At 67.5% G+C, this 896,370-nt stretch carries 886 protein-coding genes, 16 tRNA genes, 2 other RNA genes, 4 pseudogenes and 1 riboswitch (2 of these 909 cut by a window edge); of the genes and pseudogenes, 436 read left to right on the plus strand and 472 right to left on the minus strand.

The window, feature by feature from the left end; all coding sequences use genetic code 11:
- Both FKQ52_RS10315 and parE read left to right on the plus strand, forming a co-directional pair.
- On the plus strand, positions 1-699 hold the 3' portion of the coding sequence (locus tag FKQ52_RS10315; RefSeq protein ID WP_240811624.1) for an O-antigen ligase. It extends 657 nt beyond the left edge of the window; 699 of the gene's 1,356 nt are visible here — the last part of the coding sequence; the start codon falls outside the window, past its left edge; its stop codon occupies positions 697-699.
- Positions 662-2,785 carry a DNA topoisomerase IV subunit B gene (gene parE / locus FKQ52_RS10320; protein ID WP_141627101.1) on the plus strand — a complete coding sequence of 708 codons (2,124 nt, stop codon included), beginning with the start codon at positions 662-664 and terminating at the stop codon, positions 2,783-2,785. Before FKQ52_RS10315 ends, parE begins: the two co-directional genes overlap by 38 nt.
- Positions 2,786-2,812: 27 nt before the next feature.
- Here the strand turns inward: parE and FKQ52_RS10325 are convergent, their stop codons facing one another.
- The 4 genes from FKQ52_RS10325 to FKQ52_RS10340 are packed head-to-tail and all read right to left on the minus strand — an operon-like array spanning position 2,813 to position 5,877.
- Positions 2,813-3,352, minus strand: a complete 540-nt coding sequence (locus tag FKQ52_RS10325) for a histidine phosphatase family protein (RefSeq protein WP_168196831.1) — start codon at positions 3,350-3,352, stop codon at positions 2,813-2,815.
- 58 nt (positions 3,353-3,410) lie between these two features.
- Entirely contained in the window at positions 3,411-4,748 is a 1,338-nt protein-coding gene (locus FKQ52_RS10330) for a glycosyltransferase (protein ID WP_370450943.1), read from the minus strand.
- A gap of 47 nt (positions 4,749-4,795) precedes the next feature.
- Positions 4,796-4,981, minus strand: a complete 186-nt coding sequence (locus FKQ52_RS10335; protein WP_141627103.1) for a hypothetical protein — start codon at positions 4,979-4,981, stop codon at positions 4,796-4,798.
- A gap of 2 nt (positions 4,982-4,983) precedes the next feature.
- Entirely contained in the window at positions 4,984-5,877 is an 894-nt protein-coding gene (locus FKQ52_RS10340; RefSeq protein WP_141627104.1) for an SPFH domain-containing protein, read from the minus strand.
- 200 nt (positions 5,878-6,077) lie between these two features.
- On the opposite strand from FKQ52_RS10340, the gene FKQ52_RS10345 reads away from it, so the two are divergent.
- The 4 genes from FKQ52_RS10345 (at position 6,078) to FKQ52_RS10360 (ending at position 10,487) form a co-directional block, all read left to right on the plus strand.
- A complete protein-coding gene (locus tag FKQ52_RS10345; protein ID WP_141627105.1) occupies positions 6,078-9,257 on the plus strand; it encodes an autotransporter outer membrane beta-barrel domain-containing protein in 3,180 nt (1,059 codons plus the stop codon).
- A gap of 100 nt (positions 9,258-9,357) precedes the next feature.
- A tRNA-Val gene (locus FKQ52_RS10350) sits at positions 9,358-9,434 on the plus strand.
- Positions 9,435-9,504: 70 nt separating this feature from the next.
- A complete protein-coding gene (locus FKQ52_RS10355) occupies positions 9,505-9,762 on the plus strand; it encodes a hypothetical protein (RefSeq protein WP_168196832.1) in 258 nt (85 codons plus the stop codon).
- A 32-nt stretch (positions 9,763-9,794) separates the two neighbouring features.
- Positions 9,795-10,487: an alpha/beta fold hydrolase gene (locus tag FKQ52_RS10360; protein WP_141627106.1), complete on the plus strand. Its 693-nt coding sequence runs from the start codon at positions 9,795-9,797 to the stop codon at positions 10,485-10,487.
- On the opposite strand, the gene FKQ52_RS10365 is transcribed toward FKQ52_RS10360, so the two are convergent.
- The 3 genes from FKQ52_RS10365 to queC are packed head-to-tail and all read right to left on the minus strand — an operon-like array spanning position 10,484 to position 12,194.
- Positions 10,484-10,852: a 6-carboxytetrahydropterin synthase gene (locus FKQ52_RS10365; RefSeq protein WP_141627107.1), complete on the minus strand. Its 369-nt coding sequence runs from the start codon at positions 10,850-10,852 to the stop codon at positions 10,484-10,486. The genes FKQ52_RS10360 and FKQ52_RS10365 overlap by 4 nt on opposite strands.
- The gene (gene queE, locus FKQ52_RS10370; protein WP_141627108.1) at positions 10,852-11,487 is read right to left on the minus strand and encodes a 7-carboxy-7-deazaguanine synthase; all 636 of its coding nucleotides are present in this window, start codon (positions 11,485-11,487) and stop codon (positions 10,852-10,854) included. The genes FKQ52_RS10365 and queE overlap by 1 nt, the downstream gene beginning before the upstream one ends.
- Positions 11,484-12,194 carry a 7-cyano-7-deazaguanine synthase QueC gene (gene queC, locus FKQ52_RS10375; RefSeq protein WP_240811808.1) on the minus strand — a complete coding sequence of 237 codons (711 nt, stop codon included), beginning with the start codon at positions 12,192-12,194 and terminating at the stop codon, positions 11,484-11,486. Before queC ends, queE begins: the two co-directional genes overlap by 4 nt.
- Positions 12,195-12,396: 202 nt before the next feature.
- On the opposite strand from queC, the gene FKQ52_RS10380 reads away from it, so the two are divergent.
- The 8 genes from FKQ52_RS10380 (at position 12,397) to FKQ52_RS10415 (ending at position 17,896) form a co-directional block, all read left to right on the plus strand.
- Complete coding sequence (locus FKQ52_RS10380; RefSeq protein ID WP_141627110.1) at positions 12,397-13,998, plus strand: response regulator; 1,602 nt, start codon at positions 12,397-12,399, stop codon at positions 13,996-13,998.
- 70 nt (positions 13,999-14,068) lie between these two features.
- Positions 14,069-14,545 carry a PaaI family thioesterase gene (locus FKQ52_RS10385; RefSeq protein ID WP_141627111.1) on the plus strand — a complete coding sequence of 159 codons (477 nt, stop codon included), beginning with the start codon at positions 14,069-14,071 and terminating at the stop codon, positions 14,543-14,545.
- A complete protein-coding gene (locus FKQ52_RS10390; protein ID WP_141627112.1) occupies positions 14,542-14,940 on the plus strand; it encodes a PaaI family thioesterase in 399 nt (132 codons plus the stop codon). Before FKQ52_RS10385 ends, FKQ52_RS10390 begins: the two co-directional genes overlap by 4 nt.
- A gap of 64 nt (positions 14,941-15,004) precedes the next feature.
- A complete protein-coding gene (locus FKQ52_RS10395) occupies positions 15,005-15,424 on the plus strand; it encodes a hypothetical protein (protein WP_141627113.1) in 420 nt (139 codons plus the stop codon).
- A 39-nt stretch (positions 15,425-15,463) separates the two neighbouring features.
- Entirely contained in the window at positions 15,464-15,805 is a 342-nt protein-coding gene (locus FKQ52_RS10400) for a hypothetical protein (RefSeq protein ID WP_141627114.1), read from the plus strand.
- Between the two features lie 88 nt (positions 15,806-15,893).
- Positions 15,894-16,322, plus strand: coding sequence for a hypothetical protein (locus FKQ52_RS10405; protein ID WP_141627115.1), 429 nt, complete (start codon positions 15,894-15,896; stop codon positions 16,320-16,322).
- Between the two features lie 159 nt (positions 16,323-16,481).
- A complete protein-coding gene (locus FKQ52_RS10410) occupies positions 16,482-17,225 on the plus strand; it encodes a phosphodiester glycosidase family protein (protein WP_141627116.1) in 744 nt (247 codons plus the stop codon).
- Positions 17,226-17,260: 35 nt separating this feature from the next.
- Entirely contained in the window at positions 17,261-17,896 is a 636-nt protein-coding gene (locus FKQ52_RS10415) for a helix-turn-helix transcriptional regulator (protein WP_141627117.1), read from the plus strand.
- A gap of 147 nt (positions 17,897-18,043) precedes the next feature.
- Here the strand turns inward: FKQ52_RS10415 and FKQ52_RS10420 are convergent, their stop codons facing one another.
- The 5 genes from FKQ52_RS10420 to FKQ52_RS10440 all read right to left on the minus strand — a co-directional run bounded on the left by FKQ52_RS10420 (position 18,044) and on the right by FKQ52_RS10440 (position 21,691).
- Positions 18,044-18,523 carry an SH3 domain-containing protein gene (locus FKQ52_RS10420; RefSeq protein WP_141627118.1) on the minus strand — a complete coding sequence of 160 codons (480 nt, stop codon included), beginning with the start codon at positions 18,521-18,523 and terminating at the stop codon, positions 18,044-18,046.
- 77 nt (positions 18,524-18,600) lie between these two features.
- Positions 18,601-18,978, minus strand: a complete 378-nt coding sequence (locus FKQ52_RS10425; protein ID WP_141627119.1) for a hypothetical protein — start codon at positions 18,976-18,978, stop codon at positions 18,601-18,603.
- 67 nt (positions 18,979-19,045) lie between these two features.
- Entirely contained in the window at positions 19,046-20,728 is a 1,683-nt protein-coding gene (locus FKQ52_RS10430; RefSeq protein WP_141627120.1) for a lysine--tRNA ligase, read from the minus strand.
- Positions 20,676-21,227: a hypothetical protein gene (locus FKQ52_RS10435; RefSeq protein ID WP_240811625.1), complete on the minus strand. Its 552-nt coding sequence runs from the start codon at positions 21,225-21,227 to the stop codon at positions 20,676-20,678. The genes FKQ52_RS10430 and FKQ52_RS10435 overlap by 53 nt, the downstream gene beginning before the upstream one ends.
- 47 nt (positions 21,228-21,274) lie before the next feature.
- Positions 21,275-21,691: a hypothetical protein gene (locus tag FKQ52_RS10440; protein ID WP_141627121.1), complete on the minus strand. Its 417-nt coding sequence runs from the start codon at positions 21,689-21,691 to the stop codon at positions 21,275-21,277.
- A gap of 111 nt (positions 21,692-21,802) precedes the next feature.
- Between FKQ52_RS10440 and queA the strand changes: the two genes are divergently transcribed.
- From queA to tgt, 3 genes are read left to right on the plus strand one after another with little or no spacing between them, the layout of a single operon-like run.
- Complete coding sequence (gene queA, locus FKQ52_RS10445) at positions 21,803-23,035, plus strand: tRNA preQ1(34) S-adenosylmethionine ribosyltransferase-isomerase QueA (RefSeq protein ID WP_141627122.1); 1,233 nt, start codon at positions 21,803-21,805, stop codon at positions 23,033-23,035.
- Positions 23,032-23,505, plus strand: coding sequence for a hypothetical protein (locus FKQ52_RS10450; RefSeq protein ID WP_141627123.1), 474 nt, complete (start codon positions 23,032-23,034; stop codon positions 23,503-23,505). The genes queA and FKQ52_RS10450 overlap by 4 nt, the downstream gene beginning before the upstream one ends.
- On the plus strand, positions 23,502-24,617 hold the full coding sequence (gene tgt / locus FKQ52_RS10455) for a tRNA guanosine(34) transglycosylase Tgt (protein WP_141627124.1): 1,116 nt from the start codon (positions 23,502-23,504) through the stop codon (positions 24,615-24,617). The genes FKQ52_RS10450 and tgt overlap by 4 nt, the downstream gene beginning before the upstream one ends.
- Positions 24,618-24,677: 60 nt before the next feature.
- Here tgt and FKQ52_RS10460 read toward each other — a convergent pair whose 3' ends face one another.
- Both FKQ52_RS10460 and FKQ52_RS10465 read right to left on the minus strand, forming a co-directional pair.
- Positions 24,678-25,229, minus strand: a complete 552-nt coding sequence (locus FKQ52_RS10460) for a hypothetical protein (RefSeq protein ID WP_141627125.1) — start codon at positions 25,227-25,229, stop codon at positions 24,678-24,680.
- A gap of 59 nt (positions 25,230-25,288) precedes the next feature.
- Positions 25,289-25,365 (minus strand) — tRNA-Lys (locus tag FKQ52_RS10465).
- A 114-nt stretch (positions 25,366-25,479) separates the two neighbouring features.
- On the opposite strand from FKQ52_RS10465, the gene FKQ52_RS10470 reads away from it, so the two are divergent.
- Positions 25,480-26,571: a CaiB/BaiF CoA-transferase family protein gene (locus FKQ52_RS10470; protein ID WP_141627126.1), complete on the plus strand. Its 1,092-nt coding sequence runs from the start codon at positions 25,480-25,482 to the stop codon at positions 26,569-26,571.
- A gap of 2 nt (positions 26,572-26,573) precedes the next feature.
- Here FKQ52_RS10470 and FKQ52_RS10475 read toward each other — a convergent pair whose 3' ends face one another.
- On the minus strand, positions 26,574-28,313 hold the full coding sequence (locus FKQ52_RS10475) for an ATP-binding protein (protein ID WP_141627127.1): 1,740 nt from the start codon (positions 28,311-28,313) through the stop codon (positions 26,574-26,576).
- A gap of 197 nt (positions 28,314-28,510) precedes the next feature.
- Here FKQ52_RS10475 and FKQ52_RS10480 point away from each other — a divergent pair, with 197 nt between their 5' ends.
- The 3 genes from FKQ52_RS10480 to FKQ52_RS10490 all read left to right on the plus strand — a co-directional run bounded on the left by FKQ52_RS10480 (position 28,511) and on the right by FKQ52_RS10490 (position 34,893).
- Positions 28,511-28,765 carry a hypothetical protein gene (locus FKQ52_RS10480; protein ID WP_141627128.1) on the plus strand — a complete coding sequence of 85 codons (255 nt, stop codon included), beginning with the start codon at positions 28,511-28,513 and terminating at the stop codon, positions 28,763-28,765.
- A 105-nt stretch (positions 28,766-28,870) separates the two neighbouring features.
- On the plus strand, positions 28,871-30,658 hold the full coding sequence (locus FKQ52_RS10485; protein WP_141627129.1) for an autotransporter assembly complex family protein: 1,788 nt from the start codon (positions 28,871-28,873) through the stop codon (positions 30,656-30,658).
- Positions 30,655-34,893 carry a translocation/assembly module TamB domain-containing protein gene (locus FKQ52_RS10490; RefSeq protein ID WP_141627130.1) on the plus strand — a complete coding sequence of 1,413 codons (4,239 nt, stop codon included), beginning with the start codon at positions 30,655-30,657 and terminating at the stop codon, positions 34,891-34,893. Before FKQ52_RS10485 ends, FKQ52_RS10490 begins: the two co-directional genes overlap by 4 nt.
- A gap of 2 nt (positions 34,894-34,895) precedes the next feature.
- Here FKQ52_RS10490 and FKQ52_RS10495 read toward each other — a convergent pair whose 3' ends face one another.
- Positions 34,896-35,411: a hypothetical protein gene (locus FKQ52_RS10495; RefSeq protein WP_141627131.1), complete on the minus strand. Its 516-nt coding sequence runs from the start codon at positions 35,409-35,411 to the stop codon at positions 34,896-34,898.
- A gap of 103 nt (positions 35,412-35,514) precedes the next feature.
- Between FKQ52_RS10495 and FKQ52_RS10500 the strand changes: the two genes are divergently transcribed.
- Genes FKQ52_RS10500 through FKQ52_RS10530 form a run of 7 tightly spaced genes read left to right on the plus strand, consistent with a single transcriptional unit; the run spans position 35,515 to position 43,019 of the window.
- On the plus strand, positions 35,515-36,765 hold the full coding sequence (locus FKQ52_RS10500; RefSeq protein ID WP_141627132.1) for a hydrolase: 1,251 nt from the start codon (positions 35,515-35,517) through the stop codon (positions 36,763-36,765).
- Positions 36,766-36,769: 4 nt separating this feature from the next.
- Complete coding sequence (locus FKQ52_RS10505) at positions 36,770-37,777, plus strand: arginine N-succinyltransferase (RefSeq protein ID WP_141627133.1); 1,008 nt, start codon at positions 36,770-36,772, stop codon at positions 37,775-37,777.
- Between the two features lie 15 nt (positions 37,778-37,792).
- Positions 37,793-39,247, plus strand: coding sequence for a succinylglutamate-semialdehyde dehydrogenase (astD, locus tag FKQ52_RS10510; protein WP_141627134.1), 1,455 nt, complete (start codon positions 37,793-37,795; stop codon positions 39,245-39,247).
- Positions 39,247-39,774 (plus strand): endonuclease domain-containing protein, encoded by a 528-nt coding sequence (locus FKQ52_RS10515; RefSeq protein ID WP_141627135.1) that lies wholly within the window; start codon positions 39,247-39,249, stop codon positions 39,772-39,774. Before astD ends, FKQ52_RS10515 begins: the two co-directional genes overlap by 1 nt.
- Positions 39,774-41,105, plus strand: coding sequence for an N-succinylarginine dihydrolase (gene astB / locus FKQ52_RS10520; protein WP_141627136.1), 1,332 nt, complete (start codon positions 39,774-39,776; stop codon positions 41,103-41,105). The genes FKQ52_RS10515 and astB overlap by 1 nt, the downstream gene beginning before the upstream one ends.
- A gap of 1 nt (position 41,106) precedes the next feature.
- Complete coding sequence (locus FKQ52_RS10525; protein ID WP_141627137.1) at positions 41,107-41,718, plus strand: DUF998 domain-containing protein; 612 nt, start codon at positions 41,107-41,109, stop codon at positions 41,716-41,718.
- The gene (locus FKQ52_RS10530; protein WP_141627138.1) at positions 41,715-43,019 is read left to right on the plus strand and encodes an MFS transporter; all 1,305 of its coding nucleotides are present in this window, start codon (positions 41,715-41,717) and stop codon (positions 43,017-43,019) included. Before FKQ52_RS10525 ends, FKQ52_RS10530 begins: the two co-directional genes overlap by 4 nt.
- Positions 43,020-43,055: 36 nt before the next feature.
- Here the strand turns inward: FKQ52_RS10530 and phhA are convergent, their stop codons facing one another.
- Together phhA and hspQ are read right to left on the minus strand one after the other, a co-directional pair.
- Positions 43,056-43,931: a phenylalanine 4-monooxygenase gene (gene phhA / locus FKQ52_RS10535; protein ID WP_141627139.1), complete on the minus strand. Its 876-nt coding sequence runs from the start codon at positions 43,929-43,931 to the stop codon at positions 43,056-43,058.
- Positions 43,932-44,012: 81 nt separating this feature from the next.
- On the minus strand, positions 44,013-44,327 hold the full coding sequence (gene hspQ, locus FKQ52_RS10540) for a heat shock protein HspQ (RefSeq protein WP_141627140.1): 315 nt from the start codon (positions 44,325-44,327) through the stop codon (positions 44,013-44,015).
- Positions 44,328-44,475: 148 nt separating this feature from the next.
- On the opposite strand from hspQ, the gene FKQ52_RS10545 reads away from it, so the two are divergent.
- Positions 44,476-45,618 (plus strand): Ppx/GppA phosphatase family protein, encoded by a 1,143-nt coding sequence (locus FKQ52_RS10545; RefSeq protein ID WP_141627141.1) that lies wholly within the window; start codon positions 44,476-44,478, stop codon positions 45,616-45,618.
- Here the strand turns inward: FKQ52_RS10545 and FKQ52_RS10550 are convergent.
- From FKQ52_RS10550 to FKQ52_RS10565, 4 genes are read right to left on the minus strand one after another with little or no spacing between them, the layout of a single operon-like run.
- Positions 45,603-46,496 carry a peptidylprolyl isomerase gene (locus FKQ52_RS10550; RefSeq protein WP_141627142.1) on the minus strand — a complete coding sequence of 298 codons (894 nt, stop codon included), beginning with the start codon at positions 46,494-46,496 and terminating at the stop codon, positions 45,603-45,605. The genes FKQ52_RS10545 and FKQ52_RS10550 overlap by 16 nt on opposite strands.
- 22 nt (positions 46,497-46,518) lie before the next feature.
- Positions 46,519-47,391 (minus strand): peptidylprolyl isomerase, encoded by an 873-nt coding sequence (locus FKQ52_RS10555; RefSeq protein ID WP_141627143.1) that lies wholly within the window; start codon positions 47,389-47,391, stop codon positions 46,519-46,521.
- Position 47,392: 1 nt separating this feature from the next.
- Positions 47,393-47,875, minus strand: coding sequence for a pantetheine-phosphate adenylyltransferase (gene coaD / locus FKQ52_RS10560; protein WP_141627144.1), 483 nt, complete (start codon positions 47,873-47,875; stop codon positions 47,393-47,395).
- Between the two features lie 50 nt (positions 47,876-47,925).
- Entirely contained in the window at positions 47,926-48,729 is an 804-nt protein-coding gene (locus FKQ52_RS10565) for an aminotransferase class IV (protein ID WP_141627145.1), read from the minus strand.
- A 50-nt stretch (positions 48,730-48,779) separates the two neighbouring features.
- Between FKQ52_RS10565 and FKQ52_RS10570 the strand changes: the two genes are divergently transcribed.
- Both FKQ52_RS10570 and FKQ52_RS10575 read left to right on the plus strand, forming a co-directional pair.
- Positions 48,780-49,268 carry a hypothetical protein gene (locus FKQ52_RS10570; RefSeq protein ID WP_141627146.1) on the plus strand — a complete coding sequence of 163 codons (489 nt, stop codon included), beginning with the start codon at positions 48,780-48,782 and terminating at the stop codon, positions 49,266-49,268.
- Entirely contained in the window at positions 49,258-49,698 is a 441-nt protein-coding gene (locus FKQ52_RS10575) for a type II toxin-antitoxin system VapC family toxin (RefSeq protein ID WP_141627147.1), read from the plus strand. The genes FKQ52_RS10570 and FKQ52_RS10575 overlap by 11 nt, the downstream gene beginning before the upstream one ends.
- Here FKQ52_RS10575 and gyrA read toward each other — a convergent pair whose 3' ends face one another.
- Entirely contained in the window at positions 49,699-52,470 is a 2,772-nt protein-coding gene (gene gyrA, locus FKQ52_RS10580) for a DNA gyrase subunit A (RefSeq protein ID WP_141627148.1), read from the minus strand. It lies immediately after the preceding gene.
- Between the two features lie 124 nt (positions 52,471-52,594).
- On the opposite strand from gyrA, the gene FKQ52_RS10585 reads away from it, so the two are divergent.
- Both FKQ52_RS10585 and FKQ52_RS10590 read left to right on the plus strand, forming a co-directional pair.
- The gene (locus tag FKQ52_RS10585; protein ID WP_141627149.1) at positions 52,595-53,140 is read left to right on the plus strand and encodes a superoxide dismutase family protein; all 546 of its coding nucleotides are present in this window, start codon (positions 52,595-52,597) and stop codon (positions 53,138-53,140) included.
- Between the two features lie 45 nt (positions 53,141-53,185).
- Entirely contained in the window at positions 53,186-54,229 is a 1,044-nt protein-coding gene (locus FKQ52_RS10590) for a 2OG-Fe(II) oxygenase (RefSeq protein ID WP_141627150.1), read from the plus strand.
- Between the two features lie 338 nt (positions 54,230-54,567).
- Here FKQ52_RS10590 and FKQ52_RS10595 read toward each other — a convergent pair whose 3' ends face one another.
- Positions 54,568-56,418 carry an ABC transporter transmembrane domain-containing protein gene (locus tag FKQ52_RS10595; protein WP_141627151.1) on the minus strand — a complete coding sequence of 617 codons (1,851 nt, stop codon included), beginning with the start codon at positions 56,416-56,418 and terminating at the stop codon, positions 54,568-54,570.
- 133 nt (positions 56,419-56,551) lie between these two features.
- Here FKQ52_RS10595 and rpmE point away from each other — a divergent pair, with 133 nt between their 5' ends.
- Positions 56,552-56,776 carry a 50S ribosomal protein L31 gene (gene rpmE / locus FKQ52_RS10600; RefSeq protein ID WP_141627152.1) on the plus strand — a complete coding sequence of 75 codons (225 nt, stop codon included), beginning with the start codon at positions 56,552-56,554 and terminating at the stop codon, positions 56,774-56,776.
- Positions 56,777-56,937: 161 nt separating this feature from the next.
- Positions 56,938-58,500: a murein L,D-transpeptidase gene (locus tag FKQ52_RS10605; protein WP_141628325.1), complete on the plus strand. Its 1,563-nt coding sequence runs from the start codon at positions 56,938-56,940 to the stop codon at positions 58,498-58,500.
- A 9-nt stretch (positions 58,501-58,509) separates the two neighbouring features.
- Here FKQ52_RS10605 and FKQ52_RS10610 read toward each other — a convergent pair whose 3' ends face one another.
- The 3 genes from FKQ52_RS10610 to FKQ52_RS10620 all read right to left on the minus strand — a co-directional run bounded on the left by FKQ52_RS10610 (position 58,510) and on the right by FKQ52_RS10620 (position 59,725).
- Positions 58,510-58,893, minus strand: coding sequence for a hypothetical protein (locus FKQ52_RS10610; protein WP_141627153.1), 384 nt, complete (start codon positions 58,891-58,893; stop codon positions 58,510-58,512).
- The gene (locus tag FKQ52_RS10615) at positions 58,890-59,408 is read right to left on the minus strand and encodes a DUF1465 family protein (protein ID WP_240811810.1); all 519 of its coding nucleotides are present in this window, start codon (positions 59,406-59,408) and stop codon (positions 58,890-58,892) included. The genes FKQ52_RS10610 and FKQ52_RS10615 overlap by 4 nt, the downstream gene beginning before the upstream one ends.
- 113 nt (positions 59,409-59,521) lie before the next feature.
- Positions 59,522-59,725, minus strand: coding sequence for a DUF1192 domain-containing protein (locus FKQ52_RS10620; RefSeq protein WP_141627155.1), 204 nt, complete (start codon positions 59,723-59,725; stop codon positions 59,522-59,524).
- Positions 59,726-59,802: 77 nt separating this feature from the next.
- On the opposite strand from FKQ52_RS10620, the gene FKQ52_RS10625 reads away from it, so the two are divergent.
- Complete coding sequence (locus FKQ52_RS10625) at positions 59,803-60,774, plus strand: NAD(P)H-quinone oxidoreductase (RefSeq protein WP_141627156.1); 972 nt, start codon at positions 59,803-59,805, stop codon at positions 60,772-60,774.
- Positions 60,775-60,839: 65 nt separating this feature from the next.
- On the opposite strand, the gene FKQ52_RS10630 is transcribed toward FKQ52_RS10625, so the two are convergent.
- Positions 60,840-61,442 (minus strand): beta/gamma crystallin-related protein, encoded by a 603-nt coding sequence (locus FKQ52_RS10630; RefSeq protein WP_240811626.1) that lies wholly within the window; start codon positions 61,440-61,442, stop codon positions 60,840-60,842.
- 215 nt (positions 61,443-61,657) lie between these two features.
- On the opposite strand from FKQ52_RS10630, the gene FKQ52_RS10635 reads away from it, so the two are divergent.
- Entirely contained in the window at positions 61,658-62,329 is a 672-nt protein-coding gene (locus tag FKQ52_RS10635) for a DUF1013 domain-containing protein (protein WP_141627157.1), read from the plus strand.
- A 77-nt stretch (positions 62,330-62,406) separates the two neighbouring features.
- Here FKQ52_RS10635 and FKQ52_RS10640 read toward each other — a convergent pair whose 3' ends face one another.
- The gene (locus FKQ52_RS10640; RefSeq protein WP_141627158.1) at positions 62,407-62,580 is read right to left on the minus strand and encodes a YdcH family protein; all 174 of its coding nucleotides are present in this window, start codon (positions 62,578-62,580) and stop codon (positions 62,407-62,409) included.
- Between the two features lie 128 nt (positions 62,581-62,708).
- On the opposite strand from FKQ52_RS10640, the gene FKQ52_RS10645 reads away from it, so the two are divergent.
- Genes FKQ52_RS10645 through FKQ52_RS10655 form a run of 3 tightly spaced genes read left to right on the plus strand, consistent with a single transcriptional unit; the run spans position 62,709 to position 64,039 of the window.
- Complete coding sequence (locus tag FKQ52_RS10645; RefSeq protein ID WP_141628327.1) at positions 62,709-63,296, plus strand: UbiX family flavin prenyltransferase; 588 nt, start codon at positions 62,709-62,711, stop codon at positions 63,294-63,296.
- Entirely contained in the window at positions 63,293-63,775 is a 483-nt protein-coding gene (locus FKQ52_RS10650; RefSeq protein ID WP_141627159.1) for a TIGR02444 family protein, read from the plus strand. Before FKQ52_RS10645 ends, FKQ52_RS10650 begins: the two co-directional genes overlap by 4 nt.
- 39 nt (positions 63,776-63,814) lie before the next feature.
- A complete protein-coding gene (locus FKQ52_RS10655) occupies positions 63,815-64,039 on the plus strand; it encodes a YdcH family protein (protein WP_141627160.1) in 225 nt (74 codons plus the stop codon).
- A gap of 10 nt (positions 64,040-64,049) precedes the next feature.
- Here FKQ52_RS10655 and FKQ52_RS10660 read toward each other — a convergent pair whose 3' ends face one another.
- The 4 genes from FKQ52_RS10660 to FKQ52_RS10675 all read right to left on the minus strand — a co-directional run bounded on the left by FKQ52_RS10660 (position 64,050) and on the right by FKQ52_RS10675 (position 66,045).
- Positions 64,050-64,760, minus strand: coding sequence for a hypothetical protein (locus tag FKQ52_RS10660; protein WP_141627161.1), 711 nt, complete (start codon positions 64,758-64,760; stop codon positions 64,050-64,052).
- A 72-nt stretch (positions 64,761-64,832) separates the two neighbouring features.
- Entirely contained in the window at positions 64,833-65,201 is a 369-nt protein-coding gene (locus FKQ52_RS10665) for a DNA-binding transcriptional regulator (RefSeq protein WP_205750741.1), read from the minus strand.
- Positions 65,173-65,442 carry a BrnT family toxin gene (locus FKQ52_RS10670; protein WP_141627163.1) on the minus strand — a complete coding sequence of 90 codons (270 nt, stop codon included), beginning with the start codon at positions 65,440-65,442 and terminating at the stop codon, positions 65,173-65,175. The genes FKQ52_RS10665 and FKQ52_RS10670 overlap by 29 nt, the downstream gene beginning before the upstream one ends.
- A gap of 39 nt (positions 65,443-65,481) precedes the next feature.
- The gene (locus tag FKQ52_RS10675; protein WP_141627164.1) at positions 65,482-66,045 is read right to left on the minus strand and encodes a GGDEF domain-containing protein; all 564 of its coding nucleotides are present in this window, start codon (positions 66,043-66,045) and stop codon (positions 65,482-65,484) included.
- 179 nt (positions 66,046-66,224) lie between these two features.
- Between FKQ52_RS10675 and purE the strand changes: the two genes are divergently transcribed.
- Both purE and FKQ52_RS10685 read left to right on the plus strand, forming a co-directional pair.
- The gene (purE, locus tag FKQ52_RS10680; RefSeq protein ID WP_141627165.1) at positions 66,225-66,716 is read left to right on the plus strand and encodes a 5-(carboxyamino)imidazole ribonucleotide mutase; all 492 of its coding nucleotides are present in this window, start codon (positions 66,225-66,227) and stop codon (positions 66,714-66,716) included.
- A complete protein-coding gene (locus tag FKQ52_RS10685; RefSeq protein ID WP_141627166.1) occupies positions 66,717-67,796 on the plus strand; it encodes a 5-(carboxyamino)imidazole ribonucleotide synthase in 1,080 nt (359 codons plus the stop codon).
- A gap of 35 nt (positions 67,797-67,831) precedes the next feature.
- Here the strand turns inward: FKQ52_RS10685 and FKQ52_RS10690 are convergent, their stop codons facing one another.
- The gene (locus FKQ52_RS10690) at positions 67,832-68,485 is read right to left on the minus strand and encodes a COQ9 family protein (RefSeq protein WP_141627167.1); all 654 of its coding nucleotides are present in this window, start codon (positions 68,483-68,485) and stop codon (positions 67,832-67,834) included.
- A 189-nt stretch (positions 68,486-68,674) separates the two neighbouring features.
- Here FKQ52_RS10690 and rpsU point away from each other — a divergent pair, with 189 nt between their 5' ends.
- Positions 68,675-68,911 carry a 30S ribosomal protein S21 gene (gene rpsU / locus FKQ52_RS10695; protein ID WP_141628328.1) on the plus strand — a complete coding sequence of 79 codons (237 nt, stop codon included), beginning with the start codon at positions 68,675-68,677 and terminating at the stop codon, positions 68,909-68,911.
- A gap of 135 nt (positions 68,912-69,046) precedes the next feature.
- Positions 69,047-69,172, plus strand: a complete 126-nt coding sequence (locus FKQ52_RS16775; RefSeq protein WP_255431398.1) for a hypothetical protein — start codon at positions 69,047-69,049, stop codon at positions 69,170-69,172.
- 111 nt (positions 69,173-69,283) lie between these two features.
- Here the strand turns inward: FKQ52_RS16775 and FKQ52_RS10700 are convergent, their stop codons facing one another.
- Together FKQ52_RS10700 and FKQ52_RS10705 are read right to left on the minus strand one after the other, a co-directional pair.
- The gene (locus FKQ52_RS10700; protein ID WP_141627168.1) at positions 69,284-70,678 is read right to left on the minus strand and encodes an ABC transporter permease; all 1,395 of its coding nucleotides are present in this window, start codon (positions 70,676-70,678) and stop codon (positions 69,284-69,286) included.
- Positions 70,675-71,637 carry an ABC transporter ATP-binding protein gene (locus FKQ52_RS10705; protein ID WP_141627169.1) on the minus strand — a complete coding sequence of 321 codons (963 nt, stop codon included), beginning with the start codon at positions 71,635-71,637 and terminating at the stop codon, positions 70,675-70,677. Before FKQ52_RS10705 ends, FKQ52_RS10700 begins: the two co-directional genes overlap by 4 nt.
- A 162-nt stretch (positions 71,638-71,799) precedes the next feature.
- Between FKQ52_RS10705 and FKQ52_RS10710 the strand changes: the two genes are divergently transcribed.
- The 6 genes from FKQ52_RS10710 to phoB all read left to right on the plus strand — a co-directional run bounded on the left by FKQ52_RS10710 (position 71,800) and on the right by phoB (position 78,390).
- A complete protein-coding gene (locus FKQ52_RS10710; RefSeq protein WP_141627170.1) occupies positions 71,800-73,224 on the plus strand; it encodes a cell wall metabolism sensor histidine kinase WalK in 1,425 nt (474 codons plus the stop codon).
- A 137-nt stretch (positions 73,225-73,361) separates the two neighbouring features.
- The gene (gene pstC, locus FKQ52_RS10715; RefSeq protein WP_141627171.1) at positions 73,362-74,792 is read left to right on the plus strand and encodes a phosphate ABC transporter permease subunit PstC; all 1,431 of its coding nucleotides are present in this window, start codon (positions 73,362-73,364) and stop codon (positions 74,790-74,792) included.
- Complete coding sequence (pstA, locus tag FKQ52_RS10720; protein ID WP_141627172.1) at positions 74,785-76,098, plus strand: phosphate ABC transporter permease PstA; 1,314 nt, start codon at positions 74,785-74,787, stop codon at positions 76,096-76,098. The genes pstC and pstA overlap by 8 nt, the downstream gene beginning before the upstream one ends.
- 5 nt (positions 76,099-76,103) lie before the next feature.
- On the plus strand, positions 76,104-76,967 hold the full coding sequence (gene pstB, locus FKQ52_RS10725; RefSeq protein WP_141627173.1) for a phosphate ABC transporter ATP-binding protein PstB: 864 nt from the start codon (positions 76,104-76,106) through the stop codon (positions 76,965-76,967).
- The gene (phoU, locus tag FKQ52_RS10730; RefSeq protein ID WP_141627174.1) at positions 76,967-77,680 is read left to right on the plus strand and encodes a phosphate signaling complex protein PhoU; all 714 of its coding nucleotides are present in this window, start codon (positions 76,967-76,969) and stop codon (positions 77,678-77,680) included. Before pstB ends, phoU begins: the two co-directional genes overlap by 1 nt.
- Before the next feature lie 20 nt (positions 77,681-77,700).
- On the plus strand, positions 77,701-78,390 hold the full coding sequence (gene phoB, locus FKQ52_RS10735) for a phosphate regulon transcriptional regulator PhoB (RefSeq protein ID WP_141627175.1): 690 nt from the start codon (positions 77,701-77,703) through the stop codon (positions 78,388-78,390).
- Here the strand turns inward: phoB and FKQ52_RS10740 are convergent.
- From FKQ52_RS10740 to FKQ52_RS10750, 4 genes are all read right to left on the minus strand, one after another.
- Positions 78,387-78,764 (minus strand): hypothetical protein, encoded by a 378-nt coding sequence (locus tag FKQ52_RS10740; protein WP_141627176.1) that lies wholly within the window; start codon positions 78,762-78,764, stop codon positions 78,387-78,389. The two genes, phoB and FKQ52_RS10740, sit on opposite strands and share 4 nt — an antisense overlap.
- A gap of 1 nt (position 78,765) precedes the next feature.
- The gene (locus FKQ52_RS10745; RefSeq protein WP_141627177.1) at positions 78,766-79,014 is read right to left on the minus strand and encodes a hypothetical protein; all 249 of its coding nucleotides are present in this window, start codon (positions 79,012-79,014) and stop codon (positions 78,766-78,768) included.
- A complete protein-coding gene (locus tag FKQ52_RS16455; RefSeq protein ID WP_168196833.1) occupies positions 79,011-79,166 on the minus strand; it encodes a hypothetical protein in 156 nt (51 codons plus the stop codon). Before FKQ52_RS16455 ends, FKQ52_RS10745 begins: the two co-directional genes overlap by 4 nt.
- A 303-nt stretch (positions 79,167-79,469) precedes the next feature.
- Positions 79,470-80,339, minus strand: coding sequence for a bile acid:sodium symporter family protein (locus tag FKQ52_RS10750; protein ID WP_141627178.1), 870 nt, complete (start codon positions 80,337-80,339; stop codon positions 79,470-79,472).
- A gap of 220 nt (positions 80,340-80,559) precedes the next feature.
- Here FKQ52_RS10750 and FKQ52_RS10755 point away from each other — a divergent pair, with 220 nt between their 5' ends.
- The 5 genes from FKQ52_RS10755 to FKQ52_RS10775 all read left to right on the plus strand — a co-directional run bounded on the left by FKQ52_RS10755 (position 80,560) and on the right by FKQ52_RS10775 (position 85,322).
- The gene (locus tag FKQ52_RS10755; RefSeq protein WP_141627179.1) at positions 80,560-82,404 is read left to right on the plus strand and encodes a gamma-glutamyltransferase family protein; all 1,845 of its coding nucleotides are present in this window, start codon (positions 80,560-80,562) and stop codon (positions 82,402-82,404) included.
- A 72-nt stretch (positions 82,405-82,476) separates the two neighbouring features.
- Positions 82,477-82,701, plus strand: coding sequence for a hypothetical protein (locus FKQ52_RS16885; protein ID WP_370451061.1), 225 nt, complete (start codon positions 82,477-82,479; stop codon positions 82,699-82,701).
- A gap of 183 nt (positions 82,702-82,884) precedes the next feature.
- Complete coding sequence (locus FKQ52_RS10765; protein WP_240811627.1) at positions 82,885-83,583, plus strand: CPBP family intramembrane glutamic endopeptidase; 699 nt, start codon at positions 82,885-82,887, stop codon at positions 83,581-83,583.
- Positions 83,584-83,658: 75 nt separating this feature from the next.
- Complete coding sequence (locus FKQ52_RS10770) at positions 83,659-84,450, plus strand: hypothetical protein (protein WP_141627182.1); 792 nt, start codon at positions 83,659-83,661, stop codon at positions 84,448-84,450.
- A gap of 14 nt (positions 84,451-84,464) precedes the next feature.
- Positions 84,465-85,322: a ChaN family lipoprotein gene (locus FKQ52_RS10775; protein WP_141627183.1), complete on the plus strand. Its 858-nt coding sequence runs from the start codon at positions 84,465-84,467 to the stop codon at positions 85,320-85,322.
- Here FKQ52_RS10775 and FKQ52_RS10780 read toward each other — a convergent pair.
- Positions 85,286-86,206, minus strand: coding sequence for an Hsp33 family molecular chaperone (locus tag FKQ52_RS10780; protein WP_141627184.1), 921 nt, complete (start codon positions 86,204-86,206; stop codon positions 85,286-85,288). The two genes, FKQ52_RS10775 and FKQ52_RS10780, sit on opposite strands and share 37 nt — an antisense overlap.
- A 122-nt stretch (positions 86,207-86,328) precedes the next feature.
- Between FKQ52_RS10780 and FKQ52_RS10785 the strand changes: the two genes are divergently transcribed.
- The 6 genes and pseudogenes from FKQ52_RS10785 to FKQ52_RS10805 all read left to right on the plus strand — a co-directional run bounded on the left by FKQ52_RS10785 (position 86,329) and on the right by FKQ52_RS10805 (position 95,595).
- Positions 86,329-87,735 carry an SDR family oxidoreductase gene (locus FKQ52_RS10785; RefSeq protein WP_240811628.1) on the plus strand — a complete coding sequence of 469 codons (1,407 nt, stop codon included), beginning with the start codon at positions 86,329-86,331 and terminating at the stop codon, positions 87,733-87,735.
- An 857-nt stretch (positions 87,736-88,592) separates the two neighbouring features.
- Positions 88,593-89,069 (plus strand): annotated as a pseudogene (locus tag FKQ52_RS16890) (HAD family hydrolase); the annotation flags it as partial.
- Positions 89,070-89,285: 216 nt separating this feature from the next.
- Positions 89,286-90,482: a phosphoglycerate dehydrogenase gene (gene serA, locus FKQ52_RS16895; protein ID WP_240811811.1), complete on the plus strand. Its 1,197-nt coding sequence runs from the start codon at positions 89,286-89,288 to the stop codon at positions 90,480-90,482.
- 100 nt (positions 90,483-90,582) lie between these two features.
- Complete coding sequence (locus FKQ52_RS10795) at positions 90,583-92,397, plus strand: autotransporter domain-containing protein (RefSeq protein WP_141627187.1); 1,815 nt, start codon at positions 90,583-90,585, stop codon at positions 92,395-92,397.
- Positions 92,398-92,622: 225 nt separating this feature from the next.
- Complete coding sequence (locus FKQ52_RS10800) at positions 92,623-93,234, plus strand: M23 family metallopeptidase (protein ID WP_141627188.1); 612 nt, start codon at positions 92,623-92,625, stop codon at positions 93,232-93,234.
- A gap of 75 nt (positions 93,235-93,309) precedes the next feature.
- On the plus strand, positions 93,310-95,595 hold the full coding sequence (locus tag FKQ52_RS10805) for a response regulator (RefSeq protein ID WP_141627189.1): 2,286 nt from the start codon (positions 93,310-93,312) through the stop codon (positions 95,593-95,595).
- A 31-nt stretch (positions 95,596-95,626) separates the two neighbouring features.
- Here the strand turns inward: FKQ52_RS10805 and FKQ52_RS10810 are convergent, their stop codons facing one another.
- A complete protein-coding gene (locus FKQ52_RS10810; RefSeq protein ID WP_141628329.1) occupies positions 95,627-95,836 on the minus strand; it encodes a hypothetical protein in 210 nt (69 codons plus the stop codon).
- 30 nt (positions 95,837-95,866) lie between these two features.
- A complete protein-coding gene (gene aceA, locus FKQ52_RS10815) occupies positions 95,867-97,147 on the minus strand; it encodes an isocitrate lyase (RefSeq protein WP_141627190.1) in 1,281 nt (426 codons plus the stop codon).
- Positions 97,148-97,302: 155 nt separating this feature from the next.
- Here aceA and FKQ52_RS10820 point away from each other — a divergent pair, with 155 nt between their 5' ends.
- Complete coding sequence (locus FKQ52_RS10820; protein WP_141627191.1) at positions 97,303-98,730, plus strand: short-chain fatty acyl-CoA regulator family protein; 1,428 nt, start codon at positions 97,303-97,305, stop codon at positions 98,728-98,730.
- Positions 98,731-98,733: 3 nt separating this feature from the next.
- Here FKQ52_RS10820 and FKQ52_RS10825 read toward each other — a convergent pair whose 3' ends face one another.
- Both FKQ52_RS10825 and FKQ52_RS10830 read right to left on the minus strand, forming a co-directional pair.
- The gene (locus FKQ52_RS10825; protein ID WP_141627192.1) at positions 98,734-100,152 is read right to left on the minus strand and encodes a hypothetical protein; all 1,419 of its coding nucleotides are present in this window, start codon (positions 100,150-100,152) and stop codon (positions 98,734-98,736) included.
- Positions 100,153-100,217: 65 nt separating this feature from the next.
- Positions 100,218-101,207, minus strand: coding sequence for a YafY family protein (locus tag FKQ52_RS10830; RefSeq protein ID WP_141627193.1), 990 nt, complete (start codon positions 101,205-101,207; stop codon positions 100,218-100,220).
- A gap of 89 nt (positions 101,208-101,296) precedes the next feature.
- On the opposite strand from FKQ52_RS10830, the gene FKQ52_RS10835 reads away from it, so the two are divergent.
- Positions 101,297-101,518, plus strand: a complete 222-nt coding sequence (locus tag FKQ52_RS10835) for a hypothetical protein (RefSeq protein ID WP_141627194.1) — start codon at positions 101,297-101,299, stop codon at positions 101,516-101,518.
- Between the two features lie 2 nt (positions 101,519-101,520).
- On the opposite strand, the gene FKQ52_RS10840 is transcribed toward FKQ52_RS10835, so the two are convergent.
- Genes FKQ52_RS10840 through FKQ52_RS16460 form a run of 3 tightly spaced genes read right to left on the minus strand, consistent with a single transcriptional unit; the run spans position 101,521 to position 103,393 of the window.
- Positions 101,521-102,627 (minus strand): acyltransferase, encoded by a 1,107-nt coding sequence (locus FKQ52_RS10840; RefSeq protein WP_141627195.1) that lies wholly within the window; start codon positions 102,625-102,627, stop codon positions 101,521-101,523.
- 44 nt (positions 102,628-102,671) lie between these two features.
- Complete coding sequence (locus FKQ52_RS10845) at positions 102,672-103,091, minus strand: DUF1801 domain-containing protein (protein ID WP_141627196.1); 420 nt, start codon at positions 103,089-103,091, stop codon at positions 102,672-102,674.
- 35 nt (positions 103,092-103,126) lie between these two features.
- On the minus strand, positions 103,127-103,393 hold the full coding sequence (locus tag FKQ52_RS16460) for a hypothetical protein (protein ID WP_168196834.1): 267 nt from the start codon (positions 103,391-103,393) through the stop codon (positions 103,127-103,129).
- On the opposite strand from FKQ52_RS16460, the gene FKQ52_RS16465 reads away from it, so the two are divergent.
- On the plus strand, positions 103,394-103,594 hold the full coding sequence (locus FKQ52_RS16465) for a hypothetical protein (RefSeq protein WP_168196835.1): 201 nt from the start codon (positions 103,394-103,396) through the stop codon (positions 103,592-103,594).
- On the opposite strand, the gene FKQ52_RS10855 is transcribed toward FKQ52_RS16465, so the two are convergent.
- The 5 genes from FKQ52_RS10855 to FKQ52_RS10875 form a co-directional block, all read right to left on the minus strand.
- A complete protein-coding gene (locus FKQ52_RS10855) occupies positions 103,560-104,279 on the minus strand; it encodes a hypothetical protein (RefSeq protein WP_141627198.1) in 720 nt (239 codons plus the stop codon). The two genes, FKQ52_RS16465 and FKQ52_RS10855, sit on opposite strands and share 35 nt — an antisense overlap.
- A gap of 137 nt (positions 104,280-104,416) precedes the next feature.
- Positions 104,417-105,835, minus strand: a complete 1,419-nt coding sequence (locus FKQ52_RS10860; protein ID WP_141627199.1) for an NAD(P)(+) transhydrogenase (Re/Si-specific) subunit beta — start codon at positions 105,833-105,835, stop codon at positions 104,417-104,419.
- Positions 105,832-106,143: a hypothetical protein gene (locus FKQ52_RS10865; protein ID WP_141627200.1), complete on the minus strand. Its 312-nt coding sequence runs from the start codon at positions 106,141-106,143 to the stop codon at positions 105,832-105,834. Before FKQ52_RS10865 ends, FKQ52_RS10860 begins: the two co-directional genes overlap by 4 nt.
- Entirely contained in the window at positions 106,140-106,469 is a 330-nt protein-coding gene (locus FKQ52_RS10870; protein ID WP_141627201.1) for an NAD(P) transhydrogenase subunit alpha, read from the minus strand. The genes FKQ52_RS10865 and FKQ52_RS10870 overlap by 4 nt, the downstream gene beginning before the upstream one ends.
- Complete coding sequence (locus FKQ52_RS10875) at positions 106,469-107,602, minus strand: Re/Si-specific NAD(P)(+) transhydrogenase subunit alpha (RefSeq protein WP_141627202.1); 1,134 nt, start codon at positions 107,600-107,602, stop codon at positions 106,469-106,471. The genes FKQ52_RS10870 and FKQ52_RS10875 overlap by 1 nt, the downstream gene beginning before the upstream one ends.
- A gap of 110 nt (positions 107,603-107,712) precedes the next feature.
- Between FKQ52_RS10875 and FKQ52_RS10880 the strand changes: the two genes are divergently transcribed.
- The gene (locus FKQ52_RS10880; RefSeq protein ID WP_240811629.1) at positions 107,713-109,491 is read left to right on the plus strand and encodes an acyltransferase family protein; all 1,779 of its coding nucleotides are present in this window, start codon (positions 107,713-107,715) and stop codon (positions 109,489-109,491) included.
- A gap of 189 nt (positions 109,492-109,680) precedes the next feature.
- A complete protein-coding gene (gene mdoH, locus FKQ52_RS10885; protein WP_141627204.1) occupies positions 109,681-111,585 on the plus strand; it encodes a glucans biosynthesis glucosyltransferase MdoH in 1,905 nt (634 codons plus the stop codon).
- 190 nt (positions 111,586-111,775) lie between these two features.
- Here the strand turns inward: mdoH and FKQ52_RS10890 are convergent, their stop codons facing one another.
- The 7 genes from FKQ52_RS10890 to FKQ52_RS10920 form a co-directional block, all read right to left on the minus strand.
- Positions 111,776-112,015, minus strand: coding sequence for an aa3-type cytochrome c oxidase subunit IV (locus tag FKQ52_RS10890; RefSeq protein WP_141627205.1), 240 nt, complete (start codon positions 112,013-112,015; stop codon positions 111,776-111,778).
- A 62-nt stretch (positions 112,016-112,077) separates the two neighbouring features.
- A complete protein-coding gene (locus tag FKQ52_RS10895; RefSeq protein WP_141627206.1) occupies positions 112,078-113,472 on the minus strand; it encodes a serine hydrolase in 1,395 nt (464 codons plus the stop codon).
- Positions 113,473-113,509: 37 nt separating this feature from the next.
- Positions 113,510-115,312, minus strand: a complete 1,803-nt coding sequence (locus tag FKQ52_RS10900; protein ID WP_141627207.1) for a M3 family oligoendopeptidase — start codon at positions 115,310-115,312, stop codon at positions 113,510-113,512.
- A gap of 74 nt (positions 115,313-115,386) precedes the next feature.
- On the minus strand, positions 115,387-116,007 hold the full coding sequence (locus FKQ52_RS10905; RefSeq protein ID WP_141627208.1) for a DUF2059 domain-containing protein: 621 nt from the start codon (positions 116,005-116,007) through the stop codon (positions 115,387-115,389).
- Between the two features lie 57 nt (positions 116,008-116,064).
- Entirely contained in the window at positions 116,065-116,526 is a 462-nt protein-coding gene (locus tag FKQ52_RS10910; protein ID WP_240811630.1) for an NUDIX hydrolase, read from the minus strand.
- 88 nt (positions 116,527-116,614) lie between these two features.
- Positions 116,615-117,118 (minus strand): DUF2059 domain-containing protein, encoded by a 504-nt coding sequence (locus tag FKQ52_RS10915; RefSeq protein ID WP_141627210.1) that lies wholly within the window; start codon positions 117,116-117,118, stop codon positions 116,615-116,617.
- A gap of 99 nt (positions 117,119-117,217) precedes the next feature.
- A complete protein-coding gene (locus FKQ52_RS10920; protein ID WP_141627211.1) occupies positions 117,218-117,634 on the minus strand; it encodes a helix-turn-helix domain-containing protein in 417 nt (138 codons plus the stop codon).
- A gap of 56 nt (positions 117,635-117,690) precedes the next feature.
- Between FKQ52_RS10920 and FKQ52_RS10925 the strand changes: the two genes are divergently transcribed.
- Positions 117,691-118,299 (plus strand): NAD(P)-dependent oxidoreductase, encoded by a 609-nt coding sequence (locus FKQ52_RS10925; protein WP_141627212.1) that lies wholly within the window; start codon positions 117,691-117,693, stop codon positions 118,297-118,299.
- Positions 118,300-118,410: 111 nt separating this feature from the next.
- Here the strand turns inward: FKQ52_RS10925 and FKQ52_RS10930 are convergent, their stop codons facing one another.
- The 7 genes from FKQ52_RS10930 to FKQ52_RS10960 form a co-directional block, all read right to left on the minus strand.
- Entirely contained in the window at positions 118,411-118,974 is a 564-nt protein-coding gene (locus tag FKQ52_RS10930; protein WP_168196836.1) for a DUF2059 domain-containing protein, read from the minus strand.
- Between the two features lie 109 nt (positions 118,975-119,083).
- Positions 119,084-119,773, minus strand: a complete 690-nt coding sequence (gene rplA, locus FKQ52_RS10935; RefSeq protein ID WP_141627214.1) for a 50S ribosomal protein L1 — start codon at positions 119,771-119,773, stop codon at positions 119,084-119,086.
- Between the two features lie 4 nt (positions 119,774-119,777).
- Positions 119,778-120,209 carry a 50S ribosomal protein L11 gene (gene rplK / locus FKQ52_RS10940; RefSeq protein ID WP_141627215.1) on the minus strand — a complete coding sequence of 144 codons (432 nt, stop codon included), beginning with the start codon at positions 120,207-120,209 and terminating at the stop codon, positions 119,778-119,780.
- Between the two features lie 208 nt (positions 120,210-120,417).
- Complete coding sequence (gene nusG / locus FKQ52_RS10945; protein WP_141627216.1) at positions 120,418-120,987, minus strand: transcription termination/antitermination protein NusG; 570 nt, start codon at positions 120,985-120,987, stop codon at positions 120,418-120,420.
- Positions 120,988-121,001: 14 nt separating this feature from the next.
- Entirely contained in the window at positions 121,002-121,292 is a 291-nt protein-coding gene (gene secE / locus FKQ52_RS10950) for a preprotein translocase subunit SecE (protein WP_141627217.1), read from the minus strand.
- Positions 121,293-121,365: 73 nt separating this feature from the next.
- Positions 121,366-121,441: transfer RNA gene (locus tag FKQ52_RS10955), tRNA-Trp, on the minus strand.
- 135 nt (positions 121,442-121,576) lie between these two features.
- Complete coding sequence (locus tag FKQ52_RS10960) at positions 121,577-122,911, minus strand: hemolysin family protein (protein ID WP_205750742.1); 1,335 nt, start codon at positions 122,909-122,911, stop codon at positions 121,577-121,579.
- Between the two features lie 370 nt (positions 122,912-123,281).
- Between FKQ52_RS10960 and FKQ52_RS10965 the strand changes: the two genes are divergently transcribed.
- A complete protein-coding gene (locus FKQ52_RS10965; protein WP_168196837.1) occupies positions 123,282-123,839 on the plus strand; it encodes a YdcF family protein in 558 nt (185 codons plus the stop codon).
- 6 nt (positions 123,840-123,845) lie between these two features.
- Here the strand turns inward: FKQ52_RS10965 and FKQ52_RS10970 are convergent, their stop codons facing one another.
- The 4 genes from FKQ52_RS10970 to FKQ52_RS10985 form a co-directional block, all read right to left on the minus strand.
- On the minus strand, positions 123,846-125,882 hold the full coding sequence (locus FKQ52_RS10970) for a DUF3857 domain-containing transglutaminase family protein (RefSeq protein ID WP_168196838.1): 2,037 nt from the start codon (positions 125,880-125,882) through the stop codon (positions 123,846-123,848).
- Between the two features lie 195 nt (positions 125,883-126,077).
- Positions 126,078-127,268, minus strand: a complete 1,191-nt coding sequence (gene tuf, locus FKQ52_RS10975; protein ID WP_141626245.1) for an elongation factor Tu — start codon at positions 127,266-127,268, stop codon at positions 126,078-126,080.
- A gap of 51 nt (positions 127,269-127,319) precedes the next feature.
- Positions 127,320-127,393: transfer RNA gene (locus tag FKQ52_RS10980), tRNA-Gly, on the minus strand.
- A gap of 91 nt (positions 127,394-127,484) precedes the next feature.
- Positions 127,485-127,568, minus strand: a tRNA-Tyr gene (locus FKQ52_RS10985).
- 223 nt (positions 127,569-127,791) lie between these two features.
- Between FKQ52_RS10985 and rlmB the strand changes: the two genes are divergently transcribed.
- The 4 genes from rlmB to FKQ52_RS11005 are packed head-to-tail and all read left to right on the plus strand — an operon-like array spanning position 127,792 to position 130,987.
- Positions 127,792-128,643: a 23S rRNA (guanosine(2251)-2'-O)-methyltransferase RlmB gene (rlmB, locus tag FKQ52_RS10990; protein WP_240811631.1), complete on the plus strand. Its 852-nt coding sequence runs from the start codon at positions 127,792-127,794 to the stop codon at positions 128,641-128,643.
- A gap of 38 nt (positions 128,644-128,681) precedes the next feature.
- Positions 128,682-129,524: a TerC family protein gene (locus FKQ52_RS10995; RefSeq protein WP_141627219.1), complete on the plus strand. Its 843-nt coding sequence runs from the start codon at positions 128,682-128,684 to the stop codon at positions 129,522-129,524.
- A gap of 3 nt (positions 129,525-129,527) precedes the next feature.
- Positions 129,528-129,863, plus strand: a complete 336-nt coding sequence (locus tag FKQ52_RS11000) for a hypothetical protein (RefSeq protein ID WP_141627220.1) — start codon at positions 129,528-129,530, stop codon at positions 129,861-129,863.
- Complete coding sequence (locus FKQ52_RS11005) at positions 129,863-130,987, plus strand: glutathionylspermidine synthase family protein (RefSeq protein ID WP_141627221.1); 1,125 nt, start codon at positions 129,863-129,865, stop codon at positions 130,985-130,987. Before FKQ52_RS11000 ends, FKQ52_RS11005 begins: the two co-directional genes overlap by 1 nt.
- A gap of 232 nt (positions 130,988-131,219) precedes the next feature.
- Here FKQ52_RS11005 and FKQ52_RS11010 read toward each other — a convergent pair whose 3' ends face one another.
- From FKQ52_RS11010 to FKQ52_RS11025, 4 genes are all read right to left on the minus strand, one after another.
- A complete protein-coding gene (locus FKQ52_RS11010; RefSeq protein ID WP_141627222.1) occupies positions 131,220-131,876 on the minus strand; it encodes a lysozyme inhibitor LprI family protein in 657 nt (218 codons plus the stop codon).
- 78 nt (positions 131,877-131,954) lie between these two features.
- On the minus strand, positions 131,955-133,661 hold the full coding sequence (gene metG, locus FKQ52_RS11015; RefSeq protein WP_141627223.1) for a methionine--tRNA ligase: 1,707 nt from the start codon (positions 133,659-133,661) through the stop codon (positions 131,955-131,957).
- Between the two features lie 102 nt (positions 133,662-133,763).
- The gene (locus tag FKQ52_RS11020; protein WP_240811632.1) at positions 133,764-135,128 is read right to left on the minus strand and encodes an MATE family efflux transporter; all 1,365 of its coding nucleotides are present in this window, start codon (positions 135,126-135,128) and stop codon (positions 133,764-133,766) included.
- Between the two features lie 69 nt (positions 135,129-135,197).
- The gene (locus FKQ52_RS11025) at positions 135,198-135,743 is read right to left on the minus strand and encodes an NADPH-dependent FMN reductase (protein WP_141627224.1); all 546 of its coding nucleotides are present in this window, start codon (positions 135,741-135,743) and stop codon (positions 135,198-135,200) included.
- A 95-nt stretch (positions 135,744-135,838) separates the two neighbouring features.
- On the opposite strand from FKQ52_RS11025, the gene FKQ52_RS11030 reads away from it, so the two are divergent.
- The 6 genes from FKQ52_RS11030 to FKQ52_RS11055 all read left to right on the plus strand — a co-directional run bounded on the left by FKQ52_RS11030 (position 135,839) and on the right by FKQ52_RS11055 (position 141,696).
- On the plus strand, positions 135,839-137,431 hold the full coding sequence (locus FKQ52_RS11030) for a carboxyl transferase domain-containing protein (protein WP_141627225.1): 1,593 nt from the start codon (positions 135,839-135,841) through the stop codon (positions 137,429-137,431).
- Between the two features lie 75 nt (positions 137,432-137,506).
- Entirely contained in the window at positions 137,507-137,872 is a 366-nt protein-coding gene (locus FKQ52_RS11035; protein WP_141627226.1) for a hypothetical protein, read from the plus strand.
- Positions 137,869-138,270, plus strand: a complete 402-nt coding sequence (locus tag FKQ52_RS11040; RefSeq protein ID WP_141627227.1) for a hypothetical protein — start codon at positions 137,869-137,871, stop codon at positions 138,268-138,270. The genes FKQ52_RS11035 and FKQ52_RS11040 overlap by 4 nt, the downstream gene beginning before the upstream one ends.
- A complete protein-coding gene (locus tag FKQ52_RS11045; protein WP_141627228.1) occupies positions 138,263-139,168 on the plus strand; it encodes an enoyl-CoA hydratase-related protein in 906 nt (301 codons plus the stop codon). The genes FKQ52_RS11040 and FKQ52_RS11045 overlap by 8 nt, the downstream gene beginning before the upstream one ends.
- A gap of 234 nt (positions 139,169-139,402) precedes the next feature.
- A complete protein-coding gene (locus tag FKQ52_RS11050; protein WP_141627229.1) occupies positions 139,403-141,340 on the plus strand; it encodes a biotin carboxylase N-terminal domain-containing protein in 1,938 nt (645 codons plus the stop codon).
- A complete protein-coding gene (locus FKQ52_RS11055; RefSeq protein WP_141627230.1) occupies positions 141,340-141,696 on the plus strand; it encodes a hypothetical protein in 357 nt (118 codons plus the stop codon). Before FKQ52_RS11050 ends, FKQ52_RS11055 begins: the two co-directional genes overlap by 1 nt.
- A gap of 13 nt (positions 141,697-141,709) precedes the next feature.
- Here FKQ52_RS11055 and FKQ52_RS11060 read toward each other — a convergent pair whose 3' ends face one another.
- On the minus strand, positions 141,710-142,006 hold the full coding sequence (locus FKQ52_RS11060; RefSeq protein WP_141627231.1) for a putative quinol monooxygenase: 297 nt from the start codon (positions 142,004-142,006) through the stop codon (positions 141,710-141,712).
- 328 nt (positions 142,007-142,334) lie between these two features.
- Between FKQ52_RS11060 and FKQ52_RS11065 the strand changes: the two genes are divergently transcribed.
- Positions 142,335-142,733: a DUF1489 family protein gene (locus tag FKQ52_RS11065; RefSeq protein WP_205750743.1), complete on the plus strand. Its 399-nt coding sequence runs from the start codon at positions 142,335-142,337 to the stop codon at positions 142,731-142,733.
- 130 nt (positions 142,734-142,863) lie between these two features.
- On the plus strand, positions 142,864-144,705 hold the full coding sequence (locus tag FKQ52_RS11070; RefSeq protein WP_240811633.1) for a patatin-like phospholipase family protein: 1,842 nt from the start codon (positions 142,864-142,866) through the stop codon (positions 144,703-144,705).
- A gap of 286 nt (positions 144,706-144,991) precedes the next feature.
- Here the strand turns inward: FKQ52_RS11070 and FKQ52_RS16670 are convergent.
- The 15 genes and pseudogenes from FKQ52_RS16670 to FKQ52_RS11145 all read right to left on the minus strand — a co-directional run.
- Positions 144,992-145,393 (minus strand): annotated as a pseudogene (locus tag FKQ52_RS16670) (methyltransferase domain-containing protein); the annotation flags it as partial.
- A 189-nt stretch (positions 145,394-145,582) separates the two neighbouring features.
- Positions 145,583-145,659 (minus strand) — tRNA-His (locus FKQ52_RS11080).
- 248 nt (positions 145,660-145,907) lie between these two features.
- Complete coding sequence (locus FKQ52_RS11085) at positions 145,908-146,651, minus strand: M48 family metallopeptidase (RefSeq protein ID WP_141627234.1); 744 nt, start codon at positions 146,649-146,651, stop codon at positions 145,908-145,910.
- Positions 146,652-146,844: 193 nt separating this feature from the next.
- Positions 146,845-147,567, minus strand: coding sequence for a TonB family protein (locus tag FKQ52_RS11090; RefSeq protein WP_141627235.1), 723 nt, complete (start codon positions 147,565-147,567; stop codon positions 146,845-146,847).
- 17 nt (positions 147,568-147,584) lie between these two features.
- Complete coding sequence (locus FKQ52_RS11095; protein ID WP_141627236.1) at positions 147,585-148,022, minus strand: biopolymer transporter ExbD; 438 nt, start codon at positions 148,020-148,022, stop codon at positions 147,585-147,587.
- 5 nt (positions 148,023-148,027) lie between these two features.
- The gene (locus FKQ52_RS11100) at positions 148,028-148,915 is read right to left on the minus strand and encodes a MotA/TolQ/ExbB proton channel family protein (protein WP_141627237.1); all 888 of its coding nucleotides are present in this window, start codon (positions 148,913-148,915) and stop codon (positions 148,028-148,030) included.
- A gap of 681 nt (positions 148,916-149,596) precedes the next feature.
- Positions 149,597-149,672, minus strand: a tRNA-Phe gene (locus tag FKQ52_RS11105).
- A 63-nt stretch (positions 149,673-149,735) separates the two neighbouring features.
- Positions 149,736-149,912: a DNA gyrase inhibitor YacG gene (locus FKQ52_RS11110; RefSeq protein WP_141628334.1), complete on the minus strand. Its 177-nt coding sequence runs from the start codon at positions 149,910-149,912 to the stop codon at positions 149,736-149,738.
- Positions 149,913-149,914: 2 nt separating this feature from the next.
- Entirely contained in the window at positions 149,915-150,937 is a 1,023-nt protein-coding gene (locus tag FKQ52_RS16835) for a ribonuclease E/G (protein WP_141627238.1), read from the minus strand.
- Positions 150,934-151,509: a nucleoside triphosphate pyrophosphatase gene (locus FKQ52_RS11120; protein WP_141627239.1), complete on the minus strand. Its 576-nt coding sequence runs from the start codon at positions 151,507-151,509 to the stop codon at positions 150,934-150,936. The genes FKQ52_RS16835 and FKQ52_RS11120 overlap by 4 nt, the downstream gene beginning before the upstream one ends.
- 12 nt (positions 151,510-151,521) lie before the next feature.
- Complete coding sequence (gene infA / locus FKQ52_RS11125) at positions 151,522-151,740, minus strand: translation initiation factor IF-1 (protein ID WP_003164348.1); 219 nt, start codon at positions 151,738-151,740, stop codon at positions 151,522-151,524.
- Positions 151,741-151,997: 257 nt separating this feature from the next.
- Positions 151,998-152,459: a UPF0262 family protein gene (locus tag FKQ52_RS11130; protein ID WP_168196750.1), complete on the minus strand. Its 462-nt coding sequence runs from the start codon at positions 152,457-152,459 to the stop codon at positions 151,998-152,000.
- Positions 152,456-152,968, minus strand: coding sequence for a DUF2948 family protein (locus FKQ52_RS11135; protein WP_141627241.1), 513 nt, complete (start codon positions 152,966-152,968; stop codon positions 152,456-152,458). The genes FKQ52_RS11130 and FKQ52_RS11135 overlap by 4 nt, the downstream gene beginning before the upstream one ends.
- Positions 152,958-154,247, minus strand: a complete 1,290-nt coding sequence (murA, locus tag FKQ52_RS11140) for a UDP-N-acetylglucosamine 1-carboxyvinyltransferase (protein WP_141627242.1) — start codon at positions 154,245-154,247, stop codon at positions 152,958-152,960. The genes FKQ52_RS11135 and murA overlap by 11 nt, the downstream gene beginning before the upstream one ends.
- Before the next feature lie 215 nt (positions 154,248-154,462).
- Positions 154,463-154,693 carry a hypothetical protein gene (locus FKQ52_RS11145; protein WP_141627243.1) on the minus strand — a complete coding sequence of 77 codons (231 nt, stop codon included), beginning with the start codon at positions 154,691-154,693 and terminating at the stop codon, positions 154,463-154,465.
- Positions 154,694-154,873: 180 nt separating this feature from the next.
- On the opposite strand from FKQ52_RS11145, the gene FKQ52_RS11150 reads away from it, so the two are divergent.
- The 4 genes from FKQ52_RS11150 (at position 154,874) to FKQ52_RS11165 (ending at position 159,984) form a co-directional block, all read left to right on the plus strand.
- Positions 154,874-154,948, plus strand: a tRNA-Thr gene (locus FKQ52_RS11150).
- Positions 154,949-155,217: 269 nt separating this feature from the next.
- Positions 155,218-155,559, plus strand: a complete 342-nt coding sequence (locus FKQ52_RS11155) for a hypothetical protein (protein WP_141627244.1) — start codon at positions 155,218-155,220, stop codon at positions 155,557-155,559.
- A gap of 103 nt (positions 155,560-155,662) precedes the next feature.
- On the plus strand, positions 155,663-156,817 hold the full coding sequence (locus tag FKQ52_RS11160) for an efflux RND transporter periplasmic adaptor subunit (protein WP_141627245.1): 1,155 nt from the start codon (positions 155,663-155,665) through the stop codon (positions 156,815-156,817).
- Positions 156,818-156,819: 2 nt separating this feature from the next.
- Entirely contained in the window at positions 156,820-159,984 is a 3,165-nt protein-coding gene (locus FKQ52_RS11165; protein WP_141627246.1) for an efflux RND transporter permease subunit, read from the plus strand.
- Between the two features lie 41 nt (positions 159,985-160,025).
- Here the strand turns inward: FKQ52_RS11165 and FKQ52_RS11170 are convergent, their stop codons facing one another.
- Genes FKQ52_RS11170 through FKQ52_RS16680 form a run of 3 tightly spaced genes read right to left on the minus strand, consistent with a single transcriptional unit; the run spans position 160,026 to position 162,970 of the window.
- Positions 160,026-160,610 carry a hypothetical protein gene (locus FKQ52_RS11170; RefSeq protein ID WP_141627247.1) on the minus strand — a complete coding sequence of 195 codons (585 nt, stop codon included), beginning with the start codon at positions 160,608-160,610 and terminating at the stop codon, positions 160,026-160,028.
- Positions 160,611-160,658: 48 nt separating this feature from the next.
- Positions 160,659-161,135: a peptide-methionine (R)-S-oxide reductase MsrB gene (msrB, locus tag FKQ52_RS11175; protein WP_141627248.1), complete on the minus strand. Its 477-nt coding sequence runs from the start codon at positions 161,133-161,135 to the stop codon at positions 160,659-160,661.
- A 44-nt stretch (positions 161,136-161,179) separates the two neighbouring features.
- A complete protein-coding gene (locus FKQ52_RS16680) occupies positions 161,180-162,970 on the minus strand; it encodes a terminase large subunit domain-containing protein (protein ID WP_240811634.1) in 1,791 nt (596 codons plus the stop codon).
- A gap of 245 nt (positions 162,971-163,215) precedes the next feature.
- On the opposite strand from FKQ52_RS16680, the gene FKQ52_RS11185 reads away from it, so the two are divergent.
- Positions 163,216-163,665: a MarR family winged helix-turn-helix transcriptional regulator gene (locus FKQ52_RS11185; protein WP_168196840.1), complete on the plus strand. Its 450-nt coding sequence runs from the start codon at positions 163,216-163,218 to the stop codon at positions 163,663-163,665.
- A gap of 7 nt (positions 163,666-163,672) precedes the next feature.
- On the opposite strand, the gene FKQ52_RS11190 is transcribed toward FKQ52_RS11185, so the two are convergent.
- Positions 163,673-163,861 (minus strand): hypothetical protein, encoded by a 189-nt coding sequence (locus FKQ52_RS11190; RefSeq protein ID WP_141627250.1) that lies wholly within the window; start codon positions 163,859-163,861, stop codon positions 163,673-163,675.
- A 64-nt stretch (positions 163,862-163,925) separates the two neighbouring features.
- Positions 163,926-164,327, minus strand: a complete 402-nt coding sequence (locus FKQ52_RS11195) for a response regulator (RefSeq protein ID WP_141627251.1) — start codon at positions 164,325-164,327, stop codon at positions 163,926-163,928.
- Between the two features lie 196 nt (positions 164,328-164,523).
- Between FKQ52_RS11195 and FKQ52_RS11200 the strand changes: the two genes are divergently transcribed.
- Positions 164,524-165,153 carry a hypothetical protein gene (locus FKQ52_RS11200; protein WP_141627252.1) on the plus strand — a complete coding sequence of 210 codons (630 nt, stop codon included), beginning with the start codon at positions 164,524-164,526 and terminating at the stop codon, positions 165,151-165,153.
- A 3-nt stretch (positions 165,154-165,156) separates the two neighbouring features.
- On the opposite strand, the gene FKQ52_RS11205 is transcribed toward FKQ52_RS11200, so the two are convergent.
- Positions 165,157-165,522 (minus strand): hypothetical protein, encoded by a 366-nt coding sequence (locus tag FKQ52_RS11205; protein WP_141627253.1) that lies wholly within the window; start codon positions 165,520-165,522, stop codon positions 165,157-165,159.
- 39 nt (positions 165,523-165,561) lie between these two features.
- Positions 165,562-166,677 carry an ankyrin repeat domain-containing protein gene (locus tag FKQ52_RS11210; RefSeq protein WP_141627254.1) on the minus strand — a complete coding sequence of 372 codons (1,116 nt, stop codon included), beginning with the start codon at positions 166,675-166,677 and terminating at the stop codon, positions 165,562-165,564.
- A 154-nt stretch (positions 166,678-166,831) separates the two neighbouring features.
- Here FKQ52_RS11210 and FKQ52_RS11215 point away from each other — a divergent pair, with 154 nt between their 5' ends.
- Positions 166,832-167,581 carry a hypothetical protein gene (locus FKQ52_RS11215; protein WP_141627255.1) on the plus strand — a complete coding sequence of 250 codons (750 nt, stop codon included), beginning with the start codon at positions 166,832-166,834 and terminating at the stop codon, positions 167,579-167,581.
- 7 nt (positions 167,582-167,588) lie between these two features.
- Here the strand turns inward: FKQ52_RS11215 and FKQ52_RS16470 are convergent, their stop codons facing one another.
- The 4 genes from FKQ52_RS16470 to FKQ52_RS11225 form a co-directional block, all read right to left on the minus strand.
- A complete protein-coding gene (locus tag FKQ52_RS16470) occupies positions 167,589-167,765 on the minus strand; it encodes a hypothetical protein (RefSeq protein WP_168196841.1) in 177 nt (58 codons plus the stop codon).
- 27 nt (positions 167,766-167,792) lie between these two features.
- Entirely contained in the window at positions 167,793-167,915 is a 123-nt protein-coding gene (locus FKQ52_RS16785; RefSeq protein ID WP_255431399.1) for a hypothetical protein, read from the minus strand.
- Between the two features lie 94 nt (positions 167,916-168,009).
- Positions 168,010-169,017 carry an NADP-dependent oxidoreductase gene (locus FKQ52_RS11220; protein WP_141627256.1) on the minus strand — a complete coding sequence of 336 codons (1,008 nt, stop codon included), beginning with the start codon at positions 169,015-169,017 and terminating at the stop codon, positions 168,010-168,012.
- A 7-nt stretch (positions 169,018-169,024) separates the two neighbouring features.
- The gene (locus FKQ52_RS11225) at positions 169,025-169,813 is read right to left on the minus strand and encodes an SDR family oxidoreductase (RefSeq protein ID WP_141627257.1); all 789 of its coding nucleotides are present in this window, start codon (positions 169,811-169,813) and stop codon (positions 169,025-169,027) included.
- A gap of 99 nt (positions 169,814-169,912) precedes the next feature.
- Here FKQ52_RS11225 and FKQ52_RS11230 point away from each other — a divergent pair, with 99 nt between their 5' ends.
- Positions 169,913-170,467: a TetR/AcrR family transcriptional regulator gene (locus FKQ52_RS11230; RefSeq protein WP_141627258.1), complete on the plus strand. Its 555-nt coding sequence runs from the start codon at positions 169,913-169,915 to the stop codon at positions 170,465-170,467.
- Between the two features lie 6 nt (positions 170,468-170,473).
- On the opposite strand, the gene FKQ52_RS11235 is transcribed toward FKQ52_RS11230, so the two are convergent.
- The 3 genes from FKQ52_RS11235 to lipB form a co-directional block, all read right to left on the minus strand.
- Entirely contained in the window at positions 170,474-171,511 is a 1,038-nt protein-coding gene (locus tag FKQ52_RS11235; protein ID WP_141627259.1) for an aldehyde reductase, read from the minus strand.
- Positions 171,508-172,506 carry an AraC family transcriptional regulator gene (locus FKQ52_RS11240; protein WP_141627260.1) on the minus strand — a complete coding sequence of 333 codons (999 nt, stop codon included), beginning with the start codon at positions 172,504-172,506 and terminating at the stop codon, positions 171,508-171,510. The genes FKQ52_RS11235 and FKQ52_RS11240 overlap by 4 nt, the downstream gene beginning before the upstream one ends.
- A gap of 61 nt (positions 172,507-172,567) precedes the next feature.
- Positions 172,568-173,284: a lipoyl(octanoyl) transferase LipB gene (lipB, locus tag FKQ52_RS11245; RefSeq protein WP_141627261.1), complete on the minus strand. Its 717-nt coding sequence runs from the start codon at positions 173,282-173,284 to the stop codon at positions 172,568-172,570.
- Positions 173,285-173,314: 30 nt separating this feature from the next.
- On the opposite strand from lipB, the gene FKQ52_RS11250 reads away from it, so the two are divergent.
- From FKQ52_RS11250 to FKQ52_RS16900, 3 genes are all read left to right on the plus strand, one after another.
- Positions 173,315-173,611 carry a FliM/FliN family flagellar motor switch protein gene (locus FKQ52_RS11250; RefSeq protein ID WP_141627262.1) on the plus strand — a complete coding sequence of 99 codons (297 nt, stop codon included), beginning with the start codon at positions 173,315-173,317 and terminating at the stop codon, positions 173,609-173,611.
- Positions 173,612-173,744: 133 nt separating this feature from the next.
- On the plus strand, positions 173,745-173,852 hold the full coding sequence (locus FKQ52_RS16535; protein ID WP_205750744.1) for a four helix bundle protein: 108 nt from the start codon (positions 173,745-173,747) through the stop codon (positions 173,850-173,852).
- 31 nt (positions 173,853-173,883) lie between these two features.
- Entirely contained in the window at positions 173,884-174,060 is a 177-nt protein-coding gene (locus tag FKQ52_RS16900) for a four helix bundle protein (protein ID WP_370450948.1), read from the plus strand.
- A 20-nt stretch (positions 174,061-174,080) separates the two neighbouring features.
- Here FKQ52_RS16900 and FKQ52_RS11260 read toward each other — a convergent pair whose 3' ends face one another.
- Together FKQ52_RS11260 and FKQ52_RS11265 are read right to left on the minus strand one after the other, a co-directional pair.
- Positions 174,081-174,635, minus strand: coding sequence for a fasciclin domain-containing protein (locus tag FKQ52_RS11260; RefSeq protein ID WP_141627263.1), 555 nt, complete (start codon positions 174,633-174,635; stop codon positions 174,081-174,083).
- 13 nt (positions 174,636-174,648) lie between these two features.
- A complete protein-coding gene (locus FKQ52_RS11265) occupies positions 174,649-175,611 on the minus strand; it encodes a hypothetical protein (RefSeq protein ID WP_141627264.1) in 963 nt (320 codons plus the stop codon).
- A 113-nt stretch (positions 175,612-175,724) separates the two neighbouring features.
- On the opposite strand from FKQ52_RS11265, the gene FKQ52_RS11270 reads away from it, so the two are divergent.
- The 8 genes from FKQ52_RS11270 to FKQ52_RS11300 all read left to right on the plus strand — a co-directional run bounded on the left by FKQ52_RS11270 (position 175,725) and on the right by FKQ52_RS11300 (position 181,713).
- Positions 175,725-175,809, plus strand: a tRNA-Leu gene (locus FKQ52_RS11270).
- A 108-nt stretch (positions 175,810-175,917) separates the two neighbouring features.
- Entirely contained in the window at positions 175,918-176,166 is a 249-nt protein-coding gene (locus tag FKQ52_RS11275) for a GIY-YIG nuclease family protein (protein WP_141627265.1), read from the plus strand.
- Between the two features lie 304 nt (positions 176,167-176,470).
- The gene (gene mgtE / locus FKQ52_RS11280) at positions 176,471-177,700 is read left to right on the plus strand and encodes a magnesium transporter (RefSeq protein ID WP_370451062.1); all 1,230 of its coding nucleotides are present in this window, start codon (positions 176,471-176,473) and stop codon (positions 177,698-177,700) included.
- Between the two features lie 125 nt (positions 177,701-177,825).
- The gene (locus tag FKQ52_RS11285; RefSeq protein ID WP_168196842.1) at positions 177,826-179,313 is read left to right on the plus strand and encodes a lysozyme; all 1,488 of its coding nucleotides are present in this window, start codon (positions 177,826-177,828) and stop codon (positions 179,311-179,313) included.
- A gap of 130 nt (positions 179,314-179,443) precedes the next feature.
- Positions 179,444-179,617, plus strand: a complete 174-nt coding sequence (locus FKQ52_RS16475) for a hypothetical protein (protein ID WP_168196843.1) — start codon at positions 179,444-179,446, stop codon at positions 179,615-179,617.
- Positions 179,618-179,700: 83 nt separating this feature from the next.
- Positions 179,701-180,861 (plus strand): isovaleryl-CoA dehydrogenase, encoded by a 1,161-nt coding sequence (locus FKQ52_RS11290; protein ID WP_141627268.1) that lies wholly within the window; start codon positions 179,701-179,703, stop codon positions 180,859-180,861.
- Between the two features lie 38 nt (positions 180,862-180,899).
- Positions 180,900-181,106 (plus strand): hypothetical protein, encoded by a 207-nt coding sequence (locus FKQ52_RS11295; RefSeq protein ID WP_141627269.1) that lies wholly within the window; start codon positions 180,900-180,902, stop codon positions 181,104-181,106.
- A 22-nt stretch (positions 181,107-181,128) separates the two neighbouring features.
- Positions 181,129-181,713 (plus strand): hypothetical protein, encoded by a 585-nt coding sequence (locus FKQ52_RS11300; protein ID WP_141627270.1) that lies wholly within the window; start codon positions 181,129-181,131, stop codon positions 181,711-181,713.
- Positions 181,714-181,775: 62 nt separating this feature from the next.
- Here the strand turns inward: FKQ52_RS11300 and FKQ52_RS11305 are convergent, their stop codons facing one another.
- Positions 181,776-182,261, minus strand: coding sequence for a DUF3617 family protein (locus tag FKQ52_RS11305; protein ID WP_141627271.1), 486 nt, complete (start codon positions 182,259-182,261; stop codon positions 181,776-181,778).
- Positions 182,262-182,388: 127 nt separating this feature from the next.
- Here FKQ52_RS11305 and FKQ52_RS11310 point away from each other — a divergent pair, with 127 nt between their 5' ends.
- Together FKQ52_RS11310 and FKQ52_RS11315 are read left to right on the plus strand one after the other, a co-directional pair.
- Positions 182,389-182,583, plus strand: coding sequence for a DUF3008 family protein (locus tag FKQ52_RS11310; protein WP_141627272.1), 195 nt, complete (start codon positions 182,389-182,391; stop codon positions 182,581-182,583).
- 102 nt (positions 182,584-182,685) lie between these two features.
- On the plus strand, positions 182,686-183,366 hold the full coding sequence (locus tag FKQ52_RS11315) for an exopolysaccharide biosynthesis protein (protein WP_141627273.1): 681 nt from the start codon (positions 182,686-182,688) through the stop codon (positions 183,364-183,366).
- A gap of 73 nt (positions 183,367-183,439) precedes the next feature.
- Here the strand turns inward: FKQ52_RS11315 and FKQ52_RS11320 are convergent, their stop codons facing one another.
- The 3 genes from FKQ52_RS11320 to flbT all read right to left on the minus strand — a co-directional run bounded on the left by FKQ52_RS11320 (position 183,440) and on the right by flbT (position 185,357).
- Positions 183,440-184,267 carry a flagellin gene (locus FKQ52_RS11320; protein ID WP_141627274.1) on the minus strand — a complete coding sequence of 276 codons (828 nt, stop codon included), beginning with the start codon at positions 184,265-184,267 and terminating at the stop codon, positions 183,440-183,442.
- 342 nt (positions 184,268-184,609) lie between these two features.
- Entirely contained in the window at positions 184,610-184,975 is a 366-nt protein-coding gene (gene flaF, locus FKQ52_RS11325) for a flagellar biosynthesis regulator FlaF (protein WP_141627275.1), read from the minus strand.
- On the minus strand, positions 184,935-185,357 hold the full coding sequence (gene flbT, locus FKQ52_RS11330; RefSeq protein WP_141628336.1) for a flagellar biosynthesis repressor FlbT: 423 nt from the start codon (positions 185,355-185,357) through the stop codon (positions 184,935-184,937). The genes flaF and flbT overlap by 41 nt, the downstream gene beginning before the upstream one ends.
- A gap of 161 nt (positions 185,358-185,518) precedes the next feature.
- On the opposite strand from flbT, the gene FKQ52_RS11335 reads away from it, so the two are divergent.
- Genes FKQ52_RS11335 through FKQ52_RS11345 form a run of 3 tightly spaced genes read left to right on the plus strand, consistent with a single transcriptional unit; the run spans position 185,519 to position 188,030 of the window.
- A complete protein-coding gene (locus FKQ52_RS11335) occupies positions 185,519-187,321 on the plus strand; it encodes a tetratricopeptide repeat protein (protein WP_141627276.1) in 1,803 nt (600 codons plus the stop codon).
- 38 nt (positions 187,322-187,359) lie between these two features.
- Positions 187,360-187,806 carry a hypothetical protein gene (locus FKQ52_RS11340; RefSeq protein ID WP_141627277.1) on the plus strand — a complete coding sequence of 149 codons (447 nt, stop codon included), beginning with the start codon at positions 187,360-187,362 and terminating at the stop codon, positions 187,804-187,806.
- 11 nt (positions 187,807-187,817) lie between these two features.
- Positions 187,818-188,030, plus strand: coding sequence for a hypothetical protein (locus FKQ52_RS11345; RefSeq protein WP_141627278.1), 213 nt, complete (start codon positions 187,818-187,820; stop codon positions 188,028-188,030).
- A gap of 215 nt (positions 188,031-188,245) precedes the next feature.
- On the opposite strand, the gene cysS is transcribed toward FKQ52_RS11345, so the two are convergent.
- The gene (gene cysS / locus FKQ52_RS11350; RefSeq protein ID WP_141627279.1) at positions 188,246-189,655 is read right to left on the minus strand and encodes a cysteine--tRNA ligase; all 1,410 of its coding nucleotides are present in this window, start codon (positions 189,653-189,655) and stop codon (positions 188,246-188,248) included.
- Positions 189,656-189,817: 162 nt separating this feature from the next.
- On the opposite strand from cysS, the gene folE (FKQ52_RS11355) reads away from it, so the two are divergent.
- The 3 genes from folE (FKQ52_RS11355) to FKQ52_RS11365 all read left to right on the plus strand — a co-directional run bounded on the left by folE (FKQ52_RS11355) (position 189,818) and on the right by FKQ52_RS11365 (position 191,614).
- Positions 189,818-190,426 (plus strand): GTP cyclohydrolase I FolE, encoded by a 609-nt coding sequence (gene folE / locus FKQ52_RS11355; protein WP_141627280.1) that lies wholly within the window; start codon positions 189,818-189,820, stop codon positions 190,424-190,426.
- A 163-nt stretch (positions 190,427-190,589) separates the two neighbouring features.
- Positions 190,590-191,024: a biopolymer transporter ExbD gene (locus tag FKQ52_RS11360; RefSeq protein WP_141627281.1), complete on the plus strand. Its 435-nt coding sequence runs from the start codon at positions 190,590-190,592 to the stop codon at positions 191,022-191,024.
- A 149-nt stretch (positions 191,025-191,173) separates the two neighbouring features.
- Complete coding sequence (locus FKQ52_RS11365; protein WP_141627282.1) at positions 191,174-191,614, plus strand: biopolymer transporter ExbD; 441 nt, start codon at positions 191,174-191,176, stop codon at positions 191,612-191,614.
- 63 nt (positions 191,615-191,677) lie between these two features.
- On the opposite strand, the gene FKQ52_RS11370 is transcribed toward FKQ52_RS11365, so the two are convergent.
- The 4 genes from FKQ52_RS11370 to FKQ52_RS11385 are packed head-to-tail and all read right to left on the minus strand — an operon-like array spanning position 191,678 to position 194,855.
- A complete protein-coding gene (locus FKQ52_RS11370; RefSeq protein WP_141627283.1) occupies positions 191,678-192,550 on the minus strand; it encodes a MotE family protein in 873 nt (290 codons plus the stop codon).
- Positions 192,551-192,579: 29 nt separating this feature from the next.
- Positions 192,580-193,140, minus strand: a complete 561-nt coding sequence (locus FKQ52_RS11375) for a DUF6468 domain-containing protein (RefSeq protein WP_141627284.1) — start codon at positions 193,138-193,140, stop codon at positions 192,580-192,582.
- Positions 193,140-194,198, minus strand: coding sequence for a flagellar motor switch protein FliM (gene fliM / locus FKQ52_RS11380; protein ID WP_141627285.1), 1,059 nt, complete (start codon positions 194,196-194,198; stop codon positions 193,140-193,142). Before fliM ends, FKQ52_RS11375 begins: the two co-directional genes overlap by 1 nt.
- A 3-nt stretch (positions 194,199-194,201) precedes the next feature.
- Complete coding sequence (locus tag FKQ52_RS11385; RefSeq protein ID WP_141627286.1) at positions 194,202-194,855, minus strand: flagellar basal body-associated FliL family protein; 654 nt, start codon at positions 194,853-194,855, stop codon at positions 194,202-194,204.
- Between the two features lie 179 nt (positions 194,856-195,034).
- Between FKQ52_RS11385 and flgF the strand changes: the two genes are divergently transcribed.
- The 8 genes from flgF (at position 195,035) to FKQ52_RS11425 (ending at position 201,569) form a co-directional block, all read left to right on the plus strand.
- Positions 195,035-195,772 (plus strand): flagellar basal-body rod protein FlgF, encoded by a 738-nt coding sequence (flgF, locus tag FKQ52_RS11390; RefSeq protein WP_141627287.1) that lies wholly within the window; start codon positions 195,035-195,037, stop codon positions 195,770-195,772.
- 14 nt (positions 195,773-195,786) lie between these two features.
- Positions 195,787-196,575 carry a flagellar basal-body rod protein FlgG gene (gene flgG / locus FKQ52_RS11395; RefSeq protein WP_141627288.1) on the plus strand — a complete coding sequence of 263 codons (789 nt, stop codon included), beginning with the start codon at positions 195,787-195,789 and terminating at the stop codon, positions 196,573-196,575.
- The gene (locus FKQ52_RS11400; protein ID WP_240811635.1) at positions 196,572-197,189 is read left to right on the plus strand and encodes a flagella basal body P-ring formation protein FlgA; all 618 of its coding nucleotides are present in this window, start codon (positions 196,572-196,574) and stop codon (positions 197,187-197,189) included. The genes flgG and FKQ52_RS11400 overlap by 4 nt, the downstream gene beginning before the upstream one ends.
- An 11-nt stretch (positions 197,190-197,200) precedes the next feature.
- Positions 197,201-197,950 (plus strand): flagellar basal body L-ring protein FlgH, encoded by a 750-nt coding sequence (gene flgH, locus FKQ52_RS11405; protein WP_141627289.1) that lies wholly within the window; start codon positions 197,201-197,203, stop codon positions 197,948-197,950.
- Between the two features lie 298 nt (positions 197,951-198,248).
- Positions 198,249-198,713 (plus strand): hypothetical protein, encoded by a 465-nt coding sequence (locus FKQ52_RS11410; RefSeq protein ID WP_141627290.1) that lies wholly within the window; start codon positions 198,249-198,251, stop codon positions 198,711-198,713.
- Between the two features lie 40 nt (positions 198,714-198,753).
- Positions 198,754-199,197, plus strand: a complete 444-nt coding sequence (locus FKQ52_RS11415) for a hypothetical protein (RefSeq protein ID WP_141627291.1) — start codon at positions 198,754-198,756, stop codon at positions 199,195-199,197.
- 13 nt (positions 199,198-199,210) lie between these two features.
- On the plus strand, positions 199,211-199,714 hold the full coding sequence (locus tag FKQ52_RS11420) for a hypothetical protein (RefSeq protein ID WP_141627292.1): 504 nt from the start codon (positions 199,211-199,213) through the stop codon (positions 199,712-199,714).
- Positions 199,715-199,766: 52 nt separating this feature from the next.
- Entirely contained in the window at positions 199,767-201,569 is a 1,803-nt protein-coding gene (locus FKQ52_RS11425) for a DUF885 family protein (protein ID WP_141627293.1), read from the plus strand.
- A 30-nt stretch (positions 201,570-201,599) separates the two neighbouring features.
- Here the strand turns inward: FKQ52_RS11425 and FKQ52_RS11430 are convergent, their stop codons facing one another.
- The 3 genes from FKQ52_RS11430 to msrA all read right to left on the minus strand — a co-directional run bounded on the left by FKQ52_RS11430 (position 201,600) and on the right by msrA (position 203,192).
- Positions 201,600-202,118, minus strand: a complete 519-nt coding sequence (locus FKQ52_RS11430; protein WP_141627294.1) for a cytochrome C — start codon at positions 202,116-202,118, stop codon at positions 201,600-201,602.
- A 79-nt stretch (positions 202,119-202,197) separates the two neighbouring features.
- A complete protein-coding gene (locus FKQ52_RS11435) occupies positions 202,198-202,542 on the minus strand; it encodes an MmcQ/YjbR family DNA-binding protein (RefSeq protein WP_141627295.1) in 345 nt (114 codons plus the stop codon).
- Between the two features lie 2 nt (positions 202,543-202,544).
- Positions 202,545-203,192 carry a peptide-methionine (S)-S-oxide reductase MsrA gene (gene msrA, locus FKQ52_RS11440; RefSeq protein WP_141627296.1) on the minus strand — a complete coding sequence of 216 codons (648 nt, stop codon included), beginning with the start codon at positions 203,190-203,192 and terminating at the stop codon, positions 202,545-202,547.
- Between the two features lie 144 nt (positions 203,193-203,336).
- On the opposite strand from msrA, the gene FKQ52_RS11445 reads away from it, so the two are divergent.
- From FKQ52_RS11445 to FKQ52_RS11460, 4 genes are all read left to right on the plus strand, one after another.
- Positions 203,337-203,426: transfer RNA gene (locus FKQ52_RS11445), tRNA-Ser, on the plus strand.
- Between the two features lie 560 nt (positions 203,427-203,986).
- Positions 203,987-206,479: a CHASE3 domain-containing protein gene (locus FKQ52_RS11450; protein WP_141627297.1), complete on the plus strand. Its 2,493-nt coding sequence runs from the start codon at positions 203,987-203,989 to the stop codon at positions 206,477-206,479.
- Positions 206,479-206,865, plus strand: a complete 387-nt coding sequence (locus FKQ52_RS11455) for a response regulator (RefSeq protein ID WP_141627298.1) — start codon at positions 206,479-206,481, stop codon at positions 206,863-206,865. The genes FKQ52_RS11450 and FKQ52_RS11455 overlap by 1 nt, the downstream gene beginning before the upstream one ends.
- Complete coding sequence (locus tag FKQ52_RS11460; protein ID WP_141627299.1) at positions 206,862-207,140, plus strand: Hpt domain-containing protein; 279 nt, start codon at positions 206,862-206,864, stop codon at positions 207,138-207,140. Before FKQ52_RS11455 ends, FKQ52_RS11460 begins: the two co-directional genes overlap by 4 nt.
- On the opposite strand, the gene FKQ52_RS11465 is transcribed toward FKQ52_RS11460, so the two are convergent.
- The 5 genes from FKQ52_RS11465 to FKQ52_RS11485 all read right to left on the minus strand — a co-directional run bounded on the left by FKQ52_RS11465 (position 207,131) and on the right by FKQ52_RS11485 (position 212,280).
- Complete coding sequence (locus tag FKQ52_RS11465) at positions 207,131-207,589, minus strand: hypothetical protein (protein ID WP_141627300.1); 459 nt, start codon at positions 207,587-207,589, stop codon at positions 207,131-207,133. The two genes, FKQ52_RS11460 and FKQ52_RS11465, sit on opposite strands and share 10 nt — an antisense overlap.
- Positions 207,586-208,119, minus strand: a complete 534-nt coding sequence (locus tag FKQ52_RS11470; RefSeq protein ID WP_141627301.1) for a hypothetical protein — start codon at positions 208,117-208,119, stop codon at positions 207,586-207,588. The genes FKQ52_RS11465 and FKQ52_RS11470 overlap by 4 nt, the downstream gene beginning before the upstream one ends.
- Positions 208,116-210,809: a hypothetical protein gene (locus FKQ52_RS11475; RefSeq protein ID WP_141627302.1), complete on the minus strand. Its 2,694-nt coding sequence runs from the start codon at positions 210,807-210,809 to the stop codon at positions 208,116-208,118. Before FKQ52_RS11475 ends, FKQ52_RS11470 begins: the two co-directional genes overlap by 4 nt.
- Before the next feature lie 8 nt (positions 210,810-210,817).
- Complete coding sequence (locus FKQ52_RS11480) at positions 210,818-211,639, minus strand: hypothetical protein (RefSeq protein ID WP_240811636.1); 822 nt, start codon at positions 211,637-211,639, stop codon at positions 210,818-210,820.
- A gap of 116 nt (positions 211,640-211,755) precedes the next feature.
- Positions 211,756-212,280: a DUF4402 domain-containing protein gene (locus FKQ52_RS11485; RefSeq protein WP_141627304.1), complete on the minus strand. Its 525-nt coding sequence runs from the start codon at positions 212,278-212,280 to the stop codon at positions 211,756-211,758.
- A 245-nt stretch (positions 212,281-212,525) separates the two neighbouring features.
- On the opposite strand from FKQ52_RS11485, the gene FKQ52_RS11490 reads away from it, so the two are divergent.
- Positions 212,526-213,170: a response regulator transcription factor gene (locus tag FKQ52_RS11490; protein WP_141627305.1), complete on the plus strand. Its 645-nt coding sequence runs from the start codon at positions 212,526-212,528 to the stop codon at positions 213,168-213,170.
- On the opposite strand, the gene plsX is transcribed toward FKQ52_RS11490, so the two are convergent.
- Together plsX and FKQ52_RS11500 are read right to left on the minus strand one after the other, a co-directional pair.
- A complete protein-coding gene (plsX, locus tag FKQ52_RS11495; RefSeq protein ID WP_141627306.1) occupies positions 213,152-214,207 on the minus strand; it encodes a phosphate acyltransferase PlsX in 1,056 nt (351 codons plus the stop codon). The two genes, FKQ52_RS11490 and plsX, sit on opposite strands and share 19 nt — an antisense overlap.
- Positions 214,208-214,338: 131 nt before the next feature.
- Positions 214,339-214,800, minus strand: a complete 462-nt coding sequence (locus FKQ52_RS11500; RefSeq protein WP_141627307.1) for a hydroxymyristoyl-ACP dehydratase — start codon at positions 214,798-214,800, stop codon at positions 214,339-214,341.
- Positions 214,801-214,877: 77 nt separating this feature from the next.
- Between FKQ52_RS11500 and FKQ52_RS11505 the strand changes: the two genes are divergently transcribed.
- The 5 genes from FKQ52_RS11505 (at position 214,878) to FKQ52_RS11525 (ending at position 218,765) form a co-directional block, all read left to right on the plus strand.
- Complete coding sequence (locus FKQ52_RS11505; RefSeq protein ID WP_141627308.1) at positions 214,878-215,165, plus strand: 3-hydroxyacyl-ACP dehydratase FabZ family protein; 288 nt, start codon at positions 214,878-214,880, stop codon at positions 215,163-215,165.
- Between the two features lie 93 nt (positions 215,166-215,258).
- A complete protein-coding gene (locus FKQ52_RS11510; RefSeq protein ID WP_205750745.1) occupies positions 215,259-216,218 on the plus strand; it encodes a dialkylrecorsinol condensing enzyme in 960 nt (319 codons plus the stop codon).
- Positions 216,215-217,360 carry a beta-ketoacyl-ACP synthase III gene (locus tag FKQ52_RS11515; protein ID WP_141627309.1) on the plus strand — a complete coding sequence of 382 codons (1,146 nt, stop codon included), beginning with the start codon at positions 216,215-216,217 and terminating at the stop codon, positions 217,358-217,360. Before FKQ52_RS11510 ends, FKQ52_RS11515 begins: the two co-directional genes overlap by 4 nt.
- Before the next feature lie 3 nt (positions 217,361-217,363).
- Positions 217,364-217,774, plus strand: coding sequence for a hypothetical protein (locus FKQ52_RS11520; RefSeq protein WP_141627310.1), 411 nt, complete (start codon positions 217,364-217,366; stop codon positions 217,772-217,774).
- Positions 217,775-217,778: 4 nt separating this feature from the next.
- Positions 217,779-218,765, plus strand: coding sequence for a BtrH N-terminal domain-containing protein (locus tag FKQ52_RS11525; protein WP_141627311.1), 987 nt, complete (start codon positions 217,779-217,781; stop codon positions 218,763-218,765).
- On the opposite strand, the gene FKQ52_RS11530 is transcribed toward FKQ52_RS11525, so the two are convergent.
- The 5 genes from FKQ52_RS11530 to FKQ52_RS11550 are packed head-to-tail and all read right to left on the minus strand — an operon-like array spanning position 218,762 to position 223,214.
- The gene (locus FKQ52_RS11530) at positions 218,762-219,646 is read right to left on the minus strand and encodes a beta-ketoacyl synthase N-terminal-like domain-containing protein (protein WP_141627312.1); all 885 of its coding nucleotides are present in this window, start codon (positions 219,644-219,646) and stop codon (positions 218,762-218,764) included. The genes FKQ52_RS11525 and FKQ52_RS11530 overlap by 4 nt on opposite strands.
- Positions 219,639-220,820 (minus strand): beta-ketoacyl synthase N-terminal-like domain-containing protein, encoded by a 1,182-nt coding sequence (locus FKQ52_RS11535; protein WP_141627313.1) that lies wholly within the window; start codon positions 220,818-220,820, stop codon positions 219,639-219,641. The genes FKQ52_RS11530 and FKQ52_RS11535 overlap by 8 nt, the downstream gene beginning before the upstream one ends.
- A complete protein-coding gene (locus FKQ52_RS11540; protein WP_205750746.1) occupies positions 220,817-221,098 on the minus strand; it encodes a phosphopantetheine-binding protein in 282 nt (93 codons plus the stop codon). The genes FKQ52_RS11535 and FKQ52_RS11540 overlap by 4 nt, the downstream gene beginning before the upstream one ends.
- 5 nt (positions 221,099-221,103) lie before the next feature.
- On the minus strand, positions 221,104-222,303 hold the full coding sequence (locus FKQ52_RS11545; RefSeq protein WP_141627314.1) for an ABC transporter permease: 1,200 nt from the start codon (positions 222,301-222,303) through the stop codon (positions 221,104-221,106).
- On the minus strand, positions 222,300-223,214 hold the full coding sequence (locus FKQ52_RS11550) for an ABC transporter ATP-binding protein (RefSeq protein WP_168196844.1): 915 nt from the start codon (positions 223,212-223,214) through the stop codon (positions 222,300-222,302). The genes FKQ52_RS11545 and FKQ52_RS11550 overlap by 4 nt, the downstream gene beginning before the upstream one ends.
- Before the next feature lie 286 nt (positions 223,215-223,500).
- Between FKQ52_RS11550 and FKQ52_RS11555 the strand changes: the two genes are divergently transcribed.
- The 11 genes from FKQ52_RS11555 to FKQ52_RS11605 all read left to right on the plus strand — a co-directional run bounded on the left by FKQ52_RS11555 (position 223,501) and on the right by FKQ52_RS11605 (position 234,499).
- Positions 223,501-224,427: a hypothetical protein gene (locus tag FKQ52_RS11555; protein WP_141627316.1), complete on the plus strand. Its 927-nt coding sequence runs from the start codon at positions 223,501-223,503 to the stop codon at positions 224,425-224,427.
- A gap of 25 nt (positions 224,428-224,452) precedes the next feature.
- Positions 224,453-225,964, plus strand: a complete 1,512-nt coding sequence (gene hutH, locus FKQ52_RS11560; RefSeq protein WP_205750747.1) for a histidine ammonia-lyase — start codon at positions 224,453-224,455, stop codon at positions 225,962-225,964.
- Positions 225,961-226,389 carry a thioesterase family protein gene (locus FKQ52_RS11565; RefSeq protein ID WP_205750748.1) on the plus strand — a complete coding sequence of 143 codons (429 nt, stop codon included), beginning with the start codon at positions 225,961-225,963 and terminating at the stop codon, positions 226,387-226,389. Before hutH ends, FKQ52_RS11565 begins: the two co-directional genes overlap by 4 nt.
- 95 nt (positions 226,390-226,484) lie before the next feature.
- A complete protein-coding gene (locus tag FKQ52_RS11570; RefSeq protein ID WP_141627318.1) occupies positions 226,485-226,901 on the plus strand; it encodes a LolA-related protein in 417 nt (138 codons plus the stop codon).
- Between the two features lie 3 nt (positions 226,902-226,904).
- Entirely contained in the window at positions 226,905-229,118 is a 2,214-nt protein-coding gene (locus FKQ52_RS11575; RefSeq protein ID WP_141627319.1) for an MMPL family transporter, read from the plus strand.
- 4 nt (positions 229,119-229,122) lie between these two features.
- Complete coding sequence (locus FKQ52_RS11580; RefSeq protein WP_205750749.1) at positions 229,123-230,331, plus strand: NAD(P)/FAD-dependent oxidoreductase; 1,209 nt, start codon at positions 229,123-229,125, stop codon at positions 230,329-230,331.
- The gene (locus tag FKQ52_RS11585) at positions 230,319-230,924 is read left to right on the plus strand and encodes a DUF3261 domain-containing protein (protein ID WP_168196845.1); all 606 of its coding nucleotides are present in this window, start codon (positions 230,319-230,321) and stop codon (positions 230,922-230,924) included. The genes FKQ52_RS11580 and FKQ52_RS11585 overlap by 13 nt, the downstream gene beginning before the upstream one ends.
- Positions 230,924-232,090 (plus strand): beta-ketoacyl-ACP synthase, encoded by a 1,167-nt coding sequence (locus tag FKQ52_RS11590; protein WP_141627322.1) that lies wholly within the window; start codon positions 230,924-230,926, stop codon positions 232,088-232,090. The genes FKQ52_RS11585 and FKQ52_RS11590 overlap by 1 nt, the downstream gene beginning before the upstream one ends.
- Positions 232,087-232,542, plus strand: coding sequence for a 3-hydroxyacyl-ACP dehydratase (locus FKQ52_RS11595; protein WP_141627323.1), 456 nt, complete (start codon positions 232,087-232,089; stop codon positions 232,540-232,542). The genes FKQ52_RS11590 and FKQ52_RS11595 overlap by 4 nt, the downstream gene beginning before the upstream one ends.
- On the plus strand, positions 232,539-233,273 hold the full coding sequence (locus tag FKQ52_RS11600; RefSeq protein WP_370450951.1) for a 3-ketoacyl-ACP reductase FabG2: 735 nt from the start codon (positions 232,539-232,541) through the stop codon (positions 233,271-233,273). The genes FKQ52_RS11595 and FKQ52_RS11600 overlap by 4 nt, the downstream gene beginning before the upstream one ends.
- On the plus strand, positions 233,270-234,499 hold the full coding sequence (locus FKQ52_RS11605) for a beta-ketoacyl-ACP synthase (protein ID WP_205750750.1): 1,230 nt from the start codon (positions 233,270-233,272) through the stop codon (positions 234,497-234,499). The genes FKQ52_RS11600 and FKQ52_RS11605 overlap by 4 nt, the downstream gene beginning before the upstream one ends.
- A gap of 18 nt (positions 234,500-234,517) precedes the next feature.
- Here FKQ52_RS11605 and FKQ52_RS11610 read toward each other — a convergent pair whose 3' ends face one another.
- From FKQ52_RS11610 to FKQ52_RS11640, 7 genes are read right to left on the minus strand one after another with little or no spacing between them, the layout of a single operon-like run.
- Positions 234,518-234,883, minus strand: a complete 366-nt coding sequence (locus FKQ52_RS11610) for an acyl-CoA synthetase (RefSeq protein WP_141627324.1) — start codon at positions 234,881-234,883, stop codon at positions 234,518-234,520.
- The gene (locus FKQ52_RS11615; RefSeq protein ID WP_141627325.1) at positions 234,880-236,199 is read right to left on the minus strand and encodes a hypothetical protein; all 1,320 of its coding nucleotides are present in this window, start codon (positions 236,197-236,199) and stop codon (positions 234,880-234,882) included. The genes FKQ52_RS11610 and FKQ52_RS11615 overlap by 4 nt, the downstream gene beginning before the upstream one ends.
- Entirely contained in the window at positions 236,196-236,765 is a 570-nt protein-coding gene (locus FKQ52_RS11620) for a hypothetical protein (protein ID WP_141627326.1), read from the minus strand. Before FKQ52_RS11620 ends, FKQ52_RS11615 begins: the two co-directional genes overlap by 4 nt.
- The gene (locus tag FKQ52_RS11625) at positions 236,752-237,012 is read right to left on the minus strand and encodes an acyl carrier protein (protein ID WP_205750751.1); all 261 of its coding nucleotides are present in this window, start codon (positions 237,010-237,012) and stop codon (positions 236,752-236,754) included. Before FKQ52_RS11625 ends, FKQ52_RS11620 begins: the two co-directional genes overlap by 14 nt.
- A complete protein-coding gene (locus FKQ52_RS11630) occupies positions 237,009-237,281 on the minus strand; it encodes a phosphopantetheine-binding protein (protein ID WP_141627327.1) in 273 nt (90 codons plus the stop codon). Before FKQ52_RS11630 ends, FKQ52_RS11625 begins: the two co-directional genes overlap by 4 nt.
- Positions 237,278-238,039, minus strand: a complete 762-nt coding sequence (locus FKQ52_RS11635; protein WP_141627328.1) for a 1-acyl-sn-glycerol-3-phosphate acyltransferase — start codon at positions 238,037-238,039, stop codon at positions 237,278-237,280. Before FKQ52_RS11635 ends, FKQ52_RS11630 begins: the two co-directional genes overlap by 4 nt.
- The gene (locus FKQ52_RS11640) at positions 238,036-238,620 is read right to left on the minus strand and encodes a beta-ketoacyl synthase chain length factor (RefSeq protein WP_168196846.1); all 585 of its coding nucleotides are present in this window, start codon (positions 238,618-238,620) and stop codon (positions 238,036-238,038) included. The genes FKQ52_RS11635 and FKQ52_RS11640 overlap by 4 nt, the downstream gene beginning before the upstream one ends.
- Before the next feature lie 138 nt (positions 238,621-238,758).
- On the opposite strand from FKQ52_RS11640, the gene FKQ52_RS11645 reads away from it, so the two are divergent.
- Positions 238,759-239,280 (plus strand): hypothetical protein, encoded by a 522-nt coding sequence (locus FKQ52_RS11645; RefSeq protein ID WP_141627330.1) that lies wholly within the window; start codon positions 238,759-238,761, stop codon positions 239,278-239,280.
- Here the strand turns inward: FKQ52_RS11645 and FKQ52_RS11650 are convergent.
- Together FKQ52_RS11650 and FKQ52_RS11655 are read right to left on the minus strand one after the other, a co-directional pair.
- Entirely contained in the window at positions 239,263-240,000 is a 738-nt protein-coding gene (locus FKQ52_RS11650) for a glycosyltransferase family 2 protein (RefSeq protein ID WP_141627331.1), read from the minus strand. The genes FKQ52_RS11645 and FKQ52_RS11650 overlap by 18 nt on opposite strands.
- Positions 240,001-240,018: 18 nt before the next feature.
- Entirely contained in the window at positions 240,019-240,477 is a 459-nt protein-coding gene (locus FKQ52_RS11655) for an excinuclease ATPase subunit (RefSeq protein WP_141627332.1), read from the minus strand.
- Positions 240,478-240,728: 251 nt separating this feature from the next.
- On the opposite strand from FKQ52_RS11655, the gene FKQ52_RS11660 reads away from it, so the two are divergent.
- On the plus strand, positions 240,729-241,313 hold the full coding sequence (locus FKQ52_RS11660) for an acyloxyacyl hydrolase (protein WP_141627333.1): 585 nt from the start codon (positions 240,729-240,731) through the stop codon (positions 241,311-241,313).
- A 49-nt stretch (positions 241,314-241,362) separates the two neighbouring features.
- Here FKQ52_RS11660 and FKQ52_RS11665 read toward each other — a convergent pair whose 3' ends face one another.
- From FKQ52_RS11665 to FKQ52_RS11685, 5 genes are all read right to left on the minus strand, one after another.
- Positions 241,363-242,025 (minus strand): OmpW family protein, encoded by a 663-nt coding sequence (locus tag FKQ52_RS11665; protein ID WP_370450952.1) that lies wholly within the window; start codon positions 242,023-242,025, stop codon positions 241,363-241,365.
- A 131-nt stretch (positions 242,026-242,156) separates the two neighbouring features.
- The gene (gene hemN / locus FKQ52_RS11670) at positions 242,157-243,533 is read right to left on the minus strand and encodes an oxygen-independent coproporphyrinogen III oxidase (protein ID WP_141627335.1); all 1,377 of its coding nucleotides are present in this window, start codon (positions 243,531-243,533) and stop codon (positions 242,157-242,159) included.
- Positions 243,520-243,669: a cytochrome bd-I oxidase subunit CydX gene (cydX, locus tag FKQ52_RS11675; protein WP_141627336.1), complete on the minus strand. Its 150-nt coding sequence runs from the start codon at positions 243,667-243,669 to the stop codon at positions 243,520-243,522. Before cydX ends, hemN begins: the two co-directional genes overlap by 14 nt.
- Before the next feature lie 20 nt (positions 243,670-243,689).
- Complete coding sequence (cydB, locus tag FKQ52_RS11680; protein ID WP_141627337.1) at positions 243,690-244,838, minus strand: cytochrome d ubiquinol oxidase subunit II; 1,149 nt, start codon at positions 244,836-244,838, stop codon at positions 243,690-243,692.
- A gap of 24 nt (positions 244,839-244,862) precedes the next feature.
- Positions 244,863-246,443, minus strand: coding sequence for a cytochrome ubiquinol oxidase subunit I (locus tag FKQ52_RS11685; protein ID WP_141628344.1), 1,581 nt, complete (start codon positions 246,441-246,443; stop codon positions 244,863-244,865).
- 198 nt (positions 246,444-246,641) lie between these two features.
- On the opposite strand from FKQ52_RS11685, the gene cydD reads away from it, so the two are divergent.
- On the plus strand, positions 246,642-248,249 hold the full coding sequence (gene cydD / locus FKQ52_RS11690; RefSeq protein ID WP_141627338.1) for a thiol reductant ABC exporter subunit CydD: 1,608 nt from the start codon (positions 246,642-246,644) through the stop codon (positions 248,247-248,249).
- Complete coding sequence (locus FKQ52_RS11695; protein ID WP_141627339.1) at positions 248,246-249,892, plus strand: amino acid ABC transporter ATP-binding/permease protein; 1,647 nt, start codon at positions 248,246-248,248, stop codon at positions 249,890-249,892. Before cydD ends, FKQ52_RS11695 begins: the two co-directional genes overlap by 4 nt.
- On the opposite strand, the gene FKQ52_RS11700 is transcribed toward FKQ52_RS11695, so the two are convergent.
- On the minus strand, positions 249,889-250,626 hold the full coding sequence (locus FKQ52_RS11700; RefSeq protein ID WP_168196847.1) for a Crp/Fnr family transcriptional regulator: 738 nt from the start codon (positions 250,624-250,626) through the stop codon (positions 249,889-249,891). The two genes, FKQ52_RS11695 and FKQ52_RS11700, sit on opposite strands and share 4 nt — an antisense overlap.
- A 108-nt stretch (positions 250,627-250,734) precedes the next feature.
- Here FKQ52_RS11700 and FKQ52_RS11705 point away from each other — a divergent pair, with 108 nt between their 5' ends.
- From FKQ52_RS11705 to FKQ52_RS11730, 6 genes are all read left to right on the plus strand, one after another.
- A complete protein-coding gene (locus FKQ52_RS11705; RefSeq protein ID WP_141627340.1) occupies positions 250,735-251,124 on the plus strand; it encodes a hypothetical protein in 390 nt (129 codons plus the stop codon).
- Positions 251,125-251,177: 53 nt separating this feature from the next.
- Positions 251,178-251,711 carry an RNA polymerase sigma factor gene (locus FKQ52_RS11710; protein ID WP_141627341.1) on the plus strand — a complete coding sequence of 178 codons (534 nt, stop codon included), beginning with the start codon at positions 251,178-251,180 and terminating at the stop codon, positions 251,709-251,711.
- A gap of 37 nt (positions 251,712-251,748) precedes the next feature.
- Positions 251,749-252,678 carry a FecR domain-containing protein gene (locus tag FKQ52_RS11715; RefSeq protein ID WP_141627342.1) on the plus strand — a complete coding sequence of 310 codons (930 nt, stop codon included), beginning with the start codon at positions 251,749-251,751 and terminating at the stop codon, positions 252,676-252,678.
- Positions 252,675-255,005: a TonB-dependent receptor gene (locus FKQ52_RS11720; protein WP_141627343.1), complete on the plus strand. Its 2,331-nt coding sequence runs from the start codon at positions 252,675-252,677 to the stop codon at positions 255,003-255,005. Before FKQ52_RS11715 ends, FKQ52_RS11720 begins: the two co-directional genes overlap by 4 nt.
- Positions 255,006-255,118: 113 nt before the next feature.
- Entirely contained in the window at positions 255,119-255,652 is a 534-nt protein-coding gene (locus FKQ52_RS11725) for a porin family protein (RefSeq protein WP_141627344.1), read from the plus strand.
- A gap of 58 nt (positions 255,653-255,710) precedes the next feature.
- Positions 255,711-256,157, plus strand: a complete 447-nt coding sequence (locus FKQ52_RS11730) for a methylphosphotriester-DNA--protein-cysteine methyltransferase family protein (RefSeq protein WP_168196848.1) — start codon at positions 255,711-255,713, stop codon at positions 256,155-256,157.
- A 13-nt stretch (positions 256,158-256,170) separates the two neighbouring features.
- On the opposite strand, the gene FKQ52_RS11735 is transcribed toward FKQ52_RS11730, so the two are convergent.
- Positions 256,171-257,904, minus strand: coding sequence for a calcium-binding protein (locus tag FKQ52_RS11735; protein ID WP_141627346.1), 1,734 nt, complete (start codon positions 257,902-257,904; stop codon positions 256,171-256,173).
- 105 nt (positions 257,905-258,009) lie between these two features.
- On the minus strand, positions 258,010-258,909 hold the full coding sequence (locus tag FKQ52_RS11740; RefSeq protein ID WP_141627347.1) for an SDR family NAD(P)-dependent oxidoreductase: 900 nt from the start codon (positions 258,907-258,909) through the stop codon (positions 258,010-258,012).
- 189 nt (positions 258,910-259,098) lie between these two features.
- Between FKQ52_RS11740 and FKQ52_RS11745 the strand changes: the two genes are divergently transcribed.
- The 6 genes from FKQ52_RS11745 to FKQ52_RS11770 all read left to right on the plus strand — a co-directional run bounded on the left by FKQ52_RS11745 (position 259,099) and on the right by FKQ52_RS11770 (position 267,960).
- Entirely contained in the window at positions 259,099-261,270 is a 2,172-nt protein-coding gene (locus FKQ52_RS11745; protein ID WP_168196849.1) for a TonB-dependent receptor, read from the plus strand.
- A gap of 81 nt (positions 261,271-261,351) precedes the next feature.
- Entirely contained in the window at positions 261,352-262,941 is a 1,590-nt protein-coding gene (locus FKQ52_RS11750) for an AMP-binding protein (protein WP_240811637.1), read from the plus strand.
- A 73-nt stretch (positions 262,942-263,014) separates the two neighbouring features.
- Positions 263,015-263,713: a TetR/AcrR family transcriptional regulator gene (locus FKQ52_RS11755; RefSeq protein ID WP_141628347.1), complete on the plus strand. Its 699-nt coding sequence runs from the start codon at positions 263,015-263,017 to the stop codon at positions 263,711-263,713.
- The gene (locus FKQ52_RS11760; protein ID WP_168196850.1) at positions 263,710-264,957 is read left to right on the plus strand and encodes a serine hydrolase; all 1,248 of its coding nucleotides are present in this window, start codon (positions 263,710-263,712) and stop codon (positions 264,955-264,957) included. Before FKQ52_RS11755 ends, FKQ52_RS11760 begins: the two co-directional genes overlap by 4 nt.
- Positions 264,958-264,991: 34 nt before the next feature.
- Positions 264,992-266,335 (plus strand): MFS transporter, encoded by a 1,344-nt coding sequence (locus FKQ52_RS11765; protein WP_141627350.1) that lies wholly within the window; start codon positions 264,992-264,994, stop codon positions 266,333-266,335.
- Positions 266,335-267,960, plus strand: coding sequence for a carboxylesterase/lipase family protein (locus FKQ52_RS11770; RefSeq protein WP_141627351.1), 1,626 nt, complete (start codon positions 266,335-266,337; stop codon positions 267,958-267,960). The genes FKQ52_RS11765 and FKQ52_RS11770 overlap by 1 nt, the downstream gene beginning before the upstream one ends.
- Here FKQ52_RS11770 and FKQ52_RS11775 read toward each other — a convergent pair.
- Together FKQ52_RS11775 and FKQ52_RS11780 are read right to left on the minus strand one after the other, a co-directional pair.
- Positions 267,957-269,318 carry a DUF6880 family protein gene (locus FKQ52_RS11775; protein WP_141627352.1) on the minus strand — a complete coding sequence of 454 codons (1,362 nt, stop codon included), beginning with the start codon at positions 269,316-269,318 and terminating at the stop codon, positions 267,957-267,959. The two genes, FKQ52_RS11770 and FKQ52_RS11775, sit on opposite strands and share 4 nt — an antisense overlap.
- A gap of 81 nt (positions 269,319-269,399) precedes the next feature.
- Positions 269,400-271,892 (minus strand): exo 1,3/1,4-beta-D-glucan glucohydrolase, encoded by a 2,493-nt coding sequence (locus FKQ52_RS11780; protein WP_141627353.1) that lies wholly within the window; start codon positions 271,890-271,892, stop codon positions 269,400-269,402.
- Positions 271,893-272,079: 187 nt separating this feature from the next.
- Between FKQ52_RS11780 and FKQ52_RS11785 the strand changes: the two genes are divergently transcribed.
- The 14 genes from FKQ52_RS11785 to FKQ52_RS11850 are packed head-to-tail and all read left to right on the plus strand — an operon-like array spanning position 272,080 to position 285,007.
- Positions 272,080-272,364, plus strand: coding sequence for a YerC/YecD family TrpR-related protein (locus FKQ52_RS11785; RefSeq protein ID WP_141627354.1), 285 nt, complete (start codon positions 272,080-272,082; stop codon positions 272,362-272,364).
- Between the two features lie 9 nt (positions 272,365-272,373).
- Entirely contained in the window at positions 272,374-273,255 is an 882-nt protein-coding gene (hisG, locus tag FKQ52_RS11790) for an ATP phosphoribosyltransferase (RefSeq protein ID WP_141627355.1), read from the plus strand.
- Positions 273,255-274,577, plus strand: a complete 1,323-nt coding sequence (hisD, locus tag FKQ52_RS11795) for a histidinol dehydrogenase (RefSeq protein WP_141627356.1) — start codon at positions 273,255-273,257, stop codon at positions 274,575-274,577. The genes hisG and hisD overlap by 1 nt, the downstream gene beginning before the upstream one ends.
- Positions 274,574-276,010, plus strand: coding sequence for an aminotransferase class I/II-fold pyridoxal phosphate-dependent enzyme (locus FKQ52_RS11800; RefSeq protein WP_205750752.1), 1,437 nt, complete (start codon positions 274,574-274,576; stop codon positions 276,008-276,010). Before hisD ends, FKQ52_RS11800 begins: the two co-directional genes overlap by 4 nt.
- Positions 276,007-276,609, plus strand: a complete 603-nt coding sequence (hisH, locus tag FKQ52_RS11805; RefSeq protein ID WP_141627357.1) for an imidazole glycerol phosphate synthase subunit HisH — start codon at positions 276,007-276,009, stop codon at positions 276,607-276,609. Before FKQ52_RS11800 ends, hisH begins: the two co-directional genes overlap by 4 nt.
- Positions 276,606-277,340, plus strand: a complete 735-nt coding sequence (hisA, locus tag FKQ52_RS11810) for a 1-(5-phosphoribosyl)-5-[(5-phosphoribosylamino)methylideneamino]imidazole-4-carboxamide isomerase (RefSeq protein ID WP_141627358.1) — start codon at positions 276,606-276,608, stop codon at positions 277,338-277,340. The genes hisH and hisA overlap by 4 nt, the downstream gene beginning before the upstream one ends.
- Positions 277,337-278,104, plus strand: coding sequence for an imidazole glycerol phosphate synthase subunit HisF (hisF, locus tag FKQ52_RS11815; protein WP_141627359.1), 768 nt, complete (start codon positions 277,337-277,339; stop codon positions 278,102-278,104). The genes hisA and hisF overlap by 4 nt, the downstream gene beginning before the upstream one ends.
- Positions 278,101-278,718: a bifunctional phosphoribosyl-AMP cyclohydrolase/phosphoribosyl-ATP diphosphatase HisIE gene (gene hisIE / locus FKQ52_RS11820; protein WP_141627360.1), complete on the plus strand. Its 618-nt coding sequence runs from the start codon at positions 278,101-278,103 to the stop codon at positions 278,716-278,718. The genes hisF and hisIE overlap by 4 nt, the downstream gene beginning before the upstream one ends.
- 53 nt (positions 278,719-278,771) lie before the next feature.
- The gene (locus FKQ52_RS11825) at positions 278,772-279,758 is read left to right on the plus strand and encodes a 3-oxoacyl-[acyl-carrier-protein] synthase III C-terminal domain-containing protein (protein WP_240811638.1); all 987 of its coding nucleotides are present in this window, start codon (positions 278,772-278,774) and stop codon (positions 279,756-279,758) included.
- Positions 279,755-280,744 carry an NAD(P)-dependent oxidoreductase gene (locus tag FKQ52_RS11830; RefSeq protein WP_141627362.1) on the plus strand — a complete coding sequence of 330 codons (990 nt, stop codon included), beginning with the start codon at positions 279,755-279,757 and terminating at the stop codon, positions 280,742-280,744. Before FKQ52_RS11825 ends, FKQ52_RS11830 begins: the two co-directional genes overlap by 4 nt.
- A gap of 53 nt (positions 280,745-280,797) precedes the next feature.
- Positions 280,798-281,586 (plus strand): MBL fold metallo-hydrolase, encoded by a 789-nt coding sequence (locus FKQ52_RS11835; protein WP_141627363.1) that lies wholly within the window; start codon positions 280,798-280,800, stop codon positions 281,584-281,586.
- Positions 281,573-282,832, plus strand: a complete 1,260-nt coding sequence (locus FKQ52_RS11840) for a cell division protein FtsA (RefSeq protein WP_141627364.1) — start codon at positions 281,573-281,575, stop codon at positions 282,830-282,832. Before FKQ52_RS11835 ends, FKQ52_RS11840 begins: the two co-directional genes overlap by 14 nt.
- The gene (locus tag FKQ52_RS11845) at positions 282,825-283,997 is read left to right on the plus strand and encodes an ATP-dependent carboxylate-amine ligase (protein WP_141627365.1); all 1,173 of its coding nucleotides are present in this window, start codon (positions 282,825-282,827) and stop codon (positions 283,995-283,997) included. The genes FKQ52_RS11840 and FKQ52_RS11845 overlap by 8 nt, the downstream gene beginning before the upstream one ends.
- Positions 283,994-285,007 (plus strand): aromatic ring-hydroxylating dioxygenase subunit alpha, encoded by a 1,014-nt coding sequence (locus FKQ52_RS11850; protein ID WP_141627366.1) that lies wholly within the window; start codon positions 283,994-283,996, stop codon positions 285,005-285,007. Before FKQ52_RS11845 ends, FKQ52_RS11850 begins: the two co-directional genes overlap by 4 nt.
- Before the next feature lie 3 nt (positions 285,008-285,010).
- Here FKQ52_RS11850 and FKQ52_RS11855 read toward each other — a convergent pair whose 3' ends face one another.
- From FKQ52_RS11855 to FKQ52_RS11865, 3 genes are all read right to left on the minus strand, one after another.
- Complete coding sequence (locus FKQ52_RS11855) at positions 285,011-285,631, minus strand: glutathione S-transferase family protein (RefSeq protein WP_141627367.1); 621 nt, start codon at positions 285,629-285,631, stop codon at positions 285,011-285,013.
- Between the two features lie 17 nt (positions 285,632-285,648).
- Positions 285,649-286,914, minus strand: coding sequence for a NupC/NupG family nucleoside CNT transporter (locus FKQ52_RS11860; protein WP_141627368.1), 1,266 nt, complete (start codon positions 286,912-286,914; stop codon positions 285,649-285,651).
- A gap of 97 nt (positions 286,915-287,011) precedes the next feature.
- Entirely contained in the window at positions 287,012-287,890 is an 879-nt protein-coding gene (locus FKQ52_RS11865) for a branched-chain amino acid aminotransferase (RefSeq protein ID WP_141627369.1), read from the minus strand.
- A gap of 88 nt (positions 287,891-287,978) precedes the next feature.
- Between FKQ52_RS11865 and FKQ52_RS11870 the strand changes: the two genes are divergently transcribed.
- The 3 genes from FKQ52_RS11870 to FKQ52_RS11880 all read left to right on the plus strand — a co-directional run bounded on the left by FKQ52_RS11870 (position 287,979) and on the right by FKQ52_RS11880 (position 290,754).
- Positions 287,979-288,710, plus strand: a complete 732-nt coding sequence (locus FKQ52_RS11870; RefSeq protein ID WP_205750753.1) for a response regulator — start codon at positions 287,979-287,981, stop codon at positions 288,708-288,710.
- A gap of 130 nt (positions 288,711-288,840) precedes the next feature.
- Positions 288,841-290,184 (plus strand): HAMP domain-containing sensor histidine kinase, encoded by a 1,344-nt coding sequence (locus tag FKQ52_RS11875; protein WP_141627371.1) that lies wholly within the window; start codon positions 288,841-288,843, stop codon positions 290,182-290,184.
- 78 nt (positions 290,185-290,262) lie between these two features.
- On the plus strand, positions 290,263-290,754 hold the full coding sequence (locus FKQ52_RS11880) for a hypothetical protein (protein WP_141627372.1): 492 nt from the start codon (positions 290,263-290,265) through the stop codon (positions 290,752-290,754).
- Here the strand turns inward: FKQ52_RS11880 and FKQ52_RS11885 are convergent.
- The 3 genes from FKQ52_RS11885 to FKQ52_RS11895 all read right to left on the minus strand — a co-directional run bounded on the left by FKQ52_RS11885 (position 290,751) and on the right by FKQ52_RS11895 (position 292,399).
- Entirely contained in the window at positions 290,751-291,551 is an 801-nt protein-coding gene (locus tag FKQ52_RS11885; protein ID WP_141627373.1) for a pyrroline-5-carboxylate reductase, read from the minus strand. The two genes, FKQ52_RS11880 and FKQ52_RS11885, sit on opposite strands and share 4 nt — an antisense overlap.
- Before the next feature lie 4 nt (positions 291,552-291,555).
- Positions 291,556-292,059: a YbjN domain-containing protein gene (locus tag FKQ52_RS11890; protein WP_141627374.1), complete on the minus strand. Its 504-nt coding sequence runs from the start codon at positions 292,057-292,059 to the stop codon at positions 291,556-291,558.
- 64 nt (positions 292,060-292,123) lie between these two features.
- Positions 292,124-292,399, minus strand: a complete 276-nt coding sequence (locus tag FKQ52_RS11895; protein ID WP_141627375.1) for an accessory factor UbiK family protein — start codon at positions 292,397-292,399, stop codon at positions 292,124-292,126.
- Positions 292,400-292,579: 180 nt separating this feature from the next.
- Between FKQ52_RS11895 and lgt the strand changes: the two genes are divergently transcribed.
- Genes lgt through pgeF form a run of 3 tightly spaced genes read left to right on the plus strand, consistent with a single transcriptional unit; the run spans position 292,580 to position 295,346 of the window.
- Positions 292,580-293,491 carry a prolipoprotein diacylglyceryl transferase gene (lgt, locus tag FKQ52_RS11900; RefSeq protein ID WP_141627376.1) on the plus strand — a complete coding sequence of 304 codons (912 nt, stop codon included), beginning with the start codon at positions 292,580-292,582 and terminating at the stop codon, positions 293,489-293,491.
- On the plus strand, positions 293,488-294,573 hold the full coding sequence (locus FKQ52_RS11905) for a class I SAM-dependent methyltransferase (protein WP_141627377.1): 1,086 nt from the start codon (positions 293,488-293,490) through the stop codon (positions 294,571-294,573). The genes lgt and FKQ52_RS11905 overlap by 4 nt, the downstream gene beginning before the upstream one ends.
- Positions 294,574-294,575: 2 nt before the next feature.
- Positions 294,576-295,346, plus strand: a complete 771-nt coding sequence (gene pgeF / locus FKQ52_RS11910; RefSeq protein WP_141627378.1) for a peptidoglycan editing factor PgeF — start codon at positions 294,576-294,578, stop codon at positions 295,344-295,346.
- Between the two features lie 211 nt (positions 295,347-295,557).
- Here pgeF and lpxC read toward each other — a convergent pair whose 3' ends face one another.
- The 14 genes from lpxC to FKQ52_RS11980 form a co-directional block, all read right to left on the minus strand.
- Positions 295,558-296,457 carry a UDP-3-O-acyl-N-acetylglucosamine deacetylase gene (lpxC, locus tag FKQ52_RS11915; protein WP_141627379.1) on the minus strand — a complete coding sequence of 300 codons (900 nt, stop codon included), beginning with the start codon at positions 296,455-296,457 and terminating at the stop codon, positions 295,558-295,560.
- 220 nt (positions 296,458-296,677) lie between these two features.
- Positions 296,678-298,246, minus strand: a complete 1,569-nt coding sequence (gene ftsZ / locus FKQ52_RS11920) for a cell division protein FtsZ (protein ID WP_141627380.1) — start codon at positions 298,244-298,246, stop codon at positions 296,678-296,680.
- A gap of 251 nt (positions 298,247-298,497) precedes the next feature.
- Entirely contained in the window at positions 298,498-301,725 is a 3,228-nt protein-coding gene (locus tag FKQ52_RS11925; RefSeq protein ID WP_240811639.1) for a TonB-dependent receptor domain-containing protein, read from the minus strand.
- 355 nt (positions 301,726-302,080) lie between these two features.
- Positions 302,081-303,406, minus strand: coding sequence for a cell division protein FtsA (ftsA, locus tag FKQ52_RS11930; RefSeq protein WP_141627382.1), 1,326 nt, complete (start codon positions 303,404-303,406; stop codon positions 302,081-302,083).
- Positions 303,407-303,417: 11 nt separating this feature from the next.
- Positions 303,418-304,311, minus strand: coding sequence for a cell division protein FtsQ/DivIB (locus FKQ52_RS11935; protein WP_141627383.1), 894 nt, complete (start codon positions 304,309-304,311; stop codon positions 303,418-303,420).
- Positions 304,299-305,237, minus strand: coding sequence for a D-alanine--D-alanine ligase (locus FKQ52_RS11940; RefSeq protein WP_141627384.1), 939 nt, complete (start codon positions 305,235-305,237; stop codon positions 304,299-304,301). The genes FKQ52_RS11935 and FKQ52_RS11940 overlap by 13 nt, the downstream gene beginning before the upstream one ends.
- Positions 305,238-305,328: 91 nt before the next feature.
- On the minus strand, positions 305,329-306,447 hold the full coding sequence (locus tag FKQ52_RS11945; protein WP_141627385.1) for a hypothetical protein: 1,119 nt from the start codon (positions 306,445-306,447) through the stop codon (positions 305,329-305,331).
- A 58-nt stretch (positions 306,448-306,505) separates the two neighbouring features.
- Positions 306,506-307,411: a UDP-N-acetylmuramate dehydrogenase gene (gene murB / locus FKQ52_RS11950; protein WP_141627386.1), complete on the minus strand. Its 906-nt coding sequence runs from the start codon at positions 307,409-307,411 to the stop codon at positions 306,506-306,508.
- Positions 307,408-308,838 (minus strand): UDP-N-acetylmuramate--L-alanine ligase, encoded by a 1,431-nt coding sequence (murC, locus tag FKQ52_RS11955; protein WP_141627387.1) that lies wholly within the window; start codon positions 308,836-308,838, stop codon positions 307,408-307,410. The genes murB and murC overlap by 4 nt, the downstream gene beginning before the upstream one ends.
- A gap of 217 nt (positions 308,839-309,055) precedes the next feature.
- Positions 309,056-309,721 (minus strand): SMC-Scp complex subunit ScpB, encoded by a 666-nt coding sequence (gene scpB / locus FKQ52_RS11960; protein ID WP_141627388.1) that lies wholly within the window; start codon positions 309,719-309,721, stop codon positions 309,056-309,058.
- Between the two features lie 4 nt (positions 309,722-309,725).
- Entirely contained in the window at positions 309,726-310,553 is an 828-nt protein-coding gene (locus tag FKQ52_RS11965; protein WP_141627389.1) for a ScpA family protein, read from the minus strand.
- 40 nt (positions 310,554-310,593) lie between these two features.
- The gene (nagZ, locus tag FKQ52_RS11970; protein WP_141627390.1) at positions 310,594-311,640 is read right to left on the minus strand and encodes a beta-N-acetylhexosaminidase; all 1,047 of its coding nucleotides are present in this window, start codon (positions 311,638-311,640) and stop codon (positions 310,594-310,596) included.
- Positions 311,641-311,647: 7 nt separating this feature from the next.
- Positions 311,648-312,388, minus strand: coding sequence for an SPOR domain-containing protein (locus FKQ52_RS11975; RefSeq protein ID WP_141627391.1), 741 nt, complete (start codon positions 312,386-312,388; stop codon positions 311,648-311,650).
- Positions 312,389-312,469: 81 nt separating this feature from the next.
- Positions 312,470-313,645 carry a deoxyguanosinetriphosphate triphosphohydrolase gene (locus tag FKQ52_RS11980; protein WP_141627392.1) on the minus strand — a complete coding sequence of 392 codons (1,176 nt, stop codon included), beginning with the start codon at positions 313,643-313,645 and terminating at the stop codon, positions 312,470-312,472.
- Between the two features lie 65 nt (positions 313,646-313,710).
- On the opposite strand from FKQ52_RS11980, the gene FKQ52_RS11985 reads away from it, so the two are divergent.
- A complete protein-coding gene (locus tag FKQ52_RS11985; protein ID WP_141627393.1) occupies positions 313,711-314,088 on the plus strand; it encodes an iron-sulfur cluster assembly accessory protein in 378 nt (125 codons plus the stop codon).
- Between the two features lie 126 nt (positions 314,089-314,214).
- Positions 314,215-316,023, plus strand: coding sequence for a methyl-accepting chemotaxis protein (locus FKQ52_RS11990; protein WP_168196851.1), 1,809 nt, complete (start codon positions 314,215-314,217; stop codon positions 316,021-316,023).
- Here FKQ52_RS11990 and FKQ52_RS11995 read toward each other — a convergent pair.
- From FKQ52_RS11995 to FKQ52_RS12005, 3 genes are all read right to left on the minus strand, one after another.
- Entirely contained in the window at positions 316,020-316,778 is a 759-nt protein-coding gene (locus tag FKQ52_RS11995; RefSeq protein ID WP_141627394.1) for a 3-oxoacyl-ACP reductase, read from the minus strand. The genes FKQ52_RS11990 and FKQ52_RS11995 overlap by 4 nt on opposite strands.
- Complete coding sequence (locus FKQ52_RS12000; RefSeq protein ID WP_141627395.1) at positions 316,778-318,103, minus strand: dihydroorotase; 1,326 nt, start codon at positions 318,101-318,103, stop codon at positions 316,778-316,780. The genes FKQ52_RS11995 and FKQ52_RS12000 overlap by 1 nt, the downstream gene beginning before the upstream one ends.
- Positions 318,104-318,422: 319 nt before the next feature.
- Complete coding sequence (locus FKQ52_RS12005) at positions 318,423-319,373, minus strand: glycosyltransferase family 9 protein (protein ID WP_141627396.1); 951 nt, start codon at positions 319,371-319,373, stop codon at positions 318,423-318,425.
- Positions 319,374-319,469: 96 nt separating this feature from the next.
- Here FKQ52_RS12005 and FKQ52_RS12010 point away from each other — a divergent pair, with 96 nt between their 5' ends.
- From FKQ52_RS12010 to FKQ52_RS12030, 5 genes are all read left to right on the plus strand, one after another.
- A complete protein-coding gene (locus tag FKQ52_RS12010; RefSeq protein WP_141627397.1) occupies positions 319,470-319,913 on the plus strand; it encodes a hypothetical protein in 444 nt (147 codons plus the stop codon).
- Between the two features lies 1 nt (position 319,914).
- A complete protein-coding gene (locus FKQ52_RS12015) occupies positions 319,915-320,466 on the plus strand; it encodes a hypothetical protein (RefSeq protein ID WP_141627398.1) in 552 nt (183 codons plus the stop codon).
- Positions 320,467-320,507: 41 nt separating this feature from the next.
- The gene (locus FKQ52_RS12020; RefSeq protein WP_141627399.1) at positions 320,508-321,326 is read left to right on the plus strand and encodes a folate-binding protein YgfZ; all 819 of its coding nucleotides are present in this window, start codon (positions 320,508-320,510) and stop codon (positions 321,324-321,326) included.
- A gap of 61 nt (positions 321,327-321,387) precedes the next feature.
- The gene (locus FKQ52_RS12025; protein ID WP_141627400.1) at positions 321,388-322,578 is read left to right on the plus strand and encodes an acetyl-CoA C-acyltransferase; all 1,191 of its coding nucleotides are present in this window, start codon (positions 321,388-321,390) and stop codon (positions 322,576-322,578) included.
- 210 nt (positions 322,579-322,788) lie between these two features.
- Positions 322,789-323,766, plus strand: coding sequence for an alpha/beta hydrolase (locus FKQ52_RS12030; protein ID WP_141627401.1), 978 nt, complete (start codon positions 322,789-322,791; stop codon positions 323,764-323,766).
- A 4-nt stretch (positions 323,767-323,770) separates the two neighbouring features.
- On the opposite strand, the gene FKQ52_RS12035 is transcribed toward FKQ52_RS12030, so the two are convergent.
- Together FKQ52_RS12035 and FKQ52_RS12040 are read right to left on the minus strand one after the other, a co-directional pair.
- Positions 323,771-324,007, minus strand: coding sequence for a helix-turn-helix transcriptional regulator (locus FKQ52_RS12035; protein WP_141627402.1), 237 nt, complete (start codon positions 324,005-324,007; stop codon positions 323,771-323,773).
- On the minus strand, positions 324,007-324,513 hold the full coding sequence (locus tag FKQ52_RS12040; RefSeq protein WP_168196852.1) for a DUF2975 domain-containing protein: 507 nt from the start codon (positions 324,511-324,513) through the stop codon (positions 324,007-324,009). The genes FKQ52_RS12035 and FKQ52_RS12040 overlap by 1 nt, the downstream gene beginning before the upstream one ends.
- A gap of 105 nt (positions 324,514-324,618) precedes the next feature.
- On the opposite strand from FKQ52_RS12040, the gene FKQ52_RS12045 reads away from it, so the two are divergent.
- The 4 genes from FKQ52_RS12045 (at position 324,619) to FKQ52_RS12060 (ending at position 327,265) form a co-directional block, all read left to right on the plus strand.
- Positions 324,619-325,551, plus strand: a complete 933-nt coding sequence (locus FKQ52_RS12045) for an ABC transporter ATP-binding protein (protein ID WP_141627403.1) — start codon at positions 324,619-324,621, stop codon at positions 325,549-325,551.
- On the plus strand, positions 325,551-326,276 hold the full coding sequence (locus FKQ52_RS12050; protein ID WP_141627404.1) for an ABC transporter permease: 726 nt from the start codon (positions 325,551-325,553) through the stop codon (positions 326,274-326,276). The genes FKQ52_RS12045 and FKQ52_RS12050 overlap by 1 nt, the downstream gene beginning before the upstream one ends.
- Positions 326,277-326,510: 234 nt before the next feature.
- Positions 326,511-326,852, plus strand: coding sequence for a VOC family protein (locus FKQ52_RS12055; RefSeq protein WP_141627405.1), 342 nt, complete (start codon positions 326,511-326,513; stop codon positions 326,850-326,852).
- A 5-nt stretch (positions 326,853-326,857) separates the two neighbouring features.
- The gene (locus FKQ52_RS12060) at positions 326,858-327,265 is read left to right on the plus strand and encodes a YkgJ family cysteine cluster protein (protein WP_240811640.1); all 408 of its coding nucleotides are present in this window, start codon (positions 326,858-326,860) and stop codon (positions 327,263-327,265) included.
- A gap of 3 nt (positions 327,266-327,268) precedes the next feature.
- Here FKQ52_RS12060 and FKQ52_RS12065 read toward each other — a convergent pair whose 3' ends face one another.
- From FKQ52_RS12065 to thiE, 3 genes are all read right to left on the minus strand, one after another.
- On the minus strand, positions 327,269-328,081 hold the full coding sequence (locus FKQ52_RS12065) for a hypothetical protein (protein ID WP_141627406.1): 813 nt from the start codon (positions 328,079-328,081) through the stop codon (positions 327,269-327,271).
- Between the two features lie 79 nt (positions 328,082-328,160).
- Positions 328,161-329,846 carry an ATP-binding protein gene (locus tag FKQ52_RS12070; RefSeq protein ID WP_141627407.1) on the minus strand — a complete coding sequence of 562 codons (1,686 nt, stop codon included), beginning with the start codon at positions 329,844-329,846 and terminating at the stop codon, positions 328,161-328,163.
- Between the two features lie 66 nt (positions 329,847-329,912).
- Positions 329,913-330,572 (minus strand): thiamine phosphate synthase, encoded by a 660-nt coding sequence (thiE, locus tag FKQ52_RS12075; protein ID WP_141627408.1) that lies wholly within the window; start codon positions 330,570-330,572, stop codon positions 329,913-329,915.
- A gap of 119 nt (positions 330,573-330,691) precedes the next feature.
- Here thiE and FKQ52_RS12080 point away from each other — a divergent pair, with 119 nt between their 5' ends.
- The 5 genes from FKQ52_RS12080 to FKQ52_RS12100 all read left to right on the plus strand — a co-directional run bounded on the left by FKQ52_RS12080 (position 330,692) and on the right by FKQ52_RS12100 (position 333,830).
- On the plus strand, positions 330,692-330,877 hold the full coding sequence (locus FKQ52_RS12080) for a bacterioferritin-associated ferredoxin (RefSeq protein ID WP_141628352.1): 186 nt from the start codon (positions 330,692-330,694) through the stop codon (positions 330,875-330,877).
- A gap of 158 nt (positions 330,878-331,035) precedes the next feature.
- The gene (bfr, locus tag FKQ52_RS12085; protein WP_141627409.1) at positions 331,036-331,536 is read left to right on the plus strand and encodes a bacterioferritin; all 501 of its coding nucleotides are present in this window, start codon (positions 331,036-331,038) and stop codon (positions 331,534-331,536) included.
- Between the two features lie 65 nt (positions 331,537-331,601).
- On the plus strand, positions 331,602-332,150 hold the full coding sequence (locus FKQ52_RS12090; protein WP_141627410.1) for a TspO protein: 549 nt from the start codon (positions 331,602-331,604) through the stop codon (positions 332,148-332,150).
- A gap of 93 nt (positions 332,151-332,243) precedes the next feature.
- Positions 332,244-332,813 carry an elongation factor P gene (gene efp / locus FKQ52_RS12095; RefSeq protein ID WP_141627411.1) on the plus strand — a complete coding sequence of 190 codons (570 nt, stop codon included), beginning with the start codon at positions 332,244-332,246 and terminating at the stop codon, positions 332,811-332,813.
- Positions 332,814-333,023: 210 nt separating this feature from the next.
- Positions 333,024-333,830, plus strand: a complete 807-nt coding sequence (locus FKQ52_RS12100) for an inositol monophosphatase family protein (protein WP_141627412.1) — start codon at positions 333,024-333,026, stop codon at positions 333,828-333,830.
- 12 nt (positions 333,831-333,842) lie between these two features.
- Here FKQ52_RS12100 and recN read toward each other — a convergent pair whose 3' ends face one another.
- Positions 333,843-335,543 (minus strand): DNA repair protein RecN, encoded by a 1,701-nt coding sequence (recN, locus tag FKQ52_RS12105; RefSeq protein ID WP_141627413.1) that lies wholly within the window; start codon positions 335,541-335,543, stop codon positions 333,843-333,845.
- Positions 335,544-335,687: 144 nt separating this feature from the next.
- Complete coding sequence (locus tag FKQ52_RS12110) at positions 335,688-336,533, minus strand: outer membrane protein assembly factor BamD (RefSeq protein WP_240811641.1); 846 nt, start codon at positions 336,531-336,533, stop codon at positions 335,688-335,690.
- Positions 336,534-336,750: 217 nt separating this feature from the next.
- On the opposite strand from FKQ52_RS12110, the gene FKQ52_RS12115 reads away from it, so the two are divergent.
- The 5 genes from FKQ52_RS12115 to pth all read left to right on the plus strand — a co-directional run bounded on the left by FKQ52_RS12115 (position 336,751) and on the right by pth (position 341,670).
- Complete coding sequence (locus FKQ52_RS12115; protein WP_141627415.1) at positions 336,751-337,683, plus strand: ribose-phosphate pyrophosphokinase; 933 nt, start codon at positions 336,751-336,753, stop codon at positions 337,681-337,683.
- Positions 337,684-337,769: 86 nt separating this feature from the next.
- On the plus strand, positions 337,770-338,927 hold the full coding sequence (locus FKQ52_RS12120) for a hypothetical protein (RefSeq protein WP_141627416.1): 1,158 nt from the start codon (positions 337,770-337,772) through the stop codon (positions 338,925-338,927).
- A 150-nt stretch (positions 338,928-339,077) separates the two neighbouring features.
- Positions 339,078-340,148, plus strand: coding sequence for a hypothetical protein (locus FKQ52_RS12125; RefSeq protein WP_205750754.1), 1,071 nt, complete (start codon positions 339,078-339,080; stop codon positions 340,146-340,148).
- A 137-nt stretch (positions 340,149-340,285) separates the two neighbouring features.
- Positions 340,286-340,969, plus strand: a complete 684-nt coding sequence (locus FKQ52_RS12130; RefSeq protein WP_141627417.1) for a 50S ribosomal protein L25/general stress protein Ctc — start codon at positions 340,286-340,288, stop codon at positions 340,967-340,969.
- A 77-nt stretch (positions 340,970-341,046) separates the two neighbouring features.
- Positions 341,047-341,670: an aminoacyl-tRNA hydrolase gene (pth, locus tag FKQ52_RS12135; RefSeq protein WP_141627418.1), complete on the plus strand. Its 624-nt coding sequence runs from the start codon at positions 341,047-341,049 to the stop codon at positions 341,668-341,670.
- On the opposite strand, the gene FKQ52_RS12140 is transcribed toward pth, so the two are convergent.
- A complete protein-coding gene (locus tag FKQ52_RS12140) occupies positions 341,667-343,277 on the minus strand; it encodes a DUF4139 domain-containing protein (protein WP_141627419.1) in 1,611 nt (536 codons plus the stop codon). The genes pth and FKQ52_RS12140 overlap by 4 nt on opposite strands.
- A 5-nt stretch (positions 343,278-343,282) precedes the next feature.
- Positions 343,283-344,734: a DUF4139 domain-containing protein gene (locus FKQ52_RS12145; RefSeq protein WP_240811642.1), complete on the minus strand. Its 1,452-nt coding sequence runs from the start codon at positions 344,732-344,734 to the stop codon at positions 343,283-343,285.
- 114 nt (positions 344,735-344,848) lie between these two features.
- Here FKQ52_RS12145 and FKQ52_RS12150 point away from each other — a divergent pair, with 114 nt between their 5' ends.
- The 6 genes from FKQ52_RS12150 to FKQ52_RS12175 all read left to right on the plus strand — a co-directional run bounded on the left by FKQ52_RS12150 (position 344,849) and on the right by FKQ52_RS12175 (position 350,864).
- The gene (locus FKQ52_RS12150) at positions 344,849-345,235 is read left to right on the plus strand and encodes a hypothetical protein (RefSeq protein WP_141627420.1); all 387 of its coding nucleotides are present in this window, start codon (positions 344,849-344,851) and stop codon (positions 345,233-345,235) included.
- A gap of 84 nt (positions 345,236-345,319) precedes the next feature.
- Positions 345,320-347,377, plus strand: a complete 2,058-nt coding sequence (locus tag FKQ52_RS12155) for a TonB-dependent receptor domain-containing protein (protein WP_141627421.1) — start codon at positions 345,320-345,322, stop codon at positions 347,375-347,377.
- A 54-nt stretch (positions 347,378-347,431) separates the two neighbouring features.
- Complete coding sequence (locus FKQ52_RS12160; RefSeq protein ID WP_141627422.1) at positions 347,432-348,799, plus strand: PepSY domain-containing protein; 1,368 nt, start codon at positions 347,432-347,434, stop codon at positions 348,797-348,799.
- 14 nt (positions 348,800-348,813) lie between these two features.
- Positions 348,814-349,296 (plus strand): copper chaperone PCu(A)C, encoded by a 483-nt coding sequence (locus tag FKQ52_RS12165; protein WP_141627423.1) that lies wholly within the window; start codon positions 348,814-348,816, stop codon positions 349,294-349,296.
- An 80-nt stretch (positions 349,297-349,376) separates the two neighbouring features.
- Complete coding sequence (ychF, locus tag FKQ52_RS12170) at positions 349,377-350,471, plus strand: redox-regulated ATPase YchF (protein WP_141627424.1); 1,095 nt, start codon at positions 349,377-349,379, stop codon at positions 350,469-350,471.
- A gap of 129 nt (positions 350,472-350,600) precedes the next feature.
- On the plus strand, positions 350,601-350,864 hold the full coding sequence (locus tag FKQ52_RS12175; RefSeq protein WP_141627425.1) for a hypothetical protein: 264 nt from the start codon (positions 350,601-350,603) through the stop codon (positions 350,862-350,864).
- Between the two features lie 72 nt (positions 350,865-350,936).
- Here the strand turns inward: FKQ52_RS12175 and FKQ52_RS12180 are convergent, their stop codons facing one another.
- Positions 350,937-351,461 (minus strand): porin family protein, encoded by a 525-nt coding sequence (locus FKQ52_RS12180; protein ID WP_141627426.1) that lies wholly within the window; start codon positions 351,459-351,461, stop codon positions 350,937-350,939.
- 188 nt (positions 351,462-351,649) lie between these two features.
- Positions 351,650-354,340, minus strand: a complete 2,691-nt coding sequence (ppdK, locus tag FKQ52_RS12185) for a pyruvate, phosphate dikinase (RefSeq protein ID WP_141627427.1) — start codon at positions 354,338-354,340, stop codon at positions 351,650-351,652.
- Positions 354,341-354,601: 261 nt separating this feature from the next.
- Between ppdK and FKQ52_RS12190 the strand changes: the two genes are divergently transcribed.
- Genes FKQ52_RS12190 through FKQ52_RS12200 form a run of 3 tightly spaced genes read left to right on the plus strand, consistent with a single transcriptional unit; the run spans position 354,602 to position 356,358 of the window.
- A complete protein-coding gene (locus FKQ52_RS12190) occupies positions 354,602-355,681 on the plus strand; it encodes a site-specific DNA-methyltransferase (protein ID WP_141627428.1) in 1,080 nt (359 codons plus the stop codon).
- Positions 355,682-355,723: 42 nt separating this feature from the next.
- The gene (locus FKQ52_RS12195) at positions 355,724-355,918 is read left to right on the plus strand and encodes a hypothetical protein (protein WP_141627429.1); all 195 of its coding nucleotides are present in this window, start codon (positions 355,724-355,726) and stop codon (positions 355,916-355,918) included.
- The gene (locus FKQ52_RS12200) at positions 355,918-356,358 is read left to right on the plus strand and encodes a type II toxin-antitoxin system VapC family toxin (RefSeq protein ID WP_141627430.1); all 441 of its coding nucleotides are present in this window, start codon (positions 355,918-355,920) and stop codon (positions 356,356-356,358) included. Before FKQ52_RS12195 ends, FKQ52_RS12200 begins: the two co-directional genes overlap by 1 nt.
- Positions 356,359-356,360: 2 nt before the next feature.
- On the opposite strand, the gene mutY is transcribed toward FKQ52_RS12200, so the two are convergent.
- Positions 356,361-357,401, minus strand: a complete 1,041-nt coding sequence (gene mutY / locus FKQ52_RS12205) for an A/G-specific adenine glycosylase (protein ID WP_141627431.1) — start codon at positions 357,399-357,401, stop codon at positions 356,361-356,363.
- Positions 357,402-357,422: 21 nt separating this feature from the next.
- Between mutY and FKQ52_RS12210 the strand changes: the two genes are divergently transcribed.
- The 6 genes from FKQ52_RS12210 (at position 357,423) to FKQ52_RS12235 (ending at position 364,412) form a co-directional block, all read left to right on the plus strand.
- Positions 357,423-357,974, plus strand: a complete 552-nt coding sequence (locus tag FKQ52_RS12210) for a DUF721 domain-containing protein (protein ID WP_141627432.1) — start codon at positions 357,423-357,425, stop codon at positions 357,972-357,974.
- A gap of 58 nt (positions 357,975-358,032) precedes the next feature.
- A complete protein-coding gene (locus FKQ52_RS12215; RefSeq protein WP_141627433.1) occupies positions 358,033-358,668 on the plus strand; it encodes a thioredoxin domain-containing protein in 636 nt (211 codons plus the stop codon).
- 134 nt (positions 358,669-358,802) lie between these two features.
- Positions 358,803-359,444 carry a thioredoxin domain-containing protein gene (locus tag FKQ52_RS12220; RefSeq protein WP_141627434.1) on the plus strand — a complete coding sequence of 214 codons (642 nt, stop codon included), beginning with the start codon at positions 358,803-358,805 and terminating at the stop codon, positions 359,442-359,444.
- A 4-nt stretch (positions 359,445-359,448) separates the two neighbouring features.
- A complete protein-coding gene (locus FKQ52_RS12225; protein WP_141627435.1) occupies positions 359,449-360,087 on the plus strand; it encodes a thioredoxin domain-containing protein in 639 nt (212 codons plus the stop codon).
- 12 nt (positions 360,088-360,099) lie between these two features.
- Positions 360,100-363,537 carry a chromosome segregation protein SMC gene (gene smc / locus FKQ52_RS12230; RefSeq protein WP_141627436.1) on the plus strand — a complete coding sequence of 1,146 codons (3,438 nt, stop codon included), beginning with the start codon at positions 360,100-360,102 and terminating at the stop codon, positions 363,535-363,537.
- Between the two features lie 44 nt (positions 363,538-363,581).
- On the plus strand, positions 363,582-364,412 hold the full coding sequence (locus FKQ52_RS12235; RefSeq protein WP_141627437.1) for a DUF6438 domain-containing protein: 831 nt from the start codon (positions 363,582-363,584) through the stop codon (positions 364,410-364,412).
- On the opposite strand, the gene FKQ52_RS12240 is transcribed toward FKQ52_RS12235, so the two are convergent.
- Positions 364,402-365,118: a WecB/TagA/CpsF family glycosyltransferase gene (locus FKQ52_RS12240; protein ID WP_141627438.1), complete on the minus strand. Its 717-nt coding sequence runs from the start codon at positions 365,116-365,118 to the stop codon at positions 364,402-364,404. The two genes, FKQ52_RS12235 and FKQ52_RS12240, sit on opposite strands and share 11 nt — an antisense overlap.
- Positions 365,119-365,167: 49 nt before the next feature.
- On the opposite strand from FKQ52_RS12240, the gene FKQ52_RS12245 reads away from it, so the two are divergent.
- Complete coding sequence (locus FKQ52_RS12245; RefSeq protein WP_240811643.1) at positions 365,168-365,644, plus strand: hypothetical protein; 477 nt, start codon at positions 365,168-365,170, stop codon at positions 365,642-365,644.
- Between the two features lie 36 nt (positions 365,645-365,680).
- Here FKQ52_RS12245 and FKQ52_RS12250 read toward each other — a convergent pair whose 3' ends face one another.
- The 13 genes from FKQ52_RS12250 to rnpB all read right to left on the minus strand — a co-directional run bounded on the left by FKQ52_RS12250 (position 365,681) and on the right by rnpB (position 379,392).
- Positions 365,681-366,814 (minus strand): mechanosensitive ion channel family protein, encoded by a 1,134-nt coding sequence (locus tag FKQ52_RS12250; protein ID WP_141627439.1) that lies wholly within the window; start codon positions 366,812-366,814, stop codon positions 365,681-365,683.
- Positions 366,815-366,883: 69 nt separating this feature from the next.
- Positions 366,884-367,972: an undecaprenyldiphospho-muramoylpentapeptide beta-N-acetylglucosaminyltransferase gene (gene murG / locus FKQ52_RS12255; RefSeq protein ID WP_141627440.1), complete on the minus strand. Its 1,089-nt coding sequence runs from the start codon at positions 367,970-367,972 to the stop codon at positions 366,884-366,886.
- Positions 367,973-368,036: 64 nt separating this feature from the next.
- Entirely contained in the window at positions 368,037-368,342 is a 306-nt protein-coding gene (locus FKQ52_RS12260; RefSeq protein WP_141627441.1) for a DUF6289 family protein, read from the minus strand.
- Between the two features lie 63 nt (positions 368,343-368,405).
- Positions 368,406-369,587, minus strand: coding sequence for a putative lipid II flippase FtsW (gene ftsW, locus FKQ52_RS12265; protein ID WP_141627442.1), 1,182 nt, complete (start codon positions 369,585-369,587; stop codon positions 368,406-368,408).
- Positions 369,584-371,008 carry a UDP-N-acetylmuramoyl-L-alanine--D-glutamate ligase gene (gene murD / locus FKQ52_RS12270; RefSeq protein ID WP_141627443.1) on the minus strand — a complete coding sequence of 475 codons (1,425 nt, stop codon included), beginning with the start codon at positions 371,006-371,008 and terminating at the stop codon, positions 369,584-369,586. The genes ftsW and murD overlap by 4 nt, the downstream gene beginning before the upstream one ends.
- Before the next feature lie 4 nt (positions 371,009-371,012).
- Entirely contained in the window at positions 371,013-372,122 is a 1,110-nt protein-coding gene (gene mraY, locus FKQ52_RS12275) for a phospho-N-acetylmuramoyl-pentapeptide-transferase (protein ID WP_141627444.1), read from the minus strand.
- A gap of 8 nt (positions 372,123-372,130) precedes the next feature.
- Complete coding sequence (gene murF, locus FKQ52_RS12280) at positions 372,131-373,555, minus strand: UDP-N-acetylmuramoyl-tripeptide--D-alanyl-D-alanine ligase (protein ID WP_141627445.1); 1,425 nt, start codon at positions 373,553-373,555, stop codon at positions 372,131-372,133.
- A complete protein-coding gene (locus FKQ52_RS12285) occupies positions 373,548-375,005 on the minus strand; it encodes a UDP-N-acetylmuramoyl-L-alanyl-D-glutamate--2,6-diaminopimelate ligase (RefSeq protein WP_141627446.1) in 1,458 nt (485 codons plus the stop codon). Before FKQ52_RS12285 ends, murF begins: the two co-directional genes overlap by 8 nt.
- Positions 375,002-376,714, minus strand: coding sequence for a penicillin-binding protein 2 (locus tag FKQ52_RS12290; RefSeq protein ID WP_141627447.1), 1,713 nt, complete (start codon positions 376,712-376,714; stop codon positions 375,002-375,004). Before FKQ52_RS12290 ends, FKQ52_RS12285 begins: the two co-directional genes overlap by 4 nt.
- Positions 376,711-377,151, minus strand: a complete 441-nt coding sequence (locus FKQ52_RS12295; RefSeq protein ID WP_141627448.1) for a cell division protein — start codon at positions 377,149-377,151, stop codon at positions 376,711-376,713. Before FKQ52_RS12295 ends, FKQ52_RS12290 begins: the two co-directional genes overlap by 4 nt.
- Positions 377,148-378,101, minus strand: coding sequence for a 16S rRNA (cytosine(1402)-N(4))-methyltransferase RsmH (gene rsmH / locus FKQ52_RS12300; protein ID WP_141627449.1), 954 nt, complete (start codon positions 378,099-378,101; stop codon positions 377,148-377,150). The genes FKQ52_RS12295 and rsmH overlap by 4 nt, the downstream gene beginning before the upstream one ends.
- The gene (locus FKQ52_RS12305; RefSeq protein ID WP_141627450.1) at positions 378,098-378,580 is read right to left on the minus strand and encodes a division/cell wall cluster transcriptional repressor MraZ; all 483 of its coding nucleotides are present in this window, start codon (positions 378,578-378,580) and stop codon (positions 378,098-378,100) included. The genes rsmH and FKQ52_RS12305 overlap by 4 nt, the downstream gene beginning before the upstream one ends.
- Positions 378,581-379,016: 436 nt before the next feature.
- Positions 379,017-379,392, minus strand: an RNA gene (gene rnpB, locus FKQ52_RS12310) — RNase P RNA component class A.
- Between the two features lie 79 nt (positions 379,393-379,471).
- Between rnpB and FKQ52_RS12315 the strand changes: the two genes are divergently transcribed.
- On the plus strand, positions 379,472-379,678 hold the full coding sequence (locus FKQ52_RS12315) for a hypothetical protein (protein WP_141627451.1): 207 nt from the start codon (positions 379,472-379,474) through the stop codon (positions 379,676-379,678).
- Positions 379,679-379,972 carry a type II toxin-antitoxin system RelE/ParE family toxin gene (locus FKQ52_RS12320; RefSeq protein WP_141627452.1) on the plus strand — a complete coding sequence of 98 codons (294 nt, stop codon included), beginning with the start codon at positions 379,679-379,681 and terminating at the stop codon, positions 379,970-379,972.
- Here the strand turns inward: FKQ52_RS12320 and FKQ52_RS12325 are convergent.
- The 3 genes from FKQ52_RS12325 to sppA all read right to left on the minus strand — a co-directional run bounded on the left by FKQ52_RS12325 (position 379,969) and on the right by sppA (position 382,964).
- Complete coding sequence (locus FKQ52_RS12325) at positions 379,969-380,730, minus strand: N-acetylmuramoyl-L-alanine amidase (protein WP_141627453.1); 762 nt, start codon at positions 380,728-380,730, stop codon at positions 379,969-379,971. The genes FKQ52_RS12320 and FKQ52_RS12325 overlap by 4 nt on opposite strands.
- A 15-nt stretch (positions 380,731-380,745) precedes the next feature.
- The gene (locus FKQ52_RS12330; RefSeq protein ID WP_141627454.1) at positions 380,746-381,066 is read right to left on the minus strand and encodes a hypothetical protein; all 321 of its coding nucleotides are present in this window, start codon (positions 381,064-381,066) and stop codon (positions 380,746-380,748) included.
- 116 nt (positions 381,067-381,182) lie between these two features.
- On the minus strand, positions 381,183-382,964 hold the full coding sequence (gene sppA, locus FKQ52_RS12335; RefSeq protein ID WP_141627455.1) for a signal peptide peptidase SppA: 1,782 nt from the start codon (positions 382,962-382,964) through the stop codon (positions 381,183-381,185).
- A gap of 224 nt (positions 382,965-383,188) precedes the next feature.
- Between sppA and panD the strand changes: the two genes are divergently transcribed.
- The gene (gene panD / locus FKQ52_RS12340) at positions 383,189-383,542 is read left to right on the plus strand and encodes an aspartate 1-decarboxylase (RefSeq protein WP_141627456.1); all 354 of its coding nucleotides are present in this window, start codon (positions 383,189-383,191) and stop codon (positions 383,540-383,542) included.
- A 105-nt stretch (positions 383,543-383,647) separates the two neighbouring features.
- Positions 383,648-383,923 carry a hypothetical protein gene (locus tag FKQ52_RS12345; RefSeq protein WP_141627457.1) on the plus strand — a complete coding sequence of 92 codons (276 nt, stop codon included), beginning with the start codon at positions 383,648-383,650 and terminating at the stop codon, positions 383,921-383,923.
- Between the two features lie 157 nt (positions 383,924-384,080).
- Here the strand turns inward: FKQ52_RS12345 and FKQ52_RS12350 are convergent, their stop codons facing one another.
- The gene (locus FKQ52_RS12350) at positions 384,081-384,881 is read right to left on the minus strand and encodes an SIMPL domain-containing protein (protein ID WP_141627458.1); all 801 of its coding nucleotides are present in this window, start codon (positions 384,879-384,881) and stop codon (positions 384,081-384,083) included.
- Positions 384,882-385,149: 268 nt separating this feature from the next.
- Between FKQ52_RS12350 and FKQ52_RS12355 the strand changes: the two genes are divergently transcribed.
- Positions 385,150-385,222 (plus strand) — tRNA-Ile (locus FKQ52_RS12355).
- Between the two features lie 134 nt (positions 385,223-385,356).
- Here the strand turns inward: FKQ52_RS12355 and FKQ52_RS12360 are convergent.
- Positions 385,357-386,853 carry a hypothetical protein gene (locus tag FKQ52_RS12360; RefSeq protein WP_240811644.1) on the minus strand — a complete coding sequence of 499 codons (1,497 nt, stop codon included), beginning with the start codon at positions 386,851-386,853 and terminating at the stop codon, positions 385,357-385,359.
- Positions 386,854-386,868: 15 nt separating this feature from the next.
- Positions 386,869-388,290, minus strand: coding sequence for a tetratricopeptide repeat protein (locus FKQ52_RS12365; protein ID WP_370450956.1), 1,422 nt, complete (start codon positions 388,288-388,290; stop codon positions 386,869-386,871).
- Positions 388,291-388,644: 354 nt separating this feature from the next.
- Between FKQ52_RS12365 and FKQ52_RS12370 the strand changes: the two genes are divergently transcribed.
- The 6 genes from FKQ52_RS12370 (at position 388,645) to FKQ52_RS12395 (ending at position 395,497) form a co-directional block, all read left to right on the plus strand.
- The gene (locus tag FKQ52_RS12370) at positions 388,645-389,145 is read left to right on the plus strand and encodes a GAF domain-containing protein (RefSeq protein ID WP_141627460.1); all 501 of its coding nucleotides are present in this window, start codon (positions 388,645-388,647) and stop codon (positions 389,143-389,145) included.
- Between the two features lie 194 nt (positions 389,146-389,339).
- Entirely contained in the window at positions 389,340-390,017 is a 678-nt protein-coding gene (locus tag FKQ52_RS12375) for an SDR family NAD(P)-dependent oxidoreductase (protein ID WP_141627461.1), read from the plus strand.
- Positions 390,018-390,028: 11 nt separating this feature from the next.
- Complete coding sequence (locus tag FKQ52_RS12380) at positions 390,029-390,850, plus strand: CoA ester lyase (protein WP_141627462.1); 822 nt, start codon at positions 390,029-390,031, stop codon at positions 390,848-390,850.
- 96 nt (positions 390,851-390,946) lie between these two features.
- Positions 390,947-392,068 carry a beta-ketoacyl-ACP synthase III gene (locus tag FKQ52_RS12385; protein ID WP_141627463.1) on the plus strand — a complete coding sequence of 374 codons (1,122 nt, stop codon included), beginning with the start codon at positions 390,947-390,949 and terminating at the stop codon, positions 392,066-392,068.
- A gap of 111 nt (positions 392,069-392,179) precedes the next feature.
- On the plus strand, positions 392,180-394,435 hold the full coding sequence (locus tag FKQ52_RS12390; protein ID WP_141627464.1) for a TonB-dependent hemoglobin/transferrin/lactoferrin family receptor: 2,256 nt from the start codon (positions 392,180-392,182) through the stop codon (positions 394,433-394,435).
- 21 nt (positions 394,436-394,456) lie between these two features.
- On the plus strand, positions 394,457-395,497 hold the full coding sequence (locus FKQ52_RS12395; protein WP_240811645.1) for a DUF6607 family protein: 1,041 nt from the start codon (positions 394,457-394,459) through the stop codon (positions 395,495-395,497).
- Between the two features lie 62 nt (positions 395,498-395,559).
- Here FKQ52_RS12395 and FKQ52_RS12400 read toward each other — a convergent pair whose 3' ends face one another.
- The 9 genes from FKQ52_RS12400 to petA form a co-directional block, all read right to left on the minus strand.
- Entirely contained in the window at positions 395,560-397,194 is a 1,635-nt protein-coding gene (locus FKQ52_RS12400; protein ID WP_141627465.1) for an SDR family oxidoreductase, read from the minus strand.
- Positions 397,194-397,619, minus strand: coding sequence for a thiol-disulfide oxidoreductase DCC family protein (locus FKQ52_RS12405; RefSeq protein ID WP_141627466.1), 426 nt, complete (start codon positions 397,617-397,619; stop codon positions 397,194-397,196). Before FKQ52_RS12405 ends, FKQ52_RS12400 begins: the two co-directional genes overlap by 1 nt.
- Before the next feature lie 42 nt (positions 397,620-397,661).
- Positions 397,662-398,048: a RidA family protein gene (locus FKQ52_RS12410; RefSeq protein ID WP_141627467.1), complete on the minus strand. Its 387-nt coding sequence runs from the start codon at positions 398,046-398,048 to the stop codon at positions 397,662-397,664.
- A complete protein-coding gene (locus FKQ52_RS12415; protein ID WP_141627468.1) occupies positions 398,048-399,712 on the minus strand; it encodes a M28 family peptidase in 1,665 nt (554 codons plus the stop codon). Before FKQ52_RS12415 ends, FKQ52_RS12410 begins: the two co-directional genes overlap by 1 nt.
- Before the next feature lie 94 nt (positions 399,713-399,806).
- Entirely contained in the window at positions 399,807-401,453 is a 1,647-nt protein-coding gene (locus FKQ52_RS12420) for a M28 family metallopeptidase (RefSeq protein WP_141627469.1), read from the minus strand.
- Between the two features lie 76 nt (positions 401,454-401,529).
- On the minus strand, positions 401,530-402,105 hold the full coding sequence (locus FKQ52_RS12425) for a DUF1579 domain-containing protein (RefSeq protein WP_141627470.1): 576 nt from the start codon (positions 402,103-402,105) through the stop codon (positions 401,530-401,532).
- A 145-nt stretch (positions 402,106-402,250) separates the two neighbouring features.
- On the minus strand, positions 402,251-403,126 hold the full coding sequence (locus FKQ52_RS12430) for a cytochrome c1 (RefSeq protein ID WP_370450957.1): 876 nt from the start codon (positions 403,124-403,126) through the stop codon (positions 402,251-402,253).
- A gap of 8 nt (positions 403,127-403,134) precedes the next feature.
- Positions 403,135-404,433: a cytochrome b N-terminal domain-containing protein gene (locus FKQ52_RS12435; protein ID WP_141627471.1), complete on the minus strand. Its 1,299-nt coding sequence runs from the start codon at positions 404,431-404,433 to the stop codon at positions 403,135-403,137.
- A 17-nt stretch (positions 404,434-404,450) separates the two neighbouring features.
- Positions 404,451-404,984, minus strand: a complete 534-nt coding sequence (gene petA / locus FKQ52_RS12440; protein WP_141627472.1) for a ubiquinol-cytochrome c reductase iron-sulfur subunit — start codon at positions 404,982-404,984, stop codon at positions 404,451-404,453.
- 196 nt (positions 404,985-405,180) lie between these two features.
- Here petA and FKQ52_RS12445 point away from each other — a divergent pair, with 196 nt between their 5' ends.
- From FKQ52_RS12445 to FKQ52_RS12455, 3 genes are read left to right on the plus strand one after another with little or no spacing between them, the layout of a single operon-like run.
- The gene (locus tag FKQ52_RS12445; protein ID WP_141627473.1) at positions 405,181-405,630 is read left to right on the plus strand and encodes a tRNA (cytidine(34)-2'-O)-methyltransferase; all 450 of its coding nucleotides are present in this window, start codon (positions 405,181-405,183) and stop codon (positions 405,628-405,630) included.
- 59 nt (positions 405,631-405,689) lie between these two features.
- Positions 405,690-406,490, plus strand: a complete 801-nt coding sequence (locus FKQ52_RS12450) for an aspartyl/asparaginyl beta-hydroxylase domain-containing protein (protein WP_141627474.1) — start codon at positions 405,690-405,692, stop codon at positions 406,488-406,490.
- The gene (locus FKQ52_RS12455; protein ID WP_141627475.1) at positions 406,478-407,443 is read left to right on the plus strand and encodes a sulfotransferase family protein; all 966 of its coding nucleotides are present in this window, start codon (positions 406,478-406,480) and stop codon (positions 407,441-407,443) included. Before FKQ52_RS12450 ends, FKQ52_RS12455 begins: the two co-directional genes overlap by 13 nt.
- Before the next feature lies 1 nt (position 407,444).
- Here the strand turns inward: FKQ52_RS12455 and FKQ52_RS12460 are convergent, their stop codons facing one another.
- Entirely contained in the window at positions 407,445-408,704 is a 1,260-nt protein-coding gene (locus FKQ52_RS12460; RefSeq protein ID WP_141627476.1) for a dipeptidase, read from the minus strand.
- Positions 408,705-408,805: 101 nt separating this feature from the next.
- On the opposite strand from FKQ52_RS12460, the gene hemF reads away from it, so the two are divergent.
- Positions 408,806-409,681 carry an oxygen-dependent coproporphyrinogen oxidase gene (gene hemF / locus FKQ52_RS12465; RefSeq protein WP_141627477.1) on the plus strand — a complete coding sequence of 292 codons (876 nt, stop codon included), beginning with the start codon at positions 408,806-408,808 and terminating at the stop codon, positions 409,679-409,681.
- A gap of 4 nt (positions 409,682-409,685) precedes the next feature.
- Here hemF and FKQ52_RS12470 read toward each other — a convergent pair whose 3' ends face one another.
- From FKQ52_RS12470 to FKQ52_RS12480, 3 genes are read right to left on the minus strand one after another with little or no spacing between them, the layout of a single operon-like run.
- Positions 409,686-410,276 carry a YdcF family protein gene (locus tag FKQ52_RS12470; RefSeq protein WP_141627478.1) on the minus strand — a complete coding sequence of 197 codons (591 nt, stop codon included), beginning with the start codon at positions 410,274-410,276 and terminating at the stop codon, positions 409,686-409,688.
- Between the two features lie 8 nt (positions 410,277-410,284).
- Positions 410,285-412,780 carry an ATP-binding protein gene (locus FKQ52_RS12475; RefSeq protein WP_141627479.1) on the minus strand — a complete coding sequence of 832 codons (2,496 nt, stop codon included), beginning with the start codon at positions 412,778-412,780 and terminating at the stop codon, positions 410,285-410,287.
- Between the two features lie 36 nt (positions 412,781-412,816).
- A complete protein-coding gene (locus tag FKQ52_RS12480) occupies positions 412,817-413,506 on the minus strand; it encodes a type 1 glutamine amidotransferase (RefSeq protein ID WP_141627480.1) in 690 nt (229 codons plus the stop codon).
- 130 nt (positions 413,507-413,636) lie between these two features.
- On the opposite strand from FKQ52_RS12480, the gene FKQ52_RS12485 reads away from it, so the two are divergent.
- Positions 413,637-413,939, plus strand: a complete 303-nt coding sequence (locus FKQ52_RS12485) for an antibiotic biosynthesis monooxygenase (RefSeq protein ID WP_141627481.1) — start codon at positions 413,637-413,639, stop codon at positions 413,937-413,939.
- A gap of 4 nt (positions 413,940-413,943) precedes the next feature.
- Here FKQ52_RS12485 and rlmJ read toward each other — a convergent pair whose 3' ends face one another.
- Positions 413,944-414,762 carry a 23S rRNA (adenine(2030)-N(6))-methyltransferase RlmJ gene (gene rlmJ, locus FKQ52_RS12490; RefSeq protein WP_141627482.1) on the minus strand — a complete coding sequence of 273 codons (819 nt, stop codon included), beginning with the start codon at positions 414,760-414,762 and terminating at the stop codon, positions 413,944-413,946.
- A 143-nt stretch (positions 414,763-414,905) separates the two neighbouring features.
- On the opposite strand from rlmJ, the gene FKQ52_RS12495 reads away from it, so the two are divergent.
- Positions 414,906-415,895, plus strand: coding sequence for a DNA topoisomerase IB (locus FKQ52_RS12495; protein ID WP_240811647.1), 990 nt, complete (start codon positions 414,906-414,908; stop codon positions 415,893-415,895).
- Between the two features lie 3 nt (positions 415,896-415,898).
- Here FKQ52_RS12495 and FKQ52_RS16545 read toward each other — a convergent pair whose 3' ends face one another.
- The 5 genes from FKQ52_RS16545 to ispH all read right to left on the minus strand — a co-directional run bounded on the left by FKQ52_RS16545 (position 415,899) and on the right by ispH (position 420,763).
- Positions 415,899-416,195: a hypothetical protein gene (locus FKQ52_RS16545; protein ID WP_205750755.1), complete on the minus strand. Its 297-nt coding sequence runs from the start codon at positions 416,193-416,195 to the stop codon at positions 415,899-415,901.
- 185 nt (positions 416,196-416,380) lie between these two features.
- The gene (gene tdh, locus FKQ52_RS12505) at positions 416,381-417,421 is read right to left on the minus strand and encodes an L-threonine 3-dehydrogenase (RefSeq protein ID WP_205750969.1); all 1,041 of its coding nucleotides are present in this window, start codon (positions 417,419-417,421) and stop codon (positions 416,381-416,383) included.
- 11 nt (positions 417,422-417,432) lie between these two features.
- The gene (locus FKQ52_RS12510) at positions 417,433-418,623 is read right to left on the minus strand and encodes a glycine C-acetyltransferase (RefSeq protein WP_141627485.1); all 1,191 of its coding nucleotides are present in this window, start codon (positions 418,621-418,623) and stop codon (positions 417,433-417,435) included.
- 40 nt (positions 418,624-418,663) lie between these two features.
- The gene (locus FKQ52_RS12515) at positions 418,664-419,578 is read right to left on the minus strand and encodes a DUF4232 domain-containing protein (RefSeq protein WP_141627486.1); all 915 of its coding nucleotides are present in this window, start codon (positions 419,576-419,578) and stop codon (positions 418,664-418,666) included.
- A gap of 213 nt (positions 419,579-419,791) precedes the next feature.
- Positions 419,792-420,763, minus strand: a complete 972-nt coding sequence (gene ispH / locus FKQ52_RS12520; RefSeq protein ID WP_141627487.1) for a 4-hydroxy-3-methylbut-2-enyl diphosphate reductase — start codon at positions 420,761-420,763, stop codon at positions 419,792-419,794.
- Between the two features lie 150 nt (positions 420,764-420,913).
- Between ispH and FKQ52_RS12525 the strand changes: the two genes are divergently transcribed.
- The 10 genes from FKQ52_RS12525 to FKQ52_RS12570 all read left to right on the plus strand — a co-directional run bounded on the left by FKQ52_RS12525 (position 420,914) and on the right by FKQ52_RS12570 (position 431,461).
- Positions 420,914-421,600 carry a Tat pathway signal sequence domain protein gene (locus FKQ52_RS12525; protein ID WP_141627488.1) on the plus strand — a complete coding sequence of 229 codons (687 nt, stop codon included), beginning with the start codon at positions 420,914-420,916 and terminating at the stop codon, positions 421,598-421,600.
- Between the two features lies 1 nt (position 421,601).
- A complete protein-coding gene (gene argS, locus FKQ52_RS12530; RefSeq protein ID WP_141627489.1) occupies positions 421,602-423,404 on the plus strand; it encodes an arginine--tRNA ligase in 1,803 nt (600 codons plus the stop codon).
- 29 nt (positions 423,405-423,433) lie between these two features.
- Positions 423,434-424,441 (plus strand): adenosine deaminase, encoded by a 1,008-nt coding sequence (locus tag FKQ52_RS12535; RefSeq protein ID WP_141627490.1) that lies wholly within the window; start codon positions 423,434-423,436, stop codon positions 424,439-424,441.
- A gap of 114 nt (positions 424,442-424,555) precedes the next feature.
- Positions 424,556-425,017, plus strand: coding sequence for a peptidase S1 (locus tag FKQ52_RS12540; RefSeq protein ID WP_141627491.1), 462 nt, complete (start codon positions 424,556-424,558; stop codon positions 425,015-425,017).
- A 115-nt stretch (positions 425,018-425,132) separates the two neighbouring features.
- A riboswitch (glycine riboswitch) is annotated at positions 425,133-425,230 on the plus strand.
- A 141-nt stretch (positions 425,231-425,371) separates the two neighbouring features.
- On the plus strand, positions 425,372-426,484 hold the full coding sequence (gene gcvT / locus FKQ52_RS12545) for a glycine cleavage system aminomethyltransferase GcvT (RefSeq protein ID WP_141627492.1): 1,113 nt from the start codon (positions 425,372-425,374) through the stop codon (positions 426,482-426,484).
- A gap of 24 nt (positions 426,485-426,508) precedes the next feature.
- The gene (gene gcvH, locus FKQ52_RS12550; protein WP_141627493.1) at positions 426,509-426,874 is read left to right on the plus strand and encodes a glycine cleavage system protein GcvH; all 366 of its coding nucleotides are present in this window, start codon (positions 426,509-426,511) and stop codon (positions 426,872-426,874) included.
- Between the two features lie 65 nt (positions 426,875-426,939).
- Positions 426,940-428,286, plus strand: coding sequence for an aminomethyl-transferring glycine dehydrogenase subunit GcvPA (gene gcvPA / locus FKQ52_RS12555; protein WP_141627494.1), 1,347 nt, complete (start codon positions 426,940-426,942; stop codon positions 428,284-428,286).
- A 14-nt stretch (positions 428,287-428,300) separates the two neighbouring features.
- Positions 428,301-429,884, plus strand: a complete 1,584-nt coding sequence (gene gcvPB, locus FKQ52_RS12560) for an aminomethyl-transferring glycine dehydrogenase subunit GcvPB (RefSeq protein WP_168196853.1) — start codon at positions 428,301-428,303, stop codon at positions 429,882-429,884.
- A gap of 70 nt (positions 429,885-429,954) precedes the next feature.
- Positions 429,955-430,881, plus strand: coding sequence for an SDR family oxidoreductase (locus FKQ52_RS12565; protein ID WP_141627495.1), 927 nt, complete (start codon positions 429,955-429,957; stop codon positions 430,879-430,881).
- Positions 430,882-430,996: 115 nt separating this feature from the next.
- Positions 430,997-431,461 (plus strand): DUF6789 family protein, encoded by a 465-nt coding sequence (locus FKQ52_RS12570; RefSeq protein WP_370450958.1) that lies wholly within the window; start codon positions 430,997-430,999, stop codon positions 431,459-431,461.
- Between the two features lie 147 nt (positions 431,462-431,608).
- Here FKQ52_RS12570 and FKQ52_RS12575 read toward each other — a convergent pair whose 3' ends face one another.
- From FKQ52_RS12575 to FKQ52_RS12620, 10 genes are all read right to left on the minus strand, one after another.
- The gene (locus FKQ52_RS12575) at positions 431,609-432,124 is read right to left on the minus strand and encodes a F0F1 ATP synthase subunit B (RefSeq protein ID WP_141627497.1); all 516 of its coding nucleotides are present in this window, start codon (positions 432,122-432,124) and stop codon (positions 431,609-431,611) included.
- Complete coding sequence (locus FKQ52_RS12580; protein WP_141627498.1) at positions 432,124-432,681, minus strand: hypothetical protein; 558 nt, start codon at positions 432,679-432,681, stop codon at positions 432,124-432,126. The genes FKQ52_RS12575 and FKQ52_RS12580 overlap by 1 nt, the downstream gene beginning before the upstream one ends.
- An 87-nt stretch (positions 432,682-432,768) precedes the next feature.
- Complete coding sequence (locus FKQ52_RS12585; protein WP_029416762.1) at positions 432,769-432,993, minus strand: F0F1 ATP synthase subunit C; 225 nt, start codon at positions 432,991-432,993, stop codon at positions 432,769-432,771.
- 53 nt (positions 432,994-433,046) lie between these two features.
- Positions 433,047-433,838 carry a F0F1 ATP synthase subunit A gene (locus tag FKQ52_RS12590; RefSeq protein ID WP_141627499.1) on the minus strand — a complete coding sequence of 264 codons (792 nt, stop codon included), beginning with the start codon at positions 433,836-433,838 and terminating at the stop codon, positions 433,047-433,049.
- A gap of 4 nt (positions 433,839-433,842) precedes the next feature.
- Positions 433,843-434,205 (minus strand): AtpZ/AtpI family protein, encoded by a 363-nt coding sequence (locus FKQ52_RS12595; protein ID WP_141627500.1) that lies wholly within the window; start codon positions 434,203-434,205, stop codon positions 433,843-433,845.
- A gap of 1,065 nt (positions 434,206-435,270) precedes the next feature.
- Positions 435,271-436,122, minus strand: coding sequence for a class I SAM-dependent methyltransferase (locus FKQ52_RS12600; RefSeq protein WP_141627501.1), 852 nt, complete (start codon positions 436,120-436,122; stop codon positions 435,271-435,273).
- Between the two features lie 72 nt (positions 436,123-436,194).
- On the minus strand, positions 436,195-438,105 hold the full coding sequence (gene dxs, locus FKQ52_RS12605) for a 1-deoxy-D-xylulose-5-phosphate synthase (RefSeq protein ID WP_141627502.1): 1,911 nt from the start codon (positions 438,103-438,105) through the stop codon (positions 436,195-436,197).
- Between the two features lie 116 nt (positions 438,106-438,221).
- Positions 438,222-439,091, minus strand: a complete 870-nt coding sequence (locus FKQ52_RS12610) for a polyprenyl synthetase family protein (RefSeq protein WP_141628360.1) — start codon at positions 439,089-439,091, stop codon at positions 438,222-438,224.
- 56 nt (positions 439,092-439,147) lie between these two features.
- Positions 439,148-439,507: a tRNA-binding protein gene (locus FKQ52_RS12615; protein WP_141627503.1), complete on the minus strand. Its 360-nt coding sequence runs from the start codon at positions 439,505-439,507 to the stop codon at positions 439,148-439,150.
- Positions 439,507-439,752 (minus strand): exodeoxyribonuclease VII small subunit, encoded by a 246-nt coding sequence (locus FKQ52_RS12620; RefSeq protein WP_141627504.1) that lies wholly within the window; start codon positions 439,750-439,752, stop codon positions 439,507-439,509. The genes FKQ52_RS12615 and FKQ52_RS12620 overlap by 1 nt, the downstream gene beginning before the upstream one ends.
- Before the next feature lie 127 nt (positions 439,753-439,879).
- Between FKQ52_RS12620 and FKQ52_RS12625 the strand changes: the two genes are divergently transcribed.
- The gene (locus tag FKQ52_RS12625) at positions 439,880-440,854 is read left to right on the plus strand and encodes a hypothetical protein (protein WP_141627505.1); all 975 of its coding nucleotides are present in this window, start codon (positions 439,880-439,882) and stop codon (positions 440,852-440,854) included.
- Positions 440,851-441,204, plus strand: a complete 354-nt coding sequence (locus FKQ52_RS12630) for a hypothetical protein (RefSeq protein WP_141627506.1) — start codon at positions 440,851-440,853, stop codon at positions 441,202-441,204. Before FKQ52_RS12625 ends, FKQ52_RS12630 begins: the two co-directional genes overlap by 4 nt.
- Before the next feature lie 4 nt (positions 441,205-441,208).
- Here FKQ52_RS12630 and FKQ52_RS12635 read toward each other — a convergent pair whose 3' ends face one another.
- Together FKQ52_RS12635 and FKQ52_RS12640 are read right to left on the minus strand one after the other, a co-directional pair.
- Positions 441,209-441,826, minus strand: a complete 618-nt coding sequence (locus tag FKQ52_RS12635; protein ID WP_141627507.1) for a peptidylprolyl isomerase — start codon at positions 441,824-441,826, stop codon at positions 441,209-441,211.
- Between the two features lie 18 nt (positions 441,827-441,844).
- Entirely contained in the window at positions 441,845-442,495 is a 651-nt protein-coding gene (locus FKQ52_RS12640; RefSeq protein ID WP_370450959.1) for a histidine phosphatase family protein, read from the minus strand.
- 321 nt (positions 442,496-442,816) lie between these two features.
- Here FKQ52_RS12640 and FKQ52_RS12645 point away from each other — a divergent pair, with 321 nt between their 5' ends.
- Together FKQ52_RS12645 and FKQ52_RS12650 are read left to right on the plus strand one after the other, a co-directional pair.
- The gene (locus FKQ52_RS12645; RefSeq protein ID WP_141627509.1) at positions 442,817-443,344 is read left to right on the plus strand and encodes a GNAT family N-acetyltransferase; all 528 of its coding nucleotides are present in this window, start codon (positions 442,817-442,819) and stop codon (positions 443,342-443,344) included.
- Between the two features lie 51 nt (positions 443,345-443,395).
- Complete coding sequence (locus FKQ52_RS12650; protein ID WP_141627510.1) at positions 443,396-444,046, plus strand: hypothetical protein; 651 nt, start codon at positions 443,396-443,398, stop codon at positions 444,044-444,046.
- A 3-nt stretch (positions 444,047-444,049) separates the two neighbouring features.
- Here the strand turns inward: FKQ52_RS12650 and FKQ52_RS12655 are convergent, their stop codons facing one another.
- Entirely contained in the window at positions 444,050-445,234 is a 1,185-nt protein-coding gene (locus FKQ52_RS12655; protein WP_141627511.1) for an aspartyl/asparaginyl beta-hydroxylase domain-containing protein, read from the minus strand.
- Positions 445,235-445,352: 118 nt separating this feature from the next.
- Between FKQ52_RS12655 and FKQ52_RS12660 the strand changes: the two genes are divergently transcribed.
- Both FKQ52_RS12660 and FKQ52_RS12665 read left to right on the plus strand, forming a co-directional pair.
- The gene (locus FKQ52_RS12660; protein WP_141627512.1) at positions 445,353-446,531 is read left to right on the plus strand and encodes a VWA domain-containing protein; all 1,179 of its coding nucleotides are present in this window, start codon (positions 445,353-445,355) and stop codon (positions 446,529-446,531) included.
- A 37-nt stretch (positions 446,532-446,568) separates the two neighbouring features.
- A complete protein-coding gene (locus tag FKQ52_RS12665) occupies positions 446,569-447,078 on the plus strand; it encodes a hypothetical protein (protein WP_141627513.1) in 510 nt (169 codons plus the stop codon).
- A 62-nt stretch (positions 447,079-447,140) separates the two neighbouring features.
- Here FKQ52_RS12665 and FKQ52_RS12670 read toward each other — a convergent pair whose 3' ends face one another.
- From FKQ52_RS12670 to FKQ52_RS12690, 5 genes are all read right to left on the minus strand, one after another.
- Entirely contained in the window at positions 447,141-447,326 is a 186-nt protein-coding gene (locus FKQ52_RS12670; protein WP_141627514.1) for a CsbD family protein, read from the minus strand.
- Positions 447,327-447,407: 81 nt separating this feature from the next.
- Entirely contained in the window at positions 447,408-447,860 is a 453-nt protein-coding gene (locus FKQ52_RS12675) for an NUDIX domain-containing protein (protein WP_141627515.1), read from the minus strand.
- 1 nt (position 447,861) lies between these two features.
- Positions 447,862-448,908, minus strand: a complete 1,047-nt coding sequence (locus FKQ52_RS12680; protein WP_141627516.1) for a sensor histidine kinase — start codon at positions 448,906-448,908, stop codon at positions 447,862-447,864.
- On the minus strand, positions 448,905-449,330 hold the full coding sequence (locus tag FKQ52_RS12685) for a response regulator (protein ID WP_141627517.1): 426 nt from the start codon (positions 449,328-449,330) through the stop codon (positions 448,905-448,907). Before FKQ52_RS12685 ends, FKQ52_RS12680 begins: the two co-directional genes overlap by 4 nt.
- Positions 449,330-450,850 carry a CHASE3 domain-containing protein gene (locus tag FKQ52_RS12690; protein ID WP_141627518.1) on the minus strand — a complete coding sequence of 507 codons (1,521 nt, stop codon included), beginning with the start codon at positions 450,848-450,850 and terminating at the stop codon, positions 449,330-449,332. Before FKQ52_RS12690 ends, FKQ52_RS12685 begins: the two co-directional genes overlap by 1 nt.
- A 119-nt stretch (positions 450,851-450,969) precedes the next feature.
- Between FKQ52_RS12690 and FKQ52_RS12695 the strand changes: the two genes are divergently transcribed.
- Positions 450,970-451,677 carry a hypothetical protein gene (locus FKQ52_RS12695; RefSeq protein WP_141627519.1) on the plus strand — a complete coding sequence of 236 codons (708 nt, stop codon included), beginning with the start codon at positions 450,970-450,972 and terminating at the stop codon, positions 451,675-451,677.
- A 69-nt stretch (positions 451,678-451,746) separates the two neighbouring features.
- Here the strand turns inward: FKQ52_RS12695 and flhA are convergent, their stop codons facing one another.
- From flhA to FKQ52_RS12745, 10 genes are all read right to left on the minus strand, one after another.
- Complete coding sequence (flhA, locus tag FKQ52_RS12700) at positions 451,747-453,837, minus strand: flagellar biosynthesis protein FlhA (RefSeq protein ID WP_141628361.1); 2,091 nt, start codon at positions 453,835-453,837, stop codon at positions 451,747-451,749.
- Positions 453,838-453,924: 87 nt separating this feature from the next.
- The gene (locus FKQ52_RS12705; protein ID WP_141627520.1) at positions 453,925-455,319 is read right to left on the minus strand and encodes a sigma-54 dependent transcriptional regulator; all 1,395 of its coding nucleotides are present in this window, start codon (positions 455,317-455,319) and stop codon (positions 453,925-453,927) included.
- Positions 455,320-455,387: 68 nt separating this feature from the next.
- Entirely contained in the window at positions 455,388-455,705 is a 318-nt protein-coding gene (fliN, locus tag FKQ52_RS12710) for a flagellar motor switch protein FliN (protein WP_370451063.1), read from the minus strand.
- 14 nt (positions 455,706-455,719) lie between these two features.
- A complete protein-coding gene (locus FKQ52_RS12715) occupies positions 455,720-456,373 on the minus strand; it encodes a flagellar assembly protein FlbE (protein ID WP_141627522.1) in 654 nt (217 codons plus the stop codon).
- Between the two features lies 1 nt (position 456,374).
- Positions 456,375-457,400: a flagellar motor switch protein FliG gene (gene fliG / locus FKQ52_RS12720; RefSeq protein ID WP_205750971.1), complete on the minus strand. Its 1,026-nt coding sequence runs from the start codon at positions 457,398-457,400 to the stop codon at positions 456,375-456,377.
- Between the two features lie 14 nt (positions 457,401-457,414).
- The gene (gene fliF / locus FKQ52_RS12725) at positions 457,415-459,046 is read right to left on the minus strand and encodes a flagellar basal-body MS-ring/collar protein FliF (RefSeq protein WP_141627524.1); all 1,632 of its coding nucleotides are present in this window, start codon (positions 459,044-459,046) and stop codon (positions 457,415-457,417) included.
- A gap of 107 nt (positions 459,047-459,153) precedes the next feature.
- A complete protein-coding gene (flhB, locus tag FKQ52_RS12730; RefSeq protein ID WP_141627525.1) occupies positions 459,154-460,230 on the minus strand; it encodes a flagellar biosynthesis protein FlhB in 1,077 nt (358 codons plus the stop codon).
- Positions 460,223-460,993 (minus strand): flagellar biosynthetic protein FliR, encoded by a 771-nt coding sequence (fliR, locus tag FKQ52_RS12735; RefSeq protein ID WP_141627526.1) that lies wholly within the window; start codon positions 460,991-460,993, stop codon positions 460,223-460,225. Before fliR ends, flhB begins: the two co-directional genes overlap by 8 nt.
- Before the next feature lie 7 nt (positions 460,994-461,000).
- Positions 461,001-461,264 (minus strand): flagellar biosynthesis protein FliQ, encoded by a 264-nt coding sequence (gene fliQ, locus FKQ52_RS12740; RefSeq protein WP_141627527.1) that lies wholly within the window; start codon positions 461,262-461,264, stop codon positions 461,001-461,003.
- A gap of 106 nt (positions 461,265-461,370) precedes the next feature.
- Entirely contained in the window at positions 461,371-461,775 is a 405-nt protein-coding gene (locus FKQ52_RS12745; protein WP_141628362.1) for a MarR family winged helix-turn-helix transcriptional regulator, read from the minus strand.
- 210 nt (positions 461,776-461,985) lie between these two features.
- On the opposite strand from FKQ52_RS12745, the gene FKQ52_RS12750 reads away from it, so the two are divergent.
- The 3 genes from FKQ52_RS12750 to FKQ52_RS12760 all read left to right on the plus strand — a co-directional run bounded on the left by FKQ52_RS12750 (position 461,986) and on the right by FKQ52_RS12760 (position 464,407).
- Positions 461,986-462,552: a DUF308 domain-containing protein gene (locus tag FKQ52_RS12750; protein WP_141627528.1), complete on the plus strand. Its 567-nt coding sequence runs from the start codon at positions 461,986-461,988 to the stop codon at positions 462,550-462,552.
- 76 nt (positions 462,553-462,628) lie between these two features.
- Complete coding sequence (gene folE, locus FKQ52_RS12755) at positions 462,629-463,204, plus strand: GTP cyclohydrolase I FolE (protein ID WP_141627529.1); 576 nt, start codon at positions 462,629-462,631, stop codon at positions 463,202-463,204.
- Positions 463,205-463,258: 54 nt separating this feature from the next.
- Positions 463,259-464,407, plus strand: coding sequence for an acyltransferase (locus FKQ52_RS12760; protein ID WP_141627530.1), 1,149 nt, complete (start codon positions 463,259-463,261; stop codon positions 464,405-464,407).
- A gap of 15 nt (positions 464,408-464,422) precedes the next feature.
- Here the strand turns inward: FKQ52_RS12760 and FKQ52_RS12765 are convergent, their stop codons facing one another.
- Genes FKQ52_RS12765 through flgB form a run of 3 tightly spaced genes read right to left on the minus strand, consistent with a single transcriptional unit; the run spans position 464,423 to position 465,575 of the window.
- Positions 464,423-464,722, minus strand: coding sequence for a flagellar hook-basal body complex protein FliE (locus tag FKQ52_RS12765; RefSeq protein ID WP_141627531.1), 300 nt, complete (start codon positions 464,720-464,722; stop codon positions 464,423-464,425).
- A gap of 9 nt (positions 464,723-464,731) precedes the next feature.
- Entirely contained in the window at positions 464,732-465,151 is a 420-nt protein-coding gene (gene flgC / locus FKQ52_RS12770; RefSeq protein ID WP_370450961.1) for a flagellar basal body rod protein FlgC, read from the minus strand.
- 16 nt (positions 465,152-465,167) lie between these two features.
- Positions 465,168-465,575, minus strand: coding sequence for a flagellar basal body rod protein FlgB (gene flgB, locus FKQ52_RS12775; RefSeq protein WP_141627532.1), 408 nt, complete (start codon positions 465,573-465,575; stop codon positions 465,168-465,170).
- A gap of 149 nt (positions 465,576-465,724) precedes the next feature.
- Between flgB and FKQ52_RS12780 the strand changes: the two genes are divergently transcribed.
- From FKQ52_RS12780 to FKQ52_RS12790, 3 genes are all read left to right on the plus strand, one after another.
- Positions 465,725-466,000: a flagellar biosynthetic protein FliO gene (locus FKQ52_RS12780; RefSeq protein WP_141627533.1), complete on the plus strand. Its 276-nt coding sequence runs from the start codon at positions 465,725-465,727 to the stop codon at positions 465,998-466,000.
- Positions 466,001-466,023: 23 nt separating this feature from the next.
- Positions 466,024-466,815, plus strand: a complete 792-nt coding sequence (gene fliP, locus FKQ52_RS12785) for a flagellar type III secretion system pore protein FliP (protein ID WP_141628364.1) — start codon at positions 466,024-466,026, stop codon at positions 466,813-466,815.
- 120 nt (positions 466,816-466,935) lie between these two features.
- Positions 466,936-467,214 (plus strand): HU family DNA-binding protein, encoded by a 279-nt coding sequence (locus FKQ52_RS12790; protein WP_141627534.1) that lies wholly within the window; start codon positions 466,936-466,938, stop codon positions 467,212-467,214.
- 45 nt (positions 467,215-467,259) lie between these two features.
- Here FKQ52_RS12790 and FKQ52_RS12795 read toward each other — a convergent pair whose 3' ends face one another.
- Positions 467,260-470,118 (minus strand): lipopolysaccharide assembly protein LapB, encoded by a 2,859-nt coding sequence (locus tag FKQ52_RS12795; protein ID WP_141627535.1) that lies wholly within the window; start codon positions 470,116-470,118, stop codon positions 467,260-467,262.
- 154 nt (positions 470,119-470,272) lie between these two features.
- Here FKQ52_RS12795 and FKQ52_RS12800 point away from each other — a divergent pair, with 154 nt between their 5' ends.
- Entirely contained in the window at positions 470,273-470,680 is a 408-nt protein-coding gene (locus tag FKQ52_RS12800; RefSeq protein ID WP_141627536.1) for a DUF983 domain-containing protein, read from the plus strand.
- 5 nt (positions 470,681-470,685) lie between these two features.
- On the opposite strand, the gene FKQ52_RS12805 is transcribed toward FKQ52_RS12800, so the two are convergent.
- Positions 470,686-472,272: a HAMP domain-containing sensor histidine kinase gene (locus FKQ52_RS12805; RefSeq protein ID WP_141627537.1), complete on the minus strand. Its 1,587-nt coding sequence runs from the start codon at positions 472,270-472,272 to the stop codon at positions 470,686-470,688.
- Positions 472,269-472,979, minus strand: a complete 711-nt coding sequence (locus tag FKQ52_RS12810; RefSeq protein WP_141627538.1) for a response regulator — start codon at positions 472,977-472,979, stop codon at positions 472,269-472,271. The genes FKQ52_RS12805 and FKQ52_RS12810 overlap by 4 nt, the downstream gene beginning before the upstream one ends.
- Positions 472,980-473,273: 294 nt before the next feature.
- Here FKQ52_RS12810 and FKQ52_RS12815 point away from each other — a divergent pair, with 294 nt between their 5' ends.
- Entirely contained in the window at positions 473,274-473,828 is a 555-nt protein-coding gene (locus FKQ52_RS12815) for a hypothetical protein (RefSeq protein WP_168196854.1), read from the plus strand.
- Between the two features lie 65 nt (positions 473,829-473,893).
- Positions 473,894-478,114 (plus strand): RHS repeat-associated core domain-containing protein, encoded by a 4,221-nt coding sequence (locus tag FKQ52_RS12820; protein WP_141627540.1) that lies wholly within the window; start codon positions 473,894-473,896, stop codon positions 478,112-478,114.
- A 618-nt stretch (positions 478,115-478,732) separates the two neighbouring features.
- Here the strand turns inward: FKQ52_RS12820 and FKQ52_RS16480 are convergent.
- The gene (locus FKQ52_RS16480) at positions 478,733-478,897 is read right to left on the minus strand and encodes a hypothetical protein (RefSeq protein WP_168196855.1); all 165 of its coding nucleotides are present in this window, start codon (positions 478,895-478,897) and stop codon (positions 478,733-478,735) included.
- 185 nt (positions 478,898-479,082) lie between these two features.
- Between FKQ52_RS16480 and FKQ52_RS12825 the strand changes: the two genes are divergently transcribed.
- The 3 genes from FKQ52_RS12825 to FKQ52_RS12835 are packed head-to-tail and all read left to right on the plus strand — an operon-like array spanning position 479,083 to position 482,364.
- The gene (locus tag FKQ52_RS12825) at positions 479,083-480,597 is read left to right on the plus strand and encodes a recombinase family protein (RefSeq protein ID WP_141627541.1); all 1,515 of its coding nucleotides are present in this window, start codon (positions 479,083-479,085) and stop codon (positions 480,595-480,597) included.
- On the plus strand, positions 480,594-481,472 hold the full coding sequence (locus tag FKQ52_RS12830; RefSeq protein ID WP_141627542.1) for a plasmid partitioning protein RepB C-terminal domain-containing protein: 879 nt from the start codon (positions 480,594-480,596) through the stop codon (positions 481,470-481,472). The genes FKQ52_RS12825 and FKQ52_RS12830 overlap by 4 nt, the downstream gene beginning before the upstream one ends.
- A 1-nt stretch (position 481,473) precedes the next feature.
- Positions 481,474-482,364 (plus strand): plasmid partitioning protein RepB C-terminal domain-containing protein, encoded by an 891-nt coding sequence (locus tag FKQ52_RS12835; RefSeq protein WP_141627543.1) that lies wholly within the window; start codon positions 481,474-481,476, stop codon positions 482,362-482,364.
- 500 nt (positions 482,365-482,864) lie between these two features.
- Here FKQ52_RS12835 and FKQ52_RS12840 read toward each other — a convergent pair whose 3' ends face one another.
- The gene (locus tag FKQ52_RS12840; protein ID WP_141627544.1) at positions 482,865-484,196 is read right to left on the minus strand and encodes a DUF5677 domain-containing protein; all 1,332 of its coding nucleotides are present in this window, start codon (positions 484,194-484,196) and stop codon (positions 482,865-482,867) included.
- Positions 484,197-484,394: 198 nt separating this feature from the next.
- On the opposite strand from FKQ52_RS12840, the gene FKQ52_RS12845 reads away from it, so the two are divergent.
- Positions 484,395-486,527, plus strand: coding sequence for a P-loop NTPase fold protein (locus tag FKQ52_RS12845; RefSeq protein WP_168196856.1), 2,133 nt, complete (start codon positions 484,395-484,397; stop codon positions 486,525-486,527).
- A gap of 499 nt (positions 486,528-487,026) precedes the next feature.
- On the opposite strand, the gene FKQ52_RS12850 is transcribed toward FKQ52_RS12845, so the two are convergent.
- The 4 genes from FKQ52_RS12850 to FKQ52_RS12865 are packed head-to-tail and all read right to left on the minus strand — an operon-like array spanning position 487,027 to position 492,815.
- Entirely contained in the window at positions 487,027-488,910 is a 1,884-nt protein-coding gene (locus FKQ52_RS12850; protein WP_141627546.1) for a helix-turn-helix domain-containing protein, read from the minus strand.
- Entirely contained in the window at positions 488,903-489,829 is a 927-nt protein-coding gene (locus tag FKQ52_RS12855; RefSeq protein ID WP_141627547.1) for an ATP-binding protein, read from the minus strand. Before FKQ52_RS12855 ends, FKQ52_RS12850 begins: the two co-directional genes overlap by 8 nt.
- On the minus strand, positions 489,826-491,994 hold the full coding sequence (locus FKQ52_RS12860) for a DDE-type integrase/transposase/recombinase (RefSeq protein WP_141627548.1): 2,169 nt from the start codon (positions 491,992-491,994) through the stop codon (positions 489,826-489,828). Before FKQ52_RS12860 ends, FKQ52_RS12855 begins: the two co-directional genes overlap by 4 nt.
- A complete protein-coding gene (locus FKQ52_RS12865) occupies positions 491,991-492,815 on the minus strand; it encodes a TnsA endonuclease N-terminal domain-containing protein (RefSeq protein ID WP_141627549.1) in 825 nt (274 codons plus the stop codon). The genes FKQ52_RS12860 and FKQ52_RS12865 overlap by 4 nt, the downstream gene beginning before the upstream one ends.
- Before the next feature lie 868 nt (positions 492,816-493,683).
- Here FKQ52_RS12865 and FKQ52_RS12870 point away from each other — a divergent pair.
- The 7 genes from FKQ52_RS12870 (at position 493,684) to FKQ52_RS12900 (ending at position 503,561) form a co-directional block, all read left to right on the plus strand.
- Positions 493,684-493,863, plus strand: a complete 180-nt coding sequence (locus FKQ52_RS12870; RefSeq protein ID WP_141627550.1) for a hypothetical protein — start codon at positions 493,684-493,686, stop codon at positions 493,861-493,863.
- Complete coding sequence (locus FKQ52_RS12875) at positions 493,863-494,336, plus strand: hypothetical protein (RefSeq protein WP_141627551.1); 474 nt, start codon at positions 493,863-493,865, stop codon at positions 494,334-494,336. Before FKQ52_RS12870 ends, FKQ52_RS12875 begins: the two co-directional genes overlap by 1 nt.
- Before the next feature lie 53 nt (positions 494,337-494,389).
- Positions 494,390-494,971: a hypothetical protein gene (locus tag FKQ52_RS12880; RefSeq protein ID WP_141627552.1), complete on the plus strand. Its 582-nt coding sequence runs from the start codon at positions 494,390-494,392 to the stop codon at positions 494,969-494,971.
- Between the two features lie 4 nt (positions 494,972-494,975).
- On the plus strand, positions 494,976-495,647 hold the full coding sequence (locus FKQ52_RS12885) for a hypothetical protein (RefSeq protein ID WP_141627553.1): 672 nt from the start codon (positions 494,976-494,978) through the stop codon (positions 495,645-495,647).
- Positions 495,648-495,992: 345 nt separating this feature from the next.
- Positions 495,993-498,182, plus strand: a complete 2,190-nt coding sequence (locus tag FKQ52_RS12890; RefSeq protein WP_141627554.1) for a hypothetical protein — start codon at positions 495,993-495,995, stop codon at positions 498,180-498,182.
- A gap of 241 nt (positions 498,183-498,423) precedes the next feature.
- A complete protein-coding gene (locus tag FKQ52_RS12895) occupies positions 498,424-502,365 on the plus strand; it encodes a hypothetical protein (RefSeq protein ID WP_141627555.1) in 3,942 nt (1,313 codons plus the stop codon).
- Positions 502,365-503,561, plus strand: a complete 1,197-nt coding sequence (locus FKQ52_RS12900; RefSeq protein ID WP_141627556.1) for an ATP-binding protein — start codon at positions 502,365-502,367, stop codon at positions 503,559-503,561. Before FKQ52_RS12895 ends, FKQ52_RS12900 begins: the two co-directional genes overlap by 1 nt.
- A gap of 262 nt (positions 503,562-503,823) precedes the next feature.
- Here FKQ52_RS12900 and FKQ52_RS12905 read toward each other — a convergent pair whose 3' ends face one another.
- The 3 genes from FKQ52_RS12905 to FKQ52_RS12915 form a co-directional block, all read right to left on the minus strand.
- A complete protein-coding gene (locus FKQ52_RS12905) occupies positions 503,824-506,001 on the minus strand; it encodes a hypothetical protein (protein ID WP_141627557.1) in 2,178 nt (725 codons plus the stop codon).
- Positions 506,002-506,050: 49 nt separating this feature from the next.
- Positions 506,051-506,809, minus strand: coding sequence for a hypothetical protein (locus FKQ52_RS12910; protein ID WP_141627558.1), 759 nt, complete (start codon positions 506,807-506,809; stop codon positions 506,051-506,053).
- A 424-nt stretch (positions 506,810-507,233) separates the two neighbouring features.
- Positions 507,234-507,310: transfer RNA gene (locus tag FKQ52_RS12915), tRNA-Arg, on the minus strand.
- A 330-nt stretch (positions 507,311-507,640) separates the two neighbouring features.
- Between FKQ52_RS12915 and FKQ52_RS12920 the strand changes: the two genes are divergently transcribed.
- From FKQ52_RS12920 to FKQ52_RS12935, 4 genes are read left to right on the plus strand one after another with little or no spacing between them, the layout of a single operon-like run.
- Positions 507,641-509,122 (plus strand): DUF3375 domain-containing protein, encoded by a 1,482-nt coding sequence (locus FKQ52_RS12920; RefSeq protein WP_205750757.1) that lies wholly within the window; start codon positions 507,641-507,643, stop codon positions 509,120-509,122.
- 1 nt (position 509,123) lies between these two features.
- Positions 509,124-509,726 carry a DUF4194 domain-containing protein gene (locus FKQ52_RS12925; protein ID WP_141627559.1) on the plus strand — a complete coding sequence of 201 codons (603 nt, stop codon included), beginning with the start codon at positions 509,124-509,126 and terminating at the stop codon, positions 509,724-509,726.
- Positions 509,723-513,091, plus strand: a complete 3,369-nt coding sequence (locus FKQ52_RS12930; RefSeq protein WP_141627560.1) for an ATP-binding protein — start codon at positions 509,723-509,725, stop codon at positions 513,089-513,091. Before FKQ52_RS12925 ends, FKQ52_RS12930 begins: the two co-directional genes overlap by 4 nt.
- Complete coding sequence (locus FKQ52_RS12935; protein ID WP_141627561.1) at positions 513,088-514,287, plus strand: DUF3322 domain-containing protein; 1,200 nt, start codon at positions 513,088-513,090, stop codon at positions 514,285-514,287. The genes FKQ52_RS12930 and FKQ52_RS12935 overlap by 4 nt, the downstream gene beginning before the upstream one ends.
- A gap of 367 nt (positions 514,288-514,654) precedes the next feature.
- On the opposite strand, the gene FKQ52_RS12940 is transcribed toward FKQ52_RS12935, so the two are convergent.
- The 7 genes from FKQ52_RS12940 to FKQ52_RS12970 form a co-directional block, all read right to left on the minus strand.
- Positions 514,655-516,475, minus strand: a complete 1,821-nt coding sequence (locus FKQ52_RS12940; RefSeq protein ID WP_141627562.1) for a RodZ family helix-turn-helix domain-containing protein — start codon at positions 516,473-516,475, stop codon at positions 514,655-514,657.
- The gene (locus tag FKQ52_RS12945; RefSeq protein ID WP_141627563.1) at positions 516,472-517,437 is read right to left on the minus strand and encodes a TniB family NTP-binding protein; all 966 of its coding nucleotides are present in this window, start codon (positions 517,435-517,437) and stop codon (positions 516,472-516,474) included. Before FKQ52_RS12945 ends, FKQ52_RS12940 begins: the two co-directional genes overlap by 4 nt.
- Positions 517,434-519,599, minus strand: coding sequence for a Mu transposase C-terminal domain-containing protein (locus FKQ52_RS12950; protein ID WP_141627564.1), 2,166 nt, complete (start codon positions 519,597-519,599; stop codon positions 517,434-517,436). The genes FKQ52_RS12945 and FKQ52_RS12950 overlap by 4 nt, the downstream gene beginning before the upstream one ends.
- A complete protein-coding gene (locus FKQ52_RS12955) occupies positions 519,596-520,327 on the minus strand; it encodes a TnsA endonuclease N-terminal domain-containing protein (protein ID WP_168196857.1) in 732 nt (243 codons plus the stop codon). The genes FKQ52_RS12950 and FKQ52_RS12955 overlap by 4 nt, the downstream gene beginning before the upstream one ends.
- 300 nt (positions 520,328-520,627) lie before the next feature.
- Positions 520,628-520,831 (minus strand): helix-turn-helix domain-containing protein, encoded by a 204-nt coding sequence (locus tag FKQ52_RS12960; protein WP_205750758.1) that lies wholly within the window; start codon positions 520,829-520,831, stop codon positions 520,628-520,630.
- A gap of 518 nt (positions 520,832-521,349) precedes the next feature.
- Positions 521,350-522,240, minus strand: coding sequence for an HNH endonuclease (locus FKQ52_RS12965; protein WP_141627567.1), 891 nt, complete (start codon positions 522,238-522,240; stop codon positions 521,350-521,352).
- 92 nt (positions 522,241-522,332) lie between these two features.
- Positions 522,333-524,141, minus strand: a complete 1,809-nt coding sequence (locus tag FKQ52_RS12970) for an AAA family ATPase (protein WP_168196858.1) — start codon at positions 524,139-524,141, stop codon at positions 522,333-522,335.
- A 581-nt stretch (positions 524,142-524,722) separates the two neighbouring features.
- Between FKQ52_RS12970 and FKQ52_RS12975 the strand changes: the two genes are divergently transcribed.
- Positions 524,723-526,297, plus strand: a complete 1,575-nt coding sequence (locus tag FKQ52_RS12975) for an ATP-binding protein (protein WP_141627569.1) — start codon at positions 524,723-524,725, stop codon at positions 526,295-526,297.
- A gap of 194 nt (positions 526,298-526,491) precedes the next feature.
- Here the strand turns inward: FKQ52_RS12975 and FKQ52_RS12980 are convergent, their stop codons facing one another.
- Entirely contained in the window at positions 526,492-526,689 is a 198-nt protein-coding gene (locus FKQ52_RS12980) for a hypothetical protein (RefSeq protein ID WP_141627570.1), read from the minus strand.
- An 83-nt stretch (positions 526,690-526,772) separates the two neighbouring features.
- The gene (locus FKQ52_RS12985; protein ID WP_141627571.1) at positions 526,773-530,093 is read right to left on the minus strand and encodes a TM0106 family RecB-like putative nuclease; all 3,321 of its coding nucleotides are present in this window, start codon (positions 530,091-530,093) and stop codon (positions 526,773-526,775) included.
- A 29-nt stretch (positions 530,094-530,122) separates the two neighbouring features.
- Between FKQ52_RS12985 and FKQ52_RS12990 the strand changes: the two genes are divergently transcribed.
- Positions 530,123-531,154, plus strand: a complete 1,032-nt coding sequence (locus FKQ52_RS12990) for a YafY family protein (RefSeq protein WP_205750760.1) — start codon at positions 530,123-530,125, stop codon at positions 531,152-531,154.
- Between the two features lie 44 nt (positions 531,155-531,198).
- On the opposite strand, the gene FKQ52_RS12995 is transcribed toward FKQ52_RS12990, so the two are convergent.
- The 3 genes from FKQ52_RS12995 to FKQ52_RS13005 all read right to left on the minus strand — a co-directional run bounded on the left by FKQ52_RS12995 (position 531,199) and on the right by FKQ52_RS13005 (position 534,816).
- Entirely contained in the window at positions 531,199-531,462 is a 264-nt protein-coding gene (locus FKQ52_RS12995) for a DUF3892 domain-containing protein (RefSeq protein ID WP_141627572.1), read from the minus strand.
- 149 nt (positions 531,463-531,611) lie between these two features.
- Positions 531,612-532,721 carry a restriction endonuclease subunit S gene (locus tag FKQ52_RS13000; RefSeq protein ID WP_168196859.1) on the minus strand — a complete coding sequence of 370 codons (1,110 nt, stop codon included), beginning with the start codon at positions 532,719-532,721 and terminating at the stop codon, positions 531,612-531,614.
- A complete protein-coding gene (locus FKQ52_RS13005) occupies positions 532,714-534,816 on the minus strand; it encodes a class I SAM-dependent DNA methyltransferase (RefSeq protein WP_168196860.1) in 2,103 nt (700 codons plus the stop codon). Before FKQ52_RS13005 ends, FKQ52_RS13000 begins: the two co-directional genes overlap by 8 nt.
- Positions 534,817-535,519: 703 nt before the next feature.
- Between FKQ52_RS13005 and FKQ52_RS13010 the strand changes: the two genes are divergently transcribed.
- Together FKQ52_RS13010 and FKQ52_RS13015 are read left to right on the plus strand one after the other, a co-directional pair.
- Entirely contained in the window at positions 535,520-538,018 is a 2,499-nt protein-coding gene (locus FKQ52_RS13010) for a helicase-related protein (protein WP_141627575.1), read from the plus strand.
- Entirely contained in the window at positions 538,015-538,296 is a 282-nt protein-coding gene (locus FKQ52_RS13015; protein WP_141627576.1) for an RNA-binding S4 domain-containing protein, read from the plus strand. The genes FKQ52_RS13010 and FKQ52_RS13015 overlap by 4 nt, the downstream gene beginning before the upstream one ends.
- On the opposite strand, the gene FKQ52_RS13020 is transcribed toward FKQ52_RS13015, so the two are convergent.
- A complete protein-coding gene (locus FKQ52_RS13020; protein WP_141627577.1) occupies positions 538,280-538,909 on the minus strand; it encodes a YceI family protein in 630 nt (209 codons plus the stop codon). The two genes, FKQ52_RS13015 and FKQ52_RS13020, sit on opposite strands and share 17 nt — an antisense overlap.
- A 154-nt stretch (positions 538,910-539,063) precedes the next feature.
- On the opposite strand from FKQ52_RS13020, the gene fdxA reads away from it, so the two are divergent.
- Both fdxA and FKQ52_RS13030 read left to right on the plus strand, forming a co-directional pair.
- Positions 539,064-539,405, plus strand: coding sequence for a ferredoxin FdxA (gene fdxA / locus FKQ52_RS13025; RefSeq protein ID WP_141627578.1), 342 nt, complete (start codon positions 539,064-539,066; stop codon positions 539,403-539,405).
- A gap of 340 nt (positions 539,406-539,745) precedes the next feature.
- Positions 539,746-540,285 (plus strand): CarD family transcriptional regulator, encoded by a 540-nt coding sequence (locus FKQ52_RS13030; RefSeq protein ID WP_141627579.1) that lies wholly within the window; start codon positions 539,746-539,748, stop codon positions 540,283-540,285.
- A 77-nt stretch (positions 540,286-540,362) separates the two neighbouring features.
- Here FKQ52_RS13030 and FKQ52_RS13035 read toward each other — a convergent pair whose 3' ends face one another.
- Positions 540,363-541,481 carry a hypothetical protein gene (locus tag FKQ52_RS13035; RefSeq protein WP_141627580.1) on the minus strand — a complete coding sequence of 373 codons (1,119 nt, stop codon included), beginning with the start codon at positions 541,479-541,481 and terminating at the stop codon, positions 540,363-540,365.
- On the minus strand, positions 541,478-541,786 hold the full coding sequence (locus FKQ52_RS13040) for a PadR family transcriptional regulator (RefSeq protein WP_141627581.1): 309 nt from the start codon (positions 541,784-541,786) through the stop codon (positions 541,478-541,480). The genes FKQ52_RS13035 and FKQ52_RS13040 overlap by 4 nt, the downstream gene beginning before the upstream one ends.
- Before the next feature lie 134 nt (positions 541,787-541,920).
- Here FKQ52_RS13040 and FKQ52_RS13045 point away from each other — a divergent pair, with 134 nt between their 5' ends.
- Both FKQ52_RS13045 and FKQ52_RS13050 read left to right on the plus strand, forming a co-directional pair.
- Entirely contained in the window at positions 541,921-542,865 is a 945-nt protein-coding gene (locus tag FKQ52_RS13045; protein WP_141627582.1) for a DUF808 domain-containing protein, read from the plus strand.
- Positions 542,866-542,963: 98 nt separating this feature from the next.
- Positions 542,964-543,215 carry a hypothetical protein gene (locus tag FKQ52_RS13050; protein ID WP_141627583.1) on the plus strand — a complete coding sequence of 84 codons (252 nt, stop codon included), beginning with the start codon at positions 542,964-542,966 and terminating at the stop codon, positions 543,213-543,215.
- Between the two features lie 49 nt (positions 543,216-543,264).
- Here FKQ52_RS13050 and FKQ52_RS13055 read toward each other — a convergent pair whose 3' ends face one another.
- A complete protein-coding gene (locus FKQ52_RS13055; RefSeq protein WP_240811649.1) occupies positions 543,265-543,735 on the minus strand; it encodes a DUF3617 family protein in 471 nt (156 codons plus the stop codon).
- 198 nt (positions 543,736-543,933) lie between these two features.
- On the opposite strand from FKQ52_RS13055, the gene rpmB reads away from it, so the two are divergent.
- The 3 genes from rpmB (at position 543,934) to FKQ52_RS13070 (ending at position 546,454) form a co-directional block, all read left to right on the plus strand.
- Complete coding sequence (rpmB, locus tag FKQ52_RS13060) at positions 543,934-544,230, plus strand: 50S ribosomal protein L28 (RefSeq protein ID WP_141627585.1); 297 nt, start codon at positions 543,934-543,936, stop codon at positions 544,228-544,230.
- A gap of 85 nt (positions 544,231-544,315) precedes the next feature.
- A complete protein-coding gene (locus FKQ52_RS13065) occupies positions 544,316-544,654 on the plus strand; it encodes an MmcQ/YjbR family DNA-binding protein (RefSeq protein WP_141627586.1) in 339 nt (112 codons plus the stop codon).
- A gap of 60 nt (positions 544,655-544,714) precedes the next feature.
- The gene (locus FKQ52_RS13070) at positions 544,715-546,454 is read left to right on the plus strand and encodes a M1 family metallopeptidase (protein ID WP_141627587.1); all 1,740 of its coding nucleotides are present in this window, start codon (positions 544,715-544,717) and stop codon (positions 546,452-546,454) included.
- On the opposite strand, the gene FKQ52_RS13075 is transcribed toward FKQ52_RS13070, so the two are convergent.
- Positions 546,423-547,259, minus strand: a complete 837-nt coding sequence (locus FKQ52_RS13075) for a transglutaminase family protein (protein WP_141627588.1) — start codon at positions 547,257-547,259, stop codon at positions 546,423-546,425. The two genes, FKQ52_RS13070 and FKQ52_RS13075, sit on opposite strands and share 32 nt — an antisense overlap.
- A 10-nt stretch (positions 547,260-547,269) precedes the next feature.
- On the opposite strand from FKQ52_RS13075, the gene FKQ52_RS13080 reads away from it, so the two are divergent.
- On the plus strand, positions 547,270-547,656 hold the full coding sequence (locus tag FKQ52_RS13080) for a hypothetical protein (RefSeq protein ID WP_141627589.1): 387 nt from the start codon (positions 547,270-547,272) through the stop codon (positions 547,654-547,656).
- 6 nt (positions 547,657-547,662) lie between these two features.
- A complete protein-coding gene (locus FKQ52_RS13085) occupies positions 547,663-548,211 on the plus strand; it encodes a lipocalin family protein (protein ID WP_141627590.1) in 549 nt (182 codons plus the stop codon).
- Between the two features lie 16 nt (positions 548,212-548,227).
- Here FKQ52_RS13085 and FKQ52_RS13090 read toward each other — a convergent pair whose 3' ends face one another.
- The 3 genes from FKQ52_RS13090 to FKQ52_RS13100 form a co-directional block, all read right to left on the minus strand.
- Complete coding sequence (locus tag FKQ52_RS13090; RefSeq protein ID WP_141627591.1) at positions 548,228-548,788, minus strand: HNH endonuclease; 561 nt, start codon at positions 548,786-548,788, stop codon at positions 548,228-548,230.
- A 149-nt stretch (positions 548,789-548,937) separates the two neighbouring features.
- Positions 548,938-549,585: a trimeric intracellular cation channel family protein gene (locus FKQ52_RS13095; protein ID WP_141627592.1), complete on the minus strand. Its 648-nt coding sequence runs from the start codon at positions 549,583-549,585 to the stop codon at positions 548,938-548,940.
- Positions 549,586-549,602: 17 nt separating this feature from the next.
- The gene (locus tag FKQ52_RS13100; RefSeq protein ID WP_141627593.1) at positions 549,603-550,259 is read right to left on the minus strand and encodes a DNA-3-methyladenine glycosylase; all 657 of its coding nucleotides are present in this window, start codon (positions 550,257-550,259) and stop codon (positions 549,603-549,605) included.
- A gap of 44 nt (positions 550,260-550,303) precedes the next feature.
- On the opposite strand from FKQ52_RS13100, the gene FKQ52_RS13105 reads away from it, so the two are divergent.
- Together FKQ52_RS13105 and gluQRS are read left to right on the plus strand one after the other, a co-directional pair.
- Positions 550,304-551,446, plus strand: a complete 1,143-nt coding sequence (locus tag FKQ52_RS13105) for a cupin domain-containing protein (RefSeq protein ID WP_141627594.1) — start codon at positions 550,304-550,306, stop codon at positions 551,444-551,446.
- The gene (gluQRS, locus tag FKQ52_RS13110) at positions 551,443-552,294 is read left to right on the plus strand and encodes a tRNA glutamyl-Q(34) synthetase GluQRS (RefSeq protein WP_141627595.1); all 852 of its coding nucleotides are present in this window, start codon (positions 551,443-551,445) and stop codon (positions 552,292-552,294) included. The genes FKQ52_RS13105 and gluQRS overlap by 4 nt, the downstream gene beginning before the upstream one ends.
- Here the strand turns inward: gluQRS and ppk2 are convergent.
- Positions 552,291-553,040, minus strand: a complete 750-nt coding sequence (gene ppk2 / locus FKQ52_RS13115) for a polyphosphate kinase 2 (RefSeq protein WP_141628367.1) — start codon at positions 553,038-553,040, stop codon at positions 552,291-552,293. The genes gluQRS and ppk2 overlap by 4 nt on opposite strands.
- 138 nt (positions 553,041-553,178) lie before the next feature.
- On the opposite strand from ppk2, the gene FKQ52_RS13120 reads away from it, so the two are divergent.
- From FKQ52_RS13120 to FKQ52_RS13130, 3 genes are all read left to right on the plus strand, one after another.
- Positions 553,179-554,309, plus strand: coding sequence for a beta-lactamase family protein (locus FKQ52_RS13120; RefSeq protein ID WP_240811650.1), 1,131 nt, complete (start codon positions 553,179-553,181; stop codon positions 554,307-554,309).
- 45 nt (positions 554,310-554,354) lie between these two features.
- The gene (locus FKQ52_RS13125) at positions 554,355-555,116 is read left to right on the plus strand and encodes an extensin family protein (protein WP_141627596.1); all 762 of its coding nucleotides are present in this window, start codon (positions 554,355-554,357) and stop codon (positions 555,114-555,116) included.
- Between the two features lie 217 nt (positions 555,117-555,333).
- The gene (locus tag FKQ52_RS13130) at positions 555,334-555,537 is read left to right on the plus strand and encodes a cold-shock protein (protein ID WP_141627597.1); all 204 of its coding nucleotides are present in this window, start codon (positions 555,334-555,336) and stop codon (positions 555,535-555,537) included.
- 306 nt (positions 555,538-555,843) lie between these two features.
- On the opposite strand, the gene FKQ52_RS13135 is transcribed toward FKQ52_RS13130, so the two are convergent.
- The gene (locus FKQ52_RS13135) at positions 555,844-556,392 is read right to left on the minus strand and encodes a hypothetical protein (protein ID WP_141627598.1); all 549 of its coding nucleotides are present in this window, start codon (positions 556,390-556,392) and stop codon (positions 555,844-555,846) included.
- A 304-nt stretch (positions 556,393-556,696) separates the two neighbouring features.
- Between FKQ52_RS13135 and FKQ52_RS13140 the strand changes: the two genes are divergently transcribed.
- Both FKQ52_RS13140 and FKQ52_RS13145 read left to right on the plus strand, forming a co-directional pair.
- Positions 556,697-556,921: a hypothetical protein gene (locus tag FKQ52_RS13140; RefSeq protein WP_141627599.1), complete on the plus strand. Its 225-nt coding sequence runs from the start codon at positions 556,697-556,699 to the stop codon at positions 556,919-556,921.
- Positions 556,914-559,388 carry an AAA family ATPase gene (locus tag FKQ52_RS13145; protein ID WP_141627600.1) on the plus strand — a complete coding sequence of 825 codons (2,475 nt, stop codon included), beginning with the start codon at positions 556,914-556,916 and terminating at the stop codon, positions 559,386-559,388. Before FKQ52_RS13140 ends, FKQ52_RS13145 begins: the two co-directional genes overlap by 8 nt.
- A 21-nt stretch (positions 559,389-559,409) precedes the next feature.
- Here the strand turns inward: FKQ52_RS13145 and uvrB are convergent, their stop codons facing one another.
- The gene (gene uvrB / locus FKQ52_RS13150; RefSeq protein WP_240811651.1) at positions 559,410-561,773 is read right to left on the minus strand and encodes an excinuclease ABC subunit UvrB; all 2,364 of its coding nucleotides are present in this window, start codon (positions 561,771-561,773) and stop codon (positions 559,410-559,412) included.
- A gap of 94 nt (positions 561,774-561,867) precedes the next feature.
- Entirely contained in the window at positions 561,868-562,776 is a 909-nt protein-coding gene (locus FKQ52_RS13155; protein ID WP_141627601.1) for a hypothetical protein, read from the minus strand.
- 94 nt (positions 562,777-562,870) lie between these two features.
- Between FKQ52_RS13155 and FKQ52_RS13160 the strand changes: the two genes are divergently transcribed.
- The 4 genes from FKQ52_RS13160 (at position 562,871) to FKQ52_RS13175 (ending at position 565,334) form a co-directional block, all read left to right on the plus strand.
- Positions 562,871-563,410, plus strand: coding sequence for a methylated-DNA--[protein]-cysteine S-methyltransferase (locus tag FKQ52_RS13160; protein ID WP_240811652.1), 540 nt, complete (start codon positions 562,871-562,873; stop codon positions 563,408-563,410).
- Between the two features lie 62 nt (positions 563,411-563,472).
- Entirely contained in the window at positions 563,473-564,171 is a 699-nt protein-coding gene (locus FKQ52_RS13165; protein ID WP_141627602.1) for a hypothetical protein, read from the plus strand.
- Positions 564,164-564,373 carry a helix-turn-helix transcriptional regulator gene (locus FKQ52_RS13170; protein ID WP_141627603.1) on the plus strand — a complete coding sequence of 70 codons (210 nt, stop codon included), beginning with the start codon at positions 564,164-564,166 and terminating at the stop codon, positions 564,371-564,373. Before FKQ52_RS13165 ends, FKQ52_RS13170 begins: the two co-directional genes overlap by 8 nt.
- A gap of 136 nt (positions 564,374-564,509) precedes the next feature.
- Positions 564,510-565,334, plus strand: a complete 825-nt coding sequence (locus FKQ52_RS13175) for a sulfite exporter TauE/SafE family protein (RefSeq protein ID WP_141627604.1) — start codon at positions 564,510-564,512, stop codon at positions 565,332-565,334.
- 6 nt (positions 565,335-565,340) lie between these two features.
- Here FKQ52_RS13175 and FKQ52_RS13180 read toward each other — a convergent pair whose 3' ends face one another.
- Positions 565,341-565,862 (minus strand): TIGR02281 family clan AA aspartic protease, encoded by a 522-nt coding sequence (locus FKQ52_RS13180; RefSeq protein WP_240811653.1) that lies wholly within the window; start codon positions 565,860-565,862, stop codon positions 565,341-565,343.
- A 92-nt stretch (positions 565,863-565,954) separates the two neighbouring features.
- Complete coding sequence (locus FKQ52_RS13185; RefSeq protein ID WP_141627605.1) at positions 565,955-566,185, minus strand: DUF1289 domain-containing protein; 231 nt, start codon at positions 566,183-566,185, stop codon at positions 565,955-565,957.
- Positions 566,186-566,339: 154 nt separating this feature from the next.
- Here FKQ52_RS13185 and FKQ52_RS16485 point away from each other — a divergent pair, with 154 nt between their 5' ends.
- Together FKQ52_RS16485 and FKQ52_RS13190 are read left to right on the plus strand one after the other, a co-directional pair.
- The gene (locus tag FKQ52_RS16485; protein ID WP_168196861.1) at positions 566,340-566,498 is read left to right on the plus strand and encodes a hypothetical protein; all 159 of its coding nucleotides are present in this window, start codon (positions 566,340-566,342) and stop codon (positions 566,496-566,498) included.
- Between the two features lie 150 nt (positions 566,499-566,648).
- Entirely contained in the window at positions 566,649-567,446 is a 798-nt protein-coding gene (locus tag FKQ52_RS13190) for a crotonase/enoyl-CoA hydratase family protein (protein ID WP_141627606.1), read from the plus strand.
- On the opposite strand, the gene FKQ52_RS13195 is transcribed toward FKQ52_RS13190, so the two are convergent.
- The 4 genes from FKQ52_RS13195 to FKQ52_RS13210 form a co-directional block, all read right to left on the minus strand.
- Positions 567,433-567,768, minus strand: a complete 336-nt coding sequence (locus FKQ52_RS13195; RefSeq protein WP_141627607.1) for a hypothetical protein — start codon at positions 567,766-567,768, stop codon at positions 567,433-567,435. The genes FKQ52_RS13190 and FKQ52_RS13195 overlap by 14 nt on opposite strands.
- Positions 567,761-568,171, minus strand: coding sequence for a RebB family R body protein (locus tag FKQ52_RS13200; protein ID WP_240811654.1), 411 nt, complete (start codon positions 568,169-568,171; stop codon positions 567,761-567,763). Before FKQ52_RS13200 ends, FKQ52_RS13195 begins: the two co-directional genes overlap by 8 nt.
- 12 nt (positions 568,172-568,183) lie before the next feature.
- The gene (locus tag FKQ52_RS13205; protein ID WP_141627608.1) at positions 568,184-568,453 is read right to left on the minus strand and encodes a RebB family R body protein; all 270 of its coding nucleotides are present in this window, start codon (positions 568,451-568,453) and stop codon (positions 568,184-568,186) included.
- A gap of 92 nt (positions 568,454-568,545) precedes the next feature.
- Positions 568,546-569,703 carry an MFS transporter gene (locus tag FKQ52_RS13210; RefSeq protein WP_141627609.1) on the minus strand — a complete coding sequence of 386 codons (1,158 nt, stop codon included), beginning with the start codon at positions 569,701-569,703 and terminating at the stop codon, positions 568,546-568,548.
- A gap of 53 nt (positions 569,704-569,756) precedes the next feature.
- On the opposite strand from FKQ52_RS13210, the gene FKQ52_RS13215 reads away from it, so the two are divergent.
- Positions 569,757-570,626: a LysR substrate-binding domain-containing protein gene (locus tag FKQ52_RS13215; RefSeq protein ID WP_240811655.1), complete on the plus strand. Its 870-nt coding sequence runs from the start codon at positions 569,757-569,759 to the stop codon at positions 570,624-570,626.
- 12 nt (positions 570,627-570,638) lie between these two features.
- Here FKQ52_RS13215 and FKQ52_RS13220 read toward each other — a convergent pair whose 3' ends face one another.
- The 3 genes from FKQ52_RS13220 to FKQ52_RS13230 are packed head-to-tail and all read right to left on the minus strand — an operon-like array spanning position 570,639 to position 573,603.
- Positions 570,639-571,655 carry an HlyD family secretion protein gene (locus FKQ52_RS13220; RefSeq protein ID WP_141627610.1) on the minus strand — a complete coding sequence of 339 codons (1,017 nt, stop codon included), beginning with the start codon at positions 571,653-571,655 and terminating at the stop codon, positions 570,639-570,641.
- Between the two features lie 23 nt (positions 571,656-571,678).
- Complete coding sequence (locus FKQ52_RS13225) at positions 571,679-572,434, minus strand: ABC transporter ATP-binding protein (RefSeq protein ID WP_141627611.1); 756 nt, start codon at positions 572,432-572,434, stop codon at positions 571,679-571,681.
- Entirely contained in the window at positions 572,431-573,603 is a 1,173-nt protein-coding gene (locus tag FKQ52_RS13230; protein WP_141627612.1) for an ABC transporter permease, read from the minus strand. The genes FKQ52_RS13225 and FKQ52_RS13230 overlap by 4 nt, the downstream gene beginning before the upstream one ends.
- 191 nt (positions 573,604-573,794) lie before the next feature.
- On the opposite strand from FKQ52_RS13230, the gene FKQ52_RS13235 reads away from it, so the two are divergent.
- Positions 573,795-575,888, plus strand: coding sequence for a S46 family peptidase (locus tag FKQ52_RS13235; RefSeq protein ID WP_141627613.1), 2,094 nt, complete (start codon positions 573,795-573,797; stop codon positions 575,886-575,888).
- Positions 575,889-576,005: 117 nt separating this feature from the next.
- The gene (locus tag FKQ52_RS13240) at positions 576,006-578,090 is read left to right on the plus strand and encodes a S46 family peptidase (protein WP_141627614.1); all 2,085 of its coding nucleotides are present in this window, start codon (positions 576,006-576,008) and stop codon (positions 578,088-578,090) included.
- A gap of 137 nt (positions 578,091-578,227) precedes the next feature.
- On the opposite strand, the gene pgsA is transcribed toward FKQ52_RS13240, so the two are convergent.
- The 7 genes from pgsA to FKQ52_RS13275 form a co-directional block, all read right to left on the minus strand.
- Entirely contained in the window at positions 578,228-578,872 is a 645-nt protein-coding gene (gene pgsA / locus FKQ52_RS13245; RefSeq protein ID WP_141627615.1) for a CDP-diacylglycerol--glycerol-3-phosphate 3-phosphatidyltransferase, read from the minus strand.
- A 69-nt stretch (positions 578,873-578,941) separates the two neighbouring features.
- Positions 578,942-579,553 carry a carbonic anhydrase gene (locus tag FKQ52_RS13250; protein WP_141627616.1) on the minus strand — a complete coding sequence of 204 codons (612 nt, stop codon included), beginning with the start codon at positions 579,551-579,553 and terminating at the stop codon, positions 578,942-578,944.
- Between the two features lie 55 nt (positions 579,554-579,608).
- Positions 579,609-579,920: a YdeI/OmpD-associated family protein gene (locus FKQ52_RS13255; RefSeq protein ID WP_141627617.1), complete on the minus strand. Its 312-nt coding sequence runs from the start codon at positions 579,918-579,920 to the stop codon at positions 579,609-579,611.
- A 30-nt stretch (positions 579,921-579,950) separates the two neighbouring features.
- Complete coding sequence (gene uvrC / locus FKQ52_RS13260) at positions 579,951-581,846, minus strand: excinuclease ABC subunit UvrC (RefSeq protein WP_141627618.1); 1,896 nt, start codon at positions 581,844-581,846, stop codon at positions 579,951-579,953.
- A 49-nt stretch (positions 581,847-581,895) separates the two neighbouring features.
- Positions 581,896-582,378 carry a DMT family transporter gene (locus tag FKQ52_RS13265; protein WP_240811656.1) on the minus strand — a complete coding sequence of 161 codons (483 nt, stop codon included), beginning with the start codon at positions 582,376-582,378 and terminating at the stop codon, positions 581,896-581,898.
- A gap of 6 nt (positions 582,379-582,384) precedes the next feature.
- Positions 582,385-583,272, minus strand: a complete 888-nt coding sequence (locus FKQ52_RS13270; protein WP_240811657.1) for an alpha/beta hydrolase — start codon at positions 583,270-583,272, stop codon at positions 582,385-582,387.
- 56 nt (positions 583,273-583,328) lie between these two features.
- Positions 583,329-583,802 (minus strand): NUDIX domain-containing protein, encoded by a 474-nt coding sequence (locus FKQ52_RS13275; protein ID WP_141627619.1) that lies wholly within the window; start codon positions 583,800-583,802, stop codon positions 583,329-583,331.
- Between the two features lie 27 nt (positions 583,803-583,829).
- Between FKQ52_RS13275 and FKQ52_RS16790 the strand changes: the two genes are divergently transcribed.
- The 5 genes from FKQ52_RS16790 (at position 583,830) to FKQ52_RS13295 (ending at position 586,253) form a co-directional block, all read left to right on the plus strand.
- Positions 583,830-583,961 (plus strand): hypothetical protein, encoded by a 132-nt coding sequence (locus FKQ52_RS16790; protein ID WP_255431408.1) that lies wholly within the window; start codon positions 583,830-583,832, stop codon positions 583,959-583,961.
- Positions 583,954-584,712: an SDR family oxidoreductase gene (locus FKQ52_RS13280; protein ID WP_141627620.1), complete on the plus strand. Its 759-nt coding sequence runs from the start codon at positions 583,954-583,956 to the stop codon at positions 584,710-584,712. The genes FKQ52_RS16790 and FKQ52_RS13280 overlap by 8 nt, the downstream gene beginning before the upstream one ends.
- A gap of 3 nt (positions 584,713-584,715) precedes the next feature.
- Positions 584,716-585,111, plus strand: coding sequence for a dihydroneopterin aldolase (gene folB / locus FKQ52_RS13285; RefSeq protein ID WP_370450963.1), 396 nt, complete (start codon positions 584,716-584,718; stop codon positions 585,109-585,111).
- A gap of 81 nt (positions 585,112-585,192) precedes the next feature.
- On the plus strand, positions 585,193-585,888 hold the full coding sequence (locus FKQ52_RS13290) for a hypothetical protein (RefSeq protein WP_141627621.1): 696 nt from the start codon (positions 585,193-585,195) through the stop codon (positions 585,886-585,888).
- A 77-nt stretch (positions 585,889-585,965) separates the two neighbouring features.
- Positions 585,966-586,253 (plus strand): GNAT family N-acetyltransferase, encoded by a 288-nt coding sequence (locus tag FKQ52_RS13295; protein ID WP_141627622.1) that lies wholly within the window; start codon positions 585,966-585,968, stop codon positions 586,251-586,253.
- Positions 586,254-586,282: 29 nt separating this feature from the next.
- Here the strand turns inward: FKQ52_RS13295 and FKQ52_RS13300 are convergent, their stop codons facing one another.
- From FKQ52_RS13300 to FKQ52_RS13310, 3 genes are all read right to left on the minus strand, one after another.
- The gene (locus FKQ52_RS13300; RefSeq protein ID WP_141627623.1) at positions 586,283-586,597 is read right to left on the minus strand and encodes a hypothetical protein; all 315 of its coding nucleotides are present in this window, start codon (positions 586,595-586,597) and stop codon (positions 586,283-586,285) included.
- Between the two features lie 112 nt (positions 586,598-586,709).
- Positions 586,710-587,735: a tRNA dihydrouridine(20/20a) synthase DusA gene (dusA, locus tag FKQ52_RS13305; RefSeq protein WP_141627624.1), complete on the minus strand. Its 1,026-nt coding sequence runs from the start codon at positions 587,733-587,735 to the stop codon at positions 586,710-586,712.
- A 146-nt stretch (positions 587,736-587,881) separates the two neighbouring features.
- Positions 587,882-590,719, minus strand: coding sequence for a pitrilysin family protein (locus FKQ52_RS13310; RefSeq protein ID WP_141627625.1), 2,838 nt, complete (start codon positions 590,717-590,719; stop codon positions 587,882-587,884).
- Positions 590,720-590,843: 124 nt separating this feature from the next.
- Between FKQ52_RS13310 and FKQ52_RS13315 the strand changes: the two genes are divergently transcribed.
- Positions 590,844-591,146 (plus strand): UBP-type zinc finger domain-containing protein, encoded by a 303-nt coding sequence (locus tag FKQ52_RS13315; protein WP_141627626.1) that lies wholly within the window; start codon positions 590,844-590,846, stop codon positions 591,144-591,146.
- Positions 591,147-591,165: 19 nt separating this feature from the next.
- Here the strand turns inward: FKQ52_RS13315 and FKQ52_RS13320 are convergent, their stop codons facing one another.
- On the minus strand, positions 591,166-593,025 hold the full coding sequence (locus FKQ52_RS13320) for a monovalent cation:proton antiporter-2 (CPA2) family protein (protein ID WP_141627627.1): 1,860 nt from the start codon (positions 593,023-593,025) through the stop codon (positions 591,166-591,168).
- A 149-nt stretch (positions 593,026-593,174) separates the two neighbouring features.
- Between FKQ52_RS13320 and FKQ52_RS13325 the strand changes: the two genes are divergently transcribed.
- Genes FKQ52_RS13325 through FKQ52_RS13345 form a run of 5 tightly spaced genes read left to right on the plus strand, consistent with a single transcriptional unit; the run spans position 593,175 to position 599,758 of the window.
- Entirely contained in the window at positions 593,175-595,046 is a 1,872-nt protein-coding gene (locus FKQ52_RS13325) for a von Willebrand factor type A domain-containing protein (RefSeq protein WP_205750763.1), read from the plus strand.
- Positions 595,047-595,102: 56 nt separating this feature from the next.
- Positions 595,103-596,293, plus strand: coding sequence for a winged helix-turn-helix domain-containing protein (locus FKQ52_RS13330; protein WP_141627628.1), 1,191 nt, complete (start codon positions 595,103-595,105; stop codon positions 596,291-596,293).
- 57 nt (positions 596,294-596,350) lie between these two features.
- Entirely contained in the window at positions 596,351-596,914 is a 564-nt protein-coding gene (locus tag FKQ52_RS13335) for a TetR/AcrR family transcriptional regulator (protein WP_141627629.1), read from the plus strand.
- Positions 596,911-598,602 (plus strand): MFS transporter, encoded by a 1,692-nt coding sequence (locus FKQ52_RS13340; protein WP_141627630.1) that lies wholly within the window; start codon positions 596,911-596,913, stop codon positions 598,600-598,602. Before FKQ52_RS13335 ends, FKQ52_RS13340 begins: the two co-directional genes overlap by 4 nt.
- A gap of 31 nt (positions 598,603-598,633) precedes the next feature.
- Positions 598,634-599,758 (plus strand): HlyD family secretion protein, encoded by a 1,125-nt coding sequence (locus FKQ52_RS13345; RefSeq protein ID WP_141627631.1) that lies wholly within the window; start codon positions 598,634-598,636, stop codon positions 599,756-599,758.
- Positions 599,759-599,847: 89 nt separating this feature from the next.
- Here the strand turns inward: FKQ52_RS13345 and FKQ52_RS13350 are convergent, their stop codons facing one another.
- Entirely contained in the window at positions 599,848-601,341 is a 1,494-nt protein-coding gene (locus tag FKQ52_RS13350; RefSeq protein ID WP_141627632.1) for an aldehyde dehydrogenase family protein, read from the minus strand.
- 112 nt (positions 601,342-601,453) lie between these two features.
- On the opposite strand from FKQ52_RS13350, the gene FKQ52_RS13355 reads away from it, so the two are divergent.
- The 3 genes from FKQ52_RS13355 to FKQ52_RS13365 all read left to right on the plus strand — a co-directional run bounded on the left by FKQ52_RS13355 (position 601,454) and on the right by FKQ52_RS13365 (position 604,545).
- A complete protein-coding gene (locus tag FKQ52_RS13355; RefSeq protein ID WP_141627633.1) occupies positions 601,454-601,864 on the plus strand; it encodes a CBS domain-containing protein in 411 nt (136 codons plus the stop codon).
- Positions 601,865-601,960: 96 nt separating this feature from the next.
- A complete protein-coding gene (locus tag FKQ52_RS13360; protein WP_141627634.1) occupies positions 601,961-602,533 on the plus strand; it encodes a hypothetical protein in 573 nt (190 codons plus the stop codon).
- Between the two features lie 137 nt (positions 602,534-602,670).
- A complete protein-coding gene (locus tag FKQ52_RS13365) occupies positions 602,671-604,545 on the plus strand; it encodes an ATP-binding protein (protein WP_240811658.1) in 1,875 nt (624 codons plus the stop codon).
- 2 nt (positions 604,546-604,547) lie between these two features.
- On the opposite strand, the gene FKQ52_RS13370 is transcribed toward FKQ52_RS13365, so the two are convergent.
- The 17 genes from FKQ52_RS13370 to FKQ52_RS13450 all read right to left on the minus strand — a co-directional run bounded on the left by FKQ52_RS13370 (position 604,548) and on the right by FKQ52_RS13450 (position 621,575).
- Positions 604,548-605,045, minus strand: a complete 498-nt coding sequence (locus tag FKQ52_RS13370; protein ID WP_141627635.1) for a periplasmic heavy metal sensor — start codon at positions 605,043-605,045, stop codon at positions 604,548-604,550.
- On the minus strand, positions 605,042-605,470 hold the full coding sequence (locus FKQ52_RS13375; RefSeq protein ID WP_141628379.1) for a hypothetical protein: 429 nt from the start codon (positions 605,468-605,470) through the stop codon (positions 605,042-605,044). The genes FKQ52_RS13370 and FKQ52_RS13375 overlap by 4 nt, the downstream gene beginning before the upstream one ends.
- A 5-nt stretch (positions 605,471-605,475) precedes the next feature.
- A complete protein-coding gene (locus FKQ52_RS13380) occupies positions 605,476-606,039 on the minus strand; it encodes an RNA polymerase sigma factor (RefSeq protein WP_141627636.1) in 564 nt (187 codons plus the stop codon).
- 65 nt (positions 606,040-606,104) lie between these two features.
- Positions 606,105-606,668 carry an EF-hand domain-containing protein gene (locus FKQ52_RS13385; RefSeq protein ID WP_168196862.1) on the minus strand — a complete coding sequence of 188 codons (564 nt, stop codon included), beginning with the start codon at positions 606,666-606,668 and terminating at the stop codon, positions 606,105-606,107.
- Between the two features lie 62 nt (positions 606,669-606,730).
- Positions 606,731-609,625, minus strand: a complete 2,895-nt coding sequence (locus tag FKQ52_RS13390; RefSeq protein WP_141627638.1) for a bifunctional [glutamine synthetase] adenylyltransferase/[glutamine synthetase]-adenylyl-L-tyrosine phosphorylase — start codon at positions 609,623-609,625, stop codon at positions 606,731-606,733.
- Positions 609,622-611,037: a HAMP domain-containing sensor histidine kinase gene (locus FKQ52_RS13395; protein ID WP_141627639.1), complete on the minus strand. Its 1,416-nt coding sequence runs from the start codon at positions 611,035-611,037 to the stop codon at positions 609,622-609,624. Before FKQ52_RS13395 ends, FKQ52_RS13390 begins: the two co-directional genes overlap by 4 nt.
- On the minus strand, positions 611,037-611,435 hold the full coding sequence (locus FKQ52_RS13400; protein WP_141627640.1) for an endonuclease domain-containing protein: 399 nt from the start codon (positions 611,433-611,435) through the stop codon (positions 611,037-611,039). Before FKQ52_RS13400 ends, FKQ52_RS13395 begins: the two co-directional genes overlap by 1 nt.
- 65 nt (positions 611,436-611,500) lie before the next feature.
- Positions 611,501-612,172: a response regulator transcription factor gene (locus FKQ52_RS13405; RefSeq protein WP_141627641.1), complete on the minus strand. Its 672-nt coding sequence runs from the start codon at positions 612,170-612,172 to the stop codon at positions 611,501-611,503.
- 88 nt (positions 612,173-612,260) lie between these two features.
- Positions 612,261-613,829 carry a trypsin-like peptidase domain-containing protein gene (locus FKQ52_RS13410; protein WP_141627642.1) on the minus strand — a complete coding sequence of 523 codons (1,569 nt, stop codon included), beginning with the start codon at positions 613,827-613,829 and terminating at the stop codon, positions 612,261-612,263.
- Between the two features lie 113 nt (positions 613,830-613,942).
- The gene (locus FKQ52_RS13415) at positions 613,943-614,434 is read right to left on the minus strand and encodes a cytochrome c-type biogenesis protein (protein ID WP_141627643.1); all 492 of its coding nucleotides are present in this window, start codon (positions 614,432-614,434) and stop codon (positions 613,943-613,945) included.
- Positions 614,431-616,413, minus strand: a complete 1,983-nt coding sequence (locus tag FKQ52_RS13420; protein WP_141627644.1) for a heme lyase CcmF/NrfE family subunit — start codon at positions 616,411-616,413, stop codon at positions 614,431-614,433. The genes FKQ52_RS13415 and FKQ52_RS13420 overlap by 4 nt, the downstream gene beginning before the upstream one ends.
- Positions 616,410-616,880, minus strand: coding sequence for a cytochrome c maturation protein CcmE (gene ccmE / locus FKQ52_RS13425; RefSeq protein WP_141627645.1), 471 nt, complete (start codon positions 616,878-616,880; stop codon positions 616,410-616,412). Before ccmE ends, FKQ52_RS13420 begins: the two co-directional genes overlap by 4 nt.
- Positions 616,877-617,698 carry a c-type cytochrome biogenesis protein CcmI gene (gene ccmI / locus FKQ52_RS13430; protein ID WP_141627646.1) on the minus strand — a complete coding sequence of 274 codons (822 nt, stop codon included), beginning with the start codon at positions 617,696-617,698 and terminating at the stop codon, positions 616,877-616,879. The genes ccmE and ccmI overlap by 4 nt, the downstream gene beginning before the upstream one ends.
- A gap of 19 nt (positions 617,699-617,717) precedes the next feature.
- Positions 617,718-619,082, minus strand: coding sequence for a hypothetical protein (locus FKQ52_RS13435; RefSeq protein WP_141627647.1), 1,365 nt, complete (start codon positions 619,080-619,082; stop codon positions 617,718-617,720).
- 73 nt (positions 619,083-619,155) lie between these two features.
- A complete protein-coding gene (locus FKQ52_RS13440) occupies positions 619,156-620,592 on the minus strand; it encodes a sensor histidine kinase (protein WP_141627648.1) in 1,437 nt (478 codons plus the stop codon).
- Entirely contained in the window at positions 620,589-621,269 is a 681-nt protein-coding gene (locus FKQ52_RS13445; protein WP_141627649.1) for a response regulator transcription factor, read from the minus strand. The genes FKQ52_RS13440 and FKQ52_RS13445 overlap by 4 nt, the downstream gene beginning before the upstream one ends.
- Positions 621,270-621,278: 9 nt before the next feature.
- Positions 621,279-621,575, minus strand: coding sequence for a hypothetical protein (locus tag FKQ52_RS13450; protein ID WP_141627650.1), 297 nt, complete (start codon positions 621,573-621,575; stop codon positions 621,279-621,281).
- Positions 621,576-621,895: 320 nt separating this feature from the next.
- Here FKQ52_RS13450 and FKQ52_RS13455 point away from each other — a divergent pair, with 320 nt between their 5' ends.
- Positions 621,896-622,270, plus strand: a complete 375-nt coding sequence (locus FKQ52_RS13455; RefSeq protein ID WP_141627651.1) for a hypothetical protein — start codon at positions 621,896-621,898, stop codon at positions 622,268-622,270.
- Positions 622,271-622,340: 70 nt separating this feature from the next.
- Here FKQ52_RS13455 and FKQ52_RS13460 read toward each other — a convergent pair whose 3' ends face one another.
- Genes FKQ52_RS13460 through thiD form a run of 3 tightly spaced genes read right to left on the minus strand, consistent with a single transcriptional unit; the run spans position 622,341 to position 624,516 of the window.
- Positions 622,341-623,150 carry a PhzF family phenazine biosynthesis protein gene (locus tag FKQ52_RS13460; RefSeq protein ID WP_141627652.1) on the minus strand — a complete coding sequence of 270 codons (810 nt, stop codon included), beginning with the start codon at positions 623,148-623,150 and terminating at the stop codon, positions 622,341-622,343.
- The gene (locus tag FKQ52_RS13465; protein WP_141627653.1) at positions 623,150-623,722 is read right to left on the minus strand and encodes a nucleotidyltransferase family protein; all 573 of its coding nucleotides are present in this window, start codon (positions 623,720-623,722) and stop codon (positions 623,150-623,152) included. The genes FKQ52_RS13460 and FKQ52_RS13465 overlap by 1 nt, the downstream gene beginning before the upstream one ends.
- Positions 623,719-624,516, minus strand: coding sequence for a bifunctional hydroxymethylpyrimidine kinase/phosphomethylpyrimidine kinase (gene thiD, locus FKQ52_RS13470; RefSeq protein ID WP_141627654.1), 798 nt, complete (start codon positions 624,514-624,516; stop codon positions 623,719-623,721). The genes FKQ52_RS13465 and thiD overlap by 4 nt, the downstream gene beginning before the upstream one ends.
- 129 nt (positions 624,517-624,645) lie before the next feature.
- Here thiD and FKQ52_RS13475 point away from each other — a divergent pair, with 129 nt between their 5' ends.
- Positions 624,646-625,890 carry an NAD(P)/FAD-dependent oxidoreductase gene (locus FKQ52_RS13475; RefSeq protein ID WP_141627655.1) on the plus strand — a complete coding sequence of 415 codons (1,245 nt, stop codon included), beginning with the start codon at positions 624,646-624,648 and terminating at the stop codon, positions 625,888-625,890.
- On the opposite strand, the gene folP is transcribed toward FKQ52_RS13475, so the two are convergent.
- From folP to FKQ52_RS13495, 4 genes are read right to left on the minus strand one after another with little or no spacing between them, the layout of a single operon-like run.
- On the minus strand, positions 625,874-626,686 hold the full coding sequence (gene folP, locus FKQ52_RS13480) for a dihydropteroate synthase (protein WP_141627656.1): 813 nt from the start codon (positions 626,684-626,686) through the stop codon (positions 625,874-625,876). The two genes, FKQ52_RS13475 and folP, sit on opposite strands and share 17 nt — an antisense overlap.
- Positions 626,686-626,988 (minus strand): transcriptional regulator, encoded by a 303-nt coding sequence (locus tag FKQ52_RS13485; RefSeq protein ID WP_141627657.1) that lies wholly within the window; start codon positions 626,986-626,988, stop codon positions 626,686-626,688. The genes folP and FKQ52_RS13485 overlap by 1 nt, the downstream gene beginning before the upstream one ends.
- A gap of 2 nt (positions 626,989-626,990) precedes the next feature.
- On the minus strand, positions 626,991-627,647 hold the full coding sequence (locus tag FKQ52_RS13490) for a hypothetical protein (protein WP_141627658.1): 657 nt from the start codon (positions 627,645-627,647) through the stop codon (positions 626,991-626,993).
- A 59-nt stretch (positions 627,648-627,706) separates the two neighbouring features.
- Positions 627,707-628,918, minus strand: a complete 1,212-nt coding sequence (locus FKQ52_RS13495; protein ID WP_141627659.1) for an acyltransferase family protein — start codon at positions 628,916-628,918, stop codon at positions 627,707-627,709.
- 716 nt (positions 628,919-629,634) lie between these two features.
- Here FKQ52_RS13495 and FKQ52_RS13500 point away from each other — a divergent pair.
- Positions 629,635-630,051, plus strand: coding sequence for a GreA/GreB family elongation factor (locus FKQ52_RS13500; RefSeq protein ID WP_141627660.1), 417 nt, complete (start codon positions 629,635-629,637; stop codon positions 630,049-630,051).
- A 62-nt stretch (positions 630,052-630,113) separates the two neighbouring features.
- Here the strand turns inward: FKQ52_RS13500 and ftsH are convergent, their stop codons facing one another.
- From ftsH to FKQ52_RS13585, 17 genes are all read right to left on the minus strand, one after another.
- Positions 630,114-632,048 carry an ATP-dependent zinc metalloprotease FtsH gene (ftsH, locus tag FKQ52_RS13505; protein ID WP_141627661.1) on the minus strand — a complete coding sequence of 645 codons (1,935 nt, stop codon included), beginning with the start codon at positions 632,046-632,048 and terminating at the stop codon, positions 630,114-630,116.
- Positions 632,049-632,099: 51 nt separating this feature from the next.
- On the minus strand, positions 632,100-633,431 hold the full coding sequence (tilS, locus tag FKQ52_RS13510) for a tRNA lysidine(34) synthetase TilS (protein ID WP_370451064.1): 1,332 nt from the start codon (positions 633,429-633,431) through the stop codon (positions 632,100-632,102).
- On the minus strand, positions 633,368-634,279 hold the full coding sequence (locus FKQ52_RS13515) for a tol-pal system YbgF family protein (RefSeq protein WP_141627663.1): 912 nt from the start codon (positions 634,277-634,279) through the stop codon (positions 633,368-633,370). The genes tilS and FKQ52_RS13515 overlap by 64 nt, the downstream gene beginning before the upstream one ends.
- A 39-nt stretch (positions 634,280-634,318) precedes the next feature.
- A complete protein-coding gene (locus FKQ52_RS13520; protein ID WP_141627664.1) occupies positions 634,319-635,398 on the minus strand; it encodes a DUF3667 domain-containing protein in 1,080 nt (359 codons plus the stop codon).
- Between the two features lie 120 nt (positions 635,399-635,518).
- Positions 635,519-636,073, minus strand: coding sequence for a peptidoglycan-associated lipoprotein Pal (pal, locus tag FKQ52_RS13525; RefSeq protein WP_141628380.1), 555 nt, complete (start codon positions 636,071-636,073; stop codon positions 635,519-635,521).
- Between the two features lie 158 nt (positions 636,074-636,231).
- Entirely contained in the window at positions 636,232-637,590 is a 1,359-nt protein-coding gene (tolB, locus tag FKQ52_RS13530) for a Tol-Pal system beta propeller repeat protein TolB (protein WP_141627665.1), read from the minus strand.
- 115 nt (positions 637,591-637,705) lie between these two features.
- Positions 637,706-638,524, minus strand: coding sequence for a TonB C-terminal domain-containing protein (locus FKQ52_RS13535; RefSeq protein ID WP_141627666.1), 819 nt, complete (start codon positions 638,522-638,524; stop codon positions 637,706-637,708).
- Positions 638,525-638,528: 4 nt separating this feature from the next.
- Positions 638,529-638,987 (minus strand): ExbD/TolR family protein, encoded by a 459-nt coding sequence (locus FKQ52_RS13540; RefSeq protein ID WP_141627667.1) that lies wholly within the window; start codon positions 638,985-638,987, stop codon positions 638,529-638,531.
- Positions 638,988-638,990: 3 nt separating this feature from the next.
- Complete coding sequence (tolQ, locus tag FKQ52_RS13545; protein ID WP_141627668.1) at positions 638,991-639,713, minus strand: protein TolQ; 723 nt, start codon at positions 639,711-639,713, stop codon at positions 638,991-638,993.
- A 155-nt stretch (positions 639,714-639,868) separates the two neighbouring features.
- Positions 639,869-640,312: a hypothetical protein gene (locus FKQ52_RS13550; protein WP_141627669.1), complete on the minus strand. Its 444-nt coding sequence runs from the start codon at positions 640,310-640,312 to the stop codon at positions 639,869-639,871.
- Positions 640,313-640,316: 4 nt separating this feature from the next.
- Positions 640,317-640,769, minus strand: coding sequence for a tol-pal system-associated acyl-CoA thioesterase (gene ybgC, locus FKQ52_RS13555; protein ID WP_304580220.1), 453 nt, complete (start codon positions 640,767-640,769; stop codon positions 640,317-640,319).
- Positions 640,766-641,134 (minus strand): hypothetical protein, encoded by a 369-nt coding sequence (locus tag FKQ52_RS13560; RefSeq protein ID WP_141627670.1) that lies wholly within the window; start codon positions 641,132-641,134, stop codon positions 640,766-640,768. Before FKQ52_RS13560 ends, ybgC begins: the two co-directional genes overlap by 4 nt.
- An 84-nt stretch (positions 641,135-641,218) precedes the next feature.
- Entirely contained in the window at positions 641,219-642,253 is a 1,035-nt protein-coding gene (gene ruvB, locus FKQ52_RS13565) for a Holliday junction branch migration DNA helicase RuvB (RefSeq protein ID WP_141627671.1), read from the minus strand.
- 136 nt (positions 642,254-642,389) lie between these two features.
- Positions 642,390-643,013, minus strand: coding sequence for a Holliday junction branch migration protein RuvA (gene ruvA / locus FKQ52_RS13570; protein WP_141627672.1), 624 nt, complete (start codon positions 643,011-643,013; stop codon positions 642,390-642,392).
- Complete coding sequence (gene ruvC / locus FKQ52_RS13575) at positions 643,010-643,525, minus strand: crossover junction endodeoxyribonuclease RuvC (RefSeq protein ID WP_141627673.1); 516 nt, start codon at positions 643,523-643,525, stop codon at positions 643,010-643,012. Before ruvC ends, ruvA begins: the two co-directional genes overlap by 4 nt.
- A 72-nt stretch (positions 643,526-643,597) precedes the next feature.
- Positions 643,598-644,284, minus strand: a complete 687-nt coding sequence (locus tag FKQ52_RS13580; RefSeq protein ID WP_141627674.1) for an MgtC/SapB family protein — start codon at positions 644,282-644,284, stop codon at positions 643,598-643,600.
- A gap of 71 nt (positions 644,285-644,355) precedes the next feature.
- Complete coding sequence (locus FKQ52_RS13585) at positions 644,356-645,054, minus strand: MgtC/SapB family protein (protein WP_141627675.1); 699 nt, start codon at positions 645,052-645,054, stop codon at positions 644,356-644,358.
- Positions 645,055-645,171: 117 nt separating this feature from the next.
- Here FKQ52_RS13585 and FKQ52_RS13590 point away from each other — a divergent pair, with 117 nt between their 5' ends.
- On the plus strand, positions 645,172-646,605 hold the full coding sequence (locus tag FKQ52_RS13590; protein WP_141627676.1) for a M20/M25/M40 family metallo-hydrolase: 1,434 nt from the start codon (positions 645,172-645,174) through the stop codon (positions 646,603-646,605).
- A gap of 89 nt (positions 646,606-646,694) precedes the next feature.
- Entirely contained in the window at positions 646,695-646,904 is a 210-nt protein-coding gene (locus FKQ52_RS13595) for a hypothetical protein (protein WP_141627677.1), read from the plus strand.
- Positions 646,905-646,910: 6 nt separating this feature from the next.
- Here the strand turns inward: FKQ52_RS13595 and FKQ52_RS13600 are convergent, their stop codons facing one another.
- Both FKQ52_RS13600 and FKQ52_RS13605 read right to left on the minus strand, forming a co-directional pair.
- A complete protein-coding gene (locus FKQ52_RS13600; protein ID WP_141627678.1) occupies positions 646,911-647,393 on the minus strand; it encodes a hypothetical protein in 483 nt (160 codons plus the stop codon).
- Positions 647,394-647,455: 62 nt separating this feature from the next.
- Positions 647,456-648,229: a YebC/PmpR family DNA-binding transcriptional regulator gene (locus FKQ52_RS13605; protein ID WP_141627679.1), complete on the minus strand. Its 774-nt coding sequence runs from the start codon at positions 648,227-648,229 to the stop codon at positions 647,456-647,458.
- 177 nt (positions 648,230-648,406) lie between these two features.
- Here FKQ52_RS13605 and FKQ52_RS13610 point away from each other — a divergent pair, with 177 nt between their 5' ends.
- Positions 648,407-648,607 carry a hypothetical protein gene (locus tag FKQ52_RS13610; RefSeq protein ID WP_141627680.1) on the plus strand — a complete coding sequence of 67 codons (201 nt, stop codon included), beginning with the start codon at positions 648,407-648,409 and terminating at the stop codon, positions 648,605-648,607.
- Between the two features lie 13 nt (positions 648,608-648,620).
- On the opposite strand, the gene FKQ52_RS13615 is transcribed toward FKQ52_RS13610, so the two are convergent.
- A complete protein-coding gene (locus FKQ52_RS13615; RefSeq protein ID WP_141627681.1) occupies positions 648,621-649,058 on the minus strand; it encodes a thioesterase family protein in 438 nt (145 codons plus the stop codon).
- 201 nt (positions 649,059-649,259) lie between these two features.
- On the opposite strand from FKQ52_RS13615, the gene FKQ52_RS13620 reads away from it, so the two are divergent.
- The gene (locus tag FKQ52_RS13620) at positions 649,260-650,396 is read left to right on the plus strand and encodes a zinc-dependent alcohol dehydrogenase family protein (protein WP_141627682.1); all 1,137 of its coding nucleotides are present in this window, start codon (positions 649,260-649,262) and stop codon (positions 650,394-650,396) included.
- Positions 650,397-650,407: 11 nt separating this feature from the next.
- On the opposite strand, the gene FKQ52_RS13625 is transcribed toward FKQ52_RS13620, so the two are convergent.
- On the minus strand, positions 650,408-651,148 hold the full coding sequence (locus tag FKQ52_RS13625; RefSeq protein WP_141627683.1) for an NYN domain-containing protein: 741 nt from the start codon (positions 651,146-651,148) through the stop codon (positions 650,408-650,410).
- 114 nt (positions 651,149-651,262) lie between these two features.
- Here FKQ52_RS13625 and FKQ52_RS13630 point away from each other — a divergent pair, with 114 nt between their 5' ends.
- A complete protein-coding gene (locus FKQ52_RS13630) occupies positions 651,263-651,697 on the plus strand; it encodes a hypothetical protein (RefSeq protein WP_141627684.1) in 435 nt (144 codons plus the stop codon).
- On the opposite strand, the gene FKQ52_RS13635 is transcribed toward FKQ52_RS13630, so the two are convergent.
- The gene (locus tag FKQ52_RS13635) at positions 651,684-651,917 is read right to left on the minus strand and encodes a hypothetical protein (protein ID WP_141627685.1); all 234 of its coding nucleotides are present in this window, start codon (positions 651,915-651,917) and stop codon (positions 651,684-651,686) included. The genes FKQ52_RS13630 and FKQ52_RS13635 overlap by 14 nt on opposite strands.
- 788 nt (positions 651,918-652,705) lie before the next feature.
- On the opposite strand from FKQ52_RS13635, the gene FKQ52_RS13640 reads away from it, so the two are divergent.
- Complete coding sequence (locus FKQ52_RS13640; protein ID WP_168196863.1) at positions 652,706-653,791, plus strand: MrcB family domain-containing protein; 1,086 nt, start codon at positions 652,706-652,708, stop codon at positions 653,789-653,791.
- Positions 653,792-653,797: 6 nt separating this feature from the next.
- On the opposite strand, the gene FKQ52_RS13645 is transcribed toward FKQ52_RS13640, so the two are convergent.
- Together FKQ52_RS13645 and FKQ52_RS13650 are read right to left on the minus strand one after the other, a co-directional pair.
- Positions 653,798-654,004: a hypothetical protein gene (locus FKQ52_RS13645; RefSeq protein WP_141627686.1), complete on the minus strand. Its 207-nt coding sequence runs from the start codon at positions 654,002-654,004 to the stop codon at positions 653,798-653,800.
- A gap of 190 nt (positions 654,005-654,194) precedes the next feature.
- Positions 654,195-654,746 carry an OmpA family protein gene (locus FKQ52_RS13650; protein WP_141627687.1) on the minus strand — a complete coding sequence of 184 codons (552 nt, stop codon included), beginning with the start codon at positions 654,744-654,746 and terminating at the stop codon, positions 654,195-654,197.
- Between the two features lie 255 nt (positions 654,747-655,001).
- On the opposite strand from FKQ52_RS13650, the gene FKQ52_RS16550 reads away from it, so the two are divergent.
- The 7 genes from FKQ52_RS16550 to FKQ52_RS13685 all read left to right on the plus strand — a co-directional run bounded on the left by FKQ52_RS16550 (position 655,002) and on the right by FKQ52_RS13685 (position 663,456).
- Positions 655,002-655,868 carry a hypothetical protein gene (locus FKQ52_RS16550; protein WP_205750767.1) on the plus strand — a complete coding sequence of 289 codons (867 nt, stop codon included), beginning with the start codon at positions 655,002-655,004 and terminating at the stop codon, positions 655,866-655,868.
- Positions 655,869-656,047: 179 nt separating this feature from the next.
- Positions 656,048-657,175: a non-hydrolyzing UDP-N-acetylglucosamine 2-epimerase gene (wecB, locus tag FKQ52_RS13660; protein WP_141627688.1), complete on the plus strand. Its 1,128-nt coding sequence runs from the start codon at positions 656,048-656,050 to the stop codon at positions 657,173-657,175.
- A 3-nt stretch (positions 657,176-657,178) separates the two neighbouring features.
- Positions 657,179-659,479, plus strand: coding sequence for a glycosyl transferase family protein (locus tag FKQ52_RS13665; RefSeq protein WP_141627689.1), 2,301 nt, complete (start codon positions 657,179-657,181; stop codon positions 659,477-659,479).
- Between the two features lie 16 nt (positions 659,480-659,495).
- Complete coding sequence (locus FKQ52_RS13670) at positions 659,496-660,980, plus strand: hypothetical protein (protein WP_168196864.1); 1,485 nt, start codon at positions 659,496-659,498, stop codon at positions 660,978-660,980.
- A 9-nt stretch (positions 660,981-660,989) separates the two neighbouring features.
- A complete protein-coding gene (locus FKQ52_RS13675; RefSeq protein WP_141627691.1) occupies positions 660,990-661,388 on the plus strand; it encodes a very short patch repair endonuclease in 399 nt (132 codons plus the stop codon).
- A gap of 99 nt (positions 661,389-661,487) precedes the next feature.
- Complete coding sequence (locus tag FKQ52_RS13680) at positions 661,488-662,555, plus strand: DNA cytosine methyltransferase (RefSeq protein ID WP_141627692.1); 1,068 nt, start codon at positions 661,488-661,490, stop codon at positions 662,553-662,555.
- 22 nt (positions 662,556-662,577) lie between these two features.
- The gene (locus tag FKQ52_RS13685) at positions 662,578-663,456 is read left to right on the plus strand and encodes a NaeI family type II restriction endonuclease (protein ID WP_141627693.1); all 879 of its coding nucleotides are present in this window, start codon (positions 662,578-662,580) and stop codon (positions 663,454-663,456) included.
- Between the two features lie 15 nt (positions 663,457-663,471).
- On the opposite strand, the gene lepA is transcribed toward FKQ52_RS13685, so the two are convergent.
- Positions 663,472-665,280, minus strand: a complete 1,809-nt coding sequence (gene lepA / locus FKQ52_RS13690) for a translation elongation factor 4 (protein WP_141627694.1) — start codon at positions 665,278-665,280, stop codon at positions 663,472-663,474.
- A 226-nt stretch (positions 665,281-665,506) separates the two neighbouring features.
- Between lepA and FKQ52_RS13695 the strand changes: the two genes are divergently transcribed.
- On the plus strand, positions 665,507-666,622 hold the full coding sequence (locus tag FKQ52_RS13695) for an efflux RND transporter periplasmic adaptor subunit (RefSeq protein WP_240811659.1): 1,116 nt from the start codon (positions 665,507-665,509) through the stop codon (positions 666,620-666,622).
- Positions 666,623-666,624: 2 nt separating this feature from the next.
- The gene (locus tag FKQ52_RS13700) at positions 666,625-669,882 is read left to right on the plus strand and encodes an efflux RND transporter permease subunit (protein WP_141627695.1); all 3,258 of its coding nucleotides are present in this window, start codon (positions 666,625-666,627) and stop codon (positions 669,880-669,882) included.
- 350 nt (positions 669,883-670,232) lie between these two features.
- Here the strand turns inward: FKQ52_RS13700 and FKQ52_RS13705 are convergent, their stop codons facing one another.
- Together FKQ52_RS13705 and nhaA are read right to left on the minus strand one after the other, a co-directional pair.
- The gene (locus FKQ52_RS13705) at positions 670,233-672,863 is read right to left on the minus strand and encodes a TonB-dependent receptor (protein ID WP_141627696.1); all 2,631 of its coding nucleotides are present in this window, start codon (positions 672,861-672,863) and stop codon (positions 670,233-670,235) included.
- A gap of 231 nt (positions 672,864-673,094) precedes the next feature.
- Positions 673,095-674,309 (minus strand): Na+/H+ antiporter NhaA, encoded by a 1,215-nt coding sequence (gene nhaA, locus FKQ52_RS13710; RefSeq protein ID WP_141627697.1) that lies wholly within the window; start codon positions 674,307-674,309, stop codon positions 673,095-673,097.
- 208 nt (positions 674,310-674,517) lie between these two features.
- On the opposite strand from nhaA, the gene FKQ52_RS13715 reads away from it, so the two are divergent.
- From FKQ52_RS13715 to FKQ52_RS13805, 20 genes are all read left to right on the plus strand, one after another.
- Positions 674,518-675,969: a protein adenylyltransferase SelO family protein gene (locus FKQ52_RS13715; protein WP_141627698.1), complete on the plus strand. Its 1,452-nt coding sequence runs from the start codon at positions 674,518-674,520 to the stop codon at positions 675,967-675,969.
- A gap of 113 nt (positions 675,970-676,082) precedes the next feature.
- Complete coding sequence (locus FKQ52_RS13720) at positions 676,083-676,604, plus strand: DUF2975 domain-containing protein (protein WP_141627699.1); 522 nt, start codon at positions 676,083-676,085, stop codon at positions 676,602-676,604.
- 9 nt (positions 676,605-676,613) lie between these two features.
- Entirely contained in the window at positions 676,614-676,850 is a 237-nt protein-coding gene (locus tag FKQ52_RS13725) for a helix-turn-helix transcriptional regulator (RefSeq protein ID WP_141627700.1), read from the plus strand.
- Between the two features lie 109 nt (positions 676,851-676,959).
- On the plus strand, positions 676,960-677,187 hold the full coding sequence (locus FKQ52_RS13730) for a hypothetical protein (RefSeq protein WP_141627701.1): 228 nt from the start codon (positions 676,960-676,962) through the stop codon (positions 677,185-677,187).
- Positions 677,184-677,378, plus strand: a complete 195-nt coding sequence (locus FKQ52_RS13735; protein ID WP_168196865.1) for a helix-turn-helix transcriptional regulator — start codon at positions 677,184-677,186, stop codon at positions 677,376-677,378. The genes FKQ52_RS13730 and FKQ52_RS13735 overlap by 4 nt, the downstream gene beginning before the upstream one ends.
- 58 nt (positions 677,379-677,436) lie before the next feature.
- Entirely contained in the window at positions 677,437-677,598 is a 162-nt protein-coding gene (locus FKQ52_RS16490; RefSeq protein WP_168196866.1) for a hypothetical protein, read from the plus strand.
- Between the two features lie 298 nt (positions 677,599-677,896).
- Positions 677,897-678,319: a DoxX family protein gene (locus FKQ52_RS13740; RefSeq protein ID WP_141627703.1), complete on the plus strand. Its 423-nt coding sequence runs from the start codon at positions 677,897-677,899 to the stop codon at positions 678,317-678,319.
- Between the two features lie 192 nt (positions 678,320-678,511).
- Positions 678,512-678,997 carry a MerR family DNA-binding transcriptional regulator gene (locus tag FKQ52_RS13745; RefSeq protein ID WP_141627704.1) on the plus strand — a complete coding sequence of 162 codons (486 nt, stop codon included), beginning with the start codon at positions 678,512-678,514 and terminating at the stop codon, positions 678,995-678,997.
- A gap of 2 nt (positions 678,998-678,999) precedes the next feature.
- Positions 679,000-680,784 carry an acyl-CoA dehydrogenase C-terminal domain-containing protein gene (locus FKQ52_RS13750; protein ID WP_141627705.1) on the plus strand — a complete coding sequence of 595 codons (1,785 nt, stop codon included), beginning with the start codon at positions 679,000-679,002 and terminating at the stop codon, positions 680,782-680,784.
- A 122-nt stretch (positions 680,785-680,906) separates the two neighbouring features.
- Positions 680,907-682,070, plus strand: coding sequence for an acyl-CoA dehydrogenase family protein (locus FKQ52_RS13755; RefSeq protein ID WP_141627706.1), 1,164 nt, complete (start codon positions 680,907-680,909; stop codon positions 682,068-682,070).
- Positions 682,071-682,108: 38 nt separating this feature from the next.
- Positions 682,109-682,366 (plus strand): type II toxin-antitoxin system Phd/YefM family antitoxin, encoded by a 258-nt coding sequence (locus FKQ52_RS13760; protein WP_141627707.1) that lies wholly within the window; start codon positions 682,109-682,111, stop codon positions 682,364-682,366.
- On the plus strand, positions 682,363-682,623 hold the full coding sequence (locus FKQ52_RS13765; protein ID WP_141627708.1) for a Txe/YoeB family addiction module toxin: 261 nt from the start codon (positions 682,363-682,365) through the stop codon (positions 682,621-682,623). The genes FKQ52_RS13760 and FKQ52_RS13765 overlap by 4 nt, the downstream gene beginning before the upstream one ends.
- Positions 682,620-683,339: a 16S rRNA (uracil(1498)-N(3))-methyltransferase gene (locus FKQ52_RS13770; protein WP_141627709.1), complete on the plus strand. Its 720-nt coding sequence runs from the start codon at positions 682,620-682,622 to the stop codon at positions 683,337-683,339. The genes FKQ52_RS13765 and FKQ52_RS13770 overlap by 4 nt, the downstream gene beginning before the upstream one ends.
- A 193-nt stretch (positions 683,340-683,532) precedes the next feature.
- A complete protein-coding gene (locus FKQ52_RS13775; protein ID WP_141627710.1) occupies positions 683,533-684,894 on the plus strand; it encodes a glutamate--cysteine ligase in 1,362 nt (453 codons plus the stop codon).
- 2 nt (positions 684,895-684,896) lie between these two features.
- On the plus strand, positions 684,897-685,403 hold the full coding sequence (locus FKQ52_RS13780; RefSeq protein ID WP_141627711.1) for a hypothetical protein: 507 nt from the start codon (positions 684,897-684,899) through the stop codon (positions 685,401-685,403).
- 102 nt (positions 685,404-685,505) lie between these two features.
- Positions 685,506-687,065, plus strand: a complete 1,560-nt coding sequence (locus tag FKQ52_RS13785) for an ATP-binding protein (protein WP_141627712.1) — start codon at positions 685,506-685,508, stop codon at positions 687,063-687,065.
- 62 nt (positions 687,066-687,127) lie between these two features.
- Entirely contained in the window at positions 687,128-687,766 is a 639-nt protein-coding gene (locus tag FKQ52_RS13790; protein WP_141627713.1) for a hypothetical protein, read from the plus strand.
- Between the two features lie 66 nt (positions 687,767-687,832).
- Positions 687,833-688,585 carry a DUF72 domain-containing protein gene (locus FKQ52_RS13795; protein ID WP_141627714.1) on the plus strand — a complete coding sequence of 251 codons (753 nt, stop codon included), beginning with the start codon at positions 687,833-687,835 and terminating at the stop codon, positions 688,583-688,585.
- A gap of 105 nt (positions 688,586-688,690) precedes the next feature.
- Positions 688,691-689,416: an acetoacetyl-CoA reductase gene (phbB, locus tag FKQ52_RS13800; protein WP_141627715.1), complete on the plus strand. Its 726-nt coding sequence runs from the start codon at positions 688,691-688,693 to the stop codon at positions 689,414-689,416.
- 81 nt (positions 689,417-689,497) lie between these two features.
- Positions 689,498-690,271 (plus strand): DUF4908 domain-containing protein, encoded by a 774-nt coding sequence (locus tag FKQ52_RS13805; protein WP_240811660.1) that lies wholly within the window; start codon positions 689,498-689,500, stop codon positions 690,269-690,271.
- Between the two features lie 16 nt (positions 690,272-690,287).
- Here the strand turns inward: FKQ52_RS13805 and gloB are convergent, their stop codons facing one another.
- Positions 690,288-691,016: a hydroxyacylglutathione hydrolase gene (gloB, locus tag FKQ52_RS13810; RefSeq protein WP_141627717.1), complete on the minus strand. Its 729-nt coding sequence runs from the start codon at positions 691,014-691,016 to the stop codon at positions 690,288-690,290.
- A 45-nt stretch (positions 691,017-691,061) separates the two neighbouring features.
- Between gloB and FKQ52_RS13815 the strand changes: the two genes are divergently transcribed.
- From FKQ52_RS13815 to FKQ52_RS13835, 5 genes are all read left to right on the plus strand, one after another.
- The gene (locus FKQ52_RS13815) at positions 691,062-691,820 is read left to right on the plus strand and encodes a class I SAM-dependent methyltransferase (RefSeq protein ID WP_141627718.1); all 759 of its coding nucleotides are present in this window, start codon (positions 691,062-691,064) and stop codon (positions 691,818-691,820) included.
- Positions 691,821-691,829: 9 nt separating this feature from the next.
- On the plus strand, positions 691,830-692,330 hold the full coding sequence (locus FKQ52_RS13820; RefSeq protein ID WP_141627719.1) for a histidine phosphatase family protein: 501 nt from the start codon (positions 691,830-691,832) through the stop codon (positions 692,328-692,330).
- Positions 692,327-692,683 (plus strand): DUF952 domain-containing protein, encoded by a 357-nt coding sequence (locus tag FKQ52_RS13825; RefSeq protein WP_141627720.1) that lies wholly within the window; start codon positions 692,327-692,329, stop codon positions 692,681-692,683. Before FKQ52_RS13820 ends, FKQ52_RS13825 begins: the two co-directional genes overlap by 4 nt.
- A complete protein-coding gene (locus FKQ52_RS13830; protein ID WP_141627721.1) occupies positions 692,674-693,711 on the plus strand; it encodes a quinone-dependent dihydroorotate dehydrogenase in 1,038 nt (345 codons plus the stop codon). The genes FKQ52_RS13825 and FKQ52_RS13830 overlap by 10 nt, the downstream gene beginning before the upstream one ends.
- Positions 693,712-693,775: 64 nt before the next feature.
- Positions 693,776-695,725, plus strand: a complete 1,950-nt coding sequence (locus FKQ52_RS13835; RefSeq protein ID WP_240811661.1) for an ATP-binding protein — start codon at positions 693,776-693,778, stop codon at positions 695,723-695,725.
- On the opposite strand, the gene FKQ52_RS13840 is transcribed toward FKQ52_RS13835, so the two are convergent.
- Positions 695,686-696,129, minus strand: coding sequence for a very short patch repair endonuclease (locus FKQ52_RS13840; protein WP_141627722.1), 444 nt, complete (start codon positions 696,127-696,129; stop codon positions 695,686-695,688). The genes FKQ52_RS13835 and FKQ52_RS13840 overlap by 40 nt on opposite strands.
- Before the next feature lie 53 nt (positions 696,130-696,182).
- Positions 696,183-696,668 carry a peroxiredoxin gene (locus FKQ52_RS13845; protein ID WP_141627723.1) on the minus strand — a complete coding sequence of 162 codons (486 nt, stop codon included), beginning with the start codon at positions 696,666-696,668 and terminating at the stop codon, positions 696,183-696,185.
- A 127-nt stretch (positions 696,669-696,795) separates the two neighbouring features.
- Between FKQ52_RS13845 and FKQ52_RS13850 the strand changes: the two genes are divergently transcribed.
- Positions 696,796-697,365 (plus strand): YqgE/AlgH family protein, encoded by a 570-nt coding sequence (locus tag FKQ52_RS13850; RefSeq protein WP_141627724.1) that lies wholly within the window; start codon positions 696,796-696,798, stop codon positions 697,363-697,365.
- Here FKQ52_RS13850 and FKQ52_RS13855 read toward each other — a convergent pair.
- From FKQ52_RS13855 to coxB, 12 genes are all read right to left on the minus strand, one after another.
- Entirely contained in the window at positions 697,362-697,706 is a 345-nt protein-coding gene (locus tag FKQ52_RS13855; protein ID WP_141627725.1) for a hypothetical protein, read from the minus strand. The two genes, FKQ52_RS13850 and FKQ52_RS13855, sit on opposite strands and share 4 nt — an antisense overlap.
- A gap of 44 nt (positions 697,707-697,750) precedes the next feature.
- Positions 697,751-699,418, minus strand: a complete 1,668-nt coding sequence (locus FKQ52_RS13860; protein ID WP_141627726.1) for a bifunctional diguanylate cyclase/phosphodiesterase — start codon at positions 699,416-699,418, stop codon at positions 697,751-697,753.
- Positions 699,419-699,444: 26 nt separating this feature from the next.
- Entirely contained in the window at positions 699,445-700,035 is a 591-nt protein-coding gene (locus tag FKQ52_RS13865; protein ID WP_141627727.1) for a GNAT family N-acetyltransferase, read from the minus strand.
- A gap of 24 nt (positions 700,036-700,059) precedes the next feature.
- Positions 700,060-701,271 carry a pitrilysin family protein gene (locus FKQ52_RS13870; RefSeq protein ID WP_141627728.1) on the minus strand — a complete coding sequence of 404 codons (1,212 nt, stop codon included), beginning with the start codon at positions 701,269-701,271 and terminating at the stop codon, positions 700,060-700,062.
- A gap of 47 nt (positions 701,272-701,318) precedes the next feature.
- Complete coding sequence (locus tag FKQ52_RS13875; protein ID WP_141627729.1) at positions 701,319-702,047, minus strand: SURF1 family protein; 729 nt, start codon at positions 702,045-702,047, stop codon at positions 701,319-701,321.
- Positions 702,040-702,429: a DUF983 domain-containing protein gene (locus FKQ52_RS13880; protein WP_141627730.1), complete on the minus strand. Its 390-nt coding sequence runs from the start codon at positions 702,427-702,429 to the stop codon at positions 702,040-702,042. The genes FKQ52_RS13875 and FKQ52_RS13880 overlap by 8 nt, the downstream gene beginning before the upstream one ends.
- Entirely contained in the window at positions 702,426-703,337 is a 912-nt protein-coding gene (locus FKQ52_RS13885) for a cytochrome c oxidase subunit 3 (protein WP_141627731.1), read from the minus strand. The genes FKQ52_RS13880 and FKQ52_RS13885 overlap by 4 nt, the downstream gene beginning before the upstream one ends.
- Before the next feature lie 52 nt (positions 703,338-703,389).
- Positions 703,390-703,968 carry a cytochrome c oxidase assembly protein gene (locus FKQ52_RS13890; protein WP_141627732.1) on the minus strand — a complete coding sequence of 193 codons (579 nt, stop codon included), beginning with the start codon at positions 703,966-703,968 and terminating at the stop codon, positions 703,390-703,392.
- On the minus strand, positions 703,965-704,144 hold the full coding sequence (locus FKQ52_RS13895; RefSeq protein ID WP_141627733.1) for a hypothetical protein: 180 nt from the start codon (positions 704,142-704,144) through the stop codon (positions 703,965-703,967). Before FKQ52_RS13895 ends, FKQ52_RS13890 begins: the two co-directional genes overlap by 4 nt.
- A gap of 5 nt (positions 704,145-704,149) precedes the next feature.
- Positions 704,150-705,112: a heme o synthase gene (cyoE, locus tag FKQ52_RS13900; protein ID WP_141627734.1), complete on the minus strand. Its 963-nt coding sequence runs from the start codon at positions 705,110-705,112 to the stop codon at positions 704,150-704,152.
- A 72-nt stretch (positions 705,113-705,184) separates the two neighbouring features.
- The gene (gene ctaD, locus FKQ52_RS13905; RefSeq protein ID WP_141627735.1) at positions 705,185-706,849 is read right to left on the minus strand and encodes a cytochrome c oxidase subunit I; all 1,665 of its coding nucleotides are present in this window, start codon (positions 706,847-706,849) and stop codon (positions 705,185-705,187) included.
- Between the two features lie 23 nt (positions 706,850-706,872).
- Positions 706,873-707,868 carry a cytochrome c oxidase subunit II gene (gene coxB, locus FKQ52_RS13910; RefSeq protein WP_370450969.1) on the minus strand — a complete coding sequence of 332 codons (996 nt, stop codon included), beginning with the start codon at positions 707,866-707,868 and terminating at the stop codon, positions 706,873-706,875.
- Positions 707,869-708,098: 230 nt separating this feature from the next.
- Between coxB and FKQ52_RS13915 the strand changes: the two genes are divergently transcribed.
- The 4 genes from FKQ52_RS13915 to tldD are packed head-to-tail and all read left to right on the plus strand — an operon-like array spanning position 708,099 to position 711,300.
- Positions 708,099-708,464, plus strand: coding sequence for a PadR family transcriptional regulator (locus FKQ52_RS13915; protein WP_141627736.1), 366 nt, complete (start codon positions 708,099-708,101; stop codon positions 708,462-708,464).
- Positions 708,461-709,039 (plus strand): DUF1700 domain-containing protein, encoded by a 579-nt coding sequence (locus tag FKQ52_RS13920; protein WP_141627737.1) that lies wholly within the window; start codon positions 708,461-708,463, stop codon positions 709,037-709,039. The genes FKQ52_RS13915 and FKQ52_RS13920 overlap by 4 nt, the downstream gene beginning before the upstream one ends.
- Positions 709,040-709,052: 13 nt before the next feature.
- Entirely contained in the window at positions 709,053-709,829 is a 777-nt protein-coding gene (locus FKQ52_RS13925; protein WP_141627738.1) for a GIN domain-containing protein, read from the plus strand.
- Positions 709,830-709,869: 40 nt separating this feature from the next.
- Positions 709,870-711,300, plus strand: a complete 1,431-nt coding sequence (tldD, locus tag FKQ52_RS13930; protein WP_141627739.1) for a metalloprotease TldD — start codon at positions 709,870-709,872, stop codon at positions 711,298-711,300.
- Positions 711,301-711,393: 93 nt separating this feature from the next.
- On the opposite strand, the gene FKQ52_RS13935 is transcribed toward tldD, so the two are convergent.
- Entirely contained in the window at positions 711,394-712,356 is a 963-nt protein-coding gene (locus tag FKQ52_RS13935; protein ID WP_141627740.1) for a TraB/GumN family protein, read from the minus strand.
- Between the two features lie 171 nt (positions 712,357-712,527).
- On the opposite strand from FKQ52_RS13935, the gene FKQ52_RS13940 reads away from it, so the two are divergent.
- Positions 712,528-714,567, plus strand: coding sequence for a TonB-dependent siderophore receptor (locus FKQ52_RS13940; RefSeq protein WP_141627741.1), 2,040 nt, complete (start codon positions 712,528-712,530; stop codon positions 714,565-714,567).
- Positions 714,568-714,728: 161 nt separating this feature from the next.
- The gene (locus tag FKQ52_RS13945) at positions 714,729-716,810 is read left to right on the plus strand and encodes a TonB-dependent siderophore receptor (protein ID WP_141627742.1); all 2,082 of its coding nucleotides are present in this window, start codon (positions 714,729-714,731) and stop codon (positions 716,808-716,810) included.
- A 214-nt stretch (positions 716,811-717,024) separates the two neighbouring features.
- On the opposite strand, the gene FKQ52_RS13950 is transcribed toward FKQ52_RS13945, so the two are convergent.
- A complete protein-coding gene (locus tag FKQ52_RS13950; RefSeq protein ID WP_168196867.1) occupies positions 717,025-718,749 on the minus strand; it encodes a peptide MFS transporter in 1,725 nt (574 codons plus the stop codon).
- A gap of 164 nt (positions 718,750-718,913) precedes the next feature.
- Here FKQ52_RS13950 and FKQ52_RS13955 point away from each other — a divergent pair, with 164 nt between their 5' ends.
- The 9 genes from FKQ52_RS13955 to FKQ52_RS13995 all read left to right on the plus strand — a co-directional run bounded on the left by FKQ52_RS13955 (position 718,914) and on the right by FKQ52_RS13995 (position 724,975).
- Positions 718,914-719,858: an iron ABC transporter substrate-binding protein gene (locus FKQ52_RS13955; RefSeq protein ID WP_168196868.1), complete on the plus strand. Its 945-nt coding sequence runs from the start codon at positions 718,914-718,916 to the stop codon at positions 719,856-719,858.
- A gap of 54 nt (positions 719,859-719,912) precedes the next feature.
- A complete protein-coding gene (locus FKQ52_RS13960; protein WP_141627745.1) occupies positions 719,913-721,067 on the plus strand; it encodes an isoaspartyl peptidase/L-asparaginase family protein in 1,155 nt (384 codons plus the stop codon).
- Positions 721,064-721,429, plus strand: coding sequence for a cupin domain-containing protein (locus FKQ52_RS13965; RefSeq protein WP_205750770.1), 366 nt, complete (start codon positions 721,064-721,066; stop codon positions 721,427-721,429). The genes FKQ52_RS13960 and FKQ52_RS13965 overlap by 4 nt, the downstream gene beginning before the upstream one ends.
- The gene (locus FKQ52_RS13970) at positions 721,426-721,896 is read left to right on the plus strand and encodes an isoprenylcysteine carboxylmethyltransferase family protein (protein WP_141627746.1); all 471 of its coding nucleotides are present in this window, start codon (positions 721,426-721,428) and stop codon (positions 721,894-721,896) included. Before FKQ52_RS13965 ends, FKQ52_RS13970 begins: the two co-directional genes overlap by 4 nt.
- Positions 721,887-722,153, plus strand: coding sequence for a hypothetical protein (locus tag FKQ52_RS13975; protein ID WP_370450970.1), 267 nt, complete (start codon positions 721,887-721,889; stop codon positions 722,151-722,153). Before FKQ52_RS13970 ends, FKQ52_RS13975 begins: the two co-directional genes overlap by 10 nt.
- Before the next feature lie 94 nt (positions 722,154-722,247).
- Positions 722,248-723,012 (plus strand): hypothetical protein, encoded by a 765-nt coding sequence (locus FKQ52_RS13980; RefSeq protein WP_141627747.1) that lies wholly within the window; start codon positions 722,248-722,250, stop codon positions 723,010-723,012.
- A gap of 58 nt (positions 723,013-723,070) precedes the next feature.
- The gene (locus FKQ52_RS13985; protein ID WP_141627748.1) at positions 723,071-724,084 is read left to right on the plus strand and encodes a fumarylacetoacetate hydrolase family protein; all 1,014 of its coding nucleotides are present in this window, start codon (positions 723,071-723,073) and stop codon (positions 724,082-724,084) included.
- A gap of 77 nt (positions 724,085-724,161) precedes the next feature.
- The gene (locus tag FKQ52_RS13990) at positions 724,162-724,695 is read left to right on the plus strand and encodes a CcdC protein domain-containing protein (RefSeq protein ID WP_141627749.1); all 534 of its coding nucleotides are present in this window, start codon (positions 724,162-724,164) and stop codon (positions 724,693-724,695) included.
- A 195-nt stretch (positions 724,696-724,890) separates the two neighbouring features.
- Positions 724,891-724,975, plus strand: a tRNA-Leu gene (locus FKQ52_RS13995).
- A 36-nt stretch (positions 724,976-725,011) separates the two neighbouring features.
- Here the strand turns inward: FKQ52_RS13995 and prpF are convergent.
- Together prpF and acnD are read right to left on the minus strand one after the other, a co-directional pair.
- On the minus strand, positions 725,012-726,217 hold the full coding sequence (gene prpF / locus FKQ52_RS14000; RefSeq protein ID WP_141627750.1) for a 2-methylaconitate cis-trans isomerase PrpF: 1,206 nt from the start codon (positions 726,215-726,217) through the stop codon (positions 725,012-725,014).
- Positions 726,217-728,841 carry a Fe/S-dependent 2-methylisocitrate dehydratase AcnD gene (acnD, locus tag FKQ52_RS14005; protein ID WP_141627751.1) on the minus strand — a complete coding sequence of 875 codons (2,625 nt, stop codon included), beginning with the start codon at positions 728,839-728,841 and terminating at the stop codon, positions 726,217-726,219. Before acnD ends, prpF begins: the two co-directional genes overlap by 1 nt.
- Positions 728,842-729,150: 309 nt before the next feature.
- Here acnD and prpC point away from each other — a divergent pair, with 309 nt between their 5' ends.
- From prpC to prpB, 3 genes are read left to right on the plus strand one after another with little or no spacing between them, the layout of a single operon-like run.
- Positions 729,151-730,305, plus strand: coding sequence for a 2-methylcitrate synthase (gene prpC / locus FKQ52_RS14010; protein WP_141627752.1), 1,155 nt, complete (start codon positions 729,151-729,153; stop codon positions 730,303-730,305).
- Positions 730,278-730,808, plus strand: a complete 531-nt coding sequence (locus FKQ52_RS14015) for a hypothetical protein (protein ID WP_141627753.1) — start codon at positions 730,278-730,280, stop codon at positions 730,806-730,808. The genes prpC and FKQ52_RS14015 overlap by 28 nt, the downstream gene beginning before the upstream one ends.
- Positions 730,809-730,825: 17 nt before the next feature.
- Positions 730,826-731,749: a methylisocitrate lyase gene (prpB, locus tag FKQ52_RS14020; RefSeq protein WP_141627754.1), complete on the plus strand. Its 924-nt coding sequence runs from the start codon at positions 730,826-730,828 to the stop codon at positions 731,747-731,749.
- A 59-nt stretch (positions 731,750-731,808) separates the two neighbouring features.
- Here prpB and FKQ52_RS14025 read toward each other — a convergent pair whose 3' ends face one another.
- From FKQ52_RS14025 to FKQ52_RS16795, 3 genes are read right to left on the minus strand one after another with little or no spacing between them, the layout of a single operon-like run.
- On the minus strand, positions 731,809-731,994 hold the full coding sequence (locus tag FKQ52_RS14025) for a hypothetical protein (RefSeq protein ID WP_141627755.1): 186 nt from the start codon (positions 731,992-731,994) through the stop codon (positions 731,809-731,811).
- Positions 731,991-732,197 carry a hypothetical protein gene (locus FKQ52_RS14030; RefSeq protein ID WP_141627756.1) on the minus strand — a complete coding sequence of 69 codons (207 nt, stop codon included), beginning with the start codon at positions 732,195-732,197 and terminating at the stop codon, positions 731,991-731,993. The genes FKQ52_RS14025 and FKQ52_RS14030 overlap by 4 nt, the downstream gene beginning before the upstream one ends.
- Positions 732,194-732,325: a hypothetical protein gene (locus FKQ52_RS16795; RefSeq protein ID WP_255431410.1), complete on the minus strand. Its 132-nt coding sequence runs from the start codon at positions 732,323-732,325 to the stop codon at positions 732,194-732,196. Before FKQ52_RS16795 ends, FKQ52_RS14030 begins: the two co-directional genes overlap by 4 nt.
- A gap of 287 nt (positions 732,326-732,612) precedes the next feature.
- On the opposite strand from FKQ52_RS16795, the gene FKQ52_RS14035 reads away from it, so the two are divergent.
- The 7 genes from FKQ52_RS14035 (at position 732,613) to FKQ52_RS14065 (ending at position 741,243) form a co-directional block, all read left to right on the plus strand.
- Complete coding sequence (locus FKQ52_RS14035) at positions 732,613-732,699, plus strand: potassium-transporting ATPase subunit F (RefSeq protein WP_240811816.1); 87 nt, start codon at positions 732,613-732,615, stop codon at positions 732,697-732,699.
- Between the two features lie 13 nt (positions 732,700-732,712).
- The gene (kdpA, locus tag FKQ52_RS14040; RefSeq protein WP_141627758.1) at positions 732,713-734,416 is read left to right on the plus strand and encodes a potassium-transporting ATPase subunit KdpA; all 1,704 of its coding nucleotides are present in this window, start codon (positions 732,713-732,715) and stop codon (positions 734,414-734,416) included.
- A gap of 12 nt (positions 734,417-734,428) precedes the next feature.
- On the plus strand, positions 734,429-736,498 hold the full coding sequence (kdpB, locus tag FKQ52_RS14045) for a potassium-transporting ATPase subunit KdpB (protein WP_141627759.1): 2,070 nt from the start codon (positions 734,429-734,431) through the stop codon (positions 736,496-736,498).
- A gap of 19 nt (positions 736,499-736,517) precedes the next feature.
- Positions 736,518-737,267 carry a TorF family putative porin gene (locus FKQ52_RS14050; RefSeq protein ID WP_141627760.1) on the plus strand — a complete coding sequence of 250 codons (750 nt, stop codon included), beginning with the start codon at positions 736,518-736,520 and terminating at the stop codon, positions 737,265-737,267.
- Between the two features lie 11 nt (positions 737,268-737,278).
- Entirely contained in the window at positions 737,279-737,854 is a 576-nt protein-coding gene (gene kdpC, locus FKQ52_RS14055) for a K(+)-transporting ATPase subunit C (RefSeq protein ID WP_141627761.1), read from the plus strand.
- A gap of 74 nt (positions 737,855-737,928) precedes the next feature.
- Positions 737,929-740,535, plus strand: coding sequence for a DUF4118 domain-containing protein (locus FKQ52_RS14060; protein WP_240811817.1), 2,607 nt, complete (start codon positions 737,929-737,931; stop codon positions 740,533-740,535).
- Between the two features lie 18 nt (positions 740,536-740,553).
- The gene (locus FKQ52_RS14065) at positions 740,554-741,243 is read left to right on the plus strand and encodes a response regulator (protein ID WP_141627763.1); all 690 of its coding nucleotides are present in this window, start codon (positions 740,554-740,556) and stop codon (positions 741,241-741,243) included.
- Positions 741,244-741,299: 56 nt separating this feature from the next.
- Here FKQ52_RS14065 and arsC read toward each other — a convergent pair whose 3' ends face one another.
- Positions 741,300-741,647 carry an arsenate reductase (glutaredoxin) gene (gene arsC, locus FKQ52_RS14070; protein ID WP_141627764.1) on the minus strand — a complete coding sequence of 116 codons (348 nt, stop codon included), beginning with the start codon at positions 741,645-741,647 and terminating at the stop codon, positions 741,300-741,302.
- A 128-nt stretch (positions 741,648-741,775) separates the two neighbouring features.
- On the opposite strand from arsC, the gene FKQ52_RS14075 reads away from it, so the two are divergent.
- From FKQ52_RS14075 to FKQ52_RS14095, 5 genes are all read left to right on the plus strand, one after another.
- The gene (locus FKQ52_RS14075) at positions 741,776-743,035 is read left to right on the plus strand and encodes a multidrug effflux MFS transporter (protein WP_141627765.1); all 1,260 of its coding nucleotides are present in this window, start codon (positions 741,776-741,778) and stop codon (positions 743,033-743,035) included.
- A 53-nt stretch (positions 743,036-743,088) separates the two neighbouring features.
- Positions 743,089-745,035, plus strand: a complete 1,947-nt coding sequence (locus FKQ52_RS14080; RefSeq protein WP_141627766.1) for a M1 family metallopeptidase — start codon at positions 743,089-743,091, stop codon at positions 745,033-745,035.
- A gap of 123 nt (positions 745,036-745,158) precedes the next feature.
- On the plus strand, positions 745,159-746,244 hold the full coding sequence (hppD, locus tag FKQ52_RS14085) for a 4-hydroxyphenylpyruvate dioxygenase (RefSeq protein WP_141627767.1): 1,086 nt from the start codon (positions 745,159-745,161) through the stop codon (positions 746,242-746,244).
- The gene (locus FKQ52_RS14090; protein WP_141627768.1) at positions 746,245-746,433 is read left to right on the plus strand and encodes a hypothetical protein; all 189 of its coding nucleotides are present in this window, start codon (positions 746,245-746,247) and stop codon (positions 746,431-746,433) included.
- A gap of 96 nt (positions 746,434-746,529) precedes the next feature.
- Entirely contained in the window at positions 746,530-747,000 is a 471-nt protein-coding gene (locus FKQ52_RS14095) for a hypothetical protein (RefSeq protein WP_141627769.1), read from the plus strand.
- Positions 747,001-747,034: 34 nt separating this feature from the next.
- Here FKQ52_RS14095 and FKQ52_RS14100 read toward each other — a convergent pair whose 3' ends face one another.
- Genes FKQ52_RS14100 through FKQ52_RS14110 form a run of 3 tightly spaced genes read right to left on the minus strand, consistent with a single transcriptional unit; the run spans position 747,035 to position 752,476 of the window.
- Positions 747,035-750,310, minus strand: coding sequence for an error-prone DNA polymerase (locus FKQ52_RS14100; protein WP_141627770.1), 3,276 nt, complete (start codon positions 750,308-750,310; stop codon positions 747,035-747,037).
- Positions 750,307-751,917, minus strand: a complete 1,611-nt coding sequence (locus FKQ52_RS14105) for a DNA polymerase Y family protein (protein WP_168196869.1) — start codon at positions 751,915-751,917, stop codon at positions 750,307-750,309. Before FKQ52_RS14105 ends, FKQ52_RS14100 begins: the two co-directional genes overlap by 4 nt.
- Entirely contained in the window at positions 751,823-752,476 is a 654-nt protein-coding gene (locus FKQ52_RS14110) for a hypothetical protein (RefSeq protein ID WP_141627772.1), read from the minus strand. The genes FKQ52_RS14105 and FKQ52_RS14110 overlap by 95 nt, the downstream gene beginning before the upstream one ends.
- A 178-nt stretch (positions 752,477-752,654) precedes the next feature.
- Here FKQ52_RS14110 and FKQ52_RS14115 point away from each other — a divergent pair, with 178 nt between their 5' ends.
- Complete coding sequence (locus FKQ52_RS14115) at positions 752,655-753,803, plus strand: N-acetyltransferase (protein ID WP_240811662.1); 1,149 nt, start codon at positions 752,655-752,657, stop codon at positions 753,801-753,803.
- Positions 753,804-753,811: 8 nt separating this feature from the next.
- On the opposite strand, the gene mscL is transcribed toward FKQ52_RS14115, so the two are convergent.
- The 5 genes from mscL to aroA form a co-directional block, all read right to left on the minus strand.
- Positions 753,812-754,231 (minus strand): large-conductance mechanosensitive channel protein MscL, encoded by a 420-nt coding sequence (gene mscL, locus FKQ52_RS14120; protein WP_141627773.1) that lies wholly within the window; start codon positions 754,229-754,231, stop codon positions 753,812-753,814.
- Positions 754,232-754,245: 14 nt separating this feature from the next.
- The gene (locus tag FKQ52_RS14125) at positions 754,246-754,527 is read right to left on the minus strand and encodes an integration host factor subunit beta (protein ID WP_141627774.1); all 282 of its coding nucleotides are present in this window, start codon (positions 754,525-754,527) and stop codon (positions 754,246-754,248) included.
- Between the two features lie 242 nt (positions 754,528-754,769).
- Positions 754,770-756,473 (minus strand): 30S ribosomal protein S1, encoded by a 1,704-nt coding sequence (gene rpsA / locus FKQ52_RS14130; protein ID WP_141627775.1) that lies wholly within the window; start codon positions 756,471-756,473, stop codon positions 754,770-754,772.
- A gap of 159 nt (positions 756,474-756,632) precedes the next feature.
- On the minus strand, positions 756,633-757,283 hold the full coding sequence (gene cmk, locus FKQ52_RS14135; protein ID WP_141627776.1) for a (d)CMP kinase: 651 nt from the start codon (positions 757,281-757,283) through the stop codon (positions 756,633-756,635).
- Positions 757,280-758,524, minus strand: a complete 1,245-nt coding sequence (gene aroA / locus FKQ52_RS14140) for a 3-phosphoshikimate 1-carboxyvinyltransferase (RefSeq protein ID WP_240811818.1) — start codon at positions 758,522-758,524, stop codon at positions 757,280-757,282. Before aroA ends, cmk begins: the two co-directional genes overlap by 4 nt.
- 305 nt (positions 758,525-758,829) lie before the next feature.
- Here aroA and FKQ52_RS14145 point away from each other — a divergent pair, with 305 nt between their 5' ends.
- Both FKQ52_RS14145 and FKQ52_RS14150 read left to right on the plus strand, forming a co-directional pair.
- On the plus strand, positions 758,830-759,297 hold the full coding sequence (locus FKQ52_RS14145) for a TIGR02300 family protein (protein ID WP_141627778.1): 468 nt from the start codon (positions 758,830-758,832) through the stop codon (positions 759,295-759,297).
- A 181-nt stretch (positions 759,298-759,478) separates the two neighbouring features.
- A tRNA-Ala gene (locus FKQ52_RS14150) sits at positions 759,479-759,554 on the plus strand.
- A gap of 54 nt (positions 759,555-759,608) precedes the next feature.
- Here the strand turns inward: FKQ52_RS14150 and FKQ52_RS14155 are convergent.
- From FKQ52_RS14155 to FKQ52_RS14165, 3 genes are read right to left on the minus strand one after another with little or no spacing between them, the layout of a single operon-like run.
- The gene (locus FKQ52_RS14155; protein ID WP_141627779.1) at positions 759,609-760,319 is read right to left on the minus strand and encodes a hypothetical protein; all 711 of its coding nucleotides are present in this window, start codon (positions 760,317-760,319) and stop codon (positions 759,609-759,611) included.
- Between the two features lie 32 nt (positions 760,320-760,351).
- The gene (locus FKQ52_RS14160) at positions 760,352-762,412 is read right to left on the minus strand and encodes a hypothetical protein (protein ID WP_141627780.1); all 2,061 of its coding nucleotides are present in this window, start codon (positions 762,410-762,412) and stop codon (positions 760,352-760,354) included.
- Between the two features lie 4 nt (positions 762,413-762,416).
- A complete protein-coding gene (locus FKQ52_RS14165; protein ID WP_141627781.1) occupies positions 762,417-763,889 on the minus strand; it encodes a hypothetical protein in 1,473 nt (490 codons plus the stop codon).
- Between the two features lie 192 nt (positions 763,890-764,081).
- Here FKQ52_RS14165 and FKQ52_RS14170 point away from each other — a divergent pair, with 192 nt between their 5' ends.
- Positions 764,082-764,501, plus strand: a complete 420-nt coding sequence (locus FKQ52_RS14170) for an Hsp20 family protein (protein ID WP_141627782.1) — start codon at positions 764,082-764,084, stop codon at positions 764,499-764,501.
- Positions 764,502-764,584: 83 nt separating this feature from the next.
- Positions 764,585-764,845, plus strand: a complete 261-nt coding sequence (locus FKQ52_RS14175) for a DUF1150 domain-containing protein (protein ID WP_141627783.1) — start codon at positions 764,585-764,587, stop codon at positions 764,843-764,845.
- A gap of 145 nt (positions 764,846-764,990) precedes the next feature.
- Here the strand turns inward: FKQ52_RS14175 and FKQ52_RS14180 are convergent, their stop codons facing one another.
- The 17 genes from FKQ52_RS14180 to FKQ52_RS14260 all read right to left on the minus strand — a co-directional run bounded on the left by FKQ52_RS14180 (position 764,991) and on the right by FKQ52_RS14260 (position 778,010).
- Complete coding sequence (locus FKQ52_RS14180) at positions 764,991-765,458, minus strand: PTS sugar transporter subunit IIA (RefSeq protein WP_141627784.1); 468 nt, start codon at positions 765,456-765,458, stop codon at positions 764,991-764,993.
- 74 nt (positions 765,459-765,532) lie between these two features.
- Positions 765,533-766,198 carry a ribosome hibernation-promoting factor, HPF/YfiA family gene (gene hpf, locus FKQ52_RS14185; protein ID WP_141627785.1) on the minus strand — a complete coding sequence of 222 codons (666 nt, stop codon included), beginning with the start codon at positions 766,196-766,198 and terminating at the stop codon, positions 765,533-765,535.
- A gap of 232 nt (positions 766,199-766,430) precedes the next feature.
- On the minus strand, positions 766,431-767,936 hold the full coding sequence (gene rpoN / locus FKQ52_RS14190; protein WP_141627786.1) for an RNA polymerase factor sigma-54: 1,506 nt from the start codon (positions 767,934-767,936) through the stop codon (positions 766,431-766,433).
- Between the two features lie 145 nt (positions 767,937-768,081).
- Entirely contained in the window at positions 768,082-768,786 is a 705-nt protein-coding gene (locus FKQ52_RS14195) for a hypothetical protein (RefSeq protein ID WP_141627787.1), read from the minus strand.
- A gap of 126 nt (positions 768,787-768,912) precedes the next feature.
- Positions 768,913-769,149: a hypothetical protein gene (locus tag FKQ52_RS14200; protein WP_141627788.1), complete on the minus strand. Its 237-nt coding sequence runs from the start codon at positions 769,147-769,149 to the stop codon at positions 768,913-768,915.
- Between the two features lie 12 nt (positions 769,150-769,161).
- Positions 769,162-769,554: a hypothetical protein gene (locus FKQ52_RS14205; RefSeq protein WP_141627789.1), complete on the minus strand. Its 393-nt coding sequence runs from the start codon at positions 769,552-769,554 to the stop codon at positions 769,162-769,164.
- A 158-nt stretch (positions 769,555-769,712) separates the two neighbouring features.
- Positions 769,713-771,842: a hypothetical protein gene (locus tag FKQ52_RS14210; RefSeq protein WP_168196870.1), complete on the minus strand. Its 2,130-nt coding sequence runs from the start codon at positions 771,840-771,842 to the stop codon at positions 769,713-769,715.
- A 159-nt stretch (positions 771,843-772,001) separates the two neighbouring features.
- Positions 772,002-773,339, minus strand: a complete 1,338-nt coding sequence (locus tag FKQ52_RS14215) for an Hsp70 family protein (protein ID WP_141627791.1) — start codon at positions 773,337-773,339, stop codon at positions 772,002-772,004.
- 60 nt (positions 773,340-773,399) lie between these two features.
- Positions 773,400-773,996 (minus strand): peptidase S14, encoded by a 597-nt coding sequence (locus FKQ52_RS14220; protein WP_240811663.1) that lies wholly within the window; start codon positions 773,994-773,996, stop codon positions 773,400-773,402.
- Positions 773,993-774,178, minus strand: a complete 186-nt coding sequence (locus FKQ52_RS14225; RefSeq protein WP_141627792.1) for a hypothetical protein — start codon at positions 774,176-774,178, stop codon at positions 773,993-773,995. Before FKQ52_RS14225 ends, FKQ52_RS14220 begins: the two co-directional genes overlap by 4 nt.
- Before the next feature lie 99 nt (positions 774,179-774,277).
- Positions 774,278-774,625, minus strand: coding sequence for a DUF2200 domain-containing protein (locus FKQ52_RS14230; RefSeq protein WP_141627793.1), 348 nt, complete (start codon positions 774,623-774,625; stop codon positions 774,278-774,280).
- On the minus strand, positions 774,622-775,050 hold the full coding sequence (locus tag FKQ52_RS14235; protein WP_141627794.1) for a GNAT family N-acetyltransferase: 429 nt from the start codon (positions 775,048-775,050) through the stop codon (positions 774,622-774,624). Before FKQ52_RS14235 ends, FKQ52_RS14230 begins: the two co-directional genes overlap by 4 nt.
- A complete protein-coding gene (gene lptB, locus FKQ52_RS14240) occupies positions 775,050-775,841 on the minus strand; it encodes an LPS export ABC transporter ATP-binding protein (protein ID WP_141627795.1) in 792 nt (263 codons plus the stop codon). Before lptB ends, FKQ52_RS14235 begins: the two co-directional genes overlap by 1 nt.
- Positions 775,842-775,860: 19 nt before the next feature.
- Positions 775,861-776,337, minus strand: a complete 477-nt coding sequence (locus FKQ52_RS14245; RefSeq protein ID WP_141627796.1) for an LptA/OstA family protein — start codon at positions 776,335-776,337, stop codon at positions 775,861-775,863.
- On the minus strand, positions 776,337-776,993 hold the full coding sequence (gene lptC / locus FKQ52_RS14250; RefSeq protein WP_141627797.1) for an LPS export ABC transporter periplasmic protein LptC: 657 nt from the start codon (positions 776,991-776,993) through the stop codon (positions 776,337-776,339). The genes FKQ52_RS14245 and lptC overlap by 1 nt, the downstream gene beginning before the upstream one ends.
- 12 nt (positions 776,994-777,005) lie before the next feature.
- Positions 777,006-777,620 (minus strand): ribonuclease D, encoded by a 615-nt coding sequence (locus tag FKQ52_RS14255; protein WP_141627798.1) that lies wholly within the window; start codon positions 777,618-777,620, stop codon positions 777,006-777,008.
- Positions 777,621-777,923: 303 nt separating this feature from the next.
- Positions 777,924-778,010 (minus strand) — tRNA-Leu (locus FKQ52_RS14260).
- A 181-nt stretch (positions 778,011-778,191) separates the two neighbouring features.
- Between FKQ52_RS14260 and FKQ52_RS14265 the strand changes: the two genes are divergently transcribed.
- Positions 778,192-779,163, plus strand: a complete 972-nt coding sequence (locus FKQ52_RS14265) for a complex I NDUFA9 subunit family protein (protein ID WP_141627799.1) — start codon at positions 778,192-778,194, stop codon at positions 779,161-779,163.
- Positions 779,164-779,227: 64 nt separating this feature from the next.
- Here the strand turns inward: FKQ52_RS14265 and FKQ52_RS14270 are convergent, their stop codons facing one another.
- Together FKQ52_RS14270 and FKQ52_RS14275 are read right to left on the minus strand one after the other, a co-directional pair.
- A complete protein-coding gene (locus tag FKQ52_RS14270) occupies positions 779,228-780,028 on the minus strand; it encodes an undecaprenyl-diphosphate phosphatase (RefSeq protein ID WP_141627800.1) in 801 nt (266 codons plus the stop codon).
- A 29-nt stretch (positions 780,029-780,057) separates the two neighbouring features.
- Positions 780,058-781,212 carry a citrate/2-methylcitrate synthase gene (locus FKQ52_RS14275; protein ID WP_141627801.1) on the minus strand — a complete coding sequence of 385 codons (1,155 nt, stop codon included), beginning with the start codon at positions 781,210-781,212 and terminating at the stop codon, positions 780,058-780,060.
- 135 nt (positions 781,213-781,347) lie between these two features.
- Here FKQ52_RS14275 and FKQ52_RS14280 point away from each other — a divergent pair, with 135 nt between their 5' ends.
- The 3 genes from FKQ52_RS14280 to queG all read left to right on the plus strand — a co-directional run bounded on the left by FKQ52_RS14280 (position 781,348) and on the right by queG (position 784,149).
- Positions 781,348-782,292: a cation diffusion facilitator family transporter gene (locus FKQ52_RS14280; protein ID WP_141627802.1), complete on the plus strand. Its 945-nt coding sequence runs from the start codon at positions 781,348-781,350 to the stop codon at positions 782,290-782,292.
- Between the two features lie 36 nt (positions 782,293-782,328).
- Positions 782,329-783,012, plus strand: a complete 684-nt coding sequence (locus FKQ52_RS14285) for a glutathione S-transferase family protein (RefSeq protein WP_141627803.1) — start codon at positions 782,329-782,331, stop codon at positions 783,010-783,012.
- 99 nt (positions 783,013-783,111) lie between these two features.
- Positions 783,112-784,149: a tRNA epoxyqueuosine(34) reductase QueG gene (gene queG, locus FKQ52_RS14290; protein WP_141627804.1), complete on the plus strand. Its 1,038-nt coding sequence runs from the start codon at positions 783,112-783,114 to the stop codon at positions 784,147-784,149.
- A gap of 3 nt (positions 784,150-784,152) precedes the next feature.
- Here queG and FKQ52_RS14295 read toward each other — a convergent pair whose 3' ends face one another.
- Both FKQ52_RS14295 and FKQ52_RS14300 read right to left on the minus strand, forming a co-directional pair.
- Complete coding sequence (locus FKQ52_RS14295; RefSeq protein ID WP_141627805.1) at positions 784,153-784,683, minus strand: FKBP-type peptidyl-prolyl cis-trans isomerase; 531 nt, start codon at positions 784,681-784,683, stop codon at positions 784,153-784,155.
- Entirely contained in the window at positions 784,664-785,866 is a 1,203-nt protein-coding gene (locus tag FKQ52_RS14300; RefSeq protein ID WP_141627806.1) for a threonine ammonia-lyase, read from the minus strand. Before FKQ52_RS14300 ends, FKQ52_RS14295 begins: the two co-directional genes overlap by 20 nt.
- A gap of 138 nt (positions 785,867-786,004) precedes the next feature.
- Here FKQ52_RS14300 and FKQ52_RS14305 point away from each other — a divergent pair, with 138 nt between their 5' ends.
- The 3 genes from FKQ52_RS14305 (at position 786,005) to FKQ52_RS14315 (ending at position 787,590) form a co-directional block, all read left to right on the plus strand.
- Entirely contained in the window at positions 786,005-786,520 is a 516-nt protein-coding gene (locus FKQ52_RS14305) for a hypothetical protein (RefSeq protein ID WP_141627807.1), read from the plus strand.
- A gap of 56 nt (positions 786,521-786,576) precedes the next feature.
- Positions 786,577-787,263 (plus strand): hypothetical protein, encoded by a 687-nt coding sequence (locus tag FKQ52_RS14310; protein WP_205750772.1) that lies wholly within the window; start codon positions 786,577-786,579, stop codon positions 787,261-787,263.
- 129 nt (positions 787,264-787,392) lie between these two features.
- A complete protein-coding gene (locus tag FKQ52_RS14315; RefSeq protein ID WP_141627808.1) occupies positions 787,393-787,590 on the plus strand; it encodes a hypothetical protein in 198 nt (65 codons plus the stop codon).
- A 73-nt stretch (positions 787,591-787,663) separates the two neighbouring features.
- Here FKQ52_RS14315 and FKQ52_RS14320 read toward each other — a convergent pair whose 3' ends face one another.
- From FKQ52_RS14320 to rplU, 3 genes are all read right to left on the minus strand, one after another.
- Positions 787,664-788,197 carry a GNAT family N-acetyltransferase gene (locus FKQ52_RS14320; RefSeq protein WP_141628390.1) on the minus strand — a complete coding sequence of 178 codons (534 nt, stop codon included), beginning with the start codon at positions 788,195-788,197 and terminating at the stop codon, positions 787,664-787,666.
- A gap of 165 nt (positions 788,198-788,362) precedes the next feature.
- On the minus strand, positions 788,363-788,650 hold the full coding sequence (gene rpmA / locus FKQ52_RS14325; RefSeq protein WP_141627809.1) for a 50S ribosomal protein L27: 288 nt from the start codon (positions 788,648-788,650) through the stop codon (positions 788,363-788,365).
- A gap of 91 nt (positions 788,651-788,741) precedes the next feature.
- A complete protein-coding gene (rplU, locus tag FKQ52_RS14330) occupies positions 788,742-789,245 on the minus strand; it encodes a 50S ribosomal protein L21 (RefSeq protein WP_141627810.1) in 504 nt (167 codons plus the stop codon).
- Between the two features lie 436 nt (positions 789,246-789,681).
- Between rplU and FKQ52_RS14335 the strand changes: the two genes are divergently transcribed.
- Both FKQ52_RS14335 and FKQ52_RS14340 read left to right on the plus strand, forming a co-directional pair.
- The gene (locus FKQ52_RS14335) at positions 789,682-794,373 is read left to right on the plus strand and encodes an S-layer family protein (RefSeq protein WP_141627811.1); all 4,692 of its coding nucleotides are present in this window, start codon (positions 789,682-789,684) and stop codon (positions 794,371-794,373) included.
- Between the two features lie 53 nt (positions 794,374-794,426).
- Positions 794,427-795,086: a hypothetical protein gene (locus FKQ52_RS14340; protein WP_141627812.1), complete on the plus strand. Its 660-nt coding sequence runs from the start codon at positions 794,427-794,429 to the stop codon at positions 795,084-795,086.
- Between the two features lie 107 nt (positions 795,087-795,193).
- Here the strand turns inward: FKQ52_RS14340 and FKQ52_RS16685 are convergent, their stop codons facing one another.
- Positions 795,194-795,370, minus strand: coding sequence for a hypothetical protein (locus tag FKQ52_RS16685; RefSeq protein ID WP_240811664.1), 177 nt, complete (start codon positions 795,368-795,370; stop codon positions 795,194-795,196).
- Positions 795,371-795,376: 6 nt separating this feature from the next.
- Between FKQ52_RS16685 and FKQ52_RS14345 the strand changes: the two genes are divergently transcribed.
- Positions 795,377-796,234 (plus strand): cation diffusion facilitator family transporter, encoded by an 858-nt coding sequence (locus tag FKQ52_RS14345; RefSeq protein WP_240811665.1) that lies wholly within the window; start codon positions 795,377-795,379, stop codon positions 796,232-796,234.
- A 2-nt stretch (positions 796,235-796,236) separates the two neighbouring features.
- Here the strand turns inward: FKQ52_RS14345 and FKQ52_RS14350 are convergent, their stop codons facing one another.
- Positions 796,237-797,172 carry a hypothetical protein gene (locus tag FKQ52_RS14350; protein ID WP_141627814.1) on the minus strand — a complete coding sequence of 312 codons (936 nt, stop codon included), beginning with the start codon at positions 797,170-797,172 and terminating at the stop codon, positions 796,237-796,239.
- A gap of 154 nt (positions 797,173-797,326) precedes the next feature.
- Here FKQ52_RS14350 and FKQ52_RS14355 point away from each other — a divergent pair, with 154 nt between their 5' ends.
- The 7 genes and pseudogenes from FKQ52_RS14355 to FKQ52_RS14385 all read left to right on the plus strand — a co-directional run bounded on the left by FKQ52_RS14355 (position 797,327) and on the right by FKQ52_RS14385 (position 806,842).
- Complete coding sequence (locus FKQ52_RS14355; RefSeq protein ID WP_141627815.1) at positions 797,327-798,436, plus strand: GTP-binding protein; 1,110 nt, start codon at positions 797,327-797,329, stop codon at positions 798,434-798,436.
- A 64-nt stretch (positions 798,437-798,500) separates the two neighbouring features.
- On the plus strand, positions 798,501-799,466 hold the full coding sequence (locus FKQ52_RS14360; protein WP_141628391.1) for a WD40 repeat domain-containing protein: 966 nt from the start codon (positions 798,501-798,503) through the stop codon (positions 799,464-799,466).
- A 413-nt stretch (positions 799,467-799,879) separates the two neighbouring features.
- A pseudogene (locus tag FKQ52_RS16905) lies at positions 799,880-800,020 on the plus strand (TadE/TadG family type IV pilus assembly protein); the annotation flags it as partial.
- A gap of 230 nt (positions 800,021-800,250) precedes the next feature.
- Positions 800,251-801,867 (plus strand): TadG family pilus assembly protein, encoded by a 1,617-nt coding sequence (locus tag FKQ52_RS14370; protein WP_141627817.1) that lies wholly within the window; start codon positions 800,251-800,253, stop codon positions 801,865-801,867.
- A gap of 42 nt (positions 801,868-801,909) precedes the next feature.
- Positions 801,910-802,632 (plus strand): monofunctional biosynthetic peptidoglycan transglycosylase, encoded by a 723-nt coding sequence (gene mtgA, locus FKQ52_RS14375; RefSeq protein WP_141627818.1) that lies wholly within the window; start codon positions 801,910-801,912, stop codon positions 802,630-802,632.
- Positions 802,633-802,819: 187 nt separating this feature from the next.
- Positions 802,820-804,706 (plus strand): M2 family metallopeptidase, encoded by a 1,887-nt coding sequence (locus tag FKQ52_RS14380; RefSeq protein WP_141627819.1) that lies wholly within the window; start codon positions 802,820-802,822, stop codon positions 804,704-804,706.
- 138 nt (positions 804,707-804,844) lie between these two features.
- Complete coding sequence (locus FKQ52_RS14385) at positions 804,845-806,842, plus strand: ubiquitin-activating E1 FCCH domain-containing protein (protein ID WP_168196872.1); 1,998 nt, start codon at positions 804,845-804,847, stop codon at positions 806,840-806,842.
- Between the two features lie 226 nt (positions 806,843-807,068).
- Here the strand turns inward: FKQ52_RS14385 and FKQ52_RS14390 are convergent, their stop codons facing one another.
- Complete coding sequence (locus FKQ52_RS14390; RefSeq protein ID WP_141628392.1) at positions 807,069-807,980, minus strand: isopenicillin N synthase family oxygenase; 912 nt, start codon at positions 807,978-807,980, stop codon at positions 807,069-807,071.
- A gap of 228 nt (positions 807,981-808,208) precedes the next feature.
- Between FKQ52_RS14390 and FKQ52_RS14395 the strand changes: the two genes are divergently transcribed.
- Entirely contained in the window at positions 808,209-808,883 is a 675-nt protein-coding gene (locus tag FKQ52_RS14395) for an OmpA family protein (RefSeq protein WP_141627821.1), read from the plus strand.
- 371 nt (positions 808,884-809,254) lie between these two features.
- Positions 809,255-809,425 (plus strand): hypothetical protein, encoded by a 171-nt coding sequence (locus FKQ52_RS16495; RefSeq protein WP_168196873.1) that lies wholly within the window; start codon positions 809,255-809,257, stop codon positions 809,423-809,425.
- Between the two features lie 19 nt (positions 809,426-809,444).
- On the opposite strand, the gene FKQ52_RS14400 is transcribed toward FKQ52_RS16495, so the two are convergent.
- Together FKQ52_RS14400 and FKQ52_RS14405 are read right to left on the minus strand one after the other, a co-directional pair.
- Positions 809,445-810,749, minus strand: coding sequence for a UDP-glucose/GDP-mannose dehydrogenase family protein (locus tag FKQ52_RS14400; RefSeq protein ID WP_141627822.1), 1,305 nt, complete (start codon positions 810,747-810,749; stop codon positions 809,445-809,447).
- 149 nt (positions 810,750-810,898) lie between these two features.
- Complete coding sequence (locus FKQ52_RS14405) at positions 810,899-812,068, minus strand: OmpA family protein (protein ID WP_141628393.1); 1,170 nt, start codon at positions 812,066-812,068, stop codon at positions 810,899-810,901.
- Between the two features lie 194 nt (positions 812,069-812,262).
- Between FKQ52_RS14405 and FKQ52_RS14410 the strand changes: the two genes are divergently transcribed.
- Both FKQ52_RS14410 and FKQ52_RS14415 read left to right on the plus strand, forming a co-directional pair.
- Positions 812,263-813,168, plus strand: a complete 906-nt coding sequence (locus tag FKQ52_RS14410) for an SDR family NAD(P)-dependent oxidoreductase (RefSeq protein ID WP_141627823.1) — start codon at positions 812,263-812,265, stop codon at positions 813,166-813,168.
- Positions 813,169-813,454: 286 nt separating this feature from the next.
- Complete coding sequence (locus FKQ52_RS14415) at positions 813,455-814,660, plus strand: acetyl-CoA C-acyltransferase (RefSeq protein WP_141627824.1); 1,206 nt, start codon at positions 813,455-813,457, stop codon at positions 814,658-814,660.
- A 172-nt stretch (positions 814,661-814,832) separates the two neighbouring features.
- On the opposite strand, the gene FKQ52_RS14420 is transcribed toward FKQ52_RS14415, so the two are convergent.
- On the minus strand, positions 814,833-815,564 hold the full coding sequence (locus tag FKQ52_RS14420; RefSeq protein ID WP_141627825.1) for a YafY family protein: 732 nt from the start codon (positions 815,562-815,564) through the stop codon (positions 814,833-814,835).
- Between the two features lie 241 nt (positions 815,565-815,805).
- On the opposite strand from FKQ52_RS14420, the gene FKQ52_RS14425 reads away from it, so the two are divergent.
- Positions 815,806-816,408, plus strand: coding sequence for a glutathione S-transferase family protein (locus FKQ52_RS14425; RefSeq protein ID WP_141627826.1), 603 nt, complete (start codon positions 815,806-815,808; stop codon positions 816,406-816,408).
- A gap of 12 nt (positions 816,409-816,420) precedes the next feature.
- Here FKQ52_RS14425 and otsA read toward each other — a convergent pair whose 3' ends face one another.
- The 3 genes from otsA to otsB are packed head-to-tail and all read right to left on the minus strand — an operon-like array spanning position 816,421 to position 820,467.
- Entirely contained in the window at positions 816,421-817,839 is a 1,419-nt protein-coding gene (otsA, locus tag FKQ52_RS14430; RefSeq protein WP_141627827.1) for an alpha,alpha-trehalose-phosphate synthase (UDP-forming), read from the minus strand.
- A gap of 55 nt (positions 817,840-817,894) precedes the next feature.
- Positions 817,895-819,682, minus strand: a complete 1,788-nt coding sequence (locus FKQ52_RS14435; protein WP_141627828.1) for a glycoside hydrolase family 15 protein — start codon at positions 819,680-819,682, stop codon at positions 817,895-817,897.
- On the minus strand, positions 819,679-820,467 hold the full coding sequence (gene otsB, locus FKQ52_RS14440; protein WP_141627829.1) for a trehalose-phosphatase: 789 nt from the start codon (positions 820,465-820,467) through the stop codon (positions 819,679-819,681). The genes FKQ52_RS14435 and otsB overlap by 4 nt, the downstream gene beginning before the upstream one ends.
- 136 nt (positions 820,468-820,603) lie before the next feature.
- Here otsB and FKQ52_RS14445 point away from each other — a divergent pair, with 136 nt between their 5' ends.
- Positions 820,604-821,611, plus strand: a complete 1,008-nt coding sequence (locus FKQ52_RS14445; RefSeq protein ID WP_205750774.1) for an SIS domain-containing protein — start codon at positions 820,604-820,606, stop codon at positions 821,609-821,611.
- A 111-nt stretch (positions 821,612-821,722) separates the two neighbouring features.
- Here FKQ52_RS14445 and FKQ52_RS14450 read toward each other — a convergent pair whose 3' ends face one another.
- Both FKQ52_RS14450 and FKQ52_RS14455 read right to left on the minus strand, forming a co-directional pair.
- Complete coding sequence (locus FKQ52_RS14450; RefSeq protein WP_141627830.1) at positions 821,723-822,304, minus strand: CAP domain-containing protein; 582 nt, start codon at positions 822,302-822,304, stop codon at positions 821,723-821,725.
- Positions 822,305-822,361: 57 nt separating this feature from the next.
- A complete protein-coding gene (locus FKQ52_RS14455; RefSeq protein WP_141627831.1) occupies positions 822,362-822,925 on the minus strand; it encodes a hemerythrin domain-containing protein in 564 nt (187 codons plus the stop codon).
- Between the two features lie 172 nt (positions 822,926-823,097).
- Between FKQ52_RS14455 and FKQ52_RS14460 the strand changes: the two genes are divergently transcribed.
- The 3 genes from FKQ52_RS14460 (at position 823,098) to FKQ52_RS14470 (ending at position 827,297) form a co-directional block, all read left to right on the plus strand.
- Positions 823,098-823,475, plus strand: a complete 378-nt coding sequence (locus FKQ52_RS14460; RefSeq protein WP_141627832.1) for a VOC family protein — start codon at positions 823,098-823,100, stop codon at positions 823,473-823,475.
- Positions 823,476-823,896: 421 nt separating this feature from the next.
- Positions 823,897-825,102 carry an acetyl-CoA C-acetyltransferase gene (locus FKQ52_RS14465; RefSeq protein WP_141627833.1) on the plus strand — a complete coding sequence of 402 codons (1,206 nt, stop codon included), beginning with the start codon at positions 823,897-823,899 and terminating at the stop codon, positions 825,100-825,102.
- 17 nt (positions 825,103-825,119) lie between these two features.
- Positions 825,120-827,297, plus strand: coding sequence for a 3-hydroxyacyl-CoA dehydrogenase NAD-binding domain-containing protein (locus FKQ52_RS14470; RefSeq protein ID WP_141627834.1), 2,178 nt, complete (start codon positions 825,120-825,122; stop codon positions 827,295-827,297).
- Positions 827,298-827,363: 66 nt separating this feature from the next.
- On the opposite strand, the gene FKQ52_RS14475 is transcribed toward FKQ52_RS14470, so the two are convergent.
- Positions 827,364-827,702, minus strand: coding sequence for a hypothetical protein (locus tag FKQ52_RS14475; protein WP_141627835.1), 339 nt, complete (start codon positions 827,700-827,702; stop codon positions 827,364-827,366).
- A gap of 136 nt (positions 827,703-827,838) precedes the next feature.
- Here FKQ52_RS14475 and FKQ52_RS14480 point away from each other — a divergent pair.
- Positions 827,839-827,912 (plus strand) — tRNA-Gly (locus tag FKQ52_RS14480).
- A gap of 342 nt (positions 827,913-828,254) precedes the next feature.
- Here FKQ52_RS14480 and FKQ52_RS14485 read toward each other — a convergent pair.
- Genes FKQ52_RS14485 through FKQ52_RS14495 form a run of 3 tightly spaced genes read right to left on the minus strand, consistent with a single transcriptional unit; the run spans position 828,255 to position 830,527 of the window.
- Positions 828,255-829,271 (minus strand): hypothetical protein, encoded by a 1,017-nt coding sequence (locus tag FKQ52_RS14485; RefSeq protein WP_141627836.1) that lies wholly within the window; start codon positions 829,269-829,271, stop codon positions 828,255-828,257.
- Positions 829,271-830,191 carry a hypothetical protein gene (locus tag FKQ52_RS14490; protein ID WP_141627837.1) on the minus strand — a complete coding sequence of 307 codons (921 nt, stop codon included), beginning with the start codon at positions 830,189-830,191 and terminating at the stop codon, positions 829,271-829,273. The genes FKQ52_RS14485 and FKQ52_RS14490 overlap by 1 nt, the downstream gene beginning before the upstream one ends.
- A gap of 24 nt (positions 830,192-830,215) precedes the next feature.
- Positions 830,216-830,527, minus strand: a complete 312-nt coding sequence (locus FKQ52_RS14495) for a YccF domain-containing protein (protein ID WP_141627838.1) — start codon at positions 830,525-830,527, stop codon at positions 830,216-830,218.
- Positions 830,528-830,780: 253 nt separating this feature from the next.
- On the opposite strand from FKQ52_RS14495, the gene FKQ52_RS14500 reads away from it, so the two are divergent.
- Positions 830,781-833,441, plus strand: coding sequence for a tetratricopeptide repeat protein (locus FKQ52_RS14500; RefSeq protein ID WP_168196874.1), 2,661 nt, complete (start codon positions 830,781-830,783; stop codon positions 833,439-833,441).
- Between the two features lie 246 nt (positions 833,442-833,687).
- Positions 833,688-834,002, plus strand: coding sequence for a hypothetical protein (locus FKQ52_RS14505; protein WP_141627840.1), 315 nt, complete (start codon positions 833,688-833,690; stop codon positions 834,000-834,002).
- 262 nt (positions 834,003-834,264) lie between these two features.
- Here the strand turns inward: FKQ52_RS14505 and FKQ52_RS14510 are convergent, their stop codons facing one another.
- Positions 834,265-834,567 carry a helix-turn-helix domain-containing protein gene (locus FKQ52_RS14510; protein ID WP_141627841.1) on the minus strand — a complete coding sequence of 101 codons (303 nt, stop codon included), beginning with the start codon at positions 834,565-834,567 and terminating at the stop codon, positions 834,265-834,267.
- A 200-nt stretch (positions 834,568-834,767) separates the two neighbouring features.
- On the opposite strand from FKQ52_RS14510, the gene FKQ52_RS14515 reads away from it, so the two are divergent.
- Positions 834,768-835,292, plus strand: a complete 525-nt coding sequence (locus FKQ52_RS14515; protein ID WP_205750776.1) for a carboxymuconolactone decarboxylase family protein — start codon at positions 834,768-834,770, stop codon at positions 835,290-835,292.
- A 344-nt stretch (positions 835,293-835,636) separates the two neighbouring features.
- Here the strand turns inward: FKQ52_RS14515 and FKQ52_RS14520 are convergent, their stop codons facing one another.
- Complete coding sequence (locus FKQ52_RS14520) at positions 835,637-837,073, minus strand: LytTR family DNA-binding domain-containing protein (protein WP_141627843.1); 1,437 nt, start codon at positions 837,071-837,073, stop codon at positions 835,637-835,639.
- 130 nt (positions 837,074-837,203) lie between these two features.
- On the opposite strand from FKQ52_RS14520, the gene FKQ52_RS14525 reads away from it, so the two are divergent.
- The 3 genes from FKQ52_RS14525 (at position 837,204) to FKQ52_RS14535 (ending at position 840,617) form a co-directional block, all read left to right on the plus strand.
- Positions 837,204-838,307, plus strand: a complete 1,104-nt coding sequence (locus FKQ52_RS14525) for a serine hydrolase (RefSeq protein ID WP_141627844.1) — start codon at positions 837,204-837,206, stop codon at positions 838,305-838,307.
- A 67-nt stretch (positions 838,308-838,374) separates the two neighbouring features.
- Positions 838,375-839,532, plus strand: coding sequence for a beta-lactamase family protein (locus tag FKQ52_RS14530; RefSeq protein WP_240811666.1), 1,158 nt, complete (start codon positions 838,375-838,377; stop codon positions 839,530-839,532).
- A 296-nt stretch (positions 839,533-839,828) separates the two neighbouring features.
- Positions 839,829-840,617 carry a phytanoyl-CoA dioxygenase family protein gene (locus FKQ52_RS14535; RefSeq protein WP_141627846.1) on the plus strand — a complete coding sequence of 263 codons (789 nt, stop codon included), beginning with the start codon at positions 839,829-839,831 and terminating at the stop codon, positions 840,615-840,617.
- A gap of 465 nt (positions 840,618-841,082) precedes the next feature.
- Here FKQ52_RS14535 and FKQ52_RS14540 read toward each other — a convergent pair whose 3' ends face one another.
- The 20 genes from FKQ52_RS14540 to FKQ52_RS14635 all read right to left on the minus strand — a co-directional run bounded on the left by FKQ52_RS14540 (position 841,083) and on the right by FKQ52_RS14635 (position 866,103).
- Positions 841,083-842,195 (minus strand): sugar kinase, encoded by a 1,113-nt coding sequence (locus FKQ52_RS14540; protein WP_141627847.1) that lies wholly within the window; start codon positions 842,193-842,195, stop codon positions 841,083-841,085.
- Positions 842,192-843,364: an SGNH/GDSL hydrolase family protein gene (locus FKQ52_RS14545; protein ID WP_141628395.1), complete on the minus strand. Its 1,173-nt coding sequence runs from the start codon at positions 843,362-843,364 to the stop codon at positions 842,192-842,194. Before FKQ52_RS14545 ends, FKQ52_RS14540 begins: the two co-directional genes overlap by 4 nt.
- A gap of 46 nt (positions 843,365-843,410) precedes the next feature.
- Positions 843,411-844,163, minus strand: a complete 753-nt coding sequence (locus FKQ52_RS14550; RefSeq protein WP_141627848.1) for an SDR family NAD(P)-dependent oxidoreductase — start codon at positions 844,161-844,163, stop codon at positions 843,411-843,413.
- A gap of 41 nt (positions 844,164-844,204) precedes the next feature.
- Positions 844,205-845,515 carry an MFS transporter gene (locus tag FKQ52_RS14555; protein ID WP_141627849.1) on the minus strand — a complete coding sequence of 437 codons (1,311 nt, stop codon included), beginning with the start codon at positions 845,513-845,515 and terminating at the stop codon, positions 844,205-844,207.
- Positions 845,516-845,562: 47 nt separating this feature from the next.
- Positions 845,563-847,779: an alginate lyase family protein gene (locus FKQ52_RS14560; RefSeq protein ID WP_141627850.1), complete on the minus strand. Its 2,217-nt coding sequence runs from the start codon at positions 847,777-847,779 to the stop codon at positions 845,563-845,565.
- Positions 847,779-849,986, minus strand: a complete 2,208-nt coding sequence (locus FKQ52_RS14565) for a polysaccharide lyase 6 family protein (RefSeq protein ID WP_141627851.1) — start codon at positions 849,984-849,986, stop codon at positions 847,779-847,781. The genes FKQ52_RS14560 and FKQ52_RS14565 overlap by 1 nt, the downstream gene beginning before the upstream one ends.
- Before the next feature lie 149 nt (positions 849,987-850,135).
- Positions 850,136-850,873: a FadR/GntR family transcriptional regulator gene (locus FKQ52_RS14570; RefSeq protein WP_141627852.1), complete on the minus strand. Its 738-nt coding sequence runs from the start codon at positions 850,871-850,873 to the stop codon at positions 850,136-850,138.
- A gap of 58 nt (positions 850,874-850,931) precedes the next feature.
- Positions 850,932-853,808 carry a TonB-dependent receptor gene (locus tag FKQ52_RS14575; RefSeq protein WP_141627853.1) on the minus strand — a complete coding sequence of 959 codons (2,877 nt, stop codon included), beginning with the start codon at positions 853,806-853,808 and terminating at the stop codon, positions 850,932-850,934.
- A gap of 1,487 nt (positions 853,809-855,295) precedes the next feature.
- Complete coding sequence (locus FKQ52_RS14580; protein ID WP_205750778.1) at positions 855,296-856,366, minus strand: tryptophan 7-halogenase; 1,071 nt, start codon at positions 856,364-856,366, stop codon at positions 855,296-855,298.
- A gap of 19 nt (positions 856,367-856,385) precedes the next feature.
- The gene (locus FKQ52_RS14585) at positions 856,386-859,322 is read right to left on the minus strand and encodes a LodA/GoxA family CTQ-dependent oxidase (protein WP_205750786.1); all 2,937 of its coding nucleotides are present in this window, start codon (positions 859,320-859,322) and stop codon (positions 856,386-856,388) included.
- A 136-nt stretch (positions 859,323-859,458) separates the two neighbouring features.
- Entirely contained in the window at positions 859,459-860,436 is a 978-nt protein-coding gene (locus FKQ52_RS14590; RefSeq protein WP_141627856.1) for a TraB/GumN family protein, read from the minus strand.
- Between the two features lie 55 nt (positions 860,437-860,491).
- On the minus strand, positions 860,492-861,145 hold the full coding sequence (locus tag FKQ52_RS14595; protein WP_141627857.1) for a hypothetical protein: 654 nt from the start codon (positions 861,143-861,145) through the stop codon (positions 860,492-860,494).
- A gap of 9 nt (positions 861,146-861,154) precedes the next feature.
- The gene (locus tag FKQ52_RS14600; RefSeq protein WP_141627858.1) at positions 861,155-861,343 is read right to left on the minus strand and encodes a helix-turn-helix transcriptional regulator; all 189 of its coding nucleotides are present in this window, start codon (positions 861,341-861,343) and stop codon (positions 861,155-861,157) included.
- A 10-nt stretch (positions 861,344-861,353) separates the two neighbouring features.
- Positions 861,354-861,809, minus strand: coding sequence for a hypothetical protein (locus tag FKQ52_RS14605; RefSeq protein WP_141627859.1), 456 nt, complete (start codon positions 861,807-861,809; stop codon positions 861,354-861,356).
- A gap of 89 nt (positions 861,810-861,898) precedes the next feature.
- Positions 861,899-863,167 carry a DNA recombination protein RmuC gene (locus FKQ52_RS14610; RefSeq protein ID WP_141627860.1) on the minus strand — a complete coding sequence of 423 codons (1,269 nt, stop codon included), beginning with the start codon at positions 863,165-863,167 and terminating at the stop codon, positions 861,899-861,901.
- Positions 863,168-863,435: 268 nt separating this feature from the next.
- Positions 863,436-864,479 (minus strand): SPFH domain-containing protein, encoded by a 1,044-nt coding sequence (locus FKQ52_RS14615; RefSeq protein WP_168196876.1) that lies wholly within the window; start codon positions 864,477-864,479, stop codon positions 863,436-863,438.
- Positions 864,476-864,700 carry a hypothetical protein gene (locus FKQ52_RS14620; RefSeq protein ID WP_141627862.1) on the minus strand — a complete coding sequence of 75 codons (225 nt, stop codon included), beginning with the start codon at positions 864,698-864,700 and terminating at the stop codon, positions 864,476-864,478. The genes FKQ52_RS14615 and FKQ52_RS14620 overlap by 4 nt, the downstream gene beginning before the upstream one ends.
- A gap of 97 nt (positions 864,701-864,797) precedes the next feature.
- Positions 864,798-865,400: a recombination mediator RecR gene (recR, locus tag FKQ52_RS14625; protein ID WP_141627863.1), complete on the minus strand. Its 603-nt coding sequence runs from the start codon at positions 865,398-865,400 to the stop codon at positions 864,798-864,800.
- Positions 865,400-865,774 (minus strand): CPCC family cysteine-rich protein, encoded by a 375-nt coding sequence (locus FKQ52_RS14630; RefSeq protein ID WP_141627864.1) that lies wholly within the window; start codon positions 865,772-865,774, stop codon positions 865,400-865,402. The genes recR and FKQ52_RS14630 overlap by 1 nt, the downstream gene beginning before the upstream one ends.
- Positions 865,774-866,103: a YbaB/EbfC family nucleoid-associated protein gene (locus FKQ52_RS14635; RefSeq protein ID WP_141627865.1), complete on the minus strand. Its 330-nt coding sequence runs from the start codon at positions 866,101-866,103 to the stop codon at positions 865,774-865,776. Before FKQ52_RS14635 ends, FKQ52_RS14630 begins: the two co-directional genes overlap by 1 nt.
- A gap of 163 nt (positions 866,104-866,266) precedes the next feature.
- Here FKQ52_RS14635 and FKQ52_RS14640 point away from each other — a divergent pair, with 163 nt between their 5' ends.
- Positions 866,267-866,881 carry a malonic semialdehyde reductase gene (locus tag FKQ52_RS14640; RefSeq protein ID WP_141627866.1) on the plus strand — a complete coding sequence of 205 codons (615 nt, stop codon included), beginning with the start codon at positions 866,267-866,269 and terminating at the stop codon, positions 866,879-866,881.
- Between the two features lie 76 nt (positions 866,882-866,957).
- On the opposite strand, the gene FKQ52_RS14645 is transcribed toward FKQ52_RS14640, so the two are convergent.
- A complete protein-coding gene (locus FKQ52_RS14645; protein ID WP_141627867.1) occupies positions 866,958-868,826 on the minus strand; it encodes a DNA polymerase III subunit gamma/tau in 1,869 nt (622 codons plus the stop codon).
- Between the two features lie 179 nt (positions 868,827-869,005).
- Positions 869,006-869,099, minus strand: an RNA gene (ffs, locus tag FKQ52_RS14650) — signal recognition particle sRNA small type.
- Positions 869,100-869,157: 58 nt separating this feature from the next.
- On the opposite strand from ffs, the gene nudC reads away from it, so the two are divergent.
- Together nudC and FKQ52_RS14660 are read left to right on the plus strand one after the other, a co-directional pair.
- Positions 869,158-870,090 carry an NAD(+) diphosphatase gene (gene nudC / locus FKQ52_RS14655; RefSeq protein ID WP_141627868.1) on the plus strand — a complete coding sequence of 311 codons (933 nt, stop codon included), beginning with the start codon at positions 869,158-869,160 and terminating at the stop codon, positions 870,088-870,090.
- A gap of 101 nt (positions 870,091-870,191) precedes the next feature.
- The gene (locus FKQ52_RS14660) at positions 870,192-870,554 is read left to right on the plus strand and encodes a four helix bundle protein (RefSeq protein ID WP_141627869.1); all 363 of its coding nucleotides are present in this window, start codon (positions 870,192-870,194) and stop codon (positions 870,552-870,554) included.
- 3 nt (positions 870,555-870,557) lie between these two features.
- On the opposite strand, the gene FKQ52_RS14665 is transcribed toward FKQ52_RS14660, so the two are convergent.
- Positions 870,558-871,289, minus strand: a complete 732-nt coding sequence (locus FKQ52_RS14665) for a 3-deoxy-manno-octulosonate cytidylyltransferase (protein ID WP_141627870.1) — start codon at positions 871,287-871,289, stop codon at positions 870,558-870,560.
- Between the two features lie 150 nt (positions 871,290-871,439).
- On the opposite strand from FKQ52_RS14665, the gene FKQ52_RS14670 reads away from it, so the two are divergent.
- Entirely contained in the window at positions 871,440-872,156 is a 717-nt protein-coding gene (locus tag FKQ52_RS14670) for a cytochrome c family protein (protein ID WP_141627871.1), read from the plus strand.
- Between the two features lie 82 nt (positions 872,157-872,238).
- On the opposite strand, the gene FKQ52_RS14675 is transcribed toward FKQ52_RS14670, so the two are convergent.
- Both FKQ52_RS14675 and FKQ52_RS14680 read right to left on the minus strand, forming a co-directional pair.
- Positions 872,239-873,012 carry an NlpC/P60 family protein gene (locus FKQ52_RS14675; RefSeq protein WP_240811667.1) on the minus strand — a complete coding sequence of 258 codons (774 nt, stop codon included), beginning with the start codon at positions 873,010-873,012 and terminating at the stop codon, positions 872,239-872,241.
- 174 nt (positions 873,013-873,186) lie between these two features.
- Complete coding sequence (locus tag FKQ52_RS14680; RefSeq protein ID WP_141627872.1) at positions 873,187-874,563, minus strand: M17 family metallopeptidase; 1,377 nt, start codon at positions 874,561-874,563, stop codon at positions 873,187-873,189.
- Between the two features lie 75 nt (positions 874,564-874,638).
- Here FKQ52_RS14680 and FKQ52_RS14685 point away from each other — a divergent pair, with 75 nt between their 5' ends.
- The 5 genes from FKQ52_RS14685 to thrS all read left to right on the plus strand — a co-directional run bounded on the left by FKQ52_RS14685 (position 874,639) and on the right by thrS (position 878,997).
- Entirely contained in the window at positions 874,639-875,508 is an 870-nt protein-coding gene (locus tag FKQ52_RS14685; protein WP_240811668.1) for a tetratricopeptide repeat protein, read from the plus strand.
- A 51-nt stretch (positions 875,509-875,559) separates the two neighbouring features.
- Positions 875,560-876,222, plus strand: a complete 663-nt coding sequence (locus FKQ52_RS14690; RefSeq protein WP_141627873.1) for an HAD-IA family hydrolase — start codon at positions 875,560-875,562, stop codon at positions 876,220-876,222.
- A 72-nt stretch (positions 876,223-876,294) separates the two neighbouring features.
- Positions 876,295-876,765, plus strand: a complete 471-nt coding sequence (locus FKQ52_RS14695) for an iron-sulfur cluster assembly scaffold protein (protein ID WP_141627874.1) — start codon at positions 876,295-876,297, stop codon at positions 876,763-876,765.
- Positions 876,766-876,811: 46 nt separating this feature from the next.
- Positions 876,812-877,069: a membrane protein insertion efficiency factor YidD gene (gene yidD / locus FKQ52_RS14700; protein ID WP_141627875.1), complete on the plus strand. Its 258-nt coding sequence runs from the start codon at positions 876,812-876,814 to the stop codon at positions 877,067-877,069.
- Positions 877,069-878,997, plus strand: coding sequence for a threonine--tRNA ligase (thrS, locus tag FKQ52_RS14705; protein ID WP_141627876.1), 1,929 nt, complete (start codon positions 877,069-877,071; stop codon positions 878,995-878,997). The genes yidD and thrS overlap by 1 nt, the downstream gene beginning before the upstream one ends.
- 143 nt (positions 878,998-879,140) lie before the next feature.
- On the opposite strand, the gene phnE is transcribed toward thrS, so the two are convergent.
- The 4 genes from phnE to FKQ52_RS14730 form a co-directional block, all read right to left on the minus strand.
- The gene (gene phnE / locus FKQ52_RS16910) at positions 879,141-880,979 is read right to left on the minus strand and encodes a phosphonate ABC transporter, permease protein PhnE (RefSeq protein ID WP_370450975.1); all 1,839 of its coding nucleotides are present in this window, start codon (positions 880,977-880,979) and stop codon (positions 879,141-879,143) included.
- Positions 880,980-881,035: 56 nt separating this feature from the next.
- Positions 881,036-882,055: a phosphate/phosphite/phosphonate ABC transporter substrate-binding protein gene (gene phnD, locus FKQ52_RS14720; RefSeq protein WP_141627877.1), complete on the minus strand. Its 1,020-nt coding sequence runs from the start codon at positions 882,053-882,055 to the stop codon at positions 881,036-881,038.
- Positions 882,052-882,846: a phosphonate ABC transporter ATP-binding protein gene (gene phnC, locus FKQ52_RS14725; protein ID WP_141627878.1), complete on the minus strand. Its 795-nt coding sequence runs from the start codon at positions 882,844-882,846 to the stop codon at positions 882,052-882,054. The genes phnD and phnC overlap by 4 nt, the downstream gene beginning before the upstream one ends.
- A gap of 138 nt (positions 882,847-882,984) precedes the next feature.
- Positions 882,985-885,768 carry a pitrilysin family protein gene (locus tag FKQ52_RS14730; protein WP_141627879.1) on the minus strand — a complete coding sequence of 928 codons (2,784 nt, stop codon included), beginning with the start codon at positions 885,766-885,768 and terminating at the stop codon, positions 882,985-882,987.
- Positions 885,769-886,038: 270 nt separating this feature from the next.
- On the opposite strand from FKQ52_RS14730, the gene FKQ52_RS14735 reads away from it, so the two are divergent.
- From FKQ52_RS14735 to FKQ52_RS14755, 5 genes and pseudogenes are all read left to right on the plus strand, one after another.
- A complete protein-coding gene (locus FKQ52_RS14735; RefSeq protein ID WP_141627880.1) occupies positions 886,039-887,304 on the plus strand; it encodes a type III PLP-dependent enzyme in 1,266 nt (421 codons plus the stop codon).
- 40 nt (positions 887,305-887,344) lie between these two features.
- A pseudogene (locus FKQ52_RS14740) lies at positions 887,345-888,480 on the plus strand (deoxyhypusine synthase).
- 219 nt (positions 888,481-888,699) lie between these two features.
- Positions 888,700-888,942 carry a ribonuclease gene (locus FKQ52_RS14745; protein ID WP_141627882.1) on the plus strand — a complete coding sequence of 81 codons (243 nt, stop codon included), beginning with the start codon at positions 888,700-888,702 and terminating at the stop codon, positions 888,940-888,942.
- Between the two features lie 107 nt (positions 888,943-889,049).
- Entirely contained in the window at positions 889,050-889,541 is a 492-nt protein-coding gene (locus tag FKQ52_RS14750; protein ID WP_141627883.1) for a hypothetical protein, read from the plus strand.
- Positions 889,526-890,326 (plus strand): PA-phosphatase, encoded by an 801-nt coding sequence (locus FKQ52_RS14755; RefSeq protein WP_141627884.1) that lies wholly within the window; start codon positions 889,526-889,528, stop codon positions 890,324-890,326. Before FKQ52_RS14750 ends, FKQ52_RS14755 begins: the two co-directional genes overlap by 16 nt.
- Here the strand turns inward: FKQ52_RS14755 and aguB are convergent.
- From aguB to FKQ52_RS14780, 5 genes are all read right to left on the minus strand, one after another.
- Positions 890,323-891,195: an N-carbamoylputrescine amidase gene (aguB, locus tag FKQ52_RS14760; RefSeq protein ID WP_141627885.1), complete on the minus strand. Its 873-nt coding sequence runs from the start codon at positions 891,193-891,195 to the stop codon at positions 890,323-890,325. The two genes, FKQ52_RS14755 and aguB, sit on opposite strands and share 4 nt — an antisense overlap.
- Before the next feature lie 46 nt (positions 891,196-891,241).
- Positions 891,242-891,616 (minus strand): four helix bundle protein, encoded by a 375-nt coding sequence (locus tag FKQ52_RS14765; protein ID WP_205750788.1) that lies wholly within the window; start codon positions 891,614-891,616, stop codon positions 891,242-891,244.
- 29 nt (positions 891,617-891,645) lie between these two features.
- Entirely contained in the window at positions 891,646-892,647 is a 1,002-nt protein-coding gene (locus tag FKQ52_RS14770) for an agmatine deiminase family protein (protein ID WP_141627887.1), read from the minus strand.
- A gap of 308 nt (positions 892,648-892,955) precedes the next feature.
- Positions 892,956-895,499 (minus strand): TonB-dependent receptor, encoded by a 2,544-nt coding sequence (locus FKQ52_RS14775; protein ID WP_141627888.1) that lies wholly within the window; start codon positions 895,497-895,499, stop codon positions 892,956-892,958.
- Positions 895,500-895,836: 337 nt separating this feature from the next.
- Positions 895,837-896,370: the 3' end of an OmpA family protein gene (locus FKQ52_RS14780; RefSeq protein WP_141627889.1), read on the minus strand. 645 nt of this gene lie beyond the right edge of the window; the window shows 534 of its 1,179 coding nt (coding positions 646-1,179); its start codon lies off the right edge, out of view; it ends in the stop codon at positions 895,837-895,839.

Here is an 896,370-nt window from a genome sequence, read left to right on the forward strand (position 1 = left end):
TGCCTGATGCTGGGCGTCGGCTGCGTCGGCGGCTTCTGGGCCCTGCGCAAGGGCGGGGCCGCCTTCACCGTGGTCGCGGTCTGGAGCGCCGTGGTTCTGGCGTGTCTGGGTCTGTGGATCTGGGAGACCCATTCGGTCGCGGTGCTGGAGGCGCTGGGCAAGGACCCGTCGCTGACGGGCCGGACCGACATCTGGGCCAGTCTGATGCGCCGCGTGGCCGAGCGTCCGTGGACCGGATACGGCTACGGCGCCTTCTGGGGCCGGATCGGCGAAAGCCCGCCCGCCGACTGGGTGCGCAAGGAAACCGGCTGGATCGTGCCGTCGGCGCACAACGGCTGGATCGACCTGCTGGTCCAACTCGGCTGGCCCGGCGCGATCCTGGTCGGCGGCCAGCTGGCCCTGACCTTCATGGTCACCCTGTTCCGCAGCGCCGGGTCGGGCGCGCGCGAGGGCTGGTGGGCGCTCGGCTTCCTGCTGGCCTTCTTCATGCTCAGCCTGTCGGAATCGATCCTGCTGACCCATCAGAGCCTGCCGTTCGTCCTGTTCATGGCCGTCATGACCCGCGCCTTCCTGCCATCGTCCACAACAGAGGCGGTCGCGCTTGCTCCAAAGGCGCGTCGGGCCTACCAGACCGGCTCCCGAATCGCCGCACACTCGATGAATGGCCAACTCCGCCGACCTCCTTTCGCTGTTCGATGACGAGCCGACGCAACCGCGTCCGGCCTTGCCCGCTCCTGCGCCCCCGTCCGCGCCCGTCGCCGCCTCGCCCGTGACGCCGCCGACGCCCGCGCCGCCCCCCGCGTCTGCACCGGCCGCAAAGCCCGCCGATCCCGTTGTCGCCGCCGCAGCGGCCGCGACCGGCTATTCCGCCTCCTCGATCGAGGTCCTGGAAGGGCTTGAGCCCGTCCGCAAACGCCCCGGCATGTACATCGGCGGCACCGACGAACGCGCCCTGCACCACCTGTTCGCCGAAGTCCTCGACAATGCGATGGACGAGGCCGTGGCCCGCCACGCCAAGCTGATCACGGTCGAGCTGGACGCCGACGGCTTCCTGTCGGTCCGCGACGACGGCCGGGGCATCCCTGTCGATCCGCACCCCAAACACCCCGGCAAGTCGGCGCTGGAAGTCGTCATGACCGTCCTGCACTCGGGTGGCAAGTTCTCGGGCAAGGCCTACGAGACCTCGGGCGGCCTGCACGGCGTCGGCGTCTCGGTCGTCAACGCCCTGTCGGATCATCTGGACGTCACCGTCTGGCGCGACGGCTTTGAATGGAAGCAGTCCTTCTCGCGCGGGCTCGTGCTGGGTCCGATCCAGCAGGTTCAGGCCTCGAAGAAGCGCGGCACCCTGATCCGCTTCCACCCCGACCCGGAAATCTTCGGCGTGGGCGCGGCGTTCAAGCCCGCCCGCCTGTTCCGCATGGCCCGGTCGAAGGCCTATCTGTTCCGCGGCGTCGAGATCAAATGGACCTGCGCGCCCGAGCGGATCACCGACGCGACCCCGGCGAGCGCCCTGCTGCACTTCCCCGGCGGTCTGGCGGATGCCTTGGCCGAGCGTATCGGCGAACTTGAGACGGTCACCCCGACCTTCGCGGGCCGGGTCGAACGCAAGGGCGAGACCGGTGCGGTCGAGTGGGCGGTCACCTGGTCGCCCATCGGTTTCGGCGAGGCCGACAGCTTCGTCAGCTCCTACTGCAACACCGTCTCCACGCCCGACGGCGGCACGCACGAGGCGGGCTTCCGCGCCGCGCTGGTCAAGGGCCTGAAGGCCTATGGCGAACTGACGAACGAGAAGCGCGCGGGCCTGATCACGGCGGAAGACGTCATCGCCAACGCCGGCGCCATGATCTCGGTCTTCATCCGCAATCCCGAGTTCCAGGGCCAGACCAAGGACCGCCTGTCCTCGCCGGAAGGCCAGAAGCTGGTCGAACAGCTGCTGCGCGATCCGCTGGACCACTGGCTGACCGAAAGCCCGAAGCAGGCCAACACCCTGCTGGCCTACATCATCGAGCGCGCCGAGGACCGGCTGAAGCGCCGTAAGGACAAGGAAGTCCAGCGCGCCTCCGCGACCCGGAAGCTGCGCCTGCCGGGCAAGCTGTCCGACTGCTCGCGTCAGGGCGCCAACGGCACCGAACTGTTCATCGTCGAGGGCGACTCGGCCGGCGGCTCGGCCAAACAGGCGCGGGACCGCACGACCCAGGCCATCCTGCCCCTGCGCGGCAAAATTCTTAACGTTGCGTCGGCGACGGCTGACAAGCTTAGGGCCAACGTCGAACTGTCCGATCTGGCGCTGGCGCTGGGCGTTCAGCCCGGCAACCGGTTCAACATCGATGACCTGCGCTACGAGCGCATCGTCATCATGACGGACGCCGACGTGGACGGCGCCCACATCGCGGCCCTGCTGATCACCTTCTTCTATCGCTCCATGCCCGAAGCGATCCGTCAGGGCCGCCTGTTCATGGCCCTGCCGCCGCTCTACCGGATTCAGGCCGGAGCCCTGTCTGAATACGCCCGCGACGACGCCCACCGCGACGAACTTCTGGCCACCGTGTTCAAGGGCAAGAAGGTGGAAATCGGCCGGTTCAAGGGTCTGGGCGAGATGATGGCCTCCCAGCTGAAGGAAACCACCATGGACCCGAAGAAGCGCACGTTGGCGCGGGTCGAACTGCCCGAGGACGAGTCCGAGATCGAGGATCTGGTCGAGCGCCTGATGGGCAAGAAGGCCGAGGCCCGCTACCAGTTCATCCAGGACAACGCCCGCTTCGCGGTGGCTGACCTTGACGTCTAGCCGCATCAAGCGCCCAAAGGCGGCTTCCTAGCCCTCAGGCGACGCAGGACAGGCGGAGCGCTCGCCATAGCGATCGACCATGCCGTGCACGCCGCTACGGGTGATGCGGAGCGCGGTCAGCCGGTCGAACTCGCACTCCGGCATGTCCGCGGCCTCCGGATAGCCCAGCCCTCTGGCAATCAGGGGTATGGTGTTGCTGTGGCCCACCACCAGAACGACGGCGTTGCGGGGCAATGCCCGGACACGCGCGATCACCGCATCCACATGCGCGGCCACGCCGTCTTCAAAGCCGATCACGTCCGGCGTCAGCGAGGCGTAGTGGGCCAGCGGCGCCGCGGTCTCGGCGGTCCGTCTCAGGGGGGTGGTGATGATGTAGCGCGGCTGCGCATTGGCGACATTCAGCATCAGCATGGTCGCCCGCCGCCGCCCGGCCTCGGACAGTGACGGATCGGCCCCGCCCTCCTCAGCCTTCTCGGCATGGCGCACCAGAATGACCGTCTGCGCGGCCGCTTCGGTGGCGGCGAATACAGACATCAGCACGGCGGCCAGAAGCAGCAGACGTTTCATGAGACACTCCCCCATTCCCGTCGAAACTGCGCCGCCCCCATGCGCCTGTCGAGATGTCTCAGTGCTCGGCCCAGTCCCCCGGCGGTTCCAGGAAGGCGCGCTTTCCGCTGACGTCGGCGTAGGTCATGCACAGGTCCTCGAACACCCGGTTCCAGGCGAAGCGCTCGACGGCCTTCTGGCGCGCGGCGGCGCCGATGGCCTCGATGTCGCGCTCGAACAGCGCCTTGATCGCCTCGGCATAGACGCCCGGCTCGGCCGCTGAAGCCAGTTGGCCAACCGAGTTGTCGACCGTCTCCTTCACGCCGCCCGCATCGACGCCGACCACCGGACGACCGCAGGCCATGGCCTCCAGCACGATCAGGCCGAACGGCTCCTTGTCGTTGGCGTGCACGAAGGCGTCGCAGGAGGCGATGATCCTGGCCACGGCCTTCGGATTGGCCTCATACGGCAGGGAGATGACCCGTTCCTCTGCGGGCAGTCCCTGCCCTGCCCCGACCAGCACCAGATGATAGGGATCGCCCAGCTTCTGCACGGCCTCGATCAGGACGCCGATGTTCTTCTCGCGCGCCGGACGTCCGGCGAAGCACAGCAGGCGCGCGGACGCCGGAAGGCCCAACTTCTTCAGCAGCCACTCGCGATCCCGGCGGTCGGGACGGAAGGTGTCGATCTCCACGCCCAGCGGCTGGATGACGATGTCCCGGATGCCCGCCTCTTCCAGACGACGGGCGATATAGCGGCTGGGCGACACGACGCGGTCGAACTGGCCGAACAGACGGGCCCAGCGCTTCTCGACGGGCTTCTTGGCCCATTCGCCGAAATGCAGCGCGGCGAGGCCCGCGGGGTCGGAGTGGCAGAAGCCGACGACCGGGCAGCCGGCGCGTTGCCCGGCCTCCAGCGCGCCCTGCCCCGGCGTATAGGGGTCGCCCGCCTCGATCAGCGAGGGGTTCAGCGACGCCACCCAGGCGGCCCAGCGCCGCACCGAGGTCGGCCAGCGATAGCCGTCGCCGAACGGCAGCTTGGTGGCGTGAAGCTGAATGATGCCGTCGTCACCGGCCTTGTGGTGCTGGCCCGGAACCACCAGCGAATGGGCGACGCCCGGCCGGTTCTCCTCCAGCCAGGCCTTCTTCGAGAGAAGGTATCGTTTCACCCCGCCGGACTTGGGGGCGTACAGCATGGTGGTGTCGACGAAGCGAGGGCGTTCATCCTCCCCGGCCAGCTTCGTCGCCTTCAGGGTCCGGGAGACTTCCTCATCCCAGCCCGGAATAAGGCGCAGCTCGCCCTCCTGGACTTCCAGACCCGCCAGACTCATCAGTTCCCGCTCCGTTGCGCTGATACCGGAAGCGCCAACGCGCTGGACCCGCTTCTGGATGCGACGGGCCTTGCGGACGCGGGACATATGAGACTTCACCATACCAGCGCCCGTAGCTCCGCTGGCGATCAAGCTCAAGCGTCGTCTTCAGTCCCCGGATCATCCGCGGTCGGAACACCCCTGCGGGTCAGCGCCTCGCGCAGCAGAATCTCGACCTGGGCGTTGACGGAGCGCAACTCTGCAGATGCAAGCTTCTCGACCGCCGCCATCACGCCCGGGGACGCGCGCATCAGGAAGGGCTTCCTGGGCTTGCCCGCCATGATCAGCCGTACAGGGTGCCGGTGTTGACGACCGGCTGCGCTTCCCGGTCCGCGCACAGCACGACCAGAAGGTTCGAGACCATCGCCGCCTTGCGGTCCTCGTCCAGATCGACCACCCCGCGCTCGCCCAGATCGTTCAGGGCGGCCTCGACCATGCCGACGGCGCCCTTCACGATCAGGCGGCGGGCGGCCAGAACAGCCTCGGCCTGCTGGCGCTTCAGCATCGCGCCGGCGATTTCAGGGGCATAGGCCAGGTGGGCCAGCCGCGCCTCGTCGATGGCGACGCCGGCGACCTTCACCCGCCCAACCAGTTCATCGCGCAGACGGGCGGCGACATCCTCTGCGTCCGACCGCAGGGTCAGCTCCGGCTCGGACTCCTCCTCGCCGTGGTCGTAGGCGTACAGCGAGGTGATGTCGCGCAGGGCCGTGTCCACCTGGATATTCACGAACGCCTGATAGTCATCCACGTCGAACAGGGCCTGCGCCGAGTCCTCGACGCGCCAGACGACGTTCGCCGCGATTTCGATCGGGCTGCCGCGCTTGTCGTTCACCTTCAGCTTGTCGCTGGTCAGGTTGCGAACACGCAGGCTGATTTTCTTGCGCGTGTACCAGGGCAGAACCCAGCGCAGGCCCGTCTTGCGATCGGTGCCGCGATATTCGCCGAACAGCAGGATCGCCGAACCCTCATTGGGCTGAAGCGAATAGAGGCCGCACATCAACAGCAAACCAACCGTGGCCAGAGTGACTCCGGCGATCACGAAGACAAGATTGTCGGGATCCTGCGCGATCAGCGCCGGACCGCCGACGGTCAGGGCCAGCCCGATCAGCAGCACCAGAACGCCATTGGCGGTGGCCGCCGGGCGTTCCGTGGATTTCGAATGGGTGGTGTTAGTCATGAGCCCCTCTCCAAAGTCGATATGAAAGTGATATCACTTTGATTTCGAATTTGGCAACTGGCCACCGTCCTGAAGCGGGACAGGAAATGCCTTCGGCCTTGCATTCGCCTCAAATTCGAGAAACTTGAGGCACGCTGGTACGGTCCCTGTTAGAGGATCACCTGCGTCTCTGGCGTGTCGTCCACAGGGGTTTCTTTCGAATGCGTATTCTACTCGCGACCGCGGTGGCGATCGCTCCCCTGCTGGCAGCGTCCCAGGCGGCGGCCGACGTCGTGATCAGCACGTCGCGGACCACGCCCATCCGGACCTCGACCGCGACGGGCACGGGTCCCGACAATATCGAGATTTCGAACGCCGGCTCGATCGTGCTGACCACAGGCACGGCCGTCACGATCGATTCCAGCAATAATCTGGTGATTTCGGCCGGCGGCTCGATCAGCATGACCAACGCCGCCAGCGGCGCGACGGGCGTTCTGGTGGATCCGGGTCTGACGACGAACATCCGCGTCGACGGTTCGATCACCCTGACCGATTCCATCACCGACTACCCCGACACCGACAGCGACGGGGACTTCGACGGTCCCTGGGCGACCGGCTCCGACCGGTACGGCATCCGCCTCCAGGCGGGCGGCGACACGACGGGCAACCTGATCATCGGACAGGCGGGCGCGGTCGCGGTCGAAGGCAACAATTCCTACGGTGTCTCGGTCGAAAGCAACCTGGTCGGTCGTCTCGATAATTTCGGCCTGATCCGGATCATGGGCGATAACTCGATCGGCCTGCGCACGCTGGGAACCGTCACCGGCCCGGTCAATCTGCTGGGCACCATCACGGCGCGCGGCGCCGACAGCTCGGCCGTCCTGATCGGCAACGATGTTGATGGTCGCCTGACCTTGCAGGGCAGCATCGACGCGTCCGGCTATCGCTACACCACCCGCGGCAGCGATGAGTTCATCGCGAAGCTCGATGCTGAAGACATGCTCCAGGGCGGCCCGGCCGTGCTGGTCACAGGCAATGTCTCGGGCGGCGTGGTGGTGGATCGCCCGCCGACTGAAGCGGACGCGAACAACGCCGACGAGGACGGCGACGGCATTCCCGACGCCAACGAAACCACGGGCAACATCAACAGCTTCGGCTCGGCTGCGGCGATCCAGGTCGGCTCGACGACCGACTCCATCACCCTGGGCGTCGCGGGCACGGGCACGAACGCCTACGGCTTCATCAACCGCGGCACGGTCACCGGCCAGGGCGTCTATGACGGCATCGCCGCGAACGCCATCGTGTTCGGCGGCAATCCGGGCCAGGCCGTGGTCATTGACGGCGGCGTCCGCAACGAAGGCACCATCGCCAGCCTGGCGTATGAGGCCAACGCCACCGCCGTGCGGTTCGGCGAAGGCTCCTCCACCCCGACCTTCTTCAACAACGGCGCGATCACCGCAGGCATGTCCAGCGATGTAGCCGCGACCGGGACGACCATCCAGATCGACGCCGGCGCAAACCTGCCCTCGATCAACAACGACGGCACGCTTCTCGCCTCCACGGGCGGCGGCGTGGCCGATGTCTACGGCATCCGCGACCTCAGCGGCACCTTGACCTCGATCACCAACACCGGCTCGATCCAGGCCGTCTCGAGCGCCAACGAAGATGGTGACCCGATCACCAGCCAGCGCGTCGCGATCGACGTTTCCGCGAACACCACCGGCGTCACCTTTATCCAGGACGGCATCGCCAGCACCCCCACCGACGCTGATCCGGATACGGACGGCGACGGCGTCACCGACACCAATGAGCCGATCACGATCGGCGATGTGCGGTTCGGCTCGGGCGCGGATGTTCTGGATGTCCGCAACGGCTATATCGACGGCGACATCTCGTTTGGCGCGGGCGCCGACGTGCTCAACATTTCCGGCGGCGGTCTGGTCCGCGGCGCCATTTCGAACGCCGACGGCGATCTCGCTGTCAACATCAGCGACGGGGTGCTGGAAACCCGCCAGACGGGCGTTCTGGATGTCTCGAGCCTGAACATCGGCGCCGACGGCAATCTGATCGTCACGATCGACCCGGCGGCGAATAACGCCTCGGGCGGCATGAACGTGTCGGGAACCGCCACCCTGGCCGACGGCGCGGGTCTGGGCGTGCGTTTCAACTCGCTGCTGGACGGCCCCGCCCGCTTTGACCTGATCAACGCGGGCACCCTGAACGCCGGCGCGATCAATATGGACTCGTTCCAGGAAAACTCGCCCTATCTCTACGTCGTTGAAGGCGGCATCGATAACGCGAACAACACCGTCTACGCGGACGTGCGCCAGCGCACGACGCAGGAAGCCGGCCTGATCTCGGTGGAAGCGTCGATGTACGACGCCTTCTACAGCTCGCTGAGCCGCGACGCGGACATGCGCGCCGCCTTCCTGGCCCAACTGGGTCGCGATGAGTTCATCAACCTGTACGAACAGCTCCTGCCCGATCATTCGGGCGGTCCGCTGGTGTCGCTGGCGTCGGGCGTTGACGCCGTGACCCGCGCCCTGACCGGCCGCAACGCCTCGGCCGCGCCGGGCGAGACCAGCGCCTGGGTGCAGGAAATCAACTTCTACGCCGACAAGGAAAAAACGGACTCCTACGGCTTCCGCTCGGAAGGCTTCGGCATCGCGGGCGGCGTTGAGCGCGGCACCGGCCTGGGCGCCCTAGGTCTGTCGGTCGCCTTCACCTCCTCCGACCTTGAGGATCCGGAATCGGAAGCCGAAGAGGTCTTGACCGCCAACTTGCTGGAGCTGGGCCTCTACTGGCGCGCCCAGGGACAGTACTGGACGACCTGGGCCCGTGCGGCCGCCGGTTACGCCACCTTCGAGTCCGAGCGTCGGTTCGTCGGCGCGGGCCTGAACCTGACCAGCACCTCGGACTGGAACGGCTTCACCCTGTCGGCCGCCGCGGGCGCATCCTACGAGCGCAACTTCGGTCGCTTCAGCATCCGCCCCGAAGGCTACATCGAGTACTTCTCGCTCAGCGAGGACGGCCACCTTGAAGAAGGCGGCGGCGACGGCTTCGATCTGGACATCGACGACCGCGACGGTCACCTGTTCTCCGCCACCGCCGCGATCAATATCGGCATGTCGATGGGCCAGAACAGCTGGCTCAAGCCGGAGCTGCGCCTCGGCTGGCGCCAGAACATCTCGGTCGATCCGGGTGAGACCATCGCCCGCTTCCGCTCGGGCGGTCCCGACTTCACCCTGTCGCCCGACACCATCGAAGGTGGCGGTCCGATCGTCGGCTTCCGCCTGAACGTCGGCAACGAACTGGGCATGCTGTCGGTCAGCGCCGACGCCGAAATGCTCGACAACTACGTCCGCTACATGCTGTTCCTGCGAGCCAGCTTCCGGTTCTAGGGCCGGTCAGGCGTCAAACGACAAAAGGGCCGTCGGGATCACCGGCGGCCCTTTTTCTTTTTGCAGAGCCAGCCTACAAGGCCCCTCGCTTCACGCGACCGGGCGGCTAGCTCAGCTGGTCAGAGCACCTCGTTTACACCGAGGGGGTCGGGGGTTCGAACCCCTCGCCGCCCACCATATTCCGGTCATCGCCGTCAGACTGTGTTCACCAATCGCGGGTTAACCCTGCGCGGTCGGGAGAATCGCCATGCAGTTCATCAAACGCGCCACCGCCCTGTCCGCCGTTCTGGCCGGGGGACTGATGCTTCAGGGCTGTCTTGTGGGAGCCGTGGTGGACGCCGGGGTGGCCGTCGTCGGGACCAGCGCCAAGGTCGTCGGCGCGGGCGTGGACGCCGTCACCACCTCTGACGAAGAGACCCGCGCCAAGCGCGAACGCGACCAGCGGCGATGGGAACGCGAGCAACGCCGCTGCGAACAGCGCCAGCGCCGCGGTCAGGACTGCTAGCCGGACCGGCCCCGGGGTCGTAGGCTCCCGCCATGATCCCCATCCTGCTCATTCCCGGCCTGATCTGTACGGCCGAACTGTTCACGCCCCAGCTGCCGGCCCTTTGGTCGCATGGCCCGGTGACCGTGGCTTCCACGCTGGAAGGCGACACCATCGGCGCCATGGCCTCGGCCATCCTGCGCGACGCCCCGCCGACCTTCGCGCTCGGCGGGCTGTCCATGGGGGGCTACATCGCGCTGGAAATCCTGCGACAAGCCCCTGAGCGGGTGGTGAAGCTGGCGCTGCTGGACACCTCGGCGCGACCGGATACCGCCGAACAGACACGGCTGCGAAAGGGGATGGTCGAAACGGCCCTGAACGGCGGCTACGGCACGGTTCTGGCCATGACGCTGCCGAACCTCGTGCATCCCGATCATCGCGGCCATCAGGCCCTGATCGACACCCTGACCCGAATGGGTCGCGCGGTCGGTCCCGAGGGCTTCGCCCGGCAGCAAGGGGCCATCATGGGCCGGGTCGATTCCCGCCCGTTCCTGTCCGCGATAGCAGTCCGCACACTGGTGCTTGTCGGTGAGCAGGACGCCCTTACCCCGCCGGAAATGGCGCATGAGATGGGCGCGGCGATCCCCGGCGCGAAGACCGTGACCATCCCGAACGCCGGCCACATCTCGACCCTGGAACAGCCGGAGGCCGTCACCACGGCGCTGGTCGAGTGGCTGAAGGCCTAAAGGCTGAGCACGCAACGCTCGTTGATCGTCGGGCGCGCGACCTGGATACGGCACAGCCCGGGCCACTCCGGCTTCAGCTGCGCGGCGAACCAGAGGCACAGGTTCTCCAGCGACGGCAGCTCCAATCCCGGATGCTCATTCAGCATTCCGTGGTCCAGCTTCTCGGCGGCGGCCTTCAGCGCGTGGTCCAGCGCGCCCAGATCGGCGACCCAGCCGTGCTCGACGTCCAGCACCTCGGACCGCACCGTCGCCTCGACCGTGAACGAGTGGCCGTGGACGCGGCGATAGATGCTCCCCTCGGGTTCATTGGGGAAGTGGTGGGCCGCGTCGAAGGTGGCCTGTTTGGTGATCTCGAAGATGGGCATTAGCGGACGCCGATGTACTTGTGGGTCTGGACGCTCAGGCGCCATTGGGGGTGGGTCAGGCAGTATTCGATGGCGGCGGCGGTGTTGGCCGCCTGATCCGGACCATCCATCGGCTGCAGCCAGAAGCGCTCGAAATCGAGCCCCTCGAACCGTTCCGGCATGGCCTTGGCCTGCGGGTAGACCAGCTTCAGTTCCTGTCCCTTGACCTGAATCACCTCGGCGTCCGCCTTGGGGCTGATGCAGACCCAGTCGATGCCGTCCGGCGCGGCGAGGGTCCCGTTGCTCTCGATGGCGATCTCGAAGCCGCGCGCGTGAAGCGCGTCAATCAGCGGGGCGTCCAGTTGCAGCAGAGGCTCACCGCCGGTGCAGACGACCAGCTTCGGATCCCCCGCCCGCCCGCGCCACATCCCATCGACGTGGGCGGCCAGCAGGTCAGCCGTGGCGAACTTTCCGCCGCCGTCGCCGTCCGTGCCCACGAAGTCCGTGTCGCAGAAGGTGCAGACGGCGGTGGCGCGATCCCGCTCCAGCCCGTTCCACAGATTGCAGCCGGCGAAGCGCAGGAAGACCGCCGGGCGGCCGGCCTGACCGCCCTCCCCCTGCACCGTCAGAAAGATTTCCTTGGCCGCGTAGCTCATTGACCGGCGACCCACTCCGCATGACCCGCCGCGCGCAGTTCGCAGGCCGGGCAGTCGCCACAGCCATAGCCCCAGTCGTGATGGTGCTCGCGGTCGCCCCGGTAGCAGGTGTGCGACGCCTCGACGATCAGCTCCACCAGCGCCGCCCCGCCGATGCGGTCGGCCAGCGCCCAGGTCTGCGCCTTGGTCAGATGCATCAGGGGCGTGTCGATCACCACCGGCTTGTCCAGCCCCAGGCTGAGCGCCCGCGCCATCGCCTCGATGGTGTCTCGGCGGCAGTCGGGATAGCCCGAGAAGTCAGTCTCGCACATGCCGCCGACCAGCACCTCCAGCCCGCGCCGGTCCGCCAGCGCGGCGGCGCAGGTCAGGAAGACCAGATTGCGCCCCGGCACGAAGGTCGTCGGCAGCCCGCGCGCATCCATCTCGATCGCGCGCTCAGCGGTAAGGGCGCTCTCGGCGATCCTGCCGTAGCCGGTCAGGTCCACCACGTGGTCCGGCCCCAGCCGGTCCGCCCACCCCGGCAGGACCTTCGCCATCCCCTCGCGCACGTTCAGACGCGCTTCCATCTCGACCACATGCCTCTGGCCGTAGTCGAAGCCCACGGTCTCGACCCGGTCGAACCGCTCCAGCGCCCAGGCGAGACAGGTCGCGCTGTCCTGCCCTCCGGAGAACAGGACAAGGGCCGATTTTGCAGGATTTGGGGACAATTCGCTCATGACAAACCTGCGGTCGGCCGGTCGGCCGCGCGCATGGACAAGGGGATGGGGCCTGATTTCGGCGGACCGGCCTTCTACACCCGCGCCGGTCCAAGCGCAAAAGTGGCGACAAGAGGGCGAACGATCCGCTCTTAACCCTTCTGCAAACCGTTCTGACGCAATGTCCACCGGTCCCAGTGGAGTGCCGGCCAGTATGCCGACAATCGAAACCCTTACCGAACGCGCCGAGGCGATAGCGCCCGAGACGCCGGGCAGCGATGTCTTCGCGCGCTTCGAGCGTGAGCCCGACACCCTGGTGATCCCGGTTGTCGATGGGGACCGCCCGGTCGGACTGATCGAACGGAACGCCTTTCTGCTGAAGATCGCGGGCGCCTTCGGACACGCGCTTTACGCCGGTCGCCCCGTCATTCACGTGATGGACGCCGATCCCGCCGTGGTCGAGGCCGGAGTCGAGATAGACGCCTTCTGCGACATCCTGCTCAAGGGCGGCCCCAGCGCCCTGATGCGCGGTTTCATCGTCACCCGGAACGGCAAGTATCACGGCGTCGGAACCGCCATATCGCTGCTGCAGGCGGTGAACGAGCGCCAGCGCCTCCAGAACATCGAACTGTCCGACACCCGCACGCAGGCGCTCGCCGCCGCCCGGGCCAAGAGCCAGTTCCTCGCCATCATGAGCCATGAGCTGCGCACGCCGATGAACGGCGTGCTGGCCGTGGCCGAACTCCTGCGCCGTCAGCCGCTCAACGCCCAGGCGCACGCCCATGTCGCCACCATCGTGGAGTCGTCCGAAACCCTGCTGCGCATCCTGCAGGACGCGCTGGACCTGTCGCGCGCCGAGGCCGGCGAGCTGGAGCTGAACGCCGAACCGACCCCCCTGCGGGCCATGATGGACGACGTCGAGGCCATGTGGGCGCCGCGCGCCTCGCAGGACAATGTCACCCTGATGGTCAGCTATGAGGGCGACACCGAGCTGGCCGCCGTGCTCGATTCGATCCGGATCAAGCAGGTGTTCAACAACCTGATCGGCAATGCCCTGAAATTCGCCCGTAACGGCGTGGTCGAGGCCGGTCTGAAGGCCACGGCGAGCGGCGAGCGTATCCGGCTTGAAGCGCGCGTGCGCGACGACGGCCCGGGGATCGACGCCAGCCGTGTCGACGCCATCTTCGAACCCTTCGTGCACGGATCAGGGCCGGACGGCGCCGGTCTGGGCCTGTCGATCTGCCGTCAGATCGTGGACCGCATGGACGGTCGCATCTGGGCCGAGAACAATCCCGGCCGCGGCGCCACCTTCGCCTTCGATCTGAACGTCGAGCGCGCCGAGATGGAGGCCGCTCCGGCGTCCAACGTCGAGAGCCTGTCCGAACTGGACCTGCAGGACACCCCTCACATCCTGATCGTGGACGACAATGCGACCAACCGCGTGGTGGCCCAGGCCCTGTGCGAGATGTTCGGCTGCACCTCCGAGACCGCGGAAGACGGCGTCGAAGCGGTTGAGGCCGTTCAGGAACGCCGCTTCGATCTGGTCCTGATGGACATCAAGATGCCCCGCATGGACGGGGTTCAGGCCACCCAGGCCATCCGCGCCCTCGACGGTCCGGTCAGCCGCATCCCCATCGTGGCCCTGACGGCCAACGCCGATCCCGAGGACGCGCGCAAATATCTGACCATCGGCATGGCCGCCGTGGTCGAGAAGCCGATCAAGCCGGAACGCCTGCGCATGGCCATGAACGCCGCGCTGGAACAGGCCGCCATGACCGAAATGGGCGAAGCCCCGGACGCCCGCTCGGTCGCCTGACCGCTTCGGGGCCGCGCGAAACACGCCCTCCCGCTTGCACGGAATCGCTTGCGGGAGAGACATAGGGCCCATGTCCGTCTCCCCGCTCGTCGCCCTGCTGCCGCAACTCGCCTCGGCGTCCGCCCATACGCACGCCCTGGGCTTCACCTTTGACGGCGTCACGGGCGACCGCGTCCGGCTCAAGGTCCCCTGGCGCGAGGATCTGGTCGGCGATCCGGACACGGACGTTCTGGCCGGAGGACTGGTCACCAGCCTGCTGGACCACGCCGGCGGCATGGCTGTCTGGGTCGGTCTGGACCGGTTCGAGCCCATCGCCACCCTCGACCTGCGCGTGGACTACATGCGCGCCGCACGCCCCCGCAGCGGCCTGATCGCGGAGGCGCGCTGCTATCGCCTGACCCGGTCCATCGCCTTCGTCCGGGCCTGGGCGTTCGAGGATGACATCGAGGATCCGGTCGCGGCGGCCCAGTCGGCCTACATCCTGAACTCGAGCGACGGGCGCGGCGCCGGGGCCAATCTCAAGCCCCGTCGGGAGACCGACGCATGAGCGACCTTCTCGAGACCCTGCCCTATGCGCGGTTCCTGGGCCTTCTGACCCGGCGCGACGGGGACCTTCTGACCGTCACCATGCCGTTCGCGGACCGACTGATCGGCAACCCCGTCCTGCCCGCGCTTCACGGCGGTTCGACCGCCGCCATGCTGGAACTCACGGCCGTGGCGCAGGTCGCGGTGCTGTATCCGCGCCTTGAACTGCCCCGGCCGATCAATGTGACCGTGACCTATCTCCGCTCTGGACGCCCGCAGGACGTGTACGCCCGCGCCCGGATCAGCAAGGCCGGGCGGCGCGTCGCCCATGTGCAGGCTGAGGCCTGGCAGGACGACGAAGCCAACCCCATCGCCAGCCTGAGCGCACACTTCCTGGTAGCACAACACGACCTTTAGTTGCATTAACCGACATCTTATGGTTGTAGCTCTTCGTGGCATTCCGCCACGGAGAGAAACAGCCATGTCCAGACAATCCATCGGTGAAACCCTGGCCGGCCGCCTGTTCGCGGCGGAAGCCGCGATTGATCAGGCGCTGGCGGAAACCGCCTTCCTGGCGGCCGCCCTGCCCGCGGCCCGGGCCGACGCCTTCCTGTCCGCCGTCGCCGGTCAGAAGGTCTTTGACGGCGCCGCCGCCAGCATCAGCTCGCTCGCCGAAGCCCGCTCCCACCTGGTGCAGACCCATACGGCGCTGGCCGCCCTCGCCCGGAAATTGGGCCTCGACGTCCTCGCGGTCGGCCCTCTCGACAAGCCCGGAGAGCAACCCCCGATCGGCGGGGGCGGCGGCGGCGGCGGCGTGCGCCCCGCCGACGCGGACATGGTGAACAAATCCCTGACAAACAAGGCAAACAAAATCCTACCGAACACCACCGTTCCGTGTTAAGACACCGCTTACCGTGTTTTTTATTGTTTGGAGGGTGTGATGGATAAGGCTCAAGTTATCGCCAGCGTCGCGGGCGACCTGAATGCGACCGAACAGGCTGTCGACGCCGCGATCGTCCAGGCGACCACGCTCGTTCAGTCGATGATCGGCGCCCGCACCGCCCTCGGCGTGTCGCCGGTGGCCGGCGCCGAGGCGCAAGCCAAGGCCATGGAAGTCATCGCCGCTCTCAGCGCCGCCCGCTCGGCCATCGTGGCCAGCCACGAAGAGCTCGCCAAGGACCACCGCCGCATGGGTTGGGGCACCTACGCCATCGGCGTTCTGGACAAGCCGGCTGAAACCGGTCCGGAGCAGAAGCCGGTCGGACGCCTCCGCGCGGTTTAATTCGGCGTAATGTCCGCTGCCGGTCATTCCGGTTTGCGCAGACTCGATGCAAAGTCGCCCTCATGCCGAACGGCATGGGGGCGATTTCATGTTTGACACCCTCGCATCGCAAATCGGCTTCGCAATCGCGGTGCTGGTCGCTGCGTTTGCGTTTCTGAAGGGCGACGAGCCGGAGCGTGTGGGCGCGGGCGCCTACATGCTTGGGCTGTTCGCCTCGCAGCTTGTGCAAGACAAGGGCGCCACCGGTGGCGTCCAGTGGCCGCTTATGGCCATTGACGCGGTCTTCCTGGCCGTTTGTGTCGGCCTCGCCTGGAAGAGCCGTCGCGCGTGGCCGATCTGGGTCTGCGCCCTGCAGTCCCTGACCGTCATGAGCCACCTTTTGACCCTCATAGATATTCGCCCGGCGCCCGGCGCCTTCTTCGCGGTCATCAATCTGGCCAGCTACGGTGTCCTCGTTGCGATCGCCGTGGGCACCTTCTGGGCCTGGCAGGAACGCCGCGCCGCCGGTCTGGAGTAGCCACGGGTCGTCCATCATGGCTGAAATTCGGAACCAGACCCTCACCGGCATGCGGCACATCGTGGCCGGTCTCCCGCCTGAGCCGAGCGTCCGCGACTGAGCCGGCCCGGCCGCACCCGGACCCTGCTGGCCGGCCTGCTGATCCTCGGCGGGGGCGGCTTGATCTGGCTGCGAAGCCCCGCTCCCGAGCGGGTTCCGTCCGTACCGACCGCCACCGCCCTGCCCGCCCCCTGTCAGGAGAGCCTGTTCGACGGCCAGACCTATGTGGTTTGCATCCTGCCGCCGACCCGGTACGCGATCTCCATCGTTCATAACGACGGTCAGGCCGACCCGACCGCGACCGTCATGGATGCGGTGCGCGCCCGGACCGCCGCCGGCCGGCCGCCCGTTCTGGCCATGAACGCCGGGATGTATGACCCCGAACTGAACGCCATCGGCCTGCTGATCGAAGGAGGCGTGACCCTGTCGCGGCTCAACCGCAACGACGGGCCGGGGAATTTCCAACTCAAGCCCAACGGCGTCTTCGCCGTCGACCGCGCCGGTCGCGCCCGCGTCGTGGACGCCGCCCGATGGAAGACCGCCCCCGACACCGCCTTCGCCACCCAGTCCGGCCCCCTGCTGGTGATCGACGGAGCCCTGCACCCGGCCTTCTCCGCGGACGGGGCCTCCCGCTATCGCCGCAACGGCGTCGGCGTACAGGCCGACGGGACCGTGGTGGTCGCCATATCGCGCGACCGGGTCAGCTTTGGCGCCTTCGCCCGCCTGTTCCAGGAGGCTCTGGACTGCCCGAACGCCCTGTTCCTGGACGGCGCGGTCTCCACCCTCGCCGGACCCTCGGCCCCCATCGTCGGCGGCGCAGCCCCCGCGGGCCCCGTACTCATGGTTGACGCGAAAGACTCATAGGTGGATATTCCTAGCGATCCACAGGATTCGTTGGCTTGCCGCTTTCCCACACCCAGATCTGGACCGCCATCGACCGTCTGGCGCGTCGCGAGGGCATCAGCGCCTCCGCGCTTGCGAAGCGAGCGGGTCTGGACGCCACCAGCTTCAATCCCTCCAAGCGGTTCGGCCCCGGCCAGCCGCCCCGTCCGCGCTGGCCCTCGACCGAAAGCCTGACCCGCATTCTTGAGGTCACCGGCCTCTCGCTCGGCGACTTCGCCACCCTGGCCCAGGACGCGCCCGAGCGGCTGGAGACCATCCCCCTGCTCGGCATGGCCCAGGCGGGTCAGGACGGCTTCTTCGACGACGCGGGCCTGCCCGTCGGCGAGGGCTGGGAGCAGACCGCGCTGCCCCGCCGGTCGGACAGCCTGCTCAGCCTGCGGATCGTCGGCGACTCGATGGCGCCGCTCTATCGGGCAGGCGACAAGGTGATCGTGGACCGCGAGGCGTCCGATGTCCGACGCGGCGACCGGGTCGTCGTGCGAACCACCGGCGGCGAGACCTTGGCCAAGGAGGTCGCGGCGCTGACCGCGAAATCGGTCACCTTGGCCTCCATCAATCCCGCTTACCCGCCGCGCGCCGTCAACCGCGCCGACATCGTCTGGATGGGCCGTATCCTCTGGGTCAGCCAGTAACGCTCAGGCAGCGAGCCGCCGCCCGGCGAGCGCTAGCACCGAAGACGCGCTCAAGCAGCGAGCGCCTGCGGCGCGAGCGGTAGCGCCCCAAAAGAAAAGAGCCGCCCCTTGCGGAGCGGCCCTCATCTTCATCGGGGGAGGATGGGTTTAATAGGTCGAGACATAGTGGGCGTTCACCCAGCCGCCACCGGCGATCTGGACCCACTCACCCTGCGAGCCGACGGCCGAGAACGGCTGACCGGCCGACAGTCGACCCACGGTGCGATATCGCGTGCCCGGGCCCGAACGGATGTTCAGGTTCGACGTGGCGCGATACTGGGCGCCGCTCTGGGCGGCCTCGGCGCGGGCGCGCTGCTGGTTACAGCCGATGTACGACCCCGCGGCCGCACCGGCGGCGGCGCCGCCGACGGCGCCGAGGGCGCGTTCATTGCTGGAGATCTGGCTACCGGCCAGACCACCCACTACCGCGCCGATCAGGGCGCCGGCGCGCTGGCGACCGCCGGGGGCGTCACAGTTCGTGATGCCGTTGGCCTGCTGGGCCGAGGCGACGGTCGGAAGAGCCATCGGAGCCAGACCACCCAGCATGGCGGCGGCGGCGATAGCGACGGTGAATTTCTTGTTCGACATGGCTCTGCTCCTGTCATCGAGTTGGTCGATGGAGGGAGAATGCCCAACTCAAGCTGAAGGCTCCCGGAGCCCTGTCGTTATATTCGGTTCATCTTCGTTGCCGACCGGCGCTGACCGATGACCCGCGCGGCGGACGCGGCGTCCGGCACGACCAGATGCGTGCGTCCCGGGAACTGGAAATCCATCACCCGCGCCCACAGGTGCAGATAACGGTCCTCGCTGATGAAGATCGAGACCGCCTCGCGCGTCTGCTTCGGAAAACGAGCGGCGAAGGTGGCCACGTCGTCCACGGTGATGTCCGTCGCCCCTTCCGGCAGCAAAAGGGTCCAGTCCCAGCCGCGGATTTCCGGGCGGGTGTCCAGAATCGCAAGCGCGTCTTCCATCGCCTGCCGGGCCGACCGGCCTGTCAGGTCCAGATGGAACACCTGTTCGGCGTCATCGATACGATACGTCACCGCGCCCTCCTGATCCGACCATCCCTGAAGGCTCCGCCTTAAGGACTCGCGGATGAAGGGATACGGACTATCCCTCAGCCAGAACGCCGTTCGCGCCCGCTTCAATCAGGGCGATGGTCTGCGGCAGGCCGTAGATGGCGGCGAATGAGCCGAAGCGCGGCCCCTGCGACGCGCCCAGCAGCACCTCATACAGCGTCCCAAACCACGCCCGCAGCGGCTCGAAGGCGTGCGCCTTGCCCACAGCATAAACCTCGTTCTGGATCGTCTCGCCGTCCGTCGTGTCCGCCGGAAGCGCCTTCAGCCGTTCCGCCAGATCCAGCAGCGCGGCCTTCTCCTGTTCGGTCGGCAGGCGGTACGACTTCGTCGGCTTCACGAAGTCCTCATAGTAGTTCAGGGCATGGCCCATCAGCCGATCGAGCGTCGGCTCATTTTCCGGCGTCGCCTCGGGCAGGTATTTGGCGAAATACGCCCACAGCTGTTCCTTGGACGAGGCGTTGGCCACGCCGACGAGGTTCAGCAGCAGGCTGAACGACACCGGGCTGGCGACCTTCGGCGGGTTGCCCGCGTGGATCGACCAGACGGCGTTGTCGATCTGCTTGGCCGGCTCCTGCGTCTGGAACTGGTCGATGAACGACAGATAGTCGTCGATCGCGCGCGGAATGACGTTGAAGTGCAACGACTTGGCCGACTTCGGCGACTGGAACATGTACCAGCTCAGCGACTCGGGCGTGCCGTAGCGCAGCCACTCGTCCATCGTCAGGCCGTTGCCCTTGGACTTGGAGATCTTCTTGCCTTCGATGTCGAGGAAGAGTTCGTAGTTGAAGCCTTCCGGCGGCGTGCCGCCCAGGGCGCGGCACAGCTTCGACGACTCGCGCACGCTCTCGATCAGGTCCTTGCCCGACATCTCGTAATCGACGTCCAGCGCCACCCAGCGCATGGCCCAGTCGGGCTTCCACTGCAGTTTCACATGACCACCGGTGACCGGCACTTCCGTCCGGTTGCCGGGCTCGCCCGCCGGGTCCTCGAAGGTGATGGTCCCGGTCTCGACGTTGCGCTCCAGCGTCGGCACCTGCAGCACATGGCCGGTGATCGGGCTGACCGGCAGGAAGGGCGAATAGGTCGCGCGCCGCTCCTCGCCCAGCGTCGGCAGCATGATCGCCATGACCGCGTCGAACCGCTCCAGCAGGCGCAGCAGCACTTCGTCAAACCGGCCGGACCGATAGGTCTCGGTCGAGCTCATGAAATCGTAGTCGAAGCCGAAGCTGTCGAGGAAGGCCTGCAGGCGGGCGTTGTTGTGCGCGCCGAAGCTGTCGTGGGTGCCGAACGGATCGCGCACGCGGGTCAGCGACAGGTGAAGGTCCTCGCGCAGCATCTCCGGGTTCGGAATGCCCTCCGGCACCTTGCGCAGGCCGTCCATGTCGTCACTGAACGCGATCAGGCGCGTGGGCCAGTGGTCACCGGTCAGGGCGCGGAAGGCGTTGCGCACCATGGTCGTGCGCGCCACCTCGCCGAAGGTGCCCATGTGCGGCAGGCCCGACGGACCGTAGCCCGTCTCCAGGATCACCGGCCGCTGCAGCGCCGGGAAGGTCGCCAGCGCCTCATCCGCCTTGCCCGCGTCGATCAGCAGTTTCGCCGCATCCCGCTCGGCGTCGCTCAGCCGCTTCTTCAGAACGTGGTTCAGAAGATTGCGGGCCTGTTCAAACGGCCACGACCTGGCGTCGCGCGCGAGATGTTCGATGTTCTGCAGCATGGAAGGGGCTTTGCCGCCTCAGGGCGCTGCGGTCAACGTTCCGTACCGCCCCCGCCACCACGGCCGCGCCGGAGGCCACGATCAGCAGGTCCTCGATCAGCCCGCTTTTCGTCTGGCCGATCCGGCGCATGGCCTTTTTGCGGCCCGCCAGTGTCAGATAGGCCAGCGGCACGGCGGTCAAAACCGCGACCAGCCCGCCAGCCCGCTCCCGCCCCTTCGGCGCCAATGCGCTACCGGCGATCCCGGCGCTCATCACCCGCGCCAGCAGGCCCAGAAACACCGTCCGGTCCGGCGCCGACTTCATCTTGTCGCCGTACAGTTCGCCCGCCCCCATCGCCAGCGCCCCCGCCGTGAACAGCGGATGGGTCAGCAGGCGCAGCTTTCCGGGCGTCTTTCGCTTCGCCAGATGGGCGGCGGCGAGAGCGGCCATGGGCGTCATCGACCGGGCGCTGGCGACGGCGCCGATCAGGGCGGAGGGGAGCAGGTCAGGGGTTTTCATACCGCCCCAACCGACGGGAGGCGCGCCGGTTCAATCCGGCAGGACGATCAGCCTTCGGCCTCAGCCTGCGCGTCGCCCGATCCCGCTCCCGGAAGCGCGATGCAGCGCTGGCGCGTGCCGCCGTCTGCGGTCTGTTCGACGCGCGGGGCGACGCTGGCGACGGTCGTGCCGTCCGCCTGATAGGTGGCGAGGAACTGACAGCCGGTCTGCACGTCGGTCAGCACATAGATGCCCGGCTGGTCGGTCGGCATCTTCGTCAGATTGGTCGTCACCACGCCGCGCAGCGCGCCGACGGGATCATTGGCCGCCTGCTGGATCTGGTCGGCGCGGGTGTTGATCTCGTTCGCCGTGGCCGAGGCCTTGGCGGCGGTGTCCTCGATCTCCTGCAGGGTGGAGACCGCTTCATCACAGGCGGCGACGAGACCCAGTAGGGCGGAGACGGCGAGAACGGGGATCAGCTTCATGGGTCCATCCTGCCCGATCCCCGCCTTGTGGTCAGGCTGACACAAGGTCTCAGCCCCCATCCTGTTCCCTGCCTTGACCGCGCCTCAGACGCATGGCCTTTGCGCCGCCTGATGAAGACCGCTGATTTCGACTTCCACCTGCCCGACGACCACATCGCGCTGCGCCCCGCCGAGCCGCGCGATTCCGCCCGCCTGCTGGTGGTGCGTCAGGATGGGCTGGACGACCGGATCATCCGCGATCTGCCCGACTTCCTTCGTCCGGGCGACGCCCTGGTGTTCAACGATACCCGCGTGATCCCTGCCCGCCTGTCCGGCGTGCGCGAGCGGCCCAACCCCGGGGTTGGGGGCGCGGACGGCGGCACCCTGACCGTCGAGGTCGAGGCCACCCTGCACCACCGCGACGCCCCCGACGTCTGGTCCGCCTTCATGAAGCCGGGCAAGCGGATCAAGGCGGGCGACCGCATCGTCTTCTCACCTCCCCTTCCCCTCGAGGGGGAAGGGGTCGGGGGATGGGGTGGAGGCAGTCCGCTTCAAGATGAGGCGCATGAGGCCGCATCGAACCCGACGTCGCAAATCTCCCCCCATCCTGCCACCACCCCCACCCAACCCTCCCCCCTCGAGGGGGAGGGCTTGAACGCGGTCGTGGTTTCAAAAGGCGACGACGGCCTCGTCACCCTGAAATTCGATCTGACCGGCCCGGCGCTGGACGACGCCATCCGCGACGTCGGGGTCATGCCCCTGCCGCCTTACATTGCAGCAAAGCGCCCCGAGGACGACCGCGACCGGTCTGACTACCAGACCGTCTTCGCCGAACACGACGGCTCGGTCGCCGCCCCCACGGCGGGGCTGCACTTCACCCCGGCCCTGCTGGAGGCCCTGAAGGCGCGCGGCGTCTCGAACCACGCCGTGACCCTGCACGTCGGCGCCGGCACCTTCCTGCCGGTCAAGGCGGACGACACCGCCGACCACAAGATGCATTCCGAGTGGGGCGAGGTCTCGCAGGAGATCGCCGACGCCCTGAACGCCGTCCACGCGAGCGGCGGCCGCATCGTCTGCGTCGGCACCACCTCGCTTCGCCTGCTGGAAAGCGCGACCGGCGAGGACGGCGTGGTCCGCTCCTTCCACGGCGACACCGCCATCTTCATCACCCCCGGCTACCGCTTCCGCGCCGTGGATGTGCTGATGACCAATTTCCACCTGCCGAAGTCGACCCTGTTCATGCTGGTCAGCGCCTTCGCGGGGCTGGACACCATGAAGGCCGCCTACGCCCACGCCATCCGCGACGGCTATCGCTTCTATTCCTACGGCGACGGCAGCCTGCTGTTCCGGAGCCCCGAGGCATGACCGCCCTTCCCCGCCCCCTGATCCAGAGCCTGGAGATGCTGGCCGCCACGGCCGAGGCGCTGGATCTCCGCAATGACTGGATCGTCTTCGGCGGCGCCGCCATGGCTCTGTCCGGCGTGACCGATCAGCCGGTCCCCGACATCGATATCCTGACCTCGCAGGAGACCGCCGAGGAGCTGATCGATGCCTTCGGCGGCCAGATCATCACCCCGCCCGCCCCCGACCGCTTCCGCTCGCGCCTGCTGGCCCGGATCGACGGCACGCCAGTCCCCATCGAGATCATGGTCGGGCTGGAGGTGAAGACCGACGACGGCTGGGCCCCGGTCAACTTCCGCACCCGCGTTGACCGCCCGGTTCAGGATCGCCACATCCCGACCCCACGCACCGCCGAACAGGCCGCCATGGCCCGCCGCTTCGGACGCCCCAAGGACCTGCAGCGCGCCGAGGCGCTGGACAAGCTGACCGACTGATGACCTTTCCGTTCGAGATTTCCAAGACTGACGGCCGCGCCCGCACCGGCGTCCTGAAAACCGCGCGCGGCGACATCCGCACCCCCGCCTTCATGCCCGTCGGCACCGCCGCGACGGTGAAGGCCCTGACCGTGGATCAGGTGAAACAGACCGGCGCCGACATCCTGCTGGGCAACACCTATCACCTGATGCTGCGCCCCGGCCCGGAGCGGATGGAGCGCCTCGGTGGCCTCCACAACTTCATGCGCTGGGACAAGCCGATCCTGACCGACTCGGGCGGCTTTCAGGTCATGTCCCTGTCGGGCATTTCGAAGCTGACCGAGGAGGCCGTGACCTTCTCCAGCCACATCGACGGCTCCAAACACGTCCTGACGCCGGAACGCTCCATCGAGATCCAGGCCGACCGTCTGGGCTCCGACATCGTCATGCAGCTGGACGAATGCGTCGCATGGCCCGCCGAGGAGAAGCGCGCCCGCGAGGGAATGGAGCTGTCCGCCCGCTGGGCCCTGCGCTCCAAAAACGCTTTCGCCACGCGCGACACACAGGCCCTGTTCGGCATCCAGCAAGGCTCGACTTACGAGAACCTGCGCAAGGAATCTTCCGAGCGGCTGCAGGAGATCGGCTTCGACGGCTACGCCATCGGCGGTCTGGCCGTCGGCGAAGGCCATCAGGCCATGTGCGAGGTGCTGGACTACGCGCCGGAGTTCCTGCCCAAGGACCGCCCCCGCTATCTGATGGGCGTCGGCAAGCCGATTGATCTCGTGGAGGCCGTGTGGCGCGGCGTCGACATGTTCGATTGCGTCCTGCCCACCCGCGCCGGTCGCCACGGTCAGGCGTGGACCTGGAACGGTCCGATCAACCTGAAGAACGCCCGCTTCGCCGAGGATCAGGATCCGCTCGATCCGGAAGTCCCCTGCCCGGCGTCGCAGGACTATTCAAAGGCTTACCTGCACCACCTGATCCGCGCCGACGAAATTCTCGGCAAGATCCTGCTCAGCTGGCACAACATCGCCTTCTTCCAGGCCCTGACCGCCGCCATGCGCGAGGCCATCTCGGAAGGTCGCTTCGACCAGTTCCGCAAGGACTTCCACGCGCGGCACACCTCGAACTGAGGGTGTGAGGCATCGGGTGTCGGGGGCGACCGCGGTGCCGCAATACGCACACCCAACACCCTACCTGCGCGGCCTGAACCAGGCCGGGGCCGCCGGCGGGGCGCAGTTGTGCTGCATCCCCACGCCCTTCAGGAAAGCCCGGCGCATCCGCCCGGCCTGCACCGCCGACTTCACCCGCAATTCGGCGCGCTTGGCCCCGGTCAGCCGCCGGACCCATGACCGCTGGGGAATGAAGTCCGTGGTCGCGTCCCGGATCGCGTCCAGAGCCTCTTCCACGACCTCCTCGGTCACGATCTCGGTCAGATTGGGCTGGTCCGGCCGACGCGGCTCATCACTGTCCGGCCCCAGCGCCTCGTTCAGCCGCGCGATCTCGGCCCCGATGGTGGAGCACTGGTTCAGATTGCGCAGGTCATAGGGATTGGCCTCCGCCTGCAGCAGCACGGTCGGGATGTACTCCCGGCGCAGGTTGAAATCGGCCAGCGGCGCTGTCGCCGCATTCCCGAACCCATCCCCGAACTGCCGCGCCCCCTGCATGGCCGCATCGCCCGCATTGCAGGCGGTCAAAGCCAGAACAGGAGCGAGGACAGGGAGAAGAAGGTACAGACGGCGCATACCGCCTATCAATCACGCCGCACGGCGCGATGAAAGCCTGCACTGTGGGGGAGAACCGATGGTACGTCCTCTCGGGCTCGAACCGAGGACCCTCTGATTAAAAGTCAGATGCTCTAACCAACTGAGCTAAGGACGCACATCGTGTCACCGGGCCGCGTCTGCGAATCCGGAGGCGCGGCTTTTCCAACATGTCGCCGCGCGGGTCAAGGTCCACTCGACAGGTTCCTGACGGACCGGCTACGCAAGGGGCATGACAGCGCCCGCAAAGCCCCTCTCCGGCATCCGTATTCTCGAGTTCGACGGCCTGGGTCCCGTCACCTTCGCGGGCATGGTGCTGGCCGACATGGGGGCCGAGGTCCTGCGCCTGACCCGCAGCGCCTCGGCGGGCGCGGCGGTGTTCAGCGACGTCGGCGGCGAGGTGCTGCACCGGGGCCGCGCCGCCGTCGGGGTGAATCTGAAGGACCCGGCGGACCACGCCCGCGTCCTCGATCTGGTCGCCGGCGCCGACGCGATCATCGAGGGTTTCCGGCCCGGCGTGATGGAGCGGCTGGGGCTGGGGCCTGACGTGCTGGCCGCGCGCAATCCCCGACTGGTGTTCGGCCGCGTCACCGGCTGGGGCCAGACCGGGCCCATGGCCGATCAGGTCGGCCACGACATCAACTACATCGCCCTGTCCGGCGCCCTGCATCCGATGGGTGAGCCGGACCGCCCGCCCCGCGCGCCGCTGAATCTCGTCGGCGACTACGGCGGCGGCGCCATGTTCCTTGTCTCCGGCCTGCTGGCGGCCCTGTTGCAGGCGAAGACCACCGGGAAGGGCTCGGTCGTGGACGCCGCCATGACGGACGGCTCGGCCCTGCTGACCAGCCTGTTCCACGCCTTCCGCCCACGCGGCCTGTGGAGCGATGCGCGCGGCGCCAATCTGCTGGACGGCGGCGCGCCCTTCTATCGTTGCTTCGCCTGCAAGGACGGCCGGTTCGTCGCGGTCGGCGCGCTGGAGCCCCGGTTCTACGCCGCCCTGATCGCCGGTCTCGGCCTGACGCCGGAAGAAGCGCCGCAGTTCGACATGGCCGACTGGCCCGCCCTGCATGCCCGGTTCGAGGCCCTGTTCGCCGCGCGCGACCGTGACGACTGGGCCGATCATTTCGCCGGAACCGACGCCTGCGTCACGCCCGTGCTGACACTGGGCGAGGCCCCGGTTCATCCGCACAACGCCGCCCGCGCCACCTTCGTCGATCAGGGCGTGATCCAGCCCGCGCCCGCCCCGCGCTTCGACGGTCAGGCCAGCCCGGAGCCCCAGCCCGCAGGCCTGTCGCTCGACGAAGCCCTGACCCGCTGGGCCTAGAGTCAGGCCACGTCGGCCTTCACCTCCGGGCGGCGAGCCCCCGCGCAGGCCTCCGCCAGCGTTCGGGTCAGCGCCGTCGGGTCGATCGGTTTGGTCAGGAAGGCCGCGACGCCCGCCGCCTCCCACGCCTGCCGGTGCACATCCAGCGCATTGGCGGTCAGGGCGATGATCGGGGCGTCGGCGTTCACCCCGCCGGTCAGACGGATGCGCCGCGTCGCCTCCAGCCCGTCCATCACCGGCATCTGCATATCCATCAGCACGGCGTCGAAGCGCTCGACCAGCGCGGCCTCCACGGCCTCCGCGCCGTTCTCCACCAGCGTCAGCCGACAGCCGTGCGGCTCCAGCAGCAGGGTCAGGATGCGGCGGTTCACTTCGTGGTCGTCCGCCGCCAGGATCGAACGGCCGGTCAGCGCACCGACCTCGGCCTCATCACGACGGGCCTCCGTCGGACGGGTCTGCGACACCTCCATCGGCAGGGTCAGGATGAAGGTCGCTCCCTGCCCTTCCACGCTGCTGACCGTCAGGGCGCCGCCCATGATCTCGGCCAGCTTGCGGCTGATGGACAGGCCCAGACCGGTCCCGCCATAGCGACGGGTGGTGCCCGCCTCGGCCTGCTCGAAACTGTCGAACACATGCGCCAGCCGGTCCGCCGGAATGCCGCAACCGGTATCCGACACCGTCACCGTCAGGGCCGCCCCGTCCCAGTCCACGACGACCGCGATCTCGCCCTGCTCGGTGAACTTCACCGCATTGGACATCAGGTTGAACAGGATCTGCTGGAACCGCAGCGGGTCGGTGCGAACACACTCGGGCACCCGGTCGGCCGCCTCGACGATCAGACGCACCCCGTTCGCGGCGGCGCGCGGCTCCCATAGCCGGGCCAGTGAGATCAGGCGGGCGCGAACATCCACATCGTCCGTCTCCAGCACCATCTTGCCGGCCTCGATCTTGGACACGTCCAGCACGTCGTTCAGCAGGCCCATCAACACCTCGCCCGCGTCGGTCAGCATCGACACATGCTCGGCCTGCCGCTCGGTCAGCTCGGTCCGGCGCAGCAGGTTGGCGGCCGAGATCACCGCGTTCATGGGCGTGCGGATCTCGTGGCTGATGACGGCCAGAAAGTCCGACTTGGCCGCGCTGGCCTCCTCGGCCTTCTGGCGGGCGTTCTGCTCCATCACCTTGGCCGAGCGCAGCAGTTCGGTGGTGGTGCTGCTCTGCCGCACCGCCACGACCAGATGGCTCATGTACAGCACACAGCCCAGCGCGATCAGCAGCTCCTGCCATCGCCCGGTCAGGGTCGCGCTGATCACCGGCAATCCCAGGAAATAGGCGCCGTGCATCGCCACGGCGGAGAACAGGATCGGCCGGGCGTGATGCATGTGCAAACTGACATGCAGCAAGCCGCCCGCCACCTGCACAAGGGCGAAGGCCCGCCCGACCTCGCCCCCGTTGAACCAAAGCCAGGCCGCGATGCTGGAATAGATGATGACGCCGACGGCGGTGGTGGCACAGGACAGCACGACATAGGCCCTGTCCGGAACCCACTCGGGGTTCAGGCGGAACCGGCGAAACACCGCCCAATCGGCCACCTGGCTCAACAGGACCGCGAAGAACCAGACGACGGGCCAGAGGCTGGGCAGGAAGAACCAGGCCGTGATCCCGATGAAGGCGGCCAGTCCAATCCTTGTTTTCAGCTCCTTGAACCGAACCTGCGACACGAGAGCGTAGGCGGTGGCGGACATTATTTGTTTTCTCCCCGCCCTGAGGTTGCGGGAAATTGGAAAAGGATTGGTTGCCGTCGAAAATCACCGGTCTCCGTCGGCCCGGCGCGGCCGCGAAGGTTGCGCACAGAGGATGCGCGCCGGTGCGAAACACTCTATGGAACAGGACCAGCGGCCGAGCGTTAGACGGCCTGATCCCGGGGGAGACTTCTTCGACCATGAAACGCCTTGCCGCCCTGCTGGCCCTGACGACCGTTTTCGCCGTCGCCGCCTGCGATGACCCGCGTCCGTCCGAAGACGCCGGTCTGGCCGACAAGGCCGCCGAGCAGGCTCCGCCGCCGGTCGTCGAGGAACCCGTCGTACAGCCAGAACCTCCGGTGACGCCGCCTCCGACCGATTCGGCGGCCCTGCCGCCCGAACAGCGCACCTCGGAAGAATCCGTTCAGCCCGAAAGCGAAACCCTGTTCTATTGAACAGGGTCAAACGCGCCGAATGCGCGTGAGAACGACCGTGACGCCGACGGCGGGGGAGCGCCGTCCCGATGAGCGGGCCGCACGGCCCCTGATGAAGGTTTGAGTTTGACGCCGAGGCCCGCCTTCTTCCTTCTCAGCCTCGCGGGCGTGACAATCGCGTCCACCGCCGCGGCGGACCCGCGCGCCCAGATTCGGGGCGAACTGGACGGAACCCTGCGCGAGCAGCTCGTCCGGGCCGTCGGCGAGGTGGACGACGCCCCCTCCAACCGCTTCGAGGCCCGTCGCCGCGCCCGCAGCGCCATGGAGTCCGCCGAGGCCCTGCTGCGGTCCGAGGGCTACTACCAGCCCATCCTCGAGGACATCGTCGAGGGCGAGGACACCCCGGTCGCCATCGTCAATGTGACGCCCGGCCCCCGCTTCACCCTGACCGATCCCGCCGTGAACTGGGTCGCGCCGGAACCGCGGGCGGAAACGGCGGCCACGGTCATCGGCGACATCCGCCTGACCGCCGGTCAGCCGGGCCGCGCGGTCGATGTCATCGCCGCCGAAGGGCGACTGGTCGCCGGTCTGGTCCGCAACGGTTACGCCGACGCCCGCGCCGAGCCGCGCCGGGTGGTGGTCGACCACGCCGCCCTGACCGTCTTCCCGACCTACAACATCGCCGCTGGCGATCTGGTGCGGCTGGACGGTGTTCGGCTGGAGACGCGCGGTCCGACCAACCCCGATTGGGTCGCCGGTCTGGCGCCGTGGAGCGACGGCGCCGTCTATGACCCCGAGGACGTGGCCGAGCTGGAGCGTCGCCTGCTGGAGACCGGGGTCTATGACGGTGTCGGCGTCGCGCTGGCTCCGGCGGATCAGACCCTCGCCGACGGTCGCCGCCCGGTGATCGTCAGCCTGACCGACCGCCCCCGCCGCATTCTTGAGGCAGGCGCCACCTTCTCCACCGCCGACGGCTCCGGCGTGGATCTGCGCTGGACCTGGCACAACCGTTTCAAACGCGCCGACACCCTTGTCTGGGAAGCCCGGATCGCCGACGTCGACAGTCGACTGGGTGTCGATCTCAGCCTGCCGCACTGGCGCGAACCCGGCCAGACGCTGAAGCTGTCCGCCGCCCTCGTGAACGAGGACACCGACGCCTACGAACGGACCGCCTTCACCACCGCCGCCGATCTGCAGCAGCGCATCGGCAAGACCTCGTGGTTCAGCTACGGCGTCGGTCTGGACGTCGGACACTACAACGAGACCCGCTTCGACCCGCTGACCCAGCTGCCGATCAATTTCGACCGCGACCTCTACATTCTGACCGGGCGGGGCAGCTTCTATCTGGACCGGTCCAATGATCCGCTGGACCCGACCACCGGCTGGCGGTTCACCGGCTCGGCCCAGCCCACCGCGGTGGGCGGCGAGGACACCGTCCTGTTCCTGCGGGTCGAGGGTCAGGGCACGGCCTATCTGCCCCTGCAAAAGAACGGCAAGACCGTGCTGGCGGGACGGGTCCGTCTGGGCTCCATCCTCGGCGGCGAGGAACTGACCGTACCGTCCGATCGCCTGTTCTATTCCGGCGGCGGCGGATCGGTTCGCGGATACGAGTATCAGGGCGTCGGCCCTCGCCTGCCGGACAACACCCCCCGCGGCGGGCTGAGCCTGTTCGAGACCTCGCTAGAGATTCGCCGCGATGTCTGGCGCAGCTTCCAGGCCGTGGCCTTCGTCGACGCGGGCGCTATCGGCTTCCAGGAGACGCCGAACTTCAACAACCTGCGCTACGGGGCCGGGGTTGGCGTGCGGTACAAGCTGCCCTTCGGTCCGATCCGGGCTGACATCGCCTTCCCGCTGGATCGTCGTGACGGCGACGCGGGCTTCCAGATCTATGTCAGCATCGGGCAGGCGTTTTGACCGACCCGACCCCGCCCGAAGAGACACCTCCGGCCGACGCGCCTGACTCGCCCGTCGAAAGGGCGAAGCGCAAGCGCACGCGCCTTCAGGCCCTCGCCTTCTTCGGCGGCATGGGGCTGGCTGTTCTGGCGGGCCTGCTGATCCTCCTGCTGGTCGGCGGGCGGATGTATCTGGTCAGCGATGCGGGCCGCGAGCTGGTCACCAGCTTCGTCGCCGGCAAGAAAATCGGCCGCTACGGCCGGATCAATGTCGAAGGGGTCAAGGGCGACCTGTTCGACGACTTCACCATCGACCGTGTCACCGTCACCGACGCCAGGGGCGTATGGCTCGAAGCGCGCGCGGTGCATGTGGACTGGACCTGGTGGCCGCTGATCACCCGGCGCTTCCACGCCACGGAGATCGAGGCTGACGTCATCCGCCTGATCCGCCGTCCGGAAGTCGAGCCGCCGACCGGACCGGGCGGTCCCCAGCCGATCAGCATCGACATCGACCGCTTCGCCGCCAATGTCGAACTGCTGGAGGGCTTCAGCAAGGAGTACGGGCGCTGGACCCTGTCGGGCGAGGCCAACATCCCCCGCACCGGCGCCAAGCAGGCCGTCGTCAACGCCGACAGCCTCAGCCGCCCGGGCGATCATCTGCGCCTGAACGCCACATTCGGCGGCCCGCTGACCGAAACCCGCCTGAACCTGCGCGCGTCCGAGGCCCAGGGCGGCCCCATAGCGGGCGCACTCGGCTATTCCCCGGATCAACCCTTCCAGGCGAGCGCACTTATCAACGGCGAGATCATCGACGCTGTCGTGCGCACCGGCGACTTCATCCCGCTGACGGTCAAGGGCCGCTACGGCAAGGACACCGCCCGCGTCAGCGGCTTCTTCGACTTCTCCGGCTCCGACCTGCTGGAGCCCTTCGTCCAGCGCGTCGGCCGCACCGCGCGCTTTGGTTTCGCCATCACGCCGGACACCGACAACGACGGCCAGCAGGGCTTCGGCTGGACGCTCATGTCCGAGAACCTGAACTCGCGCGCCAGCGGCCAGATCAACATGAAGGACCGCCGCAGCCGCGACGGCATCCGCATCGAGGTCGCCACCCCGTCGCTGAACCGTCTGGTCGGCTCCCCGTCCGCGGGCCCCGCCTCCTACGTCGCGACCTTCAAGGGCGACTCGGCGAACTGGTCGCTGGACGGTCAGGTCGATCTGGTCGGCGTCGAGGCCTCCAGCTATCGCGCCGGGCGAGTGCGCGGCCCCCTGAACGCCGCCATGCAGAATGGTCGCATCGTGCTGGACGGCGACATCCAGGCCGATGGCGGCTCGACCGCCGGTATCATCGGCAGCCTGCTGGGCCCGCGCCCCCGTGTTGCTTTCGAGGCCGCGCGCCAGACCGACGGCGCCATCCTGCTGCGCAAGATCGAGGCGCGAGGGCAGGCCCTGACCCTGACCGGCTCGGGCGGGCGCAATCTGCTGGGCGGCCTCGGCTTCCGGGGCGAGGCGCGCATCACAGACGCCTCGAAGATTCACCGCGGCGCCCGCGGCGCCTTTGGCGGTCCCCTCTCCGCCTCCATGGCCCGGACCGGCGCCCCCTGGCGGCTCACCTTCGACGGACGCGGACGCGGCCTGGCCACCGGTCAGGGCGAACTCGATCGCCTGCTGGGCGCCACGCCCCGCCTGCAGCTGACTGGCGCGATCAATCAGGGACGGATCGACGTGGAGCGCGCAGCCCTGACCGGCGCACAGGGCTCCGCCTCCGCGCGCGGCCGGATCGAGGGCAACGGCGGGCTGCGGCTCGCGCTGGACTGGAACGCCCGCGGCCCCTTCGGCGTCGGCCCGGTCGAGATCGATGGCGCCATGACCGGGGATGGGGCCCTCACCGGCACGCTCGCCGCCCCCCGCGCCGACCTGCGCGCCGCCTTCGCCCGCGTGAACGCCGGTCCGCTGAAACTGACCGACGCCAACCTGACACTCAGCTTCCGCAAGGGCGCCGACGCCTCGGACGGCAGTATCGCCGTCACCGCCGGATCGAACTACGGCCCGGCCCGCGCCGCCGGGAACTTCTATCTGGGCGGGCCGCGCATCCGCCTGACCGAGGTTGATCTGGACGCAGGCGGGGTCACTGCGCGTGGCGACATCGCCCTGTCCAACAGCATTCCGTCCAGCGCCGACCTGACCTTCACCGCCCGCCCCGGCGCCTTCCTCGCCTCCGGGGAAGCCAACGGCCGCGTGCGCCTGACGGAGGGTGGCGGCGCCGAGACCGCGATCCTGGACGTGTCGGGCCGCAACGTCCGCTTCGCCGGCTCGCCCTATGTCATCCGCACCCTCGACCTCGACGGACGCGGCACGCTGGAGCGTCTGCCCTTCACCCTCAAGGCGGACGTGGGCGGCCCCACGCCCCTGTCGTTCGACGGTTCCGGCGTCTACGCCCGCGACGGCCAGTCCCAATCGGTCGCCCTGCAAGGCGGCGGCTCGGTGCGCGAGATCGACTTCGCCACCCGCAGTCCGGCCGTGGTCGCCCTGTCCGGCGACGGCAGGGTGGTGCGGGTGGACCTGTCGGTCGGCGGCGGCGTCCTGACCGGCGACCTGCGTCAGGACTCCCGCGCCGCCATCATCGAGGCCAATCTGACCAGCGTCGATCTCGGCGCGGTCGCCCCCGACATGCGCGGTCGCGTCACCGGCCGCCTGTCTCTGCGCGGCTCCGGCGACGACCTGTCGGGCTCGGCCAACGTCACCCTCAATGACCTGCGCAGCATCGACGCTCCGCGCGGGATGGAAGTCGACGGCACGCTGAACGCCGTGCTGGTCAACAACACCCTGCGCCTTCAGGCCCGCGCCGTGGACGAGGACGCCGTGCAGGCCAGCGCCGACCTGACCTTGCCGGTCGAGGCCTCGGCCGCGCCCCTGCGCCTGGCCATCGCCCGCACCCGCCCGATGGAGGGAACGGTGAACATTCAGGGTCAGATCCAGCCGATCTGGGACCTCTTCCTGGGCGGCGACCGTTCGCTCTCGGGTCAGATGACCGCCAACGCCACCCTCGGCGGCACCCTGGCTGAGCCGCGCATCAACGGCCGTCTGGACCTGCAACAGGGCGCCTTCCGCGACAACGGCACCGGCCTGCGTCTGGCGGGCGTGACCCTGAACAGCCGCTTCGACGACACCACCGCCCTGATCGAGACCTTCTCGGCCAATGACGGAGCCGGCGGTCAGGTCAGCGGGGACGGCCGTATCGGCCTGCGCGAAGGCTCGGGCTCCAGCTTCCAGCTCCAGCTGCGCCGCTTCCGCATCATCGACAACGACATCGCCGAGGCCCGCGCCTCCGGCCCGCTGACCGTGGTGCGTGGTCAGGACGGCAACATCCGGCTGGCCGGCGAAATCTCCGTCGACGAGGCCCGGATCGAGGCCAACCCGCCAGGCTCCAACGGCATCGTCCGGATGGATGTGGTCGAGATCAACCGCCCCGGCGGCGACATGCCTGAAGAAGAACAGACCCGCTCGCGCGGCCCGCAGATCGGCATGGACATCGCCATCCGCTCGCCCGGCGGCGACGTGCGGGTGGTCGGTCGCGGCCTGAACGTCGAGATGGGCGTCAACGCTCGCGTCACCGGAACCATCTCCCAGCCGGTCCTGACCGGCACGGCGCGCGTGGTGCGGGGCGACTATGACTTCGCGGGCAAGCGGTTCGTGTTCGACCAGACCGGCACGGTCACCCTGTCGACCCGGCCCGAACAGATTCGCCTGAACCTGTCAGCCACCCGGGAAGACCCGGCCCTGACCGCGACCATTCGCGTGACCGGCACGGCGGCGCGGCCCGAGATCGCCCTGACCTCCACCCCCGCCCTGCCGCAGGACGAAATCCTGTCCCAGGTGCTGTTCGGTCGTTCGGCCTCTCAGCTGTCGGCCTTCGAGGCGGCCCAGCTGGCGGCGGGCGTGGCCGCGCTGGCGGGCGGCGGCGGCTTCGATGTGATCGGGAACCTGCGCGAGCTGGCGGGTCTCGATCGCCTGTCCTTCGGCGGCGAGGCCTCCAGCCTGACTGTGGCCGGCGGGCGCTACATCACCGACGACGTCTATCTGGAGATCATCGGCGGCGGCGAGGACGGGGCGGAAGTGAACGTCGAATGGCAAGTCCGTCGCAATCTGACGGTCAGCTCGAAATTCGGCGGACAGGGCGACGCCAGCCTGTCCATCCGTTGGCGCCGGCAAAGCCGGCAGCCGGGCGGCGCATCAAACGACCGCCGCCCGAACCGTTAGTCTCAGTAGTCTTCGCGGTTGGCTTCGGCGAAGCGGATCTTGTCCAGCTTCGACGCGCCGCGAATGCCCGCCGTATGCAGCAGCAGCTGGATCGCGGCGATACCGTAGGTCAGCACGACCTTCAGGACGTCGAGCGGGGGCTTTTCGACCGGGCTGGGCAGCAGTTGCAGGAGCAGGCCGCCGACGATCAGCACGGCGAACAGGATCGGAATGATGATGTTGGGCTTGGCCCATTGCACGAAGGCCAGAATGGCCTGGATCACCACCAGACCGATAGCGAAGTAGAGCATCACCTGCGTCATCGTGCCCACCATGCCGGCGGCCATGGGGTCATTGGCGGCGGCCGCGGCGGCGGCGGCGGCGATCTCGTCCTTGCGCACGATCATCTGGACGACGGCGACGGCGCCGACGACGGCGCCGATGGCGACGCCGATGGCGCTGGCGCGCGCCGCCCGCAGGGCTTCGGCCTCGGTGGTGATGGGGGCCGTCGGATTGATGGCCTTGAGCCAGTTCTGCATGGAGTTCCTCCCGGAGTTGAACACGGACCCTAGCCTGATCCGACGACGAGTCGTAGCCCGACCTCGCTTCACCTTTCCCTCGCGCCCGGCTAGGTTCCGGCCGATGCGGATTCTGCCTCCTGAACAGTCCGTGCTCGACCACGTCGCGGCACGCGAAGCCGTGATCATCGGACGGGCGGTGGAGTGGGCGAACGTCAACTCCGGCAGCCGTCATGCCGCCGGGTTGAGCGCGGTCCTGGCCCTGCTCGAGACCACGGCCCGCGCCCTGCCCGCGACCGTCGAGCGCATCCCCACGCAAGGCTCGACCACCGTCGCCGACGACGGCTCGGTGCGCGAGGAGGCTCACGCCGACGCCCTGAAGATCACCTGTCGCCCCGACGCGCCGCTCCAGGTGGTGCTGACCGGCCACTACGACACCGTCTTCCCCGAGACCTCGGACTTCCAGACGGTCGTGACCCGCGCCGACGGCGCCCTGAACGGTCCCGGCATCGCCGACATGAAGGGCGGCATCTCCGTTCTCCTGGCCGCTCTCGAGGCCTTCGAGACCCATCCGGATCGGGAGCGTGTCGGCTGGACCGTCCTTCTGTCGCCCGACGAGGAGATCGGCTCGCCCGCATCCGCCCCCCTGCTGGCGGAACTGGGCGCGCGCGGCCACGTCGGCATGACCTATGAACCCGCCCTGTCGGACGGCACGCTGGCGGGCGAGCGCAAAGGCAGCGGCAACTACCATCTGATCGTCACCGGCAAAGCCGCCCACGCGGGCCGGGCCTTCCATGAGGGCGCCAACGCCGTCGCCGGGGCCGCCATCATCGCCGCCCGCCTGCACGCCCTGAACGGCCAGCGCGACGGCGTCACCGTCAATGTCGCGAAGATCAGCGGCGGCGGCCCGCTCAATGTCGTCGCCGACAACGCCGTGGTCCGCTTCAACGTCCGCGTCCCGGACGCACAGTCCTCGGCCTGGATTTCGGAGACGGTCCGACAGATCGCCGCCGAGCCGCCCTTCCCCGGCCTGACGCTGGACCTGCACGGCGGCATGACCCGCGCGCCCAAGCCGATGGACGCCTCCCAGACCGCCCTGTTCGAGGCGGTGAAGGAAGCCGGCGCCCTGCTGGGCCAGACCATCGCGTGGAAGCCTTCGGGCGGCGTCTGCGAAGGTAACAACCTGCACGCCGCGGGCCTGCCCAACATCGACACCCTCGGCGTCCTTGGTGGCGACATCCATTCGGATCAGGAGTTCGCCTGGCCCGCCAGCTTCGTCGAGCGCGCCCAACTGAGTGCGCTCATCCTGTGCAAGATCGCCTCGGGCGAGATTGACGCCCTGAAACTGAAGTCCCTGCGTCTGGAGACGATGTAACCCCATGCTCGTCGTCAGACCCGCCGGCCCCGCCGACCTCGACCATCTGCTCGAACTCGCCATCCTGTCGGGGCCGGGCTTCACCAGCCTGCCCGAAGACCCGGACCAGTTGGCCGAACGCCTCGACCTCAGCCGCGACAGCTTCGCGGGCGGCATGGAGCCGCATGAGCGCTGGTACACCCTGATGCTGGAGGAATCCGAAACCGGCGACGTCGACGGCATCGGCTCGGTGAAGGCCTCGGTGGGCCTCAAACGCCCCTTCTTCAGCTTCCGGGTCGTCAGCAACGCCCAGTCCTCGCCGTCGCTTGGCATCAAGCTGGAACAGAAGACGCTGGTGCTGGTCAACGAATGCACCGGCTGGACCGAGGTCGGCTCCCTCTTCCTCAAGGCCGACCGGCGCAAGGGCGGCGCGGGCCGCCTGCTCAGCCAGTCGCGCTACATGCTGATCGGCGCCGAGCCGGAGCTGTTCAACGAGAACGTCCTGGCCGAGCTGCGCGGTGTCTTCACCCCCGACGGCGCCTGCCCCTTCTGGGACCATGTCGCCCACAAATTCTTCCCGATGGACTTCGATGAGGCGGACCGGATGACAGGCTCCACCGACAAGCAGTTCATCCTCGATCTGGCCCCGCGCCATCCCATCTATGTCGAACTCCTGCCCGAGCCCGCTCGTGCGGTGATCGGCAAGGTGCACCCGCAGGGCGTGCCCGCCATGGCCCTGCTGGAGAGCGAGGGCTTCCGCCCCAACGGCCTGATCGACATCTTCGACGCCGGGCCGACCGTCTCCTGCCAACGGGACAATATCCGCACCGTCCGCGACGCCCGCGCCCTGACCGTCGCCCTCGCCGACGAGGTCGAGGCCGAACTGCCCGCCCTGATCTCGACCGACAGCGTCGGCGCCTTCCGCGCCGTGCGCCAGCGCGCCCACCTTGAAGGCGACACCGCCACCCTCACCCGCGAAACCGCCGACGCGCTGAAGGTGCGTGCTGGCGATACTGTTCGCGTAAAGACCTGACGAAAGCAGACCCGAATGACGCATTTCATCAACGGCGAATGGTTTGACGAAGGCCACGCGCGGTTCAACTCTACCGATCCGGCGACGGGCGAGGTCGTCTGGGAAGGCTGGGACGCCTCGCAACTTGTCTGCGGCGACGCTACCGATGCCGCCCGTGACGCCTTCCCCGACTGGGCCGACCGCCCGCGTCAGGACCGCATCGACGCGGTGAAGCGCTATCAGGCCGTGCTCAAGGACCGCGCGCCGCAGATCGCCGAGGCCATCAGCCGCGAAACCGGCAAGGCCCTGTGGGAGACCACCACCGAACTTCAGGCCATGCAGGGCAAGGTCGACATCTCGATCCGCGCCTATGACGAGCGCACCGGCGAGCGCACCGCCGCCACCGCCTTCGGCTCCGCCACCCTGCGCCACCGCCCGCACGGCGTCGCGGCGGTTCTCGGGCCGTTCAACTTCCCCGGCCACCTGCCCAACGGCCATATCGTCCCGGCCCTGCTGGCGGGCGACACCGTGGTCTTCAAGCCATCGGAAGAGACGCCCCTGACCGGCCGGCTGATGGCTGAGTGCTTCGAAGCGGCCGACCTGCCGCGCGGGGTCTTTAACATGATCCAGGGCGGTCGCGACAGCGGCGCGGACCTGCTGAACAACGGCATCGACGCCCTGATGTTCACCGGCTCGGGCGCGGCGGGCGCCCACTTCCGGCGCAAGTTCGCGGACGATCCACACGTCATTCTCGCGCTGGAGCTGGGCGGCAACAATCCGCTGGTCGTCTGGGACGCCGCCGACGCCGAAGCCGTCGCGGGCATCGCCGTCCAGTCCGCCTTCATCACCACCGGCCAGCGCTGCTCCTGCGCCCGTCGTCTGATCGTGCCGGAAGGCCCGCAGGGCGATGCCATCGTGGACGCCATCGCCGCCCTCAGCGACCGCCTGATCTTCGCCCCCTGGAACAGCCCGACCGAGCCCTACGCCGGGCCGCTGATCTCCGAGAAGGCCGCCGCCGCCGCCCTTGCCGCCCTTCAGGAGCGCATCGACGCGGGCGCTCGGGTGATCCGCGCCTCCGGTCCGGTCGGCAACCTTCCCGGCGCCTTCGTCAAGCCCGCCATCATCGACGTCACCGGCGTCAGCGTCCCCGACGAGGAGATGTTCGCCCCCTTCCTGTCGGTGACCCGCGTGTCGTCCTTCGACGCCGCCATCGCCGAGGCCAACGCCACCCGCTACGGCCTCAGCGCCGGTCTGGTGTCGGATGATCCGGCCCACTGGCAGACCTTCATCCGCCGCATCCGCGCGGGCGTGGTCAACTTCAACCGTCCGACCACAGGCGCCGCGGGCGACATGCCCTTCGGCGGCCTCGGCGCCAGCGGCAACCACCGACCCAGCGCCTGGTACGCCGCCGACTACTGCGCCTATCCGGTCGCCAGTTTCGAAGCCGAGGCGGTGAAGAACATCGAGAGCGAGATCAAGGGGTTGAGCTGATGGAGTTTGATCGCTTCTCAAAGACGGAACGGATCAAGGCCGGGGGACGTGAACGCGCCCGTCGCCTGCGAAACGACCCAACCTGGACGGAAGCCAAACTCTGGGAACGCTTGCGGCTCCTGCCGATCCGCGTCCGACGACAGGCGCCCATCGGTCCCTACGTCGTGGACTTCGCTTGCCTTCGAGCAAAGCTGATCATTGAGGTCGATGGCGGCATCCATGGTCAGACAGATGTCGCCCTGCGTGATCTCAAACGGGATGAATGGCTAAGCGGCCAAGACTACCGCGTCCTGAGGATCGACAGCCGCCGCATCCCGGATGACCTCGACGCCGTCGTTGCTGAAATCGTTATGGCGATCCGCCAGACTTCTCCCCTTCCCCTCGAGGGGGAAGGGGCCGGGGGATGGGGTGCGCGCTCAATGCATGACGGATTGGCGCAAAAGGCGGGATCGAGCCCTTCGCGCCGCACCGGCCAACAGCCTGCCTCCACCCCTCCCAACCCTCCCCCTCGAGGGGAGGGCTTTTAATGAGCGCCATCGAAGCCAATGCCGATGGCCTGATCGGGCCGACGCACTCCTACGCCGGGCTCAGCCCCGGCAACCTCGCCTCCAGCCGCAACGAGGGGCAGGCGTCCAATCCGCGCGCCGCCGTCCTGCAGGGCCTCGACAAGATGAAGCGGCTGGCCGACCTCGGCCTGCCCCAGTTCGTCCTGCCGCCGCACGAGCGGCCCAACCTGCCCTTCCTGCGCAGCCTGGGCTTCTCCGGCACGGACGCCCAAGTGCTCGAGCGCGCCTGGAAGGACGCCCCCACCTTCGCCGCCGCTGCCTGCTCGGCCTCGCCCATGTGGGCCGCCAACGCCGCGACGGTGACCCCGTCCGCCGACAGCGCCGACGGCCGGGTCCACTTCACCCCCGCCAACCTCGTCACCAACCTGCACCGCTCGCTGGAGCATCAGCAGACCAAGCGCGCGCTCGACGCCCTCTTCCCCGATCCCGCGCGCTTCGCCGTCCACGACGCCCTGCCCTCCGTCGCCCATCTGGCCGACGAGGGCGCCGCCAACCATGTCCGCCTGTGCGCCGAGCATGGCTCGGAGGGCGTCAACCTGCTGGTCTGGGGGCGTGAGGCGTGGGAGCCGTGGACCGGCCCCTTCCCCGCCCGCCAGACGCGCGAGGCCTCCGAAGCTCTCGCCCGCCGCCACGGGGCCTCCGGCGCGGTTCTGGCCCGCCAGTCGAAGGCCGCCATCGCCGGCGGGACCTTCCACAATGACGTCGTCTGCGTCGGCGCGCTCGACACCCTGTTCCACCATCAACTCGCCTTCGAGGACACCGCCGGAACCCACGCCGCCATCCGCGCGGCCGCGAAAGGCTTCGAGCCCATCTTCGTTGAGGTGTCCGAGGCCGACCTCCCCCTCGCTGACGCCATCTCCAGCTATTTGTTCAACTCCATGCTGGTGCAGATCCCGGGCGAGGATCGCCTGACCCTGATCTGCCCGACCGAGACCCGGGACAACGCCCGCGCCCATGCGGTCGCCGAGGCTGTCGCCTCGTCCAACGGTCCCATCGGTCGGGTCGAGTACGTCGACGTGCGCCAGTCGATGCGCAACGGCGGCGGCCCCGCCTGCTTGCGTCTGCGCGTGGTGCTGAACGAGGCCGAGCTGGCCGCCACCAATCCGGACATGCGCCTGACCGACGACCTCCACGGCGCCCTCAGCGTCTGGGGCGCGACCTGGTATCGGGACGAGCTGAAGGTCGCTGACCTCGCCGACCCGGCCCTGCTGGACGAAAGCCGGGGCGCCCTGGACGAACTCACTTCCATCCTCGGCCTGGGATCGGACTTCTATCCGTTCCAGCGGGACTGAGATGCGCGCGCTCGCTCTCGCCTGCGCGATCCTCAGCCTGCTGATCCTCGCCGGCATCACCCTGGGCGCCGGGGCCGCCTATCCCGGCTACGACCACCTGCGCCAGTTCATCAGCGAGCTGGGCGCCGACGGCGCCCTGACCGGCCCGCATGTCAGCCTGGCCTTCATCGTCTCCGGGGCCCTGCTGACCGTCTTCTGGCTGCTGTGCGCGGTCCTGTTTCCCCGCACGCCCCTGTTCCTGATCGGCTTCGGGCTCAGCGCCCTGAACGGGCTGGGCCTGATGTTCGGCGGCGTCTTCCCCTGCGACTTCGGCTGCGAACCCGGCGGCGTGACCCTGTCCGGAAGGCTGCACGAAATCCTCGGCGGCGTCGGCTATATGGCGGGCGTGGCCGGCATCTTCCTGATCGGTCTGGCGGCTCGCAATCAGCCCGCCCTGCGCGGTCTGTTCACCCTCGGCCTGATCTGTGGCGTTCCGGCCCTCGCCGTGGTCTGGTTCGTCCAGCCGTGGTTCCACTGGCTGGGCGTGGCCCAGCGCATTCTCGAGACCGCCTTCGCCGTCTGGGCCGTGGGCGTCGCCCTCAGCCTTCGCCGCCTCCCGGAGACCGCCCGATGACCGTCACCCCGACCACCGAAAGCATGTCCCCCGCCCGCCGCCTGCGGAACATCATCGGCGGCTCGGCGGGCAATCTGGTCGAGTGGTTCGACTGGTACGCCTATGCGGCCTTTACCCTGTATTTCGCCCCGGTCTTCTTCCCCAAGGGCGACACCACCGCCCAGCTGCTGTCCAGCGCCGCCATCTTCGCCGTCGGCTTCCTCATGCGCCCGGTCGGGGCGTGGATCATGGGCGTCTATGCCGACCGCAAGGGTCGCAAGGCGGGCCTGACGCTGTCCGTCAGCCTGATGTGCGGCGGCAGCCTGATCATCGCCTGCACGCCCGGCTACGCCACCATCGGCCTCGCCGCCCCGGCGCTTCTGCTGCTCGCCCGCCTGATGCAGGGCCTCAGCGTCGGCGGCGAATACGGCTCCTCCGCCACCTACCTGTCCGAGATGGCGGCCAAGGCCCATCGGGGCTTCTGGTCCAGCTTCCAGTACGTGACCCTGATCTCGGGCCAGCTTCTGGCCCTGCTGCTGCTCATCGTGCTGCAGAACACCCTCAGCGAGGGCGACCTCGCCTCCTGGGGCTGGCGCATCCCCTTCTTCGTCGGCGCGGCGCTGGCGGTCATCGTCTTCTGGCTGCGCCGCCGTCTGGATGAGACCCGCGCCTTCATCGCCTCGGACACGCAGGAAGCCCCGAAATCCAGCGCCCTGCTACTGTTCGTGAAGCATCCGAAGGAAGCGTTTCTGGTCATGGGCCTGACCGCCGGGGGCACGCTGGCCTTCTACACCTACACGACCTACCTCCAGAAATTCCTGGTCAACACCAGCGGCTTCTCCAAGGACGCCGCCACCGAGATCAGCGCCGCGGCCCTGTTCCTGTTCATGTGCCTCCAGCCCGCCGTCGGAGCCCTGTCGGACCGCATCGGCCGCAAGCCGGTGATGGTCGCGTTCGGCGTTCTGGGCCTGCTGTTCACCGTGCCGATCATGACCCTGCTGGCCTCGGTCGATAATCCGTTCGTCGCCTTCGCCCTGGCCCTCGCGGCTCTGGTGATCGTCAGCGGCTATACGGCCATCAACGCCGTGGTGAAGGCCGAGCTGTTTCCCGCCCACATCCGCGCACTGGGCGTCGCCCTGCCCTACGCCATCGCCAACGCGGCCTTCGGCGGCACGGCCGAATACGTCGCCCTGTGGCTCAAGGGCGCCGGGATCGAAAGCGTCTATTTCTGGTACGTCACCGCCATGATCGGCGTGTCCCTGCTGGTCTACCTCTTCATGCGCGACACCAGGCATCACAGCCTGATCTCGCACGATGATTGAGCCATCTTCCTTCTCTCCTCCGGGGGAGAAGGATCATCACGCCGCGAACCGCCCGCCCTTGGCCGCATAGGCCTGCGTGCCCTCGGTGAAGACCTCGTCCGTCGGCAGGATGGTCTCGATCGGAATGGCCTCCGCGCCCTTCAGCCGCTCATAGATCGGGCCGAAGTCCTTCAGGGTCTCGCCCTTCAGCGCCTCGATGCTTTCAATCACGAAATAGACCTGCTGGAAGTCGTCGATCCGGTAGAGGGTCTTCATCACCCGCTCCAGATCAAAGCCGATCCGGTTCGGCGACGGGTCTTCCAGCGCGAACACGCTCTCGGTCGCCGAGGACACGATCCCCGCGCCGTAGATGCGCAGCTGGTCGGCCTCCTTCATCAGGCCGAACTCGACCGTGTACCAGTACAGCCGCGCCAGATTGGGCAGCATGCCCAGCGCCGCCGCCCGCTGCCCACCCTTGCCGTAGGCCTCCATATAGGCGGCGAAGTCCGGGTCGGTCAGCATCGGCACATGGCCGAACACATCGTGGAAGATGTCCGGCTCCTGCAGGTAGTCCAGCTGGTCCGGCTTGCGGATGAACTGGCCCGAGGGGAAGCGTCGGTTGGCCAGATGATCGAAGAACACCTCGTCCGGCACCAGCCCGGGAACACACACCACGGTCCAGCCGGTCAGGGCCTGCAGCTTGGGGTTCATCAGCGAGAAGTCCGGGATGCCGCCCGTGTTCAGGTCCAGCGCCTCCAGACCCTTGAAGAAGACGTCGGCGGCGCGGCCGGGCAGGATCTTCATCTGCCGGGCGTACAGGGTGTCCCAGGTCTTGTGCTCGGTCTCGGTATAGGCGCGCCAGTCCTGCGGAATCGTCCAGTCCTCGGCGGCCCCTTCGGGCGGCTTGTCAAAGACGTGCTCGAAATCAGACATGGCGGCGCTCCTGGCACTTCGGGCTCTGACGGCCCCTTGTCTGTCAATCTAGAACCGCCCGCCCGGCCACGCCAGCACCGTTCAGTGGATCGCCTGCGCGCGCGGGGCGTGGTGGCCCTCGCCGTCCATGGTGAAGTACCGGCGCTCGGCGTCGCGGGTCAGGGTCGACAGCTCCGGGTCATGCTCCAGCATGTCCTCGGGCGCATAGGCCATGAAGCCGCCGTCGGTCCCCATCGCCAGCACCTGATAGAAGGGCTGGTCGGGCGAAATGTCTCCGGTCGCGCCGACGGGACCGGCGAACACGGGGTCGACGTCGATCACCACGCCGCGGAAGCCGGCATGTCTGTGTCGAACGATCTGGCCGAGGCCGAAGCGGGCGAAGGTGGATCGGGTCATGCTCCACAGCTACGCCTGCCAACCTGAGCCGCATCACCGCCTTCCCGTTCATTTTCGCGACAGACACGCTTGGCGCGGATCAGTTTCGCGGTCTACGCTATCGGGGACGGGCGCCGTTCCGGACCGCCCACCTTGAAAGATTCGGCCCATGCCGGAGACCGCAGGCGCGTCCTCGCGCCAACGGTCCCAGCCCCGGCGGCCTGACGGCAAGCGCGCCCGCGGCGGCGCGCCCGTCGCGGCGGGGGCGCCAGGTCGCGAGGGTGTCCTTTACGGGGCCCTTGATCTGGGGACCAACAATTGCCGCCTGCTCATCGCCCGACCGGCGAAGGACGGCTTTCGCGTCGTCGACTCCTTCAGTCGGATCGTGCGTCTGGGCGAGGGCCTGTCCCGCACCGGCCGCCTCGATGACGCCGCCATGGAGCGCGCCTACGAGGCCCTGATGCTGTGCAGCGAGCGTCTGGTCCGTCGCGGCGTCGATCCGTCCCGCCTGATGGCCGTCGCGACCCAGGCCTGCCGTCAGGCCGAAAACGGCGCCGCCTTCATCGAGCGCGTCCGTCAGGGTACGGGCCTGAAGCTGCGGATCATCGACCCCGCTGAGGAAGCCCGTCTGGCGGTGGAAGGCTGCCTCAACCTGTTCGATCCGACCGCCGAGGCCATTCTGGTGGTCGATGTCGGCGGCGGCTCGACCGAGCTGAACTGGCTGCGCCGCAAGGACGGGGCCTTTGTTCTGGAGGGCTGGATGTCCGCCCCCATCGGGGTGGTCACCCTGGCCGAGCGTCATCCCGAGCCCCTCAGTGGAGACCTCCATCCCTGGTACGAGGCCATGGTCGCCGACATGGGCGCCGCCATCGCCGACTCTCCGGTCGATCCGGCCCTGCGCGAGCTGTTTGTCGCCGGTCGCGCCCACATGGTCGGCACCTCCGGCGCCATCACCAGTCTGGCGGGCATCCACCTGGGCCTGCGCCGCTATCAGCGCAATCTGGTCGACGGGCTCTGGATGACCCGCGCCGATTGCGAGGCGGCGGCGGAAAGGCTTCGGGCCCTCGGCCCCGACGGTCGCGCCGCGGAAAGCTGCATCGGCCCCGACCGCGCCGATCTGGTCCTCGCCGGCGCCGCCATCATGGAGGCGGTCCAGCGCGCCTGGCCGTCAGACCGCGTCCGCGTCGCCGACCGCGGCCTGCGCGAGGGCCTGCTGCTGGAACGCATGCGCGAAGACCGCAAACCCGCCCGCCGGAAACGGCGGAGGCGGCGGACCGGCTCCACGAAAGGCGCTGGTCAGCCCGTCACCTGAACCGGCAGGGTCACGTCGCACACAGAGAAGTCCGCGCCCCGCGCGGTCCGCGCCGCGCCGACGATGCTCATGAAGCGCTCGGAGTTCGGCGACAGCACCTGCACCGTCGGGCGTTCGGCCTCCGGAATGTCCGAACCCACCCGCACCCGGGTCATGCGATCCGGCTGGACCGAGGCCATCATGCCGTTCTCACCGTCCCCGACCTGCAACGCCCGCACCACATCGAGACCCGACACCGTCATGCCCCAGATGGTGTAGCGCTTGTCCAGCGCCGGATAGGCCTGTCGCATGATGAAGAACTGGCTGTTGGCGGTGTCATTGCCCTCGTCGCGAGCCATGCCGACCACGCCGGGGCAGTAGACGCCCCAGCCGTGCACCTTGCCGTCGCCGGTCTGGGCGAAGGCGGCGTCGGGCTGGGTCTGGACCGGCAATGATCCCAGGAAGCCCACACGCGCGCCGGTCGGCTCGGCCACCGGGGCGAACGGCATCGTGGGATCACGTCGGAAGGTGAACTCGGCCTTCAGGTCGGGCCAGGCGCTCTGGCCCTCGCCGTTGCCCAGCGGATCGCCGGTCTGGGCCATGAACCAGTCGATCACCCGGTGCCAGGTCAGGTTGTCGAAGAAGCCGTTGCGGGCCAGTTGGCGCATCCGCGCCACATGCAGCGGCGCGATCTCGGGCGTCAGTTCGACGATGATCCGGCCCTTGGTGGTGTCGATGACCAGCAGGTTCTCCGGCGCGACCGTGCGCCAGTCGGTGGACCCGATCGTGGTCTGGGGCGTCGGCGCGGGCGGCGGCGGCGGCGGACCGCCGACCTCCTGCGCCATCACCGGGCCGGTGACCAGGGTCGCCGCGGCGACCAGGGCGAACGTCAGCTTCATCATCCCCTCCCCTTGTCCCGGCTCAGCCGCCGGTGACTTCGGCCGTCGGCTGGATCTCACAGACATTGAACCGTCGGCCCAGCCGGGTGCGGGTCGACGCGAGCAATTCGGTGAAGGCCGGGCTGTTGGTTGTCATCACCCGCGCCGTCGGCCGTTCGCCTTCCGGCAGGGCCGAGGCCGTGCGGACACGCGTCATCAGGTCCGGGTCGGTCACCCGACCACCCTGGCTTTGATCACCGGCCTTCAGCGCCCGCGCCGCGTCCAGCCCCGACAGCACGCGGCCGAAGGGGGTGTAGAGGCTGTTCAGCGCATCATTGGGGGCGGTCATCACGAAGAACTGGCTATTGGCGCTGTTCGGATCGCCCGCCCGCGCCATACCCAGAACCCCGGTGCAGAACAGGGCCAGGGCGTCGGTCTTGAAGTCCGCGGTGATCATCATCTGGGCGTCCGGCTGGGTCTCGACAGCCATCGACCCGATCACGCCCAGTTGGCTCGCCCCCGTGGCGCCCGGACCGGTGCTGACGAAACCGTCAGCGCGTCCACGACGGAAGCTGAACTCACCCTGCAGATCAGGCAGTTCGCTGCCGCCCTCGCCCGTGCCCAGTGGATCGCCGCCCTGGGCCATGAAGCCCTCGATCACCCGGTGCCACTTCAGGCCGTCATAGAAGCCCCGGTTCGCCAGAGTGCGAACACGCTCGACCGACCGCGGGGCCAGGCGCGGGTCCATCTCGGCGATGATCCGGCCCTTCGACGTGTCGATGACCAGCAGGTTCTCCGGCGCGATCGTCCGCCATCCGGCGGCGGGCGCGGGCGCCGTCTGCGACCGGGCCTCCGGTGCGGCGGCGGTCATGAGAACGGCGGCGGCCGCCGCGGCGATGATCGTGTTGAAGCGCATTCTATCCCTTGACCCTGTCCAGCACCGCGGCCGCGACCGCCGGGCTGACAAAACTGCCTATATTCCCGCCCAGCCGGGCGATTTCCTTGACCAGCCGCGAGGCGATCGCCTGATGCCGCGGGTCCGCCATCAGGAAGACGGTCTCGATGTCCGCATTGAGGCGCTGGTTCATCGCCGTCATCTGGAATTCGTACTCAAAATCGGCCACGGCGCGCAGGCCGCGCACGATCACCGTCGCGTCCAGCTCTTCCGCGAAATGCATCAGCAGGCTGGAGAAGGGGCGAACCTCGACCTGATCGCCGAAGACGGCCACCTCGGCGCGCACCATCTCGACCCGTTCGGCGGTCGTGAACAGCGGACCCTTGTCATCATTCTGTGCCACGCCGATGACCAGCCGGTCCACCAGCTTCACCGCGCGCTTGATGATGTCCAGATGCCCGTTGGTGATCGGGTCGAAGGTGCCCGGATACAGGCCAATACGCATCGAAGTCCTCCCCGACTTTTCATCGGTTTAGCAGGTGCGAAACGAGCGGCCTAGATCGTCTGCGGCGCGTTCGACGCCCAGGCGGCCTGAAGGCGGTCGATCAGGGCCGGATCGACGTCCAGCGCCTGCCCGTCGATATGCGCCACCGGACAGGCCGGGGTCGCGCTGTTGCAGATGAAGGCCGACCGGAACCCGGCCAGCGCCGCCCGGTCGATCAGCCGGCTCTCGCTGTCCAGTCCGACCAGATCCAGCCCGTTCTCCAGCAACCTCTGGCCCACGCCGCGCAACATCGGCGCCCGGGGCCATATGATCCGGCCGTCCTCGACGAAGCCGATGTTCCAGATCGAGCCCTCGGACACCACGCCGTCCGGGCCGACGAACAGGGCGTCATCAAACCCCGCCGCCTTCGCGTTTCGGCGTGCGAGGGTCAGGCCGAAGGTGGCGTTGTGCTTCAGCTCGGGCATTTCCCGCGCATAGTCCTGCGTCTGCAGACGCAGGGGGTCGCACAGCGGATTCGCCGGAGCCGACACCACCGTCAGCACGCCCGGCTCGCCCTTCGCCCAGGCCGTCCGCATCGTAACGGTTTCAAGAAACAGCTGGACCCGCAGGCTGTGCCGCCCGTTCAGCCCCTCCAGCGCCGCCCGCATCCGCTCGCGCAGCCGCGCCTCGGGCACGGCCACGCCGAACAGCGCCAGCGCCTCGTCCCGCAAACGATCCAGATGCAGGTCCAGCCCACGCACCGCCCCATCCTCGACCTGCATCGAGGTAAAGGCGCCGTAGTTGGACACGATGACGGGCGCCAGCGCCTCGATGGTCGCCGGCTCCCCGTCAATGTGGATCGCGTAACTTGACATTCGGCTATATAACTTTATATAACTTAACAGTGATCAAGTGGAGCACACCTATGACCGTCTACCAACCCCTTCAGAACTATCTCAAGGATCGCTCCGAGCCCGAGGTCGTCATGTCGTATGAACAGATCGAGAAAATCCTGGGCCGCCCGCTTCCTCCGACGGCCTACGGAGACAAGAAGCGGCAATGGTGGGCGAACACGGAAACGCACAGCCAGGCCCTCGCATGGCTTCGCGCCAACCGCAAAGCCAAGCTGGACGTTCGCACTCAGCACGTCACATTTATTCAGTCAGAAGATGCGCCTGCAGCGACCACAGCAGTTCCGACCCCGCCTATGGACGGCCTGTCTCCCAGTGCAGTGCGGATGCTTGAAGACCTCTCCGAGGAGAAAAACATCAGCATCGCGCAAGCCGCGGCGGAACTCCTTAACGAGGTCGCCCGCCGCCGCCGCGCCGCGATCCTCGACTGGTTCGCGGGGAAATCGACCTTCTCTGAGACATCAAGCGTCGATCTGATCCGCGAAGACCGCGATGCCCGCTGACCGCTGGGTTATCGACGCCTCGGTGCTGGCAGCCGCCTTCTTCGAGGAAGCCGGCACCGAGGCCGCGCGCCAGTTCCTCAGCAAGGATGCGGAACTGACAGCGCCTTCCCTGCTGGCATTGGAAATCGCGAGCATCGCAGCCAAAAAAAGCTGGAAAGGCTTGGCCTCGGCAGAGACATGCGAACGCGCCGTGCTCGACACGCGCCGGATCGTCGCCCTTGTCGAGCCCGGTGCGGATCTGACGTTCACAGCATTCCGACTGGCTCGGGACCATCGGTTCTCGGCATACGACGCAAGCTATCTGGCGCTGGCTGACGCCCTCTCCTGCACGATGGTGACGCTCGATGAGCGTCTCATTGACCGTGCAAAAGGCGCCGGCCTGTCCAGACTCGTTGCGCTGTTGCCCGGCTTCCAGCCCGGACAGCCTTGATCAGCTTTCGCCGGTCCGGCCCGCGTCCTCGCCTTCATCGGCGCCGCCGTCTTCATCGCCGCCGCTGTCCGGCAGGCGCTCGACCGAGACGACCTTCTCGTCCTTGCCGGTCTTGAAGATGGTTACGCCCTGGCTGGAGCGGCTGACGATGCGGACCTGATCCATGGGGGTGCGGATCATCTGTCCGCCCGAGGTGACCATCAGCAGATCGTCGCTGTCCTCGACCGGGAAGGCCGCCGCCAGACGCGTGCCCGCGCGACCGCCCAGACCGTGCGCCGTCAGACCCTGCCCGCCGCGACCCGTGCGACGATATTCATAGGCCGATGACCGCTTGCCGAAGCCCGTCTCGGTGACGGTCAGGATGAACTGCTCGGCGGCGCCCAGTTCGGCGATCCGCTCGACCGACAGGACAGCGTCGGCGACATCGTCTTCAGCTTCAGCCGGAGCCGCGTCCTCTTCCCCGTCCGCGCCCGCCAGCGCCTTGCGCATGGCGTTGGCGTGCTTGACGTAGGCGGCGCGCTCTTCCGGCGTCGCGTCCACCCGGCCCAGAATGGCCATCGAGATGACCTCGTCGCCATCCTGAAGGCGCACGCCGCGCACGCCGGTCGAATCCCGGCCCTTGAACACGCGCACGTCGTCGGCCTTGAAGCGGATCGCCCGGCCCAGGGCGGTGGTCAGCAGGACGTCGTCCTCGGCGGTGCACAGGGCCACGCCGACCATCCGGTCGCCGTCTTCCAGCTTCATCGCGATCTTGCCGGCGCGGTTCACCGTGGCGAAGTCCGACAGCTTGTTGCGACGCACATCGCCCGAGCTGGTGGCGAACATGATGTCGTAGTCGCCCCACTCCGCCTCGTTCTCCGGCAGCGGCAGCACGTTCATGATGCTGTCGCCCGGCTCGATCGGCAGCAGGTTCACGAACGCCTTGCCGCGCGACTGGGGATTGCCCAGCGGCAGACGCCAGGTCTTCAGCTTGTAGGCCTTGCCGTTGGTGGCGAAGAACAGCACCGGCGTGTGGGTCGACGCCGAGAACACGCCCGTGACGGCGTCGTCCTCCTTCATCGCCACGCCGCTGCGGCCCTTGCCGCCGCGATGCTGGGTCCGATAGGCGTTCAGCGCCACGCGCTTCACATAGCCGCCGTGGGTGACGGTCACGACCATGTCCTCGCGCGGGATCAGGTCCTCGTCCTCCATCTCGCCGTCGCCTTCCCCGATCAGGGTGCGACGCGGAACGGCGAACTCTTCCTTTACCGCCAGCAGGTCCTCGCGGATCACCGCCAGGATGTTGGCGCGGTCCGACAGCAGGGTCAGGTGCCCCTGGATGGTCCCGGCCAGCTCACGCGCCTCGCCGAAGATGTCGTCACGGCCCAGGCCGGTCAGGCGGCTCAGGGTCAGGGCCAGGATGGCGCGCGCCTGCTCGTCGGTCAGACGCAGCTTGTCGCCGTCCACCAGCGCCGAGCGCGGGTCGGCGATCAGCTCGATCAGGGCCATCATGTCGCCCACCGGCCAGGCCTTGGCCTGCAGACGCTCGCGCGCCTCGGTCGGATCGGCCGACGATCGGATGATGTGGATCACCTCGTCGATGTTGGCGACGGCGACGGCCAGACCGACCAGCACGTGGCCGCGGTCACGGGCCTTGCCCAGCTCATACTTGATGCGGCGGACGACCACCTCTTCCCGGAACTCCAGGAAGGCTTCCAGCAGCTGGCGCAGGCCCATCTGCTCGGGGCGGCCGTGGTTCAGCGCCAGCATGTTGACGCCGAACGACGACTGCATGGCGGTGTAGCGCCACAGCTGGTTCAGGATCACATCGCCCGAGGCGTCGCGCTTCAGCTCGACCACCATCCGCATGCCGTCGCGGTCCGATTCGTCGCGGACGTCGGCGATGCCCTCGATGCGCTTCTCGCGAACCAGTTCGACGATGCGCTCGATCAGGGTCTGCTTGTTCACCTGGAACGGCAGTTCGGTGACGACGATCGCCTCGCGGTCCTTGCGGATCGTCTCGATCGTCGCCTTGCCGCGCACGATCACCGATCCACGGCCGTCGCGCAGGGCGTTGCGGGGCGCGGTGCGGCCCATGATCTCGCCGCCGGTCGGGAAGTCCGGGCCGGGCACGATGTCCAGCAGGGCCTCGTCGCCGATGTTCGGATCATCCAGCAGGGCCACCGCCGCGTCGATCACCTCACCGAGGTTGTGCGGCGGGATGTTGGTCGCCATGCCGACGGCGATGCCGCCCGCGCCGTTGACCAGCAGGTTCGGAATCCGGCTCGGCAGAACGACCGGCTCCAGCTCCTTCTCGTCGTAGTTCGGCTGGAAATCGACAGTGTCCTTGTCGATGTCGGCCAGCAGCGCCACGGCGGCCGGGGCCATCCGGGCCTCGGTGTAACGCATCGAGGCGGGCATATCGCCGTCGACCGAGCCGAAATTGCCCTGGCCGTCGACCAGCATCAGCCCCATCGAGAACGGCTGGGCCATGCGGACCAGCGCCATGTAGACGGAGGCGTCGCCGTGCGGGTGGAAACGACCCAGCACGTCACCGACCACGCGGGCGCACTTCGAATACGACTTCTCGGGCGACATCTTCAGGTCGTGCATCGAGTACAGGATGCGGCGGTGCACCGGCTTCAGGCCGTCGCGCGCGTCCGGCAGCGCCCGGCTCACGATCACGCTCATGGCGTAGTCGAGGTACGAGCGGCGCAGCTCGTTTTCGATGGTGATGGTGGAGATGTCGCCGCCAACCGGGGCTGCGGCGTTGTCGTAGGTGTCGTCGGTCAAGGAAATCGGGCTTTAAATGGCCGGAATCGGAACGTGATCCGCTATCCGGTTTTCTAGCATCCAGGGCGCCCTTAGGCAAAACCGACGCGCCCGTTCCAGGCTCGATACACAGGGATTTTCAACCATGCGCCAGCTCCTCCTCGCCGCCGCCCTCGCCGCTCCGCTGACGATGGGAGCCGCCGCCGCGTTCGCCCAGTCGGCCGCGCCCGCTCCCACCCCGCCCCCGGCCCCCGCGCCCGAGCCCATCGGCCGCGCCGTGTTGAAGACCGCCGACGGCTCCGACGCCGGGACCGTGACCGCCTTCCGCGGCCCGCGCGGCCTGCTGTTCCGGGTCGAGGGCCAGGGCTGGCCGGCGGGCTGGCACGGCGTCCACCTGCATCAGGTCGGCAAGTGCGAGGGGCCGGGCTTCACCTCCGCCGGCGCCCACGTGAACCATCCGGGCCACGCCATGCCGCACGGCCTGCTGAACAGCGCCGGACCGGATCTGGGCGACCTGCAGAACGTCCACGCCGCCGCCGACGGCTCGGCCCACGCCGAGGTCTATCTGGGCTCGACCGAGGTCACTTCGACCGACGGCCTGTCCTTCCTGGTCCACGCCAACGCCGACGACCACGTCAGCCAGCCCATCGGGGGCGCGGGCGCCCGCATCGCCTGCGGCGTGTTCGAATAAGCCTTCACGCTTGAAATTCCGGGGCCATGCCGTCCATCGTGCGGCATGGCTCTGCTTTTCGGCGATCCCGCGCCCACCTTCTCTGTCCAGGGGGCGACCAATCCCCGCTACGTCTTCGACACGGCGGCGGGGCGCTATCTGGTGCTGGCCATCGTGCCCGCAGGCCCTGCGGTCGAGCGCGCCGTCGCGACCATCGAGGCCGCCCGCGCCCCCTTCAACGACCTGCACGCCAGCGCCTTCGTCATGGTCGTCGGCAAGGACGAGGCCCGAGCGACGCGTCAGGACCGCCTGCCGGGCCTGCGCTTCCTGTTCGATGAGGATGCTTCCGCCGCCGCCCTCTACGGCGCGGTAGAAGCCGAGCGCTGGTTCCTGATCGACCCGGCCCTGCACATCATGGGCGCCGTCGGGGCCGAGGGCGCCCCCGCCCTCATCGACCGTATCGGCAAACTGCCCCCGCCGTCCCGGCACGGAGGTTTCACGGCCATGGCCCCGGTTCTGGTCACGCCCCGCATCTTCGAACCGGGCTTCTGCGAGCGGCTGATCGACCTCTATCGCAACACCGGCGGCGAGCCCTCTGGCTTCATGCGCGAGATCGACGGCGTCACCAAGCTGATGATGAACGACCAGCACAAGCGCCGCTCGGACGTCATCATCGAGGACGACCAGCTTCAGAAACAGGTCGTCGCCCGCCTGACCCGCCGACTGGTCCCCCAGATCGAAAAGGCGTTCAACTTCAAGCCGACGCGCATCGAGCGCTATCTGGTCGCCCGCTACGATTCAGAGACCGGCGGCTTCTTCCGCCCGCACCGCGACAACACCACCAGGGGCACCGCCCACCGCCGCTTCGCCGTCTCGATCAATCTGAACAGCGACTACGACGGCGGCGACCTGCGCTTCCCCGAGTTCGGCGACCGGACCTACCGCCCGCCCCCCGGCGGCGCCTGCGTCTTCTCCTGCTCGGTCCTGCACGAGGCCACCCCCGTCACCCGCGGCGAACGCTTCGCCTTCCTGCCCTTCCTCTACGACGAGGCGGCGGCGGCGATCCGCGCGGAGAACCTCCAATACCTGGACCCGGCGCTGACGGGGTGAGCGTCCACAACTTCACCTCTCCGTTCGCTCTCAAGCGAATGGAGAGGACAGATCGGCGCGTCAGCGTCGATCAGGAGAGGGCAGCTCGGTGTTAGCGGAAACTGGCTTGAACACCGGTATCGGCGGGCCAACAGCCGCCTTGAAGCGGGCGATGGGGAGGTGAGTCAGCCCCCTACGTCCAAATTTGACGCATCGCCCTGCTAGACTTCAGACTGTCGGGTCTTTGACAATCAAACGCCGCCGCACGGGTTGAGCCACCGCGCCCCATCCCCCGCCTCACGGGAAAAAGTGCGCCTTTGTGCACTTCTTTTTTTATTTGGTGCGCTTTGCGGACGCCCTCACCCGCCCTTGAACTGCAGCTCCGCCAGATGCGCGTACAGGCCGCCCTTGGCGATCAGGGCGGCGTGGGCGCCCTCCTCGACCACCTTGCCGTCCTCCATCACCACGATGCGGTCGGCGCGCAGGACCGTCGCCAGACGGTGGGCGATGACCAGCGTCGTCCGCGTCTCCATCGCCTGATCCAGCGCCGCCTGCACAAGCCGCTCGCTCTCGGCGTCCAGCGCCGAGGTGGCCTCGTCCAGCAGCAGGATCGGCGCCTCGCGGACCAGCGCCCGCGCGATGGCCAGACGTTGCCGCTGGCCGCCCGACAGGCTCTTGCCGCGCTCGCCCAGAGGGGTGTCGAACTGCTCCGGCAGGGCCTCGATGAAGCCCAGCGCCTGCGCTTCTCCGGCGGCGGTGCGGACCTCTTCGTCCGTGGCGGCTTCGCGGCCGAAGCGGATGTTTTCGTTCGCGGAACCCGAGAACAGCGGAGCCTCCTGCGAGACCCAGGCGAAGCGGTTGCGCACCTCGGTCGGGTCCGCGTCGCGCACGTCCACACCGTCCACCGACACCACGCCCGACTGCGGGTCATAGAAGCGCAGCAACAGGCGGAAGACCGTCGACTTGCCCGCGCCCGACGGCCCGACCAGAGCCACCGTCTCCCCCGGACGCACCGTCAGGCTGAAGCCCTTGAGGGCCGGCAGGTCCGGACGCCCCGGATAGGCGAACTCGACCGCCGACATCGACACCTCGCCGACCGGCGGCTGCGGCAGAACCTTGGGGGTCTCCGGCGCGGCGATGGCCGCCTGCGCCCGCATCAGCTCGTCGATCCGCTCCATGGCGCCCGCGGCCTTCTGCACATCGCCCCAGCTCTCGCCCAGCGCGCCCACGGCCCCCGCCGCGAAGACCGACAGCAGAACGAACTGCAGCAGGGCCCCGGGGCTCATCCGCCCTGTGATCACGTCCTGCGCGCCCAGCCACAGCACAAGGGTCACGCCGCCGAACATCACCACGATGATCATGGCCGTCATCAGCGCCCGCGCCTTCATGCGGATCAGCGAGGCGTTGAACGCATCCTCGACCGCCGCGCCGAAGCGGGCGACCGCGCCGCCGACCCGGCCGAAGGCCTGCACCGTCTCTATGGCGTCCACGCTCTCGCCGGCGAAGCCGACGGCGTTGGCGAACCGGTCCTGCGTCGCCACGGTCAGCTTCCTCACCCGGCGTCCGAACAGGAAGATCGGCCCCAGCAGCAGCGGCACCACCAGCAGCACCAGACCGGTCAGCTTGGGGCTGACCACGAACAGCAGGATGATCCCGCCGATCAGGGTCAGGAAGTTGCGCAGGGCGAACGACACCGAGGTCGTCATCAGCGTCTCGACCAGGGCGATGTCCGTGGTCAGGCGGCTCAGCACCTCCCCCGTGCGGATGCGGGCATAGAAGGCCGGGTCCAGCGTCAGGATGCGGTCGAACAGCCCCTTGCGCAGGTCGGCCACGACCCGCTCGCCCGTCTTGGTCACATAGAAATAGCGCACCGCCGTCGCGACGCCGAGGAACAGGGCGTTGCCGCCGAGCAGCAGGAACCACAGGTTCAGCTGCGCCCCGCCATTCTCGAACCCGTGGTCGATGGCGCCGCGCGCCGCCGCCGTCAGGCTGAGCGAGGCCACGGTCGACAGGATCAGCCAGAAGGCCGCCATCGCCATATGGCCCTTGTGCTTGAGGGCGTAGGGCAGCAGCCGGGCCAGCGGCCGGACGTCGCGTCGCTTCTCGCGCCGGTCGCCCGCCTCGCTCATCTGTTCGGCCAGCAGGGCGCCCGCGCCGGGGCGTCCGCGCAGGTCGGCGGTGGTGCTGGTCGAGGCGTTCAGATCGGTCATGGCCGCGCCTCTTGCCCCGGAACGCCCCCCGGTGTAAACGCCGCCGCTCACTCCCGCCGCTTCCGTGGCGGGTTTCTCATTTTACGCGCACGGACGGTCGGCATCGTCACCGCGCAGAGACCGGACGACGACCATGAAAGCGGACACGCACCCCGACTACCACTTCATCACTGTCGTGATGACCGATGGCACCTCGTATCAGACCCGTTCGACCTACGGGAAAGAGGGCGCGACCCTGAACCTGGATATCGATCCGACCACGCACCCGGCCTGGACCGGCGGCAACCAGCACATGCTGGACCGCGGCGGCCGCGTTTCGCGCTTCAACAACAAGTTCGCCGGCTTCATCAAGAAGTAAGTCTGGCTTTCCAGCCACACCGCTTCGGCAAGACGAAAAGAAGGCGTCGGTCCCACGGACCGGCGCCTTTCTGTTTCTCCGGAACGCCGATAAGGTCACCGCGTTGGCTTTCGGGGCGTGGACGTTGTGTCCGTGCGGCGAAACGGACGAAGAGCGACGTGATGAATCGACGGCAATTGGGTTTGGGCGCGGCGGTTTCGGCGCTGGCGTCCTCGTTCGGCGCGAGTGCGCTGGCGCAGACCCGTGACCCGGGCGCGGTCGCCTTCTACGACAGCTTCAACGACCAGCTGGCCCGTCTCCCCGCGACCATCCAGCCGGACGTCCGCACCTTCTACGAGATGAACGGCTGGCGCCCGGTGTGGACCGCCGACCGCGTCCGCACCCTTCAGTCGTCGGCCGCCCGCGCTGAACGCCACGGTCTGTCGCCGGCCGACTTCTTCGATTTCAACGCCCTGGCCGCTGATCGCGCCGGCGGTGAGATGAAGACCACCGCCGCGGCCCTGACCTACGCCCGCGTCCTCGCCGAGGGCCGCGTCCGTCCCGAGACGGTCGAGGACCTGTGGGAGATGCAGAAGAACCGCGTCGATCTGCCCGCCGGGCTGAACGACGCGCTGGCGACCAATCGCCTGCTCGACTGGTTCGAGGGGCTGGCCCCGACCGACATCGGCTATTCCAACCTGTCGGCGGGCTATGTCCGCTATCGCCGCCTGATCAGCAGCGGCGGAGGCTGGCCCGCCTTCCGCGTCGGCGCCAACATCGAACCGGGCGGCAGCGACAGCCGCATCCCCGCCATCGTCCAGCGTCTCGTCGCCGAGGGCGATCTGTCCGCCGCCGACGGCGCGCGTATCTCGGCCATGGGCAATGTCTATGGCCCGGATCTCCAGACCGGCATTCGCAGCTTCCAGACCCGTCATGGCCTGGTCGCCGACGGCCGCATCGGAACCGGCACCCAACGCTCGCTCTCGGCCTCGGCCGAGGACCGCGCCCGCCAGATCGCCCTGAACCTGGAACGCCGCCGCTGGCTCAAGCGCGACCTGCAACCCGAGCGGATCGAGGTCAACACGGCCGCGGCCATCATGGTGTACTGGAAGGACAATCGTCCGGTGCACTCGAACCGGGTCGTCGTCGGCTCGGCCGAAAACCAGACCCCCAGCCTCGAAAAGCCGTTCGCTTCGGTCGTGGCCAACCCGCCCTGGTACGTCCCCGCCGGCATCGCCCGTCGCGAGATCCTGCCGCGCGGCCCGGCCTATCTGGCCAGCCAGAACATGTACATTCAGAACGGCACGGTCATCCAGCGCGCCGGTCCGACCGCCGCGCTCGGCTATGTGAAGTTCGAGCTGCGCGACAGCTACGCCATCTTCCTGCACGACACCCCGTCAAAGGCCGCCTTCAACCTGGCCATGCGCCAGCGCAGCCACGGCTGCGTGCGGGTTCAGAACGCGGTCGAGTTCGCCCGCCTGTTGCTGTCGCCGGACCCGACCCTGCTGGGCCAGTTCGATACGGCGCAGGACACCCGTGAGACCAAGCGTATCCAGGTCGGCCGCGAGATTGGCGTGCGCCTGCTCTACTGGACCGCCTTCGTCGACGGTCAGGGCCGCGTCGCCTTCCGCGAGGATGTCTATGAGCGTGACGCCAAGCTGGCCGAGGCCCTGGGCATCGGCGTCAGCCTGCCCCGCCCGGTCGATGACGGCCGCGGCCGCGACGCCAACGACGTCGGCCCGTAAGCCGCTCAGCTAGGGAAGCTGCTCGGCGCTGATCCGCACCGCGTCACATCCGGCGGCGACCACATCCACGCGATGTGGCCAGCCGGGCGTCACATAGCCGCCCGTGGTGCGGTGAATGCCGCCGTCATCCTCGCAAACGGCGCGCACCGCGCCGCTGGCGTTGAACTTGGCCAGCCGGAAGACCCGCTGCCCCGCAGACAGGTCGCCCTGCCAGCTGAAGTCGCCCGGAACGGTCGACACGACCTCCAGCGTCAGGGCCGTCTCGCCCCGATTGTCGATGATCACCAGCGACCGGCCGCTCAGAACCACGCCCGCCGACAGCAGGCCCAGAAGCACCACCGCCCCGGTGATGGCGATCAGCAGACGCCAGCCACCGCTCAGCTTCGCCTTCACTGGCGGAACGCCGCCGCCAGTCGATCCAGCTGGCTCTGCACCGGATTGACCGCCTCTTCCTCGGGCGCATCGAGATACATCTTGCGATCCAGATGCAGGACGCGGTCATACAGCCGCTCGGACCGGACCAGATACTCGACCAGAGCGATCGGCAGGTCGCCATGGCCCGGCTCGGTCTCCAGCTTGCGCTCGGCCAGACGGTAACGGGTTTCGCAGGCGGCCAGCGCGGTCATGTCCCCCTCCCGCACGGCCCGCTGCACCAGCAGCCACGACGCGATCTGCATCAGACGCGTCGTCAGCTTCATGCTCTCGCCCGCATAGGCCAGGGCGGCGGCGCGCGACAGCAGCTTGGATTCCCGACGTCCATCCCCGTCCAGATAGGCGGCGGTCTCCTCGACCAGCTCCATCCCTTCACGGAAGGTGCGGTCGAACAGTTCCGAACGCGCGAAGTCGTCCACCACCGCTTCGCGGCTGCGGCCCGGGGGCGCCAGAATGACGGTGTCGTCGGTGGGCATGAACTCAACCAAACTCATGGAATGCGCGTATCCGTATCACGACCCGCGCGAATGCGCGCGGCTGGACAGCGAACTGCAACGCCCGTGCCATGCACGTCGTGGGGGAAAACCGGTCAGCTCCGGAAATTGAACAGCGCATCCGCGGCGTTACGCTGCGAGGACTTGCCGTCGATCGCGGCCCGCGACCGGGCTATCTCGGCCTCGAGTGTCTCGATCCGCTCCCTCAGGTCCTCGACAGAATAGCCGTCCAGATCCTCGCGCGTCAGGGCGATCAGGGGCGCGCCGCGCGCGGGCCGAGGCTCAAGATCTTCAAACATCACCGCCTCCTTCGTGGTCATCGGGGACGCAAGCCCCTATCTCACGCCCGGACACGGACGATTGCAAGGATGACGGAATGCGGGTGATCGAGATCACGGGCGGCGCGGGCCCTGCGGAAGCCCTCGTTCTCGCCGAACGTCCCGATCCGGTCCCCGAAGCGGGACAGATCCGCATCCGCGTGCACGCCTCGGGCGTAAACCGTCCCGATTTGCTCCAGCGCAACGGCTTCTACGCTCCCCCTCCCGGCGCCTCCGACGTTCTGGGGCTGGAAGTGGCGGGCGAAGTCGAACAGGTCGGCGAAGGCGTCACCCGCTGGGCTGTCGGTGATCGCGTCTGCGCCCTGCTGGGCGGTGGCGGCTATGCGGATCAGGTCGTGGTCGACGCCCGCCACGCCCTGCCCCTGCCCACCGATGTGGATTTCATCCAGGCGGCCGCCCTGCCCGAGACGGTCTGCACCGTCTTCGCCAATGTCTTCGAGGCCGGAGCCCTGAAGGCCGGCGAAACCCTGCTGATCCATGGGGCCACCAGCGGCATCGGCGTGACCGCCATCCAGATGGCGAAGGCGGCGGGCGCGAAGGTCATCGCCACCTCCAGAGGCGCGGCCAAGAGCGAGGCGGCGCGCGCGCTCGGCGCCGATCTCAGTCTGGACAGCACCGCGGGCGACATGACCACCGCCATCCGCGACTTCGGCGGCGTCGATGTGGTGCTGGACATGCTGGGCGCCGACTACGCCGAACTCAATCAGGCGGTGCTCAAGCCGTTCGGCCGCTGGGTCATCATCGCCACCCTGACCGGCGCGTTGGCGCAGATCGATCTGCTCAAGCTGATGATGAAGCGGATCGTGCTGACCGGCTCGACCCTGCGCGCCCGTCCGGCGGACGAGAAGGCTCGCCTGATCGCGGCCGTGCAAGCCGCTGCCTGGCCCTGGCTGGTCTCGGGCGCGCTCAAGCCGCCCATCGACGCCGTTTTCCCGCTGGAACAGGCCGCGCGGGCCCATCAGCGCCTGGAACGCGGTGATCACATCGGCAAGATCGTCCTGACCGCCTGAGGCTCCGGCAGGGCGGGAGGCCTCTCTCCTTTCGGAAAGGAAGCCTCCCGACCGTCAGGAGTTCCTCAGCGACCGCCGCGCCGCACGGGGCGCAGCGACGAGATGCGATCGTTGATGCCCCACTGTTGCAGGTTGCGAACGTCGTCACGGAACGTCCGGCAGTTGCCGCGATAGTAGGCGTCCGTGCAGACCTCCCACTCGCCGCGCAACTGCATTGAGCTGATGGCGTCGTTCAGGCCGGAGTTGGCCAGGTTCGGGATCGCGTCCGAGAAATTGTAGGAGGCTCCGCGGAAGTTGGCGTCCCGATACACGGTGATCGAGGCGCGACCGCCCCAGCCACCACCGCCGCCACCCCAACCGCCGCCGTTGCCGCCGCCCGGACGATCTTCATACTCGCCACGCACCGGACCACAGACCAGCAGGCCGTCGTTGTTGCGAATTTCATAGTTTCCGCAGCGATTGAGCTCGATCGAGGTGCCGCGAATGTCGCCACGACGGGTGCGGCAGTCGGCGTACAGGCGACCGCGGTTCACATACTCCCCGCTGCAGGAGTCGCGGTAGTCACCACGGGGGGCGACGCGCTCCTGACCGCCGCCCAAGGCGGGCGCCCGCTCCTGGCCGTTTGCGGCCGACATCAACGCCACTGCGGCAAGTGTCTCGATAAACATGGGGTCCCTCCCAGTGCCAAGGTGACGCAGTAACGCGTCGATGAAGCCAGTGTTCAACAGCCAAGGTGAACCGTTGCTGTACGGCTTTGTTCGAGATCGTTTCTTTTTCCCGCGAATAGGCCTATATCCGTACCATCAGCGCCCGGCCGAAAGGTCGGGCGCCGTCGTATCCGGAACCCGCCGTGACGGGTCCAAAGCAGGAAGCGAATACGCTTATGACCGACATTCTGATGCCCAAGGCCACCGCGGTCTGGATGGTCGACAACACCTCGCTGACGTTCGAGCAGATCGCCGACTTCTGCGGCCTGCATCCGCTGGAAGTGCGCGGCATCGCCGACGGTGACGTGGCGCGCGACATCCGCGGCGTCGATCCGATCACCGGCGGACAGCTGACCCGCGAAGAGCTGGACAAGGCCCAGGACGATTCGAACTACCGCATGAAGGCCGTGGTCAGCCGCCACGCCGAACTGCTCAAGTCGGCCAAGCCGGCGCCGAAATACACTCCGGTCTCGCGTCGTCAGGACCGCCCGGACGCCATCGCATGGTTCGTCCGCAACCACCCGGAAGTGACCGACGCCCAGATCTCGAAGCTGCTCGGCACCACCAAGGCCACCATCGAGACCGTGCGGAACCGCACGCACTGGAACTCGGCCAACATCAAGCCGGTCGACCCGGTGACCCTGGGCCTCGTCGGCCAGCTGGCGCTGGACGAGCTGGTCAAAAAGGCCGCCGAGAAGAAGGCCAAGGACGACGCCAAGCGTGGCGGCGCCACCCTGCAGGCCGTCGATGCCCCGGTCGAGGATGCCGAACCGGAGTTCGTCCCCGAGGAGCGCGAGCGCCGCGGCGCCGAACCGACCGCCGAGTCGGTCTTCGGCGCCCGCGACTAACTTCCCCGCCCGGGGGAGAATTAAAACGGCCCCGGAGATCTCTCTCCGGGGCCGTCGTCATTTCGGGAGGCGTGAACCTAGTGGCTACGCGCCTCCAGACTGGTGATCTCTTCCTTGAGCCGAAGCTTCTGCTGCTTGAGCTCCCTTACGCGAAGCGAGTCCGTTGCCGGGTTCCGGATCTCGCGCTGGATGGTCTCATCCAGGTTGCGATGACGGTTTCCCAGTTCGCGGATACGAGCTTCGATGGTCATGGCTTGCGCCTCCATGTCTAAGGGACCACTAGAGTGAGCGCCCGGCTTGACCGCCTGTAGAATCACATTCCGGTGAGGCTGGCGGCCTGCCGGACATCCCGACCCTGGAGCCCGATTTGGCCGAAGATGTGAACGGAGCTGTACGGAACCCGCCCCGACGGCTCATCGTCGGAATTTCCGGCGCATCCGGAATAACTTACGGGATCCGCGCCCTCGAGGCCCTGCGGGAACTTGAGGTCGAAAGCCACCTGGTGGTCAGCCGCGCCGCCCTGCTCACTTTGTCGCAGGAGACCGATCTGTCTCCCGACGATCTGACCGGCCGCGCGGACGTGGTTCACAAGCTCAATGACGTCGGCGCCACCATCGCGTCGGGCTCCTTCCGGACCATGGGCATGCTGATCGCCCCCTGCTCCGTGCGGACGATGGGCGAGATCGCCACCGGGGTGACCTCCACCCTGTTGACCCGCGCCGCCGACGTAGCGCTGAAGGAGCGCCGTCCGCTGGTGCTGATGGTGCGCGAGACGCCCTTCCACCTCGGCCACCTGCGCACCATGACCGCCCTGGCCGAGATGGGCGCCACCATCGCCCCGCCCCTGCCCGCCTTCTATGCGAAGCCGACCACCATCGCCGAGATGGTCGATCAGTCCGTCGGACGGGCGCTGGACGTCTTCGGCCTCGACTGGACGGCGGTGAAGCGCTGGGACGGCCTGAAATGAGCGATACCGAAACCTTCGGCCTCTGGGACTGGTCGCTGCGGGCCTGGGCGGTCGCCGCTGTCCATACCGCCGCCCTCGATCTTCAGGACGCCCAGGGCCAGAACCTGCCCCTCATCCTGTGGGCCGCGTGGTGCGCCCGCACCGGCCGCGTCCCCGACGCTGATGACATCGAGGCGGCCTGCGATACCGCCCGTGTCTGGCAGGAAACCGCCGTCGCCCCCCTTCGCGCCGTCCGTCGCGCTCTCAAGAGCCGCATGCCTGACTTCGAGGATGCCGACCGCGAAGCCATCCGCGCCCAGGTGAAGGCCATAGAGCTGGACGCCGAAAAACGCCTGCTGGCCACGCTGGAAGCCCTTGCGCCCGCGCCCGCCGGAGCCGCGAAACCGGTTCTGCCCGCCCTGATCGCCGTGGCCCGCGAGTGGTCGCCGATCACCCCGCGCCGATCGCTTGAACTCTTCGCAGAACGCCTTCCGGCCTGACCGGCGGCACGTTATGATCGCCGGGTCCGGGGACTGAGTATGAACGACGACGAACCTTTCCTGTCCGAGGAAGAACTGGCGCTGCACGCCCGCCTCAAGGACCTCCAGCTCGAGCACGCCGATCTCGACGCCTCCATCGAGGCGCTCGGCCATATGCCGATTCCGGACCAGCTCATGATCGCCCGCCTGAAGCGCAAGAAGCTGACTCTCAAGGACGAGATCGTGAAGATCGAGGCCCGCATCCTGCCGGACATCATCGCCTAGACGAAACGGCTCAGCGAGCCGCCAAGTTGAAATTCCTCAACACCCGGTACTCAATGTACTCGTTGGTGGCATTGATGATTTCGATTTGAGCCCCCCGGTACCCGATGATCCGGGATTCGCTCAGATCATACTCAACATCGTTATTGAACGCGGGCCGCGCCATGTTCGCTGAAAATTCGCGGTATCCGATGTTGATTTTTGTGCCCACACGACCGCTATAAAGCAACGTTTGCTGAAACGAATTATCACTCTGGATCGGAATGCGCTCCAAAGTCGCGCTCGGAACGGGGCGGCACACTTTGAGATTCAGGACCGTCACACCGCAGATCTGTTTGGTCTCGGAATTGAATTCGATGACCTGGAACGGGTCAGCTAGCGGCGCCACCCGAACGATGCCGCTCCCGGGGACCGCGCTCTGCGTATAAAAGCCCACGGAGCCTTCACCGCCGACCTTCACATAGTGTCCGGGAGTGAAAGTATACGCCCCCAAAGAGCCAACGCGGACCTCTTCCGGCAGGCGGAGTGCGTCTCTTTCTTCGAATCGCCCTTGTACGAGCATCTGCTCACCGACGCCCGCCCGGGATACGATATCAAGGGGAGGCCGACTAATCTCCTGAACGCTCGGCACGTAGCCATATCTCGGCGTTGCACACGCACCGACCAAGCTAAGCAGCAGGATGCCGCCGATAGAAGGCAACGTTCGATTTTTGATTGCAGACATGGACCCCTCCCGATTGCATGGGAGCAGTACAGTAAAAGAGAGCTGTCGCCAAAATGAGCGAGCCGAAACGGCTCAGGCCGCCTTGGCCAGCATTTCGATGACCGCCTTCGCGTCTTCACGGATCAGGCGCAGATAGGATTCCGTTGCCTTGTCGGGCTGTGTCCGCCCCTGCTCGAGATCGCGCAGTCGCCCGAGCGTGAACCCGAAGGCGTCCGCAAAGGCCTGCTGCGTCATCCCCGAACGCCAGCGCGCCGACCGCGCGATGGTGATCCGCTTCATCCGCGCCAGTTGCTCTTCGGTCAGCGGCGGGCAATCCGGATCGGACAGGGCGGCGGCGTACCGCTCTTCCTCGGTCATCGCCTCAAAGCGACGTCGATCTTCTTCGGTGATCCTGTAGCCCCCCGGGGGAGGCCTATAGCGCACCATATTGTCTTCGCTCATGACGCGAGGCTTCCCGGGCTGAGATGATGCGGATGACGTCGAGATGGCGTTCCGTAAAAACGACCAGCAAAATTCCCAGATCCGAGTAGCCAGTCACGGTCTGCCGGTACTCGCCTTGGGCGTAGGGATCGTCTTCGAAGACCGCATTCTCGTCGAAGAACACCTGCGTGGCGATTTCGAACGACACCCCATGCTTTCTGAGGTTCGCCGCAGCCTTGTCCGGGTCCCATTCGAACTCCACGCATACCTCCCGTATATACGGAATCTCCGCAGTTGAGAACTACCGGCCCTTCTTCCTGACCCACATGGCGGCGTCGGCTTCGGCCAGCCAGATTTCCGGATCGGCCTGCCCGGCCCAGGCGCGCACGCCGAACGAGCCGCCCAGTCCGGTGGCCTGCCCTTCGAATTCGAACGGCTCTGACCGCAGCGTCTCCGCCAGACGCCGCGCCTTCTCGCGCCCCTCGTCCAGCCCGGCGTTCAGCATCAGCAGGCCGAACTCATCCCCGCCCAGACGGCCCAGGGCGTCCGACTCGCGCAGATTGGCCTTCATCATCGTGGCGACATGCACCAGCGCCGCGTCCCCCGCCGCGTGCCCCAGCCGGTCGTTGACGCCCTTGAAGCCGTCCAGATCGAGATACAGCAGCACCGCCGGGGTCTCGTGACGCTGGCAATAGGCCATGGCGCTCTTCATCGCCGCGACGAACCCGCGACGGTTCAGGGCGGGCGTCAGGACGTCGTGATCCGCCGCCGCCTCGGCCGCCTCGGCGCGCGCGCGCAGGCTTTCGAGCTCGGCGCGCAGCCGCTCGATCTCGGCATAGGGGTCGATGACGGCCGCGTCGGTCACTGGGAAAGGCGCTCTACGACCGGCGACTCAACACGTCCGGCCCGACCTGAGCCTAACGCGGTCGGTTGCGGGCGCAACGCGAGTCCTGTATCGCGCCGCTTTCCGTCGGCGCAGCCCGAAAAGTGGGCACCGGTTTTCGGACAAGCTGCGCCGAACTCGAGATGTGAAGGGTGGCTTTCATGGCGACCGAGACCCCGCCGGTGGCGATCATCATGGGCAGTCGTTCGGACTGGCCGACCATGAAACACGCCGCCGACGCCCTCGACGCACTCGGCGTGGCCTGGGAAGCGAAGGTCGTCAGCGCCCACCGCACGCCCCAACGCCTCGTCGAGTTCTCGACCGGCGCCCGCGCCGCGGGCTTCAAGGTCATCATCGCCGGCGCCGGCGGCGCGGCCCACCTGCCCGGCATGGCGGCCTCCATGACCGAGTTGCCGGTTCTCGGCGTGCCGGTTCAGTCCAGGGCGCTCAAGGGCCTCGATAGCCTGCTCTCCATCGTCCAGATGCCCGGCGGCGTGCCCGTCGCCACGCTCGCCATCGGGGAGGCGGGGGCGAAGAACGCGGGCCTGCTGGCCGGTCAGATTCTGGCGCTGAACGATCCGGCGCTGATGGAGCGGCTGACCGCCTACCGCGACGCCCAGACCGCCTCCGTGCTTGAAACGGTCGAGGACTGAGTGACCGGACTGCCCCTCCCCCCCGGTTCGACCCTCGGCATCCTCGGCGGCGGACAGCTGGGCCGCATGCTCAGCCAGGCCGCCTCGCGCCTTGGCTTCAATGTCGTCATCCTCGATCCCGAAGAGAACAGCCCCGCGGGCCGGGTCTCACAGAGGCAGGTCATCGCCGCCTATGACGATCCTACCGCCCTTCAGGTGCTGGGCCGCGTGGCGCAGGCCGTGACCTTCGAGTTCGAGAACGTCCCCGCCGCCTCGGTCCAGACCCTGATGGACAGCGGCGCCCGGGTCGCGCCGGGCGCCCGCGCCCTCGCCGTCGCCCAGGACCGGGTGGACGAAAAGACCTTCCTCAACAGCGTCGGCGCCACCACCGTCGATTTCGCCGCCGTGGACAGCGTCGATGATCTGGTCGCCGGTCTGGAGCGCCTCGGCGTCCCCGCCCTGCTGAAGACCCGCCGCGAGGGCTATGACGGAAAGGGCCAGGTCTGGGTCCGCGCCCTCTCCGAGGCCGCCGACGCCTGGAACGCCATCGACGGCAAGCCCGCCATCCTCGAGGCGAAAGCCGCCTTCACCCGCGAACTGTCGGTCATCGCCGCGCGCGGCCGTGAGGGTCAGCTCGCCGTCTATCCGCTGGGCGAGAACATTCACGAGGGCGGTGTCCTGCGCACCACCCTCGCACCGGCCGAGGTCGATACGAAGACCGACGCCCGCGCCCGCGAGATCGCCGCCGCCATCCTGAACGGCCTCGACTATGTCGGCGTGCTGGGGGTCGAGCTGTTCGACCTCGGCAAGGGCGTCCTGCTGGTCAACGAGATCGCGCCGCGCGTCCACAACACCGGCCACTGGACCCAGGACGGCTGCGTCTGCGACCAGTTCGAACAGCACATCCGCGCCGTCGCCGGCTGGCCTCTGGGCCCCACCGAGCCGCACGCCCGCGTCGAGATGACCAATCTGCTGGGCGACGAAGTCGATCAGTGGCAGGCGCTCGCCGCCGAACCCGACGCCCGCCTGCATCTCTACGGCAAGGCGGAAGCCCGCCCGGGCCGGAAAATGGCGCATGTGAACCGGGTGTCGGGGCTGTAGCCCGCCCCCTCTCCCGATGGGAGAGGGTAAGGCGCCTACCCCTTCGCCCCGTACCTGACCCGGCTCAGCGCCTCGGTCAGCTTGCGCAGCGGCGCGTCGAAATCCTTGCCGGCCTTCCATTTCTCGAAGGTCATGACGTTCTCGATGCGGGCGGCCACGAAGGCGTCGGCGCGCGCCTTGCCGTCGAACAGACGCATGGTCAGCGCCGGGATCAGGATGCCCGACACGATGGTGCGCTTGGAATAGTGGTTCCAGTCCGTGGCCGTGTCCCCGGACCACTGCCAGATCTGATCGGCGCCTTCCCATGCCAGCTTCAGCCCCAGATCGGCGTTGACCGGCAGGGCCAGGAAGGCCGCGCACTTCTTCGCCGCCTCCAGATCGGCTGCCGCAGCTTCCAGCCGTTCCGACACCGCGCGGGCGATTCGCTCGCGAATCTTCAGCGACGCAGGCTCCACCGCCGACAGGGCCTCCAGCGCCCGGTCGTCATGGCGGCGCGAGAACAGGGCGGCCAGATCGCGCGCGCCGTTGGGCAGCAGCAGTTCCTCATCCCCGAGCGACAGGCCATTGTCCTCGCAGGCCGCCCGCACCAGCCGCGCGTTCCAGCCCAAGACGGGCGCTCGGGCGATGGCCGCGTCCAGCACGGCCTGCTCCATGCGGTCGGCCCAATCCGGTTCTGGCGTCTGTGTCATGAACGCAGCATAGGCCTGTCGCGCGGGCGTTTCGAGCCTTCACAATGTGCCGCGACGATCTGGACAGACCGGGTGGGCTCGTGTATCTGCCCGCCTTCCCTCGCGAGCCCCTCGGTTCGGGAGCAAGAATTTTATTTGTCTGCCCGTCTCCCTCACAGGACGCGGCGGGCGGCCAAAGGAGAGTTTCACCTGGTTCAGATTTTCGTCCGCGACAACAACGTCGATCAGGCCCTCAAGGCCCTGAAGAAGAAGATGCAGCGCGAAGGCAGCTTCCGCGAAATGAAGCGTCACGTGCATTACGAAAAGCCGTCGGAAAAGCGCGCTCGCCAGAAGGCTGAAGCCGTCCGTCGCGCCCGCAAGCTGGCCCGCAAGCGCGCCCAGCGCGAAGGCCTGCTGCCGGCTCCGAAGCCCCGCGCTCCCCGGTAACACCGGGCCGCAAGGCTGAAAGATCAAAGGGCCGCTCCGGATCACCGGGGCGGCCCTTTTTCATGCGCTGTTTCGTCTTGTTGCGTCCCCGCCCCTGACCGCCTCAACCTTGGGACGCAAACAAGGAATTGGACGATGCAGGATCGCATGCTGAAGGCGCTGTTCGTGATCGGCGGGCTTGTCGTGGTCGTATCGGCCGTCGGCATCCTGACCGCGCCCCTGCTGGTGAAGCTGCTGACCGGTTCCTTCCAGGGGGTCTGAGCCGCCGGCGCACCCAAGCAGGGACACCAGCCACAGACCGAAAAATCAAAGGGCCGCCCCGATGGAGCGGCCCTTTTCAATTGCGCTTCTCTACGGAGAGGGAAGCGGCCCTCAGTTGCCTCCCCCTCGGACCGCGCCGACGAAGCTCTTCCAGCTCAGCTTCACATCCGACAGGGCGCCGGCGCGGAAGGCCCGGCCCGAGACCCACACCATCAGCAGGGCGAAGGCGAACATCCCGGCCAGTGCGCCGATCAGTTCGACCAGCGGCACGTCCGAATGCAGCCGCGCCATCATCAGGAAGGGCGTGAAGAAGGGCACCCATGACAGGTACTGGATCAGCGGCGCATCCGGAGAACGCAGGGTCATGGTCATGATCATGATCGGCACGACCAGCACCATCATGATCGGGCCCATCAGGGTCTGGGCGTCACGCGGCGTCTCGCAGAAGGCGCCGATGGCCGCGAACAGCACCGCGTACATCAGATAGCCGCCGACCATGAAGGCGATGAACCAGGCCAGCATTCCACCCTGCCACAGGACGTCGCCCGCCATGACCGCATACTGGGGCTGGAAGGCGATCAGAACCCCCGCGCCCAGCCCGCCCCAGGCCAGCATCATGGTCAGGGTCAGCATCGCCACGCCCAGCACCTTGCCCGCCAGGATCTCCGTCGCGGACGCCGAGGACAGCAGGACCTCAAGGATCTTGTTCGACTTCTCCTCCATCACGCTGTTCAGCAGGATCGAGGCCCCGGTGATGATCAGCGACCACAGCAGGAAGCCCCCGGCCAGACCCATCAGCATCGGCAGACGGTCGCGGAACGACACCTCGCCGTCTCCGGCGGAGCGGGGCGAGAAGGCCTTCACGTCCGGGCGGAACTGCTCGGCGGCTTCAACGACGCCGGCGTCGATGCCCGCGCCCTCGAACACCGTCTTGCGGTTGGCCGAGCGCAGGGCGTCGCGGACGAAGTCCTCGACCGTGTCGTCGGTGGCGCGGGCGCTCCATACCCGGGCGGCGGGCTTGCCCTGCGCGTCCCGGGTCAGGAAGACCACGGCGTCCAGCCGTTCGTCCTTCGGCGTCTCGTCCGACAGGTGACGACGCACAGCCGCATCCTGCGTCTGACCCGGCGCGGCCGAGGCGATATCGGCCGGGGTGTCGACGATCTTCAGCGGCGGACGCGACAGGGCGGCCATCGCGCCCTGGGTCGCCGCCGGATTGCTGACCCCGCCGCTGGCGGCGGTCGCCTTCTTCACCGCTTCGTCGGCGCGTTCGCGCTGACGGTCCGCGTCCCGACGCAGGGCGTCCTGGATCGAGGCCGCCAGACCGGCGGCCTGCGGGCCTTCCTCGACGATGACGACCTCGCGCACCGGCTCGGACGATCGGATCAGGGCGGGCACCGCGCCGCCCAGCACGGCGAACGCCGGGAAGGCCAGCAGCGACACCCAGAAGCCCACCGTCATGGCGTAGGCGGCGTATTCGCGCCGCGCGATCAGGAACATGCGGTTCATCGGGCGGCCTCCGCGCCGGTCGACTTCACGGACTGATCGACATCGGGCCGAACGCCCGTCAGATCGATAAAGGCGTCATGCAGGGTCGGTTCGCGCAGTTCGAAGCGGCGCACGTCCAGCCCGCCGATGAAGGCGGCCTTCAGCGCATCCTGCCCGTGCGCACCCTGCGCCATCGCGGCTTTCAGCACCCGCACGCCATCCGCGTCGGACAGCACCTCGATACCGGTCACCCCCGGCAGGCGGGCGGCCTGATCCGGGTCAATCGCGCCCTCCAGCTCGAGGAAGCGCCGCGAGGTCGCCCGCGCCTCCGCGACCGTGCCTTCGAAGGCCTTTCGGCCCCGCGCCAGCAGCACGACCTTGTCGCACAGCCGCTCGGCGTGCTGCATCACATGGGTCGAGAACAGGACAGTCGCCCCATCGGCGGCCAGCCCCCGGATCATCTGCTCCAGTCCCTGCTGGTTCACCGGGTCCAGCCCCGAGAAGGGCTCGTCCAGGATCACGAACTCGGGCCGGTGCACCACCGACGAGATCAGCTGAACCTTCTGGGCCATCCCTTTGGACAGCTCCTTCATCTTCTTGCGCTTGGAGGCGCCCAGCCCCTGCGCGTCCAGCATCTCCTTGGCCCGCTTGCGCCCCTCGCCCAGCGGCAGGCCCTTCAGCGAGCCGAAGAAGGCGATGGCGTCCACCGGCGTCATCTTCTTGTAGAGTCCGCGTTCTTCCGGGAGGAAGCCGATCCGGTCGCGCACCCGGCGGCCGTCGTCGGCGCCCAGAATGCTGATCCGGCCCGACGTCGCGGGCTGAAGTCCAAGGATCATCCGCAGGGTCGAGGTCTTGCCAGCCCCGTTCGGTCCCAGGAACCCGCAGATGGAGCCCTTGGGCACCTCAAAGCTGAGGTCGCGCACGGCCTGAAACTCGCCGTACCGCTTGCTCACATTCTCCAGCGTCAATGCCGCCGTCATTCGGGCCCCTCCATTACAACTTGAGCGAAGCCTATGGGTGTAAAGGAAGTTTGACAACCCGCCTCAGGATGGTTCGCGGGTCGATTGTCATGAATTCCGTGTCATGTTCGGTGCATACGACTCACCGTCGCCCTGCCCCGCCTCGCTCCATCCCGGATGGCAATGCCCTACGAAGCCGCACAGTCCCCCGTCGCCCCGTCCTCGGCCTCGCGCCTATGGACCGTGGGGGCCAGCGCCGGGGTGTCGGTCGTCGTGCTGCTTTTGCTCGCGATCTTCCAGCCCACGCTCGCGCCATGGCTGATCGGCGCGGCGCTTCTGGTGTCCGTGTCGACCTGGGCGATCAACCGTCGACCGCGCTCCGCCGCCGTCGCGGACGCCGAGGCGGAAGCCGCGCCGGATCTCACCGACGTGGCCGACCCTCGCCTTCTGGACAGCGCCTTCGAGGCCTTGGGCGACCCGGTTCTGGTCATCTCGGGCGGCGAGGCGGACGATATCGCGGGCCGGCGGGTGATGCTGGCCAACGCCGCCGCGCGCGAGCTTTTCCGCATCCAGCGCGAAGGCGCCCTGCTGGTCTCGGCGGTGCGCGAACCCTCGGTGCTCGAAGCGGTGGACGAAGCCCTGTTCGGCGGACTCGATCGCACCACTGACTACTCCGGCGTCGGCGCCCAGACGCGCCACTGGCGCGCTCTCACCCGTCCCCTGACCACCGCGACCGGCGATGGACGGCTGGCCCTGCTGGTCCTGCGCGACGAGACCGACGTGCGGCGTATGGAGCTGATGCGGGTCGACTTCCTGGCCAACGCCTCGCACGAGCTGAAGACCCCGCTGGCCTCGCTGGCGGGCTTTATCGAAACGCTCAAGGGCCACGCCAAGGACGACCCCAAGGCCCGCGACCGCTTCCTCGACATCATGGCGGTTCAGGCCGACCGCATGAGCCGCCTCGTGGCCGATCTGCTGTCGCTCAGCCGGATCGAGCTGAACGAGCACGTCCCGCCCGCGGGCCGCGTCGATCTGGCCCGCGCCACCGTCGACGTCATGGACGCCGTCAGCATCCTTTCGGCTGAACGCGACGTCACCGTGCGGCTGGACGACCGAGAGGTCTCGGCCCCCGTCCACGGCGACCGCGACGAGATCGTTCAGGTCGTCCAGAACCTCGTCGACAACGCAATCAAATATTCGCCCTCCGGTGACACGGTGGAGATCATCATTCGGCCTGACGTCACGCTGGATGAAGCCTCCGCCCCCTGGTCGGGCGGCAACCGCGAAGGCGGGATCACCCGTCTGCCGCTGGTCACCCCGGACCGTGAGGCGGGCAAGCGCTACGCCGCCATCACCGTGCGCGACCACGGCCCCGGCATGGCCCGCGAGCACCTGCCCCGCCTGACCGAGCGCTTCTACCGGGTCGAGGGCCAGAAAAGCGGCGAACGCTCCGGCACGGGCCTCGGCCTCGCCATCGTCAAACACATCGTCAATCGCCATCGCGGCGGCCTGACGGTCGAAAGCGCGCCGGGTCAGGGCGCGGTCTTCACCGCCTACTTCCCCGTGGCCCACAAGGCCGCCGGGCGGATCGACGCGACCGCCGCGTGACGGCGCTGCGACAAGGGGTCCGACAGCGTAACAGAACTGTCATGCAGCCGTCTTAATCCGCTGACCATTCCCGGGCAGTTTCCGCCGCGGGGCGAACCGGGCGACCGGACCCTTCCGATTCTCCCTCCCGGATCACCATGACCTGGCTCTTTCTGCCGATCCTGATCGCCGCAGCCGTCGCCGCCTATTTCGGCGCGCAGGCGCTCGCGGCGCGCCGCGCGAAGACCGGTCGCGCCCATTCGCGCCCGGCCCAGCACGGCGCCTATGCGCTGATCTGGACGGCCGTCCCGGCCCTGATCGTGCTGCTCGCCGCCTCGGTCTTCTCCGGCCCGGTTGAGCATCAGCTGATGGCCTCCGGCGCGCCCGAGGCCGTGCAGCAGCTCGAACCCTTCCGTCGTCAGGCCTTCTACGCCGACGCCCAGGCCGTCGGCGCCGGGCGCGAGGCGATGCAGATCTGGCCCGCCCCCTATTCCGAACTTCTGCCGTCCGAGGGCCAGCGCGCCGCCCGCATCCACCTGATGCTGGGCCTGTCGGGCGTCGTGGCCGCCGCCCTCGCCGCCCTGCTGGGCGCCCTGTTCGTCTTCAGCCAGATCCGCCCCGAGATGCGCGCCCGCAACCGGGTCGAGGGGTGGATCGTCGGCGCCCTGTTCGCCTGTTCGGCCGTCGCGGTCCTGACCACGGTCGGCATCGTCGCCTCGCTGGTCTACGACTCCTTCCGCTTCTTCAGCTCGGTGCCGATCACCGAGTTCCTGTTCGGCGCCCAGTGGAGCCCGCAGACCGCGATCCGCGCCGATCAGGTCGGCTCGTCGGGCGCCTTCGGCGCCCTGCCGCTGTTCGCCGGCACCTTCCTGATCATGATCATCGCCATGATCGTCGCCGGGCCGGTCGGCCTGTTCTCGGCCATCTACCTGTCGGAGTACGCGGGCCCGACCTTCCGGGCGACGGTGAAACCGGTCCTTGAAATCCTCGCGGGCGTTCCGACCGTCGTTTACGGCTTCTTCGCCGCCCTGACCGTCGGCCCGGCCATGCGGGTCTTCTTCAACACCATCGGCAGCTGGATGGTCGGCGGTCCGCTGGACGGCCTGGGCCAGTATCTGATGCTGGTCCAGAACCAGATGGCCCTCGTCGCCGGGGGCGTCATGGGCATCATGCTGATCCCCTTCGTCAGCTCGCTGTCCGACGACATCATCAACGCCGTGCCCCAGTCGCTGCGCGACGGCTCCTACGCCATGGGCGCGACCAAATCCGAGACGGTGAAGCGCGTGCTTCTGCCCGCCGCCCTGCCCGGCGTCGCCGGCGCCATGCTGCTGGCCATGTCGCGCGCCATCGGCGAGACCATGATCGTGACCATGGCCGCTGGTCTGGCCGCCAAGCTGACGCTCAACCCGCTGGAGACCGTGACCACCGTCACCGTCCAGATCGTCACCCTTCTGACCGGCGACCAGGAGTTCAACAGCCCCAAGACGCTGTCGGCCTTCGGTCTCGGCCTGACCCTGTTCCTCGTGACCCTGCTGCTGAACATCGTCGCTCAGCGCATCGTCCAGACCTACCGGCAGCAATATGACTGACGCAGCCGACCACGCCCCCGTGACCCCGACCGCCCAGCCCGCCGACGCCCGCGTCGACCGCCTGCGCGCCGGGTTGAAGAAGCGCTATGCGCGCGAGACCCGGTTCCGGCTGTACGGCCTGCTGGCCATCGGTGTCGCCGTGGGCTTCCTGCTGCTCCTGCTCGGCCGGATCATTGATCAGGGCCACACGGCCTTCTACGCCCACACCGTGACCGTGCCGGTCTACATGGACCCGGCCCGCGTTGATCGCGGCTATCCGCAGGGCACGAACTTCGAACTGCTGGTGGCCGAACAACAGCTGGCGCGTTTCGGCGAGACCGACGATCCGGCGGGGACCAAGGCCCGGGCCATGCGCGGCCTGTTCTCGTCGGAGCTGAAGTTCGTCGCCGCCGAACGCGTCCAGAAGCAGCCGAACCTCATCGGTCAGACGGTGATGATCGCCGCCCCGGCCTCTGACGACGCCGACCTCTATTTCAAGGGCGAGATTTCAAAGGACATCCCGTCAGACCAGCGCCGCCTGACGGATCAGCAGCTCGTCTGGCTGGACCGGATGAAGGCCGAGGGCCACGTCTCGGCGCACTTCAACACGGCCATCTTCAGCAAGGGCGACTCGACCGAGCCCGAACTGGCGGGCGTGCTGGGCGCCGTCATCGGCTCGGCCCTGATGCTGCTGGTCACCGCCGTCATCGCCATCCCGCTGGGCGTCGGCGCGGCCCTGTACCTTGAAGAGTTCGCGCCGAAGAACCGGATCACGGACATCATCGAGGTCAACATCAACAACCTCGCCGCCGTGCCGTCGATCATCTACGGCCTCTTGGGTCTGGCTCTGTTCATCAACTGGATGCACCTGCCCCGCGCCAGCCCGCTGGTCGGCGGTCTGGTGCTGGCCCTGATGGCCCTGCCGACCATCATCATCGCCACCCGGTCGTCGCTGAAGGCCGTCCCGCCCTCGATCCGCGAGGCGGCCTTGGCCATGGGGGCGTCGAAGACCCAGACAGTCTTCCAGCACACCCTGCCGCTGGCCATGCCCGGCGTGATGACCGGCGCCATCATCTCGATGGCCCACGCGCTCGGCGAGACCGCCCCCCTGCTGCTGATCGGCATGGTCAGCTTCGTGCCGGGCCTGCCGCACAGCATCGTCGAGCCGTCGGGCGCCCTGCCCTCCCTCGTCTATATCTGGGAGAACGCGTCCGAACGCGCCTTCCACGAGCGGACCGCCGCCGCGATCCTGGTCCTGCTCGTCTTCATGATCGTCATGAACGCCGCCGCCATCCTGCTGCGCCGGCGCTTCGAACGCCGGTGGTAGTCCCCATGTTCTCGAAGATTTTCCGCGCCGCCGACGGCGCCGAAGGCCCCGCGGCCTCCCAAGACACCGTCATCGCCGCCCCGACCGTGACCCACGGCGACGCCCCCGTCGGCCCGACCAAGATCGCCGCGCGCGACGTGTCGGTCTTCTACGGCGGCAAACAGGCCCTGTACGACGTCTCGCTGGATATCCCCGACAAGACCGTCACCGCCCTGATCGGCCCGTCGGGTTGCGGCAAGTCGACCTTCCTGCGGACCATGAACCGCATGAACGACACCATCTCGCACGCCAAGGTCACCGGCCGGATCGAGATGGACGGCGAGGACATCAACGCGAAGGCCGTCGATCCCGTCCTGCTGCGCGCCCGCGTCGGCATGGTGTTCCAGAAGCCCAACCCCTTCCCCAAGTCGATCTACGAGAACGTGGCCTACGGCCCGCGTATCCACGGCCTGGCGTCGTCGAAGGCCGATCTGGACGTCATCGTCGAGGCCTCGCTGAAGCGCGCCGGCCTGTGGACCGAGGTGGCCGACCGCCTGCACTCGCCCGGCACCGGCCTGTCGGGCGGCCAGCAGCAGCGTCTGGTCATCGCCCGCGCCATCGCGGTCGAGCCTGAAGTCATCCTGATGGACGAGCCCTGCTCGGCCCTGGACCCGATCGCCACCGCCAAGATCGAGGAACTGATCGACGAACTGCGCGAGCGCTACTGCATCGTCATCGTCACCCACTCGATGGCCCAGGCCGCCCGCGTCTCGCAACGCACCGCCTTCTTCCACATGGGCCGTCTGGTCGAGACCGGCCCGACCGAGGAAATCTTCACGAATCCGCGTGAGCGGCGCACCCTCGACTACATCACGGGGCGCTTCGGCTGATGAACCAGCACACCGTCAAGGCCTATGGCGACGAACTGAACCAGCTGACTGCCGAAGTCGCCCGCATGGGCGGCCTCGCGGAGGCCCAGGTCGCCGACGCCGTCGAGTCCGTCGCCCGCCGCGACGTGGCCCTCGCCAAGGCCGTGGTCGAACGCGACGCGCGCCTCGACGCGATGCACCGCGACATCGAAAAGAAGGCCATCCGCCTGATGGCCCTGCGCCAGCCGGTCGCCTCCGACCTGCGCAAGACCCTGTCGGCGATGAAGCTGGCGGTCGATCTGGAGCGCACCGGCGACCTGGCCAAGAACATCGCCAAGCGGGCCCTGATCCTCGCCGAGGGCGAGCCGATGCAGCCCCTCACCCGCTCCATCGAGCGGATGGGCAAGCTGGTCTCCATGCGCCTGCGCGACGTGCTCGACGCCTATGCGGTCGGTGAAGTGGATCGCGCCATCGCCGTCTGGAACACCGACGACGAGGTCGATGAGCACTACAACGCCCTGTTCCGCGAACTGCTGACCTATATGATGGGCGACCCGCGCACGATCAGCGCCTGCACCCATCTGCTGTTCATGGCCAAGAACCTTGAGCGGATCGGTGACCACGCGACCAACATCGCCGAAACCATCCACTACGAAATCACCGGTCTGGAGTTCACGGGCGAACGCCCGCGCTGGAACCCCGAGACCGACGGCGACCAGCCGACCCCCGCCTGAGACTGACCGGAGAGTCTGACGTGCAGCCCTATGTTCTGGTGATGGAAGACGAGGACGCGCTGGCGACGCTGCTGTCCTACAACCTCGAAAAAGAGGGCTACAAGGTCGTCGTCGCCTCGGACGGGGAGGAAGGCATGCTCCAGATCGACGAGCGCCTCCCTGACCTGGTCCTGCTCGACTGGATGCTGCCCAAGCTGTCGGGCATCGAGGTTTGCCGTCGTATCCGCGGCCGCTCGGAGACCCGCAACCTGCCGATCATCATGCTCACCGCTCGCGGGGAAGAGTCCGACCGTATCCGCGGCCTCGACACCGGCGCCGACGACTATCTGACCAAGCCCTTCTCGATGACCGAGCTGACGGCCCGCATCCGCGCCGTCCTGCGCCGCATCCGCCCGGGTCTGGCTGACGACCGCATCAACCACGGCGACATCGTCATCGACCGCGTCGCCCACCGTGTCCGCCGCGCCGGTCTGGAGATCCACCTGGGGCCGACCGAGTTCCGCCTGCTCGACCACTTCATGCAGCACCCGGGCCGGGTGTTCAGCCGCGAACAGCTGCTGGACGCCGTCTGGGGCTCGGACGTCTACGTCGAGGCCCGCACCGTCGACGTCCACGTCGGCCGCCTGCGCAAGGCCCTCAACGTCGAAGGCACCGTCAACCCGATCCGCACCGTCCGCTCGGCCGGCTACTCGCTGGATCTGGGGGGCTAAGCCCCCTGGTGTCCGCGCCGGGTCACCGGCAGGGACATAGGGCTCGCCTCAGCCGTCGGCGGCGCCGAAAGCTGTTCGGCCACATCCAGCAGGAATGTCCGGTGGCGCTTCTGGGCGCCCGCCGGATCGGCGTACTTCTGAAGCATACGGGGATTGAACCGCTCGGCCTCATCGCGAAGTCGGGTGATGACGGCGGCCAGATGGTCGGCGCCCTTGCGCACCTGCATCAGGTCGGCGTGTCGGCGCAGATCGTCCATCCGCCGTCGCAGCGGCTCCTGAACCAGTTGGCCGATCTCGCTGCGCCAGGCCATCTGGACGAAATCGTGCGCGTACAGTCTTACGAAGCTTTCCTCGATCACCATGACCTCACCCACCCTATTCCATCGACGCGGAGCGCCGCGCCTGTTCCTGGTCAACGGATCTCTGCCGGGCCTGGTCGATGGCCTCCGCTTGAGCCGCGTAGCTATTGGACTGTTCAGCGAGCGCCGCCCGACCCGTCTGGTCCCGGATCACAGTCGCGGCGACGAGGCCGAGGACCAGCACCAAGAGCGACATCAGTATGATCCAGGAGATCAGCGGCCTTCGCACAAAAGGCTCCTGGGTCGGCTGTTCAAAGCGGCTCACACGCCGCGCTCCAAACTGACACGAGGAGCCAGACGCCAGCCGACCCGCTCGTGAGGGGTCAGCTCGATGCGCACCAGATCACCGGGCTCCGATCTCGCCGCACAGCCTTCTGCGGGCAACACCATCATCCGATGGCCGTTGGCCAGGATCACCGAACGACCTCCGTTCGGAAACGCCTTTGTTACATGCGCGGCGAAGACAATGGCCTGCGCGTCCTCAGGCCGCACCTCGTTGTCGGCCGGGGGCTCTGCTCAAGATGTGGCGTTCAACTGTTCCGATCGACATGACGAGACCTTCCATAGACGGATACCCGCGGCGGTATCGCGCGCGGCTGGTCAGTCTGCTCCTGATCGGCTGGGGGTCTCGGGCGCTACGCGGGAAACCAGCGTTACGCGGTGAGATTGACCGGCGCATCCTGCACGCTGGAAGGGGCGAAAGAAAGGCGCGAACGGCCGTCAGCCCGGCGCTGCCGCCTTCTTACCGCGTGTAATCAGCACCCCGAACGCCGCCGCCAGCGGGAACATCAGCACGCCATAAACCGCGGCCGGCAGCGACATCTCCGGGTTCTGCAACACCGAGCGGGCGATCACGATGGCCAGCGTCGCATTGTGAAGCCCGACCTCGAAGGCGCTGGCGACCGCCTGCGGCCGCTCGATCTTCAGCAGGCTCGGGACCACGAACCCGATCCCCAGGCTCAGCACGCAGAAGGTCACCACGATCCCGGCCACCGCGCCGATATTGGCCATCAGCACATCGAACTGGGCGACCGCCGCGCCGATGATCACCAGCGTCAGGATCACCACCGAGGCCAGCCGCACCGGCTTGTCCATGGCGGCGGCGAAGCCGGGCTTCAGCCCCCGCACCAGCATTCCCAGCCCGACCGGCGCCAGCACGATCATGAAGACCTCGACCGTCTTGGCCAGTTGCAGACCCACCTGCCCCCCGTCCGGGTGCAGAACCGCCAGCGACAGGTTCACCACGATCGGCAGGGTCACCACAGCGATCACCGAATTGATCGCCGTCAGGCTGATGTTCAGAGCCACGTCGCCCCGGAACAGATGGCTGTAGAGATTGGCCGTGGTGCCGCCCGGCGAGGCCGCCAGCAACATCATCCCGACCGCCAGCACCGGCGGCAGCCGGAACAGCAGCACCAGCCCGAAACACACCAGCGGCAACAGGATCAGCTGACAGACCAACGCCACGGCCACGGCCTTCGGCCGCCGCCCGATCCGCACGAAATCCCCGGGCGTCAGGCTGAGCCCCAGCCCGAACATGATGATCCCCAGCGCGATCGGCAGACCGATGACGGTGATGGCTGAACCCATGATCCTGATCCCCCACGACGCTGTCCCGCGCCTCTTCGGGGATCAGCGTGTCACGTCCCGCGAAGCCCGCCAAGCGACGGCGCGTCGCACGCAAGCTTCCTTCTCCCCCTCAGGAAGGAGGAAGGCGTGATCCAGTCCGCGAGCACATCTACCCGACGAACGCCCTTCACAGCCGCGCTAGACCCGCTACGGTCCCCCGCAGATTTCGTGGAGTTCGCCCATGCGTCGTCGCACCTTCCTGTCGTCCCTGCCCGCCGGGGCGCTGTTGGCCGGGAGCGGAATCGCCAACGCCCGGACCCCGCAGGCGACGCCGCAGGCTCCAGCCGGCTCCCCGCCCCGCCCCGCCCCGCGCCCTGATCCTTACGCCGGCATTGGCCCCGGCGACCGGATCACCGGACCGAAATTCGTGGGCCGCTCGACCGTCTGGGGCGCCAACGGCGCCGCCGCCACAGCCCATCCCCGCGCGACCCTGATCGGTATCGACACCCTGCGGCGCGGCGGTTCGGCCATCGACGCCGCCATCGCCATCAACGCCGCGCTGGGCTTCCTCGAGCCCGTGGCCAACGGCATCGGCGGCGACGCCTTCTGCATGCTGTGGGACCCGGCCCAGCGGAAGGTCGTCGGTTTCAACGGCTCGGGCAACAGCCCGCGCGGTCTGTCACTGGAGACCGCGCGGTCGAAGGCTCGCCAAAATGGCCACCTGCCCTCCTACGGCGCGGTCACCGTCAACGTCCCCGGCACGGTCGACGCCTGGTGGAGCGCCCACCAACGCTACGGCAAGCTGCCCTGGAAAGACGTCCTGCTGCCGGTGGCCGAGCTGTGCGAGGAGGGCGTGCCGGTCCCGCAGGTCATCGCCTATTACCTTGAGCGCAACATGGCCTCGTTCGACAGGTCGGCGGCGTTGATCGAGGAGAACGACAACCGCAAGAAGGTCTATGCCCCCGGCGGCGAGACCCCCAAGGTCGGCCAGATGTTCGCCAACCCGGACCTTGGCCGGACCTATCGCCTGATCGCCGAGCACGGCCGCGACGCCTTCTATGACGGCCCCATCGCCGATGCGATCCAGGGCTATTTCCGCCGCATCGGCGGCTGGATGACCCGCGTCGATCTCGCCGCGCACCGCACGGAATGGGTCGAGCCGATCCAGACCAACTATCGCGGCGTCGACGTCTATGGCCTGGGGCCCAACACACAGGGCCTGTCGACCAACCAGATCCTCAACATCTGCGAACAGTTCGACCTCAAGGGCATGGGTTTCCAGTCCGCCGCCTCGATCCACCATCAGGCCGAGGCCAAGCGTCTGGCGTTCGAGGACAGGGCGAAATGGTTCGCCGACGACCGCTTCAGCCGCACCCCGGTCGAGTGGCTGAACTCCAAGGAATACGCCCGCCGGCGCGCCGCCCTGATCCGGCCGGACCGGGTCATGGACCGCGTCTTCCCCGGCGATGCGCCGACCCAGGGCGACACCACCTATTTCAGCGTCGCCGACAAGGACGGCATGATGGTCAGCTGGATCCAGTCGAACTACCGCGGCATGGGCTCCGGCCTCGTGGCCGACGACGGCGCGGGCAATACGCTGGGCTTCATGTTCCAGGACCGGGGCGAGCTGTTCGCCCTGACCGACGGCCACCCGAACGTCTATGCCCCGGGCAAGCGGCCCTTCCACACCATCATCCCCGGCTTCGCCTGCAAGGACGGAAAGCCGTGGATGGCCATGGGCGTCATGGGCGGCGGAATGCAGCCTCAGGGACAGGCCCAGATCATCATCAACATGGTCGACTACGGCCTCGACCCGCAGGAGGCCGGCGACGCCCCCCGCTGGCAGCACTACGGCTCATCCGAGCCCACCGGCGAACTGGCCGAGGGCGTCGGGCGCCTGCATCTGGAAAGCGGCGTCCCCGCCGCCACCAAGGCGCAACTGGAGGCCATGGGCTGGACCCTCGGCCCGCCCGACGGCGGCTTCGGCGGCTACCAGAACGTGGTCATGCAGCAGAACCCGGGCGGCCGCTGGACCTACGGCGCGGCCACGGAGATGCGCAAGGACGGCATCGCGCTGGCGTATTAAAGGACGAGGCGAATGAAATATCTACAAGTCAGATGGATTCACTCGTGGCCAGACGAGCCGGTTCTTTATTACATGGAGATCGACGCCGATAGATGGGAGCGTAGAGGAGTAAGCATATTCGCTGACGGTACCGCAGCGTTCGCAGATGGTCATGAGAGCCATGGCCGCGAAGGGCTATGCCCCCTTCCCCTTCCATCAATAGATGTCATTGCGAGCGACCCCGAGTTCGAACCGGCAGAAGTCACCCGCGTCGAGTTCGAACAGGTTTGGGATCAGGCGAAGACAAGGCTTCGATAGATCCAACCACACTGTCTGCTTTTGGCGACGTAGTTTGTCAGCCATCTTGAGATTCTGGCCGCATAGGCAGCACTTTGGCTGATCGCCTTACCGCGATTTCATCTTCCGCCGCGCATCCACGGCGACGCTTCGCCGCCTCTCCCCCGAACAACTCTCGGAGGGCGGATGATGCCGGATGCGATCATGGCTTTGGTCGGGTGGCTCGGCGCGACGGCGGTCCTGGGCCTGATCGCGGCTGTGGCTCTGCGCGGCAAGGTGAAGTGGGGGTGGTTCCTCAGCGCCCTCGCGCTGATGTCCGCCTACGACGCCCTGCTGACCCGCGGCTACGGCCACATCCCCATCCACTTCTGGCCCTCGGACTGGAATTGGGAGGGCAAGGTCATGGCCCTGATCCTGTCACTGGTCGTCGCCGTGGCCTTGGGCGCCCGCCGCTGCGGCCTGACGCTGAAACAGGACCGCAAGGGGCTGAAGGGCGCCCTGATCCTGTCTGGCGCCCTGATCGCCCTCTTCCTCGGCCTGGCCCTCTACTTCCCCGGTCAGGGGACCGACGCCGACACCCTCGCCTTCCAGCTGACCATGCCGGGGCTGGACGAGGAGGTCTTCTATCGCGGCGTCCTGCTGCTGATGCTGAACGAGGCTTTCGCCCGCCCCATGCGCATCCTCGGCGCGCCCATGGGCTGGGGCGCCCTGATCAGCTCCGTCGCCTTCGGTCTGGCCCACGCCCTCGGCTACAGCGACGGCGCCTTCACCTTCGACGCCATGACCATGGCCCTGACGGGCGGTCCGGCCCTGCTGCTGGTCTGGCTGCGCGAGAAGACCGGCAGCCTGCTGCTCCCTGTGGTTATGCACAATTTCGCCAACGCTATCTCCCTGCTGGTCTGACCGGCCACAGCGTCGCCATATTGGCCCCCGAGCGTACACACGCGCCGGTAGGGCGGCGCGATGACCGGAGGTTCCATGATCGCGCTTCTCGCCGCCGCCGGCTTGCTGGCGACACCCCCGGCCTGCGCCCCGGTCGACGGCGTCGAGGCCCTGTGGCGCGAGGACCTGCGCTTCATCGCCGTCGGTGAGATGCACGGCACGGTCGAGGCCCCCGCCGCCTTCGCCGATCTGGTCTGTCTGGCGCTGGAGAAGGGCCCGGTCACGGTGGCGCTGGAGTATCCGGCGGCGATGCAGCCCACCTTCGACGCCTTCATGGCCGAGCCGGACGCCGACGCCGCCCGCGCCATCCTGCTGGCCTACCCGTACGGCCCCTTCCGCTATCACGACGGGCGCGGCAGCGAGGCGATGATGGCCATGTTCCAGCGCTTCCGGGCCCTGCATCAGGCAGGCGCCGACCTGAAGCTGTTGGCCTCCGTCCCCGACAGCCCCCGCGTCGAGGGCTTCACCCAGTCCCACGCCGAACTGGACCGCGCCCAGCTCTGGTCCGCCGCCGCCCGCGCGACGCCCGAGCGCCGGATGATGATCTTCGTCGGCTCGATCCATGCCGGAAAGGCCCGCCGCGTCGGATCGGCCATCGGCCTGCCCGCCGCCGCCCATTTTCGCCCGGAGGAGGTTCTGTCCCTCTACGTCGCCTCAGACGGCGGCGAGGCGTGGAACTGCCGGGACGAGTGCGGTCCACACGCCATCACCTCGCTCGGTCTCGGCGACCGCCGCGGCGTCGTCATCGCGCCCGAGGCGGACGGGGCCTTCGACGGCTATCTCGCCGTCGGCCCGGCCACCGCCTCCCCGCCTGTCTCCCGTCCCTGATGCAAGGCTGAACCATGCTCGAACTGCTCGCCGCCGCCGCCCTGTTCACAGCCCAGCCCACCGACCAGCCGAACACCCGACCCGACTGCGCCGCCCCAACCGGGACCGACGCCCTGCTGGCCCGGCCCGAGCGCATCCTCGTCATCCCCGACTGGCACGGCGCGGTCGAAATCCCCGCCGCCTTCCTCGGCATCGTCTGCGAGGCGGCGAAACAGGGGCCCGTGACCATCGCGCTGGAAATGCCGGAGACCGAGCGTGTCCTGTTCCGCAACGCCCTGTCGGCCCCGACCGAGGAGGCCGCGCGGAACACCTTCCTCTACGGCGATTTCGGCAATCCGCGCAGCACCGACGGCCGCAACAGCCTGGCCATGCTGGACATGATGGTCGGCTTCTGGCGGCTGAAGGCGGCCGGGCATGACGTGGCCATCCATCCCTTCATGCCCGTCGAGTCGGTCATCCGGGGCCGGGATCAGGCCTGGTGGGAGCTGGAGATGGCCTACGGCATCAGCCGCGCCCTCGCGAACCGCCCGGAGGCCCGGGTTCTGGTCTTCGTCGGCGACCTGCACGCGCGCAAGACGGGCTATGAGCGCTTCCCGGACATCGGTACGCCCGCCGCGGGCCACCTGCACGCCTCGGACACCTTCACCCTGACCATCGCTAATCAGGGCGGCGCGACCTGGGACTGCGACCCGAACGGCTGCGGTCCTCAAACCCGCCGGGGCCGCTACGACCCCGACGCGCGGGGCATCATCCTCGGCCCCGTCGAGGACGGCGCCTATGACGGCGTGCTGGCGGTGGGGCCGACCACGGCCTCACCGCCCGCCGCGCTGCAGGATCAGCCCGCCGTCACCTCGTCCGGCTCCAGCTCATAGACCGTCGCGCAGTATTCGCAGGTCACGCGTATCTTGCCGTCAGGCTCGATCATGTCCGCCCGTTCGTCCGGTCCGAACGAGGCCAGCACCGAGCTGATCCGGTCCTTTGAGCACCGGCACTGGGCCTGAAGCGCCTTGGCGCCCTCCAGCCGCACCCCATCCTCGTGGAACAGGCGGAACAGAAGGATGTCCGGCGTGATGGTCGGGTCGATCAGTTCGTCGTCCGCCAGCGTCTGGAACAGCGCCCGCGTGCGGTCCCAGACCTCCTCGGTCGAGCCGCGCGTCTCGTCACCCGCGATCAGCTGGATCAGCGCCCCGCCCGCGCGCCATTGCGACCCGGCCTCGGTCTCCACCGAGCCGACGGCCAGACGCACCTTGGTCGGGATCTGCTCCGACTGCTGGAAATAGTGTTCGGCGGCCAGCGACAGGCTTTCACCCTCGATCGGGGTGATGCCCTGGGTGCGCTCGAAGTCCGGACCGCGATCCAGCGTCATCACGAACACGCCTTCGCCCAGCAGGGTTTTGGCGCCCGGACGCGCGAAGCCCTGCGACGCCGCCGCGACCTCCTCCGGATCGAACCGGCAATAGCCGCGCAGATGCCCGTCGGTGCCGTAATCGGCCACGACGTAGCGCACCGGGCCGTTGCCCTGCGCCTGCACCAGCAGTCGCCCCTCGAACTTCAGGCTCGACCCGATCAGGGCCGCCAGCGCGCAGGCCTCGCCCAGCAGGGCCGCCACGGGCTCCGGATAGGCGTGGGCCGACAGGATGGTGTCGATGGTCTCGCCCAGACGCACCAGACGACCGCGCACGGGCCAGCCCTCGATCTGGAAGGCGGCCGCCAGATCGTCAGAAGGCACGGAATGGGTATGCGCGTGATCGGTCACGGCGGTCCTCGGTCATGAATACGAAGGCGGCTAGATAGGGGGCCGAAGGGGCGATGATAAGGCCCCCTCCCGCGCCCGGCGTCTGCGGGTATAGTCGATGACAAACTCCAGGCGGTGATTTGATGTCCAGAGCCCACCTCAAACCGTTGAACAAGCAGACGATTGTGATCACGGGGGCGACCTCGGGAATCGGTCTGGCGGTGTCCCGTCGGGCGGCCCGGGCCGGGGCCTGCGTCTTCCTGATCGCGCGCGGCGAAAAGGATCTGGCCGCCCTGTGCGAGGAGCTTCAGGCCACCGGCGCCCGCGCCGCCTTCGCCGTCGCCGATGTCGCCGACCCCGACGCCCTGGCCGAGGCCGCCGACAAATGCCGCCGCCTGTTCGGCGGTTTCGACACCTGGATCAACAATGCGGGCGTCTCCATCTTCGGCCCGATCCGCGAGACGACCCTGGCCGACCAGCGCCGCCTGTTCGAGACCAACTACTGGGGCGTGGTGAACGGCTCCATCCTCGCCGCCGAGCGCCTGCGCGACCGGCCGTGGGGCGGGGCGATCATCAACGTTGGTTCCATCCTGTCCGACGCCCCCCTGCCCGTCCAGGGCGTCTATTCGGCGTCCAAACATGCCGTGAAGGGCTTCACCAACGCCCTGCGGATGGAGCTGATCCGTGATAACGCCCCGGTCAGCCTGACGCTGGTCAAGCCCGCCGCGCTGGACACGCCCTACAGCAAGCACGCCCGCAACCTGACCGGCTATGCGGTCCATAACCCCCAGCCGGTCTATGCGACCCGGGTGGCGGCCGACACCATCCTGTACTGCGCTACCCATCCGATCCGCGAGATCACGGTCGGCGGCGGAGGCCGTCTCATCGCTGGCCTGTACAGCCTCCTGCCCGGCGTGGCGGAACCTCTTCTCGCGCGGTTCGCTCCCTCCCTGATGCGGGACAGGGGTTCCGCCTATGCGCCGGACGACGACGGGCTCTACGACCCGACCGAAGACGGCCTCGATGAAGAGGTTCATTATCCGATGGTTCGCCAGTTTTCCGCCCTCGCCGAAGTTCGCAAACATCCCGGCATCGCCGCCGGTGTCGTGGCGGTTCTGGCCGGCGTCGGTCTCGCCACCCTGCTGCTGAACCAGCGCACCGGCCCCACACGCCTCGAGGCGTTCCGCGGGCGCTTCAAGTCGCGCGGCGGCGCGGACTTCGACGGCCTGCGCGGTCGCTTCGACGACATCGCCGAAACCGTCCGTCACAGCCTCAGCGACGCCGGCGCCCGCGCCCAGCACTTCACCGATGACGCCCGCGACAAGGGCGGCCGCTGGTGGGACAAGACTCAAAAATCCTCGCGCAAGGCCCTGAAAAAGCAAGGCAAGGCCGCGCGCCGCTATGCCGAGGACGTGGGGGACTACGCCAGGACCCATGCGAAGGAAGGCGGCGCCCTGCTGGCGCTGGCCACGATCGCCGCCGCCGTCGGCGCCGCCGCCCTCGACGCCCGCCGTCCCGACAGCCGCTTGCGCAACATCGGGCGGTTCTAGGGGCGCTACGCACGAGCCTACGACCGAACTCTCACCTCCCCATCGCCCTCTTCAAGGCGATGGGGAGGACAGATCGGCGTCTTCGCCGATCTGGAGGGGGCGACGCAGGCGTTCGAAAATGGCCCGCCTATACCGATTTTGAGGCGTCTTCTTCCGATACCGAGCCGCCCTCTCCTGATCGACGCTGGCGCGCCGATCTGTCCTCTCCATTCGCTTGAGGGCGAATGGAGAGGTGAACGGTCACTGCCTCCATACGTCCAATACTGACGCATCGGCATGCGATCCTGTCCGACATGGACCTCGCCGCCCGCCTTTGTGACGAACGCGCCGACCTGCGGGCGATACACCGCCATGCCCTGACGCAGCAGGCCATGGCCGCCGTGAACGCAACGCCCGTCGCCTGCGCCGGTGGCGCCGCCTCATCATCAAATGCCTGCGCGCCCTGCGCTATATCGCCCGGATCGAGGCCGGTCGGGCGCAGGACGATCCGTCCTGTTCGCACCCGCTTTTTTCTGACTCACCGGCAAAAAGTCACCCGCCGCCCGCGCCTGTCATCAACCCGGATTTAAACCGCCGCCGCACCTTGCGCGAACACCGCCGACGACGATGAAGCGGCTCCGAAACCCCGAATTCCCCCACCAGTTCACCTCCCCATCGTCCCTTCGAGGCGATGCACGCTCCCCCTTTGCTTTCGTTATCCTCCGGCAAGCCGCGCAGCGGCGCAGACCGGGGGATGACGAATGCGGGGGTCGGCTCCACACCCTACGTCACACCAATTACACTCTTCGCACCCGGTTTTTCGCGCCCACGCCGCCGCGTCCGTTGCTGCAACTGCGAAGGTGGGCCAAGGTCTTCGAATGGCTGACGCGACCTATGTTTTCGACTTCGATTCGACCCTCGTGCGGGTCGAGACGCTTGAGGCGCTGGCCGACATTGCGCTCGAAGGTTCGCCAGAGGCGGCGTCCGTGCGCGCCGAGATCGCGCGTCTGACGGATCAGGCCATGGCCGGGGAGCTCGGCTTCGGCGAGGCGCTGCGTCGCCGTCTGGCCCTGCTGCCCCTGACCCGCGCCCATGTCCAGGTCCTCGCCGACCGCATCCTCGACGAGGGCACGCCCTCGGTCCGCAAGAACCTCGCCTTCTTCAAGGCCAACGCCCACCGCATCGTCATCCTGTCCGGCGGTTTCCGCGAGGTCATCGCCCCCGTCGCCGAGCGTCTCGGCGTCGCGCCTGACCGGGTGCTGTGCAACGACCTGACCTATGACGCCGATGGCCGCGTCACCGGCGTGGACAGCGCCAATCCCCTGTCCGAGGCGGGCGGCAAGCCCACGGTCATCAAGGCCCTGAACCTGCCCTCGCCCGTCGTCATGGTCGGTGACGGCTGGAATGACGCCGAGGTCAAGCTGGCGGGCGCGGCGGACCGCTTCTACGCCTTCACCGAGATCGTCCGCCGCCCCCCCGTGGTTCAGGCCGCCGACGCCGAGGCCGCCTCCATCGACGAACTGCTCCATGCCGAGCACGAGACCGGCCGCTGGTCCTATCCGCGCAGCCGCATGCGCATCCTGCTGCTGGAGAACATCCACCCCGCCGCCGTCGAGCGGCTGGAGGACGCCGGCTATGCCGTCGAGACCGCCAGCGGCGCGCTGGGCGAGGACGAGCTGATCGAGCGGATCAGGGGCGTCCACGTTCTGGGCATCCGCTCCAAGACCATGGTCACCGAGCGGGTGCTACAGGCCGCCGACCGCCTCATGGCTGTCGCCGCCTTCTGCATCGGCACCAACCAGATCGACCTGCCCGCCGCCTCGGACCACGGAGTCGCCGTCTTCAACGCTCCCTACTCCAACACCCGCTCGGTGGTGGAGCTGGCTATAGGCGTGATGATCAACCTCATGCGTGATGTGCCGGACAAGTCCGCCGCCATGCACCGGGGCGAATGGAACAAGTCGGCCACCGGCTCGCGCGAGCTGCGCGGCAAGACCCTCGGCATCGTCGGCTACGGCGCCATCGGCAGCCAGCTGTCCGTGCTGGCCGAAAACCTCGGCATGCGGGTCATCTTCCATGACCTGACCGAGCGCTTGGCGTTGGGCAACGCCCGCCGCATGCCCTCGCTCGACGCCCTGCTGGCGGAAAGCGACGTCGTCACCCTTCACGTCGACGGCCGCTCCGACAACGCCAATGTCATGGGCGCCGCCCAGTTCGCGAAGATGAAGCCGGGCGCCCTGCTGCTGAACCTGTCGCGCGGCCACATTGTCGATGTCGGCGCCCTCGCCCAGGCGCTGGACTCCGGCCGCATCGGCGGCGCGGCGGTGGACGTCTTCCCGGATGAACCCGCCACCAACGCCGACCCGTTCGACAGCCCCCTCCGCGGCCTGAAGAACGTCATCCTGACCCCTCACATCGGCGGCTCCACCGAGGAGGCCCAGGAGGCCATCGGCGCGTTCGCCGCCGACCGTCTGCTGGCCTATCTGAACCGGGGCGACACCACCTTCTGCGTCAACCTGCCGAACGTGCAGCTGGCCGAGGTCTCGGGCGCCCACCGCATCCTGCACATCCACCGCAACCAGCCCGGGGTTCTGGCCGACCTCAACCGCGCGATCGCCGGGGCGGGACTGAACATCCTCGGACAGCATCTGAAGACGGACGAACGCACCGGCTACGTCATCACCGACGTCGACCGGAACTATGATCCGGAGGCGGTGCAAACCCTGCGGGGTGTGTCCGGAACGCTGCGCTTCCGCATGTTGTACTGAGTACGGACGAAAAGCTTACCTCGCGGCATCTTGCATACCCGGAGAACGGGCGCAGAGTGCGGTTAACGGTCGCATCATGACGACCGAGGGAGGAACATCGATGTCTCGTTTTCTGCGTAACGCGGCCGCCGCCGCGTTGGCGGTCGCCGCTGTGGGTGCTGTCGCCTCGACGGCCAGCGCCCAGACCTACAACCGCCTCGTCGTCTTCGGCGACAGCCTCAGCGACAACGGCAACCTGTACGCCGTCTCCGGCCAGCCCACCTCGCCGCCCTACTATCAGGGCCGCTTCTCCAACGGACCGGTCTTCACCGAACTGCTGGGCTTCAACGCCGGCCGATATACCGCCGGGGCTCCGGTGACCGGCAGCGTCAACTACGCCTTCGGCGGCGCCCGCACCGACCTGTCCGTCAGCCCTCCGGGCATGCGCGCCCAGCTCGCCGCCTACACCGGGGCCGGCGGCACCTTCGGCCGCAACGACCTCGTCAGCATCCTTGGCGGGGCCAACAACATCTTCCAGGCCTTCCCGGCCGCCGCCGTGTCCAGCAACCCGACCGGCGCCATGCAGTCCACGGCCAACGCCGCCGCCACCGACATCAACCTGATCGTCAACAGCGTGGCCACCGCCGGCGCCGGGACCATTCTGGTCACCAACCTGCCCCGCCTCGGCATCACGCCCCAGTTCGCGGCCACCGGCGTCAACGGCGCGGCTCTGGCCGACTACGCGGGCCAGACCTTCAACAGCGCCCTGCTGTCCCGGCTGATGACCACCGCCGCGGCCCAGCCGAACACCAACATCATCCTGATGGACCTGTACAAGATCAGCGACCCCCTGGCGGCCAACCCGGGGCGCTTCGGCCTGACGAACGCCACCCAGTCCTGCTTCAACGGCGTGACGGTCTGCGCCACGCCGGACACCTACCTGTACTGGGACGGCGTCCACCCGACGGCGGCGGGCCACCGCCTGATCTCGCAGTTGGCGGTCGACTACCTCTACTACGGCGACATCGGCGCCCAATCGACGGTTCAGGCCGAGACCGCCTTCCGCCAGCGTGAGGACCTGCTGGACCTGTCCACCGAGACCTTCGCCGGTCGCGGTCCGTGGGAGCCCGGCACCCACATGACCTTCGGCGTTCTGGCCGACAGCGTCGACGGCGATGCGCGCGGCGTGGTGGCCGAGACCAAGGCCACCGGCTGGGGCGGTCGCGTCGGCCTCGATCACGTCATGTCCGACAGCCTGCGCTTCGGTCTGGCGGCGGCCTTCCGCACGGCCGACGTCGAGGCCGGGCCGATGGCCTTCGATCTGGAGACCTACGCCATCGACGCCTGGGCCGGCTGGCGCTCGGGCAACATGTTCATGGGCGCCGCCGTCGGCGGGTCGATCGACAACTACGACGACATCACCCGCCAGACCTCTCTGGCCCCCATCGTCCACACCGGCGAGACCAACGGCGGCAGCGTCGGCGTCCGGGTGCAGGGCGGGATGTGGTTCGACATGGGCGGCATCGCCCTGTCGCCACGCGCTGCGGTCACCTGGGGTTCGACCGATGTGAACGGCTACTCCGAGTACGGCTTCGCGGCCCAGTACGACTACCACGACCGCACCGTTCAGGCCGCCGCCGCCGAAATCTCCCTGCGCGCCGAAGGCGGTGGCGACGGCATGAGCTTCTTCGTCGAGGGCGGCTACCGCGACTCGTTCGGCGACAGCTCGGACCCCGTCGCCGTCGGCATCCTGGGCAACCCCGCCCAGGTGCTGGAGCGTGAGGTCGAGGATCCCTTCGGCGGCTCCCTGCTGGCCTCGGCCGGCGTCGAGGCTGATGTCGGTCCCGGCAAGCTGAGCCTCGGCTATCGCGGCCGGTTCGGCGATCACGCCGACAGCCACGTCGGCGCCCTGACCTGGAGCATGTCGCTCCAGTAAGACCCGCCGCAACCGACGATCAGGGGCGCGGGGCAAGGTTCCGCGCCCCTTTTCGTTGCCTGCCTGCGACCTCCTGCCGCCCCCGGCGCCCCAAAGTCGCCCCCTCGCCCGCCTATATCCCCGGCTCACCGAGGCGCGGAGCCCCGGCCGCGCCGCGGATGTGGCGCGCCGCCGCGCCGCCTGTTCCCCGCTCACCCCGAGCCGAAGACGGAGCTGACGCCGCCCATGCGACGCCTGTTGCCGACCGCCCGGTCGTTCCTTCTGCACTCCGGTCAGGTCGCCGTTCTGGGCGCCGTGGCCGTTCTGGCCATGGCCGCCGCGCCGTTGACGCCGCGCCCGGCCGACGCCGAGACCTTCGCCGTGCCGGAAGCCCCGCCGGTGACCGCCATCGCGGCGCCCGCCGGGCCGGTCACCCGCCTGATCACCTTCGCCGAGCCGGTGCGCGGCTATGCCGTCAACTCCGCCTTCGGCCTGCGCCGCCTGCCGGGTCAGGCCGCCCGCCACCACGACGGCGTCGACATCGCCGCGCCGACTGGCACCGGCGTTCTGGTCGCCGCGGAAGGCCGCATCCTGCGCACCGGCTACGACGCCGGCGGATATGGCCGCTTCATCGAGGTCCGCCACCCCAACGGGATGAGCACCCTCTACGGCCATCTCAGCCGTATCGACGTCGCCAGCGGGGACACTGTTGCCTCCGGCCAACGTATCGGCCTGGTCGGCTCCACCGGTCGTTCCACCGGCCCCCACCTGCATTTCGAGGTTCGCCGCGGCGACCGCCAGATCAATCCGGTGCGGGTGATGGGAGAAGCCTTCCCGGTCGTTGTCGCCGACACCTGACAACGTCGCTTTCCGTACATACGCCCACGCTTTCTTCACCCCTTTCCGGGATAGTTCCCGCCGAAGGGGGCCCTCTTGGACCGTATTCTCTACTGCATCACGTTCCAGCACGACTGGCGGTGGACTCTTGCCGCCGGTCTCGTGTGCGTGTTCGGCGTGGGGACCGCATACCAGTTACTGGGCCGCGCCCGCGCGTCCATCGGGATTCGTAGGCGCAATCTGGCGATGCTGGCGGCTCTGACGGGCGGTCTGGCGGTCTTCACGACCCACTACATGGCCATGCAGGGCTATGACGCGGGCGGCGACGTTCGCTACGATGTCTGGCCCACCATCAGCTCCTTCTTCATGGCCTTCGCCAGCATCGGTCTGGCCTGTCTGGCGAACCTCGCCCGTAGCGGTCCGGTCACGCGCGCCCTCGGCGCCGCCCTGGCGATGTCCGGCGTGGCGGCCATGCATTTCCTCGGCGTCGCGGCGCTGGAGCTGCCGGGCCTGATCGTCTGGCGCGCTGATCTGGCCGCCCTGTCGGTGCTGGCGGGCATCGTTCTGGCCTCGACCAGCGCCGCCTTCCTGTATGGCAGTGCGCCGTGGCGTCGCTTCGCCGCGGGCGGCTGCGGGGCTGTCGCCGTGGTGGTCCTGCACTTCGGCGCCATGAGCGCCATGAGCTTCGAGCCCCGAACGGGGACCGAGATCGCTCCCTGGACCCTGACGCCCGGCCTGATGACCCTCGTACTGGCAGGCATGATGCTGGGCATCGCGGCCGTCGCCGGCGTCGCGATCTGGATGTGGTGGATGTCCCGCGCCAGCGCCCTGGGCCAACTGAGGCAGGCCATCGAAGCCATGCCTGACGGTCTGGCCTTCTATGACGGCGAAGACCGGCTGGTCCTGTGGAACACCCGCTACGCCGAGGTGAACCCCGAGCTATCGACCACGCTCAAGCGCGGCATGACCTTCCGCGAGATTCTCCAGATCGGCATTGATGAGGGCCTCTACGCGGAGGCTGTCGGTCGTGAGGCCGAGTGGATCGAGGAGCGGATGAGCACCCGCGCCGCGCGCCTGACCAGCCTGGAGCAACAGATCGCGGGCGACCGCTGGCTGCGCGTCTCGGACCGCCGCACCGTCGCGGGCGGCACCGTCACCATCTGCACCGACATCACCGAGCTGAAACGCGACGCCCGCGCCCTAGCTGACGCCCGCGACGCCGCACAGGCCGCCAACGGCGCCAAGAGCCAGTTCCTGGCCAATATGAGTCATGAGATCCGCACCCCCCTGAACGGGGTGATCGGCATTGCGCAGGCGCTGGCCAACACCGACCTGTCGGCCCGTCAGAAGGAAATGCTGGACCTGATCCAGTCGTCCAGCCGCACCCTGCAGGTCCTGCTGAGCGACATTCTGGATCTGGCCCGCGTCGAGTCCGGCCGCCTTGAGCTGAACGACGAAGCCTTCGACCTGGGTCGAGCTGTCCGCGAGGCCGCCCAGCTTTACGAGGCCTCGGCGCGCGACAAGGGGCTGCAGTTCTTCGTCGAGATCGCCCCGGAGGTTGATCGCTGGATCGAAGGCGACGTTGTGCGCCTGAAGCAGATCCTGACCAATCTGGTTTCCAACTCGGTCAAATTCACCGAACAGGGCTTCGTCTCCCTGACCGCCCTGCCCGGTCCGATGCGCGAGGGCAAGCCGACGCTGCAGTTCGCCATCGACGACACCGGCATCGGCTTCGACAGCGAGACCCGCGCCCGCCTGTTCAGCCGCTTCGAGCAGGCCGATGGCGGCATCACCCGCAAGTTCGGCGGCTCGGGCCTCGGGCTGTCCATCTCGCGCCAACTGGCCGACATGATGGGCGGGGAACTCGACTGTGAGAGCGAGCCCGGCGGCGGCTCATGCTTCATCCTGACGGTGCCCCTGCGCCTCGCCGAAGCGCCGGTCGCGGCGACCGTGGAAGACTCGGCCCTGGCCGCCGGCGACGACCGCCGTCTTCGCGTCCTCATCGCTGACGATCACCCCGTCAACCGCAAGGTCGTCGAAATGATCCTGTCGCAAGCCGAGATCGATCTGACGACCGTTGAAGACGGCTCTCAGGCGCTGAACGCCATGCGCGACGGAGACTACGACCTGGTTCTGATGGACATGCAGATGCCGGTCATGGACGGGCTGACCGCGACCCGTGAAATCCGCCTGCATGAGGCGGCTATGGGGCTGCCGCGCACGCCAGTCGTCATGCTGACCGCGAACGCCCTGCCCGAGCATATCGCCTCGGCGGAAGCCGCGGGAGCGGATCGCCACCTGGCCAAGCCCTTCGATGCTGCGGAACTGCTGGAGCTGGTGATCTCCCTGCCGCGCGCCGCACAGGCCGCGCTCGCCGCCTGATCACAGGCGACGCGCGCAACTCCGTTACGTCTTACTCGTACCCGTGAGCCGCCTCGTTGATGACCTGCGAAGGCATCGACGAGAAGTCCACGCTGACCGGCTGGGCGATCTTGGCCCGGTAGGTCTTGAGCACATGCTCAAGGCGACGCCGCACCTCGCGCTCCGCATCGGTCTGGCTGGCCAGGTTCAGAGGAGCCAGGCAGAAGTCGATGATGGCCGTCGGGTTGTTCAGCGGTTCCATGGTCATTCTCCCTTCGGGGGTTGGGTCCTGTTACTCGGCCGCGACGAACTGGGCGGTTTCGGTCGAGTCCTTCAGCGCGGTGGTCGACGACTGGCCGTTCGAAATGACCGTCGCGACCTGGTCGAAGTAGCCGGTGCCCACCTCGCGCTGGTGCCGGGTCGCGGTGTAGCCGCGGGCCTCGTTGGCGAACTCGCGCTGCTGCAGCTCGGAATAGGCCGCCATGCCGCGATCGCGGTAGCCGTCGGCCAGCTCGAACATGCCGTTGTTCAGGCTGTGGAAGCCCGCCAGCGTCACGAACTGGAATTTGTAGCCCATGGCGCCCAGCTCGCGCTGGAACTTGGCGATGGTGGCGTCGTCCAGCTTGGCCTTCCAGTTGAAGGACGGCGAGCAGTTGTAGGCCATCAGCTTGCCGGGGTGCTCCTTCTGGACCGCCTCGGCGAACTTGCGGGCGTCATCCAGATCAGGGTGCGAGGTCTCCCACCACAGCACATCGGCGATCTTCGCATAGCTAAGGCCCCGCGCGATGCAGTGCTCCAGGCCCGTGCCCTCCTTCAGACGGAAAAAGCCTTCGGGCGTGCGGTTGTCACGGTCGATGAAAGGCTGGTCCCGCTCATCGATGTCCGAGGTGATCAGTTGCGCGCTCTCGGCGTCGGTGCGGGCGACCGTGATGGTCGGCGTGCCCATGACGTCGGCGGCCAGACGGGCCGCGATCAGGTTGCGCTCATGCGCCTGCGTCGGGATCAGCACCTTGCCGCCCAGATGGCCGCACTTCTTCTCGGACGCCAACTGGTCCTCGAAGTGGACGCCCGAGGCGCCCGCCTCGATGAAGGCCTTCATGATCTCGAAGCTGTTCAGCGGCCCACCGAAACCGGCCTCGGCGTCGGCGACGATCGGCACGAACCAATCGCGCTTCGCCCCACCCTCGGCGTGTTCGATCTGGTCGGCGCGTTGCAGGGTGCGGTTGATGCGGCGGCACAGCTCGGGCGCGGCGTTGGCCGGGTACAGCGACTGGTCCGGATACATGGCGCCGGCGGTGTTGGCGTCGGCGGCGACCTGCCAGCCGGACAGATAGATGGCCTTCAGGCCCGCGCGGACCATCTGCATGGCCTGATTGCCGGTCACGGCGCCCAGGGCGTTGATGAAGGGCTCGCTGTGCAGCAGTTCCCACAAGCGATTGGCGCCGCGCTCGGCCAGGGTGTGAGTGATCGGCACCGATCCGCGCAGGCGCAGAACGTCCTCCGGGGTGTACGGACGCTCGATGCCGTCGAAACGGCCGGCGGGCGAAGGAACCAGATCGGCGAAGGTGGTCATGGCGGGTCTCTGTCCTGTGGAGCCGTCGATGCGCGGCGGGTCGCAGGAGGGAAACACGCGAAGGTCACAAACAACACAGACATGAAGGGACATATCGCGTCATTGAGTCATAACATGACACTTGCTGTTAAGTCACTTTGTGACATCATGCAGACATGGACACCGCTGACCGCAAGCTGTTCCTCGGCGGCCGCCTGAAGCGGCTGCGACGGGATCTGGGCCTGACCCAGACGGCGATGGCCGGCGATCTGGGCGTGTCCCCCAGCTATCTGAACCATATCGAGCGCAATCAGCGCCCCGTCTCAGCCCAACTCCTGCTTCGTCTGGCCGAAACCTATGACGTGGACCTGCGTGCTCTGGGGCAGTCGGGCGGCCCGGCATCGGAAGCGACTTTGTCCGAGGCCTTCGCCGATCCGGTCTTTCAGGGCCTCGCCGTCCCCCGGCATGAGATCGTGCAGTTGGCCGAGGACCAGCCCGCCGTCGCCGACGCCGTCCTGCGCCTCTATCGTGCGTTCAGTGACAGACGCGCCCGCGAACGCGCCGTGGCTGGCATCGACGTCGGCGGTGACGAAACCCCCGCCGACCGCGTCCGCGACTTCGTTCAGGCCCGCCAGAACCACTTTCCGGAACTGGACGCCATGGGCGAACGACTCGCCGCCGAACTGGAGACCGAAACGCCGGGCGAAAGCTTCGAAACCCGCGCGCGCGCGCGGCTGCAGGCCCATCACGGCCTGACCGTCCGCACCCTGCCCGACGACGTGATGGTCGAGTGGACGCGCCGCTATGATCCGCACCGCAAGCGTCTGCATCTGTCGGAGACGCTCGGCCCCTCCTCCCGCGCCTTCGCCGTCGCCTTCCAGCTGGCGCTGGCGGAGCATGACAACGAACTGACCGCCCTGACCGCATCGGCCGACATGCCGGATGACGCAACGCGCCGCGTGTTGAAGGTGGCCCTGACCAACACCCTCGCCGCCGCGATCCTGATGCCCTACAGCGCCTTTCACGCGGCGGCGGAGGCCAACGGCTACGACTTGGGCCGTCTTGAAGCGCGTTTCGGGGTCAGTTTCGAGCAGGCCGCGCACCGGCTGACCACCCTGTCACGACCGAGCGCGCGCGGCGTGCCCTTCTTCCTGATGCGGGTCGATCAGGCGGGGAACATCTCCAAGCGTTTCGCCTCGGGCGCCTTCCCCTTCTCGCGCTTCGGCGGGGCCTGCCCGCGCTGGCGGCTGCACAGCGCCTTCCGCACGCCGGGCCGGATCGTCACCCAGATCATCGAGACGCCGGACGGACAGCGCTGGTTCACCCTGGCCCGCACCGTCGAGCGTCAGGGCCGCGACGCCTTCACCGAGGGGCACGACCTCGCCATCGGGCTGGGCTGCGAGCTGAAGCACGCCCGCAAGCTGATCCATGCCCGCGGCCTCGATCTCGCCGCGCCGGAGGTGACGCCCATCGGCCCCGCCTGCCGCCTGTGCCACCGCCACCCCTGCGCCGAACGCGCCGCCCCGCCAGTCGACCGCGCCCCGGCAGTCGATGACTGGTCCAAGTCGGTCAGCCCGTGGCCGTTCGTCCAGGAGGCGGGCTGAGCCTCAGACCAGCTTCACCTTGCCGCCTTCCATCCGGTAAGCGACGCCCGTGCGGTCGAACAGGCGGGCGATCAGGACGGCGGGATCAGGCGCACCCTCATCCAGAAGGGTGTCGATCTCGCGCCGCACATCCGGATCGCCGGTCAGCTGGAGCAAGGCCGCCAGCCATTCCTCGCGGTTGACCTTGCCGTCCTCCCGATTGCGCTCGATCAGGCCCTTCAAGAAGTCGAACCAGTCGCCGCCGGTCGCGCGTCGTTGCGCCGCCTCCGCCGCCAGACCGAAGACGGCGCCACAGGCGTAGTAGGCGCGGTGTTCGCTGCGCTGGTTGGCCGAGGCCACCGGCTTGACCGCCAGCGTGGTGCAGTCATCGACCTCTTCCTGCAAGGCGGTCATGACATCATAGGTCGGGCTCAGCACCGCCTGTGCGCGCATTGCCATCAGGTCGGCGCCGCCCTCGGTGATCCAGGCCTCACGGCTGAACTCGTACCGGATGGTCTGGCCCAGCCAGAAGTGCGCGCTTTCGTGACCGATGAACCAGCGGGCGTGGTCGCGCATCTCCGTCGATTCCGTGACGACGTTGTCGCCCTCGAAGGCCATGATGATCAGGCCCGGCAGGACGCTGCCGCCCATGCTGCGCAGCTGCGGCGTCGGGCCGTTCCAACTGACCATAATGGTGGGCTTGTCGGTCTGCCCCGGTCCCAGCCGTTCGGCATAGTAGGCGGCGATGCGCGGCGAAAAGGTCTTGATCTCGTCCCCCAGCCAGACCGGCAAACCGGGGTCGATAACTGTCGCCAGACGTGGGCTGTCGACCAGATCGGCCCGCCCGAACAAGACATAGACGTTGCTGCGCTCGGAGACCGGAGCGGCCTGACGTTCGCCTTCGAACAGAACAGGCCCGGCGGCGTCGCGCCATGTGATCCGGGAGTTATCGCTCTCGATCTCGACGTCATTCAGATCCATCGGCAGCGCTTCAGCCGCCTCGGGCGAGGCGATGGGGAACAGGGTGAAATGCCCGGCGTACAGGGCCGCAGAACCGTCCGTGAAGATCAGGGCCGGGTCATAGTCGGCGTTGAGATCCTCCGCCTTGGGCGTCATCCGGATGCGAATGTTGCGAGGGACCGGACCTCCATCCGTGGTGCGAAGGATATCGAAATGCCCCCGGCGCTCCAGAACGACACCCGGTGTTTCGACCGCCCACTGACCTTCGCGCCAGGGCTTGCCGCTTTCCCGCGCCAGCGCCGAGCGCAGGAAGACCCAGGTCGGAGAATCCGACGGCAGGGTGAAGTCCGCCGTCCATCGCTCGCCGTCACGGCTGACGGTCACCAGCGGGACCGGCCTTTCAGCCTCAACCTTGGCGGACGTGGTGCCGCATCCGGTCAGAAGCGCGGCGGCCGCGCAGGCGGCGAGAACGGCTGAACGCATCTGAAAACTCCCTGTATGTTCGAAGCGTAGCCATGGGGCGCAAGAACCGTCAGCTTACGCTTTCGTCACGCTTGGGACCGTGCCAGGGCGCGGGTCGCGGCGGCCAGTTCTTCCGCCATCACCATCTTCAGGCGCTCGGGCGCGACGATCTCCACCTGCTCGCCCCAGCTGAACAGGTGCCAGGCCAGTTCACGCATGCCCGAGGCGCGAAACTTCACTTCCACACTCCCATCAGCCTGATCCTCGACCGACTGGGTCGGGTGCCAACGCCAGCCCTTCGCCTCTGCAGCCCCTTCGGGCGTGATGCGCAGAACCACATCCTCGATGGCGTCCTGATAGATGCCGAACGACTGGCCGGCGAAGACCTGAAGATCGAAGTCGGCGGGCGGAACGGCCACGCCCGGCTCGGCCTTCACCGCGCTCATCCGATCCAGGCGGAAAGTCTTGATGGCTCCGGTCTCGCGCTCGGCGGCGACCAGATAGTTGGCGCGGCCGAACATCAGGCCGCAGGGCGTCATCACCCGCCGCCGCGCCTCGGTGCCCGGACGGCTGTAGATAAAGCCCAGCGGCTGTCCGGCCAGCACCGCCTGCCGGATCTCGGCCAGCACCACTTCGTCGGCCGTGGCGCGGGGACCGGCCTGCACCGCCAGGGTCTCGGCGCGCACCAGCGCTTCGAGGTCCGGCGCCAACCGGTTCAGGGTGGTCGAGCGGACCGCGGACTTCAGCTTGCGCTCCAGGCTTTCCAGCGCCTCGGCCCGAGCCGGTTCGCCGGTCGCGCGCAACCCCTGCGCCGCCCGGGTCAGCTCGATCAGCTCCTCGGCCGTCGGGGCCTGCTCAAAGGCCGACAACCCGCCCCGGATGCGCCAGCGTTTGTACGGCGGGTCGGACACCTCCTCCGCCTGCGGGAACAACGCCACCACCGCATCGCGGATACGCTCGGCGGTCCTGCGGGCGGTCCCCGTCTCGCGCATCATGTCTTCCATGGTCAGGCCTTCCGCGCTGGCCGCCATGCGCCGCGCCAGCTCCAGAACCAGGGCTGCTCTGTCAAATCTCATGCCCGGACCAGAGCATACGACCAAAAATGACGCAACGCTGTTTTAGAACTCCATTCATCGACAGCGACATCGCTTCACGGAGTTCACACATGGCCCGCTTCATTCCCGCCGCCCGCATCGCCGCCAGCCGCTATCTGATCGTTCCCTGCGAGGCCGAAGCCGGCCTGGCCGTCATCTGGGATCGTCTGGAAGAACAGGTGATCGACGTCATCGACGCCCGCCAGTCGGCCCGCTACGCCGAGGAGGACGCGTTGTGGGACGAAGCCCGTCCGCTGTTCGATCCGGCCGGCGACTTCCGGATCGCGGCCTGAGCTCAGGCTGCCTTCGGCTTGGTCCAGCGATCAATCAGGCGTTGGGCCGGCTGTTCCACGAATTTTTGGGCCACTACGGCCAGCGCCACGATCAGGCCGAACAGGCCGATGCCGAACAGATCATTCAGCCAGACCGAGCCGAAGTCGATCCGACGCGCGGGCATCCAGTCCAGCTTGCGTGCGACGATGATGGTCACCACCAGCACGAACATGTGCACCATGTAGATGGCGAACGACCACCGACCGAGGGTGACGATGGGCTTCCTGTCCAGCAGACGGGACAGCGCTCCGTCCTCGCCGGCGAACACCCAGACCGAGGCGACGAACAGCAGGGTCACCAGCACGGTCGCGGGGCCGGTCGCATAGCCGATGAAGGCGCAGACGCAGACCACGGTCGCGACCTCCAGCGCCGTCGCCGCATGCCCCTTGAGCCGCGGGATCGACATCCAGAAGCCTTGCAACAGGCTGCCCAGGAAGAAGCCGTAGACAGCGCGCGGGAAGGCGAAGTCATAGGTGGTGTTCATGTACCGCTTCGCCTGCGTCAGGACGATCACCGCCCCGATCACGGCCAGAACCGCGCCGATCCAGCGCCAGGCCCTGGGGGTCGCCAGCACCAGCAGAGCGAAGACGACATAGCAGCCGACCTCGACGCTCAGGGTCCACGACGGCCCGTTCCAGGTCAGGGACGGATGGATATTGAAGGCCTGAATGAGGAACAGGTTGGAGAAGATCGCCTCCACCGAGCGGTCCCGCGTGAACGGCGTCACACTGTCGAAGTGGAACCACAGACGGCAGAGCTCCAGCCCGATGTAGGCCCCCAGCATCAGCACGTGCAGCGGCCAGACCCGGCCCAGACGACGCACCATGAACCGCCCCCCGTCCGTCGGCGTCTTCAGCCGCTGCGCATAGGCGTGGGCGATGACGAAGCCGGACAGGACGAAGAAGTAGTCGACAAACAGATAGCTGTGCTGGATCAGGCCCCAGTCCCGCCAGTGGCTGGCCACCGGCATGTGGAACATGACCACCAGAATGGCGCACACCCCGCGCAGGGAATCCAGCGCCTCGAAGCGACGGTGAGCGGGATTCGCGGGGGTCGATGTCGGGTTCACGACGGCGTGATAGCGCCGCCCGATGACGCGCGATAGAGCCTTGGTTACAGCGGACCCTCGGGCCGGTGTTTCCGCCGGATCGACGCCACCGAGCGCACCACCAGTTCGCGCAGGACCGCCGGGTCCAGATCGTCCAGCCGGTTCACATACAAACAGCCCACGCTGGCCTTGTGCTTGCCCAGCCGGGTCAGAAGATCGTCAGCACCGTCGAAGTCGCGGAAGACATAGAGGACCAGATTGGCCTTGCGCGGCGAGAAGCCGATTATCGGCCAGTCGCCGGTCGGCCCGCGATAGCAGCCGTAGCCGATGATGGACGGGCCCCACAGCACGGCGGGTTCGCCTGATGCCTCGGTCATCAGGGCGTTGACCGCCTCGGCGTCCACCCGCCGTCGCAGATTCTCCACCGCTGCGATGAAATCAGAAACGGAAGCATCGGTCGGTTTGGTCCTGGGTTCAGCGGGCATCGTCTTCCCTACTCCGCATCCGGTCGTTCCGAAGACTACCGCTCCGGGACCAGCCGCCAAGCGCCGTTTTCAAACAGGATGACCGCCGACCCGCGAAGGCCACCCGCCCCCTCGCCCCAGATCTCGTAGCGCACGCCGGTGGAAAGCGGCCGTGGCGGCGCCGCCGTGACCAGCCCCCGGAACGACTGGCCATAGGTCAGCCGCCGCAGGTTTTCACACCCGCCGTCAGGGTTGGTCAGCCGCCAGTTCGCCTGTTTATCCGGCACGGCGCGCGCCCAGCTCCCGGGCGCTTCCACCGCCATATGAAACTGCTGCAGACAGAGGCCGCCGCCGCGGACCAGCCCGTCATTCCGCCGGATCTCAAGGACCGGTCGCTCAAGCGGCCCCGATATCTCGAGATCGAAGGGCGCCGGACTGCAGCCGGACAACAGAAGGAGCGCCGCGAGCGCAAAAAGCCGTTTCATCCGCTCAGCCTGCGGGCCCGTCGGGATTGTCCCAAGTGACGTTTCCTGACGCCGGTCGTCGCCAGGTCTCATGCGGCTCGGCGTATTTGCGCATGAACGCCTCATCGCTGATGCCCAGCATCGAAAGGGCCGCACGGAATTTCGGCTCATCCAACTGGCGACGCAGGGTGCGGATGCAGTCCACCGACGGACCCTCGTAAGACGAGACACGGGACGCATTTCGCAACGCGCCCCGGTCGATCCGGCTGACCGCCTTGATCCAGTTGGTCAGGGTCCGGGGTTCTTCCGCGGTCGTCGCGCGGCGAAATTCGAACGAGTCGCCATAGGGGAAATGCACCCGGTAGGTGAGGCTCGCCTGCGTCCCCTTCCCGCGTCCGCTGGCCAACCGGCATCCGACCTCGACCCGCTCGGCCGTCCGGAACGGATACAGCTCCTCCCAGTACCCCTGCCGGTCGAGCCCGGAGGCGACCAGTCGGTCGGGAAAGATCAACACCTCGGAACGCAGCGACAGCCCCGTAACGCCCAGGCTGATGAGGCCCAGCACCAGCCACGGCCACCGCACCAGCCGCCACCACCGCGCCGGTTCCCGAAACAACATCAGCGCCCCGAGGATCACGGCGGTCAGACAGCCGGCGAGAAACGCCAGCCCCATCCCGGCCTGTTCTGTCTCCGGCCACCAGAGGATCACCGCGGGCTCACGCGGCCCCATCGCGGAACGCGCCATCTCCCACAATAGCGGAAGGATCACAGGCAGTATCGCGGTGGGGACGATAACCAGCATCACAGCCCGCAGCCGCTTCCCGAGCCGCTCCATGGCGTCCAGCATCGGGGTCGGCCCTCGCGGGGGCTCAGGCGACCAACTCACAGCGCCTTCACGATCCCCTCGACCATCTTCTTGGCGTCGGCGAACAGCATCATGGTATTGTCGCGGAAGAACAGCTCGTTCTCGACGCCCGCATAGCCCGCCGCCATGCCGCGCTTGATGAACAGGACGGTGCCCGCCTTCTCCACGTCGAGGATCGGCATGCCGTAGATGGCGCTGGTCGGATCGGTCTTGGCCGCCGGGTTGGTGACGTCATTGGCGCCGATGACGAAGGCGACGTCACAGCTGCCGAACTCGCTGTTGATGTCCTCCAGCTCAAACACCTCGTCATAGGGGACATTGGCCTCGGCCAGCAGGACGTTCATGTGACCCGGCATCCGGCCCGCGACGGGGTGGATGGCGTATTTCACATCGACCCCCTCCTCCTTCAGCTTGTCGGCCATCTCGCGCAGGGCGTGCTGGGCCTGTGCCACCGCCATGCCGTAGCCGGGCACGATGATGACCTTCGAGGCGTTCTTCATGATGAAGGCCGCGTCGTCGGCCGAGCCCTGTTTGACCGGGCGGGTCTCGACGTGGCCGCCCGCGCCCGCAGCCGCCGCATCACCACCGAAACCGCCAAGAATTACAGAGAAGAAGCTGCGGTTCATGCCCTTGCACATGATGTAGCTCAGGATTGCACCCGAGCTGCCGACCAATGCGCCGGTGATGATCAGGGCGATGTTCTCCAGCGTGAAGCCCAGCGCCGCCGCAGCCCAGCCCGAGTAGGAATTGAGCATCGAGACGACCACCGGCATGTCCGCCCCGCCGATGGGGATGATCAGGGTCGCGCCCAGGATCAGGGCCAGGACGAACACGCCCCAGAAGGCCCAGGTCGCCGTCCCGCCCGAGCCGATCATGACGCCGATCAGCAGGACCAGAGCAAGAGCCAGAGCAATGTTGATCAGGTGCCGCGCGGGCAGGAGGATCGGCGCGCCCGACATATTGCCGTTCAGCTTGGCGAAGGCGATGACCGAGCCGGTGAAGGTGATGGCGCCGATGGCGACGCCGAGGCTCAGTTCGATGATCGACAGGGTCTTGATCCCGCCCTCAGCGGTGGCGATGCCGAAGCTGTCAGGGGCATAGACCGCACCCACCGCCACCAGACAGGCGGCCATGCCGACGAGGCTGTGGAAGGCCGCGACCAGCTGGGGCATCTGGGTCATCTGCACCCGCCCCGCGATCACCGCGCCCGCGCCGCCGCCGACCACCACGCCGCCGACGATCAGACCGGCCGTCAACAGGTCCAGCGCGCCCGAGCTCCAGAGCGTCAGCACCGTCACGCCCACGGCCAGCGCCATGCCGATCATGCCGAAGGTGTTGCCCCGACGGCTGGTCTCCGGGCTGGACAGCCCGCGCAGCGACAGGATGAACAGGACGCCCGCGACCAGATAGGCCAGCGCCGCGATGGATGCGTTCACGCCATTCCCCCCTTGTTATGTTTCATCGGCCCCTTGGCCGGGCAGGCGGTGCGCGTCAGCCGCCACAGGGCCGCGCACACGAACAGGGGCGCCAGCAGGGCCAGCGCCCAGTCGACCACGCTCATCGGCTTTCCCTGTCCCAGAAAGCGCAACAGGATCGACGAGAAGACCAGCACGGTCCCGCAATCCATCTGCCGCAGGCGACGGATCGGATGCTTTTCGATGAACGACCACGCCCACAGGGCCACGCCGATCACCAGACCGACGATCGAGATCCAGAAGACGATGCCGGCGCCGAGGGAATTCACGACGCGGCGGGCCCGGGCTTCGGCTTTTCCTTCTTGCGGTACATGGCCAGCATACGTCGCGTGACCATGAAGCCGCCGAAGATGTTGACGCTGGCGAGCGTAACAGCCGCCACGCCCGCCCCCTTGGCGATCCAGCCGTCTCCGCCCGAGGCTGTCGCGGCGGCGGCGATCAGGCCGCCGACGACGATGACGCTGGAAATGGCGTTGGTCACGGCCATCAGCGGCGTGTGCAGGGCCGGTGTCACACTCCAGACGACGTAATAGCCGACGAAGATCGCCAGCACGAAAATGGCCAGCCGGAAGATGGTGGGATCGACGTGTTCCATCAGCCCTTCACTCCTTCATGCACCACGGCGCCGCCGTTGGTGACCACGGACGCCTTGAGGATTTCATCCTCCAGATCGACCGCCAGCGCGCCGTCCTTCACGAACAGCCCGACGAAAGCGACGAGGTTACGGGCGTAGAGGGCGCTGGCGTCCGCGGCGATCCGGCCCGGCAGGTTGGACCAGCCGACGATCTGGACGCCGTTCGGGGTGGTGACCACCTCGCCCGGCTTCGCGCCCTCGACGTTGCCGCCGTTATCGATGGCCAGATCGACCAGCACCGAGCCGGGCTTCATCGAGGCCACATGCGCCGCCGTGACCAGACGCGGGGCCGGACGGCCGGGGATCAGTGCTGTGGTGATGACGATGTCCTGCTTGACGATGTGCGAGGCCGTCAGCTCGGCCTGCTTGGCCTGATACTCGGCCGACATCGGCTTGGCGTAGCCGGCGGCGGTTTCGGCGGCCTTGAACTCCTCGTCCTCGACGGCGACGAATTTTGCCCCGAGCGACTCGACCTGCTCCTTGGAGGCCGGACGCACATCGGTGGCGGTCACCACCGCGCCCAGACGCCTGGCGGTGGCGATGGCCTGCAGCCCCGCGACGCCCGCGCCCATGACGAAGACCTTGGCCGCGGCGACCGTGCCCGCCGCCGTCATCATCATCGGGAAACCCTTGCCATAGGCGTAGGCGGCCTCGATCACGGCGCGATAGCCGGCGAGGTTGGCCTGCGACGACAGCACGTCCATCACCTGCGCCCGGGTGATGCGCGGCACGAACTCCATGGCGAAGGCGGTCGTCCCGGCCCCGGCCAGCGCCTGCACAGTATCCTTCTCGCGATAGGCGTCGAGCATGGCCGCGACGATCGCGCCGGGCTTCAGGGCGCTGATTTCCTGCGCGGTGGGACCACGCACCTTCAGCAGGATGTCCGCCCCGGTCAGAACCGCCTTGGTGTCCTTGGCCACCGTCGCCCCGGCGGCCTCATAGTCAGCGTCGGGAATGGATGAGCCCGCGCCCGTCCCCGCCTCGACCGTCACGGTCGCGCCCAGCGCGATGAGTTTCTTCACGGTCTCGGGAGTGACGGCGCAGCGCGTCTCGCCTTCACGGCGCTCGCGGGTCACGGCGATGGCGACGGCCAAGCGAATCCCTCCCTCTGTTCTCTCGTTGAGCGACGTTAGGCCGTTCTTCGGCGGCGCGTCAAAACCGCGCCCTCATGGACAGGCGGCCCGCGCTCGACCATAGACGCCGCGTGTCCACCGCCCCCGCCCAAAGTATGCGTCGCAATGATCTGGACTGGATCCGGGTCGCGGCCTTCGGCCTGCTGATCCTGTATCATGTGGCCCTGGTCTATGCGCCGTACGACTGGCACATCCACAGCGCCCACACATTCGGCTGGCTGCATGAAGCGCTGCTGCTGACCAATCCCTGGCGGCTGACCCTGCTGTTCCTCGTCTCGGGCGCGGCCCTGCGCTTCATGACCGGACGGCGCTCTCCGGCACAGACCCTGCGCGCCCGAGCGGAGCGACTGATTCCCCCGCTGATCTTCGGCGCACTGGTGCTGGTGCCGATCCAGTCCTTTGTGGAGGCCATCGACAAGGGCGGCTTCACCGGCAATTTCGCCGACTGGCTGTGGCATGAGTTCAGCCCGTCAGGCCTCGCCAACGGGGTGCCGGTCAATCACCTGTGGTTCATCGTCTACATCGCGGTCTACAGCCTGATCACCATCGGCCTGATGACCCGCCCGACCCTGATGGCGAGGACCGAGTCCTGGCTGGCGCGGAACATGACCGGGTGGCGGCTGGTCGTGATACCTCTGGCCTATCTGGTTGTGATCCGGATCGTGCTGTTCCCGACCTTCGGCATCACCAACAAGCTGACGTGGGATTTCTACAACCACTTCCTGTCGCTGGGGGCCTTCCTGTTCGGCTTCCTGATCGTGCGGCAGGATGCGTTCTGGGCCGAGCTTGAACGCAAACGGCGCCTGTTCGCCGTGATCGCCCTGATCGCCCTGCCGATCATGATGCTGCAGGCGTGGCACCCGGGCGGCGCGACGTGGTTCGGCATTCCGCGCGCGCTCGTCTTCGCCATCGACCAGTGGGCGATGATCGCCGCCCTCCTGGGCTACGCCAGCCGCTATCTGCGTAACACCAAAGGGCCGGCGCTGCCCTACCTCGTGGATGCGACCTTCCCCCTCTATCTGGCGCACCAGACCGTGCTGGTCGTGGCGATGTGGTTCATCCGCCCCGCCGACCTGCCGGCCCCGATCGAGGCGGCCTGTCTGGTCGGCGTCACCTTCGGCGTCAGCCTGCTGATCTACGAGATCGTGCGCCGTATCCCGTTGATCCGCCCGATCTGGGGGCTGAAGCCCTTTCCGGTCCCGGAGGGTCGCGCGAAATACCACCGCCGCCGTCGCCTGCTGTGGATCGGCATGGCGGCGCCGGTGCTGGCGCTGGCCGCCGTGCTGATCGGGGTCGCGACCTGGCCGGGCTTCAATCACGCGACCCAGTACCTCAGCGAACTGGGCGGCGCCTCGGCCCCGCTGCCGCTGATCTTCAACGGCGGGGTCTTCATCGCCGGCGGTATGTGCATCGCGGCCGGCGTGGGCTTCGGCCTGGCGATCCACGCCCTGACCGGCGGCCGCGTCGTGGCGGCCCTGACCGCCGCGGTCTTCATTCTGGCGGGGATCGGCCTGTCGGCTTCCAGCCTCTATCCGTGGCCCGACCCACGGCACATGGCGATCAACCTCGGCCTGGGCATCCAGCTTGCGCCCCTGCTGCTGCTGTGGGGTCTGTGGAAGCACATGGACCTGCGCCGCCTGAAGATTTTCCTGCTGGTCGTCTTCGTCGCCATGGCGGTTCTGACGGTGCTCACCAAGCATCTGGTCTTGCCCGGCACGGTCAATGACGCCAATGTCGGCTGGTGGGAGCGCGCCTACGCGATCATCCTCGTCGGATGGGTGGGAGTCGCCGCCTGGGTGCTGGATCGCCGACTCAAGGCGCATGCCGGGGCTGCGACAGAGGCCGAGTGAGCCTTCAGGCCCTGACGGTCACGCTCCGCAAACCCCCGTACCGTCTGCCTGCTCACATTTTTCTTCGACTCTTCACCATTGCGTGATTGAAAATCGCGCGGAAGTGATCGACATTGTGAGCCGTGTTGCAATGCAACAAGTCCCCTCCGGCGTCCGGCCGGCAGTTGGAACAGAGGCCTGGAACAACGCATGACCCATCAAGCGATCCGGATCGACGCCGCCAACGCCCCTGAAGGCCTTGACGAGCGTCCGGCCTGGACCTGGCTGCCCGAGGAAGCCCCTCTGGCCATGCCGCGTCAGTCCCTGAACAGCTGGGACGCCACCCCTGACGTCCCCACGCCCGTGACCTCGCCCGTCAACGTCGGCGGCCGTCGCCTGCTGCTCACCGCCCTGACCGCTTTTGTTACAGCCCTGGCCCTGATCGCGCCGGTGGCCCTGTTCGCGCGCCATGGCTTCGACGCGCTGGAACTGGTGTCGCTGAGCGTCTTCGCGATTCTCATCACCGCCATCGGTTGCTGGTTCTCCAGCGCCGCCATCGGTTTCTGGGTGCTGCTGACCGGCCGCGAACAGGACGACCTGAGCTTCGCCCCGCATCCGCCCGAGCCGACCCAGCGCACCGCCCTGCTGATGCCGCTGTATAACGAGGACGCCCGCGCGGCCTTCGCGCGTCTGGCCGTGATCGACAACTCACTCGCCCGCCTCGGCGTCTCGGACGCCTTCGACATCTTCGTGCTGAGCGACTCGACCAAGGCCGAGGCCGCCGATCAGGAACGTCAGGCCTATCTGGGCTTCCGCGCCCACGCCCACAGCCGCGTCTTCTATCGCCGCCGTGAGAAGAATATCGAGCGCAAGTGCGGCAACCTGGCCGAATGGACCCACCGCTTCGGCGCCGCCTATCCGTTCATGCTGGTGCTGGACGCCGACTCGACCATGGCCGGTGAGACCATCATGCGCATGGTCGACGCCATGGAGCGCAATCCGGGCATCGGCCTGCTGCAGACCACGCCGACCATCATCAAGGGTCAGACCCTGTTCGCTCGCGTGTCGCAGTTCAGCGTGCGCCTGTACGGTCGCGTCGCCGCCGCTGGTCTGGCCTGGTGGGCCGGTTCGGAAGGCAGCTACTGGGGCCACAACGCCATCCTGCGCACCGAGGCTTTCGCCTCGACCGCCCACCTGCCGATCCTGCCGGGTCGCGAGCCGTTCGGCGGCGCCATCCTGAGCCACGACACCGTCGAGGCCGCCCTGCTGCGCCGCGCCGGCTGGGCCGTGCACGTCACCGCCGCCCTGGACGGCAGCTGTGAAGAAACCCCGGCCACCATGCTGGACTTCATCCAGCGCGACCACCGCTGGTGCCAGGGCAACATGCAGCACCTGGGTCTGCTGAAGACCCGCAGCATGACCGTCATGAACCGCGTTCAGATGGCCATGGGCTTCATGGCCTACTTCTCCTCTCCCCTGTGGCTGGCGTCGCTGGTCGCCGGCATGGTGATCCAGCTGCAGTACCCGACCGACTGGTCGTCGTTCGCCTACCTGCTGAATCCCGAGTTCTCGCCCTTCATGCTGGCCACCCTGCTGTCGGGCGTGCTGCTGATCGGACCCAAGGTCATGGGCGGCCTGCTGGTTCTCAGCCGTCCGCGCGAGCGCCGCGCCTTCGGCGGCGGCAAACGCATCGCCAAGGGCATGGCCATGGAAATCTTCCTGTCGGCCCTGATCGCTCCGATCATGATGGTCGCCAACACCAAGGCCATCATCCAGATCGCCTCCGGCCACGACGCCGGCTGGAAGGCCCAGGACCGCGACGCCGACGGCGTCAGCTGGCGCGACGCCTTCCGCGCCATGCGCTGGCAGATGGCCACGGGCCTGCTGTTCTGCGTCGGTCTGTGCTTCCGCCCGGATCTCGTCACCTGGTTCGCCCCGGTGGTCCTGCCTCTGCTGTTCTCGGCTCCGCTGGTGGTCCTGACCTCGCGTCGCCGTCTGGGCGACGCCGCCGCCAAGGCCGGCTATCTGGCTGTCCCGGACGAGGCGGGCGTCAGCGTCAGCACCATCCCCAGCGCCCCGCAGGCTTCCGCCCTGCGCGCCGTCGCCGGGGTCTGACCGGAGGCCTGCACGCCGCGGCCACGCCTTCCCAACGCCCCTCGTCTCTCCGGCGCAGGGGCGTTGTCGTATCCGGCCTCCACAACGCCCCCGGCCCGGAATCGCGGGCATGAAAAAGCCGGGCTGCGCGAACAGCCCGGCTCTTCAATCACCCGGATCAGACCGCCGCGGCCGAAGCGCGGCCCGGTCGTCAGTGCTTCTTCGGCGAACGCAGGAAGAATATGCCCACGGCCAGCAGGACGATCGCCGCGCCGGCGCCGACCAGCAGGCTGCCGTCGTACATGAAGCCGATCGTCAGGAAGGTCAGCAGGACGGCAATGCCCAGCGAGCCATACTTCGACAGGACCATGAACAGGTCGTAGGTCGACTTCTGCTCCTGGATTTCCATGCTGCCGCGAACGTAGTCGTCGTGTGCGTGAGGATCAGCCATAGGTCGGGTCCGGATTCGGAAAGGAAGAGTTCGCCGCCCTTATAGCGTTGCGGCGCTCAGGCTCAAGCGGGCGGCGCGATTTCGCCTTGGTCGAGCGCCGCCAGAACGTCGCGGGTGAAGGCGATGGGATCGAACCGCTTTCCGGTCGGGTCCTCGCCCCGGCGAACGATGACGATGTTCCGGCTGGGCACGATGATGACGTACTGGCCCCGGTTGCCGTTGGCCGAGATGGTGTCCGGCGGAATGCCCTCCGACCGGTTCATCAGCCAGAAGGTCGCGCCATAGCCCTGCAGGCCGTCCGGCTGCGGCCCGGAGGGCGTAGAGACATACTCCAGCCAGTTCTCCGGCAGGATGCGCTCGCCCTCCCAGACGCCGTTATTGGCGTACAGCTGACCGAAACGGGCGAGGTCGCGGGCTGTGCTCCAGACTTGGCTGGAGAGAACATAGTTCCCGCGCCAATCGGTCTCGGCGACCGTGTCAGTCATCCCCAGACGTTCGAACAGTTCCAGCGGCGGATGAGCCCGGAACGTTGGCTTGATCGCCATCACCGCCAGCAAAATATCGTTGTTGGCATAGCGGAACCGCGTCCCCGGCGGGGCGATCAGTGGCCAGCCCGTCACCTGCTCGTCTACCCCGACCCCGCCAAAATAGATGGCGTCCGTGCGGTTCCCCGCCGTGTCGCTGGTCAGGCCCGAGGCCATTCGCAGCAATTGGTCGAGCGTAATCGTGGCGCGCGGATCACCATCCCCGTAATCCCGGGGGTCCATATCCGCTGGAGAGAGCCAGTCGGCGATGTCGGCGCGGGCGTATACGTTGACCTCGCCGCGTTGCACCGCCGCTCCAACGATCGTTCCGGCCAGACTCTTCGCCACTGACCAAGTCCGTTGGGGCGTGTCCACGCCGAAGCCTTCGGCATACCGTTCCGCAACGATCCGGCCGTTCTGAAGAACAATCACCGCCGTGGTGTTGGCGCCTTCTCCGAACTCACCGTCGAAGGCGCCACTGACAGCGTCATCCAAACCCACCGCATTTCCGCTGGGATCGGCCAGTTCCAACGGGAGGCCCGACGTCCGAAAACCCTCGTGATCGATATGCCAGCGCGGCCCCTTCGACCCCACAGGCAGAATGCGACACCCGGAAAGACGCATGTAGGCCGCAAACCGTGGAGGCATCGCGTCATCCCACACGACGGAGACCCCGTCCTCGGTGATCTCGACCGGCATCTCGCGCGCCAGCGCGTCCAGCTCCGGATAGATCCCGACGAGCTCGTTGGCCTCGACGCTCTCCAACGTCCGCGTCGTACCCGCCGCCTCGGCATTCTTCAGGGCGCTGCACACCGTCAACGCCTTGTACCCCGCCGCCATGGCGCGGGTGGCCGGGGACGTCGCGGGCGCCGGGGTCTGGGCGGCGGCGGGCAGGGCGAGGGCGGCGGCCGCCGCGAAGATCAGGAAGCGCATGGCCGGGACGGTCGCCCGCCCCCGTCCGACCGTCAACTCAGACCAGCGCCTCGAACTGGTCGATCAGCCGCTCCAGCCGCTTGGTCCCGATGGCCCAGAAGGCCGGATCGCGCGGGTTGAGGCCGAACGGGGCCAGCGCCTCGACATAGCCCTTGGACCCGCCGCCCGCGAGAAGCTCACGGTACAGGGGCGTGAAGGCCTGCGGGTCCTTCGCCCGCGTCTCCATCAACGCCGCCACCAGCAGGTCGCCGAAGGCGTAGGCATAGACGTAGAACGGCGAGTGGACGAAGTGGCTGACATAGCTCCACCAGTGCTCGTACCCCGGGTTCAGCGTCACCGCCGGGCCCAGACTGGCACCCATCTCCTCCAGCCAGATCTCGCCGATCCGCTCGACCGGGACTTCGCCCTTCGCCCGCTCGTCGTGGAAGCGGGTCTCGAAGCGGTGGAAGGCGATCTGGCGCACCACGGTGTTCAACCCGTCCTCGATCCGCCCGGCCAACAGGCCGCGCTTCTCCGCCTCAGGAGCCGTCTTCAGCAAGCGGTCGAAGGTCAGGCCCTCGGCGAAGATCGAGGCGGTCTCGGCCAGTGTCAGGGGCGTATCGGCCAGCAGGCTGCCCTGCCCCGCCGCCAGCGTCTGGTGCACGCCATGACCCAGCTCATGCGCCAGCGTCAGCACGTCCCGCCGCTCGCCCATCCAGTTCAGAAACACATAGGGGTGCCGGTCCGAGGTCACCGGATGGGCGTAGGCGCCCGACTGCTTGCCCGGACGCGCCTTGCCGTCGATCCACGGCCTGTCGAAGAAGCCCTGCGCCCGACCGGCGAAATCGCCGCCCAGATCACCAAAGCTGTCCAGCACCAGCGCCTTGCCCGCCGACCAGTCGTATCCACGCGGCGCCGTGGTCTCCAGCGGGGCGTTGCGATCCCACTGGTCCAGCTTCGCCTTGCCCAGCACCTTCGCCTTCAGGGCGTAGTAGCGATGCGACAGCACCGGATAGGCGGCGGTCACGGCCTCGGCCATCGCGTCGACGGATTCGCCATGCACCTCATTGGAAAGATGGCGGCCGTCAGCGGGGCGTTTGAAGCCGCGCCATTTATCTTCCAGCGCCTTGTCGGCGGCCACGGTGTTCAGCACCAGCGCCATGGTCGAGGCGCGAGCGGCCAGCGCCTCATCCAGCCCCTGCGCGGCGGCCTTGCGCCTCGCTTCCTTCGGGTCCGACAGCCGGTTCAGCGCCTCGGCGAGAGTCAGTTCATCCTTGCCCGCCTTCACCTTCATGGCCGCCAGCGTCTCATCGAACAGGCGCGGCCACTGGGCGCTGATCGGCCCACGCTCGGCCAGAAAGGTCTCCAGCTCCTGAGACAGCTCGTGCGGCTTCATCGCCCGCGTCCGGCGCAGCCAGGGACTCCAGCGGGCGGCGGCCGGATACGCCTTCAGCGCGGCCTCGACCGCATCGTCGTCCAGTTGGTTGATCTCCAGCGTGACCCAGACGGTCGGGGTGGCGATGGCCGTCAGCTTCTCGCGCACCGTGGCTTCAAAGCCCTGCGCGCCCGCGTCATTGCGGTTGGTCGAGGCGGCCAGGAAGGCGTAGGCCCCCAGCGCACCCAGAACATCCGACGCCTGCTCATACAGGGTGATGACCCGGTCCAGCCGCTGTCCCAGCAGCGCCGGATCGGTCTGCGCCGCCGCCAACTGCCCTTGCAGTCTGTTCAACTCGGCGACCAGCGCCCGCGCGCGCTCCAGATCGGTTTCGATGCGGGCGTCCTCGCGAGAGGCGTACAGGTCGGACAAATCCCAGACGGGGGCGTCCAGCGAATCGACGGGGGTCTTGAAGGGGGCGTTCATGCCTTCCGTTGTGGGGACGCGAACGCTCCGGCGCAACAGTCGGGCCGTCGCGCGACGAACGACCGCGAGGCGCCCTACTTGCTGCGCGACGGAGCCGGCGACGGGACCGCATCGTCCGTCAAGCCTGCGCCCGCCCGCATGTCGCGACGCAGCGCCTGCAATTCAGCGGGGGTGCACCCGTAGTGCTGGCACATTCGGGTCGCCATTTTCTCGAGCATCTGGGGCAGGACAGCCATCACCGCGCGGTTCGCTTCCGGCATTACCGCCATGCTCTTGCGCGCGATCTCCCGGCCCATGGGCGTGTCGAAGAAACCGACCATGGCTTCCAGCTCCGGCTCGGTGAAAACCGTCGCGAAAACCGGAACCATCTCATTGATCATCGCCGGGACCATGTCGGCCGTAAGCTCGGCCGTCAGACTGACGATGAAGCGACGATCAGCGTCGGGCAGGCCCTGCATACTCTGGTCGTTGGCCATCTCCTCGCCCAGCATCTCGTGGATCACGCCTTCGAACTGGTCGGTCAGCATCAGTTCGAGGTAGCGACGGCTCAACTCCAGCTGATGCGGAGATGGCGCCCGCTCCGCCGTAGGCGGGCGAACCTGAATCAGGCGCTCGCCCTGCTGGGCCAACGCCGGCGTGGCGATCAGGCAGGTCGCGGCCAGCAGGCCTGCGGCGCCAGCGGAAATGAAACGCATGATGGTGTCCCCCGGTTCGCGCCATTGTTTCGCGAAGCCCCCGCTGGACACAATCGTCTATTTGCGAAATTTTCGAATGATATCCGCCAGATCGACTTCGGAGACACAGGCCGCGGCCTGCTCCGTCGACATCCACACGCGTTCCCGCTGTCCCTGTTCCTGCCAGGTGTCGTGAACCGTCGTGACCTCCAGCGCATAGACCGAGACCACGCACCAGCGTGGCGCCCGGCGCTTCAGCATTTTCAGGTAGCGGAAGGTGCCCAGCGGCTCATGGCCCAGCGTGCCCTCAACCCCGGCCTCCTCCAGAGCCTCGACGGCGGCGGCTTCGGCGTCGGTCAGGCCCGGCATGCGGCCGCCCTTGGGCGTGACCCAGCGCCGGGTCTCGCGCGATGTGACCAGCAGAATCTCGATCCCGTCAGCCCCTCGCCGCCACGGCAGGGCCGCCACCTGACGACGCTCGGCGCGTTCAGTGCGGATCACATCGCTGGCCATCAGGTTGGAAACCCGCCGAACAAACACCTATCCCGGCTCGTCGGCCAAGAAGCCCCCTAGTCCCCCGGAGGGCTCATCACGTCAATCCGTCAGCCTGCGGATAATTTGTCATACGTCAGCGGCGGGATTTGGCCGCCGCATCGCCCATGGCCTCGCAGTCGAACCGAAGACAGAATTTCTCGCCCATCGCGGTCGCGCTGGTCAGGAGATGAGGCATCATCGCCTGCTGCAGGGCCATCCCCGCTTCCAGGTTCTTGCGAGCGATCGAGCGTCCCATGGGCGTCTCGTAGAAGGCCACCACCGCCTCCAGTTCAGCCGCTGTGAAGGTGTCCGCCACCTCGGCCCGGACCTCGGTGATGGCCATGGTCAGGGCCTCATCGAAGATTACGGTGAACTGGTCCGCCAGCCAGGTCCGCTGATCATCCGGCAGATCCATTTCGCCGTAGCCTGCCTCGATATACTCGCGCAGCAACTTGGTGGAGTCCGCGCCCTGCGTCAGATGCAGGTAACGCCCCGCCAGATCCAGCTGATGTTGGCGCGCGGCGTCAGGCGCATCCTGCGCCAGCACCGGTCCCGCGCACAGCGACAGAACCGTGATCAGAAGAGCCAGAAACCGCATGACGTATCCCCCGGAAAATCGACCAATGTTCACCCGGAGGTTCGGTGACCGCAAATGGAATCGTTCTTCACAGGGCGTTTTCGGCCATTTGTGGCCATTTCACAGGGTCCGCGCGTCGTAGGCCCTGCGCGCTGCGTCCACATCCGACATGCGGGTCTCCGCCCAATCGATCATCGGCGAAAGAGCCGTGACCAGTGTACGCCCCAATGGCGTGATCTCATAAGTCACGCTGACCGGAACGGTCGGCTCGACATGGCGGGTCGCCAGCCCGTCCCGCTCCATCTGGCGCAAGGTCTGGCTGAGCATCTTCTGCGACACCCCGCCGATCCTTCGCTTCAGCGCATTGAACCGCATCGGCTCCTCGTCGAGCGTCGTCAGCAACAGGGTCGTCCACTTGTCCGCGATCCGGTCCAGCAACTGCCGGGTCGGACATTCAGCGGCATGGACATCGCCCCGCTCAAACGCCGGGGCGGTTTCGCCTGGGTGACCAGATGAGATTTCGGTGCCTTCTTGCATAGCTGATCTCCATATCGCACCTGGTCTCCATTGGAAACCACCAAGGAACCTCCGCAATGAAGATCGTCGTCCTGGGCGCCAGCGGCCGCGCCGGCTCGGAAATCACTAGGGAAGCCGCCGCGCGCGGCCACACCGTCACCGCCATCGCCCGCAAGCCCGAGGCCATCCCGACTGCCGACGGCGTCACCGCTGTCGCCGGGGATGCGTCGGACGCCGCTGCCCTCGCGCCCCTGCTCAAGGGCGCGGACGCCGTCATCAGCGCCCTGCATTTCGACGTCCCGGCCGAGACCCTGCTCGCTGCGCTGCGTGAGGCAGGCGTGCCCCGCCTGCTGGTCACCGGCGGCGCCGCCAGCCTTGAAGTCGCCCCCGGCGTCCGCGTCATCGATACGCCGGAGTTCCCCGAAGAATGGAAGGTCTTCGCCCAGGGCGGCATCACCTTCCTGGATCATCTGCGGGGCGTCAGCGACGTGGACTGGACCTTCTTCTCCCCGGCCGCCCTCATCGAGGAGACCCCGCGCCTGGGCCACTACCGCACCGACACCGACACCCTCGTGGTCGATGAGAAGGGCGAAAGCCGCATCAGCTTCGCCGACTACGCCATCGCCATGATCGACGAGCTGGAGCAGCCGAAGCACAGCCGCGCCCGTTTCACCGCCGCCTACTGAGATTCCGGCAGGGCGAGTTTATCGCCCCCTTCCGACGGAAGGCTCAAACAACGCAAAGCCCCGGAAGAGCGATCTTCCGGGGCTTTCACGCGTTTGCGCGACAGAAGGGTCTCAGCCGCCCGCCGGGTAACCCTGCATCATCGCGGCCTTCACCGCGCGTCTCTGATCCGCGCTGCACTCCAGCCGGTCGCACAATCGGTCGGCCATCTCGCCCATGACGCCGGGGATGACCGCTTGCGCCACCTCAGCCATGCGCGGCGCCGCGGCGGCGCTCTTGCGGACCAGCGACTGACCGACGTCGCTTTCGTAGAAGGCCACCAGCGCCCGCAGCTCCTCAACCGTGAAGATGTCGGCATAGATCGGCGCCATGGCGTCGAACATGCGAGGCATCATGACCTCGATCATTTCGCCGGTGACCTCCCGGATGATCTGATTTTGCTCGGCCGGAATGTTCGGATTCTCCGGCATCATGGTGGTCATCATCTGGCGCATCGAGGCCGCCAGCTGGTCTCCCTGGATCAGCACGATGAACCTGTTCGCCAGCGCCAGACGCTCGGCCGCCTCTCCCTGCGTCGCCGTCTGGGGCGCAGGTTGGGCCGCGATCTGCGCGTGAACAGCCGCAGGCGCGGCCATGAGCGTCAGGGCCAGCATCAGGCCCGCGAACAATCTGAACATATCGTCCCCCGAAAAGAGCCGGACCATCACCGCAAGCGTCGGTCCGGACAAGCAAAAACGGCGGGGATCGCTCCCCGCCGTTCCTGTGTCTTTCGACTGTAGCGACCTATCAGGCGCCCAGCGAAGCCGGATCCACCTTGAAGCCCGGGCCCATCGTCGACGACAGGCTGATCTTCTTGATGTAGGCGCCCTTGGCGCCCGACGGCTTGGCGCGGTTCAGCGCGTCCACGTAAGCCTTCACGTTGGCTTCCAGGGCGTCCTGGGTGAACGAGGCCTTGCCGATGCCGCCGTGAGCGATACCGGCCTTCTCGACGCGGAACTCAACCGCACCGCCCTTGGCGTCCTTGACGGCCTGGGCGACGTTCGGGGTCACGGTGCCGACCTTCGGGTTCGGCATCAGGCCGCGCGGGCCCAGCACCTTACCCAGACGGCCGACGAGGGCCATCATGTCCGGCGACGCGATCACGCGGTCGAAGTCCATCAGGCCGCCGTTGATCTGCTCGTACAGATCCTCGGCGCCGACGTATTCAGCGCCGGCGGCGCGGGCTTCATCCGCCTTGGCGTCCTTGGCGAAAACGGCGACGCGAACGTCACGGCCGGTGCCCGACGGCAGGTTGACGACGCCACGGACCTGTTGGTCGGCGTGACGCGGGTCGACGCCCAGGTTGACGGCGATCTCGATCGACTCGTCGAACTTGGCCTTGGCGTTGTCCTTGACCAGCTTGATCGCCTCCGAGAACGAGATCAGTTCTTCGGTGACGCCGACGCGGGCTTTTTGAGCCTTGGTTTGCTTGGCCATGTGCTTAGCCCTCCACGACTTCGAGGCCCATCGCGCGGGCCGAGCCTTCGATGATCTTCGCCGCGGCGTCGAGATCGTTGGCGTTAAGATCCTTCATCTTCTTCTCGGCGATCTCGCGCAGTTGCGACTGCTTGATCTTGCCGGCGACTTCACGACCGACCAGCTTGGAACCCGACTTCAGGCCGGTGGCCTGCTTCAGGTACCAGGTCGCCGGCGGCGTCTTGGTGATGAAGGTGAACGACTTGTCCTGGTAGACGGTGATGACGGTCGGAAGCGGGGTGCCCTTGGCTTCCTTCTCGGTCCGCGCGTTGAACTCCTTGCAGAAGCCCATGATGTTCACGCCGCGTTGACCCAGAGCCGGGCCGATCGGGGGCGAAGGCGTGGCCGAACCGGCCGGCACTTGCAGCTTGATATAGCCGAGAATCTTCTTGGCCATTGGTCTCTCCTATTCGGTAGCCCGGAACTGAATCCGGACCGGTGAGCCGTGGTGCGGCATGGCTGCCTCCCACGGATTTACGCGATTGCTCGCGCCGCCCTGTTCAGAGCGAGGCGCGCGTATAGCGGACGGGGGGCTGAATTGCAAACGGCGACCCCCGACCTTTCGGTGGGGGCCGCCGCCGCGAAATCCATGGTGAGACCGTGGCTTACGCCGCGACCTTCTCCACCTGATTGTACTCCAGATCCACCGGGGTCGGGCGGCCGAAGATCGACACGGCCACGCGCAGACGGGCGTGTTCCTCGTCGACGCTCTCGACCTGGCCGTCGAAGCTGGCGAACGGGCCGTCGATGACCTTGACGGTCTCGCCGATGTCGAAGCGGATGGTGGGCTTCGGACGCTCGACGCCCTCTTCCACCTGACCGACGATCTGCTGGACCTCACGCTCCGAGACCGGCAGCGGCTTGGTGCCGCCCGCGGCGCCCAGGAAGCCGGTGACCTTCGGGGTGTTCTTGACCAGGTGGTAGGCGTTGTCGGTCATCTCCATCTTCACCAGGACATAGCCCGGGAAGAATTTGCGCTCCGAGTTCACCTTGCGGCCGCGGCGCACTTCCACGACCTCTTCGGTCGGGACCAGGATTTCCGAGAAATTATCCTCGAGGCCCTGCTGCTTGGCCTGCTCGCGCAGTTGCTCGGCCACCTTCTTCTCGAAATTCGAGTAGGCGTTGACGATGTACCACTTGTGGCGCGGATTGGCGGGCTTGGCGACGTCGGTCATTGGGTCAGTCTCTCTTACTGGCCGATCGCGAGGACGACCTGCGACAGGCGCGTCAGGCCGAAGTCCACAACGGCGAAGAAGACGGTGGCGATCGCCACCATGATGAAGACCATCACCGAGGTGATCCACGTCTCCTTGCGGCTCGGCCAGACGATCTTGCGGCCTTCGGCGCGGACCTGGCTGATGAACTGCGGGATCGACGTGCGCTTCTTCGGGGCCGGGGCGTCAGCCGAGACGGCGCTGCCGGCGATGGCCGGTTGAGCGGTCTGGGGGCGGCGTCCCGAAGGAGTCTTGGCCTTGGCCATGCGGCGTCTCTTCAAACAATCAAGCCTGTCGGAACCAGATGGGAACTCCCATCCGGTTCCGACAGGGGGAAAATGGCAGGAGTTGGGGGACTCGAACCCACGACCCCCGGTTTTGGAGACCGGTGCTCTACCAGCTGAGCTAAACTCCTGGAGCAGAAAGTCAAAGACGTCGGGGTGTCCCGACCGCGTTCGCTTTCGCCAGAGGCGGGGCTATGCCCCACCCCGCCGCCGTTTTCAAGCGCAGTTACCGCTGAATAGGCATATCGACGCAAGAAGACTGCGGATCAGTCCTCCTGATGGGCCGCGACGGCTTCCGCCTCATCAGACTTGCCGACCACTTCACGGAACAGAAGCTTGTCGATCCGGCGGTCGTCCATGTCGATGACCTCGACCTCGAAACGCCCCAGTTGCAGCACTTCGCCCTCGTCGGGGACGCGCGACAGCTGATGCAGCACCAGACCGGCGACAGTGTGGAAACCTTCGGCCTCGCCGAAATCCTCGCCCAGTTCGTCGGAAAGCTCCTCAAGGTCGGTCTGGCCGTCCACCATCCAGGTGCCGTCCTCGCGCTGACGGATATAGGCCTCGGCCTCGTCGTGACCCTCGTCGAAATCGCCCGCGATCATTTCCAGCAGGTCGGTGGCGGTCACCACGCCCTCGAACGCACCGAATTCGTCCACAAGGAAGGCCATGTGAACCTTGGAAGACTTCAGAATCTCCAGCGCCTTCAGCACGGACGTCGACTGCGGGATGAAGGCCGGGGTCTGGACCAGCGATTCGACATCGAACTTGCCGTGGGTCAGCAGGCTGTCCAGCAGGTCCTTCTTGTGCACCACGCCCAGCGGGTTATCGACGTCGTTCTCACGCGCGACCACGATCCGCGAATAGGGACAGGTGCGGATTTCCTCGCGCAGCTGCTTTTCGGTGTCATCCAGCGCGATCCAGAAAACCTCGTGACGCGGGGTCATGGCCACCCGGATGGGGCGGTCGCCGAGCGTCAGGATCTCCTCGATCATCTCCTGCTCTTCCGGCTCGATCAGACCAGCCGAGGTGCCCTCGGCGATCATGGTCTCCACCTCTTCCTGGGTAACGTCCGAACCGTCGCGATCCTTGACGCCCAGCACTTTCAGGATGCCCGAGGTCGAGGCCGTCAGCAGCAGGACGAACGGCTTGAGCACCAGGGCCAGGGTCGAAATCGGCCCGGCCATCTTGGCGGCCACGGCCTCCGGGAAGATCAACGCGATCCGCTTGGGCACCAGTTCGCCGACGATCAGCGACACATAGGTGATGAACACAACGACGATGGCCGTCGCGATGGCCTCCGACCACGGCGCGACGGCCGGGATCGTCGTTTCGAGAATGTGGTTCAGCTCGCCCGCGATGGCGGCCTGACCGTAGGCGCCCGCCAGAATGCCGATGGCCGTGATGCCGACCTGCACAGCCGACAGAAAGTGGGTCGGGTTTTCGGCCAGCTTCAGTGCGGCGCGCGCGCCCCGGTCTCCCCGCTCCGCGCGGCTCTGGAGTTTTGACTTCCGCGACGAGACGACCGCGAGTTCGGTCATGGCGAAAACGCCGTTGAGCACCACAAGGAGCAGAACGACGGCGATTGCGATGGCTAACATCTAGGGGGAGGAGGACCAGCGCGGCGCAACAAACGGCGTCCGCAGGGGTGATGATAAGGGCGTTTCGCCCTGACCGCCACGGTTTTGCTGAAATTCAGTCCGCCTGCGCGCTTATGGCCACGCCCGATGGGGCCTGATCCGGGCGTGCGGCGGCGCAGGCCGCCATCCCGATCAGGACGCCGATGAACAGACCGATGTGCAGTGCGCGACGCATGAGGGTTACCGAAACCTTAACAATCTCTCGCGCACAAGAGGCCAGGATTCGACCACGGACAAGGCGGCGCCTGCCGCCGGTTGCGGCGTTCACAGCGCCACATCCCCCCACAGGCGAACGGCGACCGGATAGAAAGAGAAGGCCATGCGAAGCCTGATGCGCTGGATCATTGGAACGGCCGTCGCCGGCGCGGCCGCCCTGACGCTCTGCGCCGGTCTGATCGTTGCGGACGGCCTGACCGACGAGGTTCGTCCGAGCGACGTCGCCGTGGTTCTGGGGTCGAAGGTCAATCCGGACGGAACGCCCTCCCCTCGCCTCGCCGCCCGTCTGGGTCGGGCGCTGGAGCTTTACCGGGCGGGCGTCACGCCCCGGATTCTGGTCAGTGGCGGCACGGGGATCGAGGGCGTGCCGGAGGGCACGGCGATGAAGCGCTGGCTGGTCTCACAGGGCGTGCCGGACGCCGCGGTCATCGTCGATGACCAGGGCGTCGACACCCGCGCCACCGCCCGCAACGCGACCGCCCTGATGCGCGCCCATGACCTGCGCAGCGCCATCGTGGTCAGCCAGTATTTCCACATCCCGCGCACCAGGCTGGCGTTCGCGCAGGAAGGCCTGCCCGGCGTCGGGTCGGCCCACCCTGACTATTTCGAGCCGCGCGACCTCTACGCCATCGCTCGCGAGGTCCCGGGCTATGCGAGCTATCTGTTGCGGTAGTCGCCGTCAGCCAGCGGCGGCCATCAACTGCCGGATCAGGGCGCTGATCAGGACGAAGGCGATCACCGCCACCCAGGCCCAGGGAATTCCGCTCGGCTCATCCCCCGCCCTGCCGGAGCGTCGGTTCGAGACCGGTACATCCGGTCCCTGCACCGGGAAGGTGATGCCGTTCATTCCGCGCGCCTTCTCGACGAAGGCCTTGTACGCCTCCATCGCCTCGACCGGCACGTCGTCGCCCGGAACGACCAGCATGATCTGATGCAGCCCCTCGCGCGGACTGGTCCACTCGAAGCTGCTCTCCAGATACAGGCCCACCGGTCCGCGCGCGGAAATCCGCCAAGGTGTGATGTCCACCGGACGGGCGAAGCGGAACACCCGGCGCGTCTCGATGCGGCGCGGCAGTCCCATGTCCAGCGGCGTCGAGCGGCTACCCGAGATTTCCATCAGATGCGGGCCGACCACATCATCGCGGGAGATGAAGACCCGGGCGCCGTTGTCCCGGTTGGCGAACGGCTCACTTACGCGATAGCGCTCGATCACGGTCAGGACGTTCTCGACCGCATCATCCCGCACCTCGTGGTCCGCCAGGGCGGTCAGGGGCGAGTGGATTTCCCGCTCAAGCCCCTCACGCATGGACCGCGCGGCGCCGTCCCGACTCTGGTTCCCCAGCCAGTGCCGGACCCCGTCCGCGCGCCAGCTCCGGTAGGTGGTGGTCAGGGTCAGCTCGGCCGGTTCGGCGGCGTTGGCGGGAATGTCCCAGACTTCCTCGAACGTATTGGTGGTGCGCAGCCTGGCGCGGGGCATCGCCTCCAGCTTCGCATCCGCCTCCAGCGGCAGGGCGAAATCGAACATGGCGCGCGTCACATGCTCCAGATCGCCGGCCTGCGGCGACATGGTCGGATCCAGCCACAGCGTTCCGCCGTTCAGCCGCACCCGAACGATGCAGTGGTTGAACGCCAGCACATGCGGCAGTCCCTGCGGCAGTTCCTCGCCCCGCATCGTGTTCACAAGCGCGCAGACGGCGTCGATCCCCATTGTCCGCAGCACGGCGGTCAGCAGCAGTGACGCATCCTTGCAGTCGCCGTAGCGGGTCTCCCAGATCGTCTCCAGCGGGCGCGGGCGATAGCCGCCCTCCCCGATGCTGACCGAATGATAGCGCAGCATCGACTGCACCATCCGCAAGGCGGCGGGAATGCGGGCGGCGGGCTTGGGATGCGCGGCCTCAAGGGCGCGGACGTCAGCCGCCAGCCCCTCCGGCAGGGTGACGGCCTCATAGAAGGGCCGGAACACATCCGCGATGGCCGACCAGTCCACATCGTCGGCGATGTGACCGCTCGAATACCCGTTCCACGAATGCGGCGTTCCTTGCGGAATGGTCATCGGGACCGCGTCCACCGCCTCCCACTCCAGCACCCGCACTCCGCCCTCGACGGTGTCGCGAGTGGTGACGGGCGCGCCGGTGGAGTGCAGCGCCAGCTTCCGATCCGTCGGCGCCCGCAGGGTGCATCGCGTCTCCACGACCGGGATGCTCCACTGCAGGATGAAGGACCAGCTGAACAGGCCGCCCAGCGCGGGCGGTGCGCCGATCACGGACAGGATGGTCTCGACCACATCGCCTTCGCGAATGTCGGGGATGACCATGTGGGCGGTCATCCGTCCGTCGTAGACGGCCCGCTCCATGTTCAGTTCGCGCTGGATGACCTCGAAGGCCTCGGGGCGGCCCGCCTCCCGGACCGCGCCGTCACGGTGGACGCGCACCGCGTGGATCACGACGCGTTCGTACTCGGGATTGAAGTGAACGCTGACGGAGGCGGCGGGCTGAAGGCCCTCGCTGCCGGTCACCTGCACGATGTTGCGGCTGGTGTAGACCGGCTCCGGTCCCGTCAGGTCGAACTGGCTCTGCGACAGCCAGTGGCAAAGCCCGCCCGAGGTCAGATCCCGCGGATCACGCCCCTCCATCCTGGCCGGGACCAACTCGAAGCTGGCCGGCGCCGGCGCGAACTCAAGCCGCGACCGGGGCGAGACAGGACTATCGTAACTCATGGAACACATCCCCCAACCCACGATAGGCGAAAGCATGGTCTGTTGAGAAGGCCAAAGAAAACGGCCCCCGGATCGCTCCGGGGGCCGTCTCTTTTTGTCAGCCTGTGTTCGGCTCGCGGACGCTCACGGCTTGAGGCTCATGCGCTCAAGAAGCGAGCGACCGCGTCGCGAGCGTTGGCGCTGCGGGACCGTCGATTACTCGATGATCTTTGCGACGACGCCGGCGCCGACGGTGCGGCCGCCTTCACGGATGGCGAAGCGCAGGCCCTGATCCATGGCGATCGGGGTGATCAGCTCGACGCTCAGCTCGGCGTTGTCGCCGGGCATGATCATCTCGACACCTTCCTTCAGGTGCACGATGCCGGTCACGTCCGTCGTGCGGAAGTAGAACTGCGGACGGTAGTTGGTGAAGAACGGCGTGTGACGGCCGCCCTCTTCCTTCGTCAGGATGTAGGCTTCGGCCTGGAACTTGGTGTGCGGGGTGATCGAACCCGGCTTGCACAGAACCTGACCGCGCTCGACGTCTTCACGCTTGGTGCCGCGCAGCAGAACGCCGACGTTGTCACCGGCCTGACCCTGATCCAGCAGCTTGCGGAACATTTCCACGCCCGTGCAGGTCGTCTTCTGGACCGGACGGATGCCGACGATCTCGACTTCCTCACCGACCTTGACGATGCCCTTCTCGACGCGACCGGTCACCACGGTGCCGCGGCCCGAGATCGAGAAGACGTCTTCCACCGGCATCAGGAACGGCAGGTCCACCGGACGTTCCGGCTGCGGGATGTAGGCGTCGACGGTTTCCATCAGCGCCAGAACGCGTTGTTCGCCGATTTCCGGGTTCACGCCGTCGGTCGCGGCCTTGGCCGAGCCCTTGGTGATCGGAATCTCGTCACCCGGGAACTGGTACGACGACAGCAGCTCGCGCACTTCCATCTCGACCAGCTCGAGCAGCTCTTCGTCGTCGACCAGGTCGACCTTGTTCATGAACACGACCAGAGCCGGAACGCCGACCTGACGGGCCAGCAGGATGTGCTCGCGCGTCTGCGGCATCGGGCCGTCGGCGGCCGAAACCACCAGGATCGCGCCGTCCATCTGGGCGGCGCCGGTGATCATGTTCTTCACATAGTCGGCGTGACCCGGGCAGTCGACGTGCGCGTAGTGACGGTTGGCCGTCTCGTACTCGACGTGCGCCGTGTTGATCGTGATGCCGCGGGCCTTTTCTTCCGGCGCGGCGTCGATGTCGGCGTAGTTCATCGCCTTGGCGCCGCCGGCCTTCGCCAGCGTCATCGTGATCGCCGCCGTCAGCGTCGTCTTGCCGTGGTCAACGTGACCGATCGTGCCGATGTTGCAGTGCGGCTTCGTGCGTTCGAACTTTTCCTTGGCCATGGCCAAAACTCCTGTGGCCCGGAAGGGGGCGATGGATCAGCGATAGAATTCTGGAGCGGGTAGACGGAATCGAACCGACATATTCAGCTTGGAAGGCTGCTGTACTACCATTGTACTATACCCGCGCGGAGACTGCGTCGGGCCCATCTTCCGAAGAAGAGAAGGACCTCCGCAGCCGACCCGATATGGGGTCCGGTCCCTCGTTTCGAAAGCGCGTGGTGGGGGAAGCAGGACTCGAACCTGCGAAGCTTACGCAGGGGATTTACAGTCCCCCCCCTTTGCCGCTCGGGACATTCCCCCAGCGCGCTTTTCAAAACCGACGGACCATCTCGTCAGGGACCTTTCGGTTCCCGCCGCGATAAAGCCTCTCGTGATCCGCGACCGCCTGGGATAGGAGGTGCGCCAGACCCGAAAGCCCTCAGGGCTCCAAATCGGAGGGCGTCTTATAGTGTCGAGAATTTCAGAACGCAATGACCGGAAATCGGGCAAGAAAGCGGCCCCTTCCGGCAGGCCCGGCGGGCGTTTGAGCGGGTCCGCCCCTCAGGGCGGCAAAGGAAATAATCGCGGCGACTGGAGCCCCGAGCGCGGTTCGTCGCCCCGAGGTGATTCCACGCCCGCTTCGTCGAACCGCGCTCCGCGGGGAAACAGGGTCGACGCCGACAACTGGCTGTGGGGTCGTCACCCGGTTCTGGCCGCGCTCGCCAACCCGTCGCGCAAGGGCATGGGCCGTCTGCTGGTCACCGCCGACCGCGCCGAGGAGATCGAACGCGACCGTCTGGCCCCCAACGGCCACCGCGCCGAAATCATCGACGGTCCGGCCCTCGCCCGCATGCTGCCCGCCGGAGCGGTCCATCAGGGCATGGCCTTCAAGGTCGCCCCGCTGGAAGGCGTCGCGCTGGAGGACATCGCCGAAGACGCCTCAGGCGTCATCGTCATGCTGGACCAGCTGACCGACCCCCAGAACGTCGGCGCCATCTTCCGCTCGGCCCTCGCCTTCGGGGCCAGGGGCATCGTCGTGCAGGACCGCCACTCCCCCGCGCTCGCCGGCGCGCTGGCCAAGGCCTCGGCCGGAGCGACCGAACGCCTGCCCTGCGCCCGCGTGACGAATCTCAGCCGCGCGCTGGAGAAGCTGTCCGACATGGGCTGGCGCGCCATCGGCCTGGACGGCGCGGCCGACCTGACGCTTGAACAGGCCCTCGACGCCCAGCCCACCGTTATCGTCATGGGCTCGGAAGGCGACGGCGTCCGCCGTCTGGTGGCCGAGCACTGCGAGGCCATGGCCAGGATCCCCATGCCCGGCGGCTTCGAAAGCCTGAACGTCTCCAACGCGGCGGCCATCGCGCTTTATGAGGCGGCGCGAAAACAGGCGGGATGACGGCTGACAGAATGCCGCACCGACGCTAGAGAGCGCTCATGGAATTCCTCAGCTCTCCCGAACTCGGCTCCCAACTGACCGCGCTGGGTCAGGTGGTCATGATGGACCTCGTGCTGGCCGGCGATAACGCCGTCGCCGTGGGTCTGGCCGCCGCCGCCCTGCCGCAGGAGCAGCGCAAGAAGGCCATCCTGATCGGTCTCGTCGCCGCCGTCGTCATGCGCATCGGCTTCGCGCTGGTGACGGGCTGGCTGATGGGCCTGATCGGCCTGCTGCTGGCGGGCGGCTGCCTGCTGCTGTGGGTGTGCTGGAAGATGTGGCGCGAACTGCGCGAGCAGGCGACCCACGATCAGGCCGAGGCCGAGAAGGAACTCGAACTGGCCCTAAGCATCGAGCACGGCACCGGTCCGTCGCCCGAGGAACTGGGCCTGAAGCGCAAGACCTTCGGCGCGGCGCTGGTCCAGATCATGATCGCCGACATCACCATGTCGCTCGACAATGTGCTGGCCGTCGCGGGCGCCGCGCACGAGCATCCGTGGATCATGGTCTTCGGTCTGGTCCTGTCGATCGGCCTGATGGGCGTGGCGGCGACCTATATCGCCAAGCTGCTGCACCGCTTCCGCTGGATCGGCTACGTCGGTCTGGTCATCGTCCTTTACGTCGCCCTGCACATGATCTGGGACGGCTACCGCGCCACCGTGGTCCGCACCGGGAATCTGGCCCAGCACAACGCCGCCATCCCGGCCTTCCTGCAGATCAAGCCCGACGAGGTGGCCAAATTCTGCAAGGCTGAGCCTGAGGGGCCCAGGCGCACGACCTGCCTGACCCAGCCCGGCGCCACCCCCGCGGACCAGCCTCCGCCCCTGACCGTTCCGGCGACCTGAGCCATGAGCACCGCGCCCCGCACCCCATTGCAGTCCGTCGTGCGCCAGATGTCGTTCGCCACCGGCGTGGCGGCGGCCCTGTCGATCACGGCCTGTCAGCAACAACCGCCGAAGCAGCAGGCCTCCACCCGCATCTGCACCGACCCGTCGGGCGCGCGTATCCCCGACGAGAACTGCCACCGCAGCGGCGGCGGCGCGGGTTCGGCCGCCCTCTGGTATTTCGGCGCTGCGGCTCTGGCCCGCACCGCCTATGGCCAGCGCGCCACCGGCGGCAGCTACACCGCCCCCGAAAGCAGCCGGGGCTTCGGCGCCACCGCGCGCGGCACCGCGGGCGGCTGATGCGGCGTCAGGCGCTCACGCCCCGCCCCGACTGGCGCGAGCGGGTCGAGGCCCTCGGCCTCGTCTGGCACACCGCCGCCGATCAGCCCTACTGGAACGAGGCCGCCTGCTACCGCTTCGACCGCCGTCAGATCCGCCAGATCGAGCAGGCGACCGAAGAGCTGTACCAGCTGTGCCTGACCGCCGGTCAGCACATCGTCGACCAGAACCTGTTCCACCGGTTCGGCATCCCCGACTTCGCCGTCCCCCTGATCCGGAAGGCGTGGAACGAGGAGCCGCCGGCCCTCAATTACGGTCGGTTCGACCTCGGCTATGACGGCGTCTCCCCGCCGAAGATGTTCGAGTTCAACTGCGACACCCCCACCTCCCTGCTGGAGGCGGCGGTCATCCAGTGGGACTGGCTTGAGGCCGTCTTCCCCGGTCAGGACCAGTTCAACGGCATCCACGACGCCCTGATCGCCCGCTGGCGCGAGATCGCCCCCGCCCTGCCCCAGCCCGTTCACTTCACCTGGGCCGAAGAGGGCGCGGCGGAGGACGCCGTCACCGTCGCCTATATGGCCGATCTGGCCCGCGAGGGCGGCGTCCAGAGCCTGCCCGTGCCGATCCACCGCATCGAATGGACCGGCCTGCGCTTCGCTGATCCGACCGGCAATCCGATCAAGGCCCTGTACCATCTCTATCCGTGGGAATGGCTGGTCCGCGAGGGCTACGGCTCACGCATCGCCCACGCGCCCAATCTCTGGATCGAGCCGATCTGGAAGATGATCTGGTCGAACAAGGCCCTGCTGCCGATCCTGTGGGACCTGTTCCCCAACCACCCCAATCTGCTGGAAGCCGCCTTCGAGCCCCTGCCCGGCGACCATGCGCGCAAGCCGATCCTCGCTCGCGAAGGCGCCAATATCTCCATTGTGAAGGACGGTCAGGTGGCCGAGGCCACCGGCGGCGACTACGGCGACGAAGGCCATGTCTGGCAGCGCCTCTACGACCTGCCCGACTTCGACGGCCATCGCCCGGTGATCGGCAGCTGGATCGTCGACGGGGCCGCCGTCGGCATGGGCATCCGCGAAGCCGGACTGATCACCGGCAACACGGCGCGGTTCGTGCCGCATGTGATCGAAGGTTAGGACAGCCCCTGCAACGAGCCCTCGTCAGTAGCGGTAGTCATCTCTCACTCGTCGCATGAAATCACCGGCTGACTCCGGTTGCAGACGTTGACCTTCGGTGGCCTTGCGCAGGTCTTCGAGTGCGATCCGCGTTCTGGCGGGCTGAGAAGCCTTCGGCTGTATGGCCGGCTTTTCCTGCTTCATCTTCCCAGCCCAGCTCCGCCGCCAGAGAGGCATCCTTGGCACGACAGGCTCACCGCGTCAGGAAGTAAGCCTCGCCCAGATGGCCGTTGGCGCCGCAGTAGGGACGCGAACCGCCCTGCCCGCTCGGCGCGATTTCCTCGACCTTCAGATAGCCCTGATACAGCGACAGGCGGATGCGCCAGCCGTCGCCGCCATCGAGGGTGATGACGCGATCTCCGACCTGCCCCCTGCCCGAGACCTCGCACAGCCAACGGGCGTTGACCGGGTAGGCGGCGCTGATATCGACCGAGACCTGCCCCTTCTCCAGCGTGCGAATTTCGACCGAGCCCGCCGCATTGCGCCAGAGGCCCTGCATATGGGTCGCCGGACGCGTCTGCAGCCGGTCCAGGAAGGCGATCCGGTCGTCCATCCGCGCCGCCAGATCCGGGAAGTCGCGGAAACCGCCGCGCGTGCTGTTCTCCTGCCACTCGTCGCGGGCGCCGAGGAACCACCGCTGGTCTCGCGTCAGGGCCTCGCGCATCGGCGGCGTCATCGCTCCGCGCACGGCGACGTAGCGATCCGCCAGCCCCCGATCCAGCCGCCCCAGCCGGGCATCGGCGCAGATGGCGTGCTCCGCCGGGGTCGAGGCGCGCGCGCAGTTGAACGAGGGCTGACTGACCTGCGGCGCGGTGGTCAGCGACAGGGCGAGAGCGAGGGTGGCGAACATACAATGCCTTCTTCAGGTTTCACCCGAAGCAACGCCGCAAGCGTCACCGCGCTCCACGTCTACGAACAGATGAAGCGCTTAAGCTTCCGCCCCGCCGAACCGCGCGGACCACTCCGCCACCTGTTCGTCCTCGATCTTGGCGAACAGGACGCTGGCGGCGGCGACCGGCTGACCGACGGGCAGCAGGTTGAACAGATCCGCGTCCGCCGACGGCCACGACAGGTCGGTCGAGCCGACCGTGGCGGCGATCTTCTCCGCCGAGGCCGGGATGATCGGGGCGGCCAGACGGGCGAACAGGGCGACCAGATTCAACGCCAGACGCGTCGCGGTCTCGGCCCGCTCCACATCCGTCTTGAACGCCGTCCACGGCGCCGCGACCTGGAGATACTCATTGCCCAGCACCCAGACGGCGCGGATCGACTGCGCGGCCTTGCGGAACTCCATGTCTTCCAGATTGGCGGTCGCCTCGGCGATCCCGGCCTTGATCTGGTTCAGGAAGTCCTGATCCACGTCGGTCAGCGCCCCGCCCTGCGGAACGACGCCGCCGAACTTCGACTCGGTGAACTTGACGATCCGGTTGACGAAATTGCCAAGCACGTCGGCCAGGTCCTTGTTCGTCGTCGACTGGAACTGCTCCCAGGTGAAGGCCGCATCGGAATGCTCCGGGCCATAGGCCGTCAGGTGCCAGCGCCAGTAGTCGGCGGGCAGCAGCTCCAGCGCCTGATCCATGAAGACGCCGCGCTTCTGGCTGGTCGAGAACTTCCCGCCGTACCAGTTCAGCCAGTTAAAGGCCTTCAACTGGTCGACCATCTTCCACGGCTCGCCCGAGCCGATGATCGTCGCCGGGAAGCTGACGGTGTGGAAGGCGACGTTGTCCTTGCCCATGAACTGGACGTAGCGGACATCGTCGGCGCCCTCGTCGGTGCGCCACCAGCTGCGCCAGTCGCCGCCCGTCGCATTGGCCCATTCCTCGGTCGCGCCGATGTATTCGATGGGGGCGTCGAACCAGACGTAGAAGACCTTGCCCTCCATGCCCGGACGCGGCCCGCCGTCAGGCCCGACCACCGGCACGCCCCACTTCAGGTCGCGGGTGATGCCACGGTCGATCAGGCCTTCGTCAAGGTGCTTGTAGGCGATGGATTTGGCCAGCGTCTGCCAGTCGGTCTTGGTGCCCACCCAGTCACGGATCGGCTGCTCGACCCTGGTTTGCAGCAGGTACAGGTGGCGGGTGTCGCGCACCTCGAGGTTCTTCGACCCCGAGACCGACGAATACGGATCGATCAGATCGGTCGGGTCCAGCAGGCGGCCGCAGTTGTCGCACTGGTCGCCGCGCGCGCCGACGAAGCCACAGTGCGGGCAGGTGCCCTCCACATAGCGGTCCGGCAGGAAGCGGGCGTCGTCGATCGAATAGATCATCCGGTCGACCCGCTCCTCGATCAGCCCCTTCTCCTCCAGCACCTTGGCGAAATGCTGGGTCAGGCGGCGGTTCGGCTCGTTCGAGGACCGGCCGAACCAGTCGTAGCTGAGGCCGAAGGCTTCACCGGCGGCCTTCTGGATCTCATGCTGCTCGTCGCAATAGGTGCGCACGTCCTGCCCGGCCTTGGCGGCGGCCAGCTCGGCCGGGGTGCCGTGCTCGTCGGTGGCGCAGATGTACAGGACATCATGCCCCTGCCCGCGCTTGAACCGCGCCCACACGTCCGCCGGCAGCATCGAGCCCGCCAGATTCCCCAGATGCTTGATGCCGTTGATGTAGGGCAGCGCCGAGGTGATGAGGATGCGGGACATGGATTCCGGGGAGGGACTAGGGATCAGGGACCAGGGATTAGTCTGGTTAGTGGCGAGTGCGAACCGATACCGCAACCCCGCCGCCCACCTAATCCCTAATCCCTACTCCCCAATCCCTTGCGGCAGCCGCCGCGCCACCCTCACGAACCGCCCGGTCAGCAGGCTGCCGGACACCAGACTGGCGATGATCACCGCCCAGACCAGACCATCGACGCCGATCTGGTGGGCCAGCACCCAGCCCAGCGGCATCATGATCGCGCCATAGGCGAAGAAATGCATGATCGTCGGCCACCAGACATCGCCCGCGGCGCGGTTGGCCTGCGCGGCGACGACCTGGATGCCGTCGGCCACGAAGAACAGGGTGGCCAGCACCAGCGCCGGTCCGGCGATGGCGATCAGGGCCGGATCGACCGTGTAGGCGCGCACCAGCAGCCCCGCCGTCGGCCAGATGATCAGGGCCACCAGCAGCGCCAGCGCCGTCACCACCCCGATCCCCGCGAAGCCCGCGCGCAGCACGCCCTCGCGGTCCCGCGCGCCATAGGCGCGGCCGACCAGCACCGCCGTCGCCGACGACAGCCCCATCGGCAGCATGAAGACGATGGCCGACATATTGATCACGATGGCCCAGCTGGCGGTCTCGTTGGTGCCCAGCAGGCCCGCGATCACCGTCATGGCGGCGAAGGCGCCGACCTCGATGAAGTTGGATGCGCCCGCGCCCAGCCCGACCTTGACCTGCTCCCGCTCGGTCTCGCGATCCCGCGCGGGCCGCTTCCACAGGTTCCAGCTCTTCGCCTCGGGCAGACGCAGGATGTAGATGACGAGGAAGGCCGCCAGCGCCAGTCGCGCCCCGAACGTCGCCCAGGCCGAGGCCACCGCACCGTTGACGCCCAGCCCCAGCAGGTCCGGCACCAGCAGCAGGTTCAGGCCGATGTTCACGCCGTTCGCCACCCACATGGCCCACATGCCGGGCTTGGGCTTGGACAGGCCCTCCAGGAAGAACTGGGCCGCCACCGAGATCAGGTAGAAGGGCATGGACACGGCGAAGACCACCAGCGGGCCGGACGCCCCGGCGCCGAGCCCCTCTTCAAAGCTCACGGTGTTCATCACCCACGGACCGAGGAAGGCCAGCGCCAGCATGGCGGCGATCCCGATCTGCAGCGCATAGACCATGCCCCGGCGCAGCACCGCGCCGATCTCGCCGTGCCGCCCCTCGCCGCGCAGGCGGGCGGTGACGATCTGCACCCCCATCATCAGGCCCACGGCGGTCGTCAGCACCACCGACGACGGCGCCCAGGCCAGCGAGTGATAGGCCAGCTCGCGCGACGCGTAGTGGCCGACCACGATCGCGTCGGTCAGCCCCATGGTCATGATGCCGATCCGCGCCAGCACCACCGGCCAGGCGAGATTCAGCAGTTCCTTCAGGGTGGCGCGGGTCTTGTCGTTCAGGGCGATCATGGGACGCGGCACAGGCCACGCCCCCGCCGCCGGGTCAACCGGGTTTGGGAGCGCCCGACATAAGCGCTCCTTCTGACCGGCTCAGCCGTGCTTCGCCACCAGCTTGCCGAACGCCGCCATGATGCTCGTCAGGAAGGTCTTGGTCCCCTCGACCTTCACCTCGCCCTTGTCATCGAAAAGCTCGCCCGCATTGCCGATATAGGCCTCGGGCTGTTGCAGGGTCGGCATGTCGAGGAAGACCAGCGACTGGCGCAGGTGGTGGTTGGCCCCGAACCCGCCGATGGCGCCGGGCGAAACCGTGACGACGGCCGCGGGCTTGCCCGACCAGATGCTGTGGCCATAGGGGCGCGAGCCCACGTCGAGGGCGTTCTTCAGCGCGCCCGGGACCGAACGATTGTACTCCGGCGTCACGAAGACCATCCCGTCCACGCCCCGCATCTCGTCGCGGAACCGGGTCCAGGCGGCGGGCGCGGCCTCTTCCAGATCGGGATTGTACAGCGGCAGGTCGCCGATCTCGACGATCACGCCCTCCAGCCCCTCGGGCGCCTGACGGATCAGCGCCTCGGCCGTTAGCCGATTCAGGGAGCCCTTGCGCAGGCTGCCGACGATAAAGGCGATTTTGCTCATGGGAGGCTCCTTCGGGACGACCGCCGTCCTGCCCCTGATCTGGCGCCGCGCGGTCCGGTGGACAAGGGCGCGATGCAACGCCTAAACCTCACCCCATGCCGAAGCTGACCTCCGCCATCGACACCGCCTCCGCCGCCTTCAAGGCGCTGGACGCCCACAACCGCGCCCTGCGCGATGAACTTTACGAGAAGGTGGCGAAAGCCGGGCGCGGCGGCTCGGACGCCAGCCGCGAGCGCCACGTCTCGCGCGGCAAGCTGCTCCCACGGGATCGGGTCGAGCGCCTGCTGGACCCCGGCTCCCCCTTCCTCGAGATCGGCCAGTTGGCCGCCGGGGGCATGTATAATGACGAGGCGCCGGGCGCGGGCATGATCTGCGGCGTCGGCCGGGTCTCTGGCCGCGAGGTCATGATCGTCGCCAACGACCCGACCGTGAAGGGCGGCGCCTACTTCCCGATGACGGTGAAGAAGCACCTGCGCGCCCAGGAGATCGCCGAGCAGAACAACCTGCCCTGCGTCTATCTGGTCGATTCCGGCGGGGCCAACCTGCCGCATCAGGCCGAGGTCTTTCCCGACCGCGACCACTTCGGCCGCATCTTCTTCAACCAGGCCCGCATGTCGGCCAGGTCGATCCCCCAGATCGCCTGCGTCATGGGCTCCTGCACGGCGGGCGGCGCCTATGTCCCGGCCATGTCGGACGAAACCGTCATCGTCCGGGATCAGGGCACCATCTTCCTGGCCGGTCCGCCGCTGGTGAAGGCCGCGACCGGCGAGGTGATCTCGGCCGAGGAGCTGGGCGGCGCCGAGACCCACGGCCGCAAGTCCGGCGTGGTCGATCATGTCGCCGAGAATGACGAACACGCGCTGGAGATCGTCCGCTCCATCGTCGCCAACCTGAACACGGTGAAGCGCGTCGATCTGGACGTGCGCGAGCCGCGCCCGCCCGCCCTGCCCGCCGAAGACCTGTACGGCATCATCCCCGACGACGTCCGCGCCCCCTATGACGTGCGCGAGGTCATCGCCCGCATCGTCGACGGCTCGGAACTGGACGAGTTCAAGGCCCTGTACGGCACGTCGCTGGTCTGCGGCTTCGCCCGCATCTGGGGCTATCCGGTCGCCATCCTCGCCAACAACGGCGTCCTGTTCTCGGAAAGCGCCCAGAAGGGCGCCCACTTCATCGAACTGGCCTGCAAGCGGAAGATCCCCCTGCTGTTCCTGCAGAACATCTCGGGCTTCATGGTCGGCGGCAAATACGAGGCCGAGGGCATCGCCAAGCACGGCGCCAAGCTGGTCACCGCCGTCGCCTCGGCCGAAGTCCCGAAATTCACCGTCCTGATCGGCGGCAGCTTCGGGGCCGGCAACTACGGCATGTGCGGCCGCGCCTACAGCCCGCGCTTCCTCTTCACCTGGCCCAACAGCCGTATCTCGGTGATGGGCGGCGAACAGGCCGCCAGCGTCCTCGCCACCGTCCACCGCGACGCCGACAACTGGACGCCCGAACAGGCCGAAGCCTTCAAGGCCCCGGTCCGCCAGAAATACGAGGACGAGGGCAACCCCTACTACGCTTCCGCCCGCCTCTGGGACGACGGCGTCATCGACCCCGCCCAGACCCGCGACGTCCTCGGCCTCGCCATCAGCGCCAGCCTGAATGCCCCGATCCCGGAGACGACCTTCGGCGTGTTCCGGATGTGATGTAGCTCGGGCGCATCCCAAGGCGGCTTCGCGCGTACTGTAAAGTTCCTTCCCGCCAGTCCGGAGTAACCGTCCATGATATCCGCCCCGTTCGCCGCCCTCCTGATCACCGCCTTCGCGCCGTCGGTCGACACCCCGACCTTCCCCGCCGACTTCCATGGCCGCTGGGACCTCAGCGCCGAAGCCTGCAATCGCGATGAAAGCGGCACGGCCCTGACCATCAACGCGCGCCAGATCATCGGCTACGAGGACACCTCGACCCTGAAGTCAGCCCACGTCCTCGACGGCGGTTCGCTACACGTCTTCGTGGACAACGAATCCGCCGACGGCGACCGCGAGATCCAGATGGTCATCTGGCGCAGTTCCGACGGCGGCGAGTGGCTGAACATCGAAGGCGACTCCCGTCCACGCGCCGTCCGCTACGCCCGCTGCGGCGCGTGAAACTGGCCGCCCGTCATCTGCTGTGCGCCGGTCTGGCCCTCCTGGCCGGACCGGCCCTCGCCGCCTCCGGGCAGAATGGCCCACCGGTCATCCCCGAGCGCTTCCACGGCGACTGGAGCAGCGACCTGTCGAAATGCGGTGACCGCGAGAGCGGCCTGAACCTCAGCATCGACGCGGGCTTCATCACTTATTTTGAAGCCGCCGACACCGTCCTCGCCGTCCGCCCCGCCGAACTGGACGGCATCAACATCCACGTCCGGCACGAGGACTACGACGGTATGGAGGAAACATACCGCACCCTGATACTGTCGGATGATCGACAGACGCTCAGCTTCACCTACGGTGACGGTCCCGAGTTCGTCGCCTACCGCTGCCCCCAAGGAAAACAAGATGGCTGACAAGCCCACCGAAACCCAACCCGAAGACGCCCTCGACATCACCGACGCCGAGGCCGCCGAGATCAACGCCATCGCCCATCCGCTGGTCGCCGATCCGGCGCCGGACGCCAACGATGATCTGGTCCAGATCGACGCGACCGCCGACGGCGTGGTCTTCGTCACCATCAATCGCCCGCACAAGCGCAACGCCTTCGACGCCGCCGTCATCGGCGCCCTGCGCGAGGCCTTCGAGACCCTGCACGGCGCCGACAAGGTGCGTCTGGTCTTCATCCGCGGCGCGGGCGGCACGTTCAGCGCCGGCGCCGACATGGGCTGGATGAAGGACGCGGCGGGCTGGTCGGAAAGCGACAACCGCGACGACGCCATGAGCCTGGCGCGGATGCTCAAGGCCCTGCATGACGTTCCGGCCCTGACCTGCGCCATCGTCGAGGGCTCGGCCATGGGCGGCGGCGCCGGCATCGTGGCCGCCTGCGACATGGCCGTGGCCGTCGAGGGCGCCCGCTTCGCCTTCTCCGAGGTCAAGCTGGGCCTGATCCCGGCGACCATCGCCCCCTATGTGGTCGAGGCCATCGGCGCCCGCCGCGCGCGCCAGCTGTTCCTGACCGCCAACATCTTCGACGCCGACTACGCTGCCCACGCGGGCCTGATCGACATGGTCCTGCCGGAAGGCTCTGTGGACGAGTTCATCTCCATGCTGACCGACAGCCTGTCGGGCAACGCGCCGGGCGCCATGGGCGACGCCAAGCGTCTGGTCCACTACGTCGCCGCTCACGACAAGATCGACGGCGGCCTGATGGACGAAACCGCCAAGCGGATCGCCCGCGCCCGCGTCTCCGAAGAAGGCCAGGAAGGCGTCGCCGCCTTCCTCGAAAAACGCGCCCCCAAGTGGGCGGAGTAGGAAACCCGCCGTGGAGCGCGGACCTCCACGTCCGCGCTCCCGCTGCTGCACGGTCCGAGGTGTCGGAAGTGATTGGTGATTGGTGATTGGTGGGTGGCGGGTTCAAGGCCGCTGTCTGCCTTGCTTGCATCGGCGCCCACGGCATCGAACCACAAATCACTAACCACCAATCACTTGCCATTCGCGTTCCATCCGGATGTGGCGCCTTCGCTCGCGCCACTCTAAACAACCCCCATGTTCAAATCCGTCCTTGTCGCCAACCGTGGCGAGATCGCCTGCCGCGTCTTCCGCACCGCCCGCGCGATGGGGATTCGCACCATCGCCGTCTATTCCGAGGCCGACGCCGACGCCCTGCATGTGCGCGAGGCCGATGAGGCCGTGCTGATCGGCCCGGCCGCCGCCCGCGAATCCTATCTGGTCGCCGAAAAGGTGCTGCAGGCCGCGAAGGACACGGGCGCCGAGGCCATCCACCCCGGCTACGGCTTCCTGTCCGAGAACGCCGACTTCGCAGAAGCCGTCATGGCGGCGGGCATCATCTGGATCGGCCCGAAGCCGGACTCGATCCGCGCCATGGGCCTGAAGGACGCGGCCAAGAAGCTGATGATCGAGGCGGGCGTGCCCGTCACCCCCGGCTATCAGGGCGAGGATCAGTCGGACGAAACCCTGACCGCCGAGGCGAACAGGATCGGCTTCCCGGTCCTCATCAAGGCCGTCGCCGGCGGCGGCGGGAAGGGCATGAAGAAGGTCGACCGCGCGGAAGACTTCGCCGACGGCCTCGCCTCGGCCCGCCGCGAGGGTCAGTCCTCCTTCGGTGACCCGCGCGTGCTGATCGAAAGCTACATCACCCGCCCGCGCCACATCGAGGTTCAGGTCTTCGGCGACAGCCACGGCACGGTCGTCCACCTGAACGAGCGCGACTGCTCCCTGCAACGCCGCCACCAGAAGGTCATCGAGGAGGCCCCGGCCCCCGGCATGGACCAGGCGACCCGTGACGCCGTCACCGCCGCCGCCGTCCGCGCGGCGAAGGCCGTGAACTATCAGGGCGCCGGCACCATCGAGTTCATCGCCGACGCCTCCGACGGCCTGAAGGCCGACCGCATCTGGTTCATGGAGATGAACACCCGGCTGCAGGTCGAACACCCGGTCACCGAGGCCATCACCGGCGTCGATCTGGTCGAATGGCAGTTCCGCGTCGCCGCGGGCGAGCCCATCCCGCTGAAGCAGGACGAGATCGGCATCAACGGCTGGGCCATGGAGGCCCGCCTCTACGCCGAAGACCCGGCCAACGGCTTCCTGCCGTCGATCGGCAGGCTGGAGCATTTTGTACTGCCCGGCGATCCCCGTCGTCCCTACGCGGCCTACGATGTCCGTATCGACACCGGCGTCATGCAGGGCGGTGAAGTCAGCCAGTTCTACGACCCGATGATCGCCAAGCTGATCGTTCACGGGAATACGCGTGAAGCTGCGGCTGAAGCCCTCGCCGACGCCGCCGGCGACGTCGAGGTCTGGCCGGTAAAGACCAACGCCGCCTTCCTCGTGAACTGCCTTGAGCACCCCCGGTTCGTCTCCGGCGATGTCGACACCGGCTTCATCGCGGCGGAGGAAGCCGTGCTGACCACCTTCACCCTCAGTGACCACGGCCTGCAGGGCGCCGCGCGGGAGGTTCGCTTTGAGGACGGCATAAACGGTGTGGGCCGCGATCCTTTCGCCCCTTGGGAATCCTGGACCGAGGCGGCTGGCCTTCGCCTGAACGCCTCACCGTCCTTGAAGCAAACCCTCTTCGTGGACGGTGTCCGCACCGTCATCGAGATCGACGACGCCATCGCGGCGCAGCATTCGCATTTCGAACCCGAACGCGGGACCACGATCTACTTCGAGAGCGGTGCCCCGTTCAGGGTGTCATCCCTCTCACCGAGGGGCGCCGCCGCTGGCCCCGCATCCGACGGCTCCCTCCGCGCCCCCATGCCCGGCAAGATCGTCGCCGCCCCGGCCGTCGCGGGCGACACGGTCGCCAAGGGCGCGCCCATCGTGGTGCTGGAAGCCATGAAGATGGAGCACGCTCTCGTCGCACCCTTCGACGGCGTGGTTCAGAGCGTTTCTGTTGTCGTCGGCGATCAGGTGGGCGACGGTGTCGTCCTCGCCGTCGTCACCCCTGTTGAAAGCCTGCCCTGATGTCCCTGATCGCCGCCTTCGCCGCCGGACTGGCCCTGTCCGCCTCGCCGTCGCCCCAGACCGACGCCCTGTCCGATCTGAAACCGGCGGATCGCGCGGACCTTCAGTGCATGACCCTGCTCACGGCCATGGTCGGCGCCGAGCAGAATGAGACCACGCGGCTGACCCTGACCTCCGGGATCACCTACTATCTCGGTCGGCTTCAGGGCCGGACCCCGGACGTCAAATGGGTGGACCGTCTGATGGCCTACGCCCGCACCGAACCCACCGCCGCCCTCGAGGCCAACCGCACCCGCTGCGCGGGAGAAATGCAGGAGATGGGTCGGGTCATGACCGCGGCGGCTTCAGGCGGTTGATCGCGAACAGCCCTCAGCCCAGCCCCAGTCCGCCCACCGGCGTCGTCACGGTCGCATCCTCGAACGTGGCGATCAGCGGCAGGCCCCGACGCAGCAAGGTCTTCACCGCCTCGTCGGCCAGGGCGTCGCGGTGGGCGGCTTCATTGATCCAGACCTCGCTCACCCGGATGGCCTCCGGGTCGGCCGGATCATGCGACACGACATAACTCAGGCACCCCGGCATCCCCAGCGCCACCCGGTCCAGCAGAATCGCCGTCAGCGCCTCCCGCTGACCCGCCCGGGCCGTCATCCGACCGATCAAACCGTACATGCCGTCGCCTTCCGTTGCGGCAGCCTCTACGCCCGTGCATCCCCCCTGTCTTCACGGGGAAACTACTGAGCCCCACGTTAACGCCGGTCACCAGAACAGCCTCTGACCTTCGCGCGAAAGTGGCGGAGCCGGAGCCCGGAAAGTGGCTAGTGGCTAGTGGCTAGTGGGTGGCTTGGACCCTGGCCGGCGCGCGCTGACCGCCGTCCCTGTCATCCACTAGCCACTAGCCACTTGGCGTCCCCGCCCTGTCCCTACCGATCACAGCTTTCGGTCCGACACCCGCCCCTCCCCGCTGGCGCCCGGCCCCGCATCGCGCCATATCCCCACCATGCCCCTGCACATGATCAAGCTCTGCGTCGGCGTCTCCGAGGTCGAATGGCTGGAGCGGCGCGCCGAGGGCGGCCGGCCGCTCATCGTCCACACCCGCATGACACCCAAACGCGCGACGGAGCTGGAGGACGGCGGCTCCCTCTACTGGGTCATCAAGGGCTCGGTCCTGTGCCGCCAGCCGATCCTCGACATCTCGACGCTCGGCGAAGGCAGCCAGAGCCGCTGCGAGATCACGCTGGAGCCCCGCGTCATCCGCACCGCCCCCCTCGCCCGCCGCCCCTTCCAAGGGTGGCGCTATTTCGAGCCCAAGGACGCCCCCGCCGACCTGACGGCCGCCGACGCCTCGGACCTGCCGGATGATCTGGCGCGGGAACTCCGGGAGTTGGGGGCGTGGTGAAGTCGAAGGATTAGGGACTAGGGATTGGGGATTAGGCGCAGCCGCTGAACCGAGGTCGCCCTTCCCCGTTCACGGCGAAGCTGATCTAACCCCTTCCCTAATCCCCAATCCCTAGTCCCTAATCCCTCCCATGCCCCCCGCTCGCTCCGACCGGCTCTCCGACGCCCTGCACCGCATCTTCGAGCGGGGCGGAAACACGCCCGCCAGCTGGTTCGCGCTGACGGGCGGCGAGACCCTGTTCGCCGAGGGCGATCCGGCGGACACTCTCTACCTGCTGCGCGCGGGCCGTCTGGGCGTCTTCCGTAGCGAGAGCAACGATCAGCCGCCCCAGTTCGTCGGCGTCATCCGCCCCGGCGAACCGGCGGGTGAAATGGCCATGCTGGCGGGCAGCCCGCACACCGCCGACGTCGTCGCCCTGCGCGATTCCGAGGTTCTGGCCCTCCCCCGCGACGCCTTCTTCGAGGCCGCCCGCACCGAGCCCGACCTGATGGTCGAGCTGTCGCGCCTGATGATCCAGCGCGCCCGCGACCGGCGCTCCGGCGGCGGCGAGCCCAGCGTCTTCGGCTTCATCTCCGCCCGCCCCCGGCCCATCCGCGCCTTCGTCGAGCGGATCGCCGCCGCCATCGAAGCCGCCGGCTTCACCTGTCAGGTCATCGACCACTCAGCCCTGTCCTCCGCCGCCGACTGGTTCAGCCGGGTCGAGGATTCGCACGACTTCGTCCTGTACGTCGCCGAGGCTGACGAGCCCGCATGGGCCGCCCTGTGCGCCCGTCAGGTGGATCGCCTGTTCGTCGTCGGCCAGTGCCTGCTGGCCCCGCCCAACCGGCCGCTGCCCCATGCCGGAGTTCTGGACGCCCAGCGCCGCACCGACCTGATCCTGCTGCGCGACCCGCGCATGGCCCGGCCGCACAACACCGCCGTGTGGATCGACGCGGTCCAGCCGGGCCGCTGGTTCCAGGCCATGGAAGGCGATCCCGCCGACGCCGCCCGCATCGCCCGCGTCATCACCGGCACGGCGGTGGGCGTGGTCATGTCCGGCGGCGGCGCCCGCGCCTATGCCCACATCGGCGCCCTGAAGGCCCTGTGCGAGGCCGGCGTGCCCATCGACTTCGTCGGCGGCGCCTCCATGGGCGCGGTGGTCGCCGCCGGTCCGGCCATGGGCTGGACGCTGGACGAGTTGGAGGACCGCATCAGACGCTCCTTCGTCGACAGCGACCCGCTCAGCGACATAACCTTCCCCATGCTGGCCATGAGCCGCGCGAAGAAGGTCGATAACCTGCTTCAGGCCGCCTACGGCGACACCGACCTGGCCGACCTGCACCTGCCCTTCTTCGCGGTCTCGACCAACCTCACCTCGGGCCGGATCGAGATCCATCGCCGGGGCCTGATGCGCCGGGCCATGCGCGCCACCATCGCCATCCCGGGCCTGCTGCCGCCTGTGGTTCTGGACCGTCAGGTGCTGGTGGACGGGGCGGTGCTGAACAATTTGCCCGCCGAGGTGATGCGCCAGATGAACGCCGGGCCGGTCATCGGCATCGACATGTCGCAGGCGCGCGGCGTCGATCCTCACATGATCGAGCATCCGCCGTCGATCTGGCGGCTGATCGCCACCGGCGCCTGGCGTCGCGGTCCGCCCATCGTCTCCATCATGATGCGCTCGGCCACCCTGACTTCGGACGCCGAGATCGAGCGGTCGCGGGGCATCGTGGACATTCTGGTCCAGCCCACGCCCGACGGCGTCGATATTCGCGACTGGAAGGCCTACGGCCCCGCCGTCGACGCCGGCTACCGCGCCATGGCCGCCGAACTGGAGGCGCTGGACGGCCCGGTCACCGGCCTGCGCCGTCGTCGTACCGTCGCCGCGCAATCAGGAACAGGCGTGGAAACGGCAGAAGGGTCACCCCGTCCGGACGAGGCGGAAAAGCCCGCGAAAGGGCGTCGGAAAGCGCCGAAAGCCAGGCGGCCTTCATAGCGGGATCATCCGCCAGCGCCGTCAGGTGCGGCCGCAACGCCGTGCCCTTCATCCATTCCAGCACCGGCGCCTCGCCGGTCAGGGCGTGCAGATAGGTGGTCGACCAGATATCGATATCCCCGCACCGCTCGGCCAGCGCGTCGTAATAGTCCGCCGGGTCCAGCAGGGCCTGAATGGTCCGCCGCTCCTCCAGCCGGTCGGCCCACGGCCCTTCTCCGCGCACCTGCCGCATCACCCGGTAATGCAGGGTGTCCCACGACAACGGCATCTGCACCGCGATGACCCCGCCCGGCGCCAGCAGACCCGTCAGCCGCCGCAGCAATGCCCGGTGGTCCGGCAGCCATTGCAGGGACGCGTTGGCGAAGATCAGGTCCAGCGGCCCCTCCGGCTCCCATGTGGCCAGATCGCCCTCGACCCAGTCCACATCGGCTCCCAGCCCCCGCGCCTGCTCCAGCATGGCCGCGCTGGCGTCCAGCCCGGTCACATGGGCCCGCGGATGCCGCCGCTTCAGCAGGGCCGCGTGCTGCCCAGCGCCACAGCCCAGATCGACGATCGACCGCGGCTCCAGATCGCCCGGCAGCCGCAACAACAGATCCAGCGCCGGCCGATCCCGCTCGGCCTCGAACCGGCTGTACTGTTTGGGGTCCCAGAGGGTGGCGGCTGCGGCGTTGCTCATAGGGTGGAGCATAGGCCGTTGAGAGCGGCGCCGGGCAAGTGATTGGTGATCAGGTGATTGGTGATTAGCGGTTTCGGACAGCCTGCCTCACCAACTTGGCCCCGGTGACGCCGGCAGCAATCACCAATCACCAATCACTTGCCACGCGCAAACCGCGCGTCAGACAGGAACACTGTTTCCGGGAGAAAGCGTGGAAGGCGATGGTACAGCCTCTCAGGTTTGAACTGAGGACCTCCGGCTCCACAAACCGGCGCTCTAACCAACTGAGCTAAGGCTGCACATATCCGCGCGAGCGGCGTCTTTAGCTGCGTCGGTTGTGGGGATCAAGAACCAATTGCGCCGATGCGGATGCGATCTGCGACGCCCTTGAACGCACAGCCCGGAAAGTGGCGAGTGGCGAGTGATTGGTGGGTGGCCTGGACGTCGGTCAGCGCCCACCGGCCACGGTCCAGGCCACCCACTAACCACTAATCACCAATCACTTCGCCGCTCAGGCGCCCGAACACACGGGCGCCGACCTCCCGCCTCAGCTCCAGCCCCGGCTGGCGATGTATTGCTCAAGCGCGGTGATCCGCGTGGTGTCGGACGGGTGAGTCGAGGCGAACTCGGGCGTGGAGCCCTGACGCTGTTGCTGCATCAGCCGCCACAGGGTGACAGACTCGGCCGGGCGGTATCCCGCGCGCTGCATGTAGTCGACGCCCAGACGGTCGGCCTCCAGCTCATCCCGGCGCGAGAAGGGCAGCAGCACGCCCAATTGAGCGCCCAGACCGCCGATGGCGCCCGCCGCCTGGCCATAGTCCCCCGCCGCGCCCTGCACCCCGCTGAGAACCAGTCCGGTCGCGGCGCTGGTGGAATAGCGCTCGGCGGCGTGGCGGGCGACGACGTGACCGACTTCGTGCCCCAGCACGGCGGCCAGCTGATCGTCATTGCGGACCAGCGCCAGCAGGCTGGTGGTCACCCCGATCTTGCCCGACGGCAGGACGAAGGCGTTCGGCGCGTCACTGACGAACAGGGCGTACTCCCAGCGTCGGTCGCCCAGCCCCGCCGCATTGACGATCTTGCCGCCGACCGTGCGGATACGGTTCAGCGCGGCCGGGTCGTTGGACTGCCGCTGGGTTCGCAGGGTCTCGGCCCAGACCGCGTCCGCCTGCTGGGTCAGGGCGCTGTCGTCCACGATCAGGAACTGGTTGCGGCCCAAGGTGTCGTTGTAGGCGCAGGCCGACAGCGCGGCTCCGGACAGCAAAAGGGTGGCGAGGATGGCGCGTTTCATGGGGTCTCTCCGCAATCAGCTTGGCCGTACAAAACGTCATCCCCGCCGAAAGGCTCCGGGGCAAGAGGGCGATGGACGCAAGCGCAATGTGACGCCTTCGGGCTCTCACCGCCCATCCAGCTCCCCGGCCCAAACAAAAACGCCCCGGGGCCGAAGCTCCGGGGCGTCCCTGTCTTGTCGCTTTCGCTCAGCCTTAGTCCGGCATCTGGAAGCGCGAGGTCCAGCGGACCACCGCGCCTTCAGCGGCGCCGTCCACCGTCCGGGGCGAAACCCGCGAACGACGGGCCGCGGCCAGAGCGGCCTGGCCGAAGCCGGCGCCGGCGGGATCTTCCGAAACCACCGAACAGTTCGTCAGGCTACCGTTCGGTTGAACGTTGCACTGGATCGTAACCCGGCCGGATTCGATGCCACGCGAGATCGCGCGTTCCGGGTAGTCCGGCAGGACCTGACGGGCCCAGCTCGGCTGCGTGATCACCGACTGACGCGCCGGCGGAGCCGGAACGGGCGCCGGTTGGGGCGGCGTGGTGGTCACCACCGGCGGACCGGGGTTCTCAATACGCTGATCCTTCGGCGTCGGCGCGAGGACGACGGGCGGCGGCGAGACCGGGCTCTGAATCGGAGCCGGGACGCGCACCTGCAGCTTCGGCGGCGGGGGCTGGTTGCTCGGCGGCGGCGGCGGCGGCGGAGGCGGCGGAGGTTCGGGCAGAGGCTCGATGATCTCCACGTTCACCGCGTCGTCGACGTACCGGATTTCCCGCAGCTTGAACTGCATGTTGACGAAATAGATCGCCAGCAGAACGAACAGGGAGGTGACGACGAGCAGGCTGACGATGAGCACGCCGGGGGGAACCCCGAGGAAGCCCTTCTTGCGCGGCGCGTCGTACCGGCTGCGATGATATTCAACAGTCTCGGTCATGGTTGAACCGTCTCCCGTTACTGAGTCGACTGGTCTTCGCCGACCAGAGCCACGGAATAGAAACCGTGATCCTGGAGCGAATTCATGACCTGCATGAAATCACCGTATCGGGTCGTCTGGTCCGCGCGGATGAAGATACGCTCATCCGACGGCAGCTTGTTCCCGATCAGCTTGCCCAGCTCGGCGCCGACCGAAGTGATGTCCACCTCGTCGTCACCGATATAAGCCGAGCCGTTGTTCTGGATAGACACATAGAACGGCTTCGGGGGGTTTTGCTGAGGTTTAGCGACCGCAGCAGGAAGTTTCACCTCCACCGACACGGTGGCGAGCGGAGCCGCCACCATGAAGATGATGAGCAGAACCAGCATGATATCAACGAAAGGCGTGACGTTGATTTCCGAGTTCTGCTCAATGGCCCACTTGCCACCGCCGCCGCCTCCAAGTTTGGCGGCCATCCGGGTTACGCCCCCTTGTCGAGGTTACGCGAGATCGCGTTGATCAGTTCAGCGTTGAAGCCGTCCGAACGGGTGCCGTAGGCCGCGATGCGCGTGTTGAAGTAGTTGTAGAACACGACCGCCGGAATAGCGGCGAACAGGCCGATGCCGGTGGCGAGCAGGGCTTCAGCGATACCCGGAGCAACGACGGCCAGGTTGGTCGTGTTGGTGTTCGCTATACCGATGAACGAGTTCATGATGCCGTACACGGTGCCGAACAGACCGACGAACGGACCGATCGAGCCGGTCGAGGCCAGGAACTGCTGGCCGCCCGACAGGCGCTTGGCCAGACCCGATTGAACCGCCGACGTCGCTTGTTGAGCGCGCAGCAGGGCCGAGTCGGAGTGTTCGCCGGTGACCGAGAGGCCGGCCTGACGCGACAGTTCGATTTCGTCGGTGGCCGCGGCGGCCATGTCGGCCAGCGGGTTGCCGTCGAACTCGTCCGAGGTGGCGACCTTACGCATGTCAGCGATGGTGCGGGCCTGACGGAACGATTCCAGGAAGCGGTCGGTGGCGCGGTTCAGCGAACCGAACTCGAACAGCTTGATGAGCAGCAGGGTCCACGAGAAGATCGAGGCCAGAACCAAGCCGATCATGACGACCTTCACGACGATGTCGGCGTGTTGGAACATCGACGCGACGGTCATCTTGTCGCCTTCGGCAGCCGGCTCTTCAGCGGCGGCCGGTTCAGCGGCCGGAGCCGGGGTCGGGGCGGGGGTGGTGGCGGCCGGAGCGGCAGTCGAGGCCGCCGCGGTCGGGGCGGCCGTTTCCTGCGCGAGGACCGGCGAACCGACCATCAGGACGGCGGCGCCGGCCATGGCCAGAAGAATGTTGGTCTTTTTGAAGTCGAGCATAGTTCGCCAGGTCCTGCTTTGGTGTCTGACTCGTGGAACCCAGGGAGCAGACCAATCTGGCGGCCGGCCCCCGATGAAAATCTCGCCCGTAAACTCAGGGATTCACAGAACCCCGATCTACGGAACGCCTCCTGAACGCTTCCGGTTGCCTGAAGGCTCCCGGGGCGGTGTCGGCAGGTGTGGGGAAACCGTTTTCCCAACTCCTCCCGGCCGCTCGCAAAGGAAAGCGGTCAAGCTCCTTTGGCGAACGCATACCAGAGCGTCAAGTGCGCAACGCCGCTTTTCCCCTCGGGGGAGAGCACGCGCGTTCGTTGCGGAAGTTTCAGGTTGAAAGCGTCAATTTCATGATGGTTCGGCGGAACGTTCGACCCTTTATGAGGGCGCACGGATGATCTTTTTGGAATATTGCACCGCACAATGGAATTTCATTCCACGGTTGTCGCGCGACCAGGACGACCCTGCCCGTTAATCACTATGAACAGGGTCATTCACACCAAACAGCGATCGGTTTTGACGTGACGTGAACCATCGCCCGCCTCCCGGCGCCGACGCGCCTGCGGGAGCGATCCGCCGCGCGAATACGCGATAATACGCAGTCGCGGAAACGGGCCTGCGCGAGGGTGCGGCGGATTGACGTGAATCGGGGGATCTCGGGGGCTGGCGGCCATCTTTTGAAGGAGATGGTGCCCGGGGGCGGATTCGAACCACCGACACGCGGATTTTCAATCCGCTGCTCTACCAACTGAGCTACCCGGGCGCCGCGCCGAAGCGAGGGAGCGGGGTCTATAGACAAGCCCATTCCCGGTGGCAAGCACCTCTGTCAGTCTTCTTTGAACGGACCGCGTTCGCCGTCATCCGTCGGCTCGTCGTTGCGCACCGGAATGGTGTAGCCGCCGGTGAACCAGCGCTGCAGGTCCACATCCGCGCAACGCTTGGAGCAGAAGGGTTTGTAATCAGGACTCGCGGGCGCGCGCGTGCAGATCGGACAGGTCGCCATGGTCACTCGGCCTCAATGGAAAAGACGCCCGGCCCCGCCGCGGCGTCGATCTTCAGATGGGCCCGGGGCCCCAGTTCCGCCACCAGCGGCCCGGTGAGAGTCGCCAGCTCCGGACCGCAATGCAGGCTGATCCGCGCCCGCCCCGTATCCTCCAGCATCGCCGACCTCAAACGACGCACCGCCTCCTGCGCCAGCTGGACCGGACGCAGACGTCGCGCCGCCGGATCGGCGTACAGCACCTCCTCCAGCGGGGTCTCGCGCCAGGGCAGGGACAGCATCAGCACCCCGAACCGGTTCACCGGCCCGATCACCACCGCCGGATCGCCGCCGAAGGCCGCCTTCGCCGCCTTCAGAATCATCTGGCCGTCATGCTGGCTTCCGATCAGGTCGATCGCGACCAGCCCGCCCCAGCGATTCAGCCGGATCAGCCGCGCCGCCTCTTTCAGGGCCAGACGATTCGTCTCGTCCCTCGGCCGGGCGCGTCCCATGTCGTGGGCGTTCAGGTCCACATCGACGGTGATCATCGCCCGCGTGCGCTGGACGTGGACCAGCCCGCCCGGCACGGCGGCGGGCGCCTGCGCCTCGTCCATCGCGCGCCGGCCGGCCTCGATGGCCTCGCGTCCGGTGATGATCCCGGCGCCGGGGGCCAGCCGCTCCAGCGTCTGTGTCAGCGTCGGCCCGGCGGCCAAAAGACGGACATCCCCCTGCCCTGCCGCGATCCAGCGCGCGACCGGCGCCTTCTGTTCGCGCCGTTCGGCGGTGATCTCGACCTCGACCTTGGCCCCGACCGGCGCGGAAATCCCGCCCTTCAGCGGCATGAAGGCCTCATGCCCCCCGCCCACATCGATAAAGGCGCCCTTCAGGCCCGGCGCGGACTGCCGCACCCGCCCGACCGAACGCGCGCCCAGCCGCGTCTGCGGGACGTCGTCGGCTCTCTCTATGTATATGTGTTCGGCGCGGCCGTTCCGTTCGACCACCGCCCGCAGCTCGCCGGGCGTGTCATCGAGGAAGACCTCGACCGTCACGGCTTCCAGCCCACGCCGGTCAGCAGGTTGACGCTCTCATACAGCGGCAGGCCCATCACGGCCGGATAGCTGCCGACGAGACGGGTCACGAAGGCCCCGGCCCGGCCCTGGATGCCATAGCCCCCGGCCTTGCCCTTCCATTCGCCCGACGCGATGTAGTCGGCGATCTCGGCGTCGGACAGGACCTTGAAGGTCACGCGGGTCTCCACGACCCGATGGCGCACCTGCCCGCCCTTGGCCACGGCCACGCCGGTATAGACCCGGTGCCCCCGTCCCGAGAGCAGCTTCAGAAAGCGCACGCATTCCGCCTCATCGGCGGCCTTTTCGAGGAAGCGGCGGCCCACGGACACCACGGTGTCGGCGGCCAGAACCACGGCCTCTGGCGCGCGCTCGGCGACCACCTGCGCCTTGCCGATGGCCAGACGCGCGGCGAGGCGCGGCGGCGTCTCCCCGGCCAGCGGGGTCTCATCGATGTCGGCGGGCTCGATTCGGTCGGGCTTGATCCCGACCAGCGCCAGCAATTCCACGCGGCGCGGACTGGCCGAAGCCAGCACCAGTTCAGGACGCGACAACGCGCGCGTCCCTTACTTGAAGCGGTAGGTGATACGGCCCTTGGTCAGGTCGTAGGGGGTCATTTCGACCAGCACCTTGTCGCCTGCCAGCACGCGGATGCGGTTCTTGCGCATCTTGCCCGCGGTGTGGGCGATGATTTCGTGGTCGTTCTCAAGCGTCACGCGGAACGTCGCGTTCGGCAGCAGTTCGCTGACGACGCCGGGAAACTCGAGCAGTTCTTCCTTAGCCATGCGGCCTCTCACGCCCGTTGGATACGATTAAACGACGCGCGCCGGGCGGCAGCGCACGCCGAAGGAGCGGCCATATGCCTGAAAAAGGCGGGATAGTCGAGGCGTCGGCCGCTTCGCGACCAACGAGTGGCGAGTGGCGAGTGATTAGTGGTGAGTGGGACTGGTCGAACGAGTTGCGCACACCGGAGCAAGTCCAGGGCTCTGACACTCACCACTCGCCACTAATCACTCGCCGCTCCGGCGCGCAGCGCCGGGCGTCACCGCCGATACAGCGCCGTCACCAGGGTGAACAACCGACGCGCCGTCTCGTGATCGACGGTGATCTTGCCGTCCAGCCGCGATTTCAGCAGCTCGGCGCCTTCGTTGTGCAGACCCCGGCGGCCCATATCGACGGCCTCGATCTTGGACACGTCGGTCCCGCGCAGCACTTCGTAATAGCTGTCGCAGATGTCGATGTAGTCCTTGATGGTCTTGCTCAGCGGCGACATCGACAGGCCGTGGGCCTTCGCGAAGTGCGGCCCGGCGATGTCGAACACCAGCCGCCCGTCCTGTGACGACAGCTTCAGCGCATAAGGGCCGGTCTCGGCGCCCGCGGGCTCAAAGCTGTTCTTCTCCACCAGATCGAAGATGGCGACGCGCCGCTCGTGCTCGATCTCGGCCGAGGCCGCCGGCAGGGACGCGGCGTCCAGCGTGATCGAGGCCAGCCGATGGTCGCTCACCGGGGGGCCGCCCCGTTCGAGGTCCCGTTCAGCACCGCTTCCAGCGAGCCTTCCAGATGGGTCGGCGCCATCTTCGCGGGCCAGCGCTCCGACAGGTCGGTCAGCACCGCGTCCAGGCATTCCACGTCGATCCGCAGATCACCGCCGCCCGCGAACATCATGATGACCCGCCCGCCCGGCGCCTCGCCCGGCTCGAAATGCATGGCCAGCAGCTCCAGCGCCGTCTCCGGCCCGCGCGGCAGGCGACGGCTCTTGACCGAGACCACATCGCCGAACTGCATCGCCGCCATCACCCGGGTGCCGCCGCATTCCCAGCAGAACCGGCTCAGCGTCACCGTCAGCAGGCGCGCGCCGCGCTCCCAGACAATGTCCACCGGACGCATGATCGCATCCTGCAACGCCACCGAGATGATGCTCAGGTCATGGTCGTCCTCGGCCAGCAGGCGCAGGGGCTCCATCGGCGACTTGATCGCCTTTTCCTCCGCCGCGCCGTCGGCCTCAGTGCTCATGCGCCTCGCCCTTGATCCGCCGGATGTTCGCGCCACAGGCGCCCAGCTTCTCTTCCAAACGCTCGAAACCGCGATCCAGATGATAGACCCGGCCGACCGTGGTCTCACCCTGCGCGACAAGTCCGGCGATGACCAGACTCACCGAGGCCCGCAGATCGGTCGCCATCACCGGCGCGCCGTGCAGCACCTCGACGCCCTTCACCACCGCCTCGCCCGCGTGAACGTGAATGTCCGCGCCCAGTCGCGCCAGCTCCGGCGCATGCATGAAGCGGTTCTCGAAAATGGTCTCGCGGATGGTGCTTTCGCCCTCCGCGGTCGTCATCAGCGTCATGAACTGCGCCTGCAGGTCGGTGGCGAAGCCCGGATAGACCTCGGTTTCCAGATTCACCGCCTTCAGACGCTGCTTCGGATCACGCTTCACGATCACCCCGTCCTCGGTCGGGCTGATCTCGACGCCCGCGGCGACCATCTTCTCGGTCAGGGCGGTCATCAGCTCCGGGCGCGCCTTGGTCAGGCGCACCTCGCCCCCGGCCATGGCGGCCGCGACGGCGTATGAGCCCATCTCGATCCGGTCCGGAATCACCGACCACTCGGCGCCGCCCAGCGAGGTCACCCCGGTGATGGTCAGCACATCCGTGTCGATACCCTCGATCTTCGCGCCCATGGCGGTCAGGCAGCGGGCCAGGTCGCCGATCTCCGGCTCCCGCGCCGCCTTGCGCAGCACCGTCGTCCCGTTGGCCATCACGGCGGCCAGCAAGGCGTGCTCGGTCGCGCCGACCGAGACGAACGGGAACTCGATCTCGGCGCCCTGCAGACCGCGCGGCGCCCGGGCGGTGACATAGCCCTCGTCCAGTTCGATCTCGGCGCCCAGCGCGGTCAGGGCCTGCAGGTGCAGGTCCACCGGACGCGCCCCGATGGTGCAGCCGCCCGGCAGCGAGACCTTGGCCTCGCCCGTGCGCGCCAGCAGCGGCCCCAGCACGTTGAAGCTGGCCCGCATCTGGCGGACCAGATCATAGGGGGCGAAGGTCGAGCTGATGGTGCGGCCGTCGAACAGGGTCTCCTGCCCGTTCGCGCCGTCGCGCTCGGTCACTTCCACGCCCAGCGCCTGCAGCAGCTTGCCCAGGAATTTCGTGTCCGCCAGACGCGGCATATTGGTCAGCAGCAGCGGCTGATCCGTCAGGATCGAGGCGGCCATCAGCTTGAGGGCGGAATTCTTGGCGCCGCTGACGGGAATCACCCCGTTCAGCTGGGCGCCGCCGGTGATGGCGATGCTGTCCATGACGTCTCTTGAAGGCCGAAGCGGGGAGCTCCGGCGGATCGACTATCCTAGACCATTTTTGCTTCAGGTCGGCACGACCTGAATCCAAAAAATGGTCCGGAATTATGCTGAAGCGAAATCTGAGTTCAGTTGGGCGAGCCCAACTGAACCGATTTCGCTTTAGCGCGGTCGGATGGTCCTGTGAAAGGCCGCTCGAACGGTACGCGCGATGACATTCAATTGCTCGGTCTTGCGACCTTCGTCGCAACCTTGCGACGGCGCAGATTGTCCCGCAGCGCCTTGGCCAGACGCAGGGCCTTCTCGGCCTTTGCCCGCTCGGCCTCGACGGCCGGGCCAGACGGCGTCGTCACCTCGGCGGCGGCCTTCACCGGCGACTCAACCGGGGCCGAAGGAATGACCTCCGGGGCGGCTGCGGCTTCGGGAGCGATCGTGACGGGCTTGTCCATGACTCGGATCAGAGCCCGCGCCGCGCCCCGGCGCAAGACCCGGACACCGTTAACGCGGCGCCTTGTCCACCGCCCGGGCGCCCTCCGCCTGCCTCTGATCTCAAACTTTTCGCATCGGATTGGAAATAGAGCTTGGCCCCCGCCGCGACGTTGGCTATAGGGCCGCTTCCTCGGAAAGAGGCCGCCGTAGCTCAGTGGTAGAGCGCATCCTTGGTAAGGCTGAGGTCGTGGGTTCGATTCCCCCCGGCGGCACCATTCTGAAGTCAAAGGCCCGATCCTCCCGGATCGGGCCTTTTGCTTATTCGGGCCTTCCTCTTCGCTATCGTCATCCCGGCGAAGGCCGGGACCCAGCGGCGCCGCGACGGCGGCGAAACCCGCTCTCAAAGACACAGGCAGCGTTGCTCCCGACAGATTCGCGCGCCCGGGATGACGATAGCCACAGGGCGCACTGCGACACCTCGACCGCGACTCCTTCGCAAGTCCGTGCTACGCCACTGACCATGCTTCGGCGCGCGCAACTCCTGATGAACAAGCTGGGCCTTCTGGCCGTGCTGCTGTTCGCCATAGGCGCCGTCTGGCCGGCCGCTGCGGCTGTGGCCTGCGTCGAGCCGGTCGAGGCGTCCATACAGGCTGTTCAGGCTGAAGCCGCCTCCCCCTTCGCCCCACCGTGCGAGGACCCGGCCTGTGAGCATTGCGTCGGCGCCTGCGGCCATGGCTGCTGCCACGCCCCGCACGTCGCCTCGCCCCATACCCCCGCGACCGCCCTCAACCTGATGGCCCAGTCGCATGACGCCCTGCGCTGGGCGTCCTCGCCCGGCGCTCCGGTGCAGGCCGCCTACGGCCTCGAACGCCCTCCACGGGTCTGATCCGGCGCGTCCTTTAGCGGCGCGTCCTCCCTCATCCTGATCAGACATCCGGCCCGCGCCGGTCGCGCCTTCCTGAGCGCCCGCGGGTCAACCGAGGACACCCATGGCTACCCGCAAACACTGGCTGATGACCGGCGCCGCCGTCATCGCCGCGCTCGGCATCGGATTCGGCGCCGCCCGCCTGTTCGATTCGCCCTCCCCTGCCGCCGACTCCCACACCGAGGGCGAAGAAGGCCATTCCGACGAAGAGGCCCCCGAAGGCTTCGTCGCCCTGACCGAACAGGAGGCCGTCGCCGCCGGCGTCACCCTGACCGGGCTTCAGCGCGGCGGCGGCACGGAGCTTCGCCTGCCCGGCCACGTCTCTCTGGCGCCCGGCGCGGAAGCCCGCGTTGACGCCCCGCTCGCCGGGACGGTCACCGCCGTTCACGTCGGCCCCGGCGCCCGCGTGCGGCGCGGGACGGTGCTGGTCACCCTGCGCAGTCCCGAGGGCGCCGCCGCCCGGGCGGACGCCGACACCGCCGCCGCAGAGGCCGAGGCCGCCCGCGCCGCCCTGACCCGCGACGAGACCCTGTTCGAGCGCGGCTACATGCCCCGCGCCCGGCTGGACGTGACCCGCGCCGAGGCCCGGTCCGCCGAGGCCCGTCTGCGGTCGGCCCGCGCCCGTGTCGCCGCCTTCGGCAATCCGGGCAGCGACGGCGTCGTGGTCGTCCGCAGTCCCGCCGACGGGGTCGTCACCCGCCTGATCGCCGCCCCCGGCGTGACCCTGCATGAGGAGGCCCTGCAGGTGGCCGAGATCGCCGACACCGGCCGCGCCGAACTGGTCTTCGACGCCCCGCCGTCCGCCGCTCGTCTGCTGACCATCGGCTCGACCCTGCGCGCCGAGACCGCCGACGGCGCCGTGCTGCAGGCCGTCGTCGTCGCCGTCGCTCCGGCGACTCAAGGCGGCACCGCCACCATCCGCGCCACGGCCCAGGGCGCCGCGCCCGCGCCCGGCACGGTCCTGTCGGCCCGCCTGCCGGTCGGCGGCGGCAACGGCCTGACCGTCCCCGCCGACGCGGTCCAGACGGTCGAGGGCGTGACCTCGATCTTCGTGCGCGAAGGCGACGGCTTCCGCGCCCGCCCCGTCACCGTCGGCGCCACCGCCGGGGGCCGCACCGAGATCCTGTCGGGCCTGACCGGGTCCGAACGCATCGCCGGCGCCGGCGCCTTCGTGCTCAAGGCCGAACTGGCCAAGGGCGAAGCGGAGCATGGGCACTGATCATGCTGAACCGCATCATCGACGCCGCGGTCCGTCACCGCTGGCTGATCATCGTTCTGGCCGTCCTGTGGGCCGCCGTGGGCGCGCGCGAGCTCATGCGCCTGCCCATCGACGCCGTGCCGGACATCACCAACCGGCAGGTCCAGATCACCACCGTCGCCCCCGCTCTGGGGCCGGAGGAGGTCGAACGGCAGGTCACCTTCCCGCTGGAGACCGCGCTCAGCGGCATGCCGGGTCTGGTCGAGACCCGCTCCCTGTCGCGCCACGGCTTCTCCCAGATCACCGCCGTCTTCACCGACCGCACCGACATCTGGTTCGCCCGCAATCTCGTCAACGAGCGGCTTCAGGACGCCCGCGAGGACCTGCCCGGCGGCCTGACGCCGACCATGGGGCCGGTCGTCACCGGTCTGGGCGAGGTCTACATCTGGACGCTCGAACTCAAGGGGACCGCAGGCGACGAAGGGGTCCTCTACGTCACCCCCGAGGGTGAGCGGCTGACCACCGACGCCGAGAAGGCCACCTACCTCCGCACGGTTCAGGACTGGATCGTCGCGCCCCAGCTGCGCGGCGTCGACGGTGTCGCCGGGGTCGATGTTCAGGGCGGCTATGTGAAGGAGTACGCGGTCCATCCGGACCCGGCTCGCCTCGCCGCCTACGGCGTCGGTCTGGTCCAGCTGGTCGAGGCTCTGGAGCACGCCAACCGCATCGCCGGAGCCGGTTACGTCAACCGCGCCGGTGAAGCGTGGATCGTCCGCGCCGACGCCCGGATCCGCACGCTGGACGAGCTGGCGGCCACCCCGATCCTGAACCGCAACGGGCAGGTGGTCCGGGTCTCGGACGTGGCCGTGGTCGAGATCGGCCGCGCCCCTCGCCTCGGCTCCGCCAGCACCAACGGCCGTGAGACCGTCCTCGGCGCCGCCTTGATGTTGCAAGGCGAGAACTCCCGGGAAGTCGCGAAACACGTTGGAGAAAAGCTGGAAACCATCCAGCCCAGCCTGCCGCCCGGCGTGGTCATCGTCCCGGCGCTGGACCGCACGGCTCTGGTCGAGGCGACCATCGGCACGGTGGAGCACAACCTGGTCCTCGGCGCCGCTCTGGTCATCGCCGTGCTGTTCCTGGCGCTGGGCAATGTCCGGGCCGCCGTGATCACGGCGCTGGTCATTCCGCTGAGCTTCCTGTTCGCCGCGACGGCCATGAATCGCTTCGGCATCAGCGCCAATCTGCTGAGCCTCGGCGCGCTGGATTTCGGCCTGATCGTCGACGGCGCCGTGGTGGTGGTCGAGAACACCCTGCGGCGTCTTTCGCTGGAGCGGCAGCGGCTGAATCAACCATTGACCCTGAACCAGCGCCTCGGCGTCGCCGCGGCGGCGGCACGGGAGATGGCTCGCCCCGCCGCCTTCGGTCAGGCCATCATCCTGCTGGTCTACGCCCCCCTGCTGATGTTCGAGGGTGTGGAGGGCAAGATGTTCGGCCCGATGGCCGCTACCGTCATGCTGGCCCTTCTGGGGGCCTTCATCCTCAGCTTCACCTTCGTCCCGGCCCTGACCGCCATCTGGGTGCGCGAGCCGAAGGCCGGGCATGAGGACGGGGAGACGAAGATCAGCCGCGCCGTTCGCGACCGCTACGCACCCCTGCTGGGCATGGCCCTGCGGCGGCCCCGGCTGGTCATCGGCGGGGCTGTCGGCGCTCTGGCGGCGGGCGCCCTCGCCTTCGCCACTCTGGGCTCCGAATTCGTGCCCCAACTGGACGAGGGCGACATCCTCGTGCAGGCGCTGCGGGTCCCCTCGACCTCGCTGGAGCAGTCGCAGGCCATGCAATTTCGCGTCGAGACGACGCTGAAGGCCATGCCCGAGGTCCAGCGGGTCTTCACCCGCACCGGCACCGCCGAGGTGGCCTCGGACCCCATGCCGCCGTCCATCTCGGACACCTTCGTCATGCTGAAGGACCGCAAGGACTGGCCCGACCCGTCCCTGCCCAAGGCCGAACTGGTCGAACGGATGGAGGAGGCGCTCAGCCACCTGCCGGGCCAGACCTATGAGTTCACCCAACCCATCCAGATGCGGTTCAACGAGCTGATCGCCGGGGTCCGTTCGGACGTGGCGGTCAAGGTCTATGGCGACGACTTCGAGGCCATGACCCGCACCGCCGAGCAGGTCGCCGCCGTCCTCCGCCGGATCGACGGGGCCGCTGACGTCCGGGTGGAGCAGGTGTCGGGCCAGCCGACCCTGACCGCCCGCGTGGACCGCACCATCGCGGCGGCGCAGGGCATCCACGCCTCCGACGCCGCTGACGCCCTGGCCATCGGTCTGGCCGGTCAGGCGGCGGGTCAGGTGATGGAGGGCGACCGCCGGTTCGACGTGGTCGTCCGCCTCGACGACGCCCTGCGCAACGACCCCGTCGCCATGGCCCAGCTGCCGGTCATGCCCGAGGAGTCCGAGCCGGGCGCCCCGACCGTGCCCCTGTCGTCCGTCGCCCGTTTCGAGGCGGGGGAAGGCCCCAACCAGATCAGCCGCGAGAACGGCAAGCGCCGGATCATCGTGCAGGCCAACGTCCGGGGGCGGGATCTGGGCGGCTTCGTCGCCGAAGCCCGGAGGGAGGTGGCCGCCAATGTCCAGCCCGTCGCCGGCGGCTGGTTCGACTGGGGCGGTCAGTTCGAGAACCTCGAACGGGCCTCGACCCGCCTGGCCCTGATCGTGCCTCTGGTCTTCCTGACCATCGGCGCCCTGCTGTTCCTGGCCCTGCGCTCGCTCAGGGACGCGGCGCTGGTCTTCGCCGGGGTGCCTCTGGCCCTCGTCGGCGGAGCGCTGGCGCTGGCGGCCAGGGGGATGCCGCTGTCGATCTCGGCGGCGGTGGGCTTCATCGCGGTCTCCGGCGTCGCCACCCTGAACGGGCTGGTCCTGATGCAGGCCATCCAGCAGCGGCTGGCCGAGGGGGATACGCCACTGGAGGCCGCCCTGACCGGGGCGGTCAGCCGCCTGCGGGCGGTGTTGACCACGGCGCTGGTGGCCGTGCTGGGCTTCATCCCCATGGCGTTCGCCTGGGGACCGGGCGCGGAGGTCCAGAAGCCGCTGGCCACCGTGGTCATCGGCGGCCTGACCACGGCCACCGTCCTGACCCTGATCGTCCTGCCGCTGCTGGCGTCGCTGGGGCGCAGGACGGCAGGCTGAGAAGGCGGGAGGCCCGGTCCTCGGACCGGGCCTTCAGCACCTCAGTCGACCGTGCGTTCGTTCTGGTAGACCGGGCGATGGTTGCTCGGCGGGCCGCCGGGGCGGGCGACGCGGGACTCGAACTCGGCGGCCGCGTTCGGGTCGTAGCGGCCCGGGAAGACGTAGCCGCTGTCGCTGAAGTAGGGATAGCCGCCCAGCTGGCCCGAGCCATAGGGGTAGCCGTAGCCGCCGTAGAGACCGTTCTCGGTCTGGCGGTAGCTGAGGCTGAGGCGGGCGTTGTCGCCGACGGGCAGGGTCACCGCCATGCCGTAGTCGCGGTAGCCGCCGGTGCCGATTCCGGCGACGAACTCGCCGTGCATCTTGCGGTCATCGACCGGGCGGTCGGCCCGCTCGCGGGAATAGGGGGTCGCGTCCGGATCGCGGCTTTCCAGCCAGCGGTCGATCTGCTGGTCCGTGGTGAGGTTGTGCGGCCGGGCGGCCTGCCGGGCTGCGCCCTCGGCGGTCGGCGCGGCAGGCGCGGCGGCCACCGCCGTCAGGTCCACCGTGGTCGCCGGAGCGGTCGTCACGATCTCGTAGGGATCGCCGCCGGCCAGAGCCGCCGCGAATATGAGGGCCGAAATCATCATGCGCCTACTCCCTGTACAGGCCTACCCTAACCCTGATTGCGGCAAAGGTCAGGCGGTTCCGTCGCCCCGGTTCAAGGGGTCGCGCAGCGGCTGGCCTTCCGGCACGAATTCAAGCGCCACGGAGTTGATGCAGTAGCGCAGGCCGGTGGGCGGCGGGCCGTCGGGGAAGACGTGGCCCTGATGGCCGCCGCAGCGGGCGCAGACGGTCTCGGTCCGCACCATGCCGTAGCTGGTGTCGGTGATGGCCCTCACATGGCTTTCATCGACCGGCTGGGTGAAGCTGGGCCAGCCGGTGCCGCTTTCGAACTTGGTCCCCGCGCGGAACAGCGGCAGGCCGCATTCCCGGCAGCAGAAGACCCCGGCCCGCTTCTCGCCCAGCAGGACGCCGCAGAAGGGCGCCTCGGTGCCGTGGGACAGAAGGACCCGGGCCTCCTCGGCCGTCAGGTCCGCCTCGAGCCGCTCGCGCTCGGCCTCGGTCGGCGGGGTGAGGTCATATCCGGAGGGGGAGCGATGGGTGTCGGTCATGGGAGTCCAGATAGGAGGTGAAGGGTCGCGGCGCCAGCGCGGGATCACAGCATGCGAAGCCTGGGGCCGCGCTGGCCCGGGCGGTCGATCAGCAGGTCGGTGACGGCCCAGACCAGGGCGTCGGCGCGGTCCAGCGAGCCCTCGCCCAGTTCGGCGCCGAGCAGCATCAGTTCCTCCTCCAGCGCATCGAACAGACCGGCGTGCTTCACCCGGCCCTGTTCGTAGAGGGCGGCGACGGGTTCGGCGCGCAGCATCTTGCCTTTCGTGGCGCGGACGGTGCGGACCGGCAGGGGGCGATCAACGGCCTTGAGCACGGACGCGACCATGTCCCCGCCCTGATTGACCTCGGCCACGATGCAGGTCGCCCCGACCTCATGCGCGAGGGCCACGGCGCGGCGGGCCCATTCCTCGGGCGAGAGCCCGTGGGCGGACCGGTCAGCCAGAACCACCGCCTCGCGAACCCCGTCCGGGCGCAGGCGTGACGCGGCCGCGATGATGCCGCACGCGTCCCCCGTGGCGGTGGCCGGAGGGTCGATGGCGACGACGATCCGCTCGTAAGTGGCCGTACCGTCCTTCGGACTACTTGAGGGCGGTCGTCCTTCTGCCCCAAGGGGAGAAGGATGCTGTGTGTCGGGAGACCTCGCCAGCGCCATCATCGTCGCCGTGAACAGGGCGCCGTCGAGGTCGACGATCCTGCCGTCCAATTCCTGGGCTTCGCGGCGGGTGCCGCCGTAGAGGTCGCGCAGGCCCTCGATGAAGCCGGGCGCGAGGTGGGCGGCGTTGTCGGCGCTGCCCGCATGGGTCAGGGCGCAGGAAGCCTCGTCCTTGAGACGGATGAGGGCGCGCATGGGTCTGGGTGTGGTGGTGACGAGGAGGCGTGGGGGGTGTCGGAGGCGCGGACCAACCCCTCCACCATCCGTCGCCGGAGGCTCCGGATGGTCCCCCTCCCCACCTTCGGTGGAGAGGTGAGCGCAGGCGTAGCGTCCGGCGAACGGTGTGGGCTTCGACATACCGGCCGCGTCGGGTCGGGAGGTCCCCGAACGGGCCGACGGTCCGCGGCCCAAGGACAATGGCCCCGGCAACCGCAGCCCCATCCGGAGCAGGGCGAGCGTTTCGGCGGCGCCGCGGGCGCCGGTGGGGCGCCAGGCGCAGAATTCGTCGGCCCAGGCGGCGCTGAACTGGGGACCGCGCAGGCTGTCAGGGTCTTCGGCGGAGAAGGCGTAGGCGATGCAGCCGTTGGCGAATTTCAGGCGGCGGCGCGAGCTTTCGAAGACCGGACGGGTCTTCGCCGTCCAGCGCGGCAGGCTGCGGATACCCGAGACGCCCTCGATCATCACCTCGCGCACGTCGTGCAAGGTTGGACCGATCAGGGCCAGACGGCCGCCGGCGCCGAGGGCCTCGGCCTGATCGGCCAGCCACTCGGCGCCCGCCTGGGTCTTGCCCGCGCCGCGTCCGCCCAGAAACAGCCAGGTGCGCCAGGGCTCGCCGTTCGGCAGGGCCTCGGGCGGGGTCTGGGCCGGACGCAGATCGAGCGGCGGCGGGACCGGTTCGGGGTCAGGTTCTGACGGCGGGGGTTCGGCGGCGTCGCTGACGACGGGCTGGCCGCGATGACGGCGGCGCGCCTGCCAGAAGCGCAGGGCGATCATGCCGATGCGACCCAGACGGCCGAAATCCTCGACCCGCCCCTCACCGGCCGCGTCGGCCATGGTGGCCTCGATCGAGTCGAGGGTGGCGTCGGGATCGTCGGGATGGAAATGGAAGACCATCTCCTCACGCCGCTCCTCGCGCCGGAGGCGGCGTTCGGTCCTGGGGGGTGTGTCCGGGGTCGCGTTCATCCCGTGATTATCCCACGGTCCGGAAGGGGGTGATGACGTTTGACGCTGGCCCCGAGCCGAGGGGTTTCAGAACAAGAGGTTAGAGAGGGGGATTGCGCAGGCTGGGGCGACATCCGAACAGTGGTCATCCGCGTAAAAAACGCCCCACCTGAAAAAGAGGGGTCGGCTTTGAACCTTTGCCGTTCTGGCGACCTCTATCGAGCCGAGCAGATGACCGCCTGATGCCGTATGATTTGAGAGAAGCCTTGCGCCCGGAGACCGAACGCGCCGCCCACGAGCTGAACGCGGCGTACAAATTGGTCATCGCCGCCCGCCGGTGGCGGGCCCGACTGACGGATATCCTGAAACGTGACGGGGCGTCCGACAGCGACTTCTCGGTCCTGTATCATCTGGCGGCCGCGCCCACGGGCCTGAAGCAGGGCGAACTGGCGGAACGGATGGGCGTGAGGGGACCGACCCTGACGCGGCTGCTGGACGGACTGGAGGCCCGGGGCTGGGTCCGACGGGGCGAGATCATCGGCGACCGCCGGTTCAAGCTGATCAAATTGACCACGCTCGGCTGCGACACGGTGCGGGACCTGGACCCCCTGGCGCGGTCGCTCCGCGATCACATTTTCGACGGCTGCACGGACGAACAGATCATCGCGTTCCAGGCGATGCTGGACCGGATTCTGGAGCGCAGCGCCGCGGATTGAACGGGGCTCACTGCGCCGTGGGACCGCGAAATCCGACGGCGTCACCCGCCGCGCGACGGCGGCGAAGGATGTCAGACCAGTGATCGGCCAGCACCAGCAGTCCATGACGGCGATTGTCGTCAGGTTCGCTGACGGCCTCGGCGATCAACCGGGACATCTCGGCGCGGACTTCAGAAGGCGGTTTCAGCGGGGTCATGCGAGGGGAAGCCCCCGCCCCTGAGTCGGGTTTCAGCGGGACCGCAAAGAAAAGCCGTGCCTTGTCAGTGTGCAACATCCGGGGACCCCGCGCCGGGGCCGGATTTCAGCAGCTGATCGACATGGGCCGTCAGGGTTTCGGGCGAGAAGGGTTTGAGCAGTGTGGCCTCGGCCCCGAAGGCGCTGGCGGTCTGCAACAGATAGCTGCCGTCCAGCACCCCGCCCGCCGAGATCGCGAGGATGGGGAAGGCCCGCCCGCGCTCGCGCAGCTTCAGGATGGTCTCCAGCCCGTCGCGGTTGGGCATGAGGATGTCGAGGATCATCAGATCGACCGGCTGTTCCTCCACCAGCGCCGCCGCCGCCAGACCGTCACGCGCGGTCAGGGTCCGGTGCCCCGCCCCGCCCAGCACCGCCGAGATGAAGTCCAGCACATCGGGATCGTCATCCACCACCGCGATCCGCGCCATCCGCCGTCTCCCTCCGAAGCCCTTCCCGGGGCCACGGTTCAGCCTTGGGAACGGAATGTCAACTTTGACGTGTGCGACGCGGGGTCGCTGAAAGGGATGGTGCGGGGCGCAAGGCTCCCGCTAGAACAGCGGCATGAGTATCGAAGACGACGCCCTGCCGACGGTGACGACGCCGGAAGCGGCGGAGTAGGATTGGATGGCCGGCCCGCACGACGCCCTGATCACCGCCGCCGCCAAGGCCGCGCTGGGGCCGTTGGAGTTCCGGCGGAAGGGGCGGTCGCGGGTCTGGATCGCCGATCACGGCTGGTGGCTGAATGTCGTGGAGTTCCAGCCCAGCGGCTGGCAGCGCGGCAGCTATCTGAATGTCGCCGCCCACTGGCTGTGGTCCGACAGCGGCTATCTGAGCTTTGACCACGGCGGGCGGATCGACGGCTTCATTGCCTATGAGGGGGACGCGCAGTTCGCCGAGGCCGCCGCCGCTCTGGCCGACAAGGCGGCTGTGGGCGCGCGTGCGCTGGCGGCGGCGATCACCTCGCCTGAGGCGCTGGCCGGGATTCTGAGAGCCTCCGACGCCGTCGCGCGACCGGCGCTGAAAGCCAGTTGGCCCGGCTATCATCTGGCCGTAGTGGAAGCGCTGTCGGACCGGGCCGCCGAGGCGCGCCTACTGCTGGAGGCGATCACGGATGACCGGGTGAAGCCCGCCGCATCGCACATGGCGGGGCTGGTGACCGACCCGGCCCGGGTGAGGCAGGGCGTGTCCGATCTGATCGACCGCCAAAGGGAAGCCTTGAAGCTTCCCGGGCTGTCGGGGTCGACGTTCGCCTGACGCCTACTCCCGCCAGTAGGACGAACTGCGCCAGACACGGGTCCAATAGCCTACGAAGCCCAGGATCGTCCCGCCGACGACATAGCCGATCAGGCTGAGCAGCACCGGCTCCTTGGCGAAGAAAAATCCCGCGCAGAGGCCCATCAGGGCGCCGAGGGCGGCATGGAGTCCGCCGAGCGTCTCGCGCGGCAGGTCGTGCACCCACATCAGCAAAGCCCCCAGAATCGACAGGCACAAGGCCACGCCGGCGCCGAACAGAAGCCGCAACCCGTCGTCCTGCATCAGTCCTCCGGCCGCCGCCGAGGCGACGGCTGCGATCACGAAGATCGTGCTGGCCGGGATCAGAAAGGCGGGCGGTTCCTTCGACATGAGAGGATCATCGACGGGCGGACCTGACGGCGCAAGGCGTCAGCGCCGATAGTCCGGCGTCGCCAGCGGCATCGGCGTCGGGTTCAGGGCGACCCAGCGGACGGCGAGGTCGCAGAGTTCAGCGCCCGCCCCGTCGCGGGTGCGGGCCTCCCGGATCAGGACGGCGGCGCGGGCGCGGTCGGCGTCACCGAGGGGCGCGCCCGTGGCGGTGTGGTCGAGGAAGGCCTGGCCCATCTTGCGGTAGTCGGCGTCCCAGTTGACGCCGCCGTTGCGCTCGACCTCGTCGGTGATCCGGCCGGCGATGCGGATGACCTCGCCCTGCACCGTCTTCGCCGCGCCGCTGGAGGGGACCAGCGCCTGCCACAGGGCGTCGTGCTGGTCGGCCGGTTTGCCGGGCGGGACGAGGATCGGCGCCTTGCCGTCGTGCATCCTCCGGCGGGCGACCGGCGTGACGTCGAAGGGGGCGTAGAGCCGGTCGAGCGCGTCGCTGAACTCGTCAACCGAGTCCGGGTTGAAGCTCGCGCGGTGGAACTCGAAATTCTCGCCGATCCGGGTGACGGCGGCCTGCATGTCCGGGGTGACCGGGCTGCCGGACGCGCCGCCTGAGAATGCGCCTTTCAGCCGGTCGAGCAGGCCCGGTTTGGCGGCGGGCGTCGCGGCCAGCAGCAGGGGCGCGATGTCGGCCATCGAAACGATCTGGATATTGCTGCACTGGCGCAGACCCAGCTCCAGCGGAGTCAGGCCCGCGCCGTTGCGGGCGTCGGCGCGGGCGCCCCGGGCCAGCAGAAGCCGCACAGCCTCCGCCTTCCCCGACGCCGTGGCGCGATGCAGGGGGGTATCGCCGGAGCGGTCCGTCGCATGGATGTCGGCGCCCAGTTCAAGCAGCAGGGCGACCTTGCCGTTCCAGGCGCCAGCGTGGTGATACAGGGGCGTGCGCCCGTAGCTGTCCAACGCCTCCAGGTCCGCGCCCTGCTCGACCAGCCAGCGGATAAGGGGTTCCGGCGCGTCATTGAAGGCCAGCGCCGTCTGTTTGCCGTAGCCGCCCCGCGCCTCCAGCTCGCAGGTGTCGAAGACCGCCTTCAGCGCCTCGAGATCGCCCGCCGTCAGCAGATCGCCGAAGGCCTTGGGCAGGGTCTTCTTCTTCGCCTTGGACATGGGAGGCCTTCCGGAGGTCAACGCAACAGCGGGGATCAAACACGGTCGCCGGAAGCCGGTCCATCGTCGGGTCGTGAATACGGCGGCGCGGGAAACCGGTTGTCAGGCTTTACCCGTCAGGGTGGCGGTCTCCCTCGCAGCAGATGGACACCTGATGCGCCCCTCCCCGGCGGTTCTGGCCCTCGGCCTCGCGCTCGTCGTCGCTCCGGCGGCGGCGGAGGCGTGCGCCGTGCCGCGTCCGTTCGATCCGCATTGGGTGAAGGACGCCGACGCCGTGGTGGCCGGTCGGGTGACAGAGCACAGCCGCGAGCGGGTGAAGGTTCGCGCCCAGGAGATGAGGTGGGTCCCCACTCCGGATGGCCAGGTTCAGGTTCCCGAGGAGCTGTCGCTCGAACGCGAAACCGTCACCGTCGACGTCGCGGTGGATCAGGTCCTGATGGGCGAGGCGCCGAAGCAGCTGCGGCTGGACTGGCCGCAACAGTTCGTGCCGGGAGAGACCGGTTTCGCGCCCGGACACTATGTGATCGCGCTGAAGCGTGGGCCGTCGGGGCGGCCGGACGATGAGCGCCTCGTGATCTATTCCAGCCTGTGCCGGGGCGGGCATCTGTACGCCCCCAGCGGCTCCGCGCGCGGCATGGCCTTTATCCGGGTGCTGATGGGGCGAGACCCCGAAGCGCCGCCCCCGCCGAAGCGGCCCGACCCCATCGCGGAGCCGCGCGGGGTCCACGCGGCGGCCCCCGCCCCCGCGCCAAACCCCGCCCTGGAGCCGTCCTGGGGCAGTTTGCAGTTCGAGGAGCCCGAAGGGTGGAGACGCGTTCCGGTCCTGCCCGTGGTGCTGGCGAGCGGCGCGCTGGGCGGGGTGCTGGTGGCGGCGATCCTGCTGCGACGGCGGAAGCGAAAATAGCCGCCGATCAGCGCGGAAGGGCGTTGATCCAGGCCTCGACGGCGGCGGTGTCGGACATGTCGCCGTCGAAGCGGTGGGTCGGGGTGACCGGCTGATTATGGCCGCGCGGGCGGCCGATGTAATACTTCATCGGCAGGGACATTGAGCCCAGACCGCTGGGCATGCGGACGCCACGAACCTCCATCTAGATGGTGTCGGCGCCGGTCTCGCGTCAGACGGGAACCGCGCCGAAGCGGGTCCACAGGTCGACGGCGTCGAGGCAGGCTGACATGCAGGTCTCGTCGGTCAGGACGAAGACCCGGCCCTGACAGACACCCAGAACCCCATGACTCACCCCCCGGGATGCTTGGATGAGGGACGTTATGGCGCCGGGCCGTCCGCACCAACCGTCGGATGCGAGCCGCCCCGGTTGATGCGGCAGGCGCCCGTCAGACCTCCGGGGCGGCCACCACGATCTTTCCCCGGGCGCGACCGGAATCCAGCCGGGCGAAGGCGGCGTTGAGATCCTCGAACGGCAGGACCTGATCGATCACCGGACGCAGGGTTCCCGCCTCGAACAGGGCGGTCAGCTTTTCGAGCTGCGCTCCGTTCGCGCGCATGAAGAGGAAGGCGTAGTCGACGCCCCGCGCGGCGGCAGCATGGCGGACCCGGCGGCTCATGAGCCCCAGCAGTCCGCGCATGAGCCAGTTCATTCCCGCCGCCTTGCCGAAGGCCGGATCGGGCGGGCCGGACAGGGAGATCAGCTTGCCGCCCGGTTTGAGCACCTGAAGCGACCGTTCGAGGGTGGCCGGATCGAGGCTGTGCAGGACCAGATCGTAGCCGGACAGCTCGGTCGCGAAATCCTGGCTGTGGTAGTCGATGACGACATCGGCGCCGAGGCCGCGCACCAGATCGGCGTTGGCGGCGCTGGTGGTGGTCGCCACGGTTGCGCCGAGATGCTTGGCCAACTGGATCGCCAAGGTCCCGACACCGCCGGACCCGGCCTGGATGAACACTTTCTGGCCCGGCTTCAACTGCCCCACCTCGACCAGAGCCTGCCAGACGGTCAGGCCGACCAGCGGGATCGAGGCGGCCTCGGCGACGGACAGGTTGGCGGGGGCGCGGGCGACATCCGCCTGATCCACGGCGATCCGCTGGGCAAAGCCGCCGATGCGGCCGTCGCGCGGGCGAGCGTAGACGACGTCGCCGACCTTGAAGCGCTGAACAGCCGGGCCGACCGCCGTGACCCTGCCCGCCACATCGTGCCCGAGCACCACCGGCGGACGGTAGGGCAGGAGCGGCTTGAAGGCGCCGTCCCGGATTTTGGAATCGAGCTGATTGAGCCCAGCGGCGCCGATCTCGATCACGACATCCGCATCGCCCGGCACGGGCTCGGGCCAGTCGCCGAAACGGAAGGCGCCGCCCTTTTCGTAGCGGTCCAGACTCCAGGCTTTCATGGCGGCCTCAGCTCGTCTTGCGATAGCGGTCGGCCGGGACTGTGTTGCCGAAGCTGGGCAACATCGCCTGACGGGCGCCCTGGAAGGCGTCCCACAGGGCGCCGTCGTGCAGGGGCGGAATGGTGATCGCCTCCCGACTGTCGAAACCGGCGAGAGCGGCGTCCACCAGATCACCGACCTCCATCAGGGGCGGCAGCTTGTCCGGATCGGCGCCGGAGCGGTCCCAGATTTCGGTGCGGGTCGCGGCCGGAAGCACGGCCTGCACATAGACGCCCCGGGGCCCCAGTTCCTGGGCCAGCCCCTGTGACAGGTACAGGACGAAGGCCTTGGTCGCGCCATAGACCGACAGGCCCATCTCCGGCGCGAGACCGACGACCGAGCCGATGTTGATGATGGCCCCCGCCCCGGCGCGGGCGAAGCGGGGCGCGACCGCGCCGGCCAGAGCGGCGACGGCGGAGACATTCAGGCTGACCAGTTTGAGGACGTCATCCGTAGCCTGACGGGTGAAGCCGCCGCCCAGACTGGCCCCGGCATTGTTCACCAGCACGCCGATCCGCTCATCATCTCGCAGGCGGGCCGCGACGGCCTGAAGATCGTCCGGCCGGGTCAGGTCCGCCTGAAGCACGTCGATGGCCGCCCCGGTTTCGGCGCGCAGGCGATCGGCGAGCGCTTCCATCCGCGCCTTGTCGCGAGCGACCAGCACCAGATCATGGCCCCGGCGGGCGAACCGGTCGGCGTAGGTCGCGCCGATGCCGCTGGAGGCGCCGGTGATCAGGACGGCGGGACGGTCAGACATGGGGTCAGCTCCTGTTTTCCAATCATGACAATCATCATGATTGTTGCCAAATATGATCATCATCATGTATCCGTCAATCCCAACGATGGAGATGAGGCGATGAAGGTCAGCCGGGAGCAGATGCAGGCCAACCGGAGGCGTATTCTGGACGCGGCCGGTGAGAAGTTCCGGGAGAAGGGCTTTGACGCCGTCAGCGTGGCGGAAGTGATGAAGGCCGCCGGGCTGACCCACGGCGGCTTCTACGGCCATTTCGCCTCGAAGGACGACCTGATCGCGCAGACGGTCTCGCATCTGACGACGGAGACCCTGACCCGTCGCGGGGACGGTCTGGAGGCGTATATCGACGCCTATCTGTCGCCGGGACATCGGGATGATCGGGCCGGAGGCTGTCCGACGGCCGCCCTCGCCGCCGATGCGCCCCGTCAGTCGCCGGACGGGCGGGCGGCGATGTCACAGGGCGTGCGGGCCCAGATAAACCGCTTCAGCCGGGCGCTCTCCGCGACGCCCGACGAGGCGGACCGGCAGGCGGCGATCGGCGCCTGGGCCGCGATGGTCGGCGCGGTGATCCTGTCGCGCGCGGTCGATGACGAAGCCCTGTCGGATGAAATCCTGACCGCGACCCGGGCCAGTCTCAGGGCGAAGACAGCCGGCTGAACGATCTCACCCGTCGGGGATCAGCCCCTTGCGGACCATGCTGTCCCCGGCGGCGATGATCGCCTCGCGCGGGGGACGCGGGGTCCAGCCGAGGAGACGCCGGGCCTTGTCGTTGGTGGTTTTTTTCACATAGCCGAGGTCGGCCACATAGGGCCGCACCTGCCGGTTGAAGACCGCGCTCAGACGCAGGACCAGATCGGGGATGGTGCGGGTCGGCACGCGTTCGGCGGACGCGCCCAGAGCCTCACGAAGGGTGTCGGCGATCTGCTTCATCGACAACGGAACCCCGTTGGAGATCAGGAAGCGCTGACCGGCGGCCTGCGGCGCCGTCATCGCGGAGACATGTGCCGCCGCAACGTCGCGAACGTCCACGATGGGGATGTACAGGTTCGGCAGGCCCGGCACGGCGCCCGTCAAAAGGCGCTGGATGATGTGGTTCGAGCCGGAGATGTCCCGGCCCATCACCGGTCCCATGACGGCGACGGGCAGCAGGCTGGTCAGTTCCAGCGTCCCGCCTTCGGAGGCGATGAAATCCCACGCGGCGCGTTCGGCCAGTGTCTTGCTCTTGCCGTAGGCGTCGACACCGGGGCCGTCGAGGATGGTCCAGTCATCGTCGTTGAAGACCCGGCCGTCGCGCCGGTAGCCCCAGCTGACGGCGTGGAAGGCCGATGTCAGCACTACACGGCCGACGCCCGCGTCCCGCGCGGTCCGCAAGACCCGGAGCGTGCCGTCCACGGCGGGCGCGATCAGCTGGTTCTCATCCTCGACATGGCCCGGCTGAACCGGCGAGGCGACGTGCAGGACGACGTCGATGCCGCTCATGGCCCCCGCCCAGCCGTCGTCCCGCATCAGATCGGCGGCGACGAACCCCAGAGCCGTGTCATCCTGAAGTCCGGCGTCATGCAGGACAGCGCGCACGTCGCCTTCGCGATCAAGCGAGCGGAGCGTCGCCCGGACCCGATGGCCCTGTTCGATCAATTGCAGGATGCAGTGTCCGGCGATGAAGCCGGAGCCGCCAGTGACGAGGACGTGTTTGCGGGTCATGGCTGAAGCTCTCCGGTGACGGCGGGGGCGGTGCGTTGTTCGCGCCACCGCGAGGGGCTGGTCTGTTCCCAGCCGCGAAAGGCGCGGGCGAAGGAGTTCGGCTCCTCGAAGCCGAGCAACATGGAGATGGCGGTCGTATCGAGATCGGTATCCGCCAGCAGACGGCCGGCCGTCGTGCGCCGGACCCCGCCGAGCTGGATCTGGAAAGAGGTTCGGTCCCGGGTCAGCCGACGCTGAAGCGTCCGAATGCTGGTCCCGAGACGACCGGATACCGCCTGCACGGTCGCCGGGCGCCCCTCGCTGAGCTGGCGGGCGATCGCCACGCGCACCAGACCGATGAAGGTGGAAAAGCCCTCCCCTCGCCCCAGCCGGGCCTCGAGCTGTTCAAGGACGTGGCCGAAGGCGCCGCTGTCAGCGGTGACGAAGGGAACTGTGAGGGCGTCACGGTCAAAGACCATCGCATCCCATGTCGCGCCGAACACGACCGGGCAGCCGAAGTGGCGCTCGAGCAGGGCGCGGTCCGCCGGACGGCGTGACAGCTCCACCCGGACCGGCGCGACACGCCCGCCGCTTCCACGCCCGGCGAGCGCCGCCAGCGAAGCGAGGACGGTGTCCACGAGCAGACGCGGCGGGGCGCCGGTCGCCTGAAGCCAGCGGTAGCGGACCACCACCTCTGTTCCGAAGCTTTCTATCTCGACCAGTTCTGGGCAGGTCAGGCTCTTGTACCGGGACAGGCTGGACAGGGCGGTGCCGAAGTCCGGCGCATGCAGCGCGACGATGGCGGCCACGCCATAACCCCCGTCGATCCCGCCGGCGCCGAACCGCAGCCCCGCCGCACGATCCTCGATCTCCTGCCCGGCGGCGGTCCAGAGGGCGAAGAAGTCGCTGGTGTCCCAGGCGTTCGACGCCGGTACGCCCGCGCGCTCGCACAGGCGGTTCAGATCAAACGCCTCAAGGGCGCGTGGCGACAGGGTGAAGGTCCCGGGGGTCCGCATGGATCGAAAATACCGGCGGCCAAGGGTCGTCGACAAATCCGATCACGCCAAATCGCGGGCCTCAGACCGGCGCCGCCCCTTCCGTCACATCCCCGAACACCCGGCGGAAGCTGGTTTTCAGGGCGTCGTCGGCCTCGTCCATGGTGGCGGGGACGCCGAGGTCGACGAGGCTGGTGACGCCGTGGTCCTGGATGCCGCAGGGGACGATGCCGCCGAAGTGGGTCAGGTCGGGTTCGACGTTCAGGCTGATGCCGTGGAAGCTGACCCATTTGCGGACCTTGACGCCGATGGCGGCGATCTTGTCCTCGCGGCTCCAGCCCGGTCCCTTGCGCTCGACCCAGACGCCGACGCGGCCCTCGCGCACGTCGGCGGGGACGTTGAACTCATTGAGGGCGCCGATGATCCATTGTTCGAGGCCGCGGACGAAGGCGCGGATGTCCTTGCCGCGCTGGTTCAGGTCCAGCATCACATAGGCCACGCGCTGGCCGGGGCCGTGATAGGTGAACTGGCCGCCCCGTCCGCTGCGGTGGACCGGGAAGCGCCCGACGTCGAGCAGGTCCTCGTCCTTTGACGAGACGCCCGCCGTGTAGAGAGGCGGATGCTCCAGCAGCCAGACCAGTTCGGGCGCCTCACCGGCGGCGATGGCGGCGGCGCGGGCCTCCATGGCCTCGACGGCGGCGGGATAGTCGACATAGCCCCTTGAGACCGCCCATTCGACGGGGCGGCCGTCGACGCGCGCCAGCTTTGATATGGTTTCGCTTAAGGACTGGGAAAGCATGATGCCCCCAATGTGGGGATCAGGAGCCCCATGCAAGACCACTCCGCCGTATCACCTTCAGTATCAGAGTCCCCCGTGAGCCAGATCGAATCCGTCGATGTCGAGATTTCGGTCGTCCTGGGGCGCTCCGTGCTGCCCATGAGCCAGCTGCTGAAAATGGGCCGGGGAGCGGTGATCCCGCTGGATGCGTCGGAGCACGACGAGGTCTGGATTCTGGCCAACAACCATCCGGTGGCGCGTGGCGAGATCGAGATCCGGGATGACCGGATCGCGATCACCGTGACGCGGGCGGCGGACGTGTATGACTTCATGGCCGGGGCGGCTTGAGGGCAGCACTCAGAAATTAGGGCGTAGGAATTAGGGCGTAGGGAGTTTTTGGCGGAGTTTCGGGTGTCCGGAGTTCGTAGCTACAAAGACCTGCTGGTTTGGCAAAAAGCGATGGATGTCGCAGCGGCCACCTATGAAAACCCGCGCCTATCCACGCGAAGAACTGTTCGGCCTGACCTCCCAGAGCCGCCGAGCCGCCGTATCGATCGCCGCCAATATCGCCGAGGGGCTACGGTCGTGACAGCCGCCCGAGCTTCATCCAGTTCCTCCGTGTGTCACAAGGCTCGCTGAAGGAACTTGAAACCCATCTGCTGCTTGCTGCTCGCGTGACCGTGACAGAGTCCCGGACGATCGAACCGATTCTGCGTGATCTGGATGAACTTGGTAAAATGCTGCGAGGCCTGATCAAAGCGCTGAACAGTCGACGCAGCGCTGACCCTACGCCCTAATTCCTACGCGCTAATTTTCTCTACCCAGCCGCCTTCACCAGCACCGCGTCCACCGGCTGGATGACGCCGTTGGAGGCGGCGCTTTCGGTGCCGGTGAGGGTGGCGGCGGCGCCGTCGGGGGCGGTGACGCGCAGGGTCTGGCCCTCGCGGGTGAAGGTCAGGACGCCGTCATCCATGGTGCGCATCTCGACCCGGCCGTTGGTGGCGCGATCAAGGGCGGCGTTGATATCGGTGCGGGTGACGGCGCCGGGCACGATGTGGGCCTGAAGCAGCTTGGCGCCCTGGGCCGGCTGATCCTCGCCCGGCGCGCCGCCGGCGGCGGTGAAGGCCGAGTCGGTGGGGGCGAAGATGGTGTAGGGGCCGACGCCTTCCAGAGCGGTTCGCAGGCCAGAAGCCTGCACCACGCCGTCCAGCATGCCGAGATCACCGCTGTCCTTCAGGCTGGCCGCGAGGGTGCTGGTCGAGGGCCGCGGCGCGCCGGCGGCCTCGGGCGTCTCCGGCGTCTCCCCGCAGGCGGCCAGACCGAGGTTGAGCGTGAGGGCGACCGCGGCCGCCCCGATCAGAATCTTGCGCATCGGTCGGGCTCCGTCAGGCCAGCAACTGGATCACGGCCTGGACCAGCCGGGTGGTCGGATCGACCTGGTACACATAGCCGTCGTTGTAGCGATACCAGCGGTCCGGCGTGTCGGCGTACCGGGCGCGGTAGTCATAGGGGACGTTGTAGATGTCGTAGCCCGAGGGCATGGGCTGGCCGACGGTCCATTGCTGGCCGGTCAGCAGGGCCGCGATCTGGCTGATGCCGTTGTTCTGGCGGTCCACACCGTAGATGACGCCGTCGGCGTAGCGGTAATCGTACCGGTCCGGCAGGCGGTAATAGTCGGTGAAATAGGTCGGGGCGGGCTGGTAGCTGTATTGCGTCGGCCAGATCGAGCCGGTCGACAGGGCCCCGCCGAGAACCGGCAGCCAGCCCAGCAGTCCGCCCGAGGTGTTCACCCGGTACAGATAGCCGTCGTCATAGCGGTAGCGCTCGCCATTCCGCGCCCAGCGATCCCAGACATGGTCATAGCGGGCGCGGCGCTCGGCTTCGATGCGCCGCGCCTGCCCGGGCGGCAGGCAGCCGTTGTCCTTGCGCGCCAGTCCGGGCGGGCAGCCGTTGATGACGACACGCTCGCGCCGGGGCTCGAAGCGAACGAGGTCACGGACGATTCGGTCGCGGTCGCGATCCCGGTCGCGTTCCAGAACCGGGATGGGCGCGGGGACAGGCGCGACGCGGACAGGCCGGTCGGGACGCCCCGGATTCGGGCGGTCCTCGCGACCCTCACGGTCGGGGCCGCGATCCGCGCGCTGTTCGGGCCGCGCCTGGGGAGCACGCTCGCCGCCCCGGGCCTGTTCAGGTCCACGCGGCTGCGCCCGGTCCGGTCCCCTGTCCTGTGCGGGGCCGCCACGCGGAGCGCCCTTTTCAGGGCCGTGGCCGCGACCGTGATCCTGCGCCATCGCCGCCGGCGCTGCGGTCATGGCCAGCGCGAGCGCCAGCGGAATAAGTCTGGACATGTTCGATCCTCAACAGCGCCCCGCGGGTGTCAAAAACGTCTTCTTTGAACACCAGTTCCGGCGCCCCCTTCCCTTTCCCCGCGACCTCCGCTATCAGCCGCCCTCCGATGCGAGCGGTCGTGGCGGAATTGGTAGACGCGCAGCGTTGAGGTCGCTGTGGGGCAACCCGTGGAAGTTCGAGTCTTCTCGACCGCACCATCCTGCTTCGCCCCTTGCGGGGCTTCGCAGGACTGGACATTGGAGTGAGGCGAAGCAGGATGCCCTGCGAAGCCTTGGCGTAGCAGGGCTGCCCTTACCGAGGTCGCCGTGCACTACGTCTATCTGCTCGAAAGTCACGCCGATCCGGCCAGACGCTATGTCGGCGTGACTTCCGATCTGAAAGCTCGCCTGCTGGAGCATAACAGCGGGAAATCCATACATACCGCGAAGTACGCTCCTTGGCGGATCGTCACCTACATTGCCTTCTCGAGTCGCCGTCAGGCAGAGGCGTTCGAACTGTATCTGAAGTCGGGCTCGGGGCACGCTTTCGCGCGTAAACGGCTTTGGTCATCTTGACCGTGGCGGGCCCATGGTGGACAGAAACCAGACACCCCGGGCGCGCATGGCCGCGCCTGACTTATTCAAGGCGAATCATCGGCTAAGGCTGGTTTGAAACACTGAGGGAGGCCGCAGCGTGAGCAATACCGCACCGGCCCCCCATTCGCCCCAAGACGAAGACATCGAACACATCGCGCTGGACGAGGACTACGTCCTGACGCCCGGCTTCGTGGAGAAGGTGGTCGACGCCGCCGATGACGGCGACGGGCTGAAGCTGCGCGCGCTGCTGGAAGACCTGCACCCCGCCGACGTGGCCGACCTGATGGGCTTCCTGACGGAGCAGCATCGCGGCGTGGTGGTGCTGTGGCTGCCGCCGGAGCTGCTGGCCGAAACCCTGCCCGAGCTGGACGACAGCATCCGCGAGGAGGTGCTGGAGCGCGTGCCGCACGGGACGCTGGCCGAGGCGCTGCAGGAACTGGATTCGGACGACGCCGCGGCGGTCGTGGAGGATCTGGAGGATGATCAGCGCGAGAAGGTGCTGGCCGCCATGCCCGAGGTCGATCGCGCGGCGATCGAAAGCTCGCTGGGCTATGCGGAGGACTCCGCCGGACGTCTGATGCAGCGCGAGGTGATGGCCGCGCCGCAGTTCTGGAACGTCGGCGACACCATCGACCACATCCGCAAGCAGGGCGAGGAACTGCCCGAGCTTTTCTTCGACATCTATGTGGTCGACCCGGTGAACCGCCCCATCGGCGGGGTGGCGGTCAGCCAGCTCCTGCGCAGCCCCCGCGCGACGACCCTGCTGGACATCATGGAGCCGGTGAACGAGATCGCCGTCGACCAGGACCAGGAAGAGGTCGCCTACATCTTCGAGAAATATCACCTGATCTCGGCCCCGGTCATCGACGCGGCGGGGCGTCTGGTCGGGCAGATCACCGTCGATGACATCGTCAACATCATTCAGGAAGAGAACCGCGAGGACATCCTGCGTCTGGCCGGCGTGTCCGACGAGGACCGGGGCTCGTCCGTGTCGGAGATCGTGCGCGGTCGCGTGCCCTGGCTGGCGATCAATCTGGCGACGGCTGCCCTGGGGGCCAGCGTCATCGGTCTGTTCGAGGGCACCATCCAACAGATCGTCGCGCTGGCCGTTCTCATGCCCATCGTGTCGGCCATCGGCGGCAATGCGGGGACGCAGGCCCTGACCGTGACCGTGCGCGCGCTGGCGACACGCGAACTGAACTCGGCCAACGCCATGCGGACCTTCCTGCGCGAACTGGCGGTCGGCGTCGCCAACGGTCTGGTGCTGGCCCCGCTGATCGGGGTCGCGGCGGGATTCTGGTTCCGGGACGAGGACTGGCGCATCGGTCTGGTGATCGCGGCGGCCATGGTGCTCAACCTGCTGGTGGCGGCGACCATCGGGGTGCTGACGCCGCTGACGCTGTCGAAGTTCAAGTTCGACCCGGCGGTGTCCTCGGCGGTGTTCGTCACGGCCACGACGGATTTCTTTGGTTTCCTGATCTTCCTCGGCCTCGCGACCCTCGTCCTGCTCTGACGAAACCGTGAGCGGCGTGGGTCTTGCGGGGTCTCTCCGTAAGCGAAAGCGTCCGTCCCGATCTGGAACACATCCCTGTGGTTGATACGAACAGGCCCCGTCTGAAGGTCTCCCGTGCGGGGATCGTGCTCATCAAGAGCTTCGAGAGCTTCCGGCCGCGCGCCGTGCGGCGCGAGGACGGACGCTGGGTGATCGGTTATGGCCACACCGCCTCGGCCCGCGAGGGGCTGACGGTAGGCGAGGCGGATGCGGAACTGCTGCTGCAATACGACCTGATCCCGGTGGCCAAGGCCCTGAACGAACAGGTCCAAGCCCCGCTGAACCAGCACCAGTTCGACGCCCTGGCCAGTTTCGCCGTGTCGGTGGGCGTGGACCGCTTCCTGGGCTCGGACGTGCTGAAGCGCGTCAATGCGGGACAGACGGGCGAGGCCGCCGACGCCCTGATCGGCTGGCCGGAGACGGTGACGGCGGATGCGGCCCTGCGTCGCCGGGCGGCGGAGCGGGCGCTGTTCGTGGCCGATCCGGCCGCGCCGGTGCTGCTGTCCGACCTGCTGGCCGCGCCCCTGCCCCCGCCGCCGGTGATGGTTACGCCGGAGGCCGTCGAGACTGTCGAACCGGAGCCGGTCGGTGGACCTGTCGCCGAAACGGCGAACGACCCCGCGCCGCTGAGCCGCGCCGCCGCCGTGGCCTCGCTGCTGGGCGAGCCGCATGCGCCGGAGGCGGAGCCTGAAGCGCCCGTCGAAAGTCCCGCGCCGGAACCGGAAGTCGAAGTTACGCCCGAGCCTGTGGAGCCCGAGCCGGGCCCCGAAGCCGTCGCCACGCCCAGGCCGCTGCCGCTGCCGTCCGTCTGGGCGCCGCAAAAGCGGGCCGATGTGAGCGAGGCGCCGAACGCCGCCTTCTTCCAGCGGTATTCGCCTTATTCGACCCTGGCGGTCGGGCCTCTGCCGGGGTTCCCGACGCTGGGGCCGGTCGCCGAACCGGAGGTCGAGCCCGAGCCGGTCGCGGAACCTGAGCCGGTCGCCGAAGCGGAAGCGCCCGTCATCGCCGAGGCGCCGGGCGAGGCCGCCCAGCCTGAGCCGGCGCCGGAGCCGGTGGCCGAAGCCGTCGAGGCCCCGGCGGCCGCGCCGGTCGAGCCGCTGATCGTCGCCGCTGCACGAGCAGAAGCGCCCGTCGAACTGCCGGTCTTCGGACAGGCCCCGACGGCCTCGCCCTTTCCCCCGCTGGAGCTGACCCCGGCGGTCGAGGCGGACTTCGTCGAGGTCGACCGTCCCGTCTGGGGCGCCGAACAGCGCGAACCGGCGACCGGGACCGAAGAAACGGTGCTGTTCGAGGACGAACCGCCGCTGGCGGTGCTGCGTCACGAGGTGGAGCCCGCCGCACCGCGCCGCTTCGACTGGATCGAGACCGGCCCCTACATGATCATGGGCGGGCTGGGTCTGTTCTCGTGCGCCGCCTCGGCGGCGGCCTTCCGCAAGGCCATGTCCGACCGCTCGCCGCTGGACGACTTCTCGGTGATCGCCTGGGTTCTGGCCCTGATCGGCGTGATCTGCGTGGGCGTCTCGGCCTGGAACCTGTACCGCAAGGCCGGGAAGCGGGCCGACGACGAGGGCTGAGACGGAGTTCAACTCACCTCGTAAGGTGAGCTTGACCGATGGCGTTCATCGTTATCGGGGCAAGCTCACCCCAAGCTATTTTTTGGCGACTGCCGCTGGAACAAGGAACGGCGTTAGACCTTAGAGGGTCATGACCCGTGACGAACAAATCATCGAACTCGCCGCCCGTGCCAAAGCCGCTTTCAAGGAGCTTGGCGACGCCATTGCAGCCGCTGCCCCTGATGCCGACAAAGAAGTGATCGCTGATAAGTGCAACGCGATCTCTGACCAGATCGCAGAGTTGGGCGCCTGGGACCTCCCTTAGAACCAAGGCGCCTACGCCTGCATCGTCATAGCGTCCCTTCCCGTCGCTTTCGCTCCGGAAAGGAATGGGCTACCTCGCCGTGCATGAGCATTCCCTTCGCGCCCCAATCCATGGAATTCGGCCTCGGCGAGAACGCTGACGCCATCCGCGACACCACCGCCCGCTGGGCCGCCGACCGGCTGGCGCCGCGCGCCGCCGAGATCGACGAGAAGAACGAATTCGCCCGCGACCTGTGGCCCGAGATGGGCGAGCTGGGCCTGCACGGGATCACCGTCGAGGAAGAGTACGGCGGCCTGGGCATGGGCTACCTCGAACACGTCGTGGCGATGGAGGAGGTGTCGCGCGCCTCGGCCTCGATCGGCCTGAGCTACGGCGCCCACTCCAACCTGTGCGTCAATCAGATCCGTCGCTGGGGCACCGCCGAGCAGAAGGCGAAGTATCTGCCCAAGCTGATCTCGGGCGAGCATCTGGGGTCGCTGGCCATGTCGGAGGCCGGATCGGGCTCGGACGTGATGTCGATGCGCACCCGCGCCGAAAAGAAGGGCGACCGCTACGTCCTGAACGGCACGAAATTCTGGATCACCAACTCGCCCACCGCCGACACCCTGGTGGTCTATGCCCGCACGGGCGAGGGGAACGGCGGCGTCACCGCCTTCCTGATCGAGAAGGGAATGAAGGGTTTCAGCGTCTCCAAGAAGCTGGACAAGATGGGCATGCGCGGGTCGGACACCGCCGAGCTGGTGTTCGAGGACTGCGAAGTTCCGGAAGAGAACGTCATGGGCGGCGAAGGGCGCGGCGCGGCGGTGCTGATGAGCGGCCTGGACTATGAGCGCGCCGTGCTGTCGGGCGGTCCGCTGGGCATCATGCAGGCCGCGCTGGACGTGGTCCTGCCCTACGTCCGCGACCGCAAGCAGTTCGGCAAGGCCATCGGCAGCTTCCAGCTGATGCAGGCCAAGGTCGCCGATATGTATGTGGCCCTGAACAGCGCCCGCGCCTACGTCTATGCCGTCGCCCGCGCCTGCGATCAGGGCAAGACCACCCGTTACGACGCGGCGGGCGCGATCCTGCTGGCGTCTGAAAACGCGGTGAAGGTGTCGCTGGAGGCCGTGCAGGCCCTGGGCGGCGCCGGCTACACCAAGGAGTGGCCGGTCGAAAGGCTGGTCCGCGACGCCAAGCTGTACGACATCGGCGCCGGGACGAACGAGATCCGGCGGTTCCTGATCGGGCGTGAGCTGCTGGGGTAAGGCCTTTCAAAACTGCCGTTCAGTGCTACCTTAAGACCATGAGCAAGTCCGCCGGACATTATTCGGGGTGGGTGAAGCGTAGCGCCGCGACGGGCCGCTTTACCGCGCCGATCGGGCAGACGACGACCGGCAGGGGCTTCAAGGTCGTCAAGTTCGCTACGCCTCGCAGAATTGACGATGAGAAGCTGAGCGCCGCCTTGGCCTCTGGCCGGTTTGCAAAGGGCGCTCGTGAGCCGGGCGCCTAACGGCTACCGAAAATCCGTCTTTGTGAACGCGCCGTTCTCCGACGATCGTCGCGACGTCTTCGATGCAATCATCTTCGCGACACTGGCCTGCGGCTTCACACCCCGGTGTGCGCGCGAGTTCGACAATGCGGGGCAGGCTCGCCTAGACAAGATCATCGCGCTGATCCGCGACTGCCATCTGGGCATCCACGACATCTCCTTCATGGAGCTGGATGAGGGCTTGCCGAGGTTCAACATGCCGTTTGAACTGGGCATCTTCCTCGGGGCGGATCGCTTCGGGCTGAAATGGATAGGTCAGAAGGCCTGCACGATTTTCGACCGGGAGCCTTTCCGGTACCAGCGCGCGCTGTCGGACATCGCGGGACAGGATATCCGTGCTCACAATTGCGAGCCGGAACGGGCAAGCCGCGAAACCCGAAGCTGGCTCGCCCACCACTCCCGTCAGGGCGACCAACTCCCCGGTGCGCAGACGATATGGACCATGCACACCCAGTTCGAAGCAGAACTGCCTGACCTCGCCGCAGCCTCCCTGCGGGAAGCCGGTGAACTGACGTTTGTGGAGCGTCGGCACATCGCCACGGAGTGGTTGCGGGTTCGTCTGGCCTGATTCTGGAAAGGCCCGCCCCGGCGCTGGCCGGAGCGGGCCTTTCCTTTTGCATAAGGCGCCGATCAGGTGGCCGGACAGTCGCCGAGGCGTTCGCCGGTCATGGTGACGGTGGTTTCGGCCATGTTGGGGGCCGGGGCCGGGTCCATCTTCGTGTTCACCGTCATGACGTAGCGGCTGTTGAAGTCGCCGGTCACGCGGATGGTGCTGTCAGCCTTCATGCCCTGCATGGTGCAGGTGGAGCTGGAGACCATGGCGTCACCGTCACGGGTGAAGGGCTGGGTGGTGCAATTTGCGCCGGGGGTCCGGTTTCCACCGGGCGCCTCGAAGGTGGCGCTCTGGATGCAGGTCTCGACCGGCGCCATGGCCGGGGCGCCGCCGGGCATGCCGGACATTTCAGTGGTCACTCTCCAGAGCCCGGGCCTGGGACCGTTCATCATCTCCGCCGCCGAAGGAGCCGCGCTGTCCGCAGTCGCTTCCGTCTTGGCCTCGCCGCCTTGGCCGCAGGCCGCCAGGCCGAGCGCGAGCGCGCCCGAGATCATGGTCCGCATGTCGTCGTTCCCTCCACCGGTCCTGTCGCCGGCACAGGTCCAATGACGAAAGTCACGGTGCGTTCCCGCAACAGGCGAGGAACCAGCCGCCTTCCCACAGCTTTGGCCTTTTTGACGGAGGTGTCCGATGCCCGCCAAGTCCTCCGCACAGCAGAAGGCCGCCGGCGCCGCCCTGAGCGCCAAACGCGGCGACATCCCGAAATCGAAGCTGAAAGGCGCGTCGAAATCCATGGTCGAATCGATGACCGAAAAGGAGCTGGAGGACCTGGCTCACACCCCGCGCAAGGGGAAGAAGGAGCATGCGCCGCAGGGCCGTTCCTGAACCTGCGGTGTCGCATGGACGTTTCTTAAGTGGCGTAACGGCATAGCCGCGCCTAGATCAGTTCTTCCAGCCGCTTTCGCCCCCGGAAACGCCCGTCAGCCGATGCCCGACTACGATTATCAGGCCGACACACGCCCGTTCTCACAGGTGATCGAGGACATCGGGGCGAAGAACGATCCCAAGCTCTACATCGGCGAACTGATCAATGCGTTCGGGGAGCGCGGATTCGGCGCGACCCTGCTGTTCTTCGGCCTGCTGAACATGGTGTTCGGCGCGGTGCCGGGGACGACGACGGTGCTGGGCGCGCCGATGCTGCTGATCGGCGTTCAGCTGGTGACCCGCCGGGACCAGCTGTGGATGCCGAGATGGCTGTTGGCCCGGTCCATTGAGCGGGCCACCTACCGCGAGGCCGTCGCCAAGGTGCTGAGCCCGCTGCGCAAGGTCGAGCGGCTGGCCCGGCCGCGGCTGGAGGTGATGACCAACGAGCTGTCGGAAATCCTGATCGGCGTGGCCATCGTGCTGATCGCCGCGGTGCTGATGCTGCCGATTCCGGGCGGAAATTTCGTGCCGTCCTTCATCATGTCGATGTTCGGTTTCGGCCTGTTGCAGCGCGACGGGCTGGCGGTGCTGGTCGGCTGGGCGGCGGTGGCGCTGGTCGCGATGGGCGGCGTGGTGGTCTGGCTGGCCTGGGAATGGGTGGCCCCCTACCTGCTGCCGGTCTGGCACTGGCTGCTGAGCTGGCCGGCGGAGCTCTGGCACGCGGTCACCGGCCTGTTCTCCTGACATCGGATCCCGGGCTGAAACGCGAGACGCCGGAGAGGTGAACCTCTCCGGCGCCTGCGAGAACCTGGTGTGATTACTGGAACAGCGACAGGACCAGCTGCGGCGTCTGGTTGGCGATGGACAGGGCCTGCACCCCCAGCTGCTGCTTCGTCTGCAGGGCCTGGAGCTTGGCGCTTTCCTTCGCCAGATCGGCGTCGACCAGATTACCGACCCCCGATTCCAGCGCGTCCGACAGCTTGCCGACGAACGTCAGGTGGGTGGTCAGCGCCTTCGACTTGGTGCCCAGACGCGCCAGGGCGCCCGAGACGTTGTCGATGGAGGCGTTCACGGCCGTGAGGGCCGCTTGCGACTTGGTCAGCGTTTCGATCGATTGCGTCGCCGCGACCGTAACCGTGGTGCTACCCAGAGCCATGACTTCAGCCGGGACCGTCAGGGTCGCGGTGCCCTCGGCGTTGGCCAGAGCCGTGAAACCGTCCGCAGCGGTCTTCAGCAGGTTGACCCCGTTGAAGGTGGCGTTGTTGGTCACAGAGGCGATCTGGTCACGAAGGGCCTTGAAGTCCTCGTTCAGGGCGGCGCGGGCCGCGGTCTTGAGCGACTTGTCAGTCGCCGCGAGAGCTTTCTCCTTCATCTGCAGCAAGAGGTCGGAGACCGTCTCGCCCGCCGCCATGGCCACATCGGTCGCGGCGACGCCGCGGTCGAGTGACTGTTTCACCGCGTTCAGCGCCCCGATATCGGCACGTTGGCCCTGGGCGATAGCCCAGATGGCCCCGTTGTCCTTCGCCGACGAAATCTTCAGGCCGGTGTTGATGCGGCTCTGCGTCGTCGCCAGCTGGGCGTTGGTCGCGTTCAGGTTCTGGAGCGCCACTTGAGCGCCCACGTTGGTGTTGACCGACATAACCATCGGGTAGTTCCTTCCATTCTGGTCGGTTGTGAAGGGCCTTCTGGCCCTAGAACCGGTTCTGGTTCGCGCACGCCCTCGCAAGGATCGCGCCGCGCTAAACCGTTGATTTGAATGGAAGGACGGGGGCGCAGGGGCTGCCGGTGGGCAGAATTGGCCGGGCGTCAGAAGGACTTTATGCGGACCTTCTCCCTCCCCGTCCCGGGGAAGGGATGTCGGCGCGAAGCGACGACAGGGTGGGGGCGGCCCGGCGAAGAGAGCGCGGCTGCCTTGCCTTAGCCCTCCCCACCCGGCTTCGCCTGCGGCTTAGCCACCCTCCCCGGGACGGGGAGGGAGAATTGCGGGTTACGCCGCCTGCTGGCCGGGGCCGGCGAGGCCTTGCATGATGGATTTGTTGATCTCGATCAGGGTCTCGAAATCGTTGTCCCCGCGCATGATCTCGGACGAGTGACGGCCGACGAACAGGCTGATCGAGATGATCTGCGCCCGCAGCGGCATGGCCATGGCGTTGTTGGGGTCCGAGCAGTCGGTGGCGAGCGCCGACCACAGGCGGCGGTTCCAGTCGAGCGCCTCGATCCGGGTCTTGATATCCGACGGGTCAGCGGTCGAGGCCTGCATCAGCGCCCGGGTCACCTGCCCGAACAGCCGATACTCCGCCTCGCGCGGGGTCTCAGCCCGCGTCGCCGCGGTTTTGTACGCCTGAAGCGACATTCGCCAGACCTTCCTCGTAATCCACCAGTTTGCGGGCCGACATCAGGGCTTTGTAGTATTCGCGGGCCATCACGTGACGCGAGGCCGCGACGCACTCGGACAGGACGTCCGGGTTGCGCGAGGCGCCCATGAACTCGGTCAGGCGCAGCGCGAATTCGTCATAGACCTTGGGGGCCGAAGCCTCGTCCAGGTACATCATCATGACGGGGAAATAGATGCGCTTGGCGGGGGTGTCGGCCTCCGCCTGCTGCATGATGTCCTTCTCGCGCAGGACGCTGGCCTTGTTCTGAAGGATCAGCACGCCGCGACGGTCGCCGTTCTGGACGACAGCCCCGTTCAGAACAAATTTCTCGCCCGGTTTGAGCGACAGCTTCAACGGCATATTGGGCGTCTTTCCCCTCGGGCCCGGCATACGGTTCTAGAAAGCCGGGAACCAACGCAGGCTAAACAGACGTGGTTAACCATCTCTTGTGAGGCGAGGGCGTCATATCCCCTAAATCGCACCGCGTTCCCTGAATCGCAGTCCATCGCCCGAGTCCGCCCATGTCCGCCGCCCAGATGATCGACGACACCGCCGCCCACGCCCCGGCTCCGGGCGCGCAGGGACTGGCCGGGGACGCCGCCTCCCCCGACGCGATCCGCAAGCTGTCGCGGTCGCTGGCCGGAGCCAAATCGATCAAGGCCCAGCGCAAGGCGGTCGAACTGCTGAAGCTGTCAGTGGCGGCGATTCGCATGGGCGACTTCGACAAGGCCACCCAGAAGGCGCTGGCGGCGCTGGAGCAGGACGAGACCCTGGGCGTCGGCTGGCATGTGCTGGCCATCTGTCAGGAGAAGCTGAACCAGTTCGGCCCGGCGATCCACGCCTATGAGGCGGCGCTGAAGCTGCTGCCCGACGAGATCGACATCGCCCACGATCTGGGCCGACTGGCGCAGCGTCTGGGCTATCTGGACATCTCCGAAAAGCTGCTGGTGAAATTCCTGACGGCCAATCCGGGGCATGTCGAGGCGATCAACAACCTGGCCTGCGTGCTGCGCGACCAGAACCGGTATTCCGATGCGGTCGAACTGCTGCGGCCCATGCTGCAGATCGAAAGCGACAACGCGGTGCTGTGGAACACGCTGGGCACGGTGCTGAACGACGAGGGGCGGCTGGACGAGGCCCTGACCTTCTTCGAGGAGGCCCTGCGGCTGGACCCGGCCTTCGCCAAGGCGCGCTACAACCGGGCCAACGTCCGCCGCCCGCTGGGCGATGTGAAGGGCGCCATCGAGGATATGGAAGCCGCCATGCCGGGCGCCGAGACCGGCTATGAGGTCGCCATGATGAACATGGCCCGCGCCCTGATGATGATGGGCGAGGCCCGCATCCCCGAGGCGTTCGAGGCCTATGAGGTGCGTCTGGACCCGAACCTGCCCGATGCGATGCAGGTGGCCGTGGACGCCCCGCGCTGGGAACCGAAGACGCAGGACCCGAAGGGCAAGCGCATCCTGATCGTCGGCGAGCAGGGCATCGCGGACGAACTGGTCTTCTCCAACTGCGTGCAGGACCTGATCGACGCGGTCGGGCCGGACGGTCAGGTCTATCTGGCGGTCGAGCAGCGGATGGTCGGCCTGTTCCAGCGCGCCTTCCCGCAAGCGGTGGTGGGCGGACACAAGGCGGTGCGGCTGGAAGGCCGCCTGACCCGCTATGTCCCCTTCGCCGAAGAGATCGCCGAGGCCGAGGGCAAGCTGGATTACTGGGTTCCGATCGCCAGCCTGATGGCCGTGTATCGCCGGACGCTGGACAGCTTCCCCGGACCGCGCCCCTACATCGTCCCCTCCCCCGGGAAGGTCGAATACTGGAAGGGCGAACTGGCCAAGCTGCCCGAGGGGCTGAAGGTCGGGCTGCACTGGAAGAGTCTGGTGATGACCGGGGCGCGGGCCGCCTTCTTCGCCGCCGGTTTCCAGCTGTGGGAGCCGATCCTGCGGGCGCCGGGCTGTGTGATGGTCAATCTGCAGTGCGGCGACGTGTCCGCCGACCTCGAAGCCGCCGAGGCGGCGGGGGTCTATATCTGGACGCCGCCGATCAATCTGAAGGACGATCTGGAGGATGTGGCGGCCCTGTCGCTGGCCTGCGACGTGGTGCTGGGGCCGGGCATCGCGGGAACCAATATCGCCGCCGCCACGGGCGCGCGGACATGGATGGTGGCCGCGCCGGACGACTGGCACCTGATGACCACCGACCACTACGTCTTCTATCCCGAGACGAAAATCTTCGTGCGCAAGGCCGTCAACGGCTGGCCGGAGGTGATCGACCGGATGCGGGCGGCGCTGGATCGGGTCGTCGCGGACGGGTGGAACGCCGCCTGAACGGGGCCGTTGTCTCCCTGAGAAACAGGGAGGCGAACATGCCCGAACTCGACGACTACAGGGACGACCAGGAACAGTCAGAAATCTTTGACGAGACCCATCTGGATGACGACGGCGACGGCGATTTCCTGCTGGACGAGGCGGACCCGGTGCTGGACGTCACGCAGGCGGACGGCGACTCCGACGACGCGCCGTTCGACGAGGACGATCTGGATGAGGTCGAGGACAGCCTCGGCGCCTCCGGCATCGAGGCCGAGGCTGACGCCCTGCTGGGCGTGGACGGCGAGCGGCTGACCGAGATCGACGGAGAGAGTGGCGGCCAGAGCGGCGCCGACGAGGTGGAGCTGGTCTATTCCGGCCTGATGCGGAACGCGCGAGGCGCGCAGGCCAGCGCCGCCCACTGGGAGGCCAAGCGCCTGTCAGACGATGACATCACCGAGCTGGGCTATGGCCCGGACGGCGAAGACGATCACCCCAAAGACTGAGGAGAGAGACGATGACGGCTCAATCCGGACATCCGACCCCGACGCAGGAAGACTGCGATACCAACACCCCGCACGCCAAGCGCGCCAAACCTCTGCACGGCAAACCGGATCAACTTGCGGACAAGCAGCACGACGCCGAGGGCCGGCAGGAGGCGCTGGTGGATGAGGGGATCGAGGAGACCTTCCCCGCCAGCGACCCGGTGAGCGTGAAGCGGATTACTTGAACCAGATCACCTCTCCATCGCCCGCTTCAAGGCGATGGAGAGGACAGATCGCGCAGCGATCAGGAGGGGGCGACGCAGGAGGTCAGGTATTGGCCGCCGAAACCGGTGCTTGAGATTCCTCCGGCGCTGACGGAGCCGCCCTCTCCTGATCGACGCTGACGCGCCGATCTGTCCTCTCCATTCGCTTGAAGAGGCGAATGGAGAGGTGATTTACGTCAGCCCTTCACCCGCCAAGTCGCGCCGGTGGGCCCGTCCATGACCACCACGTTCAGCGCGTTGAGGCGGTCGCGGATGCGGTCGGCCTCGGGCCAGTCCTTGGCGGTGCGGGCGGCGGCGCGTTGTTCCAGCAGGGCCTCGACCTCGGTGCGCAGGTCGTCGGAGACGTCGCCTTCCAGCCAACCCGCCGGATCGTTCTGAAGGACCCCCAGAACGGCGGCGCAGGCCAGAAGTTGGCCCTTGGCGACCGCGACGGCGGCGTGGTCCCCGGCGGTCATGCCGCGCTCGATCTCGCTGGACAGGGCGAACAGGGCGGCGAAGGCGCCCGGCGTGTTCAGGTCGTCCTCGATGGCCTTGAGGAAGTCCGCGGGCAGGTCATCAGGCCCGGCCTCGACGGCCGCGGCGCGGTGCAGGGCGCCGTAGAGGCGGTCCAGCGACTTGCGGCTCTGTTCCAGCAAGCCCTCGTTCCAGTCCAGCGGCTGGCGGTAGTGGGCCGAGAGCAGGGCCCAACGGATGACCTCGCCCGGCAGGCGCTCCAGCAGGGCATGGGGCAGCAGGATGTTGCCCAGCGACTTGGACATCTTCTCGCCGTCCAGCGTCAGGAAGCCGTTGTGCATCCAGTAGCGGCTGTATTCGGCGTGCGAGTCCGCGCCGTGGGCGTGGCCGTGGGCGCAGACGCCTTGGGCGATCTCGTTCTCATGGTGCGGGAAGACCAGATCGATGCCGCCGCCGTGGATATCGATAGGCAGGCCCAGGTTGGCCTCGATCATGGCAGAGCACTCGATGTGCCAGCCGGGACGGCCGTCGCCCCACGGGGAGGGCCAGGACGGCTCGTTCTCTTTTGAGGGCTTCCACAGGACGAAGTCGTGCGGGTTCTTCTTGTAGGGGGCCACCTCGACGCGGGCGCCGGCGATCATGTCGTCCAGATTGCGACCCGACAGCTTGCCGTAGGTCTCATACGAAGAGACGTCGAACAGGACGTGACCTTCGGCGGCATAGGCGCAGCCGTGGTCGATGATCGCCTGAATCTGGGCGACGATGGCGTCCATGTGGTCGGTGACGTGCGGGGCGATATCCGGCGGCGAGACGTTCAGACGCCCCATGTCCTCCAGATAGGCCGCCTCGTAGCGGGCGGTGATCTCGCTGATCGGCACGCCTTCCGCGAAGGCCTTGGCGTTGATCTTGTCGTCCACATCCGTGACGTTGCGGGCGTAGATCACCTTGTCCGCGCCATAGGTGCGGCGCAGCAGGCGGACCAGCACGTCGAACACCACGGGCGGGCGCGCATTGCCGATGTGGGCGAAGTCATAGACCGTCGGGCCACAGACGTAGAGCGTCACCCGGTTCTCGTCTCGCGGCGTGAACACGCGCTTTTCGCGGTGCAGGGTGTCGTGGATTGTCAGCGGCATAGTGAGGCGATGGCCTTGAGTTTTCTTGCGGGACGGACCGTCCGCCCCATATAGCCGTGCTGCCGCGCGTGCGAACAGCATGTCCGGTCTATAAAGGGAGAGCGGCGCGCGTCCATCCGGGACCTTCGTTCCGGCGCTACTTCGTCGCCTGAGTTGAGAAGAATGACCGTCACCCCCGTCCTGAGCAGCGACAACGATGAAGTTCAGCGCCCGTCGCGCGAAGAGGCCCTGAAGGCCGTCCGGACCCTGCTGGCGTGGGCCGGCGACAACCCGGATCGTCCCGGGCTGATCGATACGCCCAAGCGCGTGGTGGACGCCTATGGCGAGTGGTTCGACGGCTATGACGCCGATCCGGCCAAGGAGCTGGGCCGCGTCTTCGAGGACGTGCAGGGCTATGAGGACATGGTCCTGCTGCGCGACATCGAGGTGGAAAGCCACTGTGAGCACCACATGGCCCCGTTCCTGGGCAAGGCCTATGTCGCCTACATCCCGAACGAGAAGGTGGTCGGCATCTCGAAGCTGGCCCGTGTCGTCGAAATCTATTCGCGCCGCCTGCAGACGCAGGAAGTGCTGACCAACCAGATCGCCGACGCCATCGAATCAAGCCTGGCCCCGCAGGGCGTGGCGATTCTGATCGACGCCGAACACCAGTGCATGACGACCCGCGGCGTCCACCATCGCCACGTTTCGACCATCACGACGCGTTTCACTGGGGCCTTCAAGACCGATGCGGCGCTGAAGGACCGGTTCCTCAAGCTCGCAAAGGGCTGAATCGGTTCGCCTGACAGGCGTATTCGGGGCGTGATGCGACGCTTCGGAACCTCCGTGACGTCGAAGCCGCTTTACAAGCCGGTTCCGGGACGCCAAGAGACGAACCGAAGCTTTCAGTGACGCTCGCCGCACGACGCGCCGGGCCTGATGGAGACACCCACTCATGGGCGCCAAACTTTCCGGTCCGGGCAGCAAGGCCGGCACGATCGATCAGAACTCCGAGATCAACGTCACGCCGTTCGTCGACATCATGCTGGTGCTGCTGATCATCTTCATGGTCGCGGCCCCGATGGCCACCGTTTCGATCCGCCTCGACCTGCCGCCGGCGGTTCCGCCGCCCCCGGGCACCCCGCCGAAGGACCCGGTCTATATCTCGATCCAGGAAGGCGGCGACCTGTACATCGCGGAACGCCCGACCACGATCGAGACCCTGACCAACGACGTCTGCGCCGCCCTGGCCGCCCCGAACTGCCGCGAAGAGCGCGTGTTCGTCCGCGCCCAGGCCGAAGTGACCTACAACCAGTTCATGGAAGTCATGAACACCCTGCAGGCCAACGGTTTCTTCAAGGTCGGCCTGCTGAACGAAGACATCGAATAGGCTTTTCGCCCATTCAGACGGATCAGGGCCGTCTCCTTCGGGAGGCGGCCCTTTTTCATGCCCCCTTCCCGCCCTGAAACCGCCGCCTGACCCTCGCCAGCTTCGCCTTACCGGCGCAATGCCGCGCCGGCTGACAGGGAGGATTGGCCATGGGTGCGAGAGTTTCAGGTCCCGGCGAACCGGGGGGAGCCGCGGTCGAGCAGAACGCGGACATCAACGTCACGCCGTTCGTCGACATCATGCTGGTGCTGCTGATCATCTTCATGGTCGCCGCGCCCGTAGCGACGGTGTCGCTGAAGCTGGACCTGCCGCCGGCGGAAGCGCCGCCGGCGGGCGTGAAGCCGAAGGAGCCCGTCTACGTCAGTGTGCAGGAGGACGGGCGACTGTTCCTGGCCGACCGCGAGACCAGCATGGACCGGCTGTCCGCCGACGTCTGCGCCGCTACCGGACAGGGCGAGGCCTGCCATGCGGAACGCGTCTTCATCCGCGCCCAGCCGGAGGTCCGCTACGACCGCTTCATGGCGGTGATGAACGGGCTGAAGGCCAGCGGCTTCGACAAGGTCGGCCTGCTGAATGAGGACATCGAATAGGAGTCAGAAGGGCCGCTCCCCGCGAAGGGAGCGGCCCTCTTGTCGTCTCTTCGACGGGTCGGCCTACTGCACCGACTGGCGGGGCTGGTTCGGGGCCGCGGCGGCGGGCTGATAGGGGCGTTCGCCGGTCGGTTCGGGGGGCGAGGCCGCCGGACGGGCAGCCGGGCGCGGCGCGGGACGACGGGCGGGCGTCCGCTGGGCGGCCGGGCGCGGCGCAGGCGGCTGGGCGGAGGGCGCGGCAGCGGCAGGCTGGGGCGTCGGCGCGGCGGCGGCGGCCGGTTCGGGCTCAGCCTGGGCGGCGCGCGAGGCGCGGGCGGCCAGTTCCTGCTGGGCGGCGAAGCGGCGGGCCAGCTTCTCGGTCAGCGAGCGGGCGGCGTCCGGCTCCATCTGGGCCATGACGGCGGCCAGGGTGCGCGGGCGCATGGCGGCGGCGACGGGCAGGCGGACATCATCATCCAGCGTGGCGAAGACGCGGGCGGCCTCGCGCGGACGCATGGCCGAATAGACGGCGACCAGACGGTCGATCTCTTCCTTTTCCTTGCCTTCCACCTGCCCCAGCATGGCGGCGACCTCTCGCTTGACCTGCTCGAGGGCCTGGACGCGGGCGTCCAGCTTCTGCTCGGCGGCGGTCAGCAGGGGCAGCATGGAGGCCATGTCGGTGTCGCGGGCGTCCAGCTCGGCGCGACGGGCCGACAGCGACTGGATGATCCGCAGCTCGGCCGGGGAGATGCCCGCCTGCTGGGCCAGTTGCTCGGGCGTCAGGGCGCAGACGGCGGCGGGCGCGTTGGGCGGAGCGCCGGCGGCGGCGGGCACGGCTTCCTCGGCCCAGGCCTTGGCGCCTTCGAACAGGCCCGGCGCGACGCCGACGGCGCGCACCAGCACGACGCCGCCGATGGCGACGGCGATCAGGGGCAGAAGGCGGGGAATCCTGGCCATGGGCGGTACTCAGATCCTCAAGGGGAAGGTCAGGCGGCGAACAGATCGTCGTCCAGATTGCGACGCGCCTGGTTGAGGCTTTGCTTCGCAGACTGGTTAGCGGCGCCGTGTTTGGTCAGGGCGCCGAGGATGGCGTGGACGTTGCCGGCGGCGGCCGAGGGACGGGCTGGAGCGGCCATGCCCTGAATACGCTCGGCCAGCGCCTGCATGCGGGCGGCGCGGGCGTCGTCCTCGTCCACCGGAGCGGCGGCGACCGGGGCAGGAGCCACGGGACGCGGAGCAGCAGTCGCGGCGGCGGCGCGGGCCGGCGCGTATTCGCCACCTCGGGCGATCAGGGTCTCCAGCTGGGCCTTGACCTCACGCGCCTTGATAATGCGGTCGTGGAGGAGATCGGTCTCCTGTCCCGAGGCGCGCAGGGAGGCCAGCGCGGCCTCGGCGCGACCCGCGGCGGTGTTCAGGTCGCTGACGGCCGAGGCAAAGGCCAGCTGGCCCGCGCGCAGGGCGGTCAGCTTGCGCTCCAGCCGCACGCCGTAGCCGAGCGCCGCGACCAGCAGCAGCATCAGGACGCCATCCAGAATCATGCCGGTCATCAGCGCTTTCCCTTCACCAGACTGGAGGCGGCCTCGACGTTCACCGGGGCCTCGATACGCACGGCGATATGCTGGCCCTTGCGACCCATGCGGCCGACGGTCAGCGGAATGGACCCGGCGCGCACCGAGATGGGCGATTCAGGGTTCACGTTCAGCATCAGGGTGTCGCCGACCTTGAAGTCGAGCACCTTGGACAGGGGCAGCTGCTGCTCGTCCAGCACGGCGCGGACCTCGGTTTCCGTGGTCCAGAGCTCGGTGGCCAGGTGGCCTTCCCAGATATTGTCGCGGCCGAACTTCTCACCCATGAACTGCTGCAGCAGCATCTTCCGGATGGGTTCGAGCGTGGCGTAGGGGAGCAGCAGCTCGATGCGGCCGCCGCGGTCTTCCATGTCGATGCGCAGCTTCACCAGAATGGCGGCGTTGGCCGGGCGGGCGATGGCGGCGAAGCGCGGGTTGGTCTCCAGCCGGTCCAGATTGAAGTGGACAGGGGTCAGGGGCTCGAAGGCGGCGCGGGCGTCGGCCAGCACGACCTCGACCATCCGCTGGACCAGAACGCGCTCGATGGTGGTGTAGGGACGGCCCTCGATACGCAGGGCGGCGGTGCCCCGGCGACCGCCCAGCAGGACGTCGACGATCGAGTAGATCAGGTTCGAATCGACCGTCAGCATCCCGTAGTTGTCCAGCTCCTCGGCGCGGAAGACCGCGAGGATGGCCGGCAGGGGGATGGAGTTCAGATAGTCGCCGAAACGGATCGAGGAGATGTTGTCGAGGCTGACCTCGACGTTGTCGGAGGTGAAGTTCCGCAGGGAGGTCGTCATCAACCGCACGAGACGGTCGAAGACGATCTCGAGCATCGGCAGACGCTCGTAGGAGACCAGCGCCGAGTTGATGATGGCCCGGATGCCCGAGCGCTCGGAGCCGTCGTCGTCGCCGAGGTCGAAGCCCAGCAGGCTATCGATCTCATCCTGATTGAGGACGCGTTCGGTCGCGATGGGCCGGTCGTCGGCCAGCGGCTCGGCGAACGGATCGATGTCGTCGGCGAAGGCGGCGTCAGTCATCGGCTACTGAACCAGCATTTCTTCGATCAGCACGGCGTCGACCTTGCCGGGCGCGGCGATCAGGTTGACGCGGCGCAGGATCTCGGCGCGCAGCTGGAAGGTGCCGGAGGAGCCGGCGAGATCTTCCGGGCGCAGCTCGCGCAGGAAGCCCTGGAACATGTCCTGCATCCGCGGCATCTCGCCCTGCAGATGGGTGGCCAGCTCGGGGTCCTGCATCTCGAGCGTCAGCTTGAGCTTCAGATAGGACGGGCGGCCGTTGGCCGACTGGATGTTCACCAGCAGGTCCGGCAGGGTGTAGAAGGTGACGCCGTCGGGGCCTTCGGCGATCGTGCCCAGCGAGGGATCAGCCTCGCCCTCGGCGCCGCCGCCGTGACCGCCGCCTTCCTTTTTCCCGGCCTTCTTGCCGTGGCCGCCCTCTTCCTTCTTTTCAGCGCCGTGGTCGCCGCCGCCGTGATCTTCGGCGGGCGCGGATTTGGGCTGCATCATCACAAAGGCCGCGGCCCCGCCGCCACCCAGAACCAGCACGGCGGCCGGAATGATGATGAACAACAGGGGCAGCTTCTTCTTGGCGGGCGCGCCTTCGCCATCCCCGGCCTCACCGTCGGTGACGGCCGGCAGATTGGCATCCGCGTCCTTCTTCTTGCCCAGTTTCAGCATGCGCCCCGCGCCCCGAGAATCTCAGGCTCCCAATTCAGCCGGGTTTGGTTAACGAGCCGTTTACAATCGGCAAATCCTGCCGGGCGCCAAAACCGGCTTTGCGGCTGAAATGCCCGCCACCACTGGATTAACCCTGTTGGCACGACCGTTGCGAGGCGTTTGGGCGAAAGGAGCCGCCCGTGGAAAACGCCGCCTACGTTGGATTGTCACGCCAGATGACGCTTCGCCGCGAGCTGGACATCGTCGCGAACAACATCGCCAACGCTGACACCAACGGCTTCAAGGTCGAACAGCTGCTGGTCGGCGAGGAGGTGGGCGAGCGCGCCCGCAACGCCTTCGTCCGCCCCGGCGTCAGCTTCGTGCTGGACAATGGCGTGGGCCGGGACTTCAGCCAGGGCTCGCTGGCCCAGACCGGCCGCCCGCTGGATTTCGGCATCGAGGGCGAAGGCGCCTTCTTCACCGTGCAGGACGGCGCCGGGCTGGCCTACACCCGCGACGGGGCCTTCACCCTGGACCCGACCGGACGCCTGACCACCAAGCAGGGCGCGGCGGTCATGGGCGACGGCGGCGAGATCGTTCTGGACCCGACACGCGGCGAAATCTCGGTCGGCGCCGACGGCACCATCACCCAGGACGAGGAAGTCGTCGGCCGCCTGTCGGTCGTGCGCTTCGACACCCTGGGGGCGCTCGAGAAGAGCGGCGACGGCCTGTACCGCAACGCCTCCAACGCCGTGAGCACCGAGGCGACCGACGCCAGCGTTCGTCAGGGGATGCTGGAAGGCTCGAACGTCAATCCGATCCTCGAGATCACCAATCTGATCGAGATCCAGCGCGCCTACGAGAGCGTCAGCCGGATGATCGAGAACACCACCGACCTGTCCAAGCGCGCCGTCGAGCGCCTTGGTCGGGCGTCCTAAGGGAGGACCGGGACATGCGTGCGCTCAGAACCGCGGCTTCGGGCATGGCCGCCCAGCAGCTGAACGTCGAGGTCATCTCGAACAACATCGCGAACATGAACACCGTCGGCTACAAGCGCCAACGGGCCGAGTTCCAGGACCTGCTGTACCAGAACCTCGAGCGGATGGGCGCGCAGTCGTCCACGCAGGGGACCGTGGTGCCGACGGGCATCCAGATCGGCGCGGGCGTGAAGGCCGGGGCCGTGTATCGCGTGACCGATCAGGGCACCCCCACCCAGACCGGCGGCATGTACGACATGGCCATCGACGGTCGCGGCTATTTCCAGGTGCTGATGCCCTCGGGCGAGACCGCCTACACCCGCGCGGGCAATTTCGCGATCAACGGCGAAGGTCAGCTGGTCACCGACGACGGCTATGCGGTGCAGCCGAACATCAACATCCCGCAGGATGCGGTTGATGTGCAGATTTCGAAGTCCGGTCAGGTGCAGGTCTTCACCGACGGCAACACCACCCCGCAGGTGGTCGGCCAGATCGAACTGGCCTCCTTCTTCAACGAGGCGGGTCTGGAAGCCATCGGTGACAATCTGCTGCTGGAGACGGCGGCGTCCGGCCCGGCCAATGTCGGCGCGCCCGGCGAGATCGGCTACGGCGACATCCTGCACAAGTTCACCGAAGCCTCGAACGTCGATGCGGTGTCGGAAATCTCGGCCCTGATCATCGCCCAGCGGGCCTATGAGATGAACTCCAAGGTCATCACCACCGCCGATCAGATGCTGTCGGTCAGCGCGCAGGTGAAGTCGTGAAGGCCCTGATCCTGGCCGCCGTCGGCGCCCTGACGTTCAGCCTGCCGCTGGCGTTCGCGGGCCCCGCCCTCGCCGGACCGGTGACGCTGAAGGCCAATCCGGTGGACGGCGACGGACAGGTGACGCTGGGCGACATCTTCGACGGCGCCGACGGCGCGGCGGGCGTCGTCGTGGGCCGCCGGGTCGGCCCCTCCATCGTGTTTGAAGCCGCCCAGTTGCAGAGCATGGCCCGTCAGGCCGGGCTGGAGTGGGCAAATCCGACCGGGCTGCGCCGGGTCGTGGTGCGTGACGCCGGCGCCGCGCCGGGCGGAGCCGCCACTCCCGCCCCCGTCGCCACCGCCGCCTTCGCCGGCGCGGCCCCCGCCCCCGCGCGCACGGCCCCCGGCCAGCGCGTGATCAGCCGCAACGACATGGTCGAGGTGCTGTACGAGACCGGCGGGGTGCGCCTGACCATCACGGGCCGGGCCGAAGGCAACGCCGCCGCCGGACAGCCGCTGGCCGTCCGCAACCTGCAATCCAACCGCGTCATCGACACCGTGGCCGTCGGCCCGGGACAGGCCATCGCCGGTCCCGCCGCCCAGGCCACTCGCGCCCAACAGTTCGCCGCCCGATAAAGGGAAGTTCCATGCGTTACGCCAAGACCCTGACCGTCGCCGCCGCCGCCCTGTCTCTGGGGGCCTGTTCGACCGCCGTGGAGGCCGTCATGGGCCCCGAACTGGCGCCGATCGGCTATCCCGCCGCCCTGGTCCCGACTTCACAGGCCTATCTGCCCAGCCCGGAACAGCAGGCCGCGATCCGCGCCGACCGCGCCGCCAGCGCCAACAGCCTGTGGCGGACCGGCGCCCGCACCTTCTTCGGCGACCAGCGCGCGCGGCACGTGGGCGACATCCTGACGATCAACATCGACATCGACGACCGCGCGCAGACCAACAACTCGACCCAGCGCGCCCGCAGCAACGACGCCTCGGCGGGGCTGAGCAACTTCTTCGGCATGGAAAGCAGTCTGGGCCGCCTGTTCCCGGGCGGTTTCGACGCGGCGAACATGATCGGGCTGGAAGGGGAATCGAACTCCAACGGCTCCGGCTCGGTGAACCGGGCCGAAAAGGTCAGCCTGACCATCGCCGCCGTCGTCACCGACGTGCTGTCCAACGGCAACCTGATCATCCAGGGTCGGCAAGAAGTGCGCACCAACCGCGAGGTCCGCGAACTGACCGTCGCCGGGATCGTGCGTCCGGAGGACATTTCCTCGGCCAACACCATCAACCACACCCAGATCGCTGAAGCCCGCATCAGCTATGGCGGCCGTGGCGACATCTCGCGCGTGCAAAGCGCCCCGGCGGTGCAGTCGGTGGTGGAGCGGTTCTCGCCGTTCTGATCGCGCAATAACAAGGGGCGGCCAACCGGCCCTGACGGCGGTCGGGAAGTGATTGGTGAGTGGTGAGTAGCGGTTGAACGGCTGGTTCCAAGTCATCTGCGCGCCGGGACTGATTGAACCACCAATCACCAATCACCAATCGCCGCCCGGGCTCACATCCTACCCGCCTGAGGCTGCCACCCGGGCAACCACCGCGCCCTTTGCGCCACAGCCCGGTTTTCGTCAGCCGCCGTTCAGCTGAGCCGTGAACTCTTAACGGACATCAACGTTTGCCCCCTTGAGAGGTGAGTGTCCGTCCATGCTGAAGTTCGCAATTCCCGCCGTCGCCGCCCTTGGGCTGATCGCGTTCGCCGCGCAGTCCAGCGCGACCGACGTGGAGCGGGGAGAGCCGGGGATGGGCTGGCATCTGAGCCAGGAGGGCGCGATGGCCAAGCTGGCCTACGGCGTCGCCAACTCCGATCAGGTCGCCCTGATGATGACCTGCGAGCCGGGTCAGCAACAGCTGGCGGTCTATGGCGACGCCGTGCCCGCCACGCCGCGCCTGATGCGCGCCTCCATGACCGAGGCGGCGATTGATCCGCTGAGCGGCGATCTGGAAGAGGACATAGGCGTCTCACTGCGCGACCCGACGATGCAGGCCATGGCCCGCACCGGTCGCCTGACGGTCGAGGGAGACGCCGGGCGGTTCCAGCTGACGGCCACGCGGTCGGAGCGTGCGCTGATTGATCGCTTCTTCGCCTATTGCGGAACCGACCACGTCTGACCACGTCTTGTGGCCAGAAGCATCAGCGGGGGCTGAACCCATGATCCCGATCCTGGCCGCCGTCGCGGCTCTGGCCTTGTGGCCGCAAAACGCCGCCGCTCCTGCCGAAGCCGCCTGGACCTGGACCCTGTACAGCGACGATCAGCCCGTGGTTCTGGCCAATGAGGTGCCTGACACCGCCAATCTGCGCACCACGCTGGAATGCGAGCCGGGCAGCAGCGTGGCCCGGTTGACGCTGTACGGCGGCGAAACCGGCGCCGGCATGGCGCGGGTGACGGCGGGCGACGCCGCCGCCGTGGCCGAGGCGCAAGGCGCGCGCGGCGGCGGGCTGAAGCTGGCCCTGCGCACGGACCACCCTGTGTTCACGGCCTTCGGCGCCGGAGGACGGCTGGCCGTTGCCGTCGGCGAACAGCGCCGAACGGTCGAGGTTCCCGCCGCCCATCTTGCCAAGCTGCGTCGCTTCGCGGAACTTTGCTCCGGCTGATCCGGAGACTCCCATGCGCGCCCCTGCCCTGCTTGCCCTGTCCGGCCTGACGCTGGCTGTGGCGGCGTGCAACACCACCAACCAGCCGATGGGGCTGTCGGCGGCGTCGAGCGCCGCCCCCGCCCCGGTCGCCCATTATGACTGGTTCCTGCATCAGGACGGTCAGGAGGCGCGTCTGGCCTATGGGCTGGAGGAGAGCGACGACCTGAGGATCGGGCTGGACTGCCGCAAGAACTCGGGCCGGCTGGCGCTGAGCGCGGTCGCCCCGGAAGGCGCGGCGCACGAAATCCACCTGGAATCCGGCGGCGACACCGAACGCTATCCTGCCGAGGCCGAGCCGTCCGAGCTGAATGACGGCCTGTTCCTGACCGCCGAGGCCAAGGCGGGCGATCCGGTGTTCCAGCGCTTCCGCCGGGTCGGCTGGCTGGCGGTCTGGCAGGGCGAGGACCGCCACGCCTATGCGCCGCATCCGGGATCGAGCGACCGGGTCGAACGGTTCTTCGCCTTCTGCGGTTGACGGCGACGCCCGGCTCCGGTGCAGTCCCGCCCGCATCCGGGAGGGAGCCCCAATGAAGACCATCATCCTCGCCGCCTCTGCGGCGGCCCTGCTGGCCGTCTGCGCCGCGCCCGCCGTCGCGCAGACCCCGCCGCCCGCCGCCGTCCGGCAGGCGGAGAACGCAAGGCTGGCGGCTATCCTGTCGGATTACGAAGCCTACCTGCGGTCCATCGATCCGATCACCGCGGGGATGGAGGGCGACCGTGCGGCGCAGGGGCGACTGCCCGACGCCTCACGCGCCTTCGAGGTGGCGCAGGAGCCGGTGCTGAAGGGATTCGCCGACCGGCTGGCGGCGCTGGACCCGGCGACGCTGACGCCGGACGATCGGCTGAACCACGCCTTCCTGACCTATGTGCTGCAGCGCGCGCGAGACCGGATTCCGCTGGATACGGGACGTATCGAGGCCTTCAACTCCGAAGGCGGGCCGGGACAGACGGCGGGCTATCTGGCGGCGGTGACGCGGATCACGAACGCGCAGGACGCCGAACTGTACATCGCCCGGCTGGAGGCCCTGCCCCGCTTCTACAGCGACCAGCGGGCGGCGGCGCAGCGAGGGCTTGAGACCGGTCTGGTGCAGCCCCGCTCCATCGTCGAGAACGCCCTGAGCCTGATGGAGCCGGAGGCGGCGCTGACGCCGGAAACCGATCCGCTGCTCAAGCCCTTCGCCGCCCTGCCCGGCTCGATCCCGGCGGCGCAGCAGGCGGCCCTGACCGCGCGCGCCCGCGCCGTGGTGGCCGACCGCATCATGCCCGAGCGGCGCGAGTGGGTGCGGTTCCTGCGGCAGGACTATCTGCCCCGCGCGCCCGAGACGCTGGGGCTGGCGCACCGCCCCGGCGGGCGCGACCTCTACGCCTTCCTGGTGCGGGGCTACACGACCACCGACATGACCCCGGACGAGGTGCACCAGCTGGGTCTGCAGGAGGTGGCGCGCATCCGGGCGCGGATGGACACGGAGATGCGGGCGGCGGGCTGGACCGGCGATTTCGCGAGCTTCCTGACCTTCCTGCGCACCGATCCACAGTTCTACGCCACCAGCCGCGAGCAACTTCTGGAGAAGGCGTCGGAGATGGCCAAGCGGTCGGACGACGGCCTGCCCGCCCTGTTCGGAACCCTGCCGCGCACCCCGTACGGGGTGCGCCCGGTGCCGGCGGAGATCGAGGCCAACTACACCACCGGCCGCTACTTCCCCGGTTCGATGGAGAACGGGATCGCCGGCGGCTACATGGTCAACACCAGCCGGCTGGATCAGCGCCCGCTGTACGAACTGCCCGCCCTGACCCTGCATGAGGCCGTGCCCGGCCACCATCTGCAGATCGCCCTGCAACAGGAAGCCGAGGCCGGGCCATACTTCCGGCGCGGGGTGGATGTGACTGCCTTCGTCGAGGGCTGGGGCCTGTACGCCGAGTTTCTGGGCGAGGAGATGGGCTTCTATCGCACGCCCTACGAACGGTTCGGGCGACTGAGCTACGAGATGTGGCGCGCCTGCCGTCTGGTGGCGGACACCGGCATTCACTGGCTGGGCTGGGACATTGAACAGGCCCGCGCCTGCTTCCGCGACAACTCGGCGCTGGCCCCGCACAACATCGAGACCGAGCTGCAGCGCTACATCGGCTGGCCGGGTCAGGCGACGGCCTACAAGGTCGGTGAAATTCGCCTGCGCGCCATCCGCACGCGGGCCGAGACCGATCTGGGCGACCGCTTCAACGTGCGCCGCTTCCACGACGCCCTGCTGGTCGACGGCCCCCTGCCGATGGCCCTGCTGGACGAGCGGATGGACCGCTGGATCGCGGAGGAGAAGGCGCGGCCCGCCCAATAGAACCGCGCATCCGAACGGAATGTGTAGGCCCTACGCCCCCGGCCCGTGGGGCATCATGTTCTCATAGGGCGTGGTCGGGACCTGACCAGGCGGCAATGCCGTCGGCGCAGGGTCGCCTTCGAGCGGCAGGGATTTGATGTAGCGATAGACCGCCCGCTTGTCGGCCTCGGCCATGGCGCGGACGCTGGGCCAGGGCATGGGCGGCAGGGCCTCGCGGGTGTTCAGCATCTCGACCCAGTCGTCCTCGCTCATCGCGGCCACGGTGCGGCGCAGGTTATGCGGATAGGTGGTGCCCCAAGGGCCGTAGAAGCCGCTCCCGGAGCCCTTGAGCCATTCGCTTTCAGGAATACGGCCGCCCCGCTGTGGATAGCCGGGGGTGTGGCAGTCGTTGCAGCCGCCGGTCAGCACCAGATAGCGCCCCGCCTCGATATCGCCGGCGGCTGCGACGTGCGGCTGATCGGTCGCCGCGCTGATCCTGGCCTCAGGCTGCCGGCAGGAACCGAGCGCGACCGCACAGGCGCCGAGCAGGATCAGGTGTCTGGCGATCATGATGTGTCTCCCCCGAGGGCGTCAGGAGACCATCGCTTGCCGATTCAGACAAATTCCAAAAACCGGTGTTTTTGGAGCCTCAGCCCAGCCCCAGCTCGGCCCTCAGCTTGCGGGTCAGTTTGGCCGCGATGATCGAGTGGGCGATGGCGAAATGCTCGGCCAGTTCATCGTCGGGCCAGGCGGAGGGGTCGGGCAGGTTCACCCATTTGGCTCGGGCCATGTAGGGGGCCGGACGCGCCCGGCCCTCCCCGGTCAGCACCTCATAAGCGATGTCGGAGACCTTGAAGGAGACACCGCCCTGTTCCCCCACCATGACGAACATCTTGCCGCCGACCTTGTAGGCGTCGTGGTCGTCGCCGAACGGATGGTCCAGCGTGGCTCCGGGCAGGGCCAGACAGACCCTGCCTATCCCTGCCCGGTCCATGATCAGGCCGAAACGCCGATGCCGATCGGGCAGACCACGCCGGTTCCGCCGATACCGCAGTAGCCGGCCGGGTTCTTGGCCAGATAGCCCTGATGGTAGTCCTCGGCGAAGTAGTAGGGCCCGGCCTCGGTGATCTCTGTGGTGATCTGACCCCGGCCCGCCTTGTCGAGTGCGGACTGATAGGCGTCGCGCGAGGCCTCGGCCTCGGCCTTCTGCGCATCGTTCAGATAATAGATGGCCGAGCGGTAGGTGGTGCCGATGTCATTGCCCTGACGCATGCCCTGGGTCGGGTCATGGTTTTCCCAGAAGGCCTTCAGCAGCTCGCCGTAGCTGATCTCCTTCGGGTTGAAGACAACCTTGACCACCTCGGCGTGGCCGGTCCGACCGGTGCAGGTCTCTTCATAAGTCGGATTGGGCGTCAGGCCGCCGGTATAGCCGACCGAGGTCACCCAGACGCCCGGCAGCTGCCAGAAGATCCGCTCGACGCCCCAGAAACAGCCCATGCCGAAAATGGCGGTCTCGAACCCTTCCGGGTAGGGGCCTTTCAGCGGGCGGCCGGTGACGAAATGGACTTCATCGGTGTGCAAGGGCTCGGCGCGGCCCGGCAGGGCGGTGTCGGCGGTCGGCAGGGTGGTTTTCTGCGAGAGCATGGGAGAACTCCGGACAAATCGTTCGCTGACCATATGGGGCCTAAACAGGCGCTTGCCGAGGGGGGCTGACTGTTCTAATCAGCGCCCCTCGCCGGATGGACCGTCCGGCGCTGCGCGCAGGCCTTCGGGCGACGTCGTGGAAACGGACAGGTGGCGGAGTGGTCGATCGCGCACGCTTGGAAAGCGTGTGTACGTGAAAGCGTACCGAGGGTTCGAATCCCTCTCTGTCCGCCACGCGCCGGATCAAGTATCTCAATTTCTGCGACTTTCGGGGCACAGTGAGCTGATACCCCGCCTCATGCCCAACACCCTTCGACGCATCCGGACGTCAGCCTCGATGCTGAGATCGATCAGGGTCTATTCCCCCATGTCCCGATCAACACGGATGTTGGCGCGGCAGGGCTTACGCAAAAAAGCTCCGAAGGCGTTTTGCGCGTCAACGTAGAGCCGCGGATCGAGGAAGCGTGATCCGAGGCCAGGGAAGCGATGGCCTCCGGCCATCTCGGACGGCTCCGCCCCGCGACCGATCAAGGCGCCACGGAGGTCCGCGCGAACGCGCCGTCCTTCGCCAAGGCATCGGCGCTGGTGGCCACGCCGAACCGCTGGACTGGTTGGCCGCGCACCGCGATCTGGTCTGGACCACGACCCCGCAGGAGGCGCTGTATCACGCTGTCCGTCCCTGACGCCCGACCAAGCGCGCAGGATGCAAATCTCTCACGCGGGGGTTGAAGTAATCCGTAAGGTGCGCACTCTCCCGCCCCGGAGAGTCTTCGCCGAACGTTGGGACGGAGTTCATGCGACAACCGGTTCCGGTTTCCCGTCTGAGCCCCACGCTGCTGATCGCGGCGGTGGGGGTCATCGTCGTGGCGGCCCTGGCGGGCATCGGACTGGAGTTGACGCGCGAGTTCCGGCGCGAGGACGCCGTCCGGGCCGAGGTCGAGCGGTCACATGAGACGCGCACGCAGATCCTGAGCGTCTTCTCCCTGCTTCAGGACGCGGAGACGGGGCAGCGCGGCTATATCATCACCGGCGATGAACGGTTCCTGCAGCCCTATGATGAGGCCGAGAAGCGGCTGACCGCCCAGATGCGGCGGCTGGAGCGATTGTATGCGACCCAGCCGGCCCAGCAGGCGGATATCCGCACGCTGCAAACCCTCGTCGGTCGCAAGCAGAACACCCTGAGCACCGGCATACGGACCCGCCAGCAGCAGGGCCGGGACGCCGCCCTGGCCTATGTGGCCGAGGGCGCGGGCAAGGCGGCGATGGATGACATCCGCGTCGTGGTCGACCGGATGGTGCAGACAGAGGCCAGGTCCCTGGACGGGCTGATCGGGCAGGCGACGGCGCAGGGCGCGGCGACGGAGCGGCTGGTCGCGGGTCTGTTCGCCCTGTTGCTGGGGACGGTGATCGGCACGGCCTTTCTGGTCTGGCGCTACATCAGCACCCGCCGCCGCCTGCTGGACGAGGTGCGCACCACGGCGGCGCGGCAGACGGCCATTTTCGACAGCGCCATCGATTCCATCCTGACCCTGAACCCCAGCGGCAGCATCGAGACGATGAATGACGCCGCCACGCGGATGTTCGGCTGGTCCGGGCCGGAGCTGGTGCGGCGCGACATCTCGGTGCTGCTGGACCTGAAGGAGAGCGGTGACGGGTCCAAGAGCTTCCTTAGCCGGCTGGGCTTCACCGACGGCGAACTGGCGAACGGGGTCGTGCGCGAACTGACCGCGCGACAGCGGGACGGCGGGACCTTCCCGGTGGACGTCGCCCTGAGCCTGATGCCCCTGCAGACAGGCGTGCACATGGTAGCCGTGGTGCGCGACATCTCGGAGCGGCGCCGGGTCGAGGAGATGAAGCAGCAGTTCGTCTCGACCGTCAGCCACGAACTGCGGACGCCCCTGACCTCCATCGCCGGATCGCTGGGCCTGCTGGCGGGCGGGGCGGCGGGAGAGATTCCGGACAAGGCCGCGCGGCTGATCAGCATCGCCCACTCCAACAGCCAGCGGCTGGTGCGGTTGATCAACGACATTCTGGATGTCGAGAAGCTGGAGTCCGGCCAGATGACGCTGGAGATGGCGCCGCTGGACCTGCGCGACATCGCCGTGCGTTCGATCGAGAATGTGCATGGACTGGCCGACGACCTGAGCGTGGTGGTGCGGCTGGAGCATGGAGAGACCGCGCCGGTTCGGGGCGACGCCGACCGGCTGATACAGGTGGTGGTGAACCTGCTGTCCAACGCAGTGAAGTTCTCGCCGGCGGGAAGCGAGGTCGAGGTCTCCGTCCAGCCGGAAACCCGGATCGCCCGGCTGAGCGTGCGGGACAACGGCCCGGGCATCCCCGACGAGTTCCGGGCCCGCATCTTCTCGAAATTCGCACAGGCGGATTCTTCCGACACCCGCGCCAAGGGCGGGACGGGACTGGGGCTGGCCATCGCGCGCGAGATCGCGGAACGGCACGGCGGGCGGCTGTGGTTCGAGTCCGCCCCGGGCGAAGGCGCGACCTTCCATCTGGATCTGCCGCTGGAACTGGACGACGCCGAGACGGGCGGCGGCGCGGGACCGCATCTGCTGATCGTCGAGGACGACGCCGACGCCGCCCGGGTGCTGAAGACCATGCTGGCGCAGGACGGGTTCAGCGCCGACATCGCCGCGACGGCGCGCGAGGCCCTGAACGCCGTCCGCACCGACGCCTATGCCGCCGTTCTGGTCGATCTGCACCTGCCGGACGCCGACGGGGTGGGCCTGATTCGCACGCTGCGATCCGACGCAAGGACACGGGACATTCCGGTGGTCGTGGTGTCGGCCGACGTGGCGCGCGGGCGGGCGCGGGGACGGTCGCTGGAGGTCATCGACTGGCTGGAGAAGCCGTTTGACCAGACCCGGCTGCGCGGCGCGGTCGCCGGTATTCTGGAGCGGCTGAAGAAGCAGCGGCCGGTGGTGCTGCACGTCGACGACGACCCCGACATTCTGGCGGTGACGGCATCGGCCCTGTCCGGCGCGGCGGAGGTGACGGGGGCCCCGTCGCTGTCGGCCGCCCGCGAGGCGCTGAAGGCGCGCACGCCAGATCTGGTCATTCTGGATCTGGGCCTGCCGGACGGGTCCGGGCTGGAGTTGCTGGCCGATCTGGACGACGGCGAGGGCCAGTCCGTCCCGGTGATCGTCTATTCGGCGCAGGAAATGGACGCCGCCCTCGGCCACCGGGTCGAGGCGGTTCTGGTGAAGTCCCGCACGTCGCTGGCGGGACTGGTGCGGACGGTCCGCCGTCTGACGGGCAAGGGAGGCCGCTGATGAGCGCACTGGCGATCCTGCATGTGGACGACGAGCCCGACATCCGGGAAGTCGCGGCCTTCTCGCTGGAACTGGACCCGCAGATCGAGCTGACGACGGCGGAGTCCGGAGAGGTGGCGCTGGAGCTGCTGGAAGGCGGCCTGCGGCCCGACGTGATCCTGCTGGACGTGATGATGCCGCGTCTGGACGGGCCGGGAACCCTGGCCCGGCTGCGGGTGTTGCCCGGACTGGAACAAACTCCGGTGATCTTCATGACCGCGCGCGTGCAGAGCGGTGAACGCGACCGTTATCTGGAGCTGGGCGCCGTGGGCGTGATCACCAAGCCGTTCGACCCCATGACGCTGGCCGGGCAGGTCCGCGACATCCTGATGGGACGCCCTGCATGAGCGGTGACACGCTGGATGCGATCAGGCAACGGTTCCGCGAGCGGGCGCTGGCGGACGCGGACGCCCTGTCCGCCGCATTGAAGGCCGGTGACCGCGCCCGGATCGAAGCGCTGGCCCACGGGCTGGCGGGAGCGGCGGGCATTTTCGGCTTCAACGAGATCGGCGGGCAGGCCAAGGCGGTGGATCAGAAGTTCGCGGACGGCGGCACCCCCTCCTCCGCCCAGATCGAGGCGCTGATCGCGTCCATCCGACGCGATATGAACGCCTATTCGTAGTCGATGCTCAACGGCAGGGCGGCCATGGGCTCGGTCGCGCCGTCCAGCCGGACGCGCAAACGCCCGGACACCCGCAACAGGTCATGCCCCTGAAGGTCGAGGCGAGCCACGCGGGTTTCGGAGATGTCGCCGGAGGTCGCGCTCCAGATTTTCAGATCCTCGATGACCGCCACGTCCTGATCCCCGTCGTCCTGCGGCAGGCGGATGCGGTAGATGCGACCCGGATCGCCGCTGATCTGGATCATGGCCGGGGCGTCGACGAGGTTGGTCCCGCTGACGGACAGGGCGACGTTGGTCTCGTTCGGTTGCAAGCGCATGGGGCTGACGGTTGCGATGCTGAGGCCGCGCTGGACCGTCAGAGTCCCCGACCCGTTCTGCGACTGGGCGACGGCGGCGACAGGCAGGCCCGCGATCAGCACGGTCAGGAGCGGGAGGGCGAGGCGTTTCATGTCGTGAACTGCACGGTGATCATATAGTCGAAGGTCTGGACGCCGCCGGCGGCGCCGGCCGCGAGCTGGACATCCATGCCCAGTTTGAAGGTCGCGGTGGTGAACAGACCCAGCGGATTGAGGTCGAACACCAGCGTCGAGGCCTCCGCGGGCGCCGAACCGGCGCGATAGACGCCGCCCGTCATCGAACCGACCCGAAAGCGGGTGATCCGGGCCGGACTGGTCGCCACCGGGGTGATCGTCACCCGGATATGGCGCAGGGCGCACAGACCGCTCAGGTTCAGGAGGCCGCAGTTGATGGTGATGGTGGGCGTCGTCACCGAACTGCTGGACAGACGGATGGCATCGCCCGAGGTGCGGCTGACCGCGCCTGCCGTGGTGATCGAGAAGGTGGTGGCGCTGGCCCCTCGGATGGTCGTGCCGAGCACCGGCGCGGTTGCGGGCGAGCGGGTGACGGTCGGGTCGGCGTGGGCGGAGCCGGCGACGAGGACCATAAGGGCGGCGCTGACCGCCGCGATCAGACGCTTCATGGATTGGCCTCCCCCGCAGTTTCGATGATGACGGCGCCGCCACGGACGAAACCGCCGATGGCGGGGATCGTGACCTGAACGGGTTCGACCTGCTTCAGGTTCAACTGGCGGGACTGGGCCTCTTCCAGCCGCACGGTCCAGTCGCCGGGCGCGACGGCCTCGAAGAACAGAATACCGGCGTGGTCGCTGCGACCCGCGATGACGGTGCGGCCGTCGGCGGAGACCAGCTCGACGTTCAGGGCCGCCAGCGGGCGCAGCGAGCCATCGGCGCGGCGCAGGCGGGCGGACAGCTCCAGCTCGCCGCTGCGACGCATCGGATAGTCGATCACCGCCGTCCGGCCCGGACGCGGGGTGAAAGCCATCACGGGCGGCCCGGCCATCAGGAAGGGATCATCCACCCCCTCGGCATTCAGGCGGATCCGGGCCGAAGCGCCGTCGCCCAGCCCGACCGCGACCGCATGCCCGTTCGCGTCCGTATCGACCGGGCCCACGGGGGTATCGACGATCAGCCCGGGAACCCCCGGCTCGTCCGGCTGGCGGCGGCCATCCGCATTCTCATCGATCCAGGCGTTGACGGCCACGGCGCCGCCGGTCGCCGCGCCGGGACCGGTCACGCGATAGCCGCGCGCGAACGGGTCGTAGCCGAAGCCGAAGCCCATCTGGACCCCGACCCGCCATTCCTTGGATTCCGTTTCGTAGGAGGCGTTGAAGGCCAGGTCGAAGCGGTCAGCCCGCCACAGGTTCGACGCCTGCAAACTGGTTTCCGGGGACGGACCCAGCGTGCGGACGACGCCCAGACGCAGGGCGTTCCGCTCGGTGACCTGCCAGTCGAGGGTTGCGTAGGCGGTTTCGACGCGCGGATCAGGAGACAGTTCATAGGACAGACCGCCACGCAGTTGCAGCCGGGACGACAGAAGCGTCGCCACATCGGTCGAGCCCAGCCAACGCGGTCCGGCGCCATTGCTGGTGTCGTCCTGCCAGGCGACGCTGCTGGAGGCGTAGAGGCGGCCCAGCGGGGCCGAGGCGCGTAGCTCCGCGTCGGTCAGCACGATGCCGTCCATGCGGCGCAGCCGGCGCAGGTTGAACGACACCGGCGCCGCGAGACCACGCGGGCCCTTCACCTGACCATCGAGTCGCAGGTCGGTGGCGCTGCTCAGGGGGGCCAGATCGACCACGCCGAGCTGGCGGGTCTCGTCGATGAAGCCGCCCTGATACCCGGAATGGCGGGCGATGACCGAGACGCCGAACGGGCGGGCGGCGAAGCCGACCGTGCCGCCGCTGCCGCCAGCGCTATCGAAGGCGATGTCGATCTGGGCCGCGACCGGCCCCAGTGAACCCCGCAGGCCGACGGCGGCCAGCGACCGGGCCTCTGCGCCGTCAGGCGTGAACCGCGCCAGACCCGCGCTGATCGTCAGGCCGGGGGTCAGGCCGTAGTCGGCCATGACCGCCAGACGCGCTTCGCCGGTGGACGGACTGACCGTCCGCTGGCCGACGTTGAACACGGTCAGCCCCTGCTCGACCGCGCCGAAGCGAAAGACCAGACGCCCGTGTTCTACCTGACCGGCGCCGAAATTGATCCGGCGGACGACCTCCCGCCGCTGTCCCTGCGAGCCGTAGAAGACCAGACGGATGGTGTTCAGCCCGAAGGCCAGCGGCACGTCGAGGAACTCGTAGCGTCCCTGAACCGGCGAGGTCTGCGCGGCCTGGAGCACCTCGTTGATGTAAAGCTCGACCTCCTCGCCCAGCGCCAGTTCGCCGCGCAGGTTCAGGGGGGTGGCGAGGTCGAGGTTCTCCAGCGGAGCCGAGGTGTAGAACAGGCCCCGCCCGGCGAAGCCCGCCGCGCCGATGGGCATGGACGGGGTGAAGACGTCGCCCAGCCCCGCCCGCGTGCCGCCCAATGGCCCCAGCGCGCGGCCGTCCGGATCCTTGCGGGTCAGGACGACGCGGACATCGTTCACCTCCCCGTCTTCATTCGAGCCGAGGTAGCCCTCGAACCCGGCCCACAGCAGGTCGGAGGCGGCGCGCACGTCATAGCGCCCGGCCTGATCGACGCCGTCCCGGCCGAGAAGTCCGCCCAGATTCACGTCGAACGATGGCGGCGTGAAGACCGTATAGGGGGTGTCGATACGGACGGGTTCCGGCTCGTCCGGTGCTCCGCCCAGGGCGGCCTGTCGCCGCTCGCGATCCGCCCGTTGCTGGAACGGCAAGGCCTCGGTCGGAGTCAGGTCCATGACCTGCGCGGCCGTGTCGGGGCTGAGCCGCAGCGGCAGAAGCTGTTGTAGCAGGTCGATGCGGACGTAGAGGTCGTCGTTGTAGATGGCCGCCTGTTCGGCGGCGAAGCGGACGGTGCGGCCGTCGATGCGCGCTTCACCCGAGGCGAGGTCCACGACCAGCCGACGATCCGGGGAGATCACCCAGCCTTCGGCGCGACGCTGGGCCGGGAAGACGCCGACGGCGAGGTCCAGCACCCGCGACAGTTCGCCCAGTGGCACATAGACGCCGGAGCGGGAGGCGTAGACGTTCAGGCTGTCGGTCAGTTTCACATCGCCCGAGCGGACCTCCATCCACAGCAGGTCGTCCGGGCTGAAAGGCTGGGGATCGGCGGCGATCAACAGGTTGCGCGCCAGCTCCTGCCCCACCGCTTCGGCGGGCACGGCCGCCAGCGATAGGGCCGCGAGACCGGCGCGCACGGCCAGCCTCACGGCGCGACGAGGGTCGCCGTCGCCAGGATTTCACCGGGACGGGCGTCGTCGTCGCGATAGACCACGGTTACGGTCTGACCGGGGGCCAGCGCTGTCTGCAACGGCGTCACCACCGTGCGGCGGCCGATCTCGGGATAGACGGCCACGCCCCGCACTGCGGTCGCCAGAGGCGCGTCGGGGCCGGCGCCCAGATGGATTTCCACATCCCCGTAGACCGAGCTGTCGCCCAGTCGGACGAGGTCGAGGGACAGGACCTGCGCCCCGTTCTCGGCCCGCAGGACCGACAGGTTCTCGACAGCGGCGCGGGCGTCGGCGGGGCCGTCACGGACGATGACCGGGATGCTGACGCTGAACAGGGCGATGACCTGCACCGCAACCTCGTCCGCGCCGGGCTGGACCGCCTGTTCGACGGTGAAGCCGGCGGTCTCGGACGGCAGGGCCGTGACGGTCAGGTGCGTGCGATGCTCGCCCCCGGCGCCCGGACGGGCGCGGACACGGATCGCCTGACTTTCGCGCGGCTGGAGCGTGATCCGGCGCGGCGTGTACTGAACAAGGTCGGCGGCGGAATCGAGCGTGGCCCCGGGCTGGTCCGCGGCGGCCACGATCTGGCCGTCAGCGAGCATGACCCGGTCGACCAGCTCGACCGAATAGGTCGCGGCCTGATCACCCTGATTGAAGATATAGACGGTGGCGCTGCGCTCGCCCGGTTCGAACACCACCCGCTTGGGCGAGATGTTCAGATCCGCGCCGACCTGGGCCCCGGCGGGGCCCGCGATCAGCAGCAGAAACGCGGCCGAAAGAACAAGACGCATCGACATCACGACGACCTTCTTCAGTCCATCCTGAGCGCGAAGGTAGTTCTCGCGAACAACCGATGCGTTAACGACGGGACAGGCCGACCGGACTTCCCGCAGCGGAAACACCGGATCGCCGATCAGTTATAGGCCGCCGAAACGGTGAAGGCGCCGGTGTAGACTCCGGTCGGCGAGGTGGAGGCGACCGGGACGCTGCCGCCGACGCGGAAGCTCAGCGAACCGGCCGAACCCAGGGCGTTGCTGAGGGTCTGGGCGGCGGCCGAACCGGTCAGGTTGTTCGAGGTGGTGACGGTGAGGGTGTCCGTGCCGTTGGCGATCGAGAAGGTCGCGGGGATGGTGACCGAAATCGACTGGCCGCCTTCGCCGTCGACGGTGAACTGGGCGGCCTGCGGTGTGTCGCCCGAGTTCAGGCCGACGACGCCGCCGGCCACCGAACGCGCGCCGGCGGCGCTGACGGTCACGGTGCCCGATCCGGTCGAGGGACGCACCACCGTGCCGAACTTCAGGTCGGCGTTCTTGGTGATGGTCAGCGGGCGGATGACGGTGATGGAGCCCGTCCCCGTGGTGGACGCCGACTGGGCCATGGCCGGGGCGGCGATAGCGACAGTCAGAAGGGCGGCGGCGGCGGCAAGCGACTTGATCATTTTCGATCTCCAACGACGAGGGGCCTCGTCTGCGTTGGCGTCCAAATCATCCTGATCGGCGTGCAGGTCCACAACCCGCCCCGCTGAAATGGTGCAAATCGAACCAAAGTTATAGGTTGAGACGAGAATCCCGCTCCCGCAAAAATGGTCAGTTTTCGGGTAGGCAAACCTGCTGTTAGGACTCACACTCGCAATCTGACCGTGCGAATTGGCGTATAGCCAAGGTTGATATCGGAGGATCAGCTGTGCGCTGGATCGTTCTGATCGTCGATGACCACCCCTTGGTGGGACAGGCCTTTGAGCTGTCGATCAAGGCCGCCTATCCCCATCTGGACGTGGGCCGCGTGACCTCGGCGACCGAGGCGGACGCCTATGTCCGCCTGCATGGGCCCAGGGTGAAGCTGGTGATGCTGGACCTGATGCTGCCCGATGCCGAGGGCTTCAGCGCCCTGCTACGGCTTCAGCAGATCCTGCCGGACGGAAAGATCGCCATTGTCTCGGCGCGGACGGACCATCATTCGCTGTCAATGGCGCGGGCGTTCGGGGTCGACTCCTATTTGTCCAAGTCGGAACCGGTGGAGACGCTGGTGAACGCGGTGGGCGCGATCCTGCGGGGCGAGACCCTGTTCCCCGAAAATGTCGAGCCGGACCCGAGGGCGGTCGATTTCCACCGTCGCATCTCGACCCTGTCAGCGGCCCAGCTGCGGATCATGCGGGCACTGGTGGACGGCAAGCTGAACAAGCAGATCGCGGGTGACATGAATCTGACGGAGGGCACGGTGAAACAGCACGTCTCGGCCATCCTGAAGAAGCTGCAGGTCAACAATCGCAGTCAGGCGATCCTGGCGGCGGCGCCGGTGTTGAGAAACGATCAGGCGCCGACGGGCTGACTGACCGGCGCCTCTTCCGGCGTGGCTTCCGGCGTGGCTTCCATGATGTCGCCCAGTCGCTCCAGACCGGCGGCGACCTTGGCCAGATAGTCGCTGCGCGCGAGATCGACCGCCACCCGGATAGCCGAGGCGAAACCGGCGGCGTTGGTGCTGCCGTGGCTTTTCACCACCAGACCGTTCAGGCCCAGCAAAGGCGCGCCGTTGTAGCGGCCCGGGTCGATGCGGTGGACCATGGTCCGCAGGGCGGGCTTCACCATGAGGGCGCCGACCTTGCCCAGGGTGGTGGAGGTCAGCGATTCCTTGAGCAGGGTCAGCAGGAAGCGGATCGTGCCCTCGGTGGTCTTGAGCGCGATATTGCCGGTGAAGCCGTCGGTGACGATGATGTCGACCGTTCCCTTGGCGATGTCGTCGCCCTCGACGAAGCCGCGATAGTCGAGACCCTGCCCCCATTCGCGCAGGATGCGGTGGGCCTCGCGCACCTCGTCATGGCCCTTGTTGTCCTCTGACCCGACGTTCAGCAGGCCGATGGTGGGGCGGGTGGAGCCATGGACGGCGGCGTGGAAGGACTCGCCCATGATGGCGAACTCAACCAGCTGACGCGCGCCGCAGTCGATGTTCGCGCCGACATCCAGCACCACGCTGATGCCGCGCGCGGTCGGCCAATTGGCGACGATGGCCGGGCGCTCCAGCGCGGGCACGGCCATGCGCAGGATCAGTTTGGAGATGGCCATCATGGCGCCGGTGTTTCCGGCGGAGACGGCGGCGTGGGCCTCGCCCGCGCGGATCGACTCAACGGCGTTCCAAAGGCTGGTTCCCTTGCCCCGGCGCAAGGCCTGGGCGGGCTTCTCGCCCATCGGGATGACCTTGTCGGTATGTCGGATGTCCATGTTCCCGCCCGACAATTTCAGCCGGGCCATCTCGGCGCGGATGGCGGTCTCGTCCCCGTGCAGCAGGAAGCGCAGGTTCCGGCCATCGTGGGCCTTCAGATACTCGTGGACCCCGCCGATGATCGCCGGCGGCCCCTGATCGCCACCCATGACGTCAAGCGAGATTGTCGTAGCGGATGGCAAGGGCGGGAAACTCCGGGCGCCGAGGGGTCTTAAGCCCCTTCTGTCGGCAAGGGTATCGTCGTGTCGCGGGGATGGGAACCGGGAGGTCAGGCCGAAAGTCAGGCGAGGGCGATCATCAGGACGCCGTCGATCAGCACGGCGCCGCCGACCGTCTCCAGCGCGAACTCGTACTGCAAGGCGGCGCCGGTGCGCGCGATCTGGGTGGCGCCGACCCGCAACGGGCCGTTGATGTCGTCCAGACGGTCCACATGCCAGTTGATGTTCGACAGGACCGCCAGGCTGCCGCCACGCCCCGGTTCGGCCTTGTCGCCGGTGAGAGAGGAGTGGATGGCGGCGGCCTGCGCCGCATACTCGATGCCGGCGGTGATCGGCAGGCGGTCGTGCGAGCGCAGGGGATTGTCGTCGGACAGATGCGAATTCGCCTCGCACAGGATGGCCGCGCCCTCGACCTTCAACACCCGCGCCAGCAGGCGCATGGCCCCGTCGTGGGGAACCAGCCGATGCAGTTCGGCGCCTTGCAGAATCGGTGCGTCAGACGCCCCCGTGGTCGCCATGGTCAAGGCAGCCCCCCTTGCTTGCCAAGTCTTTGACCGTTCCATAAACCTGACCACGGTGGTTGGCGAGCAGTGAGCGATTGATGAAACCGGCGCTGTCCGTCCCCCTCGACCACCCTGCCCTGCCGGGACACTTTCCGGGCAATCCGCTGGTGCCGGGCGTGATGATCCTCGATCTTCTGGCTGACGACTGGCGTGAACTGTCGCCGGACAGGCCCTTGCGCGGGATCCGGAAGGCCAAATTCCAGCGGATGCTGGCTCCCGGAGAAAAGCTGAGCGTGGAGTGGGCCGAAATTCGTGACGACAAGGTCAGTTTTCGTGCCTTTGTCGGGGACGAAATTCTCGCTACAGGTCAGTTTGCACTGGCATAACGTGGAAAACGCTCGCCCCGCGCGAGCGTAACCGCACCCGTCCGCGGGCGCCGGTGGAGTGGTTGTAGGGTTTTATGTGACTCTCGGGGGAGAATGCTCACGATGCGCAAGGTGCTGGTCGTCTATTATTCGCAGACGGGACAGTTGGCCGACATCGTCGATGCGACGATCGCGCCGCTGAGGGCGAACGCGGACATCGAGGTCACCGTCTCCGAGCTCAAGCCGAACAAGCCCTGGCCCTTCCCCTGGCCCTTCTTCCGCTTCTTCAACACCTTCCCAGAGACTGTCTATGAAGACGTCGAACCGGCGGAGGCGCCCGGCGTCGATCCGGACGCCGACTATGATCTGGTGATCCTGGCCTATCAGGTCTGGTTCCTGTCCCCGTCCCTGCCGACCATCGCTTTCCTGAAGTCCGAGGGCGCGCGCAAGCTGCTGGCCGGGAAGCCCGTCGTGACGCTGATCGGTTGCCGCAACATGTGGCTGATGGCGCAGGAGCGGATGAAGACACTGATCAGCGAACTGGGCGGGCGACTGGTCGACAACATCGTACTGACCGACAGCGCGCACAGCGCCTTCACCTTCGTCTCGACCCCGATGTGGATGCTGACCGGCAAGAAGGGCCCGTTCCTGAACGGGCTGATCCCCGAGGCCGGGGTATCGAAGGAAGATGTCGCCGGCTGCGCCCGCTTCGGCCGCGCCATCGCCGCCGCCCTGCCGAAGCGCAAGCGCGAGGACAGCAGCCCGATGCTGGGCGGTCTGGGCGCCGTCACGGTGCGTGAGGGCCTGATCGAATCCGAGAAGACCGCCAAGCGCAGCTTCATGATCTGGGGCAAGCTTCTGCGCGCCACCGGCACGCCGTCGTCGGCCCTGCGTCAGCTGGTCATCGTGATCTATGTGCTGTTCCTGATCACCCTGATCCTGACGGTCGTGCCGCTGCTGGCCATCATCAAGGCGCTGCTCAAGCCGTTCCTGAAAGCCCATGTCGCCCGGCAACGGGCCTATTTCGCCGCTCCCTCCGGGGAATCCATGCAACTGATGGAAAGCCCCTCTTGACCCGCCCTGTCTACATTACGCGTACCGCCGCCTTCCTGCCGAACGCCCCGGTGGGCAATGACGACATGGAGCGGATTCTGGGGCAGGTCGGGCCGCGTCCGTCGCGCGCCCGCCGCACCATCCTGCGTTCGAACGGCATCAAGAGCCGCCACTATGCGATCGACCCCGAGACGCTGAAGCCGACCCACACCAACGCCCAGCTGGCGGCCGAGGCCGTGCGCCTGCTGGATACCGATCTGGACGCTGTCGAATGCCTGGCGTGCGGCACCTCCAACCCCGACCAGATCATGCCGGGTCACGCCTCCATGGTGCAGGGTGAACTGGGTTTGCAGGACGTTCAGTCGGTTTCGACCGCAGGCGTGTGCATGAGCGGCATGGCTTCGCTGAAGTACGCCTGGCTGTCGGTCGCCGCGGGCGACACCGACGCGGCGGTGGCGACGGGATCGGAAACCGCCTCGGCCGTGATGTCGGCGGCCAACTTCACGCCCGAGATCGACGCCCGGGTGGATGCGCTGGAAGATAACCCGGAGATCGCCTTCGAGAAGGATTTCCTGCGCTGGATGCTGTCGGACGCCGCGGGCGCCTTGCTGCTGGAGCCGGAGGCGCGAGCGGGCGCGCTGAACCTGCGCGTGGACTGGATCGACCTGCACTCCTTCTCGGGCGAGATGGACACCTGCATGTACATGGGCGGGGTCAAGAACGAGGACGGCAGCATCACCGGCTGGGCCCAGTTCACGGCCGAGGAACGGGCCGCCCAATCCGTTCTGACCGTCAAGCAGGACGTGCGCCTGCTGAACGACAACGTCCTGCGCTACACGCTGGAGAAGCCCCTGCCCGGCATGGCCGCAAAGCGCGGCCTGAAGCCCTCGGATGTGGATTTCTTCCTGCCCCACTATTCGTCGGAGTTCTTCCGGGACCGGCTGTACCAGTCGATGCTGAACGTCGATTTCGACATCCCGCAGGAGCGCTGGTTCACCAATCTGACGACGCGCGGCAACACCGGCTCGGCCTCGATCTATGTAATGATCGACGAACTGCTGGCCAGCGGCCGGCTGAAGCCGGGTCATCGCCTGCTGTGCTGGGTGCCGGAAAGCGGCCGGTTCTCCGGCAGCTTCATGCACCTGACCGTGGTGCAGGGCTGACCGATGAAGACCGATGAGGTCCCGCAAGACCCATCCCTGACCCACGCGGGACAGCGCAAGCTGTTCTACGCCGTCGATGAACAGGGCGATTACACCGAGGTTCAGTCGCTGGGCTGGGATGTGGAATCCTACGCCACCCTGGCCGCCGTCGAGGTGCTGAACCAGCAGCGGGACGATGCATGGGAACGGGCGAAGGCGGGCCTGACCGCGCCGCTGGAGTACCATATGTACCGACGCCGCATGGACCGGGCCAGCTTCGCTTCGGCCACCGGCTTCTGGCGCTGGCGGACCTCGCGCCACTTCAAGCCCGCCGTGTTCGCCCGCCTGCCGGACACGATCCTGAACCGTTACGCAGAGGTGCTCGGCATGAGCGTCGAGGGCCTGCGGAGCCTCCCTGCCGCGCCGGACGCCTGAGCCCATGAGCGACTTCCACCACCGTCAGTCCGCGCATTGCGAAAGCGGCGTGGTCGCGAACATGCTGACCCACCACGGCCTGCCGATGAGCGAGCCGATGGCCTTTGGTCTGTCGGCCTCGCTGACCTTCGCCTACATGCCGATCATCAAGCTGGCCGGGATGCCGCTGATCGCCTACCGCATGTTGCCGGGGAACATCATCAAGGGCGTCGAGAAGCGTGTCGGCATGCGCTGGGAGCGCACACGGTTCAGCGACCCGGCCGAGGCCGAACGGGCGCTGGACGCCGCGCTGGACGCCGGGCGGGCGGTCGGGCTGCAAACCTGCGTCTACTGGCTGCCCTATTTCCCGGAGCAGATGCGGTTTCACTTCAACGCCCACAATCTGGTGGTCTACGGGCGCGAGGGGGACGACTATCTGGTCAGCGATCCGCTGTTCGAAACCACCGTCCGCTGTGATCGCGCCTCGATGCAGCGCGCCCGCTTCGCCAAGGGCGACATGGAGCCGAAGGGGCTGATGTACTACCCGACCGGCACACCGGGCGAGGTCGACTACGCGACCGAAATCCCCAAGGCCATCCGCTGGAACGCCAAAACGATGCAGGCCCCGGTGCCGATCGCCGGGGTGAAGGGCATCCGCTTCCTGGGGCGGAACATCGTGAAGCTGTCGCGCGATGCGAACCGCGACACCTACCTGCCGCTCTATCTGGGCCACATCGTGCGGATGCAGGAGGAGATCGGGACCGGCGGGGCCGGGTTCCGCTTCATCTATGCATCCTTCCTGCAGGAGGCGAGCCGCCTGCTGGGCCAGCCCGCGCTGGCCGACGCAGCGAAGGACCTGACGGCGGCGGGCGACGAGTGGCGGCGGTTCGCCCTGCGCGCCAGCAAGATGTGCCGGGGGCGGGCGCAGATGGATGTGCACGAGCTGGACGCCATCCTGAACGGCATCGCCGACAGGGAACTGGCCGTCTGGAAGAGCCTCCGGCACGTTTAACCGCGCCGGACCTCCAGCAGGATGGCCGCATAGCCGCCGCTGTCGTTGGCGTTGACCTGAAGCAGCACCTCGGCGTCGCCGTCGCGGATGAAGTCGCCCAGGGCGCCGACGCTCTGGCTGTCGTAGCAGGCGCGGCCGTCGGCGGCGTCGGTCAGGCGGCTCAGCCCCGCCTCACGCATCACGCCCGCGACCTCATCCGACGGCAGATACTGGCCGCGGTTGAAGACGGTGCGCGCCGGGTCCAGCGTCTGTTTCGCCAGCCAGTCGGACAGGGCCGCGCGGTCCGCGAAGAAGTCGACCGAACGCAGGGCTGACGGCCCCTGTCCGTCCGCGCGGAGCCAGAGCCAGTGACTGGCCTCGGCGACCGGCGTGCCGTCCTCCAGTCGCAGGCGGCGGCGGTGCACCTCCATCGGCCCCGTGGCGATATCGACCGAACCGACCAGCGCCGAGCTGACCAGCCCCGTCTCGATATCCAGCAGGGCCAGCTGAAGCGCCGTCTCGAAGCTGAAGTGGGTGTTGCTGAGGAAGCAGCTGCGTCCATGCAGGCCGAAATGGCGCGCGACGTAGAAGCAGGCGGCGTTCGACACCGTGTTGATGAAGCTGAGCGGCTTGGGCGGTTCGCCGTGTTTGAACAGCGGCTCCATCACTTCCAGCGTCACCTCCAGATCGCCCCGGCGCGAAGCCATGTAGACGGCGGTTTCGGCAGGCGGGGTCTCCGCGCCGACGCAGCGGGCGGCGCCGATCAGGGCCGACTGGATGAAGCGGCCGATCCGACGCACCGGCTTGCCGGTTTCGGCGGTCAGCAGGGCGCGCAGGTCCGGCGGGATGTCTTCGACGGGGGCGTAATAGTCGCCCAGGGCGTGGATCAGGACTTCAGTCATCGACGTTCGCGATCACGAGCGAGGTGTTGTTTCCGCCGAAGCCGAAATAGTTGAGCATGAAGACGCCCGGCGCCATGGGCTGCGGGGTCTGGAACAGGCTGATCCCCAGTTCGCCCGGCTCGGCGCAGACGCCCGGGACGGCCGGGAAATACCCCTGCTCCAGCAGGGCGCAGAACAGGATCAGTTCATTCAGGCCGCAGGCGCCGAAGGTGTGGCCGATGAAGGGCTTGAGCGCGCAGAGCGGCGGCACGGTCCCGAAGGCGCGGGCCATGCCGGCGGCCTCGGCCTCGTCATTCAGCAGGCTTGCGGTGCCGTGGGTCTTGATGCCCGCGATGCGTCCGGCCTCGACGCCCGCCGAGTCGAGGGCGCGCTGGATGACCTCAAGCACGGTGCTGCCGTCCGGGTTGGCGGCGGACATGCCGAAGATGTCGCAAAGGTTGGCGGCGCCGCGCAGGTGGAAGCCCGAGCTCGCCAAGGCCCCCGCCCCGTTCCCCCGCCGCTTGCCGCCGCTGACCACCACCGCGCCGCAGCCCTCGCCGGGAACCAGTCCGCCGCGCGCGCTGTCAAACGGCTTCATCGTGCCGGTCTTCGACAGCAGGTTCAGTCCCTGGAAGCCCATGGCCGTGATGATGTTCAGGCTCTCGGAACTGACCACCAACGCATGTCCGGCCCGGCCGCTGCGGATCAGGGCGTCGCCGTAGATCAGGGCGTTGGCGCTGGCCGTGCAGGCGGTCGAAACGGTGTAGTCCGGGCCGCCCAGACCGAAACGGCGACGCAGCCGCTCGGCCAGACGGCCGAGGTTGTTGTTGTGGGTCAACGGATGGGCGTCCAGCCCTTCAGCCAGTTCGCGTTGATAGATCGCCTCGGACCGCGAGATATCGACCGACGACGAACCGAGCAGAAGGATCGTGTCGGCGCGCTCCGCGGCGGTGAGGCCGGCGGCCTCGATCGCCTCGGCGCAAACGGCCTCCAACACCGATTCTAGCCGGTTTTCGATATCGACGAGCGGTCGATCCTTGAGCAGCAGGGCGGGCACGACCGCGCGCAGTCCGCCCGCCTCAAGCGGGACGGACGCGGCGTCCGGGGGTGGCGCGAACAGGGCCGCGACATTGGCGGCGACGTCCTGTCCAAGGCAGGTGTGGAGCCCCGCCCCGACGAAATAGCTCCGGCTCATGCGGGCGGCGCGGCCTTGGCGGCGATAATGAAGTCAGCCAGCGCATTGATACTGGCGAAGGCCTTGCGTCCGTCCGGCCCGCCCTCGATCCGCACGCCGTACTGCTTTTGAATCGCCAGACTGACCTGGAGTGCGTCGAGCGAATCGAGATCCAGTGATCCGCCCATCAGCGGTTCATCGACCGGCATGTCGGCGGGGTCGATATCCTTGTCGCACTCTTCGATGATGAGGCGTTTCAGCGCCTCGACCAGTTCGTTGTGGTCCATCGGGCTTGTCATCGGGCTCACTCTCGAAGGCGGAAACGGACCAGGGCCAGGACCATGGCGACCGCCCCGAAGGCGGTCAGTTTGAAGAGTTCAGGCAGAATGTCCACGACGTCGCCGCCGTTCAGCAGCAGAGCCAGGAAACCGTCGACGCCCCACGACATGGGCGACAGCTCGGCGATGCGCTGCATCACCTCGGGCATGACGAATTTGGGCACCATCACCCCACCGATGGCGGCCAGAACGATGCTGCCCAGACCGGCCAGAAGGGTCGCCTGCTCGGTCGTCCGGGCGCTGACCGCGATCAGCAAGGCCAGGCCCAGCGCGGCGATACTGAGCGCCGCCGACAGGGCGATCAGGGCCGGGAGGGAGCCGTTGATCCTGAGCGCATCACCGCCCAGCAGCGGCACCAGCCAGACCCCCGCGGCGAGCATCAGGACGACCTGAAGCTGGTTGATGCCGAAATAGGGGATCAGCTTGCCGAAGAACTGGGCCAGCGGGCCGATGTTGGTCGTCCGGAGCCGGCGTTGGGCGCCGACCTGACGCTCACGGATGAAGCTGTTGGAGAAGGGCACGGCGACGAAGAACAGGGCGAACACCAGCCATGCCGGGACGCTCTGCTGGACCGAACTGGGCGCGGCGTCATGGCCCGCATCGGCGTAGGCGTAGTTGACCGCGACCCGCCCGCCGGTCCCGCGCTTCTCGTTCTCCGGCATGGGGTAGCCGACGCGTTCGAGGATGCGTTCGGAGCGCTGGCGGCCGACGGCCTCGTTCACGGCGGCGACGAAGATTTTCTCGATCTGGCGATTGGTGTCGGCGGCGGTGGTGACAGTGACCAGCGGGGACGGATCGTCCGACGACAGCTCGGCGATGCGGGTCTCGTAGCCCGCCCCGACGTCCAGCAGGAAGGCCGCGTCCTCGGTCCGGAGCAGGGCCTTGGCGGCCTCCGGTCCCGGCTGGACCGACACGGCGCGCAGGTCGAAGGCGTCGTTGGCCTTCAGCCGGTCGATGAAGTCCCGTGACTGTTCCTGGCCGTCCCGATTGACGAACAACACGGCGACGCCCGCGCCGCCGCGCGTCTCGAACATGTCCTGAAGCGCCAGAGACATGATCAGGATGAAGGTCAGGGGCAGGATGAACAGCAGCGCGAGGCCGTGGATATCCCGCGACAGCAACCGCAATTCCTTGACGAAGGACGCCATCAGGGCGGAGCGCTTCATGACGCCGCTCCCTGATCGAGGATCGCCAGATAGGCCTTCTCGAGCCGGGCCACGCCATAGGCGGCCTGTGCGACCTGCGCCTCAGCGCGGGCCAGCAGGGCGAAGGCCCCGGCGGGACCGGCCGCGTCGGACACCGGCAGGGTCAGCGTCAGATCATCAGCCCAGACGACGCCGCCCTCCGACAGGATCGCCCTGCCCTGCGCCGACACCGGCGACAGGAGCCGGACTTCGAGCGCGCCGTGGGCGTAGCGGGTCAGCACCTCCGCCTTCGAGCCGATGGCCAGCACCCGCCCGCGGTCGATGATCGCGAGGTGGTCACACAGCGCCTCGACCTCCTCCATGTAGTGAGAGGTGTAGATGACGGTCACGCCCTCCGCCTTCAGCGCGGCGATGGCCTCAATGATGGTCTGGCGCGAACGCGCGTCGATGCCGACGGTGGGTTCATCGAGATAGAGCACGCGCGGCGCGTTCAGCAGGGCGATGGCCAGATTGAGCCGCCGCTTCTCCCCGCCCGAGAAGGTTTCAGCGCGGCGATCCAGCAGGTCCTGCAATTGACAGGTCTCGACGGCCGCGGCGAAGCGCTCGCGCCAGACGGCGCTGGACAGGCGACAGGCGCCGGCGAAGAAGGACAGGTTCTCGCGCGCCGTGAGGTCCGGATAGAAGGCCAGATTCTGTGGCGCCAAGGCGCCGATCTGGCGCACCGCCTTGAGATCGCGGCGGATCGACAGGCCGTCGATCCTGATCTCGCCCTTCTGTGGAGCCAACAGGCCGGTCAGCAGGCCGAACATCGTGCTCTTGCCCGCGCCGTTCGGCCCCAGCAGGCCGAAGCAGCCGCCCCGCCGCACCGTGAACGAGACGTCGGACAGGGCGTCGCGATCCGCACCGCGATGCCGGTAGAAAAGGTCGGACACCGTGATGAAGCCATCGTCCCCGACCGGGACGGACGCCGGGGTCAGAGGGGGCGACGGGGTCGCGGGGAAGACGTCGTCCTGAATGCCGGCACCCTGTATTCGCGCGGCCAGTCCCCCCAGCCCGGAGCCCGAGCTTTGAAGTCGAACACCGTGACCGTCAAGGCGGGAACCAGCGGCGGATTGTCCGGTCACATTGCCTGTCGAGGGCGGCCGTCGATATAAGACCCCCCTGTCATCAGGAGGGGTTGTGGCGACTGCGGGGGAAGACCGGCGGCATTGGGCCGACATGAGAGAGCGTGGCGCCGCCTGGGGCCCGGCCCTGATGGGCTTCATCTATCGCGTCCTGGGCCGCACAGGCTGCCGGATCGTCGCGACGCCGGTGATTCTGTACTTCTATCTGGCGGGACGGCGGCAGCGGCTGGCGTCGCTGGATTACCTGCGTCGGGTCTGGAAGGCGCAGGGGCGAACGGATCGTCCGGGGCACCCGCAGGCCATCAGGCATTTCCTGGCCTTCGGCGAATCCCTCATCGACAAGATGGAGGCCTGGATCGGTCGCATCGACCGACTGCAGGTGGACGAGATCGAGGGTGACGGTTTCGAGCAGCTGCGCAACGACAAACGCGGGACACTGGTGCTGTCGGCCCACGTCGGCGCCACCGAGATCGTCAGGGCCATCGCCTCGCGACACCAGAAGCGCCGCATCACCATCCTGATCCATTCCCCGCACGCGAAGCGGTACAACGCCCTGATCCAGCGCTACGCGCCACAAAGTCAGATTTCGTTGGTGCAGGTTTCGGCGTTCAATGTGGCCACAGCGGCCGCGCTTTCGGGCTGCATCGAGCGCGGCGAGTGGGTGGTGGTCATGGCCGACCGCATGCCCGTGACCGACACCGGGCGGGCGATCATGGCCGATTTTCTGGGCGCGCCGGCGGCCTTCCCCGAAGGCCCGTTCGTGCTGGCGACAGCCCTCAAATGCCCTGTCTATACGATGTTCTGCTATAAGTTGAACGGTCGTTACCGGGCGCAGGTTTCCCTGTTGAACGACGGGGTCGCCATCCCCCGGGGACAGAGGCAAGCCGCCTTGCAGGAACTGGTGCGTGGCTATGTTGATGCACTGCAAAAACTGGTGCTGGCGGCGCCCTACCAATGGTTCAATTTCTATGCTTATTGGCCTGACGTTGGGGATGCGTCGGGGAACCGCATAAGTGACTAAAATCGTTGAATTTGGCGCCCGGGATTTGACCGTACACGAGGTCTGGTCCCTCTCCCGGCGCGAGGCGGACGCGCGCCTGAGCGAGGCTGCGCTGGAGCGGGTCGCCCGCTCGTCGAACCACATCGACACCCTGCTGGCGCGGGATGGTGAAATCTATGGCGTGACCACCGGCTACGGCGACAGCTGCACGACGCAAATCCCCGCCGAACTGGTCGCCGCACTGCCCCTGCACCTGACGCGTTTCCACGGCGTCGGCATGGGCCGCTTCCTGAATCCGGAAGAGACCCGCGCTGTTATGGCGGTGCGTCTGGCCGCCCTGCTGCGCGGCTGGTCGGGCATCTCGACCGATCTGGCGACTCTGCTGACCGACATGCTGCGCCACGACATCCTGCCGCTGATCCCGGCGGAAGGTTCGGTCGGCGCCAGTGGCGACCTGACGCCGCTCAGCTATATCGCCGGTTCGCTGATCGGCGAGCGGGACGTGCTGTACAAGGGTCAGGTGATGACCGCGTCGGAGGCCTTCGCCCAGACCGGCCTGAAGCCCATCGTCCTGCGGCCCAAGGAAGGGCTGGCGGTGATGAACGGGACGTCGGTGATGACCGGTCTGGCCGCGCTGGCCCTGCATCGCGCCGAAGGACTGGCGCGCCTGTCGGCCCGCCTGACCGCCATGGCGACCATCGGCCTGCTGGGCAATCCGAAGCATTTCGATCCGCGCCTGTCGCTGGCCAAGCCGCACAGCGGTCAGGGCCGGTTCGCCGCGCGCGTGGCCGAGGACCTGGCGCCGTTCGCGGAACTTCACGCGCCGACCCGTTTGCAGGACCGCTATTCGATCCGCTGCGCGCCGCACGTCGTCGGCGTGCTGGAGGACATGATCGAGCCGTTCCGCCAGATGATCGAGATCGAGATCAACAGCGCCAACGACAACCCGCTGTTCGACCCCGAGACTGGCGACGTTCTGCACGGCGGCCACTTCTACGGCGGCCATATCGCCTTCGCGATGGACAGCCTGAAGAACCTCGTGGCCAACGTGGCGGACCTGCTGGACCGTCAGTTCGCCCTGCTGGCCGATGTACGCAGCAACAACGGCCTGCCGCCCAACCTGTCGGGCGCGACCGGCGCCCGCGCCGCGATCAACCACGGCCTGAAGGCGCTGCAGATCGGCGTGTCCGCCTGGACCGCCGAGGCGCTGAAGGGCACCATGCCCGCCAGCGTCTTCTCGCGCTCCACCGAGTGTCACAACCAGGACAAGGTCTCGATGGGCACCATCGCCGCGCGCGACGCCCTGCGGGTGCTGGAGCTGACCGAACAGGTCGCCGCCGCCCACATGGTCGCCTGCGGGCAGGCCCTGCGCCTGCGTCTGAAGTCCGGCGAGATCACCGAGGACATGATCGGCCCCGGCATGGCCGCTCTTGTCGAGGCGGTTCCCTTTATCGAGGAAGACACGCCGCTGGACCGCCGACTGGTCGCCCTGACCGCCCGGATCGCCGAGCGCGACATCCCGCTCGACTGGGCGGAGGACGCGGGAACGAAGGCGTGAAAACCATCGTCAGCGCATCGGCGTCCGCGGTCCCGCAGTTCTTCGACCTCGACCCGATGAACATCGTCTGGCACGGCAACTACCCCCGGTTCCTCGAACTCGGTCGTGTTGCCGTGATGGAGCGGATTGGGTACAGCTATGAGGAGATGGTCGAGAGCGGGTTCGCTTGGCCGATCATTGACTTACGGATGCGATATATTCGGCCGATGCGGCTGAATCAGCCGGTGAAGATCACCGCAGGGATTGTCGAATGGGAGAGCATACTTCGGATCACCTATCTGGTTCAGAACGAGGCAACCGGAGAGAGGGTGATGCGAGCCAGTTCGTCCCAGGTCGCGTTGCGCATCAACACGCAGGAAATGCTCTGGGTTACGCCGCCCGTGTTGCGGGCGCGCTTGGAGCCGTTCTTGTCGCCGGCTGGCTGACGGTCACGCCGGCGCAGGCCGCCTGCGCCAACCCCGAACGCCTGCCCGCCGAGCGCGGCGCCCTGAACTTCGTCCAGACCCGGAACCTGTCGGGCGTGCGCGCGCCGCTGGTGTCGCGCGGTCAGGCCCGGATCACCGACAACCGCGTCGACTGGCACGTCACCGACCCGCTGGACGTCCGCACCGTCATCACGCCGTCCGGCGTGACCCAGTCGGTCGAGAACGGGCCGGCCCAGCGCATGGGAGCCCAGGGCGGTGAAGCCTTCCTGTCGACCGGCCTGCTGGACCTGCTGTCGGGCGACATCGCGGCCATGCGCCGTCACTACAACATCACCCGCCGTCCGGCGGGACCGGGCGGCAGCTGGCGTCTGCGCCTGACGCCGCGCGCCCCGGCGCTGGCCCGTCAGCTTTCGTCCATCGACATCTCGGGCTGCGAACGGGTCAACTCCGTCGAGGTGCTGCAGGCCAACGGCGACCGTATGCAAATCGCGCTTACCCCGGCCCGGAGATAAGACTTGTTCCGGATCGGGGCGGCGGTTCTTTGTGCGCTGTGGTGCCTCGTCGCCTGCGTTTCGATCGGCCTGCGCGTGCAGCAGCCCAACGCCTTCGACGTCGACATCCAGAACCTGCTGCCGCGCACCGCGCTTGAACCCGTCATCCGGGCGGCCGTCGCCGACGCCGGAACCACGGCCTCGCAGCGGGTCGCCGTGCTGGTATCGGCCGAAGACCCGGCCCGCGCGCAGGAAGCCGCCGCCGATCTGGAGCGCAGCTTCGTCGCCGCCGGTTTCGCGCCGGACCACGCCCAGGGCGAGGCGCTGGGCCGCTGGATGTTCGCCAACCGCAACCAGCTGTCGTGCAGCGCCGACCCGGCGAGCTTCGACGCGGCGGCGGTCGAGCGGCGGTCGCAGGTTCTGCTCTATTCCCCCCTGGCCCCGGTCTCGGGCGGCATGCTGGAGAAGGACCCGTTCCTTCTGACCCTGCAACTGGCCGAATGCCTTGCGCCGCCTTCGGGCGGACAGATCGGGGACTCGGTTCTGGTGTCCGGCGTGCTGACCGCGTCGGCCTACCGCATCGACGTACAGGACCGGATCGCCGAGACCTTCACCGGCTGGCAGGGCCGCTGGCCGGGCGTCGAGGCGTCGCGCGCCGGGGTCGTCTTCTTCGCCGAGGACGCGGCCAAGCAGACCCGCAACGAGATGGCCCTGATCACCGGGATCTCCGGCGTGGTCATCCTCGCCCTGCTGCTGGCCTGTTTCCGGCGGCCGCACGCGATTCTGGGCACCTTCGCCGTGACGACCGCGGGCGCCGCGGGGTCGCTGGGCGCCGCCTTCCTGTTCTTCCCCAGCGTTCATGTGCTGGTCTTCGTCTTCGGCTCGGCCCTGATCGGGGTCACGTCCGACTATGCGCTGCACTACCTCGCCACCGGTCCGCAGACAGGCTGGGCCAGCCGTAAGGAACGGCTGAAGGTCATCCGTCGTCCGCTGGCCGTCTGTGCGCTGAGCACCTCGCTGGGCTTCGCCGGGCTGGGCCTGTTCGGCGTCGAGGTCTTCAATCAGGTGGCGGTCTTCTCGGTGGCGGGCATCCTGACGGCCTGGTGGTTCACCATGACCCTCCTGCCGTACCTCGATCCGAAGCCGAGGAAGAACGCCGAAAAGCTGACGGCCTGGTGGAACTGGCTGGAGCGCCCGTTCCTCGCCTTCCGCTGGAAGCGCGCCTATTCGGTCGTCGGCCTGCTGATCGTGCTGGGCGCCGTCGGCGCGGGCGTGGTGCGCTTCAACGTGCTGGACGACGTGCGCCAGTTCCAGCCGCGATCGGCCCAGCTGTCCGCCGAGGAGGCGAAGGTGCGCGAAGCCGTGGGCTTCAGCTCCTCGCCTCAGTTCCTGTTGTCCTTCGGCGCCGACGCACAGGAGGCTCGACGTCGCGAGGAAGCCCGGCTGGCCGGCTGGCCGGCGGATGCGGCCCGCGATGTGCTCGCGGTCAGCCGCTTCGACCCGTCGAACGCACGGCGCGCCGAAAACGAAGCGCGCCTGCGCACGGAACTGTTCGAGCCCCGCCTCGCCGCCCGGGCGCAGGATCTGGGCCTGACAACGGTTGATGCGTTCGCCACGACCGTTCCCGCCCCTGCCCTGCCGCCGCTGATCGCCAATCTGGAAGGCTCGGCCGGCGGACTGCACTATCTCGTGGCGCCGCTGGGGCCGACGGCCGTGAACCAGCCGAAGGAAGACCGTGAAGGCTCACGCGTGGTCGACCCGACGGCGCGCTACACCCAGGCCTTCGCCACCTTCCGCGGACTGGCGGCGGGCGCGGTGCTGGCGACGTTCGCCGCCTGCGCGGTTCTGGTTCTGGTGCTGTACCGGACCTGGCGCGCGCTCGCTATTCTGGCCGCGCCGACCGTCGGCGTGCTGATGGCGGTTGCCCTGCCCTCGGCGCTGGGCATGCCGGTGTCCTTCTTCTCGGTCGCGGCGCTGTTCGTCGTCATCGGCGTGGGCATCGACCATTCGGTCTTCCTGTTCGAGGCGAAAGAGACCGACGGGGAGTCAAAGGAGCTCGTGGTCTTCCTTGCCGGCTTGACCACCATCCTTTCGATGGGGCTTCTGGGGCTGAGCGGGACCTTCCCGGTCGCCAGTTTCGGGATCGCGGTCGCCGTCGGGGTGACTGCCGCGTACCTGTGTTCATTCGTGCCGATCAAAGTGAGGGGGAAGTTGGCTCATGCAAACAAGCAGGACTGATGTCTTGATCATCGGGGCCGGGCCTGCGGGCTCGCTCGCCGCAGCGCTTCTGGCCCGCAAGGGCCATAAGGTCGAGATGATCGAGCGCACCCATTTCCCGCGCTTCTCGATCGGCGAAAGCCTGCTGGCCCAGTCGCTGGAGTTCCTGGGCGACGCCGGTCTGCTGGAGGACATCGAGGCCCACGGCTTCCAGTTCAAGGACGGCGTCGTCTTTGAACGCGCGGGCGTGACCACCCCGATCTATTTCCCCGACAAGAGCGCACCAGGCCGGTCCACGACCTTCCAGGTCATGCGTTCGGAGTTCGACGACCTGCTGGCCAAGGGCGCGGTCAAACAGGGCGCGACGGCCAGCTTCGGTCAGGAAGTCATCGCCTTCGAGAGCGATGACGACGGCGCGGTGGTGACCGTGCGTGACGAAGCCGGCGAGACCCGCCGCATCGAGGCCCGCTTCGTGCTGGACGCCAGCGGCTTCGGGCGGACGCTGAGCAAGCTGTGCGATCTGGAAACCCCGTCGGACTTCCCCACCCGTCGCGCGGTCTTCGGTCAGGTGAAGGACAACATCACCGCCCCGCACTTCGACCGGAACAAGATCCTGGTCACCATCCACCCCGAGAACCCGGTCATCTGGTACTGGCTGATCCCGCTGGCCAACGGCATCTCGTCGGTCGGCGTGGTCGGACCACAGGACGACATCGAGGCCGCCGGCGCGACCGATCACGAACGCCTGTGGAACCTGATCGCCAAGGTTCCGCACAAGCAGGACATCCTGAAGGACGCCGAGGTCTATCGCCCCGCCGCGACCATCGTGGGCTATGCCTGCAATGTGAAGAGCCTGCACGGCCCGAGCTTCGCCCTGCTGGGCAATGCGGCCGAGTTCCTGGACCCGGTCTTCTCGTCGGGCGTGACCATCGCCTTCAAGTCCGCGACCCTCGCCGCCGGTCTGGTGGACCGCCAACTCAAGGGCGAGACCATCGACTGGCAGGAGGAGTTCTCCAGGGAGCTCTACGTCGGCATCGACACCTTCCGGGAGTGCGTGGACGCCTGGTACACGGGCGCCCTGCAGACGATCATCTTCAATCGGCCGAAGGAGATGAACGACATCACCCGCCAGCTGACCTCGGTGCTGGCCGGCTATGCCTGGGATCGCAGCAACATCTTCGTCAAGTCGCCCAAGCGGACGATGCGGACCGTGGAGCAGTGGTGCCTCGCCTGAGGCTGGCGTCAGCGCTGGGCCTGACGGTCCTGCTGCTGACGGTCACGGGGTGCGCGACCGCGCCCCGTGAGCCCTCACACGCGACGGCGGGCGCCGAGTTGCAGGCGCGGATCGCGCCGGACATCGTCCTGACGCTGCCCAGCCCGCCGGCCTATCCGCAGACCCGCACGCTGATGCAGGCCGGACAGATTCGGCATGGCGACCGTCAGGCGGCCTTTGAGTCGATCCTGGCGCTGTCCCCCGACGAGGTGGAGATCGTCATCACCATGGCGGGCGGCGGCTTGCGGCTGTCGACCATCACCTGGACCGCCGCAGGTGTGCGCGAGACCCGTTCGCCCATCGCTCCGGACAGTATTCCGGTGGCGAACATTCTGGCGGACATCTTCATTGCCCTGTGGCCCGCGGAGGCGATCAACGCCGCCCTTCCCGAGGGTGTGACCCTGACCGAAACCGCCGACGGCGGGCGTCAGGTCCGTCGCGGTGATGAACTGATCTCCGAGATCGTGCCGGACGCCGCCAATCCGGCCCGTCGCGTGTCCCGCAATCTGGCCTTCGGTTACGAAGTCACCATCACCAGCCGGTCGCTGGACTGATGGCGACGCCGATCCATATCGCCGACTATTCGGTCGCCTGTGCGCTCGGTGCGGACCGGGAGGCGGTCGCCGCCGCCCTGTTCGCCGCCGAGCCCGTCCGACTGTCGGGTGAAGCCACCCTGACCACGGGCCGGGTCGTGCCGGTCGGACGGCTGCCCTTCGATCTGGACGGCCCGGCGCACGAGACCCGCACCAACCAGATTCTGGCCCACTGCTTTGCGCCCCTGAAGGACGCCGTCGAGGCGGCCAAGGCGCGCTACGGCGCCGACCGGATCGGCGTGGTGATCGGCACCTCGACCTCCGGCATCGGCGAAGCCGGCGAGGCCCTGAAAGCCAGGCTGGCGACCGACCAATGGCCCGAAGGCTTCTCGATCAGGCCACAACAACTGGGCGACAGCGCCGCCTTCACCGCCAGACTGGCCGGTGTTCAGGGCCCGTATTTCTCGGTCTCGACCGCCTGCACCTCGGGCGGACGGGCGTTGGCCTCGGCCGCGCGGCTGATCCAGTCGGGTCTGTGCGACGTGGTGATCTGTGGCGGCGCGGACTCGCTGTGCGACCTGACCCTGAACGGCTTTTCGGCTCTGGGCTCGCTGTCGGGCGTGGTCTGCGCCCCGATGAGCGCGAACCGGGACGGGCTGAACCTCGGCGAGGGCGGCGCCCTGTTCCTGCTGACCCGCGAGCCCGGCCCCTACCGACTGGCGGGATGGGCCGGCAGCGTCGACGGGCACCATATGTCGGCGCCGGACCCCACGGGCCGTGGGGCGGAGGCGGCCATGCGCGCCGCCCTGACCATGGCGGGCCTTAAGGGCGACGCCGGACGCAACGCGGTGGACTTCATCCACCTGCACGGCACGGCGACGCCGCTGAACGACCAGATGGAGGCCCATGTGGTCGAGCGGGTGTTCGGACTGGACACCCCCGCCGCCTCGACCAAGGCCCTGACCGGACACACCCTCGGCGCCGCCGGGGCGATCCAGGCGGCCCTGTGCCTGCTGGCGATGGAGCAGGGACAATTGCCGCCGCATGTCTGGGACGGCGAACGCGATCCCGAACTGCCGGTGATCCGGCTGGCGCAAGCGGGCGAAACCGCCTCGCTGAAGGCGATCCTGAGCGCCAGCTATGCGTTCGGCGGCAACAACGTCGCGCTGGTTCTGACCGCCGCATGACCGAGTTCCCCCCCATTGAGGCGCTGATCGTCCACCGTGCCGGCATGCTGCTGATCGACCGGATCATCGGCCGGGAGGACGAGGTCGTGACCAGCGAGGTGGTGATCCGTTCTGACCAGCTCTTCTTTCAGCCCGGACGCGGCGTACCCGCCTATGTCGGCTTCGAGCTGATGGCGCAGACGATCAGCGCCTCGGACGGACTGGACCGACGCGACGAAGGTTTGCCGCCCGTCGTCGGCCTGCTGCTGGGTTGTCGGAAATATGCTGTCTCCCGCACCTTCTTCACCCAGGGCGAGCGGCTGGTGACCGAGGTGACGCCCCTGATCAGCGACGAGGGCATGACCGCCTTCCGCTGCCGGATTCTGGACGACGCCGGGGAAGAACTGGCCAGCGCCACCATCAACGCCTACCGCCCCGACGACCTGTCGGCCTTCCTGCGATCACAGCAATGACACAAGACAACCTGAAGCGACCCGTTCTGGTCACCGGCGCCAGCAAGGGCATCGGCCGCGAGGTCGCCCTGCATCTGGCGCGCGCCGGTCATCCCGTCACAGTCCACTACGGCGGCGACCGCGCCGGCGCCGAGGCCGTGGTTCAGGCCATCGTTGAGGCGGGCGGCGTGGCGGATGTGCTGGGCTTCGACGTCCGGGACCGTGACGCCACGCGTGACGCCCTGGTCGCCCGCATCGGGGAGGACGGCTTCTGGGGCGTGGTGCTGAGCGCCGGGGTGACCCGCGACAACGCCTTCCCCGCCATCGACGGAGCCGACTGGGATGTGGTCCTGCGGACCAATCTGGACGGCTTCTACAATGTGCTGCAGCCGCTGATCATGCCGATGATCCGGCGTCGGGACGGCGGGCGGATCGTGGCCATCGCCTCGGTCTCCGGCGTGATCGGCAACCGCGGACAGGTGAACTACAGCGCCTCCAAGGCCGGGCTGATCGGCGCCGCCAAGGCGCTGGCGGTCGAGCTGGCCAAACGCAAGATCACCGTCAACTGCGTCGCCCCCGGCCTGGTCGAAACGGCCATGAGCGACGAGATCCCCAAGGAGATCGTGGACGCCGTTCCGATGCAGCGCATGGGCACGGTGCGCGAAGTCGCGGCGGCCGTCGGGTTTCTGTTTTCACCGGACGCGGGCTATATCACCCGTCAGGTTCTGGGCGTGAACGGGGGGTTGATTTGACGCGTCGTGTCGTGGTGACCGGCATGGCCGGCGTCACCGCCCTGGGGGGCGAATGGGCTGAAATCGAGCGCCGCATGCGCGCAGGCGAGACCGGCACGCGCCGCATCGCCGACTGGGAGCGCCTGACGGACCTGACCTGCAAGGTCGGCGCCCCGGCGTCCTGGTTCGTCCACGAAGGCCGCTATCACCGCCAGAAGTCCCGCTCGATGGGCCGGGTCGGCATCATGGCGGTCGACTCGGTCGAGCGCGCGTTAGCCCAGGCCGGCCTCACCGATGATCCGGTGCTGAAGACCGGCCGGACGGGCGTGGCCTGCGGTTCATCGTTCGGCTCGACCGACCCGATCCGGGACTTCGTGCACTTCCTCGAAACGGGCAAGGCGGGCGGGCTCAACGCCACCAGCTATATCCGCATGATGGCGCACACGGCCGCGGTGAACATCAGCGTCTTCTTCGGCCTGACCGGCCGGGTGATCACCACCTCCTCGGCCTGCACCTCGGGCTCGCAGGGCGTGGGCTACGGTTATGAGACCATCCTGCACAATCAGGCGGACATCATGATCGTGGGCGGGACCGAAGAGTTCTGTCCCAGCATGGCGATGGTCTTCGACCGCCTGTACGCCACCAGCTCGAACGGCAACGATACGCCGGAATCCGCCTGCCGCCCGTTCGAAGCCAGCCGCGACGGCATGGTGACAGGCGAAGGCGCGGGCTTCCTGATCCTTGAGGAGCGGGAGCACGCGCTGGCGCGCGGCGCGACCATTCTGGCCGAGGTGACGGGCTTCGCCACCAACGCCGACGGCGCCCACATCTCGCACCCGGCGCGGGAGACCCAGGAACGGGTCATGCGTCAGGCCATGGAAATGGCCGGGATCGGCGTCAGCGACATCGCCTTCATCAGCGGGCACGGCACCGCGACCGTCGCGGGCGACGTGGTCGAGAGCCAGGCCACCCAGGCGGTCTATGGCAAGGACGTGCCTTTCCACACCCTGAAGGGCCATTTCGGTCACTCGCTGGGGGCCTGTGGCGGCATCGAGGCCTGGCTGGGCGTGGAGATGCTGCGGACGGGGTGGATCTCGCCCATCGCCAACTTCCACGAGCACGACCCGCGTTGCGCCGAACTGGACTACGTCGGCGTGGGCGGACGCGTGATCGACGGGGACTACTTCGTGTCCAACAACTTCGCCTTCGGCGGCATCAACACCTCGCTGGTGTTCAAGCGGGCCTGACCTCAGCCCGGACCGGCATCAGGCCAGATCGCCGACGTCGCCCTGTGAGGCCGGCGACCCGTTCAGCTTGAACACAAACGACAGCCCGCCCGTCGACGGGTAGTGGCGCAGCTCCAGCACCACGACGTCGCCGGGCGCCAGCACGCGGCGGAATTTCAGCCGCGAGATGGTCGCGCTGGACGGCCAGCCGCCCCATACCCGCTCGGCCAGCAGCACGGCCAGATGAGCCTGTGACACGCCCGGCAGGATGGGCTGGCCGGGGAAATGGCCGTCGAAATAGATCAGCTCGGGGACGAGGGTGAAGGCGATCTCCGCCGTCGTCTCGCCGGTGCGCCGGATATCCAGATCAAGCACGTCCAGCGGACTGGAAGCAGTCGGGGTCATGGGCGGCTCCCCTGCGGCGCGCCGAACAGGGCGCTGAGCGTGGACAGGATACGCTTGCCCTGGCTGTTGGTCTCGATGCGGTCAACGAAGCGCCAGTATTTCGGGCGTTCGGCGCTCTCCAGCAGGGGAGAGACAGCGGCGCGCAGGCGGCGGGACAGGCGGAATGTCCCCTCCTCCGCCAGCACGGCCTGACCGGCGAGGGTCAGCTCGACCACCGCGCCCAGCGCGCCCTTGTGATCCGACAGCGAAAGGGCGGCGACGGCCGCGATCTCTGGCAGTCGGCCCAGCATGTCCTCGACCCGGGCCAGCGAGACCCGCTTGCCGTCGATCTTCACGATCCGGTCACCGCGCGGCTTCAAACGAAAGCGGCCGTCGGGCTGCTGGTCGATGACGTCGCCCGTCCGCTCGGGCCCGTCGTCCTGCAGATAGGGCGAGCGGACGATCAGGGCCTGCGTCTCATCCGCGGTGATCGAGACGTCCGGGAATGGGGTCCAGAGGGCATCAGGCGCGGTCTGACGGCGCCAGGCGAGGCCGCCCGTCTCGGTCGAGCCGAGCACCTCGGTGGCCGGGCGACCGAAGACCGTCACGCACTCAGCCGCCGCATCGGTCGGCAGGAGCTGGCCGGAGGAAAAGATCAGACCGGGCGTCGGCTGGTACATCTCCACGCGCGGCGACAGACGGGTCAAATGGGCCGGGCTTGAGACCAGCGTGCCCCCCCCGAAACGGCCTTCGAGGTTCTCCCAATAGACGGCGGGAGCGTCGTCGCTGACCCGACCGGACATGATCGGCCAGACCACGCGGAAGAGGAAGCCGTAGAAATGTTGATGGGAGACGGTCGAAATGACCGGCCCCGCCTCCGCGCCCCAAAGGTTGTCCAGAGCTCGCGCCTCGACCTCAAGCCGGGACAGGTTCTTGCGGACACGCTTGGGCGCGCCCGAGGAGCCCGAGGTGAAGAAATCGATGACCGGGTCCGTGACGGCGTCAGCCAGCGCGGCGACATCGCCATCCAGCAGACCCCCGAAAAGGTCGTCGGTGATCAGGGCCTCGGGCGGACAGCCGATCTCGGCCAGATACTCCGGCTGGGCGTGGGCGGGCATGGCGATCATCCGCCCGGCCGCGGCGGCGGCGAGAAGACTGGCGGTCAGGTGCGCGGCGGACGCCACGCTGAGGAAGACCGTGTCGCGCGTGGCCTGTACACGCGGCAGAAGGGCGGCGGCCAGACGTCGGACGTCGCCCGCCGTCACGACCTCGCCGTCGCGCTGGAACAGCGGACGGGCGGCGTCGGTCTGGATCAGGGTCTGGATAAGGCCGTTCATCGTGCTTCCATGGCGCGCCGGGCTAAGGGACGCACCACCAGCTCGCCGACGATCAGGACACCGATCAGCCCATAGGAGACGCCGGCGTTGTAGAGGGTCCAGACATGCCAGTCGGCCCAGATGGCGGTCCAGACCGCGACGGCGCCGTTCAGAACGAAGAAGCCGGTCCAGATCATGGTGACCACGCGGGTGTAGGCGACTCCGCTGGGCGGCAGGTCCGGATCGGTCATCCGCGCGAACCGCTCGATCATGCTGGGACCGCGCAGAAGCGTCTGACCGAAGGCGAGGAACATCGCCGCGTTCATGAAGGCCGGATAGAGCCGGACCGACAGCTCGCGATCAAACAGGGCCACCGTCACCAGCCCCCCCGCCGCCAGCAACAGCCCCAAGGTCAGGGCTCCGGGCGTGCGACGGGCGCGGTCAGACAGGGTGCGCAGAAGCAGGAAGGCCAGCAGCCCGCCGACCACCCATCCGGGTCCGACGGTGCGCACCGCGATCGCGGCGACGACAGGGTAGAGTACCGAGGTTGCGACTAGCAGAACCGCCGGTACATCAACCTTGGGCATGCTTCTTCTGGGCGAGGTTCAGCACGTCGTCGATCGTGCGGATGCCGCGGAACTCGTCCGGTTCGATCTTGCGGCCGGTGATTTCCTTCAGCTGGACCATCAGATCGATCGCGTCGATCGAGTCGAGGTTGAGCTGCTCCACCAGATCGGCTTCGGGCGTGATCAGGTCACGGGGCACGTCGAAGGCGGAGACGAGATACTCCTTGATCTCGGAATAGATGGTCTCACGTTCCATGACGGCGCTCATTGCTTCAGGGCCTTCTGCTGGGCCACGAAGGCGATCAGGGCGTTGATCGTCTGGAAGTGGCTGTGCAGTTGCTTGTCATCAACATCGATCTTGATGTCGAACTTCTTCTGCAGCGCGACCCCGATCTCCAGCGCGTCGATGGAATCGAGCGCCAGACCGGTATTGCCGAACAGATCCTCGTCGGCGCCGATGTCATCCGGGGTGATGTCCTCGAGGTTCAGGACCTCGATGATCGCGGATTTCATCTCGAATTCGGTGGGTGTCGTCATGCGGCAAGCAGTTCTTCTATTCGGCGCTCCACCTGCATGCACAGGCTCCTGGCGGCGATGGCGGATTGAATGGATTGGTCCGGAACGTCAATATGTTCATGGACCTGGATGACCCAGTGAGCGCGCCGACTGGGGACTTTGTACCACGGCTCGCCCTTCAGCAGGGTCGGCGGACTGCAGGTGATGGTGACCAGTCGGACCGGCGCCTGTGAGCGGTGGGCGATATAGGCGAAGCCCCGCTGGTACTTCGGCTTGACGCCCGGCGGCGTGCGCGAACCCTCGGGGAAGATGACCAGATTGTTCCCGGCCTCCAGCGCCGCGACACAGTCCTCGATCAGCCGCTCGGGATCGTTCTCGTTGGGAATATAGTTGGCCGCCGTCACCACGCCGCGCATGAACGGATTGCGCCAGACCCCCGCCTTCACCACGCATTGGGTCCGCTCCATCAGCGACATGATGAAGACGATGTCGAGCAGGGAGGGGTGGTTGGCGATGACCAGTGTGCCCCGGTCATTCCGCAGCAGCTCGGCGCCGTGAACCTCGTAGGAAACGGCCCCGAGGAAGACCATGATCCGCACATAGGTGCGCCAGACGCGGTGTACGGTCTGCTGGGCGATGCGGGTCCGCTGCTCCCGATCGCGGACAAGCAGGTTGATCAGCGGGAAGACCACGATGGCGAGGAACAGCCCCCCCAGCCCGAACAGGGCGAAGGACGTGCCCGTCGCGATCAGCAGCCAGAATCTTGCGAGCGCCTTCATGCCGCCAGCGCGTCCAGTCGCGGCGGCGAGAAGGTCAGACGCGTCTGTCCGGCCCTCAGGGCGTTGACCACCGCCAGTGCGCCGGTGCGCCCGGGGGTGACCACGACGCCCTCCCCGCCGTCACCCACCAGGGCGAGGGTCATGGCGATGAACACGCCGGGGGTGGCCTCATCCAGATCGGCGTAGAGGCCCGAAAGGCGCTCGTCGGCGTGCACCAGAACGATGGAGGAGGCCTCCCCGGTCGTCAGCTGGGCCCAGGCCTCGACCAGACCGGCCGACAGGGTCGCCGTATCGCCGCCGATGGAAATCTGATCGCCCGGACCTTCAATGGACAGGCTCAGCGCGCCCAGCGGGGCGTTATGGACCGACAGGCCGAACAGGGACGGCGACAGCAACTCGTTCCGCGCGATGTCGCTGAGCAGGGTCACGGTGCTGTCGAGATCGCCGTTGGGGCTGGACAGCACTACCGGCGTTCCGGGCCGATCGCGCAGCAGCGGCAGGGCGCATTGAAGGACATTGCGGGTGAAGGCAGGCAGGCGGCGGCGTTGCTGCACAGGGATGGCGGAGGCGTCCTCAGCCACGCCAAAACGCTCATCGCTCTCTGAAGAGAGGATGGCGCCCCATGCGGTCACACCCAACGCTAGCACTGTCCCACATCCCCCGACGTTCACCTTGCAACCTATATGGCTGCACGGGGCAGTTCAATATAATCCGGGGTAATGCAGCGCACCCATCGATCCCTGACGGCGAGCTATGCTGTTCGATTTATAGCAAAGTTTCCCCGCGACGCCCGCGTGCCGCGCCCGATCCAGAGCGAAGCGGCGGCGAGCCTGCTGGCCGAATTGAGGGCTGGAACCGGACTGTTCGAAGGTCCGTCGTCCAGGGCGCACAGCCGGAACGGGATCGCCGTGGCCGCGACGCCGGAAGGCCGGATCGGCATCGACATCGAGCATCGTCTTCCAACGCGGCCGATCCGGGACATCGCCCGGCTGCTGATGGACGCCACGCCGACGGACGACGACGCCGCCTGGCGGGTGTTCACCTTCCACGAAGCCTACTTCAAGGCGTTCGGCGAGATGGCGGGCCCAGCGCGACTGCGCGCTGTGGCGGGCACGACAACCCCGACCTACCGCACGACGGAGGGGCTGAACGTCCTGCATGAGACTGTCGACGGAGATTTCGCCCTGACGCTGGTCTGGGACGGCCCCGTTGAAGCGGTCCGACTACCGGGCGAAGACTGAAACCCACAGCTTGCGGATCAGGCGGAACGGGGCCTGCAACGCCAGCCGGGTGTGCATCTTCGATATCCGCACATTGTCGGCCAGCATCTCGAAATTGGAGACGTTGTCCGGCGGATAGATGACCTTGGTCGGCAGGTTCACCACGGGCGTCCCGCGCCAATGCATGTGCACGGCCATTTCGGTGTCGAAATCCATGCGCGAGCCGATTCTGGTCCCCGCGATGACCTCGGCCACCTTGGGCAGCGGGTAGAGGCGGAAGCCGCACATCGAGTCGGCGATGGCCAGCGAAGCGGTCTCGATCCACACCCAGACGTGGGTGATCCATCGACCGATCTTGCGCGCCCTGGGCACGCTTTCGTCATAGACCGCCTGACCGCAAATCAGGGCCTCGGGCCGCTGCCGCGAGGCCTCGATGAAGCGGTGGACGTCCTCGATGTCATGCTGACCGTCGGCGTCGATCTGGAGGGCGTGGGTGAAGCCCTGGGCGATGGCTTCGCGGAAGCCCGTCAGGACCGCCACGCCCTTGCCCGCATTGACGTCCAGCCGCAGGACCTGAACGCCGTTGGAGGGATCATGCAGGGCGGCGATTTCAGAGCGCACGGGCTCCGTATTGCCGTCGTCAACAATCAGGACGTGGTCGCAAAGCTCAACCAGCCGTCGCGACAGACGCGGCAGCTGGCTGACATGGCGATAACTCGGAACAACGGCGCACAAGCGCATACTGTGCGCCGCCTGAAATCAGCGAAGGCTGACCATGTCGCCCTTCAGGGCGACGCCGGCCATCAGGAAGCCCGCCGAGCACTTGTACTGGGTGCGGCTGGACCATTCGACATTGTCCCAGTTGGACCGGACGTTGATGACGGCGTTGCCGCCGTTGGCCAGGGTCTGGTTCTTCAGGCGGATCAGGGCCGACAGCATGACCCACTGGCAGGATTCCTCGGCCGAGCGGCCGAAGCGGCGGCTGCGTTGCGAGGTGGTGGCGTCAGCCTCGATGCGGCGCGCGACACGGGGGTGCGGCGCGTCGCCGAAATAGAAGGTCACGCCTTCCAGTTGCGAAGCGTATTCGGGACGCTCCAGCACATTGGCGATTTCGTGGATGGTGACCTCGTCAGCCGGGGCGGCCGCCATCGGCGTCGTCGGGGCCGCCAGAAGAGCAGCGGAAAGGACCACACCAGTCACAAGGATGCCGGGCTTCATCGATTCTCTCCTGTCAGAGCGCCGTTCGTTCGCGACTTTCTGGCACGGGCAGACGGGCGCGGCAACCTTGCCGGGCAAAGCTTCCGGGGGGCGGAATTCAATCGGCGGGCCTCCCCTTGCAACCCCCGGATTCTTGAATAACCTCACGGAATCCCGGCCTTCGACGGCGCTTGCGTCGCGACCTTCAGGCGTCCGTCCATATCCTCGGCAGGGCGCGCCCGGTCCGGGACCGCTACAATAAGGTGAGAACCATGTTCGTCCGCACTTGCGCCCTGCTGACCTGCACCGCCGCCCTCGCCCTCGCGGGACAGGCCCGGGCCCAGACCGCGCCGGAATTCCGGCTGGTCGACGAGGTTCGCTTCGCCGTGCTTCAGCACGACACCGGCGTGATCGGCGAGAACCGGGAGGACGGTGTCGATCTGGGTGTTGAAGTCCTGTCCACGCCCATCGAAGCCTTGCGTCTGATCGGTTCACCGAAGGTCGTGGCCGGCGCGCTGGTGAACACCGACGGCTACACCAACCAGATCTATCTCGGCCTGCAGGCCGAACGGACCCTGGCATCCCAGGTCTTCAGCCCGAACGACGCCATCTATCTGGAAGGCATGGTCGGCGCCGCCTGGCACGACGGCAAGCTGGACGTCAGCGGCACGCCGCTGGAGGACGAATGGAAATCGCACGGCAGCCGTGTGGTGTTCCGCACCGGTTTCGGCGTCGGCTATCGCTTCAATGAAAAATGGTCGCTGACGGCCACCTTCCACCACATCTCGAACGCCGACACCTCGCTGCCGAACGAAGGCTCGAACGACATCGGCCTGCGTCTGGGCATGAAGCTCTGATCAGCGAAAGGCCGCACCGGCGCCCGGGCGTCGGTGCGGCCTGATCAGCCTAGAATTTGCGGCTGACACCGACCGAGACGACCCACGGATCAAGGTCGACGTCGCTGTGCAGGGCGCCGTTGTTCACGTCGGCGTCCGTGTTGAACCAGATCTTCTTCACATCGACGTTGACGCTCCACGGCCCCTGAATGCCGATGTCCGCGCCCGCCTGCAGCGCGTAGCCGAAGCCGTCATCCAGATCGACGGTGAAGCCGTTCTTGTCGTCGCCGCTGTAGAACAGCATGTAGTTCACGCCCGCGCCGACGTAGGGGCTGACACGCCCGCCGCTCAGGGGGCGGTATTGCAGGGTGACCACCGGCGGCAGCACCCAGGTCTCATGCACGGCGACATCGGTCCCGCCGCCCTGGGCGCGGATCTCATGCTGCGTCGTGCCGAGGATGCCCTCGATCGCGAAATGGTCGGTCAGGAAGTAGGTGAAGCCGAGGGTCGGCATGACACTGTCGCCCACATCGACATGCAGGCCGCTGTCGGCGCCGGCGCTGGTCAGGATGGCGTTGTCCGCGCCCGAGAAGACGTCGGTGACACGGCCGGTGACCAGCCAGTCGCCCTTGCGCGGGGCCTCCCAGGTGTTGGCGGTCTGGGCCATCGCCGGAGCGGCGAAGGCGGTCGCCGCGGCGGCGGCGGCGGCGAGGATCAGGGTCCTGAAGTTCATCTCTTTCATCCCCGACGCCCGGGGTCGCCTCATGCGGCCGGTTGCGAGCGTCTTGGAAGAGTGATGCGCGCCTATGCCGAACACGGCATTGATCCAGCGCAAACCCCTGTCTGGCCGGGCAATTTATCCGGTCAGACGACGCGGGCGTGCCGCTGCTGGATGCGGGCCGCATCCGGGTCGAAGGCAGCGCAGACAGCCCTTACGAAGGGTCGTCCAGGAGGGGTCACGTCCACCCTGCCCTCATCGACCCGAACCAGGCCGTCGCGCTGGAACCGGCGGAGGGCCGGCCACGCGCCGGCGACCTCGGACAGAGGCTGTCCGCGCCGGTCAGCTATCGCCGGGACATCGACGGTGAAGTCGCACATCAGCCGTTCGATAATCTCGCCGATCAAGGCGTCCCGTTCGGTCAGGACCACGCCACGCGCGATGGGCAGTTCGCCCCGTTCGACGGCGGCGCGCCAGTCGCGTTCGACGGTATGGTTCTGGGCGAAGCCGCCGGGCGCATGGCTGATCGCCGACGCGCCCAGCCCGATCAGCACCTCGGCCTCATCCGTCGTATAACCCTGGAAGTTCCGGCGCAGCCGCCCGGCGCGCTCCGCCGCCGCGAGCGAGTCGTGCGGCAGGGCGAAGTGGTCCAGTCCGATCGCTGCCCAGCCCTTGCCGGTCAGATAGCGCGCGGCGGACTGGCTCTGGGCGAAGCGCACCTCGGCGCCCGGCAGGTCGGCGTCGTGGATCAGCTTCTGGTGCGGCTTCATCCACGGCACATGGGCGTAGCCGAACAGGGCGATCCGCTCGGGCCGCAGCGTCGTCACCAGACCCAAAGTCGTGACCACATGCTCGATGGTCTGAAGCGGCAGCCCGTACATCAGGTCCAGATTGATGGAGGTGACGCCCTGCTCCCGCAGCGCCGCCACCGCCCACTGGATGGTCTCGAACCGTTCGGGCCGGTTCACCGCGGCCTGAACGTCCGGCGACAGGTCCTGCACGCCCAGACTGGCGCGGCTCAGGCCGATGCGCCCCGCCGCCTCGATCCAGTCCTGCGTCAGGACCTCGGGGTCCAGTTCAGCGGCGACCTCGAAACAGTCGGTCAGGTCAAAGCGTTCGGCCAGACCGGCGTACAGCCGCTCCAGCTCGACCGGCGGCAGCATGTTCGGCGTGCCGCCGCCGAAATGGATCGAGCCGACGCGCGGGCGCCGCCCCATCCGCGCCACCACCAGATCGGCCTCACGCAGCAGCAGATCGACGTAGCTGGTGATCACGCTTTCGCGGTTCACCGCGCGGGTGTTGCAGCCGCAGTACCAGCACAGCCGCTTGCAGAACGGGATGTGCAGATACAGCGACACCGCGCGATCCGGACGGGCGGCCACTAGCCAGCCGCTCCAGTCGTCCGCTCCGACGGCGGGCGTGAACTGCGCCGCCGTCGGGTAGGAGGTGTAACGCGGGGCGTGGGCGTCGTAGCGCGCGATCAGCTCCCGCGTTTTCAGGCCTGCGGGACTAGAGGGGAACATCGCCCTCTTTCGACGCATCGGGGGTGGACAGGCCCTCATCGCCTTCATCGAACAGGGCGAACTCATGCCACAGGCCATTCAGGACGCCGAACGCCACCGCCAGACCAAGGCCAAGGATCCAGGCAAAATACCACATGGGTCAGATCTCCTCGGGGTTCAGTACAAGTCGGGGTTGGTCTTGAGCGCCGCCGTCGAGGTCCGGCCCCACAGCACCTTGTAGACCCAAGCGGTGTAGAGCAGGACCAGTGGCAGGAAGACGATGGTCACCAACAGCATGATGAACAGCGTCAGGTGGCTGGAGGACGCGTTCCAGACCGTCAGGCTGGACTGCGGATTGATCGAACTGGGCAGGATGAAGGGGAACATCGACAGGCCGACTGTCGAGATGATGCCCACCGCCGAGGCCGAGGAGCCGCCGAAGGCCAGCGGGGCGGAGCGGCGCCACATGCCGATCAGGCCCGCCAGAGCGCCGAGGAAGCCCAGCGCCGGAGCGATCAGCATCCAGGGATAGCGGCTGTAGTTGTCCAGCCAGGCGCCGGGAGCGGCCTCCACCGTTGTGCGGAGCGGGTTGGAGAAGCCGTTCGGGTCCAGCGCGCCGGTGATGCGGTAACCCATGTCTCCGAAGGCGATGAACAGACCGCCGACCGCGAACAGGACCAGAGCCAGCACGCCGGCGATGGTGCCGTAAAGGCGGGCCCGTTCCAGCACCGGCCCATGTTCGGCCTTCACCGACAGCCAGGCGGCGCCGTGCAGGACCAGCATGCAGACCGACAGCAGGCCCGCGATCAGGCTGAACGGGGTGAACAGGCCCAGCAGATTGCCGTCGTAGAAGGAGCGCAGGTCGGCATCGAGCCGGAAGGGGGCGCCCAGCAGGACGTTGCCGACGGCGACGCCGAAGACCAGCGAGGGCACGAAGCCGCCGATGAACAGGCCCCAGTCCCACATCGTGCGCCAGGTCTTCGAGGCCCGCTTGGAGCGGTATTTGAACGAGACCGGCCGCAGGATCAGGGCGGACAAGACCAGGAACATGGCCAGGTAGAAGCCCGAGAAACTGACCGCGTAGACGAAGGGCCAGGCCGCGAAGATCGCGCCGCCGCCGAGGATGAACCACACCTGGTTGCCCTCCCAGGTCGCGCCGACGGTGTTGATCACCATGCGCCGCTCTTCATCCGTTTTTGCGACGAAGGGCAAAAGGGCGCCGACGCCGAGATCAAACCCGTCCGTCAGGGCGAAGGCGATCAGCAGCACGCCCAGCAGTCCCCACCAGATCAGGCGGAGCGTGGCGAAGTCGATAGGAAGTTCCATGATCGGATGTCCTGAAGGTCTGGGTCAGGCCACGGCCGGCGCGGGGGCGCGCTCGCCGGGCTGCTCGGGGTCGGTCTCGCCGAACGTCTCCTGTTCGTGGAACGGACCCTTCTTGATGGCTTGAAGCATCAGCTTCACTTCGACGACGGCCAGTGTGCCGTACAGTAGGGTGAAGCCCGCGATGGTCGCCCACAGCTGCGGCACGGTCAGGCTGGACGCGCCGAGGAAGGTCGGCAGCACGCCCTCGACCGCCCAGGGCTGGCGCCCGAACTCGGCCAGAATCCAGCCGAACTCGATGGCGATCCACGGCAGGGGGATGGCCAGCACCGCGATCCGCAGGAACCATTTCGTCTGGTGCTTGCGCAGCGTGCACAGCACGAACGCCGTGCCGAACAGCGCGATCATGAACATCCCGATGCCCGCCATGACGCGGAAGCTCCAGAACAGGACCGGCACGTTCGGCACCGTCTCCCACGCCGTCTGACGGATCAGCTCCGGCGTGGCCTGACGCGGATCGGCGACGTGACGCCTCAGCAGCAGGCCGTAGCCCAGGTCGCGACGGTGGGTTTCGAACAGACCGCGGGCGGCCATGTCCTGCGGGTTGGCCTTCACCTTCTGCAGCGCGTCATAGGCGATCACCCCGGATTCGATCCGCGTCTCGGCGGTGGCGACCAGTTCGAAGATGCCCTCGACCGGCTTGTCGATGGTGCGGGTGGCGATCAGGCCCATAACCCACGGCACATGCACGCCGTAGTGAGTGGTGCGATCCTCCATACTGGGGATGCCCACCAGCGTCAGACCGGCCGGGGCCGGCTCCGTGCGCCACATGGCCTCCAGCGCCGCCAGCTTCATTTTCTGGTTGTCGGTCAGCGCGTAGCCGGACTGGTCGCCCAGCACGACGACCGAGAGAGAGGCGGCCAGACCGAAGGCGGCGGCGACGGTCATCGACCGCTTGGCGAAGCCGACGTGCTTGTTCCGCAGCAGGTAGAAGGCCGAGACGCCGAGCACGAAGACGGCGGCGCAAACATAGCCGGCGCTGACGGTGTGCACGAACTTGGCCTGGGCGACCGGGTTGAACAGCACGGCCATGAAGTCGGTCACTTCCATGCGCATGGTGTCGGGATTGAAGGCCGCGCCGACCGGGTTCTGCATCCAGCCGTTGGCGATCAGGATCCACAGGGCCGACAGGTTGGTGCCCAGCGCCACCATGAAGGTGACGAACAGGTGGGCGTGCGGCTTCAGCTTGTCCCAGCCGAAGAACATCAGTCCAACGAAGGTGGCCTCGAGGAAGAAGGCCATCAGCCCCTCGATGGCCAGCGGGGCCCCGAAGATGTCGCCGACGTAGTGGCTATAGTAGCTCCAGTTCATCCCGAACTGGAATTCCATGGTGATGCCGGTGGCGACGCCGAGAACGAAGTTGATGCCGAAGAGGACGCCCCAGAACCGGGTGATGGTCCGCCAGATCGGCCGGCGGGTCATCACATAGATCGACTCCATGATCACCAGCATGAACGACAACCCCAAGGTCAGGGGCACGAACAGGAAATGGTACAGGGCTGTCAGCGCGAACTGCAGCCGGGAGAGGTCGACGACCGCGAGGTCGATCATGGCAATGCTCCAGCGCGCCGGGCACGACGACCGGCGTTTCAGTGTGCCTTAAAATCGCGGCGAGGCACGCGCCTTGATTTCGATCAAAGCTCTCGTCCGCGCGGGAATTTAATGGGACGCATTGTCCCGGGACATTTCGTCCAGCGGCGCTTTGTCCAGTAGCGTCGGGCGGCCCCGGGGCGTTGGAGTGAGACGATGACCGCCGCGCCTATCAGCAACGACACGCCGGCCGGCTGGCTGAAGCGCGCCGGACGGCCCTGGAAGCGACTGGCGGGCCTCGCCGGACTTCTGGCCGTGGCGGATGTGATCCCGGCCATCGGGTTCGCGGCCGGGCTGGCGATGATGATCGCCCGGTTCGAGAACGGTCTGAACGCCGCCCTGCCTTGGCTGGGGCTAGCGGTGGCCAGCCTGCTGCTGCGCGGCCTGATCGGACAGGCCGCCGTGGTGGTGGGCGCCCGGATGGGCCGGGCGGTGAAGTCCGATACGCGCGAGCGCCTGTTGACCGATCTGTTCGGTCGGGGGCGCCGCTCGACCGACCGGTTGACCGCCGTGGTTGAGGGGGTTGAGGCGCTGGACGGTTACTATTCCCGCTTCGCCCCCCTGCGTATGGCGGCCGCCGTGTCGCCCCTGCTGGTCATCGCCGCCGCCGCCTTCGCCAGCCCGGTCGCGGCGGGCGTGCTGGTCTTCACCCTGTTCCCCTTCATCTGCGGGATGGCGCTGGCCGGCACCGCCGCAGCATGGGAGAGCCGCAAGCAGTTCGAGGCGCTTGAACGGCTGTCGGGCCTGTTCATCGACCGGGTCCGCGCCCTGCCCGCCGTCCTGTCCTTCGGCGCGGTCGAGCGGACGACAACGGAGATCGCGCGGGGCGCCGACGAACTGGAGAAGCGCACCAACCGCGTCATGCGGATCGCCTTCGTCTCGTCCGGCGTGCTGGAGTTCTTCTCGGCGCTCGCTGTGGCGCTGATCGCCGTCTACTGCGGCTTCAACCTGCTGGGCCTGCTGCCCTTCCCCGTGCCGGAGCAGCTGACGCTGGCGCAGGCCTTCTTCGTGCTGGCGCTTGCCCCGGAAGTCTATCAGCCCCTGCGCCGTCTGGCCGCCGCCTATCATGACCGTCAGGCCGCCGAGGCGGCCGCCCCGGCCCTGACGGTGGACGAGCCTGAAGCCCGCACGGCCGCCGCCCTCGGAGAGCTTGCGCCGGCGATCCGGTTCCGGGATGTGACCATCGCCCATGATCCCGCCGTCCCGCCGGTGCTGACGGGCTTCAATCTGGATATCGCGCCCGGCCAAAGCGTGGCCCTGCTGGGCGCCAGCGGCGCGGGCAAGTCCAGCCTGCTGCATCTGCTGCTGGGCATGGCTCCATTAAGCCGGGGCGAGGTCGAGATCGGCGGCGCGCGGCTGAGCGAAACCGGCGGCGTCGCCGGACAGGTCGCCTTCGCGGGACAGGCGCCGGTCGTCGTGCCCGGATCGCTGGGTGAAAACATCGCCGTGGCCGATCCGTCCGCCTGCCCCGGCCGGTTATCCATGGCCGCGCGCACCGCCGGTCTGACCGCCGATCTGGATCGCCCCATCGACGAGCGCGGCGGCGGCCTGTCGGGCGGCGAACGGCGGCGGCTCGGCTTGGCTCGCGCCATTCTGAAGCGCGCCCCGATCCTGCTGCTTGATGAGCCGACGGCCAATCTGGATCCCGCGTCCGAACAGGCGATGCTGACAGTGATCCGTGCCGCCGCGCAAGGCCGCACCACCCTGATCGCCACCCATTCCGAAGCCGTCGCGGCGCTCGCCGACAAGGTGGTTCGCCTGTGAAGCCACACACCCATATCCGCGACCTGATCCTCGACCAGCGCCGCGTCCAGCGGGATCAGCTCAGGCTGGCCGCCGCCTCGGGCGCGCTGGTGTCGGTGGCGGCCGTCTGCCTGCTGGGGCTGTCAGGCTGGTTCATCACGGGCGCGGCGCTGGCAGGCGTCGCGGGATCGGCCGCCGTGCACGCCTTCAACTATATGATGCCCAGTGCGATCATCCGCCTGCTGGCGATCCTGCGGACCGGCGCGCGCTACATTGAACGCGTCGCAGGGCATCGGGCGGCGCTGAAGGCCCTCGCTCGCTTGCGGCCCCAACTTTTCGACGCCCTCGCCCGGGGACCGCTCCACAATGCGCTGGGCCTGTCGTCCGGGGAGCTGTCGGCGCGACTGGTTCAGGACATAGACGCCGTTCAGACCGTGTTCGTGCGCCGATCCGCGCCGTGGAGCTTCGGCGCCGGGCTGACGGCCTCGGTCGCGCTGGCCATGATCGCCAGCCCATGGGCGGGTCTGGCGCTGGCGGCGGGCATGGCGACCGCCTGCGGGGTCAGCGTGTTGATCGCCCGCGCCCTGTCGGCTCCGGCGGGACGGCAGGCGCAGACCGCCATGGGCGCGCTGAAGGAACGGCTGGCCTCGCTGGAAGCCGCCGCGCCGGAACTGAAGGCCTATGGTCTGGACCGTTGGGCGGCGCGCGAGGTGGCTGCCGGCGCCGCCGAGTCAGACCGCGCGCAGATCGCGATGGCCCGCGCCGGCGGCTGGATCGCCGCCTGGCAGGCCGCCGCGACCGCCCTGACCATCATCGGGGTCGCCGTCGCCGCCCGAAATGCGGACCTGCCGATGATCGCGCTGGCGGTGCTGGCGGCGGTGATGGGCATCGAGGCCGCCGGCGGCCTGACCGGCGCCCTGCACCTGAACGGCCGTGCGGAGGAGGCGCTGGACAGGCTGGACGCCGCCCTGCCGGCGGCCCCGGTGTCCCGTGGCCATGTTCCGCACGACGCCGGGGTGGCGCTGATCGCGCTGGATCAGCCCCTGTCGCCACCGATACGTCTGGGCCTGCACGGGCCGTCAGGCGCGGGCAAGACCAGCCTGATCGAACGGCTGTGCGGTCTGCGCGACGCCCGGCCGGGCGAAGCGATGCTGGGCGGTTTTGACGTCGCGGAGATCACGCCGGACATCCGACGGGACCTGTTCGCCTATGCGGCGCAGGACGTGCGGCTGCTGGACGACACGATCCGGCGCAACCTGCTGCTGGCTGGGCCGGCGGATGATGCTGCCCTGTGGGCTGCGCTCGAAGACGCCCAACTGGCCGACCGGGTACGCGCCGATCCACTGGGGCTGAACGCGCCGATCGGCCCGAACGGCGAGCGACTGTCAGGCGGGGAGCGCCGCCGTCTCGGCCTTGCCCGCGCCTATCTGAGAGATGCGCCCTGGCTGGTTCTGGATGAGCCGACCGAGGGACTGGACGCCGAAACCGAAGACCGGGTGCTGGCCGCTCTGGACAAGCGGATGACGGCGAGCGGACAAGGGCTGATCCTCGTCAGCCACCGCGCGGCGCCGATGGGGCTGTGCACCGTGCAGGCGCGGATCGAGGGCGCGGAGGCCGATGGCCGAATCAGGCTGACGCCCGGTTGCCGCCCGGCCGCGGCTTAATCCAGCCCCTCGGCGATATCGCGCAGACGGTCAGGCTGAAGCACCAGAAGCTCGTGCAGGGACAGAAGGCGGATCACACCGGCGGCCTTCAGCTTGCTCAGTTCCCGGCTGACCGTCTCGATGGTCAGGCCCAGATAGTCGGCGATCTCTGAACGGGTCATCGGCAGGCGGATGTGACCTTCGGTCTGGGGCCGGATCGGATCCCGCTCAGGCAGGTCCAGCAGGAAGGAGGCGATCCGCTCCTGCGCCCGCTTGCGCCCCAGCAACAGCATCTGGTTCTGCGCCGCCGCCAGTTCATGCGTGGCGCGGTCCAGCAGGGCCTCTTCCAGCGCCGGAAGCTCGCGGATTAGGGCGCGATACTCGGTCTTGCGGAACCGGCAGAGGGTCACGTCCTCGATGGCCTCGGCGGCGAAGGCGTAGTCCGACCCGCTGGCCAGCCCGACGAAGTCTCCGGCGAACAGGAAGCCGGTGATCTGGCGGCGCCCGTCCGGCAGCAGCTTGTAGACCCGCACCGAGCCGGAGGTGATGTTGAAGACGTGGGTCGCCGGATCGCCCTCGCGGGTCAGGCTGTCGCCCGCCTTCAGCGCCGTGCGCTCCACGATGGCGTCCAGCCGGGCCAGATCGGTGGGCGCGAGGCTTCCGCACACGCTGAACGCCCGCGCGCCGCAGCCGACACAGGCCGTTTCGCTACGCCGTTTCGCGCAATCATTGGGGAGGGTGCGGAGTTCGAGCATGGGAGGGCGGCAGTTTACGTCCATGGCCGCCGTCGACGCAAACCGGGATTGACCGAAATCAAGGCGCGGGACGTCCGGACCGGGCATAGGATCGATATGCTCCTCGACGTGCGCCTGTTGACCCCGGAAGACGCCCTGCCGACCTATGCGTTGGCGCGGCTGTATGATCCGGCGCTGACCCTGCCGGACTGGACCGCGCAACTGGCCCGCTCCGTGACGGAAGAAGGCACGTTCGGCGCCTTTCGAGGGACCACCGCCCGCGCCCTTCTACGATACATCGTCACCCGGGCGGCGGATGGAGCGGAGGTCGCGGTGATCCGATGGGTGACCGCCTTCGACCTGATTGACCCGGAACAGGTGGCCGAAGATCTGGTCACCGCCGTGCGGAAGCTTGAGGACGCCGAAAGCCGTCTGACCGCCTGGGCCCCGAACGCGCGCCGGACTCCGGGCTTCGACAAGGCCGTCGCCGGGGAGGCGGTGCTGCACTCGGTGCTATAGCCGCCACCGACGGGCTAGATTTCGCCTTTATTGCAGGGCTATGGCCCGCGCTGATGGACGCGTCATCCGACATTCCGCCCACGGGACCGGCCGCAGGGCTCGAAGCGGTCTTCGCGGACATGCGCCCGGCCCTGATGCGGCGGGCGCGGGCCATGGGCGTGGGCGAAGACGCCGAGGACGTGGTTCAGGATGTGTGGCTGAAAATCCGTCACGCCGAGGGACCGATCGCCAACCCGCAGGCCTATCTGCTGCGCATGGTCTACACCGCCGTGCTGGATCGGCGGCGGGGCATGCGGCGCACGGCGGCGCGGGATGCGGCCTGGCAGAGCCCGGCCAACCTGCCCGAGGACAGCGTTGAAAGCGCCGACGCGGAACGCCGGCTGATCGCGGCGCAGACCCTGGCGGAAGTGCAGGCCCGACTGGACGCCATCGGGGATCCCGCCGCCGCCCTGTTCCGCCGTCACCGCATCGACGGCGTCACCCAGCGGGAACTGGCGGTCGAGTTCGGCATGGGGTTGAGTACGGTCGAGAAGCACCTGCGACGGGTTTATGCGGCCATTCTCGATCTTTCGGGGGATCGGGCATGAGGCAAGATCGTTTCGGCGGCGTCCTTGGGGGATGGGGATGAGCGCCACGGACATGAAGATTGAACAGGCGGCGCTGGACTGGCTGGTCCGCGTCAACGATCCCGCGTTCGACCAATGGGACGCGTGGGAGGCCTGGCTGGCCGCCGATGCGCGCCACGCCGAGACCTACTGGCGGTTGGCGGAGGCCGAGGGCGAGGCCGTCGAGGCCCTGAAGTCCGCGCCGCCGCGCCGGGCCGCGCCCGTCATCCGACGGGGCGTTCAGTTCCCCCTGCCCCGCCGCGCGGTGATGGCCGCCGCCGTCGGCGCGCTGGCCGTGGGTCTGGGCTGGATCGGCTGGACGCAGACGCCCCGTCCATGGTCGGTCGAGACCGCGCCGGGCGAGCAGCGCACGGTGTCTCTGGCTGACGGCTCGAAGATCACGCTGGACGGGGGCACCCGCCTGAGCATGGACCGGCGCAAGCCGCGTGAGGTGACGCTGGAAGGCGGCCGCGCCCTGTTCGACGTGGTGCATGACGACGCCCGCCCCTTCATCGTCGGCGTGGGGGAAGCGATCCTGACCGATCTGGGCACGGTGTTCGACGTCACCCATCTGCAGAACGGCGCGCGGGTCGCGGTCTCCGAAGGCTCGGTCCGGGTCGATGCGCGCGGCGACACCGCGACCCTGAATCCCGGCGACAGTGTCGTGGCTTCCCCCCGCGGTCTGGAGCGTCGTCCGGTGGATATCGAGGCCGTCGATGACTGGCGCGAAGGCCGACTGTCGTGGAACGGCGAGCGGCTGGACGTGGTGGCGCAGGATCTGGCCCGCGCCCTGAACCGCCCGATCCGGATCGCCCCCGCCCTGGCCGGGCGTTCGTTCAGCGGCAGCCTGAACATCGGACCGGACGCCCGCGATCAGCGCGAGCGGATCGCCCTTCTGCTGGGCGTGACCGTCATCGAGGACGGTGAAGGCTGGCGGCTGGAGCCGTGAGCGTCGCCGCGTGGCTGGCCGCCGGGCTGCTGACGCTGCAGGCCGGGACTCCGCAGAGTTTTGACCTGAGCCCTGGTCCCGCCGTGCCGGCGATCAACCGACTGGCGGCGCAGGCGGGGATCGACGTGGTGATCACCGCCGACCTTTCCGGGCGGCGCACACGCGCATTGAGGGGGCGAATGTCGCCGGAGGCGGCCCTGGACCAACTGCTGGAGCCGTTGGGCGCGCGGGCCGTGCGGATCGGCGACGGTGTCTACCGCATCGAGACCGCGCCGCGACGCCCGGCCTCGCCCCGCCCTGCTTCAACGCCGTCCCCGCCCCCCTTCGTCATCCCTGAACCCACCACGCTGAGTGAGGTGGTCGTGACCGCCGTGCCGCCGGTCGGCCTGCGCGACTCCACCGGCCGCAGCCTGATCACCCCGGGCGCTCTGGAAAGAATAGAGGGAACCGGCGCCAGCGACGCGGTCGCCGATCTGTCGTCCACGGTCGACTCCACCCGTCAGGGCACGGGGCGCAACAAGCTGTTCGTGCGGGGACTGGCGGACTCTGCCATGAACGGCCCGCTACAGGCGACCGTCGGCCAGTATTTCGGCGACCTGCGGCTGGGCTACGGCTCGCCCGATCCCGACCTGACCCTGATCGACATCCGCCGAATCGAAGTGTTCGAGGGCCCGCAGGGGACGCGGTTCGGCGCGGGCTCCATCGGCGGGGTGCTGCGTATCCAGCCGGAGCCGCCCGCCCTGTCCGAACGCTCGGGCCGGATCATCGTCGGCGGCGGCGCCACGTCAGGCGGAGATCCCAGTCACGAGGCGGCGCTGGTGCTCAATCAAGGCTTCGGGGATCAGGCCGCCGCGCGTCTGGTCGCCTATGCGCGGAGGGACGGCGGCTTTCTGAACGACCCGGACGCCGATCTGGACGCCACGGACGGCATCGATACGGTCGGCGGGCGACTGGCCCTGCGCTGGACCGACGGCGACTGGAGCCTTGATCTGGCCGGCGCGGTGCAGACCGTGTCCGCCGACGACTCCCAGACCATTCCGGCCGGCCAGATCGGTTTCAGCCGGTCAGGGCAGGTGCTGGAGCCCTATGAGAGCAGTATCCGGATTCTGGGACTGACCGCCCGGCGCGAGATGGGGCGTTCGACCCTGATCTCCGCCACCAGCATGTCGCGACAAAGCCTGACCGAGCGGTTCGACGCCAGCCAGCCCGGCGATCCCTTCCCCAGCGCGGTGGACCGGCGTCAGAGACTTTTCGCCCTCTCGTCCGAGACCCGGGTGGACTATCGCGCGGACGGCGGCTGGACCCTGTCGGGCGGCGGTAGCGTGGCTTTGGGCGAAACGCGGGTGGAGCGCCGCCGTCTTGACCTGTCCCCGGCGCCGGGTCCGGAGCAGGGCATGGACCTGACCCGCAGCTTCGCCGAACTCGCGGCCTTTGGGGAGGCCGCCCTGTCCCCCAGCCCGGACTGGCGCGTCGCCATCGGCGCACGTTTGTCGGCGGTGCGCATCGACAGTGATATTGAGGACGTGGCGTACGGCGTGCGTATCGCGGATGACCGCCGGGGCATGACCTGGCGACTGACGCCCAGCCTGTCGGCCCGCTGGAACGCCCTGCCCGCCTTCGCCCTGTATGGCCGGTTCGAACAATCGGTCCGTCCCGCCGGGGTCAACGAAGCGAACGGCGCCTTCGCCCGCTATCAGGGCGACCGGGTCACCCTGCTGGAAGTCGGCGCCCGCAGCCGCGACAGCTGGCACGGCCTGTCCGGCGAGGTCTCCGTCGGCTGGGTCGACTGGCGCGATGTGCAGGCGGACATCGTCACCGAAGGCGGCGATCTGGTCACAGACAACGTCGGCGACGGCGTGATCCAGTTCATCGCCCTGAAGGCGGCCTGGCGGCCGCTGGAGACCCTCGATCTGTCCGGCGGAGTTTTCCTGAACGAAAGCCGCCTGACACGAACGCGCTTCAGCACCATCGGCGGCGGCACGACCGACATCCCCAACGTCGCCCCGTTCGGCGCGCAGCTGAGTCTGGATTGGGAGCCGGGCGAGGTGCTGGACCTGCCGCTGAGACTGGGCGCGGACTTCCGTTACATCGGCCAATCGAGGCTGGGCGTCGGCCCGATGCTGGACGTGCCGCAGGGCGGCTATCTGCAATCGGCCCTGACGGCGCGGTGGGGCGACGAGCGACGGGCGGCCGTGCTGCGCGTCTCCAACCCGTTCGACACCCGCGGCATCCGCTACGGCATCGGCTCGCCCTATCAGCTGTCCGAGCCCGAGGCGGCTCCGGTTCGCCCGCTGACCGTGCGACTGACGCTGGAAGCCGCGTTCTGAAGAAAAACGGGTTGAAACCGTAAGGCGTCTGATCGCCGACGGCGTCCTGAAGACAAGGCCGCACTCGTGGCCCCGCCTCCCCCCGGCATTGTCTTTCCGACGACGAGTTTCCCATGTTCAAGACCGCCATCGCGGCCTCCGCCCTTGTTCTGACCGCCCTGCCGGTCGCCGCCCACGCTCAGGATGAAAGCCGCTTCTACGGCAGCGTCGGCTACAGCGCCGTCAGCACCGACCAGGCCGATCTGGGCGCCGTCACCGGCCGCTTCGGCTACAAGATCCTGCCTTGGGTCGGCGCAGAGGCCGAAGCCAGCTTCGGCGTGAAGGATGAGGGCTATGACGTCTCCATCGGCGGCGGCTCGGGCGCTATCGAGCTGAAGCACGACGCCGCCGCCTACGCCGTCGCCTTCCTGCCGCTGGGCGAGAATTTTGAACTGTTCGCCCGCGCCGGCTACGGCACGTCGGCGATCGAGGCCACCTCTTCCGGCGTGACCGTCCAGAGCGACGGCGAAAGCTTCAACTACGGCGTCGGCGCCACCGCCTTCTTCAGAAACGACGGTCTGCGGGTTGACTGGACCCGACGTGACTTCACCGACGAGGGCGCCGGCGAAGCCGATGTCTGGTCGGTCAGCTACGTCCGCCGCTTCTGATGGAAGGGATGGGCGCGCTTTCCGCCCCCGATCAGCGCGCCCATTCTCCCCTTTTCTGATGCACCCCTCATCAGACGATCCGCATCGGCGCGACAGGCGGCTGGCCCAGCTGTATCGCCGCGACCCGCGCGCGGAGGGCCGCTTCTGGTGTTCCGTCGTGACCACCGGCGTCTACTGCCGCCCGACCTGCCCGTCGCGCCATGCCCGCCCCGAGAACATCCGGCTGCACGACACCTTGTCCGAGGCGCGCGCCACCGGCTTTCGCCCCTGCGGCCGGTGCCTCCCGGAGGAGCCCTCATTGCTGGACCGGCAAAGGGCGCTGATCGAGACGGCCTGCCGCCTGATCGACCGGAATGGCCCGATGTCCCATGCCGCACTGGCCGAGGCCACCGGCCTGAGCGCGTCGCAGTTCTACAAGCTGTTTCGCCGGTTCACGGACACGACGCCGACCGGCTGGGCCAAGCGGCGTGAAGGCGAACCCGGCTGGCCGCCGACGCCCCAGTGAAACCTCGCAATCGTCAGGCCCAGGGATCGACGGCGTTGAACGGACCGTGGTGACCGGCGTCGTCGCCGTGGAAGATGTCAAGGATATGCTGGATTTCCGGCGCCGCGTTATGAGCCGCCGCGATCCAGACCGGATCGGACAGACCGTCGTCCAGCACCAGGAAGTCGTCGAACACCGGCGGCAGGGTCTGCGGTCCGAAATCCACCCCGCCCAGATCAAGGAAGGCGTCGTCGATGACGCCCGGCAACACCTGGGCGTCGCCGTAATCCGCCTTGTCGATCAGCTCGGAGGGCGCGGGTGGCGGCGTGTAGCTGAGGGTGCGGGTCGTACCGTCCGCCTCGAACAGCACGGTCTCGATACCGGTCACATAGGTAGAGCCGTCGCGGCCCGGAACGGCGTCAACAATCCGATAGCCGACGCCATCGCCGGTGATGGTGTAGTCGCCGGCGGCGCCGCGCAGCACGACGGTATCATCACCCCGGCCGCCATAGAGGTGATCATCGCCGCCCCCGCCGCGCAGGACGTCGTTCAGGTCACCGCCGTAGATATTGTTGTTTCCGGCGTTGCCCGTGCCGTTGAAGGTCGTCTGGCCGACGTACTCCATGTTCTCAAGATTGGCCGCCATCACATAGGCGCCGATATGAACCTCGACGGTGTCGAACCCTTCGCCCGCCAGCTCCACGATCGTGTCGTTGGCGTCGAGAATGTAGCGGTCGTCGCCCACCCCGCCCTGAAGCGTATTGGCCACGCCCTGACCGCCACTCAGGACATCGTTCCCGGTGCCGCCCAGCAGGGTGTCCCGACCGAGGCCGCCGGACAGATGGTCGTTCAGCGCGCCGCCGACCAGCAGATCGTCGAAGGCGGAGCCGACAATGGCCTCGATATCCACATAGGTGTCGACCCCGCCGTCGCCGTCGTTGAAGGCGGTCATGTAGTCCAGTCGGGCGTGTATCCCCGCCGCGGCGGTGGAATAGTCGGCGGTGTCCATGCCGCCCCGACCGTTCAGGGTGTCGTTGCCGACCCCGCCGCGCAGGACGTCGTTGCCCGATCCGCCGGTGATGACATTGTCTCCAGCATTGCCGTTGCCGGTGAAATCCTGCGGACCGTCGTACCAGAGGTTCTCGACATTGGCGGCCAGGTTCACCAGTGTGAGGGAGGTCCGGACGGTGTCGATACCGCCGCCCGCCAGTTCCACGACCGTGTCGTTGGCGTCGAGATAGAAGGTGTCGTCGCCCGCGCCACCGTACAGCTCGTTGGCCGCGCCGACGCCGCCGTAGATGCGGTCATTACCGGCCCCGCCGATCAGGACATCGTATCCCGCGCCGCCGACCAACAGGTTGTCCTGCCCGTCGCCGATCAACACGTCGTTGAAGGCCGAGCCGTACAACCGCTCGATAGAGTTCAGGATATCGACGCCGCCGTCGCCGTCATTGGTCGCCCGGCCGATATCCAGACGCGCTGTCACGCCGGACGCCGCGGCCGAATAGTCCCCGGTGTCTATGCCGTCGCCGCCGTTGAACACATCGTTCCCGGCGCCGCCGATCAGCCAGTCGTAACCGTCTTCGCCATTCAGGACGTCGTTCCCCGCCATACCGTTCAGGGTGTCGTCGTTGTGCGTGCCGTAGAGGAAGTTGTCGCCCGCATCGCCGGTTTCGGTGATGCCCGGCGCGAACCGGTCATCGGCCATCAGCGGCAAGGTCGGCGGCAAGGCTGTCCCGGCCGGAAGCGCGGCAGTGCGATCAGACAATCCCGGCCCTCCTTGCCTTCGGGTTGGCGTGCGAACGTGGATCAGGAACCGACTTTAAGCACTTCGCGCTTCAGATTTGAACCCGGATCACCGGGAGCCGCCGCGTCAGGCCGCGCTGAGGGCGTCCTGACGCAAGCGATCGGGGTGATTGACCTCGTGGGTGTACTGGGCGGCGCCGGATTCCGGGACCTGCTCGCCCGCACGGTCGGAGATACGGCCCCATTGCGCGTCGATCCGGTCCGCCGCATCAGGCGCGGCGCCGATGTGAACGCCCTGCGTCATGGTGATATGCGCCTGCTCGAACGCCCCCGCCCCGGCCAGCAGTATGGTCCGCGTCGGCGCGCTTTCCGCCGCCAGGGCGACGACGCCGGGGCTGACCAGATCGGTGGACAGGCCGTTCAGATCCTCCTCGGCATAGAGCCCTTCAGTCATCTGCGTCGCCGCGCTGGGCGCCAGACAGTTGACGTGGATGCCGGACTTGCGCCCTTCCAGTGCGAGGGTCTGCATCAGACCGACCAGCGCCATCTTGGCCGCGCCGTAGTTCGACTGGCCAAAGTTGCCGTACAGGCCCGACGAGGAGGTGGTGAAGATCACCCGGCCGTAGCCGCGCTCGCGCATATGGTCCCAAGCGGCCTTGGTCAGATTGACCGAGCCCATCAGGTGCACGTCCAGCACCAGTTCGAAATCGTCCAGGTCCATCTTGGCGAAGGTCCTGTCGCGCAGGATGCCCGCGTTGTTCACCAGAATATCGACCTGACCCCAGTGCGCGATGACGTCCTGGACCATGGCGAAGACGCCGTCCCGGTCGGTCACGCTGCACGGCCACGACAGGGCCTCGCCGCCCGCGGCGGTGATTTCCGCCGCGACCGCGTCGCAGGCGGCGGACTGCAGATCGTTGACAACCACCCTGGCGCCGTAGCGGGCCAGAGCCAGCGCATGACTGCGTCCCAGACCGCCGCCGGCGCCCGTGATGACGGCCACGCGGCCCTTCAGATCGATGCTCATTCTGCGTCCTCATCCCTGTCGCGGACATCGCCGCCCTGCCCCGTTCCGGGCGGCGGCACTCTGCTGATGTTCGCCGAAAGGTCAATATTCACTAGGCGGCGAGTGAGTATTGACGATCTTCTGAATCGGTGAGACGGTGACCTCATGGCGCCGTCAGAGCGCACGAGGAAACATCGAGGGAGGAAGACCATGGGGCGCAAGCTCTGGCTCACCACATCCGCCGCCGTCCTGCTGTGGACCGGAGCCGCGCAGGCTCAGGACGCCGCGACCGCGCAGACCGATCAACAGGACGAGGCCACCACCCTGGGCGAGGTGGTCGTCACCGCCGAGCGCCGCACCAGCAACCTCCAGGAAACCGCCGTCGCGGCCACCGTCCTGTCCGGTGAAAGCCTGGACGACCGGGGTGTCTTCTCACTGGAGCAGTTGCAGTTCGTGGCCCCTTCCACGACCGTCCAGAACTACGGCCAAGGAAATTTCTTCAACGTGCGCGGCATCGGCAAGTCCGAAGCCACCACCGCCATCGGCGTGGGCGTGACCACCTATCGTGACGGCGTGCCGGTATTCCCCGGCTATTTCCAGACCGAGCCCTATTACGACATCGGCGGCGTCGAACTGCTGCGGGGCCCGCAGGGCACCTTCGCCGGCACCAATGCGACCGGCGGCGCCGTCTTCATCACATCGCGCAACCCCGACTTCACGGGCGTGAACGGCTATGTGATGGGGCAGGCCGGCAACTACGATAACCTGAAGTTCCAGGGCGCGATCAACCTGCCGATCAGCGACACCTTCGCCGCCCGTTTCGCCTTCAACAGCGAGCAGCGCTCCAGCTTCCACGACATCACCGGCCCGTACAGCGGCGCCCCGGGCGACATCGACATGAACAGCGTGCGCGCCAGCTTCCTGTGGATGCCGACCGACGCCCTGCGCGTCCTGTTGAAGGTCGACTACAACAGCCTGGACTTCGGCGGTTACCCGGCGGACCCGGCGCTGGCCACCAACGATCCGTTCGAGATCACGGCCAACGGCCCGCACTCGGGCAAGGACGAGACCGCGCGCGTGTCGCTGAACGTCAGCTATGTGCTGGACAACGGCATCACCCTGCGGTCGATCACCGGCTATCAGGACGGCATCAGCGTCTTCTCGACCGATCTGGACGGGACCAGCGCCCTGAACAACACCTTCTACGACCGCGTCGAGGAAGAGGTCTGGTCGCAGGAGTTCAACATCGTCTCGCCGGACAACCAGCGCCTGACCTGGCTGGTCGGCGCCTTCTGGCAACAGGACAAGGTGACGTTCCCGGTCACCACCTTCCCCGAGGGAGCCTACCACGTCGGCTTCCCGGAGGGCGTGCTGGACTACTACATCTTCGGTGAGACGCCGAAGGAGACCAAGGCTGTCTTCGGCCAGATCAGCTACGACATCTCGGACCGGCTGCAGATTCAGCTGGGCGCCCGCTGGTCGGAAAGCACCTCGCGTAATGAGAACGTCTACACGACCTACCCGGCGTTCGGCCTGACCCTGCTCCAGAACGACGAGGTCACCGCCGAGAAGACCACCGGCAAGCTGAGCCTCAACTACAAGGTCGATGACAACAACTTCCTGTATGGCTTCGTAGCGACCGGCTTCAAGATGGGCGGCCTGAACGCGCCGAACTTCTATGTGCCGGCCAGTTCCTTCGGTCCGGAAGACGTGGTCGATTACGAAATCGGTTGGAAGTCGACCATGTTCGGCGGTCGCGTCCGCACCCAGGTGGGCGCCTATTACATGACCTACGAGGGCTTCCAGGTCATCGTCGGCGACCCGGCGGTTCCCCTGTTCAGCTCGATCGTGAACGTGGCGGACGAGACGGTGCTGATGGGTCTCGAAGCCTCGGCGCAGGCCCGGATCAACGACTGGACCGTCGATGTCGGCGCCGCCTTGTCGAAGTCGGAGCTGGGCGAGTTCTACGCCGCCGATCCGCGTATCGCCCGCAGCGGAACCTGTAACGCCGAGACCGGTCCGGCCAGCCCGAATTGCCTCAATCTGGACGGCAACACCCAGGGCTATGCGCCGGAGTTCACGTTCAATATCGGCGTCCAGTACGACGTCCACCTGCCGAATGGCGCGACGCTGTCGCCCCGCATGGACTACGCCCACATCGCGGAATCCTGGACCAGCATCTTCAACAACGAGGCGCTGGGTGATCGGCTGGAGGCCCGCAACCTGGTCAACCTGCTGCTCAGCTACAAGACCGACAACTGGACGCTGGCCGGCTATGTGCACAACGCCACCGACCAGACCTACATCGCCGCGATCAACGCGGGCCTGCGTTACGCCGGACCGCCGCGCCAGTTCGGCGTCAACCTGACGCGGACCTTCTGACCGCGTGGGGGCGACGGCTCCGGCCGTCGCCCCTCCCTGCCCTTCCTCCCCCCTGCCTATCGACTGGACCGCCGCTTCAGGATGACCGCCTTTCTCCCCGCTCCGATGCAGGACTACGCCCTGACCGTTGATCGCTTTCTGGATCATGGGGCGAAGTGGCACGGGACCGCGCAGGTGGTTACCGCGAGCGGGCCGGACGGCGACGACGCCTTGGGCTACGCGGGTCTGCGCGACCGTGCCAACCGCCTGTCCGGCGCCCTGCTCGATATGGGCCTGAAGCCGGGCCAGAAGATCGCCACCCTGGCCTGGAACACCCGGCATCACGTTGAGGTCTGGTATGCCGCCATGGGCGTCGGCCTTGTCTGCCACACCCTGAATCCCCGCCTGACCGTCGCCCATCTGGCCGCCATGGTGGCCAAGGCGGACGACCGCGTACTGGCCGTCGGCGCCGGGCTGCGCGACATGGCCGAGGCCCTGATGGACGCCTGCCCCTCGCTGGAACGGCTGATCCTGCTGGACGGCGAAACGGCCGAGCCGGGCCGCAAGGACATCTGCGATCTCGAGAGCCTGCTGGCCTCGCGTGGCCGTCCCGCGATCTGGGGCCAGTTCGACGAGACCGCTCTGGCGGGCCTGTGCTTCACCTCGGGCACTACGGGCGCGCCCAAGGGCGTGGCCTACACCCACCGCTCCAACTACCTGCACACCCTGCGCGCGCTGCAGGCGGACTCCATCGCCCTGACCGCCCACGATACGGTGCTGGTCGCCGTGCCCATGTTCCACGCCAACGCCTGGGGCTTGCCGTTCGCGGCGCCGGCGGTGGGCGCGACCCTGGTGCTGCCCGGACGGGTCACGGACGGCGCCAGCCTGGCCCGCCTGATTGATCGGCATCAGGTCACGGTCGCGGTCGGGGTGCCGACGGTCTGGCTGGGCCTGCTGGACCATCTGGACGCCACCGGCGGCCAGACCCACAGTCTGGAGCGCATCATCATCGGCGGCTCCAGCTGCCCGGACAGCCTGCTGCGCCGGATGGAAAGCCGCTTCGGAGCCACGGTGCAGACCAGTTGGGGCATGACCGAGCTTTCGCCGCTGGGCGCTATTTCCCCCCGCACCGATCAGCCGGGCGCGACGCGCGGTTCGGGACGGCCGCCCCTGGGTCTGGACCTGCTGCTGACAGACGCCGACGGCATCCCCCTGCCCGACCAACGCAACGGCGTCGGGCGCCTGAAGGTGAAGGGCCAGAGCGTCGTGAACGCCTACTTCGGCGCGGCCGAGCCGGCCGTGGATGCCGACGGCTGGTTTGATACCGGCGACCTTGCCTCGCTGGACGACGACGGCAACCTGACCCTCGCGGGCCGCTCCAAGGACCTGATCAAGTCCGGCGGTGAATGGATCAATCCGGTCGAGATCGAGGACATCATCGGCGCCCTGCCGGGCATCGGTCTGGTGGCCGTGATCGGACGGGCTGACCCGAAGTGGGGCGAGCGTCCGCTGATGGTCATTGAACCCGCGCGTGGACAGGAGATCGCCGACACAGACCTGAAGGCCGCGCTGAAGGGACAGGTCGCGGACTGGTGGATTCCCGAGCAGGTGGTCCGCGTCGACGCCATGCCGCTGGCGGCGACGGGCAAGATCAACAAGACCCAGCTTCGCGCCACCTATGGAGGCGCATAGGATGACCGCCGTCTCACGCATCGAGTCGGCGTATCCCCAACCGGAGACGCCGGACCGCCCGGAGTTTCAGGTCATGCCCACCCCGTCCCCGAAGCCCCGCCGCAAGGCCGAGCAGCGCGCCGAAAGTCTGGAGCAACTGCTCGATGCCGCCGAGGAGCTGTTCTCGCAGCACGGCTTCTATGGCGTCACGATCAAGGACATCGCCGACAAGGTCGGGGTCCACAAGTCGCTGGTCCATTACTACTTCGCCGACAAGCAGGACGTGTTCGACAAGGTCATGGCCCGTCGCGCGCCGGTGACCAGCGGACGACGGATGGATGCGCTGGACGCCTATGAGAAGGCCGCGAACGGCAAGCCGACGGTCGAGGGCGCCCTGCGCGCGTTTCTGGACACCGATCTGGACACCTATTCCAACGGCGGCGACGGCTGGCGGCATTTCGGGGCCCTGAGCGCCCAGATCAACAACACCCCGGCCTGGGGCGCGGAGGTGATGGACCGGCTGTACGATCCCGTCGTGCTGCGTCTGATCGGCCTGCTGAAACAGGCCCTGCCCGAGGCGGCGGAAGAAGACATCTTCTGGGGCTACCACTTCGTGACCGGCGCCCTGACGCTGAGCCTCGCCCGGACAGGCCGGATCGATCACCTGTCCGGCGGCAAATGCCGATCCGACGACTTCGACGCGATCAAGGAGCGGATGGCCGCCTTCATGGCCCACGGCTTCATCGGCGTCTGCCGGGATCGCGCGGCGGCGCGACAGGGGACGCAGGGATGACGGCGCGCGACCTGCCCTTCGCCTCCAGCCCCGAAGCGCTCGGCTTCGACCCGCAAGGCCTCGCGTCGCTTGACGGGTACATGTCGGGAATGGTGGAGAGCGGCAAGGTCGCCGGGACATCCACCCTGCTGATCCGCCACGGACGTGTCGCCGCCTTCAGCACCTTCGGCAAGGCCGATCTGGCGGACGACAAGCCGATCGAACGGGACACCCTGTTCCGCATCTATTCGATGACCAAGCCGGTCACGGGCGTGGCCATGATGATCCTGTACGAACAGGGGCTTTGGCGGCTGGACGACCCGATCACCGACTACCTGCCCGAGTTCATCGGCCAGAAGGTGTTCGCGGGCATCGCCGACGACGGCTCCATGCTGACCAAAGACGCCATTCGCGCGCCAACCATGCGCGAGCTGATGAGCCACACCACCGGCCTCGGCTACGGCCTGTTCGACGTGCATCCGGTTGAACGCGCCTATCGCGAGAGCGGCGTGATGATGGCCGACAGCCATGAGCAACTGGCCGAACGCGCCGCCCGCATCCCGCTGATGTTCCAACCGGGAACCGAGTGGTTCTACTCCATCGCCACGGATCTGCAGGCGCTGGTGGTCAAACGGCTGTCGGGGATGAGCTTCGCGGACTTCCTGCGCACCCGCATCTTCGAGCCGCTCGGTATGGCCGACACCGGCTTTCATGTGCCCGCTGATCAGGTCCACCGGCTGGCCGAGATGTACTGCGACGACGGCGCGGGCGGCCTCAGAGTCGCGACCGACGCCTTCGACATGCCGATCAACGACTATACCCGCCCGCCCCGGTTCGAGGGTGGCGGCGGGGGGCTGGTCTCGACGGCCATGGACTACGCCCGCTTCTGCCAGATGATCCTGAACCGGGGCGAACTGGACGGCGTCCGCATCCTTAAGCCGGCGACGGTGGACCTGATGGCCACCAACGCTGTCCCAGAGGCCGTGCTGGACACCACCCACCCGCTGCGCCTGCTGCCCTTCAGCCGCGCCCTGACCTTCGGTCTGGACTTCGCCATCACCGAGGATCCGAAGCGGCTCGGACTGGTCGAGGGCAAGGGCACACTCAGCTGGGGCGGCGGCGGCGGAACCTGGTTCTGGATCGACCCGGAAAACGACCTGATTTTCGTCGGCCTGATCCAGCGCATGGCCGACCCGGTGAGCGGCGAGTTCCGCATCCGGGCCCGAAGTCTGACCTACGCCGCCCTGACCCATCCCGAGAAATAGACGGGCCACAAGGCCCGCAGCCGAGGAAACGACCATGAGCGCCACACCGATTGAATCCGGAGGACCGCCCTCCGCCCACCCCTCGGTCGGCAGAAACGCCTGGGTCGCCCTGGGCATGCTGTGGTTCATCTATGTGCTGAACTTTCTGGACCGGCAGTTGCTGTCGATCCTCGCCAAGCCGATCCAGGACGCCCTTCACATCACCGATGGTCAGCTGGGCCTGCTGGGCGGGCTGTATTTCGCATTCTTCTACTGCTTCATCGCCATTCCGGTGGGCTGGTTGGCGGACCGCACCAACCGGGTCTGGGTCGTCTCCGTCGCCTGCGGCATCTGGAGCGCGGCGACCATCGCCTTCGGCCTGTCGAGGAATTTCGGCCAGCTGGCCGCGTCGCGGATGTCCGTCGCCTTCGGCGAGGCCGGGGGCGTGCCACCGTCCTATGCGATCATCACCGACTATTTCCCGCCCGGCCGTCGCGGCATGGCGCTGGGCATCTACAATCTCGGACCGCCCGTGGGCGCGGCGCTGGGCATAGCCTTCGGCGCCTCGATCGCCGCCGCCTTCAGCTGGCGTGACGCCTTCATCGCCATCGGCGCGGTCGGCGTTCTGGTCGCGCTGATTACGCCCCTGCTGGTCAAGGAGCCCCGCCGTGGCGGACTGGATCAGTCCGCGGTCGCCGCCACCGACGCCCCGCTGGCGCCCGCCCCTGCCGCGACGCCCGCCAAAGCCGGCTTCTGGGCGACGGTGAAGATGTTCTTCTCCAACCCGGTGCTGGTGCTGGCCTCGCTGGGCAGCGGCGTGACCCAGATCGTCACCTACGGTCTGGGCAATTTCGCCGTGCTGTTCCTGATGCGCGAGAAGGGCATGCAGCTGGGCGACGTGGCCCTGTGGTACGCCCTGGTGGTCGCCATCGGCATGGGCGGCGGCATCTTCGCCTCGGGCTATCTGATCGACAAATATACGAAGCGGACGAAGAAGGCCTACGCCCTGCTCCCGGCGCTCTCGCTCACACTGGCCCTGCCGCTCTACATCGCCTTTGTGTGGGCGCCGTCCTGGCCGCTGGCGCTGGTCCTGATGCTGGGGCCGAACTTCCTGAACTATTTCTATCTGTCGTCGTCGGTGGCGCTGGTGCAGGAGGAGGTGAAACCGAACCAGCGGGTCATGTCCGGCGCCCTGCTGCTGCTGGTGATGAACTTCATCGGCATGGGTTTCGGTCCGACCTATGTCGGCGCCGCCAGCGACTTCTTCCGCGCCACGCATCCCGAGAACTCGCTGCAGATCGCGCTCTACACCCTGATCCCGGTCTATCTGGCCGCCATCGGCCTGTTCCTGTGGCTGTCGAAGGTCATCGGTCGCCGGCTCAAGGCGGAGGCCGTCTGATGAAGCGTTTCCTCTCCATCGCGGTCAGCGCCCTGGCCCTGACCGCCTGCGCCACGGCGAACGCCCAGACGGTCACCGCCCCCGCGGGCGCCGTGCGCGGAACGACCGAGAACGGCATCGCCGGGTTCAAGGGCATCCCGTTCGCGGCCCCGCCCGTCGGCGAGATGCGCTGGCGACCGCCCGCCCCCGCCGCCCGCTGGACCGGCACGCGGGACGCCACCCGCTACGGCGCGGCCTGCATCCAGCCCACGCCGGTCTTCCAGACCATCTATTCGTCCGACATCGGCGCGACGAGCGAGGACTGCCTGACCCTGAACGTCTGGACCCCGTCCACCACCGGCCGCGCGCCGGTCATGGTCTGGATCCACGGCGGGGCTCTGGTCACCGGCTCCAGCAAGGAGACGCTGTACGACGGCGGACGGCTGGCCCGCGAAGGCGTGGTCGTGGTCTCGATCAACTACCGCCTCGGCGTTCTGGGCTGGCTGTCGCATCCGGACCTCAGCGCCGAAAGCCCGCTGGGCATCTCCGGCAACTACGGCCTGATGGATCAGGTCGCGGCGCTGGAATGGGTGAAGCGAAACATCGCCTCGTTCGGCGGCGATCCGGAGAATGTCACCATCGCGGGCGAGTCCGCGGGCGGCCTGAGCGTCCTGTATCTGATGGGTACGCCGCTGGCGCGCGGCCTGTTCGACCGGGCTATCGCCCAGAGCGCCTATATGATCTCGACGCCCGAGCTGAAGACCGCCCGTTTCGGCGCGCCGTCAGGCGAGGAGGCCGGATCGGCCCTCTCGCGCACCTTGCAGGCGCCCAGCCTGCGCGCCCTGCGCAGCATGGACGCCCAGACCCTGACTGATCGCGCGGCGCTGGGCGGCTTCGCCACCTTCGGCGTCGTGGACGGCAAGGTGCTGCCGCGCCAGTTGGTCGACACCTTCGATCGGGGCGAGCAGGCGCCTATCCCGGTGCTGGCGGGGTTCAACAGCGGTGAAATCCGGTCCCTGCGCGTTCTGGCGCCTGCCGCCCCAGGCAGCGCTGCGGACTATGAGCGGATGATCCGCGAACGTTACGGCGACATGGCCGACGCCTTCCTGGCTCTCTACCCGTCCTCCGATGTCGGCGAGAGCATCCTGGCCGCCAGCCGGGACGCCCTGTACGGCTGGACCTCCGAGCGTATGGTGCGGTCCCAGACGGCGGCGGGACATCCGTCCTTCCTCTATCTGTTCGACCACGGCTATCCGGCGGCGGACAGCGCGGGCCTGCACGGCTTCCATGCCAGCGAACTGCCCTACGTGTTCGGCACGCTGGAGCGGACCCCGCCCCGCTGGCCGAAGGTTCCCGACACCGCGGCGGAACGGCGCCTGTCGGACGCCATGGTCGGCTACTGGACCAGCTTTATCCGCACTGGTCAGCCGGTGGCGACGAACGCCCCGGACTGGGCGCCTTATGGAGACAGTCGCAGCTGGATGACCTTCCGCGACGGGCCGGAGCCGCAAACGGCCCTGTTCCCCGGCATGTTCGACCTGCACGAACAGACCATGTGCCGCCGCCGCGCGGCCGGGACGATCGGCTGGAACTGGAACACGGGTCTGGCCTCGCCGCCGATGCCGCCCGCCGACTCGGGCTGCTAGCGCCGCAGCAGCCGACCGGTCCCGATATCGGTGCTTAGACCGGCGACGAAGGCGGCATGTCCGTCATCGCCGGTCTGGGTCGCCAGACTTTCAGCCTCATGGATCAGGCCCTCGACCTCCTCGGTCATGCCCGAGCCCAGCCGCACCAGCGTCTTCGCCCGCGCCCGCAGCAGCACCAGCGCCGCCTTCGGATAGCGGGCCGCCAATCGAGCCGCCCAGAGGGGCGTATCCTCATGCCCGCCGCGCAGTTCGCCCGAGCGGGCCTCGACCATCTCCGCCGCCTCGCGCAGGGCGGGCCAGTTCATCAGGAAGGCCAGCCCCTTCACCGGGTCGAAATAGCCGGCGGCATGGGCGAAGGCCCGATCCAGCGCCGCCACGTCCTCGAAGTCCGGCAGACGGGCGATGATGGCGCGCAGGGCGTCGGGTGACAGGTTCCGCTCGAACAGCGCCCATCGCGCCTCGTCCGCTTCCGCGACGCGCCCTTCCGCGTCCAGCACAGCGATCTCGGCCTCAAACCATTGCTCGGGCGGTGCGGGCGCGGGCTCCGGCTTGCGCCCCCAGCGCGAGGACGGCGGCGCCGCCGGGCGGGAGGCGTCCAGCGCGGCCCTCGCCTCCTCAGCCCGTCCGGCGGCCGCCAGCCTCGCGGCCATGACGGAGCCGACCTCGGGCCGCTTCTGGTCATCGTCGGGAATGGCGCTGATCCAGGCGTCCAGATCGCCACTGCGCTCGGCCAGCTTGCGAACCACCAGCGCCAGTCGCCCGGTTGGACGCGGCTTACCCTTCGTCAGATCAGTCAACAGCGCTGACGCAACCGCAGGGCTGAGATCATCCACCCCGCGTCCGACCCACGACGCCCACTCCGACAGCCGGGTGGCCAGCGCGTCCGACAGGATCGGCGCCGCCCCCTCCGGCCCCAGCGCCGAGGCCAGCCTCGCCAACTCTCCGGTCGCGCCGTCGAACAGCAAACCCAGTTCGCCCTTGGGATCCTTCACCCGCACCGTCAGCCCCGGATAGAGGTCGAACCACGCCACCATCCGGTTGAACGCCAGCCGCGCATCCAGTTGCGACAGCCGGTCAACGATCATCCGGCGCAGGCTTTGCAGATCGCGGATCAGCTCAGGCCGCTTGCGCCAGGACACCCGCACGCGGCTGTCGCCCAACGTGGTCAGACGCTTGTCCAGCTCCAGCGCCAGATCAGGCGCACCGACCTCGCCTGCCAGCTCCATGCGCAGCCGCCGCTTCCACAGCGCATCGCCGCCCGCCACCTCCATCAGGAGCGCGGCCAGCCGATCCGCGCCGAGAACGGCGAGGTTGGGAGCGGTCAGGGTCTTTTTCGGGGTCGCCGGGCGTTTCGCCATGCCGCCTTCTAGAGCCTGAGCGATTGAACAGCAAAAAGGGGCGGCCGCATCACGACCGCCCCCGTTCGCTTGCCTCAGCGTTTAGTGAGCCGGGCAGACCGTGTCGTTTTCGTTCGACGCCAGCCGGACTTCCGAAACCGAGACCGTGAAGGTTCCGGACGTGCCCAGCTGGAACGGCGTCTCCACGCCCGCCAGATTGGCGCCTGCCTCGCCAAAGCAGGACAGACGGATCTTCACCGACTTCCACTCCCCCACGGGCGCGCTGTTGAAGATCGAGGTCATGTCGACCGAACCGCCCTGCACCTTCAGCGACACCGCCGAGGCCGGACGGGCGTCGACGCGGTAGCGGAAGCTCAGCGCCATCTCGCCGTTGGACTGACGGGTCAGGTCCACCGCGCTGCCCCAGATCTGGGCGTCGCCGTGGCCCGAGCCGTTCCAGCGGAACTGACGGGCGCTTTCCTGCGCACGGTCATCGACCACAAAGGCCTCGATAGCGCCGCGCGGGCTGACGCCGCCCAGCCCCAGGGTCGGCTTGGCCTGACCGCCGGTGTCGTTGAGCAACAGCGACCAGGGCGAGACGAATTTGCCGTCCACGAAATAGCGATCGACCACCGAGGTCTCGCCACTCACGCCCGACACTTCCGACAGCGTCGGCACAGAACCGCCGCGCGCATAGGTCAGGCCGTAGCCATAGGCGAACAGCGGATCATAGCCCGGCTGTCCCCGGTTCAGGGTCGCCCCGGTCGCATCCTTGGGCCACGAGAAGGACAGGGCGCCGCGGAAGTCGTGACGCGCCTTGCCGGTGCGGTCGCCGATCAGGACGTCGGCGATGCCCGCGCCCTCGGTGCCCGGCAGCCAGGCGGCGACGAAGGCGTCGGACTGGTTCAGTTCCGGGTTCACCCACATCGGGCGGCCCGACAGGAAGACGGACACGGTCGGAATACCCGCCGCCTTCAGGCGACGCAGGGTCTCCAGCGGCTCGGTCGGAACGAAGTCCAGCGTGTCCACGTCGCCCTGGAACTCGGCGTATGGCGTCTCGCCGAAGACGACGATGGCGACGTCCGGCTTCCGGGTAAACGAACCATCGGCGCTCAGCACCGCCGTGCCGCCGCCTTCGCTGACGGCCTCGTTGATGCCGCTCCAGATCGACTGGCCATTGGGGAAGTCGGCATTGGTGTTGCCGGTGCCCTGCCAGGTCAGGGTCCAGCCGCCCGAAGCCTGACCGATGTCGTCCGCCGCCGTTCCGGCCACGAGCACACGCGCCCCGGCGCGGATCGGCAGGACTGAACCTTCGTTCTTCAGCAGAACCAGAGACTCGCGCACGGCCTCACGGGCGATGGCGCGGTGAGCGGGCGAACCCAGATGCTCGAAACGGCCCTCGACCTCATAGGGTGAGCCGAACAGGCCGGCCTTGACCTTGGCGCGCAGGATGCGGGTCACGGCCTCGTCCAGACGCGCCATGCTGATCTCGCCCGAACGCACCTGAGCCAGGGTGTTCTCGTACAGCGGCTTCCAGCTGTCCGGCGCCATGAACATGTCGATACCGGCATTGAAGGCCGAGGCGCAGCTTTCGTTGGAGCAGCCCGGCAGCTGGCCGTGGGCGTTCCAGTCCGACACCACGAAGCCGTCGAAGCCCAGTGGACCGTGCAGCACGTCCCGCAGGATGGTCGGATTGCCCGAGTGCTTGAAGCCGTTCCAGCTGGAGAAGCTGGCCATCACCGACAGCACGCCCGCGTCGATCGCCTGCACATAGCCGCCCAGATGGATGTCGATCAGCTCCTGTTCCGTCCCGGCGAAGTCGCCCTGATCCTTCCCGTCCGTGGTGCCGCCGTCGGCGAGGAAGTGCTTGGCCGAACCGGCGATGCGGCCCGGAAGCAGGGGATGATCCGGCGACAGCTCGCCCTGAAGGCCCAGCGTCATCGGCCCGGCGTAGCTGCGCTGAACCTCCGGATCCTCGGCATAGCCTTCGTAGGCGCGACCCCAGCGGTCATCGCGCGGCACGGCCAGCGTCGGGCCGAAGGTCCAGTCGGCGCCGGTGACAGCGACTTCCAGAGCCGTGGCCTCACCGATGCGACGGATCAGGTCCGGATCACGCGCGGCGCCCAGGCCGATGTTGTGCGGGAAGATGGTCGCACCGATCACATTGTTGTGCCCGTGCACGGCGTCGATGCCGTAGATCAGCGGGATGCGCGCGCCCGGTCGGGCGGCGGCGGCGGCGCGGAACTGGCGCGCCAGATCGACCCACGCCTGCGGTGAAGCCCGCTCATCCCCGCCAGGCGAGGAGTTGCCGCCCGCCAGGATCGAGCCGAGCGGATAGGTCAGCAGGTCCTCGGGTTTGATCGAGGCGATGTCAGCCTGAATCGTCTGGCCGACCTTCTCTTCCAGCGTCATGCGCGACAGCAGATCGGCGACGAAGGCTTCTGTCCGGGCGTCGCTCATCGCGTCCGGCGACGAGGCGTGCGGCCAGTGGGCCGGGTTCGCCCGCGCGACATTCGGCACGGGCGGCGGGGTTTGGGCGAAGGCCGGCTGAGTGATGGCGAGCGTCAGCGCGAGAACGGAAACAGTGCGCAGCATTGGGTTCCCCCCGGGAGAGTTTCTTGTTCGGCGCGACCGGTTTGAACACGCCCTCCGTCCCGGAACCGGGCGGATGTTAGCGCTAACTATCAGCGACAGGACGCGCTCTTGGCAAGTCACGGAGTCTTTCGTGTTCGCGACAGAATGCACTTGCGCGTTCCATCGTTACAGCATAATGGAACGCGCCATGACGATCCCCGCCGCCCGCGACGCCCTGCACGACGCCCTTCTGACGCTGAAAACGCGTGAGGAGGTGGACGCCTTTCTGGCCGACCTTTGCACGCCCGCGGAGCTGCGCGCCTTCACCGAGCGCTGGGCCGTGGCCCGGCTTCTGGACGCCGGCGGCAAGTCGTACCGCGAGATCGCCGCCGAGGCGCAGGCCAGCCCGACCACCGTCGTGCGGGTCGCCCGTTTTCTGAAAGAGATGCCGCATCAGGGCTACCGCCTGGTGCTGGACAGACTGAAAGCCTGAGTTGAGATCATGAGCACCGTTGAGGGTCGGCTGCGTATCGCCGTCCAGAAATCCGGCCGTTTGTCCGAACGCAGTCTCGATCTGGTCCGCGATGCGGGCCTGCGCGTGGTGAAGGGCAACAACGACCTGCTGTATCGGGTCGAGAACTATCCCATCGACCTGCTCCGCGTGCGCGATGACGACATTCCCACCTTTGTCGCCGACGGCGTCTGCGATCTGGGAATCGTCGGCGAGAATGTGCTGGAGGAGGGCCGCAACGGCGGGCCGGTCGCGCAGGTGGTAATGCCGCTGGGCTTCGGCAAATGCACGCTGAAGATCGCCGTGCCGCCGACACTGGACTACGCCGGGCCCGCCTCGCTGGACGGCAAGCGGATCGCCACCTCCTATCCGCGCGTCCTGCGCCGCTATCTGGAGGCGCAGGGCGTCAGCGCCGACATCGTCACCATGCGCGGCGCGGTCGAGGTCGCGCCGCGGCTGAAGCTTGCCCACGCAATCTGTGACCTGGTCTCCACCGGCGCGACCATCGAGGCGAACGGCCTGTCGGCGCGGGACACCGTGCTGGACTCGCAGGCGGTGCTGATCCGCTCGCCCGTCGCGCCCGAGCCCCAACTGGCCGAACTGCTGGACAGCATCATCGAACGAATGAGCGGCGTCGTCGCCTCCCAGGGCGCCAAATACGTGATGCTGAACGCCCCGCGCGCGGCGCTGGACCAGATCACCGCCATCCTGCCGGGCGCCGGCGCCCCGACGGTCATGCCCCTGTCCGGCCGGGACGACGCCGTGGCCGTGCACGCCGTTTGTCAGGAAGCCGTGTTCTGGGAGACGCTCGAGAAGCTGAAGGGCGCGGGGGCCTCGGCCATTCTGGTGCTCCCCATCGAGAAGATGATGTGATGACCCGGCTGATTGGAAACATCATCGACTGGTCGTCGCTGGACGCCGCCGGTCGCCGCGCCGCCCTCGCGCGCCCTGCCCGCCGCAGCGAGGCGCAGGTCACCGACGGCGTGCGCGCCATCTTCGACGACGTGCAGGCGGGCGGCGGCGCGGCAGTCACCGACTGGAGCCTGAAGCTGGACGGCGCCGCGCCACGCCGCATCGCCATCACGGACCAAGTGGTGGCCGACGCCCGCGCATCACTCCCGCCCGCCGCCACCCGCGCCCTGAAGATCGCCGCCGAGAACGTCCGGATCTTCCATCAGGCCACCCGGCCCGACGGCAGCCAATGGATCGAGACCCGGCCCGGCGTCCGTTCGAGAATCGTATGGCGACCCATCGGGTCGGCGGGTCTTTATGTTCCGGGCGGCACTGCCCCCCTGTTCTCGTCCCTGCTGATGCTGGCCATTCCGGCCCAGGTGGCGGGGGTGGCGCGACGCGTGGCCGTAACGCCGCCGTCGAAGGACGGCCGGCCCCACCCGGCCATGATCGTCGCGGCCGCCGAGGCCGGACTGGACGCCCTGTGGCTGATCGGCGGCGCGCAGGCCATCGCGGCGCTGACCTTCGGCGCGACGTTCGAAGACGGCGAGATCGAGCCCGTGGCCAAGCTGTTCGGTCCCGGCAACGCCTGGGTCGCGGAGGCCAAGAAGCAGGCCAGCGCCCTCCCCGGCGGCCCCGCCGTCGACATGCCCGCCGGGCCGTCTGAGCTGCTGGTCATCGCCGACCGGGACGCCGACGCCGTGGTCGCCGCCGCCGATCTGCTCAGTCAGGCCGAGCACGACCCGGACGCCCAGGTCGTGCTGGTGTCCGAGAGCAAGGGCCTGATCGACGCCGTGCTGGACGAGCTGGAGCTTCAGCTCGAAACCCTGCCCCGCGCCGACATCGCCCGCGCGGCCCTGTCCGAAGGGCGGGTCATCCGGGTGAAGAGCGTCGCCGAAGCCTGCGAGGTCTCGAACCTCTATGCCCCGGAACACCTCGCGCTTCAGGTGCTGGATGCGGAAAAGCATGTCGAGCGGATCACCGCCGCAGGCGCTGTGTTCGTCGGCCCCTACGCCGCCGAGACCTTGGGCGACTACGCCGCCGGGCCCAGCCATGTCCTGCCGACCGACGGCGGAGCACGGACCCTCGGCGGGATCACCACCGCCAGCTTCATGACCTCCATGTCAGTCCAGAGCGTGAGCGCCGCAGGCGCCGCCGGTCTGGCGCCGGTGGCCGCCCAGCTGGCCCGGATGGAAGGGCTGGAAGCCCACGCCCGCGCCGCCGACCTGAGGTCGGGCCAATGAAGAACCTGCCCGCCCCCTTCGCCCCGCTGGTCGCGGGTGGTGAAGGTCTGGATCGCTATCCGGCCGCGCCCGCCGCGCTCACGGCCCGGATGGGCGAGGTCTACGGCCTGCCCGCCGGTCAGGTGCTGCCGGTGCGGGGGCTCACGCACGGGCTGGAGCTGGTCTTTCGCCTCGCCGCCCGCGACGGCCTGAAGGTCGAGGCGCCGGACGCCGAGCCCTACCGCTCGCTTGCCGCCCTCTATCGCACGGCAGCCCCACAGGCCGAGACCGGAGCCGTCATCGTGCGCGCCCTCGGTTCTCCCGAAGCCGTGGCCGAAATGGCCGCTCGGGTGGCGCCTGCCCTGCTGGTCGTGGACGAGGGGATGGCCGAGTACGCCGACGCCGCCTCGGCCGCTGAAGCCGTTGGAGAACAGCAGAACCTGATCGTTCTGCGCAGCCTGTCGATGGCCTACGGCCTCGCGGGCGCCCGTGTGGGGGCGGCGCTGGGTCAGCCGGAGGCGCTGGCGCAACTGGCTTCGGTGCTGGAGCCCTATGCCCTGCCGGAAGTCTCGGTGCGGCTGGCCCTGCAGGCGCTCGATCCGTCCCGCCTGATCGAGACGAAGGAACGTCTGGGGGCCGTCCGGCGTGAGCGGGAGCGACTGGCCAAGGCCCTGTCGCGCGAGATGACCATTGAACCCGGCTTCGGCCCGGTCCTGATGGCGCGCCCATCCGATCCCGGGGCCGTGCTGGCCGTCCTGACCCGCTACGGCGTCGTCGCCGAGCGCGCGGGCGACCGCCTGCGTCTGCCGGTCTCCGCCAAGATGGAGATCAACGACCGCCTGCTGGTCGCGCTGGACCTCGCCCCCGCCAAGGCGCGCGCCAATCGCACCGGTCAGGCTGTGCGCGACACCAAGGAGACCCGCATCGTCTGCGCCGTCGATCTGGACACGACCGGCCCGGTCGTGATCTCGACTGGCGTCGGCTTCTTCGACCACATGCTGGAGCAGATCGCGGCGCACGGGGGCTTCTCCCTGACCCTGTCGTGCGAGGGCGACCTGCACACCGATCCGCACCACACCATCGAGGACAGCGCCATCGCGCTGGGTCTGGCGCTGAAGCAGGCGCTGGGCGCGCGCCGCGGCATCGCCCGCTATGGCTTCATCCTCGCGATGGACGAAGCCGAGGCCCATGTCGCCATCGACCTGTCGGGGCGGCCCTATCCGCTGTTCGAGGGAACGTTCGCCACGCCCTTCATCGGCGAGTACCGCACGGATCTGACGGCCCACGTCTTCCGCTCTCTGGCCGAGGCCATGGGCGCCGCGGTCCACATCAAGGTCACCGGCGACGACGACCACCACAAGACCGAGGCCGCCTACAAGGGTTTCGGCCGCGCCCTGCGTCAAGCGATCCGCGTCGAGGGCGAAGCGGTGCCGTCGACCAAGGGTGTTCTGTGAAATCCGTCACCATCCTCACCTATGGCGCGGGCAACGTCGCCTCGGTCCAGTTCGCGCTGGAGCGGCTGGGGGCCGCCGTGCGCCTGACCAGCGACCCGGCCGATGTGGCCGAAGCCGAGCGGCTGATCCTGCCGGGCGTAGGTCAGGCGGGCTACGCGATGTCGCGACTGGACCAACTCGGCCTGACCGACGCGATCCGCGCCTTCCCCCGCCCCCTGCTGGGCGTCTGTCTGGGCCAGCAACTTCTGTTCGCCGACAGCGATGAAGGCGGCGGCACGCCACTGCTCGGCCTCATCCCCGGGCGCGTCTCCAGACTGGAGCCCGGCCCCTCCCTGCCCGTGCCCCACATGGGCTGGTCACGGCTGGAGGTGACGCAGGCCGATCCCCTGCTCGAAGGCTTGGGCGATGACGACTGGGCCTATTTCGTCCACGGCTTCGTCTGCCCCGACGGCCCCGCCACCCTTGCGCGGGCCGACTACGGCGGCGTGGTTCCGGCGGTGGTCCGTCAGGCCAATCGCTGGGGTTGCCAGTTTCACCCGGAGCGTTCGGCCAAGGCCGGGGCCCGCATCCTCAAGAATTTTCTGGAGCTGGACGCATGATCGTCTATCCGGCCATCGACCTGCGCGACGGCGTCTGCGTTCGCCTGATGCACGGCAAGTTCGATCAGGTGACCCACTATGACGATGCGCCGCCCAAACGACTGGCGGCCTTCCGCGCGTCAGGCGCGACCTGGGCCCACATCGTCGATCTGGACGGCGCCGAGGCCGGGCGCGCCATGCAGCATGAGCTGATCGGCGAACTGGCCTCGGCCATCGACATCCGTATCCAGTCCGGCGGCGGCGTGCGCAGCGCCGATGATGTCGCACGCCTGCTGGACGCCGGGGTCAGCCGCGTCGTGGTCGGCTCGCTGGCCGTGACGAAGCCGGACGAGGTGCTGGGCTGGCTCGAGCGCTTCGGCGCCGACCACATCACCCTGGCCATCGACGTGAAGGCCGACGGCGATCGCTATGTCCCGGCGCTGAAGGGGTGGACCGAAGCCGCCGACGTGGACCTGTGGACCGCGCTCGAGCGCTATCCGGTCGGCAGCGCCAGACACCTGCTGGTCACCGATGTGGGGCGCGACGGCGCCCTGACCGGGCCGAACCTCGACCTGCTGGCCGAGATCCACCAGCAGCGCCCCGACCTGTGGCTTCAGGCCTCGGGCGGGGTTGCGGACCTGACCGATCTGACCGGCGCCCGTTCTGTCGGATCGTCCGGCGCCATCATCGGCCGCGCCCTCTACGAGGGCCGCTTCACGCTGGAACAGGCGCTGGAGACCGCCCGCGCATGACGGCCAGAAGGATAATTCCCTGCCTCGACGTGAAGGACGGCCGGGTCGTGAAGGGCGTTCGTTTCGAGGGGCACCGCGACATGGGCGACGCCGCCGAACTGGCCGCCCGTTATCGCGATCAGGGCGCCGACGAACTGGTCTTCTACGACATCACCGCCAGCCCGCAGGGCCGCACGCTGGACTATGGCTGGGTGCGCGACATCGCCCGACTGCTGGACATCCCGTTCTGCGTCGCGGGCGGCATTCGCTCGGTCGAGCAGGCCGCGCTCTGCCTCGACCACGGCGCGGACAAGGTGTCGATCAACTCCCCCGCCCTCGAACGGCCCGACCTGATCGCCGAGATGGCCGACCGGCTGGGCTCCCAGTGCGTGGTCGTCGGCGTGGATTCCAAGCGCGCGGGGGATGACTGGGTCGTGCACCAATACACCGGCGACGCCGCCGCCAGCCGGGGCTCCGGCCGCCGCACCATGGACTGGATCATGGAGGCGCAAACGCTCGGCGCCGGCGAGATCGTCCTGAACTGCATGGACGAGGACGGGGTCCGCAAGGGCTACGATATCGCCCAGCTGGCCGAAGCCCGCTCGCGCCTGACCATCCCGCTGGTCGCCTCGGGCGGCGCGGGCTCGGCGGAGCATTTCCGTGACGTGTTCGAACAGGCCGACGTCTCGGGCGCGCTCGCGGCCAGCGTCTTCCACACCGGCGCCCTGCCGATCCCCGAGCTCAAGAGCTTCCTGATCCGATCCGGCATCGAGGTAAGACCATGATCGATCCGAACACCCTCGACTTCGCCAAGGGCGACGGCCTGATCCCGGTTGTGGTGCAGGACGCCGCGACCCTTCAGGTGCTCACCCTCGCCTATATGGACCGCGCCGCCTTCGACGAGACGGTGGACAGCGGCGAGGCGACCTTCTTCTCGCGCTCGCGCGGCGGGCGCTGGCGCAAGGGCGAGACCTCGGGCGACCGGCTGCACGTCGTCTCGATCACGCCTGACTGCGACAGCGATGCGCTGGTGCTGAAGGTCCGCCCGGTCGGCAACGCCTGCCACCTGAACCGGGTCAGCTGCTTCGGCGAAGAGGACGCGCCGGGCGTCGGACGTCTGGCCCGGCTGGAGCAGACCATCGCCGTCCGCGCCGCCGCCGATCCGGCTGAAAGCTGGACCGCCCGTCTGCTGGCCGAGGGGCCCAAGCGGGTGGCCCAGAAGGTGGGCGAGGAAGGCGTCGAGACAGCGCTGGCCGGAGCCGCCGGACCGGATGAGGAACTGGCCTCCGAAGCCGCTGACCTGATCTATCACCTGCTGGTCCTGCTGCACGCCCGTGGGCTCGGGCTGCAGGACGTTCTGGACGTGCTGGCGACGCGGGCGGTGAAGACCAGTCACTGAACAGTGATGGACGCAAGGCCACAGGCGAGGCTAAGCCTGCGGGCATGACGCCGATGACGTTGACCGGTTTCGGGGCCTATGCGCCGCGCGACCAACGCCCCTCGACGGTGCTGGACACCCTCTTCGGCCAGCCGGAGGGCTGGACGGAAAGCCAGTTCGGCATCGCCACGCGCGGCGTCGCCTCCGCCGAGGAAACCACTTCCGCCATGGGCGTCGAGGCCGCGCGCAAGGCGCTGGCCATGGCCGGCTGGGCGGCGGACAATCTCGACGTCATCATCGGCGCCTGCGGGGTGATGGAGCAGCCGATCCCCGGCACATCGGTGCTGATCCAGCAAGCGCTGGGCCTCGGCAAGTCCGGAGTCTGGGCCTTCGACGTGAACCAGACCTGCCTGTCCTTCGTCACCGCCCTGGACATCGTGGCCATGGGCTTGGAGACCGGCCGCTTCCGCCGGGCGTTGATCGTGTCCAGCGACATAGCCTCGGCCGGTCTGGACTGGGGCACGCCCGCCTCCGCCGCCATCTTCGGCGACGGCGCCGCCGCCGTCTGCATCGAGGCCGGGACAGGCGGAGGCGGCCCGGCCCTGCTGGCGCGCGGGTTCGAGACCTATGGCGACGGCAAGGACCTGGCCACCCTACGCAGCGGCGGCACCCGCATCCGTATCGAGCATGGACTCGAGGCGCTGACGGAAGGCGCCCGCTTCCACATGGACGCCTTCGGCATCTTCAAGGCCGCCGCCCGCTGCCTGCCGGACCTGATCGACAGGGTGCTGGGCGAGGCCGGGCTGACCCGAGACTCCGTGGACGTCATTGTGCCCCATCAGGCCAGCAAGCCCGGCGTGGAGCATGTGCGTCGCCTGATGGGCGGAGACCCGGCCCGCGTAATCGACATCTTCAACACCCACGGCAACCAGATAGCCGCCTCCCTGCCCACCGCCCTGACCCTCGCGCAGGCTGAGGGTCGGCTGACCCCGGGCAAGACCGTCCTGCTGCTCGGCACAGCCGCCGGGATCAGCGCAGCCGCCATGGTGATCCGCACATGACCCGTCGCGCACTCGTCACCGGCGCCACCGGCGGGCTGGGACTGGCCGTGGTCGAGGCTCTGCTGGCCGCCGGCTATTCGGTCCGCGCCTCGGGCCGCAAGCCGGAAGCGTTGGAGCGGCTCAAGGCCATGGGCGCCGAGCCCTTCGGCGGCGATCTGCTGGACCAGACCGAAGCCGCGTGCCGTGACATCGACGTCGTCTTCCACGCCGCCGCCCTGTCCAGCCCATGGGGACCGGACGCCGATTTCGAGCGCGCCAATGTCGAACTGACCCGCCGCCTGCTGGACGCCGCCAGAAACGCCGGGGCCGACGGCTTCATCTTCGTTTCGTCGCCGTCCGTCTTCGCCCGCTGGGGAGACCAGACCGATCTGACCGAGGACAGCCTGCCCAATCCGCGCCCGCTCAATGCCTACTCCCGCACCAAGGGCGAGGCCGAACGGATGGTCCGCGCCGCGGATACGACGGGCTTCCGCACCGTATCCCTTCGCCCCCGCGCCATCGTCGGGCCGGATGATCAGGTGCTGCTGCCGCGCATCCTGAGGCTGGTGAAGAAGGGACGCTTCCCCCTGTTCCGGGGCGGCAAGGCCATGGTCGAGCTGACCGACAGCCGCGACGCCGCCCGTGCCCTGCTGCTGGCCGATCTGCATCGCGAACGAGCAGGCGGGCAGGTGGTCAACATCACCTCGGGCCGCCCGACGGCTCTGGCCGATCTGGTCGGCAAGCTGGGGCAAGCGCTGGGCGTGGAGGTGAAGATCATCCCCGTGCCGCTGGTCATCGGGCAGGTGATGTCCGTGCTGTCCCAGACCGTCAGCCGCCTGCTGCCCGGCCAGCCAGAGCCGGTGCTGACGCCCTACACCCTGTCCACTCTGGCCTGGTCCCAGACCTTCGACCTGTCCGGCGCCAAGCGCCTGATCGATTACGAGCCCCGGCACGACGCCATCGAAACCGCCATGCAGATGGCGCCCGAACTGGCGAAGCGGGCGTGACCCGTTGCCGGGTGCATATCCTGCGCGCCGGGGCGTGTTCGCATCCGGAGGTGATGACCCGGCGTGACGGCGGCCTGAATCCCGCGGTCTTCCCGGCTCTGGCCGCCCTGATCCTGCACCCGGTCGAGGGCGCGATCCTGTTCGACACCGGCTACGACCCCGCCTTCTTTGAAGCGACCAGGACCTTTCCGGAAATTCTCTATCGCTGGATGACCCCGGTTGATCTGGGACCGGGCGAGGCGGTGGCGGACCAACTGCCCGACTTCGGCATTCGCCCGGAGGAGGTCCGCGCGGTGATCGTGTCCCATTTCCACGGCGACCACATCGCCGGTCTGAAGCGCTTTCCGAACGCCCGCATCTTCTGCGCCCGGGCGGGGCTGGCGCAGGTGCGCAAACCGGGCCGGTTCGCGCGGGTGCGGCAGGGCGTGCTGGCCGATCTGGCGCCGGCCGATATCGACGCCCGCGCCGCCTTCTTCGAGGACCACCCCCGCCTGCCGCTCGGTCCCGACCTGTCGCCGTTCGAGGACGGCGCCGACCTGCTGGGCGACGGCTCGCTGATGGCGGTCCAGCTCCCCGGCCATTGCCCCGGTCACTGGGGGCTGGTCGTGCGGCAGGAGGACGGACGCACCCGCTTCCTGATCGCCGACGCCGCATGGTCCAGCGGCGCCGTGCGCGACAACGCCCCGCCCCCGCGCCTGACCACCGCCCTGCTGGGCGAGACCGGGCCATGGCGCGACACCCTGACGGCCTTGCACCGGCTGTGGAACCGCAATCCCGAACTGCTGCTCACGCCCTCCCACTGCGGCGAGGTCGAGGTGGAGGCGCCGCGTGGGCGCGGTTGATCGCCCCGCCGTCCTGCGCGCCTGGCTGGACGCCCGCTGGACCGGCTCGCGCCTGACCACCCGCGCCGCCATCGAGGCCCGACAGGCCCGACTGTGGGCGGACCTGACACCCACACTCGCCCGGACGCCCGCTGTCGCGGAACTGGCCGGACAGCCGCTGGACGCCTTCCCCATCACCACTCCGAACGATGTCCGCGCGGACTTCGACCGCTGGAACACCCTCGGCCTGACCCGCGCCGAGACCGAGGCCGCCGCCCATGCCGCCGAGCAGGGCGGGACCGGCGAGGTCCGTCCAGGCGTGGTCGCCGGCTTCTCGTCCGGCTCGTCTGGACCTCCCGGCCTGTTCGTCAGCGGCAAGGCCGAGCGCGCCGCCTATCTGGGCCACATGATCGCGCGGCTGATGCCCAAGTCCGCCCTGTTCCGGAAGAAGCGGATCGCGCTGAGCCTGCGCGCGACGTCGAAGCTCTACAGCGACGTCTCCGGCGCCGGGCCGTTCCGCTTCCTGTTCCTGGGGCTGGACATGCCGACGGCGGAGAAGCTGGACCGTCTGGACGCCTTCGCGCCCCACGTCCTGATCGCCCCCGCCCATGTCCTGTCCGAGCTGACGCATGGGGTGGAAACCGGCGCTCCATGGCGGCCAGCCCGTCTGTTCTGGGGCGCCGAGCCCATGGGGGAGACCGAGCGTGACTGGATCGAAGCCACGCTGGAGAGCCGCCCCGCCCCCATCTATCAGGCCACGGAGGGCTTCATCGGCGCCCCCTGCGTACACGGCGCCCTGCACCTGAACGAGGATGTGCTGATCATTGAGCGCGAACCCGTGCCGGGAACCAACCGCTTCCTGCCGGTCATCACCGACCTGCGGCGCGTGACACAGCCGATGATCCGGATGCGCCTGCCCGATCTGCTGGAGCCTCTGTCCACGCCCTGCCCCTGCGGCACCGCGCGGCTGGCGGTCCGGCCGGTCGAGGGCCGGCTTGAGGACCTGTGGCGATGGGGCGAGACGGTGATCCCGCCCCGCGCCGTGGACGAGGCCGTCAGCGCCGTCCTGCCGCCCGGCGAGGACTGGCGGGCCGTCGCCGGACCGGCCGGCGTCCGGGTCGAGGCCGCCGCCGACAGCATGGAGGCCGTGGCCGGGGCGATCCGCGCCCTGCTGGCCGACAAGGGGATCGACCTCCCCGTCACCGCACGGAGCGCGCCTGAACCGTTCGCCGTCAAACGTCGCCGCGTGCGCTGGTCTGATGGCTGAGCACATCCTGATCACCGGCGCCCGGTCCGTCGCGGCGCTGGACATCGCCCGCAGCCTCCGCGTCGCCGGGTTCGAGCCCCATCTGGCCGACTGCGTCCCGGCCCGGCTGGCGCGATGGTCGAACAGCGCCGGGCCGGTGCATCGCCATGCCTCGCCGGTACAGCAGCCCGCCGCCTTCGCCGCCGGCATTCGCGCCCTGATCAATCGGCTGGAGCCGGTGTGGATCATCCCGACCTGCGAGGAGGTCTTCCATCTGTCGGCGCTGGCGACCGCTGACGGCTGGTCTGACCGGCTACTGGCTCCCCGCCCGCAGCCGTTGGCCGAGCTTCACGCCAAGGACCGCTTCGTCGCCTTGTGCGCCCGGCTGGGCCTGCCGACGCCGGAAACCCGGACAGTGACCGATCCCGCCGACCTGTCACAGGCCGTCACCGACATGGGCGATGTGGTGATCAAGCCGGTGTGGTCCCGTTTCGGTGAGGCCCTGATCTCGCCGTCCCCCGCCGCCGTCGCGCGCATCCGACCCACCGGAGACCGGCCATGGATCGTCCAGCGACGCATCCGGGGCGAAGAGGTCTCCTTCCATGCCGTCGCCCACGCGGGACAGATAGCGGCCTTCAGCGCCTACGGCTCGGACTGGAGGCTGCCCGGCGGCGCGGCCTATGCCCTCCACCCTCTGCCCGACCCCCTGACCACCGAGTTGCGCCGGATGGGCGATGCGCTCGCGCCCGAGGTCGGGACCGGTCAGTTCGCCTGTGACGCGTTGGTCGACGACGTCGGGCGCCCCTGGCTGATCGAGTGCAATCCGCGCGCGACCAGCGGGGTGCATCGGTTCGGCGCCGATCCCGCATTCGCCTTGGCCCTGATCGGTCGGGGAGAGGCGACGCCCGACCCGACGCCCCGCCATATCGCCCCCGCCCTGTGGCGCTACGGCCTGCCCGCCGCCCTGCGCGAGCGTCGCCTGACCGGGTGGCGGCGGCAGAGGCGCGACGGTCTCGACGCCCTGACCCGCCCCGGCGACCGCGCGCCCCTTGCCGGCGCCCTGATCGACACCCTCGGCTTCGCCCTGCGCGCGCTGCGACAGCGTCAGTCGCTGACCGCCGCCATGACCGCTGATATCGAGTGGAACGGAGCGCCGCTTTCCCCCGACCGCTGGAGCCGCCCTTGACGCCCCTGCCCGAAAGCCTGTCCCGCAGCTGGCAGATGGCCGCCCTGTCGCGCGATGTGGGACGCAAGCCGCTGGCCCGCACCGTCGCCGATACCCCGCTGGTCCTTTTCCGGGGCGCCGACGGCGCGATCGCCGCCCTGATCGACCGCTGCCCGCACCGGAACTATCCGCTTTCCGAAGGCAAGCTGGTCGGGGGCGCGATCCAGTGCCCTTATCACGGTTGGCGCTTCGCCCCCGACGGCGCCTGCGTCGAGGTTCCCGGCTGCGCCCTTTCCGAAAGCGAGGGCGCGCGTCTGGCCGCCGCTCCGGTCGAGGTGCGCGAACTGAACGGCGCGGTTCTGATCCGCCTGTCGCCCGGCGGCCCCGACCTGCCAGACCTCGGCCCGTGGGGCGCAGAGGATCACGATCACTTCTGGTGGTCGCAGGGCGTCTGGGGCGGCCGGGCTCTCGATGCGTTGGAGAATGTGCTGGACCCGTTCCACACCAACTTCATCCACGACGGCATCATCCGCCGCAGCAGCCGTCGCATGCCCGTGCGCCTGTCGGTCCGGGCGGGGACGGACTGGATCGAGTCGATCATCGAACAGCCCCAGCCCGACCTCGGCTGGATGTCGCGCCTGCTGGAGCCGCCGCGGGATCGCAGCATCACACGCCTGCATGCGCCCACTCTGGTTCAGGCGCGGTGGGAGGGACCGCGCGGCCTGACCCTGTGCGTGACGGTCTTCTTCACCCCCGTGACCCCGACCAGCCTGATGCCCTTCGCCTGCTTCACCACGCCGAAGGGGCGTGGCCCCGGCTGGCTGAAGGAGCGCGCCATCCGCCTGTTTCTCGATCCCGTGGTCAGACAGGACCGCGAGGCGCTGGCACGGCAACTGGACAATATCGAACGCTTCGGCGCCCCGCGTTTCCTGCAAGGCCCCGGCGATCTGCTCGGCGCCCGGGTGGCGCAGCTCTATCAGGGGCAGTCACTGGAACCGGCCGAAGAAGGCCCGTTCGACCATCAACTCTAGAAGCTAGACGCCCGCCTTCGCCGCCGGACGGGCGCGGCCGGCCTCCAGCCAACGGGCCAGATGAGTGAACTCCTCCGGCGGCCGGTATTTGATCAAGCGGGCGAAATCGAGCCCGACCACCGCCACCACATCGGCGATGGTGAAGCGGTCGGCGGCGATGAACTCGTGATCGGCCAGACGGCGGTCCAGCGTCTTCATGAATTTCTCGGCCGAGAGTTTGTTGTACTCGGCCACCTGCGGCAGCTGGGTCGCCTCCAGCGCGGCCAGCGCGGGGTGCGAGTGGCGCACGTTCAGCATGATCGGATTGGCAAGATAGAACTCGCACCGACGGGTCCACATCTCGATCACCGCCTGCTCGGCGGCGTCGCGCCCGAACAGGTTAGGCTCGGGATAGACCGCCTCCAGATAGCGGCAGATGGCGACGGATTCGGAGATGGTCGTGCCGTCGTCCAGTTCCAGCGCCGGCACGTGCGGCACACCGACCTTGGACCGGTACTCCGGCGTCCGGTGCTCGCCGACCATGATGTCCAGTTCGACCAGTTCGACGTCCTCGACGCCCTTCTCGGCCAGAACCCAGCGGACCCGGCGCGGGTTGGGCGCGCGGTGGGAGGTGAACAGCTTCATGTGATCGGCCTTTCCGTTCAGCCGAATATGGCGCCGGGCATGACCCCGACAATGGCCGCCGTCATCAGCGTCGACAGGAAGCCCGCGAACAGCGCCTTCCACACCAGCCCCAGCACCTCTTCCCGACGCTCGGGCATCAGCACCGACAGACCGGTCACGGTGATCCCGACCGAACCGATGTTGGCGAAACCGCAGAGGGCGTAGGTCATCAGCATGCGCGACCGTTGCGTCAGTTCGCTCGCCGGCACCGCGCCCAGATCCATGAAGGCCTTGAACTCCGTCTGGGTGAGCTTCGTGCCCAGCAGCAGACCCGCCTGCCGCGCATCAGCCCACTCCACCCCCGTCAGCCAGGCGACCGGGGCGAAGACCCAGCTCAGCAGCCATTCGACGCTGATGCCCGGAAAGATCGCGCCGACCATGATGTTCACCAGCGCCACCAGCGCCACGAAGACGATCAGCACCGCCGAGATGTTCAGCACGACCATCAGGCCGTCCGAGGTTCCCTTCACGATGGCGTCGATGGCGCTGTCGTACTTCAGGGCCGAGTCGTATTCGGCGTAGGCTCCGCCCTCGCCGGGCTTTTCCGGAATGACGATGCGCGCCAGCAGGATGCCCGCCGGGGCCGAAATGATCGAGGCCACCAGCACGTGCCCGGCGGCGTTCGGCAGGGTCGTTTCGAGCATCAGGGCGTAGGCCACCATGGTCGAACCGGCCACCGTCGCCAGACCGACCACCATCATCAGGAACAGTTCCGACCGGGTCAGCTTGTCCAGATAGGCGCGGATGACGATGGGGCTCTCGATCATGCCCAGGAAGATGTTGGCCGCCACGGCAAGCGCCGAGGCGCCGCCCAGCCCCATCGTCTTCTGGAAGAGGATACCGAAGCCGTAGGTGATCCACTTCAACACCTTCCAGTGCCACAGCAGGGCCGACAGGGCCGAGATCACGAGGATCAGCGGCAGGACGTTGAAGGCGAAGGTGAACAGCGAGCCCTGATCCTGCACCGCATAGGGTTGCTGGAACTCACCACCCGCCAGGTAGCCGAAGACGAAATTGGTGCCGACGCTGGTCGCCTTCGCCAGCCCGTCCACCGCGCCGTTGATCGCTTCCAGCGCACCGCGCGACGCGGGGTTGAACAGCACCAGCACCAGCGCCGCCTGCACAAGGATGGCGCCGATCGCCAGCTTCCACGGGAAGGCGCGCTTGTTCTCGGACAGACCCCAGCAGGCGCCCAGAATGACGACGAGCCCCAGCAGGCTCTGCAGGTTCAAAAGGCTGAACATCAACACTTCCCCGACCGACGCACTCCGCCGATCCCGTTCAGCCCTTGAACGACAGGTTGTCGCATCTGGCAAGCGCCGCCAGACGCCACCGCCCTGATCAGAGCTGGCCGCGGACCAGCTTGCCGTAGTCTTCCATCAGCCCGAGGCTCAGCGCGCCCGGAGTGAAGCGGTACTCGCCGATCTCGCTGACCGGGGTGACTTCCGCGGCGGTGCCGGTCAGGAAGCATTCGCTGAACGTGGCCAGCTCCTCCGGGCGGATGTGGCGCACGACCACCTCGATGCCCTTGGCCTTGGCCATTTCGATCACGGTCTGGCGGGTGATGCCGTCCAGAATGGCGTCGACGGGCGGTGTGTGCAGCACGCCGTCCTGCACGAAGAAGACGTTGGCGCCGGTCGCCTCGGCCACATAGCCGCGCCAGTCCAGCATCATCGCGTCCGAATAGCCGCGCTTCTCGGCGGCGGTCTTGGACATGGTGCAGATCATGTAGAGACCCGCGGCCTTGGCCGCCGACGGGGCGGTCATCGGGTCCGGGCGGCGCCACTTGGCCCACTCCAGCCGAATCCCCTTCGCCTTGGTCTCCGGATCGAAGTAGCTGGGCCACTCCCAAACGGCGATGGCGACGTGGGTTTTGTTGTTGACGGTCGAGACGCTGACCTGTTCAGGCCCGCGATAGGCCACCGGACGCACATAACAGTCCGAAAGCCCCATCTTTTCGCAGGTTTCCTTGCAGGCGGCGTCGATCTCGGCCACGCTGTACGGAAGATCAAAATCAAGAAGGTTCGCGGAACGCTGGAGGCGCTCCGAATGCGGCGTCAGCTTGAAGATTTCGCCGCCATACATACGCTCACCCTCGAATACCGACGAGCCGTAGTGAAGGGCATGGGTCAAAACGTGCGTTTTCGCGTCCCGCCAGGGCACGAAATGCCCGTCCATCCAGATCCAACCATCACGATCGTCGAAAGGAACGAAGGCCATTGAAGAACGTCTCCCGCGAAACTTACCGGTTTAGACCCGCCGGAATCGCTCAGGTCAACGCCTGTTGCGCGTGTGAGGGCGTATCCGCATGACCGATGTTCGCTCCAGCGGCCGTTCGGGCCCGATCGCGGGGCCGGGCGCGGGTCGGCATCTGCTGGTCGTCGATGACGACGACCGCATCCGCGAACTGCTCAAGGAATTCCTGACCCGCGAGGGCTATCGCGTCACCGGCGCCGCCCACGCGGCCGCCGCCAAGCGTCTTGTCGAACTGATCGAGTTCGACCTGATCGTGCTGGACGTGATGATGCCGGGCGAAAGCGGTTTCGACCTGACGACCTGGATTCGCTCCAAGGCCGAAACGTCCAAGACCCCGGTCCTGCTGCTGACGGCCAAGGGCGATCCGGACGACCGGATCGAGGGCCTGTCCCGCGGCGCTGACGACTATATGTCCAAGCCGTTCGACCCGCGCGAACTGGCCCTGCGCATTGACGCCATCCTGCGCCGCACCGGCGGCAAGCCCCTGACCCCGCGCGAGATCAAGCTGGGGCCGGCGGTGTTCGACATGGAGCGGCTGGAACTGTTGAAGGACGGCAAGCCCCAGCGCCTGACCGAGGCCGAGGCCCAGTTGCTGAAAACACTGGCCATCCATGCCCACGCTCCGGTCGAGCGCATGAGCCTGTCGCCCGACACCGCCGACATCACCGGCCGCGCCGTGGATGTTCAGGTCACCCGCCTGCGCCGCAAGCTGGAAGCTGATCCGAAGAACCCGCGCTACCTCCAGACCGTGCGCGGCATCGGCTACATGCTGGCCCCGGACTGATGCACCGCATTCCTCCCCCCTCGGGGGAGGGGGACCGCGAAGCGGTGGAGGGGCGCCGGCCCCGCGCACGCTTCAACACCCCTCCACCATCCTGCGGATGGTCCCCCGCCTCCAGGGAGGAGGAACGGGCATGAGGCTTCTTCCCACCGCTCTGTGGCCGCGCTTTCTGAAGCGGCGTCTGCCGACCTCGCTCTGGGGCCGGTCACTGCTGATCATCGTCCTGCCCGTGCTGGTCATGCAGGTGGCCGTCACCTGGGCCTTCTTCGACATGCACTGGCAGACGGTGACCGCGCGCCTGTCCGACGGTCTGGCGGGCGACATCGCCTGGGCGGTCGAAAGCTATGCTGACGATCCGACGCCCCAGAATCTGGACGTCATCGCCGAGCGGGCCGAGCGTTCCATGTCCCTGTCCATCGTCCTTCAGGAGGGCGAGACCCTGCCGCGCGAGACCCGGCGCGGCACGCTCGGCGTCGTGGACCGGACGCTGGAGGCGGCGCTGCGCAACCGCATCGACCAGCCGGTCTGGTTCGACACCACCCGCTACCCCGCCTACGTAGACATCCGGGTGCAACAGCCGCAAGGGGTGCTGCGCATCATCGCTCCGCGAGAGCGCGCGGTGGCGACCCAGGCCCACATCTTCGTCCTTTGGCTGCTGATCGCCACGGTCCTGCTCATGGGGGTGGCGATCCTGTTCATCCGCAATCAGGTCCGAGCCATCGAACGCCTCGCCGAGGCGGCGGAAGCCTTCGGCCGGGGCGAGCCGCAGGAGCGGTTCAAGCCGTCCGGCGCGCGCGAGGTCCGGGCCGCCGCCCGCGCCTTCATGGACATGCGCGACCGCATCCAGCGCCACATCGACCAGCGCACCGCCCTGCTGGCCTCCGTCAGCCACGATCTGCGCACGCCCCTGACGCGCCTGCGTCTGGAGCTCGCCCTCGCTCCGCCGTTCAAGCGCGCGGACGCCATGCGCGGCGACATGGACGAAATGGAGCATATGATCGACGAGTACCTCGCCTTCGCCCGCGGCGAGGCCGGAGAGGCGGCGCAGGATGTGTCCATCCCCGAGCTTCTCGCCTCCGCCGCCGAAGACGCCCGCCGCGCGGGGGCCGAGGTCGAGGTCATCGCCCCGGACGCCCTGACCGCGCTGGTGCGCCCCCTCGCCTTCAAGCGCGCGATCATCAATCTGGCGGGCAACGCCGCCTCGCACGGCGAGCACGTCCGTCTCAGCGCCCGCCCCCTGCCGTCCGGCGGGCTGGAGATCACGGTCGAGGATGACGGCCCGGGTATCCCGGACGAGATGCACGAGGAAGCCTTCCGCCCGTTCTCGCGCCTCGACGAAAGCCGCAACCAGAACCGCAAGGGCGTGGGGCTGGGACTGGCTATCGCCCGCGACGTGGCGCGCGGTCACGGCGGCGACATCACCCTGGAGCGCAGCGATCTGGGCGGCCTTCGCGCCCTGATCCGCCTGCCGGGCTAGGAACGCCGGTCGTCCATTGCCAAGCCGCGCCATCACGCCCATGTTTCAGGTCAGATCGGGGGCGATCTGGAGACTGCCATGCGTAACCTCGCCTTTATCGTGCCCTTCGCCGTCGCCGCCACGGCCGCCGGCGTCGCGGTCGCCCAGCCGTCGGTGACCGTGACCCTCGGCGAAGATCTGCAAAAGGAAAGCCGCGAGCTCGGCGCCCGGGAGGTGCAACAGCAGGTCGATCAGCTGACCCGCATCGTGTCCCGCGCCATTGCGGAAGATGCTGATCTGGCGGGAGCCCGGGTTGAACTGGTGCTGACCGAGCTGAAACCCAACCGCCCGACCTTTCAGCAGGTCGCTGATCGCCCGGGCATCGACCCTATGCGTAGCATCTCCATCGGCGGCGCGGCGATCGAGGGCCAGATCATAATGGCCGACGGAAGGGTTCAGCCCGTGCGTTACCGCTGGTTCTCGAACAACCTGTCTGACGTTCGCGGCTTCGCGGTCTGGCAGGACGCCGATCGCGCCTATCGCCGCCTCGGGTCGAACATCGCCGCGGGTCGCTACGTCGTCGGCCGTTAAAGGCTCTTCGCCCGCGCCACGGCGGCGCTGACGGCGGCTTCGGCTGCACGCGTCAGGTCGCCGCCGTCGGTCATGGCGTCCAGCCCCGCGCGGGTCGTGCCGCCGGGCGAAGCGATGCGGGCGATCAGGGCGTCCAGTCCCTCGCCCGTCTCCAGCCCCGCCCCTGCCGAGCGCAGGGCCCCGCGCGCCAGTCGCGCCGCCGCCTCGGGCGACAATCCTTGCGCCACACCGGCATCCGCCAGTCCCTGCACGAAAGCATAGATGAAGGCAGGCGCGGATCCGGCCACGGCGGTCGCTGCATCCATCAACGACTCATCCTCCAGCGGCGCCACATCGGCGACCGGCGTGAACAGGGCTTCCGCCGCCGCCCGCGCGCGTGGATCGTCGGACCAGACCGCCGCCACGCCCTGCCCCTGCGCCACCGCCGTGGTGGGCATGACCCGCGCCACCGGTCGAACGGCGACAGCGGCGATATCGGCGGCCTTCACGCCCGCCATCACGGACACGATCACAGCGTCGGGGTTCAGGTGTTCGACCAGCGGCGCCAGCGCGGCTCGCCACATCGCCGGCTTGACCGCCAGCACCACGGTCTTCGCCTGATGCAGATCGCCCGACGGTGGATTGATGCGCGCGCCCTTGGCGCCGGCCGCTTCGGTCGCGGGCTTGGACGAAGGACTGAGAATGATCAGGTCGGTCGCCGCGACCGTATCGGTCGCCAGCCAGCCTTCCAGCATGGACGAACCCAGACGGCCGCAGCCCACCAGGACCACGCCGTCACGGGAAACATCGGATGTCATGGGATCAGGCGGTGCCGACCGTCTCGAACAGGCAGGCGTCGATCGCCTCCTGCGGCTTCTTCGACCCGCGGATCATGAAGTCGAAGGCCGGATAGTAGCGGTCAGCGGCCTCCACGGCGGCGTCGATCATCGACGCGGCCTGCGCCAGCGTCGGACGCTCGCCCAGCGGCAGGGCCAGCGAATGGCGGAAGACGATCTCGCCATCCTCGGCCCAGACCTCGAAATGCCCCATCCAGGTGCGCTGGTTGATCAGGCCGACCAGCTCATAGGCAGCGGCGCGGCGAGCCTTGGACGCCTGCAGGTCCAGGGCGCAGCACAACTGAAGGCAATCCCCTTCCGGACGCCAGGCGAACCACAGCTCGTAGTCCTTCCAGTCACCGGCCAGCGAGAAAGCCAGATCGCCCTCGTCGGTACGATCAAACGGCAGGTTTTCCGCCACCAGCACATGCTCGACCACGTCCAGCGGATCGTAGGGCGTGTCGATTTCTTCGGGCCGAACGGCGTCCATCAAGTCTTCCTTGGGCGCGACTCACGCCCTGTTAAGGAACCGTAGGCGGGTTCGCAGATTCGGCTCAACCGGCTGCGTCCTGAGGGGGAACACTCGCTGTGGACGTTCCCTTGCGAGGCGTTCTGGCGGCCTTCAGGGCGGCGATTTCCTCACGCAAAGCCGTGACTTCCGCCTTCAGCGCATCGAACTCATCGCGGCGGACCAGGTCCATTTCGGCGACGAAGCGATCCGCCTGCGCGCGCATGGCGGTCCGGGCTTCCTCGCCCGCGGTCTGGGCCAGACCCATGGCGCCGGTGGCCAGTTTCGAGAACTCGTCGAGGAAGGGATTTCGGCTTTGCATGGTGTTCAGAGGCTCCGACTCGGACTGATGAGCATGGTTAATGAAGGTTGACCCGATATGGTGAACGAAACCTTGTCATGCTTGCGGCGAAACCGCGCTCGAGGCGTTACTGAAATTTCGGGGACGTGATCGGCGACGCTTGCTAAACCACGCCCCAAGGAAACGCCTTCAGGAGCGCCCGTGCAATTTCCCGAGTTCAATCCGGTGTGGTTCAGCATCGGCCCGCTGGACATTCGCTGGTACGCCCTCGCCTATGTGGCGGGCATCGTTCTGGGCTGGTGGTACGCCGCCCGCATCATCAGGACCGAGCGTCTATGGGCGCCGGGCAAGCCGCCGATCAGCACCCAGCAGCTGGATGATCTGGTCCTGTGGATCACCCTCGGCATCATTCTGGGCGGCCGTCTGGGCTTCGCACTCTTCTATCAGCCGCATCTGTACGGCGACCTGTTCACCGGCGCGAACTGGGGCGAGCGGCTGGCGCTGTTCCGGCTGTGGGACGGCGGCATGTCCTTCCACGGCGGCCTCTTGGGCTGCACCCTCGCGGTGGTCCTGTTCGCCCTGCGCTCGAAGGTCCGCATCCTGACCATCGGCGATATCGCCCTGGCGGCGGCGCCGTTCGGCCTGATGTTCGGGCGTCTGGCCAACTTCATCAACGGTGAACTCTGGGGTCGCGAGACGACGGTTCCGTGGGGCGTCAACTTCTGTAACCAACGCGCCCGCGACATGTACGGCGCGACCTGCGAATACCTCGGTCAGGGCCCCGGCGACGTCGTGCGCCACCCCAGCCAGCTTTATGAAGCCGGCCTCGAAGGCGTCTTCCTGCTGGGCCTGCTGGCCTTCGCCGTCTGGAAATGCGGCCTGCTGCGCAAGCCGGGCTATGCCACCGGACTGTTCCTGCTGGGCTATGGCCTGATCCGCGCCCTGCTGGAGACGGTGCGCCAGCCGGACGTCGGTCTGGATCACCTGCCGTTCGGCCTGACCATGGGCATGATCCTGTCGACGCCGATGATGCTGATCGGCGCCTGGCTGATCTGGCGCGCCTGGAGCCGCCCGCCGGTGGACCGGACGGACGGGGCGCCCGCGGCGTCATGAGCCTGAAGGACCGGCTGGCGCGCGAGATCGCCCTGACGGGACCGATGACGGTCGCCGACTACATGACCCGGTGCCTGCACGATCCGCAGGCCGGCTATTACGCGACCCGCCCCGCCCTCGGCGCGACCGGCGACTTCATCACCGCGCCGATGATCAGCCAGATGTTCGGCGAACTGATCGGTCTGTGGGCTATCGAACTGTGGAACCGGCTGGGCGCGCCCGAGCGGGTGCGGCTGGTCGAGGTTGGCCCCGGCGACGGGACCCTGATGGCCGACGCCCTGCGCGCCGCCCGTCTGGCGCCGGAGTTCCTGGAGGCGGTCGATCTGATCCTGATTGAGCCCAGCGCGCCCCTGCGCGAGGCGCAGGCCCGCATGCTGGCCGACAGCGACGTGCACCCGCGCTGGGTCTCGTCCCTCCAGCAGCTCGAGACCGACGCCCCCGTGATCCTGATCGCCAATGAGGTCCTCGACTGCATGCCCGCCCGCCAGTTCGTGAAGACGGAGGATGGCTGGGCCGAGCGCTGCGTGGGCGTGACCGACGCCGAGAACGGCGCGGGCGATCTGCAGTTCGGGCTCGTGCGGATCACCGGCGGCTTCAAACGCCCGGACTTCGAGGTCGCGCCGGGCCAGACCATCGAGATTTCGGACCAGCAGGCCATCTTCGGTCGCGATCTGGCCAACCTGCTGAAGGCCGCCGACGGCGCCGCACTGCTGATCGACTACGGCCGCGCAAGACCCGAGGCCGGAGATACCCTTCAGGCCCTGAAACGTCACCAGAAGGTCGATCCGCTGGCTGAGCCCGGTGAGGCCGATCTGACCCAGTGGGCTGACTTCCCCACCGTGCAGGAAGCCGCCGTGCATGCGGGCGCCGGCGTGACCGGCTGTCTGGGTCAGGGCGAGTTCCTGAAGCTGCTTGGCATCGAGGCTCGCGCCGACCGGCTGAAGTCCGGCCGCCCGGACGCCGCCCCGATCATCGAGCGCCAACTGGCCCGCCTGACAGACGACGACCAGATGGGAACCCTGTTCAAGGCCTGCGCGATCTTCTCTCCGCACACCCTGGTCGTGCCGGGATTCGAGGAGTGACCATGTCGCTGGAACCGATCACCCATCCCCTGCTGGACCGCGCGGGCGTCCGCCACGGGTTCTTCACCCGGCAGGGCGGTGTCTCGACCGGTATCTACGACAGCCTCAACGCCGGGCTGGGCTCCACCGACGATCCAGCCGCCGTGGCCGAGAACCGCCGCCGCATCGCTGCCCACTTGGGCGGGACGCCGGACGACATCGCCGCCTGCTACCAGATCCACTCCGCCGTCTGCCGGGTGGCCGAGGCGGGCTGGAAGGGCGAGCGGCCCGAGGGCGACGCCGTCGCCACCGCCGCGCCCGGCGTCATCTGCGGCGTCCTTACCGCCGACTGCGCCCCTGTCCTGCTGGCCGATCCGGACGCCGGCGTCGTCGGCGCGGCCCACGCGGGCTGGAAGGGCGCGTTGGGCGGGGTCGTCCATTCCACCGTCGCCGCCTTGGAGGCGCTCGGCGCGCGTCCGGCGAACATCGTCGCCGTGGTCGGCCCCTGCATCGGTCAGGCGTCCTATCAGGTCGGCGCCGATTTCGAGGAACGCTTCGCCCACCACGATCCGGGCAGCGAGCGCTTCTTCATCCCCGCCGGGGCTCCGGACAAACGCCTGTTCGACCTGCCCGGCTTCGTCCTGTGGCGTCTGGAGCAGGCGGGCGTGGGTCAGGCCGCATGGACCGGCCACGACACCCGCGCCGACGAGGTGCGGTTCTTCTCGAACCGCCGCGCCTTCCTGAACGGGGAGCCCGACTTCGGCCGCCTGATGAGCGCGATCAGCCTGGGCTAGCCTGTCCCCCCCCCGTTGCGGAGCAATGCCGAGTCGCAGGCCATGACCTACGGCGCAGCGGACGGACACGGCCCGCGCCGTCGCCGTCGTCTCTCAAATCACAGGAAGCCGTCGTCGAAATCACCGAGAATTCGTCGTCGAAATCACCGAGAATTCGTCGCCGAAATCACCGAAAATTCGTCGTCGAATTCTCGCCAACCCTAACGGGTGTTCAGCCTGCCATCGCCATCTGCGGCACGCGGGTCACGACGCGCCAGGCCTGCGGGTTGGCCAGCAGTTCCCGGACCAGCAGGTTGTTGATCGCGTGACCGGCCCTCACGCCCTCGTAGCGGCCAAGCAGGGGCGCGCCGAGCACGTACAGGTCGCCTATAGCGTCCAGCGCCTTGTGCTTCACGAACTCGCGCTCCATGCGCAGCCCGCCCGGGTTCAGGATCTGGTCGCCGTCGATGACCACGGCGTTCTCCAGCGAGCCGCCACGGGCCAGACCGGCCTTGCGCAGGGCCTCGACCTCATGGGCGAAGCCGAAGGTGCGGGCGGCCATGATCTCGTCGCGGAAGGTCTGCTCATCGACCACGAAGTCCACGACCTGATTGCCGATGACCGGGGTGGCGAAGTCGATCTCGAACCGCATCTCGTAACGGTCGCAGGGCAGCAGGACGGCGGACTTGTCGCCCTCCTGAACCCGGATCGGCTCCAGAATCTCGATGTACTCGACCGGGGCTTCCTGCTTGCGGAAGCCCGCGCGGTCCAGCAGCTGCACGAACTGCAGGGCCGAACCGTCCAGGATCGGCAGTTCGGGGCCGTCCACCTCGACCACGGCGTTCGACACGCCCAGCGCGGCGAAGGCGGCCATCAGGTGCTCGATGGTCGACAGGCGAACGCCGGCGGCGTTCTCGATCATGGTGTTCAGGCGGGCGTCGACCACGGCCTCGCCCGTCACCGGGATGCGGTTGTCGCGGTCAGTGATGTCGGTGCGGACGAAGACGATGCCCGTGCCGACCGGCGCCGGGCGCACGGCCAGACGCACGCGGTCGCCCGTGTGCACGCCCACGCCGGCGATGATCGCGGGCGCGATGGTCGTCTTCTGAAGATGGTCGTGACGGACCGACAAACTCAAACTCTCTTCATCTTGCGCCCCGCCTCTCTGTGCGGAGTTCGCCCCACGCCTTGGTTACCGATCTCTTCGCAACCGCGAAATGAAAGTCGGGTTTCGGATTGTTTCGGCCTGAAACAGAGGAGGCCTGAGGGCTAAAGAGACGAGCGTTGAGGCGAAAGAAGAAGGGGCGGCCCCTGCGGACCGCCCCTCGAACCTTTACCCTTGAACCCTGGTCCTAGTTCGCCAGCCGGCGCAGGAAGGACGGGATTTCCAGATCGTCTTCGGCCTGGCCCAGCTCCGGCTCGATGGTCGGCTGGGTCTGACTGGTGTGACGCATTTCCGTCTGACGGTTGCCGGACGGCGGATAGGTGGGCTGCTGACGCTTCTTGCCAAACAGGCTCCAGCCGCTCTTGCGGTGGTCCCGGTCGTCATAGCCGTCGTCATAGGCCGGTTCCGGACGCGGGGCGGGCTCGGGAGCCGGCGCGCGTTCCATGTACAGGTCGCCCTGGGCTTGCGGCGCCTTCTCGGCGGCCGGACGCGGATTGTTCTCGTACTCCTCGACCCACGGATCGACGATCGGCTCCAGCGTGCGCTCTTCAGCGACGTGGATAACCGGCTCGGGCTTGGGCTCCGGCGCGCGCGCTACCGCGCCGTAAGCCGGCTGAGCGGGCTGAAAGGTGGGGACGATCGGAGCCTCTTCGACGCGGGCGCGGACCGGCTCGGCGGCGCGAACGGGCTCCGAACGCACCGGCTCGGAAGCGCGCGGAGCGAAGGCCGGGGCCGGGCGACGCGTGTCGAAGGTCGCCGAACCCGAAGAGGGCGGCGCCTTGGCGGCGGCGGTGTCTTCCATGCCGGTCGCCACGACCGACACGCGGATCTTGCCGTCCAGGGCCGGATCGAAGGCGGCGCCGAAGATGATGTTGGCGTCCGAATCCACTTCGCCGGCGATGGCGTTGGCGGCCTCGTCGACTTCCAGCAGGGTCATGTCCATGCCGCCGGTGATGTTCACCAGCACAGCCTTGGCGCCCTTCAGCGAGGTCTCGTCCAGCAGGGGGTTGGCGATGGCGTTCTGGGCCGCCATCAGGGCGCGGTCGTCGCCCGAGGCCTCGCCGGTGCCCATCATCGCCTTGCCCATCTCGGACATGACGGCGCGGACGTCGGCGAAATCGAGGTTGATCAGGCCCGGCAGGATCATCAGGTCGGTGATCGAGCGCACGCCAGAGTGCAGGACCTGATCGGCCATGCCGAAGGCGTCGGCGAAGGTCGTGCGCTCGTTGGCGACGCGGAACAGGTTCTGGTTCGGAATGACGATCAGGGTGTCGACGTAGCGCTGCAGCTCGGCGATGCCGGCCTCGGCCAGACGCATGCGGTGACGGCCTTCAAAGGTGAAGGGCTTGGTCACGACGCCGACGGTCAGGATGCCGCGATCACGGGCGCATTTGGCGATGACGGGGGCCGCGCCGGTGCCGGTGCCGCCGCCCATGCCACAGGTGATGAAGACCATGTGGGCGCCGTCCAGGTGCCCGAAGATTTCCTCGGCGGATTCCTCGGCGGCGTTCATGCCGACTTCGGGGTGCGCGCCGGCGCCCAGTCCCTGGGTGATGGTCTCACCCAGCTGGATGCGGCGGTCGGTCTTGGCGAAGGAGAGGTGTTGCGCGTCGGTGTTGGCGACCACGAACTCGACACCTTCCAGACCGGCGTCGATCATGTTGTTGACGGCATTGCCGCCCGCGCCGCCGACGCCGAACACGACGATCCGGGGCTTCAGTTCCGTAGCTTGCGGACGCACCAGCGAGAGAGACATTTTTCCGACCCTAATTCCGACCCTGCCCTTGCAGTCCCGATGCGAAATCCCCGCCGAATCGCATTGGTTATGAGCGCGTTAAGGAAGCGCCCGAACTGCTTAAGGGAGTGTTACCGGATAGGCTGAGTCGGGTCGGAGGCCACGGAAATCGTTAACCTTGGCCGCAAAATCCCGGCCGCGTCCGCCGCCGCGCAACGAAAAGGGGCGGCCCTCGCGAGCCGCCCCTTCCGTCTTGTGTCGTCTGCTCGTTCTTAGAACGGGCGGTAATTCAGGCCCACGAAGAAGCGCGTGCCGTAGGGGTCGAAGTTGCTGTACGTCGTCGTGCCCAGGTAGGCGGGCTGTTCGGCGTCGAACGCGTTGACCACACCGAAGCGGATCGACAGGTCGTCCCGGAGGTTCGCACGGACCGTGAAGTCATGGCGGGCGAAGTCGCCGGTGTCGTAGGTGTCATACGGACGAGAGTCCAGGTTGGACATCTGGTCGCGGATGCGAGCGCTGTTCTGGGCCGTCTGCCAGTCCATCGACCAGTTGACGCTCCAGGTGTCGTTCGGAACCCAGGTCAGCGACGAGGTGAAGCGAACGCGGGGGTAGAAGACGCCGGCCGACAGTTCGGTGAAGCTGGCGGCGTTCGCCGGGTCCAGGAACTGCTTCTGCTCGATCAGCCAGAGGCCGCCCAGGCTGTAGTTGAAGCGGCCCAGGTTCCAGCCGAAGGCTTCTTCGGTGTCCAGCGAGTAACGCAGGGTGAAGTCCAGACCACGCGTCTGAAGCGCCGCGTAGTTGATCGAGCTCTGGATGAAGCCGCCGATCGGATCGCCCGAAGCGGCGCCGAGGTAGAACTCACGGCCCGGGGTCGGGTCGTTGCGGAACAGCAGACCGCAGGTTTGCGGGTCCAGGGTCGGTCCGTTGACGCAGAGGTTGGACATCGTCTGGGCGCTGACCGACGCGATAACGTCGGTGATCTCGATTTCATAGTAGTCGAGGATCAGCTGCAGGTTCGGGAACATCCGCGGTTCCAGCGCCACCGAGAAGGTGAAGCTTTCCGATTCTTCCGGACGGAGGTTGGCGTTGCCGCCGCTGACGCCCGCGATACCCGACGAATAGATCGGGTTGAAGTCGTCGGTGTTGGTCGCCGTCGTGCCCGCGAAATCGTAGGCCAGAGCGGTGCCGTTGGCGGCGTTGTACTGGTTCAGCAGCGCCTGGCAGTTGGCAATCCGGTTGGTGCGAATTTCCGTGTTCTGGGCGGCGATGTTCAGCGTCGCGCAGGGATCAACGTAGCCGTTGGCGAAGGTCTGGCTGAAGGGCGAGAAGTTCTCACCCAGGTTCGGCGCGCGGAACGAGGTGTTCAGGCTGGCCTTGAAGGTGATGTCGCGGATCGGGCGATACACGAAGTTCACGCCGTAGACATCGCCGTCGCCGGCGGTGGTGTAGTCGAAGGCGCGGTACGAACCGCTCACTTCGGCGTACTCACCCAGCCAGCTGTCGCGGACCAGCGGCAGCGAAAGTTCGGCGAACCACTCTTCCGACTCGTACTCCGCGCCGAGGAAGTCAGCACCGGTGTTGAGGAACAGCAGACGGTCGCCCGTCGTGGCGCTGCGGCCGACACCTTCGGTGTACTCGCGACGCCATTCGGCGCCGACGGCGACGCCGATCGCGCCGGCGCCCCAGAAGTCCCACAGCTGGCCGGAGATGGCGCCGATGGCCTGCTCCTGCTGGTTGACGTGGCTGACGGTGATCGCCGCATCGACATAGGCCAGGGCGGCTTCGCTCTGGTTGCCGGCGCCGAAGACGTTGAGCGGAACGCACTCGTTCAGGGCGCGCGTGCCTTCAACGCTGTCGGTCAGCAGACCGCCGCGGAAGTAGTCGTCCAGATCGCCGGAGGTGGCCTGGATCAGCTTGGCGCGGCAGACGATCTCGCCCGGACGGCCGTTGACGGCGCCCGCGGTGTCGACCACGGCGTCAGCCGCGAGGGCGAAGCGCTGAACGTCAACGCCACGCTCGACGTTCTCGTTGCGGGCCTCGCCGTTCACATACGACAGATCCCAGTTGATGTTCTTGATGAAGGCCAGCTGGTCGAAGCCGCCGTTCAGGCCGATCACATAGCGCTCGACTTCGCGGTGGTTGTCCTGGGTGCGATCCGGACCGAACATCGAGTGACGGGCCCAGGCGCGAGCCTGCGTCAAGGCCGGCGTGCCGGGCGTGGTCGCGTTGGCGGTGTAGTTGGTGACAGTGTTCGCCTGGATCGCCGCACGGACGTTGGCCGGCAGATAGGCGTTGTCCAGACGCAGGTCGAACTGGCTGGTCGCCCGGATCGGGTTGGTCCAGTTCGCGGCATAGCTGCCGTCGTGCAGGAAGATGTCGAAGAAGGTCGGCTGGCTGATGTCGAAGGTGTCTTCCTCGACGTACTTGTATTCAGCCGTCAGACCGATGTTCTCGGTGATCGCGAAGTTCGCGCCGACCTGATAGCGGGCCGAGGTCGATTCCGGAACGCGGCTGTCCTGACCGAAGCGCGAGGGATTCTCGCCGTCACCGCCGATGTTCAGGGTGCGGTTGGAGCCGACGTTGCCGATGCGCTGGCCGAAGTTGGCGAGGCGGGCGGTGGTGCCTTCATAGACGTAGGTCTTGAGCGGATCCAGCGAGTAGCAGTTGGCGCTGGTCAGAGCGGTACAGCTGGCCAGCGGCACATCCGGGTCGTTCAGCGGGCTGGGCTGCTGCGAGTTGGCGAGCGTGGTCTGACCCCAACGCGGACGCGACAGGGTGGTCAGGCCGCTGAACACGGCGCTGTCCAGCATGCCGTCGTTCGGGGCGTTGGTCGGGTCGGCGTCGATACCGACCAGGGCGCGCGAGTCACGCAGCCAGTCGATGTCCATCGACTCGACCATGTCGATGTCTTCGTACTCGGCGAAGCCGTACAGGTTCAGACGATCATCCAGCAGGTTGATGCCGCCCAGCACCGAGATACGCTTGTTGGCCTGACCGGCCTGGTTGATCATGCCGTAGTTGGCGTCGATCTCGAGACCCTCGAAGTCACGACGCAGGGTGAAGTTCAGCACGCCCGAGACGGCGTCAGCGCCGTAAACCGACGAGGCGCCGCCGGTGACGATTTCGATGTTCTCGATCAGCAGACGCGGGATCGAGTCGACGTCAACGGCCAGGTTGCCCTGGGCGGCGCCGACGTGACGACGACCGTCGACCAGCACCAGGGTGCGGCCGGTGCCGAGCGAGCGGAGGTTGGCGAACGACAGGCCGCCGTCGTTGAGGTTGGAGCCGGTGGTGTCCGACGGAACCAGCGAGTTCGACAGGGCGGGAATGGTCGCCAGGTAGTCGATGATGGTCGTCTGGCCGGTGGTCTGCAGCTGCTCGCCGGTGACCTGGATCAGCGGGGTCGGCGAGTTGACCGGGTCACGACGGATACGCGAACCGGTGACGACGACGTCGTCGATCTGGGTCGCGGACTGGTCCGCCTGGCCCTGAACGCTCACGCCCGGGAGCTGGCTCTGCGCGAAGGCCGGAGCCGCCAAAGCCATGACCCCGGCCAGGATCGTAGTGCCAAAGAGATACTTGCGCTTGATTAGCATGTGTTGGGCCCCAACCGATAAAGGATGCAAGACGCCGCGCCCCGATTGAAGTCGGGACACTGCTTCGGATTCCACGCTAGCAGCAAAGATGGCCTCCACAAGGGATTGTGGCGGCTTGGCGACCACGGAAGACCCGTGTTGTTACAATCTGGACACAGTCTCGCCATGCAGGCGAGAAAAACGGGCGAACGGAGGCCGGATAACGGCCAAACGCGCGACGTTATCCGGATTTAGCCCGCCAAATGGGGCTTTCAGCGCCTTAAAGGTTGTCGCGCAGCCAGCCCGCGGCGCGCGCCACCAAGCCGCCCGTGTGAGCGCGGGGCGCATCCGCTGCGGTAATCTGACGCGACATGAGTTTCCGCGCCGACACCGCCTCGCGTGGACCGTAGGCGGCGCGCAGCAATACGCCCGCCGCCGAGCAGAAGGCCGGCCCGGAGGCGGCGTCCGCGAGGTGAGGCGCGCGCTGGGGCTTGCCGAGTCGCACGGGGCGATCAAACACCCGCACCGCCATTTCGCAGACGCCGTTCAGCTGGCTGGCGCCGCCGGTCAGCACCAGACCGGCGCCGGGCTCAAGCCCCACGCCCGCGGCGCGCAGCCGGTCGCGCAGAAGTTCCAGCGTCTCCTCGACGCGCGGCGCGATGACGGTCTTCAGCATGGCGCGCGGCACCACGACCGGGCTGGCCGACGGGTCCTCGCCGCGCGGCGGGGCCTCCAGCATCTCGCGATCCTCATTGGCCGAGGCCATGGCCGAGCCGTGCAGGGTCTTGAGTCGCTCGGCGCCCGCGCGCGAGGTCGACAGACCGCGGGCGATGTCCGCCGTGACGTGATCGCCGCCGACATTGAGCGATTCGATGTGCAGCAGGCTGCGCCCGCCCCACACCGCCGCCGAGGTGGCGCCGCCGCCCATATCGATGCAGACGCAGCCGAGGTCCATCTCGTCGTCTTCCAGCGCCGCCAGCGACGACGCCACCGGCGCGGCGACCACGCCCTGCAGATCAAGGTGGGCGAGTTCCAGACAGTGGCTCAGGGCCGTGAAGGCGCTCTCGGCCATCGACACGACCAGCAGATCGAGCCCCAGCGAGTGACCGCGCATGGAGCGGGGATCACGCACGCCGCGCGCGCCGTCCACCGACCAGGCGATCGGCAGCACGTGGATCGGGCGGCGGCTGGGCAGGCGAATCTGGGCCAGCGCCATCGCGATGGCGCGCGCCAGATCGCCGTCGCCGACCGGGTTCTGCCCCAGCGAGACGCGCGACTGCACCCGGTGGCTGGCCATCTGGCCGATCGCCGTGGTCACGACGACGCCCGCGACGGGCGCGCCGGCGGCCCGCTCGGCGCGTTCGACGGCGTGGCCGATGGCCTGCGCGGCCTCATCCATGCTGATGATCCCGCCGCCGCGAATGCCGCGCGACTGCACATGGCCCGCGCCCGCGACCCGGATTGTCCGGTCCGCGTGGCGCACGCCCTCGGGCTTCATGATGAAGCAGCCGACCTTGGACTGACCCAGATCCAGCGCGGCCACCACGGGCGCGCGGCTCGATGCGCCACGACCATCAACAGCCTTGTCCAGACTCCGCCCGGCCATACCCTGCCCTCTCAAGCTTTACCGTTGTCGGACGAGGGCCGGACGGCGACCTCTTCCGGTGTTCTCAGATCAATCCGGGCGAAGCCCAGCTCCAGCAGCCGGCGGCGCTGGTCCATCTCATCCAGCTGGATGAGGGCCGCGTCCTGGTTCAGGGCGGGCAGCTGGATCAGGCTGCCGTCCTTCAGACGCAGGTCCCAGCGGCGCTCGTCCACGCGCACCAGAGCCTCGACTCGGCTCATCAGACGCGGGCGCTGGGCGACCAGCGGCAGGATTTCAGCCGCCGCCTGTTCGGCGCCCACGCCCACCACCAGCGGCAGGCCCGGGTAGCGACCGGCGTCGGCGCCCTGGATGACCCGGCCTTGCCCGTCGATGACCTGATTGCGGCCCGCCACCTGCCAGATCGCCAGCCGGTCGTGTTCCACCACATGTACGATCAGGGTGTTGGGCAGCAGGCGAACCACCCGCGCCGACTTGACCCAGCCCACGCCCTCGACCCGCTGGCGCACGGCGTCCAGATCAATGGAGGTGATCGGCTGACCGGGCGCCAGTTGCACGGCCCGCTGGATCGCGACGGTCGCCTCGGCGCTCTCGCCCTCGATGAACACCTTGTCCAGCTTGAAGCCCATGCCGACGGTCAGGCCGTCGATCCCGCGGCCCACCGAGGCGCCGATCCGGTCAGCCCGCGCACCCGTGGCCAGCACGCCGCCGAGCAGCAGGACGCCCGCCGCGATCGAGATCACCACCGCGCGCGGCGACAGGTCCAGACGGCCGATGGCGGCCACCTTTCCGGGGATGGGCGAAGCATTGCGGGGCGCGCGACCGCGCCCTCCGTTCCGGGGCGCCGCGCCGCGTTTTGCGGTCTGGCCTGAACTCTGTCGCCGACCGCCGCGAACTACCGCGGGCATGAGGCGTCCTCCACCATCCACCGGACAAGGTCTTTGTATTCCAACCCGCAATAGGCGGCCTGCTCGGGAACGAGGGAGGTCGGCGTCATGCCGGGCTGGGTGTTGACCTCCAACAGGACCAGATCGTCCTTAACATCGTCATAACGGAAGTCGGATCGGCTAACGCCCCGGCAACCAAGCGCCTTGTGCGCCAGCTCGGCCTCGCGCAGCGCGCGCTCGAAAACGGCGGGCGGCAGGTCGGCCGGAAGCTTGTGGACAGATCCGCCCGGAGCGTACTTGGCCTCATAGTCATAGAAGCCCTTCACCGGCGTAATGTCGGTCACGGTCAGGGCGCGCGGGCCAGAGGCCTCGCCGATCACGGTGACGCACAGCTCCTTGCCGGCGATATAGGGCTCGACCATCACCTCCTCGCCATAGGTCCAGTCGGGCGCGCCGACCTCGGTCTGCGGACCGTTGGCGCCTTCCGGCACCAGATAGACCCCGACTGACGACCCCTCGGCGTTCGGCTTGATCACATACGGGGGCGGGATGACGTGACGGCTGGCCACCTCACGCCGGTCGAACAGCCCGCCGCCCGGCACCACCACGCCCGCGGCGCGCAGGACGGACTTGGTCTTGTCCTTGTCCATCGTCAGGGCCGAGGCCAGCAGACCGGAGTGGGTATAGGGAATCCGCAGGGTCTCGAGGATGCCCTGCACGCAGCCGTCCTCGCCCCATTCGCCGTGCAGGGCGTTCAGCACCACGTCGGGCTTCAGCTCGGTCAGCACCTGGGCCAGGTCACGGCCCGCATCCACACGGCTGACCTTGGCCACCTGCCCTTCAAGCGCGTCGGCGCAGCCCTTGCCGGAACTCAGCGACACCTCGCGCTCGGACGACAGCCCGCCCATCAGGACGGCGACATGAAGCTCTGCGAGGGGACGGGTCATGATCGGCTCCGGAACGCTCAACGCATGACGCGAACGTCCTTAACAGCCTGTCAACTTAACCCACGATCTCGCTGTTCTTCGGGGATGCCCTTCAGGAGGCCGTAGGGTCGACCGAATAGATGTAGACGCCGGTGCACGGGAAGCGGGCCTCGGCCGTGTATTCGACGGGGCGCAAGCCCCCCGGAATCCGGCCCGCGGGAACGATGTCATCGCGCATCGTCATGTCCGGCATCATCCGTCCCGAGAGGTCGAAGGAGCCGAGATACAGCGCCTCTCCCGCCCGCGCGTCGAAGGCCATCGTTCCTTGGCAGAAGCTCCAGGCCATGTCGGTGCGGGCCATTCCCGTCAGACGCCAGCGGCCCGGCGGCAGGCGGTAGGCATAGACACCGACACGTGGCCGTCCGCGCTCGACCGTCCTGTCATTGAGGGAGGGCGCGAACAGGTTCGAACGTTGATCAATCCACGCCGGAGTGGAGGCATCCGGCCCGAGCCGCTCGAAGACCAGAATATCGGCGCTGAAGCGGATATCGCCAGTCATCCGAATGAACACCAGCGCGCTGTCATCCGTGACGCGGATATCCCGCGGTCGCAGCGGGTCCAGCGGCAGGGCGTCGAGCGAGGGGCGTGGCAGGTCCGGGATCGGCGGCCAGCTGATCAGGCCCCGACTGGCGGTCATCCCGCCTTCCAGACTCAGGGATACGCCCTCGACGAATTCGGCTCCGGAGAAGCGGTCACTGGCGCCGTTCATGGCGTCATTGGTGAACCAGCGCGTCATCGTCCCGATGGGCCGTTCCGCGCCGACCATCCGGGCCAGCGCCATACGCAGGCTATCACGTTCACGGAGCAGAGGGAGCAGCGGAGCCGCCTCCGCTTCGCTCAGACTCATGATGGTCCACCGATTGGCGACCATGCAGTTCTCTATATTAACCCGACGCCCCGCGCGATTGCGGCGAAGGTCGTAGCCCACGCCCGCGATGCCCAGCGCCGGGTTGATCAGGACAAGGGCGTTGCCGCCGCTGGCCGGCTGGGCCGTTCTTTGGGCATCGGCGACACACTGGGCCAATTGGGTGTCGTGATCCTCAAGGCTGGCGCCGGCCTTGTGGTAGTAGGCCGCGCCCGGCGTGGTCCGGGTCATCACGAATTGCGCCGCCGCCGGTTGGGCGACGAGCAGCGCCACGGCGCCGACAACGGCGCTGAACAGGAATTTCATGGGAGCCCCCTCCGAGAGTCCCACGGCATAGCTGGCCGCCGTCAGAGGCGCAACGCGTTCAGCCCTTGCGGCCGATCCGCTTGATCTCCCAGTCCAGCTGGATGCCCGTCTTCGCCTTCACGTCGGCGCGGACGGCCTCGCCCAGCCCCTCGATGTCGGCGGCGGTCGCCTCGCCGGGGTTGATCATGAAGTTGGAGTGAAGCTCGCTGAACATGGCCCCGCCGCCGTTCACGACGTGCAGCTTGCCGCGCCAGCCCGCCTCATCGACCAGCTTCCACGAGGAATGGCCCTCGGGGTTCTTGAAGGTCGAGCCGCCGGTCTTCTCGCGGATCGGCTGGGTAGTTTCGCGACGGCTGGTGATCTCGTTGATCTTCGCCGTGACAGTCTCCGGATCGGCGGGCGTCCCGCGATAGACCGCCTCGACCCAGATGATCTCGTTCTCGGGCACGACCGAGTGGCGATAGGTGTAGCCGAAGTCGGCCAGCGCATAGTCCACCCGCTCGCCCGCCCGGGTCAGGCCCCAGGCCGAGACCAGCACGTCCTTCGTCTCCGAGCCGTAGCAACCCGCATTCATGGTCAGGGCGCCGCCGATGGTGCCCGGAATCCCCGCATAGAACTCCAGCCAGCCGATGCCCGCCTTCGCGGACGCCTTGGCGACCATGCTGTCCAGCGCGCCCGCGCCGGTCGTGATCGTATCGCCCTCGGTCGTGATCTGGGCCCACGGACGCCCCGCCAGCCGGATCACCACGCCCTCGACCCCGCCGTCACGCACGATGACGTTCGAGCCGACACCCAGCACGGTCACGGGCACAGCCGGGTCGAGCGCCTTCAGGAAGTCGGCCAGATCCTCGGCGTCCGCCGGGATGAACAGCGCGTCCGCCGCCCCGCCCACCCGGAACCAGGTGTACGGCCCCAACGGCTCGTTCAGCAGCAGCTTGCCGCGGACTTCGGGGTACTGGCTCACGACAGCGCCTCCAGCTGCGCCGGCAGGGCGTAGGCCCAGCTGGTGATGTCGCCGGCGCCCAGCAAGACGACCAGATCGCCCGGCTTGGCCTCTTCCTTGATCGCGCGCGGCAGGACGGCGGCGTTCTCGAGGGGCTGGACGTGGCGGTGACCGAAGCGACGGATGCCGTCGACCAGCGCATGCTTGTCCACGCCCTCGATGGGGCTTTCGCCCGCCGGATAGACGTCGGCCACGATCACCGCGTCGGCGTCCGAGAAGCAGGTGGAGAACTCCTCCATCAGGTCGCGCAGGCGGGTGTAGCGGTGCGGCTGGACCACGGCGATGACGCGGCCCTCGGCGACCTGACGGGCAGCCTTCAGCACGGCGGCGATCTCGACCGGATGGTGGCCGTAGTCGTCGACCACGCGCACGCCGCCCACCACGCCCGTGGTGGTGAAGCGGCGCTTCACCCCGCCGAACCCCGCCAGACCGGCCTTGATCGCCTCGTCCGACACGTCCAGCTCGCGCGCCACGGCGATGGCGGCCAGGGCGTTGGAGACATTGTGCCAACCGGCCATCGGCAGGTGCAGGCCCTCGATGCGGACAGGCTCGTCCAGCATGGCCAGACCCTGCTGCTGGATCACCACGTCGAAGCGGCAACCGTCCGGCCCCATCTGGCAGTTGTCCGCGCGGACCATGGCCTGCGGATTGACGCCATAGGTGACCAGACGCCGGTTATCGATGGAGGCCACGAGGCGCTGGACCTCGGGGTGGTCCAGACAGACCGCCGCGAAGCCGTAGAAGGGGATGTTCTCGACGAAGTCCACGAACGCCTTCCGGACGCCGTCGAAGTCGCCGTAGTGATCCAGATGCTCGGGGTCGATGTTGGTGACGATGGCCACCGTCGACTTCAGGCGCAGGAAGCTGCCGTCGCTCTCATCGGCCTCGACCACGATCCAGTCGCCGTCGCCGACCTTGGCGTTGGTGCCGTAGGCGTTGATGATCCCGCCGTTGACCACCGTCGGGTCCAGACCGGCGGCGTCCAGCAGGGCCGCGACCATCGAGGTCGTCGTCGTCTTGCCGTGCGTGCCGCCCACCGCGATGGAGAACTGCAGCCGCATCAGCTCGGCCAGCATCTCGGCGCGGCGGACCAGCGGGATACGGCGCTCGCGGGCGGCCATCATCTCGGGGTTCGAGGCTTTCACCGCGGTCGAATAGACCACCGCCGAAACGTCCTCGCCCACATGGGCGGCGTCGTGGCCGATGAAGATCTTCGCGCCCAGCTTCTCCAGCCGCTCGATATTGGCCGAGGCCTTGGCGTCCGAGCCCTGCACCGAATAGCCGATCTTGAGCATGATCTCGGCGATGCCGCTCATGCCGATGCCGCCGATGCCGACGAAGTGGACGGGACCGAGGTCGAACGGAACGGGGCGAAGGCGAGCGATCATCGAAGCGGGTTAGCAGGGGTTTTGGCGGAATGCATCACCTTCGGGCAGCGAGCCCGGAAAGTGGCTAGTGGATAGTGATTAGTGGGTGGCAGCGCTACGGCCGGAGACGGTCCTGCACCGACGGTCGCGGCATCGACCCACTAACCACTAATCACCAAGCACTTGGCTGCGCCGGCGTCGAACACCCGAGCACCGCCACCGATCCTGCCCTCAGCCCTCAGTCCTCCGACACGAAGTCCTGCGCGAACTCCGGCGAGTCTTCTTCGCCCGGCAGCAGGGGTGTTTCGTCGTCGCCGTCGCCCGAGCGGGTCGGGTCGGGCACCTCGAAGCCGACGGGGATGGAGAGGTCCAGCAGGCCGGCGGCCTTCATCTCCTGCACGCCCGGCAGGTCGTAGAGGCTGGCGAGGCTGAAGTGCTCCAGGAACTTGTCGGCCGTCGCATAGGTGACCGGGCGGCCCGGCGTGCGGCGGCGGCCCTTCAGCTTCACGAACCCCATCTCCAGCAGCAGGTCCAGCGTTCCCTTGGACAGGGAGACGCCGCGCACGCTCTCGATCTCGGCGCGGGTGCAGGGCTGGTGGTAGGCGATGATGGCGAGGGTCTCGAGCGCGGCCTTGGACAGGCGGCGCGGCTCCTCGCGCTCCTCGGTCATCATGAAGGACAGGTCGGCGGCGGTGCGGAAGCGCCAGCGGTCGGCCACGCACTCCAGTTCCACGCCCCGGTTCTGATACCGGTCGCGCAGGGCCGAGATGGCCCCGCCCACATCCGCGCCCTCGGGCAGACGACGCGCGATCTCGGCCGCCGACAGCGGACCGGCGGCGGCGAACAGCAGCGCCTCGACGCGGCGTTCGATCTCCAGATCGTCAGGGGCGAATTGAATGCTCATCAGATCAGTTCGGGGTCAGTTCCAGCGGCAGGCCCCTGCCCCGGCGCTTGAGGTAGATTTCCGCGAAGGCCTCGGCCTGTTTCACGTCCATGGCTCCCTCCTTCACCAGCTCCAGACTGGCTGAAAGGGTGGACGCCGTATAGCTGGCCTGCGACGGCCCTTCCTCGTCATCGTATTTCTCGGGCGCGACCCGGTGGAGCGGGGTCCAGTCCTCCATGCGCGGCAGGATTTCGCGCAGCCAGTCGCGCGCGGCCTCCAGCTGGAACGCCTCGACCCGCTGGCCGGGATTGTAGCGCCGCAGTTCCTCGCGGCGCCGCTGGGTCACATAGGCGGCCATCAGCTCGTACAGGCTGGCGTCGATGCGGTCGGACGGAATGATGACGGTGGCTTCCGGATCGCCACGCGTGAAGACGTCGCGCTTCAGCTGGGGCCGCGACTGGATCGCCTCCACCGCCCGGCGCATGGCCTCCAGCTTCTGCAGCCGGAAGGCCAGGGCCGCCGCCATTTCCTCGGCCGGGACTTCGTCCGCCTTGCCCTTCTCGTTGCGGGGCAGCAGCAGGCGCGACTTCAGATAGGCGAGCCAGGACGCCATCACGAGATAGTCCGCCGCGAGGGCGAAGTTCCGGCGGCGCGCCTCGTGGACGAAGGCCAGATACTGTTCGGCCAGTCGGGTGATGGACAGCTTCAGCAGGTCCACCTTCTGCGTCCGCGCCAGCGCCAGCAGGACGTGCAGCGGCCCTTCATAGCCCTCCAGATCGACCACGAAGGCGTCGCGGGTGTCGACCTGTTCGGCCGCCGCGAAGTCGAGGTTTGGCTGGAACGCATCGGTCATGTCTTTGACCTGCCGAGCTGCGCGCTGCTTGTGGTCATGGCTACGCCTCCGCCACATCCGGCCCCTTGGCCGCATCCAGCCGCCCCGCCAGCATCGCATCGAAGCGGTCGCGGGCCTCGCGGTAGTCCAGCGGCTCGGGCGTATGGACGATCCGGGCCAGCGCCGCATCGGCGCGGCGCTTGGCCCCGCCCTTCAGCTTGCCGGTCCCCTCTGCCACCTGACGCATCTCGTCCAGCACCCCATTCCAGTGGATCACCAGATCGCACCCGGCCTTCAGCGACTTCTGCGCCCGCTCGGTCAGGTCGCCTGACAGGGCGTTCATGACCAGATCGTCAGACAGCAGCAGGCCGTTGAAGCCCAGCCGCTCGCGGATCATCCGGATGGCCTTCTTGGACTGGGTCGCCGGATGCTTCCGGTCGATGGCGGTGAAGATGATGTGGGCCGTCATGCCGATGGGCATGTCGGACAGGGCCTTGAAGGGCGCGAAGTCCCAGGCGTCCAGCGTCTCCAGGTCGGCGTGGACCGTCGGCAGTTCCTTGTGGGTGTCGGCGAAGGCGCGGCCGTGGCCCGGCATGTGCTTGATCACCGGCAGGACGCCGCCCGCCAGAAGCCCTTCCGCCGCCGCGCGGCCCAATTGGGCCACCAGGGCCGGATCGCGGGCATAGGCGCGGTCGCCGATGATGTCGTGGGCGCCGGGCACCGGCACATCCAGGACCGGCGCGCAGTCGATGTTGATGCCGACAGCCTTCAGTTCATGGGCCATCAGGCGCGCGCCGATACGGGCCAGCTCGCGCGCCGCCAGCGGATCGTTGGTCGCCTTCAGATAGGCATCCCCCGGCGGGTACTTCGGCCAGTGCGGCGGCCCCATCCGCTGGACCCGCCCGCCCTCCTGATCGATCAGGATCGGAGTATTGGCGTCCCCGCCGATGCAGTCGCGCAGCTCGTCGGTGAGGGCGCGCAGCTGATCGGGGTTGTCCACGTTGCGGCGGAACAGGATGAAGCCCCACGGCCGGGCGTCGGAGAAGAAGACCTTCTCCTCCGCCGTCAGTCGATGGCCGCCACAGCCGTAGATCGCCGCCGAGGTCACGGGGGGATCAGCGCACGATGCAGTCGCCGCCCGCCGACTTGATGGCGGTGCACAGGCCTGTGGCCTGTTCACGGCTCAGGCCGGTGACGGTGGTGCGGTACAGGGTCGAGCCCGAGGACGAGGTCACTTCCTGCACCCGGCGGCTGCCGCCACGGGTCAGCGAGGGATAGCGACCCACGATCTGGTTGTACTGGCTCTCGGCGATGGCCGGGGTCGAGAAGGCGCCGATCTGGACGCCCGAGGTTCCACCGGCGGCGGGCGGCGGCGCGGCGGGCTCGGTCCTGGCCGGAGACGGGGCCGGACGCACGGGCGGCGGGGCCGTTTCAGGCTGCGGCTGCGGACGCGGCTGCACGGCTTCCGGTGGCGGCACGAAGGTCGGCGGCGTGGTCGTGGGCTCACCGGCGGAATAGACGTCGATGCCCGCTTCCGGATCGACCGGCTGGGCGTCGACCGGCGGCTCGACCTTGATGTCGCCGACCGGCGTGCCGACAGCGGGCGGGGCCTTGTCGGGACTGGCCGACTCCCACGGCTTCATGACCAGCACGGCGACAATGATCGCCAGCAGGACCACGACGCTGATGATCAGGGTCAGGGGCGGCGCCTTGCCGCCGCCACCGCCGGCCGGACCGCCCGGGCCACGGCGCGGATCATAGCCGGCGCGGTCGAACGGCAGGTCATCCTCGGTCGGAGGCGTGTAGGCGCCGCGGTCGCGACCCGGGTTCGGACGATAGGGATCTTCGTGGGACATGACCGCGCCTCAGGACTTTTCGCCGCCCGCGAATCGCCCGCGTCGGCCCGATAGCTTACCCGTCCCAGCGAGGCTTACGAATCACAGATCCAGCGCGAGGTCGAGGCTGAACAGCTTCCTGTGTTCCTCGATGGCGTAACGGTCCGTCATTCCGGCGATGTAGTCGCAGACCGCGCGGGCGCGCTTCACGTCGTCGCCGTCGCGGGCGGGCTTCGACCATTCCGGCGGCATGGTCTCGGGTTCGGCCATGAACAGCTGGAACATCTCGGCCAGAATACGCCGCGCCTGACTGCGGGTCCGGTTGACCCGATAGTGGCGGTACATCCGCTCGAACAGGAACTTCCTCAGCACCCCGAGATCCGCCAGCATGGCCGGCGAGAAGGCGACCAGCGTCCGCGAGGCGGTGCGCACATCCTCGGTCGAGCGGATATTGTCGGTCTCCAGCCGCCGCCCGGTTTCGGCCAGCACGTCCTCGACCATGACGCCGATCATCCGGCGCACGGCCTCGATCCGCACCATACGCTCGTCGATGTCCGGCCAGTCGGCGCGAACGCCGTGCAGCACCGGACCGATCAGGGGCACGTCCATCAGGTCGGCCAGCGAGAACAGGCCCGCCTGCACCCCGTCATCAACGTCATGGTTATTGTAGGCGATGTCATCGGCGATGGCGGCGGCCTGCGCCTCCAGCGAGGCGAAGCTGTCCAGCCGCAGGTCCCAGCCGGGCGCATACTCGGCGATGGCCTTCCAGGCGGGCTCGTCCAGCCGGTGGCTGACGGGGCCGTTGTGTTTGACGACGCCCTCGACCGTCTCCCAGCTCAGGTTCAGGCCGTCGAACTGCGGATAGCGGCTCTCCAGCCTGGTCACGACGCGGAAGGTCTGGACGTTGTGGTCGAACCCGCCCCAGTCCGACATGCAGGCCTGCAGCTCATCCTCGCCTGCGTGGCCGAAGGGCGGATGGCCCAGATCGTGGGCCAGCGCCACCGTCTCGGCCAGGTCGGTGTCCAGCCGCAGGGCGTGGGCCAGAGAGCGGGCGATCTGCGCCACCTCGAGGCTGTGTGTCAGACGGGTGCGATAGTGATCGCCCTCGTGCGCCACGAAGACCTGCGTCTTCTCCTTCAGCCGCCGGAAGGCCGTCGCATGGATGATCCGGTCGCGGTCGCGGGCGAAGGCGTTGCGTGTACGGCTGATGGGCTCGGGCGACAGCCGGCCGCGGCTGTGCTCGGGATATTCGGCGTAGGGCGCGCGGTCAGGGATCAAGTTGAACTGCTCATTCGCGAGGACGGGCCTTTGCGAACGCCCGTGCGCGCCTCATATAGGCCCTTGTGAGCACCGTCCAATCCAGCCCCGCCTTCACGATCTCCGCCCCGACCGGCGGGCATGGTCTGACGCTGTCCGAGAGCGCCGCCCGGCGGCTGGCGAAACTGGGCGAGATCGAGGGGCGTCCCGTGCTGCTGCGCGTGGCCGTGGACGGCGGCGGCTGCTCGGGCTTCCAGTACCGGTTCGAGCTGATCGAGGCGGGCGAGCCCGACGACATCCGCATCGAGACCGACGGTCAGGCCGCCGTGATCGACACCGTCTCCCTGCCCTTCCTCAAGGGGTCGGAGATCGCCTTCGTCGATGATCTGGCGGGGGCGCAGTTCGTCGTCAGGAACCCGAACGCCGCCTCAAGCTGCGGTTGTGGCGTCAGCTTCTCGATCTGATTCAACACCCTGCGACGGATTACCGCGTTACGTGATTTACCGTAAACGCCTGTGAACCAGACGCTCAGCCTTGCCGTGCTTCACGGGATCCAGGCGCCCCTCCGTGGGTCCGTTTCGAGGTCCGACATGAAGCTCAAAGCTCTCTCGCTGTCCGCCAAGACGGCCCTGATGGTCATCGCCGCACTGGGTCTGCTGACCTGTGCGCTGGTCGGCGTCGCCGCGGTGCTGCTGACGATGGACGCCACCGAGAGCGCGGCCGAGCGGCAGGAGACCAACATGCGCGTCGCCTGGGAGGTGCTGGGCGACTACGGCGACGGCTTCAGCGTTCAGGGCGACACCCTGATGGCGGGCGAGACGCCGTTGAACGGCTTCACCGAGCCGGTGGACCGGATCAAGACCCTGGTCGGCGGCACCGCGACGGTCTTCATGGGCGACATGCGGGTGACCACCAACGTCATCAAGGAAGACGGCGAGCGGGCCGTGGGCACGCGGCTGAAGGCCGGCCCCGTGCACGACGCCGTCCTGCGCGACGGCAAGACCTATCGCGGGACCGCCGACATCCTGGGCAAGCCCTATTTCGTGGCCTACGACCCGATCAAGAACGCGGCGGGCCAGACCATCGGCGTGTTGTATGTCGGCGTGCCCAAGGCCGACTTCATGGCCCACGTCCATCAGGCGATCATCGCCATGGTCATCGGCGGGGTGGTCGTGGCCCTGCTGGTGCTGGGCGGCGCCCTGCTGATGTCGCGCCGGATGTTCTCGCCGCTGCGGGCCCTGTGCGACCGGATGGAGCGCCTGCGTCAGGGCGACACCGCCTTCGAGGCGCCCTGGGCGTCGCGCGGCGACGACATCGGCCAGATCGCCCGCGCCGTTCTGGCCTTCCGCGACGCCGCCATCCGCCAGCGCGAGGTCGAGGGCGAGGCCGAGGGCATGCGCGAGACCGCCCGCCAGTCTCGCATCGCGTCCGAAGCCGAGCGCGCCCGTCTGGCCGAGGAGGACGCCATCGTCGTCGACGCGCTGGGCAAGGGCCTGTCGGCGCTGGCGCAGGGCGACCTGACCCACCGCATCGAGGCGACCTTCGCCGAACGCAGCCGCCAGCTGAAGGACGACTACAACGCCGCCATGGACGCCCTGTCGGAGACGATGGGCGAGATCATCGTCCTGACCGGCGCCATGCGCTCGGGCACCGCGGAGGTCAGCAACGCCACCGACGACCTGTCGCGCCGCACCGAGCGTCAGGCTGCCGCGCTGGAGGAGACCGCCGCCGCGCTGGACCAGATCACCGTCACCGTGAAGAAGACCGCCCAGGGCGCCCGCGCCGCCGCCGATATCACCGACGAGGCCCAGAAGGGCGGCGTCGAGCGCGAGCGGATCATCGCCGACACCACCGCCGCCATGGAGCAGATCGAGAGCACCTCGGGCCGGATCGGCGAGATCATCGGCGTCATCGACGAGATCGCCTTCCAGACCAACCTGCTGGCCCTGAACGCCGGTGTCGAGGCCGCCCGCGCCGGTGAAGCCGGCCGCGGCTTCGCGGTGGTCGCCTCGGAAGTGCGGGCGCTGGCCCAGCGCTCGGCGGACGCCGCCAAGGAGATCAAGGAGCTGATCGCCGCCTCCAGCGCCAGCGTCGGCGAGGGCGCGCGTCTGGTCTCGCGGACCGGCGGCGCCCTGACCGCCCTGATCGGTCAGGTGGCGAAGATCAATCAGCTGGCGGGCGAGATCGCCGCCTCGGCCAATGAGCAGGCCGTGGGGCTGGTCGAGGTCAACACCGCCGTCAACCAGATGGACCAGACCACCCAGCAAAACGCCGCCATGGTCGAACAGACCACCGCCGCCAATCAGGCCCTGAGCCAGGAGGCCGAACAGCTGGCCGCGCTGATGCAGCGCTTCCGGATCACAGGGGGCGGTTCGCAGGCGATGGCGCGGGCGGCCTAGTCCCGCACCAGCCCGCCGTCGACCACGAGGTTCTGCCCCGTCACAGCCCGGCTCCAGGGCGAGGCGAAGAACAGCACCGCGTCGGCGAACTCTTCCGGGGTCGTGACCGAGCGCAGCGGGGTCATGCCGGCGATCAGGTCGAAGACGGCTTCCGGGGTCGCCTTGCTGGCGTCGGTGGTCCGCAGCAGGCCGCCCGAGACCATGTTGACCGTGATGCCTTGCGGGCCGAGGTCGCCCGCCGCCGTGCGGGTCAGGCTGAGCAGGGCGGCCTTGGCGGCGGTGTAGTCGTGGTAGGGTACGACCGGATTCTGGAACAGGTTGGTGCCGATGTTGATGACCCGGCCGAAGCCGTTGGCGGCCATGCCCGGCGCCGTGGCCTGAATGACGTTCAGGGCGCCGCGCACGACGGTGGCGAACTGATCCTCGATCTCGGACCACTCGATGTCGTTCAGCTTGGACCGGGCCTCGCCGTTGAAGCTGTAGTCCAGCGCATTGTTGACCACGGTGGTGACCGGCGAGCCGAACACATCCTCGGCCAGGGCCACCATCTCGTGCACCGCCTCGCGGTCGGTGACGTCGGCGCGGAAGGCGACGGCCTGCTCGGGGAACTCGTCCACCAGCTCGCGGGCGGCATCCTCGCTGGCGCGGAAATTGATGACCACGCGCGCGCCTTCACGGGCGAAGGCGCGGATCACGGCGGCGCCGACGCCGCGCGCCCCGCCGGTGACGAGGACGATCTGTTCCGAGAGTTGCATCAGGCGAGGGTCTCCTGGAAGCGGACGGGGCGGCCGTGGGCGGCTCCCTGAAGCTCGCCGTCGCGCATGACGACACGGCCGCGAACGATGGTGGCCATGGCCTTGCCGGTGGCCTCGAAGCCGTCGAAGGGGGTCCAGCCCGAGCGGGTGGCCATGTCCTCGTGCTTCAGCACATGCTTCTTCTTCAGATCGACGATGGTCAGATCGCCGTCATAGCCCTCGGCCATGCGACCCTTGCCGGCGATGCCGAAGACGCGGTTCGCGCCGTGGCTGGTCAGGTCGATGAAGCGATCCAGCGTCAGGCGACCGTTGGCGACGTGGGTCAGCATGACCGGCACCAGCGTCTGCACGCCCGGCATGCCCGAGGGCGAGGCCGGATACGGACGGGCCTTTTCCTCCAGCGTGTGCGGGGCGTGGTCCGAGCCCAGCACGTCGGCGATGCCCTGCTCGATGCCGCGCCACAGGCCGGCGATGTGGTAGTTGTTGCGGATCGGCGGGTTCATCTGGGCCAGACCCTTGAGGCGATCATAGGCCTCGTCCCCGTCCAGCGTCAGGTGCTGGGGCGTCAGCTCGACGGTCGCCACATCCTTGTGATGGGCCAGGAATTCGATCTCTTCCGCCGTGGTGACGTGCAGCACGTGGATGCGGGCGCCGGTCTCCTTCGCCAGCCCGACCAGACGGCGGGTGGACATGATGGCGCTCTCGGGATCGCGAACCTCCGGGTGGCTGGTCCAGTCGCCGGTGCGGGCCAGCGGGCGCCGCTCGACCAGACGGTACTCATCCTCGGAGTGGAAGGTGGCGCGGCGCTTCACGTGGCGCAGCACCTCGCGCACGCCGTCGTCGTCGGCCACCAGAAGCGTTCCGGTCGATGCGCCCATGAAGACCTTGACCCCGCAGCAGCCCGGCAGGCGCTCCAGATCACCGAGGAAGCGCGCGTTCTCGTGGGTGCCGCCGATGTAGAAGGCGTGGTCGGTCCACATGCGGTCGCGGGCGCGGGCCAGCTTGTCCTCCAGCGTGACCGGATCGGTGGTGTTCGGCTCGGTGTTCGGCATCTCGAACACGGCGGTGACGCCGCCCAGCGCCGCGGCGCGGGAGCCTGTCTCCAGATCTTCCTTCCACTCGAGGCCTGGTTCGCGGAAGTGGACCTGGGTGTCGATGACGCCCGGCAGGACCGTCAGCCCCGTGGCGTCGAACACCTCGCCCGCCGAGGCCTGCGACAGGTCGCCGATGAAGGCGATCTTGCCGTCAATGATGCCGACATCGGCGAGGCCGCGTCCGGCGTGATTGGCGACTTCGCCGCCGCGAACGATCAGGTCATAGGTCATGGGCGCTCTGAATAGTCGCAAAGGCGGTGAAAGGCAGGGGGCGGGGGCGAAAAAACAGGGTGTGAAGAGTGTAATTGGTGTGAGACGACGAGACGGTGGAGACGCGTGAAATACACCGTCTATGCCGTCTATCGACGGAGGCAGTGGGGTATCAGGTGGGTGCGTCAGAATTGGACGTATGCGTCCTCCTCCCCTGCTTTCGTCATCCTCCGGCAAGGCGCGCAGCGGCGCCGCTGGGTCCCGAGGTTCGCTCCGCGCCCTCGGGATGGCGATAGCAAAAGGGGTGGCGCCGGCGGGATGATGGCAACAAGGGTAAGCGCTACCCCCGCTCCGCCAGCAGCTTCTTCGCCGCCTTGAGCACGCGGTCCGCGGGGACCTCGTTCATGTGCAGGATGGCCTGGTTGAGGCCGGGGTCGATCTTGCGGAACTCGTCCACCGAACGGGGGCCGCGCACGACCACGCCGCCCCACGGCCCGCGCACGGTCTCGTCCGAGGGGCCATAGGCGGCCACGACCGGCGCGCCCGCCGCCACGGCCAGCTGGGTCCACAGCGAGTCGCCGCCCAGATACAGCGCCGCCCGCTCCAGCACGGCCACGGCCTGCAGGGGCGTCAGCCGACCCGGCAGTTCGGTGGTGCGGTTGCGCGGCATGGCGAGGCGGATGGTGTGGCCCGCGTCCTTGTCAGCCTCGGCGCCGATGACCACCACGCGGGCGCCGGCCAGCGGGCCGTCATTGGTCAGGGTCGCGGCCAAGGTCGCATAGCGTTCGGACGGCCACTCGCGGCCCATCCATTCGGCGCCCGGCGCGATGACCAGCAGGGGCGCATCCTCATTCGGCAGCAAGGCGTCGATGGAGGCGCGGGTGGCGTCGGAGACGAACAGGCGCGGCGGTGGCGTCTCGTCCAGATGCAGGACGCGGGCGGCCAGTTCGACCTTGTGGAAGCCCGCCTCGTCCTTGCCGCGCACGGCGCGCTTCTGACGGCTGAGCTTGCCCGAGAAGGTGGTGCCGCGCATGTCGACGACCAGCCCCCACTTGATCGCCCGGACCTGGTTCCACAGACCCAGCCAGTCGAGCCGCTTCTCGCGCTCCAGCACGATCAGCCTGTCGAGGCGCGGGGTGTCGGCGAACAGGGGCGCGCTCTGCGGCGAGCCGACGACGGTGAAGGTCGCCTGCGGCATGGCGTCGACAAGGTACGCCAGGACGCCGCTCGACATCACGGCGTCTTCCGCGCCGGCCTCGGCGATGTAGAGAATGGGGAAACGGCCCGCCATGACTCGTTTGTACAGGGATTCTCGTCACGTCATCGGGACATGATGGCTTTCCGGATGCGAACGCGTAGGTTCGTGTGGACGAAACGGGAGAGACCCATGCGCCGCCGCCTGAGCCTGATCACCCTGTCCCTCATCGCCGCGACCGGACTGACCGCTTTCGGCAGCGCGCCGGTTCAGATCCGTCGCGAGACGCCGCCGGGCGAAGGGGTGATCTGCGCCTGGGCGATCTACAGCTTCGCGTCGGATGTGGTGGAGCGCTGCCCGTCGGACGTCAGCCCCGGGATGAAGGCCGAGCTGAAGCGGTCGGTCGAGCGGCTGGACGCCTATGTCCGGGCGAACTCGGAGATCACGCAGGACCAGTTCGACCAATTCAAACGGGAGCAGGCGAACGTCGGACGTCCCGAGGCGGAAATCTGTCGGGCCAATGCGGACGAGGGTCTGATCGAGGCCATGACCCGGATGCCTGTCGAGGAACTGCGGAGCTACATCGACGGCATCACGGCTCGCCCCGGCAGGCCGACCTGGGGGACGTGCCTGTAGGATGAGCCTTCCCCTTCTGCCCGGTCGCGAGTGCGGCGGCTGCGTCGAGTGCTGCCGGGTGATCCCGCTGGACCTGCCAGAGCTGGCCAAGCCGACGGGCGAGCTGTGCGGCTATTGCGTCAACGGCGCGGGATGCAGCGTGCATGCGATCCGGCCGCAGACCTGCCGGGTGTGGTTCTGCCTGTGGCGGGTGATCGAGCTGGACGACGACTGGCGGCCCGACCGCAGCGGGATCATCGTCCGGCCGGACGGCATCGATGAGGGGGTGATCACCCTCTTCGTCATCCGCAGGTCAGAGTTCCTGGCGTCGGAGGACTTCTTCGCCGTGGTCGCCGGCTGGCTGGCCGAGGGGATCGAGGTGGCGCTGAGCGTGCCGGGGCCGGTGGGCTTCTTCCCGGCGCGGGCGGTGGTGACCGAATGGCTGCGGCCGGCGGTCGAGGCGGGGGATTTCGAAGGGTTTGTCGGGCGGGTCGTGCGGTCGCTGGACAGGCTGGACCAGCACGACTGGCAGCCGGACGGGGTGCTGGCGCGGTATGCGGTGGGGCAGGCGTAGCCCTCTCCCATCGGGAGAGGGAACGCCCTATCTAACCCTCCATGACCACGCAGATCGCCCGCCTGACTTCCCGCGCCCTGATCCGGGTGAGCGGCCCGGACGCCAAGCCCTTCCTGCACAATCTGCTGACGCAGGACGTGGAGACGATCAGCGAGGGCCAACTGCGGTTCGGCGCCCTGCTCTCCCCGCCCGGGCGGCTGCTGTTCGACCTGTTCATTTTTGGCGAGGCCGATGATGTGCTGCTGGATGTGGCGGCGGAGCGGCGGGACGCGCTGATCCAGCGACTGTCGATGTACAAGCTACGCGCCAGTGTCGCCGTCGAGGCGGATGAGCGCCCGGTCCTCGTCGGCTGGAACGGCGCCGTCGAGGGCTTCGCGGTCGATCCGCGCGAGCCCGCGCTGGGCGGGCGGCGCTATGGCGGCGAGGTCGAGACAAATGCGACCGAAGACGACTGGCAGGCCCACCGGCTGACCGTGGGCGCCCCCGATCCGACGGCGGATGCGCCCGCCGACAAGACCTATCCGATCGAGGCCAATTTCGACCTGCTGAACGGCATCGACTTCCAGAAGGGTTGTTTCATCGGTCAGGAGACGACCTCGCGCATGAAGCGCCGGGGCACGATCAGGAACCGGATGATGCCGCTGGAATTCGACGGCCCGGCCCCGGCGTTCGGGGCGGAAATCCTGAACGGCGACCTGCGCGCGGGCGAGGTGCTGAGCGGGCGCGACGGCGTGGCCATGGCCTTGGTGCGGGTCGACCGGCTGGACGGAGAGTTGACCGTGGACGGGCGTGCTGTACGGGTGCGCCGCCCCGACTGGCTGCCCCCCATCCCGAATGGGGCGACGCCGTCCGAAGGCTAGCGACCGGGCTTGCGTCCAGCGACGAAAGCGCCGATCTAGGCCTCGTCAGTTTTTTTAGAGGATGCTCTTGATGTCCGATCCCGTCGTCATCTGTTCCGTCGCCCGCACCCCCATGGGCGGCTTCCAGGGCGCCCTGTCGGGCGTGAAGGCCACCGAGCTGGGCGCCGTGGCGGTCAAGGCCGCCGTCGAGCGGGCGGGGGTCGCGCCGGAGAAGGTCGAGCAGATCTATATGGGCTGCGTCCTGCCCGCCGGTCTGGGTCAGGCTCCGGCCCGTCAGGCGGCCATCGGGGCGGGCCTCGGCCAGCACGTCGAGGCGACCACCGTGAACAAGATGTGCGGCTCGGGCCTGCAAGCCGTGATGATGGCCGCCGACGCCATCAAGGCCGGGTCGGCCGACATCATCGTGGCGGGCGGCATGGAGTCGATGACCGGCGCGCCGTACCTGATGAACAAGCACCGCGGCGGCGCCCGCATCGGCCACGACGTCATCGTCGACTCGATGATGATGGACGGGCTGGAGGACGCCTATTCGCCCGGCAAGCCGATGGGCAGCTTCGCCCAGGACACGGCCAATGAGTACCAGTTCACCCGCGAGGACCAGGACGCCTACGCCATCGAAAGCCTGAGCCGCGCCAACGCGGCGGTCAGCGGCGGCGCCTTCGGCGGCGAGGTGGTTCCGGTCGAGGTCCAGACCCGAAAGGGGCCGGTGACGGTCAGCGAGGACGAACAGCCCGCCAAGGCCGATCCGTCGAAAATCCCCAACCTCAAGCCCGCCTTCGCCAAGGACGGCACCATCACCGCCGCCTCCTCGGCCTCGATCTCGGACGGCGCGGCCGCCGTGGTGGTGACGCGCGAGAGCGTGGCCAGGGCGATGGGCCTGCCCGTGCTGGCGCGCATCGTCGGTCAGGCCGCCCACGCCCATGAGCCCGCGAAGTTCACCACCGCCCCCGTGCCCGCCATGCAGAAGGCCCTGGCGAAGGCCGGCTGGTCGGTCGAGGACGTGGACCTGTGGGAGGTCAACGAGGCCTTCGCCGTGGTGCCGATGATCGCCATGCGCGAGCTGGGCATTTCGCACGACAAGCTGAACGTCAACGGCGGTGCGACGGCGCTGGGCCACCCCATCGGCGCCTCGGGCGCGCGGGTGCTGGCGACCCTGCTGGCGGCGCTGAAGGCGCGCGGCGGGACAAAGGGCGTGGCCAGCCTGTGCATCGGCGGCGGCGAGGCCGTGGCGATGGCGGTGGAGCTGGCGTGATCTGAGCCCTCTCCCTCCCCGTCCCGGGGAGGGATGTCGGCGCGCAGCGACGACAGGGTGGGGGCGGCTCGGCGATACAAGCGCTGCCTTGCCTTAGCCCTCCCCACCCGGCTTCGCCTGCGGCTCAGCCACCCTCCCCGGATGGGGAGGGAGAACGCCTGTACCTTCGCCCTCATCCGCCCTAGCCTCCCTCTTCCGGAGGCTCCTTCCATGACCATCACCCGCAGAGGCGCGCTGGGCCTTGCCGCAGCCGCCGCGACGCCCCTTCCGGAGCTCGCGATGACACCGGTGTCGCAGACACTCGCGCCGCCGGACCCGGTTGAGACGATCCGCCTGTGGCCCAGCGCGGCGCCCGGTGGAGAGCGGGTGACCGTGACTCCCGTCGTGACCGAGCGCTCGACCGATCCGGCCTTCCATGACCGGTTCGCCCGATACACCACCGATCCGATCCTGACCGTCCTGCGGCCCGAGCGGCCGAACGGGGCTTCGCTGCTGCTGATCCCCGGCGGGGGCTACAAGTGGGCGGTGGTGGACAAGGAGGGGCTGGACTGCGCGCGGGTGTTCGCGGCGGCGGGGATCACCTGTTTCGTGCTGCGCTATCGCCTGCCGGGCGACGGCTGGGCGGCCGGGCCGGACGCGCCGTTGCAGGACGCGCAGCGGGCGCTGAGGATCGTGCGGGCCCGGGCGGTCGCCGACGGACTGGACCCGGCGCGGGTGGCGGTGCTGGGCGCCTCGGCGGGCGGGCATCTGGCCGGGATGCTGACGGCGCGGACGGACCAGACCTATGCGCCGGTCGATGAGATCGACGCCGTCTCCATGGGGCCCGACCTGTCGATCCTGCTGTATCCGGTGGCGACGATGAGCGATCCGTTCGTTCACGCGGGCTCCCGCAAGGAGATGCTGGGCGAGACGCCTTCGGCGGAGGCGATCGCGCGCTATTCGCTGGAGCGGATGGACTGGACCGGCCGCCCGCCGGTCTTCCTGCTGCACGCCATGGATGACGAGGCGGTGCCGGTGGAGAACAGCCTGTCGCTGCTGCCGGTGATCCGGTCGGCGGGTGTGCCGGTCGAGGCGCACCTGTTCCAGGAGGGTGGCCATGGCTTCGGGATACGGCTGATCGCGGGCAAGCCGGCGGCGGTCTGGCCGGAGCTGGTGTTGCGGTGGGCGGGAAGGCGGGGGTGGGTGTAGCGCCCTACTCCTCCTCGTCCCCGATCAGGTCGGCGAGGTCGAATTCGTAGTCCAGCAGATCAGAGGGTTTGCAGTTCAGGGCGGCGCACAGCCTGGCGAGGGTGCGGAAGCGGATGCCCTTCACCTTGCCCGAGCGGAACAGGGACAGCTGGGTCTCGCTGAGGCCGACCTGTTGCGCGAGATCGCGGGCCTTCAGGCCACGGCTGATAATCAGCTGGTCGAGGGTCACGCGAATGGGCATCAGATCATTTCGTCGAGTTCGGCCTGGACGCGGCCCGCCTGTTCCACGACTCGCCCCAGCAGGAACAGGGCGCCTCCGATCATGCCGAGTGTCATGCCGGCGACATCGAAGTAGAGCCACGCGCCCGCGCCATCATTGATCAGGCGCAAAATGTTGGTGATGCCGAACACGCTGAGCAAGCCGCCGAAGCCGAGCGCCAGACCGACCCGTCGCAGGGCGCCCGCCAGCACCGGCTGGATCAGCCGCCCTTTGGCCAACTGCCCCATGGCCGCGCCGATGGACCAGACGGCGAACAGGTAGAAGATCTGCGGAAGGTCCTTGATCGCCTGCGCCAGCCAGAGGTTCAGGAACTCCGGCGGTCGCGCCTCCCCCCGGGCCATGAAGGCGATGGGCGAGGCCACATACATCAGGAGCAGCAGCAGGCCGACGCTGCACACCATGAAGATGGCCAGCCAGTTGAACTGGCGGCACATCAGGCGAAAACGGTCGGTCTCGGTCTGGCTCACGGCGCGCTCCGGCGGGGTTGGCAACCTGTCTTGTCTTTAATCTTGACTTAAAGACGCGAGCTTCGCAACTTTAATTCCGACTTAAACAAAATCGGGAGCGCCGACATGGCCGCCGCCATCCAGACCCATGCGCTGACACGGAGGTTCAAGCGGCACGTCGCCGTTGACACCGTGTCGATGAGCGTGCCGACGCAGGCCGTCTATGGCTTCCTGGGCCGCAACGGCGCGGGCAAGACGACGACGCTGAAGATGCTGCTGGGCCTGATCGCGCCGACGTCGGGACAGGCCCTGATCGACGGGATCGACGTGGCCCGGGACCGGCTGGACGCCGCGCGGCGGGTCGGGGCCCTGCTGGAGGCGCACGGCTTCTATGGCAATCTGTCTGGACGCGAGAACCTGGACCTGACCCGCACCCTGCTGGGCCTGCCGAAGACCGAGATCGACCGGGCGCTGGAGGTGGTCGAGATGACCGCGGACGCCCACCGCCGGGTCAGCGACTATTCGCTGGGCATGCGGCAGCGGCTGGGGCTGGCCCGCGCCATGCTGGGCGCGCCGCCGGTGCTGATCCTCGACGAGCCGACCAACGGGCTGGACCCGGACGGCATCGCCGACATGCGCCGCTTCCTGCGCGCCCTGCCCGAGCGGACCGGGGCGACGGTGCTGCTGTCCAGCCACCTGCTGGGCGAGATCGAGCAGACCGCCACCCACGTCGGCATCCTGAGCCACGGGCAGCTGGTGCTGGAGGGCGAACTGGACCGGCTGAAGGCCGATCTGGCGCCCGAGGTGGTGTTCCAGACCGACGACCAGACCCGCGCCGCCGCGCTGGCGACGGCGCGCGGCTTCACCCTTGATGTGACGCAGGACGAGGCGGTGGCCCGGCTGAGGCCCGGCGAGGACGCCCGCGCCGCGTCCGCCGCCCTGAACCGCGCCCTGATCGAGACCGGACTGAGCGTCTTCGCCATTGGTCCGCGCGAGCGGTCGCTGGAGGGCATCTATCGCGAGGTCTCGCAACCCCAACCCCGGCAGGAGGCCGCCTGATGCTGACCGTTCTTTCCGTCGAAGCCCGCAAGCTGAACCGCTCGCTGGCCGCCCTGCTGGCCATCGCGGCCCCGTCCCTGATCGCCGTCTTCGGCTTCTTCATGGTGTTGCGCGGCGACAAGCCGATGCCGTGGGAGATGTGGCTGGGCAGCGCGGCGGGCATCTGGGCCTTCTTCATGCTGCCGATGAGCGTGACGGCCCTGACCGCGCTGGTGGCCCACATGGAGCATGGGCCCAAGAGCTGGGACCATCTGCGCGCCCTGCCCCTGCCCCGCTGGAAACTCTACGCCGCCAAGGCGATCTGCGTGCTGGCCGTGGTGGCGGTGATGAGCGCCGCGACGCTGGCCCTGACCATACTGGCGGTGACGCTGGCGGCGACGATCAAGCCCGCGGTCGAGCCGACCGGGTCAATTGAGATCGCCCGCTGGATCAAGGTGATGGCGATGATGTTCGGCGCGGGCCTGCTGATGGTTGCGGTCCAGCTGTGGACCGCCCTGCGCTACGCCAGCTTCGTGCCGGGGCTGGTGGTCGGGATCGGAGGGACCTTCTTCGCGGTCGTCGCCACCTCGGCCAAACAGGGCGTCTTCCTGCCCTGGCAGATGCCGGTGAACATGCTGGCTTCAGAACCGTGGCGCGTGACCACCGCGCTGGGGCTGGGCGGCGGCGTCGGTCTGCTGGCGCTGATCGCCCTGACCCTGCACCTGTCGCGACGCGAGGCGCTGTGAGCGCGGAGCCGCGTCCGCCTGCATGAGGCGGGTCAGCGAAGTCTGTCCTGTCATCAGTATGATCATCGGGCAGCCTTGCGATTGCGAACGATTTGCAGGTTTGCGCGGATTCCATCGGCTGGCAAGCGGGGCGGTGGAAAAAGCGGCTCAGGGTCGCGGTTCCCTCTTCCGCCCGCCGGACCGGCCCGTCAGTAATGACGGGTCGGATGGCTTTCTCGAAACAGGACGATCCCCATGCGTGAAGACGGAAAGCTGGACTATCTCGAACTGCCCGGCGGCGATCTGCCGACGGTGAAGACCTTTTACGGAGCGGCCTTCGGCTGGACCTTCGTGGACTACGGCCCGACGTATGCGGCCTTCAACGAGGGGCTGGACGGCGGATTCGACGGCGATTCCGCCGAGGCGACGAAGACGCCCCTGCCCGTCCTGTACGCCCACGACCTCGACGCCATGCTGAACAAGGTCGTTGCGGCGGGCGGCGCGGTCGTGAAGCCGATCTTCGACTTCCCCGGCGGCCGCCGTTTCCACTTCCGCGACCCGGCCGGGAACGAGCTGGCCGTCTGGTCGGAGAGCTGACGGACTTGAGCAAGTCCTGCGGCGACTGCGGCCTGTGCTGCAAGCTGATGGGGGTGACGGCGCTGAACAAGCCCGCGGGCAGGTGGTGCCGTCACTTCAGCAAGTCGCGGGGCTGCGCCATCTATGGAGACCGCCCCGACGACTGCCGGGTGTTCAACTGCCTGTGGCTGCTGACCGACGCGCTGGACGACGACTGGAAGCCGTCGCGGGCGGGCTTCGTCCTGCACAGCGAACAGGGCGGCGCGCGGCTGATCGTCGAATGCGACGCCGCCCGCCCGCACGACTGGCGACGCGAACCCTATCAGGCCACCCTGCGCCGCTGGGCCGCCGCGCCGGGTCAGGAGGTGCTGGTCTTCGCCGGAACGCGCGGGATCAGGCTGGGCCTGACCGACACGCCGGTCCGCCGGGCGTAAGGCCTATCGAACGTCGACCGACTGGGCGATCTGTTCGGCCAGGGCGCGATCAGGGCCGTCCAGCGTCATGGTCCAGATGTGGATTTCGTTCGGGGCGGACGTGCGCTGGAACAGATGTTCCACGGCGTGGCGCTGACCGTCCTCGGTAGAGACCACGCTGGTGCGCCCGCCCGCCTCGACCTGCTCGCCCGAATAGATCGGATACTGCGACGCCGGTCCGGCGTAGATCATGACGAACGACCGGTCGCCGCGACGGATCGTATAGATCCTGAAGTCCGGCCCGGGACGGCCCGTGACGATCTGGAAGCCCGCCGGAAGATCGACCGTGAACGGCAGGGCCGCGCGGGCCGAGGCGTCCAGCACCGTGACCGTCGAGACGGCGGGCGGAGGCGGCGGCGCGACGGGCTCGGGCGTGGGCGTAGGGGCGGGGGCGGCCGTCGCGGGCGCGGGCGTCGTCGGGGCCGCAGGGCGCGGCGTGGGACTCGGGGTCGCGGCGGCGGGCGGACGGGTCGTCGGGGCCGCGGGACGGGGAGCGGTCATGGCCGGAGCCGGTGTCGGCGCGGCGGTCGCCGGACGCGGCGTGATCGTCGCCGGGGCGGGAGCCGGGGTCGGCGTCGCAGCAGCAGGCGCCGGCGTCACCACCGGCGCGGGCGCGGGGGCCAGATACTCGGCCGGACGCGGCGGGCCGCCGTTCAGGTCGCGGGTGAAATCGGACGCGGGAACCGGAGGCGGCGTCTGCGTCGCCGTCTGGGCCTGCGCCACTGGCGCTCCGGCGAGGATCATAAGGGCGGCGGCGGACGCGACGGTGACTTTCATGGCCGCGACCTTCGCCCCAGAGTGCGGCGACGGCAAGGCCCGATCCGCCCCGATCAGGCGCCCGGATCAGGCGCCCGGATCAGGCGGAGGGCAGTTCGACCCAGAAGACCGCGCCCTCGCCCGGCGTCGAGTTGACGCCGATGGTCCCGCCCTGCAGCTCGACCAGACGCTTGGCCAGGGCCAGGCCGATGCCGTGCCCCTCGACCGTCGAGCGTTCGAGACCCAGACGGTTGAACGGCTCGAACAGCTGGGTCTGTTTCTCGGGGCTGAGGCCCGGACCACGGTCGATGACCTCGATGCGGACGCCGTCGTGGATGCGCGAGGCGCGCAGGACCACGATCCCGCCCGAGCCGCCGTATTTGACCGCGTTGGAGGTCAGGTTGGCGACCACCTGGGCCAGACGCTGGGAATCGGCCAACGCCACAAGCCCGTCGCCCTCGCTGATGACGTCGATCTTCAGCCCGTGGGCTTCGGGCCGCAGGGCGGTGGCGCGGCGCACATCGTCCAGCACGCCCGGAACGTCGGTGGGACGCAGTTCAACCTTCACGGCGCCCGACTCGGCGCGGGCGACATCCAGCAGGTCGTGGGCCAGGGTCTCGACCTGACGGGCGGTCTTGACCAGCATGTCGGCCATCTCGGCCTGGGTCGGACTGACCGGCCCGAGCTGGCCCGCGCGCCACAGCTCACCGATGCCGATGATGCCGCCGACCGGGCTCTTGATCTCGTGCGCCACATTGGCGAGCAGACGCGACTTGGCCTCCGACGCCCGCTCGGCCCTGACCTGACCGGCCTTGGCGCGATCCGACAGACGGTCGCGCTCCTCCAGCAGGGCGGCGACCAGCAGGATAGGCAGATAGCCGAACAGCACCAGAAGCTGGGCCATCATGGCCCGGTCCGCGCCCTTGAACACGGCGGCATAGGGACCGTGTCCCATCATGCTGCCGCCGATGGCCAGAATACTGATGATGACCAGCGCCGCCGTGACGCCCAGCAGGCGCAGGCGCACGGCGATCAGCAGCAGCAACGGCAGGGTGAGGAAGCTGATGGGCAGCGACTGCATGCCGAAGATCAGCAGGTTGGCGACCGTCACCAGGCTCAGCAGGATGACCGCCTCGGCCGCCCGCGCGGGCGCGCGGTAGCGCAACAGCTCGCGCCGGGTGATCGCCAGACCGAAGCTGGCGATCACCGCGATGCTCAGCGCATGACCGAACCACCAGGTCTGGGCGGTCTCCATGAAGTCCGCGCCGTTCATCCAGTACAGCATGGCCCCGACGCCAACGGCTGCGGGGATGGGCGCGATCACCGCGGCGCTGATCAGGAAGCGGCAGCAGCCCTGGACGCTGGCCAGATTCAGGGTGGGGGCGAACCGGCGCGCCAGCAGGACGGCCAGATAGATGTCCACCATGTTCGCCACGGTGAACATCAGCGTCATCTTGGTGGAATTGCCGGCCAGCAGATTGCCCGCCGCGACGCCGCACGCCACCAGGGCGCCGAAGCACAGATCGTACAGCGGTCCGCGCGAGGTCCGCAGCCAGACCGCGACCGCCACGCCGCCCGCGCCCCAAAGGGCCGCGACCATGTCGGCGGACCGGGCGAAGCTGAGCGCCAGAACCGTCAGGACCAGCACCGCCATGGCGGTGAAGACCGGAGCCAGCGGCTGACCGATCCCGCGCGTCGACGATGCCCCGGACGGCAGGCCGCGCGAAGGCGAGACCGTATCTGCCGCGACGGCGGGCTGGGGGTCGAGCACGCGGCTCATGGTCATGTTCACGTCCGGCAGGGAAATTCCGGGGCGATACCTAAACCTTGGCTTCCTAACATCCCCTGAAGGTCAGAAGGCGCTCGCAAGCACCTGATCAAGCTCGCGAACCGCCGCCGCCGCGCCCTGTGGATGGCTCCAGACCGCGCCGCTGACGGCGACGAAGTCCGCCCCCGCCCGCGCCAGATCGGCGGCGTTTCCGGCGTTGATCCCGCCGATGGCGACGCAGGGCGTCTCGACCGTTTCCTGCCAGATGGTCAGGATTTCAGGCTCGGGACGGTGCTCCGTCTCCTTCGTGGTGGTCGGGAAGAAGGCGCCGAAGGCGACGTAGTCCGCCCCCGCCTCGGCGGCGTCCATGGCCAGTTCCCGGCTGTCGTGGCAGGTCACGCCGATCATGGCGTCCGGCCCCATGGTGCGTCGGGCCTCGGCGTAGGATGCGTCAGTCTGTCCCACATGGACCCCGTCGCAACCCGAGCGCTTCGCCAGATCGGGGCGGTCGTTCAGGATCACCGCGACGCCCCGCGCCTGCGCCACCGGCCTCAGCGCCTCGACCGCCGCCAGCACGGCGGCATCCTCCACGTCCTTCAGACGGATTTGCAGGGCCGCCACCGTGCCCGCATCCAGCGCCTCGCCCAGCGTCTTCGCGAAGGCGGGCAGGTCCGGGATCGCCGGCGGGGTGATCAGATACAGGGCGCACGGCGGGCGCGGCGGGACGACGGGTTCTCTGGCCATGCGCGGGGAGTGCGACGATGCGCGCGCGGCGTCAATCCACCCGACGCATGCGAACGACTTGCAGTCGCCTTAATCGGGCTGCTATAGCGAACCATTCGCATCGAGTGGGTCCGCCTTCCTTGTACGTCTGCAACTGTAACGGTCTTCGCAAGCGTGACGTCGCCTCGGCCATCGAGGCGGGCGCGACGCGTCCGCGCGAGGTGTTCGCCAAACACCAGTGCCAGGCCCAGTGCGCCAAATGCGTCTGCGAAATGCGCCAGATGATCCAGGACAGCCAGCAGGCCTTCGCCATGGCGGCTGAGTAGCAATCGCAGCGCCGACTGCGCTCGATTTTTACTCGCAATTTCAATGTCGTGATAAGTGTTCGCAAGTGAACACACAGCGTTTGTTCATGGTATGAACGGCGGGACTGAAGGCGACTCCCCTCCCCCGGGACGCCACAACCGCTGCAAGGACGACGACCATGAAGGGCGACCCCGCGATCATCCGGACGCTGAACGCGATCCTGACCAACGAACTGACGGCGGTGAACCAGTACTTCCTGCACGCGCGCATGTTCGAAAGCTGGGGTCTGAAGCACCTCGGCCAGATCATCTATGACGAGTCGATCGGCGAGATGCGCCACGCCGACATGCTGATCAAACGCGTGCTGTTCCTCGACGGCCTGCCGAACCTGCAGGACCTGCACAAGCTGAAGATCGGCGAGAACGTCTTCGAATGCCTGGGCGCCGACCTGCAGCTGGAACTGGGCTCGCGCGACACCGTCATCGCCGCCGTGGCCCAGTTCGAGGCCGCCAAGGACTACGTCAGCCGCGATCTGGTGATGCGCATCCTGTCGGACACCGAGGAGCACATCGACTTCCTCGAGGCCCAGCACAAGCTGATCGAACAACTGGGCGAGCAGAACTACCTGCAATCCGCCATGACCGAGATCGCGCCGGACAAGAGCGCGACGGGGAACTGATCGTAGTCGAAGGGGCGGGAACCCCGCCCCCTCCGGCTCATTCCCCTCCCGAGCTGGAGGCGCGGATGACTGATATCGATGATGTGTTCGACGACGTGCAGGACGCGGCGACGGACTTTCTGAACGCCGGGGGCCGCGACGTCGGCCATGTGGTGCTGGGCGTGGCCCTGACGGTGGGGTTCGCCCTGGCGGCGACGGCATTCGCCAGACGCACCATCAGGCCCCGGCCCGTCCAACTGGCGCAAGACGACGCCCCGATCACCGAGCGGCCGCGAGGATCTCTGAGCTTCATCCTGCCCGCCGTCTTCTCGGCCACCACCCTGTCGGCGGTGCGCGTGTGGAACGCGCCGAAAGCGAAGGAGCGGAATGTCGCCATGGCCCTCTGGGCCGGGGCGCAAGCGCTGAACGCCGTGTGGATCGCCATGCGCCCCGCCAGCCGGGGGCTGCAGATCGCCGCCGCCATGTCCTCGGCGGGCATGGCCGCCGCCTTCGCCCATGAGGCCCGCAAGCTGGACGCCCGCGCCGGCAAGATGGCGGCCCCCGTCGGCGGCGAGGTGGCGGTCGCCAACATGATCGGCCGCAAGGCGCGCGAGACCGGGCAGACGCTGCACTGACGCGCCCAGCTTGCCGTAAGCCCCGGCTTCCGTTAGGGACTGCGCCCGTTCGCGCGCGCCGCAAGGGCTGCGCCTCAACCCTTCCGAGACATCATGGCCAAGATTAACGGCAACACCATCAAGCCCGGCATGGTCCTGCAGCACAATGGCGGCCTGTGGGTCGTCACCAAGGCCAGCCACGTCAAGCCCGGCAAGGGCGGCGCCTTCGCCAACGTCGAGGCCAAGAACCTCGAGACCGGCAACAAGCTGAACGAGCGCTTCCGTTCGGAAGACAAGGTCGAGCGCGTGACGCTGGAACAGAAGGATTTCTCCTACCTGTTCGACGGCGGCGACAACCTCGTCTTCATGAACGACGAAAACTACGAGCAGATCGAACTGCAGAAGGACTGGGTCGGCGACGACCGCATCCCGTACCTGCAGGAAGGCATGAAGGTCGTGATCGAAATGCACGAGGACCGTCCGATCGGTCTGTCGCTGCCGGATCAGGTGACGCTGGAAGTCGTCGAGACCGAGCCGACCGTGAAGGGCCAGACCGCCTCCTCGTCCTACAAGCCCGCGATCGCCAACAACGGCGTCCGCATCATGATCCCGCCGTACATGTCGGCCGGCGAGAAGATCGTCGTCGACACCACCACCGGCGAATACGTCCGCCGCGCGGACTAAGCGGCTTCGCCGCGTGACTAGTGATTGGTGATTGGTGACTGCTGGATCAAAAGCCAGCGTAAGCCCAAAGGGTGTGGTGTGAGCCGCATCAATCACCAACCACCAGTCACCAATCACTTCACCGGCTCCGTCGGAGCCGGCTAGCGTTTGAACTTCTCCGCATGCCCGGGCCGCGCGCCTTGGAGGGCATGACGGACCAGGAGATCCAAGATGGCCCTCGCCTCCGCCCTGCTCACCGTCATGATGGACGCGGTCCGCAAGACCGCCCGCCCCATGCTGCGCGACTTCGGTGAAGTGTCGCAGCTCCAGACCTCGCGCAAGGGTCCGGGCGACTTCGTCACCGCCGCAGACATCAAGGCCGAAGACACCCTGTATGAGCTGCTGATGAAAGCCCGCCCGGGCTACGGCTTCCTCGGCGAGGAACGCGGCTTCATCGAAGGCACCGACAAGTCGCACCGCTGGATCGTCGATCCGATCGACGGCACGACCAACTTCATCCACGCCATGCCGCATTTCGCGATCACGGTCGGGCTGGAGCGTTTCGCGCCGGACGGCTCGTCCGAGATCGTCGCCGCCGTGACCTACAACCCGGTCATGAACGAGATGTTCTGGGCCGAGAAGGGCAAGGGCTGCTACCTGAACGACGGTCGCATCCGCGTGGCGGGTCGCAAGGACCTGTCGGAAAGCCTGATCGGCACCGGCCTGCCCTTCATCGGCAAGACGGGCCACGCCCAGTCGATCAAGGACATCCACGCCGTCGGCCAGCGCGTCGCGGGCATCCGCCGCCTCGGCTCGGCCGCCCTGGACTTCGCCTGGGTCGCCGCCGGTCGCTACGACGCCTTCTTCGAGCGCAATCTGCAGGCGTGGGACGTGGCCGCGGGCATCCTGCTGGTCACCGAGGCCGGCGGTCTGGTCACCACCATCGACATCGACGGCGATCCGAAGAACGGCAAGCAGGTGCTGGCCGCCAACCCGGACATCCACACCGCCCTGCGCAAGGTGCTGCAGGCGGCGTGAGCCGCCGAAGCGCTAGCCGATCAGGGTTTTCGCCGCCGCGCGCGCTTCATCGGTGATGGTCGCGCCCGACAACATCCGCGCGATTTCTTCCAGCCGCTGACCTTCATCCAGCGTGTCGACCGTGGTGGCGGTGACGCCCGCGTAGTCCGACTTACGGACCTTCCAGTGGGCGTGGCCGCGCGCGGCGACCTGCGGGCTGTGGGTGACGACCAGCACCTGCGCCCCCTGCGACAGGCGCTTCAGGCGGGTGCCGACGGCCTCGGCCACGGCGCCGCCGACGCCCTGATCGACCTCATCGAAGATCATCACCGGCTGGCGCTGGTCCTCGCGTCCCGCCAGCGCGGCCTTCATGGCGAGGGCGAAGCGGGCCAGTTCGCCGCCCGACGCGATGGCGTCCAGCGGACCGAAGGGTGTTCCGGCGTTGGTGGCGATCTCGAAGCGCACGGTCTCGACGCCCAGCGGCCCACGGCGCCCCTCAGCCACCGGCTCGAAGGCGACACGGAAACGGGCGCGTTCCAGCTTCAGCGGACCGAGTTCCTCCATCACCGACATCGTCAGCCGCTCGGCGGCGGCCTCCCGCGCCGAGGTCAGCAGGGTCGCGGCCAGATCATAGGCCTCGCGCGCACCGGAGGCCTCGCGCTCGGCGGCGGTGATGGCGTCGGCGCCGTCCTCGATCAGACGCAGTTGCTCACGGAAGCGCTCGCGCAGGGTCGGCAGCAGCTCGACCGAGGTGTTCAGCTTGCGGGCGGCGGCGCGCAGGGCGAACAGCCGTTCCTCCGTCTTGTCCAGACGGCCCGGCTCGAAGTCGAAGGCGTGGGCGGCGGCGTCGACGCAGGCCAGCGCCTCCTCGGCCTCCACCAGCGTGCGGTCGATAGCCTCGGCGGCGGCGGTCAGTTTCAGCAGCAGCGGATGATCGCCCTCGGCGCCCGACTGGGCCGCGCGGGTGCGGGCGTGCTCGACCGCGCGCAGGGCCGCCGACAGGTTGCGCGACAGCTTGTCCCCGCCCAGTGAGGCGCGGGCGTCGGTCAGATCGGCCATGGCCTTTTCCGCCGCGCCGAGCAGGGCCCGTTCGCCCGCCAGCTCGGTTTCCTCGTCCGCGCGGGGATCCAGCGCGTCGAGGTCGGCCAGATTCTGGGTCAGTTCCTCGGTGTGGGCGGCGGCGTCGGCGGCGGCGGCCTTCAGGTCGGCGACCTTGCGCTCGGCGGTCTTCAGGGCCTCGGCGGAGCGGGCCACCCCCTCCAGCTGGGGCGACAGCCCGCCGTAGGCGTCCAGCAGGGCGCGGTGGGTCTTCCAGTCCAGCAGGCCGACCGTCTCGTGCTGACCGTGCACCTCGACCAAGGCCTGACCGATCTCGCGCAGGGCGGTGACGCCCGCGGGCTGGTCATTGACGAAGGCGCGGCTGCGGCCGTCGGCGGCGACGGTGCGGCGCAGGATCAAATCCTCGCCCGGCGTGACCTCGAATCCCTTCTCGGCGATCAGTTCGATCAGGGCGGCATCGTCGGGCGCGGTGAAGACGGCGGTGGCGCTGGCCTGTCTGGCCCCGGCCCGCACCAGACCGGCGTCGCCCCGCGCCCCGAGCGCCAGACCCAAGGCATCCAGAATGATCGACTTGCCGGCCCCGGTCTCGCCGGTCAGCACGGTCAGGCCATCCCGGACCTCGAGGTCCAGCACGTCCACCAGAACGATGTCGCGAATCGAAAGCGCGGTCAGCACGGCAGGCTCCCTTGCGGGAACATCAGGCCGGAAACGCGGTCAGAAATCTGGGGCAAGGCGAATCGTCTTCTCGGGCGATGCCGGAGAATGCGGAGCAACCGCCTCCCGGGACAAGCCCGGGAATAGAGGAACAAAAAGAAAACGTCAGCCCGGGATCAGACGACGCAGCCAGCTTTCACGCTGCGCGGTCGGCGCGACTTCCGGAGCGGCGGCCTGTTCCGACAGCAGGGCGTAGGCTTCGGAGTACCAGGGGCTGCCCGGATAGTTGAAGCCCAGCACCGAACCGTTGCGCATGGCCTCGTCCTTCAGGCCGAGGGTCAGATTGACCTCGACCAGACGATACAGGGCTTCCGGCGTGTGCGAGGTGCGCTGGTAGGCCGGGTTGTCGATCACGGTCTTGTAGCGGTTCAGGGCGGCCAGCGGCTGGTTGGCGCGCTGATAGTAGCGGCCGATAGCCATTTCCTTGCCGGCCAGCTGGTCGTTGACCATGTCCATCTTCACCGTGGCGTCGATGGCGTAGGGCGTGCCCGGATAGCGGCGGGCCACATCCCGCAGGCCGCTCAGCGCCGCCTGGGCGAAGCCCTGGTCGCGGCCCACGTCGGTGATCTGTTCGAAATTGCAGATGGCCTTCATGTAGAAGGCGTAGGGCGCGCTGGGATTGCCCGGGAACAGGGCGATGAAGCGATCCGCCGCGGCGATCGCCTCCTGATAGTGGTTGTCCTGATAATAGGCGTAGATCTGCATCAGGATCGCGCGACGCGACCATTCCGAATAAGGGTGCTGGCGCTCGACTTCCTGGAAGTAGTCGATGGCGTCGCTCCAGCGCTTCGCCTGAATGCGCTGGTAGCCGGTGTTGTACAGGGCCTCGACCGGGCGTTCCTCATAGGCCAGACGCGGACGGTTCGAACCGCCGTTACAGGCGGTGACGGTCAGGGCCGAAACGGCGGCGGCCGCCAGAACAAGACCGGAGCGGAACTTCGAAACGGACAAGGACGACCTCAAGTATGCATGCCTACGGACCACCGTCCGACGGCGCCCCCGGAAACGAGACGCGATCTCTATACCAGTGAACTTCGCAGCGCCAATGCGCGAAGAAGCGCCAAAAAAGCATGGATCGCGACTTGTGACCCCGGCGTCCCCTGATATGTAGCGCGCCAGCGCCACGGCGACATGCAGCCGGGCGATGACGGCGAAAGGATGACCGGACATGAAGCTGCTCTCTGGCAACTCGAACCGGACCCTCGCGGCCGCGATTGCAAGCCACCTCGACATGCCCCTGACCAAGGCCCAGGTGAAGCGGTTCGCCGACAATGAAGTGTTCGCGATGATCGAGGAGAACGTTCGCGGCGAGGACGTCTTCGTCATCCAGTCGACCAGCTATCCGGCCAACGACAACCTGATGGAAATGCTGATCATGACGGACGCCCTGGTCAGGGCGTCGGCCAAGCGGATCACGGCTGTCGTCCCCTATTTCGGCTACGCCCGTCAGGACCGGAAGACAGGGGGCCGCACCCCGATCTCGGCCAAGCTGGTCGCCAATATGATCACCCGCGCCGGCGCCGACCGGGTCCTGACCATGGACCTGCACGCGGGCCAGATTCAGGGCTTCTTCGACATCCCGACCGACAATCTGGTCGCCACGCCGGTTCTGGCCAGCGACATCAAGGAAAACTACCAGCGCGGCAATCTGATGATCGTCTCGCCGGACGTGGGCGGCGTGGTGCGCGCCCGCTCGCTGGCCGAGCGCCTGAACGTCGACCTGGCCATCGTCGACAAGCGCCGCCCCAAGGCGGGCGAGAGCGAGGTCATGAACATCATCGGCGACGTGGCCGGACGCGAATGCATCCTGTTCGACGACATCGTCGATTCGGGCGGCACGCTGGTGAACGCCGCCAAGGCGCTGATCGACAAGGGCGCGACCCAGGTTTCGGCCTACATCAGCCATGGCGTGCTGTCCGGCCCGGCCGTCCAGCGCGTGGCCGACGGCCCGCTGAAGGAGCTGGTGATCACCGACTCGATCGAGCAGCCGGACGAGGTGCTGGGCTGCTCCAAGATTCGCCGCGTCTCGGTCGCTCCGCTGATCGGCGAGGCCATCCGGCGGATCGCCAATGAGGAATCGGTTTCCAAACTCTTCGACTGATCTGGACGGTTTGAGGGAACGTCCTTGGTCCGGCCTCATTAGGCCCTGAAGATTCGGCGCGGGGCGTCGATGCTGAAGGAGATCTGATGAGTTCGGCCCACCGGAGCCGCGGCCTTGCCGTGGCCGCTCTCGCCGTCGCCGCCCTGCTGGCGAGCTGCGCATCCCAGTCCGCCGCTGAAAAGGCCGCCGAGGCGGAAGCGGCGCGCATCGCCGCTGAAATCGCCGCCCGCACCCCGCCGCCCATCGCCCTGAATCAGGACGTCATCGACGCCGCCTCCATCTATGTGGCCTTCACCCGCGAGATGGCCGCCCAGCAAGGCGGCTTCGCGGACGCCGAGGCGATTCAGGCGGCGCTCCGGCGCGGCTCGGCCTATGAGCCGGCCCAGCTGTCGCGCGGGTTGATCGCCTACGCCTCCATCGTCGCCCTGCAGTCGCCCGAGTTCGTCAGCGGCGTACGCCAATACGCCGTTGATCGCGCCACCCGCGAGCAACTGGCCGCCAACATCGCCTCCGACCCGCGCTGGGCCTCGCGCCTGCCGGGCGCGGACGCCGCCGCGGGCCTGATCATGGCCGCCCTGGGTCGCGACATCGACGCCCTGGGCGCCGCCGCGACCGCCATCGAGAATGACGCCTACGCCATCCAGGCCGACTCCCGGCGCTCCTGGGCCGTGGCCCCGGTGGCGAACCGCGACGGGCGACTGGCCGGGGCCAAGGCCAGCTCGGCGCAGGCCATGCTGCCCTCCGCGCCCGACGCGAGCCGCCTGACCGCCGCGGCCCACGCCGGGACCGGACTGGACCTGCCCGCCGGTCGCCCCCGCCAGCCGGGCTACCCGCCCGTGGTCGAACGCGCCCTGGCGCTGGCCGCTCTGGCGGCGCTGGGCGAGGCGGGCGACGCCGCCCTTCCCCGGACGACGGCGCTTCAGGACGATCCGGTCAGTCAGGCCTGTCTGGCGGAATCCAAGCTGATGCTGTTCCAGTGTCTGGCCGCCTCCCGCCCCAGCTATGAGGACGTGTTCTGCGTCGGCCGTCATGTGGTGCGCGACATCGCGACCTGTGTGCGCGGCGCCGCCCTGCCGGCCGCCACGGTGCGGGTGTCCGGGGTGCAGGTGGTGGAAGAGCCCCGCATCACGCCCGCTCCGGACGGTCTGGCCGCGCCGACGCCCGCGGCGCCCGCTCCGACGCCCAGCCCGACGCCCAGCCCCACGCGACGACTCAACTCCGGGCCGAACAGCAGTCTCCGCTAGGGAGAATCATCACCTTGTGATCCGCATCCTCCGGCTACGCTTGGATTAACGCTCGGAGAACCCTTTTCTCCGCGATATAGGGTGCAGTCTGTGGTCGCGTCCCGCCGGAGGGACGCTGAGGGTCGGGGTTCTGTAATGTTCAAGGGTCAAATGCGTCGCGGACTCACGCTCGCCGCTGTCGCCGCCGCCGCCGTACTCGCGGGTTGCGCCACGGATGAACCGGCCGCGCCGCCGCCCGCCCCCCCGCCCCCGCCCCCGCCGCCCGCCGTGTCGATGAACGAGGGCGTGGCGCAGGCCGCCTCCATCTATGTCGCCTTCATGCGCGACGTCGGCACCATCCCGCCCGGCGGCTTCACCGACGCCGAGGCCATTCAGGCCGCCATCCGCAAGGGCGCGGCCTATGAGCCCGCCCAGCTGTCGCGCGGCATGATCGCCTACGGCTCGATTCTGGCGCTGCAGGCGCCCGAGTTCGTGCAGGGCGTGCGCACCTACGCCGTCGATCCGGCGGGGCGTCAGGACCTGATCAACCGCATCATCGCGGACCCGGCCGTCGCCGCGACCCTGCCGGGCGCCGACGCCGCCGCGGGCCTGATCGTCGAGACCCTGGGCCGCGACGTCGCCGCCATGCACCGCATCGCCGAAGGTGTTGAAGGCGACGCCTACACCATCCAGGAACGCCGCGACCCGCGCCGCCGCTGGGCCGTGACCCCGATCCAGAATCGCGACAGTCGTCTGCAAAGCGCCAAGACCCTGTCGGCCGCCCAGATGCTGCCGTCGGCGGAAGAATCGGCCCGCCTGTTCGCCGCCGCCCACTCCGGCGCTGGTCTGGATCTGAACCCGGGCCGTTCGGGCCCGCCCTACACCCCGGCGGTGACCCGCGCCCTGGCGCTGGCCGCCCTGGCCGCCCTCGGCGCCGGGGGCGAGGACTTCCGCACCAATACCGAAGCCATGACGGTCGATCAGAACAGCGAGTTCTGTCTGAATATGTCCAAGCTGATGCTGTTCCAGTGCCTGGCGGCCTCGCGCCCCAGCTATGAGGACATGTTCTGCGTCGGCCGTCACATCGCCCGCGATCTGTCCACCTGCACCGCCCAGAACATCACTCCGCCGACGCCCGAACTGGCTCCGACGGCGGTGGCCGAAGGCGAGGCGCCGGTCGCGTCCCAGGCCGCCGAGGCCGCGCAGGCGACCACGACCGCTTCGCTGAACAGCGGCCGCTGACCGCAAAGAGTCGACAGCGGTTGCGTACCGGGGCGCTTGCGTGTAATAGCCCCCGCTCCTGATTTCGAGGGTTCAGACCCCCGCCGCGCAGGCCCAAGGTTGGCGCGGTGTTCCTGTTGTTATTTGAGGCGAGCCAGATGGCCGAGATCATCCTGAACGTGGACGTCCGCGACGGCGTCGGCACCGGCGGCGCCCGCGCCGCCCGTCGCGCCGGCATGGTGCCCGGCATCCTGTACGGCGGCGACAAGGCCCCCGTCGCCATTTCGGTGAACGAGAAGGACTTCCGCAAGTCGCTCTACACCGGCAAGCTGCTGGGCCATCTGGTGACCCTGAAGTACGGCGAAGAGACCCAGCCGGTCATCGCCCGCGACGTGCAGTTCGACCCGGTGTCGGATCGCCCGCTGCACTTCGACCTGATGCGCGTCGACGAGAAGCAGACCATCAAGATTGAAGTGCCGGTGCACTTCATCAACGAAGACCAGTGCAAGGCCTTCCGTCAGGGCGGTTCGCTGGAAATCGTCCGTCACTCGGTCGAAATCTCGGTCCGCGCCGACCACATCCCGGAAGACCTGGTGGTCGATCTGGCCGGTCACAAGCTGGGCGACACCATTCGCTTCTCGGACATCAAGGTTCCGAAGGGCGTCGAGCCGACCATCACCGACCGTGACTTCGTGATCGCCTCCATCAAGTCGTCCTCGGCCGCCAAGGCCGCCGACGAGATCGAGGAAGCCATCGCCGAGGAACAAGCCGCCGTCGAAGCCGCCGCGGACGACGTTCCGGCCACCGAGCAATCGGACGAAGGCGAAAAGACCGAAGGCTAAGTCGCCCTCGATCCACTGTTTCTGGAGCGGCCCCTTCCGTTTACGGATGGGGCCGTTTCCTTGTCTGGACCACAGCCATGATCATCGTCGCCGGCCTGGGCAATCCCGGCCCGAAATATGAGAAGAACCGCCACAACATCGGCTTCATGGCCGTCGATGAGATCGCCCGTCGCTGGAATTTCGGGCCCGAGCGGGCGAAGTTCCAGTCGGTCATCCGCGAGGGCGAGGTCTCCACGGCGAACGGCGCGGTGAAGGTGCTTCTGATGAAGCCCCAGACCTATATGAACGAGAGCGGCCGGGCCGTCGGCGAGGCGGCGCGCTTCTACAAGATCAAGCCGTCCGAGGTGATCGTCTTCCACGACGAGATCGACCTGGCCCCCGGCCGGTTCCGCATGAAGACCGGCGGCGGCGCGGCGGGCCAGAACGGCGTGCGCAGCCTGATCAGCCATCTGGGCGCCGATTTCCGCCGCGCCCGTATGGGCGTGGGCCATCCGGGCGAAAGCCATCTGGTCATGCCCCATGTGCTGGGCGACTTCGCCAAGGCCGATCAGGCCTGGCTGCAGGCCATGCTCGACGCCTGCGCCGACGCCCTGCCCTTCGCGCTGGCGGGCGACGACGAACGCTATCAGGGCGAGGTGATGCGCCTGGCCCCCGCGCCGAAATTCAGCCCCCGTCAGCAGGCCGGCAAGGCCGAGGGCTAGTCTTCAGCCTGCACCGTATAGCTGAGGGTCTCCGAGCCGCGCGCCGGGACCCTTACCCGCCAGACGGTGTCACCCGCGTCATTGACCTGACAGCGGCGGCTCTGCGCCAGCACCCGGAAGCCGCGCCAGCCGGACCACTCCGGCACGACCTCGATCTCGACCGGCCAGTCCTTGTCGTTGATGAGGGTGGCCTCAACGACGACCTTCTGCATGTAGGTGTCCTCGCCGGCCTTCCAGTCCGCCTCATCCGTGACCTCGGCCAGCACAGATAGCCCCATGGCCTCGCCGAACTCGAGCTCCAGCGGCACGCCTTCCCCCCGATCCATGAAGTCCGCTTGTCCCGTCAGGATCGCCGCCCCGTCATGGGTCTCGATCAGACTCAACCCGCCGCCTGGCATGGGGACACCGAGTCCGTCACGCGCCTCGTTGCGCAACCGCAGCAACAGCTTCGGGACCTGCGGCGCGTCATCGCTGTGATCCAGACGGACCTGATAGGTCCGGGTGAAGCGCACGTCCTGCTGATCGAAGAAGCGAATCTGTTTGGCCTGCCGGGCGTTCAGGTCGGTGGGCTCGGCCAGGGTGTAAATCTTGTAGTCGCCCAGATCCGACAGGGTCGCCCGGATGCGGCTCCCGGTGACGACGATCTCGTCGATCCCGGTATCGCCGACCACGCTGTTCGACAGGGCCGGGATCGTCGCCAGATAGTCGGTGACCGGCGTCGGGACAATTGTCCCACGCTGCGGACCGAACGGGTTGCGCGTGGTGGTGTCCAGCGGCCAGCACCGGGGCGCGACCGTGGCCACGACCGGCTCGATGGCCTCGGTGTCGTACTCGCGGGCCAGATTGCCCGCCACGACCTGCACCGGCGTATCCGTGAAGCCGCCATTGGTGAAGTTCATCAGGGTGATCCAGCCCTCGATGTCCATCGACCTTCCATCGGGAGCCAGCCGGGCCACATAGTCCGCCGACCAGTTCAGCCCCTCTGCCAGATAGGCCAGCCGGATGGTGTAGCGACCGGCCACAGGCGAGCGGGTGCGGACGGACAGGGTCGGCCGGTCACCCAGCCCATCCGGGACGCGGTCGAAGATCAGCCGCTGGTTCAATCCCTGACAGGACAGGGGCTCCAGCCGACCGTCGATCTCCAGCACCGGGCCATTCGCCCCCGAGCGGACGATTGCGGGAACCACCGTCTCGACACCCGTTTCCGGGTTGGTGCGCCCGACCTGCACCGTCTCGCCGATGGAGTGCTGCAACAGGGAGCCCGCCGTCAGGAGTTCAAAACTGCTGTTGCGCTCCAGAACCTCGCCCGGCAGCCCGTCGATGGCGGCGCTCTCGGGAATGATGCCGGGCGTCAGCCCTTCGAAACGGAGGATCGCTTCCCCGGCCGGCACATCCACCGTCCGGCTCTCCACGATCATCGCCAGCCCGTCGGTCGAGACATGGCGGGTTGCACTGCGCAGCTCATCAAGCGTGCTGGAGGTGTCGATGGGGTTGAACCGATAGATCACCAGCGTCGTCCCGTCGGGACGCGCGGAAAGGCTCTGCGTCTGGCCCCACGCGGGCGTGGCCAGCCCGGCGATCAGAGCGACGGCGAGCGCGAGACGCATGACGCTCAGTCGCCGGTGACGACAGTGGCGGTCAGTCTGGTCTCACCATTGGCGGGCACGGGAACCAGCCAGATCAGGCTGTTCCCCCGGCGCTCTGCCTCGATGGACTGGTCAGAGACCTCGGCCAGCGCGCTCAGCTCCGTCTGCCGAACCTCGACCACCACCGGCTGCGGGCGGGCGTTCCGGACGGTGTACTCCATCTGGTAACGGGTCCACGGCGTTTGCCCCCGGCGGCGCTGGACGGTTTCCTCCTGCACCACACGAGGCTGTACGGTCACGTCGAAGGCCGCACCCGTGGTGATGACGATGTCCGAGCCCGCAGGCGTGTGGGCGACACGGTCCTCGCCGACGAAGCGGGGCTCGCCCGCCGCGTCATTGACATAGACCCGCACGATTCCCGCCGGCAGGGGCGCGCCCACCCCTGACGTCGCGCTGTTGGAAAAGGTCATGGCCACCTGGGCGCCCGACGGTTCGTTCAAGGTGTCGAACCGGTTCATCTCGAAGACGTAGCGCTTGCTCGCGGGCACGCCGGAGACATCCAGCAGGCCGACCTGCTTGGTCTGGTTGTTGGCCACCGTGACCGGCTCGGGCAGGGGATAGACATAGACATCGGCCAGTCCGCGGGCGGCTCCGGCCTGGGTTCCCGCGCCACGCGGCGCGGGTGGCCGCGCATAGCTTCCGGTGCGCGGATCATACGGCGCGTTCAGCACCGACACGTCGCCCGCAACCACCCGCGTCCGCGCATTGGTGAAGGTCACGCCGGACTGGTTGTTGATCGTTACCCAGCCGGTCAGGTCCAGCGTCCCCGCCGTCTCGTCGTAGCGGGCGACATAGTCCGCCTTCCACGCCAGCCCGGTCGTCAGATAGTTCAGGGTCACGTCGCGACGGCCCGCACCCTCGGCGTCGAGCGTGACGCTCAGTGTCGGGCGGGGGCGCAGGTTGGACGGCACCTCGTCGAAGATCACGCGGGTCGGCACGCCGTCGTCGCGCAGCACCTCGATCTTGCCGCCGACCTCCAGCACGACGCCCTCGTTCGCGGCCAGCACGCGGGCCCGGTCCGTCTGCTGGGCGCCGGTGCCGGGATTGGTGCGCACAATGCCGATCTCGCCGCCCACGGCGGCCTGCATCAGGCGATCCGGCGTCAGCAGGTCATAGTCGAAATTCTGCTCCACCACCGACAGGCCGCGCCCGGAAAGGCCCACGGTCTCGGGCCGGATGCTGGCCGAGACGCCGGGGAACTCGCGTCGCGAGCGGCCCGCCGGAATGTCGAGGCTGCGCGTGTCCTCCACCAGGGCGACGTTCTGGTTATAGACGGTCAGCGACACCGCATCCGGGCCGCCGCCCCCGTCCTGCGCGTGCTGCGCGGCGACGGCGGACGCCCCCGCCAGAACTGCCATCGCGGCCCCGGCCATCAGGCCCCATCGAACGGAGTGGCGAACGGTGCGGCGAACAGACATCGGATACTCCCCCGGTTGCAGGTCGAGGCTGGCACGCGCTTCGCGAGGTGTCGACCCGAAGCGTGACGGGGCGCCGCTCTTTCTCTGGCGTCCCGGAAGCGCTACAGCCGCCGGGTGACCCGTCCGCAGACAGAGTCCTGGTCGATCTGGCGTGCGCTGGCCCTCATGGCCGCGACGTTCGCCATCGTGCTCGGAACCCTGCTGCCCTACGCCGCCATGGCGGCGGCCGGACCGGGCCAAACGCTGGTGCTCTGCTCCGCCGAAGGTCCGCAGACCATCAAGGTCGACGCCGACGGCAATCCGGATCGCAGCGTGCCGCCGGCCAAATGCGCCGCCTGCGTCATGGCCCCGGCGGCGGTCCTGCCGAACCCGCCGGTCGCCCAGCCCTGCGCCGCGCCGACCGTCACCCCGGCCTCGACCTTCACCGCCCTGATCGCCAGTCCGCCGCCGCCCGCGCGCGCGCCGCCGCGACCACCCTCCACCGCCCCGCCCCACGCCTGAACCAGACCCGGAGCGCCTTCGTGCGCCCGAACCCGCGCGCCGTCGGCGACGCGGGCCTTTTCTCTGTTTCAGGATTGATCCCTCATGTCCCTGTGGACCTCCGCGGCGCCCTGCGCCCTGCTGCTCGCCGCCGTCGCCTCCCCCGCCCTCGCGTCCGAGCCCTCGCAAGACCCGACCACCCTCGACACCGTCATCGTCACCGGAAGCCGCAATCCGGAAGACCCCGCCGTCGTGGCCGAGGCGCGTGACCGCCTGAGCCGCACGCCCGGCGCGGTCGCGGTCATCTCTTCGGAAAGCTACGCCAACCGCTTCGCCCAGACCTTCGCCGACACCCTTCGCAACGTGCCCGGCATGCTGGCGCAGAAGCGCTATGGCGAGGAAGCCCGGCTGTCGATCCGGGGGTCCGGACTGGCCCAAGGCTTCCACCAGCGCGGCGTCCTGTTCGCCCAGGACGGCGTGCCCTTCGCCGACGCCGACGGCTTCTCGGACTTCCAAGGCGTTGACCCGCTGAGCGCTCGCTACATTGAAATCTACAAGGGCGGAAACACCCTGCGCTTCGGCGGCGCCCAGCTGGGCGGGGCGATCAATCAGGTCACGCCCACCGGCCGCACCGCCGTCGACGACACGGTGATGCAGGTGGAAGGCGGATCGTTCAACAGCCTGCGGGGCAGCGTCCAGCTGGCCCGCGAGTACGGCGACTGGGACGTGTTCGCGGCCGTTTCCGGGATGGAATCGGACGGCTATCGCGACCACAGCGAACAGAGCCAGGCGCGCCTGACCCTGAACCTGGGCCGCTCTTTCGGAGAGGATCGGGAGGTCCGGCTGATCTATCAGGCCGCCGACATCAAGCAGGACATCCCCGGTTCGCTCTCGCTCGCGGACGCCCTGACCGATCCGGAAAAGGCCAATCCCGGCGCGATCAGCGGCGATCAGGCGCGGGACCTGACCCTGAAGCGCGTGACCTTGCAGACCCGCTGGCGGCTGAACGACGCCACCGTTTTCGAGGGCGCCGTCTGGGGTTGGGAGAAGGCGCTCTGGCACCCGATCTTCCAGGTCCTGAACACCAACAGCGAGACGGTCGGTCTGTTCGGCCGGTTCGACTGGACCGGCCAGGTCGCCGGGATGCGGGCCGATCTGTTCTACGGCCTCAGCTATCGCGACGGTCAGATCGACAGCCAGCGCTACATCAACACCGCGGGACAGACCGGCGCCCTGACCGCCGACAATCTGCAGAAGGCGACGGGGCTGGACGTCTTCGCCGAGGGCCGGCTGTTCGTCACCGACCGGCTGGCGCTGGTGGCGGGCGGTTCGTTCGGACGGGCCACGCGCGACTACGCCGATCGCGTCAACGCCGCCAACAATGACGACATCGACTACGAGTGGTTCTCGCCGCGACTGGGCCTGCTGTGGGAGGCGCAAGACGGGGCGCAGGTCTTCGCCAATGTGACCCGCTCGGTCGAGCCCCCGACCTACGGCGCCCTCGTTCAGGCGCCACTGGTGGGCTTCACGCCGGTGGATGTGCAGGATGCCTGGACCGCCGAGATCGGCACGCGCGGCCGTCGCGGCTCCCTGGCCTGGGACGTGACCGTCTATCGCAGCGAGATCGACGGCGAGCTGCTGAACTTCGTCACCGGCCCCGGCATCCCCGCCGCGACCTTCAACGCGGGCGAGACGGTGCACCAGGGTCTTGAGGCGGGTCTGGACTGGCGCCTGCCGACCGAACTGGCCGACGGCTCGCTGCTGCTGCGCCAGACCTATGCCTGGAGCGACTTCCGCTTCGTCAACGACCCGCGATGGGGCGACAATCGCCTGCCGGTCGCGCCGGAGCATGCCTGGCGCGGGGAACTGGCGTGGCGTCATCCGTCCGGCCTGAGCCTGACCCCGTCGGTTGAATGGCGGATCAGCGACGCCTGGGTCGACTACGCCAACACGCTGAAGGCGCCCGGCTATACCTTGCTGGGACTGAACGCGAGCTGGGAGGTCAAGGACGGGCTGACCCTGTTCGTGGACGGCCGGAACCTGACGGACGAGCGGCACGTCAACGAGTTCTCGGCCATCACCGACGCCGGTCTGGCTTCGACCGTCGTGTTCAACCCCGGCGAGGGACGCGCTGTGTTCCTCGGCCTGCGGCTGGCCCTCTGAGGCGGATCGGTGGAGGCGGCCCCGGCGGCCTCCCCGACCACATGAGCATTGAAGATGACCGATACCTCGACCTCTTTCGCCGCCCCGCCCGCCACACCCCTGTCCGGCGCCTACCGGGCCGTCTGGCGGTGGCATTTCTATGCGGGCCTGCTGGTCATGCCCGTGTTGATGCTGCTGGCCCTGACCGGCGGCCTGTATCTGTTCAAGGACGAGATCGACCACGCGGTCTATCGCCGGATGATCGAGGTTCCGGCCTCCACCCGGCAAGCCGCGCCCGAGGCCTGGGCCGCCGCCGCGGCGCAGGTCGGACAGGGCCGGGCCGCCGCCGTGATCATTCCCGCCGCACCGGACCAGGCCGTTCGCATCCGGGTGGACCGCCCGGACGGCTCACAGCGCACGGCCTTCGTCGATCCCCACACCGGCCACGTCACAGGCGTCACCGGCTACGGCGGGGTGATGGAGATCATCAAGCAGGTCCACTCGCTGACCCTGTTCGGCCCGGCGATGAACCTGCTGGTCGAGATCGTGGCGGGCTGGACCATCGTGCTGTTCGCCACCGGCCTGTACCTGTGGTGGCCGCGCAAACGGAAGGCGGGCGTCGTCGCCCTGACCTCCACCGATACGCGCCGCCGTCCCTTCTGGCGCGATCTGCACGCCCTGACCGGCATCTATGTCGGCGGGGTGGTGCTGTTCCTCGCCGTCACCGGCATGCCCTGGTCGGCGGTGTGGGGCGACAAGGTGATGGACGTGGTCAAGAGCAGCGGCCTCGGTCGTCCCGCCGCCCCCGTCGCGGGCGCCTGGCAGCGGGCCGAGCACGCCGATCACGCACAGGGCGCCGGCTGGACCATGGAGGGCGTCACCCTGCCCTCCCATGCCCATCACCCGGCCTCGGCGGGCCTGTCCGAGGTCGTGGCCATGGCCGAGGCGGCGCGCCTGCCCCGCCCCTACGCCGTCTCCATCCCCTTGGGCGACGCCACGACCTGGACCGTCACCGCACAGGTCACGCGAGTTCAGGACACCCGCGCCCTCTACATCGACCCCGCACAGGGCAAGGTCGTCGCCGACATCGGCTACGGCCAGTTCGGCGCGGGCGCCAAGGCCATCGAATGGGGCATCTACACCCATCAGGGCACGCAGTTCGGCCCGATCAACCGCTGGGTCATGCTGGCGGGCTGTGTCGGCGTCTGGCTACTGGCGATCAGTGGGCTGATGATGTGGTGGAAGCGCCGCCCGCCGCGCCTGTCCAGGGGCCTGATCGGCGCCCCGCCCGCGCCGGAGGGACTGAAGGTTCGCTTCGCCGTCCTGGCCATCGTCCTGCCCCTGTGCCTGCTCTATCCCCTCACCGGCGCCAGTCTGATCGTCGCGCTTGTCGGCGAACGGTTGATCCGCGCCGTCATCCGTTCCAGACCTGCCGCAGCCTGAAAGACATCCAGACCATGATCCGCACCCTGATCCCCCTCGCCGCCGTCGCCGCCCTGCTGGGCGCCTGTTCCAACGACGGGGCGAAAGCCCCGGCCGGTTCGCAGGCCGCCGTCGTCGTCGCCGACGCCCTGTGCCGTCCCACCCCGGTCGGCCGTCAGGCGACCGGCTGCTACCTGACCCTGACCTCGCCCGCCGCTGACACCCTGGTCAGCATCTCGACCCCCGCCGCCGGGCGGACGGAGATCCACGAGAGCAAGATCGAGAGCAATATGATGATGATGCGCCAGCTGAAGGCGGGCCTGCCCCTTCCGGCCGGGCAGACGGTCGAGCTGAAGCCCGGCGGCAACCACATCATGCTGCTGGCCATTGAACAGCCGCTGACCGAGGGCCAGACCATCCCCCTGACCCTGAATTTCGCCGCCGCCGCTCCGGTGACGGTTCAGGCGACCATCGGCCAGCCGAAGATCGACGAGTACGGCACGCCGACCGGCCACTGAGGCGCTCGAACACGCGCGAGCCTGACAAACGGGATCGAACCCGCTAAAGGCTCGCGCTCACTCGAAAGCTCCAGAAGACCATGGCCCTTAAAGTCGCGATCGTCGGCCTGCCCAACGTCGGCAAGTCCACCCTGTTCAACGCCCTGACCAAGACGGCGGCGGCCCAGGCGGCCAACTACCCGTTCTGCACCATCGAGCCGAACACCGGCGACGTGGCCGTGCCCGAACCGCGCCTGAACGCCCTGGCCGAGATCGCGGGCTCCAAGGAAATCATCCCGTCGCGCATCACCTTCGTGGACATCGCCGGTCTGGTGCGCGGCGCGTCCAAGGGCGAAGGTCTGGGCAACCAGTTCCTGGCCAACATCCGCGACTGTGACGCCATCGCCTTCGTCGCCCGCTGCTTCGTCGACGACGACATCACCCACGTCGAGAACCGCATCGACCCGATCAGCGACCTCGAGATCATCGAGACCGAGCTGATGCTGGCCGATCTCGAAAGCCTCGAGAAGCGCTACGCCAACGTCGAGAAGCGCGCCAAGACCGGCGACAAGGAGATGCAGAACACCCTGCGTCTGATCAATCTTGCGCTGGAGCAACTGCGCGCCGGCAAGCCCGCCCGCGTCGCCGAAATCTCGAAGGAAGACCAGAAGGCGTGGCACATGCTGCAGCTTCTGACCTCCCTGCCCGCCCTGTACGTCGCCAACGTCGATGAAGGCTCGGCCGACAAGGGCAACGAACTGTCCGATCTGGTCGCCAAACGCGCCGCCGCCGACAACGCCAAGTCGGTCGTCATCTCGGCCAAGATCGATTCCGAACTGGCCGTGCTGGACGCCGAGGAACAGGCCGAATTCCTCGAGACCCTGGGTCTGGCCGAACCGGGCCTGAACCGCCTGATCCGCGAGGCCTACGCCCTGCTGGGTCTGCAGTCCTACTTCACCGTCGGACCCAAGGAAGCGCGCGCCTGGACCATCCACGTCGGCGACACCGCTCCGCAAGCGGCCGGCGTGATCCACACCGACTTCGAGAAGGGCTTCATCCGCGCCGAAACCATCGCCTTCGAGGACTACATCGCCTTCAAGGGCGAAGCGAAGGCCCGCGAGGCCGGCAAACTCCGCGCCGAAGGCAAGGCCTACGTCGTCAAGGACGGCGACGTGATGAACTTCCTGTTCAACTGATCGACCGGGGGACCGGGTCCAGCCGACCCGGTCCGTCACTCGCCCTGATCACGAAATCGCGGTCACGCTTGCATCCTGCGCCTGTTTTTGCGACCCGTTCTTCAGTGTCGAGAACAAGGGGGCGCCCGCATGGCTCAGAACACCAATCCCTGGAGCAAGGCCATCGATCCGTTGGCCGAGGATATCGCGACCGTGCTGAAAAGCATGGGCGGTTCCGCGCATCAGAAGGATGTCGTTCAGTGCGTGGCCGCCATGAAACGCCAGCGCGGCGAGACCGTCGCCCAGGATCTGGCCTCGCGCATCGTCGAGGTGTTCGAACACTACCGCGAACTGTTCTTCCGCCCCTTCGGCGAGGGCTCGATGCGCTGGGCCCTGCAACCCGGCGTCGCCTGAGTTCAGCACGGCGACCACGAAAAAGGCCCGCGGTTCGCACCGCGGGCCTTCGTCATATCAGGCTTAAGTCGCTTAGAAGCGACGCACGAAGCTCACGCCGTAGGTGTCGGCTTCACCGGCGTCACCGCGGAAGTCGCGGCGGGTCCAGTCGGCGCGGATGCCGTTCTGGCCGTCGATGAAGTAGTTGGCGCCGACGCCGTAGTTGATGCTCTCGGTGCTGTCGGAATCCTGGATGCCGGCGACCTCGGCCTTCACGCGCGTGGTGCCGTAGCCGAGACGACCGAACAGTTCGAAATTCTCGTTGATCGGCAGCTTGGCGACGCCATAGGCGGCGGCGTCATACTTGTGCTCCACCGTGCCCGGCACGCCGGCGACGGTGAAGTCGTCGTCGCTCACGCCGATCGAGGCTTCACCCTCGACGCCGAAGTTGCGGGTGAAGTCATAGCCCATACGGCCGGTGACGGCGCCCAGGTCGCCGCCGTCCGTATCCAGCTGCGTGTAACCGATCGAGCCGGTCACCCGCGAACCGGGTTCCTGCGCCATGGCCGGCGCGGCGATCAGAGTAATGGCGGCAGTCGCGAGAAGAACGTTACGCATTGTTTCTGTATCCTCTAGATGCGGTGACTTCTGTGGTCACCGGCCCCATCCAGCGGGATACAAAATGGGTCGGGAACGGACAGGTTCCAGACCTGTCCGCTGACTTCCCCAAGACTGTGAGATTGCAGGCACAGACGCCGATACGCCAATCCAGACCTTATCGTGGCCCAATTCTGGCAATGCGAAACCTACCTGTCCTTTTCGCGCTCCGCCCCCGACCGCGCATCCAGCGCGGCCTGGGCCGCGGCCAGACGGGCGATGGGCACGCGATAGGGCGAGCAACTGACGTAGCTGAGGCCCACCTCCTCGCAGAAGGCGATCGACGACGGATCACCGCCGTGTTCACCGCAGATGCCCATCTTGATGTCGGCGCGCACCGCCCCGCCTCGCTCCTTCGCGATGCGGATCAGGTCGCCGACGCCGTCACGGTCCAGACGGACGAACGGGTCGGTCTCGAAGATACCCTTGTCCATATAGGCCTGCAGGAAGCGGCCGGAATCGTCGCGGCTGATGCCGAAGGTGGTCTGGGTCAGGTCATTGGTGCCGAAGCTGAAGAACTGGGCGTGCTCGGCCAGATCTCCGGCGCGCAGGGCGGCGCGGGGCAGTTCGATCATGGTTCCGACCAGATACTCGACCGTGTCAGCCGCCTCCTCGAAGACGGCCTTCGCCGTCCGGTCGGTGAGCTCGCGCAGATACTTCATCTCCAGACCCAGGGCGACCAGCGGATGCATGATCTCCGGGATCGGGGCCAGGCCTGATGCTTTCTTCACGTCCAGCGCGGCTTCCAGCACCGCGCGGACCTGCATCTCGTAGATTTCCGGGTAGGCGACGCCGAGGCGGCAGCCGCGATGGCCCAGCATCGGGTTGGTCTCGTGCAGTTCCTTGGCCCGGCGCTTCAGCTTGGCGGCGTCCAGCCCCGAACCGGCGGCGAGGGCGTCGATGTCCTCTTCCGTGTGCGGGATGAACTCGTGCAGCGGCGGATCGAGCAGGCGCACCGTCACCGGCAGGCCCGACATGATTGTGAACAGCTCGACGAAATCCGCCTTCTGGAACGGCGCGATCCTGGCCAAAGCTTTCCGGCGACCCGCTTCATCATCAGCCAGGATCATCTCGCGCACGGCGGCGATCCGGGTGTCGTCAAAGAACATGTGCTCGGTCCGGCACAGGCCGATGCCTTCGGCGCCGAAGCCGCGCGCGGTCCTGGCGTCCAGCGGGGTCTCGGCGTTGGCGCGGACGTTCAGGCGACGCACCTTGTCCGCCCAGCCCATCAGGGTCTGGAAGTCGCCGGTCAGTTCCGGCTCGATCATGGCCACGGCGCCGTCCAGCACCTCACCCTTGCCGCCGTCGATGGTGATGACCTCGCCCGCCTTGAAGGTGCGGCCGCGCGCGGTGAAGGTCCGCGCCTTGTCATCAATGTGGATTTCGCCCGCGCCCGAGACGCAGGGACGGCCCATGCCGCGCGCGACCACCGCGGCGTGGCTGGTCATGCCGCCTCGCGCCGTGACGATGCCGCGCGCCGCGTGCATGCCGTGGATGTCTTCGGGCGAGGTTTCCTCGCGCACCAGAATGACCGCTTCGCCCAGCTGGGCCAGACGCTCGGCCTCGTCGGCGTCGAAGACGATGGCGCCCGTCGCCGCGCCCGGCGAGGCGGGCAGGCCCTGCGCCACCACGGTGCGGGCCGCGTTCGGGTCCAGCGTCGGGTGCAGCAGCTGGTCCAGCGCGGCGGGCTCGACCCGCGACACGGCTTCTTCCTGCGAGATCACGCCCTCGGCGGCCAGCTCCACGGCGATCTTCAGCGCCGACCTGGCCGTGCGCTTGCCGTTGCGGGTCTGCAGCATCCAGAGGCGGCCCTGTTCGACCGTGAACTCGATGTCCTGCATGTCGCGGTAGTGGCTCTCCAGCTTGGTCACCACCTCCACGAACTGGCCGAACACCTCCGGCATGGCCTCTTCCATCGAGAGGGCCGTTTCGCCCATCTCCTCGCGGCCCGCCCTGGTCAGCGACTGCGGCGTGCGGATGCCCGCCACCACGTCCTCGCCCTGGGCGTTGATCAGGAACTCGCCGTACAGCTTCGCTTCGCCCGTCGACGGATTGCGCGTGAAGGCCACGCCCGTCGCCGAGGTCTCGCCCATGTTGCCGAACACCATCGACTGGATGTTCACGGCCGTGCCCCAGCTCTCGGGGATGTCGTGCATGCGGCGATAGAATTTGGCCCGGTCGTTCATCCAGCTGGTGAACACGGCGCCGACGGCGCCCCACAGCTGGTCATTCGGATCTTGCGGGAAGGCGTGGCCGAGGTTGCGCTCGACCACCGCCTTGTAGTCGGCGACGACCTTTTCCCAGTCCTTCGCCGTCAGATCGGTGTCGACGGTGACGCCCAGACGGTCCTTGTGGTCGTCCAGAACCTCCTCGAACTCGTCGTGGCCGATGCCCAGCACCACGTTCGAATACATGGTGATGAAACGGCGGTAGCTGTCGAAGGCGAAGCGGCGGTCGCCCGACAGGGCCGCCAGACCTTCCACCGTCTCGTCGTTCAGGCCCAGATTCAGGACCGTGTCCATCATCCCCGGCATCGAGGCGCGGGCGCCCGAGCGGACCGAGACCAGCAGCGGATTCTTCGCGTCGCCGAAGGTCTTGCCGACGATGCCCTCGACCTTGGCCAGCCCGGCCTTCACCTGTTCGGTCAGGTCAGCGGGATAGCTCTGGCCCTGCGCATAGTAGTGGTTGCAGGCCTCGGTGGTGATGGTGAAGCCCGGCGGGACCGGCAGCCCCAGCGCCGACATCTCGGCCAGGTTCGCCCCCTTGCCGCCGAGAAGATTCTTCATCGAAGCGTCGCCGTCGGCCGAACCGCCGCCGAAGCCGTACACCCACTGAGTCATCAGTTAAGCCCCTGAACCGTGGTGATCACGCGGCGGATTCGCTCCGCTCGCTGTTGCATGCGCCCCGCTTACCGCTTGTGCACTGCGAAGGCGACCCTGAGCGCGTAACAAAACGTGAGCGCCTGTGACGGTTCCGCGCGGCCTCCCGACCGAAACATCAATTCCGGTGACACGGACCCCCGCAGACGCCCCGACCGGTTACCCCGCCTTAACCGTAAGGATTCACCATGCCCGCTCAATCCTGTGCGGGGCCGCGTTTCCATGTCCGAACTCAAGACCGACGTCATCCATCGGGGCGATTGCATCGAGGTGCTGCGCACCCTGCCCGACGCCTCGGTCGACATGGTCTTCGCCGATCCGCCCTATAACCTCCAGCTGGGCGGCGACCTGCTGCGTCCCGACAACTCGAAGGTCGACGCGGTCGACGACGACTGGGACAAGTTCGGCAGCTTCGCCGAGTACGACGCCTTCACCCGCGAGTGGCTGAAGGAATGCCGCCGGGTGCTGAAGCCGGAAGGCTCCATCTGGGTGATCGGCAGCTATCACAACGTCTTCCGCCTCGGCACGGCGATCCAGGACCTGGGCTTCTGGGTTCTGAACGACATCATCTGGCGCAAGTCGAACCCGATGCCGAACTTCAAGGGCACCCGGTTCACCAACGCCCATGAGACCCTGATCTGGGCCGCCCGCAGCCGCGACCAGAAGCGCTACACTTTCAACTACGACGCGCTGAAGGCCTTCAACGAAGACACCCAGATGCGCTCGGACTGGACGCTCGCCCTTTGTACGGGTGACGAGCGGATCAAGGACGCCGACGGCAAGAAGGCCCACCCGACCCAGAAGCCCGAGGCCCTGCTGCACCGCGTGCTGCTGTCGGCGACCAGGCCGGGCGACGTGGTTCTGGACCCCTTCTTCGGCACCGGCACCACCGGCGCCGCCGCCAGGCGTCTGGGCCGCCACTTCATCGGCATCGAGCGCGACGAGACCTACGCCAAGGTCGCCGAGAAGCGCATCAAGGCCGTCATCCCCGCCGCGCCGGAAGACCTGGCCGTCATGGGCTCCAAGCGTAACGAACCCAAGGTGCCGTTCGGCGCCCTGGTCGAGGCGGGCCTGCTGCGTCCGGGCGACCGCCTGTACTGCCCCAAGGGCGAACGCGAGGCCCGCGTCCGCGCCGACGGCTCTCTGGTCGCCGGTTCGCTCAGCGGCTCGATCCACAAGCTCGGCGCCCTGTTCGAGAACGCCCCCGCCTGCAACGGGTGGACCTACTGGCGCTTCAAGACCGATCAGGGCTTCCGCAGCATCGACGCCCTGCGCGCCGAAATCCGCGCGGGGATGCAATAGGGCAAGATTGCGGATCAGGCGCCTTTGCCCATATGATCAGGAATGGCGATGAAGAAACAACGCACCAACGGTGCCGTGGTCAGCCTTAAGGGGCGGGACAAGGACAGCGGCGTATTTGTGCACCGACGCGCCGCGAATGGCACGGTCATCACATCCATGAACCGTGATGTTTACGACACCGCTCTTGCCAATGCCAAGGCGGCTTTGCGCAAGAAGTCCGCAGTCTCCGCAAGCTGATGTCGCACTCACAGACCTACAACGAGGTCTTTGAGCGGCTCGTCACCGACACCGACGATATTGAAGGCTTCATCGCCTACGGTCTCTACAAGCAGGCGAAGCGGGAATGGCTGATTGCATTCCACTCAGAAAATCAGCGCTCGCCAAGTTTGAAAGAGCTGAACGCCTATAACAAAACCTGGACTGACACGTCTCTGCAGGCGCTCCGGGAGAATGCTGAAAGCGCCCTTTCCGCATATGCCGACACCATCATTGATGTCGCGACGCCGGAAATCGAGGCCGAAGCACTGAAAGTTGGGCGGCCGATCTGGAAAGATTTGCTGATCGGGGCCAGTTCGGCCCTCACGTACTCGCTTCTTTTGATTGTCGCTTCCTATCTAATTCAGGTCTTCGGCAACGACATTGCTGATGCCTACCGGAGCTTGTCGCCCGGCGCCTGATCTCATCCCGAAAACGCACCCAGCCCCCGCTCCAGCGCCTTCCTGAACACCGTCGGCAGCGCGCCCAGCGCCTGTTCCACCGGCGTCCAGACGAAGTCGCCCGTCCCCTCGCCCGTCCGCACGTCCAGCGTCAGGCTGAAATGGGTGAAGACGTGCTCGACGAACCCCGCCTCGCGCCAGTCGGCGTCCACGGGCGGTATCGTGTCCGGCGCGGCGCTCCAGTCCGAGGTCGGCAGGCCCAGCATGCCGCCCAGCAGCCCCTTGTCCGGCCTGCGGACCAGCGCCACACGCCCCTGTTCATCCCTCAACACCCAGGCGACGCCTGACCGGCGGGGCCGCTCGGCCTTCTTCAGCTTCAGCGGATAGCGTTCCGGCTGGCCGCCCGCATATCCGGCGCACCATGTCGTCAGCGGGCAGTCCCCGCATAGCGGCGACTTCGGACGGCAGACGGTGGCTCCCAGATCCATCAACGCCTGCGCCCAGTCCCCCGGCCGCTCGTCCCGCACCAGCGATCCCGCCAGCGCGCGCAGTTCGGGCCGGGCCGTCGGCACGGGCGTCTCGACCGCGAACAGCCGTGCCATGACGCGCTCCACATTGCCGTCCACCACATTGGCCGCCTCGCCGAAGGCGATGCCGGCGACGGCGGCGGCGGTGTAGGCGCCCACCCCCGGCAGGGCCAGCAGCCCCGCCTCGGTATCGGGGAACACGCCGCCGTGCCCGCCCGCCACCGCTCGCGCACAGGCCAGCAGATTGCGGGCGCGAGCGTAGTACCCAAGCCCCGCCCAGGCGGCCATGACATCCGCATCCTCCGCCGCCGCCAGATCAGAGACCGTCGGCCAGCGCTCGGTGAACTTCAGGAAGTACGGCGTGGCGTGCGGCGTGGTGGTCTGTTGCAGCATCACCTCGGACAGCCAGACCCGGTACGGATCGGGCCGCCCCCTCGATCCGGGCGGCGCGCGCCAGACAAGCGTCCGCGCATGGACGTCATACCAGCCCAGCAGGGCGGATCGGATCGCGGGCACGTCGGCGGGGACGGAAGGCATCGGTCGCGCTATAACCCGGAAATGCGCCGCACGCTGCCCACTGACGCCGAAGCCCGGGAAATCCTGTCCCGCCGACGCACCCGCCCGGCTCCCCGCCCGGCGCCCAAGGCCGGTCGCGCGCTTCAGGGGCTGATCAAGGAACTGGACGCCAAGCTTGGTCGCGGCGCGGGCGCGCTGGAGCCGCGCTGGCGCGAAATCGTCGGCGAACGGCTGGCCCGCGTCACCCGCCCGCAGAAACTGACCAAAGGGCGCGCCGGCGCCGGGGGCACGCTGGAGCTGCGCGTGGCCGGTCCCGCCGCCCTGCTGGTCCAGCACCAGTCGGAGGACATCATCCAGCGGGTCAACCTGTTCCTGGGGCCCGGCGCGGTCGAGAAGCTGCGCATCGCCCAGGGACCGGTTAAGCCCCTGCCGGACACGCCCGCCGCCCCGGCCCGCAAGGCCGCGACCGCCGCCCCCCTGCCCGCCCATCAGGAGGCCGAGCTGAAGGCCTCCCTCGCCGACGCGCCCGACAGTCTCAAGGGGGCGCTGGAGAAGCTGGGGCGGGCGGTCCTGCGCGAGACCCGCGACACCTGAACCGTTGACAAGGCGGCCTCCGACGGGTCTCGATCCGCCCCGAACCAGAGGGGCTTCCATGCGCAACATCACCACCTTCATCAGCCGCCGCGCGGCCATCGTGACCGCGATCGCGGCCTCGGCCGTACTGGCCGTCGGCTGCGCCAAGGACACCACCGCCGCCGCTGAAGGGGACATGTCGATGGGGACCGGCCCGGTCACCGTGGTCGAATACGCCTCGGTCACCTGCCACGTCTGCGCCGCCTGGCAGCACGAGAACTGGGAAGCCTTCAAGACCCGCTATATCGACACCAACAAGGTCCGCTTCGTCTTCCGCGAAATCCCGACGCCCCCGGCCAATGTCGCCGTCGCCGGCTTCCAGGTCGCCCGCTGCGCCGGTGAGGACAAGTATTTCGACGTCGTCCACGCCATCATGGAAAGCCAGACCGAATGGCAGACGGGCGGCAATCCGCGCGACACCCTGTTCCGCATCGGCAACGGCGCGGGTCTGACCAACAGCCAGATCGAGACCTGCATCAAGGACCCGAAGGGCCTTGAGGCGATCGACGCCCGCGCCCGCGCGGCGCGCGAGGCCGGTGTTGACGGCACCCCCAGCTTCTTCGTCAACGGCACGAAGATCGTCAGCCCCGGCTCGGCCAGCGGCCCGACCCTGAATGACATCGCCGCGGCCATCGACGCCGAACTGGCGAAATAACCCCTGCGGGGTTTCAGACGGCGAAGGGTTGTCGTTGACAAACCTTCGCCGCACCTGTTCTCGAAAGTCCTTGCACGCACGCGCGCGACAGAATCGCGCGATGCTTGGAAATCTCGTCGAGTGAGGACTGCCCCATGACGTTCCGTTACGCCGACATGAGCCGCCGCGCGGCCCTGTCCGCCGCCGCCCTCGCCGCCATGGCGACACTGACCGGCTGTGGCGGCGGGTCTTCCGCCCCCGCCCAGGGCGACATGGCCCTCGGCGCCGCCGAAGGCGCCAAGGTCACGGTCATCGAATACGCCTCGGTCACCTGCCCCCACTGCGCCGCCTGGCAGGAAGAGACCTGGCCCGGCTTCAAGGCCAAATATGTGGACACCAACAAGGTCCGCTACGTCTTCCGCGAACTGCGCACCCCGCCCGCCAACGTCGCCGCCGCCGGTTTCGCCGTCGCCCGCTGCGCCGGTGAAGACAAGTATTTCGACGTCGTCCACGAGCTGATGTCGAACCTGCCTGAACTGCAGGGCGCCGACCCGCGCTCGACCCTGTTCCGCATCGGTAACGGCGCGGGCCTGAGCAACAGCCAGATCGAGGCCTGCATCAAGGACCCGGAAAACCTCAAGGCCAGCGACGAACGGGACCGTCAGGCCCTGCGCGCCGGCGTCACCGGCACGCCGACCTTCTTCGTCAACGGCACGCAGGTGATCAGCCCCGGCTCGAACAGCGGCGCGACCCTGACCGACCTGTCGACCGCAATCGACGCCGAACTGGCCAAGTAAGCCCATGCTGACGGGGCCGCGGCGAACCCTTCTGCTTCTGGCGCTGGCCCTGCCGGCGCTGCTTGCGACGACGTCCGCGCCGTCACAGGCGCAGACGCCCGCGGCTCCCGTCCCGGCCGTCACAGCGGCCGACCGCACGCTGGGCCGCGCCGACGCTCCGGTGACGGTGATCGAGTACGCCTCCTTCACCTGCCACCACTGTTCGGACTGGCACCAGTTCGTCTTTCCGCTCTTCAAGCAGCGCCTGATCGACACCGGTCAGGTGCGCTTTGTCTTCCGCAACCTGCCGACCAGCCCGGACAGCCTGTCCCTGCCCGCCGCCGCGATGGCGCGCTGTGCGGCGCCGGAAAAGTTCTTCGATGTGGTCTCGGTCCTGATGCGCGGTCAGTCGGCCGTGCTGAACGGCGGGCGTCAGGAGGACTGGTACGACCCGGCCATCGCCGTCAGCGGCCGCACCCGCGCCCAGTTGACCGCCTGCGCCGACCTGCCCGCCACGCGCGCCGCGCTGGAGCGGGACATCAACGGAGCCGCCGCCGCCGGAGCGACGACCACCCCCGCCTTCTTCGTCAACGGACGCCGCGTGACCGACCGCTCTCTGGGCGGTCTGGAGGTCGCCGTCCGCGCGGCCGCCGCGGCCCGCTAGGCCCACCCGCCGGTGCAGTTCCAGCGCCTCAGACTCGTCGGCTTCAAGTCCTTCGTCGACGCGCAGGAATTCCATATCGAGCCCGGCCTGACCGGTATCGTCGGCCCCAACGGCTGCGGCAAGTCCAACGTCCTTGAGAGCCTGCGCTGGGTCATGGGCGCCAACTCGGCCAAGGCCATGCGCGGTCAGGGCATGGACGACGTCATCTTCGCCGGCGCCGCCAACCGCCCACCGCGCAGCCACGCCGAAGTCCAGCTGACCATCGACAACGCCCAGCGCCGCGCGCCCCAGCCCTTCACCGACAGCCCGATCCTCGAGGTGTCGCGCCGCATCGACCGGGGGCAGGGCTCGACCTACCGGATCAACGGCAAGGAGGTCCGCGCCCGCGACGTCCAGCTGCTTTTCGCCGACGCCTCAACCGGCGCCAACTCCCCGGCTCTCGTCCGTCAGGGCCAGATCAGCGAACTGATCGCCGCCAAACCCCAGAACCGTCGCCGCATTCTCGAGGAAGCCGGCGGGGTCGCGGGCCTGCACACTCGCCGCCACGAGGCCGAACTGCGCCTGAAGGCCGCCGAGGCCAACCTCGAACGTCTCGACGACATCGGTCGCGAACTGGAGACCACCCTCGGGCGCCTGAAGCGCGAGGCGCGGCAGGCCGAGAAGTACAAGAAGATCTCCGCCGAGATCCGCGCGCTTCAGGCATCGCTGCTCTACGTCCGCTGGAACGACGCCCGCCTCGCCGCCGAGGGCGCCGCGCAGGAACTGGCCGAGGCCGACCGCGCCGTGGTGGAGGCGACCACCGCATCCGGCCGCGCCCAGACCGCCGCCCTGAACGCGCAGGAAGCCCTGAAGCCCGCGCGCGAGGAAGACGCCGTCGCCGGCGCCCTGCTGCATCGCGCCAGCCTGGAGCGCGACCGCCTCGACATGGCCGAGCAGCAGGCCCGCGCCGAGGTCGAGCGGCTGAAGGCCGAGGGCGCCCGCATCGCCGCCGACATCGAGCGCGAAACCGGCATGGCCGGCGACGCTGAAAGCGAGCTGGCCCGGCTGACCGAGGCCTTCGACCGCGTCTCCGCCGAGATCGCCGCCGCGCCCGCGCGAGGCCCGCAACTGGACGCCGCCCTGCTGGCCGCCGAAGACGCGCGCCGCGCCGCCGATGCCGAGGTCGAGCGCGTGGCCGGGGCCGTCGCCGCCGTCGAGGCCCGCGTCTCCGCCGAGAACGCTCGCAAGAGGGACGCCGAGGCCCGCGTCGAACGCGCCAGAACTCAGCTCGCCTCGGCCCAGCGTGAACGCGATGCGCTCGGCCCGCTCGAGACGCCTGAGATCGAGGCCGCCCGCACCGCTCTGGAACAGGCGCAGGCCGCCCTGACGGCCGCCCGCGCCGCCGTCGAGACCGCCGAGGCGGACCGGGGCGACAAGGCCCGGGCCGAACAGGAGGCCCGTCAGGCCGCCCGCGCCGCCGAGGACCGTCTGGGCCGCCTCCAGACCGAGGCCCGCGGCCTCGCCCAGCTGCTGGTTCAGGGCAAGCGCGAGCACGCCCCGGCGCTGGACAGGGTGCAGGCAGACAAGGGCTATGAAGCCGCCCTCGCCGCCGCCCTCGGCGACGATCTGGACGCCGCGCTGGACGCCCGCGCCGCCGCCTACTGGGCCGGGGCGACGGTTCCCACGCCGTCATGGCCCAAGGGGGTGACGCCGCTGGCCGACCACGTCTCGGCCCCCGATCAGCTGAAGGCCCGTCTGGCCCTCTGCGGCGTGGCGGCGAAGGATCAGGTCGCGGCCCTGGCGAAGGACCTGCCCGTCGGCGCCCGTCTGGTCACCACCGACGGCGACCTGTGGCGCTGGGACGGCTTCGTCCAGCGCGCCGAGGCCCCGCGCCCCGCCGCCGTCCGTCTGGCCCAGCGCACGCGCCTGTCCGAGCTCGAAGCCGAGATTGATCAGGGCAAGCCCGCGCTCGACGCCGCCCAGACCGCGCTGAAGTCCGCCACCGACGCCTTCCGCGGGGCTGAGGAGCGGGTGAAGACCGCCCGCGCCGCCCCCTTCCCGCTCGACAAGGCCGTGACCGCCGCCCGCGACCGCGTCGAGGCCCTCGGTCGCGAACAGGCGCGCAAGGAAGCCCGCGCGCAGGCGCTGGACGAGACCCTGACGCGCCTGACCGCCGAGGTCGAGGCCGCCGAGGCCGCCCTTCAGGAGGCGCAGGGGACCGAAGCGCCATCCGAAACCCTCGCCGCCCTGCGCGAGGAGCTGACCACCGCCCGCGCCGCCGCTGACGCCGCCCGCACCGCCTCCGCCACCGCCCGCGTCGAGCGCGACAGCGAGGCCCGCGAGGTCGCCGCCCGCCAGTCCCGCGTCGAGGGCATCAAGCGGGAGCGCGAAGGTTGGGCCGGACGCGCGAAGGACGCCAAGGCCCGCGTCACCGCGCTGGAGAAGGACGCGACCACCACCGCCGCCAAACTCAAGCAGGCATCCGACGCACCCGATCAGCTGGCCGCCCAGCGCTCGGCCCTGCTGGACGCCCTGACCACTGCCGAGACCCGCCGAAAGGCGGCCGCCGACGCCCTCGCCCTGGCCGAGACCGCCGCCGGGGACGCTGACCGCGCAGCCCGCGCCGCCGAAACCGCCGCCTCGCAGGCGCGCGAGGCCCGCGCCGGCCTGGCCGCCCGCGCCGAGGCCGCCGTCGAAAAGCTGGCCGACGCCACGAAGAACGTCGAGGAAACGGCGCAGATGTCGCCGGAGGAGCTGGGCCAGAAGCTGACCGACGACGCCGTCGCTCGCCCCCCCGACGCCGCCGGCGCCGAAAGCCTGCTGTTCGGGCTGGAGCGCGAGCGCGAGGCGCTGGGCGCGGTCAACCTGCTGGCCGAGGAGGAGGCCAACGACTACGGCGACCGCCTGCAGACGATGAAGGTCGAACGCTCCGACCTGACCAGCGCCATCGCCAAACTGCGGGACGGCATCGACGAACTGAACGCCGAGGGCCGCGAGCGCCTGATCGCCGCCTTCGACATCATCAACGAGAATTTCCGCACCCTGTTCGAAGCCCTGTTCGGCGGCGGTCAGGCCGAGCTCAAGTTGGTCGAGAGCGACGACCCGCTGGAGGCCGGTCTGGAAATCTACGCCTGCCCGCCCGGCAAGCGTCTGTCGGTCATGAGCCTGATGTCCGGCGGCGAGCAGGCCCTGACCGCCGCCGCCCTGATCTTCGCCGTCTTCCTCGCCAATCCGGCCCCCGTCTGCGTGCTGGACGAGGTCGACGCACCGCTGGATGACGCCAACGTCGACCGCTACTGCCGCATGCTCAACGAGATGCGCAACCGCACCGAGACCCGCTTCATCGTCATCACCCACAACCCCGTCACCATGAGCCGCATGGACCGGTTGTATGGGGTGACGATGCCGGACCGCGGGGTCAGCCAGCTGGTCAGCGTGGACCTGACGCAGGCTGAGACGCTGGTGGCGTGATGAGGCGCTTGCCTCTGGACCTCATTCTGGCGGGACTGGCGACCGTGGCTGTCGTGGCCGTCCATGCCGCTGACCTTAAGTTTGAGGCTACCGCCTGGCTCAGGCAGGCCCGCACCCTTCCCATGGCGGAACAGCCCCGGCCGCCCGAACTCAGCATCTACTGCCGGGAACCCGGCTGCCCCTGGGGCATGATCCTCTTTGATGTTCTTGTTGACGGCCGGGGCGAGGTCGAGGCGCTTCGTTTCAACGACCAGATCGGGGACCTGTCCAACGCTACCCGGGCCGCCGCCGCCGAGGCCGCCAGGGAGGCATGGTGGCGAGACGCGCGCCCCGGCCAAACCATCCGCAGTTCGCAATGGGTCAGGGTGTTGCCGCCCGTCCGGACACCGACCCGCCACATCCCGTTTCCGGGTACGAACGGAAAGCCGATCAGCATCTTCCTTGAACGCACCGGCTGCTTCGGGACCTGTCCGGCCTATCTCACCACCTTGCGTAGCGACGGCACTGTCTATTTCTGCGGCCGCGCCGGCGTCCGGGCTCTCGGCTGGCAGACAGGGCGGATCGACCCGAAGGACTTCAGCGCCTTGGTCGAGCTGTTCCGCAGAGCCGACGTCTTCTCCCTCGAAGACGAGTACACCGCCGAGGTGACCGACAATCCCACCTACATCATTGGCATCAATATCGGTGGGCAGAAGAAGATAATCGTCGACTATGTAGGCGATGAGGCGGGGATGCCTCCGGTCGTAACCCGTCTGCAGGACGCCATCGACAAGGCCGCCGGAACAGAGCGCTGGATCAAGCCACAGCCGAGCTGGACGGATTTCCGTGCCCCGCCGCCCGACTGCACGACCCCGCCAACGCCCTTTAGCGGCTGAGCACTTCCGTCCTGACGAACCACCCGAAGATCGCCGGCCCCTCGATCACGTAGCGCCGGAACATCCGCTTCGGCTGGCTCAGCAGGCGGTGCAGCCATTCCAGCGACAGCTGCTGGAAGATCTTCGGCGCCCGGTGCTGGCGGCCCGTCAGGAAGTCGATCGACGCCCCCACGCACAGGGTCACGCCGAACGGCCGTCCTGCGGCGCGCAGGGCATGGGCGAAGCGCTCCTGCTTGGGGAAGGAGACGCAGGCCAGCAGCACGTCCCATTCGGCGGCGGCGGCGGTCTTCACCACCGCGTCCCACTCCGGCGTGCCGGGCGTCAGCATCGGCGCTTCGATGAAGGTGAACCGGCGGCCGGGATAGCGGGCGACCAGATCGTCGAACGCCGCCCGGTCCGGGCCGAACACGCCGAAGGTCAGGTCATGGTCCGGCGCCAGCAGGTCCGCCGTCATGTCCGACCCCGGATAAACCGACAGCCGCTTGCCCCGCAGCTTCGCCAGATGGGCCAGAATACGGCTGTCGCAGATCATCAGCGCCGCGCCGCGATAGACGTCCTCGGCCACCCGTCCGTCCATCAGCTTGATCACATGGTCCACATTCGGCGTGACCACATAGCCGTAGGGTCCGCGCGCCATCGCGGCCACCTGCGCCAGCAGCGCGGGGCGGTCTCCGTCGGCGAAATCCAGCGTCATGAAGCGCGTCATGGACGCAAGCCTACTCGAACCCCGGTCAACGTCCGGTTACGATGGCCGGATGAAACGCGTCCTGCCGCTCCTGCTGCTCTTCACCCTGCTCGCCGCCCCGGCGACAGGCCGACCACAGGAGGAGCACACGGGCGAGCATCGTTTCGTGCTGATCGGCGTCGGACGGTTCGCGGTCCTCGCCGACATGGTCTCGCTGGAGCGTGACCGGGACGGCGTCCGTCTGCGCGCCTTCCAGGTGACCGAGGCGGATTTCCACGTCGGCGATCAGGCTTACTGGGGCGGCTGGTCCTGGTGGCGCTTCGACTGCGCGGCGCACACCGCCGACCGGCTGGATTTCGCGGCCGTGAAGGCCGGCGGCGCCGAAGGTCCGGCCACGCCCGATACCGCTCCCGCCTATGAAGCCGTCGAGGGTGGAGACGCCGCCGAGCTGCTGGCCGCCGCCTGCGACCCCGCCTCCGTCGGCCCCTACGGCGTCAGCACGCTGGAAGACGCGGTCACGGTCGGGCGTGAGGCGTTGGCCTCCTAGGATGCCGCTCACCCCCGCGAAGGCGGGATGAGCGGATCAGGAGGGTCGCTCCATCGCCCCGAGCGGAGAAGGATCAAACTCCATCCCCGAGTTCAACTGCCGCTGTCTCGGCAGCGCCTCCGGGCATTCGTCCCGGATAAAGGCCAGCATCTTCTCGCGGATTTCGCAGCGCAGGTCGAAGGCCGTGGGCGCGTTGCGGGCGCTGGCCAGACAGCGGATCTGGGCGACCCGGTCGGTGATGTCGGTCACCTGCAGATTGACGACGTCCCCGTCCCAGCGCGGGCTTTCCTTGCAGATGCGCTCCAGCTCGGCCCTCAGCCGGTCCATCGGCGCCTCATAGTCCACATACAGGAAGGCCGTGCCGATCAGGCGCGCCGTCTCCCGCGTCCAATTCTGGAAGGGCGTGGTGATAAAATAGCTCAGCGGCAGGATCATCCGCCGCCAGTCCCACAGCTTGACCACCACATAGGTCGAGGTGATCTCCTCCACCTGTCCCCACTCGCCCTCGACGATGACGGCGTCATCCAGCCGGATCGGTTGGGCCGTGGCGATCTGGACGCCGGCGATCAGGTTGGTCAGCAGGGGCTGCAGGGCCAGACCGGCGATGATCCCGACCACCCCCGCCGAGGCCAGCAGGCTCATCCCCCACTGCCGCACCGCCCCGATGGTCATGAGCGCCAGCCCCAGCGTCACCAGCGCGATCAGCAGCGCCGCCACCCGCTGCAGGATGCGGGTCTGGGTCACATGCTTGCGGGCGATGAGGTTGTCTTCCTCCGCCAGATTGAAGCGCCGCATGTAGATGATCGCCCACATGTCGGACGCCCCGACGGCCATCCAGCCCAGCGTCAGGACGAAGACGAAGCCGAGGATCTGCCGGATCGTCTCCGACGGGCCGGGGTCCATGGGCGAGACCGTCACCGCCAGCGCCAGGGCGATGATCATCACCATCACCCGCACCTTCAGACGCGCCCGCCCCACCAGCCCGCGCCAGAACAGGTCCCGTTTCCGCACCGCCAGCTTCAGCAGCCAGAACACCAGCTGGTTCGCCGCCCAGCCGATCAGCATGAAGACCGCCACGATCAGCGCGATCACCGCCCACTCGGGCAGCCAGTTGAACTCACGCCACAGGGCGGCGATATCGCGGGACAGGTCGGTCACGAATGTCGGCATGGTGAAGCTAACGCGCGACCCGCCGGATCGTGTCCCTGTTTCTTCCTTCTCCCCTCCGGGGGAGAAGGATTAGCGCGCCGCCGCCTCGACAATATCCGCCAGCCGCGCCGTGGCGTCCGGCAGGGCCGCCGAACGCGCGCCCGCGCTCATGGCCGACAGACGCGCCGGGTCCGACAGGATGGCGTTCAGCGCGGCGGTCATGGCTTCGACCGTCACCGCGTCCTCCAGCATCACCTCGGCCCCGCCCGCGTCCGCCAGACTGGCGGCGTTGAAGCGCTGATGGTCGTCCATGGCGATCTTCAGCGGGATCAGCAGCGACGGCAGGGCCGCCACCGCCAGCTCCGAACAGGTCGAGGCCCCGGCCCGCCCGATCACCAGATGCGCCGTCGACAGGCGCGCGGCCATGTCCCGGAAGAAGGGCGCCACCTCGGCCTCGATCCCGGCCTCCAGATAGATCTGGCGCGCGCTCTCCAGCGTCTCGGGCCGCGACTGCTGCTGCACCTTCAGTCGGCTGCGGATCGCCTCCGGCAGGGCCGCCAGCGCGCGCGGCGCGGTCTCGGACAGGATGCGGGCGCCCTGGCTGCCGCCGGTCACCAGCACATGGATCGGCCCGCCGTCGACCGGCGCCGCGAAGGCCCGCTCGTACAGGGCCCGGATGTCCGGGCGCACCGGATTGCCGATCAGGGTCACGCGCTCCTGAACCTTCTCCGGGACCTTCTGCAGATTGGGAAAGGATGAGGCGATGGCGCCGACCCAGGGGGCCAGCCAGCGGTTGGTCCGGCCCAGCACCGCGTTCTGTTCATGCAGCAGGGTCGGGCGCTTCTGGCTCAGCGCCGCCAGCAGGGCGGGGGCCGACGGATAACCGCCGAAGCCGACCACCACCGCCGCGTCCAGTCGCGTCAGCGCGGCCCGCGCCTGTCCCACGCCCTTCAGGATCGCCACGCCCGCCTTTGCCATGCCGAGCGGCCCGCTGCCCGTGGCGGCGTCCAGCGCCAGCCGTTCCTCGGCCGGGAAGCTATGGGCGTACTGCTCGCCCCGGTGATCGGTGGCCAGCACGATGCGCCAGCCGCGCGCGGTCAGTTCGCGCGACAGGGCCTCTGCGGGGAACATATGCCCGCCGGTGCCCCCGGCGGCGACGACGCAGACCTTCACCGCCATTCCGTCAAGCTGGTCGCCAGCCCCATTCGCAATCCACTTCAGGCTCGATGACGAGCCTCAAGGCTCAGTCGAAGTAACAGGTCGCCCCCGGCGTGGCGCATTGGAACTTGTACCAGTCGGAGATCAACAGATCATAATCAATACCGGAATAGCAGCGGTGGCGCATGGTCTCGGTGTACGCCGTCACCGTGCCGACCGTGTTGCGATGGCCAGAGCAGAATTCAACGTAGGTGCCGACCTGCTCCTGATGGGTTGCGTCGCTGTAGTAGTCGATGATGGTCATGTCGCGCGGGAGCGCCATGCTCGCCGTCGCCGCAAGAGCAAGGCCAGAGGCCACGGCGCCGAGAACCCAGGACTTCTTGATACGCATCACGCAATCCCCTTATGGTTGATCATCAAGACAACCATGGGAATGCGGTCGATGCAATCCTGACTAGGGCAGGATGCGGCGGCGTTCGCCGAGCGTGGCGCCCGGCTCATAGGCGCCCGGACGACGTCGGGTCAGGCTGAGGGCGAACCCCATCGTCAGACCCATGGCCAGCATCGACGAGCCGCCGTAGCTGATGAAGGGCAGGGTCATCCCCTTGGTCGGGATCAGGTTCAGGTTCACCGCGATATTGATGCAGGCCTGCAGCCCGATCAGCATGAACAGCCCGGCGGCCGCCACCTGCTCGAACGGGTCATTCAGCTTCATCGCCAGCCGCATCCCGCGAATGACGATGAAGGCGTACAGGCCGATCATGATCAGGCTCAGCACCAGCCCGAACTCCTCGGCGCCGACCGAATAGATGAAGTCGGTGTGCAGGTCGGGCACGGAGCGCTTCATCACCCCCTCGCCCACGCCCCGTCCGACCAGCCCGCCCGCGCGGATGGCCTCGGACGCGCGGTCGATCTGATAGGTCGCGCCCGCGTCGTCCGAACCGAACCGGCTCAGGCGATCGCGCATGTGGCTGAAGGTGAAGAACAGCGCCACGACCCCCGCCGCGCCGGCGCCCGCCAGCGCCATCACCCACTTCAGCGGCACCCCGGCCATAAAGAAGACGGCCATGAAGGTGGTGGTGATCAGCAGGGTCTGGCCGATGTCCGGCTGGATCAGCAGCAGGCCCACCGTCACGGCCCAGACGCCGAAGGCGATGCTGACGCCCGGCACCCCCTGCCCCTTCTGCGCCTCGGAGAACATCCAGGCGGCGAAGACGATCAGGGCGGGCTTGGCGAACTCGGACGGCTGCAGGCTGAACGGCCCCAGATTGATCCAGCGCGCCGCCCCCTTCACCGTGTCCCCGATGAAGGGCAGCAGGGCCATGATGAACAGGGCGCCCAGCAGGGCCAGCACCGCGATCCGTCGCACGCCGCGCGGCGACAGGAAGGACATGACCAGCATGGCCGCCAGCCCCATCGAGGCGAAGACGATCATCCGCCACGAATAGTGGAACGGATCGCTGATCGACTGGTCAGCCAGAATGGCGGCGGGCGACGAGGCGAAGCTCAGCGCGACCCCCAGCCCCATCAGCATCAGGGCGGCGGCCAGCAGGCCGCGATCCATGGTCCAGAACCACTGGGCCAGCAGGCTCTGATCGTTGCGCGAGAACGCGGGATTATAGCTCTGCTGGGTCATGCGACGCTCGCAGGTGTGGCCCCGAGCGCCAGAACGGCGGCGCGGAACGCCTCCCCCCTCGCCTCGAAGTCCGGATATTGGTCAAAGCTGGCGGCGGCGGGGCTCAGCAGCACCACCTCGTCCCGGCCCGTCGCGGCGGCGGCCTCATAAGCCTGCTGGACGGCCGTCGCCATGTCGCCGCTGATCCGGTGCGGGGTCTCGCCCAGCCTAGCCGCGAACGGCCCGGCCGCCTCGCCGATCAGGAAGGCCTCGACCACCCGGGGGAACAGATCCTCCAGATCATCGATCCCGCCCGCCTTGGCCCGCCCGCCCGCGATCCAGAAGCTACGCTCATAGCTGGCCAGCGCCTGCCGCGCGGCGTCGGCGTTGGTGGCCTTCGAGTCGTTGACGAACCGGACCTTGCCCAGATGGCCCACGGTCTCCATCCGGTGCGCCAGACCGGGGAAGGTGAGCAAGCCCTCGACGGCGGCTTCGTGCGACACCCCGACGGCCCGCGCGGCGGCATAGGCGAACGCGGCGTTCTGGGCGTTATGGCGGCCCGGGAGGGAGCGGGCGGTGGTGATGTCGATGGCGATTCCGTCCGGAGTCCGCAGCACGCCGTCAAACGCCGTGACCGCGCCCATCTTTCTGAAGCCGACCTGCCAGTCGTCCCAGTGATGATGTTTGACCGTCGAGATCAGCGAGACCCTGTCTTCCCGAGCGCTCAGTCCATTCGCGACCTTGAGGCCGAAAGCATCATCGATGCCCACCAGCGCCACGGCCTTCGCTCCCTGCGCCTGGAAGATTCGCGTCTTCGCCTCGACGTACCCCTCCATCCCGCCATGCCGGTCCAGATGATCCGGCGAGACGTTGGTCAGGATCGCCACGTCGGGCGCGAACCTGGTCGTCAGGTCCAGCTGATAGCTCGACACCTCGATCACATAGACGGCGTCCTTCGTCGGCTCCGGCAGGGCCAGCACGCCGATGCCGATATTGCCGCCGACATGCACCGTCAGCCCGGCCTGTTTCAGCACCCAGCCGATCAGGGCCGTCGTGGTCGATTTGCCGTTGGTCCCCGTGATGGCCACCACGCGCGGCCGCTGTCCCTCCGGCAGCGCCGCCAGCGCGCGGGCGAACAGTTCGATGTCGCCGATCACCTCGACGCCCGCGGCCCTCGCCTTCTCGACCGTCCAGTGCGGCTTGGGGTGGGTCAGCGGCGCGCCCGGCGACAGCACCAGCGCCGCGAAATCCGACCAGTCGGCGATCGTCAGGTCCTCGACCGCGAACCCTTCAGCCTCCGCCTGCATCCGGCTTGAGACGCTGTCGTCCCACAGCACCGGCAGCGCCCCGCCCGCCTTCAGCGCGCGCGCGGCCGTCAGTCCCGACCGCCCAAGGCCGAAGACCGCGATCCTCCGTCCTTCAAAGCCGGGGACGGGGATCATGGCTCTATCGCAGTTTCAGCGTCGCCAGACCGGCCAGCGCCAGCATGGCGGCGACGATCCAGAAGCGGATCACCACGGTCGACTCCGGCCAGCCCATCTTCTCGAAATGGTGGTGGATCGGCGCCATCAGGAAGATGCGCTTTCCGGTGGCCTTGAAGTAGGCGACCTGGATCATGACCGAGGCGGCCTCGATCACGAACAGGCCGCCGACGATGCCCAGCACCAGCTCATGCTTGGTGGCCACGGCGATTGAGCCCAGCGCGCCGCCCAGGGCCAGCGAACCGGTGTCGCCCATGAAAATCTTGGCCGGCGGGGCGTTGTACCAGAGGAAGCCCACGCCCCCTCCGATGATCGCCGCCAGGAAAATGGCCAGCTCGCCCGCGCCCGGCACGTGATGGACGCCGAGATAGTCCGAGAATTTAAAGTTGCCGACCAGATAGGCGATGATGCCGAACGCCGCCGCCGCCATCATCACCGGCACGATGGCCAGACCGTCCAGACCGTCCGTCAGGTTCACCGCGTTCGAGAAGCCGACGATCGTGAAGGCGGCGAAGATCACATAGAACCAGCCGACATTCAGCAGCACCGCCTTGAAGAAGGGGAAGGCGATGGAGGTCTCGAGGCCCGGAGAGGTCGGCGACACCGTCATCCACAGCACCGTCAGAACGCCCGCGATGAGCGAGACGATGGTCTGGGCGATCAGCTTCTGCTTCGAGGTCAGGCCCGCCGAGGTCTGTTTGGTCACCTTGGCGTAGTCGTCGATGAAGCCCAGCACGCCGAACGCCGCCGTCACCAGCGAGACGATCCAGATGTAGGGATTGGTCAGGTCGCCCCACAGCAGCACCGCCACCGCGATGCCCGCCAGGATCATCAGGCCGCCCATGGTCGGGGTGCCGACCTTCGACAGGTGGGTGATCGGTCCGTCCGAGCGGATCGGCTGCCCCTTGCCCTGCTTGGCCCGCATCCAGTTGATGAAGCGGCTGCCCATCGCCACGGCGACGATCATGGCGGTCGCCATGGCCAGCGCCACGCGGACCGTCTGATACTGGATCAGGTTCAGCAGCGGATAGTCCGGCGCCACGTCCTGGAAATACAGATACAGCAGATAAAACATAGCTTCCCCTATCGCTCCCCGCGCGGCGTGTCGCTGCTTGAGGGGGCGCCCAGCGCCGCCAGAGCCTTCGCGACCAGCGAAGCCTTCGATCCGTTCGAACCCTTGACCATCACGACATCCCCCGGCCCGACCAGCGCGGCGGCCTCGGCGGCCAGCTCGGCGGCGGTCTCACGCCAGACGCCGCGACGGGCGGCGGGCAGGACATCATACAGCTGTTTCATCTCCGGCCCGGCGGCATGGACCAGATCCAGCCCGGCGGCGTCGATGGGAGCGGCCAACCCCTCGTGCAGGCCGCGCGACTGCTCGCCCAGCTCCAGCATGTCGGTGAGCACCACGATCCGCCGAGCGCCCGCCGTCACCGGCCTGGCGCCCAGACTGCGGAAGCCCGCCGCCATCGACAGCGGATTGGCGTTGTAGCTTTCGTCGATCAGGGTGAAGGCCCCGCCGGGCGCCTGCACCGCCGTGGTTTCGCCCCGCCCGGCCAGCGGACGGAAATGCGCCAGCGCCTCCAGCCCGGTCTCCAGCGACACGTCCAGCGCATCCAGCATCAGCAGCACGCACAGACTGTTCAGACCCCAGTGGAAGCCCGACTGGGCCAGCTGATAGTCCAGCGTCTTGCCGTACAGCTCGGCCCTGACTCGCGCGCCGCCGTCGAAGGGCTGGAAGTCCAGCAGGCGGGCGTCATGTCCCGCATCGCTGCCGAACGTCGCCAAACGCGCGCCGACGGCCCTGGCCCGGTCGCACAGCACGGCGGCGAAGGCTACGTCGCCGTTGGCCACCGCCACCCCGCCGGGGATCAGTCCGTCAAAGATCGACGCCTTCTCGGCCGCGACACCGGCTTCGCCGTCGGAGAAGGCCTCGATATGCACCGGCCCCACCGTGGTCACGCAGGCGGCGTGGGGCTGGACGAATTTGGACAGCGGCGCGATCTCGCCGGGCGCGTTCATGCCGATCTCGAACACCGCCCGCTCGACCGTGCGCGGCATCCGCGCGAGGGTCAGCGGCACGCCGATGTGGTTGTTGTAGCTCTTGATCGAGGCATGGGCCGGACCGGCCAGATCGAGGCCCGCCTTGATCGCCTGCGTCACGCTGGTCTTGCCGACCGAGCCGGTGACCGCCCCGCGCTTCACATGCGGCGCCCGCTCCCGGGAAAAGACGCCCAGCCCCTCCAGCGCCTTCAGGGTGTCGGCGGTGACGATCGCCGGGCCGTTGACCGGCCGCTCGGTGATCGCGCCCGTCGCCCCGTTGGCGAAGGCCATGTCGGCGAAGTCATGCCCGTCCCGCGCGCCCTTAAGCGCGATGAACAGGTCGCCGGGCACGATCTCACGGCTGTTGTAGGTGATGCCGGTCGCCTCGAACGGGGCGCCGGACAGGCTTCCTCCGGTCGCGGCCTCGATCTCGGCGGACGTCCAGAGGGCGTGGGACTCAGGCATGGATACGCAGGGCTTCCGCGGCTTCGGTGGCGTCGTCGAAGGGATGCACCACCCCGCCGACGATTTGCCCCTGTTCATGCCCTTTTCCGGCGATCACCACCACATCTCCTTCACGCATCAGGCCGACGGCGTGCTGGATGGCGCGGCGGCGGTCGCCGATCTCGTGCGCGTCGGGACAGCCCTCGCGCACCGCCTTGCGGATCGAAGCGGGATCCTCGGAGCGGGGATTGTCATCGGTGACGATGGCGATGTCGGCCAGACGGCCCGCGATCTCGCCCATCAGCGGACGCTTGGCCCGGTCCCGGTCGCCGCCCGCACCGAAGACCACGATCAGACGGCCGGTCGCATGCGGACGCAGCGCCTTCAGCACCGTCTCCAGACCGTCGGGAGTGTGGGCGTAGTCGACATAGACCTCACCCTGTCCGGCGGAACCCGGAATGCGCTCCAGACGCCCCTGCGCGCCCTCGATCTTCTCCATGGCGGCCAGCACACGCCCGGCGTCCTCGCCCGAGGCGATGCACAGGCCCGCGGCCACCAGCGCGTTCGACGCCTGGAAGGCGCCGGCCAGCGGCAGCAGCACCTCATGCAGATCACCCTGCACGTCGATGGTCAGGCGCTGGCCTTCCGGCACGGCGCGGCGGGCGATCAGCGCCAGATCACGCCCGCGCTCGCCCACGCCCATCACGCCGAGGCCCGAGGTGATGCTGGCGGCGGCGAAGGCCGAATAGGCGTCGCTGTCGGCGTTCAGCACCGCCGTCCGCCCGCGCGGCAGCAGGGTCTCGAACAGGCGCAGCTTGGCGGCTCGATAGCCTTCCATGTCGCCGTGATAGTCGAGGTGATCCTGCGTCAGGTTGGTGAAGGCCGCGGCCTTCAGCGTCACCCCGTCGAGACGACGCTGGTCGATGCCGTGCGACGACGCCTCCAGCGCCAGATGGGTCACCCCCTCCTGCGCCAGCTGGGCCAGCATCCGCGCGGCGTCGGCGGCGTCCGGGCTGGTCAGGCCGGGGCCCGTCAACGCGTGATTAACGTTACCTGTCTGTTTCAAAACCCCCAGCGTGCCCATGCTCGCGGAGGTCAGGCCCAGCGCCGCCCAGATCTGGCGGCAGAAGGCGGCGACCGAGGTCTTGCCGTTGGTGCCCGTCACCGCCACGCAGGTCTTCGGCTGCGCGCCGTAGAAACTGCGCGCCGCGATGGCGTAGGCCCGGCGCACATCGCCCGACGTCACCAGCAGGGGGGCCAGACCGGCATCGGTATCGGCGGGGGCCAGAACGGCGGCGGCGCCCTGCGACAGGGCTTGCGGAATGAAGGCGCGTCCGTCGGCGGCCGTTCCCGGCAGGGCGACGAACAGCGACCCCGGCGCGACCTTGCGGCTGTCGGCGGTCACGCCGGTGATCATCGGATCGGAGGACACGTCCCGACGCAGCAGGTCAGACAGGCGAACCGCGCTCATTGCGTCACCGCCACGGGCGGAATGACGGGGTCCGCGACCCGGTTCACGCCCAGGAAGCCCGAGATACGGTCGATCACGCGTCCGGCCACCGGCGCGGCGACCGCGCCGCCCAGCTGCGAACCGACCGCCGGCTCGTCAATCAGGACGAAGACGACATATCGGCGCGTGCTGTCCGGACCGTCAGCGGGGAAGACCGAGGCGAACGAACCGACGCCGTGACGCGGGTCATAGCGGCGGTTGACCACCTTGTTCGCCGATCCGGTCTTGCCGCCGACGCGCAGGCCCTGCGCGTCGGCCGACCGGCCCGAGCCGCGCAGGACGTTGGCGCGCATCAGGGCGCGGATATTGGCCGAGGTCTCCGGGCTGACCACCCGACGCCCCTCGACGCCCGTTCCGCCGCGACGCAGGGTCAGCGGGCGATAGACGCCGCCGTTGACCAGCGCCACCGTCGCCGCCGTCATCTGCAGCGGCGAGATCATGATGCCGTAGCCGAACGACATCGACGCGCGGGTCGAGTCTTCCCAGTTCACCGGACGACGCGGCGGAACCGATTCATGCAGTTCGATGGGCGCGCGATCCAGCAGGCCCAGCCGGTTGAAGTAGTCGCGCATCACCTGCGGCCCCAGCTCCACCGCCATGCGCGAGGTGCCGATGTTGGACGAGTGCAGATAGACGCCCTCCAGCGACAGAATCTGGTTCGTCGCGTGGAAGTCCTTGATGCGGCGATTTCCGACCATGTACGGCTGCGAGGCGTCGAACGTGGAGTTCATGTCCGTCCGGCCGGTGTCCAGACTGGCCGCGATGGTGAAGGTCTTGAACACCGACCCCATCTCGTAGTTGCCGGTCGCCGCCAGGTTCTTGCTGTCCGAGGTCGGCCAGCTGGCCATGCCCAGAACCTCGCCCGTCGTCGCATCGGCGATCACGCCCACGGCGCCCTTGGCCTGTACGGCGGCGGCGGCGGCGAACAGTTCGTTCTCCAGCACGCCCTGGACACGCAGATCGATCGACAGCGGGAAGCTTTCGCCCCGCGCGCCGGCCGCGCGGATTTCGTCGTTGAAGGCCAGCTCTGCGCCGCTGATCCCCTTGCCCGCCGTATCGGACCGGCCCAGCAGGTGACGCGCCGACGGGGCCAGCGGATAAATGCGCTTGTCGACAGCCTCGAACTCGACACCGCCCAGCGCCAGGGCGTGGATCGCGGCCTTCTCCTTGGGGGTCAGACCTTGCAGGACCAGCGCGCGGCTGCGTCCACGCAGAACCTCGCGCAGCTTGTCCGCCGGGACGCGCGGCAGGGCGCGCCGGATGCTGCGCTCGGCCAGATTGATATCCCAGACCTGCGACGGCGAAACGTACAGATTGTAGTGGTTGGCGTTCATCGCCATCAGGGCGCCATTGCGGTCCACGATGTCCGCGCGCGCCACCGCGTTCGGGTTGGCCGAGGCGCCGACCACGCCCTGCGGAGTCAGTAGCGCCGCCCGCGCCGCGCCCAGCGCCAGACAGCAGAACACGACCGAGAAGGCCGTCATGATCAGGAAGATGCGGACGCGCGTGTCCTCATCCGGACGCGCATCGGCGCGCGCCCTGCCGAACGCATGTTCGACCCACCAGATGGCCTCGGCCAGCCAGCGCCACGACGGCAGCAGGCTGCGCGCGCCATAGGCGGCGGCGCGGGGGGTCGGGCGTTCCCAGGTGCGGGGATCGTGGACGCTCATCGTGCCCCCTCGCCCGTCGGCTCAGCGGTTTCCGGCTCGACGGGGGCGGCCTCGGGCGCCGACGGCGCGGCCGGCGCGGCCGGCGCGGGCGCGGGCGAGGGCAGCGGCTGCAACTGGTCCAGACGCTCTTCGGAGGCCTGACGCTTCATATCCACGGGCCCCAGACCGACGTCGCGCGACAGGGCCTCCAGCCGCGCGGGCTGCTCCAGATGCGCGACCTGCGCGCGCAGCAACCGGACCCGGCGGCCATCCTCGCTGATCCTGCGCTCCAGCTCCGCGATCCGGGCGCTCTCGCGCGCGGCGGCGGCCTTGGCCAGATAGACCGAGAAGATCATGGCGCCGACCATCAGCACGCCGATGATCTCGACCCAGCGGATGCCGCGAATTTTCCAGGCGAACAGGCGCTCCAGCGCGCGACGGGCGACGGCGGCGTTCATGCGGCGATCCTCCCCCACGGCGCGGCGTCCGTGCGGACAGCGGCGCGCAGCTTGGCGGACCGGGCGCGCGGATTGGCGGCCAGTTCAGCCTCGCCCGCCTCGACCGCGCCCTTGAAGCTCAGGGTGAAGCTGGGCTTGCGTGTCTCGACAGCGACCGGCGCATGGCGCGACCCGCCCGGGGCGTTGCCCGTGCGCTCGGTCAGGAAGGCCTTCACGATCCGGTCCTCCAGCGAGTGGAAGGTCACCACCGCCAGACGCCCGCCCGGCGCCAGCGTCGCCTCGGCCGCCTCCAGCCCGGCGCGCAGCTCGCCCAGCTCGTCGTTCACCGCGATGCGCAGGGCCTGGAACACCCGCGTCGCCGGATGGATCGCCGCGCCGCGACGGCCGCCCAGCGCCTTCTCGACCACCTCGGCCAGATCCAGCGTGCGCTGGAACGGCTGCTCGACCCGGCGGCGCAGGATAGCGGTCGCCACCCGGCCCGACTGACGCTCATCGCCGTACAGCTTGAAGATATGGGCCAGCGGGCCGTGATCCCAGGTGTTGACGATGTCAGCGGCGGTCACGCCCTCATCGCTCATCCGCATGTCCAGCGGCCCGTCGCGCATGAAGGAGAAGCCGCGCTCGGCCTGATCCAGCTGCATCGACGACACGCCGATATCGAACACCACTCCGTCCAGCCTCGCCTCGCCCGTCTGCGCGAAGGCGTCGGCCAGCCCGGAGAAGGGCGTGCGGATCAGACGGAAGGTGTCGGGATAGTCGTTGGCCACCGCATCGGCGTGGACCTGCACCGTCGGGTCGCGATCCAGCGCGATCACCGTCGCGCCAGTCTTAAGGATGGCGCGCGTATAGCCGCCGGCGCCGAAGGTGGCGTCGATGATGACGTCGCCCTTCCGCGGAGCCAGCGCGTCCAGCACCTCGGCGATCAGGACAGGGGCGTGCGGAGAGGTCATGCGCCCTCCCCTTGGGGGCGGCGTGCGCGCAGGGCCAGACGCCCCGCCTCGCCACGCTCGCGCACAGCCTGCCGCGCCAGCGCCCGACGCTCGTCGCGACGGGCGTTCCAGCGTGCGCGATCCCAGATCTGGAAGCGCGAACCCAGACCCACGATGACCACATCCTCGCCCAGCCCGGCCTCCTGACACAGGCTTTCCGGCAGGGTGATCCGGCCGCCGCCGTCGTAGGACAGCGGACGCTGACCGGCAAAGAAGGTCTCTTCCAGAGCGGTGCGCAGGTCGTCGCCGAAGGGCAGCTCCTCGATCATCGCAACATACTCGGCCATCAGCTTGTCGCCGCCGGCCTCGAGGCAATCGGACTCGATCGAGAAGAAGCAGAACACGCCGTGCTCGGCGCCGTTGTCAGCGGTGCGGAACTCCTGCGGGATCAGCAGGCGGCGCTTGCCGTCCAGTTGTTTCTCATAGGTCGAGAGAAACACGCCCTGCCCAATCGAGCCCCCGAAAGGCCCGCTCCCCTGAAATCCCGATGAAACGCCAGCCGGCGCAAACAACCCCTACTGAAGCTATGGGATAGCATGGGACTGAATGGGTCTCAATGGGATTAGTTGACGATCATTAACCGTCAAGCTGGCCCAAAATCCAGCGAAAACCGGAACATACAGTGAACTATACACATGTGGACGACCGGTGGACCAACCCTGACACCCCTTTCGATCCAAGCGGTTAATCGGGCGCGGAGACAGGCCGCCGCGCGCGCAACGCTCCAATCCCAGTGAAAGAAAAAAATTCGAGCGCCCGGCCGCCTCGCGTCCCGCCCTCAAGCAGCGAGCCGCCGCGCCGCGAGCGCCAGGGCCAGAATAGTGGGGCTCAAGCAGCGAGCGACCGCGTCGTGAGCGTTAGCCCCACAAAGAAGATAAGGTCAGACGGCCTGTAAGCCGGGTTCTGTTCCCGCAAGCGGGTGACGATCATTCCTCTGGACCGGCCATTGCTGACCGGTTCTCGCGACCTACCCGGATGCTCTCGGGCGGTGAGCCCTGTGAGCCGAGGCTCACGCGACATCCCTATTCGGTCTTGCTCCAGGCGGGGCTTGCCATGCCGGTCCTGTTGCCAGTCCCGCGGTGGGCTCTTACCCCACCCTTTCACCCTTCCCCCCCTCGCAAGGGAGGAGGTTTGCTTTCTGTGGCGCTATCCCTCGGGTCACCCCGGGCGGGCGTTACCCGCCGCCTTTTCACCGTGGAGCCCGGACTTTCCTCGACGGAGCAAGCCCCGCCGCGACCGCCCGGCCGTCTGACGGGCGGACTGATGCCCCTCCCGTTCCCGGGGGTCAACAGATTGATGCCCGTGACACCGGCTTGTGCTAGTCTTCAGCCATGGCCCACCCCGCGCCGACATACCCCGTCGACCCCGCGACCGAGACCCCGGTCGAACGCGAAGCACGTCTGGCATGGGAACGCGCCCGGATCGCCGAGGCGGAAGAAGACATCGCCGCCGGGCGTGTCATCGGTGGCCAGGAAGCGCTGGACTGGCTCGACCGCTGGGCCGCCGGCGAAGACCTCGAAGACCCGGACATCGGCTAGATGACGGATTACGCGGTCTATTTCACCGCGCAGTCCAGGCGGGACCTGAATGCCATCCGAAGATGGCTTCTCCAGCCCGGTAGCGGGTTAAAGGCTCGTTTGAAGATGACCCGCATCAGCCGCGCGCTGATCGAACTTCAGTTCAGGCCGGATCGATGGCCACAGAGCTCAACCCTGGGGCTAAGGCAGCACGTCATCGAGGGACACACCATCCTCTACAAGCTGGACGAACAGGCCCAGGAAGTTACGGTCATGCGTGTCTTCAGCCCCTATCAGAACCGCACCGAACCCTAGTTCAGCACCCCGGTCGTGCTCTCGGCCGTCGCCAGTTGCAGCACGCCCATCAGGGTCGCCCGCGTCTCGCCGTCGGCGATCCCGTCCACCTGTCCCGGACGCCAGTGGCGCTGGAAGGCCTCGACGGTCAGCTTCGTCGCGTCGTCGTACTCGCCGCCCGGCTGCAGCCCGTAGCCCAGCCGGTGCAGACCGGCGCGCAGGACGATGACGCCCAGCCCCTCGTCCCCCGGACCCAGCGGGGCGCCCAGCGCCGCGATCCGCTCCTGCGCCGGTTCGAACCACAGGCCGTGCCCGACCGAGGCCAGCCGCTTCCACGGGAACCGCTCGCCCGGGTCCTGTTTGCGCTCCGGAGCCAGGTCGGAGTGGCCGATGATGCGAGCGTCGGGAATGGTCCAGCGCGTGCGGATGTCGGTGATCAGACTGATGACCGACGCGATCTGCGCCTCGGGGAAGTCGCGATAGCCGAACTCATGGCCCGGATTGACGATCTCGATGCCGATGGAGGCCGCGTTGCAGTCGGTCTCGCCCAGCCAGACGCCGCGCCCCGCGTGCCAGGCCCGGCGCGCCTCGGCCACCAGCCGCAGGATCGAACCGTCCTCGTCGACCACATAGTGGGCCGAGACCTTGGCTTCGGGATCACACAGACGCGCCACGGCGGCCTCTGCGGTCTGCATGCCGGTATAGTGTAGCACCAGCATGTCCGGAGGACCGCGGCGGGCGTCGAAATTGGGGGACGAGGCGTCCTTGACGATGAGCATGGCGAACGCCGGCCTTTAGCGGCCCGTACGCTCCCAGCCATAGGCGACCCAGGCGTCGCCTTCCTTGCGGGCCTCGATCACCTCGTCACCGGCGCGGCGGTCGCGACGGGTCATGGTGCGGCGGGCGCGGAAGGCCAGACCGGCGAAGAAGACCAGCACTGCGGCGATCACCGCGATCACGGCCACGGCGGCAGCGGTCACGACGGCCAGCACCGCCCCGATCGCCATCGCGACCATGGTGGCGATCAGGCCGAACAGCCACACCACCGGTCCCAGCAGTCCGTTGGACGGACGACGGGCGGCGGCGCCGAAGAGCAGGGGGTCGGAAGGGGTCATTGGGTCACCAGTTGGGGCGCTGCGAACAACGCCGGACTCCCAATGTCGGTCCACAGGCCCGCGCGGTCAATGCGCCCACGCTTCACAGGCGAGTGTCCGGCCACGCCCGCCCCCGCTCAGTAAGGCTGATCCGCCAGCACCGACGCGCCCGAGGCCCGTTGACGCTCCACTTCGATGCGACGAACCGCCGCTTCGGCCTCGGGGTCGTTCATGACCCCGCCGATGCCCACCAGCACCCTCGCCGCCTCGCTCGACACGCCGAAAGCCTTCGACAGGGCCTCCCACGGCGAACCGGCTTCCGGATAGCGCTTGAACCGCACATCGGTATCCGCGGAGATGTCGGCCAGCGACTTGGCCTTGGCGATGGCCTCTTCCAGACCGCCCAGTTGATCCACCAGCCCGATGTTCAGCGCCTGCGCGCCGGTCCACACCCGCCCGCGCGCGATCTCGCGCACCCGCGCGGGCGGCAGACGGCGCCCGGCCGAAACGCGGGCGATGAACTCTTCATAGGTCCGGTCGATCTGGGCCGCGAAGGCGGCGCGCTGACTGGGGGTGAATTCCTGCGACGGCGACATCGCGTCGGCATAGTCGCCGCCGATGCTCAGATGGCGCATGTCCACGCCGAACCGGCCCAGGGCGTCGGACAGCACGAACTTGCCGCCGTACACCCCGATCGAGCCGGTCAGGGTCGAGGGCTGGGCCACGATCCAGTTGGCTTCCGAGCTGATCCAGTATCCGCCCGAGGCCGCATAGTCGCCCATGGACACCACCACCGGCTTGCCCGCCGCCCTGGCCGCGCGCACGGCGGCCAGGATCTGTTCCGAAGCTTCCGGCGATCCGCCCGGCGACGAGACGCGGAAGACGATGGCCTTCACGTCCTTGTCCTCGATGGCGTCATAAATCGCCTTGGCCGTGACGTCCGAAGCGATGGAGGCGCCGCCGCCGAACGGGCTGCCGCCGTTGTCGCGGCCGGTCAGGATCGCCCCCTCGCCGCCGACGATGGCGATGGCGTCGCGGCCCGATCCGCCGCGTTCGCCCACGCTCCCGGCATAGGTGTGGAAGTCCATGATCTCCGCGCCCTTGCCCGCGCGGCGCTTGATCTCGGCCTCGGCCTCCTCGACCTGACCGATCTTGTCGATCAGCCTGCGCTGCAGGGCTTCCTGCGCCGACCACGGCCCGGCCTCGATGGCGGCCTTCAGCTGTTGCGGGGTCTGGCGACGGTCCTGCGCGGCATGGGCCAGCGCGGTGTCATAGATGGAGGTCATCCACGCCGTCATCGCCTCGCGGTGGGCGTCGGTGAAGTCGCTCTGCGTATATTCGTTGACCGCGTTCTTGTACTCGTAGCGCTGCTCGAACTGGGCCTCGACGCCGTATTTGTCGAACGCCCGGCCCAGGAACATCGCCTCGGCCGAGAAGCCCGTCAGCTGGAACCCGGCGGTGTTCTGCATCCACAGCTCGGACGCCGAGGCCCCGACCATATAGCTCGACACCGTCGTCCCGACCGGCTGGAAGCCCTGGCTGTGCGCGATCACGATCTTGCCCGAACCGCGGAAGCGACGGATCGCCTGACGGATTTCATCCGCCGCCGCCGGCGTCGTCCCGCCTTCCGGCAGACGGATCAGCAGGGCCTTCACCTTGTCGTCCGCCTGGGCCTGCGCGAGCGTGTCGACGATCTGCACGGTCGACAGCCCGCCGCCCCCGAACACCGCGAATGGATTCGTCGGCGTCTGGTCGCTCAGTCCCTCGCGCAGGTCCAGCTCCAGCACCGTATTGCCCGGCACGGGCTCCTTGGCGCTCACCGAGGCCACGACGATGCTCAGGAAGACAAGCGGCAGGACGACGAAGAACAGCAGCAGCGCGGCGAACACGCCGCCCATGGTCAGGAAAAATTGCTTCATGGGGTCGACACGTCGTCTCAGGCGCGGGCCGGGTCATGGCCACATTTTGACCATAGAACGGCAGGGCTTGCGGTCAAATGAACGTCTCGTCACGGGCGAATGCGCCGCAGCACATTCATGGTGCGCTGCCGAAAGCGTGATTGATGCGCCGCGCTGAAATCCCTATATCAGCCGCCTGCGAGCGGGGGCCTATCGCCCCGCGTTGTATTCGGACCGCGCTCCCCATGCTGGTCACGCTTATGAAGGCCAAACTTCACCGCGCCACGGTGACCCAGGCCGACCTCGACTACGAGGGCTCCATCGCCATCGACATGGACCTGCTGGATGCGGCGGGCATCTTCCCGCACGAGCAGGTGGATGTGCTGAACATCACCAACGGCGCCCGCTTCACCACCTACGCCATCGAGGCCCCGCGCGGCTCGAAGGTCATCGGCGTCAACGGCGCCGCCGCCCGTCTGGTGCAGAAGAACGACAAGGTCATCGTCGTGACCTACGGCCAGCTGCCGTCCGAAGAAGCCCGCCAGTGGTCGCCCAACGTCGTCCTGCTGGACGACGACAACAACATCAAACACGCCTGAACCGTCAAAGGCGCTCCAAAGGAACGTCGACGGCTGCTCGCCGTCGACCCGCTCGCCCTTGACCTTCGCCCCTTCGCGGCCTCCCCTCCCCTTCGGAGGAAGCTCATGATCCAGACCATTTCCCGCCTGCGCTGGGTGCTGTACGGCGGCTATCTGCTGGCGGCGACGCTGGCGCTGATGATGGCGTTCACGCCGGGACTGGCCCTGCTGGGCCTGCCGCCCGAGCGGATCACCTTCGTCCCCGCCATGATCACCGGCGCGCCCTGGAGCCTGCCGCTGTTTCTGGTCAGGCTCGACTCGGTCACCACCCTGGCCATCACCATGGTCGCCAACCTGCTGAACGTGGCCATCGGCCTGATGCTGGCGAAGTCGGGGGACTGAGGGTGGGTGATTGGTGATTGGGTGATTGGCGGATCGCGGCCGAGGATCACCTGCGGCGACCTTGTGCCCAAAAGCGAATGGCTGGCGACCGGCCACGACCATCGCCGCATCCAATCACCAGCCACCAATCACCTGTCAGGCGCCGACGTTCGCCGCCTTACCGCGCCAGATCGTACACACCCGTGATATCGATCCGCACCGTCAGCTCACCGGCCGAGATCGGGGTCATGTCGGAGGCGCCTTCCATCCGCGCCATGGCGTACATCGGGCGCGGCGGTTGCGGGGCGTAGCCGCCGCCCTCGGTCAGCGAGCGGATGCCACCCAGCGGCGTGCCCAGAGCCTGCGAATACAGGGCCGCCTTGGCCTGCAGGTTGCGCACCGCGATCTGGCGCGCCTGATTTTCAGCCGCCGAGGGGTCCTTCAGGCCGAAGCTGATGCCGTTGATCTGGTTGACCCCGGCGGCCACCACGGCGTCCGCCGTCGAGCCGACCCTGGTCAGGTCATTGATGATCACCGTCACCTGATTTGAGGCCTGGTAGCCCCGCAGACGCGGCGGGTTGTTCTCGACGTAGTCATACTGCGCCGACAGGTTCAGGCCCGAGGTCTGGACGTCCCGCTCATTGATCCCGGCGCGGCGCAGGGCGGCGATGACCTGATTCATCCGCGCGGCGTTCTGGGCCATCGATTCGGCGGCGGTCGGAGCCTCCGTCACGACGGCGAAAGTGATCGTCGCCATGTCCGGGGTCGCCTTGACCTCGCCATAGGCCGACAGGTTCAGGCTCGGGCGTTCCGTCACCGCCTGGATGGTCAGCGGCGCGCCGCCGTTCGGCTGCGACTGGGCGTGGGCGACGGGGGCGCCGGCCAGCAGGGCGGCCGCGGCCATCAGGGCGCCGCCCATCATCAGGGCGCGGTTGGAGACGGCGGGCATCGCGGCGGCGACAGCGGCGGGGCGGTTCATCGGAGAGGCTCCATGAGAGACGAGGTGTCGTTGCGAACACCTTCATCGGCGTCCGTGTTCCAACCATGGCCGTTCCCGCCTGAACGGCCGGTCAGGGACCATTGGCAGAAACCGTTCATCTGCGTGACATCGCCGACAGATCGGCGGCGAAGGCGCGGCGCGGACGCCGTCATCGCCCCTGCGGACCGGATGACGCCAACCGGGCGCGTGCGACGAGCGCTTGGCAACCGCCTCCCCCGCCTGCTAGGCGAAACCCTCCTCGCTCCGGGGGCCCGTAGCTCAATGGTTAGAGCCGACCGCTCATAACGGTCTGGTTGGGGGTTCGAGTCCCTCCGGGCCTACTCGGGGCCATCCCCCCATGATCAGCCCGCCTCAAGCAGGGCGTCGAGGCTCGGAAAGCCTCCTTCCGGCCGTATGGAGCGACAGACCAGAGCCAACCGCCGTTCAATCGCCGGACCGCAACTCGTCTTCACCCTCACCGCCTCCAGAAGCCGCCGCCCCCGCCCCGGCTCCACCGATCCTCCCCGCGATAGCGCTCGTCCTGCACATAGCGGCCATCCCGGTCGTACCAGCCGTCGCCGTTCTGGTAGTCGTCGTAGCCGTCCAGCGAATAGCCGTCGTCGTAGTAGTCGACGCCCAGCATGCCGTCCTCCTGGCTCCACCAGCTGCGCGGGTACGAGCCGTGGGCGCATTCCCAGCCCTCGCCCGGACGCCAGTAGGGCTCGTACCGGCCGCGATAGCGGTCGCGGAACTGCGGGCGGCAGACATATTGCGACCAGACGCGGTTGCCGCTGGCCTGCACATTGGCGCGCGGCTCGCGATAGATGACGTCGCGGACGCCCGCGAAGACGTTGTTGGTCACCACCGCATTGCCCGCGGCGGCGGCCACCCCGACCGCCGAGGCGCGGATGCGGCTGTCGCTCAGACGCAGTTCACCGCTGTACAGCACCACGCCCTTGTCCGAGCGGCAGACCCGGCTGCCGCTGATGGCGACCGAGGCCCCCTCGACCACCACGCCCTCGACGAAGCCGCACACGGCGGTGTTGCTGATCTCGACCCGGCCATAGTCCCGCCCGGCGCGCACGATCACGCCGATGCTGCGCGGGCCGAAGGCGTTGGGCGCATTGGTCCCCAGAATGGTCGTGGCGTTCAGGACCGACGGCGGACCGGCCGTCGGGGTGATCTCCACCCCCGACTGCGAGCCCGAGATCACGGCCTCCCACAGGTTCAGGGTCGCGCCGTCGGCGACCACCGCCGGGGCGATGGTGCGGGCCTCGATCACCGCATTGCGGATGTCCAGCAGGCCGCCGTCGGCATAGATGGCCGTCTCGTCGCCCGCGTGGCGGAAGCCGACCCGGTTCATGACGATCTCGGCGCCGTAGCCGACGATACAGGCCGCGTCGCCCGCGCGCGGCGAGGCGAACAGCATGTCGCGGATCTCGACCCGCACCCCCGCCGCCACCGTCATGCACGGCAGGCCGTCCGGCGCCTGCAGCGCGGGCTGGGCGCCGGCCCAGTCGCGCGGGTCAAAACCGCCCTCGCCGATGATGGTCAGCGGCTTGTCGATGTTCAGCCAGCCGACGCAGGCGCCGGCGCGTGAGCGGATCACCAGCGTCCCGCCGGGCCGCACCCGGCGCACCGCGTCTTCCACCGCGCCCGATCCGGGATTGCCGCCGCAGTCGACCAGCACGATCTCCTCCCCGCCCGGCCGCAGCGGCGGCAGGCCGGGCCGCCAGCCCGAATCCCAGTCCGGGCGGTGGCGACGATAGTCATAGCGGTTGCGGTCCCGGCGCGGGCCCGACGCCCGGGTCGGCGGGTCCAGCAGGACGCCGAAATTGGGCCGCGTCTGGCTTTCCACCCGCGCCGCCGTCTGGGCGTGGGCCGTGTCCGGCGCACTGACCGTCATCAGGGCCGCGCCGGCGACGATCGCCGCCACGCCGCCGATGAGACCGAAGGGGTTGCGGGTCGTCATGGGTTCAGGCCCTCCTTAACGGCGCTGCGAACGGGAGACCTGGGCCAGCACGGCCTGCAGGCGTCCCGCCGACGGGCCGAAGCCCGCCAGGGCGGAATCGATGCGGAATGCGACGGCCTGGGCCTTGTCCTGATCCGCCACGCCCGAGACGCCGAGCGCGAAATAGCTGGACATGGCGAACTTGGCCTCCGGGCTGCCTTGCCGCGCGGCTTCCTCGAACCACTTGAAGGCGCGGGCGTAATCGGCCGGAACCCCGATCCCCTCGGCGTACATGACCGCCAGCACCAGTTGCGCCTCGGACGATCCGTTCACCGCCGCCAGCTGGATCGCCCGCACCCGCTCCAGATAGGACAGCCGCCCTTCCATCGCGTGGCCCAGCATGGCCTCCAGCGTCTCGATCTGCCGCTTGGACAGGTCCTCGGGCCGCTGCGGCGCGGTCTCGACCACGCCCAGATACCGCAGGGCGCGGCCCACATGAATGAAGGGCAGCTCGCTGGCCATGCGGCCCAGCGCATATTCATTGGCGTCGCCGCGCGGACGGCTTTCGTCCGAGAAGGGCACCCCCGACTGCGGCGCGCTGTTCGGATAGAATTCGAACGGCGGCGTCCATTGCCGCGCCTTCACCTCGACGAAGCGCTGGTACTGCGCCCGGTGCGGCGACGACCGCTCGAAGTCGCGCATCAGCACATAGGCGCCCACGTCCCCGGTCTGCACCGCCAGATAGTTGTACAGATAGGCGTCCACGTCATTGCGCTGGAACAGGCTCAGCGCCGCCGGATAACCGCGACGGTTGCGGTCTCGCCCCGGTCCCCGACCGCCCTCGCCGCGTCCCCACGCCTCGCGGGCCTCGCGGTTGTCCTCCGGCTCGCCGAACGGGCCGTACAGGCCGTCATGCAGACGGGCCAGGGTGCGGAAGCCCTCGGCGTCCTGTGTCGACAGCACATAGATGACCCGGTCACGCACCGCCGACCGCTCGTCCACCGTCATATTGCCCAGCAACCGGTCCAGCTTGCCGTAGGCCTCGTGCCGCTCGAACGCGCGGCAGTCGTCATAGCGCGACAGCGGGCGCCAGCCGCCCCAGCCGTCGCGTCGGGTGCGGTTGATCGGGGCGTATCCCTCGTCATTGGCCAGCGCCATCGCCAGCCAGGTCGCCGCCTCGATCGGATCTTCAATGTTCTTGTCGGTCGCGCGCACCGCCGAATAGCGCGCGCCCAGTTCCAGCTGGGCGAAGAAGTCATTCTGGAACGCCGCGCGACGCAGCACCCGCAGACCGGTCTCCTGGGCGTTGAACTCGCTGCCGCTCATCGAGGCCGGGCGCGGACAGCTGTTGGACGCGGCGTCGCCGCCGCCCTGCCAGAACCGCACGCCGTCCCGGCCGCACGACGCCATGCCCAGCGCCGCCAGCGCAAGCACGCCCACCGTGGCCGCGATCGCCACCGGCGCGCGCGAGCCGCGGGAACGCGAGCGTCGTCCGTGTTCGCCTTCCCCGTCCGCCATAAACCCCTCGCACACCCACCGGGCGTCTCCGCCCCCCGACGAGCCGGAATCAGGCCCGTTAACCAAGTTCGTTAACCATTGCGGGACTGCGACAGTCCGGGCCAGTTAACATCCTGTCAAGGTTAACGCTGTTTTGCGACAAAGCGTTGCCGCATCACGGCCATTTTGTGCCGTAGCAGGAGTTTTCCACCGAAATCAGCGCCTTGCGAATGCCCCTCAAAGGCGAAACACCGGCCTCGCATCCGCTCCGGCCTGCGCCTATATGCCTGCGACGTCCCGCCGGAGTTTGCCCTGATGTCCTACGTCGCCCGCGACGACCGCCCCGCCGACAAGGCCGCCCGCTATGCGGAGGTCGAGGCGGAAATCCTCGCCGTGCTGGACGGAGAGCCGAACCGCGTCGCGCGCATGGCGACCGTCTCCTCCATGCTGGCCGACGCCTTCCCGGCCTTCTTCTGGACCGGCTTCTATGTGGTGGACGAGACGAAGACCGACGAACTGGTGGTCGGTCCCTATCAGGGCACGCTGGGCTGCCTGCGAATCGCCTTCGGTCGCGGCGTATGCGGAACCGCCGCCGCCACCCGGACCACCCAGATCGTCGATGATGTCCACGCCTTCCCCGGCCACATCGCCTGCGACGCCCGTTCGGCCAGCGAGATCGTGGTCCCGGTCCTCGACGCCTCGGGCGCCCTGATCGCTGTTTTCGATGTCGACGCGACCGTTACGTCCGCTTTTGACGCAACCGACCGCTATGCTCTGGAACAGCTGATGGCCAGGGTGTTCGCCGGGACCGCCTGAACCGTCTGCCCCGTCTATCCCGTCCATGCGGCGATAGACGGTCTCGCGGAGCGTCCTCCGGCCAGTTCTTTTGTTTTCGTTGCGTTTTTTCAAAACGCGATAGACGGGATAGACGGCATAGACTGTTTTTTAAAACCGTCTATCGCCCGCACTATTCGCACTGTTCGCACTCGTTTTTCCGCCGGAGAGTCTCAATGTCTGACCGCGTGATCCTTGTGACCGGAGGCCACGGCGCCCTCGGCTCCGCCGTCGTTCAGGCGGCTCTGGCCGACGGACTGAAGGTGGCCATCATTGACCACGCCCGGGGCCATGCGGTTCCCGAGGGCGTGCTGGAGCTGGGGGGCGTCGACCTGACCGACCCCGCCGAGGCCGCGCAGGCGATCAACGCCGCCGCCGACCACTTCGGCCGCCTCGACGCCCTGCTGAACATCGCCGGCGGCTTCGTCTGGCAGACCACCGACGACGAACAGCCCGCGTGGGAGAAGATGTTCGCCCTGAACCTCTCGACCGCCCTGAACGCCAGCCGCGCCGCCCTGCCATGGCTCAAGGCCTCGCCGGAGGGCCGGATCGTCAACGTGGGCGCCAACGCCGCCATCAGGTCCGCCGCGGGCATGGGCGCCTACGCCGCGTCGAAGGCGGGCGTTCACCGCCTGACCGAAAGCCTGGCCGAGGAACTGAAGTCCACCGCCGTCACGGTCAACGCCGTCCTCCCCTCGATCCTCGACACCGCCCAGAACCGCGCCGACATGCCCGACGCCGACCCGTCGAAGTGGGTCGCCCCCGCCGACCTCGCCCGCGTCATCTTGTTCCTCGCCTCCCCCGAAGCCCGGGCGGTGACGGGGGCGCTTCTGCCCGTCACCGGGAAGGTTTGAGCCCCGGGCGTATGAGATCCGCCCTCTTCCTCCCCGCCGGCAACCCGCGCGCCATCCAGAAGGCCCGCACGCTGGACTGCGACGTCGCCATCCTCGACCTCGAGGACGCCGTCGCGCCGGAGATGAAGGCCGACGCCCGCGCCGCCGCCGTTCAGGCGCTCCGCGACGGCGGCTTCGGCCCGCGCCTCGGCGTCCGCATCAACGGGCTCGACACCCCGTGGGGCGCCGATGACCTCACGGCCCTGTCCGACGCGGGCGTCACATTGGTCGTCGCGCCCAAGGTCGATGACGCCGACGCCGCTCGCGCCCTGACCGCCGCCCTGCCCTCCGATGCCGTCCTCTGGGCCATGATCGAAACGCCCCGCGCCCTGCTGAACCTGAGCGCCATCGCTGCAACCCCGCGGCTGGAGGCCCTGATGCTGGGGGTCAACGACCTCGCCGTCGGCCTGCGCACCAGCCCGGCGCCGGACCGTGAGCCGCTCAAGCCATGGCTGGCCGCCACCGTCGCCGCCGCCCGCGCCCACGGCCTGCTGGCCCTCGACGGCGTCTACAACGCCTTCACCGACGCCGAAGGCTTCGCCGCCGAATGCGCGCAAGGCCGCCTCTATGGCTTTGACGGCAAGAGCCTGATCCACCCCTCCCAGATCGCCCCGGCCAACGCCGCCTTCGGCCCGTCAGAGGCCGAAATCGCCCACGCCCGCGCCATCGTCGCCGCCTTCTCCGCCCCCGACGCCAAGGGCAAGGGCGCGATCCGGGTGGATGGCCGCATGGTCGAACGCCTGCATCTTTCAGAAGCCGAACGTGTTCTCAGCCATCTCGACCGGGGCCGCTGACGGGCCTATCTAGTCCGTCCAGAAACAGAACGCGCAGGCGCCCCCTCAAGAAGCGTGGCGCCGCGCGCCGAGCGTTAGGGGCGCTTAAGGAAACCTATGACCCACGCCGTCATCGCCGCCACCGGCCTGTTCACGCCGGACCAGTCGATCTCCAACGAAGAACTGGTGGCCGCCTACAACGCCTACGCCGACCGCTTCAACGAGCGCCACAGCGCCGAGATCGCCGAGGGCGACGTCGCGCCCCTGACCCACTCCTCGGTCGAGTTCATCGAGAAGGCGTCCGGCATCAAGTCGCGCTTCGTGCTGGACAAGGCGGGCGTCCTCGACCCCGAGCGCATGGCCCCGAACATCCCCGAACGCTCGAACGAGGAACTGTCGGTCCTCGCTGAAATGGCCGTGAAGGCCGCTCGGGACGCCATCGCCGCCTGGGGCAAGCCGGTCAGCGAGATCGGCGCCGTCCTGTGCGCCGCCTCCAACATGCAGCGCGCCTATCCGGCCATGGCCATCGAGATCCAGCAGGCGCTGGGCATCGAGGGCTTCGCCTTCGACATGAACGTGGCCTGCTCCTCGGCCACCTTCGGGCTCAAGACGGCGGCGGACTTTATCGCCTCCGGCTCGGTGAAGGCCGTGCTGATGGTCAATCCGGAAGTCTGCTCGGCCCACCTGAACTTCAAGGATCGCGACAGCCACTTTATCTTCGGCGACGTCGCCACCGCCGTCATCATCGAGTCGTCCGATCAGGCCGCCCCCGGCGGTTGGGACATTCTCGGCACGCGTCTGAAGACCAGCTTCTCGAACAACATCCGCAACAATTTCGGCTTCCTGAACAACGCCGCCCCCGAAGGCATCGGCGCCCCGGACAAGCTGTTCGTCCAGCAAGGACGAAAAGTCTTCAAGGACGTGGTGCCGATGGTCTCGGACATGATCGTCGATCATGCGGGCGAGCTGGGCCTCGACCCCACCGGGCTGAAGCGGATGTGGCTCCATCAGGCCAACATCAACATGAACCAGTTCATCGGCCGCAAGGTGCTGGGCCGCGAGCCCGAGCCGGGCGAGAACGTCATCATCCTGGACGAGTACGCCAACACCTCGTCCGCCGGTTCGATCATCGCCTTCCACCTGCACCACGACGGCTTCGCCCCCGGCGACACCGGCCTGATCTGCAGCTTCGGCGCCGGCTACTCCGCCGGCACGGTCTTCGTCCGCAAGCGCGCCTGACGACAAAATTGCGATCAATTCGCAAAATCGTCAGACAGCCAGCCATCTGCGATTGATTCTGCAAATCGTTCGCAGTAATTGCCCCGCCTGTTCATCAAGCGGGGCTTTTCCATGCGTACCCTCCTCCTCTCCGCCGGGCTCGCCGCCCTGACCGTCGCCGCCGCGCCCTCGGCCATGGCCCAGACCACCGGGTCGCAGGAGGCCGCCCAGCTGCCCCCGGTCAGCGTTCTGGCCACTCGCACCGAGACCCGCACGGACGAGGCCCCGGCCACCGTCACCGTCATCACCGCCGCCCGGATCGAGGCCGAGCTGGCCACCGACATCAAGGACCTGGTCCGCTTCGAGCCGGGCGTCAGCGTCGTCAGCCAGCCCCAGCGCTTCGGCGCCGCCCTCGGCACGACCGGCCGTGGCGGCAACGAGGGCTTCACCATCCGCGGCATGGGCGGTGATCGGGTCCTGATCGTCGTCGACGGCGTCCGCGTCCCCGACGGCTTCACCTTCGGGGCCCAGAGCGTCGGTCGCGGCGGTTACTCGGACCTCGATCTGATGAAGTCGGTCGAAATCCTGCGCGGCCCTGCCTCGGCCCTCTACGGCTCGGACGGCGTCGCCGGCGCGGTGGCCTTCACCACCCGCGACCCAGCCGACCTGCTGCGTGACGGCCAGACCTTCGGCGCCCGCGCCCGCGTCGGCTTCAACTCGGCGGACGAGAGCACCACGACCTCGGGCGTCATCGCCGGTCGCGTCGGCGCCTTCAGCGGCATGGTCGGCTGGACCGGCCGCGACGGCGAGGAGACCGAGACCCAAGGCAAGATCACCGGCGAAGAGACCGTCATGGTCGGCTCCACGCCCTCGATCGTCTATTCGAACCGCACCGTCGCCAACCCGATGGAGTTCAGCTCCGACGCCTGGCTGGCCAAGCTGGTCTGGGACTTCGCGCCGGGCCAGAGCCTGCGCCTGTCCTACGACAGCTACCGGTCGGAGATGGACGCCGATGTTCTGAGCGGCCGCACCACCCGCACCCTCGCCGCCCCGCCGACCGCCGCCACCGCCGTCCTCGGCCTCACCGCCCACGACACCACCGAGCGTGAACAGTTCCAGCTGGCCTACCGCCTGAAGGACGTGCTTGGCTTCGACAGCGGCCAGTTCACGGTCTACCAGCAGGACTCGACCACCCGTCAGTTCACCGCCGAAGACCGCGTCGGCACGGACCGCACCCGGGACAACACCTTCGACAACGAGGTGTTCGGCCTGTCGGGCGACCTGACCCGTACCTTCGGTTTCAACCGCATCACCGTCGGCGGCGACTGGTCCGAAACCACCCAGCAGGGCGTCCGCTCGGGCGCCGTGCCCCCGGCTGGCGAGACCTTCCCCACCAGCGCCTTCCCCAAGACCGACTTCACCTTGGGCGGCCTGTTCATCCAGGACGAGATCAGCCTTCTGGACGGCGCCCTGAAGATCATCCCCGCCGTTCGCTGGGACACCTTCGAGCTGAGCACCGCCAACGATCCGCTGTACCCGGGGCCGCGCGCCGACCAGTCGGACGACCATTTCTCGCCCAAGCTGGGCGTGGTCTGGTGGAGCAACGACCAGTTCGGCCTGTTCGCCAATTGGGGTGAAGGCTTCAAGGCCCCGACCCCGAGCCAGGTGAATAACTACTTCGCCAACCTGGCCTTCGGTTACGCCTCGGCTCCGAACCCCGACCTGAAGCCGGAAACCAGCCAGAGCGTCGAGTTCGGCGCCCGCTTCCGCAACCTGTCCCTGCTGGGCGGGACCTTCGCCGGTCAGGCCGTGGTCTTCCAGACCGACTACTCGGACTTCATCAGCCAGCAGGTCGTCTCGGGCGCCGGCACCCCGGCTGATCCGATGGTCTATCAGTGGATCAACTTCACCGACGTCGAGATCAAGGGCTTCGAAGCCCGCGCCGACGCCTGGTGGGACAACGGCGTCAGCGCCCGCTTCGCCTTCGCCTATGCCGAGGGGGAAACCACCAGCGCCGGTGTGACCACCCAGCTGTCGACCATCGACCCGATCAAGGTCGTCTTCGGTCTGGGCTACGATGAACCGGCCGGTCGCTTCGGCGGCCAGCTGATCACCACCTGGTCGGACGCCAAGGACGTGGCCGACACCGATGGCCTGAGCTGCTACGCCGCCGGCTGCTACGTCGGCGACGACTTCGCTCTGGTCGACCTGACCGCTTACTGGAACGTCAACGAGCAGGTCACGGCCCGCATCGGCGTCTTCAACCTGCTGGACGAGAAGTACAGCTGGTGGAGCGACGTCCGGGGCGTCGCCGCCTCATCTGCGGTCAAGGACGCCTACACCCAGCCGGGCCGCAACATCGGCCTGTCGCTGGCCTTGCGGTACTGAGCCTTCTTCCGGATAACGAGAATGACTCTCATTCAACGGACCCGTCACATGCGCCGCGCCCTGTTGCTCACCACTGTCCTGTCCGCCGCCCTCGCGGCGTCCGCCCCGGCCCTTGCCGAAGTCGCCCCAATAGCGAACCCGGGGGCGGCCGCGGTCACCACCCCGGCGACCAGCCAGTTCGAGCGGGATCGCCAGTCGATCCTCGCCCAGGCCGGCCAATGGCGGGTCCGGTTCGACATGCGGGAGAACGTCAGCTTCCGCGCCGGCTATGAGCCGCTGGAGGAGAAGCTGTCCGCCGGCAACGAGATCGTCCGCGTCGTCCATGACGACGGCGCCCGGATCAGCCTGCAGCACATCCTCGTCATCAGCGATGACGCGGGCAACCACATGGTCATCAAGCACTGGCGTCAGGACTGGGTCTATGAGCCCGAAACCGTCCTGACCTACGCCGGTCCGAACCACTGGGTCCTGACCCCGGTTTCGGCCGACGAGCGCCGGGGCGCCTGGTCCCAGACCGTCTGGCAGACGGACGACAGCCCCCGCTACGGCGGCGTCGGCCGCTGGAGCTATGACCATGGCCGGTCGGAGTGGACCTCCAACCCGACCTGGCGTCCGCTGGCCCGCCGCGACGCGGTCCGCGACCCGATCTACGACCGCTATCTGGGCACAAACCGCCACGCCCTGACACCGGAAGGCTGGGTCCATATCCAGGACAATGTGAAGATGGGTCCGGCCGAGGGCGAAGGGAGCGAACCCGTCGCCATCGTCCAGGAAGACGTCATCAACACCTACCGCCGCGTCGACAACTATGACCCGACGCCCGGCGACGCCTACTGGGCCGCGACCAGGGACTACTGGGCCGGCGTCCGGGCCGCCTGGGACGAGGTCGCTGTCCGCAACGGCGGCATCTGGCTCGAGGAAGAAGCCAACCGCGGCGCCGTCACCGGCAAGCCGCTGATGGACTGGGCCGACGAAATCCAGGCCGGAACCCTCACCACCGACGCCGCCATCGCACGGGCGCGTGAACTGATCGGCCGCGCCACCGTGGCCCCGGCGTCGTAGCCGAACCGTTCACGCGAAACGGGGGGGGAAGGGGGGACGCGGTACGGCGTCCCCCCCTTTTTTCATGCCCGCTGCAACCAGCCGCGATAGCGAACCAGCCGCCTCAGCAAGGGGGCGTTGATCGTAACGTCGAAGACGAAGCGGCCCTGCTCATCGACCTCCTCTAACGCGACGGCCGAGGGGCCGAGAGCCTTCGGCAGCGGGATCGGCCCCAGCCGCCAACCGATAACCTGATAGATCAGCCGCCCGCCTTCCGGCGTCAGGCTCAGGTCCATGCTGACCGGCCCGAACCCCTCGCGCACCACGCCGCCCAGCCGGGCGTGCGACAGGACGCTGGCGAAGCGGTGTCCGCCGATCCGGCGTCGCCAGATCGACCGCTCCCCATCTGCATCGATGGCCACCTCGGCCTCGCAGTCCGCCTGCGCCTTCGGGAAGCCGACGATCCGGGCGACCAGCGCCGCCAGCGGCCCTGATGCGCCCTCCGTCATCGCCCTGCCCCGCCACACCGACCGCCCCGGCGTCTCATGCAGCGCCCGGACGGGTTCGGGCAGATCGTCAAAGGCCGGGCCGATGGCGCGGGGATACAGGCCGCGCTCCACGACCACTTCGGTCGCCAGCCTGTGTGGTGACATCTCCTGTGTGATCGCTTCCAGAGGGAGGACGCTGACACAGGCCCTCGCCCCCGGCGTAACCCGCCCGGCGATGATGGCGCGGATCACGGCCAGTGCGGGCAGGCTGGGCGTCACCGGCCCTTCCCCCGGCTCGGCGACCAGCCGCCACACCGCGCGCACGGCCCGCCCCTGCCCGTCCACGCCGAGCGCCTGCACGCGCATGGCGCCGCGATCAGATCCGCTCACGGAATGCAGGCTCGCCAACGCCAGCAGAGGTCTGGCCAGCGGCACGGGGTTTAACCGGAACAGGCTGACCAGCCGGCCCAGCAGCCACGCCTCGAGATGAAGGGGCCAGGGCTCCATGCCGGCCAGAAACAGCGCTCGGTCGCGGGGCCGGAACCGCTGGGGGAACAGATCAAGGTCCGGCGTCTCGCACAGCGACACTGAGCGCCGCCCCGCCGCCCCGAAGTCCCGCCGGTACAGCCCGCTCCAGCCGCGCCGGGTCGTCCATGCCCCATCCTCGAACACCCGCACGGGTCGGCCCATCCACGACAGGATGGCCTGCATGACCGAAAGCCCCTTGGGCGCCCGCGCGCCGGGCGAGATGGCGGCCTCCACGGACACGACCTCCCGCCAGCCTTCGGTCAGATGATCCAGCACGGCGTTGGACAGGGCCGGGGTCGAACTACACCCGGTCAAGGCGACCACGCCCGCCGCTCTCGCCGCCGCATCCAGCGCAGGGAAGGCGGCGACGAAGTCCCGCCCGTCGGCTAGATCGACATAGTGCAGGCCTGCGGTGATGGCCGCCCGCGCCGTCGTCGGCTGCGCACCCTGAAACGGCCCGGCCATGTCGGCGACGATACTCGCGCCGGTCGCCGTCAGTTGCTCGGGGCTCAGGGTCGCGGTGTCCAGAACAGCGACCTCGACCGAAGCGCCCGAGAACGCCTTCCGCAGTCGCGCGGCCAGCGCCTCGGCCCGTTCCCGGCTGCGCCCCGCCACGACCAGACCGAAGCCGTGCCGCAACAGCCCCTCGGCCAGCCGCGAGCCGAACACCCCACCCGCGCCGATCACCAGAACCTTGGTCATTACAGGAAGCGTTTCCGGTCTTCTGGCGAAGGGATCATACAGGCATCGGTCCGCCCGAAGATCGCATAGCGATTGCGGGCGATCAGATCATAGACGGGGTTCCGCAACAGGCGCGGCACGACCTTCAGTCCCCTGAACGCCATCATCCCCGGCAAGGCGCCCAGCACCGTCAACGCCGCGTCAGACTTGAAGTGAATTCGCCCGTTCAGGACCACGGCGTTCGTCTGCGGCGCCTCCGGGTCGATCCCGTACCGCACCGCCAGCGCCTGACCGGCCTCCGACTGGATCGGCAGGAAGCGGAAGCGCTTCTCGGTGTCACGGTTGATCACAAACCGCACCCAGCGCGAACAGAAGATACAGACCCCGTCGAACAGGATCAGGCCGTCAGGTTCGTCAGGAGCGGGCTGGGGCGACCAACGGGTCATGGAGTGACAGTGGGCCTCTCGGTGAAGCTTCTCAAGGCGACGTCAAGCCGCCGCCACGGCCTCGATCTCGACCAGCCAGCCCTCTTCGAACAGGCCGGTGACAATGACCGTCAGCGCCATCTGCCGCCCGCCGAGCCGACGCAGGCGCACTTCGCGGTTCGGCAGGGCGTATGCCCGGTCAGACAGATAGGTCGTGACCTTCACCAGATTATCCAGCGTCATTCCCGCCGCGCGCAGCTGGGTCTCGACATTGTCCCAGACCTGTTCGCACTGGCCGGTGAAGTCCGCCGCCAGCGAGCCGTCCGGGGCGACCGGGATCTGGCCGGACAGGTAGAGCCAGCGGGTCGCCCCGCCGACTTCACAGGCCTGCGCATACTCGCCCTCCGCCGGCGGCGAGCCGTCGCCGGTCAGAGGGCGGATGGACAGCATCAGCGGCGCGCCGCGTCCGAGCGGGCGCGGACCTGACCAAACTCCGACGACGGCTTCCAGCCGGGCCATTCGTCGCTGTTCGCGAGGTCCAGACCCAGATGGTACAGCAGGGTCAGGTTCTCGACCGCCGAGGTGAAGTTCAGGTCGGCCGACCATTCGTCCGACGGCTTGTGGTAGTCGGCGCCGAACTTGGCGCGCCAGGCGGCCTCACCGGTCTCGCGACCGCCCTCGACCCAGTCCCAGCCGTGCCAGGGCATGATCGCCGGCACGCCCGCGCGGGCGAACGGGAAGTGATCCGACCGGTAGTAGAAGCCCTGCTCCGGCATGCCGTCGTCGGAGACGTAGCGGCCCAGCGGCGCCGCCAGAGCCTGCAGGCGATCTTCCAGATCATTCTGGCCCTTGCCGAAGATCGGCACGTCACGGGTCGAACCCGACAGCGGCAGCATGTCGATGTTGATGTCGGCCACGGTGGTCTCGAGCGGATAGACCGGGTCGGCGACATAGCCGTAGGCGCCCAGAAGCCCCATCTCCTCGGCCGCCATGTGGGCGAAGATGATCGAGCGCTTCGGACGCGGCGCGCGGCTCAACTGACGGGCCATCTCGACCACGCCGACGGTGCCGGACGCATTGTCCCAGGCGCCGTTGAAGATCTTGTCGTCACCCGGGGTTTCCGGATGCTGGGCCTCGCCGCCGACGTGATCCCAGTGCGCCGAATAGATGATCGTCTCGTTCGGACGCTCGGTCCCCGGGATTTTGGCCAGCAGGTTGTGGGTGACCAAGGTGTCGATGGTCTCGGACACATCGACCGACAGGCTGACACCGTTCAGCGCCACGGCCTTGAACGTCCCGCTGCCGGTGTTGGCGAAGCTGTCCATGCCCAGACCGGCGGCCGAGGCCATGGCGAAGGCGGTGTCGTGGTTGATGGCGCCGGAGAACTCCAGATCCGCCGCGCCCGGCGTCAGGGTGCGGGTGCGGTTGGCGCCGCGCATCATGCCCTGCCACTGGGGCGAGGACGCCGGCTGGGCGATCAGGGTGATGACCCCCACCGCCCCACGGCGGAAGGCCTCGTCCGCCTTGTATGCGCCCGACTGGTAATTGGTGGTGTACTGACCGTTGAACAGCTCGCCGTCCGGCTCGCCCGGGATGACCACCACGACCTTGCCGCACACGTCGAGGTCGCCGTAGTCGTCCCAGTTCCGCTCGGGCGCCGTAATGCCATAGCCGGCGAAGACCACGCCCGCGTTGCGGATCGCGGCGCGGCCGTCATTGGTCACGGCGCGCAGGGTGATGTCGGTTCCGACGGTCAGGGCGTGCGACTGGCCGTCCGGGCCGGTCCAGCTGGACGTGCCGCCCGTGACGGGGGTGTAGCGCTTCAGCGCGACCGGTTGCAGCCATTGGCCGTTCGGACCGCCGGGCTCCAGCCCCATGGCCTCGTACTGGGCCTGCAACCAGGCCAGCGTCAGTCGCTCGCCCTCGGTGCCGGGATAGCGGCCCTGGAAGGAGTCGTCGCTGATCGTGCGGATGTCGCTGCTGATCCTGTCCGCCGAGAAGGCGGGCTCGACCGCCGCCGTGCCGCCGGCGCCCGCCGTCGCGCAGGCCGACAGCAGCAGCCCCGCGGACAGGACGGCGGCGATCGCCGAACCGCTCTTCAGTTTGCGAAACATGGTGAGACTCCCATCCCCAAAATCGATGGCGCGCACCTTAGGGCGGCCCCGAAAGACCGCCCCTTACTTTTTTGTCATCTAATCCGGAAGCGGATTAACGCCGCTGATCCGCCGTCGCGGCGCGGGCCGGACCGAACTCGGAGCCATCTTTCCACTGCGGCCACTCGCGGCTGTTCGCGAGCGCCGAGCCGACCGTGTAGAGCACCTGCAGGTCCTCGACCTGACCGCGCAGGTCCCAGTTCGGCGACCACTCGTCCGCCGCCTGATGGTAGCGGCTGCGGCCATACTCCGAGCGGCTGGCCTGGCGCTCGGCGATGGGCTCGTCACGGAAGTCGCCGCTGGAGCCGCCGTAGGTCATCGGCACGCCGCGCTTGGCCAGCGGGAAGTGGTCCGACCGGAAGTAGCCGCCCGAGGCCGGGTTGGCGTCCGGCAGGATGCTGCGTCCCTGGCTCTCGACCACGGCGCCGATCCGCTCATCGAGGTCCGACTGGCCGTAGCCCGTGATGCCGTAGCGGGTCACCCGGCCATAGACGTTCATCGAGTCGACGTTGAACCCGCCCACGGTCGTGGCCAGCGGATAGACCGGGTTGGAGGCGTAATACTCCGAGCCCAGCAGGCCGCTTTCCTCGGCGGTGAAGCTGATGAAGACGATCGAGCGTTCCGGGGGCGGCCCCGATCCGAAGGCGCGGGCCAGTTCCAGCAGACCGGCGGTGCCGGTGGCGTTGTCGACGGCGCCGTTGAAGATGGTGTCGCCCTCGGCGTCCGGAGCGCCGACGCCGATGTGATCCCAGTGGGCGGTGTACAGGACGGTCTCGTCGGGGTGGGTCGTACCCGGCAGCCGGGCGATGACATTGTGCGTCGTCACCTGGGTCGAGGCCACGTCATACGTGCCGCTGAAGGTCGCGCCGGGCAGTTCGACAGGCCGGAAGTCGCGGCTGCGCGCGGCGACCTTCAGGGCCTCGAAGTCCAGACCGGCGCGGCGGAACAGGTCCACGGCCACGTCGCGCTGGATCCACGATTCCATCGGTACCCGCTCGGCGGCGGCGTTCTGACGGACGATGTCGAACTGCGGGCCCGACCAGCTGTTGGTCACGGTGGCCCAGCCATAGGAAGCCGGGGCGGTTTCGTGGACGATGATCACGCCCGCCGCGCCCTTCCGGGCCGCCTCTTCGTACTTGTAGGTCCAGCGACCATAGTAGGTCATGGCCCGGCCGCCGAAGGTGTTCAGCTCGGGCGCCTCGAAGTCAGCGTCGTTGACCAGAACAACGATGACCTTCCCACGGACATCGACGTCCTTGAAGTCGTTCCACTGACGCTCAGGCGCATCGATGCCGTAGCCGACGAAGACCAGCGGCTTGTTCATCAGGTGAACATGGTCGCCCGGCAGACGGGTCGAGATGACGATCTGCTGGCCCTGCGTCAGCGGAATGCTCTCGCCGCCGACGCTGAAGCCCGCGCGGATGTTCGAGGCGGTGAAGCGGTTCAGGGTGACGTCCTGCGTCCACTGCCCGTTCGGCCCGCCCGGCTGCATCCCGGCGGCGGCGTACTGGGCGCTGAGGAAGTCGATGACCTTCTGTTCCGCCGGCGTGGCGATGCCGCGGCCCTCGAAGCTGTCATCGGACAGAACGCGGGCGTCTTCCGAAAGGCGCTCGGTGCTGAAGGTCGGTGTCTGGGCGCTGACGCCCGTCGCGGTCAGCAGGGCGCCGGCGACCATCGCGGCAACGGAAACGGACAGACGCATGCTCGGGACACCCTCAGCCTTTTGAACAGGGTGCGGACCGTAGGGCGCCCGATCCGGGCTGTCGATCAGGCCGGGCTCACTGCGGCGACACGGCGCCTGCGCCGGGCCAGTCCGTGTCACCGACGCGGGTCAGGCGCAGTTCGATGAAGCGACGGGGCGGCTGGCCTTCAGCGACATAGTCCCCGACCTCGTGCCAGGTCCCGTCGCGCACGGTCGCCACGTACCGGATCTTCGCATTGGGTCCGGCGGGCATCTCCCAGCGAAAGCCGTCCCCGGTCAGTTCGAACGGGTACTCCCCGGTGTAACCATTGGCGTAGCTCCGGAAGCTGTACTTCCCGGCCCGCTCGTCCCACGACAGGATCGCGAAGGCGTTGAACTGGGTCGTGCCGTCGGCGGCGTATCCCCGCCCCTCGATCAGCTTGACCGAACCGCCCAGCAGCGGACCGACCCGCTCGGTCTGGGTCAGGACCGTGGTGTGACCGGGCATGGTGGTCGTCGCCGTGCCGCGCCACTCGCCGTTCAGAAAGTCGAGCGCTCCGACCCGCTCCCGTTGAGCATCGCTACCGGCGGGCTGCTGGGTCTGGGCGACGGCGGGCGGGGCGGCCAGCAAACTCAGGGCCATCAGGACGGGGGCAAGGGAAAGGCGGGGCATGGAAACCTCCGTGAACCTCGAAGCCGCTTTATGAGACAGGAACCCCCAATTTCGCAACACAACGTTTGGTCACGACCGCGACAATGAAAAACCCGCCGGAGCGAGGCTCCGGCGGGTCGGTCATGTCAGCCTGTAAAGCGGTCGCCTAGTGGGCGACGCCCTTCCAGATGCGGCGGTACGACAGATAGGTCACACCGGCGAACAGCAGAAGGAAGATCAGGGTGCCGACGCCGGCGCGCTTGCGCGCGACCTGCTTCGGATCCGAGGCCCAGGCGATGTAGGCGGCCACGTCCTTGGCGTAGTTCTCGACGGTCGGCGCGGTGCCGTCGTCATAGGTCACCTGACCGTTCCGCAGCGGGTTGGGCATGGCGATGAAGCCACCCGGCGGCACGTGAGCGCCTTCCGCGACGAACGGGGTCAGGTCGCCGGCCATGTACTCGTTGTAGTTCTGGCCCGGACGGATCTGCAGGCCGGCCGGCGGCGCCTTGTAGCCGGTCAGCAGCGAGTAGATGTAGTTGGCGCCGCCGTGACGGGCCTTGGCCATCACCGACAGGTCGGGCGGAGCCGCGCCGCCGTTCGCGGCGGCCGCGGCCGTCGCGTTCGGATACGGATTGGGGAAGCGGTCGGCGGCGGTGCCGTCGCGCATGATCGGCTCACCGGTTTCGGTGTCGATGTCCGCGATCTGCACTTCCTTGGCCAGAGCCTTGACGAAGCGGTTCTCGGCCGCGCTGGCCTGACCCGCCTCATAGAAGGGACCGCCCGGTTCCGCGAGCGTGCGGAAGTGCATCAGGTCCATGCTGTGGCAGGAGGCGCAGACCTCGCGATAGACCTTGTAGCCGCGCTGCAGCTGGCCCTGATTGAAGGCGCCGAACGGACCTTCGAACGAGAAGCCGCCGTCGCGCAGGGCGTGGCCGCCGCCGCCCGCCGCGAGGGCGGGACCGGAGGACAGGGTCAGGCCGGCCGCCGCGGCGATCAGGACCAGGGTCTTCTTCATGGAGCGCATCGGAGTCTTGAGGGTCATGTGCACTATCAGCCCTTCTGCTCTTCGGCGCCCGACAGAACGGGTTCCGAGATGGTCGCAGGGATCGGCAGCGGCTTCTCCTTCAGACCCACCAGCGGCAGGATCACCAGGAAGAAGGCGAAGTAGTACAGAGTCGCGAAGCGGGTCAGCCACAGGTAGCTGTTCAGCTTGCCGTCAACCAGGGTGAAGCTCGGCATGCCCGGGATGACCTGGGCGTCCGGCAGCTGGGCGCCGCACCAGCCGAGGATCAGACCGACCGCGACGAAGATGAGGAAGAAGACCCGCATCGTCGGACGGTAGCGCATCGAGCGCACCTTCGAGCGATCCAGCCAGGGCAGGACGAACAGCACGCCGATGGCGCCGAACATCGCCAGCACGCCGCCGAACTTGTCGGGGACAGCGCGCAGGATCGCGTAGAAGGGCAGCATGTACCACTCGGGCACGATGTGCGCCGGCGTCTGCAGCGGGTTGGCCGGGATGTAGTTGTCGGCGTGACCCAGGGCGTTCGGCATGAAGAAGACGAACGTCGCGAACAGCATCAGGAACAGGATGATGGCGAAGCCGTCCTTGACCGTGAAGTACGGGTGGAACGGGACCATGTCCTTCTTCTGACGGTCCTTCGGGATCAGGATGCCGACCGGGTTGTTCTGACCGGCGTGGTGCAGGGCCCACAGGTGCAGAACCACGCAGCCCGCGATCACGAACGGCAGCAGATAGTGCAGCGAGAAGAAGCGGTTCAGCGTCGCGTTATCGATCGCCGGGCCGCCGCGCAGCCAGATCAGGATCGGCTCGCCGATGCCGGGGATCGCCCCGATCAGGTTGGTGATGACCTCAGCGCCCCAGTAGGACATCTGGCCCCACGGCAGGACGTAGCCGAGGAAGGCGGTGGCGATCATCAGGAAGAAAATCACGCAGCCGACGATCCAGATCATTTCCCGCGGCGCCTTGTAGGAGCCGTAATACAGGCCCCGCAGCATGTGCAGGTAGACCGCCACGAAGAACATCGAGGCGCCGTTGGCGTGGGTGTAGCGGATCAGGTCGCCGCCGTTGACGTCACGCATGATGCGCTCGACCGAGGCGAAGGCCAGTTCCGTGTTGGGCACATAGTGCATGGCCAGCACGATGCCGGTCGCGATCTGGGTCGCGAGGCAGAGGGCCAGAATGCCGCCGAAGGTCCACCAGTAGTTCAGGTTCTTCGGGGTCGGCAGCGACATGTAGTCCGCACCGAAGCGGACGATCGGAAGACGCGTGTCGAGCCATTTCTCGACGGCGGTCTTGGGGACGTAGGTGGATTCGTGATCGCTCATCGTTCTCTCGTACGTCCTCAGCCGATCTTGATGCGGGTGTCGGACACGAACTCGTATTCCGGCACGACGAGGTTCAGCGGCGCCGGGCCCTTACGGATACGGCCCGAGGCGTCGTAGTGCGAGCCGTGACAGGGGCAGAACCAGCCGCCGTAGTCACCGGTGCCGAAGGTCGGGACGCAGCCCAGGTGGGTGCAGTTGCCCAGGACCACCAGATACTGGCCGTGGCCTTCCTTGGTGCGGGCGCTGTCGGGTTGAACCGGCTTGCCCTCGTTCGGTTCGGCCTGAAGCTTCTGCAGCTCGGCCGCCGAACGGTAGCGGACGAAGACCGGCTTGCCCTGCCACTTGATCACGACCTGCTGGCCTTCCTGGACCTTGGTCATGTCGAATTCGATCGACGCCAGAGCCAGGGTGTCAGCCGCCGGGTTCATCTGGTTGATCAGCGGCCAGACGACCATGGCGCCCGCGCCGACGGCGGCAGCGCCGGCTGCGATGTGGATGAAGTCCCGGCGGGTGGCGTCGCCGCCTTCGCCTTCAACGACCGATTCGGCCACGTGTCACTCCTCATACGCCGCATTCCACGCCCGAAGCGGAGCGTGGTGGAACGGCATGGATGCTTTAGCGGAAACCCGATCAACCCGCCCCGATCCGACTTTGCGGCGGTTCGACGCAAGTGGCTGACGCCACTTGCGAAACGGTCGCAAAATGAACCGCGACAAGCCCCCGGGCCGCGCGTATGAGGGCTCTAGAATGCGTCTCGTCCTTTTTCAACCAGCCATTCCGCAGAACGTGGGCGCCAGCATCAGGCTGAGCGCCTGTTTCGGCGTTGAACTGCACATAATCGAACCCACCGGCTTCCGTTTCGACGACCGGGCGATGAAGCGCGCGGCGCTGGACTATGGCCCGCTGAGCCATATGACGCGGCACGCGGACTGGGAGGCTTTCCAGAAGGATCGCGCGCCGGGACGGCTGGTCCTGTTCACGACGAAGGGGGCGACGCCCCTGTCCGACTTCACGTTCAAGACCGACGATGTGTTGCTCTTCGGCAGCGAACCGACCGGCGCGCCGGACTATGTGCATGACGCCGCTGATGAGCGGGTGGTGATTCCGTTGAAGGCCGGGGCGCGGTCGCTGAACCTGTCGGTCTCGGCGGGGATCGCGCTGTTCGAGGCTCTGCGGAAGACCGGCGGCCTCCCCTGAGGCCCCGACCCTGACGCGTCTGGACGCGCGAGGCGGAACAGCCAATACAATCGTCGGTCATGATCGACCGTTTCCGCCTGCCTCTGGACTTTGACGTCGCGCCCCTCCTCGCGGACCTGTCGGCCCTCTCGGGTGCGGGCTGGCTCCCGCATTTCAACACCGGCTTCTATGACGGCGACTGGAGCGGGGTCGCCCTGCGCGAGCCCGTCGATGGGAACGGCGGCCTTGTCGCCACCGGCCGGACTTTCAGCGACACGCCGCTGATGGAGCTTTGCCCGGCCGTCCGTGAGGTGCTGGCGGCGCTGAAGTGCCCCCTGAGGTCGGTCCGCCTGCTGCGATTGGGGGCGGGCGCGACAATCCGTGAGCATCGCGACTATGATCTGGGTTACGAGCAGGGCGAGGCGCGGCTGCATGTGCCGATCCTGACCAACCCGGACGTGGCCTTCCACCTGAGGAACCGTCAGGTCGAGATGAAGCCGGGCGAGACCTGGTATCTGGACCTGAGCCAGCCCCACCGGGTCTTGAACGGCGGCGCGACTGACCGCGTGCATCTGGTGATCGACGTGGCGGTGAACGATTGGCTGTGCGGCCTGGTCCCGTTCGAGGACGACGATCCCTTCCGCCCCTCCCCGCCCCTGATCGACGCTGAGACGGCGGCGAGCAATCTGGAGCGCTTCCGCGTCCGGGTCGCCGCGGAGCCGGGCCTGCACGCTATCCTGCGCGACACCACCGACCGCGACCTGTTCGTCGAGGAGGCGATCCGGCTGGGCCTGGAGCACGACCTGCCCTTCACCGCCGATGTGGTCCGTTCGGCCCTGGCGGAGGAACGCCGCCGATGGAACGAACAATGGATGAAGTGACCCCCCTGGACGGCTGGTTGCCCGGCCGCATCTTCTGGGACGACGCCGACGTCGAAGCCTCGGTCGTGGAGTGGATCTGGTGCGACAGCCCGCGCTTCACCGAGGCCTTTCTGGATGACACCTTCACCCGACTGATGCGCCACCCGGCCAACACCCTGTTCCGGCGACGCACGACACTGGCGGGGCTGGAGGCTTGGGCGAAGCGATCACCCGGCATCCCGCCGACAGGCTTCATCTTCCACGTCTCGCGGTGCGGCTCGACCCTGCTGGGGCGCCTGCTGGGTGAACTGGACGGCGCGCTGATCCTGTCGGAGCCGGGTCCGGTGGACAGCCTGATCCGCGCCGGAGAGCGGCTGGACCGGGAACGTCAGATCACGCTGCTGAGGGCCGTGGTCAGCGCGCTGGGTCAGGCGCGGGCGCCGGGACAGGATCGGCTGTTCCTCAAGATGGACGCCTGGAACACGCTTCATCACGGCCTGATCCGCGAAGCCTACCCGACCACGCCCTGGGTGTTCCTGTATCGCGATCCGGTCGAGGTTCTCGTGAGTGCTCTGAACCAGCGCGGGGTGCACACCGTGCCCGGCCTGCTGCCGGGCCGCCTGTTCGGAATCGAGGCGGAGCCTGATCCCGACGCCTATGCCGCAAGGGTTCTGGGGGCGATCTATGAGGCTGGAATCGAGGCGCTGGCGGCCTCACCCGGCCTGCCGGTTAACTATGCGGACCTGCCCGGCGCCGCATGGGAGGCAGTGGCCGGGCATTTCGGGATCACCCCGACGCCGGAGGAGATCCCGCGCCTGACCGCCCAGTCCGGACGCGATGCGAAGAGAGGCAACCAGCCCTTCACCGCAGACTCAGCGGCCAAGCGCAACGCGGCGCCCGACGCGCTGAAGGCCTTGGCGGAGCGCTGGATGCGCCCCGCCCATGATCGTCTGGAAGCCCTGCGGACCGCCTGACCTATTCCGGCGCGCCGCCATCGAAGGCCGCGAGGCTGGGACGCTCGCTCCGCTTGCTCGCCGCCACCGCCTCGACCGAGCGCATGACACGCAGGACGTTCTCCCCCGCCAGCTTGCGGATGTCGGCCTCGGTCCAGCCGTTCGCCATCAGGGCGGCGAGGATGCGGGGATAGGCATCCACGCCGTCCACTCCATCCGGCAGGGCGTCGACGCCGTCGAAGTCGCCGCCCAGACCGACATGGTCGATCCCGGCGACGTCGCGCACGTGCTGGATATGGGCCACCACGTCGGCGACGCCCGCGCGCGGAACCGGGTTGGCGGCGGTCCATGCCGCCATTCCGGCGGTGACCGCGGCCGGGTTGCCCGGGTTGAGCGACTTCAGTCGCGCGTCCTCTGCGGCGCGGGCGGCGCTCCAGGCGCGAACGGTCTCGTTGATGAAGCCCGGCACGAAGGTGACCATCACCACGCCGCCGTTCTGCGGCATCAGGCGCAGGACATTGTCAGGGACGTTGCGGGCATGCCCCGTCACAGCGCGCGCCGATGAGTGGGAGAAGATCACCGGGGCCTCGGACACGCGGATGGCGTCCAGCATGGTGTCTTCTGACACGTGGCTGAGATCGACCATCATGCCGAGGCGATTCATCTCCTTGACCACCTGCTCGCCGAAGGGAGACAGGCCACCCCACTTGGGCGCATCCGTCGCGCTGTCAGCCCAGGTCGTGGTCTTCGAGTGGGTCAGGGTCATGTAGCGGACCCCGGCCTCGTGGAACTCGCGCAGCAGGCCCAGCGAGTCGTCGATCGAGTACCCGCCCTCGATCCCCATCAGGCTGGCGATCCGGCCACGCCGATGGATGCGGACGATGTCGTCGGCGGTCGTGGCCAGCTCAAACACCTCGGGATGGGCCGCGACCATGCGGCGGACCACATCGATCTGCTCCCACGTCGCGACGGCCGCATCGGGCGGGGTCAGGCTGGCGGGCACATAGACCGACCAGAACTGGCCGCCGACGCCCCCGGCGCGCAGGCGCGGAATGTCGGTGTGCAGGTCCGTCGAGGCGTGAAGATCGTGGGTCAGATCAACCGCATAGGGGTCGCTGCCGTGCCCCTGACGCAGGGCCCAGGGCAGGTCGTTGTGGCCGTCGATCAACGGCGTCCGTTCAAGGATGCGCCGCGCCTGGACCTCGCCGGGACTGGTCTGGGCCATCGCGGGAAGCGCGACGGCGGACAGGGCGGCGGCGGCCAGAAGGACGGTGCGGAACATCGGCGAACTCTCCGGAAACGGGACCGTGACAGTGGCAGAGCGACAGCGAGGGTCAACGGCGACACTTTCGTCCGGCGCGCGGGCGGCCTAGTGAAGCCGCCATGACCGACGCCGCCGATCCCCTCGCGCAGAAGAAAGCCGCCGCCCGCCAGTGGTTCGAGACCCTGCGCGACCGCATCCACGCCGGGTTCGAGGCGCTGGAGGACGCGGCGCCTGCTGATCTTTTCACCGGCGAGCCCGGCCGCTTCGTCCGCACGTCGTGGGACCGCAAGGAAGGCGGTGGCGGCGTCATGGGCATGATGCACGGCCGCCTGTTTGAAAAGGTCGGCGTCCACGTCTCTACCGTTCACGGGACCTTCCCCGCCGACTATGCGAAGTCGGTGCCCGGCGCGGCGGAAGACCCACGCTTCTTCGCCACCGGCATCAGCCTGATCTGCCACCCGGTCAGCCCGCGCGTACCGGCGGTGCATATGAACACCCGCTTCATCGCCACGACGAAAAGCTGGTTCGGCGGCGGCGGCGATCTGACGCCCGTGCTGGACGTGGACCGCCATCAGGATGCGGCGGACACCGTCGCCTTCCACGCCGCGATGAAGGCCGCCTGCGACGCCCACGACCCGAGCTGGCATCCGAAGTTCAAGGCCTGGTGCGACGAGTATTTCTTCCTGCCCCACCGGAACGAACCGCGCGGCACCGGCGGCATCTTCTATGACCACCACGACAGCGGCGACTGGGACCGCGACTTCGCCTTCACCCGCGATGTCGGCGAGGCCTTCCTGGACGTCTATTCGCGGATCGTCTCGGGCCGGATGACCGAGGCCTGGACAGCGGATGAACGTGAGGAACAGCTGGTCCGGCGGGGCCGCTACGTCGAGTTCAACCTGCTGTACGACCGCGGGACCATGTTCGGCCTGAAGACAGGCGGCAACGTCGACTCGATCCTCAGTTCCATGCCGCCCGTGGTGAAGTGGCCGTGAGCGGCTAAAGCCCCGTCGAAAGATATTGCGCGAGGAACCAGGTCTCCCGGGCCACGAACGGCGCCTGGGTCCGCCAGGTGCGATACCGGCTGGTCCGCGTCGGCGACGGCTCGACCGTCAGTCCCAGCCGCCGCGCAATGATCGTGGACCGGCGCATATGCAGGGGATCGGAGACCAGCAGGACCGTCCGCACGCCCCGCGCCTCCAGTATAGGCAGGGAGAAACGCAGGTTCTGGATGGTGGTGCGTGATCGTGTCTCGACCGCGATGTCCGCCGCCGTAACACCGTGTGCGATCAACCAGTCGCGACCGGCTTCGCCTTCACTGAGCGCGTCTCCGGGGCCACGCCCGCCGGTGACCACGACAAGACGCACCCGCCCGGCATGATAGAGCCCGGCGGCATGACGGAGCCGTTCTTCGAACACGGGCGTCGGGGTTCTGTTCGCAACCGCGGCGCCCAGCACCATAGCCGCATCCGCAGACGCACTTGAGGTCTGGTCTGCATACCGGGTGATCGAAAGCGCCAGTCCGGCGCCCGCCACGACCACGATCAGGAACGCCACGGCCGACAGCGCGCGCCAAAGCCGCCGCAACATACCGCGCCTCAAGCCGCCTCGGCCTGTTCCTCGCCTTGCAGGGCGGCGCCGATGGCGTCGAACAGGCTGGCGAGTGTGACCGGCTTGGTCAGGTGGCCGTCGGCGCCCGCCTGACGGCCCGCCTCGACGTGTTCGGCCATGGCGTTGGCGGTCAGCATGATCAGCGGCGTGCGCGTCAGCCCCTGCTCTATCTCGACTGCGCGGATAGCGCGTGTGGCGGTCAGGCCGTCCATGACCGGCATCTGCATATCCATCAGCACCAGATCGAAGCCGCCCTCGCGGAAGGCGTCCAGCGCCTGCTGACCATCCTCGACCGCGACCATCTCTATCGCCGTCGCGGCCAGCATGATCTCGATCACCTTGCGGTTGGCGGGGTGATCGTCGGCCAGCAGGATGCGCAGCGGGGCGGCCGAGACGTCGAGCGTGTCACTGTTCGCGGCGGGTTCGACCGCCACCGCCTCGGCGGCGGGCAGTGGAATGTCGAACCAGAAGGCCGCGCCTTCGCCCGGTGCGCTTTCGCAATCCAGCGATCCGCCCATCAGATCGACAAGCGCGGTAGAGATGGCGAGGCCCAGTCCGGTGCCGCCGAAGCGGCGGGTGATCGACCCGTCGGCCTGCTGGAAGCGCACGAAGATGCGGCTCTTCTGCTCGGCATCGAAGCCCACGCCGGTGTCACTGACCCGGAACAGGGCGCGCCCGTCGCCGGTCGCCTGAACCGCGATGGAGACGGCGCCCTCGGCGGTGAACTTCAGGGCGTTGGAGACGAGGTTGTTCAGCACCTGACGCAAACGGACCGCATCGCCCTCGACGAAACCGGACAGGGCCGGATCGAAATCGACATGCAGGGCCACGCCCTTGTCCTCGGCCTTGACCCGCCACAGGGCGGCGACATCGCCGACGGTCTGCTCGAGATCAAAGGCGACGGGCTCCAGCGTCACCTGACCGGACTCGATCTTGGCGGTGTCCAGAATGTCGGACAGCAGGCGTTCGAGGGTCGCGCCGGACGAGCGGATGAGTTCGACCATCTCGTGTTCCTGCGGCTGCAGATCACGACGCGCGAGGGAGTCGGCCATGGACACCACGCCGTTCAGCGGGGTGCGGATTTCATGGCTCATGTTCGCCAGAAACTCCGACTTGGCCCGGTTGGCGTCCTCGGCCCTGCCCCGCGCCTGACGCAGGTGACCGGCCTGCCGCCACAGCCAGGCGACAGCGCCGACGGCGCACAGCATGAACAGCACGGCGATGATGGTGATCGCCAGTTGCAGCCGGGTGTTGGCCCCGGCGGTTTCCAGCTGACGACGGCGTTCGACCAGCTGCTGCTGCATGTTTCCGGTGACCTGATGGACCCCGGCGCTGAAGCTGCGGGCGGCGTCGGTTTCGCCAGTCAGCATGTGGGCGCGCAGGATGCCGAAGGCTTCCTCGGCACGTCCTTCGGCGAACAGCACCTCGGCCTCGACGTGGTCCACCTCGGACTGCTCGCCCGCGCCGACCTCGATCTGGCGCAGCTTCTGCAAGTCCCGACGAGCTGCGGCGGTCTGGCCCAGACGCGCCCGGGCGATGGCTCTCAACGGCAGGGCGTCGCGAGCGAGGAAGGCCGCATCGCCCAGATCTTCGCCATAGGGCGCCAGGCAGGCCAGCACGTCCCCAGGCGACTGCAGGGCATTCGCCACGGTGGCGCACAGGCTGGCGTCGTAGACCTTCAGCGTCTGCAGGTCGGAGCGCTGGGCCAGACGGGTATGGGCGGCGAAGTAGCGTTGGGCCCGGTCCGTCGCACCGACCGAAACCGCCATCATGGTCAGGTTGTAGAGGCTGTCGAAATCCGGGCGGGGATAGGCGGGATCAGAGTAATCGATCTCGAACTTGCGGAAGGCGTCGGCGGCGCCCTCGACATCGTTGAGGTCCTTCAAACCCATGCCCGCCACTTCCCAGATGCCCGCCCGGGCCGTGTCGGCGAAGGGATCGGCGTCAGGAATATCCGCCTCGGCGCGGGTCAGGATCTGAAGCCCCTCGCCGATCCGGGCATGGTCGATGAGCCACAGCGCGGTCAGTCGGGTGGCGTGGGCGCGCACGAACCAGTCCCGGCCCGCGGTCGACATCCGACGCATCTCGGCGGCGACGGCGCCGTCGCCCTGGTCATAGCGGACCGTCAGGGCGTTCAGGTGTGCTATGTCGATGTACCGCAGGTCATTCTGCCGACGGGCCGCCTCGGCCAAACGCCGGTTCCAGACCAGCGCGCGGTCGAACTCGCCCTGATTCAGGATCGTCCAGGTGACGTGGTAAAGCCGGTTGAGACCTTCGCGGTCATTGCGCCGCATGGCCTCGCGACCGAAATCCTCCAGCGCGGCGAAGCTGCTGGAGGCCGCCCGGCGCTCCACGAAGTCGGCCAGCCGCAGCGCATCCTCGACCCCATGGGATGCGGGGGCGTCATGCGCGCGCGCGGGCGCCGGCACGCCGATCAGGGCGATCAGAACAGCGACAACGAACGCGAACCGGGACAACGACATGCTGCTCCGTCTTCGCACACATTTCTTGAGTAAGGTTTACGGCTGGAAGAACGCCCGTATCCAATCGCTGACCAGCGCCCGGTCGTCGGGCTCCCTCAGACTTTCCAGAGCCCGATCAACCAGCGCGCCGTCGATCCGTCCCCGCCGCCCGGCGGTCAGGTCCGAAGCGAAGCCCGGGGTGAACTCCGGGTGCCCCTGGAAACTGATGGCCGCATCGCCCCACGCCAGACCTGCATAGGGCGTGAAGTCACTACGCAGCGTGACGCGCGCGTGGTTGGGAACCGCCACGACCTGATCCTGATGCGAGACCGGAATGGCCACCGTGGCAGCGGCGGGCTGCATCCACTCCGCCCCATCGGTCACCTGATAGCGGTGCAGACCGACGCCCCAGCCGCGCTCCGACTTCTCGACACGTCCGCCGAGCGCCTTCGCCATGGCCTGATGTCCGAAGCAGACGCCGACCAGCCGGGTCCGCCCGTGGGCAGCCCGGATCCATTCGAGCAAATCGCCGATCCAGGGATCGTCTTCGTACACGCCCGCCGCCGAGCCGGTGATGATCACCCCGTCGAAGCCATACGCGTCAGGCCATTCCCCGCGCTGCACGTCGAACACCGTGGTCTCGAACGCTTCGCCCAGCAGTGTCCCGAACATGGTCGGATAATCGCCGTGGGCCGGAGCCAGTTCGGGCGGCGGCGCGCCGGTCTTCAGGATGGCGATACGGGTCATGCGGCTCTCCATTGGCCCAGCGATATGGCGCGTCGGGCCTGCCGGGCAAGATCGCCGCGCGACCGGAAAGCGCACCCCTTTTTGATGTCAGGCGTACAAAGCTGAAGCAAATCCGGGTTAGAGGGCGCCCATGTCTGATGCCGATCCCGTCGTCCTGATCAACGTCTATCGCTGCGCGCCCGAAAAGCAGGCTCTGCTGATGGAGCATCTGGCGGTCATGGTCGCCGCCCAGCGCGGCGCGGAGGGGTTTGTCTCCGCCACCCTGCACAGGGGGCTGAACGGCAAGGTTGCCGCCGTTCACGCCGTCTGGCGCTCCCGCGAGGACTGGAAAGCCATGGCGCGATCACCCGAAGTGGTCGCGGCGATGGAGCCGATCATGGCCATCGCCACCTTCGAGCCACACCTCTATGAGCCCGGCGAAGTCATAGAATAGGCGGTCAGGCCATCCAGACCTCGGCCTTGGCCCCGGCGTCACCCAGCGTCGCGGCGACCCAGTCGCAGACCTGACGCGCCGCCTCCTCCGCGCCCGCGGGCGGGTTCAGGATGACCATGGCGCAGCCGTTCATCTTCATCGGATTGGTCAGGGGACGCAGACGGGCCTCGGCCACCAAGACCCGCTTGGCCCCGGCCTCATCCAGCCGGCGCAGGAAGCCGTCGAAGGTCTCCATGTCCTTCAGCGGGGTCCAGACCGCGACCATGGAGCGGGGATCGGCGCGGACGATCGCGGCGGCGGTATCGGCGGCGCGGATGTAGTCGTCCGGCCGTTCAAAGGGCGGATCGATCAGAACGAAAGCGCCCGGCGACCGCGCCGCCTCGGCGCGCGCCTGATCATAGCCGTCGCCGCCCCGCGCCGACGCCTGCGGGAAGGGGGTGAGCGCCTCGGTCAGCAACTCGAGCACCGGCGGGTTCAGCTCGAACCCGACATAGCGGTCATCGCGGTCCAGACGCCGCGCGACCAGCAGGGGCGAGCCCGGGTAAAGATTTGCCCCGCCATGCGGGTTCAACTCCTTCACCGCCCGGGCCAGCGCTTCGATAAGCGGTGGGCGCTTGTCGGCGGCCATCAGACGAACGATCCCGGCTTCGGCCTCCTTCGACCGCACAGCATCGCCGGCGAGGTCATAGACGCCGGCGCCCGCATGGGTGTCGAGCACCGTCACAGCCCCTGTGGCGCGACGGCGTTCCAGAAGCCAGAGCACCAGGGCGTGCTTGACCAGATCAGCGAAATTTCCGGCGTGGAAGCTATGACGATAGTTCATACGCCTGCCCTCCGCTTCCCTGCGCTTCGGGTCAAGAGGAACCCGCCGTTCGTGGCCCCGTTGGGATACGCCATGATCCGCCGCCCCGTCCTTTCAGACCCACAGCGCCCGGCGTTGATACGCGACGACGCGGAGGCCCCGGCGTGACGGACATCGCGGTTCCAGAGGGTCTGACATGGTGTTCCGACGAGAACACCGGCCTGTCCCGCAGAAAGTCGGGGCTCGGCTTTCGCTATCTGGACCAGAGCGGAAAGACGATCCGCGACCCGAAGATGTTAGCCCGCATTCGGGCGCTCGCGATCCCCCCGGCCTGGACCGACGTGTGGATCTGCCCCCGCGCCAATGGCCACATTCAGGCGACAGGGCGGGATGCCCGAGGTCGCAAGCAGTACCGCTACCACTCCGACTGGAGCCGTCACGCAGCGGAGAGCAAGTTTGATCGCCTGCCCGCCTTCGCGCGAAAGCTGCCGAAGTTGAGGGCGCGGGTTGAGGCCGATCTGGCGAAACGGGGCGTGACCCGGGACAAGGTGCTGGCAACGGCTGTGCGCCTGCTGGAGCTCACCCTGATCCGGGTCGGCAATGCCCAGTACGCCCGTCAGAACCGCTCATATGGTCTGACCACCCTGAACAAACGTCATCTGGAGATGGATGGAGCGGCCCTGACCTTCGCGTTCAAGGGCAAGAGCGGGGTGGAGCATGAGGTCAGGGTTCGAGACCGGCGGCTGGCGGCTGTGGTGCGGTCAATCCGCGACCTGCCCGGCCAACAGTTGTTCAAATACCGGGATGCGGAGGGCCATCTGTGCGCGATCACTTCGGACGATGTGAACGCCTATATCCGCGAGGCCGTGGGCGAACAGTTCTCGGCCAAGGACTTCCGAACCTGGGCCGGGACGGTTTCGGCGGCAAGGGCGCTGCGGGACACCGAGCCGCCGACCTCGCCGACGGATGCCAGGCGCAAGGTCACCGTCTGCGTGAAGGCGGTGGCCGGTCTGCTGGGCAATACGCCCACCGTCTGCCGGTCGTCCTATGTCCACCCCCGCGTCTTCGAGATGTTCGAAGCCGGCGAACTGAACGCCCTGCCCGGCCCCGAGGCCAAGGGGTTCGAGACAGCCCTCATCCGGTTCCTGCGCTGACAGTCAGGCGGTTTCCCAGTAACCGCGGCTGCGGGCGCTTATCGGCGCGCCCTTGGCCTCCACCTTGGCGAAGATGGTGGCGCGGAAGCCGTCGGCGGCCTGATCACTGCGCAGCCGCCGCAGGGAGCGAATAATCCGGGTGATGCGCAGATGGTTATGATCCTCGGCTTTGAGCCAGTGATCGTGGCGCATGTAGAAGAGGCGAAGCCGGTCCGTCGCCGCCGCGAGGGTGATCTGGGCCATGCCCGACCGGGCGATGGCCGCGACCTCGTCTTCCGAAAGCACCGGAGAGCCCGGCACGGCCGACGACGGCTCGGTCAGCGGGAAGACCCACTGGATGAAGTCGTGGCTTTGCTCAATGCCCGCGTCGTCGAGCCCGAGTATCTCGAAGATGGTGCGCCCGTGCGCATCGGTCCCCGCCCCCTCAAGGAAGGCGAGGACGGGAAAAGACGCCTCGGTCAGGACCGCCCCCTCAGTTCACGCCCTCAGGCGCTCTTGTCCCAGTTGAGAACGACCTTGCCGGACTGACCCGAGCGCATGGCCTCGAATCCCTCACGGTAGTTCTCGAACGACATCTGGTGCGTGATCAGGGGCTGGAGGTCCAGACCCGCCTTCAGCAGGCCCAGCATCTTGCGCCAGGTCGTAAACATCTCGCGGCCATAGACGCCCTTGATGGTCAGAGCCTTGAGGATGATCTGGCCCCAGTCGGTCTCCATCGGCTTCGACGGAATGCCCAGCAGAGCCATGCCGCCGCCCATGATGAGGGTGTCGACGCACTGCTTGAAGGCGATGGGGGAGCCGGACATTTCCAGCGCCACGTCGAAGCCGACCTTCAGGCCCAGCTCGTGCATGACGTCCTTCAGGTCTTCCTTGGTGGTGTTCACCGTGCGGACACCGGGGGCGACCTTCTGGGCCAGGTCCAGACGGAAGTCGTTGATGTCGGTCAGCACGACGGTGCGCGCGCCGGCGTGGCGGGCGACGGCGGCGGCCATCATGCCGATGGGGCCTGCGCCGGTGACCAGAACGTCCTCGCCCAGCAGATCGAACTGCTGCGCCGTGTGCACGGCGTTGCCGAACGGATCGAGGATCGAGCCGATCTCATAGGGCACGTCGTCCGGCAGCTCGATCACGTTGAAGGCCGGGGCCACGACGAACTCGGCGAAGGCGCCCTGACGGTTCACGCCGATGCCGCGGGTGTCCGGGTCGAGATGGAAGTGGCCGGCGCGGGCCGCTTCGGAGTTCAGGTCGATGACGTGGCCTTCAGCCGAGACGCGCTGGCCGACCTTCAGGCGGCGATCCACGTCCTTGCCGATGGCGACAATCTCGCCGGCGAACTCGTGGCCGGTGATCATCGGAACGGGGACGTTCTTCTGCGACCACTCATCCCAGTTCCAGATGTGGATGTCGGTGCCGCAAACGGCGGTGCGCTTGACCTTGATCAGCACGTCCTCGTCGCCCGGCGTCGGGATCGGCGCGTCGATCAGCTCAAGGCCGATCTCGGGTTTCGTCTTGGCCAGGGCCTTCATGGTGTCGGTCATCAGATCACTCCCAATTCCTTGCCGGCCGTCGTGAACGCCGCGACCACTTGATCAATCTGTTCGAAGGTGTGCGCCGCCGACATCTGGGTGCGGATGCGGGCCTGGCCGCGCGGAACCACCGGGAACGAAAAGCCGATGACGTAGACGCCCAGCTCCAGCAGGCGGGCGGCCATGTCCTGGGCCAGCTTGGCGTCGCCCAGCATCACAGGGATGATCGGGTGTTCGCCCGGCTGCAGGGTGAAGCCCGCCTCGGTCATCGCCTTGCGATAGCGCGCGGCGTTGGCGAACAGCTGTTCGCGTAGCTTGTCGCCCTCCTCGCCGGCGGCGATGCGGATGGCCTCCAGCGAAGAGCCGCAGACGGCGGGGCTGAGGGCGTTGGAAAACAGGTAGGGCCGGGCGCGCTGCTTGAGCAGGGCCACGACATTCGACTTCGCGCAGATGAAGCCGCCCATGGCGCCGCCCAGCGCCTTGCCGAAGGTGCCGGTGACGAAGTCGACCTCGACATCGTTCCAGGCGAAGGAGCCGCGTCCCTGCGGGCCGAGGAAGCCGGTGGCGTGGCAGTCATCGACCATGATCAGGGCGTTGTACTGGTCGGCCAGCGCCCGGATGTCCTTCAGCTTCGCGATATAGCCGTCCATGGAGAAGGCGCCGTCGGTGGCGATGATGATCTCTTTCGCGCCGTCGGCGCGCGCCTGCTTCAGCTGGGCCTCCAGATCGGCCATGTCCGAGGTTGCGAAGCGGTAGCGCCTGGCCTTGCACAGGCGCACGCCGTCGATAATCGAGGCGTGGTTCAGGCTGTCGGAGATGATCGCGTCGTCGGCGCCGAACAGGGGCTCGAAGATGCCGCCGTTGGCGTCGAAGGCGGCGGCGAACAGGATGGTGTCCTCAAAGCCGAGGTAGTCGGCGATGGCCCGCTCCAGCTCCTTGTGGATTTCCAGCGTGCCGCAGATGAAGCGGACCGAGGCGGTGCCGGCGCCCCACTTCTCCTGCGCGCGGATGCCCGCCTGCGTCACCCGCTCATCCCCGGCCAGGCCGAGGTAGTTGTTGGCGCAGAAGTTCAGGACATCGCGCCCGGCGACCTTGATGACCGGCCCCTGTCGGGAGGCGATCACGCGCTCGGGCTTGGTCAGCCCCTGGGCGTCGATGTCGGCGAGTTCCGCGGAGACGCGGTCATAGAAGGTCGCTGTCATGCGCGCTCCGCTACGCCGAATCCGCGCACTATTGAACCCCCTAAACGGTGGGCTCCGGCGCGGGCGTGCCCTCGGGGACCAGAGGACGGATCGGGCTGACCCGCACGCGACCGCCGCAGGGAGCGAAGGCGAGGTCCAGCGAGGCCGCCGAGGTGTCGCCCGGCGCGGTGACCCGGATTCGGGCCACGTTCGGACAGCTGGTCTGGCCCTGCGCCTCGTTCGGCACGACGTTCCACGCCAGTTCAAAGGCCGCCCTGGCCTGCGGAGCCAGCACGACGGGCGCGGGCGCCTGACCGGCGCTGAAGTAGCTGCCGGGGCTCTGCTCGCTGCGAATGGCGGTCAGGTTGCGGCCCTGACGATCCTGCAGGACCACGCCCGGATAGCCGGTCAGGCTGCAGGCCGTGCCGCCGATGTTCTGGACGCCGATATTGGTGACGCGATTGCCCGCCCCGGCGTCGCCGCCCTCGTTGGACAGCTTCAACTGGGGCCCCCGGCAGGGCGCGGCGGCGGGAAGAACGCCGCCCGGCGCGGGCTCCGGCGTCGGCACGGGCCCGGTCACCATCGGACCGGGAGACGGACGGCTGCACCGCTCCAGCACCGCGGCGCCGACTTCCTCGTTCGGTCCCAGACGGCTGAGGGTCGCGCTCTCCGTCCCGTCGCGGTTTGCGGTCCACCATTCGACACCCGCGCCGACATAGCGGGCGCCGGACGCCGCCTGCACGGAACGCAGCACATAGGTCTGGCCCTTGTAAGCGAGCTGGGCGGAGGCGGCGTCGGGATAGATGACGTTGACCGGCTGGCCGCTTTCGCAGGCGTAGCTGACCGGGGGTGTGGTCTGCGCGGTCGCGGCGGGCGCGCCGGTCACCGGCGCGGGCGGCGATTCGGCTTCCTGCGTACAGGCCGAGACGGTCAGGGACAGAACGGAGACGACGGAGACGGCGGCGGTCAGACGCATGAGGTTCCCTTTCCCGATCGGAGGGTTAACGCCAACGAACGGCAAAGGCTCCGCTTGTGCAAACCGGTCTAAGCTCGACCGACCCCTCCACCATGCTTCGCCTCCGGCTCGCACGGTCCCCCTCCCCAGCTTCGCTGGAGAGGTGAGTGTTCGCGTTCACCTCTCCACGGAGTGGGGAGGTGGCTCGACGGCGAAGCCGGAGAGACGGAGGGGTCAGGTCGTCAGAACACGCGGCAGCTTGAAGGTCACGGTCTCGCGGGCGCCGTCATCCTCAACCACATCGGCGTCGAAGCGGTCGCGGACGGCCTGAACCAGATCCTCGATCAGGCGCTCGGGCGCCGAGGCTCCGGCGGTGATGCCCAGCGTCGACACGCCGTCCAGCCAGCTCCAGTCGACATGGCCCGCGTCATCCACCAGGCGGGCGTCCTTCGCCCCCGCCTTGATCGCCACCTCAACCAGCCGGACCGAGTTGGATGAGTTCCTGGACCCCACCACCAGAACCAGATCGCACCCCTCGCCGAGGCGTTTGACGGCCTCCTGACGGTTGGTGGTGGCGTAGCAGATGTCTTCCTTGTGAGGATCGGGCAGTTCGGGGAACCGGCGCTTGAGCGCGCCGAGGATTTCGGCGGTGTCATCCACGGACAGGGTCGTCTGGGTGGCGTAGGCCAAGGGGGCGTCGCCGGGACGCTGGAACGCCTCGGCGTCCTCAACCGTCTCGATCAGGCTGATGGCTCCGGCCGGAAGCTGGCCCATGGTGCCGACCACCTCCGGGTGGCCCGCATGGCCGATCAGAATGATGTGGCGACCGGCGGCGTGATGGCGCTCGGCCTCGACGTGGACCTTCGACACCAGCGGGCAGGTGGCGTCGAGATACAGCATCTCCCGCGACCGCGCGGTTTCCGGCACGGACTTGGGCACGCCGTGGGCGGAAAAGACCACCGGCCGGTCATCCGGGCAGGCGTCCAGTTCCTTGACGAAGACCGCGCCCATCTCGCGCAGCCGCTCGACCACATGCCGGTTGTGCACGATCTCGTGGCGGACATAGACCGGCGCGCCGTACTTCTCGATGGCGCGTTCGACGATCTGGATGGCGCGATCCACCCCCGCGCAGAAGCCACGCGGGGTGGCCAGACGGACGGTCAGCGGACGCTTTTCGGCCGGTCGGATCGGCTGGTGCACGGTCATGGGCGGGAACCTAGTCGCTCGGACCGCTCGCCGCCACCGTCGTTTCCGTGCGCGGCGGGTTTGCCGCGCCTCTGTTTAGCCGCTATCAGCGGCAAGCGTGCGGACGGCGTCGGGCTGTCGCCGCCTCCTCGTGATCTGGAAGAGCATTTGATGCGTCGCGTCCTGAAGGTTTCCCTGGCCTCGGCTCTTGTCGCCGCCACCGTGTCGAGCATTGCTCCCGCCGCCGTCGCGCAGACGTCGTCGCGACCCGGCGGTCCGCAGCAACAGCAACGCCCGGAAGCCGGCGAGCAACAGACCGGCGCCCGCCGCGCCCGCATCGCCCCGCTGCGCCGTCGTTCGGCCGCGGGCCCTTGCCCCTATGTGAAGGTGCTTTACGACGCCGCCCGCTATGTCGAGATGACAGGGGACCGCGTCTCCGCCGCCAATGTCGCCTACACCGGTGAAATCGAGGGTCTGGTCGCCGACTGCACCTATGACAGCGACTCGCCCATCACGGTTCAGACCCGCGTGCTGTTCAACCTGGGTCGGGGGCCGCAGGCGCAGGGCGCCGGTCGCACCTATCGTTACTGGATCGCCGTGACCGAGCGGAACACCGCCGTGCTGGACAAGGTCTATTTCGACCTGCCGGCGAACTTCGAGAACGGCCAGAACGTCACCAGCGTCAGCCAGGACAACACCATCGTGATCCCGCGCGCCTCGGCGAGCACCAGCGGCGATCACTTCGAGATTCTGGTCGGCTTCGACGTGACGCCGGAGATGGCCGAGTTCAACCGCTCGGGCAGCCGCTTCCGCATCACGGCAGGCACCCCTGAACCGACCGCAGCTCCGGCCCAGTAGAATGACCGATCTCAAGACGGAACTGGGCGAAGCGGTCGTAGCCGCCTTCGCCGCCGAAGGCGTGGACGCGGCGCTTGCGCGGGTCACCCCCTCTGACCGGCCCGATCTGGCCGACTTCCAGTCCAACGGGGCGCTGGCCGCCGCCAAGGCGCTGAAGGCCAATCCGCGCGAACTGGCGGCCAGGGTCGCCGCGCGACTGGAAGGCGATCCGCGTCTGGCCTCGATCGAGATCGCCGGACCGGGCTTCATCAATCTGAAGGTCGCGGACGCCGCGCTTGCGAAGCGCGCCGAGAACGTCGCCGCCGACGCCGAGCGTGCGGGCGCCGCCGTCGTGGATGAGGCGCGCAAGGTCGTGATCGACTACGGCGGGCCGAATGTCGCCAAGCCGATGCACGTCGGCCACCTGCGCAGCGCCATCATCGGTGAAAGCCTGAAGCGACTGTTCCGCTTCCGCGGCGATGAAGTCACCGGCGACGCCCACTTCGGCGACTGGGGCTTCCAGATGGGCCTGCTGATCGTCGCCTGCGGCGATGAGGGTCTGGCGGACGCCTTCATGGTCGAGGGTGATGGTCCCTTCCCGGCGGAAAGCCCCGTCACGTTGGCCGATCTGGACCGGCTGTATCCACTGGCCGCCGGCAAGGCCAAGGAAGACCCCGCCTTCCGAGACCGGGCCCGCAAGGCGACGGCGGAACTGCAAGGCGGCCGTCCCGGCTATCGCGCCCTTTGGCAACATTTCGTGGCGGTCAGCCGCGAGGCCCTGAAGCGCGAGTACGGCGATCTGTCGGTCGATTTCGACCTGTGGAACGGCGAGAGTGACGCCGATCCGCTGATGCCCGAGATGCTGGAGCATCTGAAGGCCACCGGCCTGCTGGTCGAGGATGACGGCGCGCAGGTCGTGCACGTCGCCCGCCCCGGCGAGACCCGCAAGAAAAAGTTGCCCGACGGCTCGGTCATCGAGGCCCCGTCGCCCCCGCCCCTGCTGGTCATCAGCTCGGAAGGCTCGGCCATGTACGGCACGACCGATCTGGCGACGATCCTGGACCGCAAGAAGGCCATCGGCCCGGACCTGGCGCTGTACGTCGTCGATGAACGTCAGGCCGAGCATTTCGAACAGGTGTTCCGCGCCGCCTATCTGGCCGGCTACGCCGCCGACAAGTCGCTGGAGCATCTCGGCTTCGGCACAATGAATGGTCAGGACGGCAAGCCCTTCAAAACCCGCGCCGGCGGCGTCCTGAAGCTGCGCGACCTGATCGATCAGGCGACCGACAAGGCCCGCGAGCGGCTGAAGGAAGCGAAACTGGGCGACGACCTGTCACCCGACGAGTTCGAGGCCATCGCCCACAAGGTCGCCATCGCGGCCCTGAAGTTCGCCGACCTGTCGAACGCCCGGACCACCAGCTACGTCTTCGACCTCGACCGCTTCATGAGCTTCGAAGGCAAGACCGGCCCCTATCTGCTGTATCAGGCGGTCCGCATCCGTTCACTGCTGCGCAAGGCGACCGATCAGGGTCTGGCGCCCGGCGCCATCGTCATCGGCGAACCGGCCGAGCATGATCTGGCCCTGACACTGGACGCCTTCTCGCAGGCGACGGTCGAAGCCTACGAGAAGCGCATGCCACACGTCGTGGCCGAGCACGCCTATCGGCTGGCCCAGTCGTTCTCGAAATTCTACGCGGCCTGCCCGGTGCTGATCGCGCCGGACGAGGCGACCAAGGCCTCGCGTCTGGCGCTGTCGAAAGCGGCGCTGGACCAGCTGGTGATCGCCCTGCGTCTTCTGGGAATCGACACGCCGGAGCGGATGTAGGCTAAGTTTCTCCCGCAAGGAGAAGTCTCATGTCGCTCGACGCCTACATCGCCGGTCTGCCCAAGGCCGAACTGCACCTTCACATCGAGGGCTCGCTGGAGCCCGAGCTGATGTTCGAGCTGGCGCAGCGAAACGGCGTCTCGATCCCGTTCGACAGCGTCGAGGCCGTGCGCGCGGCCTATGACTTTTCGAACCTGCAGGACTTCCTCGACATCTATTACGCCGGGGCCAACGTCCTGCTGACGCGCAAGGATTTCGAGGATCTGGCCTTCGCCTATTTCCAGCGCGCGGCGGCGGACAATGTGCGCCACGCCGAGATCTTCTTCGATCCCCAGACCCACACGGACCGCGGGGTCGCGTTCGGCGTGGTGGTCGAGGGCCTGATCGCAGGCATGGACCGGGCGAAGACAGAGTTGGGCGTCACGTCCGGCCTGATCCTGTCGTTCCTGCGCCACCTGACCGAGGAAGAGGCTTTCGCCACGCTGGAGATGGCCAGACCGTATCTGCACCACTTCATCGGGGTCGGACTGGATTCGTCCGAGGTCGGGCATCCGCCGTCCAAATTCCAGCGCGTCTTCGCCGCCGCCCGCGATCTGGGCCTGAAGCTCTGCGCCCACGCCGGTGAGGAAGGCCCGCCCGCCTATGTGCATGAGGCGCTGGACCTGCTGCACATCGACCGCATGGACCACGGCAACCGCTCGATGGAGGACGAGAGCCTGATCCAGCGGCTGGCGAAGGAGCAGATGACCCTGACCGTCTGCCCGCTGTCGAACCTCAAGCTCTGCGTCGTCAACGACCTGAAGGACCATCCGGTCCCCGAGATGCTGCGTCGCGGCCTGCACGTCACCCTCAACTCGGACGACCCGGCCTATTTCGGCGGCTATGTGAACGCCAACTACGCCCGGCTGGCCGAGGCCGTGGGCCTGACCCGCGAGCAGGTGACGCAAATGGCGATCAACAGCTTCGAGGGGAGCTTCCTGCCGGACGCGGACAAGGCAGCGCGGATCGCCGAGGTGAAGGCTTACGAAGCGGCCTGACTTATCAAGCGTCACCGTTCATAGTGAGTTCAGATACCGGAGGTCATGTGTTCGAAGCCGGACACAACCGGGACAGTCTGCGGCGCCATCGCCGTGTTCAAGTGGGGGACTTCAATGATCAAACGCCTTTCCGTGCTGGCGCTCGCCGCCGCCCTGACCGCCACCGCCGCGCCCGCCGTCGCGCAGGACGCCAGCCAGAACGCCAATTTCGGCGCGCGTCGCCTCTCGGCCGGCTTCACCCCGGACCCGTACTCCATCGACGTCGTCGCGGGCGGCAGCATCGACGCGTCGCGTCTGGGCGGTTCGTGCGTGGGCAAGATCAGCAACGCCCCGGACTTCGAACTGACCTACTCCGCCGGCGGCCTGCCGCTGGCCTTCCGCACCCGCTCGGGCGAGGACACCACCCTGGTGATCAACGGCCCGGACGGCCGCTGGTACTGCGATGACGACAGCTGGGGCGACGGCGACGCCCAGGTGATTTTCCGCAATCCGCAAAGCGGCGTCTACGACGTCTGGATCGGCACCTATGGCGACAGCCCGGCCTCCGGCGCCCTGATCATCACGGAAACGCCGTAAGGCATCGTTCGGGATTTCGATCAGAAAGAAGCCCTCGGCCCTACGCCGGGGGCTTTTTGCTGCGGGCAACCCCATACCCGCGCTTGACTTGGCCCCGGAGTCGGGGTCTTGGAACCCTGCTCTCGCGGGAGAGACCGGGGCTGTCACGGCAGGCCCGGAGCCGAAGGCGCAACCGCCCCGGAAACGCTCAGGCAAAAGGACCGCGAAAGCGCACGGACGCTGGAAAGTCGCACGAGTTGCGCGCCGACGGAGCAAGGCGGCCAAGGCCGCCGGAATCTCTCAGGCTTCAGGACAGCGGGGGCGCGAGGACGGCGGAGCTTTCCGCTTCAACACGCGACCCCGAGAGTCTGGACCATGACCGATCAAACCCTGAAGACCACGCCCCTGAACGCCGCGCACCGGGCCCTCGGCGCCCGCATGGTCGGCTTCGGCGGCTATGACATGCCGGTCCAGTACGAGGGCGTTCTGGCTGAACACCGCTGGACCCGTGAACACGCCGGTCTGTTCGATGTCTCCCACATGGGCCAGTGCAAGATCACCGGCGAAGACGCCATCGCCCAGTTCGAGCGCTTCGTGCCCGGTGACTATGCGATCCTGAAGGCGGGCAAGCAGAAGTATTCGCTGCTGCTCAACACCGATGGAGGCATCATCGACGACCTGATGGCCGGCAAACCTGACCACGACGGCCTCTTCGTCGTCGTCAACGCCGGTAACAAGGACGAGGATTTCGCCTTCTGGGAAGCCAACCTCGAAGGCGACGCCCAGCTGACCGTGCTGGACCGCGCCCTGATCGCCATTCAGGGGCCGGAAGCCGCCGAGGTCATGGCCAAACATGATCCGGTCTTCGGCGACTTCGGCTTCATGGATTGCGCCCGCCTGATGATCTTCGGCGTGGACTGCTACGTCTCTCGCTCGGGCTACACGGGCGAGGACGGCTACGAGATTTCGGTCCCGGCCGCCGACGCCGAGCGCATCTGGAACCTGTTGCTGGAAGACGCCCGCGTGAAGCCCATCGGCCTCGGCGCCCGCGACAGCCTGCGCCTGGAAGCCGGCCTGCCGCTGCACGGCCACGACATTGACCCGACAACGAGCCCGGTCGAGGGCGCGCTGACCTTCGCCCTGTCCAAGTCGCGCAAGGAACGCGCTGACTTCAACGGCGCCGAGCGCGTCCTCAAGGAACTGGCTGACGGCCCGAGCCGCGTCCGCGTCGGCCTGAGCGTCAAGGAAGGCGCCCCGGCCCGTGAGGGCGCCGAGATCGCTGACGCTGACGGAAACGTCATCGGCAAGGTCACCTCGGGCGGCCCCTCGCCGACCTTGGGTCGCAACATCGCCATGGGCTATGTGCCTCCGGCCTACGCTGAACTGGGTACGGACCTGAAGGTCATCGTCCGGGGCAAGGCCGCCGCCGCAGAAGTCATCGCCATGCCGTTCGTGGCGCAACGCTATTACCGCAAACCCAAAGCCTGATTTGGGGCCTGAGAGGATCAGACCATGAAGTTCACCAAGGATCACGAGTGGGTCAGCCTGGACGGTGACATCGCCACCGTCGGCATTTCCAAGCACGCCGCCGACGCCCTCGGCGACGTGGTGTTCGTCGAGACCCCGGAGGCCGGCAAGACCGTCTCGGTCGGCGACAGCTTCGCCGTCGTGGAATCGGTCAAGGCCGCTTCGGACGTCTACGCCCCGGTTTCGGGTGAAGTCGTCGAAGGCAACGCCGCCCTCGCCTCGGCCCCGGAAACCGTCAACGCCGACCCGGAAGGCGAAGGCTGGTTCGCGAAGATCCGCATCTCGGACGCTTCGCAACTGGACGCCCTGATGGACAAGGCCGCCTACGACGCCTTCCTCGCCACCCTCTAAGACCCATCGGGCCCTCTGATCAAAAGTCAGAGGGCCTTTGGCCATTCACGGCCCAGGACAAGACCATGCGTTATCTCCCCCTGACGCCCGACGACCGTACGGCGATGCTCGCCACCATCGGCGCCAAATCCATCGACGATCTGTTCGTGGATGTGCCCGCCGGCGCCCGTCTGGACGGCCCGGTGGACCTGCCCCGTGTGGCGGGCGAGCTGGAGGTTGAACGCGCCCTGTCGGCCATGGCCAACAAGAACGCCTCGGCGGGCTCCGTGCCGTTCTTCTGCGGCGCCGGCGCCTACAAGCACCACGTCCCGGCAACCGTGGACCACATCATCCAGCGGTCGGAATTCCTGACCAGCTACACCCCCTACCAGCCGGAAATCGCGCAGGGCACCCTGCAGTACCTGTACGAGTTCCAGACCCAGGTCGCGAACCTGACCGGCATGCCGGTGGCCAACGCTTCGCTCTATGACGGCTCGACCGCCATGGCGGAGGGCGTGCTGATGGCGACCCGCGTGACCCGCCGCAACAAGGCGATCATCTCGGGCGGCGTTCACCCGCACTACGTCCGCGCGACCGAGACCGTCGTGCACGCCGTCGGCGTCGAGACCCAGGCCCTGCCCGCCGCCATCGACGCCGAGGCCGCCGTGATCGACCAGATCGGCCCGGACACCGCCTGCGTCGTCGTCCAGACCCCGAACGTCTTCGGCGCCGCAACCGACGTGACCAGGATCGCCGAGGCCGCCCACGCCGCCGGCGCCCTGCTGATCGTCGTGGTGACGGAGGCCGTGTCGATGGGCCTGCTGAAGTCGCCCGGTGAAATGGGCGCCGACATCGTCGCGGCCGAGGGCCAGTCGATCGGCAACGCGCTGAACTTCGGCGGCCCCTACGTCGGCCTGTTCGCCACGCGCGAGAAGCTGATCCGCCAGATGCCCGGCCGCCTGACCGGCGAGACCGTGGACGCCGACGGCGAGCGCGGCTTCGTGCTGACCCTGTCGACCCGCGAGCAGCACATCCGTCGCGACAAGGCGACGTCGAACATCTGCACCAACTCGGGCCTCTGCACCCTGGCCTTCACCATCCACATGAGCCTGCTGGGCGAGACGGGCCTGCGGAAGTTGGCCCTGCTGAACCACGAGAAGGCCGTGGCCACCCGCGACGCGCTGGCCGCCGTCCCGGGCGTGGAAATCCTGACCCCGCGCTTCTTCAACGAGTTCGCGATCAAGCTGCCGAAGCCGGCCGCCGAGGTGGTCGACACCCTGGCCGCCCATCATGTGCTGGCGGGCGTGCCCTACAGCCGTCTGGCCCCGGACGCCGGCATGGACGACGTCCTGCTGGTCGCCGCGACCGAGACGACCCTGGACACTGACATCAAGCTTCTTGCCGTTGCACTCGGCAAGGTGCTGGCGGCCTGAGCGGAGACAAGACGATGAGCACCATGAACACCGTCGGCCGCCCGACCACGCCGAACGAAGTCACGACGAAGCCCGCCACCCTGACCGGCGGCCGCGGCCTGCTGCAGAACGAAGCCCTGATCTTCGAGGGCGACGGCTGGGGCAAGACCGGCGTCGACCTTCCCGAGCCCAAGGGCTCGGCCTCCGACCTCGGCGATCTGGTCCGCAAGGATCCGATCGGCCTGCCCGGCCTGTCGGAACCGGAAGCCATGCGCCACTATGTGCGCCTGTCGCAGAAGAACCACGCCATCGATTTGGCCATCTATCCGCTGGGCTCGTGCACGATGAAGCACAACCCGCGTCTCAACGAGAAGATGGCCCGCCTGCCCGGATTCTCGGACATCCATCCGCTCCAGCCGATCTCGACGGTTCAGGGCGCGCTGGAGCTGATGGACCAGCTGTCGCACTGGCTGAAGACCCTGACAGGCATGCCTGCCGTCGCCCTGTCGCCCAAGGCCGGCGCCCATGGCGAACTGTGCGGCCTGATGGCCATTCGCGCGGCCCATGAGGCCAAGGGTGAGCACGAGCAGCGCCGCAAGGTTCTGGTCCCCACCTCGGCCCACGGCACCAACCCGGCGACAGCCGCCTTCGTCGGCTATTCGGTGGTCGAAGTCGCCCAGACCGATGACGGTCGCGTGGATGTGGCCGATCTGGCCTCGAAGCTCGGTCCGGACGTGGCCGCCATCATGGTGACCAACCCGAACACCTGCGGTCTGTTCGAGCGCGACATCCTCGAGATCAGCCGCCTGACGCACGAAGCGGGCGCCTATTTCTACTGCGACGGCGCCAACTTCAACGCCATCGTCGGCCGGGTGCGCCCGGGCGATCTGGGCGTCGACGCCATGCACATCAACCTGCACAAGACCTTCTCGACGCCGCATGGCGGCGGCGGGCCGGGCGCGGGTCCGGTGGTGCTGTCGGAAGCGCTCGCGCCCTTCGCCCCGGCTCCGTGGGTTGTCCACGACGACAACGGCTATCGGCTGGTGGAGCGCGAGGAAGACGAGGCCCCGCAGGCCTTCGGTCGTCTTTGCGCCTTCCAGGGCCAGATGGGCATGTATGTCCGCGCGCTCAGCTACATGATGAGCCACGGCTCGGACGGCCTGCGTCAGGTCGCCGAGGACGCCGTGCTGAACGCAAACTACATCAAGGCCCGCCTGTCGGACCTGATGAGCCCGGCTTTCCCCGACGGCCCCTGCATGCACGAGGCCCTGTTCGACGACGAATGGCTGAAGGGTACGGACATCACGACGCTCGACTTCGCCAAGGCGATGATCGACGAGGGCTTCCACCCGATGACCATGTATTTCCCGCTGGTCGTCCACGGGGCCATGCTGATCGAGCCGACCGAGACCGAGTCCAAGGCCGAACTGGATCGCTTCATCGAGGCGATGCGTCTGCTGGCCGGCGCCGCCCTGGAAACCAAAGATGGGGCCGGCGACGTCGACCGATTCAAGGGCGCGCCCTTCCACGCCCCGCTGCGTCGTCTGGACGAGACCCGCGCCGCCCGCTCGCCGGTGCTGCGCTGGACCGCGCCGGAAGGCTCGAACCAGGCGGCCTGATACCCCATGTCGCCCCTTCCCCGCCGGGGAAGGGGCTGACGCCGCTCGGGCGGCGCACCAGGTCTGTGCGATGCACTGGACCTCTGAAGACATCCCTGATCTCACCGGCAAGCTGGCCATCGTCACCGGAGCGACCGGCGGGCTGGGGCTGGAGACCACGCTGACGCTGGCCGGCAAGGGCGCCGAGGTCGTGCTGGCGGGCCGAAACCCTGCCAAGGGGGCAGGCGCCCTCGCCGTGATCCGCAAGGCCGTCCCTCACGCCTTGATCCGGTTCGAGCCCGTCGATCTGGCCGACCTGTCTTCGGTCAACGCCTTCGCGGACCGGATTCTGGCCGCGGGCCGCCCCGTCGACATCCTGATCAACAACGCGGGCGTCATGGCCCTGCCGATTCGGCAGACAACCGTGGACGGGCATGAAATGCAGTTCGGGACCAACTATCTGTCCCACTTCGCCCTGACAGCCCGGTTGCTGCCCCGGCTGAAGGCGGGGCGGGCGCGCGTGGTCCAGTTGGCCAGCATCGCTCACAAGGGCGGACGCATCCGGCTGGACGACCTGAACCACAGTCAGGGCTACCGTCCGTGGCCGGTCTATCAGCAGTCCAAGCTGGCCATGCTGATGTTCGCCATCGAACTGCAACGGCGCAGCGATGCAGAGGGGTGGGGCCTGACCAGCGTGGCGGCTCATCCCGGCTTTGCTCGCAGGGACCTGATCGCCAACGGCCCGGCGCAGGGCGGCGGCAGCCTGTTCGGCGCTGTGACGCGACTGCTGGAGCGCCTTGTCAGCCATTCGGCCGCCGAGGGAGCCCTGCCGATCCTGATGGCCGCCACCAAGCCCGATGTGACGCCCGGCGGCTACTACGGCCCGCAGGGGTTCATGGACCTGAAGGGCCCGCCGGGGCGGGCGGCGGTTCGCCCGCAGGCGCTGGACAGGGCGGTGGCGGCGCAACTGTGGGCCCGGTCAGAGGCCCTGACCGGCGCGGCCTTCCGTACCCGGTGATTTCTCCCGCAAATGCGAAGCACGGCAAAGTGAACGCCGGTCTTCGCAGGAGGCGTATGCTCAACCTCGCGTTATCAAGAACCGAAACAGGCGTTGGGAGGCGCTGCTGGTCATGATGTCACGCGTACAAAAGGGTTTGGTCGCCGGTTTCGCGGCCACAGTCGCCGTTTCGATTCTGGAGGCCATCAACATGGCCTTTGGACACTGGGCGGTCAGTTTTCCCCAGCTTCTGTCTGTCATGCTGAAGGCGCCGGACAATCCGGTCGTCGGTTGGATCGCTCACATCGTCGCCGGGACGGTGGTGCTGGGGCCGCTGTTCGGCATCCTGTGCCCCCGATTGCCGACGGATACGCCTGAGTCCAAGGGCATCCTCTTCGCGGTCGGCGCCTTCATCCTGATGGGCCTGTTCCTCGCGCCGATGATGGGCGTGGGCACGTTCTTCATGCGCGCCGGCTTCGGCACCCTGGCCTGGATGATCGCCACCCACGCCCTGTTCGGGATCGTGATGGGCAACGTCTACGGACGGCTGGTGCGGCGCGACAAGCAGCATCTGGCGGCCGACGCGGTCGCTGTTCACTGACCAGGAAAAAGGCCCCGCCGGATCGATCCGACGGGGCCTTCTATTCCTGGCTGCGGTCAGAAGGCTCCGCCTTCCCGACCCGACGCGGCCTAGGGCTTCGCGCATGCCCGGCGTTCAAGGAGCGCGTCGCCGAGCGGTTGCGCCCTTCTAGTTCAGCCGCGTGCCCAGTTGGGCGATAGCGGCGTCAAGCAGCGGATCGGTGCTCTGGCCGGCCAGCCGGGCGGTCAGGATGTCTTCGGCGGCCTTGGCGGCCAGATCGGCGGCGGCGGCCTTCACCTCGGCGGTGGCCTGGGCCTCGGCCTGGGCGATACGGCGCTCGGCCAGAGCCTGACGGCGGGCCAGCGACTCTTCCAGCTTCACCTTGGCTTCGGCTTCCAGACGACGGGCGTCGTCCTCGGCGGCCTTCAGCATGGCGGCGGCCTGGGCTTCAGCCTCGGCCTTCTCGGCGCGAATCTGGGCCAGCAGGGCTTCGGCTTCGGCGCGCAGACGGGCGGCCTCGTCCAGCTCGGCCTGAATGGTGTTGGCCTTGAGGTCCAGCTGGGCGGCGATCAGCTTGGGAACGCCGGCCCAGACGAGGATGCCGAAGAACAGGATCAGACCGATGGCGACCCACAGTTCCGGGTTGCCGACATTGTACATGTGCGGGTCGAGGAAGTGAGGCATCAGGCGGCTCCCTTGCCGGCGGCGGCCAGCTCGGCGGCCGTGGGGGCCTTGCCGGTCAGGCGCTCGACGATGGCCGAGGCGGTGTCATTGGCGATGGCGCCGACGTTTTGCATGGCGGCGTCCCGGGTCTTGCCGATGGCGGCTTCAGCTTCGGCGATACGGGCCGAGACAGAGGCTTCCTCGGTCGCCTTGCGAGCCGCGGCCTCGGTGGCGATGCGGTCGGCGGCGGCCTGGGCGGTGGCGCGCGACTCGGCGCGGGCGCGGGCGACGTCCGCCTTGGCGGCTTCGGCCTGTTCAGCCGCTTCCGCCTGCACCTTGCGGGCGGTGGCGACGGCGCCGGAAATGGTGTCGGCCCGTTCGTCCATCACGCGGCGGATGCGCGGCGCGAAAACCTTGCTGATCAGCAGGTACAGGACGACGAACAGAACCAGCAGGTAGGCGATCTGCCCGAACCAGTGCTGGGTTTCGAACTGCGGCAGGCCGCCTCCGCCGCCGTGGCCTTCGGCCTCGGTCGTCGCGTGAGCGTCGGCGTGCGGGTCAATCGGGGTGGTGGCCATCAGGAGTCCGTTTGGTCTGGAAAAGGCGACGACGGCGGAACGGACCTGCGGGTCCGCTCACGCCGCCGTTTCAGCGTGATCGCTGGATCAGCCCAGCCAGGCCAGGATGCCCAGAACGAAGGCCAGGATGCCCAGGGCTTCGACCAGGGCGGCGCCGACGAACAGGTTGCCGACTTGCGAGGCGGCGGCCGACGGGTTGCGCAGGGCGCCGGCCAGGAACTGGCCGAAGATGTTGCCCACGCCGATGCCAGCGCCGAGCATGCCCAGGGTGGCCAGGCCGATACCGAAGTACTTGAAGGATTCGGCTTCCATGATGAGTTTCCTATTCAGTCAGGGTTGGTTTGGAAGGAAGACTGGGCGGGCTTTTAGTGGCCGTGGCCCAGGTTGACCACATCGTTGAGATAGATGCTGGCCAGAACGGCGAAGACGAAGGCCTGCAGGAAGGCCACCAGGAACTCCAGGGCGGTCAGACCGACCACCATGCCCATCGACAGGGCGGCGACCGGCAGACCCAGCAGGCCCATGCCGCCCGCGGCGGCCAGGGCGCCCATCGAGACGACGAAACCGGCGAAGATCTTCAGCGCGATGTGGCCGCCCAGCATGTTGCCGAACAGACGAAGCGCGAGGGTGACCGGACGCAGCAGGAAGGAGAGGAACTCGATGAGGCCGACCACGGGGCGAATGGCGACCGGCGCGCTGGTCGGCCAGAACAGCAGGAAGAACCCCAGACCGTGCTTGGCGAAACCGATGCCGATCACCAGCAGGATCGTCAGCAGGGCGAAGGTGCCGGTGACGGCCAGCTGCGAGGTCGCCGTGAACGTCAGGAACATGCCCAGCAGGTTCATGCCGAGGATCAGCATGAACAGGGTGAAGACGAACGGGAAATACTTGCGGCCTTCGTGACCGATGATCGAGTCGGTGACGCCGTTGACCAGACCGAACAGCTGCTCGCCCGCAGCCTGCATACGGCCCGGAACGACCTTGGCGTTGGAGGTCACCAGCGCGAGGAAGCCGACGACCAGCAGGAAGGCCAGGGTCATCGCGACGTGCGAGTTGGTCACGGCGAGATGCACCGTGCCGACGACCGGCAGGGTCACTTCACCGAAGTCCAGACCCGGAAGGGCGTGAATCTCGAACTGTTCGATCGGATCGGCCACGCGCCTATCGCTCCTCGTCTTCATCGTCGAACGGAATGGATTTGGGTTCCACACCGGCCGCTTTTGCCTGCGCCATCAGCCGATCGGCTGTGCGACGCGCCATGTAAATCGACAAGGCGAAGCCCAGAAGGACACCGCCAATGATACCCCAGGGTCTGGTTCCGAAGAGCCAGTCCGCCCCGAAGCCGACCGCCAACCCCAGAAACACGCCGCCGAACAGGTCAGCGACGATCTTCCAGGCCTGATTGGCCACCGCCATGCCCGCGATCTCCGAAGAGGTCGGCGGCGCATTGCGCGTCTCCAGTTCGGATGCGCTCTTGGTGAGACGAGCGATCGCCTCTTCGCGCGATTCCGGTGGCAGGGACATGTGGGCCTCAGCGCTCCGACGGGGATGCCGGAGGGGGTCTGAATTCGGCGCGGAACCTATAGGCGACACCCCCGCAGGTCAAGGCGGCTTGGGATTGCCCCAGGTCCTTGAAATTCCGCACGATTATTTCTCCCGAAACGAGGCGTGGCGAACGGTCGCTGCGCCGGGGCCGGATTCGGGGATCGGGCGTGGCTTTCGGATTGCGGAAGACCGTTGAGGCCGTCGGCGCGGGTTCACCACAACGAACACAACGGAGGCACAACGAGCACGACGGGACCGGGGCAGGGATGACAAGCATGCGGTCTCGCCCCGCCGCGAACGCGGCAGGTCGAGCGGGAAGGGTGCGGGACGCCGGGCCTCGCCCGGTGTGTGGTGTTTTGTTTTACCGTTTCGACGAGAGCGACGTCCCGCGCAGCCGTTTTCCACACGCCCTCCGGCTGGCGGCCTTTGCTTGGGGCCTTGCCGGATCACCGCCGGGATCATTGCTGACCCCGACGCGGGGCGGACTTCGACCGTTCAGAGACGCCAGCGGTCCGCTTCCAACAGCGCGCGGAGAGCAAGCGGGCAGGATCCATCCCTGCCCTCGAGGGCCCCCGCACTCTCCTTCGCGCGGGCTTCATCGCTCGGCCACAGCCCGCCGTCGTCGAGAAGCGTGGATCCGACGCCCTCCCCATCGACGGGATGCGGGTATTGTGGGGGCTGTTCCAGCTACGGCGGGAGAATGACGCTGGGGATTTAAAATCCGAGGCAGGATCAGAGACTTGGGGTGTGAGGATGCGCGGGCTGAACGTGAACTCCTCCGTATCTTTGAAGGATGGAGTGCGGCGCCTCACCTCTCCATCGCCCGCTTCAAGGCGATGGGGAGGACAGATCGCGCAGCGATCAGGAGGGGGCGGCGCGGGCGTTTGACGGTTGGCCGCCGACACCGGTGTTCGAGGCGTCTTCTGCCGACACCGAGCCGCCCTCTCCTGACCGTCGCTGCCGCGCCGGTCTGTCCTCTCCATTCGCTTGAGGGCGAATGGAGAGGTGAGGTCGAGAGATGCGCGGCCGACTGTGTACCCCCCCCTACCGCCGCGCGGTCACCACCCAGCCCGCGCCGTCGATGACGACGCCTTCGGGGGTCAGGCGGTTGCGGTAGGTGTCGCGGACGGCGGCGACGGCGCGACCGCGGACGTCGTCGGGCTGGTCCTTGAGGGCGCGTTCCAGCGGGCCGACCTTCACGGCGTTGGCGACGGCGTCCTCGACCGCCTCATCGGGCGTTTCGCCGACGCCGAACAGGACCGGGTGATCACAGGCGACGATGCGGACTTCGGAGAAGCCCGCCCCGGTCAGGATATGCTCGACCCGGGCCGGGTCGCCGAAGGAGAAGGGCCCGGGCGCTTCCGGATCAACAGGCGCGGGCGGCGGGACGATGCCGCGAATGGCCGTCATCGGCAGACGGGTCCAGTCGTTTTCCCCTGCCCGCCGCCAGCAGACGAAGGCCAGACGGCCATCTGGCTTCAGAGCGGTTCGCAGATTGCGAAAGGCCGCCACCGGGGAATCGAAGAACATCACGCCGAAGCGCGAGACGATCAGGTCGTGGATGGAGTCGAACCGACGGGTCGCCGCATCGGCCAGCAGGAATTTCACCGGGGGCTCCTGCTCACCCGCCAGTTCTCGCGCACGATGGATCAGGGCCTGCGAGATATCGACCCCGGTGACGCGTCCGTCGGGCGCGACCTGCGCCGCGAGATCGAGGCTGGTCGCCCCGGCGCCGCAGCCGACATCCAGCACGCGCTCGCCCGGTCGGGCCTGGGCGGCGAGCCTGAGCGTGTCACCATAGGGGGCCAGCATCCGGTCCAGCCGGACCTGATTCTCGACCCAGCGATCACCACTGACTCCGTTCCAGTCGAACGGGCGGGCGGCTTCGGCAGACATGGGGCATCGCTCCTGACCTGTGGTCAGAAGGATTTATTGCGAACCATTCTCAATTTCAAGGGTGTGCGGCGATCAGGCCCGGACGGCGCGGGTCGTCTCGACGCCGAGCGCCTGCAGGGCGGCGGCGGCGATGTGGTCGGCGTTGAGACCGGCCTGGGCGTACTGAAGCTCGGGCTTGTCCTGATCCTGAAAGACGTCCGGCAGGTGCAGGGTGCGGATCTTCAGGCCCGCATCCAGAGCGCCCTTCGAGGCCAGCATCTGGAGCACGAAGCCGCCGAAGCCGCCCATGGCGCCCTCCTCGACCGTGATCAGGGCCTCATGCTCGCGGGCGAGACGCAGGATCAGTTCCTCGTCCAGAGGCTTGGCGAAGCGGGCGTCGACCACGGTGGCGGAAACACCGCGCGCGGCCAGCAGATCGGCGGCCTTGAGGGTTTCCTGAAGACGGGTGCCGAGCGACAGCAGGGCGACCGCCGTGCCCTCGCGCACCACCCGGCCCTTGCCGATCCGGAGCGGGGCGGCCAGTTCCGGAATCTCGACGCCGACACCGTCGCCGCGCGGGTAGCGGAAGGCCGAGGGGCGGTCGTCGATCTCAAGGCTGGTGGCGATCATGGCGGCCAGTTCGGCCTCGTCCGAGGCGGCCATCAGGACCATGCCCGGAAGCGCGCCCATGAAGCCGATGTCGAAGGAACCGGCATGGGTCGAGCCGTCAGCGCCGACCAGACCGGCGCGGTCCATGGCGAAGCGGACCGGCAGGGACTGGATCGCCACGTCGTGGACGACCTGGTCGTAGCCGCGCTGGAGGAAGGTCGAATAGATGGCGCAGACCGGCTTCATCCCGTCGGCGGCGAGGCCCGCGGCGAAGGTGACGGCGTGCTGCTCGGCGATGCCGACATCGTAGGTCCGCTCGGGGAAGGCGGCGCCGAACAGGTCCAGCCCGGTGCCGGACGGCATGGCGGCGGTGATGGCCACCACGGTGGGATCGACCTGCGCCCGCTTGATCAGCTCCGTCCCGAAGACCTTGGTGTAGCTGGGGGCGTTGGAGACCGGCTTGGACTGCTTGCCCGAGACGACGTCGAACTTGACCACCGCGTGCAGCTTGTCGGCGCTGCTCTCGGCCGGGGCGTAGCCCTTGCCCTTTTGCGTGACGACGTGGACCAGCACCGGGCGGTCGGTGATGGCGGCCGCGTTCTTCAGGATCGGCACCAGGTTGTCCATGTCGTGCCCGTCGATGGGACCGACATAGTAGAAGCCCAGCTCCTCGAAGAAGGTGCCGCCGACGACCATGCCGCGGGCGTACTCTTCCGCCTTGCGGGCGGCTTCCTTGAACGGGCGCGGCATGTGCTCGACGAACTTCTTGCCGATGTTGCGGACCTGACGGTAGGCGCCGCCCGAGACCTGACGGGCCAGATAGGCGCTCATCCCCCCGACCGGCGGGGCGATCGACATGTCGTTGTCGTTCAGGATCACCATCAGCTGGCCGTTGGTGGCCTCGGCGGCGTTGTTCATGGCCTCATAGGCCATGCCCGCCGAGATGGAACCATCGCCGATGACGGCCACCACCCGGTTGCTTTCGCCCTTCTGATCGCGCGCGGCGGCGAAGCCGAGCGCGGCTGAGATGGAGGTCGAGGCGTGGGCCGCGCCGAAGGGGTCGTATTCGCTCTCGGAGCGCTTGGTGAAGCCGGACAGGCCGCCGCCCTGACGCAGGGTGCGGATGCGGTCGCGGCGGCCGGTCAGGATCTTATGCGGATAGCACTGATGGCCGACGTCCCAGATCAGGATGTCCTTCGGCGTCTCGAAGACGTGGTGCAGGGCCACGCTGAGCTCAACCACGCCCAGCCCCGCGCCGAGGTGTCCGCCGGTCACGGAGACGGCGTCGATGGTCTCGGTGCGGACCTCGTCCGCCAGCTGCTTGAGCTGGGCGATGTCGAAGTTCCGCATGTCGGCGGGGAACTTGACCTGATCGAGCAGAGGGGTGTCGGGCATTTCGGGAGAGGAACCTAAACCTTCAGTCTTCCAACACGCTGTAGCCTGTTTCGCTGCGTGTCTGGTCGAGGCGGTCTGAAAAATCGGTGCAGCACCGGTGCAGGAAAGAAGCCCTATCAGGACCGGCGCTGAAGCACAAAGTCCACGCTGGCCTTGAGGATATCCGCGTCGGGGCCGAAGACGTCCAGATGAGCGCGGGCCTGGTCGGCCAGGTGCGCGACCCTGTGCCGCGCCTGCTCGACGCCGAGCAGGGTGACGAAATTGGTCTTGCCCTGGGCCGCGTCCTTGCCCGCCGCCTTGCCCAGAATGTCCTCGTCGCCCTCGACGTCCAGCAGGTCGTCGACGATCTGGTAGGCCAGACCGATGTCGTGGGCGAAGCTGGTCAGGGCCTGACGGTGGACCTCGCGGGCGCCGGCGATGATCAGCGGGATCTCGAAGGCGAAGGTGAACAGGGCTCCGGTCTTGAGCCGCTGCATCCGGGCGACGCCGCCCAGATCGTCGCGGACACCCAGCAGGTCGATCATCTGGCCGCCCGCCATGCCGCGCGCGCCCGACGCCATCGACAGCCGCGCCGCCAGCTCGCAGCGGATGGCGGGATCGTCGTGGGTGTCCTCGTGCAGGATGATGTCGAAGGCCGCCGTCTGCAGGGCGTCACCCGCCAGAATGGCGGTGGCCTCGTCATAGGCGATGTGCACGGTGGGACGGCCCCGACGCATGTCGTCATTGTCCATCGCCGGCAGGTCGTCATGGACCAGGCTGTAGGCGTGGACACATTCCAGCGCGCAGGCGGCGCGCAGGACGGGCCGCTCCTCGATATCGAACAGGGTCGCCGCTTCCAGCGCGAAGAAGGGGCGCAGCCGCTTGCCCGGCCCCAGCGCCGCATAGCGCATGGCCTCGGTCAGGCGGGATTCGGGGCCTTCGGCGCGGGGCAGCAGCTCATCGAGGGCGACGGTGACCAGATCGGCGATCTCGGCGACCCGGTCGATGACGCCCTGCTCGGGCGAGTTGGCGGCCAGCCCGGGCTGATGAGGCGGCGTGTGGCTCAAAACAGCCTCCCGCCCACGGGGACCTCGCGGTCGACCCCGACCAGCACCACGGCGCCGTTCTCGTCCGGGAAGCCGAGGGTCAGGACTTCCGACATGATCGGCCCGATCTGGCGCGGCGGGAAGTTGACGACAGCGGCGACCTTGCGACCCTCCAGCTGTTCCAGCGTGTAGTGGACCGTGATCTGGGCCGAGGACTTCTTCACCCCGATGTCCGGGCCGAAGTCGATGGTCAGCTTGTAGGCGGGCTTGCGCGCTTCCGGAAAGGGCTCGGCCTTGAGGACCTGACCCACCCGGATATCGACCTTCATGAAGTCATCGAAGCCGATGGTTTCGGCGCGATGTTCCGTGGCGGACATCAGTCGAACGACGCGGGTTCGGCGCCGCGTGGCTGGCCGTCAGGGCCGACCACGATCTTCTCGACGCGCAGCTGGGCGGCCTTGAGCCGGGCCTCGCAGTGAGCCTTCAGGCGCGCGCCCTCCTCGTACAGGGCGATCGATTCCTCGAGCGGCGCCTGTCCCGACTCCAGCTTCTGGACGATCTGTTCCAGACGCTGGAGGGCGTCTTCAAAGCTGAGGTCGGCGGGGATCTGGGTGTCGGTCATCGGGCTTCCACAAGAGAACCTCTTCCTTAGTCAGACGACCCCGGAACGGCAATGGAGCGAAACCCGGTTCCGCATAACCTTGTTATAGGATACACACGGCAAGGTTGACGCATTGCGGGGGAGCGCCATGAGAACTCTACTTCTGGTGACGGGGCTGTGCGCAGGAATGGCCGCCTGCGCGTCCGTGCCGCGCGAGCAGGCGAAACAGCTGGCTCGCAGCGGGGCGGAGGTTTCGGACCTGGCGGCGAAAGAGGTGCGAGACCTGTCCGGTCGACTGGATCGGCAGGAAGAGATGATGGTCTTCACGGCGACATGGGAAACCTGCGCCGCGCAGGCCGCGAACACGCCATGCGATCCGGTGGAGCAAAGCGGGGCCAACGCCGCCGAGGTCGACAAGCTGATCCGCGCGATCAATCTGCGGGCCTCGGCCCTCACCGCGCTGGCCGACGCCTACCGGGCGCTGGAGCAGGAAGCCGCTTATGACGCCGAGGGCGCGACGGAGGCGGTGGTCGGACGACTGACCACCAGCGTGAACGCCTATGCGAACCTGATCCAGCCGGGATCCGGGACGCTGATCACCGCGCCGGTCGGAGCCGCCGTCGCGCAAGGCGCAGGACTGCTGGCGGCGGACCGGCAACGGGGTCGGCTGCGCGACGGCAGCGCCCGCATCCGCGCCGCGGTCGCCCTGTTGCGGCAGTCGCTGGGTGGGGAGGTGCGGCTGTTCAACGCCCTGTCCGGCGCGTTCGCCCAACAGGAAGGCGCCGCCATCGAGGCCCTGTATGATGCGGGCCTGATCGCGCGGGCGCCCCTTCTGGCGCCGATGGCGACCGATCTGGGCGTCGCCCTGACACCCGGGGCGGAGCAGATTCTGGCCGGCGACACCCGGGCGCGGGGCGCGGCGCTGGCCTTCGTGCGCGGACAGGCGAACGACCGGGTCCGACTGCAGGCCGCCCGCTATGACGCCATTCTGAGGACCCTCGCCAAGCTTGAGGCGGCCCACACCGATTTCGAGACCTTGGGCGGGGCCGACATCGCCGACCTGAACCGGGCCATCACCGACATCACCGCCCTGATCCCGGCGCCGAAGGAGGACGCGCAATGAGCACGCACGAAGATCGTTTCGCCCTGACCGCCCAAGCCTATTCCGACGCCTGGAACGCCCGCAAGGAAGACCGCAAGGCCTGCAACGGCGACACGACGAAGCTGAAGGCGATCAACGCCAATCTGGACGGTCTGCACACCGAAATGCTGCGGGCGGCGAACGCCTGGCTGGCGCAAACCGGACCGGATGTGGAAGCCGCCTTCAAGGCGGCGCAGGACGCCAAGGCGGCCGTGGACAAGGCGCGTCAGGACGCGGTGGACATCGTGACCCGACTGGGCCTGTTTTCCGATCTTCTGAACAGCGTGAAAACGTTGGTGGACAAGGCGATCAAGGCCACCGAGGACGCCTGAGACGTCAGGGCGTCGGCATCTCGACCCGGCGGGCCGATACGATGGGCACGCGGGGGTCCAGCATCTGGCCGCGCATCACGCCCTCGCCCGCGGTCGGAGATTTGGGCGCATCGAGAATGGCCAGAACCACATCCATGCCCTCGACCACCCGCCCGAAGACGGCGAAGCCCGGATTGTCGGGCGCCATCTTGCCCGCGTCGAGCGAGGACAGGTCGCCGACGATGACGAAGAAGTCGCCGGTCGCCTGCCCCGGGGCGCCCGCCGCCATGGAGACCGCGCCGTTGACGTGGCTGAGGCCGGTCTGGCTGGTCGACTCGTGGGCGATGGGCGGACGGGTGCGGTTCGGCAGGCCGCCGGTCCCGCCCTGCACCAGACCATGGCCGGGCGCGACGGTCATGCCGCGATAGAAGGCCGAGTCGTCGAACCGGCGCTCATCGGCATAACGGACGAAGTTGGACGAGGTGATCGGCGCGCGCGGATCGGTCTCGATCACAATGCGCCCCATGCCGGTCTCCAGCGCGATCCGGACCGGGGCGACCGCCGGGTCCTGGGCGAAGGCGGGAGGAGCGCCGAAGGCGAGCGTCACACCGATCAGACCGAACAGAAGGGCACGACGGATCATCCGGAGCTCCTTGAGGCGTCAGCGCTTCTCGTACCGGCGCTGCGACCAGTACCGGAAGCCCTGATTGTGGACGAGCGCCCAGCCGTTGGCCTTCAGACGCTTGCCGACCATGTGGTTGAAATAGCCATGGGCCAGAACCAGCACGTCCTGCCCGGAGGCGGCGCGGGCGATCAGCACCTGGGCGGCTTGTTCGGCGCGAACCTCGGCCTCGCGGCGGGTTTCCTGTCCTTCGTGGTGATCGAAGGCATGCCACCAGAAGCGGGCGACGACGCCCCAGTATTTCGGCGGCAGCTTGAACCAGGAGGGGAAGCGCGGCGGCGGCAGCGGCGCCTCGATGAACAGGGCGTCGGTCAGTACTTCCTTGCCCGCGGCGGCGGCGGCGGCCGTTTCCTGCGCGCGGGGGCGGGTCGAGGCGTAGATGGCGCCCGCGCCCTCGGCGGTGGCCAGCAGACCCGGCGGCGGCGTCTGGCCCGCGCGCAGGCCGCCGATCTCATACTTCGCCCACCATTCGCGGTACTGATCCGAGGTCAGGACGCATTTGCGCGACAGGGCCGGCTCGCCGTGACGGGCCAGGGTGATCGCCCCCGGCCGCACGACGCCCCGCGCGGCTCGTCCGCTTTCAGCGGACGGCACGGGCTGGGTCGTTGCTGACGCGGGAGTATCAACCAAGGATGAGTCTCTGGCGGCGGAGGGCATGATCTGCGGAGGCAAGCCTTTGGCGAACCGTCCTTATTCCTCCCCGAAATCTGTACGTGGGCGCCCGCGAAACGGATCGCCGTCACAGGTGGTAACCGCCCGCGAGCGATCAGACAACCTTCACACCGTCGCATCAGACGGTGATGTGGATAACGGCTGTGTCAGTCTCGTGAAATCTCCACCGCCCTCGGCCCGAAGCCCCGGCGATACAGACCGGACCAGCCTGCCCTGAAACAGGACCGTTCGGCCATCGGCAAGCTCGCACTGGACGGTTTCCCCCGCTAAGGCGGGGACATGACCGAGAGCATCATCCGCCCCGCCCGTAACGAAGACGCCCAGCCTCTGGCCGATCTGGGCCACGAGACCTTCATCGACACCTTCGTGACCGGCTTCGGCATCCCCTATCCCGAGGCGGACCTGACGGCGTTTCTGGACGCCAGCTTCAATGCGGAGACGATCCGGACGAAGCTGGCTGAGCCGGGCGCGGCCTGGTGGGTGGCGGAAAGGGAGGGCGAACTGCTGGCCTTCGCCAACACGGGACCGAACACCCTGCCCCACCCCGATGGCCGCGCCAGCCATGCCGAACTGCGGCGGCTGTACGTGTCGAAGGCCGCGCAGGGGCTGGGCCTCGGGACGAAACTGCTGGCCGTCTCGCTGGAGTGGATGGAAGCCAACACCGACGGCCCGCTCTGGATTGGTGTCTGGAGCGGCAATCTGAAGGCCCAGAAACTGTACGCCGCCTACGGGTTCGAGAAGGCGGGCGAGTACCAGTATCCGGTGGGGTCATGGCTGGATGACGAGTTCATCCTGCGGCGCGGATAGACGCGGACGTTACGGCATGGCTTGATCGTCTCCTGTTTTCCGGGGGACGCCATGCTGGCTCGTTTGACCTTTATCGCCGCGCTGGCCTTCGCGCCGGTGGCGATGGCGCAGGATGCCCCGACAGAGGGTGGAGCTCAGGTCCGTCGCTCGACGACCCGGACGCAGGCGCAGGCCCTGATTGATCGTACAGGCTATCCCGATCTGTTCGAGAACCAGAGCAGCGACACGCGACTGATCATTCGCCACAAGGCCAGCGGCCTGATCTGCGACTATTCGCCGGAAGAGAAGAACAACAGCCTCATGCTGTTTCCCGGCCTTCCCGCCGGAGATGATGTCGGCTGCAACGCCGACGCCGGCAATATCTACATGACCTATTATGCGACCCGTTACGGCCCGGGTGTTTCGGTACAGCAGGCCGCCACGGACACTGCCGCGGGAATCCGGAACCGCTTCTCGGACGCCCGCCCCTATGAAGGTCCGGTGGTGCAGGTCACCGCGCCCGAAGGCGTCGGCGAACAAATCTATCTCGCCTACATTGTCGGACAGGGCGACCGGGCGCTGCACGCCCAGGCCCGGCTGGCGAAGGTCGGCGAATGGATTTTCAAGCAGCGCATGACCACGCCCGAGAGCCTCGCTCTCGGCGCCGAAGTGATGCTCACCACCGGTCGCTGGACCACCGTACTCGAGGCCGCGACCGACTGACCTCTACTCCCAGGTCGAAACCGTCGGGGAGTAGGCGTCCAGCGCCTCAAGGGTCGTGGAGACGAGGACGCGTTCTTCCTCGGTCAGCTCCGGTCGCCAGATGTCGAAGATGAGCACCACGCGGGTACGGTCGCTGGTGTTGAGCGCTTCGTGTTCGATGGTGTCGTCGAAGGCCCAGCCCTGGCCGCGCCGCCACTCACGCACCTCGTTGCCGACACGGAATTTGCAGCCTTCGGGCACGATCAGCGGCAGGTGGCAGGTCAGGCGGGTGTTCACGAAGCCGGTATGGGGCAGGATGTGGGCCCCGGCCTTCAGCTGCGAGAACATGACCTGCGGCGATCGCGCGGCGACCCGGCAAAGGGGCGCGTCAGACAGGGCCGCCATGGTCAGGGGACAGCGCGCCGCGTTCGGCGTCTCGGCTCCGTCGCGCCAAAGGAAGCAGGCGCTCCAGTCCATGCTGTCGACCAGCGGATAGTCGGTGCGCGAGGGCAGGTCGGACACCGTCTGCAGATAGGGCGAGAAGGCCGCATCCTCGGCCAGCACCGTCTCCAGCTCGCGGGTCATGTCGTCCGTGGCCGCCTCGACCCGATCCATCCAGGGGAACATGTCGCGGGGATAGAACTGGGTGTTGGGCAGCTCGGGGAAGAAGAAGGCCTGCGGCTGCTGGAAATAGGGCTGGCGACGTCCGGTCACGATATCGAGCGCATGGGTGAAGCGGGCGCTGGAGCGGCCTTCGACATAGCCGGACTGCCGCAGCTCCTCCCGCAGGTGATCCGCCATGCCGGCGACGAGACGCCTCTGAATCGCCTTCGCCCGGGCCACGCTCTCGATCAGGTCCTGCGGAAGGCCGGCGGCGGTCTCGCCGCGCGCGATCACCGCCCGGTAATAGAGGTTGGCCTCGCGCTTTGCTCCGCGAGCGGTCAGCAGATCGGCGCGGATGATGAGGACACGCAGATCGCCTCCGTCCAACGCGAGCGCCTGACGGCTGAAGGCGTCGGCCCCTTCGTCGTCGCCGAGCCTGTGGCAGGCCCACGCGAGCATGGCGACCCCCGCCGCGTCCAACCGGCCCTCGATCGCCGCAGCCTCGAACGCGGACCGGACGCCGGGCCAGTCGCCACCGAAGAAGGCGCGCCTTCCCGCTGCGGGATCGAAGAATGAGACGGAGCAGGCAGAGACAGGATCGGACATGATGACGCTTCCGGGAACTGTGTCGCCAATCCCGTCACGCCGTGTCGAAAAGGGGGCGGCCTCATTAAGTCGTCGTCATGATTGGGCGCGCGCCCGGAGCCTGCTAAAGCATGAGCCCATGCTCCTGCCCTTCTTCACAGCCCTGCGCGACGCCAAGGTTCCGGTCTCGATGAAGGAATGGCTCCATCTGATGGAGGCCATGGACAAGGGCGTGGCGGGGGGACGCGTCGATGATTTCTACCATCTGTCGCGTGCGGTGCTGGTCAAGGACGAGAAACACTACGACCGCTTCGATCAGGTGTTCGGCAAGGTGTTCGCGGGCGTCGAAACGGTGGGGGCGGGCGAGGACCTGACCACCGACCTGCCGGAAGACTGGCTGCGGCTGCTGAACGAGAAATTCCTCACCGACGAGGAGAAGGCCCAGATCGAGGCCATGGGCGGTTTCGAGAAGCTGATGGAGACGCTGAAGGAGCGGCTCGAGGAACAGAAGGGCCGTCACGAGGGCGGCAACAAATGGGTCGGCACGGGCGGGACCAGCCCGTTCGGCCACGGCGGCTACAATCCCGAAGGCGTGCGTATCGGCGGTCCCGGCAAGCACGGACGGGCCGTGAAGGTGTGGGAGAAGCGCGAGTACAAAAACCTGGACGATCAGGTCGAACTGGGCACCCGCAACATCAAGGTCGCCCTGCGCCGCCTGCGCCGGTTCGCCCGGCAGGGGGCGGCGGACGAACTGGACATGGACGCCACTATCGACGGCACCGCGCGTCAGGGCTGGCTGGACATCCAGATGCGGCCCGAGCGGCGCAATACGATCAAGGTGCTGCTGTTCCTCGATATCGGCGGGTCGATGGATGCCCATGTGAAGATGTGCGAGGAGCTGTTCTCGGCGGCGAAGACCGAGTTCAAGCACCTGGAATTCTTCTACTTCCACAACTGCCTCTATGAGGGGGTGTGGAAGGACAACCGGCGTCGGCACACCGAGAAGATCGACACCTGGGACGTGCTGAACAAATACCCCGCCGACTGGCGCGCCATCTTCGTCGGCGACGCCACCATGAGCCCCTATGAGATCACCATGCCCGGCGGCTCGGTCGAGCACTGGAACGAGGAAGCGGGGGCCGTCTGGCTGAAGCGGGCCACTCAGCAGTGGGACAAGGTGGCGTGGCTGAACCCTTCACCGGAGCGGTACTGGAACTATTCCGCGTCAGTCGGCCTGATCCGCGAGGTCATCGACGAGCGGATGTATCCGCTGACGCTGGAAGGGCTGGAGAAAGCGATGCGGGCGCTGGCGAAATAGGCTAGCGTCGCCGCGACACATCCGGAGGCTTTTCCCCATGCTGACCGCCGCCGTGCTTTCCGCCCTGATGCTGCAACAGGCCGCCGCCGGCCAGGTGGTGTGGTCCACGCCCGTCGAGCCCGCGCCGGTGGCCGCGCCCGCCTCCGCGCCGACCCTGCCCGACTGGGCGCGGGCTGATCCTTTCGGCTATGAACGCTCCGAATGCAGCCCCCTGATCCGGTCCTCGTCAGAGACCATGGAAGCCTGTCAGGGACGCGTCCGCGCCGCGCTGGCCGCCCATATGGGCGATGATCTGCCCGCCGCGCTGCGCGCTGGGAGCCGGGCCGACCACTGTCGTCAGGAAGCCGCCGGGGACCGCTACGCCCTGCAGTGCGGTGCGCCTGCCCGCGCGAGTGCGCCGAGCGGGCCCGATCTGGCGGACCGCAACTGCACCACCCGTCCGGGCGTGACCGGCCGGGGCGCGGTGGCCTTCAGCGAGACCTGCGACCGCGGCGGTCAGGTGTCCCGTGAAGACGGCCTGAAGGTCACCTTCGGCGGCAGCGATTGAGCGGACAGACGAACGCCGCGCCCCTTTCGGGACGCGGCGTTGAGTCTGTCCGGGGCGACGGATCAGTTGCGCTTGTCGCCGCGAAGGGTGTCCTTGACGCCGCCGACGGCGTTCTGGACCTTGCCTTCAACCTGATCGGCCTTGCCTTCGGCCTTCAGCTTCTCGTCGCCGGTGACCTTGCCGGCGAATTCCTTGGCCTTGCCACCGAGATTCTTGGCGGCGCCTTCGATGCGATCGTGATCGGGCATTGGGAGCTCCCTGTTCTGACGCCGCCGGAAGAGCGACGCTTCGGCAAGGACAACCGTGGGGCGGCGGGGGAGTTCCCGATCTCAGGTCTTTCGCCGCAGCCAGGTCGCGACCGCCCAGGCGTGGGCGTCGTGACGGAGTTCGTTCAGGGCTGTGTGGGGATGCAGCCAGACCAGTTCATGATCCGCCTCGACCTTGGCCGCCGGGTCCAGAGACAGCTGCTGGGCGATCCAGAAGCCGCCGATGTTGTTCAGCGGCGCACCGGTGGATTTGCGGAAGAACTGGGCCGCCTCGGCGATGCGGGCGAAGGGGCGGACGGTCATGCCCGTCTCCTCGATGAACTCGCGGACCAGCGCCTGTTCCTCGCTCTCTTCCCCGTCCACGGCGCCGCCGGGCAGGTCGTAATAGCTGCCCTCCCCGCGATCCACGCGAACGCAGGCCAGCTTGCCGTCATGGAAGACGAGGCCGAAGGCGGTGGGGCGAAGCGTGTAGTCCAGCCCCGCCTCCGCCACGCCGAACTGCAGGGCGGCGATCATGTCAGAGATCAAAGGCCAGTCGGGCGCGGACCCCGCTGTGCGCCTGATCGAACTCGACCACCGAGCGCAGGCCGGACGCCATGGCGGAAATGATCTTGCCGCCCAGACCGGTGCCCTTGGGCGTGCCGTCGCCCATGCCCGGACCATCATCCTCGACCGTCAGCAGGGCGCGACCGTCGGCGCCGGCGCGCAGGATGACGCGGATCTCGCCGCCCTGACCGGGGGCGTAGGCGTACTTGACGGCATTGGTGACCAATTCGGTGACCACCACGCCCAGCGACACGGCCTGATCGGTCGACACCCGCATGGGTTCGACCTCCAGCGTCAGGGTCGGCGAGCCGGAGTCAGGGCCGACGGACTTGGCCAGCTCATCAATCAGACCGCGCAGATACTCGTCCATCTCCACCGAGGACATATCGCCGGAGGTGTAGAGGCGGCGGTGCACATGGGCGACGGCCTCGATCCGCGCCTGCGACTCGCGCAGGGCGGCGCGGGCGCCGTCGTCGGCCAGGTGCCGCATCTGCAACGACATGAAGCTGGACACCAGTTGCAGCGAGTTGCCGACGCGGTGGTTCACCTCGCGCAACATCGCCTCGGCGCGGTCGCGCGCGAGACGGACCTGCTCCTGCGCCTCGTCATGCTCACGCTGGAGGCGGCGGCGCTGGATGGCGTCCTCGATCGCGTTGCGCAGCAGGGCGGTGAAGTCCTCGGACACGTCCTTGATGACGTAGTCGGCGGCGCCGGCGCGCAGGGCGGCCACGGCGATGCGGCCTTCCTGGGCCCCGGTCACATAGACGACCGGCGGCGGGTCGTTCAGGGCGACGATGTCGGGCAGAACGTCCAGCCCGTCGCGACCCGGCATGTAGTGATCCAGCGCGATGGCGTCGAAAGCGTCCGGACGCGCGGCGAGCACATCCAGCCCCGCGTCCCCGTCGGAGGCGCAGGTCACGGCGTAGCCGTGACGCCCCAGCTCCTTCTCGACCAGCCGCGACAGGCCGCGGTCATCGTCGATGTAGAGCAGACGGATGACTTCGCCCTCGCCCTTCACTCGATCTCCGGGGCCTGCATCACGGACAGGAACAGCCCGAGCTGACGGATCGCGTCCGCGAAGCTCTCGTAATCAACCGGCTTGGTGATGTAGACGTTACAGCCCAGATCGTAGCAGCGCTGGATCTCAACCCTGTCGTCGGTTGTGGTCAGCACCACGACGGGGGCGCGGCGCAGGCGCTCGTCGCCCTTCACCTTCTCCAGAATGTCCGTGCCCGACATGTCCGGCAGGTTGAGGTCCAGCAGGATCAACAGCGGGCCGTTGGCCCTGACCGTATCACTGAACAGATAGTCGAGGGCCGAGCTGCCGTCCTCGAAATGCTCGATATCGTTCGCGATATTGGCGCGGCGGATGTTCTTTTCGATCAGTTTGGCGTGGCCGAGGTCATCCTCGACCATCACGATCTTGACGGACGTGCTCATCAGTAATCTCCGGCCTCAGCGAGGATGAGGCGTGTGGGGAATTTGAGGATGAATGTCGAGCCCTTTCCGAGCTCTGAATCCACCGTGATGTCTCCGCCGAGACGGCGAACGCTGTTCCGGACGAAGGCCAGCCCCAGTCCCTCCCCCTTGCGGTCCTGACGGCCCGAGCGGCGGAACAGTTCAAAAATACGCTCGTGGTCACGCGGCGCGATGCCGCGTCCGTTGTCCGCGATCCGGTAGGTGACCCAGCCGTTGGCCTCTTCCCCCGACACCACGATCCGGCCCGGTCGGTCGTGATCGAGATATTTCACGGCGTTGTCGATCAGGTTGCCGAAGATCTGTTCGACCGACAGACGGTCACTGTCGAGACGCGGCAGGGGCTCGACCACGATCTCGGCGCCGGCCGCGCCGGTCTGGTGGTGCACGCTGTCGGCGATGCCCCGAACCATCACCGACATATCCAGCACCTCCGGGACCAGAGACCGCCGCCCTTCGCGGGACAGCCGGAGAATGGCGTTGATCAGCCGGTCCATCTTCTCGGTCGAGGCGCGGATGAAGCCGATGGCCTCCGGCATGTCCTCGCGGACGGCGGCGATGACTTCCGGATCGACCTTGCGCCTGCTCTCGGCCTCGATGATCGCCTTGTCGACCACCTTGCCCGCCTGTTCGAGTTCGGAGGTGTAGCCCATGACATTGACCAATGGCGCGCGCAGGTCGTGGCTGACGATGTAGGCGAAGCGCTGGATTTCCTCGTTTGCCCGGGTCAGATCGGCCGTCCGCTCGCGCACCTGACTTTCAAGCCCGGCGTTCATGCGGGCGACCGCGTCACGGGCCTGCTGGATTTCCATGACATAGCGGCGGATCAGCCAGGCGCTGACGCCCGCCAGGGCGATGATCAGGGCGGCCCCAACGGCGTTGGCGGCCACGGTGACACCACCGGACCACTCTGACTGCCGGGTCCGGAAGTCCAGTCGGGTCTGGGTGATCTCGTCCACCGCCGCCGCCTCGTTGCGGAAGGCGTCCATCGCCGCCTTGCCCTCGTTGCTGCGGACGATGCTGAGCGCAGGCCCCAGACGGCCCGTGCGCGCCATGCCGACCGTCCGGTCCAGTTCGGCCAGCTTGGCCTCAGCCAGTTCCCGCAGGTGGGCGACCCGGGGCTCGATGTCCGGGTCGCCGGCGGCCAGTCGGGTCAGCTCCTCAAGCTGGTGCGGCAACTCCCGCGATGCTTCGCCGTGGACTTCCAGATACTCAGCGTTGCCGGTCAGCAGGAAGCCCCGCTGTCCGGTCTCGGCATCGATCAGATTGATCAGCACCGTCCGCGCGTGACGTCGCAATTGCTGGGCTCTCTCGACGTCGTCGTTGAAGCGGGCGGTCCGCTGGATCATCACGAAGGTCGCGATATTGCTCGCCAGCAGGAGCACGATGGCGAGCGTCAACAGCCCCGCGACCCGTCGTCCCAGAGTCGGGGTGCGGAGGAACTGCCGCAGGGCCTGCAGGGTATCGCGCCACGCCGTACTCATCGAATACGAGCATTAGCGATGGGTTTTTTCCTGTCCAGTCGCGTCTTTGGAGAAACCCTCGCCACTCGACGGATTTAAGGTAAAGATTGTCCCGTCTTGATCGGGGGAAAGGGGCGCAAATGGTCTGGTGGTGGTGGGTTGTTCCGGCGGTGGTGGCGCTGCTGGGGCTGATGCTTCTGATAAAGGGGCTGGGCGCCCTGTTCCGGGGCAAGGTGATCGGCGGACTGCTGGGCAGCGTCGGCGGCGCGGGTTTCATGGCCGCCGCGACCATCGCTGCCCTGCTTGCGCTGGACATCCAGACCTATTCGCGCCTGACCTATGAACGGCCGGTCGCCACCATCATGACCCGCCAGCTGGGACCGCAGTATTTCGAGGCCACGGTGATCCAGACCGCCAACGGCGAGAACATGCCCGCCGCGACCAACCTCTATCCCCTGCACGGGGACGAGTGGCGGATCGAGGCGCAGGTGCTGAAGTGGAAGCCGTGGGCGAATGTGCTGGGCCTGAACACCCAGTACCGGCTGGATCGCCTGTCGGGTCGCTATCAGCGCATTGATCAGGAGCTGAACGCGGAGCGCAGCGTGCACCCCCTGTCCATCACCGAGAACGACAACGGCCTGCCATGGAAGATCAGCACCTGGGATACGGCGCGGAAATACCGCAAGCACATCGACGCCGTGGACACCCTGTATGGCGGCGCCGCCTACATGCCGATGGCCGACGGCGCCCGTCACGAGGTCTGGATCACCCAGTCAGGCCTGATCGCCCGCCCCGTCAATGACGCGGCCCGCAACGCTTCGGCGGGCGGATGGACGACGGTGAACTGAGCAAAAGCCTGATCGGCTGAAGCGGAAGTCAGGCCGGGTTGGACAGGGTCCGACCCGGCCGCTTTCGTTCTAGACCGAACCGATGGTCCGCAGGCGCGCCTTGGGATGCACCTCGTTCTGGCTCATCACCACCGTCTGGCCGCGGAAGCGTTCAATGATCGAGCGCACGTAGGGCCGGACCTGCGGGCCGGTCAGCAACACCGCCGTCTCGCCCGACATCGCCGCGCGCTCGAATACGTCGCGGACGGCGCGGATGAAGTCCTGCAGCCGCGACGGCGCCATGGCCAGTTGCTTGTCCTCGCCGGGGCCGATCAGGCTCTCGGCGAAGGCCTGTTCCCACTCGGGCGACAGCGTGACGATGGGGAGGGCGCCGTCATCGCCCTTGTGCTGCCAACACAGCTGCCGGGCCAGACGGGCGCGGACGTGCTCGACCAGGGTGGTGACCGAGGTGCTGTGCGGCGCGGCCTCCGCCAGACCTTCCAGAATGGCGCCCAGATCGCGGATGGAGACCTTCTCGCGCAGCAGGGACTGCAGGACGCGTTGCAGGGTCGTGACGGTGACGACCGTGGGGATCAGCTCCTCGACCAGCTTCTTCTCTTCGGTCCCCAGTTCCTTCAGCAGCTTCTGCACCTCGGCGTAGGAGAGCAGGTCCGCCATGTTCTCCTTGAGGATTTCGGTCAGGTGGGTGGTCAGCACCGTCGACGGGTCGACGATGGTGTAGCCGCGGAAGGTCGCTTCCTCGCGCAGGCTTTCATCGATCCAGGTGGCGGGCAGGCCGAAGGCGGGTTCGCGTGTGTGTTCGCCCGGCAGCTCGACCTGACGACCGGCGGGGTCCATCGCCATCAGCGAGCCCAGACGCACCTCGCCACTGCCGGCCTCCATCTCCTTGATGCGAATGGCATAGCCCTGCGTGCCCAGACGCATGTTGTCGAGGATGCGCACCGACGGCATGACGAAGCCGTACTCCTGGGCCAGCGAACGACGCAGGGCCCGGACCTGATCGGTCAGGCGGCGGCCCTCCAGATCGTTGATCAGCGACAGCAGGGAATACCCCAGCTCGATCTTGACCTCGTCGATGGTCAGGGCCGTGCCGATGGGTTCTTCCACATCCTCGGCCGGACCGGAGGCGGTCTGGGCCAGTTCGGCCTCGGTCGGTTGGGGCTTGAGACGGTCGCGACCCAGTCGCCAGGCCAGGAAGCCAGCGCCGGCGGCCAGCGCCATGAAGGGGATGATCGGCATGCCCGGGATCAGGCCAATCAGGGCCGACGAACCGGCGACCACGCCCAGCGAAACCGGGTTGGTGGCCAGCTGGCTGACGAAAGCCTTGTCCGCCGTGCCCTCGACGCCCGCCTTCGACACCAGGAAGCCGGCGGCGATCGAGATGATGATGGCCGGAACCTGGGTCACCAGACCGTCGCCGATGGTCAGCTGGACATAGGTATTGGCCGCGTCGCCGACCGGCATGCCGTGCGAGACCACGCCGATCAGGATACCGCCGATGGCGTTGATGAAGGTGATGATCAGGCCCGCGACGGCGTCGCCGCGCACGAATTTGGACGCACCGTCCATGGCCCCGAAGAAGGTCGATTCCTGCTCCAGCTCCTTGCGGCGCAGCTTGGCCTGGTCCTCGGTGATCAAGCCCGACGACAGGTCGGCGTCGATGGCCATCTGCTTGCCCGGCATGGAGTCCAGGGTGAAGCGGGCGGACACTTCTGCGATCCGGGTCGAACCCTTGGTGATGACGACGAAGTTCACCACCAGAATGATCGCGAAGATGATCACCCCGATGATGAAGTTGCCGCCCATCATCAGCTCGCCGAAGGCGGCGATGACCTGACCGGCGGAGGCGTGACCCTCCTGACCATGGGTCAGGATCAGACGGGTCGAGGCCAGGTTCAGGCCCAGACGGAACAGGGTCGAGACCAGCAGCACCGTCGGGAAGATGGCGAAGTCGAGCGGCCGCTTCATCATCACGGCCGTCATCAGGATCAGCACCGACGACACCAGCGAGAAGGCCAGCAGCAGATCCAGCAGGAATTTCGGGATCGGCAGGATCAGCAGCAGGATGACGCCGATCACGCCGACGGCCATCAGCACTTCGCCGCGCATCAGCCAGCCGCGCATGTCGCCGGCGGTCGGACGGGCGAAGCCGTCCTTCATCAGGATGGGGGCGTCAGTCATGGCTGAACCCTCCCGCTTCCGGGAGGGTGGTCAGGACGCTTCTGCGGTCCGTCGCCAGTGTCATGATCAGGCCGCGTAACCCGAGGCCGCGACGCCCGACTGGGGCGCGGGGATCGACGTGCCCTCGTCGGCGTATTCGTTCAGCTTGTTGCGCAGGGTCCGGATCGAGATACCCAGGATGTTCGCCGCATGGGTGCGGTTGCCCAGGCAGTGCGACAGGGTGTCGAGGATCAGGGTCTTCTCCATCTGCGCGACGGTCTGGCCGACGTGCGAGCGGGTGACGACGTCGGCGGCATGGGCCGCGCGGGCGGCCGGACCGGCGTCAGCGGGGGATGCGCCGTAGGCTCCGGACGTCAGGGGCTGGCCGTCGGGCAGGCGGATGGCCTCCACGTCGATCTCCGGGCCCACCGCGAGCAGCACCGCACGGTGCATCGCGTTTTCCAGCTCGCGGACGTTGCCGTTCCAGCGGTGGCTGATCAGGGCGCGCTTGGCGTCGGCGGAGATCGGACGCACCGGCACGCCGTTGGCGGCGGCGTATTTCTTGACGAAGTGGTCGGCCAGAACGGCGATGTCGCCCGGACGCTCACGCAGGGCGGGCAGGCGCAGGTTCACGACGTTCAGGCGGTACAGCAGGTCTTCGCGGAAGCTGCCCTCGGCGACCGACTTGGCCAGATCGCGGTTCGAGGTGGCGATGATGCGGATGTTGACCGGCACCGGCTTGGCGCCGCCGACACGGTCGATGACCCGCTCCTGAATGGCGCGCAGCAGCTTGGCCTGCAGGCGGACATCCATCTCGGAGATTTCGTCCAGCAGCAGGGTGCCGCCGTCGGCTTCCTCGAACTTGCCGATGCGGCGGGCCATGGCGCCGGTGAACGCCCCCTTCTCGTGCCCGAACAGTTCGGACTCGAGCAGATTGTCCGGGATGGCGGCGCAGTTGACGCTGATGAAGGGACGTTCGGCGCGCCTGGACCCGCTGTGCAGGTAGCGGGCCATGACTTCCTTACCGACACCGCTCTCACCGGTGATCAGGATCGAGGCTTCCGAGCGGGCGACCTGATCGGCCAACTGGATGACGTGCTTCATCGACGGGTCGGCCGAAATCATCGGACGTTCGTCGTCGGCGACCGCCGACAGCACCGCCGCGATCAGGTCCGCTTCCGGCGGCAGGGGGATGAACTCCTTGGCGCCCGCGCGAATGGCGTTGGCGGCGTCCACCGCATCGGCATCGACGCCGCAGGCGACGACCGGGACGTGGATGCGCTCGTTCTCGTTGGCCGAGATCAGGGCGGCGATGTCCACGCGATAGTCGACCATCAGCAGGTCCGCGCCCTGCCCTCGCCGGAGCTGCTCCGTCGCCTGATCGCCGCGCTCGACGTGCTGGACCTTGGCGCCGTGCGCCATGGCCATTTTCACCGCCGTCGCCAGCTGTCCGCTGAGCCTGCCAACCACCAGAAGCCGCATGGGTCTTCTCCTCTAATCTCTACGCCGCGTCGCCGTCACTTTCCGCGCAATCCGCTGCGCGGCATTGCTTAAGCGCCACTGTCTTCCGTCTTGATGATTTCCGTCATGGTCACGCCCAGACGGTCTTCCACGACCACCACCTCGCCGCGGGCGACCAGACGGTTGTTGACGAAGATGTCGATGGCCTCGCCGACCTTGCGGTCCAGCTCCAGCACGCTGCCGCGGTTCAGCTTGAGCAGCTGGGCGACGGACATGTGGGCCTTGCCCAGAACGGCGGAGATGTTCACCGGCACGTCGAAGACCGGCGCCAGATCATGCGCCGACTTCTCGGTGACGTCCTCGTGAGCGGGGAAGCTGTTGTCCGAGGAAAACTCTTCCAGAGCCATGGTGTCGGTGGGCATCAGAACCTCCCGTCGTTCAGGGTTTCAGCGTGCCCGGCCTCGGCGGCCAAAGCGGAATTCAGGGCCTCGACCATGCGGCCGAAGGCGGCTTCAGGCTCGAAGTCGGCGCGACCGTCGGCCCACTCCAGGCGGAAGGCGGCGACAGGCAGACCCGGCTCGTCGCGGAAGGCCAGCACGCCCGAGAAGCCGGCGTCGGCGGCCATCTGTTGCAGGCGTTCGCGGGTCTCGTCGTTCAGGTCGCCGGTGCGGATGACCAGACGGGGCGAGGCGTCGATCTCCTGCCCCAACGTCTCCAGCGCGGCCTGCAGCGGAGCCTGCGGGAAACGATCCAGAGCCGAGGCGGCGACGACACGGGCGGCGCTCATGGCCAGCTCGGCGGCCTGTTCGCGGTGGGCCCGGGCGATCTGGGTCAGGGCCGGCGCGGCGGAGGCCAGCGCCTGACCGATCGAGGACAGGGCCATGGCCTGGATGCTGGCGACCTCGGCCAGGGCGCTTTCGCGCGCCTCCAGCGCCGCCTGGGCGACCATGGCCTCGACCTCCGCTTGCGTCCACGCATGCTTGACCGGACGCCAGGCGGAGGCGCGCACGACCTCGCCGCCCGCGTCGAACTCGGTGTCGAAGGAGAAGAGTTTTCTTTCGGCCTGAACGGTCATGTCAGTAGATCAACTCGTCATCGCCGCCCTGGCCGACCAGCATGATCTCGCCCTTGGCGGCGAGGTCCTTGGCGACCTGAACCATGGCCATCTGCGCCTGATCGACGTCTTTCAGACGGACCGGTCCCATCGATTCCATGTCCTCGCGCATGATCTTGGCCGCGCGCTCGGACATGTTGGAGAAGAACATCTCGCGCAGGGTCTCGGAGGCGCCCTTCATGGCCAGCGCCAGCGAGTCCTTCTCGACCGCGCGCAGCAGGGTCTGGACGCCGCCCGGATCAAGCTTGGACAGGTCCTCGAACACGAACATCAGGGCGCGGATACGCTCGGCCGCCTCGCGGTTGCGCTCTTCCAGCGCACCGATGAAGCGGGCCTCGGTCTGGCGGTCGAAGCTGTTGAAGATGTCGGCCATCAGCTCGTGGCTGTCGCGCTTGGACGTGCGGGCCAGGTTCGACATGAACTCGGTGCGCAGGGTCTGCTCGATCTTGTCGAGGATGTCGCGCTGCACCGGCTCCATGCGCAGCATCCGCTGCACGCACTCCAGGGCGAAGTCCTCGGGCAGGCTGGTGAGGACGCGCGAGGCGTGGTCCGGTTTGATCTTGGACAGGACCACCGCGACGGTCTGGGGGTATTCGTTCTTCAGATAGTTGGCGAGAACGGCCTCGTTCACATTGCCGAGCTTGTCCCACATGGTCCGCCCGGCCGGGCCGCGAATTTCCTCCATCAGGGCGTCGACGCGATCGCCCGGCATGAAGGAGGCCAGCAGTTTCTGGGTCTGCTCATAGCTGCCCATGACCGCGCCGGAGCCGGTCATGCCCGAGACAAACTCGACCAGCAGCTCCTCGACGACCTGGGCGCTGACCGTGCCGAGCCCGGCCATGGCCTGGGAGATTTCCTTGATCTCCTCCTCATCCAGACCTTCCCACAGCCGGGTGTGCTCCTCACCGAGCGACAGCAGGATGACGGCCGCCTTCTCGGGGCCGGTCAGTTTCCGGATGTCATCAACAGCCGGCTTCTTGGTGACCATGCGGGCGCCGGACATCAGCCTTCATGCACCCAGCTACGGATGATCGAGGTCGATTCTTCCGGATGCTTCTCGACGAACTCGGCGACCTTCTTGACGGAGGAGGCCTTCACCTGTCCCTCGATGCGCGCGATGTCGAGGCGCTGCTCCATGTCGGACGGGCCGCCCAGTTGCGGCACGGCGCCGCCCGTGGCGCCGACGATCGAGGTCTGCAGCGCCGTCACCGGCATGCCGCCCGCCGCGGCGGCCTGCAACTGCGGCGCGCCACCGCCCGTCGCGGCCTTCAGCAGCGGACGCAGGACGAAGAAGATCAGCAGCACGCCGGTGACGAGCAGCACCAGCAGCTCGATCCCGCGCATCATGTCGTCCTTGGTGAAGTTGAACAGCGAGTTGCCCGACTCTTCACCGCCCGCCACCGCATCGCGGTTGAAGCGAACGTTCAGAACCTCGATCTTGTCACCCCGCGTCTCGTCGATGCCGACAGCGGCCGCGACCAGCGACTTGACCTGCGCGATCTCTTCCGCCGTGCGGGCGGTATAGGTCGGTTCACCGCCGTCAGCGCCGGGCGTCCACTTGCCGTCCAGCAGAACCGACACGGCCAGCTTCTTGATCTCGCCGGCTTCCTTCACCGTGGTCGTGGTGGTGTTGGAGATTTCGTAGTTGGTGGTCTCGGTGTTCTGGGTGTCGCGCGAACCCTGCGGGGTGTTGGCCGGAGCCTGACCGCCGGGGATGTTGTTGGTGGCGGTCGCGCCGCCGTCGGGCGCCCCGGTCGTGTCGGTGCTTTCCGTGCCGTTGGTCGAGGTCGAGCGAACCACCTGACCGTCCGGATCGAAGCGCTGCTCCTGGGTGGTCGAGCGGGCGTGGTCGATCTCGGCGGTGACCTGCACGCGCGCGCCGCCGACGCCGACGACGCCTTCGACGATGTCCTTGATCCGGGCCTGCAGCTGCGCCTCGGTCTGGCCACGCGCTTCTTCGGCTGAGGCCGCGCTGAAGCCGTCAGCGCTGGAACCCGCCGCTAGGGTGCGGTTCGAGGTGTCGGTCAGGGTGACCTTCTCCGGCTTCATGTTCGGCACGGACGAGGCGACGACGTTGCGGATGGCCTGGACCTGGGCGCCGCTGAGCTGACCACCGGTCACGCCGACGACCACCGAAGCCGTCGGCTCCGCCGCCTGAGACTGGAACAGCTGACGCTCCGGCAGGGCGATCATCACCCGCGCCGACTGGATGCCGCGCAGGCCGAGGATGGTCCGCGACAGCTCGCCCTCAAGCGCGCGCTTGGCGTTCAGGTTCTGCTGGAACTCGGTCTGCCCCAGCACGGACTGGTTGTCGAAGATTTCGTAACCGACGCTGCCCGAGGTCACGAGCCCCTTGCCCGCGACCAGCATGCGGGCCTCGCCGACCTGATCGCGGTTGACGAAGATGGTCGAGCCGTCGCCCTTGGCGCTGTACTTGATCCCGGCGCTGTCCAGCGCGGTCGTGACTTCAGAGGCTTCACGCAGGTCGAGGTTGGAATACAGCAGGGCGTCCGGCGCCTGGCCGATGCGCAGCATGACGGCGATCAGCACCGCCGCGACGCCGGCGGCGATGCCGAGCACCACGGCCAGCCGGCCGATCCCGAATTTCTGCAACGCCGCCGTGAAGCCGCCCACGCGCCCTAGCCCCGATACTCACGGGACCTTCAATCGACCCGCTGGGCAGAAAATGCCGGGCACGTGGTAAACGACCCGTTAAGAGAGCCGTTAACACCCGTGAACAGTCACCGTTTGCGACGCTGGCCCATGACGAAGCCGATGATCTTCGCGGCCGCTTCGAAGTGTTCGCGCGGGATGGTCTCATCGACATCGACCGCGGCGTAAAGGGCGCGGGCCAGCGGAACGTTCTCGACGATCGGCACATCATGTTCGCGCGCCACTTCCCGGATGCGCATGGCGAGGGCGTCAACGCCCTTGGCCACGCAAACCGGCGCGGCGTCGCCCTGATCGGGTTCGTAGCGCAGGGCGACCGAGTAGTGGGTCGGGTTGGTGACAATCACCGTGGCCTTGGGCACATTGGCCATCATCCGCTGACGGCTGCGCTGCATGCGGATCTGCTTCAGCTTCGCCTTGACGTGCGGATCGCCTTCCGCCTGCTTGTAGTCTTCCTTCAGCTCTTCCTTCGACATCCGCATGCGCTTGGCGAAGCGGAAGCGCTGCCACACGTAGTCAGCGCCTGCGGTGAAGCCCAGGAAGATGATCGCCGCCGCCATCAGGACGATGGCCATGTCCCGCGCCAGCGGCAGGATGGCGGCGGGCGGCATGCCCGCCAGGTTCTCGAACTCCCGCACATGCGGCTTCATCACCATCCAGCAGATGAAGCTGACGACGAGCAGTTTCAGGAAGGTCTTGCCGAACTGGAACAGGCCGTCCGGCCCGAAGATGCGCTTGAAACCCTCCAGCGGATTGATGCGGTTCCACTGGGGCTTGAGCTTGTCGGCGGTGAACAGAAGGCCGGACTGGGCGACGTTGCCGCCGACGCCGCCGATGATGGTCGCCAGCATCACCGCGCCGAGGAAGGGCGTCACCGCCCACAGGGCGTGCATGCCTATCTCGATGCCCGCGCCCGCCTCCAGCCCGCCGAGCATGGCGTGGGGCGAGGCGATGAACGGCAGCAACTGTTCCGCCATCGAGGTGGCGAAATAGCCGCCGGCGCCCAGCAACACCGCCGCCGCCCCCAGCAGGGACGCCGCCGCGCCGACGTCCATGGACTTGGCGACATCCCCCTTCTTCCGCGCATCGGCTAGTTTTCGTGGGGTTGCCTCTTCTGTTTTCGACTCGGGATCGGCGCCTTCAGCCACCGGCGCCTCCCGCGAAGATCTGGGCGAACGCGCGGTAGCGGTCGATGAAGACCGTGCCGAGCACGCCGAGACTTAGAGCAAAAATGGACAGCCCCAGGATCACGCTGAGCGGGGCGGCCGCGAAGAAGATCTGGAACGCCGGCATCACACGGCCGACCAGTCCCGAGGCCAGGTTGAAGATCAGGGCGAAGACCAGCAGCGGCGCCGAAAGCTGAACCCCTAGGGCGAAACTGTCGCCCAGGGTGCGGATCGCCAGCGTCGCAAAGTCGCCGGTCATCAGGGGACGCGCGGGCGCGATCAGGTCATAGGATCCCACCAGCCCGGCGATGAACAGGTGGTGGGTGTCGGTGGCGAAGATCAGGGTCGTGCCCAGCAGCATCAGGAAGGCCGAGATGGTCGTGCCCGGCGCGGCCTGCAGGGGGTTGGCGGTCTGGGCGAAGCTGAGCGTGGTCTGCAGCGAGACGATCTCGCCCGCGGTCGACAGGGCGGTGAGGAAGCTGCGTAGAAGGGCGCCGATCATCAGGCCGACGACGACCTCCCGGATGACCCAGCCCGCCATGCCGCCCAGCGTCGCCGGAAGGGCCGGAAGCGCGCCCGCCACGACAGGCCAGAGCGCGAGCGTCACCACCAATGCAAAAGACAGGCGGATGCGCGGCGGCACATAGCTTTCGCCGACGCCGGGCAGCATCAGCAGCACCGCGCCGATGCGGGCGAAGATCAGCGCGCCCTGCCAGACCTGTTCAGATGTGGCGTAAGGCTCCACGCGCCGATCACATGCCCGCGATGCGCGCGGCGATGGTCCGCATGAAACCGCCCAGCAGGGCGCCCATCAGCGGCAGGAACAGCAGAAGCGAAACGAAGATGGCGATGATCTTGGGGGCATAGATCAGGGTCTGTTCCTGGATCTGGGTCAGGGCCTGCACCAGACCGATGACCACGCCGACGACCAGACCGACCAGCAGGATCGGGGCGCACAGCTGGATCGTCAGCCACAGGGCGTCGCGACCCACATCCAGAACTTCCGCGCCGTTCATGCCACGCTCCAGCGGCCGCAGAACGCGCGGCCGAACCGGGCAAGAAATGCCGGGCGTGTGGTTAACGAGACCCTAACCGGACGCGGGCCGCCCCAAACTTTCCCGTTCAGGCCGCCTTGTTGTCAGGATGGTCGGCGACGAATTGCGCGACGGAATCCCGGAACGCCTGAACCTCCGCATTCAGCCGCACCAGCCGCTCGACGCTCATGCCCGCCGCGCTGAACAGGGTCTGGCCCAGACAGGCGCTGCGGGCCTGCATGCCCCGCCCGGCGTCGGTGAGATGCACCAGCACCTGACGCTCATCATGCGGATTGCGCAGGCGGGACACCAGCCCCGCCGCCTCCATCCGCTTCACCAGCGGGGTGACGTTGCTGGAATCCAGCCCCAGCCGTTCGGCCACAGCGCCGATGGTCTGGCCGTCACCTTCCCACAGGGCGCTCAGCACCAGGTATTGGGGGTAGGTGATCTCCAGCGCGTCGAGCACCGGCTTGTAGGCACGATTAATCGCCATGCTGGCCCCGTAGAGCGAGAAGCACAGCTGTTCATCCAGCGTGACGGTTCGACCGGAAGCGGACACGGGCTTTTCCTCAAACGACGACAGTGTCGTTAAATTACATATCGCGACACATATTCCTATGGACAAGCCGACGGCGCGGGCCTAACCAGATATATGTCACGGCATATAATGTCGCAGCATAATTTAATCACTCACGGAGCCCTTATGGCCGCGACCACCCCCGCCCCGCATGAAAGCGCGACCGCGCTGAGGAACTACTATCTGCTTCGAACCGGCGTCTCGATCATCTGGGTGCTGGCCGCCTTCACCATCGGCAACGGAAGTCCGGTGATCAGCGGGACACTGCTGGTGCTCTATCCGGCGTGGGACGCGCTCGCGAACGCCCGGGACGCACAGGCCAACGGCGGCTTCCGGGCGAATGCGCCACAGGCCCTGAACGTCTGGGTCAGCAGCATCGTCACCGTCGCGGTGGCGGCGGCCCTGTTGATCAACGTGCATCTGGTGCTCGGCGTCTTCGGCGCCTGGGCCATTCTGTCGGGCCTGCTCCAGCTGGTCGCGGGCCTCCGGCGCTGGCGGGAGTATGGCGCGCAGTGGGCCATGGCGCTGAGCGGCGCCCAGTCGATGCTGGCGGGCGGCTTCTTCATCTACGGCGCGACCGGCCCAATGACCCCCACGGCGGCCACCGTCGCGCCCTATGCAGCCTTCGGCGCCTTCTACTTCCTGCTGTCGGCCATCGCCCTGACCCTGAAGGGCCGCCGCAAGCGCGGTTGATTGGACAGGGTTATGAAGGGGGAGAGCGGTTCGATCAGCCCTCCCCTTTCAGGCCGAGCCCCTCTATGAAGCGGCAATGACCAAGCCGAGCATCACCCAGGCCGACGCCGAAGCCGCTGTCCGCACCCTGATCGAATGGGCCGGAGACAATCCCGACCGCGAAGGGTTGCTGGAGACGCCGGCGCGGGTGGCGCGCAGCTATCGTGAGCTCTACGAGGGCTATGAGGTCGATCCGCGCCAGTATCTGGAAAAGACCTTCGAGGAGGTCGGCGGCTACAACCAGATGGTCGTGCTGAAGGACATCCGCTTCGTCAGCGCCTGTGAGCATCACATGCTGCCGGTCGTCGGCGTGGCCCACGTCGGCTACCTGCCCACCGACCGCGTGGTTGGCATCTCCAAGCTGGCCCGGGTGGTGCGCGGCTTCGCCCGTCGCCTGCAGATTCAGGAGAAGATGACCTCCGAGATCGCGCTGGCCATCGAGGAAGTGCTGCGTCCGCAGGGCGTGGGCGTGGTCATCGAGGCCGAGCACAGCTGCATGACCCTGCGCGGCGTCAACGCGCCGGGCGCCAGCCTGACCACCAGCCACCTGAGCGGCGTGATGCGCGACGACCCGCGCACCCGCGAAGAATTCCTCCGCCTGACGCGGAAGTAGAGTCGGCGGAACGGCGCGGTCCTTGCGGGTTTTGACCCGAAGGAGGCCTGTTCGATGCCCTGGACAGCGATTTCGACCCGAAATGAGACAGCGCCCATCGTTCGCGGCGGGTGGCTGGATGCGCTGCGTTTCATTGTGGCCAGCCTCATCATCCTGCATCACTTCCAGATGTCGGCGCCGATTCCGCTGGCCGAAGGCGTACACCCGGTGTTCGAGCGGGGCGGCTTCCTGCTGACCAACTTCTTCCTGATCGACAGCGGCTATGTGCTGATGCGGGTCTATGGCGCGGCGGTATCGCGCGGGTCGATGTCGGCGGGCGACTTCTTCCTGAAGCGCTACCTGCGCGTCGTGCCCGCTCACCTGATCATGGCGCTGGGTCTGGTTTCGCTGGTCGTGTTCGGCGGAATGATGGGCTTCGCGCCCCGTGCGCCGGAGTGGTTCCGATGGGACCAGCTGCCCGCGCAGGTCACCCTGACTCAGGCGTTCGGCGTGTACGGCGGTCTGGGCTGGAACGCTCCGAGCTGGTCGATCTCGGCCCTGATCGGCTGCTATCTGGCCTTCCCCTGGATCCTGCGCGGCCTGGTCAGACTGGGGCCGTGGAGCGTTCTGGCGCTGGGGATCGGCCTGTATCTGATGGCGAACCAGCTCACCTGGGCCCTGCTGGGCTATCCGGTCTACCAGATGCCGATGGGCTTCGGCTTCTTCCGGGCCCTGCCGCTGTTCTTGCTGGGCATGTCGCTGGCCTGGTTCGCCCAGAAGGTCTGGATCGCGCCGAAACTGGCGGGCTGGGCGGGGATCGGCGCGGCCCTGCTGCTGGCCTTCGTCCAGTATTTCGACAAGCACGCCCTGATCTCGCTGGCCTGTATCTCGACGATCATTCTGGCCGCCGGCGCCACGCCGACGCCGCGCCCGTCGAAGCTGGTCGAAAAGGCCGCGCAGGTCTCGTTCTCGATGTTCATCACCAATGAGGTCGTGCGCATCGCCTGGTTCGGCGTCGCCAACGTTCTGACCGCGAAATACGCCCTGTCGGCGCCGGTTCAGTGGGGAATGTGGTTCGCGGGCGTGGCGGCGGCTTTCGTCTTCGCCTTCCTGTTCCACACCGTCATCGACACCCCGATCCAGAACCGCATACGCGGCTGGCTGAAGTCGCGGCGCAAGCGCAAGGGCCCGGCCCTGCAGCCGGTCGTGTCAATCGAAGGCTGACCTCGGGCAAAGTCGTCAGATCGGCATCCGCATGATTTCCTGATAGGCCGAGATGACCTGATCGCGGACGGCCATGACCGTTTCCAGCGACGCCTCGGCCGAGCTGACGGCGGTGACCACGTCGATCAGGCTGCCCTGCCCCTGAACCGAAGCGGCCATCTGGCTTTCGGCGCCGCGCGTGGCCTGGGTCATGTCGCCCATGACATTGGTCAGCATCTCGGCGAAGCCGGACTGCTGCGGACCCGCCGTCGGCGCGACCGGCATGGCGCCGCCCTGGATCGCGGAATAGGCCTTGGCCGCCATCATGGGATTCATGGCTCAGTCCTATCTCTTGATCAGGTCGAGGGTGCGGGTCTCCATCGACCGCGCCGTCTCGATGACGTTCAGGTTCGCCTCATAGGCGCGCTGCGCCTCGCGCATGTCCATGGCCTCGACCAGGGTGTCGACGTTGGGCCGCAGCACATAGCCCTCGGCGTTGGCCGCCGGGTGCGAGGGATCGTACTCGGAGCGGAAGTCGCCCTGATCGGGACGAACCTCGGCCAGGGTCACGCCGGTCGCGCCGTCGATCTCGCGCGCCTGGAAGACGGGGATCTGGCGGCGATAGGGCTCGCCGCCCGCGGTCAGGGCCGTCGATTGGGCGTTGGCGATGTTCTCGGCGATGACCCGCATGCGCGACTGCTGCGCCTTCAGGGCGCTGGCCGCGACGGCCATGGCGTTGTTCCGGGGCGGGACGGGATCCGGCATCGACTATCTCCCTCGATCAGCCGCGACCGGGCGGACGGGCCGCCGCGCGCAGCATCTGCATGGATTTCTGGTAGAACCCGATGGCCGCGTCATAGGCCATGCGGCTCTCGGCCATCTTGAGCATCTGCTCCTCGACCACGACCGCATTGCCGTCGAGCGTTGTTTCAGAGTCCGGCGAACTGACCGTATCGAACCGGGTCGACTGACCGGCGGGCGCGATGTGCATGGCGCTGGTGCGGGTCATCTGGACGCCCCCGCCGTTGCGCATGGCCGCGGCGAAGTCCGTCGGCTGGTTCAGATCACGGCCGACGTAGCCGGGTGTGTCGGAGTTGGCGACGTTCTCGGCGATGACGCGCTGGCGCTGGTCCAGCCAGTTCAGGCGGCCCTTGATCTGGCCCAGCAGCGGAAGATCGGTGAAGCCCACGGGCGGCGCATCTCCGGGCGAGGATCGCCCACGGTTCGATGGGCAGAAAATGCCGCCTGCATGGTTAATGAGAGGTTATCTCAACGCGACGTTAACCATGATCGCCGAAATCTGCCCTGCCGGAATCAGTCTCCGGCGGGGCCCGTCGCATGAATTTTCTCGATCTGCTCAGGGCCGTTTTCGCCCTCGCCTTCGTCCTCGGCATTATCGGCCTGGCGGCCTGGGCGGCGCGTCGCTACGCGCCCCAGCTGCTGGCGCGCCTCAGCGCCGAGCGGGGAGAGCGCCGGATGCAGGTGGTCGAGACGCTGGTGCTCGATCCCGCCCGCCGGCTGGTGCTGGTCAAGATCGACAGCGAGGAACGCCTGATCCTGCTGGGCGAGGGCCGCGAACTGATCGAGCCGCGCGGACAGGAGCTGGGCAAGTGAGGGGCCTGAAGGGCGTGTTCGGCATGCCGACGCGCGCCGAGCTGAAGCGTGCGGCCCTGCTGTCGCTGCTGACCACCCTGCTCTGCCTGTGCTGGCCGCTGGCCGCGCTGGCGCAGGAGGTCGCTTCTGGTGGAGCGGCGATCAATGTCGATCTGGGCACCGGCGCGGGCCTGACCGAGCGGGTCGTCCAGTTGGTCGGTCTGATGACCGTGCTGTCGCTGGCGCCGTCCATCGTGATCATGACGACCAGCTTCGTGCGGATCGTGGTCGTGCTGTCCCTGCTGCGGACGGCGCTGGGCATGCAGCAGTCGCCGCCCAACGCGGTTCTGGTGTCCCTGGCCCTGTTTCTGAGCGCCATCGTCATGGCTCCGACGTGGCAGGACGCCTATGATTCGGGCATCCGCCCCCTGCTGGACCAGCAGATGGAGCTGCCTCAGGCCTTCGATGCGGCATCAGAACCTGTGAAGACTTTCATGCTGTCGCAGGTCGATCAGGACGACCTCGCCCTGTTCACCCGGCTGTCCAACATCGAGGCCCCGCAGCAGGCGGTGGACCTGCCCCTGCGCGTGGTCACGCCGGCCTTCATGATCAGCGAGCTGAAGCGGGCCTTTGAAATCGGATTTCTCCTTTTCGTTCCGTTCCTTGTGATCGATCTGGTGGTCGCCAGCGTGCTGATGTCCATGGGCATGATGATGCTTCCGCCGGTGGTGATTTCCCTGCCGTTCAAGCTGATCTTTTTCGTGCTCGTGGACGGCTGGAGACTGGTCGCCGGGAGCCTCGTGGAGAGCTTCCAGCGCGCGTCCGGCGGAGGGTAAATCCCCAGCCTGCGGGGCTTAGAGCGGCAATGCCGCTTGCCATGCGGATAAAAAGCGGCGTTGATCCGTCCGTCATCGCCCCTGAATCGCGGGGCGAACTTAATCGGGAAACGACCCACAATGACTACTCAAGCCGAACTCATCGCCGCCGTCGCCAAGGACGCGGGCGTCAGCCAAGCCGACGCCGGCCGCGTCCTGACCGCGATCGTCGAGAACATCCAGAAGTCGCTGGTCGCCGGCGGCGACGTGCGCATCTCGAACCTCGGCGTGTTCGACACCGCCGCCCGCGCTGCCCGTGAAGGCCGCAACCCGGCCACCGGCGGCACGATCCAGATCGCCGCTTCGAAGGCTGTGCGCTTCCGCGTGTCGAAGCCGCTCAAGGATGCGGTGAACAAGTAAGCGGATTACGACGGCGCGCCTTCGGGCGCGCCGTCATCGCTGAAATCAGGGACGGGCGGGGGTTGCTGGGCGATTCCCGCCCGTTCTCTGTCTGAGGTCCGCCTTCATCTCGGACACCCAACCGGCGAAAGTGTCCGCCGAGGCGCTGAGCGTGGCGAAGTCGCCGGCCGAGACAGTCCCCTCCATACCGCCCATGCCGTCCAGCGCGATCGACAGTGCCACCTTCGAGCGGGCTCCGGCCACGAACGGACGATAGTTGCGCGACAGCCGGCCCAGCCCCGCCGCATCACGCGCCAGCGAATAGCCGACGCCGGCGCGGATCAGCCGGGCTTCCTCATCTAGGGTCAGGGGCGCGGGGTTGCTGTAGCGGTCGGCGAGCGCCCCTTCATACAGGCTCGCGGCGCCGCCCCAGTTTTCCTGCTTCCAGAAAATCTCGGCCTTCACCGCCTTGGCCTCTGGCGAGGCATCGGTTCCCAGCACTTCCAGCGCGTGATCATAACGGCCCAGGCTCATCAGCGCCCGCGCCTCCAACGCCCGACGCTCGCTGTTCAAGGCCGTCGGCAGCAGGGTCGTGCGGGAACTCCAGATCGCCTGCAGCGCCTTCTCCGGCTGGCGATCCATCAGATAGATGGTGGCCAGATCGGTCGCGACCTGGGCCTTCGCGACACCTTCCAGACGCTCATCCACCTGATGCTTCAGAAGCTCGGCGGCCTGATCCAGCAAATCGACATCGACCAGACGCCGCGACAGGCGGCGCACCATCTCGTCGCCGTCGGCGCCGACCGGGGTCAGCTCACGGAAGTCATAGAACAGACCCAGCGCCTGCACGGGCTGCAACCCATCGGCGCCGCCTTCCAGGAACAGCATGCGGAAGGCATTGGACAGGTCCATCGACAGGTCCGCCGCGCCGGGGAGGCGCTGCATCTGACCGTTGACGCCCTTCAGCGCGGTCAGGGCCTCACGATACAGGCCCTGCGACAGGTACAGCTTGCCCAACTCGCGGATGACGGCCAGTTCGGTCGCGTCGCCCCGCCAGCGCCAACGCAACGCCTCAAGTTCCTTGGCCGCGACGTCCGGCTTCATCGTGCCGCGTTCCAGCGACAGACGGATCAGCCCCAGCTTGGCGGGGACTGCGACCTTGTCGAGCCGCGCGCGGCTGACGGCCTGATAGACGGCCAGCGCCCGGTCGCCCATGCCGTCCTGCTCAAATAGCCGAGCCTGCACATTGCGGGCGACCAGTTGATCCGCAGCCGGTGCGTTCTGGCTGAACACATAGGCCAGCAGGGCGCGCGCCGCCTCGGGGTCGCCGGTCTCCAGCGCCGCCTCGGCGTGGGCCGCGCCGAAACGGGCGCGCCAGATCGGCGGGAAGTCATCCACCGCTCCGGCCCCGGCCGAGAAGGCCTGACGCGCGGCCACCCAGTCGCCCTGTTTGGCCGCGATGTAACCGCGCCAGACAGCCGAGGCCGGATCGCCCGCGACGGCGGCGGAAGCGAAATCGCCCTGCGCCTCTTCCAGACGGCCGATAGAGGCCCGGGCCGCGCCGCGCAGACCGCGCAGTTCCGGCTCGCCCTGCATGTTCGGCGTCTGGGCGACGATGGCGTTCAGCACGCCGATGGCCTCGAACGACAGGCCCGAGCCGACCAAAAACCGGGCCAGCGCCATCCGCGCCTCGATGGGCGCGCGCGGATCATCGCCCGCGGCGGCGGTCTCGAGGGCCGCGGCGTCCTGAAGCTCGCGATAGCGGGCGGAGAAGCCCGCATGGCCGGTGTTTTCCCAGCCCTCGACGATCTGGCCGGGGTACTGGCCCTTGCGCGGCGCGCCCGGCTCGGTGCTGGCCTCTTCCAGCCCCTCGGACGGCGCCGACAGGGTCAGGCCGCCGGGACGGCTCAGGGTGACCAGATCCCCGTCCGCCTTGACCGACAGGTCAGACACCATCGTCTCGACCGCCAGACCATGCGCGGTCGGCAACAGGGTCATGTCGATGGTCTGACGGCTGTCGGCGTAACCCTTGCCCGGCGCGCGGGCGGTGACGGCGGCGAAGCGGTCGCCCGCCATAGGGTCGGTCAGCCAGATGGCCCGGGTCGCCCCGGCCATGCGGGCGACCAGCGTCGGCTCACCGGTGTCATCGCGATCGACAGTAACGCCCCCTGCCGACCAGGCGGGCCCGCCGACGGTCACGCTCCAGGTCGCGCCGTTGGAGACGGCCGAGACCCGCAGGCCACGCGGCGCGGCGATCCGGACGGCGACGTGATCGGGCGCGGCGGTCCAGTGGGCCCCGGTCGCCGGTCCCAGATCCTTGGCGCCGTCCATGTTGAGGCGGCCCGGCGCGTCGAACACCACCCAGACCGCATCGCCCCGCCGGAAGATCGCGGCGGGAACCGGCTGATCCCACTTGAAGTCCAGCGTCACCTTGTCGGGGCCGACGTGCGAGACCACCGGCACCGTGACCGCCTGCGCGGGCGCCAACGGGGTCGAGGGCGCTTCGGGCGCCGTAGGATACAGGTTGACGAAGACCGCGCCGTCCGACGACCCGGTGCGGATGTCCGCGCCCTCGGCCAGCGTCAGAACCAGTTCGGTGCCGCCGCGCACCGCGCGGGTCTCGACCTTCTCCACACCGCGCGGAGGATCGACCCGGAGACGCGATACATCCGGCGCGGCGGTCGAGCCGATGCGGACAATGACGGCGCTCCCCTCACGCCGGACCTGCGAGCGGGCGCCGATGACGCCGGCGAACTCCACGCGCGTGAAGGTGTCGTTGGCTCCGATCCGGATGGTGATCGGGTCGAGTGCGCCGCCGCCTTCCTGGGCGTAAAGGGGCGCCAGCGGGGCGAGCGCGACCGTACCGGCCGCGGCGACGGCCACGGTCGACTTCAGGATGCGCTTGGTGGTGCGGGCCGCGGACATACGCGCGCACACTCGCGCGACTGCCCTTTAAGCAGGGTTAACGGATGGTGACTCCCGAGCCGCTGTTCGGCCCGTTCCCCGCGACAAACAGCCCCGGTTGCGCTACCGACCGCAGAGGCCGACATCGTCAGCCAGCAAGAGCATTGGACCCGCCATGAGCGACCCCGAGTATCCGCGTCTCAGCACCCTGAAAACCGGCCTGCGTTGCCGCTGCCCCCGTTGCGGCGAAGGCCCGCTGCTGCGCGGCTTCCTCAAGATTCGCGACAACTGCCCGAAATGCGGCCTGGACTACAGCTTCGCCGACCCGGCGGACGGCCCGGCCTTCTTCGGGATGAGCGTTGTCGGCGTGATCGGCATGGCCCTGTTCATGTGGTTCGAGTTCACCGTCCACCCGCCGGTCTGGGTGCATTTCGCGGTCACCATGCCCCTGCTGACACTCGGCTGTCTCGCCGTCCTGCGCCCGCTGAAGGGTTGGCTGGTGTCCGAGCAGTTCATCCACAAGGCCGCTCCGCCCGAATGGGAGAGCATCGGCGGGCACGGCGAAGGATCTCGCTGGAAGTAACCGCTTCAGCGTCCAGCCGCCGGTAATCCGATCTCGAACACAGCGCCACCCTCCGAGGGCACGAGGTCCAGCGTCGCCTGATTGGCGGCCAGAAGGGCGCGGGCGATGGACAAGCCCAGCCCGGCTCCGCCCTCGCTGCGGCGGGTGGTGAAGAAGGGCTCGAAGATGCGCTGACGATCCGCCGGCGTCACCCCCGGTCCGTCGTCCGTGATCGACAGGATCACCGTCTCCCCGGCGACTCGCGCCGCGATCCGCACTGACGTCGCCCCGGCCTGACGGCTGTTCTCGAGCATCGTCGCCACGACCACTTCCAGCGTCGCCTCGGGCGCGGCGACGGGCGGCAGATCGTCGGGCAGATCCAGTTCGACCTTCAGCTCCGGCGAGGCGGCGTCAACGGCCTTCAGCAGCGGCGGTTTGAGCGCCACCGACAACCCCGCCTCGGGCCGCGCCATGTCCGCCCGCGCGAGGTCCATCAAGCGCGTGACGAGCGCCGACAACCTGCGTCCGTCGCCGGCGATGTTGTCGAGGAACCGACGTCGCTCCTCAGGCGACATGTCCTCATGGTCCTGCAGCAGTTCGACCGCGCCGTTGATCCCGGCCAGCGGCGTCTTGAACTCGTGGCTCACCGCGGCGGCGAAGTCGCGCAGATAGCGGGAGCGGCGCTCGATGGCCTCGGCCATAAAGCCGAAATCCTCGTACAGGGTGCGGATTTCGATGGCCGCGGTGGCGGGCGGCGGCGGGACCTCCCCGCCCCCGGCGGCGACCTCGCGCGTGACCCGGCTGAGCCGCTCGATGGGCTTGGCGATGCCGCGCGAGACCAGCACCGCCAGGAAGGCGATGAAACCCAGCACCCCCACAATGCCCAGGGCGATCTTGATGCGGTCCTGATAGATGCCCCGGAACAGGGCGCGTGGTGAGCGGGAGACAAGGATCACTCCCTCCACCTGCCCGTTCACCACCACGGGGCGGGCGTGGTGGATGCGCAGGGCCGAGGCCCGGCTGAGCCACTCCATCGAATAGCGCGGCTGGTAGCCGGCGTTGCGCCTGAGCACGGTCGCCGGACGCCCCGCCAGAGCGGATCGAACCTCCGGGATCGCCTTCCAGCTTCCGCCCTGACCAAAACCGCGCACCGCCGTCCCGTCGCGGTCCAGCAGGATGATCGAGGCCAGGGTCGTTCGGCTGGTTTCTTCCATGATCGGGTCCAGCCGTTCGCCGACGGCGACCGCATCGGTTCGTGGCGGACTGGCCGGGCTCGCTCGGGGGCGGGGTGGCAGAACCGGGGTGGAGCCCAGGTCGATGGTCGCGCCCTCCGGTCGATACCAGTCGGGCGCCCGTCGCTGGGCCTCGGTCGGCGTGGTCAGCCGGGACCCGGGCCACAGAGCCTCCGCCGTCGCCGAAAGGACTGCCGTCTGGGCGACGAGCTCCGCCTCGGTCTGACGCACAAGCGTGTTCTCATAGACCCGCAGGAAGATGCCCGCGAACCCCGGCAACAGGGCCGCGAACAGCAGCACCGCCAGCAGGATCGTTCTCAGTCGCAGGGCGGGCCAGTGCCGCCGCACGAACAGGCGGAAACGGCCCGGTTCGCCGCTCACGCCGCCGCGCCGACGCAGGGCCCCAACTGGTACCCCAGCCCGGCCCGGGTCTCGATCACATCGCCGCCGCCGACCGCCGCGAACTTGCCGCGCAGATTGCGGACATGGCTGTCGATGGTCCGGTCGGTCATGGCGAAGCCGGGGCCGTGCACCCGGTCGATGATGGCGTCACGGGTGAAGACCATGCGCGGCTGGGCGGCCAGCACCCGCACGATGGCGAACTCGGTCACCGTCAGCGGCACCTCCGCGCCCGCCCAGGCGGCGCGCCAACCCTCGGCGTCGAGCGACAGCTTGCCGTGGACCACCGCGCCCGAGGGCAGGGGCGCGGGCGTCCGCGCCGTCCGCCGCAGGATCGCCGCGACGCGCGCCACCACCTCACGCGGGCTGAAGGGCTTGGTCACATAGTCGTCGGCGCCCAGTTCGATGCCCAGAATACGGTCGAACTCGTCATCCCGGGATGAGAGGAACAGCACGGGCGTATCGCCCTTCGCCCGCATCCGGCGACAGGTCTCGATCCCGTCCATGCGCGGCATGTTGATGTCCAGCACGACCAGATCGGACGGATGCGCTTCCAGATCGGTCAGGGCCGCCTCCCCGTCCCCCGCCTCACGCGTGGCCAATCCTGCCTTGCGCAGGGCGAAGGTCAGAAGATCGCGGATGTGGGGGTCGTCATCGACCACCAGAACGGTGCGCTGCATGATCGCCATGTTCAGACTCCGGGAGCAGAGGTCAACGGGGTGAGGGATCTTCTCAGGCGTCAAGGTCCAGCCTTCCGGGAGGCCTCAAGAAGCGTCGGCCGACACGGCGTGCAAATCCGGTGCAGATGCGAGCATCGCCATGCCCGGGCCCGCATCATTCCCCCCTCGGAAAGATATCGCGCTCCACCCGTCGCGATTGAGGATCAGAATATTTTCCTACCATACGACCAAATTTGACGCACCCGTCCTGTAGGATTGTTTTCCTGTCGATGCAGATCGACAGGCATATCCACGGAGGGAATTTTGAAAACACCAATCCCCATTCTCGTCGGGCTGGGCGCGCTCCTGCTCGCGGGATCAGCAGAGGCCCAGACGGCCCAGACATACCGCTATGACGCCCACGGGCGGCTGACCGCGGCGACCACCGCGCGTCCGTCGTCGGGCGCATTCGCCAGCTATACGCTGGACGATGCCAACAACCGAACAGCGCGCAGCAACGTCGCCCCACCCTCGCCCTCGGTCTCCTGGCGGCTGGCCAGTGGCGAAACGCTGGTCGTCGGTCGTCAACTAACGTCCCAGGACGGCCGCTTCACGCTGAAGGTCGAACCGTCGGGTCAGGTGGTTCTGCGCTTCGGTGCGACGGTCCTGTGGTCCGCCGGAACGGCCAACGGCCAGTCCATGTACTTCCGGCTCCAGACCTCGGGCGCGGCGGCCCTGTTCGACGTCCCGCAGAACGTCCTGTGGGCCACGCCCGCCGCCGGCCCCGACGCCACCCTCACCCTGCAAGACAATGGAAACCTGGTGCTGAAGAACAGCGGCGGGTCGGTCGTCTGGCAATCCAACACCTGCTGCCACTGAGAGGCGCGACACACATGAAAACCAGACACAAAACATGGCTGCTCGCAGCCACATCGGCGCTCGCCTTGGCCACAGCCGGGGTCGCCGAAGCCCAGACTTTGCCGCCCGAGCGCTACACCCTCGACGCCAGAGGTGTCGATCTGATCCGGAAGGAATGGACCCCGACCGGCGCCAACCTGTCTGTGGGTGGAACGACAGGCCTTTCCTATGGGTGGGTGCTGCTGGGAAATCAGTGGTGGGACTCCGCGATCAGCGGGATGAATAACTCCGGCACGCAGGCGACGGTGACCGCGGACGGCGTGACCGAGATTTTCGACACCACCGTCACTGGATGGGCTCCTCGCGAGAAGCTTGGCTCCACGTTGACCCGGGTCGGCACAACCAACGTCTATCTCTATCAACGGGGTGGGACGGTCTGGCGCTTTGAGACACTCGGCTTCGTCGCGATTCCGCCAGGTCCCTTCGAATACTTCGCCAGCAGCAGGGAAGAACCGAACGGCCTGAAGACTGACTTCACCTATGTCGTGGACTCCTACTTCGATCCGGAAGAAGGGATCGAAACAAGGGTCGGCCGCCTGCAATCCTACCAGAACAATGCGGGCTATCAGATCCACTACGAGTACAAAACTGACACCCTGACCCCTGAAAGCGCGGGTGAATGGCTGTCCGTTCAGAAGGTGATGGGCCTGAACCTCGCGGTCGATTTCTGTGACAAGGCCGCCTTCACCTGCACCGGCCTGACCCGGACCTGGCCCAGCGTCACCTTCTCGGCCGAAAATCCTGGACCGACCATCCAGGACCTTATCTTCACTGACCAGTCCGGCATCGAGACCCGTTACAGGACCAGAGGGACTGAAGATGGCGGCATCCGGGAGTTGCTCGTCGGCTCCAACCCCGTGCCCGTCGTCTCGGTCCTTCATCAATGGTCCGGCGAGGTCCGCAGCATCACCGATGCGTCCGGAACCTGGGACTACACGTTCTTTGACCGCACCGCGGTTCGACTGGAGACAACTATTGAAGGCCCATCGGGGCAGAAGTTGTTCGTCGTCTCCGACCCGTCGATCGGTCTGGTCACCTCGGCGACCGAAAGCACCTCGGCCAGCCCGGCGACAAGCCGGACCTGGAGCTGGACCTATGACGACGGCTATCGCGTCGAAACGGCCACCGGCCCGGAAGGTGAGACCGCCGAGTATGAGTACGATGATCGCGGCAACATCACCCAGGCCACCCTGTCGCCCAAGACCGGCGGGACCGAAGCCGACATCGTCACCAGCGCGGTCTATCCGGCGTCCTGCGCCAACCCCGTGACCTGCAACCTGCCGACCTCGACCACCGATGCGGCGGGCCGGGTCACCGACTATGCGTGGGACAGCACCCACGGCGGGATCACCAGCGTGACCCTGCCGGCGCCGTCCACCGGCGCGGCGCGGCCCCAGACCCGCTACGCCTATGCGGCGCAGACGGCGCAGTTCAAGAACAGCTCCGGCGTCATCGTCGCGGCCCCGACCGCGATCACCCTGCCGGTCGAGGTCTCGGCCTGCGTCACCGGCGCCAGTTGTGACGCCACGGCGAACGAGGTGCTGACCACCCTGAACTACGGCGTCACCACGGGCGTGGCGAACAATCTGAACGTCGCCTCCGTCAGCCGGGGTTCGGGTGTTGATCCGGCCATGTCGGTGACGGCCTATGGCTGGACCCCGGACGGCGATGTCGCCACCGTCGACGGCCCGCTCAGCGGCGCCGCCGATACGACGCAGTATCGCTACGACACCTCGCGACGGGTTGTCGGCATGGTCGGCCCCGATCCGGACGGCGCCGGACCGGCCCTGCACCGGGCGCAACGGGTCACCTACAATGATCGCGGCCAGCCCACCCTGACCGAGGCCGGCACGACCGCCGGCTACAGCGATCCGAACTGGGCCGCCTTCGCACCCCTGCTCCAGTCCAGCACCACCTACGACGACTTCGGCCGTCCGGTGGAAGCCCGACAGTTGTCGGGCGCGGGCATCGCCTCAGGCGTCCAGCAGGTGACCTATGACGACTCGGGCCGGGTCTCATGCGTGGCGACGCGCATGAACCCCGCGACCTTCGCAGCCCTGCCGGCCTCGGCCTGCACCGCGGCGACCGAGGGAGAGTTCGGTCCTGATCGTATCGTGCAGACGACCTATGACATCGCGAACCGCCCGGTCTCGAGCACCTCGGCCTATGGAGCTTCGAACCCCGTCACCGAAAGCGTGACCTACGGCGTGAATGGTCAGGCCAGCACCCTGACCGACGGCGAGGGAAACGTCTCGGCCATGGAGTACGACGGCTATAACCGTCCGCTGCGGCTGCGCTATCCCAACGCCACCGGCGGCGGGACCTCTACCACTGACTATGAGCAGATCACCTACGACGCCTACGGACGAATCTCGGGCGTCCGCAACCGCTCAGGAGACACCACTTACTTCGGCTATGACAACCTGAACCGGACCATCGCCATCAACGCGCCCGGCAGCACGCCGGACATCAGCTCGGCCTATGACAACCTGGGCCGGATGACCGTGACCGGCAACGGCACGATCACCGTGGTCACCGGCTGGGACGCCCTGTCCCGTCCGGTCAGCGAGGCCTCCAGCGTCATCGGCGCCATGGAATACCAGTATGACGCCGCGGGCAACCTGACCCGGATCGAGTGGCCCGACGATTTCGGCGCCAACTACACCTACGATCTGTACGGCGGCGTCACGGCCATCTCGCAGCAACCGGCAGGCGGCAGCGCCACCCAGGTCGCGGCCTATGGCTGGAACAACCTGGGCCAGCCGGTCAGCACCAGCCGCGCCGGTGGGGCGGGCGCCTCAACCACCCGCTCCTATGACGCCTGGGGTCGGCTCAGCGGCCTGTCCCATGACGCCACGGGCACGACCAACGATGTGGCTCTGGGCTTCAGCTACAACCCCGCTGGCCAGATCATCGGCCGCACGGTGTCGAATGAGGCCTATGTCTACAGCGCCTCGCCGACCGGCTCGACCACCTATGCGGTGGACGGGCTGAACCAGCTGGACAGCATCAACAGCGTCGCGGTCACCCACGACAGCCGGGGCAATGTCACCGGCGCTCTGGGGAATGCCTACGGCTATGACGACCTGAACCGCCTGACCTCGGCCAATGCGGGCGCGGGCGCGACCAGCTTCACCTTCGACCCGATGAACCGTCTGGCGACCTCGACCGTCGGCGGCGCCTCGATCCGCCGTCAGTATGTCGGCGATCAGCTGGTGGCCGAATACAATCCGGCCACGGGCGGAATGCTCAAACGCTACATCCCCGGCCTCGGCCTTGACGATGTGGCGGTCGCCTATGACGGTTCGGGAACCTCGACCCGCAACTGGCAACTGGCCGATGAGCGCGGCTCGGTGATCGCCCTGTCCGGCTCGACCGGCGCGGTATCGAACATCAATACCTACGACGAGTACGGCGTCCCCGGTTCGAGCAACACTGGTCGCTTCCAGTACACCGGCCAGCAATGGTTGCCGGAGACGGGCGCTTACCACTACCGGGCGCGAGCCTACCTGCCGCAGGTTGGCCGTTTCCTGCAGACGGATCCGGTTGGGTATTCGGCAGGGACGAACCTTTACGGATACGTAGGAGCCGATCCTATCAATTGGGTGGACCCGTCCGGTTTGCAGGAGGTCACCACTTTACCAGGCACTGAAGTCACTGCACGTTGCCCCATCCTGACACGTTGGAACGAACTGCTTCATACTTGTACTTCGGTTATCACCAGCCCACCTCAATCATGGGAGTTCAAAATTGGAGAGGTTTCGACCTTTTATGTAGGTTCGGGTGGAGGCACATCTGGCAGTGGACCGGAACATGAAGAGTGCAGAGGCTCAAAACGGGATCACGGCATAGGACGATATGAACAATATCCAGACGGATATTATGGAGTAGGAGCTGGTTTAAGCGTAGTTGGCATCGGAGGTTTTGCCGCCAACGTCATCGATTGGTACAGAGTCGAAAATAACGTAAGAACTGAGTCATTCACCACCTGGACGTTCCAAGGTCTGACGGGGGTCGAGCTTTCAGCGGGAGTTCAATTTTTTTATCAGACAACAGAGCCTGTCGGAAACGGTATCGTACTTGGCGGGTCCGCATTCTTTGTTGGAGGAGAGTATCAATGGGCGCAAGGCGGCTCTGGCTCACCATCAGGCTCTGCGGGTGCCACCATAGGCTTTAGATATGGCGGGCACTGGGGCGGAAGCGTGACCAAGCAAATGGGCTGCAGAACAACTTTGTCAGGCGGTTGAAGATGATTTTAATTACAGGATTTGGATTATTTGGTTCTGGCATCGCGACTTTGATTTTCATAGCGATGGTGGATTCTGAGCTAGTGAAATCGGGAGCACCGAAATCACACCGCCTGATGTCAACTAATGGCGCAGAAGTATTCCTAAGGGTCGCACTCTACAATGGAGACCTCATAAAATACGGAAATGCGCACAAGTACATGATTTGGTCTCGAATTTCGACCATCATATTCTTATGCTTCGCGGTTATTTTTGCCTTCAGCTTTACTAAGTAAGGAAGCTTAGCAAGCGAACCGCACATCTGCTAGCGTATCCGGACCACTTAAGACCGGCTCAGACAAATCCCGCGCCTGCTGGATTTGTTAAATCTGACCAGTTGGGCCGACCACTTAAGAGCGGCTCGTTCTGGCGTGAAACCACTTAAGACCGGCTCACTGCAGGCGGGGAGCGTCGGCTTCCCGCCTGTTCAGTGCAACTCCGGCACCTCGCGCTCCTGCTCAATGAGCGTGAGGAGTTCCCGGATTTGCCTTTCTACCGCATCCAGTTTGAGCGTTCGAAGATGCGTCTGACGTCCTGCCGCTGAAAGCATGGCGTCGAGCACAGCATCCGAGTGTCGCATTAGCTCAACAGGTTCTCGCCACTTGGTCCGTTTCGAGCCTCGAACCAGTTCTTCACCGCCCGCTCGTTGGCGTTGGTGATGCGGCTCACGATCTTGCGCGACGATAACGTCGAACCCCATTCGTGATGCAGGGCGTCGGCGATGAGCTTGGGGAAGGCGTCCATCATACACCTCACGCGCCGGAAACTATTTTCCGGTTTTGGACCGAAGTTTTCAGGCCAACTTCGGAAAAGACTTTCACCGACGCCCTACTTACGCGGGTTGCCTGACCGCATCATGACTGTGCGGATAGTTGGCGTGACATATGGAACGAGGACGCGTTCAGCACGACGGCGAAAAGAAGCGTGTCATGCGCGCTGCGCAGTACGTGCGCATGTCAACCGAGCACCAGAAATACTCGACCGAGAACCAGGCCGAAGCGATCGCCGCCTATGCCGCCCGCCGCGGCTTCGAGATTGTCAGGACCTACGAGGACGCCGGCAAAAGCGGCCTGCGGTTGGATGGCAGGGCGGGACTTCAAAAGCTGATCGCGGACGTGAAGGATGGAGCGGCCGACTTCGAGGCCATCCTCGTCTACGATATCAGCCGCTGGGGCCGCTTCCAGGACTCGGACGAGAGCGCCTACTACGAGTTCATCCGCCGCGAGGCCGGCATTGCGGTCCACTACTGCGCGGAGCAGTTCGAAAACGACGGGAGCCTGAGCGCGACCGTCATCAAGAGCATGAAGCGCGCGATGGCTGGCGAGTACAGCCGTGAGCTTTCCGCCAAGGTCTTCGCTGGCCAGTGCCGCCTGATCACCCTCGGATACCGTCAAGGCGGACCTGCCGGGTATGGCCTGCGTCGCCAGTTGGTGGACGAGCACGGCGTGCCGAAGGCAATCCTCTCTCGCGGGGAGCACAAGAGTTTCCAGACAGACCGCGTCGTCCTGACACCGGGCCCTCCCGAAGAGGTAGAAGTAGTCCGGCGCCTCTATCGCCTCTTCGTGCTCCAGCAGCGATCGGAGACCGAGATTGCGGCGCAGCTGAATGCCGAAGGCTTGGTGACTGATCGCGGGCAGCCGTGGACGCGGGCGACGGTCCATCAGGTGCTCACCAACGAGAAGTACATCGGCAATAACGTCTTCAACCGCTCATCATTCAAACTGAAGACCAAGCGGGTGACCAACACCCCGGATATGTGGGTTCGCAGGAACGGCGCCTTTCCCGGGATCGTCGAGGCCGACTTCTTCGAAGCCGCCCAGCGGATCATTCGGGCGAGGTCCGCTCGCTTCACCGACGATGAGCTGCTCGCCAAACTGGCCCAAGTCCTCCAGAGCAAAGGCGCGCTGTCCGGAGTGATCATCGACGAGTTCGAGGACATGCCTTCGAGCTCGGTCTACCGGCATCGGTTCGGCAGCCTGCTGCAAGCCTACCAGTTGATCGGTTACTCCCCCGATCGGGACTACCGCTACATCGAGGCGAACCGGGCGATCCGGGCGATGCACCCGGACATCATGGCAGCCGTTCTGGCAGGCTTCAGCGACATCGACGATGTCGTGGTGTCGGAAGAGGACGGGCTCGTCACCATCAACGACGAGTTCACCGCGTCGATCGTGATCGCTCGCTGTCAAGAAACGCCAGCGGGCGGACTGAGGTGGAAGATCCGGCTCGACCAGGGCTTGCGTCCGGACATCACGATCGCAGTGCGCATGCAGCCCGGAAACGCCGACATCCGGGACTACTATCTCCTGCCGTGGCTCGAGTATGGCGTAGACCCCAGCCTCCGCCTGGCTCCTGAAAACGGCGTCCTACTCGACACCTTCCGGTTCGGCACCCTCGACGCGTTCTACGACCTCGCCCGACGCACGGAGCTCGCCGCAGCATGACCGACGTTCCTGAAATCAGAATGATCCCGGTAAACTCGATCACCGTCCTTAACCCTCGAGCCCGGAACAAGCGGGTGTTCCAGGAGCTGGTCACCAGCATCGAGCGGCTGGGTTTGAAGAAGCCCATCACGGTCAGCCAACGGCCCGGACGCGCCCGTTATGATCTGGCCTGCGGGCAAGGACGCCTGGAGGCGTTCATCGCCTTGGGGCAGGAGAACATACCGGCTGTCGTGATCGACGCGTCTGAGGACGAATGTTTCGTCATGAGCCTCGTTGAGAACCTGGCTCGTCGGCAGCACACGCCCCTTGAACTCGTGCGCGCGATCGGCGCGCTTCGTGAGCGGGGCTATACGATCCCCGAGGTCGCGGCGAAGGTCGACTTCAGCCACGAGTACGTCAGCGCCATCTGCTACCTGCTCGAGAACGGCGAAGAGAAGCTCATCTCGGCAGTCGAACGCGGCGTTATCCCCCACACCATCGCCATGGAGATCGCTCGGGCGAAGGACGGCGATGTTCAGCAGGCGCTCGCTCAGGCCTACGAGGAGAAGTCGATCCCCGGCAATCAGGTGCTGGCGATCCGCAAGATTATTGAGCAGCGGAACAGCAGCGGTAAAGGCATCCACCACGCCCGGCATTGGGCGGGCCGTGTGCAAAGGCCTGCCACGCCGGACAATCTCATACGGTCTCTCCAGCGCGAGACGGAACGCCAAAGGTCATTCGTCAGGCGCGCCTCCATAACCCAGTCGCGCCTCCGGTTCGTCGTAAACGCCTTCCGGCACCTTCTGGCCGATGATCGCTTCACCCTACTGATGAAGGCTGAGGGCATTCACAACCTGCCGACGGCGCTGGCCGCACGCATAGGGCCGGAGACCTGAAATGGACCGGGTAAAGGTCGCCTTCGAACCGACGATCCGGCTTCTCGCGCTGGATCAAATTTTGCCTTCGAAAATGCTTTCGGCGGCTGTGATCGAGTCCGCCAAGTACAAGCGCATCGCTGCCTCGTTGGCTGAGGTCGGCCTAGTCGAACCGTTGGTGATCGGGCCGATGAAGGTGGGCGACGCCTATCCGCTCCTGGACGGCCATGTGCGGCTAAGCATCCTGAAGGAGCAGGGCGTAGAGAATGCACGCTGTCTGGTGTCTTCAGACGACGAAGGCTTCACCTACAACAAGCGGGTCAATCGGCTGGCCACGATCCAGGAGCACTACATGATCGTCCGCGCCATCGAGCGCGGAGTGTCCGAGGACAAGCTGGCCAAGGCTCTCAACGCGGACATCGCCGCGATCCGGCGTAGGCGTCACCTGCTCAATGGCATCAACGACGACGTCGCTGAACTCCTGAAAGACAAGCCGGTCGGCATCCATGCCTTCCAGAAGCTACGCCAGATGAAGCCGATCCGGCAGTTGGAGGTCGCGGAGCTGATGGTGTCCGCGAACAACTACAGCGCCAGCTATGCCCGGGCGCTGCTCATGACCACAAAGCCCGCTGATCTGGTGAAGCCGGAGTCCAAGGTGAAAGCCGGTCTGAATGGCGAGCAGATCGAGAAGCTCGAACGAGAGCTAGCCGCAGTTTCCCACGATTACCGCGAGCTGGAGACATCCTTTGGCGACGACACCCTCGTGCTGGTCATCGCCGCAGGCTTTCTGGAGCGCATCCTTGGCCGGCCTGCCATCGAGGCCTATCTGACGGATGCTCACCCCGAGATGCTGCAAACTTTCAGGTCTGTCGTGGCTGCGGCTTCGCTCGACCAGACAGCTCAAGCGGCCTGACGACGTGCGTTCGGGGACCGGGACCCGATAAGCGCCGGGACCGTCGGAGAAGCCGTCGTGTGGGGCGGATCAAGGACGGTGGCGGGGATGACGGCGATCCCGTTCGGAGCCCGCCAGGCTGGCCGACATCTGGTCCGCCGAAGCCGAGGGCCGGAGATCGAGCGCGCGGATCGCTCTCTCCGGCTAGCGGCCAGGGCTGAAACGCGCCAGCAGCTGACGTTGGCAGGGTGTCGAGCACCTGACATTCGGTCGGCCAGCCTGAGCCGCCTTCCGACTCCGACTAGGACATCGCGCCGGCAATCTGTTCGAGCTTCCGCGCGAAAGGTGCGAGAAGCTGTAACAGTACGTAGGTTTGCGCCCGATCAGGCGAAGCGCCGAGGGCGTGACCAGCTTCATTGCGCGAGCTTCGGATGACGGACTGAATAAAGCCGAGCTTCACATCAAGATCCTCGGATGCAGCTCCCAGATCCTTTCGATGAGGTGCTAGCAAAGCTTGAAACTTACGTTGGCTCGCTTCCATCTACTGAATTGGTCGACACGTCTCCAGAACGTTGACGGCGCATTCGACGCAACGCGGCAGACGCAGCCTTTGCGAGGCGTTCGTTTTGGTATCCGCGCTCATCGTCGCCGAGCTTCTTCGCCGCCTCGGCCAAAGCCGGTCCAACTCGGTCGCGCATGAGCAGGAGTGTTTTGACCTCAGCGAGACGGTCAAGATTCTTGCTGACATCCCCGATGTACTGGCTGGTTAGCAACAGAAGGGTTTGGGCGGTACGCTCGCCGGGCTCGGTCAACCCTGCATTGCTTCGGCCAGACAAGAGGACTTCCCGTTCCCCAATCGAGCTTAGATTGAAAAATAGGCTCCGAGCGGTTGCGTGCACATTGAACGATGCCAGCTTGTAGAACCCGCTGAAGGCGCTCTGATCTACCGCTTCCTGGAGATCCTTGAACGTGGGCTTTTTCAGCCGGAGCTTCTTGGCGGCCCAGCCATACGGGTAGGCGAAGGTGGGCCCAAATCTGGCTATGGCGTCATCGTAGCGACGATCGATTTTTGCCCGCTCACGCTTCGCAATCGGCTTGAAGCCCGCAGGCACTTGGAACGTGTCGTACTCATCCGCCTGTCGCTTCACCTCGATGGCGTCGTGCAGAATGTACCGCTCTGACAGTTCCTCATCGCCCTCAGAAATCATCAGCGCGACGACCGACAGCTCATGTAACGTTCGCCACCTTGCCATCGCACCCTCCGCAAAGCCGTTCTCCAGCAGGCAGATGATTTCGTCGGCGATCTGGCATCCACGGGTGTGCAGTCTCACCATCACCCAACGACGGAAATGGTGCCGTCGTGATCGCGACTTGTTGTGCCTGGCCATCGCCTCCCTGCCCATTTCCCGACAGCAGGTGAGCAGCATCCGGAGATAGTCCAGACCTTCGCCCCAACGTTCCTCAAGCCGCTCCTTAAACCCGTCAGTCTCGGCTTTCTGGCGGGCATTTTCATGGGGCCACTTCGACCGAAGATCGTTGAACACGCTGCGGCTGAAGTCCTCGATCCCCGCATTGAAAATCTCGGGAACCTTGCCAAGGATTTGGTCGATCTCGGCATCCAATTCAGCTTCATCCTCGTCGGTGAGATCGAGCTTGGATTCCCATTCATCGTCCCCACTGTCCCAGACGAAGCCACCGTCTTTTCCAGACAAGAGATGCTTGGCGTAGGCATCGATTGTCTCAGGAGGCATCGCGATGCCTGCCTCGGTTAGTTTGCGCTCCAATAAGGCACGCAATAGCTCGTGCTGCACGTCCGATACCGCGTCTTGGATAGCGTCATCTATGAATGCCATGAGCCTACCCTAGCCCTTAGCAGGGCGTCCGAAAGAAGAACTCGCAGCTTATCCTCAGGACGCTCAGCCCGCGCAGATGGCGGTTGCGAGCTTCACCATAAGTTGTATGCCGGATTGGGATCGATCTTTCGATGGGAAGTGATGATGAGCGTTTCTAACGACAGCCCAATAGGCTCCCCGAGTGAGGATCGCTTTGGCTTGGATCCGTTCGCTCGGGCTGTTGCACAAAGCCTGACGACGATGAGCGCCCCGGAGGGAGTCGTTGTTGCGATCAGCGGCCCTTGGGGGGCAGGCAAAAGCAGCGCCGTCAATCTAGTCAGGCATCACCTCCAACGTTCGGTTGACGACGGCTCGCTTGTGATTGTGCCGTTTAACCCGTGGTGGTTTCCCGGCTCCGATGCGCTGACGCTATCGTTCTTCCAAGAGCTAAGCGCCGCCATCGGCCCGTCACTTCCATCCAAGCTGCGCAACTCCTTGGCCGCGCTTGGTCAAGGCGTGTCCGCTGTCGGTGCATTTGCTGGCGCTATCGCCAGCTTGGGCTCACCAGGGATCGGCGATCTGTTTTCAAAGGGAGCTGCGCTCATTGGGCGAGCCTCAAAACAGGAACGCACGATCGACGAGGAGCATCGCCAGATAGCCAAGGCCTTGAGAGAGCAAAGCAAGCGTTTCGTCGTCGTTATCGATGATATCGACAGGCTCAGCCCCGACGACGCGCTCACTATCTTTCGCTTAGTCAAATCCGTCGGACGGCTACCGAACGTGATCTATCTCTTGGCGTTTGATCGTCAGATTGCGGAGCGGATCGTTGCCGAGCGGTTCCCCTCCGAAGGCCCCAGCTATCTGGAAAAGATCATTCAGCGCTTTTTCCCGCTGCCACCGCCTGTGCAGATGACGCTCAACCAACTGGTCGTCGAGTCGGCTGTGAAAGTGATGGGCGATGTCCCTGAGCGGCAAGTAGTGCGTTTCTGGAACGTCTTCCACGATGTCATCGCGCCAATTATCCGGACGCCACGCGATGTGGTGCGACTGGTCAATCACATTGCGACAGGCTGGCCTGCCGTCGAGGGCAATGTCGATAGGGCGGACTTCCTGGCAATCAGTGCGCTCGAGCTTGCAGAGCCGGAAATCTACGCGCGAATTCGTGCAAATCCTGATCGGCTTTGCGGTGTTCGCCAGCAGAACGACGGAGGCCGCCAAGGCGACATCGGGCACGAGTATGATGAACTGCTCGGCTTGGCGGATCGGCCGGAACGTGACCGCCGTCGCCTCCGTATCGCCCTTCGCCGTCTGTTTCCCCGCCTCGATGCCGTCTGGAGCAACACTTGGCACGCCGGTGATGAGTGGCGTCGCGACCGTCAGATTGCATCCCTGGAACATTTCCGCAGCTACGTTTCGTTCGCGGTCTCTGATGACGTTGCATCCGCGCAAACGATTCAGGGAATCGTTGAGCATGCTGCTGACGGTGACTTCATCCGGAATGAGCTGGTTCGCGCGACAGCCGAAGAGCAGCGTGGTGGCGGTACGCAGGCAGCGCTCATCCTTAATGAACTGCGCTATGCCGCTCAGGACATCGCTGAAGGTGACGTTGCCCCATTCGTAGCGACCCTATTTGAGATCGCGGACACCCTTGATGTCGATGCCGACCGGCAACGAGGGTTTGCCGGTATGGGAAACAACCAACTTCGCATCTACTGGCTGCTCAATAGGCTGGTGCAAGACAGATTTGACCAACCCGCTCGCGAGGAAATCTACCGGGCGGCGATGGAGAATGCGTCGCTAGACTGGGCCTTGGATTTCGCTGAGAGCTGTCTGGCTGAGCACACCCCGCGGGAGGGCCGGCGAGTCAGCGACAATCCTCGTGTCAGCGAGGCGGTGGCGAGAGAGCTGCGAGATATCGCTCTTCGTAAACTTCGAACGGCGGCGGAGACGGCTGCCTTCTCAACCAGCCCCAAGCTGATCTCGATCCTGTTTGCTTGGTGGAGATTGAACGGCAATGACGCCGCGGAAATACGCACGTGGACGGATGAGCAGCTTGGCTCCGATGCTTTCGTCATCGCCTTGGCAGCCGACCTTCCCTCCGAATCTTGGTCATTTGGTGCGGGTTGGGATGGGATGGGGGATCGAGTCCAGCGTCGAACGCTGCGGGTCAATCTCCAACCTTTAGCGGATATCTTGGATACAGCGCGTTTAGAGGCTCGTGTCGCCGACTTGCTTGAGGGAGACACGCTAGACGAACAGGCACGAGAGAGGCTCGTCCTCTACCGCGACACGCCCAGAGGGCGTCACGATATTGGGCCTGGCAGAGCCGACGAGGAAGACGATGAGGATTGAGAGGGAAAGTCTGTCATTGTCATCAGGCGCTTTGACCTACCCCCCAACAGGCCTTGCAGCGGATGCAAGTAAAGTCCGCTCTGAGTCAGAGGTGCAATCGACTTCTAGGAATGCCGCTTAGGCGCAAAGCGTCCTCCTCAGCCTTCCTCCCTACGCCCGATCACGAACGTCTTCGGTCTATCCATTTCCAGCCGCCACCGTTTGGTGGCGGCCTGAGAGTGGAGACGCTCCAGCACCACGGCATGCCAGATCCTATCGCACCCTGTCGGCGGGTCTGATCCCCGTCGCATATTGCAGGCGAAGTGCTTCAGCAGGCCGTTTATCAGCCCGTGCCCACCGCCACGGTACTTGGGCACGATGTGGTCGTAGGTGGGATAATCGGGTCGATCCCTCGGCAGACCTCGCTTCAGTCCCATGGGCTTACCGCACCCCGCACAACGACCGCCCTGAGCCCAGTGAAGGATTTGACGCTGTCGTACCCGGCGTTTGCGTTCGTTATTCATGCCGGCGCCATCCAAGGCTCGATGAGAGCTCGTTCGTAGAAGCCTTGCCCCAAGCTCCCTCCGACACTGAAGGCCTGTAGTTCCGGCCAGAGCTTAGCGGGCGGCTTTCCGATACGAGCGGCGATCTCTCGCGTCGTGATCATCCTTCGCCCCACAGCCTCGACCTCATGCCTGGCGTATTGTGCGACCTCGCCCTTGGCGCTCAGCGACTGGAGATATTTCCGCTGTCGAAGCCAGCACACGTCTTGGGCCGTGCAGTTCAGGTACTCCTCGACTTCGGACGAGGCCATGTCGAGCCGCTCCCACTGCCCCAGATCGCCAGCCTGAAACTCGAACGGATGACCGGCATCGACCCCGCCCATGACCAAGTGCCGCGCCGTTACAGGATGAAGGGTCAGATCGGTGATCTTGCTGCCAGGCACACCTCGCAGTCCGCCCGGCAGTTCGCCATCGAGGGCAGCCCGCAATAGGCGTGCCCAAGGCTTCGGTCGCCCTCCGACCCCGCGCATGACCTCCCAGATCGGCACGCTCCCTTCACAAGGATCAACTTCGGACGCGACCGCTAGGCCCTCCAAAAGCGCCTCAGCACTTTCCCGTTCGATATGAAGCCCCTGATAAACCAGCTTCGCCGCCGCACTGGTCGTTTCGGCAAGTAGGCCGAGCCCGAGAAGTTGTTCGACGGCAGATCGGCTCAGGCCCGTGAGGGCCTGAAACTCCCTCAGCGACATTTGCGCCATCAGCTCGCCTCGGAGCCTATCCACGCTCACCCTGCGGAGCGAACTGTGCAACCGGTACTCGCCGCCTAGCTTGCTATCTTCATGAAGCAGGCCCGCATCGATGAGTGACCTAACCTTGCGCCGCTCCAGGCGAAGTATAGCCGCCGCCTCCGTCACGCTTACCCATTCGGTTTCCCACACCGGATCGACCTTGCTCTTCCCAGGCCAACCGTACTGCAGGACGCGGATCAAGTCGGACCTGACTGCGGGGCGCTGTGAAAGCCGAAGCTGCGTTTCCATCCGCGCGCGAAAAGCCGAAATGACGCCATCGGTCTGCTGATGCAAATCCCAGTGCGACCGAGGATGATCCAGGAGGTAACGACAGGCCCTCGCGACGTCGGGAAGCTCCAGATTTACCCGTCCATGTATCGAGAGATCGCGAGCTACGCGAAGCGGACGAGCGATACCCAGCACGAGCTCATAGGCGTCGGTCGGCGTTTCAGCGCCGAACATCGGCGGCAAAGCCTTCATCGACCGCTCCTGCTCAGCATCATCGCCGAACAGGCCCACTAACCAGCTGAGCGCCGGCCGAAACGCTCTCGGCACTGTGAGCCGCTTTTGCTCAGACACCGGCGTCCTGCAGTGACCGCAAACGTGCAGGGAGGTCGCGCTCATCCAGGTCAGCAAATTGCAGGTCGGGCGAGGGCAGCGGTCGATCAACATCTCCCAGCTGGCCGGGCAGAACCCCAAGTCGCGCACCATCCAGATGGCCTTGTCCGGCGCGCCCGGGACATGGCTTGGCGGTACGCGGCGCCGACCACTCTCGACCTGATCCGGAGTAAGCCAGACTCCGCCTAGCCGACGGCGACCGCCCCGCTCACTTTCGACGCCCCACAACCCGTTCCAAGCGTCCTCCGGAACGCCGAAGCTGTCGTATAGGCGCCCGGCCACTCGGCTCAGCTTATCGATACAGTTTCCGGCGAGAGCGACATCAACGCCCGCGACGCTGAGCAAGGGACGGATGTTGGACAGGAAGTTGGGCTCTACGTTCCGAAGAAGATACCCAGGCAAGGTCTCCCCTGGCGCGGGCATGACGGGGAAGAGAAGCCTCCCCCCCGTCACCGATCCCGTCGCCGCAGGCAACATGATCGATCCCTCAGCCATGTGTCGCCCCAATCAATGGATTGGCTTTGACGAAGGACTGGGGCACTGCCCAGTGATCGATAGCCCACGAGATGTCCGAACGTTCGAGACACTGCGCATCGCGCCGAAGCGCCGCTTCCAGTGCGACCTGCAGGAGCCGGGAAACCCTGCCAACAACGCCGTCAGATACTTCGAACAACGCCGGGAGAAGGCCCGCGCTTTCGAAATTCGATAAGTTCGGCAGAATCTCCTGGTCGACGATGACGTGATCCAGCCGGTCCACGAAACGGGCGAACAAATCACGATCACCAGCTCGCTTGCTATTCAAGGGCGGCAGGTCGCAAGGTGGGAGCAGACGACCGTTAAGCTGAAGATTGCGCTCAAACAGCACCTTGGCCTTCGGTGTCCCCAAAAATGCAATCGGGACCACTCCACTGTCCAGCAGCACCTTCAGGGCGTCCGTGACGTCGTTCTTGGGACTGTCACGGTAGTTGAGGTGCTGAACCTCATCGACGATCAGGAGCTCGACACCGAAGCGCTTGAAATACTCCAGCACGCGCAGCTTGAGGGTGAGTTCATTGCCGTGATGTGAGTAGGGATCGCCTAGCGCATTCAGAATGGACGTCATCAGTTTTTTGGAGGTCGAGTTCCTCTCAAGCTCGATTTTGATGACGGGTATGAAGGTCTCGGTTCTAGGGCGCTGACTTTCGACGAACGCGATGTAAGCCAACGCAGCCGTGCTTTTGCCCGAGCCGGTGGGAGCGAGAACACGGAGCCCCATCTGGGGCTCTCCCCTGCACCGTCGTCCCAAGCGCTGGAGGTAGTCCAAGCGTTCATGGAAGTGCACGTGGGGAGGATAGGGTATGAACGCACGCTTGAAGCGGGCCAGCTTCTCGGCGATTGCCTCGTTCAGATCGAGCGGGTTTCGGAAAGTGCTCATTGGAGCCCCTCCCAATCACCCTGCTGGCTGTCGGCGCGCATCCATTGCACCGCAGGTTCGGACGAGAGCTGAGGGGACGCAGCAGCCTTGGCGGCAGTCTTTCGCCGCCCTCTTGGCGGTCGCGTCGGTTTGACGTGATCGTCGGAACGTTCGGGGGCCAGCGGCACAGTAGGGATGATCGGAGCCATCCCATCATGACGCGTTTCGGCGTACTCGATCCTCAGATGCTCCGATATCACCTCGTGAACCTTAGGCGAGTTGAGAAGCCGAGCCTCATTTCGCTTGATCCGTTTGTGGGTTGCCGCCGACGTCAGCCCCCTGATCTTCTCGTAGAGGGCACATCGCAACTCGCGCTCGTGGGCTTTCGTGATGTCCTGTTCTTCCCGCACCCAGCGCCCGACAACGCCGGCCTGCCACTCGCTTACGCCTTCGACTTCAGGGGCGGTGCAGGGCAGCGTTTGGAAAACGCCCCTTTTGGGATTCCAGACGTGGATGGACCCGATGTTGGCGGGATTGTACTTCACCTTCACCAGACAGGTGGCCGATCCCTTTCTGCGGCCGCGTTTCGGCTGACCGGGGGCGAGGTCTTCGAGCAAGGCCTGGGTGATCGCCTCATCGTGGTAGGTGTGGTTGAAGATCTCGATGCCGGCGCGATCCAGCACCCGCTCAGTTTCCTTTCCGATCATTTTGTCGAGCTGACTGTCATCGCCGATGACCTGAATGCCGCCGGCTTCACGGACCCCGCGGTTCCAAGCCTTGATCGGAGCTTCACCCAGAGTGCTGTGCAGGCTCTGATGGTAGACCCCGATGGTGAAGTCGAGCAGCTCGGTCAGTTCGTCCAAGGTCATCACCGCGTCAGCCTGCGGGTTCAGGCCCCAAGCTCTGAGCTTGTCGATCGGGAAACGGCCACCCGGAAGCCGCTTGCAGAGCAGCTCATTCAGCATCGCGAAAAATCGTTCGACGATAGCCTTATGCTGAGGCGAGGCTATCGGGGCCCATCGGACGCTCGTTCCAACATCGGTCATGCTCGACTGGAATCCGCACCCGGCAAGCTCCATCCCGTTATCGACGATGATCTCATCGAACTTGCCGTGGATATCGACCAAGTCCGGCGCATTCTCGTGAAGCTCGGCCATCCAGAGCTTCGGCCGATTTGCTCGCTTGATGCACTCTGAGACTGAGTAGATCGATGGAGGTTCCCAGCTAAGCACCCAGCCAACGATGCATCTTGAGTGGACGTCGATCAGCACGGTGAGCCATGCGCACCCGATGTAGCGCAACCCATTGGCATCCATGACCAGATGCACGTCGAGTTCCGTGTGGTCCATGGCTCCCAGCAAGAGCGGTCGCCTAGCGACCAAGCCTTGGCCAACAGCTTTGAAGCGCTTTCTGGCTTCCGCTACACCCCACTTTGTGGCGACCGTGTCGTAGCACTCCAGTGAGTTGACGAGGCGCCGGAATGTCTCGAACACCGGAACCTGAAAGCCCACTCCGCCGCGTGACAGCAGGTACCGGTTCAAGCCATCCAGATAGACTTTCAGTTCATCGAAGCTCTGCCTCATCGATCGTTTGTGGTCGCTCCAGTAGGCAGTCGCCTCCTCTGCCATCCGCCGACGGACAGAGGGAGCTAGCCGCTTCGAACGCTGGCAACGCCCGCTCATGGACATCATGGCACGAAGCGGCCTTTCCCCCGTCTGCCCGCGGGCCTTCAGCCAAGAGCGTACCGTTGACGGGCTAGGAGGCTTCTTCCCTGCGAGGTACCTGGGCTTCGCTTCCCATATGGCGGCGAGCTCACGACGGATCGCTTCATCGCTTTTGGAGAAGCCGTTTTTTCTATCCAGTGAGTCCAGAACAATCTGCCTGACGAGCGCTTCCGGATCTCGAGCCATGATCGCGTCGTAGTCGTCCTCACGTTCCATCGCCTGCCGTTGCGCCGATCGGCTGGGCATCGGAGAAAGGCGACGAATCCGTCCAGCGGCGAACTCCTCCCGGAACCAGGTCCAGGTCGGTGTGACGTGTTCACCCGTGTCGAGCTCGACTTGATAGGGGGCTGAAGTGCGCTCCGACATGAAGGACAGGAAACCGCTTCCCATTTCCCGCTCGAAGATGTGCCGCTCACCGGCGATTTCCCAAACATCGCCCTTGGTCAGTTGAATGTTGATCATTGCAGAAGCTCCGCTTGGTCGGCGACCAGCGCGACCTTCGTTTGAGACGAAAGAGGTTTGGAGAGATCGAAACGGACGATGCGTTTGACGACCATGGCCTTCAGCTTGGCTGCAGCTAGCGCCCGCCCTTGAGCGCCAGAAGATGGAATTAGGGTGCCCAAGACACCCGCCAGCTCGCCAAGAGCCAACGCATCGCTGCCCAGCGTTGAGGCGACCCAGTACACGTCGCCCTTGCTAAATTTCGTGAACCGCCAAGACTGGATATCAATGATGTCGTCGAAGGCCTGTGACGCTCGTAGCGCCTTCTGAAGCACTACGCGGAAACGCCAGCCGACCCGCTCGCAGATCAGCTTTACGGCCTGCAGTTTGGCCGCATAGTCTGGATCGCGGAGGCCATGCGCATCATGCTTGACCTCGACAATCTCGATCGAACCGTCGCTCAGCAGGCGCACGCAATCGACAATGTAGACCCGCTTCTGGCCACCTACGACGAACTCAAAGCGGAATGGTTGCGCGCGGTAATCCACGACATCCGTGTCGACTTCGCTCTGCATAAAGAGGGCGCGCTCCCCCATGCTCTCGTAGGGCAGACCGCGGCCGGCTTTGCGGCTTGCATACGATCCTGTGGTGACACGCCGCCGACCGGTGATGATGGACCGTATCGGCGAGCCGTCCTTGGTTGCAACGAGGGTCGCTGTCGCTGACAGGCCCTCCCATGAAAGCGCACAGACACTCTCGTGGGCGTAGCTCTCGATGGCATGGTCGAGCGCTGTCGAACTCTGCCGCTGATGCGCGACAGAGTGAGGATGGATGGGCTCCATCTGAAACTCCTGATGTTTTGTGGGATGCGATCAAGTCGAGCGCCATCGATGCCCGTTTCTTAAGAAACGCGCTTGACCAGGCAACCGATTGGAAGGATGATCTTCAAGTCGGGTCGAAACGACAGGACGATCAGTCCCCAACCGGGCCTAGGGCATCCGCTCTGGGCTCGAGTTGTTTCCGGGCTAAGCCACGGGCATGATTGATCAATCAGGGCGGACGCAAGGCGACCTCCTCTTCCAAGCGACAATCGCAGGCATTTTCTCAGCCTGAAGCGCGGCGAGGATTCGCCAGACGCAACAGGCATGATGTCATCAATGAACGCAGGAGTCCAAGTTCAGAAACAGAACTCATCCGAACCGAAACCGACCAGCCAAGTAGATATATAGTATGCTACATATTATAGGACAGTAGCTCTTCGCCGCATTCGCGCATGCTGGCCCAACTAGGAGCCAGCGCTGGCCGCCCAAAAGCGCAGCTTGCAACGCCCCCCTCAACGCGAGGATTGGCCAAATCCAGACCCGAGGCCGGAACTGCCTCAAAGCGGCCTTTGACGACGTCCGCATTTGAGCAAGTTGTCGATGATCCTTAGCGAAGTCGCGCCAAACGCTGGCGTCTATGAGCAGATGAAGCATGGGCGAAGCGCAATCCGGCAAAACGGAGTGGCTGTGACGGCGATCAACTCTCGCCATGGAGTGACCTCACGCGTTCGCCCGGGCACGGCGGTTCCGGTATTGTTCTCCAACGCAAATCATCGCATCTTCAGTCCGACCTCAGGAGGCGGGCATGCCTTTGCCAAACTTGGACCGGTCCGTCGGAATGATTTGCTCGACCTGCGCGGGCGACCAGTTCGAGCATGACTCGGAGAACTTGGACGCGCCGATCCGGTGCGCCGGCTGCGACCGCATCTATACGCGCGAACAGCTGATTGCGGAGAACGGGGAGATGATCGAGTCGGCGCTGGAAGACATAAAGGCCGATATGATGGACCACGCCCGCAAGACATTCAGGGATGCGTTCCGGGGATCCAAATACATCAAGGTGCGGTAGTGAATCTGACGCCGGACCTCGGTGATCTGCTGGCGCTGGGCGCCTTGGTCGTCTCCGTCTGGGCGGTCGTCACCACGAAGAGATTCAATCAGCGTCAGCTGAATTTCGAGCGCACGGCCGAGCGGCTCAATCACCTACTGATCGAAAAAGAGGCGATCGAGAACCAGGCCCAGCGTCGGGCCGATCTCGGCGTGGCAATCTACAAGGCGGGTCGTTCGGACTATCGCATGAAGGTGTTCAATCGCGGCAAGGCCGCCGCGCGCAAAGTCCGGCTAGAGGAGATCGCCGAGGAAGGGTTCCTGATCCGAAACGATCTGGCGGAGAAGTTTCCAGCCCCGGTTCTTGAGCCCCATGCCGTCATCGAACTGCACGTCTTCTTCCACCTCAGTTCGGCCAGCCGCACCCAGATCAGACTGACTTGGGACGACGACTTCGGCGCCGATCAGACCAAGGACTTCTATCCGACGGTCTGACCGGACCGGGCCCAAGACCGTCCTACGGATTGGTCGTATGAAAGTCGGTTGCCGTGCCCAGGATCATTGAGCGTTCCGGCCTCCCTCCGGCGTTTCCTACCCACAGCCAAGACGCGTCCTTTTGGGAAGCGTTGGGACGGGCCGTCGCAGCCTTCGGCTTTCTCGAGTGGACGCTGCAGCGCGCGATCTTCGCGCTGACCGGGGATCAGCCGGCGCCGGAGGAAGAGGCTGAGCGACAGGCGGCCTTGGACGCTTGGCAGAAAGATCTGGAGGGGGCCCTGAAAGCCACGCTCGGACTTCTGGCGGCCGGGTTCGAACGGGCGGTCGCGAACCATCCCCGAACCGACAAGGATTATGCGGCGGAGGTCGTCACAGATATCCGCGCCACGGCGCCGCTCCGCAATGCGATCTGCCACGCATGCTGGCAACCGGTGTCGGCCGTCGTCGCCAAGCCGTTCTTCGTATCACGCAACCTCGAAGTCCTAGAGAGCGAGATCGACATCGCCTGGCTCGAGCAATTGCATCGGCACGTCGCTCAACTAGCTCTGGACGTTATGGACACGGTAACCGCGACCGGCTTGGCTTTCCCCGGAACAACCGACCCTTCGCAGGCGTCCCGAGGGGGCGAGGGATAGGGACATGGTCGCGTTCAACTTCAACGTCTACGGCCACGATTTCGAGCGGGGGCTGATGATCCTGCGGGATAGTCTGACCGCAGCGATGGCGGCCTTGGATCAGCAGCGCGAGCGCATCAGTGCCGAGTACGACGCCTATAAGGCCGCGCTTGAGCGGGGCGAGCCGCCCGTCGGGGAGCGGGACGAGGAATCGGGCGCGTGGGTTTGGGAACAGAGCCAGTTCTTCGACTACGATCTTGAGCTGATCGAGGAAACGAAGAACGCCCTCCGGAAGACCCACGCGACGGCGATCTATCATCACTGGGAACGCGTCATACGCTCATGGACCGGCGCCCATGGACGGGAGACCCATGATGAACTTGCCGCCAAGGCCGTTGAGAAGGGGCAGGGGATCGCGGACCGGCTGAAGGTGATCAGCCATCTCAACAACGCCCTGAAGCACAACAGCCAGCGCTTCGGCCCCCTTCTCCTGGAAGCGTGGCCGGAAGTTTTTCCGGAAGGCTTCGCCGATCTCGTTGAAAGGCGGCGCGAAGAGGCGGCCCAGCGCCAAGCCAACGGGCTTGGTAGTGGAGAGTTCTGGCCCGACTGGTTTGATGCGATCACCCTGACGGATGCGCATGTCGACGAGATTTTCGTAGCGACCCGCGCCAGTGGGCCGCGGGCGCATGTGCCGTAAACGCCGCCCAGTACAGTGTCTATCACCACCTGTCGTTCGCGGGCATGCGCGATATCTATATCACCGCAGAAGTGCTTCTGGCTTACATCGGCTTCCGCCCGGCTCCGGTCCACCGGGAGATCGAAGACGCGTCCTGCACGCCGCCTTATTTCTAAGCCGGGGCAAGCCCTCGATTGTGGCCGCCAAGGGCGGCGTCGACGTCTCCACTCCGGCATGCCTACGAAGGAGGAGGCGGCGGTTTCGGCGTCGCGAAGAGCGGAACCGAGGGATTGAAGCGATATGGAACGAAGACGTCCTCGAAAGAAAACGCAGCGCGCCCCGTCTCGTGACGAGGGGCCCGGCATTGTGCGCCTTTCTTCCGAGGATTTGATCGCGCTTCGGGAGGCTCGGCTCGCGGTGGCACGCGATCAGGTCGCGACACTGCCCGCCCTGATCGAAGACCTGCGCACCCTGATGCGCGCAGTCTATCCGCCCCATGTGATCGCGGTTGTCGCGGGATGGGGGCTGCGAACTGGTGTTGGCCCGGGGGGCGTTTCCTCACGCGGCATGATCGAGGGCGTTGAACAGCATCACGTCGAACTTCTTCAGGCGATCTCGCTGACCATTCCCGCCGGAGAGTGGGGCCGTGAGCCGGCCGAGCCGCATGAAATGCAGAAGGCGATCAATAGTATTATCGCCATCGCCGATGCCGAGCACGGCCGTCGGCTCCTGGCGGTGGAAGCGCCGCTTGAACCGGCCGAGGCGGCCGTCTTCGGTCTGCAGGAACGCATCCGCACCCATACCCAAGCAGTGCGCAACTGGGGCTATCCCAGTGAGGTGATCCGGATCACCCGCGCGCTCTACGGACCACTCGACACGGTATTGCGAGAACGTGTGGGATTCACGGCCACCGAGATGATTGCGGTGATTGCGGCCGTCGAAGACCTCGTGGACCAACAGGTGGGTGACCGGTTCAGGCTGTTGAAGTCGATTTGGCGCGCTCGGTCGCTTCGTCAGTTCGTACGTCTGTTCTTCCAGCGCTATCCTGGAGTGGAAGGCGATCCCGAGGCATTCCTCAAAGGTCTTGATCCACGCGAGCCAGAGGAGTCGGTGCGCTTCCGGCTGCTCTTTCACGCCGATCGACGGTTGGTCACCTGCGCCGTCGTGGCGGCTGCTGCTGTGGCCGAGCGTGCGAACGTGGCGCCCGCTGTAGCGTCTGCGGTCATGGATCGCCTGAGCTACACACACGGTGCCCTGGTGAAACAGAAGATCGACCGCCTGTTCATGACCAATCCGGTGTGGCTCCGTCCGGGCCTCCGAACCGGAGACGCGTACTTCTTCGCATTCCCACAGACCGCCTCCAGCTTCATTCATTCGATTCTGCGCGCCGTATTCGCAGAGGCCGGGCTCGCCGAGAAGCTTGCGGATCGTCGGTCTGCCTATCTCGAAGAAGAACTCGAACGGCTCATGAGGCTGGCGCTTCCCGGCGCCAGTGTGAAGCCGGGTGCGGAGTGGCAGTGGGAAGGGACGCCATACGAGACCGATGTCCTGGCGGTTCTGGACAGGACGGTCGTGATCGCCGAGGCCAAATCTCACACCCTGTCGGCCGAGGGGCTTCGAGGAGCGCCAGACCGTGTCCGCAAACACATCCAGTCCCTGGTAGTCGATCCTGCCGAGCAATCCGAGCGTCTCGAACAACTGATCCGGGCGGCTGGGGCAGGGGACGCAAGGGCGGACGCCGTCGTCTCTGGCCTTGGCATAGACGCGACCAACGTCGATACGGTCCTGCGCCTGTCCGTGACCTTGGACGATTTCTCCGCCCTGTCCTCGGCTGAAGGAGAGCTCAAGACGGCCGGGTGGGTCCGCGAGGATCTCGACCTTCCCGCGACATTGAATGTCGCTGACCTCGCCTGCATCGTCGATCTGCTCGGGCCGGCGCATGTGCTGCACTATTTCTCGGAACGCCGGCGTATCCAGAAGCGGGTCAGTTTGATCGGCGACGAGTTGGACCTGATCGGCTTCTATCTGCAGACCGGCTTCATTCTGAACGGGATGCCGGAGGTCGGCAGTATGGCGATCACCGAGATGTCCGCCGAGCTCGACCGCTATTACTCGAGCAAGGATGCGGGCGTGCTCCTGAGAAAGCCGGCACCACGGCGCGGCCTCGTAGTCGGACCGATACTCGACGGCCTCCTCGAGCGCCAACCGGAAGGCTGGACGACCGCGGCTATCGGACTGCTGAACGGAGCCAGCCACGACGAGCAGAAGGCGATCCGGCGGCAGTTGGACGCGTTGCGTAGGACCGTAGCGAAACACTGGCGTGAAGCGGATCACACGCGCGCCTTTCTCTGGGCTCCGCCGGATGCTGATGACCCGCCATGGGTCTTCCACGTCTATCCCAGAGCCTTGGCGTCCGGGCGGCGTGAGGCGGCCAACGGGCTGGGAGGCGAAGCGCTGACCACCACTGGACGGCGGCGTTGCATTCTGATCGGGCGAATGGTGGAGGAATGGGACAAGCCGTTCGCCTACATCGGCGTCGCCTACGCTGACGATTGAACCTCAGACCATCAGCCCTGCTGAGCCGCGCCATCCTCGCTCAAGCACTGCGTATGTTGTCCTGGAGATACCACCTCGGCTGTTTCGCGCTTGCGGGCACGGCTCTCGTCGGGAAGATTCGGAAGGTGAAGAAGAATCTCGGCCAACCGTCGCCGCTGAGGCGCCCCGACCCGATGGCGGTCATCTGTGCGCAGCGCACCGCTGCCCGGCAAGGCGTGGTCTTGGACCGGGAGGGGAACCGGTGACAGAGATTCTCCTTCGTCGAACGATGTGGTTCCAGGACGACCGGGAGCGCAAGACCGTCGATCAGACGTTCCTCAACACAGACCCACGCTCTCTGGTGGTCCTGGGCGAGGCCGGCATGGGCAAGTCGACCCTTCTGGGGCAGCTCAGGGGTCTGGAGGGATACAGCTTCTGCACGGCGCGTCTACTGATCAACGCGCCGGATACGGCGGCCCGTTTCGGCGGCGCCGAGACCCTGGTCGTCGATGCGCTGGACGAGATTTCAGCGCAACGCGATGGAGACGCGGTCGATCTCGTCGTGCGTAAGCTCGCCGAGCTCGGCTATCCACGGTTCATCCTGTCATGTCGCGTCGCCGACTGGCGAAGCGCCACAGGGATGCAGGGCCTGTCGGACCTGTACGGTCAGGCTCCGCTCGAACTCTATCTCGATCCGTTGGAGCGAGAGGATGCCGTCGAGGTGTTGAGCGAAGCGCTCGGCGAGACCGAGGCTGAGGAGGCCGCATCCTCGCTTGAGGAACAGGGCCTCGCAGGCCTGTGGAGCAACCCTCAGACGTTGAACCTGATCCGGGAAGTGATTGGCCGAGGCGCCCTTCCTCGATCGCGGGGCGACTTGTTCGAGACCGCCACCAATCTGATGCGGAAAGAGCACCGTGACGTGAAGGTGAGCGCCAGGCTGGTGGCGCAGCCCGAAGAAGCGGTCCTCGATGCGGCAGGCGCGGCGTTCGCGTCGTTGATCCTGACCGGCAAGGACGCCATCGCCGTCAGGGTAAATCCCGGCGACGACGATCTGCCTTTTGCCGAGATCGCCACGCTTCCTCATGCGGGAGCGATTGCCGAGGTGCTCGATTCCCGCCTGTTCGCGGCGGTCGAAAGCGACCGGTTCAGCTACGCCCATCGGGCGATCGGCGAGTTTCTAGGCGCGCGTTGGCTCGCGCGGTGCGCGGACACCGCCCGCAAGCGGCGACGCCTTCTCAGCCTGTTCAATGGCCCAAGCCTGGTCCCGGCGAGCCTTCGCGGCCTCCATGCGTGGTTGGCCTGGCATAGCCCGGAGCTTGCGGACGACGTCATCGCCGCCGACCCTATGGGCGTCATCCAGTATGGCGACGCCGACGAACTGACGGTCTCCCAGGCGTCAGCCCTGCTTGACGCGCTCGAGGCCTTGGCGGTGCAGAACCCCCGGTTCCGGGACTGGAGCGAGTATCGTCTGGCCGGCCTGGCCCAGCCGGCTCTCCTGACGCGTTTGAGCGCCCTGATCGCGTCGAGCGACGTCGAATTCGGCTTGCGGCTTCTGATCCTGCAGGCGGTCAAGGGATCGGCCCTGGTCCCTGCGCTCGCCAGCGTCCTGGACGGCTTGATCCGCGATCGCACAGCCGCCTTTGCGCTGCGAAGTGCTTCCATCGACCGCTTGTTCGAAATGGATCAAGCGCGAGACTGGCAGGGGCTTGTCGAAGAGCTGCTTGGGCAAGGCGACGAAGACGCCGTCCGTCTTGGCGTCGAGATCATCGACACGGTCGGCTACGATATCTTCAACGATGATCTGATCGGTCGGGTGGTCACGGCTCAGCTCAACCTCACTCACCGCACCATCGGGATCCTCTATCATCTGCAGAGCAGATTACCTCTGGATCGCATCGCGGCGCTCCTCGATGCGCTCGCATCGATGGTTCTGCAAGACGATGACGAGGATCCCCACGAGCGCCGCTCCCATCTCTCGGACCTGGCGCAGGCCCTTCTCGCCCGACTTCTTCCGATGGAGGCGGTGACGCCAGACCGTCTTTGGCGCTGGTTGAGCACGCTGGACGAACATCACGGCTACCAACGCGAGGCGCGAGAGGTGGTCGCCAGCCATCTCCGTTCCAACGATATCTTGCGCCGGAGTGTCCAGCGTCTCGTGCTGCTCGACCACCCCCCTGAGCGCAACCTCTGGCATGCAGGGTGGCGTCTGGGGGAGCGGTCTCCAGGGCTCCTTCCCGACGAAGGCGACGTCATCGCGCTTCTCGGCTTGCTAGAGACGACTGACGCCCGGTGGCGAGACGTTCTCACCATCGCCCGACATGATACCGAACAGGGGGTGGCGGCGCGTATGGCGGCCGAGCGCTTCACGGACGGCGACCCCGAAGCCGAAGCCTGGCTCGCCAAGCTTGGCAAACCTGAAACGCCGGAATGGGAGATCGACCAGAACCGCCGCAAGCGGGCCCGGGAGACGGAGCGGGTGACGCGATGGAAAAAGCATCGCGCCGAGTTTGAACGACAGGTGGAGGAGTTGCGGTCCGGAGCCTTCAGGCTCGTCGCCAATCCAGCCAGGGCGTACCTCAAGCTGTTCGCCGACATGGGGGACAAGGACTCGGATGGCGCCGGGCGTTTGGAGGAATGGCTGGGCGCCGACCTGCGCGACGCCGCGCTGGCCGGTATCGAGGCCTTTCTGACGGCGGAGCCGGTCAAGCCGAGCGCGACGGAAATCGCCGAGAGCCACGCCGACGACAAGCACTGGGAGGCCGCCTACATCATCGTCGCCGCCCTGGCCGAACGATACCGCACCGGACGGGGCTTCGCGGATCTACCGACGGAACGGATCATGGCCGGCTTTGTCGAGATCCGCTCCAATCGGATCGACGATCACGCCGGCATCCCGAACCTTGGGAGCGCCCTCGCGGAGGAGCTGCGGAAGCGCGGCGTCTGGGAAGAAGCCCTGCGGCTCTACTTCGAGCCGCAGTTCAGACGCGGACGCGCGCATGTGGATGGGCTTTACGCCCTGATGCGCGAAGCCGTAGACGCCGAGCTCGCGACCACGCTTGCACTCGAATGGGTGAACCGTTTCGAAACGATGGCGGTTGGGCCGGAGGCGGAGCTTGTCGACCATCTGCTCGTAGTCCCGGACGCGCTCGCGGCGCTCCGCGACCTCGCGCGACAACGCAGAGCTCTGTCGTCTCTGGAGCCGGAGCGCCGCCTGATCTGGGACACGGTTGGCCTCCTCGTCGATTTCGATGCGACCCGCGCAGAGATGGAGGCCGCCGGGTCCGTGCCGGACGACCTGCTCTGGCATGTTCGATCCCGTCTCGGCAGCCGGCGCGCGGAAGGCGGACGGGTGGATGTCGAGCCGGACCAAGCGCTCTGGATGCTGCGTCAGTTCAGGCCCCGTTTCCCGATGACCTACCGCCCGAGTGGCGTCACGTCGGGGGATGCAAACGCTTGGGACGCCAGCGATTTCGTGTCGGCTCTCATTCGACGCCTCGGAGACAATACGTCGGAGGCGGCGGTTCAGGCGCTCAAGGATCTCCGCGCCGACCCGGCGGACCCCTATTCGGAACTCATCCGGACGGCATTGGCAGAACAGAAACGCAAGCGGGTCGAGGCCGACTGGCAGGCCCCGGAGTTCAGTACGGTCAGCGCGACTGTTCAGGACGCGGCGCCTACGACGTCTGCTCAGTTGCAGTCGGTGCTGCTGGAGGAACTTGTCAAGGTCCAAGCCCTGCTGCGAGGCAGCGACCTCGACTGGTACCGCGACTTCGTGACCGATGGAGTTCCCCATGGGGAGGAACGTTGTCGCGACAGCCTGCTCAAGATGCTTCGTCCCCTGCCTTTCGGCATTGATGCCATTCCCGAGGCGCATCTGGCGGATGACAAGCGGGCGGACGTCTTCTGTCAGCTCGGCGATCTGGGCGTACCCATCGAGATCAAGGGGCAATGGCACCGCGAACTATGGTCTGCGGCGGACGACCAGCTTGACCGACTTTATGTGAACGACTGGCGGGCCGAAGTCGGAATCTACCTCGTGTTCTGGTTCGGAGCCGCCTCGTCCAAAAAGCTGCAGGCGCCGCCCGCCGGCACGCCGACGCCGACCAGCGCGCCAGAGCTGCAAGCGGCCCTGATGGAGACGAGCGCTCTCGCGCAGGAAGGCCGGATCGCCGTCGTCGTCCTTGATCTGGAACGGCCGTCCTGATGGACCGCCGCCAGGCGCGGGCGTGGCTAGAGAGCACCGTCGAACAAAGTCGGATCACCATCCTCCACGGCCTGCCGCGCGTCGGTCGAAGCGCGCTCCTGACGGCGTGGTGCGATGACCAAGTCGGCGTGCAGAGGCTCCGGCCTGCGGAAGTCGCGGCCTGCTCCGCGCCTCTCCAAGTGATCGATCATCTTGGGGGGACTGAGGTGGACGACTTCATCGGTGCCTTTCGGGAAATCGAGGCGATCCGCCGGTCCAGATATGTGATTGCGCCGCTCGATCTTGCCGCGACCCGTCAGCTTCAGGAGGCACTGCCTGGAAGCGTGCAGATCGTCGTTCTCGATCCGCTACAGCGTCACGAAGTTCTCGCGGATGAGTTCGAGATCACAGAGCCGTTCACAGTCGAAGTCGAGCCGGTAGCTTCACCGTTAGCGAGCAACCGCCCGATGTTCGACCTCGATCAACACTGGCTGCGAGGCGGACTGCCCGAAAGCCTCGAAGCGGAGAGCGACCTCGCCAGCTTGAAGTGGCGACAGCAGATGATCGACGCCTTGCTGCTGCGAGACTACACCCGTTGGGGCCTCTCGCCTGGCCTCAAGATCAGCGACGTCCTGACCTGGGTGGCAGGCCAGAACGGCGGTGAATTCGACCTGGACAATCCGTCGATAGGAAAGCGAGCGGATGTCCGTTCCGCGCTCCATGTCCTCGACCGCCTCGGCGTCGTCCGCCAACTCCGAAACTATCCGCTTCGTAGCGAGGCGAGTCTGACTAGAAAGCCGAAGATCCACATTCGGGACAGCGGCCTGTTGCATGCCATGCTCGGCATCGAGACGATCGAGCAACTACGTGCACATTCACTCATGGGTGAAAGTTGGGAAGGCTATGCGATCGAGACGCTGATCCATGCAGCGAACCGTCCCGACACCGCCCAGTTCTATCGCGAGCCCGGACCCGACGGGGCGGATGAGATCGACCTGGTGCTCGACTTCCGTCCATGGAACGGGCGTCTCGTAGCAGTCGAATGCAAGGCCGGTCCCGAGACGCCGCCGCGCCCCGGCTTTTATCGTGCGATGAACGCCATCGGTGCGACCGACGGTTTCGTCGTGCACTCCGGTTCCGGGTCCCAAGCCGAGCTCAAAACCCCGCGACACGACCTCGCGATGGCGAGAGCCCGGATTATCGAACTGGCGTCCTGACCGCGGCGGTGCCACCGGTCTGAGCCGCCCCCTCCCCACGTGGACACCTCCAGCAATGCCGACGGGCGTTTGCCCGTATGCGAGTCTGACCATGCACAAATTAATTTCTTGGAAGGTCAGCTTCGGGCACTGAAGCCAATGGCCGCTCTTGGCGCATTGGCGAAGTCACCGCAGGGCCGAGTCTGACTCATCTCGGAGGATTGGAAGTCTGCTTTCGGCATCGATGGTCACTACGGGCACGCGAAGACAATGAACCGCGCCCTTAATCCGGGGCTGGCGGTTTTTTGAAAACGGCCAAGCCGGAGGTGATAGCGACCCCGACCTCCGGTGTCGCCTTGGCATCCTGTGTCCAAGATACGCCCCGATAATATGGGAGAACTGGATCCTTGAGGTCGCCGCTGCCGTCCAGATGAAAGACGAACAGGCGCTCATTGGGGTGCTTCTGGTCCTGTTCGGCGAAGATTGATCGCGCGGCCCGGACGCGCTCGACATCCGGCATCCGGCCTGTCACTACACAGGTGAAATGGGTAGGCCGCAACTGATCGTGGACCTGCATCAAGACGCCGTTGTAGGCGCCTTTTGACGGGCTACGACGAAGCTTACGTCGAAGAGCGACGATGTCTTTCCAGAATCGTTCCTGCGAGGCCAACGGCACGTTTAACAGATCGTGGATCATATCGCTCCAGCCGTCGGGACGTTTGAGTTCCCGCTGGACGATGATACGGTCCCACCACGCGCTCGTCAGTTTGGGCAAACGACATTTCGGGTCGTAATGACCACTATGTCGGACGTGGTATCGGAGCAGGTCCGACAGGCCATAAACGACGAGAGGTCCCATCTTGGCCTCGCGGGCCCATAGTCGGACGAAGCCGGTCTTCAGATAGAGGGCGAGGAGATCGAGTTCGTCGCCGATGAACTCGCAGTCCCTCTCCAGGTCGGACCGCCGCAGGAGATAATGCAGGCATCGTCCCTCGCTTCCGATCAGTTCCTGCATCAGAAGAAGGTCTCCGATCGTGAAGATCGGCATCGCCGTACCACCGAGACGCACGATCCGGTCACGTAGCGCGTTATCGACCCCATAGCTCGCCATCGTCACCCGCTCCAACGATACGCCAAAGCGGGCGATATGGCGGATGTCGGCTTTGATCAGAGTACGGAAGCCTTGATCGGTTCTTAGAGCAAGCGCGGCATCGGCGGGATGGCGCAGCGCCGCCTCCAAGCGAGACGTCTGCAGCGCCGCTTCGGCGACGACATCGTCGAACAGCCTGAACCAGTCGGCGCTGCCGCGACGCGCGACGTTCGAAAGGACATGTCCCTTGGCTTCGAAGATCAGGGCGTGTCCGTCGATGAGGAGCATGACATCCGTCTCGTGTTCCTCGCCGCTCACCGGGTCGGTCCAGAACACCGACGTCAGGACCTCACCATGGGGGAACACCGCACGAAGAACACCAGCCGCCATGGTTTCAAGCGCCGCCCCCCGAGCCTTTCCGATCACCTCGCCCGGCGTCTTCGAAATCCCTTCGGCAAGAGTGGAAAGCACGTCGGCGTGTGCAGAGAAGAGGGTGCCAGGAGAAAAGCAGAACCAGCGGTCATCGATTTTCACCAAAGGCCGCCGCCACATCGGATTGTCGAGCGGGAGATAATCTGGATTCATCGGCGCCAGCGCGCCAGGCTCAAGCGACAACTTGTCGAGGATCACTGCCACGGCTGAGGTGGACAGGTTCAGAAAGGCTCCAGCTACACGGGCGAGCGGCACTTCGAAAAGCGAACACCAGGTTGGGTCGAACGGCCTGACACCGTTGAGCCAACTCGTGATCTCCTCGACGACTGGACTCTCGTCGACAAGACGGGCGACCGCCATGGCGGCTACCATCGCCACCTCCGAAGCGTCCTGAAGCGACATGCCGAGCACGTGTTTTCCGAACGGCGCGAGCTCATCCCCGATCATCTGAAAAATTTTTCGAGCATGATGCGGATAGAAGGTATGCCGCACTCTCAATGTCTGATGGCGGCGGCGGGCTAGGAGCTCTGCAGCCTTATCGGCACCCGGCTTCGACGTCTGATCAATGAAGAGGCGTAGATAGGTGTCCAATGCATCAGTCAATCGATGGACATCATCTGGCGCTGGAGTCGCCCCATTTGCAGATGTCCTGAGCAGAAGGGTCTGAGCGAACTCAAGGACCGCAATATCCACACGTGACCGCGGAGCGTCGACGGCGCTCACCTTTTCCATCACAGCCAGCATGGTCATGATCGCCACGCCGTCGAATTCTTGGAAACCCTTGCAAAGAACGTCAGTGGCTTCGTGATAGAGTCGGTCCTGATCGGCCTGCGAAAGATCCGGTATGTCCATCCAGCCATATGTTTCGGCCAAAGGCAGACCGGCACCAAATACGAGATCGTCGAGCGTCTGAGGCTTGGTCCGGGACTTAGGTTTCATGTGGTTTGAGTAGCAGCCGCCGAGCGGTCGCCCAATCCTCGCCCAGTGCTTAGGCCAGTCGATGGTGAGACTTCACAACGAAGTCCTCGCGTGCTGCGTCGACCTCGTCGAGCAAGGCGTGCAGCTCACTCGCATGCTGCTTGTAGAGCGCCCGATCTTCCGCTGTCGGATGCCCTCGCTCTGCACGATCTTCATTAAGGTCGGGATAGAGCGCCAGACGCATCCGTTGCCATTTGCCGAAGACAAAGAAGTGCTGCTGGAGGAAGATGCCCAGCTTCGAAGAAACCTCGGCCAGCTGCTCGGCGGACGCGGCCAGCGACTCGTCTAGGAAGCGATTAGCCGGATCGCGTAGGGCGTGGACCAATTCGCCGAGATTGTTCTGGTCTAAGAAATAAGTGTGGTCGGCACCGATGGAGTGGGCGAGGCTCTCAAGATCCGTCAGCGGATAGTCCTTATCCAGCCGCTCGACGATCGGCTTGTCGTGTTCTCGAACACGGCCCCGCGACAGGCGCTGGTCTAGGGACTGACCGCGCACCATCAGGTAATGATAGACCAGCGCTACAACGATCAGCGCCAGGCCCCAGCCGGGACCAGGTAGGTCGTTCACTTCGACGGCCAGATACCTCGAGGCGGCTGCCACGAGGATCGGCTCCCAAAATGGTTGCACCAAGAGCGCAACGCCGGCGGCGGCGACAAGCCAAGCCAGGCGCGTTGATGCTGCCGGCCGGATCAGCGGCCAAATCTTTTCGAAAAGTGCCACGAGCCGGGTCGTGATCGGGTCGATGTGGGTTTTGAGGACCTTTTCCATTTCAGGCTCTTTCGGAAGCGCCGGCCTAATGTCGAGCATTAGCTTGACCATAAGGAGCGACGTCCGGTCCTCTTGTCTAGGGTACGGCGCGATGTGGCTGAATGGTCACGGCATCGCGACCAATCGAACGGGCTGACATCGGCTCCGCCACGTGGAGTTTGGAGGCGCGACGCTTTAGAGGGGCTCGATCCCGTTGTGTTCGTGTGTGGTGGGCCTGCCTTCCACAACGGGTCGGCTGTTGGCTCTGCCCAAAGCGGTTGAATGTCCGCTTTCTGTACCTGAGCAAGGACCTGCTCCTGGCGCACCGCTGACATTGGCTGCTCCGCCAGGCTCCAATCAGCCGCCACCCTCTTGAGAGCGGCTCGCACCTTGAGCGACCCTTAGTGTGCAATGAGCAGGTTCTAAGTGGTCTCGATATAGCGCATGGCGACCCCGGCAGGACTCCAACCTGCGACCTCGGCTTTAGGAAAGCCTTGCTCTATGCAGCTGAGCTACGGGGCCATTGACGGGTGAACTAGCCGAGCGCGAAGCGCGACGGAAGCGGGGCGGCGGCGATTTCTTCCCGCCGCCCCTTTTTCATGCCCAAAGTGTCGCCGCAAGTTAACGCTGACGATCTAACTCGCGGATTTCCTTGGTTGCGCTCTTCTCCGACCAAAAGAGCACCAAGCTAACGCTGTCGTCAGCTCGCGGCACAGGCAGGCGCCCACGAGTTTGCTCCTGACTCGTAGGCGACCTTTGGAAGGTCCGCTCGTAACACTCGAGGTTGTCGAACGGGATGAGAACACTCATTGTGACGCTAGCACGACTCCGTTGGTCAGACGGGGGAGAGGCGTGGGGTGGGACGTCACGGTGGACTACCAAACTCTTGAAGCGCTGCGGCGCATGAACCCTGCGTGGCGGCTACTCACCGCCACACACGCGCCGTTCGTCGCAAGCTTCCTGCATGAAGCGTTTATCCGCACGAATATCCGGACCTATCTGCAGTCGGACCTCGCGGTGAAGCTCGACGACCATCTCTACCGGCTGCGAACGCAGTCGACTGAAGAAGCCTTGCCCAAGACTGCGAGTGAGTATCTCGACGATTGGGCGTCGGATGAACGCGGCTGGCTGCGAAAATATTACGCAGGCGGCACGGACGAGGCTTCCTTCGACATCACGCCCACCACGGAAAAGGCGTTGGAGTGGCTTGCCAGCCTGCAAGCCCGGCGGTTCGTCGGCGCCGAGTCACGGATGATGACCGTCTTCGATCTGCTTCGGCAGTTGGTTGAAAGGGCTCAGTCCGATCCTGGCGTCCGGATCGCGGAGTTGCAGAAGCGCAAGACCGAGATCGATCGCGAGATCCATGACATTCAGAAGGGGCGCCTGGAGGTTCTCGACCCCACCCAGATCCGGGAGCGTTTCCTGCAGGTCGCGGGCACCGCCCGGGGCCTTCTCTCCGACTTCCGTGAGGTGGAGCAGAACTTCCGCAATCTCGACCGCGAAGTGCGGGAGCGCATCGCCACTTGGGATGGCAGCAAGGCGGGACTTCTGGAGGAGGTCTTCGGTCGGCGCGACCTGATCGCGGACTCAGATCAGGGCAAGAGCTTCAGAGCCTTCTGGGACCTGTTGATGTCGCCCACGCGTCAGGAAGAACTTTCATCACTGCTTGAGTCGACCTTCGCCATGGAAGCGGTTCAAGCGCTCGAACCGGACGGACGGCTTCTTCGCATCCACTACGACTGGCTCGAAGCCGGCGAGACCGCGCAAAGGACCGTGGCGCGCCTTTCGGAGCAGCTACGACGTTACTTGGACGACCAGGCGTGGTTGGAGAACCGCCGGATCATGGACCTGTTGCGGCAGATCGAGCAGAACGCTCTGGCGGCCCGGAGCAATCCTCCGCCCGGCGACTTGATGCTGCTCGACGAGGCAGGCCCGCGCCTTGGCTTGGGGCTGGATCGCCCGCTGTTCACGCCGCCGAACAGGGCTGAGCTTGATGTCGAGATCTCCGAAGAGGACCTCGATCCTGCTTCGCTGGACGCCCTTTTCGCAACCACCCATGTCGACAAGGCGCGTCTCTTGCAATCGATCCGCCAGGCGCTGCAGTTCAGTAGTCAGATTTCCCTCGGAGAGCTCCTTGATGCCCACCCCCTCGAGCAAGGCCTTGCGGAGCTGATCGGCTATCTGAGCTTGGCGGCCGATGACGCTGACGCCTTCATCGACGACGCGCAACGCATGGCGATCTCCTGGACGGACGAAGCGGGGGTCGTCCGCCGCGCCTATATGCCCGTGGTGTTGTTCAAGCGGCCGACGCCTGCGATCGAGGCGGTGTCCTGAGATGAGCACGCCTGCCGATGTGGATCCGCTCTCCCTGGTGACGGTCGCGCTGTTTAGAGGCGTCACCAACCGGGACGACGACCTGCTGCTTTGGCAGCATTTGCTGAACCTCCAGAGCCGGGTACGCGACTATGTGCGGGTCCTGGGGCTCGAACTGGTCCTGGATGAAGGCGAAGGCTTCGCGTATCTGCGCCAGCGTGACGAGGACGGCGAGACGCCGACGATCCCGCGCCTAATCCCGCGCCGGCAGCTCGGCTTTGGGGTCAGCCTGCTGCTCGCGCTTTTGCGCAAGAAGCTCGCCGAGTTCGATGCAAGCAGCGCCGAGGCGCGCTTGGTGCTTCAGCCCGACGAAATGGTCGAGATGATGCGGCTGTTCCTCCCGGACACGACGAACGAGGCGCGGCTACGCCAGCGGATCGAGGCGCATATCAACCGCGCTGTAGAGATGGGTTTCCTCCGGCGAATGCGCGGCAGCGAGGAACTCTACGAGGTTCAGCGCATCCTTAAAGCCTTCGTCGACGCCCAGTGGCTCAGCGACTTCAACGCGCGCCTCGAAAGCTACCAGCGCCATGCTTCGGGATTGCAAGAGGGAGATGAGGCATGACTGAGGCCGTCATCGATCCCGATGTGGCGGAACGCACGCGCACAGGCATGCGCCTGGAGCGCTGCGAAGTCCTGAACTGGGGCACCTTCCACGGCCATGTCTGGTCGCTCGACCTCAATGGCGACAATGCCCTGCTCACGGGCGATATCGGCTCCGGCAAGTCCACGCTGGTCGATGCGGTAACGACCCTGCTCGTCCCTGCCCAGAAGATCGCCTACAACAAGGCCGCCGGCGCCGAGGCCCGCGAGCGCGATCTGCGCTCCTATGTGCTGGGTTATTTCAAGTCGGAGCGGGTCGACGGCGGCTATTCCGCCAAACCGGTCGGACTGCGGGACCACAAGACCTGTTCCGTCATTCTGGGCCGATTCAGGAACGAAGCCTTCGGGCAGGATGTGACCCTCGCACAGGTGTTCTGGTTTCGTGAGCCCCAAGGGCAGCCGTCACGCTTCTACGTCGTCGCCGACACGCAGCTCTCGATCACCGAGCACTTCCAGAATTTCGGCGGCGACGTCCTGGCGCTCAAGAAGCGTCTCCGCGCGCTTTCGTCCGTTGAGGTGCACGACAGTTTTCCGCCCTATGGGGCCGCGTTCCGGCGGCGGTTCGGCATCCACAGCGACCAGGCGCTGGATCTTTTTCACCAGACGGTCTCAATGAAGGCGGTGGGCAACCTCACCGATTTTGTCCGTCAGCATATGCTCGAGCCCTTCGATGTCGAACCGCGGATCGAAGCTCTGATCGCTCACTTCGAAGACCTGCATCGCGCCCACGAGGCGGTGTTGAAAGCCAAAGCGCAGATCGAAGACCTTCAGCCGCTGGCGAAAGACTGCGACCAGTTCGAGACCCTTACCGCCGAGGTGCTCGTGCGCCGGGAGGCGCGCGAGGCCTTGAGTCCGTATTTCGCAGGCCTGAAGGCGGGCCTTCTACGCATTCGCTTGGAGGGGCTGGAGGCCGATCTGGAGCGGGCGAACGCGCGCGCGAAAAGCCTTTTGGCGCGCCAACAGGATCAGGAAGTCCAGCGCGACGAGGTCAGGCGAGCCATAGCCGACAACGGCGGCGACCGCCTGGAGACGCTGCGGGTGGAGATCGAACGACAGACGCGGGTAAGGGACGAACGGGGTAAGCGGGCTGCACAGTACGCAGAACTCGCCAGCAGCGCCGGCTTGCCCGATGCGACCGACGCCGACGCTTTCATCTCCAACCGTCGGCAACTCGATAGCGAAACGAGCGCGGCAGGCGAACAGGAAGCCGATCTGCAAAACGCGCTAACCGAAAAGCAGATCGAGTTTCGCAAGCTCAAGGACAGCCGGGACGAACTGACGCGCGAGGTGGAATCCTTGCGGCGGCGGCGTTCGAATATCCCCGCGCGGACCCTAGCCGTGCGTGAGGAGCTCTGCCTGGCCCTGAACCTTGCCGAGACCGACATTCCATTTGTCGGAGAACTGGTCGAGGTCCGCGCAGAGGAGCGGGCGTGGGAAGGCGCCGCCGAGCGTGTGCTGCATGGCTTCGCCCTGTCCCTGCTCGTGCCCGATGACATTTATGGCGATGTCGCTGACTGGGTCGACCGAACCCACATCGGCGAGCGGCTAGTCTATTTCAGGGTCCGGGAGCGCCGACCGGTCTCGTCCCCGCTCCACCCGCACTCCCTGGTGCGCAAACTGGCGGTGAAGAACGACTCCGCCTTTTACGGCTGGCTCGAAATCGAACTCGCTCGTCGGTTCGATTACGCCTGTTGCTCGACCCTCGAACAGTTTCGGCGCGAGGACCGCGCCATAACGCGTTCCGGCCAGCTGAAGGCCGGCGGCGAGCGACACGAGAAAGACGATCGCCACCGGCTGGACGATCGGACACGCTACGTTCTTGGCTGGTCCAATCAAGAGAAGATCGCCGCCCTCGCCAAGCAGATCGCCGCCTTGGAGCAGCAGTCCGCTGTTTCCGGCGGGCTGATTTCGCAGCTGGAAACCAAGCGGCGTGGACTGGCCGAGCGGCTGAAAAAACTGAGCCAGTTGTCGATGTTCGACGATTTCGCCGGGATCGACTGGCGTCCGATCGCCAGCGAGATCGAAAAGCTGGAGGGCGAGCGGCGTCAGCTCCAAGAGGGGTCCGACGCCCTCAAGACTCTAACGGCGAACCTGACCGAGATCGAACAAGACATCGGGGCGATCATGGCGCGCCACAAGAGCGCGTCCGACGAGGCGGTTCGGCTCGGAGAGCGTCGACGCGTTGACACCGAGCAGCTTCGGATCGCCACCGACCAGGAGGCCGTGGCGACGGATCAGGTTCGGGACGTCGTCTTCCCGCGTCTGGACCGCCTGCGGGTTGAAGCGCTTGGCGAGCACAAGCTTTCCATTGAGGGCTGCGATGCCCGGGAGCGAGAGCTCCGCGATTGGCTGCAGACGCAGATCGACAACGAGGGACGCCGGATAGAACGGGTACGCGACCGCATCATCAGCGCGATGCGGGCCTACAAGGACGCGTATCCCCTCGAGACTAGGGATGTGGACGCCGCGATCGAGGCGAACGGCGAATACCGGGCCATGCTGGCGGCGTTGCTGGCTGATGACCTGCCGAAATTCGAGGCGCGGTTCAAGGCGCTGCTGAACGAGAACACTATCCGCGAGGTCGCCAACTTCCAGTCCCAACTAGCTCGCGAGAGGGAGACGATCCGTGAGCGCATCGAACGGATCAACCAGTCGCTTCGTGGGATCGCTTACAATCCCGGCCGTTACATCGTGCTCGAGGCCGAGCCCAACAGCGATATCGAGATCCGGGATTTCCAGCAGGATCTGCGGGCCTGCACGGAAGGCGCGCTGACCGGTTCGGACGACAGCGACTACTCGGAAGCCAAATTCCTACAGGTGAAGCGCATCATCGAGCGCTTCCGCGGGCGCGAAGGGTCAGCCGAGCTCGACAAGCGCTGGAGCCGGAAGGTCACAGACGTGCGGAGCTGGTTTGTGTTCTCGGCCTCGGAACGCTGGCGGGAGGACGATACCGAGCACGAGCATTACGCGGACTCCGGCGGCAAATCCGGCGGTCAGAAGGAGAAGCTGGCGTACACCGTGCTCGCGGCGAGCCTTGCCTATCAGTTCGGACTTGAGGTCGGCGCTTCACAGTCCCGGTCCTTCCATTTCGTGCTGATCGACGAGGCGTTCGGCCGGGGGTCGGACGAGTCGACGCGCTACGGTCTGGAACTGTTCCGGAAGTTGGACCTGCAGCTCCTGATCGTCACGCCGCTCCAGAAGATCCACACCATCGAGCCCTTCGTCGCGGCGGTCGGCTTCGTGCACAACGAGGGCGGTCGGCGCTCGATGCTCCGCAACCTGTCCATCGAAGAGTACAGGCAGGAACGCCTGCTTCGGACCGCATGACGTCCCTCAATCCCTGGACCCCGCCGGAGGCCGTGGAGGCTGCCGTCCTCAAGCTCTGGGCCAAGGGGCGCATCCTCGCGGCGGCCGTCGGTGGCGACGATGTCTTCCCCCTGACCTTGCGCATCCGCGGCCCTGAAAGCTCCGCCGTGGCGGCGCGCTTTGGCGAGGTTCAAGCCTGGATCCGTGCCTTGGAAGCCGGGAGCCGGGCTGTCCGGGGGTTCGGCTATGACATTGTCTGGCGAGAGGTTCGGCACCGGCAACTGGGCCGCAATCGTATTCCGAACGAACTGGTCGTGCCCAGCGCGGCCGAGGGCTTGAAGCTGATTCGGAAGCAGGCTGAAGCGGCCCGCTTCAGCAGCCTCGCGGCTGCCACCTTCGAGACCCACACCGAACTAAAGCCGTGGCTGGCGCGAAAGCCTCTTGTAGCGCTCGAACATGCTAGAGATTGGCCTCGTATCCTCGCAGTCCTGACGTGGTTCCGGGACCATCCCGCATCAGGCCTATACCTGCGTCAGGTCGATATCCCCGGCATAGACACCAAATTCGTCGAGGCTCGGAAGGGCCTGCTGAGCGAGCTTCTGGATGTCGTGCTGGGGCGTGTGCCGGTGGCGGCGGCGGCCGGCGTTCCGTCAAGTTTTGAAGGGCGCTATGGCTTGCGGAGCAAGCCCTCGGCCATCCGCTTTCGATTGCTCGACGAAGAGACCAGCCTGCAGGGCCTCACCGACATCAGCTGTCCCACAGAGGAGTTCACGCGGCTGCGAGTCAATCCGGGCCTGGTCTTCATCACCGAGAACGACGTGAACGGCCTAGCCTTTCCGAACGTTCGCGACGCCATCGTCGTCTTCGGCCTCGGGTACAGCCTCGATCGCTTGGCGGGCGCGGAGTGGATGCAGCGCTCGCGGCTTATCTACTGGGGAGATATCGATACGCACGGCTTCGCCATGCTGGCGCGCCTGCGGTCCTATTTCCCCGCAGTAGAGTCGATGCTGATGGACGAGGCCACCCTGCTCAACCATCGCGCGCTATGGGTCGGCGAAGATCGCCCCTTCTTGGGCGACCTCTCGCTGTTGACGGACGCCGAGCGCCAGCTGTTCGAGGACCTCAAGACAAACCGGTTCGGTGAACGGCTCCGTCTTGAGCAGGAACGGATCGCTTTTGGCGCTCTGCTGGCGACGCTCAGGACGCTGGCCTTCTAAAGTTGGATCGGGCTCCGAAGCAGAAATCCTGCGTTCACGCCCCACGGCGTCTCATCCCGCGCCGTGAGCGTGGAGGGAGCTTCACCCGGCCTGTCATATTTCACGGCAGAGGTATCGTGCTCAGCGGCAGAGCGCGGGAATGTCGCCTCTGGAGGAGGTCGACAAAGTCTCCTGTCGGCGCTCAGAGGCCCTCCTGCTCATCCAGCAAGCAAGCGGACGGATCGCCAATCCCCATCAGCCCATGCATGAGCCCGTGAAACAGAGGCCCGATTGCAAGATTCCAAGCGACGAGACCGGCTAGGCCGCCGAGACAGAACCAGAGAAAGTCCACCATCCTGATCTCCCTCCCACATGAGGTAATCCGACATTAGCCTGGAACGACCGGGTGAGTTGCAAGGGCCGCCAGAATTTCCGAGAGCCCCGTCCGTCGCCAGAAGCCCGTTTCCGTGCGCTCCAGTCCAGTCCCGCGCAACTTGTGGCCCACCATCCGCGAAGGGATTTCAGCTAGGGCAGAGATCTCCAACTGGCTAACGTAAGAGACTGCAAACTCCTCGACCGATGCCGCATCAAAATTGGCGTCGTCGTTCGACCCCGTCCGTCGGATGAATCCCATGGCCAGCACCCGCGCCACATCGGCGGGGTAACAGTTCAGAACCTCTTCGACCTCGCCCCAAGAGAGCGTGGCGGGCCGATAACGCGCGAACGCGTCAGGAGGGACGACAGACATTCGTCCTTGGCTGCCCGCCTCACCCGACAAGCATTCTAGCGCCTCTTGGGAGATCCAAGCGTCGCCGATCCGGAGGTCCATCCCTTCAGGCAAAGCTAGCCCGCCCGGCAGGTAGCGAGAAAGCGCAGCAGAAAGGAGCGCCGCCCAAGGCTTGTATCCCCCTCCCCAGCGCCGCAATGCTTGCTTGACCGGTATCCATCCGGACAAGTCCGCGACCGGCGTCGCCAGCGCCGCCAACTCGCTCTCAAGCTTTACCGCTATCTCGGCATCTAGCTGCAGGCCTGAGAAGGCCACCCTCGCCATCTCTGAAGGTTCGGAAAGCAAACCGGCGCTGAGCAGATTGCGGACATCGACCACGGTTAAACTCATGCGCCGGGCCCAAGCGGTCGCCGATACGCGTCCCTTCAGAAAGCTTTCCACTTGGCCCGCGTCCTCCGAGGAAAACCAGTCACAGGCGCGGTGGCGCCCTCGGGCGGCTCGTTCACCCAGCACGCCGACATCGATCAACCGTCGCAGGTCAGCGCGTTCTATCCGTAGCTTTGCCGCCAACTCCCTTATTGTCATGAAGCCTTGCGCGAGCCGCGCTTCGCGTAGTCGCTGCATGCCTAAGGTCGCCGGCCGGGGCGAGCCCAGCGCTTGAAGCGCCGCCTTCAGTCGACCTTGGCGGTAGTTGGCATGGCAAGCCAGCCGACGAAAAAAGGAGTGTTCGGCTCGATTGGCTTTCGCCCGGGCCAGCTCTCGAACAGAGGTGGGGAAACCCTGAATGAGGCGCAGTCCGCCAAGGAGGCTTTCGACTGCTTGCATGGGACTAGCGACCTCTCGTGACGGCCGAAGGCAGCGCCCTGCGATGACAATGAGTTCAAAGAGTTCCGGTGCTGTCAGCGGGCCGAAGTCAATCGATGCGGGTGCAGGCGGGGGTTCGGTCACAAGCTGAGCCACGAGGGAAAGCTCGCGACGATACTCTTCCGGGACGTAAGGCGCCTCCGCATGCTGCAAGTCGGCGTCACAGGACTGACAGCGGTCAACCGATCGGGTGAACCAGGTCAGGTACTCATCACACGCAGGACACTGATCGATCAGAATTTGCCAGGACTCTGGACAGAACCGTAGCGCTCTGACCTGCCAGTGCGTCCTGTGATACGGTGACTGGCGAAGAGAAGCCGGCGAGATACGTCGGCGTCCCCAGATCATCATCCGAGAGCCGAAACCTGGCGTATGGCTCTGGCGGAAAGCGCGATCAAACACCGCCCGATCTACGCCAAGGCTGATCGGGAGCTGCTGCAGCGCCTCGGACCTCAGGACAACCGGCGGCCAGCGGACAACACCGCCGACAAAATCCCACGGGCGATGGATGACATTCCAATGCGCAACCCTGCAAAGGAAGCCTGCCAAGCTCTCCTGAGGCTCAGGCGCCAACGGCAAGGCGACAAGTTGCATCGGTGTGGCGACGAGGGAACTCATGGCACCAAATCCCAGAAGGGATTTGCTGCCGCGAACTTCTGAGGAAGCGCCCAACGATCCGTCGCCAAGGCTACATCTTGCAGCTCGATCTTCGCGGCTGCACGCCGGATCGAAATCTCAAGCGCCGCTTCCATCAACCTCGACACCCGGCCGATCACGCCGTCGGACACTTTATGAAGCGCGCCCAAGAAATCGGGATCGAACAGCCCACTGGAGTGGTCACGAAGACCCAAACGGACGATCTCCCAATCCAGCCGTTCCCAGTAACCTCGGAGCAGCCGCGCGTCCTCCTGCACGGTAGATCGCAGGCGTGTGAAGTCGCACGGCGGAACGAGCCGGCCGTTCAGTTGGAGATTTCGGCTGAACATGGCCTCGGCGTCTTCGGTGCCGAGAAACACGATCGGAACCGCGCCCTCATCCAAGAGCGCCTTCAGGCTATCGGTCACGTCGCCGGAGTTGGTCCGATTCAGATGCTGGACTTCGTCAATGAACAGGAGCCGGCACCCGAAGCGGTCAAAATAGGTGAGGAGCCGCTCACGCAACTCCAACTCCGTTCCTCGATGGCCAAACCCGTCGCCGAACTTCAGCAGAATAGACGTATAGAGCTTCTTCGGTGTGGCGGCGCGGTCGAGAGACACATGAAGCACCGGTATGAAGTTCGGCTTGGGCGGCAGACGCTGTTCGACCAGTTCGATGAAGGCCTTGGCGGCGGTCGTCTTGCCTGAGCCTGACGGCGCGAGAACTCGCATGCCTCGTTGCGGCTCGCCTTTCGTAAGCTGGCCAAGCTCCAGCAGATAATCGCATCGGGCATGGAATTCCGTATGTCGTGGGTACGGGATGAAGATCCTGCGGAAGATCGATATGCGATGGGCCACGAGTTGGTTGACCTCAGAAGTGGTCCTCTCGCGCGTGAACAGAGCATCCGGGTCGGCTGCGTCCTGAGGCGAGTTCTCGGCGGTCATTTGAACGGCTCCCAGCCCAGACCCTCTCCGCCGCTTCCGCCATCCGCTTGCGCTGGGGGGCCCGGGTCCGGCGAAGACGGACGCGGCAGGACCTTCTTCTTCGCTGGAGGACGAGGAGGTCGCTTTGACGCCAGCCCCTCATCCGTCCGTGAGAAGGCCAGCGGGGTCTGCTCCACGATGGGCGCCATTCCATCGTGCCGGGAAGCAGCGAACCGCATCTCGACCACCCCGGTCAGGTGTTGTTGCTTTGGCTTTTGGAGCACCCGCGCGACAGATCGGCGCTTCCTGATCAGGACATCTGGAACGAGTTGCTGCACTCTTGCCGCCAACCGAGCTCGCGCCTCAAGCCGATCCGCCTCGGTGGAGAAGGCCAGCCCCGCTTGGAACGCCCACTGAGCGAGCTTGCGATGGTGCCAAAGGGACATGCCTTGGGCGTAGCGCTCCTCGGTACAGGGCAGCGTGTGGTATCGGCGCTCCAGGTGATGCCACACATGGATCTCGGCGATGTTCGCCGGATTGAATTTCACCTTCACCTGGCAGCTGGCGGATCCAGACCGGCGCTGCCTTCGCACCGGGGCCGTACCTGCGAGGTCATTCAGTAATCCCTGAACGACGGCAGGATCATGATAGCTCAGCCCATGAATATTGACGCCGGAACGGTTGAGTTGCCTGCCCTCCGCGACCATCCCCAGCATCTTGTCGATCTGGCGGAGGTCGTCATGAACCGGGATGCCGAACCGCTCGGCGTCCTGTTGCCAGATTGCGCCGGGCGGCAGCCCGGCGCTCGAGTGAACCTCGATGTGATAGAAGCGGATGGCTTCCCAGATCAGGTCTTCCATCTGCTCGACCGTAAGAACGGCTGAAGCTGCGGGGTCGTAGCCAAGTTCCCTCATCACGTGGATCGGCAGTCGGGCGCCGGGAAGCTGTCGCGTGATGAGGTTGTTCAGAGTGGCGAAGAACCGTTCCACGATTGCCTTGTGCGTGGGAGAGGCGACCGGTGCGAGACGCAATGTGGTGCCCAAATCCGCAAACGCGTCTTCGAAGGAGACGCCGGCGAATTCCTTACCGTTGTCGACGACGATCTGATCGAAGCGGCCGAACACATTCACCAGCTTCCGCGCCGGGCCTTTGTCGTCCAGGAAGCGGGTCTTGGGCATGCCGGCGCGCTTCAAGCACTCCATGACCGAATAGGTCGACGGAGGTTCAAAGCCCAGGACGAACCCCACCACACACCGGGAGCGAACGTCGATCAAAACGGTCAGCCATGGGGTTCCGATCGGCAGCATCCACTCGGAATCAAAGACTGCGATCGCATCCCATGAGGTGTGGTCCATGCAGCCCAGTTGCAGGCGCCGCTGGGCGGTCATCATTCCTGCGACCGCTTTGAACCGGCTCTTGGCCTTCTTGGCTCCGTACTTCAGAGCGTAAGTCTCGTAGGATTCAGTCGCTCGGATACGCAGGCGAAACGTCTCCGATACAGGCCTAACCAAGGGTTCAATCCCAGCGCGTTCTCGCCACCGGTTGAGGCGCATCACTCGGCAAGCGAACTTTGCATATGCCGTCTCAATGCTCATCGATGGTGAGCGCCAGTAGCGCGTTACACCGTGGTTGAGCAGCACCTCAATCTGGGCATCGACCCTTGGTCGCCGCGGCACCCGACCGCTCATGGAAAGCGATTCCTTGATCGTGCGTCGGCCGGGTTCGCCGCGTTCAAGCCACCTGATTACGCTGCGCGCAGAAGGTCTTTTTCCAAGCTCGGGTGCCTCTGGCTCTTCTCGCCAAATCCGCAGCAAAGCCCACTCGATTGAGCGCTCGCTGGCTGTGGTCAGTCCGAGTTCGTCGATCTTTCTCAGGACAAACAGCCGAAGCCTCGCCTGTGGGTCCAACTTCCTGATCGTAGCGGGATCATACTCTCGCTCTTGTGCAAGGCGCCGCGCGACTGATCGTTCGTTCACGGGCCGGCGAACCAACCGGCCAGCCGCGTAGGTTTCTAGCGCCCATCGCGTGTCCGGGGTCCGGAACCCATCGTCGTCCTCGATCTGCAGCGGCGAAAGATTACTTTCGTGGAGGAAAAGGAGAAGGCCGTGGGTCAGGGTTTGATCGAACAGGATCGGAGTCCCGTCTAGGGTCCATCGTTCGCCCTTCTGGAACTGGATGGTCATTGCCCTGCCCCCGCTCCGAAGCGAAGGAGGCGCACGACGCTTTCGCCGCTCAACGGGCGCACCAGATCGATCTCAACGATCCTGGCGACCATCATGCCGCGCAGTATCGCGCCGCCCTTCTGGCCGCACCCCAAGGCGTAAACGATATCTTCAAAGGAGGCCGCCCCCCCGGCCAATGCCTCAACGACCTGGTAGATGTGCCCGTCATCGAGGGCGGTCAGCCGGTCCTGCTGGACCAGTTCGATGTTCCGCTTCCGTATCGGGCATTTGTCGAGGTGCCGCCGGAGCACGACGGAAAACCGCCAGCCCAGGAGGTCGCAGAGCTGACGCACGCCCTCCAGCTTTGCCCGATAGTCAGGATCGTCGAGGTATCTTCGATCGCTTTTCAGTTCGACAACCTCGATGACGCCGTCATCCATCAGCCTGACGCAGTCGGCGATGTAGGTGCGCCAGCGCCCCGCAAGCGCGAACTCGAACCGGAACGGTTGGGCGCGGTAGTCGACGACCTTGGTGTCGACCTCGCACAGCATGAAGAAGTCATGCTCCACCATGCTCTCGAACACCTGAGCACGCCCGGCCTTGCGGCTGGCGTAAGCGCCGGTGACCAAAGTGCGCCGGCCGGTGATGATGGTTCGAAGCGGCCGCCCGTCGACAGACAAGACGACGCGTCCCGCCACGACGTATTCGCGATGTGCAGGATCCGCCAACGCACCTTCCACGGCACCCATCAGACCCGAAGAGCCGAAGCTCTGACCTGGCTTTATGCGAAGCTCTGAAACGGAACGAGGGCCAGCAACACGGTGTTGCTGGGTCCCATCAGTCATAGGTTGGGTCATGGTCTCTCGCAGGCTGAAGGTGGATCAGGGCTCGAGCGCCGTCGCCCGCTCAGGCGCGCTGAGCAGTTGACATCGGCACTGGCTGGGGAGAGATTGACCGGGTCAGACCATGACGCCGAGAAATCTCTCGGACAAAGCCCCGGGCGCGCCAACGCCCGGGGCTTTGTCTTTTCTGGCTCGTTGTGATGGGCTTCAGGGAGCCGGCATCTTTGCCTCCCTTGCCTCGAGCGCATAGCGCCGCGGCCACAGCTTTTCCGGGGTCGAGCCAACGGCGGTGGCCAGCGCGAGTTCAATCCGGCGCGACCTACGCAAGCCTTGGCTTACGATCGTGACGGAACTGGGCGCGACCTGCAGCTGACGCGCAATATCCGACAGCGTCAGATCGCGCTTCGCCAACTGCGCCTTCAGACGCTCATGCTGCTTATTCGGTCGTGGCATATGCCGACTCCAAGCCATAGTCGGCTTGAAGACTAAAATCTCACATCGGAGCGAGTCGAGTCCCGAAAGTAAGTTCTAGGCACCTCATTTGGCCACTTAGACTAAAGACCACCTCGCAATATAGAGGCAACTTCCGTCAGCGTTGACTTCATCATCTGTTTTCATTGACATTTAGCCGAACGATCTTGGCTTCAGATATTAACAAAAATCTGCAAATCCGCCCCCCCCGCTGGGCGGGTCTTCGCCGCCCGCAGACCCGCCAACATCGGCCCGATGACTTCCGGACAGCGCCAACTGCGAACCTTTGCGCGCTCGCGGAAAGCAGACCTTCAAGCCGCCAGCCGACACAGACGCGCGTCAACAGTTGGACAACACCGAATGGTTAGATCGACCGACATGCAGATTCCGGATTCTGCTCGATGCCGACGCTGTCACGCCAGAAGAGGTGAGGCCCGTTGGCGAGGGCGGTCAATGCCCTACGCTTGAGCGCGCTCTCGGAAATCCCGCAGATAGGCACGCGCCATCGCCGAGTATGGCGCACCGTCTGCGGCCGTGGCTGTCATCTCGGTGAGGATCCGGCCTTGGAGGAGCCGCAGCCCCCCCGCGGCCACTCCGACAATCGGATGCGCCTGAGTGATCTGCGGCTGATCGATGCTCTGCGCGATGTCTCCGAGATCGCGCAGGAGTTCCTCAAGGAAACGCAACCGCCGGATGATGCTCGCGCGTTCCTGAACAAGCCGTAGGCGGTTCAGCCCGTAGACTTGGATGGAGACCGCGCCTCGGGCGCTAAGGCCCGCGTTTCGCGCTCTCTGTGCGACCACGTCTAGGGCGGGCGAGATGGCAGGGAGGGCCTCAGGCATGCCGTCGATCGCTCGAGGATAGACCAGCCCAATGCCGCTATCGTCCGCGAAATGGAAATGGATGTGCTGGTCGGGATCATCCCGGGTTGGATCCAGTAAGAGGGCGAGCTCGCCATCAAAGGCTGAGACCTCGGGGTGAGCGCGCTGTCCCGCGACAGGAAACGCGGACTGCTTTCCAGACGACATCTCAGCGAAAAGGACCCGAAGGTCGGAAACTAAATACGGGGCCTTCTGCTTCCGCCGCCGATTGCAATCCAGGCAGCTCGGAAGAAGGTTTTCCCAATCCATCGCCACCCACCAATAGCCAGGGTGCGTATCATCCCCGTCCACCTTGGCCTTCGGCCGATAGTGCTCGACATCCACCGGTGCCTGCGCCGCATAGCGACTTTCGCAATAGGCGCATTTGCCGTGGAAGAGCGCCTCGAGACGCTGCTTCACATCCGCGTTCTTGTAGGCAGCGAACGAGAAAGCTTCCCGCTTGGCGTTGGGCGCGAGCGGCGCGCTCATGTGAGCGCGCACACGTTCAAGCTCGGTCAGACCACTCGAGTTTCGACGCGATAGCGACGCAGGCGGAGGAGTCGCGCCCCGGCTGACAAACCTCATCGCTCATACCCATCCAAAGCTTGAACGATCAGGCGCTTCGTTTCGTCCTCGAGCGCACGTCTATCCGCCCCTGCGGCTTGTCTGTGCTCGCGCAGGTACTGGCCCAGCGCGTCGGCGACGAGCTGTTGGACCTTGGTCGAACCCAGTGGCAGAGACGTCATGACCTCGGCCTCGAACGCGCGGAGCGATTTGGCCTCCTCATCACTCAGCTGTGCGCCCGCCTCCCGCAGCGCCAGAATGCTCGCGAGCTGCGCCGTACGCTGCTCCGCTTCAAGGGAGTCAGTGGTGAACATGTCGAAGAAGTCCGACGTGAGCAGCTGCTCGACCGTCAGGTTCTCGACATTCGGCAGATCCACATCACTTTGAACGAAAGTCGGGGCGCGGCCGTCCACCGACAGGCCAACCGACTTGGGCAGTCGGCGAAGCACAACGACTTCCTGATCGTGCATGCCACGGAGACAGAGCGGATCGTGAGTGGTGATGATGAAAGTCGCCGACGGCAGCAGAGTCCTAAGAGCGGGAACGATCCTCATCTTCCATCTCGGGTGAAGGTGCGCCTCGATCTCGTCGATGAGGATGACGGGGGCGGCTTCCGAGAGGGGGCGAAGGGGCTGATGTCCGGAGCCCATCACCCCCTGTAGGAAATCACAGACCATTGCGATGACCGACCGGAAGCCAGAAGAGGCAACGCTGAAGGGCGTTCGCGTCCGGGTGCCACCGGGCTCGACCTCCGTCACGATCAGGCAGCGGCGGTTCTCTTCGTCCTTCTCGATCGCTTCAAGCTTGGCGTCTATTCCAAAGATCGTCTGAAGACTCCTGGCGACGAGCGCAAAGCGGACATCGTCGAGCTTCAACAGCCACTCTTCGGGGTTTCTGAGGATCAGGTCCGAATGGAACAAGGTTTTCACACCGGCCCTGACCGGCGTCCGCGAACTTCGGTCCGAATACTGGCGAAAGGCGCCATAGGCGAAGACGCGGGGGAGACCTCCAGGCCGCTCGAGGTCCGTGAAGTCGTTCGCAATGCCGAGAACGGCCGTCTCGCCGCCCTCAAAATGCAGTGTGACCGTCGCCTCCCGAGGTCCCGTGTCAGGGTCGCCTCCCATATAGTCTGGGTCTAGTACAAAACCGTCGGCCGGCCTGCCAATCTGGCGGCGAGCGGCGGGATCCGATAGCGCGAGCGCGACGCCTTCAAGGATCGAGCTCTTGCCAGCGGCATTTTCGCCGAGCACCAGAAGAGCCGCGGCCTCGCCCTCCGGACGACCGAGATCGGGCCGAGGCGGAATCGCAGCGGGCACGTTTAAGGTGAGGTCCTCGAGGGCCTTAAAATCATGGAACTGTACCGCGACCAGCTTTCGCGCTCTGTCGACCCTGGACGATCGTACTTGTGTGCGCGTTCGGCGGGGGATTGGACGCCGGACGTCACCCAGAGCGCGTTCGAAAGCCGCGCAACCTAGGGGCGTGCTCAACACCTGACCGATCGTACTGCGAAGCTGCTGACGTCCATCAGGGAGATTCCGATCCAGCCGCTCGCCGGTTCGCTTCACCACGCGCCTAAGCAAGGCATACCAGCCACCGCCGAACTCCATGTCGCGGAAGTCATAGGCGACCTTCGTTTCGCCGCCGCTTCGCAGGATCATCTCGACGTATTGTTCGAACATCTCCCCACGCGCAGCGACGAGATCGTCACGATCGAGACGAAAGACGTCGATTGTCGTCGCGGACGCCTTGGACTGCCCGTGCAAACCGCCAGATAGGTCAAACGAGAGTTTGCTGACCTGTTGGCGGGATGCGCATGGATCAATCACCAGCGATCCGTCTCTATGGGGCCACCGCCAAACCCCAGTGTTCTCGCTCGCGAATGACTCAAACAACTCGTGCGTAGGCAACGGCCCGCGACGGTCGTTCCGCACCGGGAAAAGCCTTCCCGCGGCCTGCCGGCAGCCGGGGCAGATCGGGTAAACGTTTCCCCAGTCAGTTCCCAGCCAGCAGTAGTAGAGGTGAGCTTCGGACGACTGAGCGAGCGGCATCGCCTCCGAGATCGGGCGGAGACGGTGCAAACCTAGTGATGCCTTGGATTCACAGAAAGCGCATTTAGCTCGGAAGAGGCTTGATGCTGCTCGGAGGACATCTTCCTCCAAAGGCAAGTCTTGACGTGGCGGAAACTGTTGCGAGCGCTGCGTCGAAGGAGACGACATGAACTCGGCGAGTGCTTTGCGCATCTCCTGAGCTTCGGCACTCCGAAAGATCGTTGGGACGGCGACGCCGCTCCTGTCAAAGAACTGCAAAGCCCCCTCCCCAAACCGTCCGATGCAATGCTGACGATCACATGGAAACCGAATCGCAATCTAGACTAGATTAGATTGTCGCCTACTCGGGGGAGAAGCCGATGAAAATCGACGCCGGGAACGTCAACGCCGTTCCCTCAAAGCGCCTGTTTCTTTCTATCATCGCTGACTACGATCTCAATCGGTCGATCTGCGAACTGATCGACAATGGTCTCGACGTGTGGACGCGAGCCGGCAGGCGGCAGCCGATTGTGATCGACGTCCACCTCGACCCGGACGAGCAATCCATTTGCGTGGAGGATGACGCTGGGGGCCTGCCACGAGAGGACTTGGGCGTGATCGTCGGACCAGGTCAGTCTGGCTCGGTCGCAACGGCGCACGAGACGATCGGGATCTTCGGCGTCGGGACCAAGCGAGCCGTTGTCGCCTTGGCGAAGCAGATCGTCATCACGACCCGGTATCAGCACGCCGAGACCTTCCAAATCGGTTTCGACGAGTCGTGGCTGAACGACGAGGACTGGGTGCTAAAGGTGCATCAGGTCGACGATCTGCCCGTCGGGACCACTAGGGTTGAGCTCTATCAACTGCGCCTGCTGCTCGACGACGACAACATCAAAATGCTGAGGCACCACCTCTCCGCAACTTACGCAAACTTCCTCACCAATCCCGCCGTTATGATCCGCCTTAACACCGTTCCCTTAGAGCCGCGCTTTTTCGACAATTGGGCCTACCCCCCGGAAGGTAGTCCGCAACGCTGGTCTGGGCCGATGCGAACGCCCAGCGGCAAGCTCTTGCGGGTGGACGTGATCGCCGGCCTGAGCAAGGAGTCCAGCCCGGCGACAGGCGACTACGGTGTCTACTTCTATTGCAACAACCGGCTCGTCGCTCCTGCGATGAAGTCGTTTGAAGTCGGCTTCACCCGCGGCCAGGCGGGCCTACCACACCCCAAGGTCTCGCTGACGAAAGTCATCGTGTCTCTGAATGGGGATGCGGACGAGATGCCTTGGAATAGTAGCAAATCCGACGTCAGCACGAAGCACCATGTATTCACGGCGCTCCACGATTGGCTGGTCACGGTCGTGAAGCACTACGCCACGCTTTCCAGGACGTGGGAGGGCCAATGGCCCGAGAAGGTGTTCGTCTACGATGACGGCGACATCACCTTCAACGAGGTCGACGATTTTCTAACAGCCAAGAGGGCCGTTCTCCCGAACCTTCCGGTCGTTCGGCCTCGCCTCCCCGTCCGCATCACCAAAGCGAACTCCGGCGTCGCCCAGGCCAAGCCCTATGTGGTGGGCCTGTACGAAGGGGTCGTGGCGGCACGAACCTTGGTGAAACAGGATCTCAGCCAACGCAACTGGCTGGCGTTCAACCTCCTAGATGTGTCGCTCACCGGCGCGCTCAAGGAGTACCTCGTAAACGACGCTGGCGCCGAGCTCAGTAGCTTGGATCTGGCGCAGTTGATCAACCGCGACAGGACCGTATCGGCGGATCTGCGTGCGCGCGTTCCCCTCCCCGATCCGCTTTGGACCAAAGTTGAGCAGATGGGACGTCTGCGCCACGACCTGACGTTCGGTCGCGCCGCGCCGAAAATTTCGGATGAGCAGTTGGCTGCAGCCGATGCCATTGTTTCGGAAGTTCTAGCTAGGCTCTTCGACGTGAAGCTGGCCGCCTAACCAACGCATCACCGACCTTAACCTAGCTCGGCACTTCTGCCGCCCAAAGGCGCCAGTAGCGGTCATTTCCGATGCGCCAAGAACGCGACGTTCAGTGCAAGGACTTCGCCTTTGAAGGTCCACCGAAGCCGCAGCGGTTAAACTGTCAACGAACGGCAGACGATTAATTTGGCACCAGGATCAGCGCGGTCACGCTAGTGAACCCGCCGAACTGGCACGCCTTCCGGAATGCCTTCGACGTACATCACCCCACCCTCGATCACGACCGCCGGCCGGTAGGCATACTGGTAGTAGTAGAGGTAGGCGGCCTGCTTCCACATCGTGCCGTTCTCAAGGGTCACGACCGTGGACCCGCGCCAGCCCGTCCACGAGCCCCGAATATGTGATTGCATCATCGTCTCCGTTCAACTCCCCACGGACCTTCCGCCGAGAGTTCAAACGTGACCTAGGGGGGCGACAAAAACGGTCAGGGTCGTCAGGGGACGTAGGCGTCGAGGCGGCACAGGGTGTTGACGAGCGCCATCTGATCAACGGTCCGGCAGGGGGTATCGAGCAGAGCCGGGCTTGCGAACATGACCGCCATGACTTGGGCTCTGGAGATGGCGACGTTGATCCGGTTCAGGGAAAACAAGAACTCGATGTCGCGGGGCAGTTCCTCGGCGCTCGAGGTCGCCATCGAGATCAGGCAGATTGGCGCCTCCTGACCTTGGAACCTGTCCACGGTCCCTACCCGGATCTCCGCGGGCAAGGCGGTCCTCAGAGCGTTGACCTGGGCGTTATAGGGCGCGACCACGAGGATATCCCTGCCCTCGATCGGCCGGACCGCCCCGTCGCGGTCGCGGAAGGCCGTGTCGAGAAGATGGCCAACGGCAGCGACGACGGCGTCCACCTCCTCTGGCGACGTCTGGCTGCGGCCCGAGTGCACAACGGGTTCGAAGTGAGCGCCAACCAGGGAGGTCGTCCCGTCGCGGGCCGTCAGGCCCTGAAGCCCGGCACCAGGATCGCTGGTCAACCGGCCCTCGTAGACGGCCTGGCTGATGAAACCGCAGATGGCGGGGTGCATGCGACGGCTGACGCCGAGGAAGATCCCCCGATCGGGCTGCACAACCCTGTGCTCGCCGATCAGATACTCTAGGCAGGACGCGCCAGAACTGCCGGGGTGCAATCCCTGCAGCGGCTGGGGGAGTTGCATCGGGTCGCCCACCAGGACCAGGTTGCGGGCCGAACGCGCCATGGCGACCAGATTGGCCAAGGAGACCTGACCCGCTTCGTCAACGAACAGGTGGTCGAACGCTGGCTCTGCATAGGTAGCGAAATGCCAAGCTGTCGTGCCCACCACGTCCGCCGCCGATATCTCCGGCGGCGTATTGCCTTTCACGGCCAGAACGCCCGGATCGTCGGCCGCGTCACCGTCGTCCGAAACCTTCTGCACGATGCTGCAAACGACGCCCTCCGACCGGGCACGCGCCGCGATTGCTGTCAGGAGGTTGGCGACTGCCTTGTGGCTGTTGGAGGAAACAGCCACCCGACGGCCGGTCCGGACGAGATCGACGATGGCGGCCGCGCTCGCATAGGTTTTGCCGGTGCCCGGCGGGCCTTGGATTGCAAGCACGCTGTGGTCCATCGCTTGGATCGCGGCGCTGGTCTCGGCGACCAGTTCGGCCGACGGATCGATGATGCCGTTGGGCCTCAGGCCATCCGTGAATCGGGGCGGAGAGCGTTGCAGAAGGTCGGCGATAGCCGGATGTTCTCCCGTTCTCGCAATGAGACCCTCGGTGACGGCCGCGATCGCCGCCCGGAGCGGCTTGTTGCCAATGGGCTTGGGCGGGATCAGATCCAGACGATCCGGCAGCACAAAGTTTTTGAGTGTGCTGCGCAGCCGGACAGTGTCGTGGGTCATTTCCGCGAGATCGACCACCGTCGGCCCGTCAGCCGGCTTGGCGCAGGGCTTTTTGCCGGCCCGCAGCTTCGTCTCTTGGGGCGGATAACTGTACACCCGGGCCATGGACAGTTTGTCCTTCTCGGCAGGGCCGGTCGCCACGAGGCCGGCGAGGCAATCGAGGTCCTCGATCAGATCTTCGCTCTCCCGCGACAGACGGTCGAAGATCGCCCACCAGGTCGGCTTGTCCTCGCGCTCATGGAAGGCGTTGAGGTCCAGAATCAGGTCCGCAATCTCGTCGCCGAAGTCCTCGCGCACCGGGGTCAGCTTCTCGCGCAGCGCTTCGACCTCCGCCTCTTCCGCCTCCACCCTCGCAAGGGCGCCGGCGTCAGGAACCGGACCAGGCGGGCGCCATGGCAGGTCCGCCGGACGCACCATTGCGACCAGCCAATCCCTGAGTAGTTGGGTCGAGCGGCAGTCAGTCTCGTTGTAATCGCGGATCTGTTCGAGCGCCTCATCCGATCCGGTTTCGCGCCAAGCTTCGTACATGACCACGCTGGCTCCAGCTGTCGCGACGTCTCCGTCCCGCTTCTCCATATAGAAGGCCTCGAGATCCTTGATCGAGTAACCGGGCTCTGACGCGATCAGGCCTCCCGACACGACCCGGTGCAGGTCGACGAACCGGAGCTGTCTCTGCAGCTGATCCATGGCCGCCTCGCCCCGGCGATGGAAGGCCGTCACGCGACGCAGCGCCGCGATCTCATAGTTGGCGTAGTGGTAGACGTGGGCCCCGGGAAAGCGCTCGAGCCGCTCCAACAGAAATTCAAGCAGCTCTCCGGCCGCAATCCCTTCCTGTTCGCGGTCGTGAGCCCAGAAGGCGCGGTAGCACCAGGCGTCGTCCTCGAAAAACCAGACGCCATGAAGATACTCCAGGCCGTCCGGGTAATAGGGGTCGCCCTCAATGTCGTAGAAGATGTCGCCCGCGTCGGGCTTCGGCATCAGCGACAGTCCCCTGCCCGCCTCGATCGCCCTTAGAGCGAAGTCCGGCGGCCCGCCGGCGCGGCGCGCCTGCTGCAACCGGGCCTGGATGGTCAGTCGGCTCTGAATGTCCGGGCTGAGCTGGGGGACGCGCTCCTGCCGCGTGGCCAGCGCCGGCATCGTCACGATTCCGGCCGCCTCAAGCTTCAGTCGCTGGCTCGTCGTGATGCCCGCGACAAGCGTCAGGCTGTTGGCCGCCTCCCACTCCGCCTGGCAGGTCGATCGCCAGCGGCACAGCTTGCAGGTCGAAACCGGGGCCGGCCGGGTCGCCGGCCGGGCGCCGATGAAACCCTCGAAGGTTGAGCGGCTGTGGCGCGCATAGTCGGCCACGTCGTCGAGACGGACGGAGAACCGATTGCCGTCGCCCAACTGAATATGCGCCGCCTCCGGCCGCACCCCCTGCATCTGTTCAAGCAGGTCCGAATAGAGGGATAGCTGCAGCACATGTTTAGGATCGGGGGACCGCTTCAGCTTGGTGTCGATCACCTCATAGGACCAGCCGCCCAAGCCCGACGGGGTGTCCACCTTTTCGAGGAAGTCCGAATAGCCGCCCCAGCGACCGCCGAGGAAAGCGCCTTGGAATATAATGTCCGGCCCCGCTCTAAGGGCGTCAGCGGTCTGCGCCACCGCCTGCTCCAGGGTCAGGCCATCTTTGGCGATCTCCACGATCGACCGGCCCTCCGAGCGCAAGGCCTCCAGGTAGGCGGTCTCATGGTCGTCGCCCTGACGCTGCAGAAGCTTGGCCTCGGCCGTGTCCTCATCCGGCGTGAGGTCGCCGGCCTCCAGCTGTCGCAGGTCGAGCGCGCTGGCATGCGCGCAGCCCTGGAACCGCATCAGGTCCGAGGCAGAAAGCCTCAACTCGCCATCGATTATTCTCATAGTCGTGACCCCCGCATTTGCGATACACCATGGGTAGTATTGTTCAGCTTGTCACCCGTGAGGTCGGCATGTCGTTCCATAAGGCTACTGAACTGGTCCGGCTCGCCCTCATGGCGGCGAGCCGCCGCGGCGTCAGCCTGAAGGACATCGAACAGGAGTTCGGCTGCCACCGCCGCACCGCCCAGCGCATGACCAAGGCCCTTGAGGATTGCTTCCCGGCCGTGGAGGTTCGGGTCGACGACGATCGGACCTTGCGCTGGGTGCTTCCTTCGCGACCGGTCGCACCGCTCCTGACGCCTTCCGCCGATGAGCTGGTTTCCATCAAGGCCGGAATCGACGAGCTCAAACGCTGTGGCATGGGCGCGGAGGCCGTGCATCTTCGCACCCTCGACTATAAGGTCCGCTCCCTCATTCCGCCCGGCGTGAGCGTCAGGCTGGAAGCGGACGAGGAAGCCCTGCTCGAGGCTCTGGGTCATGCGACGCGGCCGGGTCCACGCTTGGCCACGCGCGCACCGATCGACGCCGCCTTGTCCCAAGCGCTGAAGGGACCGTTCCAGCTGAAGATGCTCTATCGGAGCCGTAGCGAGGCGGCACCTCGCGAACGCATCGTCGCGCCCCACGGCCTGCTGCTCGGCGTGCGCCGGTACCTCGTGGCGCGTGATCTGTCCAAGCCGGGCTCCAACCTGCGGCACTACCGAGTCGAGGATATCGAGGCGGCCGAAGTCCTCCCTGACAGCTTCGCCCTCGATACTGATTTCAGTCTTCGTGTTCATTCCGAGCGAGCCTTCGGATCTTATGAGAGTGACGGCGAACATGGGCCGGTTGTCTGGCGGTTCACGCCAGAGGCGGCGCGGCGCGCGCGGCGTTACGAATTCCACCCGACCCAGGTGTTCGAGGACCAGCCAGACGGCTCTCTGATTGTGAGGTTCGAGGCCTCGGGCCATCTGGAGATGTGCTGGCATCTCTACACTTGGGGCGACAAGGTCGAGGTGCTGGAGCCGGAGAGCTTGCGCTTTATGGTGAAGGATCACCGCCGGCCCGACTTTCCGTCCATGCCGTGAAGAAAAGGCCGGCCGGCGCGCGGGCGCCGAGCCGGCCGTCGAGGTCAGCAGTCCGGCAGATCGTCGAGATTGTTCTTGGTCGAACCGTCGCGCTGAGTGCGCAAGTATTTGCCGGTTGAGCCGTTGACGACCTTGACCTGGGTCTTCTGGCCATCGGTCCAGTTGACCCAATATTCGTGGTCGCGGTTCTCGATGTCGCGGATCGCATCCGCCTTAAGCCGAGGCGACCAGATCTCACCGTTGTTGCACAGCTTGGTGATGTCGCCGTCCTTGTCTTTACCGGACTTGGTTACATAACGCGTCGCCATGGGGCGTTTCCTTTCGGGAGGTGTTGTTGACCCGCCGACGTTCGCAGGCGTGCGCGACAAAACCTGTCACCCCCGACATAGTCGGGATGCGACGGACCTGTACGGCCCGTCATCTCGTCCCGGCCCGCCCGGCTAAGGAGCGTCGCCGACTAGGCAGGGACAGCGTCGAAAATCACTTCGGCCTTGGCGAGCCGTTGCAGGGCGTCCACCGTCGCTTCTCGCTGCGCGTCCAGCTTGCGCATCCGGGTGGCGATCGCCTCTTGGGCCACCAAGTCGAAGGCACCGTCCGCGGTGACCGGGAACCGGAGACGCAGGTCCCGAATCTTGTTTTTCGACGGGGTGTTGCTGGCCCACCTGAATCCCTCACCCGCGAACACGCGGCTGACTTCTCTCAGGGCGTAAGCGTAGGATATGTCCGCCCGCTTACGGGTGAGAATACCTGCATGTCCGCTGATGGCGAACCGGTGTTTCGGGCGATGGAATACGGTGCCTGCGTGCGCGCCCTCAGTCGTGTAGTGCAGCGCCTCCACCTCGTGATCAAAGGTGTTGATCAGGGCCGGCTTCACATTGCGCGTGGCGGCCGTGTACAGGGGATAGGACCCGACGTTAGCCAAGGCGAACTTCTCCGTATAGGTCGAGACACCCTTCCTGACGTCGAACGCTTCCTCGAGCGAGATCTCCGCAACCTCCACGTCCCGGAGTTCCAAGCCGAAGTTTAGCGCCGAAAGGTCTTCGGCCGTCTTTGACAAGTTCGACCGAATACCCGCGAGCCGGTCATAACGATCCGCCAGAAGCATCTGCGCCGGGAGGTCCGGCCTCCCATCGGCATCCACCGGCACCGAAATCGTCGCGGCCAAGGCCATGGCCTGGTTGATCTGCGTATAATCCTGACGCCCGTCTTCTTTGAAGCGGCCGGTCGCGACCACGCGGAAGGCCGCCGAGATCACCGGCACGAAATACCGCAGGTGGATGGCCTTGGCCCATTCCGACTTAGGCTTGAGCACAAGGACGTTGCAGGTCACCGAGAACGGCGCCTGACGCAGGGCGACGTGGCCCGCGTAGCCGATCCGCACGAAGGACAGGGCGTCGGCGTCGAAGTCGAAGCTGTCGATCGAGCCTGCAGTCTTCGAAGGGTCGGCGCTGGCACCGAACACGGGATGGGGACCAGGGTGCGCGTGAATATGGGCCTTCGTGAGTTCGCCGTTGCCGTAGACGATGTCGAACAGCTCCCGGATCGAAAACTCCTTGAACTCAGCCATCGTCGCGCGCCTTGAGAAGATCGTCGATCTTGTCCCGGACCGACTTGAGCTCGGCGTAAAAGTCCTCCTCCGTAATCTCCACCGCCTCCTCCTGCAGACCCAGCGAGACCTTTTCCGCCTTGGTCCAGAAGCGATCAACCGCCCAATCCCGGCCGCCGACCAGTTCGCCGAACGGGATGTATTTGGCCTTGGGCGTGACGAGCTCGACGCCAGGCGGGGGATCGGCTTGGAGATCGGCCTTGATCGCAACGAACTGCCGGAACCGCCTAGCCATGTCTGGCAAGTCATTTATCGTCGTCGAAAAGCGTTGCGCGTCGAGCGTTTCGCCGATGTCCTTGACCAGATAGGCGAACACCGGATGCGTCTGCACAACCGTCGGGTCAGGCTTGCGCGTCAGCGCCAGAACATAGGTCTTCTTGGGTGTGGCGAAGAAGGTTTTTACTGGCAGGGAAATGAGCGCGTCCACGGTGCACATCCGGGCGATCCAAGCGCGCAGCTTGTGGTCGGAAGCCTGTCCCCTGAGCAGAATCCCGTCGGGAATGATGATGAAGGCGCGCCCGTTTGGGCGAAGCTCCCGCACCATCTTCTCCAAGAACATGGCCTCGACGCCCTTGCCACCCGCCGAATAGTCGATTGCTGCGCGCTCGGCGGCCAGTTTCAGATTACGGGCACCGCTCGCCACATACGGTGGATTGGACAAGATGAGATGGGCGGACCCCTCATTGATCTCCGCCAGCGAGCCTAGGCTGCTGTCGGAATAGGCGCGAAAAATCTCGTTGAACGCCCCCGCCAACGCTTGGGTGGCGTGGGGAAACGCCTTGAGAAGGTGGCTTTGGTAGATGACGAAGTTCGCCTTCGCCAAGATGATGGCGAGCGACTCCGTCTGGTTGCTGCCCTTGTCGAACGCCCGGTACTCGATGGTGCTTTCGAGGGTCGGCGTCTTGCCCTTCATCACGACGTTGAAATCGCTTTTGCCGAGTAGCCGAGCGCGCCGCGCGGCCGTCTCGAGGGGGAAGCCCCCGACGCCGCAGGCGGGGTCAACGACCCGGGCACCCTCGGGCAGCTTCTCGACCTCGGCCATATCGACAATCGCCCCCATCAGGCGACGCGGCGTGAAGAACTGCCCAAGGGAGCGTTGGCCGACGCTGCCCTTCAGGAATTCCTCGAACAGCCGGCTTTTGAACTCCCTGTCGATCTCTAGAAGCGGACCCCCGTTGATCTTGTCTTGTTCGAAGGCGCGGAACTTCTTCAAGACGCGCTTGAAAACGTGGTTGTGGTCGGTGTTCTCAGCGTCGAAGGCGAAGCCGTTGAGGATGGTGGTGCCGTCCTCGCCGGGCGGAAAGAGGGTCTCTTTGACGTAGGGACGTACGACGTCGGTGTAGTAGCGCAGGCATTTGTCGTCGCTGCGCTTGAGGACGTCGTCGAACGAGATCTCGTGACCCTTTCGGTCCTCGGTGAGGACGCCGAGATCGGACAGGAACTTAAACATGAAGATCTCGACGAAGGTCGCCAGCGCCCGCTCGGGCGTGGGGTGATCGCCTGCGGTGTAAATGTCCTGCCAGACCGATCGCGCTAGCGCGGACGGGTTCAGGGTCCGCTCGGGCACGATCCGATCGTCGCGCAACCGCTGATCGACTTCCTCGATCGCTGCCTGGGAGGCCGCGATCACTTCTGCACTGACGCTGGCGTCTGGTGACACCCAGAGCTTGGAATAGTTCTGCCCGCCTTCGTCGAGGATGGACTGGAACCCTCCCTCCCCGTCCGGCAGGAACCAGTTGGTCTGGGCGTTGTCCGTGGTCAGGCAGACCTTGGCCTTAAGGAGGGCACCAACTGTCGCGGCCTGCTTGACGCCGTCGTCGGCGTATAGATCGTCCTTGTATTCGATGCTCGCCACCACCCGGGTGTTGGCGCCGCGATCGTCGAGGATGAGTGCGTCTGGCTTGCGGGATTCCGAGCCGCTGTAGTCGTGCTGGGGAATGAGGCCACGCTCCTTGAGCGCCTTGAGGGTGGTCCCGCCGATGTTGAGGAAGCGGTAGGGGCCGTACGGTTTGCCCTCGCCCCGCTGTTTCAGCTCTTCAGTTTTCGAACGCGCCAAGATCCGCTCCCTCACTGCCCTCGCTTTAGGCATGGTCGCGTCCGCCGCGAAGAGGTAATTTCACGGCACTCAGCCCAATTGATACTGGCACCTGGCGATCTAGGACTGGAGGCCTGCGGGGTTCACCCATCGTCGGCGCTCAAAGCGTCAGCCGCGCTCGGCAAGGGGTGTCGCTCAGATCAGGAAACCGGGCGGCCAAATCGCGCGGTCAAACGCCGGCCAGCCGTCTGACATGACTTGATGGATCCGTTTTCCATTCGGTGACAGAGCAACATCCTTAAACCGGTCGTGCTGAGGGTCCGCAACGAGTCAGAAGCGGGCTTCGACCAGCGCGAGCTCCCAAGTTAAGAGTGTCGAGCATCTGCTCTGACAAGAGGCAGACCGATCATATTGATCCGACTGCCCATCTCCGCTCCGAACGCGCGGCCATCGGTCACTTTCGACAGCCTTAGCTTGGAAACGTGACACTCTTAACTTGCGGCGACACAAAGGTTGCGCGAGCCGCCCGAGAACGATTGTGGTTAATCGGCCTTAAGATACAATATCTTGTAGGGAACAAATCCCGAATCGGGCCGTGTCACCGATTCGGTCCTGATTCGTTTCGCGCCTGTTCCGCCCCTGCACAGCTTCGCATTTACCCCGGTCACGTCCGCGAGACTCCCGCTTGAGGAACCGCGCCGGAAAGGCCACCTTTATCCATAAGATGAGTGATCGCGGCACAGGCCGGGCCCCGTCGCGCGTAACGGCGATCCTGGGCCCCACGAACACCGGCAAGACCCATCTGGCGGTCGAGCGGATGCTGGGTCATGCGTCCGGCATGATCGGCCTGCCGCTGCGCCTGCTGGCGCGCGAGATCTACGACCGCATCGTCAGGCAGCGCGGCGCCGCCAAGGTCGCCCTGATCACCGGCGAGGAGAAGATCGTCCCCGACCGGCCGCACTATTTCGTCTGCACGGTCGAGGCGATGCCGCTGGAACGGACGGTCGAGTTTCTGGCGGTGGACGAGATTCAGCTGGTCGCCGATCCGGAGCGCGGCCACGTCTTCACACAACGCCTGCTGCACGCCCGCGGTCGTGAGGAGACCATGTTCCTGGGCGCCGGGACCATGGCGCCGCTGATCCGGTCTCTGGTTCCGGATGCGGAGATCGTCTCGCGGGATCGCCTGTCGGTCCTGTCCTATGCGGGGTCAAAGAAGCTGACCCGCCTGCCCCGCCGCAGCGCCGTCGTCGCCTTCTCGACCGAGCAGGTCTACGCCATCGCCGAACTGATCCGGCGCCAGCGCGGCGGCGCCGCCGTGGTCATGGGCAGCCTGTCGCCCCGCACCCGCAACGCCCAGGTCGAACTGTTCCAGTCCGGCGAAGTCGACTTCCTGGTCGCCACCGACGCCATTGGCATGGGGCTGAACATGGACGTGGACCATGTCGCCTTCGCGGGGCTGCGGAAGTTCGACGGCCGCCGCACCCGCTGGCTGCACGCCACGGAGATCGGCCAGATCGCCGGACGGGCGGGCCGCCACCTGCGCGACGGCACCTTCGGCGTAACGGGCGAGGCGCTGGAGCTGGACCCCGATCTGGTCGAGCAGGTGGTCGAGCACCGCTTTGACCCCGTCGAGAGCGCCGAATGGCGCAACGCCCGGCTGGACTTCGACACCCTGAACGACCTGCTGCGCTCGCTGGTGGTGACGCCGGGTGTGAAGGGGCTGAACCTGACCGCGCCCGCGCTGGACGAGACCCTGCTGCGCCGCCTGATCAAGGACGAGGAGGTCGCCCGTATCGGCCGCTCACGCGGCGCCATCATGCGGCTGTGGGAGGCGTGCCAGTTGCCCGACTTCCAGAAGACGACGCTGGATGAACACGGGCGGCTGGCCAAGGACATTTTCCAGGCCCTGACCGGCAAACGCGGTCGTCTGACCGAGGACTGGATCGCGCCCCGCTTCGCCGAACTGGATCGCGACGATGGCCAGATCGACCAGTTATCGGCCCGCCTGAGCGGCGTCCGCACCCTCAGCTACATCGCCCACCGCCCCGACTGGCTGGATCAGGCGCAGGGTTGGCGCGACCGCACCAAGGCGCTGGAGGAGCGGCTGTCAGACGTCCTGCACGAACGGCTGACCGCCCGCTTCGTGGATCGTCGCACCACCGCCCTGATGCAGGCCCTGAACGTGCGCGGCGATGCGATCGCCCAGGTCGAGGCGGAGACCGGCGAGGTCATCGTCGAAGGCCACGCCGTCGGGCATCTGGCCGGGATCGACTTCCAGATCGACAAGGGCTCCACGGCGCTGGAGGACCGCGCCCTGCGCCACGCCGCTCGTCAGGCGGTCACGCCCGAGATCGCCAAGCGGCTGGGGCAGCTTGCTTCAGAGCCGGACGAGGCCTTCTCCGTCACGCCCGACGGCGCCGTGCTGTGGCGCGGCGTGCAGGCGGGAGTGATCATCGGCGGCGAGCCCTTCACGCCGCGCATCCGGCTGTTGGGCGACCTCGGCGCGCTGGCCGCGCGCGAGCGGGCGACGAAGCGGCTGGAAGCCTGGCTGGCGGGCGAGTCCGGGCGCGCCCTTCGTCCCCTCCGTCGCCTCAAGACCGTGGTCGAGAACGGCACGCTGAAGGGGCTGCCGCGCGGCCTCGCCTTCCGCCTGCTGGAGTCCGGCGGGATCATCGACCGCCGTGAGGTCGAGCGCGATCTGGCGGCCCTCAGTCAGGCCGAGCGCCGCACCTTGAAGGAGTTCGGCATCCGCGTCGGCGCTCACTCCGTCTGGCAACCGGCCCTGCTGAAAGAGCGCGCCCGCATCACCGCACAGGCCTTCATGGCGCGCGAGGCGTTCCGGCCGAAGCCGACGGGCCTCAGCATCCTGCCCGAGCCGCCGCCCCCGCCGCGCCTGCTGTCCGCCTTCGGCCTGCGCGCGGTCGGTCGCTTCGCCGCGCCGGTTGATCTGCTGGAAGCGCTGACCGAGCGCCGCACAAAGGGGGAAGGCAGGCTTTCAGACAAGGATCTGCGCGAGCTCGGCGTCACCGCCGATGAGGCGAGAGCCCTGTTCGCGGGCCTGAAGACCGTGCGCGCCCAGCAGCCGGAACCTCCGGGCAAGGCGCCGAAGCCGGTGAAGGACTCGCCTTTCGCGGCGCTGGCCGCCCTGACCGCGCCCCCACCCGCGGCAAAGCCGGAGCCGCCGCGCCGCAAACGCCCGCGGCGCAAGGCGGCCCCGCGTTGAGCGAACCGGCCTGTCGTATTGATGTCTGGCTTTGGCGCGCGCGGTTCGCGAAGACGCGGACGCTGGCGGCGACGATGGTGGAGAAGGGCGCCGTCCGCCTGACCCATCACGGCCAGCAGGTTCGTCTCGACAAGGCCAGCCGCTCGGTCCACCCCGGCGACCGTCTGGTGTTCGCCCTCGGCGGGCGGCTGTTCGACCTCGAGGTACTGGCCCTCGGCGAACGGCGCGGACCTCCGGAAGAGGCCCGCACCCTGTACGCCCTTACTGCTGAAGGATGAACTCGCCTTCGAGGTGCAGCTTGACCTCGTCGCCCAGGCCCATCGGGATGCCGTAGGTGATGCCGAAGTCCGACCGCTTGATGGTCGCCTCGCCGTCGAAGCCGGCCTTGTAGGTGTTGCCCATCGACGGACCGGCCTGATTGAACTCGACCTCGATGGTCACCGGCTTGGTCACGCCGCGTAGGGTCAGGTCGCCGACCACGGTCGCCTCGTTCGGATCATCGGCGTCCACCGTCACCGAGCGCGAGACGAAGGTGGCGGTCGGGTGGTTGGCGGTGTCGAAGAAGTCGGCGGTCTGCAGGTGATTGTTGAGCCCCTCGCTACCGGTCAGCACATCCTTCAGCGGGATGGTCGCGGTCAGGGTCGAGGCGGACGGGTTGGAGGTGTTGAGGCTCAGTTCGGCCTGCACGTTCACGAACTGGCCTGTGTAGGTCGAGAAGCCCATGTGATCGACCGACCAGGTGATGTTGCCGTGCGAGGAATCGAGCTTGTACGCGCCGGCGGTGACTTCCGACGGAACCTTGGTCAGGACGGTCTGGGCGACCACCGCGCCGCCGGTCAGCAGGGCGATGGAGGCGACACCGACGGCGGCGTAACGAAGAAAGGGACGCATGGGGAGACTCCGGTAAATCTGTAAGAGTGATGGATACTAAATAGCCCGTGACACCGTCACTGCAACCCCCAAACGCCCCATCCGGTTGACAGTTCGGCTGGCCGGGGTCATCTGCGCGTCCCGCGCCCCTTACCGAAACGCCTGCCCCCCGCCCATGACCTACATCGTCACCGACGCCTGCGTCCGCTGCAAATTCATGGATTGCGTCGAGGTGTGCCCGGTCGACTGCTTCTATGAGGGCGAGAACTTCCTGGTCATCGCCCCGGACGAGTGCATCGACTGCGGCGTCTGCGAACCGGAATGCCCGGTCGACGCCATCGTTCCGGACACCGAGGACGAGCCCGACGGCAAGTGGCTGCAGATCAACGCCGAATACGCCAAGGTCTGGCCGAACATCACGGTCAAGGGCACGCCGCCGGAAGACAAGGAGCAGTTCGAGCGCGAGACCGGCAAATACGAGAAATATTTCTCGCCCAAGCCCGGCACGGGTTCCTGACTTCGCCGATGGCCTGATCAGCGAACGATTCACATCGCGCTGCCGCTTTCCGGCGAGGATTTCCAGCCATCTCCACACTGACGCTGTGGACGTTTTGAAATTCCGCAGATTTGTGATAGGTTACTGTCATTGGGTCGGGCGGTATGCGAAATCTTCGCGCCGCCCGCGTTTGCGACAGAATCCCACTCATGAAAGTGGGATCGGCCAGAGGTTGGGTGATCCGTTTCCGCATTTGACGACCAGACCGACATCTCCGACGGGGCGAGTTTCCGGCGGGTGTTATTCTATTGTCCGTGCGCCTTCGCCTCTCCCCTCCCGCTGAGCCGGGAAAGGAAGTGACATGACGAGCAAGACTGGTCTGGAATTCAAGGTTGGCGACGCGGTCGTTTACCCGGCGCACGGCGTCGGCAAGGTAGCGGCGGTCGAGACCCAGGAAGTCGCGGGCATGTCGCTGGAGGTCTATGTCGTGACCTTCGACCACGAGAAGATGACCCTGCGCGTCCCGACCAAGAAGGCGAAAACCGCCGGCCTGCGCTCGCTGGCCGCGGACGATGTCGTCACCAAGGCGCTGACGACACTGAAGGGCCGCGCCCGGGTGAAGCGCACCATGTGGTCGCGTCGCGCCCAGGAATACGAAGCCAAGATCAACTCGGGCGACCTGATCTCGATCGCCGAAGTGGTCCGCGACCTGCACCGCGCCGACAGCCAGCCGGAACAGTCCTACTCGGAGCGTCAGCTGTACGAGTCGGCCCTGGACCGCATGGCTCGCGAAGTCGCCGCCGCCAACAAGATCGACAAGGACGCCGCCGTCGAGCTGCTGGGCAAGTCGCTCAGCGCCAAGAAGGCCGCCGCCCCGGCCGCCGAGGCCGAAGCCGCCTGATCAGACGCGCATCGCTCAACAGACAGAAGGCCCGGGAGCGATCCCGGGCCTTTTGCTTTGCGAGGAGGCCGATGCGCCTACACCGTCGCCAGATACGGCGAGCAGTCATCGCCGGACGAGCGCGCGGGTGCGACGCCCTGCTCCGGAGAGCCAACCGGTCCTGCGCGGCGGGGGAAGCTCACCAAGGCAATCAGATAGCCGATGACGGCGCTGCCGCCGTACCCCACGATCGGCGTCGGATAGTTACCGAGCGCCGCAGCGACGATGAGCGCCGCCCAGACCGCGCCGAACACCGCCGTCTCCGGCGCCCCCGGCCCACGAACGGCGAACACCGGCACGATCAGCAGCGCCGCCCCAAGGAGAACGACCGTTCCGGCGAGAGGATGAACGCTGAACGACGAATAGAATATCCGGTCTACAAACGGCATCGCCGGCGACGGATCCGCCTGCGCGACCGTGGCGGCGAACCCGACTACGGCGAAGGCCAGCGCCGACAGCACATTGCGGTTCGGGCGGGTGAACGCCAGGACGGCCAATCCGGCGACCAAGGCCCCCGCCATTCCCCGATCCGGCTGTAGTGCGAGCGCCAGCGCCGCAAGCGCGATCCCGAAGAGGGACAGCGCATCCCGATACCGGGCGAACAGGACCATCATCAGCGGCAGGAGCATCATTGACGGCTGAATCGTCAGCGGCCCCAAGGCCAGCCAGCGCGAAATCCCGTCGATACGCACTCCAAACAGGGCCGTCGCCAACAAGGCCGCGCCCGACACCAGGACAAGGCTACGGCCGGGCAGATGCCGCCGCCGGTCGGCCAGGGCCAGGATCCCGAGCACAGTCAGGCCGAAAGCGAAGGCCGCTGCGTTTATCATCAGGTACCGGGACGGAGCACCTCCCATGGCCATGTAAATCATGCCCAGCGTCGCGGCCGCCGCAGCGCACGAGAGTGCGACCGCCCGGGAGCCGGAAATGATATGTGGGGACGTCACGGCATGATCCTTCCTGTTCAACAAAAATGAGGGACGGGCGACGACCGCATACCGCGTCGCCCACGCCAGACAGCCCAGTGCGAACGACAGCGCCTCGCCGGGACGCTCGATAGCGCTCAACTCGCCGAACGCAGCCCGACCCCACGGCCGTTTGTCCGGCGGCAGCAGCTGACAGCAAAGCCGCAGAATAGCGGTGGCCAGAAATCTCATGCCGGCCTGCCGTCGGGTAAGCCTGCGTCTTTCGGTTCGATGACCGGGTTCCCTGCCGCCAGCGTCCGTCCTTCAGCCGTGAGCCTGTAGACATGGCGTGGTGGACGCCCCGGCATATCCACAACCTGCCAGTCGGCGGCGAGATAGCCCTGCGCTTCCAGCCGCATCAGCAGGGGATAGAGGGTGCCGGACTTGATGCCCGCCTCCCGGCAAAGATCATAGCCGTGACGCCCGGCGGGGCCGGCATCGGTGAGCGCCTGGAGAACGCGCCGGGCTGCGGGAGAAAGGGATCGCTGACGGGTCATTTCCCAATAAATCTACCTATGTAGAATTAAGTCAACCCATTTGGGCTTGAACGCGGTTTGAGCGCCACCAATCGACAATCGCCCACGCCTGCCCTACGCCTGCCGCCCTCCTCCCTCGTATAGACAGACAGCCCATGCCCTCCGGACTTATCGCCTTGCTCGATGACGTGGCGGGGATCGCCAAGCTGGCGGCGGCGTCGATTGACGATGTCGGCGCGGCGGCGGGCAAGGCGGGGGCCAAGGCGGCGGGCGTCGTCATCGACGATGCGGCGGTCACTCCCAAATACGTCACCGGCCTGTCGCCCAGTCGCGAACTGCCGATCATCGGCAAGATCGCCGTGGGGTCCATACGCAACAAGCTGTTGCTTATCCTGCCGATCGCCCTGTTGTTGACCGCCTTCGCGCCCTGGGCCCTGACGCCGATCCTCATGTTGGGCGGAACCTATCTCTGCTTCGAGGGCGCCGAGAAGCTGATGGAGATGTTCGGCGGCGGTCATCACGGTGAGGCCGAGGAAACCTCCGATGACCCCGCCCACCTGGAAAAGAAGACCGTCTCCGGCGCGGTTCGCACGGATCTGATCCTGTCGGCGGAGATCATGGTCATCGCCCTGAACGATGTGGCCGACCGGCCTCTGTGGACGCAGGCGGGCGTGCTGGTGGTCGTCGGCCTGGCGATGACCGTGATCGTCTACGGCGCCGTGGGCCTGATCGTGAAGATGGACGATATCGGCCTGCACATGGCGCAGAAGCCCTCGCGTCTCAGCCAGACCATTGGCCGCGGACTGGTGAAGGGCATGCCGGTGATCATGGCGGCCCTGTCCGTCATCGGCACCTTCGCCATGCTGTGGGTCGGTGGCGGCATCGTGATGCACGGCGCGCACGAACTGGGCCTGCATTGGCCGGCCGTGCCTGTCGAGCACCTGGCTCACGCCGTCGCCCACGCCACCGGGCCCGTCGGCGGCCTCCTTGGCTGGCTGGTCACCGCCCTGATCTCCGCCGTGATCGGCGTCGTCATCGGCGGCGTGGTCGCCCTTGTTCTGCATCAGGTCGGACGCCTGAAGCCCGGCGCGGCGCACTGACCCTCAACACGGGAAAGTTACCCAATAACTCAATTTCAGATTGTACAGACGCGCAACTGTTTGCGCGAATGCGGACCTTCATCAACGGAGGGTCTGACATGAAACTGATCAAGTCTCTTGCACTCGCGGCGGGTGTGGCCGTCGCGGGTCTGGCTGGCGCCGCCTCGGCGCTTCCGCCGGGTCTGCTTTACGAAAAATATTATTACAGCGACGCGACCTACACGACCGTTGTGGGCCATCAGCTGGATCGCTGCGTCAACGGCAACGTCGGCTCCGGCACGCTGCACGGCTCGTCTTCGGCCTATGTGGTCGCGACGGCGGTCGGCGAGTGCCCGGGCGGCTACTGGTAAGACCGCATGTCCTCCCGCCGTCGCATCGACGGCGGGAGGCTGTCTTCCGTCAGAAATATTCCGCGTTCGCCGGGCAGGTCGCGCTGATGCGACGGGCGGTGATCGAGGCGGGCAGATAGGGCGTGCCGCGCGCCAGCTGGGCCCCGCCGCGGAAGCTGAAACTCTGCTGGGTGTAGGTGCCGTTCAGCCGCACGTTCACCCGGCGGTTCTTGCGGTCGGTGCAGGTCCCCTCGAATCGGGCGTTGCCGTTGCCGACCTGCCGCACCGGATAGGTACAGCTCCACCGGCGCGTCGACAGGCCACCGAAGAATCGGTTGATCTCGCTGGGCCGCACGCATTTCTGCTCGGTGTCGCGAACGCCCACGGCGCTGGTCGTATATTCCCAATAGCCGGGCAGGACGGTGTCTCCGTTCTGCTGAACGGTCATGGCCGCCTGCGGCGTCGCGGGCGCGGCCAGGAACAGGGCGCCGGCGATCGCGGGAACGGCGATGGCGGCGGCTCGGGTCAGTGCGGTCTTCATCCTTGCCCCTCGGGCGACTGGTTCGGTCATGGGTAAAGTGGATATATGGCGGCAATTGAACGGAGGCTGAACGGTCCTACGCCTTGACGCCTCGCGGACTCTTCCTCTATACGCCCCACCTCTCGCGCTGGACGGTGTCTAGCGCGCACCTGTTTCATGCGTCTGCGCCCGTCGCGGACCGCTCCGAAGGATAGTCAGATGTCGCGTCGTTGCGAACTCACCGGTATCGGCCCCATGGTCGGCAACAGCGTGAGCCACTCGAACATCAAGACCAAGCGCCGCTTCCTGCCGTCGCTGAAGGCCGTCAAGGTGACCTCGGACGCCCTGGGTCAGACCTTCTCGCTGCGTATCTCGAACGCCGCCCTGCGCACCCTCGACTACAAGGGCGGCCTGGACGCCTTCATCGTCAAGGCCCGCGACGAGCAGCTGTCGGTCGCCGCACAGCGCATCAAGCGTCAGGTCAAGGCCAAGCTGGCCGAGCAAGCCGCCGCCTAAGCGAGGCCGCTGCACGACTTTTGAAGGGGCCGGTGGAAACACCGGCCCTTTTGCTTTGCGCGAAATACAGCGCATCCTTGCGCCCATGACGCGCGACGAGATGTTCGCCTATGCCCTGAGCCGCCCCGGGGCGGAGGATTCGACCCTGCACGGCGGGCGCTGCATCCGCATGCGCGGCCACTGGATCGTCAATGACAACGCCGACCCGACCGCGCTGGCCCTCGCTCTGGATCGGGAGACGGTGGCGTTTCTGATGGCGACCGAGCCCCGGACCTATTTCCAGACCCCGCATTTCGAGGGCTGGCCCGCCGTTCTGGTCCACTACGACGTCGCCGACGACGACAGGCTGCGCGAGCAGATCGACAAGGCCTGGGCCCGGCGGGCGACGAAGGCCCAGCGAAAGGCGCACGGCTTCGTGTCCTGACGGTTGCGTGAACCGCCCCTCCCCGCCAGTCTGCCCACCTGTTCGCCGGGGATCTGTTCCATGTCCAAATCCGTCCGCCGCGTCGCCCTGCTGGGCGTCTCGCTTCTGGCCCTGACGGCCGCGCCCGCCGTCGCGCAGGACACCCCGGTCGCCGAGCCGAAGCCCACCCGCGAATCGACCGGGTTCACCCTCGCCACCGACCAGCCGCGCACCCCGGAACAGGAGGCCGTCCGCTTCGACAAGGCTGACCTGTCGCTCAGGATCATCCCGGATGAACAGTCCATCGAGGGGGTCGCCGTCCTGGACTTCACCGCCACCGCCCCGCTCAGCATCCTGCCGGTCGAACTGGACACCCTGCTGACCATCTCCTCGGTTCAGGTGGACGGACGCGAGGTCGAACAGGGCGAAGGCGGTTGGCGCAACCCGGAGGGCCGTCTCTGGATCGATCTGGGCCGCGGCCTCGCCGCCGGCGACAAGGTCCAGATCCGCATCGCCTACGCCGGGGCTCCGCGCGTCGCGCCGCGCGCGCCGTGGGACGGCGGCTTCGTCTGGTCCACCACCACCGACGGCCAGCCGTGGATCGCCACCGCCGTTCAGGGCGAGGGCTGCGACATCTTCTGGCCCTGTATCGACAGCCCGCTGGCCGAGCCGGGCCGCGTGGACCTGCACATCACCATTCCGTCCGACCTCGCCGCCCCGTCCAACGGGCGCTTCCTCGGCAAGGTCGACCACGGCGACGGCTGGACCACCTGGAACTGGTCGGCGGCCAATCCGAACACCTACGCCATCGCCCTGAACATCGGGCCGTACGAGGAGATCACCGAGGCCTATCGCAGCCGCTTCGGCAACACGATCCCGATGTCCTACTGGTACCTGCGCGGCGATGACCCGGCCAATGTCCGCGCCCTGTTCGCCGAGTTCCGGCCCATGATGGACTTCTACGAATCCACCGTCGGTCCCTTCCCTTTCGGCGACGAGAAGATGGGCGTGGTCGAGACCCCGCATCTGGGCATGGAGCACCAGACGATCAACGCCTACGGCAACGAGTATCGTCTGGACGGCAAGGGCTACGACTGGCTGCTGCACCACGAGCTGGCGCACGAGTGGTTCGGCAACCAGATGACTAACGCCAACGCCGACGACATGTGGCTGCACGAGGGGCTGGGCAGCTATATGCAGCCCCTCTACCTGCGCTGGCTACGCGGCGAGCAGTATTTCCAGGCCGAACTGCTGGCCCAGCGCAACGGCCTGATCAACCGCTTCCCGGTGGTGTCCGGCACGCCCAGGTCCGAGGATGAGGTCTACAAGGGCGACGTCGGACCGGGCAACGACATCTACAACAAGGGGTCGTTGATCGCGCACTCCCTGCGCCTGCTGATCGGCGACGAGGCCTTCTTCCGCTCGGTCACCCGGCTGGTCTATGGCCGCCCTGATCCGCGCCCGGGCAACTTCACCACCCGCTACGCCACGACGCGCGAGTTTCTGGCCATCGTCAACGAGGAGACCGGTCGCGATTACGGCTGGTTCTTCCAGGGCTATCTCTACAACGCCGCCCTGCCCGACCTGCGCCAGACACGCGAGGGCGACCGGCTGCGGCTGGAATGGGTCACCGGTGACGGCCAGACCTTCCCCATGCCGGTGGAGGTCGAGGTCGACGGGCAGGTGGTCAATGTGCCGATGACCCGCGGCCGGGGCGAGATCACCGCCCCCGCGACCGCCCACATTCTGATCGACCCACGGAACAAGGTGCTGCGCGAACAGGACTTCATCACGGAGTGGCGCGCGCAGATGACGCGCTAGACCCCTCTCCCTCCGGGAAGGGTTTCCAGTCCGCCGCAACCGCCGTCACCGACTGCCGCACGAAGCTGCAGGTCCCCTGCGTGGTCAGGAAGGCGATGTCGGCGGCATCGCGGCCGCAGGCGATCCGCACCAGACCCTCGACCGGGGCCAGCCCGGTCGGATCGACCAGCCACCAGCCGTCCGACAACCAGACCTCGAAGATGGCGTGGAAGTCGGGCGGCGTCAGCTGATGCGCATAGGCGCTGACCGCCCGCGCCGGAATGCCCGACGCCCGGCACAGGGTGATGCCCATATGGGTGAAGTCGCGGCACACGCCCGCCCGATCAATGAAGGTCCGCGCCGCCGTCGTCTCGCTGTCCGACGCACCCGGCTCATAGTCGATATTGGCCTTGATCCACTCCAGAATCGCCAACACCCGCTCGCCCCCGACCGTGCCGCCGAAGGTCCGCTCCACGAACCGCCCGAACTGGTCCGACGGGCAATAGCGGCTGGGCCACAGATAGGTCAGCACCTCGGGCGGCAGGTCATTCCAGTCGTGCTGCACGGTCACCGGCGGCAGACCCTTCAGAACGCCGTTGTCGACCACCGCCTCATAGGTCAGCGCCACCTCGCCTGACAGATGCGCCCGCAGCGTCCGCGCCCCGAACTCGTCATCCTCGTTCTCGATGAAGTCGACGTGCGGCGTCGTCTCCAGCCGCTCCTCAAGGATATTCTGGCCGGGCCAGTGCGCGACCTGAATCTTGTAGATGGCGTCCGTCGGAGGATCGAAGCGATAGACGAGTTCGGCGCGGACGCGGATTTTCATGAGGGCTCGAATGCGGCGGCTGTGGCTTGCCGTCAACGTGGGGATTCGAGCGGTGTTCCGTCTGGCCGTCGATCGCGGCTGCGACAGCCGGCCCCGCCCCGTTAAAGCCGGGTCAGTGAAGCCTGGTCTGGCGCGCCTCGATAAGGTCGGCGTTTCTCTCACACTCTTCGGCATATTCGGTGAGCTGACGAACCGTCATCGGATCGGTGGTGGCTTTCAGCAGCAACCGCGCTCTGGCGGCCTGGGCGCGGAGTCTTTCTACATGTTCGGACATGCCCTCGGAAAAGCACATCGCAACAGCTTGTTCCGGCACTCCCAGCACGTCCGGGAGGAACTGGAGGTCGCGGCGTGCGCCCCCGGCATCATGCCGGAACACGAGACCGGGGCCCGTCGTTAGGCCGCCATGAAACGCACGCTTCGCTTCTCCATCATCGCCTTGTCCGCACTCGCCCTGACGGCCTGCGCCACACTGCAACGCGGGCCTGTCGGCAATGCCGAGGTTCCGCAGCCGGGCAAACCCGTCGATCTGAACCGGTATGCCGGACTGTGGTATGAGATCGGCCGCTACGAGAACGGGTTTGAACGCGGATGTGAGGGCGTCATCGCTGAATACACCCTTCGACCGGACGGCCTTGTCGGCGTCCGCAACAGCTGCCGACAGGATGGCGTGAACGGCGAACAGAAGGTCTCGGAGGGCAGGGCCCGCGTTGTCGAGGGCAGCCAGAACGCCAAGCTGAAGGTCTCCTTCTTCGGCCCCTTCTACGTCGGTGATTACTGGGTGCTGGACCGCGCCGACGACTATTCCTGGTCGATCGTGGGCGAACCCTCCGGCCGCTACCTGTGGCTCCTCAGCCGGACGCCCCGCCCCTCTGAAGCGCAGCGTGCTGTGATTAACAGGCGCGCGCAGGAACTCGGCTACGACATGTCGCTGGTTCGCCCGACCTTGCACTGACGGCTGCCGGAACGCCCTACGGCTCCAGCTCGATGTCCCAGTACAGATAGTCCAGCCAGCTCTGGTGGAGGTAGTGCGGCGGGAAGCGACGGCCATGCTCCTGAAGCTGCCAGGCGCTGGGGCGGTGCGGGGCGCGGCGGATCGCCATCTGGGCCTGCTGGGGCGTGCGGCCGCCCTTGCGCAGGTTGCAGGGACCGCAGGCGGCGACGATGTTCTCCCACGTCGTGCGCCCGCCGCGACAACGCGGGATGACGTGGTCAAAGGTCAGTTCGGTGGAGTCCCCGCAGTACTGGCAGACAAAGCCGTCGCGCAGGAAGACGTTGAAGCGGGTGAAGGCGGGCTGCCGGTCCTGATCCACATAGCTCTTCAGCGCGATCACGCTGGGCAGCTGGATTTCCATGGACGGGCTGCGCACGACCTTGTCGTACACCGACACGATGTCGACGCGGTCCTGATACACCGCCTTGACCACCTCCTCCCACGGCCAGATCGACAGCGGGTAGTAGGAAAGCGGCCGGAAGTCGGCGTTCAATACCAGAGCGGGCCAGCCCGAAGGGGGACGACTGAGGACCTGCATCAGGTCCGCTCCGGGATACGGAGGGTTATCAAGGCGACAGGACTGAAGACACGTCTCCTTCCCTAGTCAGGCAAGCAAACCGTATCCCTGATTCGTGGGCTTGGCGATGACCGGACGACGACGCTTTCGCGACGCCCTCCGAGCGGCGATCAGCGCGTGACCGTCCCCGGAAACGCCGGCAGACTCCAGCCCCAAACCAGCGCCCCGGCGCGCAGGGCGAAGCCCAGTGAGGCGCCGACGAAGGCCGCCGGCCACAGGTCCAGACCCAGCACCCGCGCGAGCACGAACACCGTCGCCGCCAGCAGGGCCGCCGAAACGGTGATCTCACGCCGCAGCAGGATCGACGGCTCGCCCGCCAGCAGGTCGCGCACCACCCCGCCGAAACAGGCGGTCAGCGCCCCCATGACGATGCAGATCAGCGGCGCGATGCCGAACGCCCCCGCCTTGGCCGCTCCCATCACGCCATAGGCCGCCAGTCCGAAGGCATCGAGCCACAGCAGGGCCCGGAACCGCCAGGGGCGCGCGCCGACGAGCCACACCGCCACCGATGCCGCCAGACAGACGGCGATGTAGCGCCAGTCCTGCACCCAGAAGACCGGGGCCCCGATCAGCAGGTCGCGCAGCGTCCCGCCGCCCACGCCTGTGATGGCGCCGAAGAAGGCGAAGGTGACGAGATCATGCTTCTGGCGCGCGGCGGCCAGCGCGCCGGTCGCGGCGAACACGGCCACGCCCGCGAAATCAAGCGCACCGAGAACCGTCTCGGGATTGGCGATGGCGGGGTCGACCAGAGGCGTCATGCGTCCGAGCCTAGCCTTTATGCGGGCGGGTTCTCCAGCACGATCTCGCCACGCTTCACCGCTCCGTACCAGGCCCAGAGAAGATGAGCCGCGACGCTGCGATGCGGGCTCCAGGCCTCGGCCCGCAGGTTGGCCGCCTTCTCCTTCGGCCGCTCGGGCGATCCATCGGCCCAGCGCATCGCCTCCTGAAGGGCGATGTCCCCGCCCGGAAACACATCCGTCCGCCCCTCGCAAAACATCAGAAAGGTGTCGGCGGTCCACCGGCCCACACCCTTGATCGCCACCAGCTTCGCCACCGCCTCCTCGTCCGACAGTCGCTCCAGATGGTCGAAGTCGATCCGCCCCTCCACATGCGCCCGCGCGATCTCATGGCCATAGGTCGCCTTCTGAACCGACAGACCCATGGCGCGCAGCGCCGCGATCTCGGTCGCCAGTACTCGCTCCGGCGTTACCTCGCCGCTTAACCCATCGATCACCCGCTTCCAGATGGCGGCGGCGGACTGCACCGAAACCTGCTGCTCCACGATCATGCGGAACAGGCCCTCGAACCCACCGGTGCGGGACCGCCATTCAAACACGGGCACACAGGCCTGGGCCTCGGTCAGACGCGGGTCGAGGATGACCAGCGCGGCGCGGGCGGCGGCGATCTGTTCAGGGGTGGGCGGAACGGGCATCAGACCTCATCGACAGTCGGGATCGGGCCATTTAATCGTTTCGCATGCTGACCCTGGACGACATTCTGCACCCGATCACGCCCGCGCAATTCCTCGCGGAGTATGACGACCGGAAACCGCTGTATATTCCGGCGACCGACGACGCGCGCAAACGCGAGGTGCTGACCTGGTCGGCCTGGAACGGCCTGCTGAACCAGACCGCCAACTGGTCGGCCGCGTCGCTGCGGCTGATGCGGAACCATCAGGCTGTTCCGGCGGAACAGTACTGCCAGCCGGTCCAGACCCCCGACGGCATGGTCATGCGTCCTTTCCCGGCCAAGGTGGAGGTCTTCATGTCGGCGGGCGCCAGCGTGGTGGCCAATGAGGTGACGCATCTGCACCCGCCCGTCACCGCGGTCGCAGCGGCGCTGGGCAGCGCCTACGGCGCCCAGATCGGCGCCAATGTCTATTGCTCGTTCGAGGGCGTTCGCGCCTTCGGCAGCCACTATGACAACCACCACGTCTTCGTGGTTCAGACCGAAGGCGAGAAGGTCTGGAACCTCTATCAGAACCGGGCCGAAAACCCGACCGAAAACCCTGCCGACACGCCGGAGACCCGTCTGTTCTTCGAGCAGAGCCGAGGCCCCATCCTCCAGGAGGTGACGATGCGCCCCGGCGACGTCCTGTACCTGCCGAGGGGCTGGTATCACGACGCCCTCGCCAAGGACGGCCCCTCGCTGCACATCACCTTCTCCGTGGCGCCGCTCTATGGCCGCATCCTGTTCCAGTTGCTGGACCATGCGGCCATGCAGAACCCGGGCTTCCGGGCCTATCTGCCGCCCGCGCATCGGGATAGCGGCGTCGCCCTGCGCCGTCAGGTGGCGGAAATGAGCGATTACCTGAGCCGCCTCATGGCTTCCCCCGCCTTCCTTGATGAAGTGATCGCAGCCCAGGAACGGCTGGTGATCCGTCCGCCCGCCTACACCTTGCCCGTTCGCAAGCCGGTCACCCTGTACCAGACCACCGGCCGGGCCTTCCCGCCGTCTTCCTCGATTATCCGCGGCGTCTACGAATGGATGATTGGCCAGCGTCGCTTCGCGATCGAGGATCTGATCGCCGAGATCGACTACACGTCCGAGACCAACGTCCGGACGGCGGTCGAGGCCGCGGTCACCGCCGGCGCGCTGGTCCGGGAACAGGCGAGGTGAGCCTGACCACCCGCTTCGCCCCTTCCCCGACCGGGCGACTGCACAAGGGTCACGCCTTTTCCGCCCTGACGGCATGGACGGCGGCGAAGGCCGGGGGCGGACGGTTCATCCTGCGGATGGAGGACATCGACCCCACACGCTGCAAGCCCGAGTATGATGCCGGGATCCTCGAAGATCTGGACTGGCTCGGGCTGGAGTGGGAGACGCCTGTGCGTCGTCAGTCTGAACATCTGACCGACTACGCCACGCTCATCGAAGTGCTGGACCGACGTGGCCTGCTGTACCGTTGCTTCCGCACCCGCAAGGACATTCTTGACGCCATCGGCGACGCCCCGCACGGCAGTCCCGAAGCCGTCCGGCCCGGCCCGCACCCCGTCGATGAGGAGGCAGCCCTGCTGGCCGAGGGCAAGCCCTTCGCCTGGCGGCTGTCGCTGGATCGCGCGCGAGCGGCTCTCGGCGGTCGGGCATGGGATGCGCTGGCCTTTGTCGAAGAGGGCGCAGGCCCCGCCGGCGAACGAGGTCTGATCCGCGCCCGGCCCGAAACCGCCGGAGACGTCGTCGTCGCGCGCAAGGACGCCGGAACCGCCTACCACGTCGCCGTTACCCACGACGACGCCCTGCAGGGGATCACCCACATCATCCGGGGGCTGGACCTGTTCGAGGCGACCCACATTCAGGTCCTGATCCAGGCCTTGATGGGCTGGCCGACGCCGACCTATCGCCACCACCACCTGATCACCGGCCCCGATGGCCGCCGCTATGCCAAGCGGGACGGGTCGGTGACGCTGGCCCATCTGCGCTCACAGGGTGTGTCGCCCGCCGCCCTGCGGGCCGAACTCGGCGTCTAGCGGAACAGCCGATCCAGATTGTCCGCCACCGGAAAGACGATCTTCGCGTCCGGTGCATCCGCCGCTTCGCCCGGCCCGCCGATGCTGCGCAGCACGTGCCGGATGACATTCAGCCGGGCCGTCTTCTTGTCGTCGGTGGCCACGGCGGTCCAGCGCGCCGCCTTCGTATCCGTTTCTTCCAGCATCCGGTTGCGGGCGCCGCTGTAGGCGTCCCAGCGAGCCTCGGCCTCGGCGTCCAGCGAGGACAGCTTGAACCGCTTCAGCGGGTCCTCCCGCCGCTCGGCCAACCGCGTCGCCTGCTCCTGACGCGAGATGTCCAGCCACAGTTTGATCAGCACGATCCCGTCGTCCGTCAGCATCCGCTCGAAGCGCGGCGCATCCTTCAGGAACTGGGCGTGCTGTTCCGGCGTGCAGAAGCCCATCACCGGCTCGACCCCGCCACGATTGTACCAGGAGCGGTTCAGGATCACCGTCTCGCCCGCCGCCGGAAGATGGCTGACGTAGCGCTGGAAATACCACTGGCTCGCCTCGCGCTCGGTCGGCTTTGGCAGGGCCACCACCCGCGTCTGCCGGGGCGACATATATTCGGTCAGCCGCTTGATCGCGCCGTCCTTGCCCGCCGTGTCGCGCCCCTCCAGCACGATCAGGGTGCGCAGCCCCTGCTCGATGGTCCACGCCTGCGTCTCCACCAGCTTGACCTGCAGCTGCTCCAGCGCCTTGTCGTAGTCGTCTGAATTCTTGCCCATGCGCCCAACCTGCGCGCCCTGCGCCATCAGGGCAATGTTGCAGACGTGTTTCAGCACCTGCCACAAACCTTTCCGCGTTCTAACGTGTAGGCGACCGTTGATACGGCTAAGCCTGAGCCCTCGCACAGGAGACCCCGGATGCTCGCTTCGCGCCGCAGCCTGCTGACCGGCCTCGCCGCCCTGCCTCTGGCGGGCGCCCTGCCTCGTATGGCCTTCGCCACGGACCTGACCGGCGCCGACGCCGCGCTGGGCGAGGTCTTCGCCGCCGCCGGACCGCCCGCCATGGCCGCGGGCGTCCTCGGTCCCGAAGGGCTGGACTGGACCGGCGTGCGGGGCGTCCGACGTCAGGGCGAGGCCGATCCCGTCACCCTGCGGGACCGCTGGCATCTGGGCTCCAACACCAAGGCCATGACCGCCGCCGTTCTGGCCCGTCTGATCGAGCAGGGTCGCGCCCGCTGGGCCATGCCGCTGAACGAAGCCTTCCCCGAGCTGACCCTCGACCGCGGCTGGGACGGCCTGACGCTCGATGACGTCATGCACCACCGCGCGGGCCTGCTGGACGGCCCCGTCATCAACCGCGACTGGCTGATCAGCGCCCGCGCCGACGCCCGCCCCCTGCCCGGGCAGCGCCGGGCGATGGTCGAGCGGATTCTGGCCGCCCCGCCCGCCGGGCCGCGCGGAACCTTCGCCTATGGCAACGCCAACTACATCCTGATCGGCGCGGCCATCGAGCGGATCACGGGCGGGTCGTGGGAGGACGCCATGCGGGCCGAGCTCTACACGCCCCTGAACCTGACCAGCGCCGGCTTCGGCCCGCCGCCCGGGCGCGACAATCCCTGGGGCCACCGCCTGATCGGCGAGACCCGCACCGCCATCCCGCCCGAGACCCCCGGCGCCGACAATCCCGCCGCCCTCGGCCCCGCGGGCACGGCCCATATGAGCCTGGACGACTACGCCCGCTTCATCAGCGCCATGATGGGCGGCGCCCCCGGCTGGCTGGGCGCCGACAGCCTGAACCGCCTGACCACCCCGCCCGAAGGCGCCGCCTACGCCTGCGGCTGGGGCGTGCGTCAGCAGCCGTGGGGCGGCGTCGGCGGTCCGGGCCCGGTCATCGGCCACGACGGCTCCAACACCATGTGGCACTGCACCGTCGCCGCCGCGCCCCGGCGTGAGCGGGCCGTCATCGTCCTGAGCAACGACGGCCCCGCCGGGCGCGCCGCCTGTCAGGGCGCGCTGCAGAAGCTGATCCCTATCGCCTTCGCCCCGTAAGCTTCTCCTTGCCCGCGCCGCCGGGACGGTTAACCCTGTCCCGGCATGAAGCGCGACTTCGCCGATTTCTGGAACCTGTTGTGGGAGGCCGCGCTGGGTGTCTGCGCGGCCTTCGCCCTGCTCAACGCCTTCGCCCCGCATCAGGATCTGCCGTGGAAGCCGCTGGACCTGAACCACCCGATCGGTCAGGCCACCGCCGCCAAGGTCAGCGACTTCGAGGTCACCCGCCTGTCCGCGCCCGAGGAAGTGACCGCCGTCACCGACGCCTGCATGCGCATCCTGCGCGAGGCGGGGGTGCGGGTCGAACGGGCCGAGGACCGCGACGACGGCGGCTTCTGCGTCGTTCAGGGCGCCGTGCGCCTCACCGGCGGCGACATCACCCCCCTGGCGCCCGGCGGACTGGTCATGCAGTGCCCGCTGGCCGTCCGCTACGTCATCTGGGACCGTCAGGTGCTCCAGCCCGCCGCGCAGGAGGCTTTCGGCTCCCGCGTGGCCCGCGTCGACAACTACGGCTCCTATTCCTGCCGCCGCATCTACAACTCCGACCGTCCGGACGACCGGCCCAGCGAGCACGCCCGCGCCAACGCCCTTGATGTCGCGGGCGTCACCCTCGAGGACGGCCGCCACGTCTCCATCGCCAATGACTGGACCGGAGACGGCCCCGAGGCCGACACCCGCGCCCGCTTCCTCAAACGCCTGCGCGACGGGGCCTGCCGCGTCTTCTCCACCGTCCTGAGCCCCGACTACAACGAGGCCCACCGCGACCACCTGCACCTCGACGGAGCCGAACGCGGCCTCTGCCGCTAGGGAAGGTAAGGCCTCGCTTACCCTTTTCGCCTTGCGAGTGAATCGCTTTGCTGTTGACCGCCGCTGTTTTGCGGGTGAGAACTTCGCCCGCAGTCCGGATTTCGCGCGGTCTCCATCCCCGTGCAGCGCTCCTTCTACTGAACGAGCTTGTCCAGATGGGCTGACGGATTCCCCGCAGGGGCATCCGCCTGGAAAAGCGCGTTTACGGAGACGCACAATGGCGACCGGTACGGTCAAGTGGTTCAACCCGACCAAGGGTTATGGCTTCATCCAGCCTGATGGCGGCGGTCAGGACGTGTTCGTCCACATCACCGCGGTTCAGAAGGCTGGCCTCGCGGGCCTCGATGAAAACGCCAAGGTCGAATACGAGCTGGAATCCCAGCGCGGCAAGACCTCGGCCGTGGATCTGAAGGTCCTCTAAGGACCGACATCCATGTCGAAACGGAAGGGCGCGGCAGCTTCGGCAGCCGCGCCTTTTTGTTTGGGCCGCGGACCGTCGGCCCTTCGGGACCTCCCGACCCGACGCGGCCTGGCGCTTCGCGCAGGCTGATCCGCTTTCAACCAAGCCCTCCCCCTCGATGGGGGAGGGTTGGGTGGGGGTGGCGGCAGGGCATTTCAGGACGAGTCCGCGAGGCTCAGTCGACCTCTCCCAATGCGCCACACTCACACAGGCACAGAGCGCACCCCCATCCCCGACCCTTCCCCCATCGAGGGGGAAGGGAGACAATCACGGCACATCCTCCGCCACTCCGTCCGGCACGCCCGTCTCCTCCCGCCACGCCGCGCGGTTGGCCATCAGAATGAGCATGTCCACATAGCCGGCCCGCCGCAGGCGGCCCTCCTCATCCCAGAACCCCTCCGCCCACGGGTGTTTCGCGGTCAGCCACGCCCGATCCTTCGCCGCCGCCTCGGCGCCCAGGTGTTCGGCCCGCCACTCCAGCACAAAGCCGACATGCCACAGGGGCGTGCCCACCGGCGGCCCCGCCCCCGTCATCGCCTCGGCCAGGGTCATCGCCAGCGCCCGCTGCTCCGCCAGCCTCAGTTCGAACTCGTCCAGCCGCGCCCGCGCCCACCGATCCCAGCCCTCCACCGGCTCCGGCTTCGCATCCACCCGCTCCGGACGCCGCCAGCTCTCCGACGCCCGCCGCCGCCACAGGTTGGCCAGCCCGACCTGATACCGCCGCGCCAGCGACGCCCCGGTCTCCCCGGCCTCCCAGCACCGCCGGATCTCGTCCCAGCTCTCATCCGAACGGATTTTCTGATCGCTCCAGTCCATGGGCGGAGGATAGACCGGCGGTGCGTCAAAATTGGTCGCATGGGTTTTCCCTCTCCCGATGGGGAGGGTGGTCGCGCACGACGGCGCAGCCGTCGTCCTCGCGCGCAAGGGTGAGTGTCGGCTCTTTCCCTCCCCGCCCGGGGAGGGGGGCCAGCGACCGAGTGGGGAGGGCCGAAAACGCCCCATGCTTTCGCCATCCTCCGGCAAACGAGCGAAACCGGAGCACCGCTATCGGTTGGGAGGTCCACCAACTTTCATTCGCGTTATTGTTGCGCGGTGATAGAGATGATGGCGGGAGGGCACCATGAGCAATCAGGAAGAACCGCCGGAAACGCCGGACGCATTTCTCAAGAACGTCGGGACGAGGTTAGCTAAGCGGGACGCTGTTGATAGCGATCTTGCAGCAATTCTAGCTGAACATATTCTCGCGTCGGATGTGGCTGACGACGCGGTGGCGCAGGCAAAAGCGGCCGTTGTTGCTCTGGCAAAGACGCGAGCACAAGCCCCTGTAGAGGTGGCGAATGGGTAACGCTCCCTACTTCCTGCGAACCCTGCTTGTTCAGGGTTTCCGGGCCTACCTCGACCCGAAGACTTTCGACTTCACTACCCAGCGTTCGCTGGCTGTGTTTGCGCCGAACGGGCACGGCAAATCGAGCATCGTGGATGCCTTGGAGTTTGCATTCTCCGATGACGGGTCGCTCGAGCGCCTCGGCGTTCGAGCCATTCACAACAAGGCTGGCGTATCTGCGCTAGCGCACCATCTAGCCGACGACCGAAAGATCGTTGCAAGCGTTTCCACCGCATTTCGCCGCGGGACAGAAGACAGTGAAGGAAACCGGGGCGTTGCTGGAAAACGCGTACGGGCACCCGCGGCGACAGATGTCCAAGCACAGTTCGTGGTCGCTCCAATCATCCGTGGGCATGCGCTGCGAAGCTTCGTGGAAGCCCAAACGGCTGAGCAGCGATACGAGTCCGTGGCGACTTGGCTCCAGCTCGGCCCGTTGGTGAATGCCCAACGGAACCTCCGTTCCCTTCGTCGCGGGATCAAGGCTGCCGCGGAAGACGAGTCACCCTTTACGAGCATCAACACGCAACTCTCCAAAGAAACCAGCCAAGTCGTTCAAGCATGGAACGCCGATGCGCTGCTGGCCTACGTAAATGATGTCGTGATTGCGCCGCTCGATAGCCATTTGAGGTTTGCAGTGCTGACGCAGGAAGATCCGGCGTTCGTAACCCTCTCTGAGCGGTCCCAAGCCGAGGAGAAGCGCCTCGGTTTAGAGGGGATGCGTCAGATACGTAACGCGTTGGCGGCGCTTTACGAGGTGGTCGATGACCCCGACACCGGTCAGTCCATTGACCAAGGGCTCATCGTAACTTTCTCTGCAGCCGTCGCTGCGAAAGCCGAAACAGCGAAGGCTTTCGCGGTCGAACGTGCCGCCGCCACTGAAGCGGCATTTGCCGCTGTCTGGAAGGAAGCCGAGCCGCTGTTCGCAGAGGATGCGACGTTTGTCGTAGCAGAATGCCCACTCTGCCTAACGCCCATAGCGAACAGCGTAGCGGGAGGAGCCGCCGGTGTTCATCAGCATATCGCCGACCGCCTAGCGGCGCTCAAGGACTATGCCGAAGCGAAGAAGAATGACGAGGCGGCGGCAAAGTCACTAGCGGCCGCTCATACTCGCCTTGCTGGTATTTTGAAGACGATCACTTTGCCTGACAACTTCCAAGATGCGCGTGATGAACTAGGGCTCTATCGCACGGTTATTGACGCCTGGAAGGATGGCACCACTCCCGATGCGGCACCGGCAATCTCCGCAGTTCTGGCGTCGTTGACGACGCTGGACACCGCCATCGCCGACATCGAGAAGAAGCAGGGTGCACATACCTACGCCAAGGCAAAGGCTAAGGTGGACCGCCTTCTTGCGATTAGAACCGATCAAGAGCTGGCCGAACGGACAGCTACCGAGCTTACAGCCCTTTCTGATGAACTGACGGCGCAGAGCGCCTTCGTATCGGGCGAGATCCGCATCAAGCTCCAAGTACTGCTGGATGGGCTCCGAAAGCCCGTCAACGATATCTACCGGGCGATACAGGGAAACAGTGCGGCACCGGTCCGTCTGGAGCTCCCACCCGAGGAAGACGACAACCAACAGCGACTAAACCTTCTGATCGACTTCTCGGACAATCGCCAAGGCGTTCAGCCAGGAGGCTATCTAAGCGACTCTCAGATTCACTCACTGGCTCTGGCGCTTAGATTGGCGGCGATCAAGGCATTCAACACGAACGCCCCGATCGTGGCCCTAGACGATGTGGTTACGTCCTACGATGCCGACCATCGACGAACCATTGCAGCACTTCTGGCGAACGAATTCGCCGGCTTCCAACTGATCATCACTACGCACGATGAGCGCTTCTACCTCTATCTGCGCGATCAACTCGGAGCGGCCGACTGGCGCTTCACCCGGATCATTCGGCTGGATCGGGACTACGGCCCACGGTTTGCCGACGAGAAGGTGACCGATGCGATGATTCAAACTCGATGGGCGGCCGGAGAATCCGCAGCCAATGAGATGCGGCAGGCAGAGGAGGAATGGCTTCTCTCCATTTGCCGCGACTTCGGGGTCAACCTGCGCATCCGCTCGTTAGAACGCGCGTACTCCTACGAGCGAAGCGAACTGGCGGCTGCGCTTGCCACATTCCTGAATGGTGCGAAAATTACGATCCCGCTGGTGCCGGGGGTGAACAATCGCTTTCTCACCAGCCTCCAGCAAGGAGTAGTCGAGAACTTCGGAAGCCACTTCCAAGAAGGCCCATATGGCGACGGCTCAAAGGGAGATGAACAAGCGCGTTGGGCAGAGTTCAGTACATTCAAAGCGTTCTTCGCCTGTTCGAAATGCGCGCGAACACGGTTTAAAAGACCGCACGATTTTAGGAAGCCGGTATGTGCCCACGGAAGCTGCGAGGCACAGTTTGAAGGCAGCACCCCACCAGTGAAGTAGGAAGTATCAGGCTAGGCCCCCTCACCGCCCCTTCCGGAACGCCTCCGCCTTCTCCGCCGCCGCCTCGGCCCGCCACCGCTTCGGGGCGGACTTGTCGACCTCTTCCCCGGCCCCGGTCAGGGCTTCGTTGGCGAACTCGAGGTCGAGGAGCTTCATCTTCTTGATCTCGTCGCGCAGGCGGGCGGCTTCCTCGAACTCCAGATTGGCGGCGGCGTTGCGCATGCGGCCTTCCAGGTCCTTGAGGGCGGCCTGGAAGTTGGAGCCGATGAAGGGTTTGGCCTCCTCGGCCACGCCGGGGCGGGTCAGGCGGTCCATCTCGCGGCTCTCGTAGGGCGAGGCCATGATCTCCTTGATGTCGCGCTTGACCGATTCCGGCGTGATGCCGTGTTCGGCGTTGTAGGCTTCCTGCTTCTCGCGCCGGCGGTTGGTCTCGGCGATGGCGCGCTCCATCGAGCCGGTCATGCGGTCGGCATACAGGATGACGCGGCCGTCCACGTTCCGGGCGGCGCGGCCGATGGTCTGGATCAGCGACGTTTCGGAGCGCAGGAAGCCCTCCTTGTCGGCGTCGAGGATGGCGACCAGACCGCACTCGGGGATGTCGAGGCCCTCGCGCAGCAGGTTGATGCCGATCAGGACGTCGAATGAGCCCAAGCGCAGGTCGCGCAGGATCTCGATGCGTTCGAGGGTGTCGACGTCGGAGTGCATGTAGCGGACGCGGATGCCCTGCTCATGCATGTATTCCGTCAGGTCCTCGGCCATCTTCTTGGTCAGGGTGGTGACGAGGGAGCGGTACCCCTTCGCCGCCGTCTGGCGGACCTCGTCGATGACGTCATCGACCTGGTTGCGGGTGGCGCCGCTGACCGGGCGGATCTCGACCGGGGGGTCGATCAGGCCGGTGGGGCGGATGACCTGTTCGGTGAAGACGCCGCCGGTCTGGGCCAGCTCCCACTGGCCGGGGGTGGCGCTGACGTGGACGGTCTGGGGGCGCATGGCGTCCCATTCGTCGAACTTGAGCGGGCGGTTGTCGATGCAGCTGGGCAGGCGGAAGCCGTACTCGGCCAGGGTCGATTTGCGGCGGTAGTCGCCCCGGTACATGGCGCCGATCTGGCCGATGGTGACGTGGCTTTCGTCCACGAACAGCAGGGCGTTGTCGGGGATGTATTCGAAGAAGGTGGGCGGGGGCTCGCCCGGCGCGCGGCCGGTCAGCCAGCGGCTGTAGTTCTCGATGCCGGCGCAGGAGCCGGTGGCCTCCATCATCTCCAGATCGAAGCGGACCCGCTGTTCAAGGCGCTGGGCCTCCAGCAGCTTGCCGTTCTCGTTCATCCAGTCGAGCGTCTCCTTCAGCTCGGCCTTGATGCCGGTCATGGCCTGATTGAGCGACGGGCGCGGGGTGACGTAGTGGCTGGCGGCGTAGACGGTGATCTCCTCCAGATCGGCCGTCTTTTTTCCGGTCAGCGGATCGAACTCCTGGATGGACTCCAGCTCATCCCCGAACAGCTGGATGCGCCAGGCGCGGTCCTCCATGTGGACGGGGAAGATTTCGAGGGTGTCGCCCCGCTTGCGGAACATGCCGCGCTCGAAATGCAAGTCGTTGCGCTTGTACTGCAGCGCGATCAGATCGGCCCGCAGCTTGGCCTCATCGATCTGGTCCCCGACCTTCAGGGTGAAGGTCATCGCCGTATAGGTCTCGACCGACCCGATGCCGTAGATGCAGCTGACCGAGGCCACGACGATGACATCGTCCCGCTCGAGGATCGCCCGCGTCGCCGAGTGCCGCATCCGGTCGATCTGCTCGTTTATCGAAGAGTCCTTTTCGATATAAGTATCTGATTTTGGAACATAAGCTTCCGGCTGGTAGTAGTCGTAGTACGAGACGAAATACTCGACGGCGTTGTCGGGAAAGAAGCTCTTGAACTCGGAATAGAGCTGGGCGGCCAGGGTCTTGTTGTGGGCCAGGATCAGGGCCGGGCGCTGGGTCTGTTCAATGACCTTGGCCATGGTGAAGGTCTTGCCCGAGCCGGTGACGCCCAGCAGCACCTGATCGCGGTCGCCCGCCTCCGCCTGGGCCACCAATTCGGCGATGGCCGAGGGCTGGTCGCCGGCGGGGGTGTATTTCGTCTCCAGCCGGAACGGGACGCGCTTCTTGTCGCCGGGCCGCTGCGGACGGTGTGGCGTCCAGCCCTCGGGCTTGCCGGGGGCTTCCTCGGGCGTCAGGCGGGGGCCCGCGACCGGGGCGAACATGGGCATGTGCTTCGGCTTGGCGCCCGCGTCGAAGACGAAGGGCGTCGAGGCCTCTGACACTCCTGCCGCCTCGGACCGCACATGCTCGGGCTTGCGCGTCCCCTGGGGGGTGATCTGTGTCGACGAGCGGGGAGAACGGGCCATGAACGCAATCTAGTCAGCGGAAGGGGCGCGCGCCAGTGACGCACGCCCCTTCGAGGTTGGCCTGCTGACAGCAGGTTGGCAGCAGGACAGCGCTTTAGCGGCGAATACGGGCGCGGGTTTCCAGATCGCTGATCCGGCGCTCCAGATAGGCGCGGTCGTCCGACGACGGCTGGATGCGACTGTAGGCGGCCTCGAGACGGGTCAGGTCGCCCAGCTCGACGCGGATCTGGGCCTGCACCGTGCTGCCGAGGCCGGAAGACGACAGGGCGCGGTCGATGTTGTTCAGGCGGGTGCGGTTGTCGAGGTAGCCGCTGTTCCCGCCGCCGATCGGGCCGTCGCCGACGCGGGCGTCGAGCGCATCGAGGCGGCTGTCGAGATCATCCCGCTCCGTCGCGGTCAGGCGTCCGTCACGCAGATATCCGGCCTCGACGCGGATCAGGTCGGAATAGTCGGCCTTCAGGCGGGTCCCTTCGGTGCGGGTCAGGCGGCGGGTGCGCACGGCGGCATCGACGCGCGCCTCGAAGTCCGCGCGACCGTCCGCGACGCTGCTGCGGCCCGAGGAATAGTCCGAGCCGCCAGCTTCGACGCGCTGGGAGAACTCGCGATACCGGGCGACCAGATCGGCGCGCTCCTGTGTCGTCACCCGGCCGTCGGCGGTGTAGCGGGCCTCGAGATCGACCAGATCCTGATACTCGTCCCGCAGGCGGCGGGCCTCATTGCTGGACAGACGACCGGCGCGGACATCGGTGTCGAGCCGGGTCTGGAACTGGGCGCTCTGGTTGGACAGGGGACGGCGGCCCCGGCTCCACTCCGCCTCCAGCGAACTGGACACGCCCAGACGGTCGCCGAAAAGGGCTCCCAGAATGGCCCCGAAGGCGTCCTGCTGCTGGGTCGACTGCGGCTGTTGGGTGGAGCCGTAGGGTGTCTGGGCCATGGCCAGCGGAGCGGCAGCCAGCACGACGGCGCCTGCGGCGATGGCGGACAGATATTTGGCGGAAGGCATCAGGTCATCTCCGACCGTTGTTCGGGTCGGGGAAACGACGCCGCCCGACGATGGTTGCCTTACGCCCCGGGTGAAGGTCCGAAAGCCGCGAGCCATGATCGCGGACTCGGGGCAGGATGCAAGGATGCTGCTGACCGTCTCCACCCTGCCCTCCCCGGTCGGCCCGCTGGCTCTGGCCTGCGATGCGGAGGGGCGGCTACGCGGGGTGTCGTTCGGCGAGGGGCTGGCCAAGGTGATGCGGCGGGAATACCCGGACGTCGCGCTGGTTGACGGAGAGACGCCGGAGGCTATGCGGGTGAGGCTGGACGCTTATTTCGCGGGAGATCAGGCGGCGCTGGGGTGTATCCCGTGGTCGCTGGACGGGGCGGTCGCGGCGGACGGATTTCAGGCGCGGGTCTGGCGGGGGCTGGCGGACATCCCGGCGGGACTGACGATCAGCTATGGCGAGATGGCCAGACGCGCGGGCGAGCCGGGCGCGGCGCAGGCGGCGGGCGTGGCCCTGAACCGGAATCCGATCGCGGTGGTCCTGCCCTGCCACCGGGTCGTCGGCGCGGACGGCGCCATGGTCGGCTTCGGGGGCGGGCTGGAGCGCAAGACCTGGCTGCTCAGGCACGAAGGCGCCCTGCTGCTCTGACCGCTTGACTCATGTAACCCACAGGTGACATGTAACCCGTAGGTGACACGGGAGGCGACACCATGACGGAAACAGACTGGAAGGCGCAGGAGCGGCGGCGCGAGCTTCGCTCCCGCATCGCGGTCGCGATCTTCTGCCTGGGCATGTTCTCGGCCGTTCTGGCGGGCCTGTTCTGGCATGAGGACGGTCTCGATCCCGCGCGCCTGCTGGCCGTCGCTACGGTGGTCGGAGCAGTGGTGGCGGTCGCGGGGCTGGGCGGCCTGATCGCGTTTCGCCCGGGCGAGGCGCAGAAGCGACTGGCGCAAAGCGGCGGCTATCGGGACCGGTTGCAGCGCGACTGGGTGGCCCGGATCAACTTCCTGCCGGTGGCCATGCTGGGCCTCACCGTGATCGCCATGGCGCGGGCCGATGAGTGGCTGAGCGGCGAGGACCCGAGCTTGAGCGGCGTGTTTCTGGCCGCGGCGGCGGTGCTGAACGTGCTTCTGATCCCGGTGATGATCATGGGCTGGGACGGCGGCTCGCGGAAGCAGAAGCGGCTACTGGAGGACGAACTGACCCGCAGCTACCGCGCAGACGCCATGATCCGGGCCTTCTGGGTCCTGCTGGTCGGGGTGATGGGTCTGTATCTGGTCGGCCTGTGGAACCCGCGCGTGACGGTGGTGGCGCTGCCGATGGTGCTGTGGATCGCCGCGGCGACAGCGGCGATGCGCTTCGCCGCCCTGCACCGCCGCGCCGAGCGAGAGATGGAAGACGATGGCTGATCCCCGACTGGCGTCCCGTCTCAAGGAGGCGCGGCAGGCGGCGGGTCTGACGCAGGCGGAACTGGCCGAGAAGGCCGGGGTGTCGCGCAAGACCGTCAACACCGTCGAGAACGGCGTCTTCATACCGTCCACCATCCTCGCCCTGAGCCTCGCGCGGGCGCTGGATGTGAAGGTCGAGGACCTGTTCTGGCTGACGGATTGAAGAGAGGGATTAGGGATTAGGGATCAGGGACCAGGGATTTAGCTGACCGAGCAGTCAGGCTTTCATTCTGCCCACTTCGCCAATCCCTAATCCCTAATCCCTTCTCGTCCTCACAGCGGGCAGCTAGACCGCAACCATGACCGCCCTTCCCCTGTCTGAAATCCTGATCCTGCTGGCGGCGCTGGCCGCGGCGGGATTGGCGGGCGGCGTGGTCGCCGGGCTGTTCGGCGTGGGCGGCGGGACGGTGATCGTGCCCGCTCTGTTCTATGCGTTCGAGGTGCTGGGCGTCGGGGGTGAAAGCAACCTGCACGTCGCGGTCGGCACATCCCTGCTGACCATCGTCGCGACGTCGCTGAGGTCATTGAGGGCGCACCGCAGCCACGGGGCCGTCGATGAGGCGGTGCTGAAAAGCTGGACGCCCTGGGTGGGGCTGGGCGGACTGGTCGGCGCAGGCATCGCGGGCGTGGCCTCGATGGAGGGGCTGGCCATCGTCTATGGCGTCTGCCTGGTCCTGATCGGTCTGCAACTCGGCCTGCTGCCCGAGCGGTTCACACTGGCGAAGGACCTGCCGACCGGCTGGCTGCGCCGGATCGTCGGCACGGCCATCGGCGGCCTGTCCGCCATGATGGGGATCGGCGGCGGCAGCTTCGGCGGGCTGGTGATGACCCTGTGCGGACGGCCGATCCATCAGGCGGTGGCGACCGCATCAGGCTTCGGCGTGGCCATCGGCGGCGCGGCGGCGCTGGGCTTTCTGGTGTTCGGCTGGGGCGCCGCCGGGCGTCCGCCGTTCAGTCTCGGCTACATCAACATCCCCGCCGCGATCATCATGGGCGTGCTGACCACGGCGGTCGCGCCCTGGGGCGCCAGACTGGCGCACAGGCTGCACAAGCGGGTGCTGCGCAAGGTGTTCGCCCTCTACATGATCGGGACGGCGCTGTCGGTGGTCCTGAAGGCGATCTGAGAGAGATCAGGGCGTCAGGGTCAGTGCGGCCGGAGTGGCGGTGAAGCTGGACAGGCGGCCGAGATAGCTCATACCGAGCAGCGAGTGGGGCAGCCCCTCCGCCACCACCAGAGCCTCGACATTCTCGACACGGGCGCCGGATACGGACACGGACCGCAGGCGCACAGGGGCGGCGGCGACCGGCCCCGAGGCGGTGACAAGCTTTGCGTCGAAGTCATCCGGCTTCAGCCCGAGCCCCAGGCGCACGGCGTCCTCCTTGGTCAGGACCATGACGCTGGCGCCGGTGTCGACCATGGCGTGGATGGCGCGGCCGTCGATCCGGACATCCGCCCAGTAATGCCCGTCCGGCTCCTTGAGAACCTGCGCCGGACCGCCGGTGGCGGGGGCGCTGATCGCGGCGGACTCGGCCGCCTGCGCCTCGTTGCGCAGACCGCTCTGATCCATCCACCACAGGACGGTCAGGGACGAAGCGACGGCGAGGCCCAGCACACCGAGAGAGGACAGGTCGAAACGCATCAGGACGCGCATCCCGCAACTACCGCCGCTTCCTGCGGCTGCCCCCTCTGTCCCACAGAGCGATTGGGATGCGGTGAAGGAGGATGGTGGACAGGGGGTTAAGCTCAGACCGGCCCCAGCTTCGCCGGATCAATCCGCGAGCGGCGGGACGAAAGCTGGGTCATGATCTCCGCGCGGCGTTCATCGCTCAGGGCGCTCCAGCCGCCGATCTCCTGCAGGGTGCGATAGCAACCCAGGCACAGCCCCGTCGGGCCGTCGACGATGCAGACCTTCACGCAGGGCGTGGCGACCGGTCGTTGAGGCTGTCGGGGAAGGTCGGACGGGTTTGATGACATCTGCGAGAAATATGGTCCGCTACCGGAGTAAAAACACTTGCAATCCGCGCATGATTATCCTACCTTCACCATGACGCGAAACGACTATGACGGTGAGACCCCCGATCAGCACGACGTGTCTCTTTTCATCGTTCAACGAAAGGAGACATCACAGATGAACGATAAGGACCGCAACCTGCAGCACGCCATGATGAGCTTTGCGCTCTGGGGCGGAATGCTCGTGAACACGAAACACACAAACGGCGCCGGCGATCGCGTGATCAGCCACCCGTCCAATTTCGTGCCGATCAAGATCGACAGGGCGCGCCGGTAAGGCGAGACCCGGATCCGAAGAACAGGAAAGCCCCGGCCCGCAAGGTCCGGGGCTTTTGCTTTGTGGCGAGTTTGCGGGTTGGGCCGCGGCGGACAAGCGACTACTGAGTCAGACCCGGGACCTGACCCGCTCGCCACTCGCCACCGTCTCATGACCCTGATCCATATCGAACGTCGCGGCCCGATCGAGCTTTGGACGCTGAATCGCGCCGACAGGCTGAACGCCCTGCCCGATCCCGGCGACGGCGCCGCCTTCGCCCGCGCCTGCGAGGCGGTGAACGCGGACCGCGCGGTGCGCTGTGTGGTGCTGACCGGCGCCGGGCGCGCTTTCTCGGCAGGCGGCGATCTGAAGGCCATGCGGGATCGGTCGGGCGCCTTCGGCGGGACAGGGCCGGACATCCGCGAAAGCTATCGACGTGAAGTGCAGCTGATCGTGCGCGCCCTGTACGGGCTGGAAGTTCCGCTGGTGACGGCGGTGAACGGGCCGGCGATGGGGCTGGGTGGCGACATCGCCGGGCTGGGCGACATTCGCATCGCGTCCGAACAGGCGTCGTTCGGCGCGCCCTTCCTGCGGCTGGGCATTCTGCCGGGCGACGGCGGCGCCTGGCTGCTGCCGCGCAACGTCGGCTACGCCCGGGCGGCGGAGATGCTGTTCACGGGCCGCACGGTGGATGCACGAACGGCGTATGACTGGGGCTTGGTCAACCGGGTGGTCCCGGCCGCCGACCTGCTGGACGAGGCGATGAAGACCGCAGGCGAAATCGCCGCGCAGGCGCCCCACGCCCTGCGTATGACCAAGGCCCTGCTGCGTCAGGGGCGCGACGCGACCTTTGACCAGATTCTGGAGATGACAGCCGCCATGCAGGCGCTGGCCCACCTGACCGACGACCATGCCGAGGGCATCGCCGCCGTGCTGGACAAGCGGAAGCCGGAGTTCAGGGGGCGGTAGACGCCTGAACTCTGGCGACCCTGAGCGCCGCATCGGTCGTGGCGATGAAGCTGTCCAGCGCCGCCCGCATGGTGCGCTCGGCCTGATCCAGAGCTCCGGAGCCGACTGAGCCGCCGCCGGGCTCCAGCGAACGGACGAGAGCGGCCGTGGCCGCGGCCTCGAACACCATCGACATCCGGCGCAGACTGCCGGCCGCGTCGCTGATCACCAAACAGGCCGTCTGGGTGGCCGCCAGCCGGAGCATGGCGTCACCGGTCCGGTCGGACGACGCGAGCAGGGCCTGAAGGATCGCCTCGTCCGCGGAGGCCTTCGCGTCAGGCACCGTCGGCGCCCTCGCCCGAACGCGGAGCCGCCGACGGCGGCGGCGTGAGCCCGCTGGACCGATACAGGGCGATCACACCCTGGGTCGTCGCAGCCTGGGCCATGATGTTCTGGTTCTGCTGAGCGGTGACCGCGTTCTCGAACATGATCCCGAGCGAGTGAGCGGCTGATTGGTACAGTGAGCCCAGAGCCATGGCCGGGGCTTCGCCCACGACCTTCACATTGGCCTGGGTGACGGCGTCGGTGATCTGGGAATTAACGGACGTGGGATAGGCCATGGTCGGGTCTTCCGATGAAAGGGCGTCAGGGATGTCACTGGCGTCAGGCGTGTCCGGAAGCGGATCGGCGTCCGTGGGTCCGGGCGCCCCGGCAGGAGCGGGCGCGGCGCGGCGGCGAGGCGGCATCGGCCGGCTCCGTCAGGCGGGCTTGTCAGCCGCGGGCGCGACCGGAGCCGCGGTCGCATCCAGGCTGTAGATCTGCATCACGCCCTGAACGGTGGCCGACTGGGCCAGAACCGCCTGCTGGTTCTGGCTGGAGACCGCGTTCTCGAACGCCAGTCCGGTGGAATGCGCCATGGTCTGGTAGAGATTACCCATGGCGACAGCAGGGGACTCGCCCAGAACCTTAACATTGCTCTGGGTGATCGCGTCGGTAACCTGATCGTTCACTGAGGTCGGGAAGGCCACGGCGTCTCTCCTGTGAAGCTTGAGAGAGCGCACATTACGACGCCCGCAAAGATTGTACAGAAATTAAAAACCGCCGCTATCCGAGAAGAGTCTTAACGCCCCGCCCGCGCCGGCCCCAGGCCAAGGGTGAGGGCGAAGACGCCGAAGCAGATCAGGCTGGACAGGGTCAGCGCCGCCACGGGCGACACGTCGATCACCAGCGCATAGGCCGCCGGGGCCACCGCTTGCAGATACCGCGCGGGGGTCAGGACCAGCGCCTGCCGGACCGCGTACCGATCCGGGCCGAAAACGTGCAGCGGCAGAACGCCGGACGCCACGGAAAGCATGCCGTTGCCCAGCCCCTGCCCCACCGCAAGCAAGGGCGCCAGACGCGCACCCCCCGCGACGGCCAGCGCCGCTCCCAGAGGGTGAAACAGGGACGCGATGCGGACGGTCAGCACCGGATGCGAACGGTGCAGGACGAGCAGATCGAACAGGCGGGCCGCGACCGCGCTGGCGGCCGTCAGCCCCGCCGCCCAGGCCGCGTGGACCGGGTTCAGTCCCAGATCACCGAGCAAACGCGGCAGATGTGCGCCCATGGCGGTCGAGACCATCCAGCCGCCCGCGAAGACGCCCGCGATCTGGATCATCCGGCGGTCCCACAGGACCGGCCGCGCCCGGTCCGCCTTCGGACAGGGAGCCGATGCTCGATGGCCGGGCAGCAGCAGCACCGTCAGCGGCAGGCAGACCAGCAGATGGGCCGTCGCCCAGACCAGACAGGCGGTGCGCCAGTCGGCGGCCTCGATCACCATGCGACTGACCGGCCAGCCGAGACCGCCGCCCAGCGCGCCGATCAGGGACACGGCGGTGATCGGCCGCCGGGCCGCCGCCCCGTGGATCTGGACCAACAGGGCGAAGGCCGTGCCGTACATCCCGATGGACATGCCCAGCCCCAGCAGGGCGACCCCGGCCAGCAAGACCGCTCCTGACGGCGCGCAGGCGATCAGCGAAAGGGCTCCGGTGAAAGCCAGATGCGCCGCGCCGAGCACGCGCCGCCCGCCCCGCCGCTCGATCCAGCGCCCGCCGAACGGGGTCAGCGCCGCGGAGATCAGAAAGGCGACGGACAGGGCGGCGAAGACGGCGGATGCGGGCAGATCGAAGGCGCGCGCCATCGGCTCCCCCAACACGCCGAGCAGGTAGTAGCTGGAGGCGAAGGCCACCATCTGACCAAGGCCGAGGATGGGAACCACGAGGAAGGTGCGAACGGACATGGCGCTGGATCGCGGGATTGCTCGTCCGGCGAAAGCGACATATCCGCGTTGCCATGTTCGAAAACCTCACACCCCGGAGCGGCCTGCCGTCACTTAACGGACTGAGGGCGTTCGAGGCCATGGGGCGGACCGGCAGCGCCACCCGCGCGGCGCAGGAGCTGAACGTGACCCACAGCGCGGTCAGCCGTCAGGTGAAGGCGCTGGAGGCGGCGCTGGGCGTTCGCCTGTTCGAGGGACCGAAACACGGACTGCGGCTGACCGAGCAGGGGCGCACGCTTTTGGCCGGGCTGACCGAGGGCTTCGACAAGCTGGCCGCCGCTGTCGGACGGATCCGGGAGCGCCGCGAACTGCGTCTGGCGGTGCATCCCAGCCTGGCCGTCAAATGGCTGGTGCCAAGGCTGGCCGATCTTGAGTCGCGCCACCCCGAGATCGTGCTGCACATCACCGAACTGGAGAACCGGGCGCTGAAGCAGAGGGGCGCCGATCTGGCGCTCAGGCACGTCGATGCGGCGATGCGCGACACACCCGGGCTGGAGGTTCTGGCGGAGAACCGGGTCGGACCGGTCTGCGCACCGGCGCTGGCCGCCTCGATCATGACGTCGACACGGCTGATCACGCGCACCCGCGAAATCGCCTGGGCGGAATGGAGCGAACTCAGCGGGCAGGCGCAGCCCGGAGGCCGCAGCCGGGTCCTGCCGCATCAGCATGTGGTGTTGGACGCGGCCCTGGCGGGGCTGGGCGCGGCGGTGCTGCCGTGGATGATCGTGGCGGATGACATCGCCGCGGGACGACTGGTCGCCCCGTTCGGCTTCGTTCCCAACGACGGGGCGCTGGCCCTGATCCGGAACGGCGGAGAGCCGGACAGCGCCGAGCGGACCCTGATGCGCTGGCTGAAGGATCAGGCGCGCGCGACGCACGCCTGATCCCTGAAGTCATCAGCCCTGACGGGCGGGCGCCTGCATCGAGCGGTTGGCCGGCACGCCCACCGAAGGCGTGCGCGACGCACCGGCGGTCTGGCCCGGCTTCATGAACTTCACCAGCACGCGCTGACCGATCAGCAGGGGCGCGTCACCGGCCGAAACCACGACCTCCACCACGCGCTCGTCCGAACGCTGCGAGGGATCGTCCGAGGCCAGTTTGCGAGCGCCGAAGACGGCGGCGCGACGCATGACCGTACCGACATAGACCTTGGACGGATCACCTTCCGGCGTGATCTCGACCTGCTGACCGTCGGCGACGTTCGGAATGTCGCTTTCCACGATTTCAGCGCGGGCGATACGCGGCGCGTCGGGCTCCAGATCAAACATGTTGGACACGTTCAGGGTCGAGGCGCCGGCGCCCGGGTTGGCGTAACGGCGCACGATGCGCCCGGCCGAGGGCGAACGGATGATCGTCAGTTCGACGTCATAGGCAGCCTGATCGCGACGGGCGCGAGCGGTCTGGACCGTCGCCTGCTGCGAGCCGAGGCGGGCTTCGGCCTGGGCGATGGCGTCGCGGGCCTGATCGAGGCGTTGGGCCGCGACGAAGTTGGTGGCGGCCAGACGCTCCATGCGCTCGTACTCACGACGGGCGGCGCGGATGTCGACCTGGATCAGGCGCAACTGGCTCTCGGCCGAGGCCAGATCGGCGTTGGCGGTCTGCAGGGCCAAGCGGGGCTCGTCGTCTTCCTGACGGGCGAGAATCTGTCCGGCGACGACACGGTCGCCTTCCTGCACCAGCACCTCGCGCACGACCCCGCCGCGACGGGCCGCGATCTGGATGATGCCGCCCTCGATATCGACCTTGCCGTTTGCGATGGCGGCATACGGGCTTTCAACCTTCTCGGCGGCGGCCTTCTCTTCCTCGGCCTTCTTCGCCTTGGCGTTACCTTGCAGGACGAGGAACCCGACCACGATCAGGATGACGCACGCCAGGCCGATCCAGAGCCATTTGTTTTTGAGGAAGCGCATAATGTTTCTCGGTCCGGAAAGGGCGTTCAGTGCGACGCCAGGGCGGCGTCAGGATTGGGGGTTCGGCGCTCGTCACTGGTGATGACGCCGTCTTCGATGTGGATGACCCGGTCGGCCCAGGCCTCGAGGCGTGGGTCGTGGGTCACGCAGATGACCGCGGCGCCGTGCTCGGTGGCGGCGCGACGCAGCAGGCGGATGACCACCTGACCGTTCTCGCCGTCGAGCGCCGATGTCGGCTCGTCCGCGAACAGGATGTGCGGGTCCTTGGCGAGGGCGCGGGCGATGGCCACGCGCTGCTTCTCACCACCGGACAGGGCGGTCGGACGCTGGTGCAGGCGGTGGCCAAGGCCGACCTCCTCCAGCGCCAGCCGGGCGCGCTTCTTGGCATCACCCTTGGACAGCCCCTGAAACTTCAGCACGATCTCGACCTGCTGCAGGGCGCTCAGGGCCGGGAACAGGTTGAACCCCTGGAAGATGAAGCCGCAATGATCGAGGCGGAACCTGTCGATCTTGCTCGTGGAGAAGCTCCACAGATCATCGACGTCCAGTGCATCGACACGGCCCTCCTCGGGACGCAGCAGGCCGGACAGGGCGGCGATCAGGGTCGATTTGCCCGACCCCGACGGCCCCATGACCATGGTCAGATCGCCGTGGCGCGCGTCGAAATCGACGCCCTTCAGCACCTGCACAAAGCTTTTGCCCGACTTGAATCGCTTGACCAGACCCTTGGCCTCGATGGCGAAGTCGCCGTGCTTTCCGTGAACCTTGGTATGGCCGGTCATCGCAGCAGGTCCGCAGGTTGGCTGTTCTTGAGAATGCCGAGCGACAGCAGGCCGGACAGCATGGCGATGATGATCAGACCGCCGCCGACGATCAGCAGCAGGCCGAACGGAAGGGCGATGATGACGGCGTTGGCCATCGCGAACAGCGAGATCAACCAGGTCAGGAAGATCGCCGCGACCACCCCGACGCAACCGACCCAGAAGCTGAGCTCCATAACAATGCGACGCAGGCTGCCCATGCCGACGCCAAGGGCGCGCAGCGAGGCGAACTCCTTGATGTTGGCCATGATGGCGCCGCGCAGGGTCTGCCAAGTGATGGCCACGCCGATAATGGTGCCCAGCACCACGCATCCGCCGATGATGATGACCAGAATGCCCTCCTGGAACATGGCGCCGGCGTTGGCGTCCGCCAGCTGCTGACGGGTCCAGGCCTTCCACTGGCCGTCGCCCTGGACGTTCAGCTCATCGGCCACGCGCTGGGCCTGAGAGGGATCGGACAGCTTGACCATCAGCGGACCGACGCGCGGTCCTGTATCGGCCTGCCCGACCATGCGCAGCGTGTCGCGCGACATGATCACGGTGGCCTGCATCATGTTCGGGTAGCCACGCGTAATGCCCACCACGGTGACGGTTTGCCCGTTGTACAGCGCCCGGTCGCCGAGCTTCACGCCCAGCTTGCTGGTCGCGGTCTCGTCGATGGCGACGGTGTAGGGCTGACGCAGGGCGTCGACCAGTTCCTGCGAATAGTCCGTCGGAATGGTCACCGAGCCGGGCGTGGTATCGATGACCATGGACTGCACGAACTGCTGCCGGGGCGCGCCCATCTTGGCGCGATCGGCCTGGGACATCGTGGGATCGACGTTCTTCACCGACTGGAAGGAACCGCCCGCGCCGTCCAGCGGCTGGACCTCCACCACGGCCGGATTGCGATAGGCCAGGGGGATAAAGCGACGCGGCACGCCCGACGGTCCGCCGATCAGGCTGGTGGCGCCCGGCTGCATGATGATGATGTCGGCGCTGGAGCGCTCGATGGTCGCGGTGAAGCCCTTGCCGATGCCGATGAAGACACCGGTCATCGCCAGCACCAGCAGACCCGACAGCGCGAGCGCCATCACAGCCGCCATGTAGCGGCGCCATTCGTACAGGAGGGTTGAGAGTGCTAGCGACATGAACTGTGACGTATCCCCGACGTTGGTCGCTATGTGACCGCCCCTGTGGTTGTGGCCAAGTTAAATCGGGGTAAGGCGATCACCGTTCAGGCAGGACCCGCGCGGGAAACCGTGGACGACCGGCGGAGACTGGCGCTAGGTACGCGCCAAGAGGGCCGGCGAAGAGGGTCGAGCCCAGAGGAGACCACTTCATGCTGTTCCGCTCGTTGCGTTCCGCCGTTCAGGCGACCGCGTCCATCATCGCCGTCGGCGGCGTCATGGCCATCATGGCCGCGCCGGACACCGCCCGGGCGGACGAAGGCATGTGGACCTATGACAACTTCCCCATCGCGACGGTGAACCAGCGCTACGGCACCCGCATCGACCAGCAGTGGCTGGACCGCGTGCGCAACGCCTCGGTCCGCATCCAGGGCTGCTCGGCCTCCTTCGTCTCGCCGGAAGGCCTGATCCTGACCAACTGGCACTGCGTCGTCGGCTGCTCGCAGGAACTGTCGACGCCCAGCGAAGACCTGGTGAAGAACGGTTTCCTGTCGGCCACCCGTGAGGAGGAGCGCCGCTGCCCCGGTCAGACCGCCGAGGTGCTGACCGAGATCGTGGACGTCACCGACCTTGTTCTGGCGGCCGGCGCGGGCCTCGAAGGCGCGGCCTTCAACACCGCGCGCTCGGCCGAGATCAACAAGATCCAGCAGGAAGCCTGCGCCGGCGATGCGAAGTTCAACTGTCAGGTCATCAGCTTCTACCGCGGCGGTAAGTACGCCCTGTACAAGTTCCGCAAGTACGACGACGTCCGCCTGGTCTTCGCGCCGGAAAATCAGGCCGCTTTCTTCGGGGGGGATCCCGACAATTTCAACTTCCCGCGCTACGCTCTGGATGCCGCCTTCCTGCGCGCGTACGAGGACGGCAAGCCGGTTGAAGTCGGCAACAACTATCTGCGCTGGAACCCGAACGCTCCGGCCGAAGGCGACGTAACCTTCGTGTCGGGCAATCCCGGTTCGACCTCGCGCCTGCTGACCATGAGCCAGCTGGAGCGCCTGCGCGATCAGCAACTGCCAATCACCCTGATCCAGAGCTCGGAACTGCGTGGTCGCCTGCTCGAGTACTCGCTGACCGGCGATGAGGCGAAGCGCGTCTCGTTTGACCCCATCTTCGGCCTCGAGAACAGCTTCAAGGTCTACTACGGCCAGCAAGGCGCCCTGACCGACCCGGCCTTCATGGCCCGCAAGCGTGAGGAAGAGAACGAGCTGCGCGCCCGCGTCGCCGCCGACCCCTCGCTGGTGCAGCGCATCGGCGATCCGTGGGCCGACCTGGAGCGCGTGCAGGGCGTCGCCCGCGACCTGTACCTGCCCTACCGCCAGCTGGAGCAATCGGCCGGCGGCGGTTCGCAGCTGTATTCCTACGCCCGCGCGATCGTCCGTGCGGCCAAGAACACCAACCTGACCCCTGAACAGCGCGCCCGGATGTCCGCCGCGATCTCGGCCGAAACGCCGATCTACACGGACATGGAAGAAATCCGTCTGCGCTACTGGCTGTCGAAGACCCGCGAGTATCTGACGGTCGACAATCCGCAGGTGAAGGCAATGCTGGGACGCGAAAGCCCGGAAGCGTTGGCTGACCGCCTGATCTCGGGCACCAAGCTGGCCGACCCGGCCTTCCGCGCCCAGGCGCTGACCATGACCGCCGAACAGCTGGCCGCCGCCGATCCGCTGCTGGCCTTCGTGCTGGCCAACGACGACGCGGCCGCCGCCGTCGGCGCCCGCTGGAACGCCGAGGTCAACGCCCCCACCGCCCGCGCCGCCGAGAAGGTCGCCCAGGCCCGCTTCGCGGTCTACGGCACCAACCTGTATCCGGACGCCACCTTCAGCCTGCGCCTGTCTTACGGCCAGGTGCAGGGCTGGACCTACCGCGGCGTGACCGTGCCGCCGTTCACCTACATGGGCGGCCTTTACGAGCGGGCCACCGGTTCGGAGCCGTTCAACGCGGCCCAGGCCTTCATCGACAACGAGGCCCGCGTGAACAAGGCCACGGTCTATGACTTCACCTCGACCAACGACATCATCGGCGGCAACTCGGGCTCGCCCGTGATCAACGCCAACGGTGAAGTGATCGGCGCCGCCTTCGACGGCAACATCCACTCGCTGGGCGGCTCTTTCGGCTACGACGGTGAACTGAACCGCACCGTCTCGGTCTCGACCGCCGCGATCACCGAAGCGCTGCGCAACATCTATCCGAGCCCGCGCCTGCTTCAGGAACTGGGCGTCGACCGTCCGCAACGTCGCCGCCGCTAAGACCGGCGCGACATCGTCGTACCTTCGAGGGGGCCGTCCGCACTTGCCGGGCGGCCCCTTCTGGTTTCATGGTCCGCGCAACAACGGGGCGCCCTGTCGCCCGCCCGGAGTTCTGTCATGCGCTACACCCCCGCCCTCGTCGCCGCCCTTCTGACCCTCGCCGCCGGGTCCGCCGCCCCGACCCTGGCCCGGGCTGAAGAAGGCATGTGGACCTTCGACAACTTCCCCATCGCGCGCGCCAACCAGACACTGGGCACCAACATTGATCAGGCGTGGCTGGACCGGGTGCGGTTGTCGTCGGTGAAGTTCGGCGGCTGTTCGGCCGGTCTGGTGTCCGCCAGTGGTCTGGTGATGACCAACAACCACTGCGTCGCCACCTGCGTGGCCAACCTGTCGACGCAGGAAACCAACTACGCCGAGACCGGCTTCACCCCGCGCAGCCGCGAGGAAGAGCTGAAATGCCCGGGCGGGACGGCCGAGATCCTGACCGACATCAGCGACGTGACCCAGCGCATGCACGCCGCCGGCGCCGGCTTGACGGGTCAGGCCTTCACCCGCGCCCGTGACGCCGAGGCCAGTCGTATCGAGCAGGAAGCGTGTGGCGACGCCACCGACAAACGCTGTCAGGTCGTGACCCTGTACCGGGGCGGTCAGTTCAAACTGTACACCTACAAGCGCTACTCCGACGTCCGTCTGGCGTGGGCGCCCGAGGATCGCGCGGCCACGTTCGGCGGCGATCTGGACAACTTCAGCTTCCCGCGCTTCGCCATCGATGCGGCCTTCATCCGCCTGTACGAGAACGGCGCCCCGGCCAGGACCCCGACGCACTTCAAGTGGAACGCCTCGCGCCCGGTCGAGGGCACGCCGGTCTTCGTCTCGGGCAGCCCCGGCGCGACCCAGCGCCTGCTGACGCAGGACCAGCTGTTCAGCGTTCGGGACGTGGTCCTGCCCATGGATCAACTGATCGCCTCCGAACTGCGCGGCCGCCTTATCCGCTACTCTGAGGAAGGCGAGAGTCAGGCGTTTGAGGCGATGGATCCGATCGTCTCTATCGAGAACACCTACAAGCGCGGCCTGGGCCGCATGCGCGCCCTTACCGACGCCAACTTCATGCGCATGAAGGCCGAGGCGGAAGCTGACTTCCGCAGCCGCGCCGAGGCCGGTGTCGGCGCCGACAATCCCTGGACGACGCTGACGGGGATTCAGCCTGTTCTGCGCGAAAGCTATCCGGCGTATGCCCTGCTGGAAGGCGGCACCGGGATCGGAACCACGCCGGTCGGCGGCGGCTCGCAGCTGTTCCTGTGGGCGCGCACGCTGGTGCGCGGTGCGCAGGAGCGCGGCAAGCCGTCGGCCGAACGTCTGCCCGAGTTCGCCGACAGCCGCCTGGCGGGCGTGCAGAGCGGTTTGTTCGCCGAGCGTCCGGTCTATCCGGGTCTGGAGCAGGTCCGCATGGAATGGTGGCTGTCCAAGACCCGCGAATGGCTGACGGTCGACAACGCGAACGTCCGCGCCCTGCTGGGTCAGGAATCGCCCGAAGGCCTTTCGGCCCGTCTGATCGAGGGCACGACGCTGGCCGACCCGGCGGTGCGTCGCGCGCTGTGGGAAGGCGGGCTGGCGGCCATCGAGGCTTCGGATGATCCGCTGATCCAGTACCTGCTGCGCATCCAGGAGCCGACCCGCGCGGTTCGCGCCGCTTGGGAAGAGCAGGTGCAGGCCCCGACCGACCGCGCCTCGGAACGCCTCGCCGCCCTGCGCTTCGAGACCTATGGCGACACCGTCTATCCGGACGCCACCGGCACCCTGCGCCTGACCTACGGCCAGATCGAGGGGACAGACGTTCCGGGACAGCGGTTCGGCGCCTTCACCACCTTCGACGGCCTGTGGGACCGCGCGACCGGCGCCGCCCCGTTCGACGTGGCGCCGAAGCTGCTGGCCGCGCGCGACCGGATCGACCGATCGACCGTGCTCAACATGGCCGTGTCCTCCGACACCATCGGCGGCTCGTCGGGCAGCCCTGTCGTGACGGCGGCGGGCGAGATCGTGGGGGCGAACTTCGACTCCACCGTCCTGACCCAGCGCAACGCCTACGGCTATGATCGCAATGTCAACCGCTCGGTCATCGTGACCACCGGCGCGGTGACCACGGCCCTGCGCGATGTCTACGGCATGCAGTGGCTGGTGGAGGAACTCGGGGTCCGCTGAAGAGGGCTCGGTGGCTGTTGGCTAGCGGGCGACCTGCTTCGCCGTCCAGACAGAAAGAAGCCCCGCTCGGCGATCCGGGCGGGGCTTTTCATTGTCTGCTCGATGGCTGTTGCGGGACACTCGCCACTCGCAACTCCCTAGAGCTGGCTCATCTTTTGCTGGGCCTTCGAGAAATACTGCCAGCCGGTCCACAGGGTGATGATCGCGGAGAGCCAGGTCAGCGTGACGGCGAAGGTCTCGAAATGGCCCTGCCATTCCGGGGTCGTGCCGTCCGGGTTGGTCAAACCGAAGGCATCCCACAGCAGGGTCAGTTGCAGGGCCCCCAGCGCCAGCATCTGCAGGGTGGTCTTCCACTTGGCCAGCAGGGTGACCGGCAGCTTGACCTTGCCCGCGACGGTCTCGCGCAGGGCCGACACGGCGAACTCACGGAACAGGATCAGGCCACAGGGAATGGCAATGCCCGGCAAGGAGCCCGAGGCCAACACGCCCAGAATGGCGCCGGTGATCAGAACCTTGTCGGCGATAGGGTCGAGAATGGCGCCCCAACGGGTGGTGGCGTGCCAACGGCGTGCCAGGAAGCCGTCGACCCAGTCGGTCGAGGCCGCGACGGCGAAGATCCAGAACGCCCAGACTCCGAAGCTGAGTTGCTGTTCGGGCGACAGGAAGCCGTCCATGAAACCGGGCGCCGCGCCCGCCAGCATCAGGAACATCACCACGCCCGCCAGCAGGCGCAGGCCGGTCAGGATGTTGGGGATGGGATTGGCGTGGTGGGTGGGGGTCATCGCAGCCTTCCGAAAGGGGACGTCCGGTGTGCCATGCTTCGCGAGGCGAGGCGAGGCGTCAGAGAGCCGCTAGGTCAGGGGTTCGAAGCGGCCCGGTCCCTTCAACGCGCGAAGGACGCCGTCGGCTATGCCGAAATGCAGGCCGATCAGCTTGATCTGGCCCGCGGCCTCGCGTTCGGCGATCCACGGGAAGGTGCGCAGGTTATCCAGCGACAGGCGAACCACCGCCTCTTCCGCAGCCTGCCCCTGCTCGTTCTCGGACACTTCCTCGCAGACCCGGCGCACGACAGGCGCGCCCTGCGCGACCCAAGGGGCGACGAAGTCCTGCACATTGTCCGGCGCGCCGTGGATCATGGCGTTCACCCCGCCGCACGAGGCGTGGCCCATGACCACGATGCGCGAGACGTTCAGCACCTTCACGCCGAACTCCAGCGCCGCCGACACCCCATGCAGATGACCGTCGGGCTCATACGGCGGAACCAGATTGGCGACGTTGCGCACCACGAACAGCTCGCCCGGCGCGGCGTCGAAGATCAGGGCCGGATCGGCGCGGCTGTCGGAACAGGCGACGATCAGGGTATGCGGCTTCTGCCCCTTGGCGAGCGCTTCATATTCGGCGCGGGCCTCGGGCCAGTGGTCTTTGCGGAAGCGGCGATAGCCGGCGGCGATCTGGTCGGTCATGGGGGCGGTATAGGCGATCCGCTGCGCTTGGGGGAGAGGGTGACGTTCGACCCCGTCAGCGCCCCCTGCGCCCCTGCCCGTCGATCAGGACCGCCTGCTGCCACGGGCTGGGCGCCTTGTCGGTGCGGTGGATGCAGCCGACCCAGCAACAGGGCCGTTTCTTGCCCTCCCGCAGTTCCTCGGCTGTTCGGACGATGCGCCGCTGACGCGTGGCGGGCTGTTTGGCGTCCTCGACCCAGCAGATGAACTCGTTGCGGCCCAGCGGCGTCAGCCCCTGCCACAACGCCAGCACCTCCGGATCGGTCTGCAGGGCGGTCCTCATGTCTTCGCCCGCGACATGGACCGTGCCCTCCGCGAACTCGCTCATGCAAACGCCCTTCCCGCTCGACGCCCTATCCTACCCCCCGGCGCCCGGGCGGAAAAACCCGTAAATTCGTTCGGCCAACGCCTGACTTACACCATCGACCTTGACCAGATCGGCGACCGAGGCGCGACCGACGCCCTTGGCGGAGCCGAAGGCGTGCAGCAAGGCCTTCTTCCGACCCGGACCGACCCCTTCGATCTCGTCCAGCGGGTTCTTCTTGATGTCCATCGAACGCCGCTTGGCGTGGGCGCCGTTGGCGAAACGGTGCGCCTCATCGCGCAGACGCTGGACGTAATAGAGAACCGGCGACTTCAGCGGCAGCATGAAGGGCGGTTTGCCGGGAATAAAGAAATGCTCCTTGCCCGCGTCGCGGTCCGGTCCCTTGGCCACGCCCACGGCCACAATGTCGTCCAGCCCCAGATCGGCAAGCACCGCCTGCACCTCGGCCAGTTGCCCGGCGCCGCCGTCGATCAGCAGCAGGTCGGGACGGTCGACCTCCTCGCCCTCGTCCTCATCCTTCACCAGACGACTGAAGCGACGGCGCATGACCTCGCGCATCATGCCGTAGTCGTCGCCGGGGGTCAGTTCGTCGCCCCGGATGTTGAACTTGCGGTACTGGTTCTTGAGGAAGCCCTCGGGTCCCGCGACCACCATGCCGCCGACGGCGTTGGTCCCCTGGATGTGGGCGTTGTCGTAGATTTCGATCCGCTCCGGACGGCTCTCCAGACCGAAGGCCTCGCACAGCTCATCAAGGATTTTCGACTGGGCGGAGTTCTCGGCCAGCTTGCGGCCCAGCGCCTCGCGGGCGTTGGTCAGGGCGTGATCGACCAAGGCCTTGCGGTCGCCCCGAGCGGGCTTTTCGATGCTGACGACCCGGCGGCCGTCATCCAGCTTGGCCTTCATGGAGAAGGCCTCTTCCAGAAGTTCCTTCTCATGCGGGATCACATTGGACAGGATCTGCCGGGGCACCGGCTTGTCCTCGTAGAACTGGCCCAGGAAGGCGGCCAGGATTTCCGGATCGGTATCGGTCCGGTCCACGCGGGGGAAGTAGGCGCGGCCGCCCCAGTTCTGACCGCCCCGATAGAAGAAGACCTGCACACAGGCCTGACCGCCATCGGAGTACAGGGCGAAGACATCCGCCTCGGCCACGCCCTCGGCGCTGACCGAATTCTCCATCGAAATGGCCGACAGGGCGCGGATGCGGTCACGGACACGGGCGGCCTGTTCGAAATCCAGATCGTCCGAAGCCGCCTGCATCTCGGCGGACAGCCGCCCGATCACCGCGCGCGACTTGCCGCGCAGGAAGGCCTCGGCCTCATCGACCAGACCTTCATAGTCCTCCAGCGAGATCAACCCCGTGCAGGGCGCCGAGCAGCGCTTGATCTGGTGCAGCATGCAGGGTCGCGTCCGGGTCTCGTAGACGCTGTCCGAACAGGACCGCAGCAGGAAGGCCTTCTGCAGGGTCGTCAGGGTCCGGTTCACCGCCCAGGTCGAGGCGAAGGGGCCGAAATAGTCGCCCTTGATCGTGTGCGCCCCGCGGTGCTTTCGAACCTGCGGCGCCCGGTGATCGCGACGGATCATCAGTTCGGCGAAGGACTTGTCGTCGCGCAGCACCACGTTGAAGCGGGGCTTCAGTTTCTTGATGAAGTTGGATTCCAGCAGCAGGGCCTCGGTCTCGGACGCCGTGACCACCAGCTCCATCGAGCGGGTCAACGAGACCATCAGGCCGATGCGCTGGGTATGGAACCGCCCCTGCGCATACTGAAGGATGCGCTTCTTGATCGACCGCGCCTTGCCCACATACAGGCAGGCCCCGTCTTCGCCGTACATGCGATAGACGCCCGGCTTGTCGGGCGCGCGGCGCGCCTCATCCCTGATCAGGTCGGCGGCCTGCAAGGGCGAATCGGTGGCGGGCATCTCCTCGGTCATCGGGCGCAATATAGGCGTCCCCGCGCCGCCGCGAAGCGTCAGCAGTCGATCAGAACCGACGAACCATCACGACGCCCGCGATGACCAGCGCCACGCCGGCCATGCGGCCGAGACTGATCGGGTTCTGCGGCGTGCCGAAGGCGCCGAAATGGTCGAGGATCAGGCCGATCAGAAGCTGCCCCGCCACCATCAGGGTGATGGTCAGGGCGACGCCCAGACGCGGTACGCCCCAGGCGGCGGCGACCACGAAGATGGCGCCGTACAGACCGCCGATCCATGCGTACCAGGGCAGGGCGCGCGCGGCGGTCAGGTCCGGCTTGGCCTGCAGGATCATGGCGATGATGCCCAGCGCCGCCGTGCCGACCGCGAAGGAGACGAAGGCCGCGTTCACCGGCGAGCCGACGGCGGTCATCAACTTCGCATTGGTCGGCGCCTGAAGCGCGGTGGCGCCGCCGGCGAAGACGACAGCGATCATGGACAGCAGCATCGGGTTCATGCCGCCATGGCTATCACCCTTGTCGACGGCGCGCACCGGGTCTCAGCGACCGAGAATGAACCGGACGGCGCGTTCTCCCTCCGCGTCGCCTGCCTGACCGAACTCGACATTGATGTCGCGGTGGCTGTCGTCCGGAGCGACGATGACCTGCGCCTGACCGCCCGCGCGAGTCAGGGCGGCGGCCAGCGCCTCGCTCTGGCCCCGGGCGTCATCACGGCTGGAGATGTAGAAGATCAGATAGGGCGGATAGCGCACGCCCGCCCGGACAAGCAGGGTCGGCGACAAGGCCGCGGCGTTGTCGCCGAAGGCTTCCGAATAGAGATTGCCCAGGAGGCGTCCGGCGGGCCCGTTTCCACGGTCCCCGGTGGCGTCATAGCCCGCGCCGTCCAGCAGAATCACCCCCGCCAGATCGGACGGCTGAAGCCCCACACCGGCCAGATAGGTCGGATCGGCCCCGACCAACGCCGCCAGGTGGGCTCCGGCGGAATGGCCCATCAGGAAGAGCGGGCGGCCCGGATGGGTCCGCTTCAGCGCCACGACGGCGGCGGCGACGTCCTGCGCCTGCTCACGCGGCGTGACCTGGGGCACCAGTCGATAGCCGATGGAGGCGAGGGTTAGCCCGTGCCTTTGGGCGTACTCCGGCAGGCTGTGCACCATGGCCTTATCGCCCATCGACCAGCCGCCGCCGTGAATATAGGCGAGCACCGGTCCCGTCCCGGCTCCGGCGTAGAGATCATAGGCCTGCTTCGGATCGGAGCCGGTCGAGATCGAGGTGTGCGGGGCATTGGACCGGCCGCTCTCGACGGCGCGATCGGCCCGACGGCGGCGACGATCCCCCCGACGCGGGCGGTCCTGTGCGGCGGCCGTTCCGGCGGCGAAGGCGGCGGCGAGCCCGATCATCAGGGCAGTGCGGCGATGCAGTTCACGCATGGTGTGTCTCCTGAAGCCCCCGGAGTCTCCAACGCCAAGCTTGGCCGGTTCCGTCGCTACCAGTGCGGCGTCGCCTCAGCCTCGCCGAACACCTCCGCCAATCGCGCTCGCGTCGAACGATGCGCGTCCTCGGGCAGGGCGGCCGGATCGAACCAGCCGATCTCGGCGATCTCCCCATGGCTGGAGCGCTCCGTCATCGTGAACCGGTCCATCCGGTAGACCAACACATGGTCGCCCCGGAAATAACGCTCGTTCGAATGAACACTGACCAGAACAGGCCGCCCCTCGACGATCAGACCGGCCTCCTCGCGCATTTCCCGGATCAGGGCGTCCTCGGCCGTCTGCCCCCGCTCGACCCCGCCGCCGGGCAGCCACCAGCCGTGGACATAGGTGTGCTTGACCAGCAGCACCCGCCCCTCGCCGTCCACCGCAACCCCACGCACGCCCAGCGTCATCCCCCGCGTCGCCCGCGAGAAGGCGAAGAACAGGGGTCGGGTAAAGGGTTCGATGCGCGTGCGCCAAGTGGTCATCCGGCGACGATAGGCCCTGATGCGTTCTTGAACAGCAGGGCCGGTGCCTTTATTGCCGGTCGCATCAAGGAGCTTTCCATGCTGGCCCTCTACATCATCCTCGGCTTCGTCGTCGTTCTCGGCGTCATCAACTTCATCGAGTTCGGCCGGGTTGACTAAGCCCGCCGCTGATCGCGGCGCCGCTCTGGTCACCGGCGGCGGCAAGCGGATCGGCAAGGCGATCTGTCTGGAGCTGGCCCGCGCCGGCTTCGACGTTGTGATCCATTATCGCGGATCGAAGGACGCGGCGGAGGCCGTGGCCGATGAGGTGCGCGCCTTGGGCCGCCGGGCGGCCACCGTACAGGGCGACCTGTCTCTCGAAGCCGAAGTACGCGGGATCGTCCCCGCCGCCGTCGAGGCCCTCGGCCCGCTGACCGTGCTGGTGAACAACGCCTCGGTGTTCGAGGATGACCGGGTCGGTGCGCTGGAGCGCGATATCTGGGACGCCCACATCGAGACCAATCTGCGGGCGCCTATCGTCCTGTCCGAGGCCTTCGCGGCCCGGGCGCCCGACGGCGGCAGCATCGTCAATCTGCTGGATCAGCGGGTTCTGAAGCCCGATCCCCGCTTCTTCTCCTACGCCCTGTCGCGCAACGGCCTGTGGTGGGCGACGCGGACGATGGCGCAGGCCTTGGCGCCCCACATCCGGGTGAACGGCGTCGGTCCCGGGCCGACCCTGCCCTCCATCCATCAGAGCCCCGAAGACTTCGCCGCCGAGGCCGCCGCCGTGCCCCTACAGAAGGCCGGAAGTCCTGAGGCCGTGGCCGCCGCCGTGCGTTGGCTGGTTGAAGCCGACCTCGTGACGGGCCAGATGATCGCCGTCGACGGGGGCCAGCATCTGGCCTGGCGAACCCCGGACATCGTGGAGTAGCCCGTGGCAGCCCCGTCCCCCCTCCCCTTCCCCGTTTCCGGCGCCCCGGTGCGCGAGGGCCTGACCGTCTTCGTCCGCGGGCTCGAAGTCGCCGCAGGCATCGGCGTCTATGATCACGAACAGGGCCGCCTGCAGCGACTGGTGATCGACGTGACGCTCGAGATGACGCCCGCGCCGATCGAACGACTGGGCGACACGATCAACTACGAGACCGTCGCCGAGGCTGCTCGCGCCATCGTGGCGGAAGGCCACATCGGGCTGGTCGAGACCTTCGCCGAACGGCTGGCGCTGGCCATGCTCAAGGACGCGCGTGTCCGCCGCTGCGCCGTGCGGATCGAAAAGCCGGGCGCGCTGGGCGGCGAAGCGGTTCCGGGCTGCGAGCTGGTTCTGGCCCGCTAGACGCCGGGTCGATCAGGACGCCACAGGTTGCGCCGCGCGAACGGGGCCGTCATACCTGACGGTGGACTTGAAGGACCTCCGATGGCCGAACCGGGCGATCCGCAACACCCTGATGATCATGACGATCATGTCGGTTTCTCTTCCGCGGCCTCGCTGCAGGGCCGCGCCCGCGAGGTCGCGCCGGAGCCCGAGCCGGAACCCGAACCCACGCCGGATCCCGAACCGGCGCCTGTCACCGCCATCAAGCCGGAGCGTGAGCCGGACCTGTTCGACCCGGCCCCGCCGCGCCCGGTGATCGAGACGCCCGAACCCGTGATCCCGCCGCCCGCGCCCGAGGCGGCGCCGAAGCCGAAGTCGCGTCCGGCCTCCGCCGATTCGATCTTTGAACCCTCGCCGGGCTTCACCGGCCGTTCGAAGGATCGGGAAGAGGTCCGCGATCCCCCCGGCGGCGGCACGGGCCTGTACTCGGTTTATGCGCTGATCCTGCTGGCCGTACCGACGGTCGGGGTGTCGGCGATGATCGCCCTGCTGGCTGTCACAGGCCGTCCCGGGCCGGAAGACGACCTGTCCCGCTCGCACTTCATCTTCCAGCAGCGCACCCTGTGGGCCGCAGCCATCGCCGTCATGGCAGGCGTGATCCTGCTGGCGGCTCCGTTCGGTCTGGGCGTGCCCCTGCTGTTCCTCGCGGCGCTGTGGGTGGTGCTGCGCGGCGCCGTCGGCGTCTGGACCCTCAAGGCCGGCAAGCCCGTCGCCCGCCCACGCGGCTGGTGGATTTGAGGCCTGATTTCGGGAACGCGAAGCCGATCAGCGGATTGCAGCCGTGACGACCGGCGAAGACCGGTCAGGAGTGTCCCATGACCATCTTACGCGATGTCCGCGCCGAGCAACGTTTTGAGCAGGGCTTCACCGACGCCGATGGACAGGTGCGGCTCGTCTTCGCCGACTATGCGGTTCAGGGCGATACGCGCGTGATCCTGCATGTGGAGGCCGATCCCGCCCTGCGCGGCGGCGGCGCGGCGGGCCGGTTCATGCAGTCATTGGCCGCTCACGCGCGGAACGAGGGCCTGAAGCTCCAGCCGCGTTGCAGCTATGCTGTGCTGTGGCACAGACGCCATCCGGAATACGACGACCTGCTGGCGTAGGCCTCGCCGCCCGGAGCGCGGCGGCGGCGTCAGATCACCCGGCTGACGATGGCTTTCAGGGTCTCGGACTTCGACGGCAGGTCCGAGGCCAGACGCCCGGCGATCTCGCGCGCGCCGACCGGATAGGCGTCGCCGCCTTCGGCGATCTCCTTGGCCATGGCGGCGGCCTGCATCAGGACAGCCTCCAGAGCCTCGACCTGCTCGACCGCCAAGGCCCTGGCCTCAAGCTGAAGCCGCTTCACGCGATCCGCGGTGCTCTCGGGCCGGCGCATGAGATCATACACCTCGGCTTCGGCCTGAACGAGGCGCAGATCGGGCTGGGCAGGCGGGGTGCGCTTGGGCATGGCGGTCTCTCCTGACCAACCAATGCGGGCTGAGTCCGCGAGGTTCCCGTGTTGACCGAGCCCGGTTTCACAAAAGCGGGGCCGTGACTTTCTCGCCTCAGGTGAGTTCCGGTCAGGCCGCGTCTTCGCGGGCCTCGAAGCGGGCCTCGGCTTCACGAACCGCCTCGACAGCCCGGTCCACGACGTCAATCCCCGCGCCCGGCTTCACGCTTTCAACCGTCAGGATACGGCGGAAGGCGCGGGCGCCGGCGCGGCCGTGCATGACGCCCAGTACATGCCGGGTCATGTGCGCCAGATGCACCCCCTCCTCCAGCCGGGCGACCAGATAGGGACGATAGCGTTCCAGCGCCTCATACGCGTCCACGTCCGGGGTCGTGACACCGAACATGCGGCGGTCGGCCTGCCCCAGCAGCGCGGGCTCGTGATAGGCGGCCCGCCCCAGCATGACGCCGTCCAGTTGGATACCGTCATCGGCGGCCATGTGCGCCTCGGCCTCGTCGAGATTGGCGATGCCGCCGTTGATGCTGATCGACAGATGCGGACGCTCGCGCTTCAGACGACGCACCAGCGCGTAGTCGAGCGGCGGTACGTCCCGGTTCTCCTTGGGCGACAGCCCCTTCAGCCAGGCCTTGCGGGCATGGACGATGAAGGTGTCGATGCCCACGGCTGCGCTGGCGTCGACGGTGGCGAACAGGCTGACCTCGGAGTCCTGATCATCGACTCCGATGCGGCATTTGACGGTGGCCGGGACCGAGACGGCGCTTTTGATGGCCGCCATACAGTCAGCGACCAGCTCCGGCTCACGCATCAGGCAGGCGCCGAACTTGCCGGACTGGACCCGGTCCGAGGGGCAGCCGACGTTGAGATTGATCTCGTCATAACCGTACTGCTCGCCGATGCGGGCGGCCTCGGCCAACTGGGCGGGGTTCGAGCCACCGATCTGAAGCGCCACCGGATGCTCGACATCGGCGAAGCCCAGCAGCTTGTCGCGGTCGCCGTTCAGCACCGCCGGAGCCGTGACCATCTCGGTGTACAGCAGGGCGCGGCTCGACAGCGCGCGATGGAACGCCCGGCAGTGCCGGTCGGTCCAGTCCATCATCGGGGCCACGGACAGCCTACGGTCGAGGATCTTCGACATGGTGTGGGGTTTGAGCGTTCAGGCGGGAGGTCAGGAGCGCGCTATATAGGCGAGACCGTCCCGAAACGCGATGTTCGCCCCGAAAGGCGCGGCGGAGCCGAAGCCCCGACCGGATGCAGCGCACCCGGCCGGGTCCCGGTCCGACTTTAGCGGATCGACTGTTCCTCGATCGGCAGGCCCAAGGCCTCCAGTTGCGGGCGCACCACCGAGGCGTCGCCGACGACGACCCAGACGAATTGGTCCGGATGGATGTCGCGGCGGGCGGCGGCATCCATCTGGGCGGCGGTCAGGGCCCGCGTGCGGCTGGCGAGGGTCGACTGATAGTCGTCCGGGCGGCCGTACAGGGCGTTCGAACGCAGGGCGCCGAGGATCTGGCCCGAGGTCTCGAAGCCGCCCGCCAGCGACCGGGTGTTGCCGTTGATGGTCCGCTCCAGCTCTGTCGGCGAAACGCCGTCGGTTTCCAGGAAGCGGTCGTACTGGGCGATCAGGGCCGCGACGGAGTCACCGGTGCGGTTGGCCTGGACCGGCGCATTCACGATGTAGGGCACGCGGTGTTCGAGCGCGTTGATGCCGCCCCGCACGCCGTAGGACCAGCCCTTGGTCTCACGCAGGTCCGAGTTGATCCGCGACAGGAAGTCCGAACCCAGCGTCACGTTCGCCGCGTTCAGCGCCAGCAGGTCATCGGTGCCAGACACCGGCAGGACCGCGCCGCCGTAGATCAGCGACTGGGGCGACTGCGGACGGTCGATCAGGACGATACGGTTGCGCGGCGCGGGGATCGGGGCCGAGAAGTCCTTGGTCCCCTTCGGCGTCGAGGGGGCGCGCCAGTCGCCGAAGGCGGCTTCCAGCTGCGGCGTGACCTCGGCCAGCGGCAGGTCCGAGACGACGAAGATCGTCGCATTGTCCGGGCGCACCCAGGCGTCGTGCGTCGCGACCAGATCGGCGCGGGTCAGGGCGGTCAGGCTCGCTTCGTCCCCAGACCCCGTGAACGAACGGCCATAGGGGCTGTTCGGGCCGTAGATCAGCGGCGGCAGGGCGCGCGCGGCGATAGCGCCGGGGTTGGTGCGTTCGCTGGCCAGACCCGAAAGACGGGTGGCGCGGATACGCTCGACTTCCGAAGGAGCGAACGCCGGGTTGCGCACGACGTCCGACAGCAGGGCCAAGGCCGGCGTCAGGTTGGCCGTCACCGTCGAAAGGTCGGCCGAGGTGCGGTCCATCGAGGCGCCGACGTTGATCGAGGCGCCGAGGCGTTCCTCCTCTTCAGCCAGCTGGTTGGCGTCCCGGGTCGTGGTGCCCTCGTCCAGCAGGTCCAGCATCATGGCCTGGGCGCCCAGTTGGTCTGCGCGGTCGGCGGCGAAGCCGGCATTGAACTCGACCGCGACACGGGTCACCGGAACGGTGTCGACCTGGGCGTAGACCACCTCGATGCCGTTCGACAGCCGGGTGCGTTCCACGGCCGGGAAGCTCAGGTCCGGCACCTGACCGACTTCCGGCATAGGCATGCGGGCGACGCGTTCGATTTCAGCGGCCGGGGCCGGAGCGGCGCCCGGCGGGCTGGCGGCGGCCTCGGTGTAGGCTTCACGCTCGCCCGGCGCGATGGTCATGTCGAAGACCGGGCGCGTCAGCCAGCGCTGCATGGCGGCCGTGACCTGGGCCGGGGTGACCGAGGCGTATTCGGCCAGTTCCTTCTTGTAGTGGTCGGGATCGCCCGCATACAGCTGGCCCTCCGCCAGCACGTTGGCCTTGCCGTTGACCTGCTCGAGGCTCTGGATACGGCGCGAAACATACTGGGTGGCGACGCGCGAGACTTCTTCCTCGGTCGGGCCGTTGGCGATGAAGTCGGTGACGATGGCGTCCAGACGACGGCCCACCTCGGCGGCGTCCTGCCCCGGCTTGACGTCAACCGAAATGTCGAAAATGCCGACACGGTGGAAGTCCGAGAGCGACGAGGAGACCGACACGGCAGTTTGTTCGTCACGCACCAGCTGGGTGTCGAGGCGCGAGGAGGCCAGCCCGCCGAGCACCTGGGCGGCGACGGCCAGCGGCACGGCGTCATCGCTCAGCAGCCCCGGAACGGCCCAACTGCGGGTCAGACGGGTGTTGGCGACGCGGTCATGCATCGTCGCCACGATCGGGGCGGCGAGGGTCGGGACGTCAGCCTCCGCCGGGGTGTTCACCGGACCGCGCGGGATCGGACCGAAATAGCGGTTCATCAGGGTGCGAGCGGTCGTCTCGTCAATGTCGCCCGACAGGACGACGATGGCGTTGTTCGGACCATAGTTATCGCGGAACCAGTTCCGCACCGTTTCAAGGCTGGCGGCGTCGAGGTCGGCCATCGAACCGATGGTCGAGTGACGGTAGGGGTGGCCTTCCGGGAAGAGAGCTTCCAGCTGTGCGTACTCGAACATGCCGTAGGGCTGGTTGTCGCCCTGACGCTTCTCGTTCTGGACCACGCCGCGCTGCAGATCGAGCACGTCCTGTCCGACCTCGCCGAGCAGATAGCCCATGCGGTCGCTTTCAAGGAACAGGGCCTGTTCCAGCGCCGGGGTCGGGACGGTCTGGAAATAGTTGGTGCGGTCGAACCAGGTCGTGCCGTTCAGGTTCGACGGCCCGAGGTTGCGCATGCGGCCGAGGTAGCTGCCCGGAGCGTTCTCCGAACCGCCGAACATCAGGTGTTCGAACAGGTGGGCGAAACCGGTCGATCCGGCGGGCTCGTCCTTCGAGCCGACGTTGTACCAGACCGAAATCGCCACCACCGGCGCCTTGCGGTCCTCGTGCACGATCACGGTCAGACCGTTGTCCAGCTGGAAGCGCTTCCAGGGAATGTTCACCTCGGACACCAGCTGCGACACGGGGGCCGCTTGCGACCGGGTGGGCTGGGCGGCCGCGGCCGCATGGCCCGCATGTCCTGCGTGCTGGGCGAAGGCGATCGTCGGCGATGCGACGGCGATAAGGGCGGCAAGCGATACGGCGCGGAACTTCATCTACAGGATCCTCGGTAAGCAAAAGCTGCCGGACCTTAACGACAACCTCCCCAGACACAATCCTGACACCTTGCAGACGCGACGACATATCGCGAACATTGGCCCTCGACGGGAGAGAGGCGCCATGGCGGGTTGCGGTCATCTGAACACCATCAACCGGGTCACGCCGGGGTCGAAGGGCTGCGAGGAGTGCCTGAAGACGGGCGGCTGGTGGGTGCATCTGCGCCTGTGCAGGACCTGCGGCCACGTCGGCTGTTGCGATGACAGTCCCAGCCGCCACGCCAGCGCCCACCACCGGGCCACCCACCACCCGATCATCGAGGGCTATGACCCGCCGGAGGGTTGGGGCTGGTGCTATGTCGATGAAGCGTTCGTCGATCTGCCCGACCAGACGCCGCAGCTGGGGCCGATCCCGAAATTCTTCTGACGTCCCGTAACCGGCGCGATCAGGCGCCGGTCTTCTCGCGCTCGTCTTCTTCCTCCAGCGCCTCGGCGGCTTCCTCGTTGAGGGCCTGACCTTCGCGATGCGGCTTGATGTAGGGTTCGGGCTTGGTGGTGCGGATGTTGCCGCGCATCAGCGAGCGACCGCCGGTGATGCCCTCGACCATCTGGATCGACAGCCGCTCCTCATCGCGACGACGCACATCCTCGATGGTCTCCTCGGCTTCCTGATGGGTGAAGCCGAGGTCGATCAGCACCTGATAGCCGAACACCAGCGCGCTCTCGAAGGTTTCGCGCAACTGGTACTCGACCCCGGCCTGCACCAGACGAATGGCGTGGCCGCGGTCGTAGGCGCGCACGAACAGCTTGGTCAGCGGGAACTCCGCCTTGACCAGTTCCACGATCTTGTCGGCGTCTTCCTGCTTGTCGACACAGACCAGAATGGTCTCGGCCTTTGCCGCCCCTGACGCCCGCAACACATCCAGCCGGGTGCCGTCGCCATAGTAGACCTTGAAGCCGAAATTCCCGGCGGCCTGGATCATCTCCACGTCCATGTCGATGATCGACACGTCCACGTCGCGCGCCAGCAGAGGCTGGGACACGACCTGGGCGAAGCGGCCGAAGCCGATGATCAGCACGCGCTCCCGCAGGTTCTTCGCCTTGTCGACGCCGTCCGCCTCTTCCGGATTCAGGGTCTCGGCAGGCATGAAGCGGCTGACGAGGATGGTGGTGATCGGGGTCAGCATCATCGACAGGATGACCACCGCGCTGGCGATGGCGGCGATACGCCCGTCGAACACGCCGGTCGCCAGCGCCGCGCCGTAGAGAACAAAGGCGAACTCCCCGCCTTGGGCGAACAGGACGGCGCGCTCGACCGCCTCGCGCTCGCTGGCCTTGAAGATGCGGGCGACGCCGTAGATGGCGACGGCCTTCACCGCCATGAAGGCGATCACGCCACCGATGACCACCTGCCACTCTGCCAGCACCACCGCGAGGTCCAGCGACATGCCGACGCTGAGGAAGAACAGGCCCAGAAGGATCGCGCGGAAGGGCTCCACATCCGCTTCCAGTTGATGGCGGAAGGTGGATTCCGACAGCAGCACCCCCGCCAGAAAGGCGCCCATGGCCATCGACAGGCCGCCGAGGTCCATCAGCCAGGCGGCGCCGACCACGACCAGCAGAGCCGCCGCCGTCATGACCTCGCGGCCACCGTAGCGAGCGAGGATGCGGAACACCGGGTTCATCAGGAACTTGCCCGCGAACAGCACGATGGCGATGGCTCCGACGGCGAGCAGAAGGGTGCGCCACAGCGGCGGCCCGCCTTCACCGGCCAGTCCCATGACCGAAGCCATCACCGCCACGATCGCCAGCAGCGGCACGATGGCGAGGTCTTCCAGCAGCAGGATGGAGATGGCGCGACTGCCCTGCGGCGAGCCCATCTGGCCCCGCTCGTCCAGCATCTGCATGATGACGGCGGTCGAGCTGAGCACGAAGCCCATGGCGACGATGAAGGACACAGGCGCGGAATAGCCCGCGGCCATGCCGGTCAGGGTCAGCAACAGACCGGCGCCCAGCACCTGGGCGGCGCCCAGGCCGAAGATGTCCTTGCGCAGACTCCACAATCGGGTTGGCCGCATCTCCAGTCCGATGATGAACAGGAAGATGACCACCCCGAACTCGGCGACGTGCAGGATCGTCTCCGGTTCCTTGAACAGCCCGACGCCGAACGGGCCGATGGCCAGACCGGCCGCCAGATAGCCCAGCACGGAACCCAGTTGCAGGCGTCGGAACAGCGGCACGGCGACCACGCCCGCCGCCAGCAGGGCCGCAACATGCCCAAGCTCAAGTCCGCCAGCCTCGGCCATGCGTCATCCCCTCATCCGCGAAGCTTCCATAGTGGGGGCTGGCGGCCTGAATCGCCACCCCGTAGCGTCAGGCTTCGTCAGGATCGCGCGCCACAGTTTGGCCTGACCTTCACTGGCCAGATGAGCGAACCAGCAAGGGGAGAGACGCAATGACCGACCGTCCGTTGAAGTCCGCCGTCGTCGTGGCGATGAGCGCCCTGATGACCATCGGCGCCGCACCCGCGCCGATCAACGCCCCGCAACGAAATCTCGCCCGGGACGGCGAGGTGTCCGCCGCCGCCTGCGCCGAGGTCGGCATTACGCTGCGAACGCCGGACAGACCGGTGGCCGCGCCGCCTCGTCTGCAGGTGCGCCCGGCGCCGACGCCCCCTCCCCCCGCCGCGGAGGCCACCCAGATCGATGAAGTCGTCGTCACCGGAGCGCGTGTGCAGCGCGATCCGACCACGTCGCCCACGCCCTTGATAACCGTCACCAGAGAGGAACTGATGACGACGGGCCAGAGCACCGTCGTCGACTATCTGGCCACTGTGCCGGCCGCCTCAAACTCGGTCGTTCCGGGCGCGCCGCCGCCCGCTGTCCATGCCGACACCGAGCGCTATCCCGACGCACGCCCCAATCCGGTCCACCGGGTCGCTGACCAGCCGGTCTCGACCTTCTCCATCGACGTGGACACCGCCAGCTATTCGAACACCCGCCGCTTCATCAACGAAGGCCGCACGCCGCCCGCCGATGCGGTCCGGGTCGAGGAGCTGGTCAATTATTTCGACTATGGCTACGCCCGTCCCCGCTCGGCGCGGGAGCCGTTCGCGGTCACGACGGTGGTCGCTGCCTCGCCCTGGTCGCCGGGGCGTCAGATCGTGCATGTCGGGCTACAGGGTTATGAGTTGCCCGACGCCGAGCGTCGGCCGCTGAACCTGACCTTCCTGGTGGACGTCTCCGGCTCGATGGGCAGTCAGGACAAGCTGGATCTGGCGCAAAAGTCGATGAACCTGATCATCGACCGGCTGCGTCCGCAGGACCACGTCGCCGTCACCTACTACGCCGAAGGCGCCGGTACGACCCTGGCCCCGACGCCGGGCGACCAGAAGCTGAAACTGCGCTGCGCGGTCGCCAGCCTTTACGCCTCGGGCGGCACCGCCGGGGCGACCGGCATGACCAACGCCTACGATCAGGCCCAGGTCAGTTTCGCCCGGGACAAGGTCAACCGCATCCTGATGTTCACGGACGGCGACTTCAACGTCGGCCAGACGAACAACCAGCGTCTTGAGGACTACGTCGCCGCCAGGCGCGAGACCGGCATCTACCTGTCCGTCTACGGCTTCGGACGGGGCAACTACCAGGACGAACGGATGCAGACCATCGCACAGGCCGGGAACGGCACGGCGGCCTACGTCGATGGTCTGAACGAGGCGCGCCGCCTGTTCGGGCCGATGTTCGACCGGGGCGCCTTCCCCATCGCCGACGATGTGAAGATCCAGGTCGAGTTCAACCCCGCCCGCGTCGCCGAGTACCGCCTGATCGGCTACGAGACCCGCCTGCTGAACGAGGCCGACTTCAATAATGACCGCGTGGATGCGGGCGAGGTCGGGTCCGGCGCCTCGGTCACGGCCCTGTATGAAATCACCCCGGTCGGAGGCCCGAGCCAGATCCCCGAGCGCCGCTACGACCAGAACCGGGTCGGTGTCGGCGGCGGTGATGCATCGGGTGAGCTCGGCTTCGTACAGGTGCGCTACAAACTGCCCGGACAGGATCGTTCGCGCCTGATCCAGCAGGTGGTGTCGAACCGCGGGCGATCGGCCGCCTCGGCCCAGCCGCCGGAGAGCACCCGCTGGGCCATCGCGGTCGCGGCCTTCGGCCAGCGCCTGCGCGGCGACCCGTGGATGCCCGCCCACTATGGCTGGAACGAGATCGTGGAACAGGCGCAAGGCGCGCGTGGGCAGGACCCCTGGGGCGACCGGGCCGAGTTCGTGCAACTGGTCCGCGCCGCACAGGGTCTGCCGACCGGGCAGGCGGCGCCGTAGCCGTTTCCCGCCACCACTGACATGGCGTGGCGGGAGAGTTCCGGTAGGCTGCCTGCGTGACCGAAACGATCAGCCTCAGGACCGCCCGCCGCATCGCCCTGGCCGCGCAAGGTTTCGGACGGCTTCGTCCCGGTTCGCCGGGGCGGAGCCATGTCCGCGATCTCGTCCGCAAGCTGGGCGTGGTGCAGATCGACAGCGTCAATGTGGTGACGCGCACCCACTACCTGCCCGGCTTCTCACGCCTCGGACACTATCCGCGCGAGGCGCTGGAGGCCGAGGCCTGGGGGCCGAAGCGCAGCCTGTTCGAGTACTGGGGCCATGAGGCCTCGCTGATGCCGATGGAGCTTCAGCCCCTGTTCCGCTGGCGGATGCAGCGGGCGCAGGAGGGCGCGATGTGGACCGGCATCGCCCGCTTCGGACGCGAGCGACGGGACTATATCGACGGGGTGCTGGTCGAGATCCAACGGCGCGGGCCGGTCACCGGCGGCGACTTCGCGAGCGGCCCACGCGGACAACCGGGCTGGTGGGAGTGGTCGGACGGCAAGCGGGCGCTGGAGTGGTTGTTCTGGGCCGGGATGATCACGACCAAGACCCGCAATGGCTTCGAGCGGGTCTATGACCTGACCGAACGCGCCCTGCCCGCTCGCATCATCGACCTGCCGACACCGGACGAGGCGGACGCCCAGCGCGAGCTGGTGCGTATCGCGGCGCGGGCGCTGGGGGTGGCGACCGAAGCGGACCTGCGCGACTGGTTCCGAATGCCGGTGGCCGAGACGAAGGCCCGGATCGCCGAACTGGTCGAGGCGGGCGAATTGACCCCGGTGCAGGTGAAGGGCTGGCGGCAGATCGCGTATCTGGCCCCCGACGCCAGGACGCCGCGCAAGGTGACGGGACAGGCCCTGCTGTCGCCGTTCGACAACCTGATCTGGGCGCGCGACCGCACCGAGCGGCTGTTCGGCGTGCGGGTGCGGCTGGAGATATACACCCCCGCCCACAAGCGCGAGCACGGGTACTATGTCCTGCCTTTCCTTGAGGACGAGGCGATCACCGCGCGGGTCGATCTGAAGTCCGACCGCAAGGCCGGGGTGCTGCTGGTGCAGGCCGCCTGGCGCGAGCCGGACACCACCCCTGACACCCCCATGCGCCTTGCGACTGAACTGAAGTTGATGGCCGGCTGGCTGGGGCTGGACCGCGTGAAGGTCGTCGGCAAGGGCGATCTGGCGGAGGCCCTGGAGAGCGCGCTCTGACAAAAGGGGAGGCGCGCCCTTGATTAAGTGGACACCAGTGTCCACTTAGCCGCGATCATGGAACGTCCCCTCAGAAAAGACGCCGCGGATCGACGCGCCGCGTTGCTGGGCGCCGCCCGCGCGGTGTTCGCCGAGGAAGGCATCGACGCCCCGCTGGATCGCATCGCCGAACGGGCGGGCGTCGGGCGGGCGACCCTTTACCGGAACTTCCCCGGCCGGACCGAGATCGCCTTGGCGGTGCTGCTGGATGACGTGGCCGAACTGGGCGAGCTGTTCTCGCGGCCGACCGAACCCGACGCCTTCCTCGACTTCCTGACCGACCTGTCCGGACGACTGGTGCGCAACACGGCGCTGGGCGGGGTGGTGCGGGCCTCGCCATCCCCGGACATTCTGGCACCCCTGCGTCAGGCCATGGTCAGGGCGGCCATGCCTTCGCTCAAGCTGTCGCAGACCGAAGGGATCGTTCGCCCTGATCTGAAAGCCTCCGACATCCGGGTTCTGGCCGCCATGCTGGGCGGCGGCATTCACAACGCAAAGCCCGCCGAACGGAACGCCATCGCCCGACGAACGCTGGAGCTTGTGCTGGACGCGGTGAGGGCGCCCGCGGGAGGCGGGGCATGAGCCGTCAGAACTTCAACCTGCCCTGGGCGGAGTACGTCCAGACACTGAAGCCGCACGAGCGGCCGATGTTCCCCGGCTCGCCCGCCACGCCGGATCACACCCTCCCCTATCGCCTGGCCTATTTCACCGTCGGCATGCTGGTCACCGCGACCGGCGGCATCGGCGCGGCCATGGTCACGGCCAACACCCAACAGCTGGCCGGCGCGCTCGGCGTCACCACAACCGAGGCCGCGTGGCTGCCGGTGGTGTTCGTGATGACGAACGCCTGCATGAACCTGCTGCTGGTCAAGTTCCGCATGCAGTACGGCTTGCGGCTGTTCGCCCAGATTTTCCTGATCGCCTATGCGCTGATCGGGTTCGGCGCCCTGTTCTTCGAGGACTACCAATCGACGCTGATCGTCCGGGCCTTCGCGGGCATGGCGTCCGCGGCGCTGACCACGCTGGGCGTCCTCTACACCATTCAGGCCTTCCCGGCGGCGCACCGGTTGAAGGGGCTGGTGCTGGCTATCGGCGCATCGACGCTGGCCGTGCCCGCCGTTCGCATCTTCTCCAACCATCTGGTCGACCTGTCCGAGTGGCGCGGTTTTCACGTCTTCGAACTGGGCCTGTCCCTGTTGTCGCTCGCCGCCGTGTTCGCGCTGAAGGCGCCGCCGTCGGAGCGGTTCAGGGCGTTCGAGAAGCTGGACTTCCTGACCTTCGCCCTGTTCGCGCCGGGGATCGCCCTGTTGTGCGCGGTGCTTGGGCTGGGCCGGATCGTCTGGTGGACCGAAGCGGCCTGGGTCGGCTGGGCGCTGGTCGGCTCCATCGTCCTGCTGACCACCGCCGTGGTCATCGAATACAATCGCAAGACCCCGCTGATCAATCTCAAGTGGATGGCCGGGCCGGACATCGTCCGACTGGCGCTCATCATCGTCGGCATACGGGTGGTGTTGTCGGAGCAGACCTATGGCGCGGTCGGCCTGCTGACCCAGATGGGTCTGGGCCCCGACCAGATGCACGGCCTGTTCCTGCTCATCCTGATCGCCACCGTGGCGGGATCACTGACCAGCGCCTTCACCATGAACCCGGCCAAGCTCTACAAGCCTATCGCCATCGCGCTCGCCATGATCGCGGTCGGGGCCTATCTCGACTCGCATGCGACGGTGCTGACGCGGCCGGCCCAGCTCTATTTCAGCCAGACCCTGCTGGCTTTCGCCGCCGCCTTCTTCATCGGTCCGGCCATGATGAGCGGCGTGGTGCAGGTGCTGCAGAAGGGCGCCCATAACTTCGTCAGCTTCATCGTCATCTTCGGCATCGGCCAGAACGTCGGCGGACTGCTGGGGTCGGCCGTGGTCGGCACGCTCCAGACCGTGCGCGAAAAATTCCACTCCAGCCAGCTGACGGAACAGATCAACCTTGGCGACCCCGACGTCACCCAGCGTCTGCAGCAACTGTCCGGCGCCTATGCCCGGGTGATCGGCGACCCCGCCCTGCGCACCGCCGAAGGCCAGGTCCTGCTGCAACAGCAGATCAGCCAGCAGGCCCATGTGCTGGCCTACAACGACGTCTTCCTGCTGATCGCGGTCTTCGCCGCCATCGGCTGCCTGTGGGTGACCTTCCATCATTTCAGACCCCGCATCGCCGCCCGTCGCGCCGCGCGACAGGCCGCGAGCGTCGACGCCGCATCGGCCGCCGCCGCCATCGACTGACCCCTTTCACGCCCCCCGAACCGTTATCCCCATGACCGACACCACCGCCCCCTCTCCCGCCCCGCAACCGGCGGCCCAACCGGCCCCGCCGCCTCCGGCCACCGCCCCGGTCGAACCGCCGAAGAAGCGCGTTCTGATCAGCGTCCTGCTGATCGCCATCGCGGTGGCCGGGGTGCTGCTGGTGCTGTGGGCTTGGCGACTGCCGCCGTTCACCTCGGGCGTCCAGCACACCGACAATGCCTATGTGCGTGGGCAGGTGACGGTGATCGCCCCGCAGGTGACCGGCTATGTGACCTCGGTCGAGGTGCAGGACTTCCAGACGGTGACGCAGGGCCAGCTTCTGGCCACGGTGGATGACCGAATCTATCGCCAGCGTCTGGAGCAGGCGCGGGCCCAACTTCACGCGGCAGAGGCCGCGCTGGCCAACTCGACCCAGACCCGGAACTCGGCCCGCGGCTCCGTCGCCCAGAGCAATGCCAACATCGCCGCCGCCCGCGCCGCCGTCGCCAAGGCGCAGGCCGACCACAACCGCGCCCGCACCCTGTTCGAGGGCGGCTGGGTCGCGCAGGCGCAGGTGGACGTGACCCGCACCGCCCTTCAGGCCGCGCAGGCCCAGTTGGCGGCGGCGCAGGCCGCCACCGGCATCGCCGAGACCGGCGTGACCTCGGCCATCGTCAGCAGGGGCTCGCTGGAGGCGGCGGTCGAGAACGCCCGCGCCGCCGTGCATCTGGCCGAGATCGACCTGTCCAACACGCGTATCCTCGCGCCGCGCGACGGTCGTCTGGGCGAGATCACCGTGCGGCAGGGCCAGCAGGTCGCCGTCGGCGCCCAGCTGATGGCGCTGGTCCCGGACCGCATCTGGGTGACGGCGAACTACAAGGAGAACCAGCTGCGCGACATCCGTGTCGGCCAGCCGGTCGAACTGTCGGTCGATGCGCTGGGCGGCCGCACCCTGACGGGCAAGGTCGAACAGATCGCCCCCGCGACAGGTTCGGAGTTCAGCGTCATCCGCCCCGACAACGCCACCGGCAACTTCACCAAGGTGGCGCAGCGGGTGCCGGTGCGGATCGCGCTTGATCCCGGTCAGGACGGGCTGGACCGTCTGCGCCCCGGCCTGTCGGTGGTGGCGCGGGTGGATACCCGGGCCGGCCGATAACAGTGAAAAGTGAGTGGTGAGTAGTGATTGGAAGGGCGACCGTTCCCGCCCGGCTACTCACCACTCACTCGTCACCACTCACCTGCGCCCTAGACGTCGAACTTCACGCCCTGAGCCAACGGCAGAGCGGAGCTGAAATTCACCGTCTGGGTCTGGCGACGCATATAGGCCTTCCACGCATCCGAGCCGGACTCACGACCGCCGCCGGTGTCCTTCTCGCCGCCGAAGGCCCCGCCGATCTCGGCGCCCGAGGGGCCGATGTTGACGTTGGCGATGCCGCAGTCCGAGCCCCAGGCCGACAGGAATTGCTCGGCCTCTCGCACGCTGTCGGTGAAGACACAGGAGGACAGGCCCTGCGGCACGGCGTTCTGAAGATCGACCGCCTGATTAAAGTCCGTCCAGCTCAGAACATAGAGGATCGGAGCGAAGGTCTCGTGCTCGACCACCGCCGTCTGGGCGGGCATGCGGACGATGGCGGGCTTGACGTAAACGCCCCCGGCCCCGACCCGACCGCCGCCGGTGATGATCTCGCCGCCCTGCTGCACGGCCTGTTCCAGCGCTGCCTCGAAAGCTTCGGCGGCAGGGATGTCGATCAGCGGACCGACCAGCGTCCCGGCCTCGCGCGGATCGCCGATGGGCAGGGTCTCGTAGGCGGCTTTCAGCCGGGCGATCAGCGCATCGGCCACGCTTTCATGCACCAGCAGACGGCGCAGGGTGGTGCAGCGCTGGCCCGCCGTACCGACCGCCGAGAAGGCGACCGCGCGCACGGCCATGTCGAGGTCCGCGCTCGGCGTCACGACCATGGCGTTGTTGCCGCCCAGTTCCAGCAGCGAGCGGCCCAGACGCGCCGCTACCGTCTGCGCCACCGCCTTGCCCATACGGGTCGAACCGGTGGCCGAAACCAGCGGGATGCGGGCGTCGGCGGCCAGCGCTTCGCCTGCCTCGCGCCCGCCGATGACCAGTTGTGACAGACCGTCGGGCGCATCCGCGAACCGGGCCAGCGCCCGCTCGAACACCGCCTGCGTACCCAACGCCGTCAGCGGCGTCTTCTCCGATGGCTTCCAGATCACGGGGTCGCCGCAGACCATCGCCAGACAGGCGTTCCACGCCCACACCGCGACCGGGAAGTTGAACGCCGAGATGACCAGCACCGGGCCCAGCGGCTGATACGTCTCGCGCATGTGGTGGCCCGGCCGTTCGCTGGCCAGCGTCAGGCCGTACAGCTGACGGGACAGGCCGACGGCGAAGTCGCAGATGTCGATCATCTCCTGAACCTCGCCGAGGCCCTCGGACACGATCTTCCCGGCTTCAAGCGTCACCAGTCGGGCGAGGTCGTCTTTCGACGCCCGCAGCTCCTCGCCGAACAGGCGGACCAGCTCTCCACGGCGCGGGGCCGGGACACGCTTCCATGCGCGGAAGGCGTCGACCGAGCGAGCGACGACGTCATCCAGATGCGGCGTCTCGACGACCGATCCGGCGGTCGATCCGTCGATGGGCGAGCGGGTCGGCAGATGGCCGGTCCAGACCGCATCGTCCACGCCCAGTCGCTTAAGGATGGCCTTCGCCTCGTTCGCCGCCGTCATCGTTCTTCTCCCTGACCCTGAGCGGCTGTAGCCCGGTCACGCCCGGGGCGGAAGCGGAACCGCCGCCATGCGCGCGGGTTCTTTAGCGCCCCCCGACCAAGGAGAGACCCCGATGAAGGTTCGCGATCTGATGAGCAAGGACGTGCAGGTGGCTCGCCCCGGCGACACCCTGCAGGAGGTCGCCCGGCGTATGCACGACGGCGGCTTCGGCTTCATGCCCGTGGCCGACGGCGACGCCCTGATCGGCACGATCACCGACCGCGACATCGTCGTGCGGGCGGTCTCCAGCGGGGTTCCGACCACCGCGCCGGTCGTGGAGTTCATCTCCCGTGATCCCTATACCGCGCAGGACGACGACGATCTGAAAACCGTTCTGGACGCCATGAGCCAGCGCCAGATCCGCCGCCTGCCTGTTCTGGACAAGAACAGGCGTCTGGTGGGCGTGGTGTCGCTCGGCGACCTGTCGACGCGGGTTAAGGAAAAGTACGCCGGCGAGGCCCTGGAAGACATCTCGCGCAACTGATCCGGCGCGGCGGTTAAGGTCTGCTTCACCCTTTCGCCAAACGGCCTGTTCATCGCCGTGCCCCATGGTGCGCTGTCGCAATAACGGGAGCGGACCATGGCGCGCGCGCAATTCCAGAAGGGCCAGAAGGTCTGGGTCGAGTGCGTCGGCGCATGGGCCCAGATCGAGAAGGTTCAGCCCGTCTGGGCCAAGGGCTTCGAGGAGCCCGTGCGCGTCACCTACGATGTGGGCCTCGGTCGCGAGTTTCTGGGCCACGAACTGCTGCTGCCCGCTGAGGACCCGGCCGCGGATCTGGGCCAGAACTGGCGTCTGATGCGCGCGCGGAACAAATGGCAGGCCGCGGAGGACACCCCCCACCATCCCTTCCCCGGCACCTATCCGGTCGTGGTCACCGACAAGGCCGACTGGGGCGGCTGGCGCGTGCCGGGCGCGGAATACGACCGCGATCCCGAGCAGATCGAATTCCAGGCGCGTCTGATCGCCGCCGCACCCCGGTTGATGGCGCTGGCGACACAGCTTCTGGCGTCGGTGGACGAGGCTCCGGACGACGCACCGCCCGAGATGCGCGCCCTCGCCAAGGAGGCCCGGACGGTGCTCAGGAGCATCACCGACATCCTCGCGGCGCCGACCGTCGAGACCACGACGCCGGCGACTTTTCAGGCCGCCTGAGTCCCCCAGAGGCGCAGAGTGCGACTCTCGTGACTCACCCCGTTCGAGAACGTTGATTCAGGGTTAACCCTGCTCGACAGGAATCCGCGACGCAGCCTAGATTCGGGCTTCGTTGTCGAATCGTCCGGGAGAGCGCCTTGCGGGGTGAGGAGCGCCGCATATCACCACAAGGACGGCGCGCCTCCGATCGTGAGCGTGGCGCGCCCGCGTGGCTGCGCATCTCCATCCTCGCGCTGGCGCTGGCGATCACCGCCCATGTGCTGCTGGTGGCGCGCGATGTCGCGACGCCGCACGCCCGATCAACAGGCTTCGCCTTCTCCGACCTGTGGGTGCTGGGGCCGCCCATCGCCATCGGCCTGTTCACCCTCGCCCTCGTGGTCATCATGCAGCGGCGCCAGATGGGCATCAGCCGCGCCTGGGCCGCGTCGGAACGTCGGTTCCGGGGCGCCGTCGAGGCCGCCCATTGCGGGGTCTGGGACTGGGACATCGAAGCCGGGCAGGTGATGATCTCGGACTACATGGCCAGTCTGATGGGAATCGACCGCAGCGGCTCCCTGCCGGAAGAAGTCTTCATGGAGCGCATCCACCCGCGCTACCGCGACGCCGTCCAGCACGCCCTGCGTCAGGCCCAGACCTACGGCTCTTTTGAAGTCAGTTTCCCGGTGCCTGACGAGCACGGTCGCGCCCGCTGGATCGACGCCCGCGGTCAGGCGCGCGGCGAGCGGGGGCAGGACGGGTTCACCTCGGTGCTGGGCGTCGCGCTGGACACCACGGAGGCCCGCCGCGCCAAGGCCCAGGCCCAGTCCGCCGAAGGCCGCCTGCGCGACGGCATCGAAAGCGTAAGCGACGCCTTCGTCCTGTTCGACAAATCGGGTCGCCTGATCCTGTCCAATCAGGCCTTCCAGGACGCCTTCGGCTTCGAGGAAGGCGTGGTGCGAAAGGGCGCCTACAAACAGGACCTGAACCGCATCGCGGCGCTGGCGATCAAGTCGGAGCAACCCGCCGCCGGTGGTCGCGCCGGCGCCCGCGAGGTCGAACTGGTCGATGGCCGCTGGCTGCAACTGGTCGAACGCTTCACCTCGGACGGCGGCTCGGTGGTTTCGGCGGCCGACATCACCGCCATCAAGCAGAAGGAAGCCGAGCGCCAGCGGGCGGTGGAGCGCCTTCACGCGACCATCGCCGAGCTGGAGGACCGCGAGGAAAAGCTGTCCCTGCTGGCGCGCAAATACGAGGTCGCCATGACCCGGGCCGAGGCCGCCAATCAGGCCAAGTCCGAGTTTCTGGCGAATATGAGCCACGAACTGCGCACCCCGCTGAACGCCATCAACGGCTTCTCGGAGATCATGGCCGGCGAGCTGTTCGGCCCGCTGGGGCACGACAAGTACAAGGGCTACGCCGCGGACATCCTGAAGTCCGGCCAGCACCTGCTCAGCCTGATCAACGATATTCTGGACATGGCCAAGATCGAGGCCGGCAAGTTGACACTGCACTATGAGCAGGTGTCGCTGAAGGAGCTGGTCGAGGACGCCACCCGCCTGATGCGCGGCAAGATCGAGGAAGCCGGACTGAAGCTGGTGGTCGATGCGCCGGAACTGCCGGAGATCGAGGCCGACCATCGTGGGCTGAAGCAGGTGATCCTGAACCTGATCTCGAACGCGGTGAAGTTCACGCCCGAGGGCGGCGACATTCTGGTGTCCCTGTCACGGTTGGACGACGACCGTGTGCGGGTGGCGGTGTCCGACACCGGCATCGGCATCGCGCCCGAGGACCTGGCCCGTCTGGCGCGGCCGTTCGAACAGGTCGAGGGTCAGCACTCCAAAACCACGCAGGGCACAGGCTTGGGCCTGGCCCTGACCAAGTCCCTGATCGAACTGCACGGCGGCGAACTGGTGATGGAGAGCGAGCCGGGACGCGGCACGACCGTAAGCTTCGACCTGCCGATCCGTCGCCCGTCGGAGACGACGCAGGCACAGCCCCTGCCCCAGGTCCAGTCCCGAGCCCGCGCGGCCTGACCCTATTTCTTGTCGGCCTGAGGGCCGTCTTGACGATCACGCGGGGCGGTCTTGCCGCGACGGGACAGGATCTGCGAGAGCACGGCGCGGTCCTCGGGCGACAGCGTGCCGAACAGCTGAACCGAGTCCGCCTCAAGCCGGGCGCGTCCGCGCAGTTCCGCCGCGCGGGATTCCCCGAGCAGGGCCCGAACCCGCGCCGGGTCGAACTGGGGGGAGGCCGACAGCTCGATCGCGGCCCGGCGCTTGGACCGCGCCTCCTCGAAGTCAGGCTTCGCGGCCAGCGCGGACGCCTTCAGCGTCTGACGCACACGCTGGCGCACCTCCGGGCTGAGCTGTCCGATCAGGCTCATGGTCGAGCCCGTGCGGGCGGGACGTTGTTGCGCCTCGATCCGGCGCTCGGCGCGCTCATGCGCGACCCAGATCGTCCCCACGGTCGCGATCCCGAACAGGTTCAGCGCGACGGAGGCCGCCAGAGCGATCTTGAGGGTCTTCGGACTCACCCCAGAACCTCCGAGTCATCCACCCCCTGCAGGGTCGACTGATACAGGATCGCGTCAGCCTGGGCGTCGGCGGTCATGTGGGACGTCATGATGACACCGGCGGCGACACCGGCGCAGGCGGCGACCGCCCAGCCGGCACCGAAGATCAGGGTCAGGCGGTCGAGCCAGCGACGGCCCTGACGGCGCGCCTTCAGTCCGGCTTCAGCCGCCGAGGCGATCACGCGATCCCGCAGCGCCGTTGACAGCCGGGGCGTCGGCGCGGCGTGCAGCAGGGCGTCGACGGCGTCGGCTTCCGCCAGCGCCTCCCGCACGATCTCGGGCCGGGCCTCCATGAAGGCCCGCGCCGCGTCCCGCTCAGCCTCGGGCCAGCGCCGCGGATCGACGCCATAGGCCGAGATCAGGGCGATGAACCGTTCCGCCGTCATCACACTCACGCTCCTTCAGCGTCCGGCCGCATATCGGCCAGAGCCAGTCTCAACGCTCGCCGTCCTCGTGACAGCAGGCTTTCCAACGCCTCGACACTAACCTCCATCAGGGCCGCGGCCTCGATGTTGGTCAACTCCTGATAGTGACACAGGACGATGGCCTCTCTCTGGCGATCCGGCAAACGGGCCAGAGCCGCCTCCACACGCACGCCCACGTCCGCCGCCAGCAATCCCCGATCCGGAGCCGCGCCCTCGTCCGGACGATCCGGCGGCGTGTCCGTGGTGATCTCGCGCCGTCGCCGCAGCCGGTCGTAACAGAGGTTCAGCGCCACCCGGTGCAGCCAGGTGTCGAACCGCGCCTTGCCCGGCGCCCAGCGCGGCGCCTGTCGCCAGGCCCGCAGCATGGCTTCCTGCGCCACGTCCTCGGCCTCGACGGCGTCGCCCAGCATGCGCCGCGCCAGCGACAGCATGCGGGGCAGCTTCCTCGCCACCATGGACTGGATGGCCGCGGGATCGCCTTGACCCACGCGGCGCACCAGATCCTCGTCGGGGTCGGCGATCAGCGCCAATAGGCCCTCGTTCGAACGTCATCGAAAGGGTCGTTCGGCGCAGAACCGGCGTCCCCGACATCTCCTTACTCCGAAGCGGGGGCTTGAGGCGACGCTTCTCGTGCGGCGAGACGTTGCTGCATCCGCTCACGGCCCCGCTCGCGCCCGGCGCGACGTTCCTCCACGCTCAGGAAGCCGTCGCTGTCGGTGTCCAGACGGGTGAAGGCCTGATCGGCGCGGGCGCGGACATCGGCGATCCGCACCGGTCCCCGCTCGCCGCGCGGACCATGGTTGCGACGCGCATGCTCGGGGCGAGGACGCGCGGCGCCCCGCTCGGCCATGGCGACGAATTCCTCGCGGCTAAGCTTGCCGTCGTTGTCAGTATCCAGTCGTTCGAAGCGGGCCCCGGCCCGCTCCTGACGCACGACCATGGCCCGCGCAAGGCGTTCCTCACGGGTGACGGTCCCGTCGCCGTCAGCGTCGGCGGCGGCCAGAGGCTGAACGCGGCGCTCCACGAAATCAGTCCGACTAACCGGCGCGTTCGGGGCCGCCTGCGGCGCCGGCTCGATCGGCGGACGCGCGGTCGCAACGCCTGCGGCGGCGGCCAGAGCCACGACGGCGAAGCCGCCGATCAGAAGGGTTCTGCTCATTCGATGATCTCCATGGCCCTGCGGCCTTGTCATCCCTGTCAGGAGATCGAACGCACCGGCGGCTAATCTCCGTCGCGAAGCGGCGGCAGCGCCCTGTCGAACGCCCCGCGCGCGGCGCGGCGGACCTCGGCCAGACGCGCGGTGAGACTATCGAAATCGGGCGATCCGGCCGCCTCGGCCAACCGTCGCCGGAACCCTTCCGGTTCGTTCGACGGGTCGCCCGGATCGTCAAAGGCGGCGGCCAGCACCTGCCCAAGCGCCTGTTGCAGACGCCAGGCCTCCGCCAGTTCCGGTTCTCCGGTCAGGGCCTCAAGGGTGGAGACCGTCAGCGGCTCTCCGATCGCGGCGGCCTGCAACTGGCTGACCTGGGCCACGAACTCGGCATCGACCTGACCGCCGGGCGCCAGCTTGAGATCCCACGCCCCCTGCCCCGGTCGCTCGCGCTCCATCAGATCCCGCATCCGCCGGGCGTCGGCGGCGATGTTCACGCCCGGTCGCGGTCGACGCAGGATCGCCTCCAGCATGGCGGCGACCTCGGTCCCGAAGGCCTTGTCGTCCGTCCAGACCACGCGAGCGCGCGTCAGGGCCATGAACTCCCATGTGTCGCCTTCAGCCGCATAGTAGTCGCGCAGAGCCGACAGCCGCAGGGAGACCGGGCCCTTGGCCGCGCCCGGACGCAGCCGCATGTCCACCTCATATAGCCCGCCTTCGGCGGTGTGGGCGGACAGGGCCGCGATCAGCCGCTGGGTGAACCGGGAATAGAAGACCCCCGCCGCCCATCCCTTGCCCGACGACACGACATCCGCCGGCGCCTCGTACAGGGTCATCAGGTCCAGATCGGAGCTGGCCCGCATCTCACGCGATCCGGCCTTGCCCAGGGCGATCACGGCGACCCGACCGCCGGGCAGGGTTCCGCCCTGCCGCTCCGCCTCGGCGAGGGCCGCCGGCGCCAGCGCCGCCATCACCGCGTCCGCAAGCTTGGTCAGCGCCTGTCCCGCCGCCTCCGGCCCGGCCCGTCCGGTCAGGATCTGCAGGCCGATACGGAACATCTGATCCCGGTGGATGCGGCGCACGGCGTTCATCGCCGCCTCGAAATCAGGCGCGGCTTCGGCCTCGGCCAGCATCTGCTCGGTCAGGCCAGAGTCTTCCTCCAGATCGCGGGCGAAGCGGGCGTCCAGCATGCTGTCCAGCGCCGCCGGATATCGCCCCAGCGCCCGCGCCAGACGCGGGGCGAAGGCCATGACTCCGACCACCAGTTCGAACAGGCGCGGCTGATTGAGGAACAGGGCCTGCACCTGCACGCCGGCGTTAAGTCCGGCGAAGAAGACGGCGAAGCGGCGGAAGGCGTCGTCGGCCGCCCCGGTGTCCGCCAGCGCGGTCAGCAGACGGGGCGCCAGCCGGGTGAACAGTTCCCGGCCCCGCGCGGTGCGGGTCGCGGGGATGCGGCCGTGGTGCCAGCTGCGGATGGTGTCCGCGACGGTCGCGGGCTCCGGGAAGCCCATGCGCGCGAGCGTCTCCAGCGTCTCCGGATCGTTCTCGACGCCGGTGAAGACCAGCGAACCATAGGGTGACGACAGTTCCTCCTCACCCTCGAACAGTTCGCCGTAGCGACGATTCACCCCGACCAGCAGGGCCTCGACCCGGGCGTCGAAGACGGCCAGATCGCCCTCCCCCGCCAGTGCGCCGACGGCGGCGCGACGGACCGGATCGACCGGCAGGCTGTGCGTCTGCTCATCGTCCAGCATCTGGACCCGATGCTCCAGCCCGCGCAGTTCGACATAGGCGGCGGTCAGTTCCTCGCAGACCCCGGCCTCGATATGACCGTCGTCACGCAGGGCGGCCAGCGCCTCGACAGTGCGTGGCTTCCGCAGCTTCGCATTGCGGCCGCCGAGGATCAGTTGCTGAGTCTGGGCGAAGAACTCGATCTCGCGGATGCCGCCGCGCCCGAGCTTCAGATTGGCCCCGGCGGCCTCCAGTCCCTCGCCGGTCTTGTGGACATGGATCTGTCGCTTGATGGACTGGATGTCCAGGATGGCCGGATAGTCGAGACTGCGCCGCCAGATGAAGGGCGCCAGCGCCTTGATGAAGGCCTTGCCCTCGCGGATATCCCCGAGCATGGCGCGCGCCTTGATGAAGGCCGCCCGCTCCCAGTTCTGGCCGACGCCCTCGTAATAGGTCAGGGCGAAGGGCACGGCGACGACCGGCGGGGTCGAGGACGGGTCCGGGCGCAGGCGAAGGTCCACCCGGAAAACATAGCCGTCGCCGGTCCGCTCCTGCATCAGGGTGGCGAAGGCGTGGGCCAGCCGATCCACGAACCGCTGGGGCTCCACGCCGTCGGCCAGGGCGGTGATGAGCACCTCCGGCGCCCAGAACAGACTGATGTCGATATCCGACGAGTAGTTCAGTTCGTCCGCGCCATGCTTGCCCATGGCCAGACCGAACAGACCGGGGACGGGCCCGCGCTTGTCGTCGGCCTTGGAGATCAGCTTGCCCCGCTCACGCTGGTCATGCGCAACCGCGGACAGGGCGGCGCGAGACGAGATGTCGGCGAACCGGCTCAGGGCGAGGGTGACCTGATCCAGATCCCACACCCCGCCGAGATCGGCGAGGGCGGTCAGCAGGTGCAGCTCGCCCTTCAGCCGACGCAGCGGCGAGCGCACATCGTCCGCGCCCCCGGTCAGGGCGGCGGTGCGCCTGAGCACATCCGCCAGACGCACATCCGGCCCCTGCTCCAGCAGGGCGCGCAGGGTGTCTGGCCAGCGTCGGGCGATGCCGAACAGATAGGGCGAGGCGGCGAACACAGGCTCCAGCGCCGCCCAACTGGCCGCCAGCGTCTCGCGCCAGCCGCCCTCGTCCGCGGCCTCGGACAGACGCTCATGCGCGCGGGCGGCGGCGGCTTGATCCAGCACCGGCCCGCAGGGCTTCAGCGCCGCGACGGCCTGAGCGGCGTCCGTCATGCCTCCGCCGCCGGCAGGACCAGCGCCACGCGCAGGCCGGGGCCGGAGCCTTCATAGGCGCCGGGACCTTCATCCAGGGTGATGCGCCCGCCGTGGGCCTCCATCACCGCGCCGACCAGCGACAGGCCCAGACCCGAGCCGGGCTCGGTGCGGCTGTTGTCCAGACGGACGAAGCGCTGGATGACGCGCTCGCGGTCTTCCTCGGGCACGCCCGGACCGGTGTCGGTGACCGAGAACTCGATCTCGCCGGACGAGCGCCGCCGGGCGCGCAGCATGACCGCCCCGCCCACGGGCGTGTACTTGATCGCATTGTCGATGATGTTGGCCAACGCCTGCGCCAGGAAAGGCTGGTTGGCGTTGACCGTCAGGCCGCGCTCGATCTCGGCCGAGAACTCCAGCCCCTTGTCCTCGCTGGCGGGCTCGTAGAGCTCGGCCATGTCGGCGGCCAGATCCGCCGCGTCGAACAGGGCGGGGTCGGGGATGCGCCCCGAACCGGCGGCGGCCTGAAGCCGGGCGATGGCCAGAACGGTGTTGAAGGTCTTCAGCAGGTCGTCGGCCTCGGACAGGGCCAGCTCCAGCGCCTCGGTTCCGTCGATCTTGCCCGCCTCGGCATCGATCAGCGCCACCTCCAGCTTGGCCCGCATCCGGGTCAGGGGAGAGCGCAGGTCGTGGGCGATGGCGTCACCGGCGTGGCGGATGGAGGCCATCGAGCTCTCAAGCTGATCCAGCATCCCGTTGAGGCCCTGCCCCAGCTCGTCCCACTCGTCGCCGGAGTTGCGGACCACGGCGCGGGCCTTGAGGTCGCCCTCCTGCACGGCACCGACGACGCCCTTCAGCCGCCCCATGGCGCGTTCCAGATTGCGGCTGACCAGCAGCCCGCCCGCAAGCCCGAGCAGCAGAACGATGCCCATCGCCCCCCAGAGCGCCTGCGTCAGACGGCCCAGATAGGCCTCGATGTCGCCCATAGACTGACCGACGAACAGCATCTCCCCGCCCGACAGCCGAACCTGCACGCCCCGTACCTGCGGCCGGATCACCCGCCCGTCGGGAAGGTTGTCGGTCATGGGGAAGGTCACCCACTGGACGCCCTGATTGTATTGCTCGATCGGGGACATGGTCAGGCTGCCGGTGATCCGGCTGCCGTCCCGCTCCATCAGCAGATAGACGAAGCTGCTGCGGGTCAGGGTCCGGTCGATCAGCGCCCGGTTCACGGCGTCCAGACCGCGCTGGTCATAGATGCCGCGCAGCACCTGAAGCTCGCCCCGCACATCCTGCTCGGCCCGCACCCGCGCCTCGTTGGCCGAGGCGATGTAGACATAGGCCAGCACCGCGCTGGCCGCCGCGGCGAACAGGGCGACGAACAACAGGGTCAGCCGGAAGGGCGTCCGACGAAGGAGGGAGGGCAGACGCACTAGGCTTCTCCCTCCCCGGCACGGGGAGGGTGGTCGGCGCGCAGCGACGACCGGGTGGGGCGGGCAAGGCAACGCATCCGCACCTGTTCAATCACTTCCTGAACCCTGTCCCGCACAGCCTCATTACTCACCCGAAACGTCAGAAAGCCCAGCCGCGCAAGCACCGCATCCCTGACCCGATCCTTGCGCGCCCGGTCTTCATCTCTGTGCGACGCTCCATCGACTTCAATGATCACAGCTCGATCCAGACACACGAAGTCGAGAATGTATCCCCGCTCCGGGTGCTGCCTTGGGAAATGCAGACCTTCCTGACGAAGCTTACGCAGCCTCACCCAGAGCCGCGCTTCGGCGGGCCTCATTGCCTTCCTGAGGGCCCTTACCCTGGCGATGACGGCCATGTTGCCTTAGCCCTCCCCACCCGGTCGCTGCGCGACCACCCTCCCCTGCCGGGGAGGGAAACCACCTAGGCTTCCAATCTATAACCTGCGCCCCGGACCGTCTGCAGCATCGCCTTGTCGAAACCCTTGTCGATCTTGGCGCGCAGGCGGCTGATGTGGACGTCGATGACGTTGGTCTGGGGGTCGAAATGATATTCCCACACCTTCTCCAGCAGCATGGTGCGGGTCACCGACTGGCCGGCGTGGCGCATCAGGAATTCCAGCAGCTGGAACTCGCGCGGCTGCAGGTCGATCTCCTGACCGGCGCGGTGCACGGTGCGGGCGATGAGGTTCATCTCCAGATCGCCGACCTTCAGAACGGTGGCGACCGAGCCGGTCTCGCGGCGACGCGACAGGGCCTCGACGCGGGCGATCAGTTCGGCGAAGGCGTAGGGCTTGACCAGATAGTCGTCGCCGCCAGCCTTCAGGCCCACGACGCGATCCTCGACCTCGCCCAGCGCCGACAGGAACAGAACCGGGGTCTGGTCGCCGTCCTTGCGCAAGGTCTCGACCATGCCGATGCCGTCCAGACGCGGCATCATGCGATCCACGACATAGACGTCATAGCCGCCCTTCTGGGCTTCCAGCAGGCCGAAGGCGCCGTCGACGGCGTGGGTCACATCGTGACCGGCCTCGGTCAGTCCCCGGACCATCGCGGTCGCGGCCTCGGCGTCGTCCTCGACCACCAGAATGCGCATGGAATCAGCCCCTGAATGCAAAATCGCCGCCGATGTTAGCGCATCGGCGGCGACTTGGTCAGTTAAGCGTTGTTCAGGTTGCAGACGATCATTCGTCGGCGAACTTCAGCACCACCAAGGCATTGCCCTGCGGCGTCCAGACCGACAGCAGAATGCTGGGACGACCCGACCGCTTCACGGCCTCGACGGCAGTGCGGAACTCGGCGACGGACCGGACCGGACGGTTGTCCGCACGGGTGATCACGAGACCTTCCTGAAGCTGGGCGCGGGCGCCCGGCGTGCGCGGGGCGACGCCGGTGATCAGCACCCCCGCCACCGTATCCGGCATGCCGTTACGCTGACGGGTTTGCGCGGTCAGCGGCGCGACGCTGATGCCCTCGACAGGCTCACCTTGCGCGGCGGGAGGAGCGCTCGGCGCCGCCTGACCGGAACCGCCGCCGTCCTGATTCAGCAGCTCGGCTTCCGACGGACGGGTGCCGGCCTGAATGCTGACGGTCTGGCGACGTCCATCCCGCAGAACCTCCATGCGAACCGTATCGCCGGGGCTGACCGCGCCGACCGCACGGGTGATTTCGGTGCCGTCCGCGACCGGGCGACCGTTCACGCCGACGACCAGATCGCCGATCTGCAAGCCGCCACGCTCGGCGGGCGCGCCCGGGGTCAGGGTGTCGACCAGCGCGCCCTTGAAGTTGCGCGGCTGCCCAAGCGCTTCCCAGGCTTCCGGCGTCAGGGTGCGCAGACCGGCGCCGATGTAGCCTCGACGGATCGTCTCCCCCCGCATCAGGCGATCGGTGATCGGTTTGGCGACCGAGGCCGGGATGGCGAAGCCGATGCCGACCGAGCCGCCCGACGGCGACAGGATGGCCGAGTTCACGCCGATGACGCGCCCGTAGATATCGAAGGTCGGACCGCCCGAGTTGCCCCGGTTAATGGCGGCGTCGATCTGGATGTAGTCCGTATAGGGCGTGCGCGAATCCAGCTGGTTGCGACCCTGCGCCGAAACAATGCCCGCCGTGGCGGTGCCGCCCAGACCGAAGGGGTTGCCCACCGCGATGACCCAGTCGCCCACGCGCGGGTTGGCGGTCTCCTCGAAAGTCACATAGGGGAAGTCCGTCCCCTCGACCTTCAGCACGGCCAGATCGGTCGATTCATCGCGGCCGACCACGCGGGCGGTCAGCTCGCGCGCGTCCGCCAGCTTTACGGTGATCTCCACCGCGTCGGCGACGACGTGGTTGTTGGTGACGATGAAGCCGTCGTCCGAGATGAAAAAGCCCGAGCCGGAGCCCATGGCCGTCGTGCCTTCATCCTCGCCGCCCTCGCCAGAGCCGTCTTCGCCCTGCCCGTTCGGCAGCGGCACGGCACCTAGACCGGGAATCTGGAGGAAGCCCTGCGGGCGGGCGGCCACCCGGGTCTTCACGTCGATCTGCACGACGGCCGGGGCGACCTGTTCAAAGATGTCGGCGAAGCTGCGGGGCGCGCCTTGAGGCGGGGCGAAATTGGCGCCCGCGGCGCCGGCGCTGGGGATCAGGCGTCCGCTGACGCCCGCCACGGGCCCGGCGTTCGCCGCGGGCCACTCTATCACCCCGCCCGCGGTCGCGGCGGCGGCGAAGGCCAGGCCGGCGACGGCTCCGAGCATGAATTCCTTGCGCTTCATCATAGGCGGTCGACAATCCTCTCACCGGGCGACGAAAGCGCCCGTTACGGCGATGATTACAGGGCGTTCGCGAGTTTCAGCAACGTCCATATGACGATGTTGGCTCCCGCCTCGCGTCAGTCGTCAGACCGATTTGCGTCAGGATCGCGGCGAAGCTGTCCTTCGAAGAGAATATCGGCCAGCCGGGCCTCCTCCTCGGGCGAAAGCGGCGCGACCTCGGCCTTGCGGCGGCGGGCGAAAGTCAGCAGCAGAGCCCCGACCGCCAGCACCACGGCGAACGGCCCGAACCAGAGAAGCCAGGTCCCGGCCCTCATGGGCGGGGTGAACAGGACAAAGTCGCCATAGCGACGGACCAGATCCTCGCGAATGGCCTGATCGCTGCGTCCTGCGGCGATCTGGTCACGCACCAGCCCGCGCATGTCGGACGCGATGCCCGCCGGGCTGTCGGCGATGGCCTCGTGCTGACAGACGACGCAGCGGATGTCCTCGAACAGACGTTTGGCGCGGGCTTCCTGAGCCGCATCGGGCAGGGGACGATCAGGCGCGGGCGCCGGTTCAGCGGCGATCAGACCCACGGCGGCGACAGCGATCAGCAGGGCGCGCTTCATGCGGCGACCTTCCGTGCTCCGACGGCCAGCCGCAAGCGGCGATCCATCAGCGACAGCACGCCCCCCAGCGCCATGATCAGCGGGCCGACGAAGATCAGCCGCGCCCACGGGTTCCACCACACCCGAACGTTCCAGGCTGGAGCGCCGTCGGCGGTCTGCGCCCGCTCGCCCAGCACCACATACACATCGTCCAGCCCGCGAAAATCGAGCCCCACCTCGGTCGTGGTCTGGCCGCCCGTGGGGAAGAAACGACGCTCGGCGGTGACGGTGCGGCTCCGCCCGCCGGGAACCGACACGATCAGATGGCCCTGCTCGGCCAGATAGTTCGGCCCCTCGACAACGCGGACATCATCCAGCGTGACGGTCCACTTGCCCGCCTCAAGCGACTGGCCGACAGCCAGCGGGCGCGCGGCCTCGATGCGATAGCCGGTCTCGACCACCGCCCCCAGGACGAAGACCCCCAGCCCGGCGTGAGCCAGGGTCATGCCCCAGGCGCCCAGCGGCAGGCCCTTGGCCCGGCGCAGGGTCTCGGCCACCGGCGCGCGGAACAGCTTGATACGTTCCGCTGTCTCGGACAGGGCGCCGAGGATCAGCCAGACCCCCATGCCGATGCCCGCCGCCGACAAGGCCTTGCGCGGCTCGAACACGGCGAAGGCCAGCAGGGCGAACACCACCGTCAGACCGGCCGCCACGGCCAGCCGCTGGGCCGCGCCCTTCGCGTCACCGCGCTTCCACGCCAGCAAGGGTCCGGCGGGCAGGATGATCAGGGCCACCGTCATCAGCGGGACGAAGGTCAGGTTGAAGTAGGGCGGACCGACCGAGATGGCGGCGCCCGACGCCGCCTCAAGGATCAGCGGATACAGGGTGCCCAGCAGCACCGTCGCGGCGGCGGCGGTCAGGAACAGGTTGTTGATCACCAGTGCGCCCTCGCGGCTGATCGGGGCGAACAGGCCGCCGCCCTTCAGCTGCGGCGCCCGCCAGGCGAACAGGGCGAAGGCCAGGCCGGCGGTCACCCCGAGGATGGCCAGCAGCACCAGACCTCGCTCGGGGTCGACGGCGAACGCATGAACGCTGGTCAGCACGCCGGACCGGACGAGGAAGGCGCCCAGCATGGAGAAGGTGAAGGCGAGCAAAGCGAGGAAGGTCGTCCAGCCCGCCAGCGCCCCGCGCCGCTCGGTCACCACCGCGCTGTGCAGAAGGGCGGCGCCCGCCAGCCAAGGCATGAAGCTGGCGTTCTCGACCGGGTCCCAGAACCACCAGCCGCCCCAGCCCAATTCATAGTAGGCCCAGAAGCTGCCCAGCAGGATGCCGACGGTCAGGAAGGCCCAGCTGGCCAGCGCCCAGGGACGCACCCAACGGCCCCATGCGGGCCAGAAGCTGGCGTTGGCCCGTCCCTCGATCAGGGCGGCGACCGCCAGCGCGAAACAGACCGAGAAACCGACATAGCCGCAGTAGAGCAGCGGCGGGTGGAAGGCCAGGGCCGGGTCCTGCAGCAGCGGGTTCAGGGACTGGCCCTGGAACGGCGCGGGGTTCAGGCGGGTGAAGGGGTTGGAGGTGAAGACGGTGAAGGCCAGGAACAGGGCGCCAAGCAGGCCCTGGGTGGCGACCGCGCAGGTCTTCAATCCGAACGGCAGGTTCCGCGCCCGCGCCAGAGCGGCGCCGAACACGGTCATCACCAGACACCACAGCAGCAGCGAGCCCTCGTGGCTGCCCCAGGCGGCGGCCACCTTGTAGAGCATGGGCTTGTCGGTGTGGCTGTTGGCCGCGACGTTGGCGACCGAGAAGTCCGACACCGCGAAGGCGAAGATCAGGCACAGGAAGGCCACCAGCACCAGACCGGCGGCGGCGATGGCCGCCCCGTTGGCGGCGCCCGCCAGAACGGGGCTGCGCCGGATGCGCCCGGCGGCGGCGATCACTGCCTGCAACACCGACAGGACAAGCGCGAGAATGAGGGCGAAGGCGCCGGTTTCAATGATCACGAGGCGGGGCCTCCGGCTTCAGGACGCCATTCGCCCTTGGCCTTCAGACTCTCCTGAACCTCGCGCGGCATGTAGTTTTCATCGTGCTTGGCCAGAACCTGGGTCGCGCGGAACGAACGGTCCGGCAGGAAGGCGCCCTGCGCCACGATCCCCTGCCCCTCGCGGAACAGGTCCGGCAGGTCGCCGCGATAGACCACACGGGTCGTGGCGACATTGTCGGTGACGACGAAGGCGACCTCGCCGTCCCCGGCGCGCTGCACGCTGCCGACCTCGACCAGTCCGCCCAGACGGATCACCCGGCCCTCGGGCGCCTTTTCCAGCGTCGCCTCGGAGGGGGAGAAGAAGAAGGTCACGCTGTCGCGCATGGCGTACAGCGACAGGCCGACAGCCAGCGCGAGGATCGGCGCCACGGCGATGAAGATCCAGAGGCGGCGACGCGCCTTGGGCGATTTGGGCAACCAGCTCATTGGGCGCCTCCGGGGGGCAGGCGGCGTTCCAGATCGGTCCGTCGCGGATCCTGCGGGTCCAGCGCGGCGATCAGGGGCGCCCACATCCGGCGGCTCTCGGCGGCGTCACCGCGCGCCAGCGCCGCCTCGCCGAGGAAGTACAGGGCGCCCAGTTGGCCGGGGTCCAGCTTCAAGGCTTCGCGGAAAGCGGCCTCGGCGTCCGCGCCGATAGTCCCTCCGTTGGCGCGAACGAGGCTTTCGCCAAGTCGCGCCCAGCCCTGTGCGTCGCCCGGCGTCAGCTCTAGCAGACGGCGGAAGGCGGAGGCGGCGCCGATGGCGTCCCCGGCCTCGAACCGCGCCGCGCCCAGCATGGCCAGCGCCTGCGTATTGTCCGGCTGTTCGCGCACCTGCCGTTCGATCACGGCGGCGATCTGAACCGGAGCAAGCGGCTCGGACAGGGTCGCCCATTCATCGACCCGGCGTTCATAGGGCTGGTCCGGCAGGCCCGAGGCGCCGAACATCAGATACAGGCCCAGCGCCGCCGCCACGGACAAGCCAATCCCCGCCAGCACGACGACCCGATCCTTCGACCCGGCGCGCAGTTCGGCGGGGGCCCGCTGCGCCGCCAGGATACGGCGACCGGCCTCGGCGCGCGCCGCGACCCACGCGGCCTCGCCCATCAGTCCCCGGGCCTTCAGCCGGTCCAGTTCAGCCAGTTCGGCGACCGAGGCGGCGTTTTCGACTGCTTCGCCCGCGTCCGCGCCACGCCGGGCGCCGGTCAGCACCAGCAGCCCCGATAGGGCCGCCAGCAGGCCTGTCATGATCCAGAAGAACATCATCGCCGCGCGATGTAGCCGATCAGGCCGCCCGCGACGAGGCCCCGCTTGTCGCGGGGCCGCCACCGGCGACCGCGGCCCGGCGCCGCACCGTCCGCGCGGCGTCCTTTGATTCAATCAGTTCGAGATAGCGGGCCGCGACGGAGACCAGCCGAAGGGCATGCGTCTCATCCGGCGCCTCGCCCTCGTTGACCATCGTCAGGACCTCGTCCGCATAACCGCTGAGCCGCTCGGTCAGGGTGTCGACCAGCGCCTTGCGCGCCGCCTCGCTGCCGAAGATGGCGGCGGCGCCGCGCGTGGCCCCGACCAGCCGCAGCAGGGCCAGGGCCGCGTCGGCGGCCTCGCCCCGCGCGGCGGCGTCCAGCATCGGCGCCATCCGGCTCATTCGCCCCGAGGTCTGCACGCGGGTCAGCGGCAGGGCCTTGTCCACCGCCTTGTCCGCCGTGCGCAGCAGGCCCGAGAGCCAGCCGGACACCTTCACGCGGCTGTCCCGGACACGGCGGCCCCACTCGGAGTCCGGATCGAGCGTCAGGGTCACGTCCAGTTCGGCCAGAACGCCCGCGCACCAGTCCAGATCAGCGATGGCCGTGTCGACGCCCCCGGCGGTCTTGCCGGGCTGATAGGCCGCCAGCCGGGCCGAGCGCTCGTCCACCCCGTCCAGCAGACGATCCACGAAGCCCGCCAGCTCGGAGGCGCTGAGGAAGCCGCGCCGTCCCGCGACGCCGGACGTCCGGGTGATGATCCGCAGCACCAACACCGCGTCATCCAGTTGGGAGAACAACATCTCCAGCAGGCGCCCGGCTCCATCGTCGTGGATGTCGGAGCAGTCCTTCACCAGCAGGCGCAGTTCGGCCAACTGGTCGCCATCGGGACGTTTCAGCCAGACCTCGATCGACGGCAGGCCGCGCCGGGCCAGATGGGCGAGGTCCAGACAGCTGGCGAGATCGAACAGCCCCTGCTCCCGCCGCGCGGGCTCAAGATCCTCGGGCCAGACCAGCGCCGGGCGGTCGCGCACGGCGGCGGCGGCGGACAGGCAGTAGCGGTTGGCGACCGCCGCGGCGTCGGGGCCGTCCGGATCGTCCAGGCGGGGCAACAGGCCAGGTTCGCGCTCGATGGCGGCGCGCCACAGGCGGGGCAGAACCGCTGGAGGAAAGCTCATGGAGCCGATGCCGTCCGCCCGCCGCTGGAACATCCGGGCGACGGGAGCCAGCACGAAGGCCCGCCGGGCGCGGTCGCGCATCTCCTCGGCCAGCATCAGGCGCAGCTCGGCCGCCCGACCACCCGGCAGGGCGGCGACCGCCGCCGCAACCGATTTCAGGACAGTCTCCGGGCATCGCCCGATCAGGGCGGCCAACGCGATGCGATGGGCGGCGGTCAGCCCGGACATGAAACCTCTTCCAACCGCACCCGGTGAGGAGACAGGATGAAGGCTCAGGGTTAACAGCCCCTGACTGAAGGTCTCAGATTTCAGCGGTCGGGAGCTCGAGCAGGACCTTCAGCCCGCCCATGTCGCTGTCGCCCAGGGTGATCTTCCCGCCATAGGCGCGGGTCAGCTCGACCACGATGGACAGACCGAGCCCCGAACCCGGCGTGGTCTCGTCCATCCGCATGCCGCGTTGCAGGGCGGCCTCGCGCTGGTCGGCGGGCAGGCCGGGGCCGTCGTCCTCGACCACCACGACCATCTGGCCCAGATGAGTCGGGCCGGCGGAGATGCGGACGCGCCGCTTCGCCCATTTGCAGGCGTTCTCCATCAGATTGCCGAGGATCTCCTGCAGGTCCTGACGCTCGCCACGGAAGCCCAGTTCATCCGGGGCGCGCCAGTCGATCTCGACGTTCTTCCACTCGAACACCCGTTCAAGCATCACGGCCAGTTCGTCGATCACCTCGGCGATGGGGGTGCGCTCGCCCAGCAACTGGGCGCGGGCGGCGGCGCGGGCGCGGCGCAGGTGATGATCGACCTGGGCCTTCATCACCTCGGTCTGCTTGCGGACCATGTCGGGCAGCACGCCCTCCTGCGTCCCCGCCTCGGCCAGCATGACCGACAGCGGGGTCTTCAGGGCATGGGCCAGATTGCCGACGTGGGTGCGCTGGCGCTCCACCGTCTCCTGGTTCTGGTCCAGCAGGCGATTCACCTGCTCGGCCAGCGGCTGGATTTCCACCGGATAGCTGTGCGCGATCCGCGCGGCCTTGCCCTTGCGAACGTCGGCGATCTCGTTGCGCAGACCGAACAGGGGGCGCAGGCCGATCTGCACCTGCAGGAAGACCGCGATCACCAGCCCCACGCCGAGGATCAGCAGGGCGATCCAGGTGAAGGTCGCGAACTGGCGCGCATCCGCGTCGATGGTCGAGCGGTCGATCCCGGCCATCAGCACCAGCGGCGCATCGCGCCCCGGCAGGGTCTTCAGACTGGCGGCGACCCGTAGCGGCCTGTCGATGGGCCCCTCGGCATTATAGCTGATCGTCTGGCCGAAGGCGTCGCTGAGCCGGTCGGCCAGCCCCGCCGGTACGATCAAATCCTCGCCTGCCAGAGACGGCGACCGGGCCAGCATGCGCACGCCGCCCTGCCCGTCCAGCTCGCCGATCGCCCAGTACTTCCCCGACAGGGGCCGCAGGGTCAGCGAATCCTTGATCTCGGCCACCGTCACGCCCTCCGGCGTCACGGTGGTGGCCAGCACCACGTCGTCGATGGTCTCGTTCAGCACGAAGCCAAGACGACGCAGGGTGCTTTCCTCATACTGGCGCGTGAGGGCCCAGCCGGTCAGCAGCAGGGCGACCACGATCCACGCGGCGGCCAGCCAGATCAGGCGACGGGTCAGACTGCGGCCGGGACGACCGATCCAGCGGCCCCAGCTTTTCGGCTCGGCAGCCGTCGTTTCGCCCCCCGACGCGTCGGTCACGCGGCTTCGGACTCGCCCGCCAGCGGCGTCAGCCGGTATCCGAGACCGCGCACGGTCTCGATCCGGTCAGAACCGATCTTCTTGCGCAGGCGACCGACGAACACCTCGATGGTGTTCGAGTCGCGGTCGAAGTCCTGATCGTACAGGTGCTCGACCAGCTCCGTGCGGCTGATGACCCGGCCCTGGTGCATCATCATGTAGTGCAGCAGGCGGTACTCCAGCGAGGTCAGGCGCAGGGGCTCGCCGTTGACGCTGGCGCGCGCCGCGCGCGGGTCGAGCCGCAGGCCGCCGCACGACAGGGTCGCCGAGGCGATGCCCGCCGACCGGCGCAGCAGGGCGCGCAGGCGGGCCAGCAGCTCCTCGGTGTGGAAGGGCTTGGTCAGATAATCGTCGGCGCCGGCGTCGAAGCCCGACACCTTGTCCGACCAGGCGCCGCGCGCCGTCAGGATCAGGACCGGCGTGGTCTTGCCGTCCCGACGCCAGCGCTCCAGCACCGACACGCCGTCGATCTTGGGCAGGCCCAGGTCCAGCACCACCACGTCATAGGGTTCATTGTCGCCCAGATAATGGGCTTCCTCGCCGTCCGAGGCGTGATCCACCGCATAGCCGGCGTCACCGAGGGCCGTCTTCAGTTGGCGGGACAGATCGACGTCGTCTTCGACCAGAAGCACTCGCATTGGGGTATCCTACCGACTGGCGTCGACGGTGACGTTGAAGATGCGGCCGTCGCGCTCGAAGGCGAAGACGTAGCTGCTGCCCGACTGGCCGCGGTAACCCACGAAGCGGGCGCCGCCGGCGCGGGACTGGGCGATGCGTTGGGCCTCGGCCTGACTCATCTGCGGGCGCTCGCGCTCCCGAGGCGGTTGCTGCTGCTCACGCCCCGGCGGACGGCGATCACCGCGCGGACCATCCTGAGCGGCGGCGACCGAGAAGGGCGCGACAGCCAGCAGGGCGGCGGCAAGAATGACGGACATCCGTTTCATGGTGACGGGTTTAGTCTCGCGGCTCTGAACGACGGCTGAACGAACAGTCTAGACATATTTCAGTTCGTCCGCGCGGACGAAGCATCTTTTTGGGGCCACGGACCGTCGGCCCTTCGGGACCTCCCGACCCCACGCGGCCAAATAGCCCCTTACGCGCGCGCGGATCATTTCTCCCCTCGCAGGACGACGGCCCAAAGCGTGACGGCGATTTCATGCAGATGAACGTTAACTGACTTTCGCTGTTCAGATCGGGCTCAGGCCGGGGCTGCTTTTATCCACGTCAACGCAGCCACATCGGTTGCGAGAACAGGAGAGACCCGATGTTCAAGAAAGCCATCATCCCCGCCCTCGTCCTGGCCGCGGCTTCCGTCGCGGTCCCGGCCACCGCCTCGGCCCAGCAACACCGCGGCGATCGCGGCGACCGGTACGAGCAGAACTACCGCGGCTGGCAGCCGATCGCGCAGCGCAAGTACAACCTGGATCGTCGCATCGACCAGGGCGCGCGCAACGGTCAGCTGAGCCGTCGTGAAGCCACCCGCCTGCGCAGCGAGCTGAACTCGCTGGTGCGCCTGGAGTACAGCTACCAACGCGGTGGCCTGTCGCTCCGCGAGCGTCAGGATCTGGACCGTCGCTACGACCGCCTGTCGCAGCAGGTCCGCTACGAGCGTCGCGATCGCGACGACCGTCGCTGGTAACACCTGGCCTTCCCTCCCCGAGAGGTCAGCGAGGGGCGCGATCCGATAGGGTCGCGCCCCTTTCCTTTGGTCAAAGCCGCAGCATGCTCTCGATGACTGTCACCGCCTGTCCCCGCAACAGGACGCGGTCGCCGTTCAGGACCGTGCCGATATCGCCGCCACGACCGGGGAAGACCTGCCGGAAACGCACCCCGGCCCGTCCCAGCTTGTCCGCATACAGCGGCGCCAGGATGCAGTGCGCCGAGCCGGTGGCCGGGTCCTCGTCCACGCCGCAGCCCGGCGCGAAGAAGCGGTCGACGACATCGACGTCGTCGGACGGATCAGCGGCAGCGCAGACGATCACCTGCCCCGGTTCGCCCGCCTCGCCCTGAAGCGCCGCCAGCGCCCGGATGTCCGGCGCTACCGCATGAACGGCGGCGGCGTCCGCCAGAACGGCGACCAGATAGCGCCCGGCCCAGACCTCCACCGGCTCAACGCCCAGCGCCTCCGCCAGCCCGGCGAGCGGCCCGGTGCGGCGCGGCGGATCAGACGGGAAGTCCATCTCGTAACCACCCTGGGTGGCCCGCACGATCAGCGGGCCGGAGCGGGTGCCGAAGGTCAGGGCGTCAACCGACAGGCCCAGCTCCGCCAGCAGCACATGGGCCGAGGCCAGCGTGGCGTGGCCGCACAGATCGACCTCCGTCCCCGGCGTGAACCAGCGCAGACCGAACCGCGCGGGATCATTGGTGCGCAGCAGGAAGGCCGTCTCGGCCTGATTGTTCTCCTTGGCCAGCGCCTGCATCCACGACGCATCGGGCCACTGGTCGAAGGGCTCGACCACGCAGGCGGGGTTGCCCCGGAACGGCGCGGCGGCGAAGGCGTCGATGGTCCATTGTTTCATCACACACCCTCTACCTTCAGTTCCGGCCACCGCGTCTGTGCGCTGGCCACGGCCTTGTCCCAGCCCTTCGCCAGCGGGCGGTTGGGATTGGGGCGCAGGATCATGTCGAACATGTCTTCAAGGCCAAACGGCGCCGCGACGCTGATCGAGTCGTCAGCCTCCAGCCGGACGCCGACCGAGAAGGCGGGGGCGACGAAGCGGGACAGGGCGGTGTCGGTGTCGGGCAGGGCCTCATAGGGCTCGCCGAAACGGTCGGGGAACCAGATGTGGACGCGGGCCTGATTGCGGACCTCGACGATGTCGCGGAAGGGCGGCTCGAAGGCGGCGGCGACCTGCTTGATCACCACGTCCTCGGCGTCCCAGCTGGTGTCCGGGTCGAAATAGCCGAGATCGTAGTCCTTGATCCCGTAGCCCGCCGGGCGGCCGGTGAGGTCGTTCCAGACGGCCTGATAGACAGCGCCCGAGAAGACCCGCCAGTCGTTCAGGCCGAGGCTCCGCACCGTCGTCAGGACGTGCATCAGATCGGGGTTGGCGCGGATGATCTGACCGAGCCGGGCCTCGAGGTCGCTCATCGGCGCAGCGTCCAGCCATGGTCCAGCGGACCATGGCCGCAGCCGAGGCCGGGGGCGCGGCGGATGGCTTCGGCGACATAGGCCCAGGCTTCGGTGACGGCGAGTTCGAGCGGCAGGCCCTTGGCCAGACCGGCGGCGCAGGCGCTGGCGAGGGTGCAGCCGGTGCCGTGGGTGTGGCGGGTATCGACGCGTTCGCCCTCCAGCAGGGTCTCGCCGTCGGCGGTGACGAGCACGTCGATGACGCGGTCGCCGGTGGCGACGTGGCCGCCCTTCATCAGGACCGCCTTGGCGCCCATGCCCAGCAGGAACTCGCCCGCCCGGCGCTGGCCGTCCAGATCGGCGACGGTGAGTCCGGTCAGGGCCTCGGCCTCGGGCGCGTTGGGGGTCAGCAGGCTGGCCCGCGGGATCATCAGCGAGCGCACCGCCTGCACGGCCTCGTCCGGCAGCAGGGGATGGCCGCCCTTGGCGATCATGACGGGGTCCACGACCGTCGCGGCGTCGGAGCTGTCGAGGATGGCCGCCACCCGTTCGACCACGTCGGTGGAGCCCAGCATTCCGGTCTTGATGGCGTCGGCGCCGATGTCATCCAGCACCGCCCGCGCCTGCGCCTCGATCAGGTCCAGCGGCAGGGGATGGACGCCGTGAACGCCCAGGGTGTTCTGAACCGTGATGGCGGTGATCGCCGTGGCCGCGAAGCCGCCCATGGCCGTCACGGCCTTGGTGTCCGCCTGTATGCCCGCGCCGCCGCCCGAGTCAGAGCCAGCGATGATCAGGACGCGTCCGAGAGAGGTCATCCCCTGCGAATGGCCGAGTCCGCAGCGGCGGGCAAGGGCGCGACAAACTGAACCCGGCTTCGGCGGCCTTCCGACGCGCATTCCGCCCCGGTCTTAACTACATAGGGAATATCGGAACAGGAGATCGTCGTGTCGCGAAAGACCGTGGTGATCGTGGGCGCCGGGTTCGGCGGGCTGGCTGCGGCCCGGGCCTTGAAGGGCGCCGATGTGGACGTGGTGCTGATCGACCGCACCAACCACCACCTGTTCCAGCCCCTGCTCTATCAGGTCGCCACCGCCGCCCTGTCGCCCGCCGACATCGCTACCGCCTCGCGCACCCTGCTGCGGGGCCAGAAGAACGTCACCGTCCTGATGGGCGAGGTGACCGGGGTCGATGCGGCGGCGAAGGTCGTGCGGCTGAAGGACGGGCCGGAGCAGGCCTATGACTGGCTGATACTCGCGACCGGAGCGGCCTACAGCTTCTTCGGTCACCCTGAGTGGGCTGACGACGCCGAGGTGCTGAAGTCGCTGGACGACGCCCTGACCATCCGTCGCAAACTGCTGGCGGCCTTCGAGAAGGCGGAACTGACCGACGATCCGGAAGAGGCGCGCCGGCTGATGACCTTCGTCGTCGTCGGGGCCGGACCGACCGGAGTGGAGACCGCCGGCACGATTGCAGAGATGGCGCGGATGACCCTGCGCCACGACTTCCGTCGCATCGACCCGACCAAGGCGCGGGTCATCCTGTTCGAGGCGGGACCGAGGGTGCTGACCGCCTTCCCCGAAGACCTGTCCGCCTATGCCAAGAGGGCTCTGGAGGAGCTGGGTGTCGAGGTGCGCACAGGTACGGCGGTGGAGGCCATAGCGGACGGCGTGGTGCGCGCGGGCGGCGAGACCATCGCGGCGGCGGCCGTGCTGTGGAGCGCCGGGGTCGAGGCGCGTCCGGCGGCGAAATGGCTGGGCGCCGAGGCGGTGCGGAACGGCGGGGTGGTGGTCGATGCGACATGCGCCGTGCCGGGCGTTCCCGACGTCTTCGCCATTGGCGACGTGGCCAGCTTCCGGCAGGACGGAAAGCCCCTGCCCGGTCTGGCGCCGGTGGCCAAGCAGCAGGGCAAATGGGTCGGCAAGCTGGTCCGCGCCCGCGCCGAGGGACGGCCCGATCCGCCCGCGTTCCGGTATCGCGACTGGGGGACCATGGCGGTGATCGGACGGTCGAAGGCGGTGGCCCTGCTGGGGCCGTGGAAGCTGACCGGCTTCATCGCCTGGCTGGCCTGGTCGCTGGTCCACCTGATGCTGCTGATCGACTTCCGCAGCCGGGTGATCGTCTATGTGAACTGGACCTGGGCCTGGTTCACCATGGGGCGTGGGGCGAGGCTGCTCACCCGGCTGCCGTGACCGCCGCCTGCACCGCCAGCGCCTGAACGGTCTCGCGGACATCGTGGACGCGGATGATCTGCGCGCCGCGCCGGGCGGCCTCGAGCGCGAGGGCCAGCGAGCCGCCGAGGCGGTCGGAGGCGTCCACGGCGGTGGGGTCGATGGCGGCGATGGTGCGCTTCCGGCTGGCCGCGTAGAGCACCGGCAGGCCGGTCGCGCCGAGGCGTTCAAGGTTGGCGGTCAGGGCCATGTTGTGGGCCAGCGTCTTTCCGAAGCCGATGCCGGGGTCGAGCCAGAGGCGTTCCGGCGCGACGCCCGCGGCCATCACCTCGCCCGCCCGGATCGCCAGCCAGTCCACAACCTCGGACACCACGTCATCGTAGTGAGGCGCGTCCTGCATGGTGCGCGGCTCGCCCTTCATGTGCATCAGGACCACGTCGCAGCCGAGGTCCACGGCGGTCGGCAGGCTGGCGGGCGAGAAGCCGAGGGCCGTCACGTCGTTCCAGATGTTGGCCCCGGCGCCGACGGCGGCGGCGGCGACCTCGGGCTTCATGGTGTCGATGCTGATGGGGCCGTCCCAGAGGGCGCGCAGGCCCGCGACGACGGGCGCGGTGCGCATGACCTCGTCCTCAAGGCTGACCGGCTCGGCGCCGGGCCGGGTGCTCTCGCCGCCGATGTCGAGGATGTCGGCGCCCTGCCGGACCAGCTCCAGCCCATGGGCGACGGCGGCCTCGACCGTGTCGTGCCGCCCGCCGTCCGAGAAGCTGTCAGGTGTGACATTGACGATGCCCATGACGCGGGGACGGAGAACGGCCATCAGTCCTTGCCCCCGATCAGGTTGCCGAGCGCGAACAGATAGCTCTTGAAGGCGTTGCGGCCGGGCTCGGTGATGGAGACGCGGGTCAGGGGCTTGTTGTTCACGAAGCTCTTGTCGATGGCGACGTAGCCCGCCTCCTCCAGCTTCTTGAGGTGGACGGAGAGGTTGCCCTGGGTGGCTTCCAGAACGGTCTTCAGTTCGGTGAAGTCGGCGGTCTCGACGTCGGCCAGATAGACCATGATCCCCAGCCGCATGCGACCGTGGATGACCTCGTCGATCCGTCCGAGATCGGCCAGTCCCATGCTCAGTCAGCCTTCGGTCCGGCGGCCTTGCGGGCGTCGCGGTACAGGACCCAGCCCGGCAGGGCGAACAGCAGGAACAGGGCGGCGGTGCAGACGCCCAGATAGGCGATCGGCTGGCGCACCAGCACACCCAGCGCCACCGCCGCGACCCACCCGCCGAGGGCGACGGCCAGCATCCAGCCCTTCTTCTTCAGCATCCAGGCGACGTACCAGGCGGCGGCCTGAAGGGCGAAGACGATGGCGGCGTAGTAGAGCCAGACGGCGAAGTCCTGATCGCGCCAGGCGCCGACCGCGAAGACGATCACGACGGCGGAGTTGGCCATGCCGGAGGCGCTGAAGGCGGCGCTGGTGACGCGCGAGGCCAGCGGCCCGCGATTGCCCGCGCCGGTCTTGCGGTCCCGCAGGATGGCCCAGGTCAGGATGGCCAGAAACGTCCCGGTGATCCCGACCACGAACAGCAGGTTGGCGAGGTCCGGCCAGCGGATCACGCCGAAGACCTGACCGATGTGGAACAGGCACTGGAGCCCGTACAGCAGCCCGCCCGCGAGGTAGCAGACGGCGAGGGTCATCGGGACGCCGCCGCCACCGCCGCCCTCGACGATGGAGCGCATGAAGGCGAGGTCGTCCTCGGGCGAATGCAGGCGGGGCTTGGCGGGCATGGCGACTCTCTCCGAACCGGCTCATCCATCGGGTGGACGAGCCGGAAGGGGTTGGCAAGCTATTCGGCAGGCAAGACGGCGGGATCGGCCGCCGGACGGCGCCAGGGGATGCGGCGGCCGTTCAGCCATTTGCCCATGAAGCCGTGGCGGACCGTCAGCTCATAGGACAGCAGGCAGACGGCGAAGACGCCCAGCGACACCCCGATCAGCTTGGCCCACCAGGGCGCGGGCCAGTCCTGCATCCAGACCTGGGCCAGCATGATCAGCGGCAGGTGCAGGATGTAGACCCAGTAGGAGGCGTCGGCGAGGTAGCGGCGCACCGGGCTGTGGCCCGACAGGAAGCGCAGACACAGGGCGACGGCGGCCAGAGCCGAGCTGAAGACCGCCACGGCGACGACGGCGGTGGCGATGGCCTTGGCCTGCGTCGGCTCGGCCATCGGCGTGATCACCGGACCGCCGGCGAGGATGTAGCTCCACACGCCCGAAACCACGGCCAGCACCAGATAGACGGGCCACCCGCCGGCGAGGCGGTCCAGCAGGTCGCGGCGGCGATCCAGCAGGAAGCCGAGCGCGAAAGCCGAGCCGAAGCCGACCAGGGCGGCGGTGTGCGGAACCAGCCCGGCATCGGGGGTCGGGACGGCGAAGAAGGCGATCCACTTCGGGTCCAGCCAGAAGGCGACGGCCAGAGGCGCGGCCAGCACGAAGGGCGTCCACCAGCCGATCAGGACTCCGGTCAGACGGTCCACGGCCCGGCCCCAGCCCCCGCTCCGGTCCAGCGCCGCGAAGGGGGCGCGCAGGATCAGGGTCGCCAGACAGAACAGGGTCAGGACGTAGAGGAACCAAAGATGGGTCAGCGGGAGGTTGGTCCAGTCATAGGTCGGCGGCGGGGGCGGCTCGGCGCCGGGGACGACCCAGCCCTGAACATGGGCGTTCCAGACCAGAGCCGTGACGATGCCCGCCATGACCGGGAACCAGAAGGCCAGCAGCGGGCCGGTGATGCGGACGGCGCGATCCTTCGCGAAGCCCAGCCAGCCCTTCCGGGCGATCATCATGTGGGCGAACAGGCCCGCGATCAGGAAGAAGGCGGTCATCCGGAACAGGTGGATGGCGAAGAAGACCCAGGCTGCGCCGATGGAGGTGTTCTCGTCGGCGACGATCCAGATCTGCTGCGGGAAGAAGGACAGGCTGGCGTGCAGGACGACGCCCAGCAGCAGGGCGCCGCCTCTCAGGGCGTCGAGGCCGGGCAGGCGCTCGGTCGGATGGGTGGACATGACGGGGCTCCCCTCGTTGATAGCGCCGATCTACGACAGACTTGTTTGAATTGCAAACTTGTTCATTAACAGTTCCGCGATGAGATGGGCGAGGAAGGGTGGGGTTTGGGAAATATCCAGCCAAAACAGTCGGCTGCGCCGTCCTCGGCCCGGGTCCGTAGACGGGTGAGACGGTGGAGACGGATGCAAATACACCGTCTATCCCGTCTATGTCGTCTATGCCGTCTATGGGTTTTGGGTGCAGGCAGCAGGCAGCAGGCAGCAGGTTATCAGGTGGGTGCGTCAGAATTGGACGTATCCTGCCGCTGCTATCGTCATCCCGACGAAATTCGGGATTCAGCGGCGCGCGAGAGCGCGAAGCTGTCGGGAGCGTCGGCGCCACACGTCAGAGATCGGATTTCGCCGCCGTCGCGGCGCCGCTGGGTCTCGGGGTTCGCTCTGCGAGCGCCCCCGGGATGACGATAGCGGGTGAGGACAGCTATCGGACCTGTTCACCGAGGCCATGACCCGGTTTGACTTCCCTGCCCGTCAGCCTAGCCTGAGGGGATGTGCGGATTGTCCGAACAGGGCCGGTTGCTGAACCACGCGGGACGCCTCGTCGCAGGCGATTGACCCGGGAGCGATGACGCGTGTCGCGCTTCCGGGTGACGCGACCTGTTCCCCCTGAGGCTTGCGCCCGACGAAACGCGGCGGCCTCGACACATCGAGATAATCCCATGACCACCCGCCCCTCCGGCGCCGCGCCCGCGCGCCTGCCCGCCATCCATCTGAGCGCATCCGACCACGCCCTGTTGACCACCTTCGTCGGGGAGACCGAGGCCGAGGGCGTCGCCAGCCTGTTGCAGCAGGAACTGGCGCGCGCCCATGTGCACGGCCACGGCCGCCGACTGCACACCGTCGGCCTGAACTGCTGGGTCCACTACACCGACGAACGCAGCAGCCGGACCCGCCGGGTCAAGATCGTGCCCCCCGCCGAGGCCGACATTGATGCAGGCCTGATCTCGCCCCTGTCCCACGTCGGGTCCGGGCTGCTGGGCCTCGCGCAGGGCCAGTCGATCCGCTGGCCCGATCCGTCTGGCCGCGTGCGCGTGCTGACCCCGGTTCTGATCGAGGACTGCGAAGCACCGATCTGAGGCGCGCAAACAGAAAGGGCCGGGGATCGCTCCCCGGCCCTCCTGTTGGTTGGACGTCAGGTTCAGTGAACCGTCGGCGTCGAGACGGCGGCCTCTTCCGGAGCCGGGGTGATCGGCACGGAGACCGACGGGCCCGAGTTGGGGAAGTTGTCCTCGTCCCGGTTCGGGGCGATGCCCTTCTCCAGCAGGTCCTTGATCTCCTGACCCGACAGGGTCTCGTACTCGAGCAGGGCCTGGGCCAGCTTTTCCCAGTCGTCGTTCTTCTCGGTCAGGATCTCGCGGGCGCGGGTCTCACCGGCCTCAATCAGCTTGCGGACCTCTGCGTCGATCATCTTGGCCGTCTCGCCGGAGATGTTGGTGCTCTGCGAGACCGAGTGACCGAGGAAGACCTCCTGCTGGTTGCTCTGGTAACGGACGCGGCCGAGGGTTTCGGACATGCCCCATTCCATGACCATGGCGCGGGCCAGACCGGTCGCCTGCTGGATGTCGCCGGACGCGCCGTTGGTGACGCGCTCGGGGCCGAACTTCATGATCTCGGCTTCACGACCGCCGAACATCATGGCCAGCTTCGAGACGCACCATTCGCGGGTGTACGAATAGCGGTCGCCTTCCGGCAGCGACATGACCATGCCCAGGGCGCGACCGCGCGGGATGATGGTCGCCTTGTGGATCGGATCGTGGCTGGGGACGTTCAGGCCGACGATGGCGTGACCGGCCTCGTGATAGGCGGTCAGCTTCTTCTCTTCCTCGTTCATGGCCATCGACTTGCGCTCGGCGCCCATCATGACCTTGTCCTTGGCGTCCTCGAAGTCGCGGTGGGTGACCATTCGACGGTCCTTGCGGGCCGCCATCAGGGCCGCCTCGTTGACGAGGTTGGCCAGGTCGGCGCCCGAGAAGCCCGGGGTGCCGCGCGCGATGGTCTTGACGTTGACGTCGGCGGCCAGCGGCACGTCCTTCATGTGGACGCGCAGGATCTTCTCGCGACCGGCGACGTCGGGGTTCGGCACCACGACCTGACGGTCGAAGCGGCCCGGACGCAGCAGGGCCGGGTCCAGAACGTCGGGACGGTTGGTGGCGGCGATCAGGATGATGTTCTCCGACGCCTCGAAGCCGTCCATCTCGACGAGCAGCTGGTTGAGGGTCTGCTCGCGTTCGTCGTTGCCGCCGCCCAGACCGGCGCCGCGATGGCGACCGACGGCGTCGATTTCGTCGATGAAGATGATGCAGGGCGCATTCTTCTTGGCCTGTTCGAACATGTCGCGGACGCGCGAGGCGCCGACGCCGACGAACATTTCAACGAAGTCCGAGCCGGAGATCGAGAAGAAGGGCACGCCCGCCTCGCCCGCGACGGCGCGGGCCAGCAGGGTTTTACCCGTACCGGGAGGGCCGACCAGCAGGGCGCCCTTGGGGATCTTGCCGCCCAGCCGCTGGAATTTGCTGGGGTCCTTGAGGAAGTCGACGACCTCCTGCAGTTCTTCCTTGGCCTCGTCCACGCCGGCGACGTCGTCGAAGGTCTTGCGACCCTTGTGCTCGGTCAGCAGCTTGGCCTTGGACTTGCCGAAGCCCATGGCGCCGCGGGCGCCGCCCTGCATCTGACGCATGATCAGAATCCACAGGCCGATGATCAGGATGAAGGGCAGCAGACCGATCAGGGCGCTGACCCACCATTGCTGGCGGGTGTTCTTGACCTCGACCGTGGCGCCGCGTTCGGCGATGCTGTCGATCAGCGACGCGTTCGGCAGCGAGGTGACGACGGTGACGACCTTGTCGTTCTTCAGCGTGGCCTTCACGGTCTCGCCGGCGACTTCAATGCTGGCGATCTGGTTGGCGTCGCGGACGCGGAGCAGTTCCGAATAGCTCATCTGTTCGGGCCGCTGGTTCGCCCCGGCGGCGGCGGCCCCGGTGGTCGGCAGGGCGCCGGTCCGGCTCAGGGCCATGTAGCCCGCCGAGACCAGCAGGACGATGACGCCGAAGATGGCCAATGTGCGCAGATTCATTCTTGTCTCGTTTCCCTGAAACGCGCGGGCGTTTCGTTACGCATTATGTTGTCACGCAGAAAATAGGTGCTTCCGGGGCGGCGCGCCATGCGTGTTCGCATCCGGATCCTGTTCATGCGTCATTCCGTCCAGCGCCCGGGCCAGTCTCGCTTCGACAAGGGCGTGCGCCTTGAACGCGCTTCCTGCAAGAAGCGGGGCGCCCGGATCGTTCCGGATCAGCACAGGCCGCCCGGCGCGCGCCGCCGCAGGAAGGGGCTGCAGCCGTGCGCGATCCGCCCCGGACAGCGCCGCCAGACGCCCGACGGCGGCGGTCGCGAACCAGCCGGGTTCCGGCGCGGTCAGGGCCCAGCGGCCGTCCCAGACGACCTCGACGCCCGGCGGCAGAGGCAAGGGAGCCCGATCCTCACGTCGGTGTTCGCCGGGTTCGCGCATCACCAGAACCTCGTTCCCGTCCGCCTGAATCCGGGCGCCGACCAGAACGGCGGTGAAGCGTTCGCCGGTCCTCAGCCGATCACCGACACCGACGAGCCGGTCACCGCGTGGCGGACGCTCGCCCCCGCCCGCACAGACCAGGGCGGCGGCCAGGGCGCGGGCCGAGACCTCGCGGGACAGGCGAATGACATCATCGCGGACCTCCAGCACGCCCCCGGTCGCGCCCAGTTCAGGGACAGTGGGGGCGACGACGCCTGCGGCCAGAGCCTGACGGGCGCGGGAGCGGGCGAAGCGGCGGTCGGCGTTGGCCGGGTCCTCGATCCAGTCCGCGCCACGATCCCGCAGCCAGTCGCGCAGCTCCTCCCGGCGGGCGTCCAGCAGGGGACGGAGCAGCATCAGGCCGCGCCCCTCGGGCCAGACGGGCGACGGCGACCAGTCGCGCAGCCGCCCGAGCGTGGCCCCTTCAGCCCGCATGATCTCGCCCTCGGCCACATCGTCAGCGGTGTGGGCGAACAGGATCACGCCCGCCCCGGCCTCACGCGCCGCGTCGGCGATCAGGCGGTGGCGGGCGGTCCGGGCGGCGGCGGGCAGGCCGGTGGGAGGCTTGTCGCCCGTCCAGAGCAGACCGCGCCAGTCGGCGCCCGCGGCGCGGGCCGCCTGCCCCGCCCGGCGGGTCCAGTCAGCGCTGTCGGGGTTGAGGCCGTGATCGACGGTCAGGGCCAGCAGGGGGCGGCCCCGCGCGCCGGCCCAATCGGCGACCAGATGCAGCAGGGCGACGGAGTCCCCGCCGCCGGACAGGGCCAGGGCGACGGGGCGCGGGTCATCAGCGCACAGCCGGGCCGTCAGGCGGGCCTCGGCCCTGATCAGCCAGTCAGGCGCGGGCCGGGTCAGCCGGGACGCCGGGCCGGCGGACGGGCCGGAGTGGCGGCGGGCGCGCGGACGGGGGCGCAGGCGAAGCGGGTCCCCATCTCCGTCGCCCGCGTGCGCTGGGCGGCGCTGGCCGTGGCGGCGTAGCGGTTGGTGAACTCGTTCAGGGCGCCGCAGGCGTCGGTCTTGCGATCCGCCGAGTTCAGGGCGTTGACTAGCTCAAGCGTGGTCGCGGCGGCCCAGGTCGTGGTCGGCCAGCCGCGCAGGGCCGACGAATAGGCCCGAATGGCGTTGTCGAAGTCGCCATCGGAGACGCGCAGGTCGCCGATCCGGCTGAAGGCCTCGCGGGCCTGCGGGCTGTCCGGCCAGGCGAGGGTGACGGTCTGCAGGGCGCGGTCGCCCATGGCGGGATCGGTCGCGGCCAGCCGCACGGCGGCGGCCAGATCGCGCGCCGGATCGCCAGTCGGCGAGGTGTTGGAGATCGGCGAGTTCAGCTCGTTCTCGCGGGCGGCGGCCTGCTCCATCGTGCGGATGCGGCCTTCGGCGTCGCGCAGACGAGTCCCCAAGGCGGCGTTGTCGCGCTTGCCCTCGTCGATGGCGAAGGTCAGGCGCTCGATGTCGGCGTTCACACGCTGGACGGTGGACTCCAGATCCTGCAGGCGGCGGTTCATCAGATCGACCCGGCCCTGCAGGGCGATGACCTCGGGGTCCGGCTCGACCAGCACGGGCTGACCGGAGGCGTTGCGCTGGGTCACGGCGCGCTCGAGGCGGCGGACGTTGCGATCCAGCTGATCCAGACGTCGCTTGTCCCACTGGATGGGCTCCATCGGCGTGGTCTGGGCCACCACCGTGGTCGTGCCGGCGATCATCACGACACCGATGACGGTGACGAGCGTCTTGCGGGAGCGGAGCGAGGTCGGGAGCTTGAGCATCAGGTTAGGTTCCACCGATTTGGGGCGCTCGCAAGGCGATCAGACGCCCACCGCCAGATACACGATGGCCGTGATGAACAGGCCGATGACGATGAAGCAGAAATTCTGCAGCAGAACGAAGCGCCAGATGGTCGAGAACCAGCCGAGTTCGTAACCGCCCTTGAGCTGGGCGAACTGGTGAACGGGCATGCCGAAGATGAAGGCGAACCAGGCCAGGGCGCCGAGCGCCGGATGGATAAAGCCCAGGCCGATGGCGATCAGGCCCGCCATCACCGCGAAGGTCAGGGAGTACAGGACGAAGACGCCGTGGTCATAGAGGGTCGTCTTGCGGCGCCACAGGAACAGCACGGCCATGAAGGGGATCGACAGCGGCACCAGCAGGAAGGCGAATTTGTAGAAGGTCTGCTGGATTTTATAGACGGCCAGATCGGGGTTCATCAGCTTCTTGGCGGTCTTCCGGACATTCTTGCCCGCCTTCGGATCGGCGTAAATCCGGGCCGCGATGTCGTGGACGTTGGCCTGCCAGCTTCCGGGCGTCAGGCCGTCCGGGCGGGGCTGCCCCTGGGTGGCGGCCTGATCGGCGACACTGGCCATCACATTGTCGGCGACGTCCAGAGCGACCTTGTCCGCCGTCGTGGTCGCTTCGGCCCGGGCCGCGGCGATCTCGCGACGACCTTCCGCGAACCCTTCGGCCCCCTCCGCCGCGACAGACGGGTCCGCCGGGCGGAAGGTGGCCTCGGGCATGTGCACGAAGCTGAGGGCGAAGAAGGTGATGAAGACCGTGAACAGGAAGATGGCCAGCGGCGAGACGTAACGGGTCCGTTTGCCGTGGATCCACTCGCGCGTCAGCTTGCCCGGATTGAAGGCCAGAAGCGGCAGGGTGCGCCAGATGCGGGCGTCGAAATGCATGACGCCGTGCAGGACTTCCTCGCCGAGGTGCAGCAAGGTGCGGTGGACGTGGGTCGGCTGGCCGCAGGTCGAGCAGAAATTGCCCGAGGTTTCGGACCCGCAATCGGCGCAGGTTCCGGTGTGATCGTCGCCCGCCTTGCCGGTCGGCTTCTCGATCGCCCCGGCGATCAACCCCCCGGTGACGGCGCCGCCCGCAGCCTCGATATCCATGCCACTATCCCCTGTCCGGCACCCCACCGGAATCGGCCCGAACTTTGATCATCGGACCGTCAAAAGAAAAGGGGCGCCGGTCGGCCCGACGCCCCTTCCCTGTCACTTTTCAGCGTCGGATCAGCGCGTGGCGCCCGATACGATGGCGGTGTGGGCGTTGCGGTTGCGCGCCCAGGACTCTTCCGACGAGCCGGCGGCGATCGGGCGCTCCTTGCCGTAGCTGATGGTGTCGATGCGGGCGGCCGAGATGCCGCGCTCGATCAGATAGCTGCGGACCGACTCGGCGCGGCGGGCGCCCAGGGCCAGGTTGTACTCGCGGGTGCCGCGTTCGTCGGCGTTGCCTTCGATGCGGACGGTCACGCCCGGGTAGCGCTGCAGCCAGGCGACCTGGGCGTCGAGGCGAGGATAGGCCTCGGCGCGAACCGTGTAGCTGTCGAGGTCGAAGTAGACGCGGTCGCCGACGTTGACGACGAAGTCCTGCTCCGAACCGGGAGCCGGGGCGCCGATGTTGCCGCCGGTGATCGGACCGGGGTTCGACGGGTACTGGGGGTTGGTCGACGACGGCGGCGGCACTTCGCCGGCGCCGGTCTCAACCGGACGCCGGGGGGTGCAGGCCGCGATGGCGGTCACGGCCACACCGACGGCGGCCAGGCGGACGAGGGTCGAGGTCTTCATCATCTGGGTCATCTCCGGGTCGCAGGGGCCGCGCCCCTATTTAGCTTTGCTGTACAAGGTCGTTACTGTCGCGCCAGTCTTTTCACCAGACACGATAACGCGGGATTGAAGCCAAAGGCTCCGCTTGTGATCCGGAGCCTGTCGGCTTCTGACATCGATCAGGCCGGACAGGCGTCCGGACCGCTGGCGCCGATGCGCACCGGCTGGGCGTCGAGCAGGGGGGACCAGGCCGGATCGGTGCCGCGCCCGCCGTAGCCGGCCTGATTGACCACGCGGCCCGACAGATCGACGGTCCAGAGGCGGGTATCGCCACCCGGCGTCTGGCGCGCGAACATGATGTAGCGGCCGTTCGGCGCCCAGGACGGGCCTTCCTCGAAATAGCTGGACGACAGGATGCGCTCGCCCGAGCCGTCGGTGTTCATCACCCCGGTCGAGAAGCGGCCTCCGGCCTGTTTGGTGAAGGCGATCAGATCGCCGCGCGGGCTCCAGGTCGGGGCGGTGTAGAGGCCGCCGCCGCGCGAGATCGGCCGCTGGCCCGAACCGTCGGCCCGCATGGTGTAGAGGCGCGCGCTGCCCGAACGGTCCGAGGTGAAGACGATCTGGCTGTTATCCGGGCTGAACGACGGCGAGGTGTCGATGCCCGGATCGCTGGTCAGGCGGCGAACCTGACGGGTCGACAGGTCCATCACATAGACGTCGGTGTTGCCGTTGCGGATGATCGAGAAGGCCATCTTGGCGCCGTCGTTCGAGAACCGCGGGGCCAGCACCTGACCGTCGAACTCGCCCAGGCTCTCACGGCGCTGGGTGGCGAGGTTGAACAGGTAGATGCGGCTGTAGTCCTTGCCGAGCGCGACGTAGGTGATCTCGTTCGGATCGCTGAGCGAGAAGCGGGGCGACATGATCACCTCGTCGCCCTGCGTCAGATATTCCGGATTGTAGCCGTCCTGATCCGAGATCGCGAGGCGCGAGACGCGGTTCAGCTGGGTGCCGCTTTCCGAGACGAAGACCACGCGGCTGTCGAACAGGCCGGTCTCGCCGGTCATGCGCTGATAAACCAGATCGGCGATCTTGTGCCCGATCCGGCGCCACTGCTCGGGCGTGGCGGTGAACTGGTACGAGACCAGCTGGCACTGACGATAGGGGTCATAAAGGCGGAAGCCGAAGTCGTTGCGGCCGTCCGGACGCGGGGTGACCGAGCCGTACAGCACGGCCTGCGCGCCGATGGAGGTCCACTGCGGGAAGTTCGGCGCATTGGCCAGCGTCAGACCGGTTTCGACGAAGGAGGCCGGGTCCAGCGGCTCGAAATAGCCGGTGCGGCGCAGGTCGGCGCGGATGACGCCCGACATGTCCGATCCGTACTGGCCGTTGAAGTCGGCGACGGCGATCTGGAAGGCGCGGATGCGGCCCTGATCCACGATCAGCTCTTCCTGCTGCGGCTGGGGCGTCTGGGCCATGGCCATCCCCGGCAGGACAGCCGCAAGCGCGGCAGCCGAAACCATCAGAACTTTCAAACGCATCGAGACCTCCAGGTCGGGTTGGTTTGGGACCACTCTGGCCCCGGCCTGTCACCGGAGCCAGCTTGGGTGTGATTGAGGCGACTTTCAGGCCCACGGCCTCAACAGTCGGTTTCCGTCAGCGGTTCGCGCACATGTTGGCGGTGCGGAACGAGAAGGTGATTTCCTGCTGTTCATAGCCGGGGGGCATCTGGAAGGGCGCCGTGGCGCGGATCGCCCGTTCAACGCCGTCGGCGATGGCCCGGTTCGAATGGGTCGCGCGCGCGGGGCCGACGAGGCGGCCGCGCTCATCCAGCGTCACCCGAACGGGGATAATCGCATCACGCCCGCCGGGCAGATCGCACGGGACGTCCCAGTTGTCATAGATCTGGCCGATCAGCGACTGAAGCGAAGCCTGACCGAGCGTGCGCGGCGCATTGCCGGTCGCGCCGCCGCCCGTCGCCGGGGGACGGCGATTATTGTTCGGGCTGGGGTTCAGTCGGCCGGCGTTGGCGTCGGGGTTGAAGCCCGGTGTGGGCTGCGGAGCCTGCGGACGCGGCTGGGGCTGATTGCGCGGCGGCTGGGGCTGGGTGCGCGGAGGCTGAGTACGCGGAGGCTGGGGCGTGGGCTGCGGCTGGGGACGCGGCGGCGTCGGGCGCGGCGTGGGCGTCGGGCGGGGCGTCGGCGGCGGAGGCGTCGGCTCGGGCGGCGGCGGCGTGGGCTCGGCGGTCGTTTCGACCGGCGCGCTGGCCACGTCCTCTGTGATCAGGTCCTCGCTCGGGTTCAGCGGCGCGGCGCCCAGCACTTCGACCTCGGACACGACCTGCACCGGCACGGAGGAGTCGCTGGGCGGCGAGGCCGGCGGCTTCGCCGTCAGCAGGGCGAGCGCGATCAGGCCCGCGATGCCCGCGTGGACGACGACAGAACCGATGATGGCGACGCCGCTGGAACGATCCACGCCGTCAGCCCTCCCCCGGAGCCGCGGAGGTGTCGGTGATGAGGTTCAGCTTGGTGAAGCCTTCCGACGACAGGCGCGCCATCACGCGGGCGACCGCCTGATAGGGCGCGCGACCGTCGGCGCGGACGAAGACCGGCTTCTCACGCGAGCCGACGCCGCCTTCCTGCGTCACGCGCAGGACCAGTTCGTCCCAGTTCACGGGGCTTTCGCCGACGAAGATCTCGCCGTCCCGCTTGATGGAGATGGTGACCGGCTCGCTGGTCGTGTCCACCGAACTGGCCTCGGTCTTCGGCAGCTCCAGCTCCACCCCGGTCGTCAGCAGGGGCGCCGAGATCATGAAGATGATCAGCAGCACCAGCATGACGTCGACCAGAGGGGTAACGTTGATCTCACTGAGGGGACGCTTGCGCGCCCGGCGGCGACCGCGGCTGTGACCGCCCCCGCCTGCTCCACCCATGGCCATGGCTCAGGCCTCCCGGCGCGGATCGGCCGCCGGGGTCGAGCCCAGACGGCGGGCGACGGCGGCCTGAAGGTCGTCGGCGAAGCTCTCCAGACGGCCGGTGAACTTGCCCGCGTCGATCGAGAATTTGTTGTAGGCCATATAGGCAGGGATGGCGGCGAACAGGCCGATGGCGGTGGCGAACAGGGCTTCCGAGATCGCCGGAGCCACGGTCGTCAGATTGGTGTTGCCCGCGCCGGCGATGGCTCCGAAGGCGTTCATGATGCCCCAGACCGTACCGAACAGGCCGATGAAGGGCGAGGCGGTGGCGACCACCGACAGCACGCCCAGACCGTTCTCGACGCGCTGGCTTTCACGGGCGATCAGGCTGTCGAGCGCGCGGTCGATGCGCGAGATCAGCAGGCCCGCCTGGGCGTCGGACGTCTGACCACGCGTGCGGGCCTCGCGCCAGTCGCTGAGCGCGATGACCAGCATGCGCGGCAGGGGATGGGCCGGGTTCGGCCCGGCCTGCGCCGCGATCTCTTCCAGCGAACGGCCGGACCCGACCGCGTCCTCGAAGGCGTTGGCCTGACTGTTGAGCGAGGCGAAGCTGATGGCCTTGCCGATGATCACCGTCCACGACCAGACGGACGCGATCACCAGTCCGACCATGACGCCCTGCACGACGATATCGGCCTCGAGGAAAATCTTGATCGGGTTCAGCATCGAGTGATCGGCGGCGATGGTCATTCAGGCGTCCTTCCGTGTCCGTCCCTGTGCACCGGACGGGCGTGGCGGTTCTGTGGCGAGTCAGGTGTCGTCAGGCGGTTTAGCCCCCTCTTAGCGACACGGTCACGCTTGTGCACATGACAGGTTCGCTATCGCGGCGATGTTCGCCTGTGAGGCTATTCCGGGCGACGGGCCGGGCTGTTGGGCTGCACCGCCACCGACACCGGAGCCCCGACGCTGATGATCACGCCCTCGTGGCCTTCCTTGGCGATGGAATAGGTCGCGGCGTCGCGCAGAAGGATGTCCTCGCAGGTTCGGTCGCCGGGACGACCGAGATCGGCGCAGCCCTGTTTGGCGGCGTCAGCCCAGCCGCGCACACGCCGGGTGGCGGCCTCGGCACGACTGATGGCCGCCTCGTCCTCGGCCTTGGCCTGGGCGATCAGGGCCTGACGGGCGCCCTGCTGGTATTGCAGCTCGGCCTGACCGGCCATCTTGCGCTCCCAGACCTTGTAGTGCGGACAGCCGACGAGGCCGCCGCCAACGCCCAGCACCACCAGCAGGCAGATGACGATCAGGGCTGTCCATCCCTGACGTTCGGAGAGTTGGGTGCTCGAAGCCATGTCGTCAGTCCTCCTTCGCGGCCAGCCAAGGGGCGACCTTCTCAATCAGGGCCTTGGTCGGGCGGCGCGGGCGGCCGTCCATGTGGATGCAGACCACCTCGACGTCGGCCCGGCACAGGGCGTCCTCGCCGCGCGCGACTTCCTGACGGATCAGCAGGCGCGGTCCCTTCACCGCCTCGTACCATGTGCGGACCACCAGCTGATCGTCGATGCGGGCGGGCTTGAGGAAGGTCAACTCCATCTTCGAGACGACGAAGGCCATCGGTTCGTCATGGTCCAGAAGCTCGGCGTGGCCGACGCCCATCAGGCGCAGGCAGTCCGACCGGCCCCGCTCGAAGTAGCGAACGTAGTTGGCGTGATAGACCAAGCCGGTGAAGTCCGTGTCCTCGTAATAGACGCGCACCGGCAGGCGATGCTCCCGGCCCTCGAAACGGCCGGCGGTGGGGCTGTCGGTCATCGCGGCAGGTCTCCCCGGCGTTTCAGGAAGCCCGGGCAGAGGTCGGACTGGTTCTGCTCGAACTCGGTCTTCAGCGGATCGGTCTCCAGCATCAGCCGGTTGGGCCGCGAGACGAAGGCCACGACGTCATCGCCGTTGCGCAGATAGCCGCAGACGGCGCGGCGACGGCCGGTCTCGGTGTAGGTGACGCGGGCGGCCGGACCGACCAGGGCGTGCACCTGGGTCTGGGCGCGTTCCTCGGGCGTGGGTTCGGTGTGACTGAAGACGTTGCGGCTGACCAGCCACAGCAACAGGACGCCGAGCAGGATCACCGCCCCGCCCAGCACCGTGATCAGACGATCAACCCGCATTCTCCGTTTCGCCATGCGGCCCTCCTTCGGCGCGACCATGCCGGGGTTCGGCGCAGAGGTGAACCCTCGATGGGGGTGAACCCTGGATGGGGGTGAACCCTACTTGCCCCCGAACAGGTCCCCGGCCTGCGAAACCTTGGGCGGTTCGGACAGGCCGAGGTGGCTGTAGGCGCGGGCGCAGGCCATGCGGCCGCGGGGGGTGCGCTGGATGAAGCCCTGCTGGAGCAGATAGGGCTCGATCACATCCTCGACCGCGTCGCGCGCCTCGGCGATGGCTGCGGCGAGAGTGTCCATGCCGACGGGGCCGCCGCCGTAGTTCTCGATCAGGGCCTTGAGGAAGCGGCGGTCGTTGGAATCCAGACCGACCTCGTCGATCTCGAGCCGGGCGAGCGCGCGGGCGGCGACCAGCTTGTTGATGGCCGGCGCGCCCTCGGCGTCGGCGAAATCGCGCACCCGGCGCAGCAGGCGGCCGGCGATGCGGGGCGTGCCGCGCGAGCGCGACGCGACCTCGAAGGCGCCGTCCTCGGTGATGGCCGCGCCCATCTTGCGCGCCGTGCCGATGACGACGCGGGTCAGCTCCTGCGGGGTGTAGAACTCAAGCCGCAGCGGAATGCCGAAGCGGTCGCGCAGCGGCGTGGCCAGCAGGCCCGCGCGGGTCGTGGCGCCGACGAGGGTGAAGGGCGCCAGATCAATGCGGACCGAACGCGCCGACGGCCCCTCGCCGATGATCAGGTCGAGGACGTGATCCTCCATCGCCGGATAGAGGATCTCCTCCACCTGCGGGCTGAGGCGATGGATCTCGTCGATGAACAGCACGTCGCGCGGTTCGAGATTGGTCAGGATGGCCGCGAGATCGCCGGGCTTGGCGAGGATGGGGCCGGAGGTGGCGCGGAAGCCGACGCCCAGCTCACGCGAGACGATCTGGGCCAGGGTCGTCTTGCCCAGCCCCGGCGGGCCGAACAGCAGAACGTGGTCGAGCGCCTCGGCGCGGTTGCGGGCGGCGTTGATGAAGACCTGAAGGTTGCCCTTGGCCTGCTCCTGCCCGACGAACTCCGACAGGGTCTGGGGACGCAGGGCGCGGTCATAGGCTTCGCCGGGAGCGGCCTCGGGGGAGATGATGCGGTCGTCGGTCATTGGCCGCTCCGGTGGCGGGCGGCGGGGCGACGGTTAGTGAAAAGTGCTGGTAAGCAAGGGGTGAGCAGGTGACGTCCCGCCCGCGCGCAGACGTGCTCACGATCTTGCTCACCAGCACTTTTCACTGGCCCGCCCTTCACCGTCCCAACTCCTGAAGCGCCGCCCGGATCACCGCCGACAGGTCGGCGTCCTCGCCCAGACGGATCAGCGCCTGATCGACGGCGCGGCGGGCGTTGATCTCGGCGACGCCGAGGCCGAGCAGGGCCGAGACGGCCTCGCCGGTCAGACTGGGGACCGGGGCGGCGACCGCGGCCTCGACATGGACGCCGGGAGCATTCGGGGTGAAGGACGCCTCGCCCAGCGACTTGCCCTTCAGCTCGGTGACGATGCGCAGGGCCAGCTTGGGGCCGACGCCGTTGGCGCGGGCGACCGCGGCCTTGTCCTCACGCGCGACGGCGGAGGCCAGCTCGCCGGGCGGCAGGACGTCGAGCACGCCCAGCGCCGCCTTGGGGCCCACGCCCTGGATGGCCAGCATGGTGCTGAAGGCCCGGCGTTCGTCGCGGGTCAGGAAGCCGTAGAGGCGCGGACCGGCGTCCTCGCTCCACTGGGAATGGATGTGCAGGGTCGCCTCGTCGCCGGGCGCCGGGAGACGGCCCAGCGTCCGCGCGCCACAGGCCACGACATAGCCGACGCCCATGCAGTCCAGCAGGCAGTGATCCTGTTCGACCTCGGCCAGAACGCCGCGCAGACGACCGATCATGCCGCGCCTCGCAGGGTCTCGAGCAGGGCCCGCTTGCGCAGCTGGGCGTGGGTGATGGCGACGGCCAGCGCGTCGGCGGCGTCGGCCCTGGCGTCGCCGGAGGTCGGCAACAGGCGTTTGACCATGAAGGCGATCTGGCCCTTGTCGGCGTGACCGGCGCCGACCACCGCCTTCTTGATGAGGTTGGGCGAGTATTCCGCGACCGGCAGGCCGCATTTGGCCGGGGCCAGCATGACGGCGGCGCGGGCGTGACCCAGCTTCAACGTCGAGGACGGGTTCACGTTGACGAAGACTTCCTCGACCGCCGCTTCCTCGCAGCCGTAGTCGCCGCACAGGGCGGTGACGGCATCCAGCAGGTGCAGCAGGCGCTCGGCGAAGGGGGCGTTCTCGGGCGGGGTGACCACGCCGTGGGCGATCCAGCGCAGGCGCGAGCCCTCGGCTGAAATCACGCCCCATCCGGTGCGTCTGAGGCCGGGGTCCAGCCCGATGATCCGAGTCGCTTCGTTCGCCATCCGTTCCCTTTTGCCCGAGAGATGCCTAACGGACAATGACCGGACGGGAAGAACCGCCTTTTCGGGGGCGGCCTACTCGTCTCTCGGCATGACCGAGAAGCCCGCCAGACCGTCCTCGGAGGACAGGCGTTCGACGAGGCCGTCGATGTCGAGCGGCATGGAGCCCTTCACCTTCAGATGATGTTCGTGCAGCTTGCCGTCCTGCGAGACGACGTGGCCGAGGCGGACGGCCTTCATGCCGGTGTCCCTCAGCAGGTTGCGGACATGGGCCTCGCCCGGCGCGGCGTTGCGACGCCATTTCAGCGTCACGTCCATCACCCCGATATGGGGCAGCTTCGCATCCGCCAGACGCAGGACCGCCAGCACCGCGAGGGTGGCGCACGCCGCGATCAGGGCCAGCGGCAACATGCCGACGCCGAACAGAACGCCGATGGCCGAGGTCACCCACAGGGACGCCGCCGTGGTCAGCCCATGAACCGAAAAACCCTCGCGGAAGATCACGCCCGCGCAGAGGAAACCGATGCCGGTCAGCAGGCCGTGCGACATGCGGGTGGGATCAATCACCACCGTCTGCCCCGGCAGGGCGGTGAAGGCCCAGGTCGACTGGTGCATCGCCGCCAGCATCAAGACGCAGCTGGTCAGGCAGACCAGAATATGGGTGCGAAAGCCCGCGGGGTGGCCGTGATAGGTGCGCTCGACCCCGATCAGTCCTCCGGCCGTCATGGCCGCGAGCACCGGCCAGACCAGATCCCAATTCATCAATGAAATTCGCTCCGCAAACTGACGAATCCCAAACCTAGTCCCGCTTGGCCGGAGCGATCAAGCGGCGGTCAGTCGTCGCGCGGATCGAGCGAGTAGCCGACCACGCCCTCGATGCCACGCAGGCGGGCGCCGAGCGCCTTGAGCGCGGGCTCGCCGTCGATCCTGAAGCGGAAGCTGCGGCGCAGCTTCTGGCCGTCTTCGATCAGTTCGAACCGGTCGGCCTTGGCGGATCGCGGCAGGCCCGCCAGCGCGGCCTCGATCCGGTCCTCGGCCCCGACCGCGTCCCGGAGCCAGACGATCTCGGCGTCCACCACCGCCTGCTGAGGCAGGCGACGGCTGACCAGTCGCAGGGCGACGAGGATGAGCACGGTCAGCGTCGTCCCGACCACCCCCAGCAGGAACAGTCCCGCGCCGAAAAGCAGGCCGATGGCGGCGGTGATCCAGAGCGAGGCGGCGGTCGTCAGGCCATGGATCGAGAACCCCGCGCGGAAGATCACCCCGGCGCACAGGAAGCCGATACCGGTCAGGACGCCGTGCGCCAGACGGGCGGGATCGGCGATGACCTCCGCGCCCTGAACCGGCACGAAGCGCCACGCCGCCTGGGACACCGCCAGCTCCATCAGCAGGGCGGAAGCGAGGCAGACGAGGATGTGGGTCCGGAACCCCGCGGCCCGCCCGCGCCACTCCCGCTCGAAGCCGATCAGGCCGCCCGCCATGACGGCGGCGATCAGGGGAAGCGTGAAGCCGGGCAGGTCATTGAGGGTCATCCGCGAGCAACGGGAGCCGGGCGTGGCGGTTCCTGCGCGTCTACGTCGCCCCCGACCGACGCCGGAGACAGGGGCGGCGCCACGCGCTAGCGTGTCGTGCGACAGGGGAGATGGCGAATGATCGGGACCACAGGCAAGATGCTGGCCGCGCTGGCGACAACCGCCCTGCTGGCGGGGAGCGTCGCGGCGCAGACCGACAATGCGCGCCCGGATCAGGCCGCCTTCCGCGACCTGTATCGCGAGCTGATCGAGACCAACACCACCCTGTCCGAGGGCAGTTGCACCCTGGCGTCCGAACGGATGGCGGCGCGACTGCTGGCGGCGGGCTATCCGGCGGCCGACGTGCGGGTTCTGGTTCCGTCCGAGCGGCCGAAGGACGGCAATCTGGCGGCGGTGCTGCGGGGCGACGATCCGACCGCCGCGCCGATCCTGTTGCTGGCGCACATCGACGTGGTCGAGGCCCGGCGCGAGGACTGGACGCGCGATCCCTTCACCCTCATCGAGGAAGACGGATATTTCCACGCCCGGGGCGCGCAGGACGACAAGGCGCAGGCGGCGATCTGGGTGGACACGCTGATCCGGCTGAAGGCCGAGGGCTTCACGCCGCGCCGGGACATCAAGATCGCCCTGACCTGCGGCGAGGAGACGTCGGACACCTTCAACGGCGTGTCCTGGCTGCTGGCCAACCACCGCGACGCGCTGGAGGCCGGGTTCGCCCTGAATGAGGGCGCGCGCGGGCGGCTGGACGCGGCAGGCAACCGCGTGGCGCTGGAGATTCAGGCGGGCGAGAAGATTTATCAGGACTATCGTCTGGAGATCACCAATCCCGGCGGCCACTCCTCCCGTCCCGTGCCGGACAACGCCATCTATCGCCTGTCGAACGCCCTGACGCGGCTGGAAGCCTTCACCTTCCCGACCGAGCCGAACGAGACGGTGAAGGCCTATTTCGCGGCGCTGGCCCCGACCAACCTCGCCCATGCCGCTGACATGCGCGCCATCGGCTCGGCGTCCGGGCGAGCGCGGGAAGCGGCGGCGCGACGATTGTCGGCGGCGGACCCGGCGTGGAACGCGGTGCTGCGCACCACCTGCGTGGCCACCATGGTCGATGCCGGACACGCGCCCAACGCCCTGCCCCAACGCGCGACGGCGAACGTGAACTGCCGCATCCTGCCCGGTCAGGATCCGCAGGCGATCCGCTCGCGGCTGGCGCGCGTTCTGGCCGATCCGGGGATCGCGGTGAGCATCGCGGGCAATATCGACCCGACCTCGCCGCCCCCGCCGCTGAGCCCAGACATCCTCGAGCCGATCCGCGCGGCCGCCGCAGAGTTGTGGCCCGGCGTCCCGGTCATCCCGTCGATGAGCCCCGGCGCCACGGACGGTCGTTTCACCAACGCCGCGGGCGTGCCGACCTATGGCGTCACCGGCCTGTTCGCCGATCCCGATGGTGGTGGTGTCCATGGCCTGAATGAACGCATCCGGGTCCGCTCGCTCTACGAAGGTCGCGACTTCCTGTTCACGCTGGTGAAGGCCTACGCCGGGCAGGCGCAATGAAGCCGGGAACCGGCGCCGTTTGAAACCTGAGCGCGCATTTTCCGTTGTGGGGAGGCAGGCATGGGGCCTGCGCCGAGCGACCCGCTGCCATGTCCGCCAGTCTTGATCGCCACATTCGCCCGGAGAATTTCACCGCCCTGAAGGCCGAGGTGATCCGCGCCGCCGTCGAACTGTCCGACGAACAGCTGATGGAGCTGACCGACACCCTGCACAGCATGATCCGTCTGCGCCGTCCCGGCCGCCCGATCAGCGACGACGCCGGATGGATGGTGGAGGCTGAGTCCCAGTACTTGCCGTGAGGCCGGTCACTCCGGCATCACGAACCGGCTGGTGTAGGCGACGCGAGCGCCCGGCTGGATATCCTCAGTCACACGCGCGCGGCGGGTGGCGCGAAGAGCGGCGACCCCGAAGCCATACCCCGGCGGGTCCTCGCGCAGGATCACACAATCGCCGAGCCCCTGGTTGGACTGGACAACACAGCCAATCATCACCCGAGCCTTTCCACCGGGCACGCTGATGCCTTCGCGCGGATATTCGGGCATCGGCGAACGCTCCCAGCGCGGCGCTTCGACCGGCAAACGAACGGTGGCGGTTTCCTGATCAGGCACGACGTCCGGACTGGCCGGGCGGACCTCGATCAGGTCCTCACGCTTGACAACCTCCACCTCAGCTTGCGCGACAGGCCGCGGCGATTCCACGTCCCCGGCGGCGTCGCCCATGGGGATGCGAAGGTTCGGGATCACCCACGCGATCACCACCCCGGCGGCGATCAGAAGGATGATCAGCATCCACGGCGGCCGCTTCGGCGTCTCGACCAGAGGCGTCGGGCGGCGACCGCCGTTCAGGTCCATCAGCCGGCGTACTTCGCCGCGTCCTCGTCCGAGATGTCCTCGTTCGAATAGACGTTCTGGACGTCATCCTCGGCGTCCAGCGCGTCGAGGAGCTTGAACAGGGTGCCGACAGCCTCGCCCGTGACCGGCACCTCCGACTGGGGCTTCCAGACGATGGCGGTGGACTTCGGGTCGCCCAGCACCTTCGACATGGCTTCGGCCACGTCGTTAAGGTCCTCGAAGGCGGTCCAGATGGTGTGACCCGGCGCGTCCTCATAGATGTCCGGCTTGACGAGATCGCTCTCGACGTCCTGGGCGCCGGCCTCGATGGCGGCCTCCATGACGGCGTCTTCGGTGCCCGCCTCGGCCGCGTAGACGATCTTGCCGACCTTGTCCCACATGAAGGCGACCGAGTTCATTTCGCCCAGCGCGCCGCCGTTCTTCTTGAAGGCGGTGCCGATGTTGGAGGCGGCGCGGTTGCGGTTGTCGGTCAGGGCCTCGACGATGATGCCGACGCCGCCGGGGCCACGACCTTCGTAGCGGACCTCTTCCATCGTATCGAGGTCGCCCGACGAGGCCTTGTTGATGGCGCGGGCGATGACGTCCTTGGGCAGGCTTTCGGCCTTGGCGTTGTTCACCGCCAGACGCAGGCGCGGGTTCATGGCCGGGTCGGGCATGCCCGACTTGGCGGCGACGGTGATGTCGCGCGACAGCTTGGAGAACAGCTTGGAGCGTTGGGCGTCGGCGCGCCCCTTGCGATGCATGATGTTCTTGAACTTGGAATGGCCGGCCATGGGTAGGTCTCTTGGTTTTGGGCGCTATCACTCGCGGCGCGGCCGCTCGCTGCTTGAGCGCGAGGTCGCGATCCTGAAAGTCGGAGCCGCGATCTAGCCGATGGCGGGCGCGGTGTCACGATTCAGGAACCGGTAGAGCTTTACAGGCATTTGGAACGCAGCAGACGGAGCCCTGACATGACCGCAGAAGACGCCATCTACGCCGCCGAGGGCTATCACGACGAAGACCTGCACGAGGCCGATATCGTGGAATGGTACGAGACCCGCCCGGTCACCGTGTCCACCGCCGTCGCCACCGGCGCCGTCATCGGCGCCTTCGCGCTGGGCGTTCTGACCGCCGTGGGCGCGCTGGCGCTGATGGGCCGACTGGACGACTGAGCCCCTCGCGGGTTCAGGCTTTCAGGCTCTCCAGAAACCCGCGCATCTTCTCGTCGACGCTGACCGGCCGCTTGGTTTCGCGGTCGACATAGACGTGGACGAAATAGCCGACGGCGGCGGCGTCCTGTTCGTTGTTTCGGAACAGGGCGATCTCGTAGCGGACCGAGCTGGTGCCGACATGCGCCACCCGCACCCCCGCCTCGATCTCGTCCGGGAAGGCGGTGGGCGAGAAGTAGCGGCAGCCGGTCTCGGCCACCAGGCCGATGGTCTGGCCGTTGTGGATGTCCAGCACCCCGTTGACCACCAGCAGCCGGTTCACCGCCGTGTCGAACCACGAGTAGTAGACGACGTTGTTCACGTGGCCGTAGACGTCGTTGTCCATCCAGCGGGTCGAGATCTGCTGGAAACGGCGATAGTCGCCGCGTTTCGTGCGTTCGATGGTGCCGGTCATTATCCCTCCAGTGAAGAGCGCTAACGCTCGGGACGCGGTCCCTCGCTGCTTGAGCGCATTGTTGCGCGCTAACGCTCGGGACGCGATCCCTCGCTGCTTGAGCGCATTCGTTGGTCATTTCCTCCGGGCGTCTCTGCGGACACCTCGGACGAACAGCGTTGGGCTTGGCGGACGCCGCGTCAAGCGCCTAGCGTCTTTGTTATGAGCACCCCGATCCAGACCCGCGCCGCCGTCCTTCGCGCCATGGGGGCCGCGCGGCCCTATGCCGACAGCCGACCGCTGGCCATCGAAACCGTGACCCTGGACCCGCCGGCCGCCGGAGAGGTGCTGGTCGCCGTGAAGGCGGCGGGCCTGTGCCACTCGGACCTGAGCGTCATCAACGGCGACCGGCCCCGGCCCATGCCGATGGCGCTGGGCCATGAGGCGGCGGGCGTGGTCGAGGCGGTCGGCCCCGGCGTCGAGGATCTGGAGCCCGGCGACCATGTCGTGATGGTCTTCATGCCCAGTTGCGGCCATTGCGATCCCTGCGCCGGAAGCCGTCCGGCCCTGTGCGAGCCGGGCGCGGCGGCCAACGGCAAGGGCGAACTGCTGGGCGGCGGAACCCGGCTGCACGGCCCCGAAGGCGACCTGCATCACCACCTCGGCTGCTCGGCCTTCGCGGACCGGGCGGTGGTCTCGCGCCGGTCGCTGGTCAAGGTTCCGAAGGACCTGCCGTTCGAGCACGCGGCCCTGTTCGGCTGCGCGGTCCTGACCGGGGTGGGCGCGGTGGTGAACACGGCGCGGGTCCGGGCCGGACAGTCGGTGGCCGTGGTCGGTCTGGGCGGCGTCGGTCTGGCCTCCGTGCTGGGCGCGCTGGCCAGCGGCGCCAGCCCGGTGATCGCCGTGGACCTGTCGCAGGACAAGCTGGCGCTGGCCCGCTCCCTCGGCCCCGTCCTGACCGTCAACGCGGCGGACCCGGACGCCGTCGAGCAGGTGCGCGCCCTGACCGGCGGCGGGGCCGAGGTCGTGCTGGAGATGGCCGGATCGGTGCGCGCGCTGGAGGCCGCGTGGAAGATGACCCGGCGGGGCGGAACCACGGTCACCGCCGGCCTGCCGCCCCCCGAGGCGGCGCTGGCGGTCAATGTGGTCAATCTGGTCGCCGAGGAGCGGACCCTGAAGGGCAGCTATATCGGCACGGCCATCCCGTCGCGCGACATTCCCCGCTACATCAGGCTGTTCCGCGACGGCCGCCTGCCGGTGGACCGGCTGCTGACCGGGGTGGTCCGGCTGGAGGACATCAACGCCGCCTTCGACGCCCTGCACGCGGGCGAGGCGGTGCGCACGGTGGTGCGGTTCTAGGCCTCCCCGTCTCAGGCCTTGTCCCGCACGCGCATGGCCCCGCCCTGCCCCGTCTCCACGTCGAAGCGGCCCGTGGCGCGGATCAGGTCTGACAGCTTGGCGTGGCCATAGGAGCGCTGGTCGAAGTCCGGATAGGCGTTGCGCAGACGATTGCCGATGCCGCCCACCGACACCCAGCCGTCGCCGTCCTCGTCCATATCGGCGATGACCGAGGCGATCAGGCGGGCGGCTTCGGACGGCTTGCGGCGGCCGGCGGGCGGGGCCTTGCCCGCGGCGGCGGAGGGCGCGCCCTCCTCGGCGACGGGGGTGTTCAGGTTCTCGGTGTAGATGAACCGGGTGCAGGCCTGCCGGAAGCTTTCCGGCGTCTTTTGCTCGCCGAAGCCATAGACATCGACGCCCTCCTCCCGAATCCGGGACGCCAGCCGGGTGAAGTCCGCGTCCGAGGAGACGAGGCAGAAGCCGTCGAACCGGCCCGAATGCAGCAGGTCCATGCCGTCGATCACCAGGGCGATGTCGCCGGAGTTCTTGCCCTTGGTGTTGGCGAAATTCTGCTGGGGCTGGATGGCGAAGCGGGCCAGCACCTTCGTCCATCCGGACAGTTGCTGGCTGGCGAAGTCGCCGTAGATGCGCCGCGAGGAAGCTTCGCCGAGGGTGGCGATCTCGGTGAACAGCGCCTCGGCGATCCGGGACGACGCATTCTCCGCATCGATCAGGACGGCGAGACGGGGCGGCTTGGCGACGGCGGAGGGCATGGCGGGCTTTCGAAGCGAGGGTCGAAGGGGAGCGTCCGTTGTACGGCGTGTCGGGTCAACGGCTGTTCGCGCGGACCGGATGCGGCGGCGCCCGCTTTGCGCTACAGGGCCGGGATGACCCAAGCCCCCCTTCGCCGCCTGATCGACCTGCCCGGCCTCGACGCCCTCGAGATGAAGGCGCTGATGAAGCCGTCCGTCGCCGACCCGGACAATCGCGACGACTATCCGGAGATCGCCGAGGCGGCCAAGGCCTGCTTCGGCCTGACGCCCGAGGAGGCTGAAGCCGTCGCCCTGCCCGACGACTGGGACAGCATCGAACGGCTGGACGGTTTTGACCTGACCGACGCCTTCGAGGCCGAAGGCTGGGACGTCACCGACAGCAAACGCAAACCCCTGCGCATGATCCGCCACTGGGCCCTGCCGCTGGCGCTGGCCATGCGCGGCGTCGCCGGCGAACTGCCGTTCGCGCCCGAGCCGGGCCCGGATGAAGCGGGCGACGACTGGGGATCGAAGATGGCGGCCGAGGCGACGCGGTTCAGGAAGCGGTAGGACCGGCGCCGAACTCATGTTCGGCGAGGAACAGCAGGGGCGGCAGGATGTAGTCGCTGAGGCGGGGACGCCGCCCGGTGGCGAGGCTCCACTGGAACCACTGCTCACGTTCGCAAACGGGCTCGGCGCGCCGTCCGGCGATCCGGAGAAGACGTTGACGCTGGAGTTCTCGCAGGAAGGCGTCGGTGTGGCGGCGGCGGGACGGGCGGCGGGTTCGCATGGAATGTCTCCGGTTGGGGTGTCGGGCGTGGGGTGTGGGGTGTCGGGGTCGGGCGTGGGAAACGCAGCGTCGCGCACAGCACGCGCCACCAGCCAACCCTCCCCCCTCGAGGGGGGAGGGCTTTGGAATTGAGGCTCGTCCTCCACCGGTCTGACCCGGCGAGGGATGGGAAGGGCGCGGGACGCCGGGCCTCGCCCGGTGTGTGGTGTTTTGTTTTACCGTTTCGACGAGAGCGACGTCCCGCGCGGCCGTTTTCCACACGCCCTCCGGCTGGCGGCCTTTGATTTAGGGCCTTGCCGGATCACCGCCGGGATCATTGCTGACCCCGACGCGGGGCGGACTTCGACCGTTCAGAGACGCCAGCGGTCCGCTTCCAACAGCGCGCGGCGAGCAAGCGGGCAGGATCCATCCCTGCCCGACGAGGACCCCCGCACTCTCCTTCGCGCAGGCTTCATCGCTCGGCCACAGCCCGCCGTCGTCGAGAAGCGTGGATCCGACGCCCTCCCCATCGACGGGATGCGGGTATTGTGGAGGGTGCGCTTCCTATGGCGGGAGAATGACGCTGCGCCGGAAAATTGTGGAATGCGGTCAGCGGGTTGGCGCGGCGGATTGCGCGGGGTTGGCGGGGAACTGCTGCGTATTCTTGGAGGATGGACGCGGCGGGATGCGGAGCTTGAAGAGCCACCTTAGCCGCTAGCGCCAAGGCCTGACACATGACTAACCTGTGGTAGGCGATCAGGCGCGATTCCTATCTTGGGTACGCAACTCGCCAGCAGGCGAGACAAGCGATGATCCAGTCCACCCTCGAAGCGATCATATCACTGCAGCAGCAGCACTCGCCTTCAGACACTCCCGCCATGAAGCGCCGCGGCTTTCTAATCCGTCAGGAGCTACCTACCGAAATCTCCGAGTGGCGAATTACGGTCGCGAGCGCCATGGGTCCCTACGGCGATGACCTCGAAATCAAGGGCAGCGATGGAACGGGTCTAAAGGCTCTTGTCCCTTGGACCCGCCTCTATTCTCGTCGGATGTCGCCTGCGCCTACCTCTGGTTGGTATCTGGTCTACCTATTTCATCCCGATGCATCTGGCGTCTCACTATGTCTGAGCCACGGCTCGACCACACCAGAGGACGGAAACTTCAAAGGTATAAGCCGTACAGACGCAGCAGAGCTCGTGGGGTGGGCTAGGTCTGTCCTGCGCGATGAGTTCGCAGAAAATAGTGAAGTGTCGACCGGCGTATCTCTGGGCAAACAGAAACTCGCCGCAGCCTACGAGCGAACAACCATTTTCTCGAAATTCTATAGAGCGGGTGCCGTTCCATCAGATCGAAACCTCGTGGCCGATTTAGAACTGTTCGCCGCCGCTCTCAGTAAGCTCTATCGCGCGCAAACAGCAGGCGTTGTCCCCGGCACCACAAGCGCAGATGTTGTTGAGGTTCTCCAACTCGCCGAAGAGATTTCGGCTCCCTTTAAGCAACCATTGCGGGGACAGGGCTGGGGCCTTGACGCACCTTCTAGACGCGCCGTCGAGTTACGAGCAATGAAGCTCGCAGAGGAATGGCTTAGCAACCAAGGCTTCACCTTCACCGATGTGTCGCTCAGAGATAGTTGCGACTTCCGCGCTCAAAGAGCTGGTCAGGAGTGGGTTATCGAAGTCAAAGGAACGACTGGCGGTCCCAAAAGCGTTCTTTTGACCCGAAATGAGGTGGCGCTGCATCGGTCCGCGTACCCGCTGAATGCACTCCTCGTGGTGCACGGGGTTGTGCTCGGCAAGGACGGGGTAGCAACAGGCGGCACCCTAGTCGCATTCCATCCATGGCTTCTCGATGACAAGCACCTCGAAGCAACCAGCTACGAATACAAACTACAGTAAACTGGATTATTCGTGCGGCTCGAACCTGATGAGATCGTACTTCTCGGCGAACCACGCCACGAACACCTCAGGCGCCTCGCCAAATCGCCAATAGCGCAGCACATCCTCGGGCGACCAACCCGCGTCAGCGGAGTCGATGCACCAGTCGCGCTTCAGCACGGCGTTCACCTGCTCAAGCCAAGCGGCACAGTCGAGTGGAAGAATCTGATCCATGCCCCGAGCTTAGGCGCCATCCGGGCTGGGGCGCGACCATCCCCCGGTTGGAAATCTCACCCCGCCCCCCCTCTCCGGTAGAAACGCAAACAGGCCCGCAGCCCTTCGGCCACGCGCCTGTCTGTTGATCAGCACCCGCGACCGCCCGCTTGTCGCGGGCCGGCGGTCGCGGGGCCTCGGTCAGGTCACCCTACGACAGCACCACGATGGTCACGCGGCGGTTCTGGGCGCGGCCTTCTTCGGTGTCGTTGGAGGCGACGGGGGATTCCTCGCCGTAGGAGATGGCCGACATGCGGTTCAGGGCGACGCCGCGGCGGCTGAGGTAGCGGCGGACGGCCTCGGCGCGGGCTTCGCCGAGCTGGTCGTTGTGACGTTCGTCACCGACGCTGTCGGTATAGCCCTGGATCTCGAGATAGACGTTGCGGTTCTCGGCGGCGAGGCGCTGGGCGAACTCGGCCAGACGGGACTCGGCCTCGGGCGACAGGGTGTTGCCGTCGGTCGGGAACTTCACCGAGTCATCCGACAGGACGACCTCGTACAGGAATTTGCCCTCGGCCAGCTTGTGGGCGGCGTTGGCGCGGGCGAGCGCCTCGCCGGCGGTGCCCTCGACCGTGGTCACGCGGGCGTCGACCACGGCGGTCTGCTCGCGCACGAAGCGGTGGCTGGCGCAGCCCGAAGCGGCGACGCCGAAGGCCAGGATGACGCCGACGGCGGCTGCCGTTCTGAATTGCGGTTTGATCAAGAGTCTCTCCATCAATGGTCCGGCGCGCCAATCCCGGTTGTCGCGCATGCCGCCCAGCACAGGGGGCCAAACGGCAAAAGTCGGCCAAGGTTGCATGAGACCAATGGAAGCTGCGCATAAACATGCCAGACGATGTTCTGTGAAGTTGAAAGGCTGAGCTTCGAAACAACTTTATGATCTTCGCCTTTTTGCTGACGCGAGACGCGGATCATCATGGCGCGTCGGGAACTGATCCAACACTGTTCCGGAGAACAGATGCGAGAGACCGGACGACCCGGGACGACAGGACGGAAGACCGCGCAACGGGTCGGCGCGACGGCGGGGGCGGTGCTGGCGCATCTGATCCTGCTGCCGCTGGCGCTGGCCACGCGCGATGAGCCGGACGCCCCGCCCATGGCGACGGAGCCGGTGATTCTGCTGGAGATGGTCGCGCCGCCGCCTCCTCCGCCCCCTCCGCCGCCCCCTCCGCCGCCAAGGGCGCCGACCAAGGCCCCGCCGCCGCCGGGCCCGAAGGCCGAGACGCCGACGCCCGCCCCGGCCGCGGCGCAACCGGCCCCGACGGTGCGTCCGCCCGCGACACGGCCGCCGCCACGCCCGCGCCCGGCCCGGCCGACGCCGAGGATGGAGCCGGTTCCCCTGCCCGCGACACGACCGCCGACCCCGCCCGAAATCGCCATGCCGACCATCGGGGACGCCCAGCTGGCCGGCGCCCTGAGGGCCGGAGCGGGATCGGGCGGCGGGGGCGGCGGCGCGGGCGCGGGCGGCGGAGGTGGCGGCGGCTCGGGCGACGGCGGCGGCTGCGATCTGGTGCGGGACATCCAGAACGCCCTGCGCGACGACGCCGAGGTGCGCGCCGCCGTCAACGCCGCCCAGCGCGCCGCCGGATCGGGGCGCGCCCTGCTGATCTGGGACGGCGACTGGCGCCAGACGCCGGGCCAGACGGGCAAGGGGCTGGCGGGCGTGCGTCAGGCCATCGCGCTGGAGGTGGCCTTCGCCCCGCAGGCCTGTCGCCGGGAGGCCATGCGCGGGATGGTGCTGCTGACGATGAGCGACGCCCCGGGCGCGGCGCGGGTCGCGCTGGGGACCGCCAGCTGGCGCTGGAGCGACCTGCTGCAACGGTGAAGCTGCCGTAAATCGGTCGCGGCGGGGTCGCGATGGGGACGCGAGCGCGGGTCAGAAGCCGCGCGGGCGTGTCGGCTCGCGTGGATGAACGGCGGACAACGGAAGGCTCAGCTTCCGTTGGGCGCTGACGTTGCACACCGCGACTGTCGAGGTTGCTCGACAGGACTGTGGGGCTGAACGTGAAAATCGCTATCCTTGCGGGCACCCGCCCGGAAGTCGTCAAAATGGCGCCGGTGCGCGCGGCGCTGGCCGCCACGCCGGGGCTGGAGCCGGTGTGGATCTCCACCGAGCAGCAGGGCGCGCTGAACGCCCAGGCGCTGGAGACCTTCGGCATCACGCCGGACATCCGGCTGGACCCGCCGTCGCCGGAGCGGACGCTGGGCGGGCGCTTCGCCCAGATCATGGACCGGCTGGACGACGTGCTGGGCCGACTGGCGCCGCAGCTGGTGCTGGTCCAGGGCGACACCTCGACGACGGCGGCGGGTGCGATGGCGGGCTTCGCCCGGCGCATTCCGATCGGCCACGTCGAGGCCGGCCTGCGCACCTTCGATCTGGATCAGCCCTTCCCCGAGGAAGGCTGGCGCTGCGTTGTCGGCCAGCTGGCGGACCTGCATTTCGCCCCGACCGAGGCCGCGGTCCGGAACCTGCTGCGCGGGGGCGTGTCCCAGCACCGCATCCATATGACCGGAAACACCGGGATCGACGCCGTCCGGCTGTCGGGCGCCCGTGTGAGCCCGGTTCCGCTGACCGACGGCCGCCGGCTGGTGCTGGTGACCGTGCACCGGCGCGAGAACTGGGGTCCCGAATTGGAACAGGTGTTGGCCGCGCTGATCCTGCTGCGGGACAGGGTGTCCGATATCGAGATCGTTTTCGCCGCCCACGCCAACCCCGCGCTGCGCGGTCGCGTGGACGCCGCGCTGAAGGATAAGGACCGCATCCGCATCGTCGAGCCGCTGGACTACCTCGGCTTCCTGTCGCACCTGAAGAGCGCGACCCTGGTGCTGTCGGACTCGGGCGGCGTGCAGGAGGAAGGGCCGGTGCTGGGCGTGCCGGTGCTGGTGCTGCGCGAGACCACCGAACGGGCCGAGGCCGTCGAGGCCGGGGTCGCCCGCCTGATCGGCACACGCACCGAAGACGTGGTCGAGGCCGCGACGCAGCTGCTGACAGACGAGCCGGAGCGGATGCAGATGGTGCGCGCCGTCAGCCCGTTCGGCGACGGCTTCGCGGCCGGTCGCATCGCCGACGTCATCTCCGGCTGGAGCCCCGCCAAGCCGCTGGGCGGCGAACAGATCCGGGCGGCCGTCTGAGACATGTCCGCCACCATGGCCATCACCCTCGGGGCCTGGCTGACCACCCTGTCGGCGCACCTGCCGACGGGCGCGGACCTGTACGCCTTCGTGCTGGGCTACTGGGAGGTGCTGCGCTGGGCGGTGATGATCTCGGCCGTGCTGATCCTGATCAGCTCGCTGGACGACCTGTTCATCGACCTGGCCTACTGGTGGGGGCTGCTGGTGCGGTTCTGCACCTTCTGGGACCGGCCCGCGCCGCAACGCCTGCTGGAGCGCGAACCCGAGAAGCTGATCGCCATCATGGTGCCCGCCTGGCAGGAGTCAGACGTCATCGCCAGCATGGTGGCCAACACCAACAACACCTTCGACTACAGCCGCTACCACATCTTCGTGGGCGTCTATGCGAACGACGCGGACACCCGGCGCGAGGTCGAGAAGGTGCGCCAGCGCTTTCCCAATGTGCACCGCGCCGAGGTGCCGCATGACGGCCCGACGTCCAAGGCCGACTGCCTGAACTGGATCATCCAGAACATCCTTCTGTACGAGGAGAAGACCGGGCAGACGTTCGGCGCCTTCCTGATGCACGACGCCGAGGACGTGGTGCATCCGTTCGGGCTGAAGACGGTCAACTGGTTCGTCGATGAGGCGGCCATGATCCAGATGCCGGTCCTGTCGATGGACCGCAAATGGACCAGTCTCGTCGCCTGCCACTACATGGACGAGTTCGCCGAGTTCCACACCAAGGACCTGCCGGTGCGCTCGGCGTTGGCCCGGATGACGCCGTCGGCGGGGGTGGCCACGGCCTTCCACCGCAAGGCCATGATGGCGCTGGTCGAGGAGAAGGACGGCCAGCCGTTCAACACCGACAGCCTGACCGAGGACTATGACGTCGCCCACCGCCTGAGCGCGCTCGGCTATCCGTCGCAGTTCGTGCGCTATCACGCCCGCGTGCCGCGCCAGAGGAAGGCGTGGCTCCGCAAGGGGATGGTCGACATCAAGCGCCGCGAGCTGGTGGCGACCAGGGAGTTTTTCCCGCACAAATTCGCCTACAGCGTCCGGCAGAAGGCGCGCTGGACCCTGGGCATCTCGATCATGGGCTGGGCGCAGCTGGGCTGGTTCGGCGGGCTGGTGAACCGCTACTACCTGTTCCGCGACCGCAAGGCGCTGTTCACCGCCCCGGTGGGGATCTTCGGCTATGTGATCGTGGTCCAGCTGCTGGGCCTTCTGCTGGTTGAGATGATCTGGCCCGAGGCGGTGAACCTGCCGCCGGTGATCGACCGCCACTGGGTCTGGGTGGTCGTGACGATCAACTTCCTGTTCCTGGTCAACCGCATCCTGCACCGCGCCTGGTTCACGGGGATCAATCACGGTCTGAAGCATGTGCCGCTGACGCCGATCCGGATCGTGACCTCGAACCTGATCTCGTTCGGCGCCTTCTGGCGGGCGTCGCGCCAGTGGCTGAGCCATCTGATGACCGGCCGCCCGATCGCCTGGGACAAGACACAGCACGCCTATCCGTCGCTGTCGGAGCTGCAGCAGGGCTCGGGCCGTCTTGGGGATACGCTGCGGTTCTGGAACCACGTCAGCGAGGCCGATCTGACCCGCGCGCTGGAGGCGCAGAAGGACGGCTATCGTCCGCTGGGCCTGTTGCTGCTCGATCTGGCGGCGGTGGACGACGATCATCTGGCCGAGGCCTTCGCCGAGCGCGGCGAGACATACGCCTCGATCTTCGATCCGTTCAAGATCGACCGGGATGTGCTGGCCCTGCTGACGCCGCAAGAGGCCGCGCGCTACGGCGCGGTGCCGCTGCGCCGGAACGGGACCGGGCTGGACGTGGCGCTGGCCGAGCCCCTGCCCGCCGACCAGCGGACGGCGCTGGAGCGGCGCTTCGGCCTGCAGGGCGTGCGCAGCGTCCGCTTCCTGTTCGCGCCGCTGAGCGACATCGCCTTCGCGATCCGGTTCGCCTGGGGCGAGGATCCCTTCTCCGGCGTGCGCGCACAGCTGGCGCGGATGCGGGCGGCGGGCCATCTGGACGCCTCGCGCGAAGCCATGCTGTGGCGCTCGGTGCGGGCCGGCTATGCGCGGCTGGGCGACATCCTGATCCGTCAGGGCCGCATCAGCCACGCCGACCTGCAAACGGCGCTGGCCGCGTCGCGCGCCGACGGCCGCTCGCTGGGCGAGACCCTGACGCGGCTGAACATGGTGTCGGCCGCCGACATCGAGGCGGCGCTGCAGGACCAGCGCAGCGCCCGCTGGCTGAACGAACATCTGGCCGAGGCGCTGAAGAGCGCGCCGGTCGATCCCCGTCATGAACCCGTCTGACCGCCGAGGCTTCGCCGTGAACCGCTCGCTCCTTCTCGCCTCCGTCGCCCTGGCCGCCTGCGGCGCCGCCGTGATGACGCCCGCCGTCGTTCAGGCCCAGACCGTGGCCGCTTCCGACAGCGGATACGCCGACGCCACCGCCGCCTATGCCGCGATGAGCGCGGGCCGCCCCGTCGATGCGGTCGCCCCGGCCCGTCGCGCGGTGGACGCCTCGCCCGAAAATCTGGAGTGGCGACTGCTGCTGGCCGACGCCCTGACCGGATCAGGCGATCAGGCCGGCGCGCTGGCCGCCCTGCAACCGGTGGCCGGCAGCTGGGACCATCGCGTCCAGAGCCGTCGCGCCGAGGCCGCGCGCCAGACCGGCGACCTGCAACAGGCGGCCGAGGCCTATGGGCTGGCCGCGCCGCTGGCCCCGACCGCCGAGAGCCGGGCCTATCTGGCCCGGGCGCGGGCGCAGGCGCTGGTGCAACTGGGTCGGACGGGCGAGGCGCGGACAGCTCTGCGCGAGGCCCACGCCTCGGGCGTGCTGCCGGGCGATGCGCCGCTGGACTTCGCCTATGCCGCCGTGGGCGCGCGCGACGACCGGCTGGCGGTGCAGGCCTTCGCCGCCGCCGACCGCGCCGAGCCGCTGAAGGGCGCGCAGGCGCTGGACGCCGCCTATGCCGCCCGCCGCGCCGGACAGGACGCGGAAGCGATCACCTGGCTGGAACAGGGCGCGCGCACCCTGCCCGCCGAAGACCTGACCCCGCAGCGCCGCCACGAGATCGGTCGCGAACTGCAGACGCTGGAGGACCGCTGGGGCGGCACGGCCACCGTTTCGACCGGCCCGGCGGACAGCACCACGACCCTGCTGAACAACGGCGGGGATCAGGTGACGCAGGTCGGCGGCGAGGTCTGGGCCCGCGTCGGCGGCGACAACAACGGGCGCCCGGTCCAGGTCTTCGCCCGCGCCTGGCAGACGCTGGACGCCGACACCGGCCCGACCGGCGGCGACACCACGCAGGGGTGGGTCGGCGTGCGCTGGAAGCCCTTCACCGAAACCAATCTGTCGCTCGAAGCCAGCCGCCTGATCGCCCTCGGCGACGCGGCGCGGGACGACACCATGCTGCGCGCCGCCTGGTCGGCGGATGTGGGCGGCGACCTGCGCTACGACCGCGACAGCTGGCCCTCGGCCCATGTCTATGTCGACGCCGCCCGCCTGATCGAGGACGAGCAGACCTATGTGGTGGCCGACGCCAACATCGGCTGGACCTGGGTCGCGAGCGAAAGCCGCCGGGACACGGTGACGGCGGGCGTGGGCGTCAGGGCCGACTACGACAGCCTGCGCGCCGAGGAGTGGGCGGTTGCAGCGGGCCCCCGCGTCGCCTGGCGCCACTGGATGGGCGGCGACGACCTGCGCGCGCCGGGGCGGTATCTGGATGTATCGCTGGGGTATTATGTCCCGATCGGCGACGGGCCGCGGGACGAGGGGGTGGTGGCGGCGGTGACGGTGGGGTTCTAGACTGATCCCATGAAGCCTCTGGACAACCGAACCACCGATGCGATGTCAAAGGTTCGGCAGGCGAAAACCAAGCCTGAAGAGACCGTCGCCAAAGCGCTCAGGGAGATCGGCGCCTCCTACCGCAGGAATGTTCGCGCACTGCCCGGCACGCCAGACTTTGCAAACCAGTCAAATGGCTGGGTTGTGCAGGTCCACGGCTGCTTCTGGCATCAGCATGATTGCAAACGCGGAACCATGCCCAGCCACAACCAAGCGGAATGGCGCGCAAAGTTCGAGCGGAACAAGGCGCGGGATGCAGAAGCCGAGAGGGCTTTATCGTCTCTCGGCCTGCGAGTTCTCACCGTATGGGAGTGTGAGACCAAAACCCCATCGGAGCTCAAAGAGCGGTTGAAAACCCATTTGGGGTAGGTAACGCGCCTTTCACCCCCAATCTGTAGATGGCAGAGTGTTGACACTGCAATTTTGTTCCTGCTTTGTTTCCGCATTCCTCGTCTGCGAGCCGCTCCGATGACCCTGCGCCTAATCGATCTGTTCAGCGGCGCCGGAGGCATGAGCCTCGGCTTCTCTGACAAGCGCTTTTGCGGTGGCTTTGAGACCGTTCTGGCCATCGACAACGACAAGGCCGCCATCAAGACGCACGGGTTGAATTTCCCGGGTCGCTCGGTTCAGGCGAACATCGAGGAATGGCTTCTAAACAACGAAGTACCCCAGGCCGACGTCGTCATCGGCGGCCCTCCTTGTCAGGGCTTCAGCCTGCTGAACAAGAAACGGGATGGAGACGCCCGACGCGCATTGTGGGAACCCTTCATTGAGATTGCCGAGCGCTCGGGTGCTCGCGTGTTCGTCATGGAGAACGTGGCCGAACTCTATCGGTCGCCGGAACGCCAACTGATCGAGGCCAAGGCGGCCCAGCACGGCTTCCAGACTCATGCGGTGATCGTGAACGCAGCCGATTACGGCGCACCGCAAACCCGCAAGCGAACGATCATCCTCGGCTGGCGTGAGGCTCACAATCTGCCGAGCTTCCCGCCGCTCCCCTCGCACGCTGATCCGAAGCTGAAGAGCAACCTGCCGCGGTGGCGCACAGTGCGCGATGTGATCGCCGATCTGCCAGTTGAGGCTATCGGAACCGAAATCGGGTCGCGCCCGACGCTGAACCTGCATTTCGGCCGCACGCCTACGGCGAAGAGCCTGGAGCGCTACGCAGCCGTTCCCCCGGGCGGCAACCGGTTCGATCTTCTGGCCAATCGCCCCGACATCACCCCCGACTGCTGGGTGCGCAAGACCAGCGGCGGCACCGACCTGTTCGGCCGCCTCTGGTGGGATCGTCCCTCGGTGACGATCCGGACGGAATTCTACAAGCCGGAGAAGGGCCGCTATCTGCATCCGGAAGCCGACCGCCCGATCACCCACCGGGAAGCCGCCCGGCTGATGGGCTTCCCGGATGACTTCAAATTCTACGGGACGAAGGTCGAAGTGGCGCGCCAGATCGGGAACGCGGTACCGCCGCATCTGGCGGGAGCACTGGCGAAGGTCGTGCGAGAAATTCTGGTTGAGCGGCAACTCGCCGCGTAGTTAACCCGACGACAACGACGCAATGCAACGTTGCGGTATGCCGCAACGCGATTTCCCTAACGATCAAGCGCTTTTGGCGTATCTCGCGAAGAGTCTTCAGACGTCCGTCAGCGATCTTGATGGTATTGTCGGCGCGACCGCCCAGTTAATCCGGCGGGCCATCGACGAAGTGATCGACGCCCCCAGGACCAAACGGCTCGTCCTCTCGCAATGCGAGAAGACCGAGAAAACCTATCTTGGAACCAAGGTGGAAATCTTGTTCCGAGAAGCCATCAGGCAGCCGAAGGGCGAGTTTCTCGATCTCAATCTCGGCGGCGTCGACACAGACATCAAACACTCCATCGGCACTGCTTGGATGATTCCTCGCGAGGCTGTCGGCAAGCCCTGCGTCCTGATCTCCGAAAACGAGACAACTGCTCGCTTCAATTTGGGCGTCATTGTCTGTCGGCCCGCGAACCTCACCGCAGGCGGCAACCGTGATCAAAAGCTTCAGATCTCGGCCTTCGGCCGTGAGCAAGCATTGTGGCTAGCGAAAGATCAGCCGTATCCCCGCAACATCTGGCAAGGGTTCGATCAGGCACACCTTAGTAGGATCGTCACCCATCGCGGCGGCGCGGCAAGGGTGGCCGAACTATTTCGTCATCTGCAGCGCACGCCGATCCCTCGCAGCGCTATTTCGGCGATCGCCGCACAACTCGATCCCCTCAAACGTGTGAGAGCGAATGGAGGGGCACGCGACATTCTCCGCCTGGAAGGAATCGCCATTCTGTGGGGACAGAAAGACAGACCCCTGATCACTGCGCTCGGACTGCCTCAAATCTTGTCCGACGAGTTCATCAGCCTCTCGGCACACACACCAGGCGAAGCGTCATTGCTGCGAGCAGCCGGTCATCTCGACTAGAGGGGCCCCTAGCCCTCAATCCTCATCCATCTTCAGCGCCGCGATGAAGGCTTCCTGCGGGATTTCGACCTTGCCGAACTGCCGCATGCGCTTCTTGCCTTCCTTCTGCTTCTCCAGAAGCTTCTTCTTCCGGGTGGCGTCGCCGCCGTAGCATTTGGAGGTCACGTCCTTGCGCAGGGCGCGGACGGTTTCGCGGGCGATGATCTTGCCGCCGATGGCGGCCTGGATCGGGATCTGGAACATGTGCGGAGGGATCAGCTCCTTCATCTTCTCGACCATGCCGCGGCCGCGGGTCTCGGCGCGGTTGCGGTGGACCAGCATGCTGAGGGCGTCGACCGGCTCGGCGTTCACGAGGATCGACATCTTCACCAGATCGCCGACCTTGTATTCGGTGATCTCGTAGTCGAACGAGGCGTAGCCCTTCGAGATCGACTTCAGGCGGTCGTAGAAATCGAAGACGACCTCGTTCAGCGGCAGTTCGTAGACGACCATGGCCCGGGTGCCGACCCAGGTCAGTTCCTTCTGCTCGCCGCGCCGATCCTGACACAGCTTGATCACGCCGCCGAGGTACTCCTCGGGCGTCAGGATGGTGGCTTTGATCCACGGCTCGGAGATGTCCATGATCTGCATGACGTCCGGCAGATCGGCCGGATTGTGCAGGTCCATGGTGCTGCCGTCGCGCAGGGCGATCTTGTAGACGACAGAGGGCGCCGTCGCGATGAGGTCGAGATTGAACTCGCGGCTCAGGCGCTCCTGGATGATCTCCAGATGCAGCAGGCCGAGGAAGCCGCAGCGGAAGCCGAAGCCCAGGGCGGCCGAGCTTTCCATCTCATAGGTGAAGGAGGCGTCGTTCAGGCGCAGGCGGGCGATGGCCGCGCGCAGGTCCTCGAAGTCGGCGGCGTCCACCGGGAACAGGCCGCAGAAGACCACCGACTGGACTTCCTTGAAGCCCCGCAGCGGTTCGGCGGTCGGCTTCTTCTCGTCAGTGATGGTGTCGCCGACGGCGGCGTGGGCGACTTCCTTGATCTGGGCGGTGATGAAGCCGACCTCACCCGGCCCCAGTTGATCGACCGGGGTGTTCTTGGGCAGGAAGACGCCGACGCGGTCGACCAGATGGGTCGAGCCGTTCTGCATGAATTTCACGCGCTGGCCGGCCCTGAGCACGCCGTCGAAGACGCGGACCAGCAGCACGACGCCGAGGTAGGGGTCGTACCAGGCGTCGACCAGCATGGCCTTCAGCGGGGCGTCGACGTCGCCTTTCGGAGCCGGCAGGCGGGTGACGATGGCTTCCAGAACATCCTCGATGCCGATGCCGGACTTGGCGCTGGCCATGACGGCGTCGGAGGCGTCGATGCCGATGACGTCCTCGATCTGGGCGCGGACCCGGTCGGGCTCGGCGGCCGGCAGGTCGATCTTGTTCAGGACCGGCACGATCTCGTGGTTGTTGTCGATGGCCTGATAGACGTTGGCCAGGGTCTGGGCCTCCACGCCCTGCGAGGCGTCGACGACCAGCAGCGAGCCTTCGCAGGCGGCCAGCGAGCGCGAGACCTCATAGGCGAAGTCGACGTGGCCCGGCGTGTCCATCAGGTTCAGGACGTAATCGAGCCCGTCCTTCGCCTTGTAGTTCAGGCGCACGGTCTGCGCCTTGATGGTGATGCCACGCTCTTTTTCGATGTCCATGTTGTCCAGCACCTGGGCGGACATTTCGCGCGCGGTCAGGCCGCCCGTGTACTGGATCAGGCGGTCGGAGAGCGTGGACTTGCCGTGGTCGATGTGGGCGACGACGGAGAAGTTGCGGATGCGTTCGATGGGGGTGGTCGGCATGGTCCGGCGCGCCTAGCACGGCAGGCGGAAAAGCGCCAACGGAACGGCGAAATGAACCGTCTCCGCCACTGATTTTGTTGCGGATTACGAACTTGTAAGGCGACGCTTTGTCAGTTTGCGGCGGGTCCGGGAAACGGTATTCAACGGCGGATGACAACCGGACGCCCGAACGGGCGTTGTTTCGCTGGATCGCGCCCCTCCCGCGCGATCGCCAAGGGGATGCCAAGTGTCGATCAAGTTTCAAGGCCGTCGGGCCGTCGCCGCTGCGCTGCTGACCGCCGCCCTGGTGGTCTCCGCCTGCGAGAAGAAGGAAGAGCCCGCGCCGCCGTCACGTCAGACCGTGACCGCCGCCACGGTGACGCAGGTCGCCCTGCCCCGCGCCGTAACCGCGTCGGGCAGCGTCTCGGCCTGGGAAGAGGTGCCGGTCGGCGCCGAGACCGGCGGACTGGTGGCCACGGGCGTGTTCGTGGATGAAGGCAGCTGGGTCCGTCAGGGCCAGCCTCTGGTTCAACTGAATGACGCCCTGCTGCGCGCGCAGCTTCGCCAGCAGGAGGCCCAGGTGCAGACCGCCCGGGCCAACGCCGCCCGCGATGACGCCGCCCTGGCGCGTGCGCAGGAACTGAAGGAACGCGGCTTCCTGAGCCAGGCGTCGCTGGATACGGCCCTGGCGAACCAGCGCTCGTCGCAGGCCAATTTGGCGGCCGCTCTCGCCGCCCTGTCGGAGACCCGAACCCGTCTGGACCAGAGCGTGATCCGCGCGCCCGTGGCGGGCCGGATCATCAGCCGCAGCGTGACCCGCGGCCAGATCGTCGGCGCCGGGACGGAGCTGTTCCGCATGGTGCGGGACGGCCGGCTGGAGCTGGACGCCCAGGTGCCGGAGACCGAACTGCCTCTGGTGGCCGCCGGCCAGACGGCGACCATCACCTCCGACCAGAGCGGAAGCACGACCGGGACGGTCCGCATCGTAACGCCGGAAGTCGACCCGCAGACCCGTCTGGGTGTGGCGCGCATCACCCTGGCCCCGAATTCGGCGCTGAAGCCGGGGAATTTCGCCCGCGCCACCATCAGCGTCGGCGCCGCCCCGGCCCTGATCATCCCCGCCTCGGCCGTCGTCTTCCGGGAGGGCCGCGCGGGCGTCTATGTGATCGGCCAGAATGACGCGGTGCGCTTCACCCTGGTGCAGACCGGCGCGCGCAGCGGCGACAACGTCGCCATCACCGGCGGCCTGCAGGCCGGGCAGCGGGTGGTGGTTTCGGGCGCCGGCTTCCTCGGCGACGGTGATCTGGTGACCATCGGACGTCCGACCCCGCCCCTGCCGACGGCCGGCCAGCAAGGGCGCTGAGGATGAACTTCAACAACATCTCGTCCTGGTCGATCCGGAACCCGATCCCGATCGTCCTGCTCTTTATCGTCCTGACGATCGCGGGGACGGCCAGCTACTTCAAACTGCGCACCAATAATTTTCCGGACGTCGATCTGCCGATCGTAGCGGTGACGGTCGTCCAGTCGGGCGCCGCGCCGACCGAGATGGAAACCCAGGTGACGCGGCTGGTGGAGGACTCGGTCGCGGGACTGGGGCAGGTGAAGCACATCACCTCGACCGTGAACGAGGGCGTCTCGACGACCTCGATTGAATTCCAGCTGGGTGTCGAGCTGGAGAAGGCCACCAATGACGTCCGCAATGCGGTCTCCGGCATTCGCCAGAACCTGCCCGCCGACGTGCAGGAGCCGATCGTCCAGCGCATCGAGTTCACCGCAATTCCGTTCGCCAACTATGTGGTGCGGGCGCCGGGCATGAGCCCGGAGGAGCTGAGCTGGTTCGTCGACAACACGGTCGCCAAACGACTGCTGTCGGTTCGCGGCGTCAGTCAGGTCAGCCGCGACGGCGGCGTGACGCGGGAAATCCGCATCAAGCTGGACCCCGCCCGACTGGAGGCCGCCGGGGTGACGGCGGCCGCGGTGTCGAACCAGCTGCGCACCCAGAACATCAACCTGCCCGGCGGCCGCGGCGAACTGGCCGGCAGCGAGCAGGCCATCCGCACCGTCGGCTCGGCCAAATCCGTGGAGGAACTGCGCAACACCCTGATCCCTGTCGGATCGCGCACCGTGCGGCTGAGCGAGCTGGGCGAGGTGACGGACGAATGGTCCGAGCAGAGGGGCCGCGCCCGCTTCAACGGGCAGGAAGTCGTCGGCTTCGGCATCTCGCGCGCCATCGGCTCGTCCGAGGTGGGCGTCTACAACGCGACAAAAGACGCCATCGAGGCCCTGGACGCTGAACGCGACGACGTCACCATGGAAGAGGTGGCCAACACCACCCAGGACGTCATCAACAATTTCCATGCCTCGGTCGAAGCCCTGGTTCTGGGCGCCCTGCTGGCTGTCGCGGTGGTGTTCGTCTTCCTGCGGGACTGGCGCGCGACCCTGATCGCCGCCGTGGCCATGCCGCTGAGCCTGATCCCGACCTTCTGGGTGATGGACCTGATGGGGCAATCGCTGAACGTGGTGTCGCTGCTGGCCCTGTCGCTGACCGTCGGCATCCTTGTCGACGACGCGATCGTGGAGATCGAGAACATCGTCCGGCACATCCGGGACGGGAAGGCGCCCTATCCGGCGGCCATCGAGGCGGCGGACGAAATCGGCCTGGCCGTCATGGCCACCACGGCGACGCTGGTGGCGGTGTTCGCGCCGACCGGCTTCATGCCGGGCATCGTCGGCCAGTTCTTCGTCAGCTTCGCCATCGCCGCCTGCGTGAGCGTGCTGTTCTCCCTGCTGGTGGCGCGAACCCTGACCCCCCTGATGGGCGCCTATTTGCTGAAGCGCGATCAGGGCAAGGAGCACAAGGATCCGGCCTGGATGGGCGCGTATCTGCGGGCTCTGGAGTGGTGCCTGGGCGACCGCGGCAAGACGGTCGCGGGCGAGGCTCCGGCGACGGAGCAACCGGTCCGGCGCAAGCCGCCGTTCCTGAAGCGGGTCCGCGCCCGCTTCTGCGATCACCGGCTGTGGGTGCTGGGGATGGGGGCCGTCTTCTTTATCGGCTCGCTGGGGCTGGCCGCCCTGCTGCCGAGCGAGTTCATCCCGGTGGAGGACCAGTCACGGTCGTCGCTGACGATCCAGCTGCCGCCCGGCACGACGCTGGACGAAACCGACGCCGCCGTTCAGCGGATCAACACCGCGCTGATGAAACTGCCTGAAGTGAAGTCGGTCTATTCGTCCATCGGCTCGGCGACGGTCAGTTTCGGACCCGGCGGGGGCGGCAGCGCGGGCGAGGTTCGCAAGGCCAGCCTGACGGTCAATCTGGTCCCCCGGTCGGACCGCAGCATCAGCCAGCAGCAGTTCGAACGGAATTTCGGCCCGACCCTGCGCGCCATTCCCGGCGCCCGCAGCCAGTTCGGCGCCGCCGGCGCCGGCGGATCGGGCCTGATCGCCATCGCCCTGGTCAGCGACGATCCCGTCGCGCTGGAGCAGGCCTCGGCCAACGTCGAGCGCGGCATGCGGGACATCAAGGGCGTGGCCAACGTCATCTCGTCGTCGGCTCTGGTGCGTCCTGAAATCCTGATCACGCCCAAGGCCGATATCGCGGCCCTGCAAGGCGTCTCCACGCAGGACATCAGCCAGGTGGCGCGAGTCGCCACCCTGGGCGACGCCGACCAGCTGCTGCCCAAGTTCAATCTGGGCGACAGGCAGGTTCCGATCCGGGTGATGCTGGCCGAGGAATCGCGCACCGACCTCGCGGTTCTGGAGAATCTGAAGGTGCCGACCGCCTCGGGCGGGGTCGTGCCCCTGTCCGCCGTGGCCGACATCGGCTTCGGGGCGGGCCCCAACCAGATCGATCGTCTGGACCGTCGCCGGGTGGCCAACATCACCGCCGAGATCAGCGGCACGACGTTCAGCGAGGCCACCAAGGCCATCGACGAGCTGCCGGCGATGAAGAACCTGCCCGCAGGCGTTGAGCAGCAACTGACCGGCGACGCCGAAAGCAACGCCGAACTGGGCGCGGGCTTCGCCTTCGCCATCGTGACGGGCATCCTGTTGATGTACGTGGTGCTGGTGCTGCTGTTCGGCAGCTTCTTCCACCCGATCACCATTCTGGCGGCCCTGCCGGTGTCGTTCGGCGGCGCCTTCTTCGCCCTGCTGGTCACCGGCAAGTCGATGTCCATGCCCGCCCTGATCGGCATCATCATGCTGACCGGGATCGCGGCCAAGAACTCGATCCTGCTGGTCGACTACGCGATCATGGCGATGCGTCAGGGGATGACCAAGCGTGAGGCCCTGATCGACGCGGCGCACAAGCGGGCGCGGCCGATCATCATGACCACCTTCGCCATGGGTCTGGGGATGCTGCCGATCGCGGCGGCGCTGGGCGAAGGCACGGCCTTCCGCTCGCCGATGGCCATCGCGGTGATCGGCGGTCTGATCACCTCGACCGCGCTGAGCCTGCTGTTCGTACCGGTGGTGTTCAGCCTGATCGACGGGGTGAAGACCCGGCTGGAGAAGCGCATGGACAGGATGTTCCATGCCCAGCGCGGTCATGAGCAGACCCTCGCGCCGGAGACCGGTGCGGACGCGGACGCCGGCGCGACGACGCCGGACGACCGCTGGTGATCAGACGACGATGATGCGCGACGGCGGCGGGTAGCACCACCGCCGTCGCGGTCAGCCGTGCGCCGAATGCGAACGGCGCGTCTGATGGACGAGATAATCGCCATACTCGCCTCTCGCTTCGAATACGGCCGGCGAGACGCCGTCGGGGTGGAGCTCGAGCGCAAGCGCCGTCAGCCGCCCTGCCCGAACGTCCCATGCCGGACCGGCGCCCATCGAACGATAAGCGCGCCGACGCCCGCGCGCCGCCCTCCCGCGGTTCGCGCCAGCTGACCCGCCCCCTTTCAGGCCCCAAAACAAAACCGGCCGGGGTCGCCCCCGGCCGGTTCCACGTTTCGCCGATGGCGAGGCGTTTAGTACTTCGCGCGCAGGGTGATGCCGTAGGTGCGCGGCTGGCCCAGGAAGGCGTTGTAGGTCTGGGTGTCCAGGTTGCCGTTGTAGTAGGTGCCCGGGTGGGTGCCGCCCGACTGCAGGGTCGACTGGAAGGCGGTGCCTTGCAGCGGACCGTTGTAGGCGACCTGCACATACTCTTCGTCGGTCAGGTTCTGGGCCCAGATGTCGACGGTCCAGCGCTCGTCCTCGGTGCCGATCGAGATACGGCCGTTGACGGTCGTGAACGCGTCCTGCGCCTTGTAGGGCAGGAGGTCCGAACCGGTGTTGTAGTCGCTCATGTACTTGGCGGCGAGGCTGAAGCCGACGCGACCGCCGTTGCCGATGCTGCGCTCATAGTTGATCGAGGCCGAGGCCGACCATTCCGGAGCGAACGAGGCGCGCGAACCCGGCAGCAGCGAGAGCTGCGGGAAGTTGCCCGGGTTCGTCAGGTCCGCGGCGGTGAAGTTGCCGTACTCGGTGTTCGTGTAGGTCAGGCCGCCGCCCAGGCTCAGGCCGTCGATGGGGGTGAACCACAGGAAGTCGGCGTCCACACCGCGCGAGGTCAGCTCGGGGATCGATTCCACCACGAAGGCGGTGCCGAGGAAGGTGTTGAGCTGGAAGTCGGTGAAGGTCTGGTCGAAGTAGGTCGCGTTCAGCAGAACGGTCCGGTTCAGCAGGGTCATCTTCACGCCCGCTTCGTAGCTGTCCACGACTTCCGACGGGAACAGCAGCGAGGCGACCGGGGTGACGCCCGTCTGCACGCGGTCCAGGTTGTAGCCGAAGCTCTTGTAGCCGCGGGCATACGACGCATACGTCATGATGGAGTCGTTGATGCGGTAGGCGGCCTTGATGGTGCCGCTCAGCTCGCCGTCATCGAAGCTCTCGGAGATGTTGCGGTTGTTGAAGGCGGCGTTGGCCCAGGGCAGGCAGGCGTTGCCGATGATGGTCGGCGCGGCCGCGGCGCCCAGGGCGCCGGCGATAGCGCCGGCGTTGGCGGCGAAGGCGGCGCAGGTGGCGCCGTTGCCGTTCACGTTGCGCTGGCGGGCGTCCAGGCTCTTGTCGTCGATGGTGTAACGCAGACCCAGGGTCAGGTCGAACTTGTCGGTGACGTGCCAGGTGTTGTTGGTGAAGATGGCGTAGGAGGTCGACTCCTGCTCGTAGAAGTCCTCAACGCCCTGACCGACGGTGAAGCCCGGACCCGTGGCCGGAACCAGACCGTACAGGCAGCCGCCGAGACCCGCGGCGGTCTGACCCGTCGCGGTGAAGCAGCCGACGCGGCCCGGGTTGATCGGGATCGGTCCCGGAGGCGTCGGCGAGCCGGCGGTGGCGGCGTTCAGCTGGGCGGTCAGCAGCAGCGACAGGAACGGACCATAGTCGGCGCCGAAGTAGTAGCTGTCGGCGCGGCCGATGCGCTCACGCGTGGCGAAGACGCCGACCAGCCAGTCGATACGCTCGTTCGAACCGGCCAGACGCAGTTCCTGGGTCAGGTTATCGACCGAGTAGCCGTAGTCGCCGTCCTGTTCGCGATACAGGATGTCGGCGCCGGTATAGTCGATGTCCATACCGATTTCGCCGTTCCAGTCGCGCCACGACGTGATCGACGTCAGGGTCGCGCCGCCGAACAGGCCCGGCATGTCGATGTTCGCCTCGACCGAGACGCCCATGTCATGGATGTCCTGCCCCGTGCCGCGGTTCGAGAAGGCCTGGCGCGAGAAGGGCAGCGGGCCGAAGCCGGCGGCCGGCGGACGCTGGCCGGTGCCGGTCGAGAGGGCGTCGACGAACGGATAGGTCGGGCCGGTGCGGATCTGGACGCCGGCGCAGCAGTATTCGTCGCGCGAGGTATAGTCGGCGATGACGCGGATCGAGGTGTTGTCGTTCGGCAGCCACAGCAGTTGGCCGCGGGTGGTGAAGAAGTCCTGGTTGGCGTCGTCCGTCTGGGTGCGCGGGCCGTCGCCGGTGTCCACGTCATAGAAGCCGTCGCGGACGCGGCGGCCGGCGTACAGGCGGAAGGCCAGCTGGTCGGTGATCGGACCGGTGACCGAACCCGACACGCCCATGGCGCCGTAGTTGCCGGCGGTCGCCTCGCCCGAGAAGCCCGGGGTGAACGACGGGGCTTCGGTCAGGATGTTGATGACGCCCGCCGAGGTGTTCTTGCCGAACAGGGTCCCTTGCGGGCCCTTCAGCACCTCGATGCGGCTCATTTCGCCCAGATCACCGAAGCCGACCGAGTTGCGCGAGCGATAGACGCCGTCGATCACGACGCCGACCGAGCTTTCCAGACCGGGGTTGTCGCCGACGGTGCCGACGCCGCGGATGCGGGCGGTGGTCGAGGCTTCCGACTGGGTCGAGGTGACGGTCATGCCCGGGGTCAGGATCTGAAGATCCTTGATGTCGCGAACGCCCGCGTTCTCCAGCGCCTCGGCCGGCAGGCTGGTGACCACGATCGGCACGTCCTGCAGGTTCTGTTCACGCTTCTGGGCGGTGACGATGATGTCGTCGATGGTGGTCGGACCGTCCTGGTCCTGCGCGGAAGCGACACCGGCGAAGCCGAAGGCGCAGGCGCCGACGACGGCGGCCGAAACGGTGGTCCGAAGAATATTGGTGAGGCGCATGCCCACTCCCCGACTGAGGCCGGGCCCGTGCTTCAGACGGTAGCCACGGCGTTTCCTGATCCCATGGGCCGCGTTCTTGACGTGGAACGCGATACTCCAGTTGTGTTTGGGTAACTCAGGCGGGACTCACCGACAAGGAGCGCCGTTTCCCGACATCGCATTTCGTTGGTGCGCGAAGCCTAACTGTGACGCAAAAGCGACAAAAAGCGATGACGCAAGGTCAATATTCGCTCAACTTGCCCCAGTATCTGCGTCCGGCTCGACCAATTTTTTGCGCCGTCCGGCCGCAATCCCAAGAACCGTTGCGCCGGTTATCGCTGATAACATAGAGCCGGCGAGCACGCCCAGCTTGACCTCGACCTGCTCGACCGAGTCGACGGCGCCGGGGAAGGCCAGAATCCCGATGAAGAGACTCATGGTGAAGCCGACGCCGCACAGCAGGCTGACCCCGTAAAGCTCCAGCCAGGTCGCGCCGGACGGCCGCCGGCCGATACCCGTGAAGGTCGCGATCGCCGCCGCCGCCATCACGCCGATCTGCTTGCCGATGAACAGCCCCAACGCGATGCCGATGACCAGCGGCGCGAAGGCCTGTTCAAGGGACAGACCGGCGAAGCTGACCCCCGCCTTGGCGAAGGCGAAAAGGGGCAGGATGACGTAGGCGACATAGGGGTGCAGGTCGTGCATCGCCTCCTGCAGGGGGCTCTGTCCGTCGGAGCGACGATCCTGCACCGGCACGATGGCGGCGAAGGCCACGGCGGTGAGCGAGGTCGACAACCCCGCCTGCACGGTCAGATACCAGACCAGCCCGAAGCCCAGCACCCAGAAGGGCGCCGGTATCTTCTTCCAGCGCGCGACCAGCGCCCCGACCACCAGCAGACCGGCGATCCAGAGCAGGGGGCCCATCTGCACGCCGCTGGAGAACAGGATCGCGATCAGGGCGATGGCGCCCAGGTCATCGACGATGGCCAGCGTCAGCAGGAAGACGCGCAGGGAGGACGGCAGGTTGCGCGCCACCATCGCGAAGATCGCCAGGGCGAAGGCGATGTCGGTCGCCAGCGGGATCGGCCACCCCGCATGCGGTCCGGAAAAGGCCGTGGAGAAGAACAGATAGACCAGTGCGGGCGCGACCATGCCGCCGATCGCGGCCAGCACCGGCGTGGCCAGCTTGCGCGGATCGCTGAGCTCGCCGCGCAGGATTTCGTATTTGATCTCCAGCCCCACCACGAGGAAGAAGATCGCCATCAGGCCTTCCTTGATCCACTCGGAGACCGTCAGCTCCAGCAGGACAGGGCCGAGCTGGACCACATGCTCGCTCTTCAGCCAGCCGAAATAGTCCTTTGACCAGGGCGAGTTCGCGACGATCAAGGCCGCCAGCGCCGCGAAGCCGAGCACCGTGCCGGAGCCGGCCTCCGTCTTGAGGAAATCGAGCGTGAGTTTGCGCGCCATGAGGCCTCCGAACCAGAAGGGGTTTTCATGGCGTCAGGTTATCGACGGACGCCGGACCGGATTCGCCGCAGGGCGATCAGCCATGGGCGCCGGCCTGGCCGTATCCGCGCGCGGACCGACCTGATGTCTGCCTCTACAATACGGCCGGGGCCGGGAGGTTCAAGGCGAAACGGTTGCGAAAGTCGGCTTCAGGCCGCATCTGGCGGCCATGCCCGTCTCTCCCGACTACCGCCCCGAGCCCCGTTTCGCTGATCTGGGAGACGAGTACGGCGACACCGTCGGCGCCGCCGACTTTCCGCAGGCGATCCTGCGGTTCCGCAACGACCGGGCGGCGGCGACGGTCGGGCTGGAGACGCTGACAGACGAGGAATGGACCGCGCACTTCGGCCGGTTCACGCCCCTGCCGGGCCAGCCCGCTCCGATCGCCATGCGCTATCACGGACACCAGTTCCGCACCTACAATCCCGACCTCGGCGACGGGCGCGGGTTTCTGGCGGCGCAGCTGAGGGAGACGTCCGACGCTCAGGCCGTGAACGACCGCATCGCGAGCGACAGCGCTCCGCGAGGCAGACTTCTGGACCTGGGCTCCAAGGGCTCGGGCCGGACGCCGTGGTCACGCACCGCCGACGGACGACTGACCCTGAAGGGCGGGGTGCGCGAGGTGCTGGCGGCGGAGATGCTGGAGTTGCAGGGCGTACCCACCAGCCGGGCGTTCAGCCTGATCGAGACCGGCGAGGAACTGGAACGGGGCGACGAACCCTCCCCCACCCGTTCAGCGGTGATGGTGCGGCTGTCGCACAGCCACATCCGCTTCGGCACCTTCCAGCGCGCGGCCTATTTCGGGCGGGCGGACATGATCGAGGCGTTGGTCGAGCATGCGCGCTCTCTCTACCACCCCGAGGTGGCGCGGGGCGATGTTCCCGGCTTCCTGCGCGCCGTGGTCGACGCCTCGGCCCGGCTGACGGCGCGTTGGGTGGCGGCGGGCTTCGTCCACGGCGTGCTGAATACCGACAATCTGAACGTCACCGGCGAAAGCTTCGACTACGGTCCCTGGCGCTTCCTGCCTTATTACGAGCCCGGCTTCACCGCGGCCTATTTCGACCAGACCGGCCTGTATGCGTTCGCGCGGCAGCCGGAGGCGGTGTTCTGGGCTCTGACCCAACTGGGCGGCGCGCTGAAACTGGCGACCGACGCCGAGCCGCTGACCGAAGCGCTCAACAGTTTCGGCCCGGCCTATATCCGCGAACTGCGCGCGGCCTTCCTGAACCGGCTGGGCGTAAAGAGCCTCGGCGAGGCGGCGGACCAACGCCTGCTGGACACCACCCTGGCCCTGCTGCGCGAAACCGGCGAAGCGGCGCGTTGGGAGCCCCTGTTCCACGACTGGTTCGGCGGCTTCGCCTCCTCGGCCCGGGCGCTGGCCGGACCGCGCGCGAAGCTGTGGCAGGGCAAGGCCTTCGACAATTTCCGCTACGCCCTGTTCGAACATGAGCCGGACCGGCCCGAGCGGCTGGAGAGCCCGGTCTTCGCCCGGCCGGAGCCGGAGGAGATGCTGATAGACGAGGTCGAGACCATATGGGCCGCCATCGCAGAAGGCGACGACTGGACGCCCTTCCACGACAAGGTCGGCCGCGTCCGGCGCGCGGGCGCCGCCCGCCTCTGAAGGATCATTACGAAGGTTTCATCTCGAAAAACGATAATCTTCTTGATCGATAATCGATGCGCAAATATCGATTATCGACATGGGGCCGCACGGGGCGGCCGGGAGATTTTCAAATGAGACTGATCGGCAAGCGATCCGTAGCCAGTCTGGTGCGATGGGTGCTGGGCTTCGTGAATGTGTTCGTGACCATCGGGGTCGTCGCCACAGGCCTGTTGCTGCTGACCTCACTGGTCATCCCCGACTTCGCGGCGGGCCTGTTCGACGGATTGGCGCAGCGGCCCGACAACAGCGGCCGGGCGCTGTTCATGGGCGAACGGGTGACCCTGCTGGCGGCCTTCCTGGCGACCGCGAGCACCTGGTGGATCCTGAACCGGCTGCGCCGCATCTTCCTGTCGGTGAATCGCGGCGATGCCTTCGAACTCGCCAACGTCGGCCGACTCCAGGCGATGGGACTGGGCCTGATCGGGGTGCAGGTCAGCGCGATGATCCTGGCGTTCAGCACGCCCCGGGACGTCATCGCGACCGATTTTGAACTCGATCTGGGCGCCTGGCTGGGCATCCTGATCGTCTTCATGCTGGCGGAGGTGTTCCGGCAGGGCTCGTCGATGCGCGACGACCAGCAGATGACGGTCTGAGGAATCGCCATGTCCATCACCGTGCAACTGGATCGTCTGCTGCAGGCCCGCCGCATGTCGCTGACCGAACTGAGCGATCGGGTCGGCGTGACCCTGGCCAATCTGTCCATTCTGAAGACCGGCAAGGCGCGCGCCGTCCGCTTCTCGACCCTGGACGCCCTGTGCCGGGAGCTGGACTGTCAGCCCGGCGACCTTCTGGGCCGCATCGAAGGGCCGCAGCCCGCGGGAGACGATGAGCCGGCCTGATCCCGGCGAAGCCTGTTCCGGAAAGCTCGCTTGTCATGATGTAAAAGTTGCTTGACTTGGTTTGGCGGCGCTGTAAAACACCCTTGTCACAACGACAGGGAGCCTTGTCATGACCACCGAAGTCAAAACCCCCTCGCGCTATGATCTGGAGCCCCGCGCCGCCGCCACTGTCGCCCTGATGCTGGCGGTGGTCGTGGCCCCGGAGCTGACCGAGCGCGTTCCCTTCTGGCCCGCCCAGTTCGGCAACGCCCCGTCGGTCGGATCGGCCCTGCTGCTGGCCGCGCTGATCATGGCCCTGATCAGCTTCAGCCGGCGCTACGGATGGGACGCCAAATGACAGCCGTCTCGCCATTGCGGGCGCTGCGTCAGGCGCAGAACCTGACGCAGGCGGAACTGGCCCGCCGCCTCGGCATCTCCAGCCGGACCCTTCGGGCCATGGAGACCGGAACCTACGCCCCCTCGGTCACCCTCGCCTGCCGGGTCGCCCGCGAACTGGGCCGTCCCGTGGAAGCCGTCTTCCACGCCTGAGCCCTCGGGCCTCTCTCTTCCGGGGCTCGCCCCGTCATTCACATCAAGGAACACGACCATGACCAACAGCATCAAGCTGGGGCGCGCCGCCTCGTACCTGTCGCACTTCGCCTCGGGCCTGTGCCTGACGCTCGTAGCCAGCGCCTTCCTGTACGCCGCCGAAGCCCAGGCCTCGGCCATGGCCGAGCCCGCTCCGGCCGCCTGCGCCGCCGACTGCTGACAGCGAGCTGGCAACAGGGTGGCGGTAGGCATGAACGGGTCGGCGCCCCGCCGGCCCAAAGCCCCCCGGACCCGTCATGCCCGCCGCCGCGCCGAAAGAAACAGCCGCGCTTAACCTGTCGGAAACGCCGCTCGCATTACATCGATTTATGGTTCCGGCCACGCTTTGGCCGTCGCCGATTGTCACTGAAGAGTCACGTATCGTTACGGCCGATCCCGTCCCCCTTGCGGAACGGCGGAGGCAATCCGATCTCGCCGCTGTTACCAATACAAGAGCGCCCGAAGCGGCGTCATCGAAAATGACTTCTCAGACACTCACTCCCGCCCGCGCACGGCTGAACGCCAGCTACCGGAACCTGACCCTGTGGACCCTGCAGGGCTGGATCGCGATGTTCTTCATCGCGGCCGGCTACGCCAAGCTGACCGAGCCGCTGGACAACCTGATCGACCTGATGCGCTGGCCAGCCCTGGCGCCGGAGAATTTCGTGCGCGGCCTCGGCGTCGCCGAGATCGTTCTGGCGCTCCTGATGCTGGCCCCGGTCGTGTCGTGGAAGCACGGCCGCCCGCTGCTGGTCGTCGCCGCATCCGGCCTGCTGCTGCTGCAAACCGCCATGCTGGCGATCCACGCGACCGGCCTGGACGTCGGCCCGGCCATCACCAACGCCGTCCTGATCGCCATGACCGCCCCGGTCCTGTGGCTCCGGTCGCGCGAAGCCCGCTGAGGCGACAAAAGCAGCAGGCAGACAGGCAGCAGGGCCGCGACGGAAACGTTGCGGCCTTTTCGTTTGCGCACGTCGCGAGCAACCCCTCCACCCCGCGAGCTGCGCTCGCGCGGTCCCCCTCCCCGACGCTTCGCGCCGGGGAGGAAAAAGCTTCCCTTTACGTCCGCGTAAAGTTTGCGCTATGCCTTTCGCATGGCGACCGCTGACGATCACCGCACCTACTCCATCCGCCAGCTGTGCCGCGAGTTCAGCGCGACGGCGCGCGCCCTGCGCTTCTACGAGGACAAGGGGCTGCTGAATCCGGCGCGCAAGGGTCAGACCCGGGTCTATGACGCCCGCGACCGCGCCCGCCTCAAGCTCATCCTGCGCGGCCGCCGCATCGGCTTCTCGTTGCAGGAAATCCAGTCGATGCTGGACCTGTACGACCGCAAGGACCACAACGCCCATCAGATGGCCGTGGCCCTGCGCCAGCACCGCGCGCAGATCGCGGCACTGAAGCAGCAGCTGGAAGACATCGAAGGCGCCATCGAGACGGCGGAAGAAGCCTGCCGCTGGATGGAGGAGAAGCTGGGCGAATACCGTCCGGACCTCCTGCCCGGCGCCGACGAATACGCGACCCTGATGAAGGCTCGCCTCAACACCGAACACCACCACCAGCCCTTCAAAGCGAGAGCCTGATCATGGCCTACAAGGCGCCTGTCCGCGACCTGACCTTCATCCTGTCCGAAGTGCTGGAGATCGATCGCTACACCAACCAGCCCGGCTTCCAGGACGTGTCCTCGGAGCTGGCCCAGCAGATCCTCGAGGAAGCCGGCAAGTTCGCCGACGAGGTCATCGCCCCGATCAACAATCCGGGCGACAAGGAAGGCTGCCACTGGGCCGAGGGCGGCGTGGTCACCACGCCCAAGGGCTGGAAGGAAGCATATCACCAGATGGTCGAGGCCGGCTGGCCCTCGCTGATGATGGACCCGGCCTACGGCGGTCAGGGCATGCCCTCGGTCATCGGCTCGGCCGTGGGCCAGTTCACCGCCGGCGCCTCGGCGGCCTTCTCGATGTATCCGGGCCTGACGGCCGGCGCCTGGGCGGGCATCCACGCCAACGCCTCGGAAGAGCTGAAGCAGAAATATCTGCCCAAGATGTCGACCGGCGAATGGACCGGCACCATGAACCTGACCGAGCCGCAGTGCGGCACCGATCTGGGCATGGTCCGCACCAAGGCCGTGCCGAACGGTGACGGCAGCTATTCGATCACCGGCCAGAAGATCTGGATTTCGGCGGGCGAGCACGACTTCGCCGACAACATCATCCACACCGTGCTGGCCCGCGTCGAGGGCGCGGTCCCGGGCATCAAGGGCCTGTCGCTGTTCCTGGTGCCGAAATTCCTCGTCAATGAGGACGGCTCGCTGGGTGAGCGCAACAGCCTCGAATGCGCCGGTCTCGAGCACAAGATGGGCATCCACGGCAATGCGACCGCCGTCATGCAGTACGACGGCGCCAAGGGCTGGCTGATCGGCGAGGAAGGCCGCGGCATGAACAACATGTTCGTGGTCATGAACGAGGCCCGGCTGGGCACCGGCCTGCAAGGTCTGGCCATCGGCAACGCCGCCTATCAGGCCGCCGTCGAGTTCGCCCGCGACCGTCTGCAAGGCCGTTCGCTGACCGGACCGAAGAACCCGGACGGCCCGGCCGATCCGATCATCGTCCACCCGGACGTGCGCCGCATGCTGCTGGAGGCCAAGGCCTTCGTCGAAGGCGGTCAGGCCTTCATCCTGTGGACCGCGCTGCACGCCGACCTCGAGAAGTCGGAAGACGAAGCCGTCGCCACCAAGGCCAAGGACTACATGGGCCTGCTCACCCCGGTGCTGAAAGCCTATCTGACCGACAAGGGCTTCCACGCCGCCTCGCTGGCCATGCAGGTTCACGGCGGCTCGGGCTACACGGAGCATTTCCCGGCCTCGCAGTACCTGCGTGATGCACGCATCACCATGATCTACGAGGGCACCAACGGCATCCAGGCGCTGGACCTGGTCGGCCGCAAGCTGCCCGCCCAGGGCGGCCGCGCCATCATGACCTGGTTCGGCGAGATCGACGCCTTCGTCGCCGAGCACAACGGCAACGAGTCGGTGAAGCCCTTCATCGACGGTCTGGCCGACGCCAAGAAGAAGCTGCAGGACGGCACGATGTGGCTGATGCAGAACGGCATGGCCAACCCGGACAACGCCGGCGCCGCCTCGACCGACTATCTGAACATCTTCGGCATCACCGCCCTGGCCTATGTCTGGGCCCAGATGGCCATCGCCGCGCAGAAGCAGATCGACGCCGGTTCGACCGATCCGTTCTACACTGGCAAGCTGCAGACCGGCCGCTACTTCGTGGAGCGCATCCTGCCGGACGCCGCCGCCCACCTGGTCAAGCTGAAGACCGGCGCGGACGTCCTGATGGACATGCCGGCGGACGCCTTCTGACGACGCCTTCGGGCGCCGACGACAAGACGATAGCAGGCCGTCGCCTTCGGGCGGCGGCTTGACTGCCGCGACGTGACGCAACCAGTCACACAGCAGTTCAACAGGAAACCCCGGGCCCGATCATGAACGTTCTCAACAGCCCTGACCCCGCCTTCATGCAGGACGAGGAGATCACCCTCTTCTCGGACAGCGTCGGCAAGTGGATCGACGAACACGCGCCGCTGGAGAAGGTCCAGCAATGGATCGCGGACTCGTCGGTGCCGCGCCAGCTGTGGAACGACGCCGGGGACGCGGGCCTGCTGGGTCTGTCGATGCCGGAAGAGGACGGCGGCTTCGGCGGCGACTATCGCCACGAGGTCGTGCTGATGCGCCAGCTGGGCTGGAAGGGCGCGGACCATTTCGGCATCTCGCTGCACAACGCGATCGTCATGCCCTACGTCTGGCACTACGGCACCGCCGAGCAGAAGGCGCGCTGGCTGCCGCGTCTGGTCTCCGGTGAACTGGTCGGCGCCATCGCCATGACCGAGCCGGGCGCCGGGTCCGACCTGCAAGGGGTCAAGACCACCGCGATCAAGCAGGGCGACCACTACGTCCTGAACGGCTCCAAGACCTTCATCACCAACGGCCAGCTGGCCAACTTCATCATCGTGGTCGCCAAGACCGACCCGGCCGAGGGCGCCAAGGGCACCAGCCTGATCGTTGTCGAGACCGACGGCGCCGAGGGCTTCGAGCGCGGCCGGAACCTGCACAAGATCGGCATGGAGGCCAACGACACCTCCGAGCTGTTCTTCAACGACGTGAAGGTTCCGCTGGAGAACGTCATCGGCGGAACCGAGGGGCAGGGCTTCATCCACCTGATGCAGCAACTGCCGCAGGAGCGCCTGAACATCGCGATCCAGGGCGTCGCCGCCGCCGAGCGCGGGCTGCAGGAGACGCTGGCCTACGTCAAGGAGCGCAAGGCCTTCGGCAAGCGCATCATCGACTTCCAGAACACGCAGTTCAAACTGGCGGAAGTGAAGACCAAGCTGACCGTCGCCAAGGTATTCGTCGATCACTGCATGGGCCTGCACCTCGAGGGCAAGCTGGACGCCGCGACGGCCTCGATGGCGAAATACTGGGTCACCGACATCCAGGGCGAGGTCATCGACGAGATGCTGCAGCTGCACGGCGGCTACGGCTACATGAACGAGTATCCGATCGCCCAGCTGTACAAGGACGCCCGCGTCCAGCGCATCTACGGCGGCACGAACGAGATCATGAAGCTGCTGATCGCTCGGACGCTGTAATTCTTGCCTCAATGTACGCAATCACGTACATTGAAATCATGAACGCGATCTCGATCACCGAACTGCGCAAGAACCTCGCGGCCGCCGTGGACCGCGTGACGCAGGACCACGACTACACGATCATCACCCGGGACGGCGGCAAACCCGCCGCTGTCCTGATGTCTCTCGAGGACTTCACGTCCTGGCAGGAGACCGAATACCTGCTCCGCAGCCCTGCCAATGCCGCGCGGCTGCTGGAGTCGATCGCTGAGCTGGACGCGGGCGGCGGGCAGGTTCGCGAGTTGATCGAGGAATGAAGCTGACCTTCCAGGCCCATGGCTGGGAGGATTACCTTCACTGGCAGGAGACCGACCGGAAGATGCTGCGCAAGCTCAACGGTCTGATCAAGGAATGCCTGCGCACGCCGTTCGAGGGGACTGGAAAGCCTGAACCGCTCAAGGGCGCGTTGGCCGGCTGGTGGTCACGACGCCTCGATCAGGAGTATCGTCTGGTCTATCGCGCGACCGATGAGGGCTTGCTCATCGCCCAGTGCCGGTACCATTACGACCGATGATCCGCCTCCACATCCCCCAGCCCCTGTCCGCCCGCGCTGCCCTCGCCCCGACGCTCGATCAGTCACGCTATCTCACGCAGGTGATGCGGCTGAAGGCGGGCGATGAGCTGCTGGTCTTCAACGGCAAGGACGGCGAGTGGCGCGTCAGCATCGCCGAGGTGCTGAAGAAGGGCGTGGTGCTGCGGGCAGAGGAGCAGGTGCGGGCGCAGATCACCCCGCCGGACGTGCATCTGGTGATCGCAACGGTGAAGAAGGCGGCGCTGGAGTTCGCGGTGGAGAAGGCGACCGAGCTGGGCGCGGCGCGCATCCGCCTGACCACCACCGCCCGGACCCAGCCGCAGCACCTGCGCCTCGACCGGCTGGACGCCATCGCCGAGGAGAGCGCCGAACAGACCGGACGGCTGGACGTGCCGCCGGTGGACAAGCCGCAGACGCTGGCCGCCCTGCTCGACGGCTGGGACGCGTCACGCCGGCTGATGTTCTGCGACGAGACCGGCGGCGCGCCGGCGATCCCTGCCCTTCAGGCCGTCGGGGCCGGACCATGGGCCATCCTGATCGGGCCAGAGGGCGGCTTCACGCCGGAGGAGCGGGATCGGCTGCGGGCCCTGCCCTTCACCACCGCCGTGTCGCTGGGCCCGCGCGTGCTTCGGGCCGACACCGCCGCGACCACCGCCCTGACCCTGTGGCAGGCGGCGATCGGCGACTGGGAGCGCTGACACGTCCGGAAATGACGCATCCGCGTGCCAGACTGCCCCTTGCCGGAATTGCACGGATTACACTGTTCACACCCTGTTTTTCACCTTGGTCGTCACGCCGGTCGCATTCTGGCCAAACACCAAATCCGCCGCCCCCTTGAGCAAACGCCAAGGTCGGCCCATCTAGCCGCGACACGAGGGGTTTGAGACATTCATGGCCGACGTTGAACCGCTGTCCCGGACCGATCTCATCGGGGCCATGTCGAAGGGCGCCAAGCCGCGCGCGGAATGGCGCATCGGCGCCGAGCACGAGAAGTTCGGCTTTGACCGTTCGACCCTGCGCCGCCCGACCTATGAAGGCCCCAATGGAATCAAGGCCATGCTGGACGGCCTGACCCGCTTCGGCTGGGACAAGGTCTATGAGGGCGACAACGTCATCGCGCTGGAACGCAAGAACAGCGAAGGCATGACCGCCTCCATCAGCCTGGAACCCGGCGGACAGTTTGAACTGTCCGGCGCCCCGCTGCGGGACGTGCACGACATCTGCAACGAGACCGGCCAGCACCTGATGGAGGTCAAATCGGTCGCCGACCAGCTGAACCTCGGCTTCCTGGGAACCGGCTTCGACCCGATGTGGACGCGTGAGGACGTGCCCGTCATGCCCAAGGGCCGCTACGGCATCATGCGAGCCTACATGCCGAAGAAGGGTTCGCTGGGTCTCGACATGATGCTGCGCACCTGCACCATCCAGTCGAACCTCGACTTCGAGAGCGAGGCGGACATGGTGGAGAAGTTCCGCGTGTCGCTGGCGCTGCAGCCGATCGCCACCGCCCTCTTCGCCAACAGCCCCTTCACCGACGGCAAGCCCAACGGCTTCCTGACCGCCCGCGCCAATGTCTGGACCGACACCGATCCGGACCGCACCGGCATGCTGGACTTCGTCTTCCAGGACGGTTTCGGCTTCGAGCGCTACGCCGACTATGCGCTGGACGTGCCGATGTATTTCGCCAAGCGCGGCGGCCGCTACATCGACCTGTCGGGCCGCTCGTTCCGCAAATTCATGGACGGCCGGCTGGATGATCTGCCGGGCGAACTGGCGACGATCAAGGACTGGAACGATCACCTGACGACCCTCTTCCCCGAGGTTCGGCTGAAGGCCTATCTGGAAATGCGCGGCGCCGACGGCGGGCCGTGGAGCCGCATCTGCGCCCTGCAAGCGTTGTGGGCGGGCGTTCTGTATGACGCCCCGTCGCAGGCCGCCGCCTGGGATCTGGTCAAGCACTGGGACATCGCCGACCACGAGCGCCTGCGCCGCGACGTGACCCGTCTGGGTCTGAGGGCCGAGGTCGGCGGACGCGCCGTCCGCGACATCGCCGTCGATCTGGTCGCCATCGCCAAACAGGGCCTGAAGAACCGCGCCCGTTTCAGCGGCGGCATGGTCGACGAGCGCGGCTACCTGTCGGAGCTGGAAGACATCGCCGACAGCGGCATCACCCCGGCCGAACGTCTGCTGGAGCTCTATAACGGCGACTGGCAGGGCGACCTGACCCGGCTATATCGCGACTTCGCCTACTGAGCATGCCGACCGAGAACGAGCGCAAATACGTCCTGACCGACCCGGAGGCCGTGCTTGCGCTCTGGCCTCGCGACGACTGGGATGACGTCCGTCAGGGCTACCTGCCGGGCGGTCCGCGCATCCGGCGCCGCGCGCGGGACGGGCGGACCACGCACAGCTTCACCTACAAGATCGACGCCGCCGGTCGGCTGGTCGAGATCGAGACGATTCTGGAGCCCCGCGACTTCGACGACCTGTGGCCGCTGACGACAAAGCGAATCCACAAGCTGCGCCGGGCGACGACCGACCGGCACGGGCTGGCGTGGGACATCGACCTGTTCCTGGACGAGGACGGCCGCTTCTACTTCGCCATGGCGGAGTGCGAGATGCCGGAGGCCATGGAGGCGCCGCCCGAGGTGCTGCCCGAGCTCCAGCCGCTGATCCGCTACATCGTCCCGCGCGAGCGCCAGACCGAGTTCCTCAACAGCCGACTGGGCGATCAGAACTATACGGCGAAGCTAAGCTTTTGATCGGTGCGACTTTCCGTCCGCGCCGACGCCATATCGGCAAGGTGACCTTAACGGTAACGGGGTTAGGCTCCCGACCATGCCGGTCCCGAGTCGAGCGCCACGATGAGTTGCCCCGAACTGAACTGCCTGACCGGCAGCGCCGCCAACGATGATGGACAGGGCGAGGTCTCGGCCTTCTTCGACGTCTCCCTCGACCTGCTGGTCATCCGCGACATCGACGGCAATGTGGTCCGGGTCAGCCCGTCATGGCAGACCACTCTCGGCTATACGCCTGAAGAGATGCGCGGCAGGCGGTTGCTGGACCTGGTTCACCCGGACGATCTGCCCGCGACCCGTGAGAGCGCCCTGGAGGTCGAGAACCGGCGGCAGGGCGACCCCGTCAACGGCCACATCAACCGCTATCGTCACAAGGACGGCCACTACCTCAACGTTGAGTGGCGGGCCCGTCGGTTCGGCGATCACATCTACGGCGTGGCCCGTGATGTGACCGAGCGCGTCGCGGCCGAGCAGGCCCTGATCGAAGCCAAGGCGGCGGCCGAGGCCGCGAATGTCGCCAAGTCCGACTTCCTGGCCAACATGAGTCACGAGATCCGCACGCCCCTGAACGGTGTCATCGGCATCGTGGACGCCCTGTCCCGCACGGGCCTGACGCCGGAGCAGACAGAAATGGTCGAACTCATCCGCGGCTCCGGTGCGACTTTGGAGCGACTGGTTTCCGACATTCTGGATGTGTCGAAGATCGAGGCCGGCCAGTTGAAGCTCGAGGCGCGCGCCTTTGATCTGGAGGAGGCGCTCGGGCCGATCTGCGTGGTCAAGGCCCGCGCCGAGGACAAGGGGCTGACGTTCACCCAGAACCGCAGCCCTGAGGCGCGCGGCGTGTTCATCGGCGACAGCACCCGCATTCGTCAGGTGCTGGGAAACCTGCTGTCCAATGCGATCAAGTTCACGGCCACAGGCGGGATAACAGTCGACGTCGCGGTCGAGCCGGACGGCGACAGTCACCGGCTCTCGATCGCCGTGGAAGACACCGGCATCGGTTTCGACGCGGACCACGCCGCGCGCCTGTTCGAGCGCTTCAATCAGGCGGACGGGACGATCACCCGTCGCTTCGGCGGCACCGGTCTGGGCCTGTCGATCTGCCGGTCGCTTGTGGAGATGATGGGCGGCGAGATCAGCGCCCGCTCAACGCCGGGTCAGGGCAGCCGCTTCCACTTCACCATCCCGCTGGGCCGGAGCGCCGAAGTGGTTGATGCCTGCGCCGCTCCGCTGCCGATGGTGGCGCGCGCCCTGCGGGTGCTGCTGGCTGAGGATCACCCGACCAACCAGCGCGTCGTGCAGTTGATCCTTCAAGGTCAGGGCGTGGAGGTGTCAATCGTCGAGGACGGCGCCGCCGCGCTCGCCGCTTTCGAGGCTGACGACTTCGACCTGATCCTGATGGATATGCAGATGCCGGTCATGGACGGGCTGAGCGCCACGCGGGCGATCCGCGCCGCCGAACGGGCCAAGCCGCAACGGCCGCGCATCCCCATCATCATGCTGAGCGCCAACGCGATGGCCGAGCACCGGGCCGACGGCGCCGCGGCGGGCGCGGACGGGCACATCGCCAAGCCCATCACCGCCGCCAGCCTGCTGGCGGGGATGCAGACCGTGCTGGACGCATAGGTCGGTGACGCGCGGCGCAATGCCGCCTAAAGGTGACACCTCAATTCGTCGGGGGGACGACTGTGGGCGCGTTTGAATTCTTCTTCAGCTTCTACGGCCTTGTGCTGGGCCTGTCGGTCGCGGTGCTGGCCACGGGCGCTGCGCGGGCGTTCAAGCATCGCAAGGCGGTCAGGGTCGGCTGGAAAACGCCGCTGCTGGCCATCTTCGCCGCCTTTGATATCGCCACCTTCTGGGACGCGGCCTGGACCAATCTGGGGCAGGCGCCCTACAGCTACGGCATGCTACTGGCCGGACTGGGGGTGGCCATCGTCTATTTCATCGCCGCAAGCCTGATCTTCCCCGAGCCGGAAGATGACGCGACCAGCCTCGACCAGCATTTTGAGACCAACAAGAAACCGGTCCTGCTGCTGCTCTCGCTGGCCAACATCCTGATGGTGGCCCTTTGCCTGGCGATGGTCGCGAACAAGCCCGGCTTCGCCCTCGCGGCCTGGATCTACGCCTTCAACTACATGCTCTATCTGGTGCTGGTGATCCCCGCGGCCTTCTCCCGACGCGCCTGGGTGTTCGCCACCACCATCGGCCTGCACATCGCCCTGTACATCGTCATCGCGGTGCTGAGCGCGATGAACCCCGGCGCGATGGTGCAACTCAATGCGCCGGAGGCGAAGACGGTCGCGACAACGTCGGACGCGGCCGATTGAGGCGTCCGGCTTCCGCTTGCCCGCTCCACTGTCGACGCCTACCTCAGGTCTGACAGGGAGGATCACATGACCGGAACCATTCGCGTCGGCATCGGCGGCTGGACCTTCGAGCCCTGGCGCGGGACCTTCTATCCGGACAAGCTGAGCCAGAAGAAGGAACTTGAGTACGCCTCCGGCAAGCTGACCTCGATCGAGATCAACGGGACCTACTATTCCGGCTTCAAGATCGACACCTGGATGAAGTGGCGCGACGAGACGCCGGATGACTTCGTCTTCGCGGTGAAGGCCAGCCGGTTCTGCACCAACCGCAAGGTGCTGTCGGAGGGCAATGAGAGCCTTGAGCGGTTCCTCGATCAGGGACTGACGGCGCTGGGCGACAAGCTGGGGCCGATCAACTGGCAGTTCATGGCGACCAAGAAGTTCGATCCGGTCGACTTCGAGGGCTTCCTGAAGCTGTTGCCGAAGGAGAAGGACGGGGTCCGCCTGCGCCACGCGCTGGAGGTCCGCAGCCCGACCTTTGATGTTCCGCAGTTCCATGATCTGGCCGCGAAATACGGCTGCGCCATCGTCTATGCCGAGGACGACGAGGCGCCGGAGTGGCCGAGGATCGACCAGCCGACCGCCGACTTTACCTATGCCCGGATGATGTCGAGCAAGCCGGACGAGCCGACCGGCATGACTTCCGCCGAGTTGGACGGCATCGCGAAACAGACGCAGGACTGGGCCAAGCGCGGCGATGTGTTCGCCTACTTCATCGCCGGGGCGAAGGTGCGCAATCCGGCGGCGGCGATGGCCCTGATCGAAAAGCTGAAAGCGTAACGCCACGGAACGGTGGCTTTGCGTGCAACGACACGCAGGTTAAAGCATAGAACAGCAGGCGGCCCGGCAGAGGTCGCCGCTTCAGGAAAACACAAGGAAGCGCCCATGGCTCGCGTCGCACTGGTGACGGGTGGAACCCGCGGTATCGGCAAGGCGATCGTTCAGCGCCTGAAGGAAGACGGATTGCTGGTCGCGGCCGGCTATTCCGGCAATACCGAAGCCGCCGAGGCGACTGCCCGCGAGCTGGGCGTGATGGTGGTGAAGGGGAACGTCGGCTCCTATGACGACTGCGCCCGCGCCGTCGCCGATGTCGAGGCTGAACTGGGGCCCATCGATGTGCTGGTGAACAACGCCGGCATCACCCGCGACGGCTTCTTCCACAAGATGAGCGCCGACCAGTGGTCGGACGTCATCCGCGTGAACATGGACAGCGTCTTCAACATGACGCGTCAGGTGATCAACGGCATGCGCGACCGCGGCCACGGCCGGATCATCAACATCTCCTCGATCAACGGGCAGAAGGGCCAGATCGGCCAGACCAACTATTCGGCCGCCAAGGCGGGCATGATCGGCTTCACCAAGGCGCTGGCGCTGGAGAACGCACGCAAGGGCGTGACGGTGAACTGCATCGCCCCCGGCTACATCGACACCGAGATGGTCGGCGCCATGGACGAGAAGGTGCTGGCCGGAATCGTGGCCCAGATCCCGGTAGGAAGGCTCGGAAAAGGCGAGGAAATCGCCGACATGGTCTCCTGGCTGGCCGGCGAGCGTGCCGGATATGTCACAGGCTGCACCCTGTCGTTGAACGGCGGTCAGTATCTGGTCGGCTGAGAGGCGCCTGCCCAAAATCCGCCGCGCGACGATTCCACCAAGTTGCCCATGAAGTTGACGGGGAAGGTCAGAACGGCGCGAATGCCGCTTCAGATCGCGATGGCTTTCGCCGTCGCGGTGACCGCCATGCTGTCGGCGCTTCCGACCGTTTGCAAAGCGCAGGAACGCGGCAACGCCCAGTCCGAGCAGAGCCAGTCCCTGAGGGCGCGCGGCAGCGGCAGCCACTCGCTACCGCCCGTCGGCCGTTACGTCTCGGAATCGGGCGAGGGGTTCACCCTTGACCGTTCCGGCCAGCGTCCGCTGCTGCGGTTCGACCGGCGCGACGAGACCTGGGTGCTGCGTCCCACCGTCGCGGTGCGCGGCGACGTCATCTATCGCAACGACGCCGGCCAGCAGGTCCTGCGCATGAGCCCCGGCGGCGGAGTGACGGTCTATACGTCCCGCGCGCCGGGCGGATCGCCCGCCTCGCTCGTCGGACCGGCCGAGAACCTTTCCCTGCCCCTGCTCGGGCCGGCGCAGCTTTGGCAACTTATGGCGCGGCGAAGCGCCATGATCAGCGAGGCCACGGGACGGCTGATCTCGATCAATCTTGATGGGGAACGCTCCGAGGCGCTCTGCGTCGAGGCTCTTATCGTGACCACCGACGCCGTCATCCGCATGGCCCGTTCGCCATCGACCCGGCCCCACCTCAGCCGCCTGCGCACCATCGTGATCACCGAAGGCCGCCGATCAAGCGTCACCTTCGCCGGAGGCGTGCTGACGGTCGAGCTCGACCCGGATCAGGGAATGGCCGGGCGCCCGTCGTCGGCCCGCGTGATGCACGCTCTGATGACCGCGCCTTCCAGGCCGCAATAGCCCCGCCGACGCAGAACTAGCCGGCGAACCCGTCCTTCGCCGCCCGGCGAATGGCGAAGTCCGCCGCGTCGGTCGCGCGCAGGAAGGGATTGAAGGCCTTTTCGGCGCCGAGGGTCGTGGGGACGGTCGGCTGTCCCCTTTCCCGCGCCGCGAAGATTTCCGCCGCGCGAGCCTGCATTTCAGGCCGATCATCGAGGCTGAGGGCGAAACGGGCGTTGGAGGCCGTGTATTCGTGGGCGCACCAGATGATGGTCTCATCGGGCCAGGCGGCGAGGGTCTGGAGGCTGTCCCACATCTGCTCGGGCGTGCCTTCGAACAGGCGGCCGCAGCCCAGGGTGAACAGCACGTCGCCGACGAAGGCCAGGCTGTCCGAAGGCGCGTGATAGACGATGTGGCCCAGCGTGTGGCCCGGCGCGTCCGAGACCTCAAAGGCCGTCTCGCCCAGCAAGACGATGTCGCCGCCCCTGATCACCCGATCCAGCGGGGCGGCCTTGCGCACCTCTTCCGGACCGACGATTTCGCAGCCGGTCGCGGCCTTGAGCGCGGCGTTGCCCTGGGTGTGATCCGGGTGCCAGTGGGTGTTCAGGATGAGGTCCAGCCGCCCCCAGCCGGAGCGTTCCAGCTCGGCCAGAATGACGTCGGCGTCGGGCGTATCGACAGCGGCGACCATCCCGGTCGCGCCGTCGCGGACCAGAAAGCCGTAATTGTCGCTCAGGCAGGGGAAGAGGCGAACTTCGAGAGACATGCGACCATTCTGGCAGCCGCCCGTCCACGGGTCTATGCTGGAGCCATGCGGTGCAGCATCGAGGATCTGAGACTCTTCTACGGCGAGCCTGCCGGACGGCTGGCGCGTCGTCTGCTGGCGCGACGGCTTGAGGACGCCTGGGGCGAGGCGCCGAACGCGGATGTTCTGGGCATCGGCTATGCGACCCCGTGGCTGGACGCCTTCGTCGGCGCGCGCCGGACGGTGGCGGCCATGCCCGGCGGACAGGGCGTCGAGCTATGGCCGCAGGCGGGCAAGAACCGCACGGTGCTGGTGGACGACCGCCGCCTGCCCTTCGCCGCCGGCTCCTTTGACCGCATCCTTATGGTGCATGCGCTGGAAGAAGCGGATGACGCCCAGGCCCTGATGCTGGAGGCCGTGCGGGCGCTGGCGCCGACCGGGCGGATCATTCTGGTGGCGGCGGCGCGAGGCGGACTGTGGGCGCGCGCCGAGAACACGCCCTTCGGCCATGGCAGACCCTTCACCCGTCGCCAGCTGGAGCGGCTGGTGCGCGAGGCCGGACTGGAGCCGACCGCCTGGTCCCAGACCCTGTATGTGCCGCCGTGGGGGCCGCTGCTGCCGATGGCCGACGGGCTGGAACAGATCGGCAAGCATCTGATGCCCGGCGCGGCCGGTTTGATCCTGCTGGAAGCGACGCGGCAAGCCTACGCCCGCGCCCGTCCGGGCGGAGCGGTGGCGACGGCGCAGGTACTGACGCCCGCCTTGCAGCCTCAACCGGCCTCGCGCGCCCGTCGTGATCTGGTCGAACGGGCCAAACACCCCTAAAGGCGGGCCATGCAAAGACTGATCCTGATGCGCCACGCGGAGGCCGAGCGGGCGAGCGGTTCCGGCCGTGACCGCGACCGCGACCTGTCGGCGCGCGGACGCGCCGACGCCGCCGCCATGGGCCGGGCGCTGGCCGCGAAGGGCGTGCGTCCTGATCTGGCGCTGGTCTCGCCCGCCAGCCGCACGCAGCAGACCTGGGATCTGGTCCATGACGCCATGGGTGATGTCGAGGTGCGGGGCGACGAGCCCCTGTACAACGGCTCCGCCGACACCCTGCGCCGGGCCATCGAGGCGGTGGAGGACGAGGCCGGAACGCTGCTGGTGCTGGCGCACAATCCGGGCGTTCACCTGCTGGCCGTCGAGTATCTGGTCGAGAGCGCCGCCTCGCCGTCGATACTGGATCGGATGAGCGGCGGCTTCCCGCCGGGCTCCGCCGCGCTGTTCACGGTCGATGTGGCCGGACGCTGCACCTTCGAGGGCTACCTCCAGCCGCGGGACCTCGCCGGATGAGCGACATCGCCTACAAGCTGGTGGACCGCGACGAGTGGGAATTGGCCCGCCTGGATGGCGCCTATGCCGGTTCCGCCGTCGATCTGAAGGACGGCTACATCCACATGTCGAGCGGCGCCCAGTTGGCCGAAACGGCGCGCCGCCACTATGCGGGGCGCGGCGACCTGCTGCTGGTGGCGGTGGACCTGACGGTGCTGGGCGAATCGCTGAAATGGGAAGCGTCACGTGGTGGCGACCTGTTCCCGCATCTGTTCGCCCCCCTGCCCGTGAGCGCGGCGCGCGAGGAGCGCTCCCTTTCGGTCGATGCGGACGGCGTCATGCATTTCGACGATGGAGCCATCGGATGGGCCTGACCGACATCGGCGCGGCCCTGCTGCGGACCCTCGATCCGGAGACGGCGCACCAACTGGCGATCAAGGCCTTGCAGGTCACCCCCCTGCCCGCTCCGCCTACGGACGATCCGGTTCTGCGCGCGCGCGTGGGCCGACTGGACCTGCCGAACCCGGTGGGGCTTGCCGCTGGTCTGGACAAGAACGGCGAGGCCCTGCACGGCCTCGCCCGGCTGGGTTTCGGCTTCGTGGAGTGTGGCTCTGTCACCCCGCTGGCGCAGCCGGGCAATCCGAAGCCGCGTCTCTTCCGCCTGTATGAAGACCGGGCGATCATCAACCGGATGGGGTTCAACAACGCCGGGCTGGACGCCTTCGCCGGCCGTCTGTCGGGACGTCCGACGACGGCGGTGATCGGGGCCAATCTCGGCTCCAACAAGGACACCGAGGACAAGGCGGCGGACTATGTGAAAGGCCTGATCCGCCTGAAGGGACTGGCCGATTACGTCACCGTCAATGTCTCCTCGCCGAACACCCCGGGCCTGCGGGCCTTGCAGGGCCGCGCGGCGCTGGACGACCTTCTGGGCCGTCTGGCGGAGGCGCGAGGCGACGACCCGACGCCCGTTTTCCTGAAGATCGCGCCGGACCTGACCGCCGACGAGATCCGTATGATCGTCGAGGCCAGTCTGGATCACGGACTGGACGCCCTGATCGTGTCCAACACAACGCTGGACCGCCCGGAGAGCCTGCGCGCGCCGGATCGCGGCGAGGCCGGCGGCCTGTCGGGCGCACCGCTGAAGGCTCGCGCGCGGGATGCCTTGCGCGCCGCCGCCGACGCCTCGGCGGGACGCCTGCCGCTGATCGCGGTCGGGGGCATCGACAGCGGCGAGGAAGCCTGGGCGCGTATCCGGGCGGGCGCGTCTGCGATCCAGATCTATTCGGCGCTGATTTACGAGGGCCCCGGACTGGTTTCCCGCATCAAGCGCGAACTGGCCGAACGGCTGCGCGCCGAAGGGTTCTCCACTGTGTCCGAAGCGGTCGGAACCGCCCGTTGACGGAGCGTTAGGGCCAACGCGGCATGATCCCCGAACGGCGAAGACGCCATTTCCGGGGAGACGCATGGCGAACGCCAGTGCCGCCATCACGCCGATGACCGATCCGTGGGTCGTCGCCATTCACCAGCGCCGCAAGGCGCTGCTGCAGCGGCTCGGCATGGCCGCGGCCAGCGCCCTGGTCTTCAGCCCCCTGATCGGCTGGGAGCTGAGCGTCCTGTGGGTGATAGGCTATTTCGTGATCCAGGGCGTCGACCTGTGGACCTTTTCCCCCGTTCTGGCCGGTCGCGCGCAGAAGCTGACGGGGCTTCGCGCCCTGCTGGGCGACGTCATGCTGGTCCTGAACGCAAGCTATTTCGGCAGTCTTTCAGTTCCGCTGTGGCTGGTCGGCGGTCCGATGGGCGGCATCAGCGCGGCCATGCTGCTGTCGGCCGGCGCCATCTATTCGATGATCAATGCGCCGCGCTCGATGCGGGTGCTGCTCCTGACCGTCACGCCACAGTTCCTCTATCTGACCTCCATCCCCTTCTACATGGCCCTGTTCGGGGGCTCGACGGGCTTTGTTTCGGCCGCGGCGATCGCGGTAGGCGTCTTCATCACCTACTGCCTGTCGACCTGGAAGCGCATGAACGACGCCCGCACGGCCGAGAGCGCCGCCCGGATCGAAGCCGAACAGAAGCGGGTCGACGCCGTTCGCATCATGGAGGGCCGCAGCGCCTTCCTGGCCACGGTCGGCCATGACCTGCGCACCCCGATCAGCGCCATCCTGACCGGCGCGGCCGAGCTGGAGCGCGGCGCCGCCGACGGCGCCGCCCGCAGTCAGGCCCGACTGATCAACGACGCGGGCGCGATGATGAAGGCCCTGCTGGACGATCTGCTGGACCACGCCAAGCTCGAAGCCGGGCATATGACGGTGGACGCCGTGGACTTCGACCTGCGCGAACTGCTGAACCAGACCGTTCGCCTGTGGCGCGCCCCCGTGCGCGCCAAGGGCGTGAAGTTCCGCGTCGAAGGCGCGGCGACCATTCCGGCCGCGGTGCGCGGCGACCCGATGCGCCTACGCCAGGTTCTCAACAATCTGATCTCCAACGCCGTGAAGTTCACCTCGACCGGCGCCATCACGGTGCGGCTGCAAAGCTGGCTGGACGAGCCGGTCGGCCACGCCATCCTGATCGAAATATCTGACACCGGCCCGGGCATGAACGCCGCCCAGGTAGCGCGCCTGTTCACGCCGTTCGACCAGACCCAGGACGGCGTCAGCGCCCGTCACGGCGGCACGGGTCTGGGGCTGTCGATCAGCAAGCAACTGGCCGACCTGATGGGCGGCCGCCTGACCGCGCGCAGCCGTCCCGGCGAAGGCGCCCACTTCACCCTGGCCCTGCGCCTGCAACCCGGCGAGATGACCCAGGCCGTCACGCCCGGACTGGATCAGGAAAGCCGCGACGCCGTCGCCCGCGTTCTGTCTGATCGGGCTGCCGGCGCGGGGCCTGTCGCACTGACGCCCGCGCCCCGGCCTGCCCCGACGCCTGCCCCGGTGATGGAAGCCGCAGGGCCCGCGCCCGCCGTCGTCGAGGACGCCGTCGAAGACGAGGACGAGGGCCGCCCGATGCGGGTGCTGGTGGTCGATGACCACGACATCAACCGCCGCGCCATCCAGTTGATCCTGCAGCCGCTGGGCTGTGACATCGCCACCGCCGCGGACGGCATGGCGGCGCTGAAGATTTGCGAGCAGACCGCCTTCGATCTGATCTTCATGGACGTGCGGATGCCCGAACTGGACGGTCGCGAGACGACCCGACGCATTCGCGCCGGGAGCGGCCCGAACGCTCATGTCCCCGTTATCGCCGTCACCGCCGACACGGCGCCGGAAGACATCGCCGCCTGCACCGCGGCGGGCATGACCTATTTCGTGCCCAAGCCGATCACCCCGCCGATGCTGCTGGGCGCCATCACCCATGTGATGACCATGGCCGAGGATCAGACGGGCGTGGAAGACATGGAGACGGCGGTCGCCTGACCGCGCACCGCCGTCAGGAGGCGGTCGGGAAAGTCCGACGCCTTCATCGCGCACTCCCAGACCGTGACCACGCGCCATCCTGCGGCCTGAAGCGCCTGTGCATTGGTCAGGTCGCGGGCGCGATTGCGGTCGATCTTGGCGACCCAGTAGTTCGCGTTCGCCTTTGGTTGTCGCGCCCCGCGCGGGCAGTCGTGGCCGTGCCAGAAACAGCCGTGGACCAGGACGACGGTGCGCCGCCCCTTCATTACGATATCCGGTCGTCCGGGCAGTCCCGCGCCGCCCAGCCGGTAACCGATCCCGGCCGTGCGCAAAATGCGGCGCACGGCCAGTTCGGGCGAGGTGTCCTTCCCCTTCACGCGCCGCATAACGGCGCTGCGCTTTTCCGGAGTGAAGACGTCGGTCACAGCTGGACCGCGCTCATGCAGCGAGTGACCGCGTCACGAGCGATAGCGCCGGCTTAGAGCTGCGCCAGCAGGTGCTCGGCCGACGAGACCTTGAACTCGCCGCCCTGCTCGATGTTCAGCTGCTCGACGACGCCGTCCTTGACCAGCATCGAATAGCGCTGCGAGCGCTCGCCCATGCCGAAGCCCTTCGCGTCGAGCGAGAGGCCGATCTGGCGGGTGAAGTCGCCGTTGCCGTCGGCCAGCATCAGGATGTCGTCCTTGCCGATGCCCTGGCTGTCAGCCCAGGCGCCCATGACGAAGGCGTCGTTCACGGAGACGCAGGCGATGGTGTCCACGCCCTTCTCAGCCAGAGCTTCGCGATTGTCCTTGAAGCCCGGCAGGTGGCGGGCCGAGCAGGTCGGGGTGAAGGCGCCGGGCACGGCGAACAGGGCCACGGTCTTGCCGGCGAAGATGTCGTCCGTCGAAACCGGCTTGGGGCCGTCGTCGGTGGCGCGGGTCAGGTTGGCCGAGGGGATGCGGTCACCGATCTGAACGGTCATGGCAGGCTCCGAAAAAGGAATGTGAGGATCAAACTCCCGGACCAGATAGGCGTTGCCGAAGGTCCCGCCAACACCTGCGTCGCGGCGCATCCTTGCGTCACCCGGCCCGCGTACCGATGATAAGGGCATGGACGACTTCCAATCCCTCGTCGGACGGCTGCTGGTGGCCATGCCGGGCATCAATGACGACCGGTTCGAACATGCGGTGATCCTGGTCTGCGCCCACGGCCCGGACCATGCGATGGGCCTGCGGCTGGACCGCCCCGCGCCGGGCGTGGACCTGAAGGCGGTGCTGGAGAAGCTGGACACCCCCGCCCCTGACTCGGCCTCGAGCCGGAAGGTTCTGGTGGGCGGCCCGGTGGAGCGGGAGCGCGGTTTCGTGCTGCACACCGACGACTGGCTGATCGAGGACGCTTCCATGCCCTTCGGTGAAGGACTGGCGATGACCGGCACGCGCGAGGCGCTGGCGGCCATGGTCGATCCCTTCGAAGGGCCGCGGAAGTCGGTGCTGATGCTGGGCTACGCCGGATGGGGCGACGGCCAGTTGGAGGACGAACTGGTCGAGAATGTCTGGTTGACCGCCGACGCCGATCCGGCCCTGATCTTCGACACCGATTATGACAGCAAATGGAGCCGGGCGGTGGCGACGCTGGGCGTCGATCCCGGGCAACTGTCAGGACACGGCGGGCGAGCCTAGAGCCGCTCCCGGCACTGGACGATCATCCGGCGCTCACGATCTGAACGCGGCGCCCAGGCCAGCGCCGATCCCGTGAAATCGATGCGGCCCGCCCGGCCCCGGCTTTCGAGAGCCGCCACGCCACGCGTGGGATCACCATTCACCCGGCCGCACCACAGTCGGCTTCCCCTGTCAGCCCGACCATCGTCCCGCAGAAAGGCGCCGGTGTTGACCAGTTCGAGCTGATCCTCGGCGGAGAGATGTGCCCGTTCCCGGAGCACGGCCTCCACCCGGTTGCCGCCTTGATAGATCCACAGCAGAACCGGGGGCCCCAACAACGCGACTACGATCATCACGTACATCACCGCTCGTCCGACCGGACGCTCACGCCAGTAGTCTTCAGGGCTCACGCGGAGCGCGCCTTGATCGGCGCCGTGCCGTCGGCGAGGGACTCGTTCAGATAGACCTCGGCCTCCTGCGCGGGCAGGGCCTGGGCGTAGCCGAAGCCCTGTCCGTAGTGGCACTGGGCGTCGAGCAGGAGCTTGGCGAGGCTCGCGTTCTCGACGCCCTCGGCGACGACTTCCAGCGAAAGATCACGGCCCAGGTTGACGACCGATTTGACGATCTTGGCCGACCCCTCGTCCTTGTCCATCGTCAGAACGAAGTAGCGGTCGATTTTCAGCGTATCGAACGGCAGCCGGGCCAGATAGCTGAGCGAGGAGAAGCCGGTGCCGAAGTCGTCCAGCGCCAGCGAGGCGCCGACGTCGCGGAGCTTCTTCAGGGTCTCGGCGGCGCGGGTGGTGTCGCGCATGATGTCGCCTTCGGTCACTTCCAGCTTCAGCGCGCCCTTGGGCAGCCCGGCTTCGGAAATGATGCGTTCGACATCCTCGACCAGATTGGCCCGCTCGATCTCGCCGACCGACAGGTTGACGCTGCAGAACAGCTTGCCCGCCGACGGGTGCCGGGCCAGCCATTCGGCCAGCTGACGGGCCGAGGCGCGCATCATCAGCAGGCCCAGATCGTTCATCAGGCCCATCTCGTCGGCCAGACCCAGAAACTCGTCCGGTGGGACCATCCCGCGCTTGGGGTGACGCCAGCGGGCCAGGGCCTCGAACCCAGCCACCGCGCCGGTGTTGAGGTTCACGATGGGCTGGTAGAAGGGCTCGATCTCGCCGCGCACGAAGGCGTTGCGCAGGTCCGCCTCAAGCGCGAGGCGGGACAGGCTGTCGCTCTCCAGCGCACGGCCATAGGCGGCGATGCCGCCGCGACCGGCGGTCTTGGCCTGCTCCACCGCCAGTTCGACCCGGCGCAGCAGTTCGGCGGGATCAGCGGCGTCCGGCCCGCCCTCGACCGTCACGGCCCCGATGGAGACGGTCGGATAAATGTCGAAGCCCGCTACACGCAGGGGCTGCTCCAGCGCCTCGCGCAGGCGCTCGGAGGCCACCGAGGTCTCACGCGGAACGAGGATGGCGAACTCGTCCTCGCCGATGCGGGCGGCGTTCGAGCCATGCGGGAAGGCGGCGTTCAGGCGCGAGCCCAGCGCGGCCAGCACCAGATCAGCCCGCTCGTGGCCCAGGGCCTCGTTCAGGCGACGCAGGCGGTCGACGTCGGCCACCACCAGTTCGAACTCGCCGGATTGGGTCAGGGCCTCGCCCGCCCGGACAAGGAAGGTGCGGCGGTCCAGAAGGCCGGTCAGATTGTCCCGGTGGGAGGCGGCGAACTTGGTCTCCAGCGCCACGACACCGGCGGCGCGCAGGCCGTCCTCGAGCCAGACGCCACGCCAGATACAGGTTTCGGCGTCACGCATGCGCAGGCGAACGGCGACCTCGGTCCCCTCCTCCTGCGGCTTCAGAATCTTTTCGGCAAGGGCGCGATCCTGCGGAATGGCCACCGCGGTGAAGGCCGCGCCCGAGCATTCGGGGGCCAGCGGGCCAAGTCCGAGGGCGCGGGTGGCGCCGGTGAACCGCATCTGATCATCGGCGGGGGTCCAGATCCACAGGGCGGTGTCCGCCGCCGCCAACGCCTCAATGGCCGTCGTCGCATCCCAGGCCAGACTTCTGGAGCGAGTATTCACGCGCCGCGGTTCTCCGATGCACGGCGTCAGCCGGCGCGTCCAGTCCCGTCATTCACACGGCCGAACAGGAGATGATCTGCCCAAGCGCCGTTAATTTTGAGATAAGCCCGCGCCCGGCCTTCAAGCTCGAAACCCGCCTTTTCCAGCACGCGGCGGGAAGCGGCGTTGTGCGGAACGCAGGACGCCTCGACCCGGTGCAGCTTCAACTCGGTGAAGGCGTAGTCACTGATCGCCCGCACAGCCGCCGTCGCGAGTCCCTGGCCCGCGAACCGGCTGGCGATCCAGTAGCCGATGGTGCCGGTCTCGGCGACGCCGCGCCGGACGTTCGACAAGGTGATCGCGCCCACGAGCGTCCGCCCGTGATCGACGAAGATGAAGAAGGGCCAGGCGTTCCCGGCGTCGAGTTCGCGCTGGTAGATCGACAGCCGCCGACGGTAGGCCGCGCGGGTCAGATCGTCCTCGGGCCAGGTCGGCTCCCACGGCTGGAGGTATGCATAGGATTCCTGACGCAGCGCCGCCCAGGCTTCGTGGTCGGAGGCCCGGGGCGTGCGCAGGATGACGCCCTGGCCCTCCACGACCGGTCCGCCCGCGTCACTGATCCAGTCCAGAAGCGCCATGGGGCCAGAATAGTCCTGCGAGGATCAGCCGAACAGGGCGTCGCGGAAGGCCGCGCCCGCCGGAGCCGCCGCCTTCGGGCCCAGCACCGCCGTGGCGGCGAGACCAGGCGCCAGACAGGCCAGCGCGGCGGCGCGGACATCAGCGGCGCTCTGGAGCAGCACCCGATCGGCCATTGTCTGAGAAGCCAGCGGCGCGCCATAGATCAGCACCTGCGCCGCCGCCCGGTTGGCGCGCGACGCCGGGCTTTCGTCCGACATCCAAAGGCCGGCGTTCAGCACGGCCTTGGCGCGCGCAAGTTCAGCGGCGGTGGGGCCGTCCTTGGCCAGCGCCTTCAGTTCGGCCGCGCAGACCTGCGCCAGTTCGACCGCCCGGTCGGCCGAGGCGCCGGAGTAGATGCCGAGCACGCCGGCGTCCTCATAGGGCTCGTGCCAGGCGTCGACTGCGTAGGCGAGCCCCCGCTCCTCCCGAGCGCTCTGGAACAGGCGCGACGCCATCCCGCCGCCAAGGATTTCGGTCATCAGGCGGCTCGCCGGATAGAGCGGGTCCAAAGCCGACGGCGCGGGCAGTTCAAAGACGATGTTGGCCTGTTCGATCCGGCGGGTCAGGGCCGCGTCGCCGCCGGTGAACACGGGCACGGCGGGCGCCTCGGCCGGGGTCGCGACCTGATCTCCGAACCACAGCTCGGCAAGGGCCAGCAGCTCGGCCTCATCCACGGCGCCCGAGGCCGAAACCACCATGCGGTCCGGCGAGTACAGGCGCGCGCGCCACGCGGCGATGGTCGACCTGTCGATGGGCTTTAGGCTGGCGACCGAACCCAGGATGGGGCGACCGAGCGGCTGATTCGCGAAAGCCCGCGTCTGGGCCATTTCGAAGACGTGGTCGTCCGGGGTGTCGAAGGCCTCGGCGATCTCCTGCGCCACGACATCCTTCTCGCGGATGATCTCGGCGGGATCGAGGGTCGGGCGAAAGACAAGGTCCGACAGCACCTGCATGGCCAGCGGCAGCGAGCCCTTGAGCGCCCGGATCTCGAAGCTGGTGCGCTCATAGCCAGTGGCGGCGTTGATGGAGCCGCCCTCGGCCTCGACCCGCTCCACGATCTCGCGCGCGCCCATATCGCCGGCGCCCTTGAACACAAGATGCTCGAGACAATGCGACCAGCCGGAGGTCGCCTCGCTTTCCCACTTGGCCCCGCCCCTTACGGCGACGGTCAGGGCGAGGGTGCGCAGACCCGGCATCGGATCGCAGACGACGCGGACGCCGTTGGACAGGGTGTGGAGGGTGGTCAGGTGGAGATCTCTTCAGTCGTCGGGACGCTCATCCGGCGCCGAAGCAGCGCCACGTAGGTGCCCAGCAGGGCGATCGCCAGCCCGAACCAGGTCAGGGCATAGCCGAAATGATTGTTGGAGAAGGCCGCGGGCGGGGCCGAGGGCTGGAGGGCGGGCCAGTCGGGATTGGTCGATGTCAGGGCGTAGAGCGTCTCGGCCGCGACCGGACCGGCGACGTTCAGGGCGCGCGCCATGGCCGGCGTGTCGCGGGCATAGAACTGCCGGCCGCTGGACGGGGCCGCCATCGGGCCGGGCGGCGGCGTATGCCGGACCTCGACGGTCAGGGTGACAGGCGTATCGGACGCGGTCACCGGCGGACGGGCGGAAACGGTGTCGGGGACGAAGCCGCGATCGATCAGGAACGTCGGACCGGCAAGGTCAGGCCGACAGGCCGAAACGAGGCGCACGCCGATCTGCCCCTCCTGAACGGTCTGGAGCTCCACAAAGGGGGCCGAGGCCAGTCCGGCGCAGGTCAGGGTCGCGGAACGGAATTCCGGCGCCTGTGCGGCGAGCACGGCCGCCAGCGGTTGCGGCGGCTGGGCGGCGGCGGCTTCAGCCTCGGCGATCAGACCTTCCTTCCAGTGCAGGCGCTGGACCTGCCAGCTGCCCAGACCGCAGAGCAGGGCCAGGGCAACACCGGTGGCCAGCGTCAGGCCCCACGGGAACCGGGCGCGGGGTTCAGACATGGTCGTGTTGTCCGGCCTTGTTGCGCATCTGCAAGGCGATCATGACACCCTTGCCGGGTCGCATCAGTCCGATGGACAGCCCCGCCACCAGCGGCAGGGCGATCACCAGCAGAAGCCAGATGGGCGGGTTCCAGGCGATCATGGCGAACAGGGCGCTGAACACCACCAGTCCCCCGGCGATCTGCATGATGAAGATGGCCGCGCCGTCACCCGTGTTGAGGCGACTGTAGTCGAAGCCGCAAGCCTCGCAGCGGTCCACGACCTTCAGGAACCCCGCGTAGAGCGGTCCCTGCCCGCAGTTGGGGCAGCGGCAAAGCAGACCGGCGCGGATCGGGTCGATCCGCGCCGGCTTAAGTGGTTGCCCTGCAGGGCCTTCCGTCACCCGAAGACGACGTAGACGAAGGCGAACAGGAACAGCCAGACCACGTCCACGAAGTGCCAGTACCAGGCCGCCGCCTCGAAGCCGAAATGCTTCTGCGGGGTGAACTGGCCGGCCAGCAGACGCAGCAGGCAGACGATCAGGAACAGGGTGCCGATCAGGACGTGGAAACCGTGGAAGCCGGTCGCCATGAAGAAGATCGAACCATACAGGCCCGAGTTGATGGCCTCTTCGTTGAAGAAGAGGTTCTCGTGGATGATGTGGTGGTACTCGTAGGCCTGAACGGCGGTGAACAGCAGGCCGAGGGCGACGGTGATGGCCAGACCGATCTTGGTGGCCTTGCGGTCGCCTTGCGCCAGGGCGTGGTGCGCCCAGGTCACGGTGGTGCCCGACAGCAGCAGGATCAGGGTGTTCAGCAGCGGCAGTTGCCAGGCGTCCAAGGTTTCGATGCCCTTGGGCGGCCAGGTCGACCAGGCCTTGGCGGTGTCGGCCCACGCGCCGACTTCCGGGATGTGAGCGCGCGCTTCATTGAAGAGCGTCATCTCGAAGAACATCCAGAAGAAGCCGACGAAGAACATCACTTCCGAAGCGATGAACAGGATCATGCCGTATCGCAGACCCAGTTGGACGACCGGGGTGTGGTCACCCGCGCGGCTTTCCTTGACCACGTCCGCCCACCAGCAGGCGGCCGAGATCAGGACACCGGCCAGACCGGCGAAGAACAGCGCCTTGTCACCCTTGGCGAACAGGGCGCCCATAACCGTGCCGGCGGTCTCGGCGGGAACCAGACCCTTCATCCAGACGACGGCGCCGATCATCATGACCGTGACGGCGAACGAGGAGGCCAGCGGCCAGGGGCTCGGATTGACGAGGTGGTAGTCGTGGTGCGGTGTCGCGTGAGCGTCGGCCATCGGTGTCTCTTGGAACGGTCGAGAGTCGTATTGGGGCAGGCTATAGCGCCCGCTATCCAGCCGCGCCAGTGGCTTGCGCCACTGTTTGGGCGCCGTTTGCGGCCTGTTGGAACCGCGACGTCGGATAGAAGGTGTAGCTGAGGGTGATTTCGGTCACACCCCGGCTCTCCGCATCGGTCGCCATTTCAGGCGCGACGAAGTACTGAACCGGGAATTTGATGGTCTGGCCGGGCTGGATGATCTGCTCGTCGAAGCAGAAGCATTGCAGCTTCTGGAAGTAGGGACCGGCGCGCTCCGGGACCACGTTGTAGGCCGCCTTGGCGCTGATCGGCTCGTTCGAGGTGTTGGTCACGTCAAAGAAGGCCATGCCGGTTTCGCCGATTCGGACGCGCTGGCTGACCTGCTCGGCGCGGAACTGCATCGGCAGCTCACGGACATTGGTGTCGAAGCGAACCAGAACCGTCTGATCCAGCTGGACGTCCGGCGCCTTGTCCGCGCGGCTGACAGTGCCGTCGAAACCGGTCACCTGACAGAACATGCGATACAGCGGCACGGCGGCGAACGAGGCGCCGGTCATCCCCATCACGCCCAGCACGCAGGCGATGGCGACGGCGTTCCGGGACATCTTCATCGGGCGTATCCGACAGGCTCGCCGGCGGCGATGGCCGCGGTGCGGGCGTCGATATTGCGCTTCAGGTTCAGGATCGTCACGCCGAAGACGATCACCATGAAGGCGACCAGGGCGCCGGCGATGGCGAGGTTCCGCTTCTTGCGGGCGGTGAGTTCTTCGGGGGTGAGCTGGCGCATGGGTCTTACAGTCCCGGAGTGAAGCTCTCGACCAGCAGAGCGGCGAACAGGGCCATCAGGTACAGGATCGAGAAAGCGAACAGGTTGCGCGCCGGTTTGGCCTCGGCGCGGACGTCATACAATGCGGCCTCTCGCCCCACGGCCTCCGCCTTGTCCGGCTGGTCGCCCGCGCGTGACCGCCACAGCCGCAGCGTCAGGAACAGGAAGCCCGCGCCGCCGACGATGGAGACCACCTGATAGATGATCCCGCCCATGCCGGTGAAGCCGGGCGCGACCGCCGCGACGAGGAACACCAGGGTGTACAGGACGATCTGCAGACGGGTGCTTTTCGCGCCGCGCGCCACCGGCATCATCGGAATGCCCGCCTTGGCGTAGTCGCCCGCCGAATACAGGGCCAGGGCCCAGCTGTGCGGCGGCGTCCACAGGAAGATGATCAGGAACAGCACCCAGGCCTGCCAGGGCGCCTGGCCTGTGGCCGCAGCCCAGCCGATGACCGGCGGGAAGGCGCCGGCGGCGCCGCCGATGACGATGTTCTGGGGCGTCCGGCGCTTCAGCAGCAGGGTGTAGAAGACGGCGTAATACAGGATGGTCAGCAGCAGCAGGCCGCCCGCCAGCCAGTTGGTCGTCATGCCCAGCAGCATGACCGAGAAGACCGACAGGATGACGCCGAAGGCCATGGCGTCGTTCTTCTTCACCCGTCCGGCGGCGACCGGACGGCCGCGCGTCCGCCGCATCAGGGCGTCCGTCTCGCCTTCCAGAGCCATGTTCAACGCGCCCGCGGCTCCGGCGCCCACGGCGATGCACAGCACCGCGATGGCGGACGAAATCCAGTCCAGCGCGCCATCAGCCACGACCAGACCGACGACCGCGGTGAAGATCACGACCGACATCACGCGCGGCTTCAGCAGCTGGAAGAAGTCTTCCGGCTGGGCCGTGGAGATCGCGGGGTGGGCGGCGGGTTCGGTCATTCAGGCTTCTTAACGGTTGAGGGCCGCTCCTGTGCAGGAGCGGCCCCCGGTTACTGTCCGGCCAGGCCGGTCTTAATGCTCGTCGCTCTTGACCACCGGCAGCACGTTGAACTGGTGGTGCGGCGGAGGCGAGCTGAGCGTCCACTCCAGAGTCGTGGCGCCTTCGCCCCACGGATTGGCGACGCCCGGGCGACGACGGATCGCGGCTTCCAGCAGCATGATCAGGAAGACGGCGACGCCGATGATCGTGATCACATAGCCGACCGACGAGACGTGGTTCCACAGGGTGAACGCGTCCGGATAGTCGATGTAGCGGCGCGGCATGCCCTGCAGGCCGAGGAAGTGCTGCGGGAAGAACACGAGGTTCACGCCCACGAACATGATCCAGAAGTGCAGGCAGCCGAGGAACTCGTTGTACTTCACGCCGAACATCTTCTCGAACCAGTAGTAGAATCCGGCGAAGATGGCGAAGACTGCGCCCAGCGACAGCACGTAGTGGAAGTGCGCCACGACGTAGTAGGTGTCGTGCAGGCTGTAGTCGATGCCGGCGTTCGACAGGACCACGCCGGTCACGCCGCCGACGGTGAACAGGAAGATGAAGCCGATAGCCCACAGCATGGGGGTCTTGAAGGTGATCGACCCGCCCCACATCGTCGCGATCCACGAGAAGATCTTAACGCCCGTGGGCACCGCGATGATCATGGTCGCGGCCACGAAGTAGGCGCGCAGGTTCACCGACATGCCGACCGTGTACATGTGGTGCGCCCACACGATGAAGCCGATGAAGCCGATGGCGACCATGGCGTAGGCCATGGCGAGATAGCCGAAGACCGGCTTCTTCGAGAAGGTCGAGACAATGTGCGAGACGATGCCGAAGCCCGGCAGGATCAGAATGTACACCTCGGGGTGGCCGAAGAACCAGAACAGGTGCTGGAACATGACGGGGTCGCCGCCGCCGGCCGGGTTGAAGAACGAGGTGCCGAAGTTGCGGTCCGACAGCAGCATGGTGATGGCGCCGGCGAGGACCGGCAGCGACAGCAGCAGCAGGAAGGCGGTGATCAGCACGGCCCAGGCGAACAGCGGCATGCGGTGCAGGGTCATGCCCGGGGCGCGCATGTTGAAGATCGTGGTGATGAAGTTGATCGCGCCGAGGATCGACGAGGCGCCCGCGACGTGCAGCGAGAAGATCGCCAGATCCATCGCCGGCCCGGTGTGGCCCGAGGTCGAGAGCGGCGGATAGATCGTCCAGCCGCCGCCGAATCCCTTGCCCGGACCGCCGTCGACGAACATCGAGGCGCACAGCAGCACCCAGGCCGAAACCAGCAGCCAGAACGAGATGTTGTTCATGCGCGGGAAGGCCATGTCCGGCGCGCCGATCATGATTGGAACGAACCAGTTGCCGAAACCGCCGATCATGGCGGGCATGACCATGAAGAAGATCATGATCAGGGCGTGCGCCGTGACGGTGACGTTGTAGCCGTGCTTGGACGCCTCCACGAGGCCGAGCTGCTCGATGATGCCGCCCGGGACGAAATACTGGATGCCCGGGGCGGCCAGTTCGAGACGGATCAGGCCGGACAGGGCGCCGCCCACGATCCCCGCCATGATGGCGAAGATCAGGTACAGGGTCCCGATGTCCTTGTGGTTCGTCGACAGGAACCAGCGGGTGAAGAAGCCCGGCTTGTGGTCGTGATGACCGTCGTGATCGTGGGCGATGGTTTCGGCTGCGGTGGCCATGTCTTTGGGGCTCTCGCGGATCGTTACTGGGCGGCCGGGGCAGCGGCGGGAGCCGCGGCCGGGGCAGGCGTGGCCGCGGCAGGCGCGGGGGTGGTGGCGGCGTCCGCGGGAGCGGCGGCGTCAACGGCGGGGGCAGCGGCGGGAGCCGCGGCGCCTTCCGGCGCCTTCGGGGTCATCGAACCGCCCTTGGAGGCGACCCACGCTTCAAACTCGGCCTGGCTGACGACACGGATCTCGATCGGCATGAAGGCGTGGTCGACGCCGCACAGCTCCGAGCACTGGCCGTAGAAGGTGCCGACGCGGTCGGCGCGGAACCAGGTTTCGTTCAGACGGCCCGGGACGGCGTCGATCTTCAGACCGAACGCCGGAAGGGCGAAGGCGTGGATCACGTCGGCGGCGGTGACCTGAACGCGGATGGTCTTGCCGACCGGCACGACGATCGGTTCGTCCGCGGCCAGACGGTAGAGATCGTGCGGCATGCCGCGTTCCTTGATCTCTTCCTCGGACAGCATGTTCGAGACGTATTCGGTGATGCCCTGATCCGGGTACTCGTAGCCCCAGTTCCACTGGTTGCCGGTGGCCTTAACGGTCAGGTACGGCTCCGGCATGTTGTTGTAGGCGAACAGCAGGCGGAACGAGAACAGCGAGATACCGACGAGGATCAGGACCGGCAGAACCGTCCAGATCACCTCGATCAGGGTGTTGTGGCTCCACTTGGCGGGAACCGGGTTCGACTTCTTGTTGTAGCGAACGACGATCCAGATCAGCAGCGCAAGCACCAGCAGCACGATCAGGGTGATGATCGGCATCAGGATCCAGTCATGGAAGAAGTGCGCCTCAACCTTCAGCGGCGAGGCCGCCGGTTGCAGCGTGATACCGCCCGGGGTCGGCTGACCCATGCGGTCGCCTTCCGAAGCCAAGGCCGGCGTAGCGGCGAAAACGGCCAGGCTCAGGGCGGCGATACCACCACCGATCAGCGCCCGGGCCCGCGTGCCCATCCCCATGCGAGACATCCTCATAAAACCGTTTCGTCGCAATCATTTGCGAGTCAATCGCAAACAGTCGCCCCGAGCCTCAGGCCCGCGACGACACTTCGGGCGGTCCATATCGCCCCCTCCCTCACTTGCCAAGCGTTCCGACCCATCCGCGACGTTCGGGCGCCGGATTAAATCGCATCCATGTTTTGACAGCTACCTTGCAGCGCAAGATACCTTGCGATACCCCTTTGGCCATCACAGGAGACCTTGATGTGCCTGAAACCATAGACATCCAGCTAAAGAAGGGGGCCCTGACGCTGTGCGTTCTGGCCGTTCTGAACCGGCGCGAAAGTTACGCCTACGAGATCGCATCGACCCTGTCGGACGCGATCGGAATGGGTGAAGGAACCATCTATCCGCTGATGCGGCGGATGCAGGCCGACGGGCAGGTAGAGACCTATCTGGTCGAATCGCCCTCGGGACCTTCGCGCAAATACTATCGCCTGACCGACGCCGGACGCGCGGCCCTGGAGGCCCAACGCTCCGAATGGCGCGTCTTCGCCCAAGCGGTCGAAACCATTCTGGACGACACGGCGGCTCCCGCCGTCGTCACCAGCGAAGAGGGAGATGAACAATGACCCGCGCCGAATTCATGGCCCGGCTGAGACAGGGCCTCGTCGGCCTGCCGATGGCCACGGCCGCAGAGATCGCCGCCGACTACGACCTGCACTTCACCGACGGCCTCGCCGCCGGGCGCAGTGAAGCAGAGGTGGCCGAGGCGCTGGGCGACCCGGCCCGTCTGTCCCGCGAACTGCGTGCAGAAGCCGGCGCCCGTCGCTGGACGCAGGAGCAGAACCCTTCGAGCGCGGTCGGTGCGGTCCTCGGCCTGATCGGTCTGGGCGCGCTGGACATCATCATCCTGACCTTCCTCGTGACCCCGCTGTTCGGTTCCGTCATCGCCATGCTGATCGGCGGTGTCGGGATATTCATCTCGGGCGGCGTCTTCGCCGTCGTCGCGCCGTTCTTCGACGGACCCGGCGGCGTCGCGGCGGCCGTTCTGGGCGGAGTCGGCCTGATGGGGCTGGGTGTGTTCATGACCGGCCTGATGGTCATGGTGGTCAAGCTGCTGATCGACCTGACCGTCTGGTACGCCCGCCTGCACTACCGCGTGCTGAAACCGGCGCTCGGCGCCCAATCCGACAACCAGGCCTGAGGGAGGACCTGACATGATGCGCAATCTACTGGTCATCACCGGCATCGGCTTTCTGCTGTCGCTGCTCGGTCTCGGCGGCGCCGCCGCCCTGGTGGGCAATGACGTCCGCAAGCACGACTGGACATGGGTCGTCACCGACGACGGTCCCGGCGACTCCAGCTTCCGCTTCGAACGGGGGCAGGTTCAGCCCGACATCAGCAAGACCATCGCCTGGTCCGGCGGCGACAGCCTGTCGATCGACGTCCCCGGCGAGGTCTCCTACGTGCAGGGCGATCAGGCCGGCATCCAGATCACCGGCCCGAAGGACATCGTCGACAGCATCCGCTTCGCAGACGGTCGCCTGACCATGATCAGCGATGACCGCCAAGACCGTGGCTACATCCGCTGGTCGGGAAGCAGCATCCGGGTGTGGAGCGAGTCCGAGAACCTGCGGATCGTCGTCACCGCCCCCTCGGTGACCACTTTCGAGACGGGCGACAACGGCGTCCTGCGGGTGCGCGGCTATGACCAGCCGACGCTCATGGTCACGACCCAGGGCGAAGGCCGGATCAATGTCGAGGGCCGGACGGACAAGGCGACGGTAGCCGTGAACGGCGACGGGGACATCAACCTGTCCCGCCTGCTGCTGGACGAGGCGGCGGTTACGGTGACCGGCAGGGGCGACGTCAGCGTCGGACCGACCGCCCGCGCCGACATCGACATCTCGGGGCATGGCGACGTCACCCTGACGCGCAATCCCTCCCAGGTGAACCAGACCATCACCGGCTGGGGTGAAGTCGAGTTCGAGTAGCCATGGTGACGCGGGGACGGTCAGCCCCTAATTAGGGAGCATGACCGTCCTCGTTTCCCCGCCCGCCATCCTCGACAGCGCCGAGGTCGGCGCAGACGAAGCCCTCTCGATCCTTCAGGACGCCCTGACCGGAGCCGATGACGGCGAACTGTTTCTGGAGCGATCCGAGTCGGAGTCGCTCGTTTTCGACGACGGCCGTCTGAAGTCCGCGGCCTATGACGCGACCGAAGGCTTCGGCCTGCGCGTCGTCGCCGGCGAGACCGCCGGTTACGCCCACGCCAACGAGATCAGCGCCCCGGCCCTGCGCCGCGCCGCCGACAGCGCGGCCCTGGCCAAGTCGGGCCACGCCGGGATCGCCGCCGGGGCCCCGCAGGCGACCAATCGCAAACTCTATGACGAGGTCGATCCCCTCGCCTCCCCCGCCTTCTCCGACAAGATCGCCCTTTTGGCTGAGATCGACGCCTGGGCCCGCGCCCGCGATCCGCGCGTCGTACAGGTCTCGGCTTCACTGGTCGGCGAGCATCGCCAGATCGAGATCCTGCGCGGCGATGGCCGCCTGATGCGCGACATGCGCCCGCTGGTGCGCCTGAACGTCTCCGTCACCGTCGAGAAGGACGGCAAGCGCGAGAGCGCCTCGTCCGGCGCGGGCGGTCGCGCGGGCTTCGAGGCCTGGGTGGCTCCGGACCGCTGGCAGGCGCAGGTCGATGAGGCTCTGCGTCAGGCCCTGGTCAACCTGGAGGCCATCGACTGCCCGGCGGGCGAGATGGATGTGGTTCTGGGCGCCGGCTGGCCCGGCGTCCTGCTACACGAAGCCATCGGCCACGGCTTCGAAGGGGATTTTCACCGCAAGGGTTCGTCGGTCTTCACCGGCATGATGGGCAAGCGCGTGGCGGCCCCGGGCGTGACCGTGGTGGACGACGGATCCATCGCCGGTCGCCGGGGCTCCCTGACCATCGACGACGAGGGCACGCCGACCAACCGCACCGTCCTGATCGAGGACGGCATCATGGTCGGGCTGATGCACGACCGCCTTTCGGCGCGCCAGCTGAACACCAAGGCCACCGGCAACGGCCGCCGCCAGTCGTTCGCCCACATGCCCATGCCGCGCATGACCAACACCTTCATGGAAGGCGGCAAGGATTCGAAGGCCGACATGATCGCCAACACGAAGCGCGGCCTCTACGCCGCGAACTTCGGCGGCGGGCAGGTGGACATCACGAACGGCAAGTTCGTGTTCCAGTGCACGGAGGCCTATCTGATCGAGGACGGGAAGATCACCGCCCCGGTGCGCGGCGCGACCCTGATCGGCGACGGCGCCACGGCCCTGACGCAGGTTCAGATGATCGGCGACGACTTCGCGTTCGATCCGGGTGTCGGTGTGTGCGGCAAGGCCGGTCAGGGCGTACCGGTAGGCATCGGCCAACCTTCGCTGAAGATCGGCGGACTAACGGTGGGCGGGACAGCGGTCTAGGGATTAGGGATTAGGGATTGTCGGCGCCAAACGGGCGACCAACAGGTCTGAACCGAGACCTAATCCCCAATCCCTAGTCCCTAATCCCCGGCTTCACTTCCACTCCGGCCCGACGATCTCGAACCCGCGCGCCTTCAGGCTGTCCAGAACGCCGCCCTCCTCGGCCAGCAGACGGACCGGGGCGACGCCCATGGTGGTGCCGGGCGAGATCATCGCCGTCTCGACGGCGGCCGCCCATTGTTGGTGCAGTTGCGGCGCGATCTCCGGATCGCCCCACGGCCAGCAGACGTTCAGAGCCTGCTCAATGGGCGAGTTGACCACCTCCGGCACCCGGAAGGCGCGCCAGTCGATGGCGCGATCCCGCGAGGACTCCGGCCCGGCCTCGGCGGCGGCGATGGCGCGCTCGACGCAGGGAACGTGCACGGTCTGGGGCGCCGAGATCAGGCTCTCGACCATCTCATCCCCGCGCACGATGCCGACCGGCCGCATGTCTGTACGCGCGCGGCGGCCCGCCCGCCGAACCACGTCGATAGCGTCCTGCCCTTCCCGGCCCGCGCGGAAGCCGGCCTTGTCCTGCATCAGGTCGAGACCGAGCATGAGCAGGCTCTTGCGCCGCCAGTCCTGATCGCGGTCGCCCGCCATCAGGGCTTCCAGCCGCGCCTGATACTCCGGCGACAGATAGTCGGCGGTCGTCGTGTCGCCGGGCAATTGGCTGATGGTGCGCATGCGCCAGATGACCCGCAGCAGATCGCTGAAAGAGGCCCGCCCTTCCTGCGGCAGCAGGATCAAATCCGCCTTCGCGGCGGCTTCCTCCAGCGCATCCGGATGCCAGGTCACGTCGCGCGGAATGCTGCGGATGGAACCGACGAGGATCAGGGTCGTGTCGCCCCGCGTCACCGTCCACATCGGCGCGCCCGAGCGGCGGGCCAGCACCACGACCTCGTCGAGTTCGACGGCATCGTCCTGCGTGACCGGGGGCGCCGTCTGGGCGATGGCCGGCGAAGCGACCGGAGCGAGGGTCAGAAGGATCGATGCAACAACCGCGACGGACTTCATGATGCCACCCGTTAGACTTGATGAAAGACAGTATTGCGCAGACAAGATCAGAACACCAAAATGACAGCCCTGTAATGCTGTCTCCGATTTAATCCACCTGTCCGTGTTGTAACTGGAGACAGGCGGCTCATGCGGCCACACCTCTCGTCACATGACGAGGGGAGTTCCGCAATGACCAAGACCATTTTGATGGCGACCACGGCGCTGGTTCTGGGCGCCGGCGCGGCCGCCGCGCAGACGCCGCCCCCCGCACCGCAATCCGTCCAGGCCGAAGCCGGACAGCAGGGCGTGCTGGTGTTCACCCCGGACTTCTTCGCCGACCAGCGCCCGACCACCGCCCTGGACATGGTCAACCGGGTGCCGGGCTTCAGCGTCTCTGACGGTGACGGCAGCCGGGGCTTCGAGGGCTCGGTCGGCAACGTCCTGATCAACGGCTCACGGCCCGCCTCGAAGAACGACTCGGGCTCGAACGTTCTGGGCCGGACACTGGCAAGCAATGTCGAGCGGATCGAACTGATCCGCGGCGGCGCGCCCGGCATAGATATGCAGGGCTTCTCGGTCGTGGTGAATGTCGTCACCCGCAGCCAGGCCAGCCAGCAGACCATCGTCACCGGAAACGCCGTCCTGTTTGAAGGCGGTCAAGACGTCTATGGCGGCTCGGTCCAGTTCACCGCCCGCGACGGCGACCGGACGTGGGGCTTCACCCTGAGCGACGGCCTGTCGATGAGCGACTCCAACGGCACGGGTCCGGTCATCCGCCGCAACGGCGCGGGGACGATCATCCGCGACGAGGACTATTTCAACGACCAGAAGGGCGGCGGCCAGTCGGTCCGGGTCAACTACGCCAGCCCGTTCCTGGGCGGGAAGATCGACCTGACGGCGCGCTACGGCCTCAACGACTACGAAGGCATCAACCTGCAGACCTCGCCGACGGTCCGGCGCGAGAGCCTGTACGCCGAGGACGGCTCCAGCGGTGAGTTCGGCGCGGTCTACACCCGCCCGCTGAGCAGCCGGTTCAATCTGGAAACCCGCTTCATCCACGAGTTCAGCGACTTCGACGCCGTCTCGACCAACCGGACCCGTCTGTCGGGCGTGGACAGCCCCGAGCAGCGCTTCGAGTCTGACGGCAATGCGTCCGAGACCATCCTGCGCGGCCTGATCCGCTTCGAGCAGTCGGCGAAGCTGACGTGGGAGTTCGGCGGCGAGGTCGCCTACAACATGCTGGAGACCGAGCAGGCCTTCAGCATCGGCGGCGCGCCGGTCCCCCTGCCCTCGGCCTCGGTCAAGGTCGAGGAGACGCGGGGCGAAGTGTTCGGCAAGGGCACCTGGCGCGTGCGTGAAGATCTGATGATCGAAGGCGGCCTGCGGATGGAGGCCTCGACAATCACCCAATCCGGCGACGCCGATCAGGAGAAGAGCTTCTTCTTCCCCAAACCCCGTTTGCTGGCGACCTGGACGCCGATGCCAAACAACCAGTTCCGCCTGCGCTTCGAGCGTGAAGTGGGTCAGCTGGACTTCGGCGACTTCGCCGCCTCGGCCGATCTGGAGGATGAGAACGTCTTCGGCGGCAACATCGACCTGGAGCCCGAGCAACGCTGGATCAGCGAACTGATCTATGAGCGTCGCTTCCTGGGCGACGGCATCGTCAGCATCGGCCTGCGCCATGACGAGATCGTCGACGCCATCGACGTCATCCCGCTGGACGACGGCCTGTCGGCGGTCGGCAACATCGGCGACGGCACGCTGGACCAACTGGCCGTGAACGTTCTGGTGCCGATGGACTGGGCCGGTTTCACCGGCGGACGTCTGGGTTTCCGCAACACCTGGAACCAGACCGAAGTCACCGACCCGACCACCGGCGAAGCCCGGCCGATCTCGAACGTCCGCAGCACGCAGGCGACCTTCACTATCGCCCAGGACATCACGTCGTGGAAACTGCAGTGGGGCGGCGCCTGGATCCCCCTGCTGGGTCAGACCAGCTTCGACCCGGACCAGCGGTTCAGCTGGCGCGGGCGGGACTATTTCGAGGCCTGGGCCGAGTACAAGCCGACCCCGACCCTGTCGATCCGGGCCCAGATCAACATCTGGGACAATTTCGACCAGGAGCGCATCGCTTACGGTGATCGGGTCAGCCGGCCGGTCTCCTACATCGAAACGCGCGAGATCGACCCCCGCACCTTCTACCAGATCCGTCTGCGCAAGACGTTCTGACATCGGCTCCGGCCGCGCCCCTGAATGGCCGGAGCTGGACGGCGGCGGAGGTTCCCTTACCCTCCGCCGCCCCTTTTCGGTGATCGCGCCTGACTTTCCCGCTTGTAACTGGCGAAGGTCCGACGGTCCGGGCATAGGTCCCTCAAAACGGGGGGATTCACATGCGCAAGGCCATCTGGCTTGCGGGCGTCGCGGCGTCCGTTCTTGCAGTTCCGGCCATGGCTCAGGTCGCGCCTGCGAGCGTGGCCGAGGCGCCGCGCCCCGCCGGACCTGCCGGCGAAGCGCCCGAAGTGGATGCCGCCCAGCGCGGGGTGTTGATCTTTGAACCGGCCTTCTTCGCCGCCAGCCGACCCAACACCGCCTGGGACATGATCACCCGCCTGCCGGGCTTCTCGTTCAGCGGCGGCGACAGCGACACTCGCGGCCTGGCGGGCGCCTCCGGCAATGTGCTGATCGACGGACAGCTTCCCTCCAGCAAGACAGACGGACTGGGCAGCGTTCTGGGCCGTATCTCCGCCGCCTCGGTGGCGCGGATCGAACTGATCCGCGGCGGCGCGCCGGGCGTCGACATGCGCGGCCATCCGGTCGTCGCCAATGTGGTTCTGGTGCGCGCCGTGACGACCGGGCGGGTGCTGGAGACCAACGCCTACACCTATCCTGACGGCTACCTTGGTCCGACCCTGCTGTTCGGCTGGTCCCGCCGCGAGGGTGATGAGCAGATCGAGGCCGAGATCAGCGCCGCCAGCGACCGCACCGATGGTACAGGCCCCGGCTTCCGCCGCCGCTATGACTCGGCCGGAAACCTGACGCAGGACGCCGAACTGGACCGCTGGGACCGGTACAGGAACCTGCGCGCGACGGGCGCCTTGCAGCGGCGACTGGGTGGTGGACGGCTTCGGGTCAACGCGCTGCTGGGCCTGAGCGACAACGATGATCGACAAGCCGTTCGCATCCTTTCAGGCGTCGGCGCCGACAGCCGGAACGAGGAGAGCGAACAGTCGCTGGACGGCGAGCTCGGTGTGAACTGGGTTCGCGATCTGGGCCCGCGTTCGGCGCTCGAACTGACCGGACTGCAGCGGTACGAGACAGAGGAGTACGTCGGCGTTTCGACCGGGGGCGGCGACAACGAGACCTTCACCTCGGACGCCACGGCGGGCGAAAGCATCCTGCGCGGCGCCCTGCGCTTCCGTCCGACGGATCAGTGGGCGTTCGAAGGCGGCGGCGAGGCGGCGTGGAACGTCCTCGACAGCGCCACGACCTATGCCGAGAACAGCGTGCCCATTCCCCTGCCCTCGGCCTCGGTACGGGTCGAGGAGCTGCGCGGCGAGGTGTTCGGTCAGGCGACCTGGCGACCGTCGCCGGAGTTCACCGTGGAGGCCGGGCTGCGCATCGAGGCGTCGGAGATCAGCCAGACCGGCGACAGCAACACCAACAAGACCTTCACCTACGCCAAGCCCCGTCTGCAGGCGACCTGGACGCCCGGCGCGGGTCACCAGTTCCGCTTCCGGGTCGAGCGGGATGTGGGCCAACTGGACTTCGACGACTTCGTCGCCTCGGCGGACATAGACATCGGCGAAGTGGAAGCCGGCAACCCGGACCTGGCGCCCCAGCAGGAAACGGTGTTCGAGGCGCTGTACGAGCGCCGGTTCTGGAATGACGGCGTGTTCGACGCGACCCTCCAGCACGCCGAGATCGAGGATGTGGTCGATGTCATTCTGCTGGCCGGCGGCTTCGACGGCGTCGGCAATATCGGCGACGGAACCTCCGGCTTCTTCCGCCTGCGGGTCACACTGCCGTTCGACAAACTGGGGGTTCCCAACGCACGCCTGCACGTCCGCACGACCTGGGCGTGGAGTGAGGTCACCGACCCGGTCACCGGCGAAAACCGCCGCTTCCAGGGCAGTCAGGCCTTCGGTTGCGAGGTGAACTTCAATCACGATCTGAACGGCGGACGCTGGTCTTACGGCTTCGAGCATGGCTGCAATACGGACAAGGGCCGCACCTTCCGGGTTCGGGAAATCCGCGCCTCGCGTGAGGACCCGTTTGTGCTGATTTATGGCCAGTGGAAACCGCGCGACGACCTGACCCTGCGTGTCGATCTGGGTAACGCCACGGATCAGAAGCAGGGCTATGACCGCCTGCTCTACAGCGGCCCCCGCGACGTCGCCCCGATCAGCGGGCGTGAGGTCCGTCAGACCGAAGCCAGTCCCTGGCTGTATCTGCAGGTCCGTAAGACATTTTAGGGCGCTATCGCTCGCCGCGCGGCGGCTCGCTGCTTGAGCGCGGGTGGGGGGCACGGCCCGAAATGCGCTCAAGCAGCGAACGCCCGCGTCACGAGCGATTTCGCAAAGGAAGCGCGCTCAAGCAGCGAGCGACCGCGTCGCGAGCGATAGCGCCAAAAAAGAAAGGGCGGAGCCGCGACGCTCCGCCCTTTCCGTTTCCGTCCTGTTCAGGCGATCAGTGAATGCCCGCCATGCCCTTCTTGAGCAGCGGCGAGATGAGCAGCAGGAAGACCCCCACGCCGACGCCGGTCCAGCCGATGGTGCTGAAAATCGAGCCATAGGTCTGCAGCGCCAGAGCCGGGTTGGTGACAACGCCCGCGACGGTGTCGGTGGCGGTGGCGGCGGCGATCCAGCCGGCGACGATGTGCGCCACGGAGCTGGACAGGAACCACACGCCCATCATCAGACCAACCACGCGCGCCACCGACAGTTTGGTGATCATCGACAGGCCCACCGGCGAAAGGCAGAGCTCGCCGACAGTGTGCAGGAAGTAGGTCAGGAACAGGAAGAGCAGCGGAACGCGGAAGTCCACGTTGGCCGCATTGCCCGAAGCCCAGGCCAACAGCAGGAAGCCGGCGCCGACGAAGGCAAGGGCCGCCGCGAACTTCACCGGGGTCGACGGTTCACGGTTACGCTTGCCGAGCCAGACCCACAAGGCGGCGACGATCGGGCCGCCGATAACGATGATGCCCGGGTTGAACATCTGGGTGTAACCGGCGTTGAACCACGACGGCATCTGGGTCGATTGGTCAGCGAACAGGGTCAGCGAGGAGCCCGCCTGCTCGAACAGAGCCCAGAACAGGACCGAGAAGAAGATCAGGACCTGGGCGACCAGCATGCGCGAACGCTCTGCGCCCTTCAGGCCGAAGACCGTGAAGCCGACGACGCCGAGGAAGGTCAGGCCGGCGATCGGCAGCAGGATCGCCTGGATGATCTCGTGGCGCTGCATCAGCAGCCAGGTCGGGAAGACGGCGACGATGCCGGCGATCCAGAAGAAGGGCACCAGCGGCACGCCCAGGATCGAACGTCCCTGAACCGGAACCGGTGGTCCACCGCGACCTTCCAGCCACGACTGGCCGAAGATGAAAGTCAGCAGCCCGAGCAGCATGCCGATGCCCGCGAGGCCGAAGCCATAGGCCCAGCCATAGGTGAAACCGAGGTAGGAACACGCCGCGGTGGCGAGGAACGAACCCAGGTTGATGCCGACGTAAAAGATGGTGAAGCCACCGTCGCGACGCGGATCGTTCTGCTCATACAGGGCGCCGACGACGGTCGAGATATTGGCCTTCAGGAAGCCCACGCCGACGATGATCAGCGACAGGGCCAGGAAGAGCAGAGGCTCGCCGACTTTCAGGTCGCGGGTCTTTTCGGTCGAGTAGCTTCCGGCCGGAGTGAAGGCCGGCAGATCGCCCGCGGGCGTTCCGACCGCCGTCACGCCTTCCGGCGCGATGGTGACCTGCGTCCGTTCGGCGCCATTGACCGCGAAGATCTTGCGGTTCTGGTCACGGCCTTCGACCTGCAGTTCATAGACAGTGGAGCCGATGGTCAGGCGTTCCTTGCCGCCGGAGCCTTCGAACGCCATCGTGAAGTGGCCGGCCACCAGAAGCACGGCGCCGATGATGACCGCCTTGCGCGATCCGAGATACCGGTCGGCGATCATGCCGCCGATAACCGGCATCAGGTAAACCATGGCCGCGTAGGCCGCGTAGATGCCTTGGGCTTCTGCCGGGCCGAACAGGAAGTGCTGCGTCAGATAGAGGACCAGCAGGGCCCGCATACCGTAGTAGGAGAAGCGCTCCCACATCTCGGTGAAGAACAGAACCACCAGCCCGCGCGGATGTCCCAGAAACGTCTTGCGGGGCGAAGCGCTAAGCTCGCCCCCGGCGTCCGTCGTACTCAACGGCCAACTCCCATAATGCTTGCGCCCCACCTGACGCGATGGGCGCATAAGCAGCACGCGGAGCAACTGGCCACAAGGGTTAAGGGTAAATTGGTCGAAAGCGGCTTGTGCTGCGCCGTCGGTGCAGGATAGGCGCGAAACCTCTGAAGGCAGGCGAGACCTGAATGACCACGCGGCGCATGACCCTGATCGGAATGGGAGCGACATTCACCGTCGCCGCCTGCTCCCGCGCGCCCACGGAGCAGCGGAACGTCATCGCGGCCGGTCAGCCGGCGGCCGTGCTGATCTGGGCCGTGGCGCGGGGGCGACTGGCCGGGTGGCCACGAAGGCTCGACCCTGACTGCCTGACAGGACTGGCCGCCGGCGCGGCTGACCTGCCGGAACTGGGCGGGCTGTCAGGGCCGGGCCTGATGGCCACGACCTCGTCCCTGTCAGCGCTGCGCCCCCGTCTGATCCTCGACTATGGCGACACCGATCCCGATGTCGTGGCGAACGGACGGGCAGCGAGCGAGGCCTTGGGCGTGCCTTGGGCGATGATAGACGGCGCCCTGCACCTGATTCCCGCCGCCTTCCGTCAGGCCGGGCGACTGCTGGACGATCACGAGCGCGGCCAGTCGCTGGCCGAGGACGCAGAGCGGATCATCGCGGACTGGCGTCGTCACACGGCCGGGCCGAGCTTCTACTACGCCCGGGGCGCAGACGGACTGCAGACCGGATTCCGCGGCGCATTGGCCACGGAGGTCCTCGAAGGCGCCGGCTGGACCAATGTCGCCGTCGGAAGCAGCGGCGATGGCGTGGGCCGGGTGGCCTATGAACAGGTGATGGACTGGGACCCCGAGGTGCTGGTCACCCTGAGCGCCGACTTCGCGCGGGCCGTCCGCAACGATCCCCATTGGCGTCGCCGCCGGGATGGAAGCCGTCGCCGCCTGCTGCTGATGCCGGATCGGCCCTTCGGCTGGATCGACCGCCCGCCGTCGGTGAACCGCCTGCTGGGCTGCGCCTGGATGGCCCAGCCGAGCGACCGCGCCTCAACCCGGCTGGCGATGCTGAGCCGCCGCCTCTATGGCATGGCCCCGGCGGAAATCCTGATGCCGAAGTGGCTGATCTGACGCGCGGCGAGGCGCGCGCTTGAGTTCACGGCTCCGCTGGTCGAGGTTGCGGCCATGAACCGTCTCCGTATCGCCCTCGCGACCGCCTTCGCCCTGATCGCCGCGCCCGCCTTTGCCCAGGAGCCGCCCCGCTGGTCTTTCGCCATTCACGGCGGCGCCGGTGTGATCGAGCGAGACAGCCTGACGCCCGAACAGGACGCCGCCTATCGCGCCGCCCTGCACCGTGCGCTGGAGGTCGGGCAGGCCATCCTGTCCAGCGGCGGCTCGGCCATGGACGCGGTGCAGGCCGCGATCCAGATCATGGAGGACGACCCGCTGTTCAACGCCGGACGCGGCGCCGTCTTCACCGCCGAGGGCCGCAACGAGCTGGACGCGGCGATCATGGACGGCTCCACCCTGAGCGCCGGTTCGGTCGCGGGCCTGACCACCACCCGCCATCCCATCGCCGCCGCGCGAGCTGTGATGGAGCAGTCACCGCACGTCATGCTGATCGGACCCGGCGCAGACAGCTTCGCCGCCTCGGTCGGGCTGGAGCAGGTGGATCCCGGCTTCTTCTTCACCGAGCGCCGCTGGCAGGGGCTGGAGCGCGAGCTGCGCCGACTGAACCTGCCCATCCCGCCGCGTCCCGCGGGCGCCGCGCCGGGTGCCATGGCCGACCTGCCTGCCCCCCCGTTGAACGAGCGCAAATTCGGCACCGTAGGCGCGGTCGCGCTGGATCAGGAAGGCCGTCTGGCGGCGGGCACCTCCACCGGCGGCATGACCGCCAAACAGTGGGGGCGCGTCGGCGACGTGCCGGTCATCGGCGCCGGCACCTATGCCTCCAACGCCGACGGCTGCGCCGTCTCGGCGACGGGCTCGGGCGAGTATTTCATCCGGGCGACGGTGGCGCGGGATATCTGTGCGCGGGTCGGGCTTGAGTTCCGCATGACCGAGGAACAACACACCGACCGTGACAGGGCTCTGATCGCGCTTTCGACCTGCAACTCCGAAGCATGCACCGACCTCGGCTTTATTCCGCAGTTGTACTCTGCCGCTAACGCCGAGATCGCCGAAGTCGGCGCGCTTGGCGGGGAAGGCGGGGTCATTGTGCTCGGCGCCGGTGGCGAACCTGTGTTCGCCATGAACACCTCGGGCATGTATCGGGGCTCCGTCTCCAGCGGTACGCGCGCTCAGGTCGCCATCTACGGCGACGAAGAGCTCCGCCGGTGACCGCCGCCGTCGACCTGACTGAAAAGTTCGCCGCCTTCTCCGACCACTGGCGCCCCCGCATCGCGGCGCAGTTGAACGGGCAGGACGTGCGGCTGGTGAAGGTGCAGGGCGTCTTCCCTTGGCACAGCCATGCCGACGCCGACGAGATGTTCCTCGTCTGGAAGGGCCGGTTCCGGGTCGAATTTCGCGACCGGATCGTAAGCCTCGATCCCGGCCAGTTCATCGTCGTCCCGCGCGGGATCGAGCATCGCACAGCCGCCGATGAGGAGGCCGAGGTGATCATCTTCGAACCGTCCGAGGTCATCAACACCGGCGACGCCCCGCCATCCGAGTTCACCGCGCCTTCCGGACAGACCGTATGACTTCCGACACCACCGGCCCCGTCCGATTTCCGCCGCCGCTGATCTATGTCGCCTTCCTGTTCGCGGGCTGGGGACTGGGCGCGCTGGTCGATGAACCGGCGTTGGGCCTGAGCACCGAGATTCGGCGAGGCGGCGCCTTCGCCCTGATCATAGTCGGCCTGCTGATCGAGATGGCCGCCCTGAGCCGGTTCCGCCGTCTGGGCACGCCGCCCGAGCCGTGGAAGGCCACGACCGCCCTCGCCACCGACGGCCTGTACGCCTTCAGCCGCAACCCGATCTATCTGGGCTTCGCCCTGATCTACCTCGGCTTCGCCGCCGCAATGGACAGCTGGGTCGCACTGGCGATGATCCTGCCCTGCATGGTCGTGATCGACCGCTTTGTGGTCCTGCGCGAGGAGGCCTATTTGTCCGCCAAATTCGGCGCCGCCTGGGACGCCTATCGATCAAAGGTGCGCCGGTGGCTGTAAAAGACGACGAACTGTCCGAGATGGCCATCGAGGAGCTGGACGCCGCCTGCGCCCTGCCCTGGCCGGACATGAAGGCCGTCACCCCGTGGGGCGACACCTATGAGGGCGTCGCGCCGTCGGGCCGCGACGTCGAGGTCGAGCGCCGATACCTGTGGGCCCATCAGCCCGAAGGCGCCATCGCCGTCGAGGTCGAGGTGCGCCTGATCGGCGGTCGCGAGGGGGCCGAGGCCAAGGCCCTGATCCACCCGCCGGGCTGAGCCTGCGCGGTATCCACAAAGCCGTTAACCTTTTCCCGTTGCCAAGCGGAGCCGGGCGCGCAGAATGATGTTCGATCATTCTGCGGGAGCCTTCATGTCCTACGGTGCAGACTTCCCGGCGGCTGATCCGGCCGGCGCCCCGCTGGACGCGCCAATCCTGATCGGCGCCGACCCGGTGCTATGGGGCGCGTTGATTTTGCTGTTGCTGGCCGCGGGATTGCTGGGCTGGTTCCTGCGCGGACAGTCGATGCCCAGGACCGGCGACGCCTCCGAAGCGATCTGGAAGGCCGTCAACGGCGCCGCCAAGGACGCCATGACGGCTGACGACAACGCCCTGAAGGGCAAGGCCGAACACCTCGCAAAGGTGATCCGGAGCCGTCTCGGCGGGGTTCTGGCGATCGCAGGCGGCAGGGGCGGGCTCGTCGCGGGACTGGGCGCGCTCGACAAGGCGATCGCGGGCAAACATCCGGAGAAAAAGGAAGAACCCCACAAGCCCGCCCACGACGACCATGGCAAAGGTCACGACGAAAAGGCCTCAGATCACGACCACAAGGCTGAAGGCCACGGCCATGATCACACCACCGGCGCGACAACCACCGCCGCCGCGGCCAACATCGTCATCAACGTCGCGCCCTCGGCTCCGGGCAAACCCGAGAAACCCGACCACGGCGGACACCCGCCCCATCCGCCCGCTCCTCCCAAGGACATGACCGGCCGCGAACAGACCGACGCCCTGCGTCTGGCCGTCGCGGCCTTCAATGAGCACTGGAGGGACGCGAGCGCCCGCAAGGGCGAGCTGCGGCAAGCTCTGGCCGAACTGTCCGGCGACAGCCACGGCCCGCGTCTCAGCCACGACTGATCCGCCACTGACACGGCGCCCGGTTTCCCCCCGCGAGGAAACCGGCTAGGCCTGCGGCATGAAACTCGCCTCGCTCAAGCATGGCCGTGACGGCCGCCTCGTCGTCGTCTCCAGCGATCTCGCCTGGTTCACCGACGCCTTCCTGATCGCCCCCACGCTGCAAGCCGCGCTGGATGACTGGGACCGGGTCGAGCCCGACCTGCGCGCCCTGGCCGAAAGCCTTGAGCACGGCGGCGTGCCGCGCGGCCGCTTCCACGAGCGCGACGCCGCCAGCCCCCTGCCCCGTGCCTATCAGTGGGCTGACGGCTCGGCCTATGTGAACCACGTCGAACTGGTCCGTAAGGCGCGCGGCGCCGAGATGCCCGAGAGCTTCTGGACCGATCCCCTGATGTACCAGGGCGGCTCGGACGGCTTCCTGAACCCGCGCGATCCGATCCCGCTGGCCGACGAAAGCTGGGGCTGTGATCTTGAAGCCGAAATCGTCGTCGTGACCGGCGATGTGCCGCAGGGCGTGACCCGCGAAGAGGCCCTGACGCACATCCGTCTGGTCGGCCTCGTGAACGATGTCAGCCTGCGCAACCTGATCCCCGCCGAACTCGGCAAGGGCTTCGGCTTCGTCCAGTCCAAACCCGCCAGCGCCCTGTCGCCCGTTTTCGTGACGCCCGAGGCGCTGGGCGACCGCTGGCGGGACGGCAAGCTGCACGGAACCCTGTCGGTCCAGTTGAACGGCGAGGACTTCGGCAAGGCCGACGCCGGGGTCGACATGACCTTCGACTTCGGGACCCTGATCGCCCACCTGGCCAGGACCCGCGCCCTTTGCGCCGGCACCGTCATCGGCTCGGGCACCGTGTCGAACCGTGACGCAGACGGCGGTCCCGGCAAGCCGGTAGCCGAGGGCGGTCTAGGCTACAGCTGCATCGCCGAGGTCCGAACGGTGGAGACGATCCTGCGCGGCAAGCCGGAAACCGGGTTCCTGAAGCACGGCGACACCGTCCGCATCGAGATGCTGGACGAGAAGCATCACTCCATCTTCGGCGCTATCGAACAGACGGTCGGCCCGGTCGCCGGCTAGCCGCTTTACCGATGCGTCGTTCGGCGTAATCTCCGCCCGCCCACGCTGATCGACGGCGATGGGCGGGGGACATTTCAGTGACGCCAGAACAACTCATCCCGCTGATCGTGATCGCGGCTGTTATCCCGGTTGTCCTGCTGCGTAACCGCCGACCGAGGACGCTGCGCCCGCAGTTCCTCTGGGTTTCGCCACTGATCGTCGTCCTCGCCATCGGCGCCGGTCTGTGGGGCATCAGCGCCAGCGGCGGGCACGCCCTGCCGGTGGACCCGATCTCGCTGCTGATCATCGCCATCGGCATCGGCCTGGGCGCCGCCTTCGGTTGGCAGCGCGGCAGGATGACCACCATCCACAAGGAGCCGGACGGCGCCCTGAAGGCCCAGGCTTCGCCCATCGGCCTGATCATCATTATCGCCGTCATGGTCGCCCGAAAGGCGCTGGAGCCCTGGCTGGAAGCCCATGCCGCGGAATGGCACGTCAACCCGCTGGCGATCATCGAGGCCTTCATGCTGTTCGCCGCAGCCATGGTCGTGACCCAGCGCATCGAGATGTTCATCCGCGCCCGCAACATCCAGCACGGCGGCACGGACGCCCACGTCGAGGTCGAGGCCTGATCCCATGCGCCGTTTCGCCGCCGCCGCAATCGCCCTGGCCATCGCGACGCCTGGCTCCGTCCGCCGATGGAACCGCGCGCCGCGGACGCTTGCCGCGCTTCAGCGCGCCGACCTGACCACAAACCCAAGACACTCTCTGGCGCGGTCGTTGAAATGCGCCCCGGCGCGCGCTAGGAGCACTGCACCCTTGTCCGTGCGGGCGTGGTGAAACTGGTAGACGCGCCGGACTCAAAATCCGGTTCCGCAAGGAGTGTCGGTTCGAGCCCGACCGCCCGCACCATCAGCGCAAGCCCGGCTTCGGCCGGGCTTTTGCTTTTCAGGCGATGGTTTCGCCGGGCACATAGACCCAGCCTTCCATCAGGCGGCGCGCGCTGCGGCTCATGATGGCGCGGGTGACGGTCCATTCGCCGTCCCGCTGCACCGCCTCGGCGCCGACGCGCAGGGTTCCGGACGGGTGGCCGAAGCGCACAGCCTTCCGCCCACCGCCGCCCGCCGCCAGATTGACGAGAGTGCCGGGCACAGCCGCCGCCGCGCCGATGGCCACCGCCGCCGTGCCCATCATGGCATGGTGCAGCTTGCCCATCGACAGGGCGCGGACCAGCAGGTCCACCTCGCCCGCCGCGATCGTCTTGCCGCTCGAGGAAACATAGCCCTTCGGCGGGGAGACGAAGGCGATCTTCGGGGTGTGCTGGCGCTTCGCCGCGCCTTCCAGCGTCTCGATCAGCCCCATGCGCAGGGCGCCGATGGCCCGCAGCGCCTCGAACCGCGCGAGGATCGCCGGATCGCCGTTGATCGCGTCCTGCAACTCGGTCCCGGCGAAGCCCAGGTCTGCGGCGTTGACGAAGATGGTCGGGATACCCGCGTTGATCAGGGTCACGGTCAGCTTGCCGCCCGCGACCAGCGCCTCGGGCACATCCAATTCATCGACCAGATTGCCGGTCGGGAACATGGCGCCGCCCCCACCGTCACTGGCCTCGCCCTCGTCGGCGGGATCGAGGAACTCCAGGACGATCTCAGCGGCGGGGAAGGTCACGCCGTCCAGTTCGAAGTCGCCGGTCTCCTGAACCGCGCCGCCGCTGACCGGAACGTGGGCGATAATGGTCTTGCCGATATTGGCCTGCCAGATGCGCACCTCGCGCACACCATCCTGTCCGGCATCGACATAGCCGGCATGGATGGCGAAGGCGCCTGCCGCGGTCGACAGGTTCCCGCAGTTGCCCGACCAGTCGACGAAGTCCGTGTCGATCGAGACCTGTCCGTACAGATAATCGACGTCGTGACCGGGCCGGTCACTCGGCGAGATGATCACGCACTTGCTGGTGCTCGACGTCGCCCCGCCCATGCCGTCGATCTGCTTGGCATAGGGGTCCGGACTGCCGATCACGCGCTGGAACAGCCGGTCCCGTGCAGGACCGGGGATCCGGCAGGGCTCGGGCAGGTCTTCCAGACGGAAGAAGACACCCTTGGACGTCCCGCCGCGCATGTAGGTGGCGGGGATGCGAACTTGCGGACCGTGCGACATCAGGCGGCGGCCTCCGAGTCGAGGAAGTCCTGGGCGAAGCGTTGAAGCACCCCGCCGGCCTCGTAGATCGAGACCTCCTCGGCAGTGTCGAGGCGGCATTTCACCGGCACGGTCTCTTCCGAACCGTCGGCGCGGTGGATGACCAGCGTCAGTTCGGCGCCCGGCGCGGGCGTCCCGATGACGTCATAGGTCTCGGTCCCATCCAGCTTCAGCCCCAGACGGGTCACACCGTTGATGAACTCCAGCGGCATCACGCCCATGCCGATCAGATTGGTGCGGTGGATGCGCTCGAAGCCCTCGGCGACGATGGCCTCGACCCCCGCCAGACGCACGCCCTTGGCGGCCCAGTCGCGCGACGAGCCCTGCCCATAGTCCGCGCCGGCGATGATGATCAGCGGCTGGCGGCGCCCCAGATAGGTCTCGATCGCTTCCCACATGCGGACGACTTCGCCATCGGGTTCCAGCCGGGCCAGCGAACCCTTCTTCACAGCCCCGTCGACCACGGCCATTTCGTTGACCAGCTGGGGGTTGGCGAAGGTCGCGCGCATGGCGGTCAGGTGGTCGCCCCGGTGGGTGGCGTAGGAGTTGTAGTCCTCCTCCGGCACGCCCATCGAAGTCAGGTACTCGCCCGCCGCCGAAGTCGGCAGGATGGCGTTCGACGGCGACAGGTGATCGGTCGTGATGTTGTCCGGCAGGATGGCCAGAGGACGCATGCCCTTCAGCGTGCGCGGGCTGGCGGCCAAGGCGCCGAGACCCTCCGTATCCCAGTAGGGCGGACGGCGGATGTAGGTCGATTGCGGACGCCAGTCGTACAGGGGGCTGACCGGCGCGCCGCCGTGGGTCCGGCGGGCGAACATCGGCTCATAGACGTTGCGGAACTGCTCCGGCTTCACGTGTTCGCCGACGATGGCGTCGATCTCGGCATCCGTTGGCCAAAGGTCCTTCAGGCGGATTTCCGAACCGTCCGGCGCGACGCCCAGCACGTCCCGCTCGATATCGAAACGCACGGTCCCGGCGATGGCGTAGGCGACCACCAGCGGCGGCGAAGCGAGGAAGGCCTGTTTCGCATAGGGATGGATGCGGCCATCGAAGTTGCGGTTCCCGGACAGGACGGCGGTTGTGTAGAGATCGCGATCCACGATCTCCTTCTGGATCACCGGGTCCAGCGCGCCGCTCATGCCGTTGCAGGTGGTGCAGGCGAAGCCGACGATGCCGAAGCCCAGCGCTTCCAGCTCGGACAGCAGGCCCGCCTCTTCGAGATACAGCTTCGCGACCTTGGAGCCGGGGGCGAACGACGTCTTCACCCACGGCTTCCGATCCAGGCCCAAAGCCCGCGCCTTCTTCGCCACCAGACCGGCGGCCACGACGTTGCGCGGGTTGGAGGTGTTGGTGCAGCTGGTGATGGCGGCGATGATCACGCCGCCGTCCGGGATCAGGCCCTCGCGCTCCTCGGCGCGCGCGCCTTCCAGATCGACGGCCACGCCACGCTCGTGCAGGGCCGAGGTCGGCAGGCGGCGATGGGGGTTCGACGGCCCGGCCAGATTGCGCTCGACCGTCGACAGGTCGAACTCCAGCACCCGCTCGTATTCGGCGCTCTTCAGGGCATCAGCCCACAGGCCGGTCGTCTTCGCATAGGTCTCGACGAGAGCGATCTGTTCGGGCTCCCGGCCGGTCAGGCGCAGGTAATCAATGGTCTGTTGATCGATGTAGAACATCGCCGCCGTCGCCCCGTATTCCGGGCACATGTTGGAGATGGTCGCGCGGTCGCCGATGGTCAGGCTGTCCGCGCCCTGGCCGAAGAACTCCAGCCAGGCGCCGACGACCCTCTCCTTGCGCAGGAACTCGGTCAGGGCCAGCACAATGTCAGTGGCGGTGATGCCTTCAGGACGACGCCCCGTAAGCTTCACGCCCACGATATCGGGCAGACGCATCATCGACGGACGGCCCAGCATGACGGTCTCGGCCTCCAGCCCGCCGACGCCGATGGCGATGACGCCCAGCGCATCCACGTGCGGTGTGTGGCTGTCGGTGCCGACACAGGTGTCGGGGAAGGCCACGCCGTCACGCGCCTGAATGACCGGGCTCATCTTCTCCAGATTGATCTGGTGCATGATGCCGTTGCCGGCCGGGATGACGTCCACGTTCTCGAAGGCGCGCTTGGTCCATTCGATGAAGTGGAAGCGGTCCTCGTTGCGGCGATCCTCGATGGCGCGGTTCTTGGCGAAGGCCTCGGGATCGAAGCCGGGCGCCTCGACGGCCAGCGAGTGGTCGACGATCAACTGGGTCGGCACCACCGGATTGATTTTGGCGGGGTCACCGCCCTGATCGGCGATGGCGTCACGCAGACCGGCCAGATCGACCAGCGCCGTCTGGCCCAGAATGTCGTGGCAGACCACGCGGGCGGGATACCAGGGAAAGTCCAGATCTCGCTTGCGCTCGACGATCTGCGTCAGGGCGGCGGTCAGCGAAGCGGGGTTGCAGCGACGCACCAGTTGCTCGGCCAGAATGCGCGAAACATACGGCAGGCCGTCATAGCTCCCGGGCCGGATCGCCTCGACCGCCGCGCGGGTGTCGAAATAGTCCAGCGCCGTACCCGGCAGCGGCTTGCGGAAGGCGGTATTCATGGCAGCACTCTCGTCCCGTCGTCTGGCCACGATCATACCGACCGGCAGCGCCGAAGCGCGTTCGTCCCTGCCGTTTTGCGTTCCCGTGGCCATTTGGCTCTGTTTTGCCAAGTGGTAGCACGCCCCGACCACGCAAGTCGCGCCCGAAGCAGATTCACCCTTCACCCGGCGCGGAATTCCGCTATTTCGTGCCCATCAATCAGGGCGGACGCGCGATCAACGGGCGCCGCCGCGTGCAGGCTCGGCCCGCGCTCCCCTCCGGGACGCCAGAACGCCGCGACGCGCTGTACTGGACCAGTGAGGAAATCGATGACCGACGCCGCCGCCCCCGCGTTCAAGCCCAAGAAGTCCGTCGCCCTGTCCGGCGTCACCGCGGGCAACACCGCCCTGTGCACCGTCGGCAAGACCGGCAATGACCTGCACTACCGCGGCTATGACATTCTGGATTTCGCGGAAGGCGCCGAGTTCGAGGAAATCGCCCACCTGCTGATCCACGGCACGCTGCCGAACGCGGCCGAGCTGAAGGCCTACAAGGCCAAGCTGAAGGCCCTGCGCGGCCTGCCCGCCGCCGTCATGGACGCGCTGGAATGCCTTCCCGCCGCCGCCCATCCGATGGATGTGATGCGCACCGGCGTCTCGGCCCTGGGCTGCGTCCTGCCGGAAGCCCATGACCACAACCACCCCGGCGCCCGCGACATCGCCGACCGCCTGATGGCCTCGCTGGGCTCGATGCTGCTCTACTGGCACCACTTCAGCCAGAACGGCCGCCGCATCGAGGTCGAGACCGACGACGAGACCATCGGCGGCCACTTCCTGCACCTGCTGCACGGCAAGGAGCCGTCCGAGAGCTGGGTGCGGGCCATGCACACCTCGCTGATCCTGTACGCCGAGCACGAGTTCAACGCCTCGACCTTCACCGCGCGCGTCATCGCCGGCACCGGGTCGGACATGTTCTCGGCCGTCGCCGGCGCCATCGGCGCCCTGCGCGGGCCCAAGCACGGCGGCGCCAATGAGGTCGCCTTCGAAATCCAGAAGCGCTACGCCAACCCGGACGAGGCCGAGGCCGACATCCGTCGCCGCATGGACGCCAAGGAAGTCATCATCGGCTTCGGCCACCCGGTCTATACGATCTCGGACCCGCGCAACGTCGTCATCAAGCGCGTCGCCAAACAGCTGTCCGACGAGGCCGGCTCGACCAAGATGTACGACATCGCCGAACGCATCGAGAGCGTCATGATGGACGCCAAGAAGATGTTCCCGAACCTCGATTGGTTCTCGGCCGTCAGCTACCACATGATGGGCGTGCCCACGGCCATGTTCACCCCCCTGTTCGTCATCTCGCGGGTCACCGGCTGGTCGGCCCACGTCATCGAACAGCGCCAGGACGGCAAGATCATCCGCCCGACCGCGAACTACACGGGTCCGGAGAACCTGGAGTGGGTGGAGCTGAAGAAGCGGGGGTAGGCGACCAGTTGTCAGCCCAGTCCATCGCCCCGGAGACTCTCCATCAGGCAACGGTCCGGCTGCTTGATGAAGCCCGTCGCCTTGCGGTGGAATATTACCGCACCACCGGGAAGCCGCTCGGCGTGACGGGCGAAGTCGCCGAGTTGGCCTCTTGGGAAACCTTGGGCGTGGAACTCGCGGACGCCCGCCAGCCCGGCTTCGACGGCTGGCTGGTGCGAGACGGTGTGCGACTAAGGGTGCAGGTCAAGGGAAGAGCGGTCACGCGCGAGCGCCTCTACATTGGCCGCTGCCCAGCCATAAAATGTGGCGACAAGTTCGACCTATGCCTCCTGGTGCTTCTCGACAAAACGACTCTTCAGCCGATCGAAATTTGGGAGGCTGACGAAGATGCTATTGTCGCCCGCCTTGATGCTCCCGGCTCGAAGTCACGGAATGAGCGCCGCTCGCTCGGCATCAGTCAGTTCAAAAGTATCGCACGTCGCGTGTGGCGTGCGGAGCAATAACCTTTAGAAGGCGCGCCATGCCCTACCTCCTCGCCTCCGACCTCCCCACCGAATCCGCCGGCAAGCGCTTCCGCGCGGCCCTCGCCCGTGACGGCATCTGGCAGCTGCCGGGTGCCCACAACGGTCAGGCCTCGATCCAGGCGCGGAACGCGGGCTTCGACGGCGTCTATCTGTCGGGCGCGGCCATGACCGCCTCGATGGGCCTGCCGGACCTCGGCATCATCACCGTGGACGAGGTCGCTTTCTTCATCCGCCAGATCGCGCGCGCCTCGGGCCTGCCGCTGCTGGTGGACGGCGACACGGGCTATGGCGAGGCGCTGAACGTCATGCACATGGTGCGGACCTTCGAGGAAGCGGGCGCCGGCGCCGTGCACCTTGAAGACCAGATCCTGCCCAAGAAGTGCGGCCACCTGAACGGCAAGTCGCTGGTGCCCGCCATGGACATGGCCGCCAAGGTCGCCGCCGCCGCCAAGGCCCGTCGTGATCTGGTCATCATGGCCCGCACCGACGCCGTCGGCGTCGAAGGCTTCGACGCCGCCGTTGATCGCGCGAAGCTCTATGTCGAGGCCGGCGCCGACGCCATCTTCCCCGAGGGCCTGACCAGCCGCGAGATGTTCGAAAAATTCGCCGCCGCCATGCCGGGCGTGCCGCTGCTGGCCAACATGACCGAGTTCGGCAAGACGCCCTTCTTCACCGCGAAGGAATTCGAGGAGATGGGCTACAAGATGGTGATCTGGCCGGTGTCCTCGCTGCGCGCCGCCAACAAGGCCCAGGAAGAGCTGTACGCCTCGATCGCCGAGCACGGCGGCACCCACAAATACATCGACCGCATGCAGACCCGTCAGGAGCTGTACGACACCATCGGCCTGCACGCCTTCGAGGAACTGGACGCCTCGATCATCAAGACTATCGTGCCGCAGGGCATGCCGCAGGGCGGCTGAAGCCTCCTGTAGCCCGATACACGAACGGAGCCTGACGGTCGTCAGGCTCCGTTCCTCGTTCAGGGCCGGTCGCGCTCGACCACCACATAGCCTTCGTGCCCTTCCGCCTCATCGCGGGCGGCGCGGACGGCCGCCCGGCGGTCCATGAAAGCGCCGCTCAGGCGGCCGTCCAGCGAGCGGAAGCACCACAGCCCGTGATCAACGGTGATCTCGATGGGCACGGGCGGGGCGGGAAGCGCGATCATTGGCGGGCCTCCCGGCGATGGTGGAGTCCATCCGCTTCAGCCTGCAGGCTGCGGGCCAGTTGCTCGGCCAGTTCGCGGACCGGCAGGGCGCGGGTGCGGCAGCCGTTGACCGCGACACACCAACCCCCATCCCTTTGCAGGACTTCGTAGCCGCCGGGACCACGGCGCCCCGGCCTTAGGTCATCAACATAGCCCGACATCATCGGCCGCGCTCCCGCGTCGAAGCGGCGCCGAAGGCCTGACCGATCACATCCATCGCCATCCGCCAGACGCTGGGCGGCGCCGCGGGGCGAGACTTCAGGCTTTGGGTCAGCAGGGCGTTGCGGGTCATTTCGACCTCCGTTGAAGAGGCCCGTAATCGACACCCGACGGGCCTCAGCGCGCCATTCGAAAACCGCCCGCCCGCATAAGCGCCGCATAAGCCCGTCGGCCCACCCTTATGTTTTCCTTATGCGCCGCGCCCGAACCTGAATGGCGCCCTTACGCGGTTCGGGAGCCTTGTCACGCCTTCTTTAGTCGGAGGCTGTCGGCGATGTCCGATCTGATCTTTCTGGCGTTGGGCGGCGGAGCATTTCTGCTCTTCGCCGCCCTCGCCGCTGCATTGAAGAGGATGTGACGATGATCGTCTCCATCCTCTGGGGCGTCGGCGCGGTCGTCGTCGCCGGTTACATGGTTGCGGCGCTTGTGCGCCCCGAGCGGTTCTAGGAGAGCCGCCGTCATGACCCTTCAAGGCTGGGCGGAAATCGCCCTCACCCTCGGTCTCGCCTGCCTGCTGGGCTGGCCGATCGGGATCTATATGTCGCGCGTCTGGAACGGCGAGCGGACCTGGCTCGATCCGGTTCTGAAGCCGATCGAAGCCGTCTTCTACAAGGCCGCTGGCGTGGACCCGGCCCGCAGCCAGGGCTGGCCGGGCTACGCCGGCGCCCTGCTGGCGTTCAACCTGACCGGCTTCCTGTTGCTGTTCGCCATCCTGCGCCTGCAGGGCATACTGCCGATGAACCCGCAGGGGTTTGACGGCCTGTCGCCGCATCTGGCGTTCAACACCGCCGTCAGCTTCGTGACCAATACCAACTGGCAGTCCTACGGCGGCGAGACGACCCTGTCGGCCTTCAGCCAGATGGTCGGTCTGACCACCCAGAATTTCGTCTCCGCCGCCACCGGCGCGACCATCGCCGCCGCCCTCGCGCGGGCCTTCGTCGCCAGCCGGGGTGAAGGCGTCGGGAACTTCTGGGCCGATCTGACCCGGACCACCCTCTACGTCCTGCTGCCCCTCTCCTTCCTGCTGGCCATTGTGCTGGTCGCCCTGGGCCTGCCCCAGACCCTGTCGGCCAACGCCGTCGCCACCACCCTGGAAGGCGGCCAGCAGACCCTCAGCCTGTTCCAGACCGCGAGTCAGGTGGCCATCAAACAGCTCGGCATCAACGGCGGTGGCGTGTTCAACGTCAATGCCGCCCACCCGTTCGAGAACCCCTCGGCCCTGACCAATCTGATCACCGCCGTGGCCATCAACGTCATGGGTTGGGCCGCCTTCTTCGCCTTCGGGCGAAGCGTGCTGGCCAGGCGTGAGATGAAGGCCCTGGCCGTCGCCGCCCTGGTCATTCTGGGCGTCTGCACCTCGGGCATCTATGTCGCCGAAAGCCAGCCCGCGCCCGCCCTCGTCGCCGCCGGGATCGAGCAGCCGGTGAATATGGAGGGCAAGGAGACCCGCTTCGGCATCCCCGCCTCCGCCGCGTGGGCCGGTCAGACCACCGGCGCCTCGAATGGCTCGGTCAACTCGATGCACGGCAGCTACATGCCCCTGTCAGGCGGCATCGCGATGTTCCTGATGCAACTGGGCGAAATCCTGCCGGGCGGCATCGGCTCGGGCATCGCCATCATGGTCGTCATGGCCATGCTCGCTGTCTTCGTGGCCGGCCTGATGGTCGGTCGCACGCCGGAGTATCTCGGCAAGAAGATCGAGGCGCGCGAGATCCAGTTCGCCATGATCGCCGTGCTGGTCCTGCCGCTGGCCATCCTCGGCTTCACCGCCGTCTCCGCCGTCTTCCCCACCGCTCTGGAAGGGCTGCTGAACCATGGGCCGCACGGGCTGTCGGAGATTCTGTACGCCTACACCTCGGCGGCGGCGAACAACGGCTCGGCCTTCGCGGGCCTGACCGCCAATGCCCCCTGGTGGAACACGACCCTGGGCCTTGCCATGCTGGCCGGGCGCTTCGTCCCGGCGGTCGCGGTGCTGGCCATCGCGGGCAGCCTGGTCGCCAAGCCGAAACTGGCGCCCAGCACCGGCACCCTGCCGACGCACGGCGGCCTGTTCATCGGCCTGCTGATCGGCGTGATCCTCATCCTAGGCGGGCTGCAGTTCTTCCCCGCCCTCGCTCTCGGACCCATCGTCGAGCATTTCCAGATGCTCGGCGGGGCGTTCTGACGGACATCCCTCATGACATTCGCAAATCCTGAACTGCCGGGCGGCAAGACCCGTCCGGCGCCCCTCACGGGGGGGCTCAACGGCGCCATGCTGGGCCGCGCGCTCGGCGACGCCTTCATCAAGCTGGACCCACGCAAGCTGCTGCGTAACCCGGTCATCTTCACCACCTGGATCGTGGCCCTCCTGGCGACCGTTTCGGCGGTCGCGGCGTTGGCGACCGGCCAGTCGGCCGGCTTCGCGATCCAGCTCGCCCTCTGGCTCTGGGCGACGGTCCTGTTCGCCAACATGGCCGAAAGCGTCGCCGAAGGGCGGGGCAAGGCGGCCGCGGATAGCCTGCGCGCCACCCGGGTGACGACGAAGGCCAAGCTGATCGGCGACCCGAACACCGGAACCATTGTCCCGACCCCGGCGCATGAACTGGTGGTCGGCTCAGTGATCCTGGTCGAGGCGGGCGACGTTATCGCCTCGGACGGCGAGATCATCGAAGGCGTCGCCTCGGTCAACGAGGCCGCCATCACCGGTGAAAGCGCCCCGGTGATCCGTGAAAGCGGCGGCGACCGTTCGGCCGTCACCGGTGGCACCACCGTCGTCTCCGACTGGATCAAGGTGCGCATCACCTCGGCCCCGGGTTCGACCTTCCTCGACCGCATGATCGCCATGGTCGAAGGCGCCAACCGTCGCAAGACGCCGAACGAACTGGCCCTGTCGGTTCTGCTGGCGGGCCTGACCCTGGTCTTCCTGATCGCGGTCGTGACCCTGCTCGGCCTCGGCGCCTATTCGGGCGTGAAGCTGGACCCCATCGTTCTGGGCGCCCTGTTCATAACGCTCATTCCGACAACGATTGGCGGTCTCCTTTCGGCAGTCGGCATCGCGGGCATGGACCGCCTGCTGAAGGTCAATGTGCTCGCCACCTCGGGTCGTGCGGTCGAGGCCGCCGGCGACGTCGATACCCTGCTGCTCGACAAGACCGGCACCATCACCTTCGGCAACCGCATGGCCACCGAAGTGATCCCTGTGCCGGGCGTCCGTCCGGAAGCCGCCCTGCGCGCCGCCGTCACCGCCTCGCTGGCGGACGAGACGCCGGAAGGTCGCTCCATCATCGAACTGGGCCGCAACGCCGGGATCGTGGTCGAGCAGCCGGAAGGGTCCAAAGCCATCCCGTTCACCGCCGTCACCCGCCAGTCGGGTCTGGATGCGGGCAAGGACAGCTGGCGCAAGGGGGCGGTCGACGCCGTCCTGCGGTCTCTGGATCTGGACGAGACCTCGGCTCCGACCGAGTTCCGCTCCGCCGTGGACCGCATCGCCCGCTCGGGCGGCACGCCTCTGGCCGTCACGGAGAACGGCCGTCTGGTCGGCGTCATCCACCTGAAGGATGTGGTGAAGCCCGGCGTGAAGGCGCGGTTCGCGGAACTGCGCGCCATGGGTCTGCGCACCGTCATGATCACCGGGGACAACCCGGTCACCGCGGCGGCCATCGCCTCGGAGGCGGGGGTCGATGATTACCTCGCGGAGGCCACGCCCGAGGACAAGATGCGCCTGATCAAGGCGGAGCAGGCCAAGGGCCGTCTGGTCGCCATGTGCGGCGACGGCGCCAACGACGCGCCCGCCCTCGCCCAGGCCGATGTCGGCGTGGCCATGCAGACCGGCGCCCAGGCGGCGCGGGAAGCCGGAAACATGGTCGATCTCGACAGTGACCCGACAAAAGTCATCGAGATTGTCGAGGTGGGCAAGCAACTGCTGATCACCCGGGGCGCCCTGACCACCTTCTCCATCGCCAACGACGTGGCCAAGTATTTCGCCATCATCCCGGCGATGTTCGTGGTCGCCCTGCCCTCGCTCGGCGCGCTGAACATCATGCGACTGGGTTCGCCGGAAAGCGCCATCCTGTCGGCGGTGATCTTCAACGCCCTGGTCATCGTGGCCCTGATCCCGCTGGCCCTGCGCGGCGTGAAATACCGCGCCGTCGGCGCCGGGAAGCTGCTCGGCCGCAACCTGCTGATCTACGGCCTCGGCGGTCTCGTCGCGCCCTTCATCGGCATCAAACTCATCGACATCGTGATCACCGGCCTAGGGCTGGCGTGATCCTGAAAGGACACCTGAAATGACCCGCAAACCCTCTCTCAAGACCCCACGTCTCAAGGCCTCTGGCCGCAACGACGCCCTGTTCGCCGCCGCCTGTCTGGCCGTCCTCGCCGGCGTCGGTTTCTGCAGTCAGGCCAAGGCCCAGGACGTCACCGGACCTTCCGTCTCCTGGAACGGCGCCCTGACCTCGGACTATGTCTTCCGGGGCGTCAGCCAGACCTCGGAGAACCCGGCGATCTCGGCAGGCGTCGATGCGACCTTCGGCGACTTCTATGCCGGGGGCTGGGCCTCGAACGTCGACTTCGGGGACGACACGGACGCCGAGGTCGATGTCTATGGCGGCTGGCGTTCGGAACTGTCGGGCTGGACCGTCGATCTGGGCGGCGTGGCCTATCTCTACACCGGGCAACCGGACGGGGCGGACTATGACTACGTCGAGCTGAAGGCCGCCGCCTCGCGCGCCGTCGGCCCGGCCACCCTCGGCGTCGTGACGTACTGGTCGCCGGATTTCTTCGGCGCCTCGGAGGACGAGGCGACCTATCTGGAAGCCAACGCCGCCTTCGTCCCGGCTGACGGCTGGACCCTGTCCGGCGCGGTAGGCCGCCAATGGGTGTCGTCCGATCTCGACTACACGACCTGGAACGCGGGCGTGGCCTACGCCCTGACCGACCATCTGGCGCTGGACGTCCGCTACCACGACACCGACCAGCACGACTTCGGTGAAGCCTATGGCGCGCGCGCCGTGGCCTCGCTGAAGGCCACCTTCTGAGGAGTGGAGCCATGATCTCCCAACTGCGTCCGGCCCTTGTGATGACGGGGCTGTTCACCCTCCTGCTCGGCGCCGCCTATCCACTGGCGGTCACCGGTGTGGCGCAGGCCGCCTTTCCGGGTCAGGCCAACGGCAGCCTGATCCGGGACCGGGACGGCACGGTGCGCGGCTCGGCCCTGATCGGCCAGACGTTCGCCGAAGCCCATTACCTGCACCCCCGTCCCTCTGCGGCGGGCGACGGCTATGACGCCTCCGCCTCTTCCGGCTCCAACCTCGGGCCGCTGAACCCGGACCTGAGAACCGCGGTGGCCGAGCGCGCCGCCGCCATCCGGACCGAAGACGGCGTGGGGGCCATCCCCGCCGATGCCGTCACCGCCTCCGGCTCGGGCCTCGACCCGGACATTTCTCCGGCCTACGCTCGCCTTCAGGCCCAGCGCATCGCGACGGCCCGGGGCGTCTCCGTGGATCAGGTCCAGCGCATCATCGGGAAGCATGTCGAACAGCCCCTGTTCGGCTTCATCGGCCAGCCGCACGTCAATGTGCTGATGACCAACCGCGCCCTCGATTCGGAGCTGCCCCGATCTTGACCGCGCCCGGACCTGACCCGTCCGCATCGTCAGCCGTCCGTCGGAAACGCGGGCGGCTGAAGGTGTTTCTGGGCATGTCCCCCGGCGTCGGGAAGACCTACGAGATGCTGCGCGCGGCCCGCCGCCGGAAGGCCGAGGGGGGCGATGTCGTGGTCGGGGTCGTAGAGACCCACGGCCGCAAGGAAACCGAAAGCCTGCTGCGAGGCATGGAGGTCATGGCTCGCGCGCCGCTGGAGCATCGCGGTCGAACCCTGCTGGAGTTCGACATCGACGGGGCCATCGCCCGCCGTCCCGATCTGCTGCTGGTGGATGAGTACGCCCACTCCAACGCGCCGGGCTCGCGCCATCCCAAACGATGGCAGGATGTGGAGGAGATTCTCGACGCCGGGATCGACGTCTGGACCACACTAAACGTCCAGCATCTGGAAAGCCTGTCGGACGTCGTCCTGCGCATCACCGGCGTGCGCCAGCGCGAGGCCGTGCCGGACAGCGCCCTGAGCCGCGCCGACGACATTGAGGTGATCGACATCACCCCGGACGAGCTGCGCAAGCGCCTGTCCGAGGGCAAGGTCTACCTGCCCGAGACCGCCCGTCTGGCCTCCGAGAATTTCTTCAAGGTCGAGAACCTGACGGCCCTGCGCGAACTGGCCCTGCGCCGGGCGGCGCAGACCGTCGATGACCAGTTGGTCGCCGCACTGCGCGAGAAGGGCGTTCAGGGGCCTTGGGCGGCGGGTGAACGGATTTTGGTGCTTGTGGGCGGCGATGCCATGGCTTCGACCCTGGTGCGCACCGGACGGCGGATGTCCGACATGATGATGGACGCCCCCTGGACCATCGCCCACGTCGAGCGTCCCAGTGGCGGCATCGCCGATCCCGTCGGCGCGGCCCGGTTGAACGAGGCCGCCAAGCTGGCCGAGCAGCTGGGCGGCCGCAGCATCCGGCTGAGCGGCGACGACGTCGTGCGGACGGTGATGGATCACGTCCGTCGCAACAACATCACCCAGATCGTGCTGGCGCGCGGACGGGAGAACCGGTTCAGCGCCTTCCTCGGCCGCTCGCTGGCGGCGGAACTGCTGCGCGCGTCGGAAGGGGCGGCGGTCCACATCATCACCGACACAGTCGCCCCCGAGGTCGAGACCAGGCCCGCGCGGCGCCGGCGACCGGCAGGGTTCGGCGACTGGACGGGCTATGCCGCCGGTATCGGTTTCGTGCTGGTCGCGACAGCGGTCGGGGTTTTGCTGGACCGCAGCTTCGAACGCGCCGATCTGGGCGTCATCTATCTGGCCGCGGTGGTCGCGGCCGGGGTGCTTTACGGCCTGCGCCCCGCGATGGCGGCAGCGACGGCGGCCTTCCTGATCTACAACTTCCTGTTCCTCAGGCCCCTCTACAGCTTCGCCATCGGGTCGCCGACCGATCTGCTGACCCTCGTGCTGTTCTGGGGCGTGGCCCTCGGCACCGGCGCCCTTGCCGGCCGGGTGCGCGAACAGATGCGCCGCGCGGGCCGCCGCGCTTCCGCCGTCTCGGCCCTGCTGGCCGCCAGCCAGACCCTGACGGCGACGCAGGATGCCAAGGTCACGGCGCGGGTTCTCGCGGATCAGGCCGCCGCCGCAGCCGGCGCCCGCGCCGTTGTCCTCCTGCCTGAAGGAGACGATCTCGTTGTCGCCGCCTCCGCTCCGGACGCCGAAGGCCATGTCCCGCTCGGCGCCGGCGCGATGGCCGCCGCGCGCTGGGCCTGGGAGAAGGGCGAAGCCGCCGGCCACGGCACAGGCACCCTGCCCCAGACCAGCTGGGTCTTCCGCCCCCTGCAAGGCGTGCGCGGGCGGTCCGGCGTGGCGGGTATTGAAGCCGAAGGCGTCGTCCCCGGCTCGGATGAGGAGCGGTTGGCGCTCGCCATCCTTGATCAGGGCGCGGTCGCCATTGAGCGGGCCGAGCTGGCCGGACAGGCGCTGGAAACCGAAACCCTGAGACGGACCGACCGCTTCCGGGGCGCCCTGATGAACTCGGTCAGCCATGACCTGCGCACCCCGCTGTCGACGGTGCTGGGCTCGGCGACCACCCTGATCGACTACGGCGACAGCCTGAAGCCGGCGGTGCGCGCGGATCTGCTGCTCAGCATCCGCGAGGAAGCTGAACGGCTGAACCGCTATGTGGGCGACCTGCTGGACATGACCCGGCTGGAGGGCGGGGGCCTGAACATCCGGGCTGACTGGACCGACGTCCGCGACGTGCTGAACGCCGCCGCCGAACGGGTGGGGCGGCGTCTGGGAACGCGCCGCCTGACCCGCGACTTTCCCGCCGACCTGAGCATGGTCATGGTCGATGAGGGCCTGCTGGAACAGGCCGTGGTCAACATCCTCGAGAACGCCATCGCCTACAGCCCGAACAGCTCACGGATCGAACTGGCGGCCTATGAGGACCGGGGCTCGGTCGTCATCTCCATTGAGGACGAGGGCAAGGGCATTCCCACGACCGAGCTGGAGCGGGTGTTCGACAAGTTCCGCCGGATGGAGGAGCCCTCTGACCGGACCCAGGGCGCCGGTCTGGGGCTGGCGATCAGCAAGGGGTTTATCGAGGCGATGGGCGGCCGCATCGCTGCCGCCAGCCCCATCGTGGATGACCACGGCACCCGTGTCCTGATCAGCCTGCCCAAGTCCATCGCCACCCATCGCGACCTGCTGTGAGGTCCCCCATGAGGATCCATGTCCGCCACTAGAACCACTATTCTGGTCATCGACGACGAGGCGCAAATCCACCGCTTCCTGTCGCCCGCGCTGGATGCCGCCGGTTTCGACCCCAAGCGCGCGGACAGTGGTCAGGAAGGACTGCGCGCCATCGCCCTGTGGAATCCTGACGCCGTGGTTCTGGACCTCGGCCTGCCGGATATGGACGGCAAGGACGTGCTGACGCGCGCCCGCGAGTTCTATGAGGGCCCCATCATCATCCTGTCCGCCCGCGACAGGGAGGCGGAGAAGATCGAGGCGCTCGATCTGGGGGCCAATGACTATGTTGAAAAGCCGTTCGGGGTCGGAGAGCTGCTGGCCCGGCTGCGCGTCGCCCTGCGTCAGAAGGCGGGCGCCGAGACGCCGCAAGGCCCCATCATCACCGGTGATGTGGTTATTGATCTGGAGCGCCGTCTGGTGACCCGCTCCGGCGAGGTGGTGCGCCTGACGCCCAAGGAGTACGAGGTGCTGACCCGGCTGGCCCGCGCGGCGGGCAAGGTGCTGGGACACAGGGACCTGCTGACGGCCGTCTGGGGGGCCGCCCACGCGGAGGACACCCAGTACCTGCGCGTCGTCGTCGGCCAACTGCGGCAGAAACTGGAGGGCGACCCCGCCCAGCCCCGTCTGATTTCAACGGAGCCGGGCGTCGGGTACAGGTTGCAGGTCTGACCGGTCAGGGCGTCACCGGCCGCCCGGACGACGTCTGGTTCCGGCCGCGCTCCCTCTTAGAGAACGTCCAGCACCTTTTCCCTGGGCCTCGCCAGCACCGTCCCCTTCGGCGTGCGCACGAAGGGACGTTCAACCAGCACCGGATGCTCGACCATCGCCGCCAGGATCGTCGCATCCGACGTGCCCGCGTTCAGGAGCCCCAGCCCTTCGGCCAGCTCGCCCCTGGTTCGCATCGCCTCGCGCGGCGTGAGGCCCGCTTCAGCGAACAGGGCCTTCAGTGCCTTCGCCGTCCAGCCGGTCTTCAGATACTGAACCACCTCGGGCTCGACGCCCGTTTCGCGGATCATCTGCAGCACATTGCGGGACGTGCCGCAGTTGGGATTGTGGAAGATCGTGATGGTCATGGACGGCTTTATAGCCATTGGCCGCGTCGGGTCGAGAAGGCCGAGCCTTACGAAACGCAGCCGCACAAAGTCAGACTATTCACCCTTTAGCGGTTGCGCTTGTGGACACAGGGTCGCATCTGGCCCGGATGACCTCCCCCCAGTCAGAAGCCGCCCCGCCTATCGTCAAGGGACCGGGTTTTCCAGAGTTCGTGTGCCTGATCGCCTGCCTGATGGCCCTGAACGCCCTGGCCATCGATTCCATGCTGCCCGCCCTGCCCGACATCGGAAATGCTCTCGGCGTGGCGCGCGAGAACGACCGGCAATGGATCATCACCGCCTATCTGCTGGGCTTCGGCGTGGCCCAGATCTTCTATGGGCCGCTGGCGGACCGATACGGACGCAAGCCGGTCCTGATGATCGGTGTGGGCCTCTATGCCCTGTTCGGCCTGCTGGCCGCTTTGGCGCCGACCTTCGAACTGCTGATCCTCGCCCGCGTCGGATCAGGGATCGGCGCCGCCGGCCTGCGGGTGCTGGCGGTCTCCATCGTGCGCGACCGCTACGAGGGCCGCACCATGGCGCGCGTCATGTCACTCAGCTTCCTCGTCTTCCTCGGCGTGCCGATCATCGCCCCCAGTCTGGGCGCGGCGATCCTGCATGTCGCGCCGTGGCACTGGATTTTCGGCGTTCTGGCGACGGCGGGCGTGCTGGTCATGGCGTGGGCCGCCATCCGCCTGCCTGAAACCCTGCATGTCGAGAACCGTCTGCCCATCCAGCCTGCCCGCATCGGCGCCGCCTTCAGGGAAGCGCTGACCGAGCGTCAGTCGCTGGGCTATACCCTGGCCATGACGGCGATCACCGGGGCCCTTTTCGGCTTCCTGAACTCGTCGCAGTCGATCTTCGAGCATGTTTTCCATGCCGCCGATCTGTTCCCGTTGATCTTCGCAGCCGTAGCGGGCGGCATCGCGGCCGCCAGCCTGCTGAACGCCACTTTTGTCGAGCGCTTCGGCAGCCGGCTGATCTCGCACGCCGCCCTGCTGGGTTTCATCGCCATGGCCGCGATACACGCGACGGTCTCCGCAACCGGTCACGAGACCCTGTGGACCTTCGCCGTGCTTCAGGCCCTGACAATGTTCTGCTTCGGCTTCATCGCCGGAAATTTCGGGGCCATGGCCATGGAGAAGATGGGCCATATCGCCGGCACGGCCAGCTCGGCCCAGGGCTTCCTGTCCACCACTCTCGGCTCCATCGCCGGCTTCCTTATCGGGCAACAGTTCGCGGGGACCGCCACCCCCATGCTGATCGGCTTCACGGTCATGGGCCTGCTGGCCCTCGTCGCCGTCCTGTTCGCTGAGCGCGGCAAGCTGTTCCGGTCGCATCATGTAGCCCCGACGACGCAGGCCCCTTGATCTTTTCGGGCGGGCGGGGCGTTGTCCCGTCACGTTATTGAAGAGGTAGTTCGATGATCCGCACGGCCGGCCTGGTCTCCGCCCTCGCCCTGATGCTCGCCACGGGAGGGTGCGCCACGATGACCGCCTCCGGTTCCGACATGCCGCCCTTGCCCGCCTCGGCCACCGCCCCGGTGCAGTATGTGCGCGACATCCACTCCTATGCCCGGCCCGAGATCGCCCACGTTCGTCACGTCTCGCTGGACCTGAAGACGGACTTCGCGGCCAAGACCCTGTCCGGCACGGCGACGCTCGACGTTCAGGGCGTCCCCGGCGCGACCGAAATCATCCTCGACGCCCGCAACCTCGACATTCGCGGCATCGCCGACGCCTCGGGCGCCCCGCTGCAGTTCACCCTCGGCGCCTCCGACCCGATCCTCGGCCAGCCACTGACGGTCCGCTTCCCGGCCCTCGCGGACGGCGCAACGCAGAAGCTGGTCATCACCTACGCCACCCGTCCGGACGCCGCCGCCCTGCAATGGCTGACCCCGGCCCAGACCGCCGGCGGCCGCCAACCCTATCTGTTCAGCCAGGGTCAGGCGATCCTGACCCGTACCTGGGTGCCGACGCAGGACAGCCCCGGCATCCGCCAGACCTGGGACGCCCGCATCGTCGCGCCGTCCGACCTCAAGGTCGTCATGAGCGCCGAGACCCTGACCACCTCGGGCGAGGCCGTCGACGGCGGTAAGGCCTGGCGTTTCCGGATGACCAACCCGGTCCCGCCCTATCTGATCGCCATCGGCGTCGGTGACGTGGACTTCGCCGCCATCGACCACCGCACCGGCGTCTGGACCGAGCCCTCGCGCCTGCACGCCGCCCATGACGAGCTGGTTCCGACCGCCCGCATGGTCGACGTGGCCGAGGAGCTGTATGGCCCCTATCGCTGGGGCCGGTATGACATTCTGGTCCTGCCGCCCTCCTTCCCGTTCGGCGGGATGGAGAACCCGCGCCTGACCTTCGCCACCCCGACGATCATCGCGGGCGATCAGTCGTTGGTCTCGCTGGTCGCGCACGAGCTGGCGCACAGCTGGTCAGGCAATCTGGTGACCAACGCCACCTGGGCCGACTTCTGGCTCAACGAGGGCTTCACTGTCTATTTCGAGAACCGGATCATGGAGGCCCTCTACGGCGAGGAGCGCGCCCTGATGCTGCAATCGCTGGGCTGGGGCGACCTGCAGTCGACGCTGGCCGACCTGCCGCCCGCCGACACGCGCCTGAAGATTGATCTGGCCGGTCGCGACCCGGACGACGGCCTGACCGACATCGCCTATGAGAAGGGCGCCGCCTTCCTGCGCACCATCGAACGCATCGTCGGGCGCGAGCGCTTCGATGCCTGGCTGAAGGGCTATTTCGAGCGCAACGCCTTCCGCCCGATGACCACCGAGCTGTTCCTTGAGGACATTCGCGCGAATCTGGTGAAGGGCGATCAGGCGCTTGAACGTCAGCTGATGATGGACGCCTGGATCTACCAGCCGGGCATGCCGTCGAACTGGGTCCCGCCCGTGTCCAACGCCTTCGTTCCGGTCGATGCGGCGGCGCGCGCCTTCGCCGCCGGCGGCCCGGCCTCGGCCATTCCATGGGCTGGCTGGTCCACGCAGGAGCGCCAGCGCTTCCTCGCCTGGCGTCAGCCCGTGGCGACCAGCGACGGCCGCTGGCTGACCAACGCCCAGCTGGCTGATCTGGAATCGACCCTGAATCTGAAAGCCGAAGGCAATGCCGAGGTCGTCTTCGCTTGGTTGCAGATCGCGGTGAAGCACCGCTATCAGCCCGCCGTGCCGACGCTGGAGCATTTCCTGACGACGCAGGGCCGCCGCAAGTTCGTCCTGCCGCTGTTCACCAGCCTGTGGGCCGAAGGTGACTGGGGCCGTCCGATCGCGACCCGCGTCTATGCGCAGGCCCGCCCGGGCTACCACCCGGTGACCACCGGCTCGGTGGATGAGGTGGTGGGTCGACCGAACTGACGGCGACTTCCCAAACCTGTGTCCGGCGGCGCCTTGGCTTGACCGCCCCGCGCCACTAGGTTCCGCGCCATAAATGCGGCCCCGGGATCAACCGGGGCCGCCACCCCATTCAGGAGACGCTCCATGACTGACGCTGCCCGCATCGATCAGGAAAACCCGCTTGGCGTCGACGGCTTCGAGTTCGTCGAGTTCACCGGCCCCGAGCCCGAGGCCATGGTCGCCCGTCTGGAGCTGATGGGCTTCACCCGCACCCATGTGAACCCGGCCACCGGCGCCGTCCGTCTGAAGCAGGGCGACATCACCATGCTGGTGAACCTGTCGCCCAAGGGGCAGGCCGCTGACTTCGCCAGGGACCACGGTCCGTCGGCCAACGGCATGGCCTTCCGCGTCGCCAACGCCAAGGACGCCTATGACGGCGCCTTGGCCCGCGGCGCCGTCGCCGCCACCGAAGCCGCCGGCGGCGCTCTGGGCAATGACTACCCCTACATCCTTCAGGGTATCGGCGGCTCGCTGCTCTACGTCATCGACCAGTATGGCGCGCAGGGCTCGCTCTACGACGGCTGGACCGAGATCGAGGGCTGGCAGGACGCCGAGGCGAAGAACTCGATGGGTCTCGAGGTCCTCGACCACCTGACCCATAACGTCCGTCGCGGCCAGATGCGGACCTGGTCCGGCTTCTACAACTCGATCTTCAACTTCGAAGAGCAGAAGTATTTCGACATCAAGGGCAAGGCGACCGGCCTGTTCTCACAGGCCATGATCGCGCCGGACCGCGCAATCCGTATCCCGCTGAACGAAAGCCAGGACGACAACTCGCAGATCGAGGAGTTCCTGCGTCGTTACAACGGTGAGGGCATCCAGCACATCGCCCTGACGACCGAAAACATCTTCGAGACCGTCGAGGCCATGAAGGCGCGCGGCGTGGCCTTCCAGGACACCATCGAGACCTATTTCGAGCTGATCGACAAACGCCTGCCGAACCATGGCGAGGACGTGGAGCGGATGCGCAAGAACCGCATCCTGATCGACGGTTCGGACGAGGAGGGCCTGCTGCTGCAGATCTTCACCCAGGACACCTTCGGCCCGATCTTCTTCGAGATCATCCAGCGCAAGGGCAACGAAGGCTTCGGTAACGGCAACTTCCAGGCCCTGTTCGACTCGATCGAGCTGGACCAGATTCGTCGCGGCGTCATCAAGGTCGACGCCTGAATGCAGATGCGCCCGCCGTCATGGCTGCCCTGGCTCGGCCCCGTCCTCGCGGCCGGGGTCGGGGCGGCGGTCGGTGAGTACGGCCTCGGCGGCGGCTTCTGGACGGTGCTGATCGCCGCGTTGGTGTGCGGGTTCGCGCCGATCGTCGGGTACCGCGTGTGGAAGTGGCGGTTTCACCGGCGAAGTTGAAAGTGATTTCCGGGACGTCTCGCCGCGTCGTCACGAGTTGTCAGTTTTCTGCATGACCCACTCCCCTAGAGTCACAGCGCATCTTGGGAGAACGACATGCGGCTGTCTGGCTATGGAATTCTGGCGATGGCGCCCGCTCTGATAATCGCCGGAGCCGCTCTGGCGCAGGATAGTACATTGCCGGGCCTGACGCGTAGCGCCGTTGCCTCTTGCGAGGGGGTGATCCGCACGGGTGGAACGATCGCGGACCAGCGCTTGCTTCATGACTTCGAGCGGATAACGGTCCCGGGAACGGACGAAGCCTGGGGCCGGGGCTTCCGCGCCTCGGGCGACGCTGAGGTCTATGTGAAGGTCATGCGGGGTCGGGGAGCCTGCGTCGTAATGGTGCGCGACACGGTCAGGAATGAGGCCGGGGCGGCGGTTGAAGGCTGGTTGCGCGCCTCTGGAATAGTCCTTCAATCCCAGCCGGACGGCTTCCGCACGGCTAGGCGGAACAGCCTCGAGTATCGGTACCATCTCGCCCAGCAGGGCATTCACGTCGTTTTTGTTGGCCCTGCCCCGACCTGAAATCTGTGACGACGGCCTCATGCCGGCCCTCCCCTCAGTGAAAATCCCGCGATCCCGGCAACACCCGCACGTCCCTCGGATGCCGTCCCCGCGCCGGGGCATGGGCTGAGCCCGGCGCGGCATCCGGCGACAAATGGCCCAGCATGGGCGTCCAGTCCTCCAGCTCCTCGACCACCAGATGGGTCACCCCCTCGGCGGTCTGCACCTTACCCCGGGCCAGCACCATCCGCGCGCCCATGGCCACCGGGCGCAGCCGTTCGAACACGTCGGGCCACAGCACAAGATTGGCCACGCCGGTCTCGTCCTCCACGGTCATGAAGCAGACGCCCTTGGCCGTGCCGGGCCGCTGGCGGACCAGCACCACGCCCCCGACCGCCACCCGCCTGCCGTTGGCCTCCGCCGGATAAGCCTCCGCTGTCCGCGCCCCCGCCGCCTCCAGCCGATCGCGCAGATAGCGGACCGGGTGCCCCTTCAGGGACAGGCGGATCGTCTGATAGTCCCCGACCACCTCCTCGGACGGGGCCAGTTCCGGCAGAGCCTCGGGCGGGCGACCGTCCGCCTCGCGCAGGCCCATCGCCTCGAACAGGGGCGCAGAGGCCGCCGGCGGCGCCCCGCGCGCGGCCCACATCCCCTGCCGCCGGCTCAGTTTCAGCGATCCATAGGCGTCCGCCTCGGCCAATCGATCCATGGCGGCGGGCGTCAGCCGCGCCCGCAGGTGAAGGTCGTCCAGATCGGTGAACGGCCCTTCCGCCCGCGCCGCCATGATGGCCTCGGCCCACCCCTTCTTGAACCCGTCAATGGCCCGCAGGCCGAGACGCATCGCCCTGCGCCGCCGCCGGGGGCGCGGCTCCAGCGTCGCGTCCCAGTCGCTCAGGTTCACATCCGGGTGCCGCACCTCGACCTTATGCTCCCGCGCATCCCGCACGATCTGGGCCGGGGCGTAGAAGCCCATCGGCTGGCTGTTCAGCAGGCAGGCGGCGAATACATCCGGGTACAGCCACTTCACCCAGGCCGACACATAGACGAGGTGGGCGAAGGAACAGGCGTGGCTCTCGGGGAAGCCATACTCCCCGAACCCCTTGATCTGGTTGAAGCAGTTCTGCGCGAACTCGGGGTCATAGCCGCGCGCGACCATCCGCCCGACCATCAGTTCCTCATAGTTGCCGATGGTGCCGTTGTGGCGAAACGTCGCCATGGCCCGGCGCAGGCCATTGGCCTCATCGCCGGTGAACTCGGCGGCCACCATGGCGATCTTCATCGCCTGCTCCTGAAACAAGGGAACGCCCAGCGTCTTCTGCAGCACCCGCGTCAGCTCCTGCGGGTCCGCCGTCGATCCCGGCATCTGGAAGACATAGGGCTCCCGCCGCGCCTCGGCGGCACGCCGGTCTGACCGCCGCTGCAGATAGGGATGCACCATCTTGCCCTGGATCGGACCGGGCCGGACGATGGCGACCTGCACCACCAGATCATAGAACTCGCGCGGTCGAAGCCGGGGCAGCATCGACATCTGGGCCCGGCTCTCGACCTGGAAGACCCCCAGCGAGTCCGCCTTGCACAGCATCCGGTAGACGCCCCGCCGCTCGGACGGCACCGCCGCCGTATCCTTCAACGGCCGCCCGTAGGTGTCCTCGATCATGCGGAAGGCGCGCTTCATCGCCGTCAGCATGCCCAGCGCCAGCACATCGACCTTCATCAGCTTCAGATGATCGATGTCGTCCTTGTCCCACTCGATGAAGGTGCGGTCGTCCATCGCCGCATTGCCCACCGGCACGATCTCGATCAGCGGCGTCCGGCTCAGCACGAAGCCGCCCACGTGCTGGCTCAGGTGGCGCGGGAATTTGATGATCTCGGCCGTCAGCTCCAGCGCCAGTTTCATTCGCGCGTCGTCGCGGCTCAGCCCCGTGCGATCGACGTGTTCGTCCTTCACCGCATCGCCCCACGAACCCCAGACCGTATCGGCCATGCGCGCCGTCACATCCTCGGTCAGACCCAGCGCCTTGCCCACATCACGAATGGCCGACCGCGGACGGTAGTGGATGATGGTCGCCACGATGGCCGCCCGGTCGCGGCCGTAGCGCTCATAGACGTACTGCATCACCTGCTCGCGCCGTTCGTGCTCGAAGTCGACGTCGATGTCCGGCGGCTCGGATCGCTCGGACGAAATGAAGCGCTCGATCAGCACATCCTGCTTTGTCGGATCGACATTGGTGATGCCAAGGCAGAAGCAGATCACCGAATTCGCCGCCGAGCCCCGGCCCTGACACAGGATCGGATCGGGTCTTGATCGGGCCCAAGCGACCACATCGTGCACCGTCAGGAAGTAGGAGGCGTAACCGAGGGCCTGAACCAGCCGCAGTTCCTTGAGGATCGTCGCACGGATATGCGGTGGCACGCCTTGGGGCCAGCGCATCCTCGCCCCCTTCAGAGTCAGTCGAGCCAGCCAGCCCTGCGGTGAATACCCGGCCGGAACTGGTTCGTCCGGGTACTGATATTCCAGTTCCCGCAACGAGAACGTACACGCCCGCGCCACCTCCATCGTCCGCATCAGAGCCGCCTCATGACCCCGGAACAGACGCGCCATCTGTTCGGGAGGCTTCAGGAAACGCTCGCCGTTGGCCTGCAGCCGCCGTCCCGCCTTGTCGATGGTCGTTCCCTCGCGGATGCAGGTCAGCACGTCCTGCAGCATCCGCCGGTCGGGGTGGTGATACAGCACGGAATTGGTGGCGATCATCGGCGCGCCGGTGCGTTTCGCCATCGCCGCCAACCGGGCCAGCCTGCGCCGATCATCGCCCCGCCACAGGGGCGCCGCCGCCAGATACAGCTCATCCGGCCAGGCCTTTCGCCACATCGCCAGCCGCGCCTCGAACGCCGCATCCACAGCTTCGGGAGCGGGGACAAGGGCGATCATCCCTTCGCCCAGCCCAACCGCCTGTTCGAACGTCAGTCGCGTCTCGGCCTTTTCGATCCGTTCGCAGCCGGCCTGCGCCCCCGGTTGCGGAACAGCCTCGCTCTTGCCCAGCGTCAGCAGGCGGCACAGCCGCCCATAGGCGGGGCGGTCACGCGGAAAGACCATGAGGTCTGTCCCATCGGTGAAACCCAGCCGAGCCCCGACGATCAGGGGGAGGTCCACCTCTTCGGCCCCCATCAGGGCGCGCACCATCCCGGCCAGCGTATTGCGGTCCGCCACCCCCACGGCGGCCAGCCCCAACGCCTTGGCCTGATGCATGATCTCGCCCGGATGGGACGCCCCCTCCAGAAAGCTGAAGTTGGTGATCGCGCCCAGTTCAGCGTATCGGCCATCCCAGCTCATGCCAGCACCCCGTGCATCCACCAGCTCGGCGCCCGACGGTCATCGCCCGCACCGGTATAGTCCCAGCCGTACCGCCCCTCGCGGAACAGCCAGTAGCGCCCACCCTCGCCGTCCTCGACGCGGTAGTAGTCACGGGTTCGCATCTCACGTCCGTCCGGACGCGGCCGCCACCATTCGGGCGACAGGCGCTCCGGCCCCTCGGCCCGCACGATGCGCCGGCTGACCCGCCTCCAGGTGAAGCGCGCGGGCGCCCCGTCGGGCAGGTCGAACACCGGGTCCTCCAGCGGTTCCGGCGGCTCCAGCAGAAGGATCGGCCGCCGTCCCACCTCGGCCCCGTCCGCCGTCGGTGTCCGCCCCAACATGGGGACCAGCCGCTCGGCCCGTTCCGGAATCCAGCTGTCCACCGGTTCGGGCGTCAGCACCCGATCCTCGCCCAGCCGCGCGGTCAGCCGATCAATCAGCGCCGCCAGACTCTCGGCCTGCCTCGCCTCCGCCTCGCTTTCCAGCGCATCCTGCCGCGCCGTCATCGGCTCGGTCAGATCCGCGCTCAGCATCAGGGCGTCCAGGCCGAAGCCTAACTCCAGCCGCCCGAAACCGGCCTCGCGAAACAACCGCATCCAGATCGTTCCGTCCCGTCCGGGCAGGCCCATCCTCACCGACAGGCAGGTCGTTTCGCCGTCCGTGCGGAAGCCGGTCAGGGTCAGGGCCTTCGCCCCCTGCCCGTCCTGTTCCAGCGCCCGGGACAGGTCATCCGCCAGTTCCGGCAGCCGCATCTCCACGCCCTCCACATCCCCCAGCGGCTCGGCGAAGGCCTGCCAGACACGATAGCGCGGGGGCGGCCGCACCGGGGTCAGCGCCTCGCCCGAGTGCCCCCGCGCCTGATCCAGCCGCTTCACCAGACCGATGACGTCTCCGTCCCGAAACCGTCGCGCCAACCCGGCTCGCGGCATGGCGTATAGGCTGCCCACGGTCTTCAGCCCCAGCCGCCGGGCGCCCGACACCGTCCGTTCGTCCAGCCGGAGGGCCTCCACCGGCAAGTCGGCCAGCAGGTCCGACAGGGTCTCGTCGGTGGCGACAGGGTCTCGCTCCTCGCCCCAACGCGCCAGGGCCCAGGCCGCCCCCGGTGTCGGCGCCATGGAGACGCGCGCGGTCGCCCCCGCCTCGGCCAGCCGGTTGCGGATCAGCGCCAGAAGGGCCGCCTCCCCGCCGAACAGATGGGTCGCCCCGGTCACATCGAGGAACAGGCCTTCCAGTCCGTCACCAGACAAATCGAGACTAACCGAGGGCGACCAGCGCTCGGCCCAGATCGCCAGCGCCTCAAGCGCCCGATGGTCGGCGGCGACGTCGGCGGGCCGACAAAGCAGATGCGGGATCATGGCCAGCGCGTCCGCCTGGGTCTGCCCCCGACGCAGTCCCGCCGCCCGGGCCACCGGGTTCAGGGCATGGATAACGGCCGCGCCTCGCCGGTTCTTCAGGATCAGGGCGAACGGGTTTTGTGGATCAAGGACGGGATCAGGCGGCGAGGCCGGTCGCCGCGCCCGTTCCAGCGATCGGCGGCGGACGGAAACCGGCCAGTCGATCAGCCAGACGGAGACGATGCGTTTCATCATCCTGCTCCATCATCCAGACGCCGGTGCGTTCGCCCCGGCCACGCGTCAGTTCGGCCATCAGACGGGCTCTCCCCGGCGCGCGGGGATCGTCGAGGTCCGCCGCGGACAGGCTCGTCACGACCCGCCAGCGTCGTCGCGCGGCGCTGAGACCCTCCGGCGTGCGTGGCAGCATCACCCCGGTGGCGCCGCCCGCCTTCGCCGCGAACTCCAGCCGCCGAGACTGCGCCAGACTGACGCCGTCCACCGCGCCCATGGCCAGCGCCACCGCGCCGGACCGCAGGGCCTGTTCCAGCACCCACAGCCCCTCGGCCGCCGTCGACACCGGCGTCAGGATCAGGGCCTGTCCCGGCAGTCCCGGTCCATAAGGCCGGCCATTCTCCCCCAGCCAGGCCCGGGATGCGGCGATCAGCACCGGCCGCTCGTCGACCTTTGATCGCCGTGACAGGGCGAACAGGAAGGCCGCAGCCCGGTCACGGGGCATAGGCGCGCACACCTCCTCCAGGGACTCGGCGGCCTCCGGAAACGGCTCCAATGACAGGGCGGAATGGGGGGACATGACGGGCTCGGAACGACAGATGTTCATTATTTGTTCCGCCCGTCCCGGAGTCAAACCGGAATCGCTTCGCGTGTCGAAAGACACCGCTGAAATCTACTCCTGATTGCAGAACTGGTCCGGTCCATGCACGTTTCCGGACCGGAACCTGTCATGGTTCCCGAAACGGGACAGCATCGTCATGGCGCTGAGAGAGATCACCGAGAGCGACTATCCGGCCATCCAGGCCCTGCACCGCAGCGTCGGCTGGCCCGAACGGTCACTGGCCGGCTGGCGATGGCTTCACGCCAACCCTGCCCGCCTCGACATCGGCGCGCCCGCCGGCTGGGTCGCCGACGGCCCCGACGGAGAACCCGCCGCCCATGTGGGCAACCTGATCCAGCGCTTCCGCTTGGGCGAGCGGCGCCTGCATGGCGCGACCGGCTTCAACATCATCGTGACGCCGTCCGTGCGCGGGACCAGCCGCCGGATGCTGCAGACCTTCACCACCCAGCCGAACGTCTTCGCCCGCTATACCTTCAACGCCAATTCGAAGTCCCAGCCCCTGTATGTCCGGCACGGCATGCGGTCCTGGCCGGAACAGACCCATGCGGTGAAACTCAGCTGGGTGGTCTCACCCCTGCCTCTCGCGATCAGCAAGGTCTGGCGCAAGCTGTACGGCCTGGCGCCCAAAGCCATTTCGGGTCTGGGCGAGCAATTGATGAACGACCGCCTGGGTCGCACGCCTCGCCTGTCCCTGCCGCCGGGTGTCAGTCTGCTGGACGACTTCAGCGACGCCTCTCCCTATGCCGCCTTCTGGTCCGCCCTGACCCAGGATGGTCGGCTGCTGGCCGACCGCAGCCCGGAGATCCAGCGGTGGCGGCTGCAGGACCCTGATCTGTCGGAACCTCCGCTGACCCTGGCCTTCGAGCGGGACGGCGTGATGGTCGCCTACGCCATGGCCATGATGGCCAAATCGAACATCCTCGAGCCGCCGGTTCTGGAAATCCTCGATCTGGAGGCCCTGCGCAGCCACGCCGACGCCATTCCGGTTCTGATGACGGCCCTGAAGGACGCCGCCCGGATCATGGGCGCGGCCAAGTTGAGGCTTTCAGTCGTCACGCCGGAGGCCATGGCGCGGCTGAGGGACTTCACCCGAACAGCTCGCAATGAGGGTGGCTGGGGCCACTGCCATGTGCAGTTCGCGACGGATGCGCCGAATACGGCCCTTTGGTCGCCGACGCCCTATGACGGCGACTACGCCATCTGCCTGCGCCCCATTCCTTTAGATGCGATCCACCACGGGGCGCGCAGGCCCCTTCGAACGTCACAGACCGCATCCAAGGCCTGAGCCGCGATCTAGGCTTTAGGGCGCGCTTTCAGTTCGTCGCGGATTTCCGCCAGCAGAGCCTCGGTCGCGGTCGGGGCAGCAGGGGCTTCCGGCGCGGCCGCCTGCTCACGACGGAGCTTGTTCACCAGCTTGACCATCAGGAAGATCACCACCGCGACGATCAGGAACTGGATGACGGTGTTGATGAAGGCGCCGTACTGGATGGCCACCTTCTCGACGTCAGCTGTGGCAGGGTTCTCGGGAACCAGAACCCACTCCAGATTCGAGAAATCCACCCGCCCCAGAAGCAGGCCGACCGGCGGCATTACGATCTGCTCGACCAGACTGGTGACGATCTTGCCGAACGAGGCGCCGATGATCACGCCGACGGCCAGATCAATGACGTTGCCGCGGGCGATGAATTCCTTGAACTCGGTAACCAGTCCCATGGGGCTCCTGTGGGTCAGTCAGCGTTCAGCCGCTCGCGCAGCTCCTTGCCGCTCTTGAAGAAAGGCACCGCCTTGGCGGGCACCTCGACCGACTCGCCTGTGCGCGGGTTACGACCGGCGCGCGCCGGGCGGCCCCGAACAGAAAAGGCTCCGAAGCCGCGAAGTTCCACGCGCCCCCCGTCGCCCAGAGCATCGACCATACGGCCGAGCACGACATTGACCACACGCTCGACCTCGGCATGGGTCAGATGCGTGTTTTCCGCCGCGAGCTTTTCGATCAGCTCTGATTTGATCATGCAGGCCCCCGCCCTTTTCAGCCCGTCCCGGGCACATACGGGTGCATCTGAACGCCGGATGCAAGCCCACCCTAACGCTCGCGCGACGAGGGAAAAAGGGCCAAAGCCGCGCTGAGGGACCAAATTGTGAGTTAACCGTCGGCAACCGCACACAAAATTCCGATTGGCAGGGATGCGGGCACGAAAAAGGCGGCCGGATTTCTCCGACCGCCTGATCCGTCTTCAGTCTGTAACGAAGGGGCTTAATCCTTCGAGCCGGCCTTTTCGCGCAGGGCGGCTCCCAGGATGTCGCCCAGCGAGGCGCCCGAGTCGGACGAACCGAACTGTTCAATGGCCTCGGCCTCGTCCTTCATTTCCAGGGCCTTGATCGACACCGAGACGCGGCGCGAGGCCTTGTCGATGCCGGTGACCATGGCGTCGACGCGATCGCCGACCGAGAAGCGCTCGGTGCGCTGCTCGTTGCGGTCACGCGACAGGTCCGACTTGCGGATGAAGGCGGTCGCCGGAGCGTCGTCTTCACCGAACTTGACCTCGATGCCGCCGGTCTCGATCGCCGTCACGGTGACGGTGATCTGCTGGCCCTTCTTGAACGTGTCGCCTTCCATCGGATCGCCGCCGAGCTGCTTGATGCCCAGCGAGACGCGTTCCTTCTCGACGTCGACGTCCAGGACCTTGGCCTTGACGGTTTCGCCCTTGCGGTAACGCTGGATGGCTTCCTCGCCCGACACGTTCCAGTCCAGGTCCGACAGGTGGACCATGCCGTCGATGTCGTTGTCCAGGCCGATGAACAGGCCGAACTCGGTGGCGTTCTTGACTTCACCCTCGACGGTCGAGCCGATCGGGTTGGCGGCCACGAAGGCATCCCACGGGTTGTCCTGGGCCTGCTTCAGGCCCAGCGAAATACGGCGCTTGGAGGCGTCGACGTCCAGCACGACCACGTCGACTTCCTGCGAGGTCGAGACGATCTTGCCGGGGTGGACGTTCTTCTTGGTCCACGACATTTCCGAGACGTGCACCAGACCTTCGACACCGGCTTCCAGCTCCACGAAAGCGCCGTAGTCGGTGATGTTGGTGATGCGGCCCGACATCTTGGCGCCGACCGGGTACTTGGCTTCCACGCCGTCCCACGGGTCGGCCTGCAGTTGCTTCATGCCCAGCGAGATACGTTGAGTGTCCGGGTTGATCTTGACGATCTGGACCTTGACGGTGTCGCCGACGGCGAGGACTTGCGACGGGTGCGAGACGCGCTTCCACGACATGTCGGTGACGTGCAGCAGGCCGTCGATGCCGCCCAGGTCAACGAACGCACCGTAATCGGTGATGTTCTTGACGACGCCTTCGCGGACTTCACCCTCTTGCAGCTGGCCGACCAGCTCGGTGCGCTGTTCGGCGCGGGCTTCTTCCAGGATGGCGCGACGCGAGACGACGATGTTGCCGCGCGGACGGTCCATTTTCAGGATGGCGAAGGGCTGTTCCTTGCCCATCAGCGGAGCGACGTCGCGCACCGGACGGATGTCGACCTGCGAGCCCGGCAGGAAGGCCGAGGCGCCGCCCAGATCGACGGTGAAGCCGCCCTTGACGCGACCGACGATGGTGCCGTTGACGGGTTGGCCGTCGGCGAAGACGACTTCCAGACGGGTCCAGGCTTCCTCGCGGCGAGCCTTGTCGCGGCTGATGACCGCTTCACCCAGGGCGTTCTCGACGCGCTCCAGATAGACTTCAACGTTGTCGCCGACCTTCGGGATCACGGCGCCTTCGCCGATGCCGAATTCGCGGGCCGGGATGCGGCCTTCGGTCTTCAGACCGACGTCGATGATCAGGATGTCCTTTTCGATGCCGACGACGCGGCCGTGGACAACCTGGCCTTCGCCGAGGTCACGACCCTGCAGGGTCTCATCAAGCAGCGCCGAGAAATCGTCGCGGGTGGGGGAGAGGGTATCGGTCATGTAACTCTGGAGTTGGAGAAAAGGGTCTCTGCGCGCGACCGGAAGGTCCCGCGCGAAGGGGTTCAAAAGGGGAAATCAGGTCGTCTGACGCGAGGCTTCAAACTCAGCCAGAGCGCCCGCGGAAGCCGAGGTTTGGAGCGTTGGATTTGCGGACCGGGCCTAGAGACCCTGTTTCGCGCGCGCCGCCTCGACGATACGGCGGGCCGCATCGAAGGCCGTCTCTATATCCATATCGGTCGTATCCAGCAAGACGGCGTCTTCAGCCTGCACCATGGGAGCCGCGCCGCGCCCGGCGTCGCGCTCGTCCCGCTTGATGATGTCGGCCAGCATGGCCTCGAAGGCGATGTCGTGCCCGCGCGCGGTCAGCTGCTTCCAGCGCCGGGTCGCCCGCACTTCGGGCGTGGCCGTGATGAACAGCTTGGCCGGAGCCTCCGGCGCGATGACCGTGCCGATATCGCGCCCGTCCAGCACCGCGCCGCCCGTCTGCGCCGCAAAGGCCTTCTGGAAGGCCAGCAGGGCCGCGCGCACGCCCGGATAGCCGGCGATCCGGCTGGCGGCCTCGCCCGCCTCTCCGCTGGTCAGCCGGTCGGTGTCGGTCAGATCGCCGGCGTTCAGAGCCTGCGCGACAGCCTCCGCGGCGGCTTCATCATCCAGAGACTTGCCCGCGTCCAGCAGACCCACGCCGACGGCGCGGTACAGCAGGCCGGTGTCCAGATGCGCCAGCCCATAGGTCGCGGCCAGCCGAGCGGCGATGGTGCCCTTGCCCGAGGCAGCGGGGCCGTCAACGGCGATGATGAGGGAAGCGGTCATTGGTCTGCCGCGATATCCGCCCCAAGGCCGTTCATCAACTCCACGAAACCCGGGAAACTGGTGGCGATCATGTCCGGCTCGTCGACGGTGACCGGCTGTTCGGCGGCGAGGCCCAGCACCAGATGGCTCATGGCGATGCGGTGATCGTGGGCGGTGTGCACCGTCCCGCCGCCCCGCACGGGCCCACCCGTGACAATGAAGCCCTCGGGCTCTTCCTCCACGGCGACACCACAGGCGCGCAAGCCGTCGACCATCAGCTTGATGCGGTCGCTCTCTTTGACCCGCATCTCGCCCACGCCGCGCATGACGGTGACACCGTGGGCGAAGGCGGCCGTGGCGGCCAGGATCGGATACTCGTCGATCATCGAGGCCGCGCGATCTTCCGGCACGACGACACCCTTCAGCGCCGAATGGCGGGCGGTGATGTCGCCGACCTCCTCACCCCCGGCCATGCGGCGGTTTGTGATGGTCAGGTCCGCGCCCATCTCCCGCCAGGTCTCGAACAGACCGGTTCGCAGCGGGTTCAGCATGACGCCCTCGACCGTGACGACCGAGCCCGGAACCACGAGCCCTGCCGCCAGCGGGAAGGCCGCCGACGACGGATCGCCCGGCACCGCCACGAAGGTCCCCGTCAAGGACTGCCCGCCCTTCAGCGTAATCGTCCAGCCCTCGCCGTCTTCCACAACGCTGACCTCCGCTCCGAAGGCGCGCAGCATCCGTTCAGTGTGGTCCCGGCTCTTCTCCGGCTCGGTGACAGTGGTCACGCCCCCGGCGTTCAGCCCGGCCAGCAGGATGGCCGACTTGATCTGGGCCGAGGCGACCGTCTGCACATAGTCGATGCCGGTCAGCGTCCCGCCGGTCAAACGCAGCGGCACCCGATCCTCGGCGGTCAACCAGTCGAAGGTCGCGCCCATTCCAGCCAATGGGCCAGTGACACGCTTCATCGGACGTTTTCGCAATGAAGCGTCCCCGTCGAAGGTCGCGGTGATCGGATAGCCGGCCGCCGCGCCCATCAGCAGGCGCACGCCCGTCCCGGCGTTGCCGCAGTCGATGACGCTGTCCGGGGTGCGGAAGCCCCCCTGCCCCGTGATCCGCCAATGCCCGTCCCCCAGCCGCTCAACCTGCGCGCCGAAGGCCTCCGCCGCCCGGGCCGTGGCCAGGACGTCGTCGCCCTCAAGCAACCCCTCAACCTCGGTCACGCCGGTGGCCATCGCCCCGAAGATCATCGAGCGATGCGACATGCTCTTGTCGCCCGGTGCGCGCACGGAACCGGTCAGCGCGCGGCTGCGACGGGCGGTCAGATGTGTGGTGTTCGTCACCCAGCGGTCTCCGAAAGGGCGTGTCAGGCGCGGGTGGCGGCCATTTTTGCTTCAGGTCTACGAGACCTGAATCCAAAAAATGGCCCAAGCTCCAAAGTTCGGCGAAATCTGAGTTCGGGAGCGCGCAGCGCTCCTGAACCGATTTCGCCGGAGAGAACGTTTTTGACAGCGGCTCCAAGGGGTGGCAAGGGACGCGCCCGAATTCCCCGAACGTGAGAGGCGCCTCCGTGGCTAATCCCGAACTGGGCCAGAAGCAGGTCTGTCCGAACTGCCAGGCCAAATTCTACGACCTCAACCGTCGTCCGGCCCACTGCCCCAAATGCGGCACCGACTTCGATCCCGAAGAAGCCCTGAAGCTGCGCAACCGCCGCGGCCGTCCGGCCGGCTACCCGGCCGACGACGAGGCTGAAGATCAGGTCAAGGACAAGAAGGTCGACGGCGACGAGGACGACGAGGAAGAAGCCGTCTCCACGCCCGAGATCGACGAGGAAGGCCATGAGCCGATCCTGACCCCGGACGACGACGATGACTCGCCGACCGACCCGACCGAAGAGCCCGGCATGGGCGAGGCCGGTGAAGATGACGATGACGTCCTGGGCGACGACGACGATGACTCGGTGCCCTTCATCGAGGACGAAGACGATGACGACTCGTTCGAGGACGAGATCGGCAAGCCCGAAAAGGACGAGGACTAACGCACTTCCGGGCGGATCAGAGCCCTCTGATCCGCCCGGAAATCGCCTTTCGAACAGCGTTCGAAAAAGGTGAAAATAAAAGGCGAAAACGGGCTTGATCCTCAAACGGCCCTGACATAGTTTCCGCCGCCTCGCCGGGGGCCAACACCAATACCTCGGCGGACCAGACCGGCAACGGTTCGGGGCTTTAGCTCAGTTGGTAGAGCGCTTGCATGGCATGCAAGAGGTCAGCGGTTCGACTCCGCTAAGCTCCACCATGAAGGCCTCGCGGGACACCGCGAGGCCTTCTCCAATTCCGGTTCTGATGATCCCTACAGGCTGATGGTGCGGGCGCGGCCCAGATCGGCTTCGTCGGGCACGTCGACGTTCTGCGAACGCAGGAGAGCCGACACCGGACCGATCATGGACCGCATCGCATTCAGCTGCGTCCCGGCCAGACCGCCCAAGGTGCGCAGATGGCCCAGCTTGCTGACATTCGCCGGATTACGCGAAGCCGCCGTCAGCATGGCGGGGAAGTCGGAGACCAACTGCGCGTCGATCAGACCCGCGCGGATCATGTTCACCCCGGCGTCCAGCATCAGGCCGCGCTGGTTGCGGTTGGCGGTCTCGTACAGCGCCTGAAGCTCGGCCTCGCTTCCGGCGTTGGCCTTCAGGGCGTCGATGTCCTCCTCGAAGGCGGCGTTGTACGAACCCAGATCATCCGCGTCCTGCACGACCTGGATGGCGTTCACCCGCTCACGGATCGACGCCATGTCGTTCTTGTTGCGCGACATCTGGGCCAGCACGGCGGCCGCGACCATCATCTGCTTGGTCGCCTCCACGCCCTCACGAAGGAACACATCCGGGTTGTGAGCCGTCGCACCGGACGCGCCGCCGCCGAAGGGGTTGGGGACGCCCGGGACGCTGCGCGGCAGATTTTGTCCCATCCCCCGCAGGTTGGGAAGCTGGGCGCTGACGGACGCCGGCGTGAGCACCGCGAGGCCGAGGGCCAGGATCGCAGCGACGGGTTTGGATGCCTTCATAGGTCTTCTCCGGTTTCGAAATGGATTGAGGATTATCTCGGGGGCGTGGTTTCAGCCGCCGCCTGACGCGCCATCACGGAGGTCGCCTCCGCGAGCGCCTGTTGCAGCACGCCGGCTCGCGACCCGGCGTCAGCGCCGGCAGACACCGCGACGCCGGTCAGGGCCTGCTGTTTGCCGACGCCGCCCTCGACCCGCTGGCCGTTGCGCCGAAGGCTGAAACCGACGGTCAGGTCATAGTCCGACAGCACCATCCCCTGCCGGGGGCGAGGGGCGCCGCGTGGCTCGACCTGATGGACCGGTTCGAAGCACACGTCCTCTGGCGGCGGCGACAGCACGCCCATCTGCTCCAGCCCTTCAAACTGACCGATCAACAGCGGGCGCAGCTCATCCTCGAAGTCGCGGATGCGGACAGGAGCCCGGAACGCGGCCGCGAAGGCGTTGACCGCGATCGGCCCAAACGTCGGCTGAGGGATGGAGCCGCGCGCGCTTACGCTGCCGTTCCCCAGTGCATCCGCGCACTGGATGAACCACCGCCGGGACGCGGTGGCCAGCGACGGCGCCTCCCAGGCCAGCTGGTCGCCGGACCTTACGGACACCGCCTCCACCCCGGCGAAGCGCGCGGTGGCGCCGTCCTGATCGGTGGACACGACCTCGACGTTGGTGACGGGAGACCAGACATCGCCGTCGATTCCGGGGACGCGGCCGATCCGGCGCAGGATGGAGGCGGACACGCCCTGCGTCAGGGCCCCGCCCGGATCAGCGACCCGAACGCCTCCTGCGGCGGCGCTGACCGGAAGACGCAGAGTTTGTGGCCGGAACTCCCGACCGACGACCTCCACCGCCTGTCGTACCGCCGCGATCAGGGCCAGATCGTCCCGCTGCTCGGCGGAGAAGCTCAGGTCCGCGATCTCGGCATCGCGCCAGCTTTCCACGCCCTGCCCGGCAAACAGCACCCGACCGGCGCGGTCGATCACCTCGACCAGCACCCGGGCCTGATGCGACCGGATCGAGACGCCCCGGACCTCGGTGGGCATGCCGGCCGACGGCAGGACCAGCGCGGTCACGCGCAGGAAGTAGTCAGGCAGGGCCCGCGGGCGATAGTCCGCCCCTGACTGCCCCAGCGTCTGGTTCCGTATCTCCACGAAGCTCGGATTGACCGGCGCGGCCGAGAAGGCGGTCGCCTCGCCCATTGCGGTTTCGACCATGGCCGCCAGATGTCGCCGACCGACATGCGCCGGCGCGTCGGCCACGACAACCAGCATCGACGGCCGCGCCAGCGCGGTCGTGGGCTGGGCGACCTGCCGCGACAGGGCTTGCCCGACGCTGAGGCTCCCCAGCAGGGGCTCGACGATCGAATAGGCCGCGTCGGCGTGCACGACCCGAACGTCGCCGCCCAGGAAGTCGCCCTCGCGAAGGCCGCCGGACCGACCCTGATCGACCACGAAGCGATCCCCTGCCCGGCCCCGCACCTGCGCGGTCAGGGCGCGGGGCTGGAAGCGGGTCGCGGCCTGATCCACCAGGGCGTCCAGCGCGGTCTCCAGCTGGCCGTCGATCTGTCGCTGGATCTGCTGGAGGCCGCCGCCGCGCGACATGATCCCCGAGACCCTGCCGTTCAGGCTCTCCGAGAACAACACCTCCCCGGTCGCCATGTCGGAGACCATCAGCGTCAGCCCCATGGGCGCATGCACCTCGATGGAGGGGCCGTTGGGGACACGCCAGAGGTCGAGCCGGGTCATATGCAGGGAGACCACCGCCGTCCCGGTGAGCGTGGCCTCGCGGGTCAGGCCAGCGCCCGGTCCGACCGACAGATCGTTGACCACGCCCGGGAAGCGGGCCGCGACCCGCTGCCGGAACCGCTCGCCCAGCGCCATCCGCCGCTCGGGCGTCACTGCGAAGCAGAGTTCGGGCGAGACATAGGCCGTGTCATTCGACGCCGCGCTGCCGGCAGGCCGTCCGCAGGCGGTCGCGTCGAGGCCGAAGAGGCCCGCGACAGGGTAGAGCCGCAGGGATGGCGTTTGCGCCTGCGCGGCCGCCCCCCCGAGCAGCCACAGAAGGGCGGACAGCGCCGCCAGACCGATCGTCCGGGCCGTCACAGGCTCAGCAACCCCCGGGCAGGCAGAAGATGACCTGACGGCCCACGACCTCGCTGGTGGCGTTGGCGAAGGCCGGTTTGCCCCGCAGCCGCTGATACAGGGCGAGGTTCAGCGGCATCGGCCCCTCATAGCGGACCTGGAGGTTCATCTGACCGCCCTCCTGACCGAGGAAGGCGTGGCTCTGAACCCCGGGCAGCCCCTGCAGAGCGTCCAGCACATCGGCCTGCGTTCCCATGTCCGCCGCGCCGCGAATGACGAGCGTGTACTCGACCGGGCCCTGCGCGGCGGCGACGGCGTTGGCGACACCACGGGATTGGTTGCGCCAGTAGCGCTGCACCTGCGGGCCCAGCTCCTCCGCCGCCAGACGGGCGAGGTTCTCGGACAGGCGGGCGGCGCACAACTCGTAGCTTGAGGCGGCGTCCTCGCCCGACTTGCTGGTCGCGGCGATGTCCTGCGAGGTGCTGGTGGCGAAGGCCTGGGCATACAGTTGGCCGGTGCAGGTGGCCTGCCCGGTGTTCGGGCTGCGGCCGTTGTCCTGAATGCTCAGTTGCCCGCCCATGAAGAAGGGCGCCCGGCTGGTGCGGTAGGCGTCGGCGAGGAAGGCCGTCAGCTGACCACTGTCGCGCAGCTCGGTGAACAGGGGCGGCGCACCCGGCGCGAACTGAGCCAGGGCGTTCATCCCGTTCGCCGTCGCCACATCGTGACGCAGCAGCTCCCCGGTGAGGGCCGCGACCGCCGCCTGCCCCACCCGCGTGGTCGCGGTCGCCTGATAGACGACACGCTGGCGATACCGGGTGGCGTCGACCGCGGCGGCCTGAACATTGTTGCGGTCTTCCAGACGGGTCGACCGCGCATAGGCGTCGGCGTCCGTCCTGCGGGCGGCCCCGGCGCCGTACCAGTTGGCATAGGCGCCGGTCCGCTGCGACGTCGACGCCGCCGCCTCGCGGTCCGAGTAGCTGAGGCTCGAGGTATCGCTGAAGGTCGCGCCCCGGAACCGGTCATACTCGGTCGTCACCTCGATCGGCTGGTTGGTGTCGCGCGACGGCCCGACCGCCTCGTCCAGCATGATCAGAACCCGCGCATTCTGCCCCCCGGCCTGCGTGCTGGAAGAGACCACGCCTTCGTCATCCAGACGCGCCTGGAACCACGCCCGGTCGATGCGGGCCGACGCCGTCGCGCGGTACTCCTGTCCCACCCGTTCATAGGACCAGGGCTCAAACATCTCGGGTCGAAGCTGATTGGCCAGACGGGCCGTGATCTCGGGCGTCACCTCGCCCAGCCGTTCGGCGCCCAGCACCTGACGGGCCATGTTCCGCACCAGATCCTGGCGGGCCGCCGCTTCGGCATTCGCGCGGGTGGCGTTGGCGTCGCGGGTGACCGGCGCGGTCCCCGTTCCGGAGACGACGCCCTCCTGCGCCATGGCGGCGTATGGAACGGACACGGCGATGACCGCCGCGAACGGAATAAATGCACGCATGGATAGCTCCCCCGACGCTTGAGCGTCACCATACGCTACCCAAGGATGCGGCCCGTGTCAGCGGTTTCCGAACGGGGGTCGCGAAACTTCTGTGACTTGTCGCCGGAGCGCGCAGGCCCCATCTAATCGGTGTTCAGGTCTCGCCATTCCGGGAGGCCTGATTCAACGCCTGCTTCGGGGGCTCGAGACCATATGACGACACGCACCATCCTGTTCGACAGCCCCTTCCTGCTGGGCTTCGACCACACCCGGGCCCTGATCGACCGGGCGCAGCGGGCGGCGGCGGACAGCTATCCGCCCTATAACGTCGAGCAGCGCGGCGAGCAGGCCGTCCGGATCACCCTCGCGGTGGCCGGCTTCGGCCCCGACGACCTGGCCATCACCCTTGAAGGCCGCCAACTGACTATCGCCGGCAAGCGCGAGGACGCGGGCAAGGACCCGCAGGCCTTTCTGCATCGCGGCATCGCCGGGCGCGGCTTCGTCCGCAGCTTCGTGCTGGCGGACGGCCTGGAGGTCGATGCGGCGACCCTCGAACACGGCCTGCTGCACGTCGACATGAGCCGTCCGGATGACGTCCAGACGATCCGTCGCATCCCCATCACGACGGGCTGAGAGCCGTCGATTCACCGGCCGCCGAATTCGGGGCCGAACCCATACGCCCCCGTGGCGTTAGTAGAGCGTAAGGAGGCGGTCACATGACGCCGGAACAGAAGATGACCCGACAGGACTTCGCCCATCTGGGGGCGCCGGACCTGGTCTATGTGCGCCAGATCCGCGCCGCCGACGTGCTGGCCGATGCGCCGATGACGGCCATGCAGGGCCTTTCTGTCGACCCCGACGCCACCCTCTATGCCGTGCACGGCGCCGACGGTGAGCGGCTGGCCATCATGACTGACCGCGAGACCGCCTTCGCCACCGCCGTGGCGCACGAGCTGGAGCCCGTCTCGGTTCACTGACGCATCCCAAGAGCGCTATCGCTCGCGCCGCGGGCGCTCCCTGCTTGAGCGCGAGATCGGCGCGACGCTGAAGGCAGGCCAGCGCTCAAGCAGCCACCCGCCGCGCGGGTGGCGTTAGCGCCCTTCAAGAGAGATGATGCCGCCGTCAGGCGGCTGTCGCGGGGGCGCGGTCGCTGACGAAGAGGGCGTGGATGGCGTCGGCGGTTCGGGCCTGACGCAGTTGCTCCCGCATCCCGGACGAGCGCAGGGCGCGCGAGACCGCCGCCAGGGCCCGCAGGTGCTCGGCGCCGTCGCTGGGCGGAGCGAACAGGGCGAACAGCAGATCGACCGGACGGTCGTCCACCGAGCCGTAGGCCACGGGCGTATCCAGACGCACGAAAACGCCCGTCACGCGGCGGACGCCCTCCAGACGGGCATGGGGCACGGCCACGCCCGAGCCCAGCCCGGTCGAGCCCAAGGCCTCGCGCTCCAGCAGAGCTTCCAGCACGCGTCCCTCCGGCAGGCCGAGAGCCTGGGCGGCGGCGTCCGCCACCGTGTGGAGAGCCTGCCGCTTGGATGACGCGCCGCTGCGCAGGACGACGCCGCCGTCCGCCAGCAAATCACCGATGTCCATTGAAACCCCGACTCTACTCGATCATCCCGGGTGGGCGGGCGCCCTTTAGAACACCCGCCCCCTTGTGGGAAGCACTATGACGTATGACCGTTTACCGAACCGTGTGCGGCGAGTGAAACACCTTTCCGGTCCGGGTCGATCCAGCCGACGTTGCCGTCAGGGCGGCGATAGACCACCGAGATGCCGCCGTGGGCCGCGTTGCGGAAGACGACGACCGGATAGCCGGTCATGTCGAGCTCGGCGACCGCGCGGCCGACGGTGATGGTGCGGATCTCGGTCTCGTTCTCCGCGATGACCATGCCCACCGGAGGCGGACCGTCCGCCTCGCCCGCGTCGCCGAAGGTTTCGTCCTCGACCTCGTCCGGATTGCGCAGGACGATGCTGCGAGCGACCTCGCGGGCGGCGTCCTCGGTCTTCTCCGGGGAGAGACGCTTGGGCCCGATGTGGTGATCCTTCAGGCGACGCTTGTAGCGGCGCACCCGCTTCTCGAGCTTGTCGAGCGAGTCGGAGAAGGCGCCGTGGGCGTCGCCGCCGAGCCCGGTGGTGACGATAGCCTGTCCCGACGCAAGGCGAACCCAACAGTCCACCTTGAAGCCGTGACCGTCTTTCGACACCACGACCTCAGCATCCTGAGCACCGCGTTCGAAATATTTTCCGATCCCGTCTTCGAGTTCCTGGGAGATGCGCGAGCCTAACGCTTCGCCGACATCTACGTGCTTGCCGCTGACCTGGACTTGCATGCCGATAGAACGCGACCGATCCATTTTGGTGTCAACGGAGAACAACGAAATCGACAGTCACGCTTGCGCGATTTGACGCATCTCTTTTTTGGGGGTCGCGGTCAGAAGGCTCCGCCTTCTCGACCCGACGCGACCCTGCGCTTCGCGCCCGCCAATTTTCGAAAGGAAGTATAGCCCGATCCTGGCGCGCAACGCAAGAACAAAGAAAGAACAGCCTTGCGTTCAGGGCATTTCAGCCCGCCTTGAGCATCCGTTTGCGCTCGACCGAGGACGGGATGCGGAGCGCCTCGCGGTACTTCGCGACCGTGCGGCGGGCGATGTCGATGCCGGCCTCGCTGAGCAGTTCGACGATGCGGTCATCAGACAGGACGTCGCCGTCGCGGCCCTCGCCGTCGATCATCGACTTGATCCGGTGACGGACGGCTTCAGCCGAATGGAGCGCGCCGCCGTCGGAGGACTGGATGGCGGCGGTGAAGAAGAACTTCAACTCGAACACGCCCCGGGGCGTCGAGACGTATTTGTTCGAGGTCACGCGGCTGACCGTCGACTCGTGCATCCCGATGGCGTCGGCGACGGTCTTCAGATTCAGGGGGCGCAGGAACTCGACGCCGAAGGCCAGGAAGGCGTCCTGCTGGCGCACGATTTCGGACGCGACCTTCAGGATGGTCCTGGCCCGCTGGTCCAGCGACTTGACCAGCCATGACGCCTGGGCCGCGCAGTCGGCGACGAAGGTCTTGTCGACCTCGGTCCGCGCCGCGCCCGCCACCACCCCGTGATAGCGCTTGTCCATGATCAGGCGCGGCAAGGTGTCGGCGTTCAGCTCCACCTTCCAGCCGCCCGCCGGGTCGGCGCGGACGTGGACGTCGGGGATGACGGTCTGGGCCGGTTCACCGCCGAAGCCCGCGCCGGGGCGCGGCGTCAGGGCCTTCAGCTCGGCGATCATCTCGACCATGTCCTCGGCGTCGACGCCGCACAGCTTGCGCAGGCCGGTCAGGTCCCGCTTCGCCAGCAGGTCGAGGTTGTCGAGCAGGCACTCCATGGCCGGATCGAAGCGATTGCGTTCGACCAGTTGCAGCTTGAGGCACTCGGGCACCGAGCGGGCCATGACGCCGGTCGGCTCGAACCCCTGACAGACCGCCAGCACCCGCTCGATGCGGCCGGCGTCGACGCCCAGACGTTCGGAGACCTCGGCCAGATCGCCGCGCAGGTAGCCGCCCTCATCGACCATGTCGATCAGGGTCAGGGCGATGCCGTGGTCGGCGGGCGAGAAGCCGGCCTGCGAGGCCTGGGCCTGCAGATGCTCCCACAGCGTGGCGTCGCGGGTGTCGGGCTGTTCACGACCCTCGCCGTCCGGCAGGCCGCCGCCGGACCCGGCGCGGGACCAGTCGGTCAGACCGGGCTGGCCGTCATCGGTGCGATCCGCCCCGCGCTCGCCCGGCGCGGCGTCGCCATAGACATCGCCCCCGCGCGCATCGACGGCGTCGCCCGCGTCGGCGGCGCGGCCGTCCTCGAAGCTCATCTCGGCGCGGTCGGCGACCTCGATCCGCTCGGGCGTGGCGTCGTTCGCCTCGCCCGGCTCGCCGTCCTCGCGTTGCAGCAGGGGGTTCTTTTCCAGCTCGGCCTCGACGAAGGCCTCCAGCTCAAGGTTCGACAGTTGCAGCAGCTTGATCGCCTGCTGCAGCTGGGGCGTGATGACCAGCCCCTGCCCCTGTCTGATCTCGAGCCTTTGTCCGAGCACGCGATTTTCCCCTGCCCCGGCCGAAGTGGCCCGGAACTTGCTTCGGCGACCATGTCGCCGAACCGGTTAACGACCCTTGAAGGGTTTGAACGCCCCTGAAACGTCGTCGATGGAAAGCTCTGCCGGGTCCGGCAGGGCGACGTTTTCAGGGATCGGGCGCGGGGGAAAAATCCGGGTGCGAACAGGCCGGATCAGGGGCCGGATCGGGGGCCGGATCGGAGGCCGGAGCCGGAGACGGCGGGAAGGTCCCGCGCACCCCGGCGACCACTTCGTCATTCAGCTCGCACAGCTCATGATAATCCTCCCGGACCAGCCGGCCCGACCTGAACGCCCGCGTCAGACCGAGATGCGTCGAGGCCGCGCCCCGGATGATGGTTTGCTGGTTCCGCAGGGACGCCAGGGTCCGCGCGATCGCCCCTTCCGTTCCCTGCTCCCGCGCCACCCGCTCACGCCGCCTTTCACGCGCCTCGCCGGCCTCAAGCCGGGCCTGCAGCTTCTCATGCAGCCGCATCCACGACGCCGCCTCACCGGCCCGGCCCAGCCGCAGCGCCCGCCGCACCCGGACCAGCGCGTCTTCGGCCAGCGCGGCGCAGTCGACGGGTTCGTCCGCCTCCGGGTCGTCATCGGGAACAGGCGCCGGCTCCGGCTGATCGCACCGGCGCCAGCCCTCGCGCCGGGCGCGATCATTGAAGGTGGACAGGCTCAGGCCATAGCGGTCACAGACCTGCGTACCGGAATCCCCGTTGATATAGTCCCGACGGGCGAGCGCCCATGTGTCGTCCGAGCGCGGGTCGTAGCCGCGCGGGGCCTCAAGGGCGTGGGGGTTGGGGTGTGGGGCGTCTGTCAGCACGGGCGATCCTCCTGTCGGAGAGGAGGATGACATGCCGGTGCGTCAAAAACGGACGTATGGGAGTCCCTGCGCCGAACGCCCTGGGCCGAAAACAGAAAGAGGCGGGGCCGGGGCCCCGCCTCTTCGTCAGGATAGAGAGCGCCGCTTCACGAAAAAGGACGCGAGGACCAGAGCCGCCCCCGCCAGAATGATCCCGATCAGGCCGTAGACGGCCGCTGTGATCCAGCCGGTCGCACCGAACATGAAGACCGCGATCCAGTGATCGAGGAACAGGGTTCGGAGGCCGAGGAAGGCGAGCGCTCCCCCCAGAAGAAGGGAGAGACCGATCAACCCCATGCTGCGAGGGTTACCCAAAGCGCTCATTTTGAATCATTCCTAAAGAGGGCCGATGTCGATTTCGGTGCGTTCGAGTTCATCAGGGATGTTGTTCCGGTTGCGGTCAACACCCGTGAAAGAGGTGCCCGGCCCGAGAATGGCGGTGCGCGAACCGACAAACGGAATACGGACGGTGATCCGGGCCGAGCCCGTCAGGGTATAGGTGGAACGCCCACCGCCGACCGACCGGCCGGTGCCCGGCGTGCCCGGGCGGATGGTGAACAGGGGATCCGGCTCGACCGGCGTCGGGTCGACGACGTAGGTCGCCTGATCATCGAAAGGCAGGACGCCGCCTTCGGTGTAGGGCTGCTGGGACTCATCCTCGAGCCCCACCTCCTGTTGGTAGTCCTGGCAGCAAAGCGCGGCCGTCATGGCCATGGCAGTCAGTATCATTCTGGTAGTCCCCCAATGAAAAACCACTACCGAGAGTATGAGGCAACAACCCGAAGTCAAGCTTCGGGTTGCATGATCGACGCACGCCAGCGTTGAATAGCAGGATCGGGGCGCCGGAGCCAGAGAGAGAGGCAGGCGCGCGCCGCCTTCCGGGGCGTCTAGAAACGCTGGGACAGACGCAGGCGAAGGGTCCGGCCAACCGGATCATTCCGATCTGCATTCCAGCCGGAGGGCGGTGACCCGTCAGCTAGCCGGGCCTGCCTGCGGCCATCCAACAGATTGTCGATCTGAAGCTCGATGCGGGCGCCGGGGCTCTGTCGGCGCTGATCATCGCCGTCGCCGCCGCCCCCGCGACCGGACAGGGTGAACCCGAGCCTGAGGTCCAGCGAGGCCCATGGCGCATAGAGAATGTCGCCTTCGCCATCGCGCCCGGCGATGCGACGCACCCGATAGGCGCCCTGCCGCCGTCCGGTGAGGTTCATCGTCCATCGCCCCCGGGCCGAGGTGAGCTCAAGCTGTGACGATGCGCCGGGCGCGCCGCCGCTGTCGCCGGCCAGACGATCAAGCTCGGGCGAACCGGGAATTATGGAGAACCGGTCCTCCAGCCGCTGACTGTGACGCAGCCGGAGTTGAACCGGAGCCGGCAGAATCGGGCCCTCGGGAAGGGTGACGGCGGCGGTCAGATCGAGCGAAGCGTCCCGGAAGCCTGCGAGGTTCAGGGGACGGCGGTCGACCGCCAGCAGGCGCCCGTCATCCGACCGCAGGAAACGCTCGGGGAACAGGGCCTCGTTCTCGGGCGTCGCCGCGAGATCGCGCACGATGCCGTCGCGGCCACGGCGCGCGCCCAGACTGGCGCCCATGGAAAACCGCAGGGCGGTCATCGGCCCGATCGACGCCCCGAGCAGCGTGGCGTCCGTGACGCTGGCTCGAAGATCGGGGGCGCCGCCCTCGATCGTGAAGACCTGCTCGGTCCGGCCGTTCCGGAAGTCATAAACGAGGGTGGAGGGGCCGTCGTAGGCCGGGGCGAAGCGGTCCGCTTCGCCCGGCGCCGCCGTGGTGCGGGTCCAGGATGCGTTCACCCGCACACCAGGCCCGAAGCGACCGGTCAGACCCAGATGAAGATTGTCGCCCTGCCCAGCCCTGCCCGTCTGGCGACCAACCGCGAGGGCGAGATCCAGCCCCCCGGGCCGTCCGCGCGGCGCGACCGGCCCGCCGAGCACCGGCGCGGGTCCCCCGAGCAGGGGGATCGAGAGCCGCGCCGACCAGGAGCGGGTCTCCGCCTCGAGATCGCGCACGACGTCGCCGCGGGTCTCGGACGTGCTGTGATTGCCGCCAGCCTCCAGGCTGACGGTCGCCGGCCCGGCGGGCGTCAGGGGGAAGCTTCGGCTGGCGTTGAGGCTGAGATCAAACAGCCGCCCCTCGCTGGTGGTGCTGGACAGCCCCTCGCGACGCGCCTCGGTGGTTTGGGCCCGGAGCGACGCGCTGACATCCCAGTCAAGGGCGCGGCCCGACAGTCCCGTGACGGCGCCGACGATCCGGTTGGTGGAGGCCTGATCCACCGGTCCGCCCTCCACGACGATGGTGGAGCGGCTTTCGTTCTGTCTGGCGTTCGCGTTCAGGCTGAGGTTCCAGTCGCCGAGGGAGCGGCCGAGCGCGAACTGGGCGGTGTAGGACCGCGAGGCGGGCGTCAGCGTGGCGGCGCCCGCATCCGGCCGCCCGTCCATGACGCCGGGCCGTTCGTCGCCGAAGAGGGCCGTCGTGCGCGTGGCCCCGAGCGTCAGCGCGGTGATCTCCAGTCCCGCGAGGCGATTGGCGCGCCCGGACAGGGCCACGCCGGTCAGACCGCCGGCGCTCGGCCGATGCGCCCTGAGTTCGCCGTCGAGACTGCCGAACCGCTGGGCGAGGACCAGATTTATCGCTCGCCCGGAGACGGGACCGCCGAAGGCGCCGGCTGATCCCGGAGGGAGAACCTCGGCGGACCGCAGGGCGTCGGGCGGCAGGCTGAAATAGAGGCCGGGATCGGCCACCCGCCGCCCGTTGATGATGATGACCGGCGGCTCCGGATCGGCGTAGAATTCCGAAAGCCGCGTCGCGAGTTCGCCGATGCTCCAGAGATTGAGCGCATCGATCTCGGCGGGGCCGATCTCGACCTCGGCCGCGACCTCGGCCCGCCCCTGGGCGCCGAGGACGAGGACATCCTCAAGCTCGGTGACGGGAGGACGGGGCGGCGCGGTCTGGGGCGACGGAGGCGACGCGAGAGCCAGGGCGACCACGAGGGCGCCGGACACAAGAAGACTCACAGCGGAGCCAGGCCCGATGCCGGATCAGGTCGGGGAACGCCCAACGACTTTGACATGGCCCCTCCCCCGGAGAACCGGCGCAACGCGCCGGAATCGGTCGAGCGTAGCAATCACAGGTTGCCTCGAAAAGGCGGGGGCTGAGGTCGGTCAGGACGCCGTCGGATCGCCGTTGAGCCGCTCGCTCCACACATCCAGATCCGCCTCGCGGCCAATCAGGGCCAGGCCCGAGGCGATGGACTCGAACTCGCCGCCGGTCTCGATGCGGTCGGCGCCGAAGCGGCGGTGGAAGATGTCGCGGACGGCGGGGACGAAGGAGGTGCCTCCGGTCAGGAAGACGCGGTCGATCTGATCGGGGCGCAGGCCCGAGCGCTGCACGGCCTCGTCCACGGCGGCCTCGATGGCGGCGAGGTCGGGGGCGATCCAGCTTTCGAACCGGGCGCGGGTGACCGGCTTCTCGATGCGGATGGAACCCGCGATGAAGCTGAAGTCGGCTTCCTCCTGACTGGACAGGGCCATCTTCAGGTCGGCGACGGCGCGGTACAGGGCGTAGCCGTGGTTGTCGTCCAGAACCTCGATCATGCGATCGAGCTTGTCAGGCTCCAGCGCGGTGCGGGCCAGATCACGGAGATCGCGCATGTCCTTTGACGCGCGGAACAGGGCCAGCTGATCCCAGCGGGCGAAGGCGGCGTAGTAGCGCTGGGGGATGGGCAGGGTCTTGCCGAAGGTGCGGTACTCGCCGCCCTTGCCCAGCTCGGGCGACACCAGATGGTCGATGATCCGGTAGTCGAAGGCGTCGCCCGCGACGCCGACGCCTGACCGGGCGAGCGGGGTGGAGCGCAGGCCGTCGGGGCCGCGCTCGAACCGGACGACGGAGAAGTCGCTGGTGCCGCCGCCGAAGTCGGCGACGAGAACATTGGCGTCGGCCTGAAGCGTGCGGGCGAAGAAGAAGGCCGCGCCGATGGGCTCATAGGCGTAGCGGATGTCGGTGAAGCCGAGCCGGGCGAAGGCGGTCTCATAGCGGCTGAGCGCCAGCTGTTCGTTCGGCGAACCCCCGGCGAAGGTGACGGGCCGTCCGACGATGACCCGCGCCGGAAGATCGGCCATGCCCTCACCGCCATGGGCGCGCAGACGCAGCAGGAAGGCGCTGAGCAGGTCCTCGAACCTGTAGCGCCGGTTGTCGATGACCGTGTCGGTGAAGGCGGCGTTGGCGGCGAAGGTCTTGAACGACTGGATGAAGCGGGTGTCGAGCGCGTCCTCGACCCAGGCCTCGATGGCCCAGGGCCCGGCCTCGACGATGCGCTGGGGCGGTTGGCCGCCGGTCGACTGCCGGATCTGGAAGCTGAGGGTCGAGCGGAAGGCGGTGACCTGACCGGTGGGGGCGTCGAAGCGCAGGACCGTCGCCTCGCCGTCGGCGCTCGCGATGGCGACGACGGTGTTGGTGGTCCCGAAATCGATACCGACGGTGGGGGCGGTGTCTGAACTCATGGCGGCGGCTCCCGGCGGTGGGCGGCGTTCCTAGCGCAGAAACGCCGGGAAGGCTTCCGCTCAGATCACCGCCTGCACCAGACCGCGCGCCTGCGCCTCGCCAGCTTCGAGATACCAGTCGTCGGATGCGCGTTTCAGCACTTCTTCCATGGTGATGTCGGAGCCGCGGATCAGATTTTCGAAGCCTTCGTTCTGGATGGCGATGGAGTGTTCCAGCTCATGCAGCATGGCCTTCACCGGGGCGAGGCAGGCGGTCAGGGGGCCGGCCACCTGAAGCGTCTTGTCCATCTTGCGCTCGTGGATCATCACCCGCGTGCCGCGGGTCAGATAGCGGTTTTCGCGCGCGAAAAAACTCATGAAGGTGGCGCCGGCGGAGTAGATGGCGGCCTTGCCGAGGAAGACGAAGCGGCGCTCGGGGCGGTCCTCGCTGTGGAAGCGGATATCCTCGCCCATCATGCGGGCGACCTCGGGATCGCCACCCAAGGTGGACAGTTCGGTGACGACCAGACCGGTCGGCGGCGCGGCCGCCAACCGGTCGCGGAAGCGGTCGTACATGGCATAGTCGACCGCACCGGCCAGCATTATACTCGGGCAGGCGAAATCGCGAGCGGTGAGGGTCAGGCTGTCAGGGGCCCGATGCATCGCGGTCACGCTCATCCCTGACGCACCTCATAGCCCCGCGACGTGGCCCAGTTGCGGGCCTCGTCGAGCGAGAAGAAGGGGTGCAGCGGATCACGGACCGAGCCCCGTTCGTCCGTCAACTCGCACTCCCACCACTGGATGACGCGATGGTCGCGGGTGCGGCGCTGAATCGGGATGAAGACAGCATAGGGGGTCATCGGTCTGGTCCTCACAGCGCAACGGGCCGTGTAAACCTCTGATCCGGCGGAGAGTTCCTGCGCCGGACGCCGGACGTCACGGTTTCGACCACGCCGTCGTCAGGCGCGCAGCACCTTCTCCATCGCCTTGCCCCGGGCCAGTTCGTCGATGAGTTTGTCGAGGTAGCGGATTTCCTGCATCAGGCCGGGCTCCATGGCCTCGACGCGGATGCCGCAGATGGTTCCGGTGATGAGTTCACGGGCCGGGTTCAGGGCGGGGGCGTCGCCGAAGAAGGCCTCGAACGGGGTCTTGTCGGCGATCAGGGCGTCGAGCTGCGGCTGGGTGTAGCCGGTGAGCCAGAGGATGACCTGGTCGACCTCGGCGCGGGTGCGGCCCTTCCTTTCAGCCTTGGCGATATAGGCCGGATAGACCGAGGCGAAGGGCATGGCGAAGATGCGGTGGGTCATGCCTCGCGCTCCACCGGGAACAGCCGGGCCATGCCGACAGACTTCGGAGCCGTCTCGGTGAAGCCGTACCGGGCGTAGAGGCGTTTGGCCTCGCCGTCCGCGATCAGGCTGACATAGGTTCCCGGAAGGGCGTGGCGCTCGGTCCAGGTCATGAGGGCGGCCATGATCGCCTTGCCGAGGCCCCGGCCCTGATGGTCCGGCTCGACCGCGATATCGACGACCTGAAGGAAGAGGGCGCCGTCACCGACGAGGCGGCCCATGCCGACGGCGCGGCCCTGATGCTCGATGACGACAGAAAACAGGGTGTGCGGCAGGCCCGCGGCGGCGGCCTCCGCGCTCTTGCGCCCCATGCCCGCGACGGTGCGGAGACGCAGATAGTCCTCGACGGCAGGCGTGCGCTCGACGAGGACGTAGCCTTCCGGCATCAGCCGTACATGTCGCCCAGGTACACCCGGCGGACTTCGGGGTCGCGGATGACGTCTTCGGCCTTGCCCTCGAACAGGACGGCGCCGCCCGAGATGATCGAGGCGTGGTCGATGATTTCGAGGGTTTCGCGGACATTGTGGTCGGTGATCAGGACGCCGATCCCCTGCCCCGCCAGATAGCGGATGACCTGACGGATATCGGCGATGGCCAGCGGGTCGATGCCGGCGAAGGGTTCGTCCAACAGCATGAAGCTGGGCTTGCCGGCGAGGGCGCGGGCGATTTCGCAGCGACGACGCTCGCCGCCTGACAGGCCCGAGGCCGGGGCCTGCCGCAGGTGGTCGATGCGGAGTTCTTCCAGCAGGCGGCTGGTTTCCTCGGCGATGGCTTTCTGGCCGGTGTGGTGCAGCTCGACCACCGCCTTGATGTTCTGCTCGACCGTCATGCCGCGGAAGATGGAGGCTTCCTGCGCCAGATAGCCGATGCCCATGCGGGCGCGCTGGTACATCGGCTGGGCCGTGATGTCCTCGCCGTCCAGCCAGATCGAGCCGGTGTCCGGCGGGATCAGTCCGGTGATCATGTAGAAGCAGGTGGTCTTGCCCGCGCCGTTGGGGCCGAGCAGGCCGGCGACCTCGCCCCGCTGGACCGTCAGGGAGACGTCGCGGACGACCTGACGCTGGCCGAAGGCGCGCGCCAGATTCTCGGCGCGCAAACCCGTGGGGCGCGCGGCCGCCACCGGCGCCGGAGCGGCGGCGTCATGGACGTTGAGGGCGGAGAGTTCCTTGCGGGCCACGAGCGCGCCGAGCCGAAGCTCAGTTCCCCCGCTCGGGGTAGAAGACGCCCTGGACACGGCCGTTGGAGCCGCCCTCCATCTGCGCGGACTCGGTGCGGGTGTTGTAGACCAGCCGCGAGCCGGTGATGACGTTCTCGCCCTGGGTCAGGATCACGTCGCCGGTCAGGACGATGGTGTCATTGGCCGGGGTGTAGACGGCGCGGTCGCCGCGGATCGTCTGTTCCGGGGTGACGAAATAGACGCTGCCCGACGCCTCGACCCGCGTAAGCGAACCATTGGTGATGGCGCCCTCGACCCGGTCGGCCCGGATACGGTTTTCGCCCTGAATCAGTTCAGCGCGGCCGCGCAGGGACAGGCCGGTCGGGCTGTAGGCGCTCTCATCGGCGCCCCACATGATCGGCTGATTGCCCTGGAAGCTCTGGGCGTCGCCGATGGTCGGCAGGGCCAGAAGACCGATGCCGAGCGCCGCGGCGGTGAGGAGACGGGTGTTGATCATCAGTTCGACCTCGACGGGTTGATGGTCCCGCGCACCTTGTTATCGCCAGAGCCGCTGAACACGACCCGTTCGCCTTGATCATAAATCGCATAGGACGAAGCGTTGATCGTTCCAAGAGGCCCGTTGCCCTGAACGCCCTTTGAACCGGTCACGACACCGGTCGCGGTGTTCACCACGGCCTCGGGCGTCACCAGCGTAAAGCCCGATCCGCCGTCGGAAATCCGCACGTTGGGACCGATCGTCACGGTCTTCGCCGCCTCGTTATACTCGCCGCCGTCGGCTGTGAGTGTGGTGACCTTGCGGCCGCCCAGATTAAGACGCAGCGCCGGGCCGACCAGACGGAAGCGGCCAGTGTTCGGATCACGCACCGCGCCCTGTGCGCCGATGACGAAACTGCGCCCCTGGGCGTCCTGACCGTGGAACATGGGATTGTCGAGCCGGACCTCGCGGCTGGTCCCGGCCTTGCGCTCGACGTCGGACATGACGGTGCGCAGGACGATCCAGCTGATGGTGCCGCCCGCGAGGACGAGGATCATCATCGGCAGAAGACGACGCAGCAGCTGGACCCGGCGCGAGCGCGCGCGGAAGGCCGAGGCGGTCGCGGCGACGCGAGCCTCGTCCTCGGCCTTGCGGGTCTCCACCGGCTCGTTGCTCATCAGACGTCCAGTTTACGCATGGGCGAAGATGTCCTGTTCGTCCCAGCCGGCCAGATCCAGGGCGGAACGGGTGGGCAGGAACTCAAAGCATTTTCGGGCCAGTTCGGTGCGGCCCTCGCGCTCCAGCATCTCGTCCAGACGCGCCTTGACGGCGTGCAGGTACAGGACGTCTGAGGCGGCGTAGTCGAGCTGGGCCTGCGTCAGGACGGGCGAGCCCCAGTCGCTGGACTGCTGGGCCTTGGACAGCTCGACGCCCGCGCACTCGCGCACGACATCCTTGAGGCCGTGACGGTCGGTGTAGGTGCGGGCCAACTTGGAGGCGATCTTGGTGCAATAGACCGGGGCGGTGTCCAGACCGAGGTGCAGCTGGAACATGCCGATGTCGAAGCGGCCGAAGTGGAACAGCTTGAGCACGTTCCGATCAGCCAGCACGCGCTTCAGGTTCGGACAGTCATAGGCCGGGCGGTTCAGGCGCACGACATGGGCGTTTCCGTCGCCGGCCGACAGCTGGACGACGCAGAGCGGGTCGCGGCGGAAACGCAGGCCCATGGTCTCGGAATCGACAGCCACCACCGGGCCGAGGTCCAGGTCGTCGGGCAGGTCGCCTTCGTGCAGATAAACAGTCATGGGGAGCTAGGTAGCGCCTTGGCGGTCGGGAGGCGAGGGCCGGGGCGGTGAATAGTGATTGGTGATTGGTGATTGGTGGGCGGGGCCGCCTCGAACGACGGAGCCCGGAAAGTGGCTGGTGGATAGGGATTAGTGGGTGGCCGCTGAACGGCCCGCGTCAGGATGGGACCAGCCGGTAGCGGCATCGAACCACTAACCACCAATCACTTCGCCGCACCGGCGTCAGACGCCCGCGCACCGGCTGACATCGAGCCCAAAAGAGAAAAGGCGCCGCATCGGAAGATGCAGCGCCTTTTCAATAATTGGTGCCCAGAAGAGGACTCGAACCTCCACGACCTTTCAGTCACTGGCACCTGAAGCCAGCGCGTCTACCAATTCCGCCATCTGGGCCAAACGTCCGTGCCGCAAGCGGCGTTTCCGTCTGGAAGGCGCGGACCTCTAAGGCAGTGCCCGGACCGGGTCAACAACCTTTTCCAGCATTTTTTGCGTTTGCGTTGCGAGGCCCCACGCCATCGTCTAATCCGCCGTCGTGCAAGGGTATTCCCGCGCGCCGTCCGCATTGGAGTCTGACATGAGCGAAGTCGCCCCCGGCCTGATCACCGTCTTCGGCGGAGCGGGATTCGTCGGCGCCCAGGTGGTGCAAGCGCTGGCGCGTCGCGGCTGGCGCATCCGTGTGGCGAGCCGCCGCCCGGACCGGGCCTGGAAGCTGCAGACGGCGGGCACGGTCGGCCAGATCAAGGCCATCCGCTGCGACGCGACGGACCCGGCGCAGGTGGCCGAAGCCATCCACGGCGCGGACGCCGCGATCAATCTGGTCGGCATCCTGTACGAGACCGGCGGCCGCAAATTCCATGACCTTCACGTCGGCCTGGCCCGCACCATCGCGGAAGCCTGCGCGGTGGCGCAGGTGCGCCTGCTGCAGATGTCGGCGCTGGGCGCCAATCCGGAGAGCGACTCGCTCTACGCCCGCACCAAGGCCGAGGCCGAGATGGCGGTGCGCGAAGTCAAGCCGGACGCCATCATCGTGCGCCCCTCGGTCGTGTTCGGCCCGGGCGACGACTTCCTGAACAAGTTCGCCGCCATGGCGCAGGTGTCGCCGGTGCTGCCGCTCATCGGCGGCGGCCAGACGAAATTCCAGCCGGTCTATGTCGGCGATGTGGGCGAGGCCATCGCCCGCGCCATCAGCCGGACGGACGCGGACGGTCAGACCTATGAGCTGGGCGGCCCGGCCGTGATGACCTTCGAGGAGGTGCTGAAGCTGGTGGCCCGGGAGACCTATCGCGAGCCGGGTCTGGTGTCCCTGCCCTTCCCCATCGCCAGGGCGATCGGCGGTCTGGCCCAGATCACGGCGGCGTTCGGCATCAAGCCGGTGCTGACCGAGGATCAGGTGACGCTGCTGCAGACGGACAATGTGGTGTCCGACGGCGCCCAGGGCCTGGCCGCGCTGGGCATCGAGCCGACGGGCGTGGAAGCCGTCGCCGCCGGTTATCTGTGGCGCTACCGCAAGGGCGGCCAGTTCGCGACGGAAGCCGCGGCGGCCTGAGAGCCTTCGGCGGAGTGGTTGGTGGCTGGTGGCTGGCCACTAACCACTGCCCGAACTCCGTGAATCAGACCAGCCAGAGGGCCAGCAGGCCGACGGTTCCGACCACGATCCGCCAGATGGCGAAGGGCGTGAAGCCGTAGTTGGACACGAAGCTGAGCAGGAAGCGGATCACCAGCAGGCCGGCGACGAAGGCGCTGATGAAGCCCACGGCGATGACCCAGCCGAAGCTGAGGTCCAGAGCGCCGCCGCTCTTGATCAGGTCGTAGGTGAAGGCGCCCACCATGGTCGGAATGGCCAGAAAGAAGGAGAACTCGGCCGCCGCCGGCTTGTCCAGACGCAGCAGCAGGCCGCCCGCGATGGTCGAGCCCGAGCGCGACACGCCGGGCACCAGCGCCAGACACTGGAACAGGCCGATCAGGGCCGAGGTCTTCCACGTCAGCTGCATCGCGTCGGATTGCTTCGGCGTGGGCGCCCAGCGGTCCAGCGCCATCAGCAGGAAACCGCCGATGATCAGGGTGATGCAGACGATCTGGGGCGTCTCGAACAGATAGCCCTTGATGAAGTCGTACAGAAAGGCCCCCGCCAGCAGGGACGGGATGAAGGCGATCACGACGCTGATGGCGAAATGACGGGCTTTCGGATCGGTCGGCAGGCCGATCAGCACCTTCCACAGGCGTCCGAAATACAGCAGCACGAGCGCGAGAATGGCGCCCAGCTGGATCATCACCACGAAGGAGGACCAGCGCGCGTCGGTGAGGCCGAGCGCCTCGCGCAGAAGCAGCAGGTGGCCGGTGGACGACACCGGAATGAACTCGGTCAGACCCTCGATCAGACCGAGGAGGATCGCCGCAAGCCAGTCAGCCATGGATTTCCCTTATCGCCGGGTCCGACGCCTCAATGCGCGCCCGGCTCCGGCCCCACATAGCGCAGGCGCGCCCGGATAGGCGAGCCGTCAAGCGACTGGTCGAGCGCATGGGCCAGCAGACCGGCCAGACGCCCCACCAGATAGATGTCCTGCGCCCCGTCGCGCGGCAGCTCCATGCGCCGGGCGGCCGTGGCGAGGGCCAGGGCGAAGCCGGGCGGCGGACCAGCGGCGGCCTGACCGTCGCGCAGGACGCGCAGAAGATCGGCGGGCAGGTCGGCGGCGGCCAGCAGGGCCTGGGCGCGCGGGTCGGCGTCATTCCAGTCGGGATCGCCGAAGCCCGCCCGGTCGAGATCGCGCGTCGCCTCCGCCGGATGGCGGCGGACGGCGTTGATCCAGCCGGAAGCGCACGACAGCTCCGTCACCGTTCGGCAGGCGGCGGCGACGGTCAGCCCGGCGAGGGCGGCGGCGGCGGGCGAGGCCCCGCCCGCGGCGACCGCGCGGGTGGCGATGACGGCGGCGTCCATCCCCGCATCAGCCGACAGGACCAGAGCCCGGCGGATCAGCTGGGCGTCGCGCTCGGGCGCCTTCCAGAAGCGGGCGAGGCGCTGGTGCAGGAACAGACGCGGGCCGGGACCGGCGACGGCGTCCACCGCCTCATCGAGCACGCGGGCGCATTCGACGCGCAGCGCCTCCGGATCGCGGGCAGGCGTATCGGCGTCCTCGTCCGCGCGACGGGCGAGGGCGGCGAACAGGCGGGCGCGGGCCGAGCCACCGGGGGTGACGCCGACGCGGGGGCGGATTTCGGCGAAGGGGTTGGCGGCGCGGGAGGCCCAGAGCGTCCGTGCGACATCTTCCAGCGTGGCGGTCGCCGACAACTGGACCGCGTCCAGCCCCCGGTAGAACAGCCGCCCGGAGGCGATGACGCTGACCGACGAGGCCAGATCGGCCTCGCCCCGCCCGGCGGGGCCGCGCTCCATGACGCGCGGCGCCTCATCCGTCTCGATCAGGTCGCCGGTCAGACGCGCGATGTCGCGGGCGGCGTAGAGGCTGCGGCGGGGATCGGCGGGATCAGGGCGCGCGGCGATGCGGCCACGGCTGACATAGGCGTAGAGCGTCTGGGCCTTGACCCCCAGCCGTCCCAGGGCCTCCGTCCGCCCGATCCAGCGTTCGCCGGTCGTTTCCATCGCAGTCCCCCCGGTCCCGTCACACTCCGGAAACCATAATGGGCCGCGACCTTGGGGCCGTTTCGTGACGAACACGCTAACGCCGGTATGTACGACGACTTGGCAGGGTCGCAGGTTTCCGCGACAAGGCCGTTCATGAGCACCGCTTCTCTCGATGATGTTCACGCCGCGACACGGGGCGTGACCCGCCTGTCGGTCGCCGTGGCCGTCATCCTGATCGTGCTGAAGACCTTTGCGCTGGGCGCGTCGGGGTCGGTGTCGATCCTGGCGTCGCTGGCGGATTCGGCGCTGGACCTGATCGCCTCGCTGGCCACCTTCTTCGCCGTGCGCTGGGCCGCCGCCCCGCCGGACGAGGAACACCGCTTCGGCCACGGCAAGGGCGAGGCGATGGCCGCGCTGGTGCAGGCCGGTCTGATCTTCGCCTCCAGCGTCTTCATCGGCTGGGAAGCGATCCAGCGCCTGTTCGACCCGCGCCCGGTCAGCGCCGGCTGGGCAGGCGTGTCGGTGATCCTGATCTCCATGGCCCTGACCGGCTGGCTGATCTGGCGGCAGGGCCGGGCGATCAAGGCCAGCGGATCGACCGCCGTGGCCGCCGACCGCGCCCACTACGCCTCCGATCTGGCGGCGAACCTCGTGGTCCTGATCGGGGTGGCGTCCGGCGCCTTCCTGTCGGCGTCGGGACTGGACGCGGCGGCGGGTCTGGTGGTCGCGGTCTGGCTGTTCTGGGGCGGGACGGGCGTGCTGAAGGGCGCCGCCGACCAGCTGCTGGACCGGACGGCCTCGGACAGCGACCGGGCGACGATCACCACGGCCATCCTGTCCGATCCGCGGATCACGGGCGTGCACCGCCTGCGGACCCGTCAGGCCGGGCCGGTGCTGATGATGCAGATGCATGTGGACATGGCGCCCAGCCTGACGCTGGCGGAGGCCCACGACATTCTGGACGCGGCGGAGACGCGGTTGCTGGAGCTGTGGCCGCACGCCGACATCATGATCCACCCCGACCCGCGCGACGCGGCGCCCGTCGACGGGATCGCGGAAAAAGACCCGGATACGGCCGCCACCGGAGCGGATGACTAACGCCCGCTTAACGGCCTTGGGCGCATGGAATGCCGGATGTCGGTGTCCGTCCTCTTTCACTTCGCCTTTGATCCCGCCTCGCGCGTCGCGCGTCTGGCGCTGGGCGAAGCCAAGGTTCTGTTCGAGGAAAACGCGGTCAAGCCGTGGGAGCCGGACTGTCCCATCTTCACGCTGAATCCGTCGGGCATGACCCCGGTGCTGCAGACGACGGCCAACAGCCGGGTGCTGACCGTGTGCGAGCAGTCGGCCATTCTGGGCTGGCTGGAGGATCGCGGCCGCGAGCCCTTCCTGCTGCCGTCGGACCCGTTCGAGCGGGCCGAGGCGCGGCGGCTGGTCGGCTGGTTCGACGGTCGCTTCCATGACGAGGTCAACGCCGTGCTGCTGCACGAGCGGATGGAGAAGCCCCTGCTGCGGCTGGGACCGCCGGAGGCGCGGGCGCTGCGAGCCGGACGCGAGGCGCTGAAATTCCATCTGGTCATGCTGGAGAAGCTGCTGGGCGAGCGCGACTGGCTGGCCGGGCTCCGGATGAGCCAGGCCGACATCGTCGCCGTGGCCCATTTGTCGGTGCTGGACTATTTTGGCGAGATCAGCTGGACCAACTATCCGGGTCTGAAGACCTGGTACATGAAGCTGAAATCGCGGCCCTGTTTCCGCACCCTGCTGTCGGACAGGTTCCCCGGGGTGGCCCCGGCGGCGCACTACACGGATCTGGATTTCTGATTGGCGGGTGAAAAGTGCTAGTGAGCGAGGGGTGAGCGGGTTTGCGCCGTCGCCCACGCCATTGGCTCACCCATTCGCTCACCAGCACTTTTCACTCCCATGAGCGACCGTTTCAAGACCGCGATCAGAGCCGCCGCCGCGGACCTCGGCTTCGAGGTCTGCCGGTTCGCATCGGCGTCGGAGCCGTGGAGCGCGGGGGAGCGGCTGGCGCATTTCGTCGAGGCCGGGCGGCACGGCGAGATGGGCTGGATGGAGACGACGCTGGAGCGCCGCGCCCATCCGACCGCCATGTGGGACGCGGCGAGGACGGCCATCGTGCTGGGGCTGAACTACGGCCCTGAAACCGATCCCCTCCCCGAGCTTGAGGACCGGTCGAGCGGCTACATCTCGGTCTATGCGCGGGGCGACGACTATCACGAGGTCATCAAGGGGCGGCTGAAGACGCTGGCCGGGCAGGTGGCGGCGAAGACCGGGCAGGACGTCAAGGTGTTCGTGGACACCGCCCCCCTGATGGAGAAGCCGCTGGCGCAGCGGGCCGGTCTGGGCTGGCAGGGCAAGCATACCAATCTGCTGTCGCGGAACCACGGCAACTGGCTGTTCCTGGGGGTGATCCTGAGCGCGGCGGAGATGGAGCCGGACGCGCCGGAGACCGAGCACTGCGGCCGCTGCACCGCCTGTCTGGACGCCTGCCCGACGAACGCCTTTCCCGCCCCCTTCCAGCTGGATGCGCGGCGGTGCCTGTCCTACCTGACCATCGAGTTCGCCGGGCCGTGGCCGGAGGAGTTCCGCGAGGCGACGGGCAGCCGGATCTACGGCTGTGACGACTGTCTGGCGTCCTGCCCGTGGAACAAGTTCGCGGCGGCGGCCAGCGAAAGCCGGGTGCAGGCGCGCGACAGTCTGGTCTCGCCCCGGCTGGCCGATCTGGCGGCGCTGGACGACCCGTCGTTCCGGGCGCTGTTCACCAAAAGCCCGGTCAAGCGGATCGGGCGCAACCGCTTCGTCCGCAATGTGCTGTACGCCATCGGCAACAGCGGGGACGCGGACCTGATCCCATCGGCGCAGGCGCTGACGGACGACCCCGATCCCGTGGTGCGGGACGCGGCGGAATGGGCGCTGGAGCGGCTGCGCCCCGGCTGACGATCAACCGTTGGCGGTGCGGCCGATGGGTCCGCCGCCGGGGGCGCGGGAGATGTCGAGCAGCTTCAGGCGGAAGACCAGCACGCTGTTGGCCGGGATCTCGGGCGAGGAGCGTTCGCCATAGCCCTTGTCGGCGGGCAGGTAGACGATCCATTCGTCGCCGGGCTTCATGTGCTGAAGCACCTCGGTCCAGCCCTCGACCACGGTGCCGAGGGTGAAGACGGCGGGGGCGCCCCGCTCGTAAGAACTGTCGAAGACCGATCCGTCGATCAGCGAGCCCTCATAGTCGACGCGAACCAGATCGTTGCCGTCGGGGCTTTCGCCGCCGGCCGGGCCAGACTGGACGACCTTGTACTGGATGCCGCCGGGCAGGGTCCGGACGCCCTCGGCTTTCGCATTTCGCGCGAGGAAGGTCTGGCCCGCCTGCAGATTGGCCTCGGCGTCGGCGGCGTTGACCTCCGGCGCGCGATTGCACGCGGCCAGAGCCGCGATCATGGCCAGCGCCGCGGCGCCCTTAACCCATCCGGAGTTCATAGCCCGCACCTTCAAGTCCCTGTCTGATTTCTTCGGCGTGCGCCTCGCCGCGGGTCTCGACCATGATGTCGAACTCCGCGCCCTTGGCCGGCACGTCCAGCGCCAGCCGGTTGTGCACCACGTCTATGATGTTTCCGCCAAGGCCGCCGATCACGGCGCTCATTTTCGACAGCATGCCCGGGCGGTCGTCGCCGAGGATGCGATAGACCACCAGCCGCTTTTCGCGGACCAGTTCGCGGTTCAGGACCACGGCCAGCATGCGGGCGTCGATGTTGCCGCCGGTCAGCTCGATGCCGACCTTCAGGCCCTTGAACTTGTCCGGATAGGCCAGCATGGCGGCCAGACCGCCGGCGCCCGCGCCCTCGGCCACGGTGCGCTCCATGGTGGCGAGATAGGAGACGCCGCGCTCGAAATCAGCCTCCTGACAGACCAGAACCTCGTCGATCAGCCCTTCGGCGACGGCGAAGGGGATGTCGCCCACGGCCTTGATGGCGATGCCCTCGGCGATGGTCTGACCGCCGCATTTCGGAGCCTCGCCGTTCCGGCGGGCCTTGAAGGAGGGGTACATGGCCGCCTCGACCCCGACGATGCGAATCGACGGCTTCAGCGTCTTGGCCGCCAGCGCCGAGCCGGCGATCAGGCCGCCGCCGCCGATGGGGATGATCAGGACGTCGAGATCCGGCGCGTCCTCCATGAACTCCAGCCCGCAGACGCCCTGACCGGCGACGATTCCCTCGTCATCGAAGGCCGAGACGAAGATGAAGCCTTCCTCGTCGCGCAGACGGTGGGCCTCCTCGGTGGAGCCGGAGAAGTCGAGCCCCTTGATGACGACATTGGCGCCGTGCTGGCGCGTGCCGTCGATCTTCACGAAAGGCGTGCCCTCGGGCATCACGATGGTGACCGGCACGCCGAGGCGGCCGCCGTGGTAGGCCAGAGCCTGGGCGTGGTTGCCCGCGCTGGCGGCGACGACGCCGCGCTTGCGCTCGTCCGGGGTCAGTTGCAGCAGGCGGTTCAGCGCCCCCCGCTCCTTGAAGCTGCCGGTGAAATGCAGGTTGTCGAACTTGATCCACACCTCGGCGCCCGTCAGCTGGGACAGGCGGCGGGAGTAGCGAACGGGCGTGCGGTCGACCTGACCGGCGATGCGGTCCCGTGCGGCCAGAATATCGTCAAACGTGACTGTCATGGACGTCCCCTATAGCCGGTCTCGCGCCGGATTTGTGGCGCGCTTGTGGACCACGGTCCAAACGGTCGCAACCTTGACCTTATCGCGGCGTTGAGCGTCTGATCCGACGTTCGACCCACGCCTGTATGGAGAGAGCTCATGTCCATCGCCCGGTCCGTTCTGACCTTTGCCGCCGTCAGCGCCTCGGCGGCTGTTCTGGCCGCCTGCGCGACCACGCCGACCGGCGCGGCCGGACCCGCCGGTCCCGCCCCGTTCAGCACCGCAGACTTCAACTGGTCGACCGTCGCCGGTCGCGCCTCCATCGAGGGCCGCGTCGACTATCGCCGCGACGGACAGGCCTTCGCCTGCACCGGCTCGGTCGCCCTGACGCCCGACACCCCCTACACCCGCGCCCGCTTCCGCACCTTGTACGGGGCGACCGACCGCGCCGCGATCCCGGAAGCCGTCGTGCGCGCCCGCACCGTGGCCGATCCCAACGCCGACTATCGCGGCTTCGTCCGCTCGGCGACCTGCCAGGACGGTCGGTTCGAGTTCACCGGCCTGCCCGCGGGCGGCTGGTTCCTGATCACCCCGGTCAGCGCCGGGGGAGATCGCGTGGTGCTGATGCGGCGCGTCGATACGCGTAGCGGACGAATCGCCGTCACCCTGCCCTGAGTGCGTACAGTTCCGTCTTTCGAGGCCGCGTATCGGGCCGCCCCGGAGAATTAACCATGCGAGCTGCCCTCCTGATCGCCGCCGGTCTGGCCGTCTCCCTGACGCTGGTCGGCGGCCCGGCCTCGGCCCAGTCCTACGACGGCTACGGGTACGAGTACGGGAACAGCGGCTATCACGGCGGCCATGATCCGCAGGACGATCGGTATTATCGGCCGCGCTATCGCTCGAACGCCGTGCCGTCGACCTTCGACTGGCGCAGCCAGCTGGACAGGCCGGGCGATTATCGCTGCGACCGGTTCTGGGACGCCAGCCGCGACGACTGCGGCGACCGCTGGCGCGACCAGCGCCGCCGGGTCAGCGCCCAGGCCCGCGGCGACTACCGGGAGCTGGCCGGGTATCGGGCCGGGGACGGTTACGGCTACGGGTACGGGGACGGCTATGGCTACGGGTACGGCTACAACGGGTACGGTTATGGACCGCGCCGGGGCTATGGCTCGCGGGCCTATGGTTATGGCTACGGCTATGGCGGCCACGATCAGGGCGGCACGACCTATGAAGGCGCCTATGGCCGGCCCGACGTGGTCTTCCCGGGCGGCGGACGTTACGGCCGCTACGCCGATACACGGTACTCCGGCTCGCGGGACGGACGCCGCATCGACTGGTGCCGGGCGACCTATCGCTCCTACGATCCGGGCAGCGGCTATTACCGCGCGTACAGCGGACGACTGGTCTGGTGCGGCTAAGCTTCTGAAAATCGGACAATGTTCGTCCGATCACGGATGTGTGGGTGAGCGGCGTTCGCCATTTTTTCGCCCGCTCCGACCCGCTTCGCTCGGCATGGCCCCATGCGGGCGCAGTCGAGGGGGAGCGTCATGTCCCAGCACAACATCTCCGGTTCCGAGGTTTTCGGTCCCAAGCCGTTCGTCATCCTGCGCGGCGTGAAATCCAGCGGCCTGCGCCGCCGCAAGAGCGCGCGTGTTCTCGGCGCCTTCATCGCCGGGGCTGTCGTGACCCTGGTCGGCGGCGCGGTCGCCGTGGCGGCCCTGGTCGGGCCGACGCTCTTCGGGTAGGCCCGACGGCCTTCAAACACTTCACGCGGCATTCTCGCTCCCCGCCCCGGGGAGGGAGAAGGTCGGCGGCGGTTTACGCCAGCCACACCATCCGACGCGTCCGGGCGTCCTGCCCGCGCGCGCGGCTGAAGCCGGTGCGGACCTCGCCCGTGTACAGGAAGCCGGCCTTCTCCAGCACGCGGCCGGAGGCGGGGTTGTCGGCGAAGTGGCCGGCGACCATGGCGCGACGCTTCCAGTTGCGGCTGGCCCAGACCAGTCCCGCCTCCAACGCCTCGGTGGCGTAGCCCCGGCCCCAGAAGGGGCGGCCGATCCAGTATCCGACCTCGGGCCCGACATCACCGTCCTCGAACAGGCCGATGACGCCGACAGGACCGTGATCCTCGTGCTCGATCAGGAATGTCCGCGACCTGGCCGGGTCCTGCCCCTGAACGTTCAGCACAAAGGCCTCGGCATCGGTGACCGAGAAGGGATGCGGCATGCGCAGGGTCATGCGCGCGATGTCGGCGTCATTGGCCAGGGCGGCCAGACGGGTCACGTCCTGGGCCTGCGGGGCGCGCAGCGACAGGCGCCGCGTCTCGACGACGGGAGAGGGTTCGATCACGCACATGACACGCCTCATTCAGAACTCACCGCCTCCTTGGAGGGCTCGGGCGGTGTTCGAGGCGGGGAAACGAAAAAGGGGAGCCTGGTGATCCAGACTCCCCGCGGAATATTTCCCTGGTCCGGATCGGGGCCCTTGGGCCGACGCGATCCGGGTGGTGTTCCGTATCGCTTACTCGGCGGCCGCGGCCTGCTGGGCGTCGTCATTCGCGGCGAGAATCGACACGTAACAACGGCCGTTGGCTTTCTTGGTGAATTTCACGGCGCCGTGGGTCAGGGCGAACAGCGTGTGATCGCGACCCATGCCGATGTTGTCACCCGGGTGGAAGGTGGTGCCGCGTTGGCGCACGATGATGTTGCCGGCCAGCACGCGCTCGCCGCCAAACTTCTTCACGCCGAGGCGCTTCGACTCGGAGTCGCGACCGTTGCGCGACGAACCGCCGGATTTCTTGTGAGCCATCGTAACTCTCTTCGGTTTGCACCCGACGCCCTCAGGCGCCCGGTACCGTCATTCTATCACAGTCGCGCCCGGAAGGCGCGGGTTCGAACTCTCAGGCTTCTTCGGTCGAAGCGGCGGCGGCCTTCTTGGCCGGGGCCTTCTTCGCGGCCGGAGCCTTGGCGGCCTTGGCCGGCTTGGCTTCCTCAGCGGCGGCTTCAACACGCGGGGCCAGGCCACGGGCGCGAGCGTTCATCTCGGCCTTGGTCAGAACCTCGGTCTTGCCTTCCCACTTGGCGGTCTCGCCGGCGCCTTCGATGCCGGTGATGCGCAGGACCGATTCCATCTGGCGGTGGCCGTTGGTGCGGCGGTAGCCCTGACGACGGATCTTCTTGAAGATCTTGATCTTCTCGCCCTTGCGGGTTTCGACCAGCGTCGCGGCGACCGAAGCGCCTTCGATCAGCGGGGCGCCGAGGGTCACGCCCTTGTCTCCGCCGAGCATCAGAACTTCACCGAAGTTGACGGCCGCGCCGGCTTCGCCGTCGAGTTTCTCGACAACGATGACGTCGCCCGGCTGAACCCGGTACTGTTTTCCGCCGGTCTTGATCACCGCGTACATGTTGAAGCCTCAGCGTAAACGCAAAAAGAATAGCGCCCGCGGGGACCCCCGGCGGGCGAAGAGCGGCGACATATACGGAAGGGGTCCCCGGAGTCAACGCGGACGGGGAAAAAACCCCGAAACGAGCGGGAGGCCACGGGACGCCCCGCTGGACCGCGCCCCCTGCTCCAGGCGGAAACCTCGGAACGGCGTACATTATAGTGGAAACCGGGTCGGGGCGGCGACGGTCGGCGGACTATGTACGGAAACGTACAACCGGGAGTTTTCATGAAATGAAAGAACAAAATTCGCCGTCCGGATGAAAATGGTTCGTTTTCAACAGGCGAGTCAAATCTGCGGTTGCCTAGTTCAGGCACTTAAGGTTTAGGTAAGAGTACCTAACGTCCGCAAAGGGCGTGATCGACCGCGTTTTGCGCAGTGTCCTGGGGAGGGACCCATGCCGACGACCTGGACCACCGTGACCGATCCCATCGGCGATACGGGCGCCTTCGACAGCCGCATGATCTTCGGCGACTTCGACGGGGATGGCGATATCGACATCCTCTACCAGAACGGCAACACCGCCGGGACCGGCATCGGCTTCCTGCAGAACAACGGCAACGGCGCCTTCACCAACTATACGGACGCCACCGCCGCCGGCTCGATCTTCGCGGGCGTGGACTTCTCGGGCCGTCAGATCAGCCCGGCCAACTTCTTCGTCTTCGACTTCGACGGCGACGGCGATCTGGACATCGCGGACCGGACGTCGAACACCACGACCTTTTTCCGCAATGACGGCAACACCGGCTTCACCCGGATCGCAGACCCCATCCCGGACACCGGGTCATTCGACCAGCGGATGGTCTGGGGCGACTTCGACGGCGACGGCGACGTGGACGCCCTCTACCAGAACGGCAACACCGCCGGGGCCGGCATCGGCTTCCTGCGCAATGACGGCGGGTTGAGCTTCACCAACTTCACCAACGCCGCGGCCGCAGGCACGCCCTTCAGCGGCGTTGACTTCACCGGCCTGCAGCTCACGACCTCGGCCTTCGTCGTTGACGTCGATGACGACGGCGACATGGACATCCTGGACCGCGGCGCGACCCAGGTGATGTATCGCAACGACGGCGGGTCGTTTACCCGCACGACCGATCCGCTGGCGGACATCGGCTCCTTCGACGCCCGCATGATCTTCGGCGATTTCGACAGCGACGGCGATACCGACGCCATCTATCAGAACGGCAACACCGCCGGCACGGGCTTCGGCTATTTCCGCAATGACGGCGGGACCTTCACCAACTTCACCAGCCTGACGGGCACGCCCTTCGCGGGTCTGGACCTGACCGGCCAGCAGCTGACCACCTGGACGGCTGTGGACATCGACAACGACGGCGATGTGGACATCGTCGATCGCGACCAGGCCGCCGGCGGTCTGGTCCTGTACCGCCAGAACGGCGCGCCGCCGCGTCTGGTGTCCTCGACGCCGTCCGACAACGGGACGGGCGTGGCCACCGGCGCCAACATCACCCTGACGTTCAGCGAAAGCGTCACCAAGGGCAACGGCAACATCTATCTGTATCGCGGCGACGGCGTGCTGATCGAGACGATCAGCATCAGCTCGGCCCAGGTGACGGGCTCCGGCACGACCTGGACCATCGACCCGTCCGTCACCCTGGCCAGCCTGACCAACTATTACATCCGTATGGATCAGGAGACCTTCGCCGACAGCGAAGGCGCCGTCTTCGCGGGCATCAACAACAACACCACGCTGAACTTCACCACGGCGGCGTCCAACACCGCGCCGACCTTCGCCAACCTGAACGGCGACGTCGCGGCCCACACCGAGAATGTGCCGGTGCGGCTGGACGTGGGCGGCAACGCCACCGTGGCGGACGCGGAAAGCGCCAATTTCGACGCGGGCACGCTGACCGTCTCGATCACCGCCAACGGCCAGTCCGGACAGGACGTGCTGAGCGTCGCCAACATCGGCAACGGCGCCGGGCAGATCGGCGTCTCGGGCAATGCCGTCTTCTACGGCGGCGTGCAGATCGGCACCTTCACCGGCGGGACCGGCGGAGCCAACCTGGTCTTCACCTTTGACGCCGACGCCACCCCGGCCGCCGTTCAGGCGCTGGTGCGCGCGCTGCAGTACAACAACACCTCGGACGCGCCGAACACCGCGACCCGCACGGTCACCCTCGTCCTGACGGACGGCGACGGCGGCACCAGCGCGACCCAGACGGTCTCCGTCAGCGTCACCGCCGCGAACGATCCGCACACCGGCGGCGCCGCGATCACCGGGACGGCGGCGGAGGACGGCGTTCTGACCGCCGTATCGACCCTGGCCGATGCGGACGGCATCGGAACCCTGCACTATCAGTGGCAGCGCGACACCGGCGGCGGCTACGTCAACGTCGGGTCCGATCAGGCGACCTATACGCTGGGCGACGCCGACGTGGGCGGCGTGATCCGCGTGGTGATCTACTACACCGACGCCGGCGGCACGGTGGAATCGGCCACCAGCGCCGGCACCGGCGCCATTTCCGCGGTCAATGATCCGGCCACCGGCGGGGTCTCGATCACCGGCACGGCGACCGAGGACGAAACCCTGACGGCCGACACCTCGACCCTCGGCGACGCCGATGGTCTGGGCACGCTGCATTATGACTGGCAGCGCGACACCGGCTCCGGCTTCGTCTCCATCGGCGCGGCCGATCAGGCGACCTATACGCTGGGCGACGCTGACGTGGGCGGCGTGGTCCGGGTGGTCGTCAGCTATGTCGACGGCCAGGGCTTCACGGAAACCGTCACCAGCGCCGGAACCGCCGCCATCGCGGATGTGAATGACGCCCCGACCCTGGCCCTGACCGGCGGAGCCACGACCTTCGTGGAAGACAGCGCGCCGGTGGGCCTGTTCTCGGGCGCCACGGTGACCAACCCCGAATCCGGACAGGACCTGACCCTGACCCTGCAGGTCAGCGGCGTGGCCGATGGATCAAGCGAGGGGCTGGTGCTCTCGGGCGTGCCGATCATCATGGTCGCGGGCAGCCCCTTCATCCAGCCCGCTCCCGGCGGCGCGGTGATGGTGCAGGTGACGGCGGGAGCCCCCGGCGTCTTCAATATCGTCATGGTCGGCATCAGCTCGAACGCGCATGCGCAGCAGATCCTGAACGCCATCACCTATGTGAACGCCGACCAGGACCCGACCGAGGGCGACCGCACGATCACGGTCGTTTCGATTCAGGACAACGGCGGCGGGACCAACAGCAGCCCGGTCAACGTCAGCTCGACGGTCACCGTCAGCGCGGTGGAGGACGCCCCGGTCGCGGCTGATGACGCCGTTTCGACGGTCGAAAGCGCGCCGGTCAGCGGCGACCTGTTCGCCGACAACGGTTCGGGCGTGGATGAGGACGTCGACGGCCCGCCTCCGACCATCGGGGCTGTGAACGGCTCGGCGGCCAATGTCGGAACCCAGATCACCCTGGCCTCGGGCGCCCTGCTGACGGTCAACGCCGACGGCACCTACACCTATGATCCGAACGGCCAGTTCGACGACCTGCCGGGCGCGGGTTCGGGCTCGGTGGACACGGCCACCGACACCTTCACCTACACCCTGACCAACGGGAACACCGCCACGGTGACCGTGACGATCAACGGTGAAAGCTCGACCACCGGAGACATCTCGGTCGGCACCGGAGGCGATGACACCCAGACCGGCGGCACGGGCGACGACACCTTCGTCGGCGGCGCGGGCAATGACACGATCATCGGCGGCGGCGGCGTCAATGTCGTCACCTATACGGGCGCCCCGACCGGCGTGTACGTCCGCCTGAACCACGGCGACGTGCCGAACGACGGCTTCGGCGGGACCGACACCATCAGCGGCGTCCAGAACGTCACCGGCACCGCCTTCAACGACACCATCGTCGGCGAGACCGGCGCCAATGTCCTGCGTGGCGGCGACGGCTATGACGTGCTGATCGGCCTGGGCGGCGACGACGTCCTGTTCGGCGGCAGCGGCACGGCCAACGAGCTGTACGGCGGCACGGGCAATGACACCTATTACGTCGACGCCAACGACACCGTGGTCGAGGCGGCCAGCGAAGGGCTGGACACGGTCGTGACCACCCGCACCGTCTTCACCCTGGGCGCCAACATCGAGCGTCTGGTCTTCCGCGGCAATGCGGACGTGATCGGCATCGGCAACGCCGAGAACAACACCATGGTCGGCGGCGGCGGCAACGACCGCCTGAACGGCGGCGCGGGCTATGACGTGCTGATCGGCGGAGCGGGCAACGACGTCCTGCTGGGCGGCTCGGGCGCGGCCAACGAGCTGTACGGCGGCGAGGGCGACGACATCTATTACGTCGACGCAAACGACACGATCGTCGAGCTGGCGGCTCAGGGCAACGACACCATCCGCACCTCGCTGACCAGCTATCGGCTGGGCGCCAATGTGGAGAACCTGATCTACACCGGGTCGTCCAACTTCGTCGGCGTCGGCAATGCGCTGGACAACATTCTCAACGGGCGCACGGGCAATGACATCCTGACCGGCGGTCAGGGCAATGACACGCTGAACGGCGGCGACGGTCTGGACACCGCCGTGCTGAGCGGCGTGGCCTCGGACTACACCGTCACCTTCGTTTCGGGCTCGACCTGGACCATCACCGACAACGTCGGCGGCCGGGACGGCGTGGACACCATCACCAACATCGAGCGGCTGGCGTTCAGTGACGGCACCTTCCGGGTGCTGACCCCGCAGTGGACCCCGCCGCCCGCCGCGCCGGTGCTGATGGATGAAGACGCCTGGGTCCTGCCCGCGCTGGTGGAAGACGACGGCGGCTTCCTGAAGGACGCCGACGCGCCGCTGGTGCAACCCAACCCGACGGATGTGGCCGCCACCGCGGACATGGACCTGCCGCTGGTCCTGCCGGGCCTGACCGGCGGGGACGACTTCCTGTTCAAATCCTTCGAAACAGGACCGCAGGTTCAGCCGGCGGAACTGGTCAAATTCGTTCCCGTGGACTTCTACCGTCCGACCGCCGACGTCATGGTCGAACGGCCGTTCGAAGCCACCGAGCACAACGACGGCTTCGGTCTGCTCGGCCATCAAGGACCGGACGACTGGATCTTCAACGCGTGAAAATGATCGGGAAGGGCTCGACTGTTATAAAGTAACAGAGTACAGGACGGTCAATGTCGCCGTCCGATCTTGAGCAACCGATCCTGCTGTCCCTTCTGGGGACCGGCTTCGCGACGGCCTTCCTGCACGCCGCCCTGCCGACCCACTGGTTGCCTTTCGCGCTGGTGGGTCGCGCGCAGCGCTGGAGCCTGCCGCGCCTGCTGGGCGCGGTGGGGGCCGCGGGCCTGGCCCATATCGTCACCACCGCCGTGGTCGGCGGCCTGATCGTCGTGGCCGGACTGGCGCTGGATCAGTGGATTTCCGGCCTGCTGCCCTGGGTGTCGGCGGCCCTGCTGTTCCTGTTCGGCGTCTTCTATCTGACCCGGGCGACCCTGCGTCGGCCCCGCACCGCTGGCGGACCGGAGTTCGACCTGCCCGAGCCGACCGTCACCCACGCCGCCGCCTTCTGGGGGCTGGTGGCCATGATGGCCGTGTCGCCGGGCGAGGTGCTGCTGCCCATCTATCTGTCGCAGGCGAAGGAAGGCCTGCTGGTGCTCGGCGCGCTGACGCTGGCCTTCGCGGCGGGGACGGTGGCGGGCATGTCGGTATTCACCCTGCTGGCCCGCGCGGGCTGGTCGGTGCTGCGGCTCGAGCGCTGGGCGCGCTACGAGGGGGCGGTGCTGGGGATCGCCCTGATCGGGATCGGCCTTCTGGTCGTGTTCCACCAGCACTGACCGGAGCCAATCAGGCTCCGGCATTGTGCTGGAGGGAGCCGGGCCGGCCTGCGCCCGCCCCGACCGATTTCGCTCTGACGCAAGGTTATACATTTACATTCAATAACTTAGAGCGCCATCGCGTTGACCCTTCGTGCGGTGAAGCCTAAGGAGTCGGCATGGCGCACACGCACGACCACGCACACGATCATTCCGACCACGATCACGGGCATGACCACAGCCATGATCACGGGCACGGGCACGGGCACGGGCATCATCACCACGGGATCGGCGGCCACCATCATGGACCGGTGAACACCGGCGACTGGCGCTATCTGGTCGGTCTGGTGGTCAATCTGGCCTTTGTGGCGGTCGAGTTCGGCGCGGGCGTGATGAGCGATTCCACCGCCCTGATGGCCGACGCAGGGCACAATCTGTCGGACGTGCTGGGACTGGCCATGGCCGGAGGCGCGGCCTGGCTGGCGCGCCGCACGGCGAGCGCGGGCAAGACCTACGGCTACGGCAAGGCGACGGTGCTGGCGGCCCTGTTCAACGCGCTGGCGCTGATCTTCGCCTGCGGCGCCATCGCCTTCGAGGCCGTGCGCCGGTTCGCCGAGCCCGCGCCGGTCGGGTCGACCACCATCATGATCGTGGCGGGCATCGGCTTCGTCATCAATCTGGGCACGGCGCTGCTGTTCATGAAGGACCAGCACAAGGACCTGAACGTGCGCGGCGCCTATCTGCACATGATGGCGGACGCGGGGGTGTCGATCGGCGTGGTGATCGCGGGCGCGGCCATCCTGTTCACCGGCTGGAGCCTGATCGACCCGATCGTCAGCCTGCTGATCGTGGCCGTCATCATGATCGGGACCTGGGGCCTGCTGAAGGACTCGGTCAATCTGGCGCTGGACGCCGCCCCGCGCGGGGTGGACGTCGAGGCCATCCGCAAGGCCTTCCTCGCCCTGCCCGGCGTCAGCGCGGTGCACGACCTGCACGTCTGGGGCCTGTCGACCACCGACACCGCCCTGACGGCGCATCTGGTCCACGACCGCCCCGACGCCGACGCCCTGCTGATCGAGGCCCAGACCCTGGCCCGCAAACGGTTCGAGATCAGCCACACGACGCTGCAGCTGGAAAGCGGCGTGCTGCCGGATTGTCCGGATTGCTGAGGTTACCTCAAGGGTTCATCCGGCGGTTCAAGCCCCATGTCGATGCGGCGCAGATGCCGATACCGAGGGAAACCTTCGGGCTCCCGCACAGCTGCGGCCAGGTACTCGGCCAACAGTCGCCCCCAAAGACTGATGAAGGCGGCCTGATCAACCGCAAGCTCCGCTGCCCGCTGACGCCTGACAAAGAAGACGGACACCCCCATCGCCACAAGCGCACCGACCGTAAGCCCGACAGAGATTCCAACTGACAGACTTCCGGCCAAGGGGCCGAGCGCCAACAACGGCGCCAGGCTGAGGAAGAAGTCGTCGAACGGACGAAGGTTCGCCACGGTCCACGGGCGGACAAGCTCGGCATCTTCGAGCGCCCCCTGCATCGCCGCGGCCATCGTCAACTCCATGAATTCACGGTTCGCGCTGTCCGCCAGCACCTCCGCGTGATCCCACGCGCCGCGCCTGAGATTCTCCACCCACAGGCCGGCAGCGTTCAGCAAGGAGGGCGGGATGCGGGCTGTAATCGGCGTCCAGCCGGAGAAAACACCCCGGTTCCGTGCTGCTCGTCGAAGATTGTCGGGAAAGACCTCCTTGAGGCCAAAATAGATGCGCCGCGCCTCGCGTTTGTCGGGACGAGGAAGCCATTGGCCCCGCCCCGGCCAGTGATCAGCCATTGAACGCGGCAGGTCATAGCCGATGTGCAGATAGGCGCCCGCCATCAGGCGCATGAACGGGGTGCGGAACTCCATCCAGCGTTGCCGATAGCCTTCCAGTTCTTCGCGATCATTCCAGAGGTCACGTTCGCGCAGGAACCCATCGACCAGAGCAAGAAGCCAATCCTGATCAGGCTTGTTCGTTTGGCGGGCGGCGATGGCGCGGATGTCTACGGTAACCGACGCATAGACAGTGTCGAAGGGAACGAGCGCCCTGTCATCCAACTCGGTCAAGCACAATCGCGATCTTGCAAGTCGCCCTCCCGCCCAGCGAAGCAACCACAGGTTAGGGGCGTTTCATTCCACTGTGAAGGCAGAGGCGGCCAAACCCGTCGTTGCAGACACCAACGCTCTTTTCCCGCCGCCCATCAAACCCTAGATGAGCGCCATGACCGACACAGCTTCCGCAAACGCCAAGATCCCCGTCACCGTCCTCACCGGCTATCTCGGCGCGGGGAAGACAACCCTGCTGAACCGCATCCTCACCGAGGACCACGGCAAGCGGTACGCCGTCATCGTCAACGAGTTCGGCGAAATCGGCATCGACAACGATCTGGTGGTCGGCGCGGATGAAGACGTGTTCGAGATGAACAACGGCTGCGTCTGCTGCACGGTGCGCGGCGACCTGATCCGGGTGGTGTCGGGCCTGATGAAGCGCCAGCGTCCGGGCAAGCCCGCGTTCGACGCCATCATCGTGGAGACGACCGGTCTGGCCGACCCCGGCCCGGTGGCCCAGACCTTCTTCGTGGACGACGAGGTCAAGGCCAAGACCCAGCTGGACAGCGTCACGGCGCTGGTGGACGCCAAGCACGTGATGGCGCGGCTGGATGACTCGAAGGAGGCCCGCGAGCAGGTGGCCTTCGCCGACCGCATCATTCTGAACAAGGTCGATCTGGTCTCGGGCGACGAGCTGGCCGTGGTGGAAAGCCGCCTGCGCGCGCTGAACCCGCTGGCCCCGATCACCCGCGCCGAGCGCTCGAACGTGCCGCTGGATCAGGTGCTGGGCGTGCACGGCTTCGATCTGGACCGGATCACCGAGGTCCGCCCGGATTTCGTGAACCCGCCGCACGGCGCCGACGGCCACGTGCACGACGAGCACTGCGGCCACGACCACCATCATCATGACCATGACCACGGGCACGACCATCACGGTCATGAACACGACCATCACCACGGCGCGCGCGGCCATGCGCACGAGGACGACATCAAGGGCATCGCCCTGTCGCTGGACCGCCCGCTGGACGGCCAGAAATTCACCCAATGGCTGGACAAGCTGCTGGGCGAGCAGGGCCAGAACATCCTGCGCGCCAAGGGCATCATTGAGGTCGCCGGCGAGGATCGTCGTCTGGTCTTCCAGGCGGTGCACATGATCCTTGAGGGAGACCTGCAAAAGCCGTGGGGCGAAAAGGAGCGCCGCTGGTCGCGCGCCGTCTTCATCGGCCGCGATCTGGACGAAGCCGCCCTGCGCGCCGGGTTCGAGAGCTGCGCGGCCGCCTGACCCTCGGGGACTTGTCTCCAGGGACTGACCTCGATTTTCCCGGCGGGGACGATATATGACCGCCATGACCACCTTCCAGTTTGACGCCCAGCCCACCGCCGCCCTGTTCGAGAAGGACGGCGCGGTCTTCGCCCTCGGGGACGGGGCGGTCCGTTTCGAGGACGGCGCCTTCAGCATCGCCCATGACGGCGCCATCCTGTGCGCCTGCGTTCACCCCTCGGGCGAAGGCATCGTGACCGGCGGCGACGACGGCCGGGTGATCTGGCACCGCAAGGGCGAGGCCGGGCTGCTGGCCACCGCCAAGGGCGCCTGGATCGACGCCATCGACGCCTCGGCCGAAAGCGGGCTGATCGCCTTCTCGGCGGGCAAGACCCTGTCGGTGATCGACTCCAGGGACGCGGGCTTCCGTCGCGACTTCGTGCATGAGCGCACCGTCTCGGGCGTGGCCTTCGAACCGAAGGGGCGCCGGATCGCGGCCTCGACCTACGGCGGCGCGGCCCTGTGGTTCGCGCGGATCGCCGACCAGAAGCCGACGATGCTGAAATGGGCCGGATCGCACACCAGCGTGGCCTTTTCGCCGGACGGCGCCTTCATCATCACCGCCATGCAGGACAACCAGTTGCACGGCTGGCGCATCAAGGATCAGAAGAACCTGCGGATGGGCGGCTATCCGGGCAAGGTGAAGTCGGTCAGCTTCCTGTCGAAGGGCCAGCTGATGGCGACCTCCGGCGCGCAGGGCGCGGTGCTGTGGCCCTTCGTCGGCGCCAACGGCCCGATGGGCAAGGAAGCCACCGAGATCGGCTATGACGAGGGCAGTCTGGTGGCTCTGGTCGCCTCGACTCCGAAATCGGGGCTCCTGGTTGCGGGCCTGAACGACGGCCGGGTCTGGCTGGCCGACCCCGCCGGACAGGGGCTGAACTTCCTCAAGGCCGACAAGGGCGCCACCGTCGTGGCCCTGAGCATGAGCCCGGATGCGAGCCGCGTCGCCTGGGCTGATGAAGATGGAAACGCAGGCGTCTTTTCCATCTGAATTCCGTTCAGGGAAGAATTTTCCCAGAAACCCGTGACTGACGAGAATTCATCTTCGGGTGAACAACGTTCCGTGAGGGAAACAACCATTTTTACGAGTATTGATTCAGATTACGCGTTCAGGATGTATTAGCGAAACAGGCGTAGGCATGGGGTCATGACGCACTCCAAATCTGTTCCTGGCTTCCTGGGACTGGAGGTCCCTCCCCGCACCGCCGCTGTTGCGCGCCCCCGGCCCACGCCGGTCGCCATGGCGGATCTGTCGCCGGAGGAATGGCGCATCATCTCGCTGGCCGAATGCCCGAAGACACGTCGGTCCATGGCGGACATGATCGCCCACTCCACGCCCGGCGCCGGAAAGGCGCCCCCATGTCGAGATCGCTGACCCTATCCTTCCTGCGCAACCGCCGTGGCGGCGCCGCGGTGGAGTTCGCCATTCTGGCGCCCGCCCTGCTGGCCCTCGTCGCCGGAGGCATCTTCTACAGCCGCTGGTTCACGGTCGCCTCGCAGACCCAGAACCTGGCCAGCGACGGCGCCCGCGCCGCCGTGGCGGGACTGGATGACACGGAACGGCTGAGCATCGTCACCAATCTGATGGACGGCGCCGCTGTGCGTGTCCCGCTGGAGAACGGCGCGACCCGGACCTGGCGCGCCTGGCGCGACGGCGATCTGTACGCCGTATCGGTGACGACCACCCTGCCCGACTATGACCTCGCGCGGCTGATCCCCATGCCCGACCGGAACGTCACCCGCGCCGCCGTGGTCGTGATCCCGGAGCCGGCGGGATGAGGGCCCTGCTGACACGCCTGCTGCGCGACCGGCGCGGCGGGGTCGGCGCCCTGTCGGTGATGATCTCCGTGCTGGTGATCACGGCGACCGCCGCCGCCATCGACGTCGCCTCGGTGCAATTCCGCGCGCGCGCCTTGCAGGGGCTGGCCGACACCGCCGCCGTATCCGCCGCGGGCAATCTGGCCACCGCCGAACCGACCGTGCGGCGCGTGCTGTCGCTGAAGAACTCGACCGCTCGCATCGAGACCGTCGCCCTGGGCGAGTATCACGCACGCGCCGAGGTGCCGATCCCGCAGCGGTTCAACCCGTCCGGCCCCCTTCCGGACGCCGTGCAGGTGGTGCTGCAGGAGGATGTGAAGCTGTTCTTCGGCTCGGTGCTGGGCATCAGCGACGTGCGGGTGCGCAAGACCGCCGTGGCCATCCGCCCGGCGCGGGACGCCGCCGCCTTCTCCATCGGCTCGCGCCTGCTGACGCTGGACCCGCCGCTGGTCAACGCCCTGCTGACCCAGTTGACCGGTCGCCAGATCCAGCTGACCGCCCTGTCCTACAACAGCCTGCTGACCTCCAGTCTGGACGTGGACGACCTGTTGCAGAACCTGGCCCACACCCTGTCGGTGGAGGACCGCGAAACCCTGCTGACCCGGCCCCTGTCGACCCGGCATCTGGTGGACGCCATGGCCTCGGCCACCACCGGCCAGACCAGCGTGGCCCTGAAGAGCATCTCCGCCTCGCTGGGCACGGGGCAGGACCGCGATCTGCGCCTTGATTCCCTTATCGACATCGCGCCGGGCGTGAAGGGCGACGTCAACGCCAGCGTACCCGTCTGGGACCTGCTGAACGCCGCGCTGGGCGAGGCGGCGGGACCGCAGACCATCAGTCTGAACGCCAATGTGCAGGCTCCTGTCAGCGTCAGCGTCCGGCTGGCCATCGGCGAGCGGGAGCAGAAGTCCGCCTGGCTGACCGTCGCGCGTGACGGCAGCACCGTGGTGCGCACGGCGCAGGTGCGGTTGCACATCGACGTGACGACCCTGAATCTGGCCGGCCTCGGCAAGGTCCACCTGCCGGTCTATGCCGAGGTGGCGAGCGGCAAGGCGGCGCTGGCCGCCATCGACTGCCGCGCCGACGCCTTCGACGTCACGGCCCGCTCGGGCGTGGCCAGCGTGGCCCTGGGCGAGATCGACTCGACCCGGCTGGCCGACTTCTCCCGCGACGCCGCCCTGACGCCCGCCGCCATTCTGGACACGGCGGTTCTGAAGGTGCGGGGTTCGGCGCGGATCAATGTGGCCGATTCCGGCGACAAGCAGTTGCGCTTCACCCGGCACGACGTGACCAACCTGGAGGCCAAGACCATCGGGTCGAAGGACATCCTCGGCACGACCCTGACCAGCCTGGTCGCCAACACCGATCTGGACATCCAGGTGCTGGGGCTGGGCGTCGCCCTGCCCGGCCTGCCGAACCAGTTGCGCACCATTCTGGGCGAGATCGCCGCGCCGCTGGATCTGGTGCTGGAGCAGGTGCTGCAACTGGTCGGCGTCGGCATCGGCGAGGCCGACATCCGCCCGGCGGGCCTGTTGTGCGGCATCAAGGGATCGCCCCCGACGCTGGCGGCCTGATCCCCCTTGCATGCGCCCGGCGGCGCGGCCAAACATCGGCGCATGACGGGGGCTTCAGGATCGAGGTGGAAACGGCCGGTGCTGACCGTGCTGATGACGCTGGGCCTCCTCGTGTTCGGCGGGGTGGCCCTGTACCGCTTCGTGCCGCCGCCCCAGACCTGGTTGATGACCACACGCCTGTTCCAGGGCGAGGGCCGGGACTACCGCTGGCGCGCGCTGGACGACATCTCGCCCCGACTGGTGGATGCGGTGATCGCCGCCGAGGACGCGACCTTCTGCGCCCACTCCGGCTTCGACATGAAGGCCATCCAGAAGGCCCTGAAGGACAACGCCCGGGCCGAGAAGCGCGGCAGCGGGCGCATGCGCGGCGGCTCGACCATCAGCCAGCAGACGGCCAAGAATGTCTTCCTGTGGCCGGGGCGGGACTGGCTCCGCAAGGGGCTGGAGGCCGGCTACACGGTCCTGATCGAGACCGCCTGGGGCAAGCGGCGGATCATGGAAGTCTATCTGAACGTCGCCGAATGGGGGCCGGGCGTATACGGCGCCGAGGCCGCCGCCCGGCACTGGTACGGCAAAAGCGCGAAGGACCTGACAGCCCGCGAGGCCGCGCGTCTGGCCGCCATCCTGCCCTCCCCGCGTCGCTATCAGGCGGCTGAACCCGGCCCCTATGTCCGTCGCCGCGCCTCGCGGATCCAGGCGGCGATGGGCACCGTGAGAAATGACGGGCTGAACGCCTGCGTGAGCCGCCAGAGCCTGATCGGCTGAGGTGGAATCGCTTCGCGATTCCGCTGATGCCGTGAATCAGGCTCCAGATTCATGTTGGAGCGAAATCTGGGCCGAGTTGGACCGCGTCCAACTCGACCGATTTCGCTCCAACAGCGCCGCTTGACCTTAAGGCCCCGCTCCGGTCCCTTGCCGCCGAGACGCGGCGGGAGGCCGCGAGGAGGTCCTGATGAAGCGTTCCCTGATGACCGCGACCGCCGTGTGCGCGCTCGCCTTCGGCGTCGCCGCCTGTATGGCGCCCGGCTATTTCGACCAGCCCGAGACGCCTTCCGGCCGCCTGCAGGCGCGGCCCCTGACCAGCGGCGAAATCGTCAACGCAGCCCCGACCGCCGCCGAAGCCGTCAATTTCGTCGCCGACGCCGAGCGCGAACTGGCCGCCCTCAGCGAGGAAGCCGCGCGCATCCAGTGGACCCGCGCCACCAACATCACCTTCGACACCATGTGGCTGGAGAGCCGGATCAACGCCCAGGTGACCGAGGTGCAGGTGCGGCTGGCCGGTCAGGCGGCCCGTTTCAATGATGTCGAGGTCCCCGCCGACGTGCGGCGCAAGCTGAACCTGCTGCGCCTCGGCATCGTCCTGCCCGCCCCGGCCCGGGCGGGCGCGGCCAGCGAGCTGGCGGACATCACCACCCGTCTGGACTCGACCTACGCCACCGGCAAGTTCCAGTTCCAGGGCCGTGAGATCACGCTGGACGAGGCCAACATCCTGATGGCCGAGAGCCGCGATCCGGCGCAGACCAAGGCCCTGTACGAAGGCTGGCGCACCATCTCGCCGGTGATGGCCGCCGACTACGCCCGCATGGTCGAGATCGCCAACGAGGGCAGCCGCGAGTTGGGCTTCGCCGACACCGGCGCCATGTGGCGCGCGGGCTATGACATGGACCCGGACGCCTTCGCCGCCGAGACCGACCGCCTGTGGGAGCAGGTAAAGCCCTTCTATGTGAACCTGCACTGCTATGTGCGCGGCCGCCTGAACGCGAAGTACGGCGACGCCGTCCAGCCGGACCACGGCCCGATCCGCGCCGACCTGCTGGGCAATATGTGGTCGCAGCAGTGGGGGAACATCTATGACGTCGTCGCCCCGACCAGCGGCGGCGAAAGCAGCTATGACCTGACGAACCTGCTGACTTCGGCCGACTACGACGCCACCCGCATGGTCCGCACCGGCGAGGGCTTCTACACCTCGCTGGGCCTCGAGGCCCTGCCGCAGACCTTCTGGGAACGGTCGCAGATCACCCGCCCGCGCGACCGCGAAGTGGTCTGCCACGCGTCGGCCTGGGACCTGGATAACCGGGACGACATCCGCATCAAGATGTGCACCCAGGTGAACGGCGACGACTTCTACACCGTCCACCACGAACTGGGTCACAACTACTACCAGCGCGCCTACAAGGATCAGCCGTTCCTGTTCAAGAACGGGGCGAACGACGGCTTCCACGAGGCCATCGGCGACTTCGTCGGCCTGTCGGCCCTGACCCCGACCTATCTGAACCAGATCGGTCTGCTGCAGACCGTGCCGGGCGCGGAAGAGGACATTCCCTTCCTGCTCAAGATGGCGCTGGACAAGATCGCCTTCCTGCCGTTCGGCCTGATGGTCGACCGCTGGCGCTGGGACGTATTCTCGGGCGAGACCAGCCCGGGTGAGTACAACGCCGCCTGGTCGGAGGACATGCTGAAGTACCAGGGTCTGGTCCCGCCGGGACCGCGTCCGGACAACGCCTTCGATCCGGGCGCCAAGTACCACATCCCGGGCAACACGCCGTACACCCGCTACTTCCTGGCGCACATCTACCAGTTCCAGTTCCAGCGCGCGGCCTGCAAGCAGGCGGGCTGGACCGGGCCGCTGCACCGCTGCTCGATCTACGGCAACGAGGAAGTGGGGCGTCGCTTCAACGCCATGATGGAGATGGGCCAGTCGCGCCCCTGGCCGGAAGCCATGCGGGCCTTCACCGGCGAGACCGGCAACGACGCCTCGGCGGTCGCCGACTATTTCGCGCCGCTGAACGTCTGGCTGACCGCCCAGAACCGCGGCAAGGACTGCGGCTGGGAAGCCTGATCGCCTGATCTCGAGGGGAAGCCCGGCGGTTCGTCACCGCCGGGTTAACCTTCGGCATTGAGCCTTCCCTTAACCGAACTCCGTCATCCTGTTCCGATGATCATGGGCCGCAAGAGCCCCGGGGCGCGGGACAGGACGATGACCTTTGGACGACACATCAGCCGCATGGTGCGCGGCGGCCGGCGTTTCCTTGGCCGTCTGGCCAGAGAGACGCGCGGCAATGTGGCCATGATCTTCGGCCTGAGCCTGCCGGTTCTGATCCTGATGACCGTGGGCGGGGTGGACATCCATCGCGCCTCGACCGTGCGCGTGAACCTGCAGGATGCGCTGGACGCCGCGACGCTGGCCGCCGCCCGCTCGCCCTACAGCGACGCCGACAACATCCAGCGGGTCGGCATGGCCGCGCTGAAGGCCAATCTGAACGCCTATCCCGACGTCATCCTGCGCGAGGCCGACACCACCTTCGTGCTGGAGGACGAGGAGATCGTCGTCGCCAGCGCCAAGGTCGATGTGAAGACCCTGGTGGCCAATATCTTCCTGCCGCCCTACGGCCAGTTTCTGGACGACTATGTGCAGGTCGGCGCCCATTCCGAGGTGAACCGGGCGACCAAGGACATCGAGGTGTCGCTGGTGCTCGACATCACCGGCTCGATGGACGGCCAGCGCCTGCGCGACCTGCAGCAGGCATCGAACGATCTGGTCGATCTGGTGGTCCAGACCAACCAGAGCATCAACCGCACCCGGATGGCGCTGGTCCCCTATTCGATGGGGGTGAACGCGGGCTCCTATCTGAACGACGTGCGCGGCGCGGCCACCGGCCCGACCAACATCACCGCCGCGTCATGGGAGGTGGGGACCCAGAAGACGATCAGCGGCGTCACCAAGGCCAGCAATGCGGTGTTCACCTCGAACGGCCACGGCTTCGCGGTGGGCGACCATGTCTGGATCAGTTCGGTGAGTAGCTCCGGCTCGCCCAGCAACTCCAGTCTGGCGACCTGGCTGAACAACAAGCCGTATCGGGTCGCCGCGACCAATACGAACACCTTCACCCTCGAGCGATGGACCGGCTCGACCTGGACCAGCCTGAGCACGTCCTCGTACAACACCTACACCGCCAACAGCGGCCGGGTGCAGAAATGCCAGCTCTCGACCTGTGAGGTCGTGGTGACCTCGGCCAACCACGGGCTGGCGACCGGCGACGACGTCCGCATTCTGGGCGTCGAGGGCATGACCCAGATCAACACCCAGAACTCGGTCAGCCCCTCGACCGGCTCGAACCCGCCGCCCTTCCACCAGACAGTGACCCGTCTGGGAAGCTCGACCTTCTCGCTGAACGGCGTCGTGCCGTCGATGGTGTCGGCCTACACCCGGCGCGGGACGGTGCAGTGTCTGGAGCAAGGCTGCGCCAACTATCTGTTCACCAACAACAACGGCGCGTTGCGCATCTACGAGGCGTCGAGCTGCGTCAGCGAGCGGGTCGGCGCGCAGGCCTATACGGACGCCTCGCCCTCCTCCGCCAAGGTGGCCTTCTCCTATGTCGGCACGTCGGACGTGGGCCAGGGCGGCTGCATGACCACGACCTTCACTCCCCTGACCACCGACCGGGCGACGCTGCACAGCCGCATCAACGCCTACAAGGCCGAGGGCGGCACGGCGGGTCAGATCGGCGTGGGCTGGGGCTGGTACATGGTCTCGCCGACCTTCGGCGCGATCTTCCCGCAGGAGAGCCGTCCGGACCCTTACGGCACCCGCAACCTGCTGAAGGTCGTGATCATCATGACCGACGGCGAGTTCAACGCGGTCTATTACAACGGCGTCCGCGCGCGCGATTCCGGATCGGGCGGCGGCTCGAACGACCGCTGGATCAACCACGACTCGAACAACGGCAGCCCGTTCCTGCAGGCGGTGAGCATGTGCAACGCCATGAAGGCGCAGGGCGTCATCGTCTATACGGTCGGCTTCGACATCGCCGGGACGACGGATCGCACGCCCAATGTGGTCGATACCGCCACCGAGGTGATGCAGGCCTGCGCGACCAGCCCGAGCTACGTCTACCTGCCGCAGAACGGCACCTCGCTGAAGACCGCCTTCGGCGCCATCGGCCGCAGCATCAGCCAGCTGAGGATTTCGAAGTAGCGGGGTTGCGACTGCGCGCGACCGGCGGAGACCGAGCGGGGATGTGATTGGTGGTTAGTGGTTGGCCGCCATCCAGTGGCCGCGACCGTCTGAGTCGCCCTTCCGCTGACGGCGGGGGGCAGCACAGGGCGCGCCGCTGCACCTTGCGGGCCAAGCACTAACCACCAATCACCAATCACTTTCCGGCAGTGCGCCCGCCCGGAGCGCACCGCCGTCAGCAACAGCGTCAGATCAGCCGGATTTCCTTCAGGCGCTGGGTCAGGAAGTCCTCGGCCATCAGGGGCTGGCCGGCGTAGCGGTCGGGATTGTCCGGCGTTACGGTGGACGGCAGGCTCTCGATCACGAAGTCCGGGTTGAAGTGCAGGAAGAAGGGCGTCGAGTAGCGGGCGAAGCTGGCCCGTTCCGGCGTCGGGTTGATGACCCGGTGGCTGGTCGACGGCAGGACGTGGTTGGTCAGGCGCTGCAGCATGTCGCCGATGTTGACCACCAGGGCGCCCGGCGGCGGCGCGACTTCCAGCCATTCGCCGTCGGCGTCCTTCAGCTGCAGTCCGCGCTCCTCGGCGCCCAGCAGCAGGGTGATGACGTTGATGTCCTCGTGCGCGCCCGCGCGGACGCCCGAGGCGCCGGCCGGAACCGGCGGATAGTGCAGCATGCGCAGGATCGAATTGCCCAGCTGGACCTTGTCCGCGAAATAGTCGTCGCCGAGTTCCAGATAGCGGGCGATGCCGCGCAGCACCTTGGCGCCCAGTTCGTCCATGGCGGTGAACATGCCGTAGACGTGCTCGCGGAAGCCCTCGATCTCGGTCGGCCAGACGTTGTCGCGCATGTATTTGCGGTAGGGGTGGCCTTCCGGCAGTTCACGGCCGACGTGCCAGAACTCCTTGAGATCGACGGTGGCCGCGCCCTTGGCGGCCTCGACGCCGAACGGGGTGAGGCCGCGCGCGCCGCCGGTTCCGGGCTGGTGATACTGGCGCTTCACCTCTTCCGGCAGGGCGAAGAAGGCCTTGGCGTCGTCCAGGGCGGCGCCGATGACGGCTTCGTCCAGCCCATGGTCGGCGATCACGGCGAAGCCGTAGCGCTTGAACGATCCGCCCAGAGCGTCGGCGAAGGCCTGGAAGTCCTGATCGTACAGCGTCATCGAGACCGGCTCGAGGGCGCGGGTGGCGGGGGCGGCGGTGGCGTCTGCGGTCACGAGGGAACCCTTGTCGATAATCTGGTCGTTTCCATACGCCCTGCGACCCGATCTTGGCAAAGCGTGGGCGAGGTCGCGAAAGCGTCCCGATCCGTTCAGGTTCGGTACAGGCAGGAACCTTGACCATAAGACCGCGTTTCCGAGGCAGAGACCTCACTTCGAAAGGATTCCCCCATGCGCGCCAAACTCATCGTCGCCGGCGTCAGCATCGCCGCCCTTCTGGGCGCCGCCGCCTGCACCACCACTGATCCGTACAGCTCGACCCCACGCCGCAACAACACCGGCACCGGTGTGATCGCCGGCGCCCTGGGCGGCGCCCTGCTGGGCTATCTGACCAACACCTCGAATTCCGAGGAAGGCCGCAAGAACGCGCTGATCGGCGCCGGCATCGGCGCCCTGGGCGGCGCCGCGGTCGGCCAGTACATGGACCGTCAGCAGCGCGCGCTGGAAGCCGAATTGTCCGGCACCGGCGTCGGCGTGGCCCGTCAGGGCGACAACCTGATCCTGCGCATGCCGTCGGACGTCACCTTCGCCACCAACCAGTCGAACATCGACCCGCGCTTCGTGGCCACCCTGGATGACGTCGCGCGCGTGCTTCAGGAGTACGACCGCTCGCTGGTCGATGTGATCGGCCACACCGATTCCTCGGGCGGCGACGCGATCAACCAGCCGCTGTCGGAGCGTCGCGCCTCGTCGGTCGCCGGCTATCTGATCGACCGCGGCGTCCTGCGCGAGCGTCTGTATGTGGCGGGCGTCAGCTCGCGCAACCCGATCGCCGACAACGGCACGCCGCAGGGCCGGGCCCAGAACCGTCGCGTCGAAATCCTGATCCGTCCGTTCCAGGGCTGATCCTGACGCAGAAGCCGGCGGCGGTGCGCGAGCGCCGTCGCCGGTGGCTGTGAAGTGGCGAGTGGCTGGTGGTTAGTGGCTGGCCACCACCGTGCGACGGCGCCGATTGCGCCGCCCTTCCGCAAGCAATCGAAAAGCGACGGCGCGTTACGTCTTCCGACATTGGCGGAAGGGCGACGCCGGCCTGACGGCTGCAGGCTGTGGGCCAGCCACTAACCACCAGCCACTCGCCACTTCCCCGCACACCGCCCGACCAGCCGGACGCCATCCCCGCCACTCGCCTCGCTTTTCTTTCCCCGACACCGTTCCGTGACTTGCGAAGCAGGCGGGTGAAATGCTGGATACGCGAAGCGCTCGACTCGGGGGAACGCTTGCGGCCGGATCATCAGGAATTCGCGGACGGCATGAAGCTGGCGGCCATCGCCGTCGTGTCCGCCATCATGACCGCGACCGTGGTCATCGGCGCGGGACGGGCGCTGCTGCCGAAGCCTGATCCGCTGGCCGTGTCACAGGCCCGGCTGATTCACACCGTCTCACGTTAGGCGCGGTCGGGGCGGGCGATCAGGCGCGACCGATCGAGGTGTAGCGGAAGCCGCGCGCCCGCATGTCGTCCGGACGATAGACATTGCGCAGATCGACCATCACGGGCTGCTTCAGCAGCAGTTTGATGCGGTCCAGATCGAGCGCCCGGAACTGGTCCCACTCGGTCAGAATCACCACCACATCGGCGCCCTCGACGGCGTCGTAGGGGCCGTCCCTGAACACCACGCCGTCCAGCAGCTTGGCGGCCTCGTGCATGCCTTCAGGATCATAGGCCTGCACCGTCGCGCCCGCGGCCAGCAGCGCGGGCACCACGTCCAGAGACGGGGCGTCGCGCATGTCGTCGGTATTCGGCTTGAAGGTCACCCCCAGCAGGGCGACCGTCCTGCCCTTCAGGTCGCCGTCCAGCGCGGACGAGACGCGCCCCGCCATCGCCTTCTTGCGGGCGTCGTTGACCTCGACCGTCGTCTCGATCAGGCGCACCGGCGTACCGGCGTCCACCGCGGTGCGGACGAGGGCCAGGGTGTCCTTCGGGAAGCAGGAGCCGCCATAGCCGGGGCCCGCGTGCAGGAATTTCGAACCGATCCGGTTGTCCAGACCGATGCCGCGCGCGACCTGCTGCACATCGGCGCCCACGGCCTCGCACAGGTCCGCCATCTCGTTGATGAAGGTGATCTTCATCGCCAGGAAGGCGTTGGCCGCATATTTGATCAGTTCGGACGTGCGGCGGCCGGTGAACAGGATCGGCGTCTCGTTCAGGTTCAGCGGCCGGTACAGCTCGCGCATGACCTGCTGCGCGCGCGCGTCGTCGGTGCCGACCACGACGCGGTCGGGGCGCTTGAAGTCCTCGATCGCCGCGCCTTCACGCAGGAACTCGGGGTTGGAGACGACCGCGAACTCGGCGTCCGGACGACGTTCACGAATGATGCGCTCGATCTCGTCGCCGGTGCCGACCGGAACGGTCGACTTGGTCACCACGACGGTGAAGCCCTCGATCAGGCCGGCGATCTCCTCGGCGGCGGCATAGACATAGGACAGGTCGGCATGGCCGTCGCCGCGACGCGAGGGCGTGCCCACGGCGATGAAGACGGCGTCGGCCGCCCGGATGGCCTCGGCCCCGTCCAGGGCGAAAGACAGGCGACCGCCGCGCACGTTCGACGCGACCAGATCCTCAAGGCCCGGCTCGAAGATCGGGATCTCGCCCTTCTCCAGACGTTCGATCTTGGAGGCGTCCTTGTCGACGCACGTCACCACGTGACCGAAGTCCGCGAAACAGGCCCCCGACACCAGGCCTACATAGCCGGTTCCGATCATCGCCACGCGCATGTGGATGCACCCCGTTCAGACAGGCCGTCGAGATAGCGACCGGGCGGCCCTTTGACCACCCCGACGAACGAAACGACGCAATGCAAAACCGCCGGCCCTCTTTCGAGGACCGGCGGCTCTGTAGTTGTGCCTTGTCGGCGACTTCCGGATTAACGGAAGTTGATGCCGATGGTGGCGCGACGGTTGAGCGGCTCACGCACGCCGTCGGCGGTGGCGCGGGCCAGCTCGGTTTCACCCTTGCCGTCCAGCGAGATCACGCCGCCGTTGACGCCTTGGGCGACCAGGGCGTCAGCCACGGTGCGCGAACGACGGTTCGACAGGCCGATGTTGTACGCCGCCGAACCCGAGGTGTCGGCGTGGCCGACGATCAGGATGCGCGTCGGACGACCCGACTTGGCGTAGTTGGCGGCCTGCGTGACCACCGACTGGGCTTCGGCCGTCAGGTCCGAGCGATCCCAGTCGAAGTACACCACGAACTCACGGTTCGCCTGCACCGGCGGAGGCGGCGGGGGCGGAGGAGGCGGCGGCGGCGGAGGCGGAGGCGGAGGCGGCGGGGGCGGCGGGGGCGGCGGAAGCGGAGCTTCATCCGCGCCGAACGCATAGCGCAGGCCCAGCGAGATGGTGTGGCTGTCGTCGTAACGACCGGCGAACGGACCCACCAGCGACGCGTCGGCCGGGACCGACACGAAGGTGTTGAACTCCATGTTCGACATCAGATAGCGGTAGGTCAGGTCCAGATGGGCCCGATCACCGATCGCCCAGGCCAGGCCGGCGATGGCTTGCGCCGCCAGCTTGGTCGAGGTGTCGTCCGCGCCGACGCCGGTGGTGCGGCGACCGCCCAGGGTGCCGATGAACTTGGTGTCGACGATGTTCACACCGGCGCCCAGGCCGATGAACGGACGCAGCGCCCACGACTCGTCGCCGAAGTCGTAGATCACATTGGCCATGAACGTCGTGGCGGAGATTTCGCCCGACGGGTTTTCGCAGGCGCCGGCGGCCGGAACCACGTTGCAGACGCCGGTCGGAACGTTGCCGTTCGGGTTGGTGACCGCGCCGAGCTCGCCGGAGTCACGGTAGCCGCCTTCGAGTTCCACGCGCCAGTTCTGGTCGAACCGGTAGCCCAGACGGGCGAAGGCCGCCCACGAATCGTCGACTTCGAAGTCCCATTGCGGACCCGTCGTCGTCGACGTCAGTTCCAGATCGTCAACGGTGTGGTAACCGGCGTCAATCGCACCGTACCAGCCGTTCGGCTCGGCCGCCGCGGCGCCGGCTGCGAACAGCCCCGCCATCGCGACGCCGGCGAGAAGCTTCACCTTCATCATATCCCTCATTCAGGTTGCCCGAGAACCCCACGCTTACACGGGGTGGTCCCGACGCCTAACCACAATGTCGACCGGAAGTTCCGGAATCTGGCTCTGAATGCGGCGACTGTGGCGCCGTTTCAACACATTGGGCGGGTTTCCAGCGGCGAAACGCCTGCTAGGAGAATGCCAAGCAAAGGGAGAACGTTCAGATGACGATGAGTTTTGACGGCAAGGTGGCCATCGTGACGGGCGCCGGGGGCGGTCTGGGCCGTGAACACGCCCTCGCCCTGGCCAAACGTGGCGCCAAGGTGGTGGTGAACGACCTGGGCGGCGCCCGCGACGGGTCCGGTTCCTCGGCCACCGCCGCCGAAGCCGTCGTCGCCGAAATCGAGGCCCTGGGGGGTGAAGCCCTCGCCAACGCCGCCTCGGTCACCGACTACGCCGCCGTCGAGGCGATGGTGAAGGCCGCCATGGACAAGTGGGGCCGTATCGACATTCTGGTGAACAACGCGGGCGTCCTGCGCGACAAGACCTTCGCCAAGATGGAGCTGGAGGACTTCCGGTTCGTCATGGATGTGCACCTGATGGGCGCGGTGAACTGCACCAAGGCGGTGTGGGAGATCATGCGGACCCAGAACTACGGCCGCATCGTCATGACAACCTCGTCGTCGGGCCTGTACGGGAATTTCGGCCAGTCGAACTACGGCGCCGCCAAGATGGCGCTGGTCGGCCTGATGCAGACCCTGTCGATCGAGGGCGCCAAGAACGATATCCGCGTGAACTGTCTGGCCCCGACCGCCCACACCCGCATGACCGAGGATCTGGGCGCCGCCCTGCCGCTGGAAGCGCTGGGACCGGAGCTGGTGTCGCCGGGCCTTCTGTATCTGGTCAGCGAGAACGCCCCCAGCCGCTGCATCCTTGCGGCCGGCGCCGGCGGCTTCGAGCGCGCCTATGTGACGATCACCCAGGGCATCCACGCCGTCGGCGAGGACGCCCCGGAACAGATCGAGGCCCGCTTCGCCGAAATCTCGGACCGCGCCGGCGAGATCGTCCCCGACATGGGCGCAGCCCAGGGCATGATCGAACTGACCAAGGCCCAGAAGGCGCACTCCTAGCAGGGCGCGCCCGCGGCGCGACGCCTACGTTCGGGTCGCGGCCCCTCACTGCCTGAGGCTCATGCTTGAAGAAGACGCCTATCGTTCGGCCCGCGGGGCCTCACTGCCTGAGGCGCAGGGAGGGTTCCGGGCCGGACAGGGTTGCGTTGACGCGGCGGCAGGAGCCTATGACTGAACCAACGCCCCGACGGACGCAGAAGCCGCAGGGAAAGAGAAGGAAACCCGCGCTCAAGCCGCTCGTGACCGCGTCGCGAGCGATAGCGCCCTTAAAGAGAGAACATCGCAGATGTCCCGCGAAGCCGTCATCGTCTCCACCGCCCGCACCCCCATCGGCCGCGCCTATCGCGGGGCCTTCAACGACACCCAGGCGCAACAGTTGGGCGCCCACGCGGTGAAGCACGCCGTCGCCCGCGCCGGGATCGAACTGGCCGAGGTCGAGGACGTGGTCATGGGCGCCGCCCTGCAACAGGGCTCGACCGGCACCAACGTCGCCCGTCAGGTGGCGCTGGCCGCCGGCCTGCCGTCCACCGTTCCGGGCATGTCGCTGGACCGCCAGTGCGCCTCGGGCCTGATGGGCATCGCAACGGCCGCCAAACAGGTGATCTTCGACCAGCAGAAGATGGCCGTCGGCGGCGGTCTGGAGAGCATCTCCCTGGTCCAGAACCAGTACATGAACCTGTACCGGGGCAAGGACGAGGAACTGCTGAAGATCGCGCCTCACATGTATATGTCGATGCTGGAGACCGCCGAGGTCGTGGCCCGTCGTTACAACATCAGCCGTGACCGTCAGGACGAATACGCCCTGCAGTCGCAGCAGCGCACCGCCGCCGCCCAGGCCGCTGGCAAGTTCGACGCCGAGATCGTGCCGATGACCACCACCATGCTGGTGACGGACAAGGCGACCGGCGAGACCTCGAAGAAGGAAGTCACCCTGTCGAAGGACGAGGGCAACCGCGCCGATACGACGCTGGAAGGCCTGAAGGCCCTGAAGCCGGTGTTCGGCTCGGGCGAGGAAATCCAGCAGGGCGAGTTCATCACCGCAGGCAACGCCAGCCAGCTGTCGGACGGCGCCTCGGCCTCGGTCATCATGGAAGCCGGTGAGGCCGTGAAGCGCGGCCTGCAACCGCTGGGCGCCTATCGCGGTATGGCCGTGGCCGGTTGCGAGCCGGACGAGATGGGCATCGGCCCGGTCTATGCCGTGCCCAAGCTTCTGAAGCGCCACGGTCTGACGATGGATGACATCGGCATCTGGGAGCTGAACGAGGCCTTCGCCGTGCAGGTGCTGTACTGCGCCGACACCCTGGGCATCCCGATGGACCGCCTGAACGTGAACGGCGGCGCCATCTCCATCGGCCACCCCTACGGCATGTCGGGCGCCCGGATGACCGGCCACGTCCTGATCGAGGGCAAGCGTCGCGGCGCCAAATACGGTGTGGTGACCATGTGCATCGGCGGCGGCATGGGAGCCGCCGGTCTGTTCGAGATCTACTGAGAACAGTTCCTCCCCCTCGGGGGAGGTGGCGCGGCGCGCAAGCGCCGTGACGGAGGGGTCGCTCGGCACACCGGCGGCCCCTTCCGTTTTCTGACCGAGGGCCGATCCGGCACCCCTCCACCCTCCTTCGCCTACGGCTCCGGACGGTCCCCCTCCCCCGTTGGGGGAGGAACTATGCCCCCGGCGCCGGCTTTCCCGCCGCTATCCAGGCCGCCTTTTCCGCGTCCATCTTCGCCTGCCAGCGGGCGCGCAGGACGGCGGGGCGGCCGGGGTAGCGGTCCTCGAGGAACTCGGCGGAGACGACGCGGTCGGTGCGGAAGGTGCGGAAGTCGTCGCGGGTCTCGCACCAGCCCACCAGCAGCCGCGTGGTGTCGCGATATCCGATCAGGCAGGGCCAGATGATCCGCACGGTCTCGCGCCCCTGCTCGTCCGCATAGTGGAGCCGCAGCTTGCGACCCGCGTGGATCCAGCCGCGTACCTGGGCCATGTCCAGCGCGTCGGCCTTGCGCGCGTCGTCCCAGACCGGCGGCCCGGACACGGCGGGCTCCATCAGGACGGGACGCAGGCGCTCGGGCACGGTGGCCGCGATCTTGGCGATCAGGTCGCGGGCGGCGCGGGACAGGGCCGGGTCGCCCCGCGACGCCACCCACTGCGCGCCCAGCACCGCCGCCTCGATCTCGTCCGAGGTCAGCATCAGGGGCGGCATGTCGAAGCCGCCCTCCAGCACATAGCCCAGCCCCGCCTCGCCCCGGATCGGCACCCGCTGGCTCATCAGGGTGGCGATGTCGCGGTAGATCGACCGCTTCGACGTCTCCAGTTCGGCCGCGATGGCGTCCGCCGTCACCGGCCTGGACGACCGACGCAGCACCTGGATGATCTGGAACAGTCGGTCGGCTCTTCGCATCTTGGGGCCTTAACGCTCACGCCGCGGGCGCTCGCTGCTTGAGGGGCAGAGGTGTCGCCCTATCGCTCGCGGCATGGCCGCTCGCTGCTTGAGGGCCGGTATGGCGAACCGCTGCTGACAGCATGCTGGCAGCAGGGTGACAGTAGATCAATCTTCACCGGCGGCGAGGGGCTGTCGGACCCAATCCGGGCTCAAGCAGCGAGGCTCCGCGAGCCGAGCGATCGCCCGACAGGAGAGAATGATGCTGACGCTGTTCCACGCCCCGCACTCGCGTTCGTCCCGCATTGTCTGGCTGATCGAGGAACTGGGGGCCGAGGTCGATATCCGGTACGTCGACATCCAGCGGGCCGATGGTTCGGGCGGCCGAGACGCCGCCAATCCACACCCGGACAGCAAGGTTCCGGCCCTGAAGCATGGCGACGCCCTGATCACGGAATCCGCCGCCGTCGCCCTGTATCTGACCGGGCTGCACCCGCAGGCGGGGCTGGGCTTCCCGCTGGAGTCGCCGGAACGCGGGCCGCTGCTGAGCTGGATCTGCTGGAATGCCGGAGAGCTGGAGCCCTCGCTGTGGGCGAAGATGTCCGGCGAGGTCGAGACCAACCCGCACGCCAAAGCGCGGTATGACGCGGCGATCACCCGCGTGCTGGAGGCGCTGTGGGTCGGGCCCTATCTGATGGGAGACCGGTTCACCGCCGCGGACGTGATGATCGGCAGCACCCTCGGCTGGGCGCGCGCGCACCTGCCGGAGAGCCCCGTTCTGGACGCCTATCTGGAGCGTCTCCAGAACCGTCCGGCCAGCCTGCGGGCGATGCAGCGGGACGGACGACCGGCGATCGCGGCCTGATGTGAGGTCCGGTCAGGCCGCGTGGGCGGCGGCGTTGTCGCCGCCGTTCGCGGGCCGGACCACGGCCTTCAGCGCGGTCACGAAGTCGTCGCGCCAGATGCTGACGTCGGTGTCCCGCACCACCGTCATCAGGGCCTCCCAGCGACGGCGACGTTCGACCAACGGCATATCCAGCGCCTTCTTGATGGCGTCGGACAGCTCCTCGCGGCTGAACGGATTGACCAGAAGGGCTTCCCGCATCTGCTCGGCGGCGCCGGCGAAGCGGGACAGGACCAGCACGCCCGGATCGTCCGGGTTCTGGGCCGCCACATATTCCTTGGCCACAAGGTTCATCCCGTCGCGCAAGGGGGTGACCAGCCCCACCCGCGCGGCGCGATAGATGCCCGCCAGCTGATCCCGGCGATAGGTGCGGTTCAGATAGCGGATCGGTTGCCAGTCCATGTCGGCGAACTCGCCGTTGATCCGGCCCGCCAGCGCGTCCAGCCGGGCGCGGATGTCCTGATAGGTGTCCACGTCGTCCCGGCTGATCGGGGTCACCTGCAGCAGGAAGACCTCGCCGCGCTTGTCGGGGTTGTCCTTCAGGAACTGGTCGTAACCCGACAGCCGTTCCTCCAGCCCCTTGGAGTAGTCCAGCCGGTCCACGCCGACCATCATCGAGCGGAAGGCGGCCGAGGCCGACATGCGGTCATAGGTGCGTCGTCCGAGCACGGAGTTTCGCGCGGACATGAACTCGTCCACGTCGATCCCGATAGGGAAGACGCCGGTCTGGACGCTGCGGCCGAAGCCTTCGACCCGGCCGTCCGGCGTGACCGAGCCCTTTTCCTCTACCTCGACGTAGCGCTGGAACAGCTCCATCCACTCGCGGGTGTGGAAGCCGATCAGGTCGTAATCGAACATCGACTCCACCAGTCGCCGATGGTGCGGCAGGGTGACCAGAAGCTGCCGGGCGGGCCAGGGCGTGTGCAGGAAGAAGCCGATACGGTTGGTGATCCCGCGCCGCCGCAGGTCCCGGGCCATCGGGATCATGTGGTAGTCGTGAATCCAGATGACGTCGTCCGGCTGGATCAGGGGCGCCAGCACATCGGCGAAGCGGGCGTTCGTCCGCTCGTAGCCCTCGCCGTAGGACCGCTCATAGGCAGCCAGATCGGTGCGATGGTGGAACAGGGGCCAGAGGGTCTTGTTGGCGTAGCCGTTATAGTACTCGTCGACGTCCTGGGCCTCGAGATCCACCAGCCCGACGGTGACGCCAGCGCGGTCCTCGATCTTCAGCTCGCCGGTGAATTTTTCAACCGTCTCGCCCGACCAGCCGAACCACAGGCCGTCGTATTTGCGCAGGGCGGCGGACAGGGCCATGGCCAGACCGCCCGCCGAGCCCGAGGCGGGGTCCTTCGGGGCCGAGACCCGGTTGGAAACGACGATAAGGCGGCTCATGGCCGCTTAACCGCGTGGCTCGCGGTTTGGTGGCAACGCATTGTCGTGATCCCCTCTAACGCACATCCGTCCACGACCGGCTGAGCAGCACGGCGCAGTTGATAATGCCGACCAGCGAGTAGGTCTGCGGGTAGTTGCCCCACAGCTCGTCGTCGCCCAGCGAGATGTCCTCGCTGAGCAGTCCGGCGTGCGTGCGCCGGCTCAGCATCTGTTCGAAGATTTCGCGCGCTTCCTCATCGCGGCCGTTCTGATGCAGGGCCTCGATGAACCAGAAGGTGCAGAAGTTGAAAGCCGTCTCCGGCTCGCCGAAATCGTCAGGCTCCACATAGCGGAACAGGTAGGGTCCCTTCTTCAGGTCCCGTTCGATGGCGTCGAAGGTGGCGACCTGGCGCGGGTCCATGGCGTCCAGGAAGCCCAGATCGGTCAGCTGCAGCAGGCTGGCGTCCAGTTCGCGATTGCCGAAGCTGGCGGCGAAGCGGCCCTCGTCCGGCAGATAGGCTTCCTTCTCGATCCGGGTGCGGATTTCGTCGGCCCGCGCGCGCCAGACCTCGCCACGGTCATACAGATGCAGATGCTCCGCCGCCTTGGCCAGACGGTCGCAGGCGGCCCAGCACATGACGGACGAATAGGTGTGCACCCGGGCGATGGTGCGGAACTCCCACAGGCCGGCGTCGACCTGATCGTGCATGGCGTAGGCGCGCTCGCCGACCTTCTCCAGCGCGTGGAAGTCGTCGATCGTGCCGGGGCGCAGCAGGCGCTGATCATAGAAGGCCTGCACCAGCGGCAGGACGATCTGGCCGTACACGTCGTGCTGAAGATGCTCGCGCGCCTGATTGCCGACGCGGACCGGCTTCATGCCGCGGTAGCCGGCGACCGTTTCGGTGATCCGCTCGTCAATGTCCTCTTCCAGACCGACGCCATAGACCGGCTGGACGTGGCCGCCCGCCGACGAGTCGACCAGATTGCGCAGATAGCCGAGGTAGTTCTCGAGGATGTCGACCGCGCCCAGACGGTTCAGCGCCCGCACGACATAATAGGCGTCACGGATCCAGCAGTAGCGATAGTCCCAGTTGCGCCCGCTCTCGGGGAACTCGGGCACCGAGGTGGTCAGGGCCGCGACGATGGCTCCGGTCTCCTCATAGGCGCAGAGCTTCAGCGTGATCGCCGCGCGGATCACGGCCTCCTGATAGTCCAGCGGGAGATAGAGCTTGCGCACCCAGTCCTGCCAGTAGGCCACGGTGCGATCCAGAGCCGCCGAGACACCGGGACCGACGTCCTGATCGTAGCCCTCGTCCGGCCCCAGGAAGAAGGCATGGGCCTTCTCCAGCCGGAAGGTTCGCTCGTTGAGAATGTGCGAGACCGGGCAGTCCGTGGTCAGGCGCAGCGTAACGTCCGTGCACAGATAGCGGATGTGGTTAGAGCCGCTGGTCCGCTCGGCCCGGCGCGCGCCCCAGTCGGCGGAGGGACGCAGGCGCACGCGGATGCGGGGCGACCCCTCCAGCGGACGCACGATCCGGCCATAGGCCAGCGGGCGATAGGTGCGGCTGTGCTTCGGGTGGCGGGGGCAGAAGTCGATGATCTCCACCGCCGCGCCGTCCGCGGCGGTCAGCACGGTGCGCAAGACGGGCGTGTTGCGGACATAGGCCTGGCTGATGTGCTTCAGCCCCTCCAGCTCGATATCCCAGTAGCCGTGATCGGGGTCGTCGCCGTCCATCAGGGCCGAGAAGACGGGGTCGCCGTCCACGCGCGGGGCGCAGGCCCAGACATAGCGGCCACGCCGGTCGATCAGGGCGCTGATCGAGCAGTTGCCGATGGGGGCGAGGTCAAGATCGGGGCGGGTCATACGTCGCTCTCCAACTGTTCCAGCCAGTCGAGCACGGCGGTCACGCCGGTCAGGCTGTAGCGGGCGGCGGTCGCGCGTGGCGGACCGACCAGCACGCCGAAACCGCCCAGGTTCGTCGCGGCCCGGAAGCCGTCCTCGTCGGTCTGGTCATCGCCCAGCATGACCGGCACGCCACCCGCGAACGGCGCCTCCTGCATGAAGGCCGTCAGGGCCGTACCCTTGCTGGCGCCCGGGGTTTTCAGCTCGAGGACCATGTGCCCGGGCTGAAGCATCAGCCCATGTTCATCGGCCAGACGGCGGGCCAGGCTCTCCGCGTCCTGGGCCGCATCAGGCGCGCCCCGGAAATGCAGGCCGGCGGAAACACCCTTGTCCTCGACCACCACGCCGGGATGAGCGCGGGCGAAAGCCTCGAAGGCGGCGATCACCGCGCGGAGGCTCTTTGAGGCTTCGGCGCGCAGGAAGGTTCCGTCGGCGCGTCGGCGCTCCAGCCCGTGCACGCCCGAGGCCGAGGCGATGACATTGTCGGTGATCCGGTCGATCTCGGCGACCGTCCGGCCACTGACGATCGCGACACGACCGTTCAGGCGCGTCTGTATCGCCCGCAGCGCTTCGGTGCGCCGACTCACAGGCACGACCCCATCAGGGGTGGAGGCGAATTCCGCCAGGACCCCGTCCAGATCGAGAAAGAGGGAGATGCGCTCCAGCCGCGACGGCGGCGTCGGCAAACGCGTGAAGGTTTCGACCGCTGCATCCACAGCGTCGACAGTCAGATCAGACGGCCCCATGTGATCGGTAACGCTTCAGAGCCGAAGGGTTTCCTTCCCGGGCGGCTTTATTTCGCAGTTGCAGCAAAGCCCAGTGACGCCGGCGCCCGTGACTCAGGCGATTGTGAAACGCGCGCGGATGGGTCAATTCCCCGCCATGACCGAACACGCCCCCCTGCCCGCCGACACCGAAGCCCCCGACGTGGCGAAAATGGTCGCCCGCGCTCGCGAGGTGATCGGCCTGAACATCGCGGCCCTGCAACAGCTGGAAGCCGCCATCGACGACAGTCTGGCCAGGGCGGTCGAGATCATCCTGTCGCGGCCCGGCTATCTGGTCGTGACCGGCATGGGCAAGTCGGGCCATATCGGCGGCAAGATCGCCGCGACGCTGGCGTCCACCGGCACCAACGCCTTCTTCGTTCACCCGGCCGAGATGAGCCACGGCGATCTGGGCATGCTGCGCAAGGACGTGACCCTTCTGGCCATCTCCAACTCGGGCGAAAGCCGCGAGCTGCGCGATCCGCTGATCTACTGCCAGCGCGAGGGCATTCCGGTCATCGGCATCACCCAGCGCCCGGGCAGCTTCCTGGGCCGGTCGTCGGCGGTCTGCCTGACCCTGCCGAACGCGCCGGAGGCCCATCCTGACGGTCTGGCGCCGACCACCTCGACCCTGATGACGCTGGCCATGGGCGACGCGCTGGCCATGGTCCTGACCGAGCGTCGCGGCTTTACGGCGGAAGACTTCGGCCTTCACCATCCCGGCGGCAAGCTGGGCATGAGCCTGCAGAGCGTGCGCGACTGGATGGGCGACCGTCCGCCGGCGCCGGCCACCGTGCCGCTGGGCGCGACGTTCGCCGAGGTCGTCTCGGCCATTACCGAGGGCCGCAAGGGCGCCGCCGCGGTCGTCAATACGGACGGAACCCTGGCCGGGATCGTCACCGACGGCGACGTGCGTCGGGCGTTCGCGCGCGGCGACCTGTCGAGCCTTACGGCCGCCGATGTGATGAGCCCCAGACCCAAGGTCATCGACCCCGCCGCCCGTATGAGCGACGCCATCGACCTGATGACCCAGAACAAGATCGCCACCCTGCTGGTGGTCGAGGACGCCCGCCCCATCGCCATCGCCCACATCGCCGAACTGATGCAGGCGGGTTACGTGAGCTGACGCTTGGGTGAAAAGTGCTGGTGAGTAGTGAGCAGGGCGCTGGCGCCGGCATCGCGCGCGGTCTCCACTCATTACTCACCAGCACTCTTCACCAAGCGGCCTGAACCGGTCTCAATAGGCTCGCAACCCGTCGATATTGCCCGGCGGTGAGTAGCGGCAGGCCAGCACCGCCCGATCCCGGCGGCGCTCGAGGGCGCAGCCGACGTGGGTGGTGCGGCTCCAGACGATCTGGGTGTAGTGGCCCACGGCGCTCCAGTCGCCGGTACGGCTGACCGCCGGGAAGGTGGCGTGCCGATACTGCGCCTTCTCGGCGATCCACTCCCCGACCATCTGTTCGGGGGTCCAGCGACGACTGCCCCATCCGCCCCACAGGTTTTCACCGTGACCATGGGGCGTCGGATCGTGTTCAAAGGTTCGGGAATTGATCAGATGCCGGGCCCAGACCCGCGCCTCGCGCTCCAGCCCGTCGTCCCAGATCAGCGGCGGCGCGCCGACCGTGGCGCGTTCGGCGTTGTGGGCGCGCAGTAGCCGCACCTCGATGGCATCGGACGGCAGGCTGTCGCGCGGTGGCGCGACCGGACGCACCAGACGAGGATCAGGGTCGACCTGACGGACGTTGATCCCATCCGGGTCCGCATGGCCCGGCGTCGCGGCGAGACTTCCCACAATGACGAGACAGGCGAGGCGATACATCGAAACTCCGCAAGAAGGGGGCGGGATCAAAGCGTAAAGCCTCGCCTTGCGTTCCCGCTAGCGATCCAGCGGTACGCCCTGCCCGTCCATCGGCTCGTCGGTCAGGGCGCTTTGCACGTCATCCCCTTCCATGGTGCGCGTCTGCGCGGACTTGCCGCCCTGGAACTCCTCCATCGCCGTCATCTTGCGGGCGCGCATCCGGTCGGCGAGGTCATCCATATCCAGACCGGCGGCGCGGGCCTGGCTGAACATGCCCTCGACCCGCTGCTCCTCTTCCTTGACGTGGTGCTCGATCATCTCGGACAGCACCTTGACCTTGGCGTCGTAGAAGTCCTCGTCCGGGCTGCCCGCCTCGATCTCGTTGATCAGTTGTTTGGCGGCGTCGTGCTCGACATAGCTTTCGTCCAGCAGATCATCCTCGATCCGTCCGCGACAGGCCGGATAGAAGATTTCCTCCTCAATGGCGGTGTGGACCTTCAATTCGAGACAGGCCTGTTCGGCCAGCTTCTGCTTGCGGTCGCGGCCGGTCGCCTTTTCAAACGCCTCGAAGATCTCCTCCACCTTGCGGTGATCGGCCTTCAGCATGGCGACGGCGTCCATCTCTTCGTAGGTCTGGGCCATAGGGTGTTCCTCCTGAGCAATGGCTTCCCCGGCCCAAACGTCGGGATCGACAGGTGTTCCCACAGCACAGCTAGCTGAGAGTCGTTCGCTCGAATTCGGCCTTCCGGGGGTTGGAGAGCCGACATAACGGACCTTTCGCGCGTTGGAGATCGAACACAGGGAGTTCTCCATCATGCTCGACCACATCGGACTGGACGTCACCGACATCGCCCGGTCGCGAGCCTTCTATGAACAGGCGCTGGCCCCGCTCGGCTATGCTGTCGTGCAAGTGATCGACGAGGGCGGAACCACCGTCGTCATGTTCGGCGTGGACGGCGAGATCGACTTCGTCATCGCCGACAAGGACCGGCCCGGCGAGGCGAACCATATCGCCTTCCGCGCGACGACCCGCGATCAGGTCGACGCCTTCCATGCCGCCGCTGTCGCCGCCGGAGGCCGGGATCACGGCCCTCCGGGCCTGCGCCCCCACTATGGCGACACCTACTACGCCGCCTTCGTCTTCGATCCGGACGGATTCAACGTCGAGGCGGTCTGCCACGCGGCGGAATAAGCCGATACTCCCGACACCTTCCAACTCTGCCAACTCGGGCGCCGAAGCCTGTCTGGCCGACCACACGTCCAAATCTGACGCATCGGCCTGCTAGTCTGTCCCGGTTCAGGTCTTTGACATCGCCACCGATAGAACCACGCGCCGCATCCCCCGCCTGACGGGAAAAAGTGCACCTTTGTGCACTCCATTTTTTTCCGAGTGCACATTTCCCGAAATGTATCGGGAGTGTCGGGAAGACAGGCTTTCGCGATTTTTTCCCGACAGGGTCATCCACCCCTTTCGGAGACGTGACCACGTCCATACTTGACGTTGACGTAAACGTACGCTTTCTGACGCCCGAGTTTCAATTCCGCACCCTCCTCCCCTCAAGTAGCGAGCGACCGCGTCGCGAGTGTTAGGGGACCAAAGAGAGAGATCCTCCATGGCCGACGCCTATATCTACGACGCCGTGCGCACCCCGCGCGGCAAGGGCAAGAAGGACGGCTCGCTGCACGAGATCACCGCCCTGTCGCTGGCGACCCAGGTGCTGGAAGCCCTGCGGGACCGCAACGATCTGGACACCTCCAGGGTGGACGACGTGATCCTGGGCTGCGTTTCGCCGGTGGGCGAGCAGGGCTCGGACATCGCCCGCACCGCCGTGCTGAGCGCCGGTTGGGCCCAGACGACCGCGGGCGTGCAGATCAACCGCTTCTGCGCCTCGGGTCTGGAAGCTGTGAACATGGCCGCAGCCAAGGTGAAGGCCGGTGAGGCCGACTTCGCCGTCGGCGGCGGAATCGAGGCCATGAGCCGCGTGCCCATGGGTTCGGACGGCGGCGCCTGGCCGATCGACCCGACCTCGGCCTTCCCGACCTACTTCGTGCCGCAGGGCGTCTCGGCCGACATGATCGCGTCGAAATACGGCTTCAGCCGCGACGACGTGGACGCCTATTCGGTCGAAAGCCACAAGCGCGCCGCCAAGAGCTGGGCCGAGGGCCGCTTCGCCAAGTCGGTGATCCCGGTGAAGGACCAGCTGGGCCTGATCCGTCTGGACCGTGACGAGACCATCCGTCCCAACGCCGACATGCAGACCATGGGGTCGCTGAACCCGTCCTTCGCCCAGATGGGCGAGTTCGCCTTCGACGCCGTGATCAACCAGCGCTACCCCGAGGTTGAGCGCGTGAACCACGTGCACACCCCCGGCAACTCGTCGGGCATCGTGGACGGTTCGGCCGGCGTGCTGATCGGCTCGCTGGAGGCCGGCAAGGCGCTGGGCCTGAAGCCGCGCGCCCGCATCAAGGGCGCCGCCTCGATCGGCTCGGAGCCGTCCATCATGCTGACGGGTCCGGAGTTCGTGACCCAGAAGCTGCTCGGCAAGCTGGGCATGACCACCGCCGACATCGACGTGTGGGAGCTGAACGAAGCCTTCGCCGCCGTGGTCCTGCGTTACATGCAGGCGCTGAACATCCCGCACGACAAGATCAATGTGAACGGCGGCGGCATCTCGATGGGCCACCCGCTCGGCGCAACCGGCGCCATGATCACCGGCATCGCCCTCGACGAGCTGGAGCGCTCGAACAAGGAGACCGCCCTGATCACCCTGTGCATCGGCGGCGGCATGGGCACCGCCACCGTCATCGAACGCGTCTGATCCGAGGGAATAGAACCATGGAAAACTTCAAGATCGACGTGGATGCCGACGGCATCGCCCTGATCACCTTCGACGTCCCGGGACGCTCGATGAACACCCTGACCGGCTCGGTGATGAACGAAATCCCCGAGTGGGTCGAACGCATCAAGACCGATGACGCCATCAAGGGCGCGGTCCTGACCTCGGGCAAGGCGAGCGGCTTCTGCGCCGGCGCCGACCTGGGCGACATCGCCGGCGGCATGATCGGCGGGACCAGCCTGCAGGACGCCTTCGACGCGGGCTGGAAGATGAACGGCGCCCTGCGCGCGCTGGAAACCTGCGGCAAGCCGGTGGCCGCGGCCATCAACGGCCTGGCCCTCGGCGGCGGCCTCGAGCTGACGCTGGCCTGCCATTACCGCGTGGTGGCCGATGACTCGAAGATTCAGCTGGGTCTGCCCGAGATCAAGGTCGGCCTCTTCCCCGGCGGCGGCGGCACCCAGCGCCTGACCCGCCTGATCGGCGTGCAGAACGCCCTGATGGCGATGAGCGAAGGCAAGCCCTGGCGTCCGAACGACGCCAAGGGCGCGGGCGTGGTCCACGAGGTCGTGGCCAAGGGCACGGAAGTCGACGCCGCCAAGGCGTGGATCAAGGGCGGCGGCAAGGCTGCCCAGCCGTGGGATGACAAGTCGTTCAAACTGCCCGGCGGCGGCCCCTACCACCCGGCGGGCGTGCAGACCTTCATCGTCGGCAACGCCATGCTGCGCAAGCAGTCCTACGGCAACTATCCGGCCGTGCTGAACCTTATGAAGGCCGTCTATGAGGGCGTTCAGGTTCCGATGGACGCCGCCCTGCGCATCGAGACCCGCTACTTCATCAAGACCCTGATGACGCCGCAGGCCCAGGCCATGATCCGCTCGCTGTTCCTGTCCAAGCAGGAGCTCGACAAGGGCGCCGTGCGTCCGGCGGGCATCCCGAAGTCGGACCCGAAGAAGGTCACCGTCCTGGGCGCCGGCATGATGGGCGCGGGCATCGCCTATGTGCAGGCGCTGGCCGGCATCGAGACCATTCTGATCGACCAGACGCAGGAAGCCGCCGACAAGGGCAAGGCCCACGTCGAGGAACTGCTGAAGAAGCGCCTGTCGCGCGGCGCGATCACGCAGGAGAAGTTCGACGCCCTGCTGGGTTCGGTCACCGCGACCACCGACTATGATCTGATCAAGGGATCGGACCTGGTCATCGAGGCCGTGTTCGAGAACCGCGAGATCAAGGCCGAGGTCACGAAGCGCGCCGAGGCGCAACTGGAGCCGGGGGCGATCTTCGGCTCCAACACCTCGACCCTGCCGATCACCGGGCTGGCCGAGGCTTCGGCCCGTCCCGAGGACTTCATCGGCATCCACTTCTTCTCGCCCGTCGACAAGATGATGCTGGTCGAGGTGATCCTGGGTGAGAAGACCGGCGAGGCGGCGATCGCCAAGTCGCTGGACTACATCCTGAAGATCAAGAAGACCCCGATCGTCGTCAACGACGGCCGCGGCTTCTACACCTCGCGCTGCTTCGCCACCTACGTCGCCGAAGGTCTGGCGATGCTGGAGGAAGGCTACGCCCCGGCCCTGATCGACAACATCGGTCGCATGACCGGCATGCCGCGCGGCCCGCTGGAAATGCACGACGACGTCGCGCTGGACCTGTCGGTCAAGGTCGCCAAGCAGACCGCTCTGGACCTCGGCGACGCCTATGTGCCGCTGCAGGGCGCCGAAATCGTCCGCAAGATGGTCGAGGATCTGGGCCGCTACGGTCGGAAGAACGGCAAGGGCTTCTACGACTACGACACCAAGCCCAAGAAGCTTTGGTCGGGCCTGTCGGAGCTGGCTCCGGTGACGATCAACGACTCGACGCCCGAACTGGTCGCCGACCAGAAGGAACGCCTGCTGTACCGTCAGGCCGTCGAGGTGGCCAAATGCTGGGACGAAGGCGTGATCAGCGACCCGCGCGAAGCCGACGTCGGCGCCATCCTGGCCTGGGGCTTCGCGCCCTGGACCGGCGGCCCGATCACCTTCATCGACCAGACCGGCCTGAAGGCCTTCGTGGCCAAGGCGGACGCGTTCGCCGAACGTTACGGCGACCGCTTCAAGGTCCCGCAGTTCCTGCGCGACATGGCCGACAAGGGCGAGACCTTCTACGGCAACTTCGCCGGCAAGGAGAAGGCGGCGGCGTAAGCCTCCGCTTCGAGCGAGATGGGGCACGCCGGCGACGGCGTCCCCTCTTTCGTGCACGAAAGGCGTTCAGTCTCCGGGCCGGACCCGCGCCATGCCCGGCACGGCGCCGGCGTCGATCGCCGTGTCCACGCAGCCGCCCCGGCCGGTCTGGAAGGCTTCGGGGTCAGCGAGCCGCAACCGATTCAGCGCCTCTTTACGGGCGGCCAAGGCGACCGAGTCATCCCCGGGCGCGCCGGCGGCTTCGGCTTGCTCGTTCCACCAGTCCCGGATGAACCAGGTCGGCCCGGCGACCTGCCCGACCTCGCGCATGGCGTCCTCCATCAGCAGTTCGACGTGAGCCTGACAGGTCCGCGCCCGATCCAGCGTCGGCGGATCAACGGCGAGCACGAGAAGCAGGGACAGCATAGGGCGCTCCGGGTTTCCGGCCAGATTGGCGCCGGGACAGACGGTTTGCGAGTCCCGCCTGCGAAAACGGGACCGCCCTTTCGGACAATCCCGTCTTGAGGTCCGCAGCCGTTGGCCCTAAGTCAGGGGCGGCTCCGCGGGCATGATGTAGTGGTAGCCTGAAAGCTTCCCAAGCTTTTCGTGCGGGTTCGATTCCCGCTGCCCGCTCCAAAAATCAATGACTTACGGGAGAAGTGGATCCGTTCGGATCACTTTTTTGCTTTTTGCTCCCTTTTGCTTGTTGGCAAAACGACGCCCTCATTGACCGCGTAACCGCTTTTGACTCATTGCTGACGTTCAGAAGGTCCGCTCTTGGACACGCACTGGAACCTAAACCCGGTCCCAGGACGAGCCGATACGGCGGTGAATGGGGTTAAGCCACTCTGCGTCCGGCCTCGGCGAGGCGGATATAGCCCAGTGACGAGTGCGGCGATGGGGCTTGTCGGTGACGGCCGGCGCGGCTTTGCTTCCGTCCGTCACCCGGCGAAGCTGTTCTGGCTTTTCCGGTGGCGGTCATTGTTCGAATTCCCGGCGGATGGAGGCGGGGATTTGCGATGTCGGACAATGTGTGTAGCGGCGCGCGAACTCGCCTTGTTCGGTGAAGCTGGTGCGGCTGTCGACGAGAATGTCCATCTGGGCCGGTTCCGTCCCGACCTCGGTGTGATGACGTCCATGCATCCGGTAGCGGTTGCCGCCCAAGGCCGTGTATCGCACCACCTCAAAACGACCCGCCCAACCTCGTTGCGCGTCGAAATAGGCCAGGCCTGACTGGTCGAGCGGGATCTCGAGAGCATCCCTGATTGCGTCCAAACAACTGGCGTCCTCCGCCCAATAACCTGGCTCGATCGGCGGGAAGCTTCCGCCGCCGCCTTCGTTAACGTGGCTTTGCGCACTGACGGCGCATCCCTCCCGGTCGACGAGTTGGCCGCTGTCGTTGCGCCGCTCCACGGCGTCGACGCCGTCGCCCGTCCAGCCCCATGCAACCGTGGTCACTGGCCCACAGCGGCCGTTGACGCCGATCGGCAGGTCGAGCACGTCCCGGTCTCCGCGACGCGCGATCATGGTGGGGGAAATCCAGTCCATGAAGCCGTCGAACGCTTGGTAGCCGCCGGCCACGGAGACGATAAAATCGACCGGCGGACCCTGATCGCCGTAGGCGGGACCGTCACCGACGCAACCATGTCCCGGCGTGGTGACGACGAAATCGGGACGGCCGTCCGCATTGAAATCGGCGGAGACGAAGCCGCCCTTGCCCCCTGCGAAGTGTTGCTCCACGAGATCGACGGCGTGTCCGCGCCCGGCCAGCGGCGCGAGGCGGACGGCGGCGAAGCGCTCTCCCTGGTCGCGGCACTGGCCACGCGCGAACGATTCCCATGCGGCAAGGGCGGCGGGCGGCAGGGCGTTCGCCGCCGCCGCGGCATCGGCGGCCGGGTTACCCCGCGCCTCGCCGGAGGCGGCGCTGGATTCCGATCCACAGGCCGTGACGGAAACGGCGAGGACCAGGGTGAGATGGGTCAGGAGGGTCTTCATCACGCGCGTCCCAGGGGATTGCGGACCAGGCCGAGACCGGAAGCGATCAGGATCACTCCCGCGGCCAGCAGCAGCCAGGGTCCGATGCCGATGGAAACCAGGCTGTCCATCTGCGCGGCCGCCGCCTCCCCCATCGGGTTCATGGCCGAGAGGAGGCCCAGGATTGCCGACTTCAGCAGGAAGGTCAGGCCGCCCGCGAGGATGGCCGCGGCTCCGGCCGCCAGTTCCCAAGGACGCAATGCGGCCCCCGTCCAAGTCTGCCAGATCAGCCACGCCGCCGCGATCAGGGCGGTGAAGCGCAGGATCAGGGCGGTGTTCACAGTCTTCAGGAAATCGACGGCGCCCAGTCCCTTACGGATTTCGCTTCGCTGTTCCTCCAGTGACTCCAGCCGGTTCCCGACGTTGCCGTAGCCGTACACGCCGTCGGGCGCTTCGGCGCCGCGATGGGCGGCCTCGGTTCTGAAGCGCGCGATGTCACGCTCCAGATCCGCCAGGCGTCGTCGGCCGACTTCCGCCTCGTCCAGATTGAGGCCGGTCGAGGCCACCACCTTGTCCAGTCCGAACTGGGACACGGTCTTCACCGGCGACGACAGCGCCGGCAGGAAGAAGGCGACCAGCACCACCAAGGCCACCGGCAGCGCCAGCGTGTTCCTGAACAGGCTGATGACGCGTTCACCGCCCGGCGACCGCGCCAGGGCCTCCACGGATGTCGCGCTCGCCCCGACGCCCGCGAAGCCCCCCACCGCCGGATAGACGTCACGAGCGACCCCGCCCTCGACGTCGAAGTCTACACTGGCCCCGACCGACGCGGCGCGCTCTCCGCGCCATTCGGCTGCGTCGTAGCGGTACCGTTTGCCGTCGTCGCCAGTGATGGCGCCCGCGAGTTGCTCCGTGGCCACGCCCAGAATCTTGCCCTTCATGTTTCTCCTCCCTCCCTGCAGGCGTCACGCCGTCGCGGGCGACGCGGTGAATTCGGCGAAGACCTCCTCCACCAGACGGACGTTCTTCTTCGCGCGCGCCGCGACCCACCAGCCCATCGCCATGAGGGCCAATCCCGCCGGGATTCCGATGATCGTCAGGCAGACCAGCACGCCGCAGGCAGCCAGGCCCCAGCCGTTCCTGACGGCCGACTTCGAGGATTTGAGAAGCGACGCCTTGGCTGCGGCCAGGACATCGGGGTCGGTCGATCCGACGCGCTTGAACTCGCCCACCGCGGCGGCGCGTTCGATCCTGTTCGGGAAAAGCGGATGTTCCATCGCTCGTCGGCCCTCTTCATTCCGGCGCGCCAGCCGCGCTCATGTGATCGAGGATGGCAAGGCGGCGGGCGGGCGTCCTGAAGCTGATCCAAAGAAGTTCTGAAGTCGCATCCCCGCGCTCGTCGAGCGTTGCCATGCGGCGCTTCCGCCGCCTAGTTTGGCGCCGTGCAGTGGCGTTTTCGGGCGGAGCAAGATGACAAACGGCGGTTCTGGACCGCGCCGCAGACGGCGCAGGTGGCGGTTCGCGGACGCCGTGTTCGACGAGGCGGCGTGGAACCTGTCGGTCGCCGGTCGGCCCGTGGAGCTGGAAGGCAAGCCGCTTCAGGTCCTGCACGAACTCCTGCTCAGCGCCGGCGAGGTGGTGACCAAGGCGGAGCTGTTCGATGCCGTTTGGCCGAGCGTGCATGTGGTGGAAGCCTCGCTGACGACGGCCGTCTCCAAGCTGCGCGGCGCGCTTGGCGAGGGCGGGGCCGACATTGTCCAGACCGTACCCCGCATCGGCTATCGCCTCGCCGTCCCGGTCGAGATCGAGCAGCTGTCCACCCCCCTGGCGCCCCGGTTCGCCTTCGCGCCAGGCGATCCGGTCCCGGGACGTCCACAATGGGTGCTCGAGGAGGCGTTGGGGAACAGCGGGGCCGGCGACGTCTGGCGGGCGCGTCACGGGAAGGTCGATGAAACCCGCGTCTTCAAGTTCGCCGACGCGCCGGACCGCCTGCGAAGCCTGCGCCGCGAGGTCGCCCTGTTTCGGCTGATGCGCAACGTTCTAGGCGAACGGCGCCCGTGCGTGGACCTTCTCGAGTGGAATTTCGACGCGGCGCCCTACTTCATCGAGGCGGCGGACGCGGGGCAGGACATGCGCGCCTGGGCCGGCGCTCTGGACAGCGGACTGGAGGGGTTGCCGCTGGAACGCCGCATCGCCCTCGTCGCCGAGCTGGCGCGAGCGGTGGCCGGCGCGCACGGGGCCGGCGTGCTGCACAAAGACCTGAAGCCGGCCAATGTGCTGATCGAGACGCGTCCGGATGCGCCTCCGGTTGTCCGCCTGGCCGACTTCGGCAGCGGCTGGCTGATCGACCAGGACACTCTGGACCTGCACGGTATCTCGGGCGGGCTTCCCGCGGGCGAGGACGAAGCCTCGACCCGCTCGGACACGGCTGCCTATCGCGCGCCCGAGGTGGCGTCGGGCGCCGCGCCCGGGATGGCCGCAGACATCTATGCCCTGGGACTGATCCTCTATCAGATGACCGTGGGCGATCTGGACCGGCCGCTCGCCGCCGGTTGGGAAAGGGACGTCGCCGATCCCCTCGTGCGGGAGGACATCGCCCTGGCGGCCGCCGGCGATCCGGCCCATCGTCTGGAATCGGCCGCGCTGCTGGCCGAGCGGCTCGAGACGCTGGAAGAACGGCGCAAGGCGCGTGCCGCAGCCGAGGCCGAAGCGGAGCGGCGCGAGGCGGAAGGTCGCCGCGAGGAAGCGCGCGCCGCCCGGCGCCCCTGGATCCGACTGGCGATCGGGCTCGGCGCCGTCGGCCTTGTCGCGACCTCGACGGCGGCCCTGGTCGCGGTCAACCAGAGAAACGAGGCCCGGGCCCAGACGGCGGCGGCCGAGGCCAGCTACGCCTTCCTGGTCGACGATCTGCTGGGGCAGACCAATCCTCTCTCCGGGGCGGCCGCGGACGAGACGCTGGCGGCGGCCGCCCTGCGCGCCCGTTCGACCGTCGACGCCCGCTTCGCCCGACAGCCCGAGGTGGCCGCCGGCCTGCACCTGTCGTTGGCCACCGCCTTCGTCCAGCGCGGACAGTACGACGAAGCGCGGCGTTCGTTCGGTTTGGCCGCCGCCGCTTATGAGCGGGCGGGGCTGAAGGATTCCCCCGCTGCGGCGCGCGCCCGGCTGCTGCACGCCCGGGCAGAGGCTCTGTCCGCCCAGCCCGGCGGGTTGGCCAAGGCCAAGGCCCTGACCGAAGCCGAGCGCCGTCGCCTGGGTTCGGCCGCGGACAGGGGGATGCTGGGCTTCCATCTCGCCCAGGCGGAAGCGGTGATCGGCTTCTTCGAGGATCTCGACGCCTCCAGCGCGGCCTTCGCCCGCGCCCTCGCCATCGCCGAAACCCGACCCGCGGGCCTCTCCGATCGCGACATCCTGTTGGTCCGCCAGCAGCAGGCGGTGGTGCTGATGCGCCTGGGACGTCCGGCAGAAGCACTGCCTCTTGCCCGGCGGGTGGCGGCCGACTGGGCCAAGAGCCTGGGACCCGATCACGCCAATACGCTGATCGCCCGTCAGCACTTGGCCCAGGCCCGGCTGATGACCGGCGATCTGGAAACCGCACTGGTCGAGGGCGATGCCCTACTGCCGGTGATGACCGAACGGTTCGGCCGCAACAGTCGCTACACCCTCGGTCTCCAGTCGACCCGTTACGAGGTTCTGGCCACTCTCGGCCGATACGCCGAAGCGGCCGAGGCGGCCGAGGCGGTTTGGAAGGGCGCTGAGATCAGCCAAGGGCGGAGGGCGCACCAGACGCTCGTCGGGCTGAACGACCTGGGCGCCGTCCTGTGCCGGACCGACGAACGACGTCGGGGCCTGCGTCATCTCGACCAGGCCTATCGCGCCTCCCGCGAGGGGTTCGGCGACGACTATCCCCTGACCCATGTGATCCGCTTCTATCTCGGCGAGTGCCTCGTCCTCGACCGGCGATACAGTGAGGCCAAACAGTTGCTTACACAGGTCGATCGCGAGCGGGTCGGCGGTCTGGTCGGCGACGCGGCCTGGGGTGTGATGCTGGATCTGGCCCTGGCCGAAATCGCCGCGGCCGAACATGACCAGGTCGCCCTGCGACAGTTGCTGCCTCGTCTGAGCGATCTGACAAGACCGAACACGCCCGTCTTCGAGCGGCGCCGTCATGAACGGCTCGTCAGGTCAGGATAACGCCCGGCATTCGCAGAACGGAGGGGTCCGCAAGCGGCCTCGGCTGTTGACCGCACTGGGCAGACGGACCTCAGGCCGAGGTCAACGGAAAGTCTGCTTTCTGGAGCCAAGCCAATGTCCGCTTCTGGCGCGGAGTCGCCGTTCATCCTGCTGATCGACGGTCTGGAGACCTCAGTGCTCTATCCGGGCTGAATGACACGGTATCCACGCAGATGGTCGAAACGGTCAAAACGCAAACCCAAGCCGATGCCGATGTGGCTGGCCGGAACAGGAGCGTTCGCCATCGCCTTTGCCGGAGCGACCTACGTCCTCACGCCCGATGCTCCCGGGAAGGCGGAGCTCCGTCGAGAGTGGAGCAAACGGGCAACGGACCAGCACTATTCCGGGTGGCTGAGCCACCTGTCGTCGCTCTCGACCGACACGACCCTACAAGCCGACATCCACACCTTCCTCGACGATGGCGCGGCCGATCCGGCGGGCTTCATCCGGAACCTGTTCGATCGCACGGGCGTCGCCTACGAACTTGTCGGCGAGCGAACTGTCCTTGCAGGTACGGCGTGAACGATACCGGAAGGCGAGGTTAATCGGGCTGGCCGGGCGTTCCGCGGTGCACTCGGGCTTCATCCAGCTTAGTCCGAGCATCGCGTATCAGCACCGCTCGTGATGTCGACTTCTGGCGCTTCCCGGCTTGCTCCAAAGAATAGGGCGGGGCGCCTTCGCGGCTAAGCGGCGCAGTTCCGACAAGTCTGGGCGCTGGATCCACACATGCCCCGCTGACCGCCACGGCTGACCGCGAATTGTACACATGTCGCTGCCGCCTGCCTCACGGCGCGGGATCGTCACGCAAGGGCTTCTCCGCCTTTTGTGCTGCTGACCAAGTTTCGGCAAAGGCATGGAGAGGCAGAATGCGCTCAAGCAGATCCTTGCCGAGCTCAGTCAAGGCGTAGCCTCCAACGCGCAGTTCCACCAAGGCGGAGCCACGCAACTCGTCCATCCGATCCTGCAGGACGCTGGGCGAAAGGCCATCCACCGCATGACGAAGCTTTCGTGACGACAGTGGACCAGTCCTTAGCTCCCAGAGCAGTCGCATGGTCCAACGACGACCGAGCAAATCAAGCAGCGCCATGATCGGTCGCTGCGGCCGATCACTTCCGCTGTCCGAGGGCGCAGGTATTGACACGCTATTATTTCCGTAGCAACAGTTCGCTATTGTTTTGATAGCGGGAGCAAGTCATGGCCACAAGGATTTTGCCGGCCGAGCACGGAGCGCTTCCGGCTACGCTTCAGACATTCCTTGCCCGCATAGGTAAAACGGGTGTGCCTCCTTTGAGTCTGTTTCTCACTCTTGGTCAAAGTGCGCGCGCTTGGGCCAAGTTCAGCGCGGGCTCGCTGTTGGACGAGGACTCGCCACTGTCTCTACGCGAGCGTGAGCTGGTGATTAACCGGACCTGCGCCCTCACACGGTGCGAGTACGAATGGGGCGTCCACGTCTGGATGTTCGCTGCAGCTGCCGGCCTGTCGCGCGGGGACGTTGCAGGCACGCTGGAGCGGCCAATTGATCCTTCGCGGTGGTCCGATGCGGAGCAAGCGTTGCTGGAGACCGTCGATGCTCTTCACGACCGCAGCACGCTCAGCGATGACCAGTTCGACCGGCTCAAAACGTACTTCGAGCCCGCGCAGGTTTTCGAAATCTTCCAGCTCTGCGGCTTTTATCACCAGGTCGCATTCATCGCGAACGGTCTGGGATTGCCGCTCGAGCCCGCCGGCGCACGCTTTGAAGAATATTGGCAAGAGGGCCCGAGGAGCCCGCACTCTCAGGACGCCGCCGTCGAAGACGAGCTGGCGAGTTGATCCGAGCGACGACTTTCGAGGTCCGCTCTCCAGCTGGGCTACGCTGTTGAAATGCAACGCGGGTTTGCGACCCGCCTGCAATAGGCGCGGTCAGGTCGTCGGCGACTGTCGGGAATCTGACGATTTTGCACAACAGCAGTGTGGCGGCGAGTGTCGATTGTGTCGGCGACGTGCCGTGGAAGGATCACGCGCTAGCCTGTAGAAAGCCTGGTTTCCGAACCGGACCGAATGTCCGCTTCTGGCGCTACCAAGACTCACCGTGGCCCGAGCCTGGAAGCAAACTTGAGACGACCAGTGCTGATGAGAGGGCGCGGGTGCAATCCGATGGGCAAGGCCGACCGGAGCTAGGCTATCCGCTCGTCAAGCGCCGCCCGATAGACGCGACCTATGGGCAGGCGAATGCCGCCCTTCAGTTCGACAATCGGTCCCGACCTTCCCGATCGGTGGACGGCCGCAATCCAGGCCGGGTTGACGGCGTGGCTTCGGTGGATGCGCAGCAGATGCCCCGGCGCCAGTCGCACGAGGGCTGAGAGATTGGCCGTGGACAGCAGCTCCTTCCCGTCGGTCAGGGTGATCAGGCTGTAGTCGTCGGAGGCGCGGACGTGGAGCAGGTCGCTCGCGCGGATGAGACGGCGGGACGAACCGTCCGGGATCGACAGGGTTTCGTCCGTCGCGAGCGTGGAGGGAACGGGCGCGGGGCGGGCGAGGCGGATCGCCTGCGCCGCCAGCGCACCGAACAGTGTCAGGAACAGCAGGTAGTAGCCGGTGTCGAGGAAGTCGGGGGCCCAGGACAGGGTCAGGGCGACGACGCTGGCGGCCTGCGCCGTCCGCGCGTTTCTGACGCCGGACAGGGCCCCGACGGTGGCGGCGGTCAGGGTGGCGAAGGCCCCGGCGCGGAAGGCCCACAGGGCCTTGGCGTCCCACCAAGGCGGGCCGAACAGAGCGATCAGCAGGGCGAGGACGAGGGCCGCGGTCAGGCCCCAGCGGAGCCGACGATCTGGAACGAAGACCTGGGCCAAACATCCGAGGGCCAGTGCCGCAATTGCGGCGAGACCGGCGACGGCGGTGAGTCGGACCAACTGCCAAGGATAGCTGTAGGTTAGCGCCAGCTTGGAGGCTTCGACCGCGGTCTGGGCGAGGACGGCTCCGGTCAGCAGGGCGAGGGTCGCCGAGCCGGGCGGACGGCGGGCGAGCCAGAGGCCCGCGGCGCCGAGGAAGGCCAGGGCCAGCAAGCCGCTAAGCAGCAGGGTGGGCAAATAGTGGCGGAGCGTGCCGTGCAGCGGATCGCTGTAGGGACCGATCGACAGGTCATGGATTGGTCGCCGCACGGGCGCCCAGAGATGGTGGGCCGACAGCCGGACCTCGACGCGGTTGGGGCCGAGGCGAACCCGATCCTGCGGAATGGTGATGAGGGAGCTGAAGCGTCCGGGCGTCTCGTGCTCCCGGTCGGGGCCGACCTGTCCATTGGTCCCGATCAGGGCGCCGTTCCAGCGGACCTCGGCGCTGGCGGTGGCGGCGATATGCAGGGCCAGGTGGGCGGTTCTGTCGTCCGGGCCGGCGACGAAGCTCGTGGTCAGGGTGGTGATCGGGGCGTCCAGCGCCAGGCTTGAAACGTCGACGGGGCGGCAGAGGTTCGGCGCCGGGCACAGGCTCCACGCCTGGGTCGGCGTCCGGGCGGGCGCGGGCGACAGCATGGCGGCGATCTGAGGACCGCACAGAGCGATCAGGCCCGCGACGGCCAGGGCCAGGACGATCAGGCGGCTGCGTTCACCGACGCCCATGGTCGTTCACCGAAACCCGGTTGGCGCGATTGCCGGTCCGCCCGAGATCGATGGCTGTCGGGAGCGAAGGGGCGACCACATGGCCGGTTCGTGCCGCTGCGGACCGGCTTAGGCAAGTGAGGAATACTCCATGATCGATGCATCGCTTCCCGCGCTGAACCGCCGGATGCTTCTGTGGGGCGACGCCGCCTCGACTGCGGCGGGGCTGCTGCCGGGCGGGGCCCGAGCAGATGGGCGTGCGGAGGCCGTCGGCGCCGTATTGGACGGCATGGTCCGGGACCACGGCTTCCAGGGCATCGCCGCCGTGGGGCTAGGGGGACGGATCAGGAAAGCGCGCGCCGTCGGAACGGCGAATATCGCAAAGCGGATTCCCATGCGCACGGACACGCCCCTGGGCATCGCCTCCATCTCCAAACGGCTGACGGCGGTGGCGGTGATGCGGCTGGTGGAGCAGGCCGCCCTGTCGCTTGACGCCCCGATCACGACCTGGCTGCCCGACTACAGGGCCGATGTCGGGGCACGACTGACCCTGCGTCGGTTGCTATCGAACAGCAGCGGGGCGCCCAATCCTTTCCGCGCTGCGGTGGCGGCCGAACCGGCCCTGCTGCAGCCGCCCTGGATCGATACGGCGGAGGCGGTCCGCCGCTTCGCCACCGGCGAACTGGTGTTCGAGCCGGGGGCGCGGTTCGACTATGTGCTGTCGAACTGGATCCTCGTGCTGGCGATCATCGAAGCCGTGACCGTACAGCTCTACCCGGAGGCGATGCGGGCGCTGGTGCTCCATCCGCTGCGGATGAGGCTTACGACGCCCGCCGCGCCTTCGGAGGTGATGTCATACCGGACCGTGTCGCCGCCGGTGGAGTGGACCAATCCACGCCCGCCCTTCCTGGCGGCGGCCGGGGGCTATTACAGCACAGCCGCCGACCTGCTGCGGTTTGCTCACCGGATTTACGACAGCGACTTCTTGGCTCCGACTTCGCGGACCGCGCTGACGACCGTCGAAGTCGCCTCGGACAGCTATGCGCTGGGCGGGCGAATGCGGACCGTGGCCATTGGCGGGGTGGAGGTCCCGGCCGCTTGGGAGACGGGCAACACCAACGGCTACCGCTCGGTGCTGGGCCATCGACTGGACGGGCGCGGCGCGGTGGTCATCCTGAACAACAACGCCATCTCGCAGCGAACGATGAACGAGTTCGCCGAGGCCCTGTTGAGGGCGGATGCCGGTGTGACGTGACCAATATTCCACTGGTCGCGGTCAAAGGCGAAGCTATCGTTGCGAGCCTTCAATCAAGGGGAAAATGATGCGTACTGGAGTATTCGCGACCATCCTCGCGGCTGTTCTGTTCCACGGGGCGCCGGCGTCGGCGCAGGGTACTCACCTGCGCGAGACCGTCCAAAGCGTCATGCGCGAAACCGGCGCGCGCGGCATCGCCGTCGCGGTCGTCGAGGACGGTCGGGTCGTAGACGTTCAGGCTCACGGCGACCGCAATGCCGCCGGGGACCCTCTGACGCCCGACACCGTCATGTACGCCGCCAGCCTGACCAAGGCGGCATTCGGCTATATGGTCATGCAACTGGTCGACGAGGGCGTGATCGACCTGGACCGATCCATCGCGGACTATCTGCCACGACCGCTGACCGATTACGGCAGCGACGCGATCGAGGATCGTTACGCCCGCTACAGCGATCTGGCCGGCGACGAGCGCTGGCGGATGCTGACGCCGCGCATCCTGCTGAGCCATCGCTCGGGCTTCGCCAACTTCGCTTTCCTGGAGCCGGACGGAAAGTTGAAGTTCCATTTCGATCCCGGCGCCCGGTATGGCTATTCCGGGGAGGGGATCATCCTGCTGCAGTTCGTGCTGGAGCAGGGGCTCGGCCTGGACGTGGGCGCCGAGATGCAGCGCCGCGTCTTCGACCGCTTCGGCATGGCCCGCACGTCGATGATTTGGCGGCCGGAATTCGCCCAAAACCTGGCCGACGGCTGGACGCTTGAGGGCGAGGTCATTCCGCACGACGAACGCTCCAGGGTACGCGCGGCGGGTTCGATGGACACCACTATCGCCGACATGGCCCGGCTGGCGGCGGGAATCGCGCGCGGCGACGGCCTGTCGCCAGAGGCGCGGGCCGAACGTGTCAGGGCCCAGGCGCCGATCACCACCCGGTCGCAATTCCCCACGCTCCAGCCCGAACTGCCCGCCGACGAGCAGCGGCCCGGCCTGTCCTCGGGCCTTGGCGTGATTCGCTTCGACGGGCCGCAGGGACCCGGCGTCTACAAGGGCGGTCACGACGATTTCGTCGGCAACACCTGGATCTGCGTTGAGCGCGGCCGTCGTTGTGTCGTCATCCTTGCCGATGACGTTCGCGCCGAGCCTGGCTTCCCACGGATCGTCCGGGCTGTTCTGGGCGAGACAGGCGTTCCCTGGAATTGGGAATACGGTGCGATGCGGATGCTGCCCTAGAGTCTGCTTTCGGGCGACTAACCAAGGTCCGCTCCGCGCCAGAAGCGGACATTGCCTGGCTGCCGGGAACCGGACGTTTAGGTGGGCCCCGTTTGAGGGCGCTCTCCCGTCCCTTGGCAGACGCCGTGAACAGGCCGCCCTGCCACTCAGCTTGCCGCCCGCTTTCAAACGCTGGCATAGTCGAGGGATGATGATGAAGGCCAACTTCTTCCCGCTGATCTGAGGCGTGCTCGCCCGGCGCCTGTAGGCGCCGCTCAGATCATTATTCGGCCCGGAGAGGGCCAGGGAGAATAACTGTGCCTCATCATGAGCATGAAGGTCTGACCGACGGTCAGATCCACGACTTCATCAGCAACGGCTTCGTCAGGCTCGACAACGCGTTCAGCGCCGATATCGCGGCCCGGTGCCGTGACGAATTGTGGTCGGAGATCGGACTGTCCCCCGACAACCCCACACAGTGGACGCAGCCTGTGATCCGGGTCGCGTCCAAATCGTCCGAGCCCTTTGTTCAGGCGGCCAACACCCCCCGGCTGCATAGGGCCTATGATCAGCTGGTCGGCAATGGGCGCTGGCTTGCCCCGCTCGGTCTCGGAACCTTTCCGATCCGATTTCCATCGCCGCTATCAGCGGGGGACGATGGCTGGCACGTCGACGTGAGCTTCGGCGACTCGCCCGACTTCATGGAATGGAGGGCCAACATCAAGAGCAGCGGACGGGCGCTTCTGATGCTCTTCCTGCTGTCCGACGTCGGTGACGATGACGCGCCGACCCGCATACGGCGAGGATCGCACTCTGTGATCGCTCGCGAGCTCCTGCCTTACGGCGAGCGGGGTGCATCCCTGCGGCAGCTGGCGGCGGACGGCTTTGCTTCCACCCGCGATTGCCCGGTCAGCCTGGCGACAGGCCCTGCCGGCACGGTGTTCCTGTGCCATCCTTTCCTCGTTCATGCGGCGCAGGCGCACCTAGGAACTGAACCGCGCTTTATGGCCCAGCCACCCCTGCTTCCTCGGGCCGAGTTCGACCCGGCATCGCCACCCTCGCCCGTCCAGGTCGCTATTCGCCGAGCCTGCGGATTGACCCTGTGACTGGCCGCGCCCGGGGCTATTCTTTCGCCTCGGGCGCACAAAGCTTGATCGCCTTCTCCACACGTTGCGGAACCCACGTTCAGTCGGAGAAGCGCCAAGAGCGGTCATTGGCGAACAGCCCGATTCCGGACATTTAGCTCGGCCAACGATGGCCTGTGTTCATCAATCGCCAGGGAATTTCAGACGCGCAGAGACGGGCGCCCGGATCACATGATCGCTGATCGCCAAGGGGCGTGATCGTAGGTGTTTCGCCGGCCCTTCCGGGCGCTCGAGGCTAACGGCGAGCCGGTAAAAATCGCTCGTCGTTCTGATGTTCGACGGCTCCGATCTCACGCCTCATCGCACCCGCCCGCGGCCTGTGGGTCGGGAGCTCATTCAGCCTTCGGATCCGACGCGCGCGCTGGTTCGGCCGACGGCGGCGCCGGATGGCTTTGCGGGCCTCGCGCCACCCCTCTCCGACCGCGCTCAACGCCGGGCGGCGGCCCCGGCGCCACGGGCCAGGGCCTCGACCTCGTCCTCACAGACATTGGCGTTGTCGCCGGGCGTGGTCATGGCCAAGGCGCCGTGGGCCGCGCCGAGTTCGATCGCCCGCTGGCCGCCCTCGCCGTTCAACAGGGCGTGGATGACGCCCGAAGCGAAGGCGTCGCCGCCGCCCACCCGATCAAGGATTTCCAGATCGGATCGCAGCGCGGAGGCGTACCGGTCGGTCCGATCATGGAAGACGCCTTGCCAGCTGTTCGCCGAGGCGCTGCGCGGGTCCCGCAGCGTATAGGCGACGCCCTTGAGGTTCGGAAACATCTCGAACGCCAGGGTCGCGGCCCGGGTCGGGGGAGCCGGATCCGTCGACCAGCCGCGGCGACCGGCCCAATCCTCGGCCAGCCCCAGACAGGCGCGCAGTCCGTGGTCGTCGCCGAACAGCAGGTCGGCTTCGGCTATGATGCGGCGGTTCACCTCTCGCGCGGCGGACGGGTCGGGGTGGCTGTTCCACAGGCTGGCGCGGTGGTTCAGATCGTAGGAGACCGGCACGCCATACCGACGCGCCGCCTTCGCGGCCGTGACGGCGGTGCGCGCCGTGCTCTCCGACAGGGCCGCGAAGATGCCGCCGGTGTGCAGCCAACGCGCGCCGCCGGAGCCGAACAGGGCGTCCCAGTCGAAATCCTCGGGCGTCAGGGCCGAGGCGGCGGAGTTGGCACGGTCGGAGACGCCGAGGGGCGCCCGGACGCCGAAGCCGCGCTCGGTGAAGTTCAGCCCCAGTCGGGTGTTGCGCCCGATGCCGTCCCAGTCCCGCCACAGGACATGGCGGACATCCACTCCGGCGGAGGCGATGAGGGACTCGGTCAACACCCCCAGCTCGTTGCGCGGCAGGGCGGTGAGGACAGCGGTCGGGCGGCGGAAGGTCCGGCTGAGGCCGCGGGCGACGTTGTACTCGCCGCCGCCCTCCCAGACCTTGAAGGCGCGGGCGCTGCGTACGCGGTCCTCGCCGGGATCGAGCCGGAGCATCACCTCGCCCAGGGCGACGCAGTCCCAGGCCCGGCCTTTTGCGGCCGGGACCGCCCAGCCGGTTGTCGGATCCCTCATGCCGGGCGACAGCCGAACCGGGCCAGATCGATACTCTCGGCCATCAGGCGGTAGCCCTCGTCATTCGGATGCAGGCGGTCGTCGCGGCTGGCCCCTTCGCGGAAGCCCTCCGGTTTGTCCGGATCGCGGACCGCTGCGTCAAAGTCGATCACCCCGTCGAACACCCCGTCCTCGCGGATGAAGCGGTTCAACGCCTGCCGCGTGCCCTCTGACACGGGCTCATAGCGCTCGGAGCCCTCGAACGGCGTCAAGGTGCCGCCCATGACGCGGATATTGCGGTCGTGCAACCGACTGACCACCTGACGGTAGCCGAGGATCATGTCCGCCGCGTTTCGTCCCGGACGGGTCGGATCGCCGTTGTGACGGATATCGTTGATACCCTCGAGCAAGATCACATAGTCGACCTGAGGCAGAGCCAAGACGTCACGGTCCAACCGCGCGAGGGCGGAATGGCTGCGGCCGTTGTCCATCAGCCGGTTGCCGCTGATGCCCTGGTTCAGCACGACGATTTGACCCGGGCAGGTCGCCTCGAAGCGCCGCGCCAGAAGGCTGGTCCACTCCCGGTGCGCGTCCAGCGTGGCCGTCGCCCCCTCGGTGATAGAATCCCCTAGGGCGACCACCACGGTCGGGGCGCTGTCCCGCTGGGCGTAGACAGCCGAGACAACATTCTGACGACGGACGACGCGGGCGCTGTCCGGCGCCTCGCCGCGCCCCTCGACGATCCGCACCGGGGTGCGACGCACGGCCGGCTGGGTCGCCTCGGGGAAGTGGATGCTCAGCGATACGTCACCGAACGCCGGGACCGTCAGCGCGACGGGATCGCTGATCCAGGCCGCCCCGACCGGGATGACAACCTCGCTTCGGCCGTCGAAGGTGACGGGAACGGCATCGCCCTGCCCGTGCGTCAGGCGCGCGGTCAGGCCATCGAGGTGCAGGGGGGCGACGCCCAACTCGTTGGTGACGCGGAACCGCAGGGCGGTCGCCGACGTCCCCAGCCGCATGTCCTGACGCACCGTCTGTGCATTGAACAGCACCGGCGCCTCGGGCGTCCCGTCCTTGCGGTCCGGGGCCGCAGAAGCGGTCCAGGCCGCGACCCAGACCGGCCCTCCCGAAACGGTCTGGGCCCGGACCGGGCCGGCGGAAAGGACCAAGGCGGCGACGCACGCCATGGCCGTCATCACACCACGCATCGTCAATACCCTTCAGCGTTCAGGATCAGGAGAAGAAGGTTCCGCCGTTCACGTCTACGTTGGCGCCGGTCATGAAGCCGGCCGCGTCGGACGCCAGGAACACCGCCGTCGCGGCGGCTTCCTCGGGACGCCCTTCACGACGCAGCGGCGTGCCGTTCGCCACGGCCTGACGCACTTCCGGCCTGGTGAAGTCGTCGTGGAAACGGGTCGAGATCATGCCGCAGCACAGGGCGTTCACGCGAATGCCCCTTGGCCCGAGTTCCTTGGCCATCGAGCGGGTGAAGGTCATCACCGCGGCCTTCGACGTCGCGTAGATCGCCGCGCCGGGACCGCCGCCGTCACGGCCGGCCAGCGAGGCGAAGTTCACGATGGCGGCGCCCGCCTCCATGTGCGGAACTACGGCCTTGGTGGTCAGGAAGACCGACTTCAGGTTCAGGTCCATGACCCTTTGGAAGAAGCCTTCGTCGATCTCGGCCAGCGGCTTGCGCGCCACCATGCCGCCGGCCGTGTTGACCAGAACGTCGATCTTCCGACCGAAAGCCGCCTGGGTCGCGGCGACCAGTCCGTCCACCGCCGCGGCGTCCGTGACGTCGGCGCGGTGCAGGATCGCTTCGCCGCCGGCCTCCCGGATCAGGCGCAGGGTCTCCTCCGCGCTGGCTTCGTCATTGGCGAAGTTGATGCAGACCTTCGCCCCCTCAGCCGCCAGCTGAAGCGAAACGGCCCGGCCGATGTCGCGGCCGCCGCCGGTGACGATGGCCACCTTGTTCTTGAACGTCATGTCTGTCGTGGTCCTGAGGGAGAAAGGGATTGGAAGCGCTGTCAGGCCTGGTCGCCCGGAGCCCGGACGCCGGAAGTCTCGCTACCCGGAGCGTCCAGCTTCCGGACCGGTCCGGTGATCCACCAGATTGCGATCAGGCTCAGCGGGATGAGCGAGGCCACCAGGATGAAAATCGGGGCATAGGAGACCTTGGTCATCGTCGGCACCAGCCAGGTGGTGATGAGGGTCCCGGCCACGGCCGCCATGCCGCCGACGCCGGCCAGCGATCCCACGGACTTGCCGTGGAACAGGTCGCCCGGAATGGTCTGGATGTTGCCGATGGCGACCTGGAAACCGAACAGAACCACCGCGATGGTCAGCACCGCCAGGGTCGGGTCGGTCGCCAGGACGGCCCCCAGCAGCGCCGGCGCCATGATGACGCAGCCCAGGGTGATGACCCATTTGCGGGCGCGGTCGGCGCTCCAGCCCGACGCGATCAGCTTGCCCGACAGCCAGCCGCCGGACAGGCTGCCGATCATGGCGCCGACGAAGGGCACCCAGGCGAAGATGCCGATCTGCTTGATGTCGAAGTTGAAGGTCTCGGCCAGATAGATCGGCAGCCACGACACGAAAAGCCACCAGATGGGGTCCAGAAAGAAGCGCGAGAGGACCAGGCCCCAGCTCTGGCGATGGGACATCATCTGCTTCAGCGTCGGGGTGTAGATCGGACCGACCGGGCCGCCGGCATCGGCCGGGGCGCCCAGGATCAGGACCCGCTCGGCCTCGCTGACCCAAGGATGCTTGTCGGGACCCGCGCGGTAGATAACCAGCCAGGGCAGCAACCAGATGAAGCCCAGGGCGCCGACGAGGATGAAGGTCCCCTTCCAGCCCAGCCAAAGGAACAGCAGGGCGATCAGCGGCGCCGAGATGATGGCCCCGATAGAGGCGCCGGCGTTGAAGATGCCTTGGGCGAAGGCGCGTTCCCTGGGCGGGAACCACTCCGCGTTCGCCTTGACCGCGCCGGGCCAGGCGCCGGCCTCGCTGATGCCCAGCACGGCGCGGACGACGCCGAAAGAGGTGATCGAGTTGGCGACGGCGTGCAGGGCGATCGAGATCGACCAAACCCCAATCGACAGGGCGAAGCCCATCCGGGTGCCGATCTTGTCGAACAACCGGCCGAAGACGAACTGGCCCGCCGCGTAGAACAGCATGAAGACGGTGACCAGAAGGGCGTAATCCTCCTTGGTCGCGCCGATGTCGTCGGCGATCTCCGGCCACATCACTGCCAGGGCGTTGCGGTCGATGTAGTTGATTACCGTGGCCACGGCGATGAGGCCGATGATCAGCCACCGCACTGCGGATCGTTTCTGCATCACTCTCGCACTCCCGTCGCGGGTCGGTCGCCTGGGCGCCGGTCTCTCTATCGATCCAGTCGGGCCCAGGGGCCGCTCCAGCGCCAGGTCTGCCCGTCGGCCGAGACCGAATGGGCCACGCCCGTCGTCACATCGTCGGCCACGCCCAAGGCCAGGGTCTTGCCCGAGGCCAGGGTCAGCACGATCACCTCGCCCCCGTCGCCGCGCACCCGTTTGACGTCCTGAACGCGACTGTCGGCGCCGGTCACCGTCTCGGCCGTGCCGTCGTAGCGACCGTGCGGCTCAAGCACTCCGAAGAAGGACACCTCGGACTGGCCGTCGACGCGCTGGATCAACAGGGGCTCGCGACGCAGGTTGAAACTGGGGTCGTTGGCGCCGCTTTCGGCGAGGATGGCGCGCGACGGCGCGCTGGCCCCGAAGCGCCACGTGTAGAAGCGGCCGTCCAGCAACCAGGTCAGGCTTCGGGTCTGCTCCGCCGCCGCCGTGGAGGCGTCGACCCACAGATGCTGATAGCCGTCGGCGCGGCCCAGCACCGGTCGCTCGGCCACTGCCCGTTGAGCCTCGAAGCCGACGTTCATGATGTGGCCGTTGTAGTGCAGCGGCAGGTCGAACCGAGCCGCCGTCGAGCTGGTGACCCGCAACAGGTCGATGACGATCGGCAGGCCCAGATCCGGATGCTCGACCAGGGCTTGGGTGCGGGTGAAGACCACGCCGTCATAGGCCCCTGTCTGGCGGGCGGAAACGATCTGCGTCCCCTCCCCCGCTTCGAAGAAGAGCACTTCAGGCGCCCGATCCTCGCCGATGCGCCAGTCGCCGCCGAACTGGTTGCGCTCGTTCACCACCAGGGTGTTGTGCGCGACGGTCGTCTTGGCCCAGCTGTTGTTCTCCGGCAGATAGATGCCGCCCGCCTTGGCCTCGATGTTCAGGAACCGCGCGGCGCCGTAGTCGGTCACCACCCGCTGGCCGTTGTCGTAGAAGAGCCAGTTCAGCTTGTCGAAATGGCCGTGGCCCATGCCCATGGCCGTGGCCTTGAACACGAGGGCCTGACCGTCTTCGCCGTTCTCGCGCAGAATGCCCAGGCCGCCGTGCGCGCCGTCGGCGCCGTCGCGCAACAGAATCGAGCGGAAGTCGAACGGACGCGCCCGGCCCTCCGCCACGCCTTGGGCCACGCGCAGGCCTTCCGGCGACAGCAGGGTGCGACCTTGCCGCTCGGCGATGGACAGCAGGCCCGGGTCTTGTGATCGCGCATAGGCGACGGCCACGCCGGTGACCAGTTCCTCGGTGTCCAGTCCCTTGTCCAGGATCGCGTCGTTGATAGGGATGAAGTAGCCGCCGTAACTGGACTGGATCACGGCGTCGACGGCCTTCAACAGCACGCCGTCACGGTGGCGGAAGATGCCGCGTTCCGGGTCGTTCTGTTCGATCGCCCGCGCGAAAATGATGAAGGGCGCCAACGCATAGCGCTGATAGTACGGCCCCTCCTCGTAGTAGCCGTCCGGCGAGAACAGTTGGTCGATCTGGGCGATGAAGCCGGCCGAGCCGTCCCTTTTGAGACCCATCAAGGCCTTCCCGGACATCTCGGCGTCGCGCAGGACGTAGCCGGTCATGCCGACGGCGGCGACGGCCCAGGTGGCGTGGTTATGAATGCGCTCGAAATTGTCCGGCGTCTCGTCCGACAGGAAACGCGCCATGCGGCGGAAGACCTGGCCGTCGATCTTCTGACGGTCCTCGGCGCTCAGCGTCTCGCGGATCGCGTCATAGCCCTGGATCGAATAGACAAGCCAGACGGAGTCGTTCAGCGTCTGCCAGAAGATGCGGCCCGGAACCTGGCCGCGTCCGGCCGGGTGGGCGCCCAGTGTCGGATACAGATCAGCGTACTTCAGCAGCAGGTCGCGCGCGAAGTCGGCGTAGGCGCGATCGCCGGTCAGGCGGTACAAGGCGCCGGCGTTGTAGATCGCCTGATAGTTCCGCTTGTGCTGTTCATGGGTATAGCCGCCGCCCGGATCGCGCGGGATCGGCACGTCGATCTCCCGCCTCATGGCGGCGCGGACCATCCGTTCGACCCGCGCCTGCTCCGAGGCGAACATGGGATATTGGCCGCCAGTCTCGGCCATGCGCCGCCAGTCGTCAGGACTGGTCAACACCGGCGTCGTCGCCGTCCGGGCCTGGACGACGGCGGACGGGACCGGGGTGGCCGCGGCAGGCATCGCGCCTGTCGCCACTCCGGCCAGCAGCAGGGCCGCCAGGGAAAGCCTGAGGATCATCACAAGGTCTCCGGCAGGACCGCGATCGGGGCGACATCGGATTCAAGCGGCGGCGTGCGCACCAGCTGGTTGTCGCGAACCACCAGAATCGGCTCACCGACGCGATGGCTGAAGCGGACGGCGCCGCTGTCGGTCAGCCGGTTGCCCGTGACCTCAGCGAACTGGACCCCGCGCATCAACAAGGCGGGTGTCGTGGCGGACCCCGCCTTGTCGAAGACGACGCCTGTCACGGACATACGAGGCCCAAAGGTGCTCTCGTCCGTGCCGCCGCGATACAGATCGACAACCGGCCCGCCGACCCGGCGGAAGGTCCCGCCTTCTATCCGGACGGTCTCGGCGTTGTAGGTCCCACGGTCGTCGGTTTCGGCGGCGGCTGAAACGACGGCGCCGCTGATGTTCTCGACCGTGACGCCCTTGAGCAGCACCCGATCCGCCATACTGCCCTTGCCCAGGGCGATGACATCGAACCCCCGGTTGACGGTCAGGTCCGAGATCCGGCTGTCCTCGACGATGATCTCGAAATTTGCGGCGTTCGAACCGGCCGCGACCCTGATCACCGCATTGCCGACCTCGTCGGGCGCATCGCGCCCGGTGACGGCCAGGCGCGATAGCTTCAGCGAGCCGCCCCGTTGGAGCTGGAACAGCGCCGGGCGGGAGAAAGCGATCTCGGCCTCGCCCTCGGCGGGACCTCGCACCGTCAGCGGGGCGTCGACCAGGATGGTGCGATCAACCGAATAGCGCCCCGCAGCCAGGGTCAGGACGGCGCCAGGCGCGGCGGCTTCGGCCGCATCGGCCAAGGCGCCCTCGCCGGGCGGCACCGCCACCTCCCCGCCGGTGTCCAGACGGGGTTGCTGGCCGTGCTTTGGATACCAGGGCACGCCGGTGGCGGCCCGGGCCACGATGCGCAGATTCCGCGAGGCGCCGACCCCATCCACCCCCTCAGGGACCATAAGGCCGCCGGGCCCGCGGGTCAGGGTGACCGCGCGGCCCTCGAAACCGCGGGCCAGGCCGGCGGACACCGCCGGGCTCTGGATGTTTCCCGCAAAGGCGATGCCGGACATATCGCCCAGGATGCGCACCGGATCGCGGCGACCGTCCGCTGCGACGATCAGGTTGTTGGCGAAGCGGCTGTTGATCGGCGCGGCCGACCGCTCCTCATCCATGCCGGCGCCCAGGAAAACGCTGCGCGCGCCGATGATGGTGTTGTTCTCGATCACCGCATTGTCCACCTGATGGTAGCGGTTGATCGGCGACTCCGGCACGCCGTACATGATGCTGAAGGCCGAGCCGAAACCGTCGCCCGCCAAGCCTTCCATGTAGTTGTTCCGGACAGTCTGGTTGCCGTTGATGATCCGTATGCCGCCGGTGTGCGGCTTGTTTCCGCCGATGAAGACGTTGGACTCGACAAGATTTCCGGCGCCGTGACGCAGCACCAGGGCCCCGCGCGACTGGAAGAAGACATTGCCGCGGTAGGTGTTGCCGCCCGACTTGTTGGAGACGATCTCCACCTCGCCGTCGCAGCCCTCGAACCAGTTGTTCTCGACCACGGTGTTCGAGGCCGACAGGGAATCGGCGCTGGAACCGACGCGGATGGTCTCCCCGCCATTCGAGCCCAGGTTCGGGCGCGGGCCGAAATAGTTGTGGTCGATGCGGTGCCGGTTATCGAGCCCCTGCTGCTCGTCGCGGACGACGACCAGGGTGGCGCCCAGATTGGTTTTGCCCGTTAGGTGGTTGTGGTCGAAACGATTGTGCGAGCCGTACAGGGCCACCCAGTTGTCCGACGTCCCGCGATCCGGCTTGTTGAAGCCGTCGATGACCACGCCGGTGACGCGGCTTTCCACCGCGCGACGGTCCCGCGAACGGCGGAACGAGATGACCTCGCCGGTCGGCGAATGGCCGTCGCGAAAGACGAGGTTCGACACCACCAGCTGCCGACCGGCCATGCGCAGATTGGATTGCCCCGACAGAATGACCCGCCCCGGGGTCTGGGCCGTCAGGGTGATGGGGCGGCCCGGCTGCCCCTCGGCGTCGAACAGGATCTGGAAGTCGGTCCACACGCCGTCCGCCAGGACGATGGTGTCGCCCGGTTTCGCGGCGCGGACGGCCCGCTGATACGCCTGCGGATCGTTGACCACGGTCGTGGTCTGGGCTGCGGCGGCTCCCGCCCAAAGCAATACGACCGCGGCGGCCGCCCATCTGGCAAACATTCTCGCCTCCCATTCGGTCCGGCTTGACGCGGACTCGCTGACGGCTCTGCGGCCGACACGAGGAGGCTAACAGCAAGAACCGGCTGCGCCAACCACTTGGTTCAGAAAAATACCCCCTCCATACAGACCAATTGGTCTGATTTTGGCGATTAGACCGCCCGGGTGCTTATCAGGAACCGTTCGCGGCTGGCCGCCGTCTGGCGTTCCAGTTCCTGCTGCGCCTGGGCCGCGCTGGCGTCGAGCATGGCTGACAGAAGGCGGTTGAAATGGGCGCGCATGGCGCGCCGGGCGCCGGACGGATCGCGCGCCTGCAGGGCGTGGAGGATGGCCATGTGCTCCTCGACACGGGACGAGTCGTCGATCTCGCAGACCGCCTTGTGAGCGGCCCGCACCTGCGGCTGCTCGGTCCGCATACGCCAAAGGGTTTCAATGGTGTGCAGAACCGCGACATTGTTCGCGGACGCCGCGATGACCCGATGAAACTCCCGATCAGCGGCGTCGGGGTCCAGGTCTGGATTGCTCCCATCCATAGCCTTGACAAGATATTCGAGACGTTCGAGCGCCTCGGGCGTGATCACCGATGCGGCCAAAGCGGCCGCTTCGGATTCGAACAGGGAGCGCGCCTCCGTCACCTCGAAGGGGCTGACAGTCGGCAAGGCGTGGGCGGCCGCGTTCCCGCAGACGAAGACGCCGGATCCGGTCTTGATGGCCAGCTTGCCCTGGGCCTGCAGCGCGACCTCGGCTTCACGCACCGTGACGCGGCTGACACCGAACTGTTCCGCCAGTTCGCGCTCGCCAGGCAGCTTCGCGCCGGGGCCGTAGCCCTCATCGGCGATCAACTGCAGGATCTGTTCGGATACGGTGTGGAAAAGGCGCTTCTGGCTCATTGTCGCAGCGTAGCCGAACCGGGGCGTCGGGCCAATCGGTCCGACACCCCTCGTCCGATCAGAACCGGCGCCGCATGGAGACGTAGTATTTGCTCCCGTAGGCGTAGTAGCCGCGGGTCGATCCCCACACCGGCATGTCCTCGATGCGCGGCTCATCGGTGATGTTGATCGCCTCGAACTGCAGGCGGGTGTCGCGGCCGAACTGGTAGCTGGCCCGCAGGTCCAGGGTTCCCGCCCCGTGGACGTAGCGCAGCTGCGAATTGCCGCCGACGAAGTCCTGATAATAGTCGGAGCGGTACTTGTAGATCGCCTGGAGATCCAGATCGCCGATCTGGTAGTAGAGCTGGGCCGACAGAACGTCCTTGGACAGGCCCGAAAGGCCGGCGGGCGGGATCATGCCCTCGGTGACCGCCCCCGTGGCGGCGTCAATGACATCGCCCAGGCGGACATCCTCATTCTCGAAGTCCAGGTCGGCGTAGCTGTAGCTGACCTTGATCCCCAGGCCGTCGAACGGCGCCGGCAGGCTGGAGAAGCGGTAGGCTCCCGTGACCTCGAAGCCCAGCAGGGTGCTTTCGTCGTCGCTGTTCTCGGTCTGGACGACCGGCACGGTGACCGACTGGCCGTCGATGACGAAGGTCTCGTCATAGGCGACCGGCCGGAAGCCCCCGGTGAACTGCTTGGCGTACACCGCCAAGGCAAACATCGAGTCGCGGTTGGCGTAATATTCCAGCGACAGGTCCGCATTCCACGACATCAGCGGCTCAAGGCGCGGGCTGCCGTTGGCGGTAATATTGCGCAAGGCATCGGCCACGTTCGAATAGTCCGCGCCGCTGTCGACGGTGATGATCCGCCCCGCGCCCAGGGCGCTCGGCGCCGGACGCGACATGGCGCGGAACAGACCGCCACGCAGCAGCAGGTCGTCCTTCAGCTCGAAGGTCAGGTTCAGGCTGGGTAGCCAGCGCGTGGTGCCGTGCTCGATGACCACTTCATCGAACTCGCCGGTCGGGACCAGGCTGATCGTGCCGTCGCCGTTGTCCACGACGTTCAGATCTGCGCGCAAACCCTTGGAGGTGACTTGCGTGTCCACGACACGAAGGCCGACGTTGCCGCGGAACGGCAGGTCGCCGGCCATGCCGGCGAAGCTGGCCATGCCGTAGGCGGCCCAGACGTCTTCCGAGACGTCGCGGTTCTCGACGGCGCGGATGTCGATCGGCAGGCCGGTGTCCGGCACGCCCGAATAGGCCTCGAACAGACAGACGGCGTCGAAGGTCGCCCACCGTTTGATGGAGTTCGACGAAGAACTGTCCAGGAAGTCATTCTGCGGGAAGGCCGTACGGCACAACAGGTTGGCGGCGCGGTCCACCGCGCGATCATCCTGGGTGAACTCGACACGGTTGTCGAAGTCCGTGAATGTCATCGTCGAGTAGCGAACGCCGGCGTCAAAGGCGGTGAAGAACCCGTCCGCCGGCTCATAGGTGGCGTCGAACCGGCCTGCGAAGATCTCGTGATCGCGTTGGCTCTGGTCGCGACGGATGCGGGCGTCGTCGCTAAACAGGTCGTGGTTGGTGATGTCGAAGCGCGGATCGATGGTGAAGGTCGGCACCGGACCGTTGCGCAGATCCATGGTGTAGGGCACCCGTTGGTTGTTCATCGGGGTGCGGACGCCGTAGATGTCCAGCGGGTCCGAGCGCAGACGAACATTGCGGTCGGTCTCGTTGCGCAAGGTGTGCGACCAGGACACATCGCCCTTCAGGGTCAGGGACTCGTTCACGAAATACTCGATGTTCAGACCCGCGCCCTCGTAGGTCTCGGAACGGTTCTTGAAGGTCGAGTTGGTCTCGATAGAGCTGTTGCCGGTCACGGCCTGCAGCACGTGGTTCTCGTCAACGACCCGATTGGTCAGGCCGTAGCGGCCTTCCGAAATGCCCAGTTCGTTGCGCCGCTCGTTGTAGGAGCGATCCGAGTACTGATAGTCGAGGTTGACGTTCAGGCGATCATTGGGCCGCCACTGGACCGCGCCGAACCAAGCGTCGCGGGTGTCGTCTTCTTCGATCTGGCGGAAGATGTAGCTGTTCGGAACCAGATAGAAGGGCGTGCCGGCCGCGGCCTGGGCGCGTGACACCTCGGCGCAGTTGCCGGTCTGGGTGGTGGTGGCGTTACAGGCCACCCAGGTCGAGCTGGCGTTGTAGACTTCTTCCGGATTGGTGACGTCGTTGCGCTGGAAGCCCAGCGACAGGCCGAGCTTGCCAAGACCACCCAGATCGAACTGATCCACGAAGCTGAGGGTCCCCCGATAGCCCGGGGAAGGCTGGTTCAGCAGTCGATCCTCATAGGGGTTGTAGTTGACCTTTCCCTCGATCTGGATGCGACGACGGTTGAAATCCAGCGGCCGCAGGGTGCCGAGTTCCACCAGGCCGGACACGCCACCCTCGATAAGATTCGCCTGTTGGGTCTTGTAGACCTTGATCTGGTTGATCAGCTCGGAGGGGAACTGGTTGAAGTTGACCGAACGGTCGCCGCTGCCGTTGGAGGCCTCGCGACCGTTGAAGGTGGAGGCTCCCAGGAACGGCCCCATGCCACGAATGGCGATTTCGGAGGCGCCGCCCTTCTCGCGGTGTGACGCCGCGCCGGTGATGGTCTCGATCGCTTCCCCCACCGACAAGGCCGGCAAATCACCGATTTCATCAGCCGTCAGTGCGTCCACGATGGTGGCTTCCTGGCGCTTGGTCTCTATGGAACTCTGCATCGTGCGCCGGGTGCCGGTGACGACGACCTCGTCGAGAGTGGCATCCTCGGTGACGACGGGGGCGTCTTGAGCGTCCTGGGCGAAAGCCGGTGCGGCGACCGCCCAACAGATCACCGACGCACCCGCCAGCAAGATCGACCGACCACGCGCGACTACGCGCGGCTCACGCCCGCCAAACCAAACCTGCATGCGGCCCTCCCTTGAGCCTTTTGTTTTGTTGGCCGAAGCTTCCTTGAGCAGACCACTAAGTCAAGCCAGTTGGATCAGTTCTTTCGCAATTTCGTTATACCAATTGGTATGTTTTTAAGATGTCTGTCTGCTGCAAGGCGCTCTCGCGGGGACCACCACAAGGGAGCGTCGCAGGACAGAGCGCGAGGGGCGCAAGGTCGATCACGGGGGACACCGGCGGCTCCTGGCCATGAACGCGGGTCATCACTCGTTCAGGCGGGGCGCGTTCATCCGCGATCGCGGGGATTGATCGCACGGCATACGGCGTCGGCACTTCGCCCCTGTCCGACGGTTTGACGGTGATGCTTGAGGACGGGGGTCCGGTCATACCGGGATGGGCCGGAGCAGACCGGTCCCCCAGGTCGATAGTCGGCTGACGTTCCGGGACAAACCCGAGGCGGGTGTCAAGCACGAGCCCCTTTGTATCAAGGGATAAGGGTTGTCTGGACCGGCCAAGGCTGACCCTACCTGAACCCGTCATGGCGGACCTTGGCGCAACCGACCAACGGGGGACGCCGGCTATCGGTCGTGCGGGGGTGGTTAGCGGCTCCGCTGATCGTCGGCCTCCGCTTCGTCCTGATCGGACAGAAGCAGACATTCCGAACCACCGCTTTGAGTCAGAAACTGTCTCTAGTTGCCGGCCAGATCCGTCCATGATCCTGGGCCAGAACGCCTGGCTCGACCGGACCAACGTCCTCAAAAACCCCTCAGATCCGTTTGCCGGCAAGGAACCGAAAAGCGAGAGCAGTTGAAAGCTTCCCAAGCTTTCGTGCGGGTTCGATTCCCGCTGCCCGCTCCAGCCTCGGGGCGTTTCAGCGCCGGAGGCTCGGGGACCGGATCAGTCTTCCGGACGCCCGGGCGGGCTTCCCGCAGCCGGCGGCTCGTACCGAACCGCCAGCGTCCTGCTCCAGGAGACATCGTCCGGGTGGGTTCTGGTCACGGCGCAACGCCAGTGCGGGATGCCGAGACTGACGGTGAGAGCCTCCCCTCGCGCGGGACCTTCAGTCGGATAGTCCTTTCGCGCATCGACCTGAAACGTCACCGAATGTCCCGGAGGCAGCCGGTGGTGTCCCTCGAGAGGGGGTTCGATGTAGCCGCCCGTCCGCCAGCCGAACTGACGGCCGCCAAGCCGGAAATCCCGGCGCGTTTCCGTCGATGAAGGAACCCGGACAACGTCTATCGGGATGCACTGTTCTTCGTCCGACAGGTTCCGGGCGCGAACGTCGAAGAGGCCTTCGACGCCGGGAGCCCTTGAGGCCTCGATTTCGAGAGCGCCTTGGCGAGCGGGGCTTGCCGCCGTGGCGCCTCCGACGAGGATGAGACCCAGAACGGCCAGCGCGGGTCGTTTGGTCTTGGACATCAGGAACCTCCTCAGGGGCTATTGGGCGATACAGACGCAAAGGGGACGCGAACAGGCAGGTCGGGCCGACCCGCTGAAACTTCCCCGGTCAGGCGGTCGCCGCCCGGCGCCGGTCCCAGAACGGTCGATCCGTCCAGCGCTGCTCCATGCCGTACCAGGCCGCGTGATGCGCCTTGTAGGCCGCCCAGACCCGGTTCACATCCGCCGTATACTCCGCGCCCGCTCCGGCATCGCCCTCCAGCATACGGTCCGCCGTCTCCGCCGCCGCAAGGCCGGTGTAGAGGGCGTTGAACAGGCCCTGCGCCGACAGGGGATCGAAGGCGAGGGCCGCGTCACCGCAGGCGAGCCACCCCTCCCCCGCCGCCTGTTCCAGACGCGCGCCGCGCGCCGTGCAGTAACCGTCAGAGGTGATGTCCGGCGTTGATCCGAACAGCTGCCCCAACATCGGCAGGCTCCGGGCGCGCGCCAGCAGCCCCCCCGAGGTTCGCACGGCCCGCGCGGCCGGAAGGTCGGCGTCCGTGTGGAACGCCAGCAGGGCCTCGCCGCCCGGCAGGGGCGCCGCGTACCACCAGCCATCGGCCTCGGCCTCGATCTGGGTGACGCCCGCCGGAAGCGCCCCGCCCGCCGTTCGAACCCAGGCGCAGACCAACCGGTCTTCCATGCGGCGGCGCGCGCCGTGGCCCGAGAGCAGGCGGGACGAGCGGCCCGAGGCGTCGATCACCAGCCGCGCCCATACCTCGGTCACACCCCCTGCATGGGCGAGACCCATGCGCCAACCCGAACCGTCACGATCCAGCGTGATCAGCCGGGCCGGTGCGGCCTGCGCCGCCCCCCGCACAATCGCCGTCGCTCGCAAACGCTGTTCGAAGCGAACCCGGTCCAGATGCCAGCCATGGCCGTCGGGATCGCCCAGACTGTGACGCTCGACCGGCTCAGGTCCGCCCCACGCCCCGCGATGGACATGACGGGGCGCATGGCCGTCGGCGACGAAGCCGTCCCACAGCCCCATGTCGATCATCAGGCGATGGGCGGCTCCCGGGAGAGACTCACCCACCCGGGGACGGGGCGCGGCCCAGCGGTCGACCAGCAGGGTGCGGCGGGTCGGCGCGAGGTTCAGGGCCGCCGTCGCCCCGGCCGGCCCCGCTCCGACGACGACCACATCAAACCGTTCCAGCCGACTACTCGAACTGGACCGGCAAGCCCTGCGGGAAGCGGCGGAACTTGTCGATCCCGGAGATGTCGATCGGCCGGGACGTGCCCGGCGCGCCGGCGTGGACCGCGCCCTCATGCGCCGTGGTCTTCAGGCTGCGCTGGCCACCGTTCTTCGGGATGACGTCCTTGATGGTCCTGCGCCGGTCCTCGACCTCGATCGTGTCAGGGAAGGCGTCGGTATCCTTCGGACCGTCCCGGACCTCGACCACGCCCAGATGGTCGAAGTGCAGGATCATGTTGTTGATCTGGTCGGTGTAGCTGCTGGTCCCCAGAGGATCGACCCAGGCGGCGCGGTTGGCGAAGGCCGCGCGGCGCTCCGACATCGGGCGCGTTTCATCCATGACGATGTCGTAGTTCTCGCGGCTGAGAACCTCATCCGGCACTCGCGCCGGCCAGAAGGCAGGCACGTAGGGATCATAGGTCGGGTCGTAGCCGGACCGGCAGCTGGCGGTGTCGGTCTGCCACGGCACAGCCATCCAGCGGGTGATGCCGCCGGGCGTCTGGGCGGCCAGCGGGCCATTCGGCATGCCCAGGGCGTCGCTGGTCAGCACCTCGCCCATCTGGGGCGGAATCCAGTCCGTCATGGCGTGGGCGAAGCGGAACGGCTGCATGTACATCAGCTTGTTGCGCACCGGCCAGGTCATCTCGCAGCCGGGATGGAAGGCGTCCGCCAGACAGAAGTCGAGCGCGGCCTTGGTCAGGACGTCGCCCTGGGCCTCCAGCGGGACCTGATCGATCCCGGACGGCGGGATGTGTTCCGGATCATAGTCGTCCCGGAAGTCGCCGGCCGCCCACTGGTCCAGCATGGCCAGCTGGCAGTCGCTGAGCGTGCAGTGCTGGCGCGGGGTCGGCGCCGGGGGGATCGTCATGGCGTCGCCATACAGCCAGGGCCAGGGCTTGGGCGACCATGAATCGACGTCGAAGCGGCGGAAGGCGTTGGCGAGTACCCGCCGGACTTCCTGCATGGCCGGTCCCCGGTCGTTCAGACGGGCGATCGCTTCGGGCGTGCTGAAGTCGAACGCGCCGCCCCAGCCGAAGCCCGCCGCGAAACCGGCGTTGACCCATTGCAGGCCCGCCAGACGCTGGAAGATCGGAAGGATGTCATGGGTGAAGGAGGGCTGACGCGGCGCCGGAAGCGTTCCGGCCTTGATCGCCACATCGCGCATGAGATCCCACATGGTCCGCACGGACTGACGTTGCGGACCATAGTTCGGCGGCGCCACCACCACCCAGGCCGGAATGACCTCCAGGTCCGTACCGCCCAGACGAACCCGGGCGTTGACCGGGCCGTCAGACACGTCGTCGTGCCAGCCTTCATTGTTGGCGAAGGTGATCGCCCAGGTCCCGTCGCAGGACGCCGAAACGCCGTGACCGCCGAGGACGATCAGGCGGCCGGCCTCATCGGTGGAGACTTCCCCGAGATAGACCGGCTTGCCCATGAACTCGCCAGTGTCAAACGCCTCGGGCCCCGCGCTCCGCCCGGAGACGGACCGCGATCCGGGCGTGATGGCCAGGCTGGAGCGGTCCGAAATCGCCGCGTTGCGGAGGGTCGTCGGCGGGGCCGAAGCGGCCTCGGGGATGTCCATCGCCAGCTGGAAGCCGTACCAGGCGGACTTGGTGTTCGCCAGTTCGACCGACCACTCGATCTCGGCGTCGTCGGCGCCGGTCAGTTCACGGATGATCCGCCCCTCGGCGTTGACCCCGTAGACACGGAACCGGGCGGCCTGACGCTTCAACCGGCCGTGCCTGTCGCGATAGGCGCCTTCGGGGAGGGGTGCGGGATGCGAGGTCTCGGGCCCCAGAAACCACTCGTCCGGGCTGTTGCCGACACGGGCGACGCCGATCGCCGGATGAATCACCGCCTTGACGATGCAGTCGTCCGGCGGGGTCTGCGGCTTGAGCGGCGCGCGCGGCTGATCGGCGTCCCTCAGCGGCTGGCCGTTCGCCTCGTGCCGGGTGTCGGCGCTGGCCGCATAGACGGCGCGGCGGACAGCCGCGATGGACGACTCCGGAACCGGCGCCTGCTCGGGTGGGACCCGGAAGATATTGAACGCCAGTGACTGCCCGTACTCGGCCTGACCGCGCGCGCAGACGTCCTGCCGCGGGATGACCAGCGTCGCCACCTGGATGAAGGGGCTTTCGTCCTCGGGCCATTCAACCGTGGCTTCATCCAGCGGCATGGTCTCCGGATTGGTCCGGCGCTGGACCATGAACCGGAAGCGGTACTCGTCGTGCGACAGACGCGCGGCCATGTCGGCGGCCAGATAATCGGCCGCGTCGTTGGACACGTTCTCCGGCGGAGTTTCCGGGTCGAGACGATATTTGACCGCCTGCGCCTGACCGGCGCCGAAGGGCAGGATGCCCCAGTAGGTCGTGGTCAGGACACTGCCCTCGACCTTGGCCATCTCGTTCAGGATGTGGTTGGTCCGGGGGTGATGCTTCAACCAGCCGGGATAGTCGCCCTGCACCACGCCCGCGTAGGTGAACTCGCACATCGTCTTCGCGTCATCGACAAAGAAGACCGGGTAGTTCTGCATGATGAAGTCGGCGGTCTCGCCCTCGCCGCCCCAGGCCTTCTCGCCGGGGACGCCGAAGACCTTCAGTCCGATCCCGATGGTCGACTGAAGGTCGGGCGAGGTGGGGGAGGTATCGCTGGAGAACCGCATCCACGCGGTCAGCCTGTCGTGCGCGAACACCCCGACCTTCAGGTCATCGGGAATGTCCCTGAGCATCTCCAGACGGCCGTGGGCGACGCCATGCAGCTTGCGGAAGACGGGTCGTTCGGCCGGGGTCTGCCCCAGACGGATGCGCTTCTTCTGCCCCATCTCGACGAACATCTCGATCAGGCGGTTGATCGGGTCCTCGGCGCAGTTGAAGCACGGCGGAATAGGCTTGTCGCTCATGGTCATGCCCCCCCTCAAGGCAGGACATGGAGGCACGCATTAGTACGTCCCGTCAACCATTATACACGCTAAAGTAGGACGGAGAGCATCCGGGCGGATCATCCGGAACGCTCCCCAGAACCTGCCCCCGAGCCGCCTATTCGACGCGGGTGGCGTGTACGCCGCGGCGTTCGAGGATGGACTGGACGCTGTCGTCGCCCGCGAGGTGGGCCGCGCCGACGGCGATGAAGACCGTGCCCGAGCCGTCAAGAAGGGTCTGGATCTGGCCGGCCCAGTTGGTGTTCCGGTTGGTCAGCATGGCGTCATAGACGGTCTGGCTTTCCGCCTTCATCTCGGCGACGGCGAGTTGCTCGATCCCGGCGACGTCGCCGGCGGCCCAGGCGTTGACCAGTCGGTCCAGCTCGACCGTGGCGTTGTCGTAGCTCTTGAGCGTGCTGCGCAGGAAGTCGAGCTGGGCGTCGTCCGGCAGGCCCGCGATGATGCCGACCTGTTCCTCCAGCGTCTCGAAGCCGTGGATCGGCTTGCCGGCGGCCATGGCGCGGCCCTTGAGGACGAGTTCGACGCCCGATTGCGGGTCATAACCCGCCTTGATCAGCGGGGTGACCGACAGGGTCAGGCCCGCCAGCCAGGGACGGAACATGTTCAGCTGGGCCATCGGCAGGCCGACCGAGGCGGCGGCGGCTTCGAGGTCGGCGTTCTCCTCGGCCGTCAGCAGGCTGGACAGGGGCGTCTGGGGCGCCAGGCCGAGGCGCTGGATGATCGGCACCATCGCGGCCTGATCGTCGGGATTGGAGATCTCGAACCAGATCTGGTCGGCGCTGTCGAAAGCGGCGTCGACGCGGTCCGTGGCCCAGCCGGTGGTCGGGCGCAGAACGTGGACGGTGCCGAACAGATAGATGGTCGAGTCCGCGTCACGGATGACCCAGAGAGCCGGACCGGCGCCCTCAGCGCGGGGGGCGGCGGCGACCGGGGCGGCGGTCGGGGCAGCGGTCTGGGCGAAGACCTGGGCGGGCTGGAAGGCGACGGCGGCGGCGAGACCGAGGCCCATGGCGACCCCGAGGGCGTTGCGGCTGGTCGTGGCGACGGCGGAGGTAAGGCGGGACACGAGGGTCATCGGAACGATTTCCTTGAAGGCGGTGTGGATCGGAAGGCGAAGGAATGAGGGCCGGTCAGGCGAGGCCGCGACGCACGGTCACGACCATGGACACCACCAGATAGACGCCCATCAGGACGACGTAGATGTCCCAGGCGGTGATGGGCGGGGCGGCGGCGAGGCGTTCGGCGGCGGCCCAGACGAACAGCAGCCCCTGCCCCAGCCAGAAGGTCAGGGCGCCGGCCTCGACCACCACGCGGCGGAACAGCTCATCCACCGAGCGATAGAGGCGAAGGTTCAGGGCCGTGTGCAACAGGAGCAGGGCGACAATGACCGCGAGGGCAAGCGGCGGCGCGACCTCCAGACCGGAGAGGACCATCGGCAGCGGCAGGATGACGGCCGACAGGCCCATGACGGCGGCCTGGGTGCGGGCGGCGCGGACCTCGTCATCCCCGGCGGGCCCTTCCAGCCGGAGCAGCTTGCCCAGAGACGCGCGGTTGAAGGTGCTGAACACCACGGCCAGACTGGAAATGAGCATGACGGCGCCGAGGAAGCCGGCCGCCACATCGGCCCAGCGCAGGGCGGAGGTGTCGAACTGAAGCCCCGGGAAGAGCCGGTAGCCGAACTGACCGACGCCGTAGCCGACAACGCCGGCGACGAAGCCGATGCCGAACAGTCGGACGGCGTGGCGGGTCCACTCGGGCGTGTCCGCGGGGAAGAAGCGGGCCATGGCTGTCTCCTATTCCGAGAAGATGGATTCGATGGGTTGTTCGAAGACCCTGGCGATCTTGAAGGCGAGCGGCAGGGACGGGTCGTAACGCCCGGTTTCGAGCGCGTTGACGGTTTGGCGCGAGACACCGAGAGCCTCGGCCAGATCGGCCTGACTCCAGTTGCGCTCGGCGCGCAGGACCTTGAGACGATTGTTCATTTCCGTGCCCTCACCGACGCTGCGCCCACCACACCAGCCAGCCGATCGAATAGCCGACCAGCAGGAAGGTGAGGGTGAGGGTCATGCCGAAGGCGAAGACCTCATTCGTTGTCAGCCCGGGCAGAAGAGGCGCGTCCTCGCGCGACAACAGGGTCAGGAGCACCGCGCCGCCGACGGCCATGCCGGAGCAGCCGCCCCACCACCAGGCCCATTTGTGGGCCTCGCGCGCGGCCTCGTCGATGCGGCGCCACCACCAGACGCACAGCCCCATGGCGATGGCCATGGCGGCGCCGTTCACCAGCAGGTTGACGATGAAACCGGTCATCCCGCTCAGGCCGTCCGTCAGGACGCCGGCGACGCCCGCGAACGCGCCGGCCAGACCGGACAGCCCCATGATCAGCAGAAAGGCCTTTGGTCCCGCGATCGGTCGTTTGGGTTTGGCGTTGGGTTTGGCGGACGACGCCATGACAAGCTCCCTCGTCTGTTTGACAAGGGTGTTTTACAGTCAGCGCCGCCCGTGTCAAGCGCCCTTGTCAGATCGACGGAGACTTTCTCCTAGTCGCTCCGGGTCAGGCTGAGACGGTCGCTTTCCGTCAACTCCGGTCGACTGAGCGTCCGGGGCGATTGCTCGACGGGCGGCAGTTCCGCGATGTCCTTGCCTTCGTGGTCCACTTGCAGGTCCTCGAAACGACGCGCCGAGACCATGACCTGGCTCTCCAGCGAGCCGACGAACTGATTGTATTTGCCGACGGCCGTGTCGAGCGCCCGCCCGACGGCCGCGGCGTGGCCGCCCATGACCGACAGGCGCTTGTAGAGTTCCTTGCCCAGCTTCGCGACGTCCTCGGCGTTCTTCGCCTGCTCCTCGGCGCGCCAGCCGTAGGCGACCGCCTTGCACAGGGCAAACAGGGTCGTCGGGGTGACGATGACCACGCGCGAGGCCATGGCGTCGGTCAGCAGGTTCGGCTCGTGATCCAGCGCGGCGGCGAGGAAGGCGTCGCCGGGGACGAACAGGGCCACGAAGTCCGGACTGGGCTTGAACTGATCCTGATAGGCCTTGGAGGCCAGCTGACGCATGTGGGTTTTCAGGCTGGCGGCGATGCGGACCGAGCGTGCGTGGGCACGGGCGTCCTCGTCCCCCTGATCTGCGCTGTCGTCGAACGCCAGCGGCACCTTGGCGTCGATGACGAACATGCCGCCGCCGGGCAGGCGAACGATGAAGTCGGGGCGCTGCTGACGGCCCTCGTCATTGGCCGACGAGTTCTGCTCCTCGAAGTCGAACCGCCCGGCCATGCCGGCGGCTTCCAGAACATTGCGGCAGGTCTGCTCGCCCCAGCGACCGCGACGGCCGGTGTTGCCCCGCAGCGCCTCGGTCAGCTTGCGCGCCTCGTCGCGCGTGGCGGTGGAGGCGGTCATCAACTGGGCCAGCTGCTCCTTGAGCCCGCCGGTTTCCTCGGCGCGGGTCTTCTCCAGAGCCGCCACCTGCTCCTGAAACAGCTTCAGAGTGTCGGCGACGGGCTTCAGCTGGGCATCCATCCGCTGCTGGGCCAGAAGCTCGCGGTTGCGGAAGGTCTCATCGGTGCGCCTCAGCATCTCCTCGGCGACGGTCCGGGCCGATTGGGCGGCCTGGGCGCGCAGGAGCTCGGCCTGGGTCGCGGCCTGGTCCTCGGCCAGATGCAACCGTGCCTCGGTGGCGGCGAAGCGCTGGGACAGATCCCACGCCCGGGCATCGGCGGCGGCGGCCCGGCGGCGCTCCATCAGGGCCCATGCGAGCGCGATCAGGGCCACAATGGCGGCGGCGACGAGGGACACGAGCGAAGCGTTCATGCTCCGTTCCTTACCGGGAGTCGGGGACGACGGACAGGGCCGCGGAACGAGACGGCGGAGACGGTGGAGACGCGTGAAATACACCGTCTATGCCGTCTATCCCGTCTATCCCGTCTATCGGGGCGGACAGACTTGAGGCGCGGGGCGGCGCGGGCTGCGGGCGTCATGTCGACAGTCTGCACCGCCGGTACGTCATTTCTGGACGTATCGAAACTGAAGACGGCGGCCCCGCGCGGAGCCGCCGTTCAGGAACAGGCGCGCGGTCCGGTCAGCGGTTGTTGGCCGCCACCCCGTCGCGAGAGGCGATCAGGGCCGAGACGTTGATGTCGGAGCCGACCACGCAGGTGTCCGCGCTGAGCGGGCAGATGCCGAGGGTGCGCTCGATCTCGCGCAGGCGCACGACCTCGGGGTTGGAGCGAATGGATTCGGCCAGCAGACGGTTGGCCTCGGCCTGACCGCGCGCCTGGGCGATGCGGGCCTCGGCGTTGGCGCGTTCGAGGTTCACGCGCTCGAGCGCGGCGCGGGTGTTCTGCTCGGCGGTGGTGCGCGACTGGATCGCGGCCAGAACGCTTTCCGGGTAACGGATCGAGCCGACCCACTCCATGCGGATGATCTCCAGACCCTGTGGCGTCCATTCACGTTGCAGGGCCTGCATGGCCTTCTGCAGCACGATCTGGCGACCGGGGCCGATCAACTGGCCGGGGCAGTCGTCGCTGTCGGGCGTGCCCGCGGCGACCGGCTGGCCGCCCGGAACGACGACGGGCTGGATCTCGGCCTGCGCCGACTGCTGTGCGTTGCAGGCGACCGGCAGCTTTTCCGTCTCACGGGCGATGGCGGCCCGGACCGAGGTGCGCAGCGGGCCGTCGATGAAGGCGTCGTACTCCTGACGCCAGGTCGCATACAGGTCGGCGGCCTTGTCCTCACGCACGCGGAAGGTCAGGGCGACGTCGGCGGTCATGGGCAGGCCCAGCACGTCGGAGAAGGTGATCTCCTCGTTTTCACGACCGTCGGAGTTGGGCTCGCGCGTATAGCTGTAGGTGCGCTGGAGCGTCTGGTAGGTGCGGATCTTCTCGCCGATGCCTTCCCAGTGGAAGCCCGGCCCGAGTTCGGCGCGCTGAACGCCGGGGTTGGGCCCGAATTTGGTGGTCTTGATGCCCATATAACCGCTCTCGACCGTGACGCTGCACGACGAGACGGCGCCGACGCCGACCACGATCAGCACCAGGATCAGGACGACCATGCCGATGGTCCGTCCCACCTTCGATCCGCCGCCGGTGGGCAGACGGGGGATGTTGCCGAACGCATTGGTCACAGGGCGTCTCCGTTGTCCTTGAGGCGGTCGGCCGCCCAGCGCCAGAGCCGCCATCCGGCCCAGACGAGAATCAGGATGCCGCCGATCCCGACCACCGAGGCGGTGATGAGGCTGCCGGCGAAATGGGCTTCGAGGATCAGGGGGACCGCATAGCGGATCAGGAAGATGAAGCCGATGACCAGGGCGCAGATGCCCGCCACCAGAACCAGAACCACCTTCATCCGCTCACTCCCCCAAGCCGCGACAATGGAGCCTGTTTGGGCGGGCGCTTCAAGCGGTCATAGGCGATCATCGCGCCGTGCGACGATGTGGCGAGCGTCAGGCCGGGCGGCGGGCCCGCAGGGCCTGAACGATGGTGCCGTCGTCCAGCCAGTCCAGTTCGCCGCCGACGGGGACGCCGCGCGCGAGACTGGTGATCTCCACGCCGGACCCGGCGAGGCGTTCGGCGATGTAGTGGGCCGTGGTCTGGCCGTCGACGGTGGCGGGCAGGGCCATGACGACCTCCCTCGCCTCACCGCCGCGCACCCGTCCGACCAGTTCGGCGATGCGCAGGGCCTCGGGACCGACGCCGTCCAGCGCGGACAACAGGCCGCCCAGCACATGATACTTGCCCCGGAAGGCGCCGGATCGTTCCATGGCCCAAAGCGCGCCGGCCTCCTCGACCACGCAGATCAGGCCGTTGTCACGGGCGCCGTCGGAGCAGATGGAGCAGGGATCGCGGGTGTCCGGCGCGCCGCACACGCTGCACGAGACGACCTTCTCCGCCGTCTCGGCCAGCGAGGCGGCCAGCGGGACCAGAAGCTGCTCGCGCTTCTTCAGCAGGGCCAGCGCCGCGCGGCGGGCCGAACGCGGTCCCATGCCCGGCAGTTTGGACAGCAGGCTGATCAGGCGTTCGATTTCAGGTCCGGCGGAGGCGGCCATCAGGCTTTCAACCAGTAGGGTGAGTCCGGCCCGAGGCCGACGGCGTGGAAATAGTCGAGCCCGGTCCGGATCGTCCGGTCCCCTTCGGCGTCCATCCTGGCATTCCAGGGCCGCCAGGCGGGGTCGGCGACCTCATCATCCGCCGGGGGGCGAACGTGGACGGTGAAGGAGGGGTCGCTCACCCCGGCGCTGATGAAATAGAGCTGGGCCTCGGCGAGGCTGACTGTGTTGGCCCCACCCCTGAGCAGGGGCGAGGCGAGCTGAACGGGATCGTCCTCCCACCAGCAGACGCGACAGATTTCATAGCCCCCGGGCCCTTCGGAGAGGGTGCGGTAGCCGCAGCACGCGCAGGTCACCCCCCCGAGCCCGTTCATCAGAAGAGCTTGGGCATCCCGGGGATGTTCATGCCCGCCATCGGACCGGCGGCCTCGCGCATCAGGGCGGCGTTGACCTCGTCCAGCTTGCGCTTGGCGTCGGCGTGGGCGGCCACGATCAGGTCGGCGAGGATCTCGCCTTCGCCGGGGACCAGCAGGCTGTCGTCGATGGTGACGCCGGTGATCTCGCCCGCGCCCTTGAGCGCGACGGTGACAAGCCCGCCGCCGGACGAACCGGACGCGGAGGTTTCAGCCATTTTGGCCTGGGCGTCCTGCAGACGCTGCTGCATCTGCTGGGCCTGCTGCATGAGGGCGTTGAGGTCTTTCATGCCCCCTAGATAGGCGGTTCAGGGCGCGGGCGACAGGGGGGTCGATCACCGCCGGACAGCTATCCGTAACAGAAAATGTGACAGAGCCCCTTGGCGGCCATGCCGCGCCCTCCTATTTCGCACCTACTGCTGTTGCAGTTTGAAATTCTGGAGGGACCATTCGATGGCCTTTGACGCCCTGACCGACCGCGACGCCCCGCTTTCCGAGGCCGCTCTCGCCCAACTCTTCACCGAAGCGCGCACCCGAAACGGCTGGACAGACCGTCCCGTGCCGGAAGCCCTGCTTCGCAAGCTGTACGACCTGACCAAATTCGGTCCGACGGCGGTGAACAACACCCCGGCCCGCTTCATCTTCGTGACCTCGCCGGAGGCCAAGGCGCGCCTCGTGCCGCTGATGGCCGAGGGCAACCGGGCCAAGACCGCCCAGGCGCCCGTCACCGTGATCATCGGTCAGGACCTCGACTTCCCCGAGACCCTGCCGACCCTGTTCCCGCACGCGCCCGGCGCCAAGGACTGGTTCGCCGACGAGGCGATGCGCCGCGAAAGCGCCTTCCGCAACGCCTCGCTGCAGGGCGGCTATCTGATCCTCGCCGCGCGGGCGCTGGGTCCGGACGTCGGCCCGATGTCGGGCTTCGACCCCGCGGGCGTGAAGGCCGAGTTCTTCCCGGACAACAACGTCGAGCCGAACTTCATCATGAACATCGGCTACGGCAACGACGACAACCTGTTCCCGAGGTCGCCGCGTCTGGCGTTCGAGGAGGCGTCGCGGATTCTATGAGGCGGCAGGCAGCAGGATTGGGATCAGGCGGTAGCGGGCAAACCCTTCCTGCTCACTGCCGCCTGCTCACTGCCGGCTAGTCTTCCTCGTCCGCCTCGTCCGGGATCACCGGCAGTTCGATGGGGTCGGCGAGCTTGCGGATTTCACCGATGCGGGCGCCCGGGAAGGCGTCCATGATCGCCTTCACGAAGGGATCGGCCTCGACCTCGGCGCGCTCCTCGGCGCGCTTGCGCTTGTCGATCTCGATGATGGTTTCGCCGCCGCCCTGACCGTTGGCGGCGATCAGCCAGGTGCGGCCGGTCCACTCCTTCAGGCGACCGGACAGGCGCCGGGCCAGATCGACCGGCGCGCCCTGCACGCTTTCATAGGTGATGGCGCCGGGCTTGAAGGCCACGGGGCGGACGAAGCGCTGCACGTCCATCTGCAGGCCGACCTCGCGCTTCTCGCCGATCAGGGCGACGACCTGTTCGAAGGACTGGGGGTCCGGCAGGGCGGGCGCGGCCATGGGGCGGACAGCCAGTTGGGCCGAGGCGCCGCCCCCTCCCCCGCCGCCGACACGCTGGCCGGAGCCGGGGCCGCCGCCGACAGGCTCGCCGTCGCGCAGGGCTTTCAGCGCCTCCTCCGGCCCCGGCAGGTCGGCGGCGTAGGCCAGACGCACGATGGCCATTTCCACGGCGTCGGCGGGATTGGGCGCGCGGCGCACCTCGTCCAGCGCCTTGAGCAGCATCTGCCAGGTGCGCGACAGGGTCCCGGCCGAGATGACCGCGCCCAGCGCCGTCAGCTTCTGGGCCTGATCATTGGGCAGGCGGGTGGCGTTCGGCCCCAGCATCTTGGCCACCGAGGCGGCGTGGCAGTGCTCGAGCAGGTCGTTGGTCACCTGCACCGGATCGGCGCCGAAGCCGTAGAGGGTGCGGAACAGCTCCAGCGCCTCGGGCGTGCGGCCCGCCATGATCGCCTCGAACAGGGCGATGGTCTGGGTGCGGTCGGCCAGACCCAGCATGTCGCGCACGACCGTGGCCTGCACCGTCTCGCCGCGTTCACCCTGCACCAGCGCCTGATCCAGCAGGGACAGGCCGTCCCGGACCGAGCCTTCGGCGGCGCGGGCGATCAGGGCCAGGGCCTCCTGCTCGATCTTCATGCCCTCGCGATCCGCGACGCGGCCGAGGTGCTCGACAAGGATTTCCGGCTCGACGCGGCGCAGGTCGAAACGCTGGCAGCGGGACAGGATGGTCACCGGCACCTTGCGGATTTCGGTGGTGGCGAAGATGAATTTGGCGTGGGGCGGCGGCTCCTCCAGCGTCTTCAGCAGGGCGTTGAACGCCTGCGTCGACAGCATGTGGACCTCGTCGAGGACGTAGACCTTGTAGCGCGCCTCGACCGGGGCGTAGCGGACGCTTTCGAGGATGTCGCGGATGTCGTTGACGCCCGTGTGGGAGGCGGCGTCCATCTCCATGACGTCCATGTGCTGACCGGCCATGATGGCGGCGTCGTGCCGGCCGTGGGCCGTCAGCTCCAGCGAGGGCCGGTCGATGACGTCGGTCTCGTTGTTCAGGGCGCGGGCCAGCAGGCGGGCCGTGGTCGTCTTGCCGACCCCCCGCACGCCGGTCAGCATGAAGGCGTGGGCGATCCGCCCCGTGGCGAAGGCGTTGGTCAGGGTGCGCACCATCGCCTCCTGCCCGATCAGGTCCTCGAAGGTGCGCGGACGATATTTGCGGGCCAGCACCTGATAGGCGGCGCCGTCATCCTCGGCCGGTTCGCCGGCGGGCGCGGGCTTGGGCGCGGCGGGCGGCGCGGCGGCCTTCACCGGCTCAGGCGCGGGAGCCGCCTCGGGCGCCGGAGCCGGGGCGCCGAACATGTCGTCGGTGTTGGGGTCGCGCTCTTCCACCGCCTCGGGGGCGTCTTCGTCCCACGGAGGGCCGTCGAGGTCGGGGTCGGTATCGCTCATACGCCCGTCTTAACCCGACGGAGCGCCGGGGCGAAGGGGGCGCGACGAGGGAGTTGTGGGCGGTCTGGCGCCCTTCCACCACGCGATGCGCGGTCCCCCTCCCCAAAGGGGGAGCAATGATCCCGCGCTCAAGCAGCGAGCGACCGCGTCGCGAGCGTTAGAGCACTTCAAATGTCAGGAAAGGTGGAGACCGCGACCCGAAGGGGAATTCGTTGTGGCTGCTGCCTTCCGGCCCTGACCAGATTGGCGAAGCCTTCGCCCGCGATCTCCGAGACGAGATATGGCGGTTTGGGCTCGCCGATGCAAGCGTGGGCTTGCTAGACAGGACGGCATGCCCCTTTCGATCCAGAACACGTTCGCAGGCAATCCGCTCGACCGGGCGGGGGACAGACGAAACGACCCGGCCTGGCTGGCCGAGCAGGAGGCCAATCCGGAAGCACTGGCGCTGGTGATGTGGCAGGGCAGGCCGCTGGTCGAGGACCATGCGGACGGGCCGCGCCTGCAATGGCTGTCGCTGGGCCACGCCCGCGACGTCGTGCCGGACCGGGAAGTCTTTCTGGGCCTGTGGAAGGAGGCTCCGGTCTTCGCCATTGAAGTCGAAGGACCGGTCGATCCGGCGGCGGGACCGCTGCAGGGGCTGGGCGCCTTCATGGACATGCGCGAGGCGGCGGGCGTGCTGTCCGCCGCGGACGCCGCCATGGCGGGACTGGCCAAGAGCCTGTTCGACTGGCGCGCGCGACATGGCTTCTGCGCCGCCTGCGGCCACGCCAGCGACACGGCTTCGGGCGGCTGGAAGCGCATCTGCCCGGCCTGCAAGACCGAGCATTTCCCGCGCGTGGACCCGGTCACCATCATGCTGGTCATTCATAAAGGCGGGACCGAAGACCGCTGCCTGCTGGGCCGTCAGGCGGCCTGGCCTGAGGGCCGGATGTCCGCGCTGGCGGGCTTCCTTGAACCGGGCGAGAGCATCGAGGAAGGCTGCGCCCGCGAGATCGCGGAAGAGGCGGGCCTGACGGCGACGAAGGTTCGCTACCACTCCAGCCAGCCCTGGCCCTTCCCGTCCCAGCTGATGATCGGCCTGTTCGCCGAGGTGGACAGCGACGACGCCCGCCCGGACCAGACGGAGCTGGAGGCGGTGGCGTGGCTGACGCGGGCGGAAGCCGCCGAGGTGCTGGCGGGGACGCACCCGACCATCAAGGCGCCGCCGCGAGTCGCCATCGCCCGCACGCTGATTCAGGCGTGGGTGGATGGGTTTGATGTCTGAGTGAGGGATTAGGGATTTGGGATTAGGGATTAGGCTCGATCAACTTCAAGAAAGCTGATTTCGCGCCATGATTGTTCGCCTTGGTTTGGGAGCGAACAAAGATGGCGCAATCGCATCGAGAGCTTGCGGTCTGGCAAAAGGGGCTCGACCTCGCATGTCTGGTTTACGAACTGACCCGCCAGATGCCGAAAGAAGAGATGTATCGGATGTCCGGACAAATCGTCCGATGCTCAGCGTCCATCCCTGCCAATCTGGCAGAGGGCAACGCCCGGAGCACACGACGCGATTACGCGCATTTCGTCAGCATCGCGCGAGGGTCAGCAGCCGAACTCGAGACGTTCCTGCTGATCATCAAGCGCCTCGGCCTCGCACCCGCCGGCACTGTCGATGATCTTCTTTCGCGGACCGAGGAAGTTGGGCGAATGCTGACCGGTCTCAGAACCAAGCTCGCACCTAATCCCTAATCCCTAATCCCTTACCGCCTGTTCCCGCGCCGCCTCCAGATCCGCCGGATTGTCGACCGACAGGGGCGCCTCGTCGATGACGGCGGCCCAGATTTGCAGGCCCATTTCGAGCGCGCGGAGCTGTTCCAGCTTTTCGCGCTTCTCCAGCGGCGACGGCGGGGCGGCGCAGAATTTCAGCAGGGCCTCACGGCGGTAGCCGTACAGGCCGATATGCCGCCAAACGGGGGCGTCGCCGTACAGGGTCGAGCGGGTGAAATAGAGGGCGCGGCCATGGCGCTCGCCCTCGGACAGGGCCAGCACGGCCTTGACCACATCGGGGTTGGAGCGGTCGGACAGATCGGCCTCCGGCGCCACCAGGGTCGCGATGTCGCACTCCGGCTGACCGTGCAGCAGGGCGGCGCAGGCGGTGGCGAGGCCGGGGTCGGCGAACGGCATGTCGCCTTGCAGATTGATCACCGCATCGAAGTCGCCGTCCGGGTCGATGGCCTCCAGCGCGGCGCGGATACGGTCCGAGCCCGACGGCAGGTCCGGATCGGTCAGGACGGCGACGCCGCCGATGGCCTCGATGGCGTCCACGATCTCCTGATCGCCCGCCGCCACGGCGACCTGAAGTCCCGACAGGGCGGCCTGTTCATAGGCCCGCACGATCATCGGCTTGCCCCCGATATCGGCCAGCGGCTTGTTGGGCAGACGGGTCGCCGCCATGCGAGCGGGAATCATTATCAGCGGATTCATCGGTCTGCCTCGTTGCCTGCGACAGCGGACGCGCCGAAAGGTCGCTCCGGGCCGGTTGCGAAGGCCGCGCTAGCGTGTAAGAGACGCCCACGCAAGAATTCGCCCGCCGTTCATTCGGCCGGGCCCTAACTTACGGGATGCGACGACGCGATGAGCGGCGATCTGAAGTGGAACAAGATTTTCGGCGCCGCTCTGGCGGTGGGCCTGGTCATCGTCGGCGTGCAGCAGGTGACCGGCGCGATCTACCACACCGAGGCCCCTGAAAAGATGGGCTACTTCGTTGACGCGCCGGAAGAAGCCGCCGGCGGCGCCGAGGAAGTGGTGCTGCCGCCGGATTGGGGCACTGTCCTGCCGGCCGCCGATCTGGCCAAGGGCGAAGCGGCCTTCGCGCGCTGCCAGGCCTGTCACAACATCGCCTCCGGCGGCCCGGACGGGATTGGTCCGAACCTCTACGGCGTCGTCGGCGGCCCGGTCATGCACCGCGCGGGCTTCGCCTATTCGGACGCCATGAGCGCTCACAAGGCCGAGGCGCCGACCTGGGGCTACGACCAGCTCGACCAGTTCATCACCGCTCCGGCCCGTTACGTGCCGGGCACCAAGATGTCGTTCGCCGGTATTCGCGACCAGCAGACCCGTATCGACCTGATCGCCTGGCTGCGCTCGCAAGGCTCGGGCGGCTTCGCCATCCCGGCGCCGGATCCCGCGCGCCAGCCGGGCGCCGCCGCTCCGGCGGAAGGCGCGGCTCCGGCCGAAGGCGCCGCCGCCACGGAAGCGACGGCTCCGGCCGCTGAAGGCGCCGCTCCGGCGACCACGCAGGCGACCCCGGCGGCCCCGCCCGCCGCGACCAGCGCTCCGACCGGAGGCTGAGGTCGGTCGCAGATACGGAAAGGCCCCGCCAGCGACGGCGGGGCCTTTTTCGTTGGGGTCGTCCCGCCGATAGCTTCAGGGACTACAGCCTTCTGAACACCGCCGTCCCGAATCCGTCCGCCGCATAGCGGGCCTCGGCTTCGGCCAATCCCTCGACGACCACCGCGCCGTGGTGGCCGGTGGCGTGCAGGACGCGGTCGGCGTCGAGCAGGATGGCGGAGTGGCCGTTCCACGGTCCCAGATCGTCGTGCAGCCAGACGACCAGATCGCCCCGGCGGGCCTCGGCGCGGGCGACTTCAACGCCCAGTTCGGCCTGCTGGTCCGGATAGCGGGGCGCGGCGCGACCGCAGGCGTAGAGGGCCTGCTGAACCAGACCGGCGCAATCGGTCCCGCGCGAAGTGCGGGCGCCGGGGACATGGGGCACGCCCAGCAAGCGCTCGGCCACGGCGACAGGATCGTTTTCGAAGTCGCCGACGGGCTGGAAGCCGGGGTCCTCGCCCTCGATCACAAGGGCGTTCAGCGGCAGGGCGGCGTCGACGGCGGCGACACGGGCGGTCGGCAGGACCGCGCCCTCGGTAAGGTCCGCGCGGGCGACCCAGCCGACCACGCCGTCGCGGCGCGCCCGGCCCCACAGGCGGTCGCCGTCGGCGTCCAGAACGTCGAAAATCTCACCGAAGATCAGCTGATCGACGCGCGCGCCGGTTTCGCCGCTGACGTCGGCCACCGGCGCGGCGCAGCGCATGGGCCGGGTCGCGCGATAGGTCGCGGCGGGGACAACGCCCTCAAGCGCCTGCTCGGCCAGATCGGGCCGGGCCAGCGTCGTGCGGGGGTCCAGAATGTCGGCGGCTGCGGTCAAACAAGGCTCGTCCGGTTGAGCCGGTGTTGTAACGCGCGGTGGTGGAGGGGCGGTTAACGCGGCCCCGGAGGGAGGGATTAGGGACTAGGGATCAGGGATTAGGCTGACGGAGCCCGTCCCAAGCCGCCCGAGCGACCCTCCCCCCCTAATCTCTGATCCCTAATCCCTAATCCCTCACCCGAAGCGACGGCGCAGCATCTCGAACGACGCCCGCAGGCCCTGAGCCTCACCGCCTTCGGGCCAGCCGGGGCGGGCGCGGGGGTTCCAGGCGAAGATGTCCATGTGGGCCCAGGCGCCGGTTTCGGGCGCGAACTTCTGCAGGAAGAGGGCGGCGGTGACCGAGCCGGCCTGCGCCCAGGCGGCGGGGTCGTTGCGCAGGTCGGCGATCTCGGCTTCCAGCGCGGGCTTGTAGCCGGGCCACAGCGGCATACGCCACAGGGGGTCGCCGACATCCTTCGCGGCGCTGAGCATGTCCGCGGCCAGCACCTCGTCATCCGTATAAAGCGGCGGCAGCTCCGGTCCCAGCGCCATGCGGGCGGCGCCGGTCAGGGTGGCGAAGTCCAGCGTCAGGTCCGGATTGTGCTCGGTCGCGCGGGTCAGGACATCGGCGAGGATCAGACGGCCCTCGGCGTCGGTGTTGCCGACCTCGATCGTCAGGCCCTTGCGGGTGTTCAGGATGTCGCCGGGGCGGAAGGCGTCGCCGGAGACCGCGTTCTCGACCGCCGCGACCAGCACGACCAGACGCACCGGCAGCTTCGCCTGCATGACCAGACGACCGAGGCCCAGCACATGGGCCGAGCCGCCCATGTCCTTCTTCATATTGCGCATGCCCGCCGCGGGCTTGAGGTCCAGACCGCCGGTGTCGAAGACCACGCCCTTGCCGACGAGGGCGACCAGCGGCAGGTCGGTCTTTTCGAGGTTCCAGCCGATCTCGATGACGCGCGGGGCGCGATGCGGGGCGGCGGCGCGACCGACGGCGTGCACCGAGGGGTAGTTCTCGTCCAGCAGGGCGTCGCCGGTGATGACCGAGATCGTCGCGCCCGCGCTTTCGGCGATCTCGCGGGCGATGGTCTCGATCTGCAGCGGCCCCATGTCGGCGGCGGGGGTGTCGACCATCTCGCGCGTCAGGGCGCAGGCGGCGGCGATATCGAGCAGGGGCTGGACCTCGACGCCCGGGACGGCCAGTCGCGCGCCGGTCGCGGGCTTCGTCTTGTAGCGGTCGAAACGATAGGCCCCGAGCGCGAAGGCCAGAGCCGCCTGCGACGCCGCCTCGCCCTCGACGCCCTCCAGACGCCACAGGCCCGGGGGCAGCTTGGCCGACAGGGCGCGGGCGCTGAGCGGATCGAAGCGCTCGCCCGCGCCGAACAGGGCGCCGGTCAGGGCGCCGTCCGCGCCGGGCAACAGCAGCAACTGGCCCGCCTTGCCGGTGAAGTCATTGGCGGCGGCCCAGGCGGCCTCGGCGCCCGACAGGGCCGCATCCCTGCCCACCACGCGGACCGGAAGCGCGCCCTTGGCGTCGGCGGTCAGGAGGTCGGGATGAAGAACGGACATGGCGACGGCCTTTGTTAACCAGCAGTTGACGCGGAAGACCGATTCTGTGGCCGACCTTCCCGGAGCGCCTTATCCATGTCGCGCACGACCGCCCGTATCGCAACCATTGCCCTACCTGGTGTCTTGGCCGGGGCCCTGTTCGCCGCGCTCGCCACGCCCGCGCCGGCGCAGCAACAGCAATCGTTGCTCCCGCCCCAGCCCGCCGCAGCGCCGGAGGCCGCCGCGCCGCGCCCCGCGCCGACGCCCGCCAGCGCCGAGGCCCGGACCGCCGCCGATCGCGCCGACGCCCTGACCCGCTCCGTGTTCTGGACGCAGGAAGCCGAAATCGCGCCCAACGACCCGGTCGCGGGCGTGAAGGCGGCGCAGGCCCTGCGTGAACTGGGTCGCTATGATCAGGCCGCCGATCAGGCCCAGCGCGTGCTGATGGTGCAGCCGACCAACTATGACGCCATGCTGGAGGTCGGTCGGGGTCACATCGCGCGCGGTCAGGCCTTTTACGGAATTCAGGCCCTGGAGCAGGCGCGGGACGCCCGGCCGGGCGACTGGCGGCCGTGGTCCCTGCTGGGCGCCGCCTATGAGCAGGTGCGCCGCACGGAAGACGCCCGGGACGCCTGGGCGCAGGCGCTGGCCATCTCGCCCGAGAACCCGGACGTGCTGACCAATATGGCGGTCTCGGCCATGGCCAAGGGCGACAACGCCGCCGCCGAGCCCCTGCTGCGCCGCGCGGCCGCCCAGCCGGGCGCCTCGCTGAAGGTGCGGCTGAACCTCGCCATGGTGCTGGGCCTGACCGGCAAGATGGGGGAGGCCGAACAGATCCTGCGCCGCAACCTGCCGCCCGAACAAGCCGACAGCAATCTGGCCTGGCTTCAGGCCCGCCTCGCCGGGGGCTCTCAACAGGCCGCCGCCGCGCCGGGACGCACCTGGACCTCGCTTCAAGGCGGCTGATCAGGCGCCGGGGCCGGTTGTTCGCCGACGTCCCCTGTGGTGAACAGGGGCATGGCCTCCCCTCCCCCGGTTTCGCCCCGCCTCTGGCAGGCGTTCCTGTTCGACATGGACGGAACCCTGATCACCTCCACCGCCGCCGCGGAACGTGTGTGGGGCCGGTGGGCCGAGCGGCACGGGTTGGACGTTGCCGCCTTCATCCCGACCATTCACGGCGTCCGCGCCGCCGACACCATCCGCAAGCAGAACCTGCCGGACATCGACCTTGAGGCCGAGGTCGCCTGGGTCGAACGGGGCGAGATCGAGGATCTGGACGGCGTCGTGCCCATCGCGGGAGCCATCGACTTCGTGAAGCGCCTGCCGCCGGACCGCTGGGCCGTGGTGACATCGGCCACCGTGCCGCTGGCCGAGGCGCGGCTGAGGGCGGCGGGCGTGACGCCCCCCGCCGTGATGATCACGGCCGAACAGGTCGAGCGCGGCAAGCCGGACCCGGCGGGCTATCTGCTGGCGGCGGAACGGCTGGGCTTCGACATCGCCGACTGTCTGGTGTTCGAGGACGCCGAGGCGGGGATCAGGGCCGGCGAGGCCGCAGGCGCGGGCGTGGTGGTCATCACGGCGGCGTGGACGCATCCGCTGACGACGGATCACCCGAAGCTGGCCGACTATGGGGATTCAGCGCTGGAGGTCGGGACGGACGGGATGCGACTGGAATTTTGAACCCCTCTCCCACCGGGAGAGGGGTTGAGAGAGAACTTCCCTCCCCCGCCCGCAGCCCTTATCTTCACGGCCATGATCGACGAGCTTTACAGCGCGCGCATCCTGACGCTGGCGGCGAACCTGCCGCATAGCGGCCGACTGCCCGCGCCCGAAGGGACCGGCGAACGGGTCGCCAAGCTGTGCGGCTCCAAGGCCGTGGTCGATGTGACGCTGGACGCCGACGGCCGGATCGAAAGCTTCGCGCAGGATGTGAAGGCCTGCGCCCTCGGTCAGGCCGCCGCGGGCGTGCTGGGCGAGGCCGTGATCGGCGCGACGGAGCCGGAACTGGCCGCCGCGCGTGACGCCATGCTGGCCATGCTCAAGTCCGGCGGCGAAGGCCCCGAGGGTCGTTTCGAGGGCCTGCGCGCCCTGAAACAGGTCGCCGACTATCCGGCGCGCCACGCCTCCACCATGGTCGCCATCGAGGCGACGCTGGAGGCCGTCACCCAGGCCTTGGGCCGCAAGACCCCCGACACACGAACTAGGCTCGCCGGTGCGGCCTGATCGTCGCTTGTCGTAGCCGCGCTCGCGGTTGATAAGCGCAACCGACATGGCCCTCGGCGATACCCTTTATGAACACGGCGTCCGCCTTGCCCATCGCGGGTACAAGGTGACGCTGTCGCCCCTGATCGGACAGCACTGCCGGTTTCGACCGACCTGCTCCGACTACGGCCGGGACGCGCTGATCCAGCACGGCCCGATCCGGGGGGGATGGCTCACCATCCGACGCCTCTGTAAATGCCATCCCTTCAGCGGCATGGACTGGACCTATGATCCGGTGCCGCCGCCGCCCGAAAAGACAGACTGATGATCGAACTCAAATTCCCCGACGGCGCCAGCCGACAATATGATGACGGCGCCACGGGCCGTGACGTCGCCGCCTCCATCTCGCCCTCGCTGGCCAAGCGGGCCGCGCTGGTCGAGATCAACGGCCAGCAATGGGACCTTGATCGTCCGCTCGAAGGCAGCGGCGACTTCAAGCTGATCATGCGCGACGATCCGGGCGCACTGGAGACCATTCGGCACGACGCCGCTCACATTCTGGCGCAGGCGGTGCAGGAGCTGTTCCCCGGCACCCAGGTGACCATCGGCCCGGCCATCGAGGACGGGTTCTATTACGACTTCTTCCGCGAGGAGCCCTTCTCGACGGACGACTTCGCCGCGATCGAGAAGCGGATGGCCGAGATCGTCGATCGCGACGAAAAGCTGGTGCGCGAGGTCTGGGACCGCGACGAGGCCGTGGCGATGTTCGAGGCCAAGGGCGAGAAGTTCAAGGCCGAGCTGATCCGCGACCTGCCCGCCGGCGAGACGATCACGGTCTATCGCACCGGCGGCTGGGCCGACCTGTGCCGCGGCCCCCACTTCCCGACGACGAAATTCGTCGGCAAGGCCTTCAAGCTGACCAAGGTCGCCGGGGCCTACTGGCGCGGCGACAGCAAGCGCGAGCAGCTGCAGCGCATCTATGCGACGGCCTGGGCCAACCAGGCCGATCTGGACGCCTATCTGAAGCGTCTGGAGGAGGCCGAGAAGCGCGACCACCGCAAGGTCGGCAAGGCCATGGAGCTCTTCCACATGCAGGAAGAGGGCCGGGGCATGGTCTTCTGGCACCCCAAGGGCTGGGTTCTGTGGCGCGTGCTGGAAGCCTATATGCGCCGCCGTCTGGACAAGGCCGGCTACGTCGAGGTGAAGACCCCGCAGGTGCTGGACCGCAAGTTCTGGGAACAGAGCGGCCACTGGGACAAGTACCGTCCCAACATGTTCGTCTGCGAGACGGTCGAGGGCGAGGAACTGAGCCTGAAGCCGATGAACTGCCCGGGCCACGTGCAGATCTTCGATCAGGGTCAGCGCTCATACCGTGAACTGCCGCTGCGCATGGCCGAGTTCGGCGCCTGCCACCGCTATGAACCGTCCGGTTCGCTGCACGGCCTGATGCGGGTGCGCGGCTTCACCCAGGACGACGCCCACATCTTCTGCCGCGAGGACCAGATCGTCGAGGAGACGGCCGAGTTCATCAAGCTGGCCCGTTCGGTCCACGCCGACCTGGGCATGGAGACGGCCTACATCAGCCTGGGCACCCGCCCCGAGAACCGCGCCGGCACGGACGAGTTCTGGGACAAGGCCGAGGCCCTGATGGCCGACGCCGCCCGCGCCGCCGGAACCGAGCCGGTCGTCACCGAGGGCGATGGCGCCTTCTACGCGCCCAAGCTGGACTTCATCGTCAAGGACGCCATCGGCCGCGAATGGACCTGCGGCACGATCCAGCTGGACTATGTCCTGCCGGAACGTCTGGACGCGACCTACATCGCCGAGGACGGCCAGAAGCACCGCCCGGTCATGCTGCACCGCGCGATCCTGGGCTCGTTCGAGCGCTTCATCGGCATCATGATCGAGAACTACGCCGGGGCCTTCCCGCTGTGGCTGGCGCCGGTTCAGGCCGTGGTGGCGACCATCGTGTCGGACGCCGACGACTACGCCCACGAGGTGGTGGCCAAGTTCAGGGCCGCCGGTCTGCGCACCGAGATCGACCTGCGCAACGAGAAGGTCGGCTACAAGGTGCGCGAGCACTCGGTCGCAAAGGTCCCGGTCATCGCCGTGGTCGGGAAGAAGGAGGCCGAGGAAGGCAAGGTCGCCATCCGCCGCCTCGGCTCGCAGGCCCAGGAACTGGTCACCGTCGAGGAAGCCATCCGCATCCTGACCGACGAAGCGACGCCGCCGGATCTGAAGCGGGCCGGGTGAAGAGTGAGCATGGGCTGTCAGTGAGCGGGACTTGAGCGCTCACTCCTCGCTCACTTTTCACTCTTCACCACCGCAAGGCTGAAACAGAAAGCCCGCCCCGTGGATCACGGGGCGGGCTTTTTCGTGCGCCGATGGCAGGCGGCTCAGAGGAGCCGCTTGCGCATCGCCTGCGACAGCATGTCGATCAGGGTGACGGCCACGACGATGATGATCGCGATGGTCGAGACCTTGGAATATTCGAAGCCCTGCAGGGCCTCGAACAGCGTCTGGCCGATACCGCCGGCGCCGATCAGGCCCAGCACGGTGGCCGCGCGGCTGTTCGATTCGAAGCGGTACAGGGCGAAGGAGGTCCACAGCGGCGCCACCTGCGGAATGACGCCCCAGGCGATCTCGTGCAGACGGCCGCCGCCGGTCGCCTTCACCCCCTCGATGGGCCCCTTGTCGATCGACTCGACGGCTTCCGAGAACAGCTTGGCCAGAACACCGGCGGTGTTGAAGCCGATGGCGAGCACGCCGGCCAGCGGGCCGAGCCCCACGGCGACGATGAACAGGGTGGCGACCACCAGATCAGGCACCGAGCGCAGCAGGTCCATCAGGCGGCGCACCGGCCACACCAGCCAGGCGGGCGACAGGTTGCGCGACGCCATCAGGCTGAGCGGCACGGCCAAAAAGACGGCCAGGAAGGTGCCCCACAGGGCGATCTGCACCGTCAGCCACATCTGGCCAACCAGCAGTTGCCACTGGCTCAGATCAGGGCTCAGGAAGTCGCGACCGTACTCCTGCATCTTTTCCGGATTGGAGAAGAGGTTGCCGATGTTCGGCAGACCCACGCGGTTGAAGGCCGCGATCAGGATGATGGCGAAACCGCCCCATAGCAGGACGTCCAGCGACCAGGCGGCCAGCGACTTTTTCGGCGGCTGCGGAATGGTCGCGGCGTCGAGCTGAACCGGGGCCGGCTTGGGCAGCAGGTTCATGATGATGGCGACGATCGCCAGAAGGCCGATCAGGGCGAAGGGCGCCCATTTGGTGAACTGCTGGGTCTTGGACGGCGGGGCGACTTCGGGCGGACGGCCTTCACGCTTGGCCTGGTCGGCCTTCATCTCGCGGATGGGGTCCAGATAGCTGTTATCGGCGGCGCGGAACTGGGAGTAGTTCAGCCTGGTCATGATCTCGCGCTGACGGGCGACATCAGCGCCGTAGCCCTGACCGTAGGTGACGAAGAACTGGCGGATCTTCGCCTTTACGTCGGCGGGCAGATCGCCGCGGATCAGGATGCCCGACTCCGGAATGGGGGGCGATTCCCAGATCACCTCGATCTGGTCGGCGATGCGCGGGTTCTGGCGACGCAGGAAGACGGTGTTGACCGAGTTCGAGGTGGCGACATCCACCTGCCCGTTGGCGATGGAGAAGGAGTTGGCCTGGTGGCTGGCCGAACGGACGGTGGCGAAGCAGGTCCGCGGGTCGATGTTCCGCGGGCTGAAGAAGTAGGTCATCGGGGCCAGGGTGCCCGAGGTCGACTGGGCGTCGCCGATGCCGAAATCAAGTTTACGGTCGCAACGCACGACGTCGTCGAGCGTGACGCCCGAGCCCTTCTTCACGATCAGGGTCGAGGTGTAGGAATCCTTGCCCTCGATATCGACGGTGCGGGCGACGACTTCGGCGCCGGCGCGATCGATGGCCTGCACGGCGGGCAGGGCCGAGAACCAGCCGATCTGGGCCTGATCGGCGCTCATGGCCTCGACCAGCACGCTGTAGTTCGAGCCGAAGATGGGCTCGACCGGAATGCCGACGGCGCGCTCCAGATCATCCAGCAGCGGCTGCCACAGCGGGCCCGACGAGGCCTGGCCTTCCGCCGAAAGGATGGTGAAGACCAGCTTTTGCGGGCGCTCCTGCGCCTGCGCGGCGGCAGGGACCGTGGTCAGGCCGAGGACGACCACGGCGAGCGCCAGAACGGCGGCGAAGACAGTACGAAGGCGGCTCATGCCCATGGCTTTCCGGAACGCGCCCGAACGGGCGGCTGGGGTGGTCTGGAGGGGGTTCACGGCTGAACCTCACGTCGTTTCGCCCGAAGGCTTTGCAGTTCCTGCTCGGCCGCGGCGACGCCTTCGGCGTCACGGGCGGCGCGGGCGGCGGTCAGTCTCTGGTCGGCCATCATCTCGCGGACCGGGTCCAGATAATCGTCGTCGGCGGCGTTGAATCGCGAGTAGCGCAGGCCGGCCAGAACCTGACGCTGGCGCTCGGCCTCGACCCCGTTCCCCTGCCCGTAGGTCAGGAAGAAGCTGCGGATCTTCTCCTTGATCGCCGGGTCCAGATCCTCACGGACGACGATGCCGCCCTCCGGGATCGGGGGCGACTGCCAGATGACCTGGATCTGTTCGGCCAGCGTCGGGTTCTGGGCGCGCAGGGCGGCGGCGCTGACAGTGTTGGAGGTGGCCACGTCCAGCACGCCGGAGGCGACCTCGAAGGCGTTGCGCTCGTGGTTGTTCGACCGGACGGTGGAGAAGCACCGCTCCGGGTCGATGCCGCGCGGATTGAACAGCCAGGTCACCGGAGCCAGAGTACCCGAGGTCGACTGGGCGTCGCCGATGCCGAAGCTGTAGCGGCGACCGCAGGCCATGACGCTTTCCAGCGTGATGCCCGAGCCCGCCTTGACGATCAGGGTGGCGCGATAGCTCTCCAGACCGTCAGGACTGACGGTGCGGGCGATCAGTTCGGCGTCGGCGTCGCGGATGGCGTCAATGGCGGGCTGTGCCGAGAACCAGCCGGCCTGAACCTGCCCCCGCTTCATATCCTCGACGAGGGCGGCGTAGGTCGAGGCGAAATGCGGCTCCACCGGCGCGCCGATGGCCTTGGACATATCGTCCAGCAACGGCTGCCACAGGGGCCCGGCCGAGGCCTGCCCCTGGGCTGACAGGATGGAGAAGCTGATCGTCTCGGCGGACTTTCCGGACACCCCGTCGCGCTCGCCGCAGGCGGCGAGGGCCAGGCCGGACAGGGCCAGGGCGACCACGGCGGCAGCGCCGTTGCCGTTATGGCGCGTCCAGCCGGACAGGATCATGCCTTGGCTTCCCAGAAGGCGTCCTCGAACTCCGGCCCGTAGATTTCGATCAGACGCGCGGTGTCCAGACCGGTCGACGGACCGTCGTAGACCACCTTGCCCTTCTGAAGGGCGATCACGCGCTCGCAGTAGCGGATGGCGTAGTCGACCTGGTGCAGGGTGACGATGACGCCGAGGCCGTCGCGCTTGTTCAGCTCAACCAGCAGCTCCATCACCTTGCGGGCCGAAACCGGGTCCAGCGAGGCGACGGGCTCATCGGCCAGAATGGCCTGGGCGCCCTGCACGATGGCGCGGGCGATGGCGCCGCGCTGCTGCTGACCGCCCGACAGGGTGTTGGCGCGCTGGGCCGCGTAGTCCGACACGCCCACGCGGTGCAGGGCGGCCATGGCGCGGTCCTTGTCGGCCGTCGGCCAGGCGCCGAACAGACCCCGCCAGCCCGGCAGACGGCCGAGCGCGCCGAGCATGACGTTGGAGAACAGCGACAGGCGACCGACCAGATTGAACTGCTGGAAGATCATGCCCAGCTTCTGGCGCGCGGCGCGGACCCTGCCGGTCACGCGGCCGTCCTTCTGAACCACCTCACCGAAGACGGAGATGGTGCCGCCCGGGTCGATCGACTGCAGCCCGGTGATCGAACGCAGAAGCGTCGACTTGCCGGAACCCGAGGGGCCGATCAGGGCGACCATCTCGCCTGCGCCGACCTCGACGGAGACGCCGTTCAGGGCCTTGCGGGCGCCGAAGGTCTTGGACACGTCCTTGACGGACGCGACGGCTACGGTGGCTGAGGTCATGAGCACGCGGGGATGCGGTTGCAAAAGGGCGCGCCGCATCGCCCGTGAAGGCGTGCGAGGCAAGTCTTAATGGCATGCCTGCGTCGTTTTCGTCCAGCGGAACGGCGCGGGGGACACGCCCCCGCACCCGCCCTGCCCCTACTGCGCGGCCCGCACCTCGACCGGCAGGCCCAGGGCCTCCAGTTGCGGACGAACCGTCGCGGCGTCGCCGACCACCACCCAGACGAAGGGCGCTTCGCCGAACAGGCGACGGGCCTCCGCGTCCAGCGCGGCCTGATCCAGCGCCTCATAGCGGGGCGCCAGCGTGGTCCAGTAATCGTCCGGACGGCCGTACAGCGCCATGGAGCGCAGGGCTCCCATCAGGGCCGCCGAGGTCTCGAACTGGCCCGGTAGCTGGCGGACGTTGGCGTTGACGATCCGCTCGCGCTCGGCGGCGGAGACGCCCCGGTCAGACAGGAAGGCGCGGTACTGGTCAATCAGCACCTGCACCGACTCGCCCGTTCGGTTCGACTGGACCGGCGCGGAGATGATGTAGGGCACCTGATGTTCAAGCCCGGCGGCGTTGCCGCCGAGGCCGTAGGACCAACCGCGGGTCTCGCGGATGTCCTGATTGATACGCGACAGGAAGCCCGAGCCGATGGCCTCGTTGGCGGCGTTGAACACCACCCGGTCCTGATGCCCCGTCGTCGGCAGGACCATGGCGCCGACGATGATCGACTGCGGCGACTGGGGCCGGTCGACCAGAACGATGCGCGGCTGGGCCGCCGGGATGGCGGCGTCGAAATTCTTCACCCCGTGCGGCGTGGCCGATGGGACCCACTGGCCCAGATGGGCGTCCAGCAGGGCGGTGATCTCCGACAGCGGCTTGTCCGACACGACGAATATCTGGGCGGTGTCCGGGCGAATCCAGTTGGCGTGGAAGGCTTGCAGGTCCTCACGACTGATCGCGCCGACGGTGTCGGGCGAGCCCAGTCCGCTCATCGGACGGCCGTAGGGATGCTCCGTCCCGAAGACCAGCGCGGGCCATGCGCGCGCGGCCAGACCGTTGGGCGAGCTGCGTTCCTGCGCGATGGTGGCCAGCTGTTGCGCCCGGCGACGTTCGATGTCGGCGGGACGGAAGGCCGGGCGGCGGATGACGTCGCCCAGCAGGGCCAGCGACGGATCGAGGTTGGCGGTCGGCGAAGTCAGGCTGACGACCGTGCGGTCCATGGACGCGCCGGTGCTGACAGAGGCGCCCAGCTGTTCCTCGCGCTCGGCGATCTGGGCGGCGTCGCGGTCGCCGGCGGCTTCCTTCAGCAGGCCCAGCATCAGGGTCTGCGTGCCCAGTTCATCCGCCGGATCGGCGGCGAGACCGGCGTCGAACTCCACCGCCACGCGGGTGATCGGCACCGTGGTCGAGCGCAGATAGACGACCTCGATCCCGTTCGACAGGCGGGCGCGCTCGGTCGTCGGGAAGGCCAGCGGACGCATCTCACCGACGGCGGGCATGGGCGCGCGCGGGGTGATCGGCAGGGGTGCGGCGGGGGCCGGGGCCGGACGGTTGTCCGCCGCCTCGACATAGGCTTCGCGTTCACCCGGCTCGACCCGGATCGCCAGCGTCGGGCGGGTCAGCCAGCGCTGCATGGCGGCCTTCACCGAAGCGGGCGTCACCGCGCCATAGGCGGCCAGCTGGCGACGATAGAAGCCGGGATCGTCGGCGTAAAGCTCGCCCTCGGCGAGCGTCACGGCCTTGCCGCCGAAGCCGCCGGTCGGCTCCAGCGCCTGTAGCGTGCCCGAGATGCGGCGGGTGACGGCCCGCTCGACCTCGGCCTGCGTCGGGCCGTTGGCGATATAGTCGGCCAGCAACTGGTCCAGCCGCGCGGAGACCGCGTCAGCGTCGCCGCCCGGCTTCACATTCACATCCAGATCGAACATCCCCAGCCGCTGGAAGGCCTGGTAGCTGGAACTGACCGAGGTGGCGGTCTCCTCGCCGCGCACCAGCGCATTGTCGAGGCGCGAGCTGGCCAGACCGCCGAAGACGCTGGCCGCGATGTCGAGCGAGGCCGCTTCTTCCGACAGCAGACCCGGAACCACCCATGTCCGCGACAGCTGGGTGTTCGGCACACGATCGTGCAGCAGCTTGTCGACACGCGCGGGCAGGGTCGGAATGTCGGCCTGCGCCGGCTCATTCTGCGCCCCGCGCGGGATGTGGCCGAAGTAGCGGTTCACCAGCGTCCGGGCCGTGGCGACATCAATATCGCCCGCCAGCACCAGCACGGCGTTGTTCGGGCCGTAGTTGTCGCGGTGCCACTGGCGCAGGTCTTCCAGACTGGCGGCGTCCAGATCGGCCATCGAGCCGATGGTCGAGTGGCGGTAGGGATGCCCCTCCGGGAACAGGGTCTCGAGCACCGTGTAGTAGACGAGACCGTAGGGCTGGTTGTCGCCCTGGCGCTTTTCGTTCTGGACGACGCCGCGCTGGTTATCGAGCCGCTCCTGGCTGAGCGCGCCCAGCAGGTGGCCCATCCGGTCGCTCTCCATATAGAGCGCCTGCTCGACCGCCGAGGTCGGGACGGTCTGGAAGAAGTTGGTCCGGTCGAACCATGTGGTGCCGTTCCAGTCGGTCGCGCCCATGGCCCGCAGGGGCTCCATCAGGCCGCCCGGCACGTTCTCCGTCGGATTGAACAGGCCGATGTGTTCGAACAGGTGAGCAAAGCCGGTCTGGCCCTGTGGCTCATCCTTGGAGCCGACATTGTACCAGGCGTGGATGGCCACGACCGGCGCCTTGCGGTCGGTGTGCACGACGACGCGCAGGCCGTTGTCGAGGGTGAACTCCTCGAACGGAATATCGACGCTGCGGGCCAGTTCGGAGGCCGGAACCTGGGCCTGCGCCTGCCACGGTGTGACGGCTAGGAAGACGGCGGCGAGAAGGGCGGCGCGACGCATGGATGGATCCCCCGGATGTTGTCCCGGCGAACCCTATCAGCGCCTCGACCGGCGCCAAGTTACGGCTCTGTCACACGCGCCAGCCTGGCCGCCTCATGACGCTCGATCCGCATGCGGATAAATTCCCCGCAAACTCAACGGCCGCCTAGAAAAAACCGCTTTACATGACAGTCGTATGACCTCATATCGCGCCTTCCGGCGGACCCCGTAGGTCTAACGTTGCGCTGCTAACGCCGGTCTGGGTTTAACAATTACAGGGGTTTACGTGAATTGCGCACGTATCCATTTCCCCTGGACCTGGTCCGCGAGCGGTCCCCTGAACGCCCCGTCGCCCTCGTGCGACCGCGTTCGGTTTCCGTAGCGGCGCGCTGGTTCCAGGACAATCTGAAAGCTGACGTCTTCTATGCGGTGAAGGCGAACCCTTCACCCTGGGTCATCGAGACCCTGATCGAAGCGGGCGTCACCGCCTTTGACGTCGCCTCCATCGGCGAGATCGAGCTGGTTCGTTCGGTCAGCGCTGACGCGCGTCTGGCCTTCATGCACCCGGTCAAGAGCCGCGGCGCGATCACCAGGGCCTATTTCGACCATGGCGTCCGCACCTTCTCGCTCGACAGCCATGACGAGCTGCAAAAGATCATCGAGTCGACCGGCGGCGCGACCGACCTGAACCTGCTGGTTCGCATGGCGGTGTCGGCGGACGGCGCGGCCTATTCCCTGTCGGGCAAGTTCGGCGTCTCGCCGGACCAGGCCCCGTCCCTGCTGCTGGCCACCCGCCAGGCGGTGAAGGACGGGCTGATGGGCGTCTGTTTCCACGTCGGCTCGCAGTGCATGAGGCCCTCCGCCTATGAGGCCGCCATGGCCCAGGTCGGCCGCGCCATCAGCCGCGCCGGCGTGTTCGTGGACATCGTCGATGTCGGCGGCGGCTTCCCCTCGGTCTATCCGGGCATGGTCCCGCCGGACATGAGCGAATACGCCGACGCCATCCACCGGGGCTTCCGCGAGATGCCCGTGTCGGAAACGACCGAGCTGTGGTGCGAGCCCGGCCGTTCGCTGGTCGCCGAGTCCTCGTCGGTCCTGTGCCGCGTCGACCTGCGCAAGGGCGACGCCCTGTATCTGAACGACGGCTCCTACGGCTCGCTGTTCGACGCGACCCACTCGCGCTGGCCCTTCCCGACCAAGCTGGTCCGGGACGGTGACAGCTCCAGCGATCTGAAGCCCTTCCGCTTCTACGGCCCGACCTGCGACTCGATCGACCACATGCCGGGACCGTTCTGGCTGCCGGCCGATGTGCAGGAAGGCGACTTCATCGAGATCGGCATGCTCGGCGCCTACGGCGTCGCTATGACGACCGGCTTCAACGGCTATGGCGAGCATGACATCGCCGCGGTCGAGGACGCCCCGATGGCCTCGCTGTACGGCCTGGCGCCGCGCTCCATCCCGACCGTGCGCACCACGGCGGAAGAGCAGGCCCGCAAGGTCGTTCGCCTGTCGCGTCCCAAGGGCAAGGCCGGCCAGCGCAAGAAGTCGCGCCGGTAAACAGTCACGCTGACGCGAAAGCGTCGCTCAGGCGTTCCATATAAACAGCGGCCCGTCGCTCCGTCCGGGCCGCTGTTCTCTATTCAAACGACGGGCGCTCAAGACCAAAGGGAAACCCTTGCAATGAACGCTCCCGTTCAATCGAACCAGAAGGCCCAGCTCCTCCAGAACACCGTGGAGCACGTCGACATCACCTCATTCGACGCCCGCCCGATCATCGACAGCATGCGCAAGATGTCGTTCTCGTCGCGCGACACCGCCCGCGCCGCCGACATCTTCAACATGGCGCTGGAAGACAAGGACTGCTCGCCGTGGCTGATCCTGGCCGGCTCGACCTCGGCCGGCGGCTGCATGCACGTGTACCGCGACATGGTGAAGTTCGGCATGATCGACGCCGTGGTCGCCACCGGCGCCTCGATCGTCGACATGGACTTCTTCGAAGCCCTCGGCTTCAAGCACTACCAGGCCGCCGGCGAGGTGGACGACAACGTCCTGCGCGACAACTACATCGACCGGATCTACGACACCTACATCGACGAGGAAGAACTCCAGGCCTGCGATCACACTATCCTGGAAATCTGCAACCGTCTGGAGCCGCGCGGCTACTCGTCGCGTGAGTTCATCTGGGAAATGGGCAAGTGGCTGTCGGAAGGCAACGCCAAGAAGCCCGGCTCGCTGATCCAGACCGCCTATGAAGAAGGCGTGCCGATCTTCTGCCCGGCCTTCGTCGACTCCTCGGCCGGCTTCGGTCTGGTGAAGCACCAGAAGGAGCGTATGGCTGAAGGCAAGCCGTACCTGATGATCGATGCGGTCGCCGACTTCCGCGAACTGACCGACATCAAGATCGCCGCGGGCGTCACCGGCCTGTTCATGGTCGGCGGCGGCGTGCCGAAGAACTTCGCCCAGGACACCGTCGTCTGCGCCGAAATCCTCGGCATCGAGGCCGAGATGCACCGCTATGCCGTGCAGATCACCGTCGCCGACGTGCGTGACGGCGCCTGCTCGTCCTCGACGCTCAAGGAAGCCGCCTCGTGGGGCAAGGTCCAGACCACGCACGAGCAGATGGTCTTCGCCGAAGCCACCACGGTCGTGCCGCTGATCGGCTCGGACGCCTATCACCGCGGGACCTGGAAGAACCGCGACAAGCGCCGCTGGGCCAAGCTGTTCGGCAAGTAAAACCTGCCCAAAAAAACTGGAGGGGGCCGGAGCGATCCGGCCCCTTTTTGCTGTCCGACATCGATCCGTGAAAAGTGCTGGTGAGCCAGCGGTGAGCCGGACCCCACCAATAGCCGCTAAAGCGGCTCACTTCCTTGCTCACGCCCCGCTCACTCGTCCCCCCCCCTTGATCGGGAACCCCCACCGCCTTCGCCCGCTATGTCGGCGAAGGAGCCCGCCATGACGAACCAGCCGCCGATCACCGAAGACGCCCGTGAGGCGGATGATATGGGCGAGAAGCCCGATCTGGGCCGGACGCCGGACGCCCTGATTGAGGCCCTGAGTGGTTCGGACATGGGCTCGGACACCCGCGCCGGCTCGCTGCAGGGCGGCGCGGCGACGGGCTCCGACAACGACCCCGATCAGGACGAAGTCAACGCCGGACTGGCCCGGCAGGGCAGCGCGGATGGCGACAAAGGCTGACATCTTCGCCACTATCGGTCGTCGAAACGGCCCCGTACCGCCTTGCCGCCGCCGCAGGTCTGGGCCACGGTAGAGCCAGAAAATTCAGTCTCAAGGACAGGTACGGGATGAAGCGCATGCTTTGGGCCGCCGCGTTTTCGGCGGCCATCGTCATGGCCGGTTGCGGTGAGAAGGTTGAGGACAAGGCTGCCACCCCGGTGGACGCCACCCCTGCCGGAGGCATGAGCGAGGCCGACGCGGCCGCCGGTCCTTCGACGACCCCGCCGCCCCCCGGAACGCCGGCCCCGGCCGCCGCAGGCGCTCCCGAGTACGCCGTGATCTATCCGGGCGGCGAGCCCAAGGGCGACGCCACCCCGGGCATGAGCCCCGCGGGTCCCGGCGGCATCCTGTCGTTCTCGACCGACGCCACCCCCGATCAGGTCGTCGAATTCTATCGTCAGCGCGCCGACGCCGCGGGTCTGAAGCCGATCAACAGCCTGAACAGCGACGGCGCGCGCGGCTACTCCGCCGGCGACGGCGGCGACAAGCTGCTGAACGTGGTCGCCACCCCGGTCGACGGCGGCCCGACCGACGTTCTGCTGTCGTGGACCGGCGGCTGATCCGGGTCAGCGCCCTTTCAGCGCTGATCCTGCTGACCGGCGCCTGCACCAACACCATGACGCGGGCTGCCCCCGTGGGCCTGCCGTCGGCGGGCTATCTGGACGACGCGGACCTACTGACTTTTGCAGGCGGGTTCACCCCTTCGCCCCAGCCCCTCGAATGGGTCGAGGGACCGCCCGGACGCGGTCCCGGCTCGGATCGCTGGTGGCTGGCCATCTCGCAGGCCGAGATTCGCGCGCCCGAGGCCGCCCAGCATTTTGACTGCATCCTCGGCACGCGCCTGAACCAGCACCCGCGTCCGGCCCTGACCCGGCTGATGAACCGGCTGCTGGTGGATACCGACAGCGTCACCCGGCGGCTGGCGACGGCCTATCCCCGCCCCCGACCGATCAGCGTGGACCCGTCCCTTCAGCCCTGCCAGCGGATCACGGACGAAATGCGCGACAGCCCGTCCTGGCCCGCGGCCGCAGCGGTCGCGGGAGCGGCCTACAGTGAGATGTTCGCGACCCTGGTCCCCGATCAGCAAAGCCGGTTGCGCGGCATGGGCCGGGTGATCGGCCAGAGCCGCATGGTATGCCGCATGAACTGGCACAGCGACGTCGCGGACGGCGAACGGATCGGTCGGGCGCTGTATGCCCGCGCCTCGGCAGAGCCCGGCTTCGCCGAGGACCTGGAGGCCGCCCGTGCGGAGGTCGCGGCGGCCCGTGCGGAGGGGCTGGCCAACCCCTCCTGCGCCGCCGAGCAGTGGGCGCTGCGTGAACGCCTGCCCCCGCCGCTGAACTAGGCCGGGCGGCCCGTTGCCAGTGCGCCGTACAGATCGGTGCGGCGGTCGCGGAAGAAGCCCCAGGCGGCGCGGTGCCGATCCAGGAAGTCCAGATCGAAGGTGTGCACCAGCACGCCCTCGTCCGTCGCGCCGAAGCTCTCGACCAGATCACCGCGATGGTTGGCGATGAAGGAGTGGCCGTAGAAGGTCTGGCCCGCCTCGGTCACCTGCTCATGGCCGATCCGGTTGGCGCCGATGACCGGCACGACGTTGGAGACGGCGTGGCCCTGCATGGCGCGCTGCCACGGCGCCGCCGTATCGAGCGTGTCGTCATGCGGCTCGGTGCCGATGGCGGTCGGGTACATCAGGATTTCGGCACCCTGCAGCATCATCGCACGGGCGGTCTCCGGGTACCACTGGTCCCAGCAGATGCCGACGCCGATGCGGCCGAACTGCGTGTCCCAGACCTTGAAGCCGGTGTCGCCGGGCCGGAAGTAATACTTCTCCTGATACCCCGGGCCGTCCGGAATATGGCTCTTGCGATAGACGCCCATCAGCGAGCCGTCGGCGTCGATCATCACCAGCGAGTTGAAGTAGTGCGGCCCCTCCCGCTCATAGATCGAGACGGGGATGACCACGCCCAGCTCCTTCGCCAGCGGCTGCAGCTGGACCACGGCCGGATGCTCGCGCCACGGATAGGCCGCGCCGAACCACTTCTCCTCCTGCGAGACGCAGAAGTAGGGCCCCTGGAACAGCTCGGACGGCAGGATCACCTGCGCGCCCTCGGCGGCTGCCTCGCGGATGAAACCGACGGTCTTGTCGATGTTGGCTTGCAGATCCTCGGAACCGTAGGAGGTCTGAATGGCGGCGACGGTGACTGTTCGGGTCATTGGACGGCCCTTTGGTGAAGAGTGCTAGTGAGCGAGAAGTGAGCGATCATCGCCGCTCCTCAAGAGATCGGAGAAGTCCGGTCGCCATCCTGCCCAGTTCAAGCAGGTCGTTGAAAATGGCCCGGTACGTGGGCTCGTCCACATAATCGAGCCTACGGGCCACGATCAGCAAGGTTTCAAGTTCAGCCAGAGAGCCGCGGGCAATCCCGACAAAATGCCTGAACTCTCCCTGCGTTCGACGCCCGGATCCCTCAGCAATGTTCGCTGGAACGGAAACCGCTGCCCGCCTGACCTGGCTGACAAGTCCGTACTGCTCATGTTTCGGCCAGTCCGTAGTCAGTCGGTAAAGCGTTTCCGTCAGGTCCAGCGATATCTGCCAGACTTTTAGGTCACGGTGGCTGCGGGGAGGTTCGTTGCTCACTCCTTGCTCACTAGCACTTTCACCCCGCCTCACGCTGGCTCTTGCTGCGAGATACAATGGAACGAGCCGCCGCCGGTGAGGATGGCGATCGACGACAGAGGAATGATTTCGCGGTCCGGATAGATGGTGGCCAATCCCTCACAGGCGAGCTTGGCCGCACGATCATCACCGTAGGTCGGGACGATGACCGCGCCGTTGGCGATGAGGAAATTCATGTGGCTGGCGGGGATGGGCCTTTCATCCTCGTCGCCGACGAAGCCCGGCGACGGAAGGGGCAGGAGGCGGATCTTGCGACCCTCGGCGTCGGTCATCTCCGACAGGGCGCGGGCGACGGCGGCGTAAACATCGTCATTGGGATCGCCCCGGCCCCAGGCGACGGGATAGGCCACCACGCCGGGCGCGACGAAGCGGGCCAGGTTGTCGACGTGACCGTCGGTGTGATCGTTGAACAGACCGTCCCCCAGCCACAGCACCTTGCGGGCACCCAGCGCCCCGGCCAGTTCGGCTTCGGCCGTCGCCTCGGTCCAGCCGGTGTTGCGGTTGGCGTTCAGCAGGCACTGGCGGGTGGTCAGGATGGTCCCCTCCCCGTCGTGGTCCAGCGCGCCGCCTTCCAGGATGAAGTCGTTGCGATCCAGCGGCACGCCCGAGGCCTCGCCGATCTGGGTGGCGACCGTGTCATCATGCTCGAGGTCGTACTTGCCGCCCCAGCCATTGAAGCGGAAGGCGGCGGCGCGGGTCGAGCCGGCGCCGAAGATCGGGCCGGTGTCCCGCAGCCAGATGTCGCCGAAGCGGCCGTCGACGACCTCGACAGCACCCACATCGGCGAAGCGGTCGCGAGCCGCGTCCAGCGCCTCGGCCTTGCCGACCATCAGCTTGACCTGCTCGCGGCCCGGACCGGCCAGGGCGCGGACCAGCGCCTCGACCTCGGCCTGCGCCGGTTCGAGATTGTCCTCCCACAGCTCGCCATGGCTGGGCCAGCCGACCCACATCGCGCGGTGCGGCGACCATTCGGCGGGAACAGGCGTGGTCATGGTTGAAAGCAATCCTTGTCAGCGGCGAAGGCGGGCCAGCCGCGCCAGATAGACACCCCGGACCCCGACTTCAACGCGGGAGGTCGAATGACGCGCCGAACTTCGTCGTCGCAATCGTCGGAATCGTTCTTCGACGTCGTCGAAATCACCGAAAAACCGTCGTCGAATTCTCGCCTACCCAAGCGGGAAAGCCGCGCTCAGGCAGCGAGGCTCCGCGAGCCGAGCGATAGCGCCCTTCCAACAAAGAAAGAGGGCGGCCCGTTTCCGGACCGCCCCCGATCTTTTTCAGTTCAGACCGAAGTCCGGACTTAGAAGGCCACCCGCAGGGTCGCCGAGATCGTGCGCGGAGCGCCGACCGAAGCGAAGGGCTGGCTGTAACCCAGGGTGCCCGGGGTCGCCGAAGCGCGGGTGCCGAGGTTGGCGTAGTAGTTCTCGTCGAAGACGTTGTCGGCGTTGATCTGGACGAAGGTGCCTTCGTAGCCGAAGGGCGCCAGATCGATGCGGACGTTGGCGTCGACGGTGGTGAAGGCGTCAACCTTCATGTCGTTGACGTCGGTGACCCAACGCTCGCCGGTGTACTTGGCCTGCAGGCCGGCTTCGAGCCAGTTGGTGAACTCGTAGTTCACGCGAGCCGCGAACATCCATTCCGGCGTTTCCACCAGTTCCTTGCCCTTGGTGGGCAGGATGTTCGGGGTCGTGCCGGTGTAGCTGTAGATGTAGTCGTCCTGCAGCTCGGTCTGCATGTAGGTGGCCGAAGCGTAGAGGCTCAGGGCCTCGATCGGCGACCAGCCCAGCGAACCTTCAACGCCCCAACGCTCAACCGAACCGACGTTGCGGTCCACGAAGGTGCCGAGGTCTTCGTCGAAGGTGTTGACGATGCGGTTGTCTTCGTTGTTGGCGAAGACCGACGCCGTGCCGACCAGGGTCGACGAGCTGTAGCGGTAGCCGACGTCGAAGTTCTGGCCCTTCTCGGGTTGAACGCCCGGGGCGGCCAGCGAACCGTCGGCCTGACGGGCGACGATGTACAGGCTGTCCGTACGCGGAGCCGACAGGGTTTCAGCGTACGAAACGTACACCGAGTGGCCTTCGCCGAAGCGGAAGCTGGCGCCCAGGTTCGGCAGGATGTCGTCGAACTTCACTTCACGTTGGTACGGAGCGACGTACTGGGTGGTGCCGCGACCGGCGAAGGTCACGTTACCGTTGGCCAGCGGGGCGTTCGGCACTTCGGTGGTGCACAGGACGTTCGACGAGGCGTTCTGCGAGTAGCAGTACTGGTTCAGCTCACGACGGAAGAACGGGGCGCGGACGCCGACGTTGATGGTCAGGGCGTCGTCCAGGAACTGGCCGCGGTATTCCAGCGAGAACTGGTTCAGTTCCGCGATCGACAGACGGTCACGGGTACGCAGTTCGTAGCCGTCACGGTTGATGATGCGGTTGTTCTCGTCGTTACGGCCGGCGAACCAGTCGACGAAGCGCGGGTTCTGCGGGTTCGAACGGTTGATGCGGCCGTACTGGCCGGTCTGACGGTGACGACCGAAGTCCAGCGCATAGGCGAAGCGCAGGCGGTGATCGTCGTTCAGGTCCCAGATCAGCGAGCTGTTCAGGCCGTAGCGGTGCGTGTTGGTGTTGTTGGTGGCGTGGACGCGGACGCTGTCCAGGGTGTCGCCGTCGCCGTTCAGGTCGAAGCCGGCGGCGGCGGCGTTGACGCCACGCAGCAGGCGGTCGGTTTCCGACAGAACCGTCTGGCCGGTGCCGCCGTTGGCCAGGGTGTACTGGAACGACGGGTCAACCGTCAGGACAAGGCCGTCCATCAGGGTGAAGCGCGACTGACCGCGGATGTTGCCCGTGTTCGACGGGTTGATGCGCAGGCCGTAGAAGTTGCTGTTGCCCGACGGATCGACGTCGGCGACGCCGTTGCGGCCGGTGTAGCTGGCGGCGTTGGCGCCGACGACCGGGTACGGCAGGTAGGTGTCGTTGAAGTCGACATCCCAACCGCGCGGGTCGGTTTCGACTTGCGGCAGGATGGAACCGTCAGCGGTGCCGAGGTTCGGCCCGAGGTAGTTGTTGTTGCGGTTCTCGTTCCAGTGACCGGCCAGCGACAGGAAGTCGCCATTGTCGCCCAGCGGCTGATAGATGCGCGCGTTGAACTGGGTCTTTTGCAGGCTGCCGCGGCCCTTGAACTTGTCGTAGTCCTGACGCGAGACGGCGAACCAGGCCGAGGTGCCCCACGGGCCGAACTCGCCGGTGTTGAACAGGCCCATGAAGCGACGGTAGTCGAAGTCGCCGAACGAGGTCTGGAGCCAGCCGCCCATGTCGGCGGTCGGGCGCAGGGTCTGGTAGTTGATGGTGCCGCCGGTGGCCGCGGCGGTCGGGCTGTCGACGTCGGTCGAACCGGTGTTGACCGAGGCGCGCTCGATCAGTTCCGGGTCCAGCTGCTGGTTGGTGTACGACGAGTAGTTGCCGGTGTCGTTCAGCGGAATGCCGTCGAAGGTCAGCGACACGCGGGCGCCGTCGAAGCCGCGCAGGCGGATGTTGCCGCCCGACGAGCCATACGGATCGGTGTTGGTGAAGCTGAGGCCCGGAGTGACGTTCAGGGTCTGCAGGATCGTTTGACCCGGGGTCTGGGTCGAGATGAACTCTTGGGTGACCGTGTTGCGCGTCTTGGCGACGGTTTCAGCGACGGCCAGACCGTCGATGTTGCGCTGGCCGCGCGCGCCCGTGACGACGACTTCGCCGAGGGTGGTCGCTTCGGTCGCTTCCGTACCGGTCGATTGAGCCGAGGCGGCGCCGGCGAGAAGCAGGCCGCTGAAGAGGGCGGTGGTCGCCCAGAACGCGCGTTTGCGGTTCGTCATAGTCATCTATCCCCGATGAGTTGGGCGAAATGCCCGCCGGCCGGCGAGGGCCGGACGAAATCACGCCCCCCTTAGGCGCGACGTCGGAAAGTGGGACGACACTGATGTGACAGTGATATGACAAGGCGCGGGGGTGGCCGGGGAGACACACCTTTGTTGCGGCGCACAATTGTGGATGAAATCCGATCCGTACCCGGACTGTGTCCACGAAGAGACTGTGCGCCCCCCACCGGGGCAGGATTGAGGCCCGGAAGATTTCAGCGCGGAAATGCAAAACCGCCGGCCCTCTTTCGAGGACCGGCGGCTCTGTAGTGCTGCCTTGTCGGCGACTTCCGGATTAACGGAAGTTGATGCCGATGGTGGCGCGACGGTTGAGCGGCTCACGCACGCCGTCGGCGGTGGCGCGGGCCAGCTCGGTTTCACCCTTGCCGTCCAGCGAGATCACGCCGCCGTTGACGCCCTGGGCGACCAGGGCGTCAGCCACGGTGCGCGAACGACGGTTCGACAGGCCGATGTTGTACGCCGCCGAACCCGAGGTGTCGGCGTGGCCGACGATCAGGATGCGCGTCGGACGACCCGACTTGGCGTAGTTGGCGGCCTGCGTGACCACCGACTGGGCTTCGGCCGTCAGGTCCGAGCGATCCCAGTCGAAGTACACCACGAACTCACGGTTCGCCTGCACCGGCGGAGGCGGCGGGGGCGGAGGAGGCGGCGGCGGGGGCGGCGGAGGCGGGGGCGGCGGGGGCGGCGGGGGCGGCGGAAGCGGAGCTTCATCCGCGCCGAACGCATAGCGCAGGCCCAGCGAGATGGTGTGGCTGTCGTCGTAACGACCGGCGAACGGACCCACCAGCGACGCGTCGGCCGGGACCGA

This window comes from Brevundimonas sp. M20, from assembly GCF_006547065.1.
Classification (GTDB): Bacteria; Pseudomonadota; Alphaproteobacteria; order Caulobacterales; family Caulobacteraceae; genus Brevundimonas.

Coding starts and splice junctions, on each gene's coding strand:
- FKQ52_RS12750 (WP_141627528.1), top strand. CDS start 461,986: ATGGCCGCGACCACCCCCGCCCCGCATGAAAGCGCGACCGCGCTGAGG.
- FKQ52_RS11725 (WP_141627344.1), top strand. CDS start 255,119: ATGTTCAAGACCGCCATCGCGGCCTCCGCCCTTGTTCTGACCGCCCTG.
- FKQ52_RS10495 (WP_141627131.1), bottom strand. CDS start 35,411: ATGCAGAACTGGCTCAAGGCCATCAATCCGACGGCCCCCATCACCACC.
- FKQ52_RS13870 (WP_141627728.1), bottom strand. CDS start 701,271: ATGCCGGGTCTGCGCACCCTCGCCCTGACCGTCGCCGTAAGGGGCGGG.
- cydX (WP_141627336.1), bottom strand. CDS start 243,669: ATGTGGTATTTTGCCTGGATCCTTGGCCTTGGTCTGGCGGTGGCGTTC.
- ruvB (WP_141627671.1), bottom strand. CDS start 642,253: ATGACCGACGACCGCATCATCTCCCCCGAGGCCGCTCCCGGCGAAGCC.
- FKQ52_RS13610 (WP_141627680.1), top strand. CDS start 648,407: ATGACCGCAGAAGACGCCATCTACGCCGCCGAGGGCTATCACGACGAA.
- arsC (WP_141627764.1), bottom strand. CDS start 741,647: ATGACCATCACGATCTTCCACAATCCCAACTGCGGCACGTCCCGCAAT.
- FKQ52_RS14385 (WP_168196872.1), top strand. CDS start 804,845: ATGACCTTTGGACGACACATCAGCCGCATGGTGCGCGGCGGCCGGCGT.
- FKQ52_RS13180 (WP_240811653.1), bottom strand. CDS start 565,862: ATGCGCGTCCTGATGCGTTTCGACCTGTCCTCTCTCGGTGTGCTGGGC.
- FKQ52_RS14525 (WP_141627844.1), top strand. CDS start 837,204: ATGATCGATGCATCGCTTCCCGCGCTGAACCGCCGGATGCTTCTGTGG.
- FKQ52_RS13095 (WP_141627592.1), bottom strand. CDS start 549,585: ATGACGCCTCTGGTCGACCCCGCCATCGCCAATCCCGAGACGGTTCTC.
- FKQ52_RS12030 (WP_141627401.1), top strand. CDS start 322,789: ATGACCATCACCCGCAGAGGCGCGCTGGGCCTTGCCGCAGCCGCCGCG.
- parE (WP_141627101.1), top strand. CDS start 662: ATGGCCAACTCCGCCGACCTCCTTTCGCTGTTCGATGACGAGCCGACG.
- FKQ52_RS11775 (WP_141627352.1), bottom strand. CDS start 269,318: ATGGCGAAACGCCCGGCGACCCCGAAAAAGACCCTGACCGCTCCCAAC.
- FKQ52_RS10480 (WP_141627128.1), top strand. CDS start 28,511: ATGAAACGCCTTGCCGCCCTGCTGGCCCTGACGACCGTTTTCGCCGTC.
- tuf (WP_141626245.1), bottom strand. CDS start 127,268: ATGGCCAAGGAAAAGTTCGAACGCACGAAGCCGCACTGCAACATCGGC.
- ccmI (WP_141627646.1), bottom strand. CDS start 617,698: ATGATGTTCTTCTGGATCATGACAGGCCTGCTGGCGGCCCTATCGGGG.
- FKQ52_RS13465 (WP_141627653.1), bottom strand. CDS start 623,722: ATGAGCGACCTCGAGGCCCGGCTCGGTCAGATCATCCGCGCCAACCCC.
- FKQ52_RS14530 (WP_240811666.1), top strand. CDS start 838,375: ATGCGTACTGGAGTATTCGCGACCATCCTCGCGGCTGTTCTGTTCCAC.
- FKQ52_RS10655 (WP_141627160.1), top strand. CDS start 63,815: ATGAACGACGACGAACCTTTCCTGTCCGAGGAAGAACTGGCGCTGCAC.
- FKQ52_RS13645 (WP_141627686.1), bottom strand. CDS start 654,004: ATGGATCAGATTCTTCCACTCGACTGTGCCGCTTGGCTTGAGCAGGTG.
- FKQ52_RS11360 (WP_141627281.1), top strand. CDS start 190,590: ATGGGCGCCAAACTTTCCGGTCCGGGCAGCAAGGCCGGCACGATCGAT.
- FKQ52_RS11520 (WP_141627310.1), top strand. CDS start 217,364: ATGAAGACCGATGAGGTCCCGCAAGACCCATCCCTGACCCACGCGGGA.
- FKQ52_RS14640 (WP_141627866.1), top strand. CDS start 866,267: ATGGCCTTTGACGCCCTGACCGACCGCGACGCCCCGCTTTCCGAGGCC.
- FKQ52_RS11480 (WP_240811636.1), bottom strand. CDS start 211,639: ATGTCGATGCGTCTTGTTCTTTCGGCCGCGTTTCTGCTGCTGATCGCG.
- FKQ52_RS12430 (WP_370450957.1), bottom strand. CDS start 403,126: ATGACCCTCAAGACTCCGATGCGCTCCATGAAGAAGACCCTGGTCCTG.
- FKQ52_RS13625 (WP_141627683.1), bottom strand. CDS start 651,148: ATGCCCTCCGCCGTCGCCAAGCCGCCCCGTCTCGCCGTCCTGATCGAT.
- FKQ52_RS13155 (WP_141627601.1), bottom strand. CDS start 562,776: ATGCCTTCCGCCAAATATCTGTCCGCCATCGCCGCAGGCGCCGTCGTG.
- FKQ52_RS11420 (WP_141627292.1), top strand. CDS start 199,211: ATGCGCGCCCCTGCCCTGCTTGCCCTGTCCGGCCTGACGCTGGCTGTG.
- FKQ52_RS11875 (WP_141627371.1), top strand. CDS start 288,841: ATGAGGCTTCTTCCCACCGCTCTGTGGCCGCGCTTTCTGAAGCGGCGT.
- FKQ52_RS10965 (WP_168196837.1), top strand. CDS start 123,282: ATGCGCTGGATCATTGGAACGGCCGTCGCCGGCGCGGCCGCCCTGACG.
- FKQ52_RS11005 (WP_141627221.1), top strand. CDS start 129,863: ATGCGGCGTCAGGCGCTCACGCCCCGCCCCGACTGGCGCGAGCGGGTC.
- FKQ52_RS14230 (WP_141627793.1), bottom strand. CDS start 774,625: ATGACCCACCGCATCTTCGCCATGCCCTTCGCCTCGGTCTATCCGGCC.
- FKQ52_RS12580 (WP_141627498.1), bottom strand. CDS start 432,681: ATGGCCACCACCCCGATTGACCCGCACGCCGACGCTCACGCGACGACC.
- FKQ52_RS11460 (WP_141627299.1), top strand. CDS start 206,862: ATGAGCGGTGACACGCTGGATGCGATCAGGCAACGGTTCCGCGAGCGG.
- purE (WP_141627165.1), top strand. CDS start 66,225: ATGGCGACCGAGACCCCGCCGGTGGCGATCATCATGGGCAGTCGTTCG.
- tolB (WP_141627665.1), bottom strand. CDS start 637,590: ATGCGTTTGAAAGTTCTGATGGTTTCGGCTGCCGCGCTTGCGGCTGTC.
- FKQ52_RS10585 (WP_141627149.1), top strand. CDS start 52,595: ATGCGCCAGCTCCTCCTCGCCGCCGCCCTCGCCGCTCCGCTGACGATG.
- FKQ52_RS12760 (WP_141627530.1), top strand. CDS start 463,259: ATGCCCTGGACAGCGATTTCGACCCGAAATGAGACAGCGCCCATCGTT.
- msrA (WP_141627296.1), bottom strand. CDS start 203,192: ATGCTCTCGCAGAAAACCACCCTGCCGACCGCCGACACCGCCCTGCCG.
- FKQ52_RS13935 (WP_141627740.1), bottom strand. CDS start 712,356: ATGAAGTCCGTCGCGGTTGTTGCATCGATCCTTCTGACCCTCGCTCCG.
- FKQ52_RS12800 (WP_141627536.1), top strand. CDS start 470,273: ATGAGCGACCCCGAGTATCCGCGTCTCAGCACCCTGAAAACCGGCCTG.
- FKQ52_RS14110 (WP_141627772.1), bottom strand. CDS start 752,476: ATGTCCCCCCATTCCGCCCTGTCATTGGAGCCGTTTCCGGAGGCCGCC.
- FKQ52_RS10795 (WP_141627187.1), top strand. CDS start 90,583: ATGTCTCGTTTTCTGCGTAACGCGGCCGCCGCCGCGTTGGCGGTCGCC.
- FKQ52_RS14595 (WP_141627857.1), bottom strand. CDS start 861,145: ATGGCCCGCTTCTTCCCCGCGGACACGCCCGAGTGGACCCGCCACGCC.
- FKQ52_RS11310 (WP_141627272.1), top strand. CDS start 182,389: ATGCCCGCCAAGTCCTCCGCACAGCAGAAGGCCGCCGGCGCCGCCCTG.
- FKQ52_RS10775 (WP_141627183.1), top strand. CDS start 84,465: ATGCTCGAACTGCTCGCCGCCGCCGCCCTGTTCACAGCCCAGCCCACC.
- FKQ52_RS14435 (WP_141627828.1), bottom strand. CDS start 819,682: ATGACCCGCCCCGATCTTGACCTCGCCCCCATCGGCAACTGCTCGATC.
- FKQ52_RS12360 (WP_240811644.1), bottom strand. CDS start 386,853: ATGACGACCCGCAACCCCTTCGGTCTCATCGGCGGCGTGGCGGCGATC.
- FKQ52_RS12145 (WP_240811642.1), bottom strand. CDS start 344,734: ATGTCTGTTCGCCGCACCGTTCGCCACTCCGTTCGATGGGGCCTGATG.
- fliG (WP_205750971.1), bottom strand. CDS start 457,400: ATGGTCACCAAGAAGCCGGCTGTTGATGACATCCGGAAACTGACCGGC.
- FKQ52_RS14425 (WP_141627826.1), top strand. CDS start 815,806: ATGCTGACGCTGTTCCACGCCCCGCACTCGCGTTCGTCCCGCATTGTC.
- FKQ52_RS10550 (WP_141627142.1), bottom strand. CDS start 46,496: ATGAAGCTGACGTTCGCCCTGGTCGCCGCGGCGACCCTGGTCACCGGC.
- argS (WP_141627489.1), top strand. CDS start 421,602: ATGACCGATCTCAAGACGGAACTGGGCGAAGCGGTCGTAGCCGCCTTC.
- FKQ52_RS13400 (WP_141627640.1), bottom strand. CDS start 611,435: ATGGCCGTCATCGCCAGGGTAAGGGCCCTCAGGAAGGCAATGAGGCCC.
- FKQ52_RS14635 (WP_141627865.1), bottom strand. CDS start 866,103: ATGAAAGACCTCAACGCCCTCATGCAGCAGGCCCAGCAGATGCAGCAG.
- FKQ52_RS12260 (WP_141627441.1), bottom strand. CDS start 368,342: ATGCGTATCAAGAAGTCCTGGGTTCTCGGCGCCGTGGCCTCTGGCCTT.
- FKQ52_RS14600 (WP_141627858.1), bottom strand. CDS start 861,343: ATGAACAATCGTCTCAAGGTCCTGCGCGCCGAGCGCAACTGGAGTCAG.
- FKQ52_RS12595 (WP_141627500.1), bottom strand. CDS start 434,205: ATGTCCCTGCCACCGGAATCGCGCGAAGAGGCGATCGCTCGTCTCACC.
- FKQ52_RS13070 (WP_141627587.1), top strand. CDS start 544,715: ATGTCCAAATCCGTCCGCCGCGTCGCCCTGCTGGGCGTCTCGCTTCTG.
- FKQ52_RS14050 (WP_141627760.1), top strand. CDS start 736,518: ATGACCCGCAAACCCTCTCTCAAGACCCCACGTCTCAAGGCCTCTGGC.
- FKQ52_RS16885 (WP_370451061.1), top strand. CDS start 82,477: ATGGAGATCGACGCCGATAGATGGGAGCGTAGAGGAGTAAGCATATTC.
- FKQ52_RS13685 (WP_141627693.1), top strand. CDS start 662,578: ATGCAACGTTGCGGTATGCCGCAACGCGATTTCCCTAACGATCAAGCG.
- FKQ52_RS12165 (WP_141627423.1), top strand. CDS start 348,814: ATGATCCGCACCCTGATCCCCCTCGCCGCCGTCGCCGCCCTGCTGGGC.
- FKQ52_RS12160 (WP_141627422.1), top strand. CDS start 347,432: ATGACCGATACCTCGACCTCTTTCGCCGCCCCGCCCGCCACACCCCTG.
- FKQ52_RS12005 (WP_141627396.1), bottom strand. CDS start 319,373: ATGGCGGGCCGTTTCCCCATTCTCTACATCGCCGAGGCCGGCGCGGAA.
- FKQ52_RS13125 (WP_141627596.1), top strand. CDS start 554,355: ATGAAGCGCGACTTCGCCGATTTCTGGAACCTGTTGTGGGAGGCCGCG.
- FKQ52_RS14025 (WP_141627755.1), bottom strand. CDS start 731,994: ATGATCGCGCTTCCCGCCCCGCCCGTGCCCATCGAGATCACCGTTGAT.
- FKQ52_RS14115 (WP_240811662.1), top strand. CDS start 752,655: ATGGCGCTGAGAGAGATCACCGAGAGCGACTATCCGGCCATCCAGGCC.
- FKQ52_RS12180 (WP_141627426.1), bottom strand. CDS start 351,461: ATGCGTAACGTTCTTCTCGCGACTGCCGCCATTACTCTGATCGCCGCG.
- FKQ52_RS10380 (WP_141627110.1), top strand. CDS start 12,397: ATGCCGACAATCGAAACCCTTACCGAACGCGCCGAGGCGATAGCGCCC.
- folP (WP_141627656.1), bottom strand. CDS start 626,686: ATGGCCGTTCTCCGTCCCCGCGTCATGGGCATCGTCAATGTCACACCT.
- FKQ52_RS12435 (WP_141627471.1), bottom strand. CDS start 404,433: ATGAGCGATCACGAATCCACCTACGTCCCCAAGACCGCCGTCGAGAAA.
- FKQ52_RS11070 (WP_240811633.1), top strand. CDS start 142,864: ATGCCCCCCGCTCGCTCCGACCGGCTCTCCGACGCCCTGCACCGCATC.
- FKQ52_RS13620 (WP_141627682.1), top strand. CDS start 649,260: ATGAGCACCCCGATCCAGACCCGCGCCGCCGTCCTTCGCGCCATGGGG.
- FKQ52_RS12015 (WP_141627398.1), top strand. CDS start 319,915: ATGAGCCTTCCCCTTCTGCCCGGTCGCGAGTGCGGCGGCTGCGTCGAG.
- FKQ52_RS10810 (WP_141628329.1), bottom strand. CDS start 95,836: ATGGAACCGCTGAACAACCCGACGGCCATCATCGACTTCTGCCTGGCT.
- FKQ52_RS16485 (WP_168196861.1), top strand. CDS start 566,340: ATGAACGATAAGGACCGCAACCTGCAGCACGCCATGATGAGCTTTGCG.
- FKQ52_RS12130 (WP_141627417.1), top strand. CDS start 340,286: ATGGCCGAGATCATCCTGAACGTGGACGTCCGCGACGGCGTCGGCACC.
- FKQ52_RS10930 (WP_168196836.1), bottom strand. CDS start 118,974: ATGTTCAGATTGTTCGCGGGCCTGATGCTGGCCCTGACGCTCATGGCC.
- FKQ52_RS16490 (WP_168196866.1), top strand. CDS start 677,437: ATGACCAACAGCATCAAGCTGGGGCGCGCCGCCTCGTACCTGTCGCAC.
- FKQ52_RS13270 (WP_240811657.1), bottom strand. CDS start 583,272: ATGCGTGAACTGCATCGCCGCACTGCCCTGATGATCGGGCTCGCCGCC.
- FKQ52_RS10800 (WP_141627188.1), top strand. CDS start 92,623: ATGCGACGCCTGTTGCCGACCGCCCGGTCGTTCCTTCTGCACTCCGGT.
- FKQ52_RS11025 (WP_141627224.1), bottom strand. CDS start 135,743: ATGAGCAAAATCGCCTTTATCGTCGGCAGCCTGCGCAAGGGCTCCCTG.
- ftsZ (WP_141627380.1), bottom strand. CDS start 298,246: ATGTCTCTCTCGCTGGTGCGTCCGCAAGCTACGGAACTGAAGCCCCGG.
- FKQ52_RS10765 (WP_240811627.1), top strand. CDS start 82,885: ATGGCTTTGGTCGGGTGGCTCGGCGCGACGGCGGTCCTGGGCCTGATC.
- FKQ52_RS14285 (WP_141627803.1), top strand. CDS start 782,329: ATGTCGGTGTCCGTCCTCTTTCACTTCGCCTTTGATCCCGCCTCGCGC.
- FKQ52_RS11785 (WP_141627354.1), top strand. CDS start 272,080: ATGACGATCCCCGCCGCCCGCGACGCCCTGCACGACGCCCTTCTGACG.
- FKQ52_RS11655 (WP_141627332.1), bottom strand. CDS start 240,477: ATGAAGCCCGGCATCCTTGTGACTGGTGTGGTCCTTTCCGCTGCTCTT.
- queE (WP_141627108.1), bottom strand. CDS start 11,487: ATGAGCTACGCGGCCAAGGAAATCTTTCTGACGGTGCAGGGGGAGGGC.
- FKQ52_RS13865 (WP_141627727.1), bottom strand. CDS start 700,035: ATGGCGCTTCTGGACTGGATCAGTGACGCGGGCGGACCGGTCGTGGAG.
- FKQ52_RS11235 (WP_141627259.1), bottom strand. CDS start 171,511: ATGACCCGCAAACACGTCCTCGTCACTGGCGGCTCCGGCTTCATCGCC.
- FKQ52_RS10420 (WP_141627118.1), bottom strand. CDS start 18,523: ATGTCGAACAAGAAATTCACCGTCGCTATCGCCGCCGCCGCCATGCTG.
- FKQ52_RS14075 (WP_141627765.1), top strand. CDS start 741,776: ATGACCTCCCCCCAGTCAGAAGCCGCCCCGCCTATCGTCAAGGGACCG.
- FKQ52_RS12425 (WP_141627470.1), bottom strand. CDS start 402,105: ATGCCCCGCCTTTCCCTTGCCCCCGTCCTGATGGCCCTGAGTTTGCTG.
- FKQ52_RS10355 (WP_168196832.1), top strand. CDS start 9,505: ATGCAGTTCATCAAACGCGCCACCGCCCTGTCCGCCGTTCTGGCCGGG.
- FKQ52_RS16475 (WP_168196843.1), top strand. CDS start 179,444: ATGACCCGTGACGAACAAATCATCGAACTCGCCGCCCGTGCCAAAGCC.
- uvrC (WP_141627618.1), bottom strand. CDS start 581,846: ATGACCGAGGAGATGCCCGCCACCGATTCGCCCTTGCAGGCCGCCGAC.
- FKQ52_RS12240 (WP_141627438.1), bottom strand. CDS start 365,118: ATGACGCGCTTCATGACGCTGGATTTCGCCGACGGAGACCGCCCCGCG.
- FKQ52_RS12225 (WP_141627435.1), top strand. CDS start 359,449: ATGCTGACGGGGCCGCGGCGAACCCTTCTGCTTCTGGCGCTGGCCCTG.
- dxs (WP_141627502.1), bottom strand. CDS start 438,105: ATGCCCGACACCCCTCTGCTCGATCAGGTCAAGTTCCCCGCCGACATG.
- FKQ52_RS11030 (WP_141627225.1), top strand. CDS start 135,839: ATGCCGAAGCTGACCTCCGCCATCGACACCGCCTCCGCCGCCTTCAAG.
- FKQ52_RS13175 (WP_141627604.1), top strand. CDS start 564,510: ATGACCGCCCTTCCCCTGTCTGAAATCCTGATCCTGCTGGCGGCGCTG.
- murC (WP_141627387.1), bottom strand. CDS start 308,838: ATGATCGCTCGCCTTCGCCCCGTTCCGTTCGACCTCGGTCCCGTCCAC.
- FKQ52_RS13295 (WP_141627622.1), top strand. CDS start 585,966: ATGACCATCTTACGCGATGTCCGCGCCGAGCAACGTTTTGAGCAGGGC.
- FKQ52_RS10635 (WP_141627157.1), top strand. CDS start 61,658: ATGACCGACATTCTGATGCCCAAGGCCACCGCGGTCTGGATGGTCGAC.
- FKQ52_RS14555 (WP_141627849.1), bottom strand. CDS start 845,515: ATGCAGAAACGATCCGCAGTGCGGTGGCTGATCATCGGCCTCATCGCC.
- FKQ52_RS13945 (WP_141627742.1), top strand. CDS start 714,729: ATGCGCAAGGCCATCTGGCTTGCGGGCGTCGCGGCGTCCGTTCTTGCA.
- lipB (WP_141627261.1), bottom strand. CDS start 173,284: ATGCTTTCCCAGTCCTTAAGCGAAACCATATCAAAGCTGGCGCGCGTC.
- FKQ52_RS11625 (WP_205750751.1), bottom strand. CDS start 237,012: ATGAGCGCCGTCATGGAACGTGAGACCATCTATTCCGAGATCAAGGAG.
- FKQ52_RS10835 (WP_141627194.1), top strand. CDS start 101,297: ATGGCCCGCTTCATTCCCGCCGCCCGCATCGCCGCCAGCCGCTATCTG.
- FKQ52_RS11225 (WP_141627257.1), bottom strand. CDS start 169,813: ATGTCTGACCGTCCCGCCGTCCTGATCACCGGCGCCTCCAGCGGCATC.
- FKQ52_RS12120 (WP_141627416.1), top strand. CDS start 337,770: ATGAGTTCGGCCCACCGGAGCCGCGGCCTTGCCGTGGCCGCTCTCGCC.
- FKQ52_RS11465 (WP_141627300.1), bottom strand. CDS start 207,589: ATGAAACGCCTCGCCCTCCCGCTCCTGACCGTGCTGATCGCGGGCCTG.
- FKQ52_RS13795 (WP_141627714.1), top strand. CDS start 687,833: ATGACCGGAACCATTCGCGTCGGCATCGGCGGCTGGACCTTCGAGCCC.
- FKQ52_RS12585 (WP_029416762.1), bottom strand. CDS start 432,993: ATGGAAGCCGAATCCTTCAAGTACTTCGGTATCGGCCTGGCCACCCTG.
- rplK (WP_141627215.1), bottom strand. CDS start 120,209: ATGGCCAAGAAGATTCTCGGCTATATCAAGCTGCAAGTGCCGGCCGGT.
- acnD (WP_141627751.1), bottom strand. CDS start 728,841: ATGAATACCGCCTTCCGCAAGCCGCTGCCGGGTACGGCGCTGGACTAT.
- FKQ52_RS11430 (WP_141627294.1), bottom strand. CDS start 202,118: ATGATCGCCAGACACCTGATCCTGCTCGGCGCCTGTGCGGTCGCGCTC.
- ctaD (WP_141627735.1), bottom strand. CDS start 706,849: ATGGCCACCGCAGCCGAAACCATCGCCCACGATCACGACGGTCATCAC.
- FKQ52_RS13985 (WP_141627748.1), top strand. CDS start 723,071: ATGAAACTCGCCTCGCTCAAGCATGGCCGTGACGGCCGCCTCGTCGTC.
- panD (WP_141627456.1), top strand. CDS start 383,189: ATGCTGGTCACGCTTATGAAGGCCAAACTTCACCGCGCCACGGTGACC.
- FKQ52_RS13135 (WP_141627598.1), bottom strand. CDS start 556,392: ATGGACTGGAGCGATCAGAAAATCCGTTCGGATGAGAGCTGGGACGAG.
- FKQ52_RS11540 (WP_205750746.1), bottom strand. CDS start 221,098: ATGACAAGCCCGATGGACCACAACGAACTGGTCGAGGCGCTGAAACGC.
- FKQ52_RS12050 (WP_141627404.1), top strand. CDS start 325,551: ATGCTGACCGTTCTTTCCGTCGAAGCCCGCAAGCTGAACCGCTCGCTG.
- prpC (WP_141627752.1), top strand. CDS start 729,151: ATGACCGACGCCGCCGCCCCCGCGTTCAAGCCCAAGAAGTCCGTCGCC.
- FKQ52_RS13500 (WP_141627660.1), top strand. CDS start 629,635: ATGACCACCCGCCCCTCCGGCGCCGCGCCCGCGCGCCTGCCCGCCATC.
- queG (WP_141627804.1), top strand. CDS start 783,112: ATGAGCGACCGTTTCAAGACCGCGATCAGAGCCGCCGCCGCGGACCTC.
- hspQ (WP_141627140.1), bottom strand. CDS start 44,327: ATGACCCGATCCACCTTCGCCCGCTTCGGCCTCGGCCAGATCGTTCGA.
- FKQ52_RS12955 (WP_168196857.1), bottom strand. CDS start 520,327: ATGGGTGCCGTGGAAGGTGCGTTGGCGGATCCTGCACATCGCGAATAC.
- ccmE (WP_141627645.1), bottom strand. CDS start 616,880: ATGAGCTGGTTGCCCAAATCGCCCAAGGCGCGTCGCCGCCTCTGGATC.
- astD (WP_141627134.1), top strand. CDS start 37,793: ATGACGCATTTCATCAACGGCGAATGGTTTGACGAAGGCCACGCGCGG.
- FKQ52_RS12285 (WP_141627446.1), bottom strand. CDS start 375,005: ATGAGCGCGGTTCGCCTGTCTGACCTGCTGCGTCGGGACGTGTCCTCC.
- FKQ52_RS13055 (WP_240811649.1), bottom strand. CDS start 543,735: ATGAAGACCGCACTGACCCGAGCCGCCGCCATCGCCGTTCCCGCGATC.
- flhA (WP_141628361.1), bottom strand. CDS start 453,837: ATGAAGGACGGCTTCGCCCGTCCGACCGCCGGCGACATGCGCGGCTGG.
- gcvPB (WP_168196853.1), top strand. CDS start 428,301: ATGAGCACCATGAACACCGTCGGCCGCCCGACCACGCCGAACGAAGTC.
- FKQ52_RS13140 (WP_141627599.1), top strand. CDS start 556,697: ATGAGCAATCAGGAAGAACCGCCGGAAACGCCGGACGCATTTCTCAAG.
- FKQ52_RS14420 (WP_141627825.1), bottom strand. CDS start 815,564: ATGCGAAGAGCCGACCGACTGTTCCAGATCATCCAGGTGCTGCGTCGG.
- FKQ52_RS16685 (WP_240811664.1), bottom strand. CDS start 795,370: ATGATGGTGGCCGCCGATCCCGTGGTGATGATGCCCGTGCCCGTGCCC.
- FKQ52_RS10960 (WP_205750742.1), bottom strand. CDS start 122,911: ATGTTAGCCATCGCAATCGCCGTCGTTCTGCTCCTTGTGGTGCTCAAC.
- FKQ52_RS11895 (WP_141627375.1), bottom strand. CDS start 292,399: ATGCAAAGCCGAAATCCCTTCCTCGACGAGTTCTCGAAACTGGCCACC.
- FKQ52_RS10615 (WP_240811810.1), bottom strand. CDS start 59,408: ATGCCCACCGACGACACCGTCATTCTGGCGCCCCCGGGCCGCAGCCGC.
- FKQ52_RS11610 (WP_141627324.1), bottom strand. CDS start 234,883: ATGACCCCGACTGCTTCCAGTCCGCTGGACGTGCTTGATCTGGATATC.
- FKQ52_RS10605 (WP_141628325.1), top strand. CDS start 56,938: ATGAATCGACGGCAATTGGGTTTGGGCGCGGCGGTTTCGGCGCTGGCG.
- lepA (WP_141627694.1), bottom strand. CDS start 665,280: ATGCCGACCACCCCCATCGAACGCATCCGCAACTTCTCCGTCGTCGCC.
- FKQ52_RS14455 (WP_141627831.1), bottom strand. CDS start 822,925: ATGGCCCAGACCTACGAAGAGATGGACGCCGTCGCCATGCTGAAGGCC.
- FKQ52_RS12470 (WP_141627478.1), bottom strand. CDS start 410,276: ATGTTGCGGCGGCTTTGGCGCGCGCTGTCGGCCGTGGCGTTCCTGATC.
- FKQ52_RS12780 (WP_141627533.1), top strand. CDS start 465,725: ATGAATTTTCTCGATCTGCTCAGGGCCGTTTTCGCCCTCGCCTTCGTC.
- FKQ52_RS13405 (WP_141627641.1), bottom strand. CDS start 612,172: ATGCGCATTCTGGTGGTCGAGGACGACGCCGAGGCCGCGACCGCGATG.
- FKQ52_RS13970 (WP_141627746.1), top strand. CDS start 721,426: ATGACTTCCGACACCACCGGCCCCGTCCGATTTCCGCCGCCGCTGATC.
- FKQ52_RS12765 (WP_141627531.1), bottom strand. CDS start 464,722: ATGAATCCCATGATGGCGGCCAAGGCCTATTCCGCGATCCAGGGCGGC.
- FKQ52_RS14645 (WP_141627867.1), bottom strand. CDS start 868,826: ATGAGCGATACCGACCCCGACCTCGACGGCCCTCCGTGGGACGAAGAC.
- FKQ52_RS14035 (WP_240811816.1), top strand. CDS start 732,613: ATGATCGTCTCCATCCTCTGGGGCGTCGGCGCGGTCGTCGTCGCCGGT.
- FKQ52_RS11385 (WP_141627286.1), bottom strand. CDS start 194,855: ATGCTGAAACTGGGCAAGAAGAAGGACGCGGATGCCAATCTGCCGGCC.
- FKQ52_RS11035 (WP_141627226.1), top strand. CDS start 137,507: ATGATATCCGCCCCGTTCGCCGCCCTCCTGATCACCGCCTTCGCGCCG.
- FKQ52_RS13165 (WP_141627602.1), top strand. CDS start 563,473: ATGACGGAAACAGACTGGAAGGCGCAGGAGCGGCGGCGCGAGCTTCGC.
- FKQ52_RS11050 (WP_141627229.1), top strand. CDS start 139,403: ATGTTCAAATCCGTCCTTGTCGCCAACCGTGGCGAGATCGCCTGCCGC.
- FKQ52_RS13820 (WP_141627719.1), top strand. CDS start 691,830: ATGCAAAGACTGATCCTGATGCGCCACGCGGAGGCCGAGCGGGCGAGC.
- ftsW (WP_141627442.1), bottom strand. CDS start 369,587: ATGACCCAGCAGAGCTATAATCCCGCGTTCTCGCGCAACGATCAGAGC.
- phhA (WP_141627139.1), bottom strand. CDS start 43,931: ATGTCTGATTTCGAGCACGTCTTTGACAAGCCGCCCGAAGGGGCCGCC.
- FKQ52_RS11825 (WP_240811638.1), top strand. CDS start 278,772: ATGACGTTGACCGGTTTCGGGGCCTATGCGCCGCGCGACCAACGCCCC.
- FKQ52_RS14370 (WP_141627817.1), top strand. CDS start 800,251: ATGAGGGCCCTGCTGACACGCCTGCTGCGCGACCGGCGCGGCGGGGTC.
- FKQ52_RS11710 (WP_141627341.1), top strand. CDS start 251,178: ATGGACGCGTCATCCGACATTCCGCCCACGGGACCGGCCGCAGGGCTC.
- thiD (WP_141627654.1), bottom strand. CDS start 624,516: ATGACCTCTCTCGGACGCGTCCTGATCATCGCTGGCTCTGACTCGGGC.
- ftsA (WP_141627382.1), bottom strand. CDS start 303,406: ATGGCCGGGCGGAGTCTGGACAAGGCTGTTGATGGTCGTGGCGCATCG.
- phbB (WP_141627715.1), top strand. CDS start 688,691: ATGGCTCGCGTCGCACTGGTGACGGGTGGAACCCGCGGTATCGGCAAG.
- FKQ52_RS10505 (WP_141627133.1), top strand. CDS start 36,770: ATGCTCGTCGTCAGACCCGCCGGCCCCGCCGACCTCGACCATCTGCTC.
- FKQ52_RS11700 (WP_168196847.1), bottom strand. CDS start 250,626: ATGCTCGAACTCCGCACCCTCCCCAATGATTGCGCGAAACGGCGTAGC.
- FKQ52_RS12830 (WP_141627542.1), top strand. CDS start 480,594: ATGACCGACGTTCCTGAAATCAGAATGATCCCGGTAAACTCGATCACC.
- FKQ52_RS12675 (WP_141627515.1), bottom strand. CDS start 447,860: ATGATCGCCGCCCTGCAGTTCGGCGTGGCGGAGGCGGGGCTGGACTAC.
- FKQ52_RS13755 (WP_141627706.1), top strand. CDS start 680,907: ATGAACGTTCTCAACAGCCCTGACCCCGCCTTCATGCAGGACGAGGAG.
- FKQ52_RS12415 (WP_141627468.1), bottom strand. CDS start 399,712: ATGTTTCGCAAACTGAAGAGCGGTTCGGCGATCGCCGCCGTCCTGTCC.
- FKQ52_RS11165 (WP_141627246.1), top strand. CDS start 156,820: ATGCTGAACCGCATCATCGACGCCGCGGTCCGTCACCGCTGGCTGATC.
- FKQ52_RS12220 (WP_141627434.1), top strand. CDS start 358,803: ATGACGTTCCGTTACGCCGACATGAGCCGCCGCGCGGCCCTGTCCGCC.
- hisD (WP_141627356.1), top strand. CDS start 273,255: ATGACCCGGCTGATTGGAAACATCATCGACTGGTCGTCGCTGGACGCC.
- infA (WP_003164348.1), bottom strand. CDS start 151,740: ATGGCTAAGGAAGAACTGCTCGAGTTTCCCGGCGTCGTCAGCGAACTG.
- serA (WP_240811811.1), top strand. CDS start 89,286: ATGCGCATCCTGCTGCTGGAGAACATCCACCCCGCCGCCGTCGAGCGG.
- FKQ52_RS10325 (WP_168196831.1), bottom strand. CDS start 3,352: ATGAAACGTCTGCTGCTTCTGGCCGCCGTGCTGATGTCTGTATTCGCC.
- FKQ52_RS14395 (WP_141627821.1), top strand. CDS start 808,209: ATGCGCGCCAAACTCATCGTCGCCGGCGTCAGCATCGCCGCCCTTCTG.
- FKQ52_RS11010 (WP_141627222.1), bottom strand. CDS start 131,876: ATGTTCGCCACCCTCGCTCTCGCCCTGTCGCTGACCACCGCGCCGCAG.
- FKQ52_RS11505 (WP_141627308.1), top strand. CDS start 214,878: ATGAAACCGGCGCTGTCCGTCCCCCTCGACCACCCTGCCCTGCCGGGA.
- FKQ52_RS11545 (WP_141627314.1), bottom strand. CDS start 222,303: ATGAAGCGCTCCGCCCTGATGGCGTCCTTCGTCAAGGAATTGCGGTTG.
- FKQ52_RS14590 (WP_141627856.1), bottom strand. CDS start 860,436: ATGACCCTCGTGTCCCGCCTTACCTCCGCCGTCGCCACGACCAGCCGC.
- FKQ52_RS12405 (WP_141627466.1), bottom strand. CDS start 397,619: ATGACCCGTTGGTCGCCCCAGCCCGCTCCTGACGAACCTGACGGCCTG.
- fliQ (WP_141627527.1), bottom strand. CDS start 461,264: ATGAACGGCGCGGAAGTTCTGGATGTGGGTCGCGACGCCCTGTGGCTG.
- FKQ52_RS10440 (WP_141627121.1), bottom strand. CDS start 21,691: ATGAAGCTGATCCCCGTTCTCGCCGTCTCCGCCCTACTGGGTCTCGTC.
- rpmE (WP_141627152.1), top strand. CDS start 56,552: ATGAAAGCGGACACGCACCCCGACTACCACTTCATCACTGTCGTGATG.
- FKQ52_RS11510 (WP_205750745.1), top strand. CDS start 215,259: ATGCTCACGATGCGCAAGGTGCTGGTCGTCTATTATTCGCAGACGGGA.
- FKQ52_RS10845 (WP_141627196.1), bottom strand. CDS start 103,091: ATGCCCGCTGAACCCAGGACCAAACCGACCGATGCTTCCGTTTCTGAT.
- FKQ52_RS12855 (WP_141627547.1), bottom strand. CDS start 489,829: ATGAGCACTTTCCGAAACCCGCTCGATCTGAACGAGGCAATCGCCGAG.
- FKQ52_RS13065 (WP_141627586.1), top strand. CDS start 544,316: ATGACGCGCGACGAGATGTTCGCCTATGCCCTGAGCCGCCCCGGGGCG.
- FKQ52_RS10360 (WP_141627106.1), top strand. CDS start 9,795: ATGATCCCCATCCTGCTCATTCCCGGCCTGATCTGTACGGCCGAACTG.
- coxB (WP_370450969.1), bottom strand. CDS start 707,868: ATGAGGATGTCTCGCATGGGGATGGGCACGCGGGCCCGGGCGCTGATC.
- FKQ52_RS13775 (WP_141627710.1), top strand. CDS start 683,533: ATGGCCGACGTTGAACCGCTGTCCCGGACCGATCTCATCGGGGCCATG.
- FKQ52_RS13435 (WP_141627647.1), bottom strand. CDS start 619,082: ATGTCCGGGCTGACCGCCGCCCATCGCATCGCGTTGGCCGCCCTGATC.
- FKQ52_RS11425 (WP_141627293.1), top strand. CDS start 199,767: ATGAAGACCATCATCCTCGCCGCCTCTGCGGCGGCCCTGCTGGCCGTC.
- FKQ52_RS14570 (WP_141627852.1), bottom strand. CDS start 850,873: ATGAGCCAGAAGCGCCTTTTCCACACCGTATCCGAACAGATCCTGCAG.
- FKQ52_RS12475 (WP_141627479.1), bottom strand. CDS start 412,780: ATGTCGTTGTCCCGGTTCGCGTTCGTTGTCGCTGTTCTGATCGCCCTG.
- FKQ52_RS12510 (WP_141627485.1), bottom strand. CDS start 418,623: ATGACAGCGACCTTCTATGACCGCGTCTCCGCGGAACTCGCCGACATC.
- ruvA (WP_141627672.1), bottom strand. CDS start 643,013: ATGATCGGTCGTCTGCGCGGCGTTCTGGCCGAGGTCGAACAGGATCAC.
- FKQ52_RS12795 (WP_141627535.1), bottom strand. CDS start 470,118: ATGTCCGCGGCCCGCACCACCAAGCGCATCCTGAAGTCGACCGTGGCC.
- FKQ52_RS13350 (WP_141627632.1), bottom strand. CDS start 601,341: ATGACGGCGGCGAACGAGGCGAAGGCCATCCTTAAGCGACTGGGCGTG.
- cysS (WP_141627279.1), bottom strand. CDS start 189,655: ATGCCGCTGACAATCCACGACACCCTGCACCGCGAAAAGCGCGTGTTC.
- FKQ52_RS13210 (WP_141627609.1), bottom strand. CDS start 569,703: ATGTCCGTTCGCACCTTCCTCGTGGTTCCCATCCTCGGCCTTGGTCAG.
- FKQ52_RS11435 (WP_141627295.1), bottom strand. CDS start 202,542: ATGGACCGGGCAGGGATAGGCAGGGTCTGTCTGGCCCTGCCCGGAGCC.
- FKQ52_RS11305 (WP_141627271.1), bottom strand. CDS start 182,261: ATGCGGACCATGATCTCGGGCGCGCTCGCGCTCGGCCTGGCGGCCTGC.
- FKQ52_RS12055 (WP_141627405.1), top strand. CDS start 326,511: ATGCGTGAAGACGGAAAGCTGGACTATCTCGAACTGCCCGGCGGCGAT.
- FKQ52_RS10970 (WP_168196838.1), bottom strand. CDS start 125,882: ATGAGTTACGATAGTCCTGTCTCGCCCCGGTCGCGGCTTGAGTTCGCG.
- dusA (WP_141627624.1), bottom strand. CDS start 587,735: ATGTCGAAGATCCTCGACCGTAGGCTGTCCGTGGCCCCGATGATGGAC.
- FKQ52_RS13410 (WP_141627642.1), bottom strand. CDS start 613,829: ATGATGAAGCGCAAGGAATTCATGCTCGGAGCCGTCGCCGGCCTGGCC.
- FKQ52_RS10565 (WP_141627145.1), bottom strand. CDS start 48,729: ATGTCAAGTTACGCGATCCACATTGACGGGGAGCCGGCGACCATCGAG.
- FKQ52_RS14550 (WP_141627848.1), bottom strand. CDS start 844,163: ATGACGTTCAAGAACAAGGTGGCCATCGTCACCGGCGGCGGCCGCGAC.
- FKQ52_RS14340 (WP_141627812.1), top strand. CDS start 794,427: ATGTCGCCGTCCGATCTTGAGCAACCGATCCTGCTGTCCCTTCTGGGG.
- FKQ52_RS11885 (WP_141627373.1), bottom strand. CDS start 291,551: ATGACATCCGATGTTTCCCGTGACGGCGTGGTCCTGGTGGGCTGCGGC.
- FKQ52_RS12995 (WP_141627572.1), bottom strand. CDS start 531,462: ATGGCGACGCGTTATGTAACCAAGTCCGGTAAAGACAAGGACGGCGAC.
- FKQ52_RS11750 (WP_240811637.1), top strand. CDS start 261,352: ATGACCGCCTTTCTCCCCGCTCCGATGCAGGACTACGCCCTGACCGTT.
- FKQ52_RS11455 (WP_141627298.1), top strand. CDS start 206,479: ATGAGCGCACTGGCGATCCTGCATGTGGACGACGAGCCCGACATCCGG.
- aceA (WP_141627190.1), bottom strand. CDS start 97,147: ATGACCACCTTCGCCGATCTGGTTCCTTCGCCCGCCGGCCGTTTCGAC.
- FKQ52_RS14060 (WP_240811817.1), top strand. CDS start 737,929: ATGTCCCCCGGCGTCGGGAAGACCTACGAGATGCTGCGCGCGGCCCGC.
- phnD (WP_141627877.1), bottom strand. CDS start 882,055: ATGATCCTGTCCGGCTGGACGCGCCATAACGGCAACGGCGCTGCCGCC.
- FKQ52_RS13765 (WP_141627708.1), top strand. CDS start 682,363: ATGAAGCTGACCTTCCAGGCCCATGGCTGGGAGGATTACCTTCACTGG.
- FKQ52_RS14610 (WP_141627860.1), bottom strand. CDS start 863,167: ATGAACGCTTCGCTCGTGTCCCTCGTCGCCGCCGCCATTGTGGCCCTG.
- FKQ52_RS12485 (WP_141627481.1), top strand. CDS start 413,637: ATGTCTGATGCCGATCCCGTCGTCCTGATCAACGTCTATCGCTGCGCG.
- FKQ52_RS12985 (WP_141627571.1), bottom strand. CDS start 530,093: ATGAGAATAATCGATGGCGAGTTGAGGCTTTCTGCCTCGGACCTGATG.
- FKQ52_RS13720 (WP_141627699.1), top strand. CDS start 676,083: ATGAGACTGATCGGCAAGCGATCCGTAGCCAGTCTGGTGCGATGGGTG.
- FKQ52_RS12350 (WP_141627458.1), bottom strand. CDS start 384,881: ATGAACCGCCCCGCCGCTGTCGCCGCCGCGATGCCCGCCGTCTCCAAC.
- FKQ52_RS10405 (WP_141627115.1), top strand. CDS start 15,894: ATGTTTGACACCCTCGCATCGCAAATCGGCTTCGCAATCGCGGTGCTG.
- FKQ52_RS13980 (WP_141627747.1), top strand. CDS start 722,248: ATGTCCTACGGTGCAGACTTCCCGGCGGCTGATCCGGCCGGCGCCCCG.
- FKQ52_RS11250 (WP_141627262.1), top strand. CDS start 173,315: ATGCAAGACCACTCCGCCGTATCACCTTCAGTATCAGAGTCCCCCGTG.
- FKQ52_RS11410 (WP_141627290.1), top strand. CDS start 198,249: ATGCTGAAGTTCGCAATTCCCGCCGTCGCCGCCCTTGGGCTGATCGCG.
- FKQ52_RS13740 (WP_141627703.1), top strand. CDS start 677,897: ATGACTTCTCAGACACTCACTCCCGCCCGCGCACGGCTGAACGCCAGC.
- FKQ52_RS10870 (WP_141627201.1), bottom strand. CDS start 106,469: ATGGAACACGTCGATCCCACCATCTTCCGGCTGGCCATTTTCGTGCTG.
- hisF (WP_141627359.1), top strand. CDS start 277,337: ATGACGGCCAGAAGGATAATTCCCTGCCTCGACGTGAAGGACGGCCGG.
- cyoE (WP_141627734.1), bottom strand. CDS start 705,112: ATGACCGAACCCGCCGCCCACCCCGCGATCTCCACGGCCCAGCCGGAA.
- FKQ52_RS11240 (WP_141627260.1), bottom strand. CDS start 172,506: ATGCGGACCCCCGGGACCTTCACCCTGTCGCCACGCGCCCTTGAGGCG.
- FKQ52_RS10900 (WP_141627207.1), bottom strand. CDS start 115,312: ATGAACGCCCCCTTCAAGACCCCCGTCGATTCGCTGGACGCCCCCGTC.
- hpf (WP_141627785.1), bottom strand. CDS start 766,198: ATGCAAGTCCAGGTCAGCGGCAAGCACGTAGATGTCGGCGAAGCGTTA.
- ybgC (WP_304580220.1), bottom strand. CDS start 640,769: ATGACCGACAGCCCCACCGCCGGCCGTTTCGAGGGCCGGGAGCATCGC.
- ispH (WP_141627487.1), bottom strand. CDS start 420,763: ATGACCGTGCACCAGCCGATCCGACCGGCCGAAAAGCGTCCGCTGACC.
- FKQ52_RS12400 (WP_141627465.1), bottom strand. CDS start 397,194: ATGACCAAGGTTCTGGTGATCGGCGCGGGTGGGGTGTTCGGCTCGCGG.
- FKQ52_RS12705 (WP_141627520.1), bottom strand. CDS start 455,319: ATGCGGCTTCTGGTGGTTGGCAGGCTCAGCGGACAGCTGGCGACGGCG.
- FKQ52_RS11155 (WP_141627244.1), top strand. CDS start 155,218: ATGAACAAGCTGGGCCTTCTGGCCGTGCTGCTGTTCGCCATAGGCGCC.
- FKQ52_RS12175 (WP_141627425.1), top strand. CDS start 350,601: ATGGCTCAGAACACCAATCCCTGGAGCAAGGCCATCGATCCGTTGGCC.
- FKQ52_RS12925 (WP_141627559.1), top strand. CDS start 509,124: ATGAGCACGCCTGCCGATGTGGATCCGCTCTCCCTGGTGACGGTCGCG.
- FKQ52_RS12445 (WP_141627473.1), top strand. CDS start 405,181: ATGCGTCTCGTCCTTTTTCAACCAGCCATTCCGCAGAACGTGGGCGCC.
- FKQ52_RS16470 (WP_168196841.1), bottom strand. CDS start 167,765: ATGGAGGTTCGTGGCGTCCGCATGCCCAGCGGTCTGGGCTCAATGTCC.
- FKQ52_RS13215 (WP_240811655.1), top strand. CDS start 569,757: ATGTTCGAAAACCTCACACCCCGGAGCGGCCTGCCGTCACTTAACGGA.
- FKQ52_RS13375 (WP_141628379.1), bottom strand. CDS start 605,470: ATGACGGCGGAACGGTTCATCGCCCTGATCTCGGCCTATGGCGTCGAT.
- FKQ52_RS13855 (WP_141627725.1), bottom strand. CDS start 697,706: ATGTACGTGATGATCGTAGTCGCGTTGTTGGGGCCCCCGGTTCTGCTG.
- FKQ52_RS14490 (WP_141627837.1), bottom strand. CDS start 830,191: ATGAAGGGCAAGATTCTGGGCGTGGCCACGGAGCAACTCGCGGGCGCC.
- FKQ52_RS10830 (WP_141627193.1), bottom strand. CDS start 101,207: ATGAGATTTGACAGAGCAGCCCTGGTTCTGGAGCTGGCGCGGCGCATG.
- FKQ52_RS10340 (WP_141627104.1), bottom strand. CDS start 5,877: ATGACTAACACCACCCATTCGAAATCCACGGAACGCCCGGCGGCCACC.
- FKQ52_RS13300 (WP_141627623.1), bottom strand. CDS start 586,597: ATGCCCAAGCGCACCCCGCCTGCCCAGCCCGATCTGCGCCTCGTTCAG.
- FKQ52_RS14310 (WP_205750772.1), top strand. CDS start 786,577: ATGCGAGCTGCCCTCCTGATCGCCGCCGGTCTGGCCGTCTCCCTGACG.
- FKQ52_RS14270 (WP_141627800.1), bottom strand. CDS start 780,028: ATGGCTGACTGGCTTGCGGCGATCCTCCTCGGTCTGATCGAGGGTCTG.
- fliM (WP_141627285.1), bottom strand. CDS start 194,198: ATGACTGACGCCGCCTTCGCCGACGACATCGATCCGTTCGCCGAGCCG.
- FKQ52_RS14520 (WP_141627843.1), bottom strand. CDS start 837,073: ATGGGCGTCGGTGAACGCAGCCGCCTGATCGTCCTGGCCCTGGCCGTC.
- FKQ52_RS13485 (WP_141627657.1), bottom strand. CDS start 626,988: ATGGGACTGGCCGATCTCGGACGGATCGACGAGGTCATCCACGGTCGC.
- FKQ52_RS13310 (WP_141627625.1), bottom strand. CDS start 590,719: ATGAAGTTCCGCGCCGTATCGCTTGCCGCCCTTATCGCCGTCGCATCG.
- FKQ52_RS12035 (WP_141627402.1), bottom strand. CDS start 324,007: ATGCCCATTCGCGTGACCCTCGACCAGCTGATTATCAGCCGTGGCCTG.
- FKQ52_RS11260 (WP_141627263.1), bottom strand. CDS start 174,635: ATGCGCAAGATTCTGATCGGGGCGGCCGCGGTCGCCCTCACGCTCAAC.
- efp (WP_141627411.1), top strand. CDS start 332,244: ATGGCCAAGATTAACGGCAACACCATCAAGCCCGGCATGGTCCTGCAG.
- FKQ52_RS11765 (WP_141627350.1), top strand. CDS start 264,992: ATGAGCGCCACACCGATTGAATCCGGAGGACCGCCCTCCGCCCACCCC.
- FKQ52_RS13390 (WP_141627638.1), bottom strand. CDS start 609,625: ATGACGGACGCCGCTCAGGCCGTCGCGGCGCTGAAGCCCTGCGGGCCG.
- FKQ52_RS10905 (WP_141627208.1), bottom strand. CDS start 116,007: ATGCGTTTCATTTCCGCTGGCGCCGCAGGCCTGCTGGCCGCGACCTGC.
- FKQ52_RS13325 (WP_205750763.1), top strand. CDS start 593,175: ATGACCGACCGTCCGTTGAAGTCCGCCGTCGTCGTGGCGATGAGCGCC.
- gcvT (WP_141627492.1), top strand. CDS start 425,372: ATGACCGATCAAACCCTGAAGACCACGCCCCTGAACGCCGCGCACCGG.
- cmk (WP_141627776.1), bottom strand. CDS start 757,283: ATGACCGCTTCCCTCATCATCGCCGTTGACGGCCCCGCTGCCTCGGGC.
- FKQ52_RS11095 (WP_141627236.1), bottom strand. CDS start 148,022: ATGGCCGCCAAACTTGGAGGCGGCGGCGGTGGCAAGTGGGCCATTGAG.
- FKQ52_RS12620 (WP_141627504.1), bottom strand. CDS start 439,752: ATGACCGACACCCAGATCCCCGCCGACCTCAGCTTTGAAGACGCCCTC.
- FKQ52_RS13875 (WP_141627729.1), bottom strand. CDS start 702,047: ATGTCTGAACCCCGCGCCCGGTTCCCGTGGGGCCTGACGCTGGCCACC.
- FKQ52_RS12140 (WP_141627419.1), bottom strand. CDS start 343,277: ATGCGTCTCGCGCTCGCCGTCGCTCTGATCGCCGGGCTGGCCACGCCC.
- ppk2 (WP_141628367.1), bottom strand. CDS start 553,040: ATGGGCAAGAATTCAGACGACTACGACAAGGCGCTGGAGCAGCTGCAG.
- FKQ52_RS16480 (WP_168196855.1), bottom strand. CDS start 478,897: ATGGACGCCTTCCCCAAGCTCATCGCCGACGCCCTGCATCACGAATGG.
- FKQ52_RS10530 (WP_141627138.1), top strand. CDS start 41,715: ATGACCGTCACCCCGACCACCGAAAGCATGTCCCCCGCCCGCCGCCTG.
- nusG (WP_141627216.1), bottom strand. CDS start 120,987: ATGACCGACGTCGCCAAGCCCGCCAATCCGCGCCACAAGTGGTACATC.
- FKQ52_RS12380 (WP_141627462.1), top strand. CDS start 390,029: ATGAGATCCGCCCTCTTCCTCCCCGCCGGCAACCCGCGCGCCATCCAG.
- FKQ52_RS13460 (WP_141627652.1), bottom strand. CDS start 623,150: ATGAAACAATGGACCATCGACGCCTTCGCCGCCGCGCCGTTCCGGGGC.
- FKQ52_RS12395 (WP_240811645.1), top strand. CDS start 394,457: ATGACTCTCATTCAACGGACCCGTCACATGCGCCGCGCCCTGTTGCTC.
- FKQ52_RS11375 (WP_141627284.1), bottom strand. CDS start 193,140: ATGACCGGCATGATTCTGGATGGCGTCCTGATGCTGCTGCTGGTCGCG.
- FKQ52_RS13540 (WP_141627667.1), bottom strand. CDS start 638,987: ATGGCCATGGGTGGAGCAGGCGGGGGCGGTCACAGCCGCGGTCGCCGC.
- FKQ52_RS11945 (WP_141627385.1), bottom strand. CDS start 306,447: ATGAAATTCCTGTTCAGCGCCGTTGTCGGCGCCGTGGCGCTGCTCGTC.
- FKQ52_RS10460 (WP_141627125.1), bottom strand. CDS start 25,229: ATGCGCCGTCTGTACCTTCTTCTCCCTGTCCTCGCTCCTGTTCTGGCT.
- FKQ52_RS10390 (WP_141627112.1), top strand. CDS start 14,542: ATGAGCGACCTTCTCGAGACCCTGCCCTATGCGCGGTTCCTGGGCCTT.
- FKQ52_RS12025 (WP_141627400.1), top strand. CDS start 321,388: ATGCTCTTGATGTCCGATCCCGTCGTCATCTGTTCCGTCGCCCGCACC.
- FKQ52_RS14505 (WP_141627840.1), top strand. CDS start 833,688: ATGCCGATGTGGCTGGCCGGAACAGGAGCGTTCGCCATCGCCTTTGCC.
- flgG (WP_141627288.1), top strand. CDS start 195,787: ATGCGTGCGCTCAGAACCGCGGCTTCGGGCATGGCCGCCCAGCAGCTG.
- FKQ52_RS14155 (WP_141627779.1), bottom strand. CDS start 760,319: ATGAAGGCATCCAAACCCGTCGCTGCGATCCTGGCCCTCGGCCTCGCG.
- FKQ52_RS13615 (WP_141627681.1), bottom strand. CDS start 649,058: ATGACCGGCACCATCGAACGCACGAAACGCGGCGACTATCGCCGTTTC.
- tolQ (WP_141627668.1), bottom strand. CDS start 639,713: ATGACCATCGCCGCCGATCACTCGATGCTGAACCCGATCAAGATTTTC.
- FKQ52_RS13885 (WP_141627731.1), bottom strand. CDS start 703,337: ATGGCCGACGCTCACGCGACACCGCACCACGACTACCACCTCGTCAAT.
- FKQ52_RS14605 (WP_141627859.1), bottom strand. CDS start 861,809: ATGGCGTCGTCCGCCAAACCCAACGCCAAACCCAAACGACCGATCGCG.
- FKQ52_RS14485 (WP_141627836.1), bottom strand. CDS start 829,271: ATGAAGACCCTCCTGACCCATCTCACCCTGGTCCTCGCCGTTTCCGTC.
- astB (WP_141627136.1), top strand. CDS start 39,774: ATGAGCGCCATCGAAGCCAATGCCGATGGCCTGATCGGGCCGACGCAC.
- FKQ52_RS11525 (WP_141627311.1), top strand. CDS start 217,779: ATGAGCGACTTCCACCACCGTCAGTCCGCGCATTGCGAAAGCGGCGTG.
- FKQ52_RS14575 (WP_141627853.1), bottom strand. CDS start 853,808: ATGCAGGTTTGGTTTGGCGGGCGTGAGCCGCGCGTAGTCGCGCGTGGT.
- FKQ52_RS11170 (WP_141627247.1), bottom strand. CDS start 160,610: ATGATGATTTCGGCCCTCATATTCGCGGCGGCTCTGGCCGGCGGCGAT.
- FKQ52_RS14105 (WP_168196869.1), bottom strand. CDS start 751,917: ATGAAACGCATCGTCTCCGTCTGGCTGATCGACTGGCCGGTTTCCGTC.
- pth (WP_141627418.1), top strand. CDS start 341,047: ATGATCATCGTCGCCGGCCTGGGCAATCCCGGCCCGAAATATGAGAAG.
- FKQ52_RS12070 (WP_141627407.1), bottom strand. CDS start 329,846: ATGACCATGAGCCGCGTGCTCGACCCCCAGCCCGCCGTCGCGGCAGAT.
- FKQ52_RS13035 (WP_141627580.1), bottom strand. CDS start 541,481: ATGAGATTTCTGGCCACCGCTATTCTGCGGCTTTGCTGTCAGCTGCTG.
- FKQ52_RS11335 (WP_141627276.1), top strand. CDS start 185,519: ATGTCCGCCGCCCAGATGATCGACGACACCGCCGCCCACGCCCCGGCT.
- FKQ52_RS13700 (WP_141627695.1), top strand. CDS start 666,625: ATGAACTTCAACAACATCTCGTCCTGGTCGATCCGGAACCCGATCCCG.
- FKQ52_RS12460 (WP_141627476.1), bottom strand. CDS start 408,704: ATGTTCCGCACCGTCCTTCTGGCCGCCGCCGCCCTGTCCGCCGTCGCG.
- FKQ52_RS11100 (WP_141627237.1), bottom strand. CDS start 148,915: ATGCTCGACTTCAAAAAGACCAACATTCTTCTGGCCATGGCCGGCGCC.
- ppdK (WP_141627427.1), bottom strand. CDS start 354,340: ATGACTCAGTGGGTGTACGGCTTCGGCGGCGGTTCGGCCGACGGCGAC.
- murF (WP_141627445.1), bottom strand. CDS start 373,555: ATGCCTGAGTCCCACGCCCTCTGGACGTCCGCCGAGATCGAGGCCGCG.
- FKQ52_RS12195 (WP_141627429.1), top strand. CDS start 355,724: ATGGCGATGAAGAAACAACGCACCAACGGTGCCGTGGTCAGCCTTAAG.
- FKQ52_RS14355 (WP_141627815.1), top strand. CDS start 797,327: ATGACCGACACAGCTTCCGCAAACGCCAAGATCCCCGTCACCGTCCTC.
- FKQ52_RS12315 (WP_141627451.1), top strand. CDS start 379,472: ATGGCCCACCCCGCGCCGACATACCCCGTCGACCCCGCGACCGAGACC.
- FKQ52_RS11800 (WP_205750752.1), top strand. CDS start 274,574: ATGAAGAACCTGCCCGCCCCCTTCGCCCCGCTGGTCGCGGGTGGTGAA.
- FKQ52_RS12325 (WP_141627453.1), bottom strand. CDS start 380,730: ATGCTCATCGTCAAGGACGCCTCGTCCCCCAATTTCGACGCCCGCCGC.
- FKQ52_RS14235 (WP_141627794.1), bottom strand. CDS start 775,050: ATGCCGGAAGGCTACGTCCTCGTCGAGCGCACGCCTGCCGTCGAGGAC.
- FKQ52_RS11195 (WP_141627251.1), bottom strand. CDS start 164,327: ATGGCGCGGATCGCGGTGGTGGATGACGATCCCGATGTGCTGGACTTC.
- FKQ52_RS13020 (WP_141627577.1), bottom strand. CDS start 538,909: ATGCGTCCCTTTCTTCGTTACGCCGCCGTCGGTGTCGCCTCCATCGCC.
- FKQ52_RS14100 (WP_141627770.1), bottom strand. CDS start 750,310: ATGAGCTGGGATGGCCGATACGCTGAACTGGGCGCGATCACCAACTTC.
- FKQ52_RS13045 (WP_141627582.1), top strand. CDS start 541,921: ATGCCCTCCGGACTTATCGCCTTGCTCGATGACGTGGCGGGGATCGCC.
- FKQ52_RS12155 (WP_141627421.1), top strand. CDS start 345,320: ATGTCCCTGTGGACCTCCGCGGCGCCCTGCGCCCTGCTGCTCGCCGCC.
- FKQ52_RS11370 (WP_141627283.1), bottom strand. CDS start 192,550: ATGGCCAGGATTCCCCGCCTTCTGCCCCTGATCGCCGTCGCCATCGGC.
- FKQ52_RS14165 (WP_141627781.1), bottom strand. CDS start 763,889: ATGCGTGCATTTATTCCGTTCGCGGCGGTCATCGCCGTGTCCGTTCCA.
- FKQ52_RS13050 (WP_141627583.1), top strand. CDS start 542,964: ATGAAACTGATCAAGTCTCTTGCACTCGCGGCGGGTGTGGCCGTCGCG.
- FKQ52_RS11660 (WP_141627333.1), top strand. CDS start 240,729: ATGTTCGTCCGCACTTGCGCCCTGCTGACCTGCACCGCCGCCCTCGCC.
- FKQ52_RS13355 (WP_141627633.1), top strand. CDS start 601,454: ATGAAGGTTCGCGATCTGATGAGCAAGGACGTGCAGGTGGCTCGCCCC.
- FKQ52_RS11340 (WP_141627277.1), top strand. CDS start 187,360: ATGCCCGAACTCGACGACTACAGGGACGACCAGGAACAGTCAGAAATC.
- FKQ52_RS13145 (WP_141627600.1), top strand. CDS start 556,914: ATGGGTAACGCTCCCTACTTCCTGCGAACCCTGCTTGTTCAGGGTTTC.
- prpB (WP_141627754.1), top strand. CDS start 730,826: ATGCCCTACCTCCTCGCCTCCGACCTCCCCACCGAATCCGCCGGCAAG.
- hppD (WP_141627767.1), top strand. CDS start 745,159: ATGACTGACGCTGCCCGCATCGATCAGGAAAACCCGCTTGGCGTCGAC.
- flgC (WP_370450961.1), bottom strand. CDS start 465,151: ATGCCGGATCCCGTCCCGCCCCGGAACAACGCCATGGCCGTCGCGGCC.
- FKQ52_RS12615 (WP_141627503.1), bottom strand. CDS start 439,507: ATGTCCGCCACGGAACATCGCGCCGAAACCATCGGCTTCGATGACTTC.
- FKQ52_RS11135 (WP_141627241.1), bottom strand. CDS start 152,968: ATGAGCACTGAGGCCGACGGCGCGGCGGAGGAAAAGGCGATCAAGTCG.
- FKQ52_RS13010 (WP_141627575.1), top strand. CDS start 535,520: ATGAGTGATCGCGGCACAGGCCGGGCCCCGTCGCGCGTAACGGCGATC.
- FKQ52_RS11230 (WP_141627258.1), top strand. CDS start 169,913: ATGAAGGTCAGCCGGGAGCAGATGCAGGCCAACCGGAGGCGTATTCTG.
- FKQ52_RS10825 (WP_141627192.1), bottom strand. CDS start 100,152: ATGCGTTCAGCCGTTCTCGCCGCCTGCGCGGCCGCCGCGCTTCTGACC.
- FKQ52_RS12850 (WP_141627546.1), bottom strand. CDS start 488,910: ATGGCTGAGGGATCGATCATGTTGCCTGCGGCGACGGGATCGGTGACG.
- folE (WP_141627280.1), top strand. CDS start 189,818: ATGACCGTCACCCCCGTCCTGAGCAGCGACAACGATGAAGTTCAGCGC.
- FKQ52_RS13715 (WP_141627698.1), top strand. CDS start 674,518: ATGCCCGTCTCTCCCGACTACCGCCCCGAGCCCCGTTTCGCTGATCTG.
- FKQ52_RS12990 (WP_205750760.1), top strand. CDS start 530,123: ATGGGTAGTATTGTTCAGCTTGTCACCCGTGAGGTCGGCATGTCGTTC.
- FKQ52_RS16535 (WP_205750744.1), top strand. CDS start 173,745: ATGAAAACCCGCGCCTATCCACGCGAAGAACTGTTCGGCCTGACCTCC.
- FKQ52_RS14255 (WP_141627798.1), bottom strand. CDS start 777,620: ATGACTGTTTATCTGCACGAAGGCGACCTGCCCGACGACCTGGACCTC.
- FKQ52_RS14125 (WP_141627774.1), bottom strand. CDS start 754,527: ATGATCAAATCAGAGCTGATCGAAAAGCTCGCGGCGGAAAACACGCAT.
- FKQ52_RS13190 (WP_141627606.1), top strand. CDS start 566,649: ATGACCCTGATCCATATCGAACGTCGCGGCCCGATCGAGCTTTGGACG.
- FKQ52_RS14475 (WP_141627835.1), bottom strand. CDS start 827,702: ATGCTGTCCCTGCTTCTCGTGCTCGCCGTTGATCCGCCGACGCTGGAT.
- phnC (WP_141627878.1), bottom strand. CDS start 882,846: ATGACCTCAGCCACCGTAGCCGTCGCGTCCGTCAAGGACGTGTCCAAG.
- hisIE (WP_141627360.1), top strand. CDS start 278,101: ATGATCGATCCGAACACCCTCGACTTCGCCAAGGGCGACGGCCTGATC.
- FKQ52_RS13805 (WP_240811660.1), top strand. CDS start 689,498: ATGCCGCTTCAGATCGCGATGGCTTTCGCCGTCGCGGTGACCGCCATG.
- FKQ52_RS13290 (WP_141627621.1), top strand. CDS start 585,193: ATGGCCGAACCGGGCGATCCGCAACACCCTGATGATCATGACGATCAT.
- FKQ52_RS10435 (WP_240811625.1), bottom strand. CDS start 21,227: ATGAAAACCCCTGACCTGCTCCCCTCCGCCCTGATCGGCGCCGTCGCC.
- FKQ52_RS10570 (WP_141627146.1), top strand. CDS start 48,780: ATGACCGTCTACCAACCCCTTCAGAACTATCTCAAGGATCGCTCCGAG.
- FKQ52_RS12420 (WP_141627469.1), bottom strand. CDS start 401,453: ATGCGTCTGTCCGTTTCCGTTGCCGCGATGGTCGCCGGCGCCCTGCTG.
- FKQ52_RS10770 (WP_141627182.1), top strand. CDS start 83,659: ATGATCGCGCTTCTCGCCGCCGCCGGCTTGCTGGCGACACCCCCGGCC.
- FKQ52_RS11190 (WP_141627250.1), bottom strand. CDS start 163,861: ATGACCCCGCTGAAACCGCCTTCTGAAGTCCGCGCCGAGATGTCCCGG.
- FKQ52_RS11600 (WP_370450951.1), top strand. CDS start 232,539: ATGACACAAGACAACCTGAAGCGACCCGTTCTGGTCACCGGCGCCAGC.
- FKQ52_RS11890 (WP_141627374.1), bottom strand. CDS start 292,059: ATGGACGCCGTTCGGCCCGAAGAAATCGACACGCCCTACGATCCGCTG.
- FKQ52_RS12115 (WP_141627415.1), top strand. CDS start 336,751: ATGAAGCTGCTCTCTGGCAACTCGAACCGGACCCTCGCGGCCGCGATT.
- pstA (WP_141627172.1), top strand. CDS start 74,785: ATGACTGACGCAGCCGACCACGCCCCCGTGACCCCGACCGCCCAGCCC.
- FKQ52_RS12290 (WP_141627447.1), bottom strand. CDS start 376,714: ATGAGCGTCCACGATCCCCGCACCTGGGAACGCCCGACCCCCCGCGCC.
- ruvC (WP_141627673.1), bottom strand. CDS start 643,525: ATGGCGAACGAAGCGACTCGGATCATCGGGCTGGACCCCGGCCTCAGA.
- FKQ52_RS12000 (WP_141627395.1), bottom strand. CDS start 318,103: ATGACCTATGACCTGATCGTTCGCGGCGGCGAAGTCGCCAATCACGCC.
- FKQ52_RS10470 (WP_141627126.1), top strand. CDS start 25,480: ATGACAGCGCCCGCAAAGCCCCTCTCCGGCATCCGTATTCTCGAGTTC.
- FKQ52_RS11215 (WP_141627255.1), top strand. CDS start 166,832: ATGCGCCCCTCCCCGGCGGTTCTGGCCCTCGGCCTCGCGCTCGTCGTC.
- FKQ52_RS12655 (WP_141627511.1), bottom strand. CDS start 445,234: ATGTCCGATCCTGTCTCTGCCTGCTCCGTCTCATTCTTCGATCCCGCA.
- FKQ52_RS10650 (WP_141627159.1), top strand. CDS start 63,293: ATGAGCGATACCGAAACCTTCGGCCTCTGGGACTGGTCGCTGCGGGCC.
- FKQ52_RS11830 (WP_141627362.1), top strand. CDS start 279,755: ATGACCCGTCGCGCACTCGTCACCGGCGCCACCGGCGGGCTGGGACTG.
- FKQ52_RS11780 (WP_141627353.1), bottom strand. CDS start 271,892: ATGCTGCGCACTGTTTCCGTTCTCGCGCTGACGCTCGCCATCACTCAG.
- FKQ52_RS12455 (WP_141627475.1), top strand. CDS start 406,478: ATGGATGAAGTGACCCCCCTGGACGGCTGGTTGCCCGGCCGCATCTTC.
- FKQ52_RS11845 (WP_141627365.1), top strand. CDS start 282,825: ATGGCTGAGCACATCCTGATCACCGGCGCCCGGTCCGTCGCGGCGCTG.
- FKQ52_RS14470 (WP_141627834.1), top strand. CDS start 825,120: ATGGAAAACTTCAAGATCGACGTGGATGCCGACGGCATCGCCCTGATC.
- FKQ52_RS12385 (WP_141627463.1), top strand. CDS start 390,947: ATGACCCACGCCGTCATCGCCGCCACCGGCCTGTTCACGCCGGACCAG.
- FKQ52_RS11055 (WP_141627230.1), top strand. CDS start 141,340: ATGTCCCTGATCGCCGCCTTCGCCGCCGGACTGGCCCTGTCCGCCTCG.
- FKQ52_RS11635 (WP_141627328.1), bottom strand. CDS start 238,039: ATGAAGGCGCTCGCAAGATTCTGGCTGCTGATCGCGACGGGCACGTCC.
- FKQ52_RS14405 (WP_141628393.1), bottom strand. CDS start 812,068: ATGAAGGTGAAGCTTCTCGCCGGCGTCGCGATGGCGGGGCTGTTCGCA.
- FKQ52_RS12370 (WP_141627460.1), top strand. CDS start 388,645: ATGTCCTACGTCGCCCGCGACGACCGCCCCGCCGACAAGGCCGCCCGC.
- FKQ52_RS13085 (WP_141627590.1), top strand. CDS start 547,663: ATGAAACGCACGCTTCGCTTCTCCATCATCGCCTTGTCCGCACTCGCC.
- flgH (WP_141627289.1), top strand. CDS start 197,201: ATGCGTTACGCCAAGACCCTGACCGTCGCCGCCGCCGCCCTGTCTCTG.
- FKQ52_RS10640 (WP_141627158.1), bottom strand. CDS start 62,580: ATGACCATCGAAGCTCGTATCCGCGAACTGGGAAACCGTCATCGCAAC.
- FKQ52_RS10450 (WP_141627123.1), top strand. CDS start 23,032: ATGACCGCCCTTCCCCGCCCCCTGATCCAGAGCCTGGAGATGCTGGCC.
- recR (WP_141627863.1), bottom strand. CDS start 865,400: ATGGCCGCCTCCGCCGGACCTGAAATCGAACGCCTGATCAGCCTGCTG.
- FKQ52_RS14690 (WP_141627873.1), top strand. CDS start 875,560: ATGGCCTCCCCTCCCCCGGTTTCGCCCCGCCTCTGGCAGGCGTTCCTG.
- FKQ52_RS13640 (WP_168196863.1), top strand. CDS start 652,706: ATGATCCAGTCCACCCTCGAAGCGATCATATCACTGCAGCAGCAGCAC.
- FKQ52_RS11595 (WP_141627323.1), top strand. CDS start 232,087: ATGACCGAGTTCCCCCCCATTGAGGCGCTGATCGTCCACCGTGCCGGC.
- ftsH (WP_141627661.1), bottom strand. CDS start 632,048: ATGAATCTGCGCACATTGGCCATCTTCGGCGTCATCGTCCTGCTGGTC.
- FKQ52_RS13080 (WP_141627589.1), top strand. CDS start 547,270: ATGCGGCGGCTGTGGCTTGCCGTCAACGTGGGGATTCGAGCGGTGTTC.
- ychF (WP_141627424.1), top strand. CDS start 349,377: ATGGCCCTTAAAGTCGCGATCGTCGGCCTGCCCAACGTCGGCAAGTCC.
- coaD (WP_141627144.1), bottom strand. CDS start 47,875: ATGCGTATTGGCCTGTATCCGGGCACCTTCGACCCGATCACCAACGGG.
- FKQ52_RS13455 (WP_141627651.1), top strand. CDS start 621,896: ATGTTCAAGAAAGCCATCATCCCCGCCCTCGTCCTGGCCGCGGCTTCC.
- FKQ52_RS14495 (WP_141627838.1), bottom strand. CDS start 830,527: ATGGAACATCCGCTTTTCCCGAACAGGATCGAACGCGCCGCCGCGGTG.
- FKQ52_RS10895 (WP_141627206.1), bottom strand. CDS start 113,472: ATGCGCTTCCTGATCTTCGCGGCGGCCGCCGCCCTCGCCCTGCCCGCC.
- metG (WP_141627223.1), bottom strand. CDS start 133,661: ATGTCCCGCATCCTCATCACCTCGGCGCTGCCCTACATCAACGGCATC.
- FKQ52_RS10665 (WP_205750741.1), bottom strand. CDS start 65,201: ATGAGCGAAGACAATATGGTGCGCTATAGGCCTCCCCCGGGGGGCTAC.
- sppA (WP_141627455.1), bottom strand. CDS start 382,964: ATGAAGCAATTTTTCCTGACCATGGGCGGCGTGTTCGCCGCGCTGCTG.
- scpB (WP_141627388.1), bottom strand. CDS start 309,721: ATGAGCATTCAATTCGCCCCTGACGATCTGGAGATCGAACGCCGCGTC.
- mraY (WP_141627444.1), bottom strand. CDS start 372,122: ATGTTTTATCTGCTGTATCTGTATTTCCAGGACGTGGCGCCGGACTAT.
- FKQ52_RS13850 (WP_141627724.1), top strand. CDS start 696,796: ATGGACGACTTCCAATCCCTCGTCGGACGGCTGCTGGTGGCCATGCCG.
- kdpA (WP_141627758.1), top strand. CDS start 732,713: ATGACCCTTCAAGGCTGGGCGGAAATCGCCCTCACCCTCGGTCTCGCC.
- flaF (WP_141627275.1), bottom strand. CDS start 184,975: ATGTCGCTTCAGGCGTACAAAACCGCGGCGACGCGGGCTGAGACCCCG.
- murD (WP_141627443.1), bottom strand. CDS start 371,008: ATGATCCCCGTCCCCGGCTTTGAAGGACGGAGGATCGCGGTCTTCGGC.
- FKQ52_RS12660 (WP_141627512.1), top strand. CDS start 445,353: ATGCTCCTGCCCTTCTTCACAGCCCTGCGCGACGCCAAGGTTCCGGTC.
- rpsA (WP_141627775.1), bottom strand. CDS start 756,473: ATGACCGATACCCTCTCCCCCACCCGCGACGATTTCTCGGCGCTGCTT.
- FKQ52_RS11835 (WP_141627363.1), top strand. CDS start 280,798: ATGACCCGGCGTGACGGCGGCCTGAATCCCGCGGTCTTCCCGGCTCTG.
- FKQ52_RS12690 (WP_141627518.1), bottom strand. CDS start 450,850: ATGAGTACGGCGTGGCGCGATACCCTGCAGGCCCTGCGGCAGTTCCTC.
- FKQ52_RS12125 (WP_205750754.1), top strand. CDS start 339,078: ATGCGTCGCGGACTCACGCTCGCCGCTGTCGCCGCCGCCGCCGTACTC.
- FKQ52_RS16795 (WP_255431410.1), bottom strand. CDS start 732,325: ATGACCCGCAACGCCCTGCTGACCCAAAGCCTGAAGTCTCGCCCCGCG.
- FKQ52_RS11975 (WP_141627391.1), bottom strand. CDS start 312,388: ATGTCCCACGAAGATCCCTATCGTCCGAACCCGGGTCGCGACCGCGGC.
- FKQ52_RS12935 (WP_141627561.1), top strand. CDS start 513,088: ATGACGTCCCTCAATCCCTGGACCCCGCCGGAGGCCGTGGAGGCTGCC.
- FKQ52_RS13955 (WP_168196868.1), top strand. CDS start 718,914: ATGACCACGCGGCGCATGACCCTGATCGGAATGGGAGCGACATTCACC.
- FKQ52_RS13515 (WP_141627663.1), bottom strand. CDS start 634,279: ATGCTCAAGCTCCCGACCTCGCTCCGCTCCCGCAAGACGCTCGTCACC.
- FKQ52_RS16775 (WP_255431398.1), top strand. CDS start 69,047: ATGCAGGATCGCATGCTGAAGGCGCTGTTCGTGATCGGCGGGCTTGTC.
- FKQ52_RS12570 (WP_370450958.1), top strand. CDS start 430,997: ATGTCACGCGTACAAAAGGGTTTGGTCGCCGGTTTCGCGGCCACAGTC.
- FKQ52_RS14360 (WP_141628391.1), top strand. CDS start 798,501: ATGACCACCTTCCAGTTTGACGCCCAGCCCACCGCCGCCCTGTTCGAG.
- fliN (WP_370451063.1), bottom strand. CDS start 455,705: ATGGCTCTGGAAGAGTTTTCCTCGGACAACAGCTTCCCCGCTCACGAG.
- FKQ52_RS13890 (WP_141627732.1), bottom strand. CDS start 703,968: ATGAAGATGTCCCGGAACGCCGTCGCCATCGCCTGCGTGCTGGGCGTG.
- rpmB (WP_141627585.1), top strand. CDS start 543,934: ATGTCGCGTCGTTGCGAACTCACCGGTATCGGCCCCATGGTCGGCAAC.
- FKQ52_RS11965 (WP_141627389.1), bottom strand. CDS start 310,553: ATGACCGATGCGTTCCAGCCAAACCTCGACTTCGCGGCGGCCGAACAG.
- FKQ52_RS13240 (WP_141627614.1), top strand. CDS start 576,006: ATGCGCTACACCCCCGCCCTCGTCGCCGCCCTTCTGACCCTCGCCGCC.
- FKQ52_RS11320 (WP_141627274.1), bottom strand. CDS start 184,267: ATGGTTATGTCGGTCAACACCAACGTGGGCGCTCAAGTGGCGCTCCAG.
- nhaA (WP_141627697.1), bottom strand. CDS start 674,309: ATGGCGCGCAAACTCACGCTCGATTTCCTCAAGACGGAGGCCGGCTCC.
- FKQ52_RS12695 (WP_141627519.1), top strand. CDS start 450,970: ATGGTCTGGTGGTGGTGGGTTGTTCCGGCGGTGGTGGCGCTGCTGGGG.
- FKQ52_RS11760 (WP_168196850.1), top strand. CDS start 263,710: ATGACGGCGCGCGACCTGCCCTTCGCCTCCAGCCCCGAAGCGCTCGGC.
- FKQ52_RS11880 (WP_141627372.1), top strand. CDS start 290,263: ATGCGTAACCTCGCCTTTATCGTGCCCTTCGCCGTCGCCGCCACGGCC.
- otsA (WP_141627827.1), bottom strand. CDS start 817,839: ATGAGCCGCCTTATCGTCGTTTCCAACCGGGTCTCGGCCCCGAAGGAC.
- FKQ52_RS13735 (WP_168196865.1), top strand. CDS start 677,184: ATGACAGCCGTCTCGCCATTGCGGGCGCTGCGTCAGGCGCAGAACCTG.
- FKQ52_RS11755 (WP_141628347.1), top strand. CDS start 263,015: ATGCCCACCCCGTCCCCGAAGCCCCGCCGCAAGGCCGAGCAGCGCGCC.
- FKQ52_RS11995 (WP_141627394.1), bottom strand. CDS start 316,778: ATGCAACTCTCGGAACAGATCGTCCTCGTCACCGGCGGGGCGCGCGGC.
- FKQ52_RS12930 (WP_141627560.1), top strand. CDS start 509,723: ATGACTGAGGCCGTCATCGATCCCGATGTGGCGGAACGCACGCGCACA.
- FKQ52_RS12945 (WP_141627563.1), bottom strand. CDS start 517,437: ATGACCGCCGAGAACTCGCCTCAGGACGCAGCCGACCCGGATGCTCTG.
- FKQ52_RS10890 (WP_141627205.1), bottom strand. CDS start 112,015: ATGGCTGATCCTCACGCACACGACGACTACGTTCGCGGCAGCATGGAA.
- FKQ52_RS13385 (WP_168196862.1), bottom strand. CDS start 606,668: ATGAGCAGAACCCTTCTGATCGGCGGCTTCGCCGTCGTGGCTCTGGCC.
- FKQ52_RS10515 (WP_141627135.1), top strand. CDS start 39,247: ATGGAGTTTGATCGCTTCTCAAAGACGGAACGGATCAAGGCCGGGGGA.
- FKQ52_RS10330 (WP_370450943.1), bottom strand. CDS start 4,748: ATGTCCCGCGTCCGCAAGGCCCGTCGCATCCAGAAGCGGGTCCAGCGC.
- FKQ52_RS13560 (WP_141627670.1), bottom strand. CDS start 641,134: ATGGCGAAACGGAGAATGCGGGTTGATCGTCTGATCACGGTGCTGGGC.
- hisG (WP_141627355.1), top strand. CDS start 272,374: ATGAGCACCGTTGAGGGTCGGCTGCGTATCGCCGTCCAGAAATCCGGC.
- FKQ52_RS12215 (WP_141627433.1), top strand. CDS start 358,033: ATGCGCAACATCACCACCTTCATCAGCCGCCGCGCGGCCATCGTGACC.
- FKQ52_RS11090 (WP_141627235.1), bottom strand. CDS start 147,567: ATGACCGAGACTGTTGAATATCATCGCAGCCGGTACGACGCGCCGCGC.
- FKQ52_RS13200 (WP_240811654.1), bottom strand. CDS start 568,171: ATGCCGCCTCGCCGCCGCGCCGCGCCCGCTCCTGCCGGGGCGCCCGGA.
- murA (WP_141627242.1), bottom strand. CDS start 154,247: ATGGACAGCATCGCCATCACCGGCGGCGCCCAGCTGAACGGGGTGATT.
- FKQ52_RS10705 (WP_141627169.1), bottom strand. CDS start 71,637: ATGACGGCGGCATTGACGCTGGAGAATGTGAGCAAGCGGTACGGCGAG.
- hemF (WP_141627477.1), top strand. CDS start 408,806: ATGACCGACGCCGCCGATCCCCTCGCGCAGAAGAAAGCCGCCGCCCGC.
- FKQ52_RS13960 (WP_141627745.1), top strand. CDS start 719,913: ATGAACCGTCTCCGTATCGCCCTCGCGACCGCCTTCGCCCTGATCGCC.
- FKQ52_RS12345 (WP_141627457.1), top strand. CDS start 383,648: ATGATCCAGACCATTTCCCGCCTGCGCTGGGTGCTGTACGGCGGCTAT.
- FKQ52_RS11645 (WP_141627330.1), top strand. CDS start 238,759: ATGCAGCGCACCCATCGATCCCTGACGGCGAGCTATGCTGTTCGATTT.
- FKQ52_RS12950 (WP_141627564.1), bottom strand. CDS start 519,599: ATGACCATCCAGTTCCAGAAGGGCGAACGATGGACCCTAGACGGGACT.
- fdxA (WP_141627578.1), top strand. CDS start 539,064: ATGACCTACATCGTCACCGACGCCTGCGTCCGCTGCAAATTCATGGAT.
- yidD (WP_141627875.1), top strand. CDS start 876,812: ATGGCCCTCGGCGATACCCTTTATGAACACGGCGTCCGCCTTGCCCAT.
- FKQ52_RS13595 (WP_141627677.1), top strand. CDS start 646,695: ATGTCCGCCAGTCTTGATCGCCACATTCGCCCGGAGAATTTCACCGCC.
- FKQ52_RS13120 (WP_240811650.1), top strand. CDS start 553,179: ATGCTCGCTTCGCGCCGCAGCCTGCTGACCGGCCTCGCCGCCCTGCCT.
- FKQ52_RS12645 (WP_141627509.1), top strand. CDS start 442,817: ATGACCGAGAGCATCATCCGCCCCGCCCGTAACGAAGACGCCCAGCCT.
- FKQ52_RS14175 (WP_141627783.1), top strand. CDS start 764,585: ATGACGCCGGAACAGAAGATGACCCGACAGGACTTCGCCCATCTGGGG.
- FKQ52_RS12665 (WP_141627513.1), top strand. CDS start 446,569: ATGCTGACCGCCGCCGTGCTTTCCGCCCTGATGCTGCAACAGGCCGCC.
- aguB (WP_141627885.1), bottom strand. CDS start 891,195: ATGACCCGAACAGTCACCGTCGCCGCCATTCAGACCTCCTACGGTTCC.
- FKQ52_RS13605 (WP_141627679.1), bottom strand. CDS start 648,229: ATGGCCGGCCATTCCAAGTTCAAGAACATCATGCATCGCAAGGGGCGC.
- FKQ52_RS14315 (WP_141627808.1), top strand. CDS start 787,393: ATGTCCCAGCACAACATCTCCGGTTCCGAGGTTTTCGGTCCCAAGCCG.
- FKQ52_RS11085 (WP_141627234.1), bottom strand. CDS start 146,651: ATGAAACGCGCCATCCTCGCCACCCTTTTGCTGTCCGGAGCCGCGCTG.
- FKQ52_RS11200 (WP_141627252.1), top strand. CDS start 164,524: ATGGCCGGCCCGCACGACGCCCTGATCACCGCCGCCGCCAAGGCCGCG.
- FKQ52_RS14560 (WP_141627850.1), bottom strand. CDS start 847,779: ATGATCCTCAGGCTTTCCCTGGCGGCCCTGCTGCTGGCCGGAGTGGCG.
- FKQ52_RS14205 (WP_141627789.1), bottom strand. CDS start 769,554: ATGATACTGACTGCCATGGCCATGACGGCCGCGCTTTGCTGCCAGGAC.
- FKQ52_RS10700 (WP_141627168.1), bottom strand. CDS start 70,678: ATGAACCGCATGTTCCTGATCGCGCGGCGCGAATACGCCGCCTACGCC.
- FKQ52_RS10630 (WP_240811626.1), bottom strand. CDS start 61,442: ATGTTTATCGAGACACTTGCCGCAGTGGCGTTGATGTCGGCCGCAAAC.
- FKQ52_RS14695 (WP_141627874.1), top strand. CDS start 876,295: ATGATCGACGAGCTTTACAGCGCGCGCATCCTGACGCTGGCGGCGAAC.
- FKQ52_RS10575 (WP_141627147.1), top strand. CDS start 49,258: ATGCCCGCTGACCGCTGGGTTATCGACGCCTCGGTGCTGGCAGCCGCC.
- FKQ52_RS11220 (WP_141627256.1), bottom strand. CDS start 169,017: ATGAAAGCCTGGAGTCTGGACCGCTACGAAAAGGGCGGCGCCTTCCGT.
- FKQ52_RS14065 (WP_141627763.1), top strand. CDS start 740,554: ATGTCCGCCACTAGAACCACTATTCTGGTCATCGACGACGAGGCGCAA.
- FKQ52_RS13590 (WP_141627676.1), top strand. CDS start 645,172: ATGATCGGGACCACAGGCAAGATGCTGGCCGCGCTGGCGACAACCGCC.
- FKQ52_RS13130 (WP_141627597.1), top strand. CDS start 555,334: ATGGCGACCGGTACGGTCAAGTGGTTCAACCCGACCAAGGGTTATGGC.
- FKQ52_RS14465 (WP_141627833.1), top strand. CDS start 823,897: ATGGCCGACGCCTATATCTACGACGCCGTGCGCACCCCGCGCGGCAAG.
- FKQ52_RS13815 (WP_141627718.1), top strand. CDS start 691,062: ATGCGGTGCAGCATCGAGGATCTGAGACTCTTCTACGGCGAGCCTGCC.
- FKQ52_RS12965 (WP_141627567.1), bottom strand. CDS start 522,240: ATGAGCGCGCCGCTCGCGCCCAACGCCAAGCGGGAAGCTTTCTCGTTC.
- FKQ52_RS13925 (WP_141627738.1), top strand. CDS start 709,053: ATGATGCGCAATCTACTGGTCATCACCGGCATCGGCTTTCTGCTGTCG.
- FKQ52_RS10335 (WP_141627103.1), bottom strand. CDS start 4,981: ATGGCGGGCAAGCCCAGGAAGCCCTTCCTGATGCGCGCGTCCCCGGGC.
- FKQ52_RS10755 (WP_141627179.1), top strand. CDS start 80,560: ATGCGTCGTCGCACCTTCCTGTCGTCCCTGCCCGCCGGGGCGCTGTTG.
- FKQ52_RS14745 (WP_141627882.1), top strand. CDS start 888,700: ATGACGAACCAGCCGCCGATCACCGAAGACGCCCGTGAGGCGGATGAT.
- FKQ52_RS12635 (WP_141627507.1), bottom strand. CDS start 441,826: ATGATCCGTCGTGCCCTTCTGTTCGGTCTGATCGGTGTGACGCTCGCC.
- FKQ52_RS12065 (WP_141627406.1), bottom strand. CDS start 328,081: ATGAAAGTCACCGTCGCGTCCGCCGCCGCCCTTATGATCCTCGCCGGA.
- FKQ52_RS13760 (WP_141627707.1), top strand. CDS start 682,109: ATGAACGCGATCTCGATCACCGAACTGCGCAAGAACCTCGCGGCCGCC.
- FKQ52_RS12900 (WP_141627556.1), top strand. CDS start 502,365: ATGGACCGCCGCCAGGCGCGGGCGTGGCTAGAGAGCACCGTCGAACAA.
- FKQ52_RS11485 (WP_141627304.1), bottom strand. CDS start 212,280: ATGATCAAGTCGCTTGCCGCCGCCGCCGCCCTTCTGACTGTCGCTATC.
- FKQ52_RS10430 (WP_141627120.1), bottom strand. CDS start 20,728: ATGCTGCAGAACATCGAACATCTCGCGCGCGACGCCAGGTCGTGGCCG.
- kdpC (WP_141627761.1), top strand. CDS start 737,279: ATGATCTCCCAACTGCGTCCGGCCCTTGTGATGACGGGGCTGTTCACC.
- FKQ52_RS12565 (WP_141627495.1), top strand. CDS start 429,955: ATGCACTGGACCTCTGAAGACATCCCTGATCTCACCGGCAAGCTGGCC.
- phoU (WP_141627174.1), top strand. CDS start 76,967: ATGAACCAGCACACCGTCAAGGCCTATGGCGACGAACTGAACCAGCTG.
- FKQ52_RS11065 (WP_205750743.1), top strand. CDS start 142,335: ATGCCCCTGCACATGATCAAGCTCTGCGTCGGCGTCTCCGAGGTCGAA.
- FKQ52_RS12975 (WP_141627569.1), top strand. CDS start 524,723: ATGAAAATCGACGCCGGGAACGTCAACGCCGTTCCCTCAAAGCGCCTG.
- FKQ52_RS10595 (WP_141627151.1), bottom strand. CDS start 56,418: ATGACCGATCTGAACGCCTCGACCAGCACCACCGCCGACCTGCGCGGA.
- FKQ52_RS14545 (WP_141628395.1), bottom strand. CDS start 843,364: ATGGCGTGCGTCGCCGCCTTGGTCCTTTCCGCCGGCCCGGTCCGGGCC.
- FKQ52_RS12010 (WP_141627397.1), top strand. CDS start 319,470: ATGCGCCGCCGCCTGAGCCTGATCACCCTGTCCCTCATCGCCGCGACC.
- FKQ52_RS13940 (WP_141627741.1), top strand. CDS start 712,528: ATGACCAAGACCATTTTGATGGCGACCACGGCGCTGGTTCTGGGCGCC.
- FKQ52_RS12045 (WP_141627403.1), top strand. CDS start 324,619: ATGGCCGCCGCCATCCAGACCCATGCGCTGACACGGAGGTTCAAGCGG.
- FKQ52_RS12840 (WP_141627544.1), bottom strand. CDS start 484,196: ATGGCATTCATAGATGACGCTATCCAAGACGCGGTATCGGACGTGCAG.
- FKQ52_RS13550 (WP_141627669.1), bottom strand. CDS start 640,312: ATGGCTTCGAGCACCCAACTCTCCGAACGTCAGGGATGGACAGCCCTG.
- FKQ52_RS12835 (WP_141627543.1), top strand. CDS start 481,474: ATGGACCGGGTAAAGGTCGCCTTCGAACCGACGATCCGGCTTCTCGCG.
- FKQ52_RS11745 (WP_168196849.1), top strand. CDS start 259,099: ATGGGGCGCAAGCTCTGGCTCACCACATCCGCCGCCGTCCTGCTGTGG.
- FKQ52_RS14680 (WP_141627872.1), bottom strand. CDS start 874,563: ATGTCCGTTCTTCATCCCGACCTCCTGACCGCCGACGCCAAGGGCGCG.
- FKQ52_RS13895 (WP_141627733.1), bottom strand. CDS start 704,144: ATGCGCCAGCTCACCCCCGAAGAACTCACCGCCCGCAAGAAGCGGAAC.
- FKQ52_RS13785 (WP_141627712.1), top strand. CDS start 685,506: ATGAGTTGCCCCGAACTGAACTGCCTGACCGGCAGCGCCGCCAACGAT.
- FKQ52_RS13600 (WP_141627678.1), bottom strand. CDS start 647,393: ATGCTGATCATCCTTCTGATCGCCGCCGGGGTGGTGATCGCGTGGGTG.
- FKQ52_RS10995 (WP_141627219.1), top strand. CDS start 128,682: ATGGAATTCCTCAGCTCTCCCGAACTCGGCTCCCAACTGACCGCGCTG.
- secE (WP_141627217.1), bottom strand. CDS start 121,292: ATGGCCAAGGCCAAGACTCCTTCGGGACGCCGCCCCCAGACCGCTCAA.
- FKQ52_RS14450 (WP_141627830.1), bottom strand. CDS start 822,304: ATGTATCGCCTCGCCTGTCTCGTCATTGTGGGAAGTCTCGCCGCGACG.
- FKQ52_RS12525 (WP_141627488.1), top strand. CDS start 420,914: ATGCGTCGCGTCCTGAAGGTTTCCCTGGCCTCGGCTCTTGTCGCCGCC.
- FKQ52_RS14080 (WP_141627766.1), top strand. CDS start 743,089: ATGATCCGCACGGCCGGCCTGGTCTCCGCCCTCGCCCTGATGCTCGCC.
- FKQ52_RS12810 (WP_141627538.1), bottom strand. CDS start 472,979: ATGGCGATCATGCAGCGCACCGTTCTGGTGGTCGATGACGACCCCCAC.
- kdpB (WP_141627759.1), top strand. CDS start 734,429: ATGACATTCGCAAATCCTGAACTGCCGGGCGGCAAGACCCGTCCGGCG.
- rlmJ (WP_141627482.1), bottom strand. CDS start 414,762: ATGAACTATCGTCATAGCTTCCACGCCGGAAATTTCGCTGATCTGGTC.
- tdh (WP_205750969.1), bottom strand. CDS start 417,421: ATGAAGGCCCTGGCCAAGACGAAACCCGAGATCGGCCTTGAGCTGATC.
- plsX (WP_141627306.1), bottom strand. CDS start 214,207: ATGGGTGGCGATCAGGGGCCGCCGGCGATCATCGGCGGGGTCCACGAG.
- FKQ52_RS14460 (WP_141627832.1), top strand. CDS start 823,098: ATGCTCGACCACATCGGACTGGACGTCACCGACATCGCCCGGTCGCGA.
- FKQ52_RS14390 (WP_141628392.1), bottom strand. CDS start 807,980: ATGACGCTGTACGATCAGGACTTCCAGGCCTTCGCCGACGCTCTGGGC.
- FKQ52_RS10855 (WP_141627198.1), bottom strand. CDS start 104,279: ATGGCGCGTTCCGCGATGGGGCCGCGTGAGCCCGCGGTGATCCTCTGG.
- FKQ52_RS14510 (WP_141627841.1), bottom strand. CDS start 834,567: ATGGCGCTGCTTGATTTGCTCGGTCGTCGTTGGACCATGCGACTGCTC.
- FKQ52_RS12825 (WP_141627541.1), top strand. CDS start 479,083: ATGCGCGCTGCGCAGTACGTGCGCATGTCAACCGAGCACCAGAAATAC.
- FKQ52_RS10385 (WP_141627111.1), top strand. CDS start 14,069: ATGTCCGTCTCCCCGCTCGTCGCCCTGCTGCCGCAACTCGCCTCGGCG.
- FKQ52_RS10710 (WP_141627170.1), top strand. CDS start 71,800: ATGCCCTACGAAGCCGCACAGTCCCCCGTCGCCCCGTCCTCGGCCTCG.
- FKQ52_RS10750 (WP_141627178.1), bottom strand. CDS start 80,339: ATGGGTTCAGCCATCACCGTCATCGGTCTGCCGATCGCGCTGGGGATC.
- rpmA (WP_141627809.1), bottom strand. CDS start 788,650: ATGGCTCACAAGAAATCCGGCGGTTCGTCGCGCAACGGTCGCGACTCC.
- FKQ52_RS14300 (WP_141627806.1), bottom strand. CDS start 785,866: ATGACAGTCACGTTTGACGATATTCTGGCCGCACGGGACCGCATCGCC.
- FKQ52_RS10500 (WP_141627132.1), top strand. CDS start 35,515: ATGCGGATTCTGCCTCCTGAACAGTCCGTGCTCGACCACGTCGCGGCA.
- rplA (WP_141627214.1), bottom strand. CDS start 119,773: ATGGCCAAGCAAACCAAGGCTCAAAAAGCCCGCGTCGGCGTCACCGAA.
- FKQ52_RS13495 (WP_141627659.1), bottom strand. CDS start 628,918: ATGTCCACCCATCCGACCGAGCGCCTGCCCGGCCTCGACGCCCTGAGA.
- FKQ52_RS14775 (WP_141627888.1), bottom strand. CDS start 895,499: ATGACGAACCGCAAACGCGCGTTCTGGGCGACCACCGCCCTCTTCAGC.
- FKQ52_RS14305 (WP_141627807.1), top strand. CDS start 786,005: ATGTCCATCGCCCGGTCCGTTCTGACCTTTGCCGCCGTCAGCGCCTCG.
- FKQ52_RS13705 (WP_141627696.1), bottom strand. CDS start 672,863: ATGCGCCTCACCAATATTCTTCGGACCACCGTTTCGGCCGCCGTCGTC.
- FKQ52_RS14295 (WP_141627805.1), bottom strand. CDS start 784,683: ATGAACTCCGGATGGGTTAAGGGCGCCGCGGCGCTGGCCATGATCGCG.
- FKQ52_RS11630 (WP_141627327.1), bottom strand. CDS start 237,281: ATGACGACACCCACCGAATTCGAGATGAAATCCGCGATCATCGAGGTC.
- FKQ52_RS14620 (WP_141627862.1), bottom strand. CDS start 864,700: ATGAAGGTGGTTCTGGTTCTGGTGGCGGGCATCTGCGCCCTGGTCATC.
- fliP (WP_141628364.1), top strand. CDS start 466,024: ATGCCGACGCGCGCCGAGCTGAAGCGTGCGGCCCTGCTGTCGCTGCTG.
- FKQ52_RS13630 (WP_141627684.1), top strand. CDS start 651,263: ATGACCCAAGCCCCCCTTCGCCGCCTGATCGACCTGCCCGGCCTCGAC.
- FKQ52_RS14730 (WP_141627879.1), bottom strand. CDS start 885,768: ATGCGTCGCGCCGCCCTTCTCGCCGCCGTCTTCCTAGCCGTCACACCG.
- pal (WP_141628380.1), bottom strand. CDS start 636,073: ATGAAGACCTCGACCCTCGTCCGCCTGGCCGCCGTCGGTGTGGCCGTG.
- FKQ52_RS10925 (WP_141627212.1), top strand. CDS start 117,691: ATGAAGATCGTCGTCCTGGGCGCCAGCGGCCGCGCCGGCTCGGAAATC.
- flbT (WP_141628336.1), bottom strand. CDS start 185,357: ATGCCGTTGAAGCTGTCGCTCAAACCGGGCGAGAAATTTGTTCTGAAC.
- FKQ52_RS12790 (WP_141627534.1), top strand. CDS start 466,936: ATGACTACTCAAGCCGAACTCATCGCCGCCGTCGCCAAGGACGCGGGC.
- FKQ52_RS14170 (WP_141627782.1), top strand. CDS start 764,082: ATGACGACACGCACCATCCTGTTCGACAGCCCCTTCCTGCTGGGCTTC.
- FKQ52_RS11535 (WP_141627313.1), bottom strand. CDS start 220,820: ATGAGCCGGAGCTATTTCGTCGGGGCGGGGCTCCACACCTGCCTTGGA.
- FKQ52_RS11345 (WP_141627278.1), top strand. CDS start 187,818: ATGACGGCTCAATCCGGACATCCGACCCCGACGCAGGAAGACTGCGAT.
- FKQ52_RS10660 (WP_141627161.1), bottom strand. CDS start 64,760: ATGTCTGCAATCAAAAATCGAACGTTGCCTTCTATCGGCGGCATCCTG.
- FKQ52_RS10785 (WP_240811628.1), top strand. CDS start 86,329: ATGTCCAGAGCCCACCTCAAACCGTTGAACAAGCAGACGATTGTGATC.
- FKQ52_RS11990 (WP_168196851.1), top strand. CDS start 314,215: ATGAAGCTCAAAGCTCTCTCGCTGTCCGCCAAGACGGCCCTGATGGTC.
- FKQ52_RS13105 (WP_141627594.1), top strand. CDS start 550,304: ATGCTGACCCTGGACGACATTCTGCACCCGATCACGCCCGCGCAATTC.
- FKQ52_RS10620 (WP_141627155.1), bottom strand. CDS start 59,725: ATGTTTGAAGATCTTGAGCCTCGGCCCGCGCGCGGCGCGCCCCTGATC.
- FKQ52_RS13315 (WP_141627626.1), top strand. CDS start 590,844: ATGGCGGGTTGCGGTCATCTGAACACCATCAACCGGGTCACGCCGGGG.
- FKQ52_RS10400 (WP_141627114.1), top strand. CDS start 15,464: ATGGATAAGGCTCAAGTTATCGCCAGCGTCGCGGGCGACCTGAATGCG.
- FKQ52_RS13830 (WP_141627721.1), top strand. CDS start 692,674: ATGGGCCTGACCGACATCGGCGCGGCCCTGCTGCGGACCCTCGATCCG.
- pstC (WP_141627171.1), top strand. CDS start 73,362: ATGACCTGGCTCTTTCTGCCGATCCTGATCGCCGCAGCCGTCGCCGCC.
- FKQ52_RS10690 (WP_141627167.1), bottom strand. CDS start 68,485: ATGACACAGACGCCAGAACCGGATTGGGCCGACCGCATGGAGCAGGCC.
- FKQ52_RS13680 (WP_141627692.1), top strand. CDS start 661,488: ATGACCCTGCGCCTAATCGATCTGTTCAGCGGCGCCGGAGGCATGAGC.
- FKQ52_RS11060 (WP_141627231.1), bottom strand. CDS start 142,006: ATGTACGGTTTGATCGGTCGGATGACGGCCCGGGCGGGTCAGCGGGAG.
- FKQ52_RS16680 (WP_240811634.1), bottom strand. CDS start 162,970: ATGAACGCGACCCCGGACACACCCCCCAGGACCGAACGCCGCCTCCGG.
- FKQ52_RS11530 (WP_141627312.1), bottom strand. CDS start 219,646: ATGACTGAAGTCCTGATCCACGCCCTGGGCGACTATTACGCCCCCGTC.
- FKQ52_RS11470 (WP_141627301.1), bottom strand. CDS start 208,119: ATGAAGCGTCTGATCGCGGCGGTCAGCGCCGCCCTTATGGTCCTCGTC.
- FKQ52_RS13445 (WP_141627649.1), bottom strand. CDS start 621,269: ATGCGAGTGCTTCTGGTCGAAGACGACGTCGATCTGTCCCGCCAACTG.
- FKQ52_RS10915 (WP_141627210.1), bottom strand. CDS start 117,118: ATGCGGTTTCTGGCTCTTCTGATCACGGTTCTGTCGCTGTGCGCGGGA.
- FKQ52_RS12860 (WP_141627548.1), bottom strand. CDS start 491,994: ATGATCAACATTCAACTGACCAAGGGCGATGTTTGGGAAATCGCCGGT.
- FKQ52_RS12575 (WP_141627497.1), bottom strand. CDS start 432,124: ATGCCTCACTTCCTCGACCCGCACATGTACAATGTCGGCAACCCGGAA.
- otsB (WP_141627829.1), bottom strand. CDS start 820,467: ATGGGGCCGTCTGATCTGACTGTCGACGCTGTGGATGCAGCGGTCGAA.
- FKQ52_RS13725 (WP_141627700.1), top strand. CDS start 676,614: ATGTCCATCACCGTGCAACTGGATCGTCTGCTGCAGGCCCGCCGCATG.
- FKQ52_RS14665 (WP_141627870.1), bottom strand. CDS start 871,289: ATGAATCCGCTGATAATGATTCCCGCTCGCATGGCGGCGACCCGTCTG.
- FKQ52_RS12515 (WP_141627486.1), bottom strand. CDS start 419,578: ATGCGTCTGACCGCCGCCGTCTCCGTCGTCTCCGTTCTGTCCCTGACC.
- FKQ52_RS12320 (WP_141627452.1), top strand. CDS start 379,679: ATGACGGATTACGCGGTCTATTTCACCGCGCAGTCCAGGCGGGACCTG.
- FKQ52_RS14415 (WP_141627824.1), top strand. CDS start 813,455: ATGTCCCGCGAAGCCGTCATCGTCTCCACCGCCCGCACCCCCATCGGC.
- FKQ52_RS11315 (WP_141627273.1), top strand. CDS start 182,686: ATGCCCGACTACGATTATCAGGCCGACACACGCCCGTTCTCACAGGTG.
- FKQ52_RS11415 (WP_141627291.1), top strand. CDS start 198,754: ATGATCCCGATCCTGGCCGCCGTCGCGGCTCTGGCCTTGTGGCCGCAA.
- nudC (WP_141627868.1), top strand. CDS start 869,158: ATGCCCCTTTCGATCCAGAACACGTTCGCAGGCAATCCGCTCGACCGG.
- FKQ52_RS13360 (WP_141627634.1), top strand. CDS start 601,961: ATGGCGCGCGCGCAATTCCAGAAGGGCCAGAAGGTCTGGGTCGAGTGC.
- FKQ52_RS16550 (WP_205750767.1), top strand. CDS start 655,002: ATGCGAGAGACCGGACGACCCGGGACGACAGGACGGAAGACCGCGCAA.
- FKQ52_RS10475 (WP_141627127.1), bottom strand. CDS start 28,313: ATGTCCGCCACCGCCTACGCTCTCGTGTCGCAGGTTCGGTTCAAGGAG.
- FKQ52_RS13000 (WP_168196859.1), bottom strand. CDS start 532,721: ATGGCTGAGTTCAAGGAGTTTTCGATCCGGGAGCTGTTCGACATCGTC.
- FKQ52_RS12745 (WP_141628362.1), bottom strand. CDS start 461,775: ATGGCGATTAATCGTGCCTACAAGCCGGTGCTCGACGCGCTGGAGATC.
- FKQ52_RS14685 (WP_240811668.1), top strand. CDS start 874,639: ATGTCGCGCACGACCGCCCGTATCGCAACCATTGCCCTACCTGGTGTC.
- gloB (WP_141627717.1), bottom strand. CDS start 691,016: ATGTCTCTCGAAGTTCGCCTCTTCCCCTGCCTGAGCGACAATTACGGC.
- FKQ52_RS14220 (WP_240811663.1), bottom strand. CDS start 773,996: ATGAGCGTGACCGCGATGCATCGGGCCCCTGACAGCCTGACCCTCACC.
- FKQ52_RS13750 (WP_141627705.1), top strand. CDS start 679,000: ATGGCCTACAAGGCGCCTGTCCGCGACCTGACCTTCATCCTGTCCGAA.
- FKQ52_RS14670 (WP_141627871.1), top strand. CDS start 871,440: ATGAGCGGCGATCTGAAGTGGAACAAGATTTTCGGCGCCGCTCTGGCG.
- FKQ52_RS14445 (WP_205750774.1), top strand. CDS start 820,604: ATGACCGAACACGCCCCCCTGCCCGCCGACACCGAAGCCCCCGACGTG.
- FKQ52_RS13030 (WP_141627579.1), top strand. CDS start 539,746: ATGACGAGCAAGACTGGTCTGGAATTCAAGGTTGGCGACGCGGTCGTT.
- FKQ52_RS13225 (WP_141627611.1), bottom strand. CDS start 572,434: ATGACCGGCCATACCAAGGTTCACGGAAAGCACGGCGACTTCGCCATC.
- FKQ52_RS10920 (WP_141627211.1), bottom strand. CDS start 117,634: ATGCAAGAAGGCACCGAAATCTCATCTGGTCACCCAGGCGAAACCGCC.
- FKQ52_RS12450 (WP_141627474.1), top strand. CDS start 405,690: ATGATCGACCGTTTCCGCCTGCCTCTGGACTTTGACGTCGCGCCCCTC.
- FKQ52_RS12670 (WP_141627514.1), bottom strand. CDS start 447,326: ATGCCCGATCACGATCGCATCGAAGGCGCCGCCAAGAATCTCGGTGGC.
- FKQ52_RS12090 (WP_141627410.1), top strand. CDS start 331,602: ATGACTGATATCGATGATGTGTTCGACGACGTGCAGGACGCGGCGACG.
- FKQ52_RS14540 (WP_141627847.1), bottom strand. CDS start 842,195: ATGAGGGATCCGACAACCGGCTGGGCGGTCCCGGCCGCAAAAGGCCGG.
- FKQ52_RS11620 (WP_141627326.1), bottom strand. CDS start 236,765: ATGCCCAAGGTTGATGTACCGGCGGTTCTGCTAGTCGCAACCTCGGTA.
- FKQ52_RS13415 (WP_141627643.1), bottom strand. CDS start 614,434: ATGAAGCGCGCCCTGCTGATCGCTGTCGCCGCCGTGGGTCTGATCGCC.
- hisA (WP_141627358.1), top strand. CDS start 276,606: ATGATCGTCTATCCGGCCATCGACCTGCGCGACGGCGTCTGCGTTCGC.
- FKQ52_RS11210 (WP_141627254.1), bottom strand. CDS start 166,677: ATGTCCAAGGCGAAGAAGAAGACCCTGCCCAAGGCCTTCGGCGATCTG.
- FKQ52_RS12100 (WP_141627412.1), top strand. CDS start 333,024: ATGGCCCTCGCCTCCGCCCTGCTCACCGTCATGATGGACGCGGTCCGC.
- FKQ52_RS13320 (WP_141627627.1), bottom strand. CDS start 593,025: ATGGCCGAGGCTGGCGGACTTGAGCTTGGGCATGTTGCGGCCCTGCTG.
- FKQ52_RS11590 (WP_141627322.1), top strand. CDS start 230,924: ATGGCGACGCCGATCCATATCGCCGACTATTCGGTCGCCTGTGCGCTC.
- FKQ52_RS10395 (WP_141627113.1), top strand. CDS start 15,005: ATGTCCAGACAATCCATCGGTGAAACCCTGGCCGGCCGCCTGTTCGCG.
- FKQ52_RS11715 (WP_141627342.1), top strand. CDS start 251,749: ATGAGCGCCACGGACATGAAGATTGAACAGGCGGCGCTGGACTGGCTG.
- FKQ52_RS11265 (WP_141627264.1), bottom strand. CDS start 175,611: ATGTCCAGACTTATTCCGCTGGCGCTCGCGCTGGCCATGACCGCAGCG.
- FKQ52_RS14750 (WP_141627883.1), top strand. CDS start 889,050: ATGAAGCGCATGCTTTGGGCCGCCGCGTTTTCGGCGGCCATCGTCATG.
- FKQ52_RS11290 (WP_141627268.1), top strand. CDS start 179,701: ATGAGCATTCCCTTCGCGCCCCAATCCATGGAATTCGGCCTCGGCGAG.
- FKQ52_RS12330 (WP_141627454.1), bottom strand. CDS start 381,066: ATGACCCCTTCCGACCCCCTGCTCTTCGGCGCCGCCGCCCGTCGTCCG.
- FKQ52_RS11855 (WP_141627367.1), bottom strand. CDS start 285,631: ATGAAGCTGTTCACCTCCCACCGCGCGCCCAACCCGCGCCGGGTCCGC.
- FKQ52_RS13185 (WP_141627605.1), bottom strand. CDS start 566,185: ATGTCATCAAACCCGTCCGACCTTCCCCGACAGCCTCAACGACCGGTC.
- cydD (WP_141627338.1), top strand. CDS start 246,642: ATGACCGCCGCGCCTATCAGCAACGACACGCCGGCCGGCTGGCTGAAG.
- FKQ52_RS14030 (WP_141627756.1), bottom strand. CDS start 732,197: ATGATGTCGGGCTATGTTGATGACCTAAGGCCGGGGCGCCGTGGTCCC.
- FKQ52_RS10820 (WP_141627191.1), top strand. CDS start 97,303: ATGGACACCGCTGACCGCAAGCTGTTCCTCGGCGGCCGCCTGAAGCGG.
- FKQ52_RS11615 (WP_141627325.1), bottom strand. CDS start 236,199: ATGAACGGCCTTATCCAGACCCTGATCCAGACCGACGCCGCCCGTCCG.
- FKQ52_RS11110 (WP_141628334.1), bottom strand. CDS start 149,912: ATGGCGACCTGTCCGATCTGCACGCGCGCGCCCGCGAGTCCTGATTAC.
- FKQ52_RS11860 (WP_141627368.1), bottom strand. CDS start 286,914: ATGTTCAGCCTTTTGAACCTGCAGAGCCTGCTGGGGCTCGTCGTCATT.
- FKQ52_RS12885 (WP_141627553.1), top strand. CDS start 494,976: ATGGTCGCGTTCAACTTCAACGTCTACGGCCACGATTTCGAGCGGGGG.
- FKQ52_RS13450 (WP_141627650.1), bottom strand. CDS start 621,575: ATGAAACGGATGTCCGTCATTCTTGCCGCCGCCCTGCTGGCTGTCGCG.
- bfr (WP_141627409.1), top strand. CDS start 331,036: ATGAAGGGCGACCCCGCGATCATCCGGACGCTGAACGCGATCCTGACC.
- FKQ52_RS12540 (WP_141627491.1), top strand. CDS start 424,556: ATGATCAAACGCCTTTCCGTGCTGGCGCTCGCCGCCGCCCTGACCGCC.
- FKQ52_RS10525 (WP_141627137.1), top strand. CDS start 41,107: ATGCGCGCGCTCGCTCTCGCCTGCGCGATCCTCAGCCTGCTGATCCTC.
- FKQ52_RS14320 (WP_141628390.1), bottom strand. CDS start 788,197: ATGTGCGTGATCGAACCCTCTCCCGTCGTCGAGACGCGGCGCCTGTCG.
- FKQ52_RS11870 (WP_205750753.1), top strand. CDS start 287,979: ATGACCGATGTTCGCTCCAGCGGCCGTTCGGGCCCGATCGCGGGGCCG.
- hemN (WP_141627335.1), bottom strand. CDS start 243,533: ATGTTCCCCTCTAGTCCCGCAGGCCTGAAAACGCGGGAGCTGATCGCG.
- FKQ52_RS12020 (WP_141627399.1), top strand. CDS start 320,508: ATGACCACGCAGATCGCCCGCCTGACTTCCCGCGCCCTGATCCGGGTG.
- FKQ52_RS11740 (WP_141627347.1), bottom strand. CDS start 258,909: ATGAGCATCGATCTGAAGGGCCGCGTGGCCGTCATCACGGGCGCCGGC.
- FKQ52_RS12410 (WP_141627467.1), bottom strand. CDS start 398,048: ATGCTGTCCATCCGCCCTCTGACCGGCGACGGCTCGCCGCCGGCGGAG.
- gcvH (WP_141627493.1), top strand. CDS start 426,509: ATGAAGTTCACCAAGGATCACGAGTGGGTCAGCCTGGACGGTGACATC.
- FKQ52_RS13635 (WP_141627685.1), bottom strand. CDS start 651,917: ATGCGAACCCGCCGCCCGTCCCGCCGCCGCCACACCGACGCCTTCCTG.
- FKQ52_RS11650 (WP_141627331.1), bottom strand. CDS start 240,000: ATGCGCTTGTGCGCCGTTGTTCCGAGTTATCGCCATGTCAGCCAGCTG.
- FKQ52_RS11205 (WP_141627253.1), bottom strand. CDS start 165,522: ATGTCGAAGGAACCGCCCGCCTTTCTGATCCCGGCCAGCACGATCTTC.
- FKQ52_RS12630 (WP_141627506.1), top strand. CDS start 440,851: ATGAGCACGCACGAAGATCGTTTCGCCCTGACCGCCCAAGCCTATTCC.
- mtgA (WP_141627818.1), top strand. CDS start 801,910: ATGACGGGGGCTTCAGGATCGAGGTGGAAACGGCCGGTGCTGACCGTG.
- FKQ52_RS10365 (WP_141627107.1), bottom strand. CDS start 10,852: ATGCCCATCTTCGAGATCACCAAACAGGCCACCTTCGACGCGGCCCAC.
- FKQ52_RS14095 (WP_141627769.1), top strand. CDS start 746,530: ATGCGGCTGTCTGGCTATGGAATTCTGGCGATGGCGCCCGCTCTGATA.
- FKQ52_RS11865 (WP_141627369.1), bottom strand. CDS start 287,890: ATGGCCTTCGTTCCTTTCGACGATCGTGATGGTTGGATCTGGATGGAC.
- FKQ52_RS12250 (WP_141627439.1), bottom strand. CDS start 366,814: ATGCCGACATTCGTGACCGACCTGTCCCGCGATATCGCCGCCCTGTGG.
- FKQ52_RS10545 (WP_141627141.1), top strand. CDS start 44,476: ATGCCGGAGACCGCAGGCGCGTCCTCGCGCCAACGGTCCCAGCCCCGG.
- FKQ52_RS13090 (WP_141627591.1), bottom strand. CDS start 548,788: ATGCAGGTCCTCAGTCGTCCCCCTTCGGGCTGGCCCGCTCTGGTATTG.
- thrS (WP_141627876.1), top strand. CDS start 877,069: ATGATCGAACTCAAATTCCCCGACGGCGCCAGCCGACAATATGATGAC.
- phnE (WP_370450975.1), bottom strand. CDS start 880,979: ATGAGCCGCCTTCGTACTGTCTTCGCCGCCGTTCTGGCGCTCGCCGTG.
- murG (WP_141627440.1), bottom strand. CDS start 367,972: ATGGCGGTGAAGGTCTGCGTCGTCGCCGCCGGGGGCACCGGCGGGCAT.
- FKQ52_RS12980 (WP_141627570.1), bottom strand. CDS start 526,689: ATGCAATCACATATTCGGGGCTCGTGGACGGGCTGGCGCGGGTCCACG.
- rplU (WP_141627810.1), bottom strand. CDS start 789,245: ATGTACGCGGTGATCAAGACCGGCGGAAAACAGTACCGGGTTCAGCCG.
- FKQ52_RS11365 (WP_141627282.1), top strand. CDS start 191,174: ATGGGTGCGAGAGTTTCAGGTCCCGGCGAACCGGGGGGAGCCGCGGTC.
- FKQ52_RS14585 (WP_205750786.1), bottom strand. CDS start 859,322: ATGAGCGACAAGCCTATTCCGCCGTGCTTCAACTGCGCCGAGGACCCG.
- FKQ52_RS13235 (WP_141627613.1), top strand. CDS start 573,795: ATGCTGTTCCGCTCGTTGCGTTCCGCCGTTCAGGCGACCGCGTCCATC.
- FKQ52_RS10555 (WP_141627143.1), bottom strand. CDS start 47,391: ATGCGCTTCAACACGATCATCGCCGCGGCGGCCGCCGCCGTTCTCATG.
- rsmH (WP_141627449.1), bottom strand. CDS start 378,101: ATGACCTCTCCGCACGCCCCTGTCCTGATCGCCGAGGTGCTGGACGCG.
- queA (WP_141627122.1), top strand. CDS start 21,803: ATGAAGACCGCTGATTTCGACTTCCACCTGCCCGACGACCACATCGCG.
- FKQ52_RS12295 (WP_141627448.1), bottom strand. CDS start 377,151: ATGAACGCCGCCGTCGCCCGTCGCGCGCTGGAGCGCCTGTTCGCCTGG.
- FKQ52_RS13835 (WP_240811661.1), top strand. CDS start 693,776: ATGGCGAACGCCAGTGCCGCCATCACGCCGATGACCGATCCGTGGGTC.
- FKQ52_RS13075 (WP_141627588.1), bottom strand. CDS start 547,259: ATGAAAATCCGCGTCCGCGCCGAACTCGTCTATCGCTTCGATCCTCCG.
- FKQ52_RS12535 (WP_141627490.1), top strand. CDS start 423,434: ATGTCGCTCGACGCCTACATCGCCGGTCTGCCCAAGGCCGAACTGCAC.
- mscL (WP_141627773.1), bottom strand. CDS start 754,231: ATGGGACTGGTTACCGAGTTCAAGGAATTCATCGCCCGCGGCAACGTC.
- FKQ52_RS13345 (WP_141627631.1), top strand. CDS start 598,634: ATGACCGACACCACCGCCCCCTCTCCCGCCCCGCAACCGGCGGCCCAA.
- FKQ52_RS14660 (WP_141627869.1), top strand. CDS start 870,192: ATGGCGCAATCGCATCGAGAGCTTGCGGTCTGGCAAAAGGGGCTCGAC.
- FKQ52_RS14400 (WP_141627822.1), bottom strand. CDS start 810,749: ATGCGCGTGGCGATGATCGGAACCGGCTATGTAGGCCTGGTGTCGGGG.
- FKQ52_RS14770 (WP_141627887.1), bottom strand. CDS start 892,647: ATGACCACGCCTGTTCCCGCCGAATGGTCGCCGCACCGCGCGATGTGG.
- FKQ52_RS13275 (WP_141627619.1), bottom strand. CDS start 583,802: ATGACCACTTGGCGCACGCGCATCGAACCCTTTACCCGACCCCTGTTC.
- pgsA (WP_141627615.1), bottom strand. CDS start 578,872: ATGACCCCCACCCACCACGCCAATCCCATCCCCAACATCCTGACCGGC.
- FKQ52_RS11730 (WP_168196848.1), top strand. CDS start 255,711: ATGCACCCCTCATCAGACGATCCGCATCGGCGCGACAGGCGGCTGGCC.
- FKQ52_RS14410 (WP_141627823.1), top strand. CDS start 812,263: ATGACGATGAGTTTTGACGGCAAGGTGGCCATCGTGACGGGCGCCGGG.
- FKQ52_RS13170 (WP_141627603.1), top strand. CDS start 564,164: ATGGCTGATCCCCGACTGGCGTCCCGTCTCAAGGAGGCGCGGCAGGCG.
- FKQ52_RS13160 (WP_240811652.1), top strand. CDS start 562,871: ATGATCGCGGACTCGGGGCAGGATGCAAGGATGCTGCTGACCGTCTCC.
- uvrB (WP_240811651.1), bottom strand. CDS start 561,773: ATGGCCCGTTCTCCCCGCTCGTCGACACAGATCACCCCCCAGGGGACG.
- FKQ52_RS13745 (WP_141627704.1), top strand. CDS start 678,512: ATGGCGACCGCTGACGATCACCGCACCTACTCCATCCGCCAGCTGTGC.
- FKQ52_RS11045 (WP_141627228.1), top strand. CDS start 138,263: ATGGCTGACAAGCCCACCGAAACCCAACCCGAAGACGCCCTCGACATC.
- FKQ52_RS13845 (WP_141627723.1), bottom strand. CDS start 696,668: ATGACCGTTCAGATCGGTGACCGCATCCCCTCGGCCAACCTGACCCGC.
- FKQ52_RS14215 (WP_141627791.1), bottom strand. CDS start 773,339: ATGAGTTCAGACACCGCCCCCACCGTCGGTATCGATTTCGGGACCACC.
- lptC (WP_141627797.1), bottom strand. CDS start 776,993: ATGAGCAACGAGCCGGTGGAGACCCGCAAGGCCGAGGACGAGGCTCGC.
- FKQ52_RS11160 (WP_141627245.1), top strand. CDS start 155,663: ATGGCTACCCGCAAACACTGGCTGATGACCGGCGCCGCCGTCATCGCC.
- FKQ52_RS16465 (WP_168196835.1), top strand. CDS start 103,394: ATGAAACTGCTGCAGACAGAGGCCGCCGCCGCGGACCAGCCCGTCATT.
- FKQ52_RS13585 (WP_141627675.1), bottom strand. CDS start 645,054: ATGACCCTCAATGACCTGCCCGGCTTCACGCTTCCCCTGATCGCCGCC.
- FKQ52_RS13920 (WP_141627737.1), top strand. CDS start 708,461: ATGACCCGCGCCGAATTCATGGCCCGGCTGAGACAGGGCCTCGTCGGC.
- FKQ52_RS11770 (WP_141627351.1), top strand. CDS start 266,335: ATGAAGCGTTTCCTCTCCATCGCGGTCAGCGCCCTGGCCCTGACCGCC.
- FKQ52_RS13335 (WP_141627629.1), top strand. CDS start 596,351: ATGGAACGTCCCCTCAGAAAAGACGCCGCGGATCGACGCGCCGCGTTG.
- FKQ52_RS14565 (WP_141627851.1), bottom strand. CDS start 849,986: ATGTTTGCCAGATGGGCGGCCGCCGCGGTCGTATTGCTTTGGGCGGGA.
- thiE (WP_141627408.1), bottom strand. CDS start 330,572: ATGGCCAGAGAACCCGTCGTCCCGCCGCGCCCGCCGTGCGCCCTGTAT.
- FKQ52_RS12600 (WP_141627501.1), bottom strand. CDS start 436,122: ATGTCTGCCGAAGCCGCCCGCCCGTTCGACTGGAACGGAGTCAGTGGT.
- FKQ52_RS13580 (WP_141627674.1), bottom strand. CDS start 644,284: ATGAATTGGGATCTGGTCTGGCCGGTGCTCGCGGCCATGACGGCCGGA.
- FKQ52_RS14335 (WP_141627811.1), top strand. CDS start 789,682: ATGCCGACGACCTGGACCACCGTGACCGATCCCATCGGCGATACGGGC.
- FKQ52_RS12910 (WP_141627558.1), bottom strand. CDS start 506,809: ATGGAAAAGGTCCTCAAAACCCACATCGACCCGATCACGACCCGGCTC.
- FKQ52_RS12905 (WP_141627557.1), bottom strand. CDS start 506,001: ATGAAACCTAAGTCCCGGACCAAGCCTCAGACGCTCGACGATCTCGTA.
- aroA (WP_240811818.1), bottom strand. CDS start 758,524: ATGTCGCATCGCTCGATGATCTTCGGGGCGATGGCCACCGGCGTGACC.
- FKQ52_RS12210 (WP_141627432.1), top strand. CDS start 357,423: ATGCGCCGCACGCTGCCCACTGACGCCGAAGCCCGGGAAATCCTGTCC.
- FKQ52_RS11000 (WP_141627220.1), top strand. CDS start 129,528: ATGAGCACCGCGCCCCGCACCCCATTGCAGTCCGTCGTGCGCCAGATG.
- FKQ52_RS11145 (WP_141627243.1), bottom strand. CDS start 154,693: ATGGACAAGCCCGTCACGATCGCTCCCGAAGCCGCAGCCGCCCCGGAG.
- pstB (WP_141627173.1), top strand. CDS start 76,104: ATGTTCTCGAAGATTTTCCGCGCCGCCGACGGCGCCGAAGGCCCCGCG.
- FKQ52_RS14090 (WP_141627768.1), top strand. CDS start 746,245: ATGCAGATGCGCCCGCCGTCATGGCTGCCCTGGCTCGGCCCCGTCCTC.
- FKQ52_RS12715 (WP_141627522.1), bottom strand. CDS start 456,373: ATGACCGTTCAGGCCGAAAGAAAACTCTTCTCCTTCGACACCGAGTTC.
- FKQ52_RS14380 (WP_141627819.1), top strand. CDS start 802,820: ATGAAGCGTTCCCTGATGACCGCGACCGCCGTGTGCGCGCTCGCCTTC.
- folE (WP_141627529.1), top strand. CDS start 462,629: ATGACCAAGCCGAGCATCACCCAGGCCGACGCCGAAGCCGCTGTCCGC.
- FKQ52_RS12390 (WP_141627464.1), top strand. CDS start 392,180: ATGCGTACCCTCCTCCTCTCCGCCGGGCTCGCCGCCCTGACCGTCGCC.
- FKQ52_RS12480 (WP_141627480.1), bottom strand. CDS start 413,506: ATGACCCGTATCGCCATCCTGAAGACCGGCGCGCCGCCGCCCGAACTG.
- FKQ52_RS13825 (WP_141627720.1), top strand. CDS start 692,327: ATGAGCGACATCGCCTACAAGCTGGTGGACCGCGACGAGTGGGAATTG.
- FKQ52_RS12625 (WP_141627505.1), top strand. CDS start 439,880: ATGAGAACTCTACTTCTGGTGACGGGGCTGTGCGCAGGAATGGCCGCC.
- cydB (WP_141627337.1), bottom strand. CDS start 244,838: ATGGAACTTCCTATCGACTTCGCCACGCTCCGCCTGATCTGGTGGGGA.
- FKQ52_RS11295 (WP_141627269.1), top strand. CDS start 180,900: ATGAGCAAGTCCGCCGGACATTATTCGGGGTGGGTGAAGCGTAGCGCC.
- mdoH (WP_141627204.1), top strand. CDS start 109,681: ATGACCCATCAAGCGATCCGGATCGACGCCGCCAACGCCCCTGAAGGC.
- FKQ52_RS11935 (WP_141627383.1), bottom strand. CDS start 304,311: ATGCCCGCGGTAGTTCGCGGCGGTCGGCGACAGAGTTCAGGCCAGACC.
- FKQ52_RS14280 (WP_141627802.1), top strand. CDS start 781,348: ATGAGCACCGCTTCTCTCGATGATGTTCACGCCGCGACACGGGGCGTG.
- FKQ52_RS14630 (WP_141627864.1), bottom strand. CDS start 865,774: ATGAACGGGCTCGGGGGGGTGACCTGCGCGTGCTGCGGCTACCGCACC.
- gcvPA (WP_141627494.1), top strand. CDS start 426,940: ATGCGTTATCTCCCCCTGACGCCCGACGACCGTACGGCGATGCTCGCC.
- FKQ52_RS10345 (WP_141627105.1), top strand. CDS start 6,078: ATGCGTATTCTACTCGCGACCGCGGTGGCGATCGCTCCCCTGCTGGCA.
- FKQ52_RS13665 (WP_141627689.1), top strand. CDS start 657,179: ATGTCCGCCACCATGGCCATCACCCTCGGGGCCTGGCTGACCACCCTG.
- prpF (WP_141627750.1), bottom strand. CDS start 726,217: ATGTCGCACGGTCCGCAAGTTCGCATCCCCGCCACCTACATGCGCGGC.
- mutY (WP_141627431.1), bottom strand. CDS start 357,401: ATGCCTTCCGTCCCCGCCGACGTGCCCGCGATCCGATCCGCCCTGCTG.
- pgeF (WP_141627378.1), top strand. CDS start 294,576: ATGTCGCTGGAACCGATCACCCATCCCCTGCTGGACCGCGCGGGCGTC.
- FKQ52_RS13520 (WP_141627664.1), bottom strand. CDS start 635,398: ATGGATATCGAGGCTGCGGGCGGCGCCGTCACCGGGGGGTTGATCGCC.
- FKQ52_RS12200 (WP_141627430.1), top strand. CDS start 355,918: ATGTCGCACTCACAGACCTACAACGAGGTCTTTGAGCGGCTCGTCACC.
- FKQ52_RS10625 (WP_141627156.1), top strand. CDS start 59,803: ATGCGGGTGATCGAGATCACGGGCGGCGCGGGCCCTGCGGAAGCCCTC.
- FKQ52_RS12685 (WP_141627517.1), bottom strand. CDS start 449,330: ATGAGCACGTCCGTCAAGATCGTGATGGTCGAGGATGACCTCGGCCAC.
- FKQ52_RS13255 (WP_141627617.1), bottom strand. CDS start 579,920: ATGAGCGAGTTCGCGGAGGGCACGGTCCATGTCGCGGGCGAAGACATG.
- FKQ52_RS11450 (WP_141627297.1), top strand. CDS start 203,987: ATGCGACAACCGGTTCCGGTTTCCCGTCTGAGCCCCACGCTGCTGATC.
- FKQ52_RS13730 (WP_141627701.1), top strand. CDS start 676,960: ATGACCACCGAAGTCAAAACCCCCTCGCGCTATGATCTGGAGCCCCGC.
- FKQ52_RS13675 (WP_141627691.1), top strand. CDS start 660,990: ATGAAGCCTCTGGACAACCGAACCACCGATGCGATGTCAAAGGTTCGG.
- FKQ52_RS14200 (WP_141627788.1), bottom strand. CDS start 769,149: ATGAGCGCTTTGGGTAACCCTCGCAGCATGGGGTTGATCGGTCTCTCC.
- FKQ52_RS13490 (WP_141627658.1), bottom strand. CDS start 627,647: ATGCCCGCCAAGCCCCGCCTGCATTCGCCCGAGGACGACCTCGCCTTC.
- FKQ52_RS13780 (WP_141627711.1), top strand. CDS start 684,897: ATGCCGACCGAGAACGAGCGCAAATACGTCCTGACCGACCCGGAGGCC.
- FKQ52_RS11940 (WP_141627384.1), bottom strand. CDS start 305,237: ATGACCCGTCCCCTCGCAGAGCTTCATGTCGCCGTCCTGATGGGCGGG.
- mgtE (WP_370451062.1), top strand. CDS start 176,471: ATGGGCTTCCTGACGGAGCAGCATCGCGGCGTGGTGGTGCTGTGGCTG.
- msrB (WP_141627248.1), bottom strand. CDS start 161,135: ATGACCGACACCCATCGCTCCCCCTCCGGATATGACCTCACCCCGCCG.
- FKQ52_RS13040 (WP_141627581.1), bottom strand. CDS start 541,786: ATGACCCGTCAGCGATCCCTTTCTCCCGCAGCCCGGCGCGTTCTCCAG.
- FKQ52_RS12375 (WP_141627461.1), top strand. CDS start 389,340: ATGTCTGACCGCGTGATCCTTGTGACCGGAGGCCACGGCGCCCTCGGC.
- FKQ52_RS11665 (WP_370450952.1), bottom strand. CDS start 242,025: ATGAACTTCAGGACCCTGATCCTCGCCGCCGCCGCCGCCGCGGCGACC.
- FKQ52_RS13250 (WP_141627616.1), bottom strand. CDS start 579,553: ATGACCGACCAGATCGCCGCCGGCTATCGCCGCTTCCGCAAAGACCAC.
- FKQ52_RS12940 (WP_141627562.1), bottom strand. CDS start 516,475: ATGAGTTCCCTCGTCGCCACACCGATGCAACTTGTCGCCTTGCCGTTG.
- FKQ52_RS11555 (WP_141627316.1), top strand. CDS start 223,501: ATGAGAGAGCGTGGCGCCGCCTGGGGCCCGGCCCTGATGGGCTTCATC.
- FKQ52_RS13340 (WP_141627630.1), top strand. CDS start 596,911: ATGAGCCGTCAGAACTTCAACCTGCCCTGGGCGGAGTACGTCCAGACA.
- FKQ52_RS16460 (WP_168196834.1), bottom strand. CDS start 103,393: ATGGCGGTGGAAGCGCCCGGGAGCTGGGCGCGCGCCGTGCCGGATAAA.
- FKQ52_RS14225 (WP_141627792.1), bottom strand. CDS start 774,178: ATGACCCCCTATGCTGTCTTCATCCCGATTCAGCGCCGCACCCGCGAC.
- FKQ52_RS11905 (WP_141627377.1), top strand. CDS start 293,488: ATGAGCCTGAAGGACCGGCTGGCGCGCGAGATCGCCCTGACGGGACCG.
- FKQ52_RS13770 (WP_141627709.1), top strand. CDS start 682,620: ATGATCCGCCTCCACATCCCCCAGCCCCTGTCCGCCCGCGCTGCCCTC.
- FKQ52_RS13230 (WP_141627612.1), bottom strand. CDS start 573,603: ATGTCGCTAGCACTCTCAACCCTCCTGTACGAATGGCGCCGCTACATG.
- FKQ52_RS10590 (WP_141627150.1), top strand. CDS start 53,186: ATGGCTCTGCTTTTCGGCGATCCCGCGCCCACCTTCTCTGTCCAGGGG.
- FKQ52_RS12650 (WP_141627510.1), top strand. CDS start 443,396: ATGCTGGCTCGTTTGACCTTTATCGCCGCGCTGGCCTTCGCGCCGGTG.
- FKQ52_RS14245 (WP_141627796.1), bottom strand. CDS start 776,337: ATGATCAACACCCGTCTCCTCACCGCCGCGGCGCTCGGCATCGGTCTT.
- FKQ52_RS14275 (WP_141627801.1), bottom strand. CDS start 781,212: ATGGAAACGACCGGCGAACGCTGGATCGGGCGGACGGAGGCCCTGGGA.
- FKQ52_RS14180 (WP_141627784.1), bottom strand. CDS start 765,458: ATGGACATCGGTGATTTGCTGGCGGACGGCGGCGTCGTCCTGCGCAGC.
- FKQ52_RS12865 (WP_141627549.1), bottom strand. CDS start 492,815: ATGGAGCCCATCCATCCTCACTCTGTCGCGCATCAGCGGCAGAGTTCG.
- tldD (WP_141627739.1), top strand. CDS start 709,870: ATGACCGTCCTCGTTTCCCCGCCCGCCATCCTCGACAGCGCCGAGGTC.
- FKQ52_RS12245 (WP_240811643.1), top strand. CDS start 365,168: ATGAAACGCGTCCTGCCGCTCCTGCTGCTCTTCACCCTGCTCGCCGCC.
- FKQ52_RS12190 (WP_141627428.1), top strand. CDS start 354,602: ATGTCCGAACTCAAGACCGACGTCATCCATCGGGGCGATTGCATCGAG.
- FKQ52_RS14265 (WP_141627799.1), top strand. CDS start 778,192: ATGAGCGAAGTCGCCCCCGGCCTGATCACCGTCTTCGGCGGAGCGGGA.
- FKQ52_RS13100 (WP_141627593.1), bottom strand. CDS start 550,259: ATGCCCGTTCCGCCCACCCCTGAACAGATCGCCGCCGCCCGCGCCGCG.